Source organism: Pseudomonas sp. SP16.1 (assembly GCF_052682975.1).
In genome coordinates, this window is the sequence record NZ_JBQYFZ010000001.1 from 1,838,980 (window position 1) to 2,744,063 (window position 905,084).

The 905,084-nt window shown below is 66.2% G+C and carries 838 protein-coding genes, 7 tRNA genes, 3 rRNA genes, 1 other RNA gene, 14 pseudogenes and 1 riboswitch (2 of these 864 only partly in view); of the genes and pseudogenes, 407 read left to right on the forward strand and 456 right to left on the reverse strand.

What is annotated here, in order from left to right; translation table 11 throughout:
• The 13 genes from ACUTAF_RS08925 to ACUTAF_RS08985 all read left to right on the forward strand — a co-directional run.
• On the forward strand, positions 1–59 hold the end of the coding sequence (locus ACUTAF_RS08925; protein ID WP_445579637.1) for a prepilin peptidase. The gene continues 457 nt to the left of window position 1, outside the view; the window shows 59 of its 516 coding nt (coding positions 458–516); its start codon lies off the left edge, out of view; the stop codon is at positions 57–59.
• A gap of 11 nt (positions 60–70) precedes the next feature.
• A complete protein-coding gene (locus ACUTAF_RS08930; RefSeq protein ID WP_445579638.1) occupies positions 71–1,399 on the forward strand; it encodes an AAA family ATPase in 1,329 nt (442 codons plus the stop codon).
• Between the two features lie 16 nt (positions 1,400–1,415).
• Positions 1,416–2,228: a Flp pilus assembly protein CpaB gene (gene cpaB, locus ACUTAF_RS08935; RefSeq protein ID WP_445579639.1), complete on the forward strand. Its 813-nt coding sequence runs from the start codon at positions 1,416–1,418 to the stop codon at positions 2,226–2,228.
• 119 nt (positions 2,229–2,347) lie between these two features.
• Positions 2,348–3,823 carry a type II and III secretion system protein family protein gene (locus ACUTAF_RS08940; RefSeq protein ID WP_445579640.1) on the forward strand — a complete coding sequence of 492 codons (1,476 nt, stop codon included), beginning with the start codon at positions 2,348–2,350 and terminating at the stop codon, positions 3,821–3,823.
• A gap of 317 nt (positions 3,824–4,140) precedes the next feature.
• The gene (locus ACUTAF_RS08945) at positions 4,141–4,362 is read left to right on the forward strand and encodes a hypothetical protein (RefSeq protein WP_445579641.1); all 222 of its coding nucleotides are present in this window, start codon (positions 4,141–4,143) and stop codon (positions 4,360–4,362) included.
• Between the two features lie 11 nt (positions 4,363–4,373).
• Positions 4,374–5,726: a TadE/TadG family type IV pilus assembly protein gene (locus tag ACUTAF_RS08950; RefSeq protein ID WP_445579642.1), complete on the forward strand. Its 1,353-nt coding sequence runs from the start codon at positions 4,374–4,376 to the stop codon at positions 5,724–5,726.
• Between the two features lie 122 nt (positions 5,727–5,848).
• Positions 5,849–6,328: a TadE/TadG family type IV pilus assembly protein gene (locus ACUTAF_RS08955; RefSeq protein WP_445579643.1), complete on the forward strand. Its 480-nt coding sequence runs from the start codon at positions 5,849–5,851 to the stop codon at positions 6,326–6,328.
• Positions 6,328–6,816 (forward strand): TadE/TadG family type IV pilus assembly protein, encoded by a 489-nt coding sequence (locus tag ACUTAF_RS08960; protein WP_445579644.1) that lies wholly within the window; start codon positions 6,328–6,330, stop codon positions 6,814–6,816. The genes ACUTAF_RS08955 and ACUTAF_RS08960 overlap by 1 nt, the downstream gene beginning before the upstream one ends.
• Positions 6,810–8,033 carry an AAA family ATPase gene (locus tag ACUTAF_RS08965; RefSeq protein WP_445579645.1) on the forward strand — a complete coding sequence of 408 codons (1,224 nt, stop codon included), beginning with the start codon at positions 6,810–6,812 and terminating at the stop codon, positions 8,031–8,033. The genes ACUTAF_RS08960 and ACUTAF_RS08965 overlap by 7 nt, the downstream gene beginning before the upstream one ends.
• Positions 8,034–8,039: 6 nt before the next feature.
• Positions 8,040–9,476, forward strand: a complete 1,437-nt coding sequence (locus ACUTAF_RS08970) for a CpaF family protein (RefSeq protein WP_445579646.1) — start codon at positions 8,040–8,042, stop codon at positions 9,474–9,476.
• Positions 9,473–10,459, forward strand: a complete 987-nt coding sequence (locus ACUTAF_RS08975) for a type II secretion system F family protein (RefSeq protein WP_445579647.1) — start codon at positions 9,473–9,475, stop codon at positions 10,457–10,459. The genes ACUTAF_RS08970 and ACUTAF_RS08975 overlap by 4 nt, the downstream gene beginning before the upstream one ends.
• A gap of 24 nt (positions 10,460–10,483) precedes the next feature.
• A complete protein-coding gene (locus tag ACUTAF_RS08980; RefSeq protein WP_445579648.1) occupies positions 10,484–11,452 on the forward strand; it encodes a type II secretion system F family protein in 969 nt (322 codons plus the stop codon).
• A 1-nt stretch (position 11,453) separates the two neighbouring features.
• Complete coding sequence (locus tag ACUTAF_RS08985; RefSeq protein WP_445579649.1) at positions 11,454–12,491, forward strand: tetratricopeptide repeat protein; 1,038 nt, start codon at positions 11,454–11,456, stop codon at positions 12,489–12,491.
• Positions 12,492–12,839: 348 nt separating this feature from the next.
• On the opposite strand, the gene ACUTAF_RS08990 is transcribed toward ACUTAF_RS08985, so the two are convergent.
• From ACUTAF_RS08990 to ACUTAF_RS09000, 3 genes are all read right to left on the reverse strand, one after another.
• Positions 12,840–13,208, reverse strand: coding sequence for a glutaredoxin family protein (locus tag ACUTAF_RS08990; RefSeq protein WP_445579650.1), 369 nt, complete (start codon positions 13,206–13,208; stop codon positions 12,840–12,842).
• Between the two features lie 69 nt (positions 13,209–13,277).
• A complete protein-coding gene (gene folE, locus ACUTAF_RS08995; protein ID WP_021445284.1) occupies positions 13,278–13,823 on the reverse strand; it encodes a GTP cyclohydrolase I FolE in 546 nt (181 codons plus the stop codon).
• Positions 13,824–13,907: 84 nt separating this feature from the next.
• Positions 13,908–14,249 (reverse strand): winged helix-turn-helix transcriptional regulator, encoded by a 342-nt coding sequence (locus tag ACUTAF_RS09000; RefSeq protein WP_445579651.1) that lies wholly within the window; start codon positions 14,247–14,249, stop codon positions 13,908–13,910.
• An 80-nt stretch (positions 14,250–14,329) separates the two neighbouring features.
• On the opposite strand from ACUTAF_RS09000, the gene ACUTAF_RS09005 reads away from it, so the two are divergent.
• On the forward strand, positions 14,330–14,878 hold the full coding sequence (locus ACUTAF_RS09005; RefSeq protein ID WP_445579652.1) for a carboxymuconolactone decarboxylase family protein: 549 nt from the start codon (positions 14,330–14,332) through the stop codon (positions 14,876–14,878).
• Here ACUTAF_RS09005 and ACUTAF_RS09010 read toward each other — a convergent pair whose 3' ends face one another.
• From ACUTAF_RS09010 to ACUTAF_RS09020, 3 genes are all read right to left on the reverse strand, one after another.
• Entirely contained in the window at positions 14,879–15,439 is a 561-nt protein-coding gene (locus ACUTAF_RS09010) for a Smr/MutS family protein (protein WP_445579653.1), read from the reverse strand.
• A gap of 121 nt (positions 15,440–15,560) precedes the next feature.
• On the reverse strand, positions 15,561–15,881 hold the full coding sequence (locus ACUTAF_RS09015) for a hypothetical protein (protein WP_445579654.1): 321 nt from the start codon (positions 15,879–15,881) through the stop codon (positions 15,561–15,563).
• A 79-nt stretch (positions 15,882–15,960) separates the two neighbouring features.
• A complete protein-coding gene (locus ACUTAF_RS09020; RefSeq protein WP_445579655.1) occupies positions 15,961–16,557 on the reverse strand; it encodes a cysteine hydrolase family protein in 597 nt (198 codons plus the stop codon).
• A gap of 155 nt (positions 16,558–16,712) precedes the next feature.
• Here ACUTAF_RS09020 and ACUTAF_RS09025 point away from each other — a divergent pair, with 155 nt between their 5' ends.
• Complete coding sequence (locus ACUTAF_RS09025) at positions 16,713–16,847, forward strand: hypothetical protein (protein WP_445579656.1); 135 nt, start codon at positions 16,713–16,715, stop codon at positions 16,845–16,847.
• Between the two features lie 165 nt (positions 16,848–17,012).
• Here the strand turns inward: ACUTAF_RS09025 and nhaD are convergent, their stop codons facing one another.
• Entirely contained in the window at positions 17,013–18,305 is a 1,293-nt protein-coding gene (gene nhaD / locus ACUTAF_RS09030) for a sodium:proton antiporter NhaD (protein WP_445579657.1), read from the reverse strand.
• Positions 18,306–18,477: 172 nt separating this feature from the next.
• Here nhaD and prmB point away from each other — a divergent pair, with 172 nt between their 5' ends.
• Positions 18,478–19,398: a 50S ribosomal protein L3 N(5)-glutamine methyltransferase gene (prmB, locus tag ACUTAF_RS09035; protein ID WP_445579658.1), complete on the forward strand. Its 921-nt coding sequence runs from the start codon at positions 18,478–18,480 to the stop codon at positions 19,396–19,398.
• A 105-nt stretch (positions 19,399–19,503) separates the two neighbouring features.
• Here prmB and ACUTAF_RS09040 read toward each other — a convergent pair whose 3' ends face one another.
• Together ACUTAF_RS09040 and ACUTAF_RS09045 are read right to left on the reverse strand one after the other, a co-directional pair.
• Positions 19,504–20,310 (reverse strand): hypothetical protein, encoded by an 807-nt coding sequence (locus tag ACUTAF_RS09040; RefSeq protein WP_445579659.1) that lies wholly within the window; start codon positions 20,308–20,310, stop codon positions 19,504–19,506.
• Between the two features lie 37 nt (positions 20,311–20,347).
• Positions 20,348–21,316 (reverse strand): alpha/beta hydrolase, encoded by a 969-nt coding sequence (locus ACUTAF_RS09045; protein WP_445579660.1) that lies wholly within the window; start codon positions 21,314–21,316, stop codon positions 20,348–20,350.
• Positions 21,317–21,470: 154 nt separating this feature from the next.
• Between ACUTAF_RS09045 and aroC the strand changes: the two genes are divergently transcribed.
• The 5 genes from aroC to ACUTAF_RS09070 all read left to right on the forward strand — a co-directional run bounded on the left by aroC (position 21,471) and on the right by ACUTAF_RS09070 (position 25,136).
• The gene (gene aroC, locus ACUTAF_RS09050) at positions 21,471–22,562 is read left to right on the forward strand and encodes a chorismate synthase (protein WP_445579661.1); all 1,092 of its coding nucleotides are present in this window, start codon (positions 21,471–21,473) and stop codon (positions 22,560–22,562) included.
• An 85-nt stretch (positions 22,563–22,647) separates the two neighbouring features.
• On the forward strand, positions 22,648–23,811 hold the full coding sequence (locus tag ACUTAF_RS09055; RefSeq protein WP_445579662.1) for an MFS transporter: 1,164 nt from the start codon (positions 22,648–22,650) through the stop codon (positions 23,809–23,811).
• On the forward strand, positions 23,808–24,347 hold the full coding sequence (locus tag ACUTAF_RS09060; RefSeq protein WP_445579663.1) for a cupin domain-containing protein: 540 nt from the start codon (positions 23,808–23,810) through the stop codon (positions 24,345–24,347). The genes ACUTAF_RS09055 and ACUTAF_RS09060 overlap by 4 nt, the downstream gene beginning before the upstream one ends.
• A 43-nt stretch (positions 24,348–24,390) precedes the next feature.
• Positions 24,391–24,582: a PLDc N-terminal domain-containing protein gene (locus tag ACUTAF_RS09065; protein WP_445579664.1), complete on the forward strand. Its 192-nt coding sequence runs from the start codon at positions 24,391–24,393 to the stop codon at positions 24,580–24,582.
• Positions 24,582–25,136 carry a histidine phosphatase family protein gene (locus ACUTAF_RS09070; protein WP_445579665.1) on the forward strand — a complete coding sequence of 185 codons (555 nt, stop codon included), beginning with the start codon at positions 24,582–24,584 and terminating at the stop codon, positions 25,134–25,136. Before ACUTAF_RS09065 ends, ACUTAF_RS09070 begins: the two co-directional genes overlap by 1 nt.
• Positions 25,137–25,177: 41 nt before the next feature.
• On the opposite strand, the gene ACUTAF_RS09075 is transcribed toward ACUTAF_RS09070, so the two are convergent.
• The 3 genes from ACUTAF_RS09075 to ACUTAF_RS09085 form a co-directional block, all read right to left on the reverse strand.
• Entirely contained in the window at positions 25,178–25,675 is a 498-nt protein-coding gene (locus tag ACUTAF_RS09075) for a methylated-DNA--[protein]-cysteine S-methyltransferase (RefSeq protein WP_445579666.1), read from the reverse strand.
• A 4-nt stretch (positions 25,676–25,679) separates the two neighbouring features.
• The gene (locus ACUTAF_RS09080; RefSeq protein WP_445579667.1) at positions 25,680–26,558 is read right to left on the reverse strand and encodes a DNA-3-methyladenine glycosylase family protein; all 879 of its coding nucleotides are present in this window, start codon (positions 26,556–26,558) and stop codon (positions 25,680–25,682) included.
• A 146-nt stretch (positions 26,559–26,704) separates the two neighbouring features.
• Positions 26,705–27,718, reverse strand: coding sequence for an AraC family transcriptional regulator (locus tag ACUTAF_RS09085; RefSeq protein ID WP_445579668.1), 1,014 nt, complete (start codon positions 27,716–27,718; stop codon positions 26,705–26,707).
• A gap of 105 nt (positions 27,719–27,823) precedes the next feature.
• Here ACUTAF_RS09085 and ACUTAF_RS09090 point away from each other — a divergent pair, with 105 nt between their 5' ends.
• From ACUTAF_RS09090 to ACUTAF_RS09105, 4 genes are all read left to right on the forward strand, one after another.
• Entirely contained in the window at positions 27,824–29,299 is a 1,476-nt protein-coding gene (locus tag ACUTAF_RS09090; protein WP_445579669.1) for a flavin-containing monooxygenase, read from the forward strand.
• The gene (locus ACUTAF_RS09095) at positions 29,283–30,212 is read left to right on the forward strand and encodes an alpha/beta hydrolase (RefSeq protein ID WP_445579670.1); all 930 of its coding nucleotides are present in this window, start codon (positions 29,283–29,285) and stop codon (positions 30,210–30,212) included. Before ACUTAF_RS09090 ends, ACUTAF_RS09095 begins: the two co-directional genes overlap by 17 nt.
• Entirely contained in the window at positions 30,212–30,973 is a 762-nt protein-coding gene (locus ACUTAF_RS09100) for an SDR family oxidoreductase (protein WP_445579671.1), read from the forward strand. Before ACUTAF_RS09095 ends, ACUTAF_RS09100 begins: the two co-directional genes overlap by 1 nt.
• A 254-nt stretch (positions 30,974–31,227) precedes the next feature.
• Positions 31,228–31,572, forward strand: coding sequence for a ribonuclease E inhibitor RraB (locus ACUTAF_RS09105; protein WP_445579672.1), 345 nt, complete (start codon positions 31,228–31,230; stop codon positions 31,570–31,572).
• 60 nt (positions 31,573–31,632) lie between these two features.
• Here the strand turns inward: ACUTAF_RS09105 and ACUTAF_RS09110 are convergent, their stop codons facing one another.
• The 7 genes from ACUTAF_RS09110 to ACUTAF_RS09140 all read right to left on the reverse strand — a co-directional run bounded on the left by ACUTAF_RS09110 (position 31,633) and on the right by ACUTAF_RS09140 (position 39,970).
• Positions 31,633–33,387, reverse strand: coding sequence for a SulP family inorganic anion transporter (locus tag ACUTAF_RS09110; protein WP_445579673.1), 1,755 nt, complete (start codon positions 33,385–33,387; stop codon positions 31,633–31,635).
• Positions 33,384–35,126 (reverse strand): bifunctional protein tyrosine phosphatase family protein/NAD(P)/FAD-dependent oxidoreductase, encoded by a 1,743-nt coding sequence (locus ACUTAF_RS09115; protein WP_445579674.1) that lies wholly within the window; start codon positions 35,124–35,126, stop codon positions 33,384–33,386. Before ACUTAF_RS09115 ends, ACUTAF_RS09110 begins: the two co-directional genes overlap by 4 nt.
• A gap of 10 nt (positions 35,127–35,136) precedes the next feature.
• Positions 35,137–36,000 carry an MBL fold metallo-hydrolase gene (locus tag ACUTAF_RS09120; protein WP_445579675.1) on the reverse strand — a complete coding sequence of 288 codons (864 nt, stop codon included), beginning with the start codon at positions 35,998–36,000 and terminating at the stop codon, positions 35,137–35,139.
• Between the two features lie 271 nt (positions 36,001–36,271).
• Positions 36,272–36,472 (reverse strand): metal-sensing transcriptional repressor, encoded by a 201-nt coding sequence (locus ACUTAF_RS09125; RefSeq protein WP_445579676.1) that lies wholly within the window; start codon positions 36,470–36,472, stop codon positions 36,272–36,274.
• Between the two features lie 84 nt (positions 36,473–36,556).
• Complete coding sequence (locus ACUTAF_RS09130; protein WP_445579677.1) at positions 36,557–36,964, reverse strand: PA2817 family protein; 408 nt, start codon at positions 36,962–36,964, stop codon at positions 36,557–36,559.
• Between the two features lie 159 nt (positions 36,965–37,123).
• Complete coding sequence (locus ACUTAF_RS09135; RefSeq protein ID WP_445579678.1) at positions 37,124–39,571, reverse strand: acyl-CoA dehydrogenase; 2,448 nt, start codon at positions 39,569–39,571, stop codon at positions 37,124–37,126.
• Between the two features lie 180 nt (positions 39,572–39,751).
• Positions 39,752–39,970 carry a hypothetical protein gene (locus tag ACUTAF_RS09140; protein WP_445579679.1) on the reverse strand — a complete coding sequence of 73 codons (219 nt, stop codon included), beginning with the start codon at positions 39,968–39,970 and terminating at the stop codon, positions 39,752–39,754.
• A gap of 137 nt (positions 39,971–40,107) precedes the next feature.
• On the opposite strand from ACUTAF_RS09140, the gene ACUTAF_RS09145 reads away from it, so the two are divergent.
• The 4 genes from ACUTAF_RS09145 to ACUTAF_RS09160 all read left to right on the forward strand — a co-directional run bounded on the left by ACUTAF_RS09145 (position 40,108) and on the right by ACUTAF_RS09160 (position 46,204).
• Positions 40,108–41,040: an ABC transporter ATP-binding protein gene (locus tag ACUTAF_RS09145; protein WP_445579680.1), complete on the forward strand. Its 933-nt coding sequence runs from the start codon at positions 40,108–40,110 to the stop codon at positions 41,038–41,040.
• Positions 41,037–41,831, forward strand: a complete 795-nt coding sequence (locus ACUTAF_RS09150; RefSeq protein WP_445579681.1) for an ABC transporter permease — start codon at positions 41,037–41,039, stop codon at positions 41,829–41,831. The genes ACUTAF_RS09145 and ACUTAF_RS09150 overlap by 4 nt, the downstream gene beginning before the upstream one ends.
• Before the next feature lie 282 nt (positions 41,832–42,113).
• Positions 42,114–43,136 carry an efflux RND transporter periplasmic adaptor subunit gene (locus ACUTAF_RS09155; protein WP_445579682.1) on the forward strand — a complete coding sequence of 341 codons (1,023 nt, stop codon included), beginning with the start codon at positions 42,114–42,116 and terminating at the stop codon, positions 43,134–43,136.
• Positions 43,133–46,204, forward strand: coding sequence for an efflux RND transporter permease subunit (locus ACUTAF_RS09160; protein WP_445579683.1), 3,072 nt, complete (start codon positions 43,133–43,135; stop codon positions 46,202–46,204). Before ACUTAF_RS09155 ends, ACUTAF_RS09160 begins: the two co-directional genes overlap by 4 nt.
• Positions 46,205–46,253: 49 nt before the next feature.
• On the opposite strand, the gene ACUTAF_RS09165 is transcribed toward ACUTAF_RS09160, so the two are convergent.
• On the reverse strand, positions 46,254–46,727 hold the full coding sequence (locus ACUTAF_RS09165; RefSeq protein ID WP_445579684.1) for a DUF4142 domain-containing protein: 474 nt from the start codon (positions 46,725–46,727) through the stop codon (positions 46,254–46,256).
• Between the two features lie 42 nt (positions 46,728–46,769).
• On the opposite strand from ACUTAF_RS09165, the gene ACUTAF_RS09170 reads away from it, so the two are divergent.
• A complete protein-coding gene (locus tag ACUTAF_RS09170; protein WP_445579685.1) occupies positions 46,770–47,036 on the forward strand; it encodes a hypothetical protein in 267 nt (88 codons plus the stop codon).
• Positions 47,037–47,159: 123 nt separating this feature from the next.
• On the opposite strand, the gene ACUTAF_RS09175 is transcribed toward ACUTAF_RS09170, so the two are convergent.
• Complete coding sequence (locus ACUTAF_RS09175) at positions 47,160–47,540, reverse strand: hypothetical protein (RefSeq protein WP_445579686.1); 381 nt, start codon at positions 47,538–47,540, stop codon at positions 47,160–47,162.
• 93 nt (positions 47,541–47,633) lie between these two features.
• A complete protein-coding gene (locus ACUTAF_RS09180) occupies positions 47,634–47,951 on the reverse strand; it encodes a hypothetical protein (RefSeq protein WP_445579687.1) in 318 nt (105 codons plus the stop codon).
• A gap of 239 nt (positions 47,952–48,190) precedes the next feature.
• On the opposite strand from ACUTAF_RS09180, the gene ACUTAF_RS09185 reads away from it, so the two are divergent.
• Entirely contained in the window at positions 48,191–48,355 is a 165-nt protein-coding gene (locus ACUTAF_RS09185) for a hypothetical protein (protein WP_445579688.1), read from the forward strand.
• A 412-nt stretch (positions 48,356–48,767) separates the two neighbouring features.
• Here ACUTAF_RS09185 and ACUTAF_RS09190 read toward each other — a convergent pair whose 3' ends face one another.
• Together ACUTAF_RS09190 and ACUTAF_RS09195 are read right to left on the reverse strand one after the other, a co-directional pair.
• Positions 48,768–49,664 carry a sterol desaturase family protein gene (locus ACUTAF_RS09190; RefSeq protein ID WP_256586708.1) on the reverse strand — a complete coding sequence of 299 codons (897 nt, stop codon included), beginning with the start codon at positions 49,662–49,664 and terminating at the stop codon, positions 48,768–48,770.
• A 71-nt stretch (positions 49,665–49,735) separates the two neighbouring features.
• Positions 49,736–50,464 (reverse strand): AraC family transcriptional regulator, encoded by a 729-nt coding sequence (locus tag ACUTAF_RS09195; protein ID WP_036992910.1) that lies wholly within the window; start codon positions 50,462–50,464, stop codon positions 49,736–49,738.
• A 580-nt stretch (positions 50,465–51,044) separates the two neighbouring features.
• On the opposite strand from ACUTAF_RS09195, the gene ACUTAF_RS09200 reads away from it, so the two are divergent.
• The 5 genes from ACUTAF_RS09200 to ACUTAF_RS09220 all read left to right on the forward strand — a co-directional run bounded on the left by ACUTAF_RS09200 (position 51,045) and on the right by ACUTAF_RS09220 (position 58,869).
• Positions 51,045–52,307, forward strand: coding sequence for a TolC family protein (locus ACUTAF_RS09200; protein ID WP_088191189.1), 1,263 nt, complete (start codon positions 51,045–51,047; stop codon positions 52,305–52,307).
• Complete coding sequence (locus tag ACUTAF_RS09205; protein WP_088191190.1) at positions 52,304–53,764, forward strand: efflux RND transporter periplasmic adaptor subunit; 1,461 nt, start codon at positions 52,304–52,306, stop codon at positions 53,762–53,764. Before ACUTAF_RS09200 ends, ACUTAF_RS09205 begins: the two co-directional genes overlap by 4 nt.
• A complete protein-coding gene (locus ACUTAF_RS09210) occupies positions 53,761–56,910 on the forward strand; it encodes an efflux RND transporter permease subunit (RefSeq protein ID WP_268126234.1) in 3,150 nt (1,049 codons plus the stop codon). The genes ACUTAF_RS09205 and ACUTAF_RS09210 overlap by 4 nt, the downstream gene beginning before the upstream one ends.
• Before the next feature lie 146 nt (positions 56,911–57,056).
• Complete coding sequence (locus tag ACUTAF_RS09215) at positions 57,057–57,389, forward strand: DUF2790 domain-containing protein (protein WP_088191192.1); 333 nt, start codon at positions 57,057–57,059, stop codon at positions 57,387–57,389.
• A gap of 154 nt (positions 57,390–57,543) precedes the next feature.
• Positions 57,544–58,869 carry an OprD family porin gene (locus tag ACUTAF_RS09220; protein WP_268126231.1) on the forward strand — a complete coding sequence of 442 codons (1,326 nt, stop codon included), beginning with the start codon at positions 57,544–57,546 and terminating at the stop codon, positions 58,867–58,869.
• 171 nt (positions 58,870–59,040) lie between these two features.
• Here ACUTAF_RS09220 and ACUTAF_RS09225 read toward each other — a convergent pair whose 3' ends face one another.
• The 6 genes from ACUTAF_RS09225 to ACUTAF_RS09250 form a co-directional block, all read right to left on the reverse strand.
• Positions 59,041–59,484 carry a DUF411 domain-containing protein gene (locus ACUTAF_RS09225; protein ID WP_268126229.1) on the reverse strand — a complete coding sequence of 148 codons (444 nt, stop codon included), beginning with the start codon at positions 59,482–59,484 and terminating at the stop codon, positions 59,041–59,043.
• Entirely contained in the window at positions 59,474–60,316 is an 843-nt protein-coding gene (locus tag ACUTAF_RS09230) for a c-type cytochrome (RefSeq protein ID WP_088191195.1), read from the reverse strand. Before ACUTAF_RS09230 ends, ACUTAF_RS09225 begins: the two co-directional genes overlap by 11 nt.
• A gap of 9 nt (positions 60,317–60,325) precedes the next feature.
• Positions 60,326–61,519 (reverse strand): copper resistance protein B, encoded by a 1,194-nt coding sequence (locus ACUTAF_RS09235; protein ID WP_268126226.1) that lies wholly within the window; start codon positions 61,517–61,519, stop codon positions 60,326–60,328.
• Positions 61,509–61,823: a hypothetical protein gene (locus ACUTAF_RS09240; RefSeq protein ID WP_268126224.1), complete on the reverse strand. Its 315-nt coding sequence runs from the start codon at positions 61,821–61,823 to the stop codon at positions 61,509–61,511. The genes ACUTAF_RS09235 and ACUTAF_RS09240 overlap by 11 nt, the downstream gene beginning before the upstream one ends.
• 12 nt (positions 61,824–61,835) lie before the next feature.
• Positions 61,836–63,641: a copper resistance system multicopper oxidase gene (locus ACUTAF_RS09245; RefSeq protein WP_268126222.1), complete on the reverse strand. Its 1,806-nt coding sequence runs from the start codon at positions 63,639–63,641 to the stop codon at positions 61,836–61,838.
• Positions 63,642–63,828: 187 nt separating this feature from the next.
• Positions 63,829–64,035, reverse strand: coding sequence for a co-regulatory protein PtrA N-terminal domain-containing protein (locus ACUTAF_RS09250; RefSeq protein WP_220814142.1), 207 nt, complete (start codon positions 64,033–64,035; stop codon positions 63,829–63,831).
• Positions 64,036–64,318: 283 nt separating this feature from the next.
• Between ACUTAF_RS09250 and bufA2 the strand changes: the two genes are divergently transcribed.
• The 4 genes from bufA2 to ACUTAF_RS09270 are packed head-to-tail and all read left to right on the forward strand — an operon-like array spanning position 64,319 to position 66,617.
• Positions 64,319–64,579 carry a BufA2 family periplasmic bufferin-type metallophore gene (gene bufA2 / locus ACUTAF_RS09255; RefSeq protein ID WP_268126217.1) on the forward strand — a complete coding sequence of 87 codons (261 nt, stop codon included), beginning with the start codon at positions 64,319–64,321 and terminating at the stop codon, positions 64,577–64,579.
• 44 nt (positions 64,580–64,623) lie between these two features.
• Positions 64,624–65,460, forward strand: coding sequence for an MNIO family bufferin maturase (bufB, locus tag ACUTAF_RS09260; protein ID WP_268126215.1), 837 nt, complete (start codon positions 64,624–64,626; stop codon positions 65,458–65,460).
• Positions 65,457–66,251: an HvfC/BufC N-terminal domain-containing protein gene (locus ACUTAF_RS09265; protein WP_268126212.1), complete on the forward strand. Its 795-nt coding sequence runs from the start codon at positions 65,457–65,459 to the stop codon at positions 66,249–66,251. Before bufB ends, ACUTAF_RS09265 begins: the two co-directional genes overlap by 4 nt.
• A gap of 51 nt (positions 66,252–66,302) precedes the next feature.
• Complete coding sequence (locus tag ACUTAF_RS09270) at positions 66,303–66,617, forward strand: hypothetical protein (RefSeq protein ID WP_268126209.1); 315 nt, start codon at positions 66,303–66,305, stop codon at positions 66,615–66,617.
• Between the two features lie 19 nt (positions 66,618–66,636).
• Here ACUTAF_RS09270 and ACUTAF_RS09275 read toward each other — a convergent pair whose 3' ends face one another.
• The 8 genes from ACUTAF_RS09275 to ACUTAF_RS09310 all read right to left on the reverse strand — a co-directional run bounded on the left by ACUTAF_RS09275 (position 66,637) and on the right by ACUTAF_RS09310 (position 74,724).
• Positions 66,637–66,837 carry a heavy-metal-associated domain-containing protein gene (locus tag ACUTAF_RS09275; RefSeq protein WP_268126206.1) on the reverse strand — a complete coding sequence of 67 codons (201 nt, stop codon included), beginning with the start codon at positions 66,835–66,837 and terminating at the stop codon, positions 66,637–66,639.
• A 97-nt stretch (positions 66,838–66,934) separates the two neighbouring features.
• Positions 66,935–68,362: a UvrD-helicase domain-containing protein gene (locus ACUTAF_RS09280; protein WP_268126204.1), complete on the reverse strand. Its 1,428-nt coding sequence runs from the start codon at positions 68,360–68,362 to the stop codon at positions 66,935–66,937.
• Positions 68,352–70,079, reverse strand: a complete 1,728-nt coding sequence (locus tag ACUTAF_RS09285) for an ATP-dependent nuclease (protein WP_088191218.1) — start codon at positions 70,077–70,079, stop codon at positions 68,352–68,354. Before ACUTAF_RS09285 ends, ACUTAF_RS09280 begins: the two co-directional genes overlap by 11 nt.
• 186 nt (positions 70,080–70,265) lie before the next feature.
• On the reverse strand, positions 70,266–72,632 hold the full coding sequence (locus ACUTAF_RS09290; RefSeq protein WP_268126200.1) for a heavy metal translocating P-type ATPase: 2,367 nt from the start codon (positions 72,630–72,632) through the stop codon (positions 70,266–70,268).
• A gap of 5 nt (positions 72,633–72,637) precedes the next feature.
• Entirely contained in the window at positions 72,638–72,886 is a 249-nt protein-coding gene (locus ACUTAF_RS09295; RefSeq protein WP_009686142.1) for a DUF2933 domain-containing protein, read from the reverse strand.
• A 79-nt stretch (positions 72,887–72,965) separates the two neighbouring features.
• Complete coding sequence (locus ACUTAF_RS09300) at positions 72,966–73,499, reverse strand: cupredoxin domain-containing protein (protein WP_003452333.1); 534 nt, start codon at positions 73,497–73,499, stop codon at positions 72,966–72,968.
• Positions 73,500–73,646: 147 nt separating this feature from the next.
• Entirely contained in the window at positions 73,647–74,198 is a 552-nt protein-coding gene (locus ACUTAF_RS09305) for a cupredoxin domain-containing protein (protein ID WP_003452336.1), read from the reverse strand.
• Between the two features lie 166 nt (positions 74,199–74,364).
• On the reverse strand, positions 74,365–74,724 hold the full coding sequence (locus ACUTAF_RS09310; protein ID WP_003452338.1) for a co-regulatory protein PtrA N-terminal domain-containing protein: 360 nt from the start codon (positions 74,722–74,724) through the stop codon (positions 74,365–74,367).
• A 207-nt stretch (positions 74,725–74,931) separates the two neighbouring features.
• On the opposite strand from ACUTAF_RS09310, the gene ACUTAF_RS09315 reads away from it, so the two are divergent.
• Entirely contained in the window at positions 74,932–75,609 is a 678-nt protein-coding gene (locus tag ACUTAF_RS09315; protein WP_003452340.1) for a heavy metal response regulator transcription factor, read from the forward strand.
• Positions 75,610–75,611: 2 nt separating this feature from the next.
• Positions 75,612–76,988 carry a heavy metal sensor histidine kinase gene (locus tag ACUTAF_RS09320; RefSeq protein ID WP_192817701.1) on the forward strand — a complete coding sequence of 459 codons (1,377 nt, stop codon included), beginning with the start codon at positions 75,612–75,614 and terminating at the stop codon, positions 76,986–76,988.
• Positions 76,989–77,216: 228 nt separating this feature from the next.
• Here ACUTAF_RS09320 and tnpC (ACUTAF_RS09325) read toward each other — a convergent pair whose 3' ends face one another.
• Positions 77,217–78,764, reverse strand: coding sequence for an IS66 family transposase (gene tnpC / locus ACUTAF_RS09325; protein ID WP_445578482.1), 1,548 nt, complete (start codon positions 78,762–78,764; stop codon positions 77,217–77,219).
• A 181-nt stretch (positions 78,765–78,945) separates the two neighbouring features.
• Here tnpC (ACUTAF_RS09325) and ACUTAF_RS09330 point away from each other — a divergent pair.
• Positions 78,946–80,096, forward strand: a protein-coding gene (locus ACUTAF_RS09330; RefSeq protein WP_445579689.1) for an IS3 family transposase whose coding sequence is annotated in 2 segments (ribosomal slippage) — positions 78,946–79,183 and positions 79,183–80,096 — 1,152 coding nt in all. Because the reading frame shifts where the segments join, the coding sequence is not laid out codon by codon here.
• Here ACUTAF_RS09330 and ACUTAF_RS09335 read toward each other — a convergent pair.
• A complete protein-coding gene (locus tag ACUTAF_RS09335; protein WP_445582423.1) occupies positions 80,093–80,173 on the reverse strand; it encodes a hypothetical protein in 81 nt (26 codons plus the stop codon). The two genes, ACUTAF_RS09330 and ACUTAF_RS09335, sit on opposite strands and share 4 nt — an antisense overlap.
• A 211-nt stretch (positions 80,174–80,384) precedes the next feature.
• On the opposite strand from ACUTAF_RS09335, the pseudogene ACUTAF_RS09340 reads away from it, so the two are divergent.
• Together ACUTAF_RS09340 and ACUTAF_RS09345 are read left to right on the forward strand one after the other, a co-directional pair.
• Positions 80,385–81,535: pseudogene (locus ACUTAF_RS09340) on the forward strand (IS3 family transposase).
• Positions 81,536–81,620: 85 nt separating this feature from the next.
• Positions 81,621–82,268, forward strand: coding sequence for a DUF6088 family protein (locus ACUTAF_RS09345; protein ID WP_074971674.1), 648 nt, complete (start codon positions 81,621–81,623; stop codon positions 82,266–82,268).
• An 81-nt stretch (positions 82,269–82,349) separates the two neighbouring features.
• Here ACUTAF_RS09345 and ACUTAF_RS09350 read toward each other — a convergent pair whose 3' ends face one another.
• Entirely contained in the window at positions 82,350–82,640 is a 291-nt protein-coding gene (locus tag ACUTAF_RS09350) for a helix-turn-helix domain-containing protein (RefSeq protein WP_003452348.1), read from the reverse strand.
• Between the two features lie 87 nt (positions 82,641–82,727).
• On the opposite strand from ACUTAF_RS09350, the gene ACUTAF_RS09355 reads away from it, so the two are divergent.
• Together ACUTAF_RS09355 and ACUTAF_RS09360 are read left to right on the forward strand one after the other, a co-directional pair.
• A complete protein-coding gene (locus ACUTAF_RS09355; RefSeq protein ID WP_036992949.1) occupies positions 82,728–83,186 on the forward strand; it encodes a hypothetical protein in 459 nt (152 codons plus the stop codon).
• Positions 83,187–83,257: 71 nt separating this feature from the next.
• Positions 83,258–83,485: an AbrB/MazE/SpoVT family DNA-binding domain-containing protein gene (locus ACUTAF_RS09360; RefSeq protein WP_036992951.1), complete on the forward strand. Its 228-nt coding sequence runs from the start codon at positions 83,258–83,260 to the stop codon at positions 83,483–83,485.
• 35 nt (positions 83,486–83,520) lie between these two features.
• Here the strand turns inward: ACUTAF_RS09360 and ACUTAF_RS09365 are convergent, their stop codons facing one another.
• Complete coding sequence (locus ACUTAF_RS09365; RefSeq protein WP_036992954.1) at positions 83,521–84,411, reverse strand: DNA-binding protein; 891 nt, start codon at positions 84,409–84,411, stop codon at positions 83,521–83,523.
• A gap of 78 nt (positions 84,412–84,489) precedes the next feature.
• Here ACUTAF_RS09365 and ACUTAF_RS09370 point away from each other — a divergent pair, with 78 nt between their 5' ends.
• A complete protein-coding gene (locus tag ACUTAF_RS09370) occupies positions 84,490–85,638 on the forward strand; it encodes a site-specific integrase (RefSeq protein WP_445579690.1) in 1,149 nt (382 codons plus the stop codon).
• 608 nt (positions 85,639–86,246) lie between these two features.
• On the opposite strand, the gene ACUTAF_RS09375 is transcribed toward ACUTAF_RS09370, so the two are convergent.
• Genes ACUTAF_RS09375 through ACUTAF_RS09385 form a run of 3 tightly spaced genes read right to left on the reverse strand, consistent with a single transcriptional unit; the run spans position 86,247 to position 90,116 of the window.
• On the reverse strand, positions 86,247–87,650 hold the full coding sequence (locus ACUTAF_RS09375; protein ID WP_445579691.1) for a hypothetical protein: 1,404 nt from the start codon (positions 87,648–87,650) through the stop codon (positions 86,247–86,249).
• On the reverse strand, positions 87,586–88,506 hold the full coding sequence (locus tag ACUTAF_RS09380; RefSeq protein WP_445579692.1) for an ATP-binding protein: 921 nt from the start codon (positions 88,504–88,506) through the stop codon (positions 87,586–87,588). Before ACUTAF_RS09380 ends, ACUTAF_RS09375 begins: the two co-directional genes overlap by 65 nt.
• Positions 88,503–90,116, reverse strand: coding sequence for a hypothetical protein (locus ACUTAF_RS09385; RefSeq protein WP_445579693.1), 1,614 nt, complete (start codon positions 90,114–90,116; stop codon positions 88,503–88,505). The genes ACUTAF_RS09380 and ACUTAF_RS09385 overlap by 4 nt, the downstream gene beginning before the upstream one ends.
• Positions 90,117–90,220: 104 nt before the next feature.
• Here ACUTAF_RS09385 and tnpA point away from each other — a divergent pair, with 104 nt between their 5' ends.
• From tnpA to tnpC (ACUTAF_RS09400), 3 genes are all read left to right on the forward strand, one after another.
• Positions 90,221–90,538, forward strand: a complete 318-nt coding sequence (gene tnpA / locus ACUTAF_RS09390; RefSeq protein WP_003284819.1) for an IS66-like element accessory protein TnpA — start codon at positions 90,221–90,223, stop codon at positions 90,536–90,538.
• The gene (gene tnpB / locus ACUTAF_RS09395) at positions 90,535–90,870 is read left to right on the forward strand and encodes an IS66 family insertion sequence element accessory protein TnpB (RefSeq protein WP_010562499.1); all 336 of its coding nucleotides are present in this window, start codon (positions 90,535–90,537) and stop codon (positions 90,868–90,870) included. Before tnpA ends, tnpB begins: the two co-directional genes overlap by 4 nt.
• Positions 90,871–90,931: 61 nt before the next feature.
• On the forward strand, positions 90,932–92,479 hold the full coding sequence (gene tnpC, locus ACUTAF_RS09400) for an IS66 family transposase (RefSeq protein WP_445578482.1): 1,548 nt from the start codon (positions 90,932–90,934) through the stop codon (positions 92,477–92,479).
• Here tnpC (ACUTAF_RS09400) and ACUTAF_RS09405 read toward each other — a convergent pair.
• Both ACUTAF_RS09405 and ACUTAF_RS09410 read right to left on the reverse strand, forming a co-directional pair.
• Positions 92,461–92,811 (reverse strand): hypothetical protein, encoded by a 351-nt coding sequence (locus ACUTAF_RS09405; RefSeq protein WP_445579694.1) that lies wholly within the window; start codon positions 92,809–92,811, stop codon positions 92,461–92,463. The genes tnpC (ACUTAF_RS09400) and ACUTAF_RS09405 overlap by 19 nt on opposite strands.
• On the reverse strand, positions 92,808–93,377 hold the full coding sequence (locus ACUTAF_RS09410; protein ID WP_445579695.1) for a hypothetical protein: 570 nt from the start codon (positions 93,375–93,377) through the stop codon (positions 92,808–92,810). Before ACUTAF_RS09410 ends, ACUTAF_RS09405 begins: the two co-directional genes overlap by 4 nt.
• A 792-nt stretch (positions 93,378–94,169) precedes the next feature.
• Between ACUTAF_RS09410 and ACUTAF_RS09415 the strand changes: the two genes are divergently transcribed.
• Entirely contained in the window at positions 94,170–94,817 is a 648-nt protein-coding gene (locus ACUTAF_RS09415; RefSeq protein ID WP_445582424.1) for a tyrosine-type recombinase/integrase, read from the forward strand.
• 251 nt (positions 94,818–95,068) lie between these two features.
• On the opposite strand, the gene ACUTAF_RS09420 is transcribed toward ACUTAF_RS09415, so the two are convergent.
• Positions 95,069–95,506: a hypothetical protein gene (locus tag ACUTAF_RS09420; protein WP_445579696.1), complete on the reverse strand. Its 438-nt coding sequence runs from the start codon at positions 95,504–95,506 to the stop codon at positions 95,069–95,071.
• A 10-nt stretch (positions 95,507–95,516) separates the two neighbouring features.
• Positions 95,517–95,981, reverse strand: a complete 465-nt coding sequence (locus ACUTAF_RS09425; RefSeq protein WP_445579697.1) for a CBS domain-containing protein — start codon at positions 95,979–95,981, stop codon at positions 95,517–95,519.
• A 301-nt stretch (positions 95,982–96,282) separates the two neighbouring features.
• Here ACUTAF_RS09425 and ACUTAF_RS09430 point away from each other — a divergent pair, with 301 nt between their 5' ends.
• The 3 genes from ACUTAF_RS09430 to ACUTAF_RS09440 all read left to right on the forward strand — a co-directional run bounded on the left by ACUTAF_RS09430 (position 96,283) and on the right by ACUTAF_RS09440 (position 99,548).
• Positions 96,283–96,954, forward strand: coding sequence for a DUF2238 domain-containing protein (locus ACUTAF_RS09430; protein ID WP_445579698.1), 672 nt, complete (start codon positions 96,283–96,285; stop codon positions 96,952–96,954).
• A 72-nt stretch (positions 96,955–97,026) separates the two neighbouring features.
• Positions 97,027–98,829, forward strand: coding sequence for an ATP-dependent zinc metalloprotease FtsH (gene ftsH / locus ACUTAF_RS09435; RefSeq protein ID WP_445579699.1), 1,803 nt, complete (start codon positions 97,027–97,029; stop codon positions 98,827–98,829).
• Positions 98,830–98,993: 164 nt separating this feature from the next.
• On the forward strand, positions 98,994–99,548 hold the full coding sequence (locus tag ACUTAF_RS09440; protein WP_445579700.1) for an Hsp20/alpha crystallin family protein: 555 nt from the start codon (positions 98,994–98,996) through the stop codon (positions 99,546–99,548).
• 104 nt (positions 99,549–99,652) lie between these two features.
• On the opposite strand, the gene ACUTAF_RS09445 is transcribed toward ACUTAF_RS09440, so the two are convergent.
• Entirely contained in the window at positions 99,653–100,552 is a 900-nt protein-coding gene (locus ACUTAF_RS09445; RefSeq protein ID WP_445579701.1) for a universal stress protein, read from the reverse strand.
• A 178-nt stretch (positions 100,553–100,730) separates the two neighbouring features.
• Between ACUTAF_RS09445 and ACUTAF_RS09450 the strand changes: the two genes are divergently transcribed.
• Both ACUTAF_RS09450 and ACUTAF_RS09455 read left to right on the forward strand, forming a co-directional pair.
• Positions 100,731–101,693 carry a ribose-phosphate diphosphokinase gene (locus ACUTAF_RS09450; RefSeq protein ID WP_445579702.1) on the forward strand — a complete coding sequence of 321 codons (963 nt, stop codon included), beginning with the start codon at positions 100,731–100,733 and terminating at the stop codon, positions 101,691–101,693.
• Positions 101,694–101,705: 12 nt separating this feature from the next.
• The gene (locus ACUTAF_RS09455) at positions 101,706–102,266 is read left to right on the forward strand and encodes a phosphoribosyltransferase family protein (RefSeq protein WP_445579703.1); all 561 of its coding nucleotides are present in this window, start codon (positions 101,706–101,708) and stop codon (positions 102,264–102,266) included.
• A gap of 149 nt (positions 102,267–102,415) precedes the next feature.
• Here ACUTAF_RS09455 and tagQ read toward each other — a convergent pair whose 3' ends face one another.
• From tagQ to tagH, 12 genes are all read right to left on the reverse strand, one after another.
• Entirely contained in the window at positions 102,416–103,315 is a 900-nt protein-coding gene (gene tagQ / locus ACUTAF_RS09460) for a type VI secretion system-associated lipoprotein TagQ (protein WP_445579704.1), read from the reverse strand.
• Positions 103,316–103,402: 87 nt separating this feature from the next.
• Positions 103,403–105,220: a formylglycine-generating enzyme family protein gene (locus ACUTAF_RS09465; RefSeq protein ID WP_445579705.1), complete on the reverse strand. Its 1,818-nt coding sequence runs from the start codon at positions 105,218–105,220 to the stop codon at positions 103,403–103,405.
• Complete coding sequence (locus ACUTAF_RS09470; RefSeq protein WP_445579706.1) at positions 105,213–106,406, reverse strand: ABC transporter permease; 1,194 nt, start codon at positions 106,404–106,406, stop codon at positions 105,213–105,215. Before ACUTAF_RS09470 ends, ACUTAF_RS09465 begins: the two co-directional genes overlap by 8 nt.
• Positions 106,406–107,110 carry an ABC transporter ATP-binding protein gene (locus ACUTAF_RS09475; protein WP_445579707.1) on the reverse strand — a complete coding sequence of 235 codons (705 nt, stop codon included), beginning with the start codon at positions 107,108–107,110 and terminating at the stop codon, positions 106,406–106,408. Before ACUTAF_RS09475 ends, ACUTAF_RS09470 begins: the two co-directional genes overlap by 1 nt.
• Entirely contained in the window at positions 107,110–110,178 is a 3,069-nt protein-coding gene (locus tag ACUTAF_RS09480; RefSeq protein ID WP_445579708.1) for a serine/threonine-protein kinase, read from the reverse strand. Before ACUTAF_RS09480 ends, ACUTAF_RS09475 begins: the two co-directional genes overlap by 1 nt.
• A 15-nt stretch (positions 110,179–110,193) precedes the next feature.
• Positions 110,194–110,922 (reverse strand): PP2C family protein-serine/threonine phosphatase, encoded by a 729-nt coding sequence (locus tag ACUTAF_RS09485; RefSeq protein WP_445579709.1) that lies wholly within the window; start codon positions 110,920–110,922, stop codon positions 110,194–110,196.
• Positions 110,922–111,611: a type VI secretion system-associated protein TagF gene (gene tagF / locus ACUTAF_RS09490; protein ID WP_445579710.1), complete on the reverse strand. Its 690-nt coding sequence runs from the start codon at positions 111,609–111,611 to the stop codon at positions 110,922–110,924. Before tagF ends, ACUTAF_RS09485 begins: the two co-directional genes overlap by 1 nt.
• Positions 111,608–115,123: a type VI secretion system membrane subunit TssM gene (gene tssM, locus ACUTAF_RS09495; protein WP_445579711.1), complete on the reverse strand. Its 3,516-nt coding sequence runs from the start codon at positions 115,121–115,123 to the stop codon at positions 111,608–111,610. Before tssM ends, tagF begins: the two co-directional genes overlap by 4 nt.
• Positions 115,120–116,481, reverse strand: coding sequence for a DotU family type VI secretion system protein (locus ACUTAF_RS09500; RefSeq protein WP_445579712.1), 1,362 nt, complete (start codon positions 116,479–116,481; stop codon positions 115,120–115,122). The genes tssM and ACUTAF_RS09500 overlap by 4 nt, the downstream gene beginning before the upstream one ends.
• A gap of 6 nt (positions 116,482–116,487) precedes the next feature.
• Positions 116,488–117,822, reverse strand: a complete 1,335-nt coding sequence (tssK, locus tag ACUTAF_RS09505) for a type VI secretion system baseplate subunit TssK (RefSeq protein WP_445579713.1) — start codon at positions 117,820–117,822, stop codon at positions 116,488–116,490.
• A 20-nt stretch (positions 117,823–117,842) separates the two neighbouring features.
• Positions 117,843–118,310, reverse strand: coding sequence for a type VI secretion system lipoprotein TssJ (gene tssJ, locus ACUTAF_RS09510; RefSeq protein WP_445579714.1), 468 nt, complete (start codon positions 118,308–118,310; stop codon positions 117,843–117,845).
• A 74-nt stretch (positions 118,311–118,384) separates the two neighbouring features.
• Positions 118,385–119,794, reverse strand: a complete 1,410-nt coding sequence (gene tagH / locus ACUTAF_RS09515; protein WP_445579715.1) for a type VI secretion system-associated FHA domain protein TagH — start codon at positions 119,792–119,794, stop codon at positions 118,385–118,387.
• 363 nt (positions 119,795–120,157) lie between these two features.
• Between tagH and tssA the strand changes: the two genes are divergently transcribed.
• From tssA to ACUTAF_RS09600, 17 genes are all read left to right on the forward strand, one after another.
• The gene (gene tssA / locus ACUTAF_RS09520) at positions 120,158–121,180 is read left to right on the forward strand and encodes a type VI secretion system protein TssA (RefSeq protein ID WP_445579716.1); all 1,023 of its coding nucleotides are present in this window, start codon (positions 120,158–120,160) and stop codon (positions 121,178–121,180) included.
• 69 nt (positions 121,181–121,249) lie between these two features.
• Positions 121,250–121,765: a type VI secretion system contractile sheath small subunit gene (gene tssB, locus ACUTAF_RS09525; RefSeq protein ID WP_003245007.1), complete on the forward strand. Its 516-nt coding sequence runs from the start codon at positions 121,250–121,252 to the stop codon at positions 121,763–121,765.
• A 15-nt stretch (positions 121,766–121,780) separates the two neighbouring features.
• Positions 121,781–123,277 (forward strand): type VI secretion system contractile sheath large subunit, encoded by a 1,497-nt coding sequence (gene tssC / locus ACUTAF_RS09530; RefSeq protein WP_445579717.1) that lies wholly within the window; start codon positions 121,781–121,783, stop codon positions 123,275–123,277.
• A 76-nt stretch (positions 123,278–123,353) separates the two neighbouring features.
• Positions 123,354–123,842: an Hcp family type VI secretion system effector gene (locus tag ACUTAF_RS09535; protein ID WP_445579718.1), complete on the forward strand. Its 489-nt coding sequence runs from the start codon at positions 123,354–123,356 to the stop codon at positions 123,840–123,842.
• A 162-nt stretch (positions 123,843–124,004) separates the two neighbouring features.
• A complete protein-coding gene (locus tag ACUTAF_RS09540) occupies positions 124,005–124,790 on the forward strand; it encodes a type VI secretion system accessory protein TagJ (protein ID WP_445579719.1) in 786 nt (261 codons plus the stop codon).
• Positions 124,790–125,305 (forward strand): type VI secretion system baseplate subunit TssE, encoded by a 516-nt coding sequence (gene tssE, locus ACUTAF_RS09545; protein WP_445579720.1) that lies wholly within the window; start codon positions 124,790–124,792, stop codon positions 125,303–125,305. The genes ACUTAF_RS09540 and tssE overlap by 1 nt, the downstream gene beginning before the upstream one ends.
• Positions 125,302–127,161, forward strand: coding sequence for a type VI secretion system baseplate subunit TssF (gene tssF / locus ACUTAF_RS09550; protein ID WP_445579721.1), 1,860 nt, complete (start codon positions 125,302–125,304; stop codon positions 127,159–127,161). The genes tssE and tssF overlap by 4 nt, the downstream gene beginning before the upstream one ends.
• Positions 127,125–128,162, forward strand: coding sequence for a type VI secretion system baseplate subunit TssG (gene tssG / locus ACUTAF_RS09555; RefSeq protein WP_445579722.1), 1,038 nt, complete (start codon positions 127,125–127,127; stop codon positions 128,160–128,162). Before tssF ends, tssG begins: the two co-directional genes overlap by 37 nt.
• Positions 128,155–130,854 carry a type VI secretion system ATPase TssH gene (tssH, locus tag ACUTAF_RS09560; protein WP_445579723.1) on the forward strand — a complete coding sequence of 900 codons (2,700 nt, stop codon included), beginning with the start codon at positions 128,155–128,157 and terminating at the stop codon, positions 130,852–130,854. The genes tssG and tssH overlap by 8 nt, the downstream gene beginning before the upstream one ends.
• Before the next feature lie 39 nt (positions 130,855–130,893).
• A complete protein-coding gene (locus tag ACUTAF_RS09565; protein ID WP_445579724.1) occupies positions 130,894–133,119 on the forward strand; it encodes a type VI secretion system Vgr family protein in 2,226 nt (741 codons plus the stop codon).
• A gap of 10 nt (positions 133,120–133,129) precedes the next feature.
• Complete coding sequence (locus ACUTAF_RS09570; RefSeq protein ID WP_445579725.1) at positions 133,130–133,564, forward strand: DUF6484 domain-containing protein; 435 nt, start codon at positions 133,130–133,132, stop codon at positions 133,562–133,564.
• Positions 133,565–133,578: 14 nt separating this feature from the next.
• Positions 133,579–134,694, forward strand: a complete 1,116-nt coding sequence (locus ACUTAF_RS09575) for a DUF2169 family type VI secretion system accessory protein (protein WP_445579726.1) — start codon at positions 133,579–133,581, stop codon at positions 134,692–134,694.
• The gene (locus ACUTAF_RS09580; protein ID WP_445579727.1) at positions 134,691–135,728 is read left to right on the forward strand and encodes a hypothetical protein; all 1,038 of its coding nucleotides are present in this window, start codon (positions 134,691–134,693) and stop codon (positions 135,726–135,728) included. The genes ACUTAF_RS09575 and ACUTAF_RS09580 overlap by 4 nt, the downstream gene beginning before the upstream one ends.
• Entirely contained in the window at positions 135,728–136,768 is a 1,041-nt protein-coding gene (locus ACUTAF_RS09585; RefSeq protein ID WP_096826509.1) for a DUF4150 domain-containing protein, read from the forward strand. Before ACUTAF_RS09580 ends, ACUTAF_RS09585 begins: the two co-directional genes overlap by 1 nt.
• A 9-nt stretch (positions 136,769–136,777) precedes the next feature.
• On the forward strand, positions 136,778–137,692 hold the full coding sequence (locus tag ACUTAF_RS09590) for a hypothetical protein (RefSeq protein WP_445579728.1): 915 nt from the start codon (positions 136,778–136,780) through the stop codon (positions 137,690–137,692).
• A 43-nt stretch (positions 137,693–137,735) separates the two neighbouring features.
• A complete protein-coding gene (locus tag ACUTAF_RS09595; protein WP_445579729.1) occupies positions 137,736–138,974 on the forward strand; it encodes a TIGR02270 family protein in 1,239 nt (412 codons plus the stop codon).
• Positions 138,975–139,290: 316 nt separating this feature from the next.
• Entirely contained in the window at positions 139,291–140,181 is an 891-nt protein-coding gene (locus tag ACUTAF_RS09600) for a DUF72 domain-containing protein (protein ID WP_445579730.1), read from the forward strand.
• A 42-nt stretch (positions 140,182–140,223) separates the two neighbouring features.
• On the opposite strand, the gene ACUTAF_RS09605 is transcribed toward ACUTAF_RS09600, so the two are convergent.
• Genes ACUTAF_RS09605 through gorA form a run of 3 tightly spaced genes read right to left on the reverse strand, consistent with a single transcriptional unit; the run spans position 140,224 to position 142,596 of the window.
• Positions 140,224–140,604, reverse strand: a complete 381-nt coding sequence (locus tag ACUTAF_RS09605) for a VOC family protein (protein ID WP_445579731.1) — start codon at positions 140,602–140,604, stop codon at positions 140,224–140,226.
• Positions 140,605–140,606: 2 nt separating this feature from the next.
• Positions 140,607–141,230: a trimeric intracellular cation channel family protein gene (locus tag ACUTAF_RS09610; protein WP_445579732.1), complete on the reverse strand. Its 624-nt coding sequence runs from the start codon at positions 141,228–141,230 to the stop codon at positions 140,607–140,609.
• Positions 141,231–141,237: 7 nt separating this feature from the next.
• On the reverse strand, positions 141,238–142,596 hold the full coding sequence (gorA, locus tag ACUTAF_RS09615; RefSeq protein WP_445579733.1) for a glutathione-disulfide reductase: 1,359 nt from the start codon (positions 142,594–142,596) through the stop codon (positions 141,238–141,240).
• Positions 142,597–142,708: 112 nt separating this feature from the next.
• On the opposite strand from gorA, the gene ACUTAF_RS09620 reads away from it, so the two are divergent.
• Positions 142,709–143,131, forward strand: a complete 423-nt coding sequence (locus tag ACUTAF_RS09620; protein WP_445579734.1) for a VOC family protein — start codon at positions 142,709–142,711, stop codon at positions 143,129–143,131.
• 78 nt (positions 143,132–143,209) lie between these two features.
• Here ACUTAF_RS09620 and galU (ACUTAF_RS09625) read toward each other — a convergent pair whose 3' ends face one another.
• Both galU (ACUTAF_RS09625) and ACUTAF_RS09630 read right to left on the reverse strand, forming a co-directional pair.
• The gene (gene galU / locus ACUTAF_RS09625; RefSeq protein ID WP_445579735.1) at positions 143,210–144,049 is read right to left on the reverse strand and encodes a UTP--glucose-1-phosphate uridylyltransferase GalU; all 840 of its coding nucleotides are present in this window, start codon (positions 144,047–144,049) and stop codon (positions 143,210–143,212) included.
• Between the two features lie 39 nt (positions 144,050–144,088).
• Positions 144,089–145,450 carry a UDP-glucose dehydrogenase family protein gene (locus ACUTAF_RS09630; RefSeq protein ID WP_445579736.1) on the reverse strand — a complete coding sequence of 454 codons (1,362 nt, stop codon included), beginning with the start codon at positions 145,448–145,450 and terminating at the stop codon, positions 144,089–144,091.
• A gap of 172 nt (positions 145,451–145,622) precedes the next feature.
• Between ACUTAF_RS09630 and ACUTAF_RS09635 the strand changes: the two genes are divergently transcribed.
• The 7 genes and pseudogenes from ACUTAF_RS09635 (at position 145,623) to ACUTAF_RS09665 (ending at position 151,232) form a co-directional block, all read left to right on the forward strand.
• Positions 145,623–146,027, forward strand: a complete 405-nt coding sequence (locus ACUTAF_RS09635) for an antitoxin Xre-like helix-turn-helix domain-containing protein (RefSeq protein WP_445579737.1) — start codon at positions 145,623–145,625, stop codon at positions 146,025–146,027.
• The gene (locus ACUTAF_RS09640; RefSeq protein ID WP_445579738.1) at positions 146,021–146,719 is read left to right on the forward strand and encodes an RES family NAD+ phosphorylase; all 699 of its coding nucleotides are present in this window, start codon (positions 146,021–146,023) and stop codon (positions 146,717–146,719) included. The genes ACUTAF_RS09635 and ACUTAF_RS09640 overlap by 7 nt, the downstream gene beginning before the upstream one ends.
• A gap of 107 nt (positions 146,720–146,826) precedes the next feature.
• Positions 146,827–147,360, forward strand: a complete 534-nt coding sequence (locus ACUTAF_RS09645; RefSeq protein ID WP_445579739.1) for an iron transporter — start codon at positions 146,827–146,829, stop codon at positions 147,358–147,360.
• Positions 147,361–147,383: 23 nt separating this feature from the next.
• On the forward strand, positions 147,384–147,704 hold the full coding sequence (locus ACUTAF_RS09650; protein ID WP_445579740.1) for a cupredoxin domain-containing protein: 321 nt from the start codon (positions 147,384–147,386) through the stop codon (positions 147,702–147,704).
• Positions 147,705–147,713: 9 nt separating this feature from the next.
• The gene (locus ACUTAF_RS09655) at positions 147,714–148,544 is read left to right on the forward strand and encodes an FTR1 family iron permease (RefSeq protein WP_445579741.1); all 831 of its coding nucleotides are present in this window, start codon (positions 147,714–147,716) and stop codon (positions 148,542–148,544) included.
• Positions 148,541–149,908 (forward strand): 4Fe-4S binding protein, encoded by a 1,368-nt coding sequence (locus ACUTAF_RS09660; RefSeq protein ID WP_445579742.1) that lies wholly within the window; start codon positions 148,541–148,543, stop codon positions 149,906–149,908. Before ACUTAF_RS09655 ends, ACUTAF_RS09660 begins: the two co-directional genes overlap by 4 nt.
• A gap of 126 nt (positions 149,909–150,034) precedes the next feature.
• Positions 150,035–151,232: pseudogene (locus tag ACUTAF_RS09665) on the forward strand (IS481 family transposase).
• A 148-nt stretch (positions 151,233–151,380) separates the two neighbouring features.
• On the opposite strand, the gene ACUTAF_RS09670 reads toward ACUTAF_RS09665, so the two are convergent.
• The 3 genes from ACUTAF_RS09670 to ACUTAF_RS09680 form a co-directional block, all read right to left on the reverse strand.
• Complete coding sequence (locus ACUTAF_RS09670; protein ID WP_445579743.1) at positions 151,381–152,118, reverse strand: anaerobic ribonucleoside-triphosphate reductase activating protein; 738 nt, start codon at positions 152,116–152,118, stop codon at positions 151,381–151,383.
• Positions 152,119–152,187: 69 nt separating this feature from the next.
• A complete protein-coding gene (nrdD, locus tag ACUTAF_RS09675) occupies positions 152,188–152,337 on the reverse strand; it encodes an anaerobic ribonucleoside-triphosphate reductase (RefSeq protein ID WP_445579744.1) in 150 nt (49 codons plus the stop codon).
• A gap of 29 nt (positions 152,338–152,366) precedes the next feature.
• Positions 152,367–154,388, reverse strand: coding sequence for a ribonucleoside triphosphate reductase (locus ACUTAF_RS09680; protein WP_445579745.1), 2,022 nt, complete (start codon positions 154,386–154,388; stop codon positions 152,367–152,369).
• 346 nt (positions 154,389–154,734) lie between these two features.
• On the opposite strand from ACUTAF_RS09680, the gene ACUTAF_RS09685 reads away from it, so the two are divergent.
• The 3 genes from ACUTAF_RS09685 to ACUTAF_RS09695 all read left to right on the forward strand — a co-directional run bounded on the left by ACUTAF_RS09685 (position 154,735) and on the right by ACUTAF_RS09695 (position 155,915).
• Complete coding sequence (locus ACUTAF_RS09685) at positions 154,735–154,911, forward strand: hypothetical protein (RefSeq protein WP_445579746.1); 177 nt, start codon at positions 154,735–154,737, stop codon at positions 154,909–154,911.
• Positions 154,912–155,026: 115 nt separating this feature from the next.
• Positions 155,027–155,710, forward strand: coding sequence for a Crp/Fnr family transcriptional regulator (locus tag ACUTAF_RS09690; protein WP_445579747.1), 684 nt, complete (start codon positions 155,027–155,029; stop codon positions 155,708–155,710).
• A 13-nt stretch (positions 155,711–155,723) separates the two neighbouring features.
• A complete protein-coding gene (locus ACUTAF_RS09695) occupies positions 155,724–155,915 on the forward strand; it encodes a DnrP protein (RefSeq protein ID WP_445579748.1) in 192 nt (63 codons plus the stop codon).
• Between the two features lie 135 nt (positions 155,916–156,050).
• On the opposite strand, the gene ACUTAF_RS09700 is transcribed toward ACUTAF_RS09695, so the two are convergent.
• The 6 genes from ACUTAF_RS09700 to ACUTAF_RS09725 form a co-directional block, all read right to left on the reverse strand.
• Positions 156,051–157,901, reverse strand: coding sequence for a nitric oxide reductase activation protein NorD (locus tag ACUTAF_RS09700; protein ID WP_445579749.1), 1,851 nt, complete (start codon positions 157,899–157,901; stop codon positions 156,051–156,053).
• 164 nt (positions 157,902–158,065) lie between these two features.
• Entirely contained in the window at positions 158,066–159,487 is a 1,422-nt protein-coding gene (locus tag ACUTAF_RS09705; protein ID WP_445579750.1) for a cbb3-type cytochrome c oxidase subunit I, read from the reverse strand.
• Between the two features lie 3 nt (positions 159,488–159,490).
• A complete protein-coding gene (locus ACUTAF_RS09710) occupies positions 159,491–159,931 on the reverse strand; it encodes a c-type cytochrome (RefSeq protein WP_445579751.1) in 441 nt (146 codons plus the stop codon).
• Between the two features lie 421 nt (positions 159,932–160,352).
• Positions 160,353–160,607 carry a cytochrome C oxidase subunit IV family protein gene (locus ACUTAF_RS09715; protein WP_445579752.1) on the reverse strand — a complete coding sequence of 85 codons (255 nt, stop codon included), beginning with the start codon at positions 160,605–160,607 and terminating at the stop codon, positions 160,353–160,355.
• An 11-nt stretch (positions 160,608–160,618) separates the two neighbouring features.
• The gene (locus ACUTAF_RS09720) at positions 160,619–161,203 is read right to left on the reverse strand and encodes a cytochrome c oxidase subunit 3 (protein ID WP_445579753.1); all 585 of its coding nucleotides are present in this window, start codon (positions 161,201–161,203) and stop codon (positions 160,619–160,621) included.
• Positions 161,187–161,966 carry a CbbQ/NirQ/NorQ/GpvN family protein gene (locus ACUTAF_RS09725; RefSeq protein WP_445582425.1) on the reverse strand — a complete coding sequence of 260 codons (780 nt, stop codon included), beginning with the start codon at positions 161,964–161,966 and terminating at the stop codon, positions 161,187–161,189. The genes ACUTAF_RS09720 and ACUTAF_RS09725 overlap by 17 nt, the downstream gene beginning before the upstream one ends.
• A gap of 272 nt (positions 161,967–162,238) precedes the next feature.
• On the opposite strand from ACUTAF_RS09725, the gene ACUTAF_RS09730 reads away from it, so the two are divergent.
• The gene (locus ACUTAF_RS09730) at positions 162,239–162,553 is read left to right on the forward strand and encodes a c-type cytochrome (RefSeq protein WP_445579754.1); all 315 of its coding nucleotides are present in this window, start codon (positions 162,239–162,241) and stop codon (positions 162,551–162,553) included.
• A 285-nt stretch (positions 162,554–162,838) separates the two neighbouring features.
• On the opposite strand, the gene ACUTAF_RS09735 is transcribed toward ACUTAF_RS09730, so the two are convergent.
• The 17 genes from ACUTAF_RS09735 to ACUTAF_RS09815 all read right to left on the reverse strand — a co-directional run bounded on the left by ACUTAF_RS09735 (position 162,839) and on the right by ACUTAF_RS09815 (position 185,904).
• Positions 162,839–163,582, reverse strand: a complete 744-nt coding sequence (locus ACUTAF_RS09735; RefSeq protein WP_445579755.1) for an SDR family NAD(P)-dependent oxidoreductase — start codon at positions 163,580–163,582, stop codon at positions 162,839–162,841.
• 288 nt (positions 163,583–163,870) lie between these two features.
• Positions 163,871–164,044 carry a twin-arginine translocase TatA/TatE family subunit gene (gene tatA, locus ACUTAF_RS09740; protein WP_445582426.1) on the reverse strand — a complete coding sequence of 58 codons (174 nt, stop codon included), beginning with the start codon at positions 164,042–164,044 and terminating at the stop codon, positions 163,871–163,873.
• Positions 164,045–164,101: 57 nt separating this feature from the next.
• Positions 164,102–164,638: a nitrous oxide reductase accessory protein NosL gene (locus ACUTAF_RS09745; protein WP_445579756.1), complete on the reverse strand. Its 537-nt coding sequence runs from the start codon at positions 164,636–164,638 to the stop codon at positions 164,102–164,104.
• A gap of 43 nt (positions 164,639–164,681) precedes the next feature.
• The gene (locus tag ACUTAF_RS09750) at positions 164,682–165,512 is read right to left on the reverse strand and encodes an ABC transporter permease (protein WP_445579757.1); all 831 of its coding nucleotides are present in this window, start codon (positions 165,510–165,512) and stop codon (positions 164,682–164,684) included.
• Positions 165,509–166,432, reverse strand: a complete 924-nt coding sequence (locus ACUTAF_RS09755) for an ABC transporter ATP-binding protein (protein WP_445579758.1) — start codon at positions 166,430–166,432, stop codon at positions 165,509–165,511. The genes ACUTAF_RS09750 and ACUTAF_RS09755 overlap by 4 nt, the downstream gene beginning before the upstream one ends.
• Entirely contained in the window at positions 166,429–167,655 is a 1,227-nt protein-coding gene (locus ACUTAF_RS09760) for a nitrous oxide reductase family maturation protein NosD (RefSeq protein ID WP_445582427.1), read from the reverse strand. Before ACUTAF_RS09760 ends, ACUTAF_RS09755 begins: the two co-directional genes overlap by 4 nt.
• A gap of 153 nt (positions 167,656–167,808) precedes the next feature.
• Entirely contained in the window at positions 167,809–169,701 is a 1,893-nt protein-coding gene (nosZ, locus tag ACUTAF_RS09765) for a TAT-dependent nitrous-oxide reductase (RefSeq protein ID WP_445579759.1), read from the reverse strand.
• A 51-nt stretch (positions 169,702–169,752) separates the two neighbouring features.
• Positions 169,753–171,861 carry a transcriptional regulator NosR gene (gene nosR / locus ACUTAF_RS09770; protein ID WP_445582428.1) on the reverse strand — a complete coding sequence of 703 codons (2,109 nt, stop codon included), beginning with the start codon at positions 171,859–171,861 and terminating at the stop codon, positions 169,753–169,755.
• Between the two features lie 399 nt (positions 171,862–172,260).
• The gene (hemN, locus tag ACUTAF_RS09775; RefSeq protein WP_445579760.1) at positions 172,261–173,649 is read right to left on the reverse strand and encodes an oxygen-independent coproporphyrinogen III oxidase; all 1,389 of its coding nucleotides are present in this window, start codon (positions 173,647–173,649) and stop codon (positions 172,261–172,263) included.
• 247 nt (positions 173,650–173,896) lie between these two features.
• A complete protein-coding gene (moaA, locus tag ACUTAF_RS09780; protein WP_445579761.1) occupies positions 173,897–174,889 on the reverse strand; it encodes a GTP 3',8-cyclase MoaA in 993 nt (330 codons plus the stop codon).
• 159 nt (positions 174,890–175,048) lie between these two features.
• Positions 175,049–175,984 (reverse strand): peptidylprolyl isomerase, encoded by a 936-nt coding sequence (locus ACUTAF_RS09785; protein WP_445579762.1) that lies wholly within the window; start codon positions 175,982–175,984, stop codon positions 175,049–175,051.
• 298 nt (positions 175,985–176,282) lie between these two features.
• Complete coding sequence (gene narI, locus ACUTAF_RS09790; RefSeq protein WP_445579763.1) at positions 176,283–177,086, reverse strand: respiratory nitrate reductase subunit gamma; 804 nt, start codon at positions 177,084–177,086, stop codon at positions 176,283–176,285.
• Positions 177,079–177,834: a nitrate reductase molybdenum cofactor assembly chaperone gene (narJ, locus tag ACUTAF_RS09795; RefSeq protein WP_445579764.1), complete on the reverse strand. Its 756-nt coding sequence runs from the start codon at positions 177,832–177,834 to the stop codon at positions 177,079–177,081. The genes narI and narJ overlap by 8 nt, the downstream gene beginning before the upstream one ends.
• Positions 177,835–177,836: 2 nt before the next feature.
• Positions 177,837–179,375 (reverse strand): nitrate reductase subunit beta, encoded by a 1,539-nt coding sequence (gene narH, locus ACUTAF_RS09800; RefSeq protein ID WP_445579765.1) that lies wholly within the window; start codon positions 179,373–179,375, stop codon positions 177,837–177,839.
• Between the two features lie 11 nt (positions 179,376–179,386).
• Positions 179,387–183,142: a nitrate reductase subunit alpha gene (locus tag ACUTAF_RS09805; protein ID WP_445579766.1), complete on the reverse strand. Its 3,756-nt coding sequence runs from the start codon at positions 183,140–183,142 to the stop codon at positions 179,387–179,389.
• A 65-nt stretch (positions 183,143–183,207) separates the two neighbouring features.
• Complete coding sequence (locus tag ACUTAF_RS09810; protein ID WP_445579767.1) at positions 183,208–184,623, reverse strand: NarK family nitrate/nitrite MFS transporter; 1,416 nt, start codon at positions 184,621–184,623, stop codon at positions 183,208–183,210.
• A gap of 18 nt (positions 184,624–184,641) precedes the next feature.
• Positions 184,642–185,904: an MFS transporter gene (locus tag ACUTAF_RS09815; protein WP_445579768.1), complete on the reverse strand. Its 1,263-nt coding sequence runs from the start codon at positions 185,902–185,904 to the stop codon at positions 184,642–184,644.
• 233 nt (positions 185,905–186,137) lie between these two features.
• Here ACUTAF_RS09815 and ACUTAF_RS09820 point away from each other — a divergent pair, with 233 nt between their 5' ends.
• The 6 genes and pseudogenes from ACUTAF_RS09820 to ACUTAF_RS09845 form a co-directional block, all read left to right on the forward strand.
• Positions 186,138–187,940: a HAMP domain-containing protein gene (locus ACUTAF_RS09820; RefSeq protein ID WP_445579769.1), complete on the forward strand. Its 1,803-nt coding sequence runs from the start codon at positions 186,138–186,140 to the stop codon at positions 187,938–187,940.
• Positions 187,937–188,572, forward strand: coding sequence for a two-component system response regulator NarL (gene narL / locus ACUTAF_RS09825; RefSeq protein ID WP_445579770.1), 636 nt, complete (start codon positions 187,937–187,939; stop codon positions 188,570–188,572). Before ACUTAF_RS09820 ends, narL begins: the two co-directional genes overlap by 4 nt.
• A gap of 174 nt (positions 188,573–188,746) precedes the next feature.
• Positions 188,747–189,469, forward strand: coding sequence for a hypothetical protein (locus tag ACUTAF_RS09830; protein WP_445579771.1), 723 nt, complete (start codon positions 188,747–188,749; stop codon positions 189,467–189,469).
• Between the two features lie 68 nt (positions 189,470–189,537).
• Positions 189,538–190,215, forward strand: coding sequence for a Crp/Fnr family transcriptional regulator (locus ACUTAF_RS09835; RefSeq protein ID WP_445579772.1), 678 nt, complete (start codon positions 189,538–189,540; stop codon positions 190,213–190,215).
• A gap of 22 nt (positions 190,216–190,237) precedes the next feature.
• Positions 190,238–190,645 carry a putative zinc-binding protein gene (locus ACUTAF_RS09840; RefSeq protein WP_445579773.1) on the forward strand — a complete coding sequence of 136 codons (408 nt, stop codon included), beginning with the start codon at positions 190,238–190,240 and terminating at the stop codon, positions 190,643–190,645.
• Between the two features lie 42 nt (positions 190,646–190,687).
• A pseudogene (locus ACUTAF_RS09845) lies at positions 190,688–190,924 on the forward strand (helix-turn-helix domain-containing protein); the annotation flags it as partial.
• Here ACUTAF_RS09845 and ACUTAF_RS09850 read toward each other — a convergent pair.
• Entirely contained in the window at positions 190,907–191,785 is an 879-nt protein-coding gene (locus ACUTAF_RS09850) for a LysR family transcriptional regulator (protein WP_445579774.1), read from the reverse strand. The pseudogene ACUTAF_RS09845 and the gene ACUTAF_RS09850 overlap by 18 nt on opposite strands.
• A 107-nt stretch (positions 191,786–191,892) precedes the next feature.
• Here ACUTAF_RS09850 and ACUTAF_RS09855 point away from each other — a divergent pair, with 107 nt between their 5' ends.
• Positions 191,893–192,912, forward strand: a complete 1,020-nt coding sequence (locus tag ACUTAF_RS09855) for a zinc-dependent alcohol dehydrogenase family protein (protein WP_445579775.1) — start codon at positions 191,893–191,895, stop codon at positions 192,910–192,912.
• A gap of 27 nt (positions 192,913–192,939) precedes the next feature.
• On the opposite strand, the gene ACUTAF_RS09860 is transcribed toward ACUTAF_RS09855, so the two are convergent.
• Entirely contained in the window at positions 192,940–193,926 is a 987-nt protein-coding gene (locus ACUTAF_RS09860; protein WP_445579776.1) for a GlxA family transcriptional regulator, read from the reverse strand.
• A gap of 131 nt (positions 193,927–194,057) precedes the next feature.
• Here ACUTAF_RS09860 and ACUTAF_RS09865 point away from each other — a divergent pair, with 131 nt between their 5' ends.
• The 5 genes from ACUTAF_RS09865 to ACUTAF_RS09885 all read left to right on the forward strand — a co-directional run bounded on the left by ACUTAF_RS09865 (position 194,058) and on the right by ACUTAF_RS09885 (position 197,124).
• Entirely contained in the window at positions 194,058–194,858 is an 801-nt protein-coding gene (locus tag ACUTAF_RS09865; RefSeq protein ID WP_445579777.1) for an SDR family NAD(P)-dependent oxidoreductase, read from the forward strand.
• A gap of 83 nt (positions 194,859–194,941) precedes the next feature.
• On the forward strand, positions 194,942–195,421 hold the full coding sequence (locus tag ACUTAF_RS09870; RefSeq protein ID WP_445579778.1) for a nuclear transport factor 2 family protein: 480 nt from the start codon (positions 194,942–194,944) through the stop codon (positions 195,419–195,421).
• Positions 195,422–195,468: 47 nt separating this feature from the next.
• On the forward strand, positions 195,469–196,371 hold the full coding sequence (locus ACUTAF_RS09875; protein WP_445579779.1) for an alpha/beta fold hydrolase: 903 nt from the start codon (positions 195,469–195,471) through the stop codon (positions 196,369–196,371).
• A 1-nt stretch (position 196,372) separates the two neighbouring features.
• Complete coding sequence (locus ACUTAF_RS09880; RefSeq protein WP_445579780.1) at positions 196,373–196,840, forward strand: hypothetical protein; 468 nt, start codon at positions 196,373–196,375, stop codon at positions 196,838–196,840.
• A gap of 38 nt (positions 196,841–196,878) precedes the next feature.
• Complete coding sequence (locus ACUTAF_RS09885; protein WP_445579781.1) at positions 196,879–197,124, forward strand: hypothetical protein; 246 nt, start codon at positions 196,879–196,881, stop codon at positions 197,122–197,124.
• Here ACUTAF_RS09885 and ACUTAF_RS09890 read toward each other — a convergent pair.
• Positions 197,121–198,014, reverse strand: a complete 894-nt coding sequence (locus tag ACUTAF_RS09890) for a LysR family transcriptional regulator (RefSeq protein WP_445579782.1) — start codon at positions 198,012–198,014, stop codon at positions 197,121–197,123. The genes ACUTAF_RS09885 and ACUTAF_RS09890 overlap by 4 nt on opposite strands.
• 86 nt (positions 198,015–198,100) lie before the next feature.
• On the opposite strand from ACUTAF_RS09890, the gene ACUTAF_RS09895 reads away from it, so the two are divergent.
• Positions 198,101–198,886, forward strand: coding sequence for an NAD(P)H-dependent oxidoreductase (locus ACUTAF_RS09895; protein ID WP_445579783.1), 786 nt, complete (start codon positions 198,101–198,103; stop codon positions 198,884–198,886).
• A gap of 20 nt (positions 198,887–198,906) precedes the next feature.
• Here the strand turns inward: ACUTAF_RS09895 and ligD are convergent, their stop codons facing one another.
• The 9 genes from ligD to ACUTAF_RS09940 form a co-directional block, all read right to left on the reverse strand.
• On the reverse strand, positions 198,907–201,420 hold the full coding sequence (gene ligD, locus ACUTAF_RS09900; RefSeq protein ID WP_445579784.1) for a DNA ligase D: 2,514 nt from the start codon (positions 201,418–201,420) through the stop codon (positions 198,907–198,909).
• A 15-nt stretch (positions 201,421–201,435) separates the two neighbouring features.
• Positions 201,436–202,287 (reverse strand): non-homologous end joining protein Ku, encoded by an 852-nt coding sequence (ku, locus tag ACUTAF_RS09905; protein ID WP_445579785.1) that lies wholly within the window; start codon positions 202,285–202,287, stop codon positions 201,436–201,438.
• A 22-nt stretch (positions 202,288–202,309) separates the two neighbouring features.
• Positions 202,310–202,438 (reverse strand): PSPA7_2676 family Cys-rich small protein, encoded by a 129-nt coding sequence (locus ACUTAF_RS09910; protein ID WP_445579786.1) that lies wholly within the window; start codon positions 202,436–202,438, stop codon positions 202,310–202,312.
• 229 nt (positions 202,439–202,667) lie between these two features.
• Entirely contained in the window at positions 202,668–203,381 is a 714-nt protein-coding gene (locus ACUTAF_RS09915) for a class I SAM-dependent methyltransferase (RefSeq protein ID WP_445579787.1), read from the reverse strand.
• 114 nt (positions 203,382–203,495) lie between these two features.
• The gene (locus ACUTAF_RS09920) at positions 203,496–204,035 is read right to left on the reverse strand and encodes a cysteine hydrolase family protein (protein WP_445579788.1); all 540 of its coding nucleotides are present in this window, start codon (positions 204,033–204,035) and stop codon (positions 203,496–203,498) included.
• A gap of 191 nt (positions 204,036–204,226) precedes the next feature.
• Entirely contained in the window at positions 204,227–204,925 is a 699-nt protein-coding gene (locus tag ACUTAF_RS09925) for a TraX family protein (protein ID WP_445579789.1), read from the reverse strand.
• A complete protein-coding gene (locus tag ACUTAF_RS09930) occupies positions 204,922–205,362 on the reverse strand; it encodes a YqaA family protein (protein WP_445579790.1) in 441 nt (146 codons plus the stop codon). Before ACUTAF_RS09930 ends, ACUTAF_RS09925 begins: the two co-directional genes overlap by 4 nt.
• Position 205,363: 1 nt before the next feature.
• The gene (locus tag ACUTAF_RS09935) at positions 205,364–206,485 is read right to left on the reverse strand and encodes a nickel/cobalt efflux protein RcnA (protein ID WP_445579791.1); all 1,122 of its coding nucleotides are present in this window, start codon (positions 206,483–206,485) and stop codon (positions 205,364–205,366) included.
• A 10-nt stretch (positions 206,486–206,495) separates the two neighbouring features.
• Positions 206,496–206,783: a metal-sensing transcriptional repressor gene (locus tag ACUTAF_RS09940; protein WP_445579792.1), complete on the reverse strand. Its 288-nt coding sequence runs from the start codon at positions 206,781–206,783 to the stop codon at positions 206,496–206,498.
• 497 nt (positions 206,784–207,280) lie between these two features.
• Here ACUTAF_RS09940 and ACUTAF_RS09945 point away from each other — a divergent pair, with 497 nt between their 5' ends.
• On the forward strand, positions 207,281–208,006 hold the full coding sequence (locus tag ACUTAF_RS09945) for a HupE/UreJ family protein (protein WP_445579793.1): 726 nt from the start codon (positions 207,281–207,283) through the stop codon (positions 208,004–208,006).
• Positions 208,007–208,017: 11 nt separating this feature from the next.
• Positions 208,018–208,686, forward strand: a complete 669-nt coding sequence (locus ACUTAF_RS09950; RefSeq protein ID WP_445579794.1) for a transmembrane anchor protein — start codon at positions 208,018–208,020, stop codon at positions 208,684–208,686.
• 318 nt (positions 208,687–209,004) lie between these two features.
• Here ACUTAF_RS09950 and ubiT read toward each other — a convergent pair whose 3' ends face one another.
• The 5 genes from ubiT to moaB form a co-directional block, all read right to left on the reverse strand.
• On the reverse strand, positions 209,005–209,466 hold the full coding sequence (ubiT, locus tag ACUTAF_RS09955) for a ubiquinone anaerobic biosynthesis accessory factor UbiT (protein WP_445579795.1): 462 nt from the start codon (positions 209,464–209,466) through the stop codon (positions 209,005–209,007).
• On the reverse strand, positions 209,463–210,350 hold the full coding sequence (locus ACUTAF_RS09960; RefSeq protein WP_445579796.1) for a U32 family peptidase: 888 nt from the start codon (positions 210,348–210,350) through the stop codon (positions 209,463–209,465). The genes ubiT and ACUTAF_RS09960 overlap by 4 nt, the downstream gene beginning before the upstream one ends.
• A gap of 7 nt (positions 210,351–210,357) precedes the next feature.
• A complete protein-coding gene (ubiU, locus tag ACUTAF_RS09965) occupies positions 210,358–211,347 on the reverse strand; it encodes a ubiquinone anaerobic biosynthesis protein UbiU (RefSeq protein WP_445579797.1) in 990 nt (329 codons plus the stop codon).
• 123 nt (positions 211,348–211,470) lie between these two features.
• Positions 211,471–212,703: a molybdopterin molybdotransferase MoeA gene (locus ACUTAF_RS09970; protein WP_445579798.1), complete on the reverse strand. Its 1,233-nt coding sequence runs from the start codon at positions 212,701–212,703 to the stop codon at positions 211,471–211,473.
• Positions 212,700–213,254 (reverse strand): molybdenum cofactor biosynthesis protein B, encoded by a 555-nt coding sequence (gene moaB, locus ACUTAF_RS09975; protein WP_445579799.1) that lies wholly within the window; start codon positions 213,252–213,254, stop codon positions 212,700–212,702. The genes ACUTAF_RS09970 and moaB overlap by 4 nt, the downstream gene beginning before the upstream one ends.
• 170 nt (positions 213,255–213,424) lie before the next feature.
• Between moaB and ACUTAF_RS09980 the strand changes: the two genes are divergently transcribed.
• Positions 213,425–213,655 carry a DUF3079 domain-containing protein gene (locus tag ACUTAF_RS09980; protein ID WP_445579800.1) on the forward strand — a complete coding sequence of 77 codons (231 nt, stop codon included), beginning with the start codon at positions 213,425–213,427 and terminating at the stop codon, positions 213,653–213,655.
• A 3-nt stretch (positions 213,656–213,658) separates the two neighbouring features.
• Here ACUTAF_RS09980 and norR read toward each other — a convergent pair whose 3' ends face one another.
• The gene (gene norR / locus ACUTAF_RS09985; RefSeq protein WP_445579801.1) at positions 213,659–215,188 is read right to left on the reverse strand and encodes a nitric oxide reductase transcriptional regulator NorR; all 1,530 of its coding nucleotides are present in this window, start codon (positions 215,186–215,188) and stop codon (positions 213,659–213,661) included.
• Positions 215,189–215,326: 138 nt separating this feature from the next.
• On the opposite strand from norR, the gene ytfE reads away from it, so the two are divergent.
• Positions 215,327–216,007, forward strand: coding sequence for an iron-sulfur cluster repair protein YtfE (gene ytfE, locus ACUTAF_RS09990; RefSeq protein ID WP_445579802.1), 681 nt, complete (start codon positions 215,327–215,329; stop codon positions 216,005–216,007).
• 117 nt (positions 216,008–216,124) lie between these two features.
• On the forward strand, positions 216,125–216,472 hold the full coding sequence (locus ACUTAF_RS09995) for a hypothetical protein (RefSeq protein WP_445579803.1): 348 nt from the start codon (positions 216,125–216,127) through the stop codon (positions 216,470–216,472).
• A gap of 122 nt (positions 216,473–216,594) precedes the next feature.
• On the opposite strand, the gene ACUTAF_RS10000 is transcribed toward ACUTAF_RS09995, so the two are convergent.
• The 3 genes from ACUTAF_RS10000 to mobA are packed head-to-tail and all read right to left on the reverse strand — an operon-like array spanning position 216,595 to position 218,830.
• The gene (locus ACUTAF_RS10000; RefSeq protein WP_445579804.1) at positions 216,595–217,035 is read right to left on the reverse strand and encodes a CopD family copper resistance protein; all 441 of its coding nucleotides are present in this window, start codon (positions 217,033–217,035) and stop codon (positions 216,595–216,597) included.
• A 9-nt stretch (positions 217,036–217,044) separates the two neighbouring features.
• Positions 217,045–218,229 (reverse strand): NnrS family protein, encoded by a 1,185-nt coding sequence (locus tag ACUTAF_RS10005; protein ID WP_445579805.1) that lies wholly within the window; start codon positions 218,227–218,229, stop codon positions 217,045–217,047.
• Positions 218,213–218,830, reverse strand: coding sequence for a molybdenum cofactor guanylyltransferase MobA (gene mobA / locus ACUTAF_RS10010; protein WP_445579806.1), 618 nt, complete (start codon positions 218,828–218,830; stop codon positions 218,213–218,215). The genes ACUTAF_RS10005 and mobA overlap by 17 nt, the downstream gene beginning before the upstream one ends.
• A 357-nt stretch (positions 218,831–219,187) precedes the next feature.
• Between mobA and ACUTAF_RS10015 the strand changes: the two genes are divergently transcribed.
• Positions 219,188–219,733, forward strand: coding sequence for a hypothetical protein (locus ACUTAF_RS10015; protein ID WP_445579807.1), 546 nt, complete (start codon positions 219,188–219,190; stop codon positions 219,731–219,733).
• Between the two features lie 271 nt (positions 219,734–220,004).
• On the opposite strand, the gene ACUTAF_RS10020 is transcribed toward ACUTAF_RS10015, so the two are convergent.
• The 6 genes from ACUTAF_RS10020 to ACUTAF_RS10045 form a co-directional block, all read right to left on the reverse strand.
• Positions 220,005–221,036 carry a GlxA family transcriptional regulator gene (locus ACUTAF_RS10020; RefSeq protein WP_445579808.1) on the reverse strand — a complete coding sequence of 344 codons (1,032 nt, stop codon included), beginning with the start codon at positions 221,034–221,036 and terminating at the stop codon, positions 220,005–220,007.
• A gap of 351 nt (positions 221,037–221,387) precedes the next feature.
• The gene (locus tag ACUTAF_RS10025) at positions 221,388–221,717 is read right to left on the reverse strand and encodes a four-helix bundle copper-binding protein (RefSeq protein ID WP_445579809.1); all 330 of its coding nucleotides are present in this window, start codon (positions 221,715–221,717) and stop codon (positions 221,388–221,390) included.
• A 907-nt stretch (positions 221,718–222,624) separates the two neighbouring features.
• Positions 222,625–223,659, reverse strand: a complete 1,035-nt coding sequence (gene dmpG / locus ACUTAF_RS10030) for a 4-hydroxy-2-oxovalerate aldolase (RefSeq protein ID WP_445579810.1) — start codon at positions 223,657–223,659, stop codon at positions 222,625–222,627.
• Positions 223,660–223,672: 13 nt separating this feature from the next.
• Complete coding sequence (locus ACUTAF_RS10035) at positions 223,673–224,581, reverse strand: acetaldehyde dehydrogenase (acetylating) (RefSeq protein WP_445579811.1); 909 nt, start codon at positions 224,579–224,581, stop codon at positions 223,673–223,675.
• A gap of 16 nt (positions 224,582–224,597) precedes the next feature.
• Complete coding sequence (locus ACUTAF_RS10040; protein WP_445579812.1) at positions 224,598–225,389, reverse strand: fumarylacetoacetate hydrolase family protein; 792 nt, start codon at positions 225,387–225,389, stop codon at positions 224,598–224,600.
• The gene (locus ACUTAF_RS10045; RefSeq protein WP_445579813.1) at positions 225,386–226,213 is read right to left on the reverse strand and encodes an alpha/beta fold hydrolase; all 828 of its coding nucleotides are present in this window, start codon (positions 226,211–226,213) and stop codon (positions 225,386–225,388) included. Before ACUTAF_RS10045 ends, ACUTAF_RS10040 begins: the two co-directional genes overlap by 4 nt.
• Positions 226,214–226,400: 187 nt before the next feature.
• Between ACUTAF_RS10045 and ACUTAF_RS10050 the strand changes: the two genes are divergently transcribed.
• Positions 226,401–227,174, forward strand: coding sequence for an SDR family oxidoreductase (locus ACUTAF_RS10050; RefSeq protein WP_445579814.1), 774 nt, complete (start codon positions 226,401–226,403; stop codon positions 227,172–227,174).
• A 68-nt stretch (positions 227,175–227,242) separates the two neighbouring features.
• Here ACUTAF_RS10050 and ACUTAF_RS10055 read toward each other — a convergent pair whose 3' ends face one another.
• From ACUTAF_RS10055 to ACUTAF_RS10210, 32 genes are all read right to left on the reverse strand, one after another.
• Positions 227,243–227,632: a nuclear transport factor 2 family protein gene (locus ACUTAF_RS10055; protein ID WP_445579815.1), complete on the reverse strand. Its 390-nt coding sequence runs from the start codon at positions 227,630–227,632 to the stop codon at positions 227,243–227,245.
• A gap of 11 nt (positions 227,633–227,643) precedes the next feature.
• Positions 227,644–228,846, reverse strand: a complete 1,203-nt coding sequence (locus ACUTAF_RS10060; RefSeq protein WP_445579816.1) for an acetyl-CoA C-acyltransferase — start codon at positions 228,844–228,846, stop codon at positions 227,644–227,646.
• 60 nt (positions 228,847–228,906) lie between these two features.
• A complete protein-coding gene (locus tag ACUTAF_RS10065) occupies positions 228,907–229,365 on the reverse strand; it encodes a MaoC family dehydratase (RefSeq protein ID WP_445579817.1) in 459 nt (152 codons plus the stop codon).
• Positions 229,366–229,367: 2 nt separating this feature from the next.
• Positions 229,368–230,150, reverse strand: coding sequence for an SDR family oxidoreductase (locus tag ACUTAF_RS10070; RefSeq protein ID WP_445579818.1), 783 nt, complete (start codon positions 230,148–230,150; stop codon positions 229,368–229,370).
• Positions 230,151–230,163: 13 nt separating this feature from the next.
• Positions 230,164–231,351, reverse strand: a complete 1,188-nt coding sequence (locus ACUTAF_RS10075) for an acyl-CoA dehydrogenase family protein (RefSeq protein WP_445579819.1) — start codon at positions 231,349–231,351, stop codon at positions 230,164–230,166.
• Positions 231,348–232,520 carry an acyl-CoA dehydrogenase family protein gene (locus tag ACUTAF_RS10080; RefSeq protein WP_445579820.1) on the reverse strand — a complete coding sequence of 391 codons (1,173 nt, stop codon included), beginning with the start codon at positions 232,518–232,520 and terminating at the stop codon, positions 231,348–231,350. The genes ACUTAF_RS10075 and ACUTAF_RS10080 overlap by 4 nt, the downstream gene beginning before the upstream one ends.
• A gap of 212 nt (positions 232,521–232,732) precedes the next feature.
• Positions 232,733–235,183 (reverse strand): efflux RND transporter permease subunit, encoded by a 2,451-nt coding sequence (locus ACUTAF_RS10085; RefSeq protein WP_445579821.1) that lies wholly within the window; start codon positions 235,181–235,183, stop codon positions 232,733–232,735.
• Positions 235,180–236,169, reverse strand: a complete 990-nt coding sequence (locus ACUTAF_RS10090; RefSeq protein WP_445579822.1) for a WD40/YVTN/BNR-like repeat-containing protein — start codon at positions 236,167–236,169, stop codon at positions 235,180–235,182. The genes ACUTAF_RS10085 and ACUTAF_RS10090 overlap by 4 nt, the downstream gene beginning before the upstream one ends.
• A gap of 76 nt (positions 236,170–236,245) precedes the next feature.
• A complete protein-coding gene (locus ACUTAF_RS10095) occupies positions 236,246–237,832 on the reverse strand; it encodes a DUF1302 domain-containing protein (RefSeq protein ID WP_445579823.1) in 1,587 nt (528 codons plus the stop codon).
• Positions 237,833–237,958: 126 nt separating this feature from the next.
• On the reverse strand, positions 237,959–239,329 hold the full coding sequence (locus ACUTAF_RS10100) for a DUF1329 domain-containing protein (protein ID WP_445579824.1): 1,371 nt from the start codon (positions 239,327–239,329) through the stop codon (positions 237,959–237,961).
• A gap of 55 nt (positions 239,330–239,384) precedes the next feature.
• A complete protein-coding gene (locus tag ACUTAF_RS10105) occupies positions 239,385–240,575 on the reverse strand; it encodes a saccharopine dehydrogenase family protein (protein ID WP_445579825.1) in 1,191 nt (396 codons plus the stop codon).
• A gap of 46 nt (positions 240,576–240,621) precedes the next feature.
• Complete coding sequence (locus ACUTAF_RS10110; RefSeq protein WP_445579826.1) at positions 240,622–241,983, reverse strand: NAD(P)/FAD-dependent oxidoreductase; 1,362 nt, start codon at positions 241,981–241,983, stop codon at positions 240,622–240,624.
• Between the two features lie 828 nt (positions 241,984–242,811).
• Entirely contained in the window at positions 242,812–244,050 is a 1,239-nt protein-coding gene (locus tag ACUTAF_RS10115) for a helix-turn-helix transcriptional regulator (protein WP_445579827.1), read from the reverse strand.
• The gene (locus tag ACUTAF_RS10120) at positions 244,040–244,915 is read right to left on the reverse strand and encodes an SDR family oxidoreductase (protein ID WP_445579828.1); all 876 of its coding nucleotides are present in this window, start codon (positions 244,913–244,915) and stop codon (positions 244,040–244,042) included. The genes ACUTAF_RS10115 and ACUTAF_RS10120 overlap by 11 nt, the downstream gene beginning before the upstream one ends.
• Positions 244,916–245,001: 86 nt before the next feature.
• The gene (locus tag ACUTAF_RS10125; RefSeq protein ID WP_445579829.1) at positions 245,002–246,150 is read right to left on the reverse strand and encodes an acetyl-CoA C-acetyltransferase; all 1,149 of its coding nucleotides are present in this window, start codon (positions 246,148–246,150) and stop codon (positions 245,002–245,004) included.
• A gap of 145 nt (positions 246,151–246,295) precedes the next feature.
• Positions 246,296–247,351: an acyl-CoA dehydrogenase family protein gene (locus ACUTAF_RS10130; RefSeq protein ID WP_445579830.1), complete on the reverse strand. Its 1,056-nt coding sequence runs from the start codon at positions 247,349–247,351 to the stop codon at positions 246,296–246,298.
• Positions 247,352–247,362: 11 nt separating this feature from the next.
• Positions 247,363–248,529 carry an acyl-CoA dehydrogenase family protein gene (locus ACUTAF_RS10135; protein ID WP_445579831.1) on the reverse strand — a complete coding sequence of 389 codons (1,167 nt, stop codon included), beginning with the start codon at positions 248,527–248,529 and terminating at the stop codon, positions 247,363–247,365.
• 4 nt (positions 248,530–248,533) lie between these two features.
• Complete coding sequence (locus ACUTAF_RS10140; RefSeq protein ID WP_445579832.1) at positions 248,534–249,292, reverse strand: enoyl-CoA hydratase family protein; 759 nt, start codon at positions 249,290–249,292, stop codon at positions 248,534–248,536.
• Positions 249,293–249,370: 78 nt separating this feature from the next.
• The gene (locus tag ACUTAF_RS10145; protein ID WP_445579833.1) at positions 249,371–250,441 is read right to left on the reverse strand and encodes an NAD(P)H-dependent flavin oxidoreductase; all 1,071 of its coding nucleotides are present in this window, start codon (positions 250,439–250,441) and stop codon (positions 249,371–249,373) included.
• A complete protein-coding gene (locus tag ACUTAF_RS10150) occupies positions 250,438–251,295 on the reverse strand; it encodes an enoyl-CoA hydratase (protein WP_445579834.1) in 858 nt (285 codons plus the stop codon). The genes ACUTAF_RS10145 and ACUTAF_RS10150 overlap by 4 nt, the downstream gene beginning before the upstream one ends.
• Positions 251,296–251,338: 43 nt before the next feature.
• Positions 251,339–252,142: a CoA-transferase subunit beta gene (locus ACUTAF_RS10155; RefSeq protein ID WP_445579835.1), complete on the reverse strand. Its 804-nt coding sequence runs from the start codon at positions 252,140–252,142 to the stop codon at positions 251,339–251,341.
• A 12-nt stretch (positions 252,143–252,154) separates the two neighbouring features.
• Entirely contained in the window at positions 252,155–253,036 is an 882-nt protein-coding gene (locus ACUTAF_RS10160) for a CoA transferase subunit A (protein ID WP_445579836.1), read from the reverse strand.
• An 11-nt stretch (positions 253,037–253,047) separates the two neighbouring features.
• Positions 253,048–253,947, reverse strand: coding sequence for a VOC family protein (locus ACUTAF_RS10165; RefSeq protein ID WP_445579837.1), 900 nt, complete (start codon positions 253,945–253,947; stop codon positions 253,048–253,050).
• A 192-nt stretch (positions 253,948–254,139) separates the two neighbouring features.
• Positions 254,140–255,705, reverse strand: coding sequence for a FadD3 family acyl-CoA ligase (locus ACUTAF_RS10170; RefSeq protein WP_445579838.1), 1,566 nt, complete (start codon positions 255,703–255,705; stop codon positions 254,140–254,142).
• Positions 255,702–256,793, reverse strand: coding sequence for an alkene reductase (locus ACUTAF_RS10175; RefSeq protein ID WP_445579839.1), 1,092 nt, complete (start codon positions 256,791–256,793; stop codon positions 255,702–255,704). Before ACUTAF_RS10175 ends, ACUTAF_RS10170 begins: the two co-directional genes overlap by 4 nt.
• Complete coding sequence (locus ACUTAF_RS10180) at positions 256,793–257,419, reverse strand: nuclear transport factor 2 family protein (RefSeq protein ID WP_445579840.1); 627 nt, start codon at positions 257,417–257,419, stop codon at positions 256,793–256,795. Before ACUTAF_RS10180 ends, ACUTAF_RS10175 begins: the two co-directional genes overlap by 1 nt.
• 11 nt (positions 257,420–257,430) lie before the next feature.
• Positions 257,431–258,195: an SDR family NAD(P)-dependent oxidoreductase gene (locus ACUTAF_RS10185; protein ID WP_445579841.1), complete on the reverse strand. Its 765-nt coding sequence runs from the start codon at positions 258,193–258,195 to the stop codon at positions 257,431–257,433.
• A 3-nt stretch (positions 258,196–258,198) separates the two neighbouring features.
• Positions 258,199–259,008 (reverse strand): SDR family NAD(P)-dependent oxidoreductase, encoded by an 810-nt coding sequence (locus tag ACUTAF_RS10190; RefSeq protein WP_445579842.1) that lies wholly within the window; start codon positions 259,006–259,008, stop codon positions 258,199–258,201.
• A gap of 13 nt (positions 259,009–259,021) precedes the next feature.
• Positions 259,022–259,849 carry an SDR family NAD(P)-dependent oxidoreductase gene (locus ACUTAF_RS10195; RefSeq protein WP_445579843.1) on the reverse strand — a complete coding sequence of 276 codons (828 nt, stop codon included), beginning with the start codon at positions 259,847–259,849 and terminating at the stop codon, positions 259,022–259,024.
• A gap of 9 nt (positions 259,850–259,858) precedes the next feature.
• Entirely contained in the window at positions 259,859–260,944 is a 1,086-nt protein-coding gene (locus ACUTAF_RS10200) for a Rieske 2Fe-2S domain-containing protein (protein WP_445579844.1), read from the reverse strand.
• Positions 260,945–261,241: 297 nt separating this feature from the next.
• Positions 261,242–262,015 (reverse strand): SDR family NAD(P)-dependent oxidoreductase, encoded by a 774-nt coding sequence (locus ACUTAF_RS10205; RefSeq protein WP_445579845.1) that lies wholly within the window; start codon positions 262,013–262,015, stop codon positions 261,242–261,244.
• Entirely contained in the window at positions 261,999–262,166 is a 168-nt protein-coding gene (locus ACUTAF_RS10210) for a hypothetical protein (protein WP_445579846.1), read from the reverse strand. The genes ACUTAF_RS10205 and ACUTAF_RS10210 overlap by 17 nt, the downstream gene beginning before the upstream one ends.
• Positions 262,167–262,424: 258 nt before the next feature.
• Between ACUTAF_RS10210 and dusA the strand changes: the two genes are divergently transcribed.
• Entirely contained in the window at positions 262,425–263,435 is a 1,011-nt protein-coding gene (gene dusA, locus ACUTAF_RS10215; RefSeq protein WP_445579847.1) for a tRNA dihydrouridine(20/20a) synthase DusA, read from the forward strand.
• Here dusA and ACUTAF_RS10220 read toward each other — a convergent pair.
• Positions 263,405–263,728 (reverse strand): Fur family transcriptional regulator, encoded by a 324-nt coding sequence (locus ACUTAF_RS10220; protein ID WP_445579848.1) that lies wholly within the window; start codon positions 263,726–263,728, stop codon positions 263,405–263,407. The two genes, dusA and ACUTAF_RS10220, sit on opposite strands and share 31 nt — an antisense overlap.
• Before the next feature lie 173 nt (positions 263,729–263,901).
• Here ACUTAF_RS10220 and tal point away from each other — a divergent pair, with 173 nt between their 5' ends.
• On the forward strand, positions 263,902–264,828 hold the full coding sequence (gene tal / locus ACUTAF_RS10225) for a transaldolase (protein ID WP_445579849.1): 927 nt from the start codon (positions 263,902–263,904) through the stop codon (positions 264,826–264,828).
• 63 nt (positions 264,829–264,891) lie between these two features.
• Here tal and rssC read toward each other — a convergent pair whose 3' ends face one another.
• Both rssC and rssB read right to left on the reverse strand, forming a co-directional pair.
• On the reverse strand, positions 264,892–265,386 hold the full coding sequence (gene rssC / locus ACUTAF_RS10230) for an anti-sigma factor antagonist RssC (RefSeq protein ID WP_445579850.1): 495 nt from the start codon (positions 265,384–265,386) through the stop codon (positions 264,892–264,894).
• Positions 265,383–266,567, reverse strand: a complete 1,185-nt coding sequence (gene rssB, locus ACUTAF_RS10235; RefSeq protein WP_445579851.1) for a two-component system response regulator RssB — start codon at positions 266,565–266,567, stop codon at positions 265,383–265,385. The genes rssC and rssB overlap by 4 nt, the downstream gene beginning before the upstream one ends.
• A 216-nt stretch (positions 266,568–266,783) precedes the next feature.
• On the opposite strand from rssB, the gene ACUTAF_RS10240 reads away from it, so the two are divergent.
• Complete coding sequence (locus ACUTAF_RS10240) at positions 266,784–267,083, forward strand: PilZ domain-containing protein (RefSeq protein ID WP_445579852.1); 300 nt, start codon at positions 266,784–266,786, stop codon at positions 267,081–267,083.
• A gap of 58 nt (positions 267,084–267,141) precedes the next feature.
• Here the strand turns inward: ACUTAF_RS10240 and ACUTAF_RS10245 are convergent, their stop codons facing one another.
• Positions 267,142–267,843 carry an MlaA family lipoprotein gene (locus ACUTAF_RS10245; RefSeq protein WP_445579853.1) on the reverse strand — a complete coding sequence of 234 codons (702 nt, stop codon included), beginning with the start codon at positions 267,841–267,843 and terminating at the stop codon, positions 267,142–267,144.
• A gap of 107 nt (positions 267,844–267,950) precedes the next feature.
• On the opposite strand from ACUTAF_RS10245, the gene ACUTAF_RS10250 reads away from it, so the two are divergent.
• The 3 genes from ACUTAF_RS10250 to ACUTAF_RS10260 all read left to right on the forward strand — a co-directional run bounded on the left by ACUTAF_RS10250 (position 267,951) and on the right by ACUTAF_RS10260 (position 269,546).
• Entirely contained in the window at positions 267,951–268,361 is a 411-nt protein-coding gene (locus ACUTAF_RS10250; RefSeq protein ID WP_445579854.1) for an acyl-CoA thioesterase, read from the forward strand.
• An 80-nt stretch (positions 268,362–268,441) separates the two neighbouring features.
• Positions 268,442–269,161 carry an HAD family phosphatase gene (locus tag ACUTAF_RS10255; protein WP_445579855.1) on the forward strand — a complete coding sequence of 240 codons (720 nt, stop codon included), beginning with the start codon at positions 268,442–268,444 and terminating at the stop codon, positions 269,159–269,161.
• A 118-nt stretch (positions 269,162–269,279) separates the two neighbouring features.
• A complete protein-coding gene (locus ACUTAF_RS10260) occupies positions 269,280–269,546 on the forward strand; it encodes a DUF4404 family protein (RefSeq protein ID WP_445579856.1) in 267 nt (88 codons plus the stop codon).
• A gap of 70 nt (positions 269,547–269,616) precedes the next feature.
• Here ACUTAF_RS10260 and queF read toward each other — a convergent pair whose 3' ends face one another.
• From queF to ACUTAF_RS10330, 14 genes and pseudogenes are all read right to left on the reverse strand, one after another.
• Positions 269,617–270,447: an NADPH-dependent 7-cyano-7-deazaguanine reductase QueF gene (gene queF, locus ACUTAF_RS10265; protein ID WP_445579857.1), complete on the reverse strand. Its 831-nt coding sequence runs from the start codon at positions 270,445–270,447 to the stop codon at positions 269,617–269,619.
• 133 nt (positions 270,448–270,580) lie between these two features.
• Entirely contained in the window at positions 270,581–271,003 is a 423-nt protein-coding gene (locus tag ACUTAF_RS10270; RefSeq protein ID WP_445579858.1) for a hypothetical protein, read from the reverse strand.
• Between the two features lie 46 nt (positions 271,004–271,049).
• The gene (locus tag ACUTAF_RS10275) at positions 271,050–271,394 is read right to left on the reverse strand and encodes a YgaP-like transmembrane domain (protein ID WP_445579859.1); all 345 of its coding nucleotides are present in this window, start codon (positions 271,392–271,394) and stop codon (positions 271,050–271,052) included.
• A 121-nt stretch (positions 271,395–271,515) separates the two neighbouring features.
• A pseudogene (locus ACUTAF_RS10280) lies at positions 271,516–271,809 on the reverse strand (glutathione-dependent formaldehyde dehydrogenase); the annotation flags it as partial.
• Positions 271,810–271,826: 17 nt separating this feature from the next.
• Positions 271,827–272,123 (reverse strand): hypothetical protein, encoded by a 297-nt coding sequence (locus tag ACUTAF_RS10285; RefSeq protein WP_445579860.1) that lies wholly within the window; start codon positions 272,121–272,123, stop codon positions 271,827–271,829.
• A 78-nt stretch (positions 272,124–272,201) separates the two neighbouring features.
• Positions 272,202–272,672 (reverse strand): hemerythrin domain-containing protein, encoded by a 471-nt coding sequence (locus ACUTAF_RS10290; RefSeq protein ID WP_445579861.1) that lies wholly within the window; start codon positions 272,670–272,672, stop codon positions 272,202–272,204.
• 76 nt (positions 272,673–272,748) lie between these two features.
• Positions 272,749–272,910: pseudogene (locus tag ACUTAF_RS10295) on the reverse strand (con-10 family general stress protein); the annotation flags it as partial.
• A 313-nt stretch (positions 272,911–273,223) separates the two neighbouring features.
• The gene (locus tag ACUTAF_RS10300) at positions 273,224–274,078 is read right to left on the reverse strand and encodes an SDR family oxidoreductase (RefSeq protein ID WP_445579862.1); all 855 of its coding nucleotides are present in this window, start codon (positions 274,076–274,078) and stop codon (positions 273,224–273,226) included.
• 73 nt (positions 274,079–274,151) lie between these two features.
• A complete protein-coding gene (gene galU, locus ACUTAF_RS10305; protein ID WP_445579863.1) occupies positions 274,152–275,030 on the reverse strand; it encodes a UTP--glucose-1-phosphate uridylyltransferase GalU in 879 nt (292 codons plus the stop codon).
• Positions 275,031–275,227: 197 nt separating this feature from the next.
• Positions 275,228–275,377, reverse strand: a pseudogene (locus ACUTAF_RS10310) (con-10 family general stress protein); the annotation flags it as partial.
• 191 nt (positions 275,378–275,568) lie between these two features.
• A complete protein-coding gene (locus tag ACUTAF_RS10315; RefSeq protein ID WP_445579864.1) occupies positions 275,569–276,012 on the reverse strand; it encodes a DUF421 domain-containing protein in 444 nt (147 codons plus the stop codon).
• Positions 276,013–276,022: 10 nt separating this feature from the next.
• Complete coding sequence (locus tag ACUTAF_RS10320) at positions 276,023–276,475, reverse strand: hypothetical protein (RefSeq protein ID WP_445579865.1); 453 nt, start codon at positions 276,473–276,475, stop codon at positions 276,023–276,025.
• Between the two features lie 166 nt (positions 276,476–276,641).
• Positions 276,642–277,535 (reverse strand): chemotaxis protein CheV, encoded by an 894-nt coding sequence (locus ACUTAF_RS10325; protein ID WP_445579866.1) that lies wholly within the window; start codon positions 277,533–277,535, stop codon positions 276,642–276,644.
• A 294-nt stretch (positions 277,536–277,829) separates the two neighbouring features.
• Positions 277,830–278,855 (reverse strand): zinc-dependent alcohol dehydrogenase family protein, encoded by a 1,026-nt coding sequence (locus tag ACUTAF_RS10330; RefSeq protein ID WP_445579867.1) that lies wholly within the window; start codon positions 278,853–278,855, stop codon positions 277,830–277,832.
• Between the two features lie 238 nt (positions 278,856–279,093).
• On the opposite strand from ACUTAF_RS10330, the gene ACUTAF_RS10335 reads away from it, so the two are divergent.
• From ACUTAF_RS10335 to ACUTAF_RS10350, 4 genes are all read left to right on the forward strand, one after another.
• Positions 279,094–280,008: a LysR substrate-binding domain-containing protein gene (locus ACUTAF_RS10335; protein ID WP_445579868.1), complete on the forward strand. Its 915-nt coding sequence runs from the start codon at positions 279,094–279,096 to the stop codon at positions 280,006–280,008.
• A 183-nt stretch (positions 280,009–280,191) separates the two neighbouring features.
• Positions 280,192–281,430 (forward strand): multidrug efflux RND transporter periplasmic adaptor subunit MexE, encoded by a 1,239-nt coding sequence (gene mexE / locus ACUTAF_RS10340; protein WP_445579869.1) that lies wholly within the window; start codon positions 280,192–280,194, stop codon positions 281,428–281,430.
• 70 nt (positions 281,431–281,500) lie between these two features.
• Entirely contained in the window at positions 281,501–284,680 is a 3,180-nt protein-coding gene (locus tag ACUTAF_RS10345; protein ID WP_445579870.1) for an efflux RND transporter permease subunit, read from the forward strand.
• The gene (locus tag ACUTAF_RS10350) at positions 284,677–286,065 is read left to right on the forward strand and encodes an efflux transporter outer membrane subunit (protein ID WP_445579871.1); all 1,389 of its coding nucleotides are present in this window, start codon (positions 284,677–284,679) and stop codon (positions 286,063–286,065) included. Before ACUTAF_RS10345 ends, ACUTAF_RS10350 begins: the two co-directional genes overlap by 4 nt.
• 82 nt (positions 286,066–286,147) lie before the next feature.
• Here the strand turns inward: ACUTAF_RS10350 and ACUTAF_RS10355 are convergent.
• From ACUTAF_RS10355 to ACUTAF_RS10375, 5 genes and pseudogenes are all read right to left on the reverse strand, one after another.
• Positions 286,148–286,304 (reverse strand): annotated as a pseudogene (locus ACUTAF_RS10355) (transposase); the annotation flags it as partial.
• A gap of 295 nt (positions 286,305–286,599) precedes the next feature.
• Positions 286,600–288,498, reverse strand: a complete 1,899-nt coding sequence (gene htpG / locus ACUTAF_RS10360; RefSeq protein ID WP_445579872.1) for a molecular chaperone HtpG — start codon at positions 288,496–288,498, stop codon at positions 286,600–286,602.
• A 140-nt stretch (positions 288,499–288,638) separates the two neighbouring features.
• Positions 288,639–289,886, reverse strand: a complete 1,248-nt coding sequence (locus ACUTAF_RS10365) for an MFS transporter (RefSeq protein ID WP_445579873.1) — start codon at positions 289,884–289,886, stop codon at positions 288,639–288,641.
• Positions 289,887–289,938: 52 nt separating this feature from the next.
• A complete protein-coding gene (locus tag ACUTAF_RS10370; RefSeq protein WP_445579874.1) occupies positions 289,939–290,385 on the reverse strand; it encodes a PaaI family thioesterase in 447 nt (148 codons plus the stop codon).
• Positions 290,382–290,861, reverse strand: a complete 480-nt coding sequence (locus ACUTAF_RS10375; protein WP_445579875.1) for a PaaI family thioesterase — start codon at positions 290,859–290,861, stop codon at positions 290,382–290,384. Before ACUTAF_RS10375 ends, ACUTAF_RS10370 begins: the two co-directional genes overlap by 4 nt.
• Positions 290,862–291,033: 172 nt before the next feature.
• Here ACUTAF_RS10375 and ACUTAF_RS10380 point away from each other — a divergent pair, with 172 nt between their 5' ends.
• Entirely contained in the window at positions 291,034–291,324 is a 291-nt protein-coding gene (locus ACUTAF_RS10380) for a hypothetical protein (RefSeq protein ID WP_445579876.1), read from the forward strand.
• A gap of 44 nt (positions 291,325–291,368) precedes the next feature.
• On the opposite strand, the gene ACUTAF_RS10385 is transcribed toward ACUTAF_RS10380, so the two are convergent.
• From ACUTAF_RS10385 to ACUTAF_RS10400, 4 genes and pseudogenes are all read right to left on the reverse strand, one after another.
• A complete protein-coding gene (locus ACUTAF_RS10385) occupies positions 291,369–291,761 on the reverse strand; it encodes an MAPEG family protein (RefSeq protein ID WP_445579877.1) in 393 nt (130 codons plus the stop codon).
• Entirely contained in the window at positions 291,758–292,492 is a 735-nt protein-coding gene (locus ACUTAF_RS10390; protein WP_445579878.1) for a DUF599 domain-containing protein, read from the reverse strand. The genes ACUTAF_RS10385 and ACUTAF_RS10390 overlap by 4 nt, the downstream gene beginning before the upstream one ends.
• A gap of 192 nt (positions 292,493–292,684) precedes the next feature.
• A pseudogene (locus tag ACUTAF_RS10395) lies at positions 292,685–292,824 on the reverse strand (ISL3 family transposase); the annotation flags it as partial.
• A 44-nt stretch (positions 292,825–292,868) separates the two neighbouring features.
• Entirely contained in the window at positions 292,869–293,375 is a 507-nt protein-coding gene (locus ACUTAF_RS10400) for a DUF1993 domain-containing protein (RefSeq protein ID WP_445579879.1), read from the reverse strand.
• Between the two features lie 68 nt (positions 293,376–293,443).
• Between ACUTAF_RS10400 and ACUTAF_RS10405 the strand changes: the two genes are divergently transcribed.
• Complete coding sequence (locus ACUTAF_RS10405; protein ID WP_445579880.1) at positions 293,444–293,803, forward strand: MmcQ/YjbR family DNA-binding protein; 360 nt, start codon at positions 293,444–293,446, stop codon at positions 293,801–293,803.
• Here the strand turns inward: ACUTAF_RS10405 and ACUTAF_RS10410 are convergent.
• Both ACUTAF_RS10410 and ACUTAF_RS10415 read right to left on the reverse strand, forming a co-directional pair.
• On the reverse strand, positions 293,783–294,481 hold the full coding sequence (locus tag ACUTAF_RS10410) for a DUF1294 domain-containing protein (protein WP_445579881.1): 699 nt from the start codon (positions 294,479–294,481) through the stop codon (positions 293,783–293,785). The two genes, ACUTAF_RS10405 and ACUTAF_RS10410, sit on opposite strands and share 21 nt — an antisense overlap.
• A complete protein-coding gene (locus ACUTAF_RS10415; protein ID WP_445579882.1) occupies positions 294,478–295,308 on the reverse strand; it encodes an undecaprenyl-diphosphate phosphatase in 831 nt (276 codons plus the stop codon). Before ACUTAF_RS10415 ends, ACUTAF_RS10410 begins: the two co-directional genes overlap by 4 nt.
• Positions 295,309–295,628: 320 nt before the next feature.
• Between ACUTAF_RS10415 and ACUTAF_RS10420 the strand changes: the two are divergent.
• From ACUTAF_RS10420 to ACUTAF_RS10440, 5 genes and pseudogenes are all read left to right on the forward strand, one after another.
• Positions 295,629–296,315, forward strand: a pseudogene (locus ACUTAF_RS10420) (cache domain-containing protein); the annotation flags it as partial.
• A gap of 123 nt (positions 296,316–296,438) precedes the next feature.
• Entirely contained in the window at positions 296,439–297,173 is a 735-nt protein-coding gene (locus ACUTAF_RS10425; protein WP_445582429.1) for a methyl-accepting chemotaxis protein, read from the forward strand.
• A gap of 7 nt (positions 297,174–297,180) precedes the next feature.
• Complete coding sequence (locus ACUTAF_RS10430; RefSeq protein ID WP_445579883.1) at positions 297,181–297,795, forward strand: hypothetical protein; 615 nt, start codon at positions 297,181–297,183, stop codon at positions 297,793–297,795.
• A gap of 47 nt (positions 297,796–297,842) precedes the next feature.
• Positions 297,843–298,409, forward strand: a complete 567-nt coding sequence (pnuC, locus tag ACUTAF_RS10435; protein ID WP_445579884.1) for a nicotinamide riboside transporter PnuC — start codon at positions 297,843–297,845, stop codon at positions 298,407–298,409.
• Positions 298,409–298,960, forward strand: a complete 552-nt coding sequence (locus ACUTAF_RS10440; protein ID WP_445579885.1) for an AAA family ATPase — start codon at positions 298,409–298,411, stop codon at positions 298,958–298,960. The genes pnuC and ACUTAF_RS10440 overlap by 1 nt, the downstream gene beginning before the upstream one ends.
• Here the strand turns inward: ACUTAF_RS10440 and ACUTAF_RS10445 are convergent.
• Positions 298,928–299,395: a DUF3429 domain-containing protein gene (locus ACUTAF_RS10445; protein ID WP_445579886.1), complete on the reverse strand. Its 468-nt coding sequence runs from the start codon at positions 299,393–299,395 to the stop codon at positions 298,928–298,930. The genes ACUTAF_RS10440 and ACUTAF_RS10445 overlap by 33 nt on opposite strands.
• A gap of 71 nt (positions 299,396–299,466) precedes the next feature.
• Positions 299,467–300,699 carry a sigma-54-dependent transcriptional regulator gene (locus ACUTAF_RS10450; RefSeq protein ID WP_445579887.1) on the reverse strand — a complete coding sequence of 411 codons (1,233 nt, stop codon included), beginning with the start codon at positions 300,697–300,699 and terminating at the stop codon, positions 299,467–299,469.
• A gap of 228 nt (positions 300,700–300,927) precedes the next feature.
• Here ACUTAF_RS10450 and ACUTAF_RS10455 point away from each other — a divergent pair, with 228 nt between their 5' ends.
• From ACUTAF_RS10455 to ACUTAF_RS10485, 7 genes are all read left to right on the forward strand, one after another.
• Positions 300,928–302,805, forward strand: a complete 1,878-nt coding sequence (locus ACUTAF_RS10455; protein ID WP_445579888.1) for a di-heme-cytochrome C peroxidase — start codon at positions 300,928–300,930, stop codon at positions 302,803–302,805.
• 45 nt (positions 302,806–302,850) lie between these two features.
• Positions 302,851–303,987, forward strand: a complete 1,137-nt coding sequence (locus ACUTAF_RS10460; protein WP_445579889.1) for a catalase family protein — start codon at positions 302,851–302,853, stop codon at positions 303,985–303,987.
• A gap of 250 nt (positions 303,988–304,237) precedes the next feature.
• A complete protein-coding gene (locus ACUTAF_RS10465; protein WP_445579890.1) occupies positions 304,238–304,507 on the forward strand; it encodes a hypothetical protein in 270 nt (89 codons plus the stop codon).
• A gap of 117 nt (positions 304,508–304,624) precedes the next feature.
• Entirely contained in the window at positions 304,625–305,644 is a 1,020-nt protein-coding gene (locus ACUTAF_RS10470) for a GlxA family transcriptional regulator (protein ID WP_445579891.1), read from the forward strand.
• Entirely contained in the window at positions 305,637–305,870 is a 234-nt protein-coding gene (locus ACUTAF_RS10475) for a DUF1272 domain-containing protein (protein WP_445579892.1), read from the forward strand. Before ACUTAF_RS10470 ends, ACUTAF_RS10475 begins: the two co-directional genes overlap by 8 nt.
• A gap of 10 nt (positions 305,871–305,880) precedes the next feature.
• A complete protein-coding gene (locus ACUTAF_RS10480) occupies positions 305,881–306,390 on the forward strand; it encodes an HPP family protein (RefSeq protein WP_445579893.1) in 510 nt (169 codons plus the stop codon).
• Positions 306,391–306,412: 22 nt separating this feature from the next.
• Positions 306,413–307,576, forward strand: a complete 1,164-nt coding sequence (locus tag ACUTAF_RS10485; RefSeq protein WP_445582430.1) for an MFS transporter — start codon at positions 306,413–306,415, stop codon at positions 307,574–307,576.
• Positions 307,577–307,625: 49 nt separating this feature from the next.
• Here ACUTAF_RS10485 and nfuA read toward each other — a convergent pair whose 3' ends face one another.
• The gene (gene nfuA, locus ACUTAF_RS10490) at positions 307,626–308,210 is read right to left on the reverse strand and encodes a Fe-S biogenesis protein NfuA (protein WP_445579894.1); all 585 of its coding nucleotides are present in this window, start codon (positions 308,208–308,210) and stop codon (positions 307,626–307,628) included.
• Positions 308,211–308,309: 99 nt separating this feature from the next.
• The gene (locus ACUTAF_RS10495) at positions 308,310–310,586 is read right to left on the reverse strand and encodes a fatty acid cis/trans isomerase (protein WP_445579895.1); all 2,277 of its coding nucleotides are present in this window, start codon (positions 310,584–310,586) and stop codon (positions 308,310–308,312) included.
• Positions 310,587–310,736: 150 nt separating this feature from the next.
• Between ACUTAF_RS10495 and metH the strand changes: the two genes are divergently transcribed.
• Both metH and ACUTAF_RS10505 read left to right on the forward strand, forming a co-directional pair.
• Positions 310,737–314,447 (forward strand): methionine synthase, encoded by a 3,711-nt coding sequence (gene metH / locus ACUTAF_RS10500; protein ID WP_445579896.1) that lies wholly within the window; start codon positions 310,737–310,739, stop codon positions 314,445–314,447.
• A 90-nt stretch (positions 314,448–314,537) separates the two neighbouring features.
• The gene (locus ACUTAF_RS10505) at positions 314,538–315,863 is read left to right on the forward strand and encodes a diguanylate cyclase domain-containing protein (protein ID WP_445579897.1); all 1,326 of its coding nucleotides are present in this window, start codon (positions 314,538–314,540) and stop codon (positions 315,861–315,863) included.
• Position 315,864: 1 nt separating this feature from the next.
• On the opposite strand, the gene ACUTAF_RS10510 is transcribed toward ACUTAF_RS10505, so the two are convergent.
• Positions 315,865–316,164, reverse strand: a complete 300-nt coding sequence (locus ACUTAF_RS10510) for a DUF1883 domain-containing protein (RefSeq protein ID WP_445579898.1) — start codon at positions 316,162–316,164, stop codon at positions 315,865–315,867.
• A gap of 175 nt (positions 316,165–316,339) precedes the next feature.
• Here ACUTAF_RS10510 and ACUTAF_RS10515 point away from each other — a divergent pair, with 175 nt between their 5' ends.
• The 3 genes from ACUTAF_RS10515 to ACUTAF_RS10525 all read left to right on the forward strand — a co-directional run bounded on the left by ACUTAF_RS10515 (position 316,340) and on the right by ACUTAF_RS10525 (position 319,162).
• Positions 316,340–316,942: a hypothetical protein gene (locus ACUTAF_RS10515; RefSeq protein ID WP_445579899.1), complete on the forward strand. Its 603-nt coding sequence runs from the start codon at positions 316,340–316,342 to the stop codon at positions 316,940–316,942.
• A gap of 150 nt (positions 316,943–317,092) precedes the next feature.
• Positions 317,093–318,118 carry a DUF5924 family protein gene (locus ACUTAF_RS10520; RefSeq protein ID WP_445579900.1) on the forward strand — a complete coding sequence of 342 codons (1,026 nt, stop codon included), beginning with the start codon at positions 317,093–317,095 and terminating at the stop codon, positions 318,116–318,118.
• A gap of 15 nt (positions 318,119–318,133) precedes the next feature.
• The gene (locus tag ACUTAF_RS10525) at positions 318,134–319,162 is read left to right on the forward strand and encodes an RNA methyltransferase (RefSeq protein WP_445579901.1); all 1,029 of its coding nucleotides are present in this window, start codon (positions 318,134–318,136) and stop codon (positions 319,160–319,162) included.
• Positions 319,163–319,226: 64 nt separating this feature from the next.
• On the opposite strand, the gene ACUTAF_RS10530 is transcribed toward ACUTAF_RS10525, so the two are convergent.
• From ACUTAF_RS10530 to ACUTAF_RS10540, 3 genes are all read right to left on the reverse strand, one after another.
• The gene (locus ACUTAF_RS10530; RefSeq protein WP_445579902.1) at positions 319,227–320,633 is read right to left on the reverse strand and encodes an NAD(P)/FAD-dependent oxidoreductase; all 1,407 of its coding nucleotides are present in this window, start codon (positions 320,631–320,633) and stop codon (positions 319,227–319,229) included.
• Positions 320,634–320,678: 45 nt separating this feature from the next.
• Complete coding sequence (locus ACUTAF_RS10535) at positions 320,679–321,500, reverse strand: AraC family transcriptional regulator (protein WP_445579903.1); 822 nt, start codon at positions 321,498–321,500, stop codon at positions 320,679–320,681.
• A 73-nt stretch (positions 321,501–321,573) separates the two neighbouring features.
• Positions 321,574–324,792, reverse strand: a complete 3,219-nt coding sequence (locus tag ACUTAF_RS10540) for a DUF1631 family protein (RefSeq protein WP_445579904.1) — start codon at positions 324,790–324,792, stop codon at positions 321,574–321,576.
• 208 nt (positions 324,793–325,000) lie between these two features.
• On the opposite strand from ACUTAF_RS10540, the gene ACUTAF_RS10545 reads away from it, so the two are divergent.
• Positions 325,001–325,219 carry a DUF2970 domain-containing protein gene (locus ACUTAF_RS10545; protein WP_445579905.1) on the forward strand — a complete coding sequence of 73 codons (219 nt, stop codon included), beginning with the start codon at positions 325,001–325,003 and terminating at the stop codon, positions 325,217–325,219.
• A 1-nt stretch (position 325,220) separates the two neighbouring features.
• On the opposite strand, the gene ACUTAF_RS10550 is transcribed toward ACUTAF_RS10545, so the two are convergent.
• Complete coding sequence (locus ACUTAF_RS10550; protein ID WP_445579906.1) at positions 325,221–326,273, reverse strand: ABC transporter substrate-binding protein; 1,053 nt, start codon at positions 326,271–326,273, stop codon at positions 325,221–325,223.
• A 430-nt stretch (positions 326,274–326,703) separates the two neighbouring features.
• Between ACUTAF_RS10550 and ACUTAF_RS10555 the strand changes: the two genes are divergently transcribed.
• Both ACUTAF_RS10555 and ACUTAF_RS10560 read left to right on the forward strand, forming a co-directional pair.
• On the forward strand, positions 326,704–328,362 hold the full coding sequence (locus tag ACUTAF_RS10555; RefSeq protein WP_445579907.1) for a nitrite/sulfite reductase: 1,659 nt from the start codon (positions 326,704–326,706) through the stop codon (positions 328,360–328,362).
• Positions 328,346–328,843, forward strand: a complete 498-nt coding sequence (locus ACUTAF_RS10560) for a DUF934 domain-containing protein (protein WP_445579908.1) — start codon at positions 328,346–328,348, stop codon at positions 328,841–328,843. The genes ACUTAF_RS10555 and ACUTAF_RS10560 overlap by 17 nt, the downstream gene beginning before the upstream one ends.
• A 76-nt stretch (positions 328,844–328,919) precedes the next feature.
• On the opposite strand, the gene ACUTAF_RS10565 is transcribed toward ACUTAF_RS10560, so the two are convergent.
• Positions 328,920–329,504 carry a TetR/AcrR family transcriptional regulator gene (locus tag ACUTAF_RS10565; protein WP_445579909.1) on the reverse strand — a complete coding sequence of 195 codons (585 nt, stop codon included), beginning with the start codon at positions 329,502–329,504 and terminating at the stop codon, positions 328,920–328,922.
• Positions 329,505–329,607: 103 nt separating this feature from the next.
• Between ACUTAF_RS10565 and ACUTAF_RS10570 the strand changes: the two genes are divergently transcribed.
• Positions 329,608–330,045 carry a hotdog fold domain-containing protein gene (locus ACUTAF_RS10570; RefSeq protein WP_445579910.1) on the forward strand — a complete coding sequence of 146 codons (438 nt, stop codon included), beginning with the start codon at positions 329,608–329,610 and terminating at the stop codon, positions 330,043–330,045.
• Between the two features lie 201 nt (positions 330,046–330,246).
• Here ACUTAF_RS10570 and ACUTAF_RS10575 read toward each other — a convergent pair whose 3' ends face one another.
• The gene (locus ACUTAF_RS10575) at positions 330,247–331,236 is read right to left on the reverse strand and encodes a YhdH/YhfP family quinone oxidoreductase (RefSeq protein WP_445579911.1); all 990 of its coding nucleotides are present in this window, start codon (positions 331,234–331,236) and stop codon (positions 330,247–330,249) included.
• 121 nt (positions 331,237–331,357) lie between these two features.
• Positions 331,358–332,377: a protease SohB gene (gene sohB, locus ACUTAF_RS10580; protein WP_445579912.1), complete on the reverse strand. Its 1,020-nt coding sequence runs from the start codon at positions 332,375–332,377 to the stop codon at positions 331,358–331,360.
• A 199-nt stretch (positions 332,378–332,576) separates the two neighbouring features.
• Between sohB and ACUTAF_RS10585 the strand changes: the two genes are divergently transcribed.
• From ACUTAF_RS10585 to ACUTAF_RS10600, 4 genes are all read left to right on the forward strand, one after another.
• On the forward strand, positions 332,577–333,275 hold the full coding sequence (locus tag ACUTAF_RS10585; RefSeq protein WP_445579913.1) for a histidine phosphatase family protein: 699 nt from the start codon (positions 332,577–332,579) through the stop codon (positions 333,273–333,275).
• Positions 333,276–333,332: 57 nt separating this feature from the next.
• On the forward strand, positions 333,333–333,644 hold the full coding sequence (locus ACUTAF_RS10590) for an SCP2 sterol-binding domain-containing protein (RefSeq protein ID WP_003239871.1): 312 nt from the start codon (positions 333,333–333,335) through the stop codon (positions 333,642–333,644).
• A gap of 258 nt (positions 333,645–333,902) precedes the next feature.
• On the forward strand, positions 333,903–334,970 hold the full coding sequence (locus tag ACUTAF_RS10595) for a phosphotransferase family protein (RefSeq protein ID WP_445579914.1): 1,068 nt from the start codon (positions 333,903–333,905) through the stop codon (positions 334,968–334,970).
• 16 nt (positions 334,971–334,986) lie between these two features.
• Positions 334,987–335,754, forward strand: coding sequence for an SDR family oxidoreductase (locus ACUTAF_RS10600; protein WP_445579915.1), 768 nt, complete (start codon positions 334,987–334,989; stop codon positions 335,752–335,754).
• A gap of 74 nt (positions 335,755–335,828) precedes the next feature.
• On the opposite strand, the gene cysG is transcribed toward ACUTAF_RS10600, so the two are convergent.
• The 6 genes from cysG to ftsK form a co-directional block, all read right to left on the reverse strand.
• On the reverse strand, positions 335,829–337,217 hold the full coding sequence (gene cysG, locus ACUTAF_RS10605; RefSeq protein ID WP_445579916.1) for a siroheme synthase CysG: 1,389 nt from the start codon (positions 337,215–337,217) through the stop codon (positions 335,829–335,831).
• A gap of 157 nt (positions 337,218–337,374) precedes the next feature.
• Entirely contained in the window at positions 337,375–338,655 is a 1,281-nt protein-coding gene (serS, locus tag ACUTAF_RS10610; protein ID WP_445579917.1) for a serine--tRNA ligase, read from the reverse strand.
• A gap of 79 nt (positions 338,656–338,734) precedes the next feature.
• Positions 338,735–339,115 carry a fluoride efflux transporter CrcB gene (gene crcB / locus ACUTAF_RS10615; protein WP_445579918.1) on the reverse strand — a complete coding sequence of 127 codons (381 nt, stop codon included), beginning with the start codon at positions 339,113–339,115 and terminating at the stop codon, positions 338,735–338,737.
• A complete protein-coding gene (locus ACUTAF_RS10620; RefSeq protein ID WP_445579919.1) occupies positions 339,112–340,437 on the reverse strand; it encodes a replication-associated recombination protein A in 1,326 nt (441 codons plus the stop codon). The genes crcB and ACUTAF_RS10620 overlap by 4 nt, the downstream gene beginning before the upstream one ends.
• A gap of 3 nt (positions 340,438–340,440) precedes the next feature.
• Positions 340,441–341,067, reverse strand: a complete 627-nt coding sequence (gene lolA / locus ACUTAF_RS10625; RefSeq protein ID WP_445579920.1) for an outer membrane lipoprotein periplasmic chaperone LolA — start codon at positions 341,065–341,067, stop codon at positions 340,441–340,443.
• A 257-nt stretch (positions 341,068–341,324) separates the two neighbouring features.
• On the reverse strand, positions 341,325–343,733 hold the full coding sequence (gene ftsK, locus ACUTAF_RS10630) for a DNA translocase FtsK (RefSeq protein WP_445579921.1): 2,409 nt from the start codon (positions 343,731–343,733) through the stop codon (positions 341,325–341,327).
• Between the two features lie 204 nt (positions 343,734–343,937).
• Here ftsK and trxB point away from each other — a divergent pair, with 204 nt between their 5' ends.
• From trxB to infA, 4 genes are all read left to right on the forward strand, one after another.
• Entirely contained in the window at positions 343,938–344,888 is a 951-nt protein-coding gene (gene trxB, locus ACUTAF_RS10635) for a thioredoxin-disulfide reductase (protein WP_445579922.1), read from the forward strand.
• A 54-nt stretch (positions 344,889–344,942) separates the two neighbouring features.
• Positions 344,943–345,623 (forward strand): leucyl/phenylalanyl-tRNA--protein transferase, encoded by a 681-nt coding sequence (aat, locus tag ACUTAF_RS10640; RefSeq protein ID WP_445579923.1) that lies wholly within the window; start codon positions 344,943–344,945, stop codon positions 345,621–345,623.
• 55 nt (positions 345,624–345,678) lie between these two features.
• Positions 345,679–346,386, forward strand: a complete 708-nt coding sequence (locus tag ACUTAF_RS10645; RefSeq protein WP_445579924.1) for an arginyltransferase — start codon at positions 345,679–345,681, stop codon at positions 346,384–346,386.
• 138 nt (positions 346,387–346,524) lie between these two features.
• Entirely contained in the window at positions 346,525–346,743 is a 219-nt protein-coding gene (gene infA / locus ACUTAF_RS10650) for a translation initiation factor IF-1 (RefSeq protein ID WP_002553999.1), read from the forward strand.
• A gap of 60 nt (positions 346,744–346,803) precedes the next feature.
• Here the strand turns inward: infA and clpA are convergent, their stop codons facing one another.
• Both clpA and clpS read right to left on the reverse strand, forming a co-directional pair.
• Positions 346,804–349,074: an ATP-dependent Clp protease ATP-binding subunit ClpA gene (clpA, locus tag ACUTAF_RS10655; protein WP_445579925.1), complete on the reverse strand. Its 2,271-nt coding sequence runs from the start codon at positions 349,072–349,074 to the stop codon at positions 346,804–346,806.
• 29 nt (positions 349,075–349,103) lie between these two features.
• A complete protein-coding gene (gene clpS, locus ACUTAF_RS10660; RefSeq protein WP_031303861.1) occupies positions 349,104–349,466 on the reverse strand; it encodes an ATP-dependent Clp protease adapter ClpS in 363 nt (120 codons plus the stop codon).
• A 231-nt stretch (positions 349,467–349,697) separates the two neighbouring features.
• Here clpS and cspD point away from each other — a divergent pair, with 231 nt between their 5' ends.
• Positions 349,698–349,964, forward strand: coding sequence for a cold shock domain-containing protein CspD (gene cspD, locus ACUTAF_RS10665; RefSeq protein ID WP_445579926.1), 267 nt, complete (start codon positions 349,698–349,700; stop codon positions 349,962–349,964).
• Between the two features lie 198 nt (positions 349,965–350,162).
• Here cspD and icd read toward each other — a convergent pair whose 3' ends face one another.
• On the reverse strand, positions 350,163–351,419 hold the full coding sequence (icd, locus tag ACUTAF_RS10670) for an NADP-dependent isocitrate dehydrogenase (RefSeq protein ID WP_445579927.1): 1,257 nt from the start codon (positions 351,417–351,419) through the stop codon (positions 350,163–350,165).
• Positions 351,420–351,786: 367 nt separating this feature from the next.
• Between icd and ACUTAF_RS10675 the strand changes: the two genes are divergently transcribed.
• The 27 genes from ACUTAF_RS10675 (at position 351,787) to ACUTAF_RS10805 (ending at position 383,622) form a co-directional block, all read left to right on the forward strand.
• Positions 351,787–354,015, forward strand: a complete 2,229-nt coding sequence (locus tag ACUTAF_RS10675) for an NADP-dependent isocitrate dehydrogenase (protein WP_445579928.1) — start codon at positions 351,787–351,789, stop codon at positions 354,013–354,015.
• A gap of 79 nt (positions 354,016–354,094) precedes the next feature.
• A complete protein-coding gene (locus ACUTAF_RS10680) occupies positions 354,095–354,535 on the forward strand; it encodes an NUDIX hydrolase (RefSeq protein WP_445579929.1) in 441 nt (146 codons plus the stop codon).
• Positions 354,536–354,641: 106 nt separating this feature from the next.
• Positions 354,642–355,754, forward strand: a complete 1,113-nt coding sequence (gene mnmA / locus ACUTAF_RS10685; RefSeq protein WP_445579930.1) for a tRNA 2-thiouridine(34) synthase MnmA — start codon at positions 354,642–354,644, stop codon at positions 355,752–355,754.
• Entirely contained in the window at positions 355,751–356,371 is a 621-nt protein-coding gene (gene hflD / locus ACUTAF_RS10690; protein WP_445579931.1) for a high frequency lysogenization protein HflD, read from the forward strand. Before mnmA ends, hflD begins: the two co-directional genes overlap by 4 nt.
• A 5-nt stretch (positions 356,372–356,376) precedes the next feature.
• Positions 356,377–357,240, forward strand: coding sequence for a DMT family transporter (locus ACUTAF_RS10695; protein ID WP_445579932.1), 864 nt, complete (start codon positions 356,377–356,379; stop codon positions 357,238–357,240).
• A gap of 149 nt (positions 357,241–357,389) precedes the next feature.
• On the forward strand, positions 357,390–358,760 hold the full coding sequence (gene purB / locus ACUTAF_RS10700; RefSeq protein WP_445579933.1) for an adenylosuccinate lyase: 1,371 nt from the start codon (positions 357,390–357,392) through the stop codon (positions 358,758–358,760).
• 78 nt (positions 358,761–358,838) lie between these two features.
• Positions 358,839–360,005: a ribosomal protein uL16 3-hydroxylase gene (locus ACUTAF_RS10705; RefSeq protein ID WP_445579934.1), complete on the forward strand. Its 1,167-nt coding sequence runs from the start codon at positions 358,839–358,841 to the stop codon at positions 360,003–360,005.
• The gene (locus ACUTAF_RS10710) at positions 359,998–360,423 is read left to right on the forward strand and encodes a GNAT family N-acetyltransferase (protein WP_445579935.1); all 426 of its coding nucleotides are present in this window, start codon (positions 359,998–360,000) and stop codon (positions 360,421–360,423) included. The genes ACUTAF_RS10705 and ACUTAF_RS10710 overlap by 8 nt, the downstream gene beginning before the upstream one ends.
• Positions 360,424–360,431: 8 nt before the next feature.
• On the forward strand, positions 360,432–361,073 hold the full coding sequence (locus tag ACUTAF_RS10715) for a DUF7931 domain-containing protein (protein ID WP_445579936.1): 642 nt from the start codon (positions 360,432–360,434) through the stop codon (positions 361,071–361,073).
• On the forward strand, positions 361,070–361,879 hold the full coding sequence (locus ACUTAF_RS10720) for a secretin N-terminal domain-containing protein (protein WP_445579937.1): 810 nt from the start codon (positions 361,070–361,072) through the stop codon (positions 361,877–361,879). The genes ACUTAF_RS10715 and ACUTAF_RS10720 overlap by 4 nt, the downstream gene beginning before the upstream one ends.
• 560 nt (positions 361,880–362,439) lie before the next feature.
• Entirely contained in the window at positions 362,440–364,035 is a 1,596-nt protein-coding gene (locus tag ACUTAF_RS10725) for an isocitrate lyase (RefSeq protein ID WP_445579938.1), read from the forward strand.
• A gap of 311 nt (positions 364,036–364,346) precedes the next feature.
• The gene (locus ACUTAF_RS10730; protein WP_445579939.1) at positions 364,347–366,350 is read left to right on the forward strand and encodes a PhoX family protein; all 2,004 of its coding nucleotides are present in this window, start codon (positions 364,347–364,349) and stop codon (positions 366,348–366,350) included.
• A gap of 160 nt (positions 366,351–366,510) precedes the next feature.
• On the forward strand, positions 366,511–366,885 hold the full coding sequence (locus tag ACUTAF_RS10735) for a hypothetical protein (protein ID WP_445579940.1): 375 nt from the start codon (positions 366,511–366,513) through the stop codon (positions 366,883–366,885).
• 515 nt (positions 366,886–367,400) lie between these two features.
• Entirely contained in the window at positions 367,401–367,805 is a 405-nt protein-coding gene (locus ACUTAF_RS10740) for an NADH-quinone oxidoreductase subunit A (protein ID WP_445579941.1), read from the forward strand.
• Positions 367,806–367,815: 10 nt separating this feature from the next.
• Positions 367,816–368,490: a NuoB/complex I 20 kDa subunit family protein gene (locus ACUTAF_RS10745; protein ID WP_445579942.1), complete on the forward strand. Its 675-nt coding sequence runs from the start codon at positions 367,816–367,818 to the stop codon at positions 368,488–368,490.
• Positions 368,490–370,268 (forward strand): NADH-quinone oxidoreductase subunit C/D, encoded by a 1,779-nt coding sequence (nuoC, locus tag ACUTAF_RS10750; RefSeq protein WP_445579943.1) that lies wholly within the window; start codon positions 368,490–368,492, stop codon positions 370,266–370,268. Before ACUTAF_RS10745 ends, nuoC begins: the two co-directional genes overlap by 1 nt.
• A gap of 2 nt (positions 370,269–370,270) precedes the next feature.
• The gene (nuoE, locus tag ACUTAF_RS10755; RefSeq protein WP_445579944.1) at positions 370,271–370,768 is read left to right on the forward strand and encodes an NADH-quinone oxidoreductase subunit NuoE; all 498 of its coding nucleotides are present in this window, start codon (positions 370,271–370,273) and stop codon (positions 370,766–370,768) included.
• Positions 370,765–372,099 carry an NADH-quinone oxidoreductase subunit NuoF gene (gene nuoF / locus ACUTAF_RS10760; protein ID WP_445579945.1) on the forward strand — a complete coding sequence of 445 codons (1,335 nt, stop codon included), beginning with the start codon at positions 370,765–370,767 and terminating at the stop codon, positions 372,097–372,099. Before nuoE ends, nuoF begins: the two co-directional genes overlap by 4 nt.
• An 86-nt stretch (positions 372,100–372,185) precedes the next feature.
• Entirely contained in the window at positions 372,186–374,897 is a 2,712-nt protein-coding gene (gene nuoG / locus ACUTAF_RS10765) for an NADH-quinone oxidoreductase subunit NuoG (protein WP_445579946.1), read from the forward strand.
• A complete protein-coding gene (gene nuoH, locus ACUTAF_RS10770; protein ID WP_445579947.1) occupies positions 374,894–375,874 on the forward strand; it encodes an NADH-quinone oxidoreductase subunit NuoH in 981 nt (326 codons plus the stop codon). The genes nuoG and nuoH overlap by 4 nt, the downstream gene beginning before the upstream one ends.
• Before the next feature lie 10 nt (positions 375,875–375,884).
• Positions 375,885–376,433, forward strand: coding sequence for an NADH-quinone oxidoreductase subunit NuoI (gene nuoI, locus ACUTAF_RS10775; RefSeq protein ID WP_021444219.1), 549 nt, complete (start codon positions 375,885–375,887; stop codon positions 376,431–376,433).
• Positions 376,434–376,701: 268 nt separating this feature from the next.
• Entirely contained in the window at positions 376,702–377,205 is a 504-nt protein-coding gene (gene nuoJ / locus ACUTAF_RS10780; protein WP_445579948.1) for an NADH-quinone oxidoreductase subunit J, read from the forward strand.
• Positions 377,205–377,513: an NADH-quinone oxidoreductase subunit NuoK gene (nuoK, locus tag ACUTAF_RS10785; protein ID WP_397487876.1), complete on the forward strand. Its 309-nt coding sequence runs from the start codon at positions 377,205–377,207 to the stop codon at positions 377,511–377,513. The genes nuoJ and nuoK overlap by 1 nt, the downstream gene beginning before the upstream one ends.
• The gene (gene nuoL, locus ACUTAF_RS10790) at positions 377,510–379,357 is read left to right on the forward strand and encodes an NADH-quinone oxidoreductase subunit L (RefSeq protein WP_445579949.1); all 1,848 of its coding nucleotides are present in this window, start codon (positions 377,510–377,512) and stop codon (positions 379,355–379,357) included. Before nuoK ends, nuoL begins: the two co-directional genes overlap by 4 nt.
• Before the next feature lie 19 nt (positions 379,358–379,376).
• Entirely contained in the window at positions 379,377–380,909 is a 1,533-nt protein-coding gene (gene nuoM, locus ACUTAF_RS10795; protein ID WP_445579950.1) for an NADH-quinone oxidoreductase subunit M, read from the forward strand.
• A 6-nt stretch (positions 380,910–380,915) separates the two neighbouring features.
• On the forward strand, positions 380,916–382,370 hold the full coding sequence (gene nuoN, locus ACUTAF_RS10800) for an NADH-quinone oxidoreductase subunit NuoN (RefSeq protein WP_445579951.1): 1,455 nt from the start codon (positions 380,916–380,918) through the stop codon (positions 382,368–382,370).
• 244 nt (positions 382,371–382,614) lie between these two features.
• Positions 382,615–383,622: a TRAP transporter substrate-binding protein gene (locus ACUTAF_RS10805; protein ID WP_445579952.1), complete on the forward strand. Its 1,008-nt coding sequence runs from the start codon at positions 382,615–382,617 to the stop codon at positions 383,620–383,622.
• A gap of 51 nt (positions 383,623–383,673) precedes the next feature.
• Here the strand turns inward: ACUTAF_RS10805 and ACUTAF_RS10810 are convergent, their stop codons facing one another.
• From ACUTAF_RS10810 to ACUTAF_RS10850, 9 genes are all read right to left on the reverse strand, one after another.
• Positions 383,674–385,149 (reverse strand): efflux transporter outer membrane subunit, encoded by a 1,476-nt coding sequence (locus ACUTAF_RS10810; RefSeq protein WP_445579953.1) that lies wholly within the window; start codon positions 385,147–385,149, stop codon positions 383,674–383,676.
• Positions 385,146–388,250, reverse strand: a complete 3,105-nt coding sequence (locus ACUTAF_RS10815) for a multidrug efflux RND transporter permease subunit (protein WP_445579954.1) — start codon at positions 388,248–388,250, stop codon at positions 385,146–385,148. Before ACUTAF_RS10815 ends, ACUTAF_RS10810 begins: the two co-directional genes overlap by 4 nt.
• A complete protein-coding gene (locus tag ACUTAF_RS10820) occupies positions 388,251–391,343 on the reverse strand; it encodes an MdtB/MuxB family multidrug efflux RND transporter permease subunit (protein ID WP_445579955.1) in 3,093 nt (1,030 codons plus the stop codon).
• Positions 391,340–392,596, reverse strand: a complete 1,257-nt coding sequence (locus tag ACUTAF_RS10825) for an MdtA/MuxA family multidrug efflux RND transporter periplasmic adaptor subunit (RefSeq protein ID WP_445579956.1) — start codon at positions 392,594–392,596, stop codon at positions 391,340–391,342. The genes ACUTAF_RS10820 and ACUTAF_RS10825 overlap by 4 nt, the downstream gene beginning before the upstream one ends.
• Positions 392,597–392,844: 248 nt before the next feature.
• Positions 392,845–393,345, reverse strand: a complete 501-nt coding sequence (gene tpx / locus ACUTAF_RS10830; protein ID WP_445579957.1) for a thiol peroxidase — start codon at positions 393,343–393,345, stop codon at positions 392,845–392,847.
• Between the two features lie 115 nt (positions 393,346–393,460).
• Entirely contained in the window at positions 393,461–394,834 is a 1,374-nt protein-coding gene (locus ACUTAF_RS10835; protein ID WP_445579958.1) for an alanine/glycine:cation symporter family protein, read from the reverse strand.
• A 269-nt stretch (positions 394,835–395,103) separates the two neighbouring features.
• Complete coding sequence (locus ACUTAF_RS10840) at positions 395,104–398,784, reverse strand: translocation/assembly module TamB domain-containing protein (protein WP_445579959.1); 3,681 nt, start codon at positions 398,782–398,784, stop codon at positions 395,104–395,106.
• Positions 398,781–400,508, reverse strand: a complete 1,728-nt coding sequence (locus ACUTAF_RS10845; RefSeq protein WP_445579960.1) for an autotransporter assembly complex protein TamA — start codon at positions 400,506–400,508, stop codon at positions 398,781–398,783. The genes ACUTAF_RS10840 and ACUTAF_RS10845 overlap by 4 nt, the downstream gene beginning before the upstream one ends.
• Before the next feature lie 68 nt (positions 400,509–400,576).
• Positions 400,577–401,221, reverse strand: a complete 645-nt coding sequence (locus ACUTAF_RS10850; RefSeq protein WP_445579961.1) for a GNAT family N-acetyltransferase — start codon at positions 401,219–401,221, stop codon at positions 400,577–400,579.
• Between the two features lie 254 nt (positions 401,222–401,475).
• On the opposite strand from ACUTAF_RS10850, the gene xthA reads away from it, so the two are divergent.
• From xthA to ACUTAF_RS10870, 4 genes are all read left to right on the forward strand, one after another.
• Positions 401,476–402,288, forward strand: a complete 813-nt coding sequence (xthA, locus tag ACUTAF_RS10855) for an exodeoxyribonuclease III (protein ID WP_445579962.1) — start codon at positions 401,476–401,478, stop codon at positions 402,286–402,288.
• Between the two features lie 131 nt (positions 402,289–402,419).
• Positions 402,420–403,802: a substrate-binding domain-containing protein gene (locus tag ACUTAF_RS10860; RefSeq protein WP_445579963.1), complete on the forward strand. Its 1,383-nt coding sequence runs from the start codon at positions 402,420–402,422 to the stop codon at positions 403,800–403,802.
• A gap of 169 nt (positions 403,803–403,971) precedes the next feature.
• A complete protein-coding gene (locus ACUTAF_RS10865; RefSeq protein ID WP_445579964.1) occupies positions 403,972–404,970 on the forward strand; it encodes a TerC family protein in 999 nt (332 codons plus the stop codon).
• 3 nt (positions 404,971–404,973) lie between these two features.
• The gene (locus ACUTAF_RS10870; RefSeq protein WP_445579965.1) at positions 404,974–405,144 is read left to right on the forward strand and encodes a hypothetical protein; all 171 of its coding nucleotides are present in this window, start codon (positions 404,974–404,976) and stop codon (positions 405,142–405,144) included.
• Between the two features lie 89 nt (positions 405,145–405,233).
• Here ACUTAF_RS10870 and ACUTAF_RS10875 read toward each other — a convergent pair whose 3' ends face one another.
• Positions 405,234–406,463, reverse strand: coding sequence for an acyl-CoA dehydrogenase (locus tag ACUTAF_RS10875; protein WP_445579966.1), 1,230 nt, complete (start codon positions 406,461–406,463; stop codon positions 405,234–405,236).
• Positions 406,464–406,624: 161 nt separating this feature from the next.
• On the opposite strand from ACUTAF_RS10875, the gene ACUTAF_RS10880 reads away from it, so the two are divergent.
• Positions 406,625–407,560 carry a LysR family transcriptional regulator gene (locus ACUTAF_RS10880; protein ID WP_445579967.1) on the forward strand — a complete coding sequence of 312 codons (936 nt, stop codon included), beginning with the start codon at positions 406,625–406,627 and terminating at the stop codon, positions 407,558–407,560.
• Between the two features lie 63 nt (positions 407,561–407,623).
• On the opposite strand, the gene ACUTAF_RS10885 is transcribed toward ACUTAF_RS10880, so the two are convergent.
• Together ACUTAF_RS10885 and ACUTAF_RS10890 are read right to left on the reverse strand one after the other, a co-directional pair.
• On the reverse strand, positions 407,624–408,058 hold the full coding sequence (locus ACUTAF_RS10885) for a DoxX family protein (RefSeq protein ID WP_445579968.1): 435 nt from the start codon (positions 408,056–408,058) through the stop codon (positions 407,624–407,626).
• Positions 408,059–408,162: 104 nt separating this feature from the next.
• A complete protein-coding gene (locus ACUTAF_RS10890; protein ID WP_445579969.1) occupies positions 408,163–409,578 on the reverse strand; it encodes an MltF family protein in 1,416 nt (471 codons plus the stop codon).
• 268 nt (positions 409,579–409,846) lie between these two features.
• Between ACUTAF_RS10890 and ACUTAF_RS10895 the strand changes: the two genes are divergently transcribed.
• The 3 genes from ACUTAF_RS10895 to ACUTAF_RS10905 all read left to right on the forward strand — a co-directional run bounded on the left by ACUTAF_RS10895 (position 409,847) and on the right by ACUTAF_RS10905 (position 412,682).
• Complete coding sequence (locus ACUTAF_RS10895) at positions 409,847–410,674, forward strand: TatD family hydrolase (protein ID WP_445579970.1); 828 nt, start codon at positions 409,847–409,849, stop codon at positions 410,672–410,674.
• Between the two features lie 85 nt (positions 410,675–410,759).
• On the forward strand, positions 410,760–412,229 hold the full coding sequence (locus ACUTAF_RS10900) for a methyl-accepting chemotaxis protein (protein ID WP_445579971.1): 1,470 nt from the start codon (positions 410,760–410,762) through the stop codon (positions 412,227–412,229).
• A gap of 90 nt (positions 412,230–412,319) precedes the next feature.
• A complete protein-coding gene (locus ACUTAF_RS10905; protein WP_445579972.1) occupies positions 412,320–412,682 on the forward strand; it encodes an Mpo1-like protein in 363 nt (120 codons plus the stop codon).
• Between the two features lies 1 nt (position 412,683).
• Here ACUTAF_RS10905 and ACUTAF_RS10910 read toward each other — a convergent pair whose 3' ends face one another.
• The 11 genes and pseudogenes from ACUTAF_RS10910 to selD form a co-directional block, all read right to left on the reverse strand.
• Complete coding sequence (locus ACUTAF_RS10910; RefSeq protein WP_445579973.1) at positions 412,684–413,481, reverse strand: acyl-CoA thioesterase; 798 nt, start codon at positions 413,479–413,481, stop codon at positions 412,684–412,686.
• Between the two features lie 73 nt (positions 413,482–413,554).
• Positions 413,555–414,355, reverse strand: coding sequence for a CHAD domain-containing protein (locus ACUTAF_RS10915; RefSeq protein WP_445579974.1), 801 nt, complete (start codon positions 414,353–414,355; stop codon positions 413,555–413,557).
• Between the two features lie 188 nt (positions 414,356–414,543).
• Positions 414,544–416,529, reverse strand: coding sequence for a transglutaminase TgpA family protein (locus tag ACUTAF_RS10920; protein ID WP_445579975.1), 1,986 nt, complete (start codon positions 416,527–416,529; stop codon positions 414,544–414,546).
• Positions 416,526–417,479 (reverse strand): DUF58 domain-containing protein, encoded by a 954-nt coding sequence (locus ACUTAF_RS10925; RefSeq protein WP_445579976.1) that lies wholly within the window; start codon positions 417,477–417,479, stop codon positions 416,526–416,528. Before ACUTAF_RS10925 ends, ACUTAF_RS10920 begins: the two co-directional genes overlap by 4 nt.
• On the reverse strand, positions 417,479–418,396 hold the full coding sequence (locus ACUTAF_RS10930) for an AAA family ATPase (RefSeq protein WP_445579977.1): 918 nt from the start codon (positions 418,394–418,396) through the stop codon (positions 417,479–417,481). The genes ACUTAF_RS10925 and ACUTAF_RS10930 overlap by 1 nt, the downstream gene beginning before the upstream one ends.
• A 98-nt stretch (positions 418,397–418,494) precedes the next feature.
• Positions 418,495–419,367 (reverse strand): methyl-accepting chemotaxis protein, encoded by an 873-nt coding sequence (locus ACUTAF_RS10935; protein WP_445582431.1) that lies wholly within the window; start codon positions 419,365–419,367, stop codon positions 418,495–418,497.
• Positions 419,350–420,456: pseudogene (locus ACUTAF_RS10940) on the reverse strand (HAMP domain-containing protein); the annotation flags it as partial. The gene ACUTAF_RS10935 and the pseudogene ACUTAF_RS10940, both read right to left, overlap by 18 nt.
• A 114-nt stretch (positions 420,457–420,570) precedes the next feature.
• Positions 420,571–421,179: a flavin reductase family protein gene (locus ACUTAF_RS10945; protein ID WP_445579978.1), complete on the reverse strand. Its 609-nt coding sequence runs from the start codon at positions 421,177–421,179 to the stop codon at positions 420,571–420,573.
• Positions 421,179–421,457 (reverse strand): hypothetical protein, encoded by a 279-nt coding sequence (locus ACUTAF_RS10950; RefSeq protein WP_445579979.1) that lies wholly within the window; start codon positions 421,455–421,457, stop codon positions 421,179–421,181. Before ACUTAF_RS10950 ends, ACUTAF_RS10945 begins: the two co-directional genes overlap by 1 nt.
• Before the next feature lie 43 nt (positions 421,458–421,500).
• Positions 421,501–422,622 carry a tRNA 2-selenouridine(34) synthase MnmH gene (mnmH, locus tag ACUTAF_RS10955; protein ID WP_445579980.1) on the reverse strand — a complete coding sequence of 374 codons (1,122 nt, stop codon included), beginning with the start codon at positions 422,620–422,622 and terminating at the stop codon, positions 421,501–421,503.
• The gene (gene selD, locus ACUTAF_RS10960; RefSeq protein ID WP_445579981.1) at positions 422,622–423,656 is read right to left on the reverse strand and encodes a selenide, water dikinase SelD; all 1,035 of its coding nucleotides are present in this window, start codon (positions 423,654–423,656) and stop codon (positions 422,622–422,624) included. The genes mnmH and selD overlap by 1 nt, the downstream gene beginning before the upstream one ends.
• Before the next feature lie 104 nt (positions 423,657–423,760).
• On the opposite strand from selD, the gene ACUTAF_RS10965 reads away from it, so the two are divergent.
• Positions 423,761–424,765 carry a patatin-like phospholipase family protein gene (locus tag ACUTAF_RS10965; protein WP_445579982.1) on the forward strand — a complete coding sequence of 335 codons (1,005 nt, stop codon included), beginning with the start codon at positions 423,761–423,763 and terminating at the stop codon, positions 424,763–424,765.
• 6 nt (positions 424,766–424,771) lie between these two features.
• Here ACUTAF_RS10965 and ACUTAF_RS10970 read toward each other — a convergent pair whose 3' ends face one another.
• The 12 genes from ACUTAF_RS10970 to ACUTAF_RS11025 form a co-directional block, all read right to left on the reverse strand.
• Positions 424,772–425,860: an AI-2E family transporter gene (locus ACUTAF_RS10970; RefSeq protein ID WP_445579983.1), complete on the reverse strand. Its 1,089-nt coding sequence runs from the start codon at positions 425,858–425,860 to the stop codon at positions 424,772–424,774.
• A gap of 77 nt (positions 425,861–425,937) precedes the next feature.
• Entirely contained in the window at positions 425,938–426,741 is an 804-nt protein-coding gene (locus ACUTAF_RS10975; RefSeq protein ID WP_445579984.1) for a DUF4892 domain-containing protein, read from the reverse strand.
• An 8-nt stretch (positions 426,742–426,749) separates the two neighbouring features.
• Positions 426,750–427,412: a glutathione S-transferase family protein gene (locus ACUTAF_RS10980; protein ID WP_445579985.1), complete on the reverse strand. Its 663-nt coding sequence runs from the start codon at positions 427,410–427,412 to the stop codon at positions 426,750–426,752.
• A 51-nt stretch (positions 427,413–427,463) separates the two neighbouring features.
• Complete coding sequence (locus ACUTAF_RS10985; RefSeq protein ID WP_445579986.1) at positions 427,464–428,327, reverse strand: alpha/beta hydrolase; 864 nt, start codon at positions 428,325–428,327, stop codon at positions 427,464–427,466.
• Positions 428,324–429,127, reverse strand: coding sequence for an alpha/beta fold hydrolase (locus ACUTAF_RS10990; RefSeq protein WP_445579987.1), 804 nt, complete (start codon positions 429,125–429,127; stop codon positions 428,324–428,326). The genes ACUTAF_RS10985 and ACUTAF_RS10990 overlap by 4 nt, the downstream gene beginning before the upstream one ends.
• 98 nt (positions 429,128–429,225) lie before the next feature.
• Positions 429,226–429,858, reverse strand: coding sequence for a LysE family translocator (locus tag ACUTAF_RS10995; protein ID WP_445579988.1), 633 nt, complete (start codon positions 429,856–429,858; stop codon positions 429,226–429,228).
• 44 nt (positions 429,859–429,902) lie between these two features.
• The gene (locus tag ACUTAF_RS11000; protein WP_445579989.1) at positions 429,903–430,706 is read right to left on the reverse strand and encodes a helix-turn-helix domain-containing protein; all 804 of its coding nucleotides are present in this window, start codon (positions 430,704–430,706) and stop codon (positions 429,903–429,905) included.
• A gap of 57 nt (positions 430,707–430,763) precedes the next feature.
• Positions 430,764–431,207, reverse strand: coding sequence for a hotdog fold thioesterase (locus ACUTAF_RS11005; protein WP_445579990.1), 444 nt, complete (start codon positions 431,205–431,207; stop codon positions 430,764–430,766).
• Positions 431,208–431,265: 58 nt separating this feature from the next.
• Complete coding sequence (locus tag ACUTAF_RS11010; RefSeq protein ID WP_445579991.1) at positions 431,266–432,933, reverse strand: AMP-binding protein; 1,668 nt, start codon at positions 432,931–432,933, stop codon at positions 431,266–431,268.
• Positions 432,934–433,124: 191 nt separating this feature from the next.
• Positions 433,125–433,583, reverse strand: a complete 459-nt coding sequence (gene sixA, locus ACUTAF_RS11015; RefSeq protein ID WP_445579992.1) for a phosphohistidine phosphatase SixA — start codon at positions 433,581–433,583, stop codon at positions 433,125–433,127.
• Positions 433,580–433,927, reverse strand: a complete 348-nt coding sequence (locus tag ACUTAF_RS11020; RefSeq protein ID WP_445579993.1) for a DUF4389 domain-containing protein — start codon at positions 433,925–433,927, stop codon at positions 433,580–433,582. The genes sixA and ACUTAF_RS11020 overlap by 4 nt, the downstream gene beginning before the upstream one ends.
• Positions 433,928–433,937: 10 nt before the next feature.
• A complete protein-coding gene (locus ACUTAF_RS11025) occupies positions 433,938–434,960 on the reverse strand; it encodes an NAD(P)H-dependent glycerol-3-phosphate dehydrogenase (RefSeq protein ID WP_445579994.1) in 1,023 nt (340 codons plus the stop codon).
• A gap of 288 nt (positions 434,961–435,248) precedes the next feature.
• Here ACUTAF_RS11025 and ACUTAF_RS11030 point away from each other — a divergent pair, with 288 nt between their 5' ends.
• The 3 genes from ACUTAF_RS11030 to fabB all read left to right on the forward strand — a co-directional run bounded on the left by ACUTAF_RS11030 (position 435,249) and on the right by fabB (position 439,098).
• Entirely contained in the window at positions 435,249–437,138 is a 1,890-nt protein-coding gene (locus ACUTAF_RS11030; protein WP_445579995.1) for a response regulator, read from the forward strand.
• Between the two features lie 212 nt (positions 437,139–437,350).
• The gene (gene fabA, locus ACUTAF_RS11035) at positions 437,351–437,866 is read left to right on the forward strand and encodes a 3-hydroxyacyl-[acyl-carrier-protein] dehydratase FabA (RefSeq protein WP_445579996.1); all 516 of its coding nucleotides are present in this window, start codon (positions 437,351–437,353) and stop codon (positions 437,864–437,866) included.
• 11 nt (positions 437,867–437,877) lie between these two features.
• Positions 437,878–439,098, forward strand: coding sequence for a beta-ketoacyl-ACP synthase I (gene fabB, locus ACUTAF_RS11040; RefSeq protein WP_445579997.1), 1,221 nt, complete (start codon positions 437,878–437,880; stop codon positions 439,096–439,098).
• Positions 439,099–439,587: 489 nt separating this feature from the next.
• Here fabB and mddA read toward each other — a convergent pair whose 3' ends face one another.
• From mddA to ACUTAF_RS11070, 6 genes are all read right to left on the reverse strand, one after another.
• A complete protein-coding gene (mddA, locus tag ACUTAF_RS11045) occupies positions 439,588–440,349 on the reverse strand; it encodes a methanethiol S-methyltransferase (RefSeq protein WP_445579998.1) in 762 nt (253 codons plus the stop codon).
• Between the two features lie 36 nt (positions 440,350–440,385).
• Positions 440,386–440,661: a DUF4242 domain-containing protein gene (locus ACUTAF_RS11050; protein ID WP_445579999.1), complete on the reverse strand. Its 276-nt coding sequence runs from the start codon at positions 440,659–440,661 to the stop codon at positions 440,386–440,388.
• Positions 440,662–440,778: 117 nt separating this feature from the next.
• Positions 440,779–443,574 (reverse strand): PAS domain S-box protein, encoded by a 2,796-nt coding sequence (locus tag ACUTAF_RS11055; protein ID WP_445580000.1) that lies wholly within the window; start codon positions 443,572–443,574, stop codon positions 440,779–440,781.
• Positions 443,575–443,697: 123 nt separating this feature from the next.
• Positions 443,698–444,402, reverse strand: coding sequence for a response regulator (locus ACUTAF_RS11060; protein WP_445580001.1), 705 nt, complete (start codon positions 444,400–444,402; stop codon positions 443,698–443,700).
• 47 nt (positions 444,403–444,449) lie between these two features.
• Positions 444,450–444,914 carry a DUF3859 domain-containing protein gene (locus tag ACUTAF_RS11065; protein WP_445580002.1) on the reverse strand — a complete coding sequence of 155 codons (465 nt, stop codon included), beginning with the start codon at positions 444,912–444,914 and terminating at the stop codon, positions 444,450–444,452.
• A gap of 66 nt (positions 444,915–444,980) precedes the next feature.
• Entirely contained in the window at positions 444,981–446,003 is a 1,023-nt protein-coding gene (locus ACUTAF_RS11070; RefSeq protein WP_445580003.1) for an amidohydrolase family protein, read from the reverse strand.
• 136 nt (positions 446,004–446,139) lie between these two features.
• Here ACUTAF_RS11070 and ACUTAF_RS11075 point away from each other — a divergent pair, with 136 nt between their 5' ends.
• Positions 446,140–446,541: an OsmC family protein gene (locus tag ACUTAF_RS11075; protein ID WP_445580004.1), complete on the forward strand. Its 402-nt coding sequence runs from the start codon at positions 446,140–446,142 to the stop codon at positions 446,539–446,541.
• Positions 446,538–447,401, forward strand: coding sequence for a pirin family protein (locus tag ACUTAF_RS11080; RefSeq protein WP_445580005.1), 864 nt, complete (start codon positions 446,538–446,540; stop codon positions 447,399–447,401). Before ACUTAF_RS11075 ends, ACUTAF_RS11080 begins: the two co-directional genes overlap by 4 nt.
• Before the next feature lie 250 nt (positions 447,402–447,651).
• On the opposite strand, the gene rrf is transcribed toward ACUTAF_RS11080, so the two are convergent.
• The 10 genes from rrf to ACUTAF_RS11130 all read right to left on the reverse strand — a co-directional run bounded on the left by rrf (position 447,652) and on the right by ACUTAF_RS11130 (position 463,112).
• A 5S ribosomal RNA gene (gene rrf / locus ACUTAF_RS11085) occupies positions 447,652–447,767 on the reverse strand.
• Between the two features lie 156 nt (positions 447,768–447,923).
• Positions 447,924–450,815: ribosomal RNA gene (locus tag ACUTAF_RS11090) — 23S ribosomal RNA — on the reverse strand.
• Positions 450,816–451,067: 252 nt separating this feature from the next.
• A tRNA-Ala gene (locus ACUTAF_RS11095) sits at positions 451,068–451,143 on the reverse strand.
• 22 nt (positions 451,144–451,165) lie between these two features.
• Positions 451,166–451,242 (reverse strand) — tRNA-Ile (locus tag ACUTAF_RS11100).
• A gap of 85 nt (positions 451,243–451,327) precedes the next feature.
• Positions 451,328–452,864, reverse strand: a 16S ribosomal RNA gene (locus ACUTAF_RS11105).
• The 16S, 23S and 5S rRNA genes sit together here with 2 tRNA genes alongside, the layout of an rRNA operon.
• A gap of 568 nt (positions 452,865–453,432) precedes the next feature.
• Positions 453,433–455,460, reverse strand: coding sequence for an exodeoxyribonuclease V subunit alpha (recD, locus tag ACUTAF_RS11110; protein ID WP_445580006.1), 2,028 nt, complete (start codon positions 455,458–455,460; stop codon positions 453,433–453,435).
• Entirely contained in the window at positions 455,457–459,089 is a 3,633-nt protein-coding gene (gene recB, locus ACUTAF_RS11115) for an exodeoxyribonuclease V subunit beta (RefSeq protein ID WP_445580007.1), read from the reverse strand. The genes recD and recB overlap by 4 nt, the downstream gene beginning before the upstream one ends.
• A complete protein-coding gene (gene recC / locus ACUTAF_RS11120; protein ID WP_445580008.1) occupies positions 459,086–462,505 on the reverse strand; it encodes an exodeoxyribonuclease V subunit gamma in 3,420 nt (1,139 codons plus the stop codon). Before recC ends, recB begins: the two co-directional genes overlap by 4 nt.
• 191 nt (positions 462,506–462,696) lie before the next feature.
• Positions 462,697–462,793: signal recognition particle sRNA small type (gene ffs / locus ACUTAF_RS11125), an RNA gene on the reverse strand.
• Between the two features lie 73 nt (positions 462,794–462,866).
• The gene (locus ACUTAF_RS11130; protein ID WP_445580009.1) at positions 462,867–463,112 is read right to left on the reverse strand and encodes a hypothetical protein; all 246 of its coding nucleotides are present in this window, start codon (positions 463,110–463,112) and stop codon (positions 462,867–462,869) included.
• 422 nt (positions 463,113–463,534) lie between these two features.
• Between ACUTAF_RS11130 and ACUTAF_RS11135 the strand changes: the two genes are divergently transcribed.
• From ACUTAF_RS11135 to ACUTAF_RS11145, 3 genes are all read left to right on the forward strand, one after another.
• Positions 463,535–463,813 (forward strand): HU family DNA-binding protein, encoded by a 279-nt coding sequence (locus ACUTAF_RS11135; RefSeq protein ID WP_445580010.1) that lies wholly within the window; start codon positions 463,535–463,537, stop codon positions 463,811–463,813.
• A gap of 158 nt (positions 463,814–463,971) precedes the next feature.
• Complete coding sequence (locus ACUTAF_RS11140; protein ID WP_445580011.1) at positions 463,972–465,213, forward strand: tetratricopeptide repeat protein; 1,242 nt, start codon at positions 463,972–463,974, stop codon at positions 465,211–465,213.
• Entirely contained in the window at positions 465,213–467,561 is a 2,349-nt protein-coding gene (locus ACUTAF_RS11145; RefSeq protein ID WP_445580012.1) for an EAL domain-containing protein, read from the forward strand. Before ACUTAF_RS11140 ends, ACUTAF_RS11145 begins: the two co-directional genes overlap by 1 nt.
• Positions 467,562–467,570: 9 nt before the next feature.
• On the opposite strand, the gene ACUTAF_RS11150 is transcribed toward ACUTAF_RS11145, so the two are convergent.
• The 6 genes from ACUTAF_RS11150 to ACUTAF_RS11175 form a co-directional block, all read right to left on the reverse strand.
• Positions 467,571–467,864 carry a copper-binding protein gene (locus ACUTAF_RS11150; protein ID WP_445580013.1) on the reverse strand — a complete coding sequence of 98 codons (294 nt, stop codon included), beginning with the start codon at positions 467,862–467,864 and terminating at the stop codon, positions 467,571–467,573.
• 18 nt (positions 467,865–467,882) lie between these two features.
• Positions 467,883–468,386 carry a cupredoxin domain-containing protein gene (locus ACUTAF_RS11155; protein WP_445580014.1) on the reverse strand — a complete coding sequence of 168 codons (504 nt, stop codon included), beginning with the start codon at positions 468,384–468,386 and terminating at the stop codon, positions 467,883–467,885.
• Between the two features lie 58 nt (positions 468,387–468,444).
• On the reverse strand, positions 468,445–469,857 hold the full coding sequence (locus ACUTAF_RS11160; protein ID WP_445580015.1) for a multicopper oxidase family protein: 1,413 nt from the start codon (positions 469,855–469,857) through the stop codon (positions 468,445–468,447).
• Between the two features lie 16 nt (positions 469,858–469,873).
• Complete coding sequence (locus ACUTAF_RS11165; protein ID WP_445580016.1) at positions 469,874–471,274, reverse strand: TolC family protein; 1,401 nt, start codon at positions 471,272–471,274, stop codon at positions 469,874–469,876.
• Entirely contained in the window at positions 471,261–471,560 is a 300-nt protein-coding gene (locus ACUTAF_RS11170) for a hypothetical protein (RefSeq protein ID WP_445580017.1), read from the reverse strand. The genes ACUTAF_RS11165 and ACUTAF_RS11170 overlap by 14 nt, the downstream gene beginning before the upstream one ends.
• An 83-nt stretch (positions 471,561–471,643) precedes the next feature.
• On the reverse strand, positions 471,644–472,039 hold the full coding sequence (locus ACUTAF_RS11175; protein WP_445580018.1) for a hypothetical protein: 396 nt from the start codon (positions 472,037–472,039) through the stop codon (positions 471,644–471,646).
• Between the two features lie 445 nt (positions 472,040–472,484).
• Between ACUTAF_RS11175 and ACUTAF_RS11180 the strand changes: the two genes are divergently transcribed.
• The 9 genes from ACUTAF_RS11180 (at position 472,485) to ACUTAF_RS11220 (ending at position 483,706) form a co-directional block, all read left to right on the forward strand.
• Positions 472,485–473,462 carry an alpha/beta hydrolase gene (locus ACUTAF_RS11180; protein WP_445580019.1) on the forward strand — a complete coding sequence of 326 codons (978 nt, stop codon included), beginning with the start codon at positions 472,485–472,487 and terminating at the stop codon, positions 473,460–473,462.
• Positions 473,463–473,600: 138 nt separating this feature from the next.
• The gene (locus ACUTAF_RS11185; protein ID WP_003243736.1) at positions 473,601–474,287 is read left to right on the forward strand and encodes a hydrolase; all 687 of its coding nucleotides are present in this window, start codon (positions 473,601–473,603) and stop codon (positions 474,285–474,287) included.
• Positions 474,288–474,384: 97 nt separating this feature from the next.
• Complete coding sequence (locus ACUTAF_RS11190) at positions 474,385–474,963, forward strand: antibiotic biosynthesis monooxygenase (protein ID WP_445580020.1); 579 nt, start codon at positions 474,385–474,387, stop codon at positions 474,961–474,963.
• A 137-nt stretch (positions 474,964–475,100) separates the two neighbouring features.
• Complete coding sequence (locus tag ACUTAF_RS11195) at positions 475,101–476,942, forward strand: amidohydrolase (protein ID WP_445582432.1); 1,842 nt, start codon at positions 475,101–475,103, stop codon at positions 476,940–476,942.
• A 1-nt stretch (position 476,943) separates the two neighbouring features.
• Positions 476,944–478,608 carry an MFS transporter gene (locus ACUTAF_RS11200; protein WP_445580021.1) on the forward strand — a complete coding sequence of 555 codons (1,665 nt, stop codon included), beginning with the start codon at positions 476,944–476,946 and terminating at the stop codon, positions 478,606–478,608.
• Positions 478,605–479,375: an alpha/beta hydrolase gene (locus tag ACUTAF_RS11205; RefSeq protein ID WP_445580022.1), complete on the forward strand. Its 771-nt coding sequence runs from the start codon at positions 478,605–478,607 to the stop codon at positions 479,373–479,375. The genes ACUTAF_RS11200 and ACUTAF_RS11205 overlap by 4 nt, the downstream gene beginning before the upstream one ends.
• Before the next feature lie 46 nt (positions 479,376–479,421).
• Positions 479,422–482,415, forward strand: coding sequence for a sensor histidine kinase (locus tag ACUTAF_RS11210; protein ID WP_445580023.1), 2,994 nt, complete (start codon positions 479,422–479,424; stop codon positions 482,413–482,415).
• The gene (locus ACUTAF_RS11215) at positions 482,412–483,053 is read left to right on the forward strand and encodes a response regulator (protein WP_445580024.1); all 642 of its coding nucleotides are present in this window, start codon (positions 482,412–482,414) and stop codon (positions 483,051–483,053) included. The genes ACUTAF_RS11210 and ACUTAF_RS11215 overlap by 4 nt, the downstream gene beginning before the upstream one ends.
• Before the next feature lie 86 nt (positions 483,054–483,139).
• Complete coding sequence (locus ACUTAF_RS11220) at positions 483,140–483,706, forward strand: helix-turn-helix domain-containing protein (protein ID WP_445580025.1); 567 nt, start codon at positions 483,140–483,142, stop codon at positions 483,704–483,706.
• Here ACUTAF_RS11220 and ACUTAF_RS11225 read toward each other — a convergent pair whose 3' ends face one another.
• Positions 483,707–484,309, reverse strand: a complete 603-nt coding sequence (locus ACUTAF_RS11225; protein ID WP_445580026.1) for a glutathione S-transferase family protein — start codon at positions 484,307–484,309, stop codon at positions 483,707–483,709. It lies immediately after the preceding gene.
• A 110-nt stretch (positions 484,310–484,419) separates the two neighbouring features.
• Positions 484,420–485,577, reverse strand: coding sequence for an aminotransferase-like domain-containing protein (locus ACUTAF_RS11230; RefSeq protein ID WP_445580027.1), 1,158 nt, complete (start codon positions 485,575–485,577; stop codon positions 484,420–484,422).
• 197 nt (positions 485,578–485,774) lie between these two features.
• Here ACUTAF_RS11230 and ACUTAF_RS11235 point away from each other — a divergent pair, with 197 nt between their 5' ends.
• The gene (locus ACUTAF_RS11235; RefSeq protein ID WP_445582433.1) at positions 485,775–486,170 is read left to right on the forward strand and encodes a MarR family winged helix-turn-helix transcriptional regulator; all 396 of its coding nucleotides are present in this window, start codon (positions 485,775–485,777) and stop codon (positions 486,168–486,170) included.
• A gap of 88 nt (positions 486,171–486,258) precedes the next feature.
• Here ACUTAF_RS11235 and ACUTAF_RS11240 read toward each other — a convergent pair whose 3' ends face one another.
• The gene (locus ACUTAF_RS11240; protein ID WP_445580028.1) at positions 486,259–486,909 is read right to left on the reverse strand and encodes a hypothetical protein; all 651 of its coding nucleotides are present in this window, start codon (positions 486,907–486,909) and stop codon (positions 486,259–486,261) included.
• 145 nt (positions 486,910–487,054) lie between these two features.
• Between ACUTAF_RS11240 and ACUTAF_RS11245 the strand changes: the two genes are divergently transcribed.
• The 3 genes from ACUTAF_RS11245 to ACUTAF_RS11255 all read left to right on the forward strand — a co-directional run bounded on the left by ACUTAF_RS11245 (position 487,055) and on the right by ACUTAF_RS11255 (position 489,466).
• Complete coding sequence (locus ACUTAF_RS11245) at positions 487,055–487,666, forward strand: LysE family translocator (RefSeq protein WP_445580029.1); 612 nt, start codon at positions 487,055–487,057, stop codon at positions 487,664–487,666.
• Complete coding sequence (locus tag ACUTAF_RS11250; RefSeq protein ID WP_445580030.1) at positions 487,666–488,856, forward strand: benzoate/H(+) symporter BenE family transporter; 1,191 nt, start codon at positions 487,666–487,668, stop codon at positions 488,854–488,856. The genes ACUTAF_RS11245 and ACUTAF_RS11250 overlap by 1 nt, the downstream gene beginning before the upstream one ends.
• 100 nt (positions 488,857–488,956) lie before the next feature.
• Positions 488,957–489,466, forward strand: a complete 510-nt coding sequence (locus ACUTAF_RS11255) for a DinB family protein (RefSeq protein ID WP_445580031.1) — start codon at positions 488,957–488,959, stop codon at positions 489,464–489,466.
• 191 nt (positions 489,467–489,657) lie between these two features.
• On the opposite strand, the gene ACUTAF_RS11260 is transcribed toward ACUTAF_RS11255, so the two are convergent.
• The 4 genes from ACUTAF_RS11260 to ACUTAF_RS11275 all read right to left on the reverse strand — a co-directional run bounded on the left by ACUTAF_RS11260 (position 489,658) and on the right by ACUTAF_RS11275 (position 493,636).
• Entirely contained in the window at positions 489,658–490,419 is a 762-nt protein-coding gene (locus ACUTAF_RS11260; protein WP_445580032.1) for an SDR family oxidoreductase, read from the reverse strand.
• A gap of 145 nt (positions 490,420–490,564) precedes the next feature.
• Entirely contained in the window at positions 490,565–491,266 is a 702-nt protein-coding gene (gene pyrF / locus ACUTAF_RS11265; protein WP_445580033.1) for an orotidine-5'-phosphate decarboxylase, read from the reverse strand.
• A 152-nt stretch (positions 491,267–491,418) separates the two neighbouring features.
• Positions 491,419–492,333: a response regulator gene (locus ACUTAF_RS11270; protein ID WP_445580034.1), complete on the reverse strand. Its 915-nt coding sequence runs from the start codon at positions 492,331–492,333 to the stop codon at positions 491,419–491,421.
• A 1-nt stretch (position 492,334) separates the two neighbouring features.
• Positions 492,335–493,636 (reverse strand): sensor histidine kinase, encoded by a 1,302-nt coding sequence (locus ACUTAF_RS11275; RefSeq protein ID WP_445580035.1) that lies wholly within the window; start codon positions 493,634–493,636, stop codon positions 492,335–492,337.
• 225 nt (positions 493,637–493,861) lie between these two features.
• Between ACUTAF_RS11275 and ACUTAF_RS11280 the strand changes: the two genes are divergently transcribed.
• The 4 genes from ACUTAF_RS11280 (at position 493,862) to ACUTAF_RS11295 (ending at position 497,152) form a co-directional block, all read left to right on the forward strand.
• The gene (locus ACUTAF_RS11280) at positions 493,862–495,256 is read left to right on the forward strand and encodes an ethanolamine ammonia-lyase subunit EutB (protein WP_445580036.1); all 1,395 of its coding nucleotides are present in this window, start codon (positions 493,862–493,864) and stop codon (positions 495,254–495,256) included.
• The gene (eutC, locus tag ACUTAF_RS11285; protein ID WP_445580037.1) at positions 495,256–496,065 is read left to right on the forward strand and encodes an ethanolamine ammonia-lyase subunit EutC; all 810 of its coding nucleotides are present in this window, start codon (positions 495,256–495,258) and stop codon (positions 496,063–496,065) included. Before ACUTAF_RS11280 ends, eutC begins: the two co-directional genes overlap by 1 nt.
• Before the next feature lie 55 nt (positions 496,066–496,120).
• Positions 496,121–496,288 (forward strand): DUF2897 family protein, encoded by a 168-nt coding sequence (locus ACUTAF_RS11290; RefSeq protein ID WP_445580038.1) that lies wholly within the window; start codon positions 496,121–496,123, stop codon positions 496,286–496,288.
• 105 nt (positions 496,289–496,393) lie between these two features.
• Complete coding sequence (locus ACUTAF_RS11295) at positions 496,394–497,152, forward strand: CPBP family intramembrane glutamic endopeptidase (protein ID WP_445580039.1); 759 nt, start codon at positions 496,394–496,396, stop codon at positions 497,150–497,152.
• Here the strand turns inward: ACUTAF_RS11295 and ACUTAF_RS11300 are convergent.
• From ACUTAF_RS11300 to ACUTAF_RS11310, 3 genes are all read right to left on the reverse strand, one after another.
• Positions 497,103–497,888, reverse strand: coding sequence for a substrate-binding periplasmic protein (locus tag ACUTAF_RS11300; protein WP_445582434.1), 786 nt, complete (start codon positions 497,886–497,888; stop codon positions 497,103–497,105). The two genes, ACUTAF_RS11295 and ACUTAF_RS11300, sit on opposite strands and share 50 nt — an antisense overlap.
• A gap of 98 nt (positions 497,889–497,986) precedes the next feature.
• Positions 497,987–498,784, reverse strand: coding sequence for a substrate-binding periplasmic protein (locus ACUTAF_RS11305; RefSeq protein ID WP_445580040.1), 798 nt, complete (start codon positions 498,782–498,784; stop codon positions 497,987–497,989).
• A 100-nt stretch (positions 498,785–498,884) separates the two neighbouring features.
• Positions 498,885–499,508 (reverse strand): TetR/AcrR family transcriptional regulator, encoded by a 624-nt coding sequence (locus ACUTAF_RS11310; RefSeq protein WP_445580041.1) that lies wholly within the window; start codon positions 499,506–499,508, stop codon positions 498,885–498,887.
• 240 nt (positions 499,509–499,748) lie between these two features.
• Between ACUTAF_RS11310 and ACUTAF_RS11315 the strand changes: the two genes are divergently transcribed.
• From ACUTAF_RS11315 to ACUTAF_RS11350, 8 genes are all read left to right on the forward strand, one after another.
• Positions 499,749–501,536, forward strand: coding sequence for an acyclic terpene utilization AtuA family protein (locus tag ACUTAF_RS11315; RefSeq protein ID WP_445580042.1), 1,788 nt, complete (start codon positions 499,749–499,751; stop codon positions 501,534–501,536).
• A gap of 131 nt (positions 501,537–501,667) precedes the next feature.
• Positions 501,668–502,537, forward strand: a complete 870-nt coding sequence (locus tag ACUTAF_RS11320) for an SDR family oxidoreductase (RefSeq protein WP_445580043.1) — start codon at positions 501,668–501,670, stop codon at positions 502,535–502,537.
• Positions 502,538–502,541: 4 nt separating this feature from the next.
• Positions 502,542–504,158 carry a geranyl-CoA carboxylase subunit beta gene (gene atuC, locus ACUTAF_RS11325; protein WP_445580044.1) on the forward strand — a complete coding sequence of 539 codons (1,617 nt, stop codon included), beginning with the start codon at positions 502,542–502,544 and terminating at the stop codon, positions 504,156–504,158.
• A 111-nt stretch (positions 504,159–504,269) separates the two neighbouring features.
• Complete coding sequence (gene atuD / locus ACUTAF_RS11330; RefSeq protein ID WP_445580045.1) at positions 504,270–505,427, forward strand: citronellyl-CoA dehydrogenase; 1,158 nt, start codon at positions 504,270–504,272, stop codon at positions 505,425–505,427.
• A 167-nt stretch (positions 505,428–505,594) separates the two neighbouring features.
• The gene (locus ACUTAF_RS11335) at positions 505,595–506,392 is read left to right on the forward strand and encodes an enoyl-CoA hydratase/isomerase family protein (protein ID WP_445580046.1); all 798 of its coding nucleotides are present in this window, start codon (positions 505,595–505,597) and stop codon (positions 506,390–506,392) included.
• Between the two features lie 97 nt (positions 506,393–506,489).
• Positions 506,490–508,478: an acetyl/propionyl/methylcrotonyl-CoA carboxylase subunit alpha gene (locus ACUTAF_RS11340; protein ID WP_445580047.1), complete on the forward strand. Its 1,989-nt coding sequence runs from the start codon at positions 506,490–506,492 to the stop codon at positions 508,476–508,478.
• Positions 508,479–508,593: 115 nt separating this feature from the next.
• Complete coding sequence (locus ACUTAF_RS11345; protein WP_445580048.1) at positions 508,594–509,442, forward strand: SDR family oxidoreductase; 849 nt, start codon at positions 508,594–508,596, stop codon at positions 509,440–509,442.
• Between the two features lie 282 nt (positions 509,443–509,724).
• The gene (locus ACUTAF_RS11350) at positions 509,725–511,551 is read left to right on the forward strand and encodes a long-chain-acyl-CoA synthetase (RefSeq protein ID WP_445580049.1); all 1,827 of its coding nucleotides are present in this window, start codon (positions 509,725–509,727) and stop codon (positions 511,549–511,551) included.
• A gap of 11 nt (positions 511,552–511,562) precedes the next feature.
• Here ACUTAF_RS11350 and ACUTAF_RS11355 read toward each other — a convergent pair whose 3' ends face one another.
• The gene (locus ACUTAF_RS11355; protein WP_445580050.1) at positions 511,563–512,315 is read right to left on the reverse strand and encodes a sulfite exporter TauE/SafE family protein; all 753 of its coding nucleotides are present in this window, start codon (positions 512,313–512,315) and stop codon (positions 511,563–511,565) included.
• Positions 512,316–512,416: 101 nt separating this feature from the next.
• Here ACUTAF_RS11355 and ACUTAF_RS11360 point away from each other — a divergent pair, with 101 nt between their 5' ends.
• The gene (locus tag ACUTAF_RS11360) at positions 512,417–513,379 is read left to right on the forward strand and encodes a LysR family transcriptional regulator (protein WP_445580051.1); all 963 of its coding nucleotides are present in this window, start codon (positions 512,417–512,419) and stop codon (positions 513,377–513,379) included.
• Between the two features lie 99 nt (positions 513,380–513,478).
• On the opposite strand, the gene efp is transcribed toward ACUTAF_RS11360, so the two are convergent.
• The 3 genes from efp to ACUTAF_RS11375 form a co-directional block, all read right to left on the reverse strand.
• Positions 513,479–514,054 carry an elongation factor P gene (gene efp, locus ACUTAF_RS11365; protein ID WP_445580052.1) on the reverse strand — a complete coding sequence of 192 codons (576 nt, stop codon included), beginning with the start codon at positions 514,052–514,054 and terminating at the stop codon, positions 513,479–513,481.
• A 46-nt stretch (positions 514,055–514,100) separates the two neighbouring features.
• Positions 514,101–515,231 (reverse strand): elongation factor P maturation arginine rhamnosyltransferase EarP, encoded by a 1,131-nt coding sequence (gene earP, locus ACUTAF_RS11370; protein ID WP_445580053.1) that lies wholly within the window; start codon positions 515,229–515,231, stop codon positions 514,101–514,103.
• Between the two features lie 106 nt (positions 515,232–515,337).
• Positions 515,338–515,544, reverse strand: a complete 207-nt coding sequence (locus ACUTAF_RS11375; protein ID WP_445580054.1) for a hypothetical protein — start codon at positions 515,542–515,544, stop codon at positions 515,338–515,340.
• 282 nt (positions 515,545–515,826) lie between these two features.
• On the opposite strand from ACUTAF_RS11375, the gene ACUTAF_RS11380 reads away from it, so the two are divergent.
• The gene (locus ACUTAF_RS11380) at positions 515,827–516,069 is read left to right on the forward strand and encodes a type II toxin-antitoxin system Phd/YefM family antitoxin (RefSeq protein ID WP_445580055.1); all 243 of its coding nucleotides are present in this window, start codon (positions 515,827–515,829) and stop codon (positions 516,067–516,069) included.
• On the forward strand, positions 516,066–516,329 hold the full coding sequence (locus tag ACUTAF_RS11385) for a Txe/YoeB family addiction module toxin (protein WP_445580056.1): 264 nt from the start codon (positions 516,066–516,068) through the stop codon (positions 516,327–516,329). Before ACUTAF_RS11380 ends, ACUTAF_RS11385 begins: the two co-directional genes overlap by 4 nt.
• Positions 516,330–516,425: 96 nt before the next feature.
• Here ACUTAF_RS11385 and ACUTAF_RS11390 read toward each other — a convergent pair.
• Positions 516,426–516,515, reverse strand: a tRNA-Ser gene (locus ACUTAF_RS11390).
• A gap of 376 nt (positions 516,516–516,891) precedes the next feature.
• Between ACUTAF_RS11390 and ACUTAF_RS11395 the strand changes: the two genes are divergently transcribed.
• From ACUTAF_RS11395 to ACUTAF_RS11410, 4 genes are all read left to right on the forward strand, one after another.
• Complete coding sequence (locus ACUTAF_RS11395) at positions 516,892–517,581, forward strand: crotonase/enoyl-CoA hydratase family protein (RefSeq protein ID WP_445580057.1); 690 nt, start codon at positions 516,892–516,894, stop codon at positions 517,579–517,581.
• A 210-nt stretch (positions 517,582–517,791) separates the two neighbouring features.
• Positions 517,792–518,517 (forward strand): 1-acylglycerol-3-phosphate O-acyltransferase, encoded by a 726-nt coding sequence (locus tag ACUTAF_RS11400; RefSeq protein WP_445580058.1) that lies wholly within the window; start codon positions 517,792–517,794, stop codon positions 518,515–518,517.
• A 112-nt stretch (positions 518,518–518,629) separates the two neighbouring features.
• A complete protein-coding gene (locus ACUTAF_RS11405) occupies positions 518,630–518,824 on the forward strand; it encodes a hypothetical protein (RefSeq protein WP_445580059.1) in 195 nt (64 codons plus the stop codon).
• A 7-nt stretch (positions 518,825–518,831) separates the two neighbouring features.
• The gene (locus tag ACUTAF_RS11410; protein ID WP_445580060.1) at positions 518,832–519,065 is read left to right on the forward strand and encodes a hypothetical protein; all 234 of its coding nucleotides are present in this window, start codon (positions 518,832–518,834) and stop codon (positions 519,063–519,065) included.
• Positions 519,066–519,090: 25 nt separating this feature from the next.
• Here the strand turns inward: ACUTAF_RS11410 and ACUTAF_RS11415 are convergent, their stop codons facing one another.
• A complete protein-coding gene (locus ACUTAF_RS11415) occupies positions 519,091–519,816 on the reverse strand; it encodes an amidotransferase (protein WP_445580061.1) in 726 nt (241 codons plus the stop codon).
• 369 nt (positions 519,817–520,185) lie between these two features.
• Here ACUTAF_RS11415 and ptrC point away from each other — a divergent pair, with 369 nt between their 5' ends.
• Positions 520,186–520,386: a type III secretion system co-regulatory protein PtrC gene (gene ptrC, locus ACUTAF_RS11420; protein ID WP_445580062.1), complete on the forward strand. Its 201-nt coding sequence runs from the start codon at positions 520,186–520,188 to the stop codon at positions 520,384–520,386.
• A 63-nt stretch (positions 520,387–520,449) separates the two neighbouring features.
• Here the strand turns inward: ptrC and ACUTAF_RS11425 are convergent, their stop codons facing one another.
• The 3 genes from ACUTAF_RS11425 to ACUTAF_RS11435 form a co-directional block, all read right to left on the reverse strand.
• A complete protein-coding gene (locus tag ACUTAF_RS11425) occupies positions 520,450–522,594 on the reverse strand; it encodes a 3-hydroxyacyl-CoA dehydrogenase NAD-binding domain-containing protein (protein WP_445580063.1) in 2,145 nt (714 codons plus the stop codon).
• A gap of 109 nt (positions 522,595–522,703) precedes the next feature.
• Complete coding sequence (locus ACUTAF_RS11430) at positions 522,704–523,909, reverse strand: acetyl-CoA C-acetyltransferase (RefSeq protein WP_445580064.1); 1,206 nt, start codon at positions 523,907–523,909, stop codon at positions 522,704–522,706.
• 594 nt (positions 523,910–524,503) lie between these two features.
• Positions 524,504–525,391, reverse strand: a complete 888-nt coding sequence (locus ACUTAF_RS11435) for an AEC family transporter (protein WP_445580065.1) — start codon at positions 525,389–525,391, stop codon at positions 524,504–524,506.
• Between the two features lie 109 nt (positions 525,392–525,500).
• Here ACUTAF_RS11435 and ACUTAF_RS11440 point away from each other — a divergent pair, with 109 nt between their 5' ends.
• Positions 525,501–526,295 carry a cytochrome c gene (locus ACUTAF_RS11440; RefSeq protein WP_445580066.1) on the forward strand — a complete coding sequence of 265 codons (795 nt, stop codon included), beginning with the start codon at positions 525,501–525,503 and terminating at the stop codon, positions 526,293–526,295.
• Between the two features lie 111 nt (positions 526,296–526,406).
• Here the strand turns inward: ACUTAF_RS11440 and ACUTAF_RS11445 are convergent, their stop codons facing one another.
• The 5 genes from ACUTAF_RS11445 to ACUTAF_RS11465 form a co-directional block, all read right to left on the reverse strand.
• Positions 526,407–526,796 carry a VOC family protein gene (locus ACUTAF_RS11445; RefSeq protein WP_445580067.1) on the reverse strand — a complete coding sequence of 130 codons (390 nt, stop codon included), beginning with the start codon at positions 526,794–526,796 and terminating at the stop codon, positions 526,407–526,409.
• A gap of 109 nt (positions 526,797–526,905) precedes the next feature.
• Positions 526,906–527,703: a transglutaminase family protein gene (locus ACUTAF_RS11450; protein ID WP_445580068.1), complete on the reverse strand. Its 798-nt coding sequence runs from the start codon at positions 527,701–527,703 to the stop codon at positions 526,906–526,908.
• Positions 527,700–528,650 carry an alpha-E domain-containing protein gene (locus ACUTAF_RS11455; RefSeq protein ID WP_445580069.1) on the reverse strand — a complete coding sequence of 317 codons (951 nt, stop codon included), beginning with the start codon at positions 528,648–528,650 and terminating at the stop codon, positions 527,700–527,702. Before ACUTAF_RS11455 ends, ACUTAF_RS11450 begins: the two co-directional genes overlap by 4 nt.
• A gap of 2 nt (positions 528,651–528,652) precedes the next feature.
• The gene (locus ACUTAF_RS11460; protein WP_445580070.1) at positions 528,653–530,062 is read right to left on the reverse strand and encodes a circularly permuted type 2 ATP-grasp protein; all 1,410 of its coding nucleotides are present in this window, start codon (positions 530,060–530,062) and stop codon (positions 528,653–528,655) included.
• A 184-nt stretch (positions 530,063–530,246) separates the two neighbouring features.
• On the reverse strand, positions 530,247–530,936 hold the full coding sequence (locus ACUTAF_RS11465) for an alpha/beta family hydrolase (RefSeq protein WP_445580071.1): 690 nt from the start codon (positions 530,934–530,936) through the stop codon (positions 530,247–530,249).
• Positions 530,937–531,037: 101 nt separating this feature from the next.
• Between ACUTAF_RS11465 and ccoN (ACUTAF_RS11470) the strand changes: the two genes are divergently transcribed.
• The 14 genes from ccoN (ACUTAF_RS11470) (at position 531,038) to hemN (ACUTAF_RS11535) (ending at position 544,911) form a co-directional block, all read left to right on the forward strand.
• The gene (ccoN, locus tag ACUTAF_RS11470; RefSeq protein WP_445580072.1) at positions 531,038–532,477 is read left to right on the forward strand and encodes a cytochrome-c oxidase, cbb3-type subunit I; all 1,440 of its coding nucleotides are present in this window, start codon (positions 531,038–531,040) and stop codon (positions 532,475–532,477) included.
• Positions 532,477–533,085: a cytochrome-c oxidase, cbb3-type subunit II gene (gene ccoO, locus ACUTAF_RS11475; RefSeq protein WP_445580073.1), complete on the forward strand. Its 609-nt coding sequence runs from the start codon at positions 532,477–532,479 to the stop codon at positions 533,083–533,085. The genes ccoN (ACUTAF_RS11470) and ccoO (ACUTAF_RS11475) overlap by 1 nt, the downstream gene beginning before the upstream one ends.
• A 5-nt stretch (positions 533,086–533,090) precedes the next feature.
• Entirely contained in the window at positions 533,091–533,270 is a 180-nt protein-coding gene (locus ACUTAF_RS11480) for a cbb3-type cytochrome oxidase subunit 3 (RefSeq protein WP_445580074.1), read from the forward strand.
• On the forward strand, positions 533,267–534,280 hold the full coding sequence (gene ccoP / locus ACUTAF_RS11485; protein ID WP_445580075.1) for a cytochrome-c oxidase, cbb3-type subunit III: 1,014 nt from the start codon (positions 533,267–533,269) through the stop codon (positions 534,278–534,280). Before ACUTAF_RS11480 ends, ccoP (ACUTAF_RS11485) begins: the two co-directional genes overlap by 4 nt.
• A 342-nt stretch (positions 534,281–534,622) precedes the next feature.
• Positions 534,623–536,065: a cytochrome-c oxidase, cbb3-type subunit I gene (gene ccoN, locus ACUTAF_RS11490; protein WP_397487753.1), complete on the forward strand. Its 1,443-nt coding sequence runs from the start codon at positions 534,623–534,625 to the stop codon at positions 536,063–536,065.
• Positions 536,065–536,673 (forward strand): cytochrome-c oxidase, cbb3-type subunit II, encoded by a 609-nt coding sequence (gene ccoO, locus ACUTAF_RS11495; RefSeq protein WP_445580076.1) that lies wholly within the window; start codon positions 536,065–536,067, stop codon positions 536,671–536,673. The genes ccoN (ACUTAF_RS11490) and ccoO (ACUTAF_RS11495) overlap by 1 nt, the downstream gene beginning before the upstream one ends.
• Positions 536,674–536,679: 6 nt before the next feature.
• Positions 536,680–536,862, forward strand: coding sequence for a cbb3-type cytochrome oxidase subunit 3 (locus tag ACUTAF_RS11500; RefSeq protein ID WP_220804787.1), 183 nt, complete (start codon positions 536,680–536,682; stop codon positions 536,860–536,862).
• Complete coding sequence (ccoP, locus tag ACUTAF_RS11505) at positions 536,859–537,854, forward strand: cytochrome-c oxidase, cbb3-type subunit III (protein ID WP_445580077.1); 996 nt, start codon at positions 536,859–536,861, stop codon at positions 537,852–537,854. Before ACUTAF_RS11500 ends, ccoP (ACUTAF_RS11505) begins: the two co-directional genes overlap by 4 nt.
• A gap of 161 nt (positions 537,855–538,015) precedes the next feature.
• Positions 538,016–539,428, forward strand: a complete 1,413-nt coding sequence (gene ccoG / locus ACUTAF_RS11510; protein ID WP_445580078.1) for a cytochrome c oxidase accessory protein CcoG — start codon at positions 538,016–538,018, stop codon at positions 539,426–539,428.
• A 13-nt stretch (positions 539,429–539,441) separates the two neighbouring features.
• Positions 539,442–539,963 carry a FixH family protein gene (locus tag ACUTAF_RS11515; protein ID WP_445580079.1) on the forward strand — a complete coding sequence of 174 codons (522 nt, stop codon included), beginning with the start codon at positions 539,442–539,444 and terminating at the stop codon, positions 539,961–539,963.
• 5 nt (positions 539,964–539,968) lie between these two features.
• A complete protein-coding gene (locus tag ACUTAF_RS11520) occupies positions 539,969–542,365 on the forward strand; it encodes a heavy metal translocating P-type ATPase (protein ID WP_445580080.1) in 2,397 nt (798 codons plus the stop codon).
• 108 nt (positions 542,366–542,473) lie between these two features.
• Positions 542,474–542,680: a cbb3-type cytochrome oxidase assembly protein CcoS gene (gene ccoS, locus ACUTAF_RS11525; RefSeq protein WP_445580081.1), complete on the forward strand. Its 207-nt coding sequence runs from the start codon at positions 542,474–542,476 to the stop codon at positions 542,678–542,680.
• Positions 542,673–543,353 carry a sulfite exporter TauE/SafE family protein gene (locus tag ACUTAF_RS11530; protein WP_445580082.1) on the forward strand — a complete coding sequence of 227 codons (681 nt, stop codon included), beginning with the start codon at positions 542,673–542,675 and terminating at the stop codon, positions 543,351–543,353. Before ccoS ends, ACUTAF_RS11530 begins: the two co-directional genes overlap by 8 nt.
• 175 nt (positions 543,354–543,528) lie before the next feature.
• On the forward strand, positions 543,529–544,911 hold the full coding sequence (hemN, locus tag ACUTAF_RS11535; protein WP_445580083.1) for an oxygen-independent coproporphyrinogen III oxidase: 1,383 nt from the start codon (positions 543,529–543,531) through the stop codon (positions 544,909–544,911).
• A gap of 14 nt (positions 544,912–544,925) precedes the next feature.
• Here the strand turns inward: hemN (ACUTAF_RS11535) and ACUTAF_RS11540 are convergent, their stop codons facing one another.
• Positions 544,926–545,228: a hypothetical protein gene (locus ACUTAF_RS11540; RefSeq protein WP_445580084.1), complete on the reverse strand. Its 303-nt coding sequence runs from the start codon at positions 545,226–545,228 to the stop codon at positions 544,926–544,928.
• 323 nt (positions 545,229–545,551) lie between these two features.
• Here ACUTAF_RS11540 and fnr point away from each other — a divergent pair, with 323 nt between their 5' ends.
• The 4 genes from fnr (at position 545,552) to ACUTAF_RS11560 (ending at position 548,848) form a co-directional block, all read left to right on the forward strand.
• The gene (gene fnr, locus ACUTAF_RS11545) at positions 545,552–546,286 is read left to right on the forward strand and encodes a fumarate/nitrate reduction transcriptional regulator Fnr (RefSeq protein ID WP_445580085.1); all 735 of its coding nucleotides are present in this window, start codon (positions 545,552–545,554) and stop codon (positions 546,284–546,286) included.
• Positions 546,287–546,327: 41 nt separating this feature from the next.
• Entirely contained in the window at positions 546,328–546,876 is a 549-nt protein-coding gene (locus ACUTAF_RS11550; protein ID WP_445580086.1) for an adenine phosphoribosyltransferase, read from the forward strand.
• Positions 546,877–546,966: 90 nt separating this feature from the next.
• On the forward strand, positions 546,967–547,785 hold the full coding sequence (locus tag ACUTAF_RS11555) for an ion transporter (protein WP_445580087.1): 819 nt from the start codon (positions 546,967–546,969) through the stop codon (positions 547,783–547,785).
• Positions 547,786–548,011: 226 nt separating this feature from the next.
• A complete protein-coding gene (locus tag ACUTAF_RS11560) occupies positions 548,012–548,848 on the forward strand; it encodes a metal-dependent hydrolase (protein WP_445580088.1) in 837 nt (278 codons plus the stop codon).
• 76 nt (positions 548,849–548,924) lie between these two features.
• Here ACUTAF_RS11560 and ACUTAF_RS11565 read toward each other — a convergent pair whose 3' ends face one another.
• On the reverse strand, positions 548,925–549,638 hold the full coding sequence (locus tag ACUTAF_RS11565) for a DUF6901 family protein (protein WP_445580089.1): 714 nt from the start codon (positions 549,636–549,638) through the stop codon (positions 548,925–548,927).
• Between the two features lie 143 nt (positions 549,639–549,781).
• Between ACUTAF_RS11565 and ACUTAF_RS11570 the strand changes: the two genes are divergently transcribed.
• Genes ACUTAF_RS11570 through ACUTAF_RS11610 form a run of 9 tightly spaced genes read left to right on the forward strand, consistent with a single transcriptional unit; the run spans position 549,782 to position 565,346 of the window.
• On the forward strand, positions 549,782–551,071 hold the full coding sequence (locus tag ACUTAF_RS11570) for an ATP-binding protein (RefSeq protein WP_445580090.1): 1,290 nt from the start codon (positions 549,782–549,784) through the stop codon (positions 551,069–551,071).
• Complete coding sequence (locus tag ACUTAF_RS11575) at positions 551,064–552,419, forward strand: response regulator c-di-GMP phosphodiesterase, NosR family (RefSeq protein WP_445580091.1); 1,356 nt, start codon at positions 551,064–551,066, stop codon at positions 552,417–552,419. Before ACUTAF_RS11570 ends, ACUTAF_RS11575 begins: the two co-directional genes overlap by 8 nt.
• The gene (locus ACUTAF_RS11580) at positions 552,416–552,952 is read left to right on the forward strand and encodes a response regulator (protein ID WP_445580092.1); all 537 of its coding nucleotides are present in this window, start codon (positions 552,416–552,418) and stop codon (positions 552,950–552,952) included. The genes ACUTAF_RS11575 and ACUTAF_RS11580 overlap by 4 nt, the downstream gene beginning before the upstream one ends.
• Complete coding sequence (locus ACUTAF_RS11585) at positions 552,945–553,613, forward strand: GTP-binding protein (protein ID WP_445580093.1); 669 nt, start codon at positions 552,945–552,947, stop codon at positions 553,611–553,613. The genes ACUTAF_RS11580 and ACUTAF_RS11585 overlap by 8 nt, the downstream gene beginning before the upstream one ends.
• Positions 553,606–554,742 (forward strand): sensor histidine kinase, encoded by a 1,137-nt coding sequence (locus tag ACUTAF_RS11590; RefSeq protein WP_445580094.1) that lies wholly within the window; start codon positions 553,606–553,608, stop codon positions 554,740–554,742. The genes ACUTAF_RS11585 and ACUTAF_RS11590 overlap by 8 nt, the downstream gene beginning before the upstream one ends.
• Positions 554,743–554,752: 10 nt before the next feature.
• Positions 554,753–556,993, forward strand: a complete 2,241-nt coding sequence (locus tag ACUTAF_RS11595) for an ATPase, T2SS/T4P/T4SS family (RefSeq protein WP_445580095.1) — start codon at positions 554,753–554,755, stop codon at positions 556,991–556,993.
• Positions 556,994–556,996: 3 nt separating this feature from the next.
• Positions 556,997–561,661 (forward strand): PAS domain S-box protein, encoded by a 4,665-nt coding sequence (locus ACUTAF_RS11600; RefSeq protein ID WP_445580096.1) that lies wholly within the window; start codon positions 556,997–556,999, stop codon positions 561,659–561,661.
• A 14-nt stretch (positions 561,662–561,675) separates the two neighbouring features.
• Positions 561,676–562,131: a response regulator gene (locus tag ACUTAF_RS11605; protein ID WP_445580097.1), complete on the forward strand. Its 456-nt coding sequence runs from the start codon at positions 561,676–561,678 to the stop codon at positions 562,129–562,131.
• A complete protein-coding gene (locus ACUTAF_RS11610) occupies positions 562,128–565,346 on the forward strand; it encodes an EAL domain-containing protein (protein ID WP_445580098.1) in 3,219 nt (1,072 codons plus the stop codon). Before ACUTAF_RS11605 ends, ACUTAF_RS11610 begins: the two co-directional genes overlap by 4 nt.
• 30 nt (positions 565,347–565,376) lie before the next feature.
• On the opposite strand, the gene ACUTAF_RS11615 is transcribed toward ACUTAF_RS11610, so the two are convergent.
• The 4 genes from ACUTAF_RS11615 to ACUTAF_RS11630 form a co-directional block, all read right to left on the reverse strand.
• Entirely contained in the window at positions 565,377–566,696 is a 1,320-nt protein-coding gene (locus ACUTAF_RS11615) for an ATP-binding protein (RefSeq protein ID WP_445580099.1), read from the reverse strand.
• An 8-nt stretch (positions 566,697–566,704) separates the two neighbouring features.
• Positions 566,705–567,310 (reverse strand): hypothetical protein, encoded by a 606-nt coding sequence (locus tag ACUTAF_RS11620; RefSeq protein ID WP_445580100.1) that lies wholly within the window; start codon positions 567,308–567,310, stop codon positions 566,705–566,707.
• Positions 567,310–567,669, reverse strand: coding sequence for a response regulator (locus ACUTAF_RS11625; protein WP_445580101.1), 360 nt, complete (start codon positions 567,667–567,669; stop codon positions 567,310–567,312). Before ACUTAF_RS11625 ends, ACUTAF_RS11620 begins: the two co-directional genes overlap by 1 nt.
• 154 nt (positions 567,670–567,823) lie before the next feature.
• Positions 567,824–568,534 carry a TetR family transcriptional regulator gene (locus ACUTAF_RS11630; protein ID WP_445580102.1) on the reverse strand — a complete coding sequence of 237 codons (711 nt, stop codon included), beginning with the start codon at positions 568,532–568,534 and terminating at the stop codon, positions 567,824–567,826.
• A gap of 115 nt (positions 568,535–568,649) precedes the next feature.
• Here ACUTAF_RS11630 and ACUTAF_RS11635 point away from each other — a divergent pair, with 115 nt between their 5' ends.
• The 3 genes from ACUTAF_RS11635 to ACUTAF_RS11645 all read left to right on the forward strand — a co-directional run bounded on the left by ACUTAF_RS11635 (position 568,650) and on the right by ACUTAF_RS11645 (position 571,528).
• Positions 568,650–570,203, forward strand: coding sequence for a flavin-containing monooxygenase (locus tag ACUTAF_RS11635; protein ID WP_445580103.1), 1,554 nt, complete (start codon positions 568,650–568,652; stop codon positions 570,201–570,203).
• Positions 570,200–571,087 carry an SDR family NAD(P)-dependent oxidoreductase gene (locus ACUTAF_RS11640; protein ID WP_445580104.1) on the forward strand — a complete coding sequence of 296 codons (888 nt, stop codon included), beginning with the start codon at positions 570,200–570,202 and terminating at the stop codon, positions 571,085–571,087. Before ACUTAF_RS11635 ends, ACUTAF_RS11640 begins: the two co-directional genes overlap by 4 nt.
• 192 nt (positions 571,088–571,279) lie before the next feature.
• Positions 571,280–571,528 (forward strand): hypothetical protein, encoded by a 249-nt coding sequence (locus tag ACUTAF_RS11645; RefSeq protein ID WP_021442875.1) that lies wholly within the window; start codon positions 571,280–571,282, stop codon positions 571,526–571,528.
• 75 nt (positions 571,529–571,603) lie between these two features.
• Here the strand turns inward: ACUTAF_RS11645 and ACUTAF_RS11650 are convergent, their stop codons facing one another.
• From ACUTAF_RS11650 to ACUTAF_RS11660, 3 genes are read right to left on the reverse strand one after another with little or no spacing between them, the layout of a single operon-like run.
• Positions 571,604–571,819 carry a DUF3820 family protein gene (locus tag ACUTAF_RS11650; RefSeq protein WP_445580105.1) on the reverse strand — a complete coding sequence of 72 codons (216 nt, stop codon included), beginning with the start codon at positions 571,817–571,819 and terminating at the stop codon, positions 571,604–571,606.
• Between the two features lie 50 nt (positions 571,820–571,869).
• Positions 571,870–572,463, reverse strand: a complete 594-nt coding sequence (locus ACUTAF_RS11655; RefSeq protein ID WP_445580106.1) for a 2-hydroxychromene-2-carboxylate isomerase — start codon at positions 572,461–572,463, stop codon at positions 571,870–571,872.
• 30 nt (positions 572,464–572,493) lie between these two features.
• A complete protein-coding gene (locus ACUTAF_RS11660) occupies positions 572,494–573,231 on the reverse strand; it encodes an SDR family oxidoreductase (RefSeq protein WP_445580107.1) in 738 nt (245 codons plus the stop codon).
• Positions 573,232–573,321: 90 nt separating this feature from the next.
• Between ACUTAF_RS11660 and ACUTAF_RS11665 the strand changes: the two genes are divergently transcribed.
• From ACUTAF_RS11665 to ACUTAF_RS11700, 8 genes are all read left to right on the forward strand, one after another.
• Positions 573,322–573,888: a TetR/AcrR family transcriptional regulator gene (locus ACUTAF_RS11665; RefSeq protein WP_445580108.1), complete on the forward strand. Its 567-nt coding sequence runs from the start codon at positions 573,322–573,324 to the stop codon at positions 573,886–573,888.
• A 50-nt stretch (positions 573,889–573,938) separates the two neighbouring features.
• The gene (locus tag ACUTAF_RS11670) at positions 573,939–574,589 is read left to right on the forward strand and encodes a YceH family protein (RefSeq protein ID WP_445580109.1); all 651 of its coding nucleotides are present in this window, start codon (positions 573,939–573,941) and stop codon (positions 574,587–574,589) included.
• 25 nt (positions 574,590–574,614) lie between these two features.
• Complete coding sequence (locus tag ACUTAF_RS11675; RefSeq protein ID WP_445580110.1) at positions 574,615–574,920, forward strand: I78 family peptidase inhibitor; 306 nt, start codon at positions 574,615–574,617, stop codon at positions 574,918–574,920.
• Positions 574,921–575,017: 97 nt separating this feature from the next.
• Positions 575,018–575,470, forward strand: a complete 453-nt coding sequence (locus ACUTAF_RS11680; protein WP_445580111.1) for a MarR family winged helix-turn-helix transcriptional regulator — start codon at positions 575,018–575,020, stop codon at positions 575,468–575,470.
• A gap of 307 nt (positions 575,471–575,777) precedes the next feature.
• A complete protein-coding gene (locus tag ACUTAF_RS11685) occupies positions 575,778–575,903 on the forward strand; it encodes a hypothetical protein (RefSeq protein ID WP_445580112.1) in 126 nt (41 codons plus the stop codon).
• A gap of 47 nt (positions 575,904–575,950) precedes the next feature.
• On the forward strand, positions 575,951–576,376 hold the full coding sequence (locus ACUTAF_RS11690) for an organic hydroperoxide resistance protein (protein ID WP_445580113.1): 426 nt from the start codon (positions 575,951–575,953) through the stop codon (positions 576,374–576,376).
• Positions 576,377–576,433: 57 nt separating this feature from the next.
• Entirely contained in the window at positions 576,434–576,694 is a 261-nt protein-coding gene (locus ACUTAF_RS11695) for a DUF2790 domain-containing protein (protein ID WP_445580114.1), read from the forward strand.
• Positions 576,695–576,726: 32 nt separating this feature from the next.
• Positions 576,727–577,743, forward strand: a complete 1,017-nt coding sequence (locus tag ACUTAF_RS11700) for an alpha/beta hydrolase (protein ID WP_445580115.1) — start codon at positions 576,727–576,729, stop codon at positions 577,741–577,743.
• An 88-nt stretch (positions 577,744–577,831) separates the two neighbouring features.
• Here the strand turns inward: ACUTAF_RS11700 and uvrB are convergent, their stop codons facing one another.
• The gene (gene uvrB / locus ACUTAF_RS11705; RefSeq protein WP_445580116.1) at positions 577,832–579,847 is read right to left on the reverse strand and encodes an excinuclease ABC subunit UvrB; all 2,016 of its coding nucleotides are present in this window, start codon (positions 579,845–579,847) and stop codon (positions 577,832–577,834) included.
• A gap of 236 nt (positions 579,848–580,083) precedes the next feature.
• On the opposite strand from uvrB, the gene ACUTAF_RS11710 reads away from it, so the two are divergent.
• From ACUTAF_RS11710 to ACUTAF_RS11720, 3 genes and pseudogenes are all read left to right on the forward strand, one after another.
• Positions 580,084–581,280: an amino acid aminotransferase gene (locus tag ACUTAF_RS11710; protein ID WP_445580117.1), complete on the forward strand. Its 1,197-nt coding sequence runs from the start codon at positions 580,084–580,086 to the stop codon at positions 581,278–581,280.
• 157 nt (positions 581,281–581,437) lie between these two features.
• Positions 581,438–581,513 (forward strand) — tRNA-Asn (locus tag ACUTAF_RS11715).
• Between the two features lie 503 nt (positions 581,514–582,016).
• A pseudogene (locus tag ACUTAF_RS11720) lies at positions 582,017–582,244 on the forward strand (transposase); the annotation flags it as partial.
• Positions 582,245–582,419: 175 nt separating this feature from the next.
• Here ACUTAF_RS11720 and uraH read toward each other — a convergent pair.
• Positions 582,420–582,773, reverse strand: a complete 354-nt coding sequence (gene uraH / locus ACUTAF_RS11725) for a hydroxyisourate hydrolase (protein ID WP_445580118.1) — start codon at positions 582,771–582,773, stop codon at positions 582,420–582,422.
• Between the two features lie 404 nt (positions 582,774–583,177).
• On the opposite strand from uraH, the gene puuE reads away from it, so the two are divergent.
• The 9 genes from puuE (at position 583,178) to ACUTAF_RS11770 (ending at position 594,376) form a co-directional block, all read left to right on the forward strand.
• The gene (gene puuE, locus ACUTAF_RS11730) at positions 583,178–584,122 is read left to right on the forward strand and encodes an allantoinase PuuE (protein WP_445580119.1); all 945 of its coding nucleotides are present in this window, start codon (positions 583,178–583,180) and stop codon (positions 584,120–584,122) included.
• A complete protein-coding gene (uraD, locus tag ACUTAF_RS11735) occupies positions 584,119–584,634 on the forward strand; it encodes a 2-oxo-4-hydroxy-4-carboxy-5-ureidoimidazoline decarboxylase (protein ID WP_445580120.1) in 516 nt (171 codons plus the stop codon). The genes puuE and uraD overlap by 4 nt, the downstream gene beginning before the upstream one ends.
• Before the next feature lie 42 nt (positions 584,635–584,676).
• Positions 584,677–585,180 (forward strand): ureidoglycolate lyase, encoded by a 504-nt coding sequence (locus ACUTAF_RS11740; protein WP_445580121.1) that lies wholly within the window; start codon positions 584,677–584,679, stop codon positions 585,178–585,180.
• Positions 585,181–585,228: 48 nt separating this feature from the next.
• The gene (locus ACUTAF_RS11745; protein ID WP_445580122.1) at positions 585,229–586,518 is read left to right on the forward strand and encodes a urate hydroxylase PuuD; all 1,290 of its coding nucleotides are present in this window, start codon (positions 585,229–585,231) and stop codon (positions 586,516–586,518) included.
• A 214-nt stretch (positions 586,519–586,732) separates the two neighbouring features.
• Complete coding sequence (locus ACUTAF_RS11750) at positions 586,733–588,085, forward strand: nucleobase:cation symporter-2 family protein (protein WP_445580123.1); 1,353 nt, start codon at positions 586,733–586,735, stop codon at positions 588,083–588,085.
• A gap of 242 nt (positions 588,086–588,327) precedes the next feature.
• Entirely contained in the window at positions 588,328–589,827 is a 1,500-nt protein-coding gene (locus ACUTAF_RS11755) for a nucleobase:cation symporter-2 family protein (RefSeq protein WP_445580124.1), read from the forward strand.
• A 76-nt stretch (positions 589,828–589,903) separates the two neighbouring features.
• Entirely contained in the window at positions 589,904–590,764 is an 861-nt protein-coding gene (locus ACUTAF_RS11760; protein WP_445580125.1) for an outer membrane protein OmpK, read from the forward strand.
• Positions 590,765–591,252: 488 nt separating this feature from the next.
• Positions 591,253–592,719: an NCS1 family nucleobase:cation symporter-1 gene (locus tag ACUTAF_RS11765; RefSeq protein WP_445580126.1), complete on the forward strand. Its 1,467-nt coding sequence runs from the start codon at positions 591,253–591,255 to the stop codon at positions 592,717–592,719.
• 106 nt (positions 592,720–592,825) lie between these two features.
• A complete protein-coding gene (locus ACUTAF_RS11770; protein ID WP_445580127.1) occupies positions 592,826–594,376 on the forward strand; it encodes a cation:proton antiporter domain-containing protein in 1,551 nt (516 codons plus the stop codon).
• A gap of 1 nt (position 594,377) precedes the next feature.
• Here ACUTAF_RS11770 and ACUTAF_RS11775 read toward each other — a convergent pair whose 3' ends face one another.
• Together ACUTAF_RS11775 and moaA (ACUTAF_RS11780) are read right to left on the reverse strand one after the other, a co-directional pair.
• The gene (locus ACUTAF_RS11775; RefSeq protein ID WP_445580128.1) at positions 594,378–595,196 is read right to left on the reverse strand and encodes a substrate-binding periplasmic protein; all 819 of its coding nucleotides are present in this window, start codon (positions 595,194–595,196) and stop codon (positions 594,378–594,380) included.
• A 42-nt stretch (positions 595,197–595,238) separates the two neighbouring features.
• Positions 595,239–596,234 carry a GTP 3',8-cyclase MoaA gene (gene moaA, locus ACUTAF_RS11780; RefSeq protein WP_445580129.1) on the reverse strand — a complete coding sequence of 332 codons (996 nt, stop codon included), beginning with the start codon at positions 596,232–596,234 and terminating at the stop codon, positions 595,239–595,241.
• 212 nt (positions 596,235–596,446) lie between these two features.
• Between moaA (ACUTAF_RS11780) and ACUTAF_RS11785 the strand changes: the two genes are divergently transcribed.
• A complete protein-coding gene (locus tag ACUTAF_RS11785) occupies positions 596,447–597,091 on the forward strand; it encodes a TetR/AcrR family transcriptional regulator (protein WP_445580130.1) in 645 nt (214 codons plus the stop codon).
• A 257-nt stretch (positions 597,092–597,348) separates the two neighbouring features.
• Here the strand turns inward: ACUTAF_RS11785 and ACUTAF_RS11790 are convergent, their stop codons facing one another.
• The gene (locus tag ACUTAF_RS11790) at positions 597,349–597,783 is read right to left on the reverse strand and encodes a GlcG/HbpS family heme-binding protein (protein WP_445580131.1); all 435 of its coding nucleotides are present in this window, start codon (positions 597,781–597,783) and stop codon (positions 597,349–597,351) included.
• 336 nt (positions 597,784–598,119) lie between these two features.
• Here ACUTAF_RS11790 and gcl point away from each other — a divergent pair, with 336 nt between their 5' ends.
• The 7 genes from gcl to ACUTAF_RS11825 all read left to right on the forward strand — a co-directional run bounded on the left by gcl (position 598,120) and on the right by ACUTAF_RS11825 (position 606,184).
• Positions 598,120–599,895, forward strand: a complete 1,776-nt coding sequence (gene gcl, locus ACUTAF_RS11795) for a glyoxylate carboligase (RefSeq protein WP_445580132.1) — start codon at positions 598,120–598,122, stop codon at positions 599,893–599,895.
• 58 nt (positions 599,896–599,953) lie between these two features.
• On the forward strand, positions 599,954–600,736 hold the full coding sequence (hyi, locus tag ACUTAF_RS11800) for a hydroxypyruvate isomerase (protein ID WP_445580133.1): 783 nt from the start codon (positions 599,954–599,956) through the stop codon (positions 600,734–600,736).
• Between the two features lie 13 nt (positions 600,737–600,749).
• Positions 600,750–601,640, forward strand: coding sequence for a 2-hydroxy-3-oxopropionate reductase (locus tag ACUTAF_RS11805; protein WP_445580134.1), 891 nt, complete (start codon positions 600,750–600,752; stop codon positions 601,638–601,640).
• A 203-nt stretch (positions 601,641–601,843) separates the two neighbouring features.
• Positions 601,844–603,118, forward strand: a complete 1,275-nt coding sequence (locus tag ACUTAF_RS11810; RefSeq protein WP_445580135.1) for a glycerate kinase type-2 family protein — start codon at positions 601,844–601,846, stop codon at positions 603,116–603,118.
• Positions 603,115–604,530 (forward strand): pyruvate kinase, encoded by a 1,416-nt coding sequence (pyk, locus tag ACUTAF_RS11815; protein WP_445580136.1) that lies wholly within the window; start codon positions 603,115–603,117, stop codon positions 604,528–604,530. Before ACUTAF_RS11810 ends, pyk begins: the two co-directional genes overlap by 4 nt.
• Positions 604,531–604,611: 81 nt before the next feature.
• Positions 604,612–605,517, forward strand: a complete 906-nt coding sequence (locus ACUTAF_RS11820) for an urea transporter (protein WP_445580137.1) — start codon at positions 604,612–604,614, stop codon at positions 605,515–605,517.
• Between the two features lie 253 nt (positions 605,518–605,770).
• Positions 605,771–606,184 (forward strand): CopD family protein, encoded by a 414-nt coding sequence (locus ACUTAF_RS11825; protein ID WP_445580138.1) that lies wholly within the window; start codon positions 605,771–605,773, stop codon positions 606,182–606,184.
• A gap of 68 nt (positions 606,185–606,252) precedes the next feature.
• On the opposite strand, the gene ACUTAF_RS11830 is transcribed toward ACUTAF_RS11825, so the two are convergent.
• On the reverse strand, positions 606,253–606,714 hold the full coding sequence (locus ACUTAF_RS11830) for a DUF2231 domain-containing protein (RefSeq protein WP_445580139.1): 462 nt from the start codon (positions 606,712–606,714) through the stop codon (positions 606,253–606,255).
• Positions 606,715–606,852: 138 nt separating this feature from the next.
• Here ACUTAF_RS11830 and coxB point away from each other — a divergent pair, with 138 nt between their 5' ends.
• From coxB to ACUTAF_RS11855, 5 genes are read left to right on the forward strand one after another with little or no spacing between them, the layout of a single operon-like run.
• On the forward strand, positions 606,853–607,743 hold the full coding sequence (coxB, locus tag ACUTAF_RS11835; RefSeq protein ID WP_445582435.1) for a cytochrome c oxidase subunit II: 891 nt from the start codon (positions 606,853–606,855) through the stop codon (positions 607,741–607,743).
• Positions 607,740–610,271, forward strand: a complete 2,532-nt coding sequence (gene ctaD, locus ACUTAF_RS11840) for a cytochrome c oxidase subunit I (RefSeq protein WP_445580140.1) — start codon at positions 607,740–607,742, stop codon at positions 610,269–610,271. The genes coxB and ctaD overlap by 4 nt, the downstream gene beginning before the upstream one ends.
• Complete coding sequence (locus tag ACUTAF_RS11845) at positions 610,271–610,624, forward strand: hypothetical protein (protein WP_445580141.1); 354 nt, start codon at positions 610,271–610,273, stop codon at positions 610,622–610,624. Before ctaD ends, ACUTAF_RS11845 begins: the two co-directional genes overlap by 1 nt.
• Complete coding sequence (locus tag ACUTAF_RS11850) at positions 610,615–611,508, forward strand: cytochrome c oxidase assembly protein (RefSeq protein ID WP_445580142.1); 894 nt, start codon at positions 610,615–610,617, stop codon at positions 611,506–611,508. Before ACUTAF_RS11845 ends, ACUTAF_RS11850 begins: the two co-directional genes overlap by 10 nt.
• Before the next feature lie 55 nt (positions 611,509–611,563).
• Entirely contained in the window at positions 611,564–611,926 is a 363-nt protein-coding gene (locus tag ACUTAF_RS11855) for a cupin domain-containing protein (protein ID WP_445580143.1), read from the forward strand.
• A 209-nt stretch (positions 611,927–612,135) separates the two neighbouring features.
• On the opposite strand, the gene ACUTAF_RS11860 is transcribed toward ACUTAF_RS11855, so the two are convergent.
• Entirely contained in the window at positions 612,136–613,032 is an 897-nt protein-coding gene (locus ACUTAF_RS11860; RefSeq protein WP_445580144.1) for a LysR family transcriptional regulator, read from the reverse strand.
• Positions 613,033–613,203: 171 nt separating this feature from the next.
• Here ACUTAF_RS11860 and ACUTAF_RS11865 point away from each other — a divergent pair, with 171 nt between their 5' ends.
• From ACUTAF_RS11865 to ACUTAF_RS11885, 5 genes are all read left to right on the forward strand, one after another.
• A complete protein-coding gene (locus tag ACUTAF_RS11865; RefSeq protein ID WP_445580145.1) occupies positions 613,204–614,466 on the forward strand; it encodes a D-amino acid dehydrogenase in 1,263 nt (420 codons plus the stop codon).
• Between the two features lie 16 nt (positions 614,467–614,482).
• Positions 614,483–614,839, forward strand: a complete 357-nt coding sequence (locus ACUTAF_RS11870; protein ID WP_445580146.1) for a RidA family protein — start codon at positions 614,483–614,485, stop codon at positions 614,837–614,839.
• 12 nt (positions 614,840–614,851) lie between these two features.
• The gene (locus tag ACUTAF_RS11875; RefSeq protein WP_445580147.1) at positions 614,852–615,568 is read left to right on the forward strand and encodes a gamma-glutamyl-gamma-aminobutyrate hydrolase family protein; all 717 of its coding nucleotides are present in this window, start codon (positions 614,852–614,854) and stop codon (positions 615,566–615,568) included.
• 135 nt (positions 615,569–615,703) lie between these two features.
• On the forward strand, positions 615,704–617,155 hold the full coding sequence (locus ACUTAF_RS11880; RefSeq protein WP_445580148.1) for an alanine/glycine:cation symporter family protein: 1,452 nt from the start codon (positions 615,704–615,706) through the stop codon (positions 617,153–617,155).
• A 155-nt stretch (positions 617,156–617,310) separates the two neighbouring features.
• Positions 617,311–618,141, forward strand: a complete 831-nt coding sequence (locus tag ACUTAF_RS11885; RefSeq protein WP_445580149.1) for an ion transporter — start codon at positions 617,311–617,313, stop codon at positions 618,139–618,141.
• A 227-nt stretch (positions 618,142–618,368) separates the two neighbouring features.
• On the opposite strand, the gene ACUTAF_RS11890 is transcribed toward ACUTAF_RS11885, so the two are convergent.
• The 10 genes from ACUTAF_RS11890 to ccmA form a co-directional block, all read right to left on the reverse strand.
• Positions 618,369–618,692 carry a hypothetical protein gene (locus tag ACUTAF_RS11890; protein ID WP_445580150.1) on the reverse strand — a complete coding sequence of 108 codons (324 nt, stop codon included), beginning with the start codon at positions 618,690–618,692 and terminating at the stop codon, positions 618,369–618,371.
• Positions 618,689–619,900: a c-type cytochrome biogenesis protein CcmI gene (gene ccmI / locus ACUTAF_RS11895; protein WP_445580151.1), complete on the reverse strand. Its 1,212-nt coding sequence runs from the start codon at positions 619,898–619,900 to the stop codon at positions 618,689–618,691. Before ccmI ends, ACUTAF_RS11890 begins: the two co-directional genes overlap by 4 nt.
• Positions 619,897–620,385 carry a cytochrome c-type biogenesis protein gene (locus ACUTAF_RS11900; protein ID WP_445580152.1) on the reverse strand — a complete coding sequence of 163 codons (489 nt, stop codon included), beginning with the start codon at positions 620,383–620,385 and terminating at the stop codon, positions 619,897–619,899. Before ACUTAF_RS11900 ends, ccmI begins: the two co-directional genes overlap by 4 nt.
• Positions 620,382–620,921 carry a DsbE family thiol:disulfide interchange protein gene (locus ACUTAF_RS11905; protein WP_445580153.1) on the reverse strand — a complete coding sequence of 180 codons (540 nt, stop codon included), beginning with the start codon at positions 620,919–620,921 and terminating at the stop codon, positions 620,382–620,384. Before ACUTAF_RS11905 ends, ACUTAF_RS11900 begins: the two co-directional genes overlap by 4 nt.
• Positions 620,918–622,891: a heme lyase CcmF/NrfE family subunit gene (locus tag ACUTAF_RS11910; RefSeq protein WP_445580154.1), complete on the reverse strand. Its 1,974-nt coding sequence runs from the start codon at positions 622,889–622,891 to the stop codon at positions 620,918–620,920. Before ACUTAF_RS11910 ends, ACUTAF_RS11905 begins: the two co-directional genes overlap by 4 nt.
• Entirely contained in the window at positions 622,888–623,376 is a 489-nt protein-coding gene (ccmE, locus tag ACUTAF_RS11915; RefSeq protein ID WP_445580155.1) for a cytochrome c maturation protein CcmE, read from the reverse strand. The genes ACUTAF_RS11910 and ccmE overlap by 4 nt, the downstream gene beginning before the upstream one ends.
• Positions 623,373–623,549: a heme exporter protein CcmD gene (gene ccmD, locus ACUTAF_RS11920; protein WP_445580156.1), complete on the reverse strand. Its 177-nt coding sequence runs from the start codon at positions 623,547–623,549 to the stop codon at positions 623,373–623,375. The genes ccmE and ccmD overlap by 4 nt, the downstream gene beginning before the upstream one ends.
• Positions 623,546–624,301: a heme ABC transporter permease gene (locus ACUTAF_RS11925; RefSeq protein ID WP_445580157.1), complete on the reverse strand. Its 756-nt coding sequence runs from the start codon at positions 624,299–624,301 to the stop codon at positions 623,546–623,548. Before ACUTAF_RS11925 ends, ccmD begins: the two co-directional genes overlap by 4 nt.
• Positions 624,302–624,362: 61 nt before the next feature.
• Positions 624,363–625,034 (reverse strand): heme exporter protein CcmB, encoded by a 672-nt coding sequence (gene ccmB, locus ACUTAF_RS11930; RefSeq protein WP_445580158.1) that lies wholly within the window; start codon positions 625,032–625,034, stop codon positions 624,363–624,365.
• Positions 625,031–625,675 (reverse strand): cytochrome c biogenesis heme-transporting ATPase CcmA, encoded by a 645-nt coding sequence (gene ccmA, locus ACUTAF_RS11935; RefSeq protein WP_445580159.1) that lies wholly within the window; start codon positions 625,673–625,675, stop codon positions 625,031–625,033. Before ccmA ends, ccmB begins: the two co-directional genes overlap by 4 nt.
• Before the next feature lie 161 nt (positions 625,676–625,836).
• Between ccmA and fliK the strand changes: the two genes are divergently transcribed.
• Positions 625,837–627,378 carry a flagellar hook-length control protein FliK gene (gene fliK, locus ACUTAF_RS11940; RefSeq protein WP_445580160.1) on the forward strand — a complete coding sequence of 514 codons (1,542 nt, stop codon included), beginning with the start codon at positions 625,837–625,839 and terminating at the stop codon, positions 627,376–627,378.
• Complete coding sequence (locus tag ACUTAF_RS11945; RefSeq protein ID WP_445580161.1) at positions 627,375–627,716, forward strand: EscU/YscU/HrcU family type III secretion system export apparatus switch protein; 342 nt, start codon at positions 627,375–627,377, stop codon at positions 627,714–627,716. The genes fliK and ACUTAF_RS11945 overlap by 4 nt, the downstream gene beginning before the upstream one ends.
• On the opposite strand, the gene ACUTAF_RS11950 is transcribed toward ACUTAF_RS11945, so the two are convergent.
• The 16 genes from ACUTAF_RS11950 to ACUTAF_RS12025 all read right to left on the reverse strand — a co-directional run bounded on the left by ACUTAF_RS11950 (position 627,676) and on the right by ACUTAF_RS12025 (position 643,691).
• The gene (locus ACUTAF_RS11950; protein WP_445580162.1) at positions 627,676–628,140 is read right to left on the reverse strand and encodes a rhodanese-like domain-containing protein; all 465 of its coding nucleotides are present in this window, start codon (positions 628,138–628,140) and stop codon (positions 627,676–627,678) included. The genes ACUTAF_RS11945 and ACUTAF_RS11950 overlap by 41 nt on opposite strands.
• Before the next feature lie 149 nt (positions 628,141–628,289).
• Positions 628,290–628,712, reverse strand: a complete 423-nt coding sequence (locus tag ACUTAF_RS11955) for a DUF2802 domain-containing protein (protein WP_445580163.1) — start codon at positions 628,710–628,712, stop codon at positions 628,290–628,292.
• Positions 628,713–628,715: 3 nt separating this feature from the next.
• Complete coding sequence (locus ACUTAF_RS11960; protein ID WP_021445082.1) at positions 628,716–629,195, reverse strand: chemotaxis protein CheW; 480 nt, start codon at positions 629,193–629,195, stop codon at positions 628,716–628,718.
• Positions 629,196–629,329: 134 nt separating this feature from the next.
• Complete coding sequence (locus ACUTAF_RS11965) at positions 629,330–630,121, reverse strand: CheW domain-containing protein (protein ID WP_445580164.1); 792 nt, start codon at positions 630,119–630,121, stop codon at positions 629,330–629,332.
• An 87-nt stretch (positions 630,122–630,208) separates the two neighbouring features.
• Positions 630,209–630,997 carry a ParA family protein gene (locus ACUTAF_RS11970; RefSeq protein WP_445580165.1) on the reverse strand — a complete coding sequence of 263 codons (789 nt, stop codon included), beginning with the start codon at positions 630,995–630,997 and terminating at the stop codon, positions 630,209–630,211.
• Positions 630,998–631,079: 82 nt separating this feature from the next.
• On the reverse strand, positions 631,080–631,901 hold the full coding sequence (gene motD / locus ACUTAF_RS11975) for a flagellar motor protein MotD (RefSeq protein ID WP_445580166.1): 822 nt from the start codon (positions 631,899–631,901) through the stop codon (positions 631,080–631,082).
• Positions 631,902–631,913: 12 nt separating this feature from the next.
• Entirely contained in the window at positions 631,914–632,654 is a 741-nt protein-coding gene (locus ACUTAF_RS11980) for a flagellar motor protein (protein WP_445580167.1), read from the reverse strand.
• Positions 632,655–632,679: 25 nt separating this feature from the next.
• Positions 632,680–633,798 carry a protein-glutamate methylesterase/protein-glutamine glutaminase gene (locus tag ACUTAF_RS11985; RefSeq protein ID WP_445580168.1) on the reverse strand — a complete coding sequence of 373 codons (1,119 nt, stop codon included), beginning with the start codon at positions 633,796–633,798 and terminating at the stop codon, positions 632,680–632,682.
• Positions 633,799–633,976: 178 nt separating this feature from the next.
• Positions 633,977–636,133, reverse strand: a complete 2,157-nt coding sequence (locus ACUTAF_RS11990) for a chemotaxis protein CheA (protein ID WP_445580169.1) — start codon at positions 636,131–636,133, stop codon at positions 633,977–633,979.
• A 14-nt stretch (positions 636,134–636,147) separates the two neighbouring features.
• A complete protein-coding gene (locus ACUTAF_RS11995) occupies positions 636,148–636,936 on the reverse strand; it encodes a protein phosphatase CheZ (protein WP_445580170.1) in 789 nt (262 codons plus the stop codon).
• A gap of 19 nt (positions 636,937–636,955) precedes the next feature.
• Positions 636,956–637,330: a chemotaxis response regulator CheY gene (locus ACUTAF_RS12000; protein WP_169968482.1), complete on the reverse strand. Its 375-nt coding sequence runs from the start codon at positions 637,328–637,330 to the stop codon at positions 636,956–636,958.
• Positions 637,331–637,421: 91 nt separating this feature from the next.
• Positions 637,422–638,168 (reverse strand): RNA polymerase sigma factor FliA, encoded by a 747-nt coding sequence (gene fliA, locus ACUTAF_RS12005; protein ID WP_445580171.1) that lies wholly within the window; start codon positions 638,166–638,168, stop codon positions 637,422–637,424.
• Positions 638,165–638,995 (reverse strand): flagellar synthesis regulator FleN, encoded by an 831-nt coding sequence (gene fleN, locus ACUTAF_RS12010; RefSeq protein ID WP_445580172.1) that lies wholly within the window; start codon positions 638,993–638,995, stop codon positions 638,165–638,167. The genes fliA and fleN overlap by 4 nt, the downstream gene beginning before the upstream one ends.
• A gap of 89 nt (positions 638,996–639,084) precedes the next feature.
• Complete coding sequence (gene flhF, locus ACUTAF_RS12015; protein ID WP_445580173.1) at positions 639,085–640,398, reverse strand: flagellar biosynthesis protein FlhF; 1,314 nt, start codon at positions 640,396–640,398, stop codon at positions 639,085–639,087.
• A gap of 11 nt (positions 640,399–640,409) precedes the next feature.
• Positions 640,410–642,539, reverse strand: a complete 2,130-nt coding sequence (gene flhA, locus ACUTAF_RS12020) for a flagellar biosynthesis protein FlhA (RefSeq protein ID WP_445580174.1) — start codon at positions 642,537–642,539, stop codon at positions 640,410–640,412.
• Between the two features lie 186 nt (positions 642,540–642,725).
• Complete coding sequence (locus tag ACUTAF_RS12025; protein ID WP_445580175.1) at positions 642,726–643,691, reverse strand: DMT family transporter; 966 nt, start codon at positions 643,689–643,691, stop codon at positions 642,726–642,728.
• A 267-nt stretch (positions 643,692–643,958) separates the two neighbouring features.
• Between ACUTAF_RS12025 and ACUTAF_RS12030 the strand changes: the two are divergent.
• Positions 643,959–644,218: pseudogene (locus ACUTAF_RS12030) on the forward strand (DUF6316 family protein).
• Between the two features lie 15 nt (positions 644,219–644,233).
• On the opposite strand, the gene ACUTAF_RS12035 reads toward ACUTAF_RS12030, so the two are convergent.
• From ACUTAF_RS12035 to ACUTAF_RS12055, 5 genes are all read right to left on the reverse strand, one after another.
• A complete protein-coding gene (locus ACUTAF_RS12035; protein WP_445580176.1) occupies positions 644,234–645,223 on the reverse strand; it encodes an alpha/beta fold hydrolase in 990 nt (329 codons plus the stop codon).
• Between the two features lie 215 nt (positions 645,224–645,438).
• On the reverse strand, positions 645,439–647,742 hold the full coding sequence (gene metE / locus ACUTAF_RS12040) for a 5-methyltetrahydropteroyltriglutamate--homocysteine S-methyltransferase (protein ID WP_445580177.1): 2,304 nt from the start codon (positions 647,740–647,742) through the stop codon (positions 645,439–645,441).
• Between the two features lie 136 nt (positions 647,743–647,878).
• A complete protein-coding gene (locus ACUTAF_RS12045) occupies positions 647,879–648,961 on the reverse strand; it encodes an extracellular solute-binding protein (RefSeq protein WP_445580178.1) in 1,083 nt (360 codons plus the stop codon).
• Positions 648,962–648,963: 2 nt separating this feature from the next.
• Positions 648,964–650,082 carry an agmatine deiminase gene (gene aguA, locus ACUTAF_RS12050; protein WP_445580179.1) on the reverse strand — a complete coding sequence of 373 codons (1,119 nt, stop codon included), beginning with the start codon at positions 650,080–650,082 and terminating at the stop codon, positions 648,964–648,966.
• Between the two features lie 96 nt (positions 650,083–650,178).
• Positions 650,179–651,066, reverse strand: coding sequence for a LysR substrate-binding domain-containing protein (locus tag ACUTAF_RS12055; RefSeq protein ID WP_445580180.1), 888 nt, complete (start codon positions 651,064–651,066; stop codon positions 650,179–650,181).
• Between the two features lie 148 nt (positions 651,067–651,214).
• On the opposite strand from ACUTAF_RS12055, the gene metR reads away from it, so the two are divergent.
• The 6 genes from metR (at position 651,215) to ACUTAF_RS12085 (ending at position 656,473) form a co-directional block, all read left to right on the forward strand.
• Positions 651,215–652,132, forward strand: coding sequence for a transcriptional regulator MetR (gene metR, locus ACUTAF_RS12060; protein ID WP_445580181.1), 918 nt, complete (start codon positions 651,215–651,217; stop codon positions 652,130–652,132).
• Between the two features lie 89 nt (positions 652,133–652,221).
• Positions 652,222–652,638, forward strand: a complete 417-nt coding sequence (locus ACUTAF_RS12065; protein WP_445580182.1) for a hypothetical protein — start codon at positions 652,222–652,224, stop codon at positions 652,636–652,638.
• An 88-nt stretch (positions 652,639–652,726) separates the two neighbouring features.
• Positions 652,727–652,951, forward strand: a complete 225-nt coding sequence (locus ACUTAF_RS12070; protein WP_445580183.1) for a DUF2933 domain-containing protein — start codon at positions 652,727–652,729, stop codon at positions 652,949–652,951.
• Positions 652,952–652,966: 15 nt separating this feature from the next.
• Positions 652,967–653,638 (forward strand): methyltransferase family protein, encoded by a 672-nt coding sequence (locus ACUTAF_RS12075; protein WP_445580184.1) that lies wholly within the window; start codon positions 652,967–652,969, stop codon positions 653,636–653,638.
• Positions 653,635–656,028, forward strand: a complete 2,394-nt coding sequence (locus ACUTAF_RS12080) for a heavy metal translocating P-type ATPase (RefSeq protein ID WP_445580185.1) — start codon at positions 653,635–653,637, stop codon at positions 656,026–656,028. The genes ACUTAF_RS12075 and ACUTAF_RS12080 overlap by 4 nt, the downstream gene beginning before the upstream one ends.
• 19 nt (positions 656,029–656,047) lie before the next feature.
• The gene (locus tag ACUTAF_RS12085) at positions 656,048–656,473 is read left to right on the forward strand and encodes a hypothetical protein (RefSeq protein ID WP_445580186.1); all 426 of its coding nucleotides are present in this window, start codon (positions 656,048–656,050) and stop codon (positions 656,471–656,473) included.
• A gap of 120 nt (positions 656,474–656,593) precedes the next feature.
• Here ACUTAF_RS12085 and ACUTAF_RS12090 read toward each other — a convergent pair whose 3' ends face one another.
• From ACUTAF_RS12090 to ACUTAF_RS12110, 5 genes are all read right to left on the reverse strand, one after another.
• The gene (locus tag ACUTAF_RS12090; RefSeq protein ID WP_445580187.1) at positions 656,594–657,487 is read right to left on the reverse strand and encodes a prenyltransferase; all 894 of its coding nucleotides are present in this window, start codon (positions 657,485–657,487) and stop codon (positions 656,594–656,596) included.
• A 158-nt stretch (positions 657,488–657,645) separates the two neighbouring features.
• The gene (locus ACUTAF_RS12095) at positions 657,646–660,795 is read right to left on the reverse strand and encodes an efflux RND transporter permease subunit (protein ID WP_445580188.1); all 3,150 of its coding nucleotides are present in this window, start codon (positions 660,793–660,795) and stop codon (positions 657,646–657,648) included.
• On the reverse strand, positions 660,792–662,300 hold the full coding sequence (locus tag ACUTAF_RS12100; protein ID WP_445580189.1) for an efflux RND transporter periplasmic adaptor subunit: 1,509 nt from the start codon (positions 662,298–662,300) through the stop codon (positions 660,792–660,794). Before ACUTAF_RS12100 ends, ACUTAF_RS12095 begins: the two co-directional genes overlap by 4 nt.
• Entirely contained in the window at positions 662,297–663,556 is a 1,260-nt protein-coding gene (locus ACUTAF_RS12105; RefSeq protein WP_445580190.1) for a TolC family protein, read from the reverse strand. Before ACUTAF_RS12105 ends, ACUTAF_RS12100 begins: the two co-directional genes overlap by 4 nt.
• Positions 663,557–663,646: 90 nt before the next feature.
• Positions 663,647–663,976 (reverse strand): hypothetical protein, encoded by a 330-nt coding sequence (locus ACUTAF_RS12110; protein WP_445580191.1) that lies wholly within the window; start codon positions 663,974–663,976, stop codon positions 663,647–663,649.
• 198 nt (positions 663,977–664,174) lie between these two features.
• Here ACUTAF_RS12110 and ACUTAF_RS12115 point away from each other — a divergent pair, with 198 nt between their 5' ends.
• From ACUTAF_RS12115 to ACUTAF_RS12125, 3 genes are read left to right on the forward strand one after another with little or no spacing between them, the layout of a single operon-like run.
• Complete coding sequence (locus ACUTAF_RS12115; RefSeq protein WP_445580192.1) at positions 664,175–664,831, forward strand: TetR/AcrR family transcriptional regulator; 657 nt, start codon at positions 664,175–664,177, stop codon at positions 664,829–664,831.
• A 6-nt stretch (positions 664,832–664,837) separates the two neighbouring features.
• Positions 664,838–665,920, forward strand: a complete 1,083-nt coding sequence (locus ACUTAF_RS12120; protein ID WP_445580193.1) for an efflux RND transporter periplasmic adaptor subunit — start codon at positions 664,838–664,840, stop codon at positions 665,918–665,920.
• A 1-nt stretch (position 665,921) separates the two neighbouring features.
• The gene (locus ACUTAF_RS12125; RefSeq protein WP_445580194.1) at positions 665,922–669,068 is read left to right on the forward strand and encodes an efflux RND transporter permease subunit; all 3,147 of its coding nucleotides are present in this window, start codon (positions 665,922–665,924) and stop codon (positions 669,066–669,068) included.
• A 217-nt stretch (positions 669,069–669,285) separates the two neighbouring features.
• Here ACUTAF_RS12125 and ccoM read toward each other — a convergent pair whose 3' ends face one another.
• The 4 genes from ccoM to ACUTAF_RS12145 form a co-directional block, all read right to left on the reverse strand.
• Entirely contained in the window at positions 669,286–669,402 is a 117-nt protein-coding gene (gene ccoM / locus ACUTAF_RS12130) for a cytochrome c oxidase subunit CcoM (RefSeq protein ID WP_445580195.1), read from the reverse strand.
• Between the two features lie 240 nt (positions 669,403–669,642).
• Positions 669,643–669,804, reverse strand: a complete 162-nt coding sequence (locus ACUTAF_RS12135; RefSeq protein ID WP_445580196.1) for a hypothetical protein — start codon at positions 669,802–669,804, stop codon at positions 669,643–669,645.
• A complete protein-coding gene (locus ACUTAF_RS12140) occupies positions 669,801–670,400 on the reverse strand; it encodes an alpha-ketoglutarate-dependent dioxygenase AlkB family protein (protein ID WP_445580197.1) in 600 nt (199 codons plus the stop codon). Before ACUTAF_RS12140 ends, ACUTAF_RS12135 begins: the two co-directional genes overlap by 4 nt.
• 36 nt (positions 670,401–670,436) lie before the next feature.
• On the reverse strand, positions 670,437–670,730 hold the full coding sequence (locus ACUTAF_RS12145; RefSeq protein ID WP_445580198.1) for an aspartate-semialdehyde dehydrogenase: 294 nt from the start codon (positions 670,728–670,730) through the stop codon (positions 670,437–670,439).
• Positions 670,731–670,892: 162 nt separating this feature from the next.
• On the opposite strand from ACUTAF_RS12145, the gene rapA reads away from it, so the two are divergent.
• Positions 670,893–673,736 (forward strand): RNA polymerase-associated protein RapA, encoded by a 2,844-nt coding sequence (rapA, locus tag ACUTAF_RS12150; RefSeq protein WP_445580199.1) that lies wholly within the window; start codon positions 670,893–670,895, stop codon positions 673,734–673,736.
• 126 nt (positions 673,737–673,862) lie between these two features.
• Here the strand turns inward: rapA and ACUTAF_RS12155 are convergent, their stop codons facing one another.
• A complete protein-coding gene (locus ACUTAF_RS12155) occupies positions 673,863–675,098 on the reverse strand; it encodes an RNA polymerase sigma factor (RefSeq protein WP_445580200.1) in 1,236 nt (411 codons plus the stop codon).
• 164 nt (positions 675,099–675,262) lie between these two features.
• Between ACUTAF_RS12155 and ACUTAF_RS12160 the strand changes: the two genes are divergently transcribed.
• The 4 genes from ACUTAF_RS12160 to cmoB all read left to right on the forward strand — a co-directional run bounded on the left by ACUTAF_RS12160 (position 675,263) and on the right by cmoB (position 678,328).
• Positions 675,263–675,973 (forward strand): lysoplasmalogenase, encoded by a 711-nt coding sequence (locus tag ACUTAF_RS12160; RefSeq protein WP_445580201.1) that lies wholly within the window; start codon positions 675,263–675,265, stop codon positions 675,971–675,973.
• Between the two features lie 5 nt (positions 675,974–675,978).
• On the forward strand, positions 675,979–676,551 hold the full coding sequence (locus ACUTAF_RS12165; RefSeq protein ID WP_445580202.1) for a hypothetical protein: 573 nt from the start codon (positions 675,979–675,981) through the stop codon (positions 676,549–676,551).
• A 68-nt stretch (positions 676,552–676,619) separates the two neighbouring features.
• A complete protein-coding gene (gene cmoA / locus ACUTAF_RS12170; RefSeq protein ID WP_445580203.1) occupies positions 676,620–677,363 on the forward strand; it encodes a carboxy-S-adenosyl-L-methionine synthase CmoA in 744 nt (247 codons plus the stop codon).
• On the forward strand, positions 677,360–678,328 hold the full coding sequence (gene cmoB, locus ACUTAF_RS12175) for a tRNA 5-methoxyuridine(34)/uridine 5-oxyacetic acid(34) synthase CmoB (protein ID WP_445580204.1): 969 nt from the start codon (positions 677,360–677,362) through the stop codon (positions 678,326–678,328). The genes cmoA and cmoB overlap by 4 nt, the downstream gene beginning before the upstream one ends.
• Before the next feature lie 33 nt (positions 678,329–678,361).
• On the opposite strand, the gene ACUTAF_RS12180 is transcribed toward cmoB, so the two are convergent.
• Positions 678,362–678,625 (reverse strand): hypothetical protein, encoded by a 264-nt coding sequence (locus ACUTAF_RS12180; protein ID WP_445580205.1) that lies wholly within the window; start codon positions 678,623–678,625, stop codon positions 678,362–678,364.
• A gap of 118 nt (positions 678,626–678,743) precedes the next feature.
• Between ACUTAF_RS12180 and ACUTAF_RS12185 the strand changes: the two genes are divergently transcribed.
• Complete coding sequence (locus ACUTAF_RS12185; protein ID WP_445580206.1) at positions 678,744–679,628, forward strand: LysR substrate-binding domain-containing protein; 885 nt, start codon at positions 678,744–678,746, stop codon at positions 679,626–679,628.
• Between the two features lie 112 nt (positions 679,629–679,740).
• Here ACUTAF_RS12185 and pdxJ read toward each other — a convergent pair whose 3' ends face one another.
• From pdxJ to rpoE, 12 genes are all read right to left on the reverse strand, one after another.
• Complete coding sequence (pdxJ, locus tag ACUTAF_RS12190; protein WP_445580207.1) at positions 679,741–680,487, reverse strand: pyridoxine 5'-phosphate synthase; 747 nt, start codon at positions 680,485–680,487, stop codon at positions 679,741–679,743.
• The gene (gene recO / locus ACUTAF_RS12195; protein ID WP_445580208.1) at positions 680,480–681,169 is read right to left on the reverse strand and encodes a DNA repair protein RecO; all 690 of its coding nucleotides are present in this window, start codon (positions 681,167–681,169) and stop codon (positions 680,480–680,482) included. The genes pdxJ and recO overlap by 8 nt, the downstream gene beginning before the upstream one ends.
• 57 nt (positions 681,170–681,226) lie before the next feature.
• Positions 681,227–682,129 carry a GTPase Era gene (era, locus tag ACUTAF_RS12200; RefSeq protein ID WP_445580209.1) on the reverse strand — a complete coding sequence of 301 codons (903 nt, stop codon included), beginning with the start codon at positions 682,127–682,129 and terminating at the stop codon, positions 681,227–681,229.
• Positions 682,122–682,811, reverse strand: a complete 690-nt coding sequence (gene rnc, locus ACUTAF_RS12205; RefSeq protein ID WP_445580210.1) for a ribonuclease III — start codon at positions 682,809–682,811, stop codon at positions 682,122–682,124. Before rnc ends, era begins: the two co-directional genes overlap by 8 nt.
• Positions 682,808–683,185, reverse strand: coding sequence for a DUF4845 domain-containing protein (locus ACUTAF_RS12210; RefSeq protein WP_445580211.1), 378 nt, complete (start codon positions 683,183–683,185; stop codon positions 682,808–682,810). The genes rnc and ACUTAF_RS12210 overlap by 4 nt, the downstream gene beginning before the upstream one ends.
• 87 nt (positions 683,186–683,272) lie before the next feature.
• Entirely contained in the window at positions 683,273–684,127 is an 855-nt protein-coding gene (gene lepB / locus ACUTAF_RS12215) for a signal peptidase I (protein WP_445580212.1), read from the reverse strand.
• A 6-nt stretch (positions 684,128–684,133) separates the two neighbouring features.
• Complete coding sequence (gene lepA / locus ACUTAF_RS12220) at positions 684,134–685,933, reverse strand: translation elongation factor 4 (protein ID WP_445580213.1); 1,800 nt, start codon at positions 685,931–685,933, stop codon at positions 684,134–684,136.
• A gap of 151 nt (positions 685,934–686,084) precedes the next feature.
• Complete coding sequence (locus ACUTAF_RS12225) at positions 686,085–687,509, reverse strand: DegQ family serine endoprotease (RefSeq protein WP_445580214.1); 1,425 nt, start codon at positions 687,507–687,509, stop codon at positions 686,085–686,087.
• A 34-nt stretch (positions 687,510–687,543) separates the two neighbouring features.
• Positions 687,544–687,999: a SoxR reducing system RseC family protein gene (locus ACUTAF_RS12230; protein WP_445580215.1), complete on the reverse strand. Its 456-nt coding sequence runs from the start codon at positions 687,997–687,999 to the stop codon at positions 687,544–687,546.
• Positions 687,996–688,943 carry a MucB/RseB C-terminal domain-containing protein gene (locus tag ACUTAF_RS12235; RefSeq protein ID WP_445580216.1) on the reverse strand — a complete coding sequence of 316 codons (948 nt, stop codon included), beginning with the start codon at positions 688,941–688,943 and terminating at the stop codon, positions 687,996–687,998. The genes ACUTAF_RS12230 and ACUTAF_RS12235 overlap by 4 nt, the downstream gene beginning before the upstream one ends.
• A 12-nt stretch (positions 688,944–688,955) precedes the next feature.
• Positions 688,956–689,528, reverse strand: a complete 573-nt coding sequence (locus ACUTAF_RS12240; RefSeq protein ID WP_445580217.1) for an RseA family anti-sigma factor — start codon at positions 689,526–689,528, stop codon at positions 688,956–688,958.
• A 30-nt stretch (positions 689,529–689,558) separates the two neighbouring features.
• Entirely contained in the window at positions 689,559–690,140 is a 582-nt protein-coding gene (gene rpoE, locus ACUTAF_RS12245) for an RNA polymerase sigma factor RpoE (protein ID WP_445580218.1), read from the reverse strand.
• Positions 690,141–690,516: 376 nt separating this feature from the next.
• Here rpoE and nadB point away from each other — a divergent pair, with 376 nt between their 5' ends.
• Positions 690,517–692,148 carry an L-aspartate oxidase gene (gene nadB / locus ACUTAF_RS12250; protein WP_445580219.1) on the forward strand — a complete coding sequence of 544 codons (1,632 nt, stop codon included), beginning with the start codon at positions 690,517–690,519 and terminating at the stop codon, positions 692,146–692,148.
• On the opposite strand, the gene ACUTAF_RS12255 is transcribed toward nadB, so the two are convergent.
• Positions 692,102–692,569, reverse strand: coding sequence for a protein YgfX (locus ACUTAF_RS12255; RefSeq protein ID WP_445580220.1), 468 nt, complete (start codon positions 692,567–692,569; stop codon positions 692,102–692,104). The genes nadB and ACUTAF_RS12255 overlap by 47 nt on opposite strands.
• A complete protein-coding gene (locus ACUTAF_RS12260) occupies positions 692,553–692,807 on the reverse strand; it encodes an FAD assembly factor SdhE (RefSeq protein ID WP_445580221.1) in 255 nt (84 codons plus the stop codon). The genes ACUTAF_RS12255 and ACUTAF_RS12260 overlap by 17 nt, the downstream gene beginning before the upstream one ends.
• 209 nt (positions 692,808–693,016) lie before the next feature.
• On the opposite strand from ACUTAF_RS12260, the gene ygfZ reads away from it, so the two are divergent.
• From ygfZ to ACUTAF_RS12275, 3 genes are all read left to right on the forward strand, one after another.
• Positions 693,017–693,958 (forward strand): CAF17-like 4Fe-4S cluster assembly/insertion protein YgfZ, encoded by a 942-nt coding sequence (gene ygfZ / locus ACUTAF_RS12265; protein ID WP_445582436.1) that lies wholly within the window; start codon positions 693,017–693,019, stop codon positions 693,956–693,958.
• A gap of 119 nt (positions 693,959–694,077) precedes the next feature.
• Positions 694,078–694,914, forward strand: coding sequence for an HDOD domain-containing protein (locus ACUTAF_RS12270; RefSeq protein ID WP_445580222.1), 837 nt, complete (start codon positions 694,078–694,080; stop codon positions 694,912–694,914).
• A gap of 69 nt (positions 694,915–694,983) precedes the next feature.
• Positions 694,984–695,739, forward strand: a complete 756-nt coding sequence (locus ACUTAF_RS12275; protein ID WP_445580223.1) for a substrate-binding periplasmic protein — start codon at positions 694,984–694,986, stop codon at positions 695,737–695,739.
• Between the two features lie 108 nt (positions 695,740–695,847).
• Here ACUTAF_RS12275 and ACUTAF_RS12280 read toward each other — a convergent pair whose 3' ends face one another.
• From ACUTAF_RS12280 to ACUTAF_RS12290, 3 genes are read right to left on the reverse strand one after another with little or no spacing between them, the layout of a single operon-like run.
• Positions 695,848–697,194 (reverse strand): HlyD family type I secretion periplasmic adaptor subunit, encoded by a 1,347-nt coding sequence (locus ACUTAF_RS12280; protein WP_445582437.1) that lies wholly within the window; start codon positions 697,192–697,194, stop codon positions 695,848–695,850.
• Positions 697,195–697,210: 16 nt separating this feature from the next.
• Complete coding sequence (locus ACUTAF_RS12285; protein ID WP_445580224.1) at positions 697,211–699,367, reverse strand: type I secretion system permease/ATPase; 2,157 nt, start codon at positions 699,365–699,367, stop codon at positions 697,211–697,213.
• A 29-nt stretch (positions 699,368–699,396) separates the two neighbouring features.
• On the reverse strand, positions 699,397–700,740 hold the full coding sequence (locus ACUTAF_RS12290) for a TolC family outer membrane protein (protein ID WP_445580225.1): 1,344 nt from the start codon (positions 700,738–700,740) through the stop codon (positions 699,397–699,399).
• Between the two features lie 332 nt (positions 700,741–701,072).
• On the opposite strand from ACUTAF_RS12290, the gene ACUTAF_RS12295 reads away from it, so the two are divergent.
• Both ACUTAF_RS12295 and ACUTAF_RS12300 read left to right on the forward strand, forming a co-directional pair.
• Positions 701,073–710,039 carry a retention module-containing protein gene (locus tag ACUTAF_RS12295; protein WP_445580226.1) on the forward strand — a complete coding sequence of 2,989 codons (8,967 nt, stop codon included), beginning with the start codon at positions 701,073–701,075 and terminating at the stop codon, positions 710,037–710,039.
• A gap of 69 nt (positions 710,040–710,108) precedes the next feature.
• Positions 710,109–710,447, forward strand: a complete 339-nt coding sequence (locus ACUTAF_RS12300) for a tryptophan synthase subunit beta (RefSeq protein ID WP_445580227.1) — start codon at positions 710,109–710,111, stop codon at positions 710,445–710,447.
• A 96-nt stretch (positions 710,448–710,543) separates the two neighbouring features.
• Here ACUTAF_RS12300 and lapD read toward each other — a convergent pair whose 3' ends face one another.
• The 4 genes from lapD to ACUTAF_RS12320 form a co-directional block, all read right to left on the reverse strand.
• A complete protein-coding gene (gene lapD / locus ACUTAF_RS12305) occupies positions 710,544–712,478 on the reverse strand; it encodes a cyclic di-GMP receptor LapD (protein ID WP_445580228.1) in 1,935 nt (644 codons plus the stop codon).
• A gap of 22 nt (positions 712,479–712,500) precedes the next feature.
• On the reverse strand, positions 712,501–713,127 hold the full coding sequence (lapG, locus tag ACUTAF_RS12310) for a cysteine protease LapG (RefSeq protein ID WP_445580229.1): 627 nt from the start codon (positions 713,125–713,127) through the stop codon (positions 712,501–712,503).
• 329 nt (positions 713,128–713,456) lie between these two features.
• Positions 713,457–714,857, reverse strand: coding sequence for a sensor histidine kinase (locus ACUTAF_RS12315; protein ID WP_445580230.1), 1,401 nt, complete (start codon positions 714,855–714,857; stop codon positions 713,457–713,459).
• Positions 714,854–715,525: a response regulator gene (locus ACUTAF_RS12320; RefSeq protein ID WP_445580231.1), complete on the reverse strand. Its 672-nt coding sequence runs from the start codon at positions 715,523–715,525 to the stop codon at positions 714,854–714,856. Before ACUTAF_RS12320 ends, ACUTAF_RS12315 begins: the two co-directional genes overlap by 4 nt.
• 262 nt (positions 715,526–715,787) lie before the next feature.
• Here ACUTAF_RS12320 and ACUTAF_RS12325 point away from each other — a divergent pair, with 262 nt between their 5' ends.
• The 5 genes from ACUTAF_RS12325 (at position 715,788) to ACUTAF_RS12345 (ending at position 721,099) form a co-directional block, all read left to right on the forward strand.
• On the forward strand, positions 715,788–717,053 hold the full coding sequence (locus ACUTAF_RS12325; RefSeq protein WP_445580232.1) for an OprD family porin: 1,266 nt from the start codon (positions 715,788–715,790) through the stop codon (positions 717,051–717,053).
• Between the two features lie 30 nt (positions 717,054–717,083).
• Positions 717,084–718,061 (forward strand): Bug family tripartite tricarboxylate transporter substrate binding protein, encoded by a 978-nt coding sequence (locus ACUTAF_RS12330; RefSeq protein WP_445580233.1) that lies wholly within the window; start codon positions 717,084–717,086, stop codon positions 718,059–718,061.
• Positions 718,062–718,127: 66 nt separating this feature from the next.
• Positions 718,128–718,571 (forward strand): tripartite tricarboxylate transporter TctB family protein, encoded by a 444-nt coding sequence (locus tag ACUTAF_RS12335; protein ID WP_445580234.1) that lies wholly within the window; start codon positions 718,128–718,130, stop codon positions 718,569–718,571.
• A 1-nt stretch (position 718,572) separates the two neighbouring features.
• A complete protein-coding gene (locus tag ACUTAF_RS12340; protein WP_445580235.1) occupies positions 718,573–720,093 on the forward strand; it encodes a tripartite tricarboxylate transporter permease in 1,521 nt (506 codons plus the stop codon).
• A complete protein-coding gene (locus tag ACUTAF_RS12345) occupies positions 720,077–721,099 on the forward strand; it encodes an AbrB family transcriptional regulator (RefSeq protein ID WP_445580236.1) in 1,023 nt (340 codons plus the stop codon). Before ACUTAF_RS12340 ends, ACUTAF_RS12345 begins: the two co-directional genes overlap by 17 nt.
• 112 nt (positions 721,100–721,211) lie before the next feature.
• On the opposite strand, the gene ACUTAF_RS12350 is transcribed toward ACUTAF_RS12345, so the two are convergent.
• A complete protein-coding gene (locus ACUTAF_RS12350) occupies positions 721,212–722,093 on the reverse strand; it encodes a pseudouridine synthase (RefSeq protein WP_445580237.1) in 882 nt (293 codons plus the stop codon).
• 129 nt (positions 722,094–722,222) lie between these two features.
• On the opposite strand from ACUTAF_RS12350, the gene ACUTAF_RS12355 reads away from it, so the two are divergent.
• From ACUTAF_RS12355 to ACUTAF_RS12365, 3 genes are all read left to right on the forward strand, one after another.
• Positions 722,223–722,894, forward strand: coding sequence for a COG3650 family protein (locus tag ACUTAF_RS12355; protein ID WP_445580238.1), 672 nt, complete (start codon positions 722,223–722,225; stop codon positions 722,892–722,894).
• A gap of 293 nt (positions 722,895–723,187) precedes the next feature.
• Positions 723,188–724,195: a type I glyceraldehyde-3-phosphate dehydrogenase gene (gene gap / locus ACUTAF_RS12360; protein ID WP_445580239.1), complete on the forward strand. Its 1,008-nt coding sequence runs from the start codon at positions 723,188–723,190 to the stop codon at positions 724,193–724,195.
• Between the two features lie 119 nt (positions 724,196–724,314).
• Positions 724,315–725,928: an NAD(P)/FAD-dependent oxidoreductase gene (locus tag ACUTAF_RS12365; RefSeq protein ID WP_445580240.1), complete on the forward strand. Its 1,614-nt coding sequence runs from the start codon at positions 724,315–724,317 to the stop codon at positions 725,926–725,928.
• Here the strand turns inward: ACUTAF_RS12365 and ACUTAF_RS12370 are convergent.
• The 15 genes from ACUTAF_RS12370 to dinG all read right to left on the reverse strand — a co-directional run bounded on the left by ACUTAF_RS12370 (position 725,925) and on the right by dinG (position 740,338).
• The gene (locus ACUTAF_RS12370; protein WP_445580241.1) at positions 725,925–726,329 is read right to left on the reverse strand and encodes a hypothetical protein; all 405 of its coding nucleotides are present in this window, start codon (positions 726,327–726,329) and stop codon (positions 725,925–725,927) included. The genes ACUTAF_RS12365 and ACUTAF_RS12370 overlap by 4 nt on opposite strands.
• Positions 726,329–726,844, reverse strand: coding sequence for a GNAT family N-acetyltransferase (locus ACUTAF_RS12375; protein WP_445580242.1), 516 nt, complete (start codon positions 726,842–726,844; stop codon positions 726,329–726,331). The genes ACUTAF_RS12370 and ACUTAF_RS12375 overlap by 1 nt, the downstream gene beginning before the upstream one ends.
• Before the next feature lie 116 nt (positions 726,845–726,960).
• Complete coding sequence (locus ACUTAF_RS12380) at positions 726,961–727,293, reverse strand: Na+/H+ antiporter subunit G (protein ID WP_445580243.1); 333 nt, start codon at positions 727,291–727,293, stop codon at positions 726,961–726,963.
• A 16-nt stretch (positions 727,294–727,309) separates the two neighbouring features.
• Positions 727,310–727,579, reverse strand: coding sequence for a K+/H+ antiporter subunit F (locus ACUTAF_RS12385; protein WP_397488194.1), 270 nt, complete (start codon positions 727,577–727,579; stop codon positions 727,310–727,312).
• Positions 727,564–728,067, reverse strand: coding sequence for a Na+/H+ antiporter subunit E (locus ACUTAF_RS12390; RefSeq protein ID WP_445580244.1), 504 nt, complete (start codon positions 728,065–728,067; stop codon positions 727,564–727,566). Before ACUTAF_RS12390 ends, ACUTAF_RS12385 begins: the two co-directional genes overlap by 16 nt.
• Positions 728,064–729,569, reverse strand: coding sequence for a monovalent cation/H+ antiporter subunit D (locus ACUTAF_RS12395; RefSeq protein WP_445580245.1), 1,506 nt, complete (start codon positions 729,567–729,569; stop codon positions 728,064–728,066). The genes ACUTAF_RS12390 and ACUTAF_RS12395 overlap by 4 nt, the downstream gene beginning before the upstream one ends.
• Positions 729,566–729,895, reverse strand: a complete 330-nt coding sequence (locus ACUTAF_RS12400; protein WP_445580246.1) for a Na+/H+ antiporter subunit C — start codon at positions 729,893–729,895, stop codon at positions 729,566–729,568. Before ACUTAF_RS12400 ends, ACUTAF_RS12395 begins: the two co-directional genes overlap by 4 nt.
• Before the next feature lies 1 nt (position 729,896).
• A complete protein-coding gene (locus tag ACUTAF_RS12405) occupies positions 729,897–732,689 on the reverse strand; it encodes a monovalent cation/H+ antiporter subunit A (RefSeq protein WP_445580247.1) in 2,793 nt (930 codons plus the stop codon).
• Positions 732,690–733,081: 392 nt separating this feature from the next.
• Complete coding sequence (locus ACUTAF_RS12410; RefSeq protein ID WP_445580248.1) at positions 733,082–733,543, reverse strand: outer membrane lipoprotein; 462 nt, start codon at positions 733,541–733,543, stop codon at positions 733,082–733,084.
• Positions 733,544–733,639: 96 nt separating this feature from the next.
• Positions 733,640–734,836 (reverse strand): glycerate kinase, encoded by a 1,197-nt coding sequence (locus ACUTAF_RS12415; protein WP_445580249.1) that lies wholly within the window; start codon positions 734,834–734,836, stop codon positions 733,640–733,642.
• 134 nt (positions 734,837–734,970) lie between these two features.
• Entirely contained in the window at positions 734,971–735,618 is a 648-nt protein-coding gene (gene pdxH, locus ACUTAF_RS12420) for a pyridoxamine 5'-phosphate oxidase (protein ID WP_445580250.1), read from the reverse strand.
• 34 nt (positions 735,619–735,652) lie between these two features.
• A complete protein-coding gene (locus ACUTAF_RS12425; protein WP_445580251.1) occupies positions 735,653–736,309 on the reverse strand; it encodes an OmpA family protein in 657 nt (218 codons plus the stop codon).
• A gap of 77 nt (positions 736,310–736,386) precedes the next feature.
• Entirely contained in the window at positions 736,387–737,532 is a 1,146-nt protein-coding gene (locus ACUTAF_RS12430) for a serine hydrolase domain-containing protein (RefSeq protein ID WP_445580252.1), read from the reverse strand.
• A 112-nt stretch (positions 737,533–737,644) separates the two neighbouring features.
• Entirely contained in the window at positions 737,645–738,070 is a 426-nt protein-coding gene (locus ACUTAF_RS12435) for a hypothetical protein (RefSeq protein WP_445580253.1), read from the reverse strand.
• A gap of 123 nt (positions 738,071–738,193) precedes the next feature.
• Positions 738,194–740,338 (reverse strand): ATP-dependent DNA helicase DinG, encoded by a 2,145-nt coding sequence (dinG, locus tag ACUTAF_RS12440; protein ID WP_445580254.1) that lies wholly within the window; start codon positions 740,336–740,338, stop codon positions 738,194–738,196.
• Between the two features lie 130 nt (positions 740,339–740,468).
• Here dinG and ACUTAF_RS12445 point away from each other — a divergent pair, with 130 nt between their 5' ends.
• Positions 740,469–740,933: a CopD family protein gene (locus ACUTAF_RS12445; RefSeq protein WP_445580255.1), complete on the forward strand. Its 465-nt coding sequence runs from the start codon at positions 740,469–740,471 to the stop codon at positions 740,931–740,933.
• Between the two features lie 55 nt (positions 740,934–740,988).
• Here the strand turns inward: ACUTAF_RS12445 and ACUTAF_RS12450 are convergent, their stop codons facing one another.
• The 4 genes and pseudogenes from ACUTAF_RS12450 to ACUTAF_RS12465 form a co-directional block, all read right to left on the reverse strand.
• Complete coding sequence (locus ACUTAF_RS12450; RefSeq protein WP_445580256.1) at positions 740,989–741,750, reverse strand: collagen-like protein; 762 nt, start codon at positions 741,748–741,750, stop codon at positions 740,989–740,991.
• On the reverse strand, positions 741,743–742,048 hold the full coding sequence (locus ACUTAF_RS12455; RefSeq protein WP_445580257.1) for a DUF1145 domain-containing protein: 306 nt from the start codon (positions 742,046–742,048) through the stop codon (positions 741,743–741,745). Before ACUTAF_RS12455 ends, ACUTAF_RS12450 begins: the two co-directional genes overlap by 8 nt.
• 185 nt (positions 742,049–742,233) lie before the next feature.
• Complete coding sequence (locus ACUTAF_RS12460) at positions 742,234–742,965, reverse strand: OmpA family protein (RefSeq protein ID WP_445580258.1); 732 nt, start codon at positions 742,963–742,965, stop codon at positions 742,234–742,236.
• Between the two features lie 135 nt (positions 742,966–743,100).
• A pseudogene (locus tag ACUTAF_RS12465) lies at positions 743,101–743,454 on the reverse strand (OmpA family protein); the annotation flags it as partial.
• A gap of 437 nt (positions 743,455–743,891) precedes the next feature.
• Between ACUTAF_RS12465 and ACUTAF_RS12470 the strand changes: the two are divergent.
• Positions 743,892–744,389, forward strand: a complete 498-nt coding sequence (locus ACUTAF_RS12470) for a DUF6231 family protein (protein WP_445580259.1) — start codon at positions 743,892–743,894, stop codon at positions 744,387–744,389.
• Between the two features lie 4 nt (positions 744,390–744,393).
• Positions 744,394–744,873, forward strand: a complete 480-nt coding sequence (locus ACUTAF_RS12475) for a YchJ family protein (protein ID WP_445580260.1) — start codon at positions 744,394–744,396, stop codon at positions 744,871–744,873.
• Positions 744,874–745,368: 495 nt separating this feature from the next.
• Here the strand turns inward: ACUTAF_RS12475 and ACUTAF_RS12480 are convergent, their stop codons facing one another.
• The gene (locus tag ACUTAF_RS12480; RefSeq protein WP_445580261.1) at positions 745,369–745,911 is read right to left on the reverse strand and encodes a hypothetical protein; all 543 of its coding nucleotides are present in this window, start codon (positions 745,909–745,911) and stop codon (positions 745,369–745,371) included.
• 194 nt (positions 745,912–746,105) lie between these two features.
• Here ACUTAF_RS12480 and ACUTAF_RS12485 point away from each other — a divergent pair, with 194 nt between their 5' ends.
• The 5 genes from ACUTAF_RS12485 to nadE all read left to right on the forward strand — a co-directional run bounded on the left by ACUTAF_RS12485 (position 746,106) and on the right by nadE (position 750,990).
• The gene (locus tag ACUTAF_RS12485; RefSeq protein ID WP_445580262.1) at positions 746,106–746,603 is read left to right on the forward strand and encodes an LEA/WHy family protein; all 498 of its coding nucleotides are present in this window, start codon (positions 746,106–746,108) and stop codon (positions 746,601–746,603) included.
• 5 nt (positions 746,604–746,608) lie between these two features.
• Positions 746,609–746,806 (forward strand): SEC-C metal-binding domain-containing protein, encoded by a 198-nt coding sequence (locus ACUTAF_RS12490; protein ID WP_445580263.1) that lies wholly within the window; start codon positions 746,609–746,611, stop codon positions 746,804–746,806.
• A gap of 7 nt (positions 746,807–746,813) precedes the next feature.
• Entirely contained in the window at positions 746,814–747,275 is a 462-nt protein-coding gene (locus tag ACUTAF_RS12495) for a DUF2489 domain-containing protein (RefSeq protein ID WP_445580264.1), read from the forward strand.
• Between the two features lie 120 nt (positions 747,276–747,395).
• Positions 747,396–749,909: a penicillin acylase family protein gene (locus tag ACUTAF_RS12500; protein ID WP_445580265.1), complete on the forward strand. Its 2,514-nt coding sequence runs from the start codon at positions 747,396–747,398 to the stop codon at positions 749,907–749,909.
• A 253-nt stretch (positions 749,910–750,162) separates the two neighbouring features.
• Complete coding sequence (gene nadE / locus ACUTAF_RS12505; protein WP_445580266.1) at positions 750,163–750,990, forward strand: ammonia-dependent NAD(+) synthetase; 828 nt, start codon at positions 750,163–750,165, stop codon at positions 750,988–750,990.
• A gap of 16 nt (positions 750,991–751,006) precedes the next feature.
• Here the strand turns inward: nadE and ACUTAF_RS12510 are convergent, their stop codons facing one another.
• Entirely contained in the window at positions 751,007–751,156 is a 150-nt protein-coding gene (locus tag ACUTAF_RS12510; RefSeq protein ID WP_445580267.1) for a hypothetical protein, read from the reverse strand.
• A 218-nt stretch (positions 751,157–751,374) separates the two neighbouring features.
• On the opposite strand from ACUTAF_RS12510, the gene ACUTAF_RS12515 reads away from it, so the two are divergent.
• The 5 genes from ACUTAF_RS12515 to ACUTAF_RS12535 are packed head-to-tail and all read left to right on the forward strand — an operon-like array spanning position 751,375 to position 756,540.
• Positions 751,375–752,478: an AI-2E family transporter gene (locus ACUTAF_RS12515; RefSeq protein WP_445580268.1), complete on the forward strand. Its 1,104-nt coding sequence runs from the start codon at positions 751,375–751,377 to the stop codon at positions 752,476–752,478.
• Positions 752,468–753,985: an efflux transporter outer membrane subunit gene (locus ACUTAF_RS12520; RefSeq protein WP_445580269.1), complete on the forward strand. Its 1,518-nt coding sequence runs from the start codon at positions 752,468–752,470 to the stop codon at positions 753,983–753,985. Before ACUTAF_RS12515 ends, ACUTAF_RS12520 begins: the two co-directional genes overlap by 11 nt.
• On the forward strand, positions 753,978–755,069 hold the full coding sequence (locus ACUTAF_RS12525) for an HlyD family secretion protein (RefSeq protein WP_445580270.1): 1,092 nt from the start codon (positions 753,978–753,980) through the stop codon (positions 755,067–755,069). The genes ACUTAF_RS12520 and ACUTAF_RS12525 overlap by 8 nt, the downstream gene beginning before the upstream one ends.
• Positions 755,069–756,103 carry a DUF2955 domain-containing protein gene (locus tag ACUTAF_RS12530; protein WP_445580271.1) on the forward strand — a complete coding sequence of 345 codons (1,035 nt, stop codon included), beginning with the start codon at positions 755,069–755,071 and terminating at the stop codon, positions 756,101–756,103. The genes ACUTAF_RS12525 and ACUTAF_RS12530 overlap by 1 nt, the downstream gene beginning before the upstream one ends.
• Entirely contained in the window at positions 756,094–756,540 is a 447-nt protein-coding gene (locus ACUTAF_RS12535) for a potassium channel family protein (RefSeq protein ID WP_445580272.1), read from the forward strand. The genes ACUTAF_RS12530 and ACUTAF_RS12535 overlap by 10 nt, the downstream gene beginning before the upstream one ends.
• 111 nt (positions 756,541–756,651) lie before the next feature.
• Here ACUTAF_RS12535 and dcd read toward each other — a convergent pair whose 3' ends face one another.
• Complete coding sequence (gene dcd / locus ACUTAF_RS12540) at positions 756,652–757,218, reverse strand: dCTP deaminase (RefSeq protein WP_021446086.1); 567 nt, start codon at positions 757,216–757,218, stop codon at positions 756,652–756,654.
• A 311-nt stretch (positions 757,219–757,529) separates the two neighbouring features.
• Between dcd and ACUTAF_RS12545 the strand changes: the two genes are divergently transcribed.
• On the forward strand, positions 757,530–757,739 hold the full coding sequence (locus ACUTAF_RS12545; protein WP_004423761.1) for a cold-shock protein: 210 nt from the start codon (positions 757,530–757,532) through the stop codon (positions 757,737–757,739).
• Between the two features lie 288 nt (positions 757,740–758,027).
• On the opposite strand, the gene apbC is transcribed toward ACUTAF_RS12545, so the two are convergent.
• The gene (gene apbC / locus ACUTAF_RS12550; RefSeq protein WP_445580273.1) at positions 758,028–759,116 is read right to left on the reverse strand and encodes an iron-sulfur cluster carrier protein ApbC; all 1,089 of its coding nucleotides are present in this window, start codon (positions 759,114–759,116) and stop codon (positions 758,028–758,030) included.
• Between the two features lie 160 nt (positions 759,117–759,276).
• Between apbC and metG the strand changes: the two genes are divergently transcribed.
• From metG to ACUTAF_RS12595, 9 genes are all read left to right on the forward strand, one after another.
• Entirely contained in the window at positions 759,277–761,313 is a 2,037-nt protein-coding gene (metG, locus tag ACUTAF_RS12555) for a methionine--tRNA ligase (RefSeq protein WP_445580274.1), read from the forward strand.
• 118 nt (positions 761,314–761,431) lie between these two features.
• The gene (gene rsxA, locus ACUTAF_RS12560; protein WP_445580275.1) at positions 761,432–762,016 is read left to right on the forward strand and encodes an electron transport complex subunit RsxA; all 585 of its coding nucleotides are present in this window, start codon (positions 761,432–761,434) and stop codon (positions 762,014–762,016) included.
• The gene (gene rsxB, locus ACUTAF_RS12565) at positions 762,013–762,588 is read left to right on the forward strand and encodes an electron transport complex subunit RsxB (RefSeq protein WP_445580276.1); all 576 of its coding nucleotides are present in this window, start codon (positions 762,013–762,015) and stop codon (positions 762,586–762,588) included. Before rsxA ends, rsxB begins: the two co-directional genes overlap by 4 nt.
• Entirely contained in the window at positions 762,585–765,212 is a 2,628-nt protein-coding gene (gene rsxC / locus ACUTAF_RS12570) for an electron transport complex subunit RsxC (protein ID WP_445580277.1), read from the forward strand. The genes rsxB and rsxC overlap by 4 nt, the downstream gene beginning before the upstream one ends.
• A gap of 109 nt (positions 765,213–765,321) precedes the next feature.
• A complete protein-coding gene (locus ACUTAF_RS12575) occupies positions 765,322–766,353 on the forward strand; it encodes an RnfABCDGE type electron transport complex subunit D (protein WP_445580278.1) in 1,032 nt (343 codons plus the stop codon).
• A gap of 2 nt (positions 766,354–766,355) precedes the next feature.
• Positions 766,356–766,991, forward strand: coding sequence for an electron transport complex subunit RsxG (gene rsxG / locus ACUTAF_RS12580; RefSeq protein WP_445580279.1), 636 nt, complete (start codon positions 766,356–766,358; stop codon positions 766,989–766,991).
• A complete protein-coding gene (locus ACUTAF_RS12585) occupies positions 766,988–767,695 on the forward strand; it encodes an electron transport complex subunit E (protein ID WP_445580280.1) in 708 nt (235 codons plus the stop codon). The genes rsxG and ACUTAF_RS12585 overlap by 4 nt, the downstream gene beginning before the upstream one ends.
• Positions 767,692–768,330 (forward strand): endonuclease III, encoded by a 639-nt coding sequence (gene nth / locus ACUTAF_RS12590; protein WP_445580281.1) that lies wholly within the window; start codon positions 767,692–767,694, stop codon positions 768,328–768,330. Before ACUTAF_RS12585 ends, nth begins: the two co-directional genes overlap by 4 nt.
• Before the next feature lie 113 nt (positions 768,331–768,443).
• Positions 768,444–768,623 carry a PA3496 family putative envelope integrity protein gene (locus ACUTAF_RS12595; RefSeq protein ID WP_017677837.1) on the forward strand — a complete coding sequence of 60 codons (180 nt, stop codon included), beginning with the start codon at positions 768,444–768,446 and terminating at the stop codon, positions 768,621–768,623.
• 56 nt (positions 768,624–768,679) lie between these two features.
• On the opposite strand, the gene gloA is transcribed toward ACUTAF_RS12595, so the two are convergent.
• The 3 genes from gloA to ACUTAF_RS12610 all read right to left on the reverse strand — a co-directional run bounded on the left by gloA (position 768,680) and on the right by ACUTAF_RS12610 (position 771,437).
• The gene (gene gloA / locus ACUTAF_RS12600; RefSeq protein WP_445580282.1) at positions 768,680–769,072 is read right to left on the reverse strand and encodes a lactoylglutathione lyase; all 393 of its coding nucleotides are present in this window, start codon (positions 769,070–769,072) and stop codon (positions 768,680–768,682) included.
• Between the two features lie 93 nt (positions 769,073–769,165).
• The gene (locus tag ACUTAF_RS12605) at positions 769,166–770,383 is read right to left on the reverse strand and encodes an argininosuccinate synthase (RefSeq protein ID WP_445580283.1); all 1,218 of its coding nucleotides are present in this window, start codon (positions 770,381–770,383) and stop codon (positions 769,166–769,168) included.
• 106 nt (positions 770,384–770,489) lie between these two features.
• A complete protein-coding gene (locus ACUTAF_RS12610) occupies positions 770,490–771,437 on the reverse strand; it encodes a flagellar protein MotY (protein ID WP_445580284.1) in 948 nt (315 codons plus the stop codon).
• Between the two features lie 299 nt (positions 771,438–771,736).
• Between ACUTAF_RS12610 and pyrC the strand changes: the two genes are divergently transcribed.
• From pyrC to ACUTAF_RS12625, 3 genes are all read left to right on the forward strand, one after another.
• A complete protein-coding gene (gene pyrC, locus ACUTAF_RS12615; protein WP_445580285.1) occupies positions 771,737–772,783 on the forward strand; it encodes a dihydroorotase in 1,047 nt (348 codons plus the stop codon).
• 59 nt (positions 772,784–772,842) lie between these two features.
• Entirely contained in the window at positions 772,843–773,454 is a 612-nt protein-coding gene (gene rnt / locus ACUTAF_RS12620) for a ribonuclease T (RefSeq protein ID WP_445582438.1), read from the forward strand.
• A 184-nt stretch (positions 773,455–773,638) separates the two neighbouring features.
• Positions 773,639–773,857 (forward strand): bacterioferritin-associated ferredoxin, encoded by a 219-nt coding sequence (locus ACUTAF_RS12625; protein ID WP_445580286.1) that lies wholly within the window; start codon positions 773,639–773,641, stop codon positions 773,855–773,857.
• Between the two features lie 63 nt (positions 773,858–773,920).
• Here the strand turns inward: ACUTAF_RS12625 and ACUTAF_RS12630 are convergent, their stop codons facing one another.
• Both ACUTAF_RS12630 and ACUTAF_RS12635 read right to left on the reverse strand, forming a co-directional pair.
• Entirely contained in the window at positions 773,921–774,289 is a 369-nt protein-coding gene (locus tag ACUTAF_RS12630; RefSeq protein ID WP_445580287.1) for a DUF5064 family protein, read from the reverse strand.
• Between the two features lie 90 nt (positions 774,290–774,379).
• On the reverse strand, positions 774,380–774,697 hold the full coding sequence (locus ACUTAF_RS12635) for a DUF2288 domain-containing protein (RefSeq protein WP_445580288.1): 318 nt from the start codon (positions 774,695–774,697) through the stop codon (positions 774,380–774,382).
• Between the two features lie 296 nt (positions 774,698–774,993).
• On the opposite strand from ACUTAF_RS12635, the gene ACUTAF_RS12640 reads away from it, so the two are divergent.
• The 6 genes from ACUTAF_RS12640 to ACUTAF_RS12665 all read left to right on the forward strand — a co-directional run bounded on the left by ACUTAF_RS12640 (position 774,994) and on the right by ACUTAF_RS12665 (position 780,940).
• The gene (locus ACUTAF_RS12640; RefSeq protein ID WP_445580289.1) at positions 774,994–776,115 is read left to right on the forward strand and encodes a branched-chain amino acid ABC transporter substrate-binding protein; all 1,122 of its coding nucleotides are present in this window, start codon (positions 774,994–774,996) and stop codon (positions 776,113–776,115) included.
• 116 nt (positions 776,116–776,231) lie between these two features.
• The gene (livH, locus tag ACUTAF_RS12645) at positions 776,232–777,155 is read left to right on the forward strand and encodes a high-affinity branched-chain amino acid ABC transporter permease LivH (protein ID WP_445580290.1); all 924 of its coding nucleotides are present in this window, start codon (positions 776,232–776,234) and stop codon (positions 777,153–777,155) included.
• A gap of 11 nt (positions 777,156–777,166) precedes the next feature.
• Entirely contained in the window at positions 777,167–778,423 is a 1,257-nt protein-coding gene (locus ACUTAF_RS12650; RefSeq protein WP_445580291.1) for a high-affinity branched-chain amino acid ABC transporter permease LivM, read from the forward strand.
• Positions 778,420–779,187 (forward strand): high-affinity branched-chain amino acid ABC transporter ATP-binding protein LivG, encoded by a 768-nt coding sequence (gene livG / locus ACUTAF_RS12655; RefSeq protein ID WP_445580292.1) that lies wholly within the window; start codon positions 778,420–778,422, stop codon positions 779,185–779,187. Before ACUTAF_RS12650 ends, livG begins: the two co-directional genes overlap by 4 nt.
• 2 nt (positions 779,188–779,189) lie before the next feature.
• A complete protein-coding gene (locus ACUTAF_RS12660; RefSeq protein WP_445580293.1) occupies positions 779,190–779,891 on the forward strand; it encodes an ABC transporter ATP-binding protein in 702 nt (233 codons plus the stop codon).
• Positions 779,892–780,079: 188 nt separating this feature from the next.
• Positions 780,080–780,940 carry a DUF6279 family lipoprotein gene (locus tag ACUTAF_RS12665; protein ID WP_445580294.1) on the forward strand — a complete coding sequence of 287 codons (861 nt, stop codon included), beginning with the start codon at positions 780,080–780,082 and terminating at the stop codon, positions 780,938–780,940.
• A gap of 76 nt (positions 780,941–781,016) precedes the next feature.
• On the opposite strand, the gene ung is transcribed toward ACUTAF_RS12665, so the two are convergent.
• A complete protein-coding gene (gene ung / locus ACUTAF_RS12670; RefSeq protein WP_445580295.1) occupies positions 781,017–781,706 on the reverse strand; it encodes a uracil-DNA glycosylase in 690 nt (229 codons plus the stop codon).
• A 232-nt stretch (positions 781,707–781,938) separates the two neighbouring features.
• Here ung and ACUTAF_RS12675 point away from each other — a divergent pair, with 232 nt between their 5' ends.
• From ACUTAF_RS12675 to mmsB, 5 genes are all read left to right on the forward strand, one after another.
• Positions 781,939–783,186, forward strand: coding sequence for an ABC transporter substrate-binding protein (locus ACUTAF_RS12675; protein WP_445580296.1), 1,248 nt, complete (start codon positions 781,939–781,941; stop codon positions 783,184–783,186).
• 223 nt (positions 783,187–783,409) lie between these two features.
• The gene (locus tag ACUTAF_RS12680; RefSeq protein ID WP_445580297.1) at positions 783,410–784,228 is read left to right on the forward strand and encodes an enoyl-CoA hydratase; all 819 of its coding nucleotides are present in this window, start codon (positions 783,410–783,412) and stop codon (positions 784,226–784,228) included.
• A gap of 138 nt (positions 784,229–784,366) precedes the next feature.
• Complete coding sequence (locus ACUTAF_RS12685) at positions 784,367–785,470, forward strand: enoyl-CoA hydratase/isomerase family protein (RefSeq protein WP_445580298.1); 1,104 nt, start codon at positions 784,367–784,369, stop codon at positions 785,468–785,470.
• A gap of 165 nt (positions 785,471–785,635) precedes the next feature.
• Positions 785,636–786,475, forward strand: a complete 840-nt coding sequence (locus ACUTAF_RS12690) for an isocitrate lyase/PEP mutase family protein (RefSeq protein WP_445580299.1) — start codon at positions 785,636–785,638, stop codon at positions 786,473–786,475.
• 47 nt (positions 786,476–786,522) lie between these two features.
• Positions 786,523–787,407 carry a 3-hydroxyisobutyrate dehydrogenase gene (mmsB, locus tag ACUTAF_RS12695; protein WP_445580300.1) on the forward strand — a complete coding sequence of 295 codons (885 nt, stop codon included), beginning with the start codon at positions 786,523–786,525 and terminating at the stop codon, positions 787,405–787,407.
• A 281-nt stretch (positions 787,408–787,688) separates the two neighbouring features.
• Here the strand turns inward: mmsB and ACUTAF_RS12700 are convergent, their stop codons facing one another.
• Positions 787,689–787,934: a DUF1145 domain-containing protein gene (locus ACUTAF_RS12700; RefSeq protein WP_445580301.1), complete on the reverse strand. Its 246-nt coding sequence runs from the start codon at positions 787,932–787,934 to the stop codon at positions 787,689–787,691.
• Between the two features lie 174 nt (positions 787,935–788,108).
• On the reverse strand, positions 788,109–789,896 hold the full coding sequence (locus ACUTAF_RS12705; RefSeq protein ID WP_445580302.1) for an alkyl/aryl-sulfatase: 1,788 nt from the start codon (positions 789,894–789,896) through the stop codon (positions 788,109–788,111).
• A 97-nt stretch (positions 789,897–789,993) separates the two neighbouring features.
• On the opposite strand from ACUTAF_RS12705, the gene ACUTAF_RS12710 reads away from it, so the two are divergent.
• Positions 789,994–790,905, forward strand: a complete 912-nt coding sequence (locus tag ACUTAF_RS12710) for a LysR family transcriptional regulator (RefSeq protein ID WP_445580303.1) — start codon at positions 789,994–789,996, stop codon at positions 790,903–790,905.
• 6 nt (positions 790,906–790,911) lie between these two features.
• On the opposite strand, the gene ACUTAF_RS12715 is transcribed toward ACUTAF_RS12710, so the two are convergent.
• From ACUTAF_RS12715 to ACUTAF_RS12725, 3 genes are all read right to left on the reverse strand, one after another.
• On the reverse strand, positions 790,912–791,409 hold the full coding sequence (locus tag ACUTAF_RS12715; protein ID WP_445580304.1) for a hypothetical protein: 498 nt from the start codon (positions 791,407–791,409) through the stop codon (positions 790,912–790,914).
• Between the two features lie 80 nt (positions 791,410–791,489).
• Positions 791,490–791,645: a hypothetical protein gene (locus tag ACUTAF_RS12720; protein WP_445580305.1), complete on the reverse strand. Its 156-nt coding sequence runs from the start codon at positions 791,643–791,645 to the stop codon at positions 791,490–791,492.
• Complete coding sequence (locus ACUTAF_RS12725; RefSeq protein ID WP_445580306.1) at positions 791,645–791,824, reverse strand: hypothetical protein; 180 nt, start codon at positions 791,822–791,824, stop codon at positions 791,645–791,647. Before ACUTAF_RS12725 ends, ACUTAF_RS12720 begins: the two co-directional genes overlap by 1 nt.
• 357 nt (positions 791,825–792,181) lie before the next feature.
• Positions 792,182–792,285: riboswitch (guanidine-I (ykkC/yxkD leader) on the forward strand.
• 66 nt (positions 792,286–792,351) lie between these two features.
• On the opposite strand from ACUTAF_RS12725, the gene ACUTAF_RS12730 reads away from it, so the two are divergent.
• The 11 genes from ACUTAF_RS12730 (at position 792,352) to ACUTAF_RS12780 (ending at position 804,435) form a co-directional block, all read left to right on the forward strand.
• Positions 792,352–793,422: a putative urea ABC transporter substrate-binding protein gene (locus tag ACUTAF_RS12730; protein WP_445580307.1), complete on the forward strand. Its 1,071-nt coding sequence runs from the start codon at positions 792,352–792,354 to the stop codon at positions 793,420–793,422.
• A 96-nt stretch (positions 793,423–793,518) separates the two neighbouring features.
• Positions 793,519–794,334 (forward strand): ABC transporter permease, encoded by an 816-nt coding sequence (locus ACUTAF_RS12735; protein ID WP_445580308.1) that lies wholly within the window; start codon positions 793,519–793,521, stop codon positions 794,332–794,334.
• The gene (locus ACUTAF_RS12740) at positions 794,331–795,134 is read left to right on the forward strand and encodes an ABC transporter ATP-binding protein (protein ID WP_445580309.1); all 804 of its coding nucleotides are present in this window, start codon (positions 794,331–794,333) and stop codon (positions 795,132–795,134) included. Before ACUTAF_RS12735 ends, ACUTAF_RS12740 begins: the two co-directional genes overlap by 4 nt.
• A 2-nt stretch (positions 795,135–795,136) precedes the next feature.
• A complete protein-coding gene (locus tag ACUTAF_RS12745; RefSeq protein WP_445580310.1) occupies positions 795,137–795,865 on the forward strand; it encodes an urea amidolyase associated protein UAAP1 in 729 nt (242 codons plus the stop codon).
• A 142-nt stretch (positions 795,866–796,007) separates the two neighbouring features.
• The gene (locus tag ACUTAF_RS12750) at positions 796,008–796,658 is read left to right on the forward strand and encodes an urea amidolyase associated protein UAAP2 (protein WP_445580311.1); all 651 of its coding nucleotides are present in this window, start codon (positions 796,008–796,010) and stop codon (positions 796,656–796,658) included.
• A gap of 179 nt (positions 796,659–796,837) precedes the next feature.
• A complete protein-coding gene (uca, locus tag ACUTAF_RS12755) occupies positions 796,838–800,473 on the forward strand; it encodes an urea carboxylase (RefSeq protein WP_445580312.1) in 3,636 nt (1,211 codons plus the stop codon).
• A 119-nt stretch (positions 800,474–800,592) separates the two neighbouring features.
• Entirely contained in the window at positions 800,593–802,077 is a 1,485-nt protein-coding gene (locus ACUTAF_RS12760; protein ID WP_445580313.1) for a sensor domain-containing diguanylate cyclase, read from the forward strand.
• Complete coding sequence (locus ACUTAF_RS12765; RefSeq protein ID WP_445580314.1) at positions 802,074–802,286, forward strand: cysteine-rich CWC family protein; 213 nt, start codon at positions 802,074–802,076, stop codon at positions 802,284–802,286. Before ACUTAF_RS12760 ends, ACUTAF_RS12765 begins: the two co-directional genes overlap by 4 nt.
• A gap of 5 nt (positions 802,287–802,291) precedes the next feature.
• A complete protein-coding gene (locus ACUTAF_RS12770) occupies positions 802,292–802,984 on the forward strand; it encodes a pseudouridine synthase (protein ID WP_445580315.1) in 693 nt (230 codons plus the stop codon).
• 403 nt (positions 802,985–803,387) lie between these two features.
• Complete coding sequence (locus tag ACUTAF_RS12775; RefSeq protein WP_445580316.1) at positions 803,388–804,275, forward strand: alpha/beta fold hydrolase; 888 nt, start codon at positions 803,388–803,390, stop codon at positions 804,273–804,275.
• A gap of 86 nt (positions 804,276–804,361) precedes the next feature.
• A tRNA-Gly gene (locus ACUTAF_RS12780) sits at positions 804,362–804,435 on the forward strand.
• A 99-nt stretch (positions 804,436–804,534) separates the two neighbouring features.
• On the opposite strand, the gene ACUTAF_RS12785 is transcribed toward ACUTAF_RS12780, so the two are convergent.
• The 9 genes from ACUTAF_RS12785 to ACUTAF_RS12825 form a co-directional block, all read right to left on the reverse strand.
• A complete protein-coding gene (locus ACUTAF_RS12785) occupies positions 804,535–804,780 on the reverse strand; it encodes a helix-turn-helix domain-containing protein (protein ID WP_445582439.1) in 246 nt (81 codons plus the stop codon).
• The gene (locus ACUTAF_RS12790; RefSeq protein WP_445580317.1) at positions 804,729–805,598 is read right to left on the reverse strand and encodes a hypothetical protein; all 870 of its coding nucleotides are present in this window, start codon (positions 805,596–805,598) and stop codon (positions 804,729–804,731) included. The genes ACUTAF_RS12785 and ACUTAF_RS12790 overlap by 52 nt, the downstream gene beginning before the upstream one ends.
• A 156-nt stretch (positions 805,599–805,754) precedes the next feature.
• The gene (locus tag ACUTAF_RS12795) at positions 805,755–808,235 is read right to left on the reverse strand and encodes an efflux RND transporter permease subunit (protein ID WP_445580318.1); all 2,481 of its coding nucleotides are present in this window, start codon (positions 808,233–808,235) and stop codon (positions 805,755–805,757) included.
• A 28-nt stretch (positions 808,236–808,263) separates the two neighbouring features.
• Positions 808,264–809,340 (reverse strand): WD40/YVTN/BNR-like repeat-containing protein, encoded by a 1,077-nt coding sequence (locus ACUTAF_RS12800; RefSeq protein ID WP_445580319.1) that lies wholly within the window; start codon positions 809,338–809,340, stop codon positions 808,264–808,266.
• Positions 809,341–809,479: 139 nt separating this feature from the next.
• The gene (locus tag ACUTAF_RS12805; RefSeq protein WP_445580320.1) at positions 809,480–810,835 is read right to left on the reverse strand and encodes a DUF1329 domain-containing protein; all 1,356 of its coding nucleotides are present in this window, start codon (positions 810,833–810,835) and stop codon (positions 809,480–809,482) included.
• 38 nt (positions 810,836–810,873) lie between these two features.
• Positions 810,874–812,853: a DUF1302 domain-containing protein gene (locus tag ACUTAF_RS12810; protein ID WP_445580321.1), complete on the reverse strand. Its 1,980-nt coding sequence runs from the start codon at positions 812,851–812,853 to the stop codon at positions 810,874–810,876.
• 140 nt (positions 812,854–812,993) lie between these two features.
• Positions 812,994–813,560 (reverse strand): RBBP9/YdeN family alpha/beta hydrolase, encoded by a 567-nt coding sequence (locus tag ACUTAF_RS12815; RefSeq protein WP_445580322.1) that lies wholly within the window; start codon positions 813,558–813,560, stop codon positions 812,994–812,996.
• A 101-nt stretch (positions 813,561–813,661) separates the two neighbouring features.
• Positions 813,662–815,422, reverse strand: a complete 1,761-nt coding sequence (locus ACUTAF_RS12820; RefSeq protein WP_445580323.1) for a putative bifunctional diguanylate cyclase/phosphodiesterase — start codon at positions 815,420–815,422, stop codon at positions 813,662–813,664.
• Between the two features lie 9 nt (positions 815,423–815,431).
• Positions 815,432–816,997, reverse strand: a complete 1,566-nt coding sequence (locus ACUTAF_RS12825) for a methyl-accepting chemotaxis protein (protein ID WP_445580324.1) — start codon at positions 816,995–816,997, stop codon at positions 815,432–815,434.
• Positions 816,998–817,232: 235 nt separating this feature from the next.
• Between ACUTAF_RS12825 and ACUTAF_RS12830 the strand changes: the two genes are divergently transcribed.
• Entirely contained in the window at positions 817,233–818,255 is a 1,023-nt protein-coding gene (locus tag ACUTAF_RS12830; protein ID WP_445580325.1) for an AraC family transcriptional regulator, read from the forward strand.
• A gap of 185 nt (positions 818,256–818,440) precedes the next feature.
• Here ACUTAF_RS12830 and ACUTAF_RS12835 read toward each other — a convergent pair whose 3' ends face one another.
• The 18 genes from ACUTAF_RS12835 to ACUTAF_RS12920 form a co-directional block, all read right to left on the reverse strand.
• Entirely contained in the window at positions 818,441–819,181 is a 741-nt protein-coding gene (locus ACUTAF_RS12835; protein WP_445580326.1) for a hypothetical protein, read from the reverse strand.
• A gap of 300 nt (positions 819,182–819,481) precedes the next feature.
• Positions 819,482–820,111, reverse strand: a complete 630-nt coding sequence (locus ACUTAF_RS12840) for a CoA transferase subunit B (protein WP_445580327.1) — start codon at positions 820,109–820,111, stop codon at positions 819,482–819,484.
• Positions 820,112–820,113: 2 nt separating this feature from the next.
• Complete coding sequence (locus tag ACUTAF_RS12845) at positions 820,114–820,809, reverse strand: CoA transferase subunit A (RefSeq protein WP_445580328.1); 696 nt, start codon at positions 820,807–820,809, stop codon at positions 820,114–820,116.
• 33 nt (positions 820,810–820,842) lie between these two features.
• Complete coding sequence (locus ACUTAF_RS12850) at positions 820,843–822,750, reverse strand: alpha/beta fold hydrolase (protein WP_445580329.1); 1,908 nt, start codon at positions 822,748–822,750, stop codon at positions 820,843–820,845.
• A 34-nt stretch (positions 822,751–822,784) separates the two neighbouring features.
• A complete protein-coding gene (locus ACUTAF_RS12855; protein ID WP_445580330.1) occupies positions 822,785–823,795 on the reverse strand; it encodes a YeiH family protein in 1,011 nt (336 codons plus the stop codon).
• A complete protein-coding gene (locus ACUTAF_RS12860; protein ID WP_445580331.1) occupies positions 823,792–824,118 on the reverse strand; it encodes a Rieske (2Fe-2S) protein in 327 nt (108 codons plus the stop codon). The genes ACUTAF_RS12855 and ACUTAF_RS12860 overlap by 4 nt, the downstream gene beginning before the upstream one ends.
• Positions 824,115–824,777 carry a DsbA family oxidoreductase gene (locus tag ACUTAF_RS12865; RefSeq protein ID WP_445580332.1) on the reverse strand — a complete coding sequence of 221 codons (663 nt, stop codon included), beginning with the start codon at positions 824,775–824,777 and terminating at the stop codon, positions 824,115–824,117. Before ACUTAF_RS12865 ends, ACUTAF_RS12860 begins: the two co-directional genes overlap by 4 nt.
• Positions 824,774–826,102, reverse strand: coding sequence for an MFS transporter (locus ACUTAF_RS12870; RefSeq protein ID WP_445580333.1), 1,329 nt, complete (start codon positions 826,100–826,102; stop codon positions 824,774–824,776). Before ACUTAF_RS12870 ends, ACUTAF_RS12865 begins: the two co-directional genes overlap by 4 nt.
• 290 nt (positions 826,103–826,392) lie before the next feature.
• Positions 826,393–827,445, reverse strand: a complete 1,053-nt coding sequence (locus ACUTAF_RS12875) for a beta-keto acid cleavage family enzyme (RefSeq protein WP_445580334.1) — start codon at positions 827,443–827,445, stop codon at positions 826,393–826,395.
• 69 nt (positions 827,446–827,514) lie between these two features.
• Positions 827,515–828,363 (reverse strand): TauD/TfdA dioxygenase family protein, encoded by an 849-nt coding sequence (locus ACUTAF_RS12880; protein WP_445580335.1) that lies wholly within the window; start codon positions 828,361–828,363, stop codon positions 827,515–827,517.
• 11 nt (positions 828,364–828,374) lie between these two features.
• Positions 828,375–829,355: a quinone oxidoreductase family protein gene (locus tag ACUTAF_RS12885; RefSeq protein ID WP_445580336.1), complete on the reverse strand. Its 981-nt coding sequence runs from the start codon at positions 829,353–829,355 to the stop codon at positions 828,375–828,377.
• A gap of 165 nt (positions 829,356–829,520) precedes the next feature.
• Positions 829,521–830,423, reverse strand: coding sequence for a DUF2950 domain-containing protein (locus tag ACUTAF_RS12890; RefSeq protein ID WP_445580337.1), 903 nt, complete (start codon positions 830,421–830,423; stop codon positions 829,521–829,523).
• A 14-nt stretch (positions 830,424–830,437) separates the two neighbouring features.
• Positions 830,438–831,751: a DUF3300 domain-containing protein gene (locus ACUTAF_RS12895; protein WP_445580338.1), complete on the reverse strand. Its 1,314-nt coding sequence runs from the start codon at positions 831,749–831,751 to the stop codon at positions 830,438–830,440.
• A gap of 162 nt (positions 831,752–831,913) precedes the next feature.
• On the reverse strand, positions 831,914–832,729 hold the full coding sequence (ppk2, locus tag ACUTAF_RS12900) for a polyphosphate kinase 2 (RefSeq protein ID WP_445580339.1): 816 nt from the start codon (positions 832,727–832,729) through the stop codon (positions 831,914–831,916).
• A gap of 229 nt (positions 832,730–832,958) precedes the next feature.
• Entirely contained in the window at positions 832,959–834,608 is a 1,650-nt protein-coding gene (locus ACUTAF_RS12905; RefSeq protein WP_445580340.1) for a fatty acid--CoA ligase, read from the reverse strand.
• Between the two features lie 463 nt (positions 834,609–835,071).
• A complete protein-coding gene (locus ACUTAF_RS12910; RefSeq protein ID WP_445580341.1) occupies positions 835,072–836,850 on the reverse strand; it encodes an acyl-CoA dehydrogenase C-terminal domain-containing protein in 1,779 nt (592 codons plus the stop codon).
• A gap of 61 nt (positions 836,851–836,911) precedes the next feature.
• The gene (locus tag ACUTAF_RS12915) at positions 836,912–837,544 is read right to left on the reverse strand and encodes a TetR/AcrR family transcriptional regulator (RefSeq protein ID WP_445580342.1); all 633 of its coding nucleotides are present in this window, start codon (positions 837,542–837,544) and stop codon (positions 836,912–836,914) included.
• 6 nt (positions 837,545–837,550) lie between these two features.
• Entirely contained in the window at positions 837,551–838,735 is a 1,185-nt protein-coding gene (locus ACUTAF_RS12920) for an acetyl-CoA C-acyltransferase family protein (protein WP_445580343.1), read from the reverse strand.
• 258 nt (positions 838,736–838,993) lie between these two features.
• Here ACUTAF_RS12920 and prpB point away from each other — a divergent pair, with 258 nt between their 5' ends.
• From prpB to ACUTAF_RS12935, 3 genes are all read left to right on the forward strand, one after another.
• The gene (gene prpB, locus ACUTAF_RS12925; RefSeq protein WP_445580344.1) at positions 838,994–839,890 is read left to right on the forward strand and encodes a methylisocitrate lyase; all 897 of its coding nucleotides are present in this window, start codon (positions 838,994–838,996) and stop codon (positions 839,888–839,890) included.
• Between the two features lie 94 nt (positions 839,891–839,984).
• Positions 839,985–842,594: a bifunctional aconitate hydratase 2/2-methylisocitrate dehydratase gene (gene acnB / locus ACUTAF_RS12930; protein WP_445580345.1), complete on the forward strand. Its 2,610-nt coding sequence runs from the start codon at positions 839,985–839,987 to the stop codon at positions 842,592–842,594.
• Between the two features lie 413 nt (positions 842,595–843,007).
• Positions 843,008–844,192, forward strand: a complete 1,185-nt coding sequence (locus tag ACUTAF_RS12935) for an acetyl-CoA C-acyltransferase (protein WP_445580346.1) — start codon at positions 843,008–843,010, stop codon at positions 844,190–844,192.
• 119 nt (positions 844,193–844,311) lie between these two features.
• Here the strand turns inward: ACUTAF_RS12935 and ACUTAF_RS12940 are convergent, their stop codons facing one another.
• A complete protein-coding gene (locus tag ACUTAF_RS12940) occupies positions 844,312–844,785 on the reverse strand; it encodes a hypothetical protein (RefSeq protein ID WP_445582506.1) in 474 nt (157 codons plus the stop codon).
• Here ACUTAF_RS12940 and ACUTAF_RS12945 point away from each other — a divergent pair.
• From ACUTAF_RS12945 to ACUTAF_RS12955, 3 genes are all read left to right on the forward strand, one after another.
• On the forward strand, positions 844,705–846,174 hold the full coding sequence (locus ACUTAF_RS12945) for an AMP-binding protein (RefSeq protein WP_445582440.1): 1,470 nt from the start codon (positions 844,705–844,707) through the stop codon (positions 846,172–846,174). The genes ACUTAF_RS12940 and ACUTAF_RS12945 overlap by 81 nt on opposite strands.
• A gap of 10 nt (positions 846,175–846,184) precedes the next feature.
• Positions 846,185–847,348 (forward strand): acyl-CoA dehydrogenase family protein, encoded by a 1,164-nt coding sequence (locus tag ACUTAF_RS12950; RefSeq protein ID WP_445580347.1) that lies wholly within the window; start codon positions 846,185–846,187, stop codon positions 847,346–847,348.
• Positions 847,349–847,420: 72 nt separating this feature from the next.
• Positions 847,421–848,722, forward strand: a complete 1,302-nt coding sequence (locus tag ACUTAF_RS12955) for an MFS transporter (protein ID WP_445580348.1) — start codon at positions 847,421–847,423, stop codon at positions 848,720–848,722.
• On the opposite strand, the gene ACUTAF_RS12960 is transcribed toward ACUTAF_RS12955, so the two are convergent.
• Positions 848,686–849,657 (reverse strand): LysR family transcriptional regulator, encoded by a 972-nt coding sequence (locus ACUTAF_RS12960; protein ID WP_445580349.1) that lies wholly within the window; start codon positions 849,655–849,657, stop codon positions 848,686–848,688. The genes ACUTAF_RS12955 and ACUTAF_RS12960 overlap by 37 nt on opposite strands.
• Positions 849,658–849,914: 257 nt before the next feature.
• On the opposite strand from ACUTAF_RS12960, the gene ACUTAF_RS12965 reads away from it, so the two are divergent.
• The 4 genes from ACUTAF_RS12965 to ACUTAF_RS12980 all read left to right on the forward strand — a co-directional run bounded on the left by ACUTAF_RS12965 (position 849,915) and on the right by ACUTAF_RS12980 (position 854,012).
• Positions 849,915–851,696 (forward strand): DUF1302 domain-containing protein, encoded by a 1,782-nt coding sequence (locus ACUTAF_RS12965; RefSeq protein WP_445580350.1) that lies wholly within the window; start codon positions 849,915–849,917, stop codon positions 851,694–851,696.
• 12 nt (positions 851,697–851,708) lie between these two features.
• Positions 851,709–853,079, forward strand: a complete 1,371-nt coding sequence (locus ACUTAF_RS12970; RefSeq protein WP_445580351.1) for a DUF1329 domain-containing protein — start codon at positions 851,709–851,711, stop codon at positions 853,077–853,079.
• Between the two features lie 263 nt (positions 853,080–853,342).
• Positions 853,343–853,726 carry a YidH family protein gene (locus tag ACUTAF_RS12975; RefSeq protein ID WP_445580352.1) on the forward strand — a complete coding sequence of 128 codons (384 nt, stop codon included), beginning with the start codon at positions 853,343–853,345 and terminating at the stop codon, positions 853,724–853,726.
• Positions 853,719–854,012: a DUF202 domain-containing protein gene (locus tag ACUTAF_RS12980; RefSeq protein WP_445580353.1), complete on the forward strand. Its 294-nt coding sequence runs from the start codon at positions 853,719–853,721 to the stop codon at positions 854,010–854,012. Before ACUTAF_RS12975 ends, ACUTAF_RS12980 begins: the two co-directional genes overlap by 8 nt.
• A gap of 257 nt (positions 854,013–854,269) precedes the next feature.
• Here the strand turns inward: ACUTAF_RS12980 and ACUTAF_RS12985 are convergent, their stop codons facing one another.
• Entirely contained in the window at positions 854,270–856,234 is a 1,965-nt protein-coding gene (locus tag ACUTAF_RS12985) for an alkyl/aryl-sulfatase (protein WP_445580354.1), read from the reverse strand.
• A gap of 311 nt (positions 856,235–856,545) precedes the next feature.
• Here ACUTAF_RS12985 and ACUTAF_RS12990 point away from each other — a divergent pair.
• The 8 genes from ACUTAF_RS12990 (at position 856,546) to tsaA (ending at position 861,006) form a co-directional block, all read left to right on the forward strand.
• A tRNA-Met gene (locus ACUTAF_RS12990) sits at positions 856,546–856,622 on the forward strand.
• Between the two features lie 115 nt (positions 856,623–856,737).
• Positions 856,738–856,814, forward strand: a tRNA-Met gene (locus ACUTAF_RS12995).
• Between the two features lie 137 nt (positions 856,815–856,951).
• Positions 856,952–857,500 carry a cytochrome b gene (locus ACUTAF_RS13000; RefSeq protein WP_445580355.1) on the forward strand — a complete coding sequence of 183 codons (549 nt, stop codon included), beginning with the start codon at positions 856,952–856,954 and terminating at the stop codon, positions 857,498–857,500.
• A gap of 96 nt (positions 857,501–857,596) precedes the next feature.
• Positions 857,597–858,919, forward strand: coding sequence for a 30S ribosomal protein S12 methylthiotransferase RimO (gene rimO, locus ACUTAF_RS13005; RefSeq protein ID WP_445580356.1), 1,323 nt, complete (start codon positions 857,597–857,599; stop codon positions 858,917–858,919).
• A 24-nt stretch (positions 858,920–858,943) separates the two neighbouring features.
• A complete protein-coding gene (locus ACUTAF_RS13010; RefSeq protein WP_445580357.1) occupies positions 858,944–859,237 on the forward strand; it encodes a hypothetical protein in 294 nt (97 codons plus the stop codon).
• A gap of 123 nt (positions 859,238–859,360) precedes the next feature.
• A complete protein-coding gene (locus ACUTAF_RS13015) occupies positions 859,361–860,071 on the forward strand; it encodes an rRNA pseudouridine synthase (protein ID WP_445580358.1) in 711 nt (236 codons plus the stop codon).
• A gap of 42 nt (positions 860,072–860,113) precedes the next feature.
• Entirely contained in the window at positions 860,114–860,305 is a 192-nt protein-coding gene (locus ACUTAF_RS13020) for a hypothetical protein (protein ID WP_445580359.1), read from the forward strand.
• The gene (gene tsaA / locus ACUTAF_RS13025) at positions 860,302–861,006 is read left to right on the forward strand and encodes a tRNA (N6-threonylcarbamoyladenosine(37)-N6)-methyltransferase TrmO (RefSeq protein WP_445580360.1); all 705 of its coding nucleotides are present in this window, start codon (positions 860,302–860,304) and stop codon (positions 861,004–861,006) included. The genes ACUTAF_RS13020 and tsaA overlap by 4 nt, the downstream gene beginning before the upstream one ends.
• Positions 861,007–861,145: 139 nt before the next feature.
• On the opposite strand, the gene ACUTAF_RS13030 is transcribed toward tsaA, so the two are convergent.
• Complete coding sequence (locus tag ACUTAF_RS13030; RefSeq protein ID WP_445580361.1) at positions 861,146–861,448, reverse strand: putative quinol monooxygenase; 303 nt, start codon at positions 861,446–861,448, stop codon at positions 861,146–861,148.
• 61 nt (positions 861,449–861,509) lie between these two features.
• On the opposite strand from ACUTAF_RS13030, the gene ACUTAF_RS13035 reads away from it, so the two are divergent.
• A complete protein-coding gene (locus ACUTAF_RS13035) occupies positions 861,510–861,920 on the forward strand; it encodes a VOC family protein (protein ID WP_445580362.1) in 411 nt (136 codons plus the stop codon).
• Positions 861,921–862,018: 98 nt separating this feature from the next.
• Here ACUTAF_RS13035 and ACUTAF_RS13040 read toward each other — a convergent pair whose 3' ends face one another.
• The 6 genes and pseudogenes from ACUTAF_RS13040 to hppD all read right to left on the reverse strand — a co-directional run bounded on the left by ACUTAF_RS13040 (position 862,019) and on the right by hppD (position 868,876).
• Complete coding sequence (locus tag ACUTAF_RS13040; RefSeq protein ID WP_445582441.1) at positions 862,019–862,891, reverse strand: methyl-accepting chemotaxis protein; 873 nt, start codon at positions 862,889–862,891, stop codon at positions 862,019–862,021.
• Positions 862,877–863,971: pseudogene (locus ACUTAF_RS13045) on the reverse strand (HAMP domain-containing protein); the annotation flags it as partial. The gene ACUTAF_RS13040 and the pseudogene ACUTAF_RS13045, both read right to left, overlap by 15 nt.
• 401 nt (positions 863,972–864,372) lie before the next feature.
• Positions 864,373–865,833 carry a sodium-dependent transporter gene (locus ACUTAF_RS13050; protein WP_445580363.1) on the reverse strand — a complete coding sequence of 487 codons (1,461 nt, stop codon included), beginning with the start codon at positions 865,831–865,833 and terminating at the stop codon, positions 864,373–864,375.
• A gap of 121 nt (positions 865,834–865,954) precedes the next feature.
• Positions 865,955–866,605, reverse strand: coding sequence for a maleylacetoacetate isomerase (gene maiA, locus ACUTAF_RS13055; RefSeq protein ID WP_445580364.1), 651 nt, complete (start codon positions 866,603–866,605; stop codon positions 865,955–865,957).
• Positions 866,606–866,695: 90 nt separating this feature from the next.
• Entirely contained in the window at positions 866,696–867,679 is a 984-nt protein-coding gene (locus tag ACUTAF_RS13060) for a fumarylacetoacetate hydrolase family protein (protein WP_445580365.1), read from the reverse strand.
• Between the two features lie 111 nt (positions 867,680–867,790).
• Positions 867,791–868,876 carry a 4-hydroxyphenylpyruvate dioxygenase gene (gene hppD / locus ACUTAF_RS13065; protein ID WP_445580366.1) on the reverse strand — a complete coding sequence of 362 codons (1,086 nt, stop codon included), beginning with the start codon at positions 868,874–868,876 and terminating at the stop codon, positions 867,791–867,793.
• Between the two features lie 361 nt (positions 868,877–869,237).
• Here hppD and ACUTAF_RS13070 point away from each other — a divergent pair, with 361 nt between their 5' ends.
• The 9 genes from ACUTAF_RS13070 to ACUTAF_RS13110 all read left to right on the forward strand — a co-directional run bounded on the left by ACUTAF_RS13070 (position 869,238) and on the right by ACUTAF_RS13110 (position 883,804).
• Entirely contained in the window at positions 869,238–870,029 is a 792-nt protein-coding gene (locus ACUTAF_RS13070) for an efflux RND transporter periplasmic adaptor subunit (protein WP_445580367.1), read from the forward strand.
• Positions 870,026–871,345 (forward strand): efflux RND transporter periplasmic adaptor subunit, encoded by a 1,320-nt coding sequence (locus tag ACUTAF_RS13075; RefSeq protein ID WP_445580368.1) that lies wholly within the window; start codon positions 870,026–870,028, stop codon positions 871,343–871,345. The genes ACUTAF_RS13070 and ACUTAF_RS13075 overlap by 4 nt, the downstream gene beginning before the upstream one ends.
• A 1-nt stretch (position 871,346) precedes the next feature.
• Entirely contained in the window at positions 871,347–873,446 is a 2,100-nt protein-coding gene (locus ACUTAF_RS13080) for an HlyD family efflux transporter periplasmic adaptor subunit (protein WP_445580369.1), read from the forward strand.
• Between the two features lie 174 nt (positions 873,447–873,620).
• Positions 873,621–874,139, forward strand: coding sequence for a GNAT family N-acetyltransferase (locus ACUTAF_RS13085; protein ID WP_445580370.1), 519 nt, complete (start codon positions 873,621–873,623; stop codon positions 874,137–874,139).
• Positions 874,140–874,150: 11 nt separating this feature from the next.
• Positions 874,151–874,462 carry a DUF6916 family protein gene (locus ACUTAF_RS13090; protein ID WP_445580371.1) on the forward strand — a complete coding sequence of 104 codons (312 nt, stop codon included), beginning with the start codon at positions 874,151–874,153 and terminating at the stop codon, positions 874,460–874,462.
• Between the two features lie 86 nt (positions 874,463–874,548).
• Complete coding sequence (locus ACUTAF_RS13095) at positions 874,549–875,166, forward strand: phage tail protein (protein WP_445580372.1); 618 nt, start codon at positions 874,549–874,551, stop codon at positions 875,164–875,166.
• 109 nt (positions 875,167–875,275) lie between these two features.
• A complete protein-coding gene (locus ACUTAF_RS13100) occupies positions 875,276–877,882 on the forward strand; it encodes a DUF4347 domain-containing protein (RefSeq protein WP_445580373.1) in 2,607 nt (868 codons plus the stop codon).
• A 15-nt stretch (positions 877,883–877,897) separates the two neighbouring features.
• On the forward strand, positions 877,898–882,259 hold the full coding sequence (locus ACUTAF_RS13105; RefSeq protein ID WP_445580374.1) for a beta strand repeat-containing protein: 4,362 nt from the start codon (positions 877,898–877,900) through the stop codon (positions 882,257–882,259).
• 72 nt (positions 882,260–882,331) lie between these two features.
• Positions 882,332–883,804, forward strand: coding sequence for a TolC family protein (locus ACUTAF_RS13110; protein WP_445582442.1), 1,473 nt, complete (start codon positions 882,332–882,334; stop codon positions 883,802–883,804).
• 65 nt (positions 883,805–883,869) lie between these two features.
• Here ACUTAF_RS13110 and ACUTAF_RS13115 read toward each other — a convergent pair whose 3' ends face one another.
• From ACUTAF_RS13115 to ACUTAF_RS13135, 5 genes are all read right to left on the reverse strand, one after another.
• A complete protein-coding gene (locus tag ACUTAF_RS13115) occupies positions 883,870–885,648 on the reverse strand; it encodes an ABC transporter ATP-binding protein (protein ID WP_445580375.1) in 1,779 nt (592 codons plus the stop codon).
• Positions 885,641–886,273, reverse strand: coding sequence for a DsbA family protein (locus ACUTAF_RS13120; RefSeq protein WP_445580376.1), 633 nt, complete (start codon positions 886,271–886,273; stop codon positions 885,641–885,643). Before ACUTAF_RS13120 ends, ACUTAF_RS13115 begins: the two co-directional genes overlap by 8 nt.
• A gap of 2 nt (positions 886,274–886,275) precedes the next feature.
• Complete coding sequence (gene trhO, locus ACUTAF_RS13125; RefSeq protein ID WP_445580377.1) at positions 886,276–887,214, reverse strand: oxygen-dependent tRNA uridine(34) hydroxylase TrhO; 939 nt, start codon at positions 887,212–887,214, stop codon at positions 886,276–886,278.
• Between the two features lie 189 nt (positions 887,215–887,403).
• Positions 887,404–887,709, reverse strand: a complete 306-nt coding sequence (locus tag ACUTAF_RS13130; protein WP_445580378.1) for a BolA family protein — start codon at positions 887,707–887,709, stop codon at positions 887,404–887,406.
• A gap of 11 nt (positions 887,710–887,720) precedes the next feature.
• A complete protein-coding gene (locus ACUTAF_RS13135) occupies positions 887,721–888,218 on the reverse strand; it encodes a DUF2059 domain-containing protein (RefSeq protein WP_445580379.1) in 498 nt (165 codons plus the stop codon).
• 275 nt (positions 888,219–888,493) lie between these two features.
• On the opposite strand from ACUTAF_RS13135, the gene ACUTAF_RS13140 reads away from it, so the two are divergent.
• The 3 genes from ACUTAF_RS13140 to ACUTAF_RS13150 all read left to right on the forward strand — a co-directional run bounded on the left by ACUTAF_RS13140 (position 888,494) and on the right by ACUTAF_RS13150 (position 891,589).
• Positions 888,494–889,504 (forward strand): DUF2804 domain-containing protein, encoded by a 1,011-nt coding sequence (locus ACUTAF_RS13140; RefSeq protein ID WP_445580380.1) that lies wholly within the window; start codon positions 888,494–888,496, stop codon positions 889,502–889,504.
• 80 nt (positions 889,505–889,584) lie between these two features.
• Entirely contained in the window at positions 889,585–890,979 is a 1,395-nt protein-coding gene (locus ACUTAF_RS13145; RefSeq protein WP_445580381.1) for a class II fumarate hydratase, read from the forward strand.
• Positions 890,972–891,589, forward strand: coding sequence for an NAD(P)H-dependent oxidoreductase (locus ACUTAF_RS13150; protein WP_445580382.1), 618 nt, complete (start codon positions 890,972–890,974; stop codon positions 891,587–891,589). The genes ACUTAF_RS13145 and ACUTAF_RS13150 overlap by 8 nt, the downstream gene beginning before the upstream one ends.
• A gap of 77 nt (positions 891,590–891,666) precedes the next feature.
• Here ACUTAF_RS13150 and flhB read toward each other — a convergent pair whose 3' ends face one another.
• The 17 genes from flhB to fliF all read right to left on the reverse strand — a co-directional run.
• On the reverse strand, positions 891,667–892,803 hold the full coding sequence (flhB, locus tag ACUTAF_RS13155) for a flagellar biosynthesis protein FlhB (protein WP_445580383.1): 1,137 nt from the start codon (positions 892,801–892,803) through the stop codon (positions 891,667–891,669).
• A 9-nt stretch (positions 892,804–892,812) separates the two neighbouring features.
• On the reverse strand, positions 892,813–893,589 hold the full coding sequence (gene fliR / locus ACUTAF_RS13160; protein WP_445580384.1) for a flagellar biosynthetic protein FliR: 777 nt from the start codon (positions 893,587–893,589) through the stop codon (positions 892,813–892,815).
• A 10-nt stretch (positions 893,590–893,599) separates the two neighbouring features.
• Positions 893,600–893,869 carry a flagellar biosynthesis protein FliQ gene (fliQ, locus tag ACUTAF_RS13165; protein ID WP_445580385.1) on the reverse strand — a complete coding sequence of 90 codons (270 nt, stop codon included), beginning with the start codon at positions 893,867–893,869 and terminating at the stop codon, positions 893,600–893,602.
• Between the two features lie 10 nt (positions 893,870–893,879).
• Positions 893,880–894,665 (reverse strand): flagellar type III secretion system pore protein FliP, encoded by a 786-nt coding sequence (gene fliP / locus ACUTAF_RS13170; protein ID WP_445580386.1) that lies wholly within the window; start codon positions 894,663–894,665, stop codon positions 893,880–893,882.
• On the reverse strand, positions 894,665–895,096 hold the full coding sequence (gene fliO / locus ACUTAF_RS13175; RefSeq protein ID WP_445580387.1) for a flagellar biosynthetic protein FliO: 432 nt from the start codon (positions 895,094–895,096) through the stop codon (positions 894,665–894,667). Before fliO ends, fliP begins: the two co-directional genes overlap by 1 nt.
• Positions 895,097–895,098: 2 nt before the next feature.
• Positions 895,099–895,566 (reverse strand): flagellar motor switch protein FliN, encoded by a 468-nt coding sequence (fliN, locus tag ACUTAF_RS13180; RefSeq protein ID WP_445580388.1) that lies wholly within the window; start codon positions 895,564–895,566, stop codon positions 895,099–895,101.
• Between the two features lie 39 nt (positions 895,567–895,605).
• Positions 895,606–896,577: a flagellar motor switch protein FliM gene (gene fliM / locus ACUTAF_RS13185; RefSeq protein WP_445580389.1), complete on the reverse strand. Its 972-nt coding sequence runs from the start codon at positions 896,575–896,577 to the stop codon at positions 895,606–895,608.
• Positions 896,578–896,589: 12 nt separating this feature from the next.
• The gene (fliL, locus tag ACUTAF_RS13190) at positions 896,590–897,111 is read right to left on the reverse strand and encodes a flagellar basal body-associated protein FliL (RefSeq protein WP_445580390.1); all 522 of its coding nucleotides are present in this window, start codon (positions 897,109–897,111) and stop codon (positions 896,590–896,592) included.
• Between the two features lie 217 nt (positions 897,112–897,328).
• A complete protein-coding gene (locus ACUTAF_RS13195; RefSeq protein WP_445580391.1) occupies positions 897,329–898,555 on the reverse strand; it encodes a flagellar hook-length control protein FliK in 1,227 nt (408 codons plus the stop codon).
• Between the two features lie 128 nt (positions 898,556–898,683).
• Positions 898,684–899,037 carry an Hpt domain-containing protein gene (locus ACUTAF_RS13200; RefSeq protein WP_445580392.1) on the reverse strand — a complete coding sequence of 118 codons (354 nt, stop codon included), beginning with the start codon at positions 899,035–899,037 and terminating at the stop codon, positions 898,684–898,686.
• 30 nt (positions 899,038–899,067) lie between these two features.
• Entirely contained in the window at positions 899,068–900,756 is a 1,689-nt protein-coding gene (locus tag ACUTAF_RS13205) for a SpoIIE family protein phosphatase (RefSeq protein WP_445580393.1), read from the reverse strand.
• A gap of 2 nt (positions 900,757–900,758) precedes the next feature.
• Positions 900,759–901,064: an STAS domain-containing protein gene (locus ACUTAF_RS13210; protein ID WP_445580394.1), complete on the reverse strand. Its 306-nt coding sequence runs from the start codon at positions 901,062–901,064 to the stop codon at positions 900,759–900,761.
• An 82-nt stretch (positions 901,065–901,146) separates the two neighbouring features.
• On the reverse strand, positions 901,147–901,596 hold the full coding sequence (gene fliJ / locus ACUTAF_RS13215) for a flagellar export protein FliJ (protein WP_445580395.1): 450 nt from the start codon (positions 901,594–901,596) through the stop codon (positions 901,147–901,149).
• 3 nt (positions 901,597–901,599) lie between these two features.
• Positions 901,600–902,970, reverse strand: a complete 1,371-nt coding sequence (gene fliI / locus ACUTAF_RS13220) for a flagellar protein export ATPase FliI (protein WP_445582443.1) — start codon at positions 902,968–902,970, stop codon at positions 901,600–901,602.
• A complete protein-coding gene (gene fliH / locus ACUTAF_RS13225; RefSeq protein ID WP_445580396.1) occupies positions 902,960–903,760 on the reverse strand; it encodes a flagellar assembly protein FliH in 801 nt (266 codons plus the stop codon). Before fliH ends, fliI begins: the two co-directional genes overlap by 11 nt.
• 3 nt (positions 903,761–903,763) lie before the next feature.
• Entirely contained in the window at positions 903,764–904,780 is a 1,017-nt protein-coding gene (gene fliG, locus ACUTAF_RS13230; protein WP_445580397.1) for a flagellar motor switch protein FliG, read from the reverse strand.
• On the reverse strand, positions 904,773–905,084 hold the 3' end of the coding sequence (fliF, locus tag ACUTAF_RS13235) for a flagellar basal-body MS-ring/collar protein FliF (protein WP_445580398.1). Its footprint extends 1,473 nt past the window's final position; 312 of the gene's 1,785 nt are visible here — the last part of the coding sequence; its start codon lies off the right edge, out of view — the gene reads right to left on this strand; its stop codon occupies positions 904,773–904,775. The genes fliG and fliF overlap by 8 nt, the downstream gene beginning before the upstream one ends.

A 905,084-nucleotide genomic window follows, 5' to 3' on the forward strand; every position in this document is an offset into this window, starting at 1 on the left:
ATTCGATCGCGATACTGCTGGGCACCTTGACCAGCGGCTATTTCATGTTTGCTCTCTAGGGAGTCCGGCCATGCATGCGCTAAGTCCCCTAAGCACCGAATCGGAAGATCTCGACCCGATCCAGCGCCTGGCGCCGCAACCGCGCAGCGTGGCGGAAACCGGGCTGGCGGACACCTTTCTCGGCGACCTGGTGTGCAAGCATCTGCACGATGCCGGGGTGCTGGATATGGCGCAGCTGGTGGAGCGCCTGGCGCTGACCGGCTCGGTGCTGGAAGAGGTGCTGGGCTACCAGCGCAAGGACGGGCGTATCGAGGTGCTCGGCCAGGCGGGCGGTGGGCAGGGCCTGCGTTATGGCCTGACCGAGCGTGGCCGCAGCGCGGCCAAGGATGCCCTGGCGCGCAGCGGCTATATAGGCCCGGCGCCCTACCCGGTGGAGCGCTACCGGCAACTGCTGCTGGCGCAGACGGTGCATGACAGCCGGATCGACGCCCGGGCCATGCGCGAGGCGTTCGCCGGGGTGGTGCTGCAGGACGAGTTGCTCGACCAGCTCGGCCCGGCGATGAATTCCGGCCGGGCACTGATGATCTACGGCCCGGCCGGCACCGGCAAGACCTATATCAGCCAGCGGCTGATCAACCTGTTCCACGAGGCGGTATGGATACCCCACGCCATCGCCATCAACGAGGCGGTGGTGGAAATCTTCGACCCCCAGTTGCACCAGCCGCTGCCGGCCGAAGCTGGCCAGCGCAGCCTGCGCCTGGACCAGGGCATCGACCGCCGCCTGCTGCGCTGCCGGCGGCCGATCATCATCACCGGCGGCGAGCTGACCCTGGACATGCTGGACATCCGCTTCGACCCCTACAGCCGCCTGTACCAGGCGCCGCTGCAGCTGAAGGCGAGCAACGGCATCTTCATCATCGACGACCTGGGCCGCCAGCGGGTGGCGCCGGTGGACCTGTTCAACCGCTGGATCGTGCCGATGGAGGAGAAGAAGGACTACCTCAACCTCGGTGGCGGCCGCCACTGCGAGATTCCCTTCGACCTGATCCTGGTGTTCTCCACCAACCTCAACCCGCTGGAGCTGGCCGACGAGGCCTTCCTCCGGCGTATCGGCTACAAGCTGCACTTCGACCACCTGCAGGCGGACGAGTACCAACGCATCTGGCAGCAGGAGTGCGAAAAACTGGGCATCCCCTTCGACCCCGACCTGGTGGCCTACGCCATCGAGCGCCTGCACCGGGTGGAGGCCAGGCCGCTGCTGCCGTGCCACCCGCGCGACCTGCTCGGCATGGCGCTGGACCGCCAGCGCTACCAGGGCGGGGACGACTCGCAAGCCCTCACACCCAAGACGCTGATCTGGGCCTGGCGCAACTACTTCGTCAGCCTCAAGGCCAGTTGAACAAGGAGGCACCGTCATGAACTCTCGCACGCTCGTGTTGATCGCCCTGTCGCTCGTCCTCGGCCTGGGCGCGGCCTTCCTGGCCAACAACTGGCTGACCGCGCGGCTCAACGCCGGGCCGGACGACAACCTGCAGAACGTGGTGGTGGCCACGGTGGAGATTCCTTTCGGGCAGATGGTCGAGGCCCAGCACGTGACCCTGGTGCGCATGCCCAAGGGCACGGTGCCGGACGACGCCTTCGATGCCACCGACAAGGTCACCGGCAAGATCGCCACCTTCGCCATGCTCAAGGGCGACATCGTGCGCGGCGCGCGCCTGGCCGAGCATCTGGGCGGCAGCACCCTGGCCTCGCTGATCGCCCCGGAGAAGCGCGCGATCTCGGTGCGGGTCGACGACGTGGTCGGCGTCGGCGGCTTCCTGCTGCCGGGCAACCGGGTCGACGTGCTGGTGGCCAAGAAGCTCGGCGGCAACAACAACGCCCAGTCGGAAACCATTCTCGAGGACCTGCGCGTGCTGGCGGTGGACCAGACCGCCAGCACCGACAAGACCCAGCCGGTGGTGGTGCGCGCGGTGACCCTGGAGATGACCCCGGAAGAGACGGAAGTGCTGGTCAAGGCGCAGACCGAAGGCAAGCTGCAACTGGCGCTGCGCAACCCGCTGGACAACCAGAAGAAACCGCTGCCGCCGGTGCAGGAGGCGGTCGCCCAGGTGGAGGCCCCGGCGCCTGCGCCGGCGCCCAAGCCGGTGGTGCGCCGCAGCAGTGGCGGCGGCGGTGGCGTCACCATTATCCGCGGTATCGACGTGCAGGCGGCCAAGGCGCAGCTGTAGGCGTGTGAGGTGTGAGGTGTGAGGTGAGGGTTTACCTCGCACCGTGGCAACCAATGGCATCGGTAGCGCCGGTGCTCCTGTTAGGCAGGCAACGCGACATACCAAGCAAGGAGTAGGGCATGGATATCATCCGGAGACTCGGGTTATACGCGCTGTACGTACTAGGCGCCGGGCTAGTGTCGGGTGCCGCTTTGCAGGCGGCCGAGCCGACGCCGGCGGTCAGCGCGATGCCGGCGGCGAACGTCAGCAATATTCAGGTACCCATCTACAAGTCGCGGGTGCTGACCACCCGCTCCCCGGTGAAGAAGGTCTCGGTGGGCAACCCGGAGATCGCCGACATCCTGGTGACCAGCCCGACCCAGCTGTACCTGCTGGGGCGCTCGCTGGGCAGCACCAACGTGCTGCTCTGGGACGGCGGCAACCGCCTGATCGACAGCCTCGACCTGGAGGTGGTGCACGACCTCGGCGGGCTGAAGAGCAAGCTGTACGAGCTGTTGCCCAACGAGCGCATCGAGGTCTACAGCGCCCAGGGCGCGCTGGTGCTGCGCGGCCAGGTGAGCAGCGCGGCGGCCATGGACAGCGCGGTCAAGCTGGCCAAGACCTATACCGCGCAAACCGCCAGCGTGGTGCAGGGCGAGGGCGAAGCCGCGGTGGCGGCGCCCAGCCAGTCCCTGGAGGTGATCAACCTGCTGACCGTCGGTGGCAGCCAGCAGGTGATGCTGGAGGTCAAGGTGGCGGAAATGAAGCGCGATCTGGTCAAGCGACTTGGCGTGCGTTTCCTGGCTATAGGCTCTGGTGGAAACTGGGAATTTGGCGGGTTCAATAGCAGTTCCTCGCTGGTCGATGGTTTGCTCAGCCCTAGTACCGGTTTTTTGGCCAGCTTCGCCTCCGAGAGCTTTCTCTTTGACGCGATATTGGAGGCGACCAAGGACAACGGTTCGACCAAGGTGCTGGCAGAGCCAACCCTGACCACCCTGACCGGGCAGCAGGCCGAATTCATCTCTGGCGGCGAGTTCCCCATCCCGGTATCCGACGACGATGGCATCACCATCGAGTACAAGGAGTTTGGTGTTGGTGTGAGATTCCTACCGGTCGTGCTGGATTCGGAGCGCATCAATCTCAATCTAAACGTCTCGGTCAGCGAGATTACCAACGCCAATAGTCTCGTGTTGGATACTGGTGTGGGCGGGGGCTTGGGTAGCGTCGGTCAATTTGTGCCCGCGCTGACCAAGCGTAGCGCTCAGTCGACGGTCGAATTAGGCAATGGCCAGACCATCGCCATCGCCGGCCTGATCAGCGAAAACACCCGCGATGCTGTCAGCCGTTTCCCTGGGTTGGGCGACATCGCGGTGATAGGCCATCTGTTCCGCAGCCAGGAATTCGTCAACGGCGAAACCGAACTGGTGATCCTGGTCACCCCGCACCTGGCCAAGCCGACCGATGCCAGGGCCGTGCGCCTGCCCACCGAGAAGTTCGTCGAGCCGAGCGATGTGGATTTCTATCTGCTGGGCAGGACCAAGGGCCGTCAGATGGAGCGCCCGGTGCCGGTCAGCCTCGGGGTCAGCGAGGGCAGTTTCGGGCATGACCTCAACTAACGCTAAGGAAACTCTGAAATAGCCGTCATTCCCGCGCAGGCGGGAATCCAGGATCTGCGTAGTCCCTGGGCTCCCGCCTTCGCGGGAGTGACGATAGATGGCTTTTTCAGAGCCTAAGGAAGCCACTGAAGGTTGGAATTGTAGGAGCCAGCTTGCTGGCGATCATTCCGATTCATCGCTTGTAAAGGGGATCGCCGGCAAGAACTAGGCGTCCCCCCGGCTCCTACATGGCCAGGGCAAATTGGTAAATCACTGGAGGCAACAGCATGAAACGCATGATCCTTCTGACGCTCCTGGCACTTGGGCCAGGCGCCTGCATGACCTACGACGAAGGCCGGGTCGGCACCCTGGGTTCCACCGTCTACGACATCCACTACCAGCAGATCGCCGACAAGGCGGTGGCGGCCGCCCCCGGCACCGAGGTCTCCGCCACCGGTACCGATGGCGCGGTGACCGAAAGGGTGATGGACGGCTACCGTGGGGTGACCGGCAGTGCGGCCCAGGTGGGCCAACCCATCCAGATCAATATCGGCAACTGAGGGGCACGACCATGAAACCCCGTATTCAATGGCCGTTCACCGCGACGCCGGGGCGCCAGCGGGGTGCGGTGACGGTGCTGATCGTGATCGCCATGGCCGCCATGCTGCTGATGGGCGCCCTGGCCCTGGATGGCGGCCATATGCTGCTGAACAAGGCGCGCCTGCAGAACGCGGTAGATGCGGCGGCGCTCAGTGGTGCCAAGACTCTGCAGCAGGCCAAGGGAGCGCCAGGCTCCATTGATCTGGCGCGTACCGCTGCACTGAATACTTTACGGTTGAATGCCGAGGCCGATGGCAATGGTGAACTGGCCCGTGGCATCGGCGCAGCTGGTGTGGAGGGCTTCGCCCAGGTGGCGTTTTCCGACCAGGTAAGGGGGCCATTCGGCCCGGGTGTGACAGGGGATCGCTTTGTGCGGGTAACGGTACCGGATTATCCCCTGGCCGGCTTCTTCTGGGGCTTCGTGCAGAGTTTCGGTTCCGGCAACCTGGGCGACAAGGCCGTAGCAGCGATTGCCACCGCGGGGCCAAGCCCGACCCAACCGTGCAAGATCGAGCCGCTATTGGTCTGCGGTAATCCTGATGAGTCAGCCTACGACCCGGATGCGGGTCTGTTCTGGGGTTACAAATTCGGTGAAGTCAGCGTTTTGAAATCGGCGGCTAATAACAACTCTCCTATCGGCCCGGGCAATTTCCAGCTATTGGATTTCGGCACCGGGGGGAAAACCATCAGAGAAGCACTGGCTGGTGGGATTGAAGATTGCAATATAGTGGGCGAGACGGCAACGACTGAGCCTGGGAACAAAGTCGGTCCGGTTGCACAGGGCCTTAATACCCGTTTTGGTGATGGGTCCTCGGATAAATATCCGGCGGATTACGTTATCGATTACTCCAGCCAAGGCAACAACGCAATTTGGCTGGACGGAGAAACGGTCAAGTACGGCGACGACCCGGTACAGGCCTCGGACAATGGTGAACTGACGGCTGGTAGTACTGGGCTTTTGGATTACGTCGACTGGCTTGATACATACGCATCCGCAAGTTGCCCAGGGGACAATTGCAGCCTGCAGCAACAACAAACGGCACCGTATCGGCGAATACTGAATATCGTCATTGGCGACTGCAGCGGTAAAGCAGCAGGGGAGTTCAATGGCAAGAGCAATATCCCGGTACTTGGCTTCGCCTGCTATTTCACGCTGCAGCCGGTTACACCGGGAGGGCAGGAGGCGCAGATATTCGGGCAATTCGTTGATGAGTGCAATTCCGACAACGTGCCGAGTTCGACACCCTGGGATGACAGCGGTCCGCAGATCATCCAGTTGTACAAGACCTATCTGGATAGTGGTGGGCCGAGCCCTGACTCCTAGGGAAGTTCTGAAAAGGCCATTTACCGTCACTCCCGCGAAGGCGGGAGCCCAGGTACTACAGAGGGCAAGGCAGTGCGGCGAGTGCCAGGGCAACGGGCCAGGTTCTTGATGGGAGGTGTGTAATGAAACAGCCTGTTTTCAGGCAACGCCGGACTCAACATGGTTTGGCCATGGTCGAGTTCACCATTGCCCTGCCATTGCTGCTGCTCCTGTTGCTGGCCATCGGCGAGTTCGGGCGCTTGCTCTACCACTACAACAATTTGATGCAGGCCAGCCGCGATGCCGGGCGTTATGTCGCCGGGCTGGCGTGGAATCGCACGCTTGGCAAGATAGATCTCACCGGTTTGGAAACCCCGACCTTGGAGACCCGAACCAGAAATGTCGCGGTCTACGGTGTCCCGATCCCGGGCGCGTATCCCCCCGTGGTACCCGGGCTTACTACTGGGCAGGTATCCGTAAGCGAAGTCGACACCGAGCATGTTCAGGTCAGCATCAACTACGAATTCCGGCCGGTGATCGGTAGCGCCTTGCCGAGCTTCTTCGGTAGAGCCATTCCGTTGAACATCCCACTGGTGGCCACCACCGTGATGAGGGCGCTGTGATGAACGGCAAACGCATGCGCGGCATCTACACGGTGGAATTCGCCATCATCGGCCTGCTGCTTTTCGTGCTGTTGTTCGGGGTGCTGGAGATGGGGCGCCTGCTGTTCACCGTCAATGCCCTTGACGAAGTGGTGCGTCGTGGCGCCCGTTTGGCGACGGTATGCACCATCGATAATCCGGACATCCTGAAGCGAGCAATCTTCAACGATATAGATATGGAGGAGGGCGACAGCAGTTCACTGATCCATGCTCTAGAGACTGCCGATCTGACCCTGATCTATCTGGACGGTGACGGCGTCCTTGTACCTAACCCCAGCAGTAGCGGTTTTTCTTCCGTTCGTTTCGTCCAAATCAGCGTCGTCGATTTCCCCTTCACATTGCTGATCCCGGGGCTCGGGGGGGAGATGACCCTGCCGACGTTCAGGGCGATCTTGCCCCGTGAGAGTCTCGGCTTCGATGGCGAGAGCGAGGTACCCACATCATGCTGAAGCTTAGAGAAGTTCCTACGCCATCTCCGGCACCCGCCAAACAGGGCTTGCACCTGTTGATCAGCAGCCGCGATGCGGCTGCCTTGCAGCACCTGCAGGGCATCTGCCGGCGCATTCCCGGCCTGCAGGTCGATACCCGCCTGGTGAGCAACGGCCATACCGACCCGCTCTATGGCCTGCAGCACAGGCCCGACTTCCTCCTGCTGCGGGTCAGCCACCTGTGGCGCGAGGAACTGGCGGCGCTGCTGCAGCGCCCCGCCCAGGAGCGCCCGCCGCTGCTGGTATGCGGCCCGCTGGAGGAGCGCGAGGGCATACGCCTGGCGATGCAGGCCGGCGCCCGCGACTTCCTGCCGGAGCCGGTGGCGGCCGAGGAGTTGCTGGCGGCCCTGGGCCGCATGGTCATGGAGGCGCGCGCCAGCAGCGGCTCCGGCGGCAAGCTGGTGGCGGTGATGAACGCCAAGGGCGGTTCCGGCGCGACCCTGCTGGCCTGCAACCTGGCCCACCAGCTCAGCGCCAAGGGCGGCAGCGTGCTGCTGCTGGACCTCGACCTGCAGTTCGGCAGCGTGGCCCATTACCTGGACGTGCACCCGGCCCACAGCCACGTCGAGGTGCTGCAACAGATCGGCGAGATGGACGGCGTGGCGCTGCGCGGCTTCTGCAGCCACTTCAGCCCGAGCCTGCATGTGCTGGGCGGGCGCGAGAACGAGTTGTGCCTGCCGCAGGACGTGCAGATCGAGCAGCTCGAGGCCCTGCTGAAACTGGCGCGCAGCACCTACGACTGGGTGGTGGTGGATCTGCCGCGGCAGATCGACCATCTCACCGGCATCACCCTGGAGCAGGCCGACCGGGTCTATATCGTGGTGCAGCAGAGCCTCAGCCATCTCAAGGATGCCAGCCGCCTGGCGCGCATCCTGCGTGACGAGCTGGGCGTGCGCGGCGACAACCTGCAGGTGGTGGTCAACCGCTACGACAAGGCCGCGCCGATCAGCCTGCGCGATATCGGCACGGCGCTGCGCTGCAACGAGCTGCAGAAGCTGCCCAACGATTTCGCCGTGGTCAGCCAGAGCCAGAACACCGGCGCGCCGCTGGACCAGTACGCGCCGCGTGCGCCGATCACGCTGGCGCTGCAGGACCTGAGCAAGGACTTGCTCGGCAAGCAGGCAGGTGCCGAACAAGGCTTGTTCAAACGCGCCTTCAGCCGCTTTTTCGGGGAGTGAACCGCCATGCTCAATGAATTGCGCAACCGCCTGCGCCAGCAGCCGCTCAAGGCCGTGGAGGCGTCGTCTGCCGAGCCGGGCACCCGGGGCGAGACCGCCCCGGACCTGATGGCCTGGGAGCACAGCGCACCGGCCGAGCTCTACGAAACCAAGACCCACCTCAGCCCGGTGGAGGCGGAGTGGCGCGAGAAGATCTACCAGCAGCTGCTCAAGGTCATGGACCTGTCGCTGCTGGATTCCCTGGAGCAGGTCGATGCGGTGCGGCAGATCCGCGACATCTGCTTGCGTCTGATGGAGGACCATAGCGCGCCGGTGAGCGCGGCCAGCCGCCAGTTGATCATCAAGCAGATCACCGACGAGGTGCTCGGCCTGGGGCCGCTGGAGCCGCTGCTGGCCGACCACAGCGTGTCGGACATCCTGGTCAACGGCCATGCCTCGGTGTATGTCGAGCGGCACGGCAAGCTGCAGCAGACCGACGTGCGCTTTCGCGACGACCAGCACCTGCTGAACATCATCGACCGCATCGTCTCCAGCCTGGGTCGGCGCATCGACGAGTCCTCGCCGCTGGTCGATGCGCGGCTCAAGGACGGCTCGCGGGTCAACGCCATCATCCCGCCGCTGGCCATCGACGGGCCGAGCATCTCGATCCGCCGTTTCGCGGTGGATCTGCTCAGTAGCGAGAGCCTGGTGGAGATGGGCACCCTGACCCCGGCCATCGCCCTGATGCTCAAGGCCATCGTCCGTGGCCGCTTGAACGTGTTGATCTCCGGCGGTACCGGCAGCGGCAAGACCACCATGCTCAACGTGCTGTCCAGCTTCATCCCGCACAACGAGCGCATCGTCACCATCGAGGACTCGGCCGAGCTGCAGCTGCAGCAGCCGCACGTGGTGCGCCTGGAAACCCGGCCGCCGAATATCGAGGGCCGCGGCGAGGTCAATCAGCGCGAGCTGGTGCGCAACAGCCTGCGCATGCGCCCGGACCGCATCGTCATCGGCGAGGTGCGCGGCGCCGAGGCACTGGACATGCTGACGGCGATGAACACCGGCCACGACGGCTCGCTGACCACCATCCATGCCAATACCGCGCGCGATGCCCTGGGCCGCATCGAGAACATGGTGTCGATGACCGGCGCCACCTTCCCGATCAAGGCCCTGCGCCAGCAGATAGCCTCGGCCATCGACGTGGTGATCCAGCTCGAACGCCAGGAGGACGGCAGGCGGCGGCTGGTCAGCGTGCAGGAGATCAACGGCATGGAGGGCGAGATCATCACCATGACCGAGATCTTCGCCTTCGTCCGTCGCGGCATCGGCGAGCATGGCGAGGTGCTCGGCGACTACCGGCCGACCGGCATGGTGCCGGCCTTCCGCGAGGTGATGGGCAAGCGCGGCATCGAGCTGCCGCTGAACATGTTCCGGCCGGAATGGATGGAGGGGCAGTCATGAACCAGATTCCCAGCGAGTTCATCCTGGCGTTCCTCGGTATGGTGTTCGCCGCGGTGTTCCTGCTCAGCCAGGGCCTGGTGGTGCCGGTGTTCGGCGAGGCGGGCCAGGTGCGCAAGCGCATCCGCAGCCGTATGCAGGTGCTGGAGCGGGCCAGCGACCTGCCGAATATGCAGACGGTGTTGCGGCAGAAGTACCTGCGCCGCCTGTCGCCGCTGGAGGCCAGGCTGGAGCAGTTGCCGGCCATGGAGGCCCTGGCGCAGATGATCGAGCAGGCCGGCCGCGACTACCGCGCCTACCGGGTGCTGCTGCTCGGGCTGATCCTCGGCGTGGCCGTGGGCATGCTGCTGTGGTTGTTCACCCAGCTCTGGTGGCTGGCGCTGCCGGCAGCCCTGGCGGTGTGCTGGTTGCCGGTGCTGAAGATCGCCAGCGACCGCGGCAAGCGTTTCGCCCAGTTCGAGGAGGACCTGCCGGACGCCCTGGATGCAATGTGCCGGGCCCTGCGCGCCGGCCACCCGTTCAACGAGACCCTGCAACTGGTGGCCGAGGAGCACAAGGGCCCGGTGGCTCACGAGTTCGGCCTGACCTTCGCCGATATCAACTACGGCAACGACGTGCGCCGGGCCATGCTCGGTCTGCTGGAGCGCATGCCGAGCATGACGGTGATGATGCTGGTGACCTCGGTGCTGATCCACCGCGATACCGGCGGCAACCTGACCGAGGTGCTGGAGCGCCTGAGCAGCCTGATCCGCGGGCGCTTCCGCTTCCAGCGCAAGGTCAAGACCCTGTCGGCCGAAGGGCGCATGTCGGCCTGGGTGCTGGTGGCGGTGCCTTTCGTGCTGGCGGCGGCAATCGTGCTCACCAGCCCTACCTATCTTCCGTTGCTGATCAAGGAGCCCATGGGGCAGAAGCTGGCGATGGCGGCCTTCGTTGCCATGCTGCTGGGTATCTTCTGGATCCGCAAGATCATCCGCATCCAGGTCTGATAACGGGCCGAGGAGGTATGCGTCATGGACTATCTGCTTAGTCTGCTCAATCGTTTGGTGGGCAACGAGGAGCTGGCGCGCGTGCTGTTCGTCGGCGCCATCGGTCTGAGCGCGGTGCTCGCCATGGCCACCCTGGCCATGCTGGTGCTGGGCCTGCGCGACCCGGTGCAGCGGCGCCTTACCCTGATCAAGCGCGGGCACGGCGGCCTGGCCGTCGGCCAGGACGCGCCCAGCAACCTGCAACTGATGCTGGAGCAGGTGGGCCAGCGTTTTACCTCGGAGGAGCAGGGGCAGGCGTCTGCCACTCGTACCCTGCTGACCCATGCCGGTTATCGCTCGCCGGCGGCGGTGCAGACCTACTGGGCGGTGCGCCTGCTCCTGCCGCTGATTCTGGTCGGCCTGACCCTGCTGGCGTTGCCGCTGATCCCCAAGATGTCGCTGCTGGTTGGGCTCTTGCTGGTGCTGGCGGCAGCGGGGGGCGGCTGGCTGGCGCCGGCCATCTATGTCGACAAGCGCAAGCAGGCGCGCATGACTCGCCTGCTGGTGGCCTTTCCCGATGCCCTGGACCTGATGGTGGTGTGCGTGGAGTCGGGGCTGGCCCTGCCCCAGGCGATCGAGCGGGTGGCCGACGAGATGGCGGTGAGCCAGCCGGAACTGGCGCTGGAGCTGGCCCTGGTCAATGCGGAGATCCGCGCCGGCATACCCAGTACCGAGGCGCTCAAACACCTGGCCGAGCGCACCGGGCTGGAGGACATCCGCGGCCTGGTCAGCCTGCTGGCGCAGAGCATCCGCTTCGGCACCAGCGTGGCCGATACCCTGCGCATCTACGCCGAGGAATTTCGCGACCGGCGCACCCAGAAGGCCGAGGAGGCGGCGGCGAAAATCGGCACCAAGCTGATATTCCCACTAGTCTTGTGCCTGTGGCCGAGCTTTTTCCTGGTGGCCATCGGTCCCGCCCTCATCGGTGTACTTAAAGTCTTCGGGAAGGTATGACATGAAAAGAATCTGTCTGCTGTTGGCCATGATGGCCGTGCTGTCGGGATGCCAGACCATGGGGCCGGAGCCGGCGCTGGATACGCGCTCCGTCTATGCCGGCGACAATTCGTTGCTGTACAAGGTGCGCAAGTCCAGCACCTCGGCCGACCAGGCGATGCAGATGGCGGCGATGGCCTACCAGGCGGGCGATCTGGATCAGTCGCTGTTCCAGTACCTGCGCGCCATCGAGCTGGACCCGAAACGCTACGAGGCGCTGGTGTGGGTCGGCCGCATTCACCGCGAGCGGGGCAACAACCAACTGGCCGAGATGGCCTTCGCCGATGTACTGGCAAACGATCCGGAAAACCTCGGCGCCCTGGCCGAGATGGGCCTGCTGCAACTGGCCAAGCGTGATCACGAGGCCGCGCGGAGCTTGCTGTTCAAGGCGGTGGTGCTGGATCAGCGGCGCCTGGGTAACGAGCTGAGCGACGGCTCGCCTGATGTGGCCGCGCTCAAGGTAGACAGCCAGTCGCCGCTGAAGGTCTACAACGCCCTTGGCGTACTCGCCGATCTGAGCAACGACTTTCCGTTGTCCGAGGCGTACTACCGTTTGGCCTTGCTGATCGAGCCTCGCTCGGTGCTGGTGCAGAACAGCCTGGGCTACTCCTACTACCTGGCCGGCCAATGGCCCGAGGCCGAACGTACCTACCAGCGCGGCATCAGCTACGACTCCAGTTACAAGCCGTTATGGCGCAACTACGGGTTGCTGCTGGCGCGGATGGAGCGGTACGAGGAGGCACTTTCCGCATTCGAGCAGATCGGCAAACGTGCCCAGGCGAGCAACGAGGTCGGTTATATCTGCCTGGTGGAAGGCAAGCTGGATGTTGCCGAGCAATTCTTTCGCAGCGCGATCGACCAATCCCCCTCGCACTACGACACAGCCTGGGACAACCTGCGCCGGGTCGAGCAGATCCGCAAGATCCGCCTGCGCGGTGGGCTGACCGCGGATGTCGAAGCGGTCGCCGGGGTGCCCGGCGAGCAGCAGGCGCTGCCCTGAGCAACCGGATTGCGCGGGCGCGCCAGCCTGCGGGGGAAACCCCGCCTCCGCAGGCAGGCGCGTCTTCGTACATCGGTCGGTAGGGTGCGCCACGTGCACCCGCAAACGAAACCTGTAGGAGCCCCGCCCCGGGGCGAAGCTTTTGACGACCAGGTTGCCGGTTCGATCGCTTTCGCCGCGGGGCGCGGCTCCCACAAAGCTCGTAGCCTGGGTTGAGTGCAAGATACTCAGGGAGGCCGTCCCGATTACCCCGTCGGCTGACCCAGGCTGCGAAGTGCTAGGAGCGATCCTGGTACGACCCATCCTTCGTTTTTACAAGAGGCTACAGCCGGCCTGGGGCGCATCCGCTCAGCCAGCGAAACGCTGATCCAGGTAGGCGATGATCGCCTTGGATTCATACAGCCAGATGCTCTGGCCGTTTTCCTCGATGCGCAGGCAGGGCACCTTGATGCGGCCGCCCTGCTGTTCCAGGGCCTGGCGATGCTCGGCGTCGTGCTTGGCGTCGCGCAGTTGCACCGGCAGGTTCAGGCGGTGCAGGCTGCGCCGTACCTTGACGCAGAACGGGCAGGCGTGGAACTGGTACAGCGCCAGGTCGGCCGTGGCGCGTTCCACCTCGGCCTGCGCCGCGGCGCTGCGCTGGAGTTTACGCGGGCGGCTGATCCAGTCGACGAACACGACGATCTGGCCGAGGCCAATGCGAAGGGCCTTGAGCAACATGGTTTCTACTCCTGAAATGCCGACGGCCGTTCAGCGTCGTGAACGGCCGTCGTGGTGGGGGGCTGCGCCTTAGCCGATCAGGCTGAGGAATTCGCTGCGGGTCGCCGGGTTTTCACGGAATTCGCCAAGCATCACCGAGGTGACCATGGACGAGTTCTGCTTCTCCACGCCGCGCATCATCATGCACATGTGCTGGGCCTCGATGACCACCGCCACGCCGAGGGCGCCGGTGACCTGTTCGATGGCCTCGGCGATCTGCCGGCTGAGGTTTTCCTGGATCTGCAGGCGGCGGGCGTACATGTCGACGATGCGCGCCACCTTGGACAGGCCGAGCACCTTGCCGTTGGGGATATAGGCGACGTGGGCCTTGCCGATGAACGGCAGCAGGTGGTGCTCGCACAGCGAGTACAGCTCGATGTTCTTGACCAGCACCATCTCGCTGTTGTCGGAGCTGAACAGCGCGCCGTTGGTGACTTCTTCCAGCGTCTGCTGGTAGCCGCGGCAGAGGTACTGCATGGCCTTGGCCGCGCGCTTGGGCGTATCCAGCAGGCCTTCACGGGAGGCGTCCTCGCCGAGCTGGCCGAGGATCGCGGTGTAGTGTTGTTCCAGGGACATGGGTATTCCTGTGGGATTGATGCTCAGGCGCGCAGGGTAGGGCGCGGCCGGGCCCCTGGCAAGGGCGCCGTGCGCCAGCGCGAGCTACTTTTGCGGCCGTGGCGGCAGTTGCGCGGCCCACTCCTCGGCCCAGTGCGCCAGCGGCAGGCAGCGCTGCACCAGCTCCAGGCCGACGGGCGAGAGCTGGTAGCCGCACTCGCCGTTTTCCAGCAGCCGGGCCTCGCGCAGCTCGCCCAGGCGGGTATTCAGCACCGAGGGCGATAGCCCCTCGCAGCGTGCCTGCAACTCGCGGAAGCTGGCCGGCGCCTGGTGCAGTTCCCACAGCACACGCAGACTCCAGCGCCGCCCGAGCAGGTCGAGCAGGGCCATGATCGGGCGGCCGCTGGCCGAACCGCGCACCGGATCGCCGGGATGGGGGAAGTTCATCTCGTCTCCTTGCTTCTTTTTTAGTAGCGCCTTAGATTGTTGGCTGCTACTTATTTAGTAGCATGACAGGAGAGCAGCCGATGAACCAGCCCCGCGTACAACCGCTGAACCCGCCCTACAGCCCCGATATCCAGGCCGCCTTCGAGCGCATCATGCCGCCTGGGATGGCACCGCTCAAACTGTTCCGTAGCATGGCGCACAACTCGCGCGTACTGCAGCGCATGCTGGCCGGCGGCCTGCTGGATCGCGGCAGCATCGCGCTGCGCGAGCGTGAGTTGCTGATTCTGCGCGCTACCGCGCTATGCAGCGCCGAGTACGAGTGGGGCGTGCATGTGGCGGGATTCGCCGGCAAGGCCGGCTTCACTGCCGAGCAGATCGCCGATACCTGCAGCGACTCCATCGATCCGGGGCTATGGAGCCCGGCAGAGCAGGCGCTCGTGGCGCTGGCGGACAGCCTGCATGCCAGCGCCAGCGTCGACGATATTCTGTGGCGGCGTCTGCGCGAGCATTTCAGCGACCAGCAGCTGATCGAGTGCCTGCTGTTGGTCGGTCTCTACCACGCGGTGTCCTTCGTGGTGAATGGTCTGCAGGTCGAGCGGGAAGGCTATGCGCCGCGCTTTCCCGGCTGATCAGTACTCGTCGCGTCCGTCCATCATGGTGCGTTTGAGCAGGATGTATACGGCGCCGGTGCCGCCGTGCTTGGCCAGGCAGGAGGTGAAGCCGAGCACCTGCGGGTGCTGGCGCAGCCAGGTGTTGACGTGGCTCTTGAGCATCGGCTTGCGGCCGTCCATGCGCACCGCCTTGCCGTGGGTCACGCGTACGCAGCGCACCTCCAGCCTGGCGGCTTCGGCGAGGAACTCCCACAGCGTGTCGCGCGCCTTCTCGACGCTCATGCCGTGCAGGTCGAGGCTGCCGTCGAAGGCAATCTGGCCGAGCTTGAGCTTGCGCATCTGGCCTTCCTGCACACCGTTGCCGGCCCAGTACAGCGGGTCTTCGGCGCCCACGTCGATGACGAACTGGTCGGACAGGCCGTCCACCTTGATCTCGCCCTGGCTGATGCTGGCGGCCTGGCGCAGCGTGCTGAACTGCTTGCGATCGGGTTTGGGTTTGCCGGTATCGGCGCGGTCGTGCTTGATCGGCTTGACGCCGCGCAGCTCGGCCTGGAACAGGGAAAAGTCGTCGTCTTGCATCGGTGGCTCCGCGAAACAGGCTGGCATTTTATGGCCTGCCGTTCCCGGCGGCCACCCTGCGGGCTATCGGCGCGCGGCGTAAAAGTAGCTCCGGGCCATTCTTACTTTTGTCTGCGGCCCTTCAGTCGCGTTTTTTCATCAGGTGTGGCGACAGGCTGAGGTCGCTGGGGCGACGCATGCGCCGTCGGCAACGGCGCCAGAAGCCGATGCCGGCCCACAGCAGGACCAAGCCGAGCAGGAGCAGGACGATGGCTTCGCCGCTGGTGTCGTTGAGCGTGCCCAGCATCGGCGCACGCCCGGCCAGCGAGGCGACGCCGGCCATCGTCAGGAGAATGCCGAAGGTGGCCAGCAGCGCGCCCACGGCCGCGCCGATGCGCAGGCGCCAGCTCTTCGGCTGACGGGGGCGCAGGCGGCGTGCATCGAAATCGTCGGACAGCTTCATGCCGATTTCCTTTGGGGCTGTCGGCGGTATGACCGGTCAGTGTCTCTGGGGTTCCGCTGGCCGGTCCGGCCGATGGCGATCAGATCAGCGCCTTGGCCTGCGGCACCAGGGTGGCGAAGTTGTCGGCCAGGGCGATCATTTCGATGCGGTGCATCTGGGCTGCGGCTATCACGCTGCCATCGGGTGCCGGCAGATCGCGGGTGGCGCAGGCGGCATCGACCAGGGTGCAGCGGTAACCATAGTCCTTGGCAGCGCGCACCGTGGTGCTGACGCTGGAGTGGGTCATGAAACCGCAGACGATCAGGTCCAGATGGCCGAGTGCCTGCAGGCGGTCGTGCAGTTCGGTGCCGGCGAAGGCATTGGGCAGGCGCTTCTCCACCACGATCTCGCCCGCCAGCGGGGCGACCTCCGGCAGGTGACGGCCGCGCGGGCCGCTGGGGTCGAGCAGGCCACCGGGAATGCCGAGGTGCTTGACGTGAACTATGGCGCTGCCGGAGGCGCGCGCGGCCGCCAGCAGACTGGCGATCTCGGCCAGGGCGGGGTCCAGGCCGGGCAGGGCGAGCACGCCGCTGCGGTACTCCTCCTGGGCATCGATGATCAGCAGGGTCGCATTGCCCAGGCTGGCCGGAGCGTGGCCACGACCGGTGAGCTGGAACATGGTTTGCGGAAGGGACATCTCGGACTCCTGGCTGATGGTGATGATGTGCCATTGTCCGCTTGCCGACGCGCTCTGTGAACCTCCCTGCGCCATTACTTGCTCAGCCGGGGGCGCCGGAGCAGAATCGGAACCGTCCCGACGGAGCTGGGGTCGCAATGCAAAAGGAGTTGCCCATGTCGCTGTTTTCGCAATTGTCCCCGCATTTCTGGCTGCTGTTTTCCATTGCCGTGGCCATCGCCGTGCTGCGCGAGTTGCGCCGGCCGCCGGATGAGCCCGGCTGGACGCGCAAGAAACGCCAGCGCCCTTGATCGCCTGGTACAGGCCCGCCAAGCGTTGGCTGTGTACCAGGCAGCCCTTGCATCGGTTGGGCATGGCGAAGCCTTGGCCAATCCGGCGGACAAGCGCCCGGCATCTTCGCTCTACAAACGAAAACGCCCCGCACGATGCGGGGCGTTTGTTTCTGCGCGATGGCCTCAGCCGCCGAGGCCGAGCCACTGGAACTGCAGGTACCAGATGCCGAGCGAGCCGAGGAAATTGACCAGGATCGCCGGCAGGAACTTCAGGTGCGTGCCGAAGCTGTAGCTCTTGTCCAGGGTCATGGCCATCACCCCGGCGGCCGAACCGACCACCGTCAGCGAACCGCCGATACCGACCATCAGCGCGTTCAGCGCCCACTGATCCAGGCCCAGTTGCGGGTTGGACATCAACGCCGCGGCCTCCACCGGCACGTTGTCCATCACCCCGGAGGCGATGCCCAGCACCAGGTTGACCAGGGTCGGGTCGAGGATCTCGAACAGCCGCGAGATGTAGGACAGCCAGCCGACGTGGTTGAGGCAGGCCACCGAGGTGATGATGCCGATGAAGAACAGCAGGGCGTTCCATTCCACCTTCTGCAGCTGCTCGTGCCAGCGCGTCTCGATGCCCATGCGGGTCAGCAGCCAGCTGTACAGGGCGACCAGGCCGAGGCCGATGCCGATGGCGAACTCGATGCCCACCTTGAGCACGATGTTGCACAGCACCGCGCCGATCACCGCGATGAAACCCACCAGGGCCAGGCCGGCGCCGCCCGGCTTGAGCCGGCTCTCGCTGGCGTCGACCTTGCGGATCAGCTGCTGGCCCTGCAGCTTGTTCAGGTAGAACAGCTGCAGGGTGGCGGCGAATAGCAGCCAGCCGATCAGCGCCGAGGGGATCAGCAGCAGCAGGCCGGCGATGCTGATCTTGCCGGCCAGCACCACCATCAGGCTGGTGGAGGTACCGAGGAACCAGACTCCGGAGTTGGACGCCACCACGATGTTGCACAGCGCCACGTGGGTGTAGCGTGGGTGGCTGGAAATGCTGGTGATGGTCTTGCCGAAGATCATCGCCGTGGTGAAGTTGTTGAGAAACGGCGACAGGGTCGCCGACAGCGCGCCGGTGGCCCAGAACATGCCGCGCGCACCGAGGCCCTTGCGCAGCAGGTAGCCATTGAGCGCGGTGAACACGTTCCGCTCGTTGAGCAGCTCCACCACCATCCACATGAAGGCCATGAAGGCGATCAGGCCGAACAGCTCCTCCTTGGTTTCGCTCTGGGCATGGAGGAAGTACTGGAAGCCGTTGGGGTCGACGAGGGCGTAGTGCACGCCGATGACGATCAGGCCGGACATCATGAACATGGCCGGCTTGAACTTATCCATCTCCAGTTGCGCTTCAAAAATTATCAGCGTCATGCCAACAAGGAATATCGCCAGCACGAGCAAGCCCGTGAGCGAGAAGGGGTCGATGACCATTGGGGGTTCTCATTAGGAAGGGATGGGAAGGGTTAAGAAATCGTTGCAAATTATAACGATGTGACCCTGCGCCTGGCAGCAGTCGAACTACGACTTGACGGCATTTATTTACGGCCATGCGCCCTGTGCCTGGCCTGGGCTAAACTGCGCCGTTTTCACTCGGAGATCGCCCGTGACCCTCCCCGCTACCCGTTTACGCACCCTGCGCGACTACATCCGCTGGGCCGTCAGCCGTTTCCAGGCCGAGCAACTGTTCTTCGGCCATGGCACCGACAACGCCTGGGACGAGGCGCGCCAACTGGTGCTCGGCGCCCTGCACCTGCCCTGGCAGATGTCCGATGCCTACCTCGACTGTCGCCTGGAGGATGACGAACACGCCCATCTGCAGGCGCTGCTCAAGCGCCGTATCGAGGAGCGCGTGCCCACCGCCTACCTGCTCGGCGAGGCCTGGTTTTGCGGCCTGCCCTTCGTCGTCGACGAGCGTGTGCTGGTGCCGCGCTCGCCGATTGCCGAACTGATCGAGCAGCATTTCGCCCCCTGGCTGCCGGCTGAGCCTGCGCGGGTGCTCGACCTGTGTACCGGCTCGGGCTGCATCGGCATCGCCTGCGCCTATGAGTTTCCCGAGGCCGAGGTGGTGCTGGCCGATCTGTCGTTCGAGGCGCTGGAGGTGGCCAACCAGAACATCGAGCGCCATGGCCTGGACGAGCGCGTCTACTGCGTGCAGGGCGACGGCTTCGCCGGCCTGCCGGGGCAGCGCTTCGATTTGATCGTCTCCAACCCGCCGTACGTCGACGCCGAGGATTTCGCCGACATGCCCGCCGAGTACCATCACGAGCCGGCCATGGGCCTGGCCTGCGGCGACGACGGCCTGAATCTGGTGCGGCGCATGCTGGCCGAGGCCGCCGACCACCTGACCGAGCGCGGCCTGCTGATCGTCGAGGTGGGCAACAGCCAGGTGCATGTCGAGGCGCTATACCCGGAAGTGGACTTCACCTGGCTGGAGTTCGAGCGCGGCGGCCACGGCGTATTCCTGTTGGCGGCCAAGCAGTGCCGCGAACATCAGGCGCTGTTCCGCTCGCGGGTCGGCGGCTGATTCGCACCGCTGGCGACGGTGGATGACGCTTTCTTCATCCACCACGCAGGTGTGATCGGTGGACGGGTGAAACGTCATCCACCCTACGATGTTCCGGCAACGACTCTACCGCGTGGCGATCCAGATCAGCAGCCCGGCCTGGAACAGGCAGAAGGCCACCAGGCAACTGATGGTGAAGCGCAGGCCGCTGTCCTCGCGCCTGAAGCGCTCGACCTTTTCTTCCAGCTTGCGCAGCTGCACGTCCCGCTCGCGCAGGTTCTGATCCGCCTGCTGCAGCATGGCGGCGGCGTCCAGCAGCTCGACGACCTGCACCTTCTCCATCTGCCAATCACCATGCAGCGAGCCGACCCGAGCGGCGCCATAGACGGGCTTGAGCTGCAGCGGGTCGCTGTAGACGATGGTGAAGCCCTGCGCCTTGAGGGCATGGTCGCGGCGGGCGCGCGCGGCTTCGTTGAAATTGTCCTTGGTCGGCAGCGCGCCGCCTTCCACCTGATAGTGGGCATAGCGCCGACTGGCCCAGGCGATGCCCTGAGCCAGCAGGAAGCGGCCCAGGCCACGGTTGGCCGGTTCCACGCTCAGGCCTCTTTCCGGGCCGAAGCGCACCTCTTTGCGCTGATGGTCGGCCCACACCTCCAGCAGGTTCTGCTCGTGATGCAGGCGCTGCCCCGGCAACTGCACGCTCAGGCGCAGCAGGCTGAGATGCTTGGCATGACGTTCGACCCGGCCGAGCTGGACGAAGCGCAGCGGCCGCGCGCCGGTGTCGCGATCCACGGGCAACGGGGCCAGGCGCAGCAGGCTGAACTGCTCGGGCGGCAGGTTGGCCCAGGGATGCGTCGCGGCCGGCGGCTCGCTGGCCGGCTGGGCGTCGCCCGGTGCGAGGGGCTGGGGCTGTGAGGTGGGTTGCTCGCTCATGGCGGGGACCTGTGCGTTGGGACTGCTGTCAGGCAGGTTATCGACCGCTTTGCGCCGCACTGGAGCGAATGAAGGTGACGATGCGCTCGCCCAGCGCGCGGGCCAGCGGTAGTCGAGGATCGTCGTAGGAAGCCTTCTGTTCCTGCCAGGGCAGGGGGGTGATGCGCAGGACGTGGTTCATCCCGGGAATCAGCGCCAGTTCGGCGTCCGGTTTGACCTGTTTGAGCACCTCGGCGTTGTCGACCCCGACCTGGGCGTCGTGGCTGCCCTGGACAATCAGCGCCGGAATCCGCAGCGCGGCGAAGGCCTCGGCCGGGTTCTGGCGCAGCAGACTGATCAGATAGGGCTGCACGCTGGGGCGGAACAATACCTCCAGCCCCTTCGGCACCTCGGGCTGTTGCTGGCCACGGATCAGCTTGGCGAGGATTTGCCGGCTCTCGGCCAGTTGCGCAGGCCGCAGGCGCATGGCCAGTTGGGCGTCGAGCACCTGGCCGATGGGGTAGGCGGGGCCGGCGACGGACACCAGGGCATCGGCGCCGCTGCCGGCGGCGGCCAGGCTGGCGATCAGCGCGCCTTCGCTGTGTCCGATCAGGATCAGCCGGTCGAAACGCGGATCGCCTTTGAGCATCCGCCCCCAGGCCTCGGCGTCGGCCACGTAGCGTTCCACGCTGAGGTCGCGCTCGTCCGGCGTGGCTTTGCTGCTGGCGGCCACGCCGCGCTTGTCGTAGCGCAGGCTGGCGATGCCGTCACGCGCCAGCACCTGCGCCAGTTTCTTCAACGCATCGTTGTGGCCGCCCGCGGGGTTGTTGCCGTCGCGGTCGGTGGGACCGGAGCCGGCGATCAGCAGCGCCACCGGCATCGGCGAGTCGCTTTGCGGCCGCAGCAGACTGCCATATAGGGTGCCCTGATCGGTGTCGAGGCTGACCGGCGACTGCACGATGGCGAGCGGGGCGGCCTGGACCAGGCCGGTGATCAGGGTGAGGGACAAGAGCAGGGTTCGCAGCATGATGGGGGGTGGGGTAGTGGCAGACTGGCATTGGACGCTAGTCGCAGGCCAAGGTTCGGGGTGAACTGCACGGTTGCCACGGGTATACTCGCCCACCTCGTTAAACGGCCTGCGCAGCGGCAGGTCGGGGCTGAATTTCGCGGAGCGTCTTCCCATGTCCGGCAATACCTACGGCAAGCTGTTCACCGTCACCACCGCTGGCGAAAGCCATGGCCCAGCCCTGGTAGCCATCGTCGACGGCTGCCCGCCAGGCCTGGAGCTGTCGCTGGAAGACATGCAGCGTGATCTCGACCGGCGTAAGCCGGGCACCAGTCGCCACACCACCCAGCGCCAGGAAGACGATGTCGTCGAAATCCTCTCCGGGGTGTTCGAGGGCAAGACCACCGGTTGCGCCATCGGCCTGCTGATCCGCAACACCGACCAGAAGTCCAAGGACTACTCGGCGATCAAGGATCTGTTCCGCCCGGCCCACGCCGACTACACCTACCACCACAAGTACGGCATCCGCGACTACCGTGGCGGCGGCCGCAGCTCGGCGCGCGAGACCGCCATGCGCGTGGCCGCCGGCGCCATCGCCAAGAAATACCTGGCGACCCAGGGCATCGTGGTGCGCGGCTATATGAGCCAGCTCGGTCCCATCGAGATTCCGTTCAAGACCTGGGACAGCGTCGAGCAGAACGCCTTCTTCAGCCCCGACCCGGACAAGGTGCCCGAGCTCGAGGCCTATATGGATCAGCTGCGCCGCGATCAGGATTCGGTCGGCGCGAAGATCACCGTGGTCGCCGAAGGGGTGATGCCGGGCCTCGGCGAGCCGATCTTCGACCGCCTCGACGCCGAACTGGCCCACGCGCTGATGAGCATCAACGCGGTCAAGGGCGTGGAGATCGGCGCCGGTTTCGCCAGCGTCAGTCAGCGCGGCACCGAGCACCGCGACGAGCTGACCCCGGAGGGCTTCCTGTCGAACAGCGCCGGTGGCATCCTTGGCGGCATTTCCAGCGGCCAGCCGATCGTCGCCCACCTGGCGCTCAAGCCCACCTCCAGCATCACCACGCCGGGGCGTTCGATCGACATCGACGGCAACCCGGTGGAGGTGATCACCAAGGGCCGTCACGATCCCTGCGTGGGCATCCGTGCCACGCCGATCGCCGAGGCGATGATGGCCATCGTGCTGATGGATCACCTGCTGCGTCATCGCGCGCAGAACGCCGAGGTGCGCGTCGCCACGCCGGTACTGCCGCAGCTGTGAGCGCCCTAGGTTGGGTTGAGCGCAGCGATACCCAGCGACCGCTGCCCTGGGCGTCGCTGCGCTCGACCCAGACTACGACCGGGCCATGACTGCTTCTCTGCCGTACTGGCGGCTGTCCGGTTTCTATTTCTTCTATTTCGCCCTGCTCGGCGCCACGGCGCCGTTCCTCGCCCTGTACTTCGACCACCTGGGCTTTTCCCCCGCGCGCATCGGCGAGCTGGTGGCCATCCCCATGTTGATGCGCTGCGTGGCGCCCAATCTGTGGGGCTGGCTCGGCGATCACAGCGGCCAGCGCCTGCTGATCGTGCGCCTCGGCGCGCTATGCACCCTGGTGTGCTTCGCCGGCATCTTCGTCAGCCACAGCTACGCCTGGCTGGCGCTGATCATGGCGGCGCACGCCTTCTTCTGGCATGCGGTGCTGCCGCAGTTCGAGGTCATCACCCTGGCCCACCTGCGCGAGCAGGCCGCGCGCTACAGCCAGATTCGCCTGTGGGGCAGCATCGGTTTCATCGTCGCGGTGGTCGGCCTGGGCCGCCTGTTCGAGTGGCTGAGCCTGGACGCCTACCCCTGGGCGCTGGTGCTGATCATGGCCGGCATAGTCGCCGGTAGCTTCTGGGTGCCCAACGCCCAGCCGCTGCTGCGACCCGGCAGCGCCGAGCAGGGCGGTTTCCTGCGCCAGCTGCGCCGCCCCGGCATCCTCGCCTTCTACGCCAGCGTCGGCCTGATGCAACTGAGCAACGGGCCCTACTACACCTTCCTCACCCTGCACCTGGAGGCGCTCGGCTACGACCGCGGCACCATCGGCATGCTCTGGGCCTTGGGCGTGGTGGCGGAGATTCTGTTGTTTCTGGTCATGGCCCGGCTGCTGCAGCGCTATTCGCTGCGCGCGGTGCTGCTGGCCAGTTTCCTGATCACCGCCGCGCGCTGGCTGCTGCTGGGCAACCTGGCCGACCAGCTGGCGATCCTGCTGCTGGCGCAGTGCATGCACGCCGCCACCTTCGGCGCCTTCCACGCCGCCAGCATCCATTTCATCCAGCGCAGCTTCGAAGGCGGCCAGCAGGGCCAGGGTCAGGCGCTCTATGCGACCCTGGCCGGTATCGGCGGTGCCCTCGGCGCGCTGTATGCCGGCTATAGCTGGAGCAGCCTCGGCCCGGCCTGGACTTTTGCCCTGGCCAGCCTGGCGGCGCTGGCCGCAGCCGTTATCATTGCCACCCGTCTGCCTCCGGAGTCCGAGCGAGAATCCCCATGACCAGCCTGAGCGTTCACCTGCAAACCTCCCCGCAGTTGCCGAACAAGGTACTGACCCACGCCGAGGACATCGCCAGCACCCTGGCCGAGGTCGGCGTGCGCTATCGCCAATGCCCGCCGCCGGCTGCGCTGCGCCCCGGCTGCGGCGAGCAGGAGTTCAACGCCGCTTGCGGCGCCTGGCTGCAGGACCTGATGGGCGAGGGCGGCTACCGCCATCACGAGCTGCTCAGCCTGGAGCGCAATCACCCGCGCAAGCTCGAGTTGCGCGCGCGCTACCTCGACGAGCAGACGCTGCCGGCGGCCAGCGCCTGGCTGTTCGTCGGCGGCTTCGCCCAGCTCAGCCTGCACCTGGACGAGTACGTCTACGTGCTGCAGGGCGAGCGCGGCGACCTGCTGGAACTGCCGGCAGGCAGCCGCCACTGGTTCGACCTGGGCGAGGAACCGCATCTGCTGCTGGTGCGTTGCGCGGCCACTCAGGAGACGCCGGCCCTGACCGGCGACGAGATCGCCAGCCGTTTTCCGCGTCTGGGCGACTGAGTGGCTATCCTCTGAGGGCAACCCTTCACACAGGAGTGTCGTCATGGGTTCCACCCTCAATGGGCTGATCGGCCTGATCATCCTGGCCCTGGATATCTGGGCCATCATCAACGTGGTGAAAAGCAACGCCGAAACCGGGGCCAAGATCCTCTGGGTGCTGCTGATCATCTTCCTGCCCGTACTGGGGCTGATCATCTGGGCGCTGGCCGGGCCGCGCGGCAACGTCAGGCTGTGATGCGCGCCTGGCTGCTGGTGCTGCTGCTGGCGCCGCTATGGGCCTCGGCAGCGCAGCCGCTCGACGCCTGGCAGGCGCTGCGCGAGGGGCGGGCGCTGCTGATCCTGCGCCATGCCACGGCGCCGGGAGTCGGCGATCCGGCGCATTTCCAGCTGGGCAACTGCAGCACCCAACGCAACCTCAGCCAGCAGGGCCGAGAGGAGTCGCGGCGCTGGGGCGAGCTGCTGCGCCGCCAGGGCATCGAGCGGGCGCGACTGTTCAGCAGCCGCTGGTGCCGCGCGCTGGATACCGCCAGGGAAATGGGCCTGGGCCCGGTGCAGCCGCTGCCGGCGCTGGATTCCTTCTTCGAACGACGCGACGCCGCCGAGGCGCAGACCGCCGAGCTGATTCGCGCGGTCAACCTGCTGCCGCCGGGCGAGCCGCTGGTGCTGGTGTCGCATCAGGTCAATATCACCGCGCTGACCCGGGTGTTTCCCGCGTCCGGCGAGGGGCTGATCCTGGCCTTGCCGCTGCGCGCGGCGCCGCAAGTGCTGGCGCGTATCGCGCCGCCCTGAACGTCGGTGCGCACGGCGCACCCTACCTGCGCGTGCCGCGGTTAAAGCGCCAACTGCGCCTGTTGCGGCTGCAGCGCGCCCTCGAGCTGCAGCAACAGCTGCTTGCGCGGCAGGCCGCCGGCGTAGCCGGTGAGGCTGCCGTTGCGGCCGATCACCCGGTGGCAGGGCACGACGATCGACAGCGGATTGGCGCCGTTGGCTGCACCGACCGCGCGCACCGCCTGCGGCCTGCCGATCTGTCCGGCCAGCTCGCTGTAGCTGCAGGTGTGGCCGTAGGGGATGCACTGCAGGGCCTGCCACACCGCCAGCTGAAAGGCGGTGCCGCGCGGCGCCAGGCGCAGCTCGAATCGGCGGCGCTGGCCGGCGAAATACTCGTCCAGCTGGCGGCAGACCTCGTCCAGTTCGCTGCCGGCCTGCCGCCAGTGTTCGTCGATGCGCCAGGGGCGGCTGTCGAGCTTCATCAACAGCAGTTGCAATCCGCTTTCGTCGCCGGCCAGCAGCAGTGGGCCGACCGGGCTGGGGTGGTGACGGTAGAACATGGCTTCAGCCTCCCGAATAGTTGTGCCACAGGTGCGCGGCGGCGTAGGCGCGCCAGGGGCGCCAGGCTTCGGCGCGGGCCTTGAGCCGGCGCGCATCGATACCGCCCGCGCCCCACAGCGGCGCCTTGAGCAGGCCCAGGTCGCTGGCGGGAAAGGCGTCGACCGCGCCGAAGGCGCGCAGGGCGATGTACTCGGCGGTCCACGGGCCGATCCCGGGCAGGGCGCACAGGCGTTCGATCAGCGCCTCGCAGCCGTCCTCCAGATCCAGTCGCAGACTGCCGTCGGCGATGCGCGCGGCGAACTGCTGCAGGCTCTGCACCCGCTTGCCGGGCATGCCGATGCCGCTGAGATCGGCTTCGGCGACGGCCTGCGGACTGGGGAATAGATGAGAGAGACCGGCGCCTTCGGCCAGGCCGAGCGGCGTGCCGATGCGCTGCACCAGACGCCCGACCAGGGTCACCGCGGCCTTGACGGTGACCTGCTGGCCGACGATGGCGCGCACCGCCTGTTCGAAGGGATCGAAGGCCACCGGCAGGCGCAGGCCGGGATTGCGCAGCAGTAGCGGCGCCAGCAGGGCGTCTGCGCTCAGATGCGCGGCGATCGCCTGCGGTTCGGCGTCGAGGTCGAACATGCGTCGCACGCGCTGCTGCAGGAGCTCGCGGGCGATCGGCAGATCGCTGCAGCAACGCAGTTCCAGGGCGTTCTGCCCGGGCAGCGGGGTGACGCGCAACCAGCCGGTGGCGCCGGCCAGCTGGAAGCTGCGGCTGTAGCTGCCCGGCGTCAGGCATTCCAGCCCCGGCACCGCGCGCAGCGCGAAGTGGGCGTGGAACTGCGGCCAGTGCCAGGGCGGCAGATAGGGTAGAAGCAGGCTGATATTGTGCATGGCTTGCACCTTAGCCCCGCCGGCGCGGCCTGTCAGCGTGAAGATGACTTTCAAAGTGCGGTGATCTGGCCCGCGTGCTCCACCGGGGCGATGCGCGCCGCCGGCCGTAGAGTTGCTGCGTACAGCCCAGGCGGTCCCAGGGTACCCTACGGGCCGCGCTGATAGCGTCCCGGCGTGGTGCCTTTCCAGCGCTTGAAGGCGTGAATGAAGTTGGACAGCTCGCCATAACCCAGGCGTTCGGCGATCTCCTCCAGACTCAGACCGCCCGCGGCCAGCAGCTGTTCGGCCAGGGCCTGGCGCACCTCGTCCTGCAGGGCGCGAAAGCTGGTGCCTTCGTCGATCAGGCGGCGGCGCAGGGTCCGACTGCTGACATGCAGGCGGGCGGCGACCGCTTCCATATCGCTCATCTGCCCCGGCGCCTGCAACAGCAGCTGGCGCACGCGGCCGGCCAGGCCCTGTTGCCACTGATGGCGGGCGAGCAGCGCCTGGCACTGCTGCTCGCAGGCGCTGACCAGCTGCGAGTTGGCTCGCGGCAGCGGGGCGTCCAGCAGCTCGGCGGCCAGGCCGATGCGGTTGGCGCCGACGGCGAACCGCGGAACCAGGCCGAAGGCTTCGACGAAGGGCGCGACCTCGGCCGGTGCCTGCTGGCGCAGCTCGAGGCAGGACAGCGGCAGCGGGGCGCCGAGCAGCTCGCGGACGATCAGCTGGGCGCCGACCATATCGCGCTGGACGATGAAGGGCCGTAGTTCCTCGGGCAGCGCGTCGTCGTCGAAGCGCAGGCTGGCGGTGACACCGTCCTCCTCCAGGCCGATGCGGGTGAAGGCGTAGGTCAGGCCGTGGTAGCGCAGCCCCAGCTCGGCCGCCTGGCGCACGGTGGCGCTGCTGAGCATGGCGTAGCCCCAGGCGCCGTAGCTGGTCAGGTGGTAGCGCCGGCCGGCTTGCACGCCGAGGTCGGCCACCTCGGGCAGGGCCTGCACCAGATTGGCGATCAGCTGCAATTCGCGACCGGCGTCGATTTCGCCGTGCGGGGCGGCGAGCTGCACGGCGCTCAGGCCGGTATCGCGCAGGCAGGTGTCAAGGTCCAGGCCGAGGTCGAGCCCCAACTGGGTGAGCAACTGCATGCTGGTGATGCTGCGGCGCGCGGGCCAGGGTGGCGACATCAGGCTGTCCGAAAATCACAATCGATTGACCGACTATGCCATAACCGGCGGTGCTCGGCGCAAGTAGCATCCGCTTATCGCCACTCATTGGTCGGGGAGACCACAATGCACAACAACCCCCGCACGGGCGCGCCCTGGCGCGTGCTGATCATCGGCAGCGGTTTCGCCGGCCTGGGCCTGGCCATGCAGCTTCGCAAGGCCGGCCAGGACGACTTCCTGCTGCTGGAAAAGGCCGGCGAAGTCGGCGGCACCTGGCGCGACAACGACTATCCCGGCGCCGCCTGCGACGTGCCTTCGCACCTCTATTCGTTCTCCTTCGAGGCCAAGCACGACTGGTCGCGCAAGTACCCGCCGCAGGCGGAAATCCACGCCTATATCCTGCAGTGCGTGGACAAGTACCGGCTGCGCCCGCAGATCCGCCTCAATGCCGAGGTGCAGGGCGCCGAGTTCGACGCCGCGCGCGGGCTGTGGCGGGTCGAGCTGGTCGGCGGCGAATGCCTGGAGACCCAGGCGCTGGTCAGCGCCTGCGGCCAGCTCAACCGCCCGGCCTATCCGCAGTTGCCGGGGCTGGAGCGCTTTCGCGGCGAGGCCTTCCATTCGGCGCGCTGGCGGCATGACCTGGATCTGACCGGCAAGCGCGTGGCGGTGATCGGCACCGGCGCCTCGGCGATCCAGTTCGTCCCGCAGATCCAGCCGAAAGTGGCGCAGCTGAGCCTGTTCCAGCGCTCGGCGGCCTACGTGCTGGCCAAGCCGGATCGCGCCTACCGCGCCTGGGAAATCGCCCTGATGCGCCGCGTGCCGCTGCTGCAGCGGGTCGACCGCTTGCTCAAGTACCTGCACCACGAGGTGCGTGCGCTGGCCTTCGTCAGCCTGCCCTGGCTGATGCGCTCGATGCGCGGCCGTTTCACCCGCCACCTGGCGCGGCGGATGCCCGATGCCGGCAAGCGCGCGCAGCTGCAGCCGGACTACCCCATGGGCTGCAAGCGCATCCTGATCAGCAACGACTATTACCCGGCGCTGGCCCAGGCCAATGTCGAGATCGTCGACTCGCCGATCCGCGAGGTGCGCGAGCACGCGCTGGTCACCGCCGACGGCCGCGAGCATCCCTGCGACGTGCTGATCTACGGCACCGGCTTCACCGCCAGCGATTTTCTCGCGCCGATGCGCATCCGCGGCCTGAACGGGGTGGAGCTGAACCAGGCCTGGGCGGACGGCGCCGAGGCCTACAAGGGCATTAGCGTCAGCGGTTTTCCCAACCTGTTTTTGCTCTACGGGCCCAATACCAACCTGGGGCACAGCTCCATCCTTTATATGCTGGAGAGCCAGTACCCCTACGTGCTCGGCTGTCTGCGCGCGCTGCGCGAGCGGCGACTACGCTACCTCGACCTGCTGCCCGAGGTGCAGCGGCGCTACAACCGGCGCCTGCAGCACGTCACCCGCCGAACGATATGGGCGCAGGGCTGCAACAGCTGGTATCAGAACGCCTCCGGCAAGCACACCAACAACTGGCCGGGCTTTACCTTCAGCTATCGCCACCTGACCCGCACGCCGGAGCTCGCCGACTATGACTGCGTCCGCTGATTTCACCGCCCCCGCCGCCGAGCAGAAGCTGCTGCGCCTGGTGCTGCGCGGCTTCCTCCGTCTGTTGTTCCGCCGCCTGGTGCGTCCGCCGATGCCGGTGGCCGGGCAGCGGCTGGTGCTGCGCCAGCTCACTCGCATCACCCTGACTCCGCGCGGAGTGACGCGCAGCGCCGCGACGCTCGGCGGCCGGCCCTGCGAATGGCATCGGCCGCCGGCCAGCAGCGGCAAGGTGCTGCTGTACCTGCACGGCGGCGCCTTTATGATCGGCGGGCCGGATACCCACCGCGGCATCTGCGCCAGCCTGGCCAAGCGCGGCGGCCTGGACGTCTGCGCGCTGGATTACCGCCTGGCGCCGGAGCATCCCTATCCGGCGGCGCGCGACGACGTGGTGGCGGCCTACCGCGCATTGTTGGAGGCCGGCTACCGCCCCGAACAGGTCGCCATCGGCGGCGATTCGGCCGGTGGTAACCTGAGCCTGGTCGGCAGCCTGCGCATCATCGAGTTGGGCCTGCCGGCGCCGGCGGCACTGGTGTGCTTCTCGCCGGCCACCGATTTCACCGGCGAGCGCATGCACCAGCCGGCGGCCGGCGACCCGCTGATCCATCCCCGCTGGATCGAGCAGGCCGCCGCGCTGTATTGCCCGGCCGATCTGCCGCGCGACGATCCGGGACTGTCGCCGCTGTTCGCCGATCTGAGCCGCCTGCCGCCGACCCTGATCCAGGTCGGCGAGGACGAATTGCTGCTGAACGACAGCCTGCGCCTGGCCGAGCGCGCCCAGGCCGCCGGCGCCAGCGTGCGCCTGGAGCGTTATCCGGGGCTGTGGCACGTGTTCCAGGCCCATGTCGGCATGCTGCGCGCGGCGGATTACGCCATCGCCCGGGTGGTGGCCTTCCTCCGCGAACGGGGGCTGTGATGGACAACATCCTCATCAGCGGCGCCGCCTCGGGCATCGGCGCGGCCACCGCGCGGCTGTTCCACGCCCGTGGTTGGCGGGTCGGCCTGCTCGACGTCGACGCCAAGGCCCTGGCCGCGCTGGCGGCGGAACTGGGTGGGGTCTGGCACGCCGAGCTGGACGTGGTCGACGCCGGCGCGGTCAAGGCCGCCCTGGCCGACTTCTGCGCCCTACACGACGGCCAGCTGCGCCTGCTGTTCAACGGCGCCGGCATCCTGCGCACCGGTGCCTTCGAGGCCATCGAACTGGAGCAGCACACGCGCCTGCTGCAGATCAACGTGCTCGGCGTGCTCAATTTGAGCCACGCCGCCTTTCCCTACCTCAAGGCCACGCCCGGCGCGCAGGTGATCATCATGGGCTCGGCCTCGGCCGTGTATGGCGTGCCGCAGCTGGCCAGCTACTCGGCCAGCAAGTTCGCCGTGCGCGGCCTGACCGAGGCGCTGGAGCTGGAATGGCGCGCCCACGGCATCCGCGTCGGCGACCTGATGCCGCCGTTCGTCAACACGCCGATGGTCACCAGCCAGGGCGAACCGCCGCCGGTGATGCGCCGCCTCGGCGTGCGCCTGCAGGCCGGGCAGATCGCCGAGGCCGCCTGGCAACAGGCCCAGGACCCTGCGCTGCACCGCCCCGTGGGCCTGCAGTTCCGTCTGCTGCATGCGCTGGGGCAGATCACCCCCAGCTGGGGCAAGCGGGCCATGATGGCCTGGCTGAGCCGCGGCTGAGCCCTAGCCGCCGGTCGCCGGCTTTGGCACAGGAGCTGTCCGGGGGAGGCGAACGCCGCGCCCAGCGGCTACCCTGCAAGGGACGGTCTTCAGTCCGGTGTTCTGCCGGGCAGCCGTCGATGCGCCTAAGAACCCACGTCAAGCAGCCTGCTTGATTCTCGGGGCGGCGCCTTGAGGCGCCGCGACACCGCCTGAGCCGGGCGGTCGCAATGGGAAAGCGGTTAATCCATCCATCGCCTGAGAGGAGGTCGTTTATGAGCACAGCCTTCCACGAAGACGCCAGCACCTCGGTGCTGCGCCGGATGAAAGAAGGGGGGTTCGACTTCGCCCAGTTTCACCCGATCGAGTTCTACGCCATCTTTCCCGATGAGGAGCGGGCCCGCATGGCAGCCAGGAATTTTCGCGGAGAGTCGCTCAACGCCCAGGTATCGGCCCGCGAGGACGGCGCCTGGCACCTGCAGATCAGCAAAGTGATGTACGCCACCCATGCCGGTATCGGCGCGTTCGAACATGACCTGGAATCCATCGTCGTCCCGCTGGGCGGCACCCTGGACGGCTGGGGCGTGACGCAGGAGGTGAAAGCGTCCGCCGGCCGCTAGGGCAACACGCGCAATCCATCGGCCGGAGCGCGCGCTCGGCCGATGGCGCTCCCTCGATCTTTACCGGGTCTTCCTTTCGTCGCCGGCCTGCGAGGCCGCGTGCGCGCGCGGTGGCGCCAGGGTCTTGAGGGCTTCGAACTGGCTGATGAAGACCTGGCCGCCAAACTGCTGGAGGAAGTCTGAGCGGCGCAGCTGATCCATCACCGGTCCCTTGACCTCGGAGAGGTGCAGTTGGACGCCGGCCGTATGCAACCGCTCGGCGATGGTTTCCAGCGACTCCAGGGCACTGGCGTCGATCAGGTTGACCCCCGAGCACATCAGCACCAGGTGACGCACCCGGGGGCGGCCTGCGATCAGCTCGCCGATGCGCTCTTCCAGGTAGCGGGCATTGGGGAAGTACAGGCTCTCGTCGACGCGCAGCGACAGTACGCTGGGGGTTTCGATCACGGCGAAGCGCTCGACGTTGCGAAAGTGTTCGCTGCCGGGCACCTGGCCGACCACGGCGATATGCGGCTGGCTGGTGCGCCAAAGAAACAGCAGCAGCGACAGGCCGACGCCGATCAGGATGCCGGTCTCGACGCCTATCAGCAGCACGCCGAGCATGGTCGCCAGCTGCGCGATGCCGTCCTGGCGGGAGTAACGCCAGGTGCGGCGCAGCGAGCCGAGGTCGACCAGGCTGAGCACGGCGACGATGATGGTGGCGCCGAGCACCGCTTGCGGCAGATTGTGCAGCAGCGGAGTCAGCAGGATCACGCTCAGGCCGATGCCCGCGGCGGTGAATACCCCGGCCATGGGCGTTTGCGCCCCCGCATCGTAGTTGACCACCGAGCGGGCGAAGCCGCCGGTCACCGGGAAGCCGCCGCTGAGCGCTGCGCCCAGGTTGGCGGCGCCGAGACCGAGCAGTTCGTTGTTCGGCTGGATGCGCTGACGCCTTTTGGCCGCCAGCGTCTGGCCCACCGAAACCGATTCGACGAAGCCGACCAGGCTGATCAGCAGCGCCGCCGGCAGCAGTTGCAGGGCCAGTGCCGGATCCAAGGTGGGCAGGGTCAGGCCCGGCAGGCCCTGGGGAATGGCGCCGACCACTTTCACCCCGGCCCGGTCCAGCTGCAGCAGGGTCACGGCGACTATGGCGGCGACGATCGCCAGCACCGGAGCGGCCTTGCTCAGGTTACCGGCCAGCTGCGCGGACAGCCCCAGGCGCTGCAACGTCGATTTGAGGCGGATGCGCGCCCACCACAGCCAGGTGAGGCTGAGCAGCCCGATAAGCAGGGTTTGCCAGTGCATGCCCGGCAACGCTAGCCATAGTTGTGGCAACAATTGCGGCAGACTCTCGCCGGCGGCCGTCACGCCGAGCAGGTGCTTGAGCTGGCCCACCGCGATCAGCAGGCCCGACGCGCCGATGAAACCCGATATCACCGGATGGCTGAGGAAATTGGCGAGAAAACCCAGGCGCAGCACGGCCATCGCGGCCAGCAGCAGGCCGGACAGCAGCGCCAGCAGCAGCGCCGCGCCGACGTAGGCGGCGCTGCCGAGGGGAAACAGCGGCGTCAGGGCGGCGGTGGTCATCAACGAGACCACCGCCACCGGGCCGACCGCCAGGGTGCGGCTGGAGCCGAACAGGGCGTAGGCCAGCAGCGGCACGATGCTGGCGTACAACCCGGTGACCGGCGGCAGCCCGGCGAGCATGGCGTAGGCCAGGCTTTGCGGGACCAGCATAAGGGTGACGATCAGCGCCGCGAGGCCGTCCTGGGCGGCGTTGGCGCGGTCATAGCGCCTTCCCCATTCCAGGCAGGGCAGCCAGTGGCGCCAGTTCATTTGCGTGCTTCCTTGCCGAAGTCACAGGCCGCCGGCGCCTCCACCGGCAATGGCTGATGCGGCAGGCACTTGGGCTCGGCCAGCCACTCGCGGCCGCGCAGCATCAGGTCGAAATAGATGCCGGGCATCATCTTGACCTTGAGGTCCCAGGCCAGGCGCCTCGGCACAGTGGGGTCCAGGGGAAAGGTGGGCAGCAGCTTGCCGCCGTAGCCGAACTCGGCCAGCACCACCTTGCCGCGCTCCACGGTCAGCGGGCAGGAGCCGTAGCCGTCGTAGATCGCCCGCGGGCCCTCGCCGGCAAGCACGGCGAGGACGTTCTCAGCCACCACCGGCGCCTGCTTGCGCACCGCCGCGGCGGTCTTCGCGTTGGGCGCCGCGCACACGTCGCCGAGGCTGAAGATATTGCCGAAGCGTGGATGACGCAGGGTCTCGTGGTCGGCCTCGACCCAGCCGTCGGCGCCCGCCAGCGGGCTCTGGCGAATGAACTCGGGGGCGCGCTGCGGCGGCACGGCATGCAGCAGGTCGAAGTCCTTCTCGAGGGTCCGGGTCTCGCCGTTGGCGTCCACCTCCGTGAACCAGGCCTTGCGTGCCGGGCCGTCGACCGCGGCCAGGGTGGTGTTGAAGTTGAGCCGGACGCCATAGCGTTCGACGTACTTCATCAGCGGCGGGACGAAGGTCGGTACGCCGAACAGCACCGCGCCGGCCGAGCAGAACTCCACCTCGATCTGCCGCAGCACGCCTTGCTTGAGCCACCAGTCGCACGACAGGTACAGCGCCTTCTGCGGCGCGCCGGCGCACTTGATCGGCATCGGCGGCTGGCTGAACAGGGCGCGGCCGTGCCGCAGGTTCTGCACCAGTTGCCAGGTATAGGGCGCCAGCTCGAACTGGTAGTTCGAGGTCACGCCGTTCTTGCCCAGCGTCTCCTTGAGTCCTTCGATGCCGTCCCAGTGCAGGCTCAGGCCCGGACAGACGATGAGCGCGCGATAGCTCACCCGGTTGCCGTCTTCGAGCACCACGCGCTGCTGGTCGGGTTCGAAGCCGGCCACCGCGGCGCGAATCCACTGTGCACCGTGAGGAATGCACCGCGCCATGGGCCGCTCGGTACGCCCCCGATCGAAGATGCCCGCGCCCACCAGCGTCCAACCCGGCTGGTAGTAGTGCTGCTCGCGCGGTTCGACCACGGCGATGCGCAGGTCCGGCTTGCGCCGCAGCAGGCTGGCGGTGACCGCGCAGCCGGCTGCGCCGCCACCGACCACCAGCACGTCGTAGCGCTGTGTCGGGGCGACGCGCGTTTGCGCGATGGTTTGCGGCGCCCGTTGCCAGCGTTGTTCCAGGCGCGGCGCCAGACCGCTGAGGTCGTAGCCCCGGTCGCGGGCGGTAGCCAGCAGGGCCAGCGGATCGAGATGATGCGCCTCGCTCAGCGCCCACAGGCTGGTGGAACGGGTGCCGGTTCGGCAGAAGGCCAGCAGCGGGCCGCGCGCCTGGTCGAGCAGGGCGCCGAAGGCGTCGACGTCCGCGTCGCCGAGCTGCCCGGAGACGACCGGTAGATGGTAGTAGTCGAGCCCGCTGGCTTGGGCCGCCGCCTGTATCTCGGCCGAACTGGGCTGGCCTTCGCCCTCGCCATCCGGACGGTTGTTGACCACGCTGCGAAAACCGGCAGCGGCCAGCGCGCCCATGTCCGCGGGCTGCAACTGACCGGCGACGGCGATGAATGGCGTCAGATACTTGAGCGAGTCCATGGTCGATACCTCACAGCACGTCGAGGGGGATTTTCAGGTAGCGGGTGCCGTTGGACTCGGCAGGCGGTAGCTGTCCGGCGCGCATGTTGATCTGCACCGACGGCAGGATCAGCGTCGGCATGCCCAGCGTGGCATCGCGCGCCCGGCGCATGGCGACGAAGCTTGCCTGGTCGGTGCCGAGGCGAACGTGCACGTTGTGTTGGCGTTCCTCGGCGACGGTGGTGCGATTGCGATAGTCGTCGCGGCCGGGCGCCTTGTAGTCGTGGCACATGAACAGGCGGGTCTCGCCGGGCAGGGCGAACAGCTTCTGGATCGACTGGAACAGCGTGTTCGCATCGCCGCCGGGAAAATCGCAGCGGGCGGTGCCGTAGTCGGGCATGAACAGCGTGTCACCGACGAAACCGGCGTCGCCGATCAGGTAGGTCATACAGGCCGGGGTATGCCCGGGCGTGTGGATGGCCTTGGCGCGAATCTCGCCGACGCGGAATTCGTCGCCGTCCTTGAACAGCCGATCGAACTGGCTGCCGTCGGTGGCGAACTCGGTGCCGGCATTGAACAGCTTGCCGAAGGTGTCCTGGACGACGGTGATGTGCTCGCCGATGGCCAACTGGCCGCCCAGTTCACGCTTGAGGTAGGGCGCCGCCGAGAGGTGGTCGGCGTGGACGTGGGTTTCCAGCAGCCAGTCCACCTGCAGTTCGTGTTCCTTGACGTAGGCGATGATGCGGTCGGCACTGGCGTGTGAGGTACGCCCCGATGCCGGGTCGTAATCCAGGACGGAATCGAGGATGGCGCAGCGCCGGGTGCTGGGGTCGGTTACGACATAGCTGTAGGTGTAGGTGGCAGGATCGAAGAATTCTCGGACAGCGGCTTGCATGACGGCGCTCCTCTCGTATACCCGTGGGAGTATTTAATTAAGAAAGAGCTTAACTGTGTTTTGGTTCTATGCATAGATTAAAAAGATATATGCGGGTGCGACCTTGTTCGCGATCGCCATATGCGCGGACAAGGTCGGGCTTCTCTTCTCTGTGCACGGCGGCGGGGCGCGCTGCAGCGAGGCGTCGAACGTCCTGGTGGAATGTGCGGCACGCTGCCTCCAGGCGGAGGCGTGCGCGGCGCTGCGGGATTGCCTGAGGGCAGGGCGAGGGCTATGGCGGACGGGTGAAGACCTCGCAGACGCGCGGCAGCGACGCTGTGGCGCTCTGCTCGGGATCGAGCAGCGCTTCCTCGATCAGCCAGGTGAGGGTCCGCCGACAGGCCTTGTCCAGGGCGCTGCGCGCCACCGAGAGCTGCTGGGCGATGGCGGCGCAATCCTCGTCGCGCCGGATCGTCGCCTGGATACCGCGCATCGGCTCATCGACACCGACGCATGTCCTGCTGCTGCGCCTGCAGGCGGGCGTGCAGCTCGCCGCTGCTGCGCGGAAAGCGACTGCTCAGTGCTTGGCGCCGTTCGTGGGCAGGGCCAGCAGCTGTTTTTCCTGATTCCAGTCGAAGGGTTCGTCGTTCTGCTCGGCTTCGAAGCGGCGCTCGTCGAGGGCCTGGTACAGGGCGATCTCCTCGTCGGGCATGAAGTGCAGGCAGTCGCCACCGAAGAACCACAGCAGATCGCGCGGCACCAGGTGGGCGATCTGCGGATAGCGGTGGAAGATCTGGCTGATCAGGTCCTGGCCCAGGTACTGGCTGGACACCGGGTCGCGCGGCAGTTCTGCGAGCAGTTCGTCGTAGCGTTCGATGAACAGGGCGTGGCTGTCGTCCTGCACCTGCTCGGCTTCGCCCAGGGCGACCAGAATGCCGCGCAGGTGATTCAGCAGGGCGAGGTGGTGTTCGAGATGGCTGGCCATGGTGCGATTCCTGATGGGTAAAACGGGCGCAGGAGTATAGAGACCCTGGCGCCCGCTGTCCCGTTTCCGGCCCTCGGCCGCTTCGTCAGCCAGTGCGTAGCCCGGATGATATCCGGGAAATCCTGCACATCTCTCGCAGATTGCATCCGGGCTAGGGTTTCAGCGCACCTTGCCACGGCCGAGCTTGAGTTCCTCCGGGGCGAAGTCGTCGACGTCGATCACGCGCCGGCGAGCCGTTTCGGCCGCCTGCAGGCGCTGGCCGGCGTCGGCGTCGAGCAGGCCGCAGGCCATGGCGGCGACGATCGCATCCTGCCCCGGAGCCGGCTGCAGGCTGCCGTCCTTGAGTGCCCGCTGCAGTTTCTCGCGCGCCTCGCCGCTGGCCTGAAGCAGCTCCAGCGCGTGTTGCAGGGCGCCTACCGGATCCTGGTCGGTCTGCGGCCGGTAGCAGCCTTCCAGCACCGACTCCAGCGCCGGATCGCCGGCCGGGCGACCGAGTATCGCCGCCACCTCGGCGTCCAATCTGTCGCTCGGGCCGTGATGTCGACGGCCGAGGGGGAACACCAGTAGCTTGAGCAGGCAGCCGAAGGCGCGATTGGGGAAGTTGGCCAGCAGTCCGGCCAGCGCCCGCTCGGCCTGGAACAGGTTTTCCTCCATGGTCCAGCGCACCAGCGGCTGCACCGCCTGCGGGTAGTCCAGGTCGTGGTAGCGCTTGAGTGCCGCCGAACCGAGGTACAGATGGCTGAGCACATCGCCGAGGCGGGCGGAAATACGCTCGCGGCGTTTCAGTTCGCCGCCCAGCAGCATCATGCTGCTGTCGGCACACAGGGCGAAGGCCGCGGCCAGGCGGTCGAGGGAGCGAAAGTAGCCTTGGCTCAGGCTGTCGCCCGGCGCCTGGCCGAAGCAGCCCAGGCTCAGGCCGAGCAGCAGGCTGCTGGCGGCATTGCCGACGGCGAAGCCGATGTGGCGCAGCAGTAGGCCGTCGAACTCGATCAGCGCCTGCTCTTCGTCGTCGCGGCTGGCCAGAGCCATTTCCGCGAGCACATAGGGATGGCTGCGGATGGCGCCCTGGCCGAAGATCATCAGATTGCGTGAGAGGATGTTGGCACCCTCGACCGTGATGAAGATTGGCGCCCCCTGCCAGGAACGGGCCAGGTAGTTGTTCGGGCCCATGATGATGCCCTTGCCGCCGTGCACGTCCATGGCGTGGCCGATGCATTCGCGGCCGCGCTCGGTGAGGTGGTACTTGAGCACCGCCGACAGCACCGACGGCTTCTCGCCCAGGTCCACCGCGCCGGCGGTGAGGATGCGCGCGCTGTCCATCAGCCAGGCGTTGCCGCCGATCCGCGCCAGCGCCTCCTGTATGCCTTCGAAAGCGGCCAGCGGCACGTTGAACTGCTCGCGCAGCTGGGCGTACTGGCCACTGGTCAGGCTGGTGAACTTGGCGGCACCGGTGCCGACGGCGGGCAGGGAGATGGAGCGGCCGACCGACAGGCAGTTCATCAGCATCATCCAGCCCTTGCCGAGCATCGGCCGGCCGCCGATCAGGTAGTCGAGCGGGACGAAGACGTCCTTGCCCGAGTTCGGGCCGTTCATGAACGCGGCGCCCAGCGGCAGGTGGCGCCGGCCGATCTCCACCCCGGGGGTGTCGGTGGGCACCAGAGCCAGGCTGATGCCGAGGTCTTCCTCCTCGCTGAGCAGGTGCTCGGGATCGAAGGCCTTGAAGGCCAGGCCGAGCAGGGTGGCCACCGGGCCGAGGGTGATGTAGCGCTTCTCCCAGTTCAGGCGCAGGCCGATCACCTGTTCACCGTTCCACTTGCCCTTGCAGACGATGCCGGTGTCCGGCATGGCGCTGGCATCGGAGCCGGCCAGCGGGCCGGTGAGGGCGAAGCAGGGGATGTCCTCGCCGCTGGCCAGGCGCGGCAGATAGTGTCGCCGCTGCTCGTCGGTGCCGTAATGCAGCAGCAGTTCGGCCGGCCCCAGGGAGTTGGGCACCATCACGGTGGAGGCCAGATCGCCGCTACGGGTGGCCAGCTTCATCGCCACCTGCGAGTGGGCATAGGCGGAGAAGCCCTTGCCGCCGTATTCCTTGGGGATGATCAGGGCGAAGAAGCCGTGTCGCTTGATGTGCTGCCAGGCCTTCTCGGGCAGGTCCATCTGCTGGCCGACCTGCCAGTCGCTGACCATGGCGCACAGCTCCTCGGTGGGACCGTCGAGAAAGGCCTGCTCCTCGTCCGTCAGCTGGGCCTTGGGATAGGCCAGCAGCTTGTCCCAGTCCGGCCGGCCACTGAACAGCTCGCCGTCCCACCACACGGTGCCGGCCTCGATGGCGTCGCGTTCGGTGTCGGACATCGGCGGCAGCGCGCGCCGGAACCAGGCGAACAGCGGGGCGCTGAACAGCCGGCGGCGCGGCGCCTCGAGCAGTACGAAGGCGGCGACGGCGCCGGTGAGCAGCCACAGCAGCAGCTGCAGCCAGCCGGGCACCGGGCTCAGTAGCGCCATGGCCAACAGATAGGCGGCGACGATGCCGAGGGCGGGCAGGGCGGCGCTGCGGCTGTGGGCCAGATAGAGCACCCCGAGCACCAGGACCAGTAACCAGACGACGAGCATGCGTGTTCCCTCCATGAGTGACTCCGTCAGGAGCTTAGTCGCGAATTGACGGCGAGGCGGGCGGGCGTGGCCGAATCGCCGTTTTCACGGCGGGATCGGCGCACCTGGACTGGGGCGAAACCCAGGTAGCGGGGCAGGCCGGCCTGTTCTGCGACCCGGCCGCGTCATTGACAGTGACCGTCACGCGGTAGGCGAGTTCGCCGAGCGTTGGCGCGGCAGCCACGCCAGCAGGTCGCGGCCTTCGCGACGGCAGCGGTCTGCAGGCGCTGGGCGCGCGGCAATCAAGGGCTGCCATGCACCGTTCTGCGGCAGCCGCTCAAGCTCGGCGTCGCGTTCAGCCGCGGCGATCTGCGGCGCGCGGGCCGCCACCATCGACCGCATCGATAGTCGAGATCGCATCAATGGGCTTTCCTCGGCGCGCCGGCCTGGGTAGGGTGCACGCCTGCAGGCGATGGCGGCGGTAACGGCCGGTTGCAAATCGGCGCGTCCGCCCCCATCTATGTCGCTCTCACTCTCGCGCGGGAAACCCCATTTTCATGACCTCCGCCCTGACCATCCGCCAGTTGACCAAGACCTATGCGAACGGCTTCCAGGCCTTGCACGGCATCGACCTGGACGTCGCCGAAGGCGATTTCTTCGCCTTGCTCGGCCCCAACGGCGCCGGCAAGTCCACGACCATCGGCATCCTCTCCACCCTGGTGAACAAGAGCGGCGGCACGGTCAGCGTGTTCGGCCACGACCTCGATCGTGAGCCGTCGGCGCTCAAGCGCTGCCTCGGCGTGGTGCCGCAGGAGTTCAACTTCAACCAGTTCGAGAAGGTGTTCGACATCGTCGTCACCCAGGCCGGCTACTACGGCATCCCGCGTTCGATCGCCAAGCAGCGCGCCGAGCAGTACCTGACCCAGCTCGGCCTGTGGGACAAGCGCGACGTCGCCTCGCGCGAGCTGTCCGGCGGCATGAAGCGCCGGCTGATGATCGCCCGCGCGCTGGTGCACCAGCCGCGCCTGCTGATCCTCGACGAGCCCACCGCCGGCGTCGACATCGAGCTGCGCCGCTCGATGTGGAGCTTCCTCACCGAGCTGAACCGCCAGGGCATCACCATCATCCTCACCACCCATTACCTGGAGGAGGCCGAGCAGCTGTGCCGCAACATCGGCATCATCGACCACGGCCGCATCGTCGAGCACAGCAGCATGAAGGACCTGCTGAAGAAACTGCACGTCGAGACCTTCCTGCTCGACCTCAAGGACACCCACGCGGCGGCGCCTCAGTTGCAGGGCTACCCGGCGCGGCTGCTCGACGATCACACCCTGGAGGTGCAGGTGGAGAAGAGCCAGGGTCTCAACGCACTGTTCCAGCAACTGGCGCAGCAGCGGGTGGAGGTGCTCAGCCTGCGCAACAAGACCAATCGCCTGGAGGAGCTGTTCGTCTCCCTGGTGGAAAAGAACCTGGCCAAGGTGACGCCATGAATACCCAGTATCTCAACAGCGAGTTCGCCGCCAACCTGGTGGCCCTGCGCACCATCGTCCAGCGCGAGGTGCGCCGCTTCCTGCGTATCTGGCCGCAGACCCTGCTGCCACCGGCGATCACCATGGTTCTGTACTTCGTCATCTTCGGCAACCTGATCGGCCGGCAGATCGGCGACATGGGCGGCTTCAGCTACATGGAATACATAGTGCCGGGGCTGATCATGATGTCGGTGATCACCAACAGCTACGGCAACGTGGTGTCGAGCTTCTTCGGCAGCAAGTTCCAGCGCAACGTCGAGGAATTGCTGGTCTCGCCGGTGTCGCCGCACACCATACTCGTCGGCTTCGTCGTCGGCGGCGTGCTGCGCGGCCTGGCGGTGGGCTTCATCGTCACCCTGCTGTCGCTGTTCTTCACCCACCTGCAGGTGCATCACCTCGGCGTGACGGTGCTGGTGGTGCTGCTGACGGCGACCATCTTCTCGCTCGGCGGCTTCGTCAATGCGGTGTTCGCGCGCAACTTCGACGACATCTCGATCATCCCCACCTTCGTGCTGACGCCTTTGACCTACCTGGGCGGGGTGTTCTATTCCATCAGCCTGCTGCCGCCGTTCTGGCAGACGGTGTCGATGGGCAACCCGATCCTGCATATGGTCAACGCCTTTCGCTACGGCATCCTCGGCGTCTCCGACATCCGCATCGGCGTCGCCATAGGCTTCATGCTGATGGCCACGGCCGTCCTCTATGGCCTGTGCATCCGCCTGCTGGTCAGCGGTCGCGGCATGCGTCAGTAACGAGTAAGAAATTTGGCCATGTCCCAGTATTGTCCAGGGTGTTGATGCTGTTTGTAGGAGCCGCGACCCGCGGCGAATGCGCCGATTGTGCGCTATGGCTGCAATCGTTTCTCCCCGAGGCGGGGCGTTCGCGGCTTCCTTCAGATGCTGTGTCAGTGGCCTGTTGACGACTGCAACGGCCAATTGGGACATAGCCTAAAAAACATAGCGAAATACCTTGGCCCGCTGCCATTGACGCAGCGGCCGGTTAGACTCGGCCGATACCTACAAAAGGGGTTGTATATGGCCGTGCTGCTGCGTTCCCTGCCACTGCTGTTGTCGGCGCTGCTCGCCGGTCAGGTGCTAGCCGCCGATGGACCGCTGGTGGAGGTGGTGGCGGTCAAGCAGATGGCGGTGCGCGACGAGCTGATCACCTTCGGTTCGCTGCGCTCCGACGAATCGGTGATGATCCGCCCGGAGATCGAGGGACGCCTGGCCACCCTGCATTTTCGCGAAGGCCAGGCGGTGACCGCCGGCGACCTGCTGGTCAGCCTCGACGATGCCATCGCCCGCGCTGAACTGGCGCAGGCACGCGCCAATCTCGACCTGGCAGAGAAGAACCACCAGCGCGCGCAGATGCTGTTCCAGCGCGGCGCCAGCAACGCCCAGGCCCTAGACGAGGCGCAGAGCCAGCAGCAGGCCGCCCGCGCCACTTTGGCCCTGGCCCAGGCACGCCTCGACAAGACCCGGATCAGGGCGCCCTACGACGGCGTCCTCGGCCTGCGCCAGGCCAGCCTCGGCGACTATCTCGACGCCGGTCAGGACATCGTCAACCTCGAGGTGCTCGATCCGCTCAAGGTGGACTTCCGCATTCCGCAGAAGGCCGTGGCCCAGGTGCGCCTGGGCCAGACGGTGGAGATTCGCCTGGACACCTACCCGGGCGAGCGTTTCCAGGGCGAGATCTTCGCCATCAACCCGCGCCTGGACGAAGTGGGGCGCAGCCAGGCGATCCGCGCCCATATCGGCAACGACGACCGCCGCCTGCGCCCGGGGCAGTTCGTGCGGGTCTCGGTGATTCTCGCCGAGCGCCCCGAGGCCCTGGTGATCCCCGAGGAGGCGGTGATGCCGGTGGGCGAGCAGCTCTTGGTCAACCTGGTGGTAGGCGGGGTGGTCGAGCAGCGCGAGGTGCGCCTGGGCAAGCGTTTCGACGGCCTGGTGGAGGTGCGCGAGGGGCTCAGCGGGGGTGAAACGGTGATCAGCGCCGGCTGGCAGAAGGTCCGGCCCGGGCTGACGGTGCGCAGCAGGAGCGGGGAGCGCCAGCCGTGATCCTCTCCGACATCTGCATCCGCCGGCCGGTGTTCGCCACCGTGCTGTCGCTGATCGTGGTGCTGCTCGGGCTGATGGCCTACGAACGCCTCAGCGTGCGCGAGTATCCCAACATCGACGTGCCCATCGTCACGGTCAATGTGGTCTATCCCGGCGCCAGCCCGGAGATCATGGAGTCGCAGGTGGCGCAGCCGATCGAGGACGTGCTCTCGGGCATCGAGGGGCTGGATTTCGTCAGCTCCATCAGCCGCTCGGAAAATACCCAGATCACCGCCCAGTTCCGCCTCGGGCGCAACCCCGACGAGGCGGCCAACGACGTGCGTGACCGTCTCGGCCGGGTGCGCGGGTTGCTGCCGGACGAGATCGACGAACCCATAGTGCAGAAGGTCGAGGCCGATGCCATGCCGGTGATCTGGCTGGCCTTCTACAGCGAAGTCCACGACGCCATGCAGATCACCGATGTGCTGGAACGGGTGATCAAGGACCGCCTGCAGACCATTCCCGGGGTCTCCGAGGTGCAGATTCGCGGCGCGCGGACCTTCGCCGTGCGCATCTGGCTAGACCCCGAGAAGCTCGCCGCGCACAACCTCACGGTGCAGGACGTGGAGGACGCCCTGCGCCGGCAGAACGTGGAGATTCCCGCCGGGCGCATCGAATCGCGCGCGCGCGAGTTCACTGTGCTGTCGGAAACCGACCTGAGCACGCCCGAGCAGTTCAACGACCTGATCCTCGACGACTCGCGCGGCTATCTGCTGCGCCTGGCCGACGTCGGCCATGCCGAGATCGGTCCGCGCGACGAACGCAGCGTGGTGCGTTTCAACGGTCGCCCGGCGGTGTCCATGGGCATGATCAAGCAGGCCACGGCCAACCCGCTGGACATCTCCGACGGCCTCGCAGCGGCCCTGCCGGAAGTCCGTGCGCTGCTACCCGAGGGCATGCACATGACGGTGGCCAACGACAGTTCGCTGTTCATCCGCGAGTCGATCGACAACGTCTTCGTCACCATCTGGGAAGCGGTGGCGCTGGTCATCCTGATCATCTTCATCTTCCTGCGTTCGCTGCGCGCCACCCTCATCCCGCTGGTGACCATCCCGGTGTCGCTCATCGGCGCCTTCGCCCTGATGAGCCTGATGGGCTTTTCCATCAATACCCTGACGCTGCTGGCCATGGTGCTGGCCATCGGCCTGGTGGTGGACGACGCCATCGTCATGCTGGAGAACGTCCACCGCCATGTCGAGGCGGGGATGAAGCCGCTGCAGGCGGCCTTCAAGGGCAGCCGCGAGATCGCCTTCGCGGTGATCGCCATGACCCTGACCCTGGCCGCTGTGTTCGCGCCGATCGGTTTCATGCAGGGCACCACCGGCAAGCTGTTCACCGAGTTCGCCTGGACCCTGGCCGGCGCGGTGCTGGTATCGGGCTTCGTCGCCCTGACCCTGACGCCGATGATGTGCGCGCTGCTGCTCAAGCCGCACCAGACCGGCGAGCGCCACAGCCGGCTGTACAACCTGATCGAGAACTTCCTCGGCGGCCTGACCTACGGCTACCGGCACAGCCTGGATCGCGCCCTGCGCGCCTGGCCGCTGGTGCTCGGCGTGCTGCTGCTGGCCTTCGCGCTCTGCGCCTGGCTGTTCGCCGGGCTGCGTTCGGAGCTGGCGCCGACCGAGGATACCGGCACCATAGTCGGGGTGTTCAACGGCCCGGACGGCGCCACCATCGACTACACCGCGCGCTACGCGCGGGAGGTGGAGGAGGCCTACGCGAGCATCGCCGAAACCAACCGCTACATGGTCATCGCCGGCTTCCCCACGGTGGCCCAGGGCATTTCCTTCATGAAGCTGGAGGACTGGGCCGACCGCAGCCGCAGCCAGTTCGAGATCCGCAACGAGCTGCTGCCCAGGCTGCAGGATATCGCCGGCATGCACGTGTTCCCGGTCAACCGCCCTCCGCTGGGACAGAGCGCGCGCAACCAGCCGATCAACTTCGTCATCCGCTCGTCGCTGGAGTACGCCGAGCTGCAGGGTTATGTCGAGCAGCTGCTTGCGCGGGTGCGCGACTACCCGGGCCTGGAAAGTCTGGACAGCGACCTCAAGCTCAATACGCCGCAGCTCAAGGTGGCGGTCAACCGCGAACAGGCGGTGGCGGTGGGCACCGATGTGGCGCTGATCGGCCGCAGCCTGGAGAGCCTGTTCGGCAGCCGTCAGGTGACCCGTTTCAAGCAGAGCGGCGAGCAGTACGACGTGATGGTGCAGCTGCAGGATATCGACCGCAGCAACCCGCAGGACCTCGACCGCGTTTACGTGCGCGACCGCGACGGCGGCATGGTGCAGCTGTCCAACCTGATCTCGGTGCGCGAGACCGTGGCGCCGCGCGAGCTCAACCATTTCAACCAGCTGCGCGCGGTGACCGTCAGCGCCAACGTCGGCAGCGGCTATACCCTGGGCGAGGCGCTGGATCGGCTGGAAGCTGCCGCGCGCGAGGTGTTCCCGCCCGACACCCAGTACGACTACACCGGCACCTCGCGCGACTTCAAGGAATCCAGCGCCGGCATCGCGCTGATCTTCGCCCTGGCCCTGGCCTTCATCTTCCTGGTGCTGGCGGCGCAGTTCGAGAGTTTCAGCGACCCCCTGATCATCCTGTTCAGCGTGCCGCTGTCGATGGCCGGCGCCTTGCTCGCCCTGACCCTGTTCGGCGGCACCCTGAACATCTACTCGCAGATCGGCCTGGTGACCCTGATCGGCCTGATCACCAAGCACGGCATCCTCATCGTCGAGTTCGCCAACCACCTGCTGCGCGAGGGCCGCGAGCTGCGCGCGGCGGTGAGCGAGGCGGCGGTGCAGCGCCTGCGGCCGATCCTGATGACCACCGGGGCCATGGTCCTCGGCTCGCTGCCTCTGGCCATCGCCACCGGCGCAGGCGCCGAGAGCCGCCAGCAGATCGGCCTGGTGATAGTCGGCGGCCTGCTGGTGGGCACCTTCTTCACCCTCTACGTGATCCCGACCCTGTACCTCCTGCTGCGTCGCTGGGCGCCGCTGCGGATGATCGACGAGGAGCCGGTTTCCGCAGGCTAGGGTAGGCCGGACTCTTGCGCACCGGGCAGCGATGCCGCGCCATGCGCCCTCAGCAGCTCTTGCGCAGGGCCTCGAGCAGCTCCGGCTTGCGCATGCTCGAACGACCGGCCAGGTTGCGCTTGCGCGCCAGGTCCAGCAGCTCGGCCTTGGTCATGGCGTCGAGGCGCTGACCCTGGCGCGGCGCCACCGCGCGCAGCTCCAGGACCAGCGCCTTGGCACGATCGATCAGGCCGGCCTCGTCGGACAGATCGAGGTTCTTGCGCGTGGCCAGCTCCCTGAGCTTCTGATTGAGCTTGCCGTGGTCGTCGATCATGGTTTGTGCGAACTCCCGGATCTCCTCGGATGTAGCCTCTTCGAGGGCCAGCCTGGCCACTTCGATTTCCGCGATGCCCTTGGCCGAAGCCTCTTCGACGAAGGCCTGCGCGGTGATGCCTTCATTCCCCTCAGCGGCTTGCAGCAGGCTGGCGGCGCAGAGCGCCAGTGCGGCTACTGCCAGCAGCGATAGCTGTTTGAGATAGTGCATGGTCGTTCCTCCTGTCCGTGTTCCCTGCGGTAGAAGTGCCGGGTGCGAACGAAGTTCAGAAAAAAATTCCGCCGCCGCTCGATACCGGCGCGGTCATCCAACCGGCTGCTGCTGGAAATTGGAAAGCGCTGGCCGGGCAATCGTTCGATCTGTTTTCCGGCGCTGCTGTTCGCGCTGGAGGCAACCGCTTCGTTTAAGGAAGTTCTGAAAAAGCCATTTATCGTCACTTCCGCGAAGGCGGGAGACCAGGGACTACGCAGGTTCTGGATTATCCCCCTTCGGGCCAGCGCAAGCGCTGTTCAGCGATAAATCCACTGTCCCGCTTGCGCCCGGCTATTTCAGATTATCCCTAGCGGCGGGCGAGGCGAAAACAACTTCCTCGCCCGCTGCGCTCAAAGAAAAACCCTATAACTCCAAGGATATTGCATTTTCTCAGAACTCATAATCCGTCCTGATAACTTCGATGACCAGATTATGCCCTGTGCCGCCAGATATTCTCCGGTCTTCGAGACCGGTTTGATCCGTGCACGTGAGGATCGACAAACTCAGATCGGGCTCCGCGGGGGCGACGCTGGAAACATCATCTTCCGCGCCGCAGCCGTCGGTACATCTCGATTGCTGCTCCTGATAACAGTTCGACTCCACCTTCTGCAGCGAGTGCTGGCTCCTGTAGCCGGCGAGCGTCGGTGGCGAGTCAAGGCCCGGGGCGTGGGGCGAGGAGGGCGATGGCTCGTTCCATAACAGCAGCACGCTCAAGCCGCCCACTCCGGCGAGATAGGGCCACTCGTAAAATGCAGAGCGGTCGAAACGCATGTTCTTCCTGAATACTCCCACTTGGCACCTCGGCAAGACCCGCCCATCCAGGCGTGGTCGATCATTGAGAACGTGAAAACCCTGGAGCCCATCTCAGCGATCCACGATCTTGCGCAGGGACCACAGCCTGGAGGTGCGCGTCTGGTAGATCGGCTCCCGGGAATAAGTCGGCAGGCTGGAACCGCTGCAATATTTAACCGCTTCGCTTACCGAAGCGCCTTCCGAGCGTAGGGTCATGTCGAACTTTATCGTCCTGATTATCTCGTCGGTCGAGTAGCTTTCATCGAAAACCCGCCTGAGTCGGCGTCCATTGTTGCTGACGATGAGCAGCACGCTGCCATCAGGTCGTCGTATCATGCTGACATCATATACAGAAAGTGCCATTTTCACGCTGTTGAGATCCGGGGTCATAGTTGCCTCCTTGTTTCAGCACCACTGACCTTAGCGATATATATGCGATATGCCAGTCGAATGGATAAATGGCTGCGACCTATATCAAGTTGATATCACCGCGCCCGCGAATTGCCGCTTCGCTTAGTTCAGAGTGCGGTACGTCGACGGGGCTCATATGTACGGCTCTTTTTATATTTTCTTAATAAGGAGATAAGACTTAATGGATTCCATTCGCCGCGTATCTGTATTAACGGCATATGCTCGAATTTCATATTCTGTACAACAGCACCCAACATCCGGCTCTGGAAATTTTCACGACGAGCGGCAGCGACTCGACCACGCGCAAGCGGCAGCAATCGTCGTCGATGGAAGGTGCTGGTGTCGGGCATATGTCGTTCGCCGCGAATGGAAACCTGGGCTGAGGCGACAAAGCGCCAAGCGAAGCGAAACAGGTTCAGGCACCTGTCATGGTAATCGTGGCGAAAGAGGCCGCAGGCGGGTGCGAAGGGAAAACAGGGCGATATTTCCTGACGAGTCTATCCGCGCTGCCCTGTCCAGACGATACTTCGCATAATGTATATTATGTTAAATTACGCATCGACCTAGCCCCTCCAGGCTGTCGGCGGCAGTACACCGAACTAAAAATAGAAAATTCCCAGCACTAATCTTCAAAAATGGAGAACGCTTTACCTGTTTTGTTCTTCAGCATCCGGAAGTGAAGATCCAAAAACCTGTGTCCCGCTGGCTCAGGCCTTCCCGCTAGGCATGCTGTTTGACCTGGGCTCCAACACCCACTTTGGGCTCGACTGAACGGCCAGCGAGGTCGGTCCTGTGCTAGCCCGCCGAGTGGGTACGGCGAATCCTATTAGCTTGTGAAACCCGCTTAAACGGAGCTACCAGTTGAGCCCGATACCCAGTCGGGTAGTCACCTTCTTGCAGTCCTACCTGGGCATCGCCGAGCTTTTCTGCCGCGTCATAGAAGGTTCTAAACAGGTGATCCCACAGCAGTAAGAACTCGCCGAAATTGACCTGGGCATCTTCGAACTCCCGTTTGTGGTGCCAGCGGTGTGTCTCCGCGACGCCAATCACATTGCGCATCCAGCCTAGCGAGTAGTCCAGGTTGGAATGTTGAAATGCGAGATGCACTGTCAGGATGCCAAACCAGGTTGCGACGAGAGCTGAAGGTGTCCCCATCGCGAAGAGCACCAAGAGTCCAGGGCCCGCCATGATCGCCGCGTGTAGTGGATGTCGACGCTCGCCATTCATCCAATAGAGGCGCTCTGCACTGTGATGGGGCTCATGTAAGCGCCATAGCCACGGCACATAGTGGCTGAGTCGGTGCATGGCATAGAGACTGAGATCCAAAACCATGGCTACGATGAGCAACTGGATCCAGAGCGGCCAAGTCGTTGGAAAGGTGCGAGCGGCATCAGGCACCCAATCGCCCAGTCGAGCCAGAATCGCAGCGGTGAACTGGATGACGGACAGATTCACGATCAGGTGAAGCAGATCGGTCAGTGTGTCGCCGTGGTCGGTAAGCCAGCTCTGACGGAACGGTTGTAGACGCTCCAGCATGGCGACCGGAATAATTCCGACTACTGCAATCAGGGCTGTGCTGGGCCAATATGGCACGCCCTCGTAAAGCTGCCAGATCATCCAGCCAGCCGTACCGCCAAATATGACGGGATAGCTGAACCAGCGGATCAGAAACCTGAAGCAATTGCTCATCATGCAGCCCCCTCTTCTTGATGCCCCTACGTTAGGCGGTCCCCAGGGTTCTGGCTTGAACAAAAAAGCTGACCTCAGCTGCTGAGACTGACCTGGCTCAGAGCTGACGAAGGATCGAGGCCAAATAGGCTGCGAAAGGTGCGGGAAAAGTGCGCGGAATCCGAGAATCCTGCAGCATGGGCGGCCCCTGTCAGACTTTGGCCAGCCGTAATGAGCTGTAACGCAGCGACTAGGCGAAGCCACTTACGGTAGCTGCGCAATGGCAAGCCAGTCTGTTCAACAAACCAATGAGAAAAACGAGTCGTCGACAGGTGCATCAGGTCTGCCAGTTCTTGTCTGCCATTGGCGGGCTCGTTCAAGGCTTCAAGGACAAGTTGCAGCCGTGGATCGATGATCGGCAGATCGGTGAGATTAAGAAATTGGCGAACCGCTCCCCGCATTTGCTGTGCGGTGATACAGGGAGTTGCCAACAGTCTCTGCAGAGACACAATGCTTTGCACATCGATAGGCAAGATGCTCGTAGAGGCATTGAATGCCCGTGCCTCCTCAGAAAGTGCATCAAGGTAAATCGAAATAACCTCAACTGCTTCGATTCGATGAGTGACGCCCGCGTGAATGCAAATGGCTCGGGCCGTGACGTGGCTGTCAGATGTAGTCACCGTCAAGTCGCGGTTGATACCAATGGTGATCTGGTGAGCCATGTGGCGATGCCAATCATGATTGCCTACCTGCCCTAAAAACACCCCGAAACCTGGAGATACCCAGGCTTTGCCGTGCCAGCTGGCACTCTGTGATGCAATCACCTGACAGTTCCTCTGCTTTTGGCACCCTACCCTGCATGACACTCTATTTGATCCAAATCAACGAAGTGCTGTTATCGCCAAAACGAGCGTTCATGCCCCGGGGCAATCTGCTATCGTCGCCCTATCGCCCCGCCTGGTGAATTGCTGTGCGTCGGATTGGATTGATCCTGGTAATGATTGCTAGCCTCGTGCTGCCGGCCTTCGGCGGTATGGCTTTCAGCATGCCTGCACAACCTTGCCCGATGCAGAACGCCGATCATCAGGGCCATGCAATGGCCGATGCTCCGTGCTGCGAGCAAATGGATAAGTCTGATGGGGTGGCCAGTAAGTCCCCCTGCAAATCCGGCCAGGAATGCAAGACCGGAGGACTTCTCCAGACCACCGTTATCAAGAGCATATCCCCTCTTCCCTCACGCCCCGAGATATTGCTGACCCAGTCGGTGATTAAGCGAGAGCCCGCAGGACTCTGGCGCCCTCCTCGTTTCGTCTAATGCAGTGATCTTCGCGCCTTTATACCAGGCGCATCGTCGCGACCACGCTTTTGGTGGCGACCTCGATCAACCGCATTGGAGGCGAAAGCATGCCCGCTTTCCTTTTCTCACGCCGTGGCTATCTCGGTGTGTTAGCTGCCGCATTCTTGGCAGTTCCCTGGGTTGCTGCACAGGCGCAGCCCCTAACCTTCGAACGAGCGCAGGCGCTCGCCGAACAGCGCGCACCTGATAACCTGGCACGACAAGCACAGGTCGCTTCGGCACAGCAGGCCGTAGTTCCCGCAGACGCCCTGCCCGATCCCAAGCTGATTCTCGGCATCGATAACCTGCCCATCGAAGGGCCTGATCGTTACACCCTGAATCGGGACTCAATGACCATGCGCCGCATTGGGCTCATGCAAGAGGTTCCCAATGGCGACAAACGCCAGGCCCGCCGCCAGTTGGCCGAGGCCTCCGTTGTCCGGGCCGAGGCCGAGCAGCGCGCCATGCAGCTTGAGGTCAAACGCCAGACGGCCTTGAGCTGGTTGGACGTGTACTACGCCGAGCACAGTGTTGGCCTCTTCGATCAACTGGACCGCCAGATCGAGCTGCTCCGCTCGACGGTGCAATCGCTGATCGCCGGCGGCAGCGCTCAGCCTGGCGAACTGCTGCAGGCCGACCAGGAGGCTTTGGCTTTGCAGGATCGGAGGGATGAGCTGAATCGCGATGTGGCGATTGCTCGGGCCAAGCTACGCCGCTGGATAGGCAACGAAGCCGATCAGCTTCTGGCGGGAGATGCACCCAGCCTGAGCTTGGACGTCCCCCACCTGCAGCACCGTTTGGCTCAGCATCCCGACTTGCGTGCCGCATCTGCCCGGGTTGGCGAGGCCAGCGCAGAGTTGAATGAGGCTGTAGCCGAGAAGACACCTGACTGGGGCGTAGAGTTTGCCTACAACAACCGCGACAACCAGTTCGGCGACATGGTGATGGTGCAGTTCACCTTCGACCTGCCGTTGTTCGTCGGCACACGACAGGGTCCCAAGATCAACGCCAAGCAACAGAGCGTGTCGCAAATGGAAGCCGAGCAGGAAGTGCTGCTGCGCGCCCATCAGGCTGAGCTGGAAAGTGGCCTTGCCGAGTTGGAGCAACTACGCAGAGCTCTGGCGCGTACCGAGAAGACCTTGATCCCCCTGGCGAGCAAACGTGCCGATCTCGAACTGGCTGCCTATCAGGCCGGCAACAGTCAGCTGGCATCCGTTGTCACCGCCCAGCGCGAACTGATCGAGGCTCAGCTGCGACAGATCGAACAGCAGCGCAAGCTGAGCCAGCTCTCCGCGAGCTTGTACTACGCCTATGTGGAGGGCCTGCAATGAAGATTTCAGCATTAGGTTTTTCCGCGGCCTTGCTGACCATGGGCATTGCCGCGGCAGGCGGTGGCTACTTGCTGGCCGAGAGGCCGGCCAACCATGAGGTCATGCCAACTCCCGCACCGACGGATGAGCGCAAAGTGCTCTACTGGTATGACCCGATGCAACCTGAGCAGCGCTTCGATAAACCGGGCAAGTCCCCCTTCATGGATATGGAGCTTGTCCCCAAGTACGCAGATGCTGGGCAGGACTCCTCGACCCTGAGCGTGCCCTCGCAAGCCGTGCAAAACCTCGGGATGCGCACCGCGCCAGTGACTCGCGGTGTGCTGCCTTCGGGTATCGAGGCCGTCGGTTCCCTGGTCTATAACCAGCGCGAGGTGGCGAACCTGCAGGCCCGAGCGGGTGGGTTCGTCGAACGGGTCTACGGACACGCCCCTGGCGATGTATTGCCCGCCGGTACGCCCCTCGTCGACCTGCTGATTCCCGAATGGTCTGCCGCCCAGCTGGAGTTCCTGGCTGTGTTGCGTACTGCTGACACGCGCTTGATAAGTGCGACCCAGGAGCGCATGCGTCTGCTGGGCATGCCTCAATCGTTGGTCGAGCAGGTTCGTCGCAGCGGCCGGCCACGGGCGGTTCAGACCATCACCACGCCCATCGCCGGCGAGCTGCAGGCATTGGACGTGCGTGTCGGGATGACCGTGGCAGCCGGCCAGGACCTGGCCCGGATCAACGGGCTGTCCACGGTTTGGCTCGACACGGCGATACCCGAAGACCAAGCTGGAGCGGTTCAGTTTGGCGCGAGCATTACCGCCACCCTGACAGCCTTTCCTGAACAACCTCTGCCAGGTCGTGTCGTCGCCCTGCTACCGAGTGCCGACCCGCAGACGCGTACGCTCACGGTACGCAGCGAGCTCGCCAATCCCGCCGGCAAATTACGCCCCGGCATGTTCGCCGCCGTGCGTCTGAACAGCACCGTCGAACAACCCGCGCTACTGATCCCGAGTGAAGCTGTGATTCGCACCGGTAAGCGTGCTCTGGTGATGCTGGCCGAAGCCGATGGGCGCTACCGCCCCCTGGAGATCACTTTGGGCCGCGAGGCCGATGGGCGTCTGGAGGTGTTGTCCGGTCTTGAGGAAGGACAGTCGGTCGTTACCTCCGGCCAGTTCCTGATCGACTCGGAGGCCAGCCTCCAGGGTGTCGTGGCCAGCCATGTCGAGCAGGACAATGCAAAGGAACTCCATGAGTCCCATGGCGTGATTCGTGCCCTGGACGCCGAGGAGATCACCCTGGAGCACGGTCCATTCGAGAGCCTGAACATGCCCGGCATGACCATGGCATTTCCGCTGGCCAGCCCTGAAGTAGCTGCGGGACTCAAGCCCGGGGATCACGTACGCATCGGTGCTCGTCAGACGGACTCTGGCTTGCAAGTAGAGCGGCTCGACAAGCAAGGAGAGCTGCCATGATCGCGCGCCTGATTCACTGGTCGATAGGCAACCGCTTCCTGGTGCTGCTGGCGACCCTGTTCATCACCGCTTTAGGGATCTGGTCGTTGCGCAACACGCCAGTGGACGCGTTGCCGGATCTCTCCGACACCCAGGTCATCATCAGAACCAGCTTTCCCGGCCAGGCGCCGCAGATCGTCGAGAACCAGGTGACCTATCCGCTGGCCACCACCATGCTCTCGGTTCCGGGGGCGAAGACGGTGCGCGGCTACTCGTTCTTCGGCGACTCCTTCGTCTACGTGCTGTTTGAAGACGACACCGATCTCTACTGGGCGCGTTCGCGCGTGCTGGAGTACCTCAACCAGGCCCAGGAACGCCTGCCGGAGGGCGTCACCACCACTCTGGGGCCGGATGCCACCGGCGTGGGCTGGATCTACCAGTACGCCTTGGTCGACCGCAGCGGCCAGCATGACCTGTCCCAGCTTCGGGCGCTGCAGGACTGGTTTCTCAAGTACGAGCTCAAGAGCCTACCCAATGTGGCCGAGGTGGCCACCCTCGGCGGTATGGTCAAGCAGTACCAGGTGCTGCTCGATCCGCAGAAGATGGTGGCTTATGGGGTGACTCAGCAGGAGGTCGAAGCGGCGCTGAAGAGCGCCAACCAGGAAACCGGCGGCGCCATCCTAGAGCTGGCTGAGCGCGAGTACATGGTGCGGGCCTCGGGGTATTTGCAGAGCCTGGATGATTTTCGCAATGTGCCGCTGCGGGCTTCGGCAAGCGGAATTCCGGTGCTGCTAGGCCAGGTGGCCACCATTCAACTGGGGCCAGAGATGCGTCGCGGCATTGCCGAATTGGACGGCCAGGGTGAAGTGGTCGGTGGCGTGGTCATCCTGCGCTCCGGCAAGAATGCCCGGGACACCATCGCTGCCGTGAAGACCAAGCTGGACAGCCTGAAAGCCAGCCTGCCTGCCGGCGTCGAGGTGGTCACTACCTATGACCGTTCGCAACTGATCGACCGTGCCATCGACAACCTCAGCTACAAGCTGCTGGAAGAGTTCGTGGTGGTTGCCTTGGTTTGCCTGATCTTTCTCTGGCACCTGCGTTCGTCGCTGGTGGCGATCATCACCCTGCCCCTGGGCATCCTGATGGCCTTCATCGTCATGCGCTACCAGGGCGTCAATGCCAACATCATGTCGCTCGGCGGGATCGCCATCGCCATCGGCGCCATGGTCGATGCCGCCGTGGTGATGATCGAGAACGCGCACAAGCACATCGAGGCCTGGAAGGCGCGGCACCCCAATGAGCCGCTCCAGGGTGAGACGCACTGGCGAGTCATCGGCGAAGCCGCGGCCGAGGTCGGGCCGGCACTCTTCTTCAGCCTGCTGATCATCACCCTATCGTTCCTCCCGGTCTTTACCCTGGAGGCCCAGGAAGGACGGCTGTTCGGCCCGCTGGCCTTTACCAAGACCTACGCCATGGCCGCTGCTGCCGGCCTCTCGGTCACCCTCGTGCCGGTGCTGATGGGCTACTGGATTCGTGGGCATATCCCCAGCGAACAGCAAAACCCCTTGAACCGCTGGCTGATCGGCGCATACCGGCCGGTGCTGGAGTGGGTGCTGGCCTGGCCCAAGGTGACCCTGGCGCTGGCCGTGCTGGTCTTTGTGTCCAGTCTGTGGCCCCTCAGCAGACTCGGGGGAGAGTTCCTGCCGCCCATGGACGAAGGCGATCTGTTGTACATGCCTTCGGCCCTACCCGGCTTGCCGGCGAGCAAGGCAACCCAGCTGCTGCAGCAAACCAACCGCATGATCCTCACGGTGCCGGAGGTGGCCCGGGTATTTGGCAAAGCCGGGCGAGCGGAGACCGCTACCGATCCGGCGCCGCTGGAAATGTTCGAGACCACCGTGCAATTCAAGCCGCGCGACCAATGGCGCGCGGGTATGACACCGGAGAAGCTGATTGAGGAGCTAGATCGGGCGGTGAAAGTCCCGGGGCTGTCCAACATCTGGGTGCCGCCAATTCGCAACCGCATCGACATGCTGGCCACGGGGATCAAGAGCCCCATCGGCGTGAAGGTCTCCGGTACCTCACTGGCCGATATCGAGCGCATTACTCGCGATATCGAGGCGGTGGCCAAAGGCGTGCCTGGGGTGAGCTCCGCGCTGGCAGAGCGTCTCACCGGCGGACGCTATGTGGATATCCAGATCGATCGCCTGGCCGCGGCACGCTACGGCCTGAGCATTGCCGACGTACAGGCGGTGGTATCGGGTGCCATTGGCGGCAGCAACATCGGCGAGACGGTCGAAGGATTGGCCCGCTTTCCGATCAACCTGCGCTACCCCAAGGAGTGGCGGGACAGTCCGCAGGCGCTGAGGCGTATGCCGATCCTCACCCCTGCCGGCCAGCAGATCACCTTGGGCACCGTGGCCCAGGTCAGCCTGACCGAAGGGCCGCCGATGCTGCGCAGCGAGAACGGGCGCCTGTCCGGCTGGGTCTATGTCGATGTCCGTGGGCGCGACCTGGCATCGACCGTGCGCGAGCTGCAGCAACGCGTAGCTGAGCGGGTACAACTCGACGCCGGCATGACCGTTTCTTACTCCGGTCAATTCGAATTCCTGGAGCGCGCCAATGCGCGGCTGTCCTGGGTGGTGCCGGCGACCTTGTTGATTATCTTCGTGCTGCTCTACCTGACCTTCAGCCGCTTCAGCGAGGCCCTGCTGATCATGGCCACCCTGCCCTTCGCCCTGTCGGGGGGCATCTGGCTGCTCTATTGGTTCGGCTTCAACCTGTCGGTGGCCACTGGGGTCGGCTTCATTGCCCTGGCCGGCGTCTCGGCCGAGTTCGGGGTGATCATGCTGTTGTATCTGAAGAACGCCTGGCATGCTCGGCTGGACTCAGGACGCAGCGGTGATCCGGCCCTGCTTGAGGCCATTCGTGAAGGCGCGGTGCTTCGCGTCCGCCCTAAGGTGATGACGGTTGCCGTGATCATCGCCGGCCTGCTGCCCATTCTCTGGGGCGGTGGAGCGGGTTCAGAGGTGATGAAGCGCATTGCCGCACCCATGGTTGGCGGCATGATCACCGCCCCGCTGATGTCCATGCTGGTCTTGCCGGCAGCCTACTGGCTGATGCGAAGACAGCGCACAGGAAAAGTTCGCGCTCCGCAGGCGCTGTAACTCCAGACGCTCAGGTGAGCCGCACACCAAGTGCGGCTCACCTGAGTAGCAGCACAAACAGCATTACGACGATGTAACTTTGACTTCATTTTTGTGACAGGTTGCGAAGGTATATTCAAATTACTACTTGGACGGAGTGATTGAATATGAAAACCCTTAACGCTGTTGCCGCATTTACAATTATGGCTATTTCTTCTGCAGCCTTGGCAGAAGGTGGCGCTGATCGTGTTTATGGTCGGATGATTCAAGCCAATGAACAGGCCATGCAAGAGTATGCTGCGACTAACGGGAAGAATCGTCCCGAAGTCGTTCACTACCGCTATGGCATGAAGCTTGATATCGCCAAGGTCGTAGCCAGCACGCCTACGGATGCGAGCTGTGGCGTGATGCCGGCCCAGATGACATACGAGGATTCCAACGGCAATCTGAATATTCTGGAGTACCGGGTAGCCGGGACAGGCTGCCGGAACCAGAACTAATAAATGACATCGCGCTGACTGAAATGTAATTTCCAAGTCACCCTGACGTTATTTGGCATGTGGAAATATGACAAAAGCGCGCTCGGCTATGCCGGCGCGCTTGGCGCATATATCCAACAACACAATGAAACTGCCAATAACATCAGGAGCATTTATGAACAACAAGGCCCTGTTTGGACTTTCTCTGATCGCTCTAAGTGTCAGCACCGGGCAAGCTGCAATGGCCGCCGGCGAGAAAGGCGAGGGATTTATCGAAGGCAGTAGCCTGACCATTCTCAATCGAAACCTCTACTTCAACCGTGATTTCCGCAAAGGCCAGTCCAGTAGCTCAGGTAACGGCTACTCGGAAGAGTGGGCGCATGGCGTGATCGGCCGATTCGAGTCTGGCTACACCGAAGGCACCGTAGGCTTTGGTGTCGATGCCTTTGCAATGCTGGGACTCAAGCTGGACACAGGCGACGGTCGCTCTGGTGCAGGCGGCTCAGTCGATGTGATGCCGTATAACAGCCTCGGGCAGGCTGAGGACAACTATTCCAAGCTGGGCGGTGCAGTAAAAACACGGTTCATGGATACCGAAATCAAGGCAGGCGATGTCTTTCCTGTCAGCCCGGTCGTCCAGTACGGTGATGCGCGGCTTTTACCGGAGAGTTTCCGCGGCATCACCGTGGCCAACACCAGTGTGGAAGGACTGTCGCTTCAAGGCGGTCGCCTTCACTCGATGAGCCAACCCAACAGCAGCAGCATGCGTGACGGCTTCGCCACCTTCTACGCGGGCGAAGTCGACTCTCCATGGATCGCCTATTTCGGCGGTGACTACACGCTCAACGACAACCTGGGCTTCAGTCTCTACACCAGTCGGCTCAAGGATGCCTGGAACCAATACTATGCGGGCACCACGCTGAGCTATCCGCTTGCGGACGATGTCGCCTTGATCGGTGGGCTGAACTACTACAAGGCGGTTGATGAAGGGAAGCAGCTCCTCGGGAGCTTCGATAACAACATCTGGAGCGGTAAGGTCGGCATCCAGTTCGGCGCGCACACCGTCCTGGTTGGACTCCAGCGCAACAACGGCGATGACGACTTCGACTACTTGCGCCAATCGGACTCCATCTACCTCGACAACTCCATTCAGTACAGTGACTTCAACTCTCCCAAGGAGAAGTCATGGCAGGTGCGCTATGACCTGGATATGGAGCCTTTCGGTGTGCCCGGATTGAGCTTCATGACTCGATATGCTCAGGGCTGGGATGCCGACTACAGCAACGCAAACGAGGTCTACATGCGCCGAGATGACAATGGCGATCCGTTGACCAACCAGAAGCGCTGGGAACGTGACATCGAGGCCAAGTACGTTGTGCAGTCTGGATCGCTGAAGGACATGTCCTTTCGCATTCGACAAGCCACGACTCGCGCCACTGACTTCGAGTCGGATTTGGATGAGTTCCGCTTCATCGTCGAGTACCCACTGGAAGTGCTTTAACGCCAGTGCGCGAGCGGTTTGAATGCCGCTCGCATTTTGACTCTGCTGTCCCCTCTAGTGCTCCTTTGGTTTGGAGACAGCCCTTGGCGCCCGTCGGGCGCCTTTTTTACTTAGGGGAAGTGTGAAGAAGATCGGCCACTCGTTCCCAAGCGGCCGCGGTGGAATGGGCTGCTACTCGGCGGGATATTCTGCAATGACCTGATCGGCACCCGTCTTGGTCAAACCAATGACCTGGTAGGCATGCTGTATGCCACCAACCTCCATTCCCGGAGAGCCCGCCGGCATCCCGGGAACCGCGATACCAACCAGATCATTGCGCTTGCTGAGTTCGAGGACCTGAGCAGCCGGTACATGACCTTCGACGAACTTGCCGTCAATCACCGCGGTGTGGCAAGACGCCAACCGTGGCGCGACACCCAGACGTTGTTTCACTGCTGTCATGTTGCTTTCGACATGGTCGACGACTTTGAAGCCATTCGCTTCGAGGTGCGAGATCCACTTCTTGCAACACCCACAATTGGCATCACGATGGACATCAATCGTCAGGGCATCAGCTGCTTGAACCGCAGATGTGGCGAAGAGCGCGGCCAGCAAGGCCAGATATTTAGCTTTCATGAACGTGCTCTTTGCCATCGGAGTGGGTGTGGGTCTTGGGTGAGGCATTCGGAGCCTGCTCGGAGTGATGACCGCCTCCGTTTGAGGACGCCTCATCCCCAGCATGGTGGTCATCGCCATTCATATTCGAGTGGTGATCAGCTTCTGACGCGGAGCCACCTTCGTTACCCGTAGCTGCGGCATCGTGATGACCAGGCTCTCCGGCATCACCTGAGCCATGATGGTCTTCGCCACCGCCGCTATTACCATGATGCCCAGGCTTGTTGTCGCCATGCTGCCCTTCATGGTTGTGCATCTGCGTTTCCCCGCCACCATGCTGATGGCCGCCGCTGGATGCGACGAGTGTTTGGTATTGCTTGGCATCCATCGTCGGCAGCTGGTTGAGGAAGGCGACCATGCCCCAGATGTACTGATCGCCCATGCTCTTGCCCCAAGCAGGCATACCCGTTGCCTTGATACCGTGCTTGATTACCCAGAAAGTCGCAGCGGGATTGCCATCGACACCGATCTTGGCGAGGTTGGGGGGAGCAGGATAAAGCGATTGGCTCAACTCGGTCTCCGCCACACCTGGCGCCAAGTGGCAGCCAATGCACATCGAGTTGTAGTTACCCGCACCGGCGCGAATAAGAGCTTGATCATCGAGGTTGGGCACCTCGATGTCCCGCGAGCGAACCTCGATAGAGCGGTCACGCGCCATCGTGAGGAAGGCATGCACCGCAGGGAAATGGGGGTCGTCGGCCCCGACGTTGACCACGCCAAAGTAGGCACCGGCCAGGACAGCTGTGCTACCGACCACGCCGGCCGCCACCAAAGTTTTAATTGTTCTTTTCATGTCAGGTTCTCAAAACCACATCCGGATACCGGCGACAAAACGCGCCTCGTCTACATCACCGCCCTCGTCGCGGACCATGTCTGCCGTGTTGCCATAGGAGCGGCTCCAGGAGACCCCGACATAGGGGGCAAACTGCCTGACAATCTCGTAACGCAGACGCAAGCCGAGCTCGGTATTGGCCAACCCCGATCCGACACCACGCTCAGGATCGTTCTTGCCGTAGAAGTTCATTTCGGCAATTGGCTGGAGTATCAGTCGGTTGGTCAGCAGAATGTCGTACTCGCCCTCCAGTCGGGCAGCGGTCTGGCCATTCTCGCCCACGAAGGCGGTGGCTTCGGCCTCGAAGGCGTAAAGCGCCATGCCCTGAACACCGAAGGCGGCCCAGGTCTGCGGCGACTCGGGTTTGAAGTCCTGACGAACGCCCGCAACGACGTCCCACCAAGGGCCGATCGAGCGGCCGTACAGCAACTGCAACTCCGCATCTTCGGTCACGCCGTTGGTACGCTCGCCTTCGGAGCGGAACCAGACCCGGTTGATGTCACCGCCTACCCAGCCCGACGCATCCCAGGCCAGGGTGCTGCCCTCATCTGCATCCTGGTATTCGAGCTGATCGAGAAGGAAAAAGCTGTTGATGGCGCTGTCGTGCACCTTATGGCCAGGTAGAGGCGGAAAAGCCGCTTGGCGATCAGCATCCGTCAGAACGGGAATCGGCGTACGGCTGGTGGTTCTTGGGGCTTCAGAGGAGCCATGGTTCATCTTTGAATGATCCATGCCTTCCATCTGCCCTTGCATGGCGCCATGGTTCATCTTGCTGTGGTCCATTGCTGGAGCCTTTTCTTGGCTCTGGCTGTGGCCCATTTGGCTATGATCCATGCTGCCCGAAGCACCCTGCATGGCGCCGTGGTCAATCTTGCTGTGGTCCATGGCTGGAGCCTTTTTTTGGCTCTGGCTCTGGCCCATCTGGCTATGATCCATGCTGCCCGAAGCACCCTGCATGGCGCCATGATCCATCTTGCTGTGATCCATGCCCTCCATCGGCGCTTTGGTAGCGCCGTGGTTCATCTGGCTATGGTCCATCGACATGGCACCGTGTCCCATTGCCGAATGATCCATTTCTTCCGCAGCCAAGGTAACGCCGCCGCTGAACGCACTCAGCGACACAGCCAGCGCCAAGAGAGATGGACGTGAAAACCTAGTGGTCATGGTTCGAACCTGCTTCGGCTTCGGTGCCGCCATGCTTATCCATCATGTTTTCGTGATTCATGCCGTCATGCTTCATGTTTCCGTGATCCATGGCGCCATGATCCATCTGCTGGCCAGCCACCTTATCCTTCGACTGATCTGCATGCTTGCCACTGGCGGTCTTGGGCGCTGCCGAGTCGGCAGCATGTTGTTCGTGCTCGCTGTGCCCCTCACCTGCCAACGAAACCGGTGCGTGCAGGGCAGCCAATAGGCTGAACATGACTGCGCTGCCAGCCAGGGCATTTCGCTTCATAAAAGTGCTCATCAGAAATCTCCTTTACTCATCCACACGAACTTCACGGAACATGCCCATTTCCATGTGGAGCAACAGGTGGCAGTGATAGGCCCAACGACCCAACGCATCGGCAGTCACTCGATAGCTGCGCTTGGAACCTGGCGGCATGTCGATGGTGTGTTTACGCACCAGGAAATTGCCGTTCGCATCCTCCAGGTCGCTCCACATGCCATGAAGATGGATCGGATGAGTCATCATGGTGTCGTTGACCAGCGTGATGCGAACACGCTCGCCGTACTTGAGGCGCAGAGGCTCGGCGTCAGAGAACTTGATGCCATCGAAGGACCAGGAGAATTTCTCCATGTGCCCGGTAAGGTGCAGCTCGATGGTGCGACTTGGTTCGCGACCATCCGGGTCGAGGAAGGTGCTGCGCAGGTCAGAGTACGTCAGCACGCGTCGGCCATTGTCTCGCAAACCAATACCAGGGTCGTCCAACTTGTGCGTCGGTGTCATGGTCTGCATATCGACCAGCGGGTTGTTGGTCTCTGATGCTGGGTGTGCCTGCATGGCACCTGCCATGCCTGCCATGCCCGAATGATCCATTCCGGCCATCTGGCTGTGATCCATGCCTGCCATGCCACCCTGCATGCTCCCATGATCCATGCCTGCCATACTGCCGTGGTCCATGCCGGCCATGTTCCCGTGATCCATACCGCCCATGCTGCCGTGATCCATACCCATGTCGCCCATGGCAATCAGCGGACGCGGGTCGGGGCTGGGTACTGGTGCACTCAACCCCTCCTGTACAGCAAGGGTGCCGCGCGCATAGCCAGTGCGATCCATGGATTGGGCAAACACGGTATAGGCCTGTTCGCTGTCTGGTTCGACGATCACGTCGTAGGTCTCGGCCACGGCGATACGGAACTCATCAACGCTGACCGGTTTGACGTGCAGACCATCGGCCGCAACCACAGTCATCTTCAGGCCCGGGATGCGCACATCGAAATAGGTCATCGCCGAGGCGTTGATGAAGCGCAGGCGGATCTTTTCGCCCGGTTTGAATATGCCGGTCCAGTTGCCATCAGGTGCCTGGCCATTCATTAGGTAGGTGTAGGTGTAGCCACTGACGTCAGCGAGATCCGTCGGGCTCATCTTCATCTCGGCCCACATCTTGCGATCGGCTACCGCAGCGGACCACCCCATCTCGCTCACGTCATCGATGAAATCGCCAACGGTGCGCTTGTGCTGGTTGTAGTAGTCCGATTGCTTCTTCAGCTTGGCCAGAACCCGAGCTGGGTTTTCATCGGTCCAGTCGCTCAGCAGCACGACGTAGTCGCGGTCGTAACTGAAGGGTTCGGGCTCTTTGGCATCGATGACCAGCGCGCCGTATACCCCAACTTGCTCCTGGAGCCCCGAGTGGCTGTGATACCAGTAGGTACCGTTCTGATTGACCTTGAACTTGTACTCATACATGCCATCAGGTGCGATGCCATGGAAGCTCAGGCCCGGAACGCCATCCATGTTCGCCGGCAGGATAATGCCGTGCCAGTGAATGGATGTGTCCTCCTTGAGGCGGTTGCGTACGCGCAACGTCACGGTCTCGCCCTCCCGCCAGCGCAGGATCGGGCCTGGCAGCGAGCCATTGATCGTCATGGCGGTACGCGCTGCGCCGGTGATGTTGACCGGGGTCTCCCCGATAAACAGGTCGAAATCGTTACCGCTCAGCACGTTAGGCTGACCTGGGCTGGTTACCGCCCAGACCGGCGTGCGCCACATGCCCATGCCGCCGAGAATACCGGCGGCGGCGAGGCCTTTGACGAAAGTACGTCTTGTGGTTTTGCTTTGCATGCCGTTATGTCCAATCCGTCAGATGAGCCGGTGATGTGCATCCGGTCTCGGGTTCATTGACTGCTCCAGTGTCGGGAGATTTATCTTCAAGCCTTGCGTGCTGCGCAAGTTCCCCCCGACACCAAGCAGTATGAAACTGCCATATCTCAACCATCCGGGTGATTACATTTCTGTAAGGTTGAGGGGCTCAGCAGTTGGCGTGTTCCGCCTGTTTGGCTTGGCTGCCGGCGACGGGAGCTTCATCCTTCTGCTGCTTGGCCAACTGGTAGGCTTCCAGCGAGGCCTGGCGGGCCTGCTCCATGCGTGCAAACGTGCGATCAGCACCGCCTTCGGCCATCGCCAGGCTGGAAACACTCAGGGCAGCAACTACAAACAGGGTTTTGATCGATTTCATTTCGTTAATCCTCGTAAGTTCAAAAAAACCCGTAACAACCGGAGATGAGCGTTGAGCTCGATGCCACGTTAACCACGAAGCCCTGTCAGCAACCTGATCCGAACATTACAGTTCTGTCAGGTTGCTATTTCTTTCTTGTAGGTCCTCCTGAAGGCTCGGTACTGTCTTCCTGCCCGCGCAGCCTTGCGGATTTCATGGGCCTGCTCGGTAGCAATGCCTGAGCTAACTCGCTCACTCGCACCGACGGATCGCGACCATCAAACAACCAAGAGAGATAGCCACTATGTCGAACAAATCCAACGTAGCTACCGGTGCCGCCCTGGCTCTGGTAGCCGCCAGCCTGTTCTCCACCCTGCCTGCCCAGGCTGCCCAGGACACCAAAGCAGCAGAAGTGAAGTGCTTCGGGGTCAATGGTTGCAAAGGGCAGAACGACTGCATGACCGCGAAAAACGCCTGCAAAGGCCAAGGCGAATGCAAAGGCCAAGGGTTCAAGTTGATGACCCAGGCCAAATGTGACGAAGCCGGTGGCAAAACCAGCGAATAAGGCGGTTCAGGGGAGTGCATGCCACTCCCCTGCTGGAGTCTCGAATGAGTAAGCGTAAAACTCTGGGTTTCGGTCTTGGCCTTCGTAACGAGTATTACCGGCAGATCCTGGAGGAACGGCCTGCGGTCGACTGGTTCGAGATAATTTCCGAGAATTACCTGGTGGAGGGCGGCAAGGCTCTCTACTTCCTCGATGCGATCGGCGAGCACTACCCCCTGGTGATGCACGGGGTGTCTCTTTCGATTGGCGGCTCACATGCCTTGGACATCGACTACCTACGACAGCTCAAGCAGCTGGCAGATCGGGTGCAGCCTCAGTGGGTGTCTGATCACTTGTGCTGGAGTCGAGGCAACGCCCATCAACTTCACGATCTGCTGCCGCTGCCGTTTACCCAGGAGAGCCTGCTGCATGTCGCGGCCCGGGTGCGCCTGGTGCAGGATGTTTTGGAACGTCCCATCGTGCTGGAGAACGTTTCCTCCTACGTGCAGTGGACAACATCCAGCATGAGCGAGTCTCAGTTCCTCTCGGAGCTCAGTTACCTGACCGGGTGCGAGCTGCTTCTCGACGTGAACAACGTCTACGTCAGCTCGCGAAACCAGGGTTTCGACCCTTGGCAGTTCATCATGGAGTTGCCGCACGAGCGGATTCGGCAAATTCACCTGGCCGGGCACAGCGATCACGGGCAATACCTCATCGACACCCATGATCAGCCCATCGCTGATCCGGTTTGGTCTCTCTACAGCAAGACGTTGAGCTACTTGGGCCCGACATCGACCTTGATCGAGCGGGATGACCAGTTTCCGCCGCTGGAGGAGCTGTTGTCCGAATTAGCACATGCCCGTGCTATCGCCAAAGCTGTGATATCGGGGGCCACCCCTTGAGCCTGATCGCCGTACAGACTGCATTTGAAACTTACCTGACAGGTGACAGTGCCCTGCCCTCCAACGAGCTTTTGGAGCAGATCCGAGGTAGCACAGCGCTGAGTGCTCTCGAAGGCCTGCAGATCTACCACAATGCTTACCGTTCGCGCCTGCTTGCGGTATTGCGAGAAGACTTCCCTGCCCTGCTTCACTGGATCGGCAACGAATCATTCGAGCAGCTCGCACTGGCCTACTTGGCCGCCTGGCCACCACGGCATTTCAGCATTCGCTGGCTGGGCGAGAAGCTGCCCGAGTTCATTAGCAGCTACGTCGAAGAACCCCAACTATCGCCGTTGCGGGAACTCGCGGAACTGGAATGGGCCTTTACACTGGCCTTCGACGCTCAGGATGTCGACACGCTTTCGCTGGAGACCATGAGTGAATTTTCGGCTGAAGACTGGATTTCACTTAGGGTTTCCCTGACTGCATCTGCCCGATGGTTGCAGCTGCAGTACAACACGCTGGAGTTGTGGAAAGCCGCCAAGTCTGGCAGCTTGCTGCCTGAAATTACCCGCCTACCAACGAACCTAGCCTGTCTTGTCTGGCGTCATGAACTCGTCTGCCAGTACCGGAGCCTGGAGCCAGCGGAGGCTTCGGCACTGCAGTTTCTCATCGAGGGCGGATCGTTCGCTGAACTCTGCGAGTCGTTGAGCGCCACGCATGGCGAGCAAGCTCCCTTGCAAGCCGCGACCTGGTTGAAGTTGTGGGTCAACGACGGTTTGCTAAAGCGCGGCCAGCTATTACACGAATGACCCGGAACCTTTAGGCTAGCGCTCTCTCTTTGGCCACTCCCGAGCGCTTCTATGACTCACCGCATCATTCATTTCAAACAGCAAGCCTTGCTTGACCCGGAGACTTATCAGGCAATGCTGGCCGACGGCGTTGGTCACTGGGAGCGGCTTGCAGGAGAAATCGTCGGCATAGAAGACGAAAAAAGCCACGAGTTCGCTGCATTGAAAAGCCTGTTCAAGCGCAAGCGGTACTCCTATGACACGCTGGAAATGCGCGAGCCAGGCGATCACTCAAACTGGCTTCGCGGCCGAGATGGTTCAGAAGGTATGACCAACGAGGTCACCAGTATCCCAGGGCTAAAAGAGCTCTCAGAACTGGAGATCTAGTGGGATAGCAGGTCAGCGCTCAAGCGCTGACCTGGGCCGAATAGCCAAGCTCCTGAATGAGTTCGCTGATCGATTCGGCACTTTCTGTGCTCTCAACGGTGACCTTGCCGGCCGCTCGATCCACTTCTACTCGTGCGTTCTGATCCAGCGCCTGGATGGCCTTCGTGATTTTGCTCACGCAACTGCCACAGCCCATCCCTGAAACACTCAGACTGAACATGTCTTTCACCTCATTTCGTCCGCGGCTCAAGTTACCGCACGGACAGCATCGACCTTGACACGATGGCAAGGTCAAGCCCGTAAGCGCTACAAAAGGATCAGCCGTTTGCCACGGGCGTAAGGATGGGGGTTGGTGAACACACCACAACATGCCTTGCGCCCCTCGTCAGCGCGACATATAGATTCTGGGGAGTCATAAGCTCAGGATGCAGGACAACCGAGACATCCGCCTCCAGCCCCTTGAGAAGTAATGTGCTGCCTACAGAGCGTCTTGCGATCGGTCGGGCAAGGTGTCGATTGCGCTCTCGCGCTTGAATGGCTGCACTCAGAAAGTCGGCAGCACCTCCCACCACCGCTTGCATTGCAGACCGGCAGCAGTACAGAACCTCCGGTCGGTATACACGTGCCCCGTGCTGCTCAGCGAGCGTATCGATCACACGGAGCGCTTGCCCCAATGTTGGCGCTGCTACGAAATCGATCGCCGCAGCCTCGGCCGCGGTCGGAGGCGTTCGGGCCCTTCCTGCACGCAGCGACTCCACGCGCGTTCGCAGGTTTGCTGCACCTACCCCCGTCATTACGCTGGAAGCAAACTCCACAAGTTGTGCCAGAGCATTGGCACCCTGCAAGTCAAAGTTCCTCGCGAAGTTGACGAGATCTCTCAGGTCGACGGCTTCTACGGCCATGGCACCGGGTGTCTGGCTCGTGAGCTGATGGCGACCTTGCACGTTGATGGAGTCCCCGATGATGAGGACGCTACCCTGAGCGTTGGGGGCTTCGGTTCTCGCGGCCACCAGTCGCTGCTGAACTTCGGTCCCGGCGTTTAGCTGCACCCAGCGCACTTCTGCTGGAGCCGTGCGCAAATCCACTGGCTGGCCAGCTTGAAGTTGTTGCCTTATGGCGAGCAGCCACTGCCCGAGGTTCTCAGCTCCGGCCAGCCGCCAGCGCCACGGTATTCTCAACTCTCCCGCTGCGGGAAACAGGGGTTGCACCTCATTCGCCCAATGCACCAGTCGATTGCCACGGAAGCTGAATATGGCTTGCATCGGGTCACCGAGCACGCAGGTCGGAAGCACCTGGGCCAAACCAGACACGATGGCGTGCTGGACGACGTTGCAGTCTTGGTACTCGTCGACAAGCAACCGTGCGTAGGTGGCGCGAAGGGGCTGAGCGAGGTGACCTGCCTGCAACAACTGCATGGCGGCCTCCCGAATTGCCGGGTAGTCAGTATTGGGTTGATGCAGCTGTAGGATCTGCGGGTTATGGCCGCTTCGCGCTGGGAACTTAGCGATCAGGCGCATCGAGAATCCGTCAATGGTGGAGACTCGATATGCGGAGTTAGGAACACCGGCTCGTCTCAGGCGCGCCCGTAAGGCCGCAACGCCGGCGTTCGTATGTGTCAAGACGAGGATGGGTTTGCTCTGCGTATGCGCGATGAGCGTCTCAGCAATCAATTGCGTTTTTCCACAACCTGCGGGGGCCGTTATGGAGCCACGCTCGATAGCGAAAAGATCAATCTCAGGGGGCACTTGTAAACGTCCAGAGCTGATTCGTGACTGCCATGAAGCCCGGTTCGGCGTTCTGTAAAGACGGACCGACGATGTCCCTTGCAACCTCCTGATAGGTTGTCAGCGACTTGAACCAGCCGCTGTTGCGGATACGGGATGCGGCTCCCAGCAGCTCTCGTCTCTCAGGTGAGTACCCATCCACCAGTCGTTCAACTCGGATATCGTTCAGCGTCACGCGGCCTTGGGACTTCGTCTGAATGTGCGCGTTCATCAGCTCTGCACCCACTATTGTTTCGGCTTTCGCCAGAAGTGCATCGAGTGCTTGCTCACTGAGATGGCGGAAGATCTCGTCCTCCAACGTGAGGCCTGGTCGCCATGTAAGAATTTGCCCGCCGGCGGCCAAGAATGCTTCAGCGAGCCCCGCGGCCGAAGGCTTGTCGGCATCTACAAAAACCATCACGCGATAACCCAAGTTCTGAAGTGCTGTTCCGCGGATAAGACTGTTATCGGGGCTTCCCCCGCCGGCGTCCACATACGCGCCGCCATGGGCCAGGAATGAGGTAGCGCCAAGACTGACCCACCATTGGTCAAGGCCACGCGCGAAGCCAACCTCGCTGGCCCCCTCGCAAACGATGATGGATTTGGCGAGGAATGCTTCGGGGTCCTTCCGAAGGGTACTTTGTACTTCGTTGGCCTCCCCAGCCGGCATAACACTGTGGCGCTGAGGGCCTGACCGAACAACGAATAACTGGCTGCCGGACAGCTCGCGCAGCGCGACCGGCGAGTGCGTCGTCATGAACACCTGCAACGGAGCGGCAGCGTCCTTTGCACCCAGCGAGTCCAGGAATCGCATGAGCCGATGAGGTTCAAGCCCGTATTCCACCTCATCAACCAGAGCAATTGGCGCGGCGCTGGCCGCAGCCCTTTGAAGCCCTGCCACTAGCAAACGTGACGAGCCCGTACCAAGAGAGCGCAGCGGAATACCTGTTTCACTGTGCAGCGCGATCGCCCCCTCGCCAATCGACACAGAATGTGCGTCAAGGAGTGCCTGTGGCATAGCTCCGACCGAAACGCCAAGATGCTGTGCTGTGCGTTGCACGACCTCAAGCGTCTGGGTCAGATGTCCGGCTGCTTGATTGCCAAAGTTCGCTCTTGCTTGCCTAGCGGCGCGTGCCAGTTCAGCACCAAGCTCGGCGCGCTCATCAGTAAGTCGATTGAGCACTGAGCCACGACTCCACGACAGGTTCGAGCTCGCAAAGCTGCCGATACGGGCGGGCGCTAGTGCCGATCGTTCTTTCCAGGGAAGAGTGCGTTCGAGTTGCTGCTGCTCCGCGCGATCGGAGAAAAGTGTCCAAACAGGCTCCAAATCGGCACCGACTTGCAGACGCAAGGTGATGACGGTCTCCAGCCCCGCTCGCGGTTCGTCTTCGACTTGCCCCGTACCAGGATGGAATCCACGCAAGAACTCGCCGTAGATATCGATATCCATCAGCGATAACGGCAGATCACCAAGCGTCACGCTGATGGTGATGGGCATTTCGACGTTTAATGCGAAGAAGTCCATGTCGCCGAATGTGCCGCCTCGGCGGGCACCGACGCAAAGGTCAATCGCGTCCAGGATGCTGGACTTCCCACTGTCACCCGGACCGATGAGGCAGTTAACTCCGGGGGCCGGCACCCAGTCGAGCGTCTGGATAGACCGGAAGTTGCTGATTTGCAGTCGGCGAATGCGGGCCACGGAGAATCCTCATGGGGTAACGACTGTCAGTCTCCTACTCGCAGCGGGAACGATCCATAGAACGTCCCCTCGTCATCAGGTGATGCGACTGATAGGTCAAGTTGCAAGCTACCGTACGGCATTTTCCGGTCAGATGCGCATTTAAAAAATCGCCCTGCAGGTAGGCACATCGTCTTGTCTAGCAGACTAGCCAACGTCCGTTGCTTTCAACCTAAGCGCATTGAAAACCACCGAGGCTGAACTGACGCTCATTGCCAGAGCAGCGATCAAGGGCGACAGAAGATGCCCTGTCAGCGGATACAGCAGCCCGGCCGCTAGCGGGATACCCATCGCGTTGTAGAGGAATGCAAAGGCAAGGTTCTGCCTCATGTTCTTCACCGTGGCCACCGACAAGGTGCGCGCTCGCAGGATGCCCATCAGGTCTCCCTTGACCAGGGTCACTTGGGCGCTGTTCATCGCCACGTCGGTGCCCGTGCCCATGGCGATGCCTACGTCGGCCCTGGCCAAGGCCGGCGCATCGTTGATGCCGTCGCCTGCCATGGCAACACGCCGGCTATAGCTCTGCAGTTCGGCGACTAATTTCTCCTTGTCCTGCGGTTTCACCTCGCCATGCACCTCCTCGATGCCTAACTGCTTCGCCACGGCTCTTGCTGTGGTGAGACCGTCGCCAGTGGCCATGATGACCTTCACGTCAGAGTTCTGGAGTTGAGCAACAGCCTGTTGGGAGGTCGGTTTGATTGGATCGGAAACGGCCAGGAGACCCGCCAGGCGACCATCGACGGCCAGATAGATGATGCTGATGCCCTCCAGGCGCAGTTGCTCTGCACGGTTACGCAGCGGTGTAATATCGACGCCCGCCTCCTCCATCAGCGCTGTGTTCCCAAGCTGCAGTTGATGGCCATCGACCTGTCCGCGCACACCAATACCTGAGCCAGACTCGAAGGTCTCCGGTTTCACCAAGGCAAGGCCCTGTTCACGCGCATGATCGACAATGGCATGCGCCAGCGGATGCTCGCTGCCCTGGTCGAGGCTTGCGGCCAAGCGCAGAACCTCGACCGAGTCGAACGGCCCGGTTCCCTCTGCACTATGAAAGGCCGGCCGCCCCTGGGTCAGTGTCCCGGTCTTGTCGACGATCAAGGTGTCGATTTTGCAGAGGTTCTCGATAGCGCTGGCATCGCGGAATAGCACACCGCTGCTGGCGGCCTTGCCGGTCGCGACCATGACCGACATCGGCGTTGCCAAGCCCAGGGCGCATGGGCAGGCAATGATCAGTACGGCCACAGCGTTGATCAGGCCAAATACCCAACCTGATTCCGGCCCGAACAACCCCCAGCCAAAAAATGTCAGGATCGCGATCAGGATCACCCCCACCACGAAATACCCTGCCACGGCATCGGCCATACGCTGCATGGGCGCCTTGGAACGCTGGGCCTTAGCCACCATCTGGACGATCTGCGACAACATGGTTTCGGCGCCCACCTTCTGCGCTTCCATCACCAGGCTGCCGTGGGTGTTCAGGGTGGCACCGATAAGGGTATCCCCTGCCAGCTTGGTGACGGGCACCGGCTCGCCGGTGAGCATCGACTCGTCGACAGCGCTCTCGCCCTCCAGCACGGTGCCATCCACCGGGACTTTTTCGCCCGGCCGGACACGCAAGTGGTCACCCTGATGGACGTGGGTCAGCGGAATATCTTCTTCCTGGCCGTCAGGCCTGATGCGCCGGGCAGTCTTGGGGGCCAATCCCAGGAGTGACTTAATGGCGGCAGAGGTCTGCGAGCGGGCTTTGAGTTCGAGCATCTGGCCCAACAGCGTGAGCGAGATGATCACCGCGGCGGCCTCAAAGTAGACGCCGATGCGTCCATCCTGAACGAAGGCCGCCGGGAACCACTGCGGCACCAGGGTGGCTGCCACGCTGTAGAGGTAGGCGGCTGCAGTTCCTAATCCGATCAGGGTCCACATATTAGGGCTGCGGTGCCGGATGGAGTCTATTCCGCGAGTGAAAAATACCCAGCCACCCCAAAGCGTCACGGGCGTTGCCAGAACCAGCTCAACCCAGTTCTGGGATGTTCCATGGAACAGCTGCAAGGAATGACCAGCCATCGCCAGCACGGTCACGATGACGGTCAATGGCAGGGTCCACCAGAACCGTCGCGAAAAGTCTTTCAGCTCCGGATTTTCTTCTTCCAGCTCTGGAATGACGGGTTCGAGCGTCATCCCACAGATCGGGCAGTTGCCAGGGCTCGGTTGGCGGATTTCGGGATGCATCGGGCAGGTGTACTCAGCCTCCAGCCCTGCCTGAGTTGAGGACTCTGGCGGAGCGGCATGCTGGTGATGCCCAGCATGCGATTGATGGCTCATGTACTGATGAGGGGCTGCCTGGAACTTCTCCTGGCATTTTGTACTGCAGAACCGATAGGCCCTTCCCTCAAAGTTCTCCTGGTAAGGGCTATCAGATTTGACCTCCATGCCACACACCGGATCGCGTGGGCTCTCTGGGTGGTCGTGCGAGTGATGTGCATGGCCCTGGTCATGATGGCAGGAGGTCTTTTGCATTCGAGTTACTTCCTATCCTCGTCCTTGGAAACTGCGGCTCCGCTGGAGTGGGAGTGCCCGCCATGATTGTGGCCAAACAGATGCATCAGCGGGCATAGCAGCAGGATGAGGTATGGCAAAGCCTGCGAAAGATGACCGTAATGCTCGCGCGCGACATAGAAGATGCCGATTACGGCCAGCATGATCAGTGCGATGCCAATCTTGCTCTTCCAAAAAGGTGGTTCCGTAGTGCCGGTGTGGTGCGTGTGATCCATGACAATAGCCTCGGTTCAATGACCATAGAATCAGCATAGGTTGCTCAGGCCAGGCAGAGTTGACGCGTATCAATGGAGTTCAGCGTACGGTCACCTTACCGACCATTCCCGACTGATAATGTCCAGGAACATTGCAGGCGAATTCCAGATCAGTAGCCCTGGAGAAGGTCCAGATCAGCTCTTCGCGTGCACCTGGCTCGACCAGAACGCTGTTGGGATCGTTGTGCTCCATGCCGACCATCTTCATACCGCCCATGGCGTGGTCCATTTTGCTCATGTCATGCGCCGCAGTCGGGGACAGCGTGCCGTTCTGAAACATCGCAGCCATCTCTTTCTGATGCGCAGCATGGGATGCCGCTTTGCCAAGGTTGAACTCGTGCAGCAGGGCTCCCTCGTTCAGCAGTACGAAGCGAACCGTCTCGCCCGCCTTGATTTCCATTGCCTTGGGTTCAAAGAAGATGTCGCCCATCCGTACCTCAATGGTGCGATCTACTGCCTGACTATCTCCCGGCTGGCCGATGCTGTCTTTGTTGTGGCCCGGGCTGGCCATCGCGTTGGCTGCGCTGAGCAGCAAACCCACGGTGGTGATCAAAGAAAGGGATTTGAGTTTCATGGTATGCCTCTGGGGTAGTTAGGAGGTATGCGCCCCTATGCTGATTAAGTGCAGCTGCCGGCACGCTGACGCGAAAACTACATTGCAGTAAGGTTTGTCAGATCGGTGCCACCCAGCCCTCGGCCAATGGGTAGCACCGGTGCCGATCTAACGCAGGGCGAAGTCACCTACCATTCCCGCCTGGTAATGCCCAGGCAACGTGCAGGCAAAACTCAAGGTCCCGGCCTGGGGGAATGTCCAAACGAACTCTTTGGTCGTGCCGGGCTCAACGAGAATGGCGTTCGCGTCTTCATGCTTGGCTTTGATGACTTCCGGATACCCGGGAGGATTGGAGTCTCCCGTGCCATAACGCTCATGCCAGACAATGCTTTCGGCCATACCGGTCGGTGTCAGCGTGCCGTCCTTGAACAAGGCTGCCATCTTGCGCTGGTGTTCCAGTTGGAACGCTGCGTGCCCGATGTTGAACTCGTGCATCAATGCGCCCTCGTTCTTCAGAACGAAGCGCACGGTCTCGCCGGGCTTTACGTTGATCGTCTTCTGGCTGTAGTTGATGTCGTCCATCTTCACCAAGATGGTACGAGTCGCCGGCGTCGCCTGGGCTTGTTGCCCAAAGTCACTTCCACTGGGCTCGGCAATTGCCGGAATAGCAGTGCTGATGAACAGCGTGCTGATCAGCAGCTTAAGGGGGATGCGTTTCATGGTGAGACCTCGCTAGGTAGGCTGGAAATCTCATGCTATTCCACGCTTGCTGCCAGGCCGCTGACCCCAAAACTACAATTGCGTCAGCTGGAAAAAAGCACGGCGCCATTGAGGCGCCGCTAGGCCAAAGGAGCAATCACGGAAGGCCTGGAAGATGGGGAAACTCTTACTTATGGCACTCTTTGTCGGCCATCATCAGTTTGTGCTCGCGAATCATTTGACCCAGCACGTCGTCTACCAGCTTGTCATGCTTTTCCATCCAGGCCAGATGCTCTTCGGTCGACATACCCGGAGCAGGATGTTCGTCGTGCAGCTGACTCATAATGTTTTCGAGCATTTTCATGTGCTCCTGCATGTGCACATGCCGCTCGCTGGCTGGGGCCTTCTCCGCCTGGATCAGCACAGCTTCTGCTTTGTCGCGCATCTGCTGGATGCGCTCGAATACTCGATCGCTGCCCCCTTCGGCCCAAGCCATAGAAGACAGCAGTAGCGAACCAACCAGAAGCAAAGGTTTCAGCGATTTCATGGGGCAGTCTCCATCATTGCAAACTGAGGCCGGCACCTCTGCTTTTGGTCTGTCGAGGGCCGAGAGCACAACCTAGTGCTCATGCTTGCACCCTAGACAAGCCACCCTGTCAGCGACCTGAAACCAGGATTACATTTTCGTAAGCTTCTGGTTGGTGCCGCTGTTTGCCTGCAAACTCAGGCCACCCGTTTTTTGGAGTCTGCTCGCATGAAACTACTGGTAGCTGAAGATGAACCCAAAACCGGTGCATATCTGCAGCAAGGCCTCACCGAAGCGGGATTCAATGTCGACCGGGTTATGACAGGTACGGATGCCCTGCAGCACGCGCTGAGCGAGCCCTATGACCTGCTGATCCTGGATGTGATGATGCCGGGGCTGGACGGCTGGGAAGTGCTGCGCATGGTGCGCGCCGCCGGAAAAGACGTCCCAGTGCTGTTCCTGACCGCACGCGATGGTGTGGAGGATCGCGTTAAAGGGTTGGAACTGGGCGCGGATGACTACCTGATCAAGCCATTTGCTTTCTCAGAGCTTCTGGCCAGGGTCAGAACGCTGCTGCGCCGAGGCAATGGCTCACCCACGCAAACCACCATGAAAATTGCCGATCTCGAAGTCGATCTGATGAAGCGGCGCGCGGTCCGGGGTGGGAAAAGGATTGACCTGACGGCGAAGGAGTTTTCACTGCTGGAACTGCTACTGCGCCGGCGCGGCGAAGTGCTCCCGAAATCGCTGATTGCTTCGCAGGTTTGGGACATGAACTTCGACAGCGACACCAACGTCATTGAGGTCGCTGTACGTCGGCTGCGCGCCAAGATCGATGACGATTTCGATCTCAAGCTGATCCATACCGCCCGCGGCATGGGGTACATGATGGATGCGCCGGAGTGAATATGAAGCACCTCTCGCTGACCGCCCGCATGAGCTTGATGTTCATGTCCGCGGTGATTGCCGTCCTGACAGTAGCGGGGCTGAGCTTCAACATGCTCAGCCAGCACCACTTCAAGATGCTGGACCGGCAGGCCCTGGTGGAAAAACTCGAATCAGCCAAACATATTCTCAACAACGCTCGCAGCGGAGCTAGCCTCTCCGAGGAGTTACCGCAGTTGCGAGCCTTGCTGGGAGCGCATCAGGATCTGGCCGCAACCATCCTGGCCAGCGACGGCGCAGTGCTCTTTTCCGACCCCAGAGCAGTCGAAGTGCCGGAACGCTTCAGGCGTGCCGATGAGCAGAGCATGTGGGAGTGGCAGAAAGACGAGCACATGTACCGGGGCATGACGGCTCAAATCTCTGTGACTGACCAACCCGAACCGCTTACAGCTCTGCTGATTCTCGATGTTACCAATCACACACACTTTTTCGACACGCTGCAGCGATGGTTCTGGATTGGATTGGTCATCAGTGCCTTGGTCAGTGCAGCGCTTGGCTGGGTGGTTGCTCGCAGTGGCCTCAGGCCGCTGCGACAGGTCACTCGTGTGGCCACCGGGATGTCCGCCCGTTCATTGCAGGAACGGATTCCTCTTGAGCCGGTGCCACAGGAACTTCAGCAGTTGGTACTGTCCTTCAACGCGATGCTGGCCCGACTTGAAGAGGCCTTCATTCGACTCTCCAATTTCTCCGCTGACATCGCACACGAACTGCGCACCCCCGTCAGCAACCTGATGACCCACACTGAAGTGGTGCTAAGCAAGAAGCGCGATATCAATGCCTACGAGGAGAATCTGTACTCGAACCTGGAGGAATTGAAGCGCATGTCTCGCATGATCGATGACATGCTGTTCTTGGCCAAGGCTGATAATGGCCTGATCATCCCAGAGCAGGCCAGGATCGAACTGGCTGACGTAGTCTTCAAACTGTTTGACTACTACCACCTCCTGGCCGAAGAGCGCGGCATTGAACTATCGCTCACAGGCAAAGGCCAAGTGCTAGGAGATCGGCTGATGCTTGATCGAGCGCTGTCCAACTTGCTGTCCAATGCGCTGCGTTACACGCCGGCGGGAAAGACAATTTCGGTCCTGATCCGCCAGACAGCGGACTCAACTACCTTCAGCATCGAGAACCCTGGGAACACAATCAGTTCGGAGCATCTAGAGAAACTCTTCGACCGCTTTTACCGGGTAGATCCTGCTCGACGCGAAGGTAGCCCGAGCAATGCCGGGCTCGGGCTTGCCATCACCCGATCCATAATCGAGGCTCACAAAGGCCGCATTTGGTGTACTTCAGCGGCTGGCCTCACGGGCTTTCACATTGAATTCCCCCATTCCAGCTGATGTCGGTCTGCCGGTAAGCAGACTACAGCTGACAGCTAGCCCAGCATGACAAAGCGAGCTCAGGTGCAATTCGACCGAGCGCAGATGGCTTTCGCCATCCAGGCAGGCAACGAGAGGTGAGCTGACACTAGAGCCCGCCATTCGCTCTCGGGTAGTAGTTTATGAAGCTTTGAAACGGCATCACCTACGCTTGCCTTGTAAGCGTCTGCCGAACTCACCTTGCGTAATTCAGGCGGGTGCCCATTGATGCGGCAGTAGTTGGCCAATCTCGCTGGCCCGCTGTGTCGGCAGCCGCATCAGCACATCCTTCAGGTAGGCGTACGGATCATGCCCATTCATGCGCGCCGACTGGATCAGGCTCATGATCGCCGCCGCCCGTTTGCCGCTGCGCAGCGACCCGGCAAACAGCCAGTTCGAGCGTCCAAGGGCCCATGGTCGAATCTGGTTCTCGACCTGATTGTTGTCGATGGGCACAGAGCCATCTTCGACATAGCGAGTCAGAGCCAGCCAGCGTTTGAGGCTGTAATCCAAGGCTTTCGCCGTGGCTGATCCGTTGGGCACTCGATCACGCTGGGCCAGCATCCATTCATGCAGCGCATCGAGGATCGGTGAAGACTTGTCCTGGCGTATTCGCCAGCGTTCTTCATCGCTCATGTGCCGTGCTTGCCGCTCGATTTCATACAGCCCGGCAATGGAGTGCAGCGCCTGTTCGGCTAACTGGCTTTTGTTCGCTGCGTGCAGATCGAAAAATTTGCGGCGGGCGTGGGCCATGCAGCCAATTTCGGTGATGCCCTGCTCGAAGCTGGCCTTGTAGCCGGCGAAGTCGTCGCAGACCAGCTTGCCACTCCACTGACCCAGAAAATTGCGCGCATGCTCACCAGCCCGGCTGGGGCTGAAGTCATACACCACGGCCTTCAGGTCGGCGAAGGGTGTGGTGCAGTATGCCCAGACGTAAGCCCGGTGGGTTTTCTTCTCGCCAGGGGCCAGCATTTGCACGGGGGTTTCGTCGGCGTGGATCACGCCTTGCGCCAGTACCGCCTCGCGCAGGGCGTCGACCAATGGTTGGAGCTGTACGCCGGTTTGTCCGACCCACTGCGCCAGCGTCGAGCGGGCGATGGCCAGGCCAGCGCGCCCAAAAATCTTTTCTTGCCTATACAGCGGCAGGTGGTCGGCAAATTTGGCCACCATCACGTGAGCCAGCAGGCCGGCAGTGGGGATGCCCTTGTCGATCACCTGGGCTGGTACCGGCGCCTGGATCAGTGTTTCGCACTGACGGCAGGCCCATTTGCCACGCACGTGCTGTTCGACGGTGAACACGCCCGGCGTGTAATCCAGCTTTTCGCTGATGTCTTCGCCGATGCGTTGCAGCTGGCAGCCGCAGGCGCATTGAGTGTTCTGCGGCTCGTGACGGATCACAGTACGCGGAAACTGGGCTGGCAGCGGTGCGCGCTTGGGCTGTTGGCGGGGTTCAGCCGGAGCCGCCGGAGGATTGAGGGTTTTCAGTTCCGCCTCGATAGCGGCAATGTCCGTGTCGAGCAAATCATCCAGTAGGCTGCCCTGGTCAGGGCTTAGTTGCTCGCTACGCTTGGCGAACTTGTGTCGCTTGAACCAGGCGATTTCATGGGTGAGCTGCTCGATGACGGTTTGATCGCGGTCGATCTTCTTGCCCATCGTTTCAACCGTCTTACCCAACGTGTCGACTTGCGACAGCAACTGCGCAGCGAGTGCGCGCAGTTGCTCAGGTGTCAGTTGGTCGAGATTGGGCAAGGAAGTCATGCCGCTGATTGTGCCAGAGCAGGCGATCAGCGCAGATAAAGCGATGGGCTAATGGCCGTCGCTACAGCACTGTGATCGCACCGGCTGCACCAACCCGCTGCCAAGGTAAACCGAGCACCTGAATCGCCCCTAGTTTCGTAGACACCTCCAAGCCTCATAATATGGCCTATTAGGAGGTGCCATGAGCAACCCGCGTTATCCCGAAGAATTCAAAATCGAAGCAGTCAAACAGGTGACCGAACGAGGTCTGCCAGTGGCTGAGGTAGCTGCTCGTTTGGGTATGTCGACCCACAGCCTGTATGCCTGGGTTAAACGCTACAGCAAGCCCCAAGAGCAGCGCGCGCAAGAGGACGATCAGCAAGCTGAGCTGCGTCGTCTTCGTGCCGAACTCAAGCGCGTGACCGAAGAGCGAGACATCCTAAAAAAGGCCGCCGCGTACTTTGCCAAGGAGTCCGGCTGAAGTACGCCGTTATCAGCAAGCTGTCGGTGGAGTACCCGGTGCGGCGCCTCTGCCAGACCCTCCAGGTACATCCCAGCGGTTACTACGCCTGGCTGGCCGAGCCGAAATCTGCACGCGCCAAGGAGGATCAGCGTCTGCTCGGATTGATCAAGCATGCCTGGTTGGAAAGCGGCGGGGTCTACGGCTACCGCAAGATCCACGACGACCTGCGTGAGCTGGGCGAGTCTTGTGGCCGGCACCGCGTGGCTCGCCTGATGCGGGGAGAGGGACTGCGCTCGCAGACCGGTTATCGTCGGCGCCCCGGGTACTATGGTGGCAAGCCGACTGTGGCCTCGCCCAACCGTCTGGAGCGGAAGTTCAACGTCAGTGAACCGAACAAGGTCTGGGTCACCGACATCACTTACATCCGCACCTATGAGGGTTGGTTGTACTTGGCGGTGGTACTGGATCTGTTTTCGCGCCAAGTGATTGGCTGGTCGATGAAGCCACGGATGTGCAGTGACCTGGCCATTGATGCCCTGTTGATGGCGGTGTGGCGGCGAAAGCCCAAGCAGGAAGTGATGATCCACTCCGACCAGGGCAGCCAGTTCAGCAGCTCGGACTGGCAGAGTTTCCTCAAGGCCAACAACCTGATCAGCAGCATGAGTCGACGCGGCAACTGCCACGACAACGCGGTCGCGGAAAGCTTTTTCCAGTTGCTGAAGCGGGAACGCATCCGACGGAAAACCTACGGCACCCGCGAAGAAGCCCGCAGTGATGTGTTCGATTACATCGAGATGTTTTATAACCCCAAGCGCCGGCACAGCAGCGCTATGCAGCTATCGCCAGTGGAGTTTGAAAAGCGCTATTTCCAGAGCTTGGAGAGTGTCTAGAAAACCTGGGGCGATTCAGACAGAGCCTGCAAAAACTCCCGTGTCTGCACGACGCTACGGGTGCGTTCGTATGCCATCGTCACTGTTCTGCTCCCATGTCTCTACAGGTGATTCCCGCTTATTTTTAACATTCTCTACTGCTTGCTACAGGACTTGCCAATTTCTTTAGGCGCTGATTCAGCTCGGGAGCTTGAGCTGTCGCCTGGACATATAGCGGAATTGAATATTGTATCGCCCCGCTTCCCTAGAGGCCTCCGGGCCTCATAATTGAGGCCTTTAGGAGGTACCATGAGCAACCAGTGTTACCCTGAGGACTCAAAATCGAAGCGGTCAAGCAAGTGACCCAATGCGACCTCCCTGCTGCCGAGGTTGCGGCTCGGCTGGGCGTATCCACACAAAGCCTGTATGTGTGGACTAAGCACTACAGTAAGTGGACTACCCCCGCTCCAGTAGACATCTCCGGCCTATACCGGACCCAGCGCAAGCGCGAAGATGATCAGCAGGCCGAACTGCGCCGCCTACGTGCTGAGCTCAGCGAGTGACCTAGGAGCGCGACATCCTGAAATGGCCGCCGCGTACTTTGCCAAGGAGTCCGGCTGAAGTACGCTTTTGTCCGCCAGCTCTCGGCGGACTACGCCGTTCAACGCCTCTGTCAGGTGCTGAAAGTGCATCCCAGCGGCTACTAAGGCTGGCTGAACGGGCCTAAGTCTGCGCGAGCCAAGGACGATCATGACCAAGCATTCATGGCTGGAAAGCGGTGGTGTCTACGGCTGCCGCAAGATCCATGCGGATTTGCGTGAACTGAGTGAGCGCTGCGGACGACATCGTGTTGCCAGGCTGATGCGTGTGGAAGGATTGCGCTCGCAGACGTGCTATCGTCGTTGGCCTGGCCGTTACGATGGCAAGCCAGCTACGCCGACACCGAATCGACTGGAACGCCAGTTCAATGTCAGTGAGCCGAACAAGGTTTGGGGCACCGACATCGCCTACATACGCACCTATGAAGGCTGGCTCTACCTGGCAGTAGCGCTCGACCTGTTCTCTCGTCGGGTCATCGGCTGGTCGATGTAGCCCCGCATGAGCAGCGATCTGGCTATCTACGCGCTGCTGATGGCGGTATGGCGACGCAAGCCGCGACAAGAGGTGATGATTCACTCCGACCAAGGCAGTCAGTTCAGTAGTGCGGACTGGCAGCGCTTTATCCGAGCCAACAATCTGACGAGCAGCATGAGTCACCCAGCAAACATCATGCCAACGCAGTCACCGAGAGCTTTTTCCAAGTGCTCAAGCGCGAGCAGATCAAGCGCAGAATCTACGAGAGCCGCGGCAAAGCATGGAGCGATGTATTCGACAACCCCAAGCGACGACATAGTTTCACCGAGAAGCTATCGCCGATAGAGTTCGAGCGTCGTTATTTTCTGAGGCAGGATAGTTTATAAAAAAACCGAGACCTATTTAGATCGCTGTTCTTCCTCAGTCGCAGGAAGCAGCGATAGAGTTCATATCCTAGGCGTGGAAACCGCAATGCCGAATGATAAATCTCAATCGACATCTATCCGCATTGCACAGCGGGTCAAGCGCCTACCGAAAGGACAGCCCTTCTCTATCAGGAACTTTGCGGAGTTTGGCACCCGCAATGCCGTTTACAAGGCAATAGCACTGCTGGTCAACAGAGGCGACTTAGAGAGGCTACATCGAGGCATCTACATGCGCCCCAAACCTAGTCGGTATGTAGCGCGGTACCGGCCTAGTGCTTGGGAGGTCGTGAGGTTGATTGCCAGGCAGAACCGTCAAACCCTCCAAATGCATGGCGCCAATGCTGTACGAATGTTTGGTCTCAGCACCCAGATGCCATTGGTCCCGATTTACTACACTAGCGGGCCAAGTCGATCATTCCATTTCGGGAAAGGTGAGGTACGTCTGATACATGCTCCGCCATCGGTTATGCAGCATGCCGGAACCGAAGTTGGGACAGCAATCAGTGCTCTCTTTTATCTAGGCAAAGAAGGTGCAAACGCAGGATGCATTACAGCCATCCAAAACGCGCTCAAGCCTGCAGACCAAATCACCCTGATGACCTGCAAAATGCCTCAGTGGATGCGCAGAGCACTTGAGCTTAGCTGCGAACGTAACCTTCCACCCGAGCACTCTGGCAGTAGATCTCACAAGTAATGCCCGGAAGGCCTCATTGGGCTCAGGGATTGCGCTCCATTTCAAATCCTATCGCGTGACTGATAGATCATAGTCGTATTATCAATAATGCGCATTCTCAAGGCGACTGAGCTCCTCCTCAATCCGCAGAACGAGGTCACGGCGCGCTACTCCGCTTTCTTTGATCAGATAGGCGGCGGCCAGAATGGTAGCCGGGTGGACATCCAGCACGCTGGCGAGTTGCTCGACCTTCTCGATGGTCGGCCCCTTAATGCCACGCTCCAGGCTGCTCAGGTAGGTTCGGCTACTGACGTTGGAAAAGTCTTCCTGGGTAAGGCCCTGCTGCTTGCGCAGCCTTTTAAGCGCCAGCCCGAATGCTGTGTTCAGCTCCATTTTGCCGATCCTTAAAAAGGGATCGATGAAGCCTTCACGTACACTATAGGGCTACAATCTATAGGTTTCATTTTCAGGTGCAGGGCTATGTTCACGACTTACCGGAGTGCGGAGATCCACTTGGATACCGCAAAGGGCACCACCGCCCAACTGTGGAGCTATGTTGAGCAGGAGATCAGCTGGCCCTGGTTCTACCTGCAAATCGCCCGACGCCACGGCCGTCAGGCCTATCGAAGCATGCTGATGCTTAATCACGCCCATGATCTAAAAAAGATCATTGATGATCAGTCGAATCTGGCCTGGGTGGAGGAAGTGCAGCTGGTCACACCGGCACACGTCAATGGCCACTCAACGTGGTTGATGGAGCCACTGAAAGAAATTTGCATCGTTCGAGATGGGCCCGCCGGAGATCCGGGCTACCTCTATAAAGTCGCCGATGGCGTCAGCTACTCAATGCATCACCGGAAAAACTTGGAGGCACTGATTGTCACCGACGTTATTTTTTCGGCCGAAATGCATCTGCGACGGAATGACATCAATGCTTAGAGGGCATTTCGCAACGACAGAAGTAGTCCGTCATTGTAGGGCGCCAGCTCTACCATCAGAGGTTTCGAAAGATGGCTGCAACTCGGGTAGTGATTCAAGACTGGGACGGCGATGGCGCCATCCGGATTCCTGATGAAATTCTCCAAGTAATGGGCGTTGAGGTCGGGGACAGTCTCTATCTCATCGAAGAGTATGTCGGCACTACTCGCTGTATTGTGCTGAGCAAGACCCCCCTCGTTCCAGACCGAACGGACGAATTAGTTGAGCACATGGACTCCGCGACAAAGTTAAACGCTTAGCCACTAGGCGAATCAGCGTCCTCAAGGAACCAGAACTAACACCCAGAGCCGGGAGTCTCCGCTTGAGCAGCCGCTTTGGATTTCGACTTGGTCGGCTTAGCCTTTGTGCGCCTGGCTCGGGTAGGCCTCACCAGTTGCTGCTCAAGGGTGCTGGCCCGTGCCTTCTCAGCGGCAGCGACCTGTTGTGCCTCGAGAAGTTGGGATAACACTGTGTCTAGCCGCTGGCGCAACTGGCCGTGTTGCCTTGTCACGATCTTGAGTTGAGCGGCGGCTAGCCTACTCTCCTCACGAGCTCGATCGACCTCGCGGTGGGCGCGATCTTCGATACCGCGCAGGTAGGCCGTCGCGGTATCACGCTCGTGGATCAACTGCTGCTGTGCGACCTGCAACTCTTGGCGCAACACAGTCACCTCCTGCACAGCTACTCTGCGCTCCTCGGCAAGCTCCGTACAGCGGCTTTTCTGGTCCGCCAGCTGTGTCTGGTGCTGTACCAGCAGCAGCTCCAAGTCGGCTAGACGAGTCTCGGCAGTGTGCTGAGCTGCTTGTGCGGCAGCTACCTGCTGCCGGGCCTTGGCTATCAACTGTCGTGCCTCATCCTCGACTGCGGCCACTTGTAACCGCTCGGCTTCTATCACGGCGCGTCGCTCGGCCAGCGCCTGCTCGGCAACGCCCTCCGCCAATAGCATGGCCTGCTGCCAGATCGCGACAAAGGACTGCGAAACCTCTGCCGGTAGTGTTGGCAGCCGTGTTTCACCGCGAAGCCGCTCGGCCAGATGCCCCCACCACTGATCCAGTAGTGCACCGACGCGCGCCGGGCTGCCACGCCCGAGCTCCAGCCGAACTCGTTCCACCGTCGGCCGTTCGCCGCGGGCCAAGACCGCATCCGCAGCCGCGAATACATCGGTTTCCGGCACGCCTACCGCCATACCCTGTCTCCTGTTAAATTAGATCTGATAAACAAATGTTATCCGACGTTATTTTTCGATTATTGGAAATATCATACGTTGAACGTATTTAATATTACAGATCAGCTGCCACTGACCAGCGAAACGCCGTTGGACCTGCATTTTCTGGCGACCAACGCCCAGGAAGCGGCAGCTGCATTCATCGCCGCCGGCACCGCGGCCAATACCGTGCGTAGCTACCGCAGCGCTCTCGGGTACTGGTCCGCTTGGTTGCAACTGCGCTACGGCCAGGCGCTGGGTGATGCGGCCTTGCCCTCCACGGTGGCCGTGCAGTTTGTGGTTGACCACCTGGCACGCCCGACGGCCGACGGCGAATGGGTGCACCTTTTGCCACCTACCATCGACGCCGCGCTGGTGGCTGCGCGGGTCAAGGCCAAACTCGGCCCCTTGGCCTACAACACCGTCAGCCATCGCCTGGCGGTACTCGGTAAATGGCATCGGATTAACGGCTGGGGCAGTCCAACCGAGACGGCGGCGTTGAAGGCCTTGCTGCGCGAAGCGCGCAAAGCCCAGTCGCGCCATGGCGTGTCGGTGCGCAAGAAAACCGCCATCATCCTAGAGCCGTTGCAAGCGCTACTTGCCACTTGCACCGACGGCGTGCGCGGGGTACGTGATCGTGCCCTCCTCCTGCTGGCATGGAGTGGCGGTGGCCGCCGTCGCTCCGAAGTGGTCGGCTTGCAGATCGGTGATGTACGCCGACTGGATGCTGACACCTGGCTCTACGCTCTGGGCACGACTAAAACCGACACCGGCGGGCTGCGCCGTGAGAAACCGCTCCGTGGGCCGGCAGCACAAGCCCTGTCAGCCTGGCTGGAAGTTGCACCGGCCGAATCCGGACCGCTGTTCCGTCGAATTTATAGGGGCGGAAAGGTCGGCACCCAAGGCCTGTCAGCCGACCAGGTGGCGCGAATTGTCCAGCGCCGTGCGCAGTTGGCGGGCCTGGACGGCGATTGGGCCGCGCACAGCCTGCGCTCGGGTTTCGTCACCGAAGCCGGCCGTCAGGGCGTACCGCTCGGCGAAGTGATGGCCATGACCGAGCACCGCAGTGTCGGCACCGTGATGGGCTACGTTCAGGCAGGTACTCTGCTCGACAGTCGGGCCAGTCAATTGCTCGGTCCAGCTGTGGTCGCCCCTGAGCCAGCAACGGTCGAGCGGCGAGGCAACGACGTACAACCAGGCGAAGACTGAGCCCCAAATTGCTTGAAATTGCGCGTTGAAACCGAGGTCATACACATTGCACTGCAGATACGCAGCACTGGTGCCGTAGGCCTCGCTCAGCGGCCCCTGCCGCTGCAATGGAGGAGCGCGTGTCGAGTGCCACAAAGTTTGGGTGGCTGCGCCGCCATCCACCTTATTACTCAGCAGTTGCTGAACCGTCCAAAGCTTGCGCGATCACTCCCCCATCACCAGTACCCGGGGATGTTTGCCTATCCGCAGCAGGCACATAGGCAAGCCGTTCGATGGCGGTCAGGCCCGGCCGAAAGCGGCAAACCACGCTGTGCATCGGCTTCTATGCCTGAAATATCCCGGTGACTATAAATTATAGCTGCCGAGATATTTAGGGATAATTTCCTGAGATCCGGCCAGGTGGTAGGCACTGGCCACTGTTCGCAAGTGCCCGTAATTCAAAGCTCAAAACACCGGCCTAGCTCACCAATTGCGGGCTTCTTGAGCTGGTACAGCTGAGCCGCTTAGCCAATAGGTACAGGGATTCAACAGCGGTTGCTTGAGACGGGATGGTCGGCCGGCGACAGAGCACCTCAAAGGCGCTTGGTACGGCTTTTCAGACATCAAAGTTAAAAGTAAAACATCGCCGTCGCCCGCAGCGACCCGTAAAACAGCCTGAGCGGTGCCGGGGTGCTCAACTCTGCGTGGGTCCCGAAATTGCGAATAGCAAGCGCCTGCCCATTCTGGACAGGTCCTAAGAGCTGACGCATGGCCGTGCGGTCAGCGGGCAGATCGAAATAAAGTGAAAAACACCCTGACTCCCTCTCGCCAAGCAGCCGATCCAATACAAAGCGATGGCGGGCGGCGTCCAATAGCGCATAAAAATGTCGAGGATCAATGTGAACTACAAACCGTGGCGCAGCGCGACTCCAGAACCATAAACGGGAAACAAGCTGGTAGAACATGCATAGAAAAAATCGGTGCAATTCCTTGGCCTTCATCTGAAGCCTTTCCAACTGCTGCGAGGCCTGCTCGGAAAGCTGCGGCTCCGTTTCATCACTGCTCAGGTATTCAAATTTCTGTCGAAATATCGACAAAGCCGCGTTATACACGCACATACTGCGCGAAGAATCACCGAAGTCGGGTCGTGAAAGCACGGCGCAGCAGGGGCAGGTGTGATGCGCCTTGAGCAGACGCATTTGATGAAATCGAATAAAACTTCTGTAGCATTCATCGGGCGAAACCGTCAGCTTACTCCAACCAATCGCGCAAAATATTGTGGCCCATTTTTTCGTTGATAAATCAGGGAGGATCTCCGGTGTCGCGCAACTGTCTGCAACGACTTGCGCCCCCTCAGCAGGCACCTCAGCGAAATTGAGCACATCCAGTACTGCCAGGCGGTGCAGTCGTTCAGTATTGTTTTGTAAGTTCAAGCAGGCTGACACATAAGGGGCGGTAGCAAAGGAACGACAAGCAGCAAAGATCGCTGCCCGGTTCGGCACCCAGTAGCCGCAATCTTCGCACCGGTAGCCAACGGGACTGCCGAACGGGGCGGGAGTGAATAGGCGAACATCGTGGCAACGCTCACACAGGGGGGTTAGCGGCTGATGATGCCACGGACAGCTAACCATAAAGCGCAAGGAAAAGATTGTCGGAACGAACCCTGTCTCCGCCAGACAAGCCGCACAGTACTTGATGGGGTCGTAAGCATGCTTGGGGAAAGAACCAAAGGTTCGCCGGAGCAAATGGCTGAGCAACCAATGGGAGTGATAACTGGGATATATCCCGGCCAGGGCCGTCTCGATCTGAGTTTCCAGGCCTTTTTTTGTGCCATTCTGTGTATTCCGCTGCGGCAACGCGCTAAGCACGACCCTCCCGGAGACGCCATTCACCACGGCGACTTTGTGCAGAACGGCAACGGCCTGATCGTACGGGTGTGGAAAGTTATCTGGCAAAAATAGCCCGTGCCTAAAATACATCGCAGAACATCCGAATACTTGTGCGGCGAACCGCTTCAGCGACCAGCTTGTCATCGACTTCGAACAAGGCGCTGTCATGCGGTGCGATGAGCAGCAATAGGTCAAGGATCGACTCGCGTACGTGCTGCATGGGGAGATTGTTGACGTACTCCCCCGCTACACTTTCCTCGAACGCCTTCCAGAGCAAGCCCGCCAGCGGTGCCAACCTGAGTCCGGCGGCAAAGGCCTCTGCCGCGAAGAACGCGGTATAGCTGATGCCCGACCCAACGGGGTACTCGGAGCCCTCGTCACACGCCAGCAGGATCGCCGTCAGTTCGTCGACGCTCCGACACCCGTGGAACGGAATGATTTCTGCAAAGAAGCGGGCCACTATCTGCGGGCGCTTCACCGCCCGGAGCCCGCTGAGTAGCTGATAGATCTCCGATTGGGCAAAACCGATGACCGTTAAATTGATGCTTTGCAACTGCAGATAATTGTGAAGGTCCGCCAGCACGCGAAAATCGTTTTGACGCCATTGTTGAATCTCATCGACAACCAATACACATTGCGGCGCGGGCTGGCCGGTCACATGCCCTTCGATGTAGGCCAGCAGGTGCTGAAGAAAATCTACGCCACGTGATGCAGGCTTCGTATGCTCCGACTCACATAACTCCTTCAATGCGGACTGCCGCCGGCCGGGTTCGCGGTGGCGGGCGATGTGGAGCACCGTGAAAATGTCCGGCAACTGGACCTTTAACTGCTCGGCGACAAATTTTGCACAACGGGATTTGCCGACCCGCGACGCGCCTTCGAACAGCACGCCAGATCGTCTGGCGGCCACCCGATCGAGACTCAAGCGAAGGACGCGCACCATCTGGTGCGTGATAAACAGCGCCTGGTCGGTCTTGAGAGGGTGAGCCGTGATGCTCATCGCTCGACTCGGTTAAGCGCGCGACCAGGCGTGGGCAGTTCACCGTATTCGCTATCTGCTTGGATGAAGTAGTCCGCTCGCGCTGCCCGGCTTTTTCGGGGTTGCGGGTTTTCCGCCTGCTGGGTCGCCGCTTCCCGGCCGATGGACAACGCCACTCCAGCTTGTCCGTGCTGAGTGAAGTAATCACTGAGTTGCTGAACTGGGCATTTATCCTCATCGATCTTCAGGTCGCCAGAACGGATCAAGCTGTTCACCTTGCGGCGCACGGAGGGCGTATGCTTGAACTCTCCCCACCACCCCTGAGCCTGGAGAAAGCCAATACACTCACCGTTGGGCAGATAGGCTTTGACCGCTCGGTAATCGTGATTGTCGACTTCAATCAACAATTCCATGCCAACAAAGCCGAAATCACCAGCGAGGACTCCGTTGGTGTAGCGCACCCGATCTAATTGGATGTAAGGACGACGTCCACTGTCGCAGCCACCACGCACAGTCGCTTTGCGAGTGGCCAGATCCGCCTGCAATCGCTCTAGCTGGTCGGCTGCGTAGTGCGGAATCAGTGCGTCCTGGCGGAAGAACTGTTCCAGACAACCCAGCGGAGAAAGGAGCCCCAGCCCTTCGCTGGGCGTGACATTGTAGTTGGCGAGCATCACATCTATAGCATCCTCCATCAGCGTGAAGTCTATTTCGTATTTCACGGCCTTTTGCTCGGCGTCCTTGGCCCGCCCGGCATGAGGATGACTTCCAGTAGATGAGACCAATCCGTGAACTTTCCGAGCCACCTCCAGAAAGGAACGTTCTATTTCCGCGCGTGCTTCGAAGTGCCCCACCGACCCGATGCACACCTGGAAACCGAAGTCGCGACGTGCCCCCGTTGTAATTTTCTTGGCGATGTTAGATAAGTGAGCGTCTGCAAAAAAAGCCCCGAAGCCGACTCCCTGGCAGCCTTCAATGATGCCCGAAGGCAGCCCTGCGCCTGGGCGATACCTATACTCTTCGTTTGCTAACGCTCTTGGGCACCATTTCCCCAGGCAGGCCTGGGCGATAACTTCACGCACATCGGCCGCCGAGACCTCACTTCTCAGAACGAGCTTATAGGCCAGGACTGCATGGGAAAAAGGTTCGATTAGCGACAACAACCAGATCCGATCAATCGCGACCCATTGATAGGAACCCGGAATTTCCTCTATGCGCAGCGCGAAAATGGCATCGATGGAATGCCCATCAAGCTGCGCGCAATCGAAAGGCCGCTTAGGGCGAATGAAACGTCGATGACCTGTGCCAGTCGCCAGATGAGCCACGGCGTCTTCCTCGCCGTGGGCATGAATGTATTGAACCGCGAACCTGGAACGCAGCGCTGTTAGGTACTTCCGGATGGATGTACGGCCGCCGTGTTTGGTATTGAAAGGCCAAGCCGGCGAGACAATGCCTGCCTTCTCCAGCGTCCGGTAGAACGCTGAGACCAAGTAACTCATCCCCCCTCGGGCGTCATTTAAGACCGCACCGGGAGTACGGAGTAGGTCGATCACCGCCACTTCAATTTCAGGGTGCTCGGACAACAGCAGGTTGAGCGCCCCCGTCAGCCCCCCCTGCTGCTCGGATCGCTTCACGCCAGTAAGCGTCCAGCCAAGTCACCTTCCGAACTCCAGCATTAAGGGCGATGGTGTCCGCGTATTTTTAAGCGGACGCGTTCGTCCTTAACGTTAGGATTTCCATGCGCCAACGAAGCTCTTACCCCAAACCGTTCAAGGTCCAGGTCGTTCAGGAATGCCTACAACCGGGTGCGACCGTCTCCAGCGTTGCCATCCGCCATGGCATCAACGCCAACGTCATTCGAAAATGGCTACCGCTTTACCGAGATCAGCTACCCGCGGTGTTGCCGGCGTTCGTTCCATTGAGGGCTACGCCCAAACGGCCGACTGCAGCATCGGTGATTATTGAGCTATCGCTTGGCGAGCAGTCAGTCACAGTGAAATGGCCAGTGTCCGATCCTGACGGCTGCGCCCGCTTTGTCCGGGGGCTTGCCCCGTGATCCGCATCGATAGCATCTGGCTTGCCACTGAGCCGATGGACATGCGCGCCGGCACCGAGACCGCATTGGCCCGTGTAGTGGAGGTATTCGGTGCGGCGAAGCCGCACTGTGCTTATCTGTTCGCCAACCGCCGCGCCAACCGCATGAAAGTGTTGGTGCATGACGGTGTAGGGATCTGGCTGGCCGCGCGGCGATTGAACCAGGGCAAGTTTCACTGGCCAGGCATCCACCGCGGCTCGGAAGTTGAACTCGACACCGAGCAGCTTCAGGCTTTGGTGCTCGGTTTACCTTGGCAGCGGGTTGGTGCAGCCGGTGCGATCACAGTGCTGTAGCGACGGCCATTAGCCCATCGCTTTATCTGCGCTGATCGCCTGCTCTGGCACAATCAGCGGCATGACTTCCTTGCCCAATCTCGACCAACTGACACCTGAGCAACTGCGCGCACTCGCTGCGCAGTTGCTGTCGCAAGTCGACACGTTGGGTAAGACGGTTGAAACGATGGGCAAGAAGATCGACCGCGATCAAACCGTCATCGAGCAGCTCACCCATGAAATCGCCTGGTTCAAGCGACACAAGTTCGCCAAGCGTAGCGAGCAACTAAGCCCTGACCAGGGCAGCCTACTGGATGATTTGCTCGACACGGACATTGCCGCTATCGAGGCGGAACTGAAAACCCTCAATCCTCCGGCGGCTCCGGCTGAACCCCGCCAACAGCCCAAGCGCGCACCGCTGCCAGCCCAGTTTCCGCGTACTGTGATCCGTCACGAGCCGCAGAACACTCAATGCGCCTGCGGCTGCCAGCTGCAACGCATCGGCGAAGACATCAGCGAAAAGCTGGATTACACGCCGGGCGTGTTCACCGTCGAACAGCACGTGCGTGGCAAATGGGCCTGCCGTCAGTGCGAAACACTGATCCAGGCGCCGGTACCAGCCCAGGTGATCGACAAGGGCATCCCCACTGCCGGCCTGCTGGCTCACGTGATGGTGGCCAAATTTGCCGACCACCTGCCGCTGTATAGGCAAGAAAAGATTTTTGGGCGCGCTGGCCTGGCCATCGCCCGCTCGACGCTGGCGCAGTGGGTCGGACAAACCGGCGTACAGCTCCAACCATTGGTCGACGCCCTGCGCGAGGCGGTACTGGCGCAAGGCGTGATCCACGCCGACGAAACCCCCGTGCAAATGCTGGCCCCTGGCGAGAAGAAAACCCACCGGGCTTACGTCTGGGCATACTGCACCACACCCTTCGCCGACCTGAAGGCCGTGGTGTATGACTTCAGCCCCAGCCGGGCTGGTGAGCATGCGCGCAATTTTCTGGGTCAGTGGAGTGGCAAGCTGGTCTGCGACGACTTCGCCGGCTACAAGGCCAGCTTCGAGCAGGGCATCACCGAAATTGGCTGCATGGCCCACGCCCGCCGCAAATTTTTCGATCTGCACGCAGCGAACAAAAGCCAGTTAGCCGAACAGGCGCTGCACTCCATTGCCGGGCTGTATGAAATCGAGCGGCAAGCACGGCACATGAGCGATGAAGAACGCTGGCGAATACGCCAGGACAAGTCTTCACCGATCCTCGATGCGCTGCATGAATGGATGCTGGCCCAGCGTGATCGAGTGCCCAACGGATCAGCCACGGCGAAAGCCTTGGATTACAGCCTCAAACGCTGGCTGGCTCTGACTCGCTATGTCGAAGATGGCTCTGTGCCCATCGACAACAATCAGGTCGAGAACCAGATTCGACCATGGGCCCTTGGACGCTCGAACTGGCTGTTTGCCGGGTCGCTGCGCAGCGGCAAACGGGCGGCGGCGATCATGAGCCTGATCCAGTCGGCGCGCATGAATGGGCATGATCCGTACGCCTACCTGAAGGATGTGCTGATGCGGCTGCCGACACAGCGGGCCAGCGAGATTGGCCAACTACTGCCGCATCAATGGGCACCCGCCTGAATTACGCAAGGTGAGTTCGGCAGACGCTTACTCACGCCAATGGGCTTACGACGCTCATAGGGAACAACCCGGGTATGCGAGATTAACGCCCGCTCGCCAAAACAATGCCCCTCTTCATCCAAAGTGCAGAAGCGCTGTACAAGCCGGTTGACCTCGTTGGACGGCAACCCAGTTTGCAGCCTGATCGCTTTCATTGAGGCCCCGTCGATGTACATCGACACGGCGAGCCGCCTGCTGGCGAAATCCGCCCACTGCGCCTTTGGTACAGTCGCTGGCTCGACGCGCGGCCACTCGCCCAGCCTGATGGCCTGAGGGATCGCGGTACGTTTCATGATGGCCCCCTAAACGACCATGTCGTCCGTTGAGTGGGGGTAGACTCCTCAATCTCGAGCGCCACAACACCTTCAATAGTGAGACGCACCATGGCACTAACTAGATGCGTCGGTGCAAGCATGGGAAATGCATGCAGCAATCCACCAAACGTACCTTCTTGCTCCAGCTTCACATACTCACAAACTGTCTTCTGAACATGATTCATCTGGGATTGATTGCGCGTAACCGCAATGAAATGCATAAGACGGAGACGTGGCAGTAACTCATATTGGCGGGCAGTGCGTGTCGACTCATCGAACAAGCGGTATAATGCCCCGTTATTCTCAGCCAACTCCCGCTGCTTAATTATCTGCTCGCTAGAGCCCACTTCATCAATATAGCCAGCCTTGACTTCATGCCACTCCAGAATGCCGCTAGAGTTCCTAGCCACCACATCTGGCCTAGTCCTCCGGCCGCCTACTTGGTCACCATACAATTCGTCGGCTGTCGGAATCCAGAAGTCAACAATATCGGAATCAAATTCGATATTCAGCAACCAGTGCGCGAGCTCTTGATTGCTTTCCAAGACAAGGTCGTCGCGCTTCTTATGGCTATAGACTAACCATAAGTAGCTACGTGTAGATCGTCGACTACGGAGCCTCGCGAGAAAAGCATTCTCTGGTGTCTTATTGGGCATAGCCACCCCTTCTCATTTGAGTTGAGCCTTGGGGGTGACTCACCTCTCCCGCGCGTGAAGTCCATTTAAGTGAGGGGGCATGCACCAACTACAATAATAGCCACTATCAACCGATAGTCTATGAAATAAAAAACTTAAAAGCCAACTTAATATGCATCCTCGGCATATACACCCAGAGAATTCCTTGAGAATTCTCAACTATAAATAACACCAAGCATCTGGATTCACAGAAGACTGCAGAGTTATGAAGTCAGCACGCATATGATGGTCATCGTTGAGCGGTGCAAGTTTTTGGGATGACATATTATGTATACAAACAGAGCTGAGATAAATCGCACTCATTCCAGCTGGGCAAAAAGCGCTCAGCGCAGAGCATTGCGCCCCTATATTGAATGGCAACAACGAGATTTGCCGACACTTCCCTACGAAGTCTGCCTCTACTTGTCAGATAATCTTGGTCTTATTGACAGCAAACAAATGAGCTTTACGCTTTCCGCTCTTGGTCACTGGCACGAAGACAATAATTTCCCTGACCCTACAGCGAGCCCATCAGTCATCGAGTTGCTACGTCAAATCAAATGCAGGACACCCAGACAGAACTGTCCTTCACTTCAACTGCCAATTTCAATAAGGGATGTAATGTATCTATCCGAACTATATGGGCGCCAGTTTTCTCCTGAGATGGCGCTAGGCGAAGGCCGCCGCGACAATGAGACAAGGAAAGTCTCGAACCGAGCATTTATAGCCCTTCGCAATAGGGCGATCTTATTGATAGCATTTTGGTTCGGACTTGCCACCAGAGAGGTGTGCAAGCTTACGAAAGATGATCTACACATAACAAAGAAAACGATTAAGATCACCGCAAATCGCCTCAGCCCCAATGGAGGCAGAGAGAGATATTCTTTTCAGATTACTCGCCTTCCATTGCTCTGCCCTTTGGCAGCGATAGAAGACTGGTTAGCTCATTCGGGAAACTCGACCCACTATATATTTTCCTGTGCAAGCCGCCCCACCCGAACCACTCCAGTTACCTCTAGAGCCGTGCAGAGTAGTTTCAAAAAATTAATGTCGACGTATGCCGGACCTCCGCGCAACACCCGATCACTCCGCTACAGTCTTTACTTCTTTCTTATAGATAGTGGTTGGTCTCGTCGGAAAATACTAAAATACGCTCCATTTTATATAAGCCATGCCTCTAAGGTGCGCGTAGGAAAAACCCAAAGAGATATGGATAAGGATCGCCCTGAAATATCTCCTGAACACATATCATCCATGCTCTTGGCAATCGAAAACAGCTTGTATCGGCCCGCTTATAACAAAAAGCAATAAAATCATCGCCGCCACACTAAAATCGCTTCGCACTCGTGTGAATCTTTAGTTACGGGCAATTCGGTTGGCTTTTTATAAGGCCTGCCATTGGAAACTAAATCTTTGAAAATTTTCGTAACGGCAAAATTATGCTTATGATTTACATGGATTTTATGCGCCAGAATAATTCCAATCTTTAGTAATGAGCACTGATCTCACCGTTCAGGGCCATCCGCTAAAAATGTCCTGCACGCTGCGATTGCGCAGCTTGGTTACCCCTTCGCCGTGGCGCTGTGCGACCTACAGGCGACCCGTTCATCGACCGCCTTGTCGGGCCGTCCAGTAAGCAGTTGAACCCGTTTCGGCCCGATAAGGGGCAACTGCAGCAGCTCGACCTGTCCCGCCGGCACTTCGCCATGCAGGAGCTCGAGCAACGGGCAAGTGCCGGTCAGGCTGAGGATGCGGATCTTCTCGGCCAGGTCCTCGCCAACGCCGGGCAACTTGGGCAGCGGTTCGCCGGACAGCACCCGCGCGGCCAGCGAGGTTTGCTCGCCACGCACACTGCGCGCTGCATGGCGATAGGCGCGCACGCGAAATGGATTGGCGTCTTCCAGTTCGAGCAGGTCGGCAATTTCCTCGAACACCCGGGCGATATGCTCATTGTCCGGCGCGGTATGGGTCTCGATACCTGGAGATGGAGGACTGGGCATGGCTGTGCACCTAGAGTCCCTGGTCGCACTCGCTGTCTTCGCACAGGTTCTGGTAGCCCACCAGCAGCGAGAGCGCCTCCAGATAGTTCGCCAGCACGCCGAGCAGGTCATCGGCGGAGACGATGCCGACCAGCGCCCCCTCACCATCGACGATCGGCAGGCGACGAACGTTGAAGTGACGCATCCTGTCGATGACCTCGAACACGTCCTCGCTTTCCCATGCGCTGACCAGATCGCGCATCTGGATGTCACCGACGCGGATGCGCTCCAGATCCACCTCGTCGTTGGCGACTATCTCCAGGACGATGTCGCGGTCGGTAACGATGCCTACGGGCCGGAAACGCTCCGGGTCGATACGCTCGGCGAGCACCAGGTCGCCGACATGATAGTCACGCATCAGTCGGGCGGCAGTCAGGATGGATACGTCGGGTGCCGCGATGACAACGTCGCGGTTGCAGTATTTGCCAATGGACATGATCGCTCTCCTCTACGAGGGTATGGCTGTCCCCATTTGCACGATGGACGCAGTGACCGGGACTCACTTTGATCTCGATCAGTCCGATCGCTTATCTACGGCCAACTTGCGCCGGCAAGAGGTGGCATCTGTCCGCCTTGCCAAGCGGTGAGGGTGCTGGGCGTAACCCACCAGGTGATTCCCTGCCGGCGACGAGTCGGGGGCGCATGGCCTATAAGTTCTAGTGGAATCACCTTTCACGATCTTCCCTGTCCGGAACAGGCGGTTTCGAATACGTTGTGATGCTGCAGGAGACGCCCCCATGGCTCGTGCCCGCTCCCACTCTGCCCTGCTCTGGCTGTTCGCCTCGCTGCTAGCGGCCGTCTGGCTGTGGGCCGCGATCGAGCCGGTAAGCCGCAGCGACTGGCTGCTGGAGAACCTGCTGGTGTTCGCCGTGGTCGTCCTGCTGCTGGTCAGCGCCCGGCGCTTCGTCTTCTCGTCGACGTCCTACGGGCTATTCAGCCTGTTTCTCGCGCTGCACCTGTACGGCTCGCACTACACCTACTCGGAAACGCCCTTCGGCTTCTGGCTGAGCGGGCAACTGGGATGGGGGCGCAACCATTACGATCGCCTGGTGCATTTCGCCTTCGGCCTGCTGCTGAGCGTCCCCTTGCGCGAGCTGTTGCAGCGCCGCGCCGACCTGACGGGCCGCTGGCTGACGCTGATGAGCCTGGCCAGCGTGATGGCCCTGAGCAGCCTCTACGAGCAGATGGAGATGCTCGCGGCACTGGTGGTCGCGCCGGACCTGGGCACGGCCTTTCTCGGCACCCAGGGCGATGAATGGGACGCGCAGAAGGATGCCGGGCTGGCCGCGCTCGGCGCCCTGCTCGCCCTGCTGCTGGTCCGTGTGTTCGAACGTCGACCGCGCTTCCTGCCCGCGCAATCCGTCCCGCCGCGGCAAGGGCGAGGCGTATGGCGGCGACCGCGCCGTTGACCTGCATCAAGCCGCGCCGGCGGGCGGGCACCGACACTGTAATGCCGCCGATTGACCGACTGGAGAGAGGCCGTGGAGAAACAGCACCAATGGAACATCTGGTACTTCGTCCTCAGCTTCGTCCTGCTGGTCGTCCTGCAGAGTTGGTGGGCCCAGCAGAACGCGGTGCAGACCCTGCCCTACAGCGAATTCCTGCAACTGCTCGAGGAGGACAAGCTGCTCGAACTGAAGGTCGAGCAGCAGCGCATCAGCGGCAAGCTCAAGGAGCCGATCAACGGCCGTAGTCATTTCACCACCAATCGCGTCGATCCGGCCCTGGCCGGCGAACTGGCGCAGTCGCAGGTGACCTTCACCGGCGTGCGCGAAGACACCCTGCTGAACAACCTGCTCGGCTGGCTGCTGCCCTTCGTACTGATCTTCGCCCTGTGGAACTTCCTGCTGCGCGGCTTGTTCAACAAGCAGGGGCTCGGCGGCATGGTCAACGTCGGCCGCTCCAAGGCACGGGTATTCGTCCAGCGCGACACCGGGGTGACCTTCGCCGACGTCGCCGGGATCGACGAGGCCAAGGCCGAACTGGAGGAGATCGTCTCCTTCCTCAAGGACCAGCCGAAGTACAGCCGCCTCGGCGCGCGCATTCCCAAGGGCATTCTGCTGGTCGGCCCGCCCGGAACCGGCAAGACCCTGGTTGCCAAGGCCGTGGCCGGCGAGGCCTCGGTGCCGTTCTTCTCCATCTCCGGCTCGGAATTCGTCGAGATGTTCGTCGGCGTTGGTGCCGCACGGGTGCGCGATCTGTTCGAGCAGGCGCGCAAGGCCGCGCCCTGCATCATCTTCATCGACGAACTGGATGCCCTCGGCAAGATGCGCGGGGTCGGCGCCTTCGGCGGCAATGACGAGAAAGAGCAGACCCTCAACCAGTTGCTCGCCGAACTGGACGGTTTCGACACCGCAGAGGGCGTAGTGCTGCTGGCCGCCACCAACCGCCCGGAAGTGCTCGACCCGGCCCTGCTGCGCGCCGGCCGCTTCGACCGGCAGATCGTCATCGATCGACCGGATCGCCATGGCCGGGTCGCCATCCTGCGCGTGCACCTCAAGCGCATCCAGGTCAGCGACGACCTCGATCTGCAGCGGGTGGCCGGCATCACCACCGGGTTTTCCGGCGCGGACCTGGCCAACCTGGTCAACGAGGCCGCCATCCTGGCGACCCGCCGCGGCGCCGCCAAGGTGGAGATGGACGATTTCACCGCCGCGGTGGAGCGCATCGTCATCGGCAGCGAGCGGCGTGGCCGGCTGCTGCAGCCGCACGAACGCGAGGTCGTCGCGCACCACGAGATGGGCCACGCCCTGGCTGCGGCTAGCCTGCCCGGCATGGATCCGGTGCACAAGGTGTCGATCATCCCGCGCTCGGTCGGGGCGCTCGGCTATACCCTGCAGCGCCCCACCGAGGATCGCTTCCTGATCACCCTGGCAGAGCTGAAGAACCGCATGGTGGTGCTGCTGGCCGGGCGCGCGGCGGAAGACCTGGTGTTCGGCGAGATCTCCACCGGCGCAGCCGACGACCTGGCCAAGGTCACCGACATCGCCCGGCAGATCGTCACCCGCTTCGGCATGAGCGAACTCGGCCAGGCGGTACTGGAGCGCCAGGGCAACAGCTTCCTCGGCGAGCACGCCATCGCCCTGCGCGAGAAGGACTATTCCGAGCAGACCGCGCGCGAGGTCGACCTGTGCATCAAGGCGCTGATCGACGTCGCCTATGGCCAGGCCAAGGCCCTGCTGCAGGCGCGGCGTGCCGATCTTGAGCGCGGTGCCGCGTTGCTGCTGGAGCGCGAAACCCTGACTCCGGAAGATTTCCCAGCGCTACGCGCGGCGCAGGAGTAGGCCGCGCAGAACCTTGTGGCCAAGCCCTCGCTCCAGCAGCCCCGCTCGTCTCTACTCCGCGGGCTTAAGGTGTTCGCTTGATACGGATCAACGACCGCGTCTGGCAGCGGCGCAGAATTTCTATGGTCCACTCCCGGACATCCTCGAACAGGAGGCTCTGAATCATGGTCAGCACCGATAAGCAGCTGCCGATTGGCGACAGCGTGAAACAACCCGCACAGGCCGAAAAGTCCCCGGCGACCAGCACGGCCTGGCATCCCCTGGAAAGCCTGCGACGGCAGATCGACCATCTGTTCGAAGACATGGGGCGCAGCACGATGCGACTGCCATTCGGCCGCAGCGCCTTCGACGTCGAACCGTTCTGGCGTCGGGACTTCCTCGGCCACGGCGTGCCGGCGGTCGACATCGCCGAGAAGGACAAGAGTTTCGAGATCACCGTCGAGTTGCCCGGGACGGACGAGAAGGACCTGGAGATCCGCCTGGCCAACGGCAACATGATCATCCGCGGCGAGAAGCGCGAGGAAACCGAGGACAAGAGGAAGGACTACTACCTGTCGGAACGGCGCTACGGCGCCTTCGAGCGCGTCTTCAGCCTGCCCAAGGGCGTCGATGTCGAAGCCATCGAGGCCAGCGTCGACAAGGGCGTGCTGACCGTTTCGCTGCCGAAGAAACCCGAGGCGATCAAGCCGGAGAAGGTCATTCCGGTCAAGGCCCGCTGAGCTCGCCAGACGCCAGGCGGCGGGAGCGAGGCGCGCGGCCACTGCCTGGCGCCGCTGGCGGATTGCAGCGGTCGCTCGGCTCGCCCGCTGCGCGCCGCCCCTGCCTAGGGCGCCGGCACCGCAAGAATGCTGCACGGCGCCTGGAACAGCAGGCGCTCGATCGTGCTGCCGAGCAGCTTGTTCAGCCCGTGGCGCTGCACGCGGCCCATGACCAGGACATCGGCCCCGCTGCTTTCGGCGAAATCGGCCAGCCCGTTGAGCGGCGTCCCCATGACGAAGTGCCGACGTTCCGGTGCCACCCCGTAGCTGTCGGCCAGTTCGCTGAAGCTCTTGTGCAGCGAATCGCGCAACTCGCCCACCAGATCCGACCAGGCCACGCTGCCGGCGCCGGCGTCGCCGAGATAGGCGGGGCTCAGGTCGTAGACGTACACCAGGTGCAGCTCGGCGTCGCATTGCAGGGCCAGGGCGTTGGCGGCCTGGATGATTCGCTCGTTGAGCCCGCTGATGCGGTTCTCCATCCGCGAAGGATCTACCGCCGCCATGATCTTGCGCGGCAGTGCCTGGCGCTCGCCGCCGACCAGCATCAGCGGAACCGGGCTGTCGCGCAGCAGCTGCACGTCCAGCGGGGTGATGAAGGCGCGCTTGAGCAGCGGTTCATGCTGCACGTCCTTGATCAGCAGGTCCGGCTGCATCTCCTCGAGGTGGCGGATGATCTCCGCCAGCGGCTCGTTCGTCCATTGCAGCTCGGTGGTGACCGCCAGCCCCTGCTCGCGCAGCGGTGTCACCTGCTGCTGCAGCCATTGGCCATGCTGGCTCAGGTACTGCTCGCGGGTCTGTTCCTGGACGCTCTTGTCCAGCCAGCGCAGCGTCGCGAAGGGCTCGACGAACGCCGTGACATGCAGGGCGGCGCCGCTGGCCTTGGCCAGCGCGGCGGCACGCTGCAAGGCGGCGCTGCGCTGCATCTGCGGGTCGGCGACGAGAAACAGTCGTTGATACTGGCTCATGAGGGGTACCTCCACAGTATGCGATGGTCGGCTCGGCCGTGGGCAGCATGCCAGCTGCCAGCTCCGGCATGCCTACAGCCTGCGACGCCGGGGCCGACTGCATGTTGATTTGCATCAAGCTGCCTTTTGCTGGGCAGCGCCTAAGATGAACGGTATCCCCCTCGTCAGGAGCCCGCCGATGGCCAGCACTGCCCCGCTGCTGTTCGCCCTGGAGGGCAGCCAGGCCTATGCCGCCAGGGTCGCCCGGCGGCTCGGTCTGCCGCTGGCCGCTCATGAGGAGCGCGTGTATGAAGACGGCGAACACAAGGCGCGCCCGCTCGAGTCGGTCGACAACCGCAGGGTGGTGGTGTTCCACAGCCTGCATGGCGACGACCGGCAGAGTGGCAACGACAAGCTCTGTCGCCTGCTGTTCTTCTGCGCCGCGCTCAAGGACGCCGGCGCCCGCCAGGTGCAGGTCGTCGCGCCCTACCTCTGTTACGCGCGCAAGGAACGGCGCATCCAGCCGCAGGACCCGGTGATCAGCCGCTACGTCGCCGGCCTCTTCGAGGCCTGCGGCGTGGACCGCCTATTGACGCTGGAGGTGCACAATCCCGCCGCCTTCGACAATGCCTTCCGCATCCCCACCCGGCACCTGGGTTGCGCACAGCTGTTCGCCGAGCTTTTCGCGCCTCGATTGGGCGACGCCGAGGTGGTGGCGGTGTCGCCGGACAGCGGCGGCGCCAAGCGCGCCGAAGCGTTTCGCCAGGAACTCGCCGCGCTGCTGGGCCGTCCGGTGGGCAGCGCCCTGGTGGACAAGCACCGTGTCGACGAGCAGCTCAGCGGCGGTCTGCTGGTCGGTGACGTCCGCGGTCGGGTGGCGATCCTGATCGACGACCTGATCAGTACCGGCAATACCCTGTTGCGCGCCGCCGAGGCCTGTCACCAGGGCGGCGCGGCACGCATCTTCGTCGCCGCCGCCCACGGCCTGTTCACCGCGGGCGGCACGCTGCTCGACAGCCCGTTGCTCGAACACATCGTGGTCTGCGACAGCGTGCCACCCTTCCGCCTCGATCCCGAGCGCGTCGCGCAGCGCCTGGAAATCCTCGATACCAGCGCTGCGGTCGCCAGCCTGCTGGCGCGCCAGTTCGACCTGCCGATCTGAAGGAGAACGCCGATGAGCGTCACCGACCGCCAGTGCCTGAGTCTGTTCGATGCAGCCGAGCTGGACGCCGTACTGCGGCGCATGGCCGTCGAGGCCCTGGCCCTGCTGCCCGAAGGCCACGGCGTGCTGGTTGGCATGCTGCGCCGCGGCGAGCCGTTGGCGCGCCTGCTGCAGCGACACATGGCACAGCTGAGCGGCCAGCGCGAGCTGCCGCTGTATGGGCTCAAGGTCAAGCGCTATGCCGACGACCTCAGCCTGTTGCACCCCGACACAGCGCTGAGCGAGAACCCGGAGCTGGCGGCGCTGGATCTGGCCGGCAGCTCGCTGCTGGTGGTGGACGACGTGCTGTACCAGGGCCATTCGCTGCTGCGCACCTGCAGCTACCTGGCCCGGCTCGGCGCGCGCGAGGTGCGCTGCGCGGTGCTGGTGGATCGCCACCTGTACCGCCAGCCGATTCGCGCCGATATCGTCGGCATCCACCTGCAGGTGGCCGAAGGCGACGTGGTCGAATGCCATGTGCCGCCCTACGAAGCCGAGCTGTGTCTGGAGGTGGTACGCCACGGCGCTTCTTAGGGTGCGCCGTGCGCACCCGCGCGACGAACCGTAGGAGCCGGGCGAAGCCTTTGTCGTATCGGACATTCGCCGCGGGGCGCGGCTCCTACGCAGGCGTAGAGCCCCGCAGCGTACGTAGGGTGCGCCGTGCGCACCAATGACGGCGATTATCAGACGCTGGTGCAGGGATCCGGCGCCCAGTCGCCGAGGTCGGGGTTGCTGCAGGCGCTGCTGATGATGCCGGTACCGCGACTGCTGACCTGCTGCGCCTCGCTGCGCTTGGCGCTGGCCTTCTGTATCTGCTGTTCGGTGGCCACCGCTTCCTTCGGCACGGGTTTGGCCGTGGGTGCCGGCTTGGCCGCCGGCGCGCTCTGCACCTTGGCCGCCACCGCCACCTGCTGGCGCTCGACCCCGACCTGTTGCAGGTCCTTCTCGTAGGCCTGGGTGTAGGTGTCGATGTCCTCGCCGGTGCGGCCGTCGGCGGCGGCCAGCAGCGCGTTGGTTTCCTTCAGGCCGCTGAGTATCTCGGCGAAGCGGCTGCGGCCCTCGGCGTCGCTCATGGTCTTGTTGCGATGCGCCGCGCGCAGGTTCTCGAACTCGCGCTGGTAGCAGTCCTGCGCCGCCTTGGCGTGGACGATGCTGCGATCCAGGTCCATGGTGCTGCGCTCGAAGTCGCTGCCGTAGGAGGCGATGCGCTGGCGGTCGTCGCTGATCTGTTTCTGCCGCTCGGTGTAGTAGCCCGCCGCGCCACCGACCAGGGCACCGGCCGCGGCGCCGATCAGGGCGTTGCGCCCGGCGTGGTCGCCGCCGCTCAGGGCTCCGGCCAGGCCGCCGAGCAAACCGCCGGTGACCGCCCCGGTGGTCACCGACTTCTGCATCGCCGCGTCGGAGGCACGCAGGTGATTGACCGGCTCGTAGCAGCCCGGGTAGTAGTTGGCCTGGGTGGTCTTGGCCACCTTGGCGCTGACACCGCCGCCGATGCTGGCGCAGCCGCCCAGCAACAGCATGGAGAAGGCGCCGGCGAACATCAGGGACGAACGTAGAAAGCGGATCTGCTGCGGGTGTTCCATGGTCTGAGCCTCATGCTTGAGTTGTCTGTTTCCATCCTGGCCGGCCGCGGCGTACGGCGCCCTCGCCCGCAGCCTGGCTCTCCTGCGTCAGGGTGCCAGCAGCTCCTTGCGAATCGCCGCCGGATCAGCCTTGCGTTGCAGGCGGTACTCGTCCACGTGCCTCACAAACAGCGTAGCCCGTTTCACCAGGCTCTTGCCCAGCACCGGCTGGCGCTCGAGTTCCTGGCGGGTGCGCTGGAACTGCGCCTGGATCACCGCATCGCTGTAGCGCGTACCGGTGGCCAGGTTGTCGATATAGATGCTCACCGCGCCGTCCAGCGCGCTGCGGCCATTGGCGATGGCCGACTCGTAGAGTTTCACCGCGGTCTGGTCCTTGGCCTGACGCGCCTGGTTCAGGCTGTTCTGCAGGTTGGTCAGGCGGATGTTGTAGTTGTTCACCGTCTCGGCCACCAGCGCCGCGGACTGGATCAGGTTGGCCGCCGCCTCCTGGCGCTGCTGGGCGATCAGCGAGACGTTGCGCTTGAGTTCCTCGTTGATCAGCGCCAGGCGCGCCTGCAGCTCGGGGTCTTCGCTGCCGGCGATGATGCTGTCGAGCAGCAGGGTCGGGTCGTCGGCGTCGTCGATCTCGTCGGTCAGGCCGGCCAGGCGCCCTTCCCGCTGCCATTGCTCGAACAGCTCCGGGTAACGCGAGCGCGGCGCCGACAGCGCGCCCAGGGCGACGCGAAAGCCGGTGGTGTCGTTGCGCTGCTCGCTGCCATCGGCAGTGAACGAGGGGTATTCGCGGCGCATGCCGGTGAACAGGGTCAGCTCGCCTTCCAGGTAGTTGCCGCCCTTGACCACGAAACCCCCATAGGTGCCCTGGCGACGCCCGGCGTGGACCATCTGGAAGGGGTCGTGGACCATCTCGGCGGCGTTGCCGATCACGTCGTGCAGGCCCAGCGGGTTGGGCTTCCTGCTGCCCACCGGCAGCAGCCGTGCGCCCTGCCCCGTGCCGCCGGCGACCTGGGTGAACACCGCCCAGTCGGCCAGCGGGCCATCGCCGTCGACGCCCTCCTCGCGTCGCGGAAACAGCCGCGCCTCCAGCTCCTGGCGGCTGACTGCGTGGCCGCCGCGGGCGGCGAACTCCCATTCCACCTCGGTGGGCAGGCGCACGAAACCGACACCGCCGTCCTCCGGGCTCGTGCCGCGGCCGCTGATCGGCAGGCGCTCGCGGTGATGCCTGAGCAGCCAGGCGCTGTACACCGCGGCGAAACGCTCGGCCTCGAAGCGCGACAGATTGACCTTGGGCCGGCGCGCCATCACCCCGCCGGCGACCGGTGTGCAGACTTCCTCGCCGCCTGCGACCAGAACCGGCGCCTGATCCATCACCTGCTGGTACTGGCGCTCGGTGACTTCGTACTTGCCGACGAAGTACAGCATGGGCTTGAGCAGCTCGTCGCCCTGGCGGATCGGCAGGGTCGGCGCGATGCGCGATCGCCAGTCCTCGGGCAGGTCCTCGACGACGAACTGGCCGTTGATGAAGTCGCGCCGGTAGCCGGAGATAAAGGACTGCTGGTAGCCCGGTTCGTCCTCGCTGAAGGGGTAGCCGAGGCTGATCTCGCGATCGTCCAGCGTGCCGCGGGCGAGGATATAGACGTGGCGGAAGACCATCTCGCCGCCGCAGGGCAGCGGCAGGCTGACGTCGTCTTCCAGCGGTTTGGGGTTGTAATCGGCGGGGCTGCCGGGCGCCGGAGCGGCGGCGGTTGGCTGGGCCGTGTCGGCCGGCGCTGTGGCCTCGCCTGCCGCGCTCGGCGCGGCCTCCTGCGCCGCCTCGACCTTGGCGGCAACGGGCTTGGCCTGCTCGCCCTCGGAACAGCCGAGCAACAACAACGCGGGCAACAGCAGAGGCCACTGACATCTAGACATCGCGCAATCCTTCCGAGGCTTCGATTCGCGCCGCCCGCCAGCCGCCGGAAGCGGCCGCCAGGCTGCTGCACAACAGGGTGACCAACAGGGCCAGCAGGTAATGCCCGGCCAGCAGGCGGCAGGCGTATTCGCCCGGGCTGTGCTGGAACAGCTGGTTCAGGCCGAGTTCCGCGCCGGCATACAGCACCCAGGCCAGCAGAGTGCTGAACAATCCGGTATAGAGCGCCTGCAGTACCACGAAGGCGACCATCGCGGAAGACGAGAAACCCAGCAGGCGCAGCACCGACAGCGCGCGGCGCTTGCGCTCCACCGCGGCCAGGGCGCTGGCGGTCATCGCGGCGAAGGCGCCGCCCAGGGCCAGGCAGGCGATGATCCAGAACACCAGGGTCAGGTTGCGGCTGAGCGAGCGCACCTGGGCGATGGTATCGGCCTGGGTCGCGACTTCGAGGTTGCGGCTGGCGAAGTGGCGGCGCAGCACCTCGACGCCGTCGAGATCGGCGGCATACAGGCGAAAGCCAGGGTAAACGCGCGCCTTGCCTGCGGCCTCCAGCCCCGGCCAGCCGAAGGCCGGCACCGCCAGGCCGTCGCGGTAGTCCTCGGCGGCCTCCAGCAGGCGCAGGTCGGCGAACAGCGCGTCGCGGGCGAAGGCGCTGAGCGGTAGTACCGCCTGCACGCGCAGGCCGGTGCGCTGGTATTCGCTGCGGCCGCCAACCTGGCGGCCGAAGGCAGCCTGCAGTTCGTCGCCGGCGGCGACACCGAGCTTCTCCGCCGCGCGCTGGCTAAGCACCACGCTGTCGAGCGCCAGGGGCTGATCCTGCTGCGGCAGCAACGGGTCGCCCGGCGCGGTGGGAATCATCTCCACGGTGACCCGGCCGCTGCCGCTGGATAGCTCGGCGGTGGCGGCGATCTGCCGCGTGCGCGGGATGACGAAGGCCACGTCCTGCCGCGCGCGCAACTCGGCGATGGCCTCGGCGCCGAAGCGGCCGCCGCCCAGCGGGATCACCTCGCGGATGCCGGGGTCGCGCTCCAGGCGTTCGGTCAGCGTGCCGATCAGACCGAACTTGAGGCCGAACAGCACCAGCAAGGGGGTCAGTACCGCCACCAGTGCCAATACCGCGCAGGCCGACAGCCGCCCTTCGCGGCGGTAATCGTGCCAGGCCAGCCGACCCATCAGGCGCAGGCGCATCAGCCGGCCTCCTGCAGGGTCGCCACCACCCCACCCGGACCATTGCGCTGGACCGCCAGACGCAACGGCTGCAGCCCGACCCGCTGGGCCAGCGCCTCGTCATGGGTGGCGATGAGGATGCAGGCGCCCTGCTCCTGCGCACGTTCCACCAGCAACTGCATGACCCGCTCGGCGTTGAGCGGGTCGAGCGAGGCAGTGGGTTCGTCGGCCAGCACCAGGGCCGGGCCATGGGCCAGGGCGCGGGCGATGCTGACGCGTTGGCGCTGGCCCACCGACAGCGCGGCCGGCAGCTTGTCCAGCTGGTCGGCGATCTCCAGGCGCTCAGCCAGACGCTGCACCGTGGCGTCGTCGGGCATGCCGAGCAAGGCGCGCGACAGGCCGATATTGCCGCGCACGTCGAGAAAACCCAGCAGCCCGCCGGTTTGCAGCACGTAGCCCATCAGGCGGCCGCGCAGCTCGGCCAGCTGGTCCTGGCGATCATGCCGCCAGAGCGCGGCGATGTCGCGGGTATGGCCGTCGCGGGTGAACTCCAGCGCACCGCCGGGATCCGGGCTGAGCACCAGGGCCAGCAGGTCGAGCAAGGTGCTCTTGCCGCTACCGCTGGGCCCGACCAGGGCCAGGCGCTGGCCCGGGCGCAGGTCCAGGCGCGGCACCTGCAGGCGGTAACCCGGGCGGCTCTTGCCGATGTCGCGCAGGCGCAGCATCAGGGCAGCGTCGCCAGCGGCACGCGGTACAGCGCGTCGCCCGGTTGTGCATCGCCAAAGCGGACCCAGTGGGCGATGTCGTTGTGGAAGGTTTCGTACAGGCGGATCTTCGACTCCAGCTCGTCGATGTAGTCCTGCTGTTCGGCGACGCTGAGCGACAGCCACAGCTCCTGGCTCATGTTCAGCGACTTGCTGCGGTACGGCAGGCCCTCCAGGTACTCGCCGAGGATGCCGGACTCGGCCAGGTTGCGGCCCTGGTTCAGGCCGCTGGGATCGCGGCTCATGTAGGCGCTGGCGCTGGCGATTTCCTGGAAGAAGTCCTTGGGCGACGATTCCGTGCGCCGCGCCGCGTCGACGATCAGCTTGAGCGACTGCTGCAGGTCGTTGAGCTGCAGCTTGGTCAGCAACACGCAGACCTGGAAGGCCGGCAGCGAGGGGTTGGTCAGGTCATGATCGGCGGTCCAGGCAGTGACCAGCTGCGGCGCCTGGGCGGCCGAGCGGCGGCCGAGAAAGTCCATCTGCATGGCGTAGCCGATGGCCTCGGTCCTGGCCGCGATGCTGCGGGTCGATTGATGCTGATTGGGCGCCTGCACCTGGTTATTGGCGACCTTGCTCACCAGTTCGGCGAAGATCAGCCCGATCTCGCGCACCGTCTGCCCAAACTTCTCCACCTCGCCGTCGGCCACCGGGATGTACAGATCGCCGATCTGCGGGTTGGCGTCGGCGGTCAGGCTGCGGTACTGCTGCTCGGCGAAGCCGTGGTTGTCGCGACCGATGGGCGTGCGCAGGTGCAGCGCGTAGATCTTGATCTGCTTACGCAGCGCCGCCTCGCGCACTTCGGCCTCGTTCATCTGGGTGCGGCTCAGCGGGTCGTTCTTGCGCAGCGCCCCGGCGTCGGTAACCAGGAGAATCAGCCGGCCGCTGTAGGGCGTCCAGTCCATGCCCTCCACGGCCTCCATCACGCCGGCGAAGGCATCCTCGTTGAAGGCATGACTGGAGACGTTGGTGGCCTTGACCTGGCGCGCCAGGTCGACGAAGCGCTGCGGATCGCTGCCCTCCTCCAGGCTCACCAGGGTGCGGCTGACGTATTCCAACCCCGGGGTCTTGTCGACGTTGCTGCGAAAGCCCACCAGGCCGAAGCTGACGCTGTCCAGGTCGCCACGGCGGGCGATCTGCTTGTGCAGCTCGTCCACCACCTGCGCTACCCGGTCGATATAGGGCTGCATCGACACCGAGGTGTCGACCACCAGGACGATGCCGGTGCGGAACTTGTCGTGCTGGATGCGCGGACTGCCATCGCCGACCACCCGTTCGGCGTCGCCCGGATCGATCGACGCCACGTTCAGCAGCTGCACCGGCGCGCCGTTGCCGTCGAAGGTCTCGTGCGACTCGAAGATCGGCAGCAGATAGAACTGTTCCTGCGGGATGGCGCTGGCCGCCGGCTCCAGGGCGACGATCTGCGGCGCCACACCCTCTTCGAACTGCGCCTGATGCAACGCCGTGCGCGCCTGCGCCGGATCGGCCAGGTACTGTTCCACCGCGCTGCGGCTGTTGAGAAACATCACCGGCGAGCGCCCGGAACGCTCGGTGAACTTCAGCACCAGGCTCTGCTTCCAGTCGCTGACGTCGGCGGCCGCCAGCCAGCCCTCGCGCGTGCCGTCGCTGGAGGCGCCGACCTCCAGCCAGGTCTGTCCGCCGTGCTCCTGGCGACGGTAGACGTAGAGCACCGAGAAGGCCGGCAGCTCGTTGCCCTGCCCCGCCTCGCCGGGCTGGCTGGCCAGACGCGCCTCGGGTTTGCTCAGCACGCGCTGGAACAGGCTCTTCTTGCCCGGCATCAGCAACGGACGCTCGCCGCCATCGGTGGCGAGGGCGCCAGGCGTGCCTTCCGTGCCTTCGTCCACCAGCGGCGGCCTCTCGCCGTTCGGCGGCGGGTCGCTCTGCGCCTGCTGCTGTGAGTCGGTCGTGGGCGGGCTACCAAAGAACCAGTAGCCACCGCCACCCAGCGCCAGCAGGCCGACCAACGTCAGCGCGACTATGGCCAGCATCGGGCTACGCGACGGCCCGGATGATGGCGCAGGTGTGGAGGGCGGAACGCGCGTGGGATGCTCGTCGGCCGGTCGCGACGGCGCCTCGCTCTGCGCCGTTGGCATGCTCACGGAAACCGCCTGCATCCCGCCAAGATCGGTTGGCGTGGAGCGCTGCGCCGGCGTTTCCGGCAGGCCCAGCGGGCGGAACTGGGTAGCTTCGCTGTCGCCGCCGTTTGCGGGGGCCGGGCTGGCGGATAGTGCGTCCAGCGCCTGGATCAGCGCGGCGGCATCGGGGAAACGATCGGCCGGGTCCTTGGCCAGCAGACGACTGAGGATCGGCTGATAGCGGCCCTGGGCAATCGGCAGCTCGGGCAGCGGCTGGGTCAGATGGGCCAGCGCGGTGGACAACGAATCGGCGCCGACGTAGGGCAACTGGCCGGTAAGTATCTCGTAGAGCACCACGCCCAGGGCATAGAGATCGGTGCGGCCGTCGACCTGCTGGCCGCGCGCCTGCTCCGGGCTCATGTAGCTGGGGGTGCCGACGGCGAAGCCGGCCTGGGTGAACTGGGTGCGGTCTTCCAGCGATTTGGCGATGCCGAAGTCCGACAGCACCGCGGTGCCGTCGGCGCGGAACAGGATATTGGCCGGTTTGACGTCGCGGTGTACCAGGCCCTGGGCATGGGCATAGCCGAGCGCCGAGGCGATCTGGCGCAGGTACTGGATGCCCTGCTCGGCGCTCAGGCCAGCGGCGATGCGCTCCTTCAGCGTGCCGTTGGGCAGGTACTCCATGGCCATGTAGTAATGGCTGCCGACGTTGCCGATGTCGTGGATGGTCACGGTGTTGGGATGGGACAGCCGCGCCAGGGTCTTGCCCTCGCGCAGGAAGCGTTCGCAGAAACTCGGATCGGCGGCCAGCGCGGCGGCCATCACCTTGAGCGCCACCTTGCGCTCCAGCGAGCGCTGGGTGGCGAGATAGACCACGGCCATGGCGCCATCGCCCAGCTCGCGCTCGATCTCGTACCCCGGTATTTCGATATCCATGGGTTACTGCGTCCTTCAATAGGCTTTGACGACAATGGCGGTGATGTTGTCCGGCGCGCCGCGGGTCAGGCCCAGATGCACCAGGCTGCGCACCATCTCGTAGGGGGCGACATGGCCGAGCACGCCCTGCAGCTCGTGCTCCTCCACCGTGCGGGTGAGGCCGTCGCTGCACAGCAGGAAGCAGTCGCCGGGCAGCACCTGCAGCTGCACCTCCTCCAGCTCCAGATGCTCCTGGGCGCCCACCGCGCGGGTGACGATATTGCCCATGGGGTGCTCGCGCGCATCCGCCTCGCTGAGCACGCTGCTGTCGATCAGCTCCTGCACGTAGCTGTGATCGTGGCTGATGGCCTGCAGCACGCCCTCGCGCAGACGGTACAGGCGGCTGTCGCCGGCCCATAGACAGACGGCCTGATCGCCGCGCGCCACCAGCAGCACCAGGGTGCTGCCCATCATGCTCACGCCGCGGCGCTGCGCCTCCTCGCGCACCGCCTGGTTGACCTCGCCGATGCAGCCGCGCAGCGCCTGCACGTAGTCGTCGAGCCGTTGCGCCGGCGTCACGCGGCGCAAGCTGTCGACGATCAGGCTGCTGACGAAATCCCCCGCGGCATGGCCGCCCATACCGTCGGCCACCGCCCACAGGCCGATCTCCTGGGCATCCAGGCAGGCGTCCTCGTTGACCTGGCGAACCATGCCGACATGGCTGTGGCTGGCGGACTGGTACTGCTCGACTGCGGCTGCATTCATCATCGGCTCTCGCTCTGCAACTGCGCGGCCAGGCCGGGCGCCGGCGATACGTCCGCCCCCAGCAACAGGCCGCTGAACGCCTGCGCTGCCGGCATCCCGGCGCAGCACAGCAGGCCGGCGGCGACATGCTCCGAGCCGCGCCCCCACCACAGACTGGCGCCTTCGCAGGTGAGCTGAGCCAGCACGGCCAGGCGCTCGGCCGGGCTGGCCACAGAAAAATGCATCTGCCGGAAACCCGGCGTGCGTGGCCTGCGCCGGCCGTACGCCGGCATGCCGAGGGCTGCCACCGCGGCCTCGAAGGCCTCGAAGGCGCTGCCCTCCTCCAGCGTCGCCAGCAGCGCCGCCTCGGCCTGTTCATACCAGGCGTCCGGACCGCCGAGCAGCGAGCCCAGATCGGCATCGGCATCCAGCGGGCAGGCGATGGTCAGCGGAAAATATCGCCCGACCCGGTCGACACTGGGCATCATCACCCCGGTGACCGCCTCGCCGCCGACCAGCCCCGGCGCCAGGGCGAAGCGCCACAGCGGGCTGACCAGGTAGGCATCCAGCCAGGCCGGGCCCAGCTCTTGTTGGCTGGCGGCGATGCCGGCGGCCAGCCAGGCGTCCCAGCCCTCGATGAAGGCGCTGGGCAGGCCACGGTGGATGAAGTCGCCGCGGCTGACCAGCTTGCCGTAGAAGCCAGCGCTCATAGGCGCTCCGGCAGGCTGAAGCCGTTCAGCACGCGGCCGCGGAACGGGTTGAAGGCGCTGCTGGCACGCAGCTCGCAGGCTACGCTGGCGTTGTCCACGCGCAGGCGCAGGGTGAAGCGGTCCGGCGAGGCGCCCGGGGTCAGGTCGGACTGTTCCAGCAGGCGGAACCAGGCCCAGGGGCCGTCCAGGGTCAGGCCGGAGCGACCGGCACTGGTCGGCGGAGTGATCGACAGGCGCACCACGCCCAGGCTGTTGGGGCTCGGCCACTGCATCGCCACCGGGCGACTGGGGCCGTGATCGTAGGTCATCTGTTGGCCGTCGAGATCGAGGATGAACTGGCTGATCGCCGGGTCCATCGCCACCGGCTTGAGTTCGAAACGCACCGTGGGCTGGGTGCCGCCGGCGCGGAAGAAGGCGTCGCGAATCGCCGCCGCGCGCTGGAAGGTCTGCAGCACGCCGCCGCCTATACCCAAGCGCTCGGCCGCTCCCGGCTGCCAGCGCCAACTGGTCGCGGAGGTATCGACATAGGGCTGCAGGTACTTGCGGAAGTAGTTGTCCATCACCCCGCCGACGCCGAAGAAGTTGCCGAAGTCCTCCAGCGTGGCGTCGCGCGTGCTGCCGCTGTCCAGCGGGTAGCGGCCGGCCAGCGACTGGCGGTAGACGTTGACCACCTCGGCGACCCAGGCCGCGTTGAGCTGGCTGCGGATGCCGCCCATCATGCTGTTGGTGGTGGCGCTGACCACCGAGTTGACCAGGTTCTGCACCAGCGGCGGCTGGCGTTCTCCGGCCAGCTTGACCCGCTGCGCCGAGGCCACCGCCTGATTCTTCGCCTCGCCGAGCAGGGCGTCGCCACTGGCGCCGCTCATGGCGCTGAGTTGCACGTAGAGCTCGTTGAACTGCGCCAGCAGGTCGTCGATGGGCGCGCTGTTGCTGCCCTCGGGCTTGCGCACCAGGCTGTTCAGCTCGTTGAAGCGGGCGGTGATCGGGTCCACCTGTGGCGCGGCCTGCGGCTGGTTCTGCGCACCCTGGCCGACCAGCGAGCCGAGCTGCTGCTTGAGCTTGTCCACCGTGCCGTCGGCGGCCTTGAGCTTGTCGGCGAGCAGGCGGTCTTCCTGCTGCAGGTCGGTCTCCCGCGCCACCGCCTCGAGCAGCTGCTTGAGCGGCGAATTGGGCCCGGACAGCACGCGCATCACGTCGGCCGCCTGGGCCACGCTGGTGATGGCGACGAAATCGATATCGCCGAGCAGGCTTTCCCACTGGCCGAGAAAGTCCTGGAAGTACAGGTTGCGTACCTCCAGGGCCAGGCTGGCGGCGTCCTGGTTGTCCGCCAGCGGTCGGCCCAGCACCCACTGTTCCTCGGCCAGCGCGCCGGACTGGCTGAGGCTGGCGACCATGAACACCTGGCGATAGCCGCGGTAGGTGTAGAAGCCGCTGAGCGGATCGTTCAGCGGCTTGCCGCTCTTGCGGGTGAACACCAGCGCGGCGTCGCGCCCGGCCGCTTCGCTGATGCGAAAGTCCGCCAGGCCGTCGGGCAGCTTCTGCCGCTTGACCCGGTTGTACACCCGCTGCGCCACCGACATCTGCTGCAGCTGACGACGCAGGTCCTCGATCAGGTTCTCGTCCAGCCGCGCCGGTGGCGGCTTGCGCGCGAACAGCGCATCGAGGTGCTCGCCCAGGGCCAGGCGCTGTTCCGGCGCCAGATCGCGCGGCAGGCTCTGATCCCAGTCCAGGTTGATCCAGGCCTTGATGAAGTCCGCATCGTACTGGTCGGCGCTGGCCAGCATCAGGTAGGCCTTGAGCCCCTCGTAGAGGAAGTCGGAATTGCCGCCGCTGCGCAGCTGTTCCTCGATGCGCGTCAGCAGCCGCGGCGCCATCACCGCGATCAACAGTTTGCGATAGACGCTGCCGGCTTCGGCGCCGAGCATGTCGCCCTGGTACAGGCCGAAGCCGGCGGCCCAGGACGGCGGGTTGTCCGCCACGTGGCGGATGGCGTTGAGCAGCGGCAGCACCGCCAGCACCTCGCGCTGCGCCGGGCTCAGGGCCTCCAGCTGACCCTTGAGCGGCGCCACGCGGCCGTCCACCTCGGCGATATAGGCCTGGTTGGCGTTGTAGCTGACCAGCCAGACGCTGGCGACCGCGACGAACAGCAGCACCGAGGCGGCCAGGGCGCCGCGGGTGATCCACTTGCGCCTGCGCTCCACCTTGGGGTTGGCACCGACCAGGCCGCGCTCGCCGAAGGCCACCTCGCGGAACAGCCGCTCGATGAAGTAGCTGCGCCCGGTACCGGTCTGCCGCGCCAGGTGCTGGCGATCGAGATTCATGCTCTGCGCCATGGCGCCGATCAGACGGTCGATGGGGCTGCCTTCCTGGGTGCCGCTGGTGAAATAGACGCCGCGCAGCAGCACCCGCTCCTCGTAGCGATTGGGTTTGAACACGCCGTCGAGGAAGCTGGCGAGGTTGTCGCGCAGCGCGGCGAATTGCTGTGGGAAGCCGTAGATCAGGTCGCGCCGGTTGGGGTCGCGCTCCTGCTGCAGACGCTCCACCAGGCGTTGGGTCAGGCGCTCCTCGAGCGCGGCGAACTCCTGCCTGAAGCCGGCCAGCGGCCCTTCCCCGCTCTTGCCATCGTCCAGGGGGAATGTCGTGCCCCAGACCTGGCCGCGCTCCTCCTTGCCGAGGTCGTCGAAGAACTCCATGAAGCCGGGCACCAGGTCGAACTTGGTCAGCATCACGTAGATGGGGAAACGCACGCCGAGCTGAGCATACAGTTCCTGCACCCGCGCACGGATCGAACGGGCATGGGCGGCGCGCTCGCTCTCGCTACCGAGCAGCAGGTCGGACAGGCTGATGGCGATAAAGGCGCCGTCGATGGGGCGGCGCTTGCGCTGGTTCTTCAGCAGGTCGAGAAAGCCCAGCCAGGCGGCCTTGTCCACCTCGGCGTGGCTGTCCTGGGTCGTGTAGCGGCCGGCGGTGTCCAGCAGCACCGCCTCGTCGGTGAACCACCAATCGCAGTTGCGCGTGCCGCCAACGCCGCGGATGGCGCCGCCGCCCATGTGCTCGGCGAGCGGGAAGTTGAGCCCGGAATTGACCAGCGCGGTGGTCTTGCCCGAGCCAGGCGGGCCGATGATCACGTACCAGGGCAGCTCATAGAGGTTGCGCCGCTCCTGGCCGCCGAGCTTGGCCTTCTTCAGCAGCTGCAGGGCTTCGTCCATGCGCTGCTTGAGGGTCGCCAGCTCCTCGGCGGTGGCCACGCTGGCGGCATCCGGCGCCACCGCCACCAGCCCCTGCATGACCTTGGCGGCGTTGCGCCGCGCCTGGATCAGGCGCAGCAGGCGAAAGCCGATCCAGGTCAGGAACAGCAGCGCGATCAGAATCCAGCGTACGGTCGCCGAGGCCAGCGGCTCGTAGCCGCCAATGGCGATCAGCGGACCGAGGAACCAGATCACCAGGCTCAGCGCGATCAGACCGAGAATCGGCACCAGCCAGCGCACACAGAAATTGAAGAAGGCCTTCACAGGTTGCCCTCCGCGAATACGGTGATCTCCACCCGGCGATTGCGCGCGCGGCCGGCGGCGGTCTCGTTGGAGGCCACCGGCTCGGTATCGCTGCGCCCTTCGGCGGTGAAGCGTTCCGGCTGGCCGCTGCGCGCGGCCAGGACGTCCATGACTTGCTGTGCACGGTCCTGCGACAGCTTCCAGTTGGAGGGATAACGCAAGGTCGCGATGGGCCGGTCGTCGCTGTGGCCGGTGACCAGCACGTTGCCCTTGACCTGGCGGATGGCCTCGGCGATGCGCAGCAGCAGCGGCTGCAGGTTGTCGGAGACCGTGGCGCTGCCGGAGGCGAACAGCTCGTCGCCACGGATGGTCACCACCGAGCGATCCACCGCATCCTCCACGGCGACGCGCTGGGCGCGGATGTCGTCTTCGAGAAAGCGAGCCAGACGCGGGCGCTCGATCAGCTTGGGCTGTACCGGCGGGCGGTCGATGGTCTGCACCGGGATCTCGCCCAGCGCGTGGATGTTGCGGAACACCGGTTCGGCGTCGCTGGCCAGTTTCAGGCGCAGGCCGAACAGCAGGAGCAGCAGCAGCGCCAGGCACACGGCGGCACCGATCCAGGGCGGGACGAACTGCGACAGCCGATCGCGCGCGACACTGACGCCCCGCCAGCGCGGCGACAGGCCGCGCTCGAATTCACCGCGCACGCTGCGAATGGTCGCCGCGGTGCGCTCGCGCAGGGCTTCGAGCTGGCTGCGGCCATCGTTCATCACTCGGTAACGGCCCTCGAAGCCCAGGCACAGGCATAGATAGAGCAGTTCGAGAATGTTCAGCTTCTGCCGGGCGTTCTGCAGGCAGTGCTCGAGCAGCTGGAACACCTTCTCGCCGCCCCAGGCCTCGTTGTGCAGGGTGATCAGCAGGCTCTGCTTGCCCCAGTCGCTGCCACTGCCCCAGGGCGTGCTGAGCACCGCTTCGTCCAGCGCGGTGCAGAGCACGTAACGGCTGAGCATCACCTCGTCCTGCGGCACGCCGGCGCCCTTGGCCTGTTCTTCGAACTGGCGCAGGTAGGCCAGCAACTGGGCGCGCAGGCTGGCCGGCATCGGGTGGGAGATGGTGTTGCGTAAGCGCGTCAGGAGTGCCAGCAGCGGCGCCGCCGCGCGCTCCAGTGGGTTGAGGCCCTGGGCCAGGCTGCTGGGCAAGGGCGCACCAGGCATGGCCGGCGCCGGCCCGGCTGCAGGCGCTGGGCCAGGGCGTTGCGCCGTGGGCTCCGGGGCTCTTCCACCGGGGCGCGGCATGATCATGGTGCGGTCGTTGCCTGGGCCTGAGCCACCGCCACCGTTACCCGGCGGGCCGCCGAAGGGATCGTCGATCGGATGCATGGAGAACTACCCTCGGATGGCCCAGAAGGCCAGGTTCAAGCCGGGGAACTGGCCGGCGATATGGAAGGCGAAACCTCCCGAATTGGCCAACTGCTTCCAATGGTCGCTGCCGCGATCCAGCTCGAAGTAGCTGGAGCCGGCGTGATAGGGAATCTGCCGCGGCGCCACCGGCATCGGCAGCAGCGCGATGCCCGGCAGCTGCAGATTGACCAGGTCGCGGATGTGCTCCACCGAACCGACCTTGGCCTGCTGCGGGAACAGGCTGCGCAGGTTCTCCGCCGGCACGTCGGCGCGCACCACCAGGACGAAGCTGGCGCCCTGCAGCAGGTTCTTGTCGGCCAGCATGGCCACATGCACGCCGTAGGATTTCTCGACGATGGGGATCGGCGTGGCGCGGCTGTCGATGACCATCGACAACGCCTGGCGCAGCTCGCGGATCACCGGGGCGAAGCTGGCCGCCAGGTCGTCGTGCTCGTAGGCCGGGTACTCGGCTGGGCGCCGGCCGCTGTTGGAGAAGGTGGCGAACTCGCCGGCCAACGCCACCACCTCGCGGTAGAAGGCCTCCGGGTGCAGCGGGCTGAGCCGGGCCAGGTGGCCGATCAGCGGTTCGGCGCGGTTGACCAGCTGCAGCAGCAGGAAATCGGCGATCTCCGAGGCGCCGCCGGCGCCGGAGGCCACCACCCGCCCTGCCAGCGCCTCGCCGCGCTGATGCAGCAGGCCCTGCAGTTCGCTGCGAAAGGCCGCCAGCGGCTGCGAGGCGGCGACGTCCAGCACGGGCGGGATGTAGCTGTCGTCGAGCAGCAAGGCATTGTCGGCGCGCTTTTCAACCACCCGCACCACGCCGATGCAGGCGTACTCGCCGAGGCCGTCGCGCTCGGTGAGCAGGCGCAGGGCCTTGCCGCCGATGGCCAGCGGCGCGCGGCTCTCGAACGGCGCGTTGTCGTCGCGCACCTCGCGCACCTGGCTGACGTAGCGGGCGCCGCCGAGGGCTTCGCCCTCCTCCACGGTGTCGCGGGTGCCGGCGCGCTTGAGCGGCAGACCGAGGTAGATCAGCTGGTCGCGCATCTGCGGGTCGACGATCAGTGGCGTCGGCGCCACGTCATCGCCGGGAATGTCGAAGGGCGTGCCGTCGGGCAGCACGCCACGGGCCCGGAGAATGGCCAGCTTGCCCTGGCTCAGCAGCGCCGTGTCCAGCTGCAGTTCGGAGAAGCCCCAACCGCCGGCGAACATCGGCCGGCAGCGGCTGTCGACCAGGGTTTCCAGGTAGCGATCATGCTGTTGCAGGTGCTGCGGCCGCAGGAACATCCCTTCGGACCACACCACTCGGTTATTCCAGGACATGGGCGAATCTCCCGAGTGGCTTACTTGGCCGGCGTCACAGGCACCGCGCTGACCGCGCGGGCGCTGAGGCTGACATTGAGGACGCTGGTCTTGTGTGCGGGAATGTTGACCAATTGCCGCCACACCGAGTCGTCCAGGTCGCGGTAGGCGACCACGAAGCCGAGCAGGCGGCTCTGTTCATCCAGGGTACGGTCGAGAATCAACTGTTCACCGGGCTGGATCAGCAGTTCGTCCTGCTCCACCAGATCGCCGCCGAGGGTGGCGCTGGCCGCCTCGACCAGGGAAAAGTAGTCGGCGCGGCTGAACGCCGCCCCACTCTTGAGCTCATACAGCCTGACCCGTACCGGTGCCGCCTGGCCGCTCGCGGAGGGGTTGAGGTCGGCCTGTGCCTGGAACTGCAGGCGTACCACCGTGGGCGCCGGCGGCGGTGGTTCCGAGGCACAGGCACCGAGCAGTACGGCCAGGACTGCGCACCATATCCTTTGCATATTTGTCGTCCTCTATGACGTTCAATTCATTTCTAATCAGAATTAATAAATAGCCGAACAAGGAGTAGCAGTTATTAACGCTTGCGCAATCTAGCACTGTGCTCTTCGTAGGCACGACTGAACTCGCGACCGAACAGGTCCTGGAAATCGTCTTCCGCCTCGCGGGAAATACTGGCATAGGTTTCGGTGAACAACTCCCAGTACTTCGCCTGCTTGCCGCCGGGCAACAAACCGCCGAGGCCGGAGGGCTTATTCAAGCGGGCCTCCAGTACTGCCGGCTCGAAACGCTTGAGCAGATGCTTGATCGCCGCCTGCACACCGGCCATCACCGCCAGTTGATGTGCCTTGAGATCATCGAAACTTTCCGCTATCGCCTGATCCGCCGGCATGAAGGCCTGATTGCCGGAGCGCAGCAAAAGCAGCAATGCCTCTTCCACATTCGGCGCGAACTTCAGCGGGTTGTTCTCCACCGGCTGGATCATGGTCTGCGCCATGCGGAACTCGCCCTTGAGACTGGCCCGAGCGCGCAGCACGTCCACCAGGCCCTCGACCATCTGCCGGTAGCTGCGTCCGATGGCCTCCATCTGTGTCAGCGCTGCGGCGCGGTCGATGGGCAACTGACCCAGGCCGGCACCCCGCAGAAAGGCCTCCAGGGCATCGCCGTCGACCTTGGCCGCTGCGCTGCTTGCCATAGGAGCTGCAGGCGCTGCCGGGTTGGTGGGAGGCATCGCGGGCGGCGGCATTTGCCGCGCCGGGTTTTCCACCAGCGGAGCCGGACTTTCCACTGGCGGGACTGGGGACGCCGGCGCGGGTTGGGCGGAGGGCGTCGCCGCGGCGATACCCAGTTCCGCGAAGGGATCCCAGTCCGCCGGAATGGCGTGCGCCACCGGCGCTTCAGCGCTAGCTGGGGCCTGCGCCTCGGGCGGACGGAAGTCGTGGCGCTCGGCGGGAATGTGGTCGGGCACGCTCGGCGGCGGCACTGCCGGGGCGGCAAGGAAATCGAACAGATCGGGCTTGGTATCCAGAGGCGAGCCGCCTGGCTTCATCTGCACTGGCGCGGCTGCCGGAATCGCCGAACCGGCGGCGCTCTGGCGATTCATCAGGGCATCGAAGCCGGTGAAGGGATCGCTGGTGGCCGGCACGCCAGGCGTCAAACCACCGGCGCCGGTGATCTGCACCAGGATGTCGTACTCGCCCAGGCGCACCAACTCGCCATCCAGCAACGGCTCGCTATTGCCGCGGTGCAGGCGGACCCCGGCATTGACCAGCTGCACGCCGTTGGTGCTGGTATCCGTCAGGTAGTAGGTACCGTCGCGGAACTGGATGACGCAGTGCTGGCCCGACACCAGGCGCTCCGGATCGGGCAGCACCCAGTCGTTGTCCGGATTGCGCCCTATGCGCAGCTCGCCATGGTCGAGGTCCATGTCCGCGCGTTGTCCGGGCGTCAATTTGTGATAACTGGTGATGGTCAAACGCAACGGCATTCCAACTCCTTGCAAACCTTCTCCGAGTACCTAGGCGGTGCGCTGAGTATAGGCCTCGCAAAGTTGCCCAGTGTTGTTCACAAGTCCCACTTTAGTTCTGCTTTTTTGTAATTGGAGATATAGCGAAACACACTAAGTAAGCCGAATTTGCTCGCCTATCTTATTGCCCTCTGCAGTTCGTCTCTAAGACCGGCCAATTTCTTGACAAGGCTAGAACAGCGCCAAGACTTGCTCTGACAATTCGATCGAAGTGGCCATGTTTCACTTCGGATAGAACGTAATCCACTAGGACGTGGGTTGAAGTCCGACGTTCGCTACGACGTATACCTGCCCGCGGCAGGATTGATATGGAGATCACCCATTGTGGTGGACATACAGCCTCTGTTGACCGCGATATCCCCCGACGCCCCGAGCGGTGTCGATCTGGAATACGACTCGGCATTTCTCGAACTCGAACGCGCCGCGCAGGGCCAGCCGGAACGGCAGATGGGTGATTCGGTGCTGCCCGCCGAGCCGCCGGAGTGGCGCCAGGTTCGCGACCTCTGCGTCGAACTGCTCGCTCGCAGCAAGGATCTGCGCATCGCCAATTATTACCTGCAAAGCGCCATCGCCCTGGAAGGCCTGCCCGGGCTGGTGCAGGCGCTGCAGCTGGTCCAGGCACTGCTGCAACAGTACTGGGACAGCCTGTACCCGATGCTCGACGTCGAGGACGACAACGACCCCACATTCCGCATCAATGCCCTGGCCGGCGTCGGCGCCGAGCCGGTGCTGCGGCTGTTGTGGGAGATGCCGCTGATCCGCTCGCGCGCCTTCGGCACCGTGACCCTGCGTGCCGCGCTCAACGCCAGCGGCTTGCAGCGCTTCGCCAGCGAAAGCCTCGGTCCCGAGCAGGTCGCAGCCGCCTTTCGCGACAGCGACGCCGAGCAGGTCGAAGCCTGTCGCAGCGCCGTGGTCGCGGCGCAAACGGCCCTGCAGGCTATCGAGCGGGAGGTCAATGAACGCGTCGGCTCGGACCGCGGTGCCGATCTCGCCGCTCTCAAGCAACTGTTGCGTCACGCCGTGCAGATCGTCACCGAGCAGGCCCCCGCCGCGACCACAGACGACGGCTCCGAGGCTCCGCCTGCCGATGCCGGCACAGACCTGGCTGCGCCGGGAACGCCCGCCGCGCCGCGCATCAGCGGCGAGATCGGCAACCGCGACGACGTGCTCAAGGCGCTCGACCGCATTCTCACCTACTACGCCCGCCATGAACCGTCGAGCCCTGTGCCGGTGCTGCTCAGTCGCGCCAAGACCCTGGTCAGCGCCGACTTCGCCACCATCGTGCGCAACCTCATCCCCGACGGGTTCTCCCAATTCGAAAAGCTCAGGGGGCCCGAGGGCGAATAGCGCCGGGACTCACCGAGTGGTCATTCCAATCCCAGCACATAGCCGCATACGCAGCGCAGGAGGAACAAGATGGCTAACCCCAGCAGCCAGAAATTCATCGCCCGCAACCGAGCTCCCCGGGTGCAGATCGAGTACGACGTGGAGCTTTACGGCGCGGAGAAGAAGGTGCAGTTGCCCTTCGTCATGGGGGTGATGGCCGATCTCGCCGGCAAGCCCGCCGAGCCGCTGCCGGCGGTGGCCGACCGCAAGTTCCTGGAAATCGACGTCGATAACTTCGATTCGAGGCTCAAGGCGATGAAGCCGCGGGTGGCCTTCAACGTGCCCAACACCCTGACCGGTGAAGGCAATCTCAGCCTCGACATCACCTTCGAAAGCATGGACGACTTCAGCCCGGCAGCCGTGGCACGCAAGGTCGACGCGCTCAATCAGTTGCTCGAGGCACGTACCCAACTGGCCAACCTGCTGACCTACATGGACGGCAAGACCGGCGCCGAGGAAATGATCATGAAGGCGATCAAGGACCCGGCCCTGCTGCAGGCGCTGGCTAGCGCACCGAAACCTACCGATTCCGAGCCGCAGAGCTGATAGAGGACGCAGACCATGGCCGAGACGATGACCGAACAGCAGGCCCAGACCGGGACCGCGACCGCCGAAGGCGGCGACTTCGCCGCCCTCCTCCTGCAGGAATTCAAACCCAAGACCGAGCGCGCCCGCGAGGCGGTGGAAACCGCGGTGCGCACCCTGGCCGAACATGCGCTGGAAAAGACCGACCTGATCTCCAACGATGCGATCAAGTCCATCGAGTCGATCATCGCCGCCATCGACGCCAAGCTCACCGAGCAGATCAACCTGATCATGCACCACGAGGACTTCCAGCAGCTGGAGAGCGCCTGGCGCGGCCTGAGCTACCTGGTCAACAACACCGAGACCGACGAGCAGCTGAAGATCCGCGTGATGAGCATCTCCAAGGGCGAGCTGCACAAGACCCTGAAGAAGTTCAAGGGCACCGCCTGGGACCAGAGCCCGATCTTCAAGAAGATGTACGAGGAAGAGTACGGCCAGTTCGGCGGCGAGCCCTACGGCTGTCTGGTCGGCGACTACTACTTCGACCAGTCGCCGCCGGATGTCGAGCTGCTCGGCGAGCTGTCGAAGGTCTGCGCAGCGATGCATTCGCCCTTCATATCCGCGGCGTCGCCCACCGTCATGGGCATGGGCTCCTGGCAGGAGCTGTCCAACCCGCGCGACCTGACCAAGATCTTCACCACCCCCGAGTACGCCGCCTGGCGCTCGCTGCGCGAGTCTGAGGACGCGCGCTACATCGGCCTGACCATGCCGCGCTTCCTCGCCCGCCTGCCCTACGGCGCCAAGACCGACCCGGTCGATGCCTTCGCCTTCGAGGAGGACACCGCCGGCGCCGACAGCAGCAAGTACACCTGGGCCAACTCCGCCTACGCCATGGCGGTCAACATCAACCGCTCGTTCAAGCTCTACGGCTGGTGCTCGCGCATCCGCGGCGTGGAATCCGGCGGCGAGGTGCCCAACCTGCCGGCGCACACCTTCCCAACCGACGACGGCGGCGTGGACATGAAGTGCCCGACCGAGATCGCCATCTCCGACCGCCGCGAGGCCGAGCTGGCGAAGAACGGCTTCATGCCCCTGCTGCACAAGAAGAACACCGACCTGGCGGCCTTCATCGGCGCCCAGTCGCTGCAGAAGCCGGCCGAGTACGACGACCCGGACGCCACCGCCAACGCCAACCTGGCGGCGCGCCTGCCCTACCTGTTCGCCACCTGCCGCTTCGCGCATTACCTGAAATGCATCGTGCGCGACAAGATCGGCTCGTTCAAGGAGAAGGACGACATGCAGCGCTGGCTGCAGAACTGGATCCTCAACTACGTCGACGGCGACCCGGCACATTCGACCGAAACCACCAAGGCGCAGCACCCGCTGGCCGCCGCCGAGGTGGTGGTCGAGGAAGTCGAGGGCAACCCGGGCTACTACAACTCGAAGTTCTTCCTGCGCCCGCACTACCAGCTGGAAGGCCTGACGGTGTCCCTGCGCCTGGTCTCCAAGCTGCCGTCGGGCAAGGCTGCCTGATCCATCCCACATTGGTATCCGCCAAGGCGGCGGGTACCGCACCACGTAGCGTGGCGCGAGCCACCAAGGAGGCATGATGGCTGTTGATATGTTCATCAAGATCGGCGACGTCGAGGGGGAATCCGCCGACAAGACCCACGCCAAGGAAATCGACGTGCTGGCCTGGAGCTGGGGCATGTCCCAGTCCGGCAGCATGCACGTGGGCGGTGGCGGTGGCGCCGGCAAGGTCAGTATCCAGGACATTTCCCTGACCAAGTGGATCGACAAGTCCTCACCCAACCTGATGATGGCCTGCTCCAGCGGCAAGCATTATCCCGAGGCCAAGCTGACCATCCGCAAGGCCGGCGGCGAGGACCCGGTGGAATACCTGATCATCACCCTCAAGGAGGTGCTGGTGTCGTCGATCAGCACCGGCGGTAGCGGCGGCGAGGATCGCCTGACCGAGAACGTCACCCTCAACTTCGGCCAGGTTCAGGTCGACTATCAACCGCAGAAACAGGACGGCAGCAAGGACGGCGGCCCGATCAAGTACGGCTGGAACATCCGCGAGAACGTCAAGATCTGAGGCGTGGCCGCCCGGCGCCGCTGCGGCGCCGGGCGCTCGTCTCGTCGGCCATGGCACCAGCGCAGGCGCTCGGCGCGCACGCCTGGCATCGCCGCCAAAGGCCAAAACAGCGGCAACCCGCAGCGCCAGTGCTGCGTGGCACACGTACGGAAGGACGCAGCGATGAATGCCGATGAACTTGTGCGTGCCGGTCAGCTGGACGAGGCCCTGAACGCCCTGCAGGATCAGGTGCGCAGCCAGCCGTCCAACCCCGCGCTACGCGTCTTCCTGTTCCAGCTGCTGGCCGTGCTCGGCCAGTGGGGGCGCGCGCAGAACCAGCTCAAGGTCGCCGGCGAGCTGGATGCCGGCGCCCTGGCCATGGTGCAGACCTACCGCTCGGCGCTGGAATGCGAGGCGCTGCGCGGCGAAGTCTTCGCCGGGCGGCTGACCCCGGTGCTGCTAGGCCAGCCGGCGGACTGGCTGGCGCCGCTGATCCAGGCGCTCAAACTGGATGCCGAAGGCCATGCCGAGGCCGCCGTGCGGTTGCGCGAACAGGCCTTCGACGCCGCCCCGGCTATCGCCGGTGAGCTCAATGGCGAGGCCTTCGCCTGGTGCGCCGATGCCGACCCGCGACTCGGCCCGGTGCTGGAGCTGATCGTCAACGGCCGCTACGTCTGGCTGCCGATGGAGAACCTCGCCAGCCTGGCCTGCGAGGCGCCCAGCGACCTGCGCGACCTAGTGTGGATGCCGGCCGAGCTGACCCTGCGCAACGGCGGCAGCACCGTGGCACTGATCCCCAGCCGCTATCCCGACACCGCCCTGCTTGGCGACGATGCCGCGCGTCTGGCGCGCAAGGTCGAGTGGCTGGACAACGGCCTGCCCATCGGCCAGCGTCTGTTCGCCACCGATCAGGGCGAGACCGCGCTGTTCGAGCTGCGCAGCCTGCGTTTCGCCGAAGGGGGCGCCTGATGGCCGAACTGACCCTGCAGGAGCGGCTGCAGCCCTCCCTGCTCGATCGTCTGACCGACGAAGACCCGGGCAACCCAAAGGAAAGTGCCGAACGCAGGGTCATGAACCAGGGCCAGCTGAAGGCCTCGGTGTTGCGCGACCTTTCCTGGCTGCTCAACACCACGGCGCTGTTCGACGTCGAATCAGCCGCGCAGATGCCGGCCGGCAGCTCGGTGATCAACTTCGGCTTGCCGCCACTGTCCGGGCATACCGCCTCGAGCATCGATGTGCATCAGGTCGAGGCCCTGCTCAGTGAGATCATCGAAACCTACGAGCCGCGCCTGCTCAGGGGCTCGCTGCGGGTGCGGGCGCAGCTGGAAAGCGACGAGATGAATCACAACGCCCTGAGCTTCGAGATCGAGGCCGACCTTTGGGCCGAACCGGTACCGCTGCGACTGCTGCTGTCCACCGACCTCGACCTGGAGACCGGGCATATCAAGGTGGCGCCGTCCGACACCGGCAGGAGGCGCGCATGAACCCGCGCCTGCTCGACTACTACAACCAGGAGCTGCAGCACATCCGCGAAAGCGCCGCGGAGTTCGCCGCCGAGTTCCCCAAGATCGCCAGCCGCCTGACCCTGTCCGGCATCGACTGCGCCGATCCCTACGTCGAACGCCTGCTGGAGGGCTTCGCCTATCTCACCGCGCGCGTGCACCTGAAACTCGATGCCGAGTACCCCACCTTCACCCATAACCTGCTGGAGATCGCCTACCCGCATTACCTGGCACCGACGCCCTCGGTGGCCGTAGTGCAACTGTGCGCCGATCCCGAGGAGGGCTCGCTGGCCAGCGGCTTTCGCGTCGAACGAGGCGCCGCGCTGCGCGGTCAGCTCGGCCTCGAGGAGCAGACCGCCTGCGAGTACCGTACTTGCCACGACGTGACGCTTTGGCCGCTGAGCGTCAGCCGCGCCGAGTATTTCGGCAACCCCGCCACCGCCCTCGGCCGTCTCGCCGCCGCAGAACCCAGGGCCAAGGCCGGCCTGCGCATCCGCCTCAAGTGCGGCGCCGGCATGCCCTTCAAGGCCCTGGCGCTGGACAGCCTGCCGCTGTTTCTCAATGGTGCCGACGAGCAACCGTTTCGCCTCTACGAACAGCTGCTGGGCAACGCCTGCGCCCTGTTCGTCAAGAGCCTCGACGGCGAGTGGGTCGAACGCCTGCCGCTGGCCTGTATCCAGGCGCGCGGCTTCGACGACGCGGACGCCGCGCTGCCGGTGGTGCCGCGCGCCTTTCAGGGCTACCGCCTGCTGCAGGAATACTTCGCCCTGCCCAACCGCTTCCTGTTCGTCGAGTTCAGCGGCCTTGCGCGCGGCGTGGTGCGCTGCAACGCCCAGGAGCTGGAACTGGTGGTGCTGTTCAGTCGCCTGGACGGCAGCCTGGAAGGCGCGGTGTCGGCCGCCCAGTTCGTGCCCTTCTGCACCCCGGCGATCAACCTGTTCCCGCGCCGCGCCGACCGCATCCACCTCAGCGACCGCGTGCACGAACACCAGGTGATCGCCGACCGCACCCGCCCGCTGGACTTCGAGATCCACTCGCTGACCCAGGTCAGCGGCCACGGCAGCGGCCCCGAGCAGCCGTTCCAGCCCTTCTACGCGATTCGCGACCCGGCCCGTTACGGCCGCGAGCAGGCCTACTACGTGGTACGCCGCGAGCCGCGCCGGCTGTCGAGCCAGGCGCGCCGACGCGGGCCGCGTTCCACCTACGTCGGCAGCGAGACCTTCGTTTCCCTGGTCGACGTCAACCAGGCGCCCTACCGCCACGACCTTCGCCAACTGGGCATCGGCGCGCTGTGCACCAACCGCGACCTGCCGCTGCTGATGCCGATCGGCACCGGCAAGAGCGATTTCACCCTGGAGGACAGCGCCCCGGTGCAGGCGGTGCGCTGCCTGGCCGGGCCGAGCCGGCCGCGTGCCAGCCGCGCCCACGATGCCAGCGCCTGGCGCCTGATCAGCCAGCTGTCGCTCAACTACCTGTCGCTCAGCGAGCACGGCCAGGGCGCCGCGGCACTGCGTGAGCTGCTGCGCCTGTATGGCGATCCGGCCGATTCGGCGCTGCAGCTGCAGATCGAGGGCCTGCGCGAGGTGCGCAGCAGGCCCTGCACCCGGCGCCTGCCGATGCCCGGGCCGATCGTCTTCGGCCGCGGCCTGGAGATCAGCCTGGAATTCGACGAGAACGCCTTTCGCGGCACCGGCGTCTACCTACTCGGCGCGGTGTTCGAGCGCTTTCTCGCCCGTTACGTGTCGATCAACAGCTTTACCGAAACGGTGCTGCGCACCACTGAGCGCGGAGAGATCATGCGATGGCAGGCTCAGCCGGGTCGCCGCCCGAACATCTAGGCAGCGCCAGCGAGATGGCCGACGCGCCCTGGGGCTACGATTTCTTCCAGGCGCTGCGGCGCATCGAGTGCGAGGCGGCCGACCGGCCGCGCCTCGGCCACTCGGTGCGCCTGGCCGACGACCCGCTGCGCCTCGGCCAGCAGCCCGACTGCGGTTTCGCTCCGTCCACCCTGGCCAGCGTGAAACAGGGCCAGGTGCCGCGCATCGAACAGTTCTTCTTCGGCCTGACCGGCCCCAATGGCCCGCTGCCACTGCACCTGACCGAGTACGCTCGCGAACGCCAACGCAACAATGGCGATGCCACCTTCAAGCGCTTTCTCGACATCTTCCACCATCGTCTGCTGACCCTGTTCTACCGCGCCTGGGCCGAGGCGCGGCCGACCGTCAGTCACGACCGGCCGGACGACGACTACTGGTCGATGCGCCTGGCGGCGCTGTCCGGCCGCGGGATGCAGAGCCTGCTCGGCCAGGGCCCGCTGGCCGACTCGGCGAGCCTGCACTACAGCGGCCACCTGGCGGCGCAGACCCGCTACCCGGACGGCCTGCGCAGCATCCTCGAACACTACTTCGAGGTGCCGGTGCGCATCGAGGAGTACGTCGGCCAATGGCTGCAGCTGCCGCACTACAGCCAGGTCGGCGCGTCCGCCTGCACCCTGGGCGGCGACCTGTGCCTGGGCACGCACGTGTGGGACCGCCAGCACAAGTTCCGCATCCGTCTCGGCCCGCTGAGCCTCGAGCAGTACCAACGCCTGCTACCGGGCCAGGACAACTTCGCCGAGCTGGCCGCCTGGGTCGCCCAGCACCAGGGTGACGAGCTGGACTGGGAGGTCAACCTGGTGCTGCGTTGCCAGGAGGTGCCGCGCATCGACCTCGACGGCGGCACCCAGCTCGGCTTCAACACCTGGCTCGGCACCCCGTTGCACGACCCCGACGACCTCTCGCTGGTGCGCGACTACGCCTGCCAATCCACCCCAGATTCGAGGAGCTGCGAACATGAGTGAGATCAGCCGCGCCGCGCTGTTCGGCAAGTTGAACAGCCTGGCCTACAAGGCCATCGAAGCCGCCACGGTGTTCTGCAAGCTGCGTGGCAATCCCTATGTCGAGCTGGTGCACTGGCTGCACCAGATCCTCCAACTGCAGGATTCCGACCTGCACCAGCTGGTGCGCCAGTTCAGTCTCGACCCGGCGCGCCTGGCCAAGGACATCACCGAGGCGCTGGATCGCCTGCCGCGCGGCTCCACCTCGATCACCGACCTGTCGTCGCACGTCGAGGAGGCCGTCGAGCGCGGCTGGGTCTACGGCAGCCTGATGTTCGGCGAGAGCCAGGTGCGCACCGCCTACCTGATCGTCGGCATCCTCAAGACGCCGAGCCTGCGCCACGCGCTGTCGGCGATCTCCCGCGAGTTCGACAAGATCAAGGTGGAGAACCTGATCGAACGCTTCGACGAATACGTCGGCAACTCGCCGGAAAACGGCCTTTCCGCCAGCGACGGCTTCAACGCCGCCGGCGCGCCGGGCGAAGCCAGCGGCGCCATGGCCCCCAGCGCCATGGGCAAGCAGGAGGCGCTCAAGCGCTTCACCGTCGACCTCACCGAGCAGGCGCGCAGCGGCAAGCTCGACCCCATAGTCGGGCGCGACGAGGAGATCCGTCAGCTGGTGGACATCCTCATGCGCCGCCGTCAGAACAACCCGATCCTCACCGGCGAGGCCGGCGTCGGCAAGACCGCGGTGGTCGAGGGCTTCGCCCTGCGCATCGTCGCCGGCGACGTACCGCCGAGCCTCAAGGACGTCGAACTGCGCGCCCTCGACGTCGGCCTGCTGCAGGCCGGCGCGAGCATGAAGGGCGAGTTCGAGCAGCGCCTGCGCCAGGTGATCGAGGACGTGCAGAGCTCGCCCAAGCCGATCATCCTGTTCATCGACGAGGCCCACACCCTGGTCGGCGCCGGCGGCGCGGCCGGCACCGGCGACGCCGCCAACCTGCTCAAGCCGGCGCTGGCGCGCGGCACCCTGCGCACTGTGGCCGCCACCACCTGGGCCGAGTACAAGAAGCATATCGAGAAGGACCCGGCGCTGACCCGGCGCTTTCAGGTGGTGCAGGTGGACGAGCCGTCCGAGCACAAGGCGATCCTGATGATGCGCGGCGTGGCCTCGACCATGGAGCAGCACCACAAGGTGCAGATCCTCGACGAGGCGCTGGAGGCCGCGGTCAAGCTGTCGCATCGCTACATCCCGGCGCGCCAGTTGCCGGACAAGTCGGTGAGCCTGCTCGACACCGCCTGCGCCCGCGTCGCCATCAGCCTGCACGCAGTGCCGGCCGAGGTGGACGACAGCCGCCGGCGTATCGAGGCGCTGGAGACCGAGCTGGCCATCATCGGCCGCGAACAGGCCATCGGCATCGCCATCGGCAATCGCGAGATCGATACCCAGGCTGCCCTGGATGAGGAGCGCACCCGTCTGGTCGAGCTGGAAGCGCGCTGGGCCGAGGAAAAGGCCCTGGTCGACGAGCTGCTGGCCACCCGCGCCAGCCTGCGCGCCGCCGCCGAGCCGGTGGATGGCACCAGCCGCGAAGGTGGCGCCGACACCCCTGCCCTGAGCCAGGAGGAACTGGAGGCTCTGCGTGCCCGACTCAGCGAACTGCAGAATGATCTGAACGCTCTGCAAGGGGAAAACCCGCTGATCCTGCCTACGGTCGATTACCAGGCCGTGGCCTCGGTGGTGGCCGACTGGACCGGCATCCCGGTCGGGCGCATGGCGCGCAACGAGATCGACACCGTGCTGCGTCTCGACGAACACCTGAAGAAGCGCATCATCGGCCAGGACCACGCCCTGTCGATGATCGCCAAGCGCATCCAGACCTCGCGCGCCGGCCTGGACAACCCGAGCAAGCCGATCGGCGTGTTCCTCCTCGCCGGCACCTCCGGCGTAGGCAAGACCGAGACCGCGCTGGCCCTGGCCGAGGCCATGTACGGCGGCGAGCAGAACGTCATCACCATCAACATGAGCGAGTTCCAGGAGGCGCACACCGTCTCCACCCTGAAGGGCGCCCCGCCCGGCTACGTCGGCTACGGCGAAGGCGGCGTGCTGACCGAGGCGGTCAGGCGCAAGCCCTACAGCGTGGTACTGCTGGACGAGGTGGAGAAGGCCCACCCGGACGTGCACGAGATCTTCTTCCAGGTGTTCGACAAGGGCGTGATGGAGGACGGCGAAGGCCGCATGATCGATTTCAAGAACTGCCTGATCCTGCTCACCACCAACGCCGGCACCGAGATGATCGCCGGCCTGTGCAGCGACCCCGAGCTGATGCCCGACCCGGAGGCCATCGCCAAGTCGCTGCGCGAGCCGCTGCTCAAGGTGTTCCCGCCGGCCCTGCTCGGCCGCCTGGTGACCATTCCCTACTACCCGCTCAGCGACAAGATGCTCGAGAGCATCAGTCGGCTGCAGTTGGACCGGATCAAGAAACGGGTGGAAGCCACGCACAAGGTGCCGTTCGACTACGATCAGAGCGTGCTCGATCTGGTGGTGTCGCGCTGCACCGAGGCCGAGAGCGGCGGCCGGCAGATCGACGCCATTCTCACCAACAGCCTGCTGCCGGATCTGTCGCGCGAGTTTCTCGGTCGGCTGCTGGAGGGCAAGCCGCTGGCCGGCGTGCATATCGGCACCGAGAACGGCCAGTTCAGTTACCGCTTCGAGTAGCGCGGTCGTGATGGTCGCGATCGCCAAGGGAGAACGTGCATGGCATTGACCCAATCCCAGCGCCTGGTGCAGGTCAACGGCCCGCTGGGCGCCAATGTCCTGCTGCTGCAGAGCCTGGAGGGCAGCGAGGAGCTGGGCCGGCCCTTCCAGTACCACCTGGAGCTGATCTCGGAGGACGCCTCGGTCAAGTTCGACCAGTTGCTGGGCAAGCCCATGGGCCTGTCGCTGGAGCTGTACGACGGCGGCGAGCGCCATTTCCACGGCATCGTCTGCAGTTGCCGGCAGACCGTCGGCATCGGCCAGTACGCCGGCTACCGGGTGACGCTGCGGCCGTGGCTGTGGCTGCTCAGCCGCACTTCGGACTGCCGCATCTTCCAGAACAAGACCGTGCCGGACATCATCAAACAGGTGTTCCGCGACCTGGGATTCTCCGACTTCGAGGACAGCCTCAGCGGCAGCTACCGCGAGTGGGAATACTGCGTGCAGTACCGCGAGACCAGCTTCGACTTCGTCAGCCGGCTGATGGAGCAGGAAGGCATCTACTACTACTTCCGCCACGAGAAATCGCGCCACGTGTTGGTGCTGGCCGACGCCTACGGCGCCCATTCGACGGTGGACGGCTACGCCTCGGTGCCCTTCTTCCCGCCCGAGCAGCAGATGCGCGAGCGCGATCACTTCTACGACTGGCAGCTGGCGCGCGAAGTCCAGCCCGGAGCGCTGGCGCTGACCGACTACGACTTCCAGCGCCCCAGCGCCAGTTTGGAGGTGCGCTCCAGCGTGTCGCGCAGCCACAGCAATGCTGAATACCCGCTATTCGACTACCCCGGCGAGTACGTGCAGAGCAAGGATGGCGAGCATTACGCGCGCACCCGTATCGAGGCCATCCATACCCTGTTCGAACGCGTGCAACTGCGCGGCCGCGCCCGCGGGCTGGGCTCGGGGCATCTGTTCAAGCTCAGCGGCTATGACCGCGCCGACCAGAACCGCGAATACCTGGTGGTCGGTGCGCGCTACCGCATCCAGCAGGAACCCTATGAAACCGGCTTCGGCGACAACATGGAGCAGTTCACCAGCGAGCTGGACTGCATGGACGCCAGCCAGGCCTTTCGCCCCCTGCCGCTGACCCCGATGCCCATCGTGCGCGGGCCGCAGACGGCCATGGTGGTCGGCCCCAGCGGCGAGGAGATCTGGACCGACCAGTACGGCCGGGTCAAGGTGCACTTCTACTGGGACCGCCACGACCAGTCCGACGAGAATAGCTCCTGCTGGATGCGCGTGTCCCAGGCCTGGGCCGGCAAGAACTGGGGCGCGATCCAGATTCCGCGCATCGGCCAGGAGGTGATCGTCAGCTTCCTCGAAGGCGACCCGGACCGGCCGATCATCACCGGCCGCGTCTACAACGCCGAGCAGACGGTGCCCTACGACCTGCCCGCCAACGCCACCCAGAGCGGGGTCAAGAGCCGTTCGAGCAAGGAAGGCACGCCGGCCAACTTCAACGAGATCCGCATGGAGGACAAGAAGGGCGAGGAGCAGCTGTTCATCCACGCGGAAAAGAACCAGGACATCGAGGTCGAGAACGACGAGACCCACTGGGTCGGCCACGACCGCAGCAAGACCATCGACAACGACGAGACGGTGCACGTCAAACACGACCGCACCGAGACGGTGGACAACAACGAGACCATCACCATCGGCGTCGATCGCACCGAGAAGGTCGGCAACAACGAGACCATCACCATCGGCGTCGATCGCACCGAGAAGGTCGGCAGTAACGAGACCATCAGCATCGGCGCCAACCGCACCGAGGATGTCGGCAGCGACGAGACCATCACCATCGGCGCCAACCGCACCGAGAAGGTCGGCAGCAACGAGAAGATCAGCATCGGTACCAACCGTACCGAGGATGTCGGCAGCGACGAGACCATCACCATCGGCGCCAATCGCACCGAGAAGGTCGGCGACAACGAAAGCATCAGCATCGGCAGCAACCAGACCACCGACATCGGCAAGAACGAGTCGCGCAGCGTCGGCCAGAGCCGCGATACCTCGGTCAGCCAGAACGACAGCCTGGACGTGGGCAAGAATTTTTCATTGACCGCCGGCGACTCCATCACCCTGACCACCGGCTCGGCCAGCATCACCATGAAGAAGGACGGCACCATCACCATTCGCGGCAAGGACATCTCTATCGACGGCTCCGGGGCGATCAACGTCAAGGCGAGCAAGAACGTGGTGATCAAGGGTCAGAAGATTCTGCAGAACTAGGAGCCCAGCTATGACGGTTCAATACTTCCTGCCCAGCCAGGCGCGCCTCGACGGCGTGATGATCGGCACCCTGCTCGCCCTGCCCGAGGATGGCGCGCCGCAGGTGAGCTTTCCCGGCTGTGCCGAGGCCCAAGGTGTAACCGCGCGCAGCATGGCGGCGCTGACCACCGCGGATATCGGCGCACAGGTCGCGCTGATGTTCGAGAACGGCGACCCGCTGCGCCCACTGGTTATCGGCCGTCTGCTCGGCGCCGCGCCGCCACCCCAAGTGCAGATGGATGACGAACGCCTGGAGCTGCGCGCCGAGCAGGAAATCGTGTTGCGCTGCGGCAAGGCCAGCATCACCTTGACCCGCGCCGGCAAGGTGCTCATCCAGGGCGCCTACCTTTCCAGCCGCTCCAGTGGAGTCAACCGCATCAAGGGCGGCTCGGTGCAGATCAACTAGAAGGCGCATGGCATATGGAACTGCTCAACGCGACCCGACTGATGGCGGCCTTTACCCAAGGCCTGGCGCCCGATGGCCGCGAGTCGCTGGTGGTGATCGCCAAGGGTACCTTCGACCTGCCGCTGGACGGCCGTGAGGTGCGCCTGCTCGATACCCAACAGCCGCTGCTGATGGCCGATACCTTCCATGGCGAACCGGGCCTCAGCGCGCCACTGCAGGAGATGGACTTCGCCCCGAGCAAACCCTTCTGCGACGTGCTGGTGCAGGGCAAGGCCCATGCGCCGGGCGGCAGGCCGGCGACCCAGATCACCGCCGGCATCCGCGTTGGCCGTGTCGGCAAGGCCTTCTCGGTACTCGGCCCCAGGCACTGGCAGCCGGGCCTGCTCGGCGTCGCCCCCGGGCTGCCGCAGCCTTTTCTCGAACAATCGATTTCCTACGCCCAGGCCTTTGGCGGTAGCCATCCGGTCAAGGGTAACCCCGAACAACAGCATGCTTACCCCAATAACCCGACGGGCATCGGCTGGTACCCGCGCGGCACGGACAGCGCCGACATGCTCGGCATGCCGATGCCCAGCACCGAGGAGCTGGGCAAACCCATCGACAGCCCGCATGGCGACTTCCGCCCCATGGCGCTCGGCCCGATTGGCCGGCACTGGCCACAGCGCGCCGCCTTTGCGGGCACCTACGACGAGGCCTGGCTGGCGGACTGCTTTCCCTTCCTGCCGGCCGACTTCGACAACCGTTACTTCCAGGCCGCGCCGGCCGACCAGCAGACCGATCATCTCAAGGGCGGCGAGGAAGTGCTGCTGCTCAACCTCACGGCGCAGGAACGCGCGGGCTTTCGCATTCCGCAGATGGCCGTGCCGGTAACCTTCTTTCTCAACAAGGGCGGCCACGAGACGGTGCATGCGGTGATCGACACCCTGCTGATCGACACCGAGGCGCGCCAGGTGCAGCTGACCTGGCGCACCAGCCGACCGCTCAAGCGCAACATGTTCGAGATCGCCCAGGTGCTGGTGGGCAGCATGTCGCGCGCCTGGTGGCGTGCCCGCGAGCTGGGCAAGGATTACCACGCCGGTCTCGGCAGCCTGGTCAAGTCCAGACACCAGGCGACGGAGGCCGACCGATGAGCGCCCTGTGCATTCTCGGCTCCGGCATGGTCAGCGCGGTCGGCCTCAGCGCTCCGGCCAGCTGCGCGGCGATTCGCTGCGCCATCGACAACTTCCAGGAGACCCGCTTCATCGACCGTGGCGGGGAATGGCTGATCGCCGCCAGCGTGCCGCTGGAACAACCCTGGCGCGGCCGCGCCAAGCTGATAAAAATGGCCGCCCGCGCCATTGCCGAAGCCTTGCAGAACGCGCCCGGCGTCGATCCGGCGCAGACCCCGCTGCTGCTCGGCGTCGCCGAACAGGAACGGCCCGGTCGCCTCGACGGCCTGGATAGCGAATTGCTGCGCGATATCGAACGCGAGCTGGGCTTGACCTTTCACCCCAGCTCCAACGTCATCGCCCGCGGCCGGGTCAGCGCCGCTGTGGCCCTGCTCAATGCACGCAAACTGATCTACCAGGGCGGCCATCGCCATGTGCTGATCGCCGGCGTCGACTCCTTCCTCAGCGCCCCGACCCTGGCCGCCTTCGAGGAACGCGAGCGTCTGCTGACCAGCCAGAACTCCAACGGCTTTATCCCCGGCGAAGGCGCCGCGGCGGTGGTGGTGGGCGCTCCGGTGGCCAGCGAGGAACCGCAACTGGCCTGCCTCGGCCTGGGCTTCGGCATGGAGGCGGCGACGGTGGAAAGCGAAGACATCCCGCTGCGTGCCGAGGGCCTGACCCAGGCCATCCGCGCCGCGCTGGCGGAAATGGGCTGCGGCCTGGAACAGATGGACTACCGCATCACCGACCTGTCCGGCGAGCAGTACTACTTCAAGGAAGCCTCGCTGGCGCTGAGCCGCAGCCTGCGCGTGCGCAAGGAGTTCTTCCATATCTGGCACCCGGCCGACTGCATCGGCGAAGTCGGCGCCGCCATCGGTCCGGCCATGCTCGCCGTGACCCTGGCCGCCAGCCGCAAGGCTTACGGCGATGGCCCGAACATCCTCTGTCACCTCGGCAACGACGCCGGCCAACGCGCCGCCGCCCTGCTCAGCTACCAACCGGTGAGGGCCGCCTGATGGCCAACGAGGTGTATGCCAACAATATGGAAGTGTCGTGCAAGTCGGCCGACGGTAAATCCATCGCCGCTTTCCCGGATGTCTGCTTCACTCCGCCACAGACCCCTGCTACCCCGCCCGGTGTGCCCATCCCCTACCCCAACACCGGCATGTCTAAGGACACCACCAACGGCACTCGCACGGTAAAGATCACCGGCAAGGAGGTGATGCTCAAGAATAAGAGCTACTTCAAGACCAGCTATGGCGACGAAGCAGGTTGTGCACCGAAGAAGGGAGTAATCACCAGCAAGATCAAGGGTAAAGTTTATTTCATCGCTTGGTCGATGAACGTCAAGTTTGAGAGCGAGAACGTTGTTCGTCATATGGATATGACCACCCACAACCATGCCTCTCCCAACGGCAACTCGCCACCAATGGCGCATGTCTCGAAAATGAGCACAGCAGTTCAGAAGGCCTGCGAGGATGAAATTAAGAAAGGTAAAGAAGCCTGCGAAGGCCAAACAATCGAGAACTGTAAGCAGGAATGCAAAGATGCCCAGCGCTGCCTGCTAGTGCCCAAGGGGCAAGATAAGGACACCTGCTGCAAGCCTGACACTACCGGGCATCACATGATTGAAGACCATTGGGTTAAGGGCAACTCCAACTTTCCTAGTGCGCAAGATTCCTCGGGTTACAACGCTGCCCCTTGTGTATGCGCCAATCGTTTCCGCTCTCGTGGAACAGTTCACCGAGGCATGCATGATATTCAAGGAACCCATGAGGAATCTCATATGCTTGGTGGAGCTCGCCATGACAGCAGCAAACCTAATGGGGGGTGGAACTACAGCGCTGGAAAAACTGCGTGTTTAGATGCCCATGCCGAGGTATTCAAGGGTTCTCAATGCAAACGCAGTTGCCTTGAGGCGCAGCTTGATGATTTCTATGGGAAAGATGGCACCCGCACATTGAATGAGCCCCATACTCAGGCGATCGGTAAGGATGTGAGGCCTACCTTGGCGGAAAAATATGCGCCACCTAAGAAAAAAAGGAAAACAGGTTGAGGAATAATTATGAGTGAGGAATTCGGATTTACTTTTTGCTCGATACTACATCGCAATAAAATATATGTTGCCGGCATTGCTGTTGAGCTTGAGGATCAGGATGTCCACCATGCCATTCTGTTCGAATTGCAGGATGATGATTGGGATCGCTGGTCATTTGAACACCGCCTGGCAGGCATCGCCAGCTATCAAACCAATGATGTGGCGAAATTGATAACTGTAGGAATTGACGGCTTTGTCGAAATCGCAGATTTCGACGGAGCGGATGAGGAGCGCATCGGTGAGCAAGAGGCCGATGGAGGTCCTAGTCTTCTACGCCCACTGCGGTGCGTAAGAATTATCGGCGATCACGTATATGTTGCGGGGGCGAGGCGTCAAGTCTATCGGCGAAAACTAAGTGGAACAGATTGGCGGCGCTATGATCAGGGAGTTTACATTCCACTTTCCAGCTTGGAGTCCGGCAGCTTGCATGATATTGATGGCAATGGCGAAAACTGGCTTGTCGCAGTAGGCCTAGGCGGTGAAATATGGACATGCACTGATGGAACCTGGAGTCAACTTGATAGCCCTACCAATATTCGCCTTGAAGCAGTGCGCCATTTGGGAGGGACAGATTTTATCGCTGCCGGAGCTCAAGGCACGATCATCATTGGAAATACCAATACCTTACGCATTCTTGAGCAGGATTTAACAACGGAGACATTCTCCAGTATAGAGAAGGCATTTGGCGGCATATACCTATGCACCGATCAAGGCAACCTCTTCCGCATTGATAATTCGGTCGTTAGCTCGGTTAACACGATCTTACCACCGTCGCCTGGAGGCGGATTCTTATCATATGGAGATCAGCATCTTCTATTTTCAACCGATTTCAATGTGATCATTTTTGATGGGGCCAACTGGAAAGAAATAAGTCCAACCTAGCTTAATTAACACCCATTCAAATGCAGCGACCAGATAGAACTATATGCCAGTCAATCCTGTGGTCCATCAACACACCGAAGAAGCCGCCTTCCTCGGCCTGCTGCGCACTATCGCCATCCACGAACCCCACTACGACCTCAACCATCTCACCACCCTCGACAACCGTATCGAGGCCCATCTGGACGGGCTGCGTGTCGCAGGCCCGGCCGGTCTCGATGTCCTGCTCCAGCAGCTCGACCCCAACGCCCAGGGCGAGATATTCGCGGCTGCGGTGCTGGCCTTCGAGACCGCCAATACCGCCGCGATGACGCGGCTGGCCGAGCATCTGCGAGCCCATCCCGACGGCGCACGTTTCATGGCCGCGGCGTTGGGCTGGCTGGAGTGGCCGCGCGTCGAGCCTTGGGTGGAGAAGCTGACCGGCTCGCCGGAAGCATTGTTTCGCTGTATCGGCCTGGCCGCCTGCGGCATGCACCGGCGCGATCCCGGGGCGGCGCTGATTGCAGGCCTGGCGCATGCCGATGCGGCGGTTGTCGCCCAGGCCGCGCGCACAGCCGGCGAGTTGCGCCGGCGCGATCTGCTGCCGGCGATCCGTGCCCATCGCCTGCATGCCGACGAAAACGCGCGCTTCTGGGCCAACTGGGCCACGGTGCAGATGGGCGACGAGGAGGCGCTGCTGCCGCTGCGCCAGTTCGCCGAACAACCGGGCCCGCTGCAGCAGCGTGCCTTGCCGGTGCTACTGGCCTGGCAGCCCAGAGAAACCAGCGTCGCCTGGATTCGTCAGTTGATGCCGCAAGCGCAGCAGCGCCGTATGGTCATCCAGGCGGTCGGCCTGCTGGGCGATCCGCTAAGCCTGCCCTGGCTGATCCAGCAGATGCAGGACGTGCCGCAGGCCCGGGTCGCCGGCGAGGCCTTCAGCCTGATCACCGGGGTGGACCTCGCGCTGCTCGATCTGGAGCGGCGCGATACGCCGGACTACGATGCCGGCCCCAATGACGATCCGACCGATACCAACGTCGCGCTGAACGACGATGAGAATCTGCCCTGGCCGGACCCGAACCTGGTCGAGGCCTGGTGGCAGCGGGAGAAGGATGTCTACCACAACGGCACGGGCTATTTCCTCGGCCAGCCGATCGGCGAGCAGGGTTACCGGCAGGCGCTGATTCAGGCCCAGCAACGTCAGCGCCGGGTGGCCGCCCATGGCCTGGCGCGCTTTCGGCCAACCGAGGTGCTGTTTCCCGTCGCGGCTCCGGCCTGGCGGCAGCGGGCCTTGCTGAAGGTTTGACTACCAGGCCCTGCGGCGTCGCCGTTGATGCTCCGATCCAGTTCCTGTAGGAGCGAATTTATTCGCGAACAGAGCGCAACGCCGCCCGTTCGTTCCTGCATGTCGGCCACCGCCGCGACGACACCGGCGATGCCGTTCTCGCCGACGCCCTTGGAGCCCAGCGCGCCCGCCCTCGGGACATCCGTGGATTCTTTCGCCTAAGCCTTGAGGTCAGCTGCGAAGCACCGGGCCTGGCCAGCGAAAAGCCTGAACTTCCTGCCGCCCCAGGGGTAGGAAATAGTGTCAGGGCCTGGTCAGACGAGGCAGGAGTGTTTGCATGAGTGACGTGCGGATCGGCATATCCGGGTGGCGCTATGCGCCCTGGCGCGGCGACTTTTACCCCAAGGGTCTGGTCCAGCGCCGGGAGCTGGAATTCGCCTCGCGCGAGGTGAACAGCATCGAGATCAACGGCTCGTTCTATGGCTTGCAGACGCCACAGCGCTATACCGGCTGGTACGCCGAGACGCCGGAAGATTTCGTCTTCAGCGTCAAGGCCCCGCGTTTCATTACCCATGTGCGCCGTCTCGACGACATCGAGCAGCCTCTGGCCAATTTCTTCGCGTCCGGGCCGCTGTCGCTGAAGGAGAAGCTCGGCCCGATACTCTGGCAGTTCCCGCCCAGCTTTCGCTTCGACGAAAGGCAGTTCGGTGATTTCCTCGCGCAACTGCCAAGCGATACCAACCAGGGGCGACAACTCGCCCGCCATGCTGACGCCCGTCTGCATGTCACCGGTTACCAGGAGGCCTTACCAAGCCGGCCACTGCGCCATGCTGTGGAGATCCGCAACGACAGCTTCCGCAACCAGGCATTCGTCGACCTGTTACGCCGGCACAACGTGGCGCTGGTGGTCGCCGATACCGCCGGCAAATGGCCCTACCTCGAAGACGTCACCGCCGATTTCCTCTACCTGCGCCTGCACGGCGACGCCCAGCTCTACGTCAGCGGCTATTCGGACGAAGCTTTGCGGCGCTGGCAGGCGCGGATCGAAGCCTGGACGGCCGGTGGCCAGCCCGCAGACGCGCAGCTGGTCGACAGCCAGCACCGCCCGCCACACCAGCCGCGCGACCTATACTGCTACTTCGACAACGATGTGAAGGTGCGCGCGCCCTACGACGCGCGGCAATTGCGGCAGAACCTGGAAGAGCGTCGCGGCGGCGAGGCGCGATAAGCACACGCCTGGTTGTCGCGGCTGCGGTGCGCATGGCGCACCCTACGCGAGATAGCGGCTGACTTCGATCAGGTTGCCGTCCGGGTCGCGGAAGTACACCGACTCGATCGGCCCGATGGCGCCGGTGCGCGCCACCGGTCCCTCCTCCACGGCCACGCCCTGCTCGGCCAGATGCGCAAGCACTCGGGTCATTGGCCAGTCGGTAATCAGACACAGGTCGATGGCCCCCGGTGTCGGCCTGGCGGCCTTGGGCTCGAACTCGCGGCCAGCCTGGTGCAGGTTGAACTTCTGCCGGCCGAACGCCAGGGCGCTGCGCCCGACGCCGAAGCGCTCGTGGCGCATGCCCAGCACCCGTGCGTAGAAGGCGACGGTGGTGTCGATATCGGCCACGGTCAGCACCAGGTGATCCAGTCGTTCGATCATGCTCAATACCTGTCCAGCAGGTGGAAACGTGGAAGGCCCAGATGCCAATGGATGGCCGCCAGGCGCGCGCCCAGCACCACCAGCATGGCCGCGCCGGTGTCGAGCCAGTGCGGCGTATCCAGCGCGCGCAAAGCGATAAAGGTCAGCGCACCGGCGATGCAGGCGGTGGCGTAGATTTCCTTCTGGAAGATCAGCGGGATCTCGTTGCACAGCACGTCGCGGATCACCCCGCCGACCACGCCGGTCATCACCCCCATGATCACCGCGGTGCTGATCGGTGTGCCATGCTGCAGCGCCAGTTCGGTGCCATAGACGGTGAATACCGCCAAGCCGAAGGCGTCGGCGATCAGCAGGCCCTTCTCGTGGATCGGCCGGGTCATGCGCACCCAGACCACCGTGCCCAGCGCGGCCAGCGAGGCCACCAGGATATAGGTGTCGTCGCGAATCCAGCTGACCGGGTGGTTGTCGAGGATCAGATCGCGCAGCGTGCCGCCCCCGAGGGCGGTGACGATGGCCATGACCAGCACGCCGAACAGGTCCATGGACTTGCGCCCGGCCATCAGCGCGCCGGTGATGGCGAACACCGCCACGCCGAACAGGTCGGCGATATAGAACAGTTGCTGCATGACGTCCTCAGCGACCGGCCGGCGTGCGCATCGTGACGAACTCCTCGGCCGCGCTCGGGTGCACGCCGATGGTCTCGTCGAATACCTGCTTGGTGGCGCCGGCCTTGAGCGCGATGGCCAGGCCCTGGACGATCTCGCCCGCCTCCGGGCCGACCATGTGGCAACCCAGCACGCGGTCGCTGTCGGCATCGACCACCAGCTTCATCAGGGTGCGCTCCTGGCATTCGGTCAGGGTCAGCTTCATCGGCCGGAAGCGGCTCTCGAAGACCTGCACGCGGTGCCCGGCCTCGACCGCCTGTTCCTCGCTCAGGCCGACGGTGCCGATGTTCGGCAGGCTGAACACCGCAGTGGGGATCATCCGGTAGTCCAGCGGGCGGTACTGCTCCGGCTTGAACAGCCGGCGCGCCAAGGCCGTGCCTTCGGCCAGCGCCACCGGGGTGAGCTGCACGCGGCCGATCACGTCGCCGATGGCGAGGATCGACGGCGTGCTGGTCTGGAACAGTTCGTCCACCTCGATATAACCGCGTTTGTCCAGCTTGACCTCGACGTTTTCCAGACCGAGCTTGTCCAGCATCGGCCGCCGGCCGGTGGCATAGAACACGCAGTCGGCCTGCAGCACGCGGCCATCCTTGAGGGTGGCGCTGAGGCTGCCGTCGGCCAGTTTTTCGATACTGGCGATGTCCGCGTTGAACTGCAGATCCAGGCCCTTCCTGCTCAGCTCCTCCTTCAGGTGCCGGCGCACCGAACCGTCGAACCCACGCAGGAACAGCTCGCCGCGATAGAGCAGCGAGGTCTGCGCACCGAGGCCGTGGAAGATCGAGGCGAACTCCACCGCGATATAGCCGCCGCCAACCACCAGCACGCGCCTGGGCAACTGTTCGAGGAAGAACGCCTCGTTGGAGCTGATAGCGTGTTCGCGACCCGGAATATCAGGTATCTGCGGCCAGCCGCCGGTGGCGATAAGGATGCGTTCGGCGCTGTGGCGCTGGCCGTTGACCTCGACGCTATGCGCATCGAGGACTCGCGCGTGGCCCTCGAACAACGCCACGCCGCTGCCCTCCAGCAGGTTGCGGTAGATACCGTTGAGGCGCTGGATTTCGCGGTTCTTGTTGGCGATCAGCGTTTTCCAGTCGAAGTTCGCCTCGCCCAGCGACCAGCCGAAACCGCTGGCCTGCTCGAAGTCTTCGGCAAAATGCGCGCCGTAGACCAAGAGCTTCTTCGGCACGCAGCCGACGTTGACGCAGGTACCGCCGAGGTAGCGGCTTTCCGCCACCGCCACCCGGGCACCGTAGCCGGCGGCGAAGCGTGCCGCGCGGACGCCGCCGGAACCGGCGCCGATCACGAACAGGTCGTAGTCGTAAGTCATCTAAGGCCTCCTTGAACAGGCCGCCAGCATACCGGAAAGCCGCCGTGCATTGCCGCCGGGCAATCGGCGGCGGTGGCGAAACAGCTAAGCTGACAGCCGAGGAGGAGATACCATGCGCCCTACCCTGACCCACCTGGCCCTGCACGTGCCCGATCTGGACGCCTGCATCGATTTCTACCAGCGCTACTGCGCCATGCGCGTGATTCACGAGCGCCCCGGCAAGGGCACGCGCATTGTCTGGATGGCCGAGCCGGGCAAGGAACACCAGTTCATCTTCGTCATCATGCCCGGCGGCCAGGACCGTCACCTGGCCAGCGACGACTACAGCCACTTCGGTTTCGCCCTGGAGAGCCGCGACGCGGTCGATCGCATCGCCGAGCAGGCCAAGCGCGACGGCTGCCTGATCTGGCCGCCGCGCGACGAGCCCTATCCGGTCGGCTACTACTGCGGCCTGCGCGATCCGGCTGGCAACTACGTCGAGTTCAGCTTCGGCCAGCCGCTGGGGCCTGGATCGGAGCGGATGCCGATCCCCTGAAACGCAGAACGCCACCCTCAGGTGGCGTTCTGCTGAGCTCCGGATAAATGGTGCGCGTACGCCTCCCGGTGCCGAGGCTCAATAGGCCTTGCCGGGCTTGTACAGGTTTTCGAAGCAGAAGTTGGTGGCCTCGATATAGCCCTCGGCACTGCCGCAATCGAAACGCTGGCCCTTGAATTTGTAGGCCATCACGCAGCCCTGCTGGGCCTGGCGCATCAGCGCGTCGGTAATCTGGATCTCGCCACCCTTGCCCGGCGGGGTATCGCGGATCAGGTCGAAGATATCCGGGGTGAGGATGTAACGGCCGATGATCGCCAGGTTGGACGGCGCGTCCTCGGGCTTGGGTTTTTCCACCATGTTGCTGACCCGGTAGAGGTCGTCGCGGAGCATCTCGCCGGCGATCACCCCGTACTTGTGGGTTTCCTCGCGCGGTACTTCCTGGATCGCGACGATGGAACAGCGGAACTGGTTGTACAACTTGACCATCTGGCTCAGCACGCTGTCGCCTTCGAGGTTCAGGCACAGGTCGTCGGCCAGCACCACGGCGAAGGGTTCGTCGCCGATCAGCGGCTGGCCGCAGAGGATGGCGTGGCCCAGGCCCTTCATCGCCACCTGGCGGGTATAGGCGAAGCTGCACTCGTCGATCAGGCGGCGGATGCCAGTCAGGTACTTCTCCTTGTCGGTACCGTGGATCTGGTGCTCCAGCTCGTAGCTGACGTCGAAGTGGTCTTCCAGCGCGCGCTTGCCGCGGCCGGTGACGATGGCGATCTCATGGAGGCCGGCGGACAGCGCTTCCTCGACGCCATACTGGATCAGCGGCTTGTTCACCACCGGAAGCATTTCCTTGGGCATGGCCTTGGTCGCTGGCAGGAAGCGGGTGCCGTAGCCGGCCGCGGGGAACAAGCATTTCTTGATCATTAGTACTCCCTGAAAGGTTCTGAATGCGCCGCCAGTCTATCAAGCTGCACTGGCCTGACAACCGCCCACTGCCGGCCGGCCGATGCCGCGATAGAGAAAACCCAGCTCGGCGAGCTGACCGGAATCGTAGATATTGCGACCATCGAACAACACCGGCATGCGCATCGCGGCGCGCACGCGGCGGAAGTCCGGCTGGCGGAACTGCTTCCATTCGGTCACCAGCACCAGGGCGTCGGCGCCCTCGCTGACCGCATAGGGCGAATCGCTCAGCAGCAGCTGGCCGCCGGCGAGGTGTTCGGCGTAACGCCTCGCCAGCGTCGGGGTCGCCACCGGGTCGCACGCCTGCACCCGCGCCCCGGCTGCCAGCAGCGCGTCGAGCAGCACCAGACTGGGCGCCTCGCGCAGATCGTCGGTGCCCGGCTTGAACGCCAGCCCCCACAGTGCCACGACCCGCCCCTGCAGATGGCCGTTGAAATGCTCGCGCAGGGCCTGGAACAGCAGGGTCTTCTGCAGCGCGTTACGCGCCTCCACCGCGCGCAGAATGCCCGGTTCTATGCCTTCGTGCTCCGCCGTGCGAATCAGCGCCTTCACATCCTTGGGAAAGCAGGAGCCGCCGTAACCGCAGCCGGCATAGATGAAATGGGTGCCAATGCGCTTGTCGCTGCCGATGCCGCGGCGCACTTCCTCGATGTCCACCCCCAGGCGCGCGCAGATGCCGGCCATCTCGTTGATGAAGGAAATCTTGGTGGCGAGAAAGGCATTGGCCGCGTACTTGCTGAACTCCGCCGCCCGCACGCCCATGCACAGCAGACGGTCGTGGTTGCGCAGGAACGGCGCGTAGAGTTGGCGCAGCAGCTCCCGACCGCGCTCGTCGTCGCAACCGACTATGACCCGGTCGGGGCGCATGAAGTCGTCCACCGCCGAACCCTCCTTGAGGAACTCGGGGTTGCTCGCCACGCTGACGCGGGCGCTCTGCCCACGCCGTGCCAGGCCGCCGTTGATCCTTTGCGCGACACGTTCGGCGGTGCCCACCGGCACGGTGGACTTGTCCACTACCAGGCAGGCGTGGTCGAGGCGCTCGCCCAGTTCGTCGGCCACCGCCAGCACATGGGACAGATCGGCCGAGCCGTCCTCGCTGGTAGGCGTGCCGACGGCGATGAAGATCACGTCGGCGCGGTGAATACCGAGCCTGAGCTGCTCGGTGAAGCCGAGCTGTCCGCTGGCCAGTTGCGCCTTGAGCATGGGTTCCAGACCCGGCTCGTAGATCGGCAACTCGCCGCACGCAAGGCGCGCCACACGCTCACCATCGAGGTCGACGCACACCACGCGGTTGCCCATCTCGGCGAAACAGGTCGCCGTCACCAGCCCCACGTAGCCCGCCCCTATCACGCAGATCCGCATCGCCGCACCTCCTTGGACTGTTGCAGCGATTGCAGCCGACCGCGGTGGCAGGCATATGAAGATTATGCGAACGGACGATGACAGCCGCCCGCGGCCCGACACGGATGGCGATTTGATCTATAGATGCATAATTGCTAGATTTGAATCTTCAGATACAGATGAGGCACCCGATATGTCAGCAGCCATCCAAACCCAGGGCTTCTCCAGGAGCCAGTGCGTGGTCGGCCTGCGGGCCGCGTTGAAGGTGCTGGACAAATGGAAGGCGTCCTCCGAGCAGGCCTGCCGCATCCTGCGCATTTCGCGCAGCACCTACACCCGGGCCAGGCAAGGCGATGCGCAGTGGGCAGTCGGCCTGGATTTCGACCAGATGCAGCGCATCAGCCTGGTGCTGAACATCCATGCCGCCCTGCGCCTGATATTCGACAATCCCGATAACGTCTACGGCTTCCCCTCGATGGAAAACCGCAACGAGTTCTTCAGTGGCCGCGCGCCGCTGGAGATCATGGCCCAGGGCGACATGATCTCGCTGTACGAGACGTTCAGGCGCATCGACGCGCTGCGGGGCGCACAGTGGTGAGGCTGCAAGAACTGCCGCTGCTGGCCGGCGAGGAGTTGCAGGCCTACCGTCTGGTCAACTCCAAGTTTCCGCCCATCGCCCTGTTCGACGACGTGGCCGACGCGGCGGACTTCGAGGTGCTCTATCAATTGCAGGAGATGACCAATCCGCGGCTGCAGAACGAGATCGGCCGGCTCGAGCTGATCCCCCGCGAGCAAATCCCCTTCGGCATTCCCGGCTGCTCCTACGCCACGGCCCCCTTCACCCACGTCAACCCGGACGGCTCGCGCTTCAGCGACGGCGCGTTCGGCGTGCTCTACCTGGCCGACCGGATGGACACGGCGATCGCCGAAGTGCGCCACCACCAGCAGCTCTACTGGTCACATGTGCCGGCGCTGAACTACGAGCGTTTCGTCTTCAGGGGCCTGACCTGCAGCTTCACCGACGCCGGCATGCGCGACGCCTCGGTGCTGTCGCTGGCCGACCCGGTGCACGACCCCGACGATTACAGCCACGCTCGCCAGCTCGGCAGCGCAGCCAGGCGCGCGGCCTGCCCCGGGCTGCGCTACAACTCCGTGCGCTCGCCGGGCAACCTCTGCTGGGCCCTGCTGACCCCGCGCCCCGTCACCTCGATCATCCAGGCCGCGCACTACGAGATGATCTGGAGCGGCCGGATCGTCAGCGTAAACCGGATCGCCACCACGGGCGGGTGACAGCCGGGCGGTGGCGATTCTCTCGTCAAAAATTGACGATAATCATTCTTGATTGGTTTTAGGTTTCCTAAGCTGCCGCCATCGTCCCTTGAATGGAAATTTGCAGCATGAAGCCAATGTCCCTGCTTCCCCTCGCCGCCCTGCTCATCGCCCCCTTCGCCTCGGCCCGCGAATACCCCATCGGCGAACCCCAGCAATGCGCCGGTATGGAGGTCGGTGCGGTGTACCTGCAGCCGATCGAGATGGACCCACCGGGCATGATGCGCCCGGCGGCCGAATCCGACGTGCACATGGAGGCGGATATCAGCGCCCTGGAGAACAACCGCCACGGCTTCCAGGAGGGCAGCTTCGTGCCCTATCTGAGCATTTCCTACCGCCTGCAGCGGGTCGGTAGCGACAAGGCGATCGAGGGCGACTTCCACGCCATGGTCGCCAGCGACGGGCCGCACTATGGCGACAACCTCAAGCTGGACGGTCCCGGGCAGTACCGGCTGACCTATCGCGTGGCCCCGCCCGGCGGCCATACCCATGCCTTCGGTCGCCATACCGACAAGGAAACCGGCGTAGCCGCCTGGTTCGAGCCCTGCGAGCTGAGCTACAGCTTCACCTATGCCGGCATCGGCAAGAAGGGCGGCTACTAAGCCGCCACCTGCAGGAGAGCCGCATGAGAACCCTCCCCGCCCTCTGCCTCGCGCTGGCCCTGCCCGCCGCGGCCGCGCCGCTACCCAGCTACGAGCTGGAGATCCGCAACGGTCATTTCACCCCGCCCAGCCTGACGGTGCCGGCGCGGCAGCGCTTCAAGATCAACGTGCACAACCGCGGCGAGGGGCCGGTGGAATTCGAGAGCCTGCCGCTGCGGGTGGAGAAGGTGCTCGGCCCCGGCGTCAGCTCGTTCGTGGTGATCCACCCGCTCAAGCCCGGCCGCTACGGCTTCTTCGACGAATTCCACCTGGACCTGCCCGGCGGCTATATCGAGGCGCAGTAAGGAGAACGAATGGAACAGGCACTGCTGATCGTCTGGCGCGAGAGCGTCGAGGCGTTGCTGGTGGTCGGTCTGCTGCACGCCTGGCTGAACCGCCAGGCCGAAGGCCGCCGCCATCTGCCGCTGCTGTGGGGCGGCGTCGCCGCAGGCGCAGCCCTGGCGGCGCTTCTGGCCGGCCTGATGGTGGTGGCCGGCGGCTGGATGAGCGGAGCGGCCGGCGAATGGTTCCAGGCCGCCATGAGCGCCCTGGCCAGCCTGCTGATCCTGCAGATGGTGATCTGGATGGCGCGTAACGGACGCCAGCTGCGCAGCGAACTTCAGAGCCGCGCCGAGCGGGCCCTGGCCCAGGGCCGGCGCAGCGCCCTGGCGCTGCTCGCTACCCTGGCCGTGGCCCGCGAGGGCAGCGAGATCGCCATCTTCCTCTATGGCACCGGCGGCACGGCCAACGTCGCGCACCTGCTGGGCGGCGCCCTACTAGGCGCGGCGCTGGGCGCGGTCAGCTTCGGCCTGCTCCAGCTCGGTAGCCGGCTGCTGGACTGGCGCCGCTTCTTCGCCGTCAGCGAGGTGCTGCTGCTTCTGCTCGGCGGCGCCATGCTGATGAATGCCCTGGATCGCGCCAGCGGCCAATTGATGGGCCTGGAACTGCCCGAGGCGCTCTATGCCGGGCTGGGCGATCCGCTGTGGGACAGCACCGCCTGGCTCGACGACGGTTCGCGCTGGGGCGGGCTGATCGCCGGACTCACCGGCTACCGGGCCATGCCCTCGGCCGCCGCGGTGTTGCTGTTGGGCGGCTTCTGGTTGCTGGCCTGGCGCTGGCGGCGGCCGAGCCGGGCTCGCCCATGAAGGCTGTGCTGGATCGTCGCCTAAGCGCCTTCGGCGACGCTCTGCGCCGGCACGCCGGCCTGATTCGCCGGCTACAGTGGGCGGTGGTGGCGTTCTATGCCGTGCTGCTGGTGATTCCCGCTTTCCTGCCTCTGCCGGATAGCCAGGCGCGCATCCTGAGCGACCTGACCCTGTTCGCCCAGTTCGTGTTCTGGGGCATCTGGTGGCCTTTCGTGCTGCTCTCGGTGGTGCTGTTCGGCCGCCTGTGGTGCGGCCTGCTGTGCCCCGAGGGCGCGCTCAGCGAATGGGCCAGCCGCCATGGCCGCGGCGGTGGCGTGCCGCGCTGGATGCGCTGGAGCGGCTGGCCGACCCTGGGCTTTCTGCTAACCACCCTGTATGGCCAGCTGATCAGCGTCTACGACTATGCCCAGGCCGCGCTGCTGATCCTCGGCGGATCGACCCTGGCGGCCATGCTGGTCGGCTGGCTGTACGGGCGCGGCAAGCGCGTGTGGTGCCGCTACCTGTGCCCGGTCAGCGGCGTGTTCGCCCTGCTGGCCAAGCTGGCGCCGATGCACTATCGCGTCGACGAGCAGCGTTGGCGAGAAAACGCCCCGCCACATCTGCCGCCGCCCAACTGCGCGCCACTGCTGGATATCCGGCGCATGTGCGGCGCCTCGGCCTGCCACGCCTGCGGCCGCTGCAGCGGCCAGCGCGACGCGGTACGCCTGATCGCCCGCTCCGGCTGCGAGGAAATCGTCCGTTTCGGCAACACCCCGGACAACCGCTGGGACGTCGTTCTGCTGCTGTACGGGGTCATCGGCCTGGCCACCGGCGCCTTCCAGTGGACGATCAGCCCCTGGTTCATCGCCCTCAAACAGCGCCTGGCCGAATGGCTGGTGGTGCACGGACAACTCTGGCCGCTGCAGGCCGATGCGCCCTGGTGGCTGCTGACCCATTACCCGCAGCTCAACGACGCCTTCACCTGGCTGGATGGTCTGAGCATCTGCCTCTACCTGGGCGCAGGCGCCCTGCTGCTGGGCGGCGCGCTGCACCTGTCGCTGATCGCCGGCGGCGCCCTGGCCGGGCAGTCGCGCAGCTTCGTGCGGCATCTGGCGCTGTGCCTGGTGCCGAGCGGGGCGGCCGGATTGTTCCTCGGGCTGTCCTCGACCACGGTGAAACTGCTGCGCTACGAGGGGCTGCAACTGCTCTGGGTGAACCAGGCCAGGGCCGCGCTGCTGCTTCTGGCCGGTGCGTGGAGCCTGTGGCTGGGCTGGCGCGTCTGCCAACGGCTGCCAGCCCGGCAGCGACTGTCACCGATAAGCGGCTTGCTGCTGGCCAACACCCTGCTGGGTTATTGCTGGTGGCTGCAGTTCTGGGGCTGGTAGCAGATCGTCTGCCTTTCGATGGTTTGGTGCGCATGGTGTTCAGCCGGGGGACATAGGTAACGGGTGTCGGGAGACATAGGTAACGCATTTAGGCTTACGGCGTTCATCGAATCGGGAGATCGAGTGATGCCGTGGCCGGAGCGCAGCACTATGTCGATAAAACGTGAGTTTGTTCTGCTGGCGGGGCAGCCCGAAAGTAATGTGCGGGAGCTTTGTCGGCGCTATGGCATCAGTCCCAGGACGGGGTACAAATGGCTGGCTCGGTACCGTGAGCACGGCGATGCCGGTTTGCAGGATCGCTCCCGACGTCCCTTGAGCAGCCCAGGGCGCAGCGATCCGACGTTGGAGCAAACGGTGGTGCAATTGCATCACCGCTACCCCTACTGGGGGGCTCGCAAGCTGCGAAGCTTGTTGCTGGCTGCGGATATTGCTCCGCCCCATCACAGCACGATCGATGCGATCCTCAAGCGCCACGATTGTCGCGTCCTCTACCACAACGAACAGACGCAACCGCCGGCTAGCCACCGTTTCGAGCATCCAAACCCGAACGACCTCTGGCAGATCGACTTCAAGGGTCACCTTCCCCTCAACGATCGCCGTTCGTCTCGCTGTCATCCCCTGACACTGTTGGACGACCACTCGCGCTTTTCTCTCTGCCTGCAAGCCTGCGAGGGAGAGCGGCTGGAGCTGGTCAAACCGCATCTGATCGATGTCTTTCGCCAATACGGCTTGCCGCTGCGCATAACCGCCGACAACGGACCGCCCTGGGGCTCGAATATCGCCGGTGGACTATCCACGCTGGAGGTTTGGCTGATGCGCTTGGGGATCGAGGTCAGCCATAGCCGGCCTCATCACCCGCAGACTCAGGGCAAGCTGGAGCGCTTCCACCAGACACTGAAACGTGAAGTGCTGCATCGCTCGTTCAGCGACTTGCAGCACTGTCAGCGGGCGATGAACCGGTGGCGAGACGAATACAACCACTACCGTCCGCACGAAGCGCTGGACCAACGGCCGCCCATAGAACGCTATCGGCCCAGCCCACGTAGCTACCCGGAACAACTGCCAACAATCGAGTACGAACCGGGAGATCACGTAGTGAAAGTACGTCGGACCGGGCAGGTGTATTTCAAAGGACTCAACGTCTTCGTCAGCGGCGGTTTGTACGGGGAGAGGGTCGCCATCCGCCCCACCGCCGAAGATGGCGTCTACGATGTGGTTTTCATCCGCAAAGCGCTACGTCAGATAGACCTGAGGCAACGGGCAACATGATCATCAACCTGTTACCCATGTCTCCCGACAGGTGTTTACCATGTCCCCCGGCTGAACACATGGCGCACCCTACGGGACCGTTATTGGCAGGCGTAACGTAGGGTGCACCGCTCGCACCACGGGACCGCGCACATTTCCACGAACTTGGTGCGCATGTCCTGGGCGGCCCCGCGCCCCCTACAGACCGCGTACTGCGGTTTTTCTCAGACCGCGCGCAGCTCGAAGCGCTCGAACAGCTGCTCGAAATAGGGCCATAGCTGGCCGGCCTCGGCCGGGGTGGGCGCGGCGCCGAGCTGGGAATCGAGCATCTGCTGCGGCCGCGCCAGTTGCACGGCGAAGTGCCGCACGCCGAGCGTGGCCAGGCGTTCGCCCAGGCGCTGCAGGCGCTGGCAATCGAGCAGATGCCAATGCACCGTGGTCCGGCATTCGTAGGCCACGCCGCTGTCGAGCAGCAGCTCCAGGCTGCGCCAGTTGGCCTGACCGCTGCCGCTGACGCCGGTGATCAGCGCGGTCTCTTCCTCCAGCGCCTTGACGTCGAAGCCGACCCAGTCGCACTGCGCCAGGGCTCGGCCGAACGAGGCCGGCTTGATCCCGGCGCTGTGCAGGCCGACCTTGAAGCCCAGTTCGTGCACGCGGCGCATGGCCGCCGGCAGCGCCGGCTGCAGGGTCGCCTCGCCACCGGAGAACACCACGGCCTGCAGCAGCCCCTGGCGCTGCTGGAGGAAGCCCAGCACCTTGTTCCAGCTCCATTCGCTGGGGCCGCGGCGGCGGATCAATTCGGGGTTGTGGCAGTAGCGGCAGCGCCAGGCGCAGCCCTGGCAGAACAGCACGCAGGCCAGGTGATCCGGGTAATCGAGGGTCGTCAGCGGCTGCAAGCCGCCGATGCGCAGTGGGCTGTGCGAGGCGTGACGCTGAAGGGACGACGAACAGGAACTGGACATGGCGGTGACTCCGGCGGCGGACAGGACGAAGCCCGGATCGCGCTATGCGATCCGGGCCTGGTGGAAGGATCAGCGCGGCTCGGCGAAATGCTGGCGCTCGCGATGCTCGGACTGCTTGCCCGGGTTGAAGGCCGCTACCGGGCGGTGGTAGCCCATCACGCGGGTCCAGACCTCGCAGCGCTGACGCTGGGCTTCGGGAAGTTGCACGGTTGCATTCATGGTGTTGCTCCTTGCTGTTGGGGGTGGGTTCAGGCTCCGCCGCAGGCGCCGCAGCACTGCTGCTTGTGCAGCAAGGCCTCGTCGCACTTGGGACAGAACTCGTGTTCGCCTGCCAGGTAGCCGTGTACCGGGCAGATGGAGAAGGTCGGGGTGATGGTCAGGTACGGCAGGCGGAAGCGACTGAGCGCGGTGCGCACCAGCTGCTTGCAGGCCTGCGCCGAGGAGATCCGCTCGGCCATGTACAGGTGCAGCACGGTGCCGCCGGTGTACTTGCACTGCAGCTCGTCCTGCAGTGCCAGCGCCTCGAAGGGATCGTCGGTGAAGCCCACCGGCAGCTGCGAGGAATTGGTGTAGTACGGCGCCTGCGGCGTGCCGGCCTGGATGATGCCGGGGAAGCGCTTCTGATCCTCCTTGGCGAAGCGGTAGGTGGTGCCCTCGGCCGGGGTGGCCTCCAGGTTGTACAGGTGGCCGCTCTGCTCCTGGAACTGCACCAGGCGCTCGCGCACGTGGTCCAGCACCCGCAGCGCCAGCTGCCGGCCGGCCTCGGTGTGCAGCCCCTCGCGATCGCCGGAGAAGTTGCGCAGCATCTCGTGCAGGCCGTTCACGCCGATGGTGGAGAAGTGGTTGCGCAGCGTGCCGAGGTAGCGCTTGGTGTAGGGGTAGAGGCCGGCATCCATATGGTGCTGGATCACCTTGCGCTTGACCTCCAGGCTCTCGTAGGCCATGCGCAGCAGCTCGTCCAGGCGCAGCAGCAGGCCGGCCAGGTCGTGGCGATAGAGATAGCCCAGGCGCGCGCAGTTGATGGTCACCACGCCGAGCGAGCCGGTCTGCTCGGCCGAGCCGAACAGGCCGTTGCCGCGCTTGAGCAGCTCGCGCACGTCCAGCTGCAGGCGGCAGCACATCGAGCGCACCTGGTTGGGCTGCATGTCCGAGTTGAGGAAGTTCTGGAAGTACGGCAGGCCGTAGCGCGCGGTCATGTCGAACAGGCGTGTGGCGTTGTCGCTGTCCCAGGGGAAGTCGTGGGTGATGTTGTAGGTCGGGATCGGGAAGGTGAACACCCGGCCCTTGGCGTCGCCGGCCATCATCACCTCGATGTAGGCGCGGTTGATCAGTTCCATCTCCGCCTGCAGCTCGCCGTAGCAGAATGGCATCTCCACCCCGCCGATCACCGGCACCTGCTCGCGCAGGTCCTCCGGGCAGACCCAGTCGAAGGTCAGGTTGGTGAAGGGGGTCTGGGTGCCCCAGCGCGACGGCACGTTGAGGTTGTAGATGAACTCCTGCAGCGACTGGCGCACCTGGGCGTAGCTCAGGTTGTCCTTGCGCACGTAGGGCGCCAGGTAGGTGTCGAAGGAGCTGAACGCCTGGGCGCCGGCCCATTCGTTTTGCAGGGTGCCGAGGAAGTTGACCATCTGCCCCAGGGCACTGGACAGGTGCTTGGGCGGCCCCGCCTCGACCCGTCCCGGCACGCCGTTGAGGCCTTCATGCAGCAGGGTGCGCAGCGACCAGCCGGCGCAGTAGCCGGCGAGCATGTCGAGGTCGTGGATATGCAGGTCGGCCTCGCGATGAGCCCAGCCGATATCGGCGCTGTAGACCTCGTCCAGCCAGTAGTTGGCGGTGACCTTGCCGGCCACGTTGAGGATCAGCCCGCCCAGGGAATAGCCCTGGTTGGCGTTGGCCTGCACCCGCCAGTCCTCGCGCGAGAGGTACTCGTTCATCGACGCGGCCACGTCCACCAGGGTCTTGCGGTCACGGCGCAGGCGGCCATGCTGCTCGCGATAGACGATATAGGCGCGGGCGGTAGCGTAGTAGCCGGCTTCCATCAGCACCCGCTCGACGCGGTCCTGCACCTGCTCGATATGCAGGTCGGGCAGATCGAGCAGGCGCGCCAGCACCGCGTCGGCCAGCTGCCCCGCCAGGGTCGGATCGAACTCGCCGCAGGCCTGCCCGGCCGCGGCGATGGCATCGCGGATCTTGCCGAGATCGAATGGAACGACGCTACCGTCGCGCTTGCACACCTGCTGCGGATAGCCGCCTGATACGGAACTGGGCATGTCACCTCCTTGCACTACATATGGGTGTTTCATCTCGCCGAAACACAATATGCAGTGGAAGTTACGCGAGAAAACCCGCTCCAGGATTGACTCCGGTCAAGAATCGCCGGCGAGCGTTCGCGGCGCGAGGCCGGGCGAACCCGAAGCGGTATAAATGACCCGATCCAGGTAGAAATCACCCTGACGGAACCAGGTATTTCTCACCCGAAAGGCGGATAAAGCCTTGTATATCAGCGTATTAGGGATGGCACAGGGATTGCTCAAGCCTGTTCGACCTCATTTGGCTTTGCTCGCACCCGTGGCAAACGTCCAACTACCCAGCCCTAGCCGATGCCCTGGAGCCGCGATGAAGAACCTCATTCAACCCTTGGCCTGGTACCTGCTGCTGACCTCGGTTCTGGCGCTGGCCAGCGCCTTTTCCCTGAGCCTGGTCAGCGGGACCATCTACGCCCAGGCCCTAATGCCTGCTTACCAGCCGGGCTCGAGCGCGCCGCTGCCGGCGATGCACGGCGGCCAGTGCTGAAGCGCCGCAGTCCCTCGCCGCGCCGGCCGAACTGCGCCACCCTGGCCCGATGGGCTAGGCTGATGCGCATTGTTCCGGCGACCCGCGCCCACTTCATTGCCACAGGAATGTCCCCATGGTGCTTCATCGCGTACACCACCAGATCCTCCGCAGCCACCACCTGTTCGAACCCTTGAACGAGGAGCAGCTGGACGAGCTGATGGCCACCAGCCAGCTGCTCAATATCGACAAGGGCGAGCCGCTGTTCCGCCAGGGCGAGCCGGCGCACTCGTTCTATTTCGTGATTTCCGGCGCGGTGAAGATCTACCGCGTGACCCCGGACGGCCAGGAAAAGGTATTCGAGGTGATCGGCAACCGGCAGACCTTCGCCGAGGCGATGATGCTGATGGATACCCCCAACTACGTGGCCTCGGCCGAGGCGGTCGGCCCCTCGCAGGTCTACCGCTTGTCCAACAGCACCTATATGCGCCTGTTGCAGAGCAACGCCCGGCTGCCCTTCGCCCTGCTCGGCAAGCTGTGCGTGCGCCTGCACCAGCGGGTCAACGAGATCGAGACGCTGTCGCTGAAGAACGCCACCCACCGGGTGGTGCGCTACCTGATCACTCAGCTCGCCCGCCTGCCGGACGGCGGCAACAGCTTCGAGCTGCCGATGGCCAAGCAGCTGATCGCCGGGCACCTGTCGATCCAGCCGGAGACCTTTTCGCGGATCATCCGCCGGCTGATGGACGAAGGCATCATCGACCAGGACGGCCGCCAGATCACCGTGCTCGATCGGCAGCGTCTGGAAGAGTTCGAGTGAGAAGGGAATCGTCATGCCCAAGTGCCTGTATTGCCAGCAAGACAATCCCCCTCGGGAGGCGGAATGCCGCACCTGCGGCATGCCCCTGCCCGCCCTCGCCGACGGCGCGGACCAACGCCGGCAACGGCGTTTCCTGTGGTTCTGCATCGGCCTGAGCCTGTTCTGCGCGGCGATGATTCTGTGGCTGCCGCGCAGTATCGACTGAGCAGCTCTCCCCAGGATCCTCTGCTGACAATCGGTGCGCATGGCGCACCCTACCCGCCCTCCCCGATACCGACGATATCCGTAGGGTGCTCTGTGCGCACCAAAGCGCCAAATCGGCCCGCTGGCTGCTGGCTGGCTACGCCTGGGTCAACTGCCGATACAGCTGCGGCAAACGCAGCGGCAACTGTTGCGGCTGGCGGATCAGGGTGTAGCCGTTGGCGCCGAACATATACGGCAGGTAGTCGCCGGCCTCGCGGTCGATGGTGATGCAGAACGGCAACAGGCCCTGCCGGCGCGCCTCCAGCACCGCCTGGCGGGTGTCTTCGACGCCGTAACGGCCCTCGTAGAGGTCCAGGTCGTTGGGCTTGCCGTCGGTCACCAGCAACAACAGCTTGCGCCGCTGCTTGCAGGTGCCGAGCAGCCGGGTGGACTGGCGGATCGCCGCGCCCATGCGCGTGTAGTAGCCGGGCCTGAGCGCCTGGATGCGTCCGCGGATGCGGTCGTCGTAGCGCTGCTGGAAGCGCTTGAGCTCCTGCAGGCGCACCTGCTGGCGGCGCAGCGAGGAGAAGCCGTACAGGGCGAAGTCGTCGCCCAGCGCCGACAGCGCCTCGCCGAACAGCAGCAGGCTGTCGCCGATCACGTCGATGACCCGGTGCTGATCGTCCAGGTGCGCCTCGGTGGACATCGACAGGTCGGCCAGCAGCAGGCAGGCCAGATCGCGGCGGCTGGGCCGCTGCTCCATGAACAGCCCACGCTCGGCGCACTGGCCCTGCTGGCGCTCGACGTGGAAATCCAACCAGGCCTGCAGGTCCAGCTCCGCGCCCTGGGCTTGCTGGCGCAGCCACTGGCGGTCGTTGCGCAGGTGTTCGAACTGACGGCGCAGGCGCCGCGCCAGGGGCGCCAGACGCGGCGGCAACGGCTGCGCCTCGGCTCCGCGCGGCAGCATCAGCTGCAGGTTGACGAAGCCCTCCTGCAGGCACTGCTTGCGGTAGTCCCACTCCGGCAGCTTGATGCCCTCGCCCAGCGGAATGTCATCGACATCCGCCGGCGGCAGGTCCAGGTGCAGCTTGAGCCCGCCGCCTTGGCGACGACGCTGGCGCGACAGGGCCAGTTCGTCGAGATCCTCGGCGACCCGGGCGGCGTCCAGGTCCTCGCTGTCGTCGCCGCAGCGATCCAGGTCGATATGCTCGGACCAGCTGAACAGGTTTTCCAGGCGAAACAGCAGCAACCCGCCCTTGCCGGTGCTTTCCTCGATCCGCTTGGCGCGCTTGCGCACGATCTGCGGCTCGGCGCCCGGCGCCGGCCGATTGCCCTCGCCCTCCTCGTCCTCATCGGCCAAGGCGCTGGCCTGGGGCTCACCGAGGTTTTCCGCCGGGTACAGCCACAGCGGCAGCGGCCAGGGCGCGCGTTCGCTGCGCGGGAACTGGGCGACACTGCCCGGCTCGCGCAGGGCCTGACACAGCGCCGCCTCCAACGCCGCCTCGTCCTTGCCCAGCTGGCGCGGGTCCGGGCGCAGCGGCAGCAGGGCATCGACCAGGCGCCGGTAGCGCGGGCGCAGCGCCGGGTAGCGCTGCAGCAGCTCCTGGGTCCAGCGCTGGTTGTCGCGCGCCCAGTGACGCATCGGCCCGGCCTGGGCCGCGAGCAGCGCCAGCCAGCGGTACAGCTCGCGGTTCAGCTCGGCCTCGGGATACACCGCCAGGCTCGGCGGCAGGCGCAGGTTGCTGGCGTCGCACCAGGCCACCGGCAGTTGCTGGCAGGTGCCGGCGACCTGTTGCAGCAGGTTGCGCCGCAGCACCAGGTCGCGGGCGCCGGCGGCTTCCACGGCGACTCCGCTGGCGCCGCCCAGGGCGCGGAACAGTAGGGCCAGCGGGCGCTGCATGTTGCTCAGCTCGATGCGCGCCTCGGGAAAGTCCGGGCTGGCGTGACGAGTGATGAAGCGGTGCCAGACGCTGCCCACCCACTCTTCCACTTCGACGCTAAAGGCCATTTGCCTCACCTCTTTAATCCCAATGGGGCAGTCCCGTAGGGTGGGCCATGCGCAGCAGATCCGGCTGCAAACGTCTTGGTGCACACGGCGCACCCTACGGCCCTGGAATGCAAAACGGCCCGCTGTAGCAGCCGGGCCGTCGTTTCAGTCGCTTTTCATCCGTCTCAGGCCGCGGCGGTAGCGGCAGCCACCGTTACCCGGCCACGCTGCCTGAAGCTGTACAGGTAGCAGACCAGGCCGACCAGGAAGAACACCCCGGCGATCAGGCGCAACCAGAAGAACACGGCCAGCTGGTCGACGGTGCTCATGAACGACAGGGCCGCGCCGTCGGCCGGCATGCGCTGCAACCAGACCTGCACCACACCGGCGGCGGTGAGGAACAGGGTGATCGCCACCATCGACAGGGTCATCAGCCAGAAGCCCCAGATCTCGACGGTCTGCGCCCGCGCGTCCGGTGCCTCGCCGAGCCCGCGCAGACGCGGCATGGCGTAGCTGATCATGGTCATCACGATCATCGCGTAGGCGCCGTAGAACGCCAGGTGACCGTGCGCAGCAGTCAGTTGCGAGCCGTGGGTGTAGTAGTTCACCGGCGCCAGGGTGTGCAGGAAGCCCCACACGCCGGCACCGAGGAAGGCGGTGACGGTGGTGCCCATGGCCCACAGCGAGGCGGCGCGGTTGGGGTGCTCGCGGCGACGCCGGCTGACCATGTTGAAGGCGAACAGCACCATGGCGAAGAACGGCACCGGCTCCATCGCCGAGAAGATCGAGCCGACCCACAGCCAGACCTCGGGCGCACCGATCCAGAAGAAGTGGTGGCCGGTGCCGAGGATGCCGGTGATCAGGGCCATGGCGATGATCACGTAGAGCCATTTCTCGATCACTTCGCGGTCGACGCCGGTGATCTTGATCAGCACGAAGGCCAGCATCGAGCCCATGATCAGCTCCCACACGCCTTCCACCCACAGGTGCACGACGAACCACCAGTAATACTTGTCGCGCGCCAGGTTCTCCGGGTTGTAGAAGGAGAACAGGAAGAACACCGCCAGGCCGATCAGGCCGGTCATCATCACCATGCTGATGGTGGTCTTGCGGCCCTTGAGCAGGGTCATGCCGATGTTGAAGAGAAAGCCCAGGGCGACCACCACGATGCCGATCTTGGTGATGGTCGGCTGCTCGAGGAACTCACGCCCCATGGTCGGCAGCAGCTCGTTGCCGGTCAGCCTGGCCAGCCCTGCGTAGGGCACCAGCAGGTAGCCGAGGATGGTCAGCACGCCGGCGCTGGCGAACACCCAGAACAGGACGATCGCCAGCTTCGGGCTGTACAGCTCGCGGTCGGCCTCTTCCGGCACCAGGTAATAGGCCGCGCCCATGAAGCCGAACAGCAGCCAGACGATCAGCAGGTTGGTGTGCACCATCCTCGCCACGTTGAAGGGAATCAGCGGGAACAGGAAGTCGCCCACCACGTACTGCAGCCCCATGATCAGACCGAACAGGATCTGCCCGACGAACAGCATCAGGGCGAACACGAAGTAGGGTTTGGCCACGGCCTGCGATTGGAACTTGAGATGCGGGTTCATGATGGTCATCTCTCAGCCCTCCTTGTTTGGCGGCCAGTCGTTGGTGTCGATCTTCGAGGTCCACTTGAGGAACTCGGCCATATCGTCCACTTCCTGCTCGCTCAGGTTGAATTGCGGCATCGCCCGACGCCCCGGCACACCCAGCGGCTGCGCCTTCATCCAGGCATGCAGGAAGGGTGCGAAGGAGGCGTCCCCGCCGCGGCGCTCGAACACGTTGCCCAGCTCGGGGGCGAAGTAGGCCCCCTCGCCCAGCAGACTGTGGCAGCCGATGCAGTTGTTCTGCTCCCAGACCAATTTGCCGCGCGCCACCGACTCGCTCAGTTCCGACTCGTTACTGCGTTCTGGAAAGGTCTGCTCTGTGTGGTAGGTCAAGGCCAGGAACACCAGGAAGAAGAACACGCTTCCCCCGAAGTAGATGTTCCTGGCCATGCCCTTGGTGAAGGTCTCTGACATGGTCGCTTCCTCTTTGCTAGGCATGGCCATTCTAGGAAGCGCCTTATCGAAATCCGCTTGATGGCAATCAAGAAAGAAACCTATCGGGTTGATCGGGTATTCAGCGGCGTAGGAAAAGGCCTGGGCAGCGCCGTGCCGGGACTGGTCTCGAGGATTCGTGGGTTAGACGCCCGTCTCGCAGCCATGACTCGCCACCTGGTCGGCCGGCGCCGTAACCCACCATGGCGATCGGCGAAACGACAATGGAGCCTAGGGTTGGAATGGCGATTAGCGGAGGTTGCGGCGGTGGCCTTCTCCCATGACGTCCACCGCGCTGCTTGTGGGTACCCCGCCCCGGGGCGAAGCTTGTCAGCCGCCGGCAGCGGCCCATTGGCCGCGGGGCGCGGCTCCTACCGGCGCGGCGAGCTTGACCCTCGCCGGTTCAATAGCCCGGCAGGGTCAGCAGGATGCCCAGCGCCATGCTCAGCGGCCAGGCCAGCAGCAGGCCGCGCCACAGGCGCGGGGCGTGGCGCAGCTCCATGAAGCCGTCGGCGATCAGCCAGGCCTTGCCCAGCGCCGCCAGCAGCACGCCGCCGACCAGCAGCAGGGTCGACCCGGCGTTGCCGAGCAGCACGGTGACCAGCGACAGCGCCGCCAGCCCCAGCCAGTAGCAGAGCAGCAGTTTCGACGAAGTCATCGCAGCTTCCCTCAGTTGAGCACGTAGACCAGCGGGAACAGCAGCACCCAGACCAGATCGACCATATGCCAATAGAGCACGCCGGACTCCGGCGCGCTGTAGTTGCCGGGGCCATAGGCGCGGCGCCGACAGCGCTCGGCCATCCAGGCGAGGATCGCCATCCCCAGCAGCACGTGGAGGAAGTGGAAACCGGTGAGCAGCCAGTACAGGGTGAAGAAGGTGTTGTATTCCAGCCCCAGGCCCTGGCCGGCCAGGTGGGCGTATTCGCCAAGCTTGAGCCAGACGTAGACGCCGGCCGAAAGCAGCGCCGCCAGCAGCGCCAGCGCGGCGAATCCCTGGCGGGCCTGGCGCACCTGCTGCAGTGCCAGCGCGGCGAACAGCCCCGAGGTCAGCAGGCTGAGGGTCAGTGCCAGGCCGGTGGAGGTATCCAGCAGCTGGCGGCTGGCGGCGAACTGCTCGGGAAGCAGCAACTGGGTCACGCCGAAGGCGAGGATCAGGATGGCGAACAGCGACAGCTCGGCGAGGATGAAGAACCACATGGCCAGGTCGCCGGGCAGGCGCCGACCTTCCGCGAGTGCCTCAGGCGAAATGGACATCGACCACGTCCATCAGCGCCGCCACCGTCTGCGCATCGTCCGACAGCGGCTCGGCCAGGCAGGCCAGGCAAGCTTCGCGCGGGCTCATGCCGGAGCGGATCATGCGTGCGGTGAAGATCAGCAGGCGGGTCGAGGCGACTTCCTCCAGGTCGTGCTGCTCCAGCCGGCGCAAGGCCTGGCCGAGCTTGACCACCTGGGCCGCCAGCCCGGCATCCACTTGCGCCTCGCGGGCGACGATGCGCTCCTCCTCGGCTGGCGCCGGGTAGTCGAAGCGCAGGGCGACGAAGCGCTGGCGCGTGCTCGGTTTCATGCCCTTGAGCAGGTTCTGGTACCCCGGGTTGTAGGACACCACCAGCATGAAGCCAGGCGGCGCGCGCAGCACCTCGCCGGTGCGCTCCAGGTACAGCTCGCGGCGGTCGTCAGCCAGCGGGTGGAGCACCACCGCGGTGTCCTGGCGCGCCTCGACCACCTCGTCGAGGTAGCAGATGCCGCCCTCGCGCACGGCCCGGGTCAGCGGCCCGTCCTGCCACCAGGTGCCCTGGGCGCCAATCAGGTGGCGGCCGACCAGATCGGCGGCGGACAGATCGTCATGGCAGGCCACGGTGTACAGCGGCAGCCCCAGGCGGTGCGCCATGTGCTGGACGAAGCGGGTCTTGCCGCAGCCGGTCGGCCCCTTGATCAGCACCGGCATGCCGTGCTGCCAGGCCTGCTCGAACAGCACCTGCTCGTTGCCCTGGGGTTGGTAGAACGGCGCGTCCGCCAGGCGGAGCGTTTCGAAGGATTTCTCCGGCGCATTCACAGGCATTACCTCATCGCTGCGTGACTCATGGCTGCACGCTACCCGCGACGCGCCGCCGCGCTCAAGGCGCGCGTCGGCATCTCTTGATTGCGGTCAAGCGCATCGCCGATGGGCCTGTTTAGGATGCCCTGCGTCAGGCGCCTTCTCGTTCGCGGGCAAGCCATCGATCGGCGTAGCGCCGGTACGGCGTCCAACGGGAGGCGCGCCATGCCCCCATCAGCCCTGAGGAAATACCCATGACAAAACGCCTGATCCCCTTGCTCGCCCTGGGCGCTGCGCTGAGCCTGCAACCGGCCATGGCACAGGACGCCGAAGCCCTGTTCAAGAGCAAACCCTGCGCGGCCTGCCACAACGTCGACATGAAGATGGTCGGCCCCGCGCTGAAGGAAGTGGCGGCCAAGTACGCCGGCAGCGAGGGCGCGGTCGAGTTGCTGGCCGGCCACATCAAGAACGGCACCCAGGGCAACTGGGGTGCCATGCCGATGCCGCCCAACCCGGTGACCGACGAAGAGGCGAAGATCCTCGCCGAATGGGTGCTGTCCCTTCAGTAACGCCCAGGCGGACATCGGCGCCGGGCCATGCGGCAACGGCATCGATGTCCCCTCCTCCCTTTCATTGGCGCCCCGGCGGCTCGGATCGTCGGGCGAGTCCCCATGGGCGAATCCGAGCGACGCCCGGCCTGCCCGCAAGCCATCTCGCCACGAGTCGTTGTTCAAGTAGCGCTGGCCGGTCTGTACGCCGGTAATGGCTCTGGTTCGCGCGGCGCACCCTACGCAGGGTTGCGCCGTGCGTACCGCTGACAAGCGGATTGCCGGTGCGCACGGCGCACCCTAGGGTCAGCTCAGCGTATAGCCGTTGTCCACCACCCAGTCCTGGCCGTAGACGCCGCGCGCGCCCTGGGACAGCTGGAAGAGGATGACGCTGGCGACGGACGCGGCATCGAGGAAGCGGCCGGGCAGCAGGCGTCGGGTGACGCCTTCGGCCACCTGCTCCAGCTCCTCGTCGCTGAGCCCCAGGCTGCCCCAGATCGCGGTGGCGGTCGGCCCCGGCGACACCAGGTTGATGCGCACCCCCAGCGTCGCCAGTTCCACCGCCAGGGTGCGTGCCTGCGCGGACAGCGCCGCCTTGCTGGCAATATAGGCGGCCAGCCCGGGAAAGCTCGAGCGGGTCAGGAAGCTGCTGACGAACACCACCGAAGCCGGCCTGGCCAGCTCGCCACGCAGCGCCGCCAGGGTGTTCAGCGCACCGGCGCCATTGACCGCCCACTGGCGGTCGAAGGCGGCCAGATCGAGGCTGTCGGCCAGCTCGGCGATCCCGGCATTGGGCACCAGGTAGTCGACCGGGCCGATCTGCGCGGCGCGCCGGCCGAGGGCCTGCAGGTCCTCGCTGCGGGTCACGTCGCCACCCAGCCAGAGCAGGCGCGAGGAGTAGGTCTCGTGCAGCGCCGGCAAGCCGCCGGGGCTGCGCGACATCGCCAGAACCCTCGCGCCGCGTTGCAGCAGGGCCGCGCATAGGGCCAGGCCGATGCCGGAGCTGGCACCGGTGACCACCGCCAGGCGATCCTGGAATTCGCTTTTCATCGTCACTCTCCGTTGCCCGGCCAGCGCCGGGCGGCAGGGCCGCCTTTCCGCGGAAACGACGGCCGGGTTTCGCGCGCCGGCGAGCTTGCTCGCGCCATACGCAACGCTGTCGCGCACGCTCGGCACCTCTGCGCGGCGGATGTATGCGCAGCGGCCAGGGATATTTCTACAGGCAAGGGCAGCCGCTAGAACTTGATCGCAATCAGCTTTCGCGCGCGGACCGCGCTCGGCGAGGTGACGGAGCAGTGGTGCACGCGGCGCACCCTACGGCCGGTCGCGGGTGCTGGGTTATTCGACGTGCCGCTTGGCGACGTCCGCGGACTCGCTGTCGCGCAGCGACTTGCGAAAGCCGCCGATCGCCCCGCCCAGGTCCGCGCCCAGGGTGCGCAGACGTTTGCTGCCGAACAGCAGCACCGCGATCAGCAGCAGGATCAGCAGTTGCCAGATACCGATAGCCATGATGGTTTCTCTCCTAAGCGCCGGGCCCGAGGCCCTTACGGTTGATTCGATGCCCGCCGTTCAGTGTCCGGCATGCTGGTAGTCGCTGACGCCGGCGCCCAGTTGCAGAACGTCCAGGTCGATCTCCTCGAAGCGCAGTACCCGCCCGCCTTCGCGGGCGGCCAGTGCGTGCGCCGCCTGCTCGTCGGCGAAGGACGCCAGCACCACGCCCATGGCGCCCTTGAGCCGGGTGCCGGCGACGTAGTAGGCACTGCTCGCCTCGACCAGATGCTCGTCGTCGGGCTGGTCCCAGACGCTGCGGCCCATGTCGTGGACGTACAGCCTGGCCTGCAGGTGGCGATTCTCCGGCTGCAGCCACCAGCCGATCATCTCCGCGGTGGAACAGAACTTCTTCACCCCGCCCGACTCCACGGCCTGGCCCTTGGGGCCGGGGAAATCGACGATGAGCATGCCGCACACGTGGCATTCATCACCCGGATGGAAGGCCGTCGGGGCCAGCGCCTGGGCCTGTTGTTCGGCCTCGCCGCAGGCCGTCAGCAGCAGGCCCAGCAGCAGCGCGGGCAGGGCTCGCATGGCCCTGGGATAGCTAAGGTTCATCGATGTTTCTCCTTGACGGGCATAGCGCCCCTTGCACAAGCGCTCATATCGCGCGACGCCGGAACACTGCGTAAGCCAGCAACAGCGGCACGCCGACCCACAGCAGCAGGCACAGCCACAGCACCGATGCGGCCACCGGCAGGTCGCCGGCCAGCGCCATGACCCCGGCGGGGTTGCCGCTGCCCTCGAAGCCGGACAGGTTGATCAGCCGATACACGTCGGCCGGGTTGAGCAGCAGCAGCCAGGGCAGCAGCTGCGGGTTGAACTGGCCTTCGCTGAGCACCAGCAGCGCAAGCAAGGCCAGGTCGAACACCAGCACGAAGAGAAACCACAGGCCCAGGGCCAGCCCGGCGGCGCTGGACTTTTCCCCGGCCTTGGCGCTGAGGATGTAGGCCAGGGCGAGGAACACCCAGCCGAGCAGGGTCGAGGACAGCATGAAGCGGCCGAAGGCCCAGGCCAGCAACCCCAGTTCGATGTTGTCGACCAACAGGGCGATGGCCAGCGCCGCGCAGCCGAAGCCGATCAGGGTTGCCAGCGCCAGGATCAGGCCGTGGCCGACGAACTTGCCGAGCAGCATCTGCCCGCGCCCCAGCGGATAGGTCAGCAGCAGCATCAGGGTACCGCCCTCGTCCTCGCCGACTATGGCGTCGTAGGCCAGCAGCAGCGCGATCAGCGGTACCAGGAAGGTGGCCAGGCTGGCCAGGCTGGCAATGGTCGCCGGAATCGAGGTGAAGCCCACCTGGCCGGACGCCGCGGCGCCGAGCCAGGCGATACCCACCGCCAGCACGGCGAACAACAGGCTGATGGCCAGCAACCAGCGATTGCGCAGGCCATCGCTGAGTTCCTTGCGGGCGATGTTCCAGACCTGATTCATGCTGTGGCCTCCACGTTGCGTTCCCCCGCCCGCTCCATGTAGTAGCGGTACAGGTCCTCCAGCGACGGCTGGTGGATATCGATGTCCTGCGCCTCGGCCTCGCCCAGCAGATGGCGCAGCAAGCCGAGCTTGTGGCCGTTGACCGCGACCACCTCCACCGCGCCCTCGCCCAGCGCGCGCGCCGCATGGCCAGCGGCGGTCCAGCGCTGGATCAGTTGCCGGCTGTGCTTCAGGCCGCTGGCGCGGATCAGCGCCGGCAGACCGGCCTCCTCGCGCAGGCTGGCCAGGCTGCCGACCGCCTGCAGGCGGCCGTGGGCGAGTATCGCCGCGCGGTTGATATGCGCCTCGACCCCCGGCAGCACATGGGAGCAGAGGATGATGCTGGTGCCCTGCTGGCGCAGATGGTCGATCAGCCGATACAGGTCCTGGGTGGCGATGGGGTCCAGCCCCACCGTCGGTTCGTCCAGCAGCAGCAGGCGCGGCTGGCCCAGCAGCGCCTGGGCCAGGCCGAGACGCTGGCGCATGCCCTTGGAGTAGGTCTTCACCCGCCGGTCCGCCGCGTCGAAGAGGCCGACCTGTTCCAGCAGCTCGTCGACCTGGCCAAGCGGCGCACCCTTGAGCCGGGCGAAATGGCGCAGGGTCTCGCGACCGCTGAGCTGCGGGTAGAAGGTGACGTTCTCCGGCAGGTAGCCGAGCTGGCGGCGCACCTGCGGCGCGTTCGGCGAACGGCCGAGCACGCTGACCTGCCCTTCGCTGGCCCTGAGCAGGCCGAGGATGAGCTTCATGGTCGTGGTCTTGCCGGCGCCATTATGCCCGAACAGGCCCAGCACCTCGCCTTCGCCGAGCGTCAGGTCGAGGCCATGCAGCACGGTCATGCGGCCATAACGCTGGCTTACGCCCCTGATTTCGACGGCATTCATGGCGCGGCCTCCAGCAGATCGCGGGTGGGGAGTTGCATGAGCGGATGGCTGTCCTGTACGCCCGGCGACTTCATCACCGGAAACGCCCGTTGCACCCAGCGCAGCAGCTCGATACCGGGGCTGTGCATCAGCAGGCGAACCTGCGGATACAACCAGAGCAGGCGGTCGACGTTGTCGTTGGGTTCGTAGGCCACGTCGCCCAGGCCGTCGTCGTTGCGGTCCCAGCCCAGGTAGTCGCTCCAGTAGTTGCCGCGGCCGTCCACCGACCACTCCTGGGTACGGCTGGCGACGTACTTGACCTGCTGCCGGTTGTCGACGAAGGCGTTGCCGACGATGCGGTTGTCCTCGGAGCCGGCGGTCAGGTGGATGCCCAGGGCGCTGCCCTGGAAATGATTGTGCTCGATGCTGTTGAACAGCGAGTTGTAGATGAACAGCGCCTTGCCCTCGGCGCCGGCAATCATGCTGTCGCCGGTTGCCCCGCTGCGCACCTCGCTGACGAGGTTGTCGTGCAGCGTGGAATAGGTGATGTAGTTCATCAGGATGCCGTAGTTCTCGTCCTGCTCCGAACGGTTGCCGATCACCCTCAGCTTGCGGCTCTGCATCAGCGCGTAGCCGGTGCGGGTGCGCCGCGTCAGGTTGCCGATCACCTGGTTGTCGTTGGAGAACATGTAATGGATGCCGTAGCGCAGGTCCTCCAGGGTGTTGCCTTCGAGACGGCCGCCGTTGGTGGTGTCGATGTAGATGCCGTCGCGGGTGTCGCGCACCCGGTTGCCGATCACCTGGGCACCGCGCGCGGCGTACAGGTGGATGCCGTTGCCGCGGTCCTGGGAACGCACGCTTGGGTCGCCCTGGATGGCGTTGCCGATCAGGCGGACATCATGGGTACCGTCCACCCAGATGCCGAAGCCGGGACCTTGCAGGCGGTTGTCCCTGATCACCGCGCCATGAGCCTCTTTGCCGATAAACACGGCGGCGTTCATGGCGGTCAGGTCGCGGCCCCAGTTGCGCAGGGCGCAGCCTTCGAGGACGACATCCGCGGCCTCGATCAGCAGCGCGTTGCCCTGCCCCTGGGCGTCGAGCACCGCGCCCGGCTCGCAGCGGATCTGCAGCGGCCGGTCGATGCTGAACGAACCCAGGTACTCGCCCGCCGGCAGCCGCCAGCCGCCCTCGCCGTCGGCCTGCAACGGCAACTCGGCGATGGGCTGCGGCGCGGCCTGGACCATGCCGCAGCAGAGCAGCAGCCATAGCGCAGCGGCGTGAAACGATGCAGGGCTGTTGAGTCTGGACACTGCGCTTACCTTGTTCCCGAGCCGCATCGGGCTCGCGAAATGAATGGGGCCGTGGCCCGGACGCGATCCGGACCACGGGGCTGGGTGTTACGCCGGCTCGACCAGCATGCGGCCGACCATTTCCATGTGCAGCGCATGGCAGAACCAGCTGCAGTAGTACCAGTGCAGACCGGGTTTATCGGCCACGAAGGTGATCGACGAGGTCTGCTGCGGGCTGATTTCCATGCTTGCGCCGTGGTTGACCATGACGAAGCCGTGGGACACGTCCTCGATCTGGTCGATGTTGGTGATCACCACGGTGACCTCGTCGCCTTGCTTGACGTTGAACTCGGTGATGCCATAGCTCGGCGCCATGGAGGTCATGTACACGCGCACCTTGTTGCCGTCGCGGATCACCTTGTTGTCGGTCTCCAGGTTGATGCCGTCCTTCTTCGCCATGGCCACGGTCGGGGCGAAGAATGGATCGTTGCGCTCCCAGATCTTGCGCGTCTTGATCTGGTCGCGGCGGGCCAGGATGCAGTCGTGCGGCTCGGCGTAGGTCGGGCCGTCGTGCACCAGCTTCATTTCCTCGCCGGAGATGTCGATCAGCTGGTCGTTCTCCGGGTGCAGCGGACCTACTTGCAGGAAGCGGTCCTTGGAGAACTTGCACAGCGCCACCAGCCACTTGCCATCGGCCTCGCTGGTTTCGGTCAGCGAGGCGTGGATGTGCCCCGGCTGGTACTGCACGTCGAGCTTCTGGCGGATGTAGTCGACCTTCTCGCCCTTGTAGGCACGCACCGCGTCGGCCATGTTCCACTTGACCACCTGGCTGTCGATGAACAGCGTGGTGTAGGCGTTGCCGCGGCCGTCGAAGGTGGTGTGCAGCGGCCCCAGGCCCAGTTCCGGCTCGGCGGCCACCACCTCGCGCGGGTCCTTGAGCTTGCCGGCGAACAGGTCGTCGAGGCGGGCGATCTCGATCATGGTCACGGTCGGCGACAGCTTGCCGTTGGCGATGAAGTACTTGCCGTCGGACGAGGTGTTGCAGCCGTGCGGGTTCTTCGGCACCGGGATATAGCGGGTCAGCTCGGAGCCTTCTCGGCCGTCGACCACCGGAACCTTGGAGTCGCCGAGGGTGATGAACTTGCCGGCCTTGATCGCCGTCTCGATGCGCTCGATGTTGAACACCACCACCCAGTCGCGCTCGTTGCGCATCATGCCGCCGAGGTCGTAGGCCTTCTCCGAGTTGTAGCAGGTGGCCGCGGCGTACTTGCCGGTGTAGTCGGCGTCGGTGTTGTCCAGGTTGCCGTCGACTATGACCTGGAAGGCCATCTCCATCTTCTCCGCGTCGATGGCGTTGAACAGGGTGTAGCTGTCCTTGGACTGCAGGTCGAAGTTCTTGCCGTCGTTGGGGTGCGGAATGACGAACTCGGCGTTGGCGAACACGTACTTGGTATAGGGCACCTTCTGCAGGCGCAGGCCGTGGATCGCCTGGACGTTGGGCACGGTGAGCATCTTGTCGCACTTCATGATGTCGAGGCGGATGCGCGCGACCCGGCTGTTGGCCTTGTCGTTGATGAACAGGTACTTGCCGTCGTACTTGCCGTCGGTCATGGAGATGTGCGGGTGGTGGCAGTCGCCGTTCTGGAACCTGGCGCTGTCGCCCATGATGTGCTTGCTTTCGTTGGTCAGGCCCCAGCCGGTGGCCGAGTCGACGTTGAACACCGGGATGCGCATCAACTCGCGCATCGAGGGCACGCCGATCACCCGCACCTCGCCCTGGTGGCCGCCGCTCCAGAAGCCGTAGTAGTCGTCCAGTTCGCCGGGGGCGACGTGGATCTTCTGCTGCGCGTCCTTGACCGCCGCCGCCCAGGACTCACGGCTCATCACCGCGCCACCGAAGGCCGTGGCGGCCATGGCCGCGCCGGTCACAGCGGACGCCCCGAGGAAACCGCGGCGGCTCAGGCCGGTCTGCGGGCTGATGTTCGACTCGTTGTCATTCATGGTGTCGCTCCTGTTTTGGCAGTTCTTGCAAACGGCTGAATCTCGGCGGCACTAGTCGGAAGCGGCCAGTTGCACCGTGGGGATCAATTCGGGTTCCGCCGGGGCTCTCCGGCCGCGCTTCTTGCGCTTGTTGACCAGCGGCGGGCACTTGCCGTCGTTGTGGTAGGTCATCTGGCAATCCAGGCAGTAGTGGCATTCGTTGGCGTTGATGTGCCCGTCCGGGTGGATGGCCTGGATCTCGCATTCCTTGGCGCACAGCTGGCAGGGGTCGCCGCATTCCTTGCGCCGCTTGAGCCAGTCGAACAGGCGCAGCTTGGTCGGGATCGCCAGCGCCGCGCCCAGCGGACAGATGTAGCGGCAATAGACTTTGCGGGTGAAGATGTTGATCACCAAAAGGATCACCGCGTAGAGCACGAACCACCATTGGCGGTCGAACTTGAGGGTGATGGCGGTCTTGAACGGTTCCACCTCGGCGGCCTGCTCGGCCATCGACATGGATTCCAGGGAGATGCCGAACAGCACCAGCAGGATGATGTACTTGATCGCCCAGAGCCGTTCGTGCACCGCGAAGGGCAGTTCGAACTGGCGGATCCTGAGCTTGCGCGCGACCTCGTTGATCAGCTCCTGCAGGGCGCCGAACGGGCACAGCCAGCCACAGAACACGCCACGACCCCAGAGCAGGATGCTGGCGGCGGTGAAGGTCCAGAGAATGAAGATCACCGGGTCGCTGAGAAACAGCTCCCAGCGGAAGTCCTGCACCAGCGCGTGGACGAAGGTCAGCACGTTGACCACCGACAGCTGGCCCAGGGCGTACCAGCCGATGAACACCACGGTGAACGCCAGGTAGCCGCGGCGCAGCCAGTGCAGGAAGTGCGGCTTGCGGGTGAACTTGTCCTGCAGGAACAGGATCACTGTTAGCAGCAGCAGCGCCGCCAGCACCACGCCGATCTGGAAGCTCTTCTGGTACCAGATGTTCAGCCACATCGGCCGGCTGGCCTCCTCGATCGCGGCCAGTTCCTCGTCGTTCGGCAGCGGCCGTTCGAGGTAGGCCTCGGGCAGCTGGTAGGCCAGCTCGAAGCTGGTGAACATGCCGCTGATCGGCCCGGTCTGGCGCCGCACCAGCAGCTCCAGGCTCCAGGGCGAACCGGGGTCGAAGGCCGAATGGGCGCGGACGATGAAGATCGCCATCTCGCCGAACTCGGGCATGCCCTCGGCGTAGACGTCATCCAGGCGCTGGAAGTCCATGTCGCGGAAGCTGATGGTGTCGCCGAACTGGCGCAGTTGCACCCGGTCGAAGATGCCGCCGCGCACGTAGCCCGAGCCCTTGAACGAATAGCCGCCGCTGCCCAGCACGGCGATGGCGTGCTCCCCGGGCTCGAGTTCTTCCATCAGGAAGCGGTACTGATTGTCGCCCAGCAGGTTGCGACCGACGCTCGGCGGATTCAGGTGGGCGGCGTAGAGATCGATGAAGGTTTCGCCGGCCTGCTCAGGCGCGGCCTCGTCGACGCCTTCGGCCTCGGTATCCCTGAAGGCTTCATCGACCTGGCCGCGGGTCAGGTGCAGGCGGCGGATCGCGCCGTTGCCGGTGAGCTGGGCCCAGCCGGCCGGTTCGAAGACATCCGCGCGTACGCTGGCCGGCTTGGGCTTGCTGCCGCCGTGCTCGGCAATCAGCCCCAGGGAAACCGCCACCTTGTGCGCGGCACGCATGACGATCTCGTTGACCACCATCACCGTCACGGTGGCGCCGGTGACCGCATCGACCGTCACCGCATCGGGGTCGCCGCTACGGCCGACCACCACCCGGCGGTCGGCCTCGATGCCCTGGTACTTGGCGTTGAAGGCATGCAGCTTGGCTTCGGGGATGCCGATCAGCAGGATCGGCTCGTGGTGCTCGAGTACATAGGCGTCCTGGATCACGCCCGCGGTGTCGAGGATCACCTGCATGTTGATCGACTTGCCGGAATAGGCCGGGATATCGACCACGTCCAGGCTCTGGAACACATAGCCGAGCACCCCGGCCTTTCCGCTCAGGGTACGCACCTTGAACTCGCCGTCCGGCTCGGAGACGGCAACCACCTCGGGGAAGACCTTGGCGATGCGCTGCTGCTCGATCTCGCCATAGTCCTTGGCGTGTACCGCCTGCAGCGCGGTACACAGCATCAGAATCAGCACGAGCAGCGCACGGTATCCGCAGCGGAAACCGTCGCTTCCTGAAAACCGTTGAAATCTCATGGGTTTGGTCGACGCCTGGGACTGTCGGAAGAACATGCCCCGCATGGTAGGGGGTCTGCCCCCCAACCACGCTTGACCAGAATCAAGTCGGTAGAACCTGTCGCAACTATCAGGAAAACCGCCCCCGGAAGCAGGACGCGCCCTGCCCTCCGCGCCGGTCCTATTGAACCGGCGAGCGCCTGGGCACCAGCCACTCCGGTGGGAGCCGCGCCCCGCGGCCAATGGGTCGATTCAGGCGACTGCAGGGCTTCGCCCCGGGGCGGGGCTCCCACAACGACGCTGGCGATCCGCTCCATGGAGCGGATGGCAGGGCGTGTTAACGAGCTGTCAGACCGTGCGCGAGAAGCGCCCCTTCTGCTCGCCGCCCAGGTAGGCGTCGAAGGCCATGGCCACGCTGCGCATCATCAGCTGGCCCTGGGGCAGCAGGAGCAGCGCGTCGTCGCGGATCTCCACCAGGCCGTCGGCGACCTGCTCGTCGAGCCTGGCCAGCGACTCGGCGAAGTACTCGGCGAAGACGATGCCGTGGCCCGCCTCGATCTTGGCGAAATCGACCCGCCCGTGGCACATCAGGTCGCCGATCACCTCGCGGCGCAGGCGGTCGTCGGCGCTCAGGCGGTAGCCGCGGTGCACCGGCAGCAGGCCCTGATCGATGCGCGCGTAGTACTGCGAGAGTTCCTTGACGCTCTGGCTGTAGCTGTCGCCGACCTTGCCGATCGAGGACACGCCGAGGCCGATCAGGTCGCAGTCGGCGTGGGTCGAGTAGCCCTGGAAGTTGCGCTGCAGGGTGCCGTTGGCGCGCGCCAGGCTCAGCTCGTCGTCCGGCAGCGCGAAGTGGTCCATGCCGATATACACGTAGCCGGCCGCGGTCAGGCGGGCGATGGTCAGCTCCAGCAGCTCCAGCTTGCGCTCCGGCGGCGGCATGTCCTCGCGGCGGATCAGCCGTTGCGCGCGCACCAGCTCCGGCAAATGGGCGTAGCTGTAGGCGGCAATGCGGTCCGGGCGCAGGGCGATGATCTTGCTCAGGGTGACGTCGAAGCTGGCCACGGTCTGCAGCGGCAGGCCGTAGATCAGGTCGACGCTGATCGACTTGAAGCAGGCCTCGCGCGCGGTGGCCACCAGCTCGTAGATCTGCTCCTCGCTCTGCACCCGGTTGACCGCCGCCTGCACCTGCGGGTCGAAGTCCTGCACGCCGAAACTCAGGCGGTTGAAGCCCAGCGCGCGCAGCTCATGGATGCGCTCGGGGCTGATGGTGCGCGGGTCGACCTCGATGGAGAACTCGTGGGCGTCGCTGTCGTCCATGTCGAACGCCTGGTGCAGGGCATCCATCAGCTCGGCCAGCTGCGCGCTGGTCAGGTAGGTCGGCGTGCCGCCGCCCAGGTGCAACTGGGTCAGCTTGCGCGAGCCGTCGAACAGCGCCGCCTGCATGGCGATCTCGCGCTTGAGGTAGTCCAGGTACTGCACCGCGCGATGGGTCTTCTGGGTGATGATCTTGTTGCAGGCGCAGTAGTAGCACAGGCTCTGGCAGAATGGGATGTGGATGTACAGCGACAGCGGCTTGGGTACCGCCGCCCGGTTGCTCGCCTCGGCGGCGCTGCGGTAGTCGTCCAGGGCGAACGCCGAGTGAAACTGCGGCGCGGTCGGATAGGAGGTATAGCGAGGCCCCGGGCGATCGTACTTCTCGACCAGGGCGCGATTGAAACTCAGCGATTGGGCCATGTTCGATCACTCTGAAGGGTTGCAATCTGGGCGCCATTCTACGCCCCGGCAGCGAGCCTTCACCTGATCGCGATCAATCCGTGCGCAGGGACTGGCGCCTCGGTCGATTCCAAACAATCGGGTTCCAGCCAGGCCCTGGCGTCACACACGGCGCCACGATAGATAGGGACTGATAAAAAAGGGCTGCAAAGCAGCCCAATGGGAGGGTCAAGAGTGGGACGTCTGTCCCTGGGGGCGCAGGCGGCGATCAGCCGCCGCTGGCGTTCATGAAGCGCAGCACCTGCACTTCGCCCCCGCTGGAAAATTCGTGGCGCAGCGGCTTGCGCTGCAAGGCGCCGTGGATGGCCTCGATGATCGGCGCAGCGCTGGTGGGATGGCGGCGCAGCAGGCCGCGCAGATCGATGGAATTCTCGTGGCCGAGGCACAGCAGCAGCCGGCCTTCCACGGTCAGGCGCACCCGGTTGCAGGTGGCGCAGAAGTTATGCGAGTGCGGCGAGATAAAGCCGACGCGGGTCTGCGGATGCTCCAGCAGACGCACGTAGCGGGCCGGGCCGCCGCTCTGTTCGGCGCTGTCGATCAGCGCGTGGCGCTCGGCGATCAGGGCACGCACCTCGTCGCTGGAGCAGAAGCTCTCGCCGCGGTCGCGGCCGACCACGCCCAGCGGCATCTCCTCGATAAAGCTGATATCCAGGCCGTTGGCCACGGCGTAGTCCACCAGGGCCGGCACCTCGTCGGCGTTGCGCCCCTTCATCACCACGCAGTTGAGCTTGATCCGCTCGAAGCCGGCGTCGCGCGCCGCGTCGATACCGGCCAGCACCTGGCGCAGCTCGCCGGTGCGGGTGATGGCGCGAAAGCGCGCCGGATCGAGGCTGTCCAGGCTGACGTTGAGGCGCTTGAGGCCGGCCTTGGCCAGCGGTCGGGCCAGTTTGCCGAGTTGCGAGCCGTTGGTGGTCATCACCAGTTCGCGCAGGCCGGGCAAGGCGGCGATACGTTCGCACAGGCCGACGATGCCCTGGCGCACCAGCGGCTCGCCGCCGGTGAGGCGGATCTTCTTCACCCCCAGGCCGACGAAGATCCCCGCTACCCGTTCCAGCTCCTCCAGGCCGAGCACCTGCTGGCGCGGCAGGAAGGTCATGTCCTCGGCCATGCAGTAGACACAGCGGAAATCGCAGCGGTCGGTCACCGACAGACGCAGGTAGTCGATAGTGCGGCCGCAGCCGTCGCGCAGTTGTGTGTCCATCGTCGCTCCGATAGCGGATGCAATCCGGGGATTGCGCTTACCAATTGCTCCCGGATGGTGTCCGGGCTACAGACCGTAGGGTGGATGACGCTTCACCCATCCACCGAGCGGGGCCATGGTGGATGAAAAAAGCGTCATCCACCCTACGAAATGCCGCCGTTATTGCAGCAGCGGCGAGTCGGCGCCCTGCAGCTGAATGCCCTGGATATCGGCCGCGCCGACCAGGCCCTTGATGTACTGGGCGACGCCGGTCTGCCAGACGCGCTGGTTCAGTTCGTTGCGAATCGCCGCGGCCACCGCCTCGTAGGGCAGCTGCTCACCGTCGATGCGCTGGTCCACCGTCACCAGGTGGAAGCCGTAGCGGCTTTCCAGCGGCTGCGAGTAGAGGCCGGCAGGTAGACGGAACAGCTGGCGTTCGAACTCGGGCACGGTCTGCCCCTTGCTGATCTGCCCCAGCGCGCCGCCCTGCTCCTTCGACGGGCAGGCCGAGTGCTGCCGGGCCAGTTCGGCGAAGCGCTGCGGCGCCTGCTGCAGCTCGTCGAGCAGGCCGAGCGCGCGCTCGCGGGTCTCGCTGCGGGCGTCGGCATCGTCCGCCGGACAGGCCAACAGGATATGCCGCACGGCCAGCAGCGGCGCGCTGAAGAAGCGCTGGCGATTGCCGTTGTAGAACTGCCGGCACGCCGCCTCGTCGGCTAGCGGCAACTGCACTTCCTGCTCGATCAGGCAGCGGGTGGCCGCCTCCTCCTCGCTCTCCCCGGCCTGCGGCCGCACCAGCAGGCCCAGCTCGCCGATGCGCTGTTGCAGCAGCTCGCGCACCACCAGCGCCTGGGTCGCCAGGTAGACCGCCTCGTCGCGGCTGTCCGCCGGGTGGTATTGCAGCTCCTGGGCGATGGCTTCGGGGGCGATGGTCACGCCGTTGACCCGCACCCGCGGCCATTCCTGCTCGCTGCTGGCGATCAGCTCAATCGCTGCCATGGGGGCAGGTTCGGGCAGCACTTCATGCACCGCCGGTGCTTGCACCGAGACCTCGACCGCGGGCTGATGCCCGCCACAGCCGCCCTGCCCCGCATTCGCGCCACCACATCCGCATGCCATGATCTTTACCTCTCGCATCAAATCAATTCGTGGCTGGGTGGAAGGCCCTGCCGTTCCACCCTTTCGCCGCTACTGCTCCGAGTCGGACTCGGGTTCCTGCGCATCCGCTTCCGGCGCCGGCTGCGGCGCCACTTCCTGCACCACCGGGGCCTCGGTCGCGTCGCTCACGGGTTTCTGCCCGCCGCAACCGCCCTGCCCGCCGTTACCACCACCACATCCGCATGCCATGACTGCTTTCCTCTTGGTTGAAGTGATCGATCGGGATGGCTGAGAAACGCCACAGCCATCCCCTAACTGCTCAGTTGATGTTGTCCCGCACCAGGCGCGGCGCCGGCACGTAGCCCGGCTCGGGGCTTTCCACGCGCTCATCGCGGCGCGCCATGACCGGACGCGGCGCCACCGGGCGGCTGCCCTTCTGGCGGACGATCTGGTAGCGCCGGCCCAGGTACCACACCGGTGCGCTGACGATGTGCACCAGGCGGGTGAAGGGGAACAGCACGAACAGGGTCAGGCCGAGCAGCACGTGGAGCTTGTAGACCAGGCTGACCGGCGCGATGGCGGCGGCGGCGGCCACCGGATCGAGGGTCACGGTGGACTGCGCCCAGTTGGCCAGCATCACCATCACCGAACCGTCGAGGTGGGCGGTGGAGGCGACTATGGTCAGCAGGCCGAGCACCAGCTGCGCCAGCAGGACGAACAGGATCAGGATGTCGCTGGGGTTGGAGTTGGCCCGCACCCGCGCATCGCCGAGGCGGCGCTTGATCAGCATCAGCAGCCCGATCAGGCAGAGGATGCCGAAGAAGCCGCCGGAGACCATGGCCAGCAGTTGCTTGTTGGCGGTGCTGATCACCGAGTGGTACAGCGCCTCGGGCATCAGCAGGCCGACGAAGTGGCCGGCGAGGATGAACAGCACGCCGACGTGGAACAGGTTGCTGGCGATGCGCATATAGCGCTGCTCGGCCGCGGTACGGTTGAAGATCTGGCTGGAGCCGGCCTTCCAGCTGTACTGCGACAGATCGAAGCGCGCCCAGCTGCCGATCAGGCAGACGGCCAGGGCGATATAGGGATAGACCCCGAACAGCAGGAAATTCACCTTAGACATTACGCACCTCCTGGGCCAGCGCGGCGGCCTGCCCGTCATGCTTGAAATCGGTCCAGTGCAGCGGCACCGGGCTCTCCTCGCGGGCCTTGCCCGGGCCGCTCGGCATGGATGGGCAGCGTTCCTGCTGCCCGCTCTGCAGGAAGTTCACCTGCTCCTCCTCCCAGACCTTGTCGAGGGCCTCCAGGGAGTCGTCGCGGGATTCCCCGGCGACCTGCTCGCGCAGCTCGGCCAGGGTTTCCTCCAGCGGCTGGCCGGCGATCTGCAGCAGCGCGCGCAGGCACGCCGCGTAGGGGCTGGCGCGCTCCTCCAAGCGCGCGGTCAGCAGGGCCAGCAGGTGCGCCACGTCGGCCAGCCCCTCGCGTGCCTCGAGCTCCTCGCGGGTTGCCAGGTACTCCAGATACAGCGGGATGTAGTCGGGCAGCTCGCGCACATCGATGGCGAAACCCGCCTCGGTGTACTGCGTCATCAGATCGACCATGGCCTGGCCGCGGTCGCGCGACTCGCCGTGCACGTGCTCGAACAGCAGCAGCGACAACGCCCGGCCCTTGTCGAACAGTTCGCTGTAGCGCTCCTGCGCGTCCATCAGGTCGCCGCCGGCCAACTCGTCGAGCAGGCCGACCAGCGCGATGCGCTGGGCCGGGCTGATCTCGCGGGCCACGGTGATGACGCCGGCCAGTTCGTTGTGGTTGTCGCGCAGCAGTTCGCTGGGGTAGTCCAGCAGCAGGGAGATGACTTTCAGGATGCGCATGCTCAGTCCTCCCACAGCTGCACGGTCTTGATGATGTCGCGGCGGTTGGCCTTCTTCGCACCGAACATATTGGTGTCCGAGGCGCCACTGCAGCCGCTGCCGAAGCTGAAGCCGCAACCGGAGCGCTCGGCGAAGGCGTCGCTCATGGCCTCCTCGCGGTGCGCCGACGGAATCACGTAGCGGTCTTCGTAGTTGGCGATGGCCAGGTAGCGGTACATGTCCTCCACCTCGGCGACGCTCAGGCCGACCTCGTCCAGCACCTTGAGGTCCTGGCGCCCCTCCACCTGCTCGGCGCGCTTGTAGGCACGCATCGCCAGCATGCGCTTGAGGGCACGCTTGACCGGCTTCTCGTCGCCGGCGGTGAGCAGGTTGGCCAGGTAGCGCAGCGGGATGCGCAGGCTGTCCACGTCCGGCAGCACGCCGTTCATGGCCACCTGGCCGGCGGCCGCGGCGTTCTGGATCGGCGACAGCGGCGGCACGTACCAGACCATCGGCAGGGTGCGGTATTCCGGGTGCAGCGGCAGGGCCAGCTTCCAGTCCACCGCCATCTTGTACACCGGCGACTTCTGCGCGGCGTCGATCACCGACTGCGGCACGCCGTCGGCCAGGGCCTGGGCGATGACCTTGGGGTCATGCGGGTCGAGGAAGATCTCCAGCTGCTTCTCGTAGAGGTCCTGCTCGCTGGCGGTGCTCGCCACCTCGGCGATACGGTCGGCATCGTAGAGCAGCACGCCGAGGTAGCGGATGCGGCCCACGCAGGTCTCGGCGCAGACGGTCGGCATGCCGGCCTCGATGCGCGGGAAGCAGAAGATGCACTTCTCGGATTTGCCGCTCTTCCAGTTGAAGTAGATCTTCTTGTACGGGCAGCCGCTGATGCACATCCGCCAGCCGCGGCACTTCTCCTGGTCGATGAGGACGATGCCGTCCTCTTCGCGCTTGTAGATCGCGCCGCTCGGGCAGGACGCCGCGCACGCCGGGTTGAGGCAGTGCTCGCACAGGCGCGGCAGGTACATCATGAAGGTGTTTTCGTACTCGCCGTAGATGTCCGCCTGGACCTTGTCGAAGTTCTTGTCCTTGCGCCGCTTGGCGAATTCGGTGCCGAGGATTTCCTCCCAGTTCGGCCCCCACTCGATCTTCTCCATGCGCTGACCGGAGATCAGCGAGCGCGGCCGGGCCACCGGCTGGTGGTTACCCAGCGGCGCGGTGTGCAGGTGCTGGTAGTCGAAGTCGAACGGCTCGTAGTAGTCATCGATCGAGGGCATGTCCGGGTTGGCGAAGATATTCGCCAGCACGCGATACTTGCCGCCGATCTTCGGGTTGATCGAGCCGTCGGCGTTGCGCACCCAGCCGCCCTTCCATTTGTCCTGGTTCTCCCACTCCTTCGGGTAACCGATCCCGGGCTTGGTCTCGACGTTGTTGAACCAGGCGTATTCCATGCCTTCGCGGCTGGTCCAGACGTTCTTGCAGGTGATCGAGCAGGTATGGCAGCCGATGCACTTGTCCAGGTTCAGGACCATTCCAACTTGGGAACGAATTTTCATCTCTGCTCTCCTCACTCGATCTCAGTCGGCAACGGTTGCGGCAAGTCGTTGCCATTGGGGCCGTCGAGCCAGTCGACCTTGGCCATCTTGCGTACCACGACGAACTCGTCGCGGTTGCAACCGACCGTGCCGTAGTAGTTGAAGCCGTAAGCCTGCTGGGCGTAGCCGCCGATCATATGGGTGGGCTTGAGCACCACGCGGGTCACCGAGTTGTGGTGGCCGCCGCGGTTCTTGGTGGTCTCGCTGCCGGGCACGTTCACGATGCGTTCCTGGGCGTGGTACATCATCACCATGCCTTCCTTGACCCGCTGGCTGACCACCGCGCGGGCGGTCAGGGCGCCGTTGGCGTTGAAGCACTCGATCCAGTCGTTGTCCTCGATGCCGGCGCGCTTGGCGTCGATCTCGCTCATCCAGACGATGGGCCCGCCGCGGCTGAGGGTGAGCATGATCAGGTTATCGGTGTAGGTGCTGTGGATGCCCCACTTCTGGTGCGGGGTAATCCAGTTGAGGACGATCTCCGGGTTGCCGTTGGACTTCTTGCCCTTGACGTAGTCGATGGTGCGGGTGTTGATCGGCGGCCGGTAGCTCATCATCTGCTCGCCGAAGGCCTGCATCCACGGGTGGTCCTGGAAGAACTGCTGGCGGCCTGTGATGGTGCGCCACGGGATGTATTCGTGAACGTTGGTGTAGCCGGCGTTGTAGGACACGTGCTCGTCTTCCAGGCCGGACCAGGTCGGGCTGGAGATGATCTTGCGCGGCTGCGCCTGGATGTCGCGGAAGCGGATCGCCTCATGCTCCTTCGGCAGCGCCAGGTGGCTGTGGTCGCGGCCGGTGAACTCCGACAGCGCGGCCCAGGCCTTCACGGCCACGTGGCCGTTGGTCTCCGGCGCCAGGCTGAGGATGACCTCGGCCGCGTCGATGGCCGATTCGATCTTCGGCCGGCCCTGGCTGACGCCCTCCTCGCGCACCTTGTAGTTCAGCTCGCCGAGGAACTCGACCTCGTGCTGGGTGTTCCAGTTGATGCCCTTGCCGCCGTTGCCGAGCTTGTCCAGCAGCGGGCCGAGGGAGGTGAACTTCTTGTAGGTGTTCGGGTAGTCGCGCTCGACCACCGTCATGTTCGGGCAGTTCTTGCCCGGCTGCGGGTCGACGCCTGCGCTCTTCCAGTCGCTGCCGCCGAACGGCTGGGCCAGTTCGCCGGGGCTGTCGTGCATCAGCGGCACGGTTACAAAGTCCTGCTCCACGCCCAGGTGGCCGCGCGCCATGGCCGAGAAGGACTTGGCGATGCCCTTGTAGATCTCCCAGTCCGAACGCGCCTCCCAGGCCGGGTCGATGGCCGCCGACAGCGGGTGGATGAAGGGGTGCATGTCCGAGGTGTTCATGTCGTCCTTCTCGTACCAGGTGGCGGTCGGCAGGACGATGTCGGAGTACACGCAGGTGCTGGACATGCGGAAGTCCAGGGTGGTGACCAGGTCGAGCTTGCCGATGGCGCCCTCGTCGACCCACTCGGCCTCGCTCGGTTTGAAGCCGTCGCGCTTGCCGAGGTCCTCGTTCATCACGCCGTTCTTGGTGCCGAGCAGGTACTTGAGCATGTACTCGTGGCCCTTGCCCGAGCTGCCCAGCAGGTTGGAGCGCCAGATAAACATGTTGCGCGGGAAGTTCACCGGGTTGTCCGGCTGCTCGCAGGAGAAGCGCAGCGAGCCGTCCTTCAGCGACTGGGTCACGTAGTCCACCGGCGACATGCCGGCGGCCGCGGCGTCGCGGGTGATCTGCAGCGGGTTGCGGTTGAGCTGCGGGGCGCTCGGCAGCCAGCCGGCGCGCTCGGCGCGGATGTTGTAGTCGAGCATATGCTCGGGGAACTGCGACTTGTCGGCCAGCGGCGAGAGCACTTCGTGGATGCTCATCTTCTCGTGACGCCACTGGGATGAGTGGTTGTAGAAGAAGCTGGTGCCGTTCATCTGCCGCGACGGGCGGCTCCAGTCCAGGCCGAAGGCCAGCGGCAGCCAGCCGCACTGCGGGCGCAGCTTCTCCTGGCCGACGTAGTGGGCCCAGCCGCCGCCGGTCTGGCCGACGCAACCGCAGAGCATGAGCATGTTGATCAGCCCGCGGTAGTTCATGTCCATGTGGTACCAGTGGTTCATCGCCGCGCCGACGATGATCATGGAGCGGCCATGGGTCTTGTCGGCGTTGTCGGCGAATTCGCGGGCGATCTGGATCGCCTTCTCGCGCGCCACGCCGGTGATCTTCTCCTGCCAGGCCGGGGTGCCCGGCACGCTGGCGTCGTCGTAGCTGCTGGCGACGTTGGCGCCGCCCAGGCCGCGATCGATACCCAGGTTGGCGGCCATCAGGTCGAACACGGTGGCGACCTTGGCGCTGCTGCCGTCGGCCAGGGTGATCGAGCGTACCGGCACGCGGCGCAGCTGGATGGCCTCGCCTTCGGCGTGCTGGAAGTGCTCGTGGTGGATGCCGCCGAAGTACGGGAAGGCCACCTCGGCCACTTCGCCGCCATCGATCTGGCTCAGCTTGAGATCGACCTCGCGGCCTTCACCGCCCTCCTTCGCCTCGATATTCCACTTGCCCTTCTCGCCCCAGCGGTAGCCGATGGAACCCTGCGGCGACACCAGTTCGCCGCAGGCGTCCACTGCGATGGTCTTCCACTCGGGGTTGTTGGCCTGGCCGAGGTTATCGGCGAGATCCGAGGCGCGCAGGAAACGGTCGGCGACGAAGCTGCCGTCCTGCTCGTTCAGGCGCACCAGCACCGGCAGATCGGTGTAGCGCTTGGCGTAGTCGCGGAAATACTCGCTCGGCTTCTCCAGGTGGAATTCCTTGAAGATGACGTGGGCGAAGGCCTGGGCCAGCGCCGCATCGGTGCCCTGCTTGGGGTTGAGCCAGAGGTCGGTGAGCTTGGCCACCTCGGCGAAGTCAGGGGTGATGGCCACGGTCTTGGTGCCCTTGTAGCGCACCTCGGTGAAGAAGTGGGCGTCCGGGGTGCGCGTCTGCGGCACGTTGGAGCCCCAGGCGATGATGTAGTTGGAGTTGTACCAGTCGGCCGATTCCGGCACGTCGGTCTGCTCGCCCCAGACTTGTGGCGAGGCCGGCGGCAGGTCGCAGTACCAGTCGTAGAAGGACAGGCACACGCCGCCGATCAGCGACAGGTAACGGCTGCCCGCCGCGTAGCTGACCATGGACATCGCCGGGATCGGCGAGAAGCCGACCACGCGGTCCGGGCCGTACTGCTTGACGGTGTAGACGTTGGCCGCGGCGATGATCTCGTTGACCTCATCCCAGCTGGAACGGATGAAACCACCCATGCCGCGCTTGCTCTTGTAGGACTCGGCCTTGGCTTTGTCCTCGACGATGCTGGCCCAGGCTTCCACCGGCGCCAGGCTGCGGCGCGCCTCGCGCCACAGTTTGAGCAGCGGCTTGCGCACCTTCGGGTACTTCAGGCGGTTGGCGCTGTAGATGTACCAGCTGTAGCTGGCGCCGCGCGGGCAGCCACGTGGTTCATGGTTGGGCAGGTCGTTGCGGGTACGCGGGTAGTCGGTCTGCTGGGTTTCCCAGGTGATCAGGCCGTTCTTCACGTAGATCTTCCAGGAGCACGAACCGGTGCAGTTCACCCCGTGGGTGGAACGCACGATCTTGTCGTACTGCCAGCGCGAGCGGTAGACGTTCTCCCAGTCGCGGGATTCGATGCGGGTCTCGCCGTGGCCGTCGGCGAACTCGCCCTGCTTCCTCTTGAAGAAGCGCAGTTGGTCGAGCAAGTGGCTCATTTTTTCTTCCTCTCAGGCTGAGCGCGGGCGGCCCCGCGCTCGTCGTTAATCGGGGTTGGGACCGTCTAGCAGGGCGTCTCGGCGCCCTTGCGCGAATACCACCACCAGGTGACCAGGATGCAGCTGACGTAGTAGCCAACGAACAGGTACAGGGCGAACTCCGGCCCGCCGGTGAGGGCGATGGAACTGCCGAAGGACTTGGGAATGAAGAAGGCGCCGAAGGCCCCGATGGCCGAGCTGAAGCCGAGCACCGCGGCCGACTCCTTGCCGGCTTCCTTCAGTGCCTGCTCGCGGGCGGCGGCGCCCTTGCCGGCGCTGGAGCGCTCGTGCAGGGTGCGGAAGATCACCGGGATCATGCGGAAGGTCGAACCGTTGCCGATGCCGGTGGTGACGAACAGCAGCATGAAGATCGCCAGGAAGCCGTAGAAGTTGCCGCCCTGCCCGCCTTGCGGCAGGAAGGCGATCACGCCGAACACGGCGCCGATCATCACCACGAAGTTCCACAGGGTCACCCGCGCGCCGCCGAGCTTGTCCGCCACCCAGCCGCCGAGCGGACGCACCAGGGCGCCGACCAGCGGGCCGAGGAAGGCGAACTGCAGGGCGTTGACCTCCGGGAACGAATGCTTGATCAGCAGCGGGAAGGCGGCGGCGAAGCCGATGAACGAGCCGAAGGTGGCCAGGTACAGCCAGCACATCAGCCAGTTGTGCTTGCGCTTGAAGATCACCGCCTGCTCGGCGAACGAGGCGCGCGCCGAGGCCAGGTCGTTCATGCCGAACCAGGCCGCCATGGTCACCGCCACGATCAGCGGCACCCAGATCAGCCCGGCGTTCTGCAGCCACAGTTGGCTGCCGTCGGCCAGTTCCTGCGGCTTGCCGCCAACCGCGCCGAACAGGCCGAAGCCGATCACCAGCGGCACCAGGAACTGCATGGTCGACACGCCCAGATTGCCCAGGCCGGCGTTCAGGCCCAGCGCCGTGCCCTGCTGGGCCTTGGGGTAGAAGAAGCTGATGTTGGACATCGACGAGGCGAAGTTGCCGCCGCCGAAGCCGCACAACAGCGCGATGATCACGAACACGCTGTAGGGCGTGGCGGTGTCCTGCACCGCCATCGCCATCCACAGGCAGGGGATCAGCAAGGAGGCGGTGCTCAGCGCGGTCCAGCGGCGCCCGCCGAACACCGGCACCATGAACGAATAGAAGATGCGCAGGGTGGCGCCGGACAGCCCCGGCAGCGCCGCCAGCCAGAACAGCTGGTCGGTGCTGAAGGCGAAGCCGATGGCGTTGAGGCGCACGATCACCGTGCTCCACACCATCCACACGGCGAACGCCAGCAGCAGCGCCGGGATGGAGATCCACAGGTTGCGGGTGGCGATGGTCTTGCCGACCGATCCCCAGAAGTGGGGATCCTCGGGACGCCAGTCCTCGATCACCGGACCTTGCCGCGGGGGGGTGCCCAGCGCGGGATTCTTGATTGCCGACATGCTCGGTCTCCTCGAACGTCAGGATGCGGAATTCATGGGGCCGAGGGAGCCGGCGCCCATAACCGGGGTTTTGCGAACCTCGCTGAAGTACATCCAGATCAGGGAGACCCAGACCACGCCGTACAACAGCATGAAGGCGGAAGAGCGCACGCCGGTGAGATCCACCAGGGCGCCGAACAGGATCGGCAGGACGAAGCCGCCCAGGCCGCCGGCCAGGCCGACGATGCCGGACACCGCGCCCATGCGATCGGGGAAGTCGTTGGCGATGTACTTGAACACCGAGGCCTTGCCGAAGGCCCAGGCGATGCCCATGACGAACATCAGCAGGGTGAACAGCCAGACGTTGAGGCCGATATGGAAGGTGCGCGGGCCGTCGACCGTGTGCACGGTGAAGTCGGTCTGCGGGTAGGACAGGATGAACAGGCAGATCCAGCTCACCCACATCACCCACCAGGTCACGCTGTGTGCGCCCCACTTGTCCGACATCCAGCCGCCGATGGCGCGCAGCAGGCCGCCCGGCAGGGAGAAGCAGGCGGCCAGCAGCGCCGCGCTCTGCAGGCTGAAGCCGTATTCCTGCACGTAGTACTTGGTCATCCACAGGGCCAGGGCGACGTAGCCGCCGAAGACGATCGAGTAGTACTGGCAGTAGCGCCAGACGCGCGGGTCCTTCAGGGTCTTGAGCTGTTCGCCCAGCGACACGCTGCTCGGCACCCGGTGCGCCTTGTTCTCGTAGGTGAAGAACCAGAACAGCAGCGCGGTGACGAACATGATCGCCGAGTAGACCTTGGGCACCATCTGCCAGCTGGCCGCGGCGATGATCGCTGGGGCGAGGAACTTGGTCAGCGCGGCCCCCGCGTTACCGGCGCCGAAGATGCCCATGGCCAGGCCCTGGCTGGACTTTTCGAACCACCTGGCGACGTAGGCGATACCGACCGAGAAGGAGCCGCCGGCCAGGCCGACGAACAGGCCCAGGGCGAGGAATTGCCAGTACCGGGTCGCCTCGCCGATCAGGTAGATCGGCGGCACGCAGGCCAGCATCAGCAGGAAGAACACGATGCGCCCGCCGAAACGGTCGGTGAGCATGCCCAGCGGCAGGCGCACCAGCGAACCGGTCAAGACCGGCGTCGCGGCCAGCAGGCCGAACTCGGTCTCGTTGAGCTGCAGCAGTTCCTTGATGGGCACACCGAGCACCGCGAACATCATCCACACCATGAAGCAGATGGTGAACGCGGTGGTGCTCATCCCCAGCACCAACCCCTGTTGCACTTTGTGGCTCGCCATGAACGCTTTCCCCAAGCGGTTTTCATGGCTGCAGGCTATTGCCCGGCGCTCGCGCTCTATTGACTTGGATCAAGGAGCCACTCGGCCCTCTGGCCCTACCATGGGCGCCTCTACCACCAAAGTGGTAGAGCGGAAAATCCCGCTCAAGCCCTTTAAAATCAATGCGTTAGATAAGAAAAGAGCCTTTCCGGAAAGCCCCTTGCAGGCTGCCGAACTCTTTGGAGGTAGCACAGATGCTGGACTGGCTGAAAGGCTCGTTGCCCGCCCGGGCGGGGCTCGCCGTGGTGCTGATCGCCGCGCTGGCGTTCTGCAGCGCCTTCAGCGCCGTGCTGATCGCCTGGGTCAGCGAGGACGACGCGGCAGCCATCAACACCGCCGGTTCGCTGCGCATGGCCACCTACCGCCTCAACTGGCAGCTGGAAGCCGACGCGCCGGCGGAAGCCGTCGACCGTCTGCGCCTGGACATGCAGCGTCGCCTGGACAGCCCGACGCTGCAGCACATGCTCGGTGGCGAACGCAGCGGGCCGCTGTGGACGGCCTTCGACGGCATCCAGCGGCACTGGCACGAGCAACTGCTGCCGGCGCTGCAGGCCGACGACCGGCAGGGCTTCCAGCAGAAATCCGAGGCCTTCGTCGGCCTGCTGGAACATTTCGTCATGCAGCTGCAGAAGCAGAGCGAGCGGCGCCAAGGCTGGCAGCAGAGCATCCAGGGTGCGGCGCTGCTGCTGACCGTGGTGATCCTGCTGATCGGCATGTACGAGCTGCAGAACAGCGTGATCAACCCGCTGCAGGAGCTGGTCGGTGCCACCGAGCGCTTCCGTGCCGGTGACCTCGACGCGCGCATCGAATACCGCTCCCGCGACGAGCTGGGGCAGATGGCCGACAGCTTCAACGCCATGGCCGACGCCATCGAGGAGTCCCACCGCACCCTGGAATCGCGGGTCGCGGTAAAGACGCAGAGCCTCGCGCAGAGCAACGCCGCCCTCGAGCTGCTGTACCAGAGCAGCCGCAGCATCGCCAGCAGCCCGGCCACCGCCGAACAGCTGGACGTGCTGATCGACAGCTTCCAGCGCCGCCTGCCCGGGCTGCGACTGACCCTATGTTTGAAGGGCGACCCGCAGGCGCCGGTGGAGCACCTGATCGCCCTCCACGGCAACGAGTCTCGCGAGATCTGCGCGCGCAGCGACTGCGCCAGCTGCGTGCGCCATGCAGGCCCCGGCGGCCTGAGCTTCGCCATCAGCTCGCAGGGCATCGGCCTCGGCGAGCTGCGTGCCAACTACGAGGACGGCCACCTGCCGCGCCAGTGGGAGCAGCAACTGATCCAGGCACTGGCCAACCTGATCGGCACCGCGCTGTCGCTGGAGCGCCAGCGCGAGCAGGACAATCGCCTGCTGCTGCTCGACGAGCGCACCACCATCGCCCGCGAGCTGCACGACTCGCTGGCCCAGGCGCTGTCCTACATGAAGCTGCAGGTCAGCCGCCTGCAGACCCTGATCCGCCGCGGCGAAAGCAGCGAGCTGCTGCTGGAGGTCAGCGACGAACTGCGCGAGGGCCTGAACAGCGCCTACCGCCAGTTGCGCGAGCTGCTCACCACCTTCCGCCTGCAGATCCAGGACGGCGGCATCGAACAGGCGCTGGACGACACCGCCCGCGAATTCGCCGAGCGCGGCGACCTGCAGGTGCTGCTGGAAAGCGCGCCGCTGGCCTTCAGCCTGTCGGCCACCGAGCAGATCCACCTGCTGCAGATCGCCCGCGAGGCGCTGTCCAACTGCGCCCGTCACGCCAAGGCGAGCCAGGCCTGGGTGCAGTTGCACCAGCGCGGCGAGGAAGTCGAGCTGCTGATCGAGGATGACGGCATCGGCATCGATCCCGACTTCGACAGCCGCCACCACCACGGCCTGAACATCATGCAGGAGCGCGCCCGCAGCCTCGGCGGCACGCTACTCCTGTCCCCCCGCCTGCCCCGCGGCACCCAGGTACGCCTGCGCTTCTGCCCGGGCTTTCTGCGCCAACTGACACCCGAGACTCTCGCATGAACGCCACCCTGCCCCACACCCTCGTCCTGGTCGACGACCACCCCATGATGCGCCGCGGCCTGCGCCAGCTGATCGAGCTGGAAGGCGACCTTACCGTGGTCGGCGAAGCCAACAACGGCGTCGAGGCCTGCACCCTGCTGCAGCGGCTGACCCCCGACCTGGTGGTGCTGGACAACAACATGCCGCAGCTCAACGGCGTGGAGACCCTCAAGCGCCTGCGCGAACAGGGTTTCACCGGCAAGATCCTGCTGTTCACCGTGTCCGACGCCGAGCACGACGTGCGCGACGCCCTGCGCTTCGGTGCCGACGGCTACCTGCTCAAGGACATGGAGCCAGAGCAGCTGATCGCCCGCCTGCGCGAGGTGTTGCGCGGCACCCTGGTGATCAGCCCGTCGCTGACCACGGTGCTGGCCCAGGCCCTGCGCGCGCCGCAGGGTGCCAGTTCGGCGGAGCTGACCGACCGCGAGCGCCAGGTGCTGAAGATGATCGCCGGCGGGCTGAGCAACAAGATGGTCGGCAACAAGCTCGGCATCACCGAAGGCACGGTCAAGGTGCATATGAAGAACCTTCTGCACAAGCTCGGCCTGCGCTCGCGGGTGGAGGCGGCGGTGTGGGCGCTGGAGAATCTATAGAGAGACCAAGCCGTCTTCGGAGAACGTCCTGCGCTGGCTGCACGACGGAACTTGATGAGCATCAAGGCGGCGCCGGCTCCCGGCCCTATCGTTCGGCCCGTCACAGCCCGTGGAGACCGCCATGCCCTTCGCCCCCCGCCTCGCCCGGCCCGGATCGCTAGCCGGGAGCCGGCCTTGAGCTCCCTGCTACGCAGCCTGCTGCTGCTCGGGCTGCCCGGCTTCGAGGCACCGCAGGACGCCAACCGGCGCCGGCTGAAGGCCCTGCACCTGGCCAATCGGCAGGCCCTGCTCGGCCAGCAGGCCCTGCTCTACTACCTGCTCGACGATCACGGCGTCGCCCGCCGTCATCGCCAGCACAGCCTGGAGGAACTGGAGCGCTGCCGGCGCGGGCTGCACGGGCTGGTCGAGGGCGACGCCGGCCGGCAGGTCGAGGCCCTGGCCGCGCTCTGGCAGAGCTACGGCCTGCTGCTCACGGCGGCCGGGGACGACGAGTTGCGGCGCACGGCGCTGGCTTTCGCCGAGCAGTTGTTGCGGCGTTCGCTGGAGCTGGCCGAGCGGCTCGCCAGCGCTTGCGCTTCGCCTGCCGCGTGCTGGCTGGCGCAATGCGGCCAGGTGTACGGCTACAGCCAGCACACGTTGTGCCTGCTGGCGCTGAGCGAACCGCTGGCACGACATCTGGATCGACCGGCGCTGCTGCACGATTGCCGCGAGCGCTGTCACCGGGCGCTGGTCGAGCTCGCCAGGCTGGTGTCCTGCCACGCCGAGGTTGATCGGTTGCTGCGGGAACTGGAGCTGCTGCACGAGCGTCCGCCCCACGAACCCGGCGCCCCCTGGCTGCACCAGGTCAGTACCAGCCTGCTGCTGAACCTCACGCGCCTAGAGGGTCTGCCACTTTAGAGGTAGCGCCTCCGAGGAATGGGAGGCGCCGCGCTGCCCGCCTACCATGCCGGACATGGAGGTGGACCATGCTTACCGATTCCGCGACCCAAACGGCTCTACGCCAGCACCATCTGTTCGACCGTCTGCCGCAGGCGCTTTTCCAGGAGGTCTGCTGCCTGGCCATCCAGCGGCGCCTGGAGGTCGGCGGCGTGCTGTTCCACCAGGGCGATGCGGCGGACCGCTTCTACCTGCTGCTGGAAGGACGCATCACCCTGACCCGGGTGCTGCCCGAGGGCCAGGAAAAGCTGGTGGAAGTGATCTCCGCCGGGCAGAGCTTCGCCGAGGCGCTGATGTTCAGCGGCGCCCGCCACTACCCGGTAACCGCCAGCGCGCTCAAGCCGAGCGCCCTGGTCAGCATCGACGCCGGCCACTACCGACGCCTGCTGGAGGAGCAGCCCAAGACCTGCCTGGAGTTGCTCGGCCGGCTGAGTGCACGCCTGCACCAGCGCCTCAACGAGATCGACACCCTGACCCTGGCCAATGCCAGCCGGCGGGTGGCGCGCTACCTCTGCCAGGAGCAGGAGGCGCGCAACGGCACCATCCAGCTCAGCGTGCCCAAGCGCCTGATCGCCTCGCAGCTGGGCATCCAGCCGGAGACCTTCTCGCGCATCCTGCACCGCCTGATCGACGACGGCCTGATCGCCATGGAGCGTCGGGTGATCCGCGTCCTCGACCGGCCGCGACTGGCCAACTACCACGACTGACGCCGCCGGCGAGGAGGTTCTCATGCGCGATCCCAAGCTGCCCCTGGTCTATTCCTGCTCCGGTTGCTCCAACGTGGCGCAGTTGGCCAACACCCTGGCGGTGCGCCTGGACCGCGCCGGCCTGGCGGAGATGTCCTGCATCGCCGGGGTCGGCGGGCGGGTCTCCTCGCTGGTCAGCAAGGCCAACAGCGGCCGGCCGATCCTCGCCATCGACGGCTGCCGCCTGCAGTGCGTGCGCGGCTGCCTCGACCAGCACGGCGTACGCGCCAGCGAGCACCTGATCCTCAGCGAACAGGGCCTGAAGAAACGCTATGGCGAGGACTTCACCAGCGAGACGGTCGAGGAGGTCTATCTCGAGGTGGTCGAGCTGCTGGCCGGCGAGCGCATGCACAAACGCTTCCGGGCGCCGCAGCGGGTTGCACAGGACTGAGGGCCTTGCCCCTGAAGATGGCTGCGCTGCTTCATTTCGACCAACCTTGCCGCGTACTTTCGCCAGGTGCTCGGCACTACCCCGGGAGACTACCTGGCCAGCTGGCGGGTCAGCCTGGTGCAGAAACGCCTGCGCGAGGGACGGTCGATTACCCTGATCGCCGACGAGGTTGGTTATGACAGCGCGTCCGCCCTGGCCAGGGCGTTTCGCCGCAAGGTGGGGGTCAGTCCCGGCGAATGGAGGCAGAAGCTGCTCCCGAACTCAGAGCTGCTCCCTTAGAAAGTCGGCAAAGGCCATCGTCCGCGCCGAGCGCCGTCGTTCCGGACTGAACACCGCCTGGACGGGAAGAGCCCTGGTCCGGTAGTCGTCCAGCAGGGTGACAACCTTGCCCTGCTCGAGATCGGCTGCGAACAGCCACTCGGGAGACAGGGCGAGGCCCAGGCCGGAAAGCACCAGCTCGCGAATGGCCTCGCTGCTGTTGCTGGTCATGTTGCCCTGGATGGCAATGTCGAACTCCTCTGCGCCACGGCTGAAGTGCCAGATGTCGTAGTGTTCCAGCAGCGTGAAGCCGATGCAGTTATGGCCGCTCAGCTCGCTGGGATCACGCGGTAGGCCATGGCGACTCAGATAGGCAGGCGCTGCGTAGACCCGTCGCACACTGGCGCCGAGAGGCACCGCCACCAGGCCCTCGTTCTTCACTGCGCCGATACGAATGGCCAGGTCGATATCTTCCCTGAGCAGATCCTCATGGTGGTCGTTCAGCCTGAGGTCGATCCGTACATTCGGGTGGCGCTGCAGAAACCTGCCTAGCCGTGGTGCCAGGCACAGCCGTCCGTAGCTCACGGGCGCGGCAATGCGCAGCAGCCCGGCGACCTGCTCCTGGCCGCTGGCGAAACTCAGGGTGGCGCTTTCCAGGTTGGCGAGGATGACCTGGCAGTCGGCGTAGAACCTCTGGCCCTGGTCGGTCAGGGCCAGGTGCCGGGTGCTGCGAACGAACAGCGGGCCACCGAGATGTTGCTCCAGTGCGCGAATCTGCTTGCTCACCGCCGGTTGTCCGACGTTGCGTTCGCGGGCTGCCGCGGTGAAGGAGCCACGCTCCACGACGCGTACGAACAGGCGCATGCTGTCGAACAGGTCCATTGCAATTAGGCCTCATCTTGGAATGAGTGATATCCACTTTTCAGTTCTTATCGGAATGCGGCGAGGACGGCAACCTGTAGGCGTTCAACCACTCAGGGTTAGCCATCATGAATCACAGCATGCTTGCCGCGATCGCGGAGTCCTCCCAGGCCCCTCAGGCCGTACGCAGTCTTGCTCGTCCGCTACCCGCCGAGGGGCAGGTTCTGATCAGGGTTCACGCCGCCGGCGTCAATCCTCTGGATACCAAGATCGCATCCGGCGCGGCAGCCCATGCCCGTCAGACGCTACCCGCCGTGCTGGGCCTGGACCTGGCCGGCACTGTCATCGAGCTGGGGGCGGGGGTGGAGGGCTTCATGCCTGGTATGGAGGTTTTCGGCATGGCCGGTGGGGTCGGTGGCAACCAGGGAACCATGGCCGAGTACATTGCCGCCGATGCCCGCCTGATCGCGCCGAAACCGCGACAGCTGAGCATGCGCGAGGCCGCCGCGTTGCCGCTGGTATTCATCACCGCATGGGAGGGCCTGGTGGATCGCGCCAATGTCCGCGCCGGCCAACGCGTGCTGGTGCATGGCGGTGCGGGAGGCGTCGGCCAGGCGGCCATACAGCTGGCCCGGGCCCGCGGCGCCGAGGTCTTTGCCACCGGCTCGGCGAGCAGCCTCGACTTCATCCGTGCGCTGGGCGCCACGGCCATCGACTACCGGACCGAGGCCGTGGAGGACTATGTCCAGCGGCATACCGCCGGCGAAGGCTTCGACATCGTCTACGACACGGTCGGTGGCGACACGCTGGACGCCGCGTTCCGTTCGGTGCGGCCCTATACCGGGCACGTGCTCAGCTGCCTGGGCTGGGGTCAGCACAGCCTGGCGCCGCTGTCGTTCAGGGGCGCCAGCTACTCGGGAGTGTTCACCCTGATGCCGCTGCTCGAAGGGCGCGGGCGTGAGCAGCATGGCGCCATCCTGCGCGAGGCCGCCGCACTGGCCGATGCCGGGAAACTGGCGGTCCGGGTGGATGGCCATCGTTTCGGGCTGCATGAGGTGAACGAGGCCTTCCGCCAGATCGCCGAGGGTTCCGGAGTGGGCAAGACGGTCATCGATCTGCTGGACGAACCCGCTTCGGCAGAACAATGACTGGCGCAGCAGGGGCGCGTGCGAGTCTCATGCAGCCCCATGGCTTGGGCCCTCTGCCTGGCCCGTACTCGCCTGCTGCGAGACGGCGCGGGAGGCGCGCCTGAGCATCTGCGGCGGCTGGCCGAAGGCCCTGAGGAAGGCCTTGCGCATCCTTTCCCGATCCGCGAAGCCGGTTTCCACGGCGATGCGATCCATCGACAGGCGGCCCCTCTCGATCAGCAGGCGGGCCGCCTCGAGGCGCAGGCTCTCGACCGCCTTGGCCGGTGACTGACCGGTCTCGGCCCTGAAGGCCCGGCTGAACTGGCGAGGACTGAGGTTGGCGGCCTCGGCAAGTTCGTCCACCGCCAGGCGGCCCTGCAGGTTCTGCTTGGCGTAGTCCAGGGCCTTCTGGATACGGTCGGACTTCGGCCTCAACTTCGCCAGCGCGGAGAACTGCGACTGCCCGCCAGCACGCCGGTGGTAGACCACCAGGCTCTTGGCCACGCTGCGAGCGACCTCGGGGCCCAAGTCCTGCTCGATCATCGCCAGCGCCAGATCGATGACCGCGCTCATGCCGGCCGAGGTCCACAGGTTGCCGTCGACGATGAAGATGCGGTCCTCCTCCAGGCGTACCTTCGGATAACGCCTTTTCAGGTCGCGGGCGAAAAACCAGTGCGTGGTGGCCTGGCGACCATCGAGGACGCCTGCCTCGGCCAGGGTAAAGGCGCCGGTACAGGGCGCCGCGACCCGCCGCGACTTGCCCACGGACTGGCGCACGAAGTCCAGCAACCGCGGCGAGGACGGCTGGATATGGGTTGCCGCGCTAACCACCAGCGTATCCAGCGCCCTCTTGCCGAAGGCTTCGGTTGCGACCGCAAAACCGGCCGACGAAAGCACCGGGCCACCCTGCTCGGATAGCAGGTGCATGCGGTAGAAGGCCTCGCCGATGGCGATGTTGGCCATTTCGAAGGCCGAAACGACCGCCAGGCTCATGACCTGGAAGTTGGGAAATACCGCGAAACCTACGTGATGCACCTGCCTGCCCGCCTGCGTGGGGTATGTCTTGAAAAGACGTATATATGACATTTGAGCCATCGACAAGGCCGGGTACGCTCCTGCAAAAGCTCCTCTTCCACTCCCTTCGCAACTCATCAGGAGAAACGGCTATGACAACCCAGGCTTCCCATGGCACCGCGCTGATCACTGGCGCATCGTCCGGCATCGGCGCGCTCTATGCCAAACGGCTGGCCGCCCGCGGCCATGACCTGATTCTGGTGGCGCGCTCCCGGCAGCGTCTGGATCGGCTGGCGCAGTGCCTGCACGAGAAGACGGGCCGGCGCGTCGAGGTACTGGTCGCCGATCTTGGCGACAGGCAAGGACTGGCCCTGGTGGAGCAGCAGTTGCGCTCACGCGACGATGTGTCCCTGCTGGTCAACAACGCCGGTATCGGCGCGACCACGGCACTGCTCGATTCGGACGTGGATGCGATGACCCGGATGATCGAGCTGAACGTGACCGCCCTGACCCGCCTGGCCTATGCCGCCGCACCGAGGTTCGTGGCGCAGGGACGAGGCGCCATCATCAACATCGCTTCGATCGTGGGTATCGCGCCCGAGATCCTCAACGGGGTGTATGGCGCAACCAAGGCATTCGTGCTGGCCCTCAGCCAGTCCCTGCATCACGAACTGGCGGGCAAGGGCGTGCGTATCCAGGCCGTTGTCCCGGGGGCAGTCGCCACCGAGTTCTGGACGGTCGCCGGAACGCCGGTGGACGCCCTGCCGAGCGAGATCGTGATGCAGGCGGACGATCTGGTGGACGCAGCGCTGGCCGGCTTCGACCAGGGCGAGCTGTTCACCATTCCATCCCTGCCCGAGCTTGCAGACTGGCAGGCCTATGAAGCGGCGCGGCAGCAACTCATTCCCAATCTCTCCCGCCAGTCGGTGGCGCAGCGCTATCGCCGGGCCTGAGCAACGCTTGTCCATGCAGGCGGCGGAGCGCCGGCCGCCTGCCCTGTCGAAACGACGCGCGAATCACTGAATGAGGTGCAGACATGTCCACGCCGACCGAGATCCGCCCGCCCCTGCCACCCTTCACCCACGAGACGGCGCTGCAGAAAGTCCGCCTGGCCGAGGATGGCTGGAACAGCCGCGATGCCGCCGGGGTCGCCCTGGCCTACAGCCCGCATACGCGCTGGCGCAACCGTGCCGAGTTCATCGAGGGGCGCGAGCAGGCACGTGCCTTCCTCGAGCGCAAATGGGCGAAGGAACTCGACTACCGTCTGATCAAGGAGCTCTGGGCCTTCACCCACAACCGCATCGCCGTGCGCTATGCCTACGAATGGCGGGATGACTCGGGCAACTGGTTCCGTTCCTACGGCAACGAGAACTGGGAATTTGCCGAGGATGGCCTGATGGTCAATCGCTATGCCTGCCTCAACGATCTGCCGATCAGCGAGGCGGAGCGCAAGTTCCACTGGCCCCTGGGTCGCCGCCCGGACGAACATCCCGGGCTTTCGGAGCTGGGACTCTAACTCACTCAGGCCCGAGTCTCGGGCGCGATCCGGTCAGGTGATCTGCCATGCATGAAGCCGTCTCTTGTTCTTCGACAGCCGTGCGCCATCGTTACCTCGAGGTCGATGGTGTACGCCTCTTCTACCGCGAGGCGGGTCGGCCTGGGCTGCCGCCCTTGTTGCTGCTCCATGGTTTCCCCAGTTCTTCGCATCAGTTCCGCCACCTGCTGCCGCTGCTGGCAGAGCATTTCCATGTCTACGCCCCCGACTTCCCCGGCTTCGGCTTCACCCAGGTGCCCGCCGAACGAGGCTACGTCTACCGTTTCGCGCAGATTGCCGAGACCCTGGCGGCATTCACCAGCGAGCTGGGACTGCAGCACTACGCCCTCTACCTGTTCGACTATGGGGCGCCCATAGGGCTGCACCTGGCATTGCTGCAGCCGCAGCGGATAACCGGGCTGATCTCGCAGAACGGTAACGCTTATGAAGAAGGGCTCAGCGAGGCCTGGGCGCCGGTACGGGCATACTGGTCAGATCCGTCTGTCGCCAATCGCAAGGCTATCCGCGACGCGCTGCTGAGCGCCGAGGCCACCGGCTGGCAGTACCTCACCGGCGTCTCCGACCCGGAGTTGATCGCCCCGGAAGCCATCATGCTCGACTACAGCCTTCTCGAATGGCCTGGCGTTAAAGACATTCAGCTCGATCTCATCCTGGACTACGCCAACAACATAAGGCAGTACCCGACGTTCCAGGCCTGGCTGCGCAAGAGCGACTTCCCGGTCCTGGTCATATGGGGGCGCAACGACCCGTTCTTCCTGCCGGCTGGTGCCGAGGCGTTCGCCCGCGATGTACCGCACGCGGTGATCGAACTGCTGGAGACCGGACACTTCGCACTGGAGAGCCACTGCACTTACATCGCCGCTCGCATCCAGGCGGTGCTCGGGCAACCGCTCCCCGAAGGAGGACAATGACATGAGCAAGCGGGATTCTGAACTGCTTGATCGGGTACTGGACGCCCATGGCGGCATCGAGCGCTGGCGCCAGTTCAGCCGCGTGGAGGCCAGCATCACCAGCAGCGGCGCGCTATGGGACATGAAGGGGTTGAAGCAGGACAGCCAGTCGCGCCGGATGTCGGTCTGGCTGCACGAGCAGCGCGCCTCGGTCATGCCTTTCGGTGCGCCCGATCAGCGTACGGCCTACTCTCCCGGGCGCATCGCCGTCGAGACGAGCGAGGGGCGCGTGGTGGCAGAGCGCCTCGATCCGAGAAGCTCGTTTCTCGGGCACGGCGAAACGACTCCCTGGGATCCGCTGCACCGTGCCTACTTCAATGGCTATGCGCTCTGGTCCTACCTCACCATGCCTTCCTGTTCTGCTTGCCGGGGGTACTGGCGGAGGAGATCGAGCCCTGGCAGGAAGGGGCCGAACGCTGGCGCCGCTTGAGGGTTCGCTTTCCCGAGGATGTCGCGACTCATTGCCAGGTGCAGGACTTCTACTTCGGCGACGACTTCCTCCTGCGTCGGCATGACTACACCGTCGACGTCAGTGGTGGCATTCCGGCTGCCCAGTATGTGCATGACTACATCTCGGCCAGTGGGCTGCTGATGCCGAGCAAGCGCAGGGCCTATCGACGAGACTCGAACGGCAGGGCCATCACTACGGACCTGTTGGTATCGATAGACCTGGGCAACCTCAGTTACGCATCTGAGCAGGTCCCGGTTTCCTAGATCGCCCCGGCGATATGCTCGCGCAGCCAGCGATGGGCCGGGTCGCGATGGACCCGCTCGTGCCAGAGCATGACCATCTCGTAGCCCGGCACCCGCACCGGCGGCTCGCACAGCTGCAGCCCGCCGTGGGCGCGCACCAGGCGTTCGGGCAGCATCGCCACCAGATTGCTGGCCTGCAGCGCCTGCAGCACGAACAGAAAGTGCGGCACGGAGAGTGCGACCCGGCGCGACAGGCCAACCGCCGCCAGCGTCTCGTCGGTCACCCCGGCGAAGCCGCCGCCGTTCGGCGACACCACCACCTGCTCCAGTTGGCAGAAGCGCTCCAGCGTCGGCGGCTTTTGCAGCTGCGGATGCCCGGCGCGGCCAGCCAGCACATAACGTTCCGTGAACAGCTTGCGGGCATGCAGCCCGGGCGGCGCGTCGTCCAGGGTATGCAAGGCCAGGTCGATGTCGCCCCGCTCCGCCTGGCGGACGATGCGCGCCGGCGCCAGTTCCAGCACCGCCAGCCGGCTATGCGGCGCCGCCGAGCGCAGCCCGGCCAGCGCCGGCAGGACGATGGTCGACTCGCCATAGTCGGAGGCCATCAGCCGCCAGGTCAGCCGGGCCTCGGCGGGATCGAAGGCGTGGCTCGGGGCGACCACGTAGCCCAGCGCCTGCAGGGCCAGGCGCAGGGGTTCGCGCAGTTCCTCGGCGCGCGCGGTGGGCAACATGCCACGCGGCCCGGGCAGCAGCAGCGGATCGCCGAAGTATTCGCGCAGCTTGGCCAGGTGCACGCTCACCGCCGGCTGCGACAGGTTCAGGCGATGCGCCGCGCGGGTGACGTTGTGCTCGGCCAGCAGCACATCGAGGGTGACCAGCAGATTGAGATCGAGCCTGCCGAAATTAGCCATCGCAATACCTGGGATATCAGACATTCATTTCAACTATACCGGCCGAGCCGCCATCCTGCCCGCACCACCGGTGGAGGCTCAAGCCCATGAATATCCTGCTCGTCTATGCCCACCCCGAACCCCGCTCGCTCAACGGCTCACTCAGGGATTTCGCCATCAAGCGCCTGCAAGACGCAGGTCACAGCGTGCAGCTCTCGGACCTCTACGCGATGAACTGGAAGGCGCAGCTCGATGCAGGCGACAGCATCGAGCGCCGCAACGGCGAGCGCTTCGATCCCTCGCTCGAGTCCAAGCACGCCTACGAGAACGGCCTGCAGAGCCTGGATATCGTGCACGAACAGGAAAAGCTGCTGTGGGCGGACGCCGTCATCCTGCAGTTCCCGCTCTGGTGGTTCTCCATGCCGGCGATCCTCAAGGGCTGGGTCGAGCGCGTCTATGCCTATGGTTTCGCCTACGGCGTGGGCGAGCATTCCGATGCGCGCTGGGGCGACCGCTACGGCGAGGGCACGCTGGTCGGCAAGCGCGCCATGCTGATGGTCACCGCCGGCGGCTGGGAGTCGCACTACGGTCCGCGCGGCATCAACGGCCCGATCGACGAGCTGCTGTTTCCCATCCACCACGGCATCTTCTACTACCCCGGCTTCGACGTGCTGCCGCCGTTCGTGGTCTATCGCACCGGCAAGATCGACGCGCAGCGCTATGCCGCGATCTGCGAACAGCTTGGCGAGCGCCTGGACGCCTTGTTCAGCACCGCGCCGATTCCCTTCCGCCGGCAGAACGCCGGCGATTACGAGATCCCGGCGTTGACCCTGCGCGCGGAGATCGCCCCGGGGCAGACGGGCGTCGGCGTGCATATCGAGACGGCCGATTAGCGCCCCGGATCGAACGCACCCTAGGGGGCGGGTGGCCTGGCGCCGAGCCTGTGCCACATGGCGCGGCTCAGGCGCTGGCGGTTGCCGTAGCCCTGCCAGGGATCGTCCTCCAGGCCCTCCAGGCGTTGCCGCAGATTGCCCACCGTCCATTGCTGGGCGCTGCGCAGCTCGTCCAGCTCGTCGCGGGCGATCGGCACCGAGACCGGCAACCCCGGCCGCGCGCGCACCGGGTAGGCGGCCACGGTGCTGGCGCCGCGGGTGTTGCGCAGGTAGTCGATGAAGATCTTGCCGACCCGGTTCTTCGGCCCCGAGGTGGCGGTGAAGCGTTCCGGCAGCTGGCGCGTCATGAACTCGGCGATGGCCTTGGCGAAGGCCTTGACCTCGTCCCAGCCCGCGCGCCGAGCCAGCGGCACGATGATGTGGATGCCTTTGCCGCCACTGGCCTTGAGAAATGCCTGCAGGCCCAGTTCGTCGAGCACCGCCAGGATCAGGTGGGTGGCCTCCAGCATGCTGCGCCAGGGCAGCGCCGGGTCCGGATCGAGGTCGAGCACGAACAGGTCCGGCGTCGCGATACGGTCGCTGGTGGCGCCCCAGGTGTGCAGCTCGATGCAGCCCATCTGCGCCGCGCCGACCAGTGCCGGCAGGCTGTCGATCTCCATCAGCCGGGCATGGCCGGGATCGAGCCGGGGATCGAGGTGCTTGATATTGGGAATGGCCAGGCGCTCGGCATGTTTCTGGAAGAACTGCTCGCCGCCGACGCCGTCCGGCGCGCGCAGCAGCGCTACCGGGCGGTTGTCCAGATACGGCAGCAGCCAGTCGGCGATACCTTCGTAAAACTGCGCCAGCTGCAGCTTGGTGGTGCCGCTCTCGGGGTCGATCACCCGCTGCGCATTGCTGATCGCCACGCCGGCGACCAGCGGCTTGCCGTTCGCCTTGGTTGAACCCTGCTTGCGCGGCGGTGGTGGCGGTGCGCTGGGTCGCTCGCGGACGATCTGCGTCGCCGGCTTGTCGCTGCGCAGGGCGACGAAACTGGCCTGGCGCACGATGCCTTCGCGCGTCCACTCGGCGAACTCCACCTCGCCCACCAGCTGCGGTTCGACCCAGCTCACGCCGCGGGCCTGGGCCGCGGTCAGCTTCCCCGCCAGCGGCGAATCGGCGCGTGCCAGCTTCTGCAGGCGCGCATGCAGCTCCTTGAGCACCGCCTCGCCGAACCCCGTGCCGACGCGCCCGGCATAGCGCAGACCGCCCTCCCCGTTCACCGCCAGCATCAGCGCACCGAAACCGCTGCGGCGGCCCTGCGGCCTGGTGTGGCCGACGATGACGAACTCCTGGCGCAGGCGGCACTTGAGCTTGATCCAGTCCGGGCTGCGGCGCGACAGGTAGAAACTGCCGGCGCGCTTGCCGATCACTCCTTCCAGGGACATGGCGCAGGCGCTTTCCATGATGTCGCGGTGCGGCGCGTTGAACGCGGCGGAGAAACGCAGCGGGCCGTTGCGCGAGCTGCCCAGCAGCAGCTTGAGCCGCGCCCGGCGCTGCTCCAGCGGGGTCTGGCGCAGGTCTTCGCCGTTGATGAACGGTGCGTCGAACAGGTAGTAGACCAGGTCGTGGCTGCGGCCGATCTCGAAGGCGTTCTGCAACTGCTGGAAATCCGGTAGGCCCTGTTCATCGAGCGCCACCACTTCGCCGTCCAGCCAGCTGTCGTGCAGGCCCAGCTTGGCCAGGGCCCTGGCCTGCAGCGGCAGGCGCTGCGTCCAGTCGTGGCCGTTGCGGGTCAGCAGCCGCACCTCGCCATCGGCGATGCGGGTCAGAATGCGGTAACCGTCGAACTTCACCTCGTACAGCCATTCCCCTTGCGGCGGTCGCTCGACCAGGGTCGCCAGCTGCGGCGCCAGGCTGGCGGGAAAGTCCTCGGCGGCGGTCGCCTTCGCCTTGCTCGGCGGCTTGCCCTTGGCCTTCTTGCTCGGCCCGCCGACCAGCGCGCCGCTGATCACGCTCTGCGGCTGCGCCTCGACGATGTCGTATTCGTCGCTTGGTCGGGCGGTGTCGTCGCGCTCCTTGATCAGCAGCCACTGCTCCTTGTCGCCGCTGCCGCGCAGGCGGGTGCGCACCAGGGTCCAGTCGCCGGCCAGCTTCTCGCCGATCAGGCTGAACTTCAGCTTGCCCGCCGCATAGCCGGCGGCCGGGTCGCCGCGGGGCTGCCAGATACCCTGATCCCAGACGATGACGTCGCCGGCGCCGTAGTTGCCCTCGGCGATGCTGCCTTCGAAAGACGCGTACTCCAGCGGGTGATCCTCGACATGAACGGCCAGGCGCTTGTGGCGCGGGTCCAGGCTCGGGCCCTTGGGTACCGCCCAACTCTTCAAGGTGCCGTCCAGCTCCAGGCGGAAGTCGTAGTGCAGGCGCCGAGCGTCGTGCTTTTGCACCACGAAACGCAGCGCGCCGGCCTTGCTGCGCTGCTTGCCGACGCGCTCTGGCGGCTCGCTGGTACGTTCGAAATTGCGTTTGCGGCTGTATTCGCTCTGCGCTCTGGCCATGCTCGTGCTCCCGGCTTATTTGCGCGCGGTCCTGGCCGGCTTGCGGCTGCTTGTGCCCTTGCTCGCCGTCTTCTTCGGTGTGCCGCCGAGGCTGCGCTTGAGCAGCTCGGTGAGGTCGACGACATCGGCACTGCGCCGCTGCTCCTGACCTTCGCCCCGCTCGACTTGCTCGACCTTGCCGGCCTTGGCCTTGCGCTCCACCAGCTCGAGGATGCGCTCCTGGAAGCTGTCCTGGTATTGCTCCGGCCGCCATTCGTCGCTCATGTCCTTGATCAGCCGCTTGGCCATGTCCAGTTCGCTCTTGGTCAGCTTGGCCTGGCTCACCGTCGGCCCCAGCTCCAGCGACTCCAGGCTACGCACCTCGGCTGGCCAGCGCAGCAATACCAGCACCAGCGCCGACTGCAGCGGCATCAGCGCTGCCAAGTGCTGGCGGCTATGCAGCACCACATGGGCCAGGGCCACCTTGTCGGTGCCGCTCAGCGCCTCGCGCAGCAGCGCGTAGACCTTCTCGCCGCGCCGGTCGGGAGCCAGGTAGTAAGGCTTGTCGATGTGCTGCAGCGGAATCTGCTGGCTGTCGACGAAGGCGAAGATGTCGATGGCCTGGGTCGACTGCGGATGCGCGGCGCGGATCTCCTCCTCGCTGAGCACCACGTAGCGGCCCTTCTCGTAGGCCACGCCCTTGACGATGTGCGCCTTGCTGACTTCCTTGCCGGTGACCTTGTTCACCCGCTTGTAGCCGACCGGCTGCATACTGCGCTCGTCCAGCCAGTCGAAGTCCACGCCCTGCGGCGAGGTGGCGGAAGCCAGCGAGACCGGGATGTGCACCAGACCGAAGCTGATGGCGCCTTTCCAGATGGCTCGGGGCATGACGATGCTCCCCTTCGGCGGTTCAGGTTTGCGGCAGGTAATGGAAGCTGCCGCAGCGGCGGCAGCACTGGCACAGGGCGACGTCCTCGCCCATCAGCATGGTGTCGCCGTCGGCCCAGTTGCATCCGGCGATCACGCATCGAATGGTCATTTTCCCCTCCCTCGGCCCGACGGCCGGAGTAGCCGTTCAATCAGTCGACCGCCGGCGGGGGGAAATGGTTTTACCCAATTGCCGGTCGGTAGCCCAAGCGAGGCAGCGCGGAGTCCGCACTGAGCGGGTTTGGCGGGCAGCCTTGAGCGGTGATCCTGCGAACAGACTTTATGCCGCCGGCGTGGACCGGACCGGAACCCCAAGCGCCGATGCCGGCAAAGGACCGCGGCTAGCCCAAAGCGGGTTCCGCCTTGCGCACGCAGAACCAGCCGTGCATCAACCCGGCCTGGAAGAACTGCACCGGCGCCTCGAACCCGCCCGCCTCGATCAGGCCGGCGACTCGCTGCGCCGGCAGGATCGCGACATCCTTGGCGTAGGCCGCCCGGGCTCGCTCGAGCATTGCCGCCTGCACGCCGGCCGAGGACATCAGCGTCAGCCAACTGCGTAGCAGCGTTGCATAGGCTGGCGACTGGGTATCGCTGGCGAGATCGGCATTTGCCAGCACTCCGCCGGGCTCGAGCCGACGGGCGATTTCCCGGAAGAAGGCGGTGCGGATCCCTGCTTCGAGCAGAAATTGCGACACCAGAAAGCAGGTCGCGCCATGATGGCCGGGCCCGGCGGGCAGCGTGTCCAGATAGCCCTGGTGAAAGCGGCAACGCGAAAGGAAGCCGCCCCGCTCCGCTCGCTGGCGACAGACTTCGAGCATGGCGCCCGACGGGTCGACGACGGTGAACCGCCAGCCGGGGAAGCGCTCGGCCAGATGCGCCAGTTCCGCGCCGGTGCCCACGCCGACGCAGAGTATTCGGGCATCCTCCGGCAAGCCGGCGAACAGGGCGTCGAGCAGCAAGTACAGGGCCTCGCGAATGGGCGCCATTCCCGCCCATTGCTGGTCGTAGCCGGCGGCCTGCTGATCGAACAAGGCCTTGAGTTGGTCATCGCGCATAAGCACCTTCCTTCGCGTCACTGGAAACTGCGCCGCGCTGGCCGCGGCGCTGTTTCCAGTATCCCAGGGCTGTCAAGCCCCCGGACGCCGGGGCTACCCAGGGGCGAAACGCATCTAGGCCTCGATCCGCACCTCTGCGGCCGGGATGACGACGGCGCGCTTGCCGAAGCTCGTCATGTTCGCCAGGGTCGCGTTGTGATGCGCCGTGATCTGCGCGGCGGACAGGACCCGGTTGTCCACCGTCGAGTGCGCATCCGCTACCAGGATCACCTCGTAGCCCAGCGCCAGGGCGCGACGAGTGGTGGTGTCGACGCAGAAATCGCTCTGCAAACCACAGATCAGCAAACGCGAGACCTCCCGCTCCCGGAGAAGCTGGAGCAGCTCGGTGCGGTGGAACGAGTCCGGGGTCGTCTTGCGAACGCGCAGATCGCCCGGCGAGGTCACCAGCCCTTCGGCGAGCTGCCAGCCGTCGCTGTCAACCCGCAGAGATCCGCACTCCTCCTCATGCTGGATCAGCACCACCGGCGCACCAGCGCCGCGCGCCTTATCGGCGAGGGTATTGATCCTAGCGATGACCCGCTCACTGTCGAAGGCGGCTTCCTCGCCGAAGCAGAGTGCCTGTTGCACGTCGATGATCAGCAGGGCTGTAGACATAAGGGGTTCCACCTTGGGGTTGGCAAGCAGAGGACGAGGCCCGGCATCTGCGCTGTAGAGTGAGTTTCCGAGCTAGAGGCGTGGACGGCAGATAGTAGCGCCGACGGTGGCGGGACAACCATTCGCCGTCGCGCCAGAAACCGCGGGGGATAATCGGCCAGGAGCGCACTGATTTCTTGTTGTTCAGCCTTTTAGGGTTTCATCAGGTATATCACAGCCAAATGTCCTGGATAGAACCAGTAACCCCAGCGGCCAACGGGCCAGACTTTGCAGGACATGGGCTGACGCAACAGGGCCAACCCCAACACTACGGCTGCGCCAGCCATGGCGAGCATGGCCAGGGTCTCCGGCACTGTTCCCCACTCCACCAGCCAGCGATTGCGGCTATTGGCCAGCACCGCCATGGCAGCAGGCAGCCACCACCAGCGCGCTCCCCTCAGCCCGAGGACAAAGGCGGCAGGTAGCATCACGCCGACCACCCCATACATCAGCTGTCGATGTAGCAACAGGGCAATGGCCAGTGTCCCGACAGTCAACAGCAGGCTGTTGCGATCTGCATGGTGGACGCCCCAGGCCACCAGCAGGCCGAGCGACAGCGTCGGCATCACGTTGAGCGTCGCACTCTCCGGCGAAAGCAAGCTGTAGGGCAGCTCCGAGAGCAACGAGAAGGCCAGCAGCCAGCCGAGGTAGCGCGCATTGCCCTCGCTGAACAGCTCACCGGGCCGAGTTCTGACCACGTTGGCGGCGATGCCCAAGCAGAACAGCGGAAACGCCAGACGACCGATGACGAACAGGCCGTAGGCATCCGGCCACAGATGGCGCAGGTGGTCGATCAGCATGCTGAGCATGGCCAGCCACTTGACCAGGTCGAGTCCGGCATCGCGCTTCATCCCAGCCCCCAAAGCGTCAACGCGGCCAGCGCCAGATAACGTCCAACCTTGGCCACCAGCACGATCAGCAGAAAGCTCCAGAACGGCTCGCGCAGCGTACCGGCGATAACCGTCAGCGGGTCGCCGATGATCGGCGCCCAGCTCAGCAGCAGTGACCAGCGCCCGTAGCGATGGTAGGCCTGCTGGGCGCGCTGGAGCTTGTCCTCCGGCACCGGGAACCAGCGTTTATGGCGAAAGTGCTCGATGTAGCGTCCCAGCAACCAGTTGACGACCGAGCCGAGCACGTTGCCGAGCGTGGCCACCAGAAGCAGCAAGGCCGGTGGCTGTTTGGCGGCCAGCAGCAAGCCGGTCAGCACCGTTTCGGACTGCATCGGCAGCAGGGTGGCGGCACCGAAGGCCGCGACGAACAGCCCCAGGTAGGCGGATAAGTCCCACACTTCAGGCGTTCAGCCCGGCCCAGCCGTGCAGACCGACATAGATTCCGACGGCGATGATCAGCAGGCTGGACAGGTACGGGGCACGGCGCGCCACCAAGCCCAGCCAGGGCCAGCGATTGGAGGCATGGCGAGTACCAATGGCAGCGGCAACACCCACGGTGACCAGGGTCAAAGCCAGGCCGATACTGAAGCTGAGCACCAGCACGGCGCCAAGGGTGACTTCCTTGACCTGTAGGCAGAGCAGCAGCACGGTGATGGCCGCAGGGCAGGGAATCAGCCCGCCCGTCAGGCCGAACAGGATGACCTGGCCGGTACTGACATTGCGGCTGGCGAAGCGGCGACGAATGTCGTTGGCGTGAGCCCGTTCGTGGGCATCCTGATAGCCCTCCAACGACAACTCCAAACCTTCCGGCTCGGCATGCACGTGCTCATGCTCGTGAAACTCCAGGTCGTAGTCGTGGGAATGGCCGCCATGGCCGAGGCTCAGGCGCACATCGAACGCATGCGGCTCGGGAACTTCATCCACGGACTCCAGAAAACCATCGCGCTCGGCAAAGGCAAAACGTCGCATGCGGCCATCTTCGCGGGTGGTTTGCAGCCAGACATCGGCGGCTTTCCAGGGGTGACCGCTCAGCGTGTGTATTCGCCAGCGCGGCGCTACGCCTTCCTCGAAGATGGACAGCTCGATGCGTCCATGCCCCGTATCGATCCTGCGGGTTTCGTCGTGCGAGTGGTCATGCGGATGATGATCATCACCCTGCTCGAAACGCCACATCTGCTCCCCGCGCCAGGTGCGCCAGAGCATCCACAGGGCGATGGCGATGATCAGCACCGCTGAGACGAGCTGGAAGTAAGGCTCTGTGGTCTGGGCATCGAGGTTCTGCCCGAGGTACATGCCGCCGATGGCGACCAGCCAGACTACGGCGGTGTGTGAGGCAGTCGCGGCCAAGCCAAGCAGAATAGCCTGACGCACCGTGCCGCGAATGGCCACGATGAAGGCGGCCATCATGGTCTTCGAATGCCCCGGCTCCAGGCCGTGCAAGGCACCTAGCAGGATGGCAGTTGGGACATACAGCCAGGCCTGCGAGGCCCCTTGCTGCAAGATTTCGGCGAAGGACGACATGGCAGGGTGCTCAAAGGTACTTGGTGATCTGCTTGAACTCTTCCAGCGGCGTCCGTTCACCCTTGGTAAGGGCGCCGACCGTGTGTTCCAGGCAGTGGTCGATGTGATCCTGAATCAGCGTGCGCTTGGCCTGGCACACAGCTTTCTCGACCGCATGCAGCTGCTGGGCAATATCCACGCAGGCGCGGCCGTCCTCGATCATGCCGACGATGCTGCGCAGGTGTCCCTCGGCACGCTTCAACCTTTTGATGATTTCCTTATGACTTTGGTGCTGGTGTTCGTGTTCGTGCTTGCCCATCGCCGAGCCTCGTGCAAGGATAATCGCCGCCGCATCCTATCCCCCTGGGGGGGATGCGTCAAACCAGGCTTTCTTCCTCGTTGAGTCGCAATTAGTCCGTCGATGCTGAGTAAAATCGCTGCCTGTCGATCCCTTTCCGTCCTGGCACTACTGTCGATACTGCTGTGGGCGGGACATGCGCTGGCTGGTTATGCCGGAGGTAATGGACAGGCTGCGCAAGCGAGTTACGACGACCATCCACACAGCCACGGGCCGGATTCTCAGTTGTGGGGAGACCATCAGCACACATCGCTGAGGGCCGACCACGTGCATGAAACTCCGCACCTGAGCGCCTGGTTGCCAACGCCTGAGCGTGTGGCCAGAGGGCACCCCTCGTTCGCCTATGCCCAGCGCCTGGCCAATGGCCCCAGCACGCGGATAGAACGCCCCCCGCGCTTCTGACTGACTCTCTGACTCTGGACCTCGTGGCCCAGGCTTCATCAACTCAGGATCTGTTTATGCAATCGCTACCACTTCGCGATAACGGCGCCCTGTGTCGTCCGTTCCTATTGCCCCTGCTGGCATTCGTTCTACTGCTGATAGGCATGCCCGAGGCGCTCGCCCATGGCGTGCCCGAAGGCGACAAGGGTTTCATCCAGGAAAGCACTGGCATGCTGCTGATGCCGTTCGTGTACATGGGCGCCAAGCACATGATCACCGGCTACGACCACCTGCTGTTCCTGTTCGGGGTGATCTTCTTCCTCTATCGCCTGAAGGACGTGGGGCTCTACGTCACGCTGTTCGCGGTCGGCCACTCGATCACCCTGCTGTTCGGGGTGCTGAGCAACATCAGCATCAGCCCCTACGTGATCGACGCCATCATCGGCTTTTCGGTGGTGTACAAGGCGCTCGACAACCTGGGGGCCTTCCAGCGCTGGTTCGGCTACCAACCCGATACCCGCGTGGCCACGCTGACCTTCGGCCTGCTGCATGGCTTCGGCCTGGCGACCAAGATTCAGGAATTCGAGATCTCGCCGGATGGCCTGATCGCCAACCTGATCGCCTTCAACGTCGGCGTCGAGATCGGCCAGCTGCTGGCCCTCGGCACCATCCTTATTCTGATGGGCTACTGGCGGCGCACCGCCAGCTTCTGGCGCCATGCCTACACCGCCAACGTGGCCATGATGAGCGCCGGTTTCCTGTTGATGGGTTACCAGCTCACCGGCCTGATCGTCTCCCAGTAAGGAATCTCCACATGTTCAATAGCAAAGCACCAAGCCTCAACGAGCTGCCGAGCAGCCAGCAGTTGCTGCGTTCCACCGTAATCGCCCTGGTCGCCGCCATCGTCCTGCTGGTCACCGTGGTAATGCCTTCGGAATACGCCATCGACCCGACCGGTGTAGGCCGCATGCTGGGCCTGACCCAAATGGGCGAGATCAAGCAGCAACTGACGGAAGAAGCCGTTGCCGAGACCGTAGCGCCGGTCGTACAAGCTACCGAGGTGGTTCAGCCTGGCGTGCAGCCCGCTCCCGAGGTGGCGGTGACCGAAGTTGCCAAACCGGCCGCGCCCGTAGCGCCGGCGGAGCCGGAAGTGGTGGGTCTGAAGCACGAGATGAGCATCGACCTCGCTCCCGGCCAGGGTGCCGAAATCAAGCTGGAGATGCTCAAGGGCGCCAAGGTGAACTACTTCTGGACGGCCAATGGCGGCCAGGTCAACTACGACACCCACGGCGATCCCTACAACGCGCCGCGTGAGTTCTACCATGGCTACGGCAAGGGGCGCTTCACCCCGGAGGATCGTGGGATTCTGGAAGCTGCCTTCGACGGCAAGCACGGCTGGTTCTGGCGCAACCGCACCAACAAGCCCGTTACCGTGACGCTGCGTACCGAGGGTGAGTACATCGCGATCAAACGCGTGATCTGATGGATGCGGGGTCTGTGCTGGTTTGGCACAGCCCTCGTCGAAGTCCGCTTCTGGCCGATTCTGTTGGAAAAGTCGATTTTTTGAGGGCGCTGCTTGGCGGCAGCTCAAGAAACGCTCGATTTCGGCGTTGCTACGGAAAAATCAAGGCAGCTCCGCCTTCTAAGCGAACCAGATTTCCACCTCGCTCAGGCTCTGTCATGGGCAAGAATCGGGACGGGACTTTTTTCAACAGAATCGGCCGTTTGCGGCCAGCCACGAGCGGCAGCTCCGAGCCGACGCCAACCCCCAAACCAGCCTGTCCAACAGGCGATAGCCCCCTCAGCGCACCGCCTCCCCCATCGCCTGCATCAGTCGCCAGGCCCGCGGCGGCAGCTGGTCCGGGTCGAGGGCGTCGAGCAGGTTCTTCACCCCCAGGCCGAGGTCGGTGTCGCCCTCGATCACCAGACGGCGGCGGAAGAACAGGGTGTCCGGATCTTCCTGGCGGCTGGCCAGGAGGACGAAATCGCGCCATTTGCCGCGGATGCTCACGTCCACCGCCGCTCGCTGCGCCACACGCAGGCGGGTGCCCTCGCAGCTCAGGCACCAGGCCAGGCCCAGGTCGCTGACCTGCAGGCGCAGCCAGCGCCCCTGCAGCAGGTCGAAGGCGCCTTCGGCCAGCGGCGCGGCGAACAACCGGGCGGCGGCCAACTCGATCAACCGGCGCTGCAGGGCGAAGGGCACGTGGCGGCCGTAGGGCAGCAGCGGATCGCCGAGCTTCACCAGCCATTGCGCGATTTTCATAGCCCCACCTCCTCCACCCTGAGCATGCCCGAGCGGCCGTGCCAGTAGCCGTTGCAGCCGCTCACCGCCAGCGGCGGCATGGCGCCGCCGCGCACCGCGGCGAATTCGCCGATCACCTCGCTCATGCCCTCGCTGCGCGGGCTCAGGCGCAGCACGTCGATGCCGCTGGCGGCCAGGCTCGGGTAGTCGGCCAGCAGGTTGCCGACCTCGGCCGACAGGGTCTGGATGCCGTTGAGGGTGAACAGCGCCTGGCCCTCCTGGCTCAGCAGCGGGATGCCCTCGGGGTAGTTCTGGCAGCAGAACTGGCAGTCGTCCTTGGGCCGGTTCTCGGCGCGGGCGGTAAAGCAGCGCGCCGAGTAGGCCAGCGGCAGATGGCCGTAGGCGAACAGCTCCACCTCGGGGCGCGGCACCTGCAGGGCGTCGAGCTGCTGCAGGCAGTCCTGCAGCAGGCGGCCGGAGCATTCCACCGGCGGCACCCAGCGCTGCAGGCCGCATTCCTGCAGCTCGCGCAGGGCGTGGGCGTTGTACAGGTTGAGCGCCGGCCCGGCGACGAAGGGCCGGCCGCGCTCGGCCAGCAACTGCACCGCGCCCATGTCGTTGGCCTCCACCAGCAGTTCGCCGTTGTCGCACAGGCGGCGCAGGCTGGACAGCTCGGAGCCAGCCTCGACCAGCGCCAGGCCGGACAGTACCAGCTCGGCGCGGGTGCATTCGCGCAGCTCGCGGGCCAGGCCGAGCCAGTCGTCCAGCGACAGGGCGCGGCGCTTGGAACAGACGGTTTCGCCCAGGTAGATGATGTCGAGCGGCTGGGCGGCCATCTCGGCGTAGAAATCCAGCAGCTTGTTGCGGCTCCAGTAGAACAGCACGGGTCCCAGACTCAGTTTCATAAGCTCCTCATTGCCAGGATCGGTGATAGGCGCCGAGGGTCGTCTGGCTGCCCTCGGAAAGCCCCGCCAGGGCGTCGCGCCAGTGCTCGCGCACGGCGAAGCGGCCGCCGGCATGGGCGTCCAGCGCCTCGCGCCAGACCCGGGTGACCTGCTCGACGTAGGCCGGGCTGCGCTGGCGGCCCTCGATCTTCACCGCGGCGATGCCCATCTCGGCCAGCTGCGGGATCAGGTCGATGGTGTTGAGGCTGGTCGGCTCCTCCAGCGCGTGGAAACGCTGGCCTCCGACCAGGAAGCGACCCTTGCACAGGGTCGGGTAGCCGGCCGGCTCGCCTTGCCCGTAGCGGTCGATCAGCACGCCGCCGAGGCGCGAGCTGAGGCCCTGGGCATCCTCCTGCCAGCGCACCGCCTTGGCCGGCGAGCACACGCCGCAGAGGTTGGGCGACTCGCCGGTGACGTAGGACGACAGATGGCAGCGGCCCTCGGCCATGATGCACAGGCTGCCGAAGGCGAAGACCTCCAGCGGCACCGTGCTCTTCTCCGCCACCTGGCGCACCTGGGCCAGCGACAGCACCCGCGGCAGCACGGCGCGGCGGATGTTGTAGCGCTGCTGGTAGAAGGCCAGCGCGGCGGGGTTGGTGGCCGAGCCCTGCACCGACAGATGCAGATTGAGATCGGGGTGGCGCCGACTGGCGTAGGCCAGCACGCCGGGGTCGGCGGCGATCAGCGCGTCCACGCCGAGCGCCGCGGCCTGGTCCACGGCGCGCTGCCAGCGCGTCCAGCCTTGCGGCTGGGCATAGGTGTTGACCGCGACGTAGAGCTGCCGGCCGCGCTGACGGATCAGCTGCAGGCCGGTGTCCAGCTGGCGCTCGTCGAGGTTGAGCCCGGCGAAATGGCGGGCATTGGTGTCGTCGCGAAACCCCACGTAGATGGCGTCCGCACCCTGCTGCAGGGCGGCCTTGAGGGCGGGCAGGCTGCCCGCCGGGCAAACCAGATGCATGATCGACTCCTGCTTCTATGGCGATGCGCCACTCTAGGCGCCGTGGCGCCAAGCGCCTTGATTGCGGTCAAGCCGCTAGGCGTGGCTGCACGTTCTATTGGCACTCTGGCCGTAGGGCGGCGCTCAGGCCAGCAGGCTATCCAGGGGCAGGAAGTCCACCGTGTCGCCGGCGGCCAGGGTGCGGCCCACCTCGACTATCGCCAGGCCGTCGGCCCAGCACAGGCCGGTGAGCATCGCCGAGCCCTGGTGGACGTGCGGCACCACGCGCAATTCGCCCGCCACCGGCTCCAGGCGCGCGCGTAGGTACTGGCGACGCGCATTGGCCTTGGGCCAGTCGAAGCCGGCGGTCAGCGGCAGCGCCTGCGGCAGCACCTCGCTGCGTCCCTGCGCCGCCAGCAGGAAGGGCCGCGCCACTACCAGGGCGGTGAGCAGCGCCGCCACCGGGTTGCCCGGCAGGCCGATCCAGGGCGTGCCGCAGACAGTGCCGAAGGCGAACGGCTTGCCCGGCTGGATGGCCAGGCGCCACAGGCACAGCTCGCCGAGCTCGCGCACCGCCTGCTTGAGGTGATCCTCCTCGCCGACCGAGACGCCGCCGGAGCTGATCAGCACGTCCCACTCGGTAGCCGCCAGGCTCAGGGCATCGCGACTGGCGCTCAGCTCGTCGACCAGCACGCCGCAGTCGCCCACCTCCAGGCCCCAGCCGCGCAGGGCGGCGAGCAGGCCATGGCGGTTGGCGTCGTAGATCTGCCCCGGGCGCAGCGACTCGCCCGGCTCGCGCAGCTCGTTGCCGCTGCTCAGCAGGCCGACGCGCAGCGGCCGGCGCACCGCCACCTCGGCCACACCCAGGCTGGCCAGCAGGGCCACCTGCGGCGCGCGCAGGCGCTGGCCGGCCGGCAGCACGCAGGCGCCGCGCGCGAATTCCTCGCCGCGCCGGCGCACGTGGTCGCCGGCCGCGCAGGCCGGCAGCCAGACGCCCTCGCCGTCCAGCCGCACCAGTTCCTGCGGCACCACGCTGTCGGCCCCGGGTGGCAGCGGCGCGCCGGTGAAGATGCGCAGCGCATGCCCGGCCGGCAACGCCTGCAGCGCCGCGTCGCCGGCGGCGATGCGCCCGGCCAGCGGCAGGTAGCCGCCCGCCTCCGCCAAGTCGGCCGCGCGCAGCGCATAACCGTCCATGGCGCTGTTGTCCCAGGCCGGCATCGGCCGTGGTGCGTGCACCGGCTCGGCCAGGGTCAGGCCGAGTGCCTGCTGCAGCGACCGCCACTGCGCCGGTGGCGGGATCGGTACCTGCGCCAGGAGCTCGGCGATGGCCTCGTCCAGCGGGCGCAGGCCGGACTGGTCGCAGCCGCAGGCGCTCATGCGCGCGCTCCGCACGGCGCCGCTGCCTGCTCGGGCAGGCGCTTGAGATGGGGTACGAAATTGCACGGCTTGGTGCGGCTGTCCAGCTGCTCGCGCAGGATGCCGTTCCAGGCCGTGCGGCAGGCCCCGGGCGAACCGGGCAGGCAGCACACCAGGGTTTCGTTGCTGATGCCGGCCAGGGCCCGCGACTGTACGGTGGAGGTGCCGATCTCGTTCAGCGAGACCTGACGGAACAGCTCGCCGAAGCCGTCCACCGTCTTGTCCAGCAGCGGCGCCACCGCCTGCGGGGTGTTGTCGCGTGCGGTGAAGCCGGTGCCGCCGGTGACCAGCACCACCTGCACCAGCGGGTCGGCGATCCAGGCGCACAGGCGGGCGCGGATCTGCCAGATATCGTCGGGCACCAGGGCGCGTTCGTAGAGCGCGTGCCCCGCCTCTTCCAGCGCGCCGATCAGGGTCTGGCCGGAGCCATCGGTACTCAGGTTGCGGGTGTCGCTGACGGTCAGCACCGCAATGCGCAGCGCCTGGAATTCGGGGTTCGCGAGATGAGCCATGACGGCGCCTCCAATGAATGACTAGGCGCAGCCTGAGCCCAGCCGGGCGCCGCGCCCATTCCCCGATGGAGGTACCACCAGGGGTTGATCCGAGCAGCCTTGATCCCGGTCAAGGCTCGCGCGGCGGCGTTTGCCGATCGTATGAGGGCAACAGGCCAGGAGGCTTGCACATGGCCAAGAAATTTCCCCTGCATCCCAGCCACCCCGAGCGTATCTGCTGGGGCTGCGACCGCTATTGCCCGGCGGGGTCGCTGGCCTGCGGCAATGGCGCCGATCGCACCATGCACCCGGCCGAGATGCTCGGCGAGGACTGGTACGAGCACGGCGACTGGGGTATCGAGCCGCCCGGCGAGACCGAGCCGCAGGCTGGCGAGCTGCGGCTGGTGCAGGCGGCGGACTGAGGCTCAGGTCAGGTTCAGCCGCCGCGCAAGCTTGCGCAGGTTGCTCGGATCGATGGCCAGTGCCCGCGCAGCGGCCGCCCACTTGCCGTCGTGCTGGACCAGGGCGCCCTGGATCAGCTCGCGCTGGTAGCGTTCCATCGCCTGCTGCAGGCTCTCGCGCGGCGCCAGCGGCGCGGGCGCCGCGGCGACGCTGGGGGCGACGGATGCCGTATCCAGCCCCAGCCAGGGCGCCTCGATGCTGAGCAGCGCGGTGCGCGACTCGGCCTGGCTCAGCACCTTGAGTGCGGCGCGGCTGATCACGTGCTCCAGCTCGCGCACGTTGCCCGGCCAGTCGTAGGCCAGCAGCCTGCGCTCGGCATCCGGCGACAGGCGCAGGCAGCGCAGCCCGAGACGGGCGCGGTTGAGTTCGAGGAAATGCCCGGCCAGCACCAGCACGTCGCGGCCACGCTCGCGCAGCGGCGGGATATGCACCGGGTAGACCGACAGGCGGTGATACAGATCGGCGCGGAAACGCCCGTCGCGCACCTCCTCCCACAGCCGCCGGTTGGTCGCGGCGATCACCCGCACGTCGACGTGGCGTGGGCGGTCGGCGCCGAGACGCTGGATCTCGCCGTTCTGCAGGGCGCGCAGCAGCTTGGCCTGGATCGACAGCGGCAGTTCGCCGATCTCGTCGAGCAGCAGGGTGCCGCCGTTGGCCGCCTCGAAGCGTCCGGGGCGGTCCTGCGCGGCGCCGGAAAAGGCGCCCTTGACGTGTCCGAACAGCTCGCTCTCGGCCAGGGTCTCCGGCAGCGCCGCGCAGTTGACGTAGACCAGCGGCTTGCGTGCGCGCGGCGAGTGGGCGTGCAGCCAGCGGGCGAACAGCTCCTTGCCGACGCCGGTCTCCCCCTGCAGCAACACGGGCAGTTCGGAGTCCGCCACCACCCCCAGCTCGTCGAGCAGCTGGCGCACGATCGGGCTGTCGCCAAGGATCATGCCGCCCGCCTCGTCGCCGCCCTCGCCCTCCTCGCGCCGCGCCAGGCGCAGGCTGCGCACCTCGCCCTCAAGGCGACAGACGCGCAGCGCCGCCTCGATCAGCATGGCGTAGCGCTGCAGGCGCTGGGTCGCGCTGCGGTCGAAGCTGCCGGGACGCAGCGCATCGAGGGTCACCGCGCCCCACAGGCGGCCGTCGAGGACCAGGCTCATGCCCATGCAGTCGTGCACCGGCAGCGGCTCGTCCGGGCTGTCCTGCAGCAGGCCGTCGTAGGGGTCGGGCAACTCGCTGTGGGCGGCGAACTGCAGCGGCTCGCGCTGCGCCATGATCCGTTCCAGCCGCGGGTGCTTGGCCAGCAGGAAGCTGCGTCCGAGCGCCTCGTGGGCCAGGCCGACCGCCGCCTGCGGGCGCAGGCTGTCGCCGTCCAGGCGCAGCAGCACCACGGCGCTGCAGGCGAAGATCTCGCGCAGGCTGACCACCAGGCGCTGCAGGCGCACGGCAGCCGGCAGCTCGCCGGTCAGGTCGGCGAGCAGGGCATTCTGCATAGGGGTGAAATCCACCATTTCGGGTATCCGTGACCTGATTCTTGCCAGGTAGATTAGACCCGGGCGGCGCGCAAGCCCTTGATTTCCGTCAACGGCGCGCTCGGCACGCCGCTTGCGATGGCCCAGGCAGATCAATACGCCTGAAAGGAGCCAACCATGGCCACGCAATTGCTCGACAGCAGCCTGGGCAGCATCGCCTGCAGCATTCCCGGTGCCACCCGGGTGTTTCACGAATTCCATCTCGACTTCTGCTGCGGCGGCCAGAAGAGCCTGCGCCAGGCGGCGCAGGAGCTCGGCATCGACGCCGGCGAGGTGCAGCAGCGCCTGCTCGCCCTCGACGGCGAGGACGCCCAGGAAGCGGACTGGCGCCAGGCGTCGGCCGAGCGCCTGATCGAGCACATCCTGCAGCGCTACCACGAGGTGCATCGCGACCAGTTGCCGGAGCTGATCCGCCTGGCGGCGCGGGTCGAGCACGTACATGGCGGTCGCGAGCACTGCCCGCTGGGACTGACCGAGCTGCTGATCGGCATGCAGCAGGAGCTGGAAAGCCACATGCAGAAGGAGGAGCAGATTCTCTTCCCGATGATCCGTCGCGGAGGCGGCAGCATGGCCGGCGGGCCGATCTCAGTGATGCGCTACGAGCACGACCAGCATGGCGACACGCTGCAGCGTCTGGTCGAGCTGACCGACGACATGCAGCCGCCAGTCAATGCCTGCAACACCTGGCGCGCGCTGTACCGCGGCCTGGACGAGCTGCGCCGCGATCTGATGCAGCACATCCATCTGGAAAACAACCTGCTGTTTCCCCGCACGCTCGGCGAAGGGCAGCTCGGCTGAATAGCGCCGACGGATGCCGAACGCCTTGCGCGGCGTGGTCTGCGATTCGGTCCGTGTCTTGCGGACCGAGTCGCTTGCCTACACTGAGTCATGACCCGTCCCGATAGGAGCCGCCCCATGCATACCGACAAACTTCTCGCTCGCTTCGATAGCCCCGGCACCACCCCGCTGTGGCGGGTGTTCTGGCTGCAGGGCGTGGCGCTCAGCCAGTTGCTGTTCGGCGCCATCCTGCTGCTCTACCCACAGCTCGACAGCGCCTCGCTGGCCTTGCTGCTGCTCGCCTTCCTCGGCTACACCGCCTGGGTGCTCAATGCCGTCTGGCGCAACGCCGGCAACGTGCGCGAACGCATCTGGGGCGAGGTCGCGCGCTTTCTCACCGTGGCCTGGTCGATCAACGCGGTGCTGGTGTCCATCTTCCTGTTGCTCGCCCATCTGCAGCCGCTCGGCTATCGCCTGCCCTTCTGAGCCTGGCCACGGTCCGGAACGTCCGGGCCAGGGCTGCGCGCACCGCCGGCAAACGGCGGTGCGGTGGACATTTACCGGCAAGCGGAGAAGTGGTGCGCATGGCGCACCCGGTCGCTGAATGCCTACCAGTTCAGCAGGAACATGGCCTTGGCCAGGAACAGGATGCCGAGCATCTGCACCAGCACGCTGAGGTGGATCAGCCGCGAGCGTGCCGGCGTCATGCGGCCGCTGCGCATCAGCAGCACCACCAGGAGGAAGTGGCCGAGGATGCTCAGCGCCAGGCCGATCTTCAACGTCAGCAGCGTGGCGAAGCTGCTGGCGAAGGGCGCAGCCAGCGCGGCGCGATAGTGCCAGGCCAGGCCCAGGCCCGCGCCGTAGAGCGCCAGTACCACCCAATGCATGACCTGGCGCGCCCGCTGACCGAGCGCCTTGGACAGCCGTTCGCGCGGCTCGGGCTCCAGGCTGCGGGCGGCCCGGCTGAGGATCATCACCTCGAAGAACACCCCGCCGATAAAGAACGCCGCGGCGGCCAGATGGACGAACTTGAGCAACAGATAGGTCATCTTCGCTCCCTAACCCGGATGGCCGTCGACACGGGTACGGCACAGCATCGGCCCGTAGCAGTAGAGAAACTGCGCGAAGGCCAGGCCCCAGCACAACGCCGCCAGCCAGAGCGCCGGCAGGTAGCTGACGGACACCCCGAGCACGCGCAGCAATGCCGCCAGATTGAGCAGCAGGAAAGCGCTGGCAAACCCCTTCGGCAACTGCAGCGGCCGCCCGGTATGGCCCAGCGAAACGCGCGCCAGCATGGCCAGGATCAGCCCGGCCATGGAGCCCACCGTCAGCGCATGCAGGGCCTGGCTGGACGACCCCGGCCCGCCCCAGTGCCAGAGCGCCAGGCCCAGGCAGGCCGCCACCAGCCAGGCATAGGCCAGGTGCAGCGACCACAGCAGCGGCACCTGCAGCAGCCCGCGGTCGAACCAGCGCAGCAGCCGCACGCCATGGCCGAGCCCGAGCGCCAGCAGCAGCGCCGCACCGAACCAGCTGGGCTGCAGCAGCACACCCGCGGCCGTCAGCAGCGCGACCAGCAGGGTGCCGATCAACAGCGACCAGTCCAGCCAGGGCCAGGGCCGCACCATTTCCACCCGACCGAGGCCACGCTGGGTGAAGAACGGAATCACCCGCCCGCCGATCAACGTCATCATCGCCGCCACCAGCCAGATCGCCGCATGGCTGCCCTGGCGCTGCCAGGCCTCGTGCTGCTGCAGTACGCCGAGCAGGGTCAGAAGGTCCGCCCCGGCGAGCAGCCCCAGGACCAACACGATCGGGTAGTTGCGCCGCTGACGCACGGCCAGCAGCTGCTGCGCCATGACCGCGGCCACCGCCAGCAGGAACGCCAGGTTGCACAGCAGCAACGGCCAGGCCGACGGCAGCCACCAGCTCAGCCGCGCCAGCAGCCAGAGCCCGGCCAGCAGCGCCAGCGGCCGCCCCGACAGGCCCGGACGGCCGGTCCAGGTCTGCACCGCGGTAAGCAAGAAGCCGGCGATGATTGCACCGGCGAAGCCGAACACCAGTTCATGGCGGTGCCAGGCCAGCCAGCCGCCCGTCGGTGCCGGTAGCGGCCAGCCCTGCAGCGCGGCGATCCACAACGGAACGGCCAGCGCGGCGAGCAGCGTGCCGAGCAGGAAGAACGGCCGGAAACCCAGCCGCAGAATGGGGGCGATGGCCATCGCCCGGCGCTTATCGAGGATCTGCATAACCCCTCCCAATAGGTTGTAGCGGCTGGCCGATCAGGCCGAGCAGCTCGGGGCAATTGAAGTTGATCAGACGCGGATCGTCAGCGGCGCAGGCGAGCACATCGACACCCAGACGCTGCCACAGGCGAGCCGGGCTGCGTTCCCCCGCCGTCCATGCCGTCTCGACTCGGGCCAGCAGCTTGCGCGGCAGCACGCACAGCAGCGGCTGCAGGCGCTCCCCCTGGCGCACGGCGATGACCCGCTGCGGATGCTGCCAGGCCAGTTCCTGCAGCTCGCTCAACAGCTCGCCGTCGACGGCCGGCAGGTCACAGGGCGCCACCAGCAGGTAGGTGCCGCGCATGGCGCGCAGTCCCGCCAGGATGCCGGCCAACGGGCCCGGATAATCCCCTTGCGCATCGCCCAGGGTGCGATCGCAGAACGCCGCGTAGCGCGCCCGATTGCGATTGCAGGACACCATCAGCTCGCCGACCAGAGGCTTGATCTGCCGGCAGACCCGCTCGGCCATCGGCATGCCCCACCAGTCCACCAGTCCCTTGTCCACGCCGCCCATGCGGGCGCCCCGACCACCACTCAATACCAGTCCCGAGCACCACTGCCGCATGCGTACCTCACAAATCGATGATCGAGGGCAATCATGCCGACCGCAGGCCGCGTATCACATGACGGGGATCAATACCGTCGTGATGAGTGGCCTGGTCAGCCGCGCCGATCGACTTCGCGTCGCTGGCGGCACGTGCGGCGCCTCCGGACGAGGTGTCGCCATGCCGCCGGTGTCACTCCGTTTCCCGCCGCTACCCGGAAAAACACTGAATGACTGAAACGCCCGCAGTCTAAGCAGGAACCGGGGAAAGCGCTCCTTGCGACAAGCATCGACACCCCCTGTGGCAGGGTGCAACCCGCCACACCGCCGCGCCTTCGCCCTACCGCCGACACTCACACCGACAGCCGATGCCGCCCCATGAAAACCTCCCGCATCATTACCCTGGAAAATCCCGCCGCGCAGGACAGCACCCCCTCGGAGTCCCTGATGTTCGGCACGCCGAAGGAACGGCTGGATTTCTACCGACGCGAAATCCAGTACGAAACCAGCCTGCTTGCGGGGCGAACCAATGCCTATCTGTCGGCGCAGTCGTTTCTGGTCATCGCCTATGCCTCCTCCATGGCCAATGCCAATGCTGCCTGGGGCCAGCTGTTCACCCTGGTGGTTCCCGCGTTGCTGGCGCTGCTGGGGGTGGTCAGCTCGCTGCACGCCTGGCCGGGAATCAGGGCGTCCGCCGCGATCATCGGCCACTGGCACTACAAGCAGGACCACCTGCTGCGCAGCGACCCCAAGTTCGGCCATGCCTACGACGACTCCCCGCTGTTCAGCGAGCAGGAGTCGAGCAAGGCCAGCAGCTACAAATCGTTGCTGTTTTCCCTTCGCTCGCCTTGGCTGTTCACCGTCTTCTGGATCGTGCTGGGGGCGTTCTCGATCTGGCTGCAGCTGCCTTCGGCGAAACTCTGAAGCGGGGGCGACGGATCGTGCGAGTTCCTCGATAGCGCTCGCGCAGGTCGGCTGCGCCGTGAACAGGCCGGCGAGGACTGGTTCGTCAACACCCAGCGCGCTGCGCGCTTCGCAAGCGATCCAGATCGTCAGGGGCGGTACGTCTGGCGCCACCACCATAGCGGCGTGCGCATAACCCTGGGGGAGAACCTGCGCGTCGAACTTGGCCATGGCGCCGGCAGGACATGCAACGCTCCCGGCAGTAGGCGAGGCGCAAACGCGCTGAGCGGTTCTATGGATGAGCGCGTTTGCGGAACTGCCCCGGCGCGATATTGAACTTCTCCCGGAAACAGCGCTGAAAGTGCGAGGACGTCACGAAGCCGCTCGCCACCGCGATCTCGAACAGCGATTTGTTGGTGTACTGCAGCAGCTGGCGCGCATGGGTGAGCCGCAGTTCCAGATAGTAACGCGGGGGCGTCGCCTTGACGTGGCGACAGAACAGGCGCTCCAGGTGCCTTCTGGAGATGCCCGAATAATCGGCTATTTCGTCGATGCCGATGGGATCTTCGATATTGCTGTGCATCAGCTCCAACGCTATCACCAGTGGCCGGGGGAACGTCGGGTCGATATCCAGCGACGAGAGAGACGCATCGAAACGATCCCGCGCCTTGTCGCAACTCAACACCTGCTCCACCGCACCAACCAGCTCCTGCCGCGTGCTGCGTCGCACCACTTCCAGCATCATGCCCAGCGAGCTGTTCGCCCCCGCACAACTGATCCGCCGCCGGTCGACCACATGCGCCTGGCTCGTCACTTTCACCTTGGGGAACAGCTCGGTCATCATGACCCGGCCGTCAGGATGAAAGGCGCACTCGTAGCCGTCCAGCAGCCCGGCTTCGGCCAGGAAATAGGCACCATTCCACAGGCCGCCGAGCATCGCGCCGGCCGCGTCGGCCTGGCGCAGCTTGGTTCGCAGCAAGGGATTGGCCTGCAGCTGCACGCGAAAGCCGCCGCAGACCACGATCAGCTGCTGCTCGCGCTCGCGCAGATCGGCGAGACGGCAGTCCGCCGAGATGACGATGCCCAGGTCGCTGACCACCACGTCCTGCTCGCCACCGACCACCAGCACTTCATAGAGCGGCGTGGCGCTCATCAGGTTGGCCGTGACCAGGGCGTCCACGGCGCCGGTGAAAGCCATCATCGAGAAGTGGTCCAGCAACACGAAGGCGACCCGGTGCGCAGCCGTGGTCGACTCGCCACACTGCACGCGCTCCAGGTGTACCCGGTTCTTGTCCTTCAATACGCTCTCGAACGACGTCTTCATCACGCAGGCGCCTTTGTTGGAATCAATGCGTACGATAGCGAAAACGGAGCGTTTCTACCGCAGAGAAGATCAGCGCGCATCGCGCCGATCGCCGGCCGCCTGCAGCTTAGAGCCGCCAGGGGCCAGCGCGATCATGGGCCAACCGTGGGCTCGCCAGTCCGCCCCCGGGAGCATCGCGCTGCTCCCGGCCCTGCCGACGTTCTGGTTTCCGGCCGGACTGCGGCGATCGCGCAACGCGCGGACTGCGCTCGGTCCTGCCAAGCTCCCTATCCGGATACGGCGAGGCTGTAGCTCGGGGAACCGTCCGGCAGGAGCGCTGCGGCTCGATGCTGCAACGCGCGTTCGCTCGGATCAGGCAGCCATACGGCTACATTCTTCCGCGCAGCTCATGCATGCCTTGGCGCACTGCTGACAATGCTCAGCCTCGTGCTTGGCACATTCTTCGCCACACTTCCTGCAGATGTCGGCGCAGACCTTGCCGAAGGCGCTCGCCGACTCGCTGCCACTGGCCATCAGGCAGGCGGCAAGTCGACAAACCTCTGAACATTCGCGGTCCAACTGGATGCAGCGCACCATCATCTGCACCTGTTGCTCGCTCAAGCAGGCTCCAAAGCAATGGTCACAGGCAACTGCGCAATCGAGGCAGGCTTTGATGCAGGATTCGAAATTAGAGTTATGCATGATAGTTCTCCGCTGAAAGTGGGTAGATAAGTCTCAAGGCGAAGGAACCGATGGGAGGACGGTCTGCAAGTGGCAGATTTATCGATTGATAGAACGACGCGGACAGGTCGGTAATCCCCATCGCCTGCTGCGCTTGTTCAACCCGTCGCGAATTGCTATCTACCAGGCCACAACACAGCGAGCGCTCCGTTAGATGAACGAGGGCACCTCCCCCGGCGATATGCTCGCTCTGGGCGACATTCCTGACCGACTCGTGACAGTGCGTGGCCCATGCGCATTGCGCTTCGACAAGCGCGCCGAGCAAGACGACGAGTGCCAGCCAGGAAGGGAAAGGCTTCATTCTGTCCCGACTCCGGTTCCGCGAACGACGTCTCCAGTGGATCTGAGCGGGTAAAGCGAGGTTCAGGTAGTTTTCCCTTCGCCTAGTACGCCGAATCGGTTGAGCACTGCCATGGAGGTGGATGCTCTTGCCTGGCTGCGGGACATGAATGCCCTGCCCCGTCGTTTCGCCATAGCAGCGATGACCTACCCAAAGCCGTCCAGCGCTCGCGCAGCCTGAATGACGACCATCCCGGTTACCCACCAATGATCACACCGTGCTTCAGGCAGGTAGCCACAGGCGTCGTTCGTTCTCGGATGTTCGCCCCCCGATCAGCGAGCGGCCGAGCAGCTGCGCGGTTAGGTCCGCGCAGTGGTCAACACCAGCAAAGTAGCGAAACCTGCGGCCAGTGTCGTGGCCACGGAGAGGTCGGCACAGGATGAGACAGCGTGTCTCCGCGTGATGGATGGCATCGCCCCCGCAGGTGCTAAAAACGGGTCGGTCAGGTGAAAGCCAGCGCTGCGCCAGGCGCCAGGCGCAGCGCCCCCTCGGCGCCCTTTGCTCGTTAGAGTGCGAGGTGCCGGTCGATCAGGTCGGCAGCACCTCACGCGCCCGCGACAGGGTCAGCGCCAGGTCCTCGATCATGTCCTCCTGACCGCCGACCGTGCCGCGCCGGCCCAGCTCCACCAGCAGCTCGCGGGCCTGGATGCCGTACTTCTGCTCGGCGCGCTTGGCGAACAGCAGAAAGGAGCTGTAGACCCCGGCATAGCCCAGGGTCAGGGCATCGCGGTCGACGCGGATCGGCTGATCCATCATCGGCACCACCAGCTCCTCGGCGACGTCCATGATGCGGTACAGGTCGATGCCGGTCTCCACGCCCATGCGCTTGAGCACCGCAACGAACACCTCCAGCGGGGTGTTGCCGGCGCCGGCGCCGAGGCCGGCCACCGAACCGTCGATACGGGCGGCGCCCGCCTCGATGGCCGCCAGCGAGTTGGCGATGGCCATCCCCATGTTGTGGTGGCCGTGGAAACCAATCTCAGTGCCGGCATCCAACCCGGCGCGCAACATACCGATCTTCTCCGTCACTTCGTCGGGCAGCATATAGCCGGCCGAGTCGGTGCAGTAGATGCAGTTGGCGCCGTAGCTCTGCATCAGGCGCGCCTGTTCCAGCAGTTTTTCCGCGCTGACCATATGCGCCATCATCAGAAAGCCCACGGTATCCAGGCCCATCTTCGCCGCCATGCCGATATGCTGGCCGGAGACGTCGGCCTCGGTGCAATGGGTGGCCACGCGAATGGTGGACACGCCACAGCCGTGGGCCATCTTCAGGTGTTCGACGGTGCCGATACCTGGCAGCAGCAGGGCGGAAACCTTGGCCTGCTTGAGCCTGGGGATGACCGCGTCGAAGTATTCGGCATCGCTGTGGGCGGGGAAGCCGTAGTTCAGCGAGGCGCCGCCAAGGCCGTCGCCGTGGGTAATCTCGATCAGCGGCACGCCGGCCGCATCCAGGCCGGTGGCCACCGCCACCATCTCCTCCAGGCTGATCTGGTGGCGCTTGGCATGCATGCCATCGCGCAGACTCATGTCGTGCAGGCGCACGGATTTACCTTGCAGGTTCATAACGCTTCTCCACTCAGCGGGCAGGCAGTTGCAGGACGCCCTTGTGGGCTTCTTCGGCGAACATCTCGGCGGTACGCAGGCCGGCGGCGGTCATGATGTCGAGGTTGCCAGCGGACTTGGGCAGGAAGTCGCCCAGGCCCTCCACCTCGATAAAGATCGACACCTTGCGGCCATCGAACACCGGGCCGTTGATCAGCTTGTAACCGGGCACATAGCGCTGCACTTCCTTGACCATATGCAGCACCGAGGCGCGGATTTCCGCCTGATCCGGCTCGCCCTCGGTCAGGCAGTGGATGGTGTCGCGCATCATCAAAGGCGGCTCGGCCGGGTTGATGACGATGATCGCCTTGCCGCTTTTCGCCCCGCCGATCTTCTCCACCGCGCCGGCGGTGGTACGGGTGAACTCGTCGATGTTCTGCCGGGTGCCCGGCCCTACCGAACCGGAGGAAACCGTAGCGACGATCTCGCCGTACTCCACCGGCTGCACCCGCGATACCGCCGCCACCATGGGGATGGTGGCCTGGCCGCCGCAGGTGACCATATTGACGTTCAGTGCCAGCTTGGCCGCATGCTCCTTGAGGTTGACCGGCGGCACGCAGTAGGGGCCGATGGCCGCCGGGGTCAGGTCGATCATGATCACCCCGAGTTCATTGAGCTTGCGGCTGTTCTCGGCGTGCACATAGGCCGAGGTGGCATCGAAGGCGATGCGGATATCGTCGTCCAGCACATGGGGCAACAGGCCGTCGACGCCCTCAGCGGTGGTCTTGATGCCGAGTTCGGCGGCGCGCTTGAGGCCCTCGGAGTTGGGGTCGACGCCGACCATCCACACCGGCTCGATCCATTCGGAACGACACATCTTGATCAACAGGTCGGTGCCGATATTGCCCGGCCCGATAATGGCCGCCTTGAGTTTCTTGCTCATCTTGTCTTCCCCGAAATCAGGCGCAAAAGGACACCCGGGCGCTGCCCAGGCCGTCGATGGTCAGTTCGAAATGGTCACCGGCGCGGGCCGGCTCCAGGGGTACCAGGGAGCCGGAGAGGATGATTTCCCCGGCCTTGAACGGGATGCCGAAGGCGCCCAGGGTGTTGGCCAGCCAGGCCACTGCGGTCAGCGGATTGCCCTGCACCGCCGAGCCCAGGCCTTTGCTGATCTGCACGCCGTTCTTGAACACCCTCATCTGCAGATTGGGCAGATCCAGCGCGCGCGGGTCGACCTGCTCGCGGCCGAGGACGAACACTCCGCAGGAGGCGTTGTCGGCGATCGTGTCCTGGATGCGGATCTGCCAGTCATGGATGCGCGAATCGACGATCTCGAAACAGGGCATCACGCATTCGGTGGCGTCCAGCACGTCCTGCTCGGTCACCCCCGGGCCCTGCAGATCGTGCTTGAGCTTGAAGGCGATCTCGCCCTCGGCACGCGGCTGGATCAGGCGATTGGCCGACAGGGAGATGCTGTCGCCGTCGTCGAACCCCATGTCACGGGTGATAAAGCCGAAGTCCGGCTGATGCACATTGAGCATGCGCTGCACTGCTTCTGAGGTAACGCCGATCTTCTTGCCGACTATGGCATCGCCCGCCGCCACCCGCCGTTCGATGGCGTAGAGGGAGATGCGGTAGGCGTCCTCGATGCTGATCTGCGGCCAGCGGCTGGTCAGCGGCGCCAGGGTCTGGCCATTGATCAGGGCCTGATACAGCTCTTCGCCGTACTGCTGTTGCAGAAACTGGCTCATGGGCGGCCCTCCGCGAGAAAGTCCAGGCAGCTGCGGTTGAACAGCTCGTGGTGTTCCACCATCACCCAGTGGCCGCACTCGCTGAGCAGCACGAAGCGGATCTGCCGGCAGGCTTCGAGCATCGTCTGGGCGCCGGAGGCCGGGCAGAACTTGTCGTTGATGCCCCAGAACCCGAGAATCGGGCACTGCAGCTCGGCCAGACGCGGCGCTAGGTTGGGCACCTGCATGCTGCTCAGCACGCAGCGCGGCTGCTGCTGCACCACCGCCACCCGCTCGTTGACGGTTTCGTCACTGATCAGCGAGGCGTCGAACAGCTGCAGGCTGAGCAGGTGGCGCATGCCGGCGGCATCGTTGAGTTCGCCATTGGCGAAGGCCGCGCCCATCTTCTGGATGCCTTCCATCTGCTGGTAGTACTGCTCCTTCTCCATCAGCGCGCCGGGGGCCATAAGGATCAGGCGGCTGACGCGACGTGGCTGATCCAGGGCCAGCTTGATGGCGATGGCGCCGCCCAGAGAGTTGCCCACCAGCACGCAGCGCTGGATATCCAGGGCGTCCAGCAGGCCGCTCAGGGCGGCGACGAAGAAGTCCAGGTCGTAGATGGTTTCGGGTTTGTCCGAGGCTCCGTAACCCGGCAGGTCCGGCACTATGGCGCGGTAGCCGGCGGCGGCGAACACTGGGTAGTTCTGCTTGAAATTGCTGTGGCCGCTGGCACCCGGCCCGCTGCCGTGGACAAAGACCACCGGCTCGCCTGCGCCTGCCTCGATGTAGTGCAGGCGCAGACCATCGGCCAGTGTGACGAAACGCCCTTGCGATAGCGCGCTCATGGGACCCTCCTCGGCTCGTTGTTTGCCGGGATTATTCGGGCGCTCCGTCAGGGCAACATCGTCCGACAGGACTAGCAGCCCGCGCGCCGCAGCACGGCCTGCACGGCTAGTAGTCCTGTTGGACGGTGGCATGCACGGCGCTCGGCGCTAGCCTGCAGCCATCGTCAATCAACCTGAGGGGATACACATGGGCGAAGCGCTGGATTTCACGAACAAGGTGGTGCTGGTCACGGGAGGCGCCAAGGGGGTCGGACGCGGCATCAGTCAATGCTTCCTGGCCCAGGGCGCGGAGGTGGTGATCTGCGGGCGCAGCAGCCCGGAGCAGCTGCCGAGCCAGGGCGGTCGCACGGCCCTGTTCCTGCCCTGCGACGTGCGCGACGTCGAGCAGTTGCAGGCACTGGTGGACGGCATAGTCGCCCGCTTTGGCCGCCTCGACGTACTGGTCAACAATGCCGGTGGTGCACCCCACGCCGAGGCGGCCACGGCGTCGCCGCGCTTTTCCGAATCCATCCTGCGCCTCAACCTGCTGGCGCCGCTGAACCTCTGCCAGTTGGCCAACCGGGTGATGCAGGCGCAGGCTGAAGGCGGGGTGATCATCAATATCTGCAGCGTCAGCGCCATCCGCCCCTCCCCCGGCACCGCCGCCTATGGCGCGGCCAAGGCCGGCCTGCTCAACCTGACCCGCTCGCTGGCGGTGGAGTGGGCGCCGAAGGTGCGGCTCAATGCGGTGACCGCCGGCCTGGTGCTGACCGAGCAGGCCGAACTGCACTATGGCGATCGCAGCGGCGTGGCCCGGGTGGCGGCGAGCATCCCGCTGCAGCGCATGGCCACCCCCCTGGACATCGGCAATGCCTGCCTGTACCTGGCCTCGCCCATGGCAGGCTATGTCAGCGGGGTGGATATCTGCGTGCATGGCGGCGGGGAAAAACCGGCCTTCCTCGACGCCGCCGCCGGGCACTGAACAACCTGCGCGCAGGCCGTCCAGCATGGGTTGCGCGCAGGGTTTCTGTCAGCGGCGCGTGGCCAGCATCAGGCGTCCTCCCGGGCCACCAGATTGGCCTGGCCCCAGTAGGCCTTCATCGAGCGGATCAGGCCCTGTTCGTCGAACTCCATGACGTCGATCACCTGGATCGAACAGGCCCGCCCGTCCATCTGCAGGTCGACGCAGAACGGCACCGCGCCGCTGCCGGCATGGCTGGCCGAAACCGGGCCGGTCTGCCGGGCACGGGCCTGGGCACGGCCCAGGCCCTCGCGGTAGAAATGCTCGACGGCGGCGCGGCCGACATGCGGCGGCGTGCCGATGGGGTCTTCCACCCGGGCATCCTCGGCATACAGGGCAACGATGCCGTCGATGTCGCAGGCGTCGACCAGCTGGATATAGCGGGCCATGGTGGCCTGGATCTGCTCTGGCGTAATCATTTTCTGGCTCCCTAAACCACTTCGAACAGGGCCGCGGCACCCATGCCGCCGCCGATGCACATGCTCACCACCACATAGCGCAGACCGCGGCGCTTGCCCTCGATCAGGGCGTGGCCGACCATGCGCGCGCCGGACATGCCGAACGGGTGGCCGATGGCGATGGCGCCACCGTTGACGTTGAGGCGCTCGTCGGGAATGCCCAGCACGTCGCGGCAGTGCAGCACCTGGCAGGCGAAAGCCTCGTTGAGTTCCCACAGGCCGATATGGTCCACCGTCAGGCCATGTCGCTTGAGCAGCTTGGGAATCGCATGGACCGGGCCGATACCCATCTCGTCGGCGTTGCAGCCGGCCACCGCCAGGCCGCGGTAGATACCCAGCGGCTCCAGGCCGCGCTGCTCGGCCAGCTTGGCGCTCATCAGCAGGCTGGCGCTGGCGCCATCGGACAGCTGCGAGGCGTTGCCGGCGGTGATGAAACGGCCAGGGCCGGTCCACTGCCCGCCGGTCCAGACCGGCTCCAGGGCCTGCAGGCTTTCCAGGGTGGTGGTCGGCCGGTTGCACTCATCGCGGGCCAGGGTCAGCTCCTGGTACCGGGTTTCGCCGCTGGTCTTGTCGAAAATCGACTGACGGCTAGTCAGCGGCGCCAGTTCGGCGTCGAACAGACCGTCGCGCTGGGCGGCGGCGGTGCGCATCTGGCTCTGGTAGGCGTAGGCGTCCTGCGCCTCGCGGCTGATGCCGTAGCGCGCGGCGACGATCTCCGCGGTCTCGATCATCGGGATATAGGCCGTGGGGTCCTGCGCCAGCACCGCCTGGGACTGGTTGCGGTAGGCGTTCTTGTGCTTGTTCTGCACCAGCGAGATGGACTCCAGGCCACCGGCCACGGCGATGTCGATCTCGTCGCACATGATGCTCTTGGCAGCGCTGGCAATGCTCATCAGGCCGGAAGAACACTGGCGTTCCACCGCCATGCCGGCGACGCTGGGCGGCAGGCCGCCGGCGATCGCACAGAGGCGCCCGAGGTTGTAGGCCTGGGTGCCCTGCTGGGCCGCCGCGCCGATGATCACATCGTCCACCTCGCCCGGCTCGACGCCGGCGCGCAGCACCGCCTCGCGCACCACATGGCCGCCCAGCTGCGGCGCCTCGGTGTCGTTGAAGGCGCCGCGAAAGGCCTTGCCGATGGGGGTACGGGCGGTGGAAACGATTACGGCTTCTTTCATCTTGGGGGTCTCGTAAACAATTCGTTAACGCGGCTGAAAGCGTCGCGAGCGCAGTAGCTTTCAGGCCGGGTAATAGCGACTGATGGTGTCCACCACACAGCCCGGGCGGTCTTCGCCCTCGATCTCGACGCTGACGCGAATGGTGGCCTGCACCCCGCCCTTCACTGCCTCGGCGCCCACCAGGCTGGCGCTGCCGCGCACCCGGGCACCGGCCTTGACCACGTTGGGAAAGCGCACCCTGTCGCAGCCATAGTTGACCCCCATGGCGATACCGCGCACCTCGACGATCTGCGGCAGGAACAGGTTGACCAGGGCCAGGCTCAGGTAGCCATGGGCGATACAGGCGCCGAACGGCCCGCTGGCGGCGCGCACCGGGTCGACATGGATCCACTGGTGATCGCCGGTGGCCTCGGCGAACTGGTCGATTCGCGACTGCTCGATGCGCAGCCAGTCGCTCTGGCCCAGCTCGGCGCCGACCTTGTCCAGCAGCTCGGAGGGATGGTTGAACACAGTCGTCATGCTTAGGCCCTCTGGCTGGAGACCGACAGCACTTCGCCGGTCATGTAGGAGCTGTAGTCGCTTGCCAGGAACATCATCACGTTGGCCACCTCCCAGACCTCCGCGGCGCGGCCAAAGGCCTCGTTCGCCGCGAGTTTTTCCAGGACTTCCTGGGGCGCGGACTTGCGCAGGAAATCATGCAGGGCGATGCTCGGGCTCACCGCGTTGATGCGGATGCCGTGCTCGGCGGCCTCCACCGCGGCGCAGCGGGTCAGCGCCATCACCCCGGCCTTGGCCGCGGCGTAGTGGCTCTGCTCCTTCTGCGCGCGCCAGCCGAGCACCGAGGCGTTGTTGACGATGGTTCCACGTCCTCGCTCGATCATCGGCGCCAGCATGGCTCGGGTCATGCGCATGGTCCCGGTCAGGGTCACGTCCAGTACCCGCTGCCATTCCTCGTCGGCCATTTCCACCAGCAGGCGCGAGCCGCCGAGGCCGGCGTTGTTGATCAGCACGTCGACGCCGCCCAGGTCACGCTCGGCGGCGGCCACCAGGGCCTGCACCTGTTCCTCGCCGGTAACGTTGCACACCTGGCTGAAGACCTGCTCAAGCCCGGTCTGCTCGCGGATCCTCGAAGCCGCCTCGGCCAGCCGGCCCTCATGGATATCGCTGATCATCAGCGCGCGGCAGCCTTCCTCGGCGGCGCGCAGGGCGGCGGAAAAACCGATGCCGGCACCGGCGGCGGCGGTGATCAGCACCGATTTGCCGCGCAGCAGGCCGTGGCCGGGGACGTAGTTTGGAATGTTCATGAAAGCTCTCCTGTCAGGCGCGCAGGCGCGGCTCGCGGGGCATGCCCAGGGCGCGTTCGGCGATGATGTTGCGTTGGATTTCGTTGGTGCCGCCGTAGATGGTGTCGGAGCGGCTGAACAGGAACATGGCCTGCAGACGGCCGAGCCGGTAGGGACCGTCTTCCAGCAGTTCGGCATCGGCGCCGAGCACGTCCATGGCCAGCTTGCCCAGCTCGACGTGCCAGTTGGCCCAGCTCAGCTTGTAGATCATCGCCTCGCGGCGCAGCGAGCCATCCTGCACCCCGGAGAGCATGCGCAGCGAGTTGTAGCGCAGGATGCGCAGGCCGCTCCAGGCCTGGGCGATACGCTGGCGCAACAACAGATCGCGGGCCGCGCCATTGGCCTTGGCGATGCGGATGATCTCTTCCAGCTCGTTGTGGAACAGCATCTGCTGGCCCAGGGTCGACACCCCGCGCTCGAAGCCGAGCAGGGCCATGGCGATCTTCCAGCCATCGCCGGGGGCGCCGAGGATATTGGCGGCAGCGGTCTCGGCGTCGTCGAAGAACACCTCGTTGAACTCGCTGGTGCCGGTCAGCTGCTCGATCGGGCGCACCGTGATGCCCGCCTGCCGCATCGGCACCAGCAGGAACGACAGGCCCTGATGGCCGACGCTGCCGGCCTCGGTGCGGGCGATCACGAAGCACCACTCGGACTCGTGGGCCAGGGAGGTCCAGACCTTCTGCCCATTGATCCGCCATGTGCCGTTTTCCAACACGGCGCGGGTCTTGACGTTGGCCAGGTCCGAGCCGGCCCCCGGCTCGGAATAGCCCTGGCACCAGAACTCGGTGCCGGCGACTATGCCCGGCAGCAGGCGGCGCTTCTGCTCCTCGTTGCCGAAGGCGGCGATGGTCGGCCCGGCCAGGCCCTCGCCGATATGGCCCATGCGCCCGGGACCGCCGGCACGGGCGTATTCCTCGTGGAAGATCACCTGCTGGCTGATCGACAGGCCGCGGCCGCCATGTTCCGGCGCCCAGCCCACGCAGGTCCAGCGGCCCTCGGCGAGCTTGCGCTCCCAGGCCTTGCGCTCCTCGGGGAAGCTGTGTTCGTCACCCGGGCCGCCGCGAAAGCGCAGCTGCTCGAATTCGCCACAGAGATTGTCGGCCAGCCAGGCGGCCACTTCGCCACGAAAGGCTTCGTCGGCGTCGCTGAAACTGATCTTCATGTAGCGTCTCCCAATAACGCGGTGGCAATGCGCTCGCGGTGCCAGGACGGCGCGCCGAACAGGGCCTCGCTGGCGCGGGCGCGCTTGAAGTAGAGGTGCGGGTCGTATTCCCAGGTGAAGCCGACCCCGCCGTGCAGCTGGATGGCCTCGGCGGCGCAGTGGAAGAACGCCTCGGAACAGCTCGCCTTGGCGGTGGCGGCGGCCAGCGGCAGCTCGGCGGCCACCTGCGCATCGCCCTCGGCGTCCAGCGCCTCCTGGGCCACGCAGGCGGCGTAGTAGGCGGCCGAGCGGGCGCATTCGAGCTGCAGCATCATGTCCGCGGCGCGGTGCTTGATGGCCTGGAAGCTGGCGATGGCGCGGCCGAACTGCTGACGCTCGGCGCAATAGGCCAGGGTCAGGTCCAGGCTCTGCTGGGCCCCGCCCACCTGCTCGGCGGCCAGCGCGGCGCAAGCCAGTTGCAGCACCTGCTGCAGCAGCGCCCCGGCCTGGCCGAACTCGCCGAGCAGGGCGTCGGCGCCGACATACAGCTGCTGCAACTCCACCTCGGCCAACTTGCGGGTCTGGTCCAGGGTCGAGCGCAGCCTGCGGCCGATGGCCAGTTGCCCGGTCTCCAGGGCGAACAGGCTGATGCCTTCAGCCCCCTGGCTGCCAGGGGTGCGCGCGGCGACGATCAACAGGCCGGCCGTGTGGCCATCGACCACCTGGCTCAGCCTGCCGTCGAGCACGAAGCCCGCGCCCTCCGGGCGGGCGCTGACGGCCACCGCCTCGACCCCGGCGCCCGGGCCGGCCATGTAGGCCAGGCTGGCGGTCAGGCTGCCGTCTGCCAGCGCCGGCAGCCACCTGGCCTTCTGCGTTTCGTTGCCGGCCAGCAGCAGCGCCGGGGTGGCCAGGCAGGCGCTGGCGAAGAACGGCGAACAGAGCAGGCGCCGGCCCATCTGTTCCAGCAGGATGGCCAGTTCGACGAAGCCCAGGCCCAGGCCGCCGTACTGTTCGGGAATATGGATGGCCGGCCAGCCCATCTCGCCGCACAGGCGTTGCCAGAGCGCCGGGTCGTAGCCCGTCGCGCTGCCCATCGCCGCCCTTACGGCAGGCGAATCCGAGACATCCGCGAGGAAGCCCTCGGCGGACTCGCGGATCATGTTCTGCTCGTCGCTGAACGCAAATTCCATGGTCACTGCCTTGTCGCTGAGAGAGCGCCCAGAACGGCACCCAACTGCCCGGCAGTCTGGAACGAAGCGGCGCGGGGCAAATCGTCCGAATGGCCGATGTCGCCTGCCTGCGGCGGAAAAAGCCGGACGCAAAAAAACGGCAGGCAGACGACGGCTACAGCATCCCGTCATCCACCTGCCGCAAAGCGGCCGCTCACCCCGTCGGCCCCAATTCAGAGTTGTTCCAGGCTTGTCCCCTGCGTCTTCTCCCGCGGCCGCTGCAGACTGGTTTGGTGCCCTTCGTACGGCACGCTCAGGCCCGCGACCTGCGACCCTGTGGCCTGCTCCTGGCCAACCCCCAGCCATACCGCCAGGGCCGGCAGCAGGAAGATCGCGCCGAGTACGTTGACCAGAAACATAAAGGCCAGTAGCACGCCCATGTCGGCCTGGAACTTGAGCGCGGAGAAGGCCCAGGTGCCGACGCCGATGGACATGGTCAGGGCAGTGAACACCGCCGCCGTACCACGCTGGCGCATGGCCTGGTAGAAGGCTTCGCGCAGACCGAGGCCATGGCGCATCTCGTGCTGCATGTGCTCGTAGAGATAGACCCCGTAGTCCACCCCGACCCCCACGCCCAGGGCAATCACCGGCAAGGTGGCGACCTTCAGGCCGATGCCGAGCTGGGCCATCAGGGCATTGCACAGGATGGTCACCAGCATCAGCGGCACCAGCACGCAGAGCACCCCGCGCCAGGAGCGGAAGGTCAGCCAGCAGAGCAGGCCGATGGTGGCGAACAGCGCCGAGAGCATCTGCACCTCGGCCTGCTCCACCGCCTCGTTGGTGGCGGCGGCCACCCCGGCGTTGCCGCCGGCCAGGCGCAGGCGGATGCCCGGGGTCTGCTCGGCGGCGACGAACTTCTCCACCTCGCCGGTGACGTGCTTGAGGGTCGCGCCCTGGTGATCGTCGAGGTACAGCTGCAGGTTGAGCACCCGGCAGCCCTCGCTGTTCAGGCCCAGCTCGGGGTTGGCCGCAGCGCCGCCGATGCGCAGGGCATGGGGTGAACGCTGCAGCGCCGCCCAGCGCGGATTGGCCTCGTTGTTGGCCGCGGCATACAACTTGATGCCGCCGGCCACCGTGGTCACCGACTGCACCCCGGCCACGCCGCGCATATGGAGGTCGAAGCGCTCCACCACGTTCATCAACGACCAGTCGAGGCAGGCCTCCTCCTCGGCGACGGTTTCGGCAAAGATCGAGAGCACGTCCATGCTGATCGAGTAGTTGGCGACTATGGCCGCGTTGTCGCGGTTGTAGCGCGACTCGCCATGCAACTCCGGCGCGCCGGCGCCGACGTCGCCGGTCAGCAGATGGCGCGACTGATAGGTGCCCACGCCCAGCAGCAGCACCAGCATGGCCAGGCTCAGCAGCGCCGGCCCCGGCAGGGCCAGGGCCGACAGGCTCCACCACAGGCGGGCGCGGCCGGTGTCGGCGCCGCCCGGGCTGCGCGCCACGCGCTCCAGCTGCAGATGGGAGAGGATGATCGGCAGAAACAGCTTGTTGGTGACGATCATCAGCGCCACGCCCAGGCAGGCGGTGACCCCCAGCTCATGCACGATGGGGATGTCGATCAGCATGATCACCATGAAACCCAGGGCATTGGCCAACAGCGCCACCGTGCCGGGCACCGCCAGCTTGCGGAAGGCCCCCTCGGCCGCGGCGCGGGCATCCAGTCCGGCCAGCACGTCCTGCTTCCAGGCATTGGTCATCTGCACCGCATGGGACACGCCGATGGAGAAGATCAGAAAGGGCACCAGCACCGACATCGGGTCGATGCCGTAGCCGATCTGCGGCAGCAGGCCGAGCAGCCAGATCACCGGCAGCAGGGCCACGGTGATGGCCAGCAGGGTCAGCTTGAGCGAGCGGCAATACAGCCACAGCAAGGCGGCGGTGATGACGAAGGCCACGGCGAAGAACAGCAGCACGCTGAACAGGCCATCCATCACCTCGCCCATGATCTTGGCGAAGCCGACGATGTGGATCTCGATATGGCCGTTTTCATGCTTGCTGCGGATCGCCTCCAGGGCGCTGGCCACGGCGGCGTAGTCGAGTTTCTCGCCGGTCTGCGGGTCGATCTCCAGCAGATCGGCCTGGACCATGGCCGAACGCAGGTCGTTGGCCACCAGCTGGCCGATCTCGCCGGACTTGGCCACATTGGCGCGAATCTGCGCCAGCCCCTCGGCATCGGCGATAAAGCGCGAAGGCACCACGACATCGCCGGTAAAGCCGGTTTCGGTGACCTCGATAAAGCGCACATTGGGGGTGAACAGCGAACGCACGCCGCTGCGGTTCACCCCCGGCGTGAAGAACACCTCCTCGGTGACCTTGCGCAGGGCTTCGAGAAACTCCGGGTTGTACAGGTCGCCCTCGCCTTTCCAGTGCAGGCTGACCAGGATGCGGTTGGCCCCGGAGAAGCTGTCGCCATGAGCCTTGAACGCCGCCATATAGGGATGGCTCAAGGGAATCAGCTTGTTGAAGCCTGGGTCCAGGCGGGTGGCCAGGGCCGACAGGCCCAGGCCCAGGGTCAGCAGCAGGAACAGCAGGCCCAGGGGCAGGCGCCAGGCAATCAGCTGCCGGGCAAACAGGGCGACCAGCCGTTCCAGGCGGGTCGCAGGCAGAATCGCGGTCATGGTCGGGACACCTCGGCGAGAACTAGGGGCTCGGCCGGCTGATAACGGCGCAGGCCGGCGTCACTGGCCAGCAGCCAGGGCCCGCTGGCGCTGATCAGCAGGTCGGTCAGGCTTTCCTGGCCGCCTTCGTGCAGCACCTGGAAGGACTTGCCGGCATCCTCGCTCGCCAGCAGCAGGCCGCCCTGGCCGGCCAGCAGCACGCGGCCATCGGCGGCAACGGCACCGGCATAGAGTGAAATCGGCACAGGCAAAGGCAGCGCTTGCCAGTGCTCGCCGCCATCGTCACTGCGGAACACCTGGCCACGCATGCCATAGGCCAGCCAACGCCCCTGACCGAGGCTGAGGGCGCCATACAGCGAGCCCTGATAGAAGGACGGCAGCACCTGCCAGCTGACGCCGGCATCGCGCGAACGCAGCAGGCTGCCGGCCTCGCCGACGATCAGCCAGTCGCGGCCGTCCGCCGAGCCGGCGATGCCGTTGAGGTGCCAGTCCTGCAGCCCCTCGATGGCCTCCGCCTGCCAGTGGCGACCGCCATCGCGCGAGCGCAGCACGCGGCCGAAGGCGCCCACCGCCAGCCAGTCGCCGGAAGGCAGGCGCCGCGCATCCATCAGCGGCTCGTCACCCTGCTCGTTGAAGGCCGCCTCGCTCCAGCTGCGGCCACCGTCCTCGCTGCGCAGAATCCAGCCCTCATGACCCAGGGCCAGACCCTGCAGGCCGTCGGCGAAACGCAGGCGGGTGATCAGCGCATGGCGCTGCTGCGACAGGCTGGCGTCCTGCCAGCGCTGTCCCCGATCGGTCGACAGCAGGATGTGTCCAAGCTCGCCGGCCAGCAGCAGGCCAGCATCGCTCTGCGCCACGGCATTGAGCTGCATGCGCTCGACCGCAATCCGCGTTTCCGGCATGGCCGGCAGGCTGCGCGGCGCGAAGGCCGCCACGCCGCCCAGCCCCACCAGCAGCGACACACCCAGACCGAGAAGGATTTTCATAAGCCACTCCCCGGGTGGCCGAAGGCCACCCATGGAGTGCAGGCCAGAAGCCATGCACGCATTGTCGTAGCCCTCCTTAGAAGCTGTACTTGGCGCTGATCGCCAGGTAGTCGCGGTCGGCCAGCGGACGCTTGGCCAGGTCGGCATCGCCGAGGAAGGCGTTGTAGGTCGCCCCCAGCTCCAGGTTGTTGAGGTACTTGGCGGTCAGACCGAGGCTGGCGCGGCGATCACCCTCGCCAACCAGGGCGCCGAAGGCCCCGGCCACCGCCGCGGTGCCCTGCAGCTGCTGGGCATAGGAGATCGGCATGCTCAGGTCCCAGCCGTCGATCACGTTGTTCCACGACGGCGTGGCCATCAGCTGGTAGGCCCAGGCGCTGCGGTCGACGCTGAGGTCGTCGAAGCTCATGCCGGCGAAGTGAAAGTCCTCGACCTCGTTGACCCGCAGATAGGCCACTTCGCCGACGAAGGTGGTCTGGTCGGAGAACCAGCGCGGGCCGAGGATATACAGGCTCGACAGCTGCGCCTGGGTGGCCTTGGCGCGGGTAGCGGCAGGGCCGATGATGGAATCGACCAGCACCGGCACGCCATCGCGGTAGCTGACCTCGCCCGCCACGTTGAAGTCGCCCAGGCGGGTGGAGAAGCTGGCCCCGCTCATCTCGATATCGTCGAAGTAGGTGATCTGGTAGTTGGTCGGATTGAAGAACTCATCGAAGTTCAACAACACGTTCGGGTTCTTGTCGTGGTAACGCAGGTGGTAGAGCCCCAGCTCGGTATCGGCGCCGACGGTGAAACGCGCGCTCAGGCCCCACTGGCCGCTGTCGCGCGGCTCGTCGTCGCCGCCCTTGGGCAGGGTGAAGCCCGGCGCGAGGTAGAGGAATTCCGAGCCCGGGCCGATCATGTCGGCGTAGGAGAAATAGCTGCCCACCGGGTCCAGTTCGGTGGCCTTGTACTCGTACTGGTAGTAGGCACTCAGGCCGAAGGATGGCGTCAGCTGCCATTGCGCCAGCACCTGGCCGACCGGCAGCAGGATGTCCTTGACCTCCACCCCCGGCACGTTGGCCTTGGTGGCATCGGCCGGGGACTGGGCGCCGGCGATATTGGGGAAGAACAGGCTCTCGCCCCACTGCACCACCTGACGCCCCGCGCGCATATTGAGCATGGACTGCTCGCCGGTCTGGAAGCTGCCATAGACATAGGCGTCGAGGAAGCGGCTGCGGCTGCCGGCGACCTCGCGCGCGTCACGGGTGAATTCGTTGGCCGCGCCGGTCTTGTTTACCGTCTGCGGTGAGTCGTTGTCGTTGCGGTGCTGCCAGACATCGTCGTAGAAGCTCGAGGCGCGGACGAAGGCGCCGTAGTTGCGGTACTTCAGATCGATCTCGCCGAGCATCGACAGGCGGTTGTTGATCAGGCTGCCGCGCTCGAAGTTGCGGTTGCCGTCGTCGCTGTTGGCGGTGGCCGGCAGGCCGAAGGCATCCAGCGGCCCATCGATCAGCGCGCGGGCCTGCTTCTCGGTACGCATGGCCGCGCCATAGCTGAGGTTCAGGGCGTAATCCAGGCTGACCTCGTCGCCCAGGGCCAGCGTGCCGGCCACGGCCGGCTGGGCCAGGGACAAGGCCAGCAGGCTCGGCAACAGGAGCCGAACCTGGCCGGCTGGGGTATGCATTCTCTTGTTCTTCTTGTGTTTCATCGCATCTCTCCGGTGTACCGCCGCGCCGCCGGGGCGCGACTGGCCAGCGCGCCGGCAGCGGCCGGCACGCGCATGGGTGGAAGACAGTGCTGCGGCTATGCCCTAGCGACCGCTCTGGCGCAGCATCTCGGTGGTGTACATGTAGGGCTGCAGGCGATCGCCGTTGATGCGCGGCGCCTCGATTTCCTGGGTCAGGCGGTCGGCCAGATAGGCGCCGGAGATCAGGTCGTGATAGACGGTGACGCCGGAGTGGAACAGCTTGGCGCCGTAGGCGTAGAAGGTGTTCATGAAGTTGGTGCGCCACAGCTGGCCATGGGCGTCGTAGTTGTCCGCCATCACCGCCAGCCAGGTGTCCTCGTCGATGTAGAGCACACGCTTGGCATACTGATGGCGGTAGCCGGGCTTCAACGTCGCCTCCAGTACCCAGACCCGGTGGGCCTCGTAGCGCATGAACGCGGGGTCGATGCTGCCCACCTTGAGCAGGTCGGCGTACTTGACCTGATCGGACTCCAGGCGATAGCCGTTATAGGGGATGTACAGCTCGCGCTTGCCCACCAGCTTCCAGTCGTAACGCTCGGGGGAGCCGTTGAACAGGCGATCGTCGTCGATGGTACGGAAGCCGCCGACGCCCAGCGGCATGTCGAAGCCGAAGCCCGGTGACTGGCGCACGCGGCGCGTACCTGGGTTGTACATCCAGGCGGTCTGCGGGTTCTTCTTCTCGTTGAAGTAGGTGTGGGCCAGCATCACCTCGCCCTTCTGCCGCTCGGGCTTGAGGATGGTGGTCAGCGAGTAGGCGAAGATGCCGTGGGTGAGCTTGCCGATATCCTTGTCGCCGCTGGTCTGGTCGAGAATCTCCATGCGCAGGCGGCCCCAGGCGGTGTTGCCGTCGGAGTAGACCACGGCCTGGTCGTACACGGCATCTTCCTGGTGGGCGTAGGCCGGCAGCAGCATGTTGCGCAGCAGCTCGTCTCCGTTTTTCGGCAGCGGGAAGGGAGTACCGGCCTTGTAGGCGCGCACGCCCATATTGCCGTCCTCGAGCTCGGCGAAACCGACGTTCCTGCGGGTCTGCTCGCAGCGGAACTCCTCGTAGCGGAAATCGCGGTGGCTCGGATAGACCGGAATGGCGAAGCTGTCCGGGTACTTTCTCAGCAGCGCCTGCTGGCCATCGGACAGGCGCGCCAGGTGCTCGTTCATGTTCTGCGCGGTGATGGTGTACAGCGGCTTCTCGCCAGCATAGGGGTCGGCATGGCGAGCGCCGACGCCGTCGAACTGGATGCCTGGCGGGGTGCCCAACCACTTGCCGCTGAAGGCGGGAATGGAGCCGTCGGCGTTGCCGGCCTGCTCGGCGCCCATGCAGGTCAGCTCGTTGCCCAGCTTGGCGATCTCGCTGGCATCCGGGCTGGCCCAGGCGCCCTGCACGGCCAGCAGCAAGGCGCCGGCCAGGGGGATGGTGCGGTGCAATGACAGGTTCATGTGGTCCTCTTCTTATTGTCTGGGCCGCACGCGGCCCGGTTGTGATCAACGAAAGTCAGGCGTACAGCGCGGGCTGAACGGAGATTTCACTGGCGATGAACTGCGCCCCGGTGTCGCGGGCGAAGGCCTCTACATAGGCCCGCGCCACTAGGCATTGCTCCGGCGCCAGCAGGCCCTGGCCCTGGATCCGCCCTTCCAACCAGGCCTCGATGGCCAGGCGGGCGCAGGTCGGGGTCGGGTCGGCGGTGCTGTCCTCGCTTTCTTCCACGGGCAGCTGCAGGTGCTGTTCCAGCACGCAGGTAACCTGGGCCTCGCCGCGGCGACCGCGCACCTCGACGCGCATCGCCACGGCCCAGGGCTCGTCGGACAGGTCGACGCACAGGCTGTCGCGCCCGGCCGGGCTGGACAGGTGCTGGGTGAGGAACTTGAGCGGCGAGATGCCCAGGGATTCGATGACTTCGCCACGGCCCAGGCCCAGATCGATCATGGCCTGCCACAGCTTGGAGCCGGCCTCGGGGAAGAAGCCCAGGCGGTTGCTCACCTGCTTCAGGCCGGGGATGCAGTGCGGCAGGGTGACGGTCTCGCCGTGGCCGATATAGAACGCCGGGTAGTGCTTGAATGGCGCCGCGTAGGGCACCTCCAGGCGCCCGCCCCAACCCGGCAGCTTGCGGTACTCGCCATCGACGAACTGCACCACCTCGCCGCAGGTGATATGCATCATGTGGTCGACCACCGCCGGCGACAGCAGGTCCGGCACGAACGGCACGGCGGTGGCCAGGTGGATTTCCTCGACACTGTCCAGCCCGTCGGCCAGCATCCGCGCGATCACGTTGGTCAACCCCGGGGTGGAGCCGCAGCCGATGATCAGGCGAATCCCGGCCTCCTGGGCGCGCTGCTGCCAGATCGGATCGAGGAACAGAGTCTCGGCCACGTCGTGGTCGTCATTGATATCCAGATAGTCGACCCGGGCGCGCAGGGCCGCCTCGATCACCGGCACCGCGCTGCGGTAGAACGGGCCGACCGCGTTGAACACCAGGTCGGCGCCATCGAGCAGGCCGTCCAGGCAGGCGGGGTCGAGCACATCGGCCCTGACCGCCTGCACCCTGCCCCCAAGCTGGCCGGCCAGCTTCTCGGCGGCGGCCAGGTTGAGGTCACCGACCACCAGCTCCAGCTCGGGGTGCCGGGCGACCAGTTGACGGGCCACATTGGCGCCGACATTGCCGCAACCCAGTAACAGAATTCGCATCGTTGTTAGCTCTCTTGTTGTGCTGCTGAAAAAAGGGCCTCGGTCGCTAGACCAGGCCCAGGCGGTCTGCCAGCCGCGCGGCGGGAATCAACACGCGGCGGATCTTGGTTTCGAACAGGCCGGAGCAACGCACCGCCCGGGGCTCGCGCAGCGGCAGCAGGAGGCGGTCGAGCCTTCCTGTCACCAGCACCTCGGCCAGGTGCCGACCCAGCAGAGGCCCCATCAGGTTGCCCCAGGAGCCCAGGTTGAGCAGGGCCAGCACGCCTTTATCGACCTGGTAGAACTGCGGGTAGGCGGCGTCGTAGACCGACGAGGAGTTGGCGGTCATGCCGGTCCAGTACGACTCCAGCTCGATCGGCACCCCGGCCAGAGCCGGAAAGGTGCGCCGCAGGTAGCGCAGGAAGTAGTCGAAGTAGCGCTGGGCGTCCTGGGCCTGGCCATGGCCCGGAATGGTGGCGGTGATCAGCCGGCCGCGGCCGTCGATCACCAGCGGGTAGAGCCCGGCGGGGTACTGCATCAGCGCCACCCGCGCCGGGTTGATCAGGGCCAGGGCCGCCGCCGGCAGTGGCCGGGTGGCCAGGCCGCAGGCCAGCAGTGGGAACTGGGTACGGGCCAGTTCGGGGAAGAATGGGTTGCCGGCATGGCCGTTGGTGCACAGCACCACCCGCGCCGCGCGCACGCTGCCGGTGGCGGTGCGCAGGCGCCACTGCCCACCCTCGGCGGCGCAGGCCAGTACGCAGCTGTTGCCATAGACCCGCGCACCCAGGGCCGCGGCGCGCGCCGCCAGACCCTGGGTGAACAGATAGGGGTTGAGTCGTCCGCCCTCGCGCCAGTGCAGGCCATAGCCGTAGGCCGCGGTGCCGAGCAGCTGCTGCAGCTGCTCCTTGCCCACCACCTCCACCGCATAGCCCAGGCCCTGCCAGACCCGGGCCTTGTGCGCCAGGGCGCCATGCTCGCGGTTGGCGGCCTCCACCAGACCGCAGCGGGCGACATCCGCGTCCAGGCCCAGGCGGGTGCTGAGGTCGAACACCAGGTCACGATTGGCGACGAAGTAATCGATAAAGGCGTGCCCCTGGTTGGGCAGATCGCGCAGCGCGTCCAGCGAGCCCAGGTAGGGCTGCACATGGCCAGCATTGCGCCCGGAGGCGCCACTGCCGGGCTGGTCAGCCTCCAGCAGCACCGCCTGCACGCCACGTTCGGCCAGGTGCAGGCACAGCGAGGTACCGGCCAGCCCCGCGCCCACCACCACCACATCGGCCTCGATATCGGCGTCCAGGGCGGCATAGGGCGCCTGCGGCGCCGGCCGCGGCCAACCACTGAAACGGATCGGCACCACGCCGGCCTCATAGGCCTGCGCCGAGGGGTACAGCGCCACCTGACCTGCCATCTGCTGCTTCGGGTTCGTCACGCGCGGCTCCTCATCATCCGTTCACTGCGGCCCGCCAGACACTGGCGAAAGACCACTCAGTCACGACCGATGCTAGGGACTGCGGCGCCAGGCGCTCCAGTACCAACTGGTACTGCGCGGGGGATAATCTCGGGCTCTGCGCATGCATGAGGAGAGGCTAGGCCTGATACGGAGCTGGCAAGATTGTCTGCGTCGCGGCCTATGGCGTGGCATGGCCCATTGATCCGTGTTCCGGACGTTCTGGTTTCGCCCCTTACGGGCGAGTGACTTTCTCTTGCTTGCCCAAGAGAAAGTCACCAAAGAGAAGGTCACCCCGACATCCGGGTCGCGCTATGCGCGACTTCCCTCGCTCCGGTGCCGCTCCGGGGGCCGGCTTACAAGGGCCGTCCCTGGCCCTTTAAGCCTCGACCGGCCGTCCAGGCCGGTCGTCCCCCTGCGCAACACCTTCACTCGGCCTCCTGACGGGGACTCGGTTGCGCGTCGTCTGAACGTTTTTCCTCTTGTCCTCTGGAAACTGAGGGAAGTTCTGAAAAGCCATTTACCGTCACTCCCGCGAAGGCGGGAGCCCAGGTACTACGGAGGTTCAGGATTATTCCCCTGCGGGCCAGCGCAAGCGCTGTTCAACGATGGAGCCGCTGTCCCGCCTGCGCGAAAATGACGACTATTTCAGAGTTCCCTGAGCGCTTTGAGTGCAGTTGCACGGCCTTCCAGACGAGTCGCCAACCCATCAACTCAGCCAACACGGTTCTGGCCAGCGCCAAGCCTGCAGGCGTTATGCACACAAACTTGCCAGTCGGGTGTCACGCAGAAATGCGCAGAAGCACGCCCTCAGCGCCGCAGCAGCAGGCTGCTGCGGCACAGCATGCGCACCAGGTCGGTCTGCCCCTTGAGCCCCAGCTTGGCGTAGATGTTCTTGCTGTAGTTGCGCGCGGCGCTGACCGCCACGCCCATCTGCGCGGCGGCCTCGCTGATGCTCTGGCCCTCGGCCAGGCAGGCCACCAGGCGGGCCTCCTGGCGGGTCAGGGCGAACAGCTGGGCGATCAGCTCCGGCGGATAGCCCTGAGTCGCGGCGCCGCTGCCGGCGTCGTCCGCCAGCTCCACCAGATAGAGGCTCAGGCTGGGCGTCTGCTGCCCCTGGTAGAAATGCTGCAGCGGCGTCGGCGCGATCAGCATGCCGAGCAGACCACCCTGGGCCGAAGGTACCCGCAGCAGGGCCCCGCCGCCCTGGCCGGCGGCGTTTTGGCGCTGCGCCAGGACCTGGGCGAGCAGCTGCTGGAAGCGCCCCTGCAGCTCGCGATCACGCAGCTGCAGACGGCCCTGCTGCAGGTCGATGCCGGCATGCCGGGCCAGCAGCCCCCAGGCGGCATCGTTGACGGCCAGCACGCGCAACTCGCCGTCGAGCAGCACGCAGCCGAGCTGCAAGTGCTCCAGGCCGCGGGCATATACCGTGCGCTCCGCCTCCTGGCGCTGCAGCCGCGCGTAGAGCTGCAGGGCGCTGGCCAGGTGCGGCGCCAGTGTCTGCAGCAACTGGTGCTCCTGCTCGTCGAAACCGAACTGCGGCCCCTGCCCGGGACGCAGCACATCCAGCCAGCAGCGCATGCCGCCGTGTTCGGCGAAGCAGGTGCGCAGGCACTGGCCCAGCCCCAGCTCGCGGAAGAACGCGGCGCAGTCGGCCTCCACATCCCCCGGGCCGAACTCCAGCACCTGCCCCGGCGCCACGGCATCGGGTTGCAACTGCTCGATATGGGCGAAGCGTTCGCGCCAGATGCGCTCGGCCAGGTCCCAGTCGATCTCGTCGCCCGCCTCCTGCGCGGTCACATGGACATCGCCGTGGGAGTCGGGGCGATGCAGCAGGGTGACCACCACGTTGCGCGCGCCGAGTAGCTGGCGCAGGCGCTCGGCCAGGCTCAGCCAGGGCTGCGCCTCGTTCGCCCCGCGGTAGACCAGGCCGAGCAGTTCGGGCAGCACCTCGGCGGCCCGCCACGCCGGCGCCCGCCGCCACGGCAGCAGCGCCGCGCCTGCCGTGGCCCCGGCCCTCAGGCTGCGGGCCAGCGGCTCAGCTGCCATAGACCTTCTGCGCCGGCACGGCTTCGCCGAGCAGCTGCTCGACCACCGCACCCAGTTCCTCGGCCTGCCAGCGCCCCCCCTTGTCGCGCTCGGGGCCGCGGCGCCAGCCATCGGCGATGGACAGCTTGCCGCCCTCCACCTCGAACAGACGGCCGCTCACCGCCTGCGACTCTTGCGAGCCGAGCCAGACCAGCAGCGGCGCGACGTTTTCCGGCGCGAAGTAGTCGAAGCCGTCCTCCGGCTTCTTCATGGTCTCGGCGAACACCTGCTCGGTCATTCCGGTGCGCGCGGCCGGGGCCAGGGCGTTGGCGGTGATGCCGTAGCGGCCCAGCTCGGCGGCCTGGACCAGGGTCAGGGCGGCGATGCCGCCCTTGGCCGCGGCGTAGTTGGACTGGCCGATGGAACCCTGCAGGCCGGCGCCGGAACTGGTGTTGATAATTCGCGCCTGCACCGCCACGCCGCCCTTGGCCTGCTCGCGCCAGTATTTGACCGCATGGCTGGCCAGGCAGAAGTGCCCCTTGAGGTGCACCTCCATCACCGCATCCCAGTCCGCCTCGCCGAGGCTGGCGAACATTCGGTCGCGGCAGATGCCGGCGTTGTTGACCAGCACATGCAGGTCGCCGAAGGTTTCCAGGGCCTGGCGCACGATCTCGCCGGCGGCGGCATAGCCGGTGATATCGCCATTGTTGGCCTGGGCCTGGCCACCGGCGGCGCGGATCTCGCCCACCACCGCCTCGGCGGCCGGCAGGTTGATGTCGTTGACCAGCACCTTGGCACCGGCCTCGGCGAAGGCCAGGGCGTAGGCGCGGCCAAGGCCGCCACCGGCTCCGGTGATGATGACTACGCGGTCTTTGCAGAGGGACATTGCTACTTCTCCTGACGGGTAGCCCGGATGCAATCCGGGAGCGGTTTCCCCGGATTGCATCCGGGCTACGGTTCGCAGCTTCGAGATCAGAGCCGCTCGATAATGGTCACGTTGGCCTGGCCGCCGCCCTCGCACATGGTCTGCAGGCCGTAGCGACCGCCACTGCGCTCCAGATCATGCAGCAGGCTGCACATCAGGCGGGTGCCGGTGGCGCCCAGCGGGTGGCCTAGGGCGATGGCGCCGCCGTTGACGTTGGTGCGCTCATGCGGGTAGCCGGTCTCCTTGAGCCAGGCCATGGCCACCGAGGCGAAGGCCTCGTTGATCTCCACCCGGTCGATATCCTCCAGGCGCATACCGGCCTTTTTCAGCGCGTAAGCAGTGGCCGGAATCGGCGCGGTGAGCATCCAGATCGGGTCGTCGGCGCGCACGCTCATATGTTGGATGCGCGCCCGCGGGGTCAGGTTGTAGCGCTTGAGCGCCGCCTCCGAGACGATCAGCAGGGCGCTGGCGGCGTCGCAAGTCTGGCTGGATACCGCGGCGGTGACCCGGTCACAACCGAACAGGGGCTCCAGCTCGGCCATCTTTTCCAGGCTGGTGTGGCGCGGGGTTTCATCGTGGTCGACCCCGGCCAGGGGCACGATCTCGCGGACGAAGCGGCCCTGCTCGATGGCCTGCAGGGCACGGCGGTGCGACTCCAGGGCATAGGCCTCCAGGTCCTGGCGCGACAGCCGCCACTTCTCGGCGATCATCTGCGCCGAGCGGAACTGGGTCGGCGGCTGCTTGCCATAGCGCTGCACCCAGCCGGTCGAGCCGCTGAAGGGGTCGCTAAAGCCCAGCGGTTCGGCGGCGGTCATGGCCGAGGAAATCGGGATCTGGGTCATGGTCTGCACGCCGCCGGCGATCACCACGTCCTGGGTGCCGCTCATCACCGCCTGGGCGGCGAAGTGCACGGCCTGCTGCGAGGAGCCGCACTGGCGGTCCACCGTGGTGCCCGGCACCGCCTGGTCGAGGCCGGCGGCCAGCCAGCAGGTGCGGGCGATATCACCGGCCAGCGGGCCGATGGTGTCGACGCAGCCGAAGATCACGTCGTCGTAGTCGGCATCGGGAATGCCGTTGCGCGCCACCAGCTCGCGCAGCACATGGGCGCCCAGATCGGCGGCGTGGATCTGGCTCAGACCGCCCTTGCGCCGCCCGGTGGGGCTGCGCAGGGCATCGACAATATAGGCCTCGGCCATGGAATACCTCGGTAATGACTGGGAGTGATCGAACCCGGCAGGGGGGCGACTGCAGCCGCACGCCCCTGCCGTCACGCATTAAGAAAACCTGTCCCGCCTATCGCCCGGGGATCGCCGGCAGCGACAGGCAAGGCAGGGAAAGGCCTCAAAAGGTATTGCCGGCGCCCGGCTGGATCGCCCCGCCGTACAGGGCCTGACGGATACGGGTCTTGTGCCAGGGGCGGTCGCCCCAGGCCTTGTCCAGGGCCCAGGCGCGCTTCATGAAGAGCTGCAGGTCGACTTCCCAGGTGTAGCCCATGGCGCCGTGGGTCTGGATGGCGTTCTTCGCCGCCAGCAGCGCCGCCTCGGCGCACACCAGGCGTGCATGGGACACCTGCGCGTCCTGCCCGGTCAGCCCCCGGGCCACGGCATAGGCGGCGCGGTACAGCGGGCCCTTGGCGAACTCGATCTGCACCGCGACATCGGCCATCAGGTGCTTGACCGCCTGGAAGGAACCCACCGGTTTGCCGAACTGCTTGCGCTCGAAGCTGTAGTCCACCGCCAGATCGACCATGCGCTTGGCCAGCCCGAGCAGCTGCGCGGCAGTGCCGAGGCTGCCGCGGTTGCGGCTGGCGGCCCACAGCAGGCGGCCCTGTTCGCCGGCGGCGACGCAGGTGGCGGCGCTCGGCGTCCAGTCGACGCGAAACAGCTGGCGGCTGGGGTCCAGCGAGGCGTTGCGGGTCAGGCGGACCGCCTGCGGCAGCAGCGCATGCACTTCATCGCCATGGGGCAGCAGCAGCAGGTCGGCGACATGGGCGTCGGCCACCAGCGGGTTGCCCGGCTCGCCCACCGCCAGGCGCGCCTGGCCCTCGGCGATACGGCCCAACCAGCGGTTTTTCAGCTCGTCATGTTCACCGCCCAGGGCACTGAGCAGCGGCACGCCGACCAGCACGGTGTCCACCAGCGGCTCCGGCAGGCCGGCGTAGCCGCACTCCTGGGCCAGCAGGACAAAGTCCAGCTCGTCCATGCCCAGGCCGCCGAACGCCTCCGGCACCGTCAGGGCCGGCAGGCCCAGTTCGGTGAGCTGGGCCCAGAGCTTGTCGCTGCGCCCGCTTTCGCTGTTCCACAGCTCGCGGATCAGTTCCGGGGTCACCTCGTTGGTGAAGAAGGCGCGCACGTTGTCCTGGAACAGCAGCTGGTCGTCGCTAAAGGTAAAGTCCATGGCTGTGCTCCTCAGGCCCTGGGCATGCCGAGCATGCGCTCGGCGATGATGTTGCGTTGAATCTCGTTGGTCCCGGCGTAGATCGGCCCGGCCTGGGCGAACAGGAAGCCGTCCAGCCAGTGGCCTACCGCGCCGGCATCCGGCGCCTCCGGCAGCAGCTCGCCGCGCCGACCGAGAATGTCCAGGGCGGTCTCGTGCATGCGCTGATCCAGTTCGGACCAGAAGATCTTGTTGGTCGAGGATTCGGCGCCGATCTTGCCGCCCTTGAGCAGGCGCGAGGCGGTCATGTAGGTGCTCAGGCAGTAGGCCTCGGCATCCATCCAGGCACGCATCACCGCCTCGCCGATGGCCGGGTCGCGGTCGGCCTGCTCGCGGTTGGCCTGGTACAGCTGCACCAGGCGCCGCGCGGTTTCCTGGAAGCGTGCCGGCGAGCGCAGCATCAGCCCGCGCTCGAAGCCGGCGGTGGACATGGCCACGTGCCAGCCCATGCCCTCGCCGCCGAGCACGTTGTCCACCGGCACCTTGACGTCGTCGAAGAAGATCTCGGCGAAACCCGGCAGGCCGTTGAGCTGCGGGATCGGCCGCACGGTGATGCCCGGGCTGTCGAGCGGCAGCAGGATAAAGGTCAGGCCGTGGTGGCGGCTGGAGCCCGGCTCGCTGCGGAACAGGCCGAACAGCCAGTCAGCCCAGACCGCGCGGGTCGACCAGGTTTTCTGGCCGTTGATCACGTAGTGATCGCCCTGGCGCTCGGCGCGGCAGCGGATCGCCGCCATGTCGGAGCCGGCGTTCGGCTCGGACCAGCCCTGGGCCCAGATTTCCTCGCCGGTGGCCATCTTCGGCAGAAAGCGCGCCTGCTGCTCGGCGGTGCCGTACTCCATCAGGGTCGGGCCGAGCAGGAAGATGCCGTTCTGGTTGACCCGCGCCGGGGCGCCGGCGCGGTAGTACTCCTCCTCGAAGATCAGCCACTCGATCAAATCGCAGCCGCGGCCGCCGAGGGCCGTGGGCCAGGTGACCATGCCCCAGCGGCCTTCGTTGAGCTTGGCCTCCCAGGCGCGGTGCTGGGCGAAGCCTTCGGCGCAGTCGAAGGACTGCAGGGGTTCGGCCGGTACGTTGGCCTGCAGCCAGGCGCGCACCTCGGCACGGAAGGCCTGCTGGCCCGGTGTATAGGTCAGGTCCATGGTCTCAGCCCTTGAAGTTGGCATCGCGCTTGGCGACGAAAGAATCCCGCGCTTCCTGGGAATCCAGCGAGCGGTAGGCCTGCAGGGTGAAGCCCTGCTCCCAGCGGTACTTGTCCTCCAGATTGCCGTCCTCGATGCCGGTCAGCGCCTCCTTGGCCAGGGCGATCATCACCGGGCTTTTGGCGGCGATCTGGCGGGCGATCTGCAGCGCCGCCTCGCGCAGCTCGGCGCGCGGCACCACGCGCTCCACCGCGCCCAGGCGATAGGCCTCGGCGGCGTCGATCATCTCGCCGGTGAAGTACATATGGCGCACCTTCTGCACCGGGAACAGGCGCTGCAGGTGGGCACCTCCACCCATGGCGCCGCGATCCACCTCGGGCACGCCGAAGCGCGCGCAGTCGCTGGCCACCAGGATGTCGGCGGCGCCGCACAGGCCGATGCCGCCACCGAGGACGAAGCCGTGCACGGCGATGATCACCGGCTTGGGATTGCGGTGCACCGCCTTGAAGCTGTCGTAGTTGCCCTTGTTCACCGTGACGATCAGGTCGCCGTCGGGGGCCAGTTCCTTGATGTCGACGCCGGCGCAGAAGCCGCGGCCTTCGGCGCGGATCAGGATGACCCGTACCGCGTCGTCAGCGCCCAGACGCTCCAGCTCGGCGGCGATGGCCGCCCAGCCGCGGCTGTCGAAGGCATTGACCGGGGGATGGTCGAAGACCATCTCGGCGATGCCGTTGTCCTGCGTTACATAGAATGGATTGCTCATCCGACTGTCCCCAAGGTTGTTCATGCTTGGCCCGTAGGGTGCGCCGTGCGCACCGCTTGTTGGTGCGCGCGGCGCACCCTACGCAACTCCGTTCTGGCGGCACAGAGCGGCAAGGCAGTGCTCGGCCTGCTGCGCGATGGATTCGATCAATTCGGCGCAACTGGGCAGGCTGTCGATACTCGCCGCCACCTGCCCGGCGGGCAGCACGCCCTCGGCCGGACGGCCCTCGACCATGGCCTTCTGGATCACCATGGGGGCGTTGGCCGCCATCAGCGTCTGCGCCGCCGTCAGGCCGTCGCCACTGCGCATCTTCAGCGCGCTGGAGAGCAGCTGCACGAGGCTCGCGCCGCTGTGCCGGCGGTAGGCCAGGGCACTGCGCAGGGCGAGCAGCAGGCGGCCGAGCTGGCCGGACTGTTCCAGGCGATCGAGCAGTTCGTTGCGGATCATGCGCTGCGGCATGCCGTCGATGGCGCGGCTGACGATGATCGCCGCCGGGTCGCGCACCGCCAGGTAGCGCTGCAGGGTGGCCGCCGGCACCGGGCTTTCTGCGCTCATCAGAAAGCGCGTGCCCATGGCGATGCCGGCGGCGCCCATGGCCAGGGCAGCCGCCAGGCCGCGTCCGTCCTTGAAGCCGCCGGCCGCCACCACCGGCACCTCGACGGCGTCCAGCACCTGGCCGAGCAGCATGCTGGTGGGCACCGAGCCGGTATGCCCGCCGCCCTCGCCGCCCTGCACGGTGACCAGATCGGCGCCCATTTCCACCGCCTTGAGCGCGTGCTTGAGAGCGCCGACCGTGGGCATGCAGACCACACCAGCGTCCTTCAGTCGGGCGACCATGGCGTTGCCCGGTGAGCGGCTGTAGCTCACCGCGCGCACACCGTGCCTGAGCACCAGCTCGACGATCTCGCCGGCGTTGCTCTGGTACATATGGAAGTTGACGCCGAAGGGCTTGTCGCTGAGGCGCTTGGTTTCCAGGATCGCCGCTTCCATCTGCTGCGGCTCAATGGTGGCCCCGGCGAGAAAGCCGAAGCCGCCGGCATTGCCGGTGGCGGCCACCAGGCGCGGGTCGGCGACCCAGCCCATGGCGGTCTGCACGATCGGGTAGCGGCAGCCGAGCAGCTCGGTCAGGCGGGTATCTAGGCTCATCATGCCTGCCCCTTGCGCTGCGAGTCGGCCATGGCGCGGGCGTCGTAGCCGCCCAGCTTGTCGCCGGAAACCAGCTCGTTATGGGCATGGGCGAAGTGGTGCAGGCCGAACACCATGTCCATGGTGGCGCGCTTGCCCATCAGGTCCTCGGCATTGTTCAGCGCCTGCTTGGTCAGCTGCAGGCCCAGGCGCGGCATCTGCGCGATGCGCCGGGCCATGTCCAGGGTCACGTCCTCCAGCACGTCGCGCGGCACCACCTTGTTGACCATGCCCATCTGCTGGGCGCGGGCGGCCGGCATGCGCTCACCGAGGAAGAGGAATTCCTTGGCGATGCGCGGATTGAGCTCATGGGCGTGGGCGAAGTACTCCACCCCGGGAATGCCCATGCGCACCACCGGATCGGCGAAGTAGGCGTCGTCGCTGGCGACGATCAGGTCGCAGACCCAGGCCAGCATCAGGCCGCCGGCGATGCAGGCCCCCTGGACCATGGCGATGGTCGGCTTGGGCATCTCGCGCCAGCGCCGGCACATGCCCAGGTAGACCTCCTGCTCGCGGGCATAGAGGAATTCGCCGCCGGGCTTGTTCACATGGTCGTACCACAGGCTGGCGCGCTCGAAGCTCTGGTCCACGTCGCGGCCCGGGGTGCCGATGTCGTGGCCGGCGGAAAAATGCTTGCCGGCGCCGCGCAGGACGATGACCTTGACCCCGTCGTCGTCACAGGCGCGCTTGAAGGCGGCGTCCAGCGCATAGGTCATCTTCGAGTTCTGCGCGTTGTGGTACTCGGGGCGCTGCATGGTGACCAGGGCGATGCCGTCCTGCACCTGGTAGTCCACCACCGGCTTGTCGTTGTCGTTCATCGGCACTGCTCCGTCTTGCGCTACTGCTGACATCGGGGAGACCTCACTGCGCCTGGCGTACGCCCGGCGGGTTGTCCTTGAGCTGCAGGGCGCGCAGGTTGTGCGGGTCCAGGCGCTGGATCAGCGCCAGCTGCCCGGCGCTGGGGGCCGCGGTAACCGGGATCTGCGCCGGCATATGCAGGGGGAAGCCGGTAGCGGCCTGCACCTGCTCGGCCGACACACCCGGGTGCAGCGAGCGGATGCGCACCTGGCGATCCGGGCCCTGGAAATCCAGCACGCACAGGTCGGTGACGATCAGGCGCAGGTCGATTTCCTCCAGCGACCAGCCGCGGGCCAGGCGCGCCGGGTTGTAGCCGACCGAGGCCACCACATCCACCTCGCCTTCGACGAACACCCGCTTGTTGTGGCCGAGCACCATGAAGGAGTTGGCGTGGCTGATGGAGTTGCCGGGAAAGCCGCGCACGCCAAGCATCTGCGACTTGGGCTTGGCGTGATCGCCGATGCAGGAGATGTTGGCCTGGCCGAAGCGGTCGACCTGCACCGGCCCGACCAGGGCATGGCGGCGGCCGCTCCAGACGTTGTCGAAGATGCGCGAGAAGCCCATCCAGCTGTCGAACTTGGGCTGGTAGCCGTTACGCGCGCCCAGGGGCACCGGCTCCGCGACCAGATAGGCCTCGGAGTCGGTCATCATCAGCGCCGGGTTGCTGCTGAGCATGGCCAGGGAGGCTGCCAGGCGCTGCAGCACGCCGATTCCGGTGGCGAGTACCTCGCCATCCTCGGCGAAGGCCTCGGCGGCGGCGCAGATCATCAGCTCGGCAAGGCTGTAGGCGTTATTCGATTCGGTCATGGCAGGCATCCTTCAGAACACGGGCAGCGGCAGCTGGCGAATGGCGTCGAGTCCGCCGACCCGAGCGAGGTACTCGTCCTCACCGCAGCTCACGTACTTCTCCACATAGGCGCTCCAGCCATCGGCCTCGCCGGCCGAGGCGTTGTAGGCCTTGAAGTGGGCGACATCGAAGCCGTACAGCGGCGCGCAGGACGAGGGGTGGGCACCGCCGGGCAGGTGCACCACCGCCGTGGTGCGGTTGCGCTCCCAGAACACCTGGCGCGCATGGGCCGGGTCGGCATGGAAGAAGGCGCTGTCCACCAGCTCGTCGCAGCTGACGAAGACCTGCTCGGCGGCGCGCACGAAGAGGTCGTCCATGTAATGGTCGGGGCCGGCGATCTGGCACACGCCGCGGGCGTCGGCGCGGTCGACATGGACCAGCGCGGCGTCCAGCTTGAGCGCCGGCATGGCCAGCCAGTCGCGGTCGTCGGCGTAGGGCGAGGCGATCAGCCTGAGTTCGGGGTTCAGGCGCAGCACGTCGGTGCCCAGGCCCACCGCGGTGGGGATAAAGGGCACGCGCATGGCGGCGGCCTTGAGGCCGAGCAGCAGCATGCCCTCGTCGATCTCCATCACCTCGATGGCGCCGTCCTGGCGGGCCTTGCGGAAATAGGGTTCGAGCGGAATGAAATCCAGGGAGACGAAGGCGAACACCAGCTTCTTCACCTTGCCGGCGGCGCACAGCATGCCGACGTCGGCGCCGCCGTAGGCGACGATGGTGAGGTCCTTGAGATCCGAACGCAGGATCTCCCGCACCAGAGCCATGGGCTTGCGCCGCGGGCCCCAGCCACCGATACCGATGCACATGCCGTCGCGCAGTTGGCCGACGATCTCGGCCGCGGTTTTACGTTTGTCCATGCTGGGGCTCCTCACTGGCGGCCTACGCTGAAATCATGGCCCCAGTGGCTGACCACGGTGCTCTCGAAGGGGGTGTGACGCTGCCAGTCCATGACCTTGCCGCCGCAGCCGTACTCCATGTCGAAGCCGCCGGGGGTCTGCATGTAGAAACTGGTCATCTCGTCGTTGGTGTGCCGGCCGAGGGTGGCGGACAGCTTCACGCCGTGGGCGTGCATGCGATCCAGGGCGCGGCCGACGTCGTCCAGCGCGGCCACTTCCACCATCAGGTGCACGCAGCCGGAAGGAATCGGGCACTCGAACAGCGCCAGGGAGTGGTGGCGAGCGTTGTTGCAGTGCAGGAAATGGATGCGCTTCTCCGGCTCGGCCGAATCGTCGGTAAAGCGCACTTTCATCAGGTCGGACAGGCCCAGGCCCATGACCTTCTGGTAGAAGTCCAGGCTGGCATCGAAGTTCGGCGCCGGCAGTACCGCGTGGCCCATGCCCAGGTCGCTGGTGACGAAACCGCTGACCGCAGCCGGCGAGACGAAGGGGGCGAAATCCTGACGCGGGCCCCAGAACAGCTCGTGACGGTTGCCGTCCGGATCGCGGAAACAGGCCAGGGCCTGCACCTGACGCTGGCGCAGTTCCTCGGCCGTGGCGCGGCGCACCTCGACATCGGCCTGCTGCAGCTCGGCGATGGCCTGCTCGAAGGCGCCCTGCCCGGCCACTTCCCAGCCGCAGGCGCCGAAGCCGTCGCGGCTGTCCTGCTGGATCAGCAGACGGTAGGGACGCTCGTCCATCTTCAGGTACAGCAGGCCCTGATCCAGGGCCGAGCTGTCGGCCATCATGCCGAGCACCTGAGTGCCATAGCCCAGCCAGCGACCGAGGTCGGTCGAGGCTACCGTCACGTAGCCCAGGCCACGAATATCCATGCGCGTCTCCTTTGGTCTGTTGCCGCCGCGGGAAAACCCGGGCTCTATGGAGAGGGATTTAAGCGGCTGGGCACAGCCCGGGCATCGTCCAATGGGACTAGCGAAAATGGCCCAAGCAGGCCGTTTTGCAGTGGATAGAAAAAGGCCAGCGCAAGCGCTGACCTTTTCCCTCAGCTGCTGTAACAAGCGGGCTCAAGCCGTCTGCGCCAGCCCACGCAGCACGTTCTTGGCCACCTTGCCCGAGGCGTTGAGCGGCAGCTCGGCGACGAACTCGACGCTACGTGGCACCTTGTAGTTGGCCATGCGCTCACGGCACCAGGCGATCAACTCGTCGGCATCCAGGGCAATGCCCGGACGCCTGACCACATAGGCCTTGCCCACCTCGCCCAGGCGACTGTCGGCCACCCCGATCACCGCCACCTGGGCAATCGCCGGGTGGGCCATCAGCTGGCGCTCCAGCTCCGCCGGGTAGCAGTTGAAGCCGCCGACGATAAACATGTCCTTGAGCCGGTCGGTGATGCGCAGATAGCCGCGCTCGTCGAGCACCCCGACATCGCCGGTCTGCAGCCAGCCCTCGGCATCGATGGCGGCGGCCGTGGCCTCGGGGTCGCCGAAGTAGCCCTGCATCAGGTTGTAGCCGCGGATCAGCACCTCACCGGCCTCGCCCGGTGGCAGGCTGCGGCCCTCGCCATCCACGCAGCGCAGCTCGATGCCGTCCAGGGCCCGGCCGCAGGTGCCGGCGATGGTCTGCAGATCGTCGCCCGGGCGGCACACCGTGGTCAGGCCGCAGCTCTCGGTCAGGCCGTAGGCGGTGACCACGCTGGCGAAACCCAGCTCGTCGTACATGCGCTGCACCAGCACCGGCGGCACCGAGGCCGCGCCGGTGACCGCCACGCGCAGCGTGCTCAGGTCGAACTCGGCGCGCCGCGGATGCTCCAGCATGGCGCTGTACAGCGCCGGCGGCCCGGGCAGGAAGCTGATCTGGTCGCGGGCGATACGCGCCAGCACCGCCTCGGCCTCGAAGGTGCGCTGCGGCAGGATGGTCGCCCCGCGAATCAGCGCCGCCAGCCAGCCGGCCTTGAAGCCGAAGCTGTGGAAGAAGGGGTTGACGATCAGGTAGCGGTCGCCCGGGCGCAGGTCGACGATCTCGCCCCAGCTGTCGAACAGCCGCAGGTTCTGCCCCTGGGCGCAGAGCACGCCCTTGGGATAGCCGGTGGTGCCGGAGGTGAACATCAGGTCGCAGGGGCTATCGCCATCCTGGGCGTCGATGCGCCGCTGCAGGGCATGGTCGGGCACCTGCCCGGCCAGGGCGAGAAACTGCTGCCAGCCGAACTCCTCGGGGCGCTCGCCTTCCAGTACCACGATGCGCTTCAGCTCGGGCAACGCCTGATCGCGCAGCAGGTCCGGGTAATGGCTGCCGAGAAAGTCGCCGACGCTGAACAGCACCCTGCTGCCGCTGCGGCGCAGGATGTCGGCGGCCTCCTCGCCCTTCATCCGCGTGCTCAGCGGCACCAGGATGGCGCCGGCCAACAGGCAGCCCAGGGCTGCCACTATCCAGCGATACTCGTTGGGCGCCCAGATCGCCACCCGCTCGCCCGGCTCTACACCCAGGGCCAGCAGGGCCCGACCGGCGCGCCGGGCCTCGTGATGCAGCTCGACATAGCTGAGCCGCACGCCCTCGTCTTCGATGGCGATGCGCCGTGCATTGTCGCGCACCGTACGCGCCAGCGCGGCGCCTATGCTCTGCGCTTTGCTCATGGCAGACAGGTCTCCGAACGGTGAACCGGCAGCGCCGGATAATCGATATAACCGGCCGCGCCTGGGGTATACAGGGTGGTGCGGTCGAAGCTGGCCAGCGCCGCGCCCTGGCGCAGGCGCTGCACCAGATCCGGGTTGGCGATGTAGTGACGGGCGAAGGACACCGCATCACCCAGGCCGTCGGCCAGGGCCTGACGGGCCGTGGCGCCGTCGAAGCCATCGTTGAGGATCACTCCGCCGCGGAAATGCCGGCGCACCAGGGCAAAGGCATCCAGCCCGGGCTGCGGCGAGCGGCTGACCTGCACATAGGCCAGGCCGAGCGGATTCACCGCGTCGAGCAGCGCGCCATAGGTGGCGGCCGGATCGTCATCCTGCATGTCATTGAAGGGGTTGCCGGGAATGATGCGCAGCCCCACGCGACCGGCGCCGATGGCGCCGACCATGGCTTCCAGGCATTCCACGGCAAAGCGGATACGTTTGGCCAGGCTGCCGCCGTAGCCGTCCTGGCGCCGGTTGCTGCCGGCCAGCAGAAACTGCATCGGCAGGTAGCCACTGGAACAGTGCAACTCCACCCCATCGAAGCCGGCATGCCGGGCATTTACCGCGGCCTGACGGTACTCCTCGATGACCCCGGCGATCTCGGAGGTTGCAAGGGCCCGCGGCAGCTCCATCGGCACCAGGCCATGGCTGTCGCTATACAGGCTGCCCTGGGCGGCGATGGCCGAAGGCGCCACCGTTTCCACTCCTTCCGGCTTGTTGTGGCGGCTGGCCACCCGGCCCACGTGCATCAGTTGCAGCACCTGGCTGGCGCCCCCCGTGCGCACCGCATCGGTGACCCGGCGCCAGGCCGCCACCTGCCCCGGGGTGGCGATCCCCGGGGTGCGGCAATAACCCTTGCCGACCAGGCTCGGGTAGGTGCCCTCGGCGATGATCAGCCCGGCGCTGGCGCGTTGCCCGTAATAGGCCACGTGCAGCTCATCCGGCTCGTCAAAGACATTGGCCCGGCTACGAGTCATGGGGGCCATGACCACGCGGTTGGCCAGGCGCAGCTCGCCCAGTTGCAGCGGTTCGAACAGTCTGTCGTGCATCAGCGTACCCTCACCCGCGGCGCGGCCGAGCCGCGGCGCATGGTTTCCAGGAAGGCGTCCAGCGGCGCCGGCTCGGCCACCTCGGGCAGGGCGTCGTCGGGCTTGTTGGCCCAGAACGTCTGCCAGCTCGGCCACAGCTGGTTCCAGCCGCCGTCGTAGGGCTCGCGACCCGGCCAGCGCATCTTCTTGTCGCCAATCGGCGGCTTGTTCAGGTCGCTGGCGTACATGTAGCAAGGCAGGCGGCGACGGAAGTACCAGCGCCCGTCGATGCGCTGGTAGTCGTCCCAGTAGAGCATCTGCATGATCACCCACTCGGGGCCGGTCTCATGCTCGTTCTTCGAATAGACCACGCCACAGGCGTTGTCGGCATCCTTGAACTCGATGATATGGCCGCCGATATGGTGGCTGGTGGTGGTGAACTGGTCGCGCAGGGTGCTGTCGATCCAGCGCTTGAGATGGGCGCGGCCGACCTGGTCCTTGCCCACCTTGATGTCCTCGGGGAACAGCCCGACCCAGGCGTCCAGGTCGCGCATGTCCAGGGCCAGGGCGTACTTGGCCGGCAGCATGCGGATCTGTTCCAGCGATTCCAGGCGATCCAGGCGCTCGGCCACAGTCTGTTCAGTCATCGGGGCAGACCTCAACGCTGCGAGGAGATATTGCCGCCGTCGACGACGATCTCGGCGGCGTTGATATAGCTGGCCTCATCGGACAGCAGGAAGCGCACCACCCGGCCCAGCTCTTCCGGCTGGCCGAGGCGGCCGAGCAGGATGCGCCGCTCGAACATGCCCGGATGGGCCGCGGCGATGGGCGCGACCATGGGCGTGAGGATCTGCCCCGGCGACACCGAGTTGACCCGAATGCCATCGGCGCCCAGGGCGTCGGCCATGGAGCGCACCATCGACAGCATGCCGCCCTTGGAAGCGCTGTAGGACGGGATCAGGCCGTTGCCCAGGGTGGCGTTGATCGAGGCGATGCCGACCACCGAGGAACCGGGGTTGGCACGCAGGTCCGGCAGCATGGCCTGCACCAGCAGGGCCATGGCGCGCAGGTTGACGTTGAGCACGGCGTCCCAGCGCTGCGCGGTGAGGCCCTCCAGGCCGCTCTGATCGACCACCCCGGCGGCGTGCACCAGGCCGCCCGGGGCGCCCAGTTCGGCGCGGGTGCGCGCCAGGGCCGGGGCGATGGCCTCGGCGTCGCACAGGTCGATGCCGATTCCCAGGCAGGCCACGCCATACTGCTCGGCCAGGCGCGCGGCCACGGCCCGGGCCTTTTCCTCCTGCAGGTCCCAGATGATCACCGGGCGCCCGACCGCGACCAGGGCCTCGGCACAGGCCTCGCCGATACCGGAAGCGCCGCCGGTGACCAGCACCGGGCTGGCAGGAGTGTTCAGTAGACTTTGCATAGGTTATTCCCCTCTGAATTCGCTGGATGTCTGCGAGGTGTAGTCGGTGGCGCCGACGTTCAGCTCGCAGGTCTTGCCGCCGTCGACCACCAGGGTCTGGCCGGTGATATAGGATGCCTCGTCGCTGGCTAGGAAGAGGATGGCGTTGCCCACCTCCTCCGGCTGGCCAATACGCCCCAGGGGCACGGCGCGGGCGGTGGCGTCGATCATCTGCTCGCTGCGCATGGCTTCGCGGGTGCCCTCGCTCCAGACGATGCCGGGAATCACCACGTTGACCCGGATCTTCTCCGGGGCGCCCTCCAGGGCCACCGCGCGGCTGAAGTTGACCACCCCGGCCTTGGCCGCACCATAGGCGGACAGTCCGGGGCTGCCGAGCAGGCCAGCCACCGAACCCATATTGATGATCGAGCCGCCGCGGCCGGCCATGGCGCGAAACGCCGCGCGGGTGCCGAAGAAGGCCACGTCGAGGCTGCCGCGCAGGCTCTTGTGCCAGTCTTCCGTGCTGAGCTGGGTCAGTGGGCCCCAGGTGTAGTTGACGGCGTTGTTGACCATCACGTCGAGCTGACCGAAACGCTCCAGGGTCTGGCTCACGGCGTGCTCGATGGATTGCTCGTCGGTGACGTCGGCCTGCACCCAATCGGCCGTGCCGCCCTGCTGACGGATCAGCTTGACCATGTTTTCGATGGGCTCGCGGCGGCGGCCGCAGAGCATCACCCGGGCGCCCTCGACGGCGAACAGTTGCGCCGCCGCCGCGCCGATGCCGGTACCGGCGCCACTGATCAGCGCCACCTTGCCTTGCAGTCTTGCACTCATGAGTTCTTCCTTATCAAAGCATCAACATGCCGCCACTGGCGGACAGGGTCTGGCCGGTAAAGGCACTGGAATCGTCGCTGGCGAGAAACAGGCAAGTGCGGGCGATTTCTTCCGGTTCGAGCATGTGCCCGAGCGGAATGGCCCGCTCCAGTGCCTGCTGCCACTCCAGGGAGATCGACTGCATCAGCGGCGTGCGGGTCGGCCCCGGGCACACCGCATTGACGCGGATACCGCGCGGGCCCAGGTCGCGCGCCAGGCACTTGGTCATGCCGAGCAGGGCCGCCTTGATCGCGCAGTAGGCCAGCGGCCCTTCGCCGCTCAGCGCCGAGAGGCTCGCGATATTGACGATGGCGCCGCGGCTGGCGCTGGCGATCATCAGGCGCACGGAGGCGCGGCTGCAGTAGAAGGCGCCGTCCAGGTTGATCGCCAGCAGGCGCCGCCAGCCGGCGTCGGTCAGATCGACGATCATGTCGGTGAACACTTCGGGCGTCTGCCCGGCAGCCAGTTGCGCGCCGCGCTCGGCCAGGCGCTGCTGGTAATGCTCGAAGCCGTCACCGGGCACCTGGCCGATGCCGGCGTTGTTGACTAGCACGTCGAGGCGGCCATAGCGCCGCTCCACCGCGGCGAACAGTCGCTCGACCGCAGCGCCATCGGCGATATCGCAGCCCATGGCCAGGCACTCGGAAGCGTTCGGCAGCCCGTCCAGCACCCGGCGCGCCGCCGCTTCGTCGATATCCGCCAGCACCACCCGGGCTCCTTCTGCGGCGAACAGTTCGGCGGTGGCGCGGCCGATGCCGGAGCCGGCCCCGGTGACCAGCGTCACCTTGTCTGCAAGTCTCATGGCCGCTCCTCAGATCAGATGCAGCTGGCTCTGCGCCAGTTCCGGCACCGCATCGAGGGCACGCCAGCTACCGTCGCGGTCGCGCTCGAAGACCTTGTGCTGCGGCGCGGGCAGTGCGGCGACATCGGTGTAGAACTGCTCATACCATTCGCGCAGCTGGTACACCGGGCCGTCGCCGTCGCACAGCACCGGGCGGTCCACGCGGATCTTGTTGTGCCAGATCGACACGTCCTGGAAGAACGACTTGTGCGCCTGCTCGGCATAGCCTTCGGCGATGGCCTGGTTCTCGGCCTCGGACAGGCCCGGCACCCGGCGCACCTTGATCGCGTAGCGCAGCTCGAAGCTGTTCTGGTCGATCGGCACGTGGCAGTTGAGCAGGATGGTATCGACCACCTGGCCGCCGGTTTCGGCGCGCATGCGGGTGATGTGGTAGGCCGGACCGAAGTAGGCACTGTCGGCCACCAGGCCCTGGCCGAGCAGTTCGCTGTCCTCGCCGCGGAACATCTGGTAGCCGATATGGCCGTCGAAGGTGTTGCAGAAGTAGCTGGCCGGCGAACCGTGTACCGGGCCGAAGTGGGCGAAGTCCGCCAGGTTGTCCACCAGCTCGCGGCAGTTGGTGTTGATCACCATCTTGCGCATCATCCAGTCGGTCCACTGCTCGTCGAAGCAGGCCTCGATGCGCGGGATTTCCACCTCGGGGTCCGGCGCGCCGCCCTCGGGGTCGTGCCAGACGAACAGCAGCTTATTCTGCTCCAGCACCGGCCAGCTCTTGATCTTGGCCCGCGGCGGAATGCGCTTGGCATAGGGGATATCGTCACACACGCCGTCCGCGTTCCAACGCCAGTCGTGGAAGGGGCAGCGAATGGCGTTGCCTTCGATGCAGCCCTCGCTGAGGTCGGCGCCCATATGCGGGCAATAGCCGTCGAGGATGTGCAGCTGGCCGTCCTCGCCCTGGTAGGCCACCAGGCGGGTGCCGAAGATGTTCAGGCGGTGCGCCTTGCCGTCGGCGTAGTCGGTCGCCAGGCCCAGGCAGTGCCAGCCACGGGCGAAACGGGGAGCGATGACATCCGACGCAATCAGTTGCGAGCGTTGCATGGAGGGGACCTCTTGTTGGTATCTATGGTCGACAGCTGGACTGTGCCGCCGGCGCAAGAGGCCAACATCGTCCGATGGGACTAACGGCGGCGGACTAGCGGCGGGCGCCGTACAGGCAGGCAGCCGCCGGCGGCCCGCGCCAGTTAGGCGGGCTGAATTGGTCGGATTGGTCGAGTACGCGCCTGCTCAGGCGCGAGCAAGCAGGTGGATAAGCACAGCGTTATCCACCCTACGTAACCCAGGAGCTCGCGTAGGGTGGAAAACCGCGCAGCGTTTTCCACCAGCAAACTCCGAGCGCTAGAACTGCGGCGTAGCGAAGCGGCGGCCGGCGGAAAAGCCGCCATCGACGCAGATCATCTGCCCGCTGACAAAAGACGCCTCGTCGCTGGCGAGGAACAGCGCGACATTGGCCACCTCCTCCGGCTGGCCGCTGCGGCAGAGCATGTGCTGCGAGGTGAAGAAATCGTGGAACGCCTGGTTCTCGCGCACCATGTGCGACATCGGCGTTTCGATCAGCCCCGGGCAGAGGCCGTTGACCCGCACATTGGCATGGCCATAGTCGATGGCCATGGAGCGGGTCAGCTGGCCGATGGCGCCCTTGGACACGTTGTAGGCGGTGTTGTCGCCACAGCCCTGCTCGCCGAAGATCGAGCCGAAGTTGATGATCGAGCCGCCGCGCTGTTCCAGCATGGCCGGCAGCGCGTATTTGCTGGTGAGCATGCTGCCGGTCAGGTTGATGTCCAGCACTCGGCGCCATTCCTCGGTGCTGGTGGCGGTTATGCTGCCCTGGCTGGCCACCCCTGCGGCATTGACCAGCACATCGATGCGCCCATGACATTCGCGCACCTCGGCCATGCAGCGCTGTACCGCCGCCTCATCGCGCACGTCGAGGGCGAAGAATCTCGGCATCGGCCGCAGCTTGGCCAGATCTTCGAGCAGCGCCTCAGACGGCTCGCCGACATCCAGCCCCACCACCTGGGCGCCCTCGGCAGCAAAGCGCCTGACGCAGGCCAGGCCGATACCCGAAGCGGCGCCGGTGACTACCGCGACCTTGTTATGCAGACGAGCCATGTTGCGACCTCTCTTGTCCTGATGGTTGAACCTTCCTGCAGTCTAGCCAGGGCACCAGGCAGCTTGATCGTCCATTGAGACTAGGGCTCCAACAATGGGTAGTTGATCCCTCTGCGCCATACAGCACATCGTCGCCCCCGTTGCCGTACAACCAATCATTGCCAGCTCGGCCTCCCTCCTCATCATCCAGGCGCGGGCAGCCGGCTTATGATCGAAGGACTGGCTTTCTTGGTAGACTATGACTCCCTTGCGGCGCAGCCGAATCTGAACCCTGTACTCGGTCTGCCCGCTTTTGTTCACGCGCCGAGTGATCGCTCCCATATGGCTCATCACCAGTGCTAAATTTCAGCACCACATGCGCAAAAAGCAGGCCAAACAAGCCTTTTCGGCCTTCAACCGACCTGAACCAATGCCTCTAGAATCAGCCTCAAACCCAGCAACCACGCGCCCTGCCCTGTCCCGCCGCTTCTCCGTGGCGCCGATGATGGATTGGACTGACCGCCATTGCCGATTCTTTCTGCGCCAGCTGTCACGGCATGCCCTGCTGTATACCGAGATGGTCACCAGCGGCGCGCTGATCCATGGCGATCGCGAGCGCTTTCTGCGTTACAGCGAGTGCGAGCACCCACTGGCGCTGCAGTTGGGCGGCAGCAACCCACAGGACCTCGCCGCCTGCGCGAAGATGGCCGAGCAGCACGGCTACGACGAAGTGAACCTCAACGTCGGCTGCCCCAGCGACCGGGTGCAGAACAACATGATCGGCGCCTGCCTGATGGGGCATCCGGCGCTGGTGGCCGACTGCGTCAAGGCCATGCTGGATGCGACGAGCATCCCGGTTACGGTCAAGCACCGCATCGGCATCAACGGCCGCGACAGCTATGCCGAGCTGTGCGACTTCGTCGGCCAGGTGCGCGATGCAGGCTGCCGCAGCTTCACCGTGCACGCGCGCATCGCCATCCTCGAAGGGCTGTCGCCGAAGGAGAACCGCGAGGTACCGCCGCTGCGCTACGAGGTGGCCGCGCAACTCAAAAAGGATTTTTCCGACCTGGAGATCATCCTCAACGGCGGCATCAAGACCCTGGAAGAATGTGAGATGCACCTGGCGACATTCGACGGCGTGATGCTCGGTCGCGAGGCCTACCACAACCCATTCCTTCTGGCGCAGGTGGACAGCCGCCTGTTCGGCGCCGCTGCCACCGGCATCACCCGCATGGACGCCCTGCTCGCCCTGCGTCCCTATGTCGAGCAGCATCTGCGCGAGGGCGGCACGCTGCATCACATCACCCGCCACGTGCTCGGCCTGGCCCAGGGCTTCCCCGGCGCGCGGCGCTTCCGCCAGTTGCTGTCGGTGGACATCCACAAGGTCAAGGACCCACTGGCCCTGCTCGATCAGGCCGCCGAGCTGTTGCGCGGGCACTGATCCGGCGGCGTTAGGCAGTAGCGGCTGCGCCCCACGGCCTGGACCATGCCGCCGTCCTGCATGCGGCGCAGCACCTGCCGCACGCTGACCAGCGAAAGCAGTTCGCCAGCTTCGCTGAGCCGGCGATGCAGATCCCGACTGGAAATCCCCTGTTCGCCATCGACACGGTACAACGCCTCGACCACCTTCAGCCGCGGCAAGCTGCAGCGCAGCCCGACCGCTTGCAGCAACTGGCGAAGCTGGCGGATATCGGCGGCGGGCCGTGGCGCGATCTGGCAGGCTGGACTCGTCATGTACTGGCTCCTTGATAGCTGGACCGCATCGACCCTGGGGCGGTTACCAGTAAGACGAACGGGAGGACGAAAAGCGCAGCCCCAGGTGTAAATCCACTCGCCGCGACGACGGCCGTTGAGCCATCCGGGCCGCTCGGGTAAGGTCGGGACATCCGCAACGACAAGGCCTCGCCATGACCTCCAAGCTGGAACAACTCAAGCAATTCACCACAGTGGTTGCCGACACCGGCGATCTCGACGCCATCGCCCGCCTGCAACCGGTGGATGCCACCACCAACCCGTCCCTGCTGCTCAAGGCCGCAGCCCTGCCACGCTACGCCGACCTGCTGAGCGGCGCCGTGAGCGCCGGCAAAGGCGACCTCGGCCTGGCCTGTGACCAGTTCGCCGTAGCCGTCGGCCAGGAGATCCTGAAGGTGATCCCCGGGCGCATTTCCACCGAAGTGGACGCCCGCCTGTCCTTCGACACCAATGCCACCCTGCGCCGCGCCGAGCGCCTGATCGGCCTCTACGAGCAGGCCGGCATCGGCCGCGAGCGGGTACTGATCAAGATCGCCTCGACCTGGGAAGGCATCCGCGCCGCCGAACAACTGGAGAAAGCCGGCATCCAGACCAACCTGACCCTGCTGTTCGCCTTCGCCCAGGCCCAGGCCTGCGCCGATGCCGGGGTGTTCCTCATCTCGCCCTTCGTCGGCCGCATCTACGACTGGTACAAGAAGGCGGAAGGCCGTGACTTCACTGGCGTCGAAGACCCGGGCGTACGCTCGGTGGCGCGCATCTACGACTACTACAAGGCCAACGACTACCAGACCGTGGTGATGGGCGCGAGCTTCCGCAACCTCGGGCAGATCGAGCAACTGGCCGGCTGCGACCGCCTGACCATCAGCCCCGAGCTGCTCCAGCAACTGGCCGACGAACAGGGCCCGCTACCCCGCAAACTGGCACCGGGAGCAGCTGGCGAGCCGCGCCAGAACCTGGACGAATGCGCCTTCCGCTGGGCCTTGAACGAAGACGCCATGGCCACCGAGAAGCTTGCCGAAGGCATTCGCCTGTTCGCCCGCGATCAGGAAAAGCTCGAGGCTCTGCTCGCCGCCAGGGCCTGAGACGACGGACAACAAAAAGGGGCGGCCGCATAAACGGTCGCCCCTTTTCTCGTGGCCTGCCTGTCAATGTCGTTCGAGGGCGCTCACCAGGTCGTGGAAGGCCTCGCGATTGGAGTCATTGAGCCCCATGAGGATTCGGTGAGCCTCCAGTACCTTGGCCTTGACCACTTCTTCGGACTGATCCTGCGAAGGCAGGTCGTCCAGCGCCTCCGGGCAGGCGACCGGCCGATCGACGATATTGAAGACCTGATCGAACCCCATGGACTGCAGCAGACGGGTGATGTCGTCGTGGGTGGTGACCACAGTCGGCAACAGGCCGATCTTCTGCCGCGAGAGAATCGACAGCTTGGCCAGCAGGCCGAGGGTGGTGCTGTCGATACTGCGGGTTTCTGTCAGGTCGATGACGATGGCCGAGAAGTTCAGCGCGGTGAAGATCTTTTCAATCGTGGCATCCAGCGCCGAACAGAGCGTCAGACGCACTTCGCCGACGAATTTGAGAACGAAGGTACCGTCCTGCTCGGCGAATTGGATACGACCGGGGCTTGTCCCAGGATTCATGCAAGGTTCCTGCTTAACACCAGCAAGGCGATATCATCCGGCATCTCGCCGAGCTTGGCCAGCCCGAGAACTTGACGCAAGCCGTCTAGCGTGCCGCCGGCCTGGCTAACCAGTTGAGGCAGCGCCATTTCCTTGTCCTTGAGCGTCTCGCCCGGCAGCAGGTCGAGAATGCCGTCCGATAGCAGCGTCAGGCTGAAGGACTCCGGCAACGGCAGCAGATGGTCGGTGTACTCGGCCTCTTCGAACAGCCCCACCGGCAAGCCACGACCTTCCAGATAACGCGCCTTCCCGCCTTCGAACAACACCGGCAGCGGCAGGTGCCCGCCAATGCTGTAGGTCAACTGCCCGCTCTGTTCGTCGATCACCCCGCCGAGCATGGTCACATGCTTGCCCAGCTTGCAGTTGATCAGGCCCCGGTTGATATGCCCCAGCACGTCGGAAGGCTTGAATTCCGGCAGCGTGCCGCCGCGCCGCCATTCGTAGAGCAGGCGCGTGGTCATGAACTTGAGCAGCACGGTGACGAAAGCCGACGAGGCACCGTGGCCGGAGACATCGGCCAGGTAGAAGCCGATGCGTCGCTCGTCGATACGGAAGTAGTCGACGAAATCGCCGGACAGGTACAAAGACGGAATGATCTGGTGGGCGAAGGTCAGGCTGTCGACCTGCCAGGGCGTGACCGGCAGCATGTTCATCTGCACCTGGCGTCCGGCGTTCTGGTCTTCCTGCAGCAGGTGCAGGCTGGCCTGCAGCTCGCGGTTGGCCGCCTCCAGCTTCTCGCGATAGCGCTGGTTCTCCAGGCGCAGGCGCGAGCGATCGAGGGCGCGTCGCACCGAGTGCTCGAGCACCGCGAGGTCTTCCAGGGGCTTGATCAGGTAGTCGGCAGCGCCCAGGCGCAGGGCCTCCACCGCGTCGTTCATCACGCCGGCACCGGACACCACGATGACCGGTACCTCGACGCCGAGGGCGTTGATCCGACGGATCAGTTCGAGGCCATCGACCTGCGGCATGCGCAGGTCGCAGATCATCAGGTCGGGCTTGGCCTGCTGAAACACTTCCAGCCCCTGCAAGCCGTTGGCGGCCTGCAGCACCTCGAAGCCACTGTCCTCGAGGTAGGCCGCGAGGCTTGCGCGCACGACCTCGTCGTCGTCGATGATCAGCAGAGTGGCACTGGTATTGTGCATGGGGTATCCAGGCAAACGGCGCCGGGCGGATTGTTGGCTCACATGCCCGGAACAAGTGCCTTGTCTGGCCCGTCCAGGCGATTTCAAGGGGCAGACGGTACTCCCATCCGTCGGCCGATTCAAGCCGGCTCCGGCCGTCGCGGCGCGACTTTACAGGGCAAATCGGCGAAGGTTATAAGGGCCGTAGGAGAATCCTATAAGACGAGGACGGCGTCCATGAGTCAGAGCGATCGGGCCTACAGCGAGAAGCGCGATTACATCCGCATGCGACTGGACGCGCCAGTCATACTGCATCACGCCGGCCGGGAAATTCCCGCGATGTGCCTGGATCTGTCCAGTACCGGCATGCAACTGGAGGCCGAGGCCACACTGCGTACGGGCGACAAGGTCACGGTGCATATTCCTTCCGAGCACAGCGAGCTGGCCGGTCTCGATGCCCAGGCCGAGGTGGTGCGCGTCTCGGACCTGGGAGATGGCCGCCAGTCGCTGGGCCTGGCCATCCTGTCGATGAGCTGACATCTGCACTGACGAAAAAGGCGGCCAAGGCCGCCTTTTTTCATCCCGCCGCGAAATATCAGAAGTCGTCTTCGACCTCGCCGTCCTTGACCCGGAACTCGCGGTTCTGCAGGTAGGCGTTGCGGATGAAGATGTACTTGTCGCCGCTGATCAACTTCTCCGCCGAGAGCAGGCTGGCTCGGGTATCGATTACCTCGACGCCACGGGTAACGTTGCGCGTCGGCACATGATCCATGTGTGGGTAGGGGGTCAGGAGGCTGTCCGGCACCTTGCCGCCGGCATCGCGCACGCTGCTCGGGCCGAGGAACGGGATCACCAGGTACGGGCCGCTCTGCAAGCCCCAGGCTCCGAGGGTCTGACCGAAGTCCTCGTCGCTCTTCTGCAGGCCCATCTGCTTGGCCACGTCGAAGAAACCGAGCAGGCCGAAGGTGGTATTGAAGATCAGGCGGCCGGTGTCCACGCCGGCGTCGTGCAGCTTGCCCTGCAGCAGGTTGTTGGCCAGGTTGCCAACATCGCCGATATTGCCGAAGACGTTGTGCACGCCGTCCTCGAGAAACTGCGGGGTGACCTTCTGATAGCCCTGCGCGAGCGGCTTGAGCGCATAGGTGTCGAGCGTATCGTTGAAGCGGAACATGGCGCGATTGAAGCCCTCCCAGGGGTCTTCTTCCGATGCGGCCTGACTCACGGCAGGCAATAGCGCCCCGAGGAGCGCCATCAGGCCGCCCAGGCGCACGATCCAGCGAGCACCGATCACATGCATTGCAGTCTCTCCTTGAGAAAAGTAGGGTGGCCACCCGCCAGCGGCCGCAGAGGCCGCGAAGTATAAAGCCTGGAACCTGCGAATGGGCAGCATAACGGACGAACACGATGAGCAATAAGACACTACTGCACACCGCCCATATCGCCGTGCGCTGGGGCGACATGGACAGCTACGGACACGTCAACAACATCCTCTATATGCAATACCTGGAGGAGGCGCGCATCGCCTGGCTCGAACGGGCCGGCGTGGCCATGACCAATGCGCCGCTCGGGCCCGTGGTCCTGCAAACCCTGCACACCTACCTTAAACCTGTGGTCCATCCCGCCACGGTGGTAGTGGAGCTCTTCGCCGGCACACTGGGCCGCAGCAGCCTGGTACTCGAGCATCGCCTCTCGACCCTGGAGGATCCGCACGCCATCTATGGCGAGGGCTATTGCAAGCTGGTCTGGATCGAGCACGCCAGCGGTCGCTCGGTGCCGCTGCCGCAGCATGTCAGAGCGCTCTGGGACGATGCCTGAACGCGGCGCGGTCATCCGCCCGTCATCCAGCGGTCATCTGCCTGCAGTACGTTGGTGCGGTTCCCGCGACGGAAGACCCCATGCCCCGCACCGCCCCCACCGCCCTGCTCTTCGAACTCTCCGGTTGCCTGGTCGACTTCGGCGCTCGCACGCTGCCAGTCAGCCTGCAACGCCTGCACCCCGAACTTGAACCACCAAATGTCCTGAATACCCCGCAGCAGGCCCTGGCCGAATTGCTCGGCGAGCCGCCCAGCGCCGAGCAGGTACAGGAGCTGGAGCAGACGCTGGCGCAAGCCGCCGGCGAGCATGCCGAGCTCGCGCCAGGCGCCGCGCAGCTGCTGGCGCGCCTCGAGGCCCAGGGCACGCCCTGGATCTGGCTGGACGGCCTGGGCGGCGGGGCCAGTCCACGCCTGGCCCAGGCCCTGCCCGTATCTGTCGAGGGGTTGACGCCCCGCACCACCCGCCCCTGGCCCGCACCGGATCTCTGCTGGCAGGCGCTCAGCCGGTTGCGGGTCGATCGCCTGGAGGGCTGTGTGCTTGTCAGCGGCAATCCGTTGCTGCTGCGCGCGGGACTCAATGCCGGCTGCTGGACCGTCGGCCTGGCCGCCAGCGGTCCGCTGTGCGGGTTGACACCTGGCGACTGGCAGGCGCTGGCCGGCTCTGAGCGGGATAGGCTCCGGGCGCAGGCCACGCTGGAGCTGTATCGGCTGGGCGCCCATTCGGTAGTCGACCACGTCGGCGAGATCGAGGCGAGCCTGGACGACATCGGCATACGACGCCAGAAAGGCGAGAAGCCCTGATCGGCGCTTGATCCGATCAGGCAAAGCCCGCGCGCTTGGATTACCCTTGAACACAGGCAGAAACCATCGGCCACCGGTCGAGGTCAATGTCCATGCCGATTCGACAAGGGAGAACCCCATGCCAGCACGAGACTTGCAGCAGCAACTGGAAACCCTGCGCGACCAACTGGCCCAGGATCCGCCGCTCAGCGAGGAAGAGCGGGCATCGCTCTATGTCCTGACCCAGGAGATCGAAGCGCAACTGGCGCGCCACGCGGCCGCCGCCCCCGATGCCACGCTGGTCGACGGCGTCCACCTGGCGGTGGAGCGCTTCGAGGCCAGCCATCCTACCCTCGCCGGCACCCTGCGCAACATCATGCAGAGCCTGGCCAATATGGGCATCTGAGCCCGACCGACGAATGCCGCTCGCCCCTCGCCAGGCCGGCGGCATCTTCGTTGGAGCAGACCGAAGCCGCTTACTGGCGCACCAGGCGAACGTTGTCCGGTGCGATCGCAGCCGTGCTGCGGTAAGGGTTGATGTCCAGCCCGCCGCGGCGTACGTAGCGCGCATAGACGGTCAGCGCCTGCGGCTCGAGCAGGCGCTGCAGGTCGAGGAAGATGCGCTCGACGCACTGCTCGTGGAAGTCGGCGTGCTGGCGGAAGCTCACCAGATAGGCCAGCAGGCTGGCATGCTCCAAAGCAGCGCCGCGGTACTGCACCACCAGACTGCCCCAGTCCGGCTGGCCGGTGACCGGGCAGTTGGACTTGAGCAGGTGGCTGTGCAGGCTCTCCTCCACCACCTGGGCGGAGTCGCAGCGCAGCAACTCCGGCTGCGGACGGTCGTACTGACTGACGCTGATCTGCAGCTCGTCGATGCAGGTTCCGGGCAAGGCCGCCACGCCTTCGGCCTCGACTTCGGCGAGGCGACGCAGGCGCACCGCCACCGGCTTGCCGGCCGCCGCCGACAGGTCTCGCGTCAGCGTCGCCTGTACCTCGTCCCAGCTGGCGAAGGCTGTCTGGTTCAGCGAGTTGAGATAGAGCTTGAAGGATTTGGACTCGATGATGTTCGGCGAGTCGGCCGGGATGGCGAACTCGCCGACCGCCACCACCGGCTTGCCCGAGGGCTGCAGCCAGGACAGCTCGTAGCAGTTCCAGTAATCGACGCCCTGGTAAGGCAGGTTGTCGCCATCGAGCCCCAGCTCGGCCCATTTCGCCGCGCGCGGGATGGGGAACAGCAGTTCGGGGCTGTAGTCGGCGATGTACTGGCTGGTTTTGCCCAGTGGCGAGTGTTCGGCGGGGTGCTGCATGTTGGAGGTCCGGACTGGCGAAAATCCCGGCAAGTTTACTGGCTTGCCCGACGATTGTCCTGAGGCTCCGGGCGCGCGCCAACACCCACCGCCGACGCGCCTGGCTCCTGCACCAGCGGCGCGCCCAGGAGACCTAACGTTCGCGGCGCCTGTCGACAGGGGCGACCTCATCCGTCCAGGGCTTGCCGTCCAGCGGCGCGGAGCGGCCCAGTTCCGCCTCGTCCAGACCGCCACCGGCGCCGATCTCGCTGTCCTCGACCGTGCGCAGCTGTTCGTCGGCGGGGCCGTCGTCGCCCGGCTCCAGCGGCGAGCGCGCGCCGCTCTGGTCGAACAGGGTGTCGGGGCTGAGATCATCGAGGCTGACATTGTCCTCGTGCTCGCTTTCCGACAGCGTGGCCCCGCCGGTCAGACCGGGCTCGTCCGCCGGCTTGCCGGCGGGTCGCTCGACCTCGTCGAAAGGTGGCTGGCCCAACGCCCGCCCCTCGTCTTCGCCTGTGAAGTCGAGGGCGTCGTCAGGAATGCTCGGGGCCCGCGGGCCTGGCGTCTGCTTGCTCATCGTGCTTCTCCGCATCGCTGGCTGAAGGATGGCGGCCGGTTCGCGCTCAGGGCGAGATCGGGTCGCTGGCCGGAAAGGTTTCCTCGACGGCGTGGTCCAGGCGGGCGTCCTGCGCACGGTTGCCGGCACGCGCCTGGTTGGTGTCCGGCAAGGCGGCGCGCAGTTCGTTGACGCGCTGGCGCAGGCAGCGGAGCTCGGCCTCGGCGTCGGAGACCAGGCCCTTGACCACGCAGTGGCCGCTGAGCCCGCGCTGCACCACGGCCAACCCACCGAGCGCCGCGAGGATGCCCGGCACGCCGCCGCGGTAGACCCCGCCGACGATGGCGGATACCCCGGTGGCGATGGAGATGACGCGTTCCACGCGGTGGATATTCTGGCTGAATGGGGTCATGTCGTTACCTCCTGCGATGGTGAGCGAGCCTGTGCATTGGGCGGCGAAAGCCGCCCCAGGTGAAATTTAGAAGGCCGCCGGGGGCGCAAAGGTTCCCCCTATCGGTCGGGCGGCGGCCGATTCAGGGACGCAGGATGACCTTGCGGCAGTCGTCCTGCTTGCGATCGAACAGGCGATAGCCTTCCGCCGCGTCGGCGAGCGTCATGCGGTGGCTGATGATGATTTCCGGCCTCAACTCGCCCCGTTGGATGTGCTTGAGCAAGCGTGGCAGCAAGGGATGCACCTAGGTCTGGCCCATCCTGAAGGTCAGCCCCTTGTCGAAGGCATCACCGAACAAAAAGCCGTGGATGAACCCGGCATACACCCCTGGCACGCTCACCGTGCCGCTGCGGCGCACGGCGGCGATGCACTGGCGCCGCTCGGTCTGCGCCATCAGTTCGTCGACCACACCGGCCAGCGCCTGGCATGGCTGCAGGCGACCGCGCGCGCCTCGCGGTAGGCGCGCAATTGCGCCTCGGCGCGGCCGCCCTCGCGGGCCAGGGTGCGCGCGTGGAGCAAGGTCGGGGGCTCGTCCTCGGCGGTATAGGGCAGCAGCAGCTGTTCGAGCAGGTCGTCCAGCCAGCTGGCGAAGGGCACCGCGCGGCGCGTCGCCGGGTCGATGAACGGGCCGCGCAGGCCCTGGCGCTTGGTGCGCCAGCGGTTCTGCAGAGTCCCGAGCTGCTCGCTCACCTCAACCGGCCGTTCGCCCGCAGGGCGCGACTCCTGTCGGCGTGGCGGCATGAAGCAGCGAACAAGTTCGCCGCTTCATCAACCCGCCGCGGCGCGGCGCTCGCCCTGCAGGGATTTGCGCAGCGTGTCCATTTCCTCGCCCAGCTCGCCGAGACGCTGTTTGCCCAGCAGCTTGGCCGCCTGCGGGAACATATCGCCCTCTTCTTCCTCGATATGGTGTTCGAGTAGTTCCTTGAGCACCTTGACCCGGCCGGCGAATTCGATGGTCGACGGCGAAGTCTGTTTGATATCGGGCAATACCAGCGCCTCCACTGCGCGGTGTTCCTCTTTCGCTTCGCTGCTGAGCACCGCCTCGTGCTTGGCACCGGCCTGCTTGAATGCCGGATAGAATATCCGCTCTTCGAGAGCGGTATGGATATGCAACTCCTCCTCGATCTTGAGCAGGAGTTTCTTGCGCGTTTCTATTGCCCGCTCGGTGGTTTCTTCAAGACGCTTGAGCAACGTCTTGACTGTTTCATGATCCTTCTTCAATAGCTCGATGGCATTCATCGCAAACTCCTCGGCAAAGTTAGCAATCGCGGGTCAAGCGCCAGGGCCCAAGCGGCGGGCCCTGGCGAGACGGCACTCAGTTACGGCCGCCGTGGCTGTTCTGGCCACCCTTGCGCCCGGCCTCGGACGCCTTCTCGCGGTCGTTGGCGAAGTTGCCGCCACTGTTCTGACCGCCCTTACGCCCAGCTTCCGAAGCCTTTTCGCGGTCGTTGGCAAAGTTACCCGGATTGTTGTTGCCAGCCATATCATGGCCCTCCTGATACTGTTTGCGCAGAGGCCTTATTGCCTCTACATAAACTGAGGCAACTCGCCTCCACAGTGGTTCAAGCAAATTCCCTCCCATTCAGATCGACTCTATTAAACGGCATTGCGCCGAACAGGTGCCGCAACTTAAGCACACTGCCGCACGCAACTTAGGCGAATATAAAAGGCGCCGCGGATTACCCGAAAGTTGCAACTTAGCATCGCTTGAAGTTGCCGGTGCGCCCACCGCGGGCGCCGCGCCTCGGGCTCGAGCAAGTCCGGCGGCTCGGCGCCCCGGGTGCGTCCACTCAGCCGTTGACCACGCTGCCGCCATTGATGTGCAGCATCTGCCCGGTGACGTAGGAGGCGTCGCGGCTGGCCAGGTAGACGTAGGCGGGAGCCACCTCGGCGGGTTGCCCCGGCCGGCCCATCGGCGTGTCGGCGCCGAACTTGGCGACCTTGTCGGCGCTGAAGGTGGACGGGATCAGCGGCGTCCAGATCGGCCCCGGGGCGACTCCGTTGACGCGAATGCCCTTGGGTGCCAGGTTGATCGCCAGCGAGCGGGTGAACGAGGTGATCGCCCCCTTGGTCGAGGAGTAGTCCAGCAGCATCGGGTTGCCCTTGTAGGCCGTGACCGAGCTGGTGTTGATGATGCTGGAGCCGGCCTGCAGGTGGGCCAGCGCGACCTTGGTCAGCTGGAACATGGCGAAGATGTTGGTGCGGAAGGTCCGCTTCCACTGCGCCTCGTCCATCTCCTGCAGGTCGGTTTCCGGATGCTGTTCGCCGGCGTTGTTGACCAGGATGTCGAGCCGTCCCCACTTGGCGATCACCTCGGCGACGATGCGCTGGCAGAACTCGGCCTGCGCCACGTCGCCGGCCAGGGCGATGGCCTGGCTGCCGTGCCGGGTGACCTGGGCCAGCGTCTCGCGCGCATCCTCGTCCTCGTTCAGGTAGACCAGCGCCACCTGGGCGCCTTCCAGGGCGTAGTGCACGGCCACGGCGCGGCCGATGCCGCTGTCGCCGCCGGTGACGATCGCCACCTTGCCGGCGAGCTTGCCGGCTGGCCGGTAGTCGTTGGCCAGGTAGATCGGCTGCGGGTTCATTTCGTGTTCCAGGCCGGGTTGTCGGTCCTGGTGCTGGGCGGGCAGGGTTTTCTCGTCCATCGGACTGTCCTCCACTGGGCCGAGCCCTCGGCGCCAGGCGCCGAGGGCTGGTTGCGAAAAGGGGATGTTGCGGCTAGACCGCTTCGAGACGAGGGGCCGGCGAGGGTGCTTTGGCGGCTTTGGAGCGGGCCTTGTAGATGTTGTCGAAGCAGAAGTTGGTGGCCTCGACGTAGCCCTCGGCGGAGCCGCAGTCGAAGCGCTGACCCTTGAACTTGTAGGCCAGCACGCAGCCTTGGGTAGCCTGTTTCATCAGGGCGTCGGTGATCTGGATTTCGCCACCCTTGCCCGGCTCGGTCTGTTCGATCAGGGCGAAGATGTCGGGGGTGAGGATATAGCGGCCGATGATGGCGAGGTTGGACGGCGCGTCTTCCGGCCGAGGTTTCTCCACCATGCTCTCGATGCGATAGATATCGTCGCGGATCGCCTCGCCAGCGATCACGCCGTAACGCGACACCTCGTCGGCGGGCACCTCCTGGATCGCCACGATGGAGCAGCGGAACTGCTCGTAGAGCTTGACCATCTGCGCCAGCACGCCATCGCCCTCGAGATTCAGGCACAGGTCGTCGGCCAGCACCACGGCGAAGGCCTCGTCGCCGATCAACGGCCGCCCGCTGAGAATCGCATGGCCGAGGCCCTTCATCTCGACCTGGCGGGTGTAGGAGAAGGTGCAGGCCTCGATGAGGTGGCGGATACCGCTCAAGGACTTTTCCTTGCCGGTATTGGAGATCTCGTGCTCCAGCTCGTAGCTGATGTCGAAGTGGTCCTCCAGCGAGCGCTTGCCGCGGCCGGTAACGATGGCGATCTGCGTCAGGCCGGCTTCGAACGCCTCTTCCACGCCGTACTGGATCAGCGGGGTATCGACCACCGGAAGCATCTCTTTCGGCATCGACTTGGTCGCGGGCAGAAAACGGGTTCCGTAGCCGGCAGCGGGGAACAGGCATTTCTTGATCATTGGCTAGCACCGAAAAGTAGGGGTCAGTAGTTAAAGCTGACCTGTCCATTTGTTGCCGGGTTCAAGGATTATTCGCCCCTCGTCATGCGGACAGGGATAGGCTGGCGCCGATACGCAACGCGCCGTTGACGATCCGAATGTCGGGAAGGAGAAAGGAAGGAGGCCCGCAACGGGCCTCCCCGGGTTTACGGCGAGGTCTAGTGGCGACCGCCGCCATGGCTGTGTTGACCGCCTTTGCGTCCGGCCTCGGAAGCCTTCTCGCGGTCATTGGCGAAGTTGCCCCCGCTGTTCTGACCGCCTTTCTTGCCAGCTTCGGAGGCTTTTTCTCGATCGTTGGCAAAGTTACCTGGATTGCTGTTAGCCATTTCGGTATCTCCTGTCGCTTAGATCGCTGGGCAACATTGCCCATGCCCTTGCTTGGAGAAAACGCCGCCGTTTGATGTTCAGCCTATTTCTACGCTGCGCTGGCCGGCGCCTGACGAGCGGTAGTGACTGTCGCGAGGCCGGCGCCGGCGCACCGCTGCGCTCGTTCGGCGGGTCATTCGGGCTGGCGGATGATGGAAATCTTGCCGTTACGTTCGATGATCGCGTACTTGATCTGGTCGAGGCGTTCCAGGCCGTTTTCCCTGGCCGTCTCCATCACGTCGTCGAGCTTCAATCTGGACTTGCTCAGGCGCCACTGCAGCGGCACGCCGTTGTCCACCACAATGGTCGGCGAACCGTCGAGCAGGCGGGCGAAGACGGACGAGCGCCGCTTGAACAACGAGGCGCCGACGTCGATAGCGATCAGCGTGGCGATCACCAGCACCGCATTGGTGACCGAGAAATCCTCGCCCAGCAGCGCCTGCTGAGTCGCCTCGCCGATGATTAGCAGCAGTACGAAATCGAAGGTGCTGAGCTGCGCCAGCGAACGCCTGCCGGCCAGCTTGAACAGGATCAGCAGGGCGAGATAGATGGCGCTGGCACGCAGAACGGCGTCCATGACGAGCTCCTCAGGGGTAGATGAACTGGTTCAGTTCGACGCGCTCGCCGCCGGCCCCGATCCAGGAGTCAAAGCGCCCCACCCCCTCGGCACGCAGGATCAGGCTCAGGCGGGCGGCGCCCTGCTCGGTGGCGACGGCAAGGCGCAAGCCGCCCTGCTCGCCGTTGCTGCCGGCCAGCGGCGCCGGCTGAATCGACTCGATGGTGTAACCCTCGAGCAGCTCGCTCGAGATGAAGATCTGCGCCTGCGTGGCTGTCTCACGCAGAGTCAGCACCAGCTGCGAGGTCGCCCCGCCGCGGGCGAAGCGCTGGTAGTCCACCTGCAGGTGGCCCAGCGAGCCGGTCACCGTCGCATCGCTCAGCGGGCCCTTGGAGAACAGCCCGAGCAGCGCCAGCATCACCAGCAACAGCAGTGCGTACCAGCCCGCTCTCTCTATTCGCCATACCCACAGCTGCAGGGGCATGTCCTCCTCAACCGGCCCGCTTCGGTTGTCCGCCTCATTGCCGCGCATGTCGATCTCCCGTTGATATCCCTGTGACCGTGGGGACCGACGAAGATCAGCAAATACCGACGAGCAGCCGTTACCCCGGCGAACGCCGAGGGCGGGCGAACGGAAAACGAGGTAGAGCCTAGCTTCGCCGGTTCATCTGGCGGAAAGCCTGCAACAGCGCCTGAGTCAGGTCGATCGAGGAGAACTTGGTGAGCACCGCGTTGGCGCCCACCGATCTCGCTTTCTCGGTGTTCATCGTGCTGTCGAGCGAGGTGTGCAGCAGCACGTAGGTAGCGGCGAGCTCGGCGCTGCGGCGGATCTCCCGCACCAGGTCGTAGCCATCCATCTCCGGCATCTCGATATCGGATACCAGCAACTCGAACGGCATGCCGGACTGGCCGTGCGCCTGCAACTGCTGCAGCGCGGCCTGGGCACTGCGCACCGCGGTGCAGTCCAGCCCCAGCTGGCGCAGCACGTTGAGGGTCTGCTGCAGCGCCACCTGGGAATCGTCGACGATCAGCACCCGACGCCCCTGCAGCAGCCCGCTGTCCTCGGCCTCGAGTAGTTGCTCCAGCGGCGCCTCGTCCAGCACCGGGGCGATGTCATGCAGCACCTTCTCGATGTCGAGTATCTGCACGATGGCGCCGTCGATCTGCGTCACCCCCGTGATGAAGGCACGTTTGCCGCTGGCCGCAGGTGGCGGGCGGACGTCGCGGGTCGAACACTGCACGATGCGCTCGACGCTCTTGACGTGCAGGCCCTGGCGCGAGCGGCTGAGCTCGGTGACGATCAGGCAACCCTCGTCCTCGTTGGAGGCGCTGCGCTCGCCGATGGCGCGAGCCAGGTCGATCACCGTCAGCGCCGAACCGCGCAGGGTGGCGATGCCGCGCACGTTGGGGTGACGGTTGGGCAGCTTGGTCAGGGCGGGACAGGGAATGATCTCGTTGACCTTGAGCAGGTTGATGCCCAACAGCCTGCCACTGTGCAGACGGAACAACAGTAGCGACAGCGCGTCACCGGTGACGAGGGACATGAAACGATCCTTGGACTGAGAACCTGCAGGATATAACGACCAGGCGACCGCGGACTTTAACAGGCCGTTGAAAAACTACCTACGCCGTGATTGTTGCGGTGCCGCCGCAGACTTACCCGACGGGCGAGCGAAGCAGGTGCTGCTCATGCGACTCGTAAAGTCGATCGCGACTCCGAGCTGTCCTCGCCTGTTCTTGCGGGGCCGCCAGCGGTACTGAACTGGCGCCCGGCTCGGACTTTCCGCTTCGCGCTACCGTCTGCGTGCCGGCAGTCGCCGCCCTCGTGTTTTCGACGCCTATTTATCCGCGGCGAGCTCCAGCGCCACCCGCCCACGATTCGGACAGGTTTCCATATAGCGGTGCGCCGCGACGAAATCCTCGAAGGCGAACACCTTGTCGATCACCGGCACCAGCAGGCGGTCGGCGGTCAGCTGGTTGATATGCTGCAGCGCTCGCTGCACCGCCTCGCTGTTGGGTTCGATGCCGAGCTCCGGGCAGCCGGTGAAGTCCAGCACGCAGTGCCGGTAGAACTGCAGGTGCTTCTTGAACGCGGCGCAGGCCGGGAACGCCGTGTCATTGCCGCCGTTGACCCCGTAGAGGATCAGCTTGCCACGCGGCGCCGCGATATCGCCGAGCAGCTTCATCTGCGGGCCGGCGCACTGGTCGAGGGTGATTTCCACGCCCTTGCCTTCGGTGTAGCGCTCGACCTCCAGTACCAGGTCCTGTTCCTCGGTGACCACCACCTTGTCGGCGCCCAGGCCACGGAGAAACTCGCGGTCGTCGGCCGAGCCGGTGGCAGCGATCACCCTGGCGCCGAGCGCCTTGGCCAGTTGCACGGTCTGCGGCGCCATGCAGTGGCTGGCCTCGGTGATCAGCACGTGCTGGCCGGGCTTGAGCTGCGCCAGATCGACCAGCGCCAGGTAGCCGAACAGTAACCCGGTGTAGTGCACGCTGGCCTGCACCGGGGTGAGCACGTCGGGGTAACGGGTCAGGGCATGGCTGGGTATCAGCACCAGGTCGCCCCAGGTCGGGTAGCGGTTCGGCGTACCGGCGGGGAAGCCGGCTACCGGGGTGCCCACCTCGAGGCCCTCGACGCCCTCGCCCAGCACGGCGACCGTGCCGGCCAGTTCGTAGCCGGTTCCCGCCGGCAACTGCGCCTGCTCGGCGGCCAGATTCTGCCGCCACAGCACGTCCTTCCAGCCCAGGCCCACGGCTTGGACGCGCACCAGCACCTCGCCGGGGCCAGGCACGGGGGTCGGGACCTCCTCGTACTGGAGCACCTCGGCATCGCCGAACTTGTGGAAACGGATCATGCGGGACATCGCTTACCTCGAGCTCTGATCACGGATTAACACTTCATTGCCTGTGGACTCTATCCCCAGATCGCCGGTGGCACCACCCGCCGGCATCGATAGTGCACATGCCTGGCAGTGATCCGGCGGCTAGTCCCGACCTGCCAGGCGCCTTTCAATCGAGCCCGTACTGCCCGTACTATTGCGCGGCAAGGCTCTCATTTGCCGTGCCGTGCTGACAAGGCCCGCTCCTTCGGATGGTAACCGGATGAACCGTAACGACCTGCGCCGCCTCGACCTCAATCTGCTGATCGTCTTCGAGACGCTGATGCACGAGCGCAGCGTGACCCGCGCCGCGGAGAAGCTGTTCCTCGGCCAGCCGGCGATCAGCGCTGCCCTCGCCCGCCTGCGCGGGCTGTTCGACGACCCGCTGTTCGTGCGCACCGGGCGCAGCATGGAACCGACGCCGCGGGCCCAGGAGATCTTCGCCCTGCTGTCGCCAGCGCTCGACTCGATCTCCACCGCGGTCAGCCGCGCCGCCGACTTCGACCCGGCCACCAGCACCGCGGTGTTTCGCATCGGCCTGTCCGACGACGTCGAGTTCGCCCTGCTGCCCGCCCTGCTCCGCCGCCTGCGCGCCGAGGCGCCGGGCGTGGTGCTGGTGGTGCGGCGCACCAACTATCTATTGATGCCGGGGCTGCTGGCTTCCGGCGAGATCTCCGTGGGCGTCGCCTACACCGACGACCTGCCGGCCAACGCCAAGCGCAAGGTGCTGCGCCGCAGCAAGGCGCGCCTGCTGCGCGCCGACTCGGTACCCGGGGCGCTGAGCCTGGACGACTACTGCACGCGCCCGCACGCGCTGGTGTCCTTCGCCGGCGACCTGACCGGCTTCATCGACGACGAGCTGGAAAAGCTCGGGCGCAAGCGCCACGTGGTACTGGCCGTGCCGCAGTTCAACGGCCTCGGCACGCTGCTCGCCGGCACCGACATAGTCGCCAGCGTGCCGGACTATACCGCCGCCGCGCTCACGGCCGCCGGTGGCTTGCGCGCCGAGCCGCTGCCGCTGGAGACCCAGTCGTTCGAACTGCATATGGCCTGGCGTGGTGCCCAGGACAACGACCCGGCCGAACGCTGGCTACGCTCGCGCATCCAGATGTTCTGCGGCGACCCGGATAGCCTCTGAGCGTCTCCGCCCGCCCTGGAAACGGGCCTCGCGGCATCTTCGCGCCCCATTATCGAGCGGCGACTAGATAAGTCCGCCAATAATCATTAGCGCTGATATTCAACTTCGCGGCGTTCGATTCGTCCTCGCCGAGCCGCCGCAGCAGACTCCGCCCATCCACAACTTCGACTGGCGGAATCTCCCATGGAACAGCCCGACAACAACATCTGGAAATTGCCCCTGGCGCTCGCCGCCGTTCTGGTCCTCGGCGCCTGTGGCCAGGCGCCTGAAGCCATGCCGCAGATGCCGGCGCCCAAGGTCAGCGTCGCCGAAGTGATCGAGCAGCCGATCAACGAGTGGGACGAGTTCACCGGTCGCCTCGAGGCGCCGCAGTCGGTGGAGATTCGCCCGCGCGTATCCGGCTACATCGACAAGGTGGCCTTCGCCGAAGGCAGCCTAGTGAAAAAAGGCGATCTGCTGTTCCAGATCGATCCGCGCCCCTTCCAGGCCGAGGTCAAGCGCCTCGAGGCCCAACTGCAACAGGCCCGTGCCAGCCTGACCCGGGCCAATAGCGAGGCCCGCCGCGGCGAGCGCCTGCGCCAGAGCAATGCCATCTCCGCCGAACTGGCCGACGCCCGCGCCAGCGCTGCCACCGAGGCCCAGGCCCAGGTCGCAGCGATTCAGGCGGAGCTGGACAATGCCCGCCTCAACCTCGACTTCACCCGCGTCACCTCCCCCATCGACGGTCGCGTCAGCCGCGCCGAGATCACCGAGGGCAACCTGGTCGGCGCCGGCGACAGCCTGCTGACCTCGGTGGTCTCCACCGACAAGGTCTATGCCTATTTCGATGCCGACGAGCGGGTGTTCCTCAAGTACCTCGAGCTGGCCCGCCAGGCCGGCGGCGACGCCCGCGGCGCCAGCCCGGTGTACCTTGGCCTGTCCAGCGAGGACGGCCATCCGCACCTGGGCCAGCTGGACTTTCTCGACAATCAGGTCAACCCGCGCACCGGCACCATCCGTGGCCGCGCGGTGTTCGACAACGCCGATGGCCGCTTCACCCCGGGCCTGTATGCCCGCCTGAAGCTGGTCGGCAGCGCGGCCTACCCCGCCGCGCTGATCAAGGACGAGGCGGTCGGCACCGACCTGGGCAAGAAGTACGTCCTGGTGCTCGGGGAGGACAACGCGGTGGCCTATCGCGCCGTCGAGCTGGGGCCGAAGCTCGAAGGCCTGCGCATCGTCCGCAGCGGACTGGCCAAGGGCGAGAAGATCGTGGTCAACGGCCTGCAGCGCGCCATGCCGGGCGCCACCGTCGACCCGCAGGCCGTGCCGATGGCCGACGCCGCTGCCCTGGCCCAGCTGGCGCAGATGCGCCAGGCCGTGGATGGCGCTCAGGCCCCGCGCCTGGCCAGCAAGAACAACGCCGGCGAAACCCCGCGCAGCTGATTACGCCGTGGTGCGCGCAGCGCTCCCTGCATAGGGAGCGCCATGCGCACCAGTGCCCGAGGACAGTCCCATGAATTTCTCGCAATTCTTCGTGCTGCGGCCGATCTTTGCCGCGGTGCTGTCGCTGATCATCCTGATCGGCGGCGCCATCTCGCTGTTCCAGCTGCCGATCAGCGAATACCCGGAAGTGGTGCCGCCCACCGTGGTGGTGCGCGCCAACTTCCCCGGCGCCAACCCCAAGGTGATCGGCGAGACCGTCGCCTCGCCGCTGGAGCAGGCCATCACCGGCGTGGAAGGCATGCTCTACATGTCGTCGCAGTCCACCGCCGACGGCAAGCTGACCCTGACCATCACCTTCGCCCTCGGCACCGACCTGGACAACGCCCAGGTGCAGGTGCAGAACCGCGTGACCCGCACCATGCCGACCCTGCCCACCGAGGTGCAGCGCCTCGGCGTGACCGTGGACAAGGCCTCCCCCGACCTGACCATGGTGGTGCACCTGACCTCGCCGGATCAGCGCTACGACATGCTCTACCTGTCCAACTACGCCGCGCTCAACGTCAAGGACGAGCTGGCGCGCCTGGACGGTGTTGGCGATGTGCAGCTGTTCGGCATGGGCAACTACTCGCTGCGCGTGTGGCTCGACCCGAACAAGGTGGCCTCGCGCAACCTCACCGCCTCAGATGTGGTCGCCGCCATCCGCGAGCAGAACCGCCAGGTCGCCGCCGGCGCCCTCGGCGCGCCGCCCTCGGACGCCGGCAACAGCTTCCAGCTGTCGATCAACACCCAGGGCCGTCTGGTCAGCGAGGAAGAGTTCGAGAACATCATCATCCGTGCCGGTGACGATGGCGAGATCACCCGCCTGAAGGACATCGCCCGCGTCGAGCTGGGTTCCAACCAGTACGCCTTGCGTTCGCTGCTGAACAACCAGCCGGCCGTGGCCATCCCGGTATTCCAGCGCCCCGGCTCGAATGCCATCGAGATCTCCGACTCGGTTCGCGCGCGCATGGCCGAGCTGAAGCAGAGCTTCCCGCAGGGCGTGGACTACGAGATCGTCTACGACCCGACCATCTTCGTGCGCGGCTCCATCGAGGCGGTGGTGCACACCCTGCTCGAGGCCATCGTGCTGGTGGTGCTGGTGGTGGTGCTGTTCCTGCAGACCTGGCGCGCCTCGATCATCCCGCTGGCCGCCGTGCCGGTGTCACTGATCGGCACCTTCGCCGTGATGCACCTGTTCGGCTTCTCGCTCAACGCCCTGTCGCTGTTCGGCCTGGTGCTGGCCATCGGCATCGTGGTGGACGACGCCATCGTCGTGGTGGAGAACGTCGAGAGGAACATCGGCCTCGGCAAGTCGCCGGTGGAAGCCACTCGCCAGGCCATGAAGGAAGTGACCGGCCCGATCGTCGCAACGGCACTCGCGCTGTGTGCCGTATTCGTGCCGACCGCCTTCATCTCCGGCCTCACCGGGCAGTTCTACCAGCAGTTCGCCCTGACCATCGCCATCTCCACCGTGATCTCGGCGTTCAACTCGCTGACCCTGTCGCCGGCCCTGGCCGCCGTGCTGCTCAAGGACCACCACGCGCCCAAGGACCGCTTCTCCCTCGTGCTCGACAAGCTGTTCGGCGGCTGGCTGTTCGCCCCGTTCAATCGCTTCTTCGACCGCGCCAGCCATGGCTACGTCGGCACCGTGAAGCGCGTGCTGCGTGGTAGCTCGATCGCCCTGCTGGTCTATGGTGGCCTGCTGGTGCTCGGCTACCTGGGCTTCTCCAGCACCCCGACCGGCTTCGTGCCGCAGCAGGACAAGCAGTACCTGGTGGCCTTCGCCCAGCTGCCGGACGCCGCCACCCTCGACCGTACCGAGGCGGTGATCAAGCGCATGTCGGAGATCGCCGGCAAGCACCCGGGCGTGGAGAACACCGTGGCCTTCCCGGGCCTGTCGATCAACGGCTTCACCAACAGCCCGAACAGCGGCATCGTGTTCACCCCGCTGCGGCCGTTCGACGAGCGCAGTGATCCGTCGCTGTCGGCCAATGCCATCGCCGCCGAGCTGAACGCCCAGTTCGCCGAGATCCAGGACGCCTACATCGCCATCTTCCCGCCGCCGCCCGTGCAGGGTCTCGGCACCATCGGAGGCTTCCGCCTGCAGATCCAGGATCGCGGCAGCCTGGGCTACGAGGAGCTGTACGCGCAGACCCAGAACATCCTCAACAAGGCGCGCCAGTTGCCGGAGCTGAACCCCATGTCGGTGTTCACCAGCTACCAGGTCAACGTGCCGCAGATCGATGCCAACATCGACCGCGAGAAGGCCAAGACCCACGGCGTGGCCATCAGCGACATCTTCGACACCATGCAGGTGTACCTGGGCTCGCTGTACGCCAACGACTTCAACCGCTTCGGCCGCACCTACCAGGTCAACGTCCAGGCCGACCAGCAGTTCCGCCTGGAGCCCGAGCAGATCGGCCAGCTCAAGGTGCGCAACAACCGTGGCGAGATGATCCCGCTGTCCACCTTCGTCAAGGTCGACAGTGCCTCGGGCCCGGACCGGGTGATGCACTACAACGGCTTCCTCACCGCCGAGATCAACGGTGCGGCGGCGCCCGGCTACAGCTCCGGCCAGGCCGAGGCGGCCATCGCCAAGCTGCTCGACGAGGAACTGCCCAACGGCATGACCTACGAGTGGACCGAGCTGACCTACCAGCAGATCCTCGCCGGCAACACCGCGATCTTCATCTTCCCGCTCTGCGTGCTGCTGGCCTTCCTGGTGCTGGCCGCCCAGTACGAGAGCTGGAGCCTGCCGCTGGCGGTGATCCTGATCGTGCCGACCGTGCTGTTCTCCGCCATCACCGGGGTGATCCTGGCCGGCGGCGACAACAACGTGTTCACCCAGATCGGCCTGATCGTGCTGGTGGGCCTGGCGTGCAAGAACGCCATCCTCATCGTCGAGTTCGCCAAGGAGAAGCAGGAAGAAGGCCTGGATCGCATCAGCGCGGTGCTGGAGGCCTGCCGCCTGCGGCTGCGCCCGATCCTGATGACCTCCATCGCCTTCATCATGGGCGTGGTGCCCCTGGTGCTCTCCAGCGGTGCCGGCGCCGAGATGCGCCATGCCATGGGCGTGGCGGTGTTCAGCGGGATGATCGGCGTGACCTTCTTCGGCCTGCTGCTGACCCCGGTGTTCTACGTGCTGATCCGCGCCTTCGTGGAGAAGCGCGAAGCGAGGAAAGCCTCTCGCCTGCAGGAGGTGCATGCATGAAGCCGTTGATTCCCGCCCTGCTCGCCCTGGCGGTCAGCGCCTGTGCCGTCGGCCCGGACTACCGGGCGCCGGACACCGCGCCGGCGCGCATCGAGGCCCTGGAAGCCGGCGACTACGACCGTACCGATTTCGAGGCGGCCTGGTGGCAGCAGTTCGACGACCCGACCCTGAGCCAGCTGGTCCAGCAGTCGCTCGAGGAGAACCGCGAGCTGCGCGTGGCCTTCGCCCGCCTGCGCGCCGCCCGCGCCATCCGCGACGATGTCGGCAACGACCAGCTGCCGGTGATCACCAGCCGCGCCAGCGGCGAGTTCGGCAAGGCCCAGCAGCCGCCCACCAGCGAGCAGCGCATCCGCCAGGAGCGCTACGACCTGGGCCTGGACATGGCCTGGGAGCTCGACCTGTTCGGCCGCATCCAGCGCAGCATCGAGGCCAGCGAGGCGCAGAGCGAGGCCGCCGAGGCCGAGCTGTACCAGCTGCAGGTGAGCCTGATCGCCGAGCTGGTGGACGCCTACGGCAACCTGCGCGGCGCGCAGCTGCGCGAACGCATCGCCCGCGACAACCTGAAGAACCAGAGCCAGTCGCGCGCCCTCACCGAGCAGCTGCGCGACGCCGGCATCGGCAGCGAACTGGACGTGCTGCGCGCCGATGCGCGCCTGGCCGCCACCGAGGCCAGCCTGCCGCAGCTGCAGGCCGAAGAGGCGCGTGCCCGTCACCGTATCGCCACCCTGCTCGGCCAGCGCCCGGAACAGCTGAGCGTCGACCTGTCGCCCCGGCCCCTACCGGTGATCGCCAAGGCCCTGCCGATCGGCGACCCCGCCGAGCTGCTGCGCCGCCGTCCGGACGTGCGCGTCGCCGAGCGCCAGCTGGCCGCGGCCACCGCCAATGTCGGGGTGGCCACCGCCGACCTGTTCCCGCGGGTCAGCCTGTCCGGCTTCCTCGGCTTTACCGCCGGCCGCGGCTCGCAACTGGGTGCGGCGGCGGCCAATGCCTGGAGCGTGGCGCCGGCCATCAGCTGGGCGGCCTTCGACCTCGGCAGCGTGCGCGCCCGCCTGCGCGGTGCCGAGGCCGACGCCGATGGCGCCCTGGCGCAGTACGAACAGCAGGTACTACTGGCCCTGGAAGAATCAGAGAACGCCTTCAGCGACTATGCCAAGCGTCAGCAGCGCCTGCTCTCGCTGCTGCGCCAGGCCGAGGCCAGCCGCGCCGCCGCCGAACAGGCGGCGATCCGCTACCGCGAAGGCACGGTGGATTTCCTCGTGCTACTGGACGCCGAACGCGAACGCCTGGCTGCCGAAGACGCCCAGGCGCTGGCCGAGGTCGAGCTGTACAGCGGCATAGTCGCGATCTACAAGGCACTCGGCGGCGGCTGGCAGCCGCAGGCCTGACGCCCTCCTTTCTCCCGACCGGCAACCGCCAGTCGCTCCGGCCCCAGGGTGTTGGCTCCTTAGCCCTGGGGCTTTTTTTGGTTCATCGCGCTTTCCCAGGGAAGTCGGCCTCGATCATCGGGAAGAAATAGTCCGAGTCCCGGAAGCCATAGGCCATGCGCTCGATCACCTTGATACGGTTGTCCACACCGCTCCAGCAAACGGGTATGCACTGGCAAACGGGCGCTGGCGAGGGAAGAAGCGCTGTAGCGGTGCCGAGCCCTGTCACGAGCAGGCCGTAGCCAGGTCCGCCAGAGTTGCCAGCGCTGGGTCGTACCCGACTTCCTTCAGCACGTCGTTGGGCACATGCACCGCGGCCGATGGCGGTATGGCAGTTGCTGCGTTTGGCGACTGCCAATCTAGCCGCTTCCCTGCCAGTCAACTCGCTCCTTCCCGAGGAACCGATAAAAAAGCCCGCACGAGGCGGGCTGATCTCTTTACTTGAATTCACAGGGTGCGTCGTGCACAACGGCCCTTCGCACCCCGCACGGCGGTTCAGGCCGAGAGTTCCACCAGCAGCTTGTTCAGACGCTGCACGTAGGCTGCCGGGTCCTTCAGGCTGTCGCCAGCGGCCAGCGCGGCCTGGTCGAAGAGGATGTGCGACAGGTCGACGAAGCGGTCCTCGTCGGCCTCGGCATCCAGGCGCTCGATAAGCGGGTGGCCCGGGTTGAACTCGAAGATCGGCTTGGCTTCCGGCACCTTCTGCCCGCTGGCCTCGAGGATCTGGCGCATCTGCAGACCCAGGTCCTGCTCGCCGATGGCGAGGATCGCCGGCGAATCGGTCAAACGGTGCGATACGCGTACCTCGGCGACCTGCTCGCCGAGTGCGCCTTTCAGGCGCTCGATCAGCCCTTCCTTGGCCTTGGCGATTTCTTCCTGGGCCTTCTTGTCCTCTTCCGAGTCCAGCTTGCCCAAGTCCAGGTCGCCACGGGCGACGTCGACGAACTGCTTGCCGTCGAACTCGGTCAGGTAGCTCATCAGCCACTCGTCGATGCGATCGGTCAGCAGCAGCACCTCGATGCCCTTCTTGCGGAACACCTCCAGGTGCGGGCTGTTCTTGATCTGAGCAAAACTTTCGCCGGTCAGGTAGTAGATCTTGTCCTGGCCTTCCTTGACCCGGCCCAGGTAGTCGGCAAGCGCTACCGATTGCTCGTCGCCTTCACCGGCGGTCGAGGCGAAGCGCAGCAGGCCGGCGATCTTCTCCTTGTTGGCGAAGTCTTCCGCCGGGCCTTCCTTGAGCACCTGGCCGAAGGCCTTCCAGAAGGTCTTGTAGTCGTCCGGCTTGTCCTTGGCCAGCTTTTCCAGCATGTCCAGCACGCGCTTGGTCAGCGCCGACTTCATCGAGTCGATCACCGGATCCTTCTGCAGGATTTCACGCGAGACGTTCAGCGACAGGTCGTTGGAGTCCACCACGCCCTTGATGAAGCGCAGGTAAAGCGGCAGGAACTCGTCGGCCTGATCCATGATGAACACGCGCTGCACGTAGAGCTTGAGGCCCTTGGGTGCTTCGCGGTGATACAGGTCGAACGGCGCACGGCCCGGCACGTAGAGCAGCGAGCTGTACTCCAGCTTGCCCTCGACCTTGTTGTGGCTCCAGCTCAGCGGGTTCTCGAAGTCGTGGGCGACGTGCTTGTAGAACTCCTGGTATTCCTCGTCCTTGACCTCGCTGCGCGGACGGGTCCACAGTGCGCTGGCGCGGTTGACGGTTTCCCACTCGACTTCCGCCGGCTTGTCTTCACCGTGCTGCTCTTTCGGCAGCTCGATGGGCAGGGCGATATGGTCGGAGTACTTCTTGACTATATTGCGCAGGCGCCAGCCGTCAGCGAACTCTTCTTCGCCGCTCTTGAGGTGCAGGACGATACGGGTGCCGCGCTCGGCCTTGTCGATGGTGGCGACTTCGAACTCGCCCTCGCCTTGCGACGACCAGTGCACGCCCTCGCTGGCGGAACTGCCTGCACGACGGCTGAACACGTCCACCTTGTCGGCGACGATGAAGGCCGAATAGAAGCCCACGCCGAACTGGCCGATCAGGTGCGAGTCCTTCTTTTGATCGCCGGAGAGATTCTTGAGGAAGTCGGCGGTGCCGGACTTGGCGATGGTACCCAGGTGTGCGATCACTTCCTCGCGGCTCATGCCGATGCCGTTGTCCTCGAGGGTAACGGTCTTGGCGTCCTTGTCGAAGCTGACACGGATCTTGAGCGGATCGCCGCCTTCGAGCAGCTCGGGCTTGGCCAGCGCCTCGAAGCGCAGCTTGTCGGCGGCGTCGGAGGCGTTGGAGATCAGCTCGCGGAGAAAGATCTCCTTGTTCGAGTACAGCGAATGGATCATCAGGTGCAGCAGCTGCTTCACCTCGGTCTGGAAGCCCAGGGTCTCTTTTTGAGTTTCCACACTCATGGTCGTCTCACTCCACATGCAGGACTAAGCCGCTCGCGCGGCGGATGTCCTGCAGATGGGGGCAGCTCGATGGATTTCAAGGGCTTAGCAGGCCATTGAAAAACCACCATGCAGTCTTCGCCTGGGTCATCAACGGCCTGCTAGGGGTCGAGCAGCTCCAGACGGCCGATCTCCTGGGGCTTGAAGCTGAAGCTGGCCTGGCCGCCGCCGCTGCCCATCTGCTGGCGCAGCAGGATGCTGCCGTCGACATCGACGCCGACGAAGCGCCCTTCCACCGTACCGCCGCTGGCCTTGCTCAGACGCATGCGCAGGTTGCGGTACTGCTCGGGGCTACGCTGCAACCGCGCCAGGCTGAAGCGCTGGCGACGGTCGGCAGGACGAGCGAGGCCCTCGTCCGCTGGCGGCGTCTCGCTCTGCGCCAGCGGCTGCGCCGGTGTTTCGGCCGGCAGCGGCGGGAATCGATCCCCTTCCACCGTCCAGCCCTGGCGGTCGCGCTTGCTCAGGCGCAACGGCAGGCGCTCGGCACGCTGGTCGATCAGCGCCTCCACCTGCAGCTGGAGCCTGTCGCCCTCGAAGCTGAACGGCGGCACCTTCAGCTCGCGCACGTCGCGGCTGGCGAAGCGCCGCTGCAGATAGTCCTGCAGCACGTGGGCTATGGTGTCGCGCGAATCGAAGTGGCGATCGACCTCGGCGCCCCGGTAGCGCAGACGATCGCTGTACAGCTCGACGCGGCCACTCAGGCTGGTCTTGAAACGTGGCGGCAACACCAGGTGGAATTCGCCCGCCAGGCGATTGGGCGCCTGCGGCTGCAGGTCCAGATGCAGGGTATAGCCGCGACTCAGGCGCCGCGCCTCGGGCAGATCCTGCTCGGGCAGCAGCCAGCTCAGCTCCACCTCGGGCAGGTTGCCGCTGTCCTGCGGCAGCACGTCGACGCGCACCGCACCGCTGACCGGCTGGGGCAGGCGGATGTTCAGCTCGCGCTGGGCGAAGAAGTCCAGGCCCTCGCGCAGGCTCAGCACGCCGTCGATCAGCTCGCCCTGCTGCGGGCGGAACGGCTGGCCGTTGAGCCGGCCGCGCAGTTCGATGGCCAGTTCGGGCGGCTCCTGCACCTCGGGCTTGAGCCAGTCGAGACGGATGATCGCCGCCAGGCGGTCGGCATCCTTGCTGGCCAGCAGGGTCAAGCCAACCACCAGGGGAATCATCCCGAGCCCGACCAACGCCACGGCGCTTCGCGCACGGCCCCAGTGACGCAGCACGTAGACCAGCGTCAACAGCGGGATCAGGCTGCCCCAACCCCACAGCAGGCTGGTGCCGAACGCCCGCATGACCAGCCAGACCAGCCCGGCCAGCATCAACAGCAGGCCACCGATTATCAGCAACGCATCCATCCAGAAATTCCTTGTGATCAGTGCGACGCGCTGCCGAGGCCGTCCGGGTGGTTCAAGGCTCGTCGACCTTGAAATGGGCACGGGCGGTGGCGATCGGCTCGGTCCGGGTGGTCTGCCAGGCGGTGATCGCCACGTTGGCGACCCGTCGGCCCTGGCGCCAGACCTGGCACTGCGCGTAGGTGTCACGATAATGACCAGCGCGCAGGTAATCTATCGAGAAGTCGATGATTTTCGGCAAATGTGGAATGCCCATGAACATCAGCAGATGGAGCATGGCGGCATGCTCCATGAAACCGGCGATCACCCCGCCGTGCAGCGCCGGCAGTACCGGGTTGCCGATGCAGTCGCGATTGGCCGGCAGGCGAAACACCATGTCGTCGCCCAGGCGCAGGCATTCGAGGCCGAGCAGCTTGGCGTAGGGGATCAGGTTGATCAGCGGATCGTAGTCGTTCTGCTGGTGGGCGCGCGCCACCAGTTGCTCCAGGTTCAGCTCGCTCATGCCGCACCGCCTTGCTGGATGCTCTGCTTCAGCTCGCCGCCACCCTGTGCGGCCTTGCCCATGCGCATGAACGCACCGACCACGTGCGCGATGGGCTGCCCGGGGTCGTCCTGGTAGGCATAGCCGCGGGTGAAGATCACGTTGGGGGTGACCCGGTAGCACTCGGCGAAACCGAACACGTCCTTGCCGGGTTCGGCCGGGTGCATGTAGTCGATGCGCAGGTCCAGGGTCGGGCAGATCTCGAACTCCGGCAGCACGCAGACGGTGGAGATGCCGCAGGTGGTGTCCATCAGCGTGGTGATGGCCCCGCCGTGGATCACGCCGCTGTCCGGGTTGCCGACTATATGTGCGCTGTACGGCAGACGCAGGGTCAGTCCCTGGCTGTCGGCCGCCTCCACGCGCATCCCCAGCACCTGACAATGACGCAAGGCGGCGAGAAACCGCTGCGCCCGCGCCTGAATCGACTGCTCGCTCATCACTACGACCCTACTGCATCACGGGAAAAGGCCGCGCATGATAACGCCTCGCGGCCCCGCCCGGCCAAGGCCGGCGAGACGCACCGGGAACTTAAGCGCGTCCGCTCGCTCCAACGGGGTGCGCATGGGATCACCCCAGCCGCCTATAACTTCCACACATGGAGTGCTGACCGTGAACAAACCCCTGACTTATGCCCTGCTGCTTGCCGCTACCCTGGGTCTCGCCGCCTGCGAGAAGCCCCCGGAAGACAAGATGGAGTCGGCCAAGGAGTCAGCCTCTGAAGCCATGGAAAACCTGGGCGACGCCGCCAAGGAAACCGGTGAAGCCATCCAACAGAAAGCTGACGAAGTGATGGGCACCGAGCCGACCACTGGCGAAAAAATTCAGGACGCCGCCGAAGACGCCGCCGATGCCATCGAAGAGGCCGGCGACGAAGCCAAGGACGCCGTCGAAGGCCAGTAAGGCCCGAGCAACGAAAAAGGCCCGCCAATGCGGGCCTTTTTCTTTTACAGCGCCGGGCTGAGCATCAACAACAGACTGCACAGCAAGCCGACCACCCAGATCAGGCTGCGCTGCCAGTGCAGGTCGTACCAGTAGCACAGCAGGTACAGCACCCGACTGACCACGAAGGTCACCGCCAGCACGTCCACCAGCGCCCCATGGGTCTGGGTCACGTGGGCCATCAACACGCCGACGGCGAACAGCGGGAAGGCCTCGAAGCTGTTCTGGTGGGCAGCCAGGGCGCGCGCGCCGAATCCGGTCAGGCGTGCCTGCTGGGCTCGCGGGTGGCGGTTGTCATAGCGCCCGCCGCCCTCCTCGGCCATGGCCTTGGCCACCGGGGCCTTGGCGATGAAGATCAGCAAGGCGCTGATGAAGATGCACCAGAACGGCAGAGTCATTCGCTCTTCTCCTTGGCCACTTCGGCGGTCGGCGTTGGGGTGTAGACCATCACTTGCAGCACATCCGAGTGGAATTCGCGGCGGTACAACACCAGCACCACGCCGGCGGTCACCAGCATGAAGAACCAGGGATTGATGAACCAGGCCAGGGTCGCCATGCCGAAATAGTAGGCGCGCAGCCCCTGGTTGAATTGGTTGGCGGCCATCGAGATGACCCGCGCGGTGCGCTCGCCGAAGGCCTTGCGCTCCTGCTCGGTGACATGCCGTTCGCCGACCATCGGCGCCGAGCCCACCAGCACCGCGGCGAAATTGTACTGGCGCATGCACCAACTGAAGGTGAAGAAGGCGTAGACGAACACCACGCCCAGGCACAGCAGCTTGACCTCTGAAAGCTCGCGGCTGGCCGGCTGCACGAACGGCAGATCGGCCAACAGCGACACCGCGCGGTCGGAGGCGCCGAGCACGGTGAGAATGCCGGCGAGGATGATCAGGGTGCTGGAGGCGAAGAACGACGCATTGCGTTCCAGGTTGCCGATCACGTTGGCGTCGGCGATGCGGTTGTCGCGCAGCAGCATGCGGCGCATCCAGTCTTCCCGATACAGGTGCAACACGCTGGCCAGACAGGGGGTGGCGCGGCCCTTCCACAGCGCATAGCGGGTGTAGCCGGCCCAGCAGAGGACGAACCAGAGCACGGCCAGAAGATGGGGCAAGTAGTGATCGCTGATGGGCATGCCAACTCCTTGTAGGACTGGCGGCGATTATAGCCAGCGCATCGCCGCGATTGCCCAACCGAAAAAACGCCTGGAGCGCTTTTTGACGTCGCTCGCGATGGCCCGCTGGGTTTTCACCCCAACCGGTAAGGCGCATCGCGTATTCCCGGGAACAGCGGTCTCGAGATAGGGTCGATCAGCTGGCGACCCTATGCTCATGTCCATGGCTACCGCTTCGATCTGTCGGCAGCGCTCACCGAGCAGCTCGAAGAATGGCCTCACGGCGCTCGCCGTGACCGCCTCACGCCCCGCGTTCGCTCGGCGCCCGTGACCTGCGTGGCATAGCGATGGCCGTAATCCCCCCGCCGGCGCACCGCCACTGTAGATATACGACGCGTCAGGGGTGGCCGAGATAATCCATCTTGCCCAGCGGCACGCCGTTATGACGCAAGATGGCGTAGGCGATGCTGAGATGGAAATAGAAGTTGGGCAGAACGAAGTTGAGCAGGTAGTCCTGGCCGCCGAACTTCAGCTCCAGTCCGGGGAAACTGAGGCTGACGGCGCGCCCCTCGCTACCGTCCAGCTGCTCCGGGGCGACGCTGCGCAGGAATTCGCAGGTCTTGCCGATACGCGCCTGCAGCTCGGCGAAGCTGCTCTCGGTATCGGCGAAGCTGGGCACCTCGATCCCCGCCAGGCGCGCCGCACAGCCCTTGACCGCGTCGCTGGCGACCTGCACCTGGCGGGTCAGCGGGTACATGTCCGGCGCCAGGCGGGCATTCAGCAGCACCTCGGCAGCGATCTTGTGGTCGAGCGCATGCTGCTCGGCCTTGTCGAGAATGGCCGCGAGGTTGCCGAGCATGCGCAGGAAAACCGGAATCGAGGCGTGATACATGGACAGCGACATGGTGCGCTCCTGGAGTAGGTGGATAGACTTGCCAGCTTAGTACTCTGCCAACCGCCCAGGAGCAGCAAATGACAGCCGACTGGATCGCCGCCTTCTGCCTGGCTCTGCCCGGCGCCCGCGAAGACCTCAAGTGGGGCAGCAACCGGGTGTTCTCGGTCGCCGGCAACAAGATGTTCGCCATCCTCGATTTTCTCGGCGAAGACCTCGCATTCAAGGTCGACGGCGATCTGTTCCTCGGCTTCGTCGACCGCCCCGGCATCCGTCCTGCACCCTATCTGGCGCGCGCGCACTGGATCAGCATGAGCGCCCGGCGACTGCCGCTGGGCGAGGCCGAACTGCGCGACCTGCTCACCCGCTCGCACCAGTTGGTGGTGCGCAAGCTGCCCAAACGCCTGCAGCCGGGACCGCTATTGGACGAACAGCGCTAACTGGCGGGCGATATAGGCGCCATCCAGCAGCAGCCAGTCGAACCAGAACGCCTGATGAGCGGCGACGATCAGCCAGAACACCGTCTGGTAGGAGACCTTGCGCGTCTTGTGTCGCAAGGCCTGCTGGGCCAGCAGCGCACCAGGCCAGCCGCCAGCCAGTTCCACCAGGTGCAAGGAGTTTTCCGGGGTGCGCCGCCCACCAATTTGGGCGCTGCGCTTGTCCAGCCAGTAGAGCAGGAAGCCGAGCAGGCTGGCCCCCAGATACAGCGGCAGCAGCCACGGCGACCCGGCGCCGAACAACCGCAAGGCGCCCAGTAGCGGCAGCATGCAGAGCGCGGCGAACAGCGCGAGCTTCAGGCCCGGATTGCGGATGCCGACAGCCGCGCCGCGCGGCTCCCGCCCCCTCGCAGGCTGGCGCGACGTCCCGGGTTGGCGACGGATCGCCGGCCGGTCCAGGCTCGGCGCCCCCGCCAGGCGCATATGCTCGGCGCGCGGGCGCCCTTGGGCGTCGCGTCCTTCGACATAGAGCAGGCTGTCGCCGACTTGCGGACGCCGCTCGCCGCGCATCGCGGAAATATGCGCGAACACCTCGACGCCGCCGCCCTGCGGCTGGATAAAGCCGAAACCCTTGCCGTCGTTCCAACTGGCGAGGCGTCCCGAACGCTCCTTGCCCATCATCCCTGCGCGGTGCTCCAGTCGATCAGATGGAACTGCCAGGTCGCCAGGATCAGCAGGCCGAAGCCGATGCGGTACCAGGCGAAGGCGGCGTAGCTGTGATGGGCGATGAACCTGAGCAACGCACGCACGGCGATCATGGCGAAGATGAAGGAGGTAACGAAGCCAATGGCGAATACCGGCAGATCGCCTGGCAGGAACAGGTCACGGTACTTGTAGCCCGAGTAGACCGCGGCGGCGACCATGGTCGGCATGGCCAGGAAGAAGGAGAACTCGGTGGCGGCCTTGCGCGACAGGCCGAACAGCAGGCCGCCGATGATGGTGGCGCCGGAGCGCGAGGTGCCCGGGATCATCGCCAGGCACTGGGCGAAGCCGATCTTCAGCGCATCCTTCCAGCTCATGTCGTCGACGCTTTCGGCGTGCACCCGGTGTTTGCGCCGCTCGGCCCAGAGCATAATGACCCCGCCCACCACCAGGGCGGCGGCCACGGTGATGGGATTGAACAGGTAATGGTGGATCAGGTCGGCGAACGCCACACCCAGCACCACCGCCGGCAGCACGGCGACCACCAGGTTGAGGGTGAAGCGCTGCGCGGTGCCCTCGCTGGGCAGGCCGACGACCACTTCGAGAATCTTGCGCCGATACTCCCAGACCACCGCGAGAATCGCGCCGAGCTGGATGATGATGTTGAAAGCTATCGCCCGTTCGCCGCCGAAATCGATCAGATCGGCAACGATGATCTGGTGTCCGGTACTGGAAATCGGCAGGAACTCGGTCAGCCCTTCCACTATGCCCAGTATCAAGGCCTGCACGGCCGTCCAGATATCCATTGAATTCCCCCGGAAATCGCGGCGAACGCCGCACAAGTAGAAAGGCAGATGCGGTCGAAGCGCTGCGTCGTGCCTGGGACAAGCGGTCAAGGCCGAGGTTCCCGGCAAAGACGCTCTGGCGCGGCGGCATTCAGGTTTGGCGCCGCGCGGCCGAAATGCTAACAGACAACTAGAGTAATGAATGCTGCGCTCGCTGCATTCGATCGATAACAACAATCGGGAACTCACCCATGCACAGCTTACGTAGTCTTCCCATCAGCCGTCGCCTGTGGCTGATCCTGGCGCTGGCCATCCTGACCCTGGTGTTGCTCGGCGCCTACATGCTGCGCCAGACCAATCTCGACCTGTACGCCGGCAAGGCGGAAAAGACCCAGCAGCTGGTGCAGAGCGCGGCCGGCATTCTCAAGCATTACCACGGACTGGAAAGCGCCGGCAGCCTGAACCGCGAACAGGCACAACAACAGGCGATGGAGCTGATCCGCGGGCTGCGCTACGACGGCCAGGAGTATTTCTGGATCAACGACCAGACCCCCATGATGATCATGCACCCGATCAATCCCAAGCTGGAGGGGCAGAACCTCTCCGGCTTCAAGGATCCGGACGGCAAGGCGCTGTTCAACGAGATGGTGGCTCTGACCCGCAGCCAGGGCGCCGGCCAGATCGACTACCGCTGGCCCAAGCCGGGCGCCAGCGAGCCGGTGCCGAAGATTTCCTACGTCGAGCTGTTCCAGCCCTGGGGCTGGATCATCGGCTCCGGCGTGTACGTCGACGACGTCCAGGCCGAATTCAAGGCCCAGGCGCTCAAGACCCTGGGCATCGGTCTGCTGATCGCCGTCCTGCTCACCGCCCAGGTGGTGCTGATCGCCCGCAGTATCGCCCGCCCCTTGCAAGCGGCGGTGGAAGCGATGGCCAGTATCGCCAGCGGCGAAGGCGACCTCACCCGCCAACTGGACACTCACGGCCACGACGAGCTGACCGCCCTGGCCCGCCATTTCAACGCCTTCACCGACAAGTTGCGCGGCGTCATCCGCCAGTTGCTCGACTCGGCCGGCTCGCTGGATCAGGCCGCGCGTACGCTGGGCGACATCTCCAGCGAGGCGCAGCACCACAGCAGGCAACAGGCCCAGCAGATGGAGCTGGTGGCCACGGCGGTGAACCAGGTCACCTACGGCGTGCAGGACGTGGCGAAGAACGCCGAGCACGCCTCCGGCGAGGTGCATGCCGCAGAGGAGCAGGCCGGCCAGGGCCAGCAGAACATCGAGGCCAGCCTGCGGCAGATCGACCAGCTGTCGAGCACCATCGACAAGGCCGTGACGGTGATCCAGGCGCTGGCCAGCGAAAGCACGCAGATCGGCAGCGTGCTGGAGGTGATTCGCTCGATCGCCGAGCAGACCAATCTGCTCGCCCTCAACGCCGCCATCGAGGCCGCCCGCGCCGGCGAACAGGGCCGCGGCTTTGCCGTGGTGGCCGACGAGGTGCGTCTGCTGGCGCAGCGCACGCAACAGTCCACCGCGGAAATCCAGGGCATGATCGAGCGACTGCAGGACAACTCGGAAGCGGCGGTCAAGGTCATTCACGAAAGCAGCCGCGCTTCGCAAATGACGGTGGAACAGGCCAGCCAGGCTGGCCAAAGCCTCGCGCAGATCGCACAATCGCTGCGCAACCTGACCGGGCTCAACGCCTCGATCGCCAGCGCCACCCTGGAGCAATCGCACGTGGTCGAAGACATCAACCAGAACGTCACCCAGACTGCCAGCCTCGCGCACAACACCGCCGAGGCCGCGGAGCAATCGAGCGCCGCCAGTCAGCACCTGAGGCAGCTGGCCGACCAGCTAAGCCGCCTGCTTGGACAGTTCCGCGTATGAGGCCACGATGAGCAGCATGGAACATCAGGAAGTCGACTTCAGCCGGCCGCAGAATCAGGACCTGATCTGGGATCTGGACCTCATGGCTCGCCGCGAGCTGGCCGAGCGCTTCGTCAAGCTGTTCGAGAACCGTCTGTGCGTCTATTCCGAGTCGGTGGGCCAGCTGTACACCAACTACAGCCTGCACTTCCCCACCGACCGCGGCCGCAAGATGGTGGTGCTGCCCAATCCCTATGCCTTCCACGACACCCTGCACGGCATCGACAGCCAGGCCATTCGCAAGACCGGCCTGTGCGTGCTGCCGGGCCAGGTGCTGGGCAAGCCCGGCCTGCTGCTCAGCACCCAGCTCAAGGACGGCGGCCCGGCGCCCAAGACCATGGCCTTCAAGCCGGCGCTGGCGCAGATCATCAGCAACCAGAAGAAGATCGGCGACTTGTTCCTGCCGGTCATGATGAAGGGCGACCTACGCGAGTTCGACCAGCAGATGCCCTATATCCACCTGCACCGCCTGCAACTGGCACGCCTGCCGCGCCTGTCCAACTTCGAGCGCGACGATATCCAGCAGACCATTACCCGCAAGCTGCTGATGCTCTATCGCCTGGCCGACACCCTGGTGTGCTGAAGGCCTCCGGATCGCTACAATTGCCCCTTTTTTCCTGAGGATGCCGGATGTCCTGGCTCGAACTCGTCGCCTCCGGCCTCGGCATCGCCGCGGTCTGGCTCACGGTGCGACAGAACCCCTGGTGCTGGCCTATCGGCCTGGTCATGGTCTTGCTGTACGCCTGGCTATTCTTCGACTGGCAGCTGTACTCCAGCCTGCTGCTGCAGGTGCTGTTCGCCGGCCTGCAGTTGTACGGCTGGTGGCAATGGACCCGCGGCGGCGAGCGCCGCGACGGTCGCACGGTCAGCCAGCTCGACGCGCTCGGCCTCGCTGCCGGCCTGGCGATGGGCGCAGGCGGCGCCCTGCTGCTCGGCTACTTGATGGCAACCCATACCGATGCCAGCGCGCCCTGGCTCGACGCCACCCTCACCGCCTTCAGCCTGGTCGCCCAGCTGTGGATGGCGCAGAAACGCCTGCAGTGCTGGGCGCTGTGGGTGGTGGTGGACCTGTGTTACGTCGCCTTCTTCCTGCACGGCGGGCTGTACCTGACGGCCGCGCTCTATGCGGCGTTCACCCTGCTGGCCATCAGCGGCTGGCTGAGCTGGCGCCGCGCACCGGCCCTGGCGCTCGACTGATGCGGGTGCTGGTACTGACCGGCCCGGAGTCCAGCGGTAAGAGCGCCCTGGCGGAGGAGATACGCACGCACTTCGGCGGCATCGTGGTCGGCGAGTACGTGCGTCATTTCATCGAGCGGGAGCGGCGCGACACCTGCTACGCCGACATTCCCGCCATCGCCCGCGGCCAGTTGGCCTGGGAAGATGCCGGGCGCGCCGCGCGGCCGGCGCTGCTGATCCTCGACACCCACCTGCTGAGCAATATGCTGTGGAGTCGTTGCCTGTTCGACGACTGTCCTGACTGGTTGGAAACCGAGCTGCGCGGCCGTCATTACGACCTGCATCTGCTGCTCGACCCGCAGGGCATGCCCTGGGTCGCCGACGGCCAGCGCTGCCAGCCGCAGCTGGCCGAGCGCCTGGCCTTCCACCGCGCCTGCCGGCAATGGCTGGCGGACAACCAGCGGCCATTTCGCGAGCTGTCCGGCGATTGGCCGCGGCGCCGCCAGGCCGCGCTGGCGCAGGTCGAGACACTGCTGGGTTCAGCGGATCAGCACGCTGGCCCAGGCCAGTAGCAGGCTGGCGCAGACCACCAGGGTCAGCGGCGTGCGCAGCGCCGGATACCACTGCGGCGCCAGGCCCACCTTGACCGCATGCAGGTCCGCCAGATACAGGCCGATAAAGGCCAGCAGGAAGATCGGCAGCGCCAGCGCCATGGGCAGACCGCTGGCCAGGGCGGCCCAGCCGAGCAGAGGCGGAATTACCGACAACCCCAGCTGCAGCTGCGCGTTCTCGTCGGTCTCCTCGGCGCGCATCGCCAGCCCCCAATGGATCGCGCCCATGAAGGCGAGGATGACCGCGGCGAAATCCAGCAGCGCAGACAACACGAAGGGGCGCCAGCCCAGCGGGATCACCCAGATGCCCACCGCCCCGCTGACGAAGGGCACCAGCCCGGCGTAGCCCAGCAAGATGGCCAGTTGCGGGGGTTTCTCGGCATCGAACGGGTGCATGGTGATCTCCTTGGCGATACGGTGCGCCGAGCACCTTAGCAGTGTTTCGCTGGCGATACAGCCGCGCCGGGTCAGCGCAGGCGGTGCTTGTGCAGCAACCGATAGAAAGTGGGGCGGGAAATGCCCAGGCTGCGCGCCGCGTGGGTCATATTGCTGGAGTAGCGGGCGAGCACATCGTCGAGTGCCTGGCGTTCCGCGCGCAGGATGTAATCCGCCAGGGTTACGCCGTGGCCGTCTGTTGCCTGGCGCGGCTCCAGGCCGAGGTCGCGCGCGAGAATCTGCCGCCCCTGCGCCAGCGTCACGCCGCGCGCGATGCGGTGGCGCAGTTCGCGCACGTTGCCCGGCCAATGATGCCCGTCCATGGCCGCTATCGCCTCCTCGCTGAAGCCCGGACGAAGACGCCCCAGGCGGGCGCCATAGGACGTAGCGAAATGCTCGGCCAGCAGCGCCAGCTCGCCGCGATTGTCTCGCAGCGGCGTGGTCTGCAAGCGCTGCCCGGCCAATTTACGGTACAGGTCCTCACGCACCCTGCCCTGGCGCACCGCCTCCTCCAGTTCGCCGCGGCTGAGGGTCAGCAGGCGCGGCGCCGGCTGCACCTGCAGGCGCTGCAGCAACCGGCGCTGTGCATCGTCTGCAAGCGCGACCACCCCCTCCAGCATCAGGCTGCCGGACGCAGTCGCCGCCAGACTGGCGGACAGCCCGGCCTCCAGCTGCTCGGCGGCTTGTGCGGCGCAATCGAATCGCAGCAGAGGGCGGCTGGCGCGCGGCGAACGCTCGTGCAGCAGCTGCGCCAGCAGGGATTTGCCGCTGCCGCGTTCGCCGCTGAGCAACAGCGGGCAACTCAGTCCGGCGTAGCGCTCCAGCTGCTTTCGCAAGGCGCGGGTTGGGTCGCTGGTGCCGAGCAGTTGCGGGGCGGCGCACTCGTCCTGCAGGCGGGTGACCGTTTGCGCGCAGGCCAGCGATTCGAGCAGCGCATCGGTATCCACCGGCAGGACATGCACGGCGCAGAACCACTCATCGATCCAATCGCGGACATCGCTTCGCCCCAGGCTTTGCCCATGTAGCAGCGCGACACCGCCAGCCCGTCGACAGCGCAACAGCTCGAGCAGTTGCCGCGGCTGCTGCAGGGTTCGTTCATCCAGGCAGACCAGCAGCACCTCGCCGCCCTGGTCACCGGCTTCACCGAGGCGACAGCGATGCAGCCTCCACCCGCCGTCCTCCAATCGCGGCAACAGGCCCGCGCACTCGTCGAAGGGATCGATCACCACTAGCGGGTAGGACGGGGCGGATAAGGCTTTCAACATTTCCCATCCTTGACGCCATTATTTTGTAACTTCAATAAAAACAATGATTTGAAGTAATTGAATGTAACGCTAGCAAGAACTTTGACGCCGCTTGGAACGTTTATTTATATCGTTTGCTTCCATTGGTTATGTGCAGGATAGTCAGTCGCAAGACGATGGCACCTTGCCAATCGCCTATGGGATTGGCATAACAAGGCCATTAATAAGAACGCCACAAGGAAGTCTCTAATGCGTCTGCTCCGCCGTGCCCTGAAACTTGCCCTGTTGCTGCTGTTGATCGGCCTGGGAGTGGTGCTCTATTACGTCGCCAACCCGAACTTGCCGATCCACGCTCAGCCCGGCCAGCTGCATTATCTGGATCAGTGGAGCGACGAGCAGCGCCAGACCTACTACTACACCCCCCAGGGCACCACGGTTAAAGGCCTGCGCTACGACTGGTTCACCGCCCTGGAAATGCCGTTCGGCACGGCCAAGTTCGCCCGCCCCGAGTATCTCTCCCGCTTCGGCTTCCTCACCGCACCCGATCAACAGCCCAGCGAACTGAACCCCGGCAACCTGCCGGTGGGCTTCGCCCGTCACCAGGACGACGACAGCGGCGAGCATTTCCTCGATATCAGCTGCGCCGCCTGCCATACCGGCGAGTTGCGCTACAAGGGCCAGGCGGTCCGCATAGACGGCGGCGCGGCGCTGCACTCGCTGGCTTCCACGGTGCCTACCCTGCGTGGCGGCGGCTTCGGCCAGGCGCTGGGCATGAGCATGCTGTTCACCTATTACAACCCGCTGAAGTTCCGCCGCTTCGCCCGCGAGGTGCTCGGCGACGAGTACCCGCAGGGCCGCGACCAGCTGCGCGAAGATTTCAAGCAGGTGCTCGACCGTCTCATGACCACGGCCAAGAACGATTGGCAGCGCGGCCTCTACCCCACCGAGGAAGGCTTCGGCCGTACCGATGCGTTCGGCCGCATCGCCAACAGCGTCTATGGCGACGCACTCGCCGAAGCCGACAACTACCGCATCGCCAACGCCCCGGTGAGCTACCCGCACCTGTGGGACATCTGGAAATTCGACTGGGTGCAGTGGAACGGCTCGGCCATGCAGCCGATGGCCCGCAACGTCGGCGAGGCATTGGGTGTCGGCGCCGCCCTGCACCTGTTCGACGAGCAGGGTCGCGCCGTCGCCGAGGCCGACCGCTACGCCTCCAGCGTGCGCCTGCACGATCTCTACACCCTGGAAGAGACCCTGAAGATGCTGCAGCCGCCGCAATGGCCGGAAGCCGTCTTCGGCAAGATCGACCTGCCGCTGGCCAGCCGCGGCAAGGCGCTGTACAGCGAGAACTGCGCCTACTGCCACGCCCCCGATCCGAAGCCGCGCGAGCAACGCCTGGCGCCGGCGCGCGATCCGGAATGGAAGATGCGCATCGTGCCGGTCTCGATCATCGGCACCGACCCGACCACCGCGAACAACATCGCCGACCACCGCTTCGATATCAGCCGCCTGGGCTGGACCAGGGCCGAGCTGTCGCGCCTGGACGTGCAGCTGTTCGGCGCCAGCCTCGACGAACTCGACTTCAAGAGTATCTCCAGCGCCAAGGGCCTGGCCTATATCACCGCTTACGTGGAGAACCGCGCCTATCGCGACGCCGGCATCTCGCCCCGCCAGCGCTGGCGCATGGACGGCTACGGGCTGTCCATCGGCGTGCAGGAGAAGCGCGGCTACAAGGCACGTCCGCTGGACGGCATCTGGGCCACGCCGCCCTTCCTGCACAACGGCTCGGTGGCCAACCTGTTCGAACTGCTGTCGCCGGCCCACGAGCGCCAAAGCCGGTTCTGGGTCGGCAACTTCGAGTACGACCCGGTCCGCGTCGGCTACCGCAGCGAGCCTTTCGCAGGAGGCTTCCTGTTCGACACCGCCGTTACCGGCAACGGCAACGGCGGCCATGAATTTCGCGACGGCTGTCGCCAGCAGGGAGTGATCGGTCGCGCCCTGGCGCCGGACGAACGCCTGGCGCTGATCGAGTACCTGAAAGTGCTCGGCAACGCCGAGCTGGAAGGCCAGCTTACCAATGTGCCGGCCAAGGCCTGGACGCCAGGGCCCAGCTGCGAAGGCTGAACGCTGTTCATCGGGACATGACGAAACAACAAGGATTGCCACCTCATGCTGAAAAGACTCTGGCTCTGGCTCGGTCGCCTGCTCGGCAGGCTGCTGCTGATCCTCGTGCTGCTCGGCCTGGCCGGCTGGGCTCTGGGCGAGGCCTATTACGCCTGGAAGTTCTCCGGCCCGGTCGCCCGCGAGGAAGAGATCCCGGCCGACGAGGCGGCACTGAGCCGTTTGATCATCGAAGACGCCGTGCGCATCGTCGAGCAGCACCGCGACAACACCCGGGTGCTGCGTGACGCCCACGCCAAGGCGCATGGCTGCGTGAAGGCCGAGGTCCAGGTGCTGGACGACCTGGAGCCGGCGCTGCGCCACGGGGTATTCAGCGACCCCGGCCACCGCTGGCAGGCCTGGATGCGCCTGTCCAACGGCAACGCCTACCCCCAGTTCGACCGCGCCCGCGACGCCCGCGGCATGGCCATCAAGCTGCTCGAGGTGCCCGGCGACAAGCTGATGAAGAGCCCCGAGCATGCCGGCGAGCAGGACTTCGTGATGTTCAACCACCCGGTATTCTTCGTCCGCGACGTGGCCGAGTACCGCAGCAACTTCGCCGCCCAGGCCGACGGCAAGAAGGCCCTGGCGTTCTTTCCCGACTGGGATCCGCGCAGCTGGGAGATCCGCCACCTGATCATCGCCCTGAAGACGCTCGCTCCGGCCCCGCAAACCCCGCTGGCGACCACCTACAACTCCATCGCGCCGTTCAAGCTCGGCCCGCACAACATCAAGTATCGAGTGGTGCCGGCGCCGCAGCACTGCCCGCCCTACCAACTGCCGGAACAAAACACCGACCTGCCCAACTTCCTGCGCAACGCGCTCTATCGCCAACTGTCGCTGGACCGCGTGCCTGCCTGCTTCGAGCTGCAGGTGCAACGGCAGGACCCGAGGCACTACATGCCCCTGGAAGACCCCAGCGTGGAATGGAGCGAGAAGATAGCGCCGTTCGAAAGCGTGGCGCGTATCAACGTGCCGGCGCAGGACTTCGATAGTCGCGAACAGAATCTGTTCTGCGACAATCTGTCCTTCAACCCCTGGCATGCCCTGCCCGAACATCGACCACTCGGCGGCATCAATCGTTTGCGTAAAGCGGTATATGAAGCAGTGAGCGCTTATCGGCATCAACGCAATGCCACGCCCTGAGCCGCAACGGGCGTGGTTGTTGGGCTCGCCCCATCCCGGCGAAAACAGGCTCGGGGAACTTTCACGACAGAAAGTTGTAAACGACGCGACGCTGAAACTTCCGACCCCGACACTTCGTGAAGTCCGTTAAAACTTTTTTCGCACCCCTGTGACTTATCGGTCGACTGCGCTCATCAACAATATTGACAGGCCAAGTTAATAAACCGACGGCCGCCATTATTGCTGGGATCAACCCGGAGAGACCGACCCCATGAACACCCCGCTGCGTTTCAACGAAGCCTTGCTGATCGCCGATCGCGCCTTCCGCCCGTTCCAGTGCGTGGCCTGGACCCCGCAGGACGGTACCGGCGTCGTCAGCATCAGCGTCATCGACCGCACCAGTACCCGCCTGCTCGGCCGCACCCAGCTGTCCAGCACCACCTACAGCGACCCGCAGCAACTGGCCGACGCCCTGCAGCGCTCCCGCGAGGAGCTGCGCCGCCAAGGCTTCGATCTGGCGCCCTGGAGCATGCCGGAGTAAATCCGCTCGGGGCGCCGTCCGGCGCCCCCTAAATTTTTGGCAATATCCGTGGGCTTATTGTCCTTGTTGCCATGATCGTCCCGGCGCAGACTGCCTCCCATCCCCCTGGAGGCCCTTATGGATGCGCTCAGAACCATCGCCTGCCTGATCTACCCCGAGGTTATGAGCCTGGACGTCACCGGCCCGCTGCAGGTGTTCGCCTCGGCCAACGTCGAACGTCAGCGCCAGGGCTTTGCCCCCTGCTATCGCATCTGCCTGCTGGCCGAACAAGCCGGCCCCGTCAGTACCTCCGCCGGTATCCAGCTGATCGCCGACCAGGCCTGGCGCGATAGCGACGCCGCGCGGATCGACACCCTGCTGATCCCGGGCGGCCTGGGCGAAGCGGCGCAATGTCGCAACCCGGCGCTGCTGGCCTGGCTGCGCGGCGTCGAACCGCAGCTGCGGCGGCTCGGCTCGGTCTGCTCGGGGGCGTTGATCCTGGCCGCCGCCGGCCTGCTCGACGGCCGCCGCGCCACCACCCACTGGGCCGACGTGGACACCCTGCGCCGGGGCCATCCCCAGGTCGAGGTGCTAGCCGACTGCCTGCACACCTACGACCCGCACGACCGCGGCGGCGCCGCGCACATCTTCACCTCGGCCGGGGTCACCGCCGGCATCGATCTGGCCCTGGCGCTGGTGGAGGCCGATCTGGGACGGGCCATGGCCCTGGCGGTCGCCCGCCGCCTGGTGATGTTCCTGCGCCGCCCCGGTGGCCAAGCGCAGTTCAGCGCCCTGCTCAGCCCGGAACCGAGCCGCGTGCCGCGCCTAGCGGCCCTGCTCGAATGGATCCCCGCCCACCTCGGCAGCGACCTGTCGCTGCAGCGCCTCGCCGAACAGGCGCATATGACGCCGCGCACCCTGTCGCGCGTGTTCGTCCAGGAACTGGGCATGGGGCCCGGGCGCTACGTCGAACGAGTACGCCTGGAGGCGGCCCGCACCCTGCTGCAGGACGCTCAGGCCTCGATCGCCACGGTGGCGCGCCTGACCGGCTTCGGCCACGCAGAAAACCTGCGCCGCAGCTTTCACAAGCACCTGGCCATCAGCCCGCAGGACTACCTGCAACGTTTCGGCCAGCACCAGGAGAACGCCCATGCTTGAACTGCGCCCCAATTGCGAATGCTGCGATCGCGACCTGCCGCCGGACAGCGTCGATGCGCTGATCTGCTCCTTCGAATGCACCTTCTGCCGCAGTTGTGCCGAGGACAAGCTGGCGTTGCGCTGCCCCAACTGCGGCGGCGAGCTATTGCGTCGTCCACCTCGCCCGGCCGACAAGCTCGAGCGCTTCCCCGCCTCCGGCGATCGAATCTTCAAACCCCGCTCCTGAGGAACCCACCATGCTGACCTTTCTGCGCAAACTCCAGGGCGACGCCATCGCCTTGCCGCCACGCCCAACGCTCAAGCAGGCCGGGCTCGCCTGGCTGGGCGGGGTGCTGGCGATCGCCGGTGTCGCCAATGCCGGCGACCTGTTGTCCATCAGCCTGCTGCTGGGCTCGTTCGGCGCCTCCTGCGTGCTGGTGTTCGGTTTTCCCGACCTGCCGTTCTCGCAACCGCGCAACGTCCTGCTCGGACACCTGCTGAGCAGCCTGGTCGGCCTGCTGTTCCTGCACGGAGTCGGGCCGCAGTGGTGGTCACTGTCTCTGGCGGTGGGCAGTGCGATCGCCCTGATGATGCTGACCCGCAGCGTCCATCCGCCGGCCGGTTCGAACCCGGTGATCATCTTTCTCGCCCAGCCGGGCTGGGGATTCCTGCTCTTCCCCTCGCTGATCGGTGCGCTGGTGCTGGTCCTAGTGGCGCTGCTGTACAACAACGCCACCAGAACCGGCCGCTACCCCAAGTATTGGTAGACCCCTCGAGGAAGCCGACATGCTGCTGTTACGCAATAAGTCGATCGTCCTGCTGTTTCTGGCCCAGGCGCTGTACTGGAGCTGCGCCATGCTCGGCGTCACCCTCACTGCCCTGATCGGCCTGCAGCTGGCGCCCTACAACGGTCTGGCGACCCTGCCACTGGCGCTGCTGGTGCTCGGCAATCTGCTCGCGGTGCAACCGCTGTCGCTGTTCATGCAGCGCCATGGGCGGCGCAGTGGCCTGCTGCTCGGCGCGCTGAGCGGCATCGCCGGCGGCCTGCTCAGCGCCCTAGGCGTCTGGCTGGGCGACTTCACCCTACTGTGCCTGGGCGCGCTGCCGATCGGCGCCTACCAGGCCTCGGCCATGTACTACCGCTTCGCCGCACTGGAGGCCGTGGCCGAGAGCCACAAGGGCCGCGCCACCGCCTACGTGCTCGGCGGCGGAGTATGCGCCGCGCTGTTCGCGCCGAGCCTGGCGCTCTGGTCGCAGAACCTGGTGAGCCGCCCGTTCACCGGCGCTTACCTGGCGATCGCCGTGCTGGCTGGCGTCGCCCTGCTGTTGATCGCCCGCCTGCCGCGCGGCCAGGCCGCTGGGCCGGTCGCCGCCGCAGCCGGCGCGCGCGGCGCTCTGTTGGCCCGGCCGGCGATTCGCGTCGCCATGGCCACCACGGCCATCGGTCACGGCCTGATGGTTTTGGTGATGAACGCCACGCCGCTGGCCATGAGCTTCTGCGGCCTGCCGCTGGCGGCCAGCGCAGAGGTGATCCGCTGGCACATGCTGGGCATGTTCCTGCCGGCCTTCGTCGCCGGCCCGCTGGTCGATCGCTTCGGCCCACGGCGGGTCGCCCTGCTTGGCTGCCTGATCCTCGCCGCCAGCGCGGGCATCGCCCTGAGTGGGTTGCAGGCCGCCCATTTCCTGATCAGCTCGTTCCTGCTCGGCGTCGGCTGGAACCTGATGCTGGTGGCCGGCACCACCTTGCTTGGCGAAGGCCACACGCCGGGTGAGCGCGGCCAGGCCCAGGGGCTGATGGAGCTGGGCAATGGCCTGGTGGCGACGCTGGCCTCCTTCACCTCCGGTGTGCTGATCAGCGGGGTGGGCTGGAACGCGGTGAATCTGGGCATGTTGCCGCTGATCCTGCTCGCATTACTGGCGCTGCAGCTGGGCCGGCGCCCGGCCCTGGCCTGAAACGACGAAGGGCGACCCATGGGTCGCCCTTCTCATAACCTGACCCGCCTCAGTAGTAGGCGTTCTCGCGGTTGCTGTGGTCGGTCACGTCGCGCACGCCCTTGAGCTCGGGAATGCGCTCGAGCAGGGTCTTCTCGATGCCTTCCTTGAGCGTGTAGTCGGCCTGACCGCAGCCCTGGCAGCCGCCGCCGAACTGCAGCACGGCGATGCCTTCGTCGACCACATCGACCAGGCTCACCTGGCCGCCATGGCTGGCCAGACCAGGGTTGATCTCGGTCTGCAGGTAGTAGTTGATGCGCTCGTTGAGCGGGCTGTCTTCGTTGACCATCGGCACCTTGGCGTTCGGCGCCTTGATGGTCAGCTGGCCGCCCATGCGATCGGTGGCGTAGTCGACCACGGCGTCCTCGAGGAAGGGCTCGCTGATCGCGTCGATCCAGGCGGTGAAGCTGGCCAGGCCGATCGGGGTGTCCTCAGGCTTCTGCTCGCCCGGCTTGCAATAGGCGATGCAGGTTTCCGCGTAGGGCGTGCCCGGCTGGGTGATGAAGACACGGATACCGATACCGGGCGTGTCCTGCTTGCTCAGCAGCTCGGCCAGATAGTCTTCGGCAGCTTGGGTAATGGTGATGGTGCTCATGGCAACTCCTCGCAAACATGGGCGCAGTGTACGCCACTGCACCGGCACGTTAAAGCCCAAGCAAATTAGTAGGAATTAATCGCAACCATTCCAGCGGGACTACAGGTTCTGGTAGCGGTTCATATCCAGCACGCCCGCCTCCAGCGGCTGGGTCTCGCGGATATGTTCGGCCAGGTCGTGGAAATGACGCCAGAACTGCGGGTGACTGCGACGGATACCCCAGCGCTCGACGATGCGCTCGAAGCCGGCGGCGTCGCGGGCGCCCTCCATCTGCGCGACGAATTCGTTCATCTCGCTGGCCCTGAGGCTAAACAGGAAGTTCGGGTAGCTGCTCAGCACTTCCGGATAGATGGTCAGGCTGTCCAGCCGCGGCTGGTAGCGCAGCTCCTCGCCGAGCATGAAGGCCACGTTGCTGTGCGCGCGATTGCGCAGCAGGCTGTAAACCTCGCGCCTGCCGTCGTCGAGCTCCACCCGCAGCAGGGTCGCCTCCGGTAGCTGATCGATCACTGGCAGGCCGCCGGCCGGACGACTGGCCAGCCGCGCCAGCGCCTGCTCCGCATGCTGCAGCGCCGGCACGAGGCCATCGCGATAGCAGCGCGCGCCATTGCAGCGGTTGATCGGGTCGGGTCGGGCATTGAGGGAGGCGAGGCGCTGGAGCAGCTGCTCGGCGAACCGGCGCTTGGGGTCGCCGCCTTCCAGCGTCAGGGCGCTGGGCGTACGGTGGTCGACTTCGGTGTAATCCAGCCACATCTTCAGCTTGCCGCTGTTCTGGTACCAGTCGTCCAGGTAGCCCTCGCGCGCCTGGGCCGGCAGCAGGCGAAGGAAGTTGACCTCCGCGCCGTTGCGGATCAGGTCGAAGTACAGGCGGGTCTGCGCCTGATGCGAGACATCGCCGAACACGTCGAAATTGACCACCAACTGATAGTAGGTGCGCTCCAGCAGCGGATAGTCCATCCACCAGAGGGTCTGCGGGATCTCGCCGATCAGCCCCTTACGTACCGAGGCGCTGTCGTGCTGGCGGAAGATCGACAGCAGCGCGTTGTCGTTACCGCTCCAGACATGCCCCCAGTCGGCCGGCGGCGCATCGGCGTAGGCGGCCTTGCGCAGGTTTTCGTAGGCGTTGCGCTTGTTGCGGTAGGTGCGCCAAAGGCCCGGCAACTCGCCGATGTCGCCGAACTGCCCGGGCATGGCCAGCAGCGGGGTGGCCTCGGCGCGGTAGGCGGCATCGGTGATATAGAGGTCATGCTCCGGCGCCTGGAACAGGGTCCAGAAGTTATCGCGGATCACGTCGGTGGCGATCTGCCCGCGACACACCGGCCCGCGGATAAAGGTGCGTACGAAGTATTCGGCGTTATCCAGCATGAACTGATAGCGCGCCCGGGGCGGAATCGCGGCGAAGGTTTCGAAGGGGTTGGCGCGACGCTGCGCGCCGTAGCCGGGCACCGCATCCAGCGCCCAGTCCTCGGCGAAGAACAGCTGCCTGACCCGTGCCAGCTTGGCGGTGCTGAGTGGATAGGTGATATGGGTCTTGTGCACGATGGCGCCTTGCACCGGCGCCAGACGATAGTGGAACGCGGTGCCCGGGTCGTCGTTGGGCCGGCGCGTGGCGATCGGATCGATCGGCTGGCCGCCGGGTGTGCGCGAGCGCAGCAGCTGGAAGAAATGGCCGGGTTCGCCGCCCTCGAAATGCAGGTGGGCGAGAAACAGGTGCTCGTACAGCCAGCGCGCCACCAGGTTCTGCCGCGCGCCGGGGGCGTTGAAAAAGGCTTCCCATTCGGCGATCTGCCGGCGTTCGGTGGCGTTGGGGTACAGGGCCTGCTCGGTCACCGGCGCGCCCTGCTCCAGCCATTGCGTGAGGGTGGCGTATTCGGCATCGCTCAGGCCGGTGACGGCGAACGGCATGCCGCCGTGGGGGTTGTTCAGCGCATAGCTGGCGAACTCCTCCGGCACCGCGCAGCTGTTGCTGCGCCTGATGGAAATATCCAGCTTCTCCGGCAACTTGGCGCCGGCCTCCAGCGGCTGGCTTCGGCCCAGCTCGAGCATGCGTTTGAGCAGTGCGGCCTGGCCATCCGCCGCATCGAGCACCGAATGAAAGTGGCGCTGGCGCCAGGCCGCCTCGCCGTGAGCATCCAGATACAGGCGCGTCGTGGCCTGGGCCTGCCGGCGCGTGCCGTCGTAGACCGCAGCCTTGCTGGCGCCGCGGGTCAGCCCTTCGCCACTGCCGAGATTGAGTTGGCAGGGCGCGTCGTAGCAGGCATGGCAGGCCACGCACTTGTGGGTGAGGATGGGCTGCACGTCCGCCGCGTAGGAAATCGCTTCGGCACGGGCCAGGCCGGCTGCGAGGGAAAAGACAAACAGGGCAGCGGGCTTGAGCATTGCGACATCCTTTTGGCGATGGCGGGATTCTAACGAGATGCCGCCCCCAGCAACATGAATGAAATTCATGCAAAAGCCACCAACGCTCCAGCGCCCCGCAGCTTTGCTATCATCGCCCGCCTTTGTTCCCGCTTTGCTCAGGTAGCTCCCATGTCCGATCGCAGCGCCCGCCTCCACGCCCTCCAGCAAGCCCTGAAGGAGCGCATCCTGATCCTCGACGGCGGCATGGGCACCATGATCCAGAGCTACAAGCTGGACGAGGCCGACTACCGCGGCGCGCGCTTCGCCGACTGGCCGAGCGACGTCAAGGGCAACAACGACCTGCTGCTGCTGACCCAGCCGCAGATCATCGCCGAGATCGAGCGTGCCTACCTGGACGCCGGCGCCGACATCCTGGAAACCAATACCTTCAATGCCACCCGGGTGTCGCAGGCCGACTACGACATGGAGGCTCTGGTGTACGAGCTGAACGTCGCCGGCGCCCGCGTCGCCCGCGAGGTGGCCGACGCCAAGACCCTGGAGACCCCGGATCGCCCGCGCTTCGTCGCCGGCGTCCTCGGCCCGACCAGCCGCACCTGCTCGATCTCCCCCGACGTCAACGATCCCGGTTTCCGCAACGTCACCTTCGACGAGCTGGTGGAGAATTACACCGAGGCCACCCGCGGCCTGATCGAGGGCGGCGCCGACCTGATCCTGATCGAGACCATCTTCGACACGCTCAACGCCAAGGCGGCGATCTTCGCCGTGCAGCAGGTGTTCGAGGAGGACGGCGTCGAATTGCCGATCATGATCTCCGGCACCATCACCGACGCCTCCGGCCGCACCCTGTCCGGCCAGACCACCGAGGCGTTCTGGAACTCGGTGCGCCACGCCAAGCCGATTTCCGTGGGTCTGAACTGCGCCCTCGGCGCCAAGGACCTGCGTCCGTACCTGGAAGAACTGGCCAACAAGGCCGACACTCATGTGTCCGCGCACCCCAACGCCGGCCTGCCCAACGCCTTCGGCGAGTACGACGAATCGCCCGCCGAGATGGCGGCGGTGGTGGAAGAGTTCGCCGCTTCGGGTTTCCTGAACATCATCGGCGGTTGCTGCGGCACCACCCCGGCGCATATCCAGGCGATCGCCGAGGCGGTGGCCAAGTACTCGCCGCGCGTGATCCCGGACATTCCCAAGGCCTGCCGCCTGTCGGGCCTGGAGCCCTTCACCATCGACCGCAACTCGCTGTTCGTGAACGTCGGCGAGCGCACCAACATCACCGGCTCGGCCAAGTTCGCCCGTCTGATCCGCGAGGAGAACTACACCGAGGCCCTGGAAGTCGCCCTGCAGCAGGTGGAAGCCGGCGCACAGGTGATCGATATCAACATGGACGAAGGGATGCTGGATTCGCAGGCCGCGATGGTGCGCTTCCTCAACCTGATCGCCGGCGAGCCGGACATCTCCCGCGTGCCGATCATGATCGACTCCTCCAAGTGGGAGGTGATCGAAGCGGGCCTCAAATGCATCCAGGGCAAGGGCATCGTCAACTCGATCTCGATGAAGGAAGGCGTCGAGGCCTTCAAGCACCACGCCAAGCTGTGCAAGCGCTACGGCGCCGCCGTGGTGGTGATGGCCTTCGACGAGGTCGGCCAGGCCGACACCGCCGCGCGCAAGAAGGAAATCTGCCAGCGCAGCTACGACATTCTGGTCAATGAAGTCGGCTTCCCGCCGGAAGACATCATCTTCGACCCGAACATCTTCGCCGTCGCTACCGGTATCGAGGAGCACAACAACTACGCGGTGGACTTTATCGAGGCCTGCGCCTATATCCGCGACGAGCTGCCCTATGCGCTGTCGTCCGGCGGCGTGTCCAACGTGTCGTTCTCGTTCCGCGGCAACAACCCGGTGCGCGAGGCGATCCACTCGGTGTTCCTCTACTACGCGATCCAGAACGGCCTGACCATGGGCATCGTCAACGCCGGCCAGCTGGAGATCTACGACGAGATACCCAGGGAGCTGCGTGACGCGGTCGAAGACGTGGTGCTCAACCGTAACGACGGCGCCACCGAGGCGCTGCTAGCCATCGCCGACAAATACAAGGGCGACGGCGTCGCCAAGGAAGTCGAGAACGAGGAATGGCGCTCGCTGCCGGTGGCCAAGCGTCTGGAGCACGCACTGGTCAAGGGCATCACCGCCTTCATCGTCGAGGACACCGAGGAGTGCCGCCAGCAGTGCGCACGCCCCATCGAGGTCATCGAAGGCCCGCTGATGGCCGGCATGAACGTGGTCGGCGACCTGTTCGGCTCGGGCAAGATGTTCCTGCCCCAGGTGGTCAAGTCCGCCCGGGTGATGAAACAGGCCGTGGCGCACCTGATTCCCTTTATCGAGGCGGAGAAAGGCGACAAGCCGGAGGCCAAGGGCAAAATCCTCATGGCGACCGTAAAAGGCGACGTGCACGATATCGGCAAGAATATCGTCGGCGTGGTGCTCGGCTGCAACGGCTACGACATCGTCGACCTCGGCGTGATGGTGCCGGCGGAAAAGATCCTGCAGACCGCCATCGAGGAGAAATGCGACATCATCGGCCTGTCCGGGCTGATCACTCCGTCGCTGGACGAGATGGTCCACGTCGCCAAGGAGATGCAGCGCCAGGGCTTCACCCTGCCGCTGATGATCGGCGGCGCCACCACCTCCAAGGCGCATACCGCGGTGAAGATCGAGCCGCAGTACCAGAACGATGCGGTGATCTATGTCACCGACGCCTCGCGCGCCGTGGGCGTGGCCACCCAGCTGCTGTCCAAGGAACTGAAAGCCGAGTTCGTGCAGAAGACCCGCGACGAGTACGTGGTGGTGCGCGAGCGCACCTCGGCGCGCGCCTCGCGTACCGAGCGCCTGTCCTACGCCGACGCCCTGGCCAACAAGCCGCAGTTCGACTGGGCCGGCTACAGCGCGCCGAAGCCGAGCTTCACCGGCGTGCAGGTGCTGGAGGATATCGACCTGGCGACCCTGGCCCAGTACATCGACTGGACGCCCTTTTTCATCTCTTGGGACCTGGCCGGCAAGTACCCGCGCATCCTCACCGACGAGATCGTCGGCGAAGCGGCTACCAGCCTATTCAACGATGCCCAGGCGATGCTCAAGAAGCTGATCGACGAGAAGCTGATCAAGGCCCGTGCCGTCTTCGGCTTCTGGCCGGCCAACCAGGTGGCGCACGACGACATCGAAGTCTACGGCGACGACGGCAAGCCACTGGCCACCCTGCACCACCTGCGCCAGCAGACCATCAAGCCCGACGGCAAGCCGAACCTGTCGCTGGCCGACTTCGTCGCGCCCAAGGAAAGCGGCAAGGCCGATTATGTCGGCGGCTTTATCACCACCGCCGGCATCGGCGCCGAGGAAGTGGCCAAGGCTTATGAGGCCAAGGGCGACGACTACAACGCGATCATGGTCAAGGCCCTGGCCGACCGTCTGGCCGAAGCCTGCGCCGAGTGGCTGCACGAGCGCGTGCGCAAGCAGTACTGGGGCTACGCCGCGGACGAGCAACTGGACAACGAAGCGCTGATCCGCGAGCAGTACAAGGGCATCCGCCCCGCCCCTGGCTACCCGGCCTGCCCGGACCACACCGAGAAGGCCACGCTGTTCAACCTGCTCGACCCCACAGCCGACTACAACCAGGCCGGCAAGAGCGGCGTGTTCCTTACCGAGCACTACGCCATGTTCCCGGCCGCGGCCGTGTCCGGCTGGTACTTCGCCCACCCCGAGGCCCAGTATTTCGCCGTGGGCAAGGTGGACCAGGACCAGATCGAGAGCTACAGCAAGCGCAAGGGCCAGGACATCGCCGTAAGCGAGCGTTGGCTGATGCCGAATCTGGGCTACGACAGCTGATCCACAGGGCCCGCTACCGCGGGCCCTGTGGCATTGCCTGGAAGTCGCCTGCGTTCCCAGGACTTGGCAGGCGGCCATGCACAAAGCATCATGGCATGGCGCCAGCAACCTTCGATCAGCCCCGATGATCCGACCTTGATTCCGCTGTTCGCCCTCGCCACCCTTGTCTCCATCCTGCTGGTGCTGGTGCTGCTGCAGCGCCAACGGCAGCTGCGCCGACAATGGCGCGCAGTGCTCGGGCAGCTGGAGTGCGGCGCGATCGAAGTGAACGACGGCCGGGTGAGCTGGCACAACGCAGCCGCTGCGACCTTGCTGGGCGACGCCGAGCGCTCATTGCCGAGCGCCCGACTGTCGGAGTTGCTCCCCGACGACATGCTGCAGAAGCTGGATGCGCCGCACCAGCTCACGCTGCGCGGCCTCGACGGCCAGTCACGTACCCTGCAGATAAATCGGATAGCCGGCAGACCGACATTGCTCTTGCTCCGCCCGGCGCTGGCCGAGGCCGAGCGCTTCCAGCGCAGCCAGTACTTCGCCCGCATCGGCACCTGGGACTGGGATATCGACACCAACCAGCTGTACTGGTCGGACGCCATCTACGGCATGTTCGGCTATCAGGTCGGCGAGGTGACGCCGAGCTATGAACTGTTCTGCGCCAGCGTGCACCCGGACGACCGCGAGCAGGTACGTGCCGGCGAACTGCGCTGCATCGAGAGCGGCGAGAACCATTACGAGGAATACCGGGTGGTTTGGCCGGACGGTACGCTGCGCTGGCTGCGCGAGACCGGCAACGTGGTCAAGGACGAGCGCGGCACGGCGGTGAAGATGATGGGCGTGGTGCGCGATATCACCGAGGAAAAGGCCTGGGCCAGCCAGATGCATCGGCTGGCCCATCACGACCCCTTGACCGGCCTGCCCAATCGCCTGGTGTTCGAGAGCGGGCTGAACGCAGCCCTGAAGCGGGCCGGACGCAATCAGGCGCGCATGGCCCTGGTGTTCATCGACCTCAACGGCTTCAAGGCGATCAACGACCGCCTCGGCCACAGCGCCGGCGACCAGTTGCTCAAGGCTGTAGCGACTCGCCTGCAGGGCGTCCTGCGCGGCTCGGACAGCGTGGCGCGGGTGGGCGGCGACGAGTTCGTCGCCATCCTCGAAGGCCTGTCGCCTGCCCACGACGCCGAGGCAGAAGCGCGCATCATCGCGGAAAAACTGCTGGCCGCCCTGACCCCGCCGGTGCAGCTGGGCGAGGCGCTACAGCAGGTCGGCGCCAGCCTGGGAAATGCCCTGTATCCCGACCAGGCGCAGACCCGCGACCAGCTGATCCATCTCGCCGACCAGGCCATGTACAAGGCCAAGCGCAGCGGCGACAACCAGTACCGCCTGGCTCAGGCGCCGTCCCGGCGAACTGCGGGCGAGTAGCTCAGATTCCGCTGTGCCTGCTACGCACGATCTTGATCGAATACTCCATCTGCGGCTTGCGCGTCACGCTGACGGCGCGGCGACTCACGGTGTCCAGGGTGATGTTCCAGAAACCGCTGCTCGGCACGCGGATCTTCGCCGGGAACTTGATAAAGGCGCCGCCGTGGTAGCTGTGGCGGCCACGGTTCTTGAAGGCGCGGAAGTTGGCGTCGTTCATCAGGCGGATGTTGCAGGGCTGCGAACACTCGATGACGACCAGGTCGCCCTCGTTCAGTTGCTCGCGCTGGTGGATGAATTTCATGCGCGGTTCCAGTTGGATCGGGGGCGCGACGATAGCACGAGCGCGCGCCGCGGGCAGCGCCGGCACGACGGAGCGCGCCTGCCCAAGCGCTGCTAGGCTGATCTCACTCGTCGCGCCGGCCAGGCGTGGCGAACATTTAGACCACGCCAATGTGTCGCCATGCAGGAGCATGCCCATGAAGACCTCCAGTTTCCTTGCACCTATGCTGATCGCCGGCCTGCTGCTCGGCTGTCAAAGCCAGGCCGACCAGCAGCTCGGCGGCGAACATGACCGCAGCGAGGTCTTCGAGCCGGGCAAGCCCGGCGGCGCGGTGCTGGAAACCGAGGAGGTACGCGCCGAGGTCAGCGCCATCGATACCACCAAACGCAGCTTTACCCTCACCGACGAACAGGGACGCAGCCGCACCCTGCAGGCGCCACCGGAGATGCGCAATTTCGACCAGCTCAAGGTCGGCGATCAGGTTCGAGCCGTGATCGGCCTGGAACGCATCGTCCATCTGCGCGAACCGGGCGAAATGAGCGAAGACGGTGCCGCCGGCATCCTGGCTACCGCACCGGAAGGCAGCAAACCGGCCCTGTTGATGGCCGAGACGCTGGAACTCACCGCAGTGATCAAGGCCATGGACAGCGCCCAGCGTACAGCCACGCTGCAATTCGCCGACGGCAGCCAGCGCGTCGTCAAGGTGCGCCCCGATGTCGAGATGAAGCCCGAGTATCTGGGCCGCGAACTGGTGCTGCGCATGACTTCGGCGATAGCCGTCAGCGTCGAACCCCAGTGATCTCAGCCGGCTGAATCGGCAGATGGGGCGGGCCCTGGCGATGACGCCCCGTCACAATGCCCGCCACCGCGCGACGCTGTGCCGGCCAGGGCTGGACACCCCGGGGAGTGGGCCCTAGCATGCGCGGCCACGCCGTCGTACAACGCCGCCATGAAAATCCTGCTAGACCGCATCCCCACCCTGCTCGCCTGGATACGCCGCTACCCCGGCCTGGTCGCCGCCTTCGGCTTCTGCTCGGGGCTGGCCAGCTTCCTGCTGGTCGAGCGCCAGGCCAATCTGGCCAAGGTGCTCGGCGTGGTGCTGCTGGCGAGCTGGCTGTGGCTGCTGCTGGAGAACCTGCTGCGTGAACGCATCGCCCGGCGTTTCGGTTTCGAACTGCCGGTCCCGCTGCTGCGCTACGCAACGCAGATGATCCACCAGGAAAGCCTGTTCTTCGTCCTGCCGTTCTTCTTCATCACCACCACCTGGAACAGCGGCCAGTTGCTGTTCAGCGGCCTGCTGGCCGGCGCCGCGCTGGTTTCCATCATCGACCCGCTGTACTTCCGCTGGCTCGCCCCTCGTCGCTGGCTGCTGCTGATGTTCCACAGCCTGGCCCTGTTCGCGGTGATGCTGACCGCGCTGCCGATCATCTTTCACCTCAGTACGCCGCAGAGCTACCGCGTCGCGCTGGTTCTGGCCACCCTGCTGACGCTGCCGAGCCTGCACGGGATGATCGACTTCGGCGGCTGGCGCCGGGTCGTAGCCCTCGCCGCCCTGCCGCTGGCCCTGTGCGCCGGCGGCTGGCTGGCGCGGGCCTGGGTGCCTCCGGCCACGCTGTGGCTGACCGAAGTGGCGGTCTCCAGTGAGTTCGACGGCGCGCAGCGTTCGCCCGGACGCTCGATCGAGCGCATCAGCCCGGCCCAGCTGAGCACTGGCGGGCTCTACGCCTACACCGCGATCAACGCCCCGCGCGGGCTGAACGAACGCATCTACCACGTCTGGCGCCACAACGGCCGCGAGGTGGATCGCATCGCCCTGGACATTCAGGGGGGCCGCAAGCAGGGCTACCGCGCCTGGAGCCACAAGCAAAACTTTCCCAGCGAGGTGCTGGGACGCTGGCAGGTGCAGGTGCTCACCGAGGCCGGGCAGCTGATCGGCGTGCTGCGCTTCGACGTGGCCGAAGCCCCCGGCAACTGATAGCATCCGCGCCCCATGCAGCTCGCCGATCTCAACCGACGCCTCGCCGAACTCGGCGCCAAACCCCAACATAGCGGGCGGATCACTCGCGCCTGGCTGCAGGGCAAGGCGCTGGACACCGGCACCAAACACCAGCAGACCGAGAACTTCCTGCCGCTGTCCGTACGCCAGGGCTTGCCGGCGCTTGCCGCCGACCTCGACAAGCTGGCCCGGCTGCGCTCCGAGCATCCCGGCGCCGACGGCTCGGCGCGCCTGCTGGTGGAGTTGGCCGACGGGCAGATGGTGGAAAGCGTGCTGCTGCCGCGCGATGGCCTGTGCATCTCCAGCCAGGTCGGCTGCGCGGTGGGCTGCGTGTTCTGCATGACCGGCAAGAGCGGCCTGCTGCGCCAGCTCAGCAGCGCCGAGATGGTCGCCCAGGTAGCCCTGGGCCGGCGCTTTCGCCCGGTCAAGAAGGTGGTATTCATGGGCATGGGCGAACCGGCGCACAACCTCGACAACGTGCTCGAGGCCATCGACCTGCTCGGCACCGAGGGCGGCATCGGCCACAAGAACCTGGTGTTTTCCACGGTGGGCGACCCGCGGGTGTTCGAGCGCCTGCCCAAACAGCGCGTGCGCCCTGCCCTGGCACTGTCGCTGCATACCACCGATGCCGAGCTGCGCCAGCGCCTGCTGCCGCGCGCGCCGCGCATCGATCCCGAACAGCTGATGGAACTGGGCGAAGCCTACGCCCGCAGCATCGACTATCCGATCCAGTACCAGTGGACGCTGCTCAAGGGTATCAATGACAGCCAGGCGGAGATGGACAATATCCTTCGCCTGTTCAAGGGCAAGTTCGCCGTACTCAACCTGATCCCCTACAACAGCCTGGAAGCCGACGACTACCAGCGCCCCGACGGCGAGCGCATCGTGCAGATGGTGCGCTACCTGCACAGCCGTGGCGTATTGACCAAGGTGCGCAACAGCGCCGGCCAGGATATCGACGGCGGCTGCGGCCAGCTGCGCGCCCGCGCCACCGAGCTGATTCCACTGCGCCGGGTTCGCTGAACGCCCCCCTCGCAGGGTGCGCCACGCGCACCGGCAATCGAAGTCTCGGACGCAACGCACCGCCTCAACTCATCAGGCTTTCCATGCGCTCTGCCACCGCCTGCGCCAGGCGACGACGCCAGGCGGGGCTGCGCGGGTTGGCCAGCACCCGGTCCTCATGCACGAAGCTGCGCACGATGGCGTTGTAACCGAGCCAGCGGCAGGGCTCCGGCTCCCAGCGGCGCAGGCTGGACACCGGGCCGTCCGCCAACACCCAGGGCTGCCTTGTCAGTTCAGTGTCGCGACCGAGGATCAGGTCGGCCAGGGTCCGCCCACCCAGGTTGCTGGCGCCGACGCCCTCGCCGCCGTAGCCACCGGACAGGGCGATGCGGTTGCGAGAATCGCGCAGCATATGCGGCTGGAAGCCCCGCGCCATGCCCAGATTGCCACCCCAGGCGTGACTCAGGCGCACGTCGCGCAGCTGCGGGAACAGCTCGCCCAGCAGGTAGCGGCGTAATGCGCGCTCGTCGTCGCGGAGGTTGAAATCGCGGCGCAGGCGCCCGCCGAAGCGATAGCCGCCGCGCGCACCGAACACCAGACGGTCGTCGAGGCTGCGCTGGCCGTAGGTGACCTGACGACTGAACTCGCTGAAGGCCTGGCCGCGCTCCAGGCCGATGCCGGCCCAGAGTTCCGCCGGCAGCGGCTCGGTGGCCACCAGCAGGCTCTGCACCGGCAACTGGTGCCGCCCCAGTGGCGGCAAGCTGGCAGCGTAGCCTTCGATCGCCGGCACCACCCAGTCGGCGCGGACGCCGCCCTGGGCGGTGCGTACCCGTCCGGGGCGCCAGTCGAGCACCGGGCTGCGTTCGTAGAGCTCGACGCCCAGCGCCTCGACGCAGCGCGCCAGGCCGCGCACCAGCTTGGCCGGGTCGATGGTCGCGCAGTGCGGGCTGTACAGCGCGCCGTAGGCATTGGCCACACGCAACTGCTCGGCCAGCTCGCGCGGCGCCAGCCAGCGGTAGTCGTCCTCGCCCAGGCCCAGCGCGCGCAGAGCCTCGAGGTAGCCGCGCAGACGCACCTGCTGCTCCGGGTAGCGCGCGGCGCAATACAGCACGCCGCCCTTGCGCAAGTCACAATCGATGCCTTCGTGTTCGCTCACCCGCGCCACTTCGTCGGGCATGCCGTGCAGCAGGTCGAAGGAGGCCTTGCGCGCGGCAGGCGGCAGGCCGGCCAGCAGCCGCTCCTCGCCGAGCAGGTTGCCCATCAGCCAGCCGCCGTTGCGCCCGGAGGCGCCGAAGCCGGCGGTCTCGGCCTCCACGATCACCACACGTAGTTGCGGCGCTTGACGCTTGAGGTAATAGGCGGTCCATAGCCCGGTATAGCCGGCGCCGATGATCGCCACGTCGGCCCGCACTTGTGCCTGCAGGCTGGGCCGCGCCTGCAGCGGATCGTCGAGCCGATCCATCCACAGGCTGATGTTGCGCCAGGGGTTCATCCTCGCCTCCATCACCATTCGATGCGCCAAGGCTAATTGCAGCGCTCAGTCGCTGTCTTGCCTGCGGGCCCGCGCGGAAAACTGCTTGAGATAGGCCCTGGGCGTCATGCCCATGCGTTCGCGGAAGCATTTGTAGAAGGCCGACAACGAATTGAAGCCGGCGGCAAAGGCCAGCTCGTCGACACGCCCCTGATCGCTGCCGGCCCGCAGGCCATCGAGCAGGTGCTGCAAGCGAGCACGATTGACGTAGCGGTAGAAGCTCTCGCCGAGCACCTGGTTGAGCAGGTGGGAGATCTGGTTGCGGCTGTAGCCGGTGGCCGTCGCCACCTGCTGCAGATCCAGCCCCGGATCGAGAAAGGCCTGGCTGCGTTGGAAGTAGTCCTGCAGGTCATGCGCCAGTTGGCCGAGCTGGCGCGGCGACAGGCCCAGCCGGCTGATCGCCGGACGCGCACTGGCCGGCTCGCCGGCATGACCCGCCTCGCGCACCAGGGTGGCGTATTCGTTGATGCGCCAGATCAGCCCGTCGCGCACGGTGATCGACTCGCCGGTGCGGAACGATACCAGCCCCGCGCCGCCCTGCAGGCTGGTGCGGTACTGGATGAAGGCGGTGTGGCCGTCGATGCGGATGCGGTCGAGATGCTCCAGCACCTCGCCGGGCTGGCGCGGCAGGTTGCTCTCGACATAGTGGCGCAGCTCGCCCAGGCGCATGCAGCGCTGCTGGTAGAAATCGTTGTATTCGATATCCGGGTGGTACAGCGCCAGCACCGCGTCGAGGTCGCGGCGCTTCCAGCTCAGGTGGTAGCGCAGGATGGTCTCGCGCGTGCGCGCGCTCTGCGCGGCATCGTCGGCAAACGGGTCGTCGGACATGATGGCCAGGATCTTGGGGATACCCGCGCAGCTTGCCCGATTCGCGGCGGCCAGCCCAGGGGGATCGAGACGCCTAGATGCCGAGCCAGGTTTCCAGGCGCACCGGTCTGTGCACGGCGAAACCCTGTACGTAGTCCACGCCCATCTCCAGCAAACGCGCACGGATGCTCGGGGTCTCGACGTATTCGGCAATGGTCCGGCGCCCCAGGACATGGGCGATCTCGTTGATCGAACGAACCATGGCCAGGTCACTGGGCGAGCGCTCGATTTCCCTGACGAAGCTGCCGTCGATCTTCACGTAGTCCACCGGCAGCCGCTTGAGATATTCATAGGAGGAAAAGCCGACGCCGAAATCGTCGATCGAGAAGCTGCAGCCCGCGCTCTGCAGGTGGCGCACCAGGTCCGCGGTCTTGGCCAGGTTGGCGACCGCCGTGGTTTCCGTCAGTTCGAAGCAGATGCGCCGCGGATCCACCGCGTAACGCTCGAACAGGCTCTCGATGAAGCCCAGCAGCTTGTCGTCGCTCAGGCTGCTGCCTGACAGGTTGATCGACACCCCGCTGCAGCGCTCCCACAACTGCGGGTTACGCTCCAGCTCGCTGAAGATGCGCCGTAGCACCCAGCGATCCACCTTGCTCATGCGGTGGTAACGCTCCGCCGCGGCGATGAAGTCCTCCAGCCGCAGCTCGTTCTGCATCACCAGCAGCAGTTCGAAATGCGACAGCTCCTCGGAGTCGCTGGCGGTGGGGGCGATTTCCTGCACACGCAGCGCCAGCTCCTCGCGCTCGACTATGTCGTCCACGCGCGCGGCGATGGCCTGCAGCCCGGTACGCACATCGTCGTCGGCCATGCAGAAACGGTGCACGCGGTTGCGTCCTGCCTCCTTGGCGTTGTTGCAGGCGGTCTGCAGGTCGCAGAACAGGTTGGCCACGTCGTGACGCTCGGCCGCCTCCACCACGCCGATGCTGAGCGTGACGCCGTGGCGGTGGTCGGCCCAGACGAACCCGCTGCTCTCCACCTCCAGGCGAATCTGTTCGGCCAGCTCGGTCGCCTGGGCCTCGTCACAGCCGGGCAGCACCGCGGCGAAGTCCACGCCGCCGATCCGCGCCACGCAACTGGCCGTAGCCAGCCGGTGACGCAACTGACTGGCCACCTGGCGCAGGCAGGCATCGCCGGCCACAGGTCCGGCCAGGTTGTTGAGCAGGGTGAACTGGTCGATATGCACCATGATGAAAGACGGACGCGGCCCTTCGGCCAGGCTCTGCGCCACCAGCCCCTCGAAGATCCGCCGGTTGTGCAGTCCGGTCAGCTCGTCGTGGCTGCGCGCATGGGCCACCTCGCGGTACAGTCGCCCGACCATATCCTGCATGCCCTGCTGGATCAGGCTTTGCGGTTCGCTGGCGGCCTCACCGATCAGCAACGCGCCCTCGGCCAGCCGACCGGCCAGTTCCGCAGCATGGAAACTGCCCACCTCGCGGCCCTGGGCGCTGGCCAGCACGTAGTGATCCAGGTCGCGGTTGCTCCACACCAGCTGCAGCGGCTGGCCGTCGCGATCATGCAGCCAGTCGCCTTCCTGCAGGGCGTCGAGTCGTTCGTGCCAACGTTGCAGCGCCTCCGCAATCTCCGGCGGCGGTGGCGGTGCAGGTGGTGCGGCGACGAAACGCACCGGCTCCTCGCCAAGCAGCTCGGCGCGCAGGCGCGCGAGCACCACGCCATGCTGGTAGTACCCCGGGCTGAACTCCTCGATGCGCCGGCGCAGGATCTGCAGCCGGTGGTCGACGTCGTAGACCCGCGCCACCTGGTCGCCGCGGCTGTCGCCCTGGCCCTGCGCCTGCAGCTCCCGGCACAGCATGCTGGTCAGCGACAGGTCCAGGCGCCAGTGGTAGTTGTCCCTGCCCAGGCGGATCAGGCCATGGACCAGCAGCTCGCGCCAGCCGACCGCGAGCCAGTCGAGAAAGGATTGCGCCACCCGCTCACCGCTCATCTGCGCCAGCGCGGCGGCCACCTCGCGCTGAGCGAGCTCCAGCGTATCGCGTCCTTTGTGCAGTTGCTTGACCCGCTCGACGTTCTGCCGGCTGGCGCGTTGCTGCAGCCTGAGCAACTCCTCCAGCTCGCCATCGCAAGCGACGAAGGTTTCGTTGTCACCCTGGTAGTCGTTGGCGATGCGAGCGATCAATTCCTGCAGGCGATACTCCAGCGCCCGGTTCGGCAGTTCGCTGTTATGGGCCAGGCGCAGCAGGCGATCCAGCGTCGCCCGCACCGGGTGGGCGCTATCGGCGATGGCTGCCGGCTCCCTCAAGGTGGCCTGTAGCACCGGCAGCAGCAATTGCTCGAGCGCCGGCCTGACGGCCGGAGCCAGCTGTCCGCCCTGGACGATGTGCTGGAACAGTTCGCTGACCAGATGGGTGTCTTCGCGCTGCCGCGAGCTCATTTGGCAGTCCTGCTGCTCGAAGCGTTCGAGCAGCTCCTGGGCGCTCCAGCCACCGGGCGGTGCCTCCAGCCGACGCAACTCGCCCAGCACCGCATCGGGCGCCAGCGCGCCGCCCTGGCCCTGCTCCTGCGCCTCGATTGGCGCTTGCGCTTGCGGCGTGCATTGTCGCAGCTGGCCGATGGCCTGGTAGGTTGCGGTTGCCGACGGCGCGGGAGTCGGTCCCTGGCGCCCGCGTACCAGCACCTCGGGCTCCGGCAGAGGCTCGACCTGATGGGCCTCGAAGGCATCGAGCAGGGCCTGCAGATAGGCTTTCAACAGGACCGGCAAGATGCGCCCGGCCTCGGCCAGGTAAAGCGCCCGCACTGCTGCCGGCTGGTGCCGCAATTGCAGGTTGCCCTGCAGTTCGCGCAGGAGGAACTCGAAGGCCAGCGGATGATCGGCATCGGCGACGTGGTGACCGAGCAGGCGGTTGTAGCAACCGCAGGCGTGCCATTCCAGCGCCCCCAGGGTATCGCGCAGCACCCGCACCAGGCGGCGGGCCAGCAGCATGTCCTCGACTTCGGCATCGTCGACCAGGCGCCATTCGCCACGATCATCGAACAACACCGGCTGGGCACCGGCCATCCGCTGGATGCCTTGCCCGACCGCCAGGCAGGTGGCGCGCGTGACACGCTCGCCCTGACCGTGACACAAGCGCAGGAATTCGTCGCAGGCCTGTGCCTCGCGATTGGAAAAAGCACGCATACGCTGCTCGATCAGCGCATGCTCCAGACCCTTGAGCAGCTCGTGCAGAATGTCCGGCAAGCGACTGCGCACTTGGGCGATGAGCGCGTCGCGAAGTGGAACGGGTATCAGACTGGACATCCGTGTAATGCTCCTGGCTAACGACAGCCTCGAATGACTATAGCCGGTTCGGCTGGCGGAAAAAGCCCTGTGAACAAACACCAGACGGAGACCGGCCGCATCGCCCCGAATGTCTGCGTATCGCAGGGGCGATCATGGGCCCGGTCCGTCGCGCTCTTGCTCTGCCTGCCGTTCGACTAAGCTGAAAAGCAACGACAGAGGAGCGAACATGAGCGAGCCGGAAAAACAACCGCCACTCGGCTTCTGGGAGATGCTGCAGAGCGTGCTGGCCGCTGCGTTCGGCGTGCAGAGCGGCAAGAACCGCAGTCGCGACTTCAGCCGCGGCAAGCCCAGCCACTTCATCCTGCTCGGGGTGCTGTTCACCGGCATCTTCGTGCTGCTGTTGCTGGCCCTGGTGAAACTGGTGCTGCACCTGGCGGCGGGCTAAATCAGCGCAGCAATGGGTCGATGGAGCAGGCGTAGCGGCTCATCTGCGGCTGGCGGTTGGCACTGAAGCGGCGAAAATCCAGGCCGATGTCGGGCCGCTCCAGCAGCTGCAGCAGACGCGCCGCCTGCCGCTCGTCGATCAGGCGCAGCAGACTCACCACCTGATCCTTGCCGCCTCGCTGGGCGAAATCCAGCCCCTTGGCGTGGTCGTGCAACATTACCAGCGCACAGCCGCCGAGCAGGAAATGCCCGCTGGCCAACACGTCGATGCGCGCCCGGAACACCCTCGGCGAGTTGTTCAGCGCGCTGTAGCGAAGCCGCCGCCCCAGTTCCTGAGCCGCCTGCATCACGCCGAAGGCCATCTCGTCGTTGGCCGACCAGATCAGGCTGACCTGCGGATAGCGCGGCAACAGCACGCGGGCCTGGTCGTAGCCGCGCTGCTGCCGCCACTCGCCGTACAACTCCTGACGCAGTTGCACCTGTGGCGCCTCGCGCAGCGCCCGGCGCAGCCCCTCGAGGCGCAAGGTCGCCGAGGGGGTCTGCTTGATGCCGGAAAACGCCAGCATCTGCGTCTGCTCGTCGCCTGCCAGGGCGATCAGTGCCCGCCCCATCAGATAACCGGCCTCCTCGTCATTGGGCACCAGGCTGCCCAGCCAGTTGCCGTAACGCTCGCGGCTGCCGCCGGCCAACGCCTGCTGTTCGGCCGTCAGAGTGCTATGCAAAGCGAACAGGCGTACCCCGCTGCCATCGAACAGGCGCAGGATCTCGGGGCCGGTGAAGTGCTCGTTGACGAAGATCAGGTAATTGGGGAGCTCGTCCTGCTCGAGTACCCGCCGGGCATTGCGCAGGATGCGCGCCGTATCGCGCTCGCCATAGACCACCTGCAGCTCCATGCCAAGGTCGCCTGCAGCGTCGCGCATGAAACGCGAATAATCCGCCCAGAAGCGCTCGTCGGCATGCCCGGGATTGAGAAAGACCACCGATAGCGGCGATTCCTGCGCCCAGACAGCACCCCAGTTCAAGATGGCCAACAGGCCCAGGACCCACCTGATCACGACACCCTCCGATAACCGGGCGCAGTATAGGGGGTAGAAGCAAAAAGGCCGACCCTGAGGCGTCGGCCGGAGATTGCAGTTTACTGGCCGCTGACCCAGAACACCGCAGTGACCACGACGATCAGGATCAGGCTGAAGATGGCCCAGGCGTCGACCCTGCTGTCGGACTGGTCCGGTTCGCTATGCTCGCTCATGAGTCCCCCCTTTTATTGTGTTTGTCGGTGCCGCAACTCGCAGTTAAGACCAGGCCCGCTCCTCGCTCAAGCCAGCTGGTTATGCTCTGGGCGAGTCTTATTACTCAAAGTTCTGTTTATATACTCAAACATCACTTTTACGCATAACACTGAGCTGGTATCGTGCCCCGGCTCCGTGGGGAGAGCGCGGCCGTGCGCGCTGATTGGCAGTAAGCAGCCTGACAACAGGACCCTTCATGTACGTATATGACCAGTACGATCAGAAGATCGTCGAGGATCGCGTCAAGCAGTTCCGCGATCAAACCCGCCGCTACCTCGCCGGAGAGCTTAGCGGCGAGGAATTCCGCCCGCTGCGCCTGCAGAATGGCCTCTATATCCAGCGTTATGCGCCCATGCTGCGCATCGCGGTGCCCTACGGCCTGCTGTCGTCGACCCAGGTGCGCAAGCTGGCGCAGATCGCTCGTGACTACGACAAGGGCTACGCCCATATCAGCACCCGGCAGAACGTGCAGTTCAACTGGCCGGAGCTGGAAGACGTCCCCGAGATTCTCGCCGAGCTGGCCACCGTGCAGATGCACGCGATCCAGACCAGCGGCAACTGCATCCGCAATACCACCACCGACCAGTTCGCCGGCGTGGCCCGCGACGAGATCGTCGATCCGCGCCCCTGGTGCGAGATCATCCGCCAGTGGTCGACCTTCCACCCCGAGTTCAGCCACCTGCCGCGCAAGTTCAAGATCGCCGTCAACGGCGCCGTCAGCGACCGCGCCGCCATCGAGGTGCATGACATCGGCCTGGAAGCAGTGAAGAACGCCGCCGGCGAACTGGGCTTCCGCGTCTCCGTCGGCGGCGGCCTGGGCCGTACCCCGGTGGTCGGCAGCTTTATCAACGAGTTCCTGCCCTGGCAGCATCTGATCAGCTACCTCGACGCCATCCTGCGCGTGTACAACCGCTACGGCCGTCGCGACAACAAGTACAAGGCGCGGATCAAGATCCTGGTCAAGGCGCTGACCCCCGAGGTCTTCGCCGAGCGCGTGAATGCCGAGTGGGCGCACCTCAAGGATGGCCCGAGCACCCTGACCGAAGCGGAAGTGACACGCATCGCCGCGCACTTCGTCGACCCGGCCTATCGGCCCCTGGCCGACGAAGACACCCTGCTCGCCCAGCAGGACGCCGAGCATCCGGGCTTCGCCCGCTGGCGCCAGCGCAACACCTTCGCCCACAAGAAGCCCGGCTACGTCGCCGTGACCCTGTCGCTCAAGCCCACCGGCGTTGCGCCGGGCGACGTCACCGACAAGCAGCTCGACGCCATCGCCGACCTGGCCGACCGCTACAGCTTCGGTGAGGTGCGCAACAGCCACAACCAGAACGTCATCCTCGCCGACGTCGAGCAGCGCCAGCTGCTGGCCCTTTGGGGCGAGCTGCGCGAACAGGGCTTCGCCACCCCGAACGTCGGCCTGCTCACCGACATCATCTGCTGCCCGGGCGGCGACTTCTGCTCGCTGGCCAACGCCAAGTCGATCCCGATCGCCGAAGCCATCCAGCGCCGCTTCGACGACCTCGACTACCTGTTCGACATCGGCGACATCGAGCTGAACATCTCCGGCTGCATGAACGCCTGCGGTCACCACCACGTCGGCCATATCGGCATCCTCGGCGTGGACAAGAAGGGCCAGGAGTTCTACCAGGTGTCCCTCGGCGGCAGCGCCGGTCGCGAAGCCAGCCTGGCGCAGATTCTCGGCCCGTCCTTCGCCCAGGACGACATGGCCGATGTGATCGACAAGATCATCAAGGTCTACGTCGAGCAACGCACCGAAGAAGAAAGCTTCCTCGATACCTACCGCCGCATCGGTATCGACCCGTTCAAGGAGCGCGTCTATGCAGCGAATCATTAAGAACGGCCAGGTGATCGACGAAACCTGGCACCTGCTGGCCAAGGACGTGACGCTGGACGCGATCCCCAACTGCGACGACATCATCGTCCCGCTGGCGTTGTGGCGCGAGCACGCCCATGCCCTCAAGGCCCGCGATGGCGGCCTGGGCGTATGGCTGGAAGCCGGCGACGAGGTCGAGGAAATCGCCGATGATCTCGCGCATTTCCAGGTCATCGCCCTGGAGTTTCCGGCCTTCACCGACGGCCGTCACTCCTCCAGCGCCTACCTGCTGCGCACCCGCTACGGCTATACCGGCGAGGTGCGCGCCATCGGCGACGTGCTGCGCGATCAGTTGTTCGCCCTGCGCCGCGTCGGCTTCGACGCCTTCGCCCTGCGCGCCGACAAGGATCCGTATGACGCGCTCAAGGCCTTCGAGGATTACAGCGAGGTTTACCAGGCCTCGGTCGACCAGCCGCAACCGCTGTTCCGCCGCCGCGCCTGATCCCTGCTGCAACGAACAAGCCCCGCCACCGGCGGGGCTTGTTCGTTTACGGCACTGAAAGCTGCACCCGCGCCACCTAAGGGTTCGCCCGCACCGACTCCCAGGCGATCTGCGCCAGCAGCTCGCGGCACGCGCCCAGCTCGCTCTGGCTGCGTCCGGCCAGCCAGTTGCGCGCCAGGTCCTGGCTCGGACCGATCACCAGCGCGGCGAAGCAGTCGTCGGGCATGGCCTTGAACGCCCCCTGCTGGCGGTATTCGGCCAGCGCCGCGAGAATCCGCGCGTAGTGCAGGCGATTGGCCTCGCGCAGCGCCTCCCCCATTTCCCCCGACTCGACCCGAGCGCGACCATGCAGGATGAAGCGCGCCCAATCCGGGTTGGCCTCCACCCAGTCGATGTAGCTGGTCACCAGCAGCTTGACGCAAGCCTCGGCGCTATCCGCCGAGGCGAAGCCGCGCTCCAGCAATTCGGCATATTGCGCCGTACCGGCCAGGTACAGCGCGCCGATGATGCGCTCCTTGTTACCGAAGTGGTGATACAGGCTGCCGATGCTGGCGCCCGAACGGTCGCGGATCATTTCGATGGTGGTGGCATCGATGCCCTGCTCGGTGAAGCAGGCCAGCGCGGCCTGGAGAATCTCGTCTTTACGCGATGGACGGGGCATGCCGCTCCTCGATGATTAGAATATTTTTCTAGAATTATCTTCTAGCACTCGTATACTGCCCCGGCGCGCGCTCATCTTCAATCGCAACCCGCAGGAGATAGTCATGAGTCAGATGTTGCAGATGTTCCAGCAAGCCGGCCCGGCGCAGTTCAGCGCACTGATCGGCCAGGTCGCCCCCTACTTCGCCAGCATCGCCCCGCAGATGGTCGAGTTGCGCCCCGGCTATGCCGAGGTGAGATTCCCGAAACGTCGCGAGGTGCTCAACCATATCGGCACCGTGCACGCCATCGCCCTGTGCAACGCCGCCGAGCTGGCGGCCGGCAGCATGACGGATGCCTCGATCCCGGCCGGCTGCCGCTGGATTCCCAAGGGCATGAGCGTGGAGTACCTGGCCAAGGCCGACGGCGATATCCGCACCGTGGCCGACGGCAGCGCGCTGGACTGGAGCCAGCTCGGCGACATCAAGGTGCCGGTGCAGGCCTATGTCGGTGACAAGCCGGTGTTTCGCGCACAAATCACCATGTACGTCAGCCGGGCGTGACCGCACCAGACCCGTCGTCGACTTAAAGCCGTTCACTTAAACGTCGGTCAGCTGCGATCAATCCCCTCGGGAGAGGGGAACTGACAGTTTCGCGGCATTAGCTGCCCTCTCCCCCAACCCCTCTCCCGTAAACGGGAGAGGGGAGCAAGCGCACGCGATCTCAAGTGCGCGCCCCCCGTCATCGACGGGCTTCTCGTTCAGTCAATCCAGCCGCACCAGCACGCGACCGACCATGCCGCCAGACAGAATCCGCTCGATGGCCGCCGGCAACTCTTGCAGAGCGACTTCCTGGCACAGCGCCGAGAGATCGAGCTTCCATTGCAGCGACAGCTTGTCCCACATTGAGGCCTTGACCACCAGCGGCAACTCCACCGAATCCACGCCAAGCAGGTTGACTCCGCGCAGGATGAACGGCAGCACGCTGGCCTGGAAGCCGACGCCGGCGGTCAGCCCGCAACACGCCACGCTGCCGCTATGACGCAAGGACTTGACCACACTGAACAGGATGTCGCCGCCCACGGTGTCCACCGCCGCCGCCCAGCGCTCCTTGAGCAGCGGCCGCTCGACGCCCTGCTGCAGCTCCTCGCGGCTGACGATCTCGTCGGCGCCCAGGCCGCGGAGAAATTCGCCCTGCTCGGCCTTGCCGGTGGCAGCGGCGACGCGGTAGCCCAGCGCCTTCAACAACACCACGGCGATGCTGCCGACGCCGCCCGTGGCGCCGGTAACCAGCACAGTGCCGGCCTCGGGGGCTACGCCGGCCTGCTCCAGCTTGTCTACGCACAGCGCGGCCGTCAGGCCGGCGGTGCCGAGCAGCATCGCCTCACGCAGGGATAGACCCTGCGGACGCTTGATTGCCCAGGCCGCCGGTACGCGAATGTACTGGCCGAAGCCGCCGGCGGTGTTCATGCCCAGGTCGTAGCCGGTGACTATCACCTCGTCGCCGGGGGCGAACTCGGCGACGTCGGAGGCCTCCACCACGCCGGCAGCGTCAATTCCCGGCGTATGCGGATAGACCTTGGTAACGCCGCGATTGCCGCTGGCCGACAGCGCGTCCTTGTAGTTGAGCGAGGAATAGCGCACGCGGATCAGCAACTCGCCGGCGGGCAGATCCTCGACCCGCCGCGCCGCCACCTGGCGCTGAAAACTGCCATCGGCGCCTTCACTGACCAGCAAGGCCTTGAATTCAGTCATCACCTTCTCCTTTTGTCATTGTTCGGTGGCGCCGGGCGCGTAGAGTCTATTCAGGATTTCGTAAGCTAGAGCCTGTTGGTAACGCCACAGGGCCGACGCGCAGCAAATCCTGGACAGGCTCCTACCAGAAACGCTGCTGGTTGAGCCGGCTCAGCCAGGTCAGCACGAAGCGATCAAGGGCCATGCTGGCGGCGAGACCAACCCGCTCCTGCAGGCTCTTCTTGTGGGCGAAATGCAGGTGGAACAGCTCGGCCTGCGCGGCGCGCTCGGCCAGGTACTGGTCGCTGGTCTTGAGCTCGTCCACCAGCAGGCGCTCCTGGGCGGACAGGCCCAGCCAGACCTCGCCGGTGGCGATGGCATCGATGTCCAGCTGCGGGCGATAGCGGGCGACGAAGCCCTTGAACAGCTCGTGAGTGGTATCCAGGTCCTCCTGGAACTTCTCCCGGCCCTTGTCGGTGTTCTCGCCGAACACGGTCAGGGTGCGCTTGTACTCACCGGCGGTGAGCACCTCGAAATCGATGTCGTGCCTCTTCAGCAGGCGATGCACGTTGGGCAGCTGCGCCACCACGCCGATGGAGCCGAGGATGGCGAAGGGCGCGGCGAGAATCTTCTGGCCGATGCAGGCCATCATGTAGCCGCCACTGGCAGCCACCTTGTCGACGCAGACGGTGAGCGGGATGCCGGCCTCGCGAATGCGCACCAGCTGCGACGAGGCCAGGCCGTAGCTGTGCACCATGCCGCCGCCGCTTTCCAGGCGCAGCACCACCTCGTCCTCGGCCTTGGCCATCGACAGCAGTGCGGTCACCTCATGGCGCAGGTGATCGGTGGCCGAGGCCTTGATATCGCCATCGAAATCCAGCACGAACACTCGCGGCTTGCTGGTCGCGTGCTTCTTTTCCTGCTTGGCCGCCTTGGCCTCAGCCTTGCGCGCCGCCTTGAGCTGATCCTTGTGCAACACGCTATGCTCGAGGCGCTCGCGCAGGTCCTTGTAGAAATCGTTGAGTTTCTGTACCTGCAGCTGGCCGCTGCTGCGTCTACCCTTGCCGCGCGTGGCGGCAACCGCCGCCAGCCCCACGACGACGGCGACTACCAGGGTCAGGGTTTTCGCCAGAAAGCTGGCGTACTCGCTAAGAAACTCCACGTATCCCCCTTGGACAATGCGGCGGCGCCTGGGCGCACAAAGGCCCAAGCATACCGGCGCCAGCGCTCTCCGGCCAACCTCGGCGATGGCCGATGAAGGTGGCATCGACAATTCAAACAAGCGTATGTTTTTTCGTTGACAGCCCCCGAGCTTCCTCATACCCTCGCGGAACTTTCAACGGGCCGGGACCGAGACGGACGTGGGCAGCATCTACCTGATTCGACATGGCCAGGCTTCATTCGGCGCGGACGACTACGATGTCCTGTCGCCGCTCGGCGTGCGCCAGGCCGAAGTATTGGGCGAGCACCTCAGCCAGCTCGGCATCGCCTTCGACCGCTGCGTCAGCGGCAGCCTGCGTCGCCAGCAGCATACCGCCAGCGCCGCGCTGCAACGCATGAACGCAGTTCCGCCGCTCGATATAGACGAAGCCTTCAACGAGTTCGATGCCGACGCGGTGATCCGCGCCCTGCTCCCCGATCTGCTGCCCGAGGAGCCCGAAGCCCTGCATATCCTGCGCAACGGCCCGGAAAATCGCGCCGAGTTCCAGCGCCTGTTCGCCAAGCTGATCGCCCGCTGGGTGTCCGGCGAGCACGACAAGCCCGGCCTGCAGAGCTGGCAGGACTATGTCCAGCAGGTCGAAGGCGGCCTGACCCGTATCCTCGAGCAGGCCAGGAACAGGCAGAACATCGCCATATTCACCTCCGGCGGCACCATCACCGCCCTGCTGCGGCTGATCACCGGCGTACCGGCGGACAAGGCCTTCGAACTGAATTGGCAAATCGTCAACACCTCGCTCAGTCAGCTGAAATTCCGCGGACGCGAGGTGAGTCTGGCTTCCTTCAACAGCCATGTGCACCTGCAGCTGCTGAAGGCGCCGGAACTCATCACCTATCGATGAGTGCCGGCCTACTGTAGCCGCAAGGCTGCGCGAAAAACCTGAGAAAAGGATAAGACCATGAGCGTTGCTGACATCGTCCAAACCATGCAATCCAAGTTCAACGCCAGCGCCGCCGCCGGCCTGGATCTGGTGTTCCAGTTCAACATCGAAGACGGCGAAAACTACGCGCTGATCGTCAAGGACGGCACCTGCGCCGTCGAGCAAGGCGACAACCCGAACGCCAACGTGACCCTGATCATGGACAGCGAAACCCTCAAGGGCATCACCAGCGGCGAAACCGACGGCATGCAGGCCTTCATGGCCGGCAAGCTGCGCGCCGAAGGCGACATGATGCTGGCGATGAAGCTGGGCGAACTGTTCCCGGTCTAAGTCTGCTGACTGACCGTGACAACGCGAAACCGGAGTCCTTGGGCTCCGGTTTTTTTATGGTTACGGGGCGCTCCACTCGTCGTCCCGGGTGGTGCGCACAGCACCCCTACGAAGGCCGTCTCCGGGCAGACTAATCAGGCAACTTGATTGTGGTGCAACACGCCCGCCTATAACGGCGCGTACCGCTTGTGAGGGCTCGGGCGCAGCATTAGATTAACCAATTATCTAGGGCACCCATCATAAGCAGAAGGGATAAGCATGGCGCTCACCGACCAGTCCACCGGCATCCGTACAGGCGAAGAGCTCGACTCCGCGGCCATCGATGCCTACCTCAAGGCCCATGTTCCCGGCCTGACCGGCGAAGCCAGGATCAGCCAGTTCCCCGGTGGCGCCTCGAACCTGACCTACCTGATCGAATACCCGCAGCAGGAGTTCGTCCTGCGTCGCCCCCCCTTCGGCCACAAGGCCAAGTCGGCCCACGACATGGGCCGCGAATACCGCATCCTCAACCAGCTCAACGCCGGTTTCCCCTACTGCCCCAAGGCCTACGTGCATTGCACCGACGAGTCGGTGATCGGCGCCGAGTTCTACGTGATGGAGCGGGTCAAGGGCATCATCCTGCGCTCGGACATGCCGGCCGAGCTGAACTTCAGCCCCGAGCAGACCACCGCGCTGTGCAAGAGCTTCATCGACAAGCTGGTGGAGCTGCACAACGTCGACTACAACGCCTGCGGCCTCGGTGATCTGGGCAAGCCCGAGGGCTATGTCGAGCGCCAGATCAAGGGCTGGAGCGAGCGCTACGAGAAGGCCCTGACACCCGATGCGCCGACCTGGGAGCCGGTCAAGGCCTGGCTGCGCGACAAGATGCCGGCCGACCATCACAAGCCGGGCATCGTGCACAACGACTACCGCTTCGACAACGTCATCCTCGACCCGGGCAACCCGATGCAGATCATCGGCGTGCTGGACTGGGAGATGACCACCATCGGCGATCCGCTGATGGACCTGGGCAACACCCTGGCCTACTGGATCGAGGCCGGCGACCCGGCACCGGTGCAGTTGATGCGCCGTCAGCCAAGCAACGCGCCAGGCATGCTGACCCGCCAGCAGTTCGTCGACTACTACGCGCAGCAGGCCGGCATCGAGATCGCCAACTTCGACTTCTACTACACCTATGGCCTGTTCCGCCTGGCCGGCATCGTGCAGCAGATCTACTACCGCTTCTATCACGGCCAGACCCAGGACAGACGCTTCGCCCAGTTCATTCACATGAACAAGCTGCTGGAGCAGATGTGCCTGCAGGTCATCGGCAAGTCCACTCTCTAAACCCGGGGTAATCACAATGTCCAAGACCCACCTGTTCGACCTCGACGGCAAGATCGCCTTCGTATCCGGCGCCAGCCGCGGCATCGGCGAGGCCATCGCCAAGCTGCTGGCCCAGCAAGGCGCCCACGTGATCGTCTCCAGCCGCAAGCTCGAGGGCTGCCAGGCGGTGGCCGACGCCATCATCGCCGACGGCGGCAAGGCCACCGCCATCGCCTGCCATATCGGCGAGATGGAGCAGATCGCCAGCGTCTTCGCGCAGATCAGGGAACAGTTCGGTCGCCTCGACATCCTGGTCAATAACGCCGCCACCAACCCGCAGTTCTGCAACGTGCTGGACACCGACCTGGGCGCTTTCCAGAAGACCGTGGACGTGAACATCCGCGGCTACTACTTCATGTCCATCGAGGGTGGCAAGCTGATGAAGGCGGGCGGCGGCGGCTCGATCATCAACGTCGCCTCGATCAACGGTGTTTCCCCTGGCGAGTTCCAGGGCATCTACTCGGTGACCAAGGCCGCGGTGATCAGCATGACCAAGGTCTTCGCCAAGGAATGCGCGCAGTTCGGCATCCGCTGCAACGCCCTGCTGCCGGGCCTGACCGACACCAAGTTCGCCTCGGCACTGACCAAGAACGACGCCATCCTCAACATGGCGCTGCAGCGCATCCCGCTCAAGCGCGTGGCCGACCCCAGCGAAATGGCCGGTGCGGTGCTGTACCTGGCCAGCGAAGCGTCCAGCTACACCACCGGCGTGGCGCTCAACGTCGACGGCGGCTTCCTCTCCTGAAGAGACCCGCTGCGGAAAGACAAAAGGCACCCTCGGGTGCCTTTCGTTTGACTGAATGGTGAGAAATCCAAGGCTCAGGCACCGCCCTGGGCGCCCTCGAACCAGGCCAGCTTGTCGCGTAGCTGCACCACCTCGCCCACGATCACCAGGGTCGGCGCATGCACTTCGTGCTCGGCCACCAGCTGCGGCAGGCTCGCCAGGGTGCCGGTGAACACCCGCTGGTTCTGCGTGGTGCCCTGCTGGATCAGCGCCGCCGGGGTGGTGGGCGCGCGGCCATGGGCGATCAGTTGCTCGCAGATGCCGGCCAGCCCCACCAGCCCCATGTAGAACACCAGGGTCTGGTTGGGCGCCACCAGATCCTGCCAGGCCAGGTCGCTGCTGCCGTCCTTGAGGTGGCCGGTGACGAAGCGCACCGACTGCGCATGGTCGCGATGGGTCAGCGGGATGCCGGCGTAGGCCGCGCAGCCGGAGGCGGCGGTGATACCCGGCACCACCTGGAAGGGAATGCCCTCGGCGGCCAGCTGCTCGATCTCCTCGCCGCCGCGGCCGAAGATGAAGGGATCGCCGCCCTTCAGGCGCAGCACCCGCCTGCCCTGGCGGGCCAGGTCGATCAGCAGCTGGTTGATCTGCTCCTGCGGCACGGCGTGGTCGGCGCGACGCTTGCCGACGTAGATGCGCTCGGCGTCGCGGCGGCACAGCTCGATGATCGCCGGCGCCACCAGGCGGTCGTAGAGCACCACATCGGCCTGCTGCATCAGGCGCAGGGCGCGGAAGGTCAGCAGGTCGGGATCGCCAGGGCCGGCGCCGACCAGGTACACCTCGCCCAGCGCCCGCGGCGCGGCGCCAGCCAGACGCGCTTCGAGCAGACGCTCGCCCTCCTCCGGCTTGCCGGCGAACACGCTTTCGGCCACCTGGCCCTGGAATACGTCCTCCCAGAACACCCGGCGCTGCTGCACATCGGGGAACAGCTGCTTGACCCGCTCGCGAAAGCGCTTGCCCAGGTTGGCCAGCTGGCCGTAGGTGGCCGGAATCCAGGTCTCGATCTTGGCGCGGATCAGCCGCGCCAGCACCGGCGCGTCACCGCCGCTGCTGACCGCGACGATCAGCGGCGAGCGGTCGACGATGGCCGGGAAGATCACGCTGCACAGTGTCGGCGCGTCCACCACATTGACCGGAATCCCCAGCGCCTGGGCCTCGGCCGAGATGCGGGCATTGAGCGGCTCGTCATCGGTGGCGGCAATCACCAGCGCCACGCCCTGCAGGTCGACCGTCTCATAGCCACGCAGATGCACGCCACCCTCGCCGGCCAGCTCGCACAGCTCGCCGCGAACCTCCGGCGCCACCACGCGCAGCTGCCCGCCGGCATCGCTCAGCAGACGCGCCTTGCGCAACGCCACCTCGCCGCCGCCAACGACCAGCACGACACGACCCTGCAGTTTGTGGAACAGCGGAAGGAATTGCATAAATCAGCCTCGCAGGAGGTCATCCGTAGGGTGCGCCGCGTGCACCGACCTACGGTGGAAGGCCTTGGTGCGCACAGCGCACCCTACGCGCGGCGACCATCGTCAGACGTGCCGCCTGAAAACGGGGCGGCCGCGCCGCCCCGTTTTTCGCACCGGCTTAGCCGATCACCTCGATACCGCCCATATAGGGCTTGAGCACCTCGGGCACGCGGATGCTGCCGTCGGCCTGCTGGTAGTTCTCCAGCACCGCCACCAGGGTGCGGCCCACCGCCAGGCCGGAACCATTGAGGGTGTGCACCAGCTCCGGCTTGCCGGTTTCCGGGTTGCGATAGCGTGCCTGCATGCGGCGTGCCTGGAAGTCGCCACAGTTGGAACAGGAGGAAATCTCGCGGTACTTGTCCTGGCTCGGCACCCAGACTTCCAAGTCGTAGGTCTTCACCGCGGAAAAGCCCATGTCGCCGGTGCACAGCGCCAGCTTGCGGTACGGCAGCTCGAGCAGTTGCAGCACGCGCTCGGCGTTGGCGGTCATGCCTTCCAGCGCCTCGAAGGACTTGGACGGCTCGACGATCTGCACCATCTCGACCTTGTCGAACTGGTGCTGACGGATCATGCCGCGAGTATCGCGACCGGAGGCGCCGGCCTCGCTGCGGAAGCACGGGGTGTGGGCGACGAACTTCAGCGGCAGCTGCTTGGCGTCGAGAATATCGCCGGCGACGATGTTGGTCAGCGACACCTCGGCGGTGGGGATCAGGTAGAAGTCGGCCTCGCCTTCGCGGGCGATCTTGAACAGGTCTTCCTCGAACTTCGGCAGCTGGCCGGTGCCCTGCAGGGCCGGGGCCTGCACCAGGTACGGGGTGTAGGCCTCCTCGTAGCCGTGCTCGCCGGTATGCAGGTTGATCATGAACTGCGCCAGGGCGCGGTGCAGACGGGCGATGGGGCCGCGCAGCAGGGCGAAACGGGCGCCGGAGAGCTTGGCGGCGGTCTCGAAATCCAGCCAGCCGTGCTGCTCGCCGAGGGCGACGTGGTCCTTGACCGCGAAATCGAAGCTGCGCGGGGTGCCCCAGCGCGATACTTCGACGTTGCCGTCCTCGTCTTCGCCGACCGGCACCGACTCGTGCGGCAGGTTGGGAATGTTCAGCAGCAGGTTGTCCAGCTCGTTCTGGATGGCATCGAGTTCACGCTTGCCCGCTTCCAGGCCGCTGCCCAGCTGGTCTACTTCGGCCAGCAGCGGCGCGATGTCCTCGCCGCGCGCCTTGGCCTGGCCGATGGCCTTAGAACGGCTGTTACGCTCGGCCTGCAGTTGCTCGGTGCGCACCTGCACCGACTTGCGCTGACTCTCCAGGGCCTCGAAGCGGGCGACGTCGAGGACGAAGCCTCGCGTGGCGAGGCGCTCGGCGATTTCGGTGAGTTGCGTGCGGACAAGTTTGGAATCGAGCATGTTCGGGTCTCAATACATCGACGAATAAAGTTGTAGCCACCAGCGCGGCGCGGGAGGCCGAGTGTAAAGCCTTAGCGGGTCATGACGCCAATCGGGCCAGGGCCAGTCCACCCCAGGCCGCCAGCAGCCCCCCCAGGATGCTGCACAGCAGATAGCCGGCGGCCTCGTAGATCCGCCCACCCTCGACCAGTTTGAGCAGCTCCAGGCTGAAGGAGGAAAAGGTGGTTAAACCGCCGAGCAGGCCGGTGATCAGCCCCATGCGCAGCTCCAGCGGCAGTTCGGTGCGGGTGAGGAACAAGCCGGACAGCAGACCGATCAGCAGGCAGCCGAGCAGGTTCACCGCGCAGGTACCCAGGTAGAAGTGCCGCGGCCAGTGCGCCGCGACCCAGCTCGAGGCGAGAAAACGCAGCACCGAGCCGGTAGCGCCGCCGACGGCGACCGCAAGAGCGACACGAATCATGGTTTTCTCCGCCGCCGCGAGCTGCTGGCGTCTAGCTTGCGCAGATGCTGCAGCTTGTCGCGAATCTTCAGCTCCAGGCCGCGCGGAACCGGGTCGTAGTACTGGCGCGGCTCCAGGGCCTCGGGGAAGTAATCCTCGCCGGCGGCATAGGCCTCCGGCTCGCCGTGGGCGTAGCGGTACTCGTCGCCATAGCCGAGCTGCTTCATCAGCTTGGTCGGCGCGTTGCGCAGGTGCAGCGGCACCTCCTGCGAACCCTGCTCGGCGGCATCGCGCATGGCCGCCTTGAACGCCGTATAGACCGCGTTGCTCTTCGGTGCGCAGGCCAGGTAGACGATGGCCTGGGCCACCGCCAGCTCGCCTTCGGGACTACCCAGGCGTTCCTGTACGTCCCAGGCGTTGAGGCACAGGGTCAGGGCGCGCGGGTCGGCGTTGCCGATGTCCTCGCTGGCCATGCGCACCACGCGGCGGGCGATGTACAGCGGGTCGCAACCGCCGTCGAGCATGCGCGCGTACCAGTACAGCGCACCGTCCGGACTGGAGCCGCGTACCGACTTGTGCAGAGCCGAGATCTGATCGTAGAAGGCCTCGCCGCCCTTGTCGAAGCGCCGGCGGCTGTCGCCGAGCAGGTTCTGCAGCAGTTCGACACCGATCTCGCCGCCATCCTCGGCAAGATCGGCGGCGTTCTCGAGGAAGTTGAGCAAACGCCGGCCGTCACCGTCGGCGGCGGCCAGGAGGATCTGGAAGCTTTCCTCCGGCAGGCTCAGCCGGAGTTCGGCGAGGCCTTTCGGGTCGCTGAGGGCACGATTGACCAGCTTGCGCATCGCCGCCTCGTCCAGGCTTTTCAGCACGTAGACGCGGGCGCGCGACAGCAGCGCGTTGTTCAGCTCGAAGGAAGGGTTTTCCGTGGTGGCGCCGATAAAGATCAGCGTGCCGTCTTCCACATAGGGGAGGAAGGCATCCTGCTGGCTCTTGTTGAAGCGGTGCACTTCGTCGACGAACAGGATGGTGCGCCGGCCATACTGAGCGGCATGCTGCTGGGCCACCTCCACCGCCTGGCGAATCTCCTTGACCCCGGAGAGCACCGCGGAAATGGTCTCGAAATGCGCATCGGTGACCTTCGCCAGCAACCGCGCCAGCGTGGTTTTGCCGACACCGGGCGGGCCCCAGAAGATCATCGAATGCAGGACGCCCTGCTCCAGTGCCTCGCGCAGCGGCTTGCCCGGCCCGAGCACGTGCTCCTGGCCGACGTACTCGTCCAGGCTGGTAGCGCGCAAACGCGCAGCCAGGGGCTGCGCGACGGGTTGGCGAGCGAACAGATCCACGCCTTACTCCTGGATGACGTCCGCCCCTTGCGGAATGTCGAAGCTGAACAGGCTGTCTTCGACCGGCTCGTTCATCTTCACGCTGAGGAACAGGATGTTGGTGCGCTGGCCGATGCTGTCGATCAGCTGCATGTCGTTGAGCACGCGGTTGCGGAACGACAGGCGCAGGCTGTCGAACAGGCTGTCCTTGGCCCTGGGCTTGAGGATGAAGTCGACCACGCTGCCGCCTTCCTTGTAGTCGATCTCGAAATTCTCGCGAATCTGCGACACGTCGCCGGAGAGCAGCAGCGCAGGGGTATGGGTCAGGCGCTGGTCGAGGCTCTGGATGGTCACCTGCTCCAGGTCCGGATCGTACAGCCAGACCTTCTGGCCGTTGGACACCAACAGTTGCTCCATCGGCTCGTCGGTGTGCCAGCGGAACAGCCCTGGGCGCTTGAGCACCAGCTGCCCGGCGGTTTCCTGCAGCTGGGTGCCGCTGGCGTCGAGGGTCAGTTGGGAGAAGCGCGCACTGAGGGTCTGCGCCTGGCTGAGCAGTTCGGTCAGGCGCTGGGTGGCCGCCTCTTCATCGGCCTGGGCGGTCAGCAGGGTAAAACTCAGAGCAGCCAGCATCAGCAGGCGAATAACACGCATATAAACCCCTTGAAGGATGGCGAGGCGTCCACGCCCCGCATTGCTCGGCCGCCGCGTGGGCCACCATAATCTTGTAGACCGCGAACCCGCCACTTCGTCCATGACCACCACGCTCAGAGGTTGTGAAGAAATCGTGGCGAGCGAAGGCAGGTCGTGTTTCGCCGGAGGGCAGCAAGCGGAGTGTATTGAAATACATGAGCATTGCGAGCACCGCCGAAGCGCGAGATGCCGAGCGCAGTAGATTTATTCACAAGCTCTCAGTCGCGCGACGGCCCCGGCGCGATCACCTCGCGCGAGCCGTTGGTATTCATTGAACTGACCACGCCGGCCATCTCCATCGCCTCGATCATCCGTGCGGCGCGGTTGTAGCCGATTTTCAGCTTGCGCTGCACCGCGGAAATGGAGGCGCGGCGGCTTTCCAGGACGAAGTTGACGGCCTCGTCGTACAGCGGGTCCTCCTCGCTGCCCTCGCCGCCTTCGCCGCCACCGCCACCTTCGAAGCCGCTGCCGCTCTCCTCGACACCGGCGAGGATGTCCTCGATGTAATCCGGCGCGCCGCGCTGCTTCCAGGCCTCTACCACGCGATGCACCTCCTCGTCGGAAACGAAGGCGCCATGCACGCGAATCGGCAGGCCGGTGCCCGGCGGCAGGTAGAGCATGTCACCGTGGCCAAGCAGCTGCTCGGCGCCACCCTGGTCGAGGATGGTACGCGAGTCGATCTTGCTCGAGACCTGGAAAGCCATGCGGGTCGGGATGTTGGCCTTGATCAGGCCGGTGATCACGTCCACCGACGGGCGCTGGGTGGCGAGGATCAGGTGGATGCCGGCGGCACGCGCCTTCTGCGCGATACGAGCGATCAGCTCTTCGACCTTCTTGCCGACGATCATCATCATGTCGGCGAATTCGTCCACCACCACGACTATGGTCGGCAGCGGCTTGAGCAGCGGCGCCTCGTCCTCCATGCTCTCACGGCGGTATAACGGGTCGCTGAGCGGTGTGCCGGCCTCGATGGCGTCCTTGACCTTGCGGTTGAAGCCCGCCAGGTTGCGCACCCCCATGGCCGCCATCAGCTTGTAGCGACGCTCCATCTCGGCGACCGACCAGCGCAACGCGTTGGCCGCTTCCTTCATGTCGGTCACTACCGGGCAGAGCAGATGCGGAATGCCTTCGTAGATCGACAGCTCGAGCATCTTCGGATCGATCATGATCATCCGCGCCTCTTCCGGCGTGGACTTGAACAGGACCGACAGGATCATCGCGTTGACGCCCACCGACTTGCCGGAACCGGTGGTACCGGCCACCAGCAGGTGCGGCATCTTGGCCAGATCGGCTATCACCGGGCGCCCGCCGATATCGTGGCCCAGCGCCAGAGTGACCGGCGATCTGGCATCGTCATATTCGGACGACGACAGCACCTCGGAGAAGCGCACGATCTGTCGATCTTCGTTGGGCACCTCGATGCCCACGGTGGTCTTGCCGGGAATCACCTCGACCACCCGCACGCTGACCATGGCCATTGAGCGCGCCAGGTCCTTGGCCAAGTTGGAGATCCGGCTGACCTTGACGCCTGCGGCAGGCTGGATCTCGAAACGGGTGATCACCGGGCCGGGATGCACGGACTCGACCACCACGTCGACGCCGAACTCCTTGAGCTTGATCTCCAGCAGGCGCGACATGGCCTCCAGAGACTCGGGCGAAAACTGCTTTTGCTTCTTCTCGGCCACGTCGAGGATGGAAATCGGCGGCAGACTGCCTTCGATGGCGGTATCGACGAACAGTGGCGCCTGTTTCTCCTTGAGCACCCGCTTGCTCGGTTCGGCAGCCTTGGGTGGCGGCGGCGGCGTGATCGTCGGGAGCGGACGCCTTTCGCGCTCGCTCATATGCTTGCTCAGCGACTCTTCGCGCTCGAGCAGGCGCTCCTTGACCCTGGCCTGCTCGCGGCGATCCGCGACCACCGGCGCGGCCACCTCGGTGACCCGCTCGTCCAACTCGCGCAGTTGGATCTTCATCTGCTTGCGCTCGCTGCGCGCGGTCCACCAGCCGGTGATGGCGCCGTTGATCAACTCGATCAGATCCAGGGTGATCTTGCCGGTCAGGTCCATCACGCGGAACCAGGACAGGTCGGTGAACACGGTCAGGCCGAACAGGAACAGCGCCAGGAACAGCAAGGTGCTGCCCTGCACGTTCAGCGCGTGCACCGCCAGATCGCCGAGGCTGGCGCCGAGCATGCCGCCACCTGAGCCCTGCATACCGGCAGCGGCATTGAAATGAATGTCGCCCAGCGCGGCGCCGGAAAGAATCAGGACTACCAGACCGATGCTATGCCAGGAAAACAGCCAGCCGTTCCAATGCCACGGCTGATTGCGCGTGCGAAACACCTGCCAGGTCTTGACGCCCAACAGCAGCGGGAAGATGTAAGCGAAATAACCCAAGGCGCCGAACAGCGCGCTGGACAGCCAGGCGCCGATGCTGCCGCCGGCGTTGAGGATGCGCTCGACCTGCACGCTGTTGTCCCAGGCCGGATCGGCGACGTTATAGGTCAGCAGCGTCATCAGCAGATACAGGCACAGCGCCGCCAGGGCGATCAATGCACCCTCCTTCAGTCGATACTGAAGCTTCTGCCGCCAGTCCGGAATCTGGGTGGTGGAATTCTTCAAAACAGCCATTTCCTGCGCCCCTGGCGCGTCCTTCTAATGGTTAACCGCACAAGCGGGTATTGTAGGATCAGCCCCCGCTGCGTCGCCAGCGCAGGCCGATCGCCAAGCTCCCGCACTCGCCCTGCTTCGGTGTAGCATAGCCGGCAGCAGCTTCCATGCGGCTCAATTGGAGCACGCATTCTCTTTTGTGACAAAGGCTTATGGGGTTTTTTTATGAGCGAAGTCAAGCATTCACGCCTGATCATCCTGGGTTCGGGTCCTGCCGGTTATAGCGCGGCCGTCTACGCCGCTCGTGCCAACCTCAAGCCCGTGGTGATCACCGGCATCCAGCCAGGCGGCCAGCTCACCACCACCACCGAAGTGGACAACTGGCCAGGCGACGTCGAAGGTCTGACCGGCCCGGCATTGATGGAGCGCATGCAGAAGCATGCCGAGCGCTTCGACACCGAGATCATCTACGACCACATCCACACCGCGGAGTTGCAAAGCCGTCCCTTCGTGCTCAAGGGCGACAGCGGCATCTATAGCTGCGACGCGCTGATCATCGCCACCGGCGCCAGCGCCCAGTATCTCGGCCTGCCCTCCGAAGAAGCCTTCTCCGGCAAGGGCGTATCGGCCTGCGCCACCTGCGACGGCTTCTTCTATCGCAACCAGGTGGTGGCGGTGGTCGGTGGCGGTAACACCGCCGTGGAAGAGGCGCTGTACCTGTCCAACATCGCCAAGGAAGTCCACCTGATCCATCGCCGTGACAAGCTGCGCTCCGAGAAGATCCTGCAGGACAAGCTGTTCGACAAGGCTGCCAACGGCAATATCAAGCTGCACTGGAACCACACCCTCGACGAGGTGCTGGGCGACCAGACCGGAGTCACCGGCGTGCGCCTGAAGAGCACCGAAAACGGCGCGACCAAGGAACTGCCGCTGGCCGGCGTGTTCATCGCCATCGGCCACAAGCCCAACACCGAACTGTTCACCGGCCAGCTGGAGATGCGCGACGGCTATCTGTTGATCAAAGGCGGCAGTGAAGGCAACGCCACCGCGACCAGCATCGAGGGCGTGTTCGCCGCCGGCGACGTCGCCGATCACGTCTATCGTCAGGCCATCACCTCCGCCGGTGCCGGCTGCATGGCGGCCCTGGACGTCGAAAAGTTCCTCGACAGCAACTGATGCGCCCGGGCGAGCCACACCGCTCGCCCTCCCCTACCCCGCCGGACCCTGCGCATGCTGACCTGGCTGCAACGTGACTCCCTGGAATTCCCGCCGCTGACCAAGGCCCTGCGCGAGCCCAACGGTTTGCTCGCGGCCGGCGGCGACCTCAGCGCCGAGCGTCTGATCGGCGCCTATCGCCACGGCTGTTTCCCCTGGTTCCAGGACGGCCAGCCGATTCTATGGTGGTCGCCCGATCCACGCACCGTGCTGTTTCCCGACGAGCTGCACCTCTCCCGCAGCTTGGCTAAGCTGCTGCGCCAGCAGCGTTATCGGGTCAGTTTCGACCGGGATTTCGCCGCAGTGATCGGCGCCTGCGCCGCACCGCGCGATTACGCCGACGGCACCTGGATCACCCGCGAAATGCAGGACGCCTACCTGGAGCTGCATCGCCGCGGCATCGCTCATTCGGTCGAAGTCTGGCAGGGCGAGGAATTGGTCGGCGGCCTGTACGGCCTGGCCATCGGCCAGCTGTTCTTCGGCGAATCCATGTTCAGCCGGGCCGACAATGCCTCCAAGGTCGGCTTCGCCACGCTGGTCGGCAAGTTGCGCGAGTGGGGTTTCGTCCTCATCGACTGCCAGATGCCTACCCAGCACCTGCACAGTTTCGGCGCTCGCGCCATCCCCCGCGCGGCTTTCGCTGACTACCTGCAGCGCCATCTGGACCTGCCCAGCAGCGCGAACTGGCTCGCCTAGTCGAGCGCCGAAGCCTGGCTTACACTCATAGGCAAGGCTTTACCGAGACACCGCCATGACCGAGCTGGCCCGCCTGAAGTTCTACGCCACCCAGCCCCATCCATGCAGCTACCTGCCCGAAGAACAGGCCACCACCCTGTTTCTCGACCCCAGTCAGCCCATGGACGTGCTGGTTTACGCCGAACTTTCGGAAATGGGCTTTCGCCGCAGCGGCGACCACCTCTACCGCCCGCATTGCCAACAGTGCACCGCCTGCGTTCCGGCGCGCATCCCGGCCTCGGTGTTCACCCCTAATCGCCAGCAGCGGCGTATCCTCAAGCGCAACCAAGACATCAGCGTGCGTCCCGTGCGCCCGGCCTTCACCGAGGAGTACTACGGTCTCTACGTCCGCTATATAGAGCAGCGCCACGCCGACGGCGACATGTACCCCCCGAGCCGCGACCAGTTTTCCACCTTCCTGGTGCGCGACCTTCCGTTCTCGCGTTTCTACGAGTTCCGCCTGCGCGGCCGCCTGGTAGCGATTGCCGTGACCGATGTGCTGCCCAACGGACTATCGGCGGTCTACACCTTCTATGATCCCGACGAAGAGCGCCGCAGCCTCGGCCGCTTCGCCATTCTCTGGCAAATTGGCGAAACCGCGCGCCTCGGGCTCCAAGCCGTCTATCTCGGCTACTGGATCAAGAACTGCCGCAAGATGAACTACAAGACCCAATACCGCCCCATCGAACTCTTCGTCAATCAGCGCTGGACGCTGCTGACCTAAAGCCTTTCGACGCTCTCGCCCCCGGCTCGACACCCCAAGCCCCTTGGCGCAGCCCCCTGTTTTCGGGCACAATGCACGCCGCTTTTGCCTGGCGCCAGTTGCACCGGGCCATTTCCTGGATACCGAGGGCTTTACTGCATGTCGAAAGAAGACAGCTTCGAAATGGAAGGCACTGTCGTCGACACCCTGCCCAACACCATGTTCCGCGTGGAGTTGGAAAACGGGCACGTCGTTACCGCGCACATCTCCGGCAAGATGCGCAAGAATTACATCCGCATTCTCACTGGTGACAAGGTGCGCGTCGAGCTGACACCTTATGACTTGAGCAAGGGTCGCATCACCTACCGCGCCCGTTAAGCCAAGCACCAAATGAAGACGCCCGGCATCGCCGGGCGTTTTCGTTCAACTTCTCGCCGATCAGGCGACTTCCGCGGCCGTCTCGTATTCGAAGCTCGGCTCGCCGTCCTTGATGTCGACGTGCACCACGCCGCCATGCTCGGCCAGCTCGCCGAAGAGGATTTGCTCTGCCAGCGGACGCTTGATCTTGTCCTGAATCAGGCGCGCCATCGGCCTGGCGCCCATCTGCACGTCGTAACCGCGCTCGGCCAGCCAGCCGCGCGCCGCATCGCTGACCTCCAGGGTGACGCGCTTGTCCTCCAGCTGCGCCTGCAGTTCGGTGAGGAACTTGTCGACGATGCTCTTGATCGTCTCGTGGCTCAGGCGGCCGAACTGGATGATGGTGTCCAGGCGGTTGCGGAACTCCGGCGTGAAGCTCTTCTTGATCACTTCCATGGCATCGGTGGAGTGATCCTGCTGGGTGAAGCCGATCGACGCCCGCGCCGCGGTTTCCGCCCCGGCGTTGGTGGTCATGATCAGGATCACGTTGCGGAAGTCCGCCTTGCGCCCGTTGTTGTCGGTCAGGGTACCGTGATCCATCACCTGCAGCAGCAGGTTGAAGACCTCCGGATGGGCCTTCTCGATCTCGTCGAGCAGCAGCACGCAATGCGGCTGCTTGGTGATCGCCTCGGTGAGCAGGCCGCCCTGATCGAACCCGACGTAGCCGGGCGGCGCACCGATCAGGCGGGACACGGTATGCCGCTCCATGTACTCGGACATGTCGAAGCGCACCAGTTCGATACCCATGGCCTTGGCCAGCTGCCGAGCGGCCTCGGTCTTGCCCACGCCGGTAGGGCCGGCGAAGAGGAAGGAGCCGACCGGCTTGTCCGGCGCCTTGAGCCCGGCGCGCGACAGCTTGATGGCGGTGGCCAGCGAGTCAATGGCGGCATCCTGACCGAACACGGTCAGCTTGAGATCGCGCTCCAGGTTGCGCAGCAACTCCTTGTCAGAGCTGGATACGTGCTTCGGCGGAATGCGCGCGATCTTGGCGACTATGTCCTCGACCTGTGCCACCTCGATGCGCGGCACGCGCTTGTCTTCCGGCTGCAGGCGCTGATAGGCACCGGCCTCATCGATCACGTCGATGGCCTTGTCCGGCATGTGTCGGTCATTGATATAGCGCGCGGCCAGTTCGGCCGCCGCACGCAGGGCCTCGTCGCTGTACTCAATATGGTGATGCTGCTCGAAACGCGCCTTGAGCCCCTTGAGGATGCCGTAGGTGTCGTCCACGGAAGGCTCGGTCACGTCGACCTTCTGGAAGCGCCGCGCCAGAGCGCGATCCTTCTCGAAGATGCCGCGAAACTCCTGGAAGGTCGTGGAGCCGATGCAGCGGATCTCGCCAGAGGAAAGCATCGGCTTGAGCAGGTTGGACGCATCCATCACGCCACCGGACGCCGCCCCGGCGCCGATGATGGTGTGGATCTCGTCGATGAACAGGATGGCGTGCGGACGCTTGCGCAACTCGTTGAGCAAGGCCTTGAAACGCTTCTCGAAATCGCCACGGTACTTGGTACCGGCCAGCAGCGCACCGAGGTCCAGGGAGTAGACCACGCTGTCGGCCAGCAGATCGGGCACCTGCTCGTCGACAATGCGCTTGGCCAACCCTTCGGCGATGGCCGTCTTACCCACGCCGGCCTCGCCGACCAGCAGGGGGTTGTTCTTGCGCCGGCGCGCGAGAATCTGCGCTACCCGCTCGACTTCATGCTCGCGACCGACCAACGGGTCGATGCGCCCCTGGCGCGCCAACTCATTGAGATTGCTGGCGTAGGCGTCCAGCGGATTGCCGGAGGTGGAGGAGTCTCCCCCTTCATCGTCCTGCATCTCCTGGTCGTGCTCATGCTGGTCACCATGCCCCGGCACCTTGGAGATGCCGTGAGCGATGTAGTTGACCACATCGATGCGCGCCACGCTCTGCTGCTTGAGCAGGAACACGGCCTGGCTTTCCTGTTCGCTGAAGATCGCAACCAGCACGTTGGCGCCGGTCACTTCACGCTTGCCCGAGCTCTGCACGTGGAATACCGCACGCTGCAGCACACGCTGGAACCCCAGGGTCGGCTGAGTTTCACGCTCTTCATCGTGCTGAGGAATCAACGGCGTCGTGGAGTCGATAAACTCCTGCAAGTCATGGCGCAGCTTGTCGAGATTGGCTCCGCAGGCGCGCAGCACGCTGGCTGCGGCGTCGTTGTCCAACAAGGCCAACAGCAAGTGCTCGACCGTCATGAACTCATGACGCTTGGCGCGAGCCTCCTTGAAAGCCAGATTGAGGGTGACTTCGAGCTCTCGATTCAACATAGCTTCACCTCATACCCAAGTGGCCGGCATTAACCGTCCTTCTCTATTTCACAGAGTAGCGGATGCTGGCTTTCCCTCGCGTACTGATTGACCTGCATGGCCTTGGTCTCCGCGATGTCACGGGTAAATACGCCACATACCGCTCGTCCTTCCGTATGGACGGTCAGCATGATCTTGGTCGCCAGCTCCCGGTTCATGCCGAAAAAAACTTCGAGCACTTCGACGACGAAATCCATCGGGGTGTAGTCGTCATTGAATAAGACCACCTTGTACATCGGTGGTGCCTGTAACGCTGGCTTGGATTCCTGAACAGCTACGCCGGAGGAATCGTCCTCATGCTCTGCCGGGTGATCCTGATTGAATGTTAGTCGAATCTGGCTACTTGCATGCATGCTGGGAATCAGTGGTTCAGGCTGGACGAACTGGGATGCTAGAGGGAGTTTGACTGACTTCTCAACCGTCCGCCGCATAGCCTTGACTATCGGCAAAAGGGTGTTACAACCAATGAATACCCAGTCTTGGGTATCAGGAGTTCCGCGCCCTCGCCCAGCCTGGGTGGTTATCGCGCGGAATCGATGTGGATGATACTCCAGAGATGGAGTCCTTTGCAGAGGGATATCAGCATGCTCAGCGGTAAGGTCAAGTGGTTCAACAACGCCAAAGGCTATGGATTCATCCTCGCCGACGGCCGAGATGAGGACCTGTTTGCCCACTACTCGGCCATCCAAATGGAAGGTTACAAAACGCTCAAGGCCGGCCAACCGGTTTGCTTCGAGATAGTGCAAGGCCCGAAAGGGCTGCATGCGGTCAATATCAGCGCCGCCACGACGCAAAGCACCCCGGCAGTCGCGCCCCAGACACAGAGCACCGCCAACACCGTCGAAGCCTGAGCATTCTGGCACGTCGAATAAACACCGGCAGCGGCTGTATAGGCACGCCCCGAAGCTGCGGTGCGTACGGATGCGCTGAACATGGCAGCGCTGGAGACCAGTTTTTGCGCACCCACCCCGCAGGGCTGAAACACAGGGATGTGCTGAACACAAAAAAGGCCGGTCAACTGACCGGCCTTTTTCATGCGCAATCCGCGGTTACATATGCACGATCATCGCATCGCCGAACTCGGAGCACGACAACAGCGTGGCACCTTCCATCAAACGCTCGAAGTCGTAGGTCACGGTCTTGGCGGCGATGGCGCCGTTGGTGCCCTTGATGATCAGGTCAGCCGCCTCGGTCCAGCCCATGTGGCGCAGCATCATCTCGGCGGAGAGGATCAGCGACCCCGGATTGACCTTGTCCTGGCCAGCATATTTCGGCGCAGTGCCATGGGTGGCCTCGAACATGGCGACCGAATCCGACAGGTTGGCGCCCGGCGCGATGCCGATGCCGCCCACTTCCGCCGCCAGGGCATCGGACAGATAGTCGCCATTGAGGTTGAGCGTCGCGATCACATCGTACTCGGCCGGACGCAGCAGGATCTGCTGCAGCATGGCGTCGGCGATCACGTCCTTGACCACGACGCTCTTGCCGGTCCGCGGGTTCTTGAACTGCATCCACGGGCCGCCATCGAGCAACTCGGCGCCGAATTCGTCGCGGGCGATCTCGTAGCCCCACTCCTTGAACGCGCCTTCGGTGAATTTCATGATGTTGCCCTTGTGCACCAGGGTCACCGAACTGCGGTCGTTGTCCACCGCATACTGCAGCGCCTTGCGCACCAGGCGCTTGGTGCCGGCCTCGGACACCGGCTTGATGCCGATGCCGCACATGTCGGTGAAGCGGATCTTCTTGACGCCCATCTCCTCGGTGAGGAACTTGATGACCTTCTCGGCCTCGGCACTGCCGGCCTTCCACTCGACGCCGGCATAGATGTCCTCGGAATTCTCGCGAAAGATCACCATGTCCACGTCGCCAGGTTTCTTCACCGGGCTGGGCACGCCCTCGAACCAGCGCACCGGGCGCTGACAGACGTAGAGGTCGAGCTCCTGGCGCAGGGCCACGTTGAGCGAACGAATGCCGCCGCCGACAGGCGTGGTCAGCGGCCCCTTGATCGAGACCACGTAGTCGCGCACCGCCTCCAGGGTTTCCTTGGGCAGCCAGGTGTCCTGGTCGTAGACCTGGGTGGCTTTCTCGCCGGCGTAGACTTCCATCCAGGAGATCTTGCGCGCGCCGCCGTAGGCCTTGGCAACGGCGGCGTCGACCACCTTGATCATCACTGGGGAAATATCCACGCCGATGCCATCGCCTTCGATGAAGGGGATGATCGGGTTGTTCGGCACATTGAGCGACATGTCGGCGTTGACGGTGATTTTGTCACCGCTGGCTGGCACCTGGATCTTTTGGTATCCCATGCTGGACTCCATCTTGTGGTTAGAACGATGCGCAATCTCTCGAGAGTAGCGCAGTTGCGACGAGCGGAACCACATGTTCATTGGTCTTATGCAACTGGGCATTCTGCGACGCGGCGTCGCAGTGATATACTGCTTAGGTGACTAACGAGTCATAAGGGGCGCCCCGTCTCCAACCGGACGCGAGCCTCTTGAAACCGGTCGATAGCCACCGCCGTTGGCCGGCTCGAAATGCTCGACACTCTACTGGTGCATCCAACATCACCGCGGCGAGTCCTCGACTCCAGCTCGATCATTGACCGGGCTCAGGCGCCTACCCGCGCACGTCGAGTTTCTGTGCACGCTCAGCAAAGAAGAGAGTTAACTCTAAATGTCCACCCCTTCGAAGATCATCTACACCTTCACCGACGAAGCTCCAGCCCTGGCCACCTACTCGCTTCTGCCCATTGTAGAAGCCTTCGCCGCATCGGCTGACATCTCCGTCGAAACCCGCGACATCTCTCTTGCTGGACGGATCCTGGCAAGCTTTGCCGACCGCCTGGACGCCGACAAGCGCATCGACGACGACCTCGCCAAGCTCGCCGAGCTGACCCTGCAGCCGGACGCCAACATCATCAAGCTGCCCAACATCAGCGCCTCGGTACCCCAGCTCAAGGCCGCCATCGCCGAGCTGCAGGCCCAGGGCTACGACATCCCCGACTTCCCGGAAGACCCGCAGAGCGAAGAAGACAAGGAAGTGCGCGCCCGCTACGCCAAGGTCCTCGGCAGCGCGGTGAACCCGGTTCTGCGCGAAGGCAACTCCGACCGCCGCGCCCCGGCCGCAGTCAAGGCCTATGCGCGCAAGCACCCGCACAGTATGGGCAAGTGGAGCATGGCCTCGCAGTCCCATGCCGACTACATGCGCGGCGGCGACTTCTTCTCCAGCGAGCAGTCGATCACCATGGCCAAGGCCGGTGACGTACGTATCGAGTTCGTCGGCAAGGACGGCAAGGTCGAGCTCAAGAAACAGCTCGCCCTGCAGGAAGGCGAAGTGTTCGACAGCATGTTCATGAGCTGCCGCAAGCTGCGCGACTTCTTCGAGAAGACCCTGCAGGACTGCAAGGAGACCGGCGTGATGTGGTCCCTGCACGTCAAGGCGACCATGATGAAGGTCTCCCACCCGATCGTCTTCGGCCATGCCGTCAGCGTTTACTACAAGGACGTGTTCGACAAGTACGGCGAACTGTTCAAGGAACTGGGCGTCAATCCCAACAACGGCATCAGCAGCGTCTACGACAAGATCAAGGCCCTGCCCGCCTCGCAGCAGGAAGAAATCCTCCACGACATCCATGAGGTCTACGCCCATCGCCCGGAAATGGCCATGGTCGACTCGGTCAAGGGCATCACCAACCTGCACATCCCGAGCGACGTGATCGTCGACGCCTCGATGCCGGCGATGATCCGCAACTCCGGCCAGATGTGGGGCAAGGACGGCAAGCAGAAAGACACCAAGGCCGTAATGCCCGAGAGCACCTACGCGCGCATCTATCAGGAAATGATCAACTTCTGCAAAACCAACGGTGCGTTCGACCCGACCACCATGGGCAGCGTGCCGAACGTCGGCCTGATGGCGCAGAAGGCCGAGGAATACGGCTCCCACGACAAGACCTTCGAAATGACCGCCGACGGCACCATGCGCGTGGTGGCTGCCGATGGCAGCGTGCTGATGCAACACGAAGTCGAAGCCGGCGATATCTGGCGTGCCTGCCAGACCAAGGACGCGCCGATTCGCGACTGGGTCAAGCTGGCCGTCACCCGCGCCCGTCAGTCCAACACCCCGGCGATCTTCTGGCTGGACCCGGAGCGCGCCCACGACCGTGAACTGCAGAAAAAGGTCGAGCTGTACCTCAAGGACCACGACCTGAGCGGCCTGGACATCCGCATGATGGGCTACAACGAAGCCATCCGCGTGTCCATGGAGCGCATGATCCGTGGCCAGGACACCATCTCGGTGACCGGCAACGTGCTGCGCGACTATCTGACCGACCTGTTCCCGATCATGGAGCTGGGCACCTCGGCCAAGATGCTGTCCATCGTGCCGCTGATGGCCGGCGGCGGCATGTACGAGACCGGTGCCGGTGGCTCCGCGCCCAAGCACGTGCAGCAACTGGTCGAAGAGAACTACCTGCGCTGGGATTCGCTGGGCGAGTTCCTGGCCCTGGCCGTGTCCCTGGAAGAAACCGGGATCAAGACCGACAACCTCAAGGCCAAGATCCTCGGCAAGACTCTGGACGAGGCCACCGGCAAGCTGCTGGACAACAACAAGTCCCCGGCGCGCAAGGTCGGCGAGCTGGACAACCGTGGCAGCCACTTCTACCTGGCGCTGTACTGGGCCCAGGCCCTGGCCACCCAGGACGAAGACGCCGAACTCAAGGCACGCTTCGCCCCGCTGGCCAAGACCCTGACCGAGCAGGAAGCGACCATCGTCGCCGAACTGGCCGCAGTGCAGGGCAAACCGGCGAACATCGGCGGCTACTACCGCTCCAATCCCGAGCTGACCAGCCAGGTGATGCGCCCCAGCAGCACCTTCAACGCCGCCCTGGCGGCGCTGAACGCCTGATAAGGGCTCGGCAACACGGAGAACCCCGGCCATAGTGCCGGGGTTCTTTTTTTGTATAGAGATCACGGGAGAAGCAGAAATGGAGTGGCAGCCCCATATCACCGTGGCCACGGTCATCGAAGACCAGGGCCGCTTCCTGTTCGTCGAGGAACTCAAGGCGGGCCGCCTGGTGCTCAACCAGCCGGCCGGGCACCTGGAGGCCAATGAATCGCTACGCCAGGCCGCGCTGCGCGAAACCCTCGAAGAAACCGGCTGGGAGGTGGAGCTGAGCAGCCTGCTCGGTATCTATCTCTACACCGCACCGAGCAATGGCGTCACCTACCAACGCGTGTGCTTTGTCGCCCACCCGCTGCGCCATGATCCGGCCCGCGCACTGGACAGCGACATCCACGGCATCGCCTGGTTGAGCCGCGATGAACTGGCCGCGCAGCCAGAACGCTGGCGCAGCGAACTGGTGCTGCGCTGCGTGGACGATTACCTGGCCGGCATCCGCGGGCCGCTGGAGTTGGTGCGCGATTGAAACAATAGCCCGTGTTCGGCGTACCGCTTCGCGAGTACGCCCTACACGTCGGGTGCAGGCTTTCTGGTAGACTCGCCAGTTTTTCAGGCTTCACTCGCAGACTCCCATGCAAGCACCTAGCACCCAACGCGTGATCGTCGGCATGTCCGGCGGCGTCGACTCGTCCGTTTCCGCCCTGCTGCTGCTGGAACAGGGTTACCAGGTCGAAGGCCTGTTCATGAAGAACTGGGACGAAGACGACGGCACCGAATACTGCACCGCCATGGATGACCTGGCCGACGCCCAGGCCGTATGCGAGCGCATCGGCATCAAGCTGCACACGGCCAACTTCGCTGCAGAATACTGGGACAACGTGTTCGAGCACTTCCTGGCCGAATACAAGGCCGGCCGCACGCCGAACCCGGACATCCTGTGCAACCGCGAGATCAAGTTCAAAGCCTTCCTCGACTACGCCCTGTCACTCGGCGCCGACCTGATCGCCACCGGCCATTACGTGCGCCGCCGCGACATCGACGGCCGCACCGAGCTGCTCAAGGGCCTGGACCCGAACAAGGACCAGAGCTACTTCCTCCACGCAGTCGGTGGCGAGCAGATCGCCAGGACCCTGTTCCCGGTTGGCGAACTGGAAAAGCCGCAGGTGCGCGCCATTGCCGAGAAATACGAGCTGGCCACGGCGAAGAAGAAGGACTCCACTGGCATCTGCTTTATCGGCGAGCGCCGCTTCAGCGACTTCCTCAAGCAGTACCTGCCGGCCCAGCCGGGCGATATCGAAACCACGGAAGGCCAGGTGATCGGCCGCCATCACGGCCTGATGTACCACACCATCGGCCAGCGCCAGGGCCTCGGCATCGGCGGCCTGAAGGACGCCGGCGATGAGCCCTGGTACGTGCTGCGCAAGGACCTGACGCGCAACGTGCTGATCGTCGGCCAGGGCAACGAACACCCCTGGCTGTTCTCCCGCGCCCTGCTCGCCTCGGACATCTACTGGGTCAACCCGGTGGACCTGAGCACTCCGCGCCGCCTCACTGCCAAGGTGCGCTACCGCCAGAGCGATCAGCACTGCACCCTGGAGAAGACCGAGAACGGCTATCGCGCCGTGTTCGATGAGCCGCAGCGCGCCGTCACCCCCGGTCAGTCCGTGGTGTTCTATGACGGCGAGGTGTGTCTCGGCGGCGGTGTGATCGAAACCGCAGAAGCCTGGTACGAGGACGCCCGATGAGCCCGCTGCAGGAGCAACTGGTTGCCCTCGGCGCCGTATTCGAAGCCGCCGTGCTGGCCGACAAGATCGCCCGCACCGGCCAGGTCAGCGAGGCGTCGATGAGCTGCATGCTCGGCAGCCTGCTGGTGCGCGACCCGAAGAGTACGCTGGATGTCTACGGCGGCGACGACCTCAACCTGCGCGACGGTTATCGCGCGCTGGTCAGCTCGCTGGAGCGCAACCCCGCGGCTCTGCAGCGCGAGCCGCTGCGCTACGCCTTGGCCCTGCTCGGCCTGGAACGCCAGCTGGACAAGCGCGGCGACATGCTGCAGGTGATGGGCAGCCGCCTGGATCAGATCCAGCAGCAAGTCGAGCACTTCGGCCTGGTCCACGACAACGTCATCGCCGCCTGCGGCGGACTGTACCAGGACACCATCAGCACCTTCCGCCAGCGCATCCAGGTGCACGGCGACATGCGTTTTCTGCAGCAGCCGAGCAACGCGGCGAAGATCCGCGCCCTGCTGCTCGCCGGCATCCGTTCGGCGCGGCTGTGGCGCCAGCTCGGCGGTCACCGCTGGCAGCTGGTGTTCAGCCGCGGCAAGCTGCTCAAGGAACTCTACCAACTGATGCGCAGCTGACCGCCATGGGCGCGCCGAGCCGCAGCGTCAAGCCGCTGCAGGGCGCCCTGCTGCTGGCCCTGTCCGCCCTGCTGTTCGCCCTTACCGGCGTCGGCATCCGGGAAATCTCGGCCAGCGTCAACAACGAGTCGGTGGTGTTCTTCCGCAATCTGGTCGGCGTGCTGTTCTTCCTGCCGCTGCTGCTGGTGCGCGGGGTACGCCCGCTGCGCACGACACGGCTGAAATCGCACCTGTGGCGCACCACCTACGGCCTGGCGGCGATGTACTGCTTCTTCTACGCCATCGCCCACCTGCCGCTGGCCGACGCCATGCTGTTCACCTATTCGGCGCCGGTGTTCACCCCGCTGATCGCCCACTTCTGGCTCAAGGAGCCGCTGACCCGGCGCATGCTGCTCACCAGCCTGATCGGCCTGCTCGGCGTGCTGTTGGTGGCCAAGCCCAGCGCGGCGCTATTCGAAGGCCCCGCCTTGATCGGCCTGGCCGCCAGCCTGCTGGCCGCCTTCGCCTTCGTCTCCATCCGCGAGATGAGCGACAGCGAGCCGGCGACGCGCATCGTCTTCTACTTCTCGCTGTTCAGCGCACTGTTCTCGGCCATTCCGCTGACCTGGAGCTGGCAGCCGCTGAATGGTGTGCAGCTCGGCTGGCTGCTGGGCATCGGCCTGCTGGCCACCGCCAGCCAGGTGATCATGTCGCGCGCCTATGGCCTGGCACCGCCCGGGCTGATCGGCCCTGTGGCCTATCTGGCCATCGTCTTCGCCGGGATCATCGCCTGGCTGCTCTGGGGCGAGATGCCGGACAGCCTGTCGCTGCTCGGCGCCGCGCTGATCTTCGCCGCCAGTTTGCTGTCGGTCGCCAGACGCAACGCATAGGCGGCCAAGCGAGCGATTTCATGTACAATACGCGCCCTTTTCGTCAGAGGTCGTCCAGGCACCTGAGCTAGAGCCCGCTTCATTGGAGCAGGCGCGATGCGCAGAGGTCCTCGGATGGCTGTTCAGCCCGACAGCTCGAGAACGCCTACATGCAGCTTTCCTCGCTCACCGCGGTTTCCCCCGTCGACGGCCGCTACGCCGGCAAAACCAGCGCCCTGCGCCCCATCTTCAGCGAATACGGCCTGATCCGCAGCCGTGTCCTGGTCGAAGTGCGCTGGCTGCAGCGCCTGGCCGCGCACGAGGGCATCCCGGAAGTCGCGCCCTTCTCCGCCGAAGCCAACGCGCTGCTCAATAAGCTGGCCGAGGATTTCCAACTGGAGCACGCCGAGCGCGTCAAGGAAATCGAGCGCACCACCAACCACGACGTCAAGGCCGTGGAGTACCTGCTCAAGGAGCAGGCCGCCAAGCTGCCGGAGCTGGACAAGGTCAGCGAATTTATCCACTTCGCTTGTACGTCCGAGGATATCAACAACCTGTCCCACGCCCTGATGCTGCGCGAAGGCCGTGACAACGTGCTGCTGCCGCTGATGAAGCAACTGGCCGATGCCATCCGTGAGCTGGCGGTGAAGTTCGCCGACGTGCCGATGCTGTCGCGCACCCACGGCCAGCCGGCCTCGCCGACTACCCTGGGCAAGGAGCTGGCCAACGTCGTCTACCGCCTGGAGCGCCAGATCGCTCAGGTCGCTGCCGTGCCGCTGCTGGGCAAGATCAACGGCGCCGTGGGCAACTACAACGCCCACCTGTCGGCCTACCCGAGCATCGACTGGGAAGCCAACGCCCGTCAGTTCATCGAAGGTGACCTAGGCCTGACCTTCAACCCCTACACCACCCAGATCGAGCCGCACGACTACATCGCCGAGCTGTTCGACGCCATCGCCCGCTTCAATACCATCCTGATCGACTTCGACCGCGACGTCTGGGGCTACATCTCCCTCGGTTACTTCAAGCAGAAGACCGTGGCCGGCGAGATCGGCTCCTCGACCATGCCGCACAAGGTCAACCCGATCGACTTCGAGAACTCCGAAGGCAACCTGGGCATCGCCAACGCGATCTTCCAGCACCTGGCCAGCAAACTGCCGATCTCCCGCTGGCAGCGCGACCTGACCGACTCCACCGTGCTGCGCAACCTCGGCGTCGGCTTCGCGCACAGCGTGATCGCCTATGAGGCAAGCCTCAAGGGAATCAGCAAGTTGGAGCTCAATGTTCAGAAAATTGCTGAAGACCTGGACGCCTGCTGGGAGGTCCTGGCCGAGCCGGTGCAGACCGTGATGCGCCGCTACGGCATCGAGAATCCCTACGAGAAGCTCAAGGAGTTGACCCGTGGCAAGGGCATCAGCGCCGAAGCACTGCAATCTTTCATCGAGGGTCTCGACATGCCGGCCGCCGCCAAGGAAGAGCTCAAGCAACTGACCCCGGCACGCTACATCGGCAACGCCGTAGCCCAGGCCAAGCGCATCTGAGCGCGACCAGCCTCGAGGACGCCCGGCTGAGCCGGGCGTTTTTGTTTAAAGGTTTTTATTTATCTCAAGGGCTTACTGATGAATCCTGATACTCCGCTGCAACTGCTGGGTGGCCTCACAGCCCGTGAATTCCTGCGCGACTACTGGCAGAAGAAACCCCTGCTGGTGCGCCAGGCCATCCCCGGCTTCGAGAGCCCGATCAGCCCGGACGAACTGGCCGGCCTGGCGCTGGAAGAGGAAGTCGAATCGCGCCTGGTGATCGAGCACGGCGCGCATCCCTGGGAGCTGCAGCGCGGCCCGTTCGACGAGGAAACCTTCCAGAACCTGCCGGAGCGCGACTGGACCCTGCTGGTGCAGGCGGTCGACCAGTTCGTGCCGGAAGTGGCCGAGCTGCTGGAGGACTTCAAGTTCCTGCCCAAGTGGCGCATCGACGACCTGATGATCAGCTTCGCCACGCCCGGCGGCGGCGTCGGCCCGCACTTCGACAACTACGACGTATTCCTGCTGCAGGGCTACGGTCATCGCCGCTGGCAGATCGGCCAGATGTGCGATTCCGAAAGCCCGCTGCTTTCCCACGCCGATCTGCGGATCCTGGCCGAATTCGAACCAACCGATGAATGGGTGCTGGCGCCCGGCGATATGCTCTACCTGCCGCCGCGCCTCGCCCACTGTGGCACCGCTGAGGACGATTGCATGACTTATTCCGTGGGCTTCCGCGCGCCGAGCGCCGCCGAAGTGCTGACCCATTTCACCGACTTTCTCGGTCAGTTCCTCCCCGACGAGGAGCGCTACAGCGACGCCGACATCCAGCCGAGCGACGATCCGACGCAGATCCAGCGCGACGCCCTGGAACGCCTCAAGGCGCTGCTCAACGAGCACATGAGCGACGAGCGCCTGCTGATGACCTGGTTCGGCCAGTTCATGACCGAACCCAAGTATCCGGAGCTGGTCGCCGGCATCGAGATCGGCGAAGAGGAATTCCTCGGTGCCCTGGAAGACGGCGCCGTGATCATCCGCAACCCCAGCGCGCGCATGGCCTGGTCGGAAGTCGGCGAGGATCTGGTGCTGTTCGCCAGCGGCCAGAGCCGCCTGGTATCGGCCCGCCTGCGCGAGCTGCTCAAGCTGATCTGCAGCGCCGATGCGTTACATGTGGAAAACCTCGGCGCCTGGCTGGCCGATGACGAGGGGCGTACCCTGCTGTGGGAACTGGTCAAGCAAGGTAGCCTGGGGTTCGCCGATGAGTGAGATCAGCGTCCGCGTCGCCGACTGGCAGAAGGATAACGCCGAGCTGCGCCGCATCCGTGAAACCGTTTTCATCGCCGAACAGGCGGTGCCGGCCGAACTGGAGTGGGATGCCGAGGACGCCGAGGCGGTGCATTTTCTCGCCGAGGAAGGCGACTACGCCGTGGGCACCGCGCGCCTGCTGCCGGACGGCCATATCGGCCGCGTCTCGGTACTCAAGGACTGGCGCGGCCTCAAGGTCGGCGAAGCATTGATGCGCGCGGTGATCGACGAGGCGGAAAAACGCGGCCTGCGTCGGCAAATGCTCAGCGCCCAGGTGCAGGCCACGCCATTCTATGAAAGGCTAGGCTTCGAGATAGTCAGCGGCGAATACCTCGACGCCGGCATCCCGCACGTGGACATGGTGCGTACCAGCCAATAGAGGCCGCAATGGACAACCAAGACGCCCCGGTCGAGCCGACCGATACCCCGCAGCCCGTCGAGCTCGCGGCTATCGAGTTCGAGTCGCCGGGGCGTTTTGCCGTGCATAACCCGCAGCAGTCCGCGGCGGGCGCCACGCCAGGGGAGCCGGCGCCCTTCGTCCTCGGCCATCACGCCGAACTGGAGCGTTTCGGCCAGCCGCAGGAAGCCCGCGCCCATCTGCTGGCGCTGCTGCTGCAGGCGCGCCGCAGCCTGTGCCTGTACAGCGACGACCTGCAGCCCTGGCTCTACCACCACAGCAGCGTGCAGCGTGCCTGTAGCCGTTTTCTCCTGGCCAGCCCGCGCAACCGCCTGCGCATCCTGGTGCGCGACCCGAGCCGCGCGGTGAAGGAAGGCCATCGCCTGCTCAGCCTGTCGCGGCGCCTGTCTTCCAATCTACATATCCGCAAGCTCAACCCGGATCATCCCGGCGAAGAGCAGGCCTTTCTCCTCGTCGACGATCAGGGCCTGCTGCTATGCCCCGAGCCTGGCCAGCAAAGCGGCTATGCCCTGTATCACGACCCCGGGCGGGTGCGTCAGCGCCAGGCGCAGTTCGACCAGGCCTGGGACACCAGCATCAGCGATCCCGACCTGCGGAGTTTCCTGCTATGACCCTGCGCGCCCTCCTCTGTGCCCTGCTGTTCGGCCTGTACCTGCCGCTGCACGCCGCCACCGAGGTCATACCGCTCAACTACCGCAGCGCCGACGAGGTGATCGGCGTGGTGCAGTCGGTGCTGGGCAACGAGGGCCGGGTCAGCCCCTATGGCAACCAGCTGATCGTCAACGCCTCGCCGGCCAAGATCGACGAGGTACGCCAGTTGCTCGGCCAGCTCGACACCCGTCCGCGGCGCCTGCTGATCAGCGTGGAAAGCGCCGACAGCAACTACCAGAGCGACCGCGGCTACCGGGTCGATGGCAGCCTCAGCGCCGGCGATGCCGAGGTGCAGCTCGGCCGCGGCGAAGTGGACGGTCGCGACCAGGTGCGCATCATCCGCCGCAGCACCGACAGCCGCGGCGGCGGCACCCAGCAGGTGCAGGTCACCGAGGGCCATCCGGCGCTGATCCAGGTCGGCCAGAGCGTGCCTCTGACCACCACTTCCACCGGCCCCTACGGCCGGATCTACCAGGACACACAGTATCGCAACGTGACGCGCGGCTTCTACGTCACCGCCACCCTGTCGGGCGAACTGGTGCATGTCGCCATCAGTAGCCAGCACGACCGCCTCAACGCCCATGACCCGCGCGTGATCGACGTGCAGAGCACCGACACCCGGGTCAGCGGTCGGCTCGGCGAATGGATAACCCTCGGCGGCGTCAGCCAACAAGCCCACTCCAGCGATGGCGACGTGCTGCGCCACCATACCACCCAGGGGCGTGAAGACATGTCCCTGCGCCTGAAGGTCGAGGCGCTCGACTGACCCCCGACCAAAGTCGAATCCTCTCGACCGTTTCGATCGATGGACAGCCCCCGGCCATCTACGGAAGGCTTGAAACGCCCGAACCAGAGGGTTTCCGGCATGACCGACCAGTCGTCTAGTGAATATGTAGTAGTTTTAAAAAACCACTACAAAACGTTTGACGAAGCATTTTGCGAGAGGCATGATGGCCTCGCTCCCGCTAGCCAGGGGTCCTGAAAAGGATCTCCAGATCGCCAACGAAGCACTTCGTAGCGGTCCGTGTCCCAACAGCCCACAAGGCCGTACGACGAGGTTGCGACTGGAACGAAGTTGTCCTGAGGGACGGGGAAGCGTTTAGCGTCAGACAGATCGAAGCCCGCCAGGGTGCCCAAGGTTTCCACGAGCCGACCGGCACGCCAGCGCAGCCACAGATCCGTTCGCCACACCCCCCTCCTCGCGGTTCATCCTCGCCCCTGTCGTTGTCTCGCCGTCAAAGTGGAAGCCTCCCGCAGCCGCTGCATTCGTGCACGCCTTGCGTGGATAGTCGGTGCTCAACCAACACATTTACTGAAGGATTGACCATGTCCGCATATCAAAACGACATCAAGGCTGTAGCCGCTCTGAAAGAGAAGTTCGGCAGCAGCTGGAGCGCTATCAACCCCGAGTCCGTCGCCCGTATGCGCGCCCAGAACCGCTTCAAGACCGGCCTGGAAATCGCTCAGTACACCGCCGACATCATGCGCAAGGACATGGAAGAGTACGACGCCGACTCCTCCGTCTATACCCAGTCGCTGGGCTGCTGGCACGGCTTCATCGGGCAGCAGAAGCTGATCTCGATCAAGAAGCACCTGAAGACCACCAACAAGCGCTACCTCTACCTGTCCGGCTGGATGGTCGCCGCCCTGCGCTCCGACTTCGGCCCGCTGCCGGACCAGTCGATGCACGAGAAGACCGCCGTCTCCGACCTGATCGAAGAGCTGTACACCTTCCTGCGTCAGGCCGACAGCCGTGAACTGGATCTGCTGTTCACCGCTCTGGACGCCGCCCGCGACGCTGGCGACCATGCCAAGGCTGCCGAGATCCAGAACCAGATCGACAACTACGAGACCCACATCGTCCCGATCATCGCCGACATCGATGCCGGCTTCGGCAACCCGGAAGCCACCTACCTGCTGGCCAAGCGCATGATCGAAGCCGGTGCCTGCTGCATCCAGATCGAGAACCAGGTTTCCGACGAGAAGCAGTGCGGCCACCAGGACGGTAAAGTGACCGTTCCGCACGCCGATTTCCTCGCCAAGATCGCTGCCGTTCGCTACGCCTTCCTCGAGCTGGGCATCGACAACGGCGTGATCGTTGCGCGTACCGACTCCCTGGGCGCCGGCCTGACCAAGCAGATCGCCGTGACCAAAGAGCCGGGCGACCTGGGCGACCTGTACAACAGCTTCCTCGATTGCGAAGAAATCTCCGAAGCCGAACTGGGCAACGGCGACGTCGTGATCAAGCGCGAAGGCAAGCTGCTGCGTCCCAAGCGCCTGCCGTCCAACCTGTTCCAGTTCCGCGCCGGCACCGGCGAAGACCGCTGCGTACTGGACTGCATCACCAGCCTGCAGAACGGCGCCGACCTGCTGTGGATCGAGACTGAGAAGCCGCACGTTGGCCAGATCAAGGCCATGGTTGACCGCATCCGCAAAGTCATCCCGAACGCCAAGCTGGTGTACAACAACAGCCCGTCCTTCAACTGGACCCTGAACTTCCGTCAGCAGGTGTTCGATGCGTTCGTTGCCGAAGGCAAGGACGTTTCCGCATACGACCGCGCCAAGCTGATGAGCGTCGAGTACGACGAGACCGAACTGGCCCAGGTTGCCGACGAGAAGATCCGTACCTTCCAGCGCGACGGTTCGGCCCACGCCGGCATCTTCCACCACCTGATCACCCTGCCGACCTACCACACCGCCGCGCTGTCCACCGACAACCTGGCCAAGGGCTACTTCGCCGACCAGGGCATGCTGGCCTACGTCAAGGGCGTGCAGCGTCAGGAACTGCGTCAGGGCATCGCCTGCGTCAAGCACCAGAACATGGCTGGCTCCGACATCGGCGACAACCACAAGGAGTACTTCGCTGGCGAAGCGGCTCTGAAGGCAAGCGGTAAAGACAACACCATGAACCAGTTCCACTAAGAACGGTTCGCCGCTGCGGACCACGCATCCGCAGCGACTGGTTTGCCTGACCAGCCCCGGCTATGCCGGGGCTTTTTTTTCTAGCCGTAGGGTGTCGCGGAGACGCCTAGGTTGTGCGCCCCAATGCCAGCGGAAACGCCTGCCCCGCAGGGTCTGAGCGGCCCCGCTACACCCGACGAAGCGGCACCAACGCGGCGGAGGGTCGCTACCCCGCCGCGCAGTTCTGTGCAGCAGCGCACAGCTACTGTCACTATTCCGTCGTTTTCCTTGTTTAGCGTCATGGCTCCGTCGATCAGCCTCAGGAGCCCTACATGCGCAACGAACAAGAGCAGGACGTACTATTCGGCAATGGCGACGAGCCGCTCAGCAACACCTCCGCCAATCCCCATATCAACGAGTTGATCGAGGCCGGGCTGAGCCGTCGCCAGGTGGTCGCAGGCGGCGCCGCGCTCGGCGTCATGGGCTTTCTCGGCGTGGCCATGCCCGGCAGCGCCGAGGCCGCCGGCAATCCGCTCGAGGGACTGTTCGAGCGCCTGCACAAGCGCGGCAAGCGTCTGCCGTTCAGCCCGGTGGCAGTGACCCGCGCCGATACCATCAGCGTGCCGCCCGGATACAAGGCCACGCCCTTCATTCCCTGGGGCACGCCGATTCGTGGCAGCTTCCCGGCCTTCCTCGAGAATGCCGGCAACAGCGCCGCCGACCAGGCCGACCAGCTCGGCATGCACCACGACGGCATGCACTTCTTCCCCATCGACGGCCAGCGCGGCGGCGGTCGCAAGAGCGACCACGGCCTGCTGGTGCTCAACCACGAATACATCGACGCGCAGCTGCTGCACCCCAACGGCCCGACCCTGGCGAGCGGCAAGCGCAGCAGCGCCGACGAGGTGCGCAAGGAAATCAACGCCCATGGCGCCTCGGTCGTGGAAGTGCGCCGCGTACGCGGCCAATGGGAAGTGCTGCCCAGCGCGCGCAACCGCCGCATCACCGGCGCCACGCCGATGCAGATCGGCGGCCCGGCGCGCGGCCACGCCCTGCTCAGGACCCGCTACAGCCCGGACGGCACCGCCACCCGCGGCACCCTGAACAACTGCGCCAACGGCTTCACGCCCTGGGGCACCTACCTGACCTGCGAGGAGAACTGGGCCGGCTATTTCGCCAGCGCCGACGCCGACCTTCCGCGTGAGCTGACCCGCTACGGCGTGCGCGCCAGCAGCCGCTACGGCTGGGATCACCTGGCCGGCGACGAATTCCAGCGCTTCAACGCCACCCGCCAGGCCGCCGACGCCAGCGGCGACTATCGCAACGAGCCCAACCACTTCGGCTGGATCGTCGAGATCGACCCCTTCGCCCCGGAATCCACCCCGGTCAAGCGCACCGCGCTGGGCCGCTTCGCCCACGAGGGCCTGGTGTTCGCTCCGGTCAAGGCCGGTCGTCCGGTGGTCTGCTACTCCGGCGACGATTCGCAGAACGAGTACATCTACAAGTTCGTCAGCCGCGGCAAGTACCTGCCAGGGCGCAGCAACGGCAGCCTGCTGGACGACGGCACCCTCTACGTGGCGCGCTTCAAGGCCAACGGCCAGGGCGAATGGCTGGCCTTGGACATCAAGGACAAGGCCTTCCAGGCCGCCTGCCAGGCTGCCGGGGTCAGCTTCGCCGACCAGGGCGAGGTGCTGATCAACACCCGCCTGGCCGCCGACATCGTTGGCGCCACCAAGATGGATCGCCCGGAATGGGGCGCGGTCAACCCGCACAACGGCGAGGTCTACTTCACCCTCACCAACAACAGCTCGCGCAGCGTCGCCGATGCGGCCAACCCGCGCGCCGCCAATCCCTACGGGCATATCATCCGCTGGCGCGAACGCAGCCGCGACTACGCCGGCCGCGAGTTCGCCTGGAGCCTGTTCCTGCTGGCCGGCCCGGAGGGCGACAGCCTGGATGCCAACGGCAAGCCGCTGACCGCCGACAATCGCCTGGCCAGCCCGGACGGCCTGTGGTTCGACGAAGGCGGCCGGCTGTGGATTCAGACCGACATGAGCGGCAGCCAGCTCGCCAGCGGCCCGTTCGGCAACAACCAGATGCTGGTGGCCGAACCGAGCACCGGCGAGATGAAACGCTTTTTGGTCGGCCCGCTGGGCTGCGAGGTCACCGGCATCACCGCCACGCCGGACTTCCGCACGCTGTTCGTCAATATCCAGCATCCGGGCGAAGGCTCCACCCCGACCGACTTCCGCAGCACCTGGCCCGATGGCCCTGGGCGTCGCCCGCGCTCGTCCACCGTGATAGTCACCCGCGAAGACGGCAAGCCGCTGCTCTGAGCCCCCCCCCCCCCCCGACGGCCCCCTCTCCCGCAACGGGAAGGGGGTGGCCCCCTGATACAGGCAAAACGCCGCATCAGCTTCTACGCTGAAAACGCCACTCGACTCGACCGAGTGCAGGCCAGCACAGCTGCCAGCAACCTCGACAGGGGCTCCCGCCATGCCATTGACCACTCTCAGTTACAACGACAACGAACAGGAGCACCGCGGCTTTGCCGATACCCTGGGGCAGATGCAGGGGCTGATCGACAAGGGCAAGCTGGACCGCAATACCAGCCATGCCTACTACGGCGGTCACGAGCTGCGCGAATGCGGGGTCAGCTGGAGCGGGCACTTCCTCAAACGCGACTGCCCCGGCAGCGGCAAGACCAAGCTCGGCCGCAGCCAGAACCGGGTGATAGTCAACATCGACCGCAACGGTGATCTGGTGGAGAACTGGGCGGTGGCCTGGCGCCACGACAACCGTCTACTGCTGCTCGACGCCGGTTTCTTCAAGCGGGCCCGGCAGATGCGCGACTACATCCGTTCGATGTGAGCCGGGGCCCTGACCAGGATCCGCAGCCGTTACGGCCCTGGGGCGGTGGGCGATTCGACGGTGGTGTCCAGGTTCCCTGTTGATTTCGCTCGGCTTCTGCAGGAGCGGCGGCGAACCTTTCAGCCGCGAATTTCGCGGATGGATCCACTCCTGCTGGGCCTAGAACCAGCAATGGCGGTATGGCCAGCTCAGTGGCGCACGACGCACAACCGATGCAAGCAGCAGGTTGCAAATCATTCCTATCGAGTGCGTTCACCCGTCTGCCGAGCATGGCCTGCGAGCCCCGTCCCGGCTCGATTGCGCGGCGAATTGCAAATTTATAGCGGCGCAACCGGGCAACTGCGCCTAGCATCTAAAGCATCGGGATCAGGCAAGTTGGTTCGGTGCGAAGACCTTTTCGAGGAAGAGGAAAAGCTCGCTCGACTGCAACCGACAGTCCACTCCGGTCGATGGGTCGCAACGATCCAGCTGCACGCGACCCATCCTCTGTGGCGATTTGCACTGGGGGTAAGGTGATGAACGAAGCGTTCGCCCAGCATTGGGCGCTGGCGGTGTTCCTCCTCGCGGTGGGCGGCCTGTGCGCCTTCATGCTCGGCGTCTCCAGCCTGCTGGGCGGCAAGGCCTGGGGGCGCAGCAAGGAGGAGCCCTTCGAGTCCGGCATCGTGCCCACCGGCAGCGCGCGGCTGCGCTTCTCCGCCAAGTTCTACCTGGTAGCCATGCTCTTCGTGATCTTCGACGTCGAGGCGCTGTTCCTCTTCGCCTGGGCCATCGCCGTGCGCGAAAGCGGTTGGGCCGGGCTGATCGAGGCCGCCGTGTTCATCCTCATCCTGCTCGCCGGGCTGGTCTACCTGTGGCGCGTCGGCGCCCTGGACTGGGCCCCCGAGGCACGCCGCCGGCGCCTCGGCGCACGCAAATCCTGAGGTCATCGCGATGCAATACAAGCTCACCCGCATCGACCCCGACGCCCCCGGCAGCCGCTACCCCATGGGCGAGCGCGAGCTGGTCGACGACCCGCTGGCCGGCCAGGTCCATCGCAACGTCTTCATGGGGCGTCTGGAGCAGGTGCTGCACCAGACGGTCAACTGGGGCCGCAAGAACTCGCTGTGGCCCTACAACTTCGGCCTGTCGTGCTGCTACGTGGAGATGACCACCGCATTCACCGCACCGCACGACATCGCCCGCTTCGGCGCCGAGGTGATCCGCGCCTCGCCGCGCCAGGCCGATTTCATGGTCATCGCCGGCACCTGCTTCATCAAGATGGCGCCGATCATCCAGCGTCTGTACGAACAGATGCTCGAACCCAAGTGGGTGATCTCCATGGGCTCGTGCGCCAATTCCGGCGGCATGTACGACATCTACTCGGTGGTCCAGGGCGTCGACAAGTTCCTCCCGGTGGACGTCTACGTGCCGGGCTGCCCGCCGCGCCCGGAAGCCTTCCTGCAGGGCCTGATGCTGTTGCAGCAGTCCATCGGCGAGGAGCGCCGGCCGCTGTCCTGGGTGGTCGGCGACCAGGGCGTGTACCGCGCCCAGATGCCCTCGCAGCGCGAGAAAAATCGCGCCGAGCGTATCCAGGTCACCCAGTTGCGCAGCCCGGACGAGATCTGATGAGCACCAGCAGCGCCCGCCTCGCCCCCTCGCCCGCCGGCCACGACGACGTGGTCGCCGAGCTGCAGGCGCTGTTCGGCGCCGACGTCTTCGTGGTGCAGGCGACCCGCACCGACATACCGGTGCTCTGGCTCGGCCGCGAGCGCCTGCCGGCGGTGCTACGCGCCCTGCGCCAGCTGCCGCGCCCCTACGTGATGCTCTACGACCTGCACGCCGTCGACGAGCGCCTGCGCACCAGGCGCGAAGGCCTGCCGGCGGCGGACTTCAGCGTGTTCTACCACCTGCTGTCGATCGAGCGAAACAGTGATGTACTGCTCAAGGTCGCCCTCGCCGAAGATGACCTCAGCCTGCCCAGCGCCACCGCCATCTGGCCCAACGCCAATTGGTACGAGCGCGAGGTGTGGGACATGTTCGGCATCCGCTTCGACGGCCACCCGCACCTGACCCGCCTGCTGATGCCGCCGACCTGGCAGGGCCACCCGCTGCGCAAGGACTACCCGGCGCGCGCCACCGAGTTCGACCCCTTCAGCCTGGATGCGGCCAAGCAGGACCTGGAACAGGAGGCGCTGCGCTTCAACCCCGAGGACTGGGGCATGCAGCGTCACGGCGCCCACGAGGACTTCATGTTCCTCAACCTCGGCCCCAACCACCCCTCGGCCCACGGCGCCTTCCGCATCATCCTGCAACTGGACGGCGAGGAGATCCTCGACTGCGTGCCCGAGATCGGCTACCACCATCGCGGCGCCGAGAAAATGGCCGAGCGGCAAAGCTGGCACAGCTTCATCCCCTATACGGACCGGATCGATTACCTCGGCGGGGTGATGAACAACCTGCCCTACGTGCTGGCGGTGGAGAAGCTGGCCGGCATCCGCGTGCCCGAGCGGGTCGAGGTGATCCGGGTGATGCTCGCCGAGTTCTTCCGCATCAACAGCCACCTGCTGTTTCTCGGCACCTACATCCAGGACGTCGGCGCCATGACCCCGGTGTTCTTCACCTTCAGCGACCGCCAGCGCGCCTACCAGGTGATCGAAGCCATCACCGGCTTTCGCATGCATCCGGCCTGGTACCGCATCGGCGGCGTCGCCCACGACCTGCCGCGCGGCTGGGACAAGCTGGTGCGCGAGTTCGTCGACTGGCTGCCCAAACGCCTGGACGAGTACCAGAAGGCCGCGCTGGACAACAGCATCCTGCGCGGACGCACCGTCGGCGTGGCCGCCTACAACACTCGCCAGGCCCTGGACTGGGGCGTCACCGGCTCGGGCCTGCGCGCCACCGGCCTGGAATTCGACCTGCGCAAGGCGCGCCCCTACTCCGGCTACGAGCGCTTCGACTTCGAGGTGCCGCTGACCGCCAACGGCGACGCCTACGACCGCTGCATCATCCGCGTCGAGGAGATGCGCCAGAGCCTGCGCATCATCGAGCAGTGCCTGCACAACATGCCCGCCGGCCCCTACAAGGCCGACCACCCGCTGACCACGCCGCCGCCCAAGGAGCGCACGCTGCAGCATATCGAGACGCTGATCACCCACTTCCTCCAGGTGTCCTGGGGCCCGGTGATGCCCGCCGGCGAGAGCCTGCAGATGATCGAGGCAACCAAGGGCATCAACAGCTATTACTTGATCAGCGACGGCAGCACCATGAGCTACCGCACGCGCATCCGCACCCCGAGCTTCGCCCATCTGCAGCAGATACCGGCGGTGATCAGGGGCAGCCTGGTGGCGGACCTGATCGCCTACCTGGGCAGTATCGATTTCGTCATGGCCGACGTGGACCGTTGAACATGGACACGAACCTGATACAGACCGACCGCTTCGCTCTCAGCGCCGCCGAGCAGGCGGCCATCGAGCACGAACGCGAGCACTACGAAGACCCGCGCGCGGCCTCGATCGAGGCGCTGAAGATCGTCCAGCAGCAGCGCGGCTGGGTGCCGGACGGCGCCATCGCCGCCATCGGCGAGCTGCTCGGCATCCCCGCCAGCGACGTCGAGGGCGTCGCCACCTTCTACAGCCAGATCTTCCGCCAGCCGGTCGGCCGCCATCTGCTCCGCGTGTGCGACAGCATGACCTGCTACGTCGCCGGCCACGAGGCGCTGCTCGCCCACCTGGCCCGGCGCCACGGCCTGGCGCCGGGGCAGACCAGCGGCGACGGCCGCTTCACCCTGCTGCCGGTGTGCTGCCTGGGCAACTGCGACAAGGCGCCGACGCTGATGATCGACGAGCAGACCTTCGGCGAGGTCGACGCGCAGCGCCTCGACGCCCTGCTGGAGGATTTCGAATGAGCCGCCTGCCCTCCTTCGCCCCGGCCAACCAGGTCGCGCGCCCGGCCGAGACCCATCCACTGACCTGGCGCCTGCGCGACGACGGCGAGCCGGTTTGGCTGGAGGAATACCGCGCCAAGGGCGGCTACCAGGCGGCCCGCCGCGCCCTGCTGGAGCTGGCGCCGGCGGACATCGTCCAGCAGGTCAAGGATTCCGGGCTCAAGGGCCGCGGCGGCGCCGGCTTTCCCACCGGGGTGAAGTGGGGGCTGATGCCGGCCGACGAGACGCTGAAGGTGCGCTACCTCTTGTGCAACGCCGACGAGATGGAGCCCAACACCTGGAAGGACCGCCTGCTGATGGAGCAGCTGCCGCACTTGCTGCTCGAGGGCATGCTGATCGCCGCGCGCGCGCTCAAGACCGGGCGCGGCTACATCTTCCTGCGCGGCGAATATGTCGAGTGCGCCCGTCACCTGCGCCGCGCCATCGCCGAGGCGCAAGCCGCCGGCCTGCTCGGGCGCAATATCCAGGGCAGCGGCTTCGACCTCGAACTCTTCGTGCACACCGGCGCCGGGCGCTACATCTGCGGCGAGGAAACCGCGCTGATCAACTCGCTGGAGGGGCGCCGCGCCAACCCGCGATCCAAGCCGCCGTTCCCCGCCAGCGTCGGCGCCTGGGGCAAGCCGACCTGCGTCAACAACGTCGAGACCCTGTGCAACGTGCCGGCGATCATCGAGCACGGCGTCGACTGGTACCGCGCTCTGGCCCGCCCCGGCAGCGAAGACATGGGCAGCAAGCTGTTCGGCTTCTCCGGCAAGGTCAAGCGCCCCGGCCTGTGGGAGCTGCCATTCGGCGTCAGCGCGCGCGAACTGTTCGAGGAGCACGCCGGCGGCATGCGTCCCGGGCATCGCCTGAAGTGCTGGCAGCCGGGCGGCGCCGGTACCGGCTTCCTCCTGCCCGAGCATCTGGACGCGCCGCTGCATGGCGCCGGCATCGCCAAGGTCGGCACGCGCCTGGGCACCGGCCTGGCGCTGGCGGTGGACGACTCGGTGAGCATGGTCGGCCTGCTGCGCAACATGGAGGAATTCTTCGCCCGCGAGTCCTGCGGCTTCTGCACCCCCTGCCGCGACGGCCTGCCGTGGAGCGTCAAGCTGCTGCGCGCGCTGGAGCGCGGCGAGGGCCAGCCGGGCGATATCGAGACGCTGGAGCAACTGTGCCGCTTGCTCGGCCCGGGCAAGACCTTCTGCGCCCACGCCCCGGGGGCGGTCGAGCCGCTGGCCAGCGCCATCCACTACTTTCGCGGCGAGTTCGAGGCGGGAATCGCGCAGCAGACGCAGGCGCTGGGCGTTGGATAGATACAGCTCCCTCTCTCCTCTGGGGAGAGGGTTGGGGTGAGGGGACAGCTTCCCTCGGCAAACCAAGGGCAACGAGGCATGACCAGATGGCCACCATCCATATAGACGGCAAGGCATACGAGGTCGACGGGGCGGACAACCTGCTCCAGGCCTGCCTGTCGCTCGGCCTGGACATTCCCTACTTCTGCTGGCATCCGGCGCTCGGCAGCGTCGGCGCCTGCCGCCAGTGCGCGGTCAAGCAGTTCAACGACGAGAACGACCAACGCGGCCGCCTGGTGATGGCCTGCATGACCCCGGCCGGCAGCGCGCAATGGATATCCATCGAAGACGAGGAGGCGCGCCAGTTCCGCGAGAGCGTGGTCGAGTGGCTGATGACCAACCACCCGCACGACTGCCCGGTGTGCGAGGAAGGTGGCCACTGCCACCTGCAGGACATGACCGTGATGACCGGCCACAGCCGCCGGCGCTACCGCTTCAGCAAACGCACCCACCTCAACCAGGACCTGGGCCCCTGCATCGGCCACGAGATGAACCGCTGCATCGCCTGCTACCGCTGCGTGCGTTACTACAAGGACTACGCCGGCGGCAGCGACCTGGGCGTGTACGGCGCCCACGCCAACCTCTACTTCGGCCGCGTCGAGGACGGCACCCTAGAGAGCGAGTTCTCCGGCAACCTCACCGAGGTCTGCCCGACCGGGGTATTCACCGACAAGACCCACTCGGCGCGCTACAACCGCAAATGGGACATGCAGTTCGCCCCGAGCATCTGCCACGGCTGCTCGCTGGGCTGCAACATCAGCCCCGGCGAGCGCTACGGCGAGATCCGCCGCATCGAGAACCGCTACCACGGCGCGATCAACCACTACTTCCTCTGCGACCGCGGCCGCTTCGGCTACGGCCACGTCAACCGCGCCGACCGCCCACGGCGGCCGCAGCTGGCCGACGGCACGCAGCTCGACCTGGACGCCGGACTGGACCGCGCCGCGGCGCTGCTGGCCGGCAAGCGGGTGATCGGCATCGGCTCGCCGCGCGCCAGCCTGGAGAGCAACTTCGCCCTGCGCCAGCTGGTCGGTGCGGAGCACTTCTACAGCGGCATCGCCGCCGGCGAGCTGCACTGCCTGCACCTGGCCGTGCAGCTGCTGCAGCACGGCCCGCTGCCCAGCGCCAGCCTGCGTGAGATGGAGAGCTGCGACGCCGCCCTGGTGCTCGGCGAGGACCTGACCCAGAGCGCCGCGCGCATGGCCCTGGCGTTGCGCCAGATGGTCAAGGGCAAGGCCGTGCAGCTGGCCGCGTCGCTGCAGGTGCAGCACTGGCTCGACGCCGCGGTCAAGACCATCGGCCAGCATGAGCGGTATCCGCTGCACAGCGCCACGCCGGACGCCACCCGCCTCGACGACGTGGCCATGCCCTGGCACGGCGCGCCGGCCGACATCGCCCGCCTCGGTTTCGCCGTGGCCCACGCCCTGGATGCCGAGGCGCCGGCGGTGCCCGAGCTGGACGAGGCCACTCGCCGCCATGCCGAGCGCATCGCCGCCGACCTGCTGGCCGCCGAACGGCCGCTGCTGATCGCCGGCACCTCGCTGGGCCAGCCGGCGCTGCTGCAGGCCGCCGCCAGCGTCGCCAAGGCCCTGCACGAACAGGGCAAGCACGCGCGCATCGGCCTGGTGCTGGGCGAGGCCAACAGCCTGGGCCTGGCCCTGCTCGGCGGCGACTCGGCCGACGCCGCCCTGCACGCGCTGATCGACGGCAAGGCCGAGGCCGCCGTGGTGCTGGAGAACGACCTGTACCGCCGCGCCAGCCATGCCGTGGTCGAGGCCGCGCTGCACGAGGCCGACAACCTGCTGGTGCTCGATCACCAACACGGCGCCACCGCCGCTTGCGCCGACTTGCTGTTGCCGGCCGCCAGTTTCGCCGAAGGCGACGGTACCCTGGTCAACCAGGAGGGCCGCGCCCAGCGCTTCTTCCAGGTGTTCGAGCCGAGCTACTACGACGCCGACTGCCTGATCCGCGAGAGCTGGCGCTGGCTGCACGCCCTGCACTGCACCCGCGACGGCCGCGCGGTGGACTGGACCCAGCTGGATCAGGTCACCGCCGCCTGCGCCGAGGCGATTCCGGCACTGGCCGGCATAATCGAGGCGGCGCCGTCGGCGGCGTTTCGCATCAAGGGCCTCAAGCTGGCGCGCGAGCCGCACCGCTACAGCGGCCGCACCGCCATGCGCGCCAACCAGAGCGTACACGAGCCGCGTGCGCCGCAGGACATCGACAGCGCCTTCGCCTTCTCCATGGAGGGCTACGCCGGCAGCGCCGAGCCGCGCCAGCAGGTGGCCTTCGCCTGGGCGCCGGGTTGGAACTCGCCGCAGGCCTGGAACAAGTTCCAGGACGAGGTGGGCGGCCACCTGCGCGCCGGCGACCCCGGCGTGCGCCTGCTGGAACCTTCCGGCGCGCGCCTGGACTGGTGCCACGACATTCCGCCGGCCTTCGTCGCCGAACCCGGCTGCTGGCAGCTGGTGGCGCGCCAGCAGCTGTTCGGCAGCGAGGAAACCAGCGCCCTGGCCGCGCCGATCCAGGCGCGCATGGCGCCGCCCTGCGCCACCCTGGCCCGCGCCGACGGTGAGCGCCTGGGCCTGGGCGACGGCGCGCGGGTGCGCTTGCGCATCGCCGGCGAGCATTTCGAGCTGCCGCTGCAGTTGAGCGAGCACCTGGCCCCCGGCCTGCTCGCCCTGCCCCACGGCATCGCCGGGCTGCCGGCGGTGTTCGACGGCCTGATGGCCGAGGGCATCGAGGAGGTGCGGCCATGAGCTGGTTCGATCCCGAGCTGCTGGCGATCCTCGTCGCCGTGCTCAAGGCGCTGGTCATCCTGGTCTGCGTGGTGCTCTGCGGCGCCCTGCTCAGCTGGGTCGAGCGGCGCCTGCTGGGACTCTGGCAGGATCGCTACGGGCCCAACCGGGTCGGCCCGTTCGGCGCCTTCCAGCTCGGCGCGGACATGATCAAGATGTTCTTCAAGGAGGACTGGACGCCGCCGTTCGCCGACCGCGCGATCTTCACCCTGGCACCGGTGATCGCCCTCAGCGCCCTGCTGATCGCCTTCGCCGTGGTGCCCATCACCCCGACCTGGGGCATCGCCGACCTGAATATCGGCCTGCTGTTCTTCTTCGCCATGGCCGGCCTTGCGGTCTATGCCGTGCTGTTCGCCGGCTGGTCCAGCGCCAACAAGTTCGCCCTGCTCGGCAGCCTGCGCGCCTCGGCGCAGACGGTGTCCTACGAGGTGTTCATGGGCCTGGCGCTGATGGGTGTGGTGGCCCAGGCCGGCACCTTCAACCTGCGCGAGATAGTCGACTACCAGCACCAGCACCTGTGGTTCATCGTTCCGCAGTTCCTCGGCTTCTGCACCTTCTTCATCGCCGGCGTGGCGGTCACCCACCGTCATCCGTTCGACCAGCCGGAGGCCGAACAGGAACTGGCCGACGGCTACCACATCGAGTACGCCGGGATGAAATGGGGGATGTTCTTCGTCGGCGAGTACATCGGCATCGTGCTGGTCTCGGCGCTGCTGGTAACGCTGTTCTTCGGCGGCTGGCACGGCCCGCTGCTGCCGCCCTTCGTCTGGTTCGCGCTGAAGACGGCGTTCTTCATCATGCTGTTCATCCTCCTGCGCGCGTCCATACCGCGGCCGCGCTACGACCAGGTGATGAACTTCAGCTGGCTGGTATGCCTGCCGCTGACCCTGCTCAACCTGCTGGTGACCGGCGCCCTGGTGCTGGTCGCGGCGGCTTAGGGAGGTTGCTATGTTCCGCGCCATCGGCCACATCCTGCACGGCACCTACACCCAGCTACGCAGCCTGGCGATGATCTTCGCCCACGCCTTTCGCAAGCGCGACACCCTGCAGTACCCGGAAGAGCCGGTGTACCTGCCGCCGCGCTACCGCGGGCGCATCGTGCTGACCCGTGACCCCGACGGCGAGGAACGCTGCGTGGCCTGCAACCTCTGTGCGGTGGCCTGCCCGGTGGCCTGCATCTCGCTGCAGAAGGCCGAGAGCGCCGACGGTCGCTGGTACCCGGAGTTCTTCCGCATCAACTTCTCGCGCTGCATCTTCTGCGGCCTGTGCGAGGAGGCCTGCCCGACCACCGCGATCCAGCTCACCCCGGACTTCGAGATGTGCGAGTTCGACCGCCAGCAGCTGGTGTACGAGAAGGACGACCTGCTGATCGCCGGCCCCGGCAAGTACCCGGACTACAACTTCTACCGGGTGGCCGGCCTGGCCATCGCCGGCAAACCCAAGGGCGCGGCGCTGAACGAGGCCGAGCCGGTCAATGTGAAAGGGTTGTTGCCATGAAACGCCCCACTGTTGCGACACCAATCGAACCCGCGGTTAAACCGCCTCGCGTAGGGTGGGTTAGCGGCGCGGAGAGGCGATCGACCGGGCACCGCTTGCGTGGCGCGCCGCGTAACCCACCAGGCGATATCCCGAGTTGCGCCAGTGGTGGGTTACGGCGCAATGGATCTTGTTTGATCATCCCTATTGGCAGCATGCGCCTAACCCACCCTATGGTCGTGCGCCGCGAGCAGCATCCCGCCCTCCCAACGGCAGGAGGCCACTGAGCATGGCCACCGCCTTCTACCTCTCCGGCGCCATTGCCCTGCTCGCCACGCTGCGGGTGATCGGCCACCACAACCCGATCCACGCCCTGCTCTACCTGATCATCTCGCTGCTGGCCGTGGCCATGTGCTTCTTCGCCCTCGGCGCGCCCTTCGCCGGGGCGCTGGAGATCATCGTCTACGCCGGGGCGATCATGGTGCTGTTCGTCTTCGTGGTGATGATGCTCAACCTCGGTCCGGCGGTGATCGCCCAGGAGCGCAAGTGGCTGACCCCGGGCATCTGGATCGGCCCCGGCATCCTCGCCGCACTGCTGCTGGCCTTGCTGCTGCATGCCCTGTGGCGGCTCGACGGCGGCCAGCCTCTGGGGCACACCACGGTGCCGCCCAAGGCGGTGGGCATCAGCCTGTTCGGCCCCTACCTGCTGGCGGTGGAACTGGCCTCGATGCTGCTGTTGGCGGCGCTGGTCGCCGCCTTCCACCTCGGCCGCGCGGAGGCCAACCAGCCATGATCGACACGGTACCGCTGGAACACGGCCTGGCCCTGGCCGTCCTGCTGTTCTGCCTGGGGCTGGTGGGCCTGCTGGTGCGGCGCAACATCCTGTTCATGCTGATGAGCCTGGAGGTGATGATGAACGCCGCCGCGCTGGCCTTCGTCGTCGCCGGCAGCCGCTGGGCGCAGGCCGACGGCCAGGTGATGTTCATCCTGGTGATCACCCTGGCCGCCGCCGAGGCGGCCATCGGCCTGGCCATCCTGCTGCAGCTGTACCGCCGCCACGACAGCCTCGACATCGACTCGGCCAGCGAGATGCGCGGATGAACCTGTTGCCCCTGACCCTGCTCCTGCCGCTGCTCGGCTTCCTCGCCCTGGCGTTCTCCCGCGGGCGCCTGAGCGAGAACCAGGCGGCGACCATCGGCGTCGGCTCGGTCGGCCTCGCCGCGCTGACCGCGCTGTGGGTCGGCTGGCAGTTCCTCAGCGCGCCGCCGGCCGGCGGCGTCCATGTCCAGCCGCTGTGGCAGTGGCTGGAGGTGGACGGTTTTACCCCGGCCATCGCCCTGCACCTGGACGGCCTGTCGCTGACCCTGCTCGGCGTGGTCAGCGGCGTCGGCTTTCTCATCCACCTGTTCGCCAGCTGGTACATGCGCGGCGAGGAAGGCTACGCGCGCTTCTTCGCCTACATGAACCTGTTCGTCGCCAGCATGTTGCTGCTGGTGCTCGGCGACAATCTGCTGGCGCTCTACTTCGGCTGGGAAGGCGTGGGCCTGTGCAGCTACCTGCTGATCGGCTTCTACTACCGCAACCCGGCCAACGGCGCGGCGGCGCTGAAGGCCTTCATCGTCACCCGCATCGGCGACGTGTTCCTCGCCCTCGGCCTGTTCCTGCTCTACCACGCCCTCGGCACGCTGAACATCCGCGAGCTGCTGGAGCTGGCGCCGCAACGCTTCGCCAGCGGCGATGCGCTGCTGACCCTGGCCACCCTGCTGCTGCTCGGCGGCGCGGTGGGCAAGTCGGCGCAGCTGCCGCTGCAGACCTGGCTGGCCGACGCCATGGCCGGCCCGACCCCGGTGTCGGCGCTGATCCACGCCGCCACCATGGTCACCGCCGGGGTCTACCTGATCGCCCGCTGCCACGGCCTGTTCAGCCTGGCGCCGCTGAGCCTCGGCCTGGTCGGCGCGGTAGGCGCCATCACCCTGCTGCTGGCCGGCTGCGCGGCGCTGGTGCAGCGTGACATCAAGCGCATCCTGGCCTACTCGACCATGAGCCAGATCGGCTACATGTTCCTCGCCCTGGGCGTCGGCGCCTGGCAGGCGGCGATCTTCCACCTGATGACCCACGCCTTCTTCAAGGCCCTGCTGTTTCTCAGCGCCGGCGCGGTGATCAACGCCTGCCACCACGAGCAGGACATCTTCAAGATGGGCGGCCTGCGCCGACGCCTGCCCCTGGTCTACGCCTGCTTCCTGGTCGGCGGCGGCGCCCTGGCCGCGCTGCCGCTGGTGACCGCCGGCTTCTATTCCAAGGACGAGATCCTCTGGCAGGCCCTGGCCGGCGGCGAGCGCCTGCTGCTCGCGGCCGGTCTGGTCGGCGCCCTGCTCACCTCGCTGTACACCTTCCGCCTGATCTTCATCGCCTTCCACGGCCCAGCGCAGATCGACGCCCACCCCGGCCAGGGCCTCGCCCACTGGCTGCCGCTGGGCCTGCTGCTGGTGCTGTCGACCTTCGTCGGCGGCCTGATCGTCCCGCCGCTGGCCGATGTGCTGCCGGCCGGTCCCGGGGCGGCCCACGGCGATGGCAGGCTGGGCCTGGAGCTGCTGTCCTCGGCGGTGGCGATCATCGGCGTGGCGCTGGCCGCCGGGCTGTTCCTCGGCCAGCGCCGGCACGTCGCGGCACTGGCCGCCAGCGCCCCGGGACGCCTGCTGGTGGCCTGGTGGGGCGCGGCCTGGGGCTTCGACTGGCTCTACCAACGGCTGTTCGTGCTGCCCTACCTGTGGCTGTGCCGGCTGCTGGCCCGCGACCCCTGCGACCGCGGCCTCGGCCTGCTGCCGCGCCTGGCGCGGCTGGCGCACCTACTGCTGAGCCTGAGCCAGACCGGCCGGCTGCGCTGGTACGCCGCCTCGCTAGCGGGCGGCGCGGTATTGCTATTGGGGGCCCTGGCATGGTCCTGAATCTGCTCATGGAGGCGAGATGATCCTGCCCTGGCTGATCCTTATCCCCTTTATCGGCGGCCTGCTGTGCTGGCTCGGCGAGCAGCGCAGCCAGACCATGCCGCGCTGGCTGGCGCTGCTGACCATGTTCGCGGTGCTGGCGCTGGGCCTGGCGCTGTGGGCCCAGGGCGACTTCCAGCTGGCGCCGATGCCGGGCCGCGATCCCGTCTGGGAGCTGGAGTTCAAGCAGCCGTGGATTCCCCGCCTGGGCATCAATATCCACCTGGCGCTGGACGGCCTGTCACTGCTGATGATCCTCCTCACCGGCCTGCTCGGGGTGCTCTCGGTGCTCTGCTCCTGGCGCGAGATCCAGGCGCGGGTGGGCTTCTTCCACCTCAACCTGATGTGGATTCTCGGTGGGGTGATCGGTGTGTTCCTCGCCCTCGACCTGTTCCTGTTCTTCTTCTTCTGGGAAATGATGCTGGTGCCGATGTACTTCCTCATCGCCCTGTGGGGGCACAGCGCGGCGGACGGCAGCAGCTCGCGGATCAATGCGGCGACCAAGTTCTTCATCTACACCCAGGCCAGCGGCCTGATCATGCTGGTGGCCATCCTCGGCCTGGTCTTCAGCCACTTCAACGGCAGCGGCGTGCTCACCTTCGACTACGCCCTGCTGTTGCGCACCGAACTCGCACCCGGCCTGGAATACCTGCTGATGCTGGGTTTCTTCGTCGCCTTCGCGGTCAAGCTGCCGGTGGTGCCGCTGCACTCCTGGCTGCCCGACGCCCATGCCCAGGCGCCTACCGCAGGCTCGGTGGACCTGGCCGGTATCCTGCTGAAGACCGCCGCCTACGGCCTGCTGCGCTTCGCCGTGCCGCTGTTTCCCAACGCCTCGGCCGAATTCGCCCCCATCGCCATGGGCCTCGGCCTGCTCGGCATCGTCTACGGCGCGCTGCTGGCCTTCGCCCAGAGCGACATCAAGCGGCTGATCGCCTACACCAGTGTCTCGCACATGGGCTTTATCCTGATCGGCATCTACAGCGGCCACCCCCTGGCGCTGCAGGGCGTGGTGGTGCAGATGCTCGCCCACGGTCTGTCGGCGGCGGCGCTGTTCATCCTCTGCGGCCAGCTCTATGAACGCCTGCACACCCGCGAGCTGGGACAGATGGGTGGACTGTGGAGCCGCATGCACTACCTGCCGGGGATCACCCTGTTCTTCGCCGCCGCCAGTCTGGGCATGCCCGGCACCGGCAATTTCGTCGGCGAATTCCTGATCCTGCTCGGCGCGTTCAAGGACTGGCCCTGGTTCACCGTCGTCGCCGCCAGCGGCCTGATGCTGGCCTCGGTCTATGCCCTGAGCATGATGCAGCGCGCCTTCTACGGGCCGGCCAAAAGCGAGGCGGCGCTGCAGGCGCTGGACGGCCGCGAGCTGGCCATGCTGCTCGGCCTGGTGGCGCTGCTGCTGTGGCTCGGGCTGTTCCCCCAGGCGGTGCTGGACACCTCGGCGGCCAGCATGCAGGGCGTGCAGCAGTGGCTGAGCGCGGCCCTCGCCCAATTGACGGTCGCGAGGTAGCCGGCCATGGATCTACGCCTCGAGCACTTCATCGCCCTGCTGCCGCTGCTGGTCTGCGCCGCCACCGCCATCGCGGTGATGCTCGGCATCGCCTGGCGCCGCAGCCATCGGCAGAGCTTCCTGCTCAGCGTGATCGGCCTCAACCTGGCGCTGCTGGCCCTGCTGCCCGCGCTGCGGGTGATGCCGCTGGAGGTCACCCCGCTGCTGCGCATCGACAGCTTCGCCGCCTTCTACATGGGGCTGATCCTGGCGGCCACCCTGGCCTGCGTGACCCTGGCCCACGCCTACCTCGGCGAGGGCCGCGGCAAGGGCTACCCGGGCAATCGCGAGGAACTCTACCTGCTGATGCTGCTCAGTGCCTGCGGCGGCCTGGTGCTGGTCAGCGCGCAGCACCTGGCCGGGCTGTTCATCGGCCTGGAACTGCTCTCGGTGCCGACCTACGCCCTGGTCGCCTACGCCTTCTTCAACCGCCGCTCGCTGGAGGCCGGGATCAAGTACATGATCCTCTCCGCCGCCGGCAGCGCCTTCCTGCTGCTGGGCATGGCGCTGCTCTACGCCGAATCCGGCAGCCTGGCCTTCGCCGCCATCGGCGCCAGCCTCGGCACTCCTGGCCTGCTGGCGCAGTCGGCGCTGGGGCTGATGCTGGTGGGCCTGGCCTTCAAGCTGTCGCTGGTGCCGTTCCACCTGTGGACGCCGGACGTCTACGAAGGCGCGCCGGCGCCGGTCGCCGCCTTCCTCGCCACCGCCAGCAAGGTGGCGGTGTTCGCCGCCCTGTTGCGCCTGTTCCAGCTGGCGCCGGTGGCCGCCGCGCCGGCCCTGCACGAGCTGCTCGCGGCCCTGGCGGTGGCCTCGATCCTGGTGGGCAACCTGCTGGCGCTGCTGCAGAACAACCTCAAGCGCCTGCTCGGCTATAGCTCCATCGCCCACTTCGGCTACCTGCTGCTGGCGCTGGTGGCCAGCCGCGGCCTGGCCCTGGAAGCCGCCGCGGTGTACCTGGCGACCTACGTGCTGACCACCCTCGGCGCCTTCGGCGTGATCAGCCTGATGTCCACCCCCTACAGCGGCCGCGACGCCGACGCGCTGTACGAATACCGCGGGCTGTTCTGGCGCCGCCCCTACCTGACTGCGGTGCTCACCGTGATGATGCTGTCGCTGGCGGGAATTCCGCTCACCGCCGGCTTCATCGGCAAGTTCTACCTGATCGCCGTCGGCGTCGAGGCGCGCCTGTGGTGGCTGCTCGGCGCCCTGGTGCTGGGCAGCGCCATCGGCCTGTTCTACTACCTGCGGGTGATGGTCACCCTCTACCTGCGCGAGCCCAACCTGCATCGCCACGACGCGCCCTTCGACTGGGGCCAGCGCGCCGGCGGCATGATGCTGTTGCTGGTGGCGCTGCTGGCGTTCGCCATCGGCGTCTATCCGCAACCCCTGCTGGCCATGCTGCAGGGCGTCGCGCCGAGCTGACACCGGCAAGATTTCGCCGAGCCGGAAAGCACAGGTGGCGACTTTCCGCCATCGCCCGTGCGCTGCGTCACAGGGCTTTTCCCGTACCCAGGGTGCTGGCGGAAAGTCGCCGCCCTGGCACAGCCCTTGCCATGTAGCCACCAGCCTTGGCCGGAATCCGGCGCTGCCGAGCTCCGCCGCCGCCAACGCAACCGACACCGGGCGCTCCGGCGCCTCACGACCGATAAGAAGAAAAGGTAGCAGCATGTTCAATACCATCCGCGCCCTGGCCGTCTGCGCCCTGGCGCTCAGCTCGCTCGTGGCGCTCACCGCCCGCGCCGACGACCCCATACTGATCAAGTTCTCCCACGTGGTCGCCGACGGCACGCCCAAGGGCCAGGGCGCGCTGCTGTTCAAGCAGCTGGTGGAAGAGCGTCTGGCCGGCAAGGTCAGGGTCGAGGTCTACCCCAACTCCAGCCTGTACGGCGACGCCAACGAGCTGGAGGCCCTGCGCAACGACGAGGTGCAGCTGCTGGCGCCCTCGCTGGCCAAGTTCGAGCGCTACACCAAGCAATTGCAGGTGTTCGACCTGCCCTTTTTGTTCGACGACCTCGAGGCGGTCAACCGCTTCCAGAAACGCGCGAAGGGTCGCCAGCTGCTGCGCTCGATGGAGGATCACAACATCGTCGGCCTGGCCTATTGGCACAACGGCATGAAGCAGCTCTCCGCCAGCCGCGCGCTGCAGATGCCCGGCGACGCCAATGGCCTGAGCTTTCGCATCCAGCCCTCGGCGGTGCTCGAGGCGCAGTTCCGCCAGCTCGGCGCAGGCGCGCAGAAGCTGCCGTTCTCGGAGGTGTTCAAGGCGCTGCAGAGCGGCCAGGTGCAGGGCGCGGAAAATCCCTGGTCGAACATCCATAGCCAGAAGCTGCACGAGGTGCAGCCCTTCATCAGCGAGACCAACCACGGCGTGCTCGACTACATGCTGGTGAGCAACTCGCGCTTCTGGTACGGCATTCCGCACCAGCTCCGCATGGAACTGGAAGGCATCATCGACGAGGTGACCTACGCGGTGAACCGCCAGGCCGAGGGCGCCAACCAGGCCGACCGCCAGCGTATCGTCGATTCCGGACGCAGCCAGGTGCTCAAGCTCAGCGCCGAGCAGCGCCAGGCCTGGCGCGACGCCATGCGCCCGGTGTGGCAGCAGTTCGAAACCGCGATCGGCAGCGATGTGATCAAGGCCGCGCAGACGGTCAACCGCAAGCACCGCGACTAAGCGCTCGGGCTGCATGGCGGATACTCGCCACGCAGCCGACAACCCGGCCGGCTACTCCGCTTCGGCCGGCTGCTCGTGCAACTGTCCGAGCTGCCAGCCGCCGCCGAGGGCGGCGATCAGCTGCACGCTGGCGGTCAGCCGGCTGCCGAGCAGGGTCAGGCTGGAACGCTCGTTGCTCAGCGCGGTGGCCTGCACGTTGACCACGCTGTTGAAGTCCACGGTGCCGGCGCGGTACTGGTTTTCGATCAGGCGCAGCGACTCGCGCGCGGCGTCCAGCGCCTGCTGCTGCACCCCGCTCTCCTGCTCCAGCACGCGCAGCTGCACCAGGTAGTCTTCCACCTCGCGGAAGCTGTCGAGCACCGCCTGGCGATACTGCGCCACGGTCTGGTCGTAGACCGCCTCGCTGCGCTCCAGCTCGGCGCGGCGGGCGCCGCCGTCGAACAGGCTCAACGCCAGTTGCGGGCCGAGTGACCAGAAGCGGTTGGGCACCTCGATCCAGTCGGCGAAGCTGCTGCCGCGGTAGCCGCCACTGGCCGAGATCGTCAGATCGGGGAACCAGGCGGCCTCGGCCACGCCGATCTGCGCATTGGCGGCCATCACCCGGCGCTCGGCGGCGGCCACGTCCGGGCGCCGTTCGAGCAGCTGCGAGGGCAGCGCCACGGGGATCTGCGGCAGCCCCGGCACGCTGTCGCGCGCGGCGATGGACAGTTCGGCCGGGCTGGCGCCGACCAGCACGGCGATGGCGTGCTCCAGCTGGGCGCGCTGCCACTCGAGATCGATGGCCTGGGCCTGGGTGCTCCTGAGCTGGGTGATGGCCTGGGTCACGTCGGACTTGGGCACGATGCCGGCGTTGTACTGGTTCTCGGTCAGGCGCAGCGAACGGGCATAGGCGGCGACCGTGGCATCGAGCAGGCGCTTCTGCTCATCCAGCACGCGCAGCTGCAGGTAGTTCTGCACCAGCTCGCTCTGCAGGCTCAGGCGCGCGGCGGCCAGATCGGCGGCGCTGGCGTCGTACTCGGCGCGGCTGGCTTCCAGGCCGCGGCGCAGCTTGCCCCAGATGTCCAGCTCCCAGGCGGCATTGAGGCCCAGTTCATAGGTCTTGGAGATGCTCGAGGCATTCGCGCCGCTGACGCTCACCCCGTCACTGGTGCTGATGGTGCTGTCGCCGCCGCCCTGCCCCGCGCGGGTCACCCCGGCGCTGGCGGACAGGCTCGGGTAGAAGCTGGCGCGCGCGCCGCGCACCAGGGCGCGCGCCTGGCGGTACTGGGCCTCGGCGGCGGCCAGGTTCTGGTTGGACAGCTGCAGGCGCTCGACCAGCGCGTTGAGTTCGGCGTCGCCGTACAGCTGCCACCAGGCGCCGCGCTCCAGGGAGTCGCCGGGGCTGGCCGCCTTCCAGCCTTCGATCTGCTTGAACTGCGTGGGCGCCGCCAGCTCGGGGCGCTGGTAGTCGGGGCCGAGCATGCAGCCACTCAGCACGCCGGCCAGCAGCAGGGACAGGAGGGTTTTGCCGACAGGAGCCTGGGTCATAGCGGATTTTCCAACGAAGCATCGGTGCGCACGCCGCGCCAGCGGTTGACGCGGTGGCGCAGGCGGTCGAAGTAGAGGTAGATCACCGGCGTGGTGTAGAGGGTCAGCAACTGGCTGAGCACCAGGCCGCCGACTATGGTGATGCCCAGCGGCTGGCGCATCTCCGACCCCTCGGCGCTGCCCAGCACCAGCGGCAGCGCGCCGAGAATCGCCGCCAGGGTGGTCATCAGGATCGGCCGGAAGCGCAGCAGGCAGGCGCGGCGAATGGATTCCTGCGGGCTGAGGCGCTCGCCGCGTTCCAATTGCAGGGCCAGGTCGACCATCAGGATGGCGTTCTTCTTGACGATGCCGATCAGCAGGAACAGCCCCAGCAGCGAGATCAGGCTGAACTCCATGCCCACCAGCTGCAGCGCGAGCAAGGCGCCGACGCCGGCCGAGGGCAAGGTGGAGAGGATGGTCAGCGGATGGATGTAGCTCTCGTAGAGCACGCCGAGGACCAGGTACACCACCACCAGCGCCAGCAGGATCATCAGCGGCTGGTTGTCCTGGGTCTGCTGGAAGGCCGCACCGGTGCCGCCGAGCATGCCCTGCACCTCGCTGGGCAGGCCGAGCCGCGCCACCGCCGCCTCGATGGCGCGGCTGGCCTGGTCCAGGCTCACCCCCTCGGCGAGGGAAAAGCCGATGTTCTCGGCGGCGAACTGGCCCTGGTGGTTGACCCGGTCCTCCTCCAGGCTGCGCTCCCAGCGGGCGAAGGTGGACAGCGGCACACGCGCACCAGCGGCGGTGATCAGCTGGATCTGGTCCAGCGCCTCGGGGTGCTGGGCGTACTGTGGGTTGATCTCCATCACCACGCTGTACTGGTTCAGCGCCTCGTAGATGGTCGATACCTGACGCTGGCTGAAGGCGTTGTTGAGCACCGCGGTGATCATGCTCATCTCCACGCCCAGGCGCTGCGCCGCTTCGCGGTCCACCACCAGGCGAATCTGCTGGGCGCCCTCGTTTTCCTTGGCGTCGATATCGGTCAGCTCGGGCAGCGCGCGCAGCGCCTCGCGCACCTTGGGCAGCCACTGGCGCAGCACGTCGAGGTCGCCCGACAGCAGCATGTACTCGTTCTCCGAGCTGCGCCCCTCGCGCCCGCCGATCTGCAGGTCCTGGTCCGGCATGAGGAACATGCGCCCGCCCGGCACCTTGGGCACGCTGGCGCGCAGGCGGTTGATCACCTGCTGCGCGGACGCCTCGCGCTCACCCACAGGCTTCAAGCGCACGATCATAAAGGCGTTGTTGATCCCGCCGCTGCCGCCGATGAAGCCGGCCACGCTGTGCACCGCCGGGTCGGCCAGCACCGCCTTGCGGAAGATCTCCATCTTCGGCTGCATGACCTGGAACGACAGGCCGTCGTCGCCGCGGATAAAGCCGATCAGCTGGCCGGTGTCCTGCTGCGGCATGAAGGTCTTGGGAATGCTGACGAACAGGTAGACGTTCAGCGCGATGGTCGCCAACAGGCTCAGCAGCATCAGCAGCGAGTGACGCAGCGCCCAGTCCAGGCTGCGCCCGTAGAAGGCCAGCACGCGGTTCTGCAGGCGCTCGCCCCACTGCTGCAGGCGGCCCTGCGGCTGCTCGGCCTCGGCCTTGAGCCAGCGTGCGCAGAGCATCGGCGTCAACGTCAGCGACACCACCAGGGAGATCACCACGGCCACCGCCAGGGTGATGGAGAACTCGCGGAACAGCCGCTCGACTATGCCGCCCATGAACAGGATGGAGACGAACACCGCGACCAGCGACAGGTTCATCGACAGCAGGGTGAAGCCGACTTCGCGGGCGCCCTTGAACGCCGCGTCCATCGGTTTCTCGCCGTTATGAATGTGCCGCGAGATGTTCTCCAGCACCACGATGGCGTCGTCCACCACCAGGCCGGTGGCGATGATCAGCGCCATCAGCGACAGGTTGTTCAGCGAAAAACCCAGCAGGTACATGGCGGCGAAACTGCCGATCAGCGACACCGGCACCGCCAGCGCCGGAATCAGCGCCGCCCGCCAGCGACCAAGGAAGGCCAGCACCACCAGAATCACCAGGGCCACGGCGATCAGCAGGGTCTGCTCGGCCTCGTGCAGGGTGGCGCGGATCACCGGCGAGCGATCCATGGCCACCTCCAGTTGCACGCTGGCCGGAATCACCTCGCGCAGCGCCGGCAGTTCGGCACGGATATCGGCGATGGTCTGCAGGATATTCGCCCCGCTCTGCCGGTTGACCACCAGCAGCACGGCTTCCTGGTCGTTGAAGAAGCCGCTGTTGTAGCGGTCCTCGACGCCGTCGCTGACCCTGGCCACATCGCCCAGGCGCACCGCGGCGCCGTCCTGGTAACGGATGATCATCGGCAGGTAGTCGGCGGCCTTGGCCAGCTGGTCGCTGGCCTGCACCTGCCAGCGGCGCTGCGCGTCCTCCACCGCGCCCTTGGGGCGCAGCGCATTGCTCGCGGCGATGGTCTGGCGCACCTCGTCGAGGGCGATGCCGTACTGATCGAGCAGGCGCGGCTCCAGCGCCACCCGCACCGCCGGCAGCGAACTGCCGCCGACCTGCACCTCGCCAACGCCGCCGACCTGGGCCAGTTTCTGCGCCAGGATGGTCGAGGCGACGTCGTACAGCTGGCCCTTGTTGAGCGTCGCGCTGGTCAGCGAGATGACCATGATCGGCGCCTGCGACGGATTGATCTTGCGGTAGCTGGGCATCGTGCGCATGCCGCCGGGCAGCAGCTCGCGCGCGGCATTGATCGCCGCCTGCACCTCGCGCGCGGCGGTGTTGATGTCCTTGTCCAGGTCGAACTGGATCATGATCCGCGTGTTGCCCTGGCTGCTGCGGCTGTTCATCTGGCTGATGCCGGCGATGGTGCCGAGCGAGCGCTCCAGCGGCGTGGCCACGGTCGAGGCCATGATCTGCGGGCTGGCGCCGGGCAGGCTGGCCTGCACGGTGATGGTGGGGAAATCCATCTGCGGCAGCGGCGCCACCGGCAGCAGGCCGAAGCTGACGCCGCCGAGCAGCATGATGGCCAGGCTCAGCAGCAGGGTCGCCACCGGGCGACGGATAAAGGGGGCGGAGAGGTTCATCTAGACCGCCAGCCCCGCCGCGCTGCGCCCGCTGACGCGGCGCGACAGACGATCGAAGTACAGGTAGATCACCGGCGTGGTGAACAGGGTCAGTACCTGGCTGAGCAGCAGGCCGCCGACCATCACCAGGCCCAGCGGCTGGCGCAGCTCGGCGCCGGAACCCGAGGCCAGCATCAGCGGGATGGCGCCGAACAGCGCGGCCAGGGTGGTCATCAGGATCGGGCGGAAACGCAGCAGCGCCGCCTGGTAGATCGCCGCCTCGGGCGCCATGCCCTGGTTGCGCTCGGCCTCCAGGGCGAAGTCGATCATCATGATCGCGTTCTTCTTGACGATGCCGATCAACAGGATGATGCCGATGATGGCGATCAGGCCCAGGTCGTTGCCGGTCAACAGCAGCGCCAGCAAGGCGCCGACCCCGGCCGAGGGCAGCGTGGAGAGAATGGTGATCGGGTGGATGTAGCTCTCGTAGAGCACGCCGAGCACGATGTACATGGTGATGATGGCCGCCAGGATCAGCAGCAAGGTCGAGCTCAGCGAGGCGCGGAAGGCCTCGGCGGCGCCCTGGAACTGGGTGTCGATGGCGCCGGGCAGGCCGACCTCCTGCTCCACCCGCTCGATCACCGCCACCGCCTCGCCCAGCGACACCCCCGGGGCCAGGTTGAACGACAGGGTCACCGCCGGGAACTGGCCGATATGGTTGACCAGCAGGCTGGCCGGACGCTCCTCGATGCGCGCCAGCGAGGCCAGCGGCACCTGCTGGCCGTCGCCGCTGGCGACGTGGATCTGCTCCAGCGCCGCCAGGCCGATGCGCCCGCCGTCGCGGCTCTCCAGCACCACGCGGTACTGGCTGGCCTGGGTGTAGATGGTGCTGATCTGACGTTGGCCAAAGGCGTCGTACAGCGCGTCGTCGATGTCGCCGACGCTGATGCCCAGACGCGCGGCGGCGTCGCGGTCGATCTGCAGGTACACCTGCAGGCCGCGGTTCTGCAGGTCGCTGGCGACGTCGGTGAGCGCCGGCTGCTGGCGCAACGCCTCGACCAGGCGCGGCGTCCAATGCTCCAGCAGCGCGCCGTCCGGCGACTCCAGGGTGAACTGGAACTGGGTGCGGCTGATGCGATCCTCGATGGTCAGATCCTGCACCGGCTGCATGTACAGCTCGATCCCGGGAATCCGCGCCAGCGCGGGACGCAGGCGCTCGATCACGGCGCTGGCGGTGACGTCGCGCGCGGCATGCGGCTTGAGGTTGATCAGCAGACGGCCGCTGTTGAGCGTCGGGTTGTCGCCGTCGACGCCGATGGACGAGGACAGGCTGGCCACCGCCGGGTCGCGCAGGATGACATCGGCCAGGCGCTGCTGGCGCTCGCTCATGGCGGCGAAGGAAATCGACTGCGGCGCCTCGGAAATGCCCTGGATCACCCCGGTGTCCTGCACCGGGAAGAAGCCCTTGGGCACCGCCAGGTAGAGCAGCACGGTCAGGCCCAGGGTGGCCACCGCCACCAGCAGGGTCAGCGGCTGGCGCCTGAGTACCCAGGTCAGCCAGACGCCGTAGCGCGCGATCATGGCGTCGATGAAAGCGCTGGCGGCGCGGTAGAAGCGCCCTTCGTCCTCGGGCTTCTCGGCCTTGAGCAGGCGCGCGCACATCATCGGCGTGAGGGTCAGCGACACCACCAGGGAAATCAGGATGGCCACCGCCAGGGTGATGGCGAATTCGCGGAACAGCCGCCCGACCACGTCGGCCATGAATAGCAGCGGGATCAGCACCGCGATCAGCGACAGGGTCAGCGAGACCAGGGTGAAGCCGATCTGCCGCGCGCCCTTGAGTGCGGCGTTCAGCGGCGTCTCGCCCTGCTCCAGGTGGCGGGCGATGTTCTCCAGCATGACGATGGCGTCGTCGACCACGAAACCGGTGGCGATGGTCAGCGCCATCAGCGTCAGGTTGTTGATGGTGAAGCCGGCCAGGTACATCACGCCGAAGGTGCCGATCAGCGACAGTGGCACGACGATGGACGGGATGATGGTCGCCGACAACTTGCGCAGGAACAGGAAGGTCACCATCACCACCAGGGCGATGGCCAGCAGCAGTTCGTGCTGTACATCGCGCACTGCAGCGCGGATGGTCTGGGTGCGGTCGGTGAGCACCTTGACCTCGACGCTGGCCGGCAGGCCCTCGGTCAGATGCGGCAACAGGGTCTGGATGCGGTCGACCACCTCGATCACGTTGGCGCCGGGCTGACGCTGCACGTTGACCAGTACCGCCTGGTTGCGGTTGGCCCAGGCCGCCAGACGCTCGTTCTCGGCGCCATCGATGATCTCGGCGACATCCTTCAGACGCAGCGCCGCGCCGTTCTGGTAGCTCAGGATCAGCTCGCGGTATTCCGCCACGGATTTCAGCTGGTCGTTGGCGTCGAGCTGGGAAACCCGCGTCGGCCCGTCGAAGTTGCCCTTGGGCTGGTTGACGTTGCTGGCGGTGATCAGATTGCGCACGTCGGCCAGGCTCAGGCCGTAGGACGCCAGCGCCTCGGGATTGACCCGGATACGCACCGCCGGACGCTGGCCGCCGGCCAGGGTGACCAGGCCGACGCCGCTGGTCTGCGCCAGTTTCTGCGCCAGGCGGGTGTCCACCAGGTCGAAAACCCGCGGCAGCGGCAGGCTCGCCGAGCTGACCGCCAGGGTCAGCACCGGGGTGTCGGCCGGGTTGACCTTGTTGTACACCGGCGGCGCCGGCAGGTCGCCGGGCAGCAGGTTGCTCGCCGCGTTGATCGCCGCCTGCACCTCCTGCTCGGCCACCGCCAGGGATACCTCCAGATTGAAGCGCAGGGTGATCACCGAGGCGCCGCCGGAGCTGGTCGAGGACATCTGCTTGAGGCCGGCCATCTGGCCGAACTGGCGCTCCAGCGGCGCGGTCACCGCGCTGGTCATCACCTCCGGGCTGGCGCCCGGATAGAGGGTCAGCACGCGGATGGTCGGGTAATCCACCTCCGGCAATGCCGAGACCGGCAGCAGGCGGTAGGCGATCAGACCGCTGAGGAAGATCGCCACCATCAGCAGCGTGGTGGCGACCGGCCGCAGGATGAAGGGGTGGGAGATGTTCATGCGTCGTTCCGCGGCTCGGCAGAACGCTCGCCCCGGCCCGGCTTGCCGCCCTCGCTCAGCGGTTGACGCGCCGCACCGTCCGGGCTATGAACCACGGCCGGGTCGATCACCTCGACCTGGCTGCCGTCGCGCAGGCGGTCGGTGCCCTCCAGCACCAGCCGTTCGCCAGGCTGCACGCCATCGGCCACCAGGCTGCGCTCGGCGTCACTGGCGGCGATGGTCACCGGCCGCAGACTGATCTTGCTGCCTTCGTCGACCACGTAGACGAAGGTGCCCTGGGCGCCGAACTGCACGGCGGCCGAGGGGATGATGGTGGCCGCCTTGCGGGTTTCCACGCGCAGGCGCACGTTGACGAACTGGTTGGGGAACAGCATCTGCTCGGCATTGGCGAAGCGCGCCTTGAGCTTGACCGTGCCGGTGGCGGTGTCGATCTGGTTGTCCAGGCTCTCCAGCACGCCCTCGGCCAGTTTCAGCCGCTCGCCGCGGTCCCAGGCCTCCACCGCCAGGGTCGCGCCACCGCGGGTGCGTTGCAGCACCGCCGGCAGGTCGCCCTCGGGGATGGTGAAGGTCACCGCGATCGGCAGGGTCTGGGTGATCACCACCAGCGGCGTGGTGTCGCCGGCGCTGACCAGGTTGCCGACGTCCAGCTGGCGCAGCCCGAGACGGCCGGAGATCGGAGCGCGGATCTGGGTGAAGTCGAGATTGAGCCTGGCCGTGGCGACATCCGCCTGGTAGCTCTGCAGGCTGCCGCGGTACTGGCTGACCAAGGCCTGCTGGGTGTCGAGGGTCTGCTTGGCGATGCTGTCTTCGGCGTACAGGCCCTGGTAGCGGGCCAGGTCCAGCTCGGCGTTCTTCAGCTGCGCCTGCTGCTCCTGCAGCGCGCCCTGGGCCTGCTGCAGCGCCGCCTGGTAGGGGCGCGGGTCGATCACCGCGAGCAGATCGCCGGCCGCCACCTGCTGGCCCTCCTCGAACAGCACCTTGACCAGCTCGCCGTCCACCCGCGAACGCAGGTTGACCGTGTTGTAGGCGGTGACCGTGCCGAGGGCCTTGAGCTCGACGGCGAAGTCGTCGCGGCGCACCTCGGCCACCCGCACCGGCACCGGGCCCATGTCGCCGAAGCGGCCAGCGCCCATCGGCGCCTGCGCCTTGCTCGGCCAGAACCACCAGAGCAACAGCAGCAGCACGGCGAGCAGACTCAGGCCGATCAGCCACTGGCGGGAGGTTCGCGAGGCGGTCGAGGCGGTATCGGACATGGCGGGGACGGGTCACTTCGTGAGGGAGTCGGAACGATAAGCACTGACACCCGGCAAGCAAAGCCCATTTACCCGCTTTTTACGCTCCTCTTACGTTACCAACTGTTTGCACAGTGAGCAGCCCGGAGGCAATCCGGGGCAAGGCCTGCGCCCTGCCAGCCCCTCCCGGATTGCATCCGGGCTACGGGGTGATTCGCGGCGCAAATAAAAACGGCCTGCAGAGCAGGCCGTCGTTGCAGCGCAGGCGGTTACTTGAGCGCCGCCAAGGCCGCCGCGTAGTTCGGCTCGTCGGCGATTTCGCCGACCAGCTCGCTGTGCAGCACCTTGTCGTTCTCGTCCAGCACCACCACCGCGCGGGCGGCGACGCCGACCAGCGGGCCGCCGGCGATGGCCACGCCGTAGTTCTTGAGGAAGTCGGCGCCGCGCATGGTCGACAGGTTGATCACGTTGTCCAGGCCTTCGGCACCGCAGAAACGCGCCTGGGCGAACGGCAGGTCGGCGGAGATGCACAGCACCACGGTATTGGCCAGTTGCGCGGCCTCGGCGTTGAACTTGCGCACCGAGGTGGCGCAGGTCGGGGTGTCGATGCTGGGGAAGATGTTCAGCACTTTGCGCTTGCCGGCCAGGCTGGCCAGGCTGACGTCGCCGAGGTCCTTGCCGACCAGGCTGAACGCCGGCGCCTGCTGACCGGCCTGCGGCAGCTGACCATCGACCGGAACCGGGTTGCCTTTGAGAGTGACTTGCGCCATGGGGAGAATCCTTTTCTGCGAAGTGAGGGAAAAGAGTAAGGGCGCGATCGGGGCTTTTGGCAAGCCCCGATCGCGCCCTCTCGGGGTCGCGGATCAAGCTGACCCGTAGGTCAGACTATCGTGCCCGCACCGGCGACACATCCACCTTCCTGTCGGCGAAATATTCGCGGGTCAGCGCCACCACCACCGGGCTCAGCAACAGCAGCGAGACCAGGTTGGGGATGGCCATCAGGCCGTTGAGGGTATCGGCCAGCAGCCAGGCGAAATCCAGCTGGGCAATGGCGCCGAACGGCACCGCGACGACCCAGACCAGGCGGAACGGCAGGATCGCCTTGGTGCCGACCAGGTATTCCCAGCACTTCTCGCCGAAATAGCTCCAGCCGAGGATGGTGGTGAAGGCGAATACCACCAGGGCGATGGTCAGGATCGCCCCGCCGATGCCCGGCATGGCCGACTCGAAGGCCGCCGCCGACAGCGCCGCGCCGCTGGCGCCGCTGTTCCACACGCCGGAGCAGATGATCGCCAGGCCGGTCATGGTGCAGATGATGATGGTGTCGATGAAGGTCCCGAGCATGCCGATCATCCCCGAGCGCACCGGGCTGCTGGTGGTGCCGGCCGCCTGGGCGATGCCGGCGGTGCCCAGGCCCGCCTCGTTGGAGAAGATGCCGCGGGCCACGCCGAAGCGGATCGCCGCCATCACCGCCGCACCGGCGAAGCCACCGGTGGCGGCGATCGGGGTGAAGGCGTAGGTGAAGATCATCTCGAAGGCGGCCGGGATCTCGCTGGCGTTGACCGCCAGTACGACGATGGCGGCGACGATGTAGGCCAGGCACATGGCCGGCACCAGCGAGGCGGCGACCTTGCCGATGCGCTTGATGCCGCCGAGGATGACCAGGCCGACGAACACCATGGTCAGCAGGCCGGTGAGCCACAGCGGTACGTTGAAGGTGGTTTCCAGGGCATGCGCCATGGAGTTGACCTGCACCATGTTGCCGATGCCGAAGCCGGCCAGGCCGCCGAAGATGGCGAAGGCGCCGCCGAGCCAGGCCCATTTGGCGCCCAGGCCGTTCTTGATCGCGTACATCGGACCGCCGACGTGCTCGCCACGGTCGTCCTTCTCGCGGTAGTGCACGGCCAGTACCACTTCGCAGTACTTGGTGGCCATGCCCACCAGCGCGGTGCACCACATCCAGAACAGTGCGCCGGGGCCGCCGAGGAAGATGGCCGTGGCCACGCCGGCGATGTTGCCGGTGCCGACGGTGGCGGCCAGGCAGGTCATCAGCGCCTGGAACGGGCTGATCTCGCCGCTTTGCTCATCGTCCTTCTTGCGCCCCTGCCACATCAGCTTGAAGCCGGGGCCGATCTTGGCCAGCGGCATGAACTTCAGGCGCAGCATGAGGAACAGACCGGTGCCGAGGATCAGCACCAGCATGGGCGGTCCCCACACCAGGCCGTTGAGTTGGTTCACCAGGTTGGTTACGGATTCCATTGAGGGCTCCTTATTGTTGTTGTCGCGCGGTTGGATACCCGTCGCGTGATCGACTGCCGGATAGACAGTGCCGTTGCTTGCGTCACCGCCCCGCGATGGACCAGGGTTGCCGGATCAGGGGGCGCCCAAGTATACGAAGACGAAATAAGTTATTTTCACTATATAACAAGATTTTAACGAGATCTTCCGCCGAGTAATAGGAGAAAATCCGAGCATAAATCCGCCATCGCGCTAACAGGACCGCAAAAATACCAACCCGCCCCTCGCCGCTAGAAATCGCGCCGGTAGAACAGGTCCAGCGAACTGGCCAGCCCACTGGCCGCCTCGAGATAGAGCCTGCGGCTGAGCTGGTAGCGCAGCGCGATGGTGTTCGCCGGCTCGAACACGCCGACGCCGTAGCGCAGGCTGAGGCGCTCGCTGAGGTTGCCACTGGCCACCACGCTGGTGGTGATGCCGCTGCCCTCGGTGTCGAGCTGGAAATCCTGGATGCCCAGGCTGCTGGCCAGGCTGCTGGTCAGCGAGCTGCTGCCGGCCAGGCCCAGGGCCAGCGCCGCCTGACCAAGCAGGTTGTTGTCGCCGCTGCCCTGCCCCAGCGGCCGGCCCAGCACCAGGTAGGACAGCGCCTGCTCCTGGCTCATCGCCGGCTCGGCGAACACCGTGGTGCCGGGTTGCTCGGCGCTGCCGGACAGGCGGATGCCGGCGACCACATTGTCCACCCGGCGAATCGCCTCGACATCGAGGAACGGCTGGTCGATGGGCCCGGTGAACAGCAGCCGCGCGCGGCGGATGGTCAAACGCTGGCCGTAGGCGCGATAGCGGCCGTTCACCAGGTCCAGCTCGCCGCGGGTGTCGAGGTCGTCGCCGATATGCACGCGCCCGCGCAGGTCGGCGGTCAGGCCGAAGCCGCGGAAGGCCAGCTTGTCCTGGCCGACCTCGACATCGACATCCATGGCGATGCCCAGCGCCTCCTCCTCCAGCGGCGTCTCGCGCCCGGCCACCCGCGCATCGCCGGACAGCTTGACGGTGGAGGCCGGCAGCTCGCGCACGCGGATCTGCCCGCGCGGCACGGCGACCTTGCCACGCACCGCGACCTGCCGCTGGCGTAGCTGCAGGTGCAGGTCCGGCTCGACTTCCAGCTCGGCGTAGGGCTCGACCTTCAGCGGCAGACGCTGGCCCTGCAGGTGCAGATCTCCGACCAGCCCCGCGCGCCAGTCCAGTTCACCGCGCAGATTGCCGCGGCCCTGCTCGCCGCTGCGCCAGTCCCCGCTCAATTGCAGACGCTCGCCGGCGATCCGCGCGCGCATCTGCAGCGCCTCGACGCCGAGCGGCAGCTCGCTGCCCGCAAGCTCGCCGTCCTGCAGCAGCAACTGGCCGTCGACCTGGGGCGCCAACAGCGGCCCGGAAAGGGTCCCGCTGCCCTGCAACCGGCCCTGCAGGCGCTCGGCCATGGGCACGAAGGGACGCAGTACGGCCAGATCCAGCCCGCTCAGGCGGAACTCGCCGCTGATCGGCTTGCTGGCCAGGCGCGGGTCGATTTGCGTCTGCAGGCTCAACTCGCCGAGGCGGCCGCCGAGCAAACGCAGCTCGCTGTCCACCCGCTGCGGCCGCAGGCGGCTGTCCAGGCGCAGGCTGTGGTAGGGAAAGTCCAGCCACTGGTCCTGTTCCGGCTGGCGAATGCGCAGGACGCCGCTGCCGGCATCCAGCAGGATGCGACCATTGGGGCCGCCGGCCGGCAACTCGAGCTCGAGCCGGCCGTCCAGTCGGCCCTGCCAGGCGAAATCCTCCGGCAGCCAGGGTTGCAGGCTGGCCAGCGGGAAGTTTTCCAGGCGCAGATCCAGGCTGGGTTGCGGCGCCAGGCGCTGCTGCTCGCCACATAGGCTGGCGTCGCCGGCCTGCCAGCAGTGCGCGCCCAGGCTCAGTCGGCCGCTGGCCAGACGCTCCAGCGCCGCCGGCTTTTGCAGCAGCCAATCCTGGCCGCCGCTCTGGATACGGCCGCTGGCGATGCGCCCGCGCCAGTCGCCCTGCTCGCTCAGCTTGCCGTCCAGCGCCAGCGCCAGTTGCAGCAGCGGCCCCTGCAGGTCCAGCTGCAGCGCCTGGCGCCGCGCATCGCCCTGGCCGTCGACCTGCAGCCGGCCGAGATAGGCATCGCCGATACGGATGCCGCGTGCCTGCAGCGCCAGCCTGCCCCGCTGACGGGCATCCAGGCTGGCGCTCAGTCGCAGGTGGCGCAGGCGGGGATCACCGAACGCCAGGCGCTCGCCGCCGAGCTGCAGCCGGCCCTGCGGCGCCTGCGGCGTGCCGGCGAGATCCAGGCGCCCCTGTGCTTGTCCCTGCAGACCCGGCCAGAGCTGGCCGAGGCGCGGCAGGGTCAGTTCCAGCTGCCCGCTCAGGGCCTGCTCCAGCGCGCCCTGCCCCTGGATGCGGTTGTCGCCCAGCCTCACCTGCAATCGCAGCAACTGCCAGCGCTGGCCCGCACCTTCGCCGCGCAGCTGCAGCAAGGCGGGCTGGCCGCGCAGGCGGCCGCTGAGGTCGATGTCGGCCTGGGCCTGCAGCTCGCCGCCGCTCAGGCTGCCGCGGCTGTTCAGCGGCCCGCCCAACTGGCCGGACAGCTCGGCCAGCCAGTAGCCAGGATCGAAGTCGCTCAGCTGCAGCATGGCCTGCCAGTCGATGCCCGCGGCGAAGCCGAGCCTGAGCACGCCGTCGAGCCGGCCCTGCCCGGCCTGCAACTGCAGCTGCGGCAGGCTGACCTGCTCGAGATCGCCGCTGACCGGGCTGCTCAGGCTGAAGGCGCCGGCCGGCCCCTGCAGCTGGCCGGCGAAATTGCCCAGGTAGTTGCCGCCGCGATAGCTCAGCTCGGCCTGCAGCCGTTGCAGGCTCACCGGCGGCTCCTGCTCCAGCGGGTACAGGCGCTGCCAGGGGAAATCCTGCCAGTTGAGGCTGGCGTCGGCGGCGAAGGTCTCGGTCCAGTCGAGCCGGCCGCGCAGCTGCAGGTACCGCTCGGCTCCGGCCTGCAGCTGCAGTAGCTCGATAGCGGCGCCCCTGGCATCGACCAGCCCCTGCAGGCGCACGGCGATCGGCGCCTGCTCGGCCGGCAGGCTGGCGTCGCCGTCGATGCGGTAGCCACTGGCCAGGTCGCCCTTGGCCTGCAATTGCAGCTGCTGCAGGCGCAGGGTCGGCGGCAACCCCGCACTGGCCTGGAAGTCCGCGCTGCTGAGATGCAGCTCGGCCGGCAGGTGCTCGGCCAGCGCCTGCACCTCACCGACCAGGCGCGCCTCCAGGTAGCCCGTGCTGTCGGCCTGCAGGCTCAGGCTGCGCTGCAGGTCGCCGCCGACCCGCAGCGCCACCTGCCAGGGTTTGCCGTCGACCTCGGGCAGCTGCAGCTGCCCGCTCAGGTCCAGCGGCCAGTCGCCCTGCGGGGTCAGTGCTCCGCTCGCCTCCAGGCTCAGTGCGTCGCGACGCAGGGCCAGGCGTTGCAGGCGCATGCCGCGCTCGTTCCACGCGCCGCTCAGCTGCAGTTCGCTGAGCTGGCTCTGGCCGTCGATACGCAGGTCGCCCAGCTGGATGTCAGCCAGCTGCAGGCGCAGCGGCAACTTCAGGCTCGGCAGCGTCGCGGGTTGGTCCGCCGGTGCCGCGCTGGCCGGCAGATCGACTGCGGCCTGCGCCAGGTGCAGGCGATCCAGGCACAGGGTCAGGCGCAGCAGGCAGGACGGCGACCAGGCGAACTCCACTGCCTGCAGTTCGACACGCAAGCCGCCCTGCTGCCAGAGCAGCGCGTCGGCCCGCCAGGCCGCGCCGAGCCGGCCCTGGAAGTTCGTCGCGGCCAGGCCCGGCACCTGCGCCAGCAACCAGCGGCTGCCGCCCTCGGTCCCCAGCACGCCCAGCAGCGTGGCGCCGAGCAGCAGCGCCAGGGTCAGCAGCCCCGCCCCCAGCCGCCTGAGTGCGCGCCTCATAGCTCCGGCCCCATGGAGAAATGCAGTCGCACGCCGCCCTCGTCGTCCAGCGCGTGGGCCAGATCCAGGCGCAGCGGGCCGACCGGCGAGACCCAGCGCACGCCGAAGCCGACGCCGGTCTTGAGGGTGGGAAATTCCAGCGAGTCGAACGCATTGCCCTGGTCGACGAACGCTGCCAGGCGCCAGCGCTCGCTCAGGCTGTACTGGTACTCGGCGCTGGCGGCGAACAGGTAGCGGCCACCGATCTTGTCGCCGCGCCCGTTCTCCGGCGACAGGCTCTGGTAGTCGTAGCCGCGCACGCTCTGGTCGCCGCCGGCGAAGAAACGCAGCGACGGCGGCACGCCGGAGAAGCCGTCGGTCTCGGTGCCGCCCAGCTGCACGCGGCCGAGCAGGCGGTGGTTGTCCAGCACTGTGGTCAGGCCCTTGAGCATGACGTTGCCGTGCACCAGGTCGGCGTCCGACAGCACCCCGTCCACCGCGCCGGAGAGGCCGAACTGCAGGCGATAGCCGCGCCTGGGGTCGAGACGGTTGTCGCTGCGCAGCAGCGAATAGCTGACGCCCGGCATCAGCAGGGTGCTCAGGCCCGAGTCGTCGCCCAGGCGATATTCCTCGCGCTGCCACTTGATCGACAGCACCCGCTGCCAGCCGCCGGCGCGGCGGCTGTGCCACTCCGGGCCGACCTTGAGCAGGCGACTGAGGCTATCGTTGCTGGCCAGCTCCTCGTACTGGTAGCCGCCGGCCAGGCGCAGTTTGTCGGTCAAGGGCGGGTCGCCGGGAATGTCGTACCACAGGCCGAGGTTCTGCCGCGGCGCCGACAGTTCGCTCTCCAACCCGTAGCTATGACCCTGCGGGTTGCGCCAGTGGCGCGTCCAGTTGCCGCGCAGGCGCGGCCCGACGTCGGTGGAAAAGCCCAGGCCGAAGCCCAGGGTGCGCGGCTGCCGGGCCTGCAGCGTGACCTGCACCGGAATGCGCAGCTGCTCGGCCTGGGCGGGAATGGCATCGACCCGCACCGTCTCGAAGTAACCGCTGGACTGCAGCGTCTGATAGAGCTCGGCGATCAGCTCGGCGTCGTATGGCGTGTCCGCCTGGAACGGCACCATGCGCCGCAGCAGGTCCTCGTCGAAGGGGAAGTCGCCGCTGAAGGCGATGTCGCCGAGGCGATAGCGCGGTCCGCTGAGGTACACCAGTTCGATATCGGCGACGCCGGCGGCCGGATCGATGTCCAGGCGCTGGCGCGAGAAATGCCCGTCGAAGAAGCCGTAGCGCGAGGCCCGGTTCTGGATCAGTCGCTTGGCATCCTCGTAACGGCCGTGATGCAACGCTGCTCCGGGCTGCAGGCGACTGGCACTGGGGATGCGAAAGGCCGGCACTTCGCTGGCAGGCCCCTCGATGCGAATGCTCACCTCGCGCAGGCGCACGCGCTCGCCGGGCTCCACCTCCAGCACCAGGCGCGGCGGATCGCCCTCCTCGACATGGCTGCGGATACGCGCCTGGTAGTAGCCCAGCGCCTCGGCGGCCTTGTCCGCCTCGGTCTCGGCGACCCGGCGCAGGCGCCGCAACGCCTGACCGTCGCGACCTTCGAGACTGCCCACATAGCCTTCGATATTGGCCTTGAGGGCCGAGTCGGCCGGGGTGATCCGTACCTCCAACTCGGCGCCCGCCACGACGCCAGTGCTGACCAGCAGCAGCGCCAGGCTGCGCCGGAGATATCCATATACGCTCATGGCCGGGGATGCTATCACGGAGCGGACGGCGAGCTAGAGCCGTCGCGAGGCCCGGCGACAGGCAAGGTTCAGGCGCTGGCCCGGGCCACCGGCTGCGGATTGGGGTGGAAGAACACGTGCTCCACCACCGGACCGATGGCCAGTTCGCCGATCTCCTCGTAGCCCTGGCGCTTGTAGAAGTCCAGGTAGCGGGCGTCGCCGGTGTCCAGCACCACGCCCTGCGAGCCGGCATCCTCGGCGCACCAGTCGTGCAGAGCCTCGAGCAACTGCTCGCCACGGTGCTGGCCCTGGAACTCGGGGTGGATGCCGAGCAGCGGCAGCACGTGATAAGGCCCCGGCGGCAGGCAGGCGAGCACCGCGTCGTGGTATTCGAGGTAGCGTTTGGTGCAGCGGAACCCGGCGCTCAGCAGCATGCGCAGGCGCCAGCCCCAGCTCTCGGTGATGTCCAGGCGGCGCTGCGGCGGGGCGATCAGCGCGGCGCCGATCAGGCGCTCGTCGAGCAGCAGGCCGATGGCCGGCAGCTCCTCGGCGAAGTGCCGCTGCACCAGTTCGCGCACCGTGGCCCGCACCCGCTGGTCGAAGCCCGGCCGTTCGGCCTCGAACAGGTAGGCGAAGGTCGGCTCATGGCGATAGGCGTGATAGAGCAGTGAGCGGACTTCACGGGCATAGCCGCCATCGAGCATGCGGACTTCGGCAGGAGCGTTGTGGGGCATGATTGACCTCTGCTTGTCGGTGTAGGCGCGCGAACCTCACTGGCAACTTAGCAGTGCAAGTCATCTGCCGCCAGGCGCTGGCTCCGCCGCCGAGTGATCGGCTAGCATCGCCTTTTAACCTGAAAGTCGCGCAGCGACGCCCTGCTCATATCCTTCTCCGTCCGGGAGCAGGATATGAGCAGGGCATGCCGCGAGGGCTCTCATCATCCGGGGTGCCTTTGGTGGCATGCCCGTTAGCCCAGGACCCGCCGCCCATGAAAATCGTCTCGTTCAATATCAATGGCCTGCGCGCCCGCCCCCATCAGCTGCAGGCGCTGATCGCCAAGCACCAGCCCGACGTGATCGGCCTGCAGGAAACCAAGGTGGCCGACGAGCAGTTCCCCGAGGCCGAGATCCGCCAACTCGGCTACCACGTGCACTACCACGGGCAGAAGGGTCACTACGGCGTCGCCCTGCTCTCGCGCCAGGCGCCGCTGGACCTGCACAAGGGCTTTCCCAACGACGGCGAGGAATCCCAGCGCCGCTTCATCTACGCCACCTTTGCCGACGCCCAGGGCCAGCCGATCACCGTGATGAACGGTTACTTCCCCCAGGGTGAAAGCCGCGACCATCCGATCAAGTTCCCCGCCAAGCAGCGCTTCTACGCCGACCTGCAGCAACTCTTGGTGAAGCGTTTCGATCCGCAGCAGGCGCTGGTGGTGATGGGCGACATCAACATCAGCCCCGAGGACTGCGACATCGGCATCGGCGAGGCTAACCGCCTGCGCTGGCTGAAGACCGGCAAGTGCAGCTTCCTGCCCGAGGAACGCGAGTGGCTGGTCAGCCTGAAGGACTGGGGCCTGGTCGACAGCTTCCGCCAGCTCAACCCGCAGGTGAACGACCGCTTCAGCTGGTTCGACTACCGCAGCCGCGGCTTCGAGGACGAGCCCAAGCGCGGCCTGCGCATCGACGTGATCCTCGCCAGCCAGGCGCTGCACGGGCGCCTCAAGGACGCCGGCATCGATTACGAACTGCGCGGCATGGACAAGCCCTCGGACCACGCGCCGATCTGGCTGGAACTGGGCTGAACGCGAAGCGCGGTGGAAGACCCTGCGCGGTTTTCCACTCAGGCCCGCTACAACCGGTCTGTCATATAACCGCAACCTGACTGTCTTAATCTCGCGGCACTTTCCATCACCCACCAGAAGGTGTCTGCCGCATGCCGCGAGCCCCGTCCGCCCTCGACCGCGATCCCTGGAGTCGAATCCTGCCGCTGTTGATCCTCGGCTTCCTCTGCTACGCCCTGCCCCTGTCGGTGTTCGCCGCCCTGCCCGCCGCGCAGGACAACCGACCGGTGCTGCGCATCCAGGGCTCCAACACCATCGGCGCCAAGCTCGCCCCGGAGCTGGTCAGGGGACTGTTCGAGGCCGAAGGTTTGCATGACATCCGCAGCGAAGCCGGCGCCGCGGAGAACGAGCAACGTCTGCTGGCCCGCCAGGCCGACGGTCGCACCGTACTGGTCGAGATCGCCGCGCACGGCTCCAGCACCGGTTTCGCCTCGCTCAAGGCAGGCACGGCGGACCTGGCCGCCTCGTCACGACCGATCAAGGACGGCGAAGTCGCCAGCCTGAGCGCTCTCGGCGATCTGCGCGGCCCGCAGGCCGAGCAGGTGATCGCCATCGACGGCCTGGCGATCATCTTGCACCCGAGCAACCCCATCGGCGCGCTCAAGGTCGAGCAGCTGGCCCAGCTGTTTTCCGGCGAGATCACCGACTGGCGCGAGCTGGGCGGCAATCCCGGCGCCGTGCGCCTGTACGCCCGCGACGACAATTCCGGCACCTACGACACCTTCAAGGAGCTGGTGCTGGCACCGGGCGGACGCAGCCTGGCCGCCGGCGCCCGGCGCTTCGAGTCGAGCAATCAGCTGTCCGATGCGGTCGCCAGCGACGCCAACGGCATCGGTTTTATCGGCCTGCCCTATATCCGCCAGGCCAAGGCCGTGGCCATCGCCGCCGGCGACTCCCAGCCGATGCCGCCGAGCACCACGGCGATCGCGACCGAGGATTACCCGTTGTCGCGTCGCCTGTTCCTCTACAACCAGCCGCAGCCGGACAACCCCTGGGCCCAGGCGTTGATCGATTTCGCCCATGGCCCGCGCGGCCAGGCCATAGTCGAGGCCAGCGGCTTCATTGCCCAGACCGTGCGCGCCGTGCGCGTCGAGCCCGTCGCGCAGATGCCGGCCGGCTATCGGCAGTTGGCCGAGCAGGCGCAGCGCCTGTCGGTGAACTTCCGTTTCCAGGAAGGCAGCGCGACCCTCGACAACAAGGCCCAGCGCGACCTGGGCCGGGTGCTGGACTACCTCAAGCACCACGACAAGCTGCATAACCAGGTGGTGCTGGTGGGTTTCGGCGACGCCAAGAGCGACCCGGCCCGCGCCGCGCTGCTGTCCAAGCTGCGCGCCATGGCGGTGCGCCGCGAACTGGCCAAGGGCGGTGTGCTGTTTCGCGAGATCACCGGGCTCGGCGACGAGCTGCCGGTGGCGGCCAACAGCGAGGATCACGGACGCATCCGCAATCGCCGGGTCGAGGTCTGGGTCTATTGAGTTCGAAGCGATAAGTGCAGCGCGGTCACGCTCCGGCTTGAGGCTTTCCAGGTTAGGCGTTAGCCTGTCCGGGCGTGACGCCGGGCCCCTCTGGCGGTGAGTTGCTCACCGTGATGTCGGAGTCACTGAGTCGATTTCATTTCAACTCAGGCAGACATAGGGAAGGCTCATGGACGCTCTACTCGCCTTTTTCACCACCCCGCTGTTCGGCACCCCCGGCTGGTTCTGGCTGGCCTTTCTGACCCTCATCATCACCCTGCTGGTCCTCGATCTCGGCGTGCTGCACCGCGACCAGCACGAAATCGAAATGCGCGAGAGCCTGCTGCTGTATTCGGGCTACTTCGGCGTCGGCGTCGCCTTCGGCGGCTGGATCTGGTGGCAGCTCGGTGCGACCAAGGCGCTGGAGTACTACACCGGTTTTCTCGTCGAGCAGTCGCTGTCGATGGACAACGTCTTCGTCATGGCGATGATCCTCGGCTACTTCAACATCCCCCGCCGCTACCAGCACCGCGTGCTGTTCTGGGGCATCCTCGGGGTCATCGTGCTGCGCGCCGTCATGATCGCCCTGGGCACGGCGCTGGTGCAGCAGTTCGACTGGGTCCTCTACCTGTTCGGCGCCTTTCTGCTGTTCAGCGGCTTCAAGATGCTGCGCAGCAACGACCAGGAAAGCCACCCGGATCTGTCGCAGAACCCACTGCTGCGCTTCGTGCGCCGCCACCTGCGGGTCACCGACGAGCTGCACGACGGTCGTTTCCTGGTGCGCCTGAAGGATCGGGTCAGCGGAAAGCCGTTGCTGCATGCCACGCCGCTGCTGCTGGCGCTGGTGCTGATCGAGCTGGCCGACCTGGTGTTCGCGGTAGACAGCGTGCCGGCGGTGCTGGCCATCTCGCAGGACCCGTTCATCGTCTACACCTCGAACATCTTCGCCATCCTCGGCCTGCGCTCGCTGTACTTCGCCCTGGCCGCGCTGATGCACCGCTTCATCTACCTGAAGTACGCCCTGGCTCTGGTGCTGATGTATATCGGCGGCAAGATCTTCCTGCATGATCTGCTCAAGGTTCCCGCCCTGCTCTCGCTTGGCGTAACCTTGAGCCTGCTGGCCGGCGGCGTGATCCTGTCGCTGCTGAGAACCCGCGACCGGGCCGGTCTCGATCGACAACAGAGTTGAAGCATGGCGGATGTACGCATAGAAGTGCTGGAACGCGGCGGCCGTCGCCTATGGCAGGTGCGCGTCGGTCGCCGCGCCCTGACCTTTCATGAGGAACTGGCCGCGCGCGCCTTCGCCGCGCAGCTGCATATGCGCCTCGGCTGGCTGGGCCAGGCGCAGCGCTCCGACGACTGAGCGCCCGATTGCCGCGGGCTGCGCTGCGCGCCGCAACCTAAACGACGAGGCCCGCAAAGATGCGGGCCTCGTCTTTATCAGCGCCTGGCTCAGCGACTGGCTTTCATCGCCTCGCGCGGCACGTACTTGCCGATCTCGTACTTGCCGATGGCGGCGCGGTGCACTTCGTCCGGGCCATCGGCCAGGCGCAGGGTGCGCTGCATGGCGTACCAGTAGGCCAGCGGGAAGTCGTTGGAGACCCCGGCGCCGCCGTGCAGCTGGATCGCCCGGTCGATCACCCTGAGCGCCACGTTGGGCGCCACCACCTTGATCTGGGCGATCTCGCTGGCGGCGATCTTGTTGCCCACGGTGTCCATCATGTAGGCCGCGTTCAGCGTCAGCAGGCGCGCCTGGTTGATCTCCATGCGCGAGTCGGCGATATGGTCGATATTGCCGCCCAGGCGCGCCAGCGGCTTGCCGAACGCCGTGCGCGAAACGGCGCGCTTGCACATCAGCTCCAGGGCGCGTTCGGCCATGCCGATCGAGCGCATGCAGTGGTGGATGCGGCCTGGGCCGAGGCGCCCCTGGGCGATCTCGAAGCCGCGCCCCTCGCCGAGCAGCACGTTCTCGTAGGGCACCCGCACGTTCTCGAACAGCACCTCGGCGTGGCCGTGCGGGGCGTCGTCGTAGCCGAACACCGGCAGCGGCCGCAGCACGGTGACACCGGGCGCATCCATCGGCACCAGAATCATCGAGTGCTGCTGGTGGCGCGGCGCGTCGGGGTTGGTCAGGCCCATGAAGATCATCACCTTGCAGCGCGGGTCGCAGGCACCGGAGGTCCACCACTTGCGGCCGTTGATCACCCACTCGTCGCCCTCGCGATGGGCGTTGGCCTGCATGTTGGTGGCATCCGAAGAGGCTACCCCCGGCTCGGTCATGGCGAAGGCCGAGCGGATCTCGCCGGACAGCAGCGGCTCCAGCCACTGGCGCTTCTGCGCCTCGTTGCCGTAGCGCACCAGCACCTCCATGTTGCCGGTATCCGGTGCGGCGCAGTTGAACGGCTCCGGGCCGATCAGCGAGCGCCCCATGATCTCGGCCAGCGGCGCGTACTCGGTATTGCTCAGGCCGGCCCCGTAGTCGGACTCGGGCAGGAACAGGTTCCACAGGCCTTCGGCCTTGGCCTTGTTCTTCAGCTCTTCCATGATCGCGGTGGGCTGCCAGCGGTCGCCTTCGGCCACCTGCCTTTCGAATACCGCTTCGGCCGGGTAGACGTGCGCCTCCATGAATGCCGTGACGCGCTCACGCAGCTGTTGAACCTTGGGGGAGTAGGCGAAATCCATGGGGATACCTTCTGAGGGGCTGTTTCTAACAAGGGGGTGTGAGGTTGTGGAAATGATGCTAGAACAGCGCCTAAGATTTATCGAACCTATTTTTAGCGTGTATGAACATTCATAACCGATATATGATCGACTGATATCGACAGCCCTGGAGCGCATCCGGCATGAACCTGACCAAGGTGGATCTGAACCTCTTCATCGTCTTCGACGCCATCTACACCGAGGCCAACCTGACCCGTGCCGGGCAGATCGTCGGCATCACCCAGCCGGCGGTGTCCAACGCCCTGGCCCGCCTGCGCGAAACCTTCAACGACCCGCTGTTCGTACGCACCGCCCAGGGCATGGTGCCCACGCCGATGGCGCAGAACATCATCGGCCCGGTGCGCAACGCCCTGCAGCTCTTGCGCGTATCGGTGCAGGAGAGCCGCACCTTCAACCCGCAACAGGCGAACAAGACCTACCGCATCAGCATGACCGACCTCTCCGAGCAGATTCTCCTGCCGCCGCTGTTCCAGCGTCTGCGCCGCCTGGCGCCGAGCGTATGCATCGAGAGCTTTCTGGCCAAGCGCCGCGAGACCACCAAGGAACTGGCCGCCGGGCGCCTGGATTTCGCCGTCGACGCCCCGCTCAACACCGACCCGCAGGTGCGTCACGTCAAGCTGCTGGACGACCGCTACGTCTGCGCCATGCGCCCCGGCCATCCGCTGGCCAAGGACCGGATCAGCCTCGACGAATACCTGTCGCTGACCCATATCCAGATCTCCAGCCGTCGCAGCGGCCTCGGCTATGTCGACCTGGCCCTGGGCAAGATGGGCGTCCAGCGCAAGATCGCCCTGCGCTCGCAGCATTACCTGATGGCCGGCAGCGTGATGCTGCAGACCGATATGGTGATGACCGTGCCGGAGCGCTTCGCCCGCCGCCACAACCTGCACCACGTGGCGCTGCCGGTCGGCGACGTACCGGCCTTGGAGACCCACCTGTACTGGCACGAGAGCACCGACCAGGACCCGGCCAACCGCTGGATGCGCGAGCAGATGATCGAACTGGCGCAGCAGGTGGCGATACAGGAGAAGAAGGCCGAACAGGCACCTGCCGCCTGAGTAAAAGGTCGTGAACGCAAGAAGGCCCGCGATGCGGGCCTTCTCCTATCGGACGGAAACGGATCAGCGAGCGATATTGCCGTCCAGCGACAGCTTGCCGGCACCCTCGAATACCAGTGCCACGCTGATCGCCAGCAGCGCCAGGGCGAATTCGTAGCCGTTGTTGCTCATGAAGAAGCCGTTGGCCAGGTGCACGGTGAAGATCGCCACCAGCATGGTCACCGCCAGTACCGCGGCGGCCGGGCGCACCAGCAGACCGACGATCAGGGCGAGGCCGCCGAAGAACTCGGCGCTACCGGCCATCAGCGCCATCAGGTAGCCCGGCGCCAGGCCGATGCTTTCCATCCACTGGCCGACACCTTCAAGGCCGTAGCCGCCGAACCAGCCGAACAGCTTCTGCGCTCCATGGGCGGCGAAGGTGATGCCGGCGACTATGCGCAGGATGGCGATGCCAAAACCGGCTTGAGTTGCGGTAATGCTCTTGATCAGGTCGTTCATTGCAAGGCGTCCTTCGTGTGTGGGAGTTGATGGCGCACAGAATATCCAATTTATTCGATATTAAAATCGAAAAATACCGCTTATTAAGATCGATTTTTTAGATTTTATTTGGCCGTCAGACGCTGTCCCTGCGGCTCCAGCAAATAGCGCTCACGGTCATAAGCAAGGTAGTACTTATTCACGCTATTTACGTAGCTCACCACACCCATGCCCAGTTGCTCCATCGCCACCCGTTCCACCTGGAAGAACCACTGGTTGGCATTGAGGCCACGGCGACGGGCCTCGGCACGCAGGCTCTGGACCCGTTGCGGGCCGAGATTGTAGGCGGCCAGGACGAAGGCGATGCGCTCGCGCTCGTTGAACTGCGGGCTGTTGAAGAAGTTGCGGCGCAACATCGCCAGGTACTTGCTGCCGGCCTGCACATTGCCGTCCAGGCTCTGGATATTGCTGCCGCCGACGCTGCGCGCCGCCGCCGGGGTGATCTGCATCAGCCCGGTGGCGCCGCTGGCGCCGCGCGCGGAGGGATTGAGGGTCGACTCCTTGAACGCCAGCGCCGCCAGCAGCAGCCAGTCGAAGCCCTGGCGCTCGGCATGCTGCTGCAGCACCGGGCGCACCCGCTCAAGGCGCTGGCGCTCGATGCGCCCCAGCGGCGAGTGAACCTTGTACAGACGTCGGTAGACGCGCTGGAAGGCCGCGTCCTGGTCGGCCGGGCTCTGGTAGCCGGCGAAGAAGCGGTCGATGCTGGCGCGCAGCATCGGCGCGTCCGGCCGCACGAACCAGCTCATGTCGCCGTCGCGCGCCAGCATCAGGTGCTTGTCCACCCGGAGCCCGGGCATCACCTTGGCCCAGCGCTCGGCGATCGGCAGCTCCACCGCGGTGCGCTCGAAGATCCCGGCCTGGACCATTTCCAGCACGTCCTCCACCGCCAGGCTGGGGTCGACCCACTCCACCACGATCGGCGGCAGATTGCGCGCCGCCAGTTGCTGGTTGACCTTGCGCAACGCCTCGCCCACGGCGCTGCCGGCCGGCAGCGACAGGCTGCGTCCGGCCAGTTGCTCGAGGCTGCGGTAATGCTGGTTGCCCTGCTTCGCCACCAGCACCAGCGGCACCTCGCGGCGGATCGCCGCGCTGGCGCTGACGTCGTGTCCGGCGCGCACGTTGAGCAGCTCGCCCGGCGCCACCAGGTCGCCCTCGCCGCGCTGCAGGGCGCCGAGCAGCTGATCCTTGGCCTTGGGGATGATCTTCAGGCGCAGGCCGCGGCCGTCGCGGGCGTTGCGGTTGAGGTACTGCTCGAAGGCGCGCAGGCGGTGGTACTCGACGCCAATGCTCTGGCCCTTGACCGAGCCCGAGCTGTTGCGGCTCTGGTTGACCAGCACGCGCAGCTCGCCGCTGCTGCGGATCGCCGGCAGGTCGCGGGCGCTGCGCGCCTGGCTGCCGACCTCCGGCGGACCGGCCAGACGCGCGCTGGCCGGCAACGGCAACAGCAGCACCAGGCACAGGACCAACAGCAGTCGCGACATCGATTCTCCAGGGGTGGGCGGCGGATCGCCGTACTCGGTCTGCGCCTTTACCGGCTGACCACGCGGACCGGCAACAGACCCTCGACCCGCCAGCCGAGTTCCCAAGGTCGGTGCGGGGCGCGGAGGGTCGCACAGCTCAAGCAGGCGACGCCAGTCCAAAGCCTTGCTCCAACCTTGAAAACTATTCCCAACTCATTGTTTTAACTCGCCTTTCTGACGAACGGAGAGCATCTGCTATGCTGCCTCCTCGCGCTCACCAGGTGGCACCATGCAACTCATCGATATCGCCGTCAATCTCACCCACCCCAGCCTCGCCACACAGGCCGAGGCCCTGCTCGAACGCGCCCGGGCCGCCGGCGTCTGCCAGCTGGTGCTGACCGGTACCAGTCTGAGCGAAAGCGAGGCCAGCCTCGAGCTTTGCCGACGGCTGGACGATAGCGGCGAACGGCTGTTCAGCACCGCCGGGGTTCACCCGCACGATGCCAGCGCCTGGAACGGTGCGAGCGCCACTGCGCTCAAGGCCCTGCTCGGCGAGCCCGAGGTGCGCGCGGTGGGCGAATGCGGGCTGGACTTCGACCGCGACTTCTCGCCGCGGCCGCAGCAGGAAAAGGCCCTGGAAGAACAGCTGGCGCTGGCAGCGGAACTGGCCATGCCGGTGTTTCTGCACGAGCGCGAGGCCAGCCAGCGTCTGCTGGAGATACTGCGTGATTTTCGCGACCGGTTGCCGGCGGCGGTGGTGCACTGCTTTACCGGCGAACGCCGGGCGCTCTATGCCTATCTGGACCTCGACCTGCATATCGGCATCACCGGCTGGGTCTGCGACGAGCGTCGCGGAACCCATCTGCATCCACTGCTCGGCGACATTCCCGCCGACCGGCTGATGCTCGAGACCGACTCGCCCTTCCTGCTGCCGCGCAGCCTGCGGCCGAAGCCGAAAAGTGGACGCAACGAGCCGGCCTTCCTGACCGAGGTGCTGCGCGAGGTGGCGCGCCATCGCCGGCAGAGCGAGCAGCAACTGGCTGCCGAGACCAGCGCCTGCGCCCGCGCCTTCTTCGGCCTGCCCGTGCCGAGCGAGCGCGAGGTAGCGCAGAGTTGACCGGGATCAACGGCCACGCCTCCGAGCTGTACGATACTACTGGCAATTGGCCAATAGCGGCTGACGGATACGGACACTACGAAGCATGGGTTCCTGGATCAGCGATCTTTCTCTGAAGTACAAGTTCTGGGCGGTCAATGCCGTCGCTTTCGCCACCAGCCTGATGCTGGTGCTGTTCGCCCTGCACACCGAGCAGCAGGCACGCAGCGCCGACGCCCGTAGGGCGGCGGCCGAACAGGCGCAGCTGCTGCGTCTGTGGCCGAGCCAGGCGCCGCTGCCGGCCCTGCAGCAGTTGCGCCTGCTGCAGGGCGGCGAATCACTGCCGGGCGCCGGCGCTGCGGTCGATGCCACCGGCTGGCAGGCTCTGGCTCACGATGCCTGGCTGAGCGAGGATCCACCGATCGGCGCACAGCTGCTGAGCCTGGAGGACGGACGCCGTGTCGCCCTGCTGGCCCATGCACCTAGCCTGTTGCAGCTGCTCGGTCAACATGCGCTGACCTATGCCGGCGCGGTGGCGGTACTGATGTTGCTGCTGCTGGCCGCCTCGCAGCTGTTGATCCGCTTTCTGCTCAGCCACCTCAATACCCTCAAGGACGTGATGCTGCAGGTCGAGCGCAGCGGCGACCTGTCGCTGCGCGTGCCGCTGGAGGGCCGCGACGAGGTCGGCCAGATGGCCGCCGCCTTCAACGCCATGCAGGCCGGCTACCAGCGCGTGGTCGGCACCGTCGGCCAGGTCGCCGCCGAACTAGACGACGGCACCCGCAGCATGGCCCAGCGCATGGGCGCCGTGCGCCAGGGCATGCTCAGCCAGCAGAGCGAGACCGACCAGGCGGCCACCGCGATCAACGAGATGTCCGCCACCGTGCAGCACATCGCCGAACATGCCGGCAGCACCCGCGACCAGTCGCACAACGCCGATCAGCTGGCCCGTGAGGGCCAGGCGGTGGTCGGTCGCGTCGAGCAGTCCATCGCCGCCCTCTCCCAGGGCGTGCAGCAGAGCGCCGGCAGCATCGAGCGCCTGGCCGAGGACAGCCAGCACATCAACCGGGTGGTCGGGGTGATCCACGGCATCGCCGAGCAGACCAACCTGCTCGCCCTCAACGCCGCCATCGAGGCCGCCCGCGCCGGCGAAATGGGCCGCGGCTTCGCCGTGGTGGCCGACGAGGTACGCAACCTGGCCAAGCGGGTGCAGGAGTCCACCGACGAAATAACCCAGATGATCGGCAAGCTGCAGGGTGGCACCCGCGACGCGGTGGAGTTCATGCGCGAAAGCTCGGGGCACGCCAACCAGTGCGTGCAACTGGCCCAGGAAGCCGGCGAGGCGCTGGCGGCGATCACCGCTGCAGTGGCGCTGATGCGCGACAGCAATACCCAGATCGCCGTAGCCGCCGCCCAGCAGAGCCAGGTGGCCGAGGAAATGAGCCGCTCGGTGGTGGGCATCCGCGACGTCACCGAGCAGACCGTCGGTCAGACCCTCGATTCCGCCGCCACCAGCCAGCATCTGGCCGAACTGGCCGGCGAGCTGAGCAAGGCGATCCGTCAGCTGCGCCTTTAGGCTTGGGTCTATGCGCGCCATAGCCAGGAGCGATTCGCGCCGATCGGCAAGGCGGTCCTAGACTCCAGCCATCGAGTCGAGGATCGCCCCATGAGCAAACGTCGCCCCAATCTGCTGGCCTGGCAATGGCGCCACTACGCCGATCAGCACCGGCACCCGACCAACCTGCTGTTGCACCTGCTGGCCGTGCCACTGTTTCTGCTGTCGGCGCTACTGCTGCTGATCGGCCTGTGGCGCCCGGGCTTCGTGCCGCTGGCGCTGGGCGCCATCGGCATGGCCGCCGCCCTCGCCCTGCAGGCCCATGGCCACCGCCTGGAAAGGCAGCTCCCCGAGCCCTTCGCCGGCAAGCGCGACGCGGTCAAGCGCCTGCTGCTGGAGCAGTGCGTGACCTTCCCGCGCTTCGTCTGCAGCGGCGGCTGGTGGCGCGCCTGGCGCCGGCGCAAGCGCCACTGACTCAGCCGAACACGGTGACGGTCTGCCGGCTGATCGCGATCAGCTCGCCGTCCGGGCTCCATAACGCCGCCGCGACGTGGCCGTAGCCGTCGCGGGCATGCTCGATCTCGGCGCGGTACAGGCACCAGTGCTCGGTGCTCAGCTCCCGCAGTGGCTGGACGAACTCGATGGTCCAGGTCAGCGAACTGCCCGGCGCCGGGCTCTTGAGGTGGGGCAGCACCGCCGGCGGCCAGGCATCGACCAGCGCCAGCAGATGCGCCTCGCTCAGCACCTGCGGCTGCTGCTCGCCCCGCAGGCGCACCCAGCCGCCCATCTGCCGCGAGGGGTTGTTGCTGAACGGCATGCCGCCGAGGCCCCAGCGCATGGCCAGGAAACGGGTGAACTCGGGGGTGACGCCGCGCACGTAGGGCAACTCCTGGCAGCGCTCGGCCGGCTCGATCTGCGGCGCCGGCAGCGGCGCCACCTCGACGGCCGAGGCGCGTGCGGCGCCGAAGCTGCCCTGCACCAGGGTCACCACCTGGCCATCCTGCAGCGCGCGCAGGCACAGCTGGCTGACCGCCTTGCCCTCACGCAGCACCTCGACCTGGAAACTCACCGGCACATCCGCCGCCACCGGGCCGACGAAGGTGATGGCCAGCGAGCGCACCGGGCGCCCCTCCGACACCCTGGCGCGCATGGCCTCGTAGGCCAGCGCCGCCACCAGGCCGCCGAAACTGGCGCGGCCCTGGCCCCATACGGCGGGAATCACCAGCGCATCGGGATTGGCACGCACGGCCTGCAGCAATTCGGAAAAGGTCATAGCCACCTCGCAAACGATAGATGGCGTCGATCTTAGGGGATGGTACAGGCCGAACGATAGATCGAAAGGATGGTTATTCGGCCATAGTTCCGGCGAAAATGTCGCCTTGTTTATCCGGCAAGAAGTCGCCATGCAGCGCCAGCAGCGCCTCGTCCGCACGCCGCTCGGCCGCCGCCTGGGCCTGCTGCCAGACGGGACGACAGGGTTGCAGAGCCTCGCTGGTATCACCCTGCGCCAGCCATTGCAGATGGTCGTGCCAGTCGCCGAGCTCGGCCTGGGCCCGTTTCAGACGCCCCAGCACCGCCTCGCTCAGGCCGCTATGCCGCGGATAGGCCTCGGCAGCGTAGCGCACCCGCTTGATCAGCAGGCGCAGGCGGTGACGGTCGTGCGCCGGATCGCGCAGGGCCTGCGCCAGTTGCCGGCGCTGCCGACGCAGACGTCGACGGATGCGCTTGTCCATGCCGCGCAGCTGACCCTGGGCGGCCGCCTGGCGCCAGCTGGCCGGCCAGGCATCGAGCGTACGCAGCAGCTCGGCCAGCTCGGCGCTGGCGGCGACGGCGGCATGACCGGCGATCCGCTGCACCTCGCCCTGCGCCAGCCGCGGCATGCCGAGGCGGCGCAGTTCGGCCGCCAATACCTCGCGGTCGCGCAACGGCCCGGTGCGGCGCCCCAGTACCGCGGCGCGCTGCTCCAACGCCTCCACCGCCGCCAGGCCACGCAATGGGCGCAGCAGGCTGCGCAACTGACGCAGGGCGATGCGCAGGTCATGCAGGGCCTCGGGGTCGGTGGCGCTGGCCAGCCGCGCCTGGCAGGCATACAGACGCACCTGCAGACTCAGCAGGCGGGCCGGAATCCGATCGACGAAACCCTTCATGCACACGCCTCCTTACTTGGATCGGTCATTCGCCACTGCCGGGCCAACGGTGGATGAAAAGAGCCACATCCAGCCTAGGTGATCCCGGCCCGTCGGGTGTCGCGGGGCCGCCCACGCCATGCGCGCCTGGCATCCCGTTACTCGCGGTGTGCATGGCGCACCCTAGGCGATTATTGCCAGACCAGGCCCTAACGCAACAGGCGCCAGGGCAAGGCCCTGCGCAACGCGCCCAGTGCCTGGCGCAGGGCCGCCCGCGAGGGCGCCTGACCGGCGTAGCGCTGGGCCTCGAAACAACCGGCGAAGGCCTGGATCTGTGCCGCCTGATCCGGCAGCTCGGCGCTGGCGCGCTGGGCGAAGGCGCGCGCCCCCTCGCCCGCCTGGCGCCGCACGCCATACCGTGCCAGCAGACGCTCGAAACGGCGGTAGGCCTGGCCCTGCGGGTCGCGGCGCTGCTGCCAGGGCTTGAGCAGCCACAGCGCCAGCAAGCCGAGCAGCAGCGCGCCGCCGCCAACCAGGGCCAGCGCCAGGCGTTGCCAGTCGAGGCTGCCGAACCAGCGCTGCAGCAGTTGCAGCTGCTGCTCGCCCTGATAGCCCAGGACCCAGCGCTGCCAGCCGTAGTTGAGGTTATCCCAGCCCAGGCGCAACTGGTTGAGCCAGGTCAGCTGGCGATAGCGCAGCGGCGAGAACGGCTGGTCGTCGAGGAAACCCTCCTCCTCGCCCAGCGCCTCCTCGAGACCCTGCTCGATGCGCTGCGGCGCCACTTGATAGGTCGGATCGACGCTGCGCCAACCCTGCCCCGGCTGCCAGTATTCGACCCAGGCGTGGGCGTCGAACTGGCGCACCTGGATGTAGTTGCCGCGCGGATTGAGCTCGCCGCCCTGGTAGCCGGTCACCACCCGCGCGGGAATGCCGGCGGCGCGCAGGACGAAGGTCATGGCCCCGGCGTAGTGCGCGCAGAAGCCGCGGAGCGTGTCGAACAGGAACTCGTCGATGCCGTCCGGCCCCAGCGGCTGCGGGCGCAGGGTGTAGACGAAAGGCTCGCGGTTGAAGTGCTGCAGCAGCGCAGACACCAGCGCATCCGCCTGCGGATACTCGCGCTGCAGCTCGGCGGCCCAGGCGCGGCTGCGCGCATTGCCCTGCGCCGGCAGCTGCAGCGCGCGCAGCATGGTCTGCGGTGGGGCATCCGCCTCGCGCAGCGCCTGCGGCCAGGAGCGCACCTGATAGAGCAGCGAACGATCCACCGGGCGTCGTCGTTGCCAGCGGAAGTCGCTCATCATGCGGCTGCCCTCCAGCGCGGTTACCCCCACGTCGAGAGTGAACAGCCAGGGCTTGCCGCTGGGCTGCATGACGATGCTGTAGTCGAGCGGCTCGCCCACCCTGCGCCACTGTGGAGCAACCGGCAGCTCGGCCCGGGCCGACTGCGACCAGCGCCGGCCATCGAAGCGCTCCAGGGTCAAGGCGCGCCAGTACAGGGTGTCGCGCTCCGGTATAGACCCTTCGAAGCTGGCGCGAAAGGCCAGCGCCGAGGAGCGGCTGAGCTCGGCGATCTCACCCGGCGCCATACTGTCGGACAGACCGGTGACGCCCTTGTCGCTCGGCATCGGCAGCGACCACAGCGGGCCCATGCGCGGAAAGAACAGAAACAGCAGCAGCATCAGCGGCGCGGCCTGCAGCAGCAGGCCGCCGGCCAGGCGCAGGGTCGGCCAGGGCCGCTCGGCGAAGCCGCTGTGCTGCAGGCCGACCAGCGCGGCGAGCAATGCGGACACCGGCAGCAAGCTGTACAGCGCGGCGAGGATGCCGTCGTCGAACAGGTAGGCGGCGGTCACACAGAAGAAGCCGAGAAAGATCAGCACCAGGGCGTCGCGCCGGCTGCGCATCTCCACCAGCTTGAGGACGAAGGTGGCGACCAGCAGCACCACGGCCGCGTCCAGCCCCACCAGGGTGCCACGCGACAGCAGGACGCCGGCCAGCACCAGCAGCATCAGTGCGCCCTTGATCCAGCCGTTGGGGTAACGCGCGCGCATGCGGAAGATCTGCACGCGCCAGGCGGCGGCGCCCAGCCACAGGGCGATCATCCACGACGGCAGGTGAACGAGGTGCGGCAGGATCACCAGCGCCTGGGCCACCAGCAGCCAGGTCAGGGCGATGCGCGGAATGCCCGGCAGCGCGCTCATGCCGGTTCACCGAACAGCGCCAGGGCACGCAGGCAGGTGTCGCGATGACCTTCGCCGTAGTCCGGCGCGATCGTCTGCCCCGGCAGACGCAGACCGAACGCCTGCTGCCGCTCGGCGAGCTGCAGCACCCAGTGACACAGGCGCGACAGGCGCAGCTCCGCATCGCCGCCCAGCTGCTCGTAGTCCAGCCACAGGTCACGTCCGCTGAGACTGGCGAACTCCTTGACCAGCAGGCCCTGACCGCGGGAATAGGCCTTCCAGTCCAGGCGCCGCTTGGAGTCGCCCGGCTGGTAGTCGCGCAGCCCCTGAAAATCGTCGGCGCCCTGGCCGCGGGCGCGCATGCCCTCCTCGTCTTCCGCGCCCAGACCGGCGGCCAGCGGTAACTCGCCTTCCAGCGGCCGTGGATAGACCAGCAGCGCCTGATCCAGATCGACCCAGCTCCAGGCCACCAGCAGGCCCAGCGGGAAACGGCTCTCCACCCGCAGCCGGCCGGGACGCAGCCAGCCGCGGCGCTGCGCCAGCAGGCACAATTCCAGCTCGGCCTGGCCCTGGCGCGGCACGTCGCGCAACACCAGCTCGGCCGGCGGCCAGCCGAGGGCCACGGCCTGATGCTCGCGCTCGCGGCTTTCCAGGCGCACGCGAAAGCGCGCCTGCTCGCCAACGAACACCGCGCCGCCGCCACCGGCCTTGAGCACCAGCCCGGCCAGGTTGCGATAGGTGTGCAGGATGGCGACGACGAAGACCGCCAGCAGCAGGAAGGTCAGGCCATAGGCCAGGCTGTTCTGGTAGTTGATGGCCATCAGCAGCATCAGCAGCAGCGCCACGCCGAACGCCGCGCCCACCCGGCTGGGCAGGATGAAGATGCGCCGCTGGTTCAGCCGCACGCTGGCCGCCGGCGGAATCCGCCGCGCCAGCCAGCGGCTCCACAGCGGTTTCAGCGCGGCGCGCATCAGAGCGCCGGCACTTCGCGCAGCAGCCATTGCACCAGGCTGCCGCCGCCGTGGCCGGCGGGGTCGGCGCGCTCGCGCAGGCGGTGGCCGACCACCGAGGGCAGCACCGCCTGCACGTCCTCGGGGATCACGTAGTCGCGCTCGGCCAGCAGCGCCCAGGCCCGCGCCGCGGCCAGCAGCGCCAGGCTGGCGCGCGGCGACAGGCCCCAGGCGAACTGCGGCTGGCTGCGCGTGGCCTCGACCAGGCGCAGCACGTAGTCGACCAGCGCATCGCTGGCGCGCACCTTGGGCACCTCGGCCTGCAGCCGGGCCAGCTCGGCGTGGTCGAGAATCGGCTGCAGCCGCGGCAGCAGCTCGCGCCGCGCGTCGCCCAGCAGCAGCGCCTTCTCCGCCGCCTGCGCCGGGTAGCCGAGCGACAGGCGCATGAGGAAGCGATCGAGCTGCGACTCCGGCAGGGCGAAGGTGCCGCCGCTGCTCACCGGGTTCTGCGTGGCAATGACGAAGAACGGCTCGGGCAGCGGCCGGGTCGCCCCCTCGATGGTCACCTGGCCCTCCTCCATCGCCTCGAGCAGCGCGCTCTGACTCTTCGGCGTGGCGCGGTTGATCTCGTCGGCCAGTACCAGCTCGGCGAAGATCGGCCCGGGGTGGAAGACGAACTGCCCGCTGTCCTTGTCGAACACCGAGGTACCGAGGATGTCGCCGGGCAGCAGGTCGGAGGTGAACTGGATGCGTTGGAAGCTCAGGCCCAGCACGCGCGCCAGAGCATGGCTGAGGGTGGTCTTGCCCATCCCGGGCAGGTCTTCGATCAGCAGGTGACCGCGCGCCAGCAGGCAGGTCAGCGCCAGGCGCACCTGCGCCTCCTTGCCCAGCAGCACCTGATTGACCGAGTCCAGGCAGGCGTCCAGTTTGCTTCGCATCGTTGGCTCCTTATGCAGACCGCCGATGCTACTGGGCCGCTCAAGTGAGGCAAAGCGCTATGCAATCTTTGCTGACGAAACTGTGAGCACGCCCGCCGTTACAGACGAAAATGCCCGGCCATGCCCTGCAGCTCGCGGCCCAGCTCGGCCAGCTCGATGCTCGAGGCGGCGGTCTCGTCCATGGCGCTGGCCGACTGGTCGGCGATATCGCGGATCGAGGTGACGCTGCGGTTGATCTCCTCGGCCACCGCCGTCTGCTGCTCGGCCGCCGCGGCGATCTGCTGGTTCATCTCGAAGATCAGCGCCACCGCCTCGGCGATGGCCGCCAGCGCGCCCTCGGTCTGGTTGGCGTCGGCCACCGTCTGGCTGACCAGACTGGCGCTCTGTGCCATGTCCGCCACCGCACGGCGACTGCCTTCGCGCAGCGCAGCGATCAGCGATTCGATCTCGGCGGTCGATTGCTGGGTGCGCCGGGCCAGGGCGCGCACCTCGTCGGCCACCACGGCGAAGCCGCGGCCCTGCTCGCCGGCGCGCGCCGCCTCGATGGCGGCGTTGAGCGCCAGCAGGTTGGTCTGCTCGGCGACGCTCTTGATCACCTCCAGTACCGCATCGATGCGCTGGGTATCCTGGCTCAGGCGCTGGATGCTGGCCGTGGTGGCGTCCATCGCCTGGGCCAGCTGGTCGATGCGCTGCAGGGTCTGGCGCACCACCTGGGTGCCACTGCCGACGCGCTGGTCGGCCTGCGCGGTGGAGGCCGCGGCCGCCTCGGCGTTGCGCGCCACCTCATGCACGGTGGCGGTCATCTGGCTCATCGCGGTGGCGACCTGGTCGGTTTCCAGTTTCTGCCCGTTCACCCCCTGGCGGGTCTGCTCAGTCACCCCGGAAAGCGTCTGCGCGGAACCGGAAATCTGCGCCACCCCGCCCTGCAGGCGACCGACCATCTCGCGCAGGTTGCCGGCCATGGTCTGCATGACCGCCAGCAGCTGGCCGACCTCGTCGCGCCGATCGACCTCGATGCGCGCGCTCAGATCGCCGTCGGCAATGCGTTCGGCCAGACCTATCACCCGCTTCAGCGGACGCACGATGGCCAGACTGATCGCCACCGCGGCGCCCAGGCCGAACAGCAGCGCCAGGGCCGCCGCCAGCAGGATCAGCCCGCTACTCGCCTGCTGTTCGGCCTGCATGGCCTGGCGCTGCAGCGCGAGTGCCTGCTCGACCCGTTCGAGCAACTGCTCGATCTGCGCCACCAGTTGCACATAGACCTGCTTTTGCTGCTGCAGTTGACCGGCGTATTCCTTGAGCCGCTCGTTGAAGGAGTCGACGTTGACCACCACCTCGCCGACCACGGCGGCGTAGCCGGGGTCCTCCAGCGCGTCGCGCAGCTCGGCGGCCAGCGCCTGGGCCTGGCCGGCCTGGGCGATGTCGGCCTGCTCGACCGCATCGCTGCGGCGGCTCGCCTCCAGGCGCTGGCGTGCCTGGTCCAGCGCCTGCAGCAGCAGCTGGTGAATCTTGCCGACCTGGCCGGCCTGCAGCACCGCATCGCCGCCCTGCTCGCCCTGGCTGCGCTTGAGCAGGTCGACACCGTCCTCGCTGAGGCCCTCCTGCAGCAGGTCGAGGCTGTTGGCGGCGCTGACCACCAGCCAGTCGGCGGCCTGCAGCGACAGCTGCATGTTGTCGGTGAGTTCCACGTAGCGGGCAAAGGCGTCGCGGTAGTCGGCCAGCGCCGGCCCGAGCTGCGCCAGGACGGCGGCGGTGCCTGCGTCCAGCTCGCCCTGCAAGGCGGCACTGGCCTGCGCGATCGCCTCGGCCTGCTCCGCCAGGCGTTCAGCATGCTGCTTGTCGCCGGCCAGGGCGAAGGCCTGCTCGCTGTGGCGCATGCGCAGCACCTGCTCGCCGAGAGCGTTCATGCGTTGCTGCAGCGCCGCACCGGCAGACACCTCGCGCAAGGCCAGTAGGCCGATGCCCGCCACCAGCGCGGTGAGCACCAACACCAGGGCGAACCCCAACGCCAGTTTGCTGGCCGTGCTCAGGCTGGCCATCCGATTGGTTAACGAGCTCATGACCACCCCCGCCTACTGCAGCTGCCCCCGGACTACGGAACATAGGAGCGCAACCCTGCTGGCGACAAGCCAGCAAGGCGGCGATTGGCAGATTCAGCTAACTGGAGGTCGCTTTCAGAGCGGCCGCTGCATCTGGAACAGCTCGCGAGTGCGGCAGTAGGCGCTGCCGCCGAGGCGGCCGACCAGGTCCAGCTTGAACGGATCGAGGCGCCCCTGCTCGCTCAGCACGGCGTCGTCGATATGCGCCAGCAGCACTTCGGCGAAGATCAGGTGGCAATTGGGGTTCTCCGCCGGATAGGGCTGGATCTGCGCCACGCGGCACTCGAAGGTCACCGGCGCGCCGGCCACCCGCGGTACGTCGATGCGCTCGCACGGCAGGCTGGCGATATCGCAGTGGGCGAACTCGCTGACGTCCGACGGCAGAACGGCCGCGCTGGCGTTCATCGCCTCGGCCTGGGCGAAGCCGACCAGCTGGATCGCCAGTTCCCCGCTTATCTGCGCGTTGCGCAGGCTGTCCTTGAGGCTGCCGTCGTCGCGGGTGTTGACGTTGACCAGCAGGGTCGGCGGGTTGTCGCTGATCACCTGGAAGAAGCTGAACGGCGCCAGGTTCGCGACCCCTTGCGGCGAGCGCGTGGAGACCCAGGCGATCGGCCGCGGGGTGACGCTGGAAGCCAGCCAGCGGTAGGCCTCCAGCGGGCTGAGGGTGGCGAAGTCGAGTCGCATCAGCGCCCCGCCCGCGATTCGCGAATATAGAAGCGTGCCCGCTCGGCCTTGCTGGTGCAGCCCTCGTAGGCCTCGAACTGCTGCTGGGTCTTGGCCGCGGTGAGCAGCGACAGCGCCTTGGAGTAACTGACCGTACCGGCGAAGCCCTCGGCCTCGGCGATGCTCAACTCCTTCCACGCCGCATCCAGCTGACGGGCGCAGGTATCACGGTAAACCGTCTTGCCGGCGCAACCGCTCAGCGCCAGCACCAGCACGGACAAACAGATCCAATGTTTCATCGACCACACTCCTGATCAGGACATGACTACGGATTTATCCAGTTTAGGACGCCGACGTCCCGGGAAAGTGCCCGTTTCGCTGACGCAGATACTCCACCACCGCCTGCTGCTCGCCGACGAACTCGATGCGCCCGGCCTTGCTCTCGCGCTGGAAGACGTACATAGGATCGTAGTACTCCACCAACAACGCCTCGATCCAGCCGCGATGGGTATCGACCTGTCCGTCGGCAACCTGCTCGCCAAGCGCCTGGTCCATGATCGCCGCCAGGCGCTGGTAACGCTCGCCACCGAGGCGCCGGGTGATGTTGGCCAGACTCTCGCGCAGGCGGGCGGCGAAGGCCGCGAAACCCGCCTCCTCGCCATGCGCGGCAATGAACTCGGCGCACAGCTCGACCACATAGGCCTGCAGGATACGCCCGACGCGATTGTCCAGGCTGTCCTCCAGCCAGACCAGCGGATAACCCTGCATGGCCTGGTACAGCGGCAGCGGCAGGGAGCAGCGGCCGATCAGCCTGGCCTCGTCTTCCAGCACGAACTGCCGCTGGCCACGGGCGCGGCGCTTGAGCAGGTCGATGGCCAGGGCATTCTCGAAATCGATCTGCGCCGGCTGGGCACTGGCGCGCTTGCCGAAGCTGGAACCACGGTGGTTGGCGTGGCCCTCCAGGTCGAGGGCGTTGTCCAGCCGGGCCACCACCTCGGTCTTGCCGGTGCCGGTCATGCCGCCGACCAGGACGAAATCGCACTCGGCCACCGCCTGTTCGCTGGTGTCCAGGAGGAAGCCGCGCATGGCCTTGTAACCGCCGATCACCCGCGGGTAGTCGATGCCCGCCTCGCTTTTCAGCCACTGCTGGACGATCTGCGAGCGCAGGCCGCCGCGGAAGCAATACAGGTAACCGTCCGGATGGGCCTTGGCGAAGGCGGCCCAGGCGGCTATGCGCTCGTCCTTCAGCGCACCGCTGACCAGTTGGTGGCCCAGCTCGATGGCCGCCTGCTGGCCGTGCTGCTTGTAACAGGTGCCGACCTTCTGCCGCTCGAGGTCGTCCATCAGCGGCAGGTTGACCACGCCGGGGAAGGCGCCCTTGAGAAATTCCACCGGCGCGCGGGCGTCCATCATCGGCCGGTCGTTGAGGAAGATGTCGCGGTAGTCGGCGCTGTTGTCCCGCATCACAGCACCTCGACCGCGTGGCGCCGTCGCTCGACCATCTCGCCGATGGGCGCCAGGTCCAGGCCCAGCTCGGCGGCGACGGCGAGGAACTCGGCCTCGCCTTCCGGCGCCACGGCGACCAACAGGCCGCCGCTGGTCTGCGGGTCGCACAGCAGCAGCTTGGCCAGCTCCGCCAGCGGCGCGATCTGCTCGCCGTAGCTGTCGAAGTTGCGCAGCGTGCCGCCGGGCACGCAACCCTGCTCCAGGTAGTATTCGACGCTGGCCAGCCGCGGCACCCTGGCGAACTCCACACGCGCGGTGAGCCCGCTGCCGTCGGCCATTTCCAGCAGGTGGCCGAGCAGGCCGAAGCCGGTGACATCGGTCATCGCCTTGACCCCGGCGAGCTTGCCGAAACGGCTGCCGGGCTTGTTCAGGGTGCACATCCAGTCGCGCGCCAGGCCGATGTCCTCGCTGCGCAGCTTGGCCTTCTTCTCCGCGGTGGTGAGAATGCCGATGCCCAGCGGTTTGCTCAGGTACAGCTTGCAGCCAGCCGTGGCGGTGTCGTTGCGCTTCATATGGCGCTTGTCCACCAGGCCGGTTACCGCCAGGCCGAAGATCGGCTCGGGGGCGTCGATCGAGTGACCGCCGGCCAGCGGGATGCCGGCCTCGTCGCACACCGCGCGACCGCCGCGGATCACCTCGCGGGCGACCTCCGGGGCCAGCAGGTTGACCGGCCAGCCGAGGATGGCGATGGCCATCAGCGGGTCGCCGCCCATGGCGTAGATATCGCTGATGGCGTTGGTCGCGGCGATACGGCCGAAGTCGTAGGGATCGTCGACGATCGGCATGAAGAAATCAGTGGTGGAAACCACCCCGCGTTCTTCGTCTATGGCGTAAACCGCGGCATCGTCGCGCGAGGCGTTGCCGACCCACAGACGTGGGTCGAGATGCTGGGCGCCGCTGCCGGCGAGGATCACCTCCAGCACCTTGGGGGAAATCTTGCAGCCGCAACCGGCGCCATGGCTGTACTGGGTCAAACGAATCGGCTCGCTCATGTCTCTCTCTTGCATCGACGACTGGCGGCGGATTCTAGCAAAGACCGCCTTGGCGCCGCGCGCCTGCGCGAGTAAGGTCGAAACATGGATGGGGGATCTTTCGCATGAGCAAGAAGGTGGCGCTGGTATTGGGCTCGGGGGGCGCGCGCGGTTACGCCCATATCGGCGTGATCGAGGAGCTGCAGGCGCGCGGCTATGAAATCGGCTGCATCGCCGGCTGTTCCATGGGCGCGGTGGTCGGCGGCATCTTCGCCGCCGGCAAGCTGCGCGAGTACCGCGAGTGGACCGAGAGCCTGGACTATCTTGACGTGCTGCGCCTGCTGGACGTCAGCTTCCGCCTCGGCGCCATCCGCGGCGAGCGGGTGTTCGGGCGCATCCACGACATCGTCGGCGAGATCAATATCGAAGACCTGTCGATCCCCTTCACCGCGGTGGCCACCGATCTCACCAACCAGCAGGAGATCTGGTTCCAGGAAGGCTGCCTGCATCAGGCCATGCGCGCCTCGGCGGCGATTCCCAGCCTGTTCACCCCGGTGGTACAGGGCAAGCGCATGCTGGTCGACGGCGGCCTGCTCAACCCGCTGCCGATCGTGCCGGTGGTGTCCAGCCATTGCGACCTGATCGTCGCGGTCAACCTCAACGCCACCAACCATAGCCATTACCAGTTGCCGGTGATCGAACGGCCGGCGGCGCTCAAGGGGCGCATCGACCAGCTGATGACCTCGCTCGGCTCGCGCCTGCCGAGCTTTCGTCGCAAGGGCGAGGACGAACTTCTGCTGCTGGCCGAAGAGCAGCAGCGCGCCGATGCCCTCAGCCCGGCGGGCGCGCCGGACCGCGGCGAGGACGAGCCCGCACCGAAGTCCGCCAGCGGTTCGCGGGTGGCCGATTTCAGCGGTCCGGCCTCGTTGCTGGAACTGATCAACCAGAGCTTCGAGGTGATGCAGACCTCGCTGGCACAGTACAAGATCGCCGGCTATCCGCCGGACATCCTGATCAACGTGCCCAAGCGCGCCTGCCGCTTCTTCGAGTTCTACAAGGCCCCGGAGCTGATCATGCTGGGACGCCAGGTCGCCCGCGACACCCTGGAGCGCTACGAACGCGAGCGCTGAAGTGCCTCAGCTGCCCTGCTCCTCGCCCGGCAGCGGCCGCTCGACCAAGGCCTCGGTCGGCGGGGCCTTCTCCGCGACCCAGTCGCTGAGCAGGCTGTAGGCCACCGCAAGCAGGGTCGGGCCGAGAAACAGGCCCATGAAGCCGAACGCCAGCAGCCCACCGAACACCCCGAGCAGCACCACCACCAACGGCAGGTTGCCGCCACGGCTGATCAGGTAGGGTTTGAGGATGTTGTCCACGCCGCTGATGACGAACATGCCCCAGACGCCGAGGAACAGGGCAAAACCGTAGTCGCCCTGCCACACCAGCCAGGCGGTGGCAGGCACCCACACCAGCGGCGGGCCCATCGGTACCAGACTGAGAACGAAGGTCAGAATTCCCAGCACCAGCGCCCCCGGCACTCCGGCGATCCAGAAACCGATCAGCGCCAGCAGGCCCTGGGCCGCGGCGGTGCCGATCACGCCGTTGACCACCCGCTGCACGGTGCCGGCCACCAGTTCCAGGTAGTGGTCGGCGCGCTCGCCGATCAGCCGCTCCAGCAAACTGTGCACGAACACCGCCAGGCGCGGGCCGTCGCGGTAGAAGAAGAACACCAGCACCAGGCTCAACCCCAGCTCCAGCATGCCGCCGCCGAGCTGGGCGCTGCGCGCCAGCAGCCAGTTGCCGACCTGACCGAGATAGGGCCGCAGGCTGGCGAAGAAGGCCGCGCCCTGCTGGTCGACGGTCAGCCACAGGTTGGCCAGGCGCTCGCCCAGCAGCGGCAGGCCGACCAGCCAGCTTGGCGGCGACGGCAGGCCTTCGACCTGCAGGTCCTTGATCAAAGCGTTGGCGTCCTTGACGTGATCGGCCAGGTTGAACCCCAGCCAGATCAGCGGCACTGCCACCAGGATCACCCAGCCGCAGGTGAGGATGCCCGCGGCCAGCGACAGCCGCCCGTGCAGCGCCTGGGTCAGCAGGCGCATCAGCGGCCAGCTGGCGAAGGCCAGCACCGCGGCCCAGAACAGCGCCGACCAGAACGGCGCCAGCACCCAGAGGCTGGCGGCCAGCAGGCCGAGCAGCAGAATCTGCACCAGCAGACGATCATTTGTGGCCATGACCCGAAACTCCCTTCGTTGCAACGACAGAGCGCCCCTGAAGGGCGCTCTTGATGTGCCTGGTTGTGCGGCGCAGCTTAGCGCAATAGACGCACCGCCAGGGCCTCGCCGGCACCGTCACCGAGCTCCAGACGCGCCTCGCGCACACGCAGGGCGATCAGCGCCTCGCGCCAGGCCTGCGCCTGGCTGCCGGAAAGGCTGACGCGCAGGGTGCTGTCGAGGTTGAGGCTGCGCGCCAGTACCTCGGCCCAGGCGCTGTCCGCCCGGGCGCTGTCCGGCAGCTGCAATTGTCCGTCGCTGCGCAGCTGGCGCAGCAGCGTCGCCGGCGTCGGCAACAACTCGCCCAGCGGCGCCTCGGCATCCAGCTGCTCGGCGTGCAGGTAGGCGCGGCGGTTGCCGCGGGTGATGCTGTACAGCGCCAGCAGGCTGTCGTGGTTGGGCTCGGCCAGGCGCAGCAGGGCATAGGCCTGCTGCTCGTCGGAGCCGTACAGGGTAGCGTTGCCGAACACCGAGTTGGCCCACAGGCTGCTGGCGCCGCACTCGCGTCCCTGGCACCAGTAGAGCAGCTCGGCGCCCCGCTCCAGCAGGGACTCGCGCGCGGCGCTGAACACCTGGTCGGCGCTGTGGGTGCGCGGCAGCTCGTAGGTCACCGCAACGTGCCGGCCCTGCGCCAGGATCTCGCGCTCGTAGCGCAGGCGGCCGCTGATGCGGCGGACCGAGCCCTGCGGATAGATGCGTTCAAACTGCGAGCTTTCCCGAAAGTCGACGATCTTGCTCGCCGGGAAACGCGGCAGGCTGTCGAGGTCGCGGCTGCCGGGCGGCTCGGCGGCGAGTACGGCACCGCTGCACAGTCCCGCGGCAAGTAGCGCGACGAATCTCATGCGCGTCCTCATTGGATCAGCATCGCTTGCGCGGCTTTTACCAGACGCGCCTCGTCGGTCTCGCGCTGCGGCACCTGCAAGCCGCGCAGCACCGCCGGGCGCGCGGCGATGGCGTCCAGCCAGCGCTGCAGATGCGCCAGCCCGTCGAGCGAGACGCCGGCCCAGTCGTGCGCGCGCACCCAGGGGAAGCAGGCGATATCGGCGATGCTGTAGTCGCCGGCGAGGTACTCGGCCTCGCCCAGGCGCGTGTCGAGCACCTCGTAGAGCCGGCGGGTCTCGTGCTGGTAACGGTCGATGGCGCCCTGCAGCTTTTCCGGGAAATAGCGGAAGAACACATTGGCCTGGCCCTGCATCGGGCCGACCCCGCCCATCTGGAACATCAGCCACTGCAGCGCCCGCGAGCGTCCCTTGGCGTCGCTGGGCAGCAATTGGCCGGTCTTCTCGGCGAGGTAGATGAGGATGGCGCCGGATTCGAACACGGCGAAGTCGTCATTGTCGCGATCGACGATGGCCGGAATGCGGCCGTTGGGGTTGATACGCAGGAAGGCCGCGGCCTTCTGCTCCTTGCGCTCGAAACTGAGGGCGTGCACCTGATAAGGCAGGCCGAGTTCCTCCAGGGCGATGGACGCCTTGTGCCCATTGGGGGTAGCGGCGGTATACAGGTCAATCATGCGATCCTCCATGGCAGACCGCCACACCTTTCCCCATGAGCCGTCGGCAAGTCAAGGCGAGCGCAAGAATGGATTGAAACAATCCGCGACACGTTGCGCGCCGGCCTCGTCGTCCAGGTGCAGGTGGTGGCCGCCCGGCAACCGCTGCAGCTCGAACGGCAAGCCCTGCAGCAACTGCTGCACCGCCGGCTGCGCCTGCATCATGCCCTGCTCGGCCAGCACCAGGCTGACCGGGCATTGCAGGGCGCGGACGAAGGCCTGGGCATGGGCCCAGCTCAGGCGCAGGGGCGAGGCCAGGGTCAGGCGGCTGTCGGTGCGCCAGGTGTAGCCGCCGGGCACCGGCATCAGGCCGCGCTGGGCGAGCAGTTCGGCGGCCTCGCGGCTGACCGCGCCGACGCCCTTCATCCGCGCCTCGACCGCCCGTGCCATCTCGGCGTACACCGGCTTACGCTTGCCATCCAGCGCCAGTCGCGCGCGCAGCGCCTCGCCGAGCTTCTCCGGCGCCGTGTCGGCCTCGCCGGTGTAGGGCACCAGGCCGTCGATCAATGCCAGGCGGGCGATGCGTTCGGGCATGGCGGCGGCCAGCAGCACCGCGGTGATCGCGCCCATCGAGTGGCCGAGGATGGCGAAGCGCCGCCAGCCGAACTGTTCGGCCACCTGCAGCACGTCGTAGGCGTAGTCCCACAGGGCGTAGCCGGCGCCCGCCGGGCGGTGCTCGGAATGGCCGTGGCCGGCGAAATCCAGGGCGACGATGCGCAGCCCCTCGAGCTTCGGCGCCAGGCGGGCGAAGCTGGCGGCGTTGTCCAGCCAGCCGTGCAGGGCCAGCACCGGCACGCCGTCCTCGGGGCCGTAGAGATGGGCGGCCAGTTCGATATGCGGCAGGCTCAGGCGGACTTCTTCGAAACAGGCGCTCATGCGGACTCCTCAAGCGGACTGGCCCAACGAGCGAACAGCTGGCGCAGCAGCTCAGCGGTGGCCTGCGGGCGCTCCAGGGGGAACATATGGCCGCCCGGCAGGCTCAAGTACTCGCCGCGCGGCATGCGCCGCAGCAGGCGGGCGTGATGCGGCAGCACCACTCGGCTGTGGCGGCCACGCACCATCGCCAGCGGTACCGCCAGCTGCTGCGGGCGCCCCGGAGCGGTGTGTGGCACGCTGCGATAGATGCTGATCTCGGTGGCCGGGTCGAACTTCAGGCGCAGGCCCTGCCCCGCCGGCTGCAGGCCATGACGTACGTAGGCGTCCAGGCATTCGGGATCGAAGCGGCGGAACAGGCTCTTGGCGACGAAGTAGTCGCGCGCCTCGGCCAGGTCGGCGAAGGCCTCGCGCCGGCCCAGGGTGCGCCCGGCCGGGGTGATGCGGTCGATGAAGCCGAAGCGCTTGGCGACGCGGATCAGCATGCGGTCGGCCAGGGTCAGTACCGGCGAGTCGAGCATCACCACGCCGCGGTACAGCTCCGGCCTGCGCAACGCGGCGTGGTAGTGCAGCACGCCGCCGAGGGAATGGCCGACGCCCCAGACCGGCTCGTCACCGCCTTCCAGGTGATGGATCAGCTCGGCGACCAGGTTGGCCCAGTTGTCGTCCACCGGAAAGCGCGGATCGTGACCGTGCTGCTCCAGGTGGCGCACCCGGTAGTCCGGCGCCAGGGCGGCGAACAGCTTGGCGTAGGTGGCCGAGGGGAAACCGTTGGCGTGGGCGAAGAAGATCGGCTGCGACATGCGCGGCCCTCGCGAAATGGACACCGGGCGATTTTCCGGCAGCCCCGCCGCCGCGGCAATGACCGTAACCGCCATTGATGGCGGCGCTATGGCCAGGGCTATAGGAACAGTCGCGCAAGGATACTCGCCGCCACCAGCAGGAATACCAGGCCACAGAGGAAATCGATGGTCGGGGCGATCTTCAGCAGACGCTGGCGCATCAGCGGGCGGCTCAAGGTCATGCCAAGCAGGCTGAACCAGAACAGGCTCAAGCCGAACAGCAGCGCCGCACAGGCCATCTTGCCCGGTAGCGACATATCGGCCGGCACCAGGCTGCTGAGCAGTGCCAGGAAGAACACCAGCGCCTTGGGGTTACCCAGGTTGGTGAACAGGCCGCGCAACCAGGGGCCGAACAGCGACGGCGCAAGCTCGCCATCCAGTCGCCGGCTGCCAGCACCGCCACGCCACCAGGCTTGCACCGCGCCGATGCCCAGCCAGCCCAGGTAGCAGGCGCCGCCGACCTGCACCAGATCGAACAGCCACTGGGTACGGCTGAGCAGCAGCGCCACACCGCTGAGTACCAGCGTACCGTGCAGGAGAATGCCGCATGCCAGGCCCAGTGCGCTGAGCAAGCCGGCGCGTCGGCCCTGGTGCAGGGCCGTGCGCACCACCAGTGCCACATCCGGGCCCGGGCTCACCAGCGCCACCGCGAACACGGCAGCCAGCGACAGCAAGACGGATGTCTCCTGCATGATGATCTCCAGAGAGCGAAAGAGGTGAAACGAAAGATGCGGGCTCAGCCCTGGCGCAGGCGCGCTGGTGGCAGGCCGTAAGTACGGCGGAACAGGCGCGAGAAGTGCGCCTGGTCGTAGAAGCCCAGGCGCAGCGCTATCTCGCTGAGCGGCTCGCCTGCCAACACCAGCGGCAACGCCCGCTGTAAACGCAACTGCGTCAGCCACTGGTGCGGCGGCAGCCCTGTGTGCTGACGGAAGCGGCGCAGCGCCTGCCAGGGACTCATGGCACAGAACGTCGCGATCTCTTCCAGCGAAGGCGGATCGTCCAGGCGGTTTTCCAGCCAGTCGCGCAGGCGCTGCCAGGTGCGATGGTCGAAAACGCTGTCCGGCTCGCTGATGCGCAATGTCGAGCCCATCTCCAACAAATGGGCCAAGGCCTGCCAGAGCGCGCTTTCCTGTGCCAGCCTGGAGCCTGCGAACGTCGCCGCATGGAATCGCTGCAGGTGCTGCGACAACAAGGGATGACGCAGACTCGCCGTGGTCAAGCGTGGCGCGCCCTGGCGCCCGTCGCTCAAGGTACGACTGGCCTCGTCAAGCCAGTACGGATCGAACGCGATCACGCGAATGCGGTAGCTCTCCCCATCCAGGCAGGCGCCATCATGAATCCCCTCCGGCGCCATCAGCAGCACATCCCCCGCCCCGACCTGACGGCGCTCGCCGCGATAGTCATAGCGGTGCCGGCCCTGAATCAGCAGGCCGACGTGATACTCCAGGTGAAAGTGCCTGGGAAAGGCGAAGCGGCGGTACTCGGCATCTATCAGGCGAACGCCGGGCAAACTGCTCTGGATGTGCGTGATCTGGTCCATGGCGCCTACTCTAGCGCCATGGATCGGGCAAATCTTGGATGAAATTGCAGGACGGTTTCAGCGCTGCGGCGGCTGCTCGCCCAACGGCACGATGGCCATGGTCAGCCGGGAGATGCAGCTGGGCCTGCCGTCCTCGCCACTCAGGCGGATGTCCCAGACATGGGTGGTGCGGCCCAGGTGCACCGGCCGCGCCACCGCACGCACCCTCCCGCTGCGCAGGCCACGCAGGTGGTTGGCGTTGACCTCCAGGCCGACGCAGTAGAAGCGGCTGCTGTCGATGCACAGGTAGCTGGCCATGGAGCCGAGCGTCTCGGCCAGCACCACCGAAGCGCCGCCGTGCAGCAGGCCGTAGGGTTGATGGGTGCGCGTATCGACCGCCATGCTGGCGCTGATCGACTGGTCGTCGAACGACTCGAAGCGGATGTCGAGCAGCTCGCCGATGGTGTTCTTCTGCAAGGCGTTGAGCGCGTCGAGATCGGGAGTTCTTCGCCAAAGGGTCATGCAAGGTTCCTTGTCTGTTGGACGGTAACGGGGCCGGCGCATGCCGGCCGGCTCGCATTCACTCGTGCCAGAGCACCGCTTCGCTGCGCTGCTGCCACTCGGCGAAGCGCGCGCCGTAAGTGCCTTCGACCACGTTGCGCTTGATCTTCAGGGTCGGCGTGAGGAAACCGTTCTCCACCGCCCAGACCTCCTTGACTAGCACCAGCCCCTGCAGCCGCTCGTGCTGGTCGAGGCGCCGGTTGACCTCCTCGAGCAGGTTCTTCAGGCTGTTTTCCAGTGCACCGCGGCTGTCGTTGGCGGCCTCCTGGCGACCTACCTCCGACAGCACGCAGAGTGCCAGGGGCTGCGGCAGGCCGTCACCGACCACGCAGACCTGCTCGATGCGCGAATGCTCGCCGAGGCGGATCTCGATGGGCGCCGGCGCCACGTACTTGCCCTTGCTGGTCTTGAAGATCTCCTTGATCCGCCCGGTCAGGCGCAGGTTGCCCTCGGCGTCCTGCTCGCCCTTGTCGCCGGTACGCAGGAAGCCGTCGTCGGTAAGGGTCTCGGCGGTCTTCAGCGGGTCCCTGTAGTAGCCCAGCATGGTGGCGCCGCTGCGCACCTGCACCTCGCCGTCCTCGGCGATGCGCACCTCTACGCCCGGGTTGTTCTGGCCGATCCAACCCGACTTGAACTTGCCCGGCCGGCACACGTGGGAATAACCGCAGTTCTCGGTCATGCCGTAGACCTCCTGGATCTCCATGCCCAGGCGGCGATACCAGTTGAGCAGCGTCTCGGGCACCGGAGCGGCACCGGACAGCGCGTAGCGGATGGCATCGAGGCCCAGCCCGGCCAGCACTTTCTTGCCGATCAGGCGGCCGATAAGCGGTAGCTTCAGCAGGCGGTCGAGCCGCTGCGCCGGCATCTTGGCGTACACCCCCATCTGGAACTTGGTCCAGATCCGCGGTACGCCGAACATCACCGTCGGCCGCGCGCGCCGCAAGTCGGCGAGGAAGGTGTCCAGGCTTTCGGCGAAGAAGATCGTCTGCCCGGCGCAGAGCGAGGCCAATTCGACGAACATGCGCTCGGCCACGTGGCACAGCGGCAGATAGGACAGCAGGCGGTCGTCCTCGCCGACGCCGAACAGCTCGATGGCGTTGCTAGCGGCGAAACCGAAGTTGGCGAAGCTGTGCATCACGCCCTTGGGCGTGCCGGTGGTACCGGAGGTGTAGATGATGGTGGCCAGCTGATCGGCCGCGGGCCTGGGGTCGTCCTGGATCGGCGCGCAGCGCTGCAGGTCGTCCCAGCTGTAGTCGAACTCGCCCGGCGGGTGCAGCGGCAGGCTCACGGTCGGCAGGCCCTGGGACAAGCCAGGCGCCATGGCCGGCCAGTCGTCGAGCTTGCCGATCAGGGCCAGCGCCGCTTCGGAATGCTCCAGCACCTGGCGCAGCGAGTCGGCAGTGAGGTTGGGATACAGCGGCACCGAGACGTGCCCGGCCATCCAGATCGCCAGGTCGGCGATGATCCAGTGCGCGCAGTTCTTCGACACGATGGCGATGCGGCTGCCCGGTGCCAGTTCGCGACCGCGCAACCAGCGCGCGGCGCGCCGCGCCTGTTCGCCGACCTCGGCCCAGTTCAGCTCCAGCAGCTGGCCGCCACCGAGGGGCTGCACCATGTAGCGCTTGTTCGGGTGCCTTTTCTCACGCTCGTAGAACAGATCGAGCGGCAAACGGATCGCATCGGCCACAGGGCTTCCTCCTTGTTGTTCTTATGGGGTCAACCAAGCACTTGCTTGGTCGACTATTCCACGCAGTCAAAGGAGGCGCAAGTTAAGAAATGTTTCTTCGGGAGCCCGGATGAAATCCGCCAGGCGGCGACTCCGTTCCCGGATTTCATCCGGGCCGCACGGCTATCCGGCCACAACCGCATGCCGCTGGATCAATGCGGATGGATCAGCGCCAGCAGCTCCATCAAACCGGCCGCCGGGATATCGCCTTCGAGCTCCGCCAGGCTGGCGGTGCGCATCGGCAACGGCTCCTGACGATGGCCGTGCAGCAAAAGCCCGCCGAGCGCGCCGATCAGTGGCTGGTGGCTGACCAGCAGGATCTCCGAGCCTTCGCGCTCGTCGAGGTACTTGAGCACGTCGCGCGGATCGGTGTCCGGCGTCAGCCAGGCCACGGTGCCCACCGCGCCGGCGAATCCCAGACTCTCGCGCACCAGGGCGGCGGTCTGCTGGGCACGCACGTAGGGACTGGCGAGAATCGCCGTTAGCGGCCGCCCGGCCAGTTGTGCGGCGGCCTGCAGCACCTCCTTGCGGCCATGAGCGGTCAGCTCGCGCGCCGCATCGCTGGCTGCCTGCGGCTCGGCCTGGCCGTGACGCAGCAGCCACAGCCTCACAGCTTCGGCTCCTCGTCGCGCACCGGGTGCGGCGCCGGGGGGATGCTGTGGGCGGCCTCGCCTTCGGGTGCGCGCGAGGTCGGCCAGTCGGCGAACGGCCAGGGCTTCTCGTCGCTGTTGAAGGTACCGAAGCGGCCGATCTGCATCAGGTACTGGCTCAGGCTGTCGCCGAAGCCCAGCAGGCTGGCGTTCGGTGCACCGAAGAACAGGCGATAGCCGAGTTGCAGCAGCACCACGGCGCCGAGCAGCAGCTCGGCCAGTTGCCAGACGATGACGAAGATCACCATCCACAGAATGCGCAGCAGAATCGACTCGCGCTCCAGCTCCTGCTTTTCATCGTTCATCACTTGCTCCTTAGAAACCCGCGGTGGGAATGAAATCGACGTCGGTCTTGGGTTCGCCACGCATCAGCAGCTCGATCACCTGCGTCAGCGTGCGCCCCTCGAACAGGATGGCATGCAGGCCGGCGACCAGCGGCATGTACACTTCGAGCTCCTCGGCACGCGCCTTGAGCACCTTGAGAGTATTGACCCCTTCGGCGACTTCGCCCAGGCGCTGCACCGCCTCGTCCAGGCTGAGGCCCTCGCCGAGGGCGAAGCCGACCTGATAGTTGCGACTCTTCGGCGACGAACAGGTGACAATCAGGTCGCCCACCCCGGCCAGACCGAGGAAAGTCATGGGGTTGGCCCCCAGCTTGACGGCGAAGCGGGTCATCTCCGCCAGGGCACGGGTGATCAGCATGCTTTTGGTGTTCTCGCCCATGCCGAGGGCCGCGGCCATGCCGGACATGATGGCGTAGACGTTCTTCAGCGCGCCGCCCAACTCGACGCCGAAACGGTCGGCGCTGGCATAGACGCGGAAGGTGCGGCCATGCAGGGCCTGCTGCACGCGCAGGCAAAGCTCTTCGTCCTCGCTGGCGATCACCGTGGCGGTCAGCGCGTGCTCGGCCACTTCCTTGGCCAGATTCGGCCCGGACAGCACGCCGATCCGTGCCTCGGGGGCGATCTCCTCGAGAATCTGGCTCATCAGCTTGAAGCTTATGGCCTCGATGCCCTTGGTGGTGCTGATCAGCAGCTTGCCGGCGAGCAGCCCGGCCACCGGCTGCAGCGCATCGCGCAGCGCGCTGGAGGGCAGCGCGACGAATACCAGCTCGCTCCGTTGCAGGACGCCGGCGAGGTCGCAGGTCGGCTCGATGCCCGGATGCAGCTTTACACCCTTGAGGTAGCGCGGGTTTTCGCCGCTCTGGCGCATCTGCTCGGCCTGCTCGGGGTCGCGCATCCACTGCAGGACGCGCTGGCCGTTCTCCGCCAGCAAATTGGCCAGGGCGGTGCCGAAACTGCCGCCGCCGAGGACGGCAATGGGTTGGAGCTCTGTCATAACACTTCCGATTGGGGCCATGCGCGATGGCGGTCTGCAGGCATTATACGGAGCCGAGAGTGACCGGCCAGGGCAAAAGTTCAGGCCGCGGCCGCGCCAGCCGGACAAACGGGACCTAGTGCCGAGTGCTCGCAGCGGGCGCTGGCAAAGTGCTCCGGGTCGGTTAACATGCCGCCTCGAGGTCATTTGCCAAGGACGATCCGTGCCCACAGGCCGCCATCCGCGCCGCCCTGCTCTCCCTGCCCACGCGCACAGGCAGCGCCGCGCACCAACCGGGACCGCCGCACCATGAGCCGGCGCCGCGGCTGGAACATCCACACCCGCACCCAGCTGATCAGCGTCGGCCCGGCCCTGCTGCTGACGCTGCTGCTCACCGGGTTTCTCACCTTCACCCGCCTGCAGGACCTGCGCCAGGAACAGGGGCACGTCGGGCAGCTGGTGGCCAATCAGCTGGCGCCGGCCACCGAGTATGGCGTGCTTCACGACAACCTGAGCGCCCTGGAGAACCTCCTGCGCGCCACCCTCGCCACGCCGGACGTACGCTTCGCCGAGGTGCGCGACCGCGACGACAACATCCTGGTCTACGTCGAGCGCGCCAAGGAACAGGGCCAGAGCACACCGCAGGTGGAGGTGTTCCAGGCGCCGATCCGCCTGCAGCGTCCGCCATCCGGCTCGCTGCCACCCGACAAGGCGTTCGCTGACGGCTATCTGGGGCGGGTGGTGGTGGGCATGTCCAACGACAGCTTCAACGCCCGTCAGCAGGAGATCCTGCTCAAGGCGGGGATTCTCTCGCTGCTCGCCCTGCTGCTGACCTTCCTCCTCGCCCGCCGCCTGGCCCGGCGCCTGGCGCAGCCGCTGAGCGCCATGGGTCACGCCCTGGAACGCCTGCAGGCCGGTGACTACCGGCCGGCGCTGGTAGAACGCGGCAACGACGAGCTGACCGATCTGGCCCGGCATATCAACAATCTGGCGCGAACCCTCGCCCACAGCGCCCGCGAACAGCAGCAGGCGATCGCCGAGCTGGTCCAGGCGCGCGAGGAATCCGAGCAGGCCAACCGCGCCAAGTCCGACTTCCTGGCGATGATGAGCCATGAATTGCGCACCCCGATGAACGGCGTGCTGGGCATGCTGCAACTGCTGGAAACCACCGCGCTGAACGACGAGCAGGCCGAGTACACGGCGCTGGCCACCGAATCCACCGAGCACCTGCTCAAGGTCATCAACGACATCCTCGACTTCTCCCGCATCGAGCGCGGCGCGCTGGAGCTCGAAGCCATCCCCTTCAATCTGCTGGAGCTGCTGCGCGGCTCGGTGCAAGTGTTCCAGCACAGCGCCCAGCAGCGTGGCCTGCAACTGCTGCTGGACAGCCAGCCGGGACTGGAGCAGCTCGAGGTACGCGGCGACCCCACGCGCATCCGGCAGATCCTGGTCAACCTGATCGGCAATGCGCTGAAGTTCACCGAGGAAGGCGGCATCCGCGTGGAAACCCACTGGCAGCCGCTGGACGAACAGGTGCTGTGGTTCACCTGCGCCGTGCACGACAGCGGCATCGGCATCGATGCCGAGCGCCTGGAGCACATGTTCGACGCCTTCCAGCAGGCCGACACATCGATCTCGCGGCGCTACGGCGGCACCGGCCTCGGCCTGCCCATTGCACGCACCCTGGCCGAGCGCATGGGCGGCACCCTGCGCGCCGAAAGCCTGGTCGGCGCGGGCTCGGTGTTCACCCTGGAGATTCCCCTGCCGTTCCGCCAGCAGAGTGCCCGCGAGCAAGCGGCCGAGAGCCAGCCGCTGGGCGGCGGTGACGGCCAGCCCGTGCTGCTGGTGGAGGACAACCCGGTCAACCAGACGGTGATCGAAGCCATGCTGCGCAGCCTGGGCTACCGCGTCAGCCTGGTCGGCGATGGCCTGCAGGCGCTACAGAGCGTGGCCCAGCACGACTATGCGGCGATCCTGATGGATTGCCGCCTGCCGCTGATGGACGGCTACGAAGCCACCCGGCAGATCCGCCAGCAGGCCAGAGGCCAGCACCTGCCGATCATCGCCCTGACCGCCAACGCCCTGCAGGGCGACCGCGAAACCTGCTTGGCTGCAGGCATGAACGACTACCTGGCCAAGCCCTTCAAACGTGCGGATCTGCAGCGCATCCTGCAGCGCTGGCTACCAGCCCGACCATAGACGAGTGGCATCCTCGGGCTGATGGGGTTACAAGGAAAACTGCTGCACCTGTGACAAGGCCGGGGCAGCGGAGTACAACTGTACTCACCGCGCTGTGACTTTCACCACAACGCAACAGTCTATGACTAGGCTGCCGGCAGACGCCCACCAGGCGCGGCCGGCCAGGACGATTCGCCCAGCCTTAGAAGCATGGGGACAATTGAGGAGCTCGCATGACAAGACAAAACGCCTATACCCGGGAAGACCTGCTCGCCTGCAGTCGCGGCGAACTGTTCGGTCCGGGGAACGCGCAACTGCCCGCCCCTAACATGCTGATGATCGACCGCATCGTTCATATCAGCGAAACCGGCGGCAAGCACGGCAAGGGCGAAATCGTCGCTGAGCTCGATATCAATCCGGACCTGTGGTTCTTCGGCTGCCACTTCGAGGGCGACCCGGTGATGCCCGGCTGCCTCGGCCTCGACGCCATGTGGCAACTGGTCGGCTTCTATCTCGGCTGGCAGGGCAATCCCGGCCGCGGCCGTGCCCTGGGCTCGGGCGAGGTGAAGTTCTTCGGTCAGGTACTGCCGACCGCCAAGAAGGTCACCTACAACATCCATATCAAGCGCACCATCAATCGCTCGTTGATCCTCGGCATCGCCGACGGCAACGTCAGCGTCGACGGCCGCGAGATCTACAGCGCCGAAGGCCTGCGCGTCGGCCTGTTCACCTCCACCGACAGTTTCTGAAGGACTTGCACATGCGTCGTGTCGTGATCACCGGTCTGGGCATCGTTTCCTGCCTGGGCACTGACAAAGAAGCCGTTGCCGCCAGCCTGCGCGCCGGCAAGTCGGGCATCCGTTTCAATCCGTCCTATGCCGAGATGGGCCTGCGCAGCCAGGTCTCCGGTTCGGTCGAACTGAACCTGGAAGAGCTGATCGACCGCAAGGTCTACCGCTTCATGGGTGACGCCGCGGCCTTCGCCTACCTGTCCATGGAGCAGGCGATCAAGGACGCCGGGCTGACCGAGGAGCAGGTCTCCAACCCGCGCACCGGCCTGATCGCGGGCAGTGGCGGCGCTTCCACCTTCAATCAGATGGAAGCCCTCGACATCCTGCGCGAGAAAGGCGTCAAGCGCGTCGGCCCGTACCGCGTGCCGCGCACCATGGGCAGCACCGTTTCCGCCTGCCTGGCCACGCCGTTCAAGATCAAGGGCGTGAACTACTCGATCTCTTCGGCCTGCGCCACCAGCGCCCACTGCATCGGCCACGCCATGGAACAGATCCAGATGGGCAAGCAGGACGTGGTCTTCGCCGGCGGTGGCGAAGAGGAACACTGGAGCCAGAGCTTCCTGTTCGACGCCATGGGCGCCCTCTCCACCCAGTACAACGAGACCCCGGACAAGGCCTCGCGCGCCTACGACGCCAAGCGTGACGGCTTCGTCATCGCCGGCGGCGGCGGCATGGTGGTGGTCGAGGAACTGGAGCACGCCCTGGCTCGCGGCGCCAAGATCTACGCCGAGATCGTCGGTTACGGCGCCACCAGCGACGGCTACGACATGGTCGCGCCGAGCGGCGAAGGCGCGGTGCGCTGCATGCAGCAGGCGCTGGCCACCGTCGACACGCCGATCGACTACCTCAACACCCATGGCACCTCCACTCCGGTCGGCGACGTCGCCGAAAGCCGTGCGGTGCGCGAGGTGTTCGGCGACAAGGCGCCGGCCATCAGCTCGACCAAGAGTCTGTCCGGCCACAGCCTGGGCGCCGCCGGCGTGCAGGAAGCCATCTACTGCATGCTGATGATGGAAGGCAACTTCATCGCCGCCTCGGCCAACATCGAGGAGCTCGATGCTGACGTGGCCGACCTGCCGATCCAGCTCAAGACCGTGGAGAACGCCAAGCTCGACACCGTGATGAGCAACAGCTTCGGCTTCGGAGGCACCAACGCCACCCTGGTGCTCAAGCGCTGGACCGGCAAGTGACAGCCGCGCTGCGCTGAGCAGAAGCGCCCTCCGGGCACATCCGGCTCACCCCAAACGCCCCGACTGGTTCGGGGCGTTTGCGTTTGGCGTCTCCGGTTTCGCCCGATCGACAGATGACCAGGTGGCACGCATCTCAGGCGGGTCAGCGAATGATCCTGGCTGGACGACGTGCACAGCCTGGCCATCGGAGACAACCGCGGCATCCTGGCCAATGCGCTCGACCACCTGCAGTTCTAGGGCTTGAGCGTCGATTGAGCGGGCGCTGCTGGCGCTGGTGGTGGAGCTCTAAGCAGTCATCGAGCGCCTCTCCCTGGGCCTTGATCCACTGTCGCAACAGGCCAAGGGCATGGGCAGCGCCGCGCAACTGATCGCGCTGTCGAGGATCGCCCTGACCTGGGCGCTGACCCTGTCCGCTCGGCGCGGCGACCAAACTTTCGCGCATCATGCAAAGGCGCCCGCGGGGGCGCCCTCGGCTGACGGACGGCTCGTTCAGGCCGCCTCTTCCAGCTCCTGCGCCTTGCGTTTGCCTCGCAGACGCGGCAGCAACATCGGCACCTGCTGGCGGTAACCGCGGTACTCCGGATGCGCCCGCATCAGGTCGTGCTCCTCGAAGACGATGGCCAGCAGGATGTAGGCGCTGGTGGCCAGGGCGAACAACAGGTGGGTCGCGCTCATCTCAGGCGTACACCAGAAGGCGAAGAACCAACCCAGGTAGAGCGGATGGCGCACCAGCTTGTAGGCACCCGGGGTCTTGAACGGCAGCGCGGTGTAGGGCCGGCCGAGCAGTTGCAGCCACACCTGACGCAGGCCGAACAGGTCGAAGTGGTTGATCAGGAAGGTGCTGTACAGTACCAACGCCCAGCCGAAGCCGAAGCCGGCGTTGAGCAGCAGGCGCCCGCTGCGATTCTCGATCCCCCAGACCATCCCACCCAGGGGCTGCCAGAAATGGAACAGGGCGATCAGCGCCAGGCTGGAGAACAGCACGTAGGTACTGCGCTCGGCTGCGGCGGGGATGATCCTTGTCCATAACGCCTTGAAGGCCGGTCGCGCCATCACGCTGTGCTGGACCGCGAACACCGTGAGCAGCAGCACGTCGATCACCAGAGCGTTGGCGAAGGGCAACAGCGGTTCGCCATCGATGGTACGCGGCACCAGCGGCAGGTTGCCGACGAAGGCCATGGCATAGAGAAAGGTGGCGAAGAACACGGCGTAGCTGGCTAGGCCGTAGAGGAAGATTGCAAGGCGTTTCATGACGTATCCTCAATGCGCACGGGGCGCAACTCTGGTTCAGGCGGCGGCGTGGCTGGCATCGAGCACGCAGCTCACCTCGCTGATGCTGTCGGCGGGAAAACCGCTGATCTGGGCATGACGACGGATCAGCTCCGGATCCTGTGCCAGATAGACGCAGAACAGCTTGTCGGCGGTGATATAGGAGTGCAGCCATTGGATATCACCGCCCAGGCCCTTGAGCACCTGATGCGAATGACGCGCGGCACGTCCCAGCTCGGCCGGGTTCATCTGCCCGGCATTGGGAATATGGCGCTCGATTAAATAGCGTTTCATCGGAAGCATGCCTCGTTGTGATTGAGCCGCAGGATCGTTCCTGAGCCCCGAGGCCAGCTTGCCGCGCGCGTGTATCGGCACGATGGCACCATGCTGCGACTTTGTATGCCTTGCGTATCAGCGCGGCTGCGAGTGTAGCTGGGCGCTCAGCCAGGCATGCAGGCGAGCCTGATCCAGCGGTTTGTGCAGCAGCACGCGCACGCCCTGGGCGAGCACCTCGGCTTCCTCCAGCCGATCGCTAAAGCCGGTATAGAGCGCGATCGGCAGATCGGCGCGGCCGGCCAGCAGGCGCCGGGCCAGTTGCAGGCCGGCCAGACGCGGCATGCATTGATCGAGGATCACCACATCCCAGGCATAGGGGTCGGCCAGCAGTTCCGCGCTGGCCTGTTCGGCATCGCACCACAGGCGCGTGGAAAGCCCCCAGGCGGCCAGCCGTTCGCAGACGAACTCACCGACCAGCGGCTCGTCATCGACCACCGCCACGCGCCCGTGCAGCGGCGACCAGACGCGCAGGGTGGACGCCGGTGCCCCCTCTCCCGCCGCGGCGCCGGCCTCGCCCTGCGGCGGCAGGCAGATCTCGAAGCTGCTGCCGCGGCCCTGACGGCTGTGCACACGGATATGCCCGCCATATTCGTGAACGATGCCGTGGGCCATGGACAGGCCCATGCCGCTGCCTTGTCCCGGTGCCTTGGTGCTGAAAAAGGGTTCGAACATGCGCAGCTGCACCGCTTCGGCGATGCCCGGCCCGGAGTCCGTGACCCGCAGCACTAGGTAGTCGCCGGCAAACGCCTGCTGACAGGACGCGCACACGCCTTGCGGCTGCAGGCCGCCCTGCAGCTCGATGCGCAGCTGGCCGCTGCCGCCCATGGCGTCGCGGGCATTGATGCACAGGTTCATCAGCACCTGCTCCAGTTGCAGCGGGTCGACTCGCGCCGGCGGCAACGCAGGGGCTAGTTGCAGGTCGATCTCGATGCTACTCGGCAGGGTTGACTGCAGCAGCTGGCGGAACTCGTCGATCAGCTTGTCCAGCGCCACCGACTGCGCCTGGCCACGCCCGCCGCGGCTGAAGGTGAGCATTTGCTGGATCAGGTCGCGCGCCTTCTCCGCCGAATGCTGGACCCGCGTCAGGTAGTGACTGAGGCGCTCGTCGCCCTGGCGCTCGGCCAGCTCCTCGGCCATCACCGTATAACCGAGCATGCTGGTCAGCAGGTTGTTGAAATCATGGGCGATGCCACCGGTCAGATGGCCGATCGCCTCCATGCGCTGGGCCCGGCGCAGTTGCTGCTCCAGATCGGCGCGCTGCCGCTCGGCCTGGCGACGTTCGGTGATGTCACGCAGAAAGCCGATGAAATGCAGGCCGTCCGCGCCCTGCACCACGGAAATCGCCAGCTCGGCGGGAAACTCCTCGCCATTGGCACGCATCGCCTCGACCTCGACGCGGCGTCCCAGGTAGTCGCCCTCGCCAGTCGCCAGGTAGCGCCGAAAGCCTGCGAGGTGGGCGCGCCGATGACGCGGTGGAACGATCAGCTCGATCAGTTCGCGGCCCAGCGCCTGCTCGCGGCAATAGCCGAAGCACTGCTCAGCGGCCGGATTGAAGGTGGTGACCCGCCCCCGGGCATCCATGCCGATGATGCAGTCCAGGGCACTGGCCACTATGGTGCGGTACTGCTGTTCGCTGGCGCGCAGGGCGCTCTCGGCCTCCTTGCGCTGGCTGATCTCGCGGGTGAACGCGAGGATGCGCTCGACCCCGCCGATATTGGCCCGCTTCAAGCACACCTCGTCCCAGTGCAGGCTGCCGTCGCGGTTGCGCCGGCGCCATTCGAAACGCTGTGGTCCCTCATCGCGCGCCAATGCCAGCCAGCGCATGGCGTCTGCGCCGGTATAGGGTGGATAACCGGCGCTGAACGCCTCGATCGGCAGCCTGAGCATCTGCTCATGGCTGTAGCCATAGACGGCGCAGGCGCGCGGGTTGATGTCCAGCAGCGTGCCGCTGTCCAGTTCGTGGACGAAGATGGCGTCTTCCGAGGCCTCGAAGATCGCCCGGTAGCTGGCTTCGGCATCCAGCCGCTGCAGCTCGGCAGCGGCGCGCACCGAAAAGATCCGCAGCACCGACTCGACCCGGCTGCGCTCGGGCAATGCATGGCGATGGCCGACGGCGATCAGCCCCAGCGGCCGACCGTCGCTGGCGAACAGCGGGTAGCCGGCGTAGCTGTCGAGCCCCAGGTGGCTGAGACTGTCGTCGCCCGGGTAGCAGCGCGCCAAATCGCACTCGACCAGGTGGAAGCTCTGGCCGAACACCTCTGCGCAGGGCGTTCCGGCGATGCCGTAGGTCAGATTGGGTAGCAGCCGGCCGTCGAAGTACAGTGCCAGGGTACTCAGGCGCTGGCCGTCCGGATCGCAAACCCGGCTGACGAAGGCGAAATCGGCTTGCAGCGAGCGCGCCAGATAGCGGGCGATGGCCTCGAACACCTCCTCGCCGGTGGCCGCCGAGACGCCGAGCGCGACATGCCGCAGGGCTTCCTCGACCCGCTTGCGTTCGCTGATGTCGGTGGAGATACCGCACACCGCGATGACTCGGTGGCGTTCGTCGAACAGCGGAAACTTGCTCGACAGGTAGACCCAGCTGCGCCCCTGCAGCAACAACTGCTCCTCGAACTCAATGGAGTGGCCGAGGCTGGCTACGCTGAGATCGTTGTTGCGCAGGGCGTCGGCCACCTGCTGAGGAAACAGTTCATGATCGTTATGCCCCAGCACCTGCTCGGCGCTGAGCTGAAAGAACCGCTCGAAGGCCGGATTGACCAGGCGGTAGCGGCCGTCGAGGTCCTTGATGTAGATGACCGCATTACTATTATCGACGATCTGGCGCAGCGGGTGGTCGAGATCGCCGGTGATCAGGGTCGGGAGCGCGTGCATAGCGGGCCTCCGCGCGGGGACTATGGCGCCAGTATAGAAAGGCAGGCGGCGCCCCTGGCCGCCGACAACCGCAGTGAAACAATTGAAACGTTGGGGCAACCACTCCGCACGGCGGGAAACCGCTCAGCGGGTCACCAGCATATAGCCGACGCCGCGCAGGGTACGGATGATCTGCGGCTTCTCCGGATCATCCTCGAGCTTGCGGCGCAGGCGGGCGATGCGGATATCGACGGAACGATCGAAAGGATTCCAGTCACGGTTCTGCGTCAGGTTGAGCAACTGGTCGCGCGACAGCGGTCGGTTGGGGCGCTGCGCAAAGGCCTGCAGCAGGTCGAACTCCATGGCGGTCAGTTCGATCTCTGCCCCTTGCTCGTCTAGCAGTAGGCGGCGCTGTAGATCGAGGCGGAAACGGCCAAGACGCACGCCCTCGCTCGCTGGTACCCCCTCACCGCCGCTGCGCCGGTAACGCCGCAGCACGGTCTTGACCCGTGCCAGCAGTTCGCGCGGATCGAAGGGCTTGGCCAGGTAATCGTCTGCGCCCACTTCCAGGCCGACGATGCGATCCACCGGACTGCCGGCGCCGGAGATCATAATCACCGGCAGATCGTGGTGCTCGCGCAGAAAGCGCGCCAGGCTCAGGCCGTCCTCGCCGGGCAGGCCGACATCGAGCAGGATCAGATCCGGAAGACCGTCCTGCAAGGCCTGACGCAGCGCCGTGCTGTCGGCGCAAGCGGATACCGCGTAGCCATGGTTGCCCAGGTAGTCCAGCAGTAGCTGCCGTACCTCGGCGTCGTCGTCCACTACCAGTACCCGCTGCCCGTCCGCCATCGCCCTGCCCCATGCCGATCCTTTCACAGCATAGGCCGGACGGCGGGTTAGCGTACCTGAAAGCGCTGTTCGGCCAGCTTGCGGTCGCCCTGGAACACCATGAAGTGCCATTCGCCTGGCACCACCTCATGATGCTCGCTGAACTCGAAGGCCATTACGTCCTGCGCAGCGCCGACCACCAGCTTCTGCTGCACCTCGAACTTGTCGTGGCGCCGACCGTCCGGAGTGACCACACCCGGGGTGAAGTAGAGCAGGGTCAGCGGAGTATCGCCCTCGTGCTTGCCGGCCAAGCTGTAGCGCAATCCGAACTTGGTGCCGAGCCTGGCGGGTATCTCGTTGGTACGCAGGATGTCCTGATCGCTGCGGGTCAGCACCCGCTCGCCGGCCTCGAAATTCTGGTGCTGGCTGGTGAAAACGCCGTACTCCACCGGCCCCTCCACTCGGACCTCTGCCTGGGCCAGGCCGGCGGAAGCGACAAAACCGGCCATCAGGGCCATTCGAATATGCTGCATGACGCGCTCCTTGTTGAGATCTGCGCGAGCCTATGACACCCGAATGACAAACCAATGACAGGCGCGCTACTCGCTCAGTTCGCTCCGCACCTTGCGCGGCAGCACCGCGAGGAAATTGTCCCGCGCAACCTGGCGCGCGACCTCCTCGGGCAGAGCATCAAGGAAGGCATCGAATCCCTTCATATATTCGCCCAGGCTATCGAAGCGCCCGACCACATCGGAGCCCAGCATGAAGCGCGCCGGGTAGCTGCTGATCAGATGAACCCAGTCCGAGTCGGCTTTGCCTTCGGCGTCCAATAGGTAGGGACGCAGCATGGTCCAGGACAGATCGATATAGAGGTTGGGATATTCGCCAAGCATGCGCTCCAGCGTGGGCAGGAGAAAATCCAGTTTCTCCTGATGGCGATGGATTTCCATGCTGGTGCCGGCATGGGCCCAGATGAAGCGCACGTGCGGGTGATTGCGCAACGGCGTCTCGATTTCCGGCAGATACAGCGGATTGCGCTCGCGCTTGGAGGTGATGTTGGAATGCAGCATCACCGGCAAATCGTACTCGGCTGCCAGGTGGAAGACCCGCGCCAAGGCCTCGTTGTCAGCCCGTGGGGCTTTGCCGTGGATAAGCGCGGTGAGGTCGTCGTGGCGAGTGAATATCTCGCCGATGCCCTGCCACAGACCGGGATCGAGCTCGAGCATGCGGCGAATATGGGCATCGGCATTCTTGTCGTTGGGATTGAAGCCGGAGAGAAAGGGGTGGAAACGCTCGCGCTGCTCGGCCGGCAAAGCTTTGTAGGCGGCCGCGACAAAGACGTCGGTGGCGCTGTACCAATAGGCGTTGGCGTCGTCGCCGGCGTAATAGCGCGGACGCTTGGGCTCGTCCTCGTCCCACTTCTTCGCCACCGGAATGCCGGACAGCATTACATGCTCGATGCCGTTGGCCGCCATCTGCTCCAGTAGCTGGTCCATGCCGGCGCTTTCCTGGAAGAAATCGACATAGTGCAGATGCGCGTCGCTGTAGTGGTACTCACGCGCCTGGACAGCACAGCCGAGCAGGCCGGCCAGCGCCAAGACGAGGAAACGGGAGATGGGCAAGGCAAGTCCTCCTGACGGCTTCGAGCAGGATAGACACCAGCCCTGCGCCGAGAGTTCGACCGCGAAGTCGAGCCCACTGGTCTGATCGGCTGGAGCTGGGCTAGGCTGGCGTATCGAAACCGGCCAGGAGCCAGCCATGATCCGCATCCATAACGACAAGGGCCTGTTGCAACAGATCGAGATCGGGCCACATAGGCTCAACGCCGACGTATCGCCGGAACTCGGCGGTGAAGGTGCCGGGCCGGAGCCTCACGATTTGTTCGACGCCGCCCTGGGCGCCTGCAAGGCCCTGACACTGGCTCTCTACGCCAGGCAGAAGGGGCTGCCGCTAGAGGGCCTGGAGGTGAAGGTCAGTCGTGACGACAGCGAGGAGCGCCAAGGCCGCTATCGCCTGGCGGTGGAACTGACCCTACACGGCGCGCTGGAACAAGCCCAACGCCAACAGCTGTTGCGCATCGCCGACAAGTGCCCGATCCACAAGCTGATGACCAGCACAGAAGTATTGGTCGAGACCCGTCTGACAGGAGACGAGAAATGAGCAGTCTATTGCTGATTCAACCGCGTGCGGAGGATATTTCCGGTCAGCCTATCCTGCGTCCACTGCCCTCGGCGCAATGCCGCAGCGTGGGCCCCTTCGTCTTCTTCGATCATATGCTGGAGCAGAGCTACCCCGCCGGAAGCGGAATGGACATCGCCCAACATCCGCATATTGGCTTGTCGACCCTCACCTATCTGTTCGAAGGCCAGTTGCAGCACAAGGACAGTCTGGGCTCCGATCAGTTGGTCGAACCCGGCGACGTCAGCTGGATGACTGCCGGCAGCGGTGTTGCCCACGTCGAACGCACCCCACCGCCTCAACTCGATCTCGCTAAGCGCCTGCATGGCCTGCAGGTATGGTTGGCCTTGCCCGTGGCCGAGGAGAACTGCGAGCCGGCGTACAGCCACCATCCCTCAGCCACACTGCCGCGTAGCGACAGTCTGGGGGTGGGGATATGTCTGATCGCCGGCAGCGGTTTCTGCCTACAATCACCGGTTCCGGTACGCTCGCCTACGATCTACGCCGAACTCAAGCTTGCTGCCGGAGCCAGCCTCGCGATCCCAGCCGAACACCGCGAACGAGCCTTGTACCTGATCGACGGCGAAGCAGATCTGGACGGCACGGCCCTTCCCCGCCACACCCTGGCTGTACTACCTGAAGGGGCAACCCTGACGTTGAGTGCCTGCAGCGAAAGCCACCTGGCCCTGCTGGGCGGCGAACCTCTCGGACCGCGACGGATGAATTGGAACTTCGTTGCCAGCGATCCGGCGCTGATCGATCAGGCGCGCCAACGCTGGGCAGCGGGCGACTGGCCCAAGGTGGCCGGAGAAACCACTCGCATCGAACTCCCCCGCCCCTAAAGTGCGCTGCGTGCCCCGACTGCTGGCTGCGCCTGCCCTGCCCACCTGATATTTCGCGAGCGCAAAGAACAAACCCCGGCCTCTTGCTGCGACCGGGGTTACGCATTGAAGTTTGATGCATGGTCAGACTGGCGCCCCGGTGACTTGCATCCCGGTGGCCTGCGCTTCGGGACACTCACCACCGAGCGGGTTTTCTTCGCGCAAAAGAGAACGCCCTGATCAGAGACCTGATCAGGGCGTTCGTATAGGAGCTTGACGATGACCTACTCTCACATGGTGAAGCACCACACTACCATCGGCGATGCGTCGTTTCACTTCTGAGTTCGGGATGGGATCAGGTGGTTCCAACGCTCTATGGTCGTCAAGCAATTTGTTGCTGTCTCGGGGTTAACCGCTACAGCGAATTGGGTATGTGACAGTCGTTTGGCATAGGCCGCAGGCCTGTAGCTCTCGCAAATTTTCGGTTTGTCGACTTCACCATCGACACCCTCTGCTGTCAGCAGCAGATTGTTTGGGTGTTATATGGTCAAGCCTCACGGGCAATTAGTACAGGTTAGCTCAACGCCTCACAGCGCTTACACACCCTGCCTATCAACGTCGTAGTCTTCGACGGCCCTTCAGGGAGCTCAAGGCTCCAGTGAGATCTCATCTTGAGGCAAGTTTCCCGCTTAGATGCTTTCAGCGGTTATCTTTTCCGAACATAGCTACCCGGCAGTGCCACTGGCGTGACAACCGGAACACCAGAGGTTCGTCCAACCCGGTCCTCTCGTACTAAGGTCAGCCCCTCTCAAATCTCAAACGTCCACGGCAGATAGGGACCGAACTGTCTCACGACGTTCTAAACCCAGCTCGCGTACCACTTTAAATGGCGAACAGCCATACCCTTGGGACCGGCTTCAGCCCCAGGATGTGATGAGCCGACATCGAGGTGCCAAACACCGCCGTCGATATGAACTCTTGGGCGGTATCAGCCTGTTATCCCCGGAGTACCTTTTATCCGTTGAGCGATGGCCCTTCCATACAGAACCACCGGATCACTAAGACCTACTTTCGTACCTGCTCGACGTGTCTGTCTCGCAGTCAAGCGCGCTTTTGCCTTTATACTCTACGACCGATTTCCGACCGGTCTGAGCGCACCTTCGTACTCCTCCGTTACTCTTTGGGAGGAGACCGCCCCAGTCAAACTACCCACCATACACTGTCCTCGATCCGGATAACGGACCAGAGTTAGAACCTCAAGGTTGCCAGGGTGGTATTTCAAGGATGGCTCCATGAGAACTGGCGTCCCCACTTCAAAGCCTCCCACCTATCCTACACAAGCAAGCTCAAAGTCCAGTGCAAAGCTATAGTAAAGGTTCACGGGGTCTTTCCGTCTAGCCGCGGATACACTGCATCTTCACAGCGATTTCAATTTCACTGAGTCTCGGGTGGAGACAGCGCCGCCATCGTTACGCCATTCGTGCAGGTCGGAACTTACCCGACAAGGAATTTCGCTACCTTAGGACCGTTATAGTTACGGCCGCCGTTTACCGGGGCTTCGATCAAGAGCTTCGCTTGCGCTAACCCCATCAATTAACCTTCCGGCACCGGGCAGGCGTCACACCCTATACGTCCACTTTCGTGTTTGCAGAGTGCTGTGTTTTTAATAAACAGTCGCAGCGGCCTGGTATCTTCGACCGGCATGGGCTTACGTAGTAAATACTTCACCCTCACCGGCGCACCTTCTCCCGAAGTTACGGTGCCATTTTGCCTAGTTCCTTCACCCGAGTTCTCTCAAGCGCCTTGGTATTCTCTACCTAACCACCTGTGTCGGTTTGGGGTACGGTTCCTAGTTACCTGAAGCTTAGAAGCTTTTCCTGGAAGCATGGCATCAACCACTTCGCATTCTAAAAGAACGCTCGTCATCAGCTCTCGGCCTTGATCTCCCGGATTTACCTAAGAAATCAGCCTACCACCTTAAACACGGACAACCAACGCCGTGCTGGCCTAGCCTTCTCCGTCCCTCCATCGCAGTAACTAGAAGTACGGGAATATTAACCCGTTTCCCATCGACTACGCATTTCTGCCTCGCCTTAGGGGCCGACTAACCCTGCGTCGATTAACGTTGCGCAGGAAACCTTGGTCTTTCGGCGTGCGAGTTTTTCACTCGCATTGTCGTTACTCATGTCAGCATTCGCACTTCTGATACCTCCAGCAAGCTTCTCAACTCACCTTCACAGGCTTACAGAACGCTCCTCTACCGCTCATCCTAAGATGAACCCGTAGCTTCGGTGTATGGTTTGAGCCCCGTTACATCTTCCGCGCAGGCCGACTCGACTAGTGAGCTATTACGCTTTCTTTAAAGGGTGGCTGCTTCTAAGCCAACCTCCTAGCTGTCTAAGCCTTCCCACATCGTTTCCCACTTAACCATAACTTTGGGACCTTAGCTGACGGTCTGGGTTGTTTCCCTTTTCACGACGGACGTTAGCACCCGCCGTGTGTCTCCCGTGCTGACACTTGCTGGTATTCGGAGTTTGCATCGGTTTGGTAAGTCGGGATGACCCCCTAGCCGAAACAGTGCTCTACCCCCAGCAGTGATACACGAGGCGCTACCTAAATAGCTTTCGAGGAGAACCAGCTATCTCCGAGCTTGATTAGCCTTTCACTCCGATCCACAGGTCATCCGCTAACTTTTCAACGGTAGTCGGTTCGGTCCTCCAGTCAGTGTTACCTAACCTTCAACCTGCCCATGGATAGATCGCCCGGTTTCGGGTCTATACCCAGCGACTAAAGCGCCCTATTAAGACTCGCTTTCGCTACGCCTCCCCTATTCGGTTAAGCTCGCCACTGAATATAAGTCGCTGACCCATTATACAAAAGGTACGCAGTCACCCAACAAAGTGGGCTCCCACTGCTTGTACGCATACGGTTTCAGGTTCTATTTCACTCCCCTCTCCGGGGTTCTTTTCGCCTTTCCCTCACGGTACTGGTTCACTATCGGTCAGTCAGTAGTATTTAGCCTTGGAGGATGGTCCCCCCATGTTCAGACAAGGTTTCTCGTGCCCCGTCCTACTCGATTTCATTGATAAGAGCGTTTCGTGTACGGGGCTATCACCCACTACGGCGGCACTTTCCAGAGCCTTCCACTACACTCAAATCAACTTAAGGGCTAGTCCCCGTTCGCTCGCCACTACTTAGGGAATCTCGGTTGATTTCTTTTCCTCAGGGTACTTAGATGTTTCAGTTCCCCTGGTTCGCCTCTTGCACCTATGGATTCAGTACAAGATACCCAGCTTATGCTGGGTGGGTTCCCCCATTCAGAGATCTCTGGATCACAGTCTGTTTGCCGACTCCCCAAAGCTTTTCGCAGGCTACCACGTCTTTCATCGCCTCTGACTGCCAAGGCATCCACCGTATGCGCTTCTTCACTTGACCATATAACCCCAAGCAATCTGGTTACGATCTCAATCGTGAAGACGACATTCGCCGAAAATTTGCGTCTTGAGAACTACAAATTTTGCCTTGATTAACAACGTGCAGTGAAACACGCTGTTAGTCACTTCTATCACATACCCAAATTTTTAAAGAACGATTTGTACCGGTCAAAAGACCAGAAATCAGCACTCACCAGGAACCCCTGAAGCGCTCATTTCTGAACTCTTTAACTGCTACCGCAACGCGCGAGAGTGGTGGAGCCAAGCGGGATCGAACCGCTGACCTCCTGCGTGCAAAGCAGGCGCTCTCCCAGCTGAGCTATGGCCCCGTAATCTTCTGCACCAAGCAATTGGTAGGTCTGGGCAGATTTGAACTGCCGACCTCACCCTTATCAGGGGTGCGCTCTAACCAACTGAGCTACAGACCTATAACAGGGTCGCGTTACAGCATCGTCTTCTACAGTGAATCAAGCAATTCGTGTGGGAACTTATGAGAAAGCCGGTGTCTTCGATTAAGGAGGTGATCCAGCCGCAGGTTCCCCTACGGCTACCTTGTTACGACTTCACCCCAGTCATGAATCACTCCGTGGTAACCGTCCCCCTTGCGGTTAGACTAGCTACTTCTGGAGCAACCCACTCCCATGGTGTGACGGGCGGTGTGTACAAGGCCCGGGAACGTATTCACCGTGACATTCTGATTCACGATTACTAGCGATTCCGACTTCACGCAGTCGAGTTGCAGACTGCGATCCGGACTACGATCGGTTTTATGGGATTAGCTCCACCTCGCGGCTTGGCAACCCTTTGTACCGACCATTGTAGCACGTGTGTAGCCCTGGCCGTAAGGGCCATGATGACTTGACGTCATCCCCACCTTCCTCCGGTTTGTCACCGGCAGTCTCCTTAGAGTGCCCACCATAACGTGCTGGTAACTAAGGACAAGGGTTGCGCTCGTTACGGGACTTAACCCAACATCTCACGACACGAGCTGACGACAGCCATGCAGCACCTGTGTCTGAGTTCCCGAAGGCACCAATCCATCTCTGGAAAGTTCTCAGCATGTCAAGGCCAGGTAAGGTTCTTCGCGTTGCTTCGAATTAAACCACATGCTCCACCGCTTGTGCGGGCCCCCGTCAATTCATTTGAGTTTTAACCTTGCGGCCGTACTCCCCAGGCGGTCAACTTAATGCGTTAGCTGCGCCACTAAAATCTCAAGGATTCCAACGGCTAGTTGACATCGTTTACGGCGTGGACTACCAGGGTATCTAATCCTGTTTGCTCCCCACGCTTTCGCACCTCAGTGTCAGTATCAGTCCAGGTGGTCGCCTTCGCCACTGGTGTTCCTTCCTATATCTACGCATTTCACCGCTACACAGGAAATTCCACCACCCTCTACCGTACTCTAGCTCGCCAGTTTTGGATGCAGTTCCCAGGTTGAGCCCGGGGCTTTCACATCCAACTTAACGAACCACCTACGCGCGCTTTACGCCCAGTAATTCCGATTAACGCTTGCACCCTTCGTATTACCGCGGCTGCTGGCACGAAGTTAGCCGGTGCTTATTCTGTCGGTAACGTCAAAATACTCACGTATTAGGTGAATACCCTTCCTCCCAACTTAAAGTGCTTTACAATCCGAAGACCTTCTTCACACACGCGGCATGGCTGGATCAGGCTTTCGCCCATTGTCCAATATTCCCCACTGCTGCCTCCCGTAGGAGTCTGGACCGTGTCTCAGTTCCAGTGTGACTGATCATCCTCTCAGACCAGTTACGGATCGTCGCCTTGGTGAGCCTTTACCTCACCAACTAGCTAATCCGACCTAGGCTCATCTGATAGCGCGAGGTCCGAAGATCCCCCGCTTTCTCCCGTAGGACGTATGCGGTATTAGCGTTCCTTTCGGAACGTTATCCCCCACTACCAGGCAGATTCCTAGGCATTACTCACCCGTCCGCCGCTGAATCAAGGAGCAAGCTCCTCTCATCCGCTCGACTTGCATGTGTTAGGCCTGCCGCCAGCGTTCAATCTGAGCCATGATCAAACTCTTCAGTTCAATACTGCTTGGGTTTTGAGAAAACCCTAAACTTGGCTCAGCAATCGCAAAAAACTCTCGAATTCACGAGTGTTACTTGTGATGCTGATAATCTGTCGACCACCAGTCTTACCTCACAAGCACCCACACGAATTGCTTGATTCAGTTGTTAAAGAACAGTTGGTTAAGATTTTCGTCTCAACCGAGGCCACGCATTCTACAGCAGCCCCTCTTTCTGTCAAGCTGTTTTTCGAATTTATTTCCGAAGAAACTCTTTTCTACTCAACCACTTGCGCCTCCGATCAGACCAGCTTCTCGTCAGCGGGAGGCGCATTCTACAGTGTTCAAAACCACTGTCAACCACCTCTTTCAACCGCCTTCGATCCGCTCGACCGAAGCGCCGACAGGATCAAACCACCACCCTGTCGACCGGCGCGCATTTTACACGCCACACCCAGCTTTGCAACCCCTCTTTCAAACTTAACTTATTGATTAACAAGAAGTTTTCGAAGAGCTTCATCGCTGAAGTGGCGCGCATTCTACCGCCTGATAGAAACGCGTCAACACCTTTCTGAAAAGAATTAAGCCCTCAGCTCTCCAGGGCCTCGCGCAGACCGCTGCGCCGCTCGACCCGCCGCAACACCGCCTGCTCGAAGATGCCGACGCGGGTCTCTACCAGGCTGAACCAGTGCCGCGCCCGGGTGACTCCGGTGTACACCAATTCCTTTGTCAGTACCGGATTGAGGTTGTCCGGAAGGATCAGCGCACAGTGAGCGAACTCCGAACCCTGCGACTTGTGCACGGTCATGGCGAATACCGTCTCCACCGCGCCCAGCCGACTCGGCAGGATATGACGCAACGCGCCACTGCCATCGTTGCGCGGAAATACCACGCGCAGCACCTGGCGCAGCGGCGCACCGGAAAACTCCGGCGGCTCGGGCAGGCGCAGGGCGATACCGATATCGCCGTTCATCAGCCCCAGGCTGTAATCGTTGCGGGTCACCAGCACCGGCCGCCCTTCAAACCAGCCATGCTCCTGTTCCAGCAACCCTCGCCGATGCAGCGCCTCTGCAATGCGCTGGTTCAGCGCTTCGACGCCCCAAGGCCCCTTGCGTACCGCGCAAAGCAACTGGAACTGATCGAAGGCCGCCAGCACCTCGCCCGCCCAGCTATCCCAGGCCTGGATATCAGCGACCGGCGCCGGACGCTCCGCTCGCATCACCTGCAGGTAATGGGCATAGCCCAGGGCTCGGCGTGCGCCGCCCACCAGTCCCTCCAGCAGCAAATGCTCCAAGGCGCGGTCCTGCTCGCCGGAAAGACGCAGTACATGCAAATCGTCGCTGCCGGCCGCCAGGACACCGCGAGCGGCCTGGGCATCGGCCTGGTTCACCACGCGGGCCAGGCGACCGATGCCGGAGGCCCCGGCGAAGCGCCGCGAGTGGCGTAGCATGACGATATGCTGGGCCAGCGCGTGCTCGCCCGGCACCAGCGTAGGATCGACCATCCGCTCGCCGGTCTGTGCCTCCAGCCAGGCACGGGTCGCGGCGCTATAGCCACCGGCCTCCGCTTCCCGGCACAGATCGCCCAGCACCGCCCCGGCCTCCACCGAGGCGAGCTGATCCTTGTCGCCCAGCAGGATCAACCGTGCATGAGCCGGCAGAGCGTCCAGCAGATTAGCCATCATCTCCAGATCGATCATCGACGCTTCGTCCACCACCAGCACATCCAGCGGTAACGGATTGCCGGCATCGTGGCGGAAGTGGCGGCTGTCCGGGCGACTGCCCAGCAGACGATGCAGCGTGGTCACCGTACTGGGAATCTGCTGCCGCACGGCGTCCGCCACCGGCAGCGAGGCCACCTGCCCGCCGATGGACTCGGTGAGGCGCGCCGCCGCCTTGCCGGTGGGCGCCGCCAGACTCAAACGCAACGGCGCCCCGGCGGCCATCGCCGCCTCCTGCAGCAACGCCAACAGGCGCACCACGGTGGTGGTCTTGCCGGTACCGGGCCCGCCGGTGATCAGGGTGAAGCGCCCCTGGGCCGCCAGGGCACAGGCCAGCTTCTGCCAGTCGGTCAGGCGCTCGCCATCCAGGATCAGGGGTTCGGGGAACAGCGTGGCCAGACGCACCGGGAGATCGGCCGGTGCCGCGGAATCCGACCGCAGGCGCTGGGCGATATGGCTCGCCACGCGGCGCTCGTAATCCCAGTAGCGCCGCATATAAAGGCGGGAGCCGGCCAGCACCAGCGGCGCGCCCTGGCCTTCCAGCAGCGAACTGCCGACGCAGGCCGCCAACCACTGTTCCAACTCGAGCCCCGCCAATACCTGGGACGGCAGCAGCGTCGCCGTCTCGGTATTCTCCCCTTCCGGCGGCAGGGACAGGGTGAAGTCCGGGTTGGCCAGGGTCGCCGCCAGGTCCAGGCAGACATGCCCCTGGCCGAGTTGATGGCTGGCCAGGGCGGCGCCGAGGATCAGCAGCGGCGAGGCATCCGGGTCCAGTTCGGCGAGGAACTGCGCTAGGGCACGGTCCAGTTCCCGCAGCCAGCCGCGCTCGCTCCAGGCGGCCAGCTGGGCGAAGAGTTCGGTGCGCTCGCGCAGCGCCGGCGACAGGGTCGGATTCATGCCACGGCCTCCTCTGCTTCACCCATAAACAGTGCATCAAGCTGCTCGATCAGCTCACACGGCGGCCGCGCCAGGTAGACGCCGTGTGCCGGTGCGCGGAGGAACAGATAGAGCGCGCCGCCCAGGTGGCGATCGTAGTCGTAATCGGCCAGGCGCAGGCGTAGCTGTCGGTGCAGGGCCAGCACGTACAGCACGTACTGCAGGTCATAGCGGTGGCTGGCCATGGCCGCCGCCATGGCGTCGCGGGTGTAGGCGCCGTCGTCGGCGCCCAGCCAGTTGGACTTGTAGTCGGCCACGTAGTAGCGCCCCTGATGCTCGAACACCAGGTCGATAAAGCCCTTGAACATGCCGTTCAGGATGTCCGCCCGCAGTGGTTGCCGGGCGATGCCGGGCAGTTCGCAGCGCTGCACCAGCTGGTCCAGGCGGCGCACGTCGACAGCCCGCGCCTCGAACCAGAACTCCAGCTCCGCCTGGTACTGCGACAGCTCGGCCAGGCAGACCGCCTCGCCGTCGCCAAGCGGCAGCGGCTGCACCAGCAACCCTTGCAGCCATTGCTGCAGCGGATCGATCCAGCTTTCCAGGCCGCGCCGCTGGCAACGCCGCGCCAGGGCCTCGCGCAGCGCGAGGGGATCGGCGGCGAGCTGGGCGAAGCCCTCCTGCGCCGCCATTTCCAGCAGGCCGTGGAGGAAGGTGCCGGGGTTGGGGCCACGGGGAAAGCGATGCAGGCCCTGGGCCGAGGCCGGCAGCGGTGGCAGGGCCAGTTCCGAGCTCTCGTCGTCGCTGGCGTTCTGCATGGCCGGATTGTCCGGCGCAGCGTCCACATGGCGGCTGACCGTGGCCGGTGCGTCCTCGTCGAGGCGCAGGGCGCTGTAGGAGGCGATCCACCAGTGCTCGGCGGCGCGGCGCGTCGGGATGCGCCAACGGGGGACGAACTGTTCGTCGTCCTGCACCCGATAGCGCTGCTCGCCGGCTTCCGGCACCGGCGCCAGCGTGGTGCGCGGCGCGTCCGCGAATGGCGCCAGCCAGCCGGCAAGACCCGCACTACCGGCCAGCGGCACGCCGCCGCCCAGCAGGTAGCCGAGGGCGGACTCGTGCAACCGCGATTTCTTGCCATTGCCGATCTTCAGGTCGGATATACCGAGCCAGCAGCCATGGCGGGCGCGGGTCAGCGCCACGTAGAGCAGGCGCAGATCCTCGCCGAGGCGTTCGCGCTCGGCCTGCGCGACGGTGGCCTCGTCGGCCTTGAGCACCAGACGACGACGCTCACCGTCATGGACCAGCAGCGGCTTCTTCTCGTCCACCGGGCGGAAGGCGCAAACAAAGGGCAGGAATACCAACGGATATTCCAGGCCCTTGGATTTATGGATGGTCACCACCCGCACCAGCGCTTCGTCGCTTTCCAGGCGCAGCACCTGCTCGTCGGCGGCCTGGCCTTCGCCGGCCAGCGACTCGCTCAGGTGGCGGATCAGCGCCTGCTCGCCATCCAGCTCGCCGGCCACCTGTTGCAGCAGTTCGGCCAGATGCAGCAGGTTGGTCAACACCCGCTCGCCGTCAGCCCGCTCCATTAGCCGTTGGGGCAAGGCGAAATCCTGGAGCAGCTGACGCAGCATCGGTAATACGCCCTGCCGCTGCCAGCGCTGACGGTAGTCGCGAAACTGCAGGACCCGGCGCTCCCAGCTGCGTTCGTCGAGATTGAGCCGCTCCAGTTCGTCCAGCGCCAGGCCCAGGGTGGCGCTGGCCAGGGCGGCGCGCAGTGGACGATCCTGGTCCGGCTCGGCACAGGCGCGCAACCACAGCAGCAGGTCGCGGGCCTCCTGGCCGGCGAACACCGAGTCCTTGTCCGACAGGTAGACGCTGCGCACCCCGCGCGCGGCGAGCTCGCCACGAATGGCCTGGGCCTCGTTGAAGTCGCGCACCAGCACGGCGATATCGCTGGGCCGCAGGGGCGTCAGCACGCCGTCCCGGCTGAAGCCGGCGCGCTGCCGCTGGCCGAGATCGAGCAAGCGGACGATCTCGCTGGCAGTGCCGCCGGCCAGCGCATCGAGGTAGCGGCCCTTGGCCAGCGGCTCGTCGCTCGCCAGTTGCCAGAGCGTCAGCGCCGGCTGCGCCTGGGCGTCCACCGTCCAGACCTCCTGCCGTCCCTGCGCCGACACCGGGATGAACGGCAGGTCGTCGCGGAACAGGAAGGCACCCGCCCCACCCTCGCGCTGCTCGGCGCACTGGAAGATGGTATTGACGGCGTCCACCATCTGCGTGCTGGAGCGGAAATTGGTCTCCAGGTTGTAGTGGCGACCGGCGGTGGCGCGACGCGCACGCAGATAGGTGTGAATGTCCGCGCCGCGGAAGGAATAGATCGCCTGCTTCGGGTCGCCGATCATGAACAGGCCGCTGTCGTCGCGGTTCGCCTCCACCTGATAGAGGCTGTCGAAGATGCGGTACTGCAGCGGATCGGTGTCCTGGAACTCGTCGATCAGCGCCACCGGGAACTGGCGCCGGATCACCTCGGCCAGGCGCGGCCCGTTGTCGCCCTGCAGGGCGGCATCGAGGCGGGTGAGCATGTCGTCGAAGCCCATTTCCGCACGCTGGCGCTTCTCCCGGTCGAAGCGATGGCGTACCCAGGCCGCCGCGTGGCGCAGCGCCGCCTCGGCCGGATCGGCCAATGCCGCGAGCCGGCCGGGAAGCAGGAGCATGGCGTCCAGCGCCGGATGCGTCGGTGCCTCGCCCTTCCAGGCCTCGGCCAGCCCGGCGGGCGTCAGGCGGGTGAAGCCGCCGCCGAGTTCGAGCTGGTCATCCTCGCCGCACGCCCAGCTGCGCAGCTTGTCGAACCAGGGCAGGAAATAACGCGACTGGAGCTTGCGACCGTCCACCTGCTTGGCGACGGCGCCGGCCTCCAGCAGCCCCTGCAGCTCGTCCGCCCAGGCGCTCCAGGGCGCCTTGAGCTCGGCCAGATCCGCCTGCCGAGCCGTCAGCGCGGTCTGCAGCAGTTCGTCGAGCCGCCGCTCGTCGGGCTCGAGCGCTTCGCCGAGCAACGGCCGCAGGCGCACCCCGAGGCCACTCGGCGTGCCCCAGCTCTGCGCCACCCACTGCAGCGCGGCGCCCTGCAGCGGGTAGCAATGCTGGCGCCAGTAGTCGCGCACCACCTCGGCCAGCAGTTCGCTGTGGTCGGTTTCCAGGGTCTGGCTGAACAGGCTGCCGCTGTCGAAGGCGTGCTCGCGCAGCATGCGCTGACACCAGCCGTGGATGGTGGAGACCGCCGCCTCGTCCATCCATTGCGCGGCCAGTTCCAGACGGTGGGCGCAGTCGGCCCACTGTGCCGCCGGGAAATCCGCGCGCAAGGCGGCGAGCAGGGCATCGCCCTGGCGATCGTCGCGGAACACCGCCGCCGCCTCCACCAGCCGCGCCCGGATGCGGTCGCGCAGCTCGCGGGTGGCCGCATCGGTGAAGGTCACCACCAGAATCTGCGGCGGCAGCAGCGGCTCGCGGAAGGCCGCCTCGCCGCCGTGACGCAGGATCAGGCGCAGGTAGAGCGCGGAGATGGTGTAGGTCTTGCCGGTGCCGGCGCTGGCTTCGATCAGGCGGCTGCCATGCAGGGGAAAGCGCAGCGCCAGGGGTCGTTCGAGCACGCTCATGCCTGGCCCTCCTCGAGCGCCCGCGGCGCGCTGTTCAACAACGGTCGGTACAGGCTTTCGCTCCAGCGAGCGAAGCCGCCATCGGCGCTCAGCGCCGCGTAATCGGGAAATTGCCGGGCCAGGCTGGCGCTGCTCGCCACCTCGCCCGCCTGGTTGTAGCCGCCTTCGTAGACCGCACGCGCCTTGTCGTCGTTCTCCTCCTGCAGCCAGGCCAGCGAGGTCTTCAGAGCCACCGGCAGCGGCATCTGCATGCCGACCGTCCAGGCCGCCAACCAGGCAGCGAGCTGCGCGCCCGCCGCTTCGGACGATGGCGGATCGAACGCCAGGCTGCGGTCCTCGCCCACCAGCAGGGTGCTGATCGGCGTGCCGCAGGCCGCCGCCAGCACATGCAGCACGTGGGCGCGCAACAGGCGGTGCCATTTCCAGCCGCTGTCCTTGGCCAGCGCACCGGGCAGCAACTCCAGGCGCGCCAGGCTGCCATCGGCCCGCTGGCGCAAGCCGGAGAGCCAGCCCTCCAGGCGCACGCTTTCGGCGAGGAAACTCAGGGCCAGCGGCGACTCCACCACCTGCGGCCACAGCAGGCAAAGCGCCTGGTAGCGTTGCAGCTGCGCCGGCAACGGTTCGAGCAGCGCCGCCGCGCACTGCTCGCCGAAGCCGGCCAGCGGCAGCACGCCGCTGCGCCGTATCCGCGCGGCGGCATCCAGCAGCGCCCGTTGCGGTGGCGGTTCCCGCCCCGGAGCGGCGGATTTCAGCAAGCGTTCCTGCAGCTGATGACGCGCCAGGCCGTCCAGGGCGAAGGGTTCGCTATCGAGCTGCGGCTGCTGCTGCTCGTCCAGATGGACCTTGAGGCGGCGGGTGAAGAAACACTTGACCGGATCGCGCAAGAAGCTCTGCAGCAATTCCGGACCGATAAGCCGCCCCTCCTCCCAGATTGGCAAGGCTTGCCCGGACGCCGGCGGAGACACCGCCTGGCCATGCAGCGCGGCCCATTCGTGGGCATAGCTGAACAGCGCCGGCTGATCGGTGAAGTAACGGCGGCTGAACGGCTGCAGCGGATGCTCGGTGGTCAGGGCAGCCAACAGCTCACCCTCGCCGGCCAGGCGCCAGGCGCTGGCCAGGTGATCACGCAACTGGCCCACCAGCACCGAGGGCGGCCGCTCGCTGTTGTCGCGGATGCTGCGGCCGACCCAGCTGATGTAGAGGCGATCGCGCGCCGCCAGCAACGCCTCCAGCAGCAGGTAGCGGTCGTCCTCGCGGCGCGAGCGATCGCCGGGGCGGTAGTCGCCGGCCATCAGGTCGAAATCCAGCGGCGCCTGGCTGCGCGGGTAGTCGCCGTCGTTCATGCCGAGCAGGCAGACCTGGCGGAAGGGAATCGCCCGCATCGGCATCAGGGTGCAGAAATTCACCGCGCCGGCGAGAAAACGCTGGCTGAGCCGGCCCTGATCCAGATCGCCGAGCCAGGCCTCGCGCACCACCGGCAGCGGCAACGCCTCCTGCAGGGTGGCGTTGTCGCACAGCTCCAGCCAGCCATCGAGCGCCTCCAGCAACTGATTGCGCAGCACCTCGTCGCGCTCGTCCTGCGGCAGGAAGAAGTCCGCCAGCAGCTCGCGCAGACGCTCGCCCCAGCCCCCAGGCGTGGCCGGCTCGCACAACTGCTGTAACAGCCGATCGAGCGCCTCGAGCAGGCGCGTCAGCGGGCCGATCAATGCCGCGTCGAGGCCACCGATCTCATCATACGGTTCGATATCGCCGTAGGCGCCGGCGTCGCCCACCGCGTAGCCCAGCAGCATGCGACGCAGGCCGAAACGCCAGGTGTTCTGTTCCAGCCCCTGGCCCAGGCCGAGCGCCTCGCGCTGGCGCGCGTCCAGCCCCCAGCGAATGCCGGCGCCCTCCAGCCAGCGGCGCAGCGTCGGCAGCTCGTCCTCGCCGATGGCGAAACGCGCGCGAAGCGCGGCCACGTCCAGCAGGTCGAGCACCTCGCTGACGCTGAAGCGGCTATCCGGCAGTTGCAGCAGATGTTCCAGAGCGATCAGCCAAGGCTCCTTGCCGCGCAGCCCCTGGTCGGCCAGGGTGAAGGGGATGTAGCGCGGATCGTCGCCGGCGAACTGGCCGAACACCGCCTGGATGTGCGGCGCGTAGGCGTTGACGTCCGGCACCATGACGATCACGTCGCGCGGGCGCAGCGTGGCATCCTCGCTGAAACAGGCCAGCAGTTGGTCGTGCAGCACCTCCACCTCGCGCTGGGCACTGTGGGCGATGTGAAAGCGCAGCGAGCGATCGACCGCCGGATTCACTGGCGGCCAGAGGCTGCGGCTTTCCTGCAGCGGGCGCAGGTCGAGGATGTCGTTCTGCAGCTGGCCGAGCAGGCTGTCCTCGCGCGCCGGACTGAACAGGTCGATGCGCTCGAACGCCTCGCGGTAGCGCTGCGGCTCGTCGTACTGATCGAGCAGATTGATGTAGTCGCGACCCTGCTTGCCCCAGGCGGCCAGCAGCGGCTGGGCGTGCTGGTGCACCTCGGCCTCGTCGAACAGGCCGATCTGCCCGGCCGGCTCGCCCTTGCGCTGCTGGCGGCGGTACTGGTGACGTAACAGGTCCTTGTCCTCGACTATGTCGCCCCAGTGATGCTGGCAGGGGTTGTGCACGTAGAGCATCACCTGGCTGAAGCGGGCCATGGCGGCCAGCGCCTCCAGCACCTGGGCCGGCAGCGAGGAGATGCCGAACACCGTGATCCGCCGCGGCAGGCCGGGCGGTGCGGCGTCCAGCTCGCGCAGGCGGGCGACGAAACGCGGATGCACGCCGGCGCGGCTTTCCGCCAGGTGCTGCTCGCCCACATTGGCCAGCAGCGCACGCCACAGCGCCGGCTGCCAGCGCGAGGCCTCGTCCAGCTCGCGCTCGCCGCCGCGCGAGGTGCGCAGGCGATCCTGCCCCGCCGCCCAGTCCGCCAGCCAGTCGGTGCGGTAGACCTGGTACTGGTCGAACAGATCGGCCAGGCGCTCGGCCAGCTGGTGGCGCTTGCGCAGGTCGCGGTCGTCGGCGAGAAAGCGGCGCAGCGGCGCGAAGGCATCGTGGCTCAGCAGGCCGGGCAGCAGGCGCATCAGGCGCCAGGTCAACGGCGCCTTGTCCAGCGGCGACTGCGGCGGAATGGCGTCGCGCCCGAGCACGCTGCGATAGGCCTGCCAGAGAAAGCGCGCCGGCAGATCCACGTCCAGCGCCGCGGCGATGCCGCAGCCGTCCCGTTCGGCCAGTGCCAGCTTGAGCCACTGGGCGATGCCGTTGCTCTGCACCAGCAGCACCTCGTTCTCCAGCGGCCGCAGCGGGTAGCGCCGCATCCATTGCACCGCCAGGGCGCGCAGCTCCTCCAGATGGTTGCCGTGGATCACGATAAGGCCGGGGGATAGCTCCTGGCTGGCGGGCATCGACTGCCTCCTGTCGAAAAACGATGGCCAAGTTTGCCAGCATTTGGCGACGAGGTGCGTCGCGCGAAGCGGCGAGTCTGCCGAGTCGTGGATTCGCCATGTGTCGGGCAAGGGGCAGAGCGGAAGCAGGCCGGGCGGCGGCAGACTTGAAGGTAACGCGAGGGAAATATAGGAGGGAGACTGGAGGTGGACCCCACCAGCCACACCCCGGCACACGATGTCACCGCTACGGCTGCTCCCTTCCGGGCCTGACCGGGTTCACGGCTGATCGTTGCGAGGGGACCGGCGGGGCCACCATAACGCTGCTCGCCTGGCGACGAGCCGCGCCATTGTAACGACTAAACGCAAAGTTACAACCACTTCAATCACTTAGACGCGGAAACGACCCACCAGCTGGGCCAGCCCGTGCGACAGCTCGGACAGCTGCCGGGTGCTGCGAGGCTTGCAGCGCCTTCTTGGACAGATCGCGGATATCGCTGGTATTGCGCGCGATCTCCTCGGTGACACGGCTCTGCTGCTCGCAGGCGCCGGCGATCTGCGCCGCCATGTCGTTGCTGCGTTGCATCGAATCGCCGGTGACGCTCAGCGCCCCGCCACCCGGCTGCATGCGGCGAACCTGTGCACGCGGCCTTGGGCCTGCTGCAGGTTTTCGCCGTGCGAGGCGCGCAATGCTGCGGCCCGCCCGTCGCCATCCTCGCCGAGCAGGCTGCGCCGGCGACGAACACCCGCGAGAGATCGCGCTCGGCGTTGAGCAGCAGGATCGGCAGCGCGATCTTCCAGCGAAAGCCAAGGTCGGCGAAGACAACATGAGGGCTCTGCCGTGCAGACCCGGTAGCCGTAGCTTGGTCGAACGGCGAGGCCGTTCAGCGGAACGCAGGAACCTCTGGGCCGGGATGGCAGCCAAACAAGCTCACCGCGGCGTCTCGGCGACCACCCACGGCGGGCTTTTATGCTAGCGTCCCCGCGTTCGGCCGCGCCACCCAAGTCTGGGCCGCGGCCGAAAAACCTATCTGAGAACGGAGTTACATCATGGCAATCACCAAAGACCAACTGATCGGCGACCTGGCCGAGGCCGTAGACCTGCCGAAGACCACGGTACGCACCCTGCTCGATCAGCTGGGCGAAATTGTCAGCGACGCCCTGGAAAACGACGGCGAGATCACCCTGCCCGGCGTCGGCAAGCTCAAGGTCAGCGAGCGTCCGGCGCGCACCGGCCGTAACCCGCAGACCGGCAAGAGCATCGAGATCGCCGCGAAGAAGGTGATCAAGCTGGTTCCCGCCAAGGCACTGACCGACGCGCTCAACTAAGCGCCAGCCGGCCGCGGCTGGTTCCAGCCGCGGCCGGCTCCCTGGCAGCCCGCAGCCCGCCTGACGGACCATCGCCCCACGCCGTTTTCGACTAGAGTAATCAGGCCGACACGCCGAAGCGGCCCGTCGCCTCGGCAGCTGCGAAGCTGGGGAAAACCGTGCGCACCCTGATCGCCTGCCTCATTTGTCTCGCCTGGTTGAGCGGCTGCTCTAGCGTGCCGCCGCAGGACGGCTTCATCGCCAGATCGGCCGATCTGCTGAGCAAGACCGGCGAACTGATCAGTCAGAAGGCGCAGAGCCTGGGCAATTGGAGCGCATCGCAGAGCAACGCGCAGTACGATCAGGAGCTCGCCGAGCTGTTCGATCAGCCCTATATCACCCCGCTGAGCCAGTATCTGCAGCAGCACGGCAGCGATGCCAGCCGCGCCGCCCATCTGCGCCAGGTCGAAGAAGAACGCCAGCGCCGCTGCCAGAAGATCGCCGCCCGCTATGCCGAGCGCGACAAGACCCGGGGCAACCTGCAGCAGCTACGTGCCAGCTATGGCGACGCCTGTCCGGCGCAGGTCGCCGATTTCGCCGCCCTCGTCGCGCCGGCACCGCCGACCGGCGGCGCCACGACCGTGGGTGCGCCCAGCAAACCCGACGCCAAGGCCGCGCCCGCCCCGCCTGCCGTCGATCGCCAGCAGGCCGACAATTGCTACCTGCTGTTCACCATCAACAACTACAGCCAGGCCCGTGACGCCTGCCGGGGACCGGCCGAAGCGGGCGACGGCAAGGCACAGTACAACCTGTCGGTGATTGCCAGCAGCCTCGAGCAATACCCCGAGGCGCTGAGCTGGGCGCGCCGCGCCGCCGAACACTCGCCCGACGGAAGCTACCAGTTGGGCCTGCTCTACCTGCGCGGCCAGGGTGTGGAGCAGGACCCGGCTACCGCCCTGGGCTGGTTCGAGCAGGCCGCGGCTCAGGGCCTGGCGCGCGCCCAGTACCAGAGTGCACGCATGCATCAGCGTGGCCAGGGCACGAAGGCCAACCCTGGCAAGGCCCGTCAGCGCTTCGAGCAGGCCGCCAGGCAGGGGCACCGCGAGGCGCAGCTGGCCCTCGGCCTGCTCTACCTGAACGGCGAAGGTGTCGCCGCCGACGCCGGCAAGGCGCGCGACTGGCTGCTGCGTGCCGCCCGCCAGGGCAGCGCCGGTGCCCAGTACCAGCTCGGCGAGCTGTACGCGCAAGGCCACGGCGTGCCGGTCGACGCCGCCGCAGCCTATGTCTGGCTGAGTCTGGCGCAGGAGAACGGCGAGTCACGCGCCGGCGCCCGGCTCCAGCAGCTACGCCTGCAGGTCGACGACGGGCAGATAGCCCAGGCACAAGCGCAGGTGCGGCGAAGCCTGGAGCAGCAGCGCTGATGGCCGCCCGAGCGCGCCTGCCGAACGTACCGCTGCGTTCGTCGAAGCAGTGGTTGATGCTGCTGGTCATGCTGCTGGTGGCACTGTTCATCGCCGCCATGTGGGTGATGTCGACGCTCAACCTGGACTTCTCGCAACGCGCCATGGCCGAACTGCGCCGCAGCCAGATCGAGGACAGCTTCTACGCCAATCTCGGGCGCATCAACGGCCATCACCGGCGCATGGAGCAGCACACCGAGTCTCTCGCGCGCCTCGGCGAGCGGCTGCAGAACAGCGGCCTGGCCGACGAGCTGGCGCCGCAACTGGAGCAGAAGCTGCGCGACTTTCCCGAAGCCTTCGGCATCGGTCTGTGGTTCGAGCCGGGACGCTTCCCCGCGCTCGGCCAGGCACCGGCCATCTACGCCCACTGGGGCCCGGACCAGCGCATCGAGGTGCTGCGCCAAGCCGACGATCCGCGCCGGCGGGACTGGTACCGCAGCCTGCGCACCGAGCAGCGCGAGCGCAGCCAGGCGCTGGCCGAGCCGCTGCTGTGGAGCGCCGCCTACTACAACCCGCTGTCCGATGCCGCGGTGATCACCCTGGCCACGCCGCTGCGCGACGCCCGCGGGCGCCCGATCGGCCTGGCCACCAGCGACTGGCGCAGCGACCAGGTGGTGCGCCTGATCAGCGACATCAAGCTCACGCCCAATACCTTTTCCTTCCTGCTCGACCGCGACAACCGCAAGCTGACCAGCCTCGGCGAGCAGGACGACGCCGCGGCCGGACAGCGCATCATGGACGCCATACTCGCCGAGCAGCTGGTCCGCGACGCCACCGCACCTGCCGCTCCCGGCGGCGAACGCGCGCCGCTGTACAGCCGCGAACTGCGAGTCGGCGCACAACGCTACGCCCTCCTGTTCGCCATGACCCGCGCCGACATGCTGTTCGGCATCGGCGTGCCGCAGAACGAGATCGACGCCGTGCTGGCGCCGATGCGCCAGAGCAACCAGCGCATCCTCGCTCTCACCGCCCTGGTGGTGCTGATACTCGGCGCCCTGCTGCTGCGCCTGATCACCAACACCATGCGCCAGCTGGAGGCGTCCTACACCGATCCGCTGACCCAGCTGCCCAATCGCGCCCGCCTGCTGCTCGACCTGGAACGCACGCCGAGACCGAGCCTGATCCTGCTCAATCTCGACGCTTTCAAGGAGATCAACGGCTTCTATGGCCACGCCTGCGGCGATCAGATCCTGCGCTATATCGGCGAGCGGCTCAGCCAGCACCTGCAGGCATCGGCGGGCGAGACACGCCTGTACCGTCTGAGCGCCGACGAGTTCGCCGTGCTGCTGCCGCGCCACAGCGGCGAGCAACTTGAGGTGCGCATGGGCGAACTGGGCAGTTTCATCCAGCAGCAGCGCCTGGAATGGCAGGGCCAGGAGATCGGCCTCAACGCCACCCTCGGCGCCGCCAGCCTGAACCCCAGCGAGGCGCGCCAGGGTCGCGACAGCCTGCTGGCCTCGGCCGGCATCGCCCTCAAGCTGGCGCGCCTGCAACAGAAGAACCACCTGTTCTACGACCCGACGCTGAAGGTGCGCGAGGAATACGAGCAGAACCTGCTGTGGGCCAACAAGGTCAAGGCTGCGCTGCAGGACGACCGGCTAATGCCCTATTTCCAGCCCATCCAGGACAATCACGACGGCAGCGTCAGCAAGTTCGAATGCCTGGTGCGCATGCGCGAGGAAGACGGCCAGGTAATCAACCCGGGACGTTTTCTCGGCGTGGCGAAGAAGATCCGCCTGCACCGGCAGATCACCCGGGTGATGCTGGACAAATGCCTGGAACGCTTCCGCGAGCTGCCCTACGAGTTCTCCATCAACCTGTCCTACGAAGACCTGACCGATGCGGAGCTGAGCCAGACCATCAAGCGCAGGGTGCAGCAGAGCGGTCTCGGCCCGCGGCTGATCTTCGAGATCCTCGAATCGGAGGGCATCGACAACTACGACCAGGTGCACGCCTTCATCGAGGAGGTCAAGGCCCTGGGCTGCCGCATCGCCATCGACGACTTCGGCACCGGCTACTGCAACTTCGAACACCTGCTGCGCCTGAATGTCGACCTGATCAAGATCGACGGCAGCCTGATCCGCCAGCTCGACAGCGACCCCAGCGCCTATTCGGTGACCCAGGGCATCGTGCAGTTCGCCCATAGCCTGAAAATGCAGACGGTGGCCGAGTTCGTTCATTCGGCGGCGGTGCAGGAAAAGGTACTGGCCCTGGGCATCGATTACTCCCAGGGCCAGCATATCGGCATGCCGCAGGCGCAGCCGCTGGGCGTGCCGAGCGAGCTGCCGGCAGCCCAGCCGCAGCGCTGAGCGGCGGTGCTACTCGACCACCTGCAGCTCGGTGACGATATAGCGGGTGCCTTCCTGGCGTGCCTGGAAGCGCACCTTGTCGCCGGCCTCGACGCCCTCCAGCAGACTGGCCGGCTGCACTTCGAAGACCATGGTCATCGGCGGCATGCCGATGCTGGCGATCGGACCGTGGCGCAGGGTGATCTTCTGCGCGCCTGCATCGACCTTGCGCACCTCGCCCTGGCTCAGCGGAGCGGGGTCGGCGGCCTGCAGCGGCAGGCTGAACAGGGCGGCCAGCGCCGCGACGACAAAGGTATTTTTCATCTCGTTTCTCCCATGGGGTCAGTCGGCCAGCACCTGGATGGTGCCGACCATGCCGGCCTGGTAGTGGCCGGCGATCAGGCAGGCGAAATCGAATTCGCCTGCGCGGTTGAAGGTCCAGATCATCTCTTCGCGCTGTCCGGGCGCGATGTGCGCCATATAGGGCTCGTCGTGCTGCATGCCCGGGAACTTGGCCATCAGCGCGGCGTGCTCGTCCAGTTCGGCGCGGGTGCCGATGACGAACTCGTGGAGCATCTTGCCGTCGTTGCGGTGGACGAAGCGGATGGTCTCGCCCTGCTTGACCTGCAGCCGATCCGGGGTGAAGCGCATATGGTCGGTCATGCGGATCTCGATGGTGCGATCGACCTCTGCGGCGTCGCCGGCGATGCCCCAGGGTTGCTGTTCCTTGACCACCGTCGCGGCGGCGTGCTCGCTCTGATGCGCCTCGCTATGGGCCAGCGCCGCGGTGCTGCTCAGCAGGCCGCCGAGAGCCAGGGGCAGGGCCAGTAGTCGTAGTGATTTCATCGGTCTGTTTCCTCGATTAGCGTGATGGCCGGGCCACTTGGGCGCAGCCCGGCTGGGATCAATGCCCGGCGTGCCCGCCCGGTTTGCGTACTTGCATCTCGACCGGCGCCTCGGGTGGCCGTTTCAGCGGCATCGACTGGCCACCACCGTGGTGTGAACGGCTGGGGCTGGCCAGCGCGCCTTTCCATTCATAGGCGACCGTGCCGGCCGGATGCTTGAACCAGCCGGGGTCGCGGTAATCCCCCGGCGCCAGGTCCTTGCGCACCTTGAGCATGGTGAACATGCCGCCCATCTCCACCGAGCCGAACGGGCCGTCGCCGGTCATCATCGGCACGGTGTTGTCCGGCAACGGCATCTGCATCTCCGCCATGTCGGCCATGCCGCGCTCGCCCATCACCATGTAGTCCGGCACCAGCTTGGCGATCTTGCGCGTCATGTCGCGGTGATCGACGCCGACCAGGGTCGGCACGTCGTGGCCCATGGCGTTCATGGTGTGGTGACTCTTGTGGCAGTGCAGCGCCCAATCGCCCTCCTCGTCGGCGATGAACTCGACCTGGCGCATCTGCCCCACCGCCACATCGGTGGTCACCTCCGGCCAGCGCGAGCCGACCGGGGTCGGCCCGCCATCGGTGCCGGTGACCTCGAATTCGTGGCCGTGCAGGTGGATCGGGTGGTTGGTCATGGTCAGATTGCCGACGCGCAGGCGCACCCGCTCGCCCTGGCGCGCCACCAGCGGGTCGATGCCGGGGAACACCCGGCTGTTGAAGGTCCACAGGTTGAAATCGAGCATCTGCATGATTTTCGGCGTGTAGGCGCCGGGCTCGATGTCGTAGGCACTGAGCAGGAAGCAGTAGTCGCGGTCCACCTCGCTGATCAGCGGGTGGTGCTCCTTGGGATGGGTGACCCAGAAACCCATCATGCCCATGGCCATCTGCACCATCTCGTCGGCGTGCGGGTGGTACATGAAGGTGCCGGGGCGACGGGCGACGAACTCGTAGACGAAGGTCTTGCCCACCGGGATCGCCGGCTGGGTCAGGCCCGCCACACCGTCCATGCCGTTGGGCAGACGCTGGCCGTGCCAGTGGATGCTGGTGTGCTCGGGCAGCTTGTTGGTGACGAAGATGCGCACCCGGTCGCCCTCCACCACCTCGATGGTCGGCCCCGGCGACTGGCCGTTGTAGCCCCACAGATGAGCCTTGTAGCCGGGCGCCAGCTCGCGCACCACCGGCTCGGCGACCAGGTGGAACTCCTTGACGCCGTTGTTCATGCGCCATGGCAGGGTCCAACCGTTGAGCGTCACCACCGGATTGTAGGGCCGCCCGCTGCCTGGCTGCAGCGGCGGCTGAGTGTCGGCGCTGGCCTGCAGCACCGGCTCCGGCAGGGCCGCCATGGCCACCCGGCTGACCGCCGAAGTGGCCACCGCAGCGCCGATGGCGCCGGCCCCGAGAAAGAAATCGCGTCGTGAAACCATCAGGGAATTTCCTTGTTCAGTGGCCGGCGGCGGCCGGCTCGGCAGCAGCGGCAGGCGCCGCGCCGAGCGAGGGATTGGGGGCGCCCAGCAGGGCCATGTCGAGGTCGGCGCGGGCCAGCCAGTAGTCACGCTGCGCCTGCAAATAGCCATCCACCGCCTGCACCTGGCGGCGCGCATCGGCGAGCAGGTCGAAGGTGCCGATGAACATGCCGTTGTAGCGCAGCAGGTTTTCCTCGGCGATGCGCTGACGCAGCGGCAGCACCTCGGTGCGATAGTGCTGCGCCAGCTCGAAGGCGTTGCGGTAGGCGTGATAGGCCTCGCGCACCTGCGAGCGGGCGTTGATCGCCGTCTCGGCGGCACGGTTGAGCGCCTGGCGATACTGCGCCTCGGCCCGCGCCACCTTGGCCCCGCTCCAGTCGAACAGCGGCAGCTCGACGCTGATCTCGTAGCCGCGCTGGGTCGGCTCCTCGTTTGAGCGGTTGTTGACCACGCCCAGCTCCAGCACGTTGATGAAGCGCGTGGTGCGGGTCAGGCCGAGGTTCTGCGCCAGGCGCTCGGCATCCAGGCGCACGGCCTGGATGTCCTGGCGCTGACTCATGGCCAGGCGCTCCACGTCCGGTAACTCGTCCGCGGTTTTCGGCAACGCCGGCAGGCGTTCGGGCAGGCGGTAGCCCTGCTGCTCGCTCCACAGGCCGAGCAGACGGGTCAGCTGCTCGCGGCTGCGCACCCGCGCCTGTTCGGCCTGGATCAGGCCGATGCCGGCCTCGGCGTAGAAGTTCTGCTGCTCGGCTTGCTGCAGCTTGCTGAAGTTGCCCACCGCGGCCATGCGCCGGGCCAGCTCGGCGCCGGCTTCGGCGGCGTCCAGCACCTGCCGCGCGTAGACCAGGCTCTCCTCGGCGGCGACCGCCTGGTACCAGGCCTTGCGCGTCTCGCTGGCCAGGTCGAACACCGCCAGGCTGGTCTGCCGCTGCAGCTGCTCGAAGCGCCGCCCTTCCAGGCGCGAGGCCATCGGCAGGGCGATCAGCCGCGCCAGATTCAGGTGCAGGCCGCGCTCGTATTCGACCTCGCTGCCCTTTTCCAGGCGGCCGTAGGAGAAGCCGGGATTGGGCAGGCGCCCGGCCTGCACCCGCTCGGCCTCGCCGATGCCCAGCTCGTCGAAGGACGCCTGCAGACCACGGTTGTTGAGCAGCGCCAGCTGCACCGCGGCGTCCAGGCTCAGGGGTTCGGCCAGCAGTTCGGCGACGCGCGCGTCGATCTCGCTGCGACCGGCCTCGTCGCGGGCCCACAGCAGCTGCTTGTCCAGCTGACGCTCGGCGGCCTGCTGCACCGGATCGAAGCCACCGTCCTGGCTGAAGCCGGCGCAGCCGGCCAGCAGCAGCGCGGCGCAGAGCAGTACGGCAGGTTTAATGGTGGTCATGGCCACCTCCCTCGACGGGCTCGGCGCCCTGCTCGGCCGGCTGCTCCCAGCCTTCCATGCTGTAGGTGCGCCAGCCGCCGATACGGCCGACCAGCTCGTTGGCCGCACGCCAGTCCTGCAACGGCTCGTCGGCCTGGGTCCGGTAGTCGTTGAGGGGGGAACGGTAATCCTGCGCCGGCACGGCGGCGTTGGCGTCCAGCGGGTCGGGCTGGGCCGCCGGCAGGATGCCGGGCAGCGCCAGGGCAGCGATGCCCAGCAGCCACCCGGCAAGGGGTTGCAAAGTCATGAATTGTTCTCGCATACGGCGGCCAGGCGGCCGCGTGAGCAACAGGCGCCCTCAGCCGAAGCGGCGGGCGCTACCTCGAAGACTCAGGCGAGAACGAAGCGTGGGGGGCGCTCGGGGGTGTCGGACACGGTCGCGACGAGACGATCCGGCCAGGCTATGGCCGGTTCGACGGCATGCAGGGAAGCATCGCCGAGCAGCGGCTGCCCCGGCGCCGCGGCACCGACGCAGAACGCGCACAGCGTGCACAGGCTGCCATCGGCGGGAAGCTCACCGGCGGTGACAGGCGCGGCATCCAGATGCGCGCTGTCGGCCGCCATGTCGTGGTGCATGCCGTGCTCATCGTGCTCGCCGCCGCTCATCTGCTGGGCACCGCTGCGGTGCACCTGCTCGCACAACTGCATGCCGAGCGCCGCCATGGCCTGCGCCGGCAGGGCCAACATCAGGATCCAGATCAGGGCGGTACGCAGGGTCTTGCGCATAAGGGTGGCGAAGCCGGGGTAACAGGAAGATGGGCTGGATTATCCGCGCACTGGCCGTTTTGTCCAGCGTTCCTGGTCGAGGTGCCGAGCGAGCACCGGGCGTGCCGGCCTGCATGTCGCCGGCAATGACCGGCAACGATCGGCCATTCGCCGCGGGTAAAAGGCACCAGCCTTATGGCGTAGGGCTCGCCATGAACCAAAAGCGCAACGGCCGTCGGGCACGGGTCAGGCAGCAGAATCTTCGAGAAACCTGGAAAAACGGGTCGAGCAACCCCGGCGTGCGTCCTCTCCCGCTCGGCGGGCTACCCGAACGCCGCACTTCAGCAGCCCGGCAGCAGCCTGGTGCCAAAACGGCAGGCCGGTACAAGCCGGAACGACCTGATGGGCAGAAGATGCCCGACGCAGTAGCGCTACAGATCCTTCAGCCATCATGAGGTGAATCGCCATGCAGCCCTCCGCCAACCTTGGCGCCGATAGTCCCGGCGTGGAACGCAACACCCAAGCCTTTCTCGAAGCCCTGGCCGCCGGCGGTGGCACGCCACTCGAACGGTTATCGCCTGCCGAAGCCCGCGCCGTGCTGGTGGGCGCGCAAGCTTCGGTCGAGGTCGATCTATCGGCCGTGGAAACCCACGAACACAGCATCGAGGCTGCCGGCCAGACGCTGAAGCTGGTGGTGGTGCGCCCGGCGGGCAGCCAGGGCAACCTGCCGGGCTTCATGTTCTTCCACGGTGGCGGCTGGGTGCTGGGCGACTACCCGACCCACGCACGGTTGATTCGCGACCTGGTGGTGCACTCCGGCGCTGCGGCGGTCTACGTCGACTACACCCCCTCGCCCGAAGCGAAATACCCGACTGCGATCAACCAGGCATACGCGGCGACCCAATGGGTGGCCGCCAATGGCAGCCAGATCGGCGTCGACGGCTCACGCCTGGCCGTGGCCGGCAACAGTGTCGGCGGCAACATGGCGGCGGTGGTGGCGCTGAAAGCCAAGGAAGCTGGCACACCGAAGCTGCGCTTCCAGCTGCTGCTGTGGCCGGTGACCGACGCCAGCTTCAACAATGCCTCCTACAACCAGTTCGCCGAGGGGCATTTCCTCACCCGCGGGATGATGGAGTGGTTCTGGGACAACTACACCACCGACCCGAAGCAGCGTAACGAGATCCACGCCTCGCCGCTGCGCGCCAGCCTGGAGCAGCTGCAAGGCCTGCCACCGGCCATGGTGCAGAGCGCCGAGATGGACGTGCTGCGCGACGAAGGCGAAGCCTACGCCCGCCGCCTGGGCGCGGCCGGTGTCGCGGTCAGCGCCGTGCGTTACAACGGCATGATCCACGACTACGGCCTGCTCAACGTGATCGCCGAGGTGCCTGCGGTACGCACTGCCATGCAGCAGGCCGGCGCGGCGTTGCGCGAACACCTGGCCTGAGCGCCACAGCCCGATACCAGAACCGCAGTTACATCCAATCCAGGCGGCGACCGCTCTGCAATAGTCCTTTCGTCTACCCGACGGTAACGACCGACGGGATGCGTGCATCGTCCACCGCCTCACCGACAGGTAACCGCTATGAGCAATCCAAAAACCGAAGTCCTGACCCCGCACAACAGCCAGCTGATCTTCATCGACCAGCAGCCGCAAATGGCCTTCGGCGTGCAGAGCATCGATCGGCAAACCCTGAAGAACAACACCGTGGGCCTGGCCAAGGCGGCCAAGATCTTCAACGTGCCGACCATCATCACCACGGTCGAGACCGAAAGCTTCTCCGGTCACACCTACCCCGAACTGCTCGCCGTATTCCCCGACGCGCCGCTGCTCGAGCGCACCTCGATGAACTCCTGGGACGACCAGAAGGTTCGCGACGCGCTGAAGAAGAACGGCCGCAACAAGGTCATCGTTTCCGGCCTGTGGACCGAGGTGTGCAACACCACCTTCGCCCTCTCCGCCATGCATGACGCCGGCTACGAGATCTACATGGTCGCCGACGCCTCCGGCGGCACCTCGCAGGCCGCCCACGACTACTCCATGCAGCGCATGATCCAGGCCGGCGTGGTGCCGGTGACCTGGCAGCAGGTACTGCTGGAGTGGCAGCGCGACTGGAAGAACCGCGACACCTACGACGCCGTCATGGCCCTGGTCAAGGAACACTCCGGTGCCTACGGCATGGGCGTGGACTACGCCTACACCATGGTGCACAAGGCGCCGGAGCGGGTGCAGCACGGCCCGACCCTGGCCCCGGTGGCAGCCCCCATCTGAGCCCATGACGGCGGAAACGCCCCCGACTCGACCAGTGGCGCGCATCGCTGCGCGCCGCTGGATCGACAAGACCAAGGCCACGCGCAGAGTCTCCAGCATGAGCGAGACGCAACAGGAAACCGTCACCCTGGTGGTGCGCCATCAGGTACGCCCCAACCATGTGCCGCGTTACGAGGCCTGGCTACGGCGCATCATCACCACTGCCAGCCAATGCCCCGGCCACCTCGGCGTGGACGTGGTACGTAGCCGTCAGGCCAGCCTGGCGCAATTCACCTGCGTGCTGCGCTTCGCCGGCCTGCAGCAGTTGCAGGACTGGATCGACTCGGAGCAAAGGCGCCAGCTGATCGCCGAGATCGAGCCGCTGCTGCGCGCTGGCGACCAGCTGGAGATCGCCCAGGGCAAGGAATTCTGGTTCACGCCGGAAACCGCGCAGACGCCACCGCCCCGCTGGAAACAGGTCTGCGTCACCTTCCTGGTGATCCTGCCGCTGAGCCTACTCGTGCCGCTGCTCTGGCAACCCCTGTTTCAGCTCGCTCCCTGGCTCGGCGGCTACCTGCCGAGCAACGTCGTGATCACCCTGAGCGTCGTCCTGCTCGTGGTGTACCTGTTCATGCCCATGGCCACGCGGCTGTTCGCCACCTGGCTGAGCCCCAGCACCGATGAGGAACTATCATGAGCCAGGAGCCTTCCGACCCGAAACGTCGCCATTTTCTCGCCACCAGCAGCGTGCTCGGCGCCGCCGGCGCGCTGTGGTCCGCGCTGCCTTTCGCCGCCATGTCCGGCGACTCGTCCGCCAGTTCATCAGGAGGCAACATGAGTGCCGATCTCATTCTCTACAACGGTCGCCTGCACACGGTCGACCGCGAAAAACCTCAGGCCAGCGCCGTGGCCATCAAGGACGGACGCTTCGTCGCCGTCGGCAGCGATGCTGAGGCCATGGCCCTGCGCGGCGATGCCACGCGCGTGATCGACCTGCAGAAGCGCACGGTGATCCCCGGCCTCAACGACTCGCACCTGCACCTGATCCGCGGCGGCCTCAACTACAACCTGGAGCTGCGCTGGGAGGGCGTGCCGTCGCTGGCCGATGCGCTGCGCATGCTCAAGGAGCAGGCCGAGCGCACGCCGACGCCGCAGTGGGTGCGCGTGGTCGGCGGCTGGACCGAGTTCCAGTTCGCCGAAAAACGCCTGCCGACCCTGGATGAACTGAACAAGGCGGCGCCCGACACCCCGGTGTTCGTCCTGCACCTCTACGACCGCGCCCTGCTCAACCGCGCCGCGCTGCGCGCCGTGGGCTACGACAAGAACACGCCGAACCCGCCCGGCGGCGAGATCCAGCGCGATGCCGGCGGCGAACCCACCGGCATGCTGATCGCCCGGCCCAATGCGCTGATCCTCTACGCGACCCTGGCCAAGGGGCCGAAGTTGCCGCTGGAGTATCAGGTCAACTCCACCCGCCAGTTCATGCGCGAACTCAACCGCCTGGGCGTGACCAGCGCCATCGACGCCGGCGGCGGCTACCAGAACTACCCGGACGACTATCAGGTGATCCAGGAGCTGGCCGCCAAGGATCAGCTCACCGTGCGCATCGCCTACAACCTGTTCACCCAGAAGCCCAAGGAAGAACTGCAGGACTTTCAGGCCTGGAGCAAGATCGTCAAGCCGGGCGACGGCAGCGACTTCCTGCGCCACAACGGCGCCGGCGAGATGCTGGTGTTCTCCGCCGCCGACTTCGAGGACTTTGTCGAGCCACGCCCGGACCTGGCGCCGAGCATGGAAGCCGATCTCGAACCGGTGGTGCGTCACCTGGTCGAGCAGCGCTGGCCGTTCCGCCTGCACGCCACCTACGACGAATCCATCTCGCGCATGCTCGACGTGTTCGAGAAGGTCGACCGCGACATGCCGTTCAACGGCCTGCCCTGGCTGTTCGACCATGCCGAGACCATCAGCCCGCGCAACATCGAGCGGGTGCGGGCGCTCGGCGGCGGCATCGCCATCCAGCACCGCATGGCCTTCCAGGGCGAATACTTCATCGACCGCTACGGCGCCAAGGCCGCCGAAGCCACCCCGCCGATCCAGCGCATGCTGGCCGAGGGCGTGCCGGTCGGCGGCGGCACCGACGCCACCCGCGTGGCCAGCTACAACCCCTGGACGGCGCTGTACTGGCTGGTCAGCGGCAAGACGGTCGGCGGCACCACGCTCAATCCGCAGGGGCTGCCGCGTGACACCGCGCTGCAGCTGTTCACCCACGGCAGCGCCTGGTTCTCCAGCGAACAGGGCAAGAAGGGCCAGATCAAGGTGGGCCAACTGGCCGACCTGGTGGCCTTGACGGCGGACTTCTTCAGCATCGAGGAAGAACAGATCAAGTGGCTGGAGTCGGTGCTGACCATCGTCGGCGGCAAGGTGGTGCATGGCACCGGCGAGTTCGACAAGCTCGCCCCGCCGACGCTGCCGGTACTGCCGGACTGGTCGCCGGTGGCGATGGTGCCCGGGCACTGGAAGCCGGTCGCGGCGCCCATGGCCGCCAGCATCCACCAGTGCATCGGCGCCTGCGCGGTGCATCAGCACCAGCATGACCGTGCGCGTCGCAGCAGTGTGCCGGTGAGCGATCACCAGGGCTTCTGGGGCGCCTTCGGCTGCTCCTGCTTTGCCTTCTGACATGGCCAGCGATAAACCTTCGCCCTGGGGCGCACTCAAGCACAGCACCTTCCGCTGGCTGTGGCTGGCCAGCATCGCCTCGAACATCGGCACCTGGATGCACGAGGTGGGTGCCGGCTGGCTGATGACCAGCCTGTCGGCCAACCCCATGCACGTGGCGCTGGTACAGGTCGCCGGCTCGGCGCCGATGTTCCTCCTGGCGCTGCCGGCCGGTGCCATGGCCGATATCGTCGACAAGCGCCGCTATCTGCTCGGCGTGCAGCTGTGGATGGCCGCGGTGGCGACGCTGCTGGCCGTGCTCACCCTGCTCGGCCTGACCACGGTCTGGCTGCTGCTGGGCATGACCCTGGCCATGGGCGTCGGCACCGCGCTGATGATGCCGGCCTGGTCGGCGCTGACGCCGGAGCTGGTGAGCAAGCGCGACCTACCCTCGGCCATCGCCCTGTCCAGCCTCGGCATCAATGTCGCCCGTGCGCTCGGCCCGGCCATCGCCGGGGTGCTGGTCAGCTTGAGCGGCCCCTGGGCGACCTTCGCCCTCAATGCCCTGTCGTTCTTCGCGGTGATGGCGGTGCTGCTGACCTGGAAGCGCGAGCACCAGGTCGCCAGCTTCCCGGCCGAACGCCTGCTAGGTGCCATGCGTGCCGGCTGGCGCTACAGCCGCGCCTCGAAACCGCTACAGGCGGTGCTGGTACGCGCCGCGGCGTTCTTCGTCGGCGCCAGCGCCGGCATGTCGCTGCTGCCGTTGATCGTACGCGGCGAGTTGCAGGGCAGCGCCAGCGACTTCGGCCTGATGCTGGGCAGCGTCGGCGTCGGCGCCGTGCTCGGCGCCACCCTGCTGCCGCGCATTCGCGAGCGCATCAGCAGCGACCGCCTAGTGCTGCTGGCCAGTTTGCTCTACGCCCTGGTGCTGCTGGCCCTGGCCAGCCTGCGCCACTTCGCCGCCCTGCTGCCGGTGATGCTGCTCAGCGGCGCGGCGTGGATCGCCGTGCTGTCCAGCCTGCAGGTCGCCGCGCAGACCTCGGTGCCGGACTGGGTAAGGGCGCGAGCGCTTTCCGTCTATATCCTGGTGTTCTTCGGCAGCATGGCCGCCGGCGGCGCACTGTGGGGCTTCGTCGCCAGCCAGGCGTCGATTCCACTCGCCCTCTTCGCCGCGGCCGGTTGCCTGGCGCTGGGCGGGCTGCTGACGTCGCGCTTTCCGCTGCCGGTTACCGAAGCCGAGGATCTCGCACCGTCACTGCACTGGCCGGCGCCGATCCTGGCCGACGAAGCCGACCTCGAGCGCGGCCCGGTGATGGTCACCCTGCACTACGACATCGCCCCGGAGCATGCCACGGCCTTTCGTCAGGCAATGAGCGAGGTGGCGCGCATGCGTCGGCGCAACGGTGCGTTCTCCTGGGGCCTGGTGCAGAACAGCGAGAACCCGCGCCACTGGCAGGAGTTCTTCTTCGACGAGTCCTGGCTCGAGCACCTGCGCCACCACGGCCGGGTCACCCGCGCCGAGCAACGCATCGAGGCCGCCGCCAGACAGTTCCAGAGCGCCGGGGTGGCGATACGCATCGACCATTTCCTGGTGCCGGGCAAGCAGGCGCCGGCGGAGACTCGGCATGCCGACCGCGATGACCGCCGCCCCGGCGGCGCAACGCCGGCAAGACATCCAGCGCCATGAGCCGGCAGGCCCTGTTCATTCATGGGACCTGGCTCACCCCGCTGATCTGGAGCCGCTTCCGCCGTCGTTTCGAGGCCTGCGGCTACAGCTGCAGCGCGCCGGCCTGGCCGCTGCTCGCTGCCGATCTGGCGCTTCAGCGCAGCCAGCCGCCGCGGGCAACGGCCAGCCTGGGCATCGCCGCCATCCTCGCCCATTACGCTCGGCACGTCCGCCACCTCGAACAGCCGCCCCTGCTGATCGGCCACGATCTAGGCGGCCTCATCGTGCAGCTGCTGCTCGACCGCGGCCTGGGCTGCGCCGGCATCGCCATCGCGCCACCGGCCCACGGCGGGCTGGAAGGGTTGCGCGGCAGCGGGCCCTGTCTGCTGCGCCAGGCGTTATGGCGCGGCGTGCTGCACATGAGCCCGCAACATTTCGCTCGCAGCATGGCGCAGACGCTGACGCCGGAACGACAGGCCGCTGCATACGCGCGGCATATCGTGTCGGCACCGGGCCGGGTATTCTTCGACAACGCGCTGGGCATCGGTAGCCGTATCGACTTCGGCAATCCAGACCGCCCACCGCTGTTGCTGATTGCTGCGGGTGCGGACCGTAGCGTCCGCCCCGCCGCGGTCGCGGCGGCCTATCGGCGCCACCGGGGCTCGACGGCGGTCACCACTTTCAAACACTTCAGCGGCTACAGCCACTGGCTGATTGCCGAACCGGGTTGGGAAACCATTGCCGACTACTGCATCGAATGGGCACAAAACCAGCTGGGACGCTTCTGAATCGACAACCGCCTCGCAGCTTCATCCTCTGTTCGCGGCACTGGCCTTGCTGTGTCTGCTGCTCTGCACCGCCGCTGCTGCCGAAGGCGTCGAACTGCAGCAACGCCTCGAACATCGGCGCTGGACGCTCAATGACGACGGCCCCAGCCAGATCGGCGCACTGGCCGAAACCCGCGACGGTTTTCTTTGGCTCGGCACCCATGATTCGCTGTACCGTTTCGACGGCTTGAACTTCACCCGCTACCTGGCGCCCGACGGCCAGGAGCTGGGCATAGTCTCCACCCTGCTGGCCAGCGACGCCGGCCTGTGGGTTGGCCTGCGCAATGGCGGCGTGCGCCTGATCGACGCCGAGGGAGAAGTAGCGGCCGCCTTCGACCTGGGACGCGGCGTGATCTATGCCCTCGCGCAGACGTCCGACGGCCAGCTGTGGGCCGCCGCCAACGACGGCCTGATGCGTTTCGACGGGCAGAACTGGCAGCAGCTATCCAGCGAAGCCGGCTTTGCCGGCAACAACGCCTACGCCCTGCTACTGGATGCCACGGGGCGGCTCTGGGTGGCCGACGAACAACGCCTCTACTGGCGGGCTCCCGGCGCCCTCAGGCTGCAAGACAGCGGCATCGCGGTCAGACGCCCCCGGCAGATCATGCAGGCCCCCGACGGCGCGTTGTGGCTGGCCGAACGCGAGGGCGAGTCGCTACTGCGGCTGGATACGTCGTCCTGGCAGGCCAGCCGCATCGCCATCGGCGAGTCGGTCAATGCCCTGCTGTTCGACCAGCGTGGCGCGCTGTGGCTGAGCACCGCCGGCGGCGGTGTGCTGCAAGTGGCGCAGCCGAATCGCCACGGGGCGAATGGCTTCGGCGCCCTCGAACGCTTCAGCGCCCGCGACGGGCTCAGCTCCGAGGTCGCCGCGCCGCTGCATCAGGATAGCGAAGGCAGCCTCTGGATAGGCACCCTCAATGGCCTGGATCGTCTGCGCGACCGGGCGTTGCAACCGGCGGGCTTTCCCGCCAACGCGCAGAACCTGGCGCTGGTGGCGGACGAGACAGGCGCTCTCTGGGCCGGCAGCGGCAACCTGCCGGTGATGCGCCTGGATCGTGACGGCCTGCATTATCTGCCGCTGCGGACGCCGATCAGCGCCACCGCCCGCGACAGCCAGGGCAGAGCCTGGCTGGCCGGGTCACAGGGCGTCTGGCGCAGTGCCGGCAAAGATCTGGAAAAGGTTGCCGAGCTGCCGGTCGAACGCAGCCTGGACTCCCCGGTGCGCACCATGCTGGTCGATCGCGAGGGCACGCTATGGTTGTCGCTGAACCGCCAGGGCCTGTTCGTCCTGCGCGACGGGCGCTGGCAGAGGCTGCCGCCGCCGAGCACCAGGGCGGCGCAGCGAATGCCGGTCAGCGCCGCCCTGGCACCCGATGGCAGGCGCTGGTTCGGCTACCGCGACAACCTGATCGTCAGCCATGACGACCGCGGCGAGCGCCACTGGGGCCCGGCCGAGGGCCTGGACATCGGTCATGTGACCGCCATGGCCCATCTGCCCGGATACGCCTGGGTCGGCGGCCAGCATGGCCTGGCCCGCTTCGACGGGGAGAATTTCCAGCGGCTGCAACTGCCGGAAAATGGTCTGTTCGAAAACCTCTACGCCATCGTCCCGGTGCAGGTCGAGGCGGGCGAGGATCTCTGGCTGCAGGGCAAGGGTGGTATTTTCCAGCTACCTGCCGGGGAGATCGCCCAGTCCCTGGCCAACCCCGCGCATCGCATCCGCTACCGCACGTACCATCCGCAGGGTGGCCTGGCCAACGACCCCCACCAGGTACTGCCCCTGCCCACCGCAGTACGAGCTGGCCAGGATCGGCTATGGTTCGTCAGCCGCGACGGCGTGGTCGGCCTGGATCCGCTGCGTACCTCGCACAATGGCGCTCCGCCGCGGGTACGTATCGATTCGTTCGTGGTGGACGGTGAAAGCTTCGCGCCACGAACCAGGCCCGAGTTGCCGGCGACCAGCCAGCGTCTGGTCATCGGCTACGGTGCACTGAGCCTGTCGGCGCCGGAGGGGCTGCATTTTCTCTATCGCCTCGACGGCTTCGATCACACCTGGCATTCCGCCGGCCGCCAGCGGGAAGCCACCTATACCGGCCTGCCCGCCGGCGACTACCGTTTTCGGGTGCGCGCACTCAACCAGAGCGGGGTGGCCAGCGATCAGGACGCCGAGCTCAGCTTCAGCATCGCGCCGGTGTTCTACCATCAGCCCCTGTTCCTGCTGTCGCTCGGCGTCGCCCTGCTCGGCGCGCTGCACCTGCTCTACCGCAGCAACATGCGGCGCGCGGCAGAGCGCCTGCGCACCCGTCTGGAAGAACGCCACGAGGAGCGCGAGCGTATCGCCCGCGAGCTGCACGACACCCTTCTGCAGGGCGTGCAGGGACTGATGCTGCACGTACAGGCCGCAGCCGATAGCCTGCCGGCCGAGCAGCCCACCCGCGGCCTGCTGGAAAAGGCACTGGACCGCGCCGACCAGGTGATCAGCGAGGGGCGTGAGCGGGTACGCGACCTGCGCAGCGTGCCTCAAGGTCCCGTCGACCTGCCCCAGGCACTGGGCGAGCTGGAGCATCTGCTCGAACACCCGGGCGTAACCTATCGGATCGACATAAAAGGCACGCCCATTGCCCTGCACCCGGTGGTCCATGACGAGCTTTACCAGCTGACCCGTGAGGCCGTCGGCAATGCCTTTCGTCACGCCCGCGCTGGCAACGTGCAGGTGCAGTTGAACTATGATTCGCGCCAGTTCGAACTGCAGGTGGTCGACGATGGCTGCGGCATTCGCGTCGATTATCTGGAAAGCGTCGATGCCGTCGATCACTGGGGCCTGCAAGGCATGTACGAGCGCGCGGCCAAGATTGGCGCAACGCTCAGCATTCACGGCGCCCAGGGGCGCGGTAGCCAGGTACGGCTGGTGCTGGCCGGAGCCTTGGCTTACCGGCAGCCTGAGGCTCCTGTCCGCCGCGGGCTACACTGGAAAAGATTCACGAGGAGCCCGCGCCCATGAGCATCGCCAACCCCATCCGCGTGCTGGTCGCCGATGACCATCCGCTGCTGCGCGAGGGCATCGCTGCCGTCATCGCGACTCAGCAGGATATCGAGCTGGTGGGCGAAGCCGGCGACGGCCAGGAGGCGCTGGACTGCTTCCGCCGCCTGCGCCCGGACGTCACCCTGATGGACCTGCAGATGCCGCGCATGAACGGCATCGAGTGTATCCAGGCCATCCGTAGCGAATGCCCGGATGCACGCATCGCCATCCTCACCACCTACCGCGGCGACGTACGCGCCCTGCATGCCATCCAGGCCGGCGCCCAGGCCTACCTGCTGAAAAGCAGCCTGCGCAAGGAGCTGGTCGAGACCATCCGCCAGGTGGCCGCCGGCAAGCGCCACATTCCTGCGGAGATCGCCGCCGAACTGGCCGAGCATCTTGGCCAGCAGAGCCTCAGCCCGCGCGAGGTGGAGGTACTGCAGGCCGCCGCACTCGGTTACTCCAACCGGGATATCGCGCTGCAGCTGCACATAGCAGAGGACACGGTGAAGGGCCATATGCGCCTGATCATGGACAAGCTCGGTGCCAACAATCGCACCCATGCCGTGGCCATCGCCGTACAGCGCGGCGTCCTCGAAGTCGGCCTGCCACTTTAGTGTTGTCCGCCTCCGCCACCTTGTGAGCTGGGCGGCGAACGGCCCGCCGAGCATGCTCTGCGTCTGAACAGACAAGGAGGCTCAAGATGGGTTCGTTCGGAGAAATGCGCGGCATCGCGCCTTACCTGCAACAGGCGCTGACCGCCCCGCAGCGACTGGCGCGGATCGCCCGCCTGCTCGGCGAGGCCGAGGCGGTTTTGCAGCAAGACACGCAACGTGCCTACTTCTATCTCGACCAGGCCATGGCGCTGCTCCGTCAGGAGAATGTCTGCGACCCGTGCAGCAGCGGCCACACGGGAGGCCTGACCCGCTGGCAGGTGCGCCGCCTGGACGACTACATCAGCCGCAACCTGGATGTGCCGATCCGCACCTGCCACCTCGCCACCCAGTTGAACCTGAGCAGCAGCCATTTCTCCCATGTGTTCAAGCAGACCTTCGGCATCACGCCGCTGGCCTACGTGGCGCGCAAACGCATCGAGGCGGCGCGGGAAATGATGCGCAGCACCGACGAGCCGCTGACGCGCATCGCCCATGCCCACGGCTTCTGCGACCAGTCGCACTTCAGCCGCACCTTTCGCCGCGAGACCGGCATGAGCCCCTTGATGTGGCGGCAGCACTGCGCCTCGCGGGTGCAGCCTGCCACCGAGGGCTGATCAACCCAGCATGGTCACGTGACGCGGATGACTGGCCACCCGCTCGATCCAGGCGCGAATGGCCGGGAACGCCTCGAGGCTGAAACCGCCCTCGTCCGCCACGTGGGTGTAGGCATACAGGGCGATATCGGCGATGGAGTACCGATCGCCGACCAGATAGGGCGTGCACTCGAGCTGCTTTTCCATCACCTTCAGCGCCTTGTAGCCCAGCGCCAGGCAGCGTGCGTGTTCCTCGCGACGCGCCTCGGGCAAGCCCTGGTAGAGCTGGATGAAACGCGCCACCGCGACGTAGGGCTCGTGGCTGTACTGCTCGAAGAACTGCCACTGCAGCACCTGGGTGCGCAGGCGCGGCTCGGTCGGCAGGAACTCGCTGCCGTCGGCGAGGAAGTTGAGGATGGCGTTGGACTCCCACAGGCAGGTGCCGTCATCCAGCTCCAGCACCGGAATCTTGCCGTTGGGGTTCTTGGCCAGGAAGGCTTCGCTCTGCGTCTCGCCCTTGAGGATGTCGATCGGCACCCACTCATAGGGTTTGCCGAGCAGATGCAGCATCAGCTTGACCTTGTAGCAATTGCCCGAACGATAGTCGCCGTAAACCTTGAACATCGCGTTGCCCTCCCCGTGTTTCCTTCTTTTCCCCGTAGGAGCCGGCTTGCCGGCGATCTGCCTTAGCAAGAGCATCGCCAGCAAGCCGGCTCATACCGTGCTGCAAGCCTCTACTTCGCCTGCGCCTCTTGAATCACCGCGGCCAGTCGGCGCAGCCCCTCGCCCAGGCGCGCCGGCGCCACATGGCTGAAATTCAGTCGCAAATGCCCCGGATTGGCGTCCGGATCGATGAAGAACGGCTCACCCGGCATGAAGGCGACGTTCTGCGCCAGCGCCGCGTCGAGCAGCGTACGGGTGTCCAGCGGCTGCTTGAGGGTCAGCCAGAAGAACAGCCCGCCCTGCGGAATCTCCCACTCGGCCAGATCGGCGAAGTGCTCCAGCAGCGCGGCCTGCATGGCGTCGCGGCGGATGCGGTAGAAATCGCGCAGCTCGGCCAGGTGGCCGCGGTACTGCTCACTGCCCAGCCACTGCAGCGCCTGCCACTGGCCGATGCGGTTGGTGTGCAGATCGGCCGACTGCTTCAGGCGCAGCAGGTGCGGGAACAGGTCCTTGGTGGCGATCAGGTAGCCGACGCGCAGGCCCGGCAGCAGGGTCTTGGATACGGTGCCGGTGTAGATCCAGCTGGCCTTCTTCAGGCGGCTGACGATGGGCGTGGCGCTGCCTTCATCGAACACCAGCTCGCGGTAAGGCTCGTCCTCGATCAGGGTCACGCCGAACTCGTCGAGCAGCGCCGCCACCGCTTCGCGCTTGGCTTCGCTGTAACGGGTGCCGGACGGGTTCTGGAAGGTCGGAATCAGGTAGGCGAAAGCCGGCTTATGCGTTTCCAGACGTTGGCGCAGCACGGCCAGCTCGGGGCCGTCGGCCTCCTGCGGCACGCTGATGCAAGCGGCGCCGAACAGCTGGAAGGCCTGCAACGCGGCCAGGTAGGTCGGCGCCTCGAGCAGCACCTCGGTGCCCGGATCGATGAACAGCTTGGAGGCCAGATCCAGGGTCTGCTGCGAGCCGCTGACGATCAGCACCTGGCTGGCCTCGCAGGGCACACCCAGGGCGCGCGCCTCGGCGGCGATGGCTTCGCGCAGGGCCGGCTCGCCCTCGCTCATGCCGTACTGACCCATGCTCGCCGGCATCCCGGCCCAGTCCACCTTCGGCAGCATGGGTTCGGCAGGCAGCCCGCCGGCGAACGACATCACCTCCGGACGCTGCGCCGCAGCGAGGATTTCACGGATCAGGGAGCTTTTCAGACGGGCGATGCGTTCGGAGAAGGCCATGGAATTACCTGGGGTGCAAAAGACTGGAGATTTGGGTCAAACTTGTTGACCGAAACTACGATGCCGCCCAGAGATACGTCAATATGACTGACCTAAAAAATTTCCCCGAGAAATTTTTAACGTCGCCCGGCGACGGCCCGCAGGGGGGCCGCAACGGATGGCAGGCCGTGAAGAATCCAGCCGTCCAGCAGGCCGCCATGGAGGCCTTCTTCTTCGGCTACCAGGCCTTCACCGCCAAGCCCGACGAGATGCTGGCCAGGCGCGGGCTGTCACGCGTGCACCACCGCATCCTGTTCTTCATCGCCAAGTACCCCGGCCTGAGCATGAAGGAGCTGCTCGGCTATCTGGGCGTGAGCAAGCAGGCGTTGAACACGCCGCTGCGTCAGTTGATCGAGATGAACCTGGTGCAGAGCGAGGCGGCAGAAGACGACAAGCGCAAGCGCCTGCTCGGTTTCACCGCCGAAGGCGCCAGGCTGGAGCTGGCGTTGCGTCGCGAACAGGCGCGCCTGCTGCAGCGGGTGTTCGCCGAAGTCGGCGAAGAGGCCGTGCAGGGCTGGCTCAAGGTCAACCTGGCCCTGGCCAGTGGCCGCTAGGGTGCGCCGCACGCACCAAGGCGCCTCGTTTAACGTCGGTGCGCACGGCGCACCCTACAATGCAAGCCCCCCCCGACGGCGCACCCGGCTATTGACCACCGCTCTCGCGCAACTCGGAGGCGCCTTTGAAGAACACCAGCATCAGCGCCACACCGGCACCCAGTAGCGGCAGCACGGCCACCAGCATCAGCACCACGCTGGCCAGCATCAGCCCGCCAACCAGGTCCAGCCAAGCCATCACCCGCAGCGCCGGATAGGGGTAGTCGACCTTGAGCAGACGCACGCCGAGCCAGGCGGTACAGGCGCCCATCAGGCAGAGCACGCCGATGTAGCTCGCGGTCGGCCAATCCAGGGCGGCGAACAGCCGCGCGCCGAACAGGCCATCGAGCGCCTCCAGCAACAGGGTCACCACCACCAGCGCCCAGATCGGCACGCCCAGCCCCCTGGCGGCGAAACGCGCCTCGGCGAAGGCCTTGAAACGCAGCAGCAGGTAGCAACCGAGCAGCACCAGCGCCAGGTTCAGCCAGTCGGTGTAGGCCAGCAGCAGCTGCGCCTCGCCCTCCTCCAGCAGGCTGCCGGCCAGCAGCAGGCCCAACAGCAGGGCATTGGCCAGCACCGAGACCAGCGCCAGCCAGCCGAACACCTGCAGCTGGCGAACGCTCCAGCCGTGCAGGCGGGGAGCGCTTGTCGCTTCGAGCAGGTCCACCTGCGGCGCGCTATAGGGATTGTCCGGTTGCATCAGGCCTGTCCTGCTTCGGGAAAACTCCGAGGCTAACCAGGCGCGCGGCACTTGACCAGACTGTACGGTTCAACCCGCGGGTGGCTGTACCGCGACGCCAACCCGGCGGCGACATAGGCTGATGGCCTGTCACCGGAGAAGCCCCATGACCGCCGAACTCTTGCTCGCCTTCGTCGCCTTCGCCTTCGTCACCTCGGTCACCCCGGGGCCGAACAACATGATGCTGCTCGCCTCCGGGGTGAACTTCGGCGTGCGCCGCAGCATCCCGCACATGCTCGGCATCAGCCTCGGCTTCATGCTGCTGGTGGCCTCGGTGGGCCTGGGCCTCGGCCAGCTGTTCGAGCGCGTGCCGGTGCTGCACGAGGTGCTGCGCTACCTCGGCGCCGCCTACCTGCTCTATCTGGCCTGGAAGATCGCCCAAGCCGGCGCGCCGGAAAGCCGCGACAACCCCGCCGCCAGGCCGTTCACCTTCCTCCAGGCCGCGGCCTTCCAGTGGGTCAACCCCAAGGCCTGGATCATGGCCATCGGCGCCATCACCACCTACACGCCACAGGACGGCTTCGTCAGCAACGTGCTGCTGATCGCCGCGCTGTTCGCCTTGGTCAACTGCCCAAGCGTCGGCCTGTGGACCGTGGCCGGCAGCCTGCTGCGCAACTGGCTGGACGATCCGCGCGCGCTGCGCACCTTCAATATCGGCATGGCGCTGCTGCTGGTCGCCTCCCTCTATCCCATCCTCGTCGACACCGGACTGTTCTGATGCAAGACGCCGCCCCCGCCCGCCTGCGCCCGTTGGCCGATACCTCCACCTCGGCCGTGGTCGCCGGCTTCATCGCCATGCTCACCGGCTACACCAGCTCGCTGGTGCTGATGTTCCAGGCCGGCCAGGCCGCCGGCCTGTCCAGCGGGCAGATCTCCTCGTGGATCTGGGCACTGTCGATCGGCATGGCGCTGGGCAGCATCGTGCTGTCGCTGCGCTACCGCGCGCCGGTGATGATCGCCTGGTCCACCCCCGGCGCAGCACTGCTGGTCACCAGCCTGCCGCAGGTCTCCTACGGCGAGGCCATCGGCGCCTATATCCTGGCCTCCGGGCTGATCGTGCTGATCGGCCTGACCGGCACCTTCGACCGCCTGATGCGCCGCATCCCCGCCTCCATCGCCGCCGCGCTGCTGGCCGGCGTGCTGTTCAAGATCGGCCTGGAGATCTGCGTGGCCGCCGAGCAGCAACCGCTGCTGGTGATCGTCATGCTGCTCGCCTACCTGCTCGGCAAGCGCCTGTGGCCGCGCTACGCGGTACTCGCGGCGCTGCTGGCCGGCAGCCTGCTGGCGGGCGTCTTCGGCCTGCTGGACTTCAGCGACTTCCGCCTGCAGCTGGCTACGCCGGCCTGGACCACGCCCAGCTTCTCCCTGGCCGCGGCGATCAGCATCGGCATTCCGCTGTTCATCGTCGCCATGGCCTCGCAGAACCTGCCGGGCATGGCCGTGCTGCGCGCCAACGGCTACGAGGTGCCGGCCTCGCCGCTGATCACCAGCACCGGCCTGATCTCGATCCTGATGGCGCCGTTCGGCAGCCACGGCATTCATATGGCGGCCATCAGCGCGGCGATCTGCGCCGGCCCGGAAGCCCATGAGGACCCGCGCAAGCGCTATACCGCGGCGGTCTGGTGCGGGGCCTTCTACGGCATCGCCGGGATCTTCGGCGCCACCCTGGCGGCGCTGTTCGCCGCGCTGCCGGCGGCGCTGATCCTGTCCATCGCCGCGCTGGCGCTGTTCGCCTCGATCATCGGCGGCCTGACCCAGGCCATGAGCGAGCCCAACGAGCGCGAGGCGGCGCTGATCACCTTCCTGGTCACCGCCTCGGGCATGAGCCTGGCCGGTGTCGGCTCGGCGTTCTGGGGCATAGTCGCCGGCCTGCTGACCCTGGCGATTCTCAGCGCCGGCAAGCGCTGAGGTCGCGTATGACGAGAACAGGTTAGGCAGTACGAAACGCGCCCGCGCCAGCTTCGCGGCCGGTCAAAAGTCCAGAGCCAGAAATCCGAGACAAGACAGCATGCCGAACAGCCCCACACTTCTCGCACTCGAGGCCTTTCCGACTCAGCTCGCACTGCTCTACGCCGCGTTCCCTCCAGAGGCCGTAGCCTGGGCACCGGCGTCCTGGGATGGCGTGCCAAGCGAGGCACTCACCGCCATCGAGCAAATCTGCCATGTACGAGATGTCGAGATAGACGGATACCACGTCCGCCTTCAGCGAACTCGGGACGAGGCAAATCCGTTCTTGCCGTCTCTCGACACGGACGCCCTGATCCGCGAACGCTCGTACGACCAGCAGGACGCGCAAGCGGTCCTGGATTCGTTCCGCAAAGCGCGAGCAGAAACCCTTGAACTGATCCGTGCGCTATCACCGGCGCAGCTGGATCGACCCGCGGATTTCAAGGGCTACGGTCCGGTTACCCTGCGCAGCTTGGTGCACTATCTCTCCAGCCACGACCAGCAGCATCTGTCTGGGCTGCAGTGGCTACTCGGAAAGTTCTCCAGCCGCTCTGCCGCTGGCGCTGCCTAACCCCTGGCTCAAGAGGGGACTCGCCACGGCGGCCAGCCGCATCGGCTCCAGCGCCAGCCCGAAGGCCCTGGCCAGAAAGACGCCGGCCGGCAGCAACGGCAGCCGGCCAGCATTGTTATCGCCCCGGTTGGACCTGGCTGGACTTGGCGCACGCCGGGCCGTAGTCGACGGCGCTTGTCGGCTTTGCTGCTCTAGATCGCCGTTGCCCCACCGTCCACCGCCAGCGCGTGGCCGGTGGTGAAGGCCGCGTTGTCACAGCACAGGTAGAGCACCGCGGTGGCGATTTCCTCCACCTTGCCGATGCGCCCGACCGGGTGCATGGAGGCGGCGAACTCGCCCTTCTTCGGGTCGGACTCGTAGGCGCGGCGGAACATGTCGGTATCGATCACCGCCGGGCACACGGCGTTGACGCGGATTTTCTTCTTCGCGTACTCCACCGCGGCCGACTTGGTCAGGCCGATCACCGCGTGCTTGGAGGCGGCGTAGATGCTCATCTTCGGCGCCGCACCGAGGCCGGCAACGGAAGCGGTGTTGACGATGACGCCGCCGCCCTGGGCCAGCAACAGCGGAATCTGGTGCTTCATGCACAGCCACACGCCCTTGACGTTGACGCCCATGATGGCGTCGAACTCGGCTTCGTTGCCCTCGGCCAGCCTACCCTGCTCGATCTCGATGCCGGCATTGTTGAAGGCGTAGTCGAGGCGGCCGTAGGCAGCGATCACCGCCTCCATCAGTGCCTTGACCTCGGCGCCCTGGGTCACGTCGCAACGGACGAAGCACGCCTCGCCGCCGGCCGCGCGGATCAGCTCGACGCTGCCCTCGCCGCCCACGGCGTCGACATCGGAAACCACCACCTTGAGCCCCTCGGCGGCGAATGCCAGGGCAGTGGCGCGGCCGATGCCGGCGGCGCCGCCGGTGACCAGGGCGACCTGGCCGGAGAAGGTCATGCTCATTTCTGCTTCCTCGCAGCGATTGAAAGTCGCGACGAGTCTAGCCAGCACGCCGGGCGGCGAGCAGCACTATCAGGCTCTGGAGTGCAGGATCATGCAGGGAACTGATAAAGGCTTGCGGGCCTTTATCAGTGAGATCGATACGGGCTCAGCTACCGAGCTCGGCCACCACCGCAGCCAACGCCTGCGCCGGATCGGCGGCCTGGCTGATCGGCCGGCCGATCACCAGGTAGTCGGAGCCGGCGTCCAATGCCTGGCGCGGGGTGAGGATGCGCTTCTGATCGTCGGCACTGCTGCCGGCCGGGCGGATGCCGGGAGTGACCAGCTGCAGGCGCGGTTGCGCGACCTTCAGCGCCTGCGCCTCCTGCGCCGAGCAGACCAGGCCGTCGAGGCCCGCCTCAGCCGCCAGGCCGGCCAGGCGCAGCACCTGCTCTTGCGGCGCGACGTCCAGGCCGATGCCGGCCAGGTCCTGCTGCTCCATGCTGGTCAGCACGGTGACGCCGATCAGCAGCGGCTTGGGCCCGCTGAGCTTGTCCAGTTCCTCGCGGCAGGCGGCCATCATGCGCAGGCCGCCGGAGCAGTGCACGTTGACCATCCACACGCCCAGCTCCGCGGCGGCCTTGACCGCCATCGCCGTGGTGTTGGGGATGTCGTGGAATTTCAGGTCGAGGAACAGCTCGAACCCCTTGGCCTGCAGCGCCTCGACCACCTGCGGGCCGCAGCGGGTGAACAGCTCCTTGCCCACCTTGACCCGGCACAGCGCGGGGTCGAGGCGGTCGGCCAGGGCCAGGGCGGCGTCACGGCTGGGGAAGTCGAGGGCGACGATGATCGGGGTCTGGCAGGCGGGCATGGCGGGTCTCGGCAGGTCAAAAACGCCGCGCATTGTAACGCAAACACAGGCAGCGGAGCGGCGCGCCCGTAGGGTGGATATCGCTTTCTACATCCACCATGCGGTGGATCGGTGAAGCGTGATCCACCCTACGACATCTCGCCGCAACGCGATTAGGCGATCAACCGCTCGCGCAGGCGGCCGAGCATGCCCAGCAGGCTGCCGACCTTCTCCCGCTCGCGCTCGTCGCGCGGCGCCTCGGCCAGGCGGGTGACCAGCGGCGCCGGCTGCGCGCGCCAGATCAGCGCCTGCTCGGCGGCGGCCTTGAGGCCCTTGTCGAACAGGCCGCGGCGGATCGGCTTGGGCAGGTAGCGGAAGATCTGCGCCTCGTTGATCAGCTTGAGCAGCGCCTGGGTATCGCGAAACGGCGTGATCACCAGGCTGAGCAGGCGCGGATGGGCCTGGGCCAGCCCCTTGAGCAGCGGCGCGCAGTCCTCGTCGGCCAGCTTGAGGTCGCTGACCAGGATGTCCACCGCCTCGTTGTTCAGCTGCAGCATGGCCTCGGCCAGGTTGCGCGCGCGCAGCAGGCGGTGGCCGCCGGCCACGCAGAACTCGCCGACCGCCGCCAGGGTCTCGACCTCGTCGTCGAGCAGCAACAGAGTCAGCGGCGCGGCCTGGGCGCTGATCGCCGGCACGCTGGGCGCCTGCGCCTGGCGTGCGGCGATCTCGGCGGCCTGGCGCAGGGTGAAGTCCATCTCCTGCGGGTCCCAGGGCTTGGTCAGGTAGCGGAAGATGCCGCCGCTGTTGAGCGCCTCCACCGCGGCGTCGAGGTCGGAGTAGCCGGTGAGCAGGATGCGCAGGCAGTCCGGGGCGACCTCGCGGGCCTGAGCCAGCAGCTCGGCGCCGCTCATCTGCGGCATGCGCTGGTCGCTGACCAGGATCTGCACCGACTCTTCGCGCAGGCGCTCGAGGGCGCGCCGCGGGTCGCTCTCGGTGAGTACCTGGTACTGACGGCGGAACTGCATGGCGAGGCTGCGCAGGATGCGTTCCTCGTCGTCGACGAAGAGGATGCGGATGGGGGCGGTCATGTCAGGCGCTCCTTGGCATGGCGACGGCGGGTGGCAGCGGCAGGCTGATGAGAAAGCGCGTGCCGCGCCCGGGTTCGGAGGCGACGCGGATCTGCCCGCCGTGGTCCTGGATGATCTTGTAGCTGATCGACAGGCCCAGGCCGGTGCCCTGGCCGACCGGCTTGGTGGTGAAGAAGGGATCGAAGATCTTCGCCAGTACCGCCGGCGGCATGCCGCGACCGTTGTCCTGCAGCGAGAGGTGCAGGCCGCGGGCGTCGGCCCAGCTCCTGATCTGGATGCGCCCGCGGCCCTCGATGGCCTGGGCGGCGTTGGTCAGCAGGTTGAGCAGCACCTGGTTGATCTGCGACGGCGCGCAGGCGATGCGCGGCAGCTCGCCGAGCTGCTGGACCACCTCGGCCTTGTCCTTGATGTGATGGCGGGCGATCAGCAGGGCGCTGCGGATGCAGTCATTGAGGTCGACCTCCTCGCTCAGCGCGCGGTCCAGGCGGGCGAAGTCCTTCAGCCCCAGCACCAGCTCGGCGATCTGCTCCAGGCCGTAGAGGGTATCGCTCAGCAGTTGCTCGAGGTCGTCCGCCAGCAGTTCCGGCGCCGCCGCCTGGCGGGCCTGCTCGGCGGCGGCCAGGGCGTCGGCGAGGTCCGCCTCGGCGCAGGCCGGATCGTTCAGGCACTGGCCCAGCCGGGCCTGCGCCGCGGCCAGCGCGAACAGCGGCGCGCTCAGTTCGCCCAGCAGCTGCACATTGTTCTTCACGTAGCCCAGCGGGGTATTCAGTTCGTGGGCCACCCCCGCCACCATCTGCCCCAGCGAGGCCATCTTCTCCGACTGCAGCAGCTGCGCCTGGGATTCCTTGAGGTCGACCAAGGCCTGGCGCAGCACCCGGTTGCGCTGGGCGACGCGCGCCTCCATGGCCTTGAGCAGGTCGAGCACGGTGCCCAGGCCGCGGTACAGGCCCTGGCCGTCGACCAGGATGAAGTCCTCGGTGATGGGGTACTGCAGCTGCCCGGTGACCTGCTTGGCCGCCTCCTCCAGGCTGGTGGCGAGGCTGACGATCAGCGGCGCGGGGTTCATCACCTCGCCCACCGGATGGCGCCCGCGCAGGTCACGGCCAAAGCGCTGCATGAAGATGTCCTGCAGCTTGGAACGGCTGACCAGGCCCAGCGGCCGGCCATCGGCGTCGACCACCGGCAGGGAGAGGAAGGCGCGGTGCTCGGCGGTCAGCAGGCGGTCGGCGACCTCGCTGATGCTCATCGCCGCGGCGAGCGGCGCCACCGGCCGCAGTAGCGATTGCAGAGCGCTGGCACTCATGAACGGACTCCCCCTGTGGTCGGAAAGCCACCATTCAAGCAGCGTCAAGTTGCCATCATGTGACAGACATCACGCCCCGCCTCGGTGCAACGCGGCGCCCAACGCACCGCCAGCAATCAGCGGCAAACCGCAGCGGACCGCTGCAAGCCGCACCATAGGCGGCCTGGCGCCGCCTGGCATGGGCACTGCACGGCAACCCTGTCGTTCTCCGCACGGGTTGCAGCCATGCCCTACCAGACCACCGTCGGCCGCCTGGTCTACCGCTTCGCCGACCTCAAGACCCTGCTGGCCAAGGCCAGCCCGGCGCGCTCCGGCGACTACCTGGCCGGCCTCGCCGCCGCCACCTATGAAGAGCGCATGGCGGCCAAGCTGGCCCTGGCCGAGGTGCCGCTCAAACGCTTTCTCGACGAGGCGCTGATCCCCTACGAAGCGGACGAAGTCACCCGGCTGATCCTCGACCGCCACGACGCCGCCGCCTTCGCCCCGATCAGCCACCTGAGCGTGGGCGACCTGCGCGACTGGCTGCTGCTGGAGCGCACCGACAGCGCGCGCCTGGCCGCCGTGGCGCCGGGGCTGACGCCGGAGATGGTCGCCGCGGTGAGCAAGCTGATGCGCAACCAGGACCTGATCCTGGTGGCGAAGAAATGCCAGGTGGTCACCCGCTTTCGCAACACCCTGGGCCTGCCCGGTCATCTGGCCGTGCGCCTGCAGCCCAACCACCCCACCGACGACGTGCGCGGCATCGCCGCCAGCCTGCTCGACGGCCTGCTCTACGGCGCCGGCGACGCCTGCGTGGGCATCAACCCGGCGAGCGATTCGCTGCCGACCCTGATGCGCCTGTGGCAGATGCTGGACGAGGTGCGCCAGCACTTCGACATCCCCATGCAGAGCTGCGTGCTGACCCACGTCACCACGCAGATCCAGGCCATCGAGGCCGGCGCGCCGGTGGACCTGGTGTTCCAGTCCATCGCCGGCAGCGAGGCGGCCAATGCCGGCTTCGGCGTGTCCCTGGCGATCCTGCGCGAGGCGCACGACGCGGCACTGTCGCTGGACCGCGGCACGCTCGGCGACCACTGCATGTACTTCGAGACCGGCCAGGGCAGTGCGCTGTCGGCCGGCGCTCACCATGGCGTCGACCAGCAGACCTGCGAGGCGCGCGCCTACGCCGTGGCCCGCGAGTTCCGCCCGCTGCTGGTCAACAGCGTGGTCGGCTTCATCGGTCCGGAATACCTCTACGACGGCAAGCAGATCGTCCGCGCCGGCCTGGAGGACCACTTCTGCGCCAAGCTGCTGGGCCTGCCGATGGGCTGCGACGTCTGCTACACCAACCACGCCGAAGCCGACCAGGACGACATGGACAGCCTGCTGACCCTGCTCGGCGCGGCCGGGATCAACTTCATCATGGGCATCCCCGGCGCCGACGACATCATGCTCAACTACCAGAGCACCTCGTTTCACGACGCCCTGTACCTGCGCAAGGTGCTGGGCCTGAAACGCGCCCCCGAGTTCGACGCCTGGCTGGCGCGCATGGCCATCACCGAACCTGGCGGCCGCCTGCGCGAGATCGGCCGCGGCCATCGCCTGCTCAGGCAACTGCCGCAGCTTTCCGGAGCCGCCTGATGAACGAGTCCGATCTGATCCAGGCCGGGATAGAGCTGGCCCAGGCCAAGGTAGAGCTGGCCCAGCCCAATCCCTGGGACGAGCTGCGCGCCCACACCTCGGCGCGTATCGCCCTAGGCCGGGTCGGCTGCAGCCTGCCCACCGCCGAGGTGCTCAGGTTCGGCCTGGCCCACGCCCAGGCGCGCGACGCCGTGCACCGCCCGCTGGACTTCGCCGAGCTCAAGCAGCAGCTGCACGGCGCGGGTTTTCGTACGCTGAAGGTGCGCAGCAACGCCGAGGATCGGCAGAGCTACCTGCTGCGCCCGGATCACGGCCGCCACCTGCACGACGACTGCCGCGTGCAGCTGCAGCACGAGCTGCCGGCGCCGGAGCTGGCCATCGTCCTGGCCGACGGCCTGTCGGCCATCGCCGTGCAGCGCCACGCCCTGCCGCTGCTGCTGGCCTTTCGCGAACGCTTCGCCACCGACTGGGCCAATACCCCGGTGGTGCTCGCCGAGCAGGGTCGCGTGGCCATCGGCGACGGCATCGGCGAGGCGCTGCGCGCGCGCCTGGTGATCGTCATGATCGGCGAACGCCCGGGACTGTCCTCGCCGGACAGCCTCGGCCTGTACCTGACCCACGCCCCGCGCATCGGCTGCCCGGACAGCGCGCGCAACTGCATCTCCAACGTGCGCCCCGAAGGCCTGCCCTACGCCCTGGCGGCGCACAAGCTCGACTACCTGGCGCGCCAGGCGCTGCGCCTGCAGCTCAGCGGCGTGCTACTGAAGGACGACAGCGATCTGCAACCCGTTGGCGTCCTGGCGAACTGACAAGGTGCAACGTGCGGGTTAAGGTGGTGTTCCAGTCAATCAAGAGGAACTCACCATGCCCTGGTACGCCTGGCTCATCCTGGTCCTGGCCTTGGGCTCCATCCTCGGCAGCCTGCTGCTGTTGCGCGACACGGCGAAGAAGCTGCCGCTGAGCGAGGAGCAGCTCAAACGCATCCGCGAACGCAACGCCGAGCAGGAGGCCAAGGACGCGCGCGAGCGTTAGCGAGCGATTGACCGGCCTGTTACGCAGCGCTGCGACGGGGCCATGACCGATTTACCGGCACGCCGCCGGCGCAATAGACTGCGCCCCCCACCACAAGGAAGTGCCATGCCCCTGCGTCTGCGCCTGCTGCTGCCCGCCTTCGCCCTGGCCCTCGGCCATGCCCTGGGTTTTATCGAGCCTGTCGGTCTGCTGCTTGGCGCGCTGTTCGTCTGCCTCGTATTCGGCGGCGAACGCCTGCTGCCCGGCTGGTTGTGGCTGAGCGCGGTGCTGGCCAGCGGCATCGCCCTGGCCGCCCATCTGCTGCCGGGCTTCAGTCCCTGGCCGCTGTGGCCGCCGCGGCAAATCAGTGCGGACGCCGCGCCCTACGCCCTGCGCCTGTCCTGGGACAAGCTGCTGCTGGGCACGGCGCTGCTGGCCTGGTGGCTGGGCCAGCGCCGCGAACCCGTCCTCTCATCGAGCCATGCCTGGCTGGCCTGCACCGCCACACTGCTGGCCGTGCCGCTGCTGGCGCTGGGCCTGGGATTGGTGGGCTGGCAGCCGAAATGGCCGGACGATCTGCTGCTGTGGTTGGCGGTCAATCTGGGCGTGGCGGTACTGGCTGAGGAGCTGTTGTTTCGCGCCGTGCTGCAGCGCGCGCTGATCCGCCGTCTGGGTACCTGGCCGGGGCTGCTGCTGACTGCCGGGTTGTTCGGCGCCGCACACCTGCCGTTCAGCCCGCTATTCGCCCTGGTGGCGGGCGTCGCCGGTCTGGGCTACGGCCTGGCTTTTCACTACAGCGGGCGCCTGGGCCTGGCGGTCGGCCTGCACGGGGCGGTCAATCTGCTCCATATTGTGCTGCTGAGCTATCCGCTGCGGCTGGTATGACGGTGATGCGATAGGGCGAGAAGATGCGCGCCAGCTCGCCGTTGTCCCGCAGCCGCGCGAGCAATTCGGCGAAGCGCTCGGCGCTGATCGGCGCGCCGGGGCGAATCAGCGCATGGTGGTGATAGATCTGATCGATGCGCTCGGAAACCAGCAGATGCCGCGCATGTTCGACGTTGCGCTCGAGGAAGTCGTAGAGGTTGGAACGCGTGACCAGGGCGATATCGGCACGCCCGCGCAGCACCATCAGCAGGTTGCTGTCGTGGGAGTGGCCGAGGTTGGCGTTATAGGTCTCGGTGAGGAAGTCCGGGTCGCTGTTGAAGTCGGCGAAACCGTAGTGATAGCCGCGGTACAGCGCCAGGCGCTTGCCCAACAGCTGGTCGAAGTACTCCTGACCGCGCCGGTCCTCGACCCGGGCGACGAACAGTTCGGCGTCCTCGAGCCCCATGTCCACCGCGTCGAACTCGATGCCCTGCCAGCCCCAGTCCGGGTTCTCGAAGATCGCCATGTCGATGCGGCCACGCTGCAGATCGCTGAAACGGCGGGCGATCGCGGTCGGCAACATAACGAAGTGGAAATCGGCCTGTTCGCGGTTCAGCGCCTCCAGCAACTGCGGCAACAGCCCACTGGACTCCAGCAGGTCGGATTTGACCACGTAGGGCGGGAAATGCGCGCCGCCGACGTGCACCACCTCGGCGGCGCCCAGCGAGCCGGCGAGCAGCAGACACAGCGCCCCCATCCCCCTACAAAGCCACAGCCGCCCCTGCTGCATGTCGACTCCCCCCCAAAATCCTTCTTCTAATGAATGGCAGCCTACTCCAGTCCCACCCTGAGCGACTAGTTGGCCTTTCGGTCCGGCACGCCTATCTCGCCAAGTCGCAGATGGTAGCGGCGCAGCAGCCTCGACAGCTCCCCCTCGCTTTCCAGCCGCTCCAGCAACCGCGCCATCTGCGGTGGTGCCAGCGGGCCGTTCGGTCGCAGCAGCACCTCGTGCCGGTAGATCTGATCGAAGCGCTCCGACACCAGCAGGCCGGCCGCCGCGTCCGGGTGCCGCTCCAGGTACATGCGCAGGTAGGAACGGGTGATCACCGCCACATCGGCGCGCTGCAGCTGCAGCATGCGCAGGTTGCTGTCGTGGGAGTAGGTCATCAACGCGCTGAAGCTGCGCACCAGGTAGTCCTGGTCGGCGTTGTAACCGGCGAATCCATAGTGGTAGCCGCTGTACAGGGCCATGCGCTTGCCGGCGAAGTCGTCGAAGTAGTCCTGCCCGCGCCCGGGTTCGGCGGCGGCGACGTAGACCTCGGCGTCCTCGATGTTCAGCGGCAGGCCGAGATGAGGCGTGTTCTGCCAGCCCCACTGGCTGGACTCGAACAGGATCAGGTCGTAGCGCTCGCCTTGCATGTCGCGGTAACGGCGCGAGGCGGAGGTCGGCACCAGGACGAAACGGTATTCGCCCTGCATGCGATTCAACGCCTCGAGCAGTTCCGGAACCAGCCCATGCGGCTGCGGCGCCTCGGGTTTGAACAGATAAGGCGGGAAGTGATAGCCGCCGACCCGCACCTGCTGCGCGGCGTAGCCCGCCGGCAATTGCAGCAGATAGAGGCAGGACAGCAGGCAAAGGACTAACGTGCGCAAACTCGACCTCTCGTCACGGAACGCAGGGCAGCGGTCAGGCGAACATCCCGTGTTCGAAGCCGACGAAGCGGCAGCTGCTGGCAAGCCTAGCCTATTTTTCTCAAGCGTCCTTGCACACCAGCGATAAGGCCTCTTCGGCGAGCTGATCGAGACTCATCGGCCCCTGCGGACGGAACCAGGTGGTGGTCCAGCTCAGGGCGCCGGTCAGGAAGCGTCGCTGGATGAACGGATCGCCCTGGAAATAGCCGGCCTCGCGCGCCTCGCCCAGCACCTCGAGCCAGATCTGCTCGTAGGTATCGCGCAGCGCCAGCACCTGCGCCTGGCCGGCGGCCGACAGCGAGCGCCATTCGTAGACCAGTACCGCCATGGCTTCGCCGGTGCCGCCCATGATCGACTGCAGCTCGCAGCGGATCAGCGCCAGCAGTCGCTCGCGCGTGCCCTGGGCCTCGGCCAGCGCGGCGCGCATCAGCGCGGTGTTGTAGACGATGGTTTCCTCCATCACCGAGCGCAGAATCTCGTCCTTGCTCTTGAAGTGATGAAAGATGCTGCCCGACTGGATGCCCACCGCGCCAGCCAGATCGCGCACCGTGGTGCGTTCGTATCCCTTGCTGCGAAACAGGTGGGCCGCCATCTGCAGCAGTTTGCCGCGGGCGCTGTCCGGATCGGTAACCAGGCCGCCTTTGACCAGTTCCTGCATCACCGCCTGGGCCTTGTATTCGTCCACGCTGATCTCTCCCCATGATTGCTTCGCCCTGCGCGCCCGTTTCTTTCACGGGTTCTTCATGCCACCGGCAAGTGCTTGTCCTGCTTGATGAAATCCATGCGAGGAATTTATGCCCCGGCGACCACCCAAGCAAGCGCTTGGCCGCACTTTTGGCGGGAAAGCCCTCTTGCACGGCTTTCAAACCAAGCGCTTGCTTGGTAGTGTTGACTTCAGCTTCTCAACTTCTGACGGGCCATCGCCATGAGCAAAACCCTACGCATCGGCTGCGCTTCCGCCTTCTGGGGCGACACCTGCACCGCCGCCGCCCAGTTGGTGCGTGGCGCCGAACTGGACTATCTGGTGTTCGACTACCTGGCCGAAGTGACCATGTCGATCCTGGCCGCGGCGCGCATGAAGAAGCCGGACGAGGGCTATGCCCGCGACTTCGTCGAGGTGCTCGCACCGCTGCTGGGCGAGATCGCGCAGAAGCGGATACGCGTCATCAGCAATGCCGGCGGGGTCAACCCGACGGCCTGCGCCGCCGCCCTCGCGGCCGTCTGCGAGCAGGCCGGGGTGAAGCTGAAGATCGCCGTGCTGCACGGCGACAACCTGCAGCCCAGGCTGGGCGAGCTGCTCAAGGCCGGCACCGTGGAGATGTTCAGCGGCGCGCCGCTGCCGCCCTCGTGCATCTCGGTCAACGCCTACCTCGGCGCTCCGGGCATAGTCGCGGCGCTGGATGCCGGTGCCGATATCGTCATCACCGGGCGCGTGGTCGACAGCGCCGTGGTCAGCGCCGCGCTGATCCATGAATTCGGCTGGGACTGGCACGACCATGACAAGCTGGCCCAGGCGGCGTTGGCCGGGCACATCATCGAATGCGGCGCGCAGTGCACCGGCGGCAACTTCACCGACTGGCGCGAGGTGCCGGACTACGAGCACATCGGTTTTCCCATCGTCGAGGTGCAGGCCGACGGCCGTTTCGTCGTGACCAAGCCGGAGGGCTCCGGCGGCCTGGTCACGCCGCTCACCGTGGGCGAGCAGATGCTCTACGAGATCGGCGACCCGCGCGCCTACCTGCTGCCGGACGTGATCTGCGACTTCACCGCGGTTCAGCTGACCCAGGTAGGCGTCGATCGGGTGGAACTCAAGGGTGCGCGCGGCATGCCGCCCACCGCGCAGTACAAGGTCAGCGCCACCCATCCGGACGGCTTCCGCTGCACCGCCAGCTGCCTGCTGGCCGGCATCGATGCGGTGGCCAAGGCCGAGCGGGTCAGCCGGGCGATCATCGCCAAGACCGAAGAGCTGTTCGCCGAGCGCGGCTGGGGCGCCTACCAGGAAGTCGACGTCGAGTTGCTCGGCAGCGAGGCGACCTACGGCCCGCACGGCCGGCGCCGCGACAGCCGCGAGGTGGTGATCAAGCTGGCCGTGCGCCATGCCAGGAAGGAAGCGCTGCTGTTGTTCTCCCGTGAGATCGCCCAGGCCGCCACCGGCATGGCGCCGGGGCTGACCGGCATGCTCGGAGGTCGCCCCGCGGTGTATCCGGTGATCCGCCTGTTCAGCTTTCTGGTCGACAAGGGCGCCTGCGCGCTGGAGGTGGAGCTCGACGGCCAGCGACGCCCGGTCGCCCTGCCCCGACTCGAGGCGCTCGACCCGGCCGCGCTCGCCGTGGAGGCCGAGGTGCCTTCCGCGGTCGGCCCGGCCGAGGTCAGCGTGCCGCTGATCAAGCTGGCCGTGGCGCGCTCCGGGGACAAGGGCAATCACAGCAATATCGGCGTGATGGCGCGCAAACCCGAGTACCTGCCGTGGATCGCCGAGGCCCTTGGCAAGGAGGCGGTGGTGGACTGGATGAGCCACGTGCTCGACCCGCAGCTCGGCCGCGTCGAGCGCTGGTACCTGCCGGGCAGCCACAGCCTCAACTTCCTGCTGGAGAACGCCCTGGGCGGCGGCGGTGTCGCCTCCTTGCGCATCGACCCGCAGGGCAAGGCCTTCGCCCAGCAATTATTGGAGTTTCCGGTGCCAGTACCCAAAGTACTGGCGGATCGACTGTAGGGTGGATGGCGCTTTACCCCTCCACCAGCTTTTTGGTGGAGAACGCTGCACGGTTTTCCACCCTACAACCTGCTCAGTAGCGCACCACCTTGACAGGGTGTTGCCTACAACGAGGTCGAAGGACAAGAACAATGAGCTACGACTCCGTATTCAAACCCGGCCTGTTCGCAGGCCAGACCATCCTGATCACCGGCGGTGGCAGCGGCATCGGTCGCTGCACCGCCCACGAACTGGCCCATCTGGGCGCCCATGTGGTGCTGGTCGGGCGCAAGCAGGAGAAGCTGGAACAGACCAGCGCCGAGATCCGCGAGGATGGCGGCAGCGTCGGCTACCAGGTCTGCGATATCCGTGAGGAAGAGGCGGTCAAGGCCATGGTCGCGGCGGTGCTGGCCGAGCGCGGCGTCATCCATCACCTGGTCAACAACGCCGGCGGCCAGTACCCCGCCCCGCTCGCCTCGATCAACCAGAAAGGCTTCGAGACGGTGGTGCGCACCAACCTGGTCGGCGGCTTTCTGGTGGCCCGCGAGGTGTTCAACCAGAGCATGAGCAGGACCGGCGGCGGCATCGTCAACATGCTCGCCGACATGTGGGGCGGCATGCCCGGCATGGGCCATTCCGGCGCGGCGCGCGCCGGCATGGAGAACTTCACCAAGACCGCCGCCTACGAGTGGGGCCACGCCGGGGTGCGGGTCAATGCCGTGGCGCCGGGCTGGATCGCCTCCAGCGGCATGGACACCTACCCCGAGTCGATGAAGAACATGATCCGCAACCTCAAGGATCACGTGCCGCTGCAGCGCATCGGCAGCGAGTCGGAGGTGGCTGCGGCCATCGTCTTCCTGCTGACTCCGGGAGCCAGCTTCATCAGCGGCAATACCATCCGCATCGACGGTGCCGCCAGCCAGGGCAGCCGCGCCTGGACCCTGGGCAAGGCCAGGAACAGCGAGCCCTACAACGGTTTCCACCGGGCCTGCGTGCCCGACGTACTGAAAGATCAGGAGTAAGGCGATGCCCGCGATCCAATCGGAAATCGACGCCCTTGGCGAAGCCTTCGCGCAGAACCGCGTGGCGATGCTGGCCGCCATCGCCAGCTTCCGCGAGGTGGAACGGAAGGTGCTGGACAAGGCCAATGAGGCCAAGGCCAAGTTCGACAAGCGCGGCCAGTTGCTGCCGCGCGAACGCCTCAACCTGCTGCTCGATGCGGGGGCACCCTTCCTCGAACTCTGCTCGCTGGCCGGCTACCGGCTGCACGACGACAAGGACGGCACCCAGGCCGGCGGCGGCCTGATCGCCGGCATCGGCTACGTGGCCGGAGTGCGCTGCCTGGTCAGCGCCAGCAACAGCGCGATCAAGGGCGGCACCATCTCCCCCACCGGGCTGCGCAAATCGCTGCGCCTGCAGCAGATCGCCGCCGAGAACAGGCTACCCATCGTCACCCTGGCCGAGAGCGGCGGCGCCAACCTGAGCTACGCCGCGGATATCTTCGTCGAGGGCGCGCGCGCCTTCGCCAACCAGGCCCGCCTGTCCGCCGCCGGCATCCCGCAGATCACCGTGGTGCATGGCTCCAGCACCGCCGGCGGGGCCTACCAGCCGGGGCTGTCGGACTACGTGGTAGTGGTGCGCGGCAAGGCCAAGCTGTTTCTCGCCGGCCCGCCATTGCTCAAGGCCGCCACCGGCGAGATCGCCAGCGACGAGGAGCTCGGTGGCGCCGAGATGCACGCGAGGATCGCCGGCACCGCCGAGTACCTGGCCGAGAACGATGCCGACGGCGTGCGTCTGGCCCGCGAGATAGTCGGCATGCTGCCATGGAACGCCCAACTGCCAGCGCGCCCGCAGCGCTCATACAAGGAGCCGCTATATCCGGCCGAGGAACTGCTCGGCATCGTCCCTGCCGATGCCAAGAAGCCCTACGACGTGCGCGAGATCATCGCGCGCATCGCCGACGGCTCCGAGTTCCTCGACTTCAAGCACGAGTTCGACAACCAGACGGTCTGCGGTCACTTGCAGATCGAAGGCCAGCCCTGTGGGCTGATCGGCAACAACGGGCCGATCACCCCAAGCGGCGCCGCGAAAGCCGCGCAGTTCATCCAGCTGTGCGAGCAGAGCAATACGCCGATCCTGTTCCTGCACAACACCACCGGCTTCATGGTCGGCACGGAATCCGAGCAGCAGGGCGTGATCAAGCACGGCTCGAAGATGATCCAGGCGGTGGCCAACGCCACGGTGCCCAAGCTCACCCTCGTCGTCGGCGGCTCCTACGGCGCCGGCAACTACGCCATGTGCGGCCGCGGCCTGGACCCGCGCTTCATCTTCGCCTGGCCCAACAGCCGCACCGCGGTGATGGGTGGCGCACAGGCCGGCAAGGTGCTGCGCATCGTCACCGAGGAGAAGCACCGCAAGGCAGGCAACCCAGCCGACCCGAAGATGCTCGACATGCTGGAAATGGCCACCGCGCAGAAGCTCGACAGCCAGTCCACCGCGCTCTACGGCACCGCCAGCCTGTGGGACGACGGCCTGATCGACCCGCGCGATACGCGCAAGCTGCTGGGTTTTCTGCTGGATATCTGCGCCGAGGCCAACCTGCGGCCGTTGAAGAACAACAGCTTCGGCGTGGCCCGCTTTTGAGTCCCCTCTCCCCTCCGGGGAGAGGGTTAGGGGTGAGGGGCTAGACCTTCCACCCTCACCCCAGCCCTCTCCCTCAAGGGAGAGGGGGTTAGAACGAGGAGAACCACAACAATGATCTTTACCCAGGAACACGAAGAGCTGCGCCGCACGGTCCGGAATTTCGTCGACAAGGAAATCAACCCGCACGTCGACCAGTGGGAAAAGGACGGCCGCTTCCCCATCCACGAGATCTTCAAGAAGGCCGGCGACCTCGGCCTGCTGGGCATCTCCAAGCCGGAGAAGTTCGGCGGCATGGGCCTGGACTACAGCTACTCGATAGTCGCCGCCGAAGAGTTCGGCACCATCCGCTGCGGTGGCATCCCCATGTCCATCGGCGTGCAGACCGACATGTGCACCCCGGCCCTGGCGCGCTTCGGCTCCGACGAGCTGCGCGAGGAGTTCCTCAAGCCGGCGATCGCCGGCGACATGGTCGGCTGCATCGGTGTATCCGAAGTCGGCGCCGGCTCCGACGTGGCCGGCCTGAAGACCAGCGCGCGCAAGGACGGCGACGACTACCTGATCAACGGCAGCAAGATGTGGATCACCAACTCTCCGTCCGCCGACTTCATCTGCCTGCTGGCCAACACCAGCGACGACAAGCCGCACGTCAACAAGTCGCTGATCATGGTGCCGATGAAGGCCCCGGGCATCAGCGTCAGCCCGCACCTGGACAAGCTCGGCATGCGCAGCTCGGAGACCGCCCAGGTGTTCTTCGACAACGTGCGCGTGCCGCAGCGTTATCGCATAGGGGCAGAAGGGTCTGGCTTCATGATGCAGATGCTGCAGTTCCAGGAGGAGCGCCTGTTCGGCGCGGCCAACATGATCAAGGGCCTGGAGCATTGCGTCGACAGCACCATCGAGTACTGCAAGCAGCGCCACACCTTCGGCGCGCCTTTGATCGACAACCAGGTCATCCACTTCCGCATGGCCGAACTGCAGACCGAGATCGAGGCCCTGCGCGCGCTGGTCTACCAGGCCACCGAGCAGTACGTGAAGGGCCGCGACGTGACCAAGCTGGCCTCCATGGCCAAGCTCAAGGCCGGCCGCCTCGGCCGCGAGGTGTCCGACGCCTGCCTGCAGTACTGGGGCGGCATGGGTTTCATGTGGGACAACCCGGTGTCGCGTGCCTATCGCGACGTGCGTCTGGTCAGCATCGGCGGCGGCGCCGACGAGATCATGCTCGGCATCATCTGCAAGCTGATGGGCATCCTGCCGGGGAAGAAAAAATAGTCGGGAACGATTTTTAACGTCGCGCAGCGACGGCCAGAAGGGTGGCCGCCGGGGACGGTAGGCCATAAAGAAGGGCTGAGCCACGGGGTGGATCGATAACCCACGACCCACCCTGCGCACCGTAGGAGCGGCCTGCGCCGCGAACCGCCGAAACCAAAGGTATCACCATGAGCAACCTGCCCCACTGCGAAACCCTGCTGCTCAGCCTCGACGGGGGCGTATTGCACGTCACCCTCAACCGCCCGGACAGTCGCAACGCCATGAGCCTGGCCATGGTCGGCGAGCTGCGCGCCACCCTGGAGGCCGTGCGCCACGACGCCGGCGTGCGCGCCATCGTCCTGCGCGGCACCGGCGGGCACTTCTGCGCCGGCGGCGATATCAAGGACATGGCCGGGGCGCGTGCCGTGGGTGGCGATGCTTACCGCGAGCTGAACCGCGCCTTCGGCAGCCTGCTGGAAGAAGCGCAGAACGCCAGCCAGGTGCTGATTGCCGTGCTGGAAGGCGCGGTGCTTGGTGGCGGTTTCGGCCTGGCCTGCGTCTCGGATATCGCCATCGCCGCGCAGAGCGCCAGATTCGGCCTGCCGGAAACCACCCTGGGCATTCTGCCGGCGCAGATCGCCCCCTTCGTGGTGCGTCGCATCGGCCTGACCCAGGCGCGCCGCCTGGCCCTGACCGCGGCCCGTTTCGACGGCGCCGAGGCGCTGCGCCTGGGCCTGGTGCATTACTGCGAGGCCGATGAGTCCGCACTGGCGCAGCGCCTGGCCGAAACCCTGGAGCAGATCCGCCAGTGCGCGCCGCAGGCCAACGCCCAGACCAAGGCCCTGCTGCTGGCCAGCGAGCGCGAGGCCCTCGGCCCGCTGCTCGACCGCGCCGCCGAACAATTCGCCGCGGCCGTCACCGGCGCAGAGGGATTCGAAGGCACCATGGCCTTCGTGCAGAAGCGCAAGCCCAGGTGGGCGGAGTAGAAGCGCCCCTTTCCCGCTTGCGGGAGAGGGGATAAATCGACATCGCCCGGATGCAATCCGGGACAGATCAATCAGACCGCACAGCAGGAGCACCCAGATGCCCGCCTTCAACAAGATCCTGATCGCCAACCGCGGCGAGATCGCCTGCCGGGTGATGCGCACCGCCATCGAGCTCGGCTACCGCACCGTGGCGGTCTACTCCCAGGCCGACTCCGACGCTCGCCATGTGCAGCTGGCCGACGAGGCGGTGTGCATCGGCCCGGCCCAGGTCAATCAGTCGTACCTGGTGATCGATAACATCATCGAGGCGGCGCGCCAGACCGGCGCCGACGCCATCCACCCCGGCTATGGCTTTCTCTCCGAGAACGCCGATTTCGCCCGCGCTTGTGAAGAAGCCGGCATCGTCTTTATCGGCCCGACCGTGGAAGCCATCCACCTGATGGGCAGCAAGCGCCTGTCGAAGATCGCCATGCTGGAGGCCGGCGTACCCTGCATTCCCGGCTACGAAGGCGCCGCCCAGGATGACGAGACCCTGGCCAGCGAAGCCGAGCGCATCGGCTACCCGCTGATGATCAAGGCCAGCGCCGGTGGAGGTGGTCGCGGCATGCGCCTGGTAGAGGAATCCAGCGAACTGCTGGCGCAGCTGCGCACCGCCCGCTCGGAGGCGCAGAACGCCTTCGGCTCCGGCGAGCTGATCCTCGAACGCGCGGTGATCCGCCCGCGCCACGTCGAGATCCAGGTATTCGGCGATGCGCACGGCAATATCGTCTACCTCGGTGAGCGCGACTGCTCGGTGCAGCGCCGTCACCAGAAGGTGGTCGAGGAAGCGCCCTGCCCGGTGCTGACGGCCGAGCTGCGCCGCGCCATGGGCGAGGCAGCGGTGAAGGCGGCGGCTTCGGTCGGCTACGTCGGCGCCGGCACCGTGGAGTTCCTGCTCGACGCCAGCGGCGAATTCTTCTTCCTGGAGATGAACACCCGCCTGCAGGTCGAGCACCCGGTCACCGAGCTGATCACCGGGCAGGACCTGGTGGCCTGGCAGATTCGCGTGGCGGCCGGCCAGCCGCTGCCGCTCGAGCAGGACGAGATTCGCCTGAGCGGCCACGCCATGGAAGTGCGCCTGTACGCAGAGGATTCGGCCGCCGGCTTCCTGCCGCAGACTGGCCAGGTGCTGCGCTGGGAGCCGGAGTTGCTGAGCGGTGTGCGCATCGACCACGGCCTGGTCGAAGGCCAGGCCGTGACGCCCTTCTACGACCCGCTGCTGGCCAAGGTCATCGCCTATGGCGCCACCCGCGACGAGGCCCGGCGCAAGCTGCTGCGCGCCGTGGAGAACTGCGTGCTGCTGGGGGTGAACGGCAACCAGCGCTTTCTCGCCAACCTGCTGGCGCATCCCGATTTCACTGCCGGCAACGCCACCACCGCCTTTATCGCCGAACATTTCACCGGCGACCCCAGCCTCGCCCCGCAGCCGCCGCACAGCGAAGAACTGGCCCTGGCCGCCGCCCTGCTCTTCCAGCGTTCGGCCAGCGCACGCGCCCACCAGGGCGAGCTGGCCGGTTGGCGCAGCGCCGGCAGTGTGCCCTGGCGCTTCGTGCTCAGGCTCGGCGACCAGCGGCTGGGCGTGGCGCTGCAGGTGCTCGAGCCGGGCAGCCAGCCCAGGCTGCAGGTCGAACTGGGCGAGCGCTCGCTCGAACTGCGCCTGCTGAGCCACGACGGTCGCTGGGCCGTCGTCGAGCTGGATGGCGTACGCAGGCGCCTGGCCTACCACCTGGACGGTGACTGCATCCGCCTGTTCGGCCACGCCGGCAACCTGGAGCTGCACGACGTCACCCACGCCCCGACCAGCGCCGGCAACGCGGCGGCCTGTGGCAGCGTCAAGGCGCCGATGGACGGCGCCATCGTCGAGGTGCTGGTCGCAGAGGGCGCGACGGTCGCCAAGGGCCAGCTGCTGCTGGTGCTGGAGGCGATGAAGATGGAACACCTGCTCAAGGCCGGTGTCGACGGCGTGATCCGCCGCGTTGGCGTGAGCCGCGGCGACCAGGTCAAGAGCCGCCAGTTGCTGGTGGAGATAGAGGCCGCCGATGCATGACGGCTGATCCCAGGGTGAATGACGCGCCCCCCATCCGCCCCGGTGGATGAAACAAGCGTCATCCACCCTACGCCCCTCCCACAAGGCCCCATAACAACGATATCGGAGCACGCCCATGTCACTTTCCGGCAAGACCCTGTTCATCACCGGTGCCAGCCGTGGCATCGGCCGCGAGATCGCCCTCAAGGCCGCCGCCGATGGCGCCAACATCGTCATTGCGGCCAAGAGCGCCGAGCCGCACCCGAAGCTTGCGGGCACCATCCATAGCGTCGCCGCCGAGGTCGAGGCCGCCGGCGGCCGGGCCCTGGCGCTGCAACTGGACGTGCGCGACGAGCAGGCCGTGGCTGCTGCCATGGCGCGCGCGGCCGAGCATTTCGGCGGCATCGATGCGCTGGTCAACAACGCTGGGGCGATCAAGCTGGTCGGCGTGGAGAGGCTGGAGCCCAAGCGCTTCGACCTGATGTACCAGATCAACACCCGCGCGGTGCTGGTGTGCAGCCAGGCCGCTCTTCCGTACTTGAAAAATAGCAGCTCCGCTACGGGGAAGAAGAGCGCGGGCGGGCATATCCTCAACCTGTCGCCGCCGCTCAACCTCGACGCCAAGTGGTTCGCCCAGCACGGCCCCTACACCGTCACCAAATACGGCATGAGCATGCTCACCCTGGGCATGAGCGAGGAATTCAGGAAGTACGGCATCAGCGTCAACTCGCTGTGGCCGAAGACCATGATCGCCACCGCCGCCATCGAGTTCGAACTGGGTAGCCGCGACGCCTTCAAGCGGGCGCGAACTCCGGCGATCATGGCCGATGCCGCCCATGCCATCCTGTCCAGCGAAAGCCGCCGCATCAGCGGGCGCCTGCTGATCGACGAGGACATCCTGCGCGAACAGGGCATCAGCGACTTCGAGCGCTACCGCTTCGATCCCGCAGGCGGCAGCCTGGTGCCGGATCTGTTCGTCGATTGAACACTGCTGGATACGCTCCGCTCCCCTCTCACATTCATGGGAGAGGGGCTGGGGGAGAGGGAATGCGGTTTCGACTTCGTAGCCTCGATCCGTAGGGTGCGCCGCGCGCACCGAGTCAGCTGCAAAGCCTTAGGCCATCTCGGTGCGCACGGCGCACCCGACCAGAGAGGCTATTTGCCGATCTGCCCACCGCTCGGCGCACCAGGGCCATGGCTGGTGGGCGCTAGGCTGACTAGAGTCATGACTCGCCTCCAATTCATAACAGCCCAAAGTGCGAGCGCCATGAGCCAGACCGACCTGATCTCCCCGATCCGCTTCCTTGCCCATCTGCCGCAGCACCTGCCGCGCGTGCCGCGCATGCTGCGCGGTCTGTACTACGCGGGCATCCGCAACCGCGACAAGAACCTGTCGCTGGCCTGGGCCCTGCAGCGCGCCGCGCAGCTTTATCCCGAGCGTCCGGCACTGATGGACGAGCAGCGCCGGCTCAGCTATCGCCAGTTCAACGCCTGGGCCAATCGCCTGGCCTGGGCGTTCAAGGCCGAGGGCGTCGGCCACGGCAGCGTGGTCGCGGTGATGCTGGAGAACCGCCTGGAGCTGCTGGCCATCCTCGCCGCGCTGAGCAAGCTCGGCGCGGTCGGTGCGCTGGTCAACACCACCCAGCGCGGCAAGGTGCTGGCGCACAGCCTCAATCTGGTCGAGCCGGGCTTTCTGGTGGTGGGCGATGAGCTTCGCGAAGCCTTCGCCGAGGTTGCCGGGCAGCTGGACCAGCCCGACGCGCCGCGCTACTGGATCGCCGACCAGGACTGCCTGGCGGATGCCGGGCAGGCGCCGGACGGCTGGCGCAACCCGATGCGCCTGGCCGCCGGCCAGGCCGAGGACAACCCGCCGGACAGCCTGCGCGTGCGCATCAAGGACGCCTGCTTCCTGATCTACACCTCCGGCACCACCGGCCTGCCCAAGGCCTCGATCATGAGCCACGGCAAATGGATCAAGGCCTATGGCGGCTTCGGCCACTCCGGGCTGACGCTGAACGAGCACGACGTGCTCTATCTGACCCTGCCCTGCTACCACAACAACGCCGTCACCGTATGCTGGAGCGCGGCGCTGGCCGGTGGTGCGGCCATCGCCCTGCGCCGCAGGTTCTCCGCCAGCGCCTTCTGGGCGGACGTGGCGCGCTACCAGGCCACCTGCTTCGGTTATATCGGCGACCTATGCCGCTACCTGCTCAACCAGCCCGAATGTATCGAGGAAAAAGGCAACAGCCTGCGCTGCATGATCGGCAACGGCTTGCGCCCATCGATCTGGGCGGCGTTCAAGCAGCGCTTCGGTATCGAGCAGATCACCGAGTTCTATGCCTCCAGCGAAGGCAACATCGGCTTCACCAACGTGTTCAACTTCGACAATACCGTCGGCTACACCCCGGCCACCTACGCCATCGTCCGCTACGACCTGGAGAACGATCGGCCGATCCGCGGCAATAGGGGTTTCCTGCAGAAGGCAAACAAAGGCGAGCCGGGCCTGTTGATCAGCGAGATCAGCGCCAAGTGGCCGTTCGACGGCTACACCGACCCGGCCAAGAGCGAGGCTGCGATCCTGCGCGACGTGTTCAAGAAGGGCGACGCCTGGTTCAACACCGGCGACCTGATGCGCGACATCGGCTGCAAGCACGCGCAGTTCGTCGACCGCCTTGGCGACACCTTCCGCTGGAAGGGCGAGAACGTCTCCACTACCGAGGTGGAGAACCTGCTCGGCACCTTCCCCGGTGTCGAGGATGCGGTGGTCTATGGCGTGGAAATTCCCGGCACCAACGGCCGCTGCGGCATGGCCGCGCTACGCCTGGCGCAAGGCTTTGAGCTGGACGGCGCGGCGCTGGCCGCTCATCTCGACGCGGAGCTGCCAGCCTACGCCGCGCCGCTGTTCGTGCGCCTGCTCGGCGAGGTGCAGACCACCGGCACCTTCAAGTACAAGAAGGCCGACCTGAAACAGGCCGGCTACGACCCGGCCCAGGTCGACGGCCCGCTGTTCGTCCGCCTGCCGGGCTCGGCGAGCTTCGAGCCGCTTCGCCCCGAGCTGCTTGCGGCCATCGCGCGGCAGGCCTACCGCTTCTGAAGCACCGGGCGCTATTCGAGCGCCAGCAGCACCGCGCAGACCAGCAGAAAGGCGCAGAACAGGCTGCGCAACAGGCGCTCCGGCAGGGCGTGGGCCATGCGCACGCCCCAGCTGATGCTGAGCAACCCGCCGACGGCCAACGGCACCCCCATCAGCCAGTTGACGTGCTGGTGCAATGCGTAGGTCAGCAGCGTCACCCCGGTGCTGGGCAATGCCAGCGCCAGCGACAGCCCCTGGGCCACCACCTGACTGGTGCCGAACAGACTGGTCAGCACCGGCGTGGCCACCACCGCGCCGCCGACGCCGAACAACCCGCCCATCGCCCCGGACACGCCACCCAGTGCGCCGAACCAGCCCCAGGGGTGACGCAGCTCGGCGCTCGCCGGCGCCTGGCGCATCAGCATGCGCAGCAGGTTGTAGCCGACCAGGGCCAGCAGGAACGCGACGAAGGCCCAGCGCATGGTGCGCGCCTCCAGGCCCACCGCGTAAAGCGAGGCCAGCCAGGCGCAGGCCAGGCTGGAGGCGCCGAGCAGCAGGGCGTGACGCGGATCGATGCGGTTGCGCTGGTGGTAGCGCCACAGCGCCAGCATCACGTTCGGCACCACCATCACCAGGGCCGTGCCCTGGGCCAGTTGCTGATCCAGGCCGAACAGCACGCCGAGTACCGGAATGGCGATCAGCCCGCCGCCGATACCGAACAGGCCACCGAGGGTACCCAGGCCCAGGCCCAGCAACAGATTCAGCGAGAACTCGAGCAGATTCATGGCACCTCCAGACAATGCCGGCATGCTAATCAGCGAGACCTGGCGCGGAAACGCACAGCCACGCACAATGGCTGTGCCTATCACGCAAAGGCACCGCCGCCATGAATCCCGATGCCCTGACCGACCAACTGGAACTCTTTCTCGACGTGCTGGAAGCCGGCAGCTTCTCCGCCGCCGCACGCCGCCACCCGCTCACCCCGTCCGCGGTAGCGCGCCGCATCGATGCCCTGGAGCGCGCACTCGGCAGCAACCTGTTCAGCCGCAGCACCCATGCGGTACGGGTCACCCCGGCCGGACTGGCGTTCGCCGAGCGGGCCCGGCGCATCCTCGCCGAACTGCATCTGGCGCGCGCCGAGGCGGTGTCGCTGAGCAGCGCGCCGGAAGGCCTGATCCGTATCGATGCGCCCTCGCCCTTCGGCCGCCGCCACCTGGCGCCGGCCATCGCCGACTTCCTCGGCGCCAACCCGGGGCTGGACGTGCAGCTGCGGCTGATCGACAGCTTCGTCGACCTGCACGGCGAGCATCTGGGCGAGGTCGACCTGGTGCTGCGCATCGGTCCGCTACCGGACAGCCGCCTGGTGGCCACGCCGCTGGCTTCGATGACCCGCATCGTCTGCGCCAGCCCGGACTACCTGCGCCGCCGGGGCATACCGCGCAGCCCGCTGGAGCTGGAACAGCACGACGGCCTCGACTGGGACAGCCTGGCACCGCCCTACGCCTGGCGCTTCGAGGTGGACGGCAGGCTGCAGCTGTGCAAACCCAAGCGCCTGCGTCTGACCACCAACAACGCCGAGACCCTGCTGTTCAGCGCCCTCGCCGGCCTGGGTATCGCCCACCTGCCGACCTGGCTAAGCAGCGAGGCGCTGCTGCGCGGCGAACTGGTGCCGCTACTGTGCGACGACGGCCTGCCGCCGGCGGAACCGGTGAGCATCTATGCACTGCGCCTGGAGCGCGAAGCCAGCCCGCGCACACGCCTGTTGCTGAGTTTTCTCAAGCAGCGCTTCGGCTTCCCGCCGCCCTGGGACCAGGCGCTGCTGGCCAGCCTGGCGACAACGCCGCAGTAACCTCATGACCCCATGGGTGCGCCATGCGCAGCAGGAAACCACGGCCCAACGGCCATAAAAAACCCGGCGCGAAGGCCGGGTTTTGCGTGACGCTCGCGCTTAGGCTTGCGGCGCCTGGGTGCGGCCCTTGTAGGAACCGTCACGGGTGTCGATCTCGATCCAGTCGTCGATATCGACGAACTCGGCGACCTTGATCTCGGTGCCGTTGCGCAGCTTGGCCGGCTTCATCACCTTGCCGGAGGTGTCGCCACGGGCGGCGTTCTCGGTGTAGACCACCTGACGCACGATGGTGGTCGGCAGGTCGACGGAGATCACCTTGCCTTCGAAGAACACGGCTTCGCAGACGTCGGTCATGCCTTCCTCGATGAACGGCAGGACGCTTTCCAGATCCTCGGCGCGCAGCTCGTAGGAGTTGTACTCCGGATCCATGAATACGTAGTCCTCACCGTTGATGTAGGACAGGTTCACTTCCTTGCGCTCGAGAATCACCGGCTCCATCTTGTCGTCGGCTTTGTAGACGGTCTCGGTCTTGGAGCCGTTGAGCAGATTCTTCAGCTTCATCTTGACGATGGCGCTGTTACGGCCGGACTTGGTGAACTCGGCCTTCTGGATCAGCCACGGCTGGCCATCGATCAGGGCCACGCTGTTGACTCTCATTTCTTGTGCAGTTTTCATGCGGATATCCGAAATATGCGGGAGGTACAGAAATCTAGGCCGCGTATCATAGCCAATTTCGGTAAAACTGTTCCAGCGCCGTGGCAAGGTCCGGCCGAGCGGCCTGATCCATGCACCAGCGTTCGGCATGTTCGTGCAGTTCCTGCCAGACCTGCGGCAGTGCCAGCCAGGCTTCGGCCGTACCCGCACCGGCGTTCCAGCCCCGCCAGAAGCCGCCCAACGCTTCGGCCGCAGCCGGCGATAGCCCGGCACCGTACAACGCCAGAAAAGCCTCCAGCTTGTCCCAGTGCGCGCCTTCCTCCTGGCGATAGATATGCCAGAGCAGCGGCCGGCCGGCCCATTGCGCCCGCACGAAGGAATCCTCGCCGCGCACCGCATTGAGGTCGCAGCACCACAGCAGCCGGTCGTAGTCGTCCTGTGCCATGAACGGCAGCACCTGCACCTGCAGGTTGCCGCGCTGACGGCGGTCGCCGGGCGCCAGGTCGCCGTCGCCGAGCCAGGCCTGCAGATCGCCGAGAATCCTGCCCTGCGGCACCAGCAACTGGCTCGCCTGTGGATCGTCGGCCAGCGCCTGCAGCCAGCCCGCCAGCCCCGGGTTCTCGTAGGCGAACAGCGAGATCAGCCGCGCATGCGCCTGGCGCGTCACCCCGAGGCGCTGGAGAAAGGCCTGCTGCGCCGCGGAGTCCGCCTGGAACGCGCGCCGCCGCGCCAGCAGATCGCCCTCGCGCAGCAGGCCGCCGGTGCCGTCGACGAAACCGGGGAAGAAGAAGAACTTGCGCAGACCGCCCGCCTGCGGCGACGGCAGGCCGTGGCAGCCGGCCACCCAGTCCTCGGCGCTGAGGTATTCCAGGTTCAACCACAGCCGCCGCGCGGTGCTGGCGGCCATCGCCTCTATATATGCGGGCGGCAGATGACAGGCGAAGGCTTCGATCACCACCTCGGCCGGCTCGACTGCCGGCCATATCGTGGGCCAGCGACACAACTCGACGCCGGACAGTTGCTGCCGTTCGGCCGTGGCGCTGGCTTCGGGGCACAGCCGCACGAAGGCGGCAAGCTCGTCCACCCACAGGCGCACCGCGTGGCCGTGCTCCCCCGCCAGCTGACGCGCCAGACGCCAGGTCACCCCGATATCGCCGTAGTTATCCACCACGCTGCAGAAAATGTCCCACTTCGCCACGCCTGCGCCCCTCGGAAAAAGGTCGCCAGTTTACCTCGCGGACAAGAAAAAGCCCGCCAAAGGCGGGCCAAGGGGAGCGCGGGAGCACGCGCAGTGAAAACGTCGGTCAGGCCAGCAAGGAGGCGCTCGGATCACGCGAGCCGGTGCTGAGCAGCCATACCGCCTGGCAGGCCAATGCCGCCTCGCGCGAGGCGAAGGGGCCGGCCTTGGGCTGGCCGTCGACCATCAGCAGCCAGCAGGCCATATGGCCGTCGGACCTGAGCTCGGCGGGCACGGCGCTGCCCACCAGGGACACCACATCGATACGGGGCATGGCGGCCTCCTATTGAGTCTGCGTTGCGGCCACCTTAAGCGTCTCGCCACCGCTGCGAAAATCAGTGCTTTCGATAGTGATCATGGCAATTGCCGATAGGCCGCCGGCAACCAGCCAGCCGGAGCACTGGACATACCGCAGCGGCAATGACCATGCGCTATGTACACCTGCCACCGCACCGTCTGCAGGACGCATTGCGGCTCAATCCACTAACCGACGAGGGGCATTAACATGTCGTACGTTTTAGCGTACGCTTGCAGCACTGCCCAGGAGAACCACTCCATGCGAACTCTTACTGCAAGCGAAGCACGCACCAACCTGTATCGGCTGATGGATCAGTCGGCCGAGTCTCACCAGCCCATTCTGATTTCCGGCAAGCGGACTAACTCCGTCCTGCTCTCGGCCGAGGATTGGGAAGCGATTCAGGAGACCCTGTACCTGCTCTCGGTTCCTGGCATGCGCGAATCCATCAAGGAAGGCATGGCCGAACCGGTAGACGAATGCGCTAAGGAACTGGACTGGTGACCTGGCAGCTCGTCTACACAAAGCAAGCACAGAAGGATGCTCATAAGCTCGCTGCAGCGGGCTTGAAGGACAAGGCAAAAGCGCTGCTGGAAGTGGTACGGGAAAACCCCTTCCAGAACCCACCGCCTTACGAAAAGCTGGTTGGTGACCTGACCGGCGCCTACTCCCGACGCATCAACATTCAGCATCGCCTGGTCTATCAGGTGCTGCAGGATGAACAGACCGTCAAAGTGCTCCGGCTCTGGTCCCACTACGAGTAAATCGGGCTTTCGACACTTCTTCGACACCCGCCGAAAGCCAGAAAGCAAAAAGCCCCGAAAACTTGTTAGCTTTCAGGGCTTCAGGTATTGCGAAAGTGGCGGTGAAGAAGAGATTCGAACTCTTGATACGGTTTCCCGTATACACACTTTCCAGGCGTGCTCCTTCAACCACTCGGACACTTCACCGGATCTCGACGTTTTTGCGTGTAGCCTGTCGAGGCGCGCTAATGTAGTCGAATGATTTCCCGATGGCAAACTTTTTTTCAAAGGATTCATGCGCTTAACGGCAGGACGGGGAATGGTCGCGCGGCGACGCTCGCGCTGACGGTCAGGACCAGAAGCGCAGCGACGCAGTGAATCGCGGACAGGGCGTTGAAGTGGGCTCGCTCGTTTCCCAACACCCTCAGGCAGCCTCGCCGGGAGTGCGTCCAGTTGCCATCGAGCATCGCCGCAGCAGGCGAGTGCGCTGACTCGCCAGTCAGCCGCGGCGCTTTACCGCAGCGATGCGGCTGAGTACCTTCTGCCCACATTCAGCCCCGCGGCCCTAACAAGGAAAACTGCCATGAGCGACCTGATCAGCTATCAACTCGAAGACGGCATCGCCACCCTCACCCTGAGCAACGGCAAGGTCAACGCCATCTCCCCAGAGGTGATCGCCGCCTTCAATGCCGCGCTGGATCGCGCCGAGCAGGATCGCGCCATCGTTATAGTCACCGGTCAACCCGGCATTCTCTCCGGCGGCTACGACCTCAAGGTGATGACCTCCGGCCCGCAGAACGCGGTGAACCTGGTGGCCGCCGGCTCGACTCTGGCCCGTCGCATGCTCGCCCACCCCTACCCGATCATCGTCGCCTGCCCGGGCCATGCGGTGGCCAAGGGCGCCTTCATCCTGCTATCGGCCGACTATCGCATCGGCGTCGACGGCCCGTTCAATATCGGCCTGAACGAGGTACAGATCGGCATGACCATGCACCATGTCGGCATCGAACTGGCGCGCGACCGCCTGCGCAAGTCCGCCTTCCACCGCTCGGTGATCAACGGTGAGATGTTCGACCCGCAGGGCGCGGTGGATGCCGGATTCCTCGACAAGGTGGTGCCCGCCGAACAGCTGCTGGCCAGTGCCCATGCCGTGGCGCAACAGATGAAGAAGATCAACATGACCGCGCACCGCAACACCAAGCTGAAAGTGCGCAAGGCACTGCTGGAAACCCTGGACGCGGCCATCGAACTCGACAAACAGCACCTGCTCTGAGCCCGGCCCCACCCGAGCCCGGCCTGATGCCGGGCTGTTCATCGGTATCGCGAGCCTGGCGGGCAGCGCATGCACACCGCTCATCCGCGAGGAGCGGCTGGTGCGCGCAGCGCATCATAGGTGGCCGGTGCGTCGGTAGGGCAGCGTAATTGCCGGATTGAGTGAGCATCCGTACACTGCGCGCCCTTTTCCCTGACGATCGTACCTATAATGCTCTTCGCTCTGCGCATGCTACTGATGGCCGTGCATTTCGTCCTCGCCGGCCTGATCGGTCTGTCGATCGGCCTGTGCCGGCCGTTCAATCCCGACAATAGCCGCCTCTGCGCCCGCCTCTATTCCCTGCCCGCCCTGTGCCTGCTGCGCCTGAGGCTGAGAGCCGAGGTACGCCCGCTGCTGGAACAGCGCAGCGCCTGCGTGATCATCGCCAACCACCAGTCCAACTACGACCTGTACGTGCTCGGCCGCGTGGTGCCGCGGCGCACCGTGAGCATCGGTAAGCGGAGCCTGAAATGGCTGCCGTTCTTCGGCCAGCTGTACTGGCTGGCCGGCAACGTGCTGATCGACCGCAGCAACGCGGCCGCCGCCAAGCGCGCCATGCTGACCACCACCGAGACCCTGCGCCAGCACGACACCTCGATCTGGGTATTTCCCGAAGGCACACGCAACCTGGGGCGCGGGCTGCTGCCGTTCAAGAAGGGCGCGTTTCAGATGGCCATCGCCGCTGGGGTGCCGATCATCCCGGTGTGCGTCAGCAACTATGCGCAGACCATGCGCCTGAACCGCTGGAACAGCGGGCGCATCCTGATCCGCTCGCTGCCACCGATTCCCACCGCCGGGCTCGGCCTGGCCGATATGCCCGCTCTGATCGAACGCTGCCAACAGGCGATGACAGAATGCATCGCCGCCATGGATCTCGAACTGGCCCAGGCGACCTGAGCCGCATAACGATCAACCTGATCGATAGTTACACTAAAGAAAATCCATTATTCAATCGAAGTGACTTGAGCGACTCTGCATCCACGCCATCCCCCTACCGTGGAACACAGAGATGTCCAGCCTCATCAAAGCTGCTCGCAGCGGTGCCCTCGCCGCCATCGGCCTGTACCTGATCGCGACGTCCACGCTGCTGGTGCTGAGCTACGCCAGCCTGTCCGACAACGCTTCCGAGCTCGACCAACCCGGGCCTCTGCGCCATCTGGCCAGCCACTTGCCGCCGCTGCCCGGCGCCATTGGACGGGGCTGAGGCGGCCATGAGAAGACAGCGCGGCCGCCTGCTGCTGCTCGCCAGCCTGGCCCTGCTGACCACCCTGCTCGCCCTACTCGGCATCGGCAAGGGCTCGGCCGGCGCCATCGCGCGCAACATCGAATGCAGCCACAAGCTGGCGCACCACCTCGAGCTGGCCGAGAGCCTCAGGCTGCAGCCCGGCTACCCACCGCCGGAAGGAAGCAGGAGGCTGTCACCCCATTTCATCGTGCCGGAATGAAAGAGCCCGGCATGCCGGGCTCGGCTCAAGCCTTGGACGACTTGCCCTGGGCGACGAAGCGCATCATCCATTCGGCCACGGTGCTGCCTTGCTGATGATGCTGGAGGCTGTCGACCCCCTGCTGATAGACCTGCTCGCCGAGGTGCTGCTGGCGCAGTTCGAGCAGCGCCCTGGAATAGTCGTGGACGAACTCCGGATGGCCCTGGAAACACAGCACCTGGTCCTCGATGTGGTAGGCGCCGATCGGGCAGAAATCGCTGGTGGCCAGCAGCGTGGCCTTCTCCGGCAGGCGCGTCACCTGGTCCTGGTGGCTGATCAGCAGCTGCAGCTCGTCCAGCTCGGGGCTCATCCAGGCCGGCTTGCCCGCCAGCTTGTAGCTGTGCACCCCGACCCCCCAGCCCTGCTCCGCGCGCTCCGCCTTGCCACCGAGCAGCAGGGCCAGCAGTTGATGGCCGAAACAGATGCCGAGCAGCTTGTCGCCACGCTGGTAGCGGTCGAGCAGATAGGCCTTGAGCGTCTGAATCCAAGGCTCGGTTCCGAAGGAATCGGCCTTGCTGCCGGTTACCAGATAGGCGTCGAACTGCTCGCTGTCCGCCGGGTAATGGCCCTCCACCACGTTGTATACGCTGAACTGTGCGGCGACCGGCTGCTGAGCGAACAGCCGCTCGAACATATGGCCGTAACCCTGGTACCGATCGATCAGTTCGGGACGAAGGATGTCAGTTTCCAGGATGCAAATACGCAGTGACATGAAGATTCCTGAGGTGAACGCCAAGGGAGGGTGATTTGTGCGTTTTTCTTAACACATGAGGCGCCCCAAGGAAATAGTCGCGTCCCGAATGGCCGCGCTTGCAGCAGCTGCTCAAGCATTGCCGCATTCGTCAATAAAATTTTACAACGCCGCCTGCCATCAACGCCCTCGATAGCGACCATGCATGCCATTCACTTCTGCGCGCCGGCTCGCTTGGCGATGATCGCCTCATCGCCCCTCACCATAAGGAAAACGCCATGAATCGCTATGCCGCACTCGCCAGCCTGTTCGTCGCAGCCGCCTTGCACGCCGGCCGCCCCCGACGCCCCGCTCCGGTGGACAAAAACAGCCATTCCTGAGAGTTCCGCCATGCACAGCCAACTCAGCGTCGATGCCTACGGCATCACCTACGCTCATTTCGACGGCCACAGCCTGCGATTCGAGAGCGAAGCCGCCCTGCAACTGGACGACGGCAGCATGCTGACCCTGCGCCTGCCGACCAGGCTCAGCGAAATGCTCGCCATTCGCCAAGCCGTCTGCGCGAGTCCGGAGCAGAGTCCGGCGGCTTGAGCGGAGTCACGCTCAACGCAGGGTCCGGCACGCGCACCTACGAGGCAGCCTAGGCAATCGAGCTCAGAAGGTTTCGCCCCTGGCCGCCTTCTCCAGCAGCAGTGCCGGTGGCAGGAAGCGCTCGCCATAACGTTCGGCCAGGTACTGGGCACGAGCGACGAAGTCCTTCACCCCGTACTGGTTGATGAACTGCAGCGCGCCACCGGTCCAGGCGGCGAAGCCGATGCCGAAGATCGAGCCGACATTGGCGTCGGCCACCGATTGCAGCACGCCCTCCTCCATGCAGCGCACCGTCTCTATCGCCTGGATGAACAGGATGCGATCGCGCACGTCCTGCTGCGGAATCTGCGCGTCGGCCTTCTCGAAGCGCGCCTTGAGTTCCGGCCACAGGTACTTCTTGCCATCTGCCGGGTATTCGTAGAAGCCCATGCCTGCCGCTTTGCCCGGGCGCTTGTACTCGTTAAGCATCAGCTCGATGACAGCGAACGCAGGGTGCTCGGCAATGGTCTTGCCTTCGGCGGCAAGGTCCGTGAGGGTCTGCTGGCGGATATGGTTCATCAGGCTCAGCGAGACTTCGTCGCTGATCGCCAGCGGCCCCACCGGCATGCCGGCCTTGCGCGCCTCGTTCTCGATCAGCGCCGCGCCGATGCCCTCGCCAAGCATGGCCAGGCCTTCGTTGGTGAAGGTGCCGAACACCCGCGAGGTGAAGAAGCCACGGCTGTCGTTGACCACGATCGGCGTCTTCCTGATCTGCATGACGTAGTCGAAGCCACGGGCCAGGGTCTCGTCGCTGGTCTTCTCGCCCCTGATGATCTCCACCAGCGGCATCTTGTCGACCGGGCTGAAGAAGTGCAGGCCGATGAACTTGTCCTGCTTCTGCACCGCCGTGGCCAGGCCGGTGATCGGCAGGGTCGAGGTGTTGGAGGCGATCACCGCATCCGCCAGTGCAGCGGCCTCGGCGGCGGCGGAGACCCTGGCCTTGAGCGCGCGATCCTCGAACACCGCCTCGATGATCAGGTCGCAGCCGGCGAAATCGGCATCGCTATCGGTCGCCCTGATCCGCGCCAGGAAGCTTTCGCGCTGCTCGGCCGTCATATGACCCTTGCTCACCTTCTTGTCGAGCAGCTTGGCCGAGTAGGCCTTGCCCTTCTCCGCGGCCTCGACGGATACGTCCTTGAGCACCACCTCGATGCCGGCGGCCGCCGACACATAGGCGATGCCCGCGCCCATCATGCCGGCGCCGAGCACGCCGACCTTCTTGGTCACGTACTGCGCGATGCCCTGCGGGCGCGAGCTGCCGGCGTTGATCTCGTTCAACTGGAACCAGAAGGTGCCGATCATGTTCTTCGCCACCTGGCCGCAGGTCAGCTCGGTGAAGTAGCGCGCCTCGATGATCTGCGCCGTGTCGAAGTCGACCTGGGCGCCCTCGACGGCGGCGCAGAGGATCTTCTCCGGCGCCGGGAAGCAGCCCTTGGTCTTGTCGCGCAGCACGCTCGGGGCGATGGCCAGCATCTGCGCGACGTTCGGCGAGCTCGGCGTGCCGCCGGGAATCTTGTAGCCCTGCACGTCCCAGGGCTGCTTGGCGGCCGGGTTGGCGGCGATCCAGGCGCGGGCCTTGGCCAGCATTTCATCGCGGTCAGCAGCCAGGTCGTGGATCAGGCCGGCCTTGAGCGCGGCGTCCGGGCGCACCTTCTTGCCTTCGGCCAGGTACGGCAGGGCCTTCTCCAGGCCCAGCAGGCGCACCATGCGCACCACGCCGCCACCGCCCGGCAGCAGGCCGAGGGTCACTTCCGGCAGGCCGAGCTGCACGCTGGCGTTGTCCAGGGCAATACGATGGTGGCAGGCCAGGCAGATTTCCCAGCCGCCGCCCAGCGCCGCGCCGTTGATCGCGGCCACCACCGGCTTGCCCAGCGTTTCCAGGCGGCGCAGCTGGCCCTTGATGCCCAGGACCATGTCGTAGAACGGCTTGGCGTCGGCCTTGGTGACCTTGATCAGCTCGCCGAGGTCGCCGCCGGCGAAGAAGGTCTTCTTCGCCGAAGTGACGATCACCCCGGCAATCGAATCCTTCTCCGCTTCCAGGCGCGCGACGATCTGGCCCATCGCCTCGCGGTAGACCGCGTTCATGGTGTTGGCGCTCTGGCCGGGCATGTCGATGGTCAGCACGACGATCGCGTCCTGGCCCTTTTCGTAACGGATGGCGTCAGTCATGTGAATGTCCTGTCGATAGGTGCCGCGCAGGGTGGCAAACCCGCGGAGCGGGTTTCCACCAGGCAGCTACTCGGTGGATGAGCTTCGCCTCATCCACCCTACAAAGTCCTTAAATGCGCTCGATGATCGTCGCGATGCCCATGCCGCCGCCGACGCAGAGCGTGGCCAGGCCGTAGCGCAGCTGGCGCTTCTCCAGCTCGTCGAGCAGGGTGCCGAGGATCGCGCAGCCGGTGGCGCCCAGCGGATGACCCATGGCGATGGAGCCGCCGTTGACGTTGACCTTGCTCTCCGGCACACCCATGTCCTTCATGAACTTCATCACCACCGAGGCGAAGGCCTCGTTGACCTCGAACAGGTCGATGTCTTCCACCGACAGCCCGGCCTTGGCCAGCGCCTTGCGCGTGGCCGGCGCCGGGCCGGTGAGCATGATGGTCGGGTCGGTGCTGGTCACCGCGGTGGCGACGACGCGCGCACGCGGCTTGAGGCCCAGTTCCTTGCCCTTGGCTTCGGAGCCGATCAGCATCAGCGCGGCGCCGTCGACGATGCCGGAGCTGTTGCCCGGCGTGTGCACGTGCTCGATGCGCTCGATGTGGCTGTAGACGCGCAGCGCGGTGGCGTCGAAGCCCATCTGGCCCATCACCTCGAAGCTGGGCTTGAGCTTGCCCAGGCCCTCCAAGGTGGAATCGCCGCGGATAAATTCGTCGTGATCGAGCAGCACGATGCCGTTCTGGTCGGTGACCGGGATCAGCGACTTGGCGAACGAGCCATCGGCGCTGGCGCGCGCGGCCTTCTGCTGCGAGCGCAGGGCGAAGCTGTCGACGTCGGTGCGGGAGAAGCCTTCCAGGGTGGCAATCAGGTCCGCGCCCACGCCCTGCGGCACGAAGTTGGAATGGATATTGGTTTCCGGGTCCATCACCCAGGCGCCGCCATCCGAACCCATGGGCACGCGCGACATGGACTCCACGCCGCCGACCACCACCAGGTCCTCGAAGCCCGAGCGCACCTTCATCGCGCCCAGGTTGACCGCCTCCAGGCCCGAGGCGCAGAAGCGGTTGAGCTGCACACCGGCGACGCTGACGCCCCAGTCCGCCACCATGGCGGCTGTCTTGGCGATATCGGCGCCCTGGTCGCCCACCGGGGTGACGCAGCCGAGCACGATGTCATCGACCTGGCTGGTGTCCAGCTCGTTGCGTTCCTGGAGCGCACGCAGCAAGCCGGCGATCAGGTTGACGGGCTTGACGCTGTACAGCGCGCCGTCCTTCTTGCCCTTGCCGCGGGGCGTGCGCACCGCGTCGAAAATATATGCTTCGGTCATGGCGTCCTCGGAGACTGATACGGCGCTGGCGGAACATCGCGTCCCGGCTACACCTGTTCTTATTGAGCCTCACTACCATAGCGTCGGGCGCTAAGCGCTCAATGACCGAACCGCTCAGCGCCATTGACCAGTGAGCTCAGACGAACGGTCGTTTGATCCCTTGGCCGCTGCGAAGCCCCGGCAAGCTGTCTGCCTCAAGCCTCGCTACGAGATGGCCAGAGGCCATGCATAGCTGGAAGTTCCTAGCAGTTAACCGTTAGCAACCAAGTCATCTAAAGAGTTCGTGATGCCAGCCCTAGAGTTAGTCTTGTACTCAGGATCGAAAGGGTACAGGGAGCCGCCGCCGGGATATGCCGGGGTGGCACGTCAGACCACGCCCAGGCGTGACGCTGCAACCCGCCAGGCAGTGAGGCGGGCATCCGACGCCACACCAATAACAACAAAAGGCATGCGGCCATGTTCAAACAGCCGAAATACCGCCAGGCCGGCGTAATTCTCTTCGCCACGGCGGTCGTCCTGATCCTTCCCAATCTGACCCGTCTGGTCAGTTGAACCGCCCATCGACCCCGCACTAGCGCTGTCGCCGTAGCGCGCTCAGCGCAGTGCGGGCATCCACCACGCCAGCAACAACGGAATCAGCACGAATGCCAGCAGGGTCGAGCACAGCACCAGACTGGCCACCTGCTCCGGCGAGCGTCCGGCGCGCACGGCGAACAGGTAGTTGAACACCGCCACCGGCATCGACGACTGCAGCACCAATACCGCATGCACCAGCGGCGCCAGCGCCAGCAGCCAGCCGATGGCCCAGGCCAGCGCGGCGCCGCAGAGGATGCGCAACAGGCCCAGCAGCAGACCGCTGCCGAGGTGCTGCACGCGGATGCTGGCCAGCGACACGCCAAGGGTGATCAGCATCAGCGGGATGGTCATGCCGCCGAGCAGGTCGACGGTGTTGGCCAGCCAGCGCGGCAGTTCGATCTCGAGCAGCAACACCGGCAGTACCAGCGCCAGGCTGACCATGATCGGGTTGACCAGCAGGCCCTTGAGCGAACGCTCGGCGCCGGACAGCAGCATGCCCAGGCTGAAATGCCCTACCGACAGGACCAGGAAGAACGCCACCGCCAGCGCCAGTCCCGGCTCGCCGAAGGCGAACAGCGCCATCGGCAGGCCCATGTTGCCGGAGTTGGGAAACAGGTAGGCCGGCACCAGCACCTTCCAGTCGATGACGAACAGGCGGCTCAGCAGCAGGCCGATCAGGCCCATGCCCAGGGTCACCAGCACGCAGGCCCGGGCCATTTCGGCGAAGGCGGCGCCGTCCAGTTCGGCGCGGCTGAGCGTCGACAGCACCAGGCAGGGCGTGCCGATGTTCAGCACCATGCGCGCGACGAAATCGGTCGGATAGGCATGCCCCGTGCGCGCCCAGCCATAACCGATGCCGGCGGCGATCAGCACCGGCGCCAGAACGGCGAACAACTCAGCCAGCATGGGGCACTCCTGCCAAGCAAAAGCCGCATGCTAGACGGCTAAGACGCTGCGGGCAATTGTGCTAGGGTGCCATCGACACGCCAGCCCAGCTCGTAGCGGAGCCCTCGACTTGAAAGCCCTCGCCTGCCTGATTGCCCTCCTCCTGCTCGGCAACGCCCAGGCCGCAGAACTGCAAATCCAGCTCGGCAGCACCACGCGCACCTGGCACAGCGCCGAGCTGCTCGCCCATCCGCAGGCGCAAGAGGTGCGGATTGCCGAAGACGTCGCCTACAAGCGCGACATGCGCTACCGCGCCGTGCCGCTGAGCGCGCTGCTGGACGGGGTGGCGCCCGGCGATCACCTGCAGGTCGTGGCCCTCGACGGCTTCGCCGCCGAATTGCCGGCCGCCGGTCTGCTCGCCAGCCAGGGCGCCAAGGCCTGGCTGGCGGTGGAAGACCCGGCCCGGCCCTGGCCGCCGCTGGGCAAGGGCAAGCCCAGCGCCGGTCCCTTCTACCTGGTATGGAGCGACCCGGCCGCCAGCCAGATCGGCCCTGAGCAATGGCCCTTCCAGGTAGCGCGCATCCGTCAGCTGGCGCCGGTGGCGCAACGCTTCCCCGCCCTGCTGCCGGCCGCCGACGCCAGCGCCGAGGTGCAGGCCGGCTTCGCCCACTTCCAGAAACATTGCCTGGCCTGCCACCGCCTCAATGGCGCCGGCGACGCCGAGTTCGGCCCGGACCTGAACATTCCGCACAATCCCACCGAATATTTCGCCGAAGACTTCCTGCGCCGCTACGTTCGCGACCCGCAGAGCCTGCGGCGCTGGCCACAGGGGCGAATGCCGGGTTTCTCCCAGGAGGTTCTTAGCGAGCGGGAGCTGGCCGAGCTGATCGCCTATCTGGCGCATATGGCCGATATCCGCGATTAGCCGTTACGCAGCAAGAGCCCGTCGCGCCCTGCCCCGCGTAGGGTGCGCTATGCGCACCGGGCGTTCCACTGAATTAGTCGGTGCACGCGGCGCAGCCTACGGATGACCGCACTACCCGCGCGGATAGACCACGAAGGCCAGCTTGTTGCCGTCCGGGTCCCTGACATAGGCCGCATAGAAGCCCTCGCCATAGCGCGGACGGTAGCCCGGCGCACCCTCGTCGCGGCCACCGCAGCCCAGCGCAAGACGGTGCAGCCGGTCGACCTTGGCCTGCTGGGCGAACTGGAACGCGGTCATCACGCCGTTGCCCACGCTGGCCTGGTTGCCGTCGTAGGGATAGCCGACGTAGAAGCGGGGAAAGTTCAGGTCGTCGGCTCGGCCGTAGCCGACCGAAGCGTCGTCCTGCCAGCAGACCTGCAGGTCCATTTCGGCACAAAGGGGATCGTAGAAACGCAGGGCCCGCTGCAGGTCCCGCGTTCCCACCATGGTGTAGGCAATCATCGCTCGAGTCCTCCTAGCTGGCGCGCCTCGATCTTCTGCCCCGCGCCGATACTAGGGAAAGACTCACAAGCGCCGGACTTCGTTCAGCCCCTCTCGACCGCCGAGCACCCTACTGCTGCTGCACCTGCAGCAGCGGCGCCACCTGCACCAGCGCATGCATCTGCTCGCCGCCGCCGCCGCGGCGCATGCCGCGTACCGGGCAGGCATCGAGGTAGTCCAGGCCGACCGCCAGCTTGAGGTGGCGCTCCGGCCTGGCCAGGCAGTTGGTCACGTCGAAGCTGTACCAGGCACCGTCCAGCCAGGCCTCGGCCCAGGCGTGGCTGGCCAGGTGCTCGGCGCTGTCGGTGTACAGGTAGCCGGACACATAGCGCGCCGGCACGCCCAGGCTGCGGGCACAGGCGAGAAAGGCGTGGGTGTGGTCCTGGCAGACGCCGCGGCGCCCGGCGAAGGCCTCGGCGGCACTGGTGTCGACGGCGGTGACGCCCGGCTGGTAGCCGATATGGGCATTGAGCGCCTGCATCAGGTCGATCAGCCCGGCGCGATCGGCGCGCGCCTTGCTCTGCTGGCTGGCGAACTCGCGCAGGGCCTCGTCGGCCTGGGTCAGGCGGGTAAAACGCAGGAACGGCAGCGCCGACTGCTCCTCATGCTCGGCCTCGCGCGCCTCGTCGATCTCGACCTGGCCGCGGGCGCCGATGACGATGGCTTCGTGCGGCTCGTCCAGGGTCAGCACATGCAGGATGTTGCCGTAGGGGTCGAGCTGCGCGCGCACCGGGCGCGGCAGCTCGAGCTGCCAGGCGAGCACCTGCTGGCGCTCACTGTCGTGCGGGGTCAGGCGCAGGTACTGGATGCTGGCGCGCACCTGGTCGTCGTAGCGGTAGGTGGTGTCGTGACTGATCGAGAGTCTCATGCGACCTCCAGATAGGACGTGTGGATGCTGTTGCCCAGCTGGCGCAGCAGCAGGATGAAGTCGGTGAGCCAGGCGTGCAGGCCTTCGTCGAGCACTTCGTCGATGCTGGTATAGCGCAGCCGCGCCTCCAGTTCGGCGGCCAAGCGTTGTGCCGGACGGCCGGTGTCGCCGGGAAGGCTGGCGAGCATCAGGTTGAGTTCGTTCAGGCAAGCGCGCAGCGAGCGCGGCACGTCGGGACGCAGCAGCAGAAGTTCGGCGACCTTGCGCGTGCGCGGCGAGCCACGGTAGATCTCGGCGAACGCCTCGAACGACGACAGTGCCCGCAGCAGCGCGCTCCATTGGTAGTAGCTGCGCGCGGTGCGTTGCTCCAGTTCGTCGATCTCCTCGCCGAGCATCTCGTAGCGCGCATCGAGCAGGCGCAGGCTGTTGTCGGCGCGCTCGATGAAGGTACCGAGGCGGATGAAGCTGTAGGCCTCGTTGCGCATGATGGTGCCGGAGGTGGCGCCGCGAAACAGGTGCGAGCATTCCTTGACCCACTCGCAGAAGCGGCTGATGCCGTAGCGCCCCAGACCCTGCTCGGCGATGCCGCGCATCTCCAGCCAGGTGGCGTTGATGTTCTCCCACATGTCCGCGGTGATCCGCCCGCGCACCGCATGGGCGTTGCTGCGCGCGGCCTGCAGGCAGCAGTAGATGCTGCCCGGATTGCCGGCATCCAAGGCGAAGAACTGCAGCATGCGCTCGGCGTGCAGCGGGCCGTGGCGTTCCAGGTAGTCGTCCAGGGTGCCGGTGATCAACAGCGGCATGGCCAGTTCGTCGAGGCCGTCGCCGCGGCCGTCCTGCGGCATCAGCGACAGCGAATAGCTGACGTCGAGCATGCGAGCCAGGTTCTCGGCGCGCTCCAGGTAGCGCGACATCCAGTACAGATCGGAGGCAGTACGACTGAGCATGATTAGTCCTCCACCACCCAGGTGTCCTTGGTCCCGCCGCCTTGCGACGAGTTGACCACCAGCGAGCCTTCGCGCAGCGCCACGCGGGTCAGGCCGCCGGGCACCAGGCGGGTCTCGCGGCCGGTCAGGACGAACGGGCGCAGGTCGATATGGCGCGGGGCGATGCCGCGCTCGACGAAGGTCGGGCAGGTCGACAGGCTCAGCGTCGGCTGGGCGATATAGGCCGCAGGATTAGCCTTGAGGCGCTCGCGAAAGGCCTCGATCTCGGCCTGGGTCGCAGCCGGGCCGACCAGCATGCCGTAGCCGCCGGAGCCCTGGGTTTCCTTGACCACCAGCTCGGGCAGGTGGGCCAGCACGTGGGACAGTTCCGCCGGCTTGCGGCACTGCCAGGTCGGCACGTTCTTCAGGATCGGCTCCTCGTCCAGGTAAAAACGGATCATGTCGTCGACGAAGGGGTAGATCGACTTGTCGTCCGCCACCCCGGTGCCAATGGCGTTGGCCAGTACCACGTTGCCAGACCGGTAGGCGGCCAGCAGGCCGGGCACGCCGAGCATGGAGTCGGGGTTGAAGGCCAGCGGGTCGAGGAAGGCGTCGTCGAGGCGGCGGTAGATCACGTCGACCTGGCGCGCGCCGGCGGTAGTGCGCATGTACACCTTGTCGTCGCGCACCAGCAGGTCGGCGCCCTCCACCAGCTCCACGCCCATCTCGCGGGCGAGGAAGGCGTGCTCGAAGTAGGCGCTGTTGAAGCGCCCCGGGGTCAGCACCACCACGGTGGGATTGTCCAGCGGGCTGGCGCTCTTCAAGGTGTCGAGCAGCAGGTTCGGATAGTGGTTGACCGGCGCCACGCGCTGCGCGGCGAACAGCTCGGGGAACAGGCGCATCATCATCTTGCGGTCTTCGAGCATGTAGCTGACGCCGCTGGGGGTGCGCAGGTTGTCTTCCAGCACGTAGTAGCTGCCGTCGCCGTCGCGGACCAGGTCGACCCCGGCGATGTGCGCGTAGATGTCGCGGTGCAGGTCCAGGCCCTGCATGGCGATCTGGTAGCCCTCGTTGGCCAGCACCTGCTCGGCCGGGATGATCCCCGCCTTGACGATGCGCTGCTCGTGGTAGAGGTCGGCGAGGAACAGATTGAGCGCCTGCACCCGCTGGATGCAGCCGCGCTCGACCACGCGCCATTCGCTCATGGGAATGCTGCGCGGGATGATGTCGAAGGGGATCAGCCGCTCGGTGCCCTGGTCGTCGCCATACAGGGTGAAGGTGATGCCGGCGCGGTGAAACAGCAGATCTGCCTCGCGGCGGCGCTGGGCCAGCAGTTCGTCGGGGGTATCGGCCAGCCAGCGGGCGAATTCCCGGTAGTGCGGGCGGACCGCGCCGCTCGCGTCGTACATCTCGTCATAAAAGGTGCGGGGCATGCCGTACTCCTTGTCACCCGGACTCGCAGGTGGCTTTGCAAGGCCCGAGCCAGCGCAATAAATCCTTTTATTTCAATAAGTTGAAAATAAGCCGGAACGCCTACGCACCAAAACGGCGCAGCGACGCGACTCGCAGGTCACGCACCGCCCCGTTAGCAGGCGCCGGCCGCACCCGACGCCCCGCCTACCCGCGGCGCGGAGTGACAGCGGCGAGGAAGTCGGCCACCGCCTGCGCCGCGCTGGCCAGATGCTGGTCGTGGCTGACGCCCGAACTCTTCAGCGGCTTGAGATCATGATCGGCCGCCGCCAGCCAGTGCAGCCGGATCGCCGGCGACAGGGCGTAGCCGGCCACCGCCTCGCGATTGCCCAGGGCGTCGCGCTCGCCCTGGACGATCAGGGTCTGGGTGCGCAGCTCGGCCAGGTGCGCCACGCGGGTTTTTTCCGGCTTGCCGGCGGCATAGAACGGATAGCCGAGACAGACCAGGGCGTCGGCGCCCAGTTCATCGGCCAGCAGGCTGGCCATGCGCCCGCCCATCGACTTGCCGCCGATGGCCAGTGGCCCTGCGACCTGTTGGCGCACCCGGGCATGCACCTCGCGCCATTGCTGCAGCAGTTGCGCCTGTGGATTGGGCGGGCGTTTCTTGCCGTCGACCCGCCGCGCGGCCATGTAGGCGAACTCGAAACGCAGCACCGCGATGCCGCGTGCGGCAAGGCCTCGGGCCATGTTCTGCATGAACTCGCTGTCCATCGGTGCGCCGGCGCCGTGGGCGAGGATCAGCGTCGCGTGCGCCTCGCCTTCTGGCCAATCCCAGCGCCAGGGCTGCCCCTGCTCACATTGATCGGCGTCAATAAACCCAGATGGCCCTTTGCTCATGCTTGCCTCGCGTCGATATCCGTGGGGTCCGTGGCCTGCTCATGCCTATGGGCGCCCCGGTTACCGGCCGCTCTGCCATAACCCTGGATGGAAACCCAGACATGAACACAACAACCCGCTGCGCCTACAACTACAGGGTGGTTCGCCAGTTCGCCATTATGACGGTGGTTTGGGGCATCGTCGGCATGGGACTCGGCGTTTTCATCGCCGCCCAACTGGCCTGGCCCGACCTCAACTTCAACCTGCCGTGGACCAGCTTCGGCCGGCTACGCCCGCTGCACACCAACGCGGTGATCTTCGCCTTCGGCGGCTGTGCGCTGTTCGCCACCAGCTACTACGCGGTGCAACGCACCAGCCAGGCCACGCTGTTCGCGCCGAAACTGGCTGCCTTCACCTTCTGGGGCTGGCAACTGGTGATCGTGCTGGCAGCCATCAGCCTGCCGCTGGGCTGGACCAGCTCCAAGGAGTACGCCGAGCTGGAATGGCCGATCGACCTCCTGATCACCGTGGTCTGGGTCGCTTACGCCATCGTCTTCTTCGGCACCATCGTAAAGCGCAAGGTCAGCCACATCTACGTGGGCAACTGGTTCTTCGGCGGCTTCATCCTCACCGTGGCCATTCTGCACATCGTCAACAACCTGGAGATTCCGGTCAGCCTGACCAAGTCCTACTCGCTGTATGCCGGCGCCACCGACGCGATGATCCAGTGGTGGTACGGCCACAACGCCGTGGGCTTCTTCCTCACCGCGGGCTTCCTGGGGATGATGTACTACTTCGTGCCCAAGCAGGCCGAACGCCCGGTCTACTCCTATCGCCTGTCGATCGTGCACTTCTGGGCGCTGATCGCGGTGTATATCTGGGCCGGCCCGCACCACCTGCACTACACCGCCCTGCCGGACTGGGCGCAGAGCCTCGGCATGGTGATGTCGCTGATCCTCCTGGCACCCAGCTGGGGCGGCATGATCAACGGCATGATGACCCTCTCCGGCGCCTGGCACAAACTGCGCACCGACCCGATCCTGCGCTTCCTCGTAGTGTCCCTGGCCTTCTACGGCATGAGTACCTTCGAGGGCCCGATGATGGCGATCAAGACCGTCAACGCCCTGTCCCACTACACCGACTGGACCATCGGCCACGTCCACGCCGGCGCGCTCGGCTGGGTCGCCATGGTCTCGATCGGCTCGCTGTATCACCTGATCCCCAAGGTGTTCGGCCGCCAGCAGATGCACAGCATCGGCCTGATCAACGCGCACTTCTGGCTCGCCACCATCGGCACCGTGCTGTACATCGCCTCGATGTGGGTCAACGGCATCACCCAGGGCCTGATGTGGCGCGCGGTGAACGAGGACGGCACCCTCACCTACTCCTTCGTAGAAGCGCTGGAAGCCAGCCACCCCGGCTTCGTAGTACGGGTGATCGGCGGCGCCATCTTCTTCGTCGGCATGCTGCTGATGGCCTACAACACCTGGCTGACCGTGCGTAGCGCCAAACCGGCCGAGGTGGAAGCCGCCGCGCAGTTCTCGGTAGAAGGAGCCCACTGATGAAACACGAGATTCTCGAGAAGAACATCGGCCTGATGGCCCTGGTGATGATCCTCGCGGTGAGCATCGGCGGTCTGACCCAGATCGTCCCGCTGTTCTTCCAGGACGTCACCAACGAGCCGGTCGAAGGCCTCAAGCCCTACACTGCGCTGCAGCTGGAAGGCCGCGACATCTACATCAAGGAAGGCTGCGTCGGCTGCCACTCACAGATGATCCGTCCGTTCCGCGCCGAGACCGAGCGCTACGGCCACTACTCGGTGGCCGGCGAAAGCGTCTGGGATCACCCCTTCCTGTGGGGTTCCAAGCGCACCGGCCCGGACCTGGCCCGCGTCGGCGGCCGTTACTCGGACGAGTGGCACCGCGCCCACCTGTACAACCCGCGCAACGTCGTGCCCGAGTCGAAGATGCCCGCCTACCCCTGGCTGGTGGAAAACGCCCTCGACGGCAAGGACACCGCCACGAAGATGAGCGCCCTGCGCACCCTCGGCGTGCCGTACAGCGACGAGGACATCGCCGGCGCCGCCGATGCCGTCAAGGGCAAGAGCGAGATGGACGCGCTGGTCGCCTACCTGCAGGTGCTCGGCACCGCCGTGAAGAACAAGAGGTGAGCGCCATGTTCGAGCTTATCGATGTAGGCACCCTGCGCGGTCTGGGCACCGCCCTGGTACTGATCGCCTTCGCCGCCGTGACCCTCTGGGCCTATAGCGGCGAACGCCGCGACGCCTTCGCCGAAGCGGCCAACCTGCCCTTCGCCGACGATCAGAAGCCCGCCGTTTCGAGGAATGACGCATGACCACCTTCTGGAGCTGGTACATCACCCTGCTGACCATCGGCACCCTGGTCGCCCTGTTCTGGCTGATCTTCGCCACGCGCAAGAGCGAGGTGCACAAGAACCCCACCGAACAGACCATGGGTCACGCCTTCGACGGCATCGAGGAGTATGACAATCCGCTGCCCAAGTGGTGGTTCATGCTGTTCATCGGCACCCTGGTATTTTCCATCGGTTACCTGGTCCTCTACCCGGGGCTGGGCAACTTCAAGGGCCTGCTGCCCGGTTACGCCTACCTGGAAAAGGGCGTGGACGAACAAGGCAACGAGATCGTCGTGCCCTTCTCCACCCAGGCCCACCTGCCCAAGGAGCAGCAGGTCGGCGGCTGGACCGGCAACCACCAGTGGGAAAAGGAAATGGCCAGGGCCGACGCGCAATATGGGCCGATCTTCGCCAAATATGCCGCCATGCCCATCGAGGAAGTGGCCAAGGACGAGCGCGCGCTGAAAATGGGCGGCCGCCTGTTCGCCTCCAACTGCTCGGTCTGCCACGGTTCCGACGCCAAGGGCAGCTACGGCTTCCCCAACCTGGCCGACAGCAGCTGGCGCTGGGGCGGCGACGCGGAGACGATCAAGACCACCATCCTCAAGGGCCGCACCGGCATGATGCCGGCGCAGGGTCCGGCCATCGGCGAAGACGGCGTGCGCAACGTGGCCGCCTACGTGCTGACCGAGCTGGCCGGCCGCGAGTTGCCCGAGGGCAGCGAAGCCGACATCGTCGCCGGCCAGAAGATCTTCGCCAGCACCTGCTCGGCGTGCCATGGCCAGGATGGTCACGGCATGGCGCTGATGGGCGCCCCCAACCTGACCCAGCCCAGCGCCTTCATCTACGGCAGCAGTTTCACCCAGCTGCAACAGACCATCCGCTACGGCCGCAACGGCCACATGCCGGCGCAGGAGGACTTCCTCGGCAACGACAAGGCCCACCTGCTGGCCGCCTACGTACTCAAGCTGAGCCTGGACGACAGCGAGTAACCCCACCCGCCGGCGACCGCCCTCGATCGCCGGCCCTTCCTTTATATGTATGCGACCCAGTGTCGCACCCGCCGACCAGTAGCCCTGCAATTTTCTTGACCTGGGCTAAGCTGCCTTTTCAGTCGTCATCTGCCACAACGCCAAGGCGATCCCTTCTCAGCATCGCGCAATTCGCTTGCGCACGGCCTGCCAACACCTCTGTCGAGGGCGCCGTCCAAGGCACGCGAAAGGCTCTGAAACCCTAATCGTGTCGGTATGTTGCGTTGCAATGGCTACCTGCTTTCTCCATACTTGCCGCCGATTTTTGCCCCATAAAACTCCATTAACCGTGGAACCCCTAGCATGAGCACAGCAATCAGTCAGACTGCTTATAACTATAAGGTGGTCCGCCAGTTCGCCATTATGACGGTGATCTGGGGGGTCATTGGGATGGGTCTAGGCGTGTTCATCGCCGCACAACTCGTGTGGCCGGAACTCAACCTGAACCTTCCGTGGACCAGCTTCGGCCGCCTGCGCCCGCTGCACACCAACGCGGTAATCTTCGCCTTCGGCGGGTGTGCGTTGATGGCAACGTCCTTCTATGTCGTGCAACGCACCAGCCAAGCGCGTCTGATCTCCGACGGTCTGGCCGCCTTCGTCTTCTGGGGCTGGCAAGCAGTGATTGTCCTGGCAGTCATCACCCTGCCGCTGGGCCTTACCAGCACCAAGGAATACGCCGAGCTGGAGTGGCCGATCGACATCCTTCTGGGCATTGTCTGGGTTGCTTATGCTGTGGTGTTCTTCGGTACCATCGTCAAGCGCAAGACCAAGCACATCTATGTGGGCAACTGGTTCTTCGGCGGCTTCATCCTGGTCACCGCCATGCTGCACATCGTCAACAGCATGGCCATGCCGGTCAGCCTGTTCAAGTCGTACTCGATGTACGCCGGCGCCACCGACGCGATGATCCAGTGGTGGTACGGCCACAACGCCGTGGGCTTCTTCCTGACCACCGGCTTCCTGGGGATGATGTACTACTTCGTACCCAAGCAGGCCGAGCGTCCGATCTACTCCTACCGCCTGTCCATCGTGCACTTCTGGGCGCTGATCACCCTGTACATCTGGGCCGGCCCGCACCACCTGCACTACACCGCCCTGCCCGACTGGGCGCAGTCCCTGGGCATGGCCATGTCGGTGATCCTGCTGGCGCCGAGCTGGGGCGGCATGATCAACGGCATGATGAGCCTGTCCGGTGCCTGGCACAAACTGCGCACCGACCCGATCCTGCGCTTCCTCGTCGTCTCCCTGGCCTTCTATGGCATGAGCACCTTCGAGGGCCCGATGATGGCCATCAAGACCGTCAACGCCCTGTCGCACTACACCGACTGGACCATCGGCCACGTCCACGCCGGCGCGCTCGGCTGGGTGGCGATGATCTCCATCGGCTCGCTGTACCACCTTATTCCCAAGGTGTTCGGCCGCGAGCAGATGCACAGCGTCGGCCTGATCAACGCCCACTTCTGGCTGGCCACCATCGGCACCGTGCTGTACATCGCCTCGATGTGGGTCAACGGTATCACCCAGGGCCTGATGTGGCGCGCAGTCAACGAAGACGGCACCCTGACCTACTCCTTCGTCGAAGCGCTGGAAGCCAGCCACCCGGGTTACGTGGTGCGCATGATCGGCGGCGCCTTCTTCGTCACCGGCATGCTGCTGATGGCCTACAACACCTACCGCACCGTGCGTGCCGCCAAGCCGGCTGAATACGAAGCGGCTGCGCAGATTCCCGCCGGAGTAGCTCACTGATGAAACACGAAATCATCGAGAAGAATATCGGCCTGATGGCGCTGCTGATGGTGATCGCCGTCAGCATCGGCGGCCTGACCCAGATCGTCCCGCTGTTTTTCCAAGACGTCACCAATGAGCCGGTGGAAGGCCTCAAGCCTTACACCGCACTGCAACTGGAAGGTCGTGACCTCTACATCCGTGAAGGCTGCGTCGGCTGCCACTCGCAGATGATCCGTCCGTTCCGCGCCGAGACCGAGCGCTACGGCCACTACTCGGTGGCCGGCGAAAGCGTCTGGGATCACCCCTTCCTGTGGGGCTCCAAGCGTACCGGCCCGGACCTGGCCCGCGTCGGCGGCCGCTACTCGGACGAGTGGCACCGCGCCCACCTGTACAACCCGCGCAACGTCGTGCCCGAGTCGAAGATGCCCGCCTACCCCTGGCTGGTGGAAAACACCCTCGACGGCAAGGACACCGCGAAGAAGATGGAAGTCATGCGTGGCTTCGGCATCCCCTACACCGACGAAGACATCGCCGGCGCCAAGGATGCAGTGAAAGGCAAGACCGAAATGGACGCGCTGGTCGCGTACCTGCAGGTTCTCGGCACTTCCATCAAGAACAAACGGTAAAACGCTATGGACATCGGGACTATTCGCGGCATCGGCACAGCGGTGGTATTCATCGCCTTCATCGGCGTGGTGCTCTGGGCCTACAGCAGCAAGCGCAAGTCCAGCTTCGACGAAGCTGCCAACCTGCCCTTCGCCGACGAGCCCGAGTCCAAGCGCGACCAAGACTCTTCCAGGAGCAATAACCAATGACCACGTTCTGGAGTTGGTACGTAACCATTCTGTCTCTGGGCACCATCTTCGCCCTGACCTGGCTGATCTTCGGCACCCGCAAGGGCCAGCGCCAGGAGACCACCGAGGAAACCGTCGGGCATGAATTCGACGGCATCGCCGAATTCGACAACCCGCTGCCGAAGTGGTGGTTCCTGCTGTTCGTCGCCACCATCGTCTTCGCCCTGGGCTACCTGGCCCTGTATCCGGGCCTGGGCAACTGGAAAGGCCTGCTGCCGGGCTACGATTACGTCGACAACGACAAGCAGACCCCCTTCGCCGCCGGCGTGCAAATCGCCGACGGCTCCATGCGTCACGCCGGCTGGACCGGTGTGCACCAGTGGGAGAAGGAAATGGCCCGTGCCGACGAGCAATATGGCCCACTGTTCGCCAAGTACGCGGCCATGCCCATCGAGGAAGTGGCCAAGGACGAGCAGGCGCTGAAGATGGGCGGTCGCCTGTTCGCTTCCAACTGCTCGGTGTGCCATGGCTCCGACGCCAAGGGCAGCTACGGCTTCCCCAACCTGACCGACAGCGAATGGCGCTGGGGTGGCGAGGCGGAAACCATCAAGACCACCATCCTGAAAGGTCGTCAGGGCGCCATGCCGGCCCAGGGCCCGGCCATTGGCGAAGACGGCGTACGCAACGTCGCCGCCTATGTGCTGACCGAGCTGGCTGGTCGTGAGCTGCCGGAAGGCGTGGAAGCCGATATCGACGCAGGCCAGAAGGTCTTCGCCGGTACCTGCTTCGCCTGCCACGGCGCCGACGGCAAGGGCACCCCGGCCATGGGCGCACCGAACCTGACCAACCCGGCTGCCTTCATCTACGGCAGCAGCTACGCGCAACTGCAACAGAGCATCCGCTACGGTCGTCACGGCAACATGCCGGCCCAGGAAGAATTCCTCGGCAACGACAAGGTGCATCTGCTGGCCGCTTACGTGTACAGCCTGTCGCACAAGGCACAAGAGCAGTAATCGCAGAACGACTCTTTTGACAAGGGTCAATGAACGCCCGGGACGCGACCGCTGGTCGCACCCGGGCGTTGTCTTTCGGGCGTACCATGTAGCTACCGTGAATTGACCCTGACCGGCACGTATCGGCCCGGGCTGCCAACCAACCGCTTTGGTATGCATTGATGAGCGAACAGATCCCCGTCCAGGACGTCACCCCTCCTTCCGCAAAAGCCGCCACCGTCGATCTCTACGCCAACCGCGAGAAGATCTATACCCGCGCGTTCACCGGCCTGTTCCGCAACCTGCGCCGCGTCGGCGGAGCCTTTCTCTTCCTGCTGTTCTTCGGCACCGTGTGGCTGAACTGGGAAGGCCGCCAGGCCGTCTGGTGGAACCTGCCCGAGCGCAAATTCCACATCTTCGGCGCCACCTACTGGCCGCAGGACTTCATGCTGCTGTCGTGGCTCTTGATCATCTGCGCCTTCGGCCTGTTCTTCATCACCGTGTTCGCCGGCCGCGTCTGGTGCGGCTACACCTGTCCGCAGAGCGTGTTCACCTGGGTGTTCATGTGGGCCGAGAAGGTCACCGAGGGCGACCGCAACCAGCGCATGAAGCTGGACAAACAACCGATGAGCGGCAACAAGCTGGCGCGCAAGGTGGCCAAGCACGGCATCTGGGTAGGCGTGTCGCTGCTCACTGCGATCACCTTCGTCGGCTACTTCACGCCCATCCGCGAGCTGATCCCTGAACTGCTGACTCTCGAGGCCAGCGGCTGGGCGCTGTTCTGGGTGGGCTTCTTCACCCTCGCCACCTACGGTAACGCCGGCTACCTGCGCGAACAGGTGTGCATCTACATGTGCCCCTATGCGCGCTTCCAGAGCGTGATGTTCGACCAGGACACCCTGATCGTCTCCTACGACCCGCGCCGCGGCGAGTCGCGCGGCCCGCGCAAGAAGGACGCCGACTACAAGGCCCAGGGCCTGGGTGACTGCATCGACTGCAAGATGTGCGTACACGTCTGCCCCACCGGCATCGACATCCGCGACGGCCTGCAGATCGAGTGCATCGGCTGCGCCGCCTGCATCGACGCCTGCGACAGCATCATGGAGAAGATGAACTACCCCAAGGGGCTGATCAGCTACACAACCGAACACAATCTTTCCGGGCACAAGACCCACCTGCTGCGCCCGCGCCTGATAGGCTATGCCGTCGCGCTGGTAGCCATGATCGGCCTGTTCGCCTGGGCCGTGGCCAACCGCCCGCTGGTGGAGCTGGACGTGATCAAGGACCGCGTGCTGTTCCGCGAAAACGAGCGCGGCCATATCGAGAACGTCTACACCCTGAAGATCATGAACAAGGCGCAGCGCGACATGACCTATCTGGTCGAGGTCGAAGGCCTCGACGGGCTGGTCTACGAGGGCAAGCGCGAGGTCCGGGCCCTGGCCGGCGAGGTGTATGCCTTCCCTGTGGAGCTGTCCATCGCCCCGGAGAAACTGCCCTCCAGCGCCAACGAAATCGTCTTCCGCGTGCGCGCGCTGGACGCCCCCAGTATCGAGAACGACGCCGACAGCCGCTTCATCGGCCCGAGCGTCCGCTGACAACGGAAAGAGCATGTCCGAACACACCCCATCGCCAGTCAAGCCCTGGTACAAGCAGTTCTGGCCCTGGTTCATCATCGCCCTGCTGGGCTACTCGGTGGTGCAGGGCCTGGCCCTGCTGACCCTGGCCTCGCGCAACCCGCCAGGACTGATCTCCGACGACTACTACGACGTCGGCAAGGGCATCAACCAGTCGCTGGAGCGCGAGAAGCTCGCCGAACGCCTGCAACTGCACGCCAAGCTGACGCTCGACGAAGCCACCGGCAGCGCCGAGCTGCAACTGGAGGGCAACAGCCGTCCGCAGCAGCTGGTGCTCAACCTGATCTCGCCGACCCAGCCCGAGCGCGACCGCCGGGTGATCCTGCAACCGCAGGCCGACGGCGGCTACCGCGGGCAGATGATCGACATGGTCGAGGGGCGGCGCTTCGTCGAGCTGCTCGGCCAGGAAGGCGGCAAGGAGTGGCGCCTGTTCGAGGAAGAGAACCTGGCCGACGGCAAGTCCATCCAGCTCGGCGACGAGAACGACAGCCAGTAAGCTCGATGGCCAACCCAACCCCCTGCTATCACTGTGGCCTGCCGGTGCCCGCCGGCAGCCGCTTTCATGCCGAGGTGCTCGGCGAGACGCGCCAGCTGTGCTGCCCCGGTTGCCAGGCGGTGGCCGAGGCCATAGTCGCCGGCGGCCTGGAACACTACTACAGGCACCGTAGCGAGAACGCCAGCAACCCGCAGGCCCTGCCGCAGGCCCTGCCGGACGAGCTGGCGCTGTACGACCGCAGCGAGGTGCGCCAGCCCTTCGTCCAGCAACAGGGCGAGCTGAGCGAAACCCAGTTGCTGATAGAGGGCATCAGCTGCGCGGCCTGCGGCTGGCTGATCGAAAAGCACCTGCGCGGGGTGCCCGGGGTGGCCGAGGCGCACCTGAACCTGTCCAACCACCGTCTGCAGGTGCGCTGGAGCGACAGCCAGATCCCCCTGAGCAAGCTGCTCGCCGAGCTGCGCCGCATCGGCTACGCCGCCCACCCCTGGCAGGCCGACCAGGCCGCCGCGCGCCTGGCCGCCGAGAATCGCCGCAGCATGCGCGAGCTGGGGGTGGCCGGCTTGCTGTGGATGCAGGTGATGATGGCGACCATGGCCACCTGGCCGGAATTCAACGTCGACCTGTCGGCGGAGCTGGACAAGATCCTGCGCTGGACCAGCCTGTTTCTCACCACGCCCATCGTCTTCTACTGCTGCGGCCAGTTCTTCCGCGGCGCCCTGCGCGACCTGCGCACCCGCCACCTGACCATGGACGTCTCGGTGTCGCTGGCCATCGGCGGCGCCTATGTCGCCGGCATCTGGTCGACCGTCACCGGCCAGGGCGAGCTGTACTTCGACGCGGTGGGCATGTTCGCCCTGTTCCTGCTCGCCGGCCGCTACCTGGAGCGGCGCGCGCGCGAGCGCACCGCGGCGGCCACCGCGCAGCTGGTCAAACTGCTGCCGGCCTCCTGCCTGCGCCTGGACGACAGCGGCCAGGGCCAGCGCGTGCTGCTCAGCGAACTGCGGATCGGCGAACGCGTGCTGGTCCAGCCCGGCGCGCTGGTCCCGGCGGACGGACGCATCCTCGATGGCCAGTCCAGCGTCGACGAATCGCTGCTCACCGGCGAATACCTGCCGCTGCCGCGCGGCGTCGGCGACGGCGTCACCGCCGGCACGCTCAACGTCGAGGGGCCGCTGACCATTGAGGTGCAGGCACTGGGCGACGCCACCCGCCTGTCGGCCATCGTCCGCCTGCTGGAACGGGCGCAGAGCGAGAAGCCGCGTCTGGCGGAGATCGCCGACCGCGTGGCGCAGTGGTTCCTGCTGTTCATCCTGATCGCCGCGGCGCTGGTGGGCCTGGCATGGTGGCAGATCGACGCCGGGCGCGCCTTCTGGGTGGTGCTGGCGCTGCTGGTGGCCACCTGTCCCTGCGCCCTGGCGCTGGCCACCCCGACCGCGCTGACCACAGCCACCGGCAGCCTGCACAAACGCGGCATGCTGCTGACCCGCGGCCATGTGCTGGAGGGGCTCAACCAGATCGACACCCTGGTGCTGGACAAGACCGGCACCCTGACCGAGGGACGCCTGACGCTCAAGACCATCGAGCCGCTGCGCGAGCTGGACGAAGACGCCTGCCTGGCGCTGGCCGCCGCGCTGGAAAACCGCTCCGAACACCCCATCGCCCGCGCCTTCGGCCAGGCACCGCGCCCCGCCGAGTCGGTCGACAGCCACCCGGGCCAGGGCCTGCAGGGCCGCGTCGACGGTCGTCTGCTACGTATCGGCGAGGCCGGTTTCGTCTGCGCCCTGAGCGGCCAGCCGGTGCCGCCCATCGCCGGTGAGCATGGCCAGTGGCTGCTGCTCGGCGATGAACAAGGGCCGCTGGCCTGGTTCGTCCTCGACGACCGCCTGCGCGACGACGCGCCCGAGCTGATCGCCGCCGCCCGTGCGCGTGGCTGGCATATCCACCTGCTGTCCGGCGACAGCTCGCCGATGGTCGGCGAAGTCGCCCACCAGCTGGGCATCGAGGATGCCCGCGGCGGCCTGACTCCGGATGCCAAGCTGGCGGTGCTCAAGCAGCTGCACGGCGAGGGCCGCCGGGTGCTGATGCTCGGCGACGGGGTCAACGACGTGCCGGTGCTGGCTGGCGCCGATATCAGCGTGGCGATGGGCTCGGCCTCCGACCTGGCCAAGACCAGCGCCGACGCGGTGCTGCTGTCCAACCGCCTGGGCAGCCTGGTGCAGGGCCTGGCGCTGGCCAAGCGCACACGGCGCATCATCGTCGAGAACCTGGCCTGGGCGACTCTGTACAATGGCCTGGTGCTGCCCTTCGCCGCCCTCGGCTGGATCACCCCGATCTGGGCCGCCGTGGGCATGTCGCTGAGCTCTCTGCTGGTGGTGCTCAACGCGCTGCGGCTGAGCCGCTAGGGTGGATCGCGCCGGCGCCGCGATGGTGAATGTGGCAAGCGACGTCCACCCTTCGCTCTTGCAGCTTGAGGCTCGAGGCTTGTAGCTGCCTTTACAACGAGAGATCCCATGTCCGCGCTCTACATCCTGATCCCCGTGGCCATCGCCCTGGTCGGTTTCGCCATCTGGCTGTTTTTCTGGGCAGTGGACAGCGGCCAGTACGACGACCTCGACGGCCCGGCGCACAGCATCCTGTTCGACGACGAGGACCCGCTGCACAAGGCCGGCGTCGAGCAGGCCGAAGACCAGGCCAAACAGGACAAGCCCGATGCCTGAGCCGGCACTGCTGCTGTCCGCGCTGATCCTCGGCCTGCTCGGCGGCGGCCACTGCCTGGGCATGTGCGGCGGCCTGATGGGCGCGCTGACCCTGGCCATCCCGGCCGAGCAGCGCGGCCGGCGCCTGCGCCTGCTGCTGGCCTACAACCTCGGTCGCGTCCTCAGTTACGCCGCCGCCGGCCTGCTCCTGGGCCTGGCCGGCTGGGCCGTGGCGAACAGCCCCGCAGCCAGCGTGATGCGCGTGTTGGCGGCACTGCTGCTGATCGCCATGGGCCTGTACCTGGCCGGCTGGTGGAGCGGCCTGACCCGCATCGAGGCGCTCGGCCGCGGGCTGTGGCGACACATCCAGCCGCTGACCCGACGCTTCATGCCGGTCACCAGCCTGCCGCGCGCCCTGATACTCGGCGGGCTATGGGGCTGGCTGCCCTGCGGCCTGGTCTACAGCACCCTGCTATGGGCCTCCAGCCAGGGCGACGCGAGCGACAGCGCCCTGCTGATGCTGGCCTTCGGCCTGGGCACCTGGCCGGTGCTGCTGGCCACCGGCCTTGCCGCCGAGCGCATCACCGCCCTGCTGCGCAAGCGCGGCGTACGCGTGGCCGGCGGCCTGCTGGTGATGCTGTTCGGCCTGTGGACCCTGCCCGGCCCGCACCAGCACTGGCTGATGGGGCACTGATACGAGCACGTCGTAGCCCGGCTGCAATCCGGGGATCGCGGGTACCTCGCTTCCGGGCCATCAAACCCCATTCGAAGCTTGTGGCGTGAGGCTTGCAGCTTCGGTTGATTCAAGTCAAAGCCCCCTGCCGTGCACCTCCCTAGACTGGCCTCACTGCCTCTCCAGGATTATTCCCATGCTCGATACCATTCAGTGGGATACCGACCTGATCCGCCGCTACGATCTCGCCGGCCCGCGCTATACCTCCTATCCGACCGCCGTGCAGTTCCACGACGGCATCGGCAGCTTCGACCTGCTGCATGCCCTGCGCGACAGCCGCAAGGCAGCCAACCCGCTTTCGCTGTACGTGCATATCCCGTTCTGCGCACACATCTGCTACTACTGCGCCTGCAACAAGGTGATCACCAAGGATCGTGGTCGCGCCCAGCCCTACCTGGAGAAGCTCGAGCGCGAGATCGAGATCGTCGGCCGCCACCTGGACAGGAACCAGGTCGTCGAGCAGCTGCATTTCGGTGGCGGCACGCCCACCTTTCTCAGCCACGACGAACTGCGCCGGCTGATGCAGCACCTGCGCCAGCACTTCAACCTGCTCGCTGACGACTCCGGCGACTACAGCATCGAGATTGACCCGCGCGAGGCCGACTGGTCGACCATGGGTCTGCTGCGCGAGCTGGGCTTCAACCGCGTCAGCCTCGGCGTGCAGGACCTCGACCCCGAGGTGCAGCGCGCGGTGAACCGCCTGCAGACCCTCGAGGAAACCCGCGCCATCGTCGAGGCGGCGCGCACCCTGCAGTACCGTTCGATCAACATAGACCTGATCTACGGCCTGCCCAAGCAGACCCCCGAGCGCTTCGCCCGCACCGTCGCGGAAGTGATCGCCCTGCAGCCCGACCGCCTGTCGCTGTTCAACTATGCGCACCTGCCGGAACGCTTCATGCCGCAAAGGCGCATCAACGCCGAGGACCTGCCCGGCGCGGCGGACAAGCTGGCCATGCTGCAGGCCAGCATCGAGCAGCTGACCCGTGCCGGCTACCGCTACATAGGCATGGATCACTTCGCCCTGCCCGACGACGAGTTGGCCGTGGCGCAGGAGGAAGGCACCCTGCAGCGCAACTTCCAGGGTTACACCACCCATGGCCATTGCGACCTGGTCGGCCTGGGCGTGTCCGCCATCAGCCAGATCGGCGACCTCTACAGCCAGAACGACAGCGACATCGCCAGCTACCAGCAGAGCCTGGGCAACGGCCAGCTGGCCACCCGCCGCGGCCTGCACTGCAATGCCGACGACCGCCTGCGCCGCGCGGTGATCCAGCAGCTGATCTGCCATTTCGAGCTGGATTTCGCCGAGATCGAACAGGCCCACGACGTGGTCTTTCGCGACTACTTCGGCGCGCTCTGGCCCGAGCTGCAGCAGATGGCCCGCGACGGCCTGATCAGCCTCGACGAACAACGCATCGAGGTACTGCCCGCCGGACGGCTGCTGGTGCGTTCGCTGTGCATGCTGTTCGACCGCTATCTCAACGAGCACACGCGCCAGCGCTTCTCGCGGGTGATCTGACGGCCGCCACGCCTTTAGGGGCCGGCTTGCCGGCGATCAGGGCTGCCCGACGCAGCAACGGTGCGACACACATCCAGGCCATCGCCAGGCCGGCGGCGGTCTTCTCCTGCTCGTCGCCGCAGCGCGTTCTTGCGCAGCAGCCTGATCAGGCTGGCGTCGGTCGAGCCGAGGGCGCTACTGAGGCTGGCCAGCCCGCTCTGCAGCGCCTCCAGCTGCAGACGCCTGGCCTGCGGATCGAGGTTCCGATCATCCAGCGCATCGATCTGCACCTTCAGCTCGCGGATCATCTTCAGCAGTGCCTTGATCGACTCGGGCAAACCGCTCTCGTCGAGATCGCGCCTCTCGCCGGTTTATGCCGACAGGCCTTGCCCCAGCGCCGACGACGCTAACCCGCAGGCCGTCCTACCCCTCGTCTGGACCGCGGTATTTTGTCGCTGCACGCCCTTGAGCCAGGTTGGCCAGCGCGCCACCGGACTCGATGCGCATCGCATGGTTCCCTGCGTTGAACTATGGTTCCACTGTCGAGGCCGGCAATCTGCAGGCAAACTTGAGCAGACGGTCAGACCTTGGTACGACTGGCCGGCCCCCTCCCCCTGCTGTACCCTTACCAATATTGCGTGTTTATCCGGGAAGCCCAACGATGTCCGAGAGCATCAAAATGCGTGCGCAGCATCAAGCCCATTGCAAGGACTGCAGCCTGGCCAGCCTGTGCCTGCCGATCTCCTTGAACCTGGAAGACATGGACGCGCTGGACGAGATCGTCAGGCGTGGCCGCCCGCTGAAGAAGGGCGAATTCCTGTTCCGCCAGGGCGACACCTTCGGTTCGGTGTTCGCCGTGCGCTCCGGCGCGCTGAAGACCTTCAGCCTGAGCGATGGCGGCGAAGAGCAGATCACCGGTTTCCACCTGCCCAGCGAGCTGGTCGGCCTGTCCGGCGTCGACGGCGAACGCTACCCGGTATCGGCCCAGGCGCTGGAAACCACCTCGGTGTGCGAGATTCCCTTCGAACGCCTCGACGACCTCGCCCTGCAACTGCCGCAGCTGCGCCGCCAGCTGATGCGCGTCATGAGCCGCGAGATCCGCGACGACCAGCAGATGATGCTCCTGCTGTCGAAGAAGACCGCCGACGAGCGCATCGCCACCTTCCTGGTCAACCTCTCGGCGCGCTTCCGCGCCCGCGGTTTCTCTGCCAACCAGTTCCGCCTGGCCATGTCGCGCAACGAAATTGGTAACTATTTGGGCCTTGCAGTGGAGACGGTGTCTCGCGTATTTACCCGCTTCCAACAGAACCAGCTGCTCGAAGCCGAAGGCAAGGAAGTACACATTCTCGATCCCATCGAGCTGTGCGCCCTGGCCGGCGGCAATCTCGACGTCTGAGCTCGCCCGTACGCGGGCGTAGCGCATTTCAGGAGCCCGCGATGATTTTCGACGAATTCAGCATCAAGACCCTGATTCGCCCGGTGCCGGATTTTCCCAAACCGGGCGTGGTCTTCCGCGACATCACCCCGCTGTTCCAGTCGCCGCGCGCCCTGCGCATGGTCGCCGACAGTTTCATCCAGCGTTACGTGGAGGCCGAGTTCAGCCATATCGGTGCCATGGACGCACGCGGCTTCCTGATCGGCTCGATCATCGCCTACGAACTGAACAAACCGCTGGTCCTGTTTCGCAAGCAGGGCAAGCTGCCGGCCGAGGTCCTCAGCGAGAGCTACCAGACCGAGTACGGCGAGGCCTTCCTCGAAGTGCACAGCGACAGCCTGTGCGAGGGCGACTCGGTGCTGATCTTCGATGACCTGATCGCCACCGGCGGTACCCTGCTGGCCGCCGCCAAGCTGGTGCGGCGTATGGGCGCCAGCATCCACGAGGCTGCGGCGATCATCGATCTGCCCGAGCTGGGCGGTTCGCAGAAGCTGCAGGACATCGGCATTCCCACCTTCTGCCTGACCGCCTTCGCCCTCGACGACCGATAAGCAGCCCCCGTCCACGCTTCGGAGACCATCCGGGTCAGACGTGCGCCATCCCGGATTGCATCCGGACCATCGATACCCACTGAAATCACCATGAACGAACTCGAACTGAACCAATCTTCCTCCGACTGGCGCCAGCGCCTGGGCCAACTGATGGACGGCGCTGCCGTGCAGCGCCTGGTCACCCTGCTGATCATCGTCAACGCCGTCATTCTCGGCCTGCAGACCTCGCCGGCGATCATGGCCGACTGGGGCCGGCCGCTGCTGACTCTGGACGCCATCATCCTCGCCTGCTTCGTCATCGAGCTGGCGTTGCGCTTCGCCGCCCGCGGCCCCGGCCTGCTGCGCGATCCCTGGGCGGTGTTCGACTGCCTGGTGGTGGGCATCGCTCTGGTGCCGGCCAGCGGCCCCTTCGCCGTGCTGCGCGCCCTGCGCGTGCTGCGGGTGCTGCGGCTGATCTCGATCAACCCGAGCATGCGCAAGGTGGTCCAGGCGCTGCTCGCCTCGCTGCCGGGCATGGGCAGCATCGTCATGCTGATGGGGCTGATCTTCTACGTCGCCGCGGTGATGGCCACCCAGCTGTTCGGCCAGAGCTTCCCCGAGTGGTTCGGCAGCATCGGCGCCAGTCTCTACACCCTGTTCCAGGTGATGACCCTGGAGAGCTGGTCGATGGGCATCGTGCGTCCGGTGATGGAGCAACACCCGCTGGCCTGGATGTTCTTCGTGCCCTACATCCTCATCGCCACCTTCATGATGCTCAACCTGTTCATCGCGGTGATCGTCAACGCCATGCAGAGTACCCACGAGCCCAGCGCCGGGGAGCTGGCCGCAGTGGCGCGCGAGCAGGCCATCCTCGACGAGCTGCGCGCGCTGCGCGGCGAGATCGCCGAACTGCGCCGCCAGAGCCGCTGACCCCGACGTTCGCCTCGACCAGGGCGGGTCAACCCCGCCCTACCCCCACCCTATCGTCCGACACGACCCGCCTTAAGTTGGCGGCGCCCGGCGCCGCCGCGTCCGATAGTTACATCGTTCAATGACACAGTTGGTCGGTTGAGGTTTACCGCCTGCAACCCCGAATGTCGTCACCCAGAGCCGCACAACAATCGGGAGCAGCGACTCCCGCCAGAGGACTCGAACGATGAATGCAAGCGCCACCCTGCCCCAGCCGAAATCCAGCTTCCCGGTTCGCCGCATGGACTTCAGCTTCGCCCGGACCGCCAAGTACTGGTTCTACGACGACCCCTTCATGAGCCAGTTCATGAACAACCTGTCGTCGCTGTTCCCTTACGGCGAGAAGTTCTTCGTCGATAGCGTGCGGGCGGTGCGCGACCAGGTCAGCGAACCGCAGCTGAAGAAGGACATCAGCGCCTTCATCGGCCAGGAGGCCATGCATTCCAAGGAGCACGCGGCCTACAACGACTATGCCAACGAGCACGGTATCGACCTGGAGCGCCTGGAGCTGCGGATCAAGGTGCTGCTGGAATGGGTGACCCGCTTCAGCACCAAGAAGCAGCGTCTGGCCGCCACCTGCGCACTGGAGCACTTCACCGCGACCATGGCCGAGCAGTTGCTCAAGCGCGAAGACCTCACCACCCAGATGAACGATCCCAAGCTTTACCAACTGTGGATGTGGCACGCCATCGAGGAGAACGAGCACAAGGCGGTCTGCTACGACGTGTACCAGAAGGTCTACGGTGGCTATTTCACCCGCACCCTGGTGATGCTGCTGACCACTGTGCTGTTCCTCGGCGTGATCGGCTGGTTCCAACTGCACCTGCTGCGCAAGGACGGCCAGCTGTTCAACTGGCGCAGCTGGGGCTTCGGCCTGAAGAAGCTGTTCGGCCCGCGCAACGGCTTCTTCACCAAGCTGATCGGCCCTTACCTGGACTACTACCGCCCGGGCTTCCACCCCATGGATCACGACACCCGGACGCTGGAAAACCGCTGGCGCGAGCGCCTCGGCTTCGCCAGCTGATGTCCCCCTGGGCGGCTCCGGCCGCCCTTTTTCGTTCACCTGCGCCGGGCCATCCGGCGAGTGAACGCACCGCCTTCTAGCGATCTTCGTCGTCGAAGTATTCCTGGAAGAACAGATCCAGTTCGCCCTCGTACTGATCCAGCGCGTACAGCGTATCGGCGGCCAGCAGGTCCAGCAGGATCAGGCCGTTCAGGCTGGAATCCTCCTCCGCCGCGGCGCGCAGGCGTCGGCTCATGCCCAGGTTGACCTGACGCAGGTTGCGATAGGTCGCGCGCAGGCCTTCCAGCGACCAGTCGCTGGACTGGCCGCGCTTGGCCCGCAGGAACTGCCCCAGCAGATAGGTGCCCAGGGCGCGGTAGAGCGTCTCGTCGGACGTACTGAACGGCAGGTGGAACCAGGCCATGGCCTTCATCATGCGGGTGTGCGGACACCCCGAGGTCGCTCCCAGGGCGCCGAGCAGCGAACCCAGGCCGCGTTGCAAGGTGGTGTGCTGGCGAATTTCCCGCCCCCGCCAGTGGACGATCACCTCCACCTCCTCGTACGACGTATGCCGCGACAGCATTTCCACGGGCTCCACCAGCGCCACGGCGAACGGGCAATGCGGCGCTTGCCCGGGCGAGAGCGGACAGTGTCCGCACTGATGGAACGCCAGGCCGGTCCAATCCGGAAGAGCCCGCGCCGGCCACTGCTCCGCGCCGACTGACAGGCTGACCTCGTGTTGCCAGCTGCGCCCGTCCGCGAAGCGGAACTCGTAGTGGATGAGCGCGTCGCGCTTCGACTCTGCAACCATGGTCTACCCTGACGAGCATTGAGATAGAGAGTGTATAGCTGATGGCAACGAGCTATCATTTGTCAAAATTGTGCCGCCAGTGTTCCATCGGATCGACATCCGAGCGTTAAGCCGGTCACCCGCGTCATTGGAGGAGTCATTGCATGGAAAACCGCCAGCCTCATCTGGCCTCTGCGCTCGTCGAGCACATCAGCGTCGGCATCATCATCCTCGACACGGCGCTGCATATCCAATACTGGAACGCGTTCATCGACCGCCACAGCGGAAAATCCCTGGCACAGGCCATTGGCCAGCCCTTCACCGAGACGTTCCCGGAGGCGGACACCCCCCGTCTGCGGCAGATCGTCGAGCAGGCGCGCAACACCGGCCGGCACATCTACACCCAGTGGCGTGACAATCCCACGCTGATCCGGCTGTCGTTCCAGCGCGCCGGGCAGAGCCCGCTGATACTGCAGAGCACCCTGCTCTTCCCGTTTCGGCCCTCACCCGAGGCGCCGCTGCATTTCGGCCTAGTGCTCTACAACACCACCGACCTGGCCAAGTCCAGCGACAAGCTGGAGGCCGCCATGCAGGCCTTGGGCGTCAAGCAGCTCGAACAGGAGCAATTGATCAAGAAGCTGGAGAAGGCCAACGACCAACTGCTGCAATCGGAAAAGCTCGCCGCCATCGGGCAACTGGCCGCCGGCGTCGCGCACGAGATCAACAACCCGATCGGCTACGTGTTCTCCAACCTGCAGACGCTCGCCGGCTACGTGCGCGACCTGCTGCGCATCGTCGATGCGGTGGAAGGCGCCGGCAGCCTGGACGATCTCCGCCAGCTCAAGCGCAGCCTGGAGTACGACTACATCCGCAGCGACATCGAGGCGCTGATCAGCGAATCGGAAGACGGCATCGACCGGGTCAAGAAGATCATCACCTCGCTCAAGGATTTCTCCCACATCGAGGAGGACGAGTTCCATCCGGCCGACCTGCATCGCGGCCTGAACACCACGCTCAACGTGGTCAACAACGAGCTCAAGTACAAGGCCGAGGTGGTCAAGGAATACGGCGAGCTCCCCGAGGTGGAATGCATTGCCTCGCAGATCAACCAGGTGGTCATGAACCTCTTGGTCAACGCCGCCCACGCCATCGAGCAGTTCGGCCGCATCACCCTGCGCACCGCGCACGAGGGCGACTGGGTCTGGATCGAGGTCGAAGACACCGGCAAGGGCATCGAGGCGCGCCTGCTCAACCGCATCTACGAGCCCTTCTTCACCACCAAGCCGGTCGGCAAGGGCACCGGCCTGGGGCTGTCGCTGTCCTACAGCATCGTGCAGAAACACCACGGACGTATCGAGGTCGACAGCGAACCGGGACGCGGTACGCGCTTCCGCGTCTGGCTGCCGCTGCGGCAACCTGCGCCAACCGGGGAGAGTCCAACGCCTCATGAATGAAGCCAGTCCAGCCATCCTCGCCACGTTGTTGCTGGTGGACGACGAGGAGAACATCCTCAACAGCCTGCGCCGCCTGCTGCGCAACCAGGGCTACGAGATTCTCACCGCCAGCGGCGGCGAGCAGGCGCTTGCCATGCTGGAGGAGTGTCCGGTCGACCTGGTGATCTCCGACGCGCGCATGCCCGGCATGGACGGCGCCACCCTGCTGGCCGAAGTGCAGCGGCGCTGGCCGGACTGCATGCGCATCCTGCTCACTGGCTACGCCGACATCGGCACCACCATCAAGGCGATCAACCAGGGGCAGATCTACCGCTACATCAGCAAACCCTGGGACGACGACGAGCTGCGCATGGTGATCCGCCAGGCGCTGGCGTTCCACACCTCCGAACGCGAGCGACTGCGCCTGGAACAACTCACCCGGGAGCAGAACCAGCGCCTGCAGGAACTCAACGCCACCCTGGAACAGCGGGTCGAGGCGCGCACCGCCGAGCTGCAGCAGACCGCCGACATGCTCGACCTGGCCTACGAGGAGCTGCGGCGCAGCTACGTGACCGCCACCGAGGTGTTCGCCAGCCTGCTCAACCAGCGCCTGCCGCGGGAAAAGCAGACCAATACCCAGGTCATCGCCCTGGTCCGCGCCTATGCCGAGCATTACCAGCTCGGCGAAAGTCAGGCGCGCGACCTGACCATGGCCGCCGCGCTGTACAACCTCGGCAAGCTGACCTGGGACGACCAGCTGCTGAGCAAGCCCTCGGACACCCTCTACAAGCAGGACCGCGAACGCTACCGGCAATACCCGGCCCAGGGCGAGAACCTGCTGATGACCCTGGAACCCTTGCAGGACGCGGCGCGCATCATCCGCCACCATCAGGAGCGCTGGGATGGCAGCGGCTTTCCCGACCGCCTGAAAGAGGACGCCATCCCCTTCGGCGCGCGGCTGCTCAAGCTGGCGGTGGACTTCATCGAACTGCAGCACGGCATCATCCTCGAACGCCGGCCGAACCGCGCCGAGGCCCTGCAACTGATCGACAAGTACGCCGGGCGTCTCTACGACCCGCAACTGAGCGAGCGATTCGTCAGGCTGTGCACCGAACTGGCGCCGGACATCACCCACGCCGACCCCAGCATCATCAGCCTGGACACCCGCCGCCTCGAGCCGGGCATGCTGCTCGCGCGCAACCTGCACGCCGAGAACGGCATGCTGCTGCTCAACGAGGGCAAGCAACTGACGCGCGCCCTGATCGACAAGCTGATCGCCTTCGAAGACACCGAAGGCGCGCGCTACACCCTGTTCGTGCGCCAACCTGAAGGCTTCGACGCCACCACCCCGCAGGAGACCGCCCAATGATCAAGATCCAACTGGTGGACGACGAACCCCACGTGCTCAGCGCCCTGCAACGCGTGCTGCGGCCGCACCGCTGGGACGTCCATGCCTTCGATGACGTGCAGGAGGCGCTGGAAGCCCTGACCCTGCACGACTACGCGGTGATCGTCTCCGACTACAAGATGCCGCACCTGGATGGCGTCACCTACCTGCAGTTCGCCAAGCAGCGCCAGCCCCACGCCATGCGCATGGTGCTCAGCGCCCATGGCGACCGCCAGTCGATGATGCAGGCGATCAACCAGGCGGAGATCTACCGCTTCCTCTCCAAGCCCTGGGAAGACTACGAGATCGAAACGGCGATCAAGGCCGCCATCGACCTCTACCAGTTGCGCCACGAGAACCAGCGCCTGCTGGAGCAGGTGCGTCGGCAGAAAGACGCCCTGCAGCGCCAGCAGGAGGAACTGCAGCGCCTGGAGCGGGAAAATCCGGGGTTGACACGGGTCATGCGCGACGAAGACGGCGCAGTACTGATCGACGAACAGGAAGACCATGGCTGAATACCTCGACAGCGAGCGCAAGCTCAGCCTCAAGGTGGTCTACTACGGTCCGGCGCTGAGCGGCAAGACCACCAACCTGATGCAGCTGCATACGCTGCTCGATCCCCAGCGCAAGGGCGAGTTGATGGTGCTCGAGACCCGCGACGACCGCACGCTGTTCTTCGACATGCTGCCGATCGGCCTGCGCGGCCAGGGCGGTCTCGACCTGCGCCTGAAGCTCTACACGGTGCCCGGCCAGGTGCAGCACGACAGCACGCGCAAGGCCGTGCTGTCGCGGGCCGACGGAGTGATCTTCGTCGCCGACTCGCAGCTCGCGCAGCAGGACAACAACGCCACCGCCTTCGACAATCTCGACGGCAACCTGCAGAAGCTCGGCATGGACATCGAGCGCCTGCCGCTTGTGGTGCAGTTCAACAAGCGCGACCTGCCGGACGCCATCGACGAGGCCACCCTGCAGGCGCGCTGGGCACAGACGCCCTGGGCCCCGCTGTCGCTGGCCAGCGCCCTGGCCGGCGAGGGCGTGGTGGAGAGCTTCCGCCAGCTGCTGCGCCGGCTCTACCCGGTGCTCGACCGCGATTACCAACTGGCCTGCCGGCACGGCATCGACGCCGAGGCCTTCGTCCGTCAACTGAGCGCGGCCCACGAGGCGCCCCATGCGTAGCTTCGACGACGACCCGCGCCTGACCGACCTGCTCTCCACCGATCAGGAAGAGCGCCTGTGCCAATTGATCGGCGATCTGGGCGGCGGCCGCATCAGCCTCGACGAACGGCACCGGGAAGGCGCCGAGCCACTGGAGTTCAACCTGGAGACCATCGGCTGGCTGCAGGGCGAGCTGCCCGCCGAACGCCTGCAGGCCGCGGTCCGGCTGGTGGAATTCGTGCTGCTGTTCGTCGCCAAGTACCGCCTGGCGGCCAACCTGCACAACGACACCACCGAGGCCAACTTCGCCGAACTGCAACGCCAGCACGCCGCCCTGCAAGCCTCGGAGGCGCGCTACAAGGCGCTGTCCGAGCAGTTGCAGGAGCGCGTCGAGGAGCAGGTCAAGGTGATCGAACAGGCCCAGCAGCAGCTCTACGAAACCGCCCGCCTGCGCGCCGTCGGCCAGCTCGCCGCCGGAGTCGCCCACGAGATCAACAACCCCATCGGCTTCATCACCAGCAACCTGCGGGTGGCCGGCGACTACCTCGACGAACTGGCGGAAAAGGTCCCTGGCGGGCATTCGGCCAGCCTGCTGCTCGACGACTTCCGCGCCCTGCTACGCGAGTCGCTCAGCGGCACCCAGCGCATCGCGCGGATCGTCGCCGACCTCAAGACCTTCTCCAACATCGATCAGACCGATTTCATCCCCTGCGACCTCAACGCCCTGCTCACCACCAGCTGCCACCTGCTCCAGGCGGAGAGCCAGCAGGCCATCGACATTCGCCTCGACCTCGCTCCACTGCCCGAGCTGGCCGGCTATCCGGCGAAGCTGTCGCAGGCCTTCTTCAACCTGCTGGACAACGCAGCCAAGGCGATCGATGCCGAGGGCGTCATCCGGGTCGGCAGCCGGCTGGCCGGCAAGGCGATCGAAGTGGTCATCGAGGACAACGGCACGGGCATCGCGGCGGATGCCCGGCAGCGGATCTTCGACCCCTTCTTCACCACCCGCGCGGTCGGTTCCGGCACCGGCCTGGGCCTGAGCGTGGCGCGCGACATCATGCGCGCCCACCAGGGCGAGATCCTGCTTCAGAGCCAGGTCGGCGCCGGCACCCGGGTCACCTTGCGCTTTCCCTGCCCGAACATGTCCTGAAGGAGCGTAAATGGCCAAGCGCTACGCTTCCCTGTTCGTCGGCGACAGCCCCGACGAGACGCCCGTCGAAACGCCGGCGGCGCCCTACAAGCTGCTGCTGGTGGACGACGAGCCCGGCATCCTCGCCGCCCTGCGCCGGGTCTTCCAGCGCGAGAACTACGAGCTGCACTTCGCCCGCAACGCCGGCGAAGCGTTGAAGATTCTAGAAGCCAAGCCGGTGGAGCTGATCATCAGCGATTTCATGATGCCGGGCATGAACGGCTCCGAGCTGCTCAGCCAGGTACGCGAACGCTGGCCGGACACCATCCGCATCATGCTCACCGGCCACGCCAACACCGATGCGGTGCTGGGTTCGATCAAGGACGGCGCCGTCTACCGCTTCATCCTCAAGCCGTGGAACGACGATGACCTGCGCCTGACCATCGCCCTGGCCCTGGAACAGTACGAGCTGATGCGGCGCAACCGCGCCCTGGAACAGCAGAACAAGAAGCAGCACCGCGACCTGGAGACCCTGGCCAAGCTCAGCGTCACCAACCGCAGCCAGCTGGCCATCCTGCTGCACAAGAAGGGCCTGCTCAACGCCCAGCAGATCCAGCAGCTGCACAAGGAAGTGCAGACGCACAAGACTTCGGTGCTGCGCCAGTTGATGCTGCACGACTGGGTATCGTTGCAGAAGATTCACCAGCTGCTGCGCGAAGACATGATGTTCGAGGAGATCGACCTGCGCGAGTTCCAGGTCGATGCGCCGCTGCTGGCGCTGATTCCCCAGGCCGTGTGCACGCGCCAGCTGGTACTGCCGCTGCGGGTGGTGGGCAAGCGCCTGCGCCTGGCCATGGCCGACCCGATGGACATGGGCCTGATCGAAGAGCTCGGCTTCATGTCCGGCTACAGCATCCACCCGCTGCTCTGTGACGTCGGGCAGATGCAGGACAAGCTCCGGGAAATCTTCGGTGACAGCGGCCCGCAACTGGACGACCTCGCCACCGTGGTCGGCAGCAGCGACCCCTACGAAGGCATCGAGATCGTCCTCGACGACGACGAGGCGCCGGAAAGCCTGGAGCAGTTGCTCGGCAGCTCCGAGGAGCCGCCGGCGATCCGCCTGGTCAACGCGATCATCCTCGAGGCCCTGCGCCTGGGCGCCAGCGACATCCACATCCACCCGCGGACCAAGAACGTCAGCGTGCGCTACCGCATCGACGGCGTGCTGCAGGACAAGATCCAGATCCCCAGCAACCTGCTGATGTCAGTGGTCTCGCGGATCAAGGTGATGGCCGAGCTGGACATCACCGAACGGCGCCGCCCGCAGGATGGCCGCATCACCGTGAAGACACCGATGCGCATCGTCGACCTGCGCATCTCCACCCTGCCCACCATCAACGGCGAGAAGATCGTCATGCGCGTGCTGGAGCGCCAGTCGGCGGCGCAATCGCTGGAAGACCTGGGCCTGTCGCCGCACAACCTGCGCCGGCTGCTCTACGTGGTCAGCAAGCCACAGGGCATCATCCTCGCCACCGGGCCCACCGGCAGCGGCAAGACCACCACCCTCTATGCCCTGCTGCAACACGAGGCGTCCCCGGAAAAGAACTACGTCACCATCGAGGACCCGGTGGAGTTCCACGTCGACCTCGCCGGCCAGGTGCCGGTGCGCGAACGCATCGGCCTGAGCTTCGCCAGCATCCTGCGCGCCATCCTGCGCCAGGATCCGGACGTGATCCTGCTCGGCGAGATCCGCGACGAGGAGACCGCCGACGTCGCCTTCCATGCCGCGCTGACCGGCCACCTGGTGTTCTCCACCCTGCACACCAACTCGGCGGCGGCCACCGTCGCCCGCCTGCTCGACCTGGGCCTGAAGCCCTACGTGCTGGCCTCGGCCCTGGAGGCGATCATCGCCCAGCGCCTGGTGCGGCGCATCTGCCGTCACTGCCGGGAAGAGGTCCCGGCGCCGGTGGCCCTGCTGGAACGCCTGGGGCCGAACTTCCTCGCGCCGGATCTGCGCTTCTACCGCGGCCGTGGCTGCGACCAGTGCCACCAGGGCTACAAGGGACGCATCGGCATCCATGAAGTGCTGACCATGAACGACGCCCTGCGCGACGCCATCACCCAGGGCGCCAGCGCCACCCAGTTGCAGGCCATCGCCCGCGAACAGGGCATGGCCAGCCTGCTCGACGACGCCCACGACAAGCTCCAGCAGGGCCTGATCACCGCCGAGGAAGTCCTGCGCCTGCTCGGCCCCCAGGATTTCCAGGGCTGATCGATGAAAGCACGCCACCTGATCGTCCAGGCCTACCTGCACTGTCTCGCCTTCGCTCTCATCGCCATGGGCGTGATCAGCCTGGTCGGCTACCTGCAGATCGAGCACCCGACCCGCCACGCCACCGTCCTGCTGCCGGACAGCGCCCTGGTGTCGCTGCTGCTGGGTCTGGTCCTGCTCGCCAGCGCACGCGCCCTGCGCCCGCTGAACCTGATCCTGGCCGCGCCGCTGCTGGCGCTGGCGCTCTACTCGCTGGCGCACAACCACCTCGCCGGCGGCGCCGACCTGGGCACCTCGCTGGTCACCGGCTTCCTGCGCGTGCGCAGTTCACTGGCGCTGATCGCGCTGTGCATCACCCTGGCCTTCCTGGGCAGCGCCGGCGGCACGCCCGGCCGGCTACTGTGCCGCGGCATCGGGCTGGTCATCATCCTCGTCGGCCTGCTGTCGCAGCTGGCGATCTGGCTGCCGGGGCTGGACGTGGCCCGCCTCGGCTTCAAGCCCGGTACCGCCAGCGTCGCCAATCTGTTCTCGATCCTGCTCGGCATCGCCGCACTGCTGCTACCCGACCTGCCCGCCCGGCGCGAGCGCCTGCTGGACCGGCCGAGCCTGGCGGCCGGCGTGATCGGCGCCCTGCTGACGTGCCTGAGCTGGTACCTGCTGAGCCTGCAGAGCATCGAATCGCTGACCCGCCAGAGCGACCTGCTGCTGTCGAAGGCACGCCTGGGGATCGAGCGCAGCCTGGGAGACCATGTAGCGCTGATCCAGCGGCTGGTGGAGCGGCGCCAGGTGATCGGCACCCTGCCCGCCGATCGCCTCTGGGAACAGGAGGCCGACAGCTATCTGCGCGACTTCTCCAGCATCCGCCTGATCAGCGTGCTCGACAGCCGGCTCGAACCCCGCCTCATACGCATGCGCGATGCCTCGGCACGGCACTGGCTCGAGCATTTCCTCGAAGATCAGGCGCATCGCGACTGGCTGACCAACGCCCAGCGCGGCTCGACGCCGGACATGAGCCATGTCGAGCGCTTCGACGGCTCGCCTTCGACGGTGGTCATCATGCCCCTGCACCTGCCCGACGACGGCGGCGTGCTGATCGCCGGGCTGGACCTCCGCGACCTGCTGGCCAACATCCTCGGCGGCGACCAGAGCGGCTTCATCATCCGCGTCTACGAGGCGGACCAGCTGGTGCTCGACTCGCACCGCGGGCGCCCGCAGCGCTTCGCCACCGAAGTGGGCGAGCTGGATGCCCGGCTCGAGCACGGCATGACCTGGCGCCTGGTCAGCTACCTTGGCGATTCGCAGCAACAGGCGTCCATGGTGTTCCTGCCCACCCTGGTGATGCTTTTCGGCCTCGGTTTCACCTTCTTCCTGATGGTCAGTCAAGGCCTGGTGCGCCTGACCACCGAGCGCAACGAGCGCCTGCGCCATAGCAACCAGGAACTGGAGCAAAGCCTGCAGCGCCAGGCCAGCCTGCAGGCGCTGAACCAGCGCATCATGACCTTCTCCATGGACGTGCTCTGCTCGCTGGACGAACAGGGCCGCTTCACCCAGCTCAGTCCTTCCAGCACGACGGTATTCGGCTATTCGCCGCAGGAACTGATCGGCCATGCCTACCTGGACTACATCGTGCCCGAGGAGCGCGAGCGGACCCAGGCCGAGGTCCGCGCCATCATCGACGGCAGCAGCGACCAGCCGATCCGCAACCGTCTGCTGCGCAAGGACGGTCGCATCGTCCACCTGCTCTGGTCGGCCGACTGGTCGGCGAACGACCGCACCCTGTTCGCCGTCGCCCACGACATCACCCGCCTGGTGCACAACGAAGCCTACGCCGAGGACCAGCGCGACATCCTCGGCATGATCTCCACCAACCAGGGCCTGGCGAACATTCTCCAGGCCATCTGCCAGATGGCCGAGGCCCAGGACTCCGGCGCGCTCTGCGCGCTGCAGCTGATGGACCGGGAACGGCGCACCCTGTTGCTGGGCGCCGCGCCCAGCCTGCCCGAGGCCTATCGGCGAAGCCACGAGAGCCTGCCCAGCGCCGCCGTCGACAACCCCTACGCCAGCGCCGCGGCCAGTCGCCAGCTGATCCTGATCGAGGACTTCGCCCACGAGCCGCGCTGGCCGGAGCAGCACAACCGGCTCCGGCAGCACGGCCTGCGCGCCTGCTGGGTGATGCCGCTGCTGTCCCACCACGGCGAGGTGCTCGGTACCTTTTCCATCCATCACCGAGCCCCCTGCGGGCCCGACTCGGATCAACTGCAGCTGATGGCCACCGCGGCGCAACTCGCCGCCATCGCCATCGAGCGCGAACATGACCAGCAACGCCTGCAGGAGAGCGAGGAGCGCTACCGCTCGCTGTTCACCTTCAACCCGGACCCGGTGTTCTCCTTCGACCTCGACGGCAACTTCCAGAGCATGAACGAGGCCGGCTGCCAGCTCACCGGCTACCGCGAGGAAGACCTCATCGGCCAGGACTTCTCGCTGCTGGCCATGGCCGAGGAAATGCCCCGGGTGCACAACTACTTCCATTGCGCGCGCAAAGGCGAAGCGCAGCGCTACGAGGTGAAATGCCGTACCGCAAGCGGCGAGTTGCTGGAACTCTACGTCACCAATCTGCCGATGGTGGTCAAGGAGCGCATCGTCGGCGTGCATGGCGTCGCCAAGAATATCGGCGAGCGCAACCGGATGAACCGCGCCCTGCACAAGGCGCTGATGCACTCCGAACGCCAGGCCGAACTGCTGCGCTGCCTGAGCCAGACCGCGGTGAACATGAGCGGCATCCTCGACACCCAGGCCCTGCTCGATTACCTGGCCGAGCAGATGCGCCTGCTGATCGCCGCCCACCTGTCGATCATCCACCTGGAAGCGGATAGCGGCATGCGCACCCAGCAGACCAGCGCCATCTCGCTGTCCGACAAGTACGCCGAATGGACGGGCAGCCGGCCACGCTTCGAAGTCGGCGGCCTGTACGCCCTGATCGGCGAAAGCCAGCAGCCGCAGATCATGACCCAGACGGAAGTCGACGCTTACCAGCAGTGGTACGACGGCGACGAGGAAAAATTCCTGCCGCTACGCGGCAACCTGAGCGTGCCGCTGAAAAATCCCGCGGGGAAGAAACTGGGGTGGCTGCTGCTGTCGGACAAGTACGCCGGCGAGTTCGATCAGGACGACCTGGCGATCGCCCAGCAATTCGCCCAGATGACCATGACCATGCTGGAGAACAATCGCCTGATGCGCGAGGTGCTGGCCGGCGAGCAGCGCCTGCAGACCCAACTGGAATTCACCTCGGCGATCACCGACAGCATCGTCGAGGGCTTGATCGCCACCGATGCCCAGGGCCTGCTGACCTTCGTCAACCCGGCGGCGGCCAGGCTGATCGGCCGGCCCGTCGAGGCGCTGCCGGGCGAACCGCTGGACCGCCAGCTGCCGCTGCCCGTCGCCGAGTGGAGCCGGTGTGGCGAACACGAGCTGCACGGTGAATTCCGCCTGCGTAACGAGCTGGGCGAGGAACTGTACCTGGCCTACGACAGCGCGCCGCTGCAGGGCAGCCGCGGACCGAACGGCTGGGTGGTAGCGTTTCGCGACGTCAGCGCCCAGCGCCGCGCCAGCCAGGCCATGCGCGAGCGCGACCAGTTCTTCACCCTGTCGCTGGACATGTTCTGCCTGATCAGCCTCCAGGGCCATTTCATCCAGGTCAATCCTGCCTTCGTCACGGTGCTCGGCTACCCGGCCGAGCGCCTGATCGACCAGCCCTATCTCGAGCTGATCCACGGCGAAGACCGGCCTCTGATCGAGGCCGCCGTGCGCCGCCTGCAGGAAGGCCAGCTGGTGCAGGATCTGGAGGCCCGCGTCAGCGACAGCCAGGGCCGGCTGCGCTGGCTGCAGCTCAGTGCGGCACTGGGCGAGGACCAGGTGATCTACTGTGCGGCCCACGACGTCACCCAGCGCAAGGCGGACGAACAGGCCCTGCAGGACACCCTGCGCGAGCTGGAACGCAGCAACCGCGAGCTGCAAGAGTTCGCCTTCGTCGCCTCCCACGACCTACAGGAACCGCTGCGCAAGATCCAGGCCTTTTCCGAGCGACTGGAGAGCCAGGCGCAGTCCCTCAGCGAGGAAGGCCGCGACTACCTGCAGCGCATGAGGCTGGCGGCCGAACGCATGCAGTCGCTGATCCGCGACCTGCTGGCCTACTCGCGGGTCACCACCCGCGGCCAACCGTTCGTTACCGTGGAACTGGAGCAGATACTCGACGGCGTGCTGCAGGACATGGAGACCAGCCTGGAAAGCAGCGGCGCCGAGATCCTGCGCTCGCCGCTGCCTGCGTTGCAGGGCGACCCGACCCAGCTGCGCCAGCTGCTGCAGAACCTACTGAGCAATGCGGTCAAGTTCCACCAGCAGAACCAAGCACCGCGCGTGCGTATCTATGTTGAAAGACAAGCGCCCGGGCAATGGACACTCTGCATCGAGGACAACGGCATCGGCTTCGAGGAGAAATACCTGGACCGCATCTTCAACCCGTTCCAGCGCCTGCACGGCCGCCAGGCCTATCCCGGCACCGGCATCGGCCTGGCCATCGTCAAGAAGATCGTCGAGCGCCACGGCGCCAGCATCAGCGCCAGCAGCCGACCCGGCCAGGGCACCACCTTCAGAATCAGCTTCAGAACCTAAGAGACAGCCGTCCCATGGACAAGAGTTCGATCCATATCCTCGTTGCCGACGACGATCCCGACGATTGCCTGCTGACCCGCGAAGCCTTCCGAGAGAGCCGCATAGCCAACGAGGTTCACTTCGTGCACAACGGCGAGGAACTGATGGACTACCTGCGCCATCGCCCGCCCTACCAGGACCGCCAGCGCCACCCCCGGCCGGGCCTGATCCTGCTGGACCTGAACATGCCGCTCAAGGACGGCCGCGAAGCGCTGGCCGAGATCAAGGCGGACGCAAGCCTGCGCAGCATCCCGGTGGTGGTCCTGACCACCTCCTCCGCCGAGGAGGACATCATCCGCAGCTACGACGGCGGGGTGAACTCCTTCATCACCAAACCGGTGAGCTTTCGCGGCCTGCTCGAGATCGTGCAGACGCTCGGGCATTACTGGTTGCAGATAGTCGAACTGCCAGAAGAGCACATGAAGCCATGAGCCAGCCCGAATCCCCCCTGCGTCTGCTGCTGGTCGAGGACGACGAGGACGACTACCTGATCACCCGCGACCTGCTGCGCCAGGCCCGCCAGCTGCACTGCGAGCTGGACTGGCTGGACAACTACGACCAGGCGCTGGCCAGTATCCTGCGCCAGGAACACGACCTGATCCTGATCGACTACTACCTGGGCGCCGAATCCGGCCTGGCCCTGATCGAACATGCCGTGAAGGCCGGCATCCGCACGCCGATCATCCTGCTCACCGGCCAGGGCGACGAGGAACTGGACGCCAACGCGGTGAAGCTGGGCGCCGCCGACTACCTGATCAAGGGCCAGATCGACAGCCGCACCCTCGCCCGCAGCATCCGCTACGCGGTCGGCCGCGGGCGGATCACCGCCGAACTGGCGGACAGCGAGGCGCGCTATCGCCAGTTGTTCGAGGCCACCCCGGAGCCGATGTACGTGTTCCACCGCGAGACCCTGGGCTTTCTCGCGGTCAACCAGGCCGCGCTCGACCTCTATGGTTACAGCCGCGACGAGTTCCTCGGCATGCGCATACTCGACATCCGCTCGATCGAGGAGCAGGAGCGCTTCCTCGCCTACCACGAGCGCCACCGCGACGAGGTGCAATACCCCAACGCCGGTCTCTGGACCCACCTGGACCGGCACGGCCGGGAAATCCAGGTGGAGGTCATGGCCCACGATATCGACTTCAACGGCCAGCCGGCGCGCCTGAGCCTGGCCATCGACGTCACCGAGAAGCTCGAGATCGATGCGGAGATCAAGCGCAAGGAGAAGGCCTTCCGCCAGCTGCTCACCGACAACCGCGACGCCCTGTTGGTGATCGATGGCGAGGGCGCCCTGCGCTACGCCAACCCGGCCGCCGAGCGGCTGTTCGCGGCCAGCCAGAGGCAACTGCTGCAGCTGCGTTTCGACCTGCCGCATATCAGCGAAGACCTCTTCGAGTGGACCCTGCAGACGCCGTCCGGCGACGAGCTGGAGGTGGAAATCCAGCTCTCCGAGACCGACTGGGAAGGCCAGCAGGTCCGCCTGCTGTCGCTGCGCGACGTCGGCGAGCGCAAGGAATCGGAGCGGCAGCTGCGCCTGCTCAAGCGCAGCCTGGAGGCCAGTTACAACGGCGTGGTGATTGTCGACGCGCAGGAGTTCGACTACCCGATCATCTACGTCAACCCGGCCTTCGAACGCATCACCGGCTACGCCGCCCAGGAGGTCGTCGGCCACAACTGCCGCATACTGCAGGGCGGCGAGCGCGACCAGGGCGCACTGGACGTCATCCGCCACAGCCTGATGCAATCGAGCGAAGCCCATGTGGTGCTGCGCAACTACCGCAAGGACGGCACACCGTTCTGGAACGACCTGTACATCTCGCCGGTACTCGACGAACGCGGCACGCTGACCCACTTCGTCGGCGTACAGAACGACATCAGCGAGGAAATGCGCTACCAGGACGAGCTCAGCTTCAACGCCAGCCACGACGTGCTCACCGGCCTGCCGAACCGCGCGTTGCTGGAGGACCGCCTGACCCAGGGCTGCCAGATTTCCCAGCGCTACAACCGCAGCCTGGCGGTGATGTTCATCGACCTGGACGGCTTCAAGCCGATCAACGACACCATGGGCCACAGCGCCGGCGACCAGATTCTCATCGAGGTGGCGCGGCGCATGAGCCAGCAGGTCCGCCCGGGCGACACCGTGGCGCGCCTGAGCGGCGACGAGTTCATCGTGCTGCTGCCCGACCTGGCCCGCGAGGAAGACGTGCTGCTGGTGGCCGAGCGACTGATCGACAGCCTGGCCCGACCGTACCAGGCCCAGGGCATCGACCTGCACATCACCGCCAGCATCGGCATCACCCTCAGCGACGGCAAGATCGAACAGCCGATGCAGCTGATCCAGCAGGCCGACCTGGCCATGTACAAGGCCAAGCAGCACGGGCGCAACAACTACCAGTGGTACACCACCGATCTCAACCAGAAGGTCAGCGAGCGTGTCGCCCTGCGCAACGAACTGCAGAAGGCCATCGAGGGCGAAGATTTCGAACTGCACTACCAGCCGCAGATCGACGGCCGCAGCGGCCGCATCATCGGCGTCGAGGCGCTGCTGCGCTGGCATCACGCCGAGCAAGGGCTGATCCCGCCGGCCCAGTTCGTACCGGTGGCCGAAGACACCGGGCAAATCATCCCGCTGAGCCTGTGGGTGCTGTCCACCGCCTGCCGGCAGATCCACCGGCTCAACCAGCAGGGCCTCAACCTGGTGGTCGCGGTGAACGTCTCGCCGTTGCAGTTCCAGCGCACCAACTTCGTCGACAGCGTGCGGGCCGCCCTGCAGGAGAGCCAGTTGCCCGCCACCCAGCTGGAGCTGGAGATCACCGAAACCGTGCTGCTGGACAACGCCGAGCGCGCCATCCACACCCTCCAGGCCCTGAAAGGCCTGGGCGTGCGGATTTCGATCGACGACTTCGGTACCGGTTTCTCCAGCCTCAACTACCTCAAGCGCCTGCCCATCGACAAGGTGAAGATCGACCGCTCCTTCGTCCAGGAGGTGATCAGCGACCGCCACGATGCGGCGATCACCCAGGGCATCATTTCCATGGCCCACCACCTCGACCTCAAGGTCACCGCCGAGGGGGTGGAAACCGAGCCGCAGTACGCCTTCCTGAAGAAGAGCCACTGCGACGAGTTCCAGGGCTACTTCTTCGCCAAGCCGATGCCGTTCGAACAGCTGCAGCGCTTCATCGGCGAACGCGAGGCGCCGGCCCCGGCACTGCCGAAGACCGACGACGCCGTACAGACCCTGCTGCTGCTCGACGACGAGGAGAACATCCTGCGCGCGCTGACCCGCGTGCTGCGCCGCGACGGTTACCGGATCTTCACCGCCAACCAGGCCCAGGATGCCTTCGAGCTGCTGGCCAAGCACGACGTCCAGGTGGTCATCTCCGACCAGCGCATGCCGGAGATGAACGGCACCGAGTTCCTCAGCCGAGTCAAGGACCTCTACCCGGACACCATCCGCATCGTGCTCTCCGGCTACACCGACCTGAAGTCGGTGACCGATGCCATCAACCAGGGCGCGATCTACAAGTTCCTCACCAAGCCCTGGGACGACGAGCAGCTACGCCACAACATCAGCCAGGCCTTCCAGCAGCACAGCCAGGCCAAGCACAAGGACGCGAGTACGAGCGACGACAACGACTCCGGGTAAGGCGTCGAAGGCAGCGCGGGGGCGGGTCGCCTACCGCGTCTGCTGCCCCTCGTTCGGCTGGCGGATCGGCAGCCAGACGGTGAAGGCGGTGCCCTTGCCCGGCTCGCTCTGCACCTCGATGCGCCCGTGGTGCTTGCCGACGATGCTGTAGGACACCGACAGGCCCAGGCCGGTACCCGAGCCTACCGGCTTGGTGGTGAAGAACGGCTCGAACAACCGCTTGAAGTTCTCCGGGGCGATGCCGCAACCGTCGTCGCGCACCCGGACGAACACCCAGTCGTCGCGCGTACCGGTCTCCAGCCAGATGGTGCCGCGGTTCTCGATGGCATGCGCGGCATTGACGATCAGGTTCATGAACACCTGGTTGAGCTGCGAGCCGATGCACTCCACGTCCGGCAGCTCGCCGTACTGCCTGACCACCTCGGCCTTGAACTTCACCTCGTTCCACACCACGTTCAGCGTGCTGTCCAGGCCCTTGTGCAGGTCGACGAGCTGCCAGTCGGCCGAATCCACGTGGGAAAAGTCGCGCAGGTCCTGGACGATCCGCTTGACGCGCTCCAGCCCCTCGCGGGATTCGCGGATCAGGTCGAACATATCGCCGCGCAGGAATTCGTAGTCCAGCTCACGGTTGGCCTGCTCGATCCGCGCGCGGAAGGCGGCGTCCTGCAGCGTCGGCAGGTCACGGTTGTAGGCCTCGATCAGGCTGAACAGGTCTCCGACGTAGGACTCCAGGCTGGCGAAGTTGGAATTCACGTAGCCGACCGGGTTGTTGATCTCGTGGGCCACCCCGGCAGCGAGCTGGCCGATGGCCGCCATCTTCTCCGACTGCAGCAGTTGCGCCTGGGCTTCCTCCAGCTTGCGGATCAGTCGGGTCTGCTCTTCCTTCTCGGCCCGCAGCAACTCGTTCAAGCGCGCCAGCTCCAGGTGCTGCGCAGCCGCTTCGGTGGCGTCGGCCACGGTCAGGCAGACGTACCTGATGGTTCCCGGGGTTTCCACCACCGGGAAGAAGGTGCAGTTCTGGTACATCGCCGCCACCTGCCCGGTGATGGGCCGGCTGTCGGAGAAGTTGAACAGATGCGGACGCTGCTGCCAGGAGGTGAATGCCAGGTTCTGCAGGGTGAAGACGCTGTCGATCTTCTTCTTCACCCACAGGCGCGGCAGCTCGGGAAACAGCTCGAACAGCGAACGGCCGACCGCCTCGGCCGCGCTGCGCCCGCTGTTGATGCTCATGAAATCGTTCCAGTACGCCACCCGGCAGTCCTGGTCGAGCAGCACCACACCGAGATTGATCTGCTGCAGGACGGACTCCAGCTCCGCCTGCAACGGGGATTGCTGTGCAGGAAGGTCCATGGGCCGCCTCAGATGTCGTTCAGCAATTGGTCGATCGCCTCGATCACCGTGGCCACCGTGTCCTCGGCGATGCATACCAGCAGGTCGCAGATGAAGCTGTGGGTGGCCACCTCGAAATGGATCTCCAGCACCAGTGCCTGGTGGCCCTGCAGCACCTGGCTGTCCAGCACCTCCTTCAGCGAACGGCCGCGCGACAGGATCGACGGCGCCCCGTAGCTCACCTTGAGATCGATCTGCTGGGCCAGGCCGTTGATGCAGGCGCCGGTGAGGATGTTGGTGACGTCCAGCATCAGCTCGTCCTGGCTGCTGGCCTCGCCCTCGTAGCCCATCAGCCCGGCCAGCTGGTCGGCGCCGTTCTCGCCGAAGCAGACCACCACCTCGCCGCGCAGTCTACCGAGGAACGACTGGCGCGTGACGATCGATGGCTGGTCGGCGATGCCCAGGTGATCGAGCAGGTTGTGGGCATCCTCCATCGGGTGGATGCGCGGCACGGACAAGGTGACGAAGGTTTCGGTCAGTCGCGCCAGACGGTCGGCGCCCTGCCCCATGGCCACGTTCATCAGCTCCTGCAGGGCGTCGCGCCGGTCCTCGCTGAGGTTCGCCAGGCGGTTCATCAGATCAGTCCCACTTCGTACAGGGCCGCCTGCATGGCCTCCGGGCTGATCGGTTTCTTGACGAACGCCGCGGCACCCAGCTCGCGCACCCGCTGCTGCGCCTGTGGCTGGATATCGGCGCTGATCACTATGACCACCGCGTTGGCGTCCTCGCGCTTGAGCAGCTCCAGGGTACGAAAGCCATCCATCACCGGCATGGTCAGGTCGAGGAAGATCACCTCGGCGTTGCCCGCATGGTAGGCGGCCAGCGCCTCCGCGCCATTGGCGGCCTGGCTGATCTCCGCGTCGAACCCGGGCGGCAGCGCCTTCATCACCAGCTTCCGGGACATGGCGGAATCGTCGACGATCAGTACTTTCAAGCAGACTCTCCTCTCGATCGGGCGGGCGACGTCGCTGAGTATAGACAGCACGCCGGGGGGCGCGCGATCGGCTCGGCGAGGCGCATCCGCCGGGCGATCACGGCGCCGTGCCCTGCCAGCTATCCCGCTGGGGGCGCCGCGCGCGCCGCCGCAGCTACTCCCCCAGGCGCAACTGCCCCAGGCTCTGCAGCACGCTGGCACCGGTGAACAGCATGACGATCTGCTCCTCGGCCAGCGCGCGGATCGCCGCGCGCCGCTGCGGCTGGCCGATATAGTCCAGCGACTGTTCGAACAGGCTGCGACTGATCAACCCGGACACTTGGCGCACCGCCGCGGCACCGACGATGCCCGGCAGCAGCTTGAACTCAACGATGTCCTCGGCCATGTCGTCGGCGAAATCGTCCATCACCCGCCGCAACGCCTCGCGCAGCACCGGCGAGGCGCCGTGCAACTCGCGCACGCCGATGATGAAGGCCTCGGGATGCGCGACGACGAAGTCGAAGAACAGCTGCACCGTCTCGTGGCAGACGCGCCGACCACGGTCCAGGTCGATGCCCAGCAGCTTGGGCAGCATCGATCCCTCATCCTTGACTGCGCGCTGCGCGGCCTCGCGGCGCAGGTCGCGCAGCGGCTGGCGCAGCAGCGTGGCGACCTCGCCGATCAGGCTCAGGCCGAGATCGTCGACGTCGCGAAAATGCCGGTAGAAGGTATTGGGGTTGAGCCCCGCCTCGCGCGCCAGCTCGCGCAGTCCCAGGCTGCCGAGGCTGCGGCTGGTCGAGGTGAGACGTAACGCCGCCTCCATCAGCAGGCGCTTGCCGGGCGCCTCGCCGGCCTTGTCGCGTCGCTGCGTTTCTTCGCTGTGCATCCTCACCCTACCTAAAGTTGGCTTGTTGGTTCGATGGCTTGCCGCGAAGTATACATCTGTCTACCTTCGTATACAGCTGTAGACACCAACAAGAACGACAAGCAGGAGTTCGGCCATGAATGCGTCCGTGTCACCCCCTACCGCTGCCCGCCATTGCAAGATCGCCATCCTCGGCAGCGGCTTCTCCGGCCTCGGCATGGCGATACGCCTCAAGCAGCAGGGCGAGCAGGATTTCCTCCTGTTCGAGAAGGAGGCCGGTGTCGGCGGCACCTGGCGGGTCAACAACTACCCGGGCTGCGGCTGCGACGTGCAATCGCACCTGTACTCCTTCTCCTTCGAGCCCAACCCGAACTGGACGCGGATGTTCGCCAGGCAACCGGAAATCAAGGCCTATCTGGAGAACTGCTGGCAGAAGTACCGCCTGCAGGAGCAGACCCTGCTGGGTACCGAGGTGGTGCAGATTCGCTGGGACGAGCAGGCGGAGTTGTGGCACCTGCAGGACCGTGCCGGCAACCGCTACAGCGCGCAGTTCGTGGTATCGGGCATGGGCGCGCTGTCGACGCCGTCGATTCCCAGGCTCAAGGGCCTGGAGCGCTTCACCGGCGAGGTGTTCCACTCGCAGCAGTGGAACCACGACTTCGATCTGAGCGGCAAGCGCGTGGCGGTGGTCGGCACCGGCGCCTCGGCGATCCAGTTCGTCCCGCAGATCCAGAAGCAGGTGGCCAGGCTCGATCTCTACCAGCGCACCGCGCCGTGGATCATGCCCAAGCCGGATCGCGCCATCGGTGACGGCGAGCGCGCCCGTTTCAAGCGTTTCCCGCTGGCGCAGAAGCTCTGGCGCGGCGCGCTCTACGGCATCCTGGAAAGCCGGGTGATCGCCTTCGCCTTCGCCCCGCGCCTGCTGCGCCTGGCCCAGGGCATCGCCAAGCTGTACATCAACAGGCAGATCAAGGACCCGCTGCTGCGCGCCAAGGTCACCCCGGACTACACCATGGGCTGCAAGCGCGTGCTGATCTCCAACGATTACTACCCGGCACTGACCCAGGCCAACGTCGAGGTGATCACCGACGGCATCGCCGAGATCCTGCCGCACGGCGTGCGCACCACCGATGGCCAGGAGCGCGAGGTCGACGCCATCATCTTCGGCACCGGCTTCACCCCCAGCGACCCGCTGCCGCGCGGCACGGTGTTCGGCCGCGCCGGCGTCGACCTGCTCGACACCTGGCCCGAAGGCCCGGAAGCCTACAAGGGCACCATGACCGCCGGCTTCCCCAACCTGTTCTTCCTCATGGGGCCGAACACCGGGCTGGGCCACAACTCCATGGTCTACATGATCGAATCGCAGATCACCTACGTGCTCGGCGCTCTCAGGCAGCTCGAGGAAGGCCGCCTGCAGAGCCTGGAACCCAAGCGCGAGGCGCAGGACGCCTTCAACCGGAAGATCCAGGGCACTCTCGGCAAAACGGTATGGAATGCCGGCGGCTGCATGAGCTGGTACCTGCACCCGGTCAGCGGGCGCAACTGCACGGTGTGGCCCGGTTTCACCTGGCGCTTTCGCATGCTGACCCGCCATTTCGACCCGCCTGCCTACCACTTCAGCCGAAGGGACGCCGTACACCCGGCGCAGAGCAACGCCTCGACTGCCGCCATGCAGGAGGCCAGCGCATGAAATCCTTCGAAAACAAGGTTGCCGCCATCACCGGCGCCGGCTCCGGCATCGGCCGCGCCCTGGCCTATCATCTGGCTCGCCAGGGCTGTCACCTGGCGCTATCGGACGTGAATGCCGAGGGGCTGAAGGAAACCGTCGAACAGGCGCGCCGGCTCGGCGTCACCGTCAGCGGGCAATGTGTCGACGTCACCGACCGCGCCGCCATGCAGGCCTGGGCCGAGCAGGTGGTAGCCGAGTTCGGCCGGGTCAACGCCATCTTCAACAACGCCGGCGTGGCCCAGGGCGGCACGGTGGAAGGCAACGAGCACGCCGACTACGAGTGGATCATGAACATCAACTTCTGGGGCGTGGTCAACGGCACCAAGGCCTTCCTGCCATACCTCAAGGCCGCCGGACAGGGCCATGTGGTCAACGTTTCCAGCGTGTTCGGCCTGTTCGCCCAGCCGGGCATGAGCGCCTACAACGCCAGCAAGTTCGCCGTACGCGGCTTCACCGAGTCGCTGCGCCAGGAGCTGGACATGGCCCGCTGCGGGGTTTCCGCCAGCTGCGTACATCCGGGCGGGATCAAGACCAACATCGCCAAGACCGCGCGGATGAACGACAGCCTGGCCAAGGTCACGGGGCAAGCCGCCGAGCAGGCGCGCCAGCAGTTCAACGACCAGTTGCTGCGCACCACGCCGGAGCAGGCGGCCAAGGTCATAGTGGGTGGCGTGCTGGCCAACAAGCGACGCATCCTGATCGGCGCCGACGCCCATGCGCTGGACTGGATGCAGCGCAGCATGCCGGCGCTGTACCAGCGCCTGGTGACCGTCTCGATGCGCCTGGCCGCGCGCTTCGCCCCCAAGCCCAAGGGGGCAGCCAAGGTGCGCGAGGCGACCGAGTAAAAAGCGCCACCGCGGGGCCGGCCCATGCCGGCCCCGTGCGTTTTGTCGGGTAACGCCCGGCTCTGCGCCATCTGGGCTATGGTGGGAAAACCGACGCAACACTCGTCCACGCGGCGTCGATTCCGGCTCCCCGCCGGGACCCTTGGGCAGGCGTCGATGCCCGAGGCGGCGCCTCGCCATGAGGATAAGCCCATGAGCACCATGACCTGCACCCACCGCGACCACATCATTCGCGCCACGGTGATGGAACACCCAGGCCTGCCCACGCCCTGGGCCGGCGGCTGCCAGATCACCGACCCCGACGGCCACACCAGCAAGCGCCAGACCCTGCCGGTGGACTATGCCTTCATGGACGACCTGAATAAGGCGCAGCGCGCCTCCATCGCCCACGGCAAATGGCTGGTGGACCAGAAGCTGGACCACGGCCGCAGCTGGCATTGACCCTGGGTGCACCGCAGCCCGTGGCCCGGATGAAATCCGCGGGAGACCGCAAGGCTTTCCCCGGTGGCATCCGGGCTATGCATCCCGCCGCAGCGGATCGAGCAGCGGCTTGAGGCCGTTATGGTCGATCTCCTGCATCAGTGCCAGCAGCTGGCCCAGTTCGCCCTTGGGAAAGCCGGCACGGGCGAACCAGTTGAGGTAGTGGCCGGGCAGATCGGCGATCAGCCGGTCCTTGTACTTGCCGTAGGGCATGCGGCGGGTCACCAGGAGTTTCAGCACTTCGGGGTTCATCGGGGTCTCGCACAATGATCGGCGGTAGCGCCGGCCATTGTGCCAGAGCCTCAGCGCGCGAGCGCCTCGCGCACGAAGTCCAGGCGATCCTGGCCGAAGAACATCTCGCCGCCGACGAAGCAGGTCGGCGCGCCGAACACGCCGCGCTTGACCGCCTCCTCGGTGGTCGCCTTGAGCGCGTCCTTCACCTCTTGTTCGGCGATCTGCGCCTGCAGCGCCTCGGCGTCGAAGCCGGCCGCCGTCAGCACCTCGACCACCAGCGCCGGGTTGCCGAGATTCAGGCCATCCACCCAGATGGCCTGGAACAGTGCCTGTAAGGCAGCGTTGAAGCGCTCGGGCTGGTGCATTTGCACCGCCACCAACAGGCGCATCAGGCTCAGCGTATTGAGCGGGAAATGCGGGTTGAAACGCATCGCCACGCCATAGCGCTCGGCGAAGCGCGCCAGGTCGCGCAGCATGTAGCGGCCCTTGGCCGGGATCAGCGCCGGCGAGGCGTTGCCGGTGGCCTGGAACACGCCGCCCAGCAGCATCGGCCGGTAGATCAGCGCAGCGCCGCTGTCGTGGCAGATGGCGGGCAGTTGGGTATGGGCCAGGTAGGAGGCCGGGCTACCCAGGTCGAAGAAGAATTCCACGCTCTTGCTCATGGCGGTCACTCGCTTGTGGTTATGGGGCAATTACCAGCGCTCGATCCAGGGCCGCAGGTCCAGCTCGAAGGTCCAGGCGTCACGCGGCTGGCTGTGCAGGTACCAGTAGCTGTCGGCGATATGCTCGGGATCGAGGATGCCGTCCTGGTCCTTCTTGGCATACAGCTCGGGGAAGCTGTCGCGGATAAAGGCGGTGTCGATCGCGCCGTCCACCACCACATGGGCGACATGCACGTTCAGCGGCCCCAGCTCGCGCGCCATGCTCTGCGCCAGGGCGCGGATGCCGTGCTTGGCGCCGGCGAAGGCGGCGAACCCGGCGGCGCCGCGCAGGCCGGCGGTGGCGCCGGTGAACAGGATGGTGCCGCGACCGCGGGTGACCATGCGCTTGGCCACCGCCTGGCTGGTGAGGAAACCGGCGAAGCAGGCCATTTCCCAGATCTTGAAGTACTTGCGCGCGGTCTCCTCGAGGATGCTGCAGGGCACGTTGGCGCCGATGTTGAAGACCATCGCCTCGATGGGGCCGATGTCACGCTCGATCTGCTCGACCAGTTCGGCCACCTGCTCTTCCTGGCGCGCATCGGAGGCAAAGCCATGGGCCTCGCCGCCCTCGGCATGGATTTCGTCCAGCAGCGGCTGCAGCTTGTCCAGGCTGCGCCGGGTGACGCAGGCGACATAGCCTTCGCGGGCGAAACGCCGGGCGATGGCGCCGCCGGTAGCATCGCCGGCGCCGATGACCAGTGCGACTTTCTTGTTGTTTGCGTCACTCATGGCTTACCTCGCTAACAAAACGATCGTTAGGTGAACGGACGTTATGCTAGGCTTCGCGCCAGGTCAAGCGACATTCCTCCGGAGAGAACCATGCGCTACTCCGCCGAACACAAGGCCGAAACCCGCGAGAAACTGCTCGCCAGCAGCGGCGCCATCGCCAAGCAGGGCGGCTTCGCCACCACCGGCGTGGACGCCCTGATGAAGGCCATCGGCCTCAGCGGCGCGGCCTTCTACAGCCATTTCGACTCCAAGGACGCACTGTTCGCCGCGCTGCTCGAACGCGAGCTGAGCAACAGCCTGACCCGCCTCGGCGCCGGCGCCGGCGATGGCGGGCGCGACAAGCTCAAGCGCTGCCTGGCCGCCTACCTCAGCCTGGCCCACGTCGAACAGCCGCAACAGGGCTGCGCCCTACCGGCGCTGGGTGCGGAAATCGCCCGCGCCGACCTGGCCGTACGCCAGCGCGTCGAGGACTCGGTCGTGCAGCTGCAGCAGGCCTGGGCCGAGATCTTGGGCGACCCGCAACTGGCCTGGGCCATCCTCGCCCAATGCCTCGGCGCCGTGCTGCTGGCGCGCATGCTGGCCGGTGGCGAAGCCCGCCAGCAGGTGCTGGACGCCAGCCTGAAGCTGCTGCAAGGCACACTGGAGCCTGTCGGCTGAGGGCGGATACCGCTAGGCTAGAGGCTATTTCCCCGCGGCAGGATCCACTCATGTCCCATACCCCCTCCCCCCTGGTCGGCGACACCCCGTTGCACGCCATCGAGGTGCGCCTGCTCGGCTGCCTGATCGAAAAGCAGCTGACTACCCCGGAAAGCTACCCGCTCACCCTCAACGCCCTGCAACTGGCCTGCAACCAGAAAACCAGCCGCGAGCCGCTGATGAACCTGGAGACCGGCGAAGTTGGCCGCTACCTGCGCAGCCTGGAAGGCCGCCAGCTGGTGCGCCTGGTCATGGGCAGCCGCGCCGACCGCTGGGAGCAGCGCTGCGACAAGCAGCTGGAGCTGGTCAAGCCGCAGACCGTGCTACTCGGCCTGTTGCTGCTGCGCGGCCCGCAGACCCTGAGCGAACTGCTCACGCGCAGCAACCGCATGCATGACTTCGACGACGTCGCCGAAGTCCAGCACCAGCTGGAGCGCCTGATCGCCCGCGGCCTGGTCATACTGTTGCCGCGCCAGAGCGGCCAGCGCGAAGATCGCTACATGCACCTGCTGGGTGAGCCGGACGACCTGGAGAGCCTGCTGGCCAACCGCCCCAGTTCGCGCAGCGAGGCCTCGGCACCTAACGACGAACGCCTGGCCGTACTGGAGGCACGCATCGCCGCCCTCGAAGAACGTCTGGCGCGCCTCGAAGACGCGCAGTAATCCCATGGAAAAGGAGCCCATCACGTTGACTCTGCAAACCCGCTTCAGCCTGATTGTCACCACCACCCTGCTCGCCGCTGGCTGCGGCACGGCCGATAAACCCGCAACCAAGCCCGCCGACCCCAGCCTGGGCTGCACCTCGACCGCTGTGGAGCACCTGCAGGGTCAGGTGGTTACCGCCGAGCTGCTCGAACAGGCCCGCCAGCAGGCCGGCGCCAACACCGCCCGGGTGCTCACCCCGGGCAGCGTGGTGACTCTGGAATACAATGGCCAGCGCCTGAACCTGAATGTCGACGAGAAGCGCGTCATCACTCGCGTATCCTGTGGCTGAGCGCACCGAGGCGCGGGCCCGCCCGCGCCTTCCCCTGGCGCGACGATCATTTGCGCGCTAGCTTTAAGCACACCGTCTACCCTCACAGGCCACCGCCATGACCACCCAAGTGCAGCCCTGCGCCGAGCTGCTGCTGGACAACCAGCTGTGCTTCGCCCTCTATTCCACCTCGCTGCTGATGACCAAGACCTACAAGCCGTTGCTGCAGGCGCTGGGGCTGACCTACCCGCAGTACCTGGCCATGCTGGTGCTGTGGGAGAACGACGGCATCACCGTCAGCGAGATCAGCGCACGCATGCTCACCGACCCCGGCTCGCTCACCCCCCTGCTCAAGCGCCTGGAAAGCGAGGGCCTGCTGCAGCGGGTACGCAGCAGCCAGGACGAGCGCGTGGTGCAGCTGCACCTGACCGACAAGGGGCGCGCCCTGCATGGGCAGGCCAAGGCGCTGCCGGCCTGCATCCTCAAGGCCTCCGGCCTGACCCTGGAGCAGCTCGCCTCGCTCAAAGAGGAACTGGTGCAGTTGCGCAGCCACCTGCAGCAAGCGCTGTAAGCCAGGCGCTCATGCCGCCCATCACGCCTGGAGGCGGTTTGGGCGGCCACTACCTCAAGCCCCATTCGAGACCTGCACGCTACGCCACCCGCACACCTCCAGCGCCTCTATCCCCGCCACACCTGCTTATGCTCTGATCCTCTAGGGCTATAGCGAAAAACTCAGAAATTTATCTTGCGCACTAAATACATGCGCACTACAGTTCGCTCCATGGAAATGACTTGCGCACAAAACATTAGCGCGAAACATTCCACGGAGACCTCACAGTCGTCTCCACCCGCTACCCACCGAAGCCCTGGAGAAACCGATGAAAACCCTGATCGCACTGACCGCCACGCTGATCCTTTCCGCCCCGGTTCTGGCCGACAACGGCCAACCCAGCCAGAACGGCAAGGGCCTGTATCCCGAATGGCTGATCAACCACGAAGGCTGATCGAACAATCCCTACGCATCACCCCAACACCCAAGAGGAATACCGCCATGACCATCGAAAACGTTCTCTACCGTGCTACCGCTGAAGCCTTTGGCGGCCGTGAGGGCCGCGCCGTCTCCTCTGACGGCATCCTGGACATCGCCCTGACCACCCCGAAGGAACTCGGCGGCGCCGGCGGCAACGGCACCAACCCGGAACAGCTGTTCGCCGCCGGCTATTCGGCCTGCTTCCTCGGCGCCCTGAAGTTCGTCGCCGCCCGCGACAAGCTGAGCATCCCGGCCGACACCTTCATCGAAGGCACCGTGGGCATCGGCCCGATCCCCACCGGCTTCGACATCGAGGTGGAGCTGCGCATCAGCCTGCCGGGTCTGGACCGCGAAGCGGCGCAAACCCTGGTGGACCGCGCGCACATCGTCTGCCCGTACTCCAACGCCACCCGCGGCAACATCGACGTCACTTTGACCATCGTCTGACACACAGGGCGAGCGCTCACGGCTTGGCCGTGGGCGAGCCCAGGAGGAGACCACCGCATGAAGACTCGCAACCTGTTCGCCGCCACCCTGGCCGCGGTTTCGCTCAGTGCCTCCCTCGGGGCCTTTGCCCAGAACGCCACCGCTACACCCTACCGCTACGGCACCCAGCTGGACATCGCCAAGGTAATTGCCATCGACGTACCGGCCAGCCCGCAGTGCGAGGTGGTCACCGCGAAGATGACTTACCGCAACAGCGCCGGTGAGGTGCAAGTGCTCGCCTACGAGCAGCTGTCCAGCGCTTGCAGCAACCAGCACTGATCCTTGCAGCCCCTATCGACAGGAGTTTGACCATGAACATCTCGCGTACCCTCACCGCCGGGCTGCTCGCCCTGGCCGTCAGCAGCAGCTTCGCCGCCGGCAGTCCCGGCGTGGAACGCACTACCCAGGGTTTCCTCGACGCCCTGGCAGCCGGCGGCGGCCAGCCGCTGGAGACCTTGTCGCCGAAGGACGCCCGCGCCGTGCTGGTGGGTGCCCAGGCCAGCGCCAAGGTGGATCTGTCCGGCATCGTGGTGGACACCAGGGTGATCCAGGCGAACGGCCAGTCCATTACCCTGAAGGTTGTGCGTCCCGAAAGCGCCAAGGGCGTATTGCCGGGATTCATGTTCTTCCACGGCGGTGGCTGGGTGCTCGGCGACTTCCCGACCCACGAACGCCTGATCCGCGACCTGGTGGTGGGCTCGGGAGCGGCGGCGATCTATGTCGACTACAGCCCGTCGCCGGAGGCCAAGTACCCGACCGCGATCGACCAGGCCTACGCGGCGACCCAATGGGTGGCCGACAATGGCAGCCGGATCGGCGTCGATGGCTCGCGCCTGGCCGTGGCCGGCAACAGCGTCGGCGGCAATATGGCCGCGGTGGTGGCGCTCAAGGCCAAGGAGGCTGGCACTCCGAAGCTGCGCTTCCAGCTGCTGCTGTGGCCGGTGACCGACGCCAACTTCAACAACGCCTCCTACAACCAGTTCGCCGAAGGCCACTTCCTCACCCGCGGCATGATGGAATGGTTCTGGGACAACTACACCACCGACCCGAAGCAGCGCAACGAGATCCACGCCTCGCCGCTGCGCGCCAGCCTGGAGCAGCTCGAAGGCCTGCCGCCGGCGCTGGTGCAGACCGCCGAGATGGACGTGCTGCGCGACGAGGGCGAAGCCTACGCCCGACGCCTGGATGCCGCTGGCGTAACGGTGACCGCCGTACGCTACAACGGCATGATCCACGATTACGGCCTGCTCAACGTGCTGGCCGGGGTACCGGCCGTGCGCACCGCGCTGGATCAGGCCGCCCAGGCGTTGAAGGCCAACCTGCAGTAGCCGTGCAGATAAGCAGCCCCCGCCATCGGTAACGGTGGCGGGGTCCGTTGTTTGAGCCCCGGCGGCGACCGACGCGGCCAGGCGCGGGCTACACCTGCAGCAGGCGCTCGCGCAGTTTGTGAATCTCGTCGCGTAGCTGGGCCGCGGCCTCGAACTCCAGATCGCGGGCCAGTTGGTACATCTTCTCCTCGAGCTGGCGGATGCGCTTGGCGATCTCGCTCGGCGAACGCAGTTCGCTCTCGTAACGGGCGCTCTCCTCCGCCGCCTTGGCCATGCCCTTGCGCTTGTTGCTGCGCGCGCCGGGCACGGTGGCGCCTTCGAGGATGTCCTGGACGTCCTTCTTCACCCCCTTGGGCACGATGCCATGGGCCGCGTTGAAGGCAATCTGCTTGTCACGGCGCCGCTCGGTCTCGCCGATGGCGCGCGCCATCGAACCAGTGATGTTGTCGGCGTAGAGAATCGCCTTGCCGTTGAGGTTGCGCGCGGCGCGGCCGATGGTCTGGATCAGCGAACGCTCGCTGCGCAGGAAGCCTTCCTTGTCCGCATCGAGAATCGCCACCAGCGCAACCTCGGGCATGTCCAGGCCCTCGCGCAGCAGGTTGATGCCCACCAACACGTCGAAGGCGCCGAGACGCAGGTCGCGGATGATCTCCACCCGCTCCACGGTATCGATGTCCGAGTGCAGGTAGCGCACCTTGACGTCGTGGTCGGCCAGATAGTCGGTCAGGTCCTCGGCCATGCGCTTGGTCAGGGTGGTGACCAGCACGCGCTCCTCGACCGCCACGCGCAGGCGGATTTCCGACAGCAGGTCGTCGACCTGGGTGCGTGCCGGACGCACCTCCACCTCGGGATCGACCAGACCGGTCGGGCGCACCACCTGCTCGACCACCCGCCCGGCATGCTCGGCCTCGTAGGGCCCGGGCGTGGCGGAGACGAAGATAGTCTGCGGGCTGGCCGCCTCCCATTCCTCGAAGCGCATCGGCCGGTTGTCCAGCGCCGACGGCAGGCGGAAGCCGTATTCAACCAGGGTTTCCTTGCGCGAGCGGTCGCCCTTGTACATGGCGCCGACCTGCGGCACCGAGACGTGGGACTCGTCGATCACCAGCAGCGCCTGGTCCGGCAGGTAGTCGTACAGGGTCGGCGGCGGCTCGCCGGGGCCGCGCCCGGAGAGGTAGCGCGAGTAGTTCTCGATGCCGTTGCAGTAGCCCAGCTCGAGGATCATCTCCAGATCGAAACGGGTGCGCTGCTCCAGGCGCTGCGCCTCCACCAGCTTGCCCGCGCCGCGCAGGTAGTCGAGGCGCTGCTTGAGCTCGACCTTGATGTTCTCCACCGCGCCCAGCAGCGTCTCGCGCGGGGTGACGTAGTGGCTCTTGGGGTAGAAGGTGAAGCGCGGCAGCTTCTTGATCACTTCGCCGGTCAGCGGATCGAAGGCGCTGATGCTTTCCACCTCGTCGTCGAACAACTCGACGCGGATCGCCTCCAGCTCGGATTCGGCGGGGAAGACGTCGATCACGTCGCCGCGCACGCGGAAGCTGGCGCGGGCGAAATCCATGTCGTTGCGCGTGTACTGCAGCTCGGCCAGACGGCGCAGCAGGTCACGCTGATCCATTTTGTCGCCGCGGTCGAGGTGCAGCACCATCTTCAGGTACTCCTCGGGGCTGCCCAGGCCGTAGATCGACGACACGGTGCAGACCACGATCACGTCGGGCCGCTCGATCAGCGCCTTGGTCGCCGACAGGCGCATCTGCTCGATATGGTCGTTGATCGAGGCATCCTTCTCGATGAAGGTGTCGGACGACGGCACATAGGCTTCCGGCTGGTAGTAGTCGTAGTAGGAGACGAAATACTCCACCGCGTTGTGCGGGAAGAACGCCTTGAACTCGCCGTACAGCTGCGCCGCCAGGGTCTTGTTCGGCGCCAGCACCAGGGTCGGGCGCTGCACCTGGGCGATCACGTTGGCGATCGAGAAGGTCTTGCCCGAACCGGTCACCCCGAGCAGGGTCTGGTGCGACAGCCCCGCCTCGAGGCCCTCGACCATCTGCCGGATCGCCTCCGGCTGATCGCCGGCAGGCTTGAAGCGGGTAACCAGTTGAAACGCTGACATGACTGACCTCGACAAACGGCTGTGACGTACCCGGACAGCCTACGTCAAAGCTGCAAACCATGGGGGATGCGAAGACGCGCTCGAATTACCTGGCGAAAGCCTTTAATTCAGGCGTTTCCGCTGTCGCCCCCTGACCCCGGGGTCGTTATACTAACGCCCCGTTTACGCGACCCCTAGCGCTTGTTCACGGGGGACGCCTGGCCTCCCACCCTCACCTTCGAGCTGCCGCATCCATCATGAGTCTCTTCTCCGCCGTCGAAATGGCTCCGCGCGATCCCATCCTGGGCCTCAACGAAGCATTCAACGCCGACACCCGCCCGACCAAGGTCAACCTCGGCGTGGGTGTCTACTACAACGAGGAAGGGCGAATTCCGCTGCTCCGCGCGGTAGCCGAGGCCGAGAGGGCACGCATCGAGGCGCATGCGCCCCGTGGCTATCTGCCCATCGAAGGCATCGCCGCCTACGACAAGGCCGTGCAGGAACTGCTGTTCGGCAAGGGCGCGGCCCTGCTCGAAGCCGGCCGGGTGATCACCACCCAGGCCCTGGGCGGTACCGGCGCGCTGAAGATCGGCGCCGACTTCCTCAAGCGCCTGCTGCCCGACTCGATCGTGGCCATCAGCGACCCGAGCTGGGAGAACCACCGCGCGCTGTTCGAATCCGCCGGTTTCCCGGTGCAGAACTACCGCTACTACGATGCCTTCAGCAATGGCGTCAATCGCGGCGGCCTGCTCGAAGACCTGCGCAACCTGCCGGCCCGCTCGATCGTCGTGCTGCACGCCTGCTGCCACAACCCCACCGGCGTCGACCTGCAGCTGGACGACTGGAAAGCCGTGCTGGAAGTGCTGCGCGAGCGTGAGCACGTGCCCTTCCTCGACATCGCCTACCAGGGTTTCGGCGACGGCATCGAGCAGGACGCCGAAGCCGTGCGCCTGTTCGCCGAGTCCGGCCTGGAGTTCTTCGTTTCCAGCTCCTTCTCCAAGTCGTTCTCGCTGTACGGCGAGCGCGTAGGCGCGCTGTCCATCGTCACCGGCAGCCAGGAAGAGGCCGGGCGCGTGCTGTCGCAACTCAAGCGCGTGATCCGCACCAACTACTCCAACCCGCCGACCCACGGCGCCACCGTGGTCGCCAGCGTGCTCAACAGCCCCGAGCTGCGCGCCATGTGGGAAGCCGAGCTGGGCGAAATGCGCGAACGCATCCGCGGCATGCGCCTGGCCATGGTCGAGCAGCTGGCCGCCCTGGGCGCCAAGCGCGACTTCGGCTTCGTCGCCGAGCAACGCGGCATGTTCTCCTACTCCGGCCTCACCGTGGAACAGGTCGAGCGGCTGAAGAACGAGTTCGGCATCTACGCCGTCGGCACCGGCCGCATCTGCGTCGCCGCGCTGAACAAAGGCAACCTGGACAGCGTCACCCGCGCCATCCACGCCGTGCTGTAACGCTGAGGGAGGGCTTTAGCCGCGATCTGCCATAACCGTCGCGGCTAAAGCCCCTGCCACGGCCCCAGCACATCTGGACACGCCGTCTCGCAGCCATACAGAAGTCACTGCAAAGTATTGACTTCCCTTTCTTAATCAGTAACATACGCGCCGTTGTTCCGCGATAGCTCAGTCGGTAGAGCAAATGACTGTTAATCATTGGGTCCCTGGTTCGAGTCCAGGTCGCGGAGCCAAATTCAAAAGCCTCGGTTGATACCGGGGCTTTTTTGTATCCGCCGGACTCTCACCAGGGACTGCGTCCCAGGTTATTCGCTACGCTCACCCTTTCGGGGCCGCTGCTGCCGCGCGTTCGACTGGCGCCGTCGAGTTCAGGTCGCGGAGTCAAATTCAAAAGCCTCGGTTAATACCGGGGCTTTTTTGTATCCGCCGGACTCTCACCAGGGACTGCGTCCCAGGTTATTCGCTACGCTCACCCCTTCGGGGCCGCTGCTACCGCGCGTTCGGCTGGCGCCGTCGAGTCCAGGTCGCGGAGTCAAATTCAAAAGCCTCGATTGATACCGGGGCTTTTTTGTATCCGCCGGACTCTCACCAGGGACTGCGTCCCAGGTTATTCCCTTCGCTCACCCCTTCGGGGCCGCTGCTGCCGCGCGCTCAGCTGCGCTGTCGAGTCCAGGTCGCGGAGCCAAGTTCGGGAACTCAGTCTGAGCGCCGGGTTTTTATTGATTCTTCGCGGACTCGCCCATTCTTCGCGTTGCTCGGTGAGCGCTGCCAGCAAATCGAAGCGGTCGCCATGGACATGAGCACCGCTTTCGGCCTGGAAGTGAAGCGGCACCGCCCTCAAGCCGAAGTGCCGTATGAGCCGTTGCATGTGGTGGCGCGCCATGGGCGTGAGGTGATCGACCGTATCCGCGTCGATCAGGCCAACCTACTGCGCGATGACAAACCGCCACGCAAGGTGATCAAGCGCATGGCCTATGGCTTTCGGGACGCGGACCATTTCTTCCTGAAAATCGAGGCCGCCTTCCCTGGGAAAGCGCGATGAACCCAAAAAAAAGCCCGCAGTGTGAGCGGGCGCAAGGACTCGATCGAGTCTGAGGGTGACAAGCATAGGTTCGGCGGGATCTACGCCCGCCGCCGGCTCAGCTACCGCGGTAAGTGGAGTAGCTGTAGGGGGAAATCAGTAGCGGCACGTGGTAGTGCTCCTGCCCGGCGTCGATGCCGAAGCGCAGCACCACCACGTCGAGGAAGGCCGGATCGGGCAGGCTGACGCCGCGGGCGCGGTAGTAGTCGCCGGCATGGAAATGCAACTGGTAGACGCCGGTACGATAGTCCTCGCCCTGCAGCACCGGCGCATCGCAACGGCCGTCGTGGTTGGTGGTAACGCTGTTGATCAGCTCCAGCTGCGCGCCTTCGACGCGGTACAGCTCGACCTTGATATCACTCCCCGGGCAACCGTGCGCGGCGTCCAGTACATGCGTAGTCAAACGTCCCATGGCTCTCGGGTGCCCGTCGCGACCTGCGCCAACACGGACACCACACCTCCTCTACTCTGTTGAAATCGGCTCGTCGCAGTGCTCCGACGCTCTGGCAGGATAGCACGCAGAGCGAATATAAAACACTTTACAGAAAAATTGTACACAATAAATCCAGCACAATAGCCGATTGAGCACACGGCAGGATCACGGCATGTCTGCATCCAGCTCAGCCAGCGTGCCGGCGACGGCCCATATAGCTGACCAACTGGGCAAAATCCTCGTCGCGGCGGCGGGGGAAGAAAATGACGAAAAGTAGATTTACAAACGGCAACTTACTTTGTATACAATTAGCCATCCCGGTCGCGCCGCCATCCACTCCCGAGACGCGCACCGACCGCCACGTTCCAGATAGGAAGACTGCAGTGAACGCTGATTACCCACGCGATCTGATCGGCTACGGCGCCACCCCTCCCCACCCGCACTGGCCGGGCGACGCGCGCATCGCGCTGTCCTTCGTGCTCAACTACGAGGAAGGCGGCGAACGCAACATTCTCCATGGCGACAAGGAGTCCGAGGCCTTCCTCTCCGAGATGGTCGCCGCCCAGCCGCTGCAGGGCCAGCGCAACCTGTGCATGGAATCGCTCTACGAATACGGCAGCCGTGCCGGCGTGTGGCGCCTGCTCGAGCTGTTCAAGAAGCACGACATCCCGCTAACCGTGTTCGCCGTGGCCATGGCTGCCCAGCGTCACCCCGAGGTGATCAAGCAGATGGTCGCCGCCGGTCACGAGATCTGCAGCCACGGCTATCGCTGGATCGACTACCAGAACATGGACGAAGCCACCGAGCGCGAGCACATGTTCGAGGCCATCCGCATCCTCACCGAGCTGACCGGCGAGCGCCCGCTGGGCTGGTACACCGGCCGCCTGGGCCCGAACACCCGGCGCATCGTGCGCGAGGAAGGCGGCTTCCTCTACGACTCCGACACCTACGACGACGACCTGCCCTACTGGGATCCGGCCAGCACTGCGGAGAAGCCGCACCTGGTGATCCCCTACACCCTGGACACCAACGACATGCGCTTCACCCAGGTGCAGGGTTTCAACAAGGGCGACGACTTCTTCGAATACCTCAAGGACGCCTTCGACGTGCTCTACGCCGAGGGCGAAGCCGGCGCGCCGAAGATGCTGTCGATCGGCATGCACTGCCGCCTGCTCGGCCGCCCGGCGCGCCTGGCCTCGCTGGCACGCTTCCTCGATTACGTGAAGAGCCACGACAAGGTCTGGTGCGCGCGCCGCGTCGACATCGCCAAGCACTGGCACGTCACCCACCCCTTCCGTGCGACCGCCGAACAAGAGAGCAGCAAATGAGCCGTTTCCAGACCCTGACTCCGTCCCAGCTGAGCCGCGAGGCCTTCGTTGCCGCCTTCGCCGACATCTACGAGCACTCGCCCTGGGTGGCCGAGAAGGCCTACGATCTCGGCCTGGACGCATCCGTGGACGAGATCGACAGCCTGCAGCAGCGCATGGCCGACATCCTCCTGTCCGCCAGCCATGAGGCCCAGCTGGCGCTGATCAACGCGCACCCGGACCTGGCCGGCAAGGCTGCCGTGCGCGGCGAGCTGACCGCCTCCAGCACCGCCGAACAGTCCGGCGCCGGCATCCACGAATGCACCGCCGAGGAGTTCGCCCGCTTCACCGAACTCAACGATGCCTACAAGGCCAAGTTCGGCTTCCCCTTCATCAAGGCCGTCAAGGGCAGCAACCGCCACCAGATCCTGGCCGCCTTCGAGGAACGCATCCACAACACGCCGGAGCAGGAGTTCGCCACCGCCCTGGCCGAGATCAACAAGATCGCCATGTTCCGCCTGCAACAGCTGTAAGGCGGCAGTCCCATTCAACCGAGCAGAACAAGTAGAACAGCCATGCGTAGCCTGACCATCGAGCCCCTGAGCAAAGAAGCCTTCGCCCCCTTCGGTGACGTGATCGAAACCGAGGGCAGCGACTTCTTCATGATCAACAACGGCTCCACCCGCCGCTATCACAAGCTGGCCAGCGTGGAGACCGCACAGCCGGAGGACCAGGCCATCATCAGCATCTTCAGCGCCGAGGCGCTCGAGATGCCGCTGACCATCCGCATGCTGGAACGCCATCCGCTGGGCAGCCAGGCCTTCATTCCGCTGCTCGGCAACCCCTTTCTGATCGTGGTCGCGCCAGTTGGCGATGTACCTGTATCAGGGTCCGTCCGTGCCTTCCTCAGCAATGGCAGGCAGGGCGTCAATTACCATCGCGGCGTCTGGCACCACCCGGTGCTGACGATCGAAAAGCGGGATGACTTCCTGGTGGTTGATCGCAGTGGTTCCGGCAACAACTGCGATGAGCATTTCTTCAATGAGGACGAACTCCTTCTCCTCAACCCCCACCAATAAGAGAAGCCCGGGGCTGGCGTGCCTCCCCCGGGAAAAGAGGTACAGATCGTGGAAGCACATTTCACCGAATGGCTAAACCTGGGCATCCGCTGGATCCATATGATCACCGGCATCGCCTGGATCGGCGCATCCTTCTATTTCGTCTGGTTGGAGAACAACCTCAACCGGAGCAATCCCCGCGAGGGCCTATCGGGCGACCTCTGGGCGATTCACGGTGGCGGCATCTACCACCTGGAAAAGTACAAGCTGGCTCCGCCGAAAATGCCGGAGAACCTGCACTGGTTCAAATGGGAGGCCTACTTCACCTGGCTGTCGGGCATCGCCCTGATGCTGGTGGTGTACTACCTCAACCCCAGCCTGTACCTGGTCAAGCCGGGTGTCGAGCTGGCACCGGCCATGGGCATCGTCATCGGCTTCGGCTCGATGATCGCCGGCTATGTGATCTACCACTTCCTCTGCGACTCGCCGCTGGGCAAGCGCCCGGCCCTGCTCGGCGCCGTGCTGTTCGTGCTGATCATCGCCGCCGCCTACGGCTTTAGCCTGATCTTCAGCGGCCGCGCCGCGTACATCCATGTCGGCGCGATCATCGGCACCATCATGGTCGGCAACGTGTTCTTCACCATCATGCCGGCCCAGCGCGCGCTGGTTAAGGCGATCGAGGAGAACCGCACGCCCGATCCCGTGCTGCCGGCCAAGGGCCTGCTGCGCTCGCGCCACAACAACTACTTCACCCTGCCGGTGCTGTTCATCATGATCAGCAACCACTTCCCGAGCACCTACGGCAGCCAGTACAACTGGCTGATCCTGGCGGGCATCGCGATCCTGGCAGTGCTGGTACGCCACTACTTCAACACCCGCCATGACAGCAACAAGTTCGCCTGGACCCTGCCGGCCGCGGCCCTGGGCATGATCTGCCTGGCCTACGTCACCGCTCCGGTACACCGCTCGCCGAGCGCTGCTCCGGTCGCCGCCGTGGAGCAGCCAGCCAGCGAGACCCTGGCCAAGGTCGAGGAAGTGAGCGAAGCCCCGGCCGCTGCCGAACAGGCTCCGGCGGCCGAAGCCCCGGCAGCCGCCAGCAGCGACTTCGCCAAGGTCGAGAGCGTGATCCACGAGCGCTGCACCGTGTGCCACTCGGCGACCCCGAGCAGCCCGATGTTCAGCAGCGCACCGGCCGGCCTGCTGCTCGACACCCCCGAGCAGATCAAGGCGCAAGCCGCCAAGATCCATGCGCAGACCGTGGCCACGCAGATCATGCCGCTGGGCAACATCACCCAGATGACCCAGGACGAGCGTGACCTGATCGGCCAGTGGATCGCCCAGGGCGCCCAGACCAACTGATTGCCACACATGCCGCATCCGTGACTGGATGCGGCATTTTTTTGTTCAAACGCAGGCTGCGCGGTGCGCACCCTGCGTACGCGGTGATTCCCCAAGATCGAAACCTGGTGCGCACGGCGCACCCTACGCCTCCACGCGAGGCTGCAAGACCGTGGCGCCGCCCTCGATGGCGACGCCAGCGACTTACAAGAACAACAGCGCTCGAGGTATTTGCATGACCCAGCCCCACCCGCAAGCGGCCGCCTGTGCGGTCGACCAACGCCTGCCGCTGCTGCAGTTGATCCTGGTGAGCTTCCAGCACGTGCTGCTGATGTACGGCGGCGCCGTCGCCGTACCGCTGATCATCGGCGAGGCGGTCGGCCTGTCCCGCGAGGAAGTGGCCTTCCTGATCACCGCCGACCTGCTGGTGGCCGGCATCGCCACCCTGGTGCAGTCGCTCGGCATCGGCCCGATGGGCATCCGCATGCCGGTGATGATGGGTGCCAGCTTCGCCGCCGTCGGCAGCATGGTGGCCATGGCCGGCATGCCGGGCATGGGCCTGCCGGGCATCTTCGGCGCGACCATCGCCGCTGGCCTGTTCGGCATGCTGATCGCGCCCTTCATGTCGCGCATCGTGCGCTTCTTCCCGCCGCTGGTGACCGGCACGGTGATCACCGCCATCGGCCTGTCGCTGTTCCCGGTAGCAGTCAACTGGGCCGGCGGCGGTAGCGCCGCCAGCCAGTTCGGCGCCCTGCAGTACCTGGCCATCGCTGCCCTGGTGCTGCTCACCATCTTGCTGATCAACCGCTTCCTGCGCGGCTTCTGGGTCAACGTCTCGGTACTGATCGGCATGCTGCTGGGCTATCTGATGGCCGGCGGCCTGGGCATGGTCGACCTCGACGGCCTCGAGCAGACCGCCTGGTTCGCCCTGGTCACGCCCATGCACTTCGGCGTGCCGGAATTCCACCTGGCGCCGATCCTGTCGATGTGCCTGGTGGTGGTGATCATCTTCGTCGAGTCCACCGGCATGTTCCTCGCCCTGGGCAAGATCACCGGCCACGAGGTGACGCCGAAGATGCTGCGTGGGGGCCTGCTGTGCGACGCCGGCGCCTCGTTCTTCGCCGGCATCTTCAATACCTTCACCCATTCCTCCTTCGCCCAGAACATCGGCCTGGTGCAGATGACCGGGGTGCGCAGCCGCTTCGTCACCGCCTGCGCCGGGCTGTTTCTGATCGGCCTGAGCCTGCTGCCCAAGGCCGCCTTCCTGGTCGCCTCGATCCCCCCGGCGGTACTCGGCGGCGCCGGCATCGCTATGTTCGGCATGGTCGCCGCCACCGGCATCAAGATCCTCCAGGAGGCCGATATCGGCGATCGGCGCAACCAGCTGCTGGTGGCCGTCAGCGTCGGCATGGGCCTGACCCCGGTGGTACGCCCGGAATTCTTCGCCCACCTGCCGCACTGGATGGAGCCCATCACCCATAGCGGCATCGCCATGGCGACGATCAGCGCGGTGTGTCTCAACCTGCTGTTCAACATCCTCGGCGAGCCGGAGCGCAGCGCCCTGACCGGCGAACACGGCGCGCACTGAGCCTGCCCTGACAGGCCCGCACGCCCTCCTCCAACCCCAACGAAAACCGCCGGCAGCGCGAGCTGACCGGCGGTTCATTTTTTGTGCACAATCTATAAATAAATTGTTTTTAACCGTGTCCACAAGTTGCTATAGTCGGCACATTCTGACCGATTGGACAGCTTCCTTTTCGAGCAGAGCAGAGGTGCCGTGAAGCCTCGTGCAAGCCCATGACCGTATAAAAACAACTGGCAGGCTATGACATGACTACAGACCGCAACACCCAAGCCCCTGCTGCGCCTTCCGGCAACAGCGACCTGATCTACCAGCTGGACGACACGCCAGCCTTCGCCCCTGCCATCTTCGCGGCGCTGCAGCACGTGCTGGCCAGCTTCGTCGGCATCATCACCCCCACCCTGATCGTCGGCAGCGCCCTGGGCCTCGGCGCGCACGTGCCCTACCTGGTGAGCATGGCGCTGTTCGTCTCCGGCCTCGGCACCTTCGTCCAGGCCAAACGCATCGGCCCAATCGGCTCCGGCCTGCTGTGCCTGCAGGGCACCAGCTTCGGCTTCCTGAGCGTGGTGCTCAGCGCCGGTTTCATCGTCAAGGGCCGCGGCGCCAGCGAGGAGGAAATACTCGCCTCGCTGTTCGGCATCTGCTTCTGCGCCGCCTTCGTCGAGATCGCCTTCAGCCAGTTCATCAACAAGTTGCGCAAGGTGATCACGCCGGTGGTCACCGGCACCATCATCTGCCTGATGGGCCTGTCGCTGATCAAGGTGGGCATGACCGACCTGGCCGGCGGCTACGGCGCGCCGGACCTCGGCGCCCTGCACCACCTGGCCCTCGGCGGCCTCGTGCTGGGCACCATCGTCCTGCTCAACCGCGCCTCCTCCCAGGTGCTGCGCCTGTCGGCGGTGATCATCGGCCTGGCCCTGGGCTTCTTCGTCGCCTGGTTCACCGGCCGGGTGGACTTCGCCAACATGGCCGAGGTGCCGCTGATCAGCGTGCCGCAGCCGTTCAAGTACGGCTTCGGCTTCGACTGGATCGCCTTCGTGCCGATCGCAGTGATCTTCCTCATCACCCCGCTGGAGACCGCCGGCGACCTGACCGCCAACTCGATCATCTCCAAGCAGCCGGTCAAGGGCCCGCTGTACATGCGTCGAATCAAGTCCGGAGTGCTGGCCGACGGCTGCAACTCGGCGGTCGCCGCCATGTTCAACAGCCTGCCGATGACCACCTTCAGCCAGAACAACGGGGTGATCCAGCTCACCGGAGTAGCCAGCCGCCACGTGGCCTTCTACATCGCCGGCATCCTGGTGCTGCTCGGCCTGTTCCCGGCGGTCGGCGCGGTGCTGCAGCTGATGCCCAAGCCGGTGCTGGGCGGCGCCACCCTGATCATGTTCGGCACCGTCGCGGTGGCCGGCATCAAGATCCTCAGCGAGGCCGGCCTGCATCGCCGCAACGTGCTGATCGTGGCCATCTCCCTGGGCCTGGGCCTGGGCGTGGCCGGCGTGCCGGACGTGCTGTCGCACATGCCCGACGTGCTGAAGAACATCTTCGGCTCGCCGATCACTATCGGCGCCTTCAGCGCCATCGTGCTGAACATCTTCCTGCCGGACGAAGCGCATGAAGTGGAGGAAGACGACTACGACCCCGAGGCGCACCTGCATACCGTGCTGCAGAACGGCCAGGACGACGAAGACGACGACAGCAGCCTGAAGACCCTCAGCCGCGACCTTGACCCGAGCGCGCGACCGAGCTGACCCCCAACCTCGATTCCCCTCCCGGCGGCGCGCCGCCGGGAGCTGCCCGCTTGCACTCCAACAATAAGGAAAACCCATGAAACTCAAGCATCTGCCACACTGCTTTGCACTCTCCGCCGGCCTCTTCGCCGGTCAGCAGGCCCTCGCCGGCGACCTCCTTTACTGGCAGGACAACAGCCTGTCCTACCTCTACGGCGAGAACTTTCAGCGCATGAACTTCAACGGCGAAGAACAGCGCACCCAGACCACCTTAACCTTCGAGCACGCCAGCGGCTGGGCCTGGGGCGACATCTTCTACTTCCTCGACTACATCCGCGCCGACAACGTGCAGTCGCGCGGCAGCTTCGAGAACGGCACCTTCCGCCAGCACGACGAAGAATCCTTCTACTACATGGAGTTCTCCCCGCGCGTCAGCCTGAGCTGGCTGACCGGTCAGAAGCTGGCCGCCGGCCCGATCAAGGACGTCTACGCCGCCTTCACCTTCGAGAAAGGCGAAGGCGGCCCCGGCCCGGAGAACTACCTTTACGGCCTCGGCCTGGACTGGGATGTGCCCGGTTTCCGCTACTTCAAGACCAACCTGTACCAGGTCAAGATCAATAACCACGTGTTCTTCGCCGATGCAGACAGCAACGGCTACGCCACCCAGCTGACCGTTTCCGCCGCCTATCCCTTCAGCGTCGGCGAGCAGGACTTTCTGGTCGACGGCTTCCTCGACTGGCGCTCGCCGTCCAGCGACGCCGGCACCCAGACCTCGGTGGGCTCCTCGATTCAGGTCAAATGGGACGCCGGCAAGGCCTTGTTTGGCAAGGAAGGCCAGCTCTACGTCGGCACCGAGGTGAACATGTGGCACAACAAGTACGGCGTGAAGCCGGTGGACGGCTCCACCGACGGCTTCGACCAGACCGCCGTGCAGGCACTGGTCAAGTACCACTTCTGATCATTGCCACACCGCACTTGGCCGACGTCGGGTAGGGACGGCGGCCGGGTAAAAAGGGGGATGGGCGTTCGCGCCCTTCCCCCTTTTTCTTTGCTCAGGCGAAATGGCGGGGCGTCGCGCGCACAGCCTTTACCAAAGCAGATTCAATCGCCGCACCACCCCAGCGCCCTGGAACGAAACCCGGCACCGCATCGGTGCAAGATCTCGCCGCCCTATCCGCCTTTTCCATCAACGACTTGCAAGCATACAACTGACCATCAGGTCAAGTTTTTGCACACAAAAGATTGATATTTTGTGTGCAATTTGTCGAAAAGCCATGTTCAGCAAGGAGTTTTATGTGTACAAGACAATCAGGTTCCCACCGAAACATTGCCGAATCCGCTGTATACAGCTAATGCCCCGGCAATCGTCTACAAAGACGGAACGGAACCTGCAGACAAATCTCCTCATACGCCACCTGGGCGCAAGAACAACATTGGGAGCTGTCCATGTCCAACGCCGAAGAATTCCGCATCAAGCACATCGATCCCTCGCTGCATAACGAGGACCTCGCCCCGCTCGCCCCGGAAAAACGCAAATGGGGCTGGTTCGAGATCTTCAACGTCTGGTCCAACGACATCCAGAGCCTGTTCGGCTACACCCTGGCCGCCACCCTGTTCATTTCCTACGGGCTCAACGGCTGGGCGGTGCTGGCCGGCATCGTCCTGGCCGGCTGCATCGTCATGGGCCTGGTGCAGCTGACCGGCAAGCCGAGCGTGAAGTACGGCATTCCCTTCCCGGTGTTCGCCCGCGCCAGCATGGGCGTGCGCGGCGCCAACTTCCCGGCCCTGGTGCGCGGCGTCGTCGCCATCTTCTGGTACGGCGTGCAGACCTACTTCGCCTCCACCGCGGTGGCGCTGCTGCTCAACTCGCTGCTGCAGCCGCAGGAGCCGGCCAGCTTCCTCGGCATGACCGCCATCGGCTGGCTGTCCTACCTGATCGTCTGCGTGTTCCAGGTGGCGCTGTTCATCCGCGGCATCGACTGGATCACCAAGTTCCTCAACTGGGCCGGGCCGCTGGTCTACGTGGTGATGATCGCGCTGATGGCGATGATCTGGTACAAGGCCGGCCCCAGCCTGCTCGGCGAGCTGGGCAATATCTTCCGCGGCAGCGGTGAATACACCGCCGGGCCGGTCGCCGCCTTCTTCGCCGTGGTCGGCACCATGGTCGCCTACTTCGCCGCGGTGGTGATCAACTACGGCGACTTCGCCCGCTTCGTCAAAAGCGAGAAGCAGATGACCGTCGGCAACTTCCTCGGCCTGCCGGTGAGCCTGGCGATCTTCTCGCTGATCGCCCTGGTGATCACCGCCGGCACCGTGGTGGTGTTCGGCGAGACGCTGACCAACCCCACCGACATCGTCGCGCGGGTCGACAACCTGACCCTGACCATCATCGCCGCACTGACCTTCTTCGCCGCGACCGTGGGCATCAACCTGGTGGCCAACTTCATCCCTCCGGCCTACGACCTGGCCAACCTCGCCCCGGCGCATATCAGCGCGCGCACCGGCGGCTTCATCACCGCGGCCATCGCCTTCTTCATCGGCGCGCTGTGGGTGGCCTTCATCAGCAACGTCGGTATCGCCGCCTTCGTCGACACCCTCGGCGCGGTGCTCGCCCCGCTGTACGGCATCATCGTCGCCGACTACTACCTGGTGCGCCGCGGCAAGCTCGACCTGCAGCAGCTGTTCAGCGCCGAAGCCGGCTCGGCCTACTACTTCGACGGCGGCTGGAATCGCAAGGCGCTGATCGCCTTCGCCATCGCCTCGGTGTTCTCCGTCGCCTCGGTGTGGACCCCGGGCCTGAGCCAGCTGTCGGGCTACGCCTGGATCTTCGGCGCGCTGCTCGGCGCCGCCCTGCACTACCTGCTGATGTGCGGCAGCGTGAGCGCCCGGCGCAACGCCAGCGCCCTGGGCTGAGCCGCTCGACGCGAGGAGCCGCGCCGGCTCCTCGCCGACATCGCCCTCGACAGAGGCCGGCAGACTGCCGCTACAATGCGCCGCCGCCACCTGTCAGGGATCATCGATGATCGAAGCCACCTGGATCGCCTTCGCCTTCGTCCTCGGGCTGCTCGCCCGTTTCATCGGCCTACCGCCACTGGTGGGTTATCTGGCTGGCGGCTTCGCCCTGGCCAGCCTCGGCGAACGGGTCGGGGTCGGCAGCAAGGACAGTCAGATCCTCGCCCATATCGCCCATCTCGGCGTGCTCCTGCTGCTGTTCACCGTCGGCCTCAAGCTGAAACTGGGCAACCTGGTGCGCCGCGAGGTGATCGGCGGCGGCCTGCTGCACTTCGCCATCTCCGGCCTGCTGCTGACCCCGGCCATCGTCCTGCTGCTGGAGCTCGACTGGCGCCAGGGCCTGCTGCTGGCGATCGCCCTGTCGTTTTCCAGCACCGTGCTGGCGGCCAAGGTGCTGGAGGGCAAGCGCGAGCTGCGCGCCTTCCACGGCCGCGTGGCGATCGGCGTGCTGATCATCCAGGACCTGCTGGCGCTGCTGGTGATGAGCCTGGCCAGCGGCAAGGTGCCCTCGGCCTGGGCGCTGCTGGTGCTCGCCCTGCCGCTGCTGCGCCCGCTGCTGTTTCGCCTGCTCGACGCCAGCGGCCACGAGGAGCTGATGGTACTGCTGGGTCTGCTGCTGGCCCTGGTGGTCGGTGGCTACGGCTTCGAAGCGCTGGGGCTCAGCTCGGAGCTGGGCGCCCTGGCCTTCGGCGCCATGCTGGCCAAGCATCCGCGCGCCGGCGAGCTGTCCAACTCGCTGTGGAGCATCAAGGAAGTGTTCCTCATCGGCTTCTTCCTGCAGATCGGCATCGGCGGCCTGCCGGGCGCCGACGCCCTGCTCTTCGCCGGTGCCATGGCCCTGCTGCTGCCGCTCAAGGGCGCGCTGTTCTTCCTGCTGTTCATCCTCTTCCGGCTGCGCGCGCGCAGCGCCTTCCTCACCGGGGTGAGCCTGACCAACTACAGCGAGTTCGGCCTGATCGTCGCCAGCGTGGTGATGCCGCAGTGGCTGATCCCGCTAGCGATCACGGTGGCGATCTCCTTCGTCATTTCCGCGCCGCTGAACCGCGTCGCCCATCGCCTCTACGAGCATCTGGGGCCAGGCCTGAGCCGCCTGGAGCGCGCCACCCGCCACCCGGACGAGCAGCCGATCTCGCTCGGCAACGCCCAGGTACTGATCATGGGCATGGGCCGCACCGGCCGCGCCGCGTACGACCGCCTGGCCGGCAAGGACTTCAGGCTGGTCAGCCTGGACTCCGACCCGGTGGCCATCGACCTGAGCCGGCGCGCCGGCCGCAATGTGCTGTTCGCCGATGCCGAGGACCAGATGTTCTGGCAGAACCTGCAGATGCGCGAGGTACAGGCGGTGATCCTGGCGATGAACGACCCGGAGGCGAAGATCATCTCCACCGAGAAGCTGCGCGCTCGCGGCTTCCGCGGCCTGATCCTCTCCCACGCCATGTACGAGGACATCGCCCGGCGCATCGAGGAGGCCGGCGCCGACTGCACCTACCTGACCATGAGCGAGGCCGGTACCGGCCTGGCCGAGCACGCGGCCCAGGCGCTGCGGGCGCAGGCCTGACTCAGGGCTGGTTGCGCGCCTTGCGCCGCTCCAGGAAGTCCACCTTCCACTGCTCCAGGCCGAGGTACTCGGAGTTCAGATTGGCCTCGACCCGGTACTGATCCTTCAGCGCGGCGACCTGCGCGGCGCGCTCGCCGAGAAAGCGATCGAATCGCGCCACCAGCTGCGGATGGCGGCTGCTCGACAGATGGAAGCTGCCACGGGTATGCGGCAGCTTGGGGTCGAACACCAGCGCGCCGGGGCGCGCGCGGATGTTGTCGAGGTAGTGGGTCGCCACCACCACGTTGAAATAGGCGCCGTCGGTGTCCTGCTTCAGCGCCTGGCGGATCATCTGGCGCAGGTCGTCGCTGTAGTCCAAGCGAATCTGCCCGCTGTCGATACGCTGCTCGTAACCGCGTGGCGTCCAGCCCTGGACCAGGCTCAGGCGGCGGACATCGTCCAGCGACCGCCCTTGTCGCCCCGGCGCCACCAGCACACCGTCTACGTAATCGACCACCGCCTGGCTGTAATGCAGGGTCATGCCGGCCTTCTGCGCCTGCGCCCAGTGCGGGCTGTCCGGATACTTGAAATCGATCTCACCGCTGCGCAGGGCCGACAGCAGCTGCACGGCCGAAAGTGGCTTGTACTGCAGGGTCAGACCGCTGTCGGCGGCGAACGCATCCAGCACCTCGCGGGCGAAGCCGCGATACTCGCCCTGGGCGTCGTAGTGATAGTGCGGCGCGTAGAACGGCAGGTTCTCGACGCCGACCACATAGGTCTGCGCCAGCGCACCGGGCGTCAGCACAATGGCAGATAGCAGACACAGTCGTACGGGCTTCATGAAGAGCCTCCTTTATTGTTGTTTTGGGAATCCGAAGGCGGCCTAGCCGCCGGTCATGCTCATAAAGCGCACCACCTGCACCTGTTCATCGGTGGCGAAGTGGTGCCGCTCGGGCTTCAGGCGCAGCGCCTCGATCAGCTCCTGACGCAGGCGCTCGCCGTCCCCCGGGTGCGCACGCAGCAGGTGCTTGAGATCCAGTGCATTGTCATGGCCGAGACAGAGCACCAGCTTGCCCTCGGCGGTGACCCGCACGCGGTTGCAGTCGCCGCAGAAGTTATGGCTGTGCGGGGAGATGAAACCGACCCGCGTATCGCTGCCGACCACCTGCCAGTAGCGCGACGGCCCGCCGGTGACCTGGCTGCTGCGTACCAGCGCATGGCGTTGCTCGATGCGCGCACGCACCTCGTCGCTGGAACAGAAGGTCTGCTGGCGGCTGTGGCTGACCACGCTGCCCAGCGGCATTTCCTCGATAAAGCTGATGTCCAGGCCGCGGGCGATGGCGAAGTCGACCAGATCGAGCACCTCGTCGTCGTTGCGCCCACTCTGCACCACGCTGTTGAGCTTGATCCTGTCGAAGCCGGCGGCGCGCGCCGCGTCGATGCCGGCCAGCACCTGGTCGAGCCGGTCGCGCCGGGTGAAGGCGGCGAAGCGCTCGCGCTTGAGCGAATCCAGGCTGATGTTCAATCGACGCACCCCGGCGGCGCGCAGCTGCGGCGCCATCTGCGCCAGCTGCGTGCCATTGCTGGTGATGGCCAGATCGTCCAGTTCCGCGCGCGCGCCCAGGCGCTGCAGCAGGCTCAGCAGGTTCTTGCGCACCAGCGGCTCGCCGCCGGTGATGCGGATGCGCCGCACGCCGAGGCCGATGAAGGCGTCGGCCACCGCATAGAGCTCTTCCAGGCTGAGAATCTGCTGGCGCGGGGCGAAGACCATGTCCTCGCTCATGCAATAGGTGCAGCGTAGGTCGCAGCGGTCGGTGACCGACAGCCGCAGGTAGGTGATGCGCCGCCCGAAGGGATCGACGAGTTGATTCGTGTGCACAGCCGGTCTCCTGCAGCGTGGCGCGGCGAGACTTTTTGTCGGGGATTTCGCTGCGAAGGATAAAAACAGAAAAGCGATTTCTTGTATACATAAATCTGACCCAAGGGTCAGATAGACGCTGCGCGCCCCGTGGCCGCTGGCTTGAGCCCCGCGCAAGGCCGGTGCTACCATGCCCGCCCGCCGCCCGGCGGCAGAGCAGACCACAGGGCCTTATGACCAGCATTCGCGAACGCAACAAAGAGCTGATCCTGCGCGCGGCCAGCGAAGAGTTCGCCGACAAGGGCTTCGCCGCCACCAAGACCAGCGACATTGCGGCCAAGGCAGGCCTGCCCAAGCCCAACGTCTACTACTACTTCAAGTCCAAGGAAAACCTCTATCGCGAGGTCCTGGAAAGCATCATCGAACCGCTGCTGGCCGCCTCCGCGCCGTTCAACCAGACGGGCCACCCAAGCGAGGTGCTGACCGCCTACATCCGCTCGAAGATCCGCATCTCCCGCGAGCTGCCCTACGCCTCCAAGGTGTTCGCCAGCGAGATCATGCACGGCGCGCCGCACCTCTCGCCGGAGCAGACCGAACAGCTCAACGCCCAGGCCAAGCACAACATCGCCTGCATCCAACGCTGGGTCGAGCAGGGTCTGATGGCGCAGGTCGATCCGCACCACCTGCTGTTCAGCATCTGGGCCGCGACCCAGACCTATGCCGACTTCGACTGGCAGATCTCCACCGTCACCGGCAAGGCCAGCCTGGACGATGCCGACTACGAAGCCGCCGCACAGACCATCATCCGCCTGGTGCTCAAGGGCTGCGAAGTGGCCCCGGCGCCGTCGACGGCTTCCGAGTTGGTCAGCAGCGTCTAGCGGCGGCGCTTACGCCGAATCCGCGGAATACGCCGAACCGCCGAACCCTTAGGGTGGATCGCGCTTTACCGATCCACCGCTTGGTGGATGTAAAAAGCGACATCCACCCTACGCAACGACCCGGAAACAGTGGGAGACGCTTTAGCGGCGATGCCTCCACGTAGCAGTCGCGGCTAAAGCCCCTCCCACAGTCATAGCCCGGATGCAATCCGGGACATAACACGCACCGGCGGTATAGCCGGTGCGCCCCTCACACCCTACAGGCCCGCATCCGCCTTCAGGCCCAGCGATTCCAGCGCGCTGACCGCGCAGCGCTCGTCGATATCCGAGGTATCGCCGGTGATGCCGACGGCGCCGATCACCTCGCCGCACTCGTCGCGGATCAGCACGCCGCCCGGCGCCGGCACCAGGCTGCCCTGGGCCAGGTTGTTCACCGCCCCGATAAAGGCCGGGCGCTGCTGCGCGTCGGCGGCGATCAGGCGCGAGCCCTTGCCCAGGGCCAGCGCGCCCCAGGCCTTGCCGATGGCGATCTGCGGACGCAGCAGGCTGGCGCCGTCCTCGCGCTGCAGGCTGATCAGGTGACCGCCGGCATCCAGTACGGCGACGGTCAGCGGCGCCGCTTTGATCTCGCGGCCCACCGCCAGGGCGCGGTTGCCGATGGCGTTGGCGGTTTGCAGGTTCAAGTTGCTCATGGGGATGACTCCTGAAGTGACGAAGGGAACGAACACCCGACACAAGACCGCGTACTGCGTACCCAGGGATGCGCCGAGCAATCCAAAGCTCGCCTTCACTATCCCACCAGAAACAAAAACTTCAATACCTACATACAATATTATTTTTCTTTGTATACAGTTAATGACGCAACGCCCGCACCCTCCACCCTGGCACCGCTCAAACAGGCGTTTTAAAAGAAATCCGCTCACACGACAGGCTGCACCGGAAAAATTGTTGACCGCGAAGTCATGCCCTGCATAGAATCCGAGCCAGGCGTTTTGTATACAATCTGATAACAAAAGAGGCACAAGATTATGGCCAGAATGAGAGCAATCGAGGCAGCCGTACTGGTGATGCGTCGCGAAGGCGTCGATACCGCGTTCGGCGTCCCCGGCGCTGCCATCAACCCCCTGTATGCCGCACTGAAGAAACTCGGTGGCATCGATCACGTCCTGGCCCGTCACGTCGAAGGCGCTTCGCACATGGCCGAGGGTTACACCCGCACCAACGCCGGCAATATCGGCGTGTGCATCGGCACCTCCGGCCCGGCCGGCACCGACATGGTCACCGGCCTGTACTCGGCGTCCGCCGACTCCATCCCGATCCTCTGCATCACCGGCCAGGCGCCGCGTGCACGCATGCACAAGGAAGACTTCCAGGCAGTCGACATCACCAGCATCGTCGGCCCGGTGACCAAGTGGGCCACCACCGTGATGGAGCCCGGCCAGGTGCCGCGCGCCTTCCAGCGCGCCTTCCATGAAATGCGCAGCGGCCGTCCCGGCCCGGTGCTGATCGACCTGCCGTTCGACGTGCAGATGGCCGAGATCGAATTCGACATCGACGCCTACGAGCCGCTGCCGGTGGCCAAGCCGAGCACCAGCCGCATCCAGGCCGAGAAGGCCATCGCCCTGCTCAACGAAGCCGAGCGCCCGCTGCTGGTCGCCGGTGGCGGTATCTTCAATGCCGACGCGGCGGACAAGCTGGTGGAGTTCGCCGAGCTGACCGGCGTGCCGGTAGTACCGACCCTGATGGGCTGGGGCGCGATCCCCGACGACCACAAGCTGATGGTCGGCATGGTCGGCCTGCAGACCTCGCACCGCTACGGCAACGCCACCCTGCTCGCCTCCGACCTGGTGTTCGGCATCGGCAACCGCTGGGCCAACCGCCACACCGGTTCGGTGGACGTCTACACCGAGGGCCGCAAGTTCATCCACGTCGACATCGAACCGACCCAGATCGGCCGCGTGTTCAACCCGGACCTGGGCATCGTCTCCGACGCCGGCGCCGCGCTGGACGCCTTCCTCGAAGTGGCCCGCGAGTGGCAGGCCGCCGGCAAGCTGAAGGACCGCAGCGCCTGGGTCGAAGCCTGCCGCGAGCGCAAGCGCACCCTGCAGCGCAAGACCCACTTCGACAACGTGCCGGCCAAGCCGCAGCGCGTCTACGAAGAGATGAACGAAGCCTTCGGCAAGGACACCTGCTACGTCAGCACCATCGGTCTGTCGCAGATCGCCGGCGCGCAGTTCCTCCACGTCTACAAGCCGCGCCACTGGATCAACTGCGGCCAGGCCGGCCCGCTGGGCTGGACCATCCCGGCGGCCCTCGGCGTGGTCAAGGCCGACCCGAACCGCAACGTGGTGGCGCTGTCCGGCGACTACGACTTCCAGTTCATGATCGAGGAGCTGGCCGTCGGCGCGCAGTTCAACCTGCCGTACATCCACGTGCTGGTGAACAACTCCTACCTGGGCCTGATCCGTCAGGCGCAGCGCGGCTTCGACATCGATTACTGCGTACAGCTGGCGTTCGAGAACATCAACGCGCCGGAGCTCAACGGTTACGGCGTCGACCACGTCGCCGTGGTCGAGGGCCTGGGCTGCAAGGCGATCCGCGTGTTCGACCCGAACGAACTGCAGAACGCCTTCGCCGAAGCCAAGCGGCTGATGGCCGAGCACCGCGTGCCGGTGGTGGTGGAGATCATCCTGGAGCGCGTTACCAACATCTCCATGGGCACCGAGATCAACGCCATCAACGAGTTCGAGGAACTGGCCGAGCGCGGCGTCGATGCGCCGACCGCCATCTCGCTGCTGGATTGATGCAACCAATCCCCTCTCCCGCTTGCGGGAGAGGGGAGCCAAATTGAAGGAGCACACCATGCCCCGTTTTGCTGCCAACCTGTCCATGCTGTTCACCGAAGTGGACTTCCTGGACCGTTTCGCCGCCGCCGCCGAAGCCGGTTTCAGCGGCGTGGAATACCTCTTCCCCTATGACTTCCCGGTAGAGGAAATCAAGGCCCGCCTGGACGCCAACAAGCTGGAACAGGTGCTGTTCAACCTGCCGGCCGGCGACTGGGGCAAGGGTGAGCGTGGCATCGCCTGCCACCCGGATCGCGTCGAGGAATTCCGCGCCGGCGTCGACCAGGCTATTGCCTACGCCAAGGTGCTGGGCAACCAGCAGATCAACTGCCTGGCCGGCATCCGCCCGCAGGGCGTGGACTGCGCCACCGTCGAGCAGACCTTCGTCGACAACCTGCGCTACGCCGCAGGCAAGCTCGAGGCGGCCGGCATCCGCCTGGTGATGGAAGCGATCAACACCCGCGACATCCCCGGTTTCTACCTGAACAACACCAAGCAGGCCCTGGACATCCGCGACAAGGTCGGCAGCGCCAACCTGTACCTGCAGTACGACATCTACCACATGCAGATCATGGAAGGTGACCTGGCCCGTACCGTGGAAAGCAACCTGGCCGCCATCAACCACGTGCAGCTGGCCGACAACCCCGGCCGCAACGAGCCGGGCACCGGCGAGATCAACTACCGCTTCCTCTTCGAGCACCTGGATCGCATCGGCTACCAGGGCTGGATCGGCTGTGAATACAAGCCGGCAACCACCACCGCTGCCGGCCTCGGCTGGATGAAAGCGCACAACGCAATCTGAGGAGACTCATCTCATGGCAAAAATCGGATTCATCGGCACCGGCATCATGGGCAAGCCCATGGCGCAGAACCTGCAGAAAGCCGGCCACACCCTGTTCTTCTCCGAACACTTCGACAAGGCCCCGGCCGACCTGCTGGGCGACAACGGCATCGCCCTGGCCAACCCGAAGGAAGTGGCCCAGGAAGCCGAATACATCATCGTCATGGTCCCGGACACCCCGCAGGTCGAAGACGTGCTGTTCCGTGACAACGGCATCGCCCAGGGCGTTGGCGCCGGCAAGGTGGTGATCGACATGAGCTCGATCTCCCCCACCGCCACCAAGGCCTTCGCCGAGAAGATCAAGGCCACCGGCGCCGCCTACCTGGACGCCCCGGTGTCCGGCGGCGAAGTCGGCGCCAAGGCCGCGACCCTGTCGATCATGGTCGGTGGCTGCCCGAACGCCTTCGAACGCGCACTGCCGCTGTTCCAGGCCATGGGCAAGAACATCACCCGCGTCGGCGGCAACGGCGACGGCCAGACCGCCAAGGTGGCCAACCAGATCATCGTCGCCCTGAATATCCAGGCGGTTGCCGAGGCCCTGCTGTTCGCCGCCAAGAACGGCGCCGACCCGGCCAAGGTGCGCGAGGCGCTGATGGGCGGTTTCGCCGGCTCGAAGATCCTCGAAGTGCATGGCGAGCGCATGATCAAGGGCACCTTCGATCCGGGCTTCCGCATCAGCCTGCACCAGAAGGACCTCAACCTGGCGCTGTCCGGCGCCCGCGAGCTGGGCCTGAACCTGCCCAACACCGCCAACGCCCAGCAGGTGTTCAGCACCTGCGCGGCCCTCGGCGGCAGCGGCTGGGACCACTCCGCCCTGATCAAGGGTCTGGAGCATATGGCCAACTTCAATATTCGCGGCGAGTAAAGCAAGGCCTGTGGGAGGCGCTTCAGCGGCGACGGTCGCGGCTAAAGCCCCTCCCACGGACATCGCCCACCCTTTCGACCTTCCTGGCAGGAGGTGTCACGGCCCGATTGCCAGGTCGGTCGATTCCACTCCCCAGGCGCTGCCACGCGGCGCCTGCGGACTGGAATCGATCCAGCGTCACCCCAGAACAAGAGAACACCGCCATGACCTTCGATCCGCAACGCCTGCTGCGCGACCTGTTCGCCACCGCCATCGCCGCCGCCCATCCGCGCCAGGTGCTGGCCGACTTTCTTCCCGCCGACCGCAGCGGCCGCGTCATCGTCATCGGCGCCGGCAAGGCCGCCGCGGCCATGGCCGAGGTGATCGAGCAGGAGTGGCAAGGCGAGGTCAGCGGCCTGGTGGTGACCCGCTACGAGCACGGCGCAGGCTGCCAAAAGATCGAAGTGGTGGAAGCCGCTCATCCGGTGCCGGACGACGCCGGCGAGCGCGTCGCTCGCCGCGTGCTGGAGCTGGTCTCGAACCTCTCCGAAGACGACCGAGTGATCTTCCTCCTCTCCGGCGGTGGCTCCTCGCTGCTGGCGCTGCCAGCCGAGGGCATCAGCCTCCAGGACAAGCAGGCGATCAACAAGGCGCTGCTCAAATCCGGCGCCACCATCGGCGAGATGAACTGCGTGCGCAAGCACCTCTCGGCGATCAAGGGCGGCCGCCTGGCCAAGGCCTGCTGGCCGGCCACCGTCTACACCTACGCCATCTCCGACGTGCCCGGCGACGAAGCCACGGTGATCGCCTCCGGCCCCACCGTGGGAGACCCCACCACCTCGGCCGAAGCCCTGGCGATTCTTTCCCGCTACGCCATCGACGTCCCGGCCAACGTGCGTGCCTGGCTGCAGGACCCGCGCTCGGAAACGGTCAAGCCGGGCGACCCGGTACTCGCCCGTAGCCACTTCCAGCTGATCGCCACCCCGCAGCAGTCGCTCGACGCCGCCGCGGCCAGGGCCCAGGAGGCCGGCCTGCCGGTGCTGATCCTCGGCGACCTGGAAGGCGAGTCGCGCGACGTGGCCAAGGTGCATGCCGGCATCGCCCGCCAGGTGCAGCTGCACGGCCAGCCGATCAAGGCGCCGTGCGTGATCCTCTCCGGCGGCGAAACCACCGTCACCGTGCGCGGCAACGGCCGCGGCGGACGCAACGCCGAATTCCTCCTCAGCCTCACCGACAGCCTCAAGGGCCTGCCCGGCGTCTACGCCCTGGCCGGCGACACCGACGGCATCGACGGCTCCGAGGACAACGCCGGCGCCCTGATGACCCCGGACTCCCATGCCCGCGCCGCCGCGCAGGGCCTGTCGGCCCGCGACGAGCTGGACGACAACAACGGCTACGGCTATTTCGCCGCCCTCGACCAGCTGATCGTCACCGGGCCGACCCGTACCAACGTCAACGATTTCCGCGCCATCTTAATTCTCGAGAGCCCTGCCCAATGAACGCCGACAAGAAAGTGAAGATCCTCGCCACCCTCGGGCCGGCGATCCGCGACGCCGCGCATATCCGCCAGCTGGTGGAGGCCGGGGTCAACCTGTTCCGTCTCAACTTCAGCCACGGCGAGCACGCCGACCACGCCCAGCGCTACCAGTGGGTGCGCGAGGTGGAGCGCGAGCTGAACCAGCCGATCGGCATCCTCATGGACCTGCAGGGGCCGAAGCTGCGCGTCGGCCGCTTCGCCGACGGCAAGGTGCAACTGGTCAACGGCCAGAGCCTGCGCCTGGATCTGGACGCCACACCGGGCGACGCCAGCCGGGTCAACCTGCCTCATCCGGAAATCATCGAGGCCCTGCAGCCGGGCATGAGCCTGCTGCTCGACGACGGCCGCCTGCGCCTGAAGGTGACCGCCAAACAGGCTGATGCCGTAGACACCTGCGTCATCGCCGGTGGCGAGCTGTCCGACCGCAAGGGCGTCAACGTGCCCGAGGCCGTGCTGCAGCTGTCGCCGCTGACCGAGAAGGATCGCCGCGACCTGGCCTTCGGCCTGCAGCTAGGCGTGGACTGGGTGGCGCTGTCGTTCGTCCAGCGCCCGGAAGATATCGTCGAGGCCCGCGAGCTGATCGGCGGCAAGGCCTTTCTGATGGCCAAGATCGAGAAGCCCTCGGCGGTGACCCACCTGGAAGAGATCGCCCGCCTGTGCGACGCCATCATGGTGGCGCGCGGCGACCTGGGCGTGGAAGTGCCGGCGGAGAACGTGCCGCGCATCCAGAAGGACATCGTGCGCACCTGCCGCCAGCTCGGCCGCCCGGTGGTCGTCGCCACGCAGATGCTCGAATCCATGCGCTTCTCCCCGGCGCCGACCCGCGCCGAGGTCACCGACGTGGCCAACGCCGTGGCCGAAGGCGCCGATGCGGTGATGCTGTCGGCCGAGACCGCCTCCGGCGACTACCCGCTGGAAACCGTGCAGATGATGAGCAAGATCATCCGCCAGGTGGAAAACGGCCCGGACTACCAGAGCCAGCTCGACGTCGGCCGCCCGCAGGCCGAGGCCACCGCCAGCGACGCCATCAGCTGCGCCATTCGCCGTATCAGTTCGATCCTGCCGGTGGCCGCATTGGTCAACTACAGCGAGTCCGGCGCCTCCAGCCTGCGTGCCTCGCGCGAGCGGCCCAAGGCGCCGATCCTGAGTCTGACCCCGAGCCTGACCACGGCGCGGCGCCTGACCGTGGCCTGGGGCATCTACTCGGTGGTCAACGAACGCCTGCGCAAGGTCGAGGAAGTCACCAGCACCGCGCTGGAGATCGCCCAGGCGCAGGGCATGGCCAAGCGCGGCGAGACCGTGGTGATCACCGCCGGCGAACCCTTCGGCCAGCCCGGCAGCACCAACAGCCTGAGGATCGAAACGCTGCATTGAGCCGCTGCCCGGCTCCACTCCCCTCTCCCGCTTGCGGGAGAGGGGTTGGGGGAGAGGGTTCTTTCGCCCCACCGACACATCATGCCCCCACTACCCTTCTTCCACCCAGCCCTGCAGGGCCTGCGCGCCCTGCTCTGCGGCTTCGCCCAGATCTTCCTGCAACAACACCCCGGCTGCGGCGCGCTGGTGTTGCTGGCGATCCTGCTCGGCGCGCCCGAGCTGCTGCCGGGCGCCCTGCTCGGCGGCCTGGCCTCGATGTGGGTCGCCCAGCGCCGCGGCTATCCGCAGGCGGACATCGCCATCGGCCTGTATGGCTACAACGGCATCCTGCTCGGCCTGCTGCTCGGCCTGAAGCTGGCCTGGTCGCCGCTGCTGGCGCTGCTGATCGTCGCCAGCGCCGGGCTTTCCAGCCTGCTGCTGGCGCCCTGGATGCGGCGCATGCGCGAGCATGGCTGGCTGCCGGCCTTCACCATTCCTTTCGTCTTGCTCGGCCTGGCGCTGCTGACCTTGGTCGCCCCGCCGGTTCTGCCGGCCGCGACGGCGCCTGCGCCAGCCGGCCTGGAATGGCCGCTTGCCGTGCTGCGCGGCCTGGCTCAGGTGGTCTTCGTCGATGCGCCGCTGGCAGGTCTGGTGCTGCTGCTCGCCCTGCTCCTGGCCGACCGCCGCGCCGCGTTGTGGGCGTTGCTGGGCTCGGGCGCCGGCCTGGCCCTCGCCCAGCTGCCCGGCTGGCCCGGCGACGGCGCGCTGGTCGGGCTCAACGGCTACAACGCCGTGCTCGCCGCCATCACCCTGGCGCAGGTTTCGCGCGGCCCGCTCGCGCCGCTGGCCGCGCTGCTGCTGGCCACGGCCCTGCAGGCGGGCTTCGCCCTGCTCGGCCTCAGCCTGCTGACCCTGCCGTTCATCCTCGCCAGCTGGCTGGTGCTGGCCGCGGCCCGGCGCCTGCGCCGCCGGGCCGAGCAAAGGCCGCTGCAACGCAACGCCAGCTAAAAGACGAACCCTCGCCGCCTCGGGCAGTCACACAAAGGGAAGCGGCCGGCGCTTGGCGCCGGTAGGTCCGTGGCACCGGCGGGAAATGACGGATGGATCGGCAGCGTCATGGTAGGAGCCCCGCCCCGGGGCGAAGCTTTGCAAGCCATTCGCCGCGGGGCGCGGCTCCCACTGGAAAGCAGGCGCCGATTCGATAATGCCGTTCGCTCGCGCTTCGACGACGCCCACTTACGAAACGCAAGGGAGAGCATCGATGCCACTGCTCAAACTGCTGCATTTCATGGCCCTGATCGGCTGGTGCGGCGCCCTGCTGTACCTGCCGGCGCTGATCGCCGCGGGCACCCGCAGCAGCGATGCGCTGTTCTATCGCGACCATGCCCACCTGACCCGCATGGTCTTCAACCTGGTCGCCACGCCGGCCGCGCTGCTGGCCATCGGCTCGGGCACCGCGCTGTTTCTCAGCGGCGCGCTGTTCGACGCCTGGCTGATCGTCAAGCTCACCACGGTGACCGGCATGGTGGTCTGCCATGCCCTGTGCGGCGTGCTCATCCTGCGCATCGAGCGTCTGCCGGAACCCTCGGTGGGACTCGAATGCCTGCTGCTCGGCAGCCTGGTCGCCGTGCTGATCAGCGCCACCCTGTGGCTGGTGCTGGCCAAACCCTTCTGAGCCCGGGAATCCCCATCGACATGCACGGCCCGCATCGCCACCATCCCCTGCCAGCCGAGCGCCGCGCCTCAGAGGCTGGTATCGACGCCGACGCCGTGCTCGTAGACCAGCCGCCCGCCCAGGTAGGCCGCCACGGCGATCATCGCGGCGGTCAGCAGCGACAGGTACAGGCCCCAGCGCTCCATGCCCTGCTCCGGGCCGGCGTAGCGCAGCAGCCAGTTCAGCGAGGCCAGCGAGAGCATCATCACCGCCATGATGGCGTGGCACCAGGCGGTGATCTTCAGGCGGATGCTGGTCACCGTGAGCAGGTCGACCAGGCCGGCCAGGCTCGCCACCCAGCCGCCGAACGCGCCGACCCCGGCCAGCCACAGGCTGGCGCGCGCCCAGAACGGATCGCCCAGCCACAGGTAGGCCAGATCGCTGGCCACCAGGCCGAGCAAGGCGGCCACCGGGAAATGGATCATCATCGGGTGCAGCGGGTGCCCGGCGATGGCCGCCCGGCTGACGATCGGCTCCTTTGCTTCGGCCATCCGCGCCTCCCTGAACCTGAACAAACCTGGCGTCGCCCAAGACGCCGCCCTTGCCTGCAATTGACCACGCTGACGCTGGCAGTTCCGTTGCTCGTCGCCTGCGCCGGGCCACAATCGGCGCTCGACCCGGCCGGGCCGATGGCGCGTGAGGTGGCGCTGCTGTGGTGGGTGATGTGCGGCTTCGCCAGCGTCGTGCTGCTGGTGCTCACCGCGCTCTGGGTGCACGCCATGCGCCGCGCGCCGCGCCGCTTCGACGCCGCCCGGGCCGATACGCTCAACCGCCGCTGGCTGATCGGCGGCGGCCTGCTGCTGCCCAGCGTCAGCGTCGCCCTGCTCCTGCTGTTCGGCGTGCCGGCCGGCCAGCGCCTGCTGCCGTTGCCGCTCGACGGCGAGCCGCCGCTGCGCATCGAGGTGATCGGCCATCAGTGGTGGTGGGAAGTGCGCTACCCCGACAGCGGCGTGGTCACCGCCAACCAGCTGCACCTGCCGGCGGGGCGGCCGGTGGACCTGCAGGTGAGCAGCGCCGACGTCATCCACTCGTTTTGGGTGCCGCGCCTGGGCGGCAAGATCGACATGCTGCCCGGCCGGCACAACCGCATCCGCCTGCAGGCCGACCGGCCGGGCCGCTTCCGCGGCCAGTGCTCGGAGTTCTGCGGTACCCAGCACAGCCACATGATTCTCGACGTGCAGGCCCATGCCGAGGCCGACTTCCAGGCCTGGTTGCAGGCCCGCCGCGAGCCGCAGGTCGCCGCCCTGCCCGGCCCGCCCGGCGAGGTCTTCCAGGCGCGCTGCGGCCAGTGCCACCGCGTGGCCGGCATCAGCGATGGCGCGCGGGCTCCCGATCTGAGCGATATCGGCTCACGCAAAAGCCTGGGCGGCGGCGTGCTGAGCAACGAGCCCGGCGCCCTGCGCCGCTGGCTGCGCGAACACCAGCGGCTGAAACCCGGCAATGCCATGCCGCTGCACGACGATATCGACCCCGATCACCTTGGCGCCATCGCCGACTGGCTGGAGACCCTGACCCCGTGAACCGCGACGCCCGCCGCAGCAGCCCCGATGCGCAGCAACTGCACGACCGGTTCAACGCCGTGTGGGGCAACCCGCGCGGCTGGAAGGCGCTGACGGTGGTCAACCACAGCACCGTCGGCGTGCGCTTCATGCTCACCGGGCTGGGCTTCTTCCTGTTCGGCGGGCTGCTGGCGATGCTGGTGCGCACGCAGCTGGCGTTGCCGGGCTACGACTTCCTCGAGCCGGACCTGTACAACCAGATCTTCACCATGCACGGCACGGTGATGATGTTTCTCTTCGCCGTGCCGATGATGGAGGGCCTGGCCGTTTACCTGATCCCCAAGATGCTCGGCGCGCGCGACCTGGTGTTCCCGCGGCTGACGTCCCTGGGCTACTGGTGCTACCTGTTCGGCGGGCTGATCCTCTGCTCCAGCCTGCTGCTGGGCATCGCGCCGAAGGCCGGCTGGTTCATGTACACGCCGCTGTCCGGCGCGGTGCACACGCCGGGGCCGAACTCGGATTTCTGGCTGCTGGGCATCACCTTCGTCGAGATCTCCGCAGTGTCGGCCGGGGTCGAGCTGGTGGTGTCGATCCTGCGCACCCGCGCCGAGGGCATGGCGCTGCACAGGATGCCGATCTATGCCTGGTACATCCTGGTGATGGCGATGATGATCGTGGTCGGCTTCCCGCCGCTGATCCTCGGCAGCATCCTGCTGGAGCTCGAGCGCGCCGCCGGCCTGCCGTTCTTCGAGGTCGCCCGCGGCGGCGATCCGCTGCTGTGGCAGCACCTGTTCTGGCTGTTCGGCCACCCCGAGGTGTACATCATCTTCCTGCCCGCCGCCGGCATCGTCTCGACCCTGCTGCCGGTGTTCTGCCAGCGGCCGCTGGTGGGCTACCGGGCGGTGGTGCTGGCGATCCTCAGCACCGGCTTCATCAGCTTCGGCCTGTGGGTGCACCACATGTTCACCGTCGGCATCCCGCAACTGGCCCAGGCGTTCTTCTCGGCGGCGAGCATGCTGGTGGCGATTCCCACCGGCGTCCAGGTGTTCGCCTGGATCGCCACGCTGTGGCTCGGCCGGCCGGTCTACCACGTGCCGATGCTGTGGCTGGTGGGTTTTCTGGTGGTCTTCGTCTGTGGCGGCCTGACCGGCGTGATGCTGGCGCTGGTGCCGTTCGACTGGCAGGTGCACGACACCCATTTCGTGGTGGCGCATATGCACTACGTGCTGGTCGGCGGCATGTTCTTCCCGCTGCTGGCCGGCATCTACTACTGGCTGCCGCACTTCTCCGGGCGCCTGCCGTCGGTGCGCCTGGGCCGCTGGGGCTTCTGGCTGGTGTTCGTCGGCTTCAACCTGACCTTCCTGATCATGCACTGGACCGGGCTGCTGGGCATGCCGCGGCGCATCTACACCTACGAGGCGGGGCTGGGCTGGGACCTGCCCAACCTGATCTCGTCGATCGGCAGCTTCGTCATGGCCATCGGTATCGCCACCGTCCTGCTCGACATCGTCCTGCACTTTCGCTTCGGCCAGCCGGCTGCAGTCAATCCGTGGCGCGCCGACACCCTGGAATGGGCCACCAGTCTGCCGCCGGGCCCCTACAACTTCGTCAGCCTGCCGCGAATTAGCAGCCGCCACCCGCTATGGGACGACCCCGAGCTGCCGCACAGCATCGCCCGCGGCGAGCACGCCCTGACCGTGATCGACCACGGCCGCCGGGAAACCTGGGGCACCGAGCCGCTGACCGGCACGGTGCGCGAGATCGTCCACCTGCCCGGCAACAGCTGGCTGCCGTTTCTCGCCGCCGTCTGCATCGCCGTCGTCTGCCTGGGCCTGCTGGCCAAGTTCTACTGGCTCGCCCTGGCCGCCAGCCTGCTCGCCCTGGCGGTGCTGCTGCGCTGGAGCTGGGAGAACGGCACCCACCCGCTGGCCGCCCCGGACGCGCGGGTGCAGCCCGGCGAGCCGCCGCTGCACTCGCGCACCGGCGACGGCCCGGGCCTGTGGGGCATGGGCGTGACGCTGCTGGCCAACGGCGCGCTGTACCTGTCGCTGCTGTTCGGCTGGTTCTACCTGTGGACGGTCTCGCCCAACTGGCAGGTACCGAACACGCCGGCCATCGACCCGCGTCTGCTGCTGGCCAGCGCCGTGCTGCTGAGCCTCGCCGTGCTCTGGCAGCGCCCCCTGCTCAGACGATTGCGCCGCGGCCAGGGCGAGCCCCGCGCGCTGCAGCGGCGTTTCGCCGGCGTGGCGACCCTGGGCCTGGTGCAGTCGGCCCTGCTGCTGTGGGCGTTGCTGGCCGGCGAACTGGCGCCGCGCGCCACCGCTCACGATGCGGTGATCGTCGTGCTGCTGGGCTACAGCCTCGGCCACTGCCTGCTGGCGGCGCTGCTCAGCGCGCTGCAGGCCCTGCGCGTGCGCCGTGGCTACGTCGGCGCCCGCGCGCCCTACGAGCCGCTGGTGGTCGAGCAGCTGTGGCTCTACAACCTGGTGGTGCTGTGGCTGACCTACTGCGCCGTGGTGCTCTTCCCCCCGACCTTCGGAGGCGTCTGATGCAGCCGCTGCGCTCGCCCTACAACCCGATCCACATCCCACTCGGCCTGGTGCTCTGGAGCCTGGGTTTCGTCGTGCTGTACGGCGGCCTGTCGGTCGGTTGCGCGCTGGCCCCGCCGCCTGCCGAGCAGGGCCCCTGGACCTGGCTCAACGCCCTGCTCGGGCTCGGCGCGTTGCTCGGCGTGGCGCTGCTGCTGTGGCTGGCGCGGCTGTTCCAGCGCGCCGCGCGGCGCGCGCCCGAGCAGCCGGCGGAGCGCTTCGTCGCGCGCCTGGCGGCCTGCGTCCATCTGATCGGCGCCATCGCCACCCTGGTCGTCGCCCTGCCCATCCTGGGTCTGCCGCCGTGCGTCTGAGCGCGCCGCTGGCGCTCGCCCTGCTGCCCAGCGCCGCCAGCGCCCACGGCCTGCCCGAGGGCCATCTGCAGCTGGCCGAGCGCCTGCCGCTGCTGCTCGCCGCCCTGCTCCTGGGCGCGGCCTGGCTGCTCTACCTCATCGGTTGCCGCCGCGTGCCGGCGCACGGCCGGGAAGCGCTGTGGCTGCATCTGGCCATGCTCGTCGCGCTGCTGGCGGTTTTCGGCCCGCTGGACGACTGGGCCGAGACCAGTACCAGCCTGCACATGCTCCAGCACATGCTGTTCATCATCGTCATCGCCCCGCTCTGGGCCCTGGCCCGGCCCCTGCCGCAGTGGCGCGCCGCCGCCGGGCGCTGGTTGCAGCCGCTGTACCACGGCGTGCTTCGCTGCGGCCGCCACCCGCTGGCCCTGGCGGTGCTGCACGGCGCGGCGATCTGGGCCTGGCACAGCCCGCGCCTGTACCTGCTGGCCCTGGAAAATCCCTGGTGGCACGCCATCGAACACGCCTGTTTCCTGCTCAGTGCCTGGCTGCTGTGGTGGTCGTGCCTGCGCGCCAATCCCAGGCAGGTGCCGCAGGCGCTGATGGCCATCCTGCTGACGCTGATGCACACCGGCCTGCTCGGCGCGCTGCTGACGTTCGGCAACCGGCCCTTCTACGGCGAGTCGCGCGAATTGGCCGACCAGCAACTGGCCGGCCTGCTGATGTGGGTACCCGGCAGCCTGGCCTACCTGGCCGGCGCCGCCTGGATCACCTGGCGCTGGCTGACGCGCATCTGGCGGCGGCACGGCGCCGCGCGGCAGCTCGGGGAAGAAGGCCGAGGCGCGGCGTATCCCGCTGCTGCGCAGGTCGCGGATACGCAAGGCCGGCGCGATCCTTCCTGCTAGCGTGAAGCCCCTTTTCCCTCGGGTCCGACGACCCGCCCCACCGAGTGAGAACGACATGCTGCACAGCATCAAGCAAGGCATCACCCTGGACGAACTGGAACTCAGCGGAACCCTGGAAGACATCGGCGTCGAGATGATCGACGGCGACAACGCGATGTTCGCCTTGACCACCTTCGCCACCGAGGACGAGTCGGTCAGCGCCGGCTACTTCGGCGTGCGCCGCAGCCGTTTCCGCCTGCCCTACACCTTCCACGAACAGGCCGTGGTGACCCTCGGCGAGGTGAAGATCACCAACGAGCAGACCGGCGAAACCGCTCACTACAAGGCCGGCGACTCCTTCTTCGTCGCCAGCGGCACCAACACCCTGTGGGAAGTCGTGAGCGACAGCTTCACCAAGCACTACCTGGCGGTCGACTGAGAACGCCTGGCTTGCGCCCGGCCGCCAGGCCGGGCGTAACGGACCCGACAGACCGCGACTGCGCGCCGACCTCATGTCCTGTGCCCCGGCCGACTCGGTTAGCCTCGACAGCGCTTGAGCGAGACACTTGCGCGGCACGGGACAGCAAAGGACGCGCAAGTGGTTCGCCGCGAGTCTGCTGGCGCGCCTTGGAACAGCGCCGGCCCGGCTCAGCGTTGCAGCAGTTGCCTGGCCTGCTCCGCCATCTGCCGGATCAGAGCGCTGGCGGCCGGATGCAGTCCGGCGCTGGAGCGGCTCAGCGCATACAGCGTCACCGTGATGCTCGGTTGCAACTCGCGAACCTGCAACGCCGAGGCATGGACCAGCGCCGTGAAAGGATCCACCACGGCCATGCCAAGCCCGGCCTCCACCAGCGAGCGCGCCACCTGATAGGTCTGCACATGGGTATTGATCAGAGGCCCGTCTTCCAGTTCGTCCAGCTGACTACTCAGCAAGCTGCCCAGTCCATCGCGGGTATCCAGAGCAATCAGCGGCTGACCTGCCAGCTCGTCCAAGGCCATGGGTTTGCCAGCCAGCTCCTCGCTCCACTGGCCACGGCCCGCGATCACTCTCATGCTGCCCTGGGCCAGGCTCTCGCTGCGCAAGGCCGGATGTTTGGGTTCCTGCAGGCTGAAGCCGATATCCGCCTCGTGCAACAACAGGCTCTCGATCAGCTCCCGGGTGTGCTGGGTCGCCAGCGTGCAAGGCGTCTTCGAGTAGCGCCGTCGCCATAGCGCGATGCTGGCCGGCAGCAGGGTCTGCGCCAGGGTTGGCGTGGTCACGATGCGCAACGGGCGGTCGCTGTGGCCACGCAGGTTGCCGGCCAACCGGCGCACCTCGCGCAGATCGTCGAAGACCTTGCTGGTGGCAGTCTCCAGCAGGCGCGCCTCCGCCGTGGGATGCAGCTGTCCACGAATCCGCGTGAACAGGCTGAAACCCAACTGGGCCTCGGCATGATGCAGCGCCTTGGTCGCCGCCGGCTGAGTGATGTTCAACAGCCTGGCGGCGCCGGTGACCGAGCCGGTCTGCAGGATTGCCTGGAAGATCTCGATATGACGCAGCCTCATGAGCTTTTCCCAACTCGGACAGGATGAATGCGAAGACGGCACGGCGCCCGTCGGGGCCACAACCCGGCGTCGCCCCATAGCCTGAGGTAATGGCTGCACCGCATCTGTTCATTCGTACTGCGCAGCCGACGACGGCAAGCTTGCCTCCATCGAGCAGTCATGGAGGCAGCAATGAGCAAGCACGTCGCAATAGTCGGGGGTGGGGTCGTCGGTCTGGCCACCGCCTATGCGCTGGTCCGCGAGGGCCATGGGGTCAGCCTGTGCGACAGCCATGCGCAGGTCGCCCAGGAAACCAGCTTTGCCAACGGCGGGCAGCTCAGCTATCGCTATGTGTCCCCACTCGCCGACGCCGGCGTGCCGCTCAAGGCCCTCGCCTGGATGCTGCAGGGCGACGCCGCCCCGTTGAAATTCCACCTGCGCCTGGAGCCGCGGCAATGGCGCTGGTGCCTGAGCTTTCTCGCTGCCTGCCGCAGCTCGGTCAACCGGCGCAATGCCGGCCACCTGCTGCGCCTGGCCCTGCACAGCCAGCATGTCCTCGGGCAATGGCGTGCGCAGGACGGCCTGGGCGACTTCGCCTGGCGCCGCAACGGCAAGCTGGTGGTCTACCGCCATGCCGCCAGCCTGCGCCAGGCCGCCGCCAAGCTGAGCGAGGCGGCCGGGCAGCGGCTGCTCGATACGGCCCAATGCCTGACACTCGAGCCGGCCCTGGCAGGCATGGGCGGGCAACTGGCCGGCGGCATCTACAGCGCCGACGACGAAGTCGCCGATTGCCTGCGCTTCTGCCAGGTCCTGGAACAGCGCCTGCAAGCCAGTGGCCGCTATCGCCGCCTGGGCGGCAGCCCGGTGACCGGTTTCGAGCTGGCCAACGGCAGGATTCGCGCCTTGCGCCTGGGCCAGAAGTGCCTCGCCGCCGACGCCTTCGTACTCGCCGCCGGCAATCGCAGTGCCGGCCTGGCCCGCAGCCTGGGCCTGCATCTGCCGATCTACCCGCTCAAGGGCTACAGCCTGACCCTGCCGCTGGCGCAGGACGCCATCGCCCCGGAGGTCAGCGTGACCGACTTCGACCACAAGGTGGTCTACGCCCGCCTCGACCGCCAGTTCCGGGTCGCCGCCATGGTCGATATCGGCGCCCGCGACGCCCAGCCCAGCGCACGCCGCCTGAGCGCGCTGCGCCGCCTGGGTGAACGCACCTTTCCCCACGCCGGCGACTACCGGCAGGCCGAAGCCTGGGCCGGACTGCGCCCCTGCACGCCACAGGGCACACCACTGCTCGGCGCCACCACGCTGGGCAACCTCTGGCTGAACAGCGGTCACGGCAGCCTGGGCTTCACCCTGGCCTGCGCCAGCGGCCAGATTCTCTCGGAGCTGATTTCCGGGCGTGCCAGCCCGATCTCGCTGGAAGGCCTGAGCCTTCCGCAATGCCACTCGCGTTAATCGACAGGAGCCTTCCATGCACATCGAGCGTATCGCCAGCACCCCGCGCCTCAGCGGTGCCGTACTCCACGGCGATCTCATCTACCTCTCCGGCCAGGTTCCGGACGACCGCCAGTGTGGCTGCGCCAGCCAGACCGAACAGGTACTGGCCAAGATCGACAGCCTGCTGCAGCAGGCCGGCAGCGACCGCGCCAACCTCTTGAGTGTCCAGATCTGGCTGAAGGACATCGAAAGGGACTTCACCGCCATGAACGCGGTCTGGGAGCGCTGGCTACCGGCTGGCTGTGCACCGGCCCGTGCCACCACCCAGGCCGACCTCGCCTCCGCCGATGTACTGGTGGAGATGATGGTGATCGCCGCCCGCCCGCACTAGCAAGGAGCCGCCATGCGCAAACCCCTGATTGGAATCACCCTGGATGTCGAACCGCAAGGCGGAGGCTACTCCAGCGACCCCTGGTATGCCCTGCGGGTCAATTATGCCGAGGCGGTGAGCGCCGCCGGCGGCCTGCCGATCGCCCTGCCCCATGATTGCCAGGCCGTGACGGATTACCTGGAGCGAATCGACGCCCTGCTGGTCAGCGGCGGCATGTTCGACATCCCGCCGGAACTCTACAACCAGAGCACGCAGCACCAGAGCGTGAGCACCAAGGCGACGCGCACCCGCTTCGAGATGGCCCTGCTGCGCGGCGCGCTGGAGCGGGACATGCCGGTGCTGGGCATCTGCGGCGGCATGCAGCTGCTGGTGGTCGCCTCCGGCGGCAGCCTCTACCAGGATCTCGGCAGCGACATGCCCGGCGCCCTCGAGCACATGCAGACGAGCGCCCACGACCACCCCTGGCACCCGGTGGAGATCGCCCCGGATAGCCAGTTGCAGCGCCTGCTCGGCTGCAGCTGCCTGCAGGTCAACTCGGTGCACCACCAGGGCGCCCGCCAACTGCCGGACAACCTGTTGCCGGCCGCCCGGGCCGAGGATGGCCTGATCGAAGCGGTGGAACGCCGCGATCGGCGCTTCGCCCTGGGCCTGCAGTGGCACCCGGAGTACCGCATCAACCCGGAGGAAAGCCGCCTGTTCCAGGCCTTCGTGGATGCCGCCCGTTCATGACAAGAATCGACTGGTCGTCGAGAACCCGCCAATGCAACGCCTCCGGCCGCGCCCTGCGGTTCTCCGCACCTGCCACGCCACAAGCTGAATCGTTCTGCCTCGACAATCCCAATTCCAATCGCAGAGAGCTTCGCCATGCTTAACCTCCTCAACGACTTGCTCTGGGGCAAGGTCCTGATCGTCACCCTGGTGGCCATCGGCTTGCTGTTCACCTGCAGTTCCCGTTTCGTGCAACTGCGCCACTTCGCCGCCATGTTCGGCATCCTGCGCAGCGCCTTTCAACACCAGAAAGGGCAGATCAGCTCGTTTCAGGCCCTGACCCTGAGCGTCGCCGGGCGCGTTGGCGCCGGCAATATCGCCGGTGTCGCCGTCGCCATCACTCTGGGCGGCCCGGGAGCCGTGTTCTGGATGTGGATGATCGGCCTGCTCGGCATGGCCACCAGCTTCTTCGAATGCACCCTGGCCCAGGCCTTCAAGGTGCGTGGCAGCGACGGCCTGTATCGCGGCGGCCCGGCTTTCTACATCAGGGCCGGACTGAAATCGCCCAAGCTGGCGGTGGTCTTCTCGGTCCTGCTGCTGGTGACCTTCGGCTTCGGCTTCAGCGCCCTGCAGTCCTACACCATCGCCACCTCGCTCAACGACACCCTCGGTCTGCCGGCCTATGCCTGCGCCGCGCTGATCGTCGGCCTGCTCGCCGCGATCATCTTCGGCGGCCTGCAGCGTATCGCCAGGTTCGCCGAGCTGCTGGTGCCGGTGATGGCCCTGGGCTACCTGGCAATGACCCTGTACATACTGGGTAGCCATGTGGAGCGCATTCCCGAAGCCCTGCTGATGATCTTCAACAGCGCCTTCGGCCTGGACCAGGCCCTCGGTGGCGGTGTCGGCGCGGCCATATTGCACGGCATCAAGCGCGGCCTGTTCTCCAACGAAGCCGGCCTCGGCAGTGCCCCCAATGTCGCGGCGGTGGCCGAGGTCCCGCACCCGGTCAACCAGGGCATAGTGCAGGCGTTCAGCGTCTTCATCGACACCCTGGTGCTGTGCAGCTGCACGGCGATGATCGTCCTGCTATCGGATGCCTACCAGCTGGGCGGCAACCTCGGCGGCATCGCCCTGACCCAGGCCGCCATGGCCGAGCACGTGGGAGAGTGGGGGCGCGTCTTCGTCAGCCTGGCGCTGTTTTTCTTCTGCTTCACCTCGATCATCTACAACTACTACCTGGGCGAGAACAGCCTGAGCTTTATGGGTCTTGAAAGTCCTGGGATGGTAGCAGGCTTCCGCCTGTTGACCCTGGCGCTGATCCTCTGGGGCGCCCTGCAGGATCTCAACACGGTGTTCGCCTTCGCCGACCTAACCATGGCCCTGCTTGCCCTGGTCAACCTGGCCGCCCTGGTCCTGCTGCTCAAGGTCGGTCTGCGCCTGATGCGTGACTACGAGCGCCAGCGTGCCGCCGGAGTGGCCCGCCCCGGTTTCGATCCGCGCCTGTTCCCCGACCTGGACATCGACCCGCAGGCCTGGCCGGCTCCGCCCGGGCAAGCCGCTCCAGCCGAAGTGGTGGAGACCGGCAGCTTGCAGTCCCAGCCGTCCTGATCTCTCGCCGATCTGAAGCCCGCCTGACGGCGGGCTGCTGCATCACTCCCCTGGCGACCCGATACCGACGCGTTGCCCTTGCGCAAGGACGACGGCCTTGCCATAGCCCTGTCGAACTGCCTAGGCTGCCGACTTCTACCCCACCGGGCTTAGCCATGGACAACAGCCAAAACTGGCGCCAGCGCCTCTACGTGATCATCTTCGAAACCGATACCAAGGCCGGGCAGCGCTTCGACAACTGGTTGCTGCTGTGCATCCTGGCCAGCCTGGTGGTGGTGATGCTCGACAGCATCGAGCGCTTCCACAGCCAGTACGCCGGGCTGTTCGGCGCGCTGGAGTGGGGCTTCACCGCGCTGTTCGCCATAGAGTACGGCTTGCGCCTGTACTGCTCGCCCAAGCCCCTGCGCTACGCCTTCAGCTTTTTCGGCCTGGTCGATCTGCTGGCGGTGCTGCCGGCGATCCTCGCGCTGCTGCTGGCCGATGCGCAGTACCTGATGATTGTCCGCGTGATCCGTATGATCCGCATCTTCCGCGTGCTCAAGCTGCGCCAGTACCTCAGCCAGGCCAATTTCCTGCTGTTGGCGCTGCGCGGCAGCCAGCAGAAGATCATTGTCTTTCTGGTCAGCGTCTCCACCCTGGTCACGGTGTTCGGTGCGCTGATGTATGTGATCGAGGGGCCGGCGCACGGCTTCACCAGCATCCCGATCGGCATCTACTGGGCGGTGGTGACCCTGACCACCGTGGGTTTCGGCGACATCACCCCGCATACGCCGCTGGGACAGATGCTCGCCACCCTGGTGATGATCACCGGCTACTCGATCATCGCCGTGCCCACCGGCATCTTCACCGCCGAGCTGGCCAACGCCATGCGCCTGGAAGGCCAGTTCAAGCATGACTGTCCGGGCTGCAGCAAGGCGAGCCATGAACACAACGCGGCCTTCTGCAGTCGCTGCGGCAGCGCACTGTTCCGCCAGCTGCGGGACTGACGGCGACGCCCACGGGCTTCGTTGTCGGCAACCTGGGGTGAGTGAAACCCACCCGGGCGAGGCTGGCGGGCTTCAAGCAGGATGAGTCCTGCATGGGAAACGGCGCCCGAAGGCGCCGTTGTCGTTTGGGCGGATGCGCCCCCGCGAGGAGGTGGCGGGTACTCGTCCTACAGGCTCGGTGGCGGCTAAAGCCCTCCAACCGGGTGATCTACGCAGCCGAAACCCAGTCAGCGGTTCTGGTACTGGCGAAACAGGCCGGGCGGGATGCCGCTGCTGTCGGTGGCCTTCCAGGGTCCGCCAGGCTGCGGCGACCAGCTCCAGCCGCCGTCCCAGCGATAGAAGATGCGCTCGCGGTAGTAGAGATCGCGCGCGCCTTCGACCACATAGACGCTCAGCGCCGGATTCCAGTGGCTCCTCACCCCCGGCGGCGGCGCGTAGCGCGGGTGCGACGGCTGCGTCGCCTGCGGCGGCGAGCCGACCGGCGTGATCGGCTGCACGACGCAACCGACCAGGCTCAGACCGAGTGCGCCGAGCAGTGCCAGGCGCTTCATTGTGCCTGCCCGTCACGGCTGTCGATCAGCAGCGCCTGGGTTTCACGGGCGGTGTTCGACACCGGCCCGCGCTGGCCGATCCACTCGCCGCGGGTGGCGTTGCCGGCGCGCGACACCCGCGCCACCAGCTGCACCTGCTCGAAGGCCGACAACTTGAGCTCGGGCATCATCGCATCGACATCCGACAGGCTGACCTGCGCCGGCAGGTCGGAGACCTTCAGGCGCTTGACCGCCAGCGGCATGGGCGGGCCGCTGAGGGCGCGGGCGAAGACGAACACGCTGTCGTCCGGCTGCACCTGCGCCTGCACCTCGGGCGCCAGCGCCACGCTGACTTCCAGCGCGTGTACCTTGATGCCCGGCTCGGCGGCGGCACTGGTGGGTTCGCCCGCCCCCATCTGCTGGCGCGAGCGCTCGATGCCGCCGGCGATCGCCGCGCGCGACGGGTCCTGCTCGGGCAGCACCGCCACCAGGCGTTCCCAGTAGCGCACCGCATCGGCGTAGCGCCGGCTCTCGTAGGCGGCGATGCCGAGCAGGCCGAGGCTGGTCACCTCCTCCGGGTCGGCCTTCAGCGCCTCGTCGGTCAGCGCCTGCATCTGCTCGTTCCACTGCTTGCCGCCGGCGAAATACAGCGCCTGCGCCCACTGGCCGAGCAGCTCCGGCGCTCGGCCGGCCAGCTTCACCGCCTGCTCGAAGGCCTTGGCCGCATCACCGGCGCGCTCCTGGGCCATATAGGTGCGGCCGAGGAAGTACCAGGCCTCGGCAGAGTCCGGGTTGTCCTTGAGCGACTGCTCCAGGCGCGCGGTCATCTCCTCGATGCTCTGCGGCTGCTGGGCGGCGAAGGTACGTGCCTGCTCGACCTGAGCCAGGGCGCCCCAGTGCATATACAGACCGACGCCCAGCAGCGGCACCAGCAAGGCCGCGAGCAGTGGGATCCTGCCGCCGAGCACGCCGCTGCGCCGCTGCACGCCCTCGGTGTCGGCCAGCAGTTCGCGCGCGGCCTCGGCACGGCCGGCCTCGAGCTGGGCGTCGTCGAGTACGCCGGCCTGGCGCTGGGTCGCCAGCTCCTGCAGGCGCTCCTGGTAGAGAGTGACGTTGAGGGCGGTGCGGTCTTCCTCGGCCTGCAGCTTGCGAATGCGCAGCACCGGGATCAGCAGAAAGGCCAGGGCGGTCAGCAGCAGCAACCCGGCGGGCAACCAGAAATCGATCATCGGTGTTTCTTGTCCTGAGAGGTTTGCTCGAGCAGCGCGGCGAGGCGCTGCTGCTCATCGGCGGAGAGGCCGGCGGCCGGGCGCGTCTTCTGCTGGCTGCGGCGGCGCAGGACGATGGTCCCGAGCACGCCGAAGCCGATCAGCAGCAGGCCGGCCGGGCCGTACCAGAGCAGCAGGGTGCGTCCGGTGACGGGCGGCTTGTAGAGCACGAAGTCGCCATAGCGCGAGACCAGGAAGTCGATGATCTCGTCGTTGCTCTTGCCCTCTTCCAGCATGCGGTAGATCTCGCCGCGCAAGTCCATGGCGATCGGCGCGTCGGAGTCGGCGATGTTCTGGTTCTGGCACTTGGGGCAGCGCAGTTCCTCGACCAGATCGCGGTAGCGCTGGCGCTCCGCCTCGCTGGCGAACTCGAAGGTGTCGATCGCGGCCTGGGCGCTGGCCAGCAGGCCCAGGCTGAGGCCGGCGGCGATAAGCAGACGCTTCATGGGCGGGCCTCGTCGACCAGTTGCTGGTAGATCGGCGCCAGTTTCTCGCGCCAGACGCGCTCGTCGATGGTGCCGACGAACTTGTGGCGGATGATGCCCTGGGCATCGACGAAGAAGGTTTCCGGCGCGCCGTACACGCCCAGGTCCAGACCGAGGCTGCCCTTGGCGTCCTCGATATTGAGCTGGTAGGGGTTGTGCAGCTCGCGCAGCCATTTCTGCGCCGGTTCGCGCTGGTCCTTGTAGTTGACCCCGTGGATCACCACACCGGCCTCGGCCAGCTTGTTCAGCACCGGGTGTTCGTGGCGACAGGACGGGCACCAGGTGGCCCAGACGTTGACCAGCGCAGGCTTGCCCTTGAGGTCGGCCTCGCTGAGGGTACGTCCGGGGTCGTCCAGCGACGGCAGGCTGAAGGCCGGGAACGGCTTGCCGATCAGCGCCGAGGGCAGCTCCGAGGGGTCGAGGAACAGCCCGCGGTAGAGGAACAGCGCGACGCCGAGAAAGGCCAGCAGCGGCAACAGCAGCAATAGACGTTTCATGCCTTGGCCTCCGCCATGCCCAGGGCCTCGCGCACGCGGGTGCGCACCTTGATCCGGTAACGCGAATCGCTGGCGGCGAGGAAACCACCGAAGCCCATCAGCAGCGCGCCCAGCCAGATCCAGCGGACGAACGGCTTGATGTGCACGCGCACCGCCCAGGCGCCCTGCTCCAGCGGCTCGCCGAGGGCGACGAAGAGATCGCGGGTGAAGCCGGCGTCGATGCCCGCCTCGGTCATGGTGGTCTGCTGTACGGTGTACAGGCGCTTCTCCGGATGCAGCACCTTGATCTGCCGCTCGCCGTCGAAGATCCGCACCGTGCCCTTGTCGGAGACGAAGTTGGGGCCTTCATGATGCACGGCGCCGTCGAACTGGAAGCGGTAGCCGCCCAGCTCCACCGAGTCACCCGGCGCCATGCGCAGGTCGCGCTCGTAGCTGCCCAGGCTGGTCAGCACCACGCCGAGGGCGCAGACGGCGAAGCCCAGGTGCGCCAGCTGCATGCCCCAGTAGCTGCGCCCCAGGCTCGGCAGGCCCTTGAGCAGGCCCTTGTGGCGGGTCTTGTCGAGGATGTCGCGCGCCCCGGCCAGCACCACCCAGGCCGCCAACAGGCACACGGCCAGCACCGCCCAGTTGAAGTCGCCGTGGACGAAGGTGGCGACCAGCGCCAGCACCACGCTGGCCACCAGCACCGGCACCAGCATGCGCCCCAGCCAGTGCAGCGGGGTGTCCTTCCAGCGCACGATCACGCCGACCGCGATCACCGCCATCAGCAGTGCCATCAGCGGCACGAACAGCGCGTTGAAGTACGGCGGGCCGACCGACAGCTTGGCCCCGGTCAGGGCGTCGAGCACCAGCGGGTAGAGGGTGCCGAGCAGGATCATCGCCGCGGCCACCACCAGCACGATGTTGTTGACCAGCAGCAGGGTCTCGCGCGACCACAGGCCAAAGCCGACCTGGCTCTTGACCACCGGCGCGCGCAGGGCGAACAGCGCCAGCGAGCCGCCCACCACGATCAGCAGGAAGACCAGGATGAACACGCCGCGCTCCGGATCGGTGGCGAAGGCGTGCACCGAGGTCAGCACCCCGGAGCGCACCAGGAAGGTGCCCAGCAGGCTGAGGGAAAACGCGGCGATGGCCAGCAGCACCGTCCAGCTCTTGAACACGCCGCGCTTCTCGGTCACCGCCAGCGAGTGAATCAGCGCAGTGCCCACCAGCCAGGGCATAAAGGAGGCATTCTCCACCGGGTCCCAGAACCACCAGCCGCCCCAGCCCAGCTCGTAGTAGGCCCACCAGGAGCCCAGGGCGATGCCGATGCCGAGGAAGGCCCAGGCGACTATGGTCCAGGGCCGCGACCAGCGCGCCCAGGCGGCGTCCAGCTTGCCGCCGAGCAGTGCGGCGATGGCGAAGGCGAAGGCCACCGAGAAGCCGACGTAGCCCATGTACAGCATCGGCGGATGGACGATCAGGCCGAAGTCCTGCAGCAGCGGGTTGAGGTCGCGGCCATCCATCGGCGCGTTCGGCAGCAGGCGCTCGAAGGGGTTGGAGGTGACGATCAGAAACAGCAGGAAGCCGACGCCGATCATGCCCATCACCGCCAGCACGCGGGCCAGCATCTCTTCCGGAAGGTGCCGCGAGAAGATCGATACGGCGAAGGTCCAGCCGGCCAGGATCAGCGCCCACAGCAGCAGAGAGCCCTCGTGGGCGCCCCATACGGCGCTGAACTTGTAATACCAGGGCAGCGCGCTGTTGGAGTTGTGCGCCACGTAGGCGACCGAGAAGTCGTCGACCATGAAGGCGTAGGTCAGGCAAACGAAGGCGAACAGCAGGAAGGCGAACTGGCCCCAGGCGGCCGGCTGGGCCAGACTCATCCACTGGTGGTCGCCGCGCCAGGCGCCGATCAAAGGCAGGGTGGCCTGTACCAGGCACAGGCACAGCGCCAGGATCATCGCCAGGTGGCCGAGCTCGGGAATCATTGCGCGCCCTCCTGCTGGTAGGCCTGCTTGCCGGCGGTGGCGGCGTCGTGCTGCTGCTTCATGCCGCTCTTTTCCAGCGCCTGCATCACTTCCGGCGGCATGTAGTTCTCGTCGTGCTTGGCCAGCACCTCGTCGGCCACCAGCACGCCGTCCTCGTTGACCCGGCCGAGAGCGACGATGCCCTGCCCTTCGCGGAACAGGTCGGGGAGGATGCCGTGGTAGCGGATGGTCACGCCCTGGGCGCCGTCGGTGACGATGAAATCGACCTCCAGCGAATCGCTCGAGCGCTTGACCGAGCCTTCCTGCACCAGGCCGCCGGCGCGGATGCGGGTGCCTTCCGGCGCCTCGCCATTGGCAATCTGCGTCGGGGTGTAGAACAGGTTGATGTTCTCCTGCAGCGCGGTCAGCGCCAGGGCCACGGCGATGCTGACGCCGCAGAGGATGGCCAGGACGATGTACAGACGCTTCTTGCGGACCGGATTCACTTCGACTTCTCCCGGCGCAGGCGACGCGCCTCGTCTTGCAGGTAGCGGCGGCGTGCCAGGATCGGCAGCGCCACATTCAAAGCCAGCACCGCCAGGCTGATGCCGTAGGCGCTCCACACGTAGGCGCCATGGCTGCCCATGGCGAGAAATTCGGCGAAGGAAGAGAAACTCATGCCTTGCCCTCCACCAGGGATTCGACCTCGGCTTTCACCCAACTGCTGCGCGCCTCGCGCTTGAGCACCTCGGTACGCATGCGATAGAGCAGCACGGCGCCGAAGAAGCAGTAGAAGCCGAGCACGGCAAGCAGCAGCGGCAGCCACATCTCCACCGGCATCGCCGGCTTCTCGGTGATCTTGAAGGTGGCGCTCTGGTGCAGCGAGTTCCACCACTCCACCGAGTACTTGATGATCGGGATATTGACCACCCCGACTATGGCCAGCACCGCGCAGGCCTTGGCCGCGCTGTCGCGGTTGCTGATGGCGTTGCCCAGGGCGATGACGCCGAAGTAGAGGAACAGCAGGATCAGCATCGCGGTCAGGCGCGCGTCCCACACCCAGTAGGTGCCCCAGGTCGGCTTGCCCCAGATCGCGCCGGTGAGCAAGGCGATGGCGGTCATCCAGGCGCCGATGGGCGCGGCCTGCTGCAGGGCGACGTCGGCCAGCTTCATCTTCCACACCAGGCCGACCAGTCCGGCGACCGCCAGCATCACGTAGATCGACTGGGCGAGGAAGGCCGCCGGCACATGGATATAGATGATCCGGAAGCTGTTGCCCTGCTGGTAGTCCGGCGGCGCGAAGGCCAGGCCCCAGACCAGCCCGGCGGCGATCAGCAGCACCGCACCGACGCCGAGCCAGGGCAGCCAGCGGCCGCTGATCTCATAGAACCACTTGGGCGAACCCCACTTGTGAAACCAGGTCCAGTTCATGCTCGACTCATCATTCAAACCTGACCCAGAGACGATCCAGGCCAGCTATCAGGGTTCATTGTCATTCGCCGACGCTTATGGTCAGGCCGGCGGCGATCGCAAAGGGTGTCAGGGTTACCGCCAGGGCGGTGAGGCTGGCCAGCCACAACAGGTGGCCGCCGGCCGGCAATCCTTGCAGGGCCGCCTGTAGCGCCCCGCTGCCGAGGATCAGCACCGGGATGTACAGCGGCAGAATCAGCAGCGCCAGCAGCAGGCCGCCGCGCTTGAGACCGACGGTGAGCGCCGCGCCCACTGCGCCGAGCAGGCTCAGCACCGGCGTGCCGAGCAGCAGCGACAGCAGCAGCACCGGCAGGCAGCGCCCAGGCAGGCCGAGCATCAGCGCCAGCAACGGCGCCAGCAGCACCAGCGCCAGGCCGCTGAACAGCCAGTGTGCCAGCACCTTGGCCAGGACCAGAAGAGGCAGGGGGTGCGACGAAAGGACCCACTGCTCCAGCGAGCCGTCCTCGAAATCACTGCGGAACAGCCCGTCCAGCGAGAGCAGCACTGCCAGCAGCGCCGCCACCCACACCAGGCCGGGAGAAAGGGTTTGCAACAATTGCGTCTCCGGCCCCACCGCCAGCGGGAACAGCGCGACCACTATGGCGAAGAACACCAGCGGGTTGGCCAGTTCGGCGGGGCGGCGCGCCAGCAGGCGCATCTCGCGGCTGAGCAGCAGGGTGAAGACGTTACTCATGCCGCATGCTGTCCCAGGTCGAGTTCGCGGTAGGTGGCCGGCTTGTGCTGCAGGCTGTGGTGAGTGGTGAGCACCACCACCCCGCCGCGCTCGCAATGCGCCGCCAGATGCCGCTCCAGTTGCGCCACGCCCTGCTTGTCGAGGGCGGTGAAGGGCTCGTCGAGCACCCACAAGGGCGGCGCGTCGGCCAGATACAGGCGCGCCAGGGCGACGCGGCGCTGCTGGCCGGCGGACAGGGTATGACAGGGAACGTCCTCGAAACCGCGCAGGCCGACCGCTTGCAGCGCCTGCCAGATCGCCTCGCGGCCGATCGGCGTGTGCAGCGCGCAGAGCCAGGCGAGATTCTCTTCGGCGCTCAGCAGGCCCTTGATGCCGGCGGCGTGGCCGATCCACAGCAGGTTGCGCGCCAACTCGCCGCGCTGCTCGGCCAGCGGCTTGCCCTGCAGGCGGATGCTGCCGCCGGTGGGTTGCATCAGCCCGGCCAGCAGGCGCAGCAGGCTGGTCTTGCCGCTGCCGTTGGGGCCGCTGATCTGCAGCATGTCGCCGGCCTGCAGATGGAAATGCAGGTGCTCGAAGAGCATGCGCCAGTCCCGCTCACAGCTGAGCGCCACGGCTTCGAGAAGGGGATCGGGACGGGTCATCGCTACCTGGCAGGGTTAAAGTCGGCAGTGCCCCGGCCGCTATACTGACGCGAGCCGGAAGTGCGGTGCGGAACGGGGCGGCATTATACATGTCGCATCACTGCCCCCGCAGTCAGCATTTTCGACAGGGTGTTAACAGACTTTCGGCCTATCGAGCGCTCATGAGCGAAATCAGCAGTCCCCGCCCGTTTCCCGCCACGCCGCCGGCGCTGCGCCCTGCCGTCAGCGCCGCCGACCTGGCCGTGCGCCTGCTGCAGCCGCTGGAAGGCCTGCTGGTCGCCGGCGAAAGCGCCAAGGCCGAGGTGATCGCCCTCAAGGAGCAGGCGCAGAGCTTCCAACTACTGCTCAAGCTGACCCTGGACAGTGGTCGCCAGGCCACCTTGCAGGCCGAGAGCGCCCGCCCCTTGGCGCAAGGCACCACCCTGGCCGTCACCGCGCTGTCCGATACGCGCCTGCTGCTGGCGCTGCAGAGCGGCGGTGACAAGCCGCTGAGTAGCCTCGATCTGCAGCAACTGCCGCCCGGCACCCTGGTGCAAGGCAAGGTGATCAGCCGCGAGCCGTTGCCGGCACAGGGCACCCAGGCAACCTACCGCCTGCTGGTCAATCTGCTCAACACCCCGCTGGCCGGCAGCCAGTTGGTCATCGACAGCCCGCTGGCGCTGCCCCTGGGCAGTCTGCTCAGCGCCCAGGTGCAGGGCAGCCAGAGCCTCGCCTTCCTGCCGCTGAGCGGCCGCCTCGATCAGCTGGTGCTGGGCCAGCAGCTGGCTGCCCAGCAGAGCCGCCAGGCCTCGCTGGAAGGGCTGATCAGGGGCCTGCAGGGCATGGCCGGCAAGGCCGAGCTGGGCGACGAGCTGCGTGGCGGCATCGAGCGCCTGCTCGGTGCCCTGCCCGACAGCGCCCAGCTGAGCACCGCCAAGGGCCTGGCGCAGGCGCTGGAAGGCAGCGGCGTGCTGCTGGAGGCGAAACTGCTGCAGGGCCAGACCGCCGCCCTGCCCCAGGACCTGAAGGCCAACCTGCTGCGTCTGATCGCCCAATTGCTGCCGCAGATGCCTGGTGGCGCCGCCTCCCTCGCCGGCCTGCAGGGCGCAATGGCCCAGGCCCTGCCGGCGCTGGCCAGGCAGATGCTCGGCGGCCTCAGCCCCGCCGGCGCCGCCCGCCAGCAGGCGCTGAGTTTCCCGCTGCCGTCGCGACTGTTGCAGAACCTGGACGGCGAGGCCGATCTGGAAACCCTGCTGAAACTCGCCGCGGCGGCCGTTTCGCGCCTGCAGACCCACCAGCTGTCGAGCCTGGCGCAGACTCAGGTGGATGCCAATGGCAACCTGCTGACCACCTGGCAGCTGGAACTGCCCATGCGCCATCAGCAGGAGGTGATCCCGCTGCAGATCAAGCTGCAGCGCGAGGACAGCGGCAAGGCGGACCAGCCGGAGCACAAGGAAACCCTCTGGCGCGTCGAACTGGCCTTCGACCTCGACCACCTCGGCCCGCTACAGGTGCGCGCCCAGCTGCTGCGCGGCAGCCTGTCCAGCCAGCTGTGGGCCGAGCGCGCCGATACCGCCAACCTGATCGGCACCGAACTCGGCAACCTGCGCGAACGCCTGCAGGCCGCCGGCCTCGAGGTCGGCGAACTGGCCTGCAGCCAGGGCCTGCCGCCGCAGGGGCCGAAGACCACGCTGGAACAACGCTGGGTGGACGAAACCGCATGAGCCGCAAGCACGCAGCCGAGCCGCACCAGGCCATCGCCCTCAATTACGACGGGCGCAGCGCGCCGGTGCTCAGCGCCAAGGGCGACGACGAGCTGGCCGAGGCCATCCTCGCCATCGCCCGCGAATACGAGGTGCCGATCTACGAGAACGCCGAACTGGTGCGCCTGCTGGCCCGCCTGGAGCTGGGCGACGCCATCCCCGAGGCGCTGTATCGCTGCATCGCCGAGATCATCGCCTTCGCCTGGTACCTGCAGGGCAAGACCCCGCCCGGCTTCGAGGCGCAGGGCGAACGCGACGTCAGTCCGCCGCCGACCCTGCTGCGGGGGCCGGCAGGCTGAAGGCCAGCGACTCGCCGTTCTCTCCCTTGCCACTGGGAAAGTCGAACAGCTGCCAGGCGAAGTAGCCGCCGCGGAAATAGAACACCCGGCTGAACCCCCAGGTCACCGCCTGCTGCACCGCCCGCGCGCTGTGCGGGCAGACCTCGCTGTCGCAGTAGATCACCAACGGCAGCTCGCGCGGCCAGTGCCCCTGCTGCAGCCCGGCGAAACGTTCGGCCAGGTCCATGTGCAGGGCGCCGTACACATGCCCCCAGCTCCACTCGCGCAGCGGCCGCACGTCGATGAACAGCGCACCATGGTCGTACAGATGCTTGGCTTGCAACACGTTGACCGTAACCGCACCGCGGATTTCCAACGGCGCCTCCTGGGCGGCCAGCGGCACGCACAGCAGCCAGCCGGCCAACAGCAGAATCAGGCGATGCATAACCGACACCCCGCTGCGATGCCTCGGGCCGCGCGATCGCGCATGCGAACGACGTGCCCTTCTCTCAGACTAGGCACGACGGAAAGGGGGACTAGGAACGATTAACGCAGCCCGAAGGGCTGCTAAGAACCACGGCGCCTATGCGCCGTTCACGGCCGATCGCCCGCCTTCGGCTGATGCAGGCGGCTGATCAGCTCAGCCTCGGCCTGGCTCAGCCCGCAGGACTGGGTCAGATCGTCGACACTGGCGCCCATGCCGACCAGACGCGCGGCCTGGGTGAAGGACAGGCTGCTGGGGTCGCGCTGCTCGATCTGGCTGAGCTTGTCCGGTAGCGGCGCGACGATGCGGCGCAGCTCGTGCAGCTCCTCGCCCATGCGGATGCTGCCGCTCAGGTAGGCATCCAGGCGTTTGCCCAGCTCCTTGATCCGCGCGTCGCGCGCGGCATCGCGCTTGGCCTGTTCCGCCAGCAAACGCTGCTGGTTGCGGTACAGGCCATTGCAGACGATGCCCAGTGCCACGCACAGCAAAGCCAGGAAGGCCAGGGCCGCAGCGAGCATGGCGAACTCGGACATGGCTCAGATGCTCTCCAGCTCCGACCACTCTTCCTCGGTCATCATCTTGTCCAGCTCGACCAGGATCAGCAGCTCGCCGTTCTTGTTGCACACGCCCTGGATGAACTTGGCCGATTCGTCGTTGCCGACGTTCGGCGCGGTCTCGATCTCGGACTGACGCAGATAGACCACCTCCGCGACGCTGTCGACCAGGATGCCAACCACCTGCTTGTCCGCCTCGATGATGACGATGCGGGTGTTGTCGGTGACCGGCGCCGAACCCAGGCCGAAGCGCTGACGGGTGTCGATCACGGTGACCACGTTGCCGCGCAGGTTGATGATGCCCAGCACGTAGCTCGGCGCCCCCGGCACCGGGGCAATCTCGGTGTAGCGCAGCACTTCCTGCACCTGCATCACGTTGATGCCATAGGTCTCATTGTCCAGGCGAAAGGTCACCCACTGCAGAATCGGATCTTCGGCACCCTGTGCAGAACTTTTCTTCATGTCCCTAGCCTCGTCAAAAACCGCTCGATGCGGCATGTGCGGGTCGACCCGCCTGTCATCAACTATAAAGCCCGGCGCATGCGCGGGCCCAGCAATCCTCGAAACCTGTTCTCCGCGCCATATGCCGGCGGCGCTCAGCGGCTCTTGGCGGCGGCAAGGCGCTTGGCAGCGCCGCTGGCGATCAGCTCGGCGAGCGCGGTCACGTCGAGCAGCGCACACATGTGTTCGATCACCGTACCGGCCAGCCAGGGCCGCTGGCTACGCTGACTGCGCCATTTCACCTCGCTCGGCTCCAGGCGGATCGAACGGCTGACCTGATGCACCGCCAGCCCCCACTCGTAGCCCTGTACCGAGATCACGTACTGCAGGCCCTCGCGGAAATCGTCGCGATAGCGGTCGGGCATGACCCAGCGCGCGGTGTCCAGCACCTTGAGGTTGCCGGCCTGGCTGGGCAGGATGCCGAGGAACCAGTCCGGCTGACCGAACAGCGGGGTCAGCTCCTGGCCCTGCAGCGGGTAGATCGAGCCCAGGCAGATCAGCGGCACGGCCAGGGTCAGCCCGGCAACGTCGAACAGCAGGCATTCGAAGGGTTCCTCGGCCCAGGCTGGCCGACCATCGGACGATGGCGCCGGCGGTTGTGCCTGCGGCGCCTGCAACGGCGCGGCGACCGGCGGCGGTGCCTGCACCTCCACGACCGGCGCCACCACCAGGGCCACCGGTGCGAGCGGGGCGACGACAGGCGCTGGGGCGGCGACAGCAGGCGCCGCCTGACGCGCATCGCGCACCTGTTCCTCGAGCACCGCGCTTTCGAACTCCTCGAGGCTGACGGACATTTCCAGCTCGGCCGCGGCCTCCTGCAACAGGCCGTCAAGGTAGGTCTGCAGGGCCAACTGGGAACGCGTGCCGGTGGCGAGGGTACGACTCATGAGTGAAACCTGTGGTGGAAGCCTGTACAGCCTATCGGCCGCAGCGGGGGCCGACTTGAGTGCGCCAGTTCAACATAGACGAGCACTTCAGGCCACCTGCGCCGCCGGCTGATGACTCAGCAGATGCTTGAGCAGGGCGCGGTAGGCGATCACCCCGCGACTACCGGCATCGAACTGCGACGGCGTCCGCCCAGCCCGGCTGGCGTCGCGCAGGCGCGTGTCGACCGGAATATAGGCCGGCCACAGCTGCTCCGGGTAGGTGTTGCGCAGCAGCCGCAGGGTGCTCATCGAGGCCTGGGTGCGGCGGTCGAACAGCGTCGGCACTATGGTGTAGGGCAGCGCCTGCTTGCGCGAACGATTGATCATCGCCAGGGTACTGATCATCCGCTCAAGGCCCTTGACCGCGAGAAACTCGGTCTGCACCGGAATCACCAGCTGCTGGCTGGCGGCCAGGGCGTTGACCATCAGCACACCGAGCAGCGGCGGGCTGTCGATGATGGCGTGGTCGAAGTCCTCCCATAGCTGCGCCAGGCTCTTGGCGACCACCAGACCCAGGCCACTCTGCCCCGGCGACTGGCGCTCGAGGGTGGCCAGCGCGGTGCTCGACGGCAGCAAAGAAATGCGCTCGTGGCTGGTTTCGTGCAACAGCTGCCTGGGCAGCCCCTGCGGCACACCACCCTGATGCAGGAACAGGTCGAAGCAGCTGTGCTCCAGCGCATCGGGATCATGACCGAAATAGCTGGTCATCGAACCATGGGGGTCGAGGTCGACCACGACCACCCGCTTGCCGGCGTCGGCCAGCAGGCCGGCCAAGGCGATGGAGGTGGTAGTCTTGCCGACACCCCCTTTCTGATTGGCTACTGCCCAGACTTTCATCTTCTCTCATCCTCCCGGCGTAGAGCGCTCAGGCCGAGAATGGCTGTCGCCCGCGACGAACGGACGACTGGGATTTGACGGCTCACGATTGCGGAGCCCCTGCTGCAGGCGCCGGTGCAGGTTGCGTGCCAGCTCCGGACTGCTGCCGCTCGGCGGTGCTGCCGCCGCTGCGCCGGGTGTCGAGGTTGCGCGATATCACCAGCACCACCCGACGATTGCGCGCCCGCCCCTCGGCAGTGGCGTTGTCCGCTACCGGCTGGAACTCGCCGTAACCCACGGCCGCCAGACGCGTCGGATCGACCCCGTCCATGGCCAGCATTCGCACGATGCTCGCCGCCCGCGCCGAGGACAACTCCCAGTTGGTCGGAAAGCGGCTGGTCTGGATCGGCAGGTTGTCGGTGAAGCCTTCCACCTTCACCGGATTCTGGTAAGGCGCCAGAATCTTGGCGACCTTCTCGATGATGCCGAACGCCATGTTGTTCGGCAGCGCATCACCGCTGGGAAACAGCAGGCTGGAGCTCAGCTCGATCTCGATCCACATCTCGTTGCCGCGCACGTTCAGCTGCTCGCTGCGGATCAGCTCGCCGAAGGCCTGGCGCACGCTGGCGGCGATGTCCTGCAGGGAGTCGTCGGGGGTCTCGCTGTTGGCCTCGTCCAGCGAGGCGCGCTCGGGCTCGCCGGTGCGTGGCCGCTCCTCGCCCACCGGGATCGGCTTGATCGAGCGATCCGGCTGGTTGAACACGCCGGTCAGGGTCTCGGAGAGAATCTTGTACTTGCCCTCGTTGAGCGAGGAGATCGAGTACATCACCACGAAGAAGGCGAACAGCAGGGTGATGAAGTCCGCGTAGGACACCAGCCAACGCTCGTGATTCTCGTGCTCGTCATGATTGCGCCGGCGCGCCATGGCATTCCTCCATCAGTCCATGAAGCCTTGCAGCTTCAGCTCGATGGAGCGCGGGTTCTCGCCCTCGGCAATGGACAGGATGCCTTCCAGCAGCATCTCGCGGTAACGCGATTGACGCAGGGCGATGGCCTTGAGCTTGTTGCCGGCCGGCAACAGCAGCAGGTTGGCGAAACCGACGCCATAGATGGTGGCGACGAACGCCACGGCGATGCCGCTGCCGAGCAGGCTCGGGTCGGCCAGGTTGCCCATCACGTGGATCAGGCCCATCACCGCGCCGATGATGCCGATGGTCGGCGCATAGCCGCCCATGCTCTCGAACACCTTGGCGGCCTGGATGTCGCGCGCTTCCTGGGTGAACAGATCGACCTCGAGGATGCTGCGGATGGATTCCGGCTCCGCACCGTCGACCAGCAGTTGCAGGCCCTTGCGCGCATAGGGGTCGGGCTCGGCCTCGGCCACCGCCTCGAGACCGAGCAGGCCCTCCTTGCGCGCCACCATGCTCCAGCCGACCACGCGGTTGATGCCGCCGATCAGGTCGATGCGCGGCGGGAAGAATATCCAGCCAAGGATACCCATGGCACGCTTGAACACGCTGACCGGCGCCTGCAGGAACGCCGCGCCGAGAGTGCCGCCGATCACGATCAGCGCCGCCGGGCCGTTGAGCAACGCACCGGCGTGACCGCCCTCGAGGTAGTTGCCGCCGAGAATGGCGACGAACGCCAGGATGACGCCGATCAGGCTCAGAACATCCATGCAGATGCGCTCGGGTTGCGACTCATCACAGACAGGCCTCGGTCAGGTGCCGGCCGATCTCGTCGAGGCCGTAGACCGCGTCGGCCAGGTTGGCTTTCACCACGGCCATGGGCATGCCGTAGATCACGCAGCTCGCCTCGTCCTGCGCCCATACCTGGCTGCCGCCCTGCTTGAGCAGGCGCGCGCCTTCGCGGCCGTCGGCGCCCATGCCGGTGAGCACCACCGCCAGCACCTTGTCGCCGTAGGACTTGGCCGCCGAACCGAAGGTGATGTCGACGCAGGGCTTGTAGTTCAGGCGCTCGTCGCCGGGCAGGATCTTCACCGCGCCGCGGGCGTCGACCATCATCTGCTTGCCGCCGGGGGCCAGCAGCGCCAGGCCGGGACGCAGCAGGTCGCCGTCCTCGGCTTCCTTGACCTGGATGCGGCAGAGCTTGTCCAGGCGTTCGGCGAAGGCCTTGGTGAAGGCCGCCGGCATGTGCTGAACCAGCACGATGGGCGCCGGAAAACCGGCCGGCAGCTGGGTCAGCACGCGCTGCAGGGCCACCGGGCCGCCGGTGGAGGTGCCGATGGCCACCAGCCTGTAGGACTTGCGCTTGGGCGCGGCGCTGGATGCGGCCGGTGCGCAGCGAGGCGTGGCCGCCGGTGCCGCCGCACGCGCGGGCGCGAGCGCCGCGCGACTAGTCGGCGCCGCTGCCGGACCGGCCGCAGTCGGCGCCGGAGCCACTGCGGCCGAGCTGAAACGGCGGTTGCTGCGGGCGATGCTGTGCACCTTCTCGCACAGCAGCTGCTTGACCTTCTCCGGGTTGCGCGAGATGTCCTCGAAATTCTTCGGCAGGAAATCCACCGCCCCGGCGTCCAGGGCGTCCAGGGTCACGCGGGCCCCCTCGTGAGTCAGCGAGGAGAACATCAGCACCGGCGTCGGGCAGCGCTGCATGATGTTCCGCACTGCGGTGATGCCGTCCATCATCGGCATCTCGTAGTCCATGGTGATCACGTCCGGCTTGAGCGCCAGCGCCTGATCGATGGCCTCGCGGCCATTGGTGGCCGTGCCCACCACCTGGATATTGGGGTCGGCCGACAGAATTTCCGAAACGCGCCGGCGAAAGAAGCCGGAGTCGTCCACCACCAAAACCTTGACCGCCATACACACTCCTAACGGGTATGCCGCGACGGCACCCCGATTCATGAAAGCCTTCGCGGCCTATCCGCCGCCCTCATCCGGCGCTGAGCGCCACCTTTTCCCTAGGGGGAGAAGGCTACGAGGAGGTCGTCGCTACGCGACTTCATGCCAACCGGCGCGGACAAGGCCCGCGCCGCACCCATCAGAAACGCCGAGCGTAGCGCTTGAGCATGCTCGGCACGTCGAGAATCAGGGCGATGCGCCCATCGCCGGTGATCGTGGCCCCGGACATGCCCGGCGTGCCCTGGAGCATCTTGCCCAGCGGCTTGATCACCACCTCCTCCTGGCCGACCAGCTGGTCGACGACGAAGCCGATGCGCTGGCTGCCGACGGTGAGAATCACCACATGGCCCTCGCGCTGCCCCTCGTGAAACGCCTGCGGCACCAGCCAGCGCTTGAGGTAGAACAGCGGCAGCGCCTTGTCGCGGACGATCACCACTTCCTGGCCGTCGACCACGTTGGTGCGCGACAGGTCGAGGTGGAAGATCTCGTTGACGTTGACCAGCGGGAAGGCGAAGGCCTGGTTTTCCAGCATCACCATCAGAGTCGGCATGATCGCCAGGGTCAGCGGCACCTTGATGACGATCCGCGAACCCTGGCCCTTCTGCGAGAACACGTTGACCGTGCCGTTGAGCTGGGCAATCTTGGTCTTGACCACGTCCATGCCGACCCCGCGGCCGGAGACGTCGGAAATCTCGGTCTTGGTCGAGAAGCCCGGGGCGAAGATCAGGTTGTAGCACTCCAGCTCGGTCAGGCGCTCGGCCGCATCCTTGTCCAGCAGGCCCTTCTCCACGGCCTTGGCGCGCAGGACATTGGCGTCCATGCCTTTGCCGTCGTCGCTGATCATCAGCAGGATATGGTCGCCCTCCTGCTCGGCGGACAGCACCACCCGACCGGTACGCGGCTTGCCGGCGGCCTCGCGCTCCTCCGGCGATTCGACACCGTGGTCGACGGCGTTGCGCACCAGGTGCACCAGCGGGTCGGCCAGGGCTTCGACCAGGTTCTTGTCGAGATCAGTCTCCTCGCCCACCAGCTCCAGGCTGATTTCCTTCTTCAGGCTGCGCGCCAAGTCACGGACCAGGCGCGGGAAGCGGCCGAAGACCTTCTTGATCGGCTGCATGCGGGTCTTCATCACCGCGGTCTGCAGGTCGGCGGTGACCACGTCGAGGTTGGACACCGCCTTGGACATGGCCTCGTCGCCGCTGTTGAGGCCCAGGCGCACCAGGCGGTTACGCACCAGCACCAGTTCGCCGACCATGTTCATGATCTCGTCCAGGCGCGCGGTATCGACCCGCACGGTGGTTTCCGCCTCGCTGGCCGCCGGCGCCTTGTCCGCTGCGGCGGCAGGCGCGGCAGGAGACTTGGGCGCAGCGGCTTCGGCCTTCGCGGCCGGCTTCGCAGACGCCGTAGCCGGCTTGGCCGGGGCAACCGGGGCGGCCGCGGCCTCGACGGGCGGGGCGAACTTGCCCTTGCCGTGCAACTGGTCGAGCAGGGATTCGAACTCGTCGTCGGTGATCTCGTCGCTGGCCGGCGTCACGCTTGCCGCAGGCGCCGCCGCGACCGGCGCCGAGGCCTCGGCCACGGTGGAGAACTGGCCCTTGCCATGCAGCTGATCGAGCAGCGCCTCGAATTCGTCGTCGGTGATCTCGTCGCTCGTCGGCGCGGGCGCGGCGGCGCCGGACGGGCTCTCGGTCGGCGCGGAGAACTGCCCCTTGCCATGCAACTGATCGAGCAGTGCCTCGAATTCGTCGTCGGTGATCTCCTCGCTGCTCGGCACGCCGTCGTCGGCCGGTGCCTCGCCGAGGGCATCGAGCAGCTGTTCGAACTCACTGTCGGTGATATCGCCGCAGGCCGCGACAGGTTCCGGCTCCGCCGCGGCAGCCGGCGCCACGGCAGCGGGCTCGGCGCCGGCCGGTTCGGCCAGACGCGCCAGCGCCGCCAGCAGCTCCGGCGAGGCCGGCGTCGGCTCGCTGCGTTCGCGCACCTGGCCGAACATGCCGTTGACCGCATCCAGGGCTTCGAGCACCACGTCCATCAGCTCGGCATCGACGCGCCGCTCACCCTTGCGCAGGATGTCGAAGACGTTCTCGGCGATATGGCAGCATTCCACCAGTTCGTTGAGCTGGAGGAAGCCCGCCCCGCCCTTGACGGTGTGGAAGCCGCGAAAGATGGCGTTGAGCAGGTTCATGTCGTCAGGGCGGCTTTCCAGCTCCACCAACTGCTCGGACAGCTGTTCGAGAATCTCGCCGGCCTCTACCAGGAAGTCCTGGAGGATTTCTTCATCGGCGCCGAAGCTCATAGGGGGGGAACTCCTTAGAATCCAAGACTGGACAGCAGGTCGTCGACATCGTCCTGACTGGAGGCGACGTCATCACGCTTATCGGCATGAATCTGCGGACCTTCACCCCGAGATGGCTCTTTTAGCGTTTCCTGTTCGGCGCGCAGCGCGTCGTGGTCGTGCTGAATGCCGGCGAAGCGGTCGACCTGACTGGCCATCAGCACCAGCTTGAGCAGGTTGCTTTCCACCTCGGTGACCAGTTGAGTGACGCGCTTGATCACCTGGCCGGTCAGGTCCTGATAGTCCTGCGCCAGCAGGATGTCGTTGAGGTGCCCGGACAGCTTGCCGCTGTCGCGCTCGCTGCGGGCGAGAAAGAGCTCGATGCGCTTGGCCAGCTCGCGGAAACCGTCGGCGCCCATCTCACGACGCATGAAGCGGCCCCATTCGGCGCTCAGGCTCTGCGCCTCGTCGCCGAGATCGTTGACCAGCGGCGCGCTCTGCTCGACCAGGTCCATGATGCGGTTGGCCGCCCGTTCGGTCATGGTCACGACGTAGTTGAGACGCTCGGTGGCATCGGCGATCTGCGACAGCTCCTGGGCGTGCGGCATGCGCGGATCGATCTGGAAATTGACGATGGCGTTGTGCAGCTCACGGGTGAGCTTGCCGACTTCGTGATACAGGCCGTGGTCGCGGACCTTGTTCAGTTCGTTGATCAGTTGCACCGCGGCGCCGAAGTCGCCTTTTTCCAGGCTGTCGACCAACTCGCGGGCATTGGTTTTCAGGGTCGACTCGAGGTCACCCAGCGTGGAGTCATCGTGTTCCATAGCACCCTCGCGGCTGACATCAGCCGTTTACCCGCTCGAAGATCTTCTCGATCTTTTCCTTCAGCACCTGGGCAGTGAAGGGCTTGACCACATAGCCGTTCACCCCGGCCTGGGCAGCCTCGATGATCTGGTCACGCTTGGCTTCAGCGGTAACCATCAGCACCGGCAGGTGCTTGAGCCGTTCGTCGGCGCGCACCGCGCGCAGCAGGTCGATGCCGGTCATGCCGGGCATGTTCCAGTCGGTCACCAGGAAGTCGAAGCTGCCGCTCTGCAGCATCGGCAAGGCCGAAGTGCCGTCGTCGGCCTCGGCGGTGTTGGTGAAACCCAAGTCCCGCAAGAGGTTCTTGATGATCCGTCGCATCGTCGAGAAATCGTCAACGATGAGGATTTTCATGTTCTTGTCCAAGTCGACCTCCGTACAGTCCCAAACGCATTGCGCTCGCAATGACGTCCTTTAATCGTGAAACCGGCCGAGCAGCCAGGCTTCAGCTGGCGCGCCACTCACCCAGGCGCGCGCGCAGACGCGCTGCGCACTGGCTGTGCAACTGACTGACGCGCGACTCGCTGACCCCCAGCACTTCACCGATCTCCTTCAAATTCAGCTCTTCATCGTAATACAGCGCCAGCACCAGACGTTCGCGCTCCGGCAGGCCGGCGATGGCCTCTGCCAGTGCCTTCTGGAAACGTTCGTCTTCGAGGTCCCGCGATGGTTCGGGCGGGGAATGCCCGGCGTCTTCGTGCAGAGCGCCGTGCTCGCCGTCCTGCATCAGGTCGTCGAAACTGAACAGGCGGCTGCCCAAAGTGTCGCCAAGGATGCCGTAGTAATCCTCGAGACTCAATTGGAGTTCGGCCGCAACCTCCTGATCTTTAGCGTCGCGTCCGGTTCTGGCCTCCACCGCGCGGATCGCGTCGCTGACCATGCGGCTGTTGCGGTGCACCGAACGCGGCGCCCAGTCGCCCTTGCGCACCTCGTCGAGCATGGCGCCACGGATGCGGATGCCGGCAAAGGTCTCGAAGCTGGCACCCTTGCCGGCGTCGTACTTACGCGAGGCCTCGAGCAGGCCGATCATGCCCGCCTGGATCAGGTCGTCGACCTGCACGCTGGCCGGCAGACGGGCCAGCAGGTGATAGGCGATACGCTTGACCAGCGGCGCATAGCGCTCGATCAACTGGTGCTGGGAGTCCCGTGCCTGCGCCTTGTTGTACATACGAAGTCCAGAAGCTGCTGTCATACGGCGCTGTCTGCCGTCGGTTGCTGCACCAGACGCTCGACGAAAAACTCCAGATGGCCGCGGGGGTTGGCCGGCAGCGGCCAGCTATCGACCTTTTGGGCTATCGCCTTGAACGCCAGAGCGCACTTGGATCGCGGGAAGGCTTCGTAGACGGCGCGCTGCTTCTGCACGGCCTTGCGCACGCACTCGTCGTAGGGCACGGCGCCGACATACTGCAGGGCGACATCGAGGAAACGATCGGTGACCTTGGTCAGCTTAGCAAAGAGGTTGCGCCCTTCCTGGGGGCTATGTGCCATGTTGGCCAGGACGCGGAAGCGGCTGATGCCGTGATCGCGATTGAGCAGCTTGATCAGCGCGTAGGCGTCGGTGATCGAAGTGGGCTCGTCGCATACCACCACGAGGATCTCCTGGGCGGCGCGCACGAAACTCACCACCGCATCGCCGATGCCGGCGGCGGTGTCGATCACCAGCACGTCGAGGTTCTCGCCGATCTCGCTGAACGCCTGGATCAGCCCGGCATGCTGCATCGGCGAGAGGTTGACCATGCTCTGCGTGCCGGAGGCCGCCGGCACGATGCGGATCCCGCCCGGCCCCTGCAGCAGCACGTCGCGCAGATCGCATTCGCCGGCGATCACGTCGGCCAGGGTGCGCTTGGGCGCGAGCCCCAGCAGGACGTCGACGTTGGCCAGACCGAGGTCGGCGTCCATCAGCATCACCCGGCGACCGAGGTCGGCCAGGGCCATCGATAGATTCACCGACACATTGGTCTTGCCGACGCCACCCTTGCCGCCGGTCACCGCGATCACCTGTACGGGATGCATACCCATGTCTTACACACCTTGTCTAACTTCGACTTGGCCCTTCGGCCGTTCACTCCGGCGGCTTGCCGCCGGTGGCTGTCACATTCTCGTCGTCTTCAGCCGGCGCGCCGCGCCGGGTTCTGGTAGAGGCCGGCGAACAGCTGCGCCATGGCGTCCTCGCTCGGCTCGTCGGCAGCCTGCAGGCCCACCGCACGGCTGACCAGCTGATGGCTGCGCGGCACCTGCAGGTCGTCCGGAATCCGCGGGCCGTCGGTGACATAGGCTACCGGCAGATGCTGGCCTATAGCCAGAGCCAAAACCTCGCCAAGGCTCGCCGCCTCGTCCAGCTTGGTCAGTATGCAGCCTGCCAGGCCGCAGCGCTTGTAACTATGGTAGGCGGCCTTGAGCACCTGGTTCTGGCTGGTGGCCGCCAGCACCAGATAGTTCTTCGCCTGGATGCCGCGCCCCGCCAGGCTGTCCAGCTGCAGGCGCAGCGCCGGGTCGCTGCTCGGCAGCCCTGCGGTGTCGATCAGCACCACGCGCTTCTTCGCCAGCGGCGCAAGCGCCTGCAGCAGCGACTGGCCGGGATCGACCTGGGTCACCGACACGCCGAGGATGCGGCCCAGGGTCTTGAGCTGCTCCTGCGCACCGATGCGGTAGCTGTCCATGCTGACCAGGGCGACCTGCTGCGCGCCGTGCTTGAGCACATAACGGGCGGCCAGCTTGGCCAGGGTGGTGGTCTTGCCCATGCCGGCCGGACCGACCAGGGCGATAACCCCGCCCTCCTCGAGCGGCTCGACCTGCGGCGTCTTGATCGCATGCGCCAGGTGGGCCAGCAGCATGCGCCAGGCCTGGCGCGGCTCGGCGACGTCGGCGACCTTGTTCAGCAGCGCCTGCGCCAGATCGGCGGGCAGGCCCATGCGCTGCAGGCGGCGCCAGAGGTTGGCCTGCTGCGGACGACGGTTCTGCAGCTGCCCCCAGGCGATGGAGCCCAGTTGCACTTCGATCAGCTCGCGCAGGCCGTTGAGCTCGAAGCGCATGGCGTCCAGCGCGTACGGATCGACCCCGGGCTGCGTCGGCGCGGGCTCGGCTGCCGGTCGCTGCGGCTTGACCGGGGTCACCGGCAGCTCCGGCGCCACCAGCGATTCATTGGCGAACAGCTGGCGATCCTTGCCGGCGTCCTGCTCGGCGCGGGTGGCCAGCTCGGCCTGGGCGCTGGCGATGCGCGCCTGGGTCTTGCGCAGCTCGGCCTCCAGGGCGGGATTGGGCCGCACCGGCGCAGGCGTCACCTGGTAGTCCAGCGCCGCTGTCAGCTCGACGCCGCCGGCCACCCGGCGATTGCCGATGATCGCGGCGTCGGCGCCCAGCTCGTCTCGCACCAGTTTCATGGCGGTCCGCATATCGGCGGCGAAGAAGCGTTTGACCTGCATGACCCTTTACCTCAGTTCTGGCCCACAGTGGCGACTATGGTGACCTGCTTGTTGTCCGGAATTTCCTGGTAGGCCAGCACGTGCATGCTGGAGACCGCCAACCGCGCGAAGCGCGACAGCATCGCCCGGATCGGACCGGCCACCAGCAGGATCACCGGCTTGCCGAGCATTTCCTGGCGCTGCGCCGCTTCCACCAGGGAACGCTGCAGCTTCTCGGCCATGCCCGGTTCGAGGAGGATGCCATCCTCGCTGCCCTGACCGGCCTTCTGCAGACTGTTCAGCAATATCTGTTCCAACCTTGGCTCGAGGGTGATCACAGGCAGCTCCGGCTCTAGTCCCACGATGCTTTGCACGATGGCGCGGGCCAGCGCCACGCGAACCGCGGCGACCATCGCGGCGGGATCTTGACTCTTCGGCGCGACGTTGGCGATCGCCTCGGCGATGGTGCGGATGTCGCGCACCGGCACCTGCTCCTGCAGCAGTGCCTGCAGCACCTTGAGCAGGGTCGACAGCGACACCAGGCCCGGCACCAGCTCCTCGGCCAGCTTCGGCGAGCTCTTGGCCAGCAGCTGCATCAGTTGCTGCACCTCTTCGTGACCGAGCAGCTCGTGGGCATGCTTGTGCAGGATCTGGTTGAGGTGGGTGGCGACCACCGTGCTGGCGTCGACCACCGTATAGCCCAGCGACTGCGCCTGATCGCGCTGGCTGGGATCGATCCACACCGCCTCCAGGCCGAACGCCGGATCTTTGGCGGCGATGCCGTTGAGCGGGCCGAACACCTGGCCGGGGTTGATCGCTAGCTCGCGGTCCGGATAGACCTCGGCCTCGGCCACGCTGACGCCCATCAGCGTCAGACGATAGGCGTTGGGCGCCAGGTCGAGGTTGTCGCGGATATGCACCGAGGGCATGAGGAAGCCCATCTCCTGCGACAGCTTCTTGCGTACCCCCTTGATCCGCGCCAGCAACTGGCCACCCTGGTTGCGGTCGACCAGCGGGATCAGGCGGTAGCCCACCTCCAGGCCGACCATGTCCACCGGGGTGACGTCGTCCCAGCCCAGTTCCTTGACCTCCTGCGCCTTCTGCGCCGGCAGCAGCTCCTGCTGGCGCTGGACCTCCTTGAGCTCGGCCTCCTGCACCGCGCGCTTCTTGTGCGCGATCCAGTAGGCGCCGGCGGCGGCCAGCAGCCCCAGACTGATGAAGGAGAAATGCGGCATGCCCGGCACCAGGCCCATGGCGATCAGGATCGCCGCCGCCACCGCCAGCGCCCGGGGCGAGGCGAACATCTGCCGCTGCACCTGCGAGCCCATGTCCTCGGAAGTGGACACGCGGGTCACCATCACCGCGGCGGCGGTCGACAGCAGCAGCGACGGGATCTGCGCCACCAGGCCGTCGCCGATGGTCAGCAGGGTGTAGACCTTGCCGGCGTCGGCAAAGGCCAGGCTGTGCTGTAGCACACCGATGGCGATGCCGCCGATCAGGTTGATGAACAGGATCAGCAGACCGGCGATGGCGTCGCCGCGGACGAACTTGCTGGCACCGTCCATCGAGCCGTAGAAGTCAGCCTCCTGCGCCACCTCGCTACGGCGGCGCTTGGCCTCGGCCTGATCGATCAGGCCGGCGTTGAGATCGGCGTCAATCGCCATCTGCTTGCCGGGCATGGCATCGAGGGTGAAGCGCGCGCTTACCTCGGAGATGCGCCCGGCGCCCTTGGTGACCACCACGAAGTTGATGATCATGAGGATGGCGAACACCACGATACCGACCACGTAGTTGCCGCCGATCACCACTTCGCCGAAGGCCTGGATCACCTGCCCCGCCGCGCCGTGGCCCTCGTGGCCGTTGAGCAGTACCACGCGGGTCGAGGCCACGTTCAGCGCCAGGCGCAGCAGGGTGGCCGCCAGCAGGATGGTGGGGAACACGGCGAAATCCAGCGGGCGCAGCGCGTAGATGCTGACCAACAACACGACGATGGACAGGGCCAGGCTGAAAGTGAACAGCACGTCGAGCAGAAACGGCGGGATCGGCAGCATGACCATGCCGAGCATGACCAGCAGCAGCAGGGGAATACCCAGGTTGCCGTGGCGCAGGCCCGCCAGGTTGCTGCGTACCTCACCGATGATTTGTGCGCGATCTACTGCCACGTCGCTACCCCAGCCGATTCAATCTTTTGACGCGAAATTGCGCCCTGCCGGGGAGATGGCAAGAAACATTCCAGTTTTATCAAGCAGGTCAAAAAGATGGGCGATTACCCGCCGCCGCGTTCGGCAGCGCCGCAGGCACTGCCGGCAGGAGGATAGTGCCGTGCAAGACGCCCCCCCACCGACCGGCTAGCTCGACGCCAGTTGCTGACGCGCCCGGCGTGCCCGCCAGGTCTTCACCAGCGACGGGCCCAGGGCGGTCAGCGCCGAGCCGAACACCACCAGCACGGCGCCGCCATAGGCGATGCCGTTGACCTGCTCGGGCTGCACGTGATCCGGCCACCAGCTGGCCGCCAGGGCCACCGAGACGAAGGTGACCAGCGGGGTGATGGCCAGGGTGGCGCTGACCCGCGACGCCTCCCAGTGCGCCAGCGCCTCGGCGAAGGCGCCGTAGGCCACCAGGGTATTGAGGCAGCAGGCCAGCAGCAGCCAGCCCTGCAGCGGGCTCAACTGCAGCGCCTGCGACGGATGGGCCCAGGGCGTCAGCAACAGCGCGCAGGCCAGGTAGATCACCATCATCGCCTGTACCGAGCTCCACAGCGTCAGCAACTGCTTCTGCGCCAGGCCGTAGAAGGTCCAGACGAAGGCCGCCGCCAGTACGATCAGCACCCCGGCGGTGTAGGCGGTGAGCGAGGTCAGCAGCTCGCCCAGGCGCTGGTTGAAGAACAGCACGAAACCCAGCAGCAGGATGGCCAGGCCGACGCCCTGACCCAGGCTGAAGCGCTCGCGGAACACGAACAGGCTGCTGACCAGCAGCAGGATCGGCGCCACCTGGATCACCAACTGAGTGGTGCCGGGGCTGAGCAGTTTCAGCCCGACCAGATAGAGCACGTAATTGGCGGTCAGGCCGCCGATGGCCAGCACCAGCAACCAGGCGCCCTTGCGCCCCAGCGGGCGAAAGCGCGGCAGGCGACGGGACGCGGCCAGATAGGCGAACAGCAGCGAGCCGGCCACTGCCAGGCGATACCAGGTGACGGTGACCGGGTCCATCACCTGCAGCACTTCCTTGAGCTTGATCGGCAGGATACCCCAGAGCACGGCGGTGGTCAGGGCGAGCAGCAGGCCGTAGAGCCAACGGCCGGAGGAGATATGCATGGCGACCTCGAACGGGCGGCCGGCAGAGCGCTGCCGCCGCAAAGCGCCATTCTAGGGGGTGCCCCGCCACCGCCACAGTGACAGTTGCCCCCCCTTTGCACCGGGCAACTGTACCGCTGCATACGATCGTTCGGCATTACGCCGCCAGCCCCCCGGCCAGAAGCCTGCCGCAGCGAGGCGATATCGACCGCTGGTCGCCTCGCCCGGCAGACGGCGAAGGGCCCAGTAGACTCAAATCATCCAGCCCCTGCACATGGAGCCCGCGCCATGTTTGGCCAACGCAGCGCCGACCCTCATCCCGCAACGCATTACCGCAGCTCGCGCGTCAGCGCCGTCAATGGCCAGTATTTCTTCGCCACCCGCGAGGGACGCTGGAAGGTCCTTACGCCTCACGCCACGAGGCCGAACTGAGCGTCGTTCGCTATATCGATCGGGTGACCACGGCCGACAAGCTGCTGCGCCACAGCAGCGAGGGCATCGACAGCCTGCATCGCCGCAAGACGTTCAAGCAGAACCAGGAACTCTGAGCGCCCTGCCCCGCCTCACAACCGCGCCAGCCCCAGATCCTGCCGGTGCGCCGCCAGATGCGGCAGCACTGCGGCCAGCAGCGACTCCTTGAACGCCTCCTGAAAACGGTGGGCCAAACCCGGAATCAGCTTGAGTTCGGCGCCCTCGATATGCGCCGCCACGTGCACGCCGTGCATCACCGGCAACAGCGGATCGGCGGTGCCGTGCACCACCAGGGTCGGCACCTGCAGGCGATTGAGCAGTTCGACCCGGCTCGGCTCGGCGAGTATCGCCAGCAACTGGCGCTGCACGCCTTCGGGGTTGAAGGCGCGGTCGTAGGCGATCTGCGCCTGCTCGAGCAGCTGCGCGCGGTCGTCCTGCACCGCCGGGCTGCCCAGGGCTGCGAGCAGATCGGCCTGCTGCTGCAGCGCCGCCTCGCGACTGGCCGCCTCGCGCCGCGCCAGCAGTTGCAACAGCGCCTCGTCCGGAGCCGGCAGGCCCTGGGCGCTGGAGCTGGTCATCACCAGCGTCAGGCTGAGCACCCGCTGCGGTGCCAGGTCGGCCAGATGCTGGGCGATCATGCCGCCCATACTCGCGCCCAGCACATGAAAGTTCGTCACGCCCAGGCGGTCCATCAGACCCAGGGCATCGCCGGCCATGTCGCGCAGATGATAGGGCGCGCCCAGCGACAGGCCGAAGCGATAGCGCAGCGCCTCGTAGCCCAGGTTGATCACCGGCGCCGGCTGCCGCCAGCTGCTCAGGCCGACGTCGCGATTGTCGAAGCGAATCACCCGGAAGCCCTGCAGGCATAGGCGCTCGACCACCTCGTCGGGCCAATGGATCAGCTGCCCGCCCAGGCCCATGACCAGCAGCAGCGCCGGGTCGCGCTCGCTGCCGATGCTCTGGTAGGCCAGGCGTACCTCGCCGACCTCGGCGTAACGGGTCGGTTGCTCGAGTTCGCAGCGATTCGCCGCAACGCTGGACAGGCCGCACAGCAGTGCCGCCAGGAAAATCAATGCACGCATGAAAACACCAAAAACGCAGAACCCCACTGAAGCGCGAGTCTGGTGAAAGTCATTCGAGGGCGCTGCCACAGACCCATGACAATTTGATGAAGGAGGACGAGCGGTCGGACGCACGGTGACCCGGGACGCCAGCCGGAGCGTCGCGGCTCGCGGCTAAAGCCCCTCCCACAGATCGTTGTTGCCGTGGCAGGGGCCTTAGCCGCCCCCCAAGGCACTCAGGCCAGCTCGGCGCGCAGCTGCCGGGCCGCGGCGACCATGTTCACCAACGCCGCCTCGGTCTCCGGCCAGGCGCGGGTCTTCAGGCCGCAGTCGGGGTTGACCCACAGCCGCTCGAGCGGGATGCGCCGGGCCGCCTTGCGCAGCAGGCCGGCCATCTCGGCACTGTCCGGCACACGCGGCGAGTGGATGTCGTAGACGCCCGGGCCGATCTCGTTGGGATAGGCGAAGCGCTCGAAGGCCTCCAGCAGCTGCATGGCCGAACGCGAGGTTTCGATGGTGATGACGTCGGCGTCCATCGCGGCGATGGCCTCGATCACCTCGTTGAACTCGCTGTAGCACATGTGGGTGTGGATCTGCGTCTCATCGCGCACCCCGCCAGCCGCCAGGCGGAAGGCCTCGGTGGCGCAGTCCAGGTAGCCCTGCCAGGCCTCCCGGCGCAGCGGCAGCCCCTCGCGGAGCGCCGCCTCGTCGATCTGGATGATGCCGATGCCGGCCGCTTCCAGATCCAGCACCTCGTCGCGGATGGCCAGCGCCAGCTGGCGCGCCTGCACCTCGCGCGGCACATCCTCACGCGCAAAGGACCACATCAGCATGGTCACCGGCCCGGTCAGCATGCCCTTCATCGGCTTGGCGGTCAGGCCCTGGGCATAGCGGATCCAGTCCAGCGTCATGGCCTGCGGGCGGCTCAGGTCGCCGACTATCACCGCCGGCTTGACGCAGCGCGAACCGTAGCTCTGCACCCAACCGAAGCGGGTGAAGGCGTAGCCGTCCAGCTGCTCGGCGAAATACTCGACCATGTCGTTGCGCTCGGCCTCGCCATGCACCAGCACGTCCAGGCCGAGGGCTTCCTGCACCTCGACGGCATGGCGGATCTCGCTGCGCATCGCTTCGGCGTAATCGTCCGCACTGAGCGTGCCGGCCCTGAACGCCTGCCGCGCCTGGCGGATGGCAGCGGTCTGCGGGAAGGAACCTATGGTCGTGGTGGGCAGCAACGGCAGTTGCAGGCGCGCGCGCTGCTTGCCGCGGCGCGCGGCAAAGGGCGACTGGCGCAGACCAGCGGCGGGCTCCAGTGCCGTCAGCCGTGCCTGCACATCTGGCTTATGGATACGCGGCGAGGCGGCGCGCGCGGCCTGCACGGCGCGGCTCTGCGCCAGTGCGGCGAGCACCTCGGCGTCCTCCGGCGCAGCCAGTGCCTTGCCCAGCAGCGCGACCTCGCGGCACTTCTGCACGGCGAAGGCCAGCCAGCTTTTCAGTTCGGCGTCCAGTTGGTCCTCGCGCGCCAGGTCCACCGGGCTGTGCAGCAGCGAGCAGGACGGCGCCACCCAAAGCCGCTCGCCCAGGCGCTCATGGGCCTGTTGCAGGATCGCCAGCACTTTCTCCAGATCGGTGCGCCAGACATTGCGGCCGTTGACCACGCCGAGCGACAGCACCTTGTAGGCCGGCAGGCGGTCGAGAATGCTCGGGAACTGCTGCGGCGCACGCACCAGGTCGATATGCAGACCGTCCACCGGCAGATTGGCGGCCAGGCCGAGGTTGTCCTCCAGGCCGCCGAAATAGGTGGCGATCAGCTTCCGGCACGGTTCGCGCTGGATCAGGTTATAGGCGCGCTCGAAGGCGTTCTTCCAGTCCTGCGGCAGGTCCAGCGCCAGGATCGGCTCGTCGATCTGCACCCAGTCCACGCCCTGGGCGGCCAGGCGCTGGAGAATCTCGCCGTAGACCGGCAGCAGGCGTTCGAGCAGTTCCAGGCGGTCGAACGCGCCGCCCTTGCTCTTGCCCAGCCACAGGTAGGTCAGCGGGCCGATCAGCACTGGTTTGACGGCGTGGCCAAGGGCATGGGCTTCGGCGACTTCCTCGAACAGCTGCTCCCAGCTCAGGGCGAACTGCTGGTCGGCGGCAAACTCCGGCACCAGGTAGTGGTAGTTGGTATCGAACCACTTGGTCAGCTCCTGGGCATGAGCGCCGCCGCAGCAGCCGTGCTGGCTGTTGTTTACAGAAACCCCGCGCGCCATGGCGAACAGGGTGTCCAGGGTCGGCTTGCCGTTGGCCGGGCGGAAACGCTGGGGAATCACGCCGAAGGCCAGGGAATGTGTGAGCACCTGGTCGTACCAGGCGAAGTCGCCGACCGGCAGCAGCGCGATGCCGGCGTCCTTCTGCAGCTGCCAATGCTCGGCACGCAGGCGCTGGCCGACGGCGCGCAGGCCGGCTTCGTCCAGCTCGCCACGCCAGTGGGCTTCGAGAGCTTTCTTCAGCTCGCGGTCGCGGCCGATACGTGGAAAGCCGAGGTTGTGTGCCAGTGCCATGAGTCCATCTCCGTATTCGTCAATGGCGACATTGTCGGCACCGACTAAAACTGAGACAAACTCAATAAATTCGCCACAAACACAAAAAACATTCATGTTGCGCGAAGCGCCCGCCACCGGCGCCTCGCATCGGCACTCAGGTGCCCGACTTGAAGCGGCTGAACGCCCGCGTCAGCGCCCGATTGAAACCGGGGCTGTTGTCGTTCTTGGTGTACAGCCGCGCCCGCACCTCGGCTGGCGGATAGGTGCCGGGGTCGGCCAGGATCGACGGATCGACCGTGGCGTCGGCCGCCGGCACGGCGTTGGCGTAGTAGACCGAGTTGGTGATGGCGCCGATCACCTCGGGGCTCATCAGATGGTCCATCAAGGCCAGGGCCGCTTGCGGATGCGGTGCGTCCTTCGGCACCACCATGGCGTCGAACCAGATCTGCGCCCCCTCGCGCGGAATGCTGTAGCGGATCGCATAAGGCTTGCCGGCCTGCTCGGCCTGGCCGGCAGCGATGGCCACGTTGCCGTTCCACGACATGGCCAGGCAGGTGTCGCCGTTGGCCAGATCGGCGATGTTGCGGTCGTTGTCGAAGTAGCGGATGTAGGGCCGCACCTTGGCCAGCTGCGCCTCGGCCTGCTTGAGGTCATCGAGGTCCTGCCGGTTGATGTCCAGCCCGAGGTAGCTGAACGCGGCGGCGAACACCTCGTTGGGGTCGTTGAGAAAGCTCACTCCGCAGTCGGCGAAGCGCGAGACCACAGCCGGGTCCAGCAGCATGGCCCAGCTGTCTACCGGCGCCTCGCTCATGCGAGCGGCAATCGCCTGCTGCTGGTAGCCGATGCCGGTGGTGCCCCACAGGTAGATGCCGGCATGGCGGTTGCCCGGATCGAAGGAGGCCATGTGCCTGGCGAACTCCGCGCCGATACCGCTGAAATGCGGCAGCGCCGTCTTGTCCAGCGGTTGCAGCGCGCCACTCTGAATCGCCCGCTGCAGGTGCTGGCCGGCGGTCAGCACCAGATCGTAGCCACTGCGCCCGGTGAGCAGCTTGGTCTCCACCGTCTCCAGCGAGTCGAAGTGATCGACCACCACCCGGATGCCGGTCCTGGCCTCGAACGACGAGAGGGTGTCCGGCGCCAGGTACTCGTTCCAGATATACAGGTTGACCTGCTTCTCCGGCGCCGCCTGGGCGGCGGCGCACAAGCCAAGGGCGAGGCTCAGTGCGAGGCGGCGCATGACTACACCTCCTGACGCCGCGGCGCGGCATATTGCGGCATGGTGATGCAGGCGACGTTGCCGCCGCCAAGCAGGATTTCCCGAGAGTTCTCGATGCCGAGGATGCGGTGCCGGGGGAACAGCTCAGCCAGGGTGGCCTGGGCGACGCGGTCGTTGGGGTCGCCGAACAGCGGCAGGACGATGGCCGAGTTGCCGGCGTAGTAATTGATGTAGGAGGCGCAGATCCGCATGCCGGCCTGGCGGGTATGGGTGGCGTCGTCCTGGTCCAGGCCTTCGGCCTCGACCGCCGTCCACTCCAGCACCCGCGGCTGCGGTAGCTTGTGCACCTCGAGCGCGCGGCCCCGGACGTCGCGGCTGCTGCGCAGGATGTCGTAGGCCTCCTGGTAGATCTCCCACTGCGGGTCGCTGCGGTCGTCGGTCCACTGCATCACCACCACGCCGGGGCGCACGAAGCAGGCCAGGTCGTCGATATGGCCGTCGGTCTCGTCGAACTTGCAGCCGCGCGGCAGCCAGATCACCTGCTCGGCGCCGAGGTAGTCGCAAAGGCGCCGAGTCATCTCGTCCTTGCCCAGGTGGGCGTTGCGGTTGCGATTGAGCAGGCACTGCTCGGTGGTCAGCAGGGTGCCCTGGCCGTCGCTCTGGATGCCGCCCATCTCGGCGATGAAGGGCGCGCGGTAACGGTCGAAGCCTTCGATCTCGAGGATCTTCTGGGCGATCTGGTCGTCCTTGTCCCAGGGATAGTAGAGACCACCGTCGAGGCCGCCATAGGCGTTGAACTCGAAGTCCACGCCGCGGATCTCGCCGGTCGCATCGTTGAGCAGAAAGGCAGGGCCGCTGTCGCGGAACCAGGTGTCGTTGCAGGTCATCTCCAGCACCCGCACCTGCGCCGGCAGCTGGCGGCGAGCATTGGCGTACTGCGCCGCCGAGGCGCACACGGTGACCGGCTCGCTGCTGGCGATGGCGCTGACGATCTCGACCCAGACCTTCTGCGCCGGCTTGCCGCCATTGCGCCACACGTCCGGGCGCTCCGGCCAGCCGAGCCAGCAGCGGCTTTTGGGTGCGAATTCGCCGGGCAGGCGGAAGCCGTCGGCCTTGGGCAGGGAAGTCAGGGTACGGGCCATGGTGCAGGTCTCGTAGGTGGCTGGAAGTAGCCCGACAGTACCCGCGGCACAACGCCCGCGACCAATGACGATAATCGCGGAAACCTTGAATGAAATTCAGATATCAGCGAGCTGATCGATGAACCATTCGATGAACTGCGCCACCGCCGGCTTGTCCAGGCGCAGCCGTTCGCAGACCAGCGCGTACTGCCCAAGCGAGGCCACCTGGGCGGCGAACGGGCGTACCAGGCGGCCGCTGGCCAGGTCCTCGGCGCTGGTCAGGTTGTCGCCGATGGCCACGCCCTGGCCGCGCGCGGCGGCCTCCATGGTCAGGCCGGCGTGACCGAGGTAGAGGTGGCGCGCCGGCTGGATGTCGCCGGCGTGGGTGGTCAGCCAGGCGGTCCAGGTCTTGCCGTCCTGGTCGTCGTGCAGCAGGCAGTGGCGCGCGAGATCGCGCGGATGCTTGAGCGGCTGCTGGTTGAACAGCCCCGGGCTGCACACCGGGAAGAACTGCAGGGTCGGCAGCGGCCGCACGAAGTAGGCGCTGGCGTCCTCCGGTCCGGTGCCGTAGGTGATCGCCAGGTCGATCTCGGCGCCGGGCAGCGGCGCCTCCAGCGGCTGCTCGTGCAGGTGCAGGGTGATCTGCGGATGGCGTTCGCTGAAATCGGCCAGCCGGCCGACCAGCCACTTCTGCGCCAGCTCGGCGGTCACCGCGATGCGCAGCTGCGCCTGCGAGCCGGGGTCGCGCAGCTCGTCGCAGGCATCAAGGATCAGCTCGAACGCCTGCTGCAGGCTGCGCAGCAGGCGCCGCGCCTGGGGCGTCGGGCGCACCTGGCGGCCGTCGCGCTGAAACAGCGGTGTGCCGAGCTGCTCCTCCAGCTGACGGATCTGGTGGCTGACCGCGCTGTCGGTGACGCACAGCTCGGCGGCGGCGCGGCCGAAATGGGCATGCCGGGCGGCGGCCTCGAAGGTGCGCAGGGCGGTGAGGGAAGGCAGTCGGCGCATAACCCGGCTCCGCGACAAGGAAGACGGCATGCTGGCGCAGACGCCCCTGGCCGGCAAGTCGCCGGCTCGACAGCCGGCTTTCCATGAAGGAAACTCACCTGGAAAACGTACGCCTATAAGTTTCATTCATTCCACAGGTAGCCGAAGCATGCTCGAACTGCGCCATCTCAAGACCCTGCACGCCCTGCGCGAGACCGACAGCCTGGTCGAGGCCGCCGAGCGCCTGCACCTGACCCAGTCGGCGCTGTCGCACCAGTTCAAGGAGCTGGAGGAGCGTCTGGGCCTGCAACTCTTCGTGCGCAAGACCAAGCCGGTGCGCTTCACCAGCGCCGGCCTGCGCCTGCTGCAGCTGGCCGACGCCGCCCTGCCTCTGCTGCGCGGCGCCGAACGCGACCTGGCGCGCCTGGCCGGCGGCACCGCGGGACGCCTGCACATGGCCATCGAATGCCACAGCTGCTTCCAGTGGCTGATGCCGACCATCGACCAGTTCCGCGACGCCTGGCCGGAGGTGGAGCTGGACCTGGCCTCAGGCTTTTCCTTCGCCCCGCTGCCGGCGCTGGCCCGTGGCGATCTCGATCTGGTGGTGACCTCGGATCCCATCGAGCTGGCCGGCATCACCTATGTGCCGCTGTTCACCTACGAGGCCATGCTCGCCGTGGCCAACCAGCACCGCCTGGCGGGCAAGGCCTTTATCCAGCCCGAGGACCTGGCCAGCGAAACCCTGATCACCTACCCGGTGGAACGCGACCGCCTGGACATCTTCACCCGCTTCCTCGAGCCGGCCGACGTGGAACCGGCGCAGGTGCGCACCTCGGAGCTGACGGTGATGATGATGCAACTGGTGGCCAGCGGCCGCGGCGTATGCGGCCTGCCCAACTGGGCGCTGCATGAGTACAGCTCGCGCGGCTACGTCAGCGCCAAGCGCCTGGGCGACAAGGGCCTGTTCGCCACCCTGTATGCCGCCATCCGCACCGATATGCTCGATGCGCCGTTCATGCGCGACTTCCTGCTGACCGCCAAGGACACCTCCTTCGCCAGCCTGGAGGGGGTCAGCGTGGCGCGCTGACGCCACTGGCGCCCGTTGATCTGGATCAAGGCGATTTGCCTGCAACGGGTCTTTACTGGAATTAGTTTTCCTAAGCCTGCGGCCCCGCCATGATCCAAGCCCTGCGCCAACGCCAATCGAGGCTTGCCGGACACCTGGCGGCGCTGTGGTTCATGCTGTTCGTTGCCTGCTCACTCGTCCACGTCGGTAGCCATGCGCATGCGGATGAGCACCCAGCCGAAGCGTCGGCCAGCGTTCTCGGTCTTCATGGGGCGGCCGAGTTCCTGCAGCTCACCGGCTGCCACGACTCGGCCGGCTCCGGCATGGACGAGAGCGGCATCGCCCTGCAGAACATCCCGCTCAGCCAACTGCTGTCGCTGCTGGCACTGGCGGCGCTGATCGCGATGCCCGGCCTGCTCGCCCTGACCGCCGGGCTGCGCGATCGAGTGCTGTGTATCGCCCCCTCCGCCCACGCCCCCGGTTTCCCGCCGCCCCTGCACCTGCGACTGCAGCGTTTCAACGAGTAACCCCGACTCTTCCAGTGCAGTCCACCGCCTGCCCGCGCCGGTCATTCGCCGCGCCGGCAGGCTCCCCCCGATTACTGGAGAGTCCGCCATGTCGCACGATCACCGCCCGGCCCCTGCGGCCACCACTCCCTGGCGCTTCTGGCCTGCCCTGGCGGTATTCGCCGGGATCGCCCTGCTGCTGCTCTGGGAGGAACACGAGGCGCACCTGCTCGGCGCCCTGCCCTATCTGGTCCTGCTGCTCTGCCCGTTTATGCATCTGTTTATGCATCACGGCAATGGTCGGGATAAAGACGACCCGCACGATCACCACTGAGCCGGGAGACAGTCTATGGAACATGCGACCTCAGCCTACGGCTTGTGGGGCCTGGTGATAGTCAACTCACTGGTGTTCATCCTGTTCGCCTTCAGCTTCTTCAAGCCCAACAGTCCGCGGGACTGGCGCACCTTCGGCACCTTCGCGGCCTTTATCGTCGCGCTGTTCGTCGAGATGTACGGCGTGCCACTGCCCCTCTACCTGCTGGCCGGCTGGTTGCAGAGCCGCTACCCGCAACTCGACCCGCTGTCCCACGATGCAGGCCACCTGTGGAACAGCCTGCTCGGTCTCCAGGGCGATCCGCACTTCGGCGCACTGCACTTTCTCAGCAATCTGCTGATCGTTGCCGGCTTCTGGCTGCTGGCCAGCGCCTGGCGCGTGCTCTACCGCGCGCAGCAGGCCGGCGAGCTGGCCGACAGCGGCCCCTACGCGCGTATCCGCCATCCGCAATACGTGGCCTTCGTACTGATCATGCTGGGCTTCCTGTTGCAGTGGCCGACCCTGCTGACCCTGCTGATGTTCCCCGTCCTGCTGCTGATGTACGTGCAGCTGGCCAAGCGCGAGGAGCAGGAGATGCTCGTGCACTTCGGCGAGACCTATCGCCGCTACCGCGACGCCACCCCGGCCTTCCTGCCCTGGCCAACGGCCCGTCCGCACGCCGCCGCGGACACGAGGAAGCAACCATGAACCACTTGCCCATGCCGCAGCCCACGGCAACCCACGATGGCCAGGAACAGGTGCTCGATCCGGTGTGCGGGATGGTCGTCGACCCGGCCACGGCCAGCGCCAGCGTCGAGTTCGCAGGCACCCGCTACTGGTTCTGCTCGGCCCATTGCCGCGACGAGTTCCTGCGCGATGCGCCGCGTTACGCCAGAGGCCGCGCCGCCCAGCCGTGTCAGCACGAGCACCAGCCGGCGCCGGCTACCGCCACGCCGGCGAGCACAGGCAAGCAACTGGCGAAGGACCCGATCTGCGGGATGATGGTGGACAAGGCCACCGCGCTGTCGCGTGAGCGCGGCGGGCGCACCTATTACTTCTGCAGCGACAGCTGCGTGCGCACCTTCGAGTCGCCGGAGGCCGAGCTCAAGGCCATGCAGACCCGTGTGGCCATCGCCCTGACCGGGGTGCTGGCCCTGGCCCTGCTGCGCGCCGGCGCCTTTATCGGCCTGGCCACCGGCGCCATGCTGATGAGCTGGGTGCCGTTCGACGCACTGCCGTTCTTCACCTGGGGCATGTGGCTGTTCCTGCTGGTGACGCCAGTGCAGTTCATCGGCGGCTGGAGCTTCTACAAGGGCGCGTGGAATGCCATTCGCACGCGCAATATCAACATGGATTTCCTTATCGCCATGGGCACCTCGGTGGCCTACTTCTACAGCGTGGCGGTGCTGTTCTTTCCCGAGGTGCTGCCGGTCAAGGTGGGCGAGCGTGAGGTCTATTTCGAGGTCTCGGCGGTGATCATCGCCTTCGTCCTGCTGGGCAAGTACATGGAGGAGATCATCAAGAAGAAATCCTCGGCCGCGGTGCGCCGTCTGCTCGACCTCAAGCCGGCCATCGCCCACGTGATCCGCGACGGCGAGGAAGTCGACCTGCCGGTGGAGAACGTCATGGTCGGCGAGATGCTGGTGGTCAAGCCCGGCGAGAAGATTCCCACCGACGGCGAGGTCAGCGAAGGCCAGACGAGCGTCGACGAGTCGATGCTGACCGGCGAATCGATGCCGGTGGACAAGCGCCCGGGCAGCGCGGTGATCGGCGGCACCCTCAACCGCAGCGGGGTGTTCCGCTTCAAGGCCAGCCGGATCGGCGCCGACACGGCGCTGGCGCAGATCATCAGGATGGTCGAGGAGGCGCAGGGCAGCACCGCGCAGATCCAGCGCCTGGCCGATCAGGTCACCGCCTACTTCGTCCCGGCAGTGGTCGGCGTGGCCTTCCTGGCGCTGTTCGGCTGGTGGCTGGCCGGCAGCTTTCCCCAGGGGCTGATGGCCTTTATCGCGGTGCTGATCATTTCCTGTCCCTGCGCGCTCGGCGTGGCCACCCCCGCCGCGCTGATGGTGGGGGTCGGCAAGGGCGCCGATAACGGCATCCTGATCCGCGGCGGCGAAGTGCTGGAGCGGGCGGAGAAGCTCTCCACCGTGGTGTTCGACAAGACCGGCACCATCACCCGCGGCGAACCCGAGCTGACCGACCTGCTGGCCTTCGGCGACGCCACCGAGGACGAGGTGCTGCAACTGGCCGCCGCCGTGGAATCCGGCTCCGAACATCCGCTGGGCGCGGCCATCGTCCGCGCCGCCCGCCAGCGTGGCATGCGCCTGCCGAAGGCCAGTGGGATAGAGGGCATCGCCGGCCATGGCATCGCCGGCACGGTCGAAGGGCGCACCGTCTGGCTGGGCAACCGGCGCCTGTTCGCCCGCGAGGGGATCGCCAGCGCAGAGGCCGAGGCGACCCTGGTCGCCCTGGAAGCCGATGGCAAGACCGCCATGCTGGTCGGCGTCGGGCAGCGCCTGCTCGGGGTGATCGCCGTGGCCGACACGGTCAAGCCGGAGGCGGCCGAAGCGGTCGCGGCGCTGCTCGCCGACGGCATCCAGGTGGTGCTACTGAGCGGCGACAACCGGCGCACCGCCGAGGCGGTGGCGCGCCAGGTCGGCATCGGCCGGGTGATCGCCGAGGTGCTGCCGGACGACAAGGTCGCGGTGATCCGCCAGCTACAGGGCGAGGGCCAGGTGGTGGCCATGGTCGGCGACGGCGTCAACGACGCCCCGGCCCTGGCCGCGGCCGAGATCGGCATCGCCATCGGCTCGGGCTCCGACGTGGCCAAGGAGACCGGCAGCATCATCCTGATCCGCGACGACGTGCGCGACGTAGTGGCCGCGATCCAGCTGTCGCGCGCGACCATGCGCAAGATCAAGCAGAACCTGTTCTGGGCCTTTATCTACAACAGCATCGGCATTCCCATCGCAGCCTTCGGCCTGCTCAACCCGATCCTGGCGGCCGCCGCCATGGCCCTGTCGTCGCTGTCGGTGATCGTCAATTCCGCTCTGCTCAAGCGTGTACGCCTGGGCAGTCTTCGCCACACCCCGTAAACCACGCAGGAGCATCACCATGAACACCACTTCACACAACGCACTGACCGCTCTGGCTCTGGCCGGCGCCCTGCTCAGCGCCCCCGCCTTCGCCGAGCAGGCCCATCATCCGGAGCAGCTGGCGCAGAACCAGCAAGGCATGCCCATGGGACAAGGCATGGGCCAGGGCATGATGATGAACTGGTCGCAGATGCAGGACATGATGCGGCAGATGCACGGCACCACCGACCCTCAGCAGCGGCAGAAGATCCGCAGCGAACACCGCCAGGCCATGCGTTCGCAGATGGGCATGATGAACCAGCGCATGCAGCAGAGCCAATGCCCGATGGCCAAGGATGCGCCCATGCAGCAGCAGTGCCTGAAGGACATGCACCAGAACATGCAGGACATGCTGCAGATGATGGAGCAGATGCTGGAAAGCCAGTCCGTGCCGAACGGCCAGTGAATCGGGCGGCGGCCGGAGCCGCGCCGTGCGCACCAGGAGCCCGCGGCTCACCCTGGTGCGCATGGCGCCCTACTCGATGCCTGCACCTGATGCAGCGCGATGGCGAGCGCCTTGGCAGCGTCAGTCGCCGAGCCACAGCCCCAGGGCAAGCAGCGCCAGGGTAGCCAGCAGACTGGCCACATTGACCGCCAGCACCCGGGCCAGTCGCTCGCGCCGGTCGAGTACCCGCGGCAGGCGCCAGCAGACCCAGAGCGCGGCCGGCAGCGCCAGCCAGGCCAGGGCGCCGGCCTTCGGCAGCAGCCCCAGCCAGAGCGCGCCGCCCAGCAGCAGGTAGGCGCCTAGCAGCAACAGCGCCACGAGCCACGATGCCCTCTGCACGCCCAGCACTATCGGCAGATGGCGACGGCCGACCCGACGGTCGGCACCGACATCCGGAATCTGGTTGATCAGCAGCAGCTCGCTGACCAGCAGCATCACCACCAGGGCGACCACGGCCGTGGCCACATCGGGGCGCCCGCCGAGGGCCAGCTGGGTGCCCAGGATCATGATCGGCCCGAAGCCCAGACCGGGCGCCAGCAGGCACAGCCAGGGCCAACGGGTGATCCAGCGGGTATAGCCGACTACCAGCGACAGCCCGGCCACGCCGAGCAGGGCCATCGGCCAGCCGCGCAACCAGAGGAAGTACAGGCCAATCAGCAGCACCGCCGCCATCGCGGCCAGGGCCGCGTCCAGCACCAGCGGCGCCGCCCCGGGGTTGTCCGGCAGCGCGCCACTGCCACCGGAGAACGGGGTGCGCTCGGTGAGCAGATCCAGCCCGGAACGGAAATCCTGGTATTCGTTGAGCAGATTGACCGCCGCGTGAGCCAGCACGGCGCCCAGCACCACCAGTAGCAACTGGCCGCCCTGCACGCTCGGCAACGACCGCTCGCTCAGGACCAAGCCCAGGGCCACGCACAGCAGCGCGAGCAGGAGGAAGTTGGGGCGAGCGGCCCGCAGTAGCGTCACACCTGACATCGGCTTTTCCCAAAGGTAGGTAGGCGAACGGGTGAACGCCTCGTGGCAGAAACAGTCACCGCGCCGATTGATGCCGGTGATTCGTGCAATACGCCTGCGCCGAGCAGGCTCGGGGACAATCATGCACCAGGGCGTGGAAATGGAGTTCAACGAGGCGATCATCCGCCAGCAGCGTTGGCCCGGCGCTGCAACTCGCGCAGGCGCAGCAGCTGATAGGCGGCCGGCAGCACCAGCAACGACAGTAACGGCGCGCTGAGCATGCCGCCGACCATGGGCGCGGCGATACGGCTCATGATCTCGCTGCCGCTGCCACTGCCCAGCAGGATCGGCAACAGGCCGGCGACGATGGTCGCCACCGTCATCGCCTTGGGCCGCACCCGCTGCACCGCACCCTCGCGGATCGCCTCCAGCAACGCCGCCGGCGTGCCCTGCCCGGCCGCCTGGCGCTCGGCCCAGGCGTTGCGCAGGTACAGGAGCATGATCACGCCGAACTCCGCCGCCACCCCGGCCAGGGCGATAAAGCCCACGCCGGTGGCCACCGACAGGTTGTAGTCCAGCCAGTAGAGGAACCAGACGCCGCCGGTCAGGGCGAACGGCAGGGTGGCCATGATCAGCAACGCCTCGTCCAGGCGCGAGAAGCACAGGTAGAGCAGCACGAAGATGATCAGCAGGGTCGCCGGCACCACCAGCTTGAGCCGCGCATTGGCCCGCTCGAGAAATTCGAACTGGCCGGAGAAGCTCAGGCTCATGCCCGGCTGCAGGCGCACCTGTTCGGCGATGGCCAAGCGCAGGTCGGCTACCACCGAGGCCATGTCGCGGCCGCGGGTGTCGATATAGACCCAGCCGGAGGGCCGCGCATTCTCGCTCCTGAGCATCGGCGGGCCGTCGCTGACGGCGATGCGCGCCACGCTGCCGAGGGTGATCTGGCTGCCCATCGTGGTGTAGATCGGCAACTCGCGCAAACGGCTAAGCGAATCGCGCCACTCGCGCGGGTAGCGCAGGTTGATGGGAAAGCGCGCCAGGCCCTCCACGGTTTCACCGACGTTCATCCCGCCGATGGCGCCGGCCACCAGCGCCTGCACCTCGGCGATATTCAGGCCATGGCGGGCGGCGGCCACCCGGTCGATGTCGACGTCGATATAGCGCCCGCCGGTCAGGCGCTCGGCCAGCGCCGAGGCGACCCCGGGCACGGTGCGCGCCACCCGCTCCACCGCCTGGGTCACCGCATCGATCTGCGCCAGGTCGCTGCCGGCCACCTTGACCCCGATCGGGCTCTTGATGCCGGTGGCGAGCATGTCGATACGGTTGCGGATTGGCGGGATCCACAGGTTGGCCAGGCCCGGCACCTGCACCGCTCGGTCCAGCTCCTCCACCAGCTTTTCCGCGGTCATGCCGGGGCGCCACTGCTCGCGCGGCTTGAACTGGATGGTGGTCTCGAACATCTCCAGCGGCGCCGGGTCGGTGGCGCTTTCGGCGCGCCCGGCCTTGCCGAATACCCGCGCCACCTCGGGCACCGTTTTGATCATGCGGTTGCTCTGCTGCAGCAGCTGCGCGGCCTTCTGCGCGGACAAGCCCGGCAATGCGGTGGGCATATACAGCAGATCGCCCTCGTCCAGCGGCGGCAGGAACTCGCCGCCCAGCTGGCTGGCCGGCCACAACGAGCTGAGAAATACCAGCAGGGCCAGCACCAGGGTCGCCTTGGGGAAGCGCAGCACCCATTCCAGCACCGGCTGATAAACACGGATCAGCCCGCGGTTAAGCGGATTGCGCTGCTCGTCGGGGATGCGCCCGCGAATCCAGTAACCCATCAGCACCGGCACCAGGGTCACCGACAGCCCGGCGGCGGCTGCCATGGCGTAGGTCTTGGTAAAGGCCAGGGGGCCGAACAGGCGGCCTTCCTGGGCCTGCAGGGTGAACACCGGGATAAACGACAGGGTGATGATCATCAGGCTGAAGAACAGCGCCGGGCCCACCTCCAGCGCCGCCTGGCCGATCACCTGCCAGTGCCGCTCGCCCTTGAGTACCTCGCCCGGGTGCTCGGCATGCCAGTGTTCGAGCTTCTTGTGGGCGTTCTCGATCATCACCAGGGCCGCGTCGACCATGGCGCCGATGGCGATGGCGATGCCGCCGAGGGACATGATGTTGGCGTTGATGCCCTGCTGCTGCATGACGACGAAGGCGATCAGCACCCCCAGCGGCAGCGAGACGATGGCCACCAGGGAGGAGCGCAGGTGCCAGAGAAAGGCCAGGCAGACCAGGGCTACCACGACGAATTCCTCCACCAGCTTCTCGCCCAGGTTGCGCACCGCGCGGTCGATCAGCTGGCTGCGGTCGTAGGTGGTGACGATCTCCACGCCCTCGGGCAGGCTGGCCTGCAGCTCGTCGAGCTTGGCCTTGACCGCGGCGATGGTGCTGCGCGCGTTCGCGCCGCTGCGCAGGATCACCACGCCGCCGACCACCTCACCTTCGCCATCCAGCTCGGCGATGCCGCGGCGCATCTCCGGGCCGAGCTGGATATGCGCCACCTCGCCCAGGGTCACCGGCACGCCGCCGGCATCCAGGCGCAGGGGAATGGCGCGGAAGTCCGCGAGGCTCTGCAGGTAGCCGGAGGCGCGCACCATATATTCGGCCTCGGCCAGTTCCAGCACGCTGCCGCCGCTTTCCTGGTTGGCCTCGCCGATGGCCGCTGCCACCTGCTGCTGGGTGATGCCGCGGCTGGCCAGCTTGATCGGGTCGAGCAGCACCTGGTACTGCTTGACCATGCCGCCGATGGTCGCCACCTCGGCGACGTTGGCCAGGGCCTTGAGCTCGAAGTTGAGGAACCAGTCCTGCAGGGCGCGCAGCTGCGCCAGGTCGTGCTGGCCACTGCGGTCGACCAGGGCGTACTGGTAGATCCAGCCGACGCCGGTGGCATCCGGCCCCAGCGCCGGTTTGGCCCCGGCCGGCAGGCGCTCCTGGATCTGGCTGAGGTACTCCAGCACCCGCGAGCGCGCCCAGTACAGGTCGGTGCCGTCCTCGAACAGCACATAGACGAAGCTGTCGCCGAAGAAGGAGAAGCCGCGCACCGCGCTGGCCCCCGGCACCGAGAGCATGGCGCTGGCCAGCGGGTAGGTGACCTGGTTCTCGACGATCTGCGGCGCCTGGCCGACATAGGGCGTACGGATGATCACCTGGGTGTCGGACAGATCCGGCAGGGCATCGATGGCGCTGTTCTGCACCGCCCAGACGCCCCAGGCGGTGGCGAACAGGCTGGCCAGCAGCACCAGCAGGCGGTTGGCCAGGGACCAGCGAATCAGCGCGGCGATCATGGCTGCACCTCCTGGTGGCCGTGGTCGCCATGCTCGGCGGGTGCCAGCGGCTGAATCCGTTCGATCAGCAGGCCCTCATCGCTCTCGCGCACCGCCACGCGCACCCGCTGGCCGGGCTGCAGGCCCTGCAGCAGGGCGGCATCGGCCACCGGGAAGAACATGCTCATGCCCGGCATGCCCAGGGTCTTGAACGGACCATGGGTGAGCAGCAGACCATCGGCCTCGATCTCGTCGATCTGCCCCTCGGCCTCATGCAGGGCTGGCTGTAGCTTGACCTCGGCCGCCGGTTGCCCCTGTTCCTGGGCCAGCAGACCACGCAGGCTGGCTTCGGAATCCAGCAGGAACTGCCCGGACGCCACCACCTGCTGGCCCTCGCTCAGACCTTCGAGGACCTCGACCTGGTCGCCCTGCTCGCGGCCGATGCGGATTTCCAGCGGCCGGTAGCGGCCCTCGCCCTCGGCCAGCAGCACCAGGTTGCGCCGGCCGCTGCGGATCACCGCCTCGCTGGGCAGCAGCAGGGTCTCGCTGCCCTGGCTGTGCTGCAGGCGCACCCGCGCGCTCATGCCGGGGCGCAGGCGCCCCGCGGGGTTGTCCAGCACCACCCGCAGACGCAGGGTGCGGCTGTCCAGGTTGGCCTCGGGCAACAGCGCCTCGATACGGCCGCCGATGATCTCCCCCGGCAGGGCCGGCAGCAGCACCTCGACCGGCTGGCCGGGCTCAATCCCGCTGGCTTGCGCCTCGGGCAGCGCCACCTCCAGCCAGACCTGCTGCAGACCGTTGATCCGCGCCAGGGTCTGCCCGGCGCCCAGGGTCATGCCCTCGCGGACCTGCAACTCCTGCACCACCCCGGCGATCGGGCTGGGCACCGTCCACAGCCGCTGCACCTGGCCACTGCGCTCCAGGCGTGCGATCAGCGCCGCCGGCATGCCCACCAGCTGCAGACGCTGGCGCGCCGCGGCCAGCAGTTGCGGCTGGTCGAGATCGCGCAGGGCCAGGTATTCCTCCTGCGCCGCCAGCCATTCCGGCACCAGCAGATCGACCAGCGGCGCGCCGGCCGCCAGCCGATCTTCCGGCGCGAGCGGATAGACCCGTTCGACGAAGGCGGCGCTGCGCGTCTGCACCAGGGCCACCGCGCGCTGGTCGAAGCCCAGGCTGCCGACGGCGTCCAGCTCGCCCTGCAGCGGCCCGCGCACCACGCTAGCCAGGCGCATGCCGAGGTTCTGGGTCAGGCGCGGGTCGATCTGCATGGCCGTGCTCGGCGCGCTGCCGGCCTCGGTATCGGCATAGCGCGGCACCAGGTCCATATCCATGAATGGCGACTTGCCCGGCTGCTCGAAACGCTGCTGCGGGTACATGGGGTCGTACCAGTAGAGCACCGGGCGCTCACTGTCGGCGGCCGCGACGGCTGGCTGCTCATGGCCCTGGCGGCCAAACCAGTAGCCGCTGGCCGCGCCGACGGCGAGCAGGACGACGAGGCCCAGGGCTTTGATCGGTGACGAGCTCATAGGTCGTTCTCCTGATGGCCGGCGTAGGCGAAATGCAGGCGGGCAGCGACCAGCGCCCGCTGTTCGAGGAAGTCCAGGTGGCGCAACTGCGCCTCCACCCGCTCGCGGCGGGCGGCGATCAGCTCGCCCAGCTCGCCGCGCCCGGCCTGGTAGTCGGCCAGGCTCAGGCGCACTCGCTGCTCGGCTAGCGGCAGCAACTGCTCGCGGCTGCGCTCCACGGCGCGCTGCAGGCGCCGATGCTCGGCCAGTTCCATGGCCAGCTGCGTGGCGTGCTCACGCAGCAAGGTCTCGCGCTCGGCCTCCAGGGCCAGCAGCTCGGCGCGTTGGGCGGCGATCCGCGGGTTTTGCCGGCTGCCGGCGAACACCGGCAGATCGATGCTCAGCTGCAGCGAGAGCATGTCGCCGAAGGCGCGGTCACGCTGCTGGTAGGCCAGCTCCCAGCTCCAGTCGGGGCGCTTGTCGGCTTCGGCCAGCTTGACCCGGGCCTCGGCCTCGCGGGTCTGCGGGACGAAGGCCTGCAGTTCGGGGTGCTGGGGCAAGGCATGGCGGTAGCGCGCCTCGTCCACCGGCCAGTCGGGCAAGGGGCCGCGCAGCGACTCGTCGGCCGCCGCGCCGACCCAGCGGCGCAGGACGGCGCGGGCCTGGCTGCGCTGCTGCTGCAGTTCATCCTCGCGTTCGGCCAGGGCCAGGGCCTCCTGGCGCGGCGCCAGGCTGTCGGCGCTCCGCCCGCGGCCGCCGGCCAGGCGCGCCTGCACCGCCCGCTCGAGCAGGCGGTTCTCGGCGTAGAAGTCCTGGAACAGCTGCAAACGCTGCTCCAGGGCCTGGGCGACTATCCAGGCCTGGGCGGCCTGCCGCTGCACCTGCAGGCGCTCGACCTGTTCCTGGGCCGCGGCCGAGTCGATGCCCGCCTGCGCCAGCTCGACCCGGGCGCTGCGCTTGGCGCGGTTGGGCACCTCCTGCATGACGCCGAGCATGCGCATGGTCATCGGCTCGGCATCCAGGCGCCAGCGGTCCTGCCCTTCGATGGGCAGGTTCTGCAGGCCCAGCAGCAGTTTCGGATCGGGCAGCTCGCCGGCGGGTAGCGCGGCCTGGCGCGCCGCCTCCAGTTCGGCGGCGCGCGCCATCAGGTTGGGCGCTTCACGCCCGGCAAGGGCCAGGGCCTGCTCCAGGGTCAGGGCCTGGCTCGGCATGCTGGCTAGGCTGGCCAGCACGACGCCGGCCAGCAGCGGGCCGAGGCGCGAATAGACAATGGACATCGAATGATTCCTGTCGAAAACCAGCGTCCCGCGGGACGCGCAGCAACCGCCAGTGCAGCGGCATGGCGGACATCGAGGTTGGCGAGGGAATCAGGCGCGGGGCGGACGCCAGGGCGCGAGGGAGGGTCGTGACAGGGGTTCGGCGAGGGCATGCCAGGCAAGCCGCGAGGGGACGAGCAGCCCATCGAGCCGTGGCGGTTGGCTACCGATCAGCGAGACCCCGGCGCTGGAGCACTGCGACATCTCCGGGCACGCCTGATCGCCAGCGGACATCGCCTCGTCGTCGCAGCAGTCGTCCGGTTGGCCGGTGCCCTGGCTCATCGGGCAGGGATCGCCCTGCGGCAGGAGGCCCGCCAGGGACTGCAGGGGCAGCACCAGCGTCAGCAGCAATACCAGATAGAGGCGGGCCATGGCGTTCATGCCAGGCAGTCTAGTGCGGCGCCAGGTCGGCGGCAATTGACCGGAGTCAAGCCGCCTGGCGCTTCTTCGCGCGTTCCATCGCCTTTGCCAGAGCTTGCCGGGCAAGGCCTGCGCCACGCCCGGTTACAACTCGCCGATTGCCCGACGTGACCGACAGTCATAGCATGACCAGCGGTCACGACTCTTCGCGGAAACTTCATGCGCTACCAGGATCGACTCTTCCAGCAACGCGAGAACGCCCTGCTGGAAGCCGCCCGCCAGCTGTTCCAGGAGCAATCCTGGGATCGTGTCACCATCGCCGAGGTGGCCCGTCAGGCCGGCATCGGCAAGGGCACGGTGTACAAGCACTTTCCCAGCAAGGAGGCGCTCTACGCGCGCCTGGTGCTCGATCGCCTGCGCCAGCACCTGGTCGAACTGCGCGAGCTGAGCCAGGCAGTCCCGCCGGCACAGGCCATGCGCCGGGTGATCCGCCGCGCCTTCGAGCAACTGCTGGCCGACCCGCTGCAGGCCCAGCTGTGCCTGCTGTGCGATCGCCCGGCCTTTCAGGAGCGCCTGGAAGCGCCCTACCGCGAGCAGTTTCTCGAACTGGAAGGCCAGTACCTGGCGCTGTTCAACCAATTGCTGCAGTGCAGCTTCGCCGATCTGCAACTGTCGCAGGCCGACTGCCTGCACCTGTTGTGGGGCGTCGAGGCCTGCCTCAACGGGGTGAAGGCACGCATCGCCTCCGGCGGTTTCGACCACTGGGCCGAGCCCATTGAACTGGACGCCTATCTTGACCGCGTCACCGACTTCATCATCGCCGGCCTGAGCGGCCAGGCCGCGGCGCTGCAGGCAGCGCCGACACTCAGCGAGTAACCCGCCATGTTCGCCCGACTCCGCAAGCGCCCCTGGATCATCGCCATCGTCATCGCTCTGCTACTGCTGCTCTGGCTGCTTAGCGGCGAGCGTTTCGCCGCCCGCGAGCAGGTCGAGCCCGATCAGCAGGCCGTCGCCTCCGACCTGGCGCGAGTGGAGGTGCAATGGCTGCAGGCCGAACCGATGCAGCGCCAGCACGTGGTGCAGGGGCAGATCGAGGCCTGGCGCCGGGTCGAGCTGCGCGCCCAGGTCAGCGCCAGCGTGCAGCGCCTGGATCAGGACAAGGGCAACCGCGTCGCCGCCGAACAGTTGCTGCTGAGCCTGTCGGCCGACGACCGCCCGGCCCAGGTGGCGCGCAGCGAGGCCGACGTGCGCCAGCGCGAGAGCGATGTGAGCGCGGCCAGGCGCCTGCGCGAACGCAACCTGATCTCGGCCAACGAGCTGATGCGCCTGGAGAGCGAACTGGCCAAGGCCCGCGCCGAGCTCGACAGCGCCCGCCTTCAACTGCGCAACACGCGGATCGTCGCACCGTTCGCCGGCATCTACGACCAGCGCCTGGTCGAGCTGGGCGATTTCGTCCAGCCGGGACAGAGCCTGCTGACGCTGGTGGATATCGACCGCCTCAAGGTGACCGCGCAGGTCGCCCAGCAGCAGGTCACCCAGCTGGAATTGGGCCAGGCGGTGAAGGTCGAGCTGCTCGACGGCCGCACACTGGAAGGTGAGCTGCATTTCATCGCCGCGGCCGCCGACCCCGGCTCGCGCAGCTTCCGCATCGAGGTCAAGGTGGACAACCCGGACGGCCTGCGCCTGGCCGGCGCCAGCGCCACCCTGCATATCCACACCGGCGAGGCCATGGCCCATCGCCTCTCTCCTGCCCTGCTCAGCCTGGATGAAAGTGGCCGCCACGGGGTCAAGTGGGTCAACCAGGCGCAGCGCGTGGAATTCACCCCGGTCGAGCTGATCAGCGTCGACAAGCAGGGCGCCTGGGTCAGCGGCCTGCCGCCGAAGGTGGCGCTGATCACCCTCGGCCAGGGCTTCGTCGAGCCGGGCCAGCAGGTGCGCACGCAACTCGCCGCCGAGGGCAGTTGAGATGCACGCACTGATCGCCGCGGCGCTGGACCGCAGCCGCACCAGCCTGATGATCCTCGCCTTCCTGATTCTTGGCGGGCTGGCCGCTTACGTTGCCATTCCCAAGGAATCCAACCCGGACGTGGCGATTCCGATCATTTACGTCTCGGTGAGCCTGGAGGGCATCAGCCCGGAAGACGCCGAGCGCCTGCTGGTACGCCCACTGGAGCAGGAGCTGCGCAGCCTGGAAGGGGTCAAGGAGATGCGCTCGATGGCCAGCGAGGGCCACGCCTCGGTGACCCTGGAGTTCGACGCCGGCTTCGACGCCAAGGTGGCCCTGGCCGACGTACGCGAGAAGGTCGACACCGCGCGCAGCAAGCTGCCCGAGGAGGCCGACGAGCCGACGGTCAACGAGGTCAACGTGGCGCTGTTCCCGGTGCTGTCGATCGGCCTGTCCGGGCCGATCGCCGAGACCGAGCTGGTGTACGTCGCCCGGCGCCTGAAGGAGAACATCGAGGGCATCGCCGAGGTGCTGACGGTGGAGATCGGCGGCGACCGCGAGGACCTGCTGGAGATCGTCGTCGACCCGCAGGTGCTCGACAGCTACGGCATCGACTACAACGAGCTGTTCAACCTGGTCAGCCGCAACAACCGCCTGGTCGCCGCCGGCAGCCTGGACACCGGCGCCGGGCGCATGAGCATGAAGGTACCCGGCGTCATCGAGAATCTCGAGGACGTCATGAGCATGCCGATCAAGGTGGTCGGCGACGCCGTGGTCACCTTCGCCGACGTCGCCAGCATCCGCCGCACCTTCAAGGACCCCACCGGTTTCGCCCGCATCAACGGCCAGCCGGCCATCGTCCTGGAAGTGTCCAAGCGCAGCGGCGCCAACATCATCGACACCATCGAGCAGGTCAAGGCGCTGCTGGAGCGAGCCAAGCCCCTGCTGCCGCCCGGCGTGCAGGTCAGCTACATCATGGACCAGTCGCAGGAAGTCAAGGGCATGCTCGGCGACCTGCTCAACAACGTGCTGACCGCCATCGTCCTGGTGCTGATCCTGGTGGTGGCGAGCATGGGCATGCGTTCGGCGCTGCTGGTCGGCCTGACCATTCCCGGCGCCTTCCTCAGCGGCATCCTGCTGATCTGGATGCTCGGCTTCACCCTCAATATCGTCGTGCTGTTCAGCCTGATCCTGGTCGCCGGCATGCTGGTCGATGGCGCCATCGTCGTCTCCGAGCTGGCCGACCGCTACCTGCACCAGGGCCAGAGCCCGCGCCAGGCCTGGGCCAATGCCGCCACGCGGATGGCCTGGCCGGTGATCGCCTCCACCGCCACCACATTGGTGGTGTTCCTGCCGCTGCTGTTCTGGCCCGGGGTGGTCGGCCAGTTCATGAAGTACCTGCCGGCCACCGTGATCCTCTGCCTGCTGGCCTCGCTGGCCATGGCCCTGGTGTTCCTGCCGGTGCTCGGCGCCGTGACCGGCGGCGCGGCCAGGCCGCAGGCGCAGCACCCCAGCCGCGCCGGCAGCGCCTACCGCCGCCTGCTGGAGAAGCTGCTCAGGCGTCCGGGCCTGACCCTGCTCGGCATGCTCGCGCTGATCGCGCTGATCTACGTCGGCTACGGCCGCTTCAACCATGGCGTGGAATTCTTCCCCGAGGTCGAGCCGGAAAGCGCGCAGATCTGGCTGCGCGCCCGCGGCGACCTGTCGGTACTGGAGAAGGACGCCCTGCTCAAGCAGGTGGAACGCCAGGTGCTGGGCATGCGCGAGGTCAAGGCACTGTACGCGCGCTCCCTGGCCCAGCCGGACGGCCAGCTCGGCGCCGACGTGATCGGCACCCTGCAGTTCCAGTTCGTCGACTGGCACCAGCGCCGCCCGGCCAGGGACATCCTCGCCGAGATGAGCCGGCGCACCGCCGGCATCCCCGGCGTGCTGCTGGAGTTCCGCAAGCAGGAACAGGGCCCCACCGACGGCAAGCCGGTCAAGCTGCAGATCAGCGCCATGGACCCGGCGTTGGGCGAGCAGTGGGTCGAGCGCATTCGTGGGGAAATGCACAGGCTCGGCGGCTTCGCCAATATCGAGGATGACCGCGCCCTGCCCGGCATCGAATGGCGGATCGAGGTCGACCGCGAGGCCGCGGCGCGCTTCGGCGCCGACGTGCTCAGCGTCGGCAACGCCGTGCAGATGATCACCAACGGCCTGAAGCTGGCCACCTACCGCCCCGAGGACGCCACCGACGAGGTGGATATCCGCGTGCGCCTGCCCGGCACCTGGCGCTCGCTCGACCAGCTCGGCCGCCTGACCCTGAGCACACCGACCGGCCAGGTGCCGCTGAGTAACTTCGTCGACCTGCAGCCCGCGCCCAAGGTCGGCACCCTGCGCCGGGTAGACGGCGAGCGCACCATCACCCTGCAGGCCGACCTGGCCGAGGGCGCACGCCTGGACGAGCGGCTCAAGGCGCTGCGCGAGGCGCTCGGCGAGGTACCGGCCGAGGTCAAGGTGCAGTTCGCCGGCGAGGACGCCGACCAGCGCGAGGCCGCCAGCTTCCTGATGACCGCCTTCGTCGTCGCCATCTTCCTCATGGCGATCATCCTGGTCACCCAGTTCAACAGCCTGTACCAGGCGGCGCTGGTATTGTCGGCCATAGTCCTGTCCACCGCCGGTGTGCTGATGGGCCTGCTGATCAATGGCCAGTCGTTCGGCATCGTCATGGTCGGCATGGGCCTGATCGCCCTGGCCGGCATCGTGGTCAACAACAACATCATCCTGATCGACACCTACAATCAGTTGCGTCGCCAGGGCCTTCAGCCGCACCAGGCGGCGCTGGAGACCGGCAGCCTGCGCCTGCGCCCGGTGCTGCTCACCGCGGTGACCACCATCCTCGGCCTGATGCCCATGGTGCTCGGCGTCAACGTCGACCTGCTCAGTCCGAGCCTGGGCTTCGGCGCGCCCTCGACCCAGTGGTGGACCCAGCTGTCCAGCGCCATCGCCGGTGGCCTGGCCTTCGCCACCGTACTGACCCTACTGCTGACGCCCTGCCTGCTGGTGCTCGGCGCCCGCTTCGAACGCCGCCCGCCGCCACTGGAAACCTACGACACCGACCTGCTCGACCTGCCAGAGCACCTGATCGCGGCCAGGCCCGACCCAGGCCGGCTGCAACACAGCGATTGAGCCTCGCCGGCCACCGGAGCAAAGATGGAGAAGCGCCGTAGTCGCCAGGGCCAAGACATCAGGCCCGACTAGCGGCGCAATGGAGCGGCGGCAGGGGCTGCCTGTTAACCAGCGGGCCGTCCCCTGCGGATGCGCCGCGCATCGGACATTGCCCCAGACAAAAAAAGGGCGACCGAAGTCGCCCGAATTGCCTTGCGTGCCCTGTAAACCGGAAAGATCAGCTCGACTTGCGCTTGTGCGAATCCTTCCAGATGAAATATCCCACCCCACCGAAGAAGGCGACCATCAGAAGAACCGTGCCGACCCCGGCGAGTACCACTGTATCGACGAACATGGCTGCCTCCTCTTGTGCCTGCCTGTCTGGAATGGCTTCAAGTTAACAGCGACGGCAGGATAAAAATTGATCTGGGTCAATCCTCGCCAGAAGCTGCTCAGGCGCTGGTGGGAATACTGATCCAGGTCAAGAAATCGGGGGGCTACGCGGGGCGGGGGCGTCGGAGGGACGGCGGGCGCTCGCCGCTGACGAGCGGGAGAGGTGCCGCGGGCGGAATGCGTCGGCGTGGACGAGCGGGGATCAGCGCTTCTTCGGTTTGCTCTTGGACTTCTTCCTGGCCTTGCCCAACGGCAGCACCTGCTCGAAGACCTGGCGCATCTCGTCGAGACGCTTGTCGTTGAGATCATGGATGCGTTTGCCACGTTCGGCGGCGAAGTCGATCAGCTTGTCGTCGTTGCTCATAGCGGAAACCGGATCAGGCGGAAGGTCAGGTTCAGGCGTGGCGCGCAGGCTTTGCGCGTCTTCGCCACTTGGTGTTGCCAATGATGCTGGGTCGGCCCGCGCATGACCAGTAGCGAGGCGTGTTCCAGCTCCAGGGAATGTTCGATACGGCTGCCGCCGATCCGGCGCAGGTCGAAACGCCGCGTGCCGCCCAGGTTGAGCGAGGCGATCAGCGGGTTGCGCCCCAGTTCCGCTTCGGCGTCGCTGTGCCAGCCCATGGAATCCTGGCCGTCTCTGTAATAGTTGAGCAGCACCGCGTTGAGCGGCTGGCCGACCGCGGCCACCACGCGCTGGCGAATCTCGCCGAGCAAGGGCGTCCAGGGCAGCGGCTGGTGGGTCTGTCCGGAATAGCGGTAGCGCGCCTCGGGCTCGCCGTACCAGGCGGTCAGGCGCGGCACCCGGTGATGACGGCCATGGATGAACAGCTCCGGCTGCTGCCAGGGCGTATCAATCACCAGCGCGGCCAGCCAGGCATCGGCAACGGCGGCATCGACCCAGCCCGGCTGGTAGTCCAGCTCGGCATCGGTGAGTGCGGGCAAGGGATCGGCAAACAGCATTCGACGGCTCGAACAAGGCCATGGGCGGCCAGTGTCTCAGACTTCCACATCCACCCACAGTCCCTGGCGCGGCAGATCGCCCAGCGCCTGCTCGACTTCCTCGGGCTCGGCCTCGGCCAGCTGTTCAGGGGTGTAGCCACGGCGCTGACGTCGGCGCTGCTCCTCGCGCAGAAGCTCCTCGGTTTCCTGCGGGTGACGCTTGTCCAGGCTCACCGCGCTCTCCTTGGCGGCCTCCGCAACGGGCGTCACCGGCGGAACGTCGGGCTTGGGCTTGATCACGTCCTGCGCAGCGGTGACCGGCGCCAGGCTGTGGGGGATCGGCGGTAGCATCTGCTTGCACCTCCTTTGGTCAGGCTGTCGGCCGCGCGCAGCGCGACTTGAGAGCCGCCTCGCTACACTTTCGACAACGTCCGACACAATCGCCTCCTGGCCACTTTGGCACAGCCGGCGCATCCGTTACCATAGCCGGCTTTTTCACGCGGGGAGACAGGCATGGCGCAGTATCAACCGGGGCAACGCTGGATCAGTGACAGCGAGGCGGAATTGGGTCTGGGAACCATCCTCGCCGAGGATGGCCGCCTGCTCACCGTGCTCTACCCGGCCACCGGCGAGACGCGCCAGTACGCCACCCGCAACGCGCCCTTGACCCGCGTGCGCTTTGCCCCGGGCGACGAGATCACCCATTTCGAGGGCTGGAAGCTCACCGTGCAGGAGGTCGAGGACATCGACGGCCTGCTGGTCTACCACGGCCTCAATGGCCAGCACCAGGGCGTCACCCTGCCGGAGACGCAGCTGTCCAACTTCATCCAGTTCCGTCTGGCCAGCGACCGCCTGTTCGCCGGGCAGATCGATCCGCTGTCCTGGTTCGCCCTGCGCTACCACAGCCTGGAACACAACAGCCGTCTGCTGCAGTCGTCGCTGTGGGGCCTGGGCGGCGCCCGCGCGCAACCCATCGCCCACCAGCTGCACATCGCCCGCAGCGTGGCCGACCGCATCGCCCCGCGCGTGCTGCTGGCCGACGAAGTGGGCCTGGGCAAGACCATCGAGGCAGGCCTGGTGATCCACCGCCAGCTGCTGTCCGGGCGTGCCGGCCGCGTGCTGATCCTGGTGCCGGAGAACCTCCAGCACCAGTGGCTGGTGGAGATGCGCCGGCGCTTCAACCTCGACGTCGCGCTGTTCGACGCCGAGCGTTTCATGGAAAGCGACGCCAGCAACCCCTTCGAGGATTGCCAGCTGGCGCTCGTCGCCCTGGAGTGGCTGAAGGACGACGAGAAGGCCCAGGATGCGCTGTTCGCCGCCGGCTGGGATCTCTTGGTGGTCGACGAGGCCCATCACCTGGTCTGGCACCCGGAGCAGGCCAGCGCCGAGTACGCCCTGGTGGAACAGCTGGCGGGCGTCATCCCCGGCGTGCTGCTGCTCACCGCCACTCCCGAGCAGCTCGGCCAGGACAGTCACTTCGCCCGCCTGCGCCTGCTCGACCCCAACCGTTTCCATGACCTGGAAGCCTTCCGCGCCGAAAGCAGCCAGTACCGCCCGGTGGCCGAGGCGGTGCAGGAGCTGCTCGACCACGGCCAGCTCAGCGCCAAGGCGCGCGATGCCATCGGCGGTTTCCTCGGCGACGAGGGCCGCGAACTGCTGGACGCGATCGACGGCGGCGACGAAGAGGCCCGGGCGCGCCTGGTGCGCGAACTGCTGGATCGCCATGGCACCGGCCGCCTGCTGTTCCGCAACACCCGCGCCGCGGTGCAGGGCTTTCCCGAGCGCGAGCTGCACCCCTACCCGCTCCCCAGCCCGGATGAATACCTGGAACTGCCGCTGGGCGAGCACGCCGAGCTGTACCCGGAAGTCAGCTACCAGGCGCAGGAAGAGATCGACGACGAGCAACGCTGGTGGCGCATCGACCCGCGCGTCGAATGGCTGATCGACACCCTGAAGATGCTCAAGAAGTACAAGGTGCTGGTGATCTGCGCCCACGCCGAGACTGCGCTGGATCTGGAGGACGCCCTGCGCGTGCGCTCCGGCATCCCGGCCACCGTCTTCCATGAAGGAATGAGCATCCTCGAGCGCGACCGCGCGGCGGCCTATTTCGCCGACGAGGAATTCGGCGCCCAGGTGCTGATCTGCTCGGAGATCGGCTCCGAGGGCCGCAACTTCCAGTTCGCCCATCATCTGGTGCTGTTCGACCTGCCGGCCCACCCCGACCTGCTCGAACAGCGCATCGGCCGCCTCGACCGCATCGGCCAGAAGCACCGCATCCAGCTGCACGTGCCGTACCTGGAGAACAGCCCGCAGGAACGTCTGTTCCAGTGGTATCACCAGGCGCTCAATGCCTTCCTCGCCACCTGCCCCACCGGCAACGCCCTGCAGCACCAGTTCGGCCCGCGCCTGCTGCCGCTGCTGGAAAGCGGCGACGACGGCCAGTGGCAGCAGTTGATCGACGAGGCCACCGCCGAGCGCATCCGCCTCGAAGGCGAGCTGCACAGCGGCCGCGACCGCCTGCTGGAGCTGAACTCCGGCGGCGCCGGTGAAGGCGAGGCGCTGGTGGAAGCCATTCTCGAACAGGACGACCAGTTCAGCCTGCCGATCTACATGGAAGAGCTGTTCAATGCCTTCGGCATCGACAGCGAGGACCATTCCGACAACGCCCTGATCCTGCGCCCCAGCGAGAAGATGCTGGACGCCAGCTTCCCGCTCGGCGACGACGAGGCGGTCACCGTGACCTACGACCGCGATCAGGCGCTGGCCCGCGAGGACATGCAGTTCCTCACCTGGGAGCACCCCATGGTGCAGGGCGGCATGGACCTGGTGCTGTCCGGCTCGATGGGCAACACCGCGGTGGCGCTGATCAAGAACAAGGCGCTCAAGCCCGGCACCGTGCTGCTGGAGCTGCTCTACGTCAGCGAAGTGGTCGGCCCGCGCAAGCTGCAGTTGGGGCGTTTCCTGCCGCCGGCAGCGCTGCGCTGCCTGTTCGACGCCAATGGCAACGACCTGGCGCCCAAGGTCGGTTTCGAGACCCTCAACGACCAGCTGGAAAGCGTGCCGCGCGCCAGTGCCAACAAGTTCGTGCAGGCCCAGCGTGACGTGCTGGCCAGGCAGATCAACGACGCCGAAGCCAAGGTCATGCCGCGTCATGTCGAGCGCGTGGCCGAGGCCAAGCGCCGCCTGATCGCCGAGCTGGACGAGGAACTGGCGCGCCTGGTTGCCCTGCGCGCGGTCAACCCGAGCGTGCGCGACAGCGAGATCGAGGCCCTGCGCGAGCAGCGCGAACAGAGCCTGGCGATGTTCGACAAGGCCGCCCTGCGCCTGGAAGCGATTCGCGTATTGGTCGCGGGCTAAGCATGCCCGCTCTGTAGGGTGCGCCCTGCGCACCGACCGTTGGCATCGAAGAATTTGGTGCACACGGCCGCAGCGCCCGATCCAACTCGTATGTGGTGCGCACGGCCTGGGCGGCCCCGCGACACCCTACGGGTCACCTAACTCCTGCAGCCTGCTCTGCAGAAACTGCCGATCCGGCCCCTGCTGCGCCAGCGCCAGGGCCTGGTGATAGGCTGCGCTCGCCTGTTCGCGGCGGCCCAGCCGGCGCAGCAGGTCGGCGCGCGCCGCATGGACCAGGTGATAGCCCTGCAGTTCGCCGGCGGCCAGCAAGGCGTCGACCTGCGCCAGCCCGGCCTCGGGCCCGTCGCGCATGGCCAGCGCTACCGCGCGATTGAGTTCGATCACCGGCGAAGGCGTCAGGCGCAGCAGTTCGTCGTACAGGCCGACGATCTGCACCCAGTCGGTCGCCTCCAGGTTCGGCGCCTCGGCATGCACCGCGGCGATCGCCGCCTGCAGGCTGTAGGGCCCGAAACGCCGTGAATGCAGGGCCTGCAGCACCAGCGCCTCGCCCTCGGCGATCAGCTGGCGATCCCACAGGCCGCGGTCCTGCGCCTCGAGCAGGATCACCTCGCCCTGCGCGCCGCTGCGTGCGACACGCCGCGACTCGTGCAGCAGCATCAGCGCCAGCAGTCCCTGCACCTCCGGCTCGGGCAGCAGCTCCAGCAACAGCCGGCCCAGTCGAATCGCCTCGCCGGACAGCTGGCTGCGGGTCAGCGAGTCGCCGGAGCTGGCGAAATAGCCTTCGTTGAATACCAGGTAGACCACTCGCAGCACCGCCTCCAGGAGCTCCGGCAGCTCGCTGCGCCCCGGCACCTCGTAGGGAATGCGCGCGTCACGGATCTTCGTTTTGGCGCGGACGATGCGCTGCGCCAGGGTCGAAGGGCTGGAGAGAAAGGCGCGGGCGATCTCCTCGGTGGTCAGGTCGCACACCTCGCGAAGGGTCAGGGCGACCTGGGCGTCGCTGGCCAGCGCCGGGTGGCAGCAGGTGAAGATCAGCCTCAGGCGGTCATCCTCGAGCAGTTCGCCGTCCTCCGGTGGCGCCTCGTCGGGAAGCTCGGCCCGATCGTCGAGCGACTGGAAGCGGCGCTGACGACGCAGGTTGTCGATAGCCTTGAAACGACCGGTCGACACCAGCCAGGCGCGCGGGTTGGCCGGCACTCCGCCTTCTTTCCACTGCTCCACCGCCACGCGAAAGGCCTCGTGCAGCGCCTCCTCCGCCAGATCGAAGTCGCCGAGCAGGCGGATCAGGGTCGCCAGCACGCGACGAGACTCCTCGCGGTAGAGGCGCTCGATCAGCGCGCCGATTTCGCTGGGTGTATCCATTGCAACGGCCTCCATGGCGACGATGGGTCTCAACAATGCCCGCTAACCGGGCAATGGTCGAGAGGCGGCGCGATCGGCCACAGCACCTGGCACGTTGCGCCGTTGGCAGTGCCAGGCCGGCCAGGCATAGTGCCGGCCATTCGACGAACGAATGGAGCCTGACTATGCGCTGGTTGTTTCTCGGCTTGGCGGGAGCCGCGATCTTTCTCTACGGCCGCATCAGCGGCGATGCCCAGCTGAGCCTGCTGACCAAGGGCATCCCGGTGATCGCCCTGCTGCTCTGGCTGCGCCAGGCGCCGGCCGGCACCTACCGGCGCTGGATCGGCATCGGCCTGCTGTGCTCGCTGGCCGGCGACATCCTGCTGGACTGGCCGGGCGACCTGTTCCTCTTCGGCCTCGGCGCCTTCCTCCTCGGTCACCTGGCCTACCTGCGCGCCTACCTCTCCGATACCCGCCGCCCGGCGCTGCCCGCCCTGCTGCTGGCGCTCGGCGCCGGCGGCACGATGTTCGCCGTGCTGGCCGCCAGCGGCCTGGGGCCGATGCTGATCCCGGTGGCCTGCTACGCCCTGGTCATCAGCCTGATGCTCTGGCGTGCCCTGGCCCGCCTCGGCAACGCCGAGCTGCAGCCGCGCTCGACCTGGCTGGCCGCCGGCGGCGCCGCCCTGTTCGTGTTGTCCGACAGCCTGATCGGCATCGATCGTTTCGTCAGCTCGTTCGCCGCCGCACCCTACGCCATCATCCTCAGCTACTGGGCCGGCCAGTGGGGCATCACCGCCTCAACCTTCGATCGACGCACCCGAACCGTTACTCCGATGCAACGGCAGAGCGGCGATAAATCGACTATAGGAGTTACAGGGCAGTCCACTTCAGGGTGAGCGAAATGGCAGTTTTCGGGCGGGCGGTCGGGCTGATTCTGCTGGCGACCGGGTTGGCGGGCTGCGGCAGCCTGCTGCCCAGCGAACGTGCCGAGTCGCTGTCACCCTTCGGCGACTTTCTGGACGCCGAGATGCGCTATGCCCAGGCCGTACCGGGCGTGACCGACCGCTCCGAGCTGTTCTCCCTGGGCTTCGATCCGCTGGCCCACGGCAATGGCAAGATGCTCTCGTTCATCGACGTGCGGCTGATGTTCGTCCAGCCCAACGTGCCCATCAGCTACCTGCCGGACGGTCTGGTCAAGTGCCTGGAGGCGAAGGATCGCTGCGTCGGCTACGCGTTCGAGTTCGCCAAGACCGATACCCAGCGAGTCGGCAGCTTCTGGGCCGACATCTTCAATTTCCGCAAGAACCGCGAACTGCAGGGTTGGGTGTTCCGCGCGGTGTTCGTGCTGGTCGACGACAAGCTGGTGCACAAGGTCAGCAACGGCGAACCGAACATCCGCCGCCTGGAGGTCAAGCGCAACCCGCTCGGCCCGCTGCAGGGCGCCGGCGAATTCTTTTCCGACCAGTTGAAGTAGCGGCTGTTCAGCCCAGCCGCGCTCTTGGCTAGAATGCCCGCCTTATTCCGCTGCCCGTTGCGACCGCCGTGAGCCAAGAATCCGATCGTCTATTCGCCCAGCCGCTGGCCGAGGTACCCGATTTCGTCTTCAACGAGGACGTGGCTCGGGTCTTCCCCGACATGATCAAGCGCTCGGTGCCCGGCTACCCCACCATAGTCGAGAACATCGGCGTGCTCGCCGGCCAGTTCGCCCAGCCGCACAGCGTGCTTTACGACCTCGGCGCCTCGCTCGGCGCGGTGACCCAGGCGCTGCGTCGCCATGTACGCAGCGAAGGCTGCCGGGTGATCGCCGTGGACAACTCCTGCGCCATGGTCGAACGCTGCCGCGAGTACCTGCATGCGCAGGACGCAATGTTCCAGGAGCTTTTGCCGGCCTGCGTGATCGAGGCCGATATCCTCGCCCTGGAACTGCAACCCGCCTCGCTGGTGACGCTCAATTTCACCCTGCAGTTCATCCCGCCGGAGCGCCGCCTGGAGCTGCTCACGCGCATCCGCCAGGTGTTGCTGCCAGGCGGCGCGCTGATCCTCTCGGAGAAGCTGCACTTCGAAGACGCCGCCGAGCACGAGCTGCTCACCGAACTGCACATGGCCTTCAAACGCGCCAACGGCTACAGCGAACTGGAGATCGCGCAGAAGCGCAGCGCCATCGAGAAGGTGATGCTGCCCGACAGCCTCGAGCAGCACCGCGAGCGCCTGCTGGCCGCCGGTTTCAGCAAGGTGGTGCCGTGGTTCCAGTGCCTGAACTTCGCCTCCCTGGTGGCGCTGCCATGATGCGCGATCTGGATCTTGACGCCCTGCAGGCGCAACTGGCCGGCAGCCCGCTGCAGGACTGGACGGCCGACCTGCCCGGTCAGCTCGACGCCAAGCTGGCCATCGGTCACGGCGACCTGGCGCGCTGGTACGGCGCGGTGCAGGCGCTGCCGGATCTACCGGTCAGCGACGTGGAACTGGCCCAGCGCTTCGCCTTCGACGGCCCCTGCGACGAGGCCAGCCGCGCGCAACTGAAGACCGCCCTGCAGGGACTGATCCCCTGGCGCAAGGGGCCGTTCGAGCTGTTCGGGGTGCATATCGACACCGAATGGCGCTCGGACTGGAAATGGCAGCGAGTCGCCCCGCATCTGGATCTGGCCGGCAAACGCATCCTCGACGTTGGCTGCGGCAACGGCTACTACATGTGGCGCATGCTCGGCGCGGGGGCCGACAGCGTGGTCGGCATCGACCCCAACTGGCTGTTCCTCTGCCAGTTCCTGGCGATCAAGCGCTACCTGCCGGAGCAACCGGTGTGGCACCTGCCGCTGGCCTTCGAGGAACTGCCGGCCAGGCTGCAGGGCTTCGACACGCTGTTCTCCATGGGCGTGCTGTACCACCGTCGCTCGCCCATCGACCATCTGTTCGATCTCAAGGAGGCACTGGTCAGCGGCGGCGAACTGGTGCTGGAAACCCTGGTGGTCGAAGGCGATGCCGAGCAGGTGCTGGTGCCCGAGGACCGCTACGCGCAGATGCGCAACGTCTGGTTCCTGCCCTCGGTGCCGGCGCTGGAGCGCTGGTTGCGCCGCGCGGGCTTCACGGAGGTGCGCTGCGTCGACGTCAGCACCACCTCGGTGGAAGAACAACGCGCCACCGAATGGATGCGCTTCCAGTCGCTGCCGGAATTTCTCGACCCGGCCGACCACAGCCGCACCATCGAAGGCCTGCCGGCGCCGACCCGCGCCGTACTGATCGCGCGCAAACCGTAGGGCTGCGCGCAGCAGGCCACGAAGGAGCAGGCGTCAGCCGCCGCGCAACCACCTGGCTCGCCGTTGCGCGATAAGGCGCAACGGCTCTGCCGCGCCCTGTTCCACCACCCCCTTGGCACTGCCCAGACGAATCCGCCCCTCGCTATCCTGCGCCAGCAGGCGGCGCATGCGCCGGCGCCACCACCAGGCGCCGATCCAATCGGCGATGGCATTCTGCAGATCCAGCGGCCACATGGCCGGCAGATAGAATTCGGGCATGGGTTGGCGCGGCTTGTCGCATTCGTACGACCTTCTCATGGCCTTTCCTCCTGTTGCTTGCCGGCTTTGTGCCGGGCTTGCGGCCAGGATGAATCGCGCCTATCGTTCAAACAAACGACAAATATCAAACAGCTTATTAAGAGATATTTAACGAACCATGAACGCGTCGGCTCCCGCTCCCCTGCCGCTTCTGGAAAGCGATGTGCTGCGTACCTTTGTCGCCATCGCCGACAGCGGCAGCTTCACTCGCACCGCTGCCCAGGTGTTTCGCAGCACGGCCGCTGTCAGCCTGCAGATCAAGCGCCTGGAGGAAATCCTCGGGCGCAGGCTGTTCGTGCGCGAGGCGCGGCGGGTGCGACTGACCGCCGAAGGCGAACTGCTGCTGGGCTATGCCAGGCGCCTGCTCAGGCTCAACGAGGAAGCGGTGGCGCAGTTCCTCATCCCGGCACTGAGCGGCAAGGTGCGCTTCGGCACGCCGAACGATATCGGCGACCGGGTCTTGCCGGGCGTGCTCACCCTGTTCGCCCGCAGCCATCCCGGCGTGGAGGTCGAGGTCAATGTCGGACGCAGCGTGGATCTGGTGGCCAAGCTGGATGCCGGCGAGCTCGATCTGACCCTGATCAATGCCGGCAATGACGGCCTGGACGATGCCAGGGGCGAGGTGATCTATTCCGAGGAGCTGGTCTGGGCCGGTCGCGACGGCGGCCTGGCCCTGCAGCGCTCACCGCTGCCATTGGCCCTGGCCAATCCCGGCTGCGCCTGGCGCCGCACCGCGCTCGATGCGCTGGATCGCCATGAAGTGGCCTACCGCGTCGCCTATTCCTGCGAACAATGCGCCGGCCAGGAGGCGGCGATGATCGCCGACCTGGCCATCGCGCCCTTCCCGCGCAGCCTGGTCAGGCCGCCGCTGCGCCGGCTCGGCATCGAGCAGGGACTGCCGCCGCTGGGCCAGTACCATATCAAGCTGATTCGCGGCCATCAGCGCAGCGATGCCATCGAGGCGCTCGCTACGCAGATGATCCAGGCGTTTGCGCAGAGCTGAAACATGCGAGGCGGGAGGCGCTTTCGCGACGATGGATGGCCGGCAAGTCGCGGCTGCACCTGCATTAGCGAAGGCGGATGCCCAAGCCGGCCCCCCTTTCCACGGCAGGCTGTTACCCGCGATTGGCCGCCGCGACGATCAGCGCCTTCATCTCCGCCACCGCCTGCTTGAAGCCGACGAACAGCGCATGAGCGACGATGGCGTGGCCGATGTTCAGCTCGTTGATCCCGGCGATCGCGGCCACCGCCTCGGCGTTGTGGTAGTGCAGGCCGTGACCGGCGTTGACGATCAGGTCATGCTGCAGGCCGCAGGCGACGCCGTCACGGATACGCGCCAACTCGCGGGCGGCCTCCTCGGGCGTGTGGGCATCGGCGTATCGCCCGGTGTGCAGCTCGATGGCCGGCGCACCGATACGCTTGGCCGCCTCGATCTGCCGCTCCTCGGCATCGATGAACAGCGACACCTCGCAGCCGGCGCGGGACAGCCGCTCGATCGCGGCAGCGATGCGCGCCTCCTGGCCTGCCACGTCCAGGCCGCCTTCGGTGGTCAGCTCCTGGCGGGTTTCCGGCACCAGGCAGACGTGCGCCGGACGGATCTGCTCGGCGAAACCGAGCATGAAGTCGGTCACCCCCATCTCGAAGTTCATCCGCGTCTGCAGCACTTCGGCCAGCACGCGCACGTCGCGGTCCTGGATATGCCGGCGATCTTCGCGCAGGTGCACGGTGATGCCGTCGGCGCCGGCCTCCTCGGCATCCAGCGCAGCCTTGACCGGATCGGGGTAGCGGGTGCCGCGGGCCTGGCGCAGGGTGGCGACGTGATCGATGTTCACGCCGAGCAGGATTCGATTGGCATCAGTCACGCTTGGGCTCCTTGAGCGTCATGAAGAGTTCGCGGCTGACCAGGGGCCTGCCGCCGAGATGAGGGGCCAACGCCTGGCGCATCAGGCGCTTGGCCGCGGCCAGGGCGCCGGGGGCGCTCCAATCGGCCTCGGCCATGGCCAGCAGGTCGCGACCATTGAACACGCCGGGCTGCAGTTGCGCCACCGGTACCAGGCCGGCGTCCAGCTGCCAGCGATACAGGCCGTCGGGCGCAACGGGCGCGCCCTGCTGGTCGCGATCCAGGGCGAAACCATAGCCCAACTCGTCCAGCAGGCGCCATTCAAAGGCACGCAGCAGCGGCTCCAGCGGCCGGCCGGCGGCCAGCGCCTGGAGCGTCAGGGCGTAGTGCTGGAGCATCATCGGGTGCGGATCTTCGGCCGGCAGCAGGCGGATCAGCAGTTCATTGAGGTAGAGCCCGGAGAACAGCGCCTCGCCGCTAAGCAGCAGCGGGATGCCGGCGCTTTCCAGGCGACCGACGGTCTTCAGCTCGCCGCGCCCGCGCAGTTCCAGTTCCAGCGGGGCGAACGGCCGGGCAATGCTGCCGGCCTTGCCGCGCGCGGCGCGCAGCACCGCGCGCAGGCGCCCCTGGGGAGTGAAGAAATCCACCAGGGCGCTGCTTTCCTTGTAGGGGCGGCTATGCAGAACGTAGGCGGCATCAGTCATGAACAAGTAACCGCCTGGAAGGGCTATGCCAGCGAGGGACGGTGCGCAAGGCGCACCCTACAGATCCAGATAGCCCAGCGAACGCAGGGCGCGCTCGTCGTCGGACCAGCCGCCTTTGACCTTGACCCAGAGGTTGAGCATGACCTTGGAGTCGAACAGCACCTCCATATCCTTACGCGCATCGGCGCCGATGCGTTTGATGCGCTCGCCCTTGTCGCCGATGATGATCTTCTTCTGCCCGTCGCGCTCCACCAGGATCAGCGCATGGATATGCAGAATGCGCCCTTCCTGCTTGAACTCCTCGATCTCCACGGTGATCTGGTACGGCAGCTCGGCGCCGAGCTGACGCATGATCTTCTCGCGCACCAGCTCGGCGGCGAGGAAACGACTGGAGCGGTCGGTGATCTGGTCTTCCGGGAAGAAGTGCTCACCCTCGGGCAGGCGCTCGCCGACCAGACGCTCCAGGGTATCGAGGTTCTGTCCCTGCAACGCGGAGATCGGCACGATCTCCGCCTGCGGCAACTGCTCGGCCAGCCAGTTCAGATGCGGCAGCAGCTCGCTCCGGTCTTCCAGACGATCCGCCTTGTTCACCGCCAGCAGGATCGGGCATTTGACGTGCTGGACCTTCTCCAGCACCAGCTGATCCTCATCGGTCCAGCGCATGCGGTCGACCACGAACACCACCACGTCGACGTCCTTCAGCGCGCTGGAGGCGCTGCGGTTCATGTAGCGGTTGAGCGCTTTGTCGTTGTGTTTGTGCAGGCCGGGGGTGTCGACGTAGACCGCCTGGATCTCGCCCTCGGTCTTGATCCCGAGCATGTTGTGGCGGGTGGTCTGCGGCTTGCGCGAGGTGATCGCCAGCTTCTGCCCGAGGATGTGGTTGAGCAGCGTCGATTTGCCCACGTTGGGGCGACCGACGATGGCGACATAGCCGCAGCGGCTCACGGGTGCATCAGTCATTGCCGTTCTCCACCCCGAGGGCGATCAGCGCCGCAGCCGCGGCGACCTGCTCGGCGATACGCCGGCTGCCGCCCTGGCCCAGGGTCTTTTCGTTGAGCAGGGCGACCTGGCACTCGACCATGAAGGTACGGCAGTGCGGCTCGCCCTGAATGTCCACCACCTCGTAACGGGGCAGTTCGCAGGCACGCGACTGCAGGAACTCCTGCAGGCGTGTCTTGGGATCCTTGTTGGTATCGACCAGGGTCAGGCCATCCAGCTCACCGGTCAACCAGGCCAGCACGCGCTCACGCGCGGCCTCCATGCCGGCGTCCAGGTAGATGGCGCCAATCAGCGCCTCCAGGGCATCGGCCAGGATCGACTCACGACGGAAGCCGCCGCTCTTGAGCTCGCCCGAGCCCAGGCGCAGGTATTCGCCCAGCTCGAAGCCGCGGGCCAGCACGGCCAGGGTCTCGCCCTTGACCAGGCGTGCGCGCAGGCGCGACAGCTGGCCTTCACGCGCCTGCGGGAAACGCTCGAACAGCGCCTCGCCGGCGACGAAGTTGAGGATGGCATCGCCGAGAAATTCCAGGCGCTCGTTGTTGCGCCCGGCGAAACTGCGATGGGTGAGGGCCAGGATCATCAGATCCTGGTCCTTGAAGCTATGACCGAGCTTGCGCTCGAGGCGGGACAGATTGGAACTCACGGCATGCGTACACGAAATTCTTTGTCGAAGGTCACCACCAGATCGAGGTTCTCGATCAGCGGCTCGCGTTTTTCATATTTCAGGTGGGCCAGGAACTCGTTGTTCTCCACCTTCACCTTGAGGATGTCGCGCATCTTCAGGTCGCGGATGCTGTTGACCTGCATGCCCTTTTCGACATGGCTGTAGAACTCGCCGACGGTACGCACTTCCAGTGCCTTGTCGGTTTCGACCGAGGTGATGATCTTCTCCAGCGACATGTAGTCGAGATAGTGCGGAATCACCTTGAATGCGGTGCTGGCGAAGAACGCCACCACGGCCAGAACCATCAGCCAGCCCAGAATGGACAGGCCCTGCTGCGAACGCGCGAAAGTCATGTGTATCCCCAATGGACGGTCTTGTTGGAGCCTTTGCGGCAAGACTATTTATAGCCTGGCGCGCTGTCGAAAGCAGCGCGCCAGTGCTCAATGAATCAGGCCGACACGCGAGAAGCTGGGCAAATTGGCGGTCTTCGGCTCCGGCCAGCTCATCCAGATGGCGAAGGCCTTGCCGACGATATGGTCGTCCGGGACCATGCCCCAGAGCGCCTCGGGGATCTTGCGGTCGCGCCAGTAGCGGCTGTCATTGGAATTGTCGCGGTTGTCGCCCATCATGAAATAGTGCCCCTGCGGCACCACCCACTCGCCGCCGGGCTCACGACGCATGCGGCTCATTTCCTTGCGGATGGTGTGCTCCACCTGGCCCAGGCGCTCCTGGTAGAGCATCGCGCTGCCCAGGCTGCCGGCTTCTTCGCCGAGCAGTTGCTCCGCGACCGGCTCGCCATTGATCAGCAGACGCTTGCCCTGGGTGTACTGGATGCGATCACCGGGCAGACCGACCACCCGCTTGATGTAGTTGATCGCCGGATCGCTGGGGTAGCGGAACACCATGACGTCGCCGCGCTGCGGATTGTCGACCTCGATCACCTTGGTATCGAGCACCGGCAGGCGGATGCCGTAGGCGAACTTGTTGACCAGGATGAAATCGCCCACTTCCAGTGTCGGCTTCATCGAACCGGACGGAATCTGGAACGGCTCGACCAGGAAGGAGCGCAGCACCAGCACGATGGCCAGCACCGGGAAGAAGGACTTGCCGTACTCGACCAGCAAGGGCTCCTTGCTCAGCCGCTCCAGCACGCGTTCGTCGGGTTCGTCGACGCGCCCCTGATAGGCGGCGATGGCCGAGCGCCGGCGCGGCGCCAGCAGAACCAGGTCGACCAGAGCCAGAAAGCCGCACACGGCGACCGCGATAACCAACAGGAGCGGGAAATTGATCGACATAAAGCCTTAGCTATCCAACCTGAGCACGGCAAGGAAGGCTTCCTGTGGAATTTCCACGTTACCGACCTGCTTCATGCGTTTCTTACCGGCCTTCTGCTTCTCCAGCAGCTTCTTCTTACGGCTGACGTCGCCGCCGTAGCACTTGGCCAATACGTTCTTGCGCAGCGCCTTGACCGTGGTCCGCGCGATGATCTGGCCACCAATGGCTGCCTGGATCGCCACGTCGAACATCTGCCGCGGGATCAGTTCCTTCATCTTCTCGGTCAGTGCACGGCCCTTGTAGGCCGCGTTGTCGCGGTGCACGATCAAGGCCAGGGCATCGACCTTGTCGCCGTTGATCAGCACGTCCAGCTTGACCAGATTGGCAGACTGATAGCGATCGAAATGATAGTCCAGCGACGCATAGCCGCGGCTGGTCGACTTCAGACGGTCGAAGAAGTCCAGCACCACCTCGTTCATCGGCAGGTCGTAACGAACCTGCACCTGAGAACCGAGGAACTGCATGTCGCGCTGCACGCCGCGTTTCTCGATGCACAGGGTGATGACGTTGCCCAGGTGCTCCTGCGGCACCAGGATGGTCGCGGTGACTATCGGCTCGCGGAAGTCGGCGACGGCCGAGACATCCGGCAGCTTGGAGGGGTTGTCGACGGTGATGGTTTCACCGGTCTTGAGCTCGAGCTCGTAGATCACGCTTGGCGCGGTGGTGATCAGGTCCAGGTCGTATTCGCGCTCCAGGCGCTCCTGGATGATCTCCATGTGCAGCATGCCGAGGAAGCCGCAACGGAAGCCGAAGCCCAGGGCGTCGGAGCTTTCCGGCATGTATTGCAGCGACGAGTCGTTGAGGGTCAGTTTCTGCAGGGCGTCGCGGAAGTCCTCGAAGTCGTCGGAGCTGACCGGGAACAGGCCGGCGTAGACCTGCGGCTGGATTTTCTTGAAGCCTGGCAGCACCTCGACCTCGGGGGTCGAAGACAGGGTCAGGGTGTCGCCCACCGGCGCACCGTGAATGTCCTTGATGCTGGCGATGATGAAGCCCACTTCACCGGCCTTCAGGTCAGCGGTGGCGGTGTGCTTCGGGGTGAACACGCCGACGCTGTCGACCAGGTGCACCTTGCCGGTGGACTTGACCAGGATCTTGTCGCCCTTCTTCACTCGCCCCTGACGCACGCGCACCAGCGAGACCACGCCCAGATAGTTGTCGAACCAGGAGTCGATGATCAGCGCCTGCAGCGGCGCTTCGATATCGCCGGTCGGCGCCGGAATGGTCTGCACCAGGCGCTCGAGCACCTCGTCCACGCCCATGCCACTCTTGGCGCTGCAGGCCACGGCGTCGGTGGCGTCGATGCCGATGATCTTCTCGATCTCGTCCTTGACGCGATCCGGGTCGGCCTGGGGCAGGTCCATCTTGTTCAGCACCGGCATGACCTCGAGCCCCTGCTCGATGGCGGTGTAGCAGTTGGCCACCGACTGCGCCTCGACGCCCTGACCGGCGTCCACTACCAGCAACGCGCCCTCGCAGGCCGCCAGGGAGCGGCTGACCTCGTAGGTGAAGTCGACGTGACCGGGGGTATCGATGAAGTTCAGCTGGTAGGTCTTGCCATCCTGCGCCTTGTAGTGAAGCGTAACGCTGTGCGCCTTGATGGTGATGCCGCGCTCACGCTCCAGATCCATGGAGTCCAGAACCTGAGCCTCCATTTCACGCGCGGCGAGGCCGCCGCACATCTGGATGAAACGGTCAGCCAAGGTGGACTTGCCGTGGTCGATGTGGGCAATGATGGAAAAATTGCGGATATGACTCAGGTCACTCACGGATCAACACTCGAAGAAGGCACAGGCAAGACGCTTGCCGAAAATAGCCGCGGATTGTACCCGATCCCTCGCCACCGCGTCACGTCCGCGCCGCGCTGGTGCAGATACGCAGAAGGGCGCCCGAAAGCGCCCTTCTTCAGCCTTGCCCGGGTTACTCAGCCAACTTGAAGGTGATAAAGCTGGCACGCCCTTGACGCAGTACGCGCATCGACACCGAGCGATTCTTCGGCAGTTCGTGCGCCACCTGGGCGAAGGTGGCGGTGGAATCGATGGCCTGGTTGTTCAGATGGGTGATCACGTCGCCAGGACGCAGACCGATCATCGCCGCCGGCCCGTTGAGCACTTCCTTGACCACCACACCGCCCCGCAGGTCGAGGCCCTTCTTCTGCTCGGCACTGAGCTCGGCGACCGTCACGCCCAGTCGATTATTGCTGCGCTCGCCACCCTGCACAGCGGAAGCCGCCAGCGCCTGGTCATCATCCGGCAGGGTGCCGATTGTGACGTCGAGTTGCTTGCGCGATCCATCACGAACGACATCCATGCGCGCTTTCGCGCCGGGTTTGAGCCCCCCGACCAAGTGCGGCAGGTCGGCCGACATGACGATCGGCTCGCCGTTGAGGCTGAGGATGACGTCGCCGACCTGCAGACCACCCTTGTCCGCCGGACCATCCTCCAGCACCTGGGCGACCAGCGCACCGGCGGGTTTTTCCAGACCGAAGGACTCGGCGAGATCCTTGTTCACCTCCTGGATCACCACGCCCAGCCAGCCGCGGGTGACCTTGCCGTCGCTCTTGAGCTGATCGGCCACCTGCAGCGCCACCTCCATCGGAATGGCGAACGACAGCCCCATGAAGCCGCCGGAACGGGTGAAGATCTGCGAGTTGATACCGACCACTTCGCCCTTGAGGTTGAACAGCGGGCCGCCGGAGTTACCCGGATTGATCGCCACGTCTGTCTGGATGAAGGGCACGTAGCTGTCGCTCGGCAGGTTGCGCCCCTTGGCACTGACGATACCGGAGGTCACCGAGTGATCGAAGCCGAACGGCGAGCCGATGGCCAGCACCCACTCGCCGACCTTGAGCTCGTCGGACTTGCCCAGGCGTACGGTCGGCAGGTCCTTGCCCTCGACCTTGAGCAACGCCACGTCGCTGCGCGGATCGGCGCCGATCAGCCTGGCCTCCAGCTCGCTACGGTCGGACAGGCGTACGATGATCTCGTCGGCATCGGCCACCACATGATTGTTGGTCAGCACGTAGCCATCGGGGGAAATGATGAAGCCCGAGCCCAGCGACTGCGCTTCGCGCTGCCGACCGCCGCCAGGGCTACGCGGAACCTGGGGAATGCTGCGCTCGAAGAACTCGCGAAACATCGGCGGCAGCCCTTCCAGATCGGGAATGGCCAATTGGCCGCCGGCAACGCGCTCCGGCATCTTCTGCCGGGTACTGATGTTGACCACCGCGGGCGAGGCCTCCTCCACCAACTCGGTGAAATCGGGCAGGCTGGCCTGAGCCAACAGGCTCTGCCCCCAGAGCAGGGCAGCCGCCAGCAGCGGTGCAACGGACTTCAGGTTTCTCATCGACTACAACTCCCCATGGACAAAGCAAACACGCTCAATTCGCCGCAGACCCTCCGGCGAGCAGCGCACGCAGGACAACGGGTTGCAATTCGGGATCGTCGGCATAGCGCGATGCACGCCAGCGCACCAGCAACCAGGTACCGAACAGGCCGGCGAGACCGGCGAGGATGATCAGGGGCTCGGTCAGCCCCAGGCTCTCGGCCACCAACGCAGCGGCCAGCAAACCAAGCAGCGGAAACAGATAGACCAGCAGCGAACTGCGCACCAGCAGGTCTTCGCGTACGCCAATCACCACGCTATCGCCCACGGACAGCTGCAGCTGGCTCAGGGCACGCAGATACCCGCGCTGGCGCCCTACGCCGAGGCGCTCCATCAGACCCTGACCGCAGGCGGCATTGGCCGAGCAACCGGAACAGGTGCTCTTGCGCAGCGTCTCGACCCAGACCGCGCCGGGCTCGACCGCCACTACGCGCCCCTGCTCTTCGATCATTGCGCGACCTGTTCGGCCGCTCCGGCACGCATCGACAGCGCGATGCGCTCGGCGGTGCCCAAGGGGATCTCACCGACCACGGTGACCATCACATCACCCTCGTCGGTGGCCATCCGCCGCGATACCGCGACGGTGGGGCCGAGTTGGCTGCGCGCATCTTCCACCACCGCCCCCTGCAGGGACTCGAGAAAGACCGAGAAACGCGCCAGGCCATCGCCATACATCAGGCAGGTGACGCGCTGGTCGGAGGCCGGACTGCGCCGCAACTGGGCGGCATTGAGGGTGAAACCGGGTGGTAGCCAGTCCGAGCGCCAGAGATCGTCGGCCACCTGGTCGACCGTACGGAAACGCACGGGACGGCAGCGCGAACTGGCTTGCAGCCCAACCGCCTCGGGCGCCGAGACCTGCAGCTGAGTGAACTGAAAACGCTCCAGCAGTTGGCCCTTTTCGTTGAGCAGCAAGGACTTCAGCGGCAGGCCGGTATCCCGATCCAGATGCAACTCGAAACCGTAACGGTGTTGATCCTTGGGTGCCAGCACCAGGACCACCGCGCCACGCCCGGCGATGCGCGAGTTACCGGCCACACGAATGTCATACCAGCGGGCCAGCTTTTCGGCATCCAACTGACGCGCCGGCCAGGACTGGCCCTCGGCGACCTGGTCGGCCAACGCGCCACTGACGCACTGGGTCTGGCCGTCCACTTTCAGCACTTCCTGCGCCGGGCCGTCGAGCTGCAGCAGGCGTTCACGCACCGCACCGCCCGCCTCTACCTCGCGCCAGATACCGTGGGTGGAAAAACTACCGTTGCGCTCATAGATGAAGGTGCCTTGAAAGCTCTGCTCCCGCTCGGCAGCGGCGAGGCGATTGAGCCAGTCCTGTGCTTCGCCGGCATGCACTGGCGATGCCAGCCAACCACCGATAAACCAGAGAGCAATCGCGCGCATGTGACTCCTTAACTAGCGGTTTTCCAGGCTTGCGGCTCGCGCATAGGGCAGCACGGTTTCGCCCCCCGCCATTGCCGCCTGCTGCGCATGCTGGCGCAGGTAGGTCGGCAGACGTTGCTCGTGCCAGCTGGCGGTACCCAGTTTGGCCGCCTCGTCCGCCTCTTCGCCACTGCTGTAGCCGGCAAGCAGTGCAGGCCCTTGCGCCTGGGGCACGGTCAGCGCCGGCGCAACGCTCTGTTGCGCCAACTGGCTGGAGCTCAACTCGTCCTGATTGTACAGGCGCACACCGGCGAGTACCGCGACGGTAACAGAGGCAGCCACCGCAACGCGACTCACACTGCGCCATAACGACGCCTTGCGCACCGGCAGCTCTTCGTCGGCCAGCGCCGCGGAGACCGCTGCGGCGATGTCCAGACGCGGCTCCAGCAATTCCCTGTGCATGGCCGCACGGGCGATCTGATAACGCGTCCAAGTACCGCGCAGCTCGCCATCCTCACTGGCCGCGAGCACACGCCGCAATTCCAGTTCGTCCGCTTCGTTATCCATCACCGCGGACAGCGATTCCTGCAGGGTTTCACGACTCATGGTGTTCCTCTCTTGGCTGTCGCCGCTGTCTCAGGCTTCCTGCAACAGGGGTTGCAGAGATTTATCAATGGCCTCGCGCGCCCGGAAGATCCGTGAACGTACGGTGCCGACCGGACACTGCATCACGCTGGCAATGTCCTCGTAACTCAAACCTTCAAACTCGCGCAAAGTCAGCGCCGTGCGCAAATCGTCCGGCAACTGGGCGATGGTCCGATGCACAGCGGCCTCGATCTCGTCGCGCAGCAATGCCCGTTCCGGTGACTCGATGTCCTTGAGGGCGTGGTCGCCGTCATAGAACTCCGCGTCATCGCTACTGACATCACTATCTGGCGGCCGCCGACCGCGGGACACCAGGTAGTTCTTCGCCGTATTGATGGCGATGCGGTACAGCCAGGTATAGAACGCGCTGTCACCGCGAAAGTTTCCAAGCGCCCGGTAAGCCTTGACGAAGGCTTCCTGGGCGACATCCTGAGCCTCGTGGGTATCGTGCACGAATCGCACGATCAACCCGAGAATCTTGTGCTGATACTTCAGCACCAACAGATCGAAGGCGCGCTTGTCACCGCGCTGCACTCGCTCGACCAGCTGCTGATCGTCTTCCTGGGTTAGCATGCATTCTCCTCTTGATGCATGGAGGAGGCTTGCGTCCGTAAGCGAATCAGCCTGCCAAGATAGACTCGGGCCTTACGCAAAAGTTCTCCCCTCCAAGCAAGCTTCCTGCAGAGTTTTTTATCTCTGCAAGGAATGGCGCCAACGGGACCCTTCCCGCTCGCGCGAATAAATCTTATCGCCCTGTTTGCCCGGCAATTCGACAGACGAGTCGAAGAGGATAACGGGCGCGCACAAGCGTTCTCCCTTATATGGGCGACCCCTCTATGGAACCTTAGCGACTAAGAAAGTTCCCGAGCACCGCGGTCGGTCATAAGCCAGCTATTGTGCCGCCGCCCCTCTCTATATACTAGGGTCCGCTTTTCCGCGGGATTCGCACATGAGCCATCACTTCCAGCATGACGTTCTGGTCATCGGCAGCGGCGCTGCCGGCCTGACCCTTGCCCTTACCCTGCCCCCCAGCCTGCGCATCGCGGTGCTGAGCAAGGGCAGCCTGGCCAATGGCTCCACCTATTGGGCCCAGGGCGGCGTGGCGGCGGTACTCGACGATACCGATACGATCGAGTCGCATGTCGCCGACACCCTCAACGCCGGCGCCGGCCTGTGCCGCGCCGATGCCGTGCGATTCACCGTGGAGCATAGCCGCGAAGCCATCCAATGGCTGATCGATCAGGGCGTTCCCTTCACCCGCGAGGCCGAAACCGCACGTGAAGACGGCGGTTTCGAGTTCCATCTGACCCGCGAAGGGGGGCATAGCCACCGCCGCATCATCCATGCCGCCGACGCCACCGGCGCGGCGATCTTCAATACCTTGCTGGAACAGGCGCGGCAGCGAGCCAACATCGAGCTGCTGGAACAGCGCGTGGCGGTCGACCTGATCACCGAACGCAAACTCGGCCTGGATGGCGAACGCTGCCTGGGCGCCTATGTGCTGGACCGCGAGAAGGGCGAGGTGGACACCTTCGGCGCGCGCTTCGTGATTCTCGCCACCGGCGGTGCGGCCAAGGTCTATCTCTACACCAGCAACCCCGACGGCGCCTGCGGCGACGGCATCGCCATGGCCTGGCGCGCCGGCTGCCGGGTGGGCAACCTGGAGTTCAACCAGTTCCACCCCACCTGCCTGTACCACCCGCAGGCCAAGAGCTTCCTGATCACCGAAGCGGTGCGCGGCGAAGGCGGACTGCTCAAGCTCCCCAACGGCGAGCGTTTCATGCCACGCTTCGACCAGCGCGCCGAACTGGCGCCGCGCGACATAGTCGCCCGCGCGATCGACCACGAGATGAAGCGCTTAGGGATAGACTGCGTCTACCTGGACATCAGCCACAAGCCGGCGGAATTCATCAAGAACCATTTCCCCACCGTTTATGAGCGCTGCCTGGGCTTCGGCATCGACATCACCAAGCAGCCCATCCCGGTGGTGCCGGCGGCGCACTATACCTGTGGCGGCGTGGTCGTCGACCAGCAAGGGCGTACCGACGTGCCCGGCCTGTACGCCATAGGCGAAACCAGCTTCACCGGACTGCACGGCGCCAACCGCATGGCCAGCAACTCGCTGCTGGAGTGCTTCGTCTACGCCCGCTCCGCCTGTGCCGACATCGTCACCCAACTCGACGCGGTGAGCATGCCGACCGACCTGCCCTGCTGGGACGCCAGCCAGGTGACCGACTCGGACGAGGACGTGATCATCGCGCACAACTGGGATGAGCTGCGGCGCTTCATGTGGGACTACGTCGGCATCGTGCGCACCAACAAGCGCCTGCAGCGCGCCCAGCACCGCGTGCGCCTGCTGCTGGACGAGATCGACGAGTTCTACTCCAACTACAAGGTCAGCCGCGACCTGATCGAACTGAGGAACCTCGCTCTTGTGGCGGAACTGATGATCCGCTCGGCCATGCAGCGCCACGAGAGTCGCGGCCTGCATTACACGCTGGACTACCCCGAGCAGCTAGCCGAGGCGCGCGACACTATTCTGACCCCGCAACCTGCGGCGCAGCCCAGCGCCTGCGACTGAACTTCAGACGCAGGCGCAGGCGCCTGTGCTGCTCGCGCGACAGCGCATCGCGCGGGATGCACAAACTGCGAGTGCAGCACTCGCCCGGCCGACGAAAACGCAGCACCACCAGCAACGGCAGCGCCAGGCTGTCCGGGCGCAGCTGCACCGGCTGCCAGCCCTGCGCCGGACTCCACAGCTGCCAACCGAGCGCGTCGCGACGCAGCCCGCGAACGGCCTGCGCCGAGGACAGCAAGATGTGCCGCGGCAGCACCCAGGCGACATGTATCAGGCCCGCCGGGAGCGACAGCAGCTGAAGCCACAGCGGCAGGTCGGCCAGCCAGGGCGCCGCCAGCGCCAGAAGCACCACGCCCAGGTAGAGCCCGAGCAGCCCGCGGGAGGGCTGCCAGTGGCACTCGAACGGGTTACTTGGGTTGGACACGGTCCAGGATCATGCGCACCATGCGCTTGAGGTCGGCGTCTTCCGGCTCGCCGCGCTGCATGAACCAGCCGAACATGTCCTGATCCTCACACTCCAGCAGCTTGCGGTAACGCGCCTGGTCTTCGGCATCCAGGCCGGGGTAGACCTCCTTGACGAAGGGGACCAGCAGTACATCCAGCTCCAGCATGCCGCGGCGGCTGTGCCAGAAGAGGCGATTGAGTTCGGTTGCATCGGCCATGTAGCGGCTCCTTGAGAGAGACCGGCAGTATAACAGCAGCGGCGAGGCGGATGACCGCCCCCCCTGATGCGCTGCGCTGGAGTTTCGGCCTGACGCTCGGGCGGCAAACTCGCGCTTTTTCTGCGCTTTTGCTTGAAGCCTGTAGCTTGGGGCTTGCAGCTGCTTTTATGATGAGCCCCCAACTTTTCTCCAGCGACTCGATTCCCACCATGGCCGATAGCGCGTACTTCACCCTCCTCGACCACGAAGGCCTGCTCGCCGTGCGCGGCGCGGATGCCGCCAAGTTCCTCCAGGGCCAGCTGACCTGCAACCTCGATTACCTGTCCGCCAGCCATTGCAGCCTCGGCGCCCGCTGCACGCCCAAGGGCCGCATGCTGTCGAGCTTTCGCCTCGTGCCGGTGGAAAACGGCTACCTCCTGGCCATGGCTCGCGAGCTGATCGAGCCGCAGCTGGCCGACCTGCAGAAGTACGCGGTGTTCTCCAAATCCAAGCTCAGCGACGAGAGCAGCGCCTGGGTGCGCTTCGGCCTGCTCGGCGGCGACGCCGTCCTGCGCGAGCTTGGCCTCGAACTTGGCGCAAGCGGTGATGCCCTGGCCAGCGCCGGCCAGCTGCTGGCCGTGCGCCTGGACGATGGCCGCGCCGAACTCTGGGCTCCGGCCGACGCCGCCGACACGCTGCAGGCCACGCTGTCTGCCTCCCTGGCGCAGGCGCCGCTGAACGACTGGCTGCTGGCCCAGGTGCGCGCCGGCGTCGGCCAGGTGTTCGGCGCCACCCGCGAGCTGTTCATTCCGCAAATGATCAACCTGCAGGCCCTGGGCGGAGTGAGCTTCAAGAAAGGCTGCTATACCGGCCAGGAGATCGTCGCGCGCATGCAGTACCTGGGCAAGCTCAAGCGCCGCCTGTACCGCCTGGCCCTGGCCGGCGACGAGGTGCCCGCCAAGGCCTGCGAACTATTCTCGCCGGTGCATGGTTCCAGCGTCGGCGAAGTGGTGCTGGCCGCCCGCGCCGAGAGTGGCGTCGAACTGCTGGCGGTGCTGCAGGAGGATGCCGTGGCCGATGAGCGCATCCGCCTGGGTTCTCCAGAAGGCCCGCTGCTGAGCCTGCTCGAATTGCCCTATCGGCTGGATGCCGACAAGGAAATCCAGCGTTAACGGGCTTGCCGCGTCGCCCCATCATCAAGGCCTTGGCGGCATGCCCGTCTCCCTCATCCGGCGCTACGCGACTCGAACCTGACGACAGCGCCGTAACCTTTGCCGAAGAGAACCCGTTAATGAGCAAGCTCGCCGAAAAAGTCCAACAGGAGCTGATCCACGCCATCGAGAACGATGAGCTGGTGCTGCCGACCCTGCCCGAGGTGGCCTTAAAAGTCCGCGAGGCGGCTGAAGATCCGGACATCGGCATTCCGCAGATCAGCAAGGTGATCGGCAACGATGCCGCCCTCACCGCGCGCATCATCAAGGTGGTCAACAGCCCGCTGCTGCGCAGCAACAAGGAAATCACCGACCTGCAGATGGCGGTCAGCCGCCTGGGCATCAACTACACCTGCAATCTCGCCACCGGCCTGGCCATGGAGCAGATGTTCCAGGCCACCAGCGACGTGGTCGACCGCAAGATGCGCGAGGTGTGGAACAAGAGCACCGAGATCGCCGGCATCTGCCATGTACTGTGCCGCCACTACACCCGCCTGATGCCGGATCAGGCCACCCTCGCCGGCCTGGTGCACCAGATCGGCGTGCTGCCGATCCTCACCTATGCCGAGGACCACAACGAGCTGCTGGCCGACTCGATCAGCCTCAACCACGTGATCGAGCAGATCCATCCGATCATCGGCGACAAGATCCTGCGCACCTGGGAGTTCCCCGAACCCATCGCCATGGTGCCCAGCCAGTACCTGAACTTCGCCCGCGACTCGGCCAAGGCCGACTACGTCGACATCGTCCAGGTCGCCACCCTGCAGAGCTACCTCGGCAGCGAGCACCCCTACACCCAGCTCGACTGGAGCAAGGTGCCGGCGTTCGCCAAGCTGGGCCTCGACCCGCAGGTCGACATGCAGGCCGACGAAGACCTCTCCGCCGCGATGGAGGCGGCGATGAGCATGCTGCAATAAGAAGGTCGCGGCGCAGCCGGCAATCTGCCTCTAGACTCAACCGCAACCGGTTGCCGGAAACAGTACCGCATGCGCCTCTTCCTCCTTCTCTGCGCCCTGTCGCTGGCGAGTGCATCGGCTGCCGAGTCGCTGCGCCTGACCAATGGCGAGTGGCCGCCCTACCTCGGTGAAAAGCTGCCGCACCATGGCGTCGCCTCGCGGATCGTCGCCGAAGCCTTCGCCCAGGAAGGCATCGAGGTGCGATGGGAATTCCACCCCTGGGCGCGCTCGCTGAAGATGGCCGGGAAGGGCGAGCGCGACGGCAGCGCGGTGTGGCTTTACACCACCGAGCGCGAGCGACGCTTCTATATCAGCGATCCGGTACTGCAAAGCGGCTACCACCTGTTCCACCGCAAGGACCACGCCTTCGACTGGAGCCGGATCGAGGATCTGCAAGGTCTGCGCATCGCCGCCACGCGCGGCTACGACTACGGCACGGCCTTCCAGCAGGCGGAGGCGGCGGGCCAGCTGCGGGTGAGCCGCCTGACCAGCGACGAACAGGGCCTGCGCCAATTGCTCGCTGGCCGGATCGATCTGTTTCCCGTAGACAAAGTGGTCGGCTTCGACCTGCTGCACCAGCATTTCACCGCCGCCGAGCGCGCCCGCCTGAGCTTCCATTCCAAGCCGCTGCGCCGCGACAGTCTGCATCTATTGCTGTCGCGCGAGGTGCCCGGCAATGCCGAGCGCATCGAACGCTTCAACCGCGGCCTGGCGCAACTGCGCAACAGCGGAAAAGTGGCGCAGTATCTGCTGGAGGTCCAGCAGCCGCTGAGCCTGGCGCCATGAGAGCGGCGCTGCCATTGCGCCATGTGCCTGTAGCTATTGGACTTGGAAGCCTGCAGGCTTCACACCGCTGGCAGGCTAAAGCCCACCCTAGGCCCCTGCGCGGACAGCTCAGCGCTCGCGCAACGCCTCGGCGCGGGCGCGGATGATCGGCTTGAGCAGATAGCTGAGCACGCTTTTCTTGCCGGTGATGATGTCCACCGAGGCGACCATGCCGGGAATGATCAGCAACGGCTGCTCCTCGCTGCCCAGGTGACTTCTGTCGGTGCGCAACTGGATCACGTAGAAGCTGTTGCCCTCCTCGTCGCTGACGGTGTCGGCGCCGATCTGCACCAGCTCGGCCTTGAGGCCGCCATAGATGGTGTAGTCGTAGGCGGTGAACTTGACCATGGCCTCCTGCCCGGGATGGAGGAAGGCGATGTCCTGCGGACGGATGCGCGCCTCGATCAGCAGGTTGTCGTCCAGCGGCACGATCTCCACCAGATCGCTGCCCGGCTGGATCACCCCGCCGATGGTGTTGACCAGCAGCTGCTTGACGATGCCGCGCACCGGCGAGGTGACCAGGGTGCGATTGACCCGGTCCTCCAAAGCCTTGCCGGTGGACTGGATCTTGCTCAGTTCGGTGCGCGCCTCGTTCAGTTCGGTCAGGGCATCGCTGCGGAAACGACCACGGGTTTCGTCGATCTTGCGCTCGACCTCGGTAATCGCCGCCTCAGCCCGCGGAATCGCCAGGGTGGTGGCCTCGAGCGCGCCGCGACTCTCCACCTCGGCGCGCTTGAGGCGCAGCACCTCTACCTGGGAAATCGCGCCCTCGGCCACCAAGGGTTCGGACATGCGGATTTCCTGGCGCAACAACTCCAGGCTGTTGCGGTACTGAGCCTGCTTGGAGGCGAATTCGCGCAGCTCCTGGCGGCGCTGGACCAGTTGCTGCTCCAGGCCGGCGACCTCGTCCAGCAACTGCTGGCGCCGACTGTTGAACAGCTGCACCTCGTTCTCGGCCAGCCGCGGCGCCTTCTCGCGCAGTTCATCGCCAACCTGCAGCTCTTCCCCCCGTACCTCTGCTCCCAGGCGCTCGACCCGCAACTGCAGGGCCAGGCGGTCCGCCTCGGTCTCACCGACGTTGGAGGCGAAGCGCGTATCGTCCAGGCGCAGCAGCGAATCGCCGACGTTCACCACCTGGCCCTCACGCACGAACAACTCGGCAACGATACCGCCCTCCAGGTTCTGGATCTTCTGCAGGCGCGACGAGGGAATCGCCTTGCCGTCGCCGCGAGTCACCTCGTCGACCACGGCGAAATGCGCCCACAGCAGGCAGAAGGCGACGAAGGCGATCAGCCCCCAAATGGTCAGGCGCACGATGCGCGGCGCGTCCTCGATCAACGCCTTGCTTACTTCCGGCAAGGGCTCGTCGCCGAGCGCATCGCGGCCGCCGAAATAGCCACCCACGGCCTTGCCCAGGCCGGCGAACGATTGCTTAGCCGACACTGATCTGCCCCTTCTTCAGCGCTTCCATGACGCTCCCCTTGGGCCCGTCGGCAATGATCTGGCCGCGGTCGACGATGACCAGGCGGTCCACCAGGCTGAGCATCGAGGCGCGGTGAGTCACCAGCAGCAGGGTCTTGTTGCCGATCACCGCGGCCAGGCGCTGCTTGAGGCGCTCCTCGCCGGTGTTGTCCATCGAACTGGTCGGCTCGTCGAGCAGCAGGATCGGCGGGTCGAGCAACAGCGCGCGGGCCAGGGCGACGTTCTGCCGCTGGCCGCCGGAGAGGTTCTGCCCGCGTTCGCCGACCTGCAGCTCGTAGCCCTTGGGATGCAACCGGACGAATTCGTGCACGCCGGCCAGCTCGGCGGCTTGCAGCACCAGTTCGTCCTCGACGTAGCGCGCACCGGCGACCAGGTTGTCGCGCAGGGTGCCGGAGAACAGCTGGATGTCCTGCGGCACATAGCCGATGTTGTGGCGCAGGTCGCTGACGTCCAGCTGGCGCACATCAATACCGTCGACCAGCAGGTTGCCGCCGTCCGGCTGGTAGAGGCCGACGATCAGCTTGGTCAGCGAGCTCTTGCCCGAGCCGCTGCGGCCGATGATGCCGATCTTCTCGCCGGGGCGAACCACTAGGTTGATCTTCTCCAGGGCGGCCTGCTGCTGATCGGGATAATGGAAGTCCAGTTGGCGGAACTCGATCGCCCCCTGCAGCGCCTGGCGCTTGAGCGGGCGCTCCTCTTCCTGGCGCTCCTGCGGCAACGCCATCATCTGGTTGACCGAATCGAGGGTGACCCGCGTTTGCTGGTAGCGGGTGAGCAGACCGGACATCTGCGTCAGCGGCCCGAGGGCCCGGCCGCTGAGCATGTAGCAAGCGATCAGGCCGCCCATGCTGAGGTTGCCGGCGATGATCTGGTAGACCCCCAGCACTATCATCACCACCCCGGCCAGCTGCTGCAGCAACAGCGTGGAATTCATCGCCAGGCTGGACAGCATGCGCGCACGCAGCTCCAGGCGGCCGAGGGTGCCGATGGTCTGTTCCCACAGGTACTGACGCTCGCTCTCGGCATTGTTGACCTTGACCGCGTCCAGACCGGCCAGGCTTTCGATCAGGCTCGACTGGCGCTCGGCGGCCAGCGCCATGCTGCGCCGCATGGTGTCGGCCAGCGGTCGCTGCAGCCCCCAGCCGATCAGGGCGACCAGGGGAAAGGCCAGCAGCGGAATCCATACCAGATGCCCGCCGATCATCGCGATCACCGCGAGGATCAGTAGGGTGAACGGCAAATCGATGACGCTGGCCAGGGTCAGCGAAGCGAGGAAATCGCGCAGATTCTGGAACTCGTGGATGTTCTGGGCGAAGCTGCCGACCCGCGCCGGGCGGTGCTTCATGGCCATGCCGACGATGCGCTCGAACAGCGTGGCGGAGATGATCAGGTCGGTCTTCTTGCCGGCGAGATCCAGGCACAGGCCGCGCAGGGTCTTGAGCAGCAGGTCGAACAGAAAGGCGCCGCTGATGCCGATCGCCAGCACCCAGAGGGTGGCCACGGCCTGGTTGGGCACCACCCGGTCGTAGACGTTCATCACGAACAGCGGCGTGGCCAGGCCGATCAGGTTGATCAGCAGGCTGGCGGCGATGGCATCCAGATAGAGCCAGCGCGAGCGCCTGAGGGTATCGCGGAACCAGGCGTTGGCCCGCGGAATCAGTTCGCCGCGGTTGAGGTCGAACTTGTGCTGCGGCTGGGCGAAGAACACCTGGCCGCGGTAGTCCTCGGCCAGCACCTCGGCACTCACCCGCACCTCGCCGCCTTCGCTCTCGCTGGGCATCAGGCGCGCCCGCCCCTGCTCGTCCCAGCCGAGCAGCAACGCACTGCGCCCGTCGCGCAACAGCAGCAGCGCCGGCATCGCCAGCTGCGGGATCTGGCGCAGGCCGCGGCGCAACCAGCGCCCCTGCAAGCCGGCGCGCGCCGCCGCGCGCGGCAGCAACTCGGCGGTCAGACGCTGCTCCGGCAACGGCAAGCCGGCGGTGAGCATGGCCCGGCTGACCGATTTCTGGTGTAGCGCGCACAGCGACAGCAGGCTGTCGAGCAGCGGGTCGTCGTAGCGATCACGCGGATCGCTACGGGTCTGGGCCAGGCCCGGGTCTACTGCCACGACGATTCACTCTTGCGGGGAAATGGCACTCAGTTCAAACCGGGCAACTGCACGTTGGCCTTGACCACATCCAGCGGCGCGGACGCCATCGGCGCCACCACGCCCTGGCTCTTGAGCAGCGAGCCCATGCTGGCCTTGATCCGGTATTGGGTGAACAGCTCGGTAAAGCGCACTTCCTGCAGACGCCGGGAGGCGGTGAACAGCTCGTTCTCGCTGTCGAGCAGATCGAGCAGGCTGCGCTCGCCGAGGGTGAACTGCTTCTGGTAGGACTCGCGCACCCGACTGCTGTAGTCGACGTACTGCTGGGCGATCGGCAGCTGCTGGCGGGCGTTGTCCAAGGCGTTCCAGGACAGGCCGAGGTCCTCGACCAGCACGCGCAGCGCATTGTTGCGGATGTCCATGGCCTGGTTGATCTGATGCGCCTTGGATTGCAGGTCGGCCTTGTTGCTGCCGCCGGCGAACAGGTTGTAGCGCATACGCAACATCGCCTGCCATTCGTTGCTGTGACCCGACACGCCATCCAGGTTGTTGTCGGCATTGCGCGACAGCTCGGCATCGAAGCGCGGGTAGAAGGACGACTTGGCGGCCTGGTACTGCTGCTCGGTGGCCTGCACGTCGGCCTCGGCCGAACTCAGGAAGGGGTTGTTGGCCAGCATCTCCTCACGCGCGGCCTGCAGGCTTTCCGGCAAGCCGCCGGGCAGCCCCTGGGGCAGGCTCAGCTCGCCGGGTTCGCGACCGACCACGCTGAAGTAGTTGACCCGCGCATCGGCCAGGTTGGTCTGCTCGGTGATCAGGTTGTTGCGTGCCTGGGCCAGGCGCGCTTCGGCCTGATCGAGGTCGGCCATGCGCCCGACACCCCGCTGGCTGCGCAGCGAAATCTGGTCGTAGATACGCTCGTGGCTGCGCAGGTTGTCCTCGGCCAGACGAACCAGTTCCTCGCGCTTGAGCACCTCCAGATAGACCTGGGCCACTTCCAGCGCGGTGCGCTCGGAAGTGCCCAGCAGTTCATAGGCACGGGCGTTGACGGTGGCGCGCTGGCGACCGACTTCGCTGCGGGTGGCGAAGCCGTCGAACAGCATCTGCTGCAAGCGCAGCGTGGATTCGCCGCGGGTCAGCGTCTCGCTGTCGTGGCTGGTGCCACGAGTACTCGGGCTATCGGTGCCTTCGCGACCATAACCGGCGAGCAGGTCGACCTGCGGCAAATACCCTCCCCTGGCCGCCTTCATCTGTTCTTCGACAGACAAGCGGGCGTTGGCGCCTGCGCGGATCTCCGGATGCACGTCGAGCGCGCTTTGCATCGCCTCGCTGAGGGTTTGCCCGTGAGCCGACAGGGAAACAGCAAGAACCAAGGGAAGAACGGTGGTGAAGCGCATGATCTGGAGGATTCCTTTCAGGTTAGGGTCGACCGCATGCCAACCCTCGGGGGCCAATCGCTACAGGGCAATCGCACCAACAACAGGTATTGGCCACTTCCATTTAGCGTGATCCACATCACACCAAGAAGTGATCAATATCAAAGTGACATTAGCGGCGGCGATTGTTTATGATCGCGACCAAGCGGTCAATAGTCTGGCGCTAAGCTAATTCCATATAGAGATAAGCCAGGTTATTGACGCCATTAAATCGCCACCGGTTGCTTTCGTCCGCGACCGTGGCGCTATTCCCAAAGGATCACACTGCGCCGCCGTGCGCCCGGAGCTTAGGCATGAGCAATTTCGTCGCTATCGTGAAGAGCCTTGTTGGTCAGGTGTTCGCCGTTTCCCTAGAGGGTTTCAAGCGCCAGGTTTTCGAAGGTGATCGTCTGCTCCAGGGCGAACAGCTACTGACCGAGTCGGGCGCTGCGGCAACCCTGGAGCTGGCCAACGGCGAGTTGCTCGACGTAGGAGCGAACGGCACCTGGCAAGCCGCCTCCAGCGAAACCGCCGAACCCGCGGCGAACGAGCCGGCTTCGGAGCTGGAACAGGCCATCGCCGCCGGCTTCGACCCGACCGCAGAGCTCGAGCCCACCGCGGCGGGTCCTGGTGCGACCGGCGGTTCCGGCGGCGCAGCGGGTGGCGGCCACAGCTTCGTGCTGCTGGATGAAACGGGCGGGCAGTTGGATCCGACGGTGGGGTTCGAGACCGAAGGCCTGAACCTGACGACCGAGACGCAAGACGATGACCTCGGCGCTGCCGAGCAGAACGACGACGTCTCGATCGACCAACCGGTGAACAACGCCCCCAATGCGCAAGACGATGAGTTCAACCTCGATGAAGATGGCAGCATCCGTATCGACGTACTGAACAACGATAGCGATCCCGATGGCGATACCCTGAGCATCACCCGGATTGATGGCCAAGCCATCAGCGAAGGTTCTTCGGTCAAGGTCGGCAATGGCAGCGTCACCCTGAGCGATGGCCAACTGCTATTCACCCCTGACGCCAACTTCAACGGCCAGGTGAATTTTTCTTACACCATCAGCGATGGTGCATCCAGCAGCACGGCCACGGTCAGCATAACCGTCAATCCGGCCGCCGACCTCAGCGCCGCCGACGACAGCAACAGCGGCGCCGAAGACAGCGTGATCAGCGGCAGCGTCGCCGGCAACGACAGCACCACCTCCGGCGGCAGCCTGAGCTTCGCCCTCGCCAGCGGCGTCAGCCACGGCAGCCTGGTGTTCAACGCCGACGGCAGCTACGACTACACCCCGGACGCCAACTTCAATGGCGCCGACAGCTTCACCTACACCGTCACCGACGCCGCCTCCGGCGAGTCCCTGACCCAGACCGTGAACCTCACCGTCAATCCGGCCGCCGACCTCAGCGCCGCCGACGACAGCAACAGCGGCGCCGAAGACACGGTGATCAGCGGCAGCGTCGCCGGTAACGACAGCACCACCTCCGGCGGCACCCTGAGCTTCGCCCTCGCCACCGGCGTCAGCCACGGCAGCCTGGTGTTCAACGCCGACGGCAGCTACGACTACACCCCGGACGCCAACTTCAATGGCGCCGACAGCTTCACCTACACCGTCACCGACGCCGCCTCCGGCGAGTCCCTGACCCAGACCGTGAACCTCACCGTCAATCCGGCCGCCGACCTCAGCGCCGCCGACGACAGCAACAGCGGCGCCGAAGACACGGTGATCAGCGGCAGCGTCGCCGGCAACGACAGCACCACATCCGGCGGCAGCCTGAGCTTCGCCCTCGCCACCGGCGTCAGCCACGGCAGCCTGGTGTTCAACGCCGACGGCAGCTACGACTACACCCCGGACGCCAACTTCAATGGCGCCGACAGCTTCACCTACACCGTCACCGACGCCGCCTCCGGCGAGTCCCTGACCCAGACCGTGAACCTCACCGTCAATCCGGCCGCCGACCTCAGCGCCGCCGACGACAGCAACAGCGGCGCCGAAGACACGGTGATCAGCGGCAGCGTCGCCGGCAACGACAGCACCACATCCGGCGGCAGCCTGAGCTTCGCCCTCGCCACCGGCGTCAGCCACGGCAGCCTGGTGTTCAACGCCGACGGCAGCTACGACTACACCCCGGACGCCAACTTCAATGGCGCCGACAGCTTCACCTACACCGTCACCGACGCCGCCTCCGGCGAGTCCCTGACCCAGACCGTGAACCTCACCGTCAATCCGGCCGCCGACCTCAGCGCCGCCGACGACAGCAACAGCGGCGCCGAAGACACGGTGATCAGCGGCAGCGTCGCCGGTAACGACAGCACCACCTCCGGCGGCACCCTGAGCTTCGCCCTCGCCACCGGCGTCAGCCACGGCAGCCTGGTGTTCAACGCCGACGGCAGCTACGACTACACCCCGGACGCCAACTTCAATGGCGCCGACAGCTTCACCTACACCGTCACCGACGCCGCCTCCGGCGAGTCCCTGACCCAGACCGTGAACCTCACCGTCAATCCGGCCGCCGACCTCAGCGCCGCCGACGACAGCAACAGCGGCGCCGAAGACACGGTGATCAGCGGCAGCGTCGCCGGCAACGACAGCACCACATCCGGCGGCAGCCTGAGCTTCGCCCTCGCCACCGGCGTCAGCCACGGCAGCCTGGTGTTCAACGCCGACGGCAGCTACGACTACACCCCGGACGCCAACTTCAATGGCGCCGACAGCTTCACCTACACCGTCACCGACGCCGCCTCCGGCGAGTCCCTGACCCAGACCGTGAACCTCACCGTCAATCCGGCCGCCGACCTCAGCGCCGCCGACGACAGCAACAGCGGCGCCGAAGACACGGTGATCAGCGGCAGCGTCGCCGGCAACGACAGCACCACATCCGGCGGCAGCCTGAGCTTCGCCCTCGCCACCGGCGTCAGCCACGGCAGCCTGGTGTTCAACGCCGACGGCAGCTACGACTACACCCCGGACGCCAACTTCAATGGCGCCGACAGCTTCACCTACACCGTCACCGACGCCGCCTCCGGCGAGTCCCTGACCCAGACCGTGAACCTCACCGTCAATCCGGCCGCCGACCTCAGCGCCGCCGACGACAGCAACAGCGGCGCCGAAGACAGCGTGATCAGCGGCAGCGTCGCCGGCAACGACAGCACCACCTCCGGCGGCAGCCTGAGCTTCGCCCTCGCCACCGGCGTCAGCCACGGCAGCCTGGTGTTCAACGCCGACGGCAGCTACGACTACACCCCGGACGCCAACTTCAATGGCGCCGACAGCTTCACCTACACCGTCACCGACGCCGCCTCCGGCGAGTCCCTGACCCAGACCGTGAACCTCACCGTCAATCCGGCCGCCGACCTCAGCGCCGCCGACGACAGCAACAGCGGCGCCGAAGACACGGTGATCAGCGGCAGCGTCGCCGGCAACGACAGCACCACCTCCGGCGGCAGCCTGAGCTTCGCCCTCGCCAGCGGCGTCAGCCACGGCAGCCTGGTGTTCAACGCCGACGGCAGCTACGACTACACCCCGGATGCCAACTTCAATGGCGCCGACAGCTTCACCTACACCGTCACCGACGCCGCCTCCGGCGAGTCCCTGACCCAGACCGTGAACCTCACCGTCAATCCGGCCGCCGACCTCAGCGCCGCCGACGACAGCAACAGCGGCGCCGAAGACAGCGTGATCAGCGGCAGCGTCGCCGGCAACGACAGCACCACCTCCGGCGGCAGCCTGAGCTTCGCCCTCGCCAGCGGCGTCAGCCACGGCAGCCTGGTGTTCAACGCCGACGGCAGCTACGACTACACCCCGGACGCCAACTTCAATGGCGCCGACAGCTTCACCTACACCGTCACCGACGCCGCCTCCGGCGAGTCCCTGACCCAGACCGTGAACCTCACCGTCAATCCGGCCGCCGACCTCAGCGCCGCCGACGACAGCAACAGCGGCGCCGAAGACACGGTGATCAGCGGCAGCGTCGCCGGCAACGACAGCACCACATCCGGCGGCAGCCTGAGCTTCGCCCTCGCCACCGGCGTCAGCCACGGCAGCCTGGTGTTCAACGCCGACGGCAGCTACGACTACACCCCGGACGCCAACTTCAACGGCGCCGACAGCTTCACCTACACCGTCACCGACGCCGCCTCCGGCGAGTCCCTGACCCAGACCGTGAACCTCACCGTCAATCCGGCCGCCGACCTCAGCGCCGCCGACGACAGCAACAGCGGCGCCGAAGACAGCGTGATCAGCGGCAGCGTCGCCGGCAACGACAGCACCACCTCCGGCGGCACCCTGAGCTTCGCCCTCGCCAGCGGCGTCAGTCACGGCAGCCTGGTGTTCAACGCCGACGGCAGCTACGACTACACCCCGGACGCCAACTTCAACGGCGCCGACAGCTTCACCTACACCGTCACCGACGCCGCCTCCGGCGAGTCCCTGACCCAGACCGTGAACCTCACCGTCAATCCGGCCGCCGACCTCAGCGCCGCCGACGACAGCAACAGCGGCGCCGAAGACACGGTGATCAGCGGCAGCGTCGCCGGCAACGACAGCACCACATCCGGCGGCACCCTGAGCTTCGCCCTCGCCACCGGCGTCAGCCACGGCAGCCTGGTGTTCAACGCCGACGGCAGCTACGACTACACCCCGGACGCCAACTTCAATGGCGCCGACAGCTTCACCTACACCGTCACCGACGCCGCCTCCGGCGAGTCCCTGACCCAGACCGTGAACCTCACCGTCAATCCGGCCGCCGACCTCAGCGCCGCCGACGACAGCAACAGCGGCGCCGAAGACACGGTGATCAGCGGCAGCGTCGCCGGCAACGACAGCACCACCTCCGGCGGCAGCCTGAGCTTCGCCCTCGCCACCGGCGTCAGCCACGGCAGCCTGGTGTTCAACGCCGACGGCAGCTACGACTACACCCCGGACGCCAACTTCAATGGCGCCGACAGCTTCACCTACACCGTCACCGACGCCGCCTCCGGCGAGTCCCTGACCCAGACCGTGAACCTCACCGTCAATCCGGCCGCCGACCTCAGCGCCGCCGACGACAGCAACAGCGGCGCCGAAGACACGGTGATCAGCGGCAGCGTCGCCGGTAACGACAGCACCACATCCGGCGGCACCCTGAGCTTCGCCCTCGCCACCGGCGTCAGCCACGGCAGCCTGGTGTTCAACGCCGACGGCAGCTACGACTACACCCCGGACGCCAACTTCAATGGCGCCGACAGCTTCACCTACACCGTCACCGACGCCGCCTCCGGCGAGTCCCTGACCCAGACCGTGAACCTCACCGTCAATCCGGCCGCCGACCTCAGCGCCGCCGACGACAGCAACAGCGGCGCCGAAGACAGCGTGATCAGCGGCAGCGTCGCCGGCAACGACAGCACCACCTCCGGCGGCAGCCTGAGCTTCGCCCTCGCCAGCGGCGTCAGCCACGGCAGCCTGGTGTTCAACGCCGACGGCAGCTACGACTACACCCCGGATGCCAACTTCAATGGCGCCGACAGCTTCACCTACACCGTCACCGACGCCGCCTCAGGCGAGTCCCTGACCCAGACCGTGAACCTCACCGTCAATCCGGCCAACGATGCACCGCTGGCCGTCAATGACGGCCCGGTCGTCGTCACTGAAGACACCCCGGCCAGCGGCAACGTCATAGGCAACGACAGTGATCCGGAAAACGATGCCCTGGGCGTCACCCAGTTCACCGTCGCCGGTGACGCCACCGTCTATGCCGCCGGCAGCACTGCCACCATCGCCGGTGTCGGCAGCCTGGTGATCAACGCCAACGGCAGCTTCATCTTCACCCCGACCGCCAACTACACCGGCCCGGTACCGACCGCTACCTACACCCTCAGCGATGGCGACCTCACCGACACCGCCGAACTCAACTTCACCGACGTCAGCCCGGTCAACGATGCTCCCACCGGCACCGACAACACCATCATCCTCAACGAGGACAGCAGCCACAGCTTCAGCGCCGCCGACTTCGGTTTCGTCGACGTCGACGCCGGCGATAGCCTGCAGGCCGTGCGCATCGACAGTCTGCCAAGTGCGGGCTCGCTGCAGCTGAATGGCGCCTCGGTGAGCAGCGGTCAGGTCATTACCCTGGCCGAACTCAACAGCCTGACCTTCACCCCTGCCCATGACGCCAGTGGCGACAGCTATGCCAGCCTGAGCTTCTCCGTGAGTGACCAGTCCGGTCAGTTCGCCACTGCACCCAGTACGCTTACTTTCGATGTCACCCCGGTTGCCGATGCGCCGGTCGTTACCATCGAGATCGGCGCAGCCAGCACCAGCGTCACCACCATCACCAGCGCGAACGCGGCGGCCAGCGGACAAGGTTTCGCCGTCCAGGCCTTCAATCCCGATGGCAGCACCGGGGTGATTTCCAGCAACGGCAGCCCCGTGGGTTTCGGCGTCGTCGGTGGGGCTTCCGGTGCCGACACCGAGCTTGGCTATTCGGGCGGCCAATCGGAGCGCCTGGTGGTCACCTTCGATGCGCCGGTAGCGAGCGCGACCGTCAGTTTCGCCTGGCTGCACACTGGCGAGCGAGCGACCTACACCCTGTACGACAGCGCCGGCAACATGATCGGCAGCAACACGCTCGCCGGGATCACCGACGCCGTCGATCCGGCCATCACCCTGACCAGTAGCACCGGTGCCGCGATCAGCCGCATCGAGTTCACCGCGCCGCGGGACGGCGATGACTACCTGATCAACTCGATCGAGTTCGCCTCCACCACCAGCTATCCGCTCACCATCACGGCAACGCCGACCGACATCGATTACTCCGAGTCCATTGCCAGCGTCACGGTCGCAGTCCCCGCCGGCGCCACCCTGTCCGCCGGGTCGGCCAATGGCGACGGCACCTGGACGCTGCCCCTGAGCAATGCGGGCAGCTATGCGGTGGTGGTGGATCCGACCACCCAAGCGGTGAGCATCAGCGGTCTGACCATGACGCTCCCGGGCAGCCCGGTTGGCAGCCTGAGCGTCACCGTGATCGCGACGGCTCAAGATGGCACCGATACGGAATCCAGCTCCGCCACCATCACCATTGGCGACACCGCTGCACCCGAAACCGCTGACGTCGCCGTGGTTGCCAATGAGGACTCCGGCCCCGTCACCATTACGCTGAACGCGACCGACGCGGCCAGCAGCATCGCCAACTTCACCATCACCAGCCTGCCGACGAACGGCACACTGAGCTACAACGGTCAGGCGGTCCTGGTCGGTCAGGCCATTCCCGCCATCGGCAACCAGGCCAGCCTGAGCTTCACCCCGAATGTCGACTGGAACGGCAGCACCGACTTCCAGTACCGCGCCAGCGATGTGGCCGGCAATGTGGACCAAACACCGGCCACCGTTTCCATCCTGATCAACCCGGTCAACGATGCACCGGTCAACCAACTGCCAGCCAACTACACCACCAACGAGGATACCCCGCTCAAACTGAGCGGCCTGTCGGTCAGCGACGTGGACGTCGCCAGCGGCCTCGTCTCGATTACCCTGGCGGTTGCCAGCGGTACGCTGAGCGCGGCCGATGCCGGCGGCGTCACGGTGACCGGCTCGGGCAGCGCCAGCCTGGTGCTGAGCGGAACGCTGGCCGCTATCAACGCCTACCTGGCCGATGCAGGCAGCCAGCCGGTCTATACCCCGGTCGCCGATGCCAGCGGGAACGTCACCCTGACCATGACCAGCAATGATCTGGGCAACATGGGTGCCGGTGGTGCCTTGAGCGATACCGACATTAGTAATATCCACATTGCGCCAGTAGCGGATGCGGTACCGGCAAGCGATGTATCCCTTTTGATAGGCAGCCCCTCGATCAGCAGCCTGACCACTTCCAACGGCCCAACGCTGCTGCATGGCAAGTCAGAGGTAGTGCTCGACAATGGCATAGTTGTAAAAGCCAGCAGCGGAGTATTTAACTGGTCAGGCGGCAACAACCTAGGGGTGAACGCCGATGATGCGACGGGCACTGCAAGCCAAAGGATCGGAGATGATGAAGCCATCACCTTCGACTTCCCGGCTGGCATGCAGTACATGGCGCTCAATCTTAAAAACTCCGCAGACGATACTGTGCAGATCAGCAGCACCCTGGAAGCGGAAGATCTTGCTGGAAAGGCCTCACTCAATGGCTCCATCCTGAGTACGGCCAGTAGCCAGCCGGACTACAGCACGGCATTGAAGATCACGCTGAATTTGGAAGTCAGTAATGTCGTCAATGGCGTCACTGAAACGACTTCCATTTCCCGGATTGCTGACGTCAACGCCAACGGTACATGGTCTGTAAACCTGGCCGGCATCAGTGGCACCATCACCCAGGCGACCCTGGTTTCTCTGATTGATGGTGCATTGCTCAGCCAGGGTGGCACCGACTCTGTGCGATATAAGCTTGATTCCGACATGAGCAGCTTGGCCATCGGCCTTGGTGCTGCCAGCGCGTTCCCCACGGGCAATGGGGCACCTAAAGCCAACAATGGTTTCCAAATCGAGTTCATCGATTTCTCAACCAACGTTGACGGTTCGACTAACTACACCTATCCGATCGACGTCTACGCTCTGGTCCAGGACCAAGTGGGCACCGCCGAAACCTTCACCGGCCTGACCCTCAGCGACCTGCTGGACGGCGCGACCATCAGCGTGGCCCACGCCGACGGCAGCTACCAGGAGATCGCACCCGACGCCCAGGGGGTGTACGACTTGAGCGCCCATACCGACCTACTGACCAGCCCGACCACCACCTCGGGCACCGACAAGATCTACCTGATCAGCGATGGCCCCCTCCCCGACGGCTATGCCCCGACGCTCGCCATCCAGGTCAGCGACGGCGGCCAGAGCAGCGCCTGGACCATCCTCGGCGGCTCGGAAGGTTCGATCCTCAGCGGCGACGTCGGCAACGACATCCTGATCGGCGGCGAGGGTGACGACATCCTCTTCGGCGGGGCAGGCGCCGACACCTTCACCTGGAAGGCGGGCGACACCGGTCACGACACGATCACCGACTTCAATGTCGCGGAGGGCGACCGCATCGACCTGCGCGACCTGCTGGTCGGTGAAACCGATGGCAACATCGACAACTACCTGCAGCTAGCCACCAGCGCGGAGGGGACCTCGACCCTGCTGATCAGCAGCACCGGGCACCTCAACGACGTCGGCGGCGCGACGGCCAATGCCGATACCAGCATCGAGCTGACGGGAGTGAATCTCTCCTCCAGCAGCATCAGCTCGCTGATCGCCGGTGCCGATCCGACCATCAAGATCGATCACGCCTGATGGTGTCCCCCCGCTATCCTCAGGTAGCGGGGGTTCGTTGCGACAGTCTGCTAGGGCAAGGAGTGGTCGATGTTGTATGTGAGACGTGACACCTGGGGCAACCTGCAGCAGGTCGAGGCGGCGCCGTTCGACGGTATGGACGGCGAAATCTCCGCCGACAGCCAGGAGGCTCAGGCCTGGTATGCCAACCAGAGCGTGGAAAACAGCCTGCTGCAGTTGAAGCAGAGCGACCTGGACATGATCCGGGTGCTGGAGGACCTGATCGCCGTGCTGATCCGCAAGGGTGTGGTGCGCATCACCGACCTGCCCGAGGCCGCGCAGGCCAAGCTGGTCGGCCGCAGCAAGGCGCGCGACGCGCTCGGCGGGCTGCAACGCCTGATCAACGACGACGAACCTGGCCTGATCTAGGCACTCCCCTGCTCCGGAGGCCATCCGGGAACATTCATTGCTCCAGCCACCGCGGCCCGAATCTCCTCGGGGCCGCGGCGTTTGGCCGCCATTACTTCAGCGCCAGGGTGCCGGTTCGCCGAACAGCCGCCCCTGTACCGCAGCCAAGCCCATCTCGCGCAGCACCCGCCATTCGCCCTCGGTCTCGACCCGTTCGGCGATCAATGGCAGGTCGATGCTGTTGGCCGCCCGCTGCATGGCCTCGATGAACAGACGCTTGTCGTTCTCCTGGTCGATGGCGCGGATATAGCTGCCGTCCACCTTCAGGTAGCTCAGGCCGAGCCTGGCCAGGTTGCCGATCATGCTGAAGCGCCCACCGAAATGCTGCAGGCCCAGACCGAAACCCAGTCCGTGCAGACGTTGGGTCAGAGCTTCGAGGACGACCGGCTCGGGTAGCTGGTCCTCGTCCAGTTCCAGGGTCAGGCGCCCGCCCAGAGGCGCATGCTGGCGCAGCCGCTCGTAGAGCGCGGCCAATGCCTGCGGGTCGCGCAAGGTCGAGCCGGACAGGCTCAGCGCCATGGCTTCGGCGTGCGTCTGCATGTGCGCCAGCAGCCGGTCGAGCATTGCCAGGTCCAGCCGCGCGCTCCAGCCGAAGCGCTCCAGCCAGGGCAGGAAGCGCCCCGCGGGGAGCAGCTCGCCCCGCTCGTCGAGCAGGCGCGCGAGGACCTTGTGATGCAGCACGCGGGTGGGCTGCGCCGCGTCGACCACGGGCTGGAAGAACAGCTCGAAACGACCCTGCTCGAGCGCCCGATCGAGCAGGCCGTACCAGCTCTGCTGCTCGTCGACGGCCGGCGCCTGTCGTTCGTGCTCGCTGCTCGCCCAGTTCTGCTGACCCTGGCTGCCGGCCTGCGCCAGGGCGGCGTCCAGTGCCCGATACAGGTCGGCCGGTTCGTCGCCCGGGGCGAAAGCGCTCAGGCCGATATGGGCGACCGGCAGGCAGTCGCTGGCGCCGGTCTGCTGCAGGCGGGCCAGGGCCTGATCCAGATCCGTGGCCAGCTGCTCGGCCTCGGTGCGCTGCAGGCCGGCGGCGAGGACGGCGAACTCGCCGCCGCGGTTGCGCGCCGCGAGAAAGCGCCCCTCGCCGAACTGGTGCAGCAACTCGGCCACCGCCACCAGCAACTGGTCGGTGTACTGCCCGCCCCGGCGCTGGTTGAGACCGGCCAGGTCGTTGACCCGCACCAGCAGCAGGTAGCCGCTGCAGGCCTGTTCCTCGACGCTCAGCCGGGCGTGCAGTTGCAGGTCGAAGTAGCGGCGGTTGGCCAGGCCCGTCAGGCTGTCCTGGTAGGCCTCGGCACGCAGCTTCTCGCTGCGCGCGGCTTCCTCGGCGAACAGCGCCTTGAGCTTCTCCACCATCTGGTTCATGGCATTGATCACCCGGCGGAACTCCGGGGTCCTGGGCAGCTCCGGCAGGCTGAGGAACTCGCGGCGGGCGATGGCGTTGGACTGCTCGACCATGTAATCCAGCGGGCGCAACTGGCGCTTGAGCAGCAGCACGCCGAGGAAGATGCAGAACACCCCGCTCAGCGCCAGCCAGGCCAGGATGCCGAGGGCGCTCTGCCACAGCTTGCCGACCGCGAACAGCGGATGGCTGACCACCTCGACCCGCGCGGCCTGGCGCCAGCCATCGCTGACGATGGCATCGCCGCTGGCCGGGGCCAGGTCGACCAGCTCGACGAACCATTGCGGCGCCTCGCCACTGACCGGCACGCCGCTGCGCTCGACCAGCACCGCGTCGCTGGCCGGATCGAGCACGCGGATGCTCTCGAAGTAGCCGCTGTCGAAGATCGAGCTGACCATCAGCTCGACCATCGCCAGGTCCTCGACATGCGGGCTCAGCGACAGGCCCAGCGCGGTCGCGGCATCCTGGGCGTGGGCACGCAGCTGGTTGACCTGCTGCTCGCGCGAACTCTCCACGCTGACCAGGAAGCTGCCGGCGAAACTCACCAGCATCAGCGCGCAGATGGCGATGAACAGCTGCTTGAACAATGACATCAACGACTCCTTCCGGCCCGTATCAGGGAAATCCCTCGGCCCGCATCTTCTTCAACAGATCCTGCCAGCGCGACAGGCGCTTGGCGTCCCCGACTTGCTTGCCGCCGCCGCTGCCGGGCAGCCATAGTCCCTCGGCGTTGAACGCGTAGACCGGCACCAGGTCGGTGCGGCGATTGGCCGGCTCGATGGCGTCGATCAGGTTATCCAGCACCAGCGGCGTCGCCGTGGGCTGCGCGTAGTAGGTCAGCACCATATGCGCCTGGTTCAGGCGCACCGCCTTGACGTAGGTGATGCGCAGCTTCTCGCTGGGCACGCCGAGCTGGCGCAGGCTGAAGTACTTGGCGATGGCGAAGTCCTCGCAATCGCCGGCGCCACGGTGCAGCGCCTCGACCGGGGTCGCCCAGTAATCGGCGACCCGCCACAGCTCGATGTCGTCGCGAAAGCGAAGGCGCAGGTTGAAGAAGCGATTGACCGCCTTGAGCTGCTCGGCCTCGTCGGCCCCGACCTGCTCCTGCAGCAGGCGCTGCCAGTCGCCGAGTCGCGCGCTGCCTTCGCGCGATGGCCCGTACAACTGCTCGGCGCGCTGGCCGATGCGCTGGAAATCCCAGTCGGCCGACAGCACGCCGGCGCCCAGCAGGATCGCCAACACCCCCGTCCACAGCCGTGGCCGGCACCACGCAAACTGTACTTCGCTCCGGCCTATGCGCACCCTGAAGGATTCCCTAGATCCACCCGGCGGCCATGGTGCAAGGCACGCGGAGAAAACTCAATCGCAAAATGCCAGCACGACACCCCGTACGCCGCTTCGCCGGCCGCGGTTGTTGCTATTTGCAGCAGTGCGTAGGGTGGATCACGCGTTATCGATCCACCGTTGCGGCGGATATAGCCGGCAACCTGAACCGCGCTCCTGCCGTGGAAAAAAAGGCAATGGCGCGGCCTCCGCGCCCCCCTCCTACATGTTGCTGGTGCCGATGGTCCCTAACGGGGCTCCTGCTGCTCGGGCGCAAACTCCACCCGCACCCGCAAGCCGTGCGGCGCGACCTGATGCAGGCTGATCTGCGCCTGGTGCGCGCGACAGATCTCGCCGACTATGGCCAGCCCCAGCCCGGCGCCGCCGCCCTGCGCGCTGCGCCGGTAGAAGCGCTCGAAGACCTTCTGGTGCTCGTCCTCGGGAATCCCCGGGCCGTCGTCCTCCACCTCCAGCACCGCCGGTGCCTGCACCCGCAGGGTCAGGTTGCCGCCGGCCGGGGTATGTGCCAGGGCGTTGTCGATCAGGTTGCTCAGCAGCTCGTTGAGCAGGGTCGGCTCGCCGTCGATCCACACCGGCTGCTCGGCCTCCAGCGCCAGGGCGACGCCGCGGGCATGGGCCAGCGGCGCCATCGCCAGGCCTAGCTCGCGCGCCAGCTGACTGAGGTCGATGCGCTGCGCGCCGCCTTCGGTGATCGCCCGCGCGCCGCTCTCGATACGCGCCAGCGACAGCAGCTGGTTGGCCAACTGGGTCAGCCGATCGCTGTGCTGCGCCGCCTGCTCCAGGGTGCTGCGCCACTCCTGCGGCTGCTCGGCGCGCCGGCCCAGTTCGATCCGCGCCTTGAGCGCCGCCAGCGGCGTGCGCAGCTCGTGGGCGGCGTCGGCGATGAACTGCGACTGACGTTCGAACAACCCGCGCAGGCGCTCGTTGAACTGATTGAGCGCCTCCACCAGCGGCAGCACCTCGCGCGGCAGGCCGGCGTCCGGCAGCGGTTGCAGATCGTCGCTGGCGCGGTCGGCAACCGCCTTGCGCAGCGTCTCCAGCGGACGCAGGGCCAGGCTCACCGCCAGCCATACCAGCAGCAGCGCGCTGACCGACAGCAGCCCCATGCGCCACAGGGTGCCGACCAGTAGTTCGCGGGCCATGCGCTCGCGTGCGCCGCGGGTCTCGGCCACGCGGATCTCGGCCACGCCGTTGAGCAACGGCTCGCTGACCGGCTGCAGCAGGCTGACCACGCGTACGTCCTGGCCGCGGAACTCGGCATCGTAGAACCGAGCCAGGGCCGGATAGTCGTCGGTTCGCGGCGTGCCGAGCGGCGCTCGCGGCAGGTCCTCGTAACCCGACACCGACTGGCCATCCGGCGCCAGCACCTGGTAGTAGATGCGTCCGGCGCTGTCGTAGGCGAAGGTGTCCAGCGCCACGTAGGGCACGTTGGCGCGCAGCGTGCCGTCCTCGGCGTACAGGCCGTCGGCCACCGCCCGTGCCGAGGCCAGCAGGGTGCGATCGTAGGCGGTATCGGCGGCGCGGCGCGCACTCCAGTAGGCGCTCAGACTGCTCAGCAGCAGGATCAGCGCCAGCAGCACGGCCAGGCGCCGCAGCAGGCGGCCACGCAGGCTGGCGCTGCGGCTCATGCCTCGATCGCCTCCAGCAGGTAGCCGAGGCCGCGGAAGGTGACGATACGCACCGCGCTGCCCTCGAGCTTCTTGCGCAGGCGGTGGACGTAGATCTCGATGGCGTCGGCGCTGGCCTCCTCGTCCAGGCCGAACACCTGGGCGGCCAGCTGTTCCTTGCTCATCACCCGCCCCGGCCTGGCGATCATCGACTCCAGCACCGCCTGCTCGCGGGCAGTCAGGGCAAGCGCCTCGCCGTCCAGGCTGAAGCGCCGCGCGCCGAGGTCGTAAACCAGCGTGCCGCAGCGCTGCAACTGCTCGCCGCCGAGCACGCTGCGGCGCAGCAGGGCCTTGACCCGCGCCTCCAGCTCGGAGAGTTCGAAGGGTTTGGCCAGGTAGTCGTCGGCGCCGAGGTTGAGGCCGTGCACGCGGTCCCTGACCTCGCCACGGGCGGTCAGCATCAGCACCGGCAGGCGCTGGCCGCGGTCGCGCAGGCGTGCCAGCACGGCGAAGCCGTCGAGCCTGGGCAGGCCGATATCGAGGATCGCCAGGGCGTAGTCCTCGCTGGCCAGCGCCAGGTCGGCGGCCACCCCGTCGTGCAGCACGTCCACCGTCCAGCCGGCGCCCTTGAGCGCCTGGGCCACGCTTTCCGCCAATTGCGGATGGTCTTCGACCAGCAGAATCCGCACCGCCACCTCCGCCTGCAGCATCGTTCGAGGCGCGCAGTGTAGCGCCGTTGCGGCTGCTGTGAATTGCCGAAATGCCAGCAGGAGGCCCGCCTGCGGACCGTCGCAGGCGACGTCATAAAACGCTCCAGGCGTTTTTTTCAGTGCTGAAAGCCTGGCGAAAGCTTGCGTGCCTAGCATCGCCTTCATGGTGGCTCGATCCACCTGACCGAGCGGCCCCGCAGTGGTGCAGGGCCGCGACAAAAACAAGAACGGAGACCACGAGATGCTCGCTGCCTCACGCCAGGCGCTGCCGCCTGTCCGCCTGCTCTGCCTGGCCATCGCCGCTGCCGGCGCCGCCCCCCTCGCCAACGCCGCCTTCATCGAAGACAGCAAGGCCACTCTGACCGCCACCAACATCTACCTCAACCGCGACTTCCGTGAAGGCGATGGCCAGAACAAGCGCGAAGAATGGGGCCAGGGTTTCTGGCTCGATGTGCAGTCCGGCTATACCGAGGGCACCGTCGGCTTCGGCCTCGATGCCCTCGGCGTGCTCGGCGTCAAGCTCGACTCGGGCGGCGGCCGCACCGGCACCGACCTGCTGCCGGTGCAGGACGACGGTGGCACCCCGGACGAGTTCGGCCGTCTGGGCCTGACCGCCAAGGTCAAGATCTCCGAAACCGAGTTGCGCTACGGCTCGCACGTGCCGGAGCTGCCGGTGGTCAAGGCCAGCGACAGCCGCCTGCTGCCGCAGGTGTTCGAAGGCGGCCTGCTGACCTCCGCCGAACTGGACGGTCTGACCTTTACCGGCGGCCGCCTGGACAAGGTGATCGACCGCGCCTCGACCAACTCCGAGGACCTGGTGCTCAACAGCAAGAACCGCCGCTTCGCCGGTGGCGTGAGCGCCGACCACCTGGACCTCGCCGGTCTGGACTATCAGTTCAACGACAACCTCAAGGGCCGTTACTTTTTCGCCGATCTGGACGACGTCTACCGCCAGCACTTCTTCAACCTGCTGAGCAGCCACAAGGTCGGCGCCGGCACCCTGAGCGGCGACGTGCGCCTGATGCTGAGCGACGACAGCGGCGCCGCCAACGCTGGCAAGATCGACAACCGCGCCTTCAACGCCATGCTCAGCTACGGTCTCGGCGCGCACAAGTTCGGCCTGGGTTTCCAGGACATGAGCGGCGATACCGGCTATGCCTATATCGACGGCAGCGATCCCTACCTGGTCAACTTCGTGCAGATCAACGACTTCGCCAATGCCGACGAACGCTCCTGGCAGGCGCGCTACGACTACAACTTCGCCAGCCTCGGCGTTCCCGGCCTGACCTTCATGACCCGCTACATCCGCGGCGACGATGCGCGCATCGCCGGCAGCGACGAGCGTGGCGGCGAATGGGAACGCGATATCGAGCTCAAGTACGTGGTGCAGACCGGCCCGCTGAAAGACCTCTACGTGCGCCTGCGCAATGCCAGCTTCCGTTCCGACTTCGCCCGCGACGCGGACGAGAACCGCATCATCGTCGGCTACAGCCTGCCGATCTGGTAACCCACAACAAGATCAACGAGGAACACGCTCATGAAAACTGCCCTGACCCGTGCCGCCCTGGCGGTCTCCTGCCTGGCCTTCGCCGGCCAGCTGCTCGCCGCCGAACCCAAGCGCCCCGAATGCATCGCCCCGGCCAAGCCCGGCGGCGGTTTCGATTTGACCTGCAAGCTGGCGCAGAGCGGCCTGAAGGACACCGGTCTGCTCAAGGCGCCGATGCGCGTCACCTACATGCCCGGCGGCGTCGGCGCCGTGGCCTACAACGCAGTGGTCGCCCAGCGCGCCAAGGACCCGGGCACCATCACCGCCTTCTCCTCGGGCTCGCTGCTCAACCTGGCCCAGGGCAAGTTCGGTCGCTACGACGAGAACGCCGTGCGCTGGCTGGCGGCGATCGGCACCGACTACGGCGCCATCACCGTGCGCGACGACGCCCCGTGGCAGAACCTGGGCGAGCTGGTCGAGACCCTGAAGAAAGACCCGGCCAGCGTGGTGTTCGGCGCCGGCGCCACCATCGGCGGCCAGGACTGGATGCAGACCGCGCTGATCGCCCGCGCCGCCGGCATCGATCCGAAGACCCTGCGCTACGTGGCCTTCGAAGGCGGCGGCGAGACCCTCACCGCCATGCTCGGCGGCCACGTCCAGGTGACCTCCAGCGGCCTCGGCGAGGTCACCCCGCAGCTGGCCGCCGGCAAGGTGCGCATCCTCGCCGTGCTGTCCGACGAGCGTCTGCCGGGCAAGCTGGCCGACATCCCCACCGCCAAGGAACAGGGTTTCGACATCAGCTGGCCGGTGATCCGCGGCTTCTACATGGGCCCCAAGGTCAGCGACGAGGACTACAACTGGTGGAAGGGCCAGTTCGAGCAGATGCTCGCCCGCGACGACTTCGCTGCCCTGCGTGAGCAGCGCGACCTGTTCCCGCTGTCGCTGACCGGCGACGAGCTCAACGCCTTCGTGCTCAAGCAGGTGCAGGAGTACAAGGCGCTGGCCGGCGAGTTCGGCCTGGTTCAGTAATCCGCTTGCGCAAACCGCGCCCGACTCCCCGGCTCCGGGAGTCGGTGCGCTGCCGAGGTAACCCTTATGTACGTCCGTCTGTTCTCCGCGATCTGGCTGCTGCTGTGCGCCTGGCTCGCCGTCATCGCCTGGGGCTTCCAGGCACCCTTCGCCTACGACCCGGTCGGCCCGCGCGCCTACCCCCTGCTGCTGCTGGCCCTGATGGGCGCCGGCAGCCTGTGGCTGATCATCAAGCCGGGCATGCTCGAGCAACGCCTGAACATGCCTGCGGCCCTGCGCAGCGGCCTCTGCGTGCTGGCCCTGCTGGCCTACGCGCTGACCTTCGAGCCGCTCGGCTTCGTCATCAGCACCGCCCTGGCGACCTTCGTCCTCGGCCTGCTGTTCACCGGTCGTCCCGTGCCCTGCGCCATCAGCGCCGTGCTGATGGGCGTGCTGCTGTACGTACTGTTCGACCTGCTGCTGGACGTGCCCCTGCCGCTCGGTCTGCTTGAAGCCTTCGTGGAGAGCTGAAATGGAAACCCTTAACTTCCTCATGCAGGGCTTCGACGTCGCCACCCGTCCGAGCAACCTGTTGGTGGCGCTGTTCGGCGCCTTCGTCGGCACTATCGTCGGCCTGCTGCCGGGCCTCGGCCCGATCAACGGCGTGGCCCTGCTGTTGCCGCTGGCGTTCGCCCTCGGCCTGCCGCCGGAAACCGCGCTGATTCTGCTCGCCGCGGTTTACCTCGGCTGCGAGTACGGCGGACGCATCTCTGCCATCCTGCTCAACGTGCCGGGCGACGCCGCGGCCATCATGACCACCCTCGACGGCTACCCGCTGGCTCGTCAGGGCAAGGCCGGCATCGCCCTGTCGCTGTCCGCGGTGAGCTCCTTCATCGGCAGCATCATCGCCACCTGCGGCGTGGTGCTGTTCGCGCCGCTGCTGGCGAAATGGGCGGTGGCCTTCGGCCCTGCGGAATATTTCGTGCTGATGGTGTTCGCCATCGCCTGCCTCGGCGGCATGGTCGGCGACAAGCCGGTCAAGACCCTGATGGCAGCGCTGATCGGCCTGGCCCTGGCCACGGTCGGGGTGGACTCCACCACCGGCGTGTACCGTTTCACCTTCGACAGCGTCAGCCTGTCCGACGGTATCCAGTTCGTCATCGTGGTGATCGGCTTCTTCAGCGTCAGCGAGATCCTGCTGATGCTGGAGAAGACCCACGGCGGGCAAAAGGCGGTGAAGGCAAGCGGGCGCCTGCTGTTCAACTTCAAGGAGTTCTGCCTGAGCTTCTGGACCATGATCCGCAGCGCCCTGGCCGGCTTCGTCATCGGCACCCTGCCCGGCGCCGGGGCGACCATCGCCAGCGCCATGACCTACATGACCGAGAAACGCCTGGCCGGGGCCAAGGGCCGCTTCGGCGACGGCGACCTGCGCGGCCTGGCCGCCCCGGAAGCGGCCAACAACGCCTCGGCCTGCGGCTCCCTGATCCCCATGCTGACCCTCGGCGTGCCGGGTTCGGGCACCACCGCGGTGATGATCGGCGCCCTGACCCTGTACAACATCACCCCCGGCCCGCTGCTGTTCGAGCAGCAGCCCGACGTGGTCTGGGGCCTGATCGCCTCGCTGTTCATCGGCAACGTCATCCTGCTGGTGATGAACATCCCGATGGTCGGCCTGTTCTCGCGCATGCTCAGCGTGCCGAACTGGGTGCTGGTGCCGGCGATCACCGTGGTCAGCATGGTCGGCGTCTACGCCGTGCACAGCACCACCTTCGACCTGGTGCTGATGATCGTCCTCGGCGTGTTCGGCTACATCCTGCGCAAGCTGGACTTCCCGCTGTCGGCGCTGATCCTGGGTTTCGTCCTCGGCGAGTTGATGGAAGACAACCTGCGCCGCGCGCTGTCGATCTCCGCCGGCGAGCTGGGCATCCTCTGGGGCAGCCCGATCACCCTGGTGCTGTGGGCGCTGGTGGCGCTGATGCTGGCCCTGCCCGGCATCCGCTGGATGCGCCGGCGCAAGCAGCTCAAGGCACAGGCCGATGCCGCTACCGCGTGACCTGTGGGTGACGCCGCTGGCCGGTGCGGCCGGCGGCTACCTGGCCAGCCTCGCCGGCTGGCCTTTGCCGTGGATGGTCGGCTCGCTGCTGGCGGTGATCGTCCTGCGCTGCGTCAGCAACCGCGCCTTCGGCGAGCTGCCGGGCGGACGCAAGACCGGTCAGTGGCTGGTGGCCAGCGGCATCGGCCTGCACTTCACCAGCGAGGTGCTGGAGCAGGTCGTCAGCCACCTGCCGATCGTGGTCATGGGCGCCTTCGGCACCCTGCTGCTGAGCCTGATCGGCATCGCCATCCTGCGCCGCGCCGGCGTCGACCGCGCTACCGCCTTCTTCGCCAGCATGCCCGGCGGCGCCAGCGAGATGGTCAACCTGGCGCTGCGCCACGACGCCCAGCCGGCGCGCGTGGCCGCCGCGCACAGCCTGCGCCTGCTGCTGGTGGTGCTGCTGATTCCGGCGCTGTTCACCTGGAGCCTGCCCGCCGTCAGCGCCCCGCCCGCGTTGCCGGTGGACTGGTTCTGGCTGCTCGCTCTGCTGGCCGCCGGTGCCGTGCTGGCGACACTGTGGGCGCGTCTGAAACAGCCCAACCCCTGGATGCTCGGCCCGCTGACCGCCTGTGCGGTAGCCAGCGCCGGCTTCGATCTGCATCTGGGCCTGCCGCCGGGCCTCGGCCAGTTCGGCCAGTGGCTGATCGGCAGCGCCCTGGGCTGCCACTTCGACCGCCTGTTCTTTCGCAGCGCGCCGGGCTTTCTCGCCCGCGTGCTGGCCTTCACCCTGCTGGCCATGCTTGCCGCAGCCCTGCTCGGCGAAGCGCTCGGCTGGCTGGCCGGCGAGGATCGCCTGTCGCTGATGCTGGGCATGATGCCCGGCGGCATCACCGAACTGTGCCTGACCGCCGAGGCGCTGCAGCTGTCGGTGGCGCTGGTCACCGCCCTGCAGGTGCTGCGGCTGTTTCTGGTGATGTTTCTCGCCGAACCCTTATTCAAGCTCTGGTGCAAGAGCCACGCTTAGCCCGCCTCGTGCGGGCTTTTTTTATGACCTGCTGTGGGAGGCGCTTTAGCGGTGAACAAGCTCGCGGCTGAAGCCCCTCCCACAGCCGTAGGGTGCGCCGTGCGCACCAGGGTTACCACTGCAACTGCAGTTCGCTGGCGAATTCGCGCAGCTGGCCGCTGACTGGATCGACGAAGCGCAGGCCGCGCGCCAGCAGCTTGAGCGGCCTGGCGTAATCGTCCGGCTGGCCGCGGCTGTCGTGCAGCTCGGGATAGAAATCGTCGCCGACGATCGGCGCGCCGAGCCCGGCCAGGTGCACGCGCAGCTGGTGCTTGCGCCCGCTCACTGGCGCCAGGCCGTAGCGCCACAGCTCGCCGCGGCGCTCCAGCACCTCGATACGGGTCTCGCTGTTGGCCTCGCCCGCCACTTCCTGCATGCGAAAGAACGGCTCGCCCTCTACCATGCGCGAGCGATGCACATGGGGAAACTGCAGCTGCGGCAAGGCCGGGGCGATGGCTTCGTAGCGCTTTTCCACCGCGCGCTGGCGAAACAGCGCCTGGTACTGGCCGCGGCTGCTCGGCTCGACCGAGAACAGCACGAGGCCTGCGGTCAGCCGGTCGATACGGTGGATCGGCACCAAGTCGGGATTGCCGGTGCTGCGCACCAGGCGCGCCAGCAGCGTCTGCTCGACGTACTCGCCGGCCGGCATCACCGGCAGGAAATGCGGCTTGTCCGCCACCAGCAGGTGCGCGCCCTGCCAGAGCACGCGCGCCTCGAAGGGAATCGGCGTCTCATCCGCCACCTCGCGGAAGTAGCGCACCTTGAGTCCGACCCGATAGGGATGTTCGGGACCCAGCGGCGCGCCTACCGCATCCAGCACGCGGCCGCGGGCCATGCGCTGCAGCCAGGTGGCGCGGTCGATGGCGGGAAAGTGCGCGCACAGACAGTCGAGCACCGTCGCCCAGTCGCCCCGGGGCAGGTGCAGGGTGCTGGGGCGCATGGCGGGACTGGACATGGCAGAACGAACTCGGAGCAACGGCTGATCCGGCGCATTAGGCCGCAGGCCGCGCGCGACGTCAAAAGCAAACGGCTTGAGCCGGCGCACGCCTGTGGCTAAGGTGGCGTCTTCCGTCTGGAGACCGCAATGTCCATCGCCCGCACCCTGCTCGCCAGCTTCGCCCTGCTACCCCTGCTCACCGCCTGCCAGGTCTACACCGGCAAGCCCGAGGGCCCGCCGCCGGCCACGCGCCTGCAGGGCCAGCTGCAGGCTCAGGGCGGCCAGCTGTTCTTCACTCCCTGCCAGGAGCAGCGCCGCTTCACCCTGGTCGACAGCGGCAACAGCGGCGTCATCCGCGAAGCCGCCGAGTTGCTGGCCGACGGCCAGGCTACGCTGTTCGCCGACCTCGCCGGCCGGTTGGGCGGCAGCCAGGGCAACGCCAGCGACGGTCGTTTCGAGGTCAGCCAGCTGTACCGCGTGCAGGGCGAAGGCCATGGCTGCGACGACCTCAACTTCAAGCGCCTGACCCTGCGCGCCAGCGGCAGCGAGCCGTTCTGGCAGGTGGAGGTCGGCAGCAAGGGCCTGGTACTCAATCGCCCTGGCGAACAGCCGCTGGCCCTGCCCTATCTGGAAGAGCAGTTGCCGGAAGGCCGCCTGAACTTCAGCAGCGAGGCCAACGACCGCCGCCTGGAGCTGTGGGTGGCGCCGCAGCGCTGCGTCGACGGCATGAGCGGCGCGGTCAGCCACCTCAGTGCCGAATTACGCCTGGACGGCCAGGTGCAGCGCGGCTGCGCCCACTTCGGCGGCGCGCGCAACTGAACCCCTGCCCGTAGGAGCCGGCTTGCCGGCGATCCCTGGCTGGTCATCGCCGGCAACGCCTGCAAGCGACCCTGAGCGTCGGCGGCAACATGGCCGCCCCTTCGGGCCGTCGCAAGCAACGTCAAAAACTTCTCCCGGAAGTTTTTTGTCACCTGCCATCCCTGGCGGTGCCCCTTTGGGCCGTCGCAAGCAACGTCAAAAATCACTCCCGGTGATTTTTTGCCACAGTCCTGCGCGGCAGGCTCGCCAACTGGCTCCTAAGCTGCACAGAGCACAGCCGAGAGGAGAGCGCCATGCTACGAGTAGCGCTGAATGGATACGGGCGCATCGGCCGCGCGCTGGTGCGCGCCCTGGTGCAACGCGATCTGCAGCAACGCATCCGCCTGATCGCCATCAACGACCTTGGCGAGCACGCTACCCTCGCCCACCTGACCCGCTTCGATTCGACCTTCGGCCGCTTCCCCGGCGAGGTCGGACTGCAGGGTGACCAGTTGCACCTGGCCGGCCAGTCGATCCACCTGCTGCGCGAACGCGAGGCCATCAACCTGCCGTGGAACCGCCTCGGCGTCGACCTGGTGCTGGAGTGCTCGGGCAGGTTCAAAAAGCGCGCCCAGGTCGAACAGCACCTGACCGCCGGCGCCCAGCGCGTGCTGCTCTCGCACCCGCTGGAAAGCGCCGACCTGACCGTGGTCTATGGCGTCAATCACGAGTCGCTGGGAACGCAGCAGATCGTCTCCAACGCCTCCTGCACCACCAACTGCCTGGCGCCGCTGGCCAAGGTGCTGCACCAGGCCGTGGGCATCCGCCAGGGCCTGATCAACACCGTGCACGCCTACACCAACGACCAGAACCTGCTGGACAAGGCTCATGACGATCTCTACCGCGCCCGCGCCGCGGCGCTGTCGATGATCCCCACCAGCACCGGCGCGGCGAAGACCATCGGCCTGGTGCTGCCGGAGCTGGCCGGGCGCCTGGACGGCCTGTCGGTGCGAGTGCCGACGCCCAACGTGTCGCTGCTCGACCTGACCTTCAGCGCAGAACGTCCGACCAGCCGCGAAGCGATCAACGCCGCCCTGCAGGCCGGGGCGGCGACGCTCCCGGCCGGGGTGATGGAGTGCAATGCACTGCCGCTGGTGTCCAGCGACTTCAACGGCTACCCGCTGTCCTGCGTGGTCGACCTCAACCACACCCGGGTGCAGGGCGAGCTGGTCAAGGTGCTGGCCTGGTACGACAACGAATGGGCCTTCGCCAACCGCATGCTCGACGTGCTGCTGGCCTGGCCGTTGCCGCAGGCCGGTTGAGGCCGCAACGACGGATCGCCCGCAAGCGGGCTCCTACGGATGTGTGGGGCCATTCGCAGGTATAATCGCCGCCCTTCTTCACCTTGCCGGATCACCACCGGCCCAGCGGGATACTCGCCATGATTCGCCTGACCGAACTGAAACTGCCCCTCGACCACGCCGAAGACGCCTTGCGCCCGGCCATAGTCCAGCGCCTGGGCATCGACGCCGCGGAGGTGCTCGATTTCAGCGTATTCAAGCGCAGCTACGATGCGCGCAAGAAGTTCGGCGAGATGCCGTTCATCTACACCATCGACTGCGAAGTGCGCGACGAAGCCGCCCTGCTCGCCCGCCTGAGCGGCGACAAACATGTCGGCCCGGCGCCGGACATCGCCTACAAGCCGGTCGGTAAGGCCGAGGCGCCGCTGGCCGAGCGCCCGGTCGTCGTCGGCTTCGGCCCCTGCGGCATCTTCGCCGCGCTGATCCTGGCCCAGGCCGGCCTGCGCCCCATAGTGCTGGAGCGCGGCAAGGAGGTGCGCCAGCGCACCAAGGACACCTGGGGGCTGTGGCGCAAGAACCAGCTCGACCCGGAGTCCAACGTGCAGTTCGGCGAGGGCGGCGCCGGCACCTTCTCCGATGGCAAGCTGTACAGCCAGATCAAGGACCCGCACCACCATGGGCGCAAGGTGCTGCAGGAGTTCGTCAAGGCCGGAGCGCCGGAAGAAATCCTCTACGTCAGCAAGCCGCATATCGGCACCTTCCGCCTCACCGGCGTGGTCGCCGCCATGCGCGAGGAGATCAAGGCTCTGGGTGGCGAGGTGCGCTTCCAGCAGCGCGTCAGCGACCTGCTGATCGAAAACGATCAGCTGCAGGGCGTGGTGCTGGAAAGCGGCGAGCAGATCCTCAGTCGTCACGTGATCCTGGCCCTCGGCCACAGCTCGCGCGACACCTTCCGCATGCTCCACGCCCGTGGCGTGTACCTGGAGGCCAAGCCGTTCTCGGTGGGTTTCCGCATCGAACACCCGCAGTCGCTGATCGACCGCGCGCGCCTGGGCAAGTACGCCGGCCACCCCAAGCTCGGCGCCGCCGACTACAAGCTGGTGCACCACGCCAGCAACGGCCGCTCGGTCTACAGCTTCTGCATGTGCCCGGGCGGCACCGTGGTCGCCGCCACCTCCGAGCCGGAGCGCGTGGTGACCAATGGCATGAGCCAGTACTCGCGCAACGAGCGCAACGCCAATGCCGGCATCGTCGTCGGCATCACTCCCGAGCAGGACTATCCGGGCGGCCCGCTGGCCGGCGTCGAGCTGCAGGAACGCCTGGAATCCCACGCCTACGTGCTCGGCGGGCGCAACTACGAGGCACCGGGGCAACTGGTCGGCGACTTTATCGCCGGCAAGCCGTCGACCGCCCTGGGCGAGGTCACACCGTCGTACAAGCCGGGGGTCAAGCTGGGCGACCTGGCGCCGTCGCTGCCGGACTTCGCCATCGAGGCGATCCGCGAGGCGTTGCCGGCCTTCGCCAAGCAGATCAAGGGCTTCGACCTTGCTGACGCGGTGCTCACCGGCATCGAGACGCGCACCTCCTCACCCGTGCGCATCACCCGCGGCGACGACCTGCAGAGCCTCAACCTCAAGGGCCTGTATCCGGCAGGCGAAGGCGCAGGCTACGCCGGTGGCATTCTTTCCGCCGGGGTCGACGGCATTCGCGTCGCCGAGGCGGTGGCGCGCGATATGCTCGGGTTGAATCGCTAACCAGGCTGGCCCGGCCGAGACCGGCCGGGCCTCGCGAAGCGCAGTGGCAGCACCGACAGCGACAACCCCAACACCAACGTGCCGATAGCCACGACCAGCAGACTGCGGTAGGGCAAGCTGGCGAAGGCATTGGTCCAGAACGCCATCCAGAGCAGCAGGCAGACGCCGCAACCGATCAGGCCGCTGCGCCGGCTGCGGCAGTTCAGCAGCCAGACGGCGTTAAACAGGGCCAGTGCGCCGAACAGATAAAGCGAATGCTGCAGCTGCAGACCATAAGCGATATCGCGGCGCACCCTGCCGACCAGTTGCCGATAGACCTCCAAAGCCCCCTGGTAGAGCAGCAGCGCCAGCAGCATCTGCGCCGCGGCGAGCAGAACGACGGCGCCCAGCCGTCTGAGCATCAAAGGTCCTCGCGACGCAGGCAGCACAGGGTCGAGCGCCCCGAGCCGTTCGGCCGCCGCGCGGGGTCGGCGTAGGTCAGCAGCTCGGCGAAGCCGGCCTTGCGCATCATCCCCGCCGAGGCGGCGTTCTCCTCGTGGCGGTCGATATAGATATCGCTCACCTCCAGGCGCCACAGTTCGGCCACCGCCTCGCCCAACAGGCGTGCGCCCAGGCCGCGACCGACGCAGTCGCGGTGCACCACCGCCTCGCAGATATAGCCATGCAGCTGCTCGGCGCGCGCCGCCGGCTGATGGCGGGCGAAGTCGCGCGTCAGCCGGTAGCTGACGAAACCGAGCAGGCGCCCCTGCTCCTCGGCCAGCACCGCCAGGGTCGCACCGCCGGCGATGGCCTCGAGGTGGCTGCGCACCTCGGCCTCGGGCAGGTGGTTCCAGGGATTGGGGCCGTGCTCGAGCAACAGCCGGCACAGCCCCTCGATATCGCCGGCAGTTGCCTGGCGGCTGGTCATCTCGTTCATTTCCTGTGCTCCTCGAACGATCGAAAGCGCCATCGGCCCGATGGCTCCGTGTCGAAAAGCGCAGTGTAGGGGGCCTTCCGGCGACCCCGACAGCTACAGCTGAAGGCAAGAACTGTTCACTGCTCCCAGGGCCGCCCGCGGGTCCGTTCGCTGAGGTGCAACTTCTGCTGCAAGGCGGCCTTGGCCAGCATATGGGCGCTGACCGGCGCGGTGATGAAGAGGAACAGGGTGATCAGCAGCTCGTGCAGGCTGAGGCCATCGCCGCGGCTGCCGAAGTAGATCAGCGAGGCGATGACCATGCCGCCGACGCCAAGGGTGGTGGCCTTGGTCGGCCCGTGCAGGCGCATGAAGAAATCCGGCAGGCGGTACAGGCCGATGGCGCCGACCAGGGCGAACAGGCTGCCGAGCAGCAGGAACAGGGCGACCAGGCCCTCGATCAGGGTGTCCATGCAGCAGTCTCCGTTCTTATTCGATGATGTCGCCGCGCAGCAGGTATTTGGCCACTGCCACGGTACCGATGAAGCCCATCACCGCAATAAGCAGCGCCGCCTCGAAGTAGAGGTCGGAGCCGAGCCAGATGCCGAATAGCACGATCAGGGCGATGGCATTGATGTACAGGGTGTCCAGAGCGAGGATGCGGTCCGGCATGTCCGGCCCCTTGATCAGACGCGCCAGGGTCAGAACCAGGGCCAGGCCCATGATGCTCAGACAGATGGGTATCACGTAGGCGAGCATGCGAACACCTCCAGCAGCGGCGCTTCGTAACGGGTCTGGATGCTGCGCACCAGCTCGGCTTCATCGTCGACATCGAGACTGTGCACCAGCAGCATGCGCTTGTCGTCGCTGAGATCGGCCGACACCGTGCCGGGCGTCAGCGAGATGATGCTGGCCAGCATGGTCAGCGCCAGTTCGTCGTTCAGCTGCAGCGGCACTTCGACGAAGGCCGGGCGCAGGCGCTCGACCGGGCCGAGGATCAGCTTGGCCACCTGCAGGTTGGCGACCACGATATCGCCCAGCACGCGCAGCAGGAAAAGGGTCAGTTCGAGCGGCTTCTCCACCCGCGGCGGATTGATCCAGAACACCTGGCTGACCAGCGGGATAAGCCAGCCGAGGAAGGCGCCCAGAAGCCAGTGGCCGAGGCCGAAATCGTTGACCAGCAGCAGCCAGACGAAGGTCAGGCACAGGCTCAGCAGCGGATGGGGCAGCCAGCGACGCGCCTTCATGAGGCACCTCCAGCGTGCAGGATCATGCGGTAGCTCTCCAGGTCATGCAGTTGCGTCACGGTGGCGGCGACGTAGCTCAGCGCCGGTTCGGCGAAGGCCACCAGCAGCGGGCCCATCAGCAGCAGGCCGGTGGCTGCCAGGAGACGGCCCTTGTCCAGCTCGGCGCTGTCCAGCTGGCTCAGGCCGACGCGCCAGAACAGCGTGCTGCCGGCACGGCTGAGGGCGATCAGCGTGGCCAGGCCACCGATCAGCACCACCGGCCAGAGGAACAGGCCTTGCCAGCCCGGGCCGACCGCCTGCAGCAACAGCAGCTTGCCGAGAAACCCCGAGAGCGGCGGCAGGCCGGCCACGGAGACGGCGCCAATGAAGAACAGCACACCAAGCAGGTGCGGATTCTGCAGCGCCGCGCCCTGCACCAGCTGGCCACCCTTGACGCCGCGCTGGCGGGCGATCAGGTCGGCCAGCAGAAACAGCGCGCCGGCCACCCAGGTGCTGTGCATCAGGTAGAACAGCGCGGCCTGCAACGCTTCCGCGGTGCCCAGGGCGATGCCGGCCAGCAGGGTGCCCACCGACACCACCACCAGGTAGGCCAGCAGGCCCTGCAGGCTGGTGGCGGCGAAGGCGCCGATCACCCCCAGGCCGAGGGTCAGCAGGGCCAGCGGCCACAGCCACGCCAGCGCCATGTTGGCCAGCTCGCCGGCGCTTTCGCCGAAGATCAGGGTGTACACCCGCAGGATCGAATACAGGCCGACCTTGGTCATGATCGCGAACAGCGCCGCCACCGGCGCAGTGGCCGCGGCGTAGGCCTTGGGCAACCAGAAGTACAGCGGCACGAAAGCCGCCTTGAGGCCGAACACCACCAGCAGCAGCATGCCGGCGGCGCCGATCAGTGCCGCCTGGTCATGATCGGCCGCCGCCACCCGCTCGGCCATGTCGACCATGTTGAGGGTCCCGGTGATGCCGTAGAGCACGCCGACGGCGATAAGAAAGAAGGCCGAGCCGACCAGGTTGAGCACCACGTAGTGCAGACCGGCGCGTACCCGCTCCTTGCCACCGCCGTGCAGCAACAGCGCATAGGAGGCGATCAGCAGGATCTCGAAGAAGACGAACAGGTTGAACAGGTCGCCGGTGAGGAACGCGCCGTTGATGCCCAGCAGCTGGAACTGGAACAGCGCATGGAAGTTTCGTCCGCGGGCGTCATCGCCGCGCATGGCGTAGAGCACCGCGAACAGCGCCAGCACCGCAGTGACCAGCAGCATCAGTGCGCTGAGGCGGTCGAGCATCAGGATGATGCCGAACGGCGGCTGCCAATCGCCGAGAGCATAGATCTGGATGGCGCCCTGGCCGGCCTGCAGCAGCAGGTACAGGCTGACCGGCAGCAACAAGGCGGTAGCGCCCACCGAGAGCACGCGCTTGAGCGGCAGGTTCAGGCGCGCGGCGAACAACAGCAGGCTGCCGACGAACAGCGGCAGCAGGACAGGCAGGATCAACGCATGGTTCATCGATGGTTCTCCCGGCCATCGACATGGTCGGTGCTCAGTTCACCGACGCTGCGCAGCGCCAGCACCACGACGAAGGCGGTCATGGCGAAACCGATGACGATGGCGGTGAGCACCAGCGCCTGCGGCAGCGGATCGGCGTACCGGCTGCCCTGGCCGATCACGGTGGAGGCGCCGCCCTGCAGGCGGCCCATGGCGAAGAGGAACAGGTTGACCGCGTAGGAGATCAGGGTCAGGCCCATCACCACCGGGAAGGTGCGGGCGCGCAGCAGCAGGTAGACGCCGCTGGCGGTGAGGATGCCGAGCGTCACGGCAAACAGTGCTTCCATTTCAGAGTACCTCCTGTCCGGGCTTTTCCTGGGTCAGCTTGCCCAGGTTGGCGAGGATGAGCAGGGTCGCCCCGACCACGGTCAGGTATACGCCCAGATCGAACAGCATGGCGGTGGCCAGTTCGATGTCTCCCACCAGGGGAATATGGAAATGACCGAAGGCAGAGGTCAGGAACGGCCGGCCGAACAGCCAGCTGCCGAGCCCGGTAGTGGCGGCGATCAACACCCCGGCGCCGGCCATGCGGTGATAGTTCAGCGGCAGGCGCGACTGGGTCCATTGCACGCCGCTCGCGACGTATTGCAGGATCAGCGCCACCGCGGTGACCAGGCCGGCGATGAAGCCGCCGCCGGGCAGATTGTGACCGCGCAGGAAGATGAACACGGAAATCAGCAGCGCCATCGGCAACAACACCCGCGACAGCGTGGCGAGGATCAGCGGATGGCGGTCCCGCGCCCAACTGCGCCCCTGCGCATCGGCGTTGGGCTGGAACAGGCGCAGGCCGTCGAGCATGGCATAGATGCCGACGCCGGCGATGGCCAGCACGCTGATCTCGCCGAGGGTGTCGAAGCCGCGGAAGTCGACCAGGATGACGTTGACCACGTTGCTGCCGCCGCCACCGGAAACGCTATTGGCCAGGAAGTAACCGGCGATGCTGTCGTAAGGGCGGGTGAGCACGGCGAAGACGAGCATGGCGACCATCACCCCGCTGCCGATGGCCAGGCCGAAATCGCGCAGGGCGCGCAGACTGCTGGACTCGACGCGGGTCTGCGCCGGCAGGAAGAACAGCGCCAGCATCAGCAGGATGATGGTCACCACCTCCACCGACAACTGGGTCAGCGCCAGGTCCGGCGCCGAGTAGCGGGCGAAGGCCAGCGCCACCATCAGGCCGACCACGCTGAGCATCAGCAGCGAAACCAGGCGCTGGCGGTGGAAGATCACCGTGGCCAGCGCGGCCAGCGTGAGGATGCCCAGCCCCAGCGAGGTGATGCCATCCACCGGGCTCAGCGCCACCGGCCCGCTGAGCTGCGGCAACGGGCCGAGGCCGAGCACCACCACCAGCACGCCGGCGCCGAGCAGAAACGCCAGGTAGCGCTGCAGCGAAGCGTTCTCCAGCCACTGGGTGAACGCCGTGGCGGCGCCGAACAGGCTGACCACCACGCGCTCGAAGATCAGCTTGGCATCGACGCTGGGCATCCCGGCGTACCAGCGGAACAGCGGCTGGCGCAGGGCGTAGACCAGGATGCCGCCGCCCAACGCGACCACGCTCATGATCAGCGGCAGGTTGACCCCGTGCCAGATCGCCAGGCTGTACTCCGGCACGCGGCCGCCAAGGGTGGCCGAGGCCGCCGTGGCCAGCAGCGGCGCCACGGTGTAGGCCGGCAGCATGCCGACCAGCAGGCAGAGGAACACCAGGATCTCCACCGGCACCTTCATGTAGCGCGGCGGCTCGTGCGGCGGATACTTGGGCAGGTTGATCGGCTCGCCGTTGAAAAACACGTCGTGGATGAAACGCAGCGAGTAGGCCACAGAGAACACCCCGGCCAGGGTCGCCGCCGCCGGGATCACCCAGTTGAAGCTGCCCAGCAGGTGCTGGTTGAGCGTTTCGGTGAAGAACATCTCCTTGCTCAGGAAGCCGTTGAGCAGCGGCACCCCTGCCATCGCCGAGGCCGCCACCATGGCCAGCACGGCGGTATGCGGCATGTACTTCCACAGACCGTTGATGCGCCGCATGTCGCGGCTGCCGGTCTCGTGATCGATGATCCCGGCGGCCATGAACAACGACGCCTTGAAGGTCGCATGGTTGATGATGTGGAACACCGCCGCCACCGCCGCCAGGTGCGAGTCGAGGCCGAACAGCAGGGTGATCAGGCCCAGGTGGCTGATGGTCGAGTAGGCCAGCAGGCCCTTGAGGTCATGCTGGAACAGCGCCATGCCCGCGCCGACCAGCAGGGTCGTCAGCCCGGTCAGGCTGACCATGTAGAACCACCATTCGGATCCGGCCAGCGCCGGATACAGGCGCGCCAGGAGAAACACCCCGGCCTTGACCATGGTCGCCGAGTGCAGGTAGGCCGACACCGGTGTCGGCGCCGCCATGGCGTGCGGCAGCCAGAAATGGAAGGGGAACTGCGCCGACTTGGTGAACACGCCGAGCAACACCAGTACCAGAGCCAGCGGGTACAGCTCATGGGCGCGGATCGCGTAGCCGGCGGCGAGCACCTGGGACAGCTCGAAGCTGCCGGCGATATGGCCGATCAGCAGGATGCCGGCGAGCAGCGCCAGGCCGCCGCCGCCGGTGATCGCCAGGGCCATGCGCGCGCCCTTGCGCGCATCGGAGCGCGCCCCCCAGAAGCCGATGAGCAGGAACGACGACAGGCTGGTCAGCTCCCAGAACATCAGCATCAGCAGCAGGTTTTCCGACAGCACCACGCCGAGCATGGCCCCCATGAACAGCAGCAGGAAGGCGAAGAAGCGCCCCATCGGCTCGCTCTTGCCCAGGTAGTAGCGGGCGTAGAGGATCACCAGCAGGCCGATGCCGAGGATCAGCAGGGCGAACAGAAAGCCGAGACCGTCCAGACGCAGGCTGAGGTGCAGGCCCAGTTGCGGCAGCCACTCCAGCTTGACCCGCAGCACCTCGCCGGCGAACACCCCGGGCTGCTGGCTGAACAGCAGCACCAGAGCGATCAGCGGCGCCAGTGCGGCAGCCACGGCGCAGGCGGAACGTCCGAGCCGTTCGGCCAGCACCGGCAGAAACAACCCAAGAAATGGCAAGGCGACAATCAGCGCAAGCGCCATCGGCAAAACCCCTTAATGCAAGCCCGCCGGACATGGCTGGCCCGGCGGCGAGAACTGGAGTCGCAACTCCCTGACGGTGATCATCCGTGCACCACGACGGAGCAGCTAAGTCGTTGTCGGCACAAGAATAACGGCCGATTATCCATAACTATCAATGCACCGTCATGTATTGAATTATTACTAAACGCACCGGCTGCGCGTACAGTCTCACACAAGGGTTGCGACTCGGGAGCCTAACAGCCACAGGCCGATGTCAAAGGCGAACGCCGGGGATCATCCGCGAACGACCGCGACTTGCCATGTTCCGGCGCGGGACCTACCCCAGCCGGCGAGCCGCCGGGGCACAAAAAAGCCGGAGCAACCCGAGGCTGCTCCGGCTCCTGCCCATCACCTTAGTGGGTAACGCGGCTGGTGCCGTTGACGGTCATGATGCGCACCCGTTCGCCGACCCGGAACACCTGGTTCGGCTCGACTTCCTGCACGTAAGCGCGCAGGGTGCCATCGTCCTCGCGCACGGTGATCTCCACGCCCTGGGTGCGGGTCAGGCCCTCCTCGGCCGCCGCGCCGAGCAGGCCGCCGGCCACCGCACCGATCACCGCCATCACCGCGCTGCCGCGCCCGCCGCCGACCGTACTACCGCCGATACCGCCGACCACCGCGCCGGCACCGGCGCCGATGGGCGTCTTGGTGCCTTCGATCTTCACCGGTCGCAGCGCCTCGATGGTGCCCATGCGCACGGTCTGCACGGCCCGGGCCTCGTCGCGACTGTAGCTGTCGCCGGTCAGGCTCGATGCACAGCCACCGAGGGCCAGCAACGCCGCCAGCGAGGTAATGAGCAGAGTGGGCTTACGCATAGCAATTCCTCCAGAAGTTTCGTCATCCATTAGACGCCGCGCCTGGGCGGCTGTCACGGCCATGCCTCTACAATAGTTGATTCGGACAGAGAGGGTTCAGTTAGGTTCGCGCCCCGCCGCGCCGGCGTTGTCCTGACTGCCCTGCCACCGCGGCGCCGCGAGCCGGCTGGCGAGACGCCACAGCCTGGCGATATCCACGGCGCGCGCCTCAAGCTGCTCGGCGGCACCTGCCAGCGCCTGCTCCAGCGAGATCGGCCCCGGCGCCAGGCTGAACGCGGCCTCGATCCCGGCATCGTGGAGGGCCTGGTAGCCCTCACCGAGACTGCCGGCCAGGGCGATCACCGGAACTCCGGCGTGCCTGGCCACCCGTGCCACGCCGACCGGCGTCTTGCCGTGCAGGGTCTGCACATCCATGCGCCCCTCGCCGGTGATCACCAGGTCGGCGCCGGCCATCGCCGCGGCCAGCCCGGACAACTCGGCCACCAGCTCGATACCCGGGCGGAAGCTGGCCGCCAGGAAGGCGCGCGCGGCGAAACCCAGGCCGCCGGCAGCGCCGACGCCGGGAAACTGCGCATGGTCCTCGCCCAGGGTCGCGGCGGCGACCGCGGCGAAGCGGCCGAGGGCGTCGTCGAGCTCGGCGACCTGCTCGGGCGTGGCGCCCTTCTGCGGGCCGAACACCGCCGAGGCCCCACGCGGACCGCACAGCGGATTGTCGACGTCGGCGGCGACCTCGATCCGTACCTCGCGCAGCCGCGCATCCAGGCCGCTCGAATCGAGCCGTTCGAGCGCCGCCAGGGCCGCGCCGCCGGGGCCCAGCTCGCGCCCCCTGGCGTCGAGAAAGCGCACGCCCAGGGCCTGCAGCAAGCCCGCACCGCCATCGTTGCTGGCACTGCCGCCGAGGCCGAGGATGATCCGCCCGGCACCGGCGTCCAGCGCCTGCTTGATCAGCTCGCCGGTACCGAAGCTGCTGGCCAGGCGGGCATCGCGTCGCGCGCGCGGCACCCAGTGCAGGCCGCTGGCTGCGGCCATCTCGATTACCGCGGTGCCCTGCCCCAGCCACCCCCAGTGCGCCGCCACCGGATCGCCCATGGGCCCGCGTACCCGGCACTCGCGGCGCTGACCGCCGACCGCGGCTAGCAGCGCGTCCACCGTGCCCTCGCCGCCGTCGGCCATCGGCCGCAGCAGACATTCGGCGTCGGGGAACACGTGCTGCCAGCCACGGGCGATGGCGGCGGCCACCTCGGGGGCGCAGAGGCTCTCCTTGAACGAATCGGGCGCGATGACGATCTTCATACGGGCGACCTCGGCAGGGGCGAACGCAGCAAAGCGGCGCAGGCGTCGATCATGCCGGCGACGATCCGCCGACCGGGTGCGAGTAGGCTCGCCCATGCCGGCGATCCTGCGCACATGGCCAGCGCTATCGAGGATCAGGGCGCCAGGCGTTCGCGCAACCAGGCCTCGCCCACCAAGCGGTAATCGAGGCGGTCGTGCAGGCGGCTCGGCCGGCCCTGCCAGAACTCGATGCGCTCGGGCAGCAGGCGATAACCGCCCCAGTGCGGCGGGCAATGCGGTGCCTGGTTGAGAAAACGCCGCTCGGTCTCGGCCAGCAGCCCCTCGAGCTCGGCGCGATCACGGATCACCCGGCTCTGCGGCGAGGCCCAGGCGCCGATACGGCTGCCCAACGGGCGGACTTGGTAGTAGGCGTCCGACTCGGCCTGGGAGACCCGCTCCACCCGTCCTTCGATGCGCACCTGGCGTTCCAGGGCGGGCCAGAAGAAGGTCATCGCGGCGAATGGACGGGCCGCGAGCTGGCGCCCCTTGGCGCTGTCGTAGTTGCTGAAGAAGGTGAAGCCCCGTTCATCGAGGCCCTTGAGCAGCAGCACCCGGCAATGTGGCCTGCCCTCCTCGTCCACCGTGGCCAGGGTCATGGCGTTGGGTTCGACCGGCAACTGCTCGGTCTTCACCGCATCGTCGAACCACTGGCGGAACAGGGCGAAAGGCTCCAGCGGGGCCTGGGCTTCGCTCAGGCCGTCGCGTGTGTAATCGCGCCGCATATCGGCAAGCGTCTGGATCATGGCAGTTCCTCAGTACCGGGAAATGCCGCCAAGCTTACTCGGTCTTACCCAGCTTTCCTTGATCTGCGGCAGCTACCTTGGGTCCGGCATTCGGGGCGAGCCCGGCCGGTTTGCTGTACTTGGCGATCAGGCCGAGCATGGTGTCACGCGAGGTCAGCAGGATCTCCACGCGGCGATTGAGGGCGCGACCGGCGGCACTGTCGTTGGCCGCGCGCGGCATGTCCGAGCCCAGCCCCATGAGCTGAAGGCGGTTCTGCTTGAGGCCGCTGAGACGGAAGATCGAGGTCACGGCGCGTGCACGCTGCTGGCTGAGATCGCGATTCCGTGCGGCGTCGCCGCTGCTGTCGGCGTGCCCGAGCACCACCACGGCGACGTCCTCGTCAGCCTCCAGCAGCTTGGCCACGCGGCTGATCGGCCCGAGGCTCGCCGGCAACAGCATGTGCGGGCGGTCCGGGTTGAACGCCTTCTGCACCGGAGCGGTCACCACCAGCAGGTTCTCGCGGCGCTCGAATTCGAAGTCGCTGCCCTTGACCGCCTCACGCACACGCGGCTCGTACTCGTCGAGCCAGGCCCGGGTGACCTGGGGCGGCGGCATGACGGCAGCCGCCTTGGCGACCTCCTTCTTTTCCGATCCGGCGCAGCCGGCGATCAACAGGCAGCAAGTGAAGGCGAAGATCTTATTGGCGCGCATGAAGCCCCCCGGCTCTAACAGTCAAAACGGATTTTTTCATTGTTGATAAGTCTCTGTAGGGCAGTTTAGACCGCCTGTCACAGGCATTGCGCCAACTCGCGCGCAAGTTTTTGCGCACGCGGGTCCATTAAGACGAACGGTCCAAGATTGTTGGTGACGAAGCCAAACGCCACGTCGCGCTCGGGATCGGCGAAGCCGCTGGAGCCACCCGCGCCGGGATGACCGAAGGCGCGCGGGCCCATGCCGTAGGTGGCGTTGCCCAGCTGCGCCTGGTCGAGCATGCAGCCGAGGCCGAAGCGGGTGCTGGTGAGCAGCGTGCGGTCCTCGCCCACGCAGTGCTCACGGGTCATTTCGCCGAGTAGCTCGCCATCCAGCAGACTGCCGTCGAGCAGGCCGGCATAGAAACCGGCCAGGCTGCGTGCGTTGCCGTGGCCGTTGGCCGCCGGCTGCTGCATGCGCCGCCATTCGGGCTTGTTGGTGCTGGTCATGATCGACGGCGGGTTGGTGAAGGCGCGCGTGCTCAGCGCACCCGGCTCGCTCATCATCACCCGAAGCAGGCGCTGCGCCGCGGCGTCGCCGAGGTTGCCCTTGCCGCGGGCGATATGCGCCACCCGGTGGAACTCGTCGTCGGCCAGGCCGACATGCAAGTCCAGGCCTAGCGGCTTGGCGATGCGCGCGGCGATGCTCTCGCCGGGGCCGCGCCCTTCGACGCGGCGGATCAGCTCACCGATCAGCCAGCCGTAGGTGATGGGCGCATAGCCGTGGCCCTCGCCCAACGCCCACCAGGGCGCTTCGGCGGCCAGCGCGGCTGTCATCGTCTGCCAGTCGTACAGGGCCTCGGCCGGCAGCATCTGGTGCAGCGCCGGCAGGCCGGCCCGGTGGCAGAGCAGATGACGCAGGCTGATGCGCTCCTTGCCGGCGGCGGCGAACTCGGGCCAGTAGCGCGCCACTGGCGCATCCAGGTCGAGCTTGCCCTCGCCCACCAGCTGCAGGGCGACGACAGCGGCGAACGGCTTGGTGCAGGAGAACAGGTTGAGGATGGTGTCACCGTGCCAGGCCTGCTGGCCGTCCTTGTCCATCACCCCGGCCCAGATATCCACCACGGTCTCGCCGCTGATCTGCACGCAGAGCGCGGCGCCGCGTTCCTGCGGGTCGTCGAACAGCGAGGCGAAGGCGTCCTTGAGAGGTTCGAACCTGAGGTCGAAGTAGCCTTGAATCTGCACAGGGAGGATCCTTGCCGGCGAAAAGCGCGAATGTTGCCACGCCTCGCCCGAGGATGCAGCACCTGGAGCCGGCGGCGGTACCGCCACCGGCCGAGCGGTCATGGGCCCAGGCTTACTCGACCGGCGCCTCGTCCACCTCGTCGCGCGCTGCCTGCCGGTCGAAGACGCTCTGCAGGTTCAGGCTGGCCGCTACCGAGGCGGCGGTGCTCGACACCACGCTCATGGCCTTGGCCAGCCCCGAAGTCTCGTCGGAGCGGGCCACCGCGGAGGTACTGCTGCCGCGGTTGTCGCCGCGGCTGGCCAGGCCCTTGCCATGACCGCCGGCTTCGGCCTGGCCGCTGCGCCCCACGCCGCCGCCAACGCCCGCGCCACCATCGCCTCGACCGCCACCGGCACCACCGCGGCCGCCACCGCCGTTGCCACCTCCGCCACCGCCTCCTTCCCTGGCCTCGGCGGAGTCCAGCAGGACACTGCCCGGCGGCGCCGTCAGCGCCGCCATCATTAGCGCGCAGGCGCCAGCCGCCAGCAACTTAGTCATTCTCGTAGCCATGTTGCCCTCCCGATCTCGGGTAACCACCATTGCGTCGGCGTGCAAGCCACCGACGTTCATTGGAGTGGCGTTTCGCTTGCGGGTTCGGCGCCGCTGACCAGCGGCCGCAGCTCAGTCGACCTGTCGGCGAAACGGCGGCAGGGCATTCAGGATTGCCTTGCCATAACGCTGGGTGACCACCCGCCGGTCCAGCAGGGTGATGGTGCCGCGGTCGGCCTCGGTGCGCAGCAGGCGGCCGCAGGCCTGCACCAGGCGCAGGGAGGCGTCCGGCACGGCGATTTCCATGAAGGGATTGCCGCCGCGCGCCTCGATCCATTCGGCCAGCGCCGCCTCCACCGGATCGTCCGGCACGGCGAAGGGAATCTTGGCGATCACCACGTGCTCGCAGTAGGCGCCGGGCAGGTCGACGCCCTCGGCGAAGCTGGCCAGGCCGAACAGCACGCTCTCCTCGCCGGAATCGACGCGCGCCTTGTGCTTGTTCAGGGTCTCTTGCTTGGACAGGTTGCCCTGGATGAACACCCGCTTGCGCCAGTCGCGATCCAGGCCGTCGAACACCTCCTGCATCTGCTTGCGCGAGGAGAACAGCACCAGGGTGCCGCGACTGCCTGCCACCAGGGCCGGCAGCTCGCGGATGATCGCCGCCGTATGCGCGGCAGCCTCACGCGGGTCGGCCTTGAGGTCGGGCACGCGTAGCAAGCCGGCATCGGCATGATGGAAGGGGCTCGGCACAATGGCGCTGACCGCCACCTTGGGCAGGCCGGCACGCATGCGGTAGCGCTCGAAGGTGCCCAGCGCGGTCAGCGTGGCCGAAGTCACCAGGGCGCCATGGGCGACGTTCCACAGGTTGCGCCGCAGCGTCTCGGCGGCGAGGATCGGGCTGGCGTTGACCTCGATGTCGAACAGCGCACCGCTCTCGGCCAGGGTCAACCAGCGCGCCATCGGCGGACTGTCCTCGGGGTCTTCGGCGGTGAAGGCCAGCCACAGCTCCCAGTTGCCCTTGGCCCGCGCCATCAGACTGCCGAACAGCGGATACCATTCCTCGGCCTGGTGGCTGGCGATACCCACCGCGCCCTCGCCGTCCATGGCTTCCTTGAGCAGCTCGGTGACGCCGGTGAACAGGTCGTTGAGCTTGGAGAAACCCTTCTTCAGCTCCAGCCCCAGCTCGGTCAGATGCTCCGGCACCACGCCGCCGACGAAGCGATGGCGCGGGCGCTCGCGGCCCTCCATGTCCTCGCCGGCCTTGAAGTCGGCGAGCTGCTCGCAGGCGGCGAACATGAACTGCTGCTGGGTCTTGAGCTCGCGGGCCAGCTCCGGCACCTGCTCGATCAGGCGGCCGAGATCGCCCGGCAGCGGGTTCTGCGCCAGCAGCTTGGTCAGGTTCTTGTCGATCTGGGTCAGCCAGTCGGCCGTGCTGCGCAGACGGGTGAAGTGGGCGAAGTGGCCGATGGCCTTGTCCGGCAGGTGGTGGCCCTCGTCGAACACGTAGATGGTCTCGCGCGGGTCGGGTAGCACGGCGCCGCCTCCGAGGGCCAGGTCGGCCAGGACCATGTCGTGGTTGGTGACGATCACATCGACCTTGCCCATGCCCTCGCGCGCCTTGTAGAAGGCGCACTGCTGGAAGTTCGGGCAATGGCGGTTGGTGCACTGGCTGTGATCGGTGGTCAGTTGCGACCAGCGGCTGTCCTCCAGCTCCTCGGGCCAGCTGTCGCGGTCGCCGTCCCACTTGTTGCCGGCGAGCTTCTCGATCATCGCGGTGAACAGCTTCTGGCCCTGCTCGTCGACATCGATACGAAAGCCCTCCTCCTCGAACAGCTGGGCGGTGGCGCTCTGCGCGGCGCCGTCCTGCAGCAGGTGGTCGAGCTTGGACAGGCACAAATAGCGGCCGCGGCCCTTGGCCAGGGCAAAGCTGAAATTCAAGCCGCTGTTGCGCAACAGATCCGGCAGGTCCTTGTGCACGATCTGCTCCTGCAGGGCGACCGTGGCGGTGGCGATCACCAAGCGCTTGCCGGCGGCCTTGGCGGTGGGAATGGTGGCCAGGCTGTAGGCCACCGTCTTGCCGGTACCGGTGCCCGCCTCCACCGCGACCACGGCGGGCTCGCCCAGGCGCTTGCCCTCGTCGTCGGTCTTGATCGCGCCGAGCACCTTGGCGATCTCGGCGATCATCAGGCGCTGGCCATAGCGCGGCTTGAGCGACTTGGCCTCGAGAAAGCGGGAATAGGCGCCCTGGATCTGGGACTTGAGTTCGATGCTGAGCATGGGGATCTGGAGACGGAAAAGGCTGGATAAATTTTCAGTATTGGCGAATCGGCCGCTATCATAGCGCGCCAATCGATCCGGCGCTGACTCACTTGCCGATCGCCCCCGCCGAAACGACCGGAGACCGCGCATGACGCCCTACGCCCCGCTCTACACCCTGCATCTGCTGGCCGCCCTGATCTGGGTCGGCGGTATGTTCTTCGCCTGGATGATCCTGCGCCCGGCGGCGGCCGGGGTACTGGAGGCGCCGGCGCGGCTGCGGTTGTGGCTGGAGGTGTTCAAGCGCTTCTTCGTCTGGGTCTGGGCCGCGGTGCTGCTGTTGCCGCTCAGCGGCATCGGCATGCTGCACCTGGGCTATGGCGGCTTCGACAACGCACCGCGCCACGTGCACATCATGATGGGCCTGTACGTGGCCATGCTGGCGCTGTTCCTGCGCGTGCAGATGCTGCAGTTGCCGGAGCTGCGCCGTGCGGTGCAGGCCGAGGACTGGCCGGCCGGCGGCGCGGTCCTGGGCAAGATTCGCAAGGTGGTGGGCGGCAACCTGCTGCTCGGCCTGCTGCTGGTGAGCATCGCGGCGCTGCGCCCAAGCTTCTGAAGCGCCCAGGTGCACCGGCGCACCGGCGCACCTGGGCGCTGCCTCCTGGCGAAGGCTAGAAACGCAGCACATCCAGTTCGCCGTCAGCCCCAGGATCGCCCGCTTCTCCGGGCTGCCCCGGCTTGCCATCGGCGGCGCCCTCGACGCGGTAGAGCAGGCAACCCTTGGCCGCGCCGCCGCGCCCGCCCGCGCCGGCCGCACCGGGGACCCCGCCGGCGCCACCGGCGACCAGCACCTGAACGCCGTCCAGCGCCAGCCCCTGCGGTACCTCAAGGCGAACCCGGCCACCCATGGCACCGGCCTTGCCGTCGCCGCCATTCCGGCCATCATGCCCGCGGCTGGCGCGGCCCCAGGTGCAACCCCCGGCCAGACCATCGGCGCCATCGAGCCCCGATTGGCCCGGCGCGCCACGACCGCCACGCGCATCCACCGTCAACGAGTGGATCTCGGCCCGCTCCAGCCGCAGGCTCAGCGCACGCCCCACGGTCGCCGGCCTGAGCGCACTGCCCGGCGCGCCCTGAGCGCTGATCCAGGCGCCCTCGGCAACGTGGGCCTGGCGTACCTTCAGACGCAACGGCCATTGGCTCGGCGCGACGCCGATGCGCGCCGCGCGGCCCAGATGCAACTCGTCGATATGCAGTTCGGTGATGCTGGCGGGCACCAGCAGGGTCCCCTGCTCGGCCACCTCGAGGCGCTCCAACTGCAGCACCCCGGCGCTGGCTGGCAAGCGCAGCAGCGTGTGGGGCGCCACCTGCAGGCGACCGTCGGCCAGCGCCGAGGATGTGGCGAGACACAACAGCAGCGACAGGTTACGCATGCGCCACCTCCTCGCCCGCAGGCACGGAGGGCTCCTCGAGGGGCTCCTCCACCCTCTGGCTGAGCAGGTGGAAGACGCCGAACAGCAGGACCTGCAAACGATCGAGCCAGGGATTGGCCCGCCCCTTGAGCCGATCGCCGAACAGCCAGAGCTCCATACCGTGAATCAGCAGCAGCGATGCGGCCAGCAGATAGAGCAGCTGCGCGAATGGACTTCCCAGCCAGTTGCCCAGAGCCGCGCCAACTGCCAACCAGAACAATCCGGCCAACGCCTTGCCCAGCATCGTCAGTGCTTGCATCCCCGCCCTCGCCCGTGGTCTTTCCGATGGTGCCGCACCTTAACCGCTGGCCGAGGTCCCGGCCAGTCCCCCGGCAGAAAATGCCCGGCAACCGTCGCGGTTCGAACGTGACCGGCGCAGGAGCGCAAGACAGGCAGGAGAAAAAGTACGGAGGCCTGACGGCCCCCGTCGATTGCAGAACGGGTTCAACGCGCCACGTGCAGTTCCACGCGTCGATTCTGCGCACGTCCGGCATCGCTACCGTTGTCCGCCACCGGCTGGCTCTCGCCGCGACCTTCGATGCCGACCTTTTCGCCCGGCACGCCTTGCGCGACGAGGTAATCCGCCACGCTGCGCGCGCGACGCTCGGACAGCCCTTGGTTGTAAGCATCCGAACCGACGCTGTCGGTGTGACCGATGACCTTCACGCTGACCAGGCTGGCACCGGTCAGGCGGGTAGCGACCTCGGCGAGCAACGTATGGGCCTCGCTGGTCAGCTGCGCCGAGTCGAAGGCGAACAGCACGTTGCCCAGGTCATTGAGGACGATGATCTCATCCTGCGCGGCCGGAGCCATCGGCTCCTCGGCGACACTCGCGGGGTACTGCGGCAGCGGACATCCATTGTGGCTGACCGCCGTGTTGGCGGGGGTGTCGGGACAGCGGTCGCGGCGATCGAAAACACCGTCGCCGTCCTCGTCGCCGTCCTGCGCGTAGCAGATGATGGTGCCGAGCAACGCGCCGACAACGGCACCGCCTGCGGCCCAGGTGGAACTCTCGATCGCGCCCAGGCCGCCACCGGCCAAAGCTCCAATCGCACTGCACAGGGGCCAGTTCCCCTGGTTGAGCGGCGCATCTCCCGTACTGGAAGTCGTCGCGCAACCGGAAAGAACACTGCTGACCAAGAGAAGGGGTAGAACCGTTGAGAGTTTCGTTCTCATGGAGGAATCTCCTGTGGTACCGGCATTATGCCGGTACACAGGAGTAAAGACCCCGCCCTGCGTCTATACAAGAAGCGATCCGCTCAAGCGAACCACACGCCAACCGAGAGATCCCGGCTGGCGCTTTGCCTGAGGTCAGGGCTGGGCCTCGACCTCGGCTTCGACGCGACGGTTGATGGCACGCCCGTCACTGCTGGCATTGTCGGCCACCGGACGGCTTTCGCCATACCCCACCGCCTGCACCCGACCGGACTCGACACCATACTGGTTGACCAGCACATCGCGCACCGCTCCGGCGCGACGTTCGGACAGCCCCTGGTTGTAGGCATCGGTGCCCACGGAGTCGGTGTGCCCCTCGACCACGGTGGAGGTTTGCGGATACTGCTTCATGAAGTCGGCCAGGGCCTGGATATCCTCATAGCTTTCGGGCTTGACCACGGCCTTGTCGAAATCGAACTTGACGTCAAGCTCGACCCGCACCGCCTCGGCCGGCTCGGCCACCACGACTTCTTCGACCACAGGTTCCTCGACCACGGCCACCTGCTCCTCGGCGCCATGCACCCAGCAGTAGGCCGCCGCCATGCCGGCGCCGACCAGCGCGCCGCCGCCGGCCCAGGTGGAACTCTCGATTGCCCCCAACGCCGCACCGCCGACACCGCCCACCGCCGCACAGGTGGGCCAGTCGGACTTCTGCAGGCCGGCGCAACCGGTCAACAGGGTACTGGCCAGAATCAGGGGTACAGCTTTCCTTGTGATGCTCATACTTTAGGTCTCCAATGTTCATCGGCCCATAACCGACTCAAGAGTAGTAAAGACAGGAGTTATGCAATCCGCCAGCTATAGAAGTGATGGCGCATAATTTCTTCTCGCTCTAGCTCGTATGCCTGCGCCGCGTTAGCCTTTGCCGCCCTGTTCGAGGATGTTCGATGATTGCCAGCCCCTCAACCCGCACGCCACAGCAGGCCCTGGCCGCCCTGCTGGCTCGTTACGCCCCGGAAAAACTGCTGCTGGTAGGGGCCAGCGAGCTGCCTGCACTGAGCGCATTCCAGAGCGCCCAGCCGCGGTGTCAGATCGCCACGGCGCCGGCCGCCGCGCTGACGGACGAGCTTGCCGGGCAGCGCTTCGACCTGGCCCTGCTGGTCGACTGCCTGGAACATTTGCCCAAGCGCGACGGCCTGCAGCTGCTCGGCGGCATCCGCAACCTCAACGCCAGCCGGGTCGCAGTGCTGGTCGACCTGCAGGCGGCGGGCTGGCGGGAAACCGACTTCTTCGCCCTGGCGATGCAGGCCAGCGAGCAGTTCTACCGCGAGCAGCAGACCCTGCATCTGTTCACCTACGATCTGCTCGACTACAAGCAGGTCCCGGACTGGCTGAACGCCAAGTTCTGGGCCAACCCGCAAAACTTCGGCAAATACTGGTGGTGACGCGATGAGCCAGCTCGCCCCCAGCTGCCCCTGCGGCAGCGGCAATCCTCTCGGTCAATGCTGTGGTCACTACCATGCCGGTGCCAACGCCCCCAGCGCCGAACTGCTGATGCGCTCGCGCTACAGCGCCTACGTGCTGGGCCTGGTCGACTATCTGGTCGCCACCACCCTGCCGGCCCAGCAGCAGGCGCTGGATCGCGCCGCCATGGCCGCCTGGAGCGCCCAGAGCACCTGGCTCGGCCTGGAGGTCGAAAGCAGCGAGCTGTTCGGCGGCCAGCCCGAGCATGCGCAGGTCGCCTTCGTCGCCCGCTGGCACGACGAGCAGGGCGAGCACAGCCACCGCGAGCGCTCGTCCTTCGTCCAGGTCGAGGGGCGATGGTACTTCCTCGACCCGACCGTGCCGCTCAAGGCCGGACGCAACGATCCCTGTCCCTGCGGCGCGGGACAGAAATTCAAGAAGTGCTGCGCCCCGTACCTGAGTTGAACGCCAGCCTTCTTCTGCTTGAGTGATGCACGCCCGCTGCAGAAGGCCGGGCGCGCGCAGTCAACTAGGAGAACGGCATGCACAAGCAAAGCGGCGTGGCGACCATCCTGGCCGGCCTGCTGTTCGGCTGCGCCAACCAGCCCTCCGGGCCCGAGGGAACGCATCGACCCGGGCGACAGCACACGCGTCAGCCGGCTATTCGCCTACCCCAGCAACTGCAGCGTCATCTGCTACCGCGACTGGACGCTGGAGCAGAAGGTGCAGCACTACCTCGATCAGAGCCTGGCACGCGATGGCTACGCCGAGGCCAAGGCCAGCGACCCGCCGGCGATCCGCAGCGGACGCTGGATGCCTGCACGCAGAAATGGCCGATCACCGACAAGCTGCAGACCTGCGAGCTGTTCTTCGTCTCGGTGCGCAAGCTCCAGCCCGAGCAGGCCGCGGCCAAGTGCAGGGCGATCTGCAACGACCGGGTCCGCAGCCGCGGACCCGGCATCATTCCTGCAATTTCAGGTGCGAGGTATCCGGCGCTGGCGCGGCCGGTTCGCCCCGGGCCTGGCCCATGTCACTGCCGACCGGTGCCAGGCTGAACTGCGACAGGTCGACCCTCGGCGCTGCGGCAGCCGGCTTGGCATCCTGCAGATCGGCGCCGACCGGGGCGATGCCGAAGTCCGGCGCATCCACGTCGCTGAAGGCCGCCATGTACTCATCGCGCGGCGCCACCTGCAGGCGCCCGCGAGGCATGGCGGCGGCCAGGGGCACCGGCTCGCCAACCAGAGGGGGCGCCAACTCCACCTCTTCCACCGGCAAGCCCATATCGACCACCTCCACCCGCGCCCCGGCACGCTCCAGGGTGACGCGGTACTTCTGCGCAGCGGCCGCATCGAGATTGCTCTTGATCACGATGCGGCGTCCGGAAAACAACTGGGCGATGCGCTGCGTGTCGGCCTGGAACAGCCTGGCCAGGTTGGCCTTGACCTGCTCCGGCTGGGCGCCCGGCACCAACTGCCCGGAGAAGGCGATCTCGTAGCGACTCATGGTCACACTCCTGTCCTATTCGGCCCTCAGTATGGCGCAGGTTTTTTGCCGCCGACACCGCTGGCGTCGCATCCCGAGCCTGCAGGCGCATCGCAACGAACCTGCGGCGGCGGCCGAGTGAAAATAATGATGCGGCCCCTAGGTTGCAGCCGAGCGGTTGCTTGTTACACTGGGGACGTTATTGGGGGTATGAAATGCTTTCTCAGGCGCAAACGATAAGAATTATCAGCCTATTGATGTTTTTCGGCCTGCTCTCGGGCCTCGCAGGATGCTCCACCTGGATGACGGGTGGCTTCAAGGACCCGGACGTCCAACTCGTCAAAGTTGATGTGATCAAGGCGAGGCTGCTCGAGCAGGAGTTTCGCCTGTACTTCCGAATCGACAATCCCAACAACGTCAGCCTGCCGGTTCGCGGTCTCGACTACAGCGTCCATCTCAACGAGATGATGCTCGCCGAGGGCCATTCCAACGAGTGGTTCAGCGTACCCGCGCATGGCCGCCATCACTTCGACGTCCCGGTGCGCACCAACCTCTGGCGCCACGTCCGGCAGATCGTCAAGGCGCTGGAGAAACCCGACCAGCCGATCCGCTACCGCCTGCAGGGCGAGGTGAAAACCGGCATGCTGTTCGGCCGCAGCGTGCATGTATCGCGCAATGGCGAGATAATTCCCGGCGATTTCATCCCGGAGTAACCGCCATGAGCAACCAACCCCACGTCCACGGCCCCGACTGCAACCACGATCACGACCACCATCACGATCATGGCCACGTGCATGGCCCGCATTGCAACCACGACCATCAGGAGCCGGTGCGCAACGCCCTGAAGAACGTCGGCCGCAACGACCCCTGCCCCTGCGGCAGCCAGAAGAAATTCAAGAAGTGCCACGGCGCCTGAAGCCCCGATGAGTGCATCGACCCTCGCCCTGCTGCTCGCCGGGCTGCTGATCGCGGCTCTGGCCGCCTATGCCTTGCATCTCTGGCGCCGCGTCTGGGCGCAGCAACGCAGCCAGGCCGCCGCCCAGCAGGAGCGCCAGCAGCGCCTCGGCGGCGACCTGACGATTCTCGCCGGCAGCCTGCTCGACGAGCAGCTGCCGCTGATCGAAGGCGCCATCCGCATCAAGGTACTGCTGGACAACTACGACAGCGAACTGAGCCGCGACAGCCGCTGCCAGGTGTTCCACCTGCTGTTCGAGGCCACCGCCGAGGTGCCCACCCACGGCGCCTGGAAGGCGCTGGACAAGAACGAGCGGCGGCGCTTCGAGAAGCGCTTCAACGAACTGGAGCTGCAGCACAAGGCCGCCGCCCGCACGGCCGCGCGCTGGCTGCTCGACGAGGGGCTGAAGAGCGCTCGGCGAAACGCCTGAGCGCCTCTTGCCAGGCTCTGCGCCGCTCATTACCGTGGCGACTTCATGGCCGATCGGCAACGATCGGCCCGTTGCGCGCAGCCGCCACGCCCGACCTATCGCCCGCCAAGGAATTTCGCCATGCGCATGCTGGCCTGCCTGACCCTTGCCGCTTCGCTGACCGGCCTCGCCGGCTGCCAGTCCCTGCTCAACAGTCGCTACGCCGACAGCGTGCCGCCGACACGCGGCGTGGAACGCATCCAGGGCCTGGCGGAAAGCGCCTCGATCCGCCGCAACGCCCTCGGCATGCCGCTGATCGAGTCGGGCACCTTCCACGATGCGCTGTTCGCCCTGGGCTACGTGCATGCCGGCGACCGCCTCGGCCAGATGGTCGGCATGCGTCTGCTGGCCGAAGGGCGCCTGGCGGAAATGGCCGGCCCCGGCGTGCTGGAGATGGACAGGTTCATGCGCGCGGTGAACCTCAAGCGCAGCGCCGAGGCGCTCTATGCCGGCGCCTCGCCGCGCCTGAAACGCTTCTTCGAGGTCTACGCGCGCGGCGTCAACGCTTATATGTTCCGCTACCGCGAGCGCCTGCCGATGGATCTGGTGGAGTCCGGCTACCGGCCGGCCTACTGGAAACCAGAAGATTCGGTGCTGCTGCTGTGCCTGCTCAACTTCGGCCTGGCGGTCAATCTGCAGGAAGAGATCGCGGCGCTGGCCATGGCCCAGCAGGTCGGCGCCGACAAGCTGCCCTGGCTGTTGCCGATCTACCCCGACGAGCCGCTGCCGTTCGACGAGGCGCAGAAGCTCGCCGGCCTCGACCTCAAGGGCCAGCTGCCGGGCCTGCAGGCGATCTCCCGCACGGCCGCGCAGATCGCCGAGCAGCATATGCTCGGCGTCGCCGCCTCGAACAACTGGGCCATCGCCCCCGAGCGTACGCGCGGCGGCAAGAGCCTGCTGGCCAACGATACCCACCTGCCGCTGGCGATGCCCTCGCTGTGGAATTTCGTGCAGATCCGCTCGCCCAAGTACCAGGCCGCCGGCATCTCGCTGGCCGGCGTGCCGGCGGTGGTCGCCGGATACAATGGCAAGCTGGCCTGGGGCATGACCATGGTCATGGGCGACAACCAGGACCTGTTCCTCGAACGCGTCAAGCGCGAAGGCGGCCGCCTGCTGTACCTGGCTGACGGCCAGTGGCTGCCGGCACGCGAACGCCAGGAGACCTTCTTCATCAAGGGTCAGCGGCCGATCCGCGAAACCCTCTACGAGACCCGCAACGGCCCGCTGCTCAACTCGGTGCTCGGCGAGCGAAAGCACGCGCTGCAGCCGATGCGCCTGGAGAGCGGCCACGGCCTGGCGCTCAAGACCACCCAGTTCGAGCGCGACGCCAGCCTCGACGCCTTCTTCGACCTGTCCCGCGCGCAGTCGGTGGATCAGGCCTTCGAGGCCGCCCGCGAGATTCGCGCCATGCCGCTGAATATCCTCTTCGCCGACGCCCAGCACATCGGCTGGCAGGTCACCGGCCGCTATCCCAATCGCCGCGAAGGCCGTGGCCTGCTGCCCTCGCCCGCCTGGGACGGGCGCTACGACTGGGACGGCTACGCCGAACCGATGCTCCATCCCTACGACCAGGACCCGCCACAGGGCTGGCTGGGCACCGCCAACCAGCGCAGCGTGCAGCCTGGCTATGGCATGCAGCTGTCCAGCTCCTGGTTCTACCCCGAACGCGCCGAGCGCATCGCCGACCTGGCCGGCAGCGGCCGCCACGATGGGCGCAGCATGATCGCCATGCAGTACGACCAGCACTCGCCCTTCGTCGCCAAGCTGCAGGCGATGTTCGCCGACCCAGGGATGCAGGAACCGCTGCGCGCGGCCATCGCCGCTCTGCCGAGCGGCCAGCGCGAACGCGCCGAGGAGGCGCTGAAACGCCTGCTGGCGTTCGACGGCAGGCTGGCCGCCAGCTCCGCCGATGCGGCGATCTATGGCGCCTTCCTGCATGAGAGCGCGCGGCAGATCTTCCTCGACGAACTGGGCCCGGAGAGCAACCCGGCCTGGCAGACACTGGTGCAGACCGCCAACGCCTCCTACTCCGCGCAAGCCGACCACCTGCTCGGCCGCGCGGACAGCCCGTTCTGGAACGACACACGCACGCCGCAAGCCGAGGACAAACCGGCCATCCTCGCCCGCAGCCTGGCCGCCAGCATCGACCTGCTGGAGGCTCGCCTGGGCCGCGAGCGCAACGCCTGGCAATGGGGCAAGCTGCACCGCTACGAATGGATCAGCGACGCCACCCGCCTGGCGCCGCACATGGGAGCCAGCCAGCGCGCCGGCATCAATGCACTCAAGGGTTATCTCGACCGCGGTCCCTACCCGGCCGGCGGCGACCACAGCACCCTCAACGTCTCCGCCTATAGCTGGGGGCAGGACTTCGACACCTGGCTGATCCCGGCCATGCGCATCGTGGTGGATTTCGCCGCCGCCGAGCCGCTGCTCGGCCTCAACAGCTCCGGCCAGTCGGGCAATCCGGCCAGCGCGCATTATGCCGACGGCATCGAGGCCTGGCTGAAAGGCGGCTATATGAGCTTCCCGTTCCAGCCGGAGAACCTGGACAAGGTCTATGGCAATCAGCGTCTGCTGCTGATGCCGGCCAGATGACGACCGTTCGTCGGGTCGCGCCGAACCAGGCGCGGCACGCCACGCTCTGAATAGTCGACTTACTCCATAGATCATCGTTTCAAGGCGCCACTGGCGCCTTTTCTTTTGCCCGCCGAACCCGCAGCCTCGCCCATCAAGGCGCCTACCTGCGTCTGCGACGCTGTCCAGCCTGCACTTTTCCGACGGATGATCGTAAGCTTTAGCGCTTTCCGTTTGCCGCTTTGCAGCGGCTAGCCGCGCCAAGGAGCCCGAGATGAGCAACCGCCAAGCCGAAATCGCCGCCGCCCTGGAGGTCGTGCCCCCCTTCGCCGATGAGGCGGCCCTGCTCGCCGAGATCGAACGGCGCAAGACCTTTATCAAGCAGTGCCTACGCAACTCGGGGCTGAAGGTGCTTGTGCTGGGCATCAGCGGCGGTGTCGACTCGCTGACCGCCGGCCGCCTGGCCCAGTTGTCGGTCGAGGAGTTGCGCGCCGAAACGGGAGACTCGGCGTATCGCTTTATCGCCGTGCGCCTGCCGCACAACGCCCAGCACGACGAGCACGACGCGCAGGATTCGCTGAAATTCATCCGCGCCGACGAGGAAGACACGGTCAATATCGCCGACAGCGTGCTGGGCCTCGGCGAGCAGGTCACCCACCTGCAGAAACTGAGCGATGCCCGTCGCGATTTCGTGGTCGGCAATATCAAGGCGCGCATCCGCATGGTCGCCCAGTTCGCCATCGCCAACGCCAACAACGGCCTGGTGATCGGCACCGACCACGCCGCCGAGGCGGTCATGGGCTTCTTCACCAAGTTCGGCGATGGTGCCTGTGACCTGGCGCCGCTGTCCGGCCTGGTCAAAAGCCAGGTGCGCGCCATTGCCAAACATCTCGGCGCACCGCAGCACCTGGTGATGAAAACGCCCACCGCCGACCTGGAAGAATTGCGCCCGGGCAAGCCGGACGAGGAGGCCCACGGCGTCACTTACGCCGAGATCGACGCCTTCCTGCACGGCGAGCCGGTCAGCGAGGCAGCCTATGCCACCATCGTGCGCACCTACGACAACACCCGCCACAAGCGCGAATTGCCGCTGGTGCCATAACCCCGACACTCCTAGTTCAAGCGACGGGACTAGGCGGCGGGTGATCGGGAATGGTTGGCTCGCCCGGCTCCTCAGGCACCTCAGGCGTGTCGGGGTCGGGTTGATGGGGAATACCGCCGCCCGGCATCGCGAGATGCCGTCCGGCAAAGAGGAACAACGCAGTCATGCTGGCAATCTCCGTGACGAACTCTCAAAGGTAGAGTTCGTCACGGAGGAAGAATTCACATCATCGTCGAAGAGGTGCCACGCAAGCCGAGGCCGGATCCCCGGGAAACAGGCATGGCAGAGGGCCATAGCAGGGTTGGGCGGAGCCAACTACGCTGACTGGCATGGCCCGTCCAGCGAGGCGGGCTGCCCCCAGCAGACTCTGGAAAGGATTGCCTTATGGCCACTCTCCGCCCGATAGATCCGCGCCTCCCCCGCACCCTGCTCGACACACTGATCCGTGCCGGTCTGATTGCCACCCTGGTGGTCGCCTGCTATGAAATTTTCCGCCCTTTTCTCAGCCTGATGGCCTGGTCCCTGATTCTCGCCGTCACCCTTTATCCGCTGCACGGTATGCTCAAACGCCGCATCGGCGGCGGTGAGGGACGCTCCGCCACCCTGCTGGTGATCATCGCCGTCGCCATCCTGCTGGTACCCACCTACCTGCTCGGCGCCTCGCTGACCGAGTCGGTGGAGAGCGTCATCGCCGTGATCAAGGCCGATGGCGTGCACATCCCCGCCCCACCGCCCAACGTGGCGGACTGGCCGTTGATCGGCAAGCCACTGTACGCCTTCTGGGCGCAAATCGCGTCCGACGTCACCAGCGCACTGCAACAGGCGGCTCCGCATCTGAAGGGGGCTGCGCTGGGCCTGCTGGGCAAACTGGCGGGGGCCAGCGTGGGGCTGCTGGCGTTCATCGGCGCACTGATCATCGCCGGCATCATCATGAGCTACGGCCAAAGCGGCCATCAGAGTGCCCTGCGCATCGCCAACCGGGTCGTTGCAGAAGGGCATGGCAGAGATATGGTTGCCCTGTGCACCGCCACTATCCGTGCAGTCGCCCAGGGCGTAATCGGCATCGCCTTCATCCAGATGCTGCTTATTGCTGCCGGCTTCATTCTCAAAGGCGTGCCGGGCGCAGGTCTGCTGGCCCTCGCGGTCCTGATCCTCGGCATCACGCAGTTGCCGGCCACGCTGATCACCCTGCCGGTGATCGCCTATGTGTTCTTCGCCGAAGGCGCCACCCTGGCCACCATCATCTTCGCTATTTATACCTTCTTCGCCGGTCTGGCGGACAACGTGCTCAAGCCGTTGCTGCTCGGCCGCGGCGTGGACGTGCCGATGCCGGTGATCCTGATCGGCGCTCTGGGCGGCATGGTGGTCGGCGGCATCATCGGCCTGTTCATCGGCCCGGTGCTGCTGGCCGTCGGCTACAAGCTGTTCTGGCAGTGGGTCGACCAGCAACCGGCCGACGCGCTGCCCGAGCCACAGGATGAGGCCTGACCACCACCCGGCCTGGCTGCTGCTGGCCGCAGCCGCCCTTGGCGGCTGCGTGCGCCTGGGACCGGACTTCCAATCGCCGCGCCAAGACTGGATCGAGCACTGGCAAAGCAGCGCGCTGAGCACGGCCAGCACCCGACAGGCCCATGCGGACAACCACCAATGGTGGCGGCTGTTCGACGACCCGGTGCTCAACCACCTGATCGAGCTGGCCGATGCCGGCAACCCCAACCTGCGCATCGCCGCCCTGCGCATCCTCGAGGCGCGCGCCCAGCTCGGCATCGCCCGCAGCGGGCGCTACCCGCAGGTGCAGCAGGCCAGCGCCGATGCGCTGTACCTGGATCGCAACCAGTACGATGGCGACAACCCGCAGGATCTGCACAGCTGGCAGCACGGCGCCGGTTTCGACATCGGCTGGGAGCTGGACTTCTGGGGCCGCTACGCCCGTGCCATCGAGTCCGCCGACGCCGCCTACTTCGCCGCCCATGCCAACTACCAGGACGCCCTGGTGCTGCTGCGCGCCCAGGTCGCGCAGAGCTACTTCAGCCTGCGCACGGCCGAGGCGCGCCTGCGTATCGCCCGCGACAACGCCAAGCGACAACTACGCAGCCTGCAGATCACCGAGCGGCTGTTCAGCAGCGGCAACAGCGACGAACTCGACCTGCAACAGGCCAAGACCCAGTACCTGGGCACCCTGAGCAGCATTCCCGAGTTCGAAACCCAGGTCGCGCAGACCCGCAACGTCATCGCCGTCTTGCTCGGCCTGCCGCCCGGCGGACTGGCCGAATTGAAAGAGCAGACCGGCCTGATTCCCCTGGTCGACCAGGCACTGATCGACGACGTGCCGGCCACCCTGCTGTTAAGGCGCCCCGACGTGCGCGCCGCCGAGCTGCAGGTCGCCGCCCAGTCGGCGCTGATCGGCGTGGCGGAAACCGACCTCTATCCCTCGATCAGCCTGCTCGGCAGCATCGGCTGGTCGGCCAGCAGCCTGGACGGCAGCTCGGACACCCTCAGCCTGGGCGGCGGCCCGAGCCTGACCTGGAACCTGTTCGACCACGGCCGCCTGCGCAACAACGTGCGCGTGCAGGACGCCCGCCTGCAGCAGCTGATCGTGGCCTACCGCGATCGCGTGCACCAGGCCGCCCGCGAGGCCGACGACGCCGCCACCGGCCTGCTCAACGCCTTGGAGCGCGAACGCATCCTGCGCGAGGCTGCCTACTCGGCGGAGCGCTCGCTGACCCTGGCCAGCGCCCAGTACCGCGAGGGCTATTCCGACTTCCAGCGCGTGCTGGACGCCCAGCGCGCCCTGTTCGCCCAGCAGGACGGTTACCTGGTGGCGCGCAGCGATGCCGTCGGCAGCCTGATCGACCTCTATCGCGCCCTGGGCGGTGGCTGGACCAGCGCCCAGCCGTTGCTCGACCCCACCACCCGTGCGCAGATGCAAAAGCGCACCGACTGGGGCGAGTTGCTCGACGACACCGACCAAGCGGAGACCCCCGCCAATGAATGACCAGGCCAAACAGTCCGACCCCAGCCGCCTGGGCGTGCGCATCGTGCTCGTGCTGATCGGCCTGAGCCTACTCTGGTACCTGCTGGCCGACCGCTTCACCCCCTATACCCAGCAGGCCCGGGTGCAGGCCTATGTGGTGGCGGTGGCCCCGGAAGTGGCCGGCAGGGTTACCCAGGTACGGGTCGGCAACAACCAGATGGTCGAAACCGGCCAGGTGTTGTTCGAACTCGACCCGGAGCCCTACGAGATCGCCGTGGCCAAGGCTCGTGCCGAGCTGGAAAACATGCGCGGTCAGGTCGGCGCCAGCACCGCCGGGATCGATGCGGCGCTGGCCAACCTGCGCGCCGCCCAGGCCGGCGAGCTCAAGGCCCGGCAGGATCGCGACCGCCTGGAGCGCCTGTATCGCGAAGACCCTGGCACCATTTCCCTGCGCCGCCTGGAGGTTTCCCGCGCCAGCCTGATCCAGGCCAGCGCCCAGGTCGCCGCCGCCGCAGCCCAGGTCGAACAAGCCCGCGAGAGCGAAGGCGGCAGTGGCGAAGACAACGCGCGCCTGCGCAGCGCCGCCTCAGCCGTGGAAAAGGCCGAGCTGGACCTGACCAAGACCCAGGTGCGTGCCACCTCCGCCGGCCTGGTCACCGACCTGCGCATCGAGGCCGGCCAGTTCGCCGGTGCCGGCAGCCCGCAACTGACCCTGATCGCCCTCAGCGACCTGTGGATCAACGCCGAGATGACCGAGAACAACCTCGGCCACCTGCAACCCGGCACGCCGGTCGCCATCGTCCTCGATGCCCGCCCCGGCCACGTCTACCGCGGCAAGGTACGCAGCATCGGTTACGGCATCAGCGTCGGCCAGAGCACCCCGCCCGGCAGCCTGCCGACGGTGGAGAACAGCCGCGACTGGCTGCGTGCGGCGCAACGCTTCCCGGTGATCATCGAGTTCGCCGAGGGCGAACTGGGCGACTACCAGGGCCTGCGCGTCGGCGGCCAGGCCGAGGTGATGGCCTTCCCCAGCGAGGGCAACCCACTGAACCTGCTCGGCCGCGCCTTTCTGCGCGTGATGAGCTGGCTGTCGTTCGCCTACTGATGGCCGGCCCGACCGATCCGCGCCCGCAGCGCGCCCTGCGCCTGGCCTGCGGGGTGGCCTGTGGCACCGTGCTGGGCTTCGGCCTGGGCCTGTCGCTGCCTTTTCTCACGCCGGTGCTGGTGCTGCTCCTGCTGGCGATGAGCAACCAGCCACTGACCCTCAGGGGCGGCCTGAGCCTGGCCCTGGTGGCCGCCCTGACCTGCGGCAGCGGCCTGCTGCTGAGCCCGCTGCTGCGTCACTCGCCGTTCAGCGGCGTGCTGCTGGTGGCACTCGGCCTGTTCTTCAGCTTTCGTTTCGCCCTGCGCGGCGGCAATGGCCTGCTGTCGACCTTGCAGGTCATCGGCCTGACCCTGATTACCGCCGCCGGAACCAGCTCCATGGCGCTCGGCCAGGAAGTGGTGATCGCGCTGATCAAGGCCGTGCTACTGACGACCCTGTGCGTGGCGATCAGCCACTGGCTGTTTCCCGAACCCGCAGGACTGCCGCCCGCCGCCAAGCCGGCGGCCATGGGTCAGGCGCGTTCCGAGTGGATCGCCCTGCGCGCCATGCTGGTGGTGCTGCCGGCCTGGCTGCTGGCGCTGATCGACCCCGCCAGCTACATACCGCTGGTGATGAAAGCGGCCAGCCTCGGCCAGCAGGTGTGCGGCACCAGCGCCCGCGACGCCGGCCGGGAACTGCTCGGCTCGACCCTGCTCGGCGGCGCACTGGCCATCGCCTTCTGGGCACTGCTGAGCATCCTGCCGCACCTGTGGCTGTTCTTCCTGCTGATGCTGCTGTTCATCCTGCTGCTGGCACGGCGCCTCTACCAGTTGGTGGCCAACCGCCTGAGCCCCGGCTTCTGGCTGAACAGCGCGATGACCCTGATCATCCTGCTGGGCCAGTCGGTACAGGACAGCGCCCTCGGCAAGGATGTCTACAGCGCCTTCGCCATCCGCATGGGCCTGTTCGTCCTCGTCACCCTGTACGCCTGCGCGGCGGTTTACCTGATCGACCGGCGCGTCACCATGCCCCATGAGGAAAAGCCATGTTCCTGAACCTGCTGATCGGCCTGCCCATAACCATGCTGTGCCTGCTGCTGCAGGCCGCGATGGTCGCCCTCAGCCTGCGTCGTTACATCGACTACCGGCATGGCCTGAGCCGGCCATCGCTCGGCAGCACCATCCTGACCCTGAGCCTGGTGATGCTGTTCATGCTGTTCGGCAACTTCCTGCAGATGAGCATCTGGGCCGGGCTGTACGTCGTGCTCGGCGAATTCGAAACCTTTGCCCAGGCCCTGTACTTCTCCGGCGTGACCTTTTCCACCCTGGGTTACGGCGATCTGGTGCTCTCCCCGCCGCGGCAGCTGCTGAGCGCACTGGAGGCGACCAACGGCATCCTTATGTTCGGCGTCTCCACGGCCGTGCTGACTGCCGCACTCGGCGACGTGCTCAAGCACTACGCCCAGCAGCGCAAGGCCGCACAGGACCCCTGAGGCACAGCGCCGGCTGGCAAACGGCTAACCGCTCGTCGCCAGCCGCTTATCGAGCGGGGCAAAGACGAAAAAGCCGAGCAGAGGCTCGGCTTTTTCGGATGCAGCGGCCATTCAGGCCTTGGGCAGGGTCACGCCCAGCTGGCCCTGGTACTTGCCGCCGCGATCCTTGTACGACACCTCGCAGGCCTCGTCCGACTGCAGGAACAGCATCTGCGCCACGCCCTCGTTGGCGTAGATCTTCGCCGGCAGGGTGGTGGTGTTGGAGAACTCCAGGGTCACGTGGCCTTCCCACTCCGGCTCCAGCGGCGTGACGTTGACGATGATGCCGCAGCGCGCATAGGTGCTCTTGCCCAGACAGATGGTCAGCACGTCGCGCGGGATGCGGAAGAACTCCACGGTACGGGCCAGGGCGAAGGAGTTCGGCGGGATGATGCAGACGTCGCTCTTCACGTCGACGAAGCTCTTCTCATCGAAGTTCTTCGGGTCGACAGTGGCCGAGTTGATGTTGGTGAACACCTTGAATTCGTCGGCGCAGCGCACGTCGTAGCCGTAGCTGGACACGCCGTAGGAGATCAGCCGCTCGTTGCCTTCGGTGCGCACCTGGCGCTCGACGAAGGGCTCGATCATGCCGTGCTCGAGAGCCATGCGGCGAATCCACTTGTCCGATTTGATGCTCATGGCGAGGTGTCCTGAATGGGCGGTGGCGAAAAAAGTGAGCGCATCTTACCGACCCCGGCGCCCCGCTTCAAAGGCTGTCGACCGGCGTCGCGACCGGCCGCCGCGAGTTATTTGCAAGAAAGACGCACGCAGCATTCGCACTCGACGATAAAAACACGTATGGTGTGCCCACTGTGCTGCATGTGTCACCGCGAATCGCTACTAGATGCCTAGATCTCGATCCAAACATCGTCCGACTCCTAGTACTCGTTGCACTCAGTCCCGGCCTGGGCTTTTCCAGGGCTGTAATTACTTTTGTTAGGAGACATCACATGTCCAATCGTCAGACTGGCACCGTCAAGTGGTTCAACGATGAGAAAGGCTACGGCTTCATCACCCCGCAATCCGGTGACGACCTGTTCGTACACTTCAAAGCCATCCAAAGCGATGGTTTCAAGAGCCTGAAAGAAGGCCAGCAAGTGACTTTCGTGGCCACCCGTGGCCAGAAAGGCATGCAGGCTGAGGAAGTTCAGGTTGTCTAACCTGAGCTGACCTGCTTGAAAAAAGCCCCGCCTAGTGCGGGGCTTTTTTATGGCTGCAAGAAAATCACGCTCCCAGACTGCCGCCCCTCTCCCCTTTGCTGGGGGTACACCTAGTGGAGAGGGGCCGGGGAAGGGATCGTCAGGCCAACACCGCGCCGCGCGTGTTCCCCTCGCGCACCCTTCAGGCACCCTCGGCTTTGGCATCCGGCGTCGCCCTACCTCCTGCATCCATGCAGTCGTCTCCCATAAATGGGAGTGGGTCATCAGAAGGCCGCTACGCGGCCGCCTTTAGTCATCGCTGATCTCGATGCTCGGCATGCTGACCTGGCCGGCCTGCGCGATACGCGCGCCAACCTTGCGCGCCAGATCCTGGTAGATCATGGCGATCTGGCTTTCCGGGTCGGCTACCGTGGTCGGCTTGCCGTCGTCGGCCTGCATGCGGATGGCCATCGACAGCGGCAGGGACGCCAGCAACTCGACGCCGTAATGCGCCGCCAGCTTCTCGCCGCCGCCCTCGCCGAACAGGTGCTCGGCATGACCGCAATTGGAGCAAATGTGCACGGCCATGTTCTCCACCACGCCCAGCACCGGGATGTGCACCTTGCGGAACATCTCCACGCCCTTTTTGGCATCGAGCAGGGCCAGATCCTGCGGCGTGGTGACTATCACGCTGCCGGCCACCGGCACCTTCTGCGCCAGGGTCAGCTGGATGTCGCCGGTGCCCGGCGGCATGTCCACCACCAGGTAATCGAGGTCGTTCCAGGCGGTCTGGGTGATCAGCTGCAGCAGCGCGCCGCTGACCATCGGCCCGCGCCAGACCATCGGGGTGTTGTCGTCGGTGAGAAAGGCCATGGACATCACCTGGACGCCATGCGCCTCGAGCGGCACGAACCACTTCTGCTCGCGCACCTGCGGCCGGGTGCCTTCGGCGATGCCGAACATGATGCCCTGGCTCGGTCCGTAGATATCGGCGTCGAGGATGCCCACCCGCGCGCCTTCGCGGGCCAGGGCCAGGGCCAGGTTGGCCGCGGTGGTGGACTTGCCCACACCGCCCTTGCCCGAGGCCACGGCGATCACGTTCTTCACCCCGGCCAGCGCCGGCACCTGGGCCTGGCCCTGGTGCGACTCGATCAGGCAATCGACCTGCACGCGTGCACTGTCGACGCCGTCGAGATTTTCCAGCGCCATCTGCAGCATCTGCGCCCAACCGTTCTTGAACAGGCCGGCGGCATAACCCAGTTCCAGACGCACGGCGACGCGCGCGCCCTGGATGTCGACCTCGCGCAGGCAGCCGGCGCTGACCGGATCCTGATCGAGATGGGGGTCGGTGAACTGACGCAGGCAGGCTTCGACCGCTTCGCGGGTGACGGCACTCATGCAAGAACTCCAGAAGACAGGCAGAAAATCAGGCAGGCATCATAGCAGCAGCGCTCCCGCGCTACGCAGCATGCGCTTTTCCGTGGCGCAGGTAGCTTGAAGCTTGTCGCTTCCCTTATAGTTGCCGACTTCCCTCGTTTTACCAGTGCAGCCGATCACCATGACCGAAGCCCGCAAGATTCTCGTCACCAGCGCCCTCCCCTACGCCAACGGTTCGATCCACCTCGGCCATATGCTCGAGTACGTGCAGACCGACATGTGGGTGCGCTTCCAGAAACTGCGCGGCAACCAGGCCATCTATGTGTGCGCCGACGATGCCCACGGCTCGGCCATCATGCTGCGCGCCGAGAAGGAGGGCATCACCCCCGAGCAGCTGATCGCCAACGTACAGGCCGAGCACACCGCCGACTTCGCCGACTTCGGCGTGGACTTCGACAACTACCACTCGACCCACTCGATTGAGAACCGCGAGCTGGCCTCGTCGATCTACCTGGCGCTGCGCGACAAGGGCCATATCGCCACCCGCGCGGTGACCCAGTACTTCGACCCCGAGAAGGGCATGTTCCTCGCCGACCGCTTCATCAAGGGCACCTGCCCCAAGTGCGCGGCCGAGGACCAGTACGGCGACAACTGCGAGAAGTGCGGCGCCACCTACGAGCCCACCGAGCTGAAGAACCCGCGCTCGGCCATCTCCGGCGCCGTGCCGGTGCTCAGGGAGTCCAAGCACTTCTTCTTCAAGCTGCCGGACTTCGAGGCCATGCTCAAGCAGTGGACCCGCTCCGGTGCCCTGCAGGAGGCGGTGGCCAACAAGATCGCCGAATGGCTGGACGGCGGCCTGCAGGAGTGGGACATCTCCCGCGACGCGCCCTACTTCGGCTTCGAGATCCCCGATGAGCCTGGCAAATACTTCTACGTCTGGCTGGACGCGCCGATCGGCTATATGGCCAGCTTTAAAAATCTGTGTTCCAAGCGCCCGGAGCTGGACTTCGACGCATTCTGGGGCAAGGACTCGACCGCCGAGCTGTACCACTTCATCGGCAAGGACATCGTCAACTTCCACGCCCTGTTCTGGCCGGCCATGCTCGAAGGCGCCGGCTACCGCAAGCCCACCGCGGTCAACGTGCACGGCTACCTGACCGTCAACGGCCAGAAGATGTCCAAGTCGCGCGGCACCTTCATCAAGGCACGCACCTACCTGGACCATCTGAACCCCGAGTACCTGCGCTACTACTACGCGTCCAAGCTGGGCCGCGGCGTCGACGATCTCGACCTGAACCTCGAGGACTTCGTGCAGAAGGTCAACTCCGACCTGGTCGGCAAGGTGGTCAACATCGCCAGCCGCTGCGCCGGCTTTATCCATAAAGGCAACAACGGCGTGCTGGTCGCCGCCAACCCCGAGCCGGAACTGTGGGCCGCCTTCCAGGTCGCCACCCCGAGCATCGCCGACGCCTACGAGTCACGCGACTTCGCCCGCGCCATGCGCGAGATCATGGCCCTGGCCGACCGCGCCAACGCCTGGATCGCCGACAAGGCGCCCTGGGCCCTGAACAAGGTCGAGGGCAAGCAGGCCGAGGTGCAGGAAATCTGCGCCCTGGGCGTCAACCTGTTCCGCCAGCTGGTGATCCTGCTCAAACCCGTGCTGCCGAAGCTGGCCGCCGACGCCGAGGCCTTCCTCAACGTCGCCCCGCTGACCTGGAGCGACCTGGCCACCCCGCTAGCCAACCACCAGCTGAACCCGTTCAACCCTCTGCTGACCCGTATCGAACCCGCGAAGATCGAAGCCATGACCGAAGCCTCCAAGGAAGACCTCGCCGCCGAAGCCACCAAGCCCACCGGCAATGGCGAGCTGACCAAGGACCCGCTGGCCGCCGAGATCAACTTCGACGCCTTCGCCGCCGTGGACCTGCGCATCGCCCTGATCGAGAAGTGCGAGTTCGTCGAGGGTGCCGACAAGCTGCTGCGCCTGACCCTGGATATCGGCGACGCCAAGCGCAACGTGTTCTCCGGCATCAAGTCCGCCTACCCGGACCCGCGCAAGCTGGAAGGTCGCCTGACCCTGTACGTGGCCAACCTGGCGCCGCGCAAGATGAAGTTCGGCATCAGCGAAGGCATGGTGCTGGCCGCCGGCCCGGGCGGCGAGGAGATCTACCTGCTCAGCCCGGACAACGGCGCCAAGCCCGGTCAGCGCGTCAAATAACCGCACGCTAGACTCAAGATCGTCGAACAGGCCGGCCGATGCCGGCTTGTTTGCATCTGCGCGCTTCCCGATAATAGACGCCCTTTTTCTCCGGCCTTTCGAGCACAACGGCAATCCGATGACCGAACTCGTCCTGATCATGGTCAGCGCCATCCTGGTCAACAACTTCGTGCTGGTGCAGTTTCTCGGCCTGTGCCCCTTTATGGGCGTGTCGAAGAAGATCGAGACGGCCATCGGCCTCTCGCTGGCCACCACATTCGTGCTGACCCTGGCCGCCATGTGCAGCTACCTGGTGCAGCAGTACGTGCTCAAACCGCTGGATCTGGAATACCTGCGCACCATCAGCTTCATCCTGGTGATCGCCGTTACCGTGCAGTTCACCGAGATGGTGGTGAACAAGACCAGCCCGCTGCTGTACCGCGTGCTGGGCATCTTCCTGCCGCTGATCACCACCAACTGCATCGTCCTCGGCGTCGCCCTGCTCAACGCCAACAAGGCCGAGTTCACCTTCGTCACCGCCACCGCCAACGGCTTCGCCGCCGGCCTGGGCTTCTCCCTGGTACTGGTGCTGTTCGCAGCCATGCGCGAGCGCATCGCCATCGCCGACGTGCCGAAATCCTTCCAGGGCGCGGCCATCGGCATGATCACCGCCGGACTGATGTCGTTGGCGTTCATGGGCTTCACCGGGCTGATCAAGCTATGAGCCTGGTACTGGTCGCCGTCGCCGCCCTGCTCGCGCTGTGCCTGATCGCCGGCGCCATCCTCGGTTTCGCCGCGGTGCGTTTCAAGGTCGAAGGCGACCCCATCGCCGAGCAGATCAATGCCCTGCTGCCGCAGACCCAGTGCGGCCAGTGCGGCTACCCGGGCTGCAAGCCCTACGCCGAGGCGATCGCCGGCGGCGACAAGATCAACAAGTGCCCGCCCGGCGGCGAGGCGACCATCCAGGCCTTGGCCGACCTGCTGGACGTGGAGCCCGAACCGCTGGACGCGGTGGAAGGCGAGAAGCCGCAGATGGTCGCCTATATCCGTGAGGCCGAGTGCATCGGCTGCACCAAGTGCATCCAGGCCTGCCCGGTCGACGCCATCGTCGGCGCGGCGCGGCAGATGCACACGGTGATCGCCAGCGAGTGCACCGGCTGCGACCTGTGCGTGGAGCCCTGCCCGGTGGACTGCATCGATATGCTCGAAGTGGGCGGTAGCGTACAGAGCTGGAAATGGGACAAGCCGCTGGCGCCTGGCCAGTTGATCGCCAGCGATCGGGAGCAGGCCGCATGAGTGCACAAGAGCGTATCTGGGATATCCCCGGCGGCATCCATCCGGCCGAGCGCAAGGAGCTGTCCAACCGCACGCCCATCCAGCAGATGCCCGTGCCCAAGCGGCTGGTACTGCCGCTCGGCCAGCATATCGGCGCCGCCGCCGAGCCCTGCGTGGTGGTCGGCGAGCGCGTGCGCAAGGGACAGAAGATCGCCGAGGCCACAGGTTTCGTCAGCGCGCCGTTGCATGCGCCGACCTCCGGCACGGTCAACTTCATCGGCCCTCAGCCCTACCCGCACGTCTCCGGCATGCTGGCGCCGGCCATCGTCATCGACAGCGACGGCCTGGACGAGTGGGCCGAGCTGACGCCGCATCCCGACTACCGGCATATGGAATCCAGCGAGCTGCTGGCGCTGATCCGCGACGCCGGCATCAGCGGCCTGGGCGGCGCCGGCTTCCCCACCGCGGTCAAGCTCACCGCGCGGCCGACGCAGAAGATCCATACGCTGATCATCAACGGCACCGAGTGCGAGCCCTATATCACCGCCGACGACCGGCTGATGCGCGAACGCGCCGGCGAGCTGGTTTCCGGCGTCGATATCCTGGTGCAGCTGATCCAGCCGGATCAGGTGCTGATCGGCATCGAGGACAACAAGCCCGAGGCCATCGCCGCGGTGCGCGACGCCTGCAGCGAGCGCAGCTACCAGGTGCGGGTATTTCCCACCAAATACCCCTCCGGCGGCGAGAAGCAGCTGATCCAGATCCTCACCGGCGTCGAGGTGCCTTCGGGCGGGCTGCCGGCGGATATCGGCATCCTCTGCCAGAACGTCGGCACCTGCGTGGCCGTGCATGACGCAGTGGTGCACGGCAAGCCACTGATCTCGCGCATCACCACCCTGACCGGCGAGGCGCTGGCGCGCCCCGGCAATGTCGAGGCGCTGCTCGGCACGCAGGTCAGCGAGCTGCTGGCCTTCGCCGGGCTGGATCAGGGCAAGCTCAACCGCCTGATCATGGGCGGACCGATGATGGGCTTCACCCTGCCCAGCCTCGAGGTGCCGCTGATCAAGACCGCCAACTGCCTGCTGGCCAGCACCGCCGCCGAGCTGCCGCCGCCACCGCCGGCGCTGCCCTGCATCCGCTGCGGCGAATGCGCCGAGGCCTGCCCGGCCAGCCTGCTGCCGCAGCAGCTGCACTTCTTCGCCCTGGGCCAGGAGCACGAGCAGCTCAAGGCGCACAACCTGTTCGACTGCATCGAATGCGGCGCCTGCGCCTACGTCTGCCCGTCGAACATTCCGCTGGTGCAGTACTACCGCGCGGCCAAGGCGGACATCCGCGAACTGGAACAGAAGCAGCTCAAGGCCGAACACTCCAAGCAGCGCTTCGAGCAGCGCCAGGAACGCCTGCGCCGCGCGGAAGAGCAGAAGGAAGCCGAGCGCAAGGCGCGCGCGGAAAAGGCTGCCCGCGCCAAGGCGGCGCAGGGCGAGGCAGCGCCGGCCGCCGCCGCCTCTCCGGCCGACGAGGCGCTGAAGAAACTGAAGATCGAAGCCAGCATGGCCCAGGTCGCGCTGAAGAAGGCGGAAAAGCAACTGGCGGCCCACGACACCACAGAGCTGCAGGCCCAGGTCGCCGAGCTGCGCGCCGCCGCCGAAGCGGCGCAGAAGGCGCTGATCGACGCCCAGGTCGTAGCGCCCGCCCCCGCGCCCAAGCCGGCCGGCGACGAAGCACTGAAAAAGGCCAAGATCGACGCCGCCATGCTCAAGGCGCAGCTGCGCAAGCTGGAAAAGATCGAAAATCCGGACGACGACCAGCAGGCCGAGATCGCCCGCGTGCGTCAGCAACTGGAGGAAGCCGAGAAGGCCCTGGCCAGCCTGGAAAGCCAGGCGCCCGCCGCCAATCCGGCCGGCGACGAGGCGCTGAAAAAGGCCAAGATCGACGCCGCCATGCTCAAGGCCCAGCTGCGCAAGCTGGAAAAGATCGAAAACCCGGACGACGACCAGCAGGCCGAGATCGCCCGCGTGCGTCAGCAACTGGAGGAAGCCGAGAAGGCCCTGGCCAGCCTGGAAAGCCAGGCGCCCGCCGCCAAACCGGCCGGCGACGAGGCGCTGAAAAAGGCCAAGGTCGACGCCGCCATGCTCAAGGCCCAGCTGCGCAAGCTGGAAAAGATCGAAAATCCGGACGACGACCAGCAGGCGGAAATCGCCCGCGTGCGCCAGCAGCTGGAAGAAGCCGAGAAGGCCCTGGCCAGCCTGCAAAGCCAGGCGCCCGCCCCCTCCACCAAGCCGGCCGGCGACGAGGCGCTGAAAAAGGCCAAGGTCGAGCTGGCGATGAAGCGCGCCGAGCTGAAGAAGGCCGAGAAGGCCGGCGCCGACGAAGCCGGGCTGCAGCCGCTGCGCGATGCCCTGGCGGCCGCCGAACAGGCCCTGCATGCCGCCGAGGCGGCCTCGGGCAAGCCGGCGCCGGAGCTGGTGCGCACCGAACGTCCCGGCGTGGACGAAAAGTTCAAAGCGCTGAAGACCGAGGTGGCCTTCGCCCGCGCCGACCTGCGCAAGCTGGAGCGTGACGAAAGAGCCGCTGGCGAGGCACTGGAACAGGCCCGCACACGCCTGGCCGAGGCCGAACGCCAACTGGCCGCATACCAACCGTAACAATCGTCCCGGATTGCATCCGGGCTACAAGCGACAACCCCTAGCCCGGATGCAATCCGGGAAACCCGCGCCTGACCCAGGCGCCGCGACAGCAACAACCGGAGCGCCGATGGCCCTGCCCCGCATCACATCGCCCCACGCCAAGGGCAGCAACCGTACCCAGCAGGTCATGCTGCAGGTGCTGCTGGCCACCGTACCGGGCATCCTCGCCCTGACCTGGCTGTTCGGCGCCGGCACGCTGTACAACCTGGCCCTGGCCAGCCTGTTCGCCCTCGCCTTCGAGGCGGCGATCCTGGCCGCGCGCCAGCGTCCGCTGGCGTTCTTTCTCAAGGACTACAGCGCCCTGGTGACCGCCGTGCTGCTGGCCCTGGCGCTGCCGCCCTACGCGCCCTGGTGGCTGACCCTGATCGCCTGCGGCTTCGCCATCGTCTTCGGCAAGCAGCTCTATGGCGGCCTCGGCCAGAACCCCTTCAACCCGGCGATGCTCGGCTACGTGGTGGTGCTGATCTCCTTCCCGGTGGAGATGACCAGTTGGCCGGCGCTGCACAGCGTCGGCGCCCTCGATGGCCTCAAGCAGGTGCTCGGTCTAGCCACCCTGCCCGACGGCTGGGCCCAGGCCACTGCGCTGGACGCGCTGAAGGTCAACAAGAGCCTGACCATGGATGAACTGCGTGCCGCCAACCCGGCCTTCGGCCACTTCGGCGGTGCCGGCAGCGAGGCAGTCAACCTGGCGTTTCTCGCCGGCGGACTGTACCTGCTGCACAAGCGCATCTTCAGCTGGCACGCACCGCTCGGCATGCTCGCCGCGCTGGCACTGATGAGCCTGCTGTTCTGGAATGGCAGCGGCTCGGATTCCAACGGCTCGCCGCTGTTTCACCTGCTCAGCGGCGCCACCATGCTCGGCGCCTTCTTCATCGTCACCGACCCGGTATCGGGCGCAACCAGCAATCGCGGGCGCCTGGTGTTCGGCATCGGCGTCGGCGTGCTGGTCTACGTGATTCGCGCCTGGGGCGGCTACCCGGACGCCGTGGCCTTCGCCGTGCTGCTGATGAATCTGGCCGCACCGACCATCGACTACTACACCCGGCCGCGCACCTACGGCCATCGCAAGCCCAACAGCGGCTTCAAGCTGGGAGAATGAGCATGCTGCCGGAAATCAGCCGCTCGATGCTGAAGAACGCCCTGGTGCTGGGCCTGTTCGCCGTGGTCACGGTGGGCGCCGTATCCCTATTGCAGCAGGGCACCGCCGAGCGTATCGCCGCGGCAGAGCGCGAGGCGCAGGTACGGGCACTGGGCGAGATCCTGCCGGCCGGCAGCTACGACAATCATCTGCTGGACAACCGCATCGAACTCAACGCCCGCGAACTCGGCCATCGCAGCCCGCAGTCGGCCTATCTGGCGCTCAAGGGTGAGGAGCCCAGCGCGCTGATCCTGCCGGTGACCGCGCCGGACGGCTACAGCGGCGCCATCCACCTGTTGGTCGGCATCTTCGTCGATGGTCGCCTGGCCGGCGTGCGCGTGCTCGGCCACCGGGAGACCCCAGGGCTGGGCGACAAGATCGAGCTGACCAAGAGTCCGTGGATTCGCGGCTTCGACGGCAAATCCCTGGAGAACCCGAGCGAAGAAGGCTGGGCGGTGAAGAAGGATCGCGGCGAGTTCGACCAGTTCGCCGGCGCCACCATCACCCCGCGTGCGGTGGTCAAGGCCGTGCACGGTGCCCTGCAGTACTTCGATGCGCACCGCGCCCAGCTGCTGGGCCTGGCGGAGGACGAGCAATGACCAGCTACCGAGAAATCACCCTGAACGGTCTGTGGAAGAACAACCCGGCACTGGTGCAGTTGCTCGGCCTGTGTCCGCTTTTAGGGGTGAGCAACTCCACGGTCAACGCCCTCGGCCTGGCGCTGGCCAGCGCGGTGGTGCTGGTCTGCTCCAACACAGCCGTGTCGCTGGTGCGCGGCGTAGTCAATACCGCGGTGCGCTTGCCGGCCTTCGTCATGATAATCGCCGCGTTGACCACCTGCATCGAGCTGTTGATGCAGGCCTACACCTACGAGCTGTACCAGATCCTCGGCATCTTCATCCCGTTGATCACCACCAACTGCGTGATCCTCGGCCGCGCCGACGGCTTCGCGGCGAAGAACGCCCCGCCACGCGCCGCCTACGACGGGCTGATGATGGGACTGGGCTTCGGCATAGTGCTGGTGCTGATCGGCGCCGCGCGCGAGTTGCTCGGCACCGGCGCCCTGTTCGCCAATATGCATCTGCTGTTCGGCCCGGTAGCGGCCGACTGGCAGCTGACCCTGGTCAGCGACTACAAGGGCTTTCTGCTGGCGATCCTGCCGCCGGGCGCCTTTATCGTCCTGGGCCTGCTGATCGCCGGCAAGAATCGCATCGATCAGGTTCTGGCCGAGAAGGCCAAGGCGGCGCAGGCGGATGCGCCGGTGCAGAGTCGTCGCGTGCGGGTCACCGGGGTGATCGAGTGAACGCCGCCAAGCGCCTGGAGATCTTCCGCCGCCTGCACGAAGACAACCCCGAGCCCAAGACCGAGCTGGCCTACAGCACGCCGTTCGAGTTGCTGGTGGCGGTGACCCTGTCCGCCCAGGCCACCGACGTCAGCGTCAACAAGGCCACGGCCAAGCTGTTCCCGGTGGCCAACACGCCGGAGGCGATCTACGCCCTGGGCGTCGAGGGCCTCTCCGAGTACATCAAGACCATCGGCCTGTACAACAGCAAGGCGAAGAACGTCATCGAGGCCTGCCGCATCCTCATCGAGAAACACGGCAGCCAGGTGCCGGACAATCGCGAGGACCTCGAGGCCCTGCCCGGCGTCGGCCGCAAGACCGCCAACGTGGTACTCAACACCGCCTTCCGCCAGCTGGCCATGGCGGTGGACACGCACATCTTCCGCGTCAGCAACCGCACCGGCATCGCCCCCGGCAAGAACGTGCTGGAAGTGGAAAGGAAGCTGCTCAAGTTCGTGCCCAAGGACTATCTGCTCGATGCCCACCACTGGCTGATCCTGCATGGCCGCTATGTCTGCACCGCGCGCAAACCGCGCTGCGGCGCCTGTCGCATCGAGGATCTCTGCGAATACAAGGCGAAGACTTCCGACGATTGATGACTCATTGAATCGCGCGATCCGCCGATTGAAAAAATCTTTTTTACCCGCTCTATTTTTGCCGCTATAAGGTGCGCAAATGGCCCTGGTAATCTGGCCTGGAGTGAAAATAAATGAGCACTGACAAAGAAGACCTCGAGCTGGACGAAGACTTTGTCGCGGAAGAATCGGACGATGCCGAGCCTGCGGTGGAAGTCGCCAAGACCAACCTGACCAAGCGCCGTATCATCGACAACTTCCTCGAGGAGCGTCGCCTGCACAAGCAGCTGGCCGAATACGATTTCGATATCTGAATGTCGAGTCGAGAATGAAAAAGCCCCGCGAATGCGGGGCTTTTCGTTATGGAGTGTCAGTCCGCACGCGACGGCGACAGCAGCTCGATCTTGTAGCCGTCCGGGTCTTCGACGAAGGCCAGGATGCTGCTGCCGTGCTTCATCGGCCCAGGCTCGCGGGTAATCTTGCCGCCGCGAGCGCGGATGTCCTCGCAGGCCTTGTAGACGTCTTCGACTTCCAGGGCGATATGGCCGTAGCCGGTGCCCAGCTCGTAGCTGTCCACGCCCCAGTTGTGGGTCAGTTCGATCACGCTGTTGTGCGCCTCGTCGCCGTAGCCGACGAAGGCCAGGGTGAACTGGCCGTCCGGGTAGTCCTTGCGGCGCAGCAGGGTCATGCCCAGCACCTCGGTGTAGAAGGCGATGGATTTGTCCAGGTCGCCGACGCGCAGCATGGTGTGCAGCAGTCTCATCAGGTTTCTCCTCAGCGATTGGCCGTGATCTCGGCTCTAAAAAGAAACCCCGGCTCGTGGCCGGGGTTCCTCTGACACGGTGCAGGCAGTCTATCAGACCAGCTTGCGGCCCTTGCCGGCGGCAATGCGCATGCGCAGGGCGTTGAGCTTGATGAAGCCGGCCGCATCCTGCTGGTTGTAGGCGCCGCCATCTTCCTCGAAGGTCGCGATGTTGGCGTCGAACAGCGAATCGTCAGACTTGCGCCCGGTGACGATGACGTTGCCCTTGTACAGCTTCAGACGGACCACGCCGTTCACGTTGGCCTGCGAGGCGTCGATCATCTGCTGCAGCATCAGACGCTCCGGGCTCCACCAGAAGCCGTTGTAGATCAGGCTGGCGTACTTCGGCATCAGCTCGTCCTTCAGGTGCGCCACCTCGCGGTCGAGGGTGATCGACTCGATGGCGCGGTGGGCCTTGAGCATGATGGTGCCGCCGGGGGTTTCGTAGCAGCCACGCGACTTCATGCCCACGAAGCGGTTCTCGACGATGTCCAGGCGACCGATGCCGTTCTCGCCGCCGATGCGATTGAGCTCGGCCAGCACCTGGGCCGGGGTCATGGCCTTGCCGTCGATGGCGACGATGTCACCGGCCTGGTAGCTCAGCTCGATGTAGGTGGGGGTGTCCGGCGCCGCTTCCGGCGACTTGGTCCAGCGCCACATGTCTTCTTCGTGTTCGGTCCAGGTGTCTTCCAGCACACCGCCCTCGTAGGAGATGTGCAGCAGGTTGGCGTCCATGGAGTACGGCGACTTCTTCTTGCCGTGGCGCTCGATCGGAATGGCGTGCTTCTCGGCGTAGTCCATCAGCTTCTCGCGCGACAGCAGGTCCCACTCGCGCCACGGCGCTATGACCTTGACGCCCGGCTTCAGCGCATAGGCGCCCAGCTCGAAGCGCACCTGGTCGTTGCCCTTGCCGGTGGCGCCGTGGGAAATGGCGTCGGCGCCGGTCTCGTTGGCGATCTCGATCAGGCGCTTGGCGATCAGCGGACGGGCGATGGAGGTACCCAGCAGGTACTCACCTTCGTAGAGGGTGTTGGCGCGGAACATCGGATAGACGAAGTCGCGGACGAACTCTTCGCGCAGGTCGTCGATGTAGATTTCCTTGACGCCCAGGGCCTGGGCCTTGGCGCGGGCCGGCTCGACCTCTTCGCCCTGGCCGAGATCGGCGGTGAAGGTCACTACTTCACAGTTGTAGGTATCTTGCAGCCACTTGAGGATCACCGAGGTGTCCAGGCCACCGGAATAGGCCAGAACTACCTTTTTGACGTCCGCCATGCCATCACTCCACGGGTTGTACGGTAAAACCAGTGATTCTACTGGCCCTGCCGGCCGATTTACAGGGGTGCGACAGGTAGAGTGGACGAAGCGACGCCAACAGGGCTCAGGACGGCGTGCTGCCGGGCGGATCGACCGGGGCGCTCGGCGCAGTGTCAGGCGTCGTGCTCGGCGGCGCGACCTCGGCCGGCGGCACGCGTTCCAGGCGCAGGGTGGCGCGGCGGTTCTTGGCGCGATTGGCCTCGCTGTTGTTGGGCACCAGCGGATAGCGCTCGCCATGAAAACGCAGGGTGATCTGCTCGACCGGCACGCCGCCGGCTACCAGATACTCCTGAACGGCCAAGGCGCGGCGGCGCGACAGGTCGCGGTTGGTCAGGCGATTGCCGCTGTTGTCGGCGTGGCCGTCGATCTGGACGCTGTTGACCGTTGGGTCGGCCTTGATGAAGTCGAGCACGATGTCGAGCTTGGCGCGGGCCATGGCATCCAGCTCGACGCCACCGCCGGGAAAACCGACCTGCGCCTGGCGAATCTGCTCGAAGTTGACCGGCAGCAGCTTGGCCGTGCAGGCCAGGTAGTCGTCGTAGGCCTTGTGGAACTTCACCGGCAGCAGGCGCACCTCGAGGCTCTCGCCGCCATTGAGGGTACGGTGACGCACCAGTGGGCTGCGCCCCTCGAGAAGTCCGGTGAGCAGGCGTGCGCCCTGCTCCTGCGAACTGTTGAACGGCACCTCGCCGTTGCCGACGCTGACCACGCCCAGATTGATATCGCCGCGCCCCGGCTGCCAGGGCGCAGCCGCCGCCAGCAGCGTCGCGGAACCCGCGCCGAGCCAGCGCTCGCGGACCTTGAGGCGGAAGGTCACCTGCTCGCCGGCGCGGCGCACGAACTCGCCGCTGCCGAAGTTGCTGATCGGCTGGCTGAGCCGGCACTCGAACTTGTCGCCCTCGACCGTCCACTGCACTTTTTCCAGCCGTGTCTGGAAACTGACGGCGTGCGCCGGCAGGCACAGGGGCAAGCCGGCCAGCAGGCTGATCAGGAGAAAATGGGACGCACGCACGATCGGCTCCGATGAAAACGTGTTCCCCCTAGGTATCGGTACCCGTGCGAAAAACTGTAGGGGCAAACGGGCAACGCTGCGCTTTATTCGCGATCATGGCGAGCGCGGCGGCCGCCCATCGCGAGTACGACCGCATGGATGCAGGAGATAGGCCGAAGCAGGGTACCCGGGTGAAGTACGCGCCTACCTCCACAGTCCTGCTGGCTGTCACCCGCAGCCCTGCAGGCCATCACCCACAGCGCATTTTCCGGCGGTTTCCGGTAGCATTCCGCTCACGTTTTACCCGCCTGGAAGCCCCCATGTCCGACCGTCTGACCCTTCTGCGCCCCGATGACTGGCACATTCACCTGCGCGATGGCGCGGTGCTGCCGCACACCGTCGGCGACGTCGCGCGCACCTTCGCCCGCGCCATCATCATGCCCAACCTGGTACCGCCGGTACGCAACGCCACCGAGGCCGATGCCTACCGCCAGCGCATCCTGGCCGCGCGCCCGGCCGGCAGCCGCTTCGAGCCGCTGATGGTGCTCTACCTCACCGACAACACCAGCCCCGAGGACGTGCGCGCGGCCAAGGCCAGCGGCTTCGTCCATGCCGCCAAGCTCTATCCGGCCGGCGCCACCACCAATTCCGACTCGGGCGTGACCAGCATCGACAAGATCTTCCCGGCGCTGCAGGCCATGGCCGAAGTTGGCATGCTGTTGCTGGTGCACGGCGAGGTGACGCGCAGCGAGATCGACGTGTTCGATCGCGAAAAAGCCTTCATCGACGAGCACCTGACCCGCGTGGTCGAGCGTTTCCCGACACTCAAAGTGGTGTTCGAGCACATCACCACCCGCGATGCGGTGCAGTTCGTCGAGGCCGCGCCGGCCAACGTCGGCGCCACCATCACCGCCCATCACCTGCTGTACAACCGCAACCACATGCTGGTCGGCGGCATCCGCCCGCACTTCTACTGCCTGCCGATCCTCAAGCGCAACCTGCACCAGGAAGCGCTGCTCGACGCCGCCACCAGCGGCAACGCCAAGTTCTTCCTCGGCACCGACTCGGCGCCGCACGCCAGGCACGCCAAGGAGGCTGCCTGCGGCTGCGCCGGCTGCTACACCGCCTATGCCGCCATCGAGCTGTATGCCGAGGCCTTCGAGCAGCGTGGCGCGCTGGGCAAGCTGGAAGGTTTCGCCAGCTGCTACGGCCCGGATTTCTACGGCCTGCCGCGCAACAGCGACTCGATCACCCTGGTGCGCCAGGACTGGACCGCGCCGGCCAGCCTGCCGCTGGGCGAGCAGACGGTGGTGCCCCTGCGCGCCGGCGAAACACTGCGCTGGAAGCTGCTGGAGGACCAGGCGTGAGCGAAGAGCATTACGAGGACGAACTGCAGCCCAGCCTGCCGTCCGGCCCGCGCACGCCCATGGCGGCGCGCTTTCGCGGCTACCTGCCGGTGGTGGTGGACGTCGAGACCGGCGGTTTCAACTGCGCCACCGACGCCCTGCTGGAGATCGCCGCCACCACCATCGCCATGGACGAGAGCGGCTTTCTGTACCCGGATCACACCCACTTCTTCCGCATCGAGCCGTTCGAGGGCGCCAACATCGAGGCGGCGGCTCTGGAATTCACCGGGATCAAGCTGGATCATCCCCTGCGCATGGCGGTGGGCGAGGAACATGCCCTCGGCGAGATCTTCAAGAGCATTCGCAAGTCGATCAAATCGGCCGGCTGCAAGCGCGCCATCCTGGTCGGCCACAACAGCAGCTTCGACCTGGGTTTCCTCAACGCCGCCGTAGCGCGCTGCGGCATCAAGCGAAATCCATTCCACCCCTTCTCCAGCTTCGATACCGCTACCCTGGCCGGACTCGCCTACGGCCAGACGGTGCTGGCCAAGGCCTGCCAGACCGCCGGTATCGAGTTCGACGGCAAGGAGGCACATTCGGCGCGCTACGACACCGAGAAGACCGCCGAGCTGTTCTGCGGCATCGTCAACCGCTGGAAGGAAATGGGCGGCTGGGACGAGTTCGACCAGTAAGCGTCCGCGCCGCAATCGATCCCATGAAAAAACCGGCGCATGCCGGTTTTTTTCTGCCCGCCTCCTACTGGCGGCCGAACCGTTCGTCAGGCGCTGCGAGCATTCGCAATCGATCTTTGACAAGCATTCTCATTAACATTAGTATCCGACCCATCGAACAGTATCACCAAGACGAGCCTTGCTTATGTACGTCTGCCTCTGTGAAGGTGTCACCGATACGCAAATCCGCGATGCGGTCTACGAGGGCTGCTGCAGCTATCGTGAAGTGCGCAACACCCTCGGCATCGCCAGCCAGTGCGGCAAATGCGCCTGCCTGGCCAAGCAGGTGGTGCGCGAGACCATCGGCGAAGTGCAGAACAGCCAGGCCGCCCTCGCCTACCCCGCCGGCTTCGCCGCCGCCTGAGGCACAGCAGAAACGAAAAACCGGATCTCTCGATCCGGTTTTTTTATGTCTGCGCGGCGCCGGCTACAGGCCGTCCTGCTCCAGGTGATCGAGGTTCACCGTCTCGCCGGGCGAGGCATGCAGCTTGGCCCGGATGTCCTCGAAGATTGCGTCGTACTCCTTGTGCTCGCGCATGATCGGGCTGGCGTTGGGATGCAGGCCGTGCTTGACCACCAGACGAGAAATCACGCTGGCGAAGTTGAAGGCGGTATCGCGGTGCATCTCGAACATCTCCTCGAAGACCTTGCCGTCGATCTCGCCGACCAGGCGACCATGCAGCATGGCGCCCTCCTTGGGGTCCTGGCGAACCTCGTAATAGAAGTCGATGGAATAGCTCGGTTGCCCGGCCATACCGGGCGGACTGCTGCGATGCAGGTGACCGGGTTCGAACATGGCAGCACTCCTTGGTAGCGGCTCCGAGCGCCCCTCGCGGGAACGCCGAGACAGTCTAGACCGACTCTCGCGGCACTGCAGCGCCCCGTATCAGTGCAGCTCGGTGGCCGCCGCCCGCTCCTGTACCAGCACCCAGGGTGCCACTACCACCGCCCACAACTGCGGGTCGCGCGCCAGCAGTTCCTCGGCGCGGGCATCCTCCAGCTTGCCCAGCAAGCCCTGGGTCATCCACTCGGCAACCCGCGCCTGGTCGTTGCTGGCCACGGCCTCGGCGACCGCCACCAGATCCTGGCTGCCCTCGACCCACAGCAGCGCACCCCGGGCGAAGAAGGGCTGCAGCTCCTGCCAGCGAATCGGTGCGGTTTCGCCAAGCAGCTTGGCATAGAGGGTGCTAGATTGATCCGTCATGGTGTGCCCCGTGTCGATGGCGGTGAATGCAGGCGCGCAATGATAGCGCCGGCCGCTGCGCTGGCAACCGCGGGACGCTCGGCAGCCGATTGGGGACACGCCGTTTTTCTGTACATACCTTGCAATTTAGCGACACCCCCGTGATTCGCCTCCAACTGCCGGCTTTTCAAGGCGCAAATCCGCGCTCTACACTGTTCCGGTACAGTTGTCGGGGGGCAAATCCGGGGTTACGGACCCGTTTCTGCAGCTTCGGCCGCAAGAACTACAACAACGAAAAACATAAGAGTGGAGCACTCATGAACAAGGCTACTAAGCAGATTTCCAAGCTGTTCGCGGCAATGGCCCTGGCGGGGGCGGCCAGCTACTCGATGGCGGCCGACACCATCAAGATCGGCCTGGCCGGTCCGGTGACCGGCGCCGTCGCCCAGTACGGCGAAATGCAGTTCATCGGCGCCAAGATGGCCATCGAGCAGATCAACAAGGCCGGCGGGGTGAACGGTGCGCAGCTCGAGGGCGTGGTCTACGACGATGCCTGCGACCCGAAACAGGCCGTCGCCGTGGCCAACAAGATCGTCAACGACGAAGTCAAGTTCGTGGTCGGCCACCTCTGCTCCAGCTCCACTCAACCGGCCTCCGATATCTACGAAGACGAAGGCATCCTGATGATCACCGCGGCCTCCACCAGCCCGGATATCACCGCGCGCGGCTATGAGCTGGTGTTCCGCACCATCGGCCTGGACAGCCTGCAGGGTCCGACCGCCGGCAACTTCATCGCCGACCAGATCAAGCCGAAGAACGTCGCCGTGCTCCACGACAAGCAGCAGTACGGCGAAGGCATCGCCACCGCGGTCAAGCAGACCCTGGAAGGCAAGGGCATCAAGGTCGGCCTGTTCGAAGGCATCAATGCCGGCGACAAGGACTTCTCCGCGATGATCGCCAAGCTCAAGCAGGCCGGTGTCGACTTCGTCTACTACGGCGGCTACCACCCGGAACTGGGCCTGCTGCTGCGCCAGTCGAAGGAGAAGGGCCTGGACGTCAAGTTCATGGGTCCGGAAGGCGTGGGTAACAAGGAAATCTCGGCCATCGCCGGCCCGGCCTCCGAAGGCCTGCTGGTGACCCTGCCGAAGTCCTTCGACCAGGATCCGAAGAACCAGGCGCTGGTCGAGGCCTTCAAGGCCAAGAACGAAGATCCGAGCGGCCCGTTCGTGTTCCCGGCCTATGCCGCCGTGCAGGTGATTGCCGAAGGCATCGAGAAAGCCGGCAGCACCGACACCGCCGAAGTGGCCGCAGCCCTGCGCGCCAACAGCTTCGACACCCCGACCGGCAGCCTGGCCTTCGACGAGAAGGGCGACCTGAAGGACTTCAGCTTCGTGGTCTACGAATGGCACCAGGACGGCACCAAGTCCGAAGCCAAGTAACAGTCCCGCCTGAACCCAAAGCCCACTGCAGCCGCAGTGGGTTTTGTTTATTAGAAGAATTCCGGTCTTGCGCTGCGCCACAAGCGCCGCTTTACGCTGGGCCCAGGAGTTAGGCAATGCCTGATCTTTACCACTACCTTCAACAGCTGATCAATGGACTCACCATCGGCAGCACCTATGCCCTGATCGCCATCGGCTACACCATGGTCTACGGCATCATCGGCATGATCAACTTCGCCCACGGCGAGGTTTACATGATTGGCTCGTACGTAGCCTTCATCGCGATCACCGGACTCGCCATGTTCGGCCTCGACAGCCTGCCCATCGTGATGATCGCGGCGTTCTCCGCCAGCATCATCGTCGCCAGCGCCTACGGCTACAGCATCGAACGGGTGGCCTACCGTCCGTTGCGCGGCGGCAATCGCCTGATCCCGCTGATCTCGGCGATCGGCATGTCGATCTTCCTGCAGAACGAAGTGCTGCTGGCGCAGGACTCCAAGGACAAGGCCATCCCCAACCTGCTGCCGGGTAACTTCGTCATTGGCGAAAGCGCCATGAACGGCGTGGTCATCTCCTACATGCAGGTGCTGATCTTCGTCGTCACCTTCGTGGTGATGGTCGGCCTCAGCCTGTTCATCTCCCGTTCGCGTCTCGGCCGCGCCTGCCGCGCCTGCGCCGAAGACCTGAAGATGGCCAACCTGCTGGGCATCAACACCAATAACATCATCGCCCTGACCTTCGTCATCGGTGCCACCCTGGCCGCCGTGGCCGCGGTGCTGCTCGGCATGCAATACGGCGTGATCAACCCGCACCTGGGCTTCCTCGCCGGGATCAAGGCGTTCACCGCCGCGGTGCTTGGCGGCATCGGCAGCATCCCCGGCGCCGTGCTCGGCGGCCTGGTACTGGGCGTTGCCGAAGCCTTCGGCGCCGACATCTTCGGCGACCAGTACAAGGACGTGGTGGCCTTCAGCCTGCTGGTGCTGGTGCTGCTGTTCCGCCCGACCGGCATCCTCGGCCGTCCGGAGGTTGAAAAGGTATGAATGCGCCCTCCATGAGCAATCGCCTCAAGACCGCCTTCTTCAGCGCCCTGCTGGTGCTGGCCGTGGCCTATCCGGTGCTCGGCCTGAAGCTGACCACCGTCGGCATCAAGCTGCAGGTGCAGGGCGCAAGCCCGGCCGTGCTGTGGACCATCGCCGGCTGCGCCATCGCCATGTTCTTCTGGCAGCTGTTTCGCCACCAGATCGGCGCCGCCTGGACCCAAGTACCCAGGCTGCCGAGCATGCCGGGCAAGGCGAGCAACTTCCTCACCCTGCCCTCGACGCAGCGCTGGGCGATCATGGGCCTGATCCTGGTCGCCCTGGCCTGGCCGTTCTTCGGCTCGCGCGGCGCGGTGGACATCGCCACGCTGATCCTGATCTACGTGATGCTCGGCCTCGGCCTGAACATCGTGGTGGGTCTGGCCGGTCTGCTCGACCTGGGTTACGTCGGCTTCTACGCCGTCGGCGCCTACAGCTACGCGCTGCTGTCGCACTACTACGGCCTGGGCTTCTGGGTGTGCCTGCCGATCGCCGGCCTGATGGCGGCGTTCTTCGGCTTCATCCTCGGTTTCCCGGTGCTGCGCCTGCGCGGCGACTACCTGGCCATCGTCACCCTGGGCTTCGGCGAGATCATCCGTCTGCTGTTGCGCAACATGACCGAGATCACCGGCGGCCCCAACGGCATCAGCGGCATCGACAAGCCGACCCTGTTCGGCCTGTCCTTCGACCGCCGCGCCGCCGAGGGCATGCAGACCTTCCACGAGTACTTCGGCATCGCCTACAACTCGATCAACAAGGTGATCTTCCTCTACCTGATCGCCCTGCTGCTGGTGCTGCTGACCCTGTTCGTGATCAACCGCCTGCTGCGCATGCCGATCGGTCGCGCCTGGGAAGCGCTGCGTGAAGACGAGATCGCCTGCCGCGCACTGGGCATGAACCCGACCGTGATCAAGCTTTCGGCCTTCACCCTGGGCGCCTGCTTCGCCGGTTTCGCCGGCAGCTTCTTCGCCGCCCGCCAGGGCCTGGTGTCGCCGGAGTCGTTCACCTTCATCGAGTCGGCGATCATTCTCGCCATCGTGGTGCTCGGCGGCATGGGCTCGCAGCTCGGGATCATCCTCGCGGCCATCGTCATGATCCTGCTGCCGGAGCTGGCGCGGGAGTTCAACGAATACCGCATGCTGATGTTCGGCGCCCTGATGGTGCTGATGATGATCTGGCGTCCGCAGGGCCTGTTGCCCATGCAGCGTCCCCACCTGGAGTTGAAGCAATGAGCCGCGCGATTCTCGAAGTAAGCGGCCTCACCATGCGCTTCGGCGGCCTGCTGGCCGTCAACGAGGTGGGCCTGAGCGTTAAAGAAAAACAGGTGGTCTCGATGATCGGCCCGAACGGCGCCGGCAAGACCACGGTGTTCAACTGCCTGACCGGTTTCTATCGCCCCACCGGCGGCAGCATCCGCCTCGACGGCGAGCAGATCGAGGGCCTGCCGGGCCACAAGATCGCCCACAAGGGCGTGGTGCGGACCTTCCAGAACGTACGCCTGTTCAAGGAAATGACCGCGGTGGAGAACCTGCTGGTGGCGCAGCACCGTCATCTCAACACCAACTTCCTCTCCGGCCTGTTCAAGACCCCGGCGTTTCGCAAGAGCGAGCGCGAGGCCATGGACTTCGCCGCGCACTGGCTGGAAGTGGTCAACCTCACCGAGGTCGCCAACCGTCCGGCCGGCACCCTGGCCTATGGCCAGCAGCGCCGCCTGGAAATCGCCCGCTGCATGATGACCCGCCCGCGCCTGCTGATGCTCGACGAACCGGCCGCCGGTCTCAATCCGCGCGAAACCGAGGACCTCAAGCAGCTGATCGCCATGCTGCGCGACCAGCACGGCGTCACCGTGCTGCTGATCGAGCACGACATGAAACTGGTGATGAGCATTTCCGACCACATCTACGTGATCAACCAGGGCACCCCCCTGGCCGACGGTACGCCGGAGCAGATCCGCAACAATCCGGACGTGATCAAAGCCTACCTGGGGGAAGCCTAACCATGCTCAGTTTCAACAAGGTGTCCACCTTCTACGGCAAGATCCAGGCCCTGCACGAGGTCAGCATCGAGGTACAGAAAGGCGAGATCGTCACCCTGATCGGCGCCAACGGCGCCGGCAAGTCGACCCTGCTGATGACCCTGTGCGGCAGCCCGCGCGCCAGCAGCGGCAGCATCCGCTACCTGGGCGAGGAGCTGGTCGGCATGGACACGCCGGACATCATGCGCAAGAGCATCGCGGTGGTCCCCGAAGGCCGCCGCGTGTTCGCCCGCCTGACCGTCGAGGAAAACCTGGCCATGGGCGGCTTCTTCGGCAACAAGGCGGACAACCAGGAGCAGCTGGACAAGGTCCTGCATCTGTTCCCGCGCCTGAAGGAACGCTTCGCCCAGCGCGCCGGCACCATGAGCGGCGGAGAACAGCAGATGCTCGCCATCGGTCGCGCGCTGATGAGCAAGCCCCGCCTGCTGCTGCTCGACGAGCCGTCGCTGGGCCTGGCGCCGATCATCATCCAGCAGATCTTCGACATCATCGAACAGCTGCGCAAGGACGGCGTGACGGTGTTTCTGGTCGAGCAGAACGCCAACCAGGCGCTGAGACTGGCCGATCGCGGCTATGTACTGGAGAACGGCCATATCGTCATGCAGGGCAGCGGCGAAGCCCTGCTCAGCGATCCCAAGGTGCGCGACGCCTACCTCGGCGGCTGAGCCCGGCCTGCTGTATCGGAACCGCCCTTCGGGGCGGTTTTTTTGCTCTGACGGGGGCGCCGTGGGCAGCGGCGCGGACGACGAATGGCTGCTGAGCGCCCAAAAGTCTTAAGCGGATATTTCCGCCCTCTTGCGCCCGGCCCGCCCGGTATTAGGCTGAAACCCTCCGTCCTCGCGGGACCGCGTCCATGCACCAATCGCTGATCTTGCTGCTGATCGTCACCCTGCTGCTCGGCGCCTGCAGCCGGATCGACCTGGCCTACCGCAATCTCGACTGGCTGATTCCCTGGAAGCTGGACGACTACGTCGCGCTGAACGAAGAGCAGCGCGCCTGGCTCGAACCGCAGCTGCAGGAGCACCTGGCCTGGCACTGCAGCGTCGAGCTGCCGCGCTATCTCGACTGGCTGCAGGCCAGCCAGGCGCTGCTGGACGACCCCGACAGCGATACCCTGAGCACTCAGCTGCGGGCACTCGACCAGGCCCTGCAACGCCTCGCCGTGGAGATCACCCCCAGCAGCGTGGAGCTGCTGCGCGGCCTGAGCCCGCGCCAGGTCGAGCAGCTGTTCGAGGCACTGGACAAGCAGAACGCCAAGCTGCGCGAGGAATATGTCGAACCGCCGCTGGCGCAGCAGATCGCCCAACGCGCCGAGCGCATGAGCAAGCGCCTGCAGCCCTGGCTCGGCACGCTGAACGAACGACAACGCGCCCGCATCGAGAACTGGGCCGAGGCGCTGGGCGCGCAGAACCGGATCTGGCTGGACAACCGCCTGGCCTGGCAACAGGTGCTGCGAGAGGCGCTGGAAGCACGCCGCGGCGCGGATTTCGCAGCGCGCATGACGGACCTGCTGCAGCAGCGCGAACGCTTCCACACCGATGCCTACCAGGCCAGTTACGCGGACAATCGCCGGGCGCTGGCGGAGTTGCTTGCCGACCTGCTCGAGCTGGCCGACGCGACGCAGCTCAGCCGCGCCAGGCAGCGCCTGAACAGCCTGCACAACGGCCTGGCGAAGCAGCAGTGCCAGGCCGACGAGGCTGTCGTCGTTCGCTGAACCGGCGCCAGCCGATAACCCTCAAGAGCATGGAATCGGTGCGCATGGCGCACCCTGCCTGGCGGCGCGGCCCCGCCTACAGCGCCGGCAACCGCCAGTCGATGGGGCTCATGCCGTTCTGGCTGAGAAACTGGTTGCAGCGGCTGAAATGACCGTTGCCGATGAAGCCACGGTGCGCCGACAGCGGCGAAGGGTGCGGCGAGCGCAGCACCAGGTGCTTGGTCGGGTCGATCAGACGCTGCTTGCCCTGCGCATGGCTGCCCCAGAGCAGGAACACCAGCTTGGGTCGCTGCTGGCTGACCACCTCGATCACCCGGTCGGTGAACAGTTGCCAGCCCTTGGCCGCATGCGAGCCAGCGTTGCCGCGCTCGACCGTCAACGAGGTGTTGAGCAGCAACACGCCCTGGTCGGCCCAGCTCTGCAGGTAGCCATGACTCGGGATGTCGATGTTCAGGTCGCGCTTGAGTTCCTTGTAGATGTTCACCAGCGACGGCGGCGTCGGCACCCCCGGCTGTACCGAGAAGCACAGGCCATGAGCCTGACCGGGGCCGTGGTAGGGGTCCTGGCCGATGATCACCACCTTGACCCGATCCAGCGGAGTGGAATTGAGCGCATTGAAGATCAACGGTCCCGGCGGGTAGATCTCCTTGCCGGCCGCCTTCTCCGCGCGGAGAAACTCGCCCAGTTCACTCATGTAGGGCTTGTCGAACTCCTCGCGCAGCGCCTCTTTCCAGCTGGCTTCGAGCTTGATGCGATCTTCGGTCATCCCAGGTGTTCCTGCGCGGATCAAACAAGAGCGGCACGCTAGAGAAGCGCCGGCGGCAAGTCAAGGCGGCCGCCGATCGCCAGCCCCCCACGGGAAACGGCCCTCCACGCCCCGAACCGGAGCACTGAACTGAGAACGCCATCATGCGTTGTTAGACCAATAGACGATCACCTCCGGTAGACGAGCGGCGTAAAAGGATCGCAAAGCAGAACAACAACAAGGAGAGCTGCAAATGCGTCGACTGACTGCCACCCTGGCCCTGTGGGCCGGGATCACTGCCTGCGCGCAAGCCGCCGAGCCCATCACCCTGGGGCTCAACTACCCGCGCACCGGCCCCTACAAGGAAGAGGGCCTGGCCCAGATGCGCGGCGCCCTGCTGGCCATCGACGAGCTCAACGCCGCAGGCGGCGTACTCGGCCGGCCCCTGCGCCTGTCCAGCAAGGACACCGCCTCGCGCCCGGCCAAGGCGGTGAAGAACGTCGACAAGCTGGCCGCGGCGGGCGCGGCGATGCTGTTCGGCGGCTCCTCCAGCGCGGTGGCCATCGCCGCCGGCAAGCGTGCCCGCGAGCTCGGCCTGCTGTACTTCGGCACGCTCACCTACTCCAACGACACCACCGGCAAGGACGGCCACCGCTACATGTTCCGCGAGTGCAACAACGCCTGGATGAGCGCTCAGGTGCTCGGCCAGTACCTGAGCAAGACGCTGCCGAACAAGCGCTACTTCTATGTCACCGCCGACTACACCTGGGGCCATACCACCGAGGGCTCGTTGCGCCGCGCCACCGCCAGCGAAAACCTCGGCCAGCACGCCGGGGTGCGCGTGCCCTTTCCCGGCGCGCGCCTGGCCGATTATCAGGATGCGCTGAGCCAGGCCGCGGCCAGCGATGCCGAGATTCTCGCCCTGGTGCTGTTCGGCGAGGACCTGGTGCGCGCCATGCGCCTGGCCAAGGATCTGGGTCTGACCGAGCGCATGCAGATCGTCGCGCCGAACCTGACCCAGAGCATGGTCGAGCAGGCCGGGCCGAGCCTGATGCAGGGCGTGATCGGTACCGAGCCCTGGACCTGGCGCGTGCCGGCGCTGGAGAAATCCACGCGCGGCGTGGCCTTCGTCGATGCCTTCAAGAATCGCTACCAGATGTATCCGTCCAGCTCGGCCGCCTCGGCCTACAGCATCGTCCAGCAGTGGGCCGAGGCCGCCAAGCGCGCCGGCAGCCTGGACAGCGAAGCGCTGATCAAGGCGCTGGAAGGCCACCGCTACAGCCTGCTCAAGGACCAGCAGCAGTGGCGCGCCTTCGATCACCAGAACCTGCAGACGGTCTACGCGGTACGGGTCAAACCGCGCGACGAGGTGCTCGCGGACGAGTTCAAGCAGGACTATTTCGAGATCGTCGACCGCCTCGACGCCAGCACCGCGCTGCCCAGCCTGGAGCAATGGCAAGCCGAGCGGCGCGCCGGCGGCCAGCCCCTGGCGCTGCAATAGCGCCGCAACGCCCTGCCCGGCCGCTAACCGCGGCCGACGCCTGCATCCGATAGCGCCGGCCAGCGACGAAGATCGTCGCTTGCCCTCTGCCGCTGCACGGCGGCATGCTCGATCGCCTACTCTGAAACAAGATATCGCCCCCGTAGGAGCCGGCTTGCCGGCGAGCAGCACAAAGGCATCGCCGCAGGCCGGCTTCCTACACGAGGTAACCACGAGGAACCCTATGAGCACTGCCATCGAAGCCTACAAGCCCGGCATCTTCGACCTGACCCACAAGCTGACCGTGGAGAAGCATGGTCACACCGCGCTGATCACCATCAACCATCCGCCGGCCAATACCTGGGACCGCGACTCGCTGATCGGCCTCAAGCAGGTGGTCGAGCACCTCAACCGTGACGACGACATCTACGCCCTGGTGGTGACCGGCCAGGGCGCGAAGTTCTTTTCCGCCGGCGCCGACCTGAACATGTTCGCCGACGGCGACAAGGCCCGCGCCCGCGAGATGGCGCGCCGCTTCGGCGAGGCCTTCGAGACCCTGCGCGATTTCCGCGGGGTGTCGATCGCCGCGATCAACGGCTATGCCATGGGCGGCGGCCTGGAATGTGCTCTGGCCTGCGACATCCGCATCGCCGAACGCCAGGCGCAGATGGCCCTGCCCGAGGCCGCGGTGGGTCTGCTGCCCTGCGCCGGCGGCACCCAGGCGCTGCCCTGGCTGGTCGGCGAGGGCTGGGCCAAGCGCATGATCCTCTGTGGCGAGCGCATCGACGCCGAGACCGCGCTGCGCATCGGCCTGGTGGAACAACTGGTGGACAACGGCGAGGCCCGTGGCCATGCCCTGCTGCTGGCGGCCAAGGTGGCGCGGCAGAGCCCGGTGGCGGTGCGCACCATCAAGCCGTTGATCCAGGGCGCCCGCGAACGCGGCCCGAACGGCTGGCTGGCGGAGGAGCGTGAACGCTTCGTCGACCTGTTCGACGCCGACGACACCCGCGAAGGGGTCAACGCCTTCCTGGAGAAACGCGACCCGCAGTGGCGCAACAAGTGATTCGCGGCTCCGTAGGGTGTCGCGGGGCCGCCTAGGCCGTGCGCACCGCAATCGGCAGGTGGATGTCACTTTCTGCTTCCACCCAATAACCGCATGGTGGATGGCTAAAGCGTCATCCACCCTACGCTGGAAACCTATATGAACCTGCAATTCGAAGAGCGTCCCAGCCTGCATGGCTACCGCATCGGCATCGCCAGCCTGGACGCAGAGAAGAGTCTCAACGCCCTCTCGCTGCCGATGATCGAGGCGCTGGATGCCCGCCTGCGGGCCTGGGCCGAAGACCCGACCATCGCCTGCGTGCTGCTGCGCGGCAATGGCCCCAAGGCCTTCTGCGCCGGCGGCGACGTGGTGCAGCTGGTGCAGCAGTGCCGCGAACACCCCGGCCAGGTGCCGCCGCTGGCGCGGCGCTTCTTCGCCGACGAATACCGCCTCGATCACCGCATCCATACTTACCCCAAGCCGCTGATCTGCTGGGCTCATGGCCATGTCCTGGGCGGCGGCATGGGGCTGATGCAGGGCGCGGCCATCCGCATCGTCACCCCCAGCAGCCGCCTGGGCATGCCGGAAATCAACATCGGCCTGTATCCGGACGTCGGCGGCAGCTGGTTCCTCGCCCGCCTGCCGGGCCGCCTCGGCCTGTTCCTCGGCCTCAGCGCCGCCAGCATCAACGCCCGCGACGCGCTGGATCTGAACCTGGCCGACCGCTTCCTGCGCGACGAGCAACAGGAGACGCTGATCGACGGCCTGGTGCAGCTCAACTGGCGGGATCAACCGCAGCAGCAGCTGCACAGCCTGCTGCGTGCGCTGGAGGACGAAGCCCGCGGCGAACTGCCGGCGGCCCAGTGGCTGCCACGCCGCGAGCGCATCGACCGGCTGCTGGACGTCGCCGACCTGCCGGCGGCGGTCCAGGCCCTCACCGCGCTGCAGCACGACGAGGATGTGCCGCTGGCCCGCGCCGCCAAGACCCTGGCCGGCGGCTGCCCGTTGACCGCGCACCTGGTCTGGGAGCAGATCCGCCGCGCGCGCCACCTCTCGCTGGGCGAGGTGTTCCGCATGGAATACGCCATGAGTCTGAACTGCTGCGCCCATCCCGAGTTTCCCGAGGGCGTGCGCGCCCGCCTCATCGACAAGGACCAGGCGCCGCGCTGGCGCTGGCCGGACGTCGCCGCGATTCCGCCGGCGGTGATCGAGGCGCACTTCGCCCCGGCCTGGGAGGGCGAGCATCCGCTGGCGGATCTGTAGGTTGTCACGGGGCCGTCTGGGTCCTGCGCAACTATGGTTAGACGTGTTGGTGCGCACGGCCTAGGCGGCCTCGCGACACCCTACTAGGGAGCCGCTCGGCCCCGTGGCGCTGCGCGGAACGCGAGTCGGGCGACGGCAAAGCATCATCACAGAGGGATTTTCACGATGAGCAACGATCAGCACGAACGGGCCCAGGCCTTCCAGGCGCTGCACCAACGCGACGGCCTGTTCGTCATGCCCAACCCCTGGGACGCCGGTTCGGCGAAGATCCTCGCCGCCCTCGGCTTCGAGGCCCTGGCCACCACCAGCGCCGGCCTGGCTTTCTCCCTCGGCCGCGCCGACGGCGAGGGGCTGATCAGCCGCGACGAGACCCTGGCCAATGCCCGCGCCATAGTCCAGGCCACCGCGCTGCCGGTGGCGGCCGACCTGGAGAACGGCTTCAGCGACGACCCCGCGGGCTGCGCGCAGACCCTGCTGCTGGCCGCTGCGACCGGGCTGGTGGGCGGCTCCATCGAGGATGCCAGCGGGCGCGCGGAGGCGCCCATCTACCCGCTCGAACTGGCGGTCGAACGCATCCGCGCCTCGGCCACCGCAGTGCGCAGCCTGCCCTATCCCTTCACCCTGTGCGCCCGGGCGGAGAACTTCCTGCACGGCCGCGAGGACCTGAGCGACACCCTGCGCCGCCTCGAGGCCTATGCCGAAGCTGGGGCGGACGTGCTCTATGCCCCGGGCCTGAGCTCGCGTGCGCAGATCGACGCAGTGGTGCGTGCGGTGGCGCCGAAACCGGTCAACGTGCTGATGGGGCTCTCGGCCTGCCCGCTGACGCTGGAGGAGCTGGCCGAGGTCGGCGTGCGCCGGGTAAGCGTCGGCTCCTGCCTGGCGCGGGCCGCCCTCGGCGGTTTCCTGCGCGCCGCCCGTGAGTTGCGCGAGCGCGGCAGTTTCGCCTTCGTCGCCGAGGCGGCGCCCTTCGCCGAACTCAACGCCCTGTTCAAGCCAGGCAGCTGACTCACCCGCGCCGGCCTGCCGGACGCGACCACACAGGAGATACGAGGATGACCCAGATCGCCTTTATCGGCCTCGGCCACATGGGCCTGCCCATGGCCCGCAACCTGCTCAAGGCCGGCTACCCGCTCAAGGTCTTCGACCTGGTGCGCAGCGCCGTCGACACCCTCGCCGGAGAAGGCGCCCTGCCCGCCGCCAGCGCCGCCGAGGCGGTGGAAGGAGCCCAGGTGGTGATCAGCATGCTGCCCGCCAGCCATCATGTCGAAGGCCTGTATCTGGGCGAGGACGGCCTGCTGAAGCGGATTCCCGCCGGCCGGCTGGTGCTGGAATGCTCGACCATCGCCCCCGAGTCGGCGAAGAAGGTTCACCTGGCCGCGCGCGAACACGGTGTCGAGCTGCTCGATGCACCGGTGTCCGGCGGTACCGCCGGCGCCGCGGCCGGCACCCTGACGTTCATGGTCGGCGGCGAGGCCGGCGCCCTGGAACGGGCGCGGCCGATCTTCGCCGCCATGGGCAAGAACATCTTCCACGCCGGCCCGGAGGGCGCCGGACAGATCGCCAAGGTGTGCAACAACCAGGTCCTCGCCGTACAGATGATCGCCACCGCCGAAGCCATGGCCCTGGGCGTGGCCAACGGTCTGGAACCGGCGACCCTGGCCGAGATCATGCGGCAGAGTTCGGGCGGCAACTGGACGCTGGAGAAGTACAACCCCTGGCCCGGGGTGATGGAGAACGCGCCGGCGTCGAAAGGCTACTCGGGCGGCTTTATGGCCGAGCTGATGGCCAAGGACCTCGGCCTGGCCCAGGAGACCGCCAGCCACAGCGGCAGCAGCACGCCGATGGGCGCCCTGGCGCTGCAGCTGTACCGCCTGCTGCTCAAGCAGGGCAAGGGCAAGCAGGACTTCTCGGTGGTGCAGCAGCTGTTCGTGGAATAGCGGCCCGTAGGAGCCTAATGCTGTTCACTTAAGCATCGGTCAGACACGATCAGTCCCCTCGCCCCTCTGGGGAGAGGGTTAGGGAGAAGGGAGCTGAGCACGCGCAACCTTAACTGAACAGGATTGCCCGTAGGAGCCAGCTTGCTGGCGATGCCTTTGCAAGCAGATCGCCGGCAAGCCGGCTCCTACACGAAGCACGAGCACATTGCGCAGTCTCGGCCCGGATGCAATCCGGGATGAATCTCGGCGACCACCCCGGATTGCATCCGGGCCAACGGCATTCAGCGCAGCGTCTGCAGATGCAGCAGGCCGAACAGCAGCACCTGCAGGCGCTGCCGCCACAGCCCCGGCCGGCCACGCAGGCGCGCGCGAAACAGCAGCAGCTCACCGACGTGGGCCAGCAGCACCGACAGCGCGGCCCAGTTGAGCCAGCCGCCCAGCGGCGCGGCGAAGGGATAGAACAGATTGAGCAGCGCCACCAGCCAGAACATGGCCAGGGCCCCCTTGGCGAACGACAGCAGCTTCATCGCGATCCTCCGGTTGAGCGATCGCTGCAGCGTACCGGGCAAGGCCGCCTACGGCCGCCCTTCTTTTGACTGGCAGGCCATGTAGCAGCCGCGCCCCGCGGCGAATCGCCAGGGCAACGTCGATACCCCGGCATGCCCACCATCGCTTCGCGCCGGGGCCGTGCTCCTACATGGCTAGCGCAGGGTCAGGCCGAACGCCTCGTCGGCGAAATCGAAACAGGCGAGAAAGCGGCGGATCTGCAGCAGGTTGCCGTCGACCTGCACGTCGCCCAGCAGCGCGCCCTTGACCAGGCCGCCCTCGCCGGTCAACAGGGTTTCCATAAAGCTCTTGTCCATGCTCAGCTGCAGTTCGGTGCCTTCGGGAATGCCCTTGTGCAGCTGGGCCACGCCGCGACGCACCTCCAGCGCCCACTCCTCGCCCACGTCCGGGAAGCGGAAGCCCAGGGTCAGCTCGAGGTCGCCGGCCTGCTCCGGGTCGATGCGCGTCACCCAATTCTTCAGGAAGGCCTGTGGGGTGAAGCTGCGCACCATGTCCGGGGAGAGAAACACCTTGCGCATCTCCTGCGAACGCTGGCGGATGGCCTCGCCATCGAGCCCGCCCTCCAGCTCCATGGCGCTCATCAGGTACCAGTTGCGCCAGTTGATGTTCATGCTGGCGTAGCCCAGCTTGCGCAGGCTGCGCGCCTTGATCTGGCGCGCCAGGCGATCCTCCTGGTCGACGCGGATGGCATGGCCGGCCAGCTCGGCGGCCCACTGGTAGTCGCCCTTGAGGTAGGCGTTGCCGGCCTCCAGCAGCAGCTTGTCGCGCCCGCCCATCAGGGCGAGCAGCCGCTGCGCCTTTTCGCGCGGCGGGGTCGGGTCGAGATCCACCGGGTCGCCCTGGAACCAGCCCAGGTAGCCATTATAGATCTGCCGCACGCTGTGCTTGACCGTGCCGTAGTACTCGCGCAGGTAGGGCGTGTAGCCGGCCAGGTGCGGCGGCAGCTTGACCTTCTCCACCAGCTCGTCCGGGGTCAGGCCCTTGTTCATCCAGCGCACGCTCTGGTCGTGGATATAGGCGATGCCGTCGCGGGTCATGCGCAGCACCTCCTCGACCCGCTCCTGGCCGCTGACCGGGCGGCCGTGCAGCGGCACCATGTGCTCGGCCTGGTATTCGCGCAGCTTGTCCAGGCTGGCGACCCACTGCACCGGGTCGCGGAACCTGGTGCCGCGCAGGGTATGGATGTTCGGCAGGGTCGGCCCCTGCTCCACCTCGGCGCTGATCAGCACGCGGTTGTCCGGCAGGTACAGGGTGATCTCGTCCGGCGCCTCGCTGGGCACGTGCAGCAGCTGCACGTCGAGGCCGGCGATGCGGGTGTCCAGGCGCTCGGCGAAGGTCACCGTCGGCGCGATAAAGGACGACGGCTCGGGCTTGGCCAGCGGGCCGATGCCGCCGTTCATGCCCCGGATATCGGCGGCCGACAGGAAGGAGCCGAAGCTGTAGGCCGAGCGCACGCCGAGAATCGGCCCGACCAGCGCGCCCTGCGCCACCACGTTTTCCAGGAGGCTTTCGTGGGCGTAGATCTGCACCTCGCCGCGTTCCACCTGCTCGCGGCTGACGAAGGCCTGCACGCCGTTGATATGGTCCGGGTGGAAGTGGGTGTAGACCACCGCCTTGACCGGCTTGTCGCTGAGCTTGCGGAACTCGGCCATGATCTTGCGCGACTCGCCGACCGACTCGCCGGTGTCGACGATGATCAGCCCCTCGGGCGCCTCGATCATCACCACGTTGCCCAGCTGCCAGCCGACGGCCGAGTAGACGTTGCCCCCGACGCGGTAGACCTGCTGGGCGAAGTGCTTGGTGTGCGCCGCCAGCTCGGCGTGGATGCTCGGCTCGATGCGCTCGGCCGGCAGTTCGGCCTGCGCGTTCAGGGGCAAGGCGGCGGCCAGCAGCAGGCCGCCAAGGCGAGAGAAGGTGCTCATGGCGATAGGACGTCTTGTTGTTGAAGTGCTGGCAGGTTGGCAAAGGCCGCCTGATAATTCCAATGCATTCGAATCCTTGAACCAATGCAGGCAGCGCATGAACGACCTACGCCAGCTCCGCCACTTCGTCGCCCTCGCCGAACACGGCCATTTCGCCCGCGCCGCCGAGGCCGTGCACCTCAGCCAGCCGGCGCTGAGCCGCAGCATCCAGGCCCTGGAGGCGCAGCTCGGCTGCGGCCTGGTGGATCGCCACAGCCGCGGCATCAGCCTTACCGCCCATGGCCAGCTGGTGCTGGAACATGCCCGTCGCCTGCTGGCCGGCAGCCAGGCGCTGAGCAACGCGGTCAGCCAGCTGGACAACCTGGAGGCCGGTGAACTGCGCCTGGGCGCCGGCCCCTACCCGGCCGTACGGTTGGTGCCGCAGGCGGTGGGCAGCCTGCTGCAACGCTACCCGCGGGTACAGGTGAGGCTAGAGATCGGCAACTGGCTGGAGCTGCGCGAACGTCTGCTGGAGGCCGGCGTCGAACTGTTCGTCGCCGATGTGCGCGAACTGCTGGATGACCCGCAACTGCAGATCGAGGCGCTACAGGCGCATGCCGGCGTGCTGTTCTGCCGCCCCGGCCACCCCTTGCTACGCCGCGCCGCACTGCGCCTGAGCGATCTGCTCGACTTTCCCCTGGCCGGCACCCAGTTGCCGCAGGCGGTAGAGCGCAGCCTCGGCGCGGCCAGCGGTCGGCCGCAACCCCTGAGCGTGCAATGCGACAACTTCCTGGTGCTCAAACGCCTGGTGGCCGGCAGTGAGGCGCTGAGCATGGCGCCCTGGGACGTGATCGCCGAAGAAGTCGCAGCCGGGCAGCTGAGCCTGCTGCCACTGGCCCCGGCGAGCCTGCAGCAGCAGTCGGCCTATGGTCTGGTCAGACGCGCCGGACACAGCCTGTCGCCGGCGGCGCAGGCGCTGGTGGAGGAAGTTCGCCGGGCGGATCGTCAGCCACTACCACCGATACCCTGACCGCCGCTAGTTGCGCCGCCAGTCGCCGCCGCGCTGCTGATCGCTGCGCGACTGACGCCCATCGCGGGAATAGCGCTGCTGTACCTGTTGCTTGCCGTGCCATTGCTTGCCGGCGGGCAGGCCCTGCAGATGCTGCTTGCGCTGCGATTGCTGGTGACCGTCGTGGCGGCGGCCATCCTGACGCCGCCAGTCGTCGCGACGGTCGTGGCGCGAATAACCGTCATGACGCTGGTGATCGCGACGCTCGAAACCATGCTGGTGCGACGGCGCCGGTACGTAGCGTTTGCCATCGTAGCGGTGGCGGTCGTGGCGGCGGCCGTCGTAATAGTAGTAACGCGGCGTGACGTAGACCGGCGGCGAGTAATCGCGGCGGTAGCCGTTGTAATAGTGGTGCGAGTGATGATGATCGCGGTAGCCACGGTCGTAGTCGTAGCCGTCGCCATACACGGCGCAGCCGCTGAGCGGGATGAACAGCAGGGCAGCAAGCATGGTTCTGTAGGACATGGGGAGCCTCCGCAGGGGAAGCGGGGGACGCGCACCGCGCCCCCGAGGGAAGAGGCCGGGCCGCGAGGCCCGGGACTGGATCAGCAACGACCTTTCTTGGCCTGCCCCGGCGGGCAGTGGGGAGGACCGCCACCGACGTCGCCGATATCGATGCCGATGCCCGGCAGCCTCAGGCTGCAGCCGGACAGACCGAAAGCCAGGCTGATCGCCAGCAGCAACGAGCAGAACGCCTTCATCAGCAGCTCCCCTTCATCCGGTGCCCGGGCGGACAGAACTGACCGCCACCCTGGTAGCCGCGGCCACCCAGATCCACATGAATCACATCGGGATCGCCGACCCGGGCATGCACGCCCGGCGCACTGAAGCTGCAGCCGCCCAGCAACAACGCCAATACCATCACAGTCAAACCACGCATATTGGAATACTCCTCGAATTTCCAGTGGCCATTAGATGCCCCGCAAGCGGCGCGGGCACAATTCTATCGGCATGGTTGTTCGACCATCGGCAGTGGATCACGTTCCGCGCCGCGCAGTGATGGTCTTCACAAACCCGCCACGATCACCCGGCCGGTACCGCAGCAGCGAAGTGCAGATCCGGGAAACGCCCCAACAGGGGGCGCGCCACGCCACATGCGCACCAGTGGCGCGCACATCGAGAGCGGGACGGAGGCGAAAAGGCCGTAACAGCGGCTGCAGGCAACTGGCACGATGTTCGCTAAAGACTCTGTGTGCAGGAACAACCCGGCTCGCCGGGATCGCGGCACCACAATTTGCAAATGGCCGACTAGGGTTCCGGCGCGCCGCCAACGGCGCGCGACTGGTCCGAGAGTCGGCGACCTCCTTCGAGGTTACACGGCGGGATAAAAGCCCGGGAGAACGCGCCCCAGCGATGGGAAACCGCCGCGCACTCCTGCCCGCCCCTTACTCGAACTGGAGGTTCCCCATGCGTAAACCCCGTCTGTTCTCCGTTCTCGCCGCCGCCGGCCTTGGTGCCGCGCTCAGCCTCTCGGCGCAGGCCGCGCCGAAAAGCGACTTCAGCGTCTGCTGGACCATCTACGCCGGCTGGATGCCCTGGGAATACGGCGCCGCGCAGGGCATCGTCGACAAATGGGCGAAAAAATACGACATCAGCATCGATGTGGTGCAAATCAACGACTACGTCGAGTCGATCAACCAGTACAGCGCCGGACGGTTCGACGGCTGCACCATGACCAACATGGACGCCCTGACCATCCCCGCGGCCGGCGGCGTCGACAGTACCGCGTTGATCATCGGCGACTTCTCCAACGGCAACGACGGCATCGTACTCAAGGGCGAGGGCAAGACCCTGGCCGACCTCAAGGGCCTGGACGTCAACCTGGTGGAGCTGTCGGTCTCCCACTACCTGCTGGCCCGCGGCCTGGAGCGCGCCAATCTCGCCGAGCGCGACCTCAAGGTGGTCAACACCTCCGACGCCGACCTGGTCGCCGCCTTCACCACGCCCGGCGTGCAGGCCGTGGCCACCTGGAACCCGCTGCTGGCCGAGATCGAGGCCACGCCGAGCGTGACCAAGGTGTTCGACTCCAGCCAGATTCCCGGCGAGATCATCGACCTGATGGTGGTCAACAGCGAGACCCTCGCAGACAACCCGGCCTTCGGCAAGGCGCTGACCGGCGCCTGGTACGAAATCATGGCGACCATGAGTGCCGAGACCGACGCCGGCAAGGCTGCCCGCGAGCATATGGCCAAGGCCTCCGGCACCGACCTGGCCGGCTACGAGGCGCAGCTGGCGGCGACCAAGATGTTCTATTCGGCCAGCGATGCGGTGGCCTTCGCCACTAGCCCGAAGCTGCCGGCGACCATGACCAAGGTGGCCGAGTTCTCCTTCGCCCACGGCCTGCTCGGCGAGGGTGCGCAGAGTGCCGAGGCCATCGGCATAAGCTTCGCCAAGGATGTGATCACCGGCGATGCGGCCAACCTCAAGTTGCGCTTCGATCCCAGCTACATGCAGCTGGCCGCCGACGGCAAGCTCTGACCGTAGGGTGCGCTGCGCGCCCCGACCAACCCCGCGCGCGCCGTGCGCAACGCTCCGTTTCCGGTGCGCACGGCGCAGCCTACGCAGAGATAACCCATGCGTCTGATCAACCGACACCCGGACCGCAGCAGCCGACTGCTGCTGATCCTGCTGCCCTTCGCCCTGCTGCTGTTTCTCTACTTCAGCAGCTCGGCGGCGCGGCTGGCGGACAACCCCAACGACAAGCTGCTGCCCAGCGCCGGCCAGATGGCCGACGCCCTCGACCGCCTGGCCTTTAGCGAAGACAAGCGCAGCGGCCAGTACCTGTTCTGGGTCGATAGCGCCGCCAGCCTCCAGCGCCTGGCGCTGGGCCTGGGCATCGCCGCGCTGGCCGGGCTGGTGCTGGGCATCGCCGCGGGCAGCCTGCCGCTGTTCGGCGCACCGCTGTCGCCGCTCTTGACCGTGCTGTCGATGATCCCGCCGCTGGCGATCCTGCCGATCCTGTTTATCGTCTTCGGCCTGGGGGAATTGTCCAAGGTGATGCTGATCGTGATCGGCATCACCCCCTGCATCGCCCGCGATATCGAGCAACGCGCCCGCGAAATCCCACGCGAGCTGCTGATCAAGGCGCAGACCCTCGGCGCCAACACCTGGACGCTGATCTTGCGCCTGGTGCTGCCGCAACTGCTGCCGCGCCTGCTGATCTCCCTGCGCCTGATGCTCGGCTCGGCCTGGCTGTTTTTGATCGCCGCCGAGGCCATCGCCAGTACCGACGGCCTGGGCTACCGCATCTTCCTGGTGCGCCGCTATATGGCCATGGACGTGATCCTGCCCTACGTGGCCTGGATTACCCTCCTGGCCTGGTCGATGGATCTGGGTCTGCGCCGACTGACCCGACTGTGCTTCCCCTGGTACGAGGGGACCAAGCCATGAGCTCGACAGAAAACAGCGCCTTTATCGAGGTGAACAACGTCTGGCAGCAGTACGGCGACCAGGTGGTACTGGAACGCCTGAATCTGTCGATTAGCGAAGGCGAGTTCTGCACCCTGGTAGGCGCTTCCGGCTGCGGCAAGTCCACCTTCCTGCGCCTGCTGCTCGGCCAGGAGCGCCCCAGTCGCGGGCAGATCCTGCTGGCCGGCCAATCCTTGGCCGCCGAGCCGGATGCCAGCCGCGGCGTGGTGTTCCAGCGCTACTCGGTGTTCCCCCACCTGTCCGTGCTGGACAACGTCGCCCTCGGCCTGGAGCTGCAGCAGTCGAAGCTGCTCGGCCGCCTGTTCGGCGCCGCCAAGCGCCAGGCGCGCGAACGCGCCGCCGAGCTGCTGCACAAGGTAGGCCTCGGCCACGCCCTGGACAAATACCCCAGCGCGCTGTCCGGCGGCATGCAGCAGCGCCTGGCCATCGCCCAGGCGCTGATCATGCAGCCGCGCGTACTGCTGCTCGACGAACCCTTCGGTGCCCTCGATCCCGGCATCCGCAAGGACATGCACGCGCTGCTGCTCGAGCTGTGGCACGAGACCCGACTCACCGTCTTTATGGTCACTCACGATCTCTCCGAGGGTTTTAGCCTCGGCACGCGCATCCTGGTGTTCGACAAGCCGCGCCACGACCCGCATGCCCCGGGCGCCTACGGCGCGCGGGTGACCTACGACATCCCCCTCAACGAAAGCCGCCGCAGCCAGCGCGCCGCGGCCGAGCTGCTGCCCGCCCACCTGGCCAGCCTTCAAGGAGCCTGAGCATGACCGCCTCTGCCGCCCTGCGCCCGACCCTGTTTGATGAAACCGTCCCCGGTGGCGGCCACACCTCCTTCGTCCTCAAGCGCGGCCAGTTGCTGCGCATCACCGATATCGAAGGCGGCGCCAACGTCAGTCTGCTGCTGTTCAACGCCGCCGAGAAAAGCGAGCGTCTGAACCTGCCCGATACCTTGAAATGCCAGCACACCGCCAGGCTCACCGCCGGCCACTGCCTGTACTCGGACATGGGCCGCGTGCTGGCCGCCATCACCGCGGATACCTGCGGCTGGCACGACAGCTTCGGCGGCGTGCTGAATGCCGAGGAAGTGCTGGAGAAATACGGTCAGGGCCGCTACCAGGAACTGCGCAACGGCTTCTTCCGCAACGGCATGGACAACCTGCTGGTGGAAATGGGCAAGTGGGACCTCAACCTGCAGGACCTGTTGATGAACCTCAACCTGTTCAGCCGCGTGGACGTCGACGCCGATGGCGCCTTCCACTTCCAGCCGAACCACTCCAAGGCCGGCGATTACGTCGAGCTGTACGCGCCGATGGACACGCTGGTGGTGCTCACCGCCCTGCAGCACCCGCTGGACCCCAACCCGCAGTACGCGCCCAAACCGGTGCAGCTCGCCTGGAGCAAGGTCGCCAGCGACGGCATCACCTTGCTCTGCCGCACCTCGCGCGCGGAGAACGGCCGCGGCTTTCACAATACCGAACGTCAGTACATTTGAATGGGTGACTCGCTGCGCTCGCCCTTCGGGCAGCCCTGTAGGGCGTTCGGCGCAAGCACCGTCCCGCCTGCGCGGGGATGACATTGACCTCGTCACTCCCGCGAAGGCGGGAGCCCAGTACAACGCTATCGAGGACACTCCGATGAGCCTTACTGCCAGCGACCTGATTTCCAGCAACAAGCATCCCGAAACCGCCAGCTTCCGCCACACCATCCCGGCCGGCGAGCCCTACCTGTTCGAGGTCAAGGCCGGGCAAACCCTGCGCCTGCTCGACCTGGAGGGCAACCAGGCGGTCGACACCCTGTTCTTCGCCGCGCGCAACCCGCGCGAGCGCTTCGACCCGCAGCGCACCCTGCGCAAGCAGAACAAGGTCTACCTGACCACCGGCACGGTGCTCTACTCCAACCTCGGCAAGCCGCTGCTGACCATAGTCGCCGACACCTGCGGCCGCCACGACACCCTCGGCGGCGCCTGCGCGCAGGAGAGCAACACCGTCAGGTATGCACTCGAGAAGCGTTATATGCACAGCTGCCGCGACAACTTCCTGCGCGCCAGCCTGCACGACGGCCGCCTGAGCAAGCGCGACCTCGGCGCCAATATCAATTTCTTTATGAACGTGCCCGTCACCCCCGGAGGCGGCCTGACCTTCGCGGACGGCCTCTCCGCGCCGGGCAAGTACGTGGAGCTCAGGGCCGAGACCGATGTGATCGTGCTGATTTCCAACTGCCCGCAATTGAACAACCCCTGCAACGGCTGGAACCCGACCCCGGCCGAAGTGCTGGTGTGGGACTGACGTAGGGCGGGTGAAACCCGCCAGGCGTTCGGCGGGTTTCACCCGCCCTACAAGGTGCGCAGCTCGTAGGGTGGATGTCGCTCTTTACATCCATCCACCGGAACGACTTTCCGCCACGGACGACCGTGGCGCAGACCCAATGACGGCGGGACGGCCCGCCACCTTCGAGGGCTCCTCGAATGTTCGACAAACTCCTGATCGCCAACCGCGGCGCCATCGCCTGCCGCATCCTGCGCACCCTGCGTGAACTGAATGTCGGCGGCGTGGCCGTCTACTCCGAAGCGGACGCCGCCAGCCTGCATATCCAGCAGGCGGGCGAGTCCTTCTGCCTCGGCGACGGCCCGGCCGCGCAGACCTACCTGCAGGTCGACAAGATCCTCGCCATCGCCAAGGCCAGCGGTGCCCAGGCCATTCACCCCGGCTACGGTTTTCTCTCCGAGAACGCGGCCTTCGCCGACGCCTGCGAAGCGGCCGGCATCGCCTTCGTCGGCCCGACGCCGGAGCAACTGCGCGTATTCGGCCTCAAGCACACCGCCCGCGCCCTGGCCAAGCAACACGGCGTGCCGATGCTCGAAGGCACCGAGCTGCTGGAAAGCCTCGACGCCGCGCTGGCCGCCGGCGAGCAGGTCGGCTACCCGGTGATGCTGAAAAGTACCGCCGGCGGCGGCGGCATCGGCATGCGCGTATGCCGCTCGGCGGCAGAACTCAGCGAGGCCTTCGAGGCGGTCAAGCGCCTGGGGCAGAACAACTTCAGCGACAGCGGCGTATTTATCGAGAAATACATCCAGCGCGCCCGCCATCTGGAAGTGCAGGTGTTCGGCGACGGCCAGGGCGAGGTGCTCGCCCTGGGCGTGCGCGACTGCTCGGTGCAGCGGCGCAACCAGAAGGTGCTGGAGGAAACCCCGGCGCCCAACCTGCCGGCCGGCATGGCCGACGAACTCTGCGCCGCAGCCATCAAGCTGGCCAAGGCGGTCAGCTACCGCAGCGCCGGTACCGTCGAGTTCGTCTATGACAGTGAGGCTGAGCGCTTCTACTTTTTGGAGGTGAACACCCGTCTGCAGGTAGAGCACGGCGTCACCGAACAGGTGTGGGGCGTCGACCTGGTGCGCTGGATGATCGAGCTGGCGGCCGGTGACCTGGCCCCGCTCAGCGAACTGACGAAATCCCTGCAGCCCAGCGGCCACGCCATCCAGGCACGGCTGTACGCCGAAGACCCGGGCCGCGATTTTCAGCCCAGCCCCGGCCTGCTCACCGCCGTGCAGTTTCCGCCAGCCGACGGCCAGAGCCTGCGCATCGACACCTGGGTCGAGGCCGGCTGCGAGATTCCACCCTACTTCGACCCGATGATCGCCAAGCTGATCGCCTGGGCGCCGACCCGCGAAGAGGCCTGCGCCGCGCTGGATCAGGCATTGGCCGACACCCTGCTGTACGGCGTGGAAACCAATGGCCAGTACTTGCGGCAGATCCTGGTCGATGCGCCCTTCGCCAGCGGCAAACCCTGGACCCGCTGCCTGGAAAACCTTCTCTACCGGGCCAGCACCTTCGAGGTACTTAGCGCCGGCACCCAGACCACTGTGCAGGACTTCCCCGGCCGCCTCGGCTACTGGGCCGTCGGCGTGCCGCCGTCGGGACCGATGGACGACCGCGCCCTGCGCCTGGGCAACCGCCTGCTGGGCAACGAGGAAGGTAGCGCCGGCCTGGAAATCACCATGAGCGGCCCGCTGCTGCGCTTCAACACCGACGCCGTGGTGGCGGTGACTGGCGCGGAAATCCCCGTGAGCCTCGATGGCGTCGCTCAGCCACTGAACACCGCTCTGCTGGTCAAGGCCGGCAGCACGCTGGCGCTCGGCACCATCGCGGGTGCCGGCGCACGCAGCTACCTGAGCATTCGCGGCGGCATCCAGCTGCCGGACTATTTGGGATCGAAAAGCACCTTTACCCTCGGCCAGTTCGGCGGCCATGGCGGCCGTGCCCTGCGTGCCGGCGACGTGCTGCACCTGCTGCCGCTGGCCGATACCGGCAGCGGCGCACAACTGCCCGCCGAGCTCTGCCCGGCCCTGCCGGCCGTGCGCGAACTGCGGGTGATCTACGGCCCGCACGGCGCGCCGGAATATTTCACACCCGCCTATGTCGACCGCTTCTTCGCCACCGACTGGGAAGTGCATTTCAACTCCAGCCGCACCGGCGTGCGCCTGATCGGGCCGAAACCGGAATGGGTGCGCGACAGCGGCGGCGAAGCCGGCCTGCACCCGTCCAATATCCACGACAACCCCTACGCCATCGGCGCGGTGGACTTCACCGGCGACATGCCGGTGATCCTCGGCCCGGACGGCCCGAGTCTGGGCGGCTTCGTCTGCCCGGTGACCATCATCGAGGCCGACCTGTGGCAGCTGGGGCAGCTCAAGGCCGGCGACAAGGTGCGCTTCGTACCGGTGGATACCGCTGTGGCGCGGGAACTGGCGCAGACCAACACCCGCGAATACGCCCAACTCTGTAGGAACCCGCTTGCGGGCGATCAGCCGACATCGCGGATCGCTGGCAAGCCGGTTCCTATACAGAAACTCACATCCCCCATCGTCCTCGACCTCGGCACCGGCGACACCCGCCTGGTCGCGCGCCTGTCCGGCGACACCCATCTGCTGCTGGAAATCGGCCAACCGGAGCTGGACCTGGTGCTGCGCTTTCGCGGCCACGCGCTGATGCAGGCGCTGGAAGCCAAGGAACTGAAAGGCGTGATCGACCTCACCCCCGGCATCCGCTCGCTGCAGATCCACTACCAGCCGGAAACCCTGCCGCTGCAGCGGCTGCTCGATATGGTCGCCGGCGAGTGGGACGCCGTATGCGCCGCCAAGGATCTCAAGGTACCGTCGCGCATCGTTCATCTGCCGCTGTCCTGGGACGACCCGGCCTGCCAGTTGGCCATCGACAAGTACATGACCACCGTACGCAAGGACGCCCCCTGGTGCCCGAGCAACCTGGAATTTATCCGCCGGATAAATGATCTGGAAAACCTCGACGAGGTGTACCGCACGGTGTTCGATGCCAGCTATCTGGTGATGGGCCTGGGCGACGTCTACCTCGGCGCGCCCGTGGCCACCCCGCTCGACCCGCGCCATCGCCTGGTCACCACCAAGTACAATCCGGCGCGCACCTGGACCGCGGAAAACTCGGTGGGCATCGGCGGCGCCTATATGTGCGTATACGGCATGGAAGGCCCCGGCGGCTACCAGTTCGTCGGCCGCACCCTGCAGATGTGGAACCGCTACCGCGAGGTCAAGGCCTTCGACGGCAAGCCCTGGCTGCTGCGCTTCTTCGACCAGATCCGTTTCTACCCGGTATCGGCCGAAGAACTGCTGCGCATCCGCCGCGACTTCCCCCTCGGCCGCTACCCGCTGCGTATCGAGCACAGCGAGCTGCACCTGGCCGACTACCAGGCCTTCCTCGACCGCGAGGCCGAGGGCATCGCCGCCTTCCGCGGCCAGCAGCGCGCCGCCTTCGATGCCGAGCGCCAGCGCTGGATCGACAGCGGCCAGGCGCATTTCGAGGTCGAGGAGATGGCCACCGAGCTTGGCGAAAACGCCCCGCTCGGCGCCGGCCAACACGGCATCGACAGCCATATCGCCGGCAACCTCTGGCAGGTGCAGGTGGCAGAAGGCGCACGCGTCGAGGCCGGCGACGTGCTGGTAATCCTCGAGTCGATGAAGATGGAAATCCCCCTCACCGCGCCGGTGGCCGGCACGGTGCGCGAGGTGCGCGTGCAGCCCGGCTCGCCGGTGCGTGCCGGGCAACGCGTGGTGGTGCTGGAGCAGGCCTGAACATCGCGGCCGCCGATGCCCCCCGGCGGCCGCGGCGCGCAAGCGCAAATGGCAAAGGCACCGATGACGCGCCCGCGCCGGCACGCTAGCATTGCGCCACGTCTTCAAGGCCCGACCTCATGGCATTCAGCACTTCGCGCAAGGCCCAGATCACCCTCCTGCTCCTGCTGGGCATCCTCCTGCTGGGCGGCTTCCTCGCTACCAGCCTGGCCAGCTACTACGCCTCGCGTGAGAGCATCCGGCACCACATCGTCGATACCGAGCTACCGCTGACCTCGGACAACATCTACTCCGAGATCCAGAAAGACCTGATCCGCCCGACCCAGATCGCTTCGATGATGTCGCGCGACACCTTCCTGCGCGACTGGGCGCTGGCCGGCGAGCACGACCCCGAGCCGATCACCCGCTACCTGCGCGAGATCCAGGATCACTACGGCACCTTCACCAGCTTCTTCATCTCCGAGCGCACCCGCACCTACTACCAGGCAAAGGGCGTGCTCAAGCAGGTGCGCGAGGACGAGCCGCGCGACGCCTGGTACTTCCGCGTGCGCAGCATGGACGAGCCCTATGAGATCAGCGTCGACCCGGACATGGCCAACGCCGACCGCCTGACCTTCTTCATCAACTTCAAGGTGTTCGACTACCAGCAGCGTTTCATCGGCGTGGCCGGCGTCGGCCTGACCGTGGACGCCGTGGTCAAGCTGGTGGACGACTACCAGCGGCGCTACGACCGCAGCATCTTCTTCACCGACCGCAGCGGCCTGCTGGTGCTGACCGGCGCCGAGGGCGGGCCCATGGGCTCGCGGCGCGGCCAGGCGCTGAACACCATCGACGGCCTGGAAAACCTGCTGTTCGAAGTGCCGCGCCCGGAAAGCGGCAACTTCAGCTATCGGGAAGGCGGCCGCGCTCATTTCCTCAATGTGCGCTACATCCCCGAGCTGGACTGGTACCTGTTCGTCGACAAGCACGAGGAAGGCGCGCTGGCCGGCATCCGCCACAGCCTCTATCTCAATCTGCTGATCTGCGTCCTGATCAGCTTCGCCGTGCTGGTGCTGGTCTACCTGGCGATGCGCCGCTACCAGCGCCGCATCGCCGCCCTGGCCACCACCGACAGCCTCACCGACCTGCCCAACCGCCGCGGCTTCGACATCCTCGCTGCCCAGGCACTGCAGGAAGCGCAGCGCGACAGCAGCCAGCTGTGCGCCGTGCTGCTCGACCTGGACAACTTCAAGCTGATCAACGACGAACATGGCCACCTGGCCGGCGACGAGGTGCTGCGCGGCTTCGCCAGCCAGTTGCGCGACAGGCTGCGCCAGGCCGACATCCTCTGCCGCTGGGGCGGCGAGGAATTCGCCCTGCTGCTGAAGAACACCGACCGCCACGCCGCCTTCGAACTGGCCGAGAAGCTGCGTCAACACTGCGCCCAGCAACGCTATGCGGTCGCCGGGGAAAGCCTGCAGATCAGCGTCAGCCTCGGCCTCAGCCAGTGGCACCCCGGCGAGACCCTGCACAGCCTGCTCGCCCGCGCCGACCGTGCGCTGTATCGGGCCAAGCAGGGCGGGCGCAATCGCGTCTGCGCAGCGACCCAGGACGAAGCATCGTGACGCCCCAACAGCGTTGCCCGCTCTGTGGCGAAACCAACCGGTGCGGCCAGGCCGACCCGGCCCTTCGCGACCGGCCCTGCTGGTGCTTCACCGCCGACATCGACCCGGCCGCGCTCGAGCGCCTGCCGCCCGAGCAGCGCAATCGGGCCTGCCTGTGCCCGGCCTGCGCCGGCACGGTCCCGCCCGCGGCCGACACGGACGAGGCCTGAGCGCCATGCGCCTGGACCGTTTCCTCAGCAACTTCCCCCGCTTCAGCCGCCAGGACAGCCGCCAGCTGATCAGCGCCGGGCGTCTGCGCGTGGACGGCGCAATCGTCCGCGACCCGCGCTTTGAGGTGCGCGAATTCCAGCGTGTGCAGTTGGACGACGAACTGCTCCAGGCCGGACGCAGCGCCCAGTACTGGATGCTGCACAAGCCGGTCGGCGTGGTCAGCGCCACCTGCCACGACGAGCACCGTACCGTGCTCGACCTGCTCGATGAGGCGGACAAGCGCGACCTGCACCTGGCCGGCCGCCTGGACCTGAATACCAGCGGCCTGCTGCTGATCACCAACGACGGCCGCTGGTCGCGGCGCATCACCCAGCCGCAGCAGCGCAAGCCCAAGGTCTACCTCGTCGGCACCGAGCAAGCGATCACGGAGGAATACGCCGAGGTGTTTGAACGCGGTCTGTATTTCGCCTATGAAGACCTCACCACCCTGCCCGCCCGGCTCGAGGTGCTCGGCAGCCACTGCGCCCGCCTGACCCTGTACGAGGGCCGCTACCATCAGGTCAAGCGCATGTTCGGGCACTTCCGCAACCGGGTCGTCACCCTGCATCGCGAAAGCATGGGCGAGATCCACCTCGACCCGCAGCTGGCGCCCGGCCAGTACCGCTCACTGAGCGCAGCGGAGATCGCCAGCGTTTGAGAAGCACTGGCATCGCCGACGATCGTTCGCAAGCTAACCGACCAACGGCAGCATCAATATGCGATAAAGCTGTGACTCGCTCTTGCATGGCTGCAAGGGCGCTGCTTAAATCGAGCCATAAGTCTCGTCGTGACCAAGCGGTCACAGAAGACATCTAAGCGTTCCATCGGTTGCTTGCGCCCTGCGCGAACTGGATTCCTGCCTGGTAACACCGCCCTCGCTCCCGGCCTGAAAATGGCTTGGGCAGTCGCTCTGTTTCGATCCTAACTGATTGAAAATCAAAGAATTATAAAATCCTCCAGCCTGACATTAGGTTGTCATGTCCAGGCGTTTATCTGACTGCCCAAAAGCTCGCGAACGGCCCACCGCTCGCCACGTCAAACCTGCGCCAGGAGGAAACGACATGAGGCCACAGACCGCAGTCGTCGAGATCAACAGGAAGCACAAGGTTCACACCGAGTTCTATGGCAACCCGGCCGCGAGCAAGACCATCATCCTGGTCAACGGCTCCCTGGCGACCACCGCCTCCTTCACCCAGACCATCAAGTACCTGCAGCCGCAGTTCAACGTGGTGGCCTTCGACCTGCCATACGCCGGCCAGTCCAAACCGTTCAACAGCGACTTCACGCCGATCAGCAAGGAAGACGAAGCGGCGATCCTGCTCAAGCTGATCGACCACCATGGCGCCAACTACCTGATGTCCTTCTCCTGGGGCGGCGTCGCCTCCATGCTCGCCCTGGCCCAGCGCCCGGCCAGCCTGGAGAAGGCGGCGATCTGCTCCTTCTCGCCGATCCTCAACGTGCCGATGCTCGACTACCTGCACAAGGGCCTGCGCTTTCTCGGCGCGGTGGACCGCGACAACATCGCCCTGCTGGTCAACAGCACCATTGGCAAGCACCTGCCGTCGCTGTTCAAGCGCTTCAACCACAAGCACGTCAGCACCCTGGACGAGCACGAGTACCGGCAGATGTACGCCCATATCAAGCAGGTGCTAAGCCTGGAAGCGCACTGCCGCAAGGAATGCCTGCAAGCCATCGACATTCCGCTGCTGTTCGTCAACGGCGACCGCGACGAGTACACCTCGGTGGAAGACGCCTGCCTGTTCGCCCAGCACCTCGATAACGCCCAGTTCGCCGTGATCCACGACGCCGGCCACTTCCTCGACATGGAACACAAGGACGCCTGGCTGCAGACCCAGCGCGTGCTGCTGGACTTCTTCAACGCCCCCAGCAAGCGCCTGCAACTGCCGAGCCGCGGCGACCTGCAGGAACTGCAGGCCATCGCCGTATGACGAGCGCTGCGCCGCGAACCGGATGCATGACAAGCACCGGTTCGCCCTTCATTTCCGCGCCGAGTTCCGGTATAAAGGCACCCGCCGCGGGCGTCGTATAATGGCATTACCTGAGCTTCCCAAGCTCATGACGAGGGTTCGATTCCCTTCGCCCGCTCCAAATTCAGCAAGTTAAAGCCCTGTTTTTACAGGGCTTTTTCGTTTCTAGCGTTCGCTGGTGTCGAAGCAGTGTCGAAATCGACCAGCCATGCAGACGGGCTCAGACGGACAGTGCCCGGATAACGTGCTTCGGGTCGTTGTGGATCGCACGTAGCAGCACGCTAGCCGGGCCGGTAGGTTCGCGCCGCCCCTGTTCCCAGCTGCACAGCGTGCCGAGCTGAACATCGATCATGGCCGCGAACTTGGCCTGGGTCATCCCTGAAGTGGCTGGTCCCGATGCAACGATGATGGCAGCTAGATCGATGCGGTCTGATTTCCGCCGCTGGCCTGCGGTTGCGGCGGCGATCGAGTTCCCTCGCCGACAGCTCCACGCTGCGAGCGCGCGCCTGCCAGGCGCGAGACTTCCCACCATATCGCCTCGAACAGCGGACGCCGCTGGCGATAGCTGTCCAGGCCCACGGCAAAGTAGATGGCGGCCTCGATAAAGGGCTTGGGCAGGATTTCGAACCGGCCCCGATAGGGCGGCATCCGGATGATCCGCTCCACTTCGCTCTGGTGGTCGATGGCCAGGCTGCCACGTCCGTTGAGCATCATCAGCGCCAGTTGTTCTGAGCTGCGGGCATAATCCAGCCCCTGTCCGCCAGCACTCTCGATCATGCTCTTGAGCGCCGAACGCCCGGAGAGATACAGCAGCGGTCCATTCAGATTCTGGAAGGTCCGGCCATTCCAGCTGGCCCGGCTGCCGACCCGGCGATAGAGCAGCATCCGGGTGGTGCCAAGGGAGCGTCTTTCGTCGACCCGCTCCTGCATCCGCGGAAACGCCAGAAATGCCTGGTACTCCAGGTTTGCCGCCGTGCCTATGACGCCATCGTAGACGCCCTGCTGGACGCCACGCAGGCAGCGTCTCCAGGCCTTGGGCACGAACTCCAGGGCCAGCCCCTGAGCTTCGACCGCTTGGCGCAACAGGCGCTGACCGGCCGCCTCGCGCGCCGGGTGAGTGAAGGGAGGAAAAGGGCTGTCGCTGATGCACACCCGCAGCGGGCGATGCTGGGAAGCCAGGACAACAGCCGGACAGAACCCTATCCCCAGCATCAGCAACCAACCGACCCTCTTGAGCTGCGCCTGCGAGCCCCTCAGCCATGCTCCGATCGAAACCAACGCCATCCACCGCCGCTAGAACTGGGATAAGAAGCCTTGTCTACAAGCGCCCAGCCGGCTTTGAAGCTGAACACTGCGTCGCCTGCAGGTTCCTCGAAGCAGAGGAGCCGTTTGGCTGTGCCCGTGGCCAAACCTGGGCACTGGGCACAGGCGAACGCCTTGCTAGCTGCTGGCCATCCCTGCCACGGTGGCAGCGGGAGACGGCACGAAGCGCTGGTCGGAGAGCAGGAAGTAGGACAGCGAGGGCACCAGGATCAGCGCGCCGAGCATGTTCACCAGGAACATGAAGGTCAGCAGGATGCCCATGTCGGCCTGGAACTTGATCGGCGACCAGAACCAGGTGACCACCCCTGCCGCCAGGGTGATGCCCACCAACCCCACGACCCGCCCGGTGAAGGCCACCGCATTCTTATAAGAATCCGATAGCGTCATGCCGTGGCGCTGGTAGTGCAGCTGCACGCTCATCAAATACAGCGCGTAGTCGATACCGATGCCCACGCCGAGGGCGATCACCGGCAGGGTGGCGACCTTGACGCCGATGCCCAGCAGCACCATCAGCGCCTCGCAGAGGATCGAGGTGAGCACCAGCGGCAGCACCGCCACCAGTACCGCCCGCCAGCTACGGAAGGCGATCAGGCAGAACAGGATCACCGCTGTATAGACGTAGAACAGCATGGTGCGGTTGGCCTCGCGCACCACGATATTGGTGGCGGCCTCGATCCCGGCGCTGCCCGCGGCGAGCAGGAACTGGCGCTCCGGGGTGCTGTTGTCGCGGGCGAAGCGATCGGCGATGGCCACCACGCCATCCAGGGTCTCGGCCTTGTGATCCTTGAGGAAGGCGATCACCGGCATCAGCGAGCAGTCGGTGTTGAACAGCTCGGGAGCATTGACCGAGGCCTGCTGCGCCGCGTAGTTGAGCATGTCCTGGTTGCGCTGGATGCTGTTGAGCTTGGGGTTGCCCTCGAAGCTGCCGGCGGTGATCTGACGCACCGCATTGACCAGCGATACCGTGGTCTGCACCCCCGGATGCTGCTGCAGCTCCCAGGCCAGGCGGTCGGCGAGGATCAGGGTCTGGTAGTTCAGGCAGCCTTCCGGCGCGGTCTTGATCATCACCGCGAACAGGTCGCTGGACAGCGCGTAGTGGCTGGTGATGTAGGTGTTGTCGCGGTTGTAGCGCGAATCGGCGCGCAGTTCGGGAGCGCCGCTGTCCAGATCGCCGATCTGCAGCTGCTGGCTGACCACCAGGCCGCCACCGGCCAGCAGCACGGCCACCACCACCGCCCCGGTGGCCCAGCGCCGGGTGGTGAAGCGATCGAGAAAGTCCCAGAGCTTGCCGAAGCCGCGGTGATCGGCGGCGCGCACGTCGATCACCAGCGCGCGCTTGGCCGCCTTCGGGCTGACGCCGACATAAGACAATGCCACCGGCATCAGCAGCAAAGTGGCGAAGATCAGCACCGCCACGCCGATGCTGGCGGTGATGGCCAGTTCCTGGATCACCGGAATGTCGATCAGCATCAGCACGGCAAAGCCCACGGCGTCTGACAGCAGCGCGGTGACGCCGGCGATGAACAGGCGGCGGAAGGTGAAGCGCGCGGCCACCAGCCGGTGGGTGCCACGGGCGATGTCCTGCATGATGCCGTTCATCTTCTGCGAGGCATGGGACACACCGATGGCGAACACCAGAAAGGGCACCAGCACCGAGTAGGGGTCGATGGCATAACCCAGCCAGGCGACGATGCCCAGCTGCCAGACCACCGCCACCAGCGAGCACAGAATCACCAACAGGGTGCTGCGGATGCAGCGGGTGTAAAGCAGGATGATGAAGAAGGCGCTGACCACCGCGACGGCGAAGAACATCATCACCTGGATCAGGCCGTCGACCAGATCGCCGACCAGCTTGGCGAAGCCGATCACGCGGATCTTGTACTTGCCGCCACCCTCCTCGCCGGCCTTGCGCGCAGCGCTATCTCCGGCGAATTCGAAACGATCGCGCAGTTGCTCTTCGAGCACCCGCGAGAACTGGTGGTAGTCGATGCCCTTGCCGGTGGCGGTGTCGCGATCGAGCAGCGGCACGATCAGCATGCTCGACTTGAAATCGCTGGCCACCAGGCTGCCGACGATACCGGCACGGTTGATGTTCTGCCGTAGCGCCTCGATGTCCTCGGGCGTGCCCCGATAGGAATCGGGCATCACCGGGCCGCCCTGGAAGCCCTCCTCCGTCACCTCCGTCCAGCGTACCGAGGGCGCCCACAGCGACTTCATCCAGGCCCGGTCGACGCCGGCGGTGAGGAACAGCTGATCGTTGACCTGTTTGAGTACGTCCAGGTACTCGGGGTCGAAGATATCCCCCTCGGTATTTTCCACCACCACCCGCACCGAGTTGCCCAGACCACGCAGCGAGGCGCGGTTCTCCAGGAAGTTCTGAATGTAGGGCTGGCTCTGCGGAATCATCTTCTCGAAGCTGGGACGCATCTCCAGACGGGTCACGGCCATATAGCCGAGCACCAGGGTGACCAGCGTCATCAGCACGACGAAGGCCAGGCGGTTGTTGAACACCGCGCGTTCCAGCAGATTGCCGGTACGCGGGTCGAAGTCGTCCAGGCTCTCGATCACCGGCATGGTGTCTTGCTTGATATTGCCCATTGCAGGGTACTCGCTCTTGTTCTGCTGGTTATTCGGCAGGCAATGCCCGCACGCCGCGGACGCCGACAAGAATCAACTGGCCATTGGCGGCCAGCACCGCGGCACCAACCGGCGACTGGCCGTCCTGCGGCTGCACGCTTAACGCGGAGCGCCGCTCCTCGACCAGAAGCTTGTGTCCGGCCTGGGTGAACAACAGGTAGCGGCCGGCCGGATCCTGGGTGGCGGCGGTAACGCTGACCTGCAAATCGGTTTGCAAGGCCTGCCAGGTCTGGCCGCCATCGCGGCTGAGATAGGCGTGGCCGCGCAGGCCGTAGACCAGCACTTCGCCGCCAGGTTTGCCGGTCACGCCGAAGAAGCTGCCCGCATAGGGACTCGACACGGCGCTGAAGCGCCCGAGAGCCTCGTCCCACTTCTGCAGCAGCCCCTGTTCACCGGCGATATAGAGCGCATCGCCGGTAGAGTTGATGGCATTGAGGTGAAGCCCCTGAGGGTTGTCGATACGGTCCTGGAACGGAACCCAGGTCTGCCCGCCATCGGCAGTCGCGAGAATCAGATTGAACACGCCAACGGCGTAGCCTTGCCGCGCGTTGGCGAACCATACATCGAGAAACGGTTTGTCCGCGCCCTGCTCGTCCAGGCGCCGCCCTTCCTCCACCAGCATGCTCCAGCGCTCGTCGCCGGGCTGCTGGCGCGCCAGCTGGCCGTAATGCTCGATCAGCAGACGCCCGATAGCGCGGCCGTCGAGCTGCAGGCTCCAGGTCGCGCCGCCATCGCGGCTATGCAGGATCACCCCGTCGTTACCCACCGCCCAACCTTGCTCGGCCGTCGGGAAGTGCACGGCATTGAGGTCGACACTGACCGGCACCCGGGCCTGCCGCCAGTTCTGCCCGGCGTCGTCGGAATAAAGAATATGGCCACGCTGACCGACCGCCACCAGACGACTGCCCGCGTGGACCACGTCCTGTAGCGGACTTTTCACGGCCAGGGGGCTGAGCTTGGCCGGCAGGTCCAGTACGTCGACATAGCTGTTGGCCCAGGCAGCGCACTGCAGCAGCATCAGCAAAGCGCCCGCAGCGATCTGAACGTACCGTCGGAAAGCACACATACCGCGTCCTCATCAAAAAAAGCCCTGCACCCGGGCGCAGCCGCAAGTCAGAGGCCCGCCTGCAGGGTCGGAATAAACCGGCCCGCAGCCGGGCATGGCTGCGGGCCCGGCCCACGGGCCAGGAGCCCGGCCCGTGGGGTCAGCGGATACCCGCGCCGGCCAGTGCCTCGGGCGACCACTGGGCCTTGGAGAGCGGCTCGATGTATTTGATGCCGCCGTACGGGCCGACCACGCCGTTGACGTTGTAGCTGCCGCCTACCAGGTCATAGATGACGTGGGGCGCGGTGTTGGGCGTAGCGACATCGTAGCTCTGGGTCAGGAAGCTGAAGGAGCCGCGATACAGCTGACCGCCGGCGTCGTACTGGTCGGAGGCCAGGGCGTTCCAGCTGTCCTCGTCGAGGTAGAAGCGGCGCTTGGCATAGATGTGACGAGCGCCGTCCTTCAGCGTGCCCTCGACCACCCATACGCGATGCTTCTCCCAGCGCACGAACTCCGGCGCCAGGTGGTTCGGCGTGGTCAGCTGCTTGGGGTCCTTGATGTAGGTGAGCTTGTAGGTGTTGTAGGGCACGAACATCTCTTCCTTGCCGACCAGCTTCCAGTCGTAGCGATCCAGCGCACCGTTGAACACATAGATGTCGTCGTAGGTGCCGGAGCCGGCGGTGCCTGGGTTCGGGGTGTCGTAGGCCAGGTTCGGCGCCAGCTTGACCCGGCGCACGCCAGGCAGGTACTGCCAGGCGCGACGCGGTTGCTCCAGCGGGTTGGCGGCGTCCTTGAGCATCAGCGACTCGCCGGCGCGGCGGGCCGGGCCGCTGTAGTACAGCTTGGTCTGGAAGTAGGTGTCCTTGGCGTCGATCACCTTGTTCGCGTCTTCATAGATCGGGAAGGCGTTGAACGCAGTGCCGGTGGTGGCCAGGGTAGCGACGCCGGCGGAATCGACGTTCCAGGAGTCGTACTTGGTGGTGTAACCCGCGCCCTGGAAGCGCAGCAGGTGGTTCCACATGGCCTCGGCGCCGGACTGCGGAATCGGGAAGGGAATGCCCGGCAGCACGTTCTCGATGGCGTTGCCGCCTTCCAGCGACTTGGCCCCGGTGGCGTTCTTCACCGTGTTGTCCAGCAGCACCTGCGGCATGGTCGCGGTGCGGTGGCTGGGGTAGACCTCGGCGCGGAAGCTCGGGTAACGCTTGGCCAGCTCGTAGGTGACGGCGGTCAGCTGGTCCTTGTACTGCTCGACGTTCTTGCCGTCGATCACCAGCAGCGGCTGCTCGCCGGCGAAGGGATCGGGGCGCACGGTGTCGCCGTTCTTGAAGCCCGCCGGGGCAGTGGTCAGGCCGCCCTCGAAGGCCGGGATGGAGCCGTCGGCATTGCCGGCTTTCTCGGCACCGACCAGGGTCAGGCTCTGGCCGAGCTTGGCAGCCTCGTCGGCGGATACGGCGGCCTGGGCCTGTGCAACGACCAGTGCCAGAGAGGCAGCCAGTAGGGTTTTCACGAATTTCATTGGGTGTACTCCTGCTCGCAAGCTGGGTAGTTCGTAGATCAGAAGGTGGTCTTGAAAGTCAGATAGAGCGCACCCCGGTCTTCGCCGGTGGCCCCACCGCCGGAGAAGGAGGCATAGCCGCCGCCGTAGCAGGTGTAACGCTCGGTACCGTCCAGGGCGTTGGGGGTCGCGCCATCGGTCGCGCCGTCCTCGCACTTGGCCGAATCGCCGAAGGAATCGACGTACTTGAGGTCGACGTAGTACTGGTTGTAGATGGCCGCGCTAACGCCCACCGCGTAGTTGCCGGTGTCCTCGGCACCGCCGGCGACCACCGGCGAGACGCCGTCGAGACCGACGTTGATCGACATCGGCGCGGAGAGATCCACGCCCGGGAACACCTGGTACCAGGTCGGGGTGAAGTTGACTGCCAGGCCCCAGTTGTCGCGGGTCGGCTTGTCGATGCCGCGGTAAGTGTCCTTGCCCTTGTACAGCGCCTCGTTCTTGCTATCGAGCGACAGCAGGTTGCTGTAGTACAGCTCGCCCAGCAACGTCGCGGAGTCGAACAGCGGCGTCTCGGCGATGGCCAGCAGGCCGTTGAGGGTCCAGTGCAGGGTGTCGCCGGTGGCGGCCATGCTGTCGCCCTCGCCCGGCAGGTCGGTGACCACGCCGGAACCGGCACTGCGCGGCGGCAGCGCACCCAGGCCGGCGGCCAACCCGCCCGGGCCGGTGGCGCTGACGATGGCCGGGATGCTGGCCAGCGGCATGTTCTTGCGGATGTTCAGGTCGCTGCCGACGCTGACGCCGGCGAAATCCTTGGACAGACTCAGGCCATAGATGTCGATGTCGTCGCCGTAGGACAGGTTGTAGCTGGTGCCGGCCAGGGAATCGACCAGGCGGCAGACGCCGGTAGCCGGTACGCTGACCACGCCACCCGGCGCCACCACGCAGCCGCCCTGGGTCAGCGACAGCGAGCGCGCGTCCAGCACGGCCTGCGGCAGGATGTCGGAGGTTCTGCGGTAGTAGAAGCCCAGCGTGCCGTCCAGCCACTCCGGCGCCCACTTGGCCATCAGCCCCCAATCGCCGCTGTCGTTCGGCGTGTTGTCGTCGCCGCGGCGGACGTTGGTCAGCGCATCCTGGCCGAGGAAGCCTGGCGGCGTCGCGGTGTGGCCGAGCAGGAAGGACTGCGCGCCCTCGCCGAGCAGGTCGGAGGTGCCATAGTAGGTGCCGGCCTCGGGCAGGCGGGCGGCGTCCCAGTCGAAGAAATACTGGGCACCGAAGGTCCACTCGGAATTCAGGGTGAAGCTGGTGGAGAGCTGGTTGCGCGGCATGAACAGCTCCTTGGCCTCGGTGCCCGGCGAGGCGGCGAGCTTGGCCAGGTCCAGGCCGGACTGGCCGTAGCTGACCGAATGCACCGGGTTGAGGATGGTCTCGCCCCAGAACACGTTGTGCTGGCCGGCCTTGACGCTCAGCAGCGACTCCTCGCCGACCTCGGTGCTGTAGAACAGGAAGGCGTCGAGGATCTCGCCGGACGGGCCGCTGTAGTAGCGCTTGGCATAGCGGCTCAGGTGCGGGTTGCCGTTGCCCAGGCCGTCGGCGCTGGCAAACGGGCCGACCAGCGGATGCTGGGTGGTCATGCCGCTGGCAGCATCGTTGCCGTTGACGAAGGGATTGGAGTTGGAGCCGGTGTTGTCGTAGGCCTTGTCGTACCAGGAGGCGGCGCTGACGCGAAAGCCCATGCGGTTCTGGTAGACCACGTCGAGTTCGGTCAGCAGGTCGACGCGATTGGTGATGTTGGTGCCGGAGCGGCGGAAGTTGTAGTCGCCGTCGTTGTTGTTCGGCGTGGCCAGCATGCGCGGGTCGGCGCTCTCGGTGCGCACCCCGTAGTTGTACTTGACCGTGTTGTCGAAACGTACCGCCCAGTCCTCGTTCCCCATATCGACTTCGATGGCGTGGGCAGCGGGCAGGTAAGCAGCCAGGATGGCCGAAGCCAGCAGGCTGCGGCGCAGGGGCCTCAGTGCGTGATTGTTATTATTGTGCATCGGTTGTCTCCGCTTGTTGTGTTTGTGGCTCTAACAACGCCCCGCATTCGCTGGTGCGAGATGCGAGCTGTTGCCGCTCCGGCTCGACCGGAAATCGGCGACCGCTTCCGGCGGCGCGACTCGTCTGCAGTCGCCTGCGTTCAGCTGTCCAGGTCGTGGATGAAGTCCTCGGCCCGTGCCCACTCGCCGTAGCCGGAGGCCGGGTTGAGATGGCCGACGTCACCCAGGTTGATCAGTTGGCTGCCCCACTCTTCGGCCATGTGCGCTGCGGCCTCGAAGCTGGCCAAGTAGTCGTTGGTGCTGGCGGCCAGGATGCTGGGGAACGGCAGCTTGCCCTTGGGCAGCGGCGCCCAGCCGTTGGCGCGCAGGCTGTCCGGGGTCGGATAGTTTTCCGGCCACTGCGCGGCCATATCCGGCGGCGCCGCCAGCAACGCGCCCTTGATCGGGCGAGAGTGACGGGCGGCCCAATGCACCACCATCAGCACGCCGGCGCTGTGGGCGACCAGAATCACCGGCCCGTCGATCTGCTCCAGCTCCTGCTGGATCGCGGCCACACGTGCCTCCAGGCTCAGCTTGTTGTCCTCCAGCGGCGCCACCGAGCGCACCCTGGCCAGCCTCGCCTGCAGCAGCGTCTGCCAGTGGGCGGGCACGTGATCGCGCAGGCCCGGAACTATCAATACGGTGGTTTCACTCATCGCCAGACTCACCTGTCGTTATCGATCTGGGCGGTACCGGCTACCGGTCGCCCGTAGTGATGACAGTAGATTCCGGCTCGCCTTGGCGCTTTACATTGCACGTCAGTACCTTTTCATTTGGTGACAGGCACGGCGATTGTCGACACATGCACCGGCGCCGCGGAGGAATCGACCCCGCCGCCCAGCCAATCGCGCAGCCGGGCCAGAGGCATCGGCCGGGCCAGCCAGTAGCCCTGCCCCAGGCCGCAGCCGGCCTGGCACAGCCAGTCGAGCTGCGCCTCGCTCTCGATACCCTCGGCCAGCACTTGCATGCCGAGGCTGGCCGCCATGGTCAGGGCCGAGCGCACGATGGCCTGGTCGACGCGGTCGTCGGGCAGACCGGCGATAAAGCTGCGGTCGATCTTCAGCCGGTCGAACGGCAGGTGCTTGAGCGCGCCGAGCGAGGAATAACCGGTGCCGAAGTCGTCCATGCTAAGCATGACCCCGTCGCCGCGCAGCTCGTTGATGACCCGCGCGGCCTCCTGCGGATCGCGCACCGCCAGACGCTCGGTGATCTCCAGCTCGAGCCGGTCGCTCGACAGCCCACTTTGCGCCAGGCTGTCGCGCACCAGGGTCTGGAAGCCCTGGCGCAGAAAGGTACAGCCGGAGATGTTCACCGCCACCGGCACATCCAGCAGGCCGTCACGGATCAGCTCCAGGTTGTCGCGACAGGCGCGCCGCAACACCCATTCGGTGATGGCCGGCAGCAGGCCGTGTTCCTCGGCCAGGGGAATGAAGTCTCCGGGCGACTGCTCGCAGCCCTGCTCGCACCAACGCAGCAATGCCTCCAGGCCCACGGGGCGATAGGGCGGCTGCAGCTCGCACTGCAGCTGGTAGTGCAGTTCCAGACGCTGCTCGAGCAGGGCCCGGCGCAGCCGATCGACCATCTGCCGGCGCACCACCACCTGGTTGCGCATGGCCTGCTCGAACAGGCGCAGGCAGTTGCCGCCGGCGGCCTTGGCCTGATACATCGCCAGGTCGGCGTCGTTGAGCAACTGGTCCACGCCCTGGCTGTCGCCGGGATACAGGCTGATGCCCAGGCTGGCGCCGACCCGCAGGCTGAGACCACCGATGCGAAAGCGGCCCAGCAGCGTCTCCAGCAGACGCTCGCCCAGCCTCAGCGGCTCGGCCTGCAGATCGCCCACCCGGGCGATCACCACGAACTCGTCGCCGCCCACCCGTACCAACGCGTCGCCCTCGCGCAGGCTGCCGCGCAGGCGCTGGGCAACGCCCTGCAGCAGCTGGTCGCCGACCTGATGGTCATGGTGGTCGTTGATCTGCTTGAAGCCGTCCAGGTCGATGAAGATCAGCGCCAGCCCCCGGCCATCCCGATCGCAGGCATTGATCGCCTGCTGCAGGCGGTCGTGCAGCTGGTGGCGATTGAGGCAGCCGGTGAGCACGTCGTGCTCGGCCAGCTGGGTCAGCTGCTCCAGCAGTGCCTGCCGTTGACTGGTGTCGTGGCAGATGCCGACGAACAGGCGCTGCCCCTCCAGCTCGAACTCGCCGACGCTCAGATGCAGGGGAAAGCAGCTACCGTCGCGGCGACGACCGGTCACCTGGCGACCTTGGCCGATGATGGTAGGCCTGCCGCCGTCGCGATAGCTCGCCAGGTAGCCGTCATGGGCGCTGCGATAGGGCTGCGGCATGAGCAGGGAAACGTTCTGCCCCAGCAGCTCCTCGCGGGGGTAACCGAAGGTGCGCTCGGCTGCAGGGTTGAGCTCGCGCACCCGCCCTCGGCCGTCGATGACGATCATGCTGTCGACCGCGGTGTCGAACACCGCACGGGCCAGCTGGTCGAGGCCGAAGCCCGGTGCGGGATTGACCGGCATGTCCATGGCCACGCCTCAGCGATTGAAGCGCGCGACCAGCGCATGCAGGGCGTGCGCGGTGGACTCCAGCTCGCCGCCCAACTGGGCCGAGCGCCCGGTGATCTGCGCGTTCTGCTCGGCGGCCTGGGAGATGTTGGCGATCTGCCGGGAGATGTCCTCGGCCACCAGGCTCTGCTGCTCGGCGGCGCAGGCCATCTGCTCGGCCATCTGGTGGATGCGCTCGACCGCCTGGCCGATGCCCGCCAGCGCCCCCTCGGTCTCCACCACTCGCTGCACGCCGCTGTGGGCCTCGTCGCTACCCAGGCGGGCGACCTGCACGGCCCGATCGGCGACATTCTGCAGACTGGCGATGATGGCCTGGATGGCCTCGGTGGATTCCTGGGTCTTGGACGCCAGCGCCCGCACCTCGTCGGCCACCACGGCGAAGCCCCTGCCCTGCTCGCCGGCGCGCGCCGCCTCGATGGCGGCGTTGAGAGCCAGCAGATTGGTCTGCTCGGCGATGGCGCGAATCATGTTGGCCGCCTGCTGGATCGACTGGGCCTCGCTGGCCAGGCCCGCCACCGAGCGACTGATGCCCTCGACCGTGTGCGCCAGCTTCTCCACCACCACACGGCTTTCCCGGGCCTGGGCGCTGCCATCGCGGGCCAGCCGGTTAACCTGGCGCGCCTCCTCAGCGGTCAGTTGCACATGGCCGGCGACCTCGCCGATCGAGGCGGCCATCTCCTGCATGGCGGTGGCCGCCATTTCGGCCTCGACCCGCTGCGCCTGCAGCGCCTGCTCGGCTTGCTGCACCAGCTGGCCATTCTGCGACGCCTGGCTGGCGGTCAGGTCGGCGTAGTCGGTCATCAGTCCGAGGGCGGTACGAATCCGCGCGCCTTCGCTGAGCAGCGCCAACTGCAGGCGCGCAACGGCACCGGTGTCGTCGGTGTAGGTGCGCGCCACCAGTTCGCTGTCGAAGGCCTTGGGCGCCGCCTGGGCGACCCGCTGCAAAGCCCGCTTGACGAACGCCATGGTCGCGACCGTCTGGCCCAGCGACAGCAGGATCACCAGGGCGACGGCAAGGCCGGGATGGCCGGTGCTGAACATCAGCGGTCCCAGCGCCACACCCAGCAGGGGCAACAGCAGGAAGCGCGCGGCCACGCCCAGCCGCTCACCCGCCGATGCCGCCGCCCGGCCCTGATTCAGCCGCGCGTAGAGAGCTTCGGCGCGACGCACCTGCTCGACCTCCGGCCGCACTCGCACCGACTCGTAGCCCACCACCCGGCCGTCCTCGAGAATGGGCGTGACATAGGCGTTGACCCAGTAGTGATCACCGTTCTTGCAGCGGTTCTGCACGATGCCCATCCAGCTCTTGCCGGCCTTGAGGTACTCCCACATATGGCCGAACACCGCGGGGGGCATGTGCGGGTGGCGCACCAGATTGTGCGGGCTACCGATCAGCTCCTCGCGGCTGTAGCCGCTGACCTCGACGAACTCGTCGTTGCAGTAGGTGATGACGCCGCGCGTATCGGTTGCGGAAACCAGACGCTGGTCGGCGGGAAAGCAGCGCTCGCGGCCACTGAGGGGCATGTTCAGGCGCATGAGAACTCCTGTCGGCGAACCGACGGCTGGATGAATTCGCGCAGATGCCCATCGCGTCGATGCTTTCGCAACAAGAGCATTCTGACCAAAGGCCCGGAATTCTAGGAATGCAGCCACCCGGTCACTTTGCTTTGGCTGTCAGACACTTTTCATTTCGTGACGAAGGTTCTATAAGCTAACGAGCACAAACCAAGCCCCGCGGCCACCCCAGAGCCGCCTCGAGAGCGAATACACCATGACTGCCCAAGCCCGTTCCGCCGTACTGACCAACTACCTGGAAGTAGCACGGCGCTTCGGTCTGAACAGCCATGCCTTGATGTCCGAGGCCGGGCTCAGCCAGACCGTCCTCAACGAGACTGAACAGCGCATCCCGGTGACGGCGGCCATTCGCCTGATGGAGGCGTCGGCCCGTGCCAGCGGCTGCGACACCTTCGGCCTGCGCATGGCCGAGCTGCGCCAGCTGTCGGACTTCGGCGAGGTCAGCCTGCTGCTCAGCCATCAACGCAGCCTGCGCGATGCGCTGCAGGTGATCGTGCAGTACCGCCACCTGCTCAACGACTCGCTGGCCATCTTTATCGAGGAAGCCGGCAAGACGGTGATCATTCGCGAGGAGGTGGTCAGCGATTATCCGACCCACAGTCGCCAGGCCATCGAGCTGGCCATCGGCGTGATGTACCGTTTCTGCGCCGCCCTGCTCGGCGCGCACTGGCACCCGATCAGCGTCAACTTCACCCATGAGGCGCCGGCCGACCTGACCGTGCACCGGCGCATCTTCGGCTGCAAGCTGGAGTTCGGCAGCGAATTCAACGGTATCGTCTGTCCGGCGGCCGACCTGGATGCGGCCAACCCCCTGGCCAACGAGGCCATGGCCCGCCACGCCCGGCGCTACCTGGACTCGCTGCAGCAGGAAGGCGAGCACTCGCTGGCCCACGACGTGCGCAAGGCCATCTACCTGCTGCTGCCCATGGGCCGCGCCACCATCGAGCAGATCGCCCAGGCCCAGGGCATGAACGTGCGCACCCTGCAGCGCCGCCTGGAGGAGGAAGGCGGCACCACCTTCAGCGAACTGATCAACGGCGTGCGCCGCGACCTGGTGATCCGCTACCTGGAGAACCCCGGCTACTCCCTGGCGCGCATCGCCGACATGCTCGGCTACTCCCTCCCCAGTTCCTTCACCCGCTGGTTCATCGCCCAGTTCGGCATGCCGCCGGCGGCCTGGCGCGCCGAGCACAAGATCGGCCCGCGCAAGGAAAGCTGAGCCGCCAGGCTTGCCTTCAGCGCCTGCCGGGCAGCGGCGCACCAACCACCTTGGCGGCTACCTGCACCGGCCACTGGGCGAGCGCCAGAGCGCTGCGCGCCAGGCCGATGCCCGCGGCACCGCCGGCGATGATAACCAGCGGTTTTTGCTGAGCGGCGCCTCGAGCGTGCCGCAAGGACGATGATTCAGGGGCTTCCCTGCCGCAGGCTCGCCGCCAGTTCGTCCAGGTCGAGCACCGCGCGGCTGAGGTAGAACTCCGCCCCGCCCTGGCCGCGCCCGCTCGGCTGGTTCAGCAACGGGCGGACGAACTGATAGCCGCTGCGGATCTTGGCCAGGGCCTCGGCATGCTCGGGCAGGAGCAGGCGCAACTGCTCGAAACGCTCGACTAGCGCCTGATCGAGCGCCTCGTGCGAGACCCGCGGCGCGGCCACCGGCATGCCGGAAGGCCAGGGATAGTGGCGTATCTGGTAATCCAGCAGCAGGCTGGCCAGATCCAGGCTCTGCCGCTCCAATAGCTGCGTCGAAGGCTCGGCGTCGACCGCGGCACGCGCGTGAGCGTCGGCGGCGGCCTGCTGCAGCGTGCGCTGCTGGACAAGCAACTGCGCCAGCAACGCGGGATAGGCCTGACGCTGCCGGCGTGGCAGTGCATCGAGCGTGGCGAAGCTGCGTTGCATGGCCTCCAGCGGCTCGGCCAGCGCGGGCGGCTGGCCCAGCTGCAGCACATGAGTCTGCAGGCTGTGCAGATGGTGGTAGACGGCCGTCAGGCTGCGTGGGTCCGGCGCCCGCTCTACCGGGTCGAAGTACAGCAGGGCACTGGCGCAGAGCAGCTGGCCACGCGAGTTCAGTTCGTTGAATGACTGGGGCTGGCCGTCGGCCAATGCCGGGGCTGCGACTGACAGCAGTACGAGCCGGATGAATCTGCGCATGCTCCTAACCTCGTTCTAATTGTTATCGGGCTAAGCAGATCTGCGCCTGCCAACGACAGGCGCTCCCGTGGCTGCAGGCGCTGCAGCCGCGGACGTGGAATAAAAAAGCGGACGCCTGCTACCCCAGCCGCCGCAAAACATCCAGGGCGGTGCCCCCCGGATGGACCAGCTGCGCGACCCTGAGTCGCTTGAAAAAAAATCGGCCGACTGCCGGATGGCAGCGGCCGCAAGATTGACCGGGTCCGCTCTTTCCCCGGCAAAGTGCAGGGTTCCGCCATGGAGTACAGGGAACCCCGCGCTTTAACGCAGGATCCGGCAGCCGGTCAGGGCCTGCAGATCCTCGAAACTCACCCCCGGCGCCATCTCCACCAGCTGCAGGCCCTGCTCGGTGATGTCCAGCACGGCCAGGTCGGTGATGATCCGGTCGACCACGCCCACGCCGGTCAGCGGCAGGTCGCAGCGCTCGAGGATCTTGTGCGAGCCGTCCTTGGCGCAGTGTTCCATGATCACCACCACGCGCCCCACGCCGGCCACCAGGTCCATGGCGCCGCCCATGCCCTTGACCATCTTGCCGGGGATCATCCAGTTGGCCAGGTCGCCGTTGGCGGCCACCTGCATGGCGCCGAGCAGGGCCAGGTTGATATGGCCGCCGCGGATCATGCCGAAGCTCTCGGCGCTGTCGAAGAAGCTGCTGCCGGCCAGGGTGGTGATGGTCTGCTTGCCGGCGTTGATCAGGTCGGCGTCGATCTCCTCCTCGCCGGGGAAGGGGCCGATGCCGAGCAGGCCGTTTTCGCTCTGCAGCCAGACCTCCATGCCTTCAGGGATGTAGTTGGCCACCAGGGTCGGCAGGCCGATGCCGAGGTTGACGTAGAAGCCGTCCTGCAGCTCCTGGGCGGCGCGCTGCGCCATTTCTTCGCGGGTCCAGGCCATGATCAGCTCCTCACCGTACGGACTTCGATACGTTTTTCCGGGTTGGCGTTGAGCACCAGGCGCTGCACGAAGATGCCCGGCAGGTGGATCTCGTCCGGATCCAGCTCGCCGACCTCGACGATCTCCTCCACCTCGGCCACGCACACCCGGCCGGCCTTGGCGCACAGCGGATTGAAGTTGCGCGCGGTCTTGTTGAACATCAGGTTGCCGGCCTTGTCCGCCTTGGCACCCTTGATCAGCGCCAGATCGGCGGTCAGGGAGCGCTCCATCACGTACCAGTCGCCGTCGAACTGGCGGGTTTCCTTGCCTTCGGCAATCAGCGTGCCGTAGCCGGTGCGGGTGAAGAAGGCCGGGATGCCGGCGCCGCCGGCGCGCAGCTTCTCGGCCAGGGTGCCCTGGGGAGTGAATTCCAGTTCCAGCTCGCCGGCCAGGTACTGGCGCTCGAACTCCTTGTTGCCGCCGACGTAGGAGGAAATCATCTTCTTGATCTGGCGACTGTAGAGCAGCGGGCCGAGACCGAAGTCATCCACCCCGCAGTTGTTGCTGATGATGGTCAAGCCGCGCTTGCCGGTTTCGCGCAGCGCCTCGATCAGCGCCTCGGGAATGCCGCACAGGCCGAAGCCACCGGAGGCGATGGTGATGTCGTCGGCGACAATGTCGGCCAGCGCGGCGTGGGCATCGGGATAGAGCTTGTTCATGGAATACCTCTGGGTTGAACGGGGCCTGCTGCTTCAGCGCTCCAGCACGTAGGTGCCGGGCGCGGCGCACAGCGCCGGGTACTTCTTCGAGCCGAGCGACTTCGGCGCGCTGCGGCTGTCGCCGGAGCGCGCGCCGATCCACTGCCGCCAGTGCGGCCACCAGCTGCCTTCCTGGCGCTCGCCGGCGGACTTGAGCCAGTCCTCGGCCTCAGGCTGGGCGGCCGGCGCGGCATGGAAATAGGCCTTGGGGTTGCCCGGCGGGTTGACCAGGCTCTGCAGGTGGCCGGCGTTGGAGAGCACGAAGGTGCTGCCTTCGCCGAACAGCCGGGCGGTGCCGTAACAGCCCTGCCAGGGGGTGATGTGGTCGGTGGTGCCGCCAACCACGTAAGCGCCGACCTGCACCTGGGTCATGTCGATCGGCAGGCCGGCGATGCTCAGCTGGTTCGGGTTGCTGAAAGGGTTCTTCTCGATCAGGTCCAGGTAGTCGGCGTGCAACTGCGCCGGCAGGCGCGTGGTGTCGCTGTTCCAGGCCAGGATGTCGAAGGCCGGCGGTTTGTTGCCCAGCAGGTAGTTGTTGACCCAGTAGTTCCAGATCAGGTCGTTGGGCCGCAGCCAGGCGAACATGCGCGCCATTTCCTGGCCGCTGAGCACGCCCTTGCGCCGTGAGTTGGCCTTGGCCGCAGCCAGCGCCGCCGGGGTGGCGATCATGCCGATGCCGGTGTCGTCCATCACCGAAGGCATGTCCAGCACGCACACCGCCCAGTTGGTGTTGGCCACCTTGGCGCTCTCGCCCAGGGCCGCCAGCCAACCCAGGTAGGCGGCCAGGGTGATGCCGCCGGAGCAGGAACCCCACATGTTCACGTCGGGACTGCCGGTGATCTGCCGCGCCACGTCCACCGCCTGGTCCAGGCACTGCACGTAGTCGGACAGGCCCCAGTCGCGCTGCTTGGCGGTGGGGTTGCGCCAGCTGATGACGAACAGCTGCACGCCGCTGTCCTGGATCCACTTGATCAGGCTTTTTTCCGGCGACAGGTCGACGGCGTAGTACTTGTTGATCTGCGGCGGCGACATCACCAGCGGGCGGCTGAACACGCTCGGCGTGGTCGGCGCGAACTGCAGCAGCTCGAACATCTTGTTGCGAAATACCACCTGACCTTCGGCGCTGGCGATGTTCTCGCCCAGCTTGAACGACGAGCTGTCGACCTGCGACGGCAGGCCACGGTTGTGCAGCAGGTCAAGGGCCAGCTGGCGTCCACCCTGCAACAGGCTGACTCCGCCGGTGTCGACCACCTTGCGCAGCGCCGTGGGGTTGGTCAGCAGCAGGTTGCTCGGCGCCAGGGCATCGACCAGCAGCGAGGCGACGAAGCGCGCGCGGCCCTTGTCGGCGCCCTGCAGGTCCGAGGAATCGATAAAGGCATTGAGCTCGCGCTCGCCGGCCAGGTAGCTCTGCACCAGGGCACGCAGAAACACGTTGCTGTGCCAGGCCGGGTCGGCGAAGCGCTTGTCCTTGGCTGCCGGCGCCAGCTGCGACTCGCCGCTGGCGATGCGGTACAGCTCGCGCAGGTAGTTGCCGCTGTGCATGCCGGCCTTGAACGGGGTGCGCGCCACGGCCTTGAGCAGCGAGCCCGCGGCACCGAGCAGGTCGCGCGGACGCACGCCGATCAGCGGGCTCACCGCCAGGGTGTGCTTCTCGGCCGCTTCGGCCAGCTCGCCGGCGGTTTCCAGCACGATCGACCTGGCGGTCGGCTTGGCGACCTTGGTCACGACCTTCTTCGGCGCAGGCTTGCGCGCGGGCTGGAGCGCCGTCTTCACGCCTTTCTTCACTGGCTGCGGGCCGGCCGGCTGGGCACTCTTGGCGCGGCTGGCGCGCGGCTTTCGCGCGGCGGCAGCGACCGGCTCGGCGGACGGCTCCGTCGAGGGGGATTGGGGATTCTGGGTCATGGCAACTCTCGGCTAGACAGGCTCGGATGGCGCATCACCAGCCCCAATGCAGCAGCACCAGGACCAGCGCGGCGAGGAAGGCGGTTTCGCCGATCATCAGCAGGATCGGTTTGATCCCAACGGTGGCCAGCTCCTTGAGCTGGGTCTTCATGCCCAGGGCGGCGATGGATACCACCAGACACCAGCGCGACAGCTCGTTGATGCCGCCCTGCACCAGGCTCGGCACCCAGCCTGTGCTGTTGATGCAGGCCAGGATCAGGAAGCCGACGGCGAACCAGGGCAGCAATGGCGGCCGCTTGCCGCCGGTCTCGGCACCCTGCATGCGGGTGATCATGGCTGCCACCACTATGACCGGCAGCAGCATGGCCACGCGCATCAGCTTGACCACGGTGGCGGTGTCGCCGGTTTCCGGCGACATGCTGTAACCGGCGCCGACCACCTGGGCCACGTCGTGGATGGTGGCACCGAGGAACACCCCGGCGACTTCGGGCGACAGCGCGAACCAGTTGGCGATCATCGGGTAGAGGATCATCGCCAGGGTCGACAGCGCCGACACGCCGATCACGGTGAACAGGGTGGCGCGCTCCTTCTGCGGGTGGTTGGGCAACGCGGCGGCCAGCGCCAGCGCAGCCGAGGCGCCGCAGATCGCGGTGGCGCCGCCGGTGAGCATGCCGAACAGACGCTGGAAGCCCAGCGCCTTGGCCGCCAGCACCGACAGCGCGATGGTCAGCACCACCAGGATCACCACCAGCGCCACCGGCTTCCAGCCGAGGCCGACGATCTGCTCCAGGGTGATGCGCATGCCCAGCAGGCACACCCCCAGGCGCAGCACGGTGCGCGCGGTGAACTCGATACCGGCCTTGCAGGTGCCCTCGCCGGCAAGGAAGTTCAGCGCCAGGCCCAGCAGCAGGGCGAACAGCATCACCGGCGCGCCGTAGTGCTCGGAGAGGAAGGTGGCGGCCGCGGCGACCACCAGGCTGACGCTGATGCCCGGCGCCAGTTCGCGCACGCGGTCGTTGAGCTGGACCAGGGTAATGGCGGTCATTGGGCCGACTCCTGCGCCGGAATGAGAATGTGCAACTGGTCGCCCTCGACCTCGACCGGGTAGCTGGGCACTTTCAGTTGGGTGGAATTGAGCAGGTAGCCGCTGGCCAGGTCGAAGCGCAGGCCATGGGCGCCACACTGGATCACCCTGCCCTGCAGCTTGCCGCCGCACAGCGAGGCGCCCTGGTGCGGGCAGCTGTCGCCGATGGCGTAGAACTGCCCGTCGACGTTGAACAGCGCCAGGCTGTAGCCGTCGCCTTCGAGCAGCAGGCGTGCCCCCGGGCTCGCCACGCGCTCGCGCGCGACGGTCACGCGCCGGTTCATGCCCGCCGCTCCTGCTGCCGCGCCAGCGCCTGCTGCATGGTCGCCAGCAACACCTCGGCCGGCTGCGCGCCGGAAACCTCCAGGCTGTCGTTGAAGACGAAATGCGGCACGCTCGGCGCCCGTTCGCTGGTCGCCGGTGGGAAGTACGGCAGGCCATTGCCGAGCAACGCCGGCGCCAGCTGCACCGGTTCGAAGCCGCACTCCTCGGCGATCGCCAGCAGGGTGGCGGCATCGCCGAGATCCTCGCCGCGCTGGAAATAGGCGGCGAACATCCGCTCGAGCAAACGCTCGCCCTGCGCCGCGTCGCCCAGGGCAGTCGCGCAGGCCAGCAGGCGATGGGCATCGGCGGTGTTGGGCATGCGCTCGATACGGCTCAGGTCAAGGTCCAGGCCGGCGGCGCTGGCGGCCTGCTGCACCTGGGCCTGGCGCATGCGCACGGCCTGCGCACTGCCCAGGCGCGCCTGGTAGAACTCGGCAAAGGGCACGCCGACGACGGGCAGGTGTGGCAACAGTTGCACGCCATGCCAGTGCTGCTCCACCCGCAGTCCGGGCTGCTCGCCCTGCAGCTGCCGCAGGGCCCGCTGCAACTGGCGCTTGCCGATCAGGCACCAGGGGCAGATGAAGTCGAAGAACACGTCGACCTTCAGCGAGACGCTCATGCCTGGACCTCCACCGCTGCCTCGACGGCCTTTTCCTCGACACCCTCGCCCTTGAGGCGAGCCATGTCGTCCAGGTAGCTGCGCTTGGCCAGCAGGAACACCGCGGCGGCGCCGATGCTCACCAGCGGCACCAGCTGGAAGGCATTGTCCAGGCCGATCAGGTCCGACACCTTGCCGGTCAACAGCGGGCCGGTGGCCAGGCCGAGCAGGTTGTTGGCCAGGGTCAGGGTGGCAAAGGCGGTGCCGTGCACCTTGTAGTGGGTCAGGTTGGCGACCATGGCGCCGGCCGGGCCCGAGGTGCCGGCGGCGATCAGCATCCCTAAGCAGATCAGCAACAGCTGGGGCATGCCGAACGGCAGGGCGAAGGCCAGCGACAACAGCAGGCAGCTGCCCAGGCAGTAGGCCATGCAAAGGTTGATCTTGCGCTCCGGCCCCTGGCGGCTCATGCGGTCGCTGAGCATGCCGCAGAGGATCATGCCGACCCCGCTGCACAGCACGATGATGGCGGCTACCGCACCGGCCTTGTCAGTGCTCATGCCGTAGAAGCGGTTGAGGTAGCTGGGCATCCACACGATCACGGTGCCGCCGACGAACAGCTGCAGGCCGCTGGCGACATAGGCGCACAGCACGGAGCGGCTGGAGTACAGGGTGCGCAGCGGCCGGCCGACCTTCTGCGCCGCGACGCCGGCCGCACTGGCCACGCGCTGCGGGGCGATGCGCGACTCACGCACGATGATCGGATAGAGCAGCGCCAGCGCCAGGCCGAACAGCGCCATGCCGGCGAAGGCCCAGCGCCAGCCGAAGTGCTGGGCCATCACGCCGCCGAGTGCCATGCCCAGCACCGAGCCGAACATGCCGCCGGAGATGAAGGCGCCGGACAGGGTGGCGCGCATGTCGCGGGGAAACACCGAGACCACCACGGCGATGCCGACGCTGCCGTAGGCGGCCTCGCCGACCCCGACCAGGAAGCGGGCGACGAACATCTGCTGGTAGTTCTCCGCCACCGCGCAACCCAGGGTCGCCAGGCTCCAAACCACCGCCATCAGGGTCAGGCTCTTGATCCGCCCGAAGCGGTCGGCGAGCAGCGACAGCGGGAAGGTCAGCAGGCCGACCATCAAGGCGACTATGCCGCTGAGCAGGCCCAGCTGGGTGTCGCTCAGCGCCCACTCGGCCTTGAGGCTGGGGAACACGGCGTTGAGCACCTGCCGCGACATGTAGTCGGAGATCAGCAGGCCGAAGGTCAGCGCGAAGACGATCCAGGCATAACGGCGCGGTATGCCCTGGGAAGTGTCTTCGATGTCGTCGCCGATATGATGTCCGGCCATGCTGCCTCCTCGGGCTGTCGTTATTGTTCTAAGGTGAAAGCGTCTGGGAAAAAGCTCCTCTCCGCCTCTTGGGGGGGCGGAGGGCCGGTGTTGCATCCGCCAACGTGGCGACGGGCGCGACCACCAACCGGGCAAGAGCTTTATCGCAAAAGCCTCGGGATCAGCCGAACACGCCGCCGGCTGGCTGGCGTGTTCGCTACGGGTGCTGGCGGCGAACCGGCTTGCGCCCTTTCGCCACCATCGCCCTCCCCCCCTGGACCTGACCAAGACAGGGGGACTGACTCGGTCGATCAACCGCGTTGCGGCACACCCTTCTGGCCGGCCTTGCGGTTGGGCGCCATGCCGTTGGCCAGCAGGGTTTCTTCCACGCTGTCGTACTGCACACCGATACGGTAGATCTCGCGTGCCTCCTTGCCGCTGGCCACTTCGCGGCCCAGTTCGTGGGCGACGCGCACGCACTGCTGGATCTGCTCGACCGAGGTCATGCGCTGGCCGTGCTGGCCGACGATGGTGTCCTCGATGCCGCAGCGCGGGTGCAGGCCCATGGACATGGCCATCATGTTGAACGGCAGGACGTTCTTCAGCAGCGATTCGGCGGTCAGGGTGCAACCGTCCGGGGCGCGGTGGATGAAGTTAAAGAAGTTGAACGGGTTGGGGCCGTCGAAACCGCCGCCGATGCCGATCCAGGTCAGGTTCAGCGGGCCCATGTAGACGCCCTTGCGCACCAGGCGTTCGAGGGTTTCCAGGGCATGCATGCCGGTCAGCTGGAAGTGCGGCTGGATGCCGTTGGCGCACAGGCGCTTGAGGTGCTCGGCGACCCAGGCCGGGCCGGCCGGCACGGTCATCTCGCTGTAGGCGGCCTGGAACGCCGGGTTGGCCAGGGAGGTGCCTTCCAGGTATTCCGGATAGAGCAGCTCCATGATGTTCATCTGGGTGGTGTTGATGGCCACGGTGACCTGGTCCGGCTTCGGGGTCAGCTCGGCCAGCATGTGGCGGGTGTCGTCGGACAGCCACTTGGCCGCCTCGCCCTCGCTTTCCGGGGCGAAGGAGATCGAGCCGCCGACCTGGATGATCATGTCCGGCACGGCCTCGCGCACGCCTTTGATCAGCTCGTTGAACTTGGACAGGTGCTTGGAGCCGGTGCCGTCCAGTTCGCGCACGTGCAGGTGCAGCACGGTGGCGCCGGCCTCGTAGCAGTCGACGGCCTTCTGGATCTGCTCGTCCATCGTCACCGGAATGTCTTCCGGGAAGTCTGCGGGCATCCACTCCGGACCATAGGGGGCGACGGTGATCACTACCTTTTCCATGTTCTCGGGGTGCAGGGAGTCGTCGAAGAATTGCATGGGGGTCCTCGCTTGCGTCTTGTCAAAGGGGCCCGGCCGCAACGGTAGGAACGGCGCAGGCCAAAAGGGTTAGTAGGTCTTGTCGCCGATGATGCCCGCGCGTTCCATCTTGCGATGGCAGGCCGGGTAGTCCATGACGGCGTAATGCTGGGTGCTGCGGTTGTCCCAGATCGCCACGCTGTTGGGCTTCCAGCGCCAGCGCACCTGATACTCGGGGATGTAGGCCTGGCTGATCAGGTAGCGCAGAAGGTCGCTGGCACCGGGATTGGCGTCCTGACCGAAACGCACGTTGGCCGGGGTGTGGTAATTGCTGAAGTGGGTGGTGAAGGCGTTGACGAACAGCACCTTCTCGCCGGTTTCCGGGTGGGTGCGCACCACCGGATGCTCGGCATCCGGGTACTGCGCCTTGAGCGCCAGGCGCTTGTCGATCGGCATGGCCGCGCCGAAGCTGGCCTCGATGCTGTGGCGGGCGCGCAGATCGGCGATCTTCGCCTTGATCTCGTCCGGCAGGCGCTCGTAGGCCAGGGCCATGTTGGCCCACATGGTGTCGCCGCCGACCGGCGGGCACTCGATGCAGCGCAGCACGCAGCCCAAAGGCGGCGCCTCGCGCCAGGTGGCATCGGTGTGCCAGGCATTCTCGTAGCGATCCATCGGCTGGTCCGGGCGCTTGTAGATCTGCACCAGGCCGGGATGCTCCGGGTCGCTGCCGGCTACCGGGTGGTCTTCCAGCTCGCCGAAGCGACGGGCGAAGGCCACATGCTCGGCGCGGCTGAAGTTCTGCTCGCGCAGGAACAGCACACGGTGCTTGAGCAGCAGTTGGCGGATCTCGGCGAACAGGCCGTCATCGTGGATCGCGTCGGCCAGGTTCACGCCGATCAGCTCGGCGCCGATGGCGCAGGTCAGTTGTTCGACTTGCATGGCGGCCTCCCTTAGATCACGAAGATCGACGAGCCGGTGGTCTTGCGCGACTCCAGGTCGCGGTGCGCCTGCACCGCGTCCTGCAGGGCGTAGTGCTGGTTGATCTCGATCTTGATCCGGCCGCTGCCGACGTGATCGAACAGCTCGCCGGCCAGCTCCGCCTTCTCCGCCGGATCGGCGATGTAGTCGGCCAGCGCCGGGCGGGTCATGTACAGCGAGCCCTTCATCGCCAGCAGCTGCGGGTTGAAGCCTTCGATCGGGCCGGAGGCGGTACCGACGCAGACCAGCAGGCCGCGACGCTTGAGCGAATCCAGCGAGCCCATGAAGGTGTTCTTGCCGACGCTGTCGAATACCACGTTGACGCCGACGCCGTCGGTCAGCTCGCGTACGCGCTTGGCCACATCTTCATGGCTGTAGTTGATCGTGTGGTCGCAGCCGTGGGCGCGGGCCACTTCGGCCTTGGCCTCGCTGGAGACGGTGCCGATCACGGTCAGGCCGAGCAGCTTGGCCCACTGCGAGACGATCAGGCCGACGCCACCCGCGGCGGCGTGCAGGAGGATGCTGTCGCCGGCCTTGAAGTCGTAGATGCGGCGCATCAGGTAGGCCGAGGTCAGGCCGCGCATGGTCATGGCCGCGGCGGTCTCGAAGGCGATGGTTTCCGGCAGCTTGATCAGCGGTGCGGCGGCAATCAGGCGCTCGGTGGAGTAGGCACCGAGGGTATTGAGAAAGCCGGTGTAGGTGACGCGGTCACCCACCGCCACGTTGCTCACGCCCTCGCCCACGGCTTCGACCACGCCGGCGGCTTCGACGCCCATGCCGTTGGGCAGCGGGATCGGGTAGGTACCGTTGCGAAAATAGGTGTCGGCGTAGTTCAGACCCACGGCCACATGGCGCAGGCGAACCTCACCCGGGCCAGGTTCGCCGACCTCCACATCTTCGTAGCGAAGGACTTCGGGAGCACCGGTTTCGTAGAAGCGTACGGCTTTGGCCATGCCTGATTTCTCCAATCATCGATCTTGACGAACAGCGTCGATTTGCGTTGATTGGACTTTAGGGCGCAGGCCTGGCGGGTGCTTCTCATCGGACGACAGGCGCTTTTCATTTAATGACAAAGCAGTCGCGACGAGCGGCCGGCTCGTCCGGTTCGCTGCCCGCCCTCAGGGCAGCGCGATCTGCCTGTGCTGGTCGACTTCGTGCCAGCTGCTATCGGGGTCGAAGCGGGTCATGGCCATGGCCTGCTCGGCACTGTCGGGTCCCAGATCCTTCTCGAAGACCTGGCCCTCGTGGCTGATCATGAAACTCATCACGCCGCTGTCGCCATAGTCGCTGGGCCAGGCAATCAGCGCGAAGCCGCGGCTCATGTTGTCGCCCAGCAGGTAGTCGTAGACGCCGCCCGGCGCCGAGGGCCCCTGGGAAGAGAGGATGCGGTAGCGATAGCCCTGCCAGTCGCCATCCGGCAACTCGTCGCCGAATAGCGGTCCCAGCGGGCTTTCCTCAAGCCCCGGTTGCTCGGCCCAGTACAGGCCATCGTGTCGACCATCGCTGCTGACGAACTTCTGCGCGTACTCCAGCACGCCATCGCCGTCGCGGTCGACCTCGGCGTAGTCCATCTGGGCGTCGTGATAGGCAAGTACCGCCAGCTGGGCAGCCAGCTCGTTGCGACCGATGCGCCGCACGCGGATGGTCTCGCCGCCGGCCTGGGTATCGAAGCGCCATCCCGAGGCGTCGCGCATCAGCGGCAAGGGAAACTCCCAGGCCTCGCGGCCCACGACCAGCATGGCGCGCTCGGGGCTCGCCGAGCGAATCTCATGCTGCTCACGGTACAAATCGAGGAAGGCGTCGACATCCTCGCGCTCGATACCTTCGAGCGGAATATAGCTGCGCCAATCGTCGCCCAGCATTGCCGCCATACGTGCGGCATCGGCGCGCTGGCTGCCCAGAGCGACGATCAGCGCCTCTACGGCGGCATCCGGACTGGGAAAGGCCTGCTGCGCCTGCAAGCCGTGGAACGGCAGCACCAACGCCACCAGCAAAACGAGTCGAAGAGCGGTGTCGATCATGGCTGGACTCCCTTTCAGCGCCGCCGGGCGCCGCCGCGAGACGCGGAAATGGCAGGTCGGCTCACGGTATGCCCGCTCGTACGCGCCGCTTGCGGGCGACTGGCGGCGGCGCGGCTAGCCTGGCCTCGTTCGCTGTAGCTGCGCGCCTGGCTGGGGGAACGGGCGCCGGCGAAGGCATTGTTGCGGGCGCCCTGGGTCGCGGAATACTGCTGGCGGGCCTGCTGCCGGGTCTGGGAATTGCTGCGCAGTTGAGTTGGTTGCCGCTGGGGCTGATTGCGCAGGTCGCGGTCGGCGGTCTGAGCGCGTTCGCGAGCCTGGCGGTTGCTGCTGGCCGGGCTGTCGAAACCGCGTTGCTCCAGGCTCTGCCGGGCGCGCTCGCGCTCCGCGCTGCGCGCCGTGTCGCGACCGCGCAGCTCCTGGCGCTGCTCGCTGCCGCTGAGGCGCTGGCCGTATTGCTCGCGGCTGGCGCGATCACGGTAGGGGACGCCGTCGCGATTGAGCGCGTTGTGCTTCCAGGTCTTGTCGCCGGCGTTGATCTGGCGGTTGTGATTGATGTTGTTGTAGCGGTTCACGTCGATGTCGATATCGCCGTGCCCCCAGTTGCAGTCGCCCCACAGCGAGTCGATGATCGCCACCCCCGCGGCGAAGGCCAGCCCGGTGGCGAGCGCACTGCCGAAGTAGTAGCCCGGCGGTGGCGGGTAGTAGACCGGCGGATAGCTGGGATAGGGCCAGGTACCGTAGACCATGCTGGGGTTGTAGCTCGGCACGTAGACCACCTGCGGATCGGCAGACTCGATGATGATGGTCTGCTCGTTGCTGACCGGTTGCGAGGTAGAGCTGCTCGCACTGGGCTGCACGCTGACCTGCTGCTGCTCGTTGCTTTCCAGGTTGCCGGCAGCCTGGGCCTGGCGGCGCAGGCGCTGCACCGAGTCCATCACCGCATCGGGCTGGGCCAGGAAGGCATCGCCGACACGCTGCACCCAGGCCGGGTCCTGGCCCAGGGTGACCAGCACCGCCGGGAAGGCGACCAGCGACTGCACGCTGGGGTCCCAGGATTGCTCGGCGACCTGGCGCACGGCATCGTCGCCACTGGCCTGCGGATTGGCCTTGGACCAGGCCACCGCATCGGCGACGTCGCCGGGATAGGTGGCCGCCATCAGCACCTGGGCCAGCAGCGCATCGGGATAGAGCGCCAGCGGTGCGAGCATCTGGTCGAGTTCCTCGGTACCGAACACCTGTTCTGCAGCCGATGCTGGCGCTGGCTCGGCGGCCAGCGGCGCCGGCCCGGCCAGAGCCAGAGCCAGCAAGAGAGGCAGTATCTGCAACATGACGCATCCCCTTGCACGCAGGCACGTGCGCTGGCGGCGTGGTCCAGCAAGCATAGGCCGGGGTCAGGCATTTGCCATGGCGTGCGTGTTGCGGCACACCATGGACAAGCGGCTACATGGCCGCCGGGCGAGCCGGCGCAGGCAGGCCTTGTCGCATCAGCCTCAGAAACGCTCCTCGACCATGCGGAAGGGGTAATGAGCCCCCTTGTAGCGGCCAATCTTGCCGCGCTTGGGCAACTCGATCTTCTGCTCCCGGGTGATGTCCTCGTAGGGCACCTGTTCGAGCAGATGGCTGATGATGTTCAGCCGTACCCGCCGCTTGTCCTCGGAGCGGGCCATGTACCAGGGGGCCCAGGACGTATCGGAGGCGGCGAACATCTCGTCGCGGGCGCGGGTGTAGTCGTCCCAGCGGCTGTAGGATTTGAGATCCATCGGCGACAGCTTCCAGATCTTGCGACCATCGTTGATGCGCGCCTCCAGGCGCCGCTGCTGCTCCTCGGCACTCACCTCCAGCCAGTACTTGATCAGGATGATGCCGGACTCGACCATCATCTTCTCGAACAAGGGCACCACGCTGAGGAACTTGTGCACCTGCTCCTCGGTGCAGAAGCCCATCACCCGCTCGACACCGGCGCGGTTGTACCAACTGCGATCGAAGATCACCACTTCGCCTGCGGCGGGCAGGTGTTGCAGATAGCGCTGGGCGTACATCTGGCTCTTTTCCCGCTCGGTCGGGGCCGGCAGGGCCACCACGCGAAACACACGAGGGCTGACCCGCTCGGTGATGGCCTTGATGGTGCCGCCCTTGCCGGCGCCGTCGCGCCCCTCGAAGACGACGCATACCTTCAGGCCCTTGGCGACCACCCACTGCTGCAGCTTGACCAACTCCACGTGCAGGGCCTTGAGCTCCTGCTCGTAGTCCTTGCGACCCAGCGGTTCGCTGGCAGACGCTTGCTCCTTGTCCTTCTTCTTGCCCATGGTTCGGGACCTCGACAATGCGATGGGGTAGTGGTATCCGGGCATGCAGGCTTGCTCGCTACCGCGCCGCAAGCGGCGCGCTGCCAACAAGCACCGGTGAGGCGGGCGTGCAGCGATCCCATGCCCCCCATGTCTGCCCACCAGAATCAGGCTAGCAGCCTTGCTGGCACTTGCACGGCAGAGCCGAACTCCGCTTCACCCTCCCCTGCGACCACCGGGCCAGGGGCTGCTAGCGTTCCGCCAACTCATGCTCGCGGATCAGCTTCTTGTTGATCTTGCCGACGCTGGTCTTGGGGATGTCGTCGACGAAACGGATCTGCCGCGGGATCGCCCACTTGTTGATCTGCCCGCTGTCGACGAACTGCTGCAGGTGCAGCTCGATGGCCCGCTGGTCGAGCACCTCGCCCGGCGCGCAGACCACCAGGGCCAGCGGCCGCTCGCCCCACTGCGCGTCGGGGATGCCGACCACGGCCACCGAGGCCACCGCCCCGTGCTGGCTGATCAGGTTCTCCAGGTCCAGCGAGCTGATCCACTCGCCGCCGGTCTTGATCACGTCCTTGATGCGGTCCTTGATCTCCACCACGCCACGGGCGTCGATCGAAGCCATGTCGCCGGTGTGCAGCCAGCCGCCTTGCCACAGCTCGGCGCCCTTTTCCGGCTCGTGCAGGTAGCCCTGGGTCAGCCAGGGCGCACGCACTACGATCTCGCCCAGGGCCTGGCCATCATGGGCCACGTCGTTGCCGTTGGCATCGACGATGCGCAGGTCGACCAGGGGGATCGGCACGCCGGTCTTGATCCGCTCGGGGATCTGCTCGTCCATCGGCAGGGCCAGGTCTTCGCCGCGCAGGTGGGTCAGGGTCAGCAGCGGGCAGGTCTCGGACATGCCGTAACCGCAGTGCACGCGCATGCCGCGCTCGCTGGCCTGGCGCGCCAGGCCGAGGGTCAGGGCGCTGCCGCCGAGGAGCATCTTCCAGCCGGCGAAGTCGGTGCGCTTGCCCTCCTCGCACTCCAGCATCATCTGCAGGACGGTTGGCACGCAGTGGGAGAAGCTAACGCCCTCCTCGCGGAACAGGCGCACCAGGGTGTTCGGCTCGTAGCGGCCCGGATACACCTGCTTGAGCCCCATGGCCGTGGCCACATAGGGCACGCCCCAGGCATGCACGTGGAACATCGGGGTGATCGGCATGTACACGTCATTCGAGCGCAGCAGCGGCTGGCCGTCCCAGCCGGCGAAGGTGCCCAGCTCGTTCATGGTGTGCAGCACAAGCTGGCGGTGGCTGAAGTACACGCCCTTGGGATTGCCGGTGGTGCCGGTGGTGTAGAACAGGGTGGCCACCGAGTTCTCGTCGAAATCGGGGAAGTCGAAGTCGCTGGCCGCGCCGGCCAGCAGGGCCTCGTATTCACCCAGGGTCGGCAACTGGGTCGGCTTGGCGCTGCCGTCGCTCAGCTGCAGGTAACCTTTGACGGTCTTCAGCTCGCCATTGACCTGCTCCATCAGCGGCAGGAAGTCGTCATGCACCAGGACGATATCGTCCTCGGCATGGTTCATGGTGTAGACGACCTGCTCCGGCGACAGGCGGATATTCACCGTATGCAGCACGGCGCCGAGCATCGGCACGGCGAAGAAGCATTCCAGCGAACGGTGGCTGTCCCAGTCCAGCAGGGCCACGGTATCGCCGGCCTTGACCCCGGCGGCGGTCAGCGCGTTGGCCAGGCGGGCGATGCGCTGGTTAAGGGTGCGATAGCTGTAGCGCAGCTTGTCGGCGTAGACGATTTCCTGATCGGGCTGGTAGCGCACGCCAGACAGCAGCAGGCGCTTGATCAGCAACTGGTAGTCGTAGGCACCCGGTGCCGGCGCAATTTTTTTTGTCGTCGCCATGATTGTTTTCCCAACGTGACCATTTCTGAAGTTGTGCATCGCTGCAGGCGGGGTTGCGCCTCATGGGCTCTCGCGCACGGGGCGGCGCCCCCTCTCGGGCCTACAGTAGAGAGGCCCGCCCACCATCGCTTCGCCTACCACGTCATGCGCTTTACATTTGGTGACAGCCCGGCCCGCCTCCGCGACGCTGCTTCGTGAGGCTATTGAGCACACCGGTGCCCAAACGCAAAAGCCCCGGCACTGGCCGTAATGCAGTTCACTTGAGGTCGTGCGCGGTTTGCTCCCCTCTCCCATTTATGGGAGAGGGGCTGGGGGTGAGGGCCGAAACACCGCGAAACCGCCTGTTTCCCCTCTCCCTAACCCTCTCCCCAGAGGGGCGAGGGGACTGATCGCGCCCGATCAGCATTTAAGTGAACAGCATTCCGGCACTATGGCCGGGGCTTGCGGGTATTGCCGCAGGCGCTTAGAACTGCTCGGCGCTCAGCAGGTACAGCGACTCGCTGCCGGCCTTGACCGAGGCGCTCAGCGAGTGGATGCGCGGCAGCAGGCGGGCGAAGTAGAAGCGCGCGGTGCCCAGCTTGCTGGCGTAGAACTCGTCCTGGCCTTCCTTGCCCAGCGCGGCCCGCGCCATCAAGGCCCACATATAGGCATAGGCGGTGTAGCCGAACACCTGCAGGTACTCCACCGAGGCGGCGCCGATCTCGTTGGGGTTGCCCTTGGCGCGGTCCAGCACCCAGGCGGTCAGCTCGTCGAGGTTGGCCACCGCCGCGGCCAGCGGCTGGGTGAACTCGGCCAGCGAGGCATCGGCGCCGGCGACGAAGGCCTTGATCTCGTCGGCCAGGTGCTGGTAGTAGCTGCCGCCGCTGCCGACGATCTTGCGCCCCATCAGATCCAACGACTGGATGCCGTTGGTGCCTTCGTAGATCTGGGTGATGCGGCAGTCGCGCACCAGCTGCTCCTGGCCCCACTCGCGGATATAGCCGTGGCCGCCGAAGATCTGCTGACCGTGCACCGTGGTTTCCAGCGCCATGTCGGTAAGGAAGGCCTTGGCTACCGGCGTCAGCAGCGCCACCAGTTCCTCGGCGCGCTTGGCGGTGTCCTTGTCCTCGCTGTACTTGGCGGTGTCCAGCTGCATGGCGACGTAGCTGGAGAAGGCGCGACCGCCCTCGTTCAGCGCCTTCATGGTCAGCAGCATGCGGCGCACGTCCGGGTGCACGATGATCGGGTCGGCGGCCTTGTCCTGGGCCACGGGGCCGGTCGGCGCGCGGCTCTGGATGCGCTCGCGGGCGTATTCCACCGCGCTCTGGTAGCTGCGCTCGCCCAGGGCCAGGCCCTGGATGCCGACGCCCAGGCGCTCGTAGTTCATCATGGTGAACATGGCCGCCAGGCCCTTGTTCACCTCGCCGACCAGGTAGCCGGTGGCGCCGTCGAAGTTCATCACGCAGGTGGCCGAGGCCTTGATGCCCATCTTGTGCTCGATCGAGCCGCAGCCCAGCGCGTTCTTCTCACCCAGCGAGCCGTCGGCATTGACAATGACCTTTGGCACGATGAACAGCGAGATGCCTTTCGGGCCGGCCGGTGCGTCCGGCAGCTTGGCCAGCACCAGATGGATGATGTTCTCGGTCAGGTCATGTTCCCCGCCGGTGATGAAGATCTTGGTGCCGCTGATCTTGTAGCTGCCATCGGCCTGCGGCTCGGCGCGGGTGCGGATGATGCCGAGGTCGGTGCCGGCGTGCGGCTCGGTCAGGCACATGGAGCCGGCCCAGCGACCTTCGTACATGGCCGGCAGGTACTGCGCCTTCAGCTCCTCGCTGGCGTGGTTGAGAAGCGACAGGCAGGCACCGGCGGTGAGCATCGGGTACAGGCCGAAGGACAGGTTGGCCGAGTTGACCATCTCCTCGACCTGGGCGCCGATCACCTTGGGCATGCCCATGCCGCCGAACTCCGGCGAGCCGCCGACGCCGACCCAGCCGCCTTCGGCGAAGGTACGCCAGGCCTCGGGGAAACCGGCCGGGGTCATCACCGCGCCGTCGGTCCAACTGCAACCTTCCTCATCGCCGCTACGGTTGAGCGGCGCTATCACACCGGCGGTGACCTTGCCGGCCTCTTCCAGGATGGCGCCGGCGGTCTCGGCATCGACCAGCTCGGCCAGGGCCGGCAGCTCGGCCCAGAGTTTGGAAACGTCGAAAACTTCGTTGAGTACGAAGCGCATGTCGCGCAGGGGGGCTTGGTAGTCGGCCATGTTGGATCTCTCGGATGATGCCGGCATGCGCGATGCCGTGATGGATGAAGTGCTGGCCGGATCAGCCCGCGCCAAGCACGGGCCAGGCAAGCGGCAGTAAGCGGCCGGGGGCACGACGCGACGCCGGCTCGAGCAGGCTGCCCAGGGCCGCCAGCAGCAGCGCGGCGACGGCCTCCTGGCGTTGTGGCGCGGTCAAGTCCGGGCACGCCGGCGGCAGGTTGTTGAGCCAGGTGACCAGCGCCTGCACGCCGAACCGCAGGCGCGCCGGCGACCCGCGCGCCCCGGCCTCCAGCAGCAGCTGCACCAGGCGCTCTTCGTAGGCTTCACGCAACGCCTGGATACGCTGGCGATGCACTGGCGTCAGGCAGCGCAACTCCTGTTCGGCCAGCTGAAACTGCGCCGGGCAGCGTTCGTGCAGGGCGATATGCCGGTGCAGCAGCTGCTCCAGGCGCTCGCCGGCACTGCCCCTGGCGACTCGACGCGGCGCGCCCAGCAGTTCCTCGTAGAGTTCCTCGATCAGTTCGAACAGCAGTTGCTCCTTGCTCTCGAAATGGTGATAGAGCGAACCCGCAGCCATGCCCAGATGCAGGGCCAGCTCACGCATGCCGACCTGGGCGAAGCCGCGTTCGGCGAACAGCACCAGCGCCTTGCCGCGCAGGGTCTCGAGCCTGGTTTCAGCGCATGCACTGGCCATGCCTGCTCACACGCGCTCGAAGATCGCGGCGATACCCTGGCCGCCGCCGATGCACATGGTCGCCAGAGCATAGCGGCCGCCAACCCGGTGCAACTCGTGGATGGCCTTGGTGACGATGATCGCGCCGGTGGCGCCAATCGGATGGCCGAGGGAAATGCCCGAGCCATTGGGGTTGACCCGCGCCGGGTCGAAGTCCAGCTCGCGGGCCACGGCACAGGCCTGGGCGGCGAACGCCTCGTTGGCCTCGATCACATCCAGGTCGGCCACCGTCAGGCCGGCGCGCCGCAGCGCCAGACGCGTCGCCGGAATCGGCCCCAACCCCATCAGCTCGGGCTCGACGCCGGCGTGGGCATAGCTGACCAGGCGCGCCAGCGGACGCAGGTTGTCGCTGTTCACCGCCGCACCGCTGGCCAAGAGCAGCGCCGCAGCGCCGTCGTTTAGGCCCGAGGCGTTGCCGGCAGTCACCGTGCCGCCCTGCTTGAACGCGGTCTTCATCGCCGCCAGCTGCTCCAGGGAGACGTCGCCGCGCACATGCTCGTCGACCTCGAACAGTTGCACGCTTTTGCGGGTTTTCAGTTCCACCGGCACGATCTGGCTGGCGAAGCGCCCCTCGGCGATGGCGCGGGCGGCGCGGCGCTGGCTCTCCAGGGCCAGCTCATCCTGCGCCTCGCGGCTGATGCCATGGCGCTCGGCCACGTTCTCGGCGGTGATGCCCATATGGATGCGCTGGAAGGGATCATGCAGCACGCCAAGCGTGTAGTCCTGCGCCTGCAAGTCACCCAGCCGCGCGCCCCAGCGCGCGGCGGACATCAGGTAGGGCCCGCGGCTCATCGACTCGGCGCCGCCGGCGATGGCGACCTCGGTCTCCCCCAGCAGCAGGCTCTGCGCCGCCGAGATGACCGCCTGCAGGCCGGAACCGCAGAGGCGGTTGACGTTGAACGCCGGGGTCTCCCTGGACAGGCCGGCGTTCAGCGCCGCCACCCGCGACAGATAGGCATCGCCCGGCTCGGTGGGAATCACCGTACCCAGCACCACATGGCCGACCCGCTCGGGCGCGCAACCGGCACGCTGCAGCGCCGCGCTGACGGCCGTGGTGGCCAGCTGCGACAACGCGACATCCTTCAGCGAGCCGCCGAAGGAGCCGATGGCGGTACGGGCGGCACTGACGATGAAGACTTCGGGGGTAGGCATGGCGAACTCCATTGAAAGGGGATATCCGGTTGCAGTGGCGTGCACATCCAACCAGGGGTGTCGTCGCCGCATGCGCCCAATCTAGGGGCAACGGCGGCAGACGGCTTTTCATTAAGTGACAAACAGCTGTCATTTCATGACAAAGCTCATTGATTGTCGACAGTTTGATCACAAGCAATTGACCAAGCCTACATTGGTGAGTAGTTTTCGACCATCCACCAAGATATTGTCGACACAAACCCAGCCGGAAGGTCACTCATGCAACCAGCCTCCTCCACCAAGACCCCAGGTCAGCGTTTCCGCCAGGCCCTCGCCATCGAGACACCGCTGCAGGTGATCGGCGCGATCAACGCCAACCATGCGCTGCTGGCCCAGCGCGCCGGTTTTAGGGCCCTGTACCTCTCCGGTGGCGGCGTCGCCGCCGGCTCCCTGGGCCTGCCGGACCTGGGCATCAACACCCTGGACGACGTGCTCACCGACGTGCGCCGCATCACCGATGTGTGCGACCTGCCGCTGCTGGTGGACATCGACACCGGCTTCGGCCCTTCGGCGTTCAACATCGAGCGTACGGTCAAGAGCCTGATCAAGGCCGGCGCCGCCGCCGCGCATATCGAGGACCAGGTCGGTGCCAAGCGCTGCGGCCATCGTCCGGGCAAGGAAATCGTCTCCTGCGAGGAGATGGTCGACCGCGTGCGCGCCGCCGCCGACGCCAAGACCGACCCGGACTTCTTCCTCATCGCCCGTACCGACGCGATCCAGGCCGAAGGCGTGGATGCCGCCATCGAGCGCTGCCAGGCCTATGTCGAGGCCGGTGCCGACGGCATCTTCGCCGAGGCGGCCTATGACCTGCCGACCTATAAGCGCTTCGTCGAGGCGCTGAAGGTGCCGGTGCTGGCCAACATCACCGAGTTCGGCGCCACCCCGCTGTTCACCCGCGACGAGCTGGCCTCGGTCGGCGTGGCCATCCAGCTCTACCCGCTGTCGGCCTTCCGCGCGGCGAACAAGGCGGCCGAGGCGGTGTACACCGCGATCCGCCAGAGCGGCCACCAGAAGGACGTGATCGAGCTGATGCAGACCCGTGCCGAGCTGTACGAGCGCATCGGCTACCACGCCTTCGAGCAGAAGCTCGACGCGCTGTTCGCCGCCAAGAAATAACCCCCAGAACACGGGGGTGCGGCAAGCCTTGCCGGCCCCCGGATACACGGCCCAGGCCTTGCCAGATTGGCCTTCTGCCCCGAGGAATCACACCGTGCTTGAAACCTACCGCCACCATGTCGCCGAACGTGCCGAACAGGGCCTGCCGCCCCTGGCACTGAATGCCGAACAGACCGCCGCTCTGGTCGAACTGCTGAAGAGCCCGCCGGCCGGCGAAGCCGCCTTCCTGCTCGATCTGATCAGCCAGCGCGTCCCCGCCGGCGTGGACGAAGCCGCCTACGTCAAGGCCGGCTTCCTCGCAGCCATCGCCAGGGGCGAAGCCAGCTCGCCGCTGCTATCCAAGGCCCGCGCCGTCGAGCTGCTGGGCACCATGCAGGGCGGCTACAACATCACCACCCTGGTCGAGCTGCTGGATCACGCCGAGCTGGCCGCCGTTGCCGCCGAGCAGCTCAAGCACACCCTGCTGATGTTCGACGCCTTCCACGATGTCGCCGAGCGCGCCAAGCAGGGCAACGCCGCGGCCAAGGCCGTGCTGCAATCCTGGGCCGATGGCGAATGGTTCACCGTCCGCCCGGCGCTGGCCGAGAAGATCACCCTGAGCGTGTTCAAGGTACCCGGCGAAACCAACACCGACGACCTATCGCCGGCCCCGGACGCCTGGTCGCGCCCGGACATCCCGCTGCATGCCCTGGCCATGCTGAAGATGACCCGCGACGGCATCGAGCCACAGCAGCCCGGCACGGTCGGCCCGCTGGCGCAGATCGAGTCGGTCAAGGCCAAGGGCTTCCCAGTGGCCTACGTCGGCGACGTGGTCGGCACCGGTTCCTCGCGTAAATCCGCCACCAACTCGGTGCAGTGGTTCTTCGGCGACGACATCCCCCATGTGCCGAACAAGCGCGCCGGCGGTTTCTGCTTCGGCAACAAGATCGCACCGATCTTCTACAACACCATGGAAGACGCCGGCGCCCTGCCGATCGAATTCGACGTGGCCAAGCTCAACATGGGCGACCTGATCGACCTCTACCCCTACGCCGGCAAGGTGTGCAAGCACGGCACGGAAGAAGTGCTGGCCAACTTCGAACTGAAGACCGAGGTGCTGCTCGACGAAGTGCGCGCCGGCGGCCGCATCCCGCTGATCATCGGCCGTGGCCTGACCGAGAAGGCCCGCGCCGAGCTGGGCCTGGCGCCGTCCACCCTGTTCAAGAAGCCGCAAGCGCCGGCCGACAGCGGCAAGGGTTTCACCCTGGCGCAGAAGATGGTCGGCCGCGCCTGCGGCTTGGCCGAAGGCCAGGGCGTGCGCCCCGGCACCTACTGCGAGCCGAAGATGACCACCGTGGGCTCGCAAGACACCACAGGTCCCATGACCCGCGACGAGCTCAAGGACCTGGCCTGCCTGGGCTTCTCCGCCGACCTGGTGATGCAGTCCTTCTGCCACACCGCCGCCTACCCCAAGCCGGTGGACGTGAAGACCCACCACAGCCTGCCCGACTTCATGCGCAACCGTGGCGGCGTTTCGCTCAAGCCGGGCGACGGCATCATCCACAGCTGGCTGAACCGCATGCTGCTGCCGGATACCGTCGGCACCGGCGGCGACTCGCACACCCGCTTCCCGATCGGCATTTCCTTCCCGGCCGGTTCCGGCCTGGTCGCCTTCGCCGCAGCCACCGGCGTCATGCCGCTGGACATGCCCGAATCGGTGCTGGTGCGCTTCAAGGGCAAGCTGCAGCCGGGCATCACCCTGCGTGACCTGGTGCATGCCATCCCCTACTACGCCATCCAGAAGGGTCTGCTGACCGTCGAGAAGAAGGGCAAGAAGAACATCTTCTCCGGCCGCATCCTCGAGATCGAAGGCCTCGACGAGCTGACCGTGGAGCAGGCATTCGAGCTGTCCGACGCCTCGGCCGAGCGTTCCGCCGCCGGCTGCACCATCAAGCTGCCGGAAAAGGCCATCGCCGAGTACCTGCAGTCCAACATCACCATGCTGCGCTGGATGATCAGTGAAGGCTACGGCGATGCCCGCACCCTGGAGCGTCGCGCCCAGGCGATGGAAGCCTGGCTGGCCAACCCGCAGCTGCTGGCTGCCGATAGCGATGCCGAATACGCCGAAGTCGTAGAGATCGACCTGGCCGAGGTCAAGGAGCCAATCCTCTGCGCGCCGAACGATCCGGACGACGCCCGCCTGCTCTCCACCGTCGCCGGTGAGAAGATCGACGAAGTGTTTATCGGTTCGTGCATGACCAACATCGGTCACTTCCGTGCTGCCGGCAAGTTGCTGGACAAGGTCAAGGGCGGCATTCCGACCCGCCTGTGGCTGGCTCCGCCGACCAAGATGGACGCCCACCAGTTGACCGAGGAAGGCTACTACGGCATCTACGGCAAGGCTGGCGCTCGCCTGGAAATGCCCGGCTGCTCGCTGTGCATGGGCAACCAGGCCCGCGTGCAGACCGGCTCCACCGTGGTCTCCACTTCCACCCGCAACTTCCCCAACCGCCTGGGCGACGCCACCAACGTCTACCTGGCTTCGGCCGAACTGGCAGCGGTCGCCTCGATCACCGGCAAGCTGCCGAGCGTCGAGGAGTACCTGGCGTACGCCAAGGACATCGACAGCATGGCGGCCGACGTCTACCGCTATCTGAGCTTCGACCAGCTCGCCGAGTACCGCGAGGCCGCGGCCAACGCCAAGATCCCGGTGGTTCAGGCCTGAACCCTGCGCTCGGGTTGATGGCAATCGACCCGAGCCTGGCCAGCCATTTCGGGGGGTATCACCCTGCCGCGACCCGACATCGGAGCGTCGGCTGCCGACTTCCCCCTCCTCAATGACCGCGCTGAAACCAACAGACCGCTTCACCGGGCAATGCCCTGGATCATCGCCGGTCGCCTGAGCCACCTGTTCCAATGCGAAGGCCAGGCGTCCTGCTCTTACGGCCGGCAGCTGCCGTCATCCGACCCGATAAATTCACACCATGAATAGCTGGCATCACGACATGCCATTTCCCAAATAGTGCTCCATTGCCTAGGGTGGCGGCGAGCGCCTTGGCCGACCGGCGCTCGCCTCCCAACATCGTCGCGAACCGGCTCGCAAGCCCGTCGCGCCAACCGCCCAGCCCGGAGTTGATCATGCAAGATGCCGTCATCCTTTCCACCGCCCGCACGCCGATCGCCAAGGCCTTCCGTGGCGCCTTCAACGACCTCAAGGCGCCCAGCATGAGCGCCATTGCCATCCAGGCCGCGGTGCAACGCGCCGGTATCGATGCCGCCGAGATCGAGGACGTGGTGATGGGCACCGCCATGCAGGGCGGCACCGCCTCCACCAACCTGGCGCGCCTGTCCCTGCTGGCCGCCGGGCTGCCGCTGACGGTCAGCGGGCAGACCATCGACCGCCAGTGCGCCTCCGGCCTGATGGCGATCTCTATCGCCGCCAAGCAGATCATGGTCGACGGCATGCAGATCGCCCTGGGCGCCGGCCAGGAGCAGATCAGCCTGGTGCAGAACCCGCACATGCAGTGGGCCGCCGCGGATGCCGACGCCAATGTCACCCGCCAGGCCGAGCACGCCTACATGCCCATGCTGCACACCGCCGAACGGGTGGCCAAGCGCTACGGCATCAGCCGCGAGGCGCAAGATGCCTATGCCCTCGAATCGCAACGGCGCACCGCCGCGGCCCAGGCGGCCGGCCTGTTCGCCGAGGAGATCGTGCCGGTGACGGCGCGCAAGAAGCTGGTGGACAAGGCGAGCGGCGCAGTCAGCTACGAGGAAGTGACCCTGAGCCTGGACGAAGGCAATCGCCCGCAGACCCAGCTGGAGGACCTGAGTCGGCTCAAGCCGGTGGTCGACGGCGGCTGCGTCACCGCCGGCAACGCCAGCCAGTTGTCCGACGGCGCCAGCGCCTGCGTGCTGGTGAGCGGCAGCCTCGCCGCCCGCCACGACGTTGCCCCGCTCGGCCTCTACCGCGGCATCGCCGTGGCCGGCCTGGCGCCGGAGGAAATGGGCATCGGCCCGGTGTTCGCCGTGCCCAAGCTGCTCAGGCAGCATGGCCTGACGGTCGACGACATCGGCCTGTGGGAGCTCAACGAAGCCTTCGCCTGCCAGGTGCTGTACTGCGCCGAGCGGCTGGGCATCGACCCGAGCAAGCTCAACGTCAACGGCGGCGCCATCGCCATCGGCCACCCCTACGGCATGAGCGGCGCGCGCATGGTCGGCCACGCACTGCTGGAGGGCAAGCGCCGCGGCGTGAAGTTCGTCGTGGTGACCATGTGCGTGGGCGGCGGCATGGGCGCGGCCGGTCTGTTCGAAGTGCTGTAACGCCGCTCACGCCCCATCCAGCCCGGCCGAAGTCGTGCGCACCAAAGACTGCTGCGCGCGGCGCCAGCCTACGAGCGGCCGCTTGGCTGCCGATGCATGGCCAATGCATCCGCCGGCACTCAGCTGAAATAGTCGTCATTCCCGCGCAGGCGGTACAGCGGCCCTATCGCTGAACAGCGCTTGCGCAGGCCCGAAGGGGAATAATCCAGAACTGCCGCAGAACCTGGGCTCCCGCCTTCGCGGGAGTGACGGTAAAGGGGCTTTTTCAGAACGTCCCAGGACAATCTTCCGCGAGCGGCAAAGTTACCCCCAATTGCCGCTATATCTGTCGCCATCCAATAACGATATGGGCTGCATCGAACTCTTGTATTAGTTATCGGCGAACTTGCCTGGCTAGCATCGACGAACATTGTCCAGCCGATGAGAACAACAAATTGAACCTCGGAAAAATCATCAGCCGCAGTGCACTTTATTGGCCAGACCATGAGGCACTCGTCGATAACAAACAGCGCATCAACTTCGCGCAACTGGAACTTCGCACCAACAGGTTGGCCTCGGGCTTGTTCGAGCTCGGTCTGCAGTCCGGTGCGCATCTGGCCATATTGGCGCTGAACCGGGTCGAGCTGGTCGAGGCGGAAATCGCCCTGTACAAGACCGCCATGGTCAAGGTGCCGGTCAACGCCCGCCTGTCCCTGGATGAGATCGTGCAGATCCTCAACGACTCGCACAGCCAGGCGGCCATAGTCGAGGGCCGCTTCGCCGCCGCCTTGCACGCCCGCCGCGGGGAGCTCCCACGGCTGCGCTGGATCGTCTCGCTCGACGACGAGGCCGGCGATATCGCCTATTCCACGCTGCTGGAACGCGGCAGCGAGGCGCCGGTGCACAGCGACCCGGGCGACGACGCCCTGGCCGTGCTGCATTACACCTCCGGCAGCTCCGGGGTGCTCAAGGCCGCCATGCTGACCTTCGGCAACCGCAAGGCGCTGATCCGCAAGAGCATCGCCAGCCCCACCCGCCGCGCCGCGCCGGGCGACGTGATGGCCCATGTCGGGCCGATCACCCACGCCAGCGGCATGCAAATCATGCCGCTGCTGGCGGTCGGCGCCTGCAACCTGCTGCTGGAGCGCTACGACGACCGCCTGCTGCTGGAGACCATCGAGCGCGAACGGGTGACCCGGCTGTTCCTGGTGCCGGCGATGATCAATCGCCTGGTCAACTTCCCCGAGGTCGAGCGCTTCGACCTGTCCAGCCTGCGCCTGGTGATGTACGGCGCCGCGCCCATGGCCCCGGCGCTGGTCAAGCGCGCCATCGCGGTGTTCGGGCCGATCCTGGCCCAGGGCTACGGCGCCGGCGAGACCTGCTCGCTGGTCACCGTGCTGACCGAGCAGGACCACCTGATCGAGGACGGCGACTTCAGCCGCCTGGCCTCCTGCGGCCGCTGCTATTTCGAGACCGACCTGCGGGTGGTCAACGAAGACTTCGAAGACGTGAAGCCCGGCGAGATCGGCGAGATCGTGGTCAAGGGCCCGGACATCATGCAGGGCTACTGGCAGGCGCCGGAACTCACCGCCGAGGTGATGCGCGACGGCTACTACCTCACCGGCGACCTGGCCACGGTGGACGCGCGCGGTTACCTGTTCATCGTCGACCGCAAGAAGGAAATGATCATTTCCGGCGGCTTCAACATCTACCCCACCGAGGTGGAGCAGGTGCTCTACAGCCTGCCGCAGGTATTCGAGGCGGCGGTGGTCGGCGTGCCCGACGAGCAATGGGGCGAGGCCGTGCGCGCCGTGGTGGTGCTCAAGCCGGGCGCGAGCCTGAGCGCCGAGGCCGTCATCGAGCACTGCGGCCGCAGCCTGGCCAGCTTCAAGAAACCGCGCGCGGTGGACTTCGTAAAGGAGTTGCCGAAGAACCCCAACGGCAAGGTGGTGCGCCGCCTGATCCGCGAAGCCTACTGGCAAAACACCGACCGCCGCATCTGAGGAAACGGACATGATCAAGCCAAGTGAAAAAGCCGCTCGCCTGATCGAGGGCATCAATGCCTTCGTCCGCGACGAACTCGACCCTCTCGCCAAGCGCGAAGGCGTTGTCTGGGGCGAGCCGGTGGCCAAGTCGCTGCTACGCGATATCTGGAGCCGCTCCTGCGAGCTGGGCTTCTACAACGCTATGCTGCCGCAGGCCCTGGGTGGCGCCGGCCTGGGCGTCGCCGACCTGTGCGCGCTGAAGGAAGCGGCGGTGCTCACCGGCTCGCCGCTGGCACCGCACATCCTCGGCGAGCTGTCCGGCCCGCCGAGGGTGGGCCACCTGTTCAAGGTCGCCAACCAGCACCAGGTGGAAACCTTCCTGGGGCCGATCTGCCGTGCCGAGAAGGCGGTGTGCTTCGCCCTCACCGAGGCCGAGGCCGGCTCCGACGCCAGCGCCATCGGCACCGAGGCGCGTCTGGAGGGCGATCACTACGTGCTCAACGGCGCCAAGCGCTATATCTCCGGCGCCCCCTATGCCGACCTCGCCGTGCTGCTCGCGGTCACCGGGCCGGGCCGCGGCCCGCAAGGCATCTCGGCATTCTTCGTCGACCTACACGCAGAGGGCGTCGCCATCGACAGCGACTACTCGGTGATGTCCGGTGGCGGCGCTCACGGCAACATCCACCTGGACAACGTGCGCGTGCCGGTGGCAAATCGCATCGGCGAGGAAGGCGAAGGCTTCAAGCTGGCCATGGGTCGCATCACCCTCAACCGCCTGCTGCATTGCCCGACCATGCTCGGCATGGCCGGTCTGGCGCTGAACCTGTCGCTCGAGCATGCCCGCACGCGCAAGCAGTTCGGCCAGCCGATCGCCATGTTCCAGGCCGTCAACCACCAACTCGCCGACATGGCCACCGAGTTGTACGCCGCGCGCAGCATGATGTACGCCACCGCCGCGCTGAACGACGCCGGCGGCGACATCAAGGTGCAGGCGCCGATGTGCAAGCTGTTCGCCTCGGAAACCGCCTTCCGCATCGCCGACAAGGCGGTGCAGGTCCACGGCGGCGCCGGGTTGATCAAGGGCCATCCGGTCGAATGGCTATTCCGCGCCACGCGTATGATGCGGGTACTCACCGGCACCAGCGAGATCCAGCGCAATACCATTGCCAAGGGCATCCTGATGCCCGGCTAAGGCGGCAGGACAGGCCCGCCCCCCACGCGGGACGGGCCTTTTTCCATAACAACAAGATCAGAGATTACCCCCATGACTCGCGACGCCCCTGCCTTCCACCCTCGCACCGCCTGGACCATCGCCTTCCTGCTGGCCTTCATGATGCTGGTCAACTTCCTCGACAAGGTGGTGATCGGCCTGGTGGCCGTGCCCATGACCCAGGAACTGGGCCTGACCCCCACCGAATTCGGCCTGATCGGCGGCGCCCTGCACTGGTTCTTCGCCATTTCCGCGGTGATTGGCGGTTTTCTCGCCAACCGCCGCCCGACCCGCACCCTGCTGCTGGGCATGGGCCTGTTCTGGTCGCTGATCCAGCTGCCCATGCTGTTCGCCAGCTCGCTGTGGATGATCGTCGCCTGCCGCGTGCTGCTCGGCATCGGCGAAGGGCCCGCCTCGCCGGTGGCCACCCACGCGCTGTACAAGTGGTTCCCCAACGACCGCCGCAGCCTGCCGGTGGCCCTGCTGCATTCCGGCAGCGCCATGGGCCTGCTGGTGGCCGGCGCGATGATCCCCTGGATCAGCCTGAACTACGGCTGGCGGGTCAACTTCGCCGTGCTGGCTGCGATCGGTGCGGTCTGGTGCGTGCTGTGGCTGCGTTTCGGCCGCGAAGGCAGCCTCGACAGCCTGCGGGCTGGCCAGCTGGCGCCGGATAGCGAGCGCCTGCCCTACCGCCGCCTGCTCAGTGACGGCAGCGTGCTGGGCAACTACCTCTGCCACTTCGCCGCCAACTGGTCGCTGGCGCTGACCCTGACCTGGGTGCCCAGCTACCTGGAGATCGGCCTGGGCATCGATCCGCTGAAAACCGGGCACATCTTCGTCATGTTCGTAGTGGTCACCACCCCGCTCAGCCTGTTCATGGCCTGGCTGTCGCAACGTCTGCTGCGCAGCGGCTACTCCTCGCGGGTGGCGCGCGGCGCCTTCGTCTCGGTGTGCCTGATCGCCAGCGGCCTGCTGTCGGCCTCGCTGATCCTCACCGAGCTGTCGGTCGCCACCCGCGTCGCCTGCCTGACCCTGAGCGGCGGCCTGGCCCTGGTGATGTACTCGGTGGGCCCGGCCATGCTCGGCGAGTTCACCCCCAGCAGCCAGCGCGGCGGCATCCTCGCCATCGGCAACGCGGTGGCCTCGCTGGCCGGCCTGTCAGCGCCGGTGATCACCGGCATGCTGGTGCAGGGCGCCGGCGCCGCGCATCCGCTGGGTTATGCCCAGGGCTTTCTGGTGTGCGGCGGCGTGCTGGTGGTGGCGGGCCTGATCGGCCTGGTGAGCATGAACCCGCAGCGCTCGCGCCAGCGCCTGCAGGCTCAGGAAGCGGCGTCCGGCGCCTGCTCGCGGGCCTGATCCGGCTCCTCCGGGCTGCGCTCGATCAGGCTGCCGCGCCAGCGGCCGTCGATCACCGCATCGAGCAGCAGCCCGCGCACCAGATCGCGCATGCAGGAAGCCGCGAAGGACAGCGGCTTGTGCACCGAGTAGGCGATGGACACGGTGCGGGTGATGCGCGGCTCGACGATCAGCCGCGCCGCGGTGGACTCGAACAATTCCTCCAGCGGCGGCCAGTTGCAGATGGTCGCCGCCAGCCCATGGCGCACCAGGCTGGCGATCCCCGGCGCGGACTGCTGCTCGTAGACCACGTTGAGCGTCACCCCCGCCTCCATCGCCGCCTGCTCGATACGCCGGCGCAGGTGCAGGGCCCGCGGCGCCATTACCAGGCGCGTGGCGCCGGCCTCGGCCAGGCTGATCGGCGTGCCGCTCTCGGCTAGCGAGCCCGGCCCTACCCAGTACAGGTCCTCGGTGAAGATCGGCTCGGCGATCACGTGTTCCAGCTCCTCGGCGTTGGGCACCACGCCGAAATCCACCTTGCCCAGCTCGATGGACTGGCCGCCTTCGCGGGTCAGGCCGTCGCAGACGGTCAGGCTGATGCCGGGGAACTTGTCCGAGGCCCGGCGGATGATCTCCGGCAGCAGCAGCGCCGAGACCGTGGCCGGAATCGAGATGGACACGTGGCCCTTGGGGTCGCCGCGGGTCGACGCCAGCTCGTCCTTCACCGAGTCGAGTTTCTGCACCACCGAGCGGGCCACCTCGTACAGCCGGCGCCCGGCGTCGGTCAACGCCACGCCGTCGTGCTGGCGCTCCAGCAGCTGCATCTCCAGTTCGCTCTCCAGCAGGCCGATCTGCCGGCTCAGGGCCGGCTGGGCGATATAGGCGCGGCGTGCGGCGGCGGAGAAGCTGCCGGCCTCGGCGATGGCGATCAGGTAGCGGAGCTGCTTGAGGGTCATGCGGTTCTCTCTGGCTATGCCGAAGCGTTATGGCAACTATCCGAAGACACTATTTGTCGGCTTTTTCAGACGCCCCTAGTATCGCCGAAACACCGCCATCCAGGGAGTGCAATTATCCGAAGTTAACGCGCAGCCGCCATCAGTTATTACGCATTATTGAATGCCTGCCGAATTAAAAGATGCGCGCTTATTGCCCCGCAACTTATCAGCACATTCATCATTAAGTTCTCACTCGACAACAAAGAGGATAATGAGTGATGAGATTCAACGCGCGGGTTTTAATTAAGCCCCCCTATCTTCTATTGCCGTTGAGCTGCCTGGTCGGTTCGGCCACGGCGGCGAACTTCCAGCTTGGCGAACTCGAAGGCCAGCTTGACTCCTCGCTGTCGATCGGCACCAGCATCGCCACCGCCAATCCCGACCCGAAGCTGATGCAGAGTGCCAGCGGCGACGACGGTCGGCGCAACTTCGGCTCAGGCGGCGCCTTCTCCGGCATCTTCAAGGGCACCCACGACCTGGAACTGCGCCACGGCGACTTCGGCGCCTTCCTGCGTGGCAGCTACTGGTACGACTACGTGCTGCGCGACCGCGAGCAGCCCTTCAAGGACGTGGTCGACAACAACCGCAAGCGCTCGGCGAAATCGGCCGGCGCCGAGCTGCTCGACGCCTTCGTCTACTACAACTACGCCGTCGCCGATCAGCCCGGCTCGGCACGCCTGGGCAAGCAGGTGGTGAACTGGGGCGAGAGCACCTTCATCCAGGGCGGCCTCAACACGGTCAACCCCTACAACCTGTCGGCGCTGCGCCGGCCGGGTGCGGAGGTCAAGGAAGGCCTGGTGCCGGTGAACATGTTCTACCTGTCGCAGAACCTCAGCGACGCGCTCTCCGGCGATTTCTTCTACCAGCTGGACTGGGAGCAGACCCAGCTCGACAACTGCGGCACCTTCTTCTCCGGCAACGACTTCATGGCCGACGGCTGCGACGGCCTCGACGTCGGCGCGGTGCTGACCGGCAACCCCGCGGCTGTAGCGGCGCTGACGCCGTTCGGCGTCAACCTCACCGCCGAGGGCATCCGCATTCCCCGCGGCCAGGATCAGGACGCCCGCAACGGCGGCCAGTGGGGCCTGTCGCTACGCTGGTTCGCCGCCGAACTGGATACCGAGTTCGGCGCCTTCGTCGCCAACTACCACAGCCGCCTGCCCTACATGGGCACCATCAGCAGCCCGTACTACAGCAGCACGGTGTTCGGCCCGACGCTTAATGGCGCCCTGCGCCTGGGCACCTCGCAGTACGTGGTGCAGTACCCCGAGGACATCCGCCTGTACGGCCTGACCTTCGCCACCAACCTGCGCACCGGCACGGCGCTGCAGGGTGAGATCAGCTACCGGCCGAACATGCCGATCCAGCTCAACGGCACCGATGTCATCCAGTCGCTGCTCAACGCCCCGGCGCGCTCGCCGCTGGTCGCCGAAGGCATCCGCCCGGCGCAGGCCGACAGCCTGTTCAACGGCTACCTGCGCAAGGAGGTGACCCAGGCCCAAGTCACCGCCACCCATTCCTTCAGCCAGGTGATGGGCGCCGATCAGCTGGTGCTGGTCGGCGAGGTCGGCGGCACCTGGGTCGGCGGCCTGGAAGGCAGGTTCGGCCCGCGCTACGGGCGCAACGGCACCTTCGGCAACGGCATCCTCGCCAGCGGCGCCTGCGCCTCCATCTCGAAGACCCCCGAGCACTGCAACGACCAGGGTTTCCTCACCTCCTTCTCCTGGGGCTACCGGCTGCGTGCCACCTGGAGCTATGCCAACGCCATCGCCGGCATCGACCTGCGCCCCAGCCTGTCCTGGCAGCACGACGTCGACGGCAACGGCCCCGGCGAAGGCTCGGCCTTCAGCGAAGGCTCCAGGGCCATCAGCGTCGGCCTCGATGCCACGCTGAACAACACCTACAACGCCAGCCTGGCGTACACCAACTACATGGATGGCGACTACGGCGCCCGCGGCGATCGCGACTTCGTCTCGATCAGCCTGGGCGTCAATTTCTAAGCGGAGTACCTGATGAACCACAACAAGAATCTGCTGCGCGGCGGCGCCCTGCTCTGCACCCTGCTGCTGGCCGGCTCGGCCCTGGCAGCCGTAACCGCCGAACAAGCGGCGCAGCTGCAAACCACCCTGACCCCCGTCGGCGCCGAGCGCGCCGCCAGCGCCGACGGGCGCATCCCCGCCTGGGCCGGCGGCCTGGCCCAGGTCAACCTGAGGCTGCTGGCCAACGGCATACCGGCCGATCCGTTCGCCGATGAGCAGCCGCTGCTGACCATCGACGCGAGCAACTACACCCAGCACCAGGAGCACCTCAGCCCCGGCCAGATCGCCCTGCTCCAGCGCTTTCCGGACAGCTACCGGTTGCCGGTCTACCCCAGCCACCGCAGCGTGGCGGTGCCGGAGTCCGTGGCCCAGGCGGCCGCGCGCAACGCGGTCAACGCCAAGCTGAGCAATGGCGGCAACGGCGTGGAAGGCTTCGCCGGCGTGGTGGCCTTTCCCATTCCGCAGAACGGCCTGGAAGTGCTGTGGAACCACCTTACGCGCAACCGCAACCCCAGCTTCAGCCTGATCACCGACAGCGCCGCGCCGCAGAAGGATGGCGCCTACACCATCATGACCACCCAGCAGTACTTCACCCGTGGCGAGGCGGTGCAGGGCCAGACGCCCGACAAGGCGCGCAACATCCTCTACTACTACAGTCACAAGCTCACCGCACCGGCGCGTATGGTCGGCGAGGTGGTGCTGGTGCACGAGACCCTCGACCAGGTCGCCGAGCCGCGTCTGTCCTGGGTCTACAGCGCCGGCCAGCGCCGCGTGCGGCGCGCGCCGAGCGTGGCCTACGACAGCGCCGGGCCGACCACCGCCGGGCTACGCACCGCCGACGGCCGCGACATGTTCAACGGCGCGCCCGACCGCTACGACTGGCAGCTGGTCGGCAAGAAGACCCTCTACGTTCCCTACAACAGCTACCGCCTGGCCTCGCCCGAGCGCAGCTACGAGGAGCTGATCCAGCCCGGCCACGTCGCCCCCGAGGCCACCCGCTACGAACTGCATCGGGTCTGGGAGGTGGTCGCCACGCTCAAGCCGGGCATGCGCCATATCTACAGCAAGCGCCATTACTTCATCGACGAAGACACCTGGGCGATCCTCGCCGCCGACCACTACGACAACCGCGGCGAACTCTGGCGCATCGGCGAGGCGCACAGCTTCTACCACCCGACCGGGCAGGCCGCGGTCAACGCCATGGAAGTGACCTACGACCTCAACAACGGCCGCTATCTGGCCTCGGGTCTGGTAAACGAACAGCGCCAGCCGTTCGACTTCAGCTACCGCGCCAGCGCCTCCGACTACTCGCCGGGCGCCCTGCGCAGCAAGGGCCTGCGCTGATGCTTTACCCGACCGCCGGCCCGTCGTGGGTCGGCGGTTTTTTTGTGGCGGCCGCCCGAGGTTCATTCGCGTAAAGCGCGATGGGCAGCCTTATAGGGTGGGCCGGGCGGCGATCCGCTTTAGCCCACCAACCAGCGTGGGCTAAAGCCCACCCTACGGGACTTTGCCAACACGTAACGCAGACATAGCCGATAAATTCGCGCCTACAGGCGCCTTCCTCCGCCCCTCGCCCTGCAATCAGCCTCCGATCTTTCCGGTGCCCCATGACCCCTCCTCCCGTCCGCAAACCCTTGGCGCAAGCGCTGCTCGGCGGCGAAGAGCCCGACCCGCGCTTCACCCTGGCCAACGAACGCACCTTCCTCGCCTGGGCCCGCACCGCGCTGGCCCTGCTCGGCGGCGGTATCGCCGTGGAAACCTTCGCCGGCCAGGCCTTCGCACCCTGGCTGCGGCTGTCGATCACCCTCAGCCTGCTGGCGCTGAGCCTGCTGCTCAGTCTCGGCGCCTGCCTGCGCTGGCTGGCGGTGGAGCATGCCCTGCGCCACCGCAGCGCCCTGCCCCTGCCCGTACTGGTGCCGGCGCTGGCGATCGGCGGCGGCCTGGCGGCGTTGTTGCTGCTGGTGCTGTTCGGATGGCACGGGCATGGCTGATGCGGGGCTGCAGGCCGAACGCACCGAGCTGGCCTGGCGCCGTACCCAACTGTCGCTGCTGGTGGTCGCCTGCCTGGCGCTGCGCGGCGCACAGCCGGCACTGATGCTGCTGGCGCTGGCAACCGCCCTGGTGCTCTGGGCCGGGCAGCGCAGGCGCTATCGCCACAGCCTGGCGATGCTCGACGCGGAACGCGGCCGGGCCAGGATCGCCATGGTGCTGGGCGTCGGCCTGGTGCAGGTGAGTCTGTGCGTGCTGGCGATAGAAGCGGCCCTGGCAGGCCGCTGAAAGGCAGGCGCGACGCCCCTGGCGGGGGCGCCACGTACGGCTCAGAACCTTTTCAAAGTCTGCTGCGCGTCGGCACTGCTGCGTTAAAAACAGGCTCGGCAAGCCGCTTGCGGCTAACGCACTTTTAGTGCGGCCCCGAAGGGGCGAGCGGAGCGAGTAATGCTCATGTACGAAAGAACACTCCGCTTCCTCGCCTGTTTTTGCGGGGCCGCCATCGGTATTGCATTGCTCTAGCTCGCGAGCCTTTGAACAGGCTCTCAGGGGGTGACCAGATTGAAGTTCGACTTCGGCTGTTCCAGTCCGCCCAGCAGCTTGAACAGCTTCTGCCGCTCGCCGCTGACGACGATGGCGCCGTCTTTCGTCGCCTGGGCAAAGCTGGTCTGCTTGAGGGCGATGCTATCGAGCAGCGCCTTGCTCATGCTCAGTTCGATATCCGCCTGGGCATGGCGCGCGCCGCTGCGGTGGGTGAGCACGCCATGGCGCAGGGTCAGGGCATGCTCCTGCTCCAGGTCGGTGAAGCGCCAGTTGATCTGCAGGTCCTCGTCGGCTGCCTTGAGCGCATCGATGCGCACCGCCAGGTAGTCGAAGAACATGCTCGGGGTCAGCGCCCGCACCATGTCCGGCGCGCCGTTGCCCGCTCGCTGGGGATTGACGCCCTGGCGCAGTTCCTGGGCGCCGCTGAGGTAGATGTTGCGCCAGGTGGCGTTCTCGCTCTGGTAGCCGAGCTGCTCCAGGGTGTCGGCCTGCAGTTCCAGGGCGGCGCGGTTGTCCGGCTCGGCGAACACCAGGTGATTGAGCAGTTGCGCGCTCCAGCGGTAGTCGCCGGCGGCGAAGGCCTGGCGGGCGGTTTCCAGCACCGCCTCGGCGCCGCCCATGGCGGCCACGTAGCGCCGGCCAGCGGCCTCGGGCGGCAGCGGGTCGAGATTGGCAGGGTTGCCGTCGTAGAAGCCCATGTAGCGCTGGTACACGGCGCGCACGTTGTGGCTCAGCGAGCCGTAGTAATCGCGGCTGTACCACTTGCGCGCCAGGCGCGGCGGCAGGCTCTGCAGCTGCTCGGCGATCTCGGTGGAAGTCAGCCCCTGGTTGATCAGGCGCAGCGTCTGACTGTCGAGAAAGGCGTACATGTCGCGCTGGTCGGCCAGGTACTCGCGAATCTTTTCGCCGCCCCAGGTCGGCCAGTGGTGCTGGGCGAACAGCACTTCGGCCTCGTCGCCATAGCGCGCCAGCGACTCGCCCAGGTAGTGCGACCAGATCTTCGGATCGCGCACCAGCGCGCCGCGCAGGGTCAGCACGTTGTGCTGGGTGTGGGTGGCGTTCTCGGCCATGCACAGGGTCTTGAACTGCGGGAAGTACAGGTTCATCTCCGCCGGCGCCTCGGTGCCGGGGGTGAGCTGGAACTCGATCTCGACGCCGTCGATGCGGCGGGTCTCCAGCGGCTGGGCGATCAGCTCGCTGGGCGCGATCAGGGTCACCGTAGCATTGACCGGGGTGCTCTTGCCCAGGCCGGCATCCACCTGGCCGCGCTCGCCGCGCGGCAGCAGCGAGCCGTACATGTACTGCGCGCGGCGCATCATCGCCGGCCCGGCCAGTACGTTCTCGCTGACCGCATGCTCGTAGAAGCCCTCAGGCGCGATAACCCGCACCTTGCCAGCCTTGACGTCGGCCTCGTCGATCAGCCCGCGCACGCCGCCGAAATGGTCGACGTGCGAATGGCTGTAGATCACCGCCCGCACCGGCTTGCGCGGGCGGTGCCGGTAATACAGCTCGAGCCCGGCGCGGGCGGTCTCGGCACTGATCAGCGGGTCGATCAGGATCAGCCCGCTGTCGCCCTCGATGATGGTCATGTTGGACAGGTCCATGCCGCGAATCTGGTAGATGCGTTCGCGCACCTCGAACAGGCCGGCGATGTTGTTCAGCTGCGCCATGCGCCACAGGCTGGGGTTGACGCTGGCCGGCGCAGCGTTGCCGTCGAGGAAGTTGTAGGCCATGCGGTCCCACACCACCTGGCCCTTGGCGCTCTCGACGCGGCCGGCGAAGGCTTCGATCAGGCCGCGCCGGGCATCCTCGAAGCTGGTCTGGTCCTCGAACGGCAGGCGTTGCAGCCAGGCCTGGTTGAGCGCACGCGTGCTGTCGCTGGCGGCTTTGGGGGCGGCTGGGTCGGCAAGGGCCGCGCCGGAGAAGGCGAGCGCCAGGGCGAGGGCGCTGAGGCGGAAAGTGGCCATGAAAAGTCTCGTGCTGTTCTTGTTGGAGTGGACGCATGCGTCGATCGCCGCTCGACTCTAGGGACAGGGCCTCGTCGGCGCCAATATCAGAGACGGATAACGCCCATAGCAGGTTGCAATGGCTACCGGCGCAACGCGCGGGCGATTGCATGCCGCAAGCCGGCGCCCGGCGGCCGCCCTGCCCCGGATCTTGCGGCCTGCAGCGCCTCTACCCAACGGGCGTTTAACGCTAAGCATCTGAGCGTAAAACAATTTTCTTCGCCACAATGGTTGACAGAAAAGTTTCGGCCAGTAGAATGCCGACCCACAGACGCGGGATGGAGCAGTCTGGTAGCTCGTCGGGCTCATAACCCGAAGGTCGTAGGTTCAAATCCTGCTCCCGCAACCAGCTTCACAAAAAGGCCACTCAAGCGAGTGGCCTTTTTGCTTTGGCATAAATTAATAAATTCGATCAAATCAAATAAATCGATTGACAACATTTTATGCAGGCGTAGAATTGCCGACGCGGGATGGAGCAGTCTGGTAGCTCGTCGGGCTCATAACCCGAAGGTCGTAGGTTCAAATCCTGCTCCCGCAACCACCTTCAGAAAAAGGCCACTCGATCGAGTGGCCTTTTTCGTTTCCGCCGTTGACCTTCCTCAGCTTCCCTTAAGCCTGCCAGGCCTAAGCTTGTCGGACCTGCCAGCAGAGGCAGGTTATCGACCGAGGAAAGCCCGCATGAACTGGAAGAATACCCCGTCCCGCTATGGAAGCCTGTCCATCGGCCTGCACTGGCTGATGCTGATCCTGATAGCCGCCGTCTACGCCTGCATCGAACTTAAGGGCAATTTCCCTAAGGGCAGCGACACCCGCGAACTGCTCAAGCAATGGCACTTCATGCTCGGTCTGAGCGTCTTTGCGCTGGTCTGGCTGCGTATGCTAGCCCGCGTGATTGCCCCGACGCCGCGGATCGAGCCGGCACTGCCCAGCTGGCAAGCCATCCCCGCGAAGCTGATGCACGTCGCCCTGTACGCCCTGATGATCGGCGCGCCCCTGGCCGGCTGGCTGATCCTCAGCGCGGCCGGCAAGCCGATCCCCTTCTTCGGCCTGGAGCTGCCGGCGCTGGTCGGTCCGAACAAGGCACTGACCGGGCAGCTCAAGGAACTGCACGAACTGACTGGCATCGCCGGCTACTGGCTGATCGGCCTGCACGCCGCGGCCGGCCTGCTGCACCACTATATAAGTGGCGACAACACCCTGGTCCGCATGCTGCCGGGGCGCAATTGAGGTGACGACGCCTCTGGTCAAGCGCCCGAACCACCGCTAGAATTGCGCACTTTTTGATCAGAGGCGCCGCCCAGGCGCCCATCGAGGTTAGCCCGCATGTCCACCGCCACGCCCAAAGTCGGCTTCGTTTCCCTGGGTTGCCCCAAGGCCACCGTCGACTCCGAACGCATCCTGACCCAGCTGCGCATGGAAGGTTACGAGATCGTGCCGACCTATCAGGATGCCGACGTGGTGGTGGTCAACACCTGCGGCTTCATCGACAGCGCCAAGGCCGAATCACTGGACGCCATCGGCGAAGCGCTGGCCGAGAACGGCAAGGTGATCGTCACCGGCTGCATGGGCGTGGCCGAAGACAGTATCCGCGACGTGCACCCCAGCGTGCTGGCCGTCACCGGCCCGCAGCAGTACGAGCAGGTGGTCAGCGCCGTGCACGAGGTGATTCCGCCGAAGGCGGAGCACAACCCGCTGATCGACCTGGTGCCGCCGCAGGGCATCAAGCTCACCCCGCGCCATTACGCCTACCTGAAGATTTCCGAAGGCTGCAACCACAGCTGCAGCTTCTGCATCATCCCGTCCATGCGCGGCAAGCTGGTCAGCCGCCCGGTCGGCGACGTGCTCAGCGAGGCCGAGCGCCTGGTCAAGGCCGGCGTCAAGGAGTTGCTGGTGATCAGCCAGGACACCAGCGCCTACGGCGTCGACCTCAAGTACAAGCTGGACTTCTGGAACGGCCAGCCGGTGAAGACGCGCATGCTCGAGCTGTGCGAGGCGTTGTCGTCGATGGGCGTGTGGGTGCGCCTGCACTACGTCTACCCCTACCCCAACGTCGACGACGTGATCCCGCTGATGGCCGCCGGCAAGCTGCTGCCCTACCTGGACATCCCCTTTCAGCACGCCAGCCCGAAGGTGCTCAAGGCCATGAAGCGCCCGGCCTTCGAAGACAAGACCCTGGCGCGTATCAAGCAATGGCGCGAGATCTGCCCGCAGCTGACCATCCGCTCCACCTTCATAGTCGGCTTCCCCGGCGAGACCGAGGAAGACTTCCAGTACCTGCTCGACTGGCTGACCGAGGCCCAGCTCGACCGCGTCGGCTGCTTCCAGTACAGCCCGGTCGACGGCGCACCGGCCAACGACATGGACCTTGCGCCTGTACCGGACGAGGTGAAGCAGCAGCGCTGGGAGCGCTTCATGGCGCATCAGCAGGCGATCAGCGCCGCCCGCCTGCAGGCCAAGATCGGCCTGGAGATGGACGTACTGGTCGACGAAGTGGACGACGAAGGCGCCGTGGCCCGCTCCTGGGCCGACGCCCCGGAAATCGACGGTAGCGTGTTCATCGACTCGACCAAGGTGATACCGGGCGACAAGGTGCGTGTGCGCATCGTCGACGCCGATGAGTACGACATGTGGGGCGAGCTGGTCTGACCCGCACGCGCCCAAGGGCAGACGATGACCATCCGCGAATCCGACTGGAAGACCTTCAAGAAGCTCAGGGCCACGGCCCTCGAGCGCTTCTCCCAGCGCGTCCTCGACGAAAGTCAGGCAATCCGCGGCAATTCGGCCCTGAGCGCCCATGACAGATATGGCGAGCTGTACCGCCTGATTCACCAACGCGACAGGGAGATGGCCATGGCCTTCGATGGCTCGAGCCGCTCGAGGGCCTATCTGCAACTGAGCCTGATGCAGGATCTGGAGTTGCTGACCCAGGAGGAACTGGCGGAACTCAGCGAGGATTTTCGCTGAACGCCCTGAAATGCATAACGCCGAGAGCCAGGCAGGTGCGCCACCTCCCGATCAACCGAGGCCGTCGCCAGGGCTGGTAAACGGCTAGAATGCCCGCCCGTTCCCCCAAGCCAGAGTCTTCCCATGAGCGAGCCCACCCGTCTGTCCAAGCGCGTCATCGAACTGCTGGGCTGCTCGCGCAGCGAAGCCGAGCAGTACATCACCGGCGGCTGGGTCAGCGTCGATGGCCAGGTGATCGAGGCGCCGCAATTCAAGGTGACCGACCAGCGCATCGAACTGCATCCCCAGGCCAGTCTCGAACCGGTTCAGCCGGTGACTCTGCTGCTGCATGCTCCGGCCCACGCCAGCGGCGACGACCTGCAGCGCCTGCTTACCGGCGACAGCCACTGGGCGGACGACCCTTACAGCCAGCGCATCCTCCATGGCCACTTCATGCGTCAACAGCAGAGCCTGCCCCTGCAGGAAGGCGCCAGCGGCCTGGTGGTGCTCAGCCAGGACTGGCGCGCCCAGCGCAAGCTGCGCGAGGACGGCCACAGGCTGGAACAGGAATACCTGGTGGAAGTCCGCGGCGAGATGGCGGCCAACGGCCTGGATCGCCTGAAGAAGGGCCTGCAGCACAAGGGCCTGCAGTTTCCGCCATGCAAGGCCAGCTGGCAGAGCGAACAGCGCCTGCGCTTCGCCCTGAAGAACCCGCACCTGCAGCAGCTGCGCCAGATGTGCGCGGCGCTGGGCCTGACCATTGTGAGCATGAAACGTATCCGCGTCGGCGGCGTGCCCATGGCCAAGCTGCCGCTCGGGCAATGGCGCTACCTGGGCGACAAGGAACGATTCTGAGGCGTGTTAGGCTGTGCCCGTCACGCCCTGGAGACCACCGTCATGCGTACCCTGCTGCTAACCGCCCTGCTCGCCCTGAGCGCTTCCGGCTTCGCCGCACCGGCGCCCTTCTTTCTCTGGCAGAGCAAGGCCGACGGCCATCTGAGCTGTGCCCAGGTCAGCCCCGGCGAGGGCTGGATTCGCTTCGCCGGGCCCTTCCGCGATGCCGGCTGCCGGGTGATCGCCACGCCATGAAGCACAGCGTCAGCCCGATCGGTTTCGTTCGCTCCTGCTTCAAGGAAAAGTTCGCTATCCCCCGCCAGCCGCAGCTGGCGCCGGCTGCCCGCGGCGTGCTGGAGCTGCTGCCGCCGTTCGATCAGGGCGAGGCGGTGCAGGGGCTGGAACGGGTCAGCCATGTCTGGCTGCTGTTCCTCTTTCATCAGGCGCTGGAGGAAAAACCGCGCCTGAGGGTGCGCCCGCCACGCCTGGGCGGCAACCAGGCGGTGGGTGTGTTCAGCACCCGTGCCACCCATCGACCCAACGGCATCGGCCAGTCGGTGGTGCGCCTGGAGCGGGTCGAGCCCGGCCGTCTATATCTGTCGGGAATCGATCTGCTCGACGGCACCCCGGTGCTCGATATCAAGCCCTACGTGCCCTACGCCGACTGCGTGGCGGACGCGCGCAACACCATGGCCGACGGGGCGCCGGCACTGGTCCCGGTGACCTGGCAGGATGAGGCGCGGCAGCAGGCCGAGGCCCATGCGCTGCGCCTGGGCGAGCCGCTGGTCGAGCTGATCGAGCAGTGCCTGGCACAGGACCCGCGCCCGGCCTATCAGCAGCCGCAGCCCGAACGCCGCTACGGCGCGCGCTTCTGGGATCTAGACGTGCACTGGCATTACCCCGAGCCGGGGTGCATTCGCGTGCTGGATGTGCAGCGGGTCGCCGGCGCGGCCTGAGGCCGCGGGCGCGACGCGTACCGGCGCGCCGGCCTGATGCCCTGGCGCCGGCCGGCTCAACAGGCTGTTCGGCACCCAAGCGCTGGTGCGCGCGCCGCACGCCACGCAGTCCGGCGCACTGCTGGCGAACGCGCGCCCTTCAGCGGACGGGGTTGAGTGCCAGCAGGTCGGCTTCGATGACGTCCTGACGCTCGATCAGCGGTTCGACCAACGGCCGGCTGGCGAGGAAATGCGGCGTGCGCATATGCGCCTCGAAGGCCGCCTCGTCAACGTAGACCTCGTAAAGCCAGACCAGATCCGCATCGCTGCGGTCACGCAGCACGTCGAAGGTCAGGCAGCCCGGTTCGTCACGCACCGAGGCGGCGGCATTGACGCGCATGGCGTCCATGAAGGCAGCGAAGCCACCCGGCTTGAGACGGGTCTTGAGCAGCAGGCTGTACACGGAACACTCCTTTATGTCTTATATTGGAATGTGAATTGTATACATACTGGAGTGCAAGAACATGCTCGAACGTCCGCCCCGCCTCAACGGCCTGCGTCATCTGGCCCTGCTGGTGCCCAACCTGGAGGAATGCGAGCGCTTCTACGTCGAGGTGCTGGGCATGCAGGTGCTGCACCGCGCCAACCAGGATCTGGTCTACCTGACCTGCGGCAACGACAACCTGTCGCTCGGCCGCGCCTACGCCGAGAGCCATGGCGTGCCGCTGGTCGATCACTATGGTTTCATCGTCGACAGCGTCGAGGAGCTGGACGCCTGGTACCACTACCTCAAGGGCCGTGGGGTAACCCTGCTGGATCGCCCCTTCGATCACGGCGATGGTGCGCGCAGCTTCCATCTGCTCGACCCGGCCGGCAACAAGGTGCAGCCGCTGTACCACCCGGCGCTATCGGGGCAGCGCTTCAGTCAGCGGTAAGCAGTTACCGGCGGTGCATACCGCCCGGGGCGGCGACGCCCGCTTAAATCCCTCCTGAAACCGATGCGCACAGCGCACCCTACGGGGAGCGACACGGCTCAGGTGCGGAACTGCCGCACCAGTTCCTGCAGCTCCACGCCCAGGCGCGCCAGCTCGGCGCTGGAGGCGGCGGTCTGCTCGGTGGCAGTGGCGCTCTGCTCGCCGATGTCGCGCACGCGGGTGACGCTCTCGTTGATCGCCTCGGCCACCGCGCTCTGCTCCTCGGCGGCGGCGGCGATCTGCTGGTTCATCTGCTCGATGGTGCTCACCGCCTGGGTGATGCGGCCCAGGGCGTCGCCCGCCTGGCCGGCCAGCTCGACGGTGCGCCGGGTCAGGTCGCGGCTGCTGTCCATCTGCTCCACGGCGCCCTTGGCCATGCGCTGCAGGCCGGCGATCAGGCTCTCGATCTCCTCGGTGCTGTCCTGCGCACGCTTGGCCAGCGCACGCACCTCGTCGGCGACCACGGCGAAACCGCGGCCCTGCTCGCCGGCGCGGGCGGCCTCGATGGCGGCGTTGAGTGCCAGCAGGTTGGTCTGCTCGGCGACGTTGCGGATCACCTCGAGCACGCTGCCGATGCGCGCGCTCTCCTGATTGAGCGCGGCGATGGCCTCGGCGGACTGCTCCACCTCGCTGGCCAGGCCATCGATCTGATCCACCGCCTGCTGCACCACGCGGTTGCCCTGCTGCGCCTCCTGGTCGGCGTCGCGCGCCGCCAGCGAGGCCTGCTCGGCGTTCTGCGCCACCTCCTGCACGGTGGCGGCCATCTGGTGCATGGCGGTGGCGGTCTGCTCGGTCTCCAGCTTCTGCGTCTGCACCCCGGCGCTGGTCTGCGCGGTGATCGCCGACAGCTGTTCGGCGGCGGCGGCGATCTGTCCCACCCCGCCACCGATGCGGCCGACCAGGTTACGCAGACTGAGGGTCATGTCCTGCATGGCGGCGAACAGCTGGCCGACCTCGTCGCGACGCTGCTGGGCGAAGTCCTGGCTCAGATCGCCCGAGGCGATGCGCTGGGCGAAGCTCACGCTCTGGCGCAGCGGCACGACGATGGAGCGGGTGATCAGCAGCGCGGCGCACAGGCCCAGCACCACCGCCGCGGCGCCCATGCTGCCGAGTATCAGCAGGGCGCGCCGACTGTCGTCGAGCATGCCCTGTTCGGCACCGGCCTGCGCGGCCTCGGCCAGGCCAAGTACCGAGCGGGCGCGCTCGATCATGGCGCTTTCCGTTGCCTGGTTCTGCTCGCGGATCTGCTGGTAGTAGAGGAAGGAGCGCTGGTACAGCGTCAATGCCTGCAGCGCGGTCTCGATCGCGCCCTTCTGCTCGTCGTTGAGCCAGACCATCAGGCTACGGGCCACGCTCTGCAGGTCTTCGCTGACGTACTCCCACTCCTCCAGCGCCTCGGCCGAACCCTCGATGATGTAAAGGCTCTCGTGGCCGCGCAAATCGAGCATGCGCTTGCTCAGACCGGAGGCGGTCTCGGCCAGGGTCAGCGGGTCGCTGCCGCGCAGCTTGTCGCCCTGCAGGCGCATCTCGCGCACCGCGTCATACATGTCCAGCTCGACCACCTCGAACTGATCGCGCGCCTCGGCGGCGGCGTTACGCATGTCCTGACGTGCCTCACGTGCCTTGTCCTGCAACTCGACATAGCTGTCGAACTGTTCGCGATAGTCTGCGGTGGCCTGCTGCATGGTCTGCACACGCCCGCCTTCCGCAGCGGCGGCTTGCGCCATACGCGCCAGCATGTCCTCTACCTTGCTCAGACTGGCACGCACGCGATCGGCGCTATCGCTGCTCCGTTCGATGGCGAAATTGCGCTCCAGCCGACGCGCCTGAAGGATCTCCTGATTGACCTGCGCCAGTTGCCCGGTCTGCTGATGGCCCTGCAGCACCGCCTGCACGGCGAGGAAACCGCTGCCGGTCATTGCCGCAGTGAGCAGCAGCACCAGACCGAAGCCGCAGAACAGTTTCTTGCCGACGGCAAGGTTGGCGAACACACGAGCGGCAGGTTCAAACATAGGACGACTCCAGATTCTTCTTATAGGGTCGCGCCTCGTGAGCGCGGCCTGGCCGATACCCCACGCAACCCTTGTGCCAGGCCTGCCCTAGAACATCGGCAGGCCGTGCAGGGGCTTGAGTGCTGGCAGTTGGCCAAGAGGATACGTTCGACTATAGCCAAGCCTCAGGCGCGGATCGGCAACTATCCGCTTATTGGCGCCGATTATCTGGCGACTTTTCGCCAAGGATGGACGGAGACGGAGGTTCGCAGCCAGGCAGGTCGCACGCGCTCGCTGGTCGCTGCGCACGGCGCACCCTTCGCAGCTGGGCGCCCCACACTCGGCGCCGGCCTGACGCGATGCAAGCCGAAAAAAAGGCGCAGCCCCGTCCGGAGCTGCGCCTTGGCGACCCGCCGGCGGAGTCAGCGACCGGCCAGCACCGGCATCACCCGCGGCCGCAGCGCTTCGCCGGCCAGCGCCAGCAGGCCGATGGCGCCGGCGATCCAGTACCACTGTGCCACCGGGTCGAACAGCAGCCAGCCCAGGGCATGCAGGAACACCACCAGGATCAGCACCGGGCTGACGTAGCGCACCATGAACAGCCACAGCGCGTAGCCGGCCGGCGGCAGGTCCAGTTCGTCGCGCATGATCTCGCCGCGCAGCACATAGCCGGCGAGGATCACCATGAAGATGCCGCCCAACGGCATCATCCAGCGCGAGGTCAGGTAGTCCAGCCAGTCGAAGACGTTCTTGCCCAGCGGTGTCCAGCCGGCCAGCAGGTTGAACGAAAGCATCGCCAGCAGGCTGATGACCAGCAGCACGGAGCCGGCCAGCACCGCCGATTTCAGGCGGCTGATGCCGTGCTTCTCGTTCAGGTAGGCAACGGTCGCCTCGATCATGGAGATCGCCGAGGTCAGCGCGGCGATCGACACCATGGCGAAGAACAGCACGCCGAAGGCGGTGCCCAGCGGCATCTGCTGGAAGGCCAGCGGCAGGCTCATGAAGATCAGCCCAGGCCCTGCGCCCGGGCTCATGCCGTTGGCGAAGATGATCGGGAAGATCGCCAGGCCGGCGAGCAGCGCCACGCAGGTGTCGCAGATCGCCACCAGGAAGGTGGTGCGGGCGATGGACTGGCCGTCGGGAATGTAGGAGCCGTAGGTGAGGATGGCGCCGGAGGCCAGGCTGAGGGTGAAGAAGGCGTGGCCGAGGGCGGCCAGCAGCGCCTCACCGGTGATCTTCGAGGCATCGAAATGAAAGAGGAAGTCGAAGCCGGCCTGGAAGCTGCCGCTGGTCAAGGCGTAACCCACCAGCACGATCAGCATCAGCGCCAGACCCGGCATCATCCAGCGCACGGCGCGCTCGATGCCCTGCTGCACACCCTTGGCGACGATCCACAGGGTCAGCAGCGCCACCAGCACGCTCCAGCCGCCGAGCTGCCAGGGATTGGCGTTGTGCGCCTCGAACACCCCGCCGAGCGCCTCGACGCTGGTGGCGGCCAGCGAGCCGTCGAGCATCTTCCAAGTGTAGGCAAAGGCCCAGCCGGCGACCACCACGTAGAAGCACAGGATCATGAAGCCGGCGAGCATGGCCATGCCGCCGACCGCCTTCCACAGCGGGTTGCCGCCGTTCTCGCGGACCACCCGGCCGATGGCGTCGATGGGGCTGCCGCGGCCGCGGCGGCCGAGGGCGATCTCGGTCATCATCACCGGGATGCCGATGGCCAGGATGCAGGCCAGGTACATCAGCACGAAGGCGCCGCCGCCGTATTCGCCGGTGATGTAGGGGAATTTCCAGATATTGCCCAGGCCGACGGCCGAGCCGGTTGCAGCGAGGATGAAACCCCAGCGCGAGAGCCAGAGGTTCTTCGGTTTTTCACGGGTCATGCGTCACCTGTTTGTTTTTATCTGTGACGAGAATCGGACCCGCCGCGCTTGTGGCGCAGCGGAATGCAAGGCTTTTATCGGGCCGGGTTCGCCTGGGCACGGCAGGCAATGCCAGCCGGGCTCACTGGGCGTCGGGCTGCACCTCCGGCGCGGCCTGTTGGAAGGCCTGCAGGGATTCGCAGCGCGCCGCCAGGGCGAGAATGCGTGGGTACGCGGCAAGGTCACAGTTAAAACGCCGCGCATTATACAGCTGCGGGATCAGGCAGGCTTCCAGATAACCCGGCCGTTCGCCGAGCGACAGGCGCCCGTCGAACGGCGCCAGGCCCTGCTCCACCGCCGCCAGTCCCAGCGCGACCCAGTGCCGGTACCAGGCGTTCTTCGCCTCGTCGGAGGCGCCCAGCTCGGCGGACAGGTACTGCAGCACGCGCAGGTTGTTCAGCGGATGCACATCGCAGGCGATATGCAGCGCCAGCGCCCGTACCTGCGCGCGCTCGGCGGGGTCGGCCGGCAGCAGCGTCGGCACCGGGAAGATCTCCTCGAGGTACTCGAGAATCGCCAGCGACTGGGCGATGCGCACGCCGCCGTTCTCCTCGTCCACCAGCAGCGGCAGCAGCCCCTGCGGATTCAGCGCGCGGTAGTCGGCGCCGTGCTGCTGGCCACCATCCTTGACCAGGTGCACCGGCACCTGCTGGTACGCCAGGCCCTTGAGGTTCAGGGCGATGCGCACGCGGTAGGCGGCGCTGGAGCGCCAGTAGCCGTAGAGTTTCAGCATACCGATGCATCCTGTAGGAGCCAGCTTGCTGGCGATTCGCCTGGCGCAACAACATCGCCGGCAAGCCGGCTCCTACGATCACGCCCCGCATCAGTGCTCATATTTTTCCACCACCTGATCGATGGCGCCGAAGAGGCTCTGGCCGCTGGCGTCGAACATCTCGATACGCACCCGGTCGCCGAACTTGAGAAAGGGCGTTTTCGCCTCGCCCGACTCGACGATTTCCAGCATGCGCTTTTCCGCCAGACAGGAAGAGCCCGCGCTGCGGTCGTAGTTCGACACGGTGCCGGAGCCGATGATGGTGCCGGCGCCCAGCGGCCGGGTCTTGGCTGCGTGGGCGACCAGGGTGGGGAAGTTGAAGGTCATGTCCACGCCGGCGTCAGGCTGGCCGAACAGCGCGCCGTTGATGTGCGACACCAGCGGCCGATGCACCTTGCCGTCCTTCCAGCTCTCGCCCAGCTCGTCCGGGGTGATTGCCACCGGCGAGAAGCTCGACGACGGCTTGCTCTGGTAGAAGCCGAAGCCCTTGGCCAACTCGCCGGGGATCAGGTTGCGCAGGGACACGTCGTTGACCAGCAGCAACAGGCGGATGTGCTCGCCGGCCTCGGCCGGCGTGGCGCCCATCGGCACGTCGTCGGTGATCACCGCCAGCTCGGCTTCCAGGTCGATGCCCCAGGCCTCGTCGGCCAGGCGGATGGGCGCATGCGGCGGAATAAAGCTGTCGGCGCCGCCCTGATACATCAGCGGGTCGTGCCAGAAGGATTCCGGCATCTCGGCGCCACGCGCCTTGCGCACCAGCTCGACGTGGTTGACGTAGGCGCTGCCGTCGGCCCAGTGATAGGCACGCGGCAGCGGGCTGTGGCAGGCAGCTTGGTCGAAGGCGAAGGCGCCCTCCTCCAGCCCGTCGTTGAGACGCTGGTAGACCGCCTCCAGCTTGGGGCGGGCCACGGCCCAGTCGTCCAGGGCGGCCTGCAGGGTGGCGGCGACTTGCGGCACGCGTACGGCGCGGGTCAGGTCGCGGGAGACCACGACGAGAACGCCGTCGCGGCCCTGGTTCAGTGATGCGAGTTTCATGTCCAAACCTCGCAGGGTGTCGCACGGCCGTCCGGGCCGCGCGCACCCTGACAATCGACTATCGGTGCATGGGACGGTGATGCGCGCGGCACACCCCGGGGGTGCGCTGCATCATTGTTCCTCGGAGATCACGCCACGGCGCAGCTGGTCCTCTTCGATGGATTCGAACAGCGCCTTGAAGTTGCCCTCGCCGAAGCCCTGGTTGCCCTTGCGCTGGATGATCTCGAAGAAGATCGGGCCGATCACCGTGTTGGTGAAGATCTGCAGCAGGATGCCGTCGTCGCCCGGCGCGCCGTCGATCAGGATGTTCAGCTCGCGCAGCTGCTCCAGCGGCTCGCCATGGCCGGCGACACGGCTGTCGACCTTCTCGTAATAGGTATCCGGAGTGGTCATGAAATCCACGCCATTGGCGCGCAGTTGGCGCACCGTTGCATAGATATCGTCGGTGCTCAGGGCGATGTGCTGAATGCCCTCGCCGTGGTACTCGCGGATGAATTCCTCGATCTGCGACTTGTCGTCGGCCGACTCGTTGATCGGGATGCGGATCTTGCCGCAGGGCGCGGTCATGGCGCGCGAGAACAGGCCGGTGAGCTTGCCCTCGATGTCGAAGTAGCGGATCTCGCGGAAATTGGCGATGCGCTCGTAGAAGCCGGACCAGACGTCCATCTGCCCGCGACGCACGTTGTGGGTCAGGTGGTCGATGCACTGCAGGCCGACCGCGTTGTCGTTGGCACTGCGGCCTTCGATGTACTCGAAGTCGACGTCGTAGATGGTCTTGTCGCCATAGCGGTCGACCAGATACAGCAGCGAGCCGCCGATGCCTTCGACGCAGGGGATGTTCAACTCGCCGAAGTTGGCGTGGCTGCCCACCAGCTTGGCGCCCTGCTGCTCAACGTAGGCAGCTGCCTGGGCGGCGTTCTTGACCCGGAAGGCCATGGCGCAGGCGCTGGGGCCGTGCTTCTCGGCGAAGGCGCGGACATGGCCGGTGGGGCTGCCATTGAGGACGATGTTGATGTCGTTCTGCTGGAACAGCCACACCTCTTTCGAGCGGTGCTTGGCGGTTTCGGTGAAGCCCATGGCGGTGAACAGCTGGCGCAGCTGCTGGATGCCTTCGTCGTTGGGCGCAGTGAATTCGACGAACTCGAAGCCATCGGTGCCGATGGGGTTGTGCTGCTCGATCTTGGCCACGGCGGTCATTTCGCCTCCTCATTGTTGTTGTGGGTTGCGCCGCAAGGCGCTGCTAGGCCCATGACAACCGAGAGCCCCGTTCCCTCACAAGCGGGGAAGCGCCATGCCCCTGCCCTATCCGCCAGTGCATATGGCAATAAAACCTTACAACCATTGATCCAAGAGGCGGATGCAGCAAAGTCCGCGATCCAACCCTCAGCCTCGTAAAAAAATCTTTACGATGCGGAGCGGCTGCCTGCCAGGCTGGCCGACTCGAGCGATCGCTCCGGCGCCGCAGGGCATCGACGGACAGATCGGTCGGTGTTCCGTCGGCTTGCGCAACGAGGCGTCTGCCGTACACTGCGCGGATTGAAATTGCAGGGAGAGCACTATGCATCGAACAGTCGGTTGGGCATGCGCGATGATGTGCCTAATATGCGCGGGCCCGGCACAGCTGGCCGCTCAGCCAAGCGATCCGCTGCTGGACCACCTGCCCGACCCGACCACCGCGCCTGCTGCCGAGCGCAATGCGCGCGGCGTATTGCGCGCTCGTCATCAGGCGATGCTGGCCAGCGAACTGGCCGGGCGTATCGTCGAAATGCCCTTCGCCGAAGGCCAAGCATTCCATACCGGCGACATCCTGGTCCGCTTCGATTGCAGCGCCTACCAGGCCCAGCTCAATGCTGCCCAGGCGGCTACCCGGGCCGCGCGGGAAGAGCTGGCACACAAGAAGCAGCTCGCCGCGCTCAACTCCGTAGGACGCTTCGAAGTGGCGCTTGCCGAGGCGCGTCAGGCACAGGCACAGGCCGAATCGCAGGTCTACCAGGTGCAGGTCAACCGATGCACAGTGAAGGCGCCCTTCGACGGCCAGGTGGTGCAGCGCAAGGTCAAGCCCCACGAAAGCGTCGCCGGCGGCGCGCCACTGCTGGAGATCGTCGACAACAGTCGACTGGAAATTCATCTACTGGTGCCATCGCGCTGGCTCGGCCAACTCGCCCCCGGCCAGCGCTTCACCTTCACTCCTGACGAAACCGGACGGCCGCTGAGCGCCGAGGTGGGGCGCGTCGGCGCACGAATCGACGAGGGCAGCCAGACGTTGCTGCTGATCGGCGAACTGCCGAAGGAGTCGGCTGGGCTGCTGGCCGGCATGAGCGGCACCGCGCGATTCGAGGCGGCGCCATGAACGCGCCGCTGCCCGGCCTCGCCGAACGGGTGTTCGCCCAGTTCCTCGTGCTGGAACAGCAGGCACGTGCCGCCGATACCCTGGACCGGCTCGCCTACAGCCTGGTCAACGACGCCCAACCGCTGTTCGCCTATCGCCACGCCGCCCTGCTGATCGCCGGCAAGGTCAGGGCGTTGACCGGCGTCAGTCAGGTCGAGCCGAATGCGCCATTCGTCGCCTTCGTCGAACGCGCCTGTGCGCAACTGGAGCGGCAGGGACAACTGGCCGAGCCGCGGGCCATCGCCGCGGATGGGCTGGCCGGGCAGGAGCGCGAGGATTGGCGAACCCTGTCGGCAGCGCAGGTGTACTGGCTGCCACTGAAGAATCGTCGCCAGCAGGTGTTCGGTGGTCTCTGGATCGCCCGCGAGCAGCCCTGGAGCGAAGCCGAGCAGGCCCTGCTGCGTCCGCTCGGCGAGACCTATGGTCACGCCTGGCTAGCCCTGCAGCCGCGCGAGCCCTGGCGTCTGCGCTGGCCGCGCAAACGCATGGTGCTGGCTGGACTGGCGGCGCTGCTGGTGTTGCTTATGCCGGTACGCCAGTCGGTGCTGGCACCGGCCGAGGTGGTGCCGCTGGGCGGTCGTGTGGTGGCCTCGCCGTTGGACGGCGTGCTCGCCGAGTTTTTGGTCAAGCCCAACCAGCTGGTCAAGACCGGCGATCTGCTGGTGCGCTTCGATGCCACGGCGCTAAAGGCCCAGGCTGATGTGGCCGAGCGCACCCTCGGGGTTGCCGAGGCCGAACTGAAGGCCAGCTCGCAACGGGCATTCAGCGATGCGGAGTCCAGTGCGCGGATCGACCTGCTGGCCGCGCGCGTGGAGCAGAAACGCGCCGAACGCGATTACGCTCGCGATCTGTTGGCGCGGACCGAATTGCGCGCCGAGCGCGACGGCATTGCGGTGTTCGCCGATGCCGAGCGCTGGACCGGCAAGCCGGTGCAAACCGGCGAACAATTGATGAAGGTCGCCGATCCGGCCCAGGCGGAACTGCGTATCGAGTTGCCGGTGGGCGACGCCATCGCCCTGGAGCCGGGCGCCGAGGTAGCGTTGTTCCTCGATAGCGACCCGTTGCACCGCTATCACGCCACCCTGCAGCGCGCTGCCTACGAGGCGCAGCCGACCCCGGACGGGCAACTGGCCTATCGGCTCGATGCGGCATTCGACGGTGCGCCGCCGCGCATCGGCCTGCGTGGCACGGCCAAGCTGTTCGGCCAGCGCGCGCCGTTGGCGGTGTACTTGCTGCGTCGTCCTCTGGCGGCCTTGCGCCAGACCCTGGGGTTCTGACATGGGCCTGCCGGCGTTGCGCCCCGATTTGCAGCTTTCGCCCGCCGAACCGGCCTTGGACGGTTCGCCACAATGGACCCTGGCCGACCCGCTACGCGGGCGCTACTTCAAGCTAGGCGGCGCGGCCATGCGCCTGCTCCGACACTGGCGTCTGGGGGACGCGACGCGGGTACTGGCGGCGGCCAACCGCGAATCCGGCATGCCGTTGCAGGCCAGTGATCTGGAGGAGCTGCTGCGCTTTCTCCGCGGACACGATCTGATCTCTCCGGGCGATGCCGAGCAACGCGCCAGCTATGCGGCCAAGGCCGCGGCCATGCGTCACGGCCTGTGGAAGACGCTGCTGCACCAGTACCTGTTCTTCCGCATCCCGCTGTGGAGGCCGGATGCCTTCCTCAACCGCACCTGGCCCTGGCTGGAGCGCCACGGCGGGACCTTGCTGCGCGTCGGCCTTCCGCTGGTTTTCGGCCTGGGCCTGTTTCTGGTGGCGAGGGATTGGGAGCGTTTCCTCGCCACATTTCCGCATCTATTCAGCCTGGGCGGTGCGCTGGCTTTCGGCGCGGCGCTGACCTTCGCCAAGCTGTGTCACGAGTTCGGCCATGCCTACATGGCCAAGCGCGCCGGTTGCCGGGTACAGAGCATGGGCGTGGCCTTCATGGTGCTGCTACCGCTGTTCTACACCGACGTCAGCGATGCCTGGCGGGTGAATGACCGACGCTCGCGACTGCTGATCGGTGCCGGCGGCATTCTCGCCGAGTTGACGTTGGCCTGTATCGCGCTGCTGGCCTGGTCGCTGCTGCCGGACGGCGCGGCACGCACGGCAGCCTTCATGCTGGCCAGCGCCACCTGGCTGACGACCCTTGCGGTGAACCTGAATCCCTTCATGCGCTTCGACGGCTACTTCCTGCTCAGCGATTTCTGGGGCGTGGACAACCTCCAGGGGCGCGCCTTCGCCCTGTGTCGCTGGCGTCTGCGCGAATGGCTGTTCGGCTACGGCGAGCCGGAGCCCGAGCCGCTGCCCGCTGCGGTAAGGCGCAAGCTGCTGTGGTGGGGCTACTGTTCCTGGCTGTGGCGCGCGGCGCTGTTTCTCGGCATCGCGCTGGCGGTGTATCACCTGTTCTTCAAGCTGCTCGGCATCTTCCTGATGCTGGTGGAACTGGCCTGGTTCATCGGTCTGCCGATCGGGCGCGAGCTGACACACTGGTGGTCACATCGTGGTCAGGCGAAACGCTCGCGGGTAATGCTGCTGGGTATCGGAGCGTTGCTGTTGCTGGCGGTTTTGCTGGTGCCTTGGCGCAGTGCCGTGGAGGTGCCGGCGGTGCTGGAGGCGGTGCGCAGCAGCGCGCTGCACGTGCCGCTGCCGGCGCGGCTGAAGGCTCTGCAAGTCCACGATGGCCAGTGGGTGGAAGCGGATCAGGTGCTGATGGTGCTGGAGTCGCCGGATCTGGACGCCCGCCAGCACATCATCCGCAGCGAGATCCAGATCATTCAGCTGCAGCTGCGTCGGCAGTCGGGACGGCGCGAGACGGTGGCCGACATCGGCATTCTCGAGCAGCAACTGGCCGAGGCGCTGGCGCAATACCGGGGGCTGGCCGCCCAGCGCGCTCGCCTGGAATTACGGGCGCCGCATGCCGGCGTGGTACGCGACCTGTCCCGCGACTTGCGCCCCGGGCTCTGGCTGCCGCCGCAATTGCCGCTGGCCCGGGTGGTCGACACCCATCAGGCACGCCTGCGCGGCTACCTGGAAGAGGAATTGCTTTGGCGAGTGGAGGTGGGCAGCGAAGGACGCTTCATCGCCGACGATCCGCTGCGTCCGGCCGTAGCGGTACGCTTGGTCGAAGTAGCCCCCACTGGGGCGCAGTATTTGGACATCGAAGCACTGGCGTCGGATCGGCAAGGCCCCATCCCGGTACGACGGGACGAACGGCAGCGGGGCAAGCCGTTGCAAGCGCAGTATGCCGTGCGCCTGGAAGCCAGTGCCGAGGTGCAGGTGCCGGTCCAGCCCGCACGTGGCCTGGTGGTGCTGGACGGTCGACCGGAGTCCTTGCTGGGCGCGGCCTGGCGGCGAGTGGCCGCACTGGGTGTGCGGGAAAGCGGCTTCTGAGGTGCTGCGACCTATCGGGCGAATGGCCGGCGAACTTTTTTTGCGTATTGCCTGGCACTTCGCCATTATCTGGCGCTGTAGGACAATTCGACGGATTGGACTAGGCTTGCATCGACGCAAGCGCTGGCCACCGCAGCGCCGCATGAGTAAACGTGAGCAGGGATGCCGAATCCGATGACCGACACCGCGCTTCATTTCCGCCCCATCGAGGCCACCGACGAGGCGTTCCTGTGCCGTCTCTATGCGTCCACGCGGCAAACGGAAATGGCCCGCAGCGGCTGGCCCGCCGAGACCGTCGCCGAGTTCCTCGCCCAGCAATTCAGCCTCCAGCACCGTTATTACCAGGAACACTTTCCCGACGGCGAGTTCTGGCTGATCGAGCGCGACGGCCAGGCCATCGGTCGCCTTTATCTGTTCTGGGGCGAGACCACGCTGCAGATCATCGACATTTCCCTGCTGCCCGAATGCCGTGGTGCCGGGCTGGGGAGCGGCCTGCTCGCCGATCTTCTTGAGCGGGCCGAGGCGCGCGGGCTCGCCGTGGGCCTGCATGTGGAAGGTGACAATCCCGCCTTTCGCCTGTACCAGCGCTTCGGATTCGAAGTGGCAGGTGAGAACGGCATCTACCTGAAGATGCGCAAGCCAGCCGCCGCGCAACCGTCCCGGGCGGACGGGTTGCGGTCCGCGACGCTTTGAGGAGTCCATTGATGCAGCCCATGCCCACCTATGACTATTTCCTGCAGGCCAGCGGTTGCTCCTTTCGCCTGCACCTCGATCCGGAGCACTCCCTGGACGTCGAGTTGCAGCATGTGGAGCAGCGCGTACCGATGAATACCCGCTACGAGTGCTTTTCCCTGCTGTTCCGGATGCCGGAAGGACTGGCCTTGCCGCAGGCGCTATACCAACTGCACGGCCCGGATGGAGGCAATTGGGAGCTCTTGTTGACCCCGGTTCGTCCCGATGCCGAGGGTCGACCTTGCCTGGAGGCGGTATTCCACCGGGAAAAGGCCCTGGCGTAGCCGAAATGACTTGCCGTTCAGGCAACCTAGCGTGCGGGCAGTCACAGGAAGCCCGCACCCATAAGAAGCGATGAGGAGATACACCTATGAGCGAGCCTTTTCTCGGCGAAATCCGCATGGTCGGTTTCAACTTTGCCCCGCAAGGTTGGGCGTTCTGTCAGGGACAGATCATGTCGATCGCGCAGAACACCGCATTGTTTTCCCTGCTCGGCACCATGTACGGCGGTAACGGCCAGACCACCTTCGGCCTGCCCGACTTGCAGGGCCGCAGCCCGGTAGGCATCGGCCAGGGGCCGGGGTTGAGTCCTATCGTTCAGGGCGAGATGGCGGGCACCGAGACTGTGACCCTGTTGACCAGCAATATGCCGGCTCACAACCACGCTCTGCCGGCCGAGAACGTGCCAGTGAGCGTGACCGGCCCTGTCGCCGTACCGGTGTCTACCACCACCGCCTCCGTCGGCTCGCCGGCCAATGCCGTACCGGCTGCACCTAGCAGCGGAGGCCGCCCTTTCGCCATCTACAACAGCGCTCAGAGCGGCACCGATACCTTGGCGCCGTTCAACGTGACTCTGACCGGCTCGGCGGCGGTACCGGCCAATACGACTGGCATTTCCGGCAGCAATATCCCGGTCCCGTTGCGCAACCCCTATATCGGCATCAATTTCGTGATTGCCCTGCAGGGGATTTTCCCGTCGCATAGCTGATGGTGAAGGTCGGTGCCCGCGCGCCGACCTTTCGCTGCCAACAATGAAAAATGCTCGAGGCCCGGTTTCACGGTCATCGGCAACGCTCGAAGCAGCACGGAGGTGCGGGATGAAATGGTTGGATCTCTGGCAGGATCTGTCCTGGGTGAGGCTGGGGCAACGCCCCCAACCGGCCTCGGTACGTTCGCCGCTGGCGCTTTCCCTGGAGCCGCGCATGCTGTTCGACGGCGCCGTGGCGGCCACTGCGATCGAGGTGGCGGACAGTGCCTCGGCTGCCAGCGCTCCGGCTTCCGATGGAGCCTCCCAGCAGGATGCCCAGGACACCCCAGCCGTTGATAGTGGAGCCGCCGATACCCGACGCGAAGTGGTGTTCGTCGATGGAAATATCCAGAACTACCAACAGCTGCTAGCGGGCCTGCCGACGGGCGCCGAGGTGGTGGTGCTGGATGCCTCGCGCAATGGCCTGGAGCAGATGGCCGAGTATCTGGAAGGGCGCACGGGCATCGATGCGATCCACCTCCTTTCCCATGGCGAAAGCGGTGCGTTCAAGGCGGGCAATGCCTGGATCGATGCTGCCGATCTTGCCAGCCATAGCGAAACCCTGGCCCGCATTGGCGATGCGCTGAGCGTTGATGGTGACTTTCTCCTCTACGGTTGCAGTACCGGCGAAGGCGCAGCAGGGAGTGCGCTGGTTACAGAACTGGCGCGCTTGACCCAGGCGGACGTCGCTGCTTCCACTGACAATACCGGCGCCCAGCGCCTGGGCGGGAACTGGATTCTGGAAGCCCAGGCAGGCGTCATCGAGGCCGCGTCGCTTGCTGCCACCGAATTCGATGCGCTGCTCGCGGCTCCGACGACGCTGGATTTCGACAGTGTGACGGTGGACGGTGGGGGTTATAGCCTCGGTGGTAGTCCAAGGGTGTTCGATGGCTGGACTGTGAGCCTCGTCGATAGCGGCGGCAACAACGCGCCGGATAGCGGGGGAACGCCAAGCTATCTCGATGTCACCCGGAACAGCATTGATACCATTCTGGCAAACGATGGCTCCGACAAGGCGCTGAAAGTCGAGGGCTATTTCGGCGTAGTCAAGGAAGCCAGGTTCACCGCAACCAGCGGTGAGGAATTCTGGTTGCAGTCGTTCCATCTGGAAAATGTGAACATGGGGACTGCCGTGCGGGTCATCGGTTATCGCGATGGCGTCGAGGTAGCCTCACAGGATTTCACGGCCTCAGTTGGCGCTGACACCACCGTAACGCTCAATCATGGCGGCGATCAGGATTGGCAGAACATCGATCAATTCCGCATCGTTCAGCAGAACGGCTCCTCTGACCTGTTCTTTTATATCGACGACATAGCCGTTTCTGCTGCCGTTCTGCCCAATGTCGCTCCAACCGCAACCAATCTCACGCAGAGCAAGGCCGCGACCGAGGCCGGCGGTGCAGTGGCGCTGGACGACATCGTGGTGACCGATGCGGATGCCGGCGACACCATCACCGCCACCCTCACGCTGTCCAATCCCGCGGCCGGCTCTCTGTCCACCGGCACCTTCGGCTCGGCCACCTCCACCTACAACGCCGGCACCGGCGTGTGGACGGTCACCGGCTCGGTGGCGGACGTCAACGCGGCACTGGCCGCCGTGGCTCTGACGCCCTCGGCCAACAACGACCAGAACTTCACCATCGCCACACGCATTCGCGACGCCGCTAACGCCGGCCCGGCCGACGGCACCATCAGCGTCACCGTCACCGGCGTCAACGACGCGCCGACCGCGACCAACCTCACCCAGAGCAAGTCCGCCACCGAGGGCGGCGGCGCGGTGGCGCTGGACGATATCGTGGTGACCGACGTGGACACCGGCGACACCATCACCGCCACGCTCACGCTGTCCGATCCGGCGGCCGGCTCGCTTTCCACCGGCACCTTCGGTTCGGCCACCTCCACCTACAACGCCGGCACCGGGGTTTGGACGGTCACCGGCTCGGTGGCGGACGTCAACGCCGCACTGGCCGCCGTGGCACTGACTCCCTCGGCCAACAACGACCAGAACTTCACCATCGCCACGCGCATCCGCGACGCCGCCGATACCGGCCCGGCCGACGGCACCATCAGCGTCACCGTGACCGGCGTCAACGACGCGCCGAGCGCAACCAACCTCACCCAGAGCAAGGCCGCCACAGAGGGCGGTGGCGCGGTGGCGCTGGACGATATCGTGGTGACCGACGTGGACACCGGCGACACCCTCACCGCCACGCTCACGCTGTCCGACCCTGCAGCCGGCTCGCTCTCCAGCGGCACCTTCGGCTCGGCCACTTCCACCTACAACGCCGGCACCGGCATGTGGACGGTCACCGGCTCGGTGGCGGACGTCAACGCGGCACTGGCCGCCGTGGCCTTGACCCCCTCGGCCAACAACGACCAGAACTTCACCATCGCCACGCGGATTCGCGACGCGGCCGATACCGGCCCGGCGGATGGCACCATCAGTGTCACCATCACCGGCGTGAGCGATGCGCCGACCGCGACCAACCTCACCCAGAGCAAGTCCGCCACCGAGGGCGGCGGCGCGGTGGCGCTGGACGATATCGTGGTGACCGACGTGGATACCGGCGACACCATCACCGCCACGCTCACGCTGTCCGACCCTGCAGCCGGCTCGCTCTCCACCGGCACCTTCGGTTCGGCCACTTCCACCTACAACGCCGGCACCGGCGTGTAGACGGTCACCGGCTCGGTGGCGGACGTCAACGCGGCACTGGCTGCCGTGGCCTTGACCCCCTCGGCCAACAACGACCAGAACTTCACCATCGCCACCCGCATTCGCGACGCCGCCGACACCGGCCCCGCCGACGGCACCATCACGGTCACCGTCACCCCGGTGAACGACGCGCCCGTGGTTACCACGTCCGGCGGTAGCAACGCCTTCACCGAAGACGGCAGCGCCACGGTGATCGACGGTGGCCTGACGCTGAGCGATGTGGACGACACCGCGTTCGCCAGTGCCACGGTCGCCATCACCGGCAACTTTGCCAGTGGCCAGGACGTGCTCGCCTTTACCAACGACGGCAGCACCATGGGCAACATCAGCGCCAGCTACAACGCCGCCACCGGCGTGCTGAGCCTGACCTCGGCTGGCGGCACCGCCACGCTGGCTCAATGGCAGGCCGCGCTGCGCAGCGTCACCTACAGCAACAGCTCGGACGCGCCCAGCACCGCCAATCGCAGCATCAGCTTCACCGTCAACGACGGCGATACCGACAGCAATACGGCGACCAAGCAGGTCAGCGTCGCCGCCGTCAACGATGCACCCGTGGCCAGCGTGCCGGCGAACATCAGCGTGACCGAAGACACGGCCAGCGCGCTGACCGGTATCAGCTTCAGCGACGCCGACGCGGGCGGCAGCAGCGTCACCGTGACGCTCTCGGTGCCCAGCGGCAGCCTGGCCGCCACCAGCGGAGGCGGCGTGACCGTGGGGGGCACCAGCAGTGCGCTGACCCTGACCGGCAGCATCGCCGACATCAACACCTTTATCGTCGGCAGCAACCTGACCTTCACCTCCGCGGCCAACTCGACCGCCAGCGTGACCCTGACCGTCGGCATCGACGACGGCGGCAATACCGGCAGCGGCGGCGCGCAGACCGACAGCGAAACCGTCGAGCTGCAGGTGGCGGCGGTCAACGATGCGCCGGCGATCAGTGCACCCATTTCCATCAATGTCGACGAGGACATCAGCACTGCCTTGACCGGCGTCAGCTTCGCCGATGTCGACGCTGGCAGCGGCTCGGTGACCGCCACCTTCAGTGTCGGCAGCGGAAGCCTGTCCGCCACCAGCGGCAGCGGAGTGACCGTGGCCGGCAGCGGCACGGGCTCGCTGACCCTCACCGGCACCATCGCCGACATCAACGCGTTCATCTCCGCCAACCTGCTGAGCTTCCAGACCGCAGCCAACAGCACCGGCAACGTGGTGCTCACGGTGGATATCAACGACGGCGGCAACACCGGCAGCGGCGGCGCGCAGAGCGAATCCACCACGATCACCCTGGTGGTCACGGCGGTGAACGATGCGCCGCTGAACAACCTGCCTGGCGCGCAGTCGGTGGATCAAGATTCCGTGCTGGTCTTCAGCTCCGGCAACGGCAACCTCATCAGCATTGCCGATGTGGATGCCGGCGGGGGCAACGTCCGGGTGACGCTCACCGCGACCAATGGCTTGCTCTCACTGGGCGGCACTACCGGGCTCAGCTTCATCACGGGCACCGGCACCGCCGACGCGACCATGACCGTCGAAGGCACGCTGGCCGATATCAACCTGGCGATGAACGGCATGTCGTTCTCGCCGACCGGGGGCTACAACGGCCCCGCGTCTTTGCAGATCACCACCGATGACCTGGGACTTTCCGGCTCCGGCGGCAACCAGATCGACACCGACACGCTCGCGATCACCGTCAACAGCCTCAACCCCGAGGTCACCTCGGTCAACGTGACCAACCCGGACGGCGGCTACAAGGTCGGCGACGTCATCACCGTGACGGTCACCTTCGATCAGGCGGTCAGCGTCAACACCGCAGGCGGCACTCCCACGCTGCTGCTGGAGACCGGCAGCAGCGACCGCCAGGCCACCTACGTGTCCGGCTCCGGCAGCAACACGCTGACCTTCAGCTACACCGTGCAGGCCGGCGATCTCAGTGCAGACCTGGACTACCAGTCCACCGGCGCCCTGGCGCTGAACGGTGCAACCGTTCGCAACGCGACCAACGACGACGCCATCCTGACCCTGCCGACCACCGGCGGGGCCAATTCCATCGCCGGCCAGCATGACGTCGTCATCGACGGCGTGGCGCCCACGGTGGGATCGGTCAGCGTCCCGGCCAACGCCACCTATATCGCCGGCCAGAACCTGGACTTCACCGTCAACTTCAACGAAGCGATCACGGTGGATACCGCCGGCGGCACGCCACGAATCGCCATCACCCTCGACACCGGCGGCACGGTGTATGCCAGCTATTTGTCCGGCTCGGGCAGCAGTGCGCTGGTGTTCCGCTACACGGTGCAAAGCGGCAACCTGGACAGCAATGGCATCAGCGTCGGTTCCGGCCTCGACGCCAATGGCGGCGCGCTACAGGATGCGGTGGGCAACGCCGCCAGCGTCACCCTCAATGGCGTGGGCTCCACGGCCGGGGTGCTGGTGGACGCGGTGGTGCCGACCGTGGCCTCGGTCTCCGTGCCGGCCAACGGTTCGTACAACGAGGGCGACGTGCTCAGCTTTACGGTCAACGCCAGCGAGGCAGTGCTGGTCGACACCGCTGGTGGAACGCCGCGCCTGGCGCTGGATATCGGCGGCGTGACCCGCTACGCCAGCTATGCGTCCGGCTCCGGCAGCAGCGCGCTGGTGTTCCAGTACAGCGTGCAGGCAGGCGATACCGACGGCAACGGCATCGACGTCAGCGGCGCCCTGGACCTGAACGGCGGCACCACCCGTGATGCGGCGGGCAACGACCTCAACCTGACCCTGAACTCGGTCGGTGCCACCGGCGGCGTGCTGGTGGACACCACCGCGCCGCTCGCCACCGGCATCGTGCGGGTGGACGCCACTCCGACGGGCGCCAACTCGGTGAGCTACACGGTAACCTTCGGCGAGGGCGTCAGCGGCGTGGATGCCAGCGACTTCAGCCTGGTATTCGGCGGCACCGCCGCAGGCAGCATCACCTCGGTCACCCAGGTGGACGCGCAGACCTACACCGTGGAGGTCGGCAACCTGAGCGGCGTCGGCAGCCTGCGCCTGGATCTGAACGCTGGCGGCACCGGCATCGCCGATATGGCCGGCAATGCCCTGACCGGCGGTCTCGCCGGGGCGAGCTACAGCATCGACCGCAGCCCGCCGAGCGTATCCAGTGTGGGCGTGCCCGCCGATGGAACCTACGTCGCAGGCCAGGCACTGGATTTCACGGTCGATTTCGACGAGACGGTCGTGGTCGATACCAGCGGGGGCACACCGCGTATCGCCATCACCCTGGACAACGGGGCAGCCGCGTTTGCCGAGTACGTCAGCGGTTCGGGCAGCACGCAGCTGACCTTTCGCTATGTAGTGCAAAGCGGTCAGCTGGACCAAACCGGGATCACCCTCGGCAGCAACATCCAGACCAACGGCGGCACCCTGCGCGACGCCGTGGGCAACGACGCCCTCGCCGGACTGAACAACGTCGCCGCCACCGACGGTGTACAAGTGGACGCGCTGCAGCCGACAGCCAGCATCAGCCTTGATAGCCCGTCGCCCAGCGACCCCACTTCGCTCAGCTTTGTAGTCAACTTCGACGAAGACGTCAGTGGTGTCGACCTGGGCGACTTCTCGCTGCTACTCGGCGGCGCTGCCAGCGGCGTCTTGCAGTCGCTCACGCAGATCGACGCGCGCACCTACCTGATCAGCGTGAGCGATGCTCGCGGACCGGGGACCTTGGGGCTCACGCTCAACGCTGGGGGTAGCGCTATCGTCGATGCGCACGGCAATGCGCTCGCTCAATCGACAAGCCTGGTCGGCTACCAGCTCGATGCGCCGACCAACGGCGACCCCGAGTTCCGCGCCACGCCACCGGCGCCGCCGCCGCTGCCACCCGCAACGCCATTGCAACCCAACGTGCCTGGGTCACAGCCGCCCTCGCCCACCTCGCCGCTACTGCCGCCGCCATTGTTCGAGCAACCGACACTGGGCAGCGGCATCCCGACGCTGGGCAATATCTTCATCAACAATGGAGCATTGGCGCCCAGTTTCATCGCCCAGGTCTTCGCCAGCAGCGACGGCTTCGGCGACGGTGCAGGAAAGGGCTTCCTGGGCTTCGGCGGAGGGGACGCCGGGGTCTTCGGCAGCAGCAGCCTGTCGATGATGTTCAACCAGGACGTGCCCCAGGATGGCCCGCAACTGGAGGTCTTCGACGGCAAGCAATGGCGCGGAGGCGACGTCAAAGACGGCCTGCGCGGCGTCTTCGGGGCACCCAGCCTCGGCCAGCAACTGCAGGAAATCAACGATCAACAGCGTAGTCGGATCAGCGATCTGGCACGGGCATTGGGGCAATTCGGTCAGGAACCCGAGCAGCAGGCCTGACGCGTCAAGGAATAACAAAGAGCCGAATCCAGGGGGCGGCCAAGAATGAAACGGATTAGTCAAACATTGAAAATTAGCCTGCTGGCGCTCGCCGTCAGCGGCTGTGCGGTCACCAGCCAACCGATCGAACGTGGTGAGAGCGAACAGCGTGCCCGGTCGGACCTGGCGGCAATGTTCAGGGACCAGGAGCCGCTGAGCGGGCCGCTGACCTTGCACGAGGCCATGGCCCGCGCGGTGAAGTACAACCTCGAAGCCCGTCTGAAGGTGATGGAAGAAGCCCTGTCGCAACGCCAGGTCGATCTCGCCAGCTTCGACATGCTGCCACGCATGGCATTGTCGGCCGGCTACTCCGGACGCAACAACGTCAGCGCCTCCAGCAGCCGCAGCATCGAAACCGGCAGCCAGTCGTTGGAGCCGTCCACCTCGCAGGACCGCGACCGCGACGTGGCCGATCTGACCATGGTGTGGAACGTACTCGACTTCGGTGTCAGCTACGTCAGTGCCAAGCAGCAGGGCGATCAGCGCCTGATCGTTCAGGAACGCCGCCGCAAGGTGGTACATACCATCATCCAGGATGTGCGCTCGGCGTACTGGCGAGCGGTCGCCGCCGAACGCCTGCTCGAGCGCATAGATGGCCTTATGGCGCGCGTCGATCAGGCCCGCCACGACAGCCAGCGCATGGGCGAACAGCGCATCGGTGATCCGGTCCAGGCGCTCAGCTACCAGCGCACCCTGATCGAGGCGACCCGCCAGCTGGAGGAGCAGCGCCGCGCGCTGTCGCTGGCCAAGACCGAGCTGGCCACGCTCATCAATCTGCCCCTCGGCACTGACCTGACCCTCGCCGCCAGCGACGACTACAGCGTACCGGTGCTCAAGGTGGACCTCGCCAGCCTCGAGCAGCAGGCCCTGGCCGCCCGCCCGGAGCTGCGCGAGCAGGACTATCAGGCGCGCATCAGCGCCGCGGAAACCCGCAAGGCGATGCTGCGACTGCTACCGGGTCTGGAGTTCTCCGCAGGTGGCCACTACGACAGCAACAGTTTCCTGACCAATCAGAGCTGGGCCGATTACGGGGTGAAGATCACCTGGAATCTGTTCAACGTACTCTCGGCGCCGGCTGCGATCGATGTCGCCAAGGCCGGTGAAGAAGTCGCCGAGGCCCGCCGGCAGGCCATGTCCATGGCCATCCTCGCCCAGCTCCATGTGGCCAATGCCAACTTCAACGAGGCGCGCCGACAGTTCGCCACCAGTCAGGAACTTGCCGCGCTGGACGAGCAGATCATCGAGCAGTTGCGCAACCGCCATAGGGCCCAGGGAATCGGTGAGCTGGAACTGATCCAGGGCGAGCTCAACGTGCTCAATGCCGAGCTGCGTCGGGATCTGGCCTACGCGGAAGTCCGCAACAGCTACGGCCAGCTGTTCGCCAGCGTCGGTCTCGATCCGCTGCCGGCGACGCTGGCGTCGCCGCGTCTCGCCGATATCGGCCAGGCCATCCGCGACAACGAGGCACGCTGGCAGGCCGGCGATATCGGCCTGCCGCCACAGTAAGGCGACTGATCGGGCCCTCGGCACGGACTGCCAGGGCCCTCATCTTCACAGCTTCGGATTTCCGCTCAGCGCTGCAGATGCCCGTAGAGCTTGGCATACAGCCCGCCGTCGGCGATCAGCTGCTGATGGTCGCCGTCCTCGGCGACGCTGCCGCCATCGAACACCAGCACGCGGTCGGCCTGTTTCACCGCGGAAAGGCGGTGGGCGATGATCAGCGTGGTGCGGCCGTTCAGGAACTGCGCCAGCGCCTCGTGCAGGGCGTATTCGGTGGCGGCGTCGAGGGCCGAGGTGGCCTCGTCGAGGATCACCACCTTGGGCTCGGCCAATACCATGCGGGCAATCGCCAGGCGCTGACGCTGGCCGCCGGACAGGCGCACGCCGCTGCGCCCGACCACGCTGTCGAGGCCCTGCGGCAGCAGCGCGATGACGTCGGCCAGCTGGGCGATGCGCAGCGCCTGCCAGCAGGCCTCGTCGCTGCGCTCGCGGCCCATGCACAGGTTGGCGCGCACCGTGTCGTTGAACAGCGCCGGGTGCTGCAGGACCACCGCGACGTTGTCGCGCACGCAGTCCAGACCGATCTCCTCCAGGCTGCTGCCGCCAAAGCGGATGGTGCCGGCCTGCGCCTGGTAGAGGCCGAGCAACAGCTGCACCAGGGTGCTCTTGCCGCCGCCGGAAGCGCCGACGATGGCGACCTTCTCGCCCGGCACGATGGACAGGTCGAGCCGATCGAGCACCGGCTCCTCACCATAACCGAAGGTCAGGCCCTGCACCTCGATGCCGACCGTGTCGCGGCCCTTGAACGGATCGACGCGCCCCCGATACTGCGGTTCGTCGCGGCGCGCCAGCAGCTCGTTGATCCGCGTCAGCGCGCCGCCGGCGGCATAGAAGGCGTACTGCAGGCTGAGCAGCTGTTCCACCGGGCCGATCATGAACCACAGGTAGCTGAACACCGCGAGCATCTGGCCGATGGACAGGTCGGAGAACAGCACGGTGAGCATGGCCGCGGCACGGAACACGTCGATGCCGAACTGGAACAGCAGGCCACTGGCGCGGTTGGAGGCATCGCTCTTCCACTGCGAGGCCACGGCATGGTCGCGCACCTCGCGCGCACGAGCACCCAGGCGGCCAAGGAAGTAGCCCTGGCGGTTGCCGGCGCGCACCTCCTGGATCGCCTCCAGGGTTTCGGTCAGCGCCTGGGTGAAGCGGCCGGTGCTGTCGTTCTCCAGCTTCTTCAGGTGCTTGACGCGCTTGCCCAGTTGTACCGTGGCGTAGATCACCAGGGGGTTGAACAGCAGGATCAGCAGCGCCAGCTGCCAGTGCATCCAGATCAGGATGGCCGAGGTGCCGACCAGGGTAAGCACCGCCACCAGGAAACGGCTCAGGGTCTCGCCGACGAACTTGTCGAGGGTGTCCAGGTCGGTGACCAGGTGGGTACTCACGGTGCCGCCACCGAGGCTCTCGTACTCGCCGAGGGAGATGCGCTTGAGCCGTTCGATCAGGCGCATGCGGATGCGGTAGACGATGTCCTTCGACAGCCCGGCGAACAGCCGCGCCTGCAGCACATTGAAGATCAGCGCCGAGCCGCGCAGCAGCAGGGTCAGCAGCAGCATCAGGCCGATGTAGCCGGCCGCCGTTTCCCAATCGGCCGGCAGGAAGTTGTCCATCACCTTGAGCGCGGCATCGCCGTCGTGCAGCAGCACTTCGTCGACCAGCAGCGGCAGCAGCAACGGGATCGGCACGCTGCACAGGGTGGCGAATACTGCGACCAGGTTGGCGAGGATCAGCGCCTTCCTGTGCTGCAGGGCCAGGCGACGGATTTCTGCCCAGCTCAACCGATCAGGCATGGGCCGCGCGCTCCAGCCAGCGGCCGAGCAGCGGTGCCAGCGCCTCCAGCGGCTGATAACCATTGGTCAGCAGCGCCAGCTGGCCGTCGCGCTCGGCCAGCAGGGTGGGAAAGCCGGCTATCCCTAAATCCTGCACCCAGGTGAAATCGGCGGCGGTGGCTTCACGCATGGTCTGGCTGTCGAAGGCCTCGGCGAACTCGATGCGCGGAATGCCGGCGCGCTCGGCCAGCTGCACCAGCGCGCCGGCCTGGGTAACGTCGACGCCCTCGGTATAGAAGGCCTGCTGGATCAGCTTGAGCAGCCTCCAGGCGCTCGCCGCATCGAGGCTGCGCGCGGTCACCAGGGCGCGGCAGGGCGGCTCGGTGTCGTAGACCAGGCCCTCGGGCAGGCCGCGCTCGAAGTCGAACAGCTGCCCGGTGCTGGCATTGACCGCCTGCCAGTAGCCCAGGTAGCGCACCCGCGCCGCCGCATCGACGGCCACCCGGTCGCGGCGCAGCCCGCCGGCCACCAGTTGCAGCGGCACGCCGGCCGCCGCCGCCTGCTCGGCAAGTACCTCCACCACCGGAGCGAAGCCCCAGCACCAGGAGCACATCGGGTCCATCACGTAGAGCAGGCGGCTTGCCATGGTCAGGCCTCGTTCAGTTGGCGGGGGTCGCGGCCGATCGGGTGCGGCTGGTTGCGCGCACGCGCCAGTTCGATCTGCTTCTGTCGCTCGCGGGCGCTTTCACGGGTCTTCTCCGGCAGCGAATCCCAGCAATGCGGGCAGCTCACCCCTGGGCTGTAGAACTCGGACTGACGATCCGCCACGGAAATCGGGTTGCGGCAGGCATGGCACTGGTCGTAGTCGCCTTCCGACAGGTCATGGCGCACGGTCACCCGATTGTCGAAGACGAAGCAGTCGCCACGCCACTTGGTCTGCTCCTGCGGCACCTCCTCGAGGTACTTGAGGATGCCGCCCTTGAGGTGGTAGACCTCCTCGAAGCCCTCGCCGAGCATATAGCTGGAGGCTTTCTCGCAGCGAATGCCGCCGGTGCAGAACATCGCCACCTTCTTGTGCTTGCTCGGGTCGAAGTGGGCCTTGATGTACTCGGGGAACTCGCGGAACGACTTGGTCCTGGGGTCGATGGCGCCCTCGAAGGTGCCGATGGCCACCTCGTAGTCGTTGCGCGTGTCGATCAGCAGCACCTCGGGGTCGCTGATCAGGGCGTTCCAGTCCTGCGGCTCGACGTAGGTGCCGACGCGCTGGTTGGGGTCGACGCCGGGCACGCCGAGGGTGACGATTTCCTTCTTCAGCTTGACCTTGGTGCGATAGAACGGCTGCTCATCGCAATAGGATTCCTTGTGGTCGATATCGGCCAGGCGGCCGTCCTGACGGAACCAGGCGAGCAGCGCGTCAATGGCGGCGCGGCTGCCGGAAACGGTGCCGTTGATGCCCTCCTCGGCGAGCAGCAGGGTGCCCTTGATGCCGTTATCGAGCAGGGTTTGCAGCAGGGGTTCGCGCAGCGCCTGGTAGTCCGCCAGGGAGACGAACTTGTACAGCGCCGCGACGACGATCTTGTCGGTCATGAAATTTCCTTCAGTAGTCGCCCACGTAAAGGGCGGACTGGGGCTCGATCTGCGCGAACGAGTCGGATCGAGAAGCCAAACGAAAGCGCCGGCGGAGGCCGGCGCGGGCGGGATTTTAACCCAGAGGACAACGGCCTCGCACCTGCCGGGGATCAATGGCAACGCGGCATGACGTCGCGCGGGCAGGCCTCAGTGGTCGTGCTTGCTGCCACCGCGGCAGGTCGGCGAGGCCGGCGCCACGCCCTGCGCCGTCCACTCCTCCGGCGTGTAGGTATGCAGGGCCAGGGCATGGATCTGCGCCATCAGCTCACCGACCGTGGCGTACACCTTCTGGTGCCGCTTGACCGCATTCAAGCCGGCGAACGCCGGACTGACGATCACCGCCTTGTAGTGGGTCTCCAGACCGCGGCTGTGCATATGGCTCTCGTCCAGCACCTCGAGGTGCTCGGGCTGCAGATCGGCCAGGGCCGCGGCGATCAGGTCTTGCTTGGACATCTCGGACTCCATCAGGGTTGTTTGGCCACGCCGAGCTCGTCGCTCATCTCGGCCAGCAGCTTGTTCACCTCGGGCACCGCGCCTGCCAGCTTGCTCTGGGTCAGCTCGGCGGACTGGGCGGTGAGGGTCGGCATCTTCTGCAGCACTTTCTGGCCCAGCGGCGATTCGTAGAAGGCGATCAGTTGCTTGAGTTCCTGCTCGTCGAAGTTGCTGGTGTAAAGCTTGACCATGTCCGGCTTGAGCTTGTCCCAGCCCACCGACCTGTCCAGCGCCGCATTGGCCTTGGCCTGGTAGCTTTCCAGCACCGCCTGCTTGCCGTCCGGCGCCTGGGCGAAGCGCTGGGCGAACATCTGCTGGACCTGGGCATAGACCGGCACGATCAGCTTGTCGGCGTGCGCCAACTTGAGGAAGCGCTCGGCGTCGGCAGCGTGACTGGCGGCATCGGCCATGGCCAGGGAGGCCGAGGCGCTGAGCAGAACGGCGGAACAAAACTGCAATAGACGGGACATGGCGGGGCTTCCGGAACAATGAATGAGTCTGGGTAGACTGCAGTGACGGCATTTTGTGCCCAAGCCCGGTTTCCCTCAAGCCATTCGCAGCGTGCGCTGGCGCACAGAACGCCTGTGCGCTGCTGCACCCGCCGATCGGTTGCCAAATTGCCAGTACTTGCCCATGCTTGAGCAGGCTCGGCATGCTGTGCGGCATTCATCCCGCCGCGAATGACGCAGGCACCGCTCGCCCAGGCAATTGACCGCCAGCCCGTGCACACACATGGACGTGCCCGATGACCAGTATCGCCTCTCCCGCCACCTTTCCCCTGCAGCCGCTATGCGATGGCCGGGGCCGGCTCATGCCCGAAGCCGTGGGCTGTTCCAGCCGCCCGCAGGTCGATTGCACCCTGCACGGCCACCTGGGCCGACGCAAGCGCTGGAACCACTGGTGCATCACCACGCCGCAGTGGATGCTCTCGCTGACCCTGGCCGACCTCGACTACCTGGGCTACGGCGCCGTCTACTTCCTCGACCTGCAGACCGGCCAGAGCGCGGCCCATACCCAGGTACGCCCCTTCGCCTTGGGTTGTCATCTGCCGGATCAGCCGCTGGAGAGTCATGAGTTCGACCACTCGCGCCTGCAACTGCGCATCGACGAGCACCCCGGCCGCCTGCGCCTGACCGCCGCGGCACCGGATATCGGCGGCCAGGCCCTGCAGGTGGCGCTGGATATCCAGCGCCCCGCCCACCTGCAATCGGTCAACCTGGTGGCGCCGCTGCGGGGTGGCGGCTTCCACGCCACCAGCCGGCAACTCGGCCTGCCCGCCAACGGCAGCCTGCAACTGGGGCGCAAACAGTACCTCTGCGCGCCGGGACAGAGCTTTGCCGCCCTGGATTTCGGCCGCGGCGTCTGGCCACTGCGCAGCTACTGGCGACGCGCCGCCTTCGCCGCGCCAGGCGGCATCGCCGGCAACTTCGGCTCCGGCTGGCTGGAGCACAGCGGCCTGTCGGAGAACGCCCTGTGGTTCGGCGGCGAGCTGCATGTGCTGGACAGCCCGCTGCACATGGAGCGCAGCTCGCACATCCCGCTGCCCCTCTGGCGCCTGGAGAGCGAGGATGGTCGGGTAGCGCTGCGCTTCACCCCGCGCCAGCTGCATCGCGCTCGCCCCAAGTTCGGCCCCTTCTACGCCGACACCCAGCAGTGGTTCGGCCACTACGACGGGGTATTGCGCGGTCCCCGGGGCGAACGGGTGCCGGTGGACGGCGCCCTCGGCTGGCTCGGCGAGACCCATGCGCGCTGGTAATCGCCAAGATTGGCAAGCCGCGGAACCAGAACCAGGCGAGGCGGCCTAAACTGCCATCTGCCCCATTCCCGGAGATCGCCATGAGCCGCACCGAAACCGACAGCATCGGCCCCATCGAAGTCCCCGACGACGCCTACTGGGGCGCGCAGACACAACGCTCGCTGATCAATTTCGCCATCGGCGTCGAACGCATGCCATTGGCGGTGCTGCACGCCCTGGCCTTGATCAAGAAAGCCGCGGCGCGGGTCAACAGCCGCAGCGGCGAGCTACCGGCGGATATCGCCCGGCTGATCGAGCAGGCGGCGGACGAAGTGCTCGACGGCCGGCACGATATGCAGTTCCCCCTGGTGGTCTGGCAGACCGGCAGCGGCACGCAGAGCAACATGAACGTCAACGAGGTGATCGCCGGCCGCGCCAACGAACTGGCCGGCGGCAGCCGTGGCGGCAAGAGCCCGGTGCATCCCAACGATCACGTCAACCGCGCGCAGAGCTCCAACGACTGCTTCCCCACGGCCATGCACATCGCCGCGGTGCAGGCGGTCCAGCACTGCCTGCTGCCGGCTCTCGCCGAGCTGCGCGACGGCCTGCAGGAGCAGGCGCAGCGCCACGCCGGCCTGGTCAAGACCGGGCGCACCCACATGATGGACGCCACCCCGATCACCTTCGGCCAGGAGCTGTCTGCCTTCGTCGCCCAACTAGGCCATGCCGAGGCGGCCATTCGCGCCGCCCTGCCCGCGGTGTGCGAACTGGCCCAGGGCGGCACGGCTGTGGGTACCGGGCTCAACGCCCCGCCCGGCTTCGCCGAGGCCATCGCCGCCGAACTGGCGGCATTGTCCGGTCTGCCGCTGACCAGCGCGCCGAACAAGTTCGCGGCGCTGGCCGGCCACGAGCCGCTGGTGCAGCTTTCCGGCGCGCTGAAGACCCTGGCCGTGGCGCTGATGAAGCTGGCCAACGACCTGCGCCTGCTCGGCTCCGGCCCACGCGCCGGGTTCGCCGAGGTGCGCCTGCCGGCCAACGAGCCGGGCAGCTCGATCATGCCCGGCAAGGTCAACCCGACCCAGTGCGAGGCGCTGTCGATGCTCGCCTGCCAGGTGCTGGGCAACGATGCCGTCATCGGCTTCGCCGCCAGCCAGGGGCACCTGCAGCTGAACGTGTTCAAGCCGGTGATCATCCACAACCTGCTGCAGTCGATCCGCCTGCTCGGCGACGGCTGCCGCAACTTCCAGCAGCACTGCATCGCCGAACTGCAGCCGGACGCCGCGCAAATGGCCGCACACCTCGAGCGCGGGCTGATGCTGGTCACCGCGCTGAACCCGCATATCGGCTACGACAAGGCCGCGGAGATTGCCAAGAAGGCCTATGCCGAAGGCAGCACCCTGCGCCAGGCGGCACTGCAACTGGGCTATCTGAGCGACGAAGAGTTCGACCGCTGGGTGAGGCCGCAGGACATGCTCGGAGCCGGCAAGCATGACTGAGGGCAAGAGCGGCGCCACGCCGCTGGAAGGCGACGGCAAGCGCATCCTGATGATCTTCGGCAGCCCCAAGCAGGGCGGGCTGTGCCAGGCCCTGGGTGCGGCCTATGCCCAGGGCGCACGCGAGCAGGGCCACGTGGTACGCCAGCTGAAGCTGGGCGAGATGAAGTTCGACCCGATCCTGCGCGACGGCTACGACCAGAGCCAGACCCTGGAGCCGGATCTGCTCGAGGCCCAGCGCCTGATCCATTGGGCCGAGCACCTGGTGTTCGTCTATCCGGTGTGGTGGGGCGGCATACCGGCACTGCTCAAGGGGTTCTTCGACCGGGTGTTCCTGCCCGGCTTCGCCTTCAGGTACCGCAATCGCTCGCAGCTGTGGGACAAGCTGCTGAGCGGGCGCAGCGCCGACCTGCTGGTGACCCTGGACACGCCGCCCTGGTACTTCCGCTGGATTTACGGCGCACCGGCGCACCGCCAGATGGTGCGCACCATCCTAGGTTTCTGCGGCATCCGGACCCGGCGCCTGGCCGAATTCGCCCCGGTGCGCCCGTCCAGCGAGCAGCAGCGCCAGGCCTGGCTGCGCAAGGCCGAGGCGCTCGGCAGCAAGGCGTAGGCTATCGCGCGCCCCGCCTGGGCCTGGCGAGCCATGCATCCAACCGCTGGTGGTGCGCACGGCGCACCCTACGGGCTCTACTCGTCGCGGCGCAGATCCGGCGGAATCGGCAGGTCCGGCAGCGGCCCGGGGCGCTTGCCCTTGCCGGCCTGGTACTGGCGCAGTTGGTAGACGTAGGCCAGCACCTGGGCCACCGCCAGGTACAGGCCGGCGGGGATCTCCTGTTCCAGTTCGGTGGAGTAGTACACGGCCCGCGCCAGCGCCGGCGACTCCAGCACCATCACCTTATGCTCCTGGGCGATCTCGCGAATCTTCAGCGCCAGGAAGTCGCCGCCCTTGGCCAGCAGCACCGGCGCGCCGCCCTTGTCCGGGTCGTACTTGAGCGCCACAGCGAAGTGGGTCGGGTTGGTGATCACCACGTCGGCCTGCGGCACCGCCTGCATCATGCGCCGCTCCGCCATCTCGCGCTGCAGCTGGCGGATGCGCCCCTTGACCTCGGGCTTGCCCTCAGTGTCCTTGTATTCGTCGCGCACTTCCTGCTTGGTCATCTTCAGCTTCTGCTTGTGACTCCACAGCTGGAACGGCGCATCCACCGCGGCGATCAGGATCAGCCCGCAGGACAGCCACAGCGCGCTCCAGCCCACCACTTCGAGGCTGTGCAGGATGGCCGCCTCCAGCGGCTCGTTGGCGATGGCCAGCAGGTCGTCCTGATCCACCGCCAGCACCACCAGCGCCACCGCCAGGATCACCAGGAACTTGGCCAGCGCCTTGAGCAGCTCCACCAGCGCCTGCACCGAGAACATCCGCTTGAGGCCGGCCAGCGGATTCATCCGACTGGCCTTGGGTTGCAGCGCCTCGGCGGAGAACAACCAGCCTCCCAGGGCGATCGGGCCGATCAGCGAGGCGATCAGCAGGGCGATGAAGAACGGCTGCAAGGCCAGCAAGGCGTGCTTGCCGGAGGCCAGCAGGTACAGCGCCATGCTGCCCTCGTTCATCAGCACCTCGCGCGGCAGGCTGAAGTTGCCGCGCATCAAGTCGAGCAGCACGTTGCCCATGTAGGCGCCGAAGACGATCAGCGCGACGGTGCCGGTGAGGGTCACCGCCAGGGTGTTGAGTTCCTTGGAACGAGCGATCTGGCCCTTTTTCCGCGACTCTTCGAGCCGCTTACTGGTGGGTTCCTCGCTCTTGTCGGCGCCACTCTCGCTTTCCGCCATGACGCCTCCCTACCTGGCCCGGGCGAATTCGCCCAGCTGCTGCAGGGCTTCGCTGGACAGCGCCTGGAACAGGCTGCCGAAATCGGACAGGCCAACCCAGAAGATCACCAGGCCCAGGGCCAGGGTCAGCGGAAAGCCGATGGAGAAGATGTTCAGCTGCGGCGCGGCGCGGGTCATCACGCCGAAGGCCAGGTTGATGATCAACAGCGCGGTGACCATCGGCAAAGTCAGCAGCAGGCCAGCGCCGATCACCCAGCCGAGTTTGCCGGCCAGCTCCCAGTAATGCCCCACCATCAGCCCCTGCCCCGGCGGCAGGCTGACGAAGCTCTCGGCGAGGATCTCCAGCACCACCAGGTGGCCGTTGATCGCCAGGAACAGCAGGGTCACCAGCATCAGCATGAACTGGCCGAGCACCGGCACCGAGACACCGTTGGCCGGGTCGACCATGGAGGCGAAGCCCAGGCCCATCTGCATGGCGATGATCTGCCCGGCGACGCTGAAGACATGGAACAGCAACTGCAGGACGAAACCGAACATGGCGCCGATCAGCACCTGCTCGGCGATCAGCAGCAGGCTGCGCAGGCTCAGCGCATCGACCTGCGGCATCGGCGGCAGCGTCGGCACCAGCAGCACGCTGATAGCCAGCGCCAGGTACAGGCGCACCCGGGTCGGCACCAGCTGGGTGCCGATGATCGGCATCACCATCAGCAGTGCGGCGATGCGAAACAACGGCAGGAGAAACTGGCCGACCCAGCCGCCGATCTGCTCGTTGCTCAGCTCCAGCATCGCCCTCGCCTCAGCCGATCAGGTAGGGAATGTTCTGGATCAGGTTCTGGGTGTACTCCATCAATTGGCGCACCAGCCAGGGCCCGGCCCAGATCAGCGTCAGCAGCATCACGATCAGACGCGGCAGGAAGCTCAGGGTCTGTTCGTTGATTTGCGTGGCGGCCTGGAACATCGCCACGATCAAGCCGACCACCAGGCTCGGCACCACCGCCAGGCCGACGATCAGCACGATCAGCCAGAGCGCTTCGCGAAACAGGTCCACCGCGATCTCGGGAGTCATATGCGCCTCGCTACAGGGTGCCGAAACTGGCCGCCAGCGTGCCCATGATCAGCGCCCAGCCGTCGACCAGGACGAACAGCATGATCTTGAACGGCAGCGAGATGATCAGAGGCGAGAGCATCATCATGCCCATCGCCATGAGGATGCTGGCCACCACCATGTCGATGATCAGGAACGGGATGAAGATCATGAAGCCGATCTGGAACGCGGTCTTCAACTCGGAGGTGACGAAGGCCGGTACCAGGATGGTCAGCGGCACCTCCTCGACGCCGTTGAGGTCGGTGCGCTTGGACAGGCGCACGAACAGCGCCAGGTCGCTCTCGCGGGTCTGCGCCAGCATGAAGTCGCGGATCGGCCCTTCGGCCCTGGCGATCGCCTCCTGGGCAACGATCTCCTCGTTGAGGTAGGGCTGCAGCGCGTCGCGGTTAATCCGCTCGAACACCGGGGCCATGATGAACAGGGTGAGAAACAGCGCCAGGCCGACCAGGATCTGGTTCGACGGCGTCTGCTGCAGGCCCAGCGCCTGACGCAGGATGGAGAACACGATGATGATGCGGGTGAAGCTGGTCATCAGCATGACGAACGCCGGGATGAAGCTCAGCGCGGTCATGATCAGCAGGATCTGCAGGCTGACCGAATATTCCTGCTGGCCCTCGGCGTCGGTGGACAGGGTGATGGCCGGGATCGACAGCGGGTTGCTGCCCTGCTGGATCAGCGAAGCGCCTGCCGGCGGATCTTCGGCGAAAGCCAGCGAGGCGCCCAGGCTCAGAACCAGCACCAGCAACAAACGCAGCATCAGGATTTGTCCTTCTGATCCTTGCCCAGCAGCTCCATCAGGCGCTGGGCGAACTCCGGCGTGGCCGGCTCGGCATCGGCCAGATGCACCGGTTCCTTGAGCACATGCAGCGGGGTGATGCGCCCGGCGGACAGGCCGAGCAGAATCTGCTCGCTGCCTACCTGCACCAGCACCAGGCGGTCGCGCGGGCCGAGCGGCTGGGTGGCCAGCAGCTTGATCACCTGGCCGCCGCGCGGCGCCAGTTGCTGCACCCGGCGCAGCAGCCAGGCGAGCAGGAAGATCAGGCCGATCACCAGCAACAGGCCGAGCAGCAACTGGCCGAGTTGGCCGGCCAGATCGCTGCCGGCCATCGGTGTCGCCGCCTTGCCCGCGGGTTCGGCCGCCACGGCGGCCATCGGCAGGGTCAACAGCAGGGCGAGAAGACGAGCCATGGTCAGCGCAGCTTCTTGATGCGTTCGCTGGGGCTGATCACGTCGGTCAGGCGGATGCCGAACTTCTCGTTGACCACCACCACCTCGCCGTGGGCGATCAAAGTGCCGTTGACCAGCACGTCGAGCGGCTCGCCGGCCAGGCGGTCGAGCTCGATCACCGAGCCCTGGTTGAGCTGCAGCAGGTTGCGGATGGTGATGTCGGTATTGCCCACTTCCATGGAGATGGACACCGGAATGTCCAGGATCACGTCGAGGTTGGGCCCTTCCAGATTGACCGGAAGACCGCTGGCCTGCGGCGCGCTGCCGAACTCCTCCATCGGCGCCCGCGGCGGCGCGGGCTTGGCGCTGTTCTGCGCGGCCAGCATGGCATCGATGTCGTCCTGCCCGGCATCGCCGGCCTCGGCCAGCGCCGCGGCCCATTCGTCGGCCAGCGCCTGCTCCTCGGGGGAGGTGTTCTCTTCAGTTGCCATCGTCTTTCCTCGCCTGGCTCAATGGGTTAGGCAGCGCCCTCAGCGCTGACGTTCGATCGGCTCGAGCACCTGCAGGGCCAGATTGCCCTTGTGTGCGCCGAGCTTGACCTTGAAAGTCGGCACGCCATTGGCGCGCATGATCACGTTCTCCGGCAGCTCCACCGGGATCACGTCGCCCGGTTGCATGTGCAGGATGTCGCGCAGCTTGAGCTGACGCCGTGCCACGGTGGCGCCCAGCGGCACGCTGACGTCGAGGATGTCCTCGCGCAGCGCCTTGATCCAGCGCTCGTCCTGGTCGTCGACGTCGGACTGGAAACCGGCATCGAGCATCTCGCGGATCGGCTCGATCATCGAATAGGGCATGGTGATATGCAGGTCGCCGCCGCCGCCATCCAGCTCGATATGGAAGGTGGACACCACCACCACTTCACTCGGGCTGACGATATTGGCCAGCGCCGGATTGACCTCCGAGCCGACGTACTCGAAGTTGATGTCCATCACCGCGTGCCAGGCCTCGCGCAGGTCGACGAAGGCCTGGTCGAGCACCATGCGCACCACGCGCAGCTCGGTGGGGGTGAATTCGCGGCCCTCGATCTTGGCGTGGCGACCGTCGCCGCCGAAGAAGTTGTCCACCAGCTTGAACACCAGCTTGGCGTCGAGGATGAACAGCCCGGTGCCGCGCAGCGGCTTCATCTTCACCAGGTTGAGGCTGGTCGGCACGTACAGCGAGTGCACGTATTCGCCGAACTTCATCACCTGCACGCCGCCGACGGCCACGTCCGCCGAGCGACGCAGCAGGTTGAACATGCTGATGCGGGTGTAGCGGGCGAAACGCTCGTTGATCATCTCCAGGGTCGGCATGCGTCCGCGGACGATGCGGTCCTGGCTGGTCAGATCGTACTGCTTGACGCTGCCCGGTTCGGCGGAGTCCTCGGTATCGACCAGGCCGTCGTCGACGCCGTGCAGCAGCGCGTCGATCTCGTCCTGGGACAACAGGTCTTGCACGGCCATGTTCGCTCCCGGCTACTGCAATACGAAATTGGTGAACAGCACCTGCTCGACCACGGTGCCGCCGGTTTCCTGCTGGGCCAGCTCCTGCACGCTGGCCAGCGCCTGCTGCAACAGCATCTCCTTGCCCAGGGGGGTGCGCAGAGCGGCGAAATCCTGACCGGCGAGCAGCATCACCAGGCGATTGCGCAGCACCGGCATGTGCACCTTCAGCTTGTCCATGGCGGCGGCGTCGCGGCTCATCAGCGCCATGCTCAGCTGCAGGTAGCGGGTGCGCCCCTGATAATTGAAATTGACCACGAAAGCCGGCATCAGCTCCTGGTAGAGCGCCGCCTGACGCACCGGCGCCGCGCTGCTGGCGGCCTCGGCCGGCTCGGCCTGGTCACCCTTGCTCAGAACGAACCAGGTGCCGCCGATGGACAGGCCAACGGCCAACAGCAGGCCCAGCACGAGCAGGATGATGAGCTTGAGCTTGCCCTTGCCGGGCGCCGCGCCCTCACCAGCTGCCGCTGCCTTTGCCGTCTCTTTCTTCGCCATGCCAATAATCCGTCGCTGTCGGAGTTCTTTCCGCTATCAATGCGTTGAGAGCAAGTGTTATGCCAGCAAATCAGCAAGCTTGTCTAACCGGCCTTTGCCTCTGGGCTGCGGATTTAACAGCGACGCGCCGGCGCTGTCACCCAAAATGCGCTCGCCCGGATGGCCTGCCGGCCACCCGGGCGAATCCCGGTGTAACGAACCAGTCTCGGCGGCGGCGTCAGGCGTAATAGTCGATCAGCCCGCGCCCTGCGCTCAGGCGCTCGCCGCGCGGGTCCTGCTGCACCGCGCCGATCATCTCCTCGCCGAGGCCCGGTCCATCGGCGCCGCGCGAGCCGCCCCGAGCGCCCTCCCCCTGCCCCTGCCAGCCACGGCTGAGCGATTGATCGGAGACGTTAGCGTCCGCCAGATTCATGCCCTGCTGGGCGAACAGCTCGCGCAGGCGCTGCATCTGCCCTTCGAGCGCGTCGCGCACCCCGGCATTGGGGCTGGCGAAGGTCACCTGGGCCTGATCCTGCGACAGGTTCACCCGCACTTCCAGACGCCCCAATTCGGCAGGATCGAGCTGGATCTCGGCCGATTTGAGGTTCTGGCTGGACAGCCACATGACCCGGTCGACCACCGCCTCGCTCCAGCCACCCTGCTGCATCGCCACCGGCTGTCCGGGCACCAGCGGCAGACGCGAGGGCGCACCGGCCTGCTGGTTGAGCGCCTGGGTCAGGGCGTTGAGCTTGCTGACGAACTGATCCGGACGACTGGGCTGCACGCTGTCCTTGAGGCTCTCGAGGGCGTCCTTGGGCAGATCCTCCAGGGCAAGCTCCAGGTTCGCCTCGGGACCGGGTTTGGATTTTTCCTCGCCCTTGCCCATCGCCGCCATGGCGGCAGCGAAATCCGAGCTGGTGGCGACGCGCAGGCTCCTGCTCGCCCCCTCCGGCTCGGCCTCGCCCTGCGCCTCGGGCGCTTGCGACAGCAGCGCCAGCGGATCGAGCCCTTCCTGCTCGAGCACCGGTTCGGCATCCTCCGCGGCGACGAACGGATCGGCGCTGGCCAGCACCGGCGTGGCCGCGCCCAGGGCCGGAGCGGTGGCGGACAGCTCCTCCACGGGCGTCTGGCTACCGCCCAGGGCCATGGCCAGCAGGGGATCGAGCTCTTGCTCTGCACTCTGGCCTTCGGCCGGCAAGGAATTGCCGGCCGCGGCAAGGTCCGACGCCTCGCCGGCCGTTTCGGCGCTTGCCGCCGGCTCGCCAGTGGCTGACACCGGACGCTCCTCGGCGGGCTTGGCCGAGGGGCCGGCACGTTCGGCGGACTTGCTCTGGCGCTCCTTGGCATAGACCTCGGCAAAGCCAGAAGCCTCGTTCCTGCTGGGCTCCGGCGCTTTCGCCGGCTGCTTCGCTTTGCTCTTCACCTCAGGCGTGGCCTGCAGGCGTAGATCGGGCATCGCGGACATGGACGCTCTCCGTCTGATGGGTCGTTGACGGTACTAGAGCAAAGGATGGGCCAAGTCGCGCAACAGGTCTGCGCATGCGGGTGACCGGTGCCCTGCCAGCGCCGCTGGCAGGAGCGGCCTACCCGTACTCAGGCGCGATAGCGCTGGCGCTCGGACTTGAACAGGATGCGCACGATGGCGAACTCGCGCTCGACCTGTTCGATCAGCGCCGGCGCCAGTTCCAGCATCTCGCGCCGGCCGGCGTCCTCGAGCTGCTTGCACAGGCCGGCCAGCAGCACCGCGCCCATGTTGCTGCAACTGCCCTTGAAGCTGTGCGCGGCCAGGCGCAACGCCTGGGCATCGCCGTCCCGCTCGGCCTGGTGCAACAGGCGCAGGCGCTCCTCGGAGTCGGCCACGAAGGTATCGAGCAGAGTCGGGTATTCGTCTTCCATGACATCCTGCAGCGCTGCCAGGACGGCATCATCGAGGTGGATATCGGACACCGGGTCACTCCCTGAACGTCGAGGCTCGGATTATGCCCCAGCGGACCAGCAAAACTCCACGCTGACGCCCTGGCCGTCGGCGCTGCAGCCGAACGCATCGCTGAGCTGGCGCACCAGGGCCAGGCCCCGGCCGCACAGCGCCTCGTCCAGCGCAGCGACGACGGCGGAGGGATCGAAGCCGGGACCACTGTCCTCGACCCGAACGACCAGCCGCCCGCCGCCCTCCTCCGGCAGCAACCGCAGATGAAAACGCACATAGCCGTCGCTCAGCGCCGCCAGGCGCAGGCGCCGCTGCCGGTAATACTCGGCAAAACCGCGGGCATCGCGCTTGAGCGCCGAGTCCAGGCCCATCACCCCATGTTCCAGGGCGTTGGAATAGAGTTCGGCCAGCACGGTGTAAAGCTCGCCGCCACGCGGGCGCAGGCCCTGCACCTCGAGCAGCAGCTGCAACAGGAACGGTAACGGATTGAAGTGGCGCAGGCTCTGCGCGCGAAACTCGAAGCTGGCCGACCAGTCCAGCGGACTGCTCTGCCCGCTGTCGGCGAAGGCCAAGGGCCGCGGCCCCTCGGCGTCCTCGGCGGGACCGACCTGGAGCATGCTGACGTCATCCTGCACCTCGCCGCGGAACTCCAGCAGCGCCTGCTGGATCTCCTCGAACAGCGCCTGCGGCTGCCGATTGGCGTCCAGCAGCGCCAGCAGACGCGCCTCGCCGAACAACTGGCCCTGCTGGTCGCGCGCCTCCAGCACGCCGTCGGTGAGCAGGAAGATGCGATCGCCCGGGGCCAGCGGGTAGACCTCGCAGCGGTCGCTGAACGCCGCCGGTTCGAGGATACCCAGCGGCAGGTGGCGCGACACCAGGGCCTGGCGCGGCCGGCCGTCGCCGTGCAGCAGATGGCCGTCCGGCAGGCCGCCGTTCCACACTTCGAGAAGGCCGCGGTGGCTGCTGATATTGAGCAGCGTGGCGCAGCAGAACACCCCCACCGGCAGGATGCGTTTGAGCTTGGCGTTGATCTCGCGGAGGATCTCGGCCAGGGCATGGCCCTTGGCGGTCATGCCGTAGAACACCTCGGCCAGCGGCATGGCGCCGATGGCCGCCGGCAGTCCATGGCCGGTGAAGTCGCCGAGCATCACGTGCATGCCGCCGGAAGGCTTGTAGGCGGCGAGCAGCAGGTCGCCGTTGAACAGCGCGTAGGGCGATTGCAGATAACGGATGTTCGGCGCGCCCAGGCAACCGGAATGCGCCACCTTGTCGAACACCGCCTTGGCCACCCGCTGCTCGCGCAGCAGGTGTTCATTGTGCCGGGCGATCAGGTCGCGCTGCTGCACGACGGTCGCCTGCAGGCGGCGCAGGCGGTCCATGGCGCCGATCTTGGCCTCGAGTATCACCCGGTTGTAGGGCTTGGCGAGAAAATCGTCGCCGCCGGCCTCCAGGCAACGCACCAGCGCCTCGCCCTCGGTCAGCGAGGTGAGAAAGATGATCGGCACCAGCGCCTCGCCGGCCTGCTGCTTGATCCTGCGCGCCGCCTCGAAACCGTCCATCACCGGCATCAGCGCATCCATCAGCACCAACTGCGGGCGCTCCTGCTCGAACAGCGCGACCGCCTCGAGGCCGTTGCTGGCGGTGAGCACGCGGTGGCCCTGGCGACTGACGATGGTCGACAGCAGCATGCGATCGGCCGCGTTGTCCTCGGCGATCAGAATCGACAGGCGCTCGGCCATGGTCAGTTGATCTGGAACAGCTGCTCGAAGTTGGAGATCGCCAGGATCTTGCGCACGTCGCTGCTGCAGTTGCGCAGGCGGATCTGCGCGGCATCGCCGCCGGCATGGTCGCGCAGCAGCAGGAGCATGCCCAGCGCCGAGCTGTCCAGGTAGCTGGTGTCCTGCAGATCGACCACGTAACGCTTGGGAGTGATGTTGACGCGCTCGTAGGCGTCACGAAATTCCTGGTGGGAAGCGAAGTCGAAGCGTCCTCGAATCGCGATGGTCAGCTCTTGCCCGTCGATCGACGGTTGCGAGGTGATGGCCATGTCCTGCTCCTTTGGTTGACGGCGTGGATCGCGGCGTACGCTCCAAGGTGTAGCACCTGACCTGCCGCGCGACAACCTCGGTTCAGCGCTCGCCGCGCTCTACCAGGCGCTGCGCCAACTCGTCGAGCAGCTTCTGCTCGCGCTTGTCCTCGGCCAGGCGCGCCTCGTCGATGTAGCGCTGCACCAGCTTGCGCAGGCCCTCCAGGCGCGCATGGCGCTGCTGCCAGACGGCGCGCACCTTCTGCAGATTGGCCCGATGCCAGTGGAGGCTCTGCTGCTGCTGACCGATGGCGACCTCGAGCTGCGAGAGAAAACGCTGGTAGGTCATCAGCCACTGGCCGGAGACGCCCTTGCTGCCCTCGCTGATCCACTGCTGCTGGTAGTCGCCACGAAAGCGTTCCAGTTCGCCCAGCTTGGCCTCGGCCTGGCTGACCAGCCCCTGGCAATGACCGAGCTGCAGCGCCGCCTCGCGCTCGGCCTTCTCCGCCATGTTCACCACCGGCGCCAGACGCGCCGCACGACTCGCCGCCATGGATCAACCCGCCCCCTGGCCGGGCGCAGCCGGGTTGAAGACGCCCGCCAGCTGCTGCTGACTGCCCTGCAACGGCTCGCTTTCATGCAGGCCCTGGCGCAGATAGCGGGCCATCTGGGGCTGGCGGGCGATGGCCTGGTCGGTGTCGGCGTCGCCGCCCGGCACGTAGGCGCCGACACTGATCAGGTCGCGACTCTGCTGGTAGCGCGACCACAGCTGCTTGAAGCGCTGCGCCTGCTTGAGGTGTTCGGGCGAGACCACCTGCGGCATCACGCGGCTGATCGAGGACTCGATATCGATGGCCGGATAGTGGCCCTCCTCCGCCAGCCGGCGCGACAGCACGATATGGCCGTCGAGCACGCCGCGGGCGGCATCGGCGATCGGGTCCTGCTGGTCGTCGCCTTCGGACAGCACGGTGTAGAAGGCGGTGATCGAGCCACCACCGGCCTCGGCGTTGCCGGCCCGCTCCACCAGCTTGGGCAGCTTGGCGAACACCGAGGGCGGATAGCCCTTGGTCGCCGGCGGTTCGCCAATGGCCAGGGCGATCTCGCGCTGGGCCTGGGCGAAGCGGGTCAGCGAATCCATCAGCAGCAGCACGTTCTTGCCCTTGTCGCGGAAATACTCGGCGATGCGCGTGCAGTACATGGCGGCGCGCAGACGCATCAGCGGCGCATCGTCGGCCGGCGAGGCGACCACCACCGAGCGCTTGAGGCCTTCCTCGCCGAGGATCTCGTCGATGAACTCCTTGACCTCGCGGCCGCGCTCGCCGATCAGCCCGACGACGATGATGTCCGCCTCGGTGAAGCGGGTCATCATGCCCAACAGCACCGACTTGCCCACCCCGGTGCCGGCGAACAGGCCCAGGCGCTGGCCGCGGCCGACGGTGAGCAGGCCGTTGATGGTGCGGATGCCGACATCCAGCGGCTCGCTGATCGGGTGGCGCTTGAGCGGGTTGATGGTCGGCCCGTCCAGCGGCACCCAATCCTCGGCCTTCATCCCGCCCTTGCCGTCCAGGGCGCGCCCCGCGCCGTCGAGTACCCGGCCGAGCATGGAGCGGCCCATCGGCAGGCGTCCGGCATCGGGCAAGGGCACCACGCGCGCGCCGGGGGCGATGCCGGCCAGGCTGCCGACCGGCATCAGGTAGATCTTGCTGCCGGAGAAGCCCATCACCTCGGCCTCGACCTGCACCGGGTGGTAGCTGTCGCCGTTGACCACCAGGCAACGGCTGCCGATGGCCGCGCGCAGGCCCTCGGCCTCCAGGGTCAGGCCGACCATGCGCAGCAGGCGGCCTTCGAGTATGGGTTGGCTGGGCAGGTGGACCGCCTCGACGTAGCCGTCCAGGCGCTTGGCGAAACTCACCCGTTCAAGACGCATGGTCACCATCCAGCTCCAGGCTGATGTCCGCCTCCGGCGGCTGGGTGATCTGCGCTCGCTGCTGTTCGAACAGCTGCTTGAGGGTCTGCGCCAGGCGGGTCTCGACGCTGGCGTCGATCTGGCTGTGCTCGGACTCGATGCGGCACCCGCCAGGCAGCAGGCTGTCGTCCTCGAGGATGCGCCAGCTTTCCTCGTGGCGCTCGCGCAGGGCCTTAATGGTCTCGAAATCCTGCGGATTGACCTGGATGCGCACGTTGTCGGCGCCCATTGGCAACAGCTTGAGCGCCTCGCGCAGCACCTGGCGAATCTGGCTGGAATCGGTGGTCAGCTCGCGCTGGATCACCTCGCGCACCATATGGCTGACCAGGCGCACCATGGCGATCTCCAGCTGCCGATCCTGCTCGGCGATGGGCTCGAACAGATGCGCCATCAGCTGCTCCAGGGTGGCCAGCTTGAGCGCCAGGGCGGCGTCGGCCTCCTGCTTGGCCTTGAGCTGGCCGGCGTGGAAGCCGTCCTTCTCGCCGGTGGCGAAGCCCTCGTTGTAGGCGTCCTGGCGGATGGCCTCGAGCTCGTCGAGGGTCAGCGGCTTGACGTCCTCTAGCGCCATCTCCTCGCTCTGCCCGACGTCCTGCGCCTCGACCTCGGTATCTGCCGCCGCGACGTCCACCGCAGGTTCGACTTCGGTCGGCGCCTCGCCAGGCGCATCGAAGCTGGGCAGCGCCCAGCGGTCGAAGGCGCCCAGGTCCTTGGCGCGAATCAGCTCGCTTTCCGACTCCTTGCCCGCCGCCATGACTTAGACCATCTCCTCGCCGCCCTTGCCGCCGAGCACGATCTCGCCGGCTTCGGCCATGCGCCGGGCGATGGTGAGGATTTCCTTCTGCGCCGCCTCGACATCGCTGACGCGTACCGGGCCCTTGGCCTCCAGGTCGTCGCGCAGCAGTTCGGCGGCGCGCTTGGACATGTTCTTGAACACCTTGTCCTTGATCGCCTCGTCGGCGCCCTTGAGCGCCAGCACCAGCACTTCGGACGACACCTCGCGCAGCAGCGCCTGGATGCCGCGGTCGTCGACGTCGGCGAGGTTGTCGAAGACGAACATCAGGTCTTCGATCTGGGTCGACAGGTCTTCGTCCACCTCGCGGATCGAATCCATCAGCTGGCCCTCCACCGAGCTGTCGAGGAAGTTCATGATGTCCGCTGCGCGCTTGACCCCGCCCATGGTGGCGCGGGTGGTGTTGGCGCTGCCGGAGAACTGCTTCTCGAGTATCTGGTTGAGTTCCTTGAGCGCCGACGGCTGCACGGTATTGAGCGAGGACACGCGCAGGATGATGTCCAGGCGCACCTTGTGGTCGAAGTGGCTGAGCACCTCGCCGGCCTGGTCGGGGTCGAGGTAGGCGACCACGATGGCCTGGATCTGCGGGTGCTCGTAGCGGATCACGTCGGCCACCGCGCGCGGCTCCATCCACTTGAGGCTGTCCAGGCCGCTGGTGCTGCCGCCGAGGAGGATGCGATCGATCAGGTTGCCGGCCTTGTCCTCGCCGAGGGCCGCTGTGAGCATCTTGCGGATGTAGCCGTCGGCGCCGACGCCGAGGCTGGTCTGGTCGCCGACGATCTCGACGAACTCGCCCATCACCTGCTCGACCTGCTCGCGGTGGATATTGCGCATGCCGGCCATGGCCACGCCGACCCGCTGCACTTCCTTGGGGCCGAGGTGGCGCAGCACTTGGGCGGCGTCGGTCTCGCCGAGCGACAGCAACAAAATGGCGGCCTTGTCGACCTTGCTCAGCTTGCTCGCGGTACGGTTTTCACTCATCGGCGTTGATCCACTCTTTCACGACCTGGGCGACGCGGCCAGGGTCTTCCGCCACCAGGCTCTTGATCGCGTTCAGTTGCGCATCATACCCCTCGCTGGGGCTGGGCAGCAGTATGCTCTGCGGTCCGCCGAGGCTGACCCGGTCCTCGGCCAGCTCGCCATCGAGGCCGGCCATCTCGCCCAGTTCGACATCACGCCCCTGGGCCAGCTCCTTGCCCCTGCCACCGCCGGTGATGTTGTTCAGCACCGGACGCAGCACGCCGAACACCAGCAGCAGGATGAACAGCACGCCGAGCACCTGCTT

Coding starts and splice junctions, on each gene's coding strand:
- clpA (WP_445579925.1), bottom strand. CDS start 349,074: ATGTTGAATCGAGAGCTCGAAGTCACCCTCAATCTGGCTTTCAAGGAG.
- ACUTAF_RS09215 (WP_088191192.1), top strand. CDS start 57,057: ATGAAAACCCTTAACGCTGTTGCCGCATTTACAATTATGGCTATTTCT.
- ACUTAF_RS10990 (WP_445579987.1), bottom strand. CDS start 429,127: ATGTCGCAGCCGATCTTCTTCGCCCACGCCAACGGTTTCCCCTCGGCC.
- ACUTAF_RS10345 (WP_445579870.1), top strand. CDS start 281,501: ATGAATTTCTCGCAATTCTTCGTGCTGCGGCCGATCTTTGCCGCGGTG.
- ccmB (WP_445580158.1), bottom strand. CDS start 625,034: ATGAGTAACGTCTTCACCCTGCTGCTCAGCCGCGAGATGCGCCTGCTG.
- ACUTAF_RS09230 (WP_088191195.1), bottom strand. CDS start 60,316: ATGAAAAGAACAATTAAAACTTTGGTGGCGGCCGGCGTGGTCGGTAGC.
- ACUTAF_RS11450 (WP_445580068.1), bottom strand. CDS start 527,703: ATGAGACTCTCGATCAGTCACGACACCACCTACCGCTACGACGACCAG.
- ACUTAF_RS09645 (WP_445579739.1), top strand. CDS start 146,827: ATGAAGCCAATGTCCCTGCTTCCCCTCGCCGCCCTGCTCATCGCCCCC.
- ptrC (WP_445580062.1), top strand. CDS start 520,186: ATGCACAGCCAACTCAGCGTCGATGCCTACGGCATCACCTACGCTCAT.
- lapD (WP_445580228.1), bottom strand. CDS start 712,478: ATGTCATTGTTCAAGCAGCTGTTCATCGCCATCTGCGCGCTGATGCTG.
- ACUTAF_RS11590 (WP_445580094.1), top strand. CDS start 553,606: ATGCGTAGCTTCGACGACGACCCGCGCCTGACCGACCTGCTCTCCACC.
- ACUTAF_RS12605 (WP_445580283.1), bottom strand. CDS start 770,383: ATGGCGGACGTCAAAAAGGTAGTTCTGGCCTATTCCGGTGGCCTGGAC.
- ACUTAF_RS11350 (WP_445580049.1), top strand. CDS start 509,725: ATGAGCCAGACCGACCTGATCTCCCCGATCCGCTTCCTTGCCCATCTG.
- ACUTAF_RS09105 (WP_445579672.1), top strand. CDS start 31,228: ATGAGCACAGCCTTCCACGAAGACGCCAGCACCTCGGTGCTGCGCCGG.
- ACUTAF_RS09970 (WP_445579798.1), bottom strand. CDS start 212,703: ATGAGCGCCTGCGGCTGCGACCAGTCCGGCCTGCGCCCGCTGGACGAG.
- ACUTAF_RS10975 (WP_445579984.1), bottom strand. CDS start 426,741: ATGAGATTCGTCGCGCTACTTGCCGCGGGACTGTGCAGCGGTGCCGTA.
- ACUTAF_RS11240 (WP_445580028.1), bottom strand. CDS start 486,909: ATGCAACCGGACAATCCCTATAGCGCGCCGCAGGTGGACCTGCTCGAA.
- ACUTAF_RS11710 (WP_445580117.1), top strand. CDS start 580,084: ATGAGTCTCTTCTCCGCCGTCGAAATGGCTCCGCGCGATCCCATCCTG.
- tssC (WP_445579717.1), top strand. CDS start 121,781: ATGGCCGAGACGATGACCGAACAGCAGGCCCAGACCGGGACCGCGACC.
- tssB (WP_003245007.1), top strand. CDS start 121,250: ATGGCTAACCCCAGCAGCCAGAAATTCATCGCCCGCAACCGAGCTCCC.
- ACUTAF_RS12840 (WP_445580327.1), bottom strand. CDS start 820,111: ATGGCCTGGACCCGCGAAGAAATGGCGCAGCGCGCCGCCCAGGAGCTG.
- ACUTAF_RS12495 (WP_445580264.1), top strand. CDS start 746,814: ATGAGTGCATCGACCCTCGCCCTGCTGCTCGCCGGGCTGCTGATCGCG.
- ACUTAF_RS11250 (WP_445580030.1), top strand. CDS start 487,666: ATGCAAGACGCCGCCCCCGCCCGCCTGCGCCCGTTGGCCGATACCTCC.
- ACUTAF_RS11655 (WP_445580106.1), bottom strand. CDS start 572,463: ATGAGCAAGAGCGTGGAATTCTTCTTCGACCTGGGTAGCCCGGCCTCC.
- ACUTAF_RS09090 (WP_445579669.1), top strand. CDS start 27,824: ATGCACAACAACCCCCGCACGGGCGCGCCCTGGCGCGTGCTGATCATC.
- ACUTAF_RS12835 (WP_445580326.1), bottom strand. CDS start 819,181: ATGCGCAGATTCATCCGGCTCGTACTGCTGTCAGTCGCAGCCCCGGCA.
- ACUTAF_RS10055 (WP_445579815.1), bottom strand. CDS start 227,632: ATGATTACGCCAGAGCAGATCCAGGCCACCATGGCCCGCTATATCCAG.
- ACUTAF_RS11905 (WP_445580153.1), bottom strand. CDS start 620,921: ATGAAACGTCTATTGCTGCTGTTGCCGCTGCTGGCCTTTCTCGGCGTC.
- fliG (WP_445580397.1), bottom strand. CDS start 904,780: ATGAGTGAAAACCGTACCGCGAGCAAGCTGAGCAAGGTCGACAAGGCC.
- ACUTAF_RS09075 (WP_445579666.1), bottom strand. CDS start 25,675: ATGTTCTACCGTCACCACCCCAGCCCGGTCGGCCCACTGCTGCTGGCC.
- ygfZ (WP_445582436.1), top strand. CDS start 693,017: ATGGCCGATAGCGCGTACTTCACCCTCCTCGACCACGAAGGCCTGCTC.
- cmoB (WP_445580204.1), top strand. CDS start 677,360: ATGATGCGCGATCTGGATCTTGACGCCCTGCAGGCGCAACTGGCCGGC.
- ACUTAF_RS12355 (WP_445580238.1), top strand. CDS start 722,223: ATGTCCATCGCCCGCACCCTGCTCGCCAGCTTCGCCCTGCTACCCCTG.
- ACUTAF_RS12750 (WP_445580311.1), top strand. CDS start 796,008: ATGAGCCTTACTGCCAGCGACCTGATTTCCAGCAACAAGCATCCCGAA.
- ACUTAF_RS10015 (WP_445579807.1), top strand. CDS start 219,188: ATGAAAACCTCCCGCATCATTACCCTGGAAAATCCCGCCGCGCAGGAC.
- ACUTAF_RS11575 (WP_445580091.1), top strand. CDS start 551,064: ATGAATGAAGCCAGTCCAGCCATCCTCGCCACGTTGTTGCTGGTGGAC.
- ACUTAF_RS10995 (WP_445579988.1), bottom strand. CDS start 429,858: ATGCAGGAGACATCCGTCTTGCTGTCGCTGGCTGCCGTGTTCGCGGTG.
- ACUTAF_RS09355 (WP_036992949.1), top strand. CDS start 82,728: ATGTTCACGACTTACCGGAGTGCGGAGATCCACTTGGATACCGCAAAG.
- ACUTAF_RS12165 (WP_445580202.1), top strand. CDS start 675,979: ATGGCAGTTTTCGGGCGGGCGGTCGGGCTGATTCTGCTGGCGACCGGG.
- ACUTAF_RS10825 (WP_445579956.1), bottom strand. CDS start 392,596: ATGTCCGATACCGCCTCGACCGCCTCGCGAACCTCCCGCCAGTGGCTG.
- ACUTAF_RS10645 (WP_445579924.1), top strand. CDS start 345,679: ATGACCGAGCTGGCCCGCCTGAAGTTCTACGCCACCCAGCCCCATCCA.
- ACUTAF_RS10985 (WP_445579986.1), bottom strand. CDS start 428,327: ATGAGCGCCTGTTTCGAAGAAGTCCGCCTGAGCCTGCCGCATATCGAA.
- ACUTAF_RS09820 (WP_445579769.1), top strand. CDS start 186,138: ATGCTGGACTGGCTGAAAGGCTCGTTGCCCGCCCGGGCGGGGCTCGCC.
- ccoS (WP_445580081.1), top strand. CDS start 542,474: ATGTCCGCGCTCTACATCCTGATCCCCGTGGCCATCGCCCTGGTCGGT.
- ACUTAF_RS09070 (WP_445579665.1), top strand. CDS start 24,582: ATGCGCGCCTGGCTGCTGGTGCTGCTGCTGGCGCCGCTATGGGCCTCG.
- ACUTAF_RS11755 (WP_445580124.1), top strand. CDS start 588,328: ATGACTACAGACCGCAACACCCAAGCCCCTGCTGCGCCTTCCGGCAAC.
- ACUTAF_RS12470 (WP_445580259.1), top strand. CDS start 743,892: ATGATTGCCAGCCCCTCAACCCGCACGCCACAGCAGGCCCTGGCCGCC.
- ACUTAF_RS11570 (WP_445580090.1), top strand. CDS start 549,782: ATGGAAAACCGCCAGCCTCATCTGGCCTCTGCGCTCGTCGAGCACATC.
- ACUTAF_RS13135 (WP_445580379.1), bottom strand. CDS start 888,218: ATGTCCCGTCTATTGCAGTTTTGTTCCGCCGTTCTGCTCAGCGCCTCG.
- serS (WP_445579917.1), bottom strand. CDS start 338,655: ATGCTCGATTCCAAACTTGTCCGCACGCAACTCACCGAAATCGCCGAG.
- ACUTAF_RS09680 (WP_445579745.1), bottom strand. CDS start 154,388: ATGCCCAGTTCCGTATCAGGCGGCTATCCGCAGCAGGTGTGCAAGCGC.
- ACUTAF_RS08985 (WP_445579649.1), top strand. CDS start 11,454: ATGAAAAGAATCTGTCTGCTGTTGGCCATGATGGCCGTGCTGTCGGGA.
- ACUTAF_RS10205 (WP_445579845.1), bottom strand. CDS start 262,015: ATGGCTCGTCTGCATAACAAGGTCGCGGTAGTCACCGGCGCCGCTTCG.
- ACUTAF_RS11775 (WP_445580128.1), bottom strand. CDS start 595,196: ATGAAGCCCGTACGACTGTGTCTGCTATCTGCCATTGTGCTGACGCCC.
- ACUTAF_RS11845 (WP_445580141.1), top strand. CDS start 610,271: ATGCAGCCGCTGCGCTCGCCCTACAACCCGATCCACATCCCACTCGGC.
- ACUTAF_RS09405 (WP_445579694.1), bottom strand. CDS start 92,811: ATGAAACGTACCGCGATCCCTCAGGCCATCAGGCTGGGCGAGTGGCCG.
- ACUTAF_RS11810 (WP_445580135.1), top strand. CDS start 601,844: ATGACCTTCGATCCGCAACGCCTGCTGCGCGACCTGTTCGCCACCGCC.
- ACUTAF_RS09655 (WP_445579741.1), top strand. CDS start 147,714: ATGGAACAGGCACTGCTGATCGTCTGGCGCGAGAGCGTCGAGGCGTTG.
- ACUTAF_RS11995 (WP_445580170.1), bottom strand. CDS start 636,936: ATGGAACACGATGACTCCACGCTGGGTGACCTCGAGTCGACCCTGAAA.
- ccoO (WP_445580076.1), top strand. CDS start 536,065: ATGAAACACGAAATCATCGAGAAGAATATCGGCCTGATGGCGCTGCTG.
- ACUTAF_RS11925 (WP_445580157.1), bottom strand. CDS start 624,301: ATGAACTGGACCTGGTTTCACAAGTGGGGTTCGCCCAAGTGGTTCTAT.
- ACUTAF_RS12575 (WP_445580278.1), top strand. CDS start 765,322: ATGGCCCTGCCCCGCATCACATCGCCCCACGCCAAGGGCAGCAACCGT.
- fliA (WP_445580171.1), bottom strand. CDS start 638,168: ATGACAGCAGCTTCTGGACTTCGTATGTACAACAAGGCGCAGGCACGG.
- ACUTAF_RS13090 (WP_445580371.1), top strand. CDS start 874,151: ATGCAGCCCATGCCCACCTATGACTATTTCCTGCAGGCCAGCGGTTGC.
- ACUTAF_RS12260 (WP_445580221.1), bottom strand. CDS start 692,807: ATGGCCGATGCAACCGAACTCAATCGCCTCTTCTGGCACAGCCGCCGC.
- ACUTAF_RS09125 (WP_445579676.1), bottom strand. CDS start 36,472: ATGCGCGGTATCCAGGCGACGATCCGGCGCGACGAGGATTGCGCCGCC.
- fliH (WP_445580396.1), bottom strand. CDS start 903,760: ATGGCGGCGGGCAAGGAGTCGGAAAGCGAGCTGATTCGCGCCAAGGAC.
- ACUTAF_RS10870 (WP_445579965.1), top strand. CDS start 404,974: ATGGCGGATGTACGCATAGAAGTGCTGGAACGCGGCGGCCGTCGCCTA.
- ACUTAF_RS09540 (WP_445579719.1), top strand. CDS start 124,005: ATGAATGCCGATGAACTTGTGCGTGCCGGTCAGCTGGACGAGGCCCTG.
- ACUTAF_RS09635 (WP_445579737.1), top strand. CDS start 145,623: ATGTCAGCAGCCATCCAAACCCAGGGCTTCTCCAGGAGCCAGTGCGTG.
- ACUTAF_RS12975 (WP_445580352.1), top strand. CDS start 853,343: ATGACCCCTCCTCCCGTCCGCAAACCCTTGGCGCAAGCGCTGCTCGGC.
- gorA (WP_445579733.1), bottom strand. CDS start 142,596: ATGACTTACGACTACGACCTGTTCGTGATCGGCGCCGGTTCCGGCGGC.
- ACUTAF_RS12740 (WP_445580309.1), top strand. CDS start 794,331: ATGAGCTCGACAGAAAACAGCGCCTTTATCGAGGTGAACAACGTCTGG.
- ACUTAF_RS09200 (WP_088191189.1), top strand. CDS start 51,045: ATGCCCGCTTTCCTTTTCTCACGCCGTGGCTATCTCGGTGTGTTAGCT.
- ACUTAF_RS10980 (WP_445579985.1), bottom strand. CDS start 427,412: ATGATTGACCTGTATACCGCCGCTACCCCCAATGGGCACAAGGCGTCC.
- aat (WP_445579923.1), top strand. CDS start 344,943: ATGCTGACCTGGCTGCAACGTGACTCCCTGGAATTCCCGCCGCTGACC.
- ACUTAF_RS11280 (WP_445580036.1), top strand. CDS start 493,862: ATGCCCTACCAGACCACCGTCGGCCGCCTGGTCTACCGCTTCGCCGAC.
- ACUTAF_RS11205 (WP_445580022.1), top strand. CDS start 478,605: ATGAGCCGGCAGGCCCTGTTCATTCATGGGACCTGGCTCACCCCGCTG.
- ACUTAF_RS11820 (WP_445580137.1), top strand. CDS start 604,612: ATGCCCCCACTACCCTTCTTCCACCCAGCCCTGCAGGGCCTGCGCGCC.
- ACUTAF_RS09380 (WP_445579692.1), bottom strand. CDS start 88,506: ATGAGCATCACGGCTCACCCTCTCAAGACCGACCAGGCGCTGTTTATC.
- ACUTAF_RS11660 (WP_445580107.1), bottom strand. CDS start 573,231: ATGAGTGACGCAAACAACAAGAAAGTCGCACTGGTCATCGGCGCCGGC.
- ACUTAF_RS09840 (WP_445579773.1), top strand. CDS start 190,238: ATGCGCGATCCCAAGCTGCCCCTGGTCTATTCCTGCTCCGGTTGCTCC.
- ACUTAF_RS11865 (WP_445580145.1), top strand. CDS start 613,204: ATGAGCAAGCACGTCGCAATAGTCGGGGGTGGGGTCGTCGGTCTGGCC.
- ACUTAF_RS10900 (WP_445579971.1), top strand. CDS start 410,760: ATGGGTTCCTGGATCAGCGATCTTTCTCTGAAGTACAAGTTCTGGGCG.
- ACUTAF_RS12380 (WP_445580243.1), bottom strand. CDS start 727,293: ATGGACACCCTGATCGAGGGCCTGGTCGCCCTGTTCCTGCTGCTCGGC.
- ACUTAF_RS10140 (WP_445579832.1), bottom strand. CDS start 249,292: ATGAGCAATCCATTCTATGTAACGCAGGACAACGGCATCGCCGAGATG.
- ACUTAF_RS11395 (WP_445580057.1), top strand. CDS start 516,892: ATGAGCGACCTGATCAGCTATCAACTCGAAGACGGCATCGCCACCCTC.
- ACUTAF_RS10260 (WP_445579856.1), top strand. CDS start 269,280: ATGCCAGCACGAGACTTGCAGCAGCAACTGGAAACCCTGCGCGACCAA.
- infA (WP_002553999.1), top strand. CDS start 346,525: ATGTCGAAAGAAGACAGCTTCGAAATGGAAGGCACTGTCGTCGACACC.
- ACUTAF_RS10715 (WP_445579936.1), top strand. CDS start 360,432: ATGGACAACCAAGACGCCCCGGTCGAGCCGACCGATACCCCGCAGCCC.
- ACUTAF_RS12680 (WP_445580297.1), top strand. CDS start 783,410: ATGAGCACTGCCATCGAAGCCTACAAGCCCGGCATCTTCGACCTGACC.
- ACUTAF_RS09745 (WP_445579756.1), bottom strand. CDS start 164,638: ATGAACCTTAGCTATCCCAGGGCCATGCGAGCCCTGCCCGCGCTGCTG.
- ACUTAF_RS10530 (WP_445579902.1), bottom strand. CDS start 320,633: ATGAACCCCTGGCGCAACATCAGCCTGTGGATGGATCGGCTCGACGAT.
- ACUTAF_RS09245 (WP_268126222.1), bottom strand. CDS start 63,641: ATGCAAAGCAAAACCACAAGACGTACTTTCGTCAAAGGCCTCGCCGCC.
- mnmA (WP_445579930.1), top strand. CDS start 354,642: ATGCAAGCACCTAGCACCCAACGCGTGATCGTCGGCATGTCCGGCGGC.
- atuD (WP_445580045.1), top strand. CDS start 504,270: ATGATCTTTACCCAGGAACACGAAGAGCTGCGCCGCACGGTCCGGAAT.
- fliM (WP_445580389.1), bottom strand. CDS start 896,577: ATGGCCGTGCAAGACCTGTTGTCCCAGGACGAGATCGACGCGCTGCTG.
- ACUTAF_RS12585 (WP_445580280.1), top strand. CDS start 766,988: ATGACCAGCTACCGAGAAATCACCCTGAACGGTCTGTGGAAGAACAAC.
- ACUTAF_RS09305 (WP_003452336.1), bottom strand. CDS start 74,198: ATGAAACGCATCCCCCTTAAGCTGCTGATCAGCACGCTGTTCATCAGC.
- ACUTAF_RS09730 (WP_445579754.1), top strand. CDS start 162,239: ATGACAAAACGCCTGATCCCCTTGCTCGCCCTGGGCGCTGCGCTGAGC.
- ACUTAF_RS11565 (WP_445580089.1), bottom strand. CDS start 549,638: ATGGTTGCAGAGTCGAAGCGCGACGCGCTCATCCACTACGAGTTCCGC.
- ACUTAF_RS11430 (WP_445580064.1), bottom strand. CDS start 523,909: ATGACCGAAGCATATATTTTCGACGCGGTGCGCACGCCCCGCGGCAAG.
- ACUTAF_RS09805 (WP_445579766.1), bottom strand. CDS start 183,142: ATGAGCCACTTGCTCGACCAACTGCGCTTCTTCAAGAGGAAGCAGGGC.
- ACUTAF_RS12390 (WP_445580244.1), bottom strand. CDS start 728,067: ATGAAGGCGCGTCGCTGGCTGCCCCATCCGCTGCTGAGCCTGTGCCTG.
- ACUTAF_RS09130 (WP_445579677.1), bottom strand. CDS start 36,964: ATGGCCAGCCATCTCGAACACCACCTCGCCCTGCTGAATCACCTGCGC.
- ACUTAF_RS10815 (WP_445579954.1), bottom strand. CDS start 388,250: ATGAACCTCTCCGCCCCCTTTATCCGTCGCCCGGTGGCGACCCTGCTG.
- ACUTAF_RS10160 (WP_445579836.1), bottom strand. CDS start 253,036: ATGGACAAACGTAAAACCGCGGCCGAGATCGTCGGCCAACTGCGCGAC.
- ACUTAF_RS09120 (WP_445579675.1), bottom strand. CDS start 36,000: ATGCAAGCCGCTGTCCGAGAATTCTTCGATCCTGCCACCTACACCTAC.
- ACUTAF_RS11410 (WP_445580060.1), top strand. CDS start 518,832: ATGAGAAGACAGCGCGGCCGCCTGCTGCTGCTCGCCAGCCTGGCCCTG.
- ACUTAF_RS11275 (WP_445580035.1), bottom strand. CDS start 493,636: ATGAGTGCCAGCGCTCTGCAATCGCTACTGCGGCCGGTGGCGCCGCTC.
- fabB (WP_445579997.1), top strand. CDS start 437,878: ATGCGTCGTGTCGTGATCACCGGTCTGGGCATCGTTTCCTGCCTGGGC.
- ACUTAF_RS10875 (WP_445579966.1), bottom strand. CDS start 406,463: ATGGATTTCGCCTACTCCCCCAAGGTTCAACAGCTGCGTGAGCGCGTC.
- ACUTAF_RS12180 (WP_445580205.1), bottom strand. CDS start 678,625: ATGAGAAGGTCGTACGAATGCGACAAGCCGCGCCAACCCATGCCCGAA.
- ACUTAF_RS11875 (WP_445580147.1), top strand. CDS start 614,852: ATGCGCAAACCCCTGATTGGAATCACCCTGGATGTCGAACCGCAAGGC.
- ACUTAF_RS11990 (WP_445580169.1), bottom strand. CDS start 636,133: ATGAGCTTCGGCGCCGATGAAGAAATCCTCCAGGACTTCCTGGTAGAG.
- ACUTAF_RS10220 (WP_445579848.1), bottom strand. CDS start 263,728: ATGACGAGTCCAGCCTGCCAGATCGCGCCACGGCCCGCCGCCGATATC.
- aguA (WP_445580179.1), bottom strand. CDS start 650,082: ATGGCCCGTACCCTGACTTCCCTGCCCAAGGCCGACGGCTTCCGCCTG.
- ACUTAF_RS12510 (WP_445580267.1), bottom strand. CDS start 751,156: ATGACTGCGTTGTTCCTCTTTGCCGGACGGCATCTCGCGATGCCGGGC.
- ACUTAF_RS11020 (WP_445579993.1), bottom strand. CDS start 433,927: ATGAACGATGAAAAGCAGGAGCTGGAGCGCGAGTCGATTCTGCTGCGC.
- ACUTAF_RS09060 (WP_445579663.1), top strand. CDS start 23,808: ATGACCAGCCTGAGCGTTCACCTGCAAACCTCCCCGCAGTTGCCGAAC.
- ACUTAF_RS09115 (WP_445579674.1), bottom strand. CDS start 35,126: ATGGACTCGCTCAAGTATCTGACGCCATTCATCGCCGTCGCCGGTCAG.
- uca (WP_445580312.1), top strand. CDS start 796,838: ATGTTCGACAAACTCCTGATCGCCAACCGCGGCGCCATCGCCTGCCGC.
- ACUTAF_RS13130 (WP_445580378.1), bottom strand. CDS start 887,709: ATGTCCAAGCAAGACCTGATCGCCGCGGCCCTGGCCGATCTGCAGCCC.
- ACUTAF_RS11340 (WP_445580047.1), top strand. CDS start 506,490: ATGCCCGCCTTCAACAAGATCCTGATCGCCAACCGCGGCGAGATCGCC.
- ACUTAF_RS09310 (WP_003452338.1), bottom strand. CDS start 74,724: ATGAAATCGCTGAAACCTTTGCTTCTGGTTGGTTCGCTACTGCTGTCT.
- ACUTAF_RS10720 (WP_445579937.1), top strand. CDS start 361,070: ATGACCCTGCGCGCCCTCCTCTGTGCCCTGCTGTTCGGCCTGTACCTG.
- moaA (WP_445579761.1), bottom strand. CDS start 174,889: ATGGACACACAACTGCGCGACGGCTGCGGCCGCACTATCGACTACCTG.
- gcl (WP_445580132.1), top strand. CDS start 598,120: ATGGCCAGAATGAGAGCAATCGAGGCAGCCGTACTGGTGATGCGTCGC.
- dmpG (WP_445579810.1), bottom strand. CDS start 223,659: ATGAACCTGCAAGGTAAATCCGTGCGCCTGCACGACATGAGTCTGCGC.
- ACUTAF_RS09240 (WP_268126224.1), bottom strand. CDS start 61,823: ATGAGCACTTTTATGAAGCGAAATGCCCTGGCTGGCAGCGCAGTCATG.
- lepB (WP_445580212.1), bottom strand. CDS start 684,127: ATGTCGATCAATTTCCCGCTCCTGTTGGTTATCGCGGTCGCCGTGTGC.
- ACUTAF_RS12865 (WP_445580332.1), bottom strand. CDS start 824,777: ATGAGCGTCTCGCTGAAGGTCGACGTGTTCTTCGACTTCATCTGCCCC.
- ACUTAF_RS10970 (WP_445579983.1), bottom strand. CDS start 425,860: ATGGCCACAAATGATCGTCTGCTGGTGCAGATTCTGCTGCTCGGCCTG.
- ACUTAF_RS12110 (WP_445580191.1), bottom strand. CDS start 663,976: ATGAACGCCATGGCCCGCCTCTATCTGGTATTGCTGCTGACGCTGGTG.
- ACUTAF_RS12745 (WP_445580310.1), top strand. CDS start 795,137: ATGACCGCCTCTGCCGCCCTGCGCCCGACCCTGTTTGATGAAACCGTC.
- ACUTAF_RS11405 (WP_445580059.1), top strand. CDS start 518,630: ATGTCCAGCCTCATCAAAGCTGCTCGCAGCGGTGCCCTCGCCGCCATC.
- ACUTAF_RS10020 (WP_445579808.1), bottom strand. CDS start 221,036: ATGAAGACGTCGTTCGAGAGCGTATTGAAGGACAAGAACCGGGTACAC.
- ACUTAF_RS09450 (WP_445579702.1), top strand. CDS start 100,731: ATGGCCAGCACTGCCCCGCTGCTGTTCGCCCTGGAGGGCAGCCAGGCC.
- ACUTAF_RS09880 (WP_445579780.1), top strand. CDS start 196,373: ATGAGCAAGCGGGATTCTGAACTGCTTGATCGGGTACTGGACGCCCAT.
- ACUTAF_RS11190 (WP_445580020.1), top strand. CDS start 474,385: ATGAGCGAGACGCAACAGGAAACCGTCACCCTGGTGGTGCGCCATCAG.
- ACUTAF_RS12910 (WP_445580341.1), bottom strand. CDS start 836,850: ATGGCCGACTACCAAGCCCCCCTGCGCGACATGCGCTTCGTACTCAAC.
- ACUTAF_RS09595 (WP_445579729.1), top strand. CDS start 137,736: ATGCCAGTCAATCCTGTGGTCCATCAACACACCGAAGAAGCCGCCTTC.
- dinG (WP_445580254.1), bottom strand. CDS start 740,338: ATGCTCAGCATCGAACTCAAGTCCCAGATCCAGGGCGCCTATTCCCGC.
- ACUTAF_RS10250 (WP_445579854.1), top strand. CDS start 267,951: ATGAGCAATAAGACACTACTGCACACCGCCCATATCGCCGTGCGCTGG.
- ACUTAF_RS10675 (WP_445579928.1), top strand. CDS start 351,787: ATGTCCACCCCTTCGAAGATCATCTACACCTTCACCGACGAAGCTCCA.
- ACUTAF_RS12500 (WP_445580265.1), top strand. CDS start 747,396: ATGCGCATGCTGGCCTGCCTGACCCTTGCCGCTTCGCTGACCGGCCTC.
- narJ (WP_445579764.1), bottom strand. CDS start 177,834: ATGCGCATCCTGAAAGTCATCTCCCTGCTGCTGGACTACCCCAGCGAA.
- ACUTAF_RS09895 (WP_445579783.1), top strand. CDS start 198,101: ATGAATATCCTGCTCGTCTATGCCCACCCCGAACCCCGCTCGCTCAAC.
- nadE (WP_445580266.1), top strand. CDS start 750,163: ATGAGCAACCGCCAAGCCGAAATCGCCGCCGCCCTGGAGGTCGTGCCC.
- ACUTAF_RS11235 (WP_445582433.1), top strand. CDS start 485,775: ATGGAGGCCTTCTTCTTCGGCTACCAGGCCTTCACCGCCAAGCCCGAC.
- ACUTAF_RS11375 (WP_445580054.1), bottom strand. CDS start 515,544: ATGCCCCGTATCGATGTGGTGTCCCTGGTGGGCAGCGCCGTGCCCGCC.
- narI (WP_445579763.1), bottom strand. CDS start 177,086: ATGTCTAAGGTGAATTTCCTGCTGTTCGGGGTCTATCCCTATATCGCC.
- ACUTAF_RS09290 (WP_268126200.1), bottom strand. CDS start 72,632: ATGCAAAAGACCTCCTGCCATCATGACCAGGGCCATGCACATCACTCG.
- ACUTAF_RS10445 (WP_445579886.1), bottom strand. CDS start 299,395: ATGCACCCGTTCGATGCCGAGAAACCCCCGCAACTGGCCATCTTGCTG.
- ACUTAF_RS10805 (WP_445579952.1), top strand. CDS start 382,615: ATGTTCAATACCATCCGCGCCCTGGCCGTCTGCGCCCTGGCGCTCAGC.
- ACUTAF_RS09570 (WP_445579725.1), top strand. CDS start 133,130: ATGACGGTTCAATACTTCCTGCCCAGCCAGGCGCGCCTCGACGGCGTG.
- ACUTAF_RS12490 (WP_445580263.1), top strand. CDS start 746,609: ATGAGCAACCAACCCCACGTCCACGGCCCCGACTGCAACCACGATCAC.
- ACUTAF_RS09025 (WP_445579656.1), top strand. CDS start 16,713: ATGTCGCTGTTTTCGCAATTGTCCCCGCATTTCTGGCTGCTGTTTTCC.
- ACUTAF_RS11900 (WP_445580152.1), bottom strand. CDS start 620,385: ATGAAGCGTCTGCTTATCGCCGCCGGCCTCAGCCTGGGCCTGCTGGCC.
- ACUTAF_RS10910 (WP_445579973.1), bottom strand. CDS start 413,481: ATGACCTTTTCCGAATTGCTGCAGGCCGTGCGTGCCAATCCCGATGCG.
- atuC (WP_445580044.1), top strand. CDS start 502,542: ATGCCCGCGATCCAATCGGAAATCGACGCCCTTGGCGAAGCCTTCGCG.
- ACUTAF_RS09465 (WP_445579705.1), bottom strand. CDS start 105,220: ATGTCTAGATGTCAGTGGCCTCTGCTGTTGCCCGCGTTGTTGTTGCTC.
- ACUTAF_RS11155 (WP_445580014.1), bottom strand. CDS start 468,386: ATGAAATCACTACGACTACTGGCCCTGCCCCTGGCTCTCGGCGGCCTG.
- ACUTAF_RS12875 (WP_445580334.1), bottom strand. CDS start 827,445: ATGCAATTCTTCGACGACTCCCTGCACCCCGAGAACATGGAAAAGGTA.
- ACUTAF_RS13020 (WP_445580359.1), top strand. CDS start 860,114: ATGCGTACCCTGCTGCTAACCGCCCTGCTCGCCCTGAGCGCTTCCGGC.
- ACUTAF_RS12915 (WP_445580342.1), bottom strand. CDS start 837,544: ATGGCCAGTGCATGCGCTGAAACCAGGCTCGAGACCCTGCGCGGCAAG.
- ACUTAF_RS11610 (WP_445580098.1), top strand. CDS start 562,128: ATGAGCCAGCCCGAATCCCCCCTGCGTCTGCTGCTGGTCGAGGACGAC.
- ACUTAF_RS13050 (WP_445580363.1), bottom strand. CDS start 865,833: ATGACCCGTGAAAAACCGAAGAACCTCTGGCTCTCGCGCTGGGGTTTC.
- tagH (WP_445579715.1), bottom strand. CDS start 119,794: ATGCCGTTGCGTTTGACCATCACCAGTTATCACAAATTGACGCCCGGA.
- ACUTAF_RS10060 (WP_445579816.1), bottom strand. CDS start 228,846: ATGAAAGAAGCCGTAATCGTTTCCACCGCCCGTACCCCCATCGGCAAG.
- icd (WP_445579927.1), bottom strand. CDS start 351,419: ATGGGATACCAAAAGATCCAGGTGCCAGCCAGCGGTGACAAAATCACC.
- ACUTAF_RS11220 (WP_445580025.1), top strand. CDS start 483,140: ATGGGTTCGTTCGGAGAAATGCGCGGCATCGCGCCTTACCTGCAACAG.
- ACUTAF_RS12895 (WP_445580338.1), bottom strand. CDS start 831,751: ATGTTGCAGATACTGCCTCTCTTGCTGGCTCTGGCTCTGGCCGGGCCG.
- fliQ (WP_445580385.1), bottom strand. CDS start 893,869: ATGACTCCCGAGATCGCGGTGGACCTGTTTCGCGAAGCGCTCTGGCTG.
- ACUTAF_RS12085 (WP_445580186.1), top strand. CDS start 656,048: ATGAACACCACTTCACACAACGCACTGACCGCTCTGGCTCTGGCCGGC.
- ACUTAF_RS11185 (WP_003243736.1), top strand. CDS start 473,601: ATGAGCAATCCAAAAACCGAAGTCCTGACCCCGCACAACAGCCAGCTG.
- ACUTAF_RS10950 (WP_445579979.1), bottom strand. CDS start 421,457: ATGAAACATTGGATCTGTTTGTCCGTGCTGGTGCTGGCGCTGAGCGGT.
- moaB (WP_445579799.1), bottom strand. CDS start 213,254: ATGGCTCATCTCGCGAACCCCGAATTCCAGGCGCTGCGCATTGCGGTG.
- ACUTAF_RS08950 (WP_445579642.1), top strand. CDS start 4,374: ATGAAACCCCGTATTCAATGGCCGTTCACCGCGACGCCGGGGCGCCAG.
- ACUTAF_RS12720 (WP_445580305.1), bottom strand. CDS start 791,645: ATGAAGGCGTTCTGCTCGTTGCTGCTGGCGATCAGCCTGGCTTTCGGT.
- trxB (WP_445579922.1), top strand. CDS start 343,938: ATGAGCGAAGTCAAGCATTCACGCCTGATCATCCTGGGTTCGGGTCCT.
- ACUTAF_RS11670 (WP_445580109.1), top strand. CDS start 573,939: ATGTCCCATACCCCCTCCCCCCTGGTCGGCGACACCCCGTTGCACGCC.
- ACUTAF_RS11950 (WP_445580162.1), bottom strand. CDS start 628,140: ATGCATCGCCTGATTCTGCTGTTGGCCGGCTGGCTGCTGTGCGTGCCG.
- ACUTAF_RS09375 (WP_445579691.1), bottom strand. CDS start 87,650: ATGACAAGCTGGTCGCTGAAGCGGTTCGCCGCACAAGTATTCGGATGT.
- fabA (WP_445579996.1), top strand. CDS start 437,351: ATGACAAGACAAAACGCCTATACCCGGGAAGACCTGCTCGCCTGCAGT.
- ACUTAF_RS12715 (WP_445580304.1), bottom strand. CDS start 791,409: ATGTCCTACAGAACCATGCTTGCTGCCCTGCTGTTCATCCCGCTCAGC.
- ccoG (WP_445580078.1), top strand. CDS start 538,016: ATGAGCGAACAGATCCCCGTCCAGGACGTCACCCCTCCTTCCGCAAAA.
- ACUTAF_RS11770 (WP_445580127.1), top strand. CDS start 592,826: ATGATCGAAGCCACCTGGATCGCCTTCGCCTTCGTCCTCGGGCTGCTC.
- ACUTAF_RS10125 (WP_445579829.1), bottom strand. CDS start 246,150: ATGGCCGAGGCCTATATTGTCGATGCCCTGCGCAGCCCCACCGGGCGG.
- ACUTAF_RS09870 (WP_445579778.1), top strand. CDS start 194,942: ATGTCCACGCCGACCGAGATCCGCCCGCCCCTGCCACCCTTCACCCAC.
- nfuA (WP_445579894.1), bottom strand. CDS start 308,210: ATGAGCACCATCACCATTACCCAAGCTGCCGAAGACTATCTGGCCGAG.
- ACUTAF_RS09095 (WP_445579670.1), top strand. CDS start 29,283: ATGACTGCGTCCGCTGATTTCACCGCCCCCGCCGCCGAGCAGAAGCTG.
- ACUTAF_RS12805 (WP_445580320.1), bottom strand. CDS start 810,835: ATGAAATTCGTGAAAACCCTACTGGCTGCCTCTCTGGCACTGGTCGTT.
- dcd (WP_021446086.1), bottom strand. CDS start 757,218: ATGAGCATCAAATCGGACAAGTGGATTCGCCGCATGGCTCTCGAGCAC.
- ACUTAF_RS11750 (WP_445580123.1), top strand. CDS start 586,733: ATGACCCAGCCCCACCCGCAAGCGGCCGCCTGTGCGGTCGACCAACGC.
- ACUTAF_RS10170 (WP_445579838.1), bottom strand. CDS start 255,705: ATGAGCAAAGCGCAGAGCATAGGCGCCGCGCTGGCGCGTACGGTGCGC.
- ACUTAF_RS08975 (WP_445579647.1), top strand. CDS start 9,473: ATGAACCAGATTCCCAGCGAGTTCATCCTGGCGTTCCTCGGTATGGTG.
- ACUTAF_RS09950 (WP_445579794.1), top strand. CDS start 208,018: ATGTTCAATAGCAAAGCACCAAGCCTCAACGAGCTGCCGAGCAGCCAG.
- narH (WP_445579765.1), bottom strand. CDS start 179,375: ATGAAAATTCGTTCCCAAGTTGGAATGGTCCTGAACCTGGACAAGTGC.
- ACUTAF_RS10730 (WP_445579939.1), top strand. CDS start 364,347: ATGCGCAACGAACAAGAGCAGGACGTACTATTCGGCAATGGCGACGAG.
- pyrF (WP_445580033.1), bottom strand. CDS start 491,266: ATGCCCGCCTGCCAGACCCCGATCATCGTCGCCCTCGACTTCCCCAGC.
- rsxG (WP_445580279.1), top strand. CDS start 766,356: ATGCTGCCGGAAATCAGCCGCTCGATGCTGAAGAACGCCCTGGTGCTG.
- ACUTAF_RS11025 (WP_445579994.1), bottom strand. CDS start 434,960: ATGACAGAGCTCCAACCCATTGCCGTCCTCGGCGGCGGCAGTTTCGGC.
- ACUTAF_RS11880 (WP_445580148.1), top strand. CDS start 615,704: ATGCTTAACCTCCTCAACGACTTGCTCTGGGGCAAGGTCCTGATCGTC.
- ACUTAF_RS11050 (WP_445579999.1), bottom strand. CDS start 440,661: ATGAAACGCTATTTAATCGAGCGCCATATTCCCAATGCCGGGCAGATG.
- cysG (WP_445579916.1), bottom strand. CDS start 337,217: ATGCAATTCCTTCCGCTGTTCCACAAACTGCAGGGTCGTGTCGTGCTG.
- tssF (WP_445579721.1), top strand. CDS start 125,302: ATGAACCCGCGCCTGCTCGACTACTACAACCAGGAGCTGCAGCACATC.
- ACUTAF_RS12690 (WP_445580299.1), top strand. CDS start 785,636: ATGAGCAACGATCAGCACGAACGGGCCCAGGCCTTCCAGGCGCTGCAC.
- nuoC (WP_445579943.1), top strand. CDS start 368,490: ATGAGCACCAGCAGCGCCCGCCTCGCCCCCTCGCCCGCCGGCCACGAC.
- ACUTAF_RS10540 (WP_445579904.1), bottom strand. CDS start 324,792: ATGTCCAGTCTGATACCCGTTCCACTTCGCGACGCGCTCATCGCCCAA.
- bufB (WP_268126215.1), top strand. CDS start 64,624: ATGAGTAAGCGTAAAACTCTGGGTTTCGGTCTTGGCCTTCGTAACGAG.
- purB (WP_445579933.1), top strand. CDS start 357,390: ATGCAGCTTTCCTCGCTCACCGCGGTTTCCCCCGTCGACGGCCGCTAC.
- ACUTAF_RS12100 (WP_445580189.1), bottom strand. CDS start 662,300: ATGAGCTCGTCACCGATCAAAGCCCTGGGCCTCGTCGTCCTGCTCGCC.
- ACUTAF_RS10915 (WP_445579974.1), bottom strand. CDS start 414,355: ATGAAGGGTTTCGTCGATCGGATTCCGGCCCGCCTGCTGAGTCTGCAG.
- ACUTAF_RS09220 (WP_268126231.1), top strand. CDS start 57,544: ATGAACAACAAGGCCCTGTTTGGACTTTCTCTGATCGCTCTAAGTGTC.
- ACUTAF_RS11335 (WP_445580046.1), top strand. CDS start 505,595: ATGAGCAACCTGCCCCACTGCGAAACCCTGCTGCTCAGCCTCGACGGG.
- galU (WP_445579735.1), bottom strand. CDS start 144,049: ATGATCAAGAAATGCTTGTTCCCCGCGGCCGGCTACGGCACCCGCTTC.
- ACUTAF_RS10510 (WP_445579898.1), bottom strand. CDS start 316,164: ATGAAATTCATCCACCAGCGCGAGCAACTGAACGAGGGCGACCTGGTC.
- ACUTAF_RS10325 (WP_445579866.1), bottom strand. CDS start 277,535: ATGTCCCTCGTCACCGGTGACGCGCTGTCGCTACTGTTGTTCCGTCTG.
- ACUTAF_RS11560 (WP_445580088.1), top strand. CDS start 548,012: ATGAATGCAAGCGCCACCCTGCCCCAGCCGAAATCCAGCTTCCCGGTT.
- ACUTAF_RS09705 (WP_445579750.1), bottom strand. CDS start 159,487: ATGACCATCATGAACCCGCATCTCAAGTTCCAATCGCAGGCCGTGGCC.
- ACUTAF_RS09005 (WP_445579652.1), top strand. CDS start 14,330: ATGAACCAGCCCCGCGTACAACCGCTGAACCCGCCCTACAGCCCCGAT.
- ACUTAF_RS11515 (WP_445580079.1), top strand. CDS start 539,442: ATGTCCGAACACACCCCATCGCCAGTCAAGCCCTGGTACAAGCAGTTC.
- ACUTAF_RS12530 (WP_445580271.1), top strand. CDS start 755,069: ATGGCCGGCCCGACCGATCCGCGCCCGCAGCGCGCCCTGCGCCTGGCC.
- ACUTAF_RS09875 (WP_445579779.1), top strand. CDS start 195,469: ATGCATGAAGCCGTCTCTTGTTCTTCGACAGCCGTGCGCCATCGTTAC.
- ACUTAF_RS12095 (WP_445580188.1), bottom strand. CDS start 660,795: ATGATCGCCGCGCTGATTCGCTGGTCCCTGGCCAACCGCCTGCTGGTG.
- ACUTAF_RS11165 (WP_445580016.1), bottom strand. CDS start 471,274: ATGACCACCATTAAACCTGCCGTACTGCTCTGCGCCGCGCTGCTGCTG.
- ACUTAF_RS12965 (WP_445580350.1), top strand. CDS start 849,915: ATGAGATTCAACGCGCGGGTTTTAATTAAGCCCCCCTATCTTCTATTG.
- ACUTAF_RS12535 (WP_445580272.1), top strand. CDS start 756,094: ATGTTCCTGAACCTGCTGATCGGCCTGCCCATAACCATGCTGTGCCTG.
- nuoN (WP_445579951.1), top strand. CDS start 380,916: ATGGATCTACGCCTCGAGCACTTCATCGCCCTGCTGCCGCTGCTGGTC.
- ACUTAF_RS10555 (WP_445579907.1), top strand. CDS start 326,704: ATGTACGTATATGACCAGTACGATCAGAAGATCGTCGAGGATCGCGTC.
- ACUTAF_RS11060 (WP_445580001.1), bottom strand. CDS start 444,402: ATGGCGGACGGGCAGCGGGTACTGGTAGTGGACGACGACGCCGAGGTA.
- xthA (WP_445579962.1), top strand. CDS start 401,476: ATGAAAATCGTCTCGTTCAATATCAATGGCCTGCGCGCCCGCCCCCAT.
- ACUTAF_RS12000 (WP_169968482.1), bottom strand. CDS start 637,330: ATGAAAATCCTCATCGTTGACGATTTCTCGACGATGCGACGGATCATC.
- ACUTAF_RS12705 (WP_445580302.1), bottom strand. CDS start 789,896: ATGAGCACCTTCTCTCGCCTTGGCGGCCTGCTGCTGGCCGCCGCCTTG.
- ACUTAF_RS12120 (WP_445580193.1), top strand. CDS start 664,838: ATGTTCGCCCGACTCCGCAAGCGCCCCTGGATCATCGCCATCGTCATC.
- ACUTAF_RS10095 (WP_445579823.1), bottom strand. CDS start 237,832: ATGCATACCCCAGCCGGCCAGGTTCGGCTCCTGTTGCCGAGCCTGCTG.
- ACUTAF_RS12885 (WP_445580336.1), bottom strand. CDS start 829,355: ATGGCCAAAGCCGTACGCTTCTACGAAACCGGTGCTCCCGAAGTCCTT.
- ACUTAF_RS10135 (WP_445579831.1), bottom strand. CDS start 248,529: ATGGACCTGACCTATACACCGGGCCAGCAGGCCTTCCGTGCCGAGGTG.
- htpG (WP_445579872.1), bottom strand. CDS start 288,498: ATGAGTGTGGAAACTCAAAAAGAGACCCTGGGCTTCCAGACCGAGGTG.
- ACUTAF_RS09475 (WP_445579707.1), bottom strand. CDS start 107,110: ATGCTGCGCCTGCGCGACATCGGCAAGAGCCGCCCGGGTTACCGCCTG.
- ACUTAF_RS13035 (WP_445580362.1), top strand. CDS start 861,510: ATGCTCGAACGTCCGCCCCGCCTCAACGGCCTGCGTCATCTGGCCCTG.
- ACUTAF_RS12880 (WP_445580335.1), bottom strand. CDS start 828,363: ATGCAAGTCGAACAACTGACCTGCGCCATCGGCGCCGAGCTGATCGGC.
- ACUTAF_RS09485 (WP_445579709.1), bottom strand. CDS start 110,922: ATGAATGCAGCCGCAGTCGAGCAGTACCAGTCCGCCAGCCACAGCCAT.
- ACUTAF_RS11765 (WP_445580126.1), top strand. CDS start 591,253: ATGTCCAACGCCGAAGAATTCCGCATCAAGCACATCGATCCCTCGCTG.
- ACUTAF_RS09960 (WP_445579796.1), bottom strand. CDS start 210,350: ATGAAACTGAGTCTGGGACCCGTGCTGTTCTACTGGAGCCGCAACAAG.
- nuoF (WP_445579945.1), top strand. CDS start 370,765: ATGAGCCGCCTGCCCTCCTTCGCCCCGGCCAACCAGGTCGCGCGCCCG.
- ACUTAF_RS09445 (WP_445579701.1), bottom strand. CDS start 100,552: ATGAGCCAGTATCAACGACTGTTTCTCGTCGCCGACCCGCAGATGCAG.
- gap (WP_445580239.1), top strand. CDS start 723,188: ATGCTACGAGTAGCGCTGAATGGATACGGGCGCATCGGCCGCGCGCTG.
- ACUTAF_RS11910 (WP_445580154.1), bottom strand. CDS start 622,891: ATGATTCCCGAGCTCGGCCACCTGGCGATGATCCTGGCGCTGTGCCTG.
- nrdD (WP_445579744.1), bottom strand. CDS start 152,337: ATGAATGCAACCGTGCAACTTCCCGAAGCCCAGCGTCAGCGCTGCGAG.
- rapA (WP_445580199.1), top strand. CDS start 670,893: ATGGCGCAGTATCAACCGGGGCAACGCTGGATCAGTGACAGCGAGGCG.
- ACUTAF_RS11640 (WP_445580104.1), top strand. CDS start 570,200: ATGAAATCCTTCGAAAACAAGGTTGCCGCCATCACCGGCGCCGGCTCC.
- ACUTAF_RS09100 (WP_445579671.1), top strand. CDS start 30,212: ATGGACAACATCCTCATCAGCGGCGCCGCCTCGGGCATCGGCGCGGCC.
- ACUTAF_RS12625 (WP_445580286.1), top strand. CDS start 773,639: ATGTACGTCTGCCTCTGTGAAGGTGTCACCGATACGCAAATCCGCGAT.
- ACUTAF_RS11740 (WP_445580121.1), top strand. CDS start 584,677: ATGCGTAGCCTGACCATCGAGCCCCTGAGCAAAGAAGCCTTCGCCCCC.
- ACUTAF_RS10945 (WP_445579978.1), bottom strand. CDS start 421,179: ATGCGACTCGACTTCGCCACCCTCAGCCCGCTGGAGGCCTACCGCTGG.
- lolA (WP_445579920.1), bottom strand. CDS start 341,067: ATGCGTGTTATTCGCCTGCTGATGCTGGCTGCTCTGAGTTTTACCCTG.
- nuoE (WP_445579944.1), top strand. CDS start 370,271: ATGGACACGAACCTGATACAGACCGACCGCTTCGCTCTCAGCGCCGCC.
- ACUTAF_RS10130 (WP_445579830.1), bottom strand. CDS start 247,351: ATGGACTTTACCTTTAGCGACGACCAGCTGCTGTTCCAGGACAACGTG.
- ACUTAF_RS08955 (WP_445579643.1), top strand. CDS start 5,849: ATGAAACAGCCTGTTTTCAGGCAACGCCGGACTCAACATGGTTTGGCC.
- ACUTAF_RS13195 (WP_445580391.1), bottom strand. CDS start 898,555: ATGTCCGCGATGCCCGATCTACGCCTGCAGGCCACGCCTGAGGTGAAG.
- ACUTAF_RS10560 (WP_445579908.1), top strand. CDS start 328,346: ATGCAGCGAATCATTAAGAACGGCCAGGTGATCGACGAAACCTGGCAC.
- ACUTAF_RS12760 (WP_445580313.1), top strand. CDS start 800,593: ATGGCATTCAGCACTTCGCGCAAGGCCCAGATCACCCTCCTGCTCCTG.
- ACUTAF_RS10405 (WP_445579880.1), top strand. CDS start 293,444: ATGACAGCCGACTGGATCGCCGCCTTCTGCCTGGCTCTGCCCGGCGCC.
- ACUTAF_RS12415 (WP_445580249.1), bottom strand. CDS start 734,836: ATGAAGATCGTCATCGCGCCCGATTCGTTCAAGGAGAGCCTCTGCGCC.
- ACUTAF_RS12375 (WP_445580242.1), bottom strand. CDS start 726,844: ATGAACGAGATGACCAGCCGCCAGGCAACTGCCGGCGATATCGAGGGG.
- metG (WP_445580274.1), top strand. CDS start 759,277: ATGACCGAAGCCCGCAAGATTCTCGTCACCAGCGCCCTCCCCTACGCC.
- ACUTAF_RS10120 (WP_445579828.1), bottom strand. CDS start 244,915: ATGTCCCTCTGCAAAGACCGCGTAGTCATCATCACCGGAGCCGGTGGC.
- ACUTAF_RS12090 (WP_445580187.1), bottom strand. CDS start 657,487: ATGTCAGGTGTGACGCTACTGCGGGCCGCTCGCCCCAACTTCCTCCTG.
- coxB (WP_445582435.1), top strand. CDS start 606,853: ATGGCGCGTGAGGTGGCGCTGCTGTGGTGGGTGATGTGCGGCTTCGCC.
- ACUTAF_RS09185 (WP_445579688.1), top strand. CDS start 48,191: ATGCTCGAATTTCATATTCTGTACAACAGCACCCAACATCCGGCTCTG.
- ACUTAF_RS12905 (WP_445580340.1), bottom strand. CDS start 834,608: ATGGCGACGACAAAAAAAATTGCGCCGGCACCGGGTGCCTACGACTAC.
- fliN (WP_445580388.1), bottom strand. CDS start 895,566: ATGGCAACTGAAGAGAACACCTCCCCCGAGGAGCAGGCGCTGGCCGAC.
- tsaA (WP_445580360.1), top strand. CDS start 860,302: ATGAAGCACAGCGTCAGCCCGATCGGTTTCGTTCGCTCCTGCTTCAAG.
- ACUTAF_RS10245 (WP_445579853.1), bottom strand. CDS start 267,843: ATGCATGTGATCGGTGCTCGCTGGATCGTGCGCCTGGGCGGCCTGATG.
- ACUTAF_RS09430 (WP_445579698.1), top strand. CDS start 96,283: ATGGCTCGTGCCCGCTCCCACTCTGCCCTGCTCTGGCTGTTCGCCTCG.
- ACUTAF_RS10040 (WP_445579812.1), bottom strand. CDS start 225,389: ATGAGCCAGTTTCTGCAACAGCAGTACGGCGAAGAGCTGTATCAGGCC.
- ACUTAF_RS12065 (WP_445580182.1), top strand. CDS start 652,222: ATGATCCAAGCCCTGCGCCAACGCCAATCGAGGCTTGCCGGACACCTG.
- ACUTAF_RS12545 (WP_004423761.1), top strand. CDS start 757,530: ATGTCCAATCGTCAGACTGGCACCGTCAAGTGGTTCAACGATGAGAAA.
- ACUTAF_RS09945 (WP_445579793.1), top strand. CDS start 207,281: ATGCAATCGCTACCACTTCGCGATAACGGCGCCCTGTGTCGTCCGTTC.
- ACUTAF_RS11455 (WP_445580069.1), bottom strand. CDS start 528,650: ATGCTCAGTCGTACTGCCTCCGATCTGTACTGGATGTCGCGCTACCTG.
- fnr (WP_445580085.1), top strand. CDS start 545,552: ATGTCCGAGAGCATCAAAATGCGTGCGCAGCATCAAGCCCATTGCAAG.
- ACUTAF_RS10415 (WP_445579882.1), bottom strand. CDS start 295,308: ATGGATATCTGGACGGCCGTGCAGGCCTTGATACTGGGCATAGTGGAA.
- folE (WP_021445284.1), bottom strand. CDS start 13,823: ATGTCCCTGGAACAACACTACACCGCGATCCTCGGCCAGCTCGGCGAG.
- ACUTAF_RS09835 (WP_445579772.1), top strand. CDS start 189,538: ATGCTTACCGATTCCGCGACCCAAACGGCTCTACGCCAGCACCATCTG.
- ACUTAF_RS13000 (WP_445580355.1), top strand. CDS start 856,952: ATGAACTGGAAGAATACCCCGTCCCGCTATGGAAGCCTGTCCATCGGC.
- ACUTAF_RS12845 (WP_445580328.1), bottom strand. CDS start 820,809: ATGAACAAGCTCTATCCCGATGCCCACGCCGCGCTGGCCGACATTGTC.
- ACUTAF_RS12070 (WP_445580183.1), top strand. CDS start 652,727: ATGTCGCACGATCACCGCCCGGCCCCTGCGGCCACCACTCCCTGGCGC.
- ACUTAF_RS09275 (WP_268126206.1), bottom strand. CDS start 66,837: ATGTTCAGTCTGAGTGTTTCAGGGATGGGCTGTGGCAGTTGCGTGAGC.
- ytfE (WP_445579802.1), top strand. CDS start 215,327: ATGGCCACGCAATTGCTCGACAGCAGCCTGGGCAGCATCGCCTGCAGC.
- ACUTAF_RS12675 (WP_445580296.1), top strand. CDS start 781,939: ATGCGTCGACTGACTGCCACCCTGGCCCTGTGGGCCGGGATCACTGCC.
- mddA (WP_445579998.1), bottom strand. CDS start 440,349: ATGAAACGCCTTGCAATCTTCCTCTACGGCCTAGCCAGCTACGCCGTG.
- ACUTAF_RS11380 (WP_445580055.1), top strand. CDS start 515,827: ATGCGAACTCTTACTGCAAGCGAAGCACGCACCAACCTGTATCGGCTG.
- ACUTAF_RS10885 (WP_445579968.1), bottom strand. CDS start 408,058: ATGAACGACCTGATCAAGAGCATTACCGCAACTCAAGCCGGTTTTGGC.
- ACUTAF_RS12520 (WP_445580269.1), top strand. CDS start 752,468: ATGAGGCCTGACCACCACCCGGCCTGGCTGCTGCTGGCCGCAGCCGCC.
- ACUTAF_RS12890 (WP_445580337.1), bottom strand. CDS start 830,423: ATGATCGACACCGCTCTTCGACTCGTTTTGCTGGTGGCGTTGGTGCTG.
- ACUTAF_RS11500 (WP_220804787.1), top strand. CDS start 536,680: ATGGACATCGGGACTATTCGCGGCATCGGCACAGCGGTGGTATTCATC.
- efp (WP_445580052.1), bottom strand. CDS start 514,054: ATGAAAACTGCACAAGAAATGAGAGTCAACAGCGTGGCCCTGATCGAT.
- ACUTAF_RS09620 (WP_445579734.1), top strand. CDS start 142,709: ATGCGCCCTACCCTGACCCACCTGGCCCTGCACGTGCCCGATCTGGAC.
- ACUTAF_RS12770 (WP_445580315.1), top strand. CDS start 802,292: ATGCGCCTGGACCGTTTCCTCAGCAACTTCCCCCGCTTCAGCCGCCAG.
- ACUTAF_RS12425 (WP_445580251.1), bottom strand. CDS start 736,309: ATGCGCGCCAATAAGATCTTCGCCTTCACTTGCTGCCTGTTGATCGCC.
- recO (WP_445580208.1), bottom strand. CDS start 681,169: ATGACTGATGCCGCCTACGTTCTGCATAGCCGCCCCTACAAGGAAAGC.
- metR (WP_445580181.1), top strand. CDS start 651,215: ATGCTCGAACTGCGCCATCTCAAGACCCTGCACGCCCTGCGCGAGACC.
- ACUTAF_RS09580 (WP_445579727.1), top strand. CDS start 134,691: ATGAGCGCCCTGTGCATTCTCGGCTCCGGCATGGTCAGCGCGGTCGGC.
- ACUTAF_RS09135 (WP_445579678.1), bottom strand. CDS start 39,571: ATGCTCGTCGTCTGGTTACTGGTCCTGGTGCTCGGGGTGCTCTATCTG.
- ACUTAF_RS10835 (WP_445579958.1), bottom strand. CDS start 394,834: ATGGAATCCGTAACCAACCTGGTGAACCAACTCAACGGCCTGGTGTGG.
- ACUTAF_RS12435 (WP_445580253.1), bottom strand. CDS start 738,070: ATGACTAAGTTGCTGGCGGCTGGCGCCTGCGCGCTAATGATGGCGGCG.
- ACUTAF_RS12855 (WP_445580330.1), bottom strand. CDS start 823,795: ATGACCGCCATTACCCTGGTCCAGCTCAACGACCGCGTGCGCGAACTG.
- ACUTAF_RS09040 (WP_445579659.1), bottom strand. CDS start 20,310: ATGAGCGAGCAACCCACCTCACAGCCCCAGCCCCTCGCACCGGGCGAC.
- ACUTAF_RS09630 (WP_445579736.1), bottom strand. CDS start 145,450: ATGCGGATCTGCGTGATAGGGGCGGGCTACGTGGGGCTGGTGACGGCG.
- ACUTAF_RS11435 (WP_445580065.1), bottom strand. CDS start 525,391: ATGCTGGCTGAGTTGTTCGCCGTTCTGGCGCCGGTGCTGATCGCCGCC.
- eutC (WP_445580037.1), top strand. CDS start 495,256: ATGAACGAGTCCGATCTGATCCAGGCCGGGATAGAGCTGGCCCAGGCC.
- motD (WP_445580166.1), bottom strand. CDS start 631,901: ATGGCGCGCCGGCGCAATCATGACGAGCACGAGAATCACGAGCGTTGG.
- ACUTAF_RS12525 (WP_445580270.1), top strand. CDS start 753,978: ATGAATGACCAGGCCAAACAGTCCGACCCCAGCCGCCTGGGCGTGCGC.
- ACUTAF_RS09685 (WP_445579746.1), top strand. CDS start 154,735: ATGAAGAACCTCATTCAACCCTTGGCCTGGTACCTGCTGCTGACCTCG.
- ACUTAF_RS10965 (WP_445579982.1), top strand. CDS start 423,761: ATGAGCAAGAAGGTGGCGCTGGTATTGGGCTCGGGGGGCGCGCGCGGT.
- ACUTAF_RS11580 (WP_445580092.1), top strand. CDS start 552,416: ATGATCAAGATCCAACTGGTGGACGACGAACCCCACGTGCTCAGCGCC.
- ACUTAF_RS12160 (WP_445580201.1), top strand. CDS start 675,263: ATGCGCTGGTTGTTTCTCGGCTTGGCGGGAGCCGCGATCTTTCTCTAC.
- ftsK (WP_445579921.1), bottom strand. CDS start 343,733: ATGGCTGTTTTGAAGAATTCCACCACCCAGATTCCGGACTGGCGGCAG.
- ACUTAF_RS11530 (WP_445580082.1), top strand. CDS start 542,673: ATGCCTGAGCCGGCACTGCTGCTGTCCGCGCTGATCCTCGGCCTGCTC.
- ACUTAF_RS10195 (WP_445579843.1), bottom strand. CDS start 259,849: ATGAGACTTGCAGACAAGGTGACGCTGGTCACCGGGGCCGGCTCCGGC.
- ACUTAF_RS11620 (WP_445580100.1), bottom strand. CDS start 567,310: ATGAACCGCCTGGCGAACCTCAGCGAGGACCGGCGCGACGCCCTGCAG.
- gloA (WP_445580282.1), bottom strand. CDS start 769,072: ATGAGACTGCTGCACACCATGCTGCGCGTCGGCGACCTGGACAAATCC.
- narL (WP_445579770.1), top strand. CDS start 187,937: ATGAACGCCACCCTGCCCCACACCCTCGTCCTGGTCGACGACCACCCC.
- ACUTAF_RS10925 (WP_445579976.1), bottom strand. CDS start 417,479: ATGCGCGCCGCGCTGAAACCGCTGTGGAGCCGCTGGCTGGCGCGGCGG.
- ACUTAF_RS12405 (WP_445580247.1), bottom strand. CDS start 732,689: ATGGCGCTTGCGCTGATTGTCGCCTTGCCATTTCTTGGGTTGTTTCTG.
- ACUTAF_RS11645 (WP_021442875.1), top strand. CDS start 571,280: ATGAGCACCATGACCTGCACCCACCGCGACCACATCATTCGCGCCACG.
- ACUTAF_RS12385 (WP_397488194.1), bottom strand. CDS start 727,579: ATGCTCGCCTACGTGATACCCATCTGTCTGAGCATCATGGGCCTGGCC.
- ACUTAF_RS12940 (WP_445582506.1), bottom strand. CDS start 844,785: ATGCGCACCGGACTGCAGACCGAGCTCGAACAAGCCCGAGGCCAACCT.
- ccoP (WP_445580077.1), top strand. CDS start 536,859: ATGACCACGTTCTGGAGTTGGTACGTAACCATTCTGTCTCTGGGCACC.
- ACUTAF_RS10465 (WP_445579890.1), top strand. CDS start 304,238: ATGAACACCCCGCTGCGTTTCAACGAAGCCTTGCTGATCGCCGATCGC.
- ACUTAF_RS10330 (WP_445579867.1), bottom strand. CDS start 278,855: ATGTCCCGCATGATCCGTTTCCACAAGTTCGGCGATGCCGAGGTGCTC.
- ACUTAF_RS11080 (WP_445580005.1), top strand. CDS start 446,538: ATGAGCAGTCTATTGCTGATTCAACCGCGTGCGGAGGATATTTCCGGT.
- ACUTAF_RS11005 (WP_445579990.1), bottom strand. CDS start 431,207: ATGACCCTTTGGCGAAGAACTCCCGATCTCGACGCGCTCAACGCCTTG.
- ACUTAF_RS12105 (WP_445580190.1), bottom strand. CDS start 663,556: ATGTCCATTGTCTATTCGCGCCTCGGCCCGCTGCTGGCCGGCGTCGTG.
- uraD (WP_445580120.1), top strand. CDS start 584,119: ATGAGCCGTTTCCAGACCCTGACTCCGTCCCAGCTGAGCCGCGAGGCC.
- ACUTAF_RS11650 (WP_445580105.1), bottom strand. CDS start 571,819: ATGAACCCCGAAGTGCTGAAACTCCTGGTGACCCGCCGCATGCCCTAC.
- ACUTAF_RS10035 (WP_445579811.1), bottom strand. CDS start 224,581: ATGAGCAAGAAACTCAAGGCGGCCATTATCGGGCCGGGCAATATCGGC.
- ACUTAF_RS09190 (WP_256586708.1), bottom strand. CDS start 49,664: ATGATGAGCAATTGCTTCAGGTTTCTGATCCGCTGGTTCAGCTATCCC.
- ACUTAF_RS11360 (WP_445580051.1), top strand. CDS start 512,417: ATGAATCCCGATGCCCTGACCGACCAACTGGAACTCTTTCTCGACGTG.
- ACUTAF_RS11195 (WP_445582432.1), top strand. CDS start 475,101: ATGAGTGCCGATCTCATTCTCTACAACGGTCGCCTGCACACGGTCGAC.
- ACUTAF_RS09415 (WP_445582424.1), top strand. CDS start 94,170: ATGGCGCTAGGCGAAGGCCGCCGCGACAATGAGACAAGGAAAGTCTCG.
- ACUTAF_RS11065 (WP_445580002.1), bottom strand. CDS start 444,914: ATGCAGCATATTCGAATGGCCCTGATGGCCGGTTTTGTCGCTTCCGCC.
- ACUTAF_RS10565 (WP_445579909.1), bottom strand. CDS start 329,504: ATGCCCCGTCCATCGCGTAAAGACGAGATTCTCCAGGCCGCGCTGGCC.
- hemN (WP_445580083.1), top strand. CDS start 543,529: ATGCTCGATACCATTCAGTGGGATACCGACCTGATCCGCCGCTACGAT.
- ACUTAF_RS11550 (WP_445580086.1), top strand. CDS start 546,328: ATGATTTTCGACGAATTCAGCATCAAGACCCTGATTCGCCCGGTGCCG.
- ACUTAF_RS09235 (WP_268126226.1), bottom strand. CDS start 61,519: ATGACCACTAGGTTTTCACGTCCATCTCTCTTGGCGCTGGCTGTGTCG.
- ACUTAF_RS10075 (WP_445579819.1), bottom strand. CDS start 231,351: ATGAAGATCAGTTTCAGCGACGCCGACGAAGCCTTTCGTGGCGAAGTG.
- ACUTAF_RS11890 (WP_445580150.1), bottom strand. CDS start 618,692: ATGAAGCGCCTGGCACTGCTCGGCGCACTCGGTCTGAGCCTGGTCGGT.
- hemN (WP_445579760.1), bottom strand. CDS start 173,649: ATGGCCCAATCGCTGAGTTTCAATCGCGCCCTGGTCGAGAAGTACGAT.
- ACUTAF_RS09750 (WP_445579757.1), bottom strand. CDS start 165,512: ATGAATCAGGTCTGGAACATCGCCCGCAAGGAACTCAGCGATGGCCTG.
- ACUTAF_RS11000 (WP_445579989.1), bottom strand. CDS start 430,706: ATGGACCAGATCACGCACATCCAGAGCAGTTTGCCCGGCGTTCGCCTG.
- ACUTAF_RS10065 (WP_445579817.1), bottom strand. CDS start 229,365: ATGACGACTGTGTTCAACCATCCCTCCGAGCTGCTGGACAAGGTCGGC.
- ACUTAF_RS11615 (WP_445580099.1), bottom strand. CDS start 566,696: ATGGACCTTCCTGCACAGCAATCCCCGTTGCAGGCGGAGCTGGAGTCC.
- ACUTAF_RS10155 (WP_445579835.1), bottom strand. CDS start 252,142: ATGACCGAATCGAATAACGCCTACAGCCTTGCCGAGCTGATGATCTGC.
- ACUTAF_RS12315 (WP_445580230.1), bottom strand. CDS start 714,857: ATGAGCCGCAGCGCCAGCCTGCGTGGCCGCCTGCTGCGGCGCCTGGCC.
- ACUTAF_RS12075 (WP_445580184.1), top strand. CDS start 652,967: ATGGAACATGCGACCTCAGCCTACGGCTTGTGGGGCCTGGTGATAGTC.
- tnpC (WP_445578482.1), top strand. CDS start 90,932: ATGACTTCCTTGCCCAATCTCGACCAACTGACACCTGAGCAACTGCGC.
- ACUTAF_RS12635 (WP_445580288.1), bottom strand. CDS start 774,697: ATGACGGATCAATCTAGCACCCTCTATGCCAAGCTGCTTGGCGAAACC.
- ACUTAF_RS12225 (WP_445580214.1), bottom strand. CDS start 687,509: ATGAGAAACCTGAAGTCCGTTGCACCGCTGCTGGCGGCTGCCCTGCTC.
- era (WP_445580209.1), bottom strand. CDS start 682,129: ATGACTGATGCACCCGTGAGCCGCTGCGGCTATGTCGCCATCGTCGGT.
- ACUTAF_RS09710 (WP_445579751.1), bottom strand. CDS start 159,931: ATGTCAGAGACCTTCACCAAGGGCATGGCCAGGAACATCTACTTCGGG.
- ACUTAF_RS11200 (WP_445580021.1), top strand. CDS start 476,944: ATGGCCAGCGATAAACCTTCGCCCTGGGGCGCACTCAAGCACAGCACC.
- ACUTAF_RS13095 (WP_445580372.1), top strand. CDS start 874,549: ATGAGCGAGCCTTTTCTCGGCGAAATCCGCATGGTCGGTTTCAACTTT.
- ACUTAF_RS09175 (WP_445579686.1), bottom strand. CDS start 47,540: ATGCGTTTCGACCGCTCTGCATTTTACGAGTGGCCCTATCTCGCCGGA.
- ACUTAF_RS10080 (WP_445579820.1), bottom strand. CDS start 232,520: ATGGAATTTGCGTTCAGCGACGAGCAGAACATGATCCGCGAGTCCGCC.
- ACUTAF_RS11785 (WP_445580130.1), top strand. CDS start 596,447: ATGACCAGCATTCGCGAACGCAACAAAGAGCTGATCCTGCGCGCGGCC.
- ACUTAF_RS10850 (WP_445579961.1), bottom strand. CDS start 401,221: ATGCCCCACAACGCTCCTGCCGAAGTCCGCATGCTCGATGGCGGCTAT.
- ACUTAF_RS10725 (WP_445579938.1), top strand. CDS start 362,440: ATGTCCGCATATCAAAACGACATCAAGGCTGTAGCCGCTCTGAAAGAG.
- ACUTAF_RS13080 (WP_445580369.1), top strand. CDS start 871,347: ATGGGCCTGCCGGCGTTGCGCCCCGATTTGCAGCTTTCGCCCGCCGAA.
- ACUTAF_RS10000 (WP_445579804.1), bottom strand. CDS start 217,035: ATGACCTATCTGTTGCTCAAGTTCGTCCATCTGGCCGCCGCGGCGTTC.
- rssC (WP_445579850.1), bottom strand. CDS start 265,386: ATGAATCCTGGGACAAGCCCCGGTCGTATCCAATTCGCCGAGCAGGAC.
- nosR (WP_445582428.1), bottom strand. CDS start 171,861: ATGCTGTGTACCGCGCTGCAGGCGGTACACGCCAAGGACTATGGCGAG.
- ACUTAF_RS13040 (WP_445582441.1), bottom strand. CDS start 862,891: ATGCAGGACATGACCCTCAGTCTGCGTAACCTGGTCGGCCGCATCGGT.
- ACUTAF_RS11885 (WP_445580149.1), top strand. CDS start 617,311: ATGGACAACAGCCAAAACTGGCGCCAGCGCCTCTACGTGATCATCTTC.
- ACUTAF_RS11030 (WP_445579995.1), top strand. CDS start 435,249: ATGAGCCGGCGCCGCGGCTGGAACATCCACACCCGCACCCAGCTGATC.
- mmsB (WP_445580300.1), top strand. CDS start 786,523: ATGACCCAGATCGCCTTTATCGGCCTCGGCCACATGGGCCTGCCCATG.
- ACUTAF_RS11690 (WP_445580113.1), top strand. CDS start 575,951: ATGACCATCGAAAACGTTCTCTACCGTGCTACCGCTGAAGCCTTTGGC.
- ACUTAF_RS11320 (WP_445580043.1), top strand. CDS start 501,668: ATGAGCTACGACTCCGTATTCAAACCCGGCCTGTTCGCAGGCCAGACC.
- ACUTAF_RS12790 (WP_445580317.1), bottom strand. CDS start 805,598: ATGGCGTTGGTTTCGATCGGAGCATGGCTGAGGGGCTCGCAGGCGCAG.
- ACUTAF_RS11855 (WP_445580143.1), top strand. CDS start 611,564: ATGCTGCACAGCATCAAGCAAGGCATCACCCTGGACGAACTGGAACTC.
- ACUTAF_RS11970 (WP_445580165.1), bottom strand. CDS start 630,997: ATGAAAGTCTGGGCAGTAGCCAATCAGAAAGGGGGTGTCGGCAAGACT.
- ACUTAF_RS12830 (WP_445580325.1), top strand. CDS start 817,233: ATGACTGCCCAAGCCCGTTCCGCCGTACTGACCAACTACCTGGAAGTA.
- ACUTAF_RS11225 (WP_445580026.1), bottom strand. CDS start 484,309: ATGTTCAAGGTTTACGGCGACTATCGTTCGGGCAATTGCTACAAGGTC.
- ACUTAF_RS09660 (WP_445579742.1), top strand. CDS start 148,541: ATGAAGGCTGTGCTGGATCGTCGCCTAAGCGCCTTCGGCGACGCTCTG.
- ACUTAF_RS11630 (WP_445580102.1), bottom strand. CDS start 568,534: ATGCACAGCGAAGAAACGCAGCGACGCGACAAGGCCGGCGAGGCGCCC.
- ACUTAF_RS09585 (WP_096826509.1), top strand. CDS start 135,728: ATGGCCAACGAGGTGTATGCCAACAATATGGAAGTGTCGTGCAAGTCG.
- pdxH (WP_445580250.1), bottom strand. CDS start 735,618: ATGATCCAGACGCTTGCCGATATGCGGCGCGATTACACACGCGACGGC.
- ACUTAF_RS12125 (WP_445580194.1), top strand. CDS start 665,922: ATGCACGCACTGATCGCCGCGGCGCTGGACCGCAGCCGCACCAGCCTG.
- nuoI (WP_021444219.1), top strand. CDS start 375,885: ATGTTCCGCGCCATCGGCCACATCCTGCACGGCACCTACACCCAGCTA.
- dusA (WP_445579847.1), top strand. CDS start 262,425: ATGCCTCTAGAATCAGCCTCAAACCCAGCAACCACGCGCCCTGCCCTG.
- ACUTAF_RS09995 (WP_445579803.1), top strand. CDS start 216,125: ATGCATACCGACAAACTTCTCGCTCGCTTCGATAGCCCCGGCACCACC.
- ACUTAF_RS11790 (WP_445580131.1), bottom strand. CDS start 597,783: ATGAGCAACTTGAACCTGCAAACCGCCAACGCCATCGGCAACCGCGCC.
- hflD (WP_445579931.1), top strand. CDS start 355,751: ATGAGCCCGCTGCAGGAGCAACTGGTTGCCCTCGGCGCCGTATTCGAA.
- ACUTAF_RS10070 (WP_445579818.1), bottom strand. CDS start 230,150: ATGAACATTCCAAACTACGTCCCCGGCCACGGCCTGCTGCGCGGCAAA.
- fliL (WP_445580390.1), bottom strand. CDS start 897,111: ATGGCGAAGAAAGAGACGGCAAAGGCAGCGGCAGCTGGTGAGGGCGCG.
- galU (WP_445579863.1), bottom strand. CDS start 275,030: ATGATCAAGAAATGCCTGTTCCCCGCTGCCGGCTACGGAACCCGTTTT.
- ACUTAF_RS11215 (WP_445580024.1), top strand. CDS start 482,412: ATGAGCATCGCCAACCCCATCCGCGTGCTGGTCGCCGATGACCATCCG.
- rsxC (WP_445580277.1), top strand. CDS start 762,585: ATGAGTGCACAAGAGCGTATCTGGGATATCCCCGGCGGCATCCATCCG.
- recB (WP_445580007.1), bottom strand. CDS start 459,089: ATGAGCGTGCTCGAACGACCCCTGGCGCTGCGCTTTCCCCTGCATGGC.
- ACUTAF_RS10350 (WP_445579871.1), top strand. CDS start 284,677: ATGAAGCCGTTGATTCCCGCCCTGCTCGCCCTGGCGGTCAGCGCCTGT.
- ACUTAF_RS09210 (WP_268126234.1), top strand. CDS start 53,761: ATGATCGCGCGCCTGATTCACTGGTCGATAGGCAACCGCTTCCTGGTG.
- hppD (WP_445580366.1), bottom strand. CDS start 868,876: ATGACCGCCGTGGCCAAGATCGAGCAGCACAACCCCATCGGCACCGAT.
- ACUTAF_RS12135 (WP_445580196.1), bottom strand. CDS start 669,804: ATGAGCAACGACGACAAGCTGATCGACTTCGCCGCCGAACGTGGCAAA.
- ACUTAF_RS09020 (WP_445579655.1), bottom strand. CDS start 16,557: ATGTCCCTTCCGCAAACCATGTTCCAGCTCACCGGTCGTGGCCACGCT.
- livH (WP_445580290.1), top strand. CDS start 776,232: ATGCCTGATCTTTACCACTACCTTCAACAGCTGATCAATGGACTCACC.
- selD (WP_445579981.1), bottom strand. CDS start 423,656: ATGAGCGAGCCGATTCGTTTGACCCAGTACAGCCATGGCGCCGGTTGC.
- fliR (WP_445580384.1), bottom strand. CDS start 893,589: ATGCTGGAGCTGAGCAACGAGCAGATCGGCGGCTGGGTCGGCCAGTTT.
- ACUTAF_RS13085 (WP_445580370.1), top strand. CDS start 873,621: ATGACCGACACCGCGCTTCATTTCCGCCCCATCGAGGCCACCGACGAG.
- ACUTAF_RS12025 (WP_445580175.1), bottom strand. CDS start 643,691: ATGCATATCTCCTCCGGCCGTTGGCTCTACGGCCTGCTGCTCGCCCTG.
- ACUTAF_RS09085 (WP_445579668.1), bottom strand. CDS start 27,718: ATGTCGCCACCCTGGCCCGCGCGCCGCAGCATCACCAGCATGCAGTTG.
- ACUTAF_RS09925 (WP_445579789.1), bottom strand. CDS start 204,925: ATGAAGCGCGATGCCGGACTCGACCTGGTCAAGTGGCTGGCCATGCTC.
- ccoN (WP_397487753.1), top strand. CDS start 534,623: ATGAGCACAGCAATCAGTCAGACTGCTTATAACTATAAGGTGGTCCGC.
- ACUTAF_RS11295 (WP_445580039.1), top strand. CDS start 496,394: ATGCCCCTGCGTCTGCGCCTGCTGCTGCCCGCCTTCGCCCTGGCCCTC.
- ACUTAF_RS12400 (WP_445580246.1), bottom strand. CDS start 729,895: ATGGAAGCACTGTTTGCCGTGACGCTCGGCATCCTCACCGCCAGCGGC.
- ACUTAF_RS09165 (WP_445579684.1), bottom strand. CDS start 46,727: ATGCACTATCTCAAACAGCTATCGCTGCTGGCAGTAGCCGCACTGGCG.
- ACUTAF_RS11400 (WP_445580058.1), top strand. CDS start 517,792: ATGCTCTTCGCTCTGCGCATGCTACTGATGGCCGTGCATTTCGTCCTC.
- ACUTAF_RS11075 (WP_445580004.1), top strand. CDS start 446,140: ATGATCCGCATCCATAACGACAAGGGCCTGTTGCAACAGATCGAGATC.
- maiA (WP_445580364.1), bottom strand. CDS start 866,605: ATGCTGAAACTCTACGGCTACTGGCGCTCCAGCGCCGCCTACCGCGTG.
- ACUTAF_RS13060 (WP_445580365.1), bottom strand. CDS start 867,679: ATGAAACTCGCATCACTGAACCAGGGCCGCGACGGCGTTCTCGTCGTG.
- ACUTAF_RS09010 (WP_445579653.1), bottom strand. CDS start 15,439: ATGCAAGACGACGACTTTTCCCTGTTCCAGGCCGAGCTGCGCGGCGTC.
- ACUTAF_RS10050 (WP_445579814.1), top strand. CDS start 226,401: ATGGGCGAAGCGCTGGATTTCACGAACAAGGTGGTGCTGGTCACGGGA.
- ACUTAF_RS10090 (WP_445579822.1), bottom strand. CDS start 236,169: ATGAAAATCCTTCTCGGTCTGGGTGTGTCGCTGCTGGTGGGGCTGGGC.
- ACUTAF_RS11830 (WP_445580139.1), bottom strand. CDS start 606,714: ATGGCCGAAGCAAAGGAGCCGATCGTCAGCCGGGCGGCCATCGCCGGG.
- nuoM (WP_445579950.1), top strand. CDS start 379,377: ATGATCCTGCCCTGGCTGATCCTTATCCCCTTTATCGGCGGCCTGCTG.
- tssH (WP_445579723.1), top strand. CDS start 128,155: ATGAGTGAGATCAGCCGCGCCGCGCTGTTCGGCAAGTTGAACAGCCTG.
- recC (WP_445580008.1), bottom strand. CDS start 462,505: ATGCCCGCCAGCCAGGAGCTATCCCCCGGCCTTATCGTGATCCACGGC.
- rssB (WP_445579851.1), bottom strand. CDS start 266,567: ATGCACAATACCAGTGCCACTCTGCTGATCATCGACGACGACGAGGTC.
- queF (WP_445579857.1), bottom strand. CDS start 270,447: ATGCAGCACCCCGCCGAACACTCGCCACTGGGCAAAACCAGCCAGTAC.
- nadB (WP_445580219.1), top strand. CDS start 690,517: ATGAGCCATCACTTCCAGCATGACGTTCTGGTCATCGGCAGCGGCGCT.
- ACUTAF_RS09000 (WP_445579651.1), bottom strand. CDS start 14,249: ATGAACTTCCCCCATCCCGGCGATCCGGTGCGCGGTTCGGCCAGCGGC.
- ACUTAF_RS13075 (WP_445580368.1), top strand. CDS start 870,026: ATGAACGCGCCGCTGCCCGGCCTCGCCGAACGGGTGTTCGCCCAGTTC.
- tnpC (WP_445578482.1), bottom strand. CDS start 78,764: ATGACTTCCTTGCCCAATCTCGACCAACTGACACCTGAGCAACTGCGC.
- ACUTAF_RS13150 (WP_445580382.1), top strand. CDS start 890,972: ATGACTGAGGGCAAGAGCGGCGCCACGCCGCTGGAAGGCGACGGCAAG.
- rimO (WP_445580356.1), top strand. CDS start 857,597: ATGTCCACCGCCACGCCCAAAGTCGGCTTCGTTTCCCTGGGTTGCCCC.
- ccoP (WP_445580075.1), top strand. CDS start 533,267: ATGACCACCTTCTGGAGCTGGTACATCACCCTGCTGACCATCGGCACC.
- ACUTAF_RS10710 (WP_445579935.1), top strand. CDS start 359,998: ATGAGTGAGATCAGCGTCCGCGTCGCCGACTGGCAGAAGGATAACGCC.
- ACUTAF_RS12080 (WP_445580185.1), top strand. CDS start 653,635: ATGAACCACTTGCCCATGCCGCAGCCCACGGCAACCCACGATGGCCAG.
- ACUTAF_RS10335 (WP_445579868.1), top strand. CDS start 279,094: ATGAACCGTAACGACCTGCGCCGCCTCGACCTCAATCTGCTGATCGTC.
- ACUTAF_RS10145 (WP_445579833.1), bottom strand. CDS start 250,441: ATGATGAGCCTAGATACCCGCCTGACCGAGCTGCTCGGCTGCCGCTAC.
- cpaB (WP_445579639.1), top strand. CDS start 1,416: ATGAACTCTCGCACGCTCGTGTTGATCGCCCTGTCGCTCGTCCTCGGC.
- flhB (WP_445580383.1), bottom strand. CDS start 892,803: ATGGCGGAAAGCGAGAGTGGCGCCGACAAGAGCGAGGAACCCACCAGT.
- ACUTAF_RS10100 (WP_445579824.1), bottom strand. CDS start 239,329: ATGAACCTGTCATTGCACCGCACCATCCCCCTGGCCGGCGCCTTGCTG.
- mnmH (WP_445579980.1), bottom strand. CDS start 422,622: ATGCGGGACAACAGCGCCGACTACCGCGACATCTTCCTCAACGACCGG.
- ACUTAF_RS09850 (WP_445579774.1), bottom strand. CDS start 191,785: ATGGACCTGTTCGACAGCATGCGCCTGTTCGTACGCGTCGTGGAGCGT.
- ACUTAF_RS09360 (WP_036992951.1), top strand. CDS start 83,258: ATGGCTGCAACTCGGGTAGTGATTCAAGACTGGGACGGCGATGGCGCC.
- ACUTAF_RS11145 (WP_445580012.1), top strand. CDS start 465,213: ATGGCCGCCCGAGCGCGCCTGCCGAACGTACCGCTGCGTTCGTCGAAG.
- ACUTAF_RS11055 (WP_445580000.1), bottom strand. CDS start 443,574: ATGCACGCGCTCCCGACCCTGATCACCGGCGATCTCGACCACCCGCTG.
- ACUTAF_RS10115 (WP_445579827.1), bottom strand. CDS start 244,050: ATGGCAGCTGAGCCGCTGGCCCGCAGCCTGAGGGCCGGGGCCACGGCA.
- ACUTAF_RS10505 (WP_445579897.1), top strand. CDS start 314,538: ATGGCATGGCGCCAGCAACCTTCGATCAGCCCCGATGATCCGACCTTG.
- ACUTAF_RS10180 (WP_445579840.1), bottom strand. CDS start 257,419: ATGACTGAACAGACTGTGGCCGAGCGCCTGGATCGCCTGGAATCGCTG.
- ACUTAF_RS11600 (WP_445580096.1), top strand. CDS start 556,997: ATGAAAGCACGCCACCTGATCGTCCAGGCCTACCTGCACTGTCTCGCC.
- ACUTAF_RS12950 (WP_445580347.1), top strand. CDS start 846,185: ATGATCAAGCCAAGTGAAAAAGCCGCTCGCCTGATCGAGGGCATCAAT.
- ACUTAF_RS10930 (WP_445579977.1), bottom strand. CDS start 418,396: ATGCGAAGCAAACTGGACGCCTGCCTGGACTCGGTCAATCAGGTGCTG.
- tnpA (WP_003284819.1), top strand. CDS start 90,221: ATGCGCCAACGAAGCTCTTACCCCAAACCGTTCAAGGTCCAGGTCGTT.
- ccoN (WP_445580072.1), top strand. CDS start 531,038: ATGAACACAACAACCCGCTGCGCCTACAACTACAGGGTGGTTCGCCAG.
- tssJ (WP_445579714.1), bottom strand. CDS start 118,310: ATGCAAAGGATATGGTGCGCAGTCCTGGCCGTACTGCTCGGTGCCTGT.
- ACUTAF_RS09350 (WP_003452348.1), bottom strand. CDS start 82,640: ATGGAGCTGAACACAGCATTCGGGCTGGCGCTTAAAAGGCTGCGCAAG.
- livG (WP_445580292.1), top strand. CDS start 778,420: ATGAGCCGCGCGATTCTCGAAGTAAGCGGCCTCACCATGCGCTTCGGC.
- ACUTAF_RS12330 (WP_445580233.1), top strand. CDS start 717,084: ATGAAAACTGCCCTGACCCGTGCCGCCCTGGCGGTCTCCTGCCTGGCC.
- ACUTAF_RS10315 (WP_445579864.1), bottom strand. CDS start 276,012: ATGGACGCCGTTCTGCGTGCCAGCGCCATCTATCTCGCCCTGCTGATC.
- ACUTAF_RS12660 (WP_445580293.1), top strand. CDS start 779,190: ATGCTCAGTTTCAACAAGGTGTCCACCTTCTACGGCAAGATCCAGGCC.
- ACUTAF_RS09155 (WP_445579682.1), top strand. CDS start 42,114: ATGGCCGTGCTGCTGCGTTCCCTGCCACTGCTGTTGTCGGCGCTGCTC.
- ACUTAF_RS09755 (WP_445579758.1), bottom strand. CDS start 166,432: ATGAATGCCGTCGAAATCAGGGGCGTAAGCCAGCGTTATGGCCGCATG.
- ACUTAF_RS11665 (WP_445580108.1), top strand. CDS start 573,322: ATGCGCTACTCCGCCGAACACAAGGCCGAAACCCGCGAGAAACTGCTC.
- ACUTAF_RS12920 (WP_445580343.1), bottom strand. CDS start 838,735: ATGCCTACCCCCGAAGTCTTCATCGTCAGTGCCGCCCGTACCGCCATC.
- ACUTAF_RS12055 (WP_445580180.1), bottom strand. CDS start 651,066: ATGCGCCGACTGCCTTCCCTCACCGCCCTGCGCACCTTCGAGGCCGCC.
- ACUTAF_RS12045 (WP_445580178.1), bottom strand. CDS start 648,961: ATGCGCCGCCTCGCACTGAGCCTCGCCCTTGGCTTGTGCGCCGCCGCC.
- ACUTAF_RS11160 (WP_445580015.1), bottom strand. CDS start 469,857: ATGGTTTCACGACGCGATTTCTTTCTCGGGGCCGGCGCCATCGGCGCT.
- ACUTAF_RS10905 (WP_445579972.1), top strand. CDS start 412,320: ATGAGCAAACGTCGCCCCAATCTGCTGGCCTGGCAATGGCGCCACTAC.
- cspD (WP_445579926.1), top strand. CDS start 349,698: ATGCTCAGCGGTAAGGTCAAGTGGTTCAACAACGCCAAAGGCTATGGA.
- rsxA (WP_445580275.1), top strand. CDS start 761,432: ATGACCGAACTCGTCCTGATCATGGTCAGCGCCATCCTGGTCAACAAC.
- ACUTAF_RS08965 (WP_445579645.1), top strand. CDS start 6,810: ATGCTGAAGCTTAGAGAAGTTCCTACGCCATCTCCGGCACCCGCCAAA.
- ACUTAF_RS10535 (WP_445579903.1), bottom strand. CDS start 321,500: ATGTCCGACGACCCGTTTGCCGACGATGCCGCGCAGAGCGCGCGCACG.
- ACUTAF_RS11555 (WP_445580087.1), top strand. CDS start 546,967: ATGAACGAACTCGAACTGAACCAATCTTCCTCCGACTGGCGCCAGCGC.
- ACUTAF_RS11260 (WP_445580032.1), bottom strand. CDS start 490,419: ATGAGCATGACCTTCTCCGGCCAGGTCGCCCTGGTCACCGGCGGCGCC.
- ACUTAF_RS10895 (WP_445579970.1), top strand. CDS start 409,847: ATGCAACTCATCGATATCGCCGTCAATCTCACCCACCCCAGCCTCGCC.
- ACUTAF_RS12730 (WP_445580307.1), top strand. CDS start 792,352: ATGCGTAAACCCCGTCTGTTCTCCGTTCTCGCCGCCGCCGGCCTTGGT.
- ACUTAF_RS12725 (WP_445580306.1), bottom strand. CDS start 791,824: ATGCGTGGTTTGACTGTGATGGTATTGGCGTTGTTGCTGGGCGGCTGC.
- ACUTAF_RS10390 (WP_445579878.1), bottom strand. CDS start 292,492: ATGCCCATCAGCGATCACTACTTGCCCCATCTTCTGGCCGTGCTCTGG.
- fliK (WP_445580160.1), top strand. CDS start 625,837: ATGAGCGAAATCAGCAGTCCCCGCCCGTTTCCCGCCACGCCGCCGGCG.
- ACUTAF_RS11460 (WP_445580070.1), bottom strand. CDS start 530,062: ATGCCCCGCACCTTTTATGACGAGATGTACGACGCGAGCGGCGCGGTC.
- ACUTAF_RS09535 (WP_445579718.1), top strand. CDS start 123,354: ATGGCTGTTGATATGTTCATCAAGATCGGCGACGTCGAGGGGGAATCC.
- ACUTAF_RS12825 (WP_445580324.1), bottom strand. CDS start 816,997: ATGCGCCTGAACATGCCCCTCAGTGGCCGCGAGCGCTGCTTTCCCGCC.
- ACUTAF_RS12155 (WP_445580200.1), bottom strand. CDS start 675,098: ATGGATACACCCAGCGAAATCGGCGCGCTGATCGAGCGCCTCTACCGC.
- ccoO (WP_445580073.1), top strand. CDS start 532,477: ATGAAACACGAGATTCTCGAGAAGAACATCGGCCTGATGGCCCTGGTG.
- ACUTAF_RS13210 (WP_445580394.1), bottom strand. CDS start 901,064: ATGGCCATCACCTCGCAACCGTCGATCGACGGGCAAGAGCTGACCATC.
- prpB (WP_445580344.1), top strand. CDS start 838,994: ATGCAACCAGCCTCCTCCACCAAGACCCCAGGTCAGCGTTTCCGCCAG.
- ACUTAF_RS12290 (WP_445580225.1), bottom strand. CDS start 700,740: ATGCGCTTCACCACCGTTCTTCCCTTGGTTCTTGCTGTTTCCCTGTCG.
- ACUTAF_RS10450 (WP_445579887.1), bottom strand. CDS start 300,699: ATGTTGAAAGCCTTATCCGCCCCGTCCTACCCGCTAGTGGTGATCGAT.
- ccmA (WP_445580159.1), bottom strand. CDS start 625,675: ATGACCCGTCCCGATCCCCTTCTCGAAGCCGTGGCGCTCAGCTGTGAG.
- ACUTAF_RS10515 (WP_445579899.1), top strand. CDS start 316,340: ATGAAGACCTCCAGTTTCCTTGCACCTATGCTGATCGCCGGCCTGCTG.
- ACUTAF_RS11960 (WP_021445082.1), bottom strand. CDS start 629,195: ATGAAGAAAAGTTCTGCACAGGGTGCCGAAGATCCGATTCTGCAGTGG.
- nuoJ (WP_445579948.1), top strand. CDS start 376,702: ATGGCCACCGCCTTCTACCTCTCCGGCGCCATTGCCCTGCTCGCCACG.
- ACUTAF_RS10150 (WP_445579834.1), bottom strand. CDS start 251,295: ATGAACGACAACGACAAGCCGGTGGTGGACTACCAGGTGCAGGACGGC.
- ACUTAF_RS09055 (WP_445579662.1), top strand. CDS start 22,648: ATGACTGCTTCTCTGCCGTACTGGCGGCTGTCCGGTTTCTATTTCTTC.
- recD (WP_445580006.1), bottom strand. CDS start 455,460: ATGAATCCGACCCTGTCGCCGGCGCTGCGCGAGCGCACCGAACTCTTC.
- ACUTAF_RS09915 (WP_445579787.1), bottom strand. CDS start 203,381: ATGCGCGATGACCAACTCAAGGCCTTGTTCGATCAGCAGGCCGCCGGC.
- metE (WP_445580177.1), bottom strand. CDS start 647,742: ATGGCACTGGCACACAACCTCGGCTTTCCACGTATCGGCCGCGACCGC.
- ACUTAF_RS11445 (WP_445580067.1), bottom strand. CDS start 526,796: ATGATTGCCTACACCATGGTGGGAACGCGGGACCTGCAGCGGGCCCTG.
- ACUTAF_RS11135 (WP_445580010.1), top strand. CDS start 463,535: ATGGCAATCACCAAAGACCAACTGATCGGCGACCTGGCCGAGGCCGTA.
- ACUTAF_RS10865 (WP_445579964.1), top strand. CDS start 403,972: ATGGACGCTCTACTCGCCTTTTTCACCACCCCGCTGTTCGGCACCCCC.
- ACUTAF_RS11415 (WP_445580061.1), bottom strand. CDS start 519,816: ATGTCACTGCGTATTTGCATCCTGGAAACTGACATCCTTCGTCCCGAA.
- ACUTAF_RS10200 (WP_445579844.1), bottom strand. CDS start 260,944: ATGCAACGCTCGCAACTGATTGCGTCGGATGTCATCGCTCCCCGTTTC.
- ACUTAF_RS11685 (WP_445580112.1), top strand. CDS start 575,778: ATGAAAACCCTGATCGCACTGACCGCCACGCTGATCCTTTCCGCCCCG.
- ACUTAF_RS13010 (WP_445580357.1), top strand. CDS start 858,944: ATGACCATCCGCGAATCCGACTGGAAGACCTTCAAGAAGCTCAGGGCC.
- ACUTAF_RS10455 (WP_445579888.1), top strand. CDS start 300,928: ATGCGTCTGCTCCGCCGTGCCCTGAAACTTGCCCTGTTGCTGCTGTTG.
- ACUTAF_RS11465 (WP_445580071.1), bottom strand. CDS start 530,936: ATGAGCAAAGGGCCATCTGGGTTTATTGACGCCGATCAATGTGAGCAG.
- pnuC (WP_445579884.1), top strand. CDS start 297,843: ATGTCCTGGCTCGAACTCGTCGCCTCCGGCCTCGGCATCGCCGCGGTC.
- ACUTAF_RS09320 (WP_192817701.1), top strand. CDS start 75,612: ATGAAGCACCTCTCGCTGACCGCCCGCATGAGCTTGATGTTCATGTCC.
- ACUTAF_RS09940 (WP_445579792.1), bottom strand. CDS start 206,783: ATGGGCAAGCACGAACACGAACACCAGCACCAAAGTCATAAGGAAATC.
- ACUTAF_RS10520 (WP_445579900.1), top strand. CDS start 317,093: ATGAAAATCCTGCTAGACCGCATCCCCACCCTGCTCGCCTGGATACGC.
- ACUTAF_RS11180 (WP_445580019.1), top strand. CDS start 472,485: ATGCAGCCCTCCGCCAACCTTGGCGCCGATAGTCCCGGCGTGGAACGC.
- ACUTAF_RS09600 (WP_445579730.1), top strand. CDS start 139,291: ATGAGTGACGTGCGGATCGGCATATCCGGGTGGCGCTATGCGCCCTGG.
- ACUTAF_RS12870 (WP_445580333.1), bottom strand. CDS start 826,102: ATGGCCGGACATCATATCGGCGACGACATCGAAGACACTTCCCAGGGC.
- ACUTAF_RS12795 (WP_445580318.1), bottom strand. CDS start 808,235: ATGGGCAATATCAAGCAAGACACCATGCCGGTGATCGAGAGCCTGGAC.
- ACUTAF_RS09295 (WP_009686142.1), bottom strand. CDS start 72,886: ATGGATCACACGCACCACACCGGCACTACGGAACCACCTTTTTGGAAG.
- ACUTAF_RS09865 (WP_445579777.1), top strand. CDS start 194,058: ATGACAACCCAGGCTTCCCATGGCACCGCGCTGATCACTGGCGCATCG.
- ACUTAF_RS11760 (WP_445580125.1), top strand. CDS start 589,904: ATGAAACTCAAGCATCTGCCACACTGCTTTGCACTCTCCGCCGGCCTC.
- ku (WP_445579785.1), bottom strand. CDS start 202,287: ATGCCCCGAGCCATCTGGAAAGGCGCCATCAGCTTCGGTCTGGTGCAC.
- aroC (WP_445579661.1), top strand. CDS start 21,471: ATGTCCGGCAATACCTACGGCAAGCTGTTCACCGTCACCACCGCTGGC.
- ACUTAF_RS12035 (WP_445580176.1), bottom strand. CDS start 645,223: ATGCGTGCATTGATTTTCCTGGCGGCACTGCTGTGCGGCCTGTCCAGC.
- ACUTAF_RS10705 (WP_445579934.1), top strand. CDS start 358,839: ATGAATCCTGATACTCCGCTGCAACTGCTGGGTGGCCTCACAGCCCGT.
- ACUTAF_RS10880 (WP_445579967.1), top strand. CDS start 406,625: ATGAACCTGACCAAGGTGGATCTGAACCTCTTCATCGTCTTCGACGCC.
- apbC (WP_445580273.1), bottom strand. CDS start 759,116: ATGAGTGCCGTCACCCGCGAAGCGGTCGAAGCCTGCCTGCGTCAGTTC.
- ACUTAF_RS12235 (WP_445580216.1), bottom strand. CDS start 688,943: ATGCGCGCGATTGCTCTCTGGTTTATCGGTGGTTGGCTGGCATCGCCA.
- rpoE (WP_445580218.1), bottom strand. CDS start 690,140: ATGCTAACCCAGGAAGACGATCAGCAGCTGGTCGAGCGAGTGCAGCGC.
- ACUTAF_RS10920 (WP_445579975.1), bottom strand. CDS start 416,529: ATGAGCGCGCTGCCGGGCATTCCGCGCATCGCCCTGACCTGGCTGCTG.
- ACUTAF_RS12480 (WP_445580261.1), bottom strand. CDS start 745,911: ATGAGTCGCTACGAGATCGCCTTCTCCGGGCAGTTGGTGCCGGGCGCC.
- nhaD (WP_445579657.1), bottom strand. CDS start 18,305: ATGGTCATCGACCCCTTCTCGCTCACGGGCTTGCTCGTGCTGGCGATA.
- ccmI (WP_445580151.1), bottom strand. CDS start 619,900: ATGATCGATTTCTGGTTGCCCGCCGGGTTGCTGCTGCTGACCGCCCTG.
- ACUTAF_RS10735 (WP_445579940.1), top strand. CDS start 366,511: ATGCCATTGACCACTCTCAGTTACAACGACAACGAACAGGAGCACCGC.
- ACUTAF_RS12145 (WP_445580198.1), bottom strand. CDS start 670,730: ATGCTACCGCCGATCCCCCACAGCCTGGCGCCGGTCACCGCTGCGCAG.
- ACUTAF_RS13140 (WP_445580380.1), top strand. CDS start 888,494: ATGACCAGTATCGCCTCTCCCGCCACCTTTCCCCTGCAGCCGCTATGC.
- ACUTAF_RS10275 (WP_445579859.1), bottom strand. CDS start 271,394: ATGACCCCATTCAGCCAGAATATCCACCGCGTGGAACGCGTCATCTCC.
- ACUTAF_RS12300 (WP_445580227.1), top strand. CDS start 710,109: ATGTTGTATGTGAGACGTGACACCTGGGGCAACCTGCAGCAGGTCGAG.
- ACUTAF_RS10470 (WP_445579891.1), top strand. CDS start 304,625: ATGGATGCGCTCAGAACCATCGCCTGCCTGATCTACCCCGAGGTTATG.
- nosZ (WP_445579759.1), bottom strand. CDS start 169,701: ATGAATGACAACGAGTCGAACATCAGCCCGCAGACCGGCCTGAGCCGC.
- ligD (WP_445579784.1), bottom strand. CDS start 201,420: ATGGCCAGAGCGCAGAGCGAATACAGCCGCAAACGCAATTTCGAACGT.
- ACUTAF_RS10190 (WP_445579842.1), bottom strand. CDS start 259,008: ATGAGTGCAAGACTGCAAGGCAAGGTGGCGCTGATCAGTGGCGCCGGT.
- ACUTAF_RS12345 (WP_445580236.1), top strand. CDS start 720,077: ATGCCGCTACCGCGTGACCTGTGGGTGACGCCGCTGGCCGGTGCGGCC.
- ACUTAF_RS10890 (WP_445579969.1), bottom strand. CDS start 409,578: ATGTCGCGACTGCTGTTGGTCCTGTGCCTGGTGCTGCTGTTGCCGTTG.
- ACUTAF_RS10300 (WP_445579862.1), bottom strand. CDS start 274,078: ATGGACGAGAAAACCCTGCCCGCCCAGCACCAGGACCGACAACCCGGC.
- ACUTAF_RS10025 (WP_445579809.1), bottom strand. CDS start 221,717: ATGCATAACTCTAATTTCGAATCCTGCATCAAAGCCTGCCTCGATTGC.
- ACUTAF_RS09015 (WP_445579654.1), bottom strand. CDS start 15,881: ATGAAGCTGTCCGACGATTTCGATGCACGCCGCCTGCGCCCCCGTCAG.
- ACUTAF_RS10430 (WP_445579883.1), top strand. CDS start 297,181: ATGAGCAGCATGGAACATCAGGAAGTCGACTTCAGCCGGCCGCAGAAT.
- pyrC (WP_445580285.1), top strand. CDS start 771,737: ATGTCCGACCGTCTGACCCTTCTGCGCCCCGATGACTGGCACATTCAC.
- ACUTAF_RS11965 (WP_445580164.1), bottom strand. CDS start 630,121: ATGAGTCGTACCCTCGCCACCGGCACGCGTTCCCAGTTGGCCCTGCAG.
- ACUTAF_RS12140 (WP_445580197.1), bottom strand. CDS start 670,400: ATGCTGTTTGCCGATCCCTTGCCCGCACTCACCGATGCCGAGCTGGAC.
- ACUTAF_RS11595 (WP_445580095.1), top strand. CDS start 554,753: ATGGCCAAGCGCTACGCTTCCCTGTTCGTCGGCGACAGCCCCGACGAG.
- ung (WP_445580295.1), bottom strand. CDS start 781,706: ATGACCGAAGATCGCATCAAGCTCGAAGCCAGCTGGAAAGAGGCGCTG.
- ACUTAF_RS09225 (WP_268126229.1), bottom strand. CDS start 59,484: ATGAAAGCTAAATATCTGGCCTTGCTGGCCGCGCTCTTCGCCACATCT.
- ACUTAF_RS09180 (WP_445579687.1), bottom strand. CDS start 47,951: ATGACCCCGGATCTCAACAGCGTGAAAATGGCACTTTCTGTATATGAT.
- ACUTAF_RS09810 (WP_445579767.1), bottom strand. CDS start 184,623: ATGTCGGCAATCAAGAATCCCGCGCTGGGCACCCCCCCGCGGCAAGGT.
- ACUTAF_RS12955 (WP_445580348.1), top strand. CDS start 847,421: ATGACTCGCGACGCCCCTGCCTTCCACCCTCGCACCGCCTGGACCATC.
- ACUTAF_RS10440 (WP_445579885.1), top strand. CDS start 298,409: ATGCGGGTGCTGGTACTGACCGGCCCGGAGTCCAGCGGTAAGAGCGCC.
- ACUTAF_RS09250 (WP_220814142.1), bottom strand. CDS start 64,035: ATGAAATCGATCAAAACCCTGTTTGTAGTTGCTGCCCTGAGTGTTTCC.
- ACUTAF_RS09815 (WP_445579768.1), bottom strand. CDS start 185,904: ATGGCGAGCCACAAAGTGCAACAGGGGTTGGTGCTGGGGATGAGCACC.
- ACUTAF_RS13120 (WP_445580376.1), bottom strand. CDS start 886,273: ATGGCAAGCCGCCTGCTCTACGTGATGGACCCGATGTGCTCCTGGTGC.
- ACUTAF_RS09150 (WP_445579681.1), top strand. CDS start 41,037: ATGAATACCCAGTATCTCAACAGCGAGTTCGCCGCCAACCTGGTGGCC.
- ACUTAF_RS12210 (WP_445580211.1), bottom strand. CDS start 683,185: ATGACTTTCGCGCGTTCGCAGCAGGGCCTGTCCATTCTGGGCTGGCTG.
- ACUTAF_RS10255 (WP_445579855.1), top strand. CDS start 268,442: ATGCCCCGCACCGCCCCCACCGCCCTGCTCTTCGAACTCTCCGGTTGC.
- ACUTAF_RS09425 (WP_445579697.1), bottom strand. CDS start 95,981: ATGTCCATTGGCAAATACTGCAACCGCGACGTTGTCATCGCGGCACCC.
- ACUTAF_RS09910 (WP_445579786.1), bottom strand. CDS start 202,438: ATGACCATTCGATGCGTGATCGCCGGATGCAACTGGGCCGACGGCGAC.
- ACUTAF_RS09315 (WP_003452340.1), top strand. CDS start 74,932: ATGAAACTACTGGTAGCTGAAGATGAACCCAAAACCGGTGCATATCTG.
- ACUTAF_RS09890 (WP_445579782.1), bottom strand. CDS start 198,014: ATGGCTAATTTCGGCAGGCTCGATCTCAATCTGCTGGTCACCCTCGAT.
- tpx (WP_445579957.1), bottom strand. CDS start 393,345: ATGGCGCAAGTCACTCTCAAAGGCAACCCGGTTCCGGTCGATGGTCAG.
- uraH (WP_445580118.1), bottom strand. CDS start 582,773: ATGGGACGTTTGACTACGCATGTACTGGACGCCGCGCACGGTTGCCCG.
- ACUTAF_RS08990 (WP_445579650.1), bottom strand. CDS start 13,208: ATGTTGCTCAAGGCCCTTCGCATTGGCCTCGGCCAGATCGTCGTGTTC.
- ACUTAF_RS08945 (WP_445579641.1), top strand. CDS start 4,141: ATGACCTACGACGAAGGCCGGGTCGGCACCCTGGGTTCCACCGTCTAC.
- ACUTAF_RS10005 (WP_445579805.1), bottom strand. CDS start 218,229: ATGCAGATCCTCGATAAGCGCCGGGCGATGGCCATCGCCCCCATTCTG.
- ACUTAF_RS12185 (WP_445580206.1), top strand. CDS start 678,744: ATGAACGCGTCGGCTCCCGCTCCCCTGCCGCTTCTGGAAAGCGATGTG.
- ACUTAF_RS12960 (WP_445580349.1), bottom strand. CDS start 849,657: ATGACCCTCAAGCAGCTCCGCTACCTGATCGCCATCGCCGAGGCCGGC.
- ACUTAF_RS10375 (WP_445579875.1), bottom strand. CDS start 290,861: ATGAGCGAGCAGTCGATTCAGGCGCGGGCGCAGCGGTTTCTCGCCGCC.
- ACUTAF_RS12365 (WP_445580240.1), top strand. CDS start 724,315: ATGATTCGCCTGACCGAACTGAAACTGCCCCTCGACCACGCCGAAGAC.
- ACUTAF_RS12810 (WP_445580321.1), bottom strand. CDS start 812,853: ATGCACAATAATAACAATCACGCACTGAGGCCCCTGCGCCGCAGCCTG.
- ACUTAF_RS12970 (WP_445580351.1), top strand. CDS start 851,709: ATGAACCACAACAAGAATCTGCTGCGCGGCGGCGCCCTGCTCTGCACC.
- ACUTAF_RS10600 (WP_445579915.1), top strand. CDS start 334,987: ATGTCCAAGACCCACCTGTTCGACCTCGACGGCAAGATCGCCTTCGTA.
- ACUTAF_RS10320 (WP_445579865.1), bottom strand. CDS start 276,475: ATGCCCCTGCAGCTGTGGGTATGGCGAATAGAGAGAGCGGGCTGGTAC.
- fliJ (WP_445580395.1), bottom strand. CDS start 901,596: ATGGCGGCGAGTCGTGCGGCGCGTCTGGCGCCGGTGGTGAACATGGCG.
- ACUTAF_RS10045 (WP_445579813.1), bottom strand. CDS start 226,213: ATGAGCGCGCTATCGCAAGGGCGTTTCGTCACACTGGCCGATGGTCTG.
- ACUTAF_RS12410 (WP_445580248.1), bottom strand. CDS start 733,543: ATGCGTAAGCCCACTCTGCTCATTACCTCGCTGGCGGCGTTGCTGGCC.
- uvrB (WP_445580116.1), bottom strand. CDS start 579,847: ATGTCAGCGTTTCAACTGGTTACCCGCTTCAAGCCTGCCGGCGATCAG.
- ACUTAF_RS11955 (WP_445580163.1), bottom strand. CDS start 628,712: ATGTCCGAGTTCGCCATGCTCGCTGCGGCCCTGGCCTTCCTGGCTTTG.
- ACUTAF_RS09980 (WP_445579800.1), top strand. CDS start 213,425: ATGGCCAAGAAATTTCCCCTGCATCCCAGCCACCCCGAGCGTATCTGC.
- ACUTAF_RS11290 (WP_445580038.1), top strand. CDS start 496,121: ATGCCCTGGTACGCCTGGCTCATCCTGGTCCTGGCCTTGGGCTCCATC.
- flhF (WP_445580173.1), bottom strand. CDS start 640,398: ATGCAGGTCAAACGCTTCTTCGCCGCCGATATGCGGACCGCCATGAAA.
- ACUTAF_RS11255 (WP_445580031.1), top strand. CDS start 488,957: ATGCCGAACAGCCCCACACTTCTCGCACTCGAGGCCTTTCCGACTCAG.
- ACUTAF_RS12230 (WP_445580215.1), bottom strand. CDS start 687,999: ATGATCGAAGAGCAGGGGCGCGTAGTGGCGGTCGAGCCCGGCGCGGTC.
- fliO (WP_445580387.1), bottom strand. CDS start 895,096: ATGGCTCGTCTTCTCGCCCTGCTGTTGACCCTGCCGATGGCCGCCGTG.
- ACUTAF_RS09140 (WP_445579679.1), bottom strand. CDS start 39,970: ATGCGATCTCGACTATCGATGCGGTCGATGGTGGCGGCCCGCGCGCCG.
- ACUTAF_RS11170 (WP_445580017.1), bottom strand. CDS start 471,560: ATGACTTTGCAACCCCTTGCCGGGTGGCTGCTGGGCATCGCTGCCCTG.
- ACUTAF_RS12775 (WP_445580316.1), top strand. CDS start 803,388: ATGAGGCCACAGACCGCAGTCGTCGAGATCAACAGGAAGCACAAGGTT.
- ACUTAF_RS11870 (WP_445580146.1), top strand. CDS start 614,483: ATGCACATCGAGCGTATCGCCAGCACCCCGCGCCTCAGCGGTGCCGTA.
- nuoH (WP_445579947.1), top strand. CDS start 374,894: ATGAGCTGGTTCGATCCCGAGCTGCTGGCGATCCTCGTCGCCGTGCTC.
- norR (WP_445579801.1), bottom strand. CDS start 215,188: ATGGTGGATTTCACCCCTATGCAGAATGCCCTGCTCGCCGACCTGACC.
- ACUTAF_RS11585 (WP_445580093.1), top strand. CDS start 552,945: ATGGCTGAATACCTCGACAGCGAGCGCAAGCTCAGCCTCAAGGTGGTC.
- fliI (WP_445582443.1), bottom strand. CDS start 902,970: ATGCGTCTTGAACGGGTGAGTTTCGCCAAGCGCCTGGACGGCTACGTC.
- ACUTAF_RS10680 (WP_445579929.1), top strand. CDS start 354,095: ATGGAGTGGCAGCCCCATATCACCGTGGCCACGGTCATCGAAGACCAG.
- ACUTAF_RS12370 (WP_445580241.1), bottom strand. CDS start 726,329: ATGCTCAGACGGCTGGGCGCCGTCGTTCTGCTCGCCGCGGCGCAGATG.
- bufA2 (WP_268126217.1), top strand. CDS start 64,319: ATGTCGAACAAATCCAACGTAGCTACCGGTGCCGCCCTGGCTCTGGTA.
- ACUTAF_RS11980 (WP_445580167.1), bottom strand. CDS start 632,654: ATGGATGTTCTGAGCCTGATCGGCGTCATCCTGGCGTTCGTCGCCATT.
- ACUTAF_RS12445 (WP_445580255.1), top strand. CDS start 740,469: ATGACGCCCTACGCCCCGCTCTACACCCTGCATCTGCTGGCCGCCCTG.
- ACUTAF_RS11175 (WP_445580018.1), bottom strand. CDS start 472,039: ATGCGCAAGACCCTGCGTACCGCCCTGATCTGGATCCTGATGTTGGCC.
- ACUTAF_RS11805 (WP_445580134.1), top strand. CDS start 600,750: ATGGCAAAAATCGGATTCATCGGCACCGGCATCATGGGCAAGCCCATG.
- ACUTAF_RS10370 (WP_445579874.1), bottom strand. CDS start 290,385: ATGAGCGAGCTGAACCTGGAGCAACTGGTGGCGCGCGCCCACCAGCAG.
- ACUTAF_RS12665 (WP_445580294.1), top strand. CDS start 780,080: ATGCACCAATCGCTGATCTTGCTGCTGATCGTCACCCTGCTGCTCGGC.
- ACUTAF_RS12640 (WP_445580289.1), top strand. CDS start 774,994: ATGAACAAGGCTACTAAGCAGATTTCCAAGCTGTTCGCGGCAATGGCC.
- crcB (WP_445579918.1), bottom strand. CDS start 339,115: ATGATTCGTGTCGCTCTTGCGGTCGCCGTCGGCGGCGCTACCGGCTCG.
- ACUTAF_RS10410 (WP_445579881.1), bottom strand. CDS start 294,481: ATGATGGGCAAGGAGCGTTCGGGACGCCTCGCCAGTTGGAACGACGGC.
- ACUTAF_RS09715 (WP_445579752.1), bottom strand. CDS start 160,607: ATGACTTCGTCGAAACTGCTGCTCTGCTACTGGCTGGGGCTGGCGGCG.
- ACUTAF_RS09935 (WP_445579791.1), bottom strand. CDS start 206,485: ATGTCGTCCTTCGCCGAAATCTTGCAGCAAGGGGCCTCGCAGGCCTGG.
- ACUTAF_RS11355 (WP_445580050.1), bottom strand. CDS start 512,315: ATGAATCTGCTCGAGTTCTCGCTGAATCTGTTGCTGGGCCTGGGCCTG.
- ccmD (WP_445580156.1), bottom strand. CDS start 623,549: ATGAGTTTCTCTTCCTTCGCCGAATTTCTCGCCATGGGCAGCCATGGC.
- ACUTAF_RS10385 (WP_445579877.1), bottom strand. CDS start 291,761: ATGACTCTGCCGTTCTGGTGCATCTTCATCAGCGCCTTGCTGATCTTC.
- ACUTAF_RS11345 (WP_445580048.1), top strand. CDS start 508,594: ATGTCACTTTCCGGCAAGACCCTGTTCATCACCGGTGCCAGCCGTGGC.
- ACUTAF_RS11605 (WP_445580097.1), top strand. CDS start 561,676: ATGGACAAGAGTTCGATCCATATCCTCGTTGCCGACGACGATCCCGAC.
- ACUTAF_RS09270 (WP_268126209.1), top strand. CDS start 66,303: ATGACTCACCGCATCATTCATTTCAAACAGCAAGCCTTGCTTGACCCG.
- ACUTAF_RS09500 (WP_445579712.1), bottom strand. CDS start 116,481: ATGCATCCGATCGACGATCCCTTCGGCGGCCCGCCGGGTAACGGTGGC.
- ACUTAF_RS10185 (WP_445579841.1), bottom strand. CDS start 258,195: ATGCAAAGTCTACTGAACACTCCTGCCAGCCCGGTGCTGGTCACCGGC.
- ACUTAF_RS13115 (WP_445580375.1), bottom strand. CDS start 885,648: ATGCCTGATCGGTTGAGCTGGGCAGAAATCCGTCGCCTGGCCCTGCAG.
- ACUTAF_RS10570 (WP_445579910.1), top strand. CDS start 329,608: ATGAGTCAGATGTTGCAGATGTTCCAGCAAGCCGGCCCGGCGCAGTTC.
- ACUTAF_RS09335 (WP_445582423.1), bottom strand. CDS start 80,173: ATGGCATACGAACGCACCCGTAGCGTCGTGCAGACACGGGAGTTTTTG.
- ACUTAF_RS12475 (WP_445580260.1), top strand. CDS start 744,394: ATGAGCCAGCTCGCCCCCAGCTGCCCCTGCGGCAGCGGCAATCCTCTC.
- ACUTAF_RS09300 (WP_003452333.1), bottom strand. CDS start 73,499: ATGAAACTCAAATCCCTTTCTTTGATCACCACCGTGGGTTTGCTGCTC.
- ACUTAF_RS12850 (WP_445580329.1), bottom strand. CDS start 822,750: ATGACCCAGAATCCCCAATCCCCCTCGACGGAGCCGTCCGCCGAGCCG.
- ACUTAF_RS11245 (WP_445580029.1), top strand. CDS start 487,055: ATGACCGCCGAACTCTTGCTCGCCTTCGTCGCCTTCGCCTTCGTCACC.
- ACUTAF_RS09565 (WP_445579724.1), top strand. CDS start 130,894: ATGGCATTGACCCAATCCCAGCGCCTGGTGCAGGTCAACGGCCCGCTG.
- ACUTAF_RS13015 (WP_445580358.1), top strand. CDS start 859,361: ATGAGCGAGCCCACCCGTCTGTCCAAGCGCGTCATCGAACTGCTGGGC.
- ACUTAF_RS10845 (WP_445579960.1), bottom strand. CDS start 400,508: ATGAGCGTATATGGATATCTCCGGCGCAGCCTGGCGCTGCTGCTGGTC.
- ACUTAF_RS09345 (WP_074971674.1), top strand. CDS start 81,621: ATGCCGAATGATAAATCTCAATCGACATCTATCCGCATTGCACAGCGG.
- ACUTAF_RS10810 (WP_445579953.1), bottom strand. CDS start 385,149: ATGACCCAGGCTCCTGTCGGCAAAACCCTCCTGTCCCTGCTGCTGGCC.
- ACUTAF_RS12325 (WP_445580232.1), top strand. CDS start 715,788: ATGCTCGCTGCCTCACGCCAGGCGCTGCCGCCTGTCCGCCTGCTCTGC.
- ACUTAF_RS09690 (WP_445579747.1), top strand. CDS start 155,027: ATGGTGCTTCATCGCGTACACCACCAGATCCTCCGCAGCCACCACCTG.
- ACUTAF_RS12395 (WP_445580245.1), bottom strand. CDS start 729,569: ATGAACCATGCGTTGATCCTGCCTGTCCTGCTGCCGCTGTTCGTCGGC.
- ACUTAF_RS10595 (WP_445579914.1), top strand. CDS start 333,903: ATGGCGCTCACCGACCAGTCCACCGGCATCCGTACAGGCGAAGAGCTC.
- ubiT (WP_445579795.1), bottom strand. CDS start 209,466: ATGAAAATCGCGCAATGGCTGGTGAAGCTCGGCGATCCGCTGCTGCCC.
- ACUTAF_RS09610 (WP_445579732.1), bottom strand. CDS start 141,230: ATGCAGCAACTGTTCTATATCGCCGACCTGTTCGGCGTGGCGGTGTTC.
- ACUTAF_RS09735 (WP_445579755.1), bottom strand. CDS start 163,582: ATGAAAAGCGAATTCCAGGATCGCCTGGCGGTGGTCACCGGTGCCAGC.
- ACUTAF_RS11425 (WP_445580063.1), bottom strand. CDS start 522,594: ATGACTGACGCCATCCGTTACGAAAAGGGCCAGGACGCGATCGTCGTG.
- ACUTAF_RS08940 (WP_445579640.1), top strand. CDS start 2,348: ATGGATATCATCCGGAGACTCGGGTTATACGCGCTGTACGTACTAGGC.
- ccoM (WP_445580195.1), bottom strand. CDS start 669,402: ATGTTCGTCGATACAGTGGTACTCGCCGGGGTCGGCACGGTTCTTCTG.
- ACUTAF_RS13100 (WP_445580373.1), top strand. CDS start 875,276: ATGAAATGGTTGGATCTCTGGCAGGATCTGTCCTGGGTGAGGCTGGGG.
- trhO (WP_445580377.1), bottom strand. CDS start 887,214: ATGACCGACAAGATCGTCGTCGCGGCGCTGTACAAGTTCGTCTCCCTG.
- ubiU (WP_445579797.1), bottom strand. CDS start 211,347: ATGCATCTGGTTTGCCCGGCGGGCAGCCTGCCCGCCCTCAAGGCCGCC.
- fleN (WP_445580172.1), bottom strand. CDS start 638,995: ATGGGTATGCATCCCGTACAGGTGATCGCGGTGACCGGCGGCAAGGGT.
- ACUTAF_RS12335 (WP_445580234.1), top strand. CDS start 718,128: ATGTACGTCCGTCTGTTCTCCGCGATCTGGCTGCTGCTGTGCGCCTGG.
- ACUTAF_RS12700 (WP_445580301.1), bottom strand. CDS start 787,934: ATGAAGCTGCTGTCGTTCGCCAAGGGGGCCCTGGCCATGTTCTGGCTG.
- ACUTAF_RS10425 (WP_445582429.1), top strand. CDS start 296,439: ATGGAGCTGGTGGCCACGGCGGTGAACCAGGTCACCTACGGCGTGCAG.
- ACUTAF_RS09700 (WP_445579749.1), bottom strand. CDS start 157,901: ATGGCCTTTAGCGTCGAAGTGGAAGAGTGGGTGGGCAGCGTCTGGCAC.
- rnt (WP_445582438.1), top strand. CDS start 772,843: ATGGCGGCGCGCTTTCGCGGCTACCTGCCGGTGGTGGTGGACGTCGAG.
- ACUTAF_RS10365 (WP_445579873.1), bottom strand. CDS start 289,886: ATGGATGCGTTGCTGATAATCGGTGGCCTGCTGTTGATGCTGGCCGGG.
- ACUTAF_RS09365 (WP_036992954.1), bottom strand. CDS start 84,411: ATGGCGGTAGGCGTGCCGGAAACCGATGTATTCGCGGCTGCGGATGCG.
- ACUTAF_RS10475 (WP_445579892.1), top strand. CDS start 305,637: ATGCTTGAACTGCGCCCCAATTGCGAATGCTGCGATCGCGACCTGCCG.
- ACUTAF_RS09420 (WP_445579696.1), bottom strand. CDS start 95,506: ATGCCCAGTCCTCCATCTCCAGGTATCGAGACCCATACCGCGCCGGAC.
- ACUTAF_RS10495 (WP_445579895.1), bottom strand. CDS start 310,586: ATGCTCAAGCCCGCTGCCCTGTTTGTCTTTTCCCTCGCAGCCGGCCTG.
- ACUTAF_RS09855 (WP_445579775.1), top strand. CDS start 191,893: ATGAATCACAGCATGCTTGCCGCGATCGCGGAGTCCTCCCAGGCCCCT.
- ACUTAF_RS11230 (WP_445580027.1), bottom strand. CDS start 485,577: ATGGCCTTCTCCGAACGCATCGCCCGTCTGAAAAGCTCCCTGATCCGT.
- ACUTAF_RS11130 (WP_445580009.1), bottom strand. CDS start 463,112: ATGCAGCCGGGTGGCGGGGCGCTGAGCGTCACCGGCGATTCGATGCAA.
- ACUTAF_RS12340 (WP_445580235.1), top strand. CDS start 718,573: ATGGAAACCCTTAACTTCCTCATGCAGGGCTTCGACGTCGCCACCCGT.
- ACUTAF_RS10525 (WP_445579901.1), top strand. CDS start 318,134: ATGCAGCTCGCCGATCTCAACCGACGCCTCGCCGAACTCGGCGCCAAA.
- ACUTAF_RS11150 (WP_445580013.1), bottom strand. CDS start 467,864: ATGAAAAATACCTTTGTCGTCGCGGCGCTGGCCGCCCTGTTCAGCCTG.
- ACUTAF_RS09145 (WP_445579680.1), top strand. CDS start 40,108: ATGACCTCCGCCCTGACCATCCGCCAGTTGACCAAGACCTATGCGAAC.
- ACUTAF_RS09080 (WP_445579667.1), bottom strand. CDS start 26,558: ATGCACAATATCAGCCTGCTTCTACCCTATCTGCCGCCCTGGCACTGG.
- ACUTAF_RS09590 (WP_445579728.1), top strand. CDS start 136,778: ATGAGTGAGGAATTCGGATTTACTTTTTGCTCGATACTACATCGCAAT.
- ACUTAF_RS10820 (WP_445579955.1), bottom strand. CDS start 391,343: ATGAACATCTCCCACCCCTTCATCCTGCGGCCGGTCGCCACCACGCTG.
- tagQ (WP_445579704.1), bottom strand. CDS start 103,315: ATGGAACACCCGCAGCAGATCCGCTTTCTACGTTCGTCCCTGATGTTC.
- ACUTAF_RS11480 (WP_445580074.1), top strand. CDS start 533,091: ATGTTCGAGCTTATCGATGTAGGCACCCTGCGCGGTCTGGGCACCGCC.
- ACUTAF_RS11520 (WP_445580080.1), top strand. CDS start 539,969: ATGGCCAACCCAACCCCCTGCTATCACTGTGGCCTGCCGGTGCCCGCC.
- ACUTAF_RS10105 (WP_445579825.1), bottom strand. CDS start 240,575: ATGCGAATTCTGTTACTGGGTTGCGGCAATGTCGGCGCCAATGTGGCC.
- ACUTAF_RS11315 (WP_445580042.1), top strand. CDS start 499,749: ATGAGCAAAACCCTACGCATCGGCTGCGCTTCCGCCTTCTGGGGCGAC.
- ACUTAF_RS10480 (WP_445579893.1), top strand. CDS start 305,881: ATGCTGACCTTTCTGCGCAAACTCCAGGGCGACGCCATCGCCTTGCCG.
- ACUTAF_RS13205 (WP_445580393.1), bottom strand. CDS start 900,756: ATGGCCGAGCGCCTGTCGATTCTGATCGCCGAGGACAACGCGGCCGAT.
- ACUTAF_RS09650 (WP_445579740.1), top strand. CDS start 147,384: ATGAGAACCCTCCCCGCCCTCTGCCTCGCGCTGGCCCTGCCCGCCGCG.
- ACUTAF_RS10270 (WP_445579858.1), bottom strand. CDS start 271,003: ATGAGCAAGCAGACGCCAGGCCCGCGGGCCCCGAGCATTCCTGACGAC.
- ACUTAF_RS10175 (WP_445579839.1), bottom strand. CDS start 256,793: ATGCACGACAGACTGTTCGAACCGCTGCAACTGGGCGAGCTGCGCCTG.
- ACUTAF_RS08970 (WP_445579646.1), top strand. CDS start 8,040: ATGCTCAATGAATTGCGCAACCGCCTGCGCCAGCAGCCGCTCAAGGCC.
- tagF (WP_445579710.1), bottom strand. CDS start 111,611: ATGAGCGCTGGCTTCTACGGCAAGCTGGTCAGCCGCGGCGACTTCATC.
- ACUTAF_RS09575 (WP_445579726.1), top strand. CDS start 133,579: ATGGAACTGCTCAACGCGACCCGACTGATGGCGGCCTTTACCCAAGGC.
- ACUTAF_RS10165 (WP_445579837.1), bottom strand. CDS start 253,947: ATGGATATTCGTGGCCTGGGCTACGTGACGGTAGCCTCGACCGACCTC.
- ACUTAF_RS11695 (WP_445580114.1), top strand. CDS start 576,434: ATGAAGACTCGCAACCTGTTCGCCGCCACCCTGGCCGCGGTTTCGCTC.
- ACUTAF_RS12710 (WP_445580303.1), top strand. CDS start 789,994: ATGAACGACCTACGCCAGCTCCGCCACTTCGTCGCCCTCGCCGAACAC.
- fliP (WP_445580386.1), bottom strand. CDS start 894,665: ATGCTGCGTTTGTTGCTGGTGCTGGTTCTGAGCCTGGGCGCCTCGCTG.
- rsxB (WP_445580276.1), top strand. CDS start 762,013: ATGAGCCTGGTACTGGTCGCCGTCGCCGCCCTGCTCGCGCTGTGCCTG.
- ACUTAF_RS12985 (WP_445580354.1), bottom strand. CDS start 856,234: ATGGCCACTTTCCGCCTCAGCGCCCTCGCCCTGGCGCTCGCCTTCTCC.
- ACUTAF_RS10545 (WP_445579905.1), top strand. CDS start 325,001: ATGAGCGAGCCGGAAAAACAACCGCCACTCGGCTTCTGGGAGATGCTG.
- ACUTAF_RS09045 (WP_445579660.1), bottom strand. CDS start 21,316: ATGCTGCGAACCCTGCTCTTGTCCCTCACCCTGATCACCGGCCTGGTC.
- ACUTAF_RS10575 (WP_445579911.1), bottom strand. CDS start 331,236: ATGACTGAATTCAAGGCCTTGCTGGTCAGTGAAGGCGCCGATGGCAGT.
- ACUTAF_RS10460 (WP_445579889.1), top strand. CDS start 302,851: ATGCTGAAAAGACTCTGGCTCTGGCTCGGTCGCCTGCTCGGCAGGCTG.
- metH (WP_445579896.1), top strand. CDS start 310,737: ATGTCCGATCGCAGCGCCCGCCTCCACGCCCTCCAGCAAGCCCTGAAG.
- ACUTAF_RS13145 (WP_445580381.1), top strand. CDS start 889,585: ATGAGCCGCACCGAAACCGACAGCATCGGCCCCATCGAAGTCCCCGAC.
- ACUTAF_RS10740 (WP_445579941.1), top strand. CDS start 367,401: ATGAACGAAGCGTTCGCCCAGCATTGGGCGCTGGCGGTGTTCCTCCTC.
- ACUTAF_RS10840 (WP_445579959.1), bottom strand. CDS start 398,784: ATGAGGCGCGCACTCAGGCGGCTGGGGGCGGGGCTGCTGACCCTGGCG.
- ACUTAF_RS09605 (WP_445579731.1), bottom strand. CDS start 140,604: ATGATCGAACGACTGGATCACCTGGTGCTGACCGTGGCCGATATCGAC.
- ACUTAF_RS12515 (WP_445580268.1), top strand. CDS start 751,375: ATGGCCACTCTCCGCCCGATAGATCCGCGCCTCCCCCGCACCCTGCTC.
- ACUTAF_RS12460 (WP_445580258.1), bottom strand. CDS start 742,965: ATGAGAACGAAACTCTCAACGGTTCTACCCCTTCTCTTGGTCAGCAGT.
- ACUTAF_RS09760 (WP_445582427.1), bottom strand. CDS start 167,655: ATGGTCCAGGCCGCGCCGCAGCCCATCGCCGAGTTGCCGTTGCAGGCC.
- ACUTAF_RS12820 (WP_445580323.1), bottom strand. CDS start 815,422: ATGGACATGCCGGTCAATCCCGCACCGGGCTTCGGCCTCGACCAGCTG.
- ACUTAF_RS12595 (WP_017677837.1), top strand. CDS start 768,444: ATGAGCACTGACAAAGAAGACCTCGAGCTGGACGAAGACTTTGTCGCG.
- ppk2 (WP_445580339.1), bottom strand. CDS start 832,729: ATGGGCAAGAAGAAGGACAAGGAGCAAGCGTCTGCCAGCGAACCGCTG.
- ACUTAF_RS12860 (WP_445580331.1), bottom strand. CDS start 824,118: ATGAACCGGCGCGTGACCGTCGCGCGCGAGCGCGTGGCGAGCCCGGGG.
- ACUTAF_RS09110 (WP_445579673.1), bottom strand. CDS start 33,387: ATGAACTGGCGCCACTGGCTGCCCTGCCTGGAATGGGGAAGGCGCTAT.
- ACUTAF_RS09920 (WP_445579788.1), bottom strand. CDS start 204,035: ATGTCTACAGCCCTGCTGATCATCGACGTGCAACAGGCACTCTGCTTC.
- ACUTAF_RS10085 (WP_445579821.1), bottom strand. CDS start 235,183: ATGACCGCGATTCTGCCTGCGACCCGCCTGGAACGGCTGGTCGCCCTG.
- ACUTAF_RS08980 (WP_445579648.1), top strand. CDS start 10,484: ATGGACTATCTGCTTAGTCTGCTCAATCGTTTGGTGGGCAACGAGGAG.
- ACUTAF_RS12270 (WP_445580222.1), top strand. CDS start 694,078: ATGAGCAAGCTCGCCGAAAAAGTCCAACAGGAGCTGATCCACGCCATC.
- ACUTAF_RS10400 (WP_445579879.1), bottom strand. CDS start 293,375: ATGTCGCTGTCCATGTATCACGCCTCGATTCCGGTTTTCCTGCGCATG.
- ACUTAF_RS10745 (WP_445579942.1), top strand. CDS start 367,816: ATGCAATACAAGCTCACCCGCATCGACCCCGACGCCCCCGGCAGCCGC.
- ACUTAF_RS11635 (WP_445580103.1), top strand. CDS start 568,650: ATGAATGCGTCCGTGTCACCCCCTACCGCTGCCCGCCATTGCAAGATC.
- ACUTAF_RS10240 (WP_445579852.1), top strand. CDS start 266,784: ATGAGTCAGAGCGATCGGGCCTACAGCGAGAAGCGCGATTACATCCGC.
- ACUTAF_RS12455 (WP_445580257.1), bottom strand. CDS start 742,048: ATGCAAGCACTGACGATGCTGGGCAAGGCGTTGGCCGGATTGTTCTGG.
- ACUTAF_RS09720 (WP_445579753.1), bottom strand. CDS start 161,203: ATGTCCATTTCGCCTGAGGCACTCGCGGAAGGTCGGCGCCTGCCCGGC.
- clpS (WP_031303861.1), bottom strand. CDS start 349,466: ATGCATGCAAGTAGCCAGATTCGACTAACATTCAATCAGGATCACCCG.
- ACUTAF_RS11700 (WP_445580115.1), top strand. CDS start 576,727: ATGAACATCTCGCGTACCCTCACCGCCGGGCTGCTCGCCCTGGCCGTC.
- ACUTAF_RS09440 (WP_445579700.1), top strand. CDS start 98,994: ATGGTCAGCACCGATAAGCAGCTGCCGATTGGCGACAGCGTGAAACAA.
- ACUTAF_RS09455 (WP_445579703.1), top strand. CDS start 101,706: ATGAGCGTCACCGACCGCCAGTGCCTGAGTCTGTTCGATGCAGCCGAG.
- ACUTAF_RS09785 (WP_445579762.1), bottom strand. CDS start 175,984: ATGGCATGCGGATGTGGTGGCGCGAATGCGGGGCAGGGCGGCTGTGGC.
- tssG (WP_445579722.1), top strand. CDS start 127,125: ATGGCAGGCTCAGCCGGGTCGCCGCCCGAACATCTAGGCAGCGCCAGC.
- nuoL (WP_445579949.1), top strand. CDS start 377,510: ATGAACCTGTTGCCCCTGACCCTGCTCCTGCCGCTGCTCGGCTTCCTC.
- ACUTAF_RS09470 (WP_445579706.1), bottom strand. CDS start 106,406: ATGCGCCTGCGCCTGATGGGTCGGCTGGCCTGGCACGATTACCGCCGC.
- ACUTAF_RS11680 (WP_445580111.1), top strand. CDS start 575,018: ATGACCACCCAAGTGCAGCCCTGCGCCGAGCTGCTGCTGGACAACCAG.
- ACUTAF_RS12240 (WP_445580217.1), bottom strand. CDS start 689,528: ATGAGTCGTGAAACCCTGCAGGAATCGCTGTCCGCGGTGATGGATAAC.
- ACUTAF_RS11300 (WP_445582434.1), bottom strand. CDS start 497,888: ATGGGGGCGCTGTGTCTGCTGCTCGCCGGCTCGCTGGGCGCCGCCGAG.
- ACUTAF_RS09695 (WP_445579748.1), top strand. CDS start 155,724: ATGCCCAAGTGCCTGTATTGCCAGCAAGACAATCCCCCTCGGGAGGCG.
- ACUTAF_RS10590 (WP_003239871.1), top strand. CDS start 333,333: ATGAGCGTTGCTGACATCGTCCAAACCATGCAATCCAAGTTCAACGCC.
- ACUTAF_RS11945 (WP_445580161.1), top strand. CDS start 627,375: ATGAGCCGCAAGCACGCAGCCGAGCCGCACCAGGCCATCGCCCTCAAT.
- ACUTAF_RS12115 (WP_445580192.1), top strand. CDS start 664,175: ATGCGCTACCAGGATCGACTCTTCCAGCAACGCGAGAACGCCCTGCTG.
- ACUTAF_RS10695 (WP_445579932.1), top strand. CDS start 356,377: ATGGGCGCGCCGAGCCGCAGCGTCAAGCCGCTGCAGGGCGCCCTGCTG.
- ACUTAF_RS10935 (WP_445582431.1), bottom strand. CDS start 419,367: ATGCAGACCATGGCCGGCAACCTGCGCGAGATGGTCGGTCGCCTGCAG.
- ACUTAF_RS10290 (WP_445579861.1), bottom strand. CDS start 272,672: ATGAATGCCATCGAGCTATTGAAGAAGGATCATGAAACAGTCAAGACG.
- ACUTAF_RS09065 (WP_445579664.1), top strand. CDS start 24,391: ATGGGTTCCACCCTCAATGGGCTGATCGGCCTGATCATCCTGGCCCTG.
- hyi (WP_445580133.1), top strand. CDS start 599,954: ATGCCCCGTTTTGCTGCCAACCTGTCCATGCTGTTCACCGAAGTGGAC.
- ACUTAF_RS09205 (WP_088191190.1), top strand. CDS start 52,304: ATGAAGATTTCAGCATTAGGTTTTTCCGCGGCCTTGCTGACCATGGGC.
- ACUTAF_RS12800 (WP_445580319.1), bottom strand. CDS start 809,340: ATGTGTGCTTTCCGACGGTACGTTCAGATCGCTGCGGGCGCTTTGCTG.
- ACUTAF_RS12935 (WP_445580346.1), top strand. CDS start 843,008: ATGCAAGATGCCGTCATCCTTTCCACCGCCCGCACGCCGATCGCCAAG.
- ACUTAF_RS09480 (WP_445579708.1), bottom strand. CDS start 110,178: ATGGATATCGAAATACCGGGGTACGAGATCGAGCGCGAGCTGGGCGAT.
- ACUTAF_RS12650 (WP_445580291.1), top strand. CDS start 777,167: ATGAGCAATCGCCTCAAGACCGCCTTCTTCAGCGCCCTGCTGGTGCTG.
- ACUTAF_RS09670 (WP_445579743.1), bottom strand. CDS start 152,118: ATGTCCAGTTCCTGTTCGTCGTCCCTTCAGCGTCACGCCTCGCACAGC.
- ACUTAF_RS12350 (WP_445580237.1), bottom strand. CDS start 722,093: ATGTCCAGTCCCGCCATGCGCCCCAGCACCCTGCACCTGCCCCGGGGC.
- pyk (WP_445580136.1), top strand. CDS start 603,115: ATGAACGCCGACAAGAAAGTGAAGATCCTCGCCACCCTCGGGCCGGCG.
- mobA (WP_445579806.1), bottom strand. CDS start 218,830: ATGCGGCAGTGGTGCTCGGGACTGGTATTGAGTGGTGGTCGGGGCGCC.
- ACUTAF_RS11985 (WP_445580168.1), bottom strand. CDS start 633,798: ATGGCGGTCAAGGTTTTGGTGGTGGACGACTCCGGCTTCTTTCGCCGG.
- ACUTAF_RS11270 (WP_445580034.1), bottom strand. CDS start 492,333: ATGACCGCCCCCATCCGCATCCTCTTCGTCGACGACGAGGAACGCATC.
- mexE (WP_445579869.1), top strand. CDS start 280,192: ATGGAACAGCCCGACAACAACATCTGGAAATTGCCCCTGGCGCTCGCC.
- ACUTAF_RS08960 (WP_445579644.1), top strand. CDS start 6,328: ATGAACGGCAAACGCATGCGCGGCATCTACACGGTGGAATTCGCCATC.
- tssK (WP_445579713.1), bottom strand. CDS start 117,822: ATGTCCTGGAATAACCGAGTGGTGTGGTCCGAAGGGATGTTCCTGCGG.
- ACUTAF_RS12735 (WP_445580308.1), top strand. CDS start 793,519: ATGCGTCTGATCAACCGACACCCGGACCGCAGCAGCCGACTGCTGCTG.
- ACUTAF_RS08930 (WP_445579638.1), top strand. CDS start 71: ATGCATGCGCTAAGTCCCCTAAGCACCGAATCGGAAGATCTCGACCCG.
- ACUTAF_RS12485 (WP_445580262.1), top strand. CDS start 746,106: ATGCTTTCTCAGGCGCAAACGATAAGAATTATCAGCCTATTGATGTTT.
- ACUTAF_RS12295 (WP_445580226.1), top strand. CDS start 701,073: ATGAGCAATTTCGTCGCTATCGTGAAGAGCCTTGTTGGTCAGGTGTTC.
- ACUTAF_RS12450 (WP_445580256.1), bottom strand. CDS start 741,750: ATGCGTAACCTGTCGCTGCTGTTGTGTCTCGCCACATCCTCGGCGCTG.
- ACUTAF_RS12980 (WP_445580353.1), top strand. CDS start 853,719: ATGGCTGATGCGGGGCTGCAGGCCGAACGCACCGAGCTGGCCTGGCGC.
- ACUTAF_RS10860 (WP_445579963.1), top strand. CDS start 402,420: ATGCCGCGAGCCCCGTCCGCCCTCGACCGCGATCCCTGGAGTCGAATC.
- ACUTAF_RS13070 (WP_445580367.1), top strand. CDS start 869,238: ATGCATCGAACAGTCGGTTGGGCATGCGCGATGATGTGCCTAATATGC.
- tal (WP_445579849.1), top strand. CDS start 263,902: ATGACCTCCAAGCTGGAACAACTCAAGCAATTCACCACAGTGGTTGCC.
- ACUTAF_RS12275 (WP_445580223.1), top strand. CDS start 694,984: ATGCGCCTCTTCCTCCTTCTCTGCGCCCTGTCGCTGGCGAGTGCATCG.
- ACUTAF_RS11825 (WP_445580138.1), top strand. CDS start 605,771: ATGCCACTGCTCAAACTGCTGCATTTCATGGCCCTGATCGGCTGGTGC.
- tssE (WP_445579720.1), top strand. CDS start 124,790: ATGGCCGAACTGACCCTGCAGGAGCGGCTGCAGCCCTCCCTGCTCGAT.
- ACUTAF_RS12685 (WP_445580298.1), top strand. CDS start 784,367: ATGAACCTGCAATTCGAAGAGCGTCCCAGCCTGCATGGCTACCGCATC.
- nuoG (WP_445579946.1), top strand. CDS start 372,186: ATGGCCACCATCCATATAGACGGCAAGGCATACGAGGTCGACGGGGCG.
- ACUTAF_RS11860 (WP_445580144.1), bottom strand. CDS start 613,032: ATGAGGCTGCGTCATATCGAGATCTTCCAGGCAATCCTGCAGACCGGC.
- ACUTAF_RS12630 (WP_445580287.1), bottom strand. CDS start 774,289: ATGTTCGAACCCGGTCACCTGCATCGCAGCAGTCCGCCCGGTATGGCC.